Below are 917717 nucleotides of genomic sequence, written 5' to 3'. Positions count from 1 at the left end.
CCAAAAATCTGCAGGCGCATTATGCGCCTCCGCCCCAGCATCGCCGACGAAATAGTTATGGTCCTGCGCGACCTCGAAATTATAGACCAGCGTCGGCTGCTCTTCCAGTGAGACATCGGCCACCGCGAGCGTCGCTTCGCGCTCGGAGACGATGCGGTCGCCTCGTTCGAGCCGGCGCACCTCCGTCCAGCCCTTGCCCGCGACGAAGAACGGATGCTCGCTCGTCACGTTGAGTGTCTCGCGCCGTCCATCTGGCCCGTCGAGCGTCACATGCGCGATGCTCGGAGCCGTGCGGCGGAACAGCTCGCGCACCGGACGCCAACCCACCTCGCCGGTGAAGCCGTCGCGCGCCGCGACCAGATCGCCGATCGCGATTTCCTCGATCGGCCGGCGGCCGAGCGCCGTCTCGATCGGCGTCACCGCCTCGAAGGACGAGAAGCCCGAAATCGAGCAACCGGGAGACGGCGCGGGCTTGCGCGTGGGCGGACGGGGCTTCTTCACCGCCTTCACCGCGCAGGACGACATGTCGGTCACGAGGTCATAGGCGCCGACCAGCGACGGGTCGTTGGCGAAGGAGAGCGCATCGGCCAGCACGAAGAAGCTGCAGGCGACGCGCGCGCCGATCTTCGGCGCCGCGCTGCCGCTGCGCGCGGCCACAAAGGCCGCATCCGCGCCAGTCGTCAGCGCGGTGGTCCCCTCCGCCGTCGTCACAATTCCGTCGCCGAGGATCGCGCCGGCCGTCGCCTGATCGATCGTCCCTTCTTCCGCTACGATGCTCAGCCCGCTCCGTCTTGATGATCGAAAGTAATAGGCATATCGGCTGGCTTACAGCTCAGACTCAGGCTGGCTTCGATTCCGGCTTCCTCCACACTGAATTTTGCCACGCCTCCGTAATGCGCCTTTCGTCGAGCGCAACACACATGTCGTCGATTACTTTTGGCATTTCTTGCTCAATGAACAGAGCGGCCGATGCAATATCGAATGCGAGGCTTAGAAAGGAACTCGTCTCCTTCCGAAGCAACGCCGGATAGAATACAGCGATCGCGTGCATATCCGCAGCTAGCTCTTCGCGATCTGTCGCTCCCATGCAGGCCAGAACAGCACAAATCGCCGCCTCCTTTGTCCCCGAATTATCCAGCGCCTCGCGTAGAGCGTCGGTCGTTTCCGTGAATCGGTCCAACCAGCGAGTCAGTTCCATCGCCTCGGTCCCCATAGATCGCGACAATCGGTCAGGTCATTCCACCTCGGCGGGCCGAACGACGGATCATTGTTGCTCGGCCATGCTCCGGTCCGGCGGCAAATTGAGTCTCTGACCCGCGAACGTTCCAGGCAGCCTCTCCGGCACGCCTCTTCACGCTTCGAGCCTTTCGGATAGAGCACGAAGCAATAGCCGTTTTCGCTTTCCCATGACGGCGTGCATGGATCACCGTCATCATCGTCATTCGGCCCCGGGCCGCGCCCACCTCCCGCGCCCGAACCCACGCCTGCGCCTCCCCTACCCCCTGGTCGACGCGCCAAAACCGGCGAAACAATACATGGAGATGCGAGTTGTAGTCCCACCACCTCGTAAGTTCCATCTCCACTCAGCCACGCGGCCAGACCTGACAATGTCGTTGAAATCGCGCATCCGATCGCAGCTGCCTCCGCAACAGGCGTCACCCGAGACAGTAGGCCGGATTCCGTCGCCGACAATCCGCTCGGATCATTCCACCGTCTCGGATTGTTCCAGGCGAAGCTGTAGAGGTTGGAATCGCCGCCGCCAAAGCCGAGCGGATCCTCGGCGAGGAAGCGCCCGAGCGCCGGATCGTAGAAGCGCGCGCGGTTGTAATAAATGTCGGGGCCCGCGATCCATTCGCGCCCCTTCCAGCCATAGGGCTGCAAGGGAAGGCTCTCCACCACCGCCAGCCGCCGCCCGAAACTGTCATAGTCGTAGCGGTTGAAGACGGTGGAGCCGGCGTTGGTGATCAAGCGGATCGAGCCTTCGCCATCCGCATGATAGTAGAATTGCGATCCCGTCCCCGGCGTCGGCGCCGCGCCCTGCGCATAGACTTCCGTCGCCAGCGGCTGATCGTCCAGCGGCCCATGGACATAGCGCACCCATTGGTCGCCGCCGTCGAGACGCCGCCGCGCCAGAACGACGTCGGGACCGTCGTAATAGAGCTCCTCATTGCCGCGCGGCGCCGGCCATTGCGGCGACACGAGACGCCCGAACGGATCGTAGACGAAGCCGATGGTGGTCCCGTCGGAGCCGAGAGCGGCGTCGAGCCGCATCTGGTTCGTGCGGGCGCGGAACGAGCTGACGAAGCTCCAGGCGACGCCGCCAGCCTTGGGCGTGCGCTTGGTCAGCTGCCCGTCGGCGCTCCAGTCATAGCGATTGTCGGCGTTCTCCAGCACGCGGTCGGCAACGTCGACGGCGTAGCTCGCCGAGATATGCGAGGCGATGCGATTGCCTTCCGGATCGTAGGAATAGCTCTCGATCTGCTGCGGCGGCGCGACAGAGTTCGCGCCGGTCAGACGCTCGACGGCGTCATAAGAGAAGGTCTTGGTTCCCGAGAGTTCGGCGAGAGCCGAGAGATTGCCGCGCAGATCATAGGCGTGATCGAATTTCAGGAGGGGATTGCCGGCCGGCGTCGGCCGATGCGCGAGGCTGGCGAGCCGCCCCGTCTGCGCCTCGAAGGAGAGGTCGGCCTCGAGCCCGTTGGGATAGACGAGACGCTGCGGCCGGCCGGCGGCGTCATAGCTCTGGGCGATGGTCTGGCCCCAGGGCGTCCCGATCGCCGTGACTCGATCTTCCGCGTCAAAGGCGTAGGCCGTGACGCCGCCGAGGCTGTCGCTCATCGACACGCGCCGCGACAGCGCGTCATAGGCATAGGAGAAGGCGACGGAGAGCGGATAGCCCGCCGTCTGCATGCCGACCGGGCGGCTCAACGCGTCATAAGCGAAATCATAGCCGAGGCCATTGTCGCCGCGCGTCGAGACGAGATTGGACGCCGCGTCGTAAGAAAAGCTCGTTCCGCCCTCCCCGATCAGCCGCTGCAGGCGATCATAGGCGAGCGCCTGCGTGAGCCCCGTGGGCGTCGAGAGCGAGACGGGATTGTCGTTGCGGTCGTAGCGGGTGAGCCAGCGCCCGCCCAGCGCGTCGACGCGCAGGTCGAGCCGCTTGTAGACGTCATAGCCGAGCCGCGTCTGCTTGCCGCGCGCATCGACGACGCTGACGGCATTGTCGCGCAGATCATAGCCGAGGCTGCGCGTCGCGCCGAGCGCATCGGTGACCGTGACGAGGCGATTGGCGGCGTCATAGGCGTAGCGCGTCACCGCGCCGGAGGCGTCCGTCGCCGTCAGCCGATTGCCATTGGCGTCATAGGTGAAGCTGCTGGTCCCGGCGTCGGGCGTCGTCTCGGAGACGAGCCGATTGTCGCCATCGAAGCTGCGCCGCGTGACATTGCCGGCCGGATCGACGATCTGAATGACATTGCCATTGCCGTCATAGCTCGTCGCCGTCACTTGGCCAGCGGCGGAGGTCTGCTCGATGACACGGTTGTTCGCGTCGTAGCGCGAGGCGCGATTGCGGGCGATCGAAGTTCCCGCCGCATCCACGGTGAGGATGAGGTTGCCGCGGCTGTCGTAGTAACGATCGAAGGCCGCGCCGGCGGCGTCGATCGTGCGCGAGAGATTGCCGCTGGTGTCGTAAGCATAGCTCGTCACGCGGCCGAGTGGATCGGTCTTGCTGAGCGCCGAGCCGCGCGCGTCATATGTATAGGCCATGACCCCGCCGAGCGCGTCGGTCATCGCCGTCATATTGCCGTTGGCGTCATAGCTCCATCTGGTGACATTGCCCTCAGGGTCGGTCTTCTGGATCACCTTGTCGTGAGTCGGCTCATACACGTAAGAGCTGACCCGCTCGAGAACGCTGCCGCTGACCGGATCGGCCGCATGTCCGACGCCCTCGCGCCGCTGCAGGAGATTGCCGCGCTCGTCCCAGAGAAATTCGTCGACGAGCGTGTCCGACGCGCCGATCTGCGGCAGGCCGAGCGGGCTCGGCGATATCGCGCCCGTGCTCGCGCCCGCCGCGATCTCGCTGCGCACGACATGATTGGCGTCGTCGCGATAAAAGCGCGAGACGCGGCCGAGAACATCGGTGACGCGCACCACCGCGCCCCATTCATTGACCTCCGACTCGCTGAGGTCGCCCTTGGCGTCCACCATCTGCGTGATGCGGTCCTCGACGGGCACGAAAGCGGCGTTGGCCGGCCCGCCGAGATCGACGCCCAGCGCATCGAGTCCGAGCGCGCGCGAGACGTCGAGCCGCACCGTGCTCCCGTCCGGATAGGTCTGGCTCTTCAGCTGGCCGGTCGACGAATAGCTGCTGCTCGTCTGGCCGCCATTCGGATCGATCGTCGTGACGAGCTGGTGATTGCCGTCGTAGAGATATTGCGTGACATTGCCCAGCGGGTCGACGACCTTGGTGAGATTGCCCGCAGCGTCGTGCTCATAGCTCGTCGTGCGGCCGGCGCCGTCGGTGGTCGAGGCGAGCCAGGAGCCGGAATAGGAAAAGCTCGTCGTCACGCCCGTCGGCCCGACGATCCGCGTCAATTGGCCTTGGCCATTGTAGGAATAATCGGTCGAATTGCCATTGGCGTCGACGAGCCTCGTCTGGAAGCCGTCGGCGCCGAAAGTGACGACTGTCCCGTCATTGTAGATGCGGCGGTAGCTCCCGTCGCCGTTCTGCACGAGCCGCGTATAGTCGCCGATCGGCGCGACGAAGGCGCCGTCCGGATGCGGCTTGCCGAAATAGATGGCGACGCGGTCATTGTCGATGTCGTTCACCGCGATATCGGCGATTCCATCGCCGTCGAAATCGACGACGTCGGTCTGGAAGCCGACGCGGAAGGGCGTGTCGATCTTCACCGGCGTCGGATTGAAATTTCCCTTGCCGTCATTGACGAAGACATAGAATCCGGCGGTCTTCGCCGAGACGATGAGGCTCGGGCGATTGCCATCGGCGAGCGGAGCCAGCGTCACGCTGTCCGGCGCGAGGCCTCCGGGGAGCGTGAGGGTCTGGCGGATATATTGATTGCCGGCTCCGGTCTGGCGCCATTGCACGATATAGACGGCGTTGGAAGCCGCGACGGCGAATGCGGGCAGACCGGATGCGTCTATATCGGCCGTGGCTAGCGCGCGTGACGGGCCGACCGGCCCGAGCGCCGTCGGCATTCTGATCGTGTCGAGAACCCATTCGTCCGCGTCCACCTGCCAATAGCCGAGACCACTCGGCCCGCGCGACCAATGGCCGCCGAAGCCATCGGTGTTTCCGCCATAGGTGAAGGAGAGCGAGCCGTCGGTGGTCAGCACTGCGACAGTGTCGTGTTGAAAGCCCGGCAGACGCACTTTGACGTGGGTGACATTGTAGCCGGGCAGTCTCGGCGCGTCGTGATGAAAGGTGAAATTGTTCCTGTCGTTGTTGTAGATGATGTGAAGATCGGGGTAGCCGCCCTGATTTTCACTCATCATGAGATGGCCGCCGCCGTCCCCGATGAAGTCGCCCGTCACAATGGCGCCGCCGGCGCCGTTGGATTCGACGGCGAGCGGCACGGGCAGAAAGGAGCCGCCCGACCCACCGATGAGAATCTTCGCGAGATTGTGCCGCGAATTGACATAGGCGACGTCGATATTGCCGTCATTGGTCACGTCGCCGGCGGCGACATCCGTCACGTCGACGTTGAGAGTGCCGTTGGCGTTTTGCGAGCCGGCGTCGCCGATGATCGGCGACGCGGTTTTGACGAACTGCCGGCCGCCGCGATTGAGGATGACGTTGAGAGAGCCGTCCCTCCAGCCAAGGCGCAGGATCGACGGAAGCCCATTGCCCAGCAGATCGGCCGTCGCGCCCAGGAAGGGTCCGCTGACGGGGATATAGACCGGGTCCGGCAGAAAATCCGGAGCCTGCTCCGGATGGGCGATCAGCGTGCGGCCATTGCCCTCGACGATGGCGAGCGAGCCGTCCGCCTGCTTCTCGAGCTTCTGCAACTCGGCGAGTTGCCAGCCGGCGCCGAAGGGGCTTTTGGCCTGATTATTGACGACGAGCGTTCCCGTCGCCTGCGCGCCGACCGCCGAGCAGGTGAATTTGGCGATGGTGAGCAAAGAGTAGCGATAAGAGCCCGAGACGAGATTGGTCGCATCGGCGACGCCCGCCTGTATGAGGCCATTGTCGCGCGCCGGATCGAGCGGGCCCGCGCCCGTGATGGGGGTCGACAGATTGGTCGTCGAGGCTGTCGGCTGGGCGACATTGGCGACGGTGAGCCGGCTCGTCAGCGTCTGCGGCAGGCCGAGGCCCGCGCCGAACTGCGCCGCGGCGTCGACGATCGGACGGGCGTTGGCGGTCGTCGAGTGGTAGACGAAGGTCAGGCCGCGCGCGGCGCCGAGCTCGCGCATTCCCGGCGGCGAGAAGCTCGTCGCGAGATCGCCGCCGCCGAGCGCGCTCGGATTGAAAATATCGGCGGGCTGCGTCTTGCGCTCGACCATTCCGGCGTGGCGAGGCGTCATGGCGAGCACCGTGCCGCCCGGAACGCCCCCGATGAGGGTGGAGATGCGCGCGCCGTCCGACGAGACCTGGCCGATTCCGACGACGCGGGCGCTGGCGAGCTGCGGATCGAAGGCCCAGAGATCGACCTGCGCGCCGGGCGGAAGCCCATCATTGTTGGCGATGGTGAGCTGGGCCGGAGGATTGAAGGTGACGCCCGTAGGCGAGACGACCAGCAGCTGACAGGGCGCGAAGCCGGCCGGCAGGCCGATCGGCGTGCCGGCGGGCAGCGAGCCGATGGACACCTGACCCGTATAGGGCGCCCCGCTGGCGGTGAAGGCCGAATTGGGCGCGATGGTCAGCGTCACGCCGAGCGCAGAATTGGTGATCGTCGTCGAGCCGGAGCCGCCGACGCTGCCCCCGCCGGAGGCCCGCGCCAGAAGGATCGGGCCGTCGAGCGTGTTGACGACGCCGGCGATCAGCGGCGCCGGGAGGACCGTGTCGAGATAGGACGAGCCGTCGGGCGCGGGCGTGGCTCCGCTGGCCGCGACGACGAGCGTCCCCTGCCCGGCCGGGAGGCCGGAAAGGGCGATCGCGCCGGTCGCGTCGCTGGTCGCGCCGATCGCGCCGATCGAGACCGCCGCGCCGACGACGGGGGTCGACACGCCATTCGCGTAATTTACGGCGTCATAGACCTTGGCCGTGAGGCCCGCTGTCGTTCCGATCGGCGTCCCCGTGACCGTCACGGGAACGGTCAGCGTGATCACATCCTTGCCGTTCGTGGCCTGGAAGGTGAAGGAATAGCCGGATGGATTATTGCTCGGCGGCCGGAATTTGAACGCGCCGGTCGTCGCATCGAAGCTCGCCCCCGAAGGCAGCGCGCCGGAATAGGCGTAGCTCACCGGCTTGCCGCTGGAATCGCTCGCGGCGACGGTGAAGGAGACGCTCGAGCCGAGCGCGACGCTCTGCGCCGGCACGGGCGTGAAGGTGAAGCCGCCCTGGGCGACGATCGTCGCCGTCGCCGGAGCCGAGGCGTTATACGGGTCGGAGACGACGAGCTGGACCGTGTAGGAGCCGGCCATATCGGGAACGAGATGCGCCACGGAGGAGGCCGCGTCGGTCACTGCGGCGCGGCTACCGCCCGGCGCGCTCGTCAGCGTCCAGGCGAAAGCGAGCGGATTGCCGTCCGGATCGACGGAGGTCGAGCCGTCGAAGCTCGCGGATTGGCCGACGAGAACCGGCGATTTGGCGGAGATCGCCGCGACTGGCTTCTGGGCGGTCACGTCGACGAGGAGCGTGCGCGGCCGGCTGTCGAGCACGCCGTCCGACACGATCAGCTGAACGACATAGCGGCCATAGGCGTCGGGCTTCAGCGTCGGGAGCGCGCTCGTCGGATTGCCGATGCCCGCCGCAGAGCCGGCGGGGCGCGACAGCAGCGACCATTTGTAGGTGAGGCCGCCGTTCGGCGTCGCCGGCAGATTGGGATTGATGGAGGCCGAGCCGTCCAGCCCGACGATGACCCCGCGATAGGCCGCGCCGCCCTGCCGCGGGACGGCGACCGGACGCGCCTCCACCGTGGAGACGACGACGTCGTCGGTCGAGAGCAGCAGGCGGTTCTCGACGGTGAGCTGCGCCACGACGAGCTTCGGCGTCGGGCCGGACGAGTGGTCCCTTCCGCTCGGCGTGATGGCGAGAGCGGCCGTGAGGGAAGTGGAATTGGAGAGCGCGCCCGGGAGCTGGTCGCCGAGGCCGAGGACCGTCCAGCTCGCCGAGAGCCTGCCGCCCTCCGGATCGCGAGAGGCCGAGCCGTCGAGGGAAACCACGTCGCCCGCGCGGGCCAGCAGATCGCGCCCCGCATCGGCGATCGGCGCGGCGGCGTCCGTCGCAATGACGACCGTCGCCGGCCGCGCATGGCCGAAGCCATCGTCGACGACGAGCTGCGCGACATAGGAACCAGCGACATCCGTCGTGAACGCGGGCTTGACGGAGGTCGGATCGTCGAGCGCGGCGGACGATCCCGTCGGCCGGGAGATCAGCGCCCAGCGATAGGTGAGCGCGTCGCCGTTCACATCGGTCGAACGCGAGCCGTCGAGCGTGATTTTCGCGCCGGGCGCGATGCGTTGATCGTCGCCGGCGTTCGCCACAGGAGGAACATTGGCGGTCGTCAGCAGGCTGGTGGCCAAACGCGGGCCGGCGCGTCGCGAGAGCCTCTCGCTCCCTTCGCGATCGTCATCGTCATTGTGATCGCGCTCGCGATCCCGATTCCGGGCGTGGTCACCGCCACCGCTCCCCTCGCGGGTGTGCTCATGGCCGTCCTCGCCGCCGCGCGCCGCGATCGGGAGCGTCGCCTGCACGACATAGTCGCCAGCGCGATCCAGCGTCACCGCCTGACGCGCGTCCGGCGCCGTCTTGAGTCGCGCGGCGCTTCCTCGGGGTTTCGACAGCAACGCCCAGCCGAGGTTGGTCGAGGCCGGCGTCCCAGACGGCAGATAGGTTCCGTCGGCGTCGACCCGCGCAGTTGCGCCGGACGCGAGCAGTTGCGCCGGCCCCGCGCTGGCCCGCCCGCGCAAGGCGCTGCGCGTCGAGAAAGTCACCAGAGAGGGAGCGCTGGTCTTGCCGGTCGCATCGACGACGACGAGCTGCGCGACATACTCGCCTGCGATGTCGACGCTCAGCGTCGGGCGCGCGATTGTCGTCGACGACAGGGCCGCGGCGCTATGCGCAGGCCGTCGCAAAAGCGTCCATCGATAGGCTATTGCGTCCCCATCGGCGTCGAAGGAGCGCGCACCGTCGAGCGCCACGGTCGCGCCGACCGCGACCTTCCGATCGAGGCCGGCGTCCGCGACAGGGGCGACGCTCTGCGTCGAGACCGTGACCGTCGCCCGCGCCGGGTTGCGGTCGTCGCCGCCGCCCTCGGATTGCGCCGTGACCGAAAAAACATAATCGCCCGCGACATCGACCTTGAACACAGGTCGCAGGGCGGAGCTGTCGGAAAGCCCGGCGGCGCTGCTCGAAGGGCGCTGGACGATCGCCCAACGATAGCGCAGCGCGCGTCCGCTCGCGCTGGTGGACCCGGATGCGTCGAGCTGAATGGTCTGCCCGACCGATGCGTGGCGATCGAAGCCTGCGTTCGCGACGATATCCGACGCCTCGTCATGGGCTTGCGCGTCGGATATCCGACCGGCGCCGATCACTAGGCAAATAGCGGTGAACAATAGAAAAAAGACGCAAGTCAGATTGTCATAATCCAGACCGAAGAAAGCCCGACGAGAAAACATCACACAGCCTCAAATCGCGTAATAACGGACCGTGAATTCGGAAATCGATCGAAGAAACGAAATAGGTCCGTCGGAAAGGTGATCTGCTCGGAGCGCTTGTCGCTCATCAGCTCGAACTTTGCAAGACCCGCAACCGCCGGATACATCGCGCCGCAGCGGATTTTGTCGGGTGCGCCGCCCGCGACGACGCGCGGCAAGGCAAATCTGCTGGCCGGATGGGCCGCCGGCATCGCGTTCGCCGGATGCAGCGAGTATGCCCCTCTCCCACCGCATCAGAGCCTACGCCAGAACTCATCGCGCGAAGCTCGTCGAAGGCGCCGCCACGAGGCCGCTCACTTATAGCTCGAGCCGACAGAGGGAGAAGGTTCGCCGTCGAGATCGAATTCGATCCGCTTTCACTCGCTACGGCCATTCTCTCGGGCAAAAGGGTTGAAGGCGTTCGTGTACAAGTTCGAAAGCTTCAAATTGCCTCGTCGAACGACGTCGTGACGCTCCGCGAGATCGAGCCAATAGGTGATATCCTCGATCTCTTGCAATCCATGCTCCGGCCAAGTCACGACGCTATAGTCGCCTTTGCCGTCGCGCGTGTAGACATAGGGGGCGAGCGCGGGATCGAGACGGCCGCGATCGATCCCGATTCGAACCACTTCGTCCTGGTTTCTGTTCGCCCATTCGATCGCATTGGCGATGGCGGCGGCGCAACGTCGCAAATTGTCGGGATTCGTTCTGGCGTAACTTTCCCGCACCATCGTCGCGCCGCGCGCGATGCGCCGGCCGGGAATATCGGCGGTGGAAAAGAGCTGTCGATATCCGCCTTTTCGACGGAGCTCCGCATCGACCGGCGAAAATGCGAAGAGGGCGTCGACATGCCCGCTGACGAGAACTTGCTCCTGGTGCCGAGTTGGAATGACGATGAAATCGACGTCGTCGAGCGTCAAACCGGCGCGCCCGATGTACTCGAGGACATACCACGCACAGGAGAACCATACATTGACCATCGCGATCCGTTTTCCGCGCAAATCTGCGGGCCCTCGAATCGGGCAGTCTTCAAGGACGAAAAGACCGTCATTGGCGCGTCGCGGATCGAGGTTGGGCAAGGACGCGACGATCTGGCGCGTGCCGAGTCCCTTGTCCATAACATTCATGATGTAGATGTAGTCGCCCGTGTTGAAATCGATCTTGCCGCTACTGAAGCCCCAGGCCGCCTGCTGTTGCAGCGGAACAAGCTCGAGCTCCAGACCTTCGGCTCGAAAAAACCCCTTCGCGTCTGCGACATACATGGTTTCGAAGCTCGCATATCGACCCGGCGTGTCCAGCATTCGGACAGGAATGAGGGTCGAGGCGCGCGCACGCCGAGGCGCTGTGAGTCCAGCAAGGCTCAGTCCTGCGCCGCCGAGAGCGCAAAGCGCTGTCCGGCGGCTCGGCTCATTCTCATGAATTTTCGTGTCTGGCATCGTCATGTTCCACGCGTCGGCCTCGTCACCCTCATCCCGCGACGCCAGTGTCTTTCCATCCAAAGAAACGGCGCTCGAGGAGCACGAGCGCCTGATTGGCGGCGAATCCGAAAAGAGCGAGCATCAGAAGCGCAACATAGACGATGTGAATGCCCATGAGATATTGCGCGTTGAAAACCAGGAATCCGAGACCGCTGGCGGCGCCGATTTCCTCCGAGACGACGAGCATCAGCAGGGAATAGGTGGCGGCGAGCCGTAGGCCCACAAAGATCGAGGGAACAGCGGAGGGGATAACGATTCTGGTGAAGATCTGCCGGTCGGTCAGCGACAAGGATCGTCCGTATTTGACCAATATGGGATCGACGTAGGTTACTCCGCTCGTAGTGTTGAGAAGGATCGGCCAGACGACGACCCAATAGATGATCGCGACCTTGGTCACATAGCCGACGCCGAAAAACAAAATGAAGACAGGCAAAAGCGCGATCGGGTTGAATTGCCGCAGCAATTGCAGCAATGGATCGAGATAGCGCCGGAGAGGCGAATGCCATCCCAGCAACAAGCCGAGCGGAACAGCAGTTACGACGCCGAGCGCGAATCCGCCCGCGGAACGCCCCAGGCTGACGAGAACATGCGGTAGAAGCTTGCCTGACCTGGCGAGGTCGTAGCCATGAGCGCAAACTTCGGAGAACGGCGGCAAAAACAGCGGATCGACGAGCTCCAGCCGGGGCGCGGCCTCCCAGAGGAGCAGGAACAGGATGATCATGACGGACTTTTGAAATAGGCCGCGAGCAAAACGCCACGCCCACGCCCGTTCGCTCTCGAAAGGGGAGAGACGCCCCAATAATTTCATCGCGCCGATCGAAGTGAGAGTCATCGAAATCCTCGCCCCGCGGAAAACAGGATGCAATATATTGATGGACGGTAACAGCGAAAGCAGGGACGCGACAAATCGCCAGAGCCGCGCCGATCGTCGCCTCGTTCCAAGCGACCGCCACTCCGAGAATTGAGGCAGGAGCGCGCTCGACGATCCGGCCGGAGTTGGCGGCTCCGACGATGCGTTCGGGCGTCTCGAGTTCGATGGGTTTCGAGACGCCGCGTGACGCCTTCGGGGTGCGATGAATCGCTTTCCGGGTTCAGAGCGCGGCGATCAGCGCGATCTCCACTTTGTATTCCGGCGCGACGAGCTTGGTTTCGACCGTGGCTCTGGCCGGCGGCGCGCTCTTGTCCACCCAAGCGTCCCAGACCGAGTTCAATTCCGGAAAGGTCGCGATGTCGGCGAGATAGACCGTCGCTGAAAGTATCTTGCTCTTGGCGCTTCCAGCTTCCCGCAGGGTGGCTTCCAAGAGGCCGAGAATCTCGGCCGTCTGGTCGGCGACCGAGCCGCCTTTTGATACATCGGCGACCTGTCCCGCCGTATAGACGACGCCGCCGTGAACGACAGCCTTGCTCATGCGCGCGCCCGCACCGATCCGTTCGATGGACATTTTCAACGTCTCCTGAGAAAGTTAGTGAGAGGGTGAGCGAAACCTGCACTCCGCTGCGATCCCTTCGCCTTGTTCGGCGCGAGCAGAGGTATGCGCTGCAATCGTGTGACGAGGCGATATTTTGCCACGCGCCAGGCGATCCGGCATTCTGCGGACATGTTCCGAGCGTCATGAAACGGTCTCGCGTTCCAAGGTCACGGCGCGATCGACCTCGCCGCGCAGCAATTCCCATATTTCATGGCGCAGTCGCCCGAACTCCGGCGCCGCCCGTATGTCTTCGCCCGTTTGACGTCCGGCGAGCGGATTGTGGATGATCTGCTTGATCCGGCCAGGGCGAGCGGTCATGACGACGAGTTGCTGGCCGAGATAAATAGCCTCATCGAGGCCATGTGTGATGAACACGATCGTCTTTTTTGATTGCTCCCAGATACGCAGCAATTCTGTTTGTAGAATTTCGCGTGTTTGCGCGTCCAACGCGGCGAAGGGCTCGTCCATCAAGAGCATGCTCGGCTCATGCGCGAGGCTGCGCGCTAGAGAGACGCGCTGCTTCATGCCGCCAGACAATTGATGCGGATAGCGCTCCTCGAAGCCGCCGAGCCCCACGAGCGCCAGATGCCGCTCGGCGATGGCGCGCCGCTCGGCCTTCGGCACGCCCTTCGCCTCCAATGCAAAGGCCACATTATCGAGCGCGGTCAGCCACGGAAACAACGCATATTGCTGGAATACGACGCCGCAATCGAGCGACGCGCCAGTGACGGGTCTCCCATCGATTCGCACTTCGCCGGCGGTCGGCTGCGAAAGGCCGCCGAGAATATCGAGCAATGTCGACTTACCACAGCCGCTCGGGCCGACGACGGCTACGAACTGCCCCGCGGCGATCTCGAGATCGATCGACTCCAGCGCGGTGAATGTTCCGGTGACGCGGCCTTTCTTGTCCTTCGTAGGGAACTCTTTGCGCAATCCGCGAACACTGATTTTGGCATGTCCGGGCTTCATCACCATCTCTCCCTCCAGCCTGGGAGGTCCGAATGATCGGCTCTCCATCTCGTCAGGCGGCGCTCCAGCAGGACGAGCGACCGATCTGCGGCGAAACCTAAAAATACGAGCGTCAGAACCGCGGCGTAGAGAATGTGAATTCCCATCAGATATTGGGCGTTTTCGACGAGATAGCCGAGACCACTGCTCGCGCCGACCTGTTCCGAGGCGACGAGGATGAAAAAGGCGTAGCCTGCCCCGAGCCGCATTCCCGCGATGATGGAAGGAATGACGGAAGGCCCGATGATCTTGGTGAATATCTGCCAATCGGAGAGCGATAGGGACCGACCATATTTGACGAGGATAGGGTCGGCATATCTCACGCCGCTCATCGTGCTCAGCAGAATCGGCCAGACGACGACCCAGTAGATCGTGGCGACATTGGTGAAATAGCCGACGCCGAAAAACAAGAGGAAAACCGGCAATAGAGCGATGGAGTTGAACTGCCGTAGGAGTTGCAGCAAGGGATCGAGATAACGCTCGAGCGGCGCATACCGGCCCAGCAACAGACCCAGGGGGACCGCCGTCGCCGCGCCGAGAGCGAATCCGACCAGCGAACGCTCGAGGCTCGCCGACACATGCGGCCAGAGCTTTCCTGCCGCGGCAAATGCGAATCCCTCGACGATGATTTCTGAAAAGGGTGGAAAGAAAGATCGATTGATGAGACCTAGTCGCGGCGCGAGTTCCCACAGCAGCAAGAACAAAGCGATGGCAATCGAATTTTGAAACAGATCCCGAGCGATACGCCGTCCGTCATTCGCCGACGCCGATCGTGTGTCGGCCGCGCGCAATCCGTCGCCGTGGCGCAGCCGAGGGAAAACCCGGTTCACGAAACCGGGCTTCGGCTCATGGCAGGGCCCCTCCGCCGCGCGCGACATTTCAATATTTCGCAACGCCGGCGACCGGCGCCGGTGAGGAATATTTCCAGCTGAAACCCGCCTTGACCTGGTTTTCCGTCCAATGATGATATTGGAACTCGAGTGGGAATCTCACCGGCCCATCGTAATACTCGCCGAAATCCGCGTAACGGTAATCGATTCGCGCGGACCAATCGTCGTTCAGCGCATATTCGACGCCGCCGCCGGCGGTCCAGCCCGTGCGGGTCGTCGAAAAGCTGTTGCCGATCGGCAGCAGGTGATAGGTGTTCAATATGCCGCCCCAGATGGCGCCGCCCGTCGCATAGACGAGAATCCGGTCGAAGGCGTAGCCGAAGCGGCCGCGTATAGAACCTTGGACCGGCGAACGCGCAGTGACCGACGCGGAGCCCAGGAGCGGGATCGGAGCCTCCACGGTGCTGCCCAGGCTCGCGCCATCCGCGTCGCCTTCGAGGCCAGCGACCCAGCGGCTCCATTGCCAGTTGTAGCCGACATGCACGCCGCCGATAACGCCCGACGGACTGAACGTCACGGGCGCGACCACCCCCGGCCAGGATACGCTCGCGCCTTTGTCGTCCGCCCAAGCGTAGCCGACATGGCCGCCGATATAGAAGCCTTTCCAGGCGAGGGGCGACTCCGCCAGGACTGCCGGCGACACTTTGCGAGACGGCAGGTCGGTTGCCGCCGCCGATCCGGCAAGTGCGATCATCGCCGTCGCGGCCGAGAACACGTGACGTAACATCGGTGTGGGACTCCTCTTTTCACGGACGCGCAGAAGCGCAAATCGTTTCCACAACCAAAGATCAGGCGACGGCGCTCAGATCGAACGCCCTTGCTCCGACGTCTGCGATCGACGGCGTTTCGACCCCACCTTCAACTCACAAGCCCATTTCACCCAGCGACGAATGTGCGAAGACCTCGATCGAGCCGGGCTGCGGAGATTGCGAACCAGCAATCTCCGATTTCATGAACGGAGCCGACTCGCTTTCCAGAGTCGACGGAAATGAGAGTCATCTCCATGGACTCGCGCTCGTCGAATTCGGCGAGCGCCAATCCTATCAATATTATAGACTTATGCGGCGGGGCGTGCTAAACCGTCGCCTGAAAGAGGACATACCCCTTCCTCGAAAATTCCAATAATTCAAACTTCTCAAGCATCGCATCGAGAAAATTGATCAATGCTCCGGACCAATCTCGACATGGACGTTCTTCGCACGCTGGTCGTCGCGACCGAGCTCGGCGGCTTTGTCAGAGCGGCGGCGCGGCTCGGCCGCACGCAATCGGCGATCAGTCTGCAGATGAAAAAGCTCGAGGAGCAAGTCGGCCAAGCGATTTTTCGTAAGAACGGACGCGGTGTGGCGCTCACCGACACAGGCGATGTCCTGCTCGGCTACGCGCAGCGCATCCTGGCGCTCAACGACGAGGCTGTGGCGGCGACGCGCGGCGTCGCGGTCGCCGGGACGGTGCGGCTCGGGCTCCCGCAAGACCTCGCGGAACATTGGCTGTCAAAAATTCTCGGCCCGTTTCATCACACGCATCCACATATCTATTTCGAGGCTGTCGTCGGCCGCAGCCGCGATCTGCGCGAGCAAGTGGTGCTGGGCGGCGTCGACATGGCTCTCACCTTCGGCGAGATCGGCCCGCCTCACGACGACGCCGAGATTCTGGCGCATCTGCCCTTGGCTTGGTTCGGCCGCCAGGACTTCGTCGCCGATCCCGAACGCCCTTTGCCTCTCGTTCTTCTCGACGCGCCATGCATGTTCCGCAATTTCGGCATCGGCGCGCTCGACGCCGCCGGCCAGCCTTGGCGCATCTCGTTCACGAGCCCCAGCCTCGCCGGCCTCTGGGGGGCGATCGAGGCAGGTCTCGGCGTCACCATGCGTACGAGCCTCGGAATGCCCAAGACCGTTTCCATTCTGGACGAGCGAAGCAATCTTCCACGTCTGCTCGGCGCGGCGCCGCTGTCTCTCCATCTGACGCCCAACGGTCGCGGCGAAGCGATCGAGCGGCTACAATCGGTGCTGCTCGACTCGTTGCCGCTCTTTCTGCCAGCCGGCGTCGAGTTTGGCCCGGCCCTTCGAAGACGGTCGCGACCGTCTGTGGATGCGGCAAAAGTTCCGACGTCCCTGGTGTCGGAGTGAGCCGCGAGCGACGAGTGGGAATAATGAATGACTTGAGAATTACTTACTATTTCCGTGCCCTTCGATTTGTATAGTCGAAATGTCGGCTCACCGGGACGACGCGGGGAATGTCGCCGCCACGCTTTTCGCGGCGGGGCTGCTCCCCGAGCGCAGTGACAGGCGACTTGGTCCGGAACCAAAAGCTCGGCCAAGCCCCGCTTCGCATAGCTGGCAATCGCCTTCAGGGACGCCGGAATAGCCGGCGCAGCCTTTGTGACAGACATATCGACCAAGATCAGCTCGCCGGTTCTCATCGCGCATCAACTGGGTCCGGAGTTCGAAAAAGCCATTGCCCCGCATCTTCCGGCGAATGTCGCGCTCATCGGCTTGACGCCTCATGCCGTGTGGGAAATTCCCGCCGGCGCGCAGGTGTTGGTCGCGGCGCCGCCGCGAGGAAAAAACGTCGTCGCGCCGAAGCAGAAGCCGCAGGGCTGGCCGCACGATCTGCGGTGGGTTCATACGATCTCGGTCGGCGTCGACGAGTTTCCAGATTGGATTTTCGACGGTCCGATCGTGACTTGTGGCCGCGGCTCGAATTCGATCCCTCTGTCGGAATTCGTCCTCGCCAGTCTGCTCGCCGTCGAGAAGACGTTTCCCGAGATCTGGCTCGACGACGATATCGAGACGCGTCCGCGCCGCGAGATGGGCGCGCTGCACGGGAAAACGCTGGGCCTGCTCGGCTTCGGATCGATCGGAATCGAAGTGGCCAAACGCGCGCGCGCGTTCGGGCTTCGCATCCTCGCGCATCGCCGTAGCGAGGCGCCGAGCCCTATTTCCGATGTCGAGTTCGTCGGTTTCGAGCAACTCCTCGCCGCGTCCGATCATCTCGCCGTGCTGCTCCCGCTGACCCGCCAGACGCGCCATCTCCTCGATACGCGCGCTTTCGAGCTGTTGAAGCCGGGCGCTCATATCGTCAATATTTCGCGTGGCGGCGTCATCGACCATGAGGCGCTCGTCGCTGCGCTCGAGTCGGGCCGCGTCGGATTCGCCAGCCTCGACGTGACCGAGCCGGAGCCGCTGCCCTCCGACCACCCGCTCCGTCGGCATCCGCGCGCGCATATTTCACCCCACATCTCCTATAGCGGTCTGCCGCCATATCAATTGCTGGTCGAACTGTTCCTCGCCAATCTCGGCAATTTCCTGGCTGGCGAGCCGCTCGTCGAACGAGTCCGTCCGGAACTCGGATATTGACGCTTTTCCATCGGGGTCTGAACCATTCATGCCGCGCCGCCCGATTGGAACGCTTTACGCTCGGACGGAATCGTTCGTCTGAATTGGCTCCGAAAGAAAAATGAAACCAGCTTCCGATCCAGTCGGATCGGAAGCTGGCGCACAGCGTCTTGGAAAAAAGGAAATCGTCGCGCGCTCGCTTGCGGATCCCGCACGCGTCGATGCCGCCTGCTCTGCTCGGACCTTCGCGCATGTCGTGACGATAATGGCGCTCGAGCGGCGAGGCGCTCCTCGAAATTCGCGCCGACGGCAGCCGAACAACTCCGCACGAGGCGGCGCGCGAACAAAATCTCTTGTGTTCGTAGATGATGGGAGATCGAGCCACATCATCCGTGAATGATCGATCGACTCTCTAAATACATCAGTTCAGAAGTATCAATTTTTGGCAATCAATTAGACGTGCGACTACAGCCGAGTTCGAGCAGCCGCACGATCCCAGCCCGAAGAACGGCGGCTCCTCGAGAAAACCGCAACGCGCGATCCGACGCTTCGAACCGTCGGCGAAGGCGGACCCCGCGCGGCGCGGAGGGATGGAGGCGATGTTGATCGAAGTGAAAAACAAAAGTCGAAAGGCGATCGGCCCGGCGCTCACCGCCATGCTGATCGCATCCGGCGGCGCGGCCCGCGCGGAGTCGCCGGCGAATAACGCCGTGATAGAGGATGTTGTCGTCGGCTCCCCGTCGAATTCGGCGCAGCAGGGGAGGGCGTTGCAAAACAAGCCCGTCGCAGCGACGATCGTCACCACCGATCAACTCGACAATTTGCAGATCACCAATCTCGAAGGGGTGAAAAAGCTCGTTCCGAGCTTGAGTTACAAATATGGGAATCTGAATAGCAGCACCTTCAACATTCGCGGCGTCGGCAATGCGAACAGCACCCCCGTGATGGGCATATTCAACGGCGTCGGGATCTATGTGGACGGCGTCTATTTGCCTCTGCCAGGGAGCTGGACGACAGATATTCCAGACATGAGCGGAGTCAGCGTTCTGAAAGGGCCTCAAGGGACGCGTGGGGGCTTCGACAACACAGGCGGCGCTGTCTATATATCGACCGCCGCGCCATCTTCCACACAGGAGACGAAGCTCGACGTTTCGACCGGAAGCTACGATTTCGTCCAAATCAAGGGAAGTGTCACGGGCCCTGTCTTCGACAGCGACTGGGCCGCCTTCCGCGTCGCGGTTTTCGGGAAAGATCGACAAGGCTATGTCTATAGCACTCTGAACCCGTCATATCGTTACAATGATTTTCGTGACAAGGGCGGCCGCGCGCAGCTTCTGCTGCAGCCGAGCAATGATCTGAGCGCGCGATTCAGCGTCGACTATTCCCACGACGAAACTCACGTCGCGCGGCTGACGAACGGAGCCATGGTCAACTATTCGAACGGCGCTCCGCTACCGAATAATTTCTTCGTCAGATCGGCCAGGGTCGGCTATTTGCCGATCAACGTCTATGGATTCGCAAATTTCACCAACGACCTCGCCACCAACTATCCCCAGGAGGCGGTGGAGAGCTACGGCGCGTCGGCGCACATCAAATACAAGATCGGCGATTACACATTCTCCTCGCTGACGGCCTTCCGCCAATATGACTTTCATTTCCACGGCTACAACAACGCCAGCATCAATGTGGATGTGCAGCGGCAGTCGGCGTGGCTCCCGAGCGCTCGATCCGTGCAACAGGATCTGAGCGTCGCGACCTCGGTAGGAGATTTCGTCGACGTGAACGCGGGCCTGTTCTATTATTGGCATATTTTCCGCAATTGGGCGGCGCTCAATCGTGGCGATCAGGCGGGTGTCTGGTTCGGCAATCCGACGACGCCGGCCGCGACGACTATCGCCAAAGCGGCTCTCGACGGCGCCGGCCTCGACTCCTACAACAATCCAGAAAGTCACAGCGTCGCGCCTTATGGGCAAGCGATCTGGCACATAACGCCAGAGTTCGATGTCACCACGGGTCTGCGCTATTCGTATACTGCGAGATCGTCGACTTCCACCGGACAGACCTACGGACGGTCGTTCGACGATCTCACGCCCGACCAGCAGGCGAGCGCGCAGGCATTACGAAACAGTGTCTACGGCACTCCCGCCTATTGGTCTTACTACAAGAGCACGCGTCAAGGGCTGCTTTCCGGGCTGCTGTCGGCCTCATACAAGGTCACGCCCGATATCACCGCATACGCGACCTATGCCCGCGGCGTGCGTCCCGGGGGCCCCAACGCCTCTTGGACAGCTTTGCCGGCGGGCGCGAGCACGGCGATCAAGCCGGAGGAAATCGATAACTATGAGCTGGGCGTAAAGAGCGAATGGTTCGATGGCCGTCTGCTCGCAAATTTCGCCGGCTTCTGGATGAACGACCGCAATTACATCACCAATCTCGCGACCTTGAGCCCCGCTGGGACGTCGATCACGACCTATATGGCGAATGCGAAGCGAGTGATTTCACGGGGCGTGGAAGCGGATTTGCGGGCGCAACCGATCGAGGGGTTGAATCTCTACGGTTCGGGCGTCTTCAACGACGCCTTTTATGCTTCGTTCGAGTCGGCTCCTTGTCCGATCGAGGAGTCGAATGTCTACAAGACATGCAACTTTACCGGCCGGCGTCTCGCGATCGTGCCGAGATGGGCTTTCTCCACCGGAGGCGAATACAGCCATCCACTCGGGCAAGAGATCCCATTCGTGGAAAAAGCAGCGATCGGATTCTTCGGCGCCGATTTCAGCTGGCAGAGTTCCTACTTCTCTGACGCGCCCGATTCGATCTACAGCATCATCCATTCTTACGGCTTGCTGAATTTCAACATAGGCGTCAAAACCGACGATGACAGCTTGAAGCTCACGGGCTGGGTGCATAATGCGCTCGACAAGCGCTACTTCCTCAACGTCTCGGCGACGAGCGGGGTGGGTGCGGGATTGATCGTGGGCGTGGCCGGCGATCCGCTGATGGCGGGAGTGACGATCGCCACGAAATGGTGAGGCGGGGCGAAATCTCGAGCGAGCGCGGCCGCTCGTGGAGTTTCGTAAAAGATGATGGTTTCGGACGGCGGCCGATTCCTGAATGGAGTCGATCGAAGCCTGGAACCGAAGATTCAGGGATCGAAAGTCGGCGGTAGACGGCGTGCGTATTGGTCGCCTTCCCTCGGTCGGTCGCATCATTCGCGACGTCGGCCGGTCGAGGGGCGGCGGAATGCATCATCGCCGCCCTTTTACGGAGTGCGGGATCGTGGAGCCATTCACCGAGGCGTCGCGCGCGACGACCTCGTCAGAAACCGACTATTTGAACGAGGCTTTGATCTTTTCGTATCCGGCTCGTGCGCAGGTCTCGTCCAGGTCGGCGCTAGGAGACCCGCTGACGCCGATTGCCCCGACGACCTCCGAGCCGAATTTGATCGTAACCCCACCCCCGCGAAGGACCATGTGATCTGGAACCTGGAAGCTCGAGCCGGGGGAGAGCTTCAACCTCCCCACAGAGCCGCTGTCTTCCTGCCCATACACCGGGGCGAATGATACGGCGCCGTAGGCCTTTCCCCACGACACGTCCGCCGTATGCACTCCCGCGCCGTCACCGCGCAAAACCGCGAGCCGGACCGCGTCCTGATCGACAACGGTCGCGGTTGCTGCGTAACCCTTTTGCGCGCAGGCCGAGACGGCCTCCATGACCGCCTCGTTGGCGGCCTTCGCGGAGATATGATGAACGGTCAGAGGCTCGGCGCGAACCAAAGATGCATCGAGCGTCGCGTCGGCAAATAGCGGGCAGATCGCCGCCCCTCGAATCAGGAGCCGTCTGCGCCAGGAAAAAAAATTCACGGTCGGCCGCATTTGGTTCATCCTTTCGCGCTTGAAAAGCTGTCGCCAGAGAGAACGACTTCGGGCGATGAGCAGATGTTTCGACGATCATGATCTACGGCCGTCGGTCGTGAGGTGCTCGATGTCGAGGCCATGCAGGCCTGTGACGAGGCGGGCGGCGCTCGATCGACTGTCAGCCTCATGCCGGAGCGGACGTTCGATTACTCTTCCGCCAGCGCCGGCCGGGAAAGATCGTGGGCGCAGCCGTCCTCGGGCAGGGCCAGCGGATTGTCGCCTGACAGAATCGGTCGGTTTCGGCCGTCGACGAAAACGACGGCAGGCTTGAAGCTCGGCAATTCATCGCCGGGAACGAGCGCATAACCTATCACGATAATAACGTCGCCAGGAGAGACCATCCGCGCAGCCGCGCCATTGATGCCGATAACTCCAGAGCCGCGCTTCCCCGGGATTACATAAGTCGATAGACGGGCGCCGTTCGCGATGTTTACGACATCGACTTTTTCGTTCGGCAACAGATCGACCATGTCCATCAGATCACGATCGATCGTGATGGAACCGACATAGTTGACATCGGCGTGTGTTACTGTGACGCGATGTAGCTTGGATTTCATCATTTCGCGGTACATGCGAAACATCCTCTAACCGTTGTATATATCTAATTTGAACATATTCATATCGTGAGCTTATTTCTCCCATCGAGGTCTGAGATCGCGCGCGTGCGCCATCAGATGACCGTCATCTTCTCTCCGACGCCGTGGCGAAATGCGGAGCGACGGCGCGGGTCTCCGTCACATAGGCTCGTCCAGCAGCTCGACTGCGCCCGGCGCAGGCGGAATTTCAGATTGGCTCAGGATCATACGCCCGAACGCCCGGGCGGCCGCGCTCTTCTCGCCGACGCTCCAGACGAGCGTGAAATCGGCTCGCGGCAGGCGCGGCAGGCCGTAAGAGCCATCGACCACTTTCATGCGCGGCTGGATATCCCCGCGCGTCACCACAGTGATGGCGAGACCAGCGAGCACTGCGGCGCGAATCCCCTGCTGGCTCGCCGAAGTATAAGCGATATGCCACTCGATGGGCGTGTCCTCCAAGGCCCGGATGCCCACCTGCCGGTTGACGCAAGGGGACGGCGCGAAAGCGATAGGGATCGAGGCGCCGCGCCGAATTGTGAAGGTGTCCGTCGCTGCCCATACGAACTCGGTCCGCCAAATCACCGCCTCGGCGCCATCGCCGCCGAGAGTCTCGTGACCCGGAATGGTCATCGCCACCGCGAGGTCGAGCTGCTTGCCCTTGACCATCGCTTGCAGGTCCAGATAGGTGCTCACGTTCACGTCGAGCCGCACTTCGGGAAAAGCGCGGGCGAACTGAGCGAGAAGCGGGGATAGTCGCTCGCTCATGAAGTTCTCGGGCACGCCGAAACGGACGACTCCGGAGATCGGCGACGGACGGAACCTCAGCGCCAAAGCATCGAGCCGTTCGAGAATGTCTTTGGCGTGGCCCAGAAAATCGCCGCCGTCCTCCGTCAGGACCAGGCTACGCGTCGTCCGCAACAGCAGCGGCCGACCGATCTGATCCTCGAGCTTTCTAATTTGATGACTGACCGCGGATTGCGTCAGGTGGAGCCTTTGCGCGGCGCGCGTGAAGCTGCCCGCCTCGCTGACGGCGACGAAGGCTCGCAGAACCGTAGGATCGAAGTCGACGGCCATCAATCCATTACCGCTGTTCATGAGTTCGCGAAATTATATCATTTTCATCATACGCCCCCTTTGTGCCAATCTCAATAGGCGCAAACCCGTCTATTTAACACTTTGGGTTGTGTATTTTCGAACGCTCCCGATCGACGAGCGCCTCGCCCATCGGAACCAAGCGCGGAAGGAAAATGTAATGGCCTTCTTCCTCCCGGGAAAGAATGGGATCGCTCTCGCCGCCGTCTGTCTGGCGGCCCTGATGTTCGGCCTGGAGATATCCAGCGTCCCGGTAATCCTGCCGATCCTCGAGACGGCTCTCGTCGGCGACTTCAGGGATATGCAGTGGATCATGAACGCCTATACGATCGCCTGCACCTCGGTGCTGATGGCCGCAGGAACATTGGCCGACCGTTACGGTCGCAAACGCGTCTTCGTGCTTTCGCTGATCTTATTCGGCGCGACGTCCCTCGTATGCGGACTCGCGCAGAGCGTTCCGCTCCTGATCGCCGGTCGGTTTCTTCAGGGAATCGGCGGTGGCGCAATGTTGATCTGCCTCATTGCGATTCTCTCGCATCAGTTCAGTGAAGGGAAAGAAAGAAGCAGAGCCTTTGGCGTCTGGGGCATCATATTCGGCGTCGGTCTCGGCTTCGGGCCCATCATCGGCGGCGGCATTGTCGCCCTTGTTGGTTGGCAATGGGTGTTTCTGATCCACGCGCCGCTCACGCTCGTGACCCTGCTGCTGGTTTTCCGCAGCGTCGAGGAGTCCAGGGATCCGCAGGCGAAGACGCTCGATTCGATCGGCGTCGTCACGCTGCCCTTGGCCGTGCTCGGACTGGTCTTCTTCATCACGCAGGGCTCCGAGCTCGGCTTCGGAAGCAGCGCGGCGCTCGGCATTCTCGGAGCGGCGACGGTGAGCCTCATCGTCTTCTTCGTCGCAGAGATTCGGAATCCGCATCCGATGTTCGATTTCTCCGTTTTCCGGATCCGGAACTTCTCCGGCGCCTTGTTCGGCTCCGTCGGCATGAACTTCAGCTTCTGGCCGTTCATGATCTACCTGCCCATATATTTTCAGAATGTGCTCGGCTATGACGCTGTCGCGGCGGGCCTCGCGCTTCTCGCCTATACGCTTCCCACGCTTCTCCTCCCTCCGGTGGCCGAGCGCCTTTCGCTTCGCTACCAGCCCCGCATCGTCATTCCGGCCGGACTGTTCGTCATCGGTTCTGGCTTCATCCTGATGAAGCTCGGCAGCAGCGCCGTGGAAGCCAGCTGGCTGACCATGCTGCCCGGCAGCCTGGTGGCGGGCATCGGACTGGGGCTGACCAACACGCCGGTGACCAACACCACCACGGGCTCGGTTCCGAGCGCCCGCGCGGGCATGGCCTCCGGCATCGACATGAGCGCCAGGCTCATCACGCTCGCCATCAACATCGCCGTGATGGGTCTCGTCTTGCAGGACGGCATTCTGTCGCATTTGCACGATCTGCTTCCCGACAGCGACCCGCAGACATTGCGCACGCTCGCGTCGAAGCTCGCCGCTGGCGGCGTCGCTCTCGCCGAGACGGTGGCGCCGGCGGACGCTCTTCGTGGGGCGCTCGAACACGGCTTCGGCCTCGTCATGCTCTATGGCGGTCTCGGCATCTGGATTTTCGCCGCTTTCAGCGCCGTGACATTCGGACGAGGCCGCGCGGCCAGCCGCCGCGGAACGCCTATCGAGACGAGCCCCTCCGTCGACAACCGTAGCAACTGAAGGCGCGCATCGAGGCGCGCCGACGGTGAGCCCCGGAGTGCGCGCCCGATTTCGGCTGCGCGGATGCGCGACGCAAATCGATCGGGAAACGCGATGAAGCTTCACGCCTACGGCCGTTCCTCGGCGTCGTTCCGTGTCCGAATTGCTCTCAACCTGAAAGGCTTGAGCTACGAGACGGTGTCGCACGACCTGACGCGGGACGAACAACGCGACTCGCACTATCTCTCCGTCAACCCCCAGGGCCTGCTGCCCGCGCTGGAGGACGACGGCGCAGTCCTCACTCAGTCGCTCGCCATCATCGAATATATCGATGCGAAGAAGCCCGAGCCGCCGCTCCTGCCGAGAGAGCAATTGGCGCGCGCCAGGGTCAGGGCGCTGGCTCAGCTCATCGCCGCCGACACGCATCCGCTCGTCACGAAGCGAGTCGCCCAGCGCTTGCGAGACGATTGCGGCCAGGACGAGCAGGCCGTTCAGAGGTGGCGTCTCCACTGGTTGCATGTGAGCTTCCGAGCTTTCGAGACACATCTCGCCACTTCTGCCGAAGATGGCCGATTTTGTCACGGAGGCAGTCCCACCATCGCAGACATCGCGCTCGTTCCGCAGGCTGTCGTCGCAGAACAGCTCGGCATTTCATTGAACGCCTATCCGTTGATCTCGCGGATCGTGGAGGGCTGCCTGCAATTGCCGGCGTTCCAGGATGCGCATCCCGACAACCTCGGCCGAGGCGAGGCGTAATCGAATGGCAATGTCTGCCAATGTCGACGAGAAGCAACCCGAAGGAGCTGCGCGGCGACGCGCGCAGCGAATTGGAAGCGCCCCGCCGCGCCGAATGAGCCGGCTCGTCGTTTTCTTGCTACTTCTGGCGGCGGGCGGCGCCCTCGCGCTCTACTTGGGGCCGCCGCGGGCCCAGGCTCCGGCCGCGACCGATGCGACAGCCCCGACCGTGACGGTCAGCACTCCGCAACGACGGCGATTGGCGCCCTGGACGGATTTCCTCGGCCAGTTTTCAGCGGTTGACCGGGTCGAGATCCGCGCGCAGGTCGGCGGCTATTTGACGGAGATCCACTTCAGCGATGGGCAGCTCGTCGAGAAGGGGGATCTGCTTTTCGTCATCGATGCGCGGCCCTATGATATCCAACTGCAGCAAGCGAACGCGCAACGTCGCATCGCGCTCGCGCAGCTCGAGCTCGCGAAAAAGGAGCTGGAGCGCAGCTCTGCGCTGAGTGAGCGCAATTACGTGTCGAGGGAAACCCATGATCAGCGGGTGCAGCAAAAGCAAGCGGCGGAAGCCGCGCTTCAGCAAGCCGAGGCGGCCGTCCATTCTGGCGAGTTGAACCTCGAATGGACTCGTATCCGGTCTCCGATCTCGGGCCGTGTCAGCACGCGGCGTGTTTCTCCCGGCAATCTCGTTGTTGGCGGGCAATCGGGCGGTGCGACGACCCTCCTCACGACGGTCGTGTCGCTCGATCCGATCTATCTCGATTTCGATATGAGCGAGTCCGACTACGTCGCGTATCAGCGTCATCTCCACTCCGATTCGAGACCCGACCGACTCGCTCGAATTGCGCTCAGCGACGAGGAGGAATGGACACGCAGAGGACGGCTCGACTTCCTCGACAACGAGCTCGATCGAGCGAGCGGCGTCATCCATGCCCGAGTCAGCGTGCCGAACGCAGATTCCTTCATCGCTCCGGGCCAGTTCGCGCGCTTGCGCGTGCCAATCGCCGCGGAAACCGATACGTTGCTCGTGCCGGAGGTGGCGTTGAGCGCCGACCAATCGCACACTCTTCTCATGACTGTTTCCGCCGAAGGAACGGTCGTGCCGAAGGATGTCGAGGTCGGCGCGTCCATCGAGGGTATGCGGGTCGTCAAGCGAGGGATCGGACCAGCGGATCGCGTGATCATCAACGGGCTGATTTTCGCGCGCCCGGGCGCCAAAGTGACGGCGCAGTCCGGCCGGATGGCCGAGGCCGTCGGGCGGAACTGAAACCATGCGCTTCCCGCATGTTTTCATAGAACGGCCCATCCTGGCGATCGTCGTCAGCTTGTTCATCACGATTCTCGGCTCGATCGCCTACGCAGAGCTGCCGATCGCACAATATCCTGAAATCGCGCCTCCGACGATCCAGGTCACGGCGACCTATCCAGGAGCGTCCGCCGAGGTCATCAGCAAGACGGTGGCGACGCCGCTCGAGCAGCAGATCAACGGCGTCGAAAACATGCTCTATTTATCGAGCCAATCGACGGGCGACGGCAATCTCGTCATCACCGTCACCTTCCGCCTAGGCGCGGATCTCGACAAAGCCCAGGTGCTGACGCAAAACCGCGTCGCCATCGCGCTTCCCCGTCTTCCGCTCGTCGTGCAGCGGCTCGGCGTCGCCGTGAAGAAGAGTTCGCCCAATCTGATGATGGCGATCTCTCTTCTGTCTCCGGATGGGTCTCGCGACCAGCTCTACATGGCGAGCTATGCGACTTTGAATCTGAGGGATGCGCTGTCGCGGCTCGATGGCGTCGGCGATGCAGTCGTGTTCGGAAACCATGACTATGCCATGCGCGTGTGGATCGATCCCGACAAGGCGGCGGCGCGCAATCTGACGGCGGGAGAGATCGTCGCCGCCTTGCAGGCGCAGAACACGCAGGTCTCGGCAGGCGTCCTGAACCAGCCGCCGGTGCCTTCACCCGGAGCCTTTCAGCTCAACATCAAGACCCTCGGGCGCCTGACGGAGCCAATGCAATTCGCCGACATATTGGTCAAATCCGATTCTCTGGGTCGGGTGACGCGATTGCGGGACGTCGGCCGGGTCGAGATCGGCGACCAGAATTTCGGCGCGAACGGCTGGCTCGACGGACGCAGCGACGTTCTAATTTTGATTTATCTCCAGCCCGGCGGCAATGCGCTCGCAATGGCGGAACGCGTGAAGACCACGATGCGAGAATTGGCGCGGCAGTTTCCGGCTGGCCTCAGCTATCGCATTTCCTACGATTTGACGACATTCATCGCGCAGTCTGTTCGCGAGTCGATGCGCACCGTTCCCGAGGCGATCGTCATCGTGGTGGTCGTCGTCGTCCTTTTCCTGCAGACATGGCGCGCCTCGATCGTGCCGATCATCGCCGTCCCTATCTCGCTCGTCGGCGGATGTATCGCGCTGTCGGCGTTCGGGATGACGCTCAACAATCTCTCGCTGTTCGGAATCGTTCTGGCCGTCGGCATCGTCGTCGACGACGCGATCGTCGTGGTGGAGAATGTCGAGCGCAATCTGCATGACGGACTGTCCCCGCGCGAGGCTGCCCATCGCACCATGGACGAGATTGGCGGAGCGCTCGTCGCTATCGCCTTGACGCTCTGCGCGGTCTTCGCGCCCTCCGCTTTCATCTCCGGAATATCCGGCCAGTTTTTTCGGCAATTCGCAGTCACCATCGCCGCCTCGACTCTGATCTCCGCCTTCGTGTCTCTGACTCTGTGTCCCGCGCTTTGCGCTCTCCTCTTTCGACCGGCCAAACGCGACGAGGGAAGACCCGCGTGGTTCGAACCTATCGCTGTGTTCTTCGAAGTCTTCAACGCGCTCTTCGAGTGGCTGTCTCGAGCCTATGGCCGCATCGTCCGCCGACTTCTGCAGGCGGCGCCGGTCCTGCTGGCCGCATATACAGGGCTGATCGCTCTGACGGCCTTTCAACTCTCCCGTGCGCCCACCGGCTTCATTCCTGATCAGGATCTCGGCTACTTCATCGGAGTCGTCACATTGCCGTCGGGCGCTTCGGTCGGTCGAACCGACGCGGTCATCCGTGAGGCCGCCTCTCGGCTCGAGCATGTTTCCGGCGTCGCGAATACGAACGCTTTCGCGGGCTTCGACGCCGCCACATTCACCAACGCCTCGAACACCGGCACGATCTTCGTGAACATGACCTCCTTCGAGGAACGCGCTCGAAGCGGAGAGACCGCCGCGCTGATGCTCGACAGGATCGGCAACGCGCTCGCGGGCATTCAAGAGGCTTCGATTATTCTGATCTCGCCGGCGCCCGTGCCCGGCCTCGGGACAGCGGGCGGTTTCCGGATGATGCTGGAGGATCGCAAAGGCCTCGGACCCCGCGCCCTCGAAACCGCGGCGCAGGATCTCGTCGCTCACGCCATGCGTCAGCCTGGTCTGACGCAGCTGTTCACGTCGTTCACGACCAGCACGCCGAGTATCGACGCTGACGTCGATCGCGAGCGGGCGCAAAAGCTGGGCGTCGCGCCCGAGCTCGTTTTCGAAGCGATGCAGATCTATCTCGGTTCCGCTTACATCAACGACTTCAACTATCTCGGCCGCACCTATCAGGTCATGGCGCAGGCCGACGGACGTTTCCGGAAAACGATGGACGACATTTCGCGTCTCAAGACGCGCAACGCCTCTGGCGACATGGTCCCGCTCGGCGCGTTGGTGAAGTTGAGACGGACATCCGAGCCCTACCGAGTGCCGCGCTACAATCTTTATCCCGCAGCCGAGATCCAGGGAGGAATAGCGCCAGGATTCGCATCGAGCTACGGCTTGGAGGCAATGGAGCGACTCGCGGCCGAGCGCTTGCCCCCGGGGATCGGCTTCGAGTGGACAGATCTTTCCTATCAACAGAAGACAGCGGGCAATACGACCCTCCCGATTTTTGGAGCGGCTATCCTGCTCGTGTTCCTCGTGCTAGCGGCGCAATATGAGAGCTGGCGCCTGCCGCTCGCCGTTGTTCTGATCGTGCCGATGTGCTTGCTCGCGGCGGTGACCGGCCTTCTCCTTCGGTCGATGAATGTGGACATATTGGCGCAGATCGGATTCACCGTACTCGTCGGGCTCGCCGCCAAGAACGCTATTTTGATCGTCGAGTTTGCGCGACGGGCGGAGGAACAGGGAGCGACCAGCGCCGAGGCGGTCGTGCAGGCGGCGCGCCTGCGTTTGCGGCCCATATTGATGACCTCCATGGCGTTCATCCTCGGCGTCGTGCCTCTCCTCGTCGCTGCTGGCGCAGGCGCGGAGATGCGACAAACTCTAGGCACGACCGTCTTCTTCGGCATGCTGGGCGTGACGTTCTTCGGTCTGGTCTTCACGCCCGTGTTCTACGTGACGGCGCAGCGGCTGTTCATAGGGCGGCGGCGGCGCCCTCCTGTCGACATATGAATCGCGCCTAGGGCCGCTGGTCCGAGCTACCGCCGATCCGGCCTTGTCCAGTTTTCTATTTTCCCCCATGCGCCAAATGAAAGGCGAAGAAGAGGCATATTGCTTTGCGCCAGGTGAGGGAAAAATTTTCCAAATATGATACATTTATGAATATACAGCCGTCACTTATGAGCATTTCTGATAAGGCGGCAAAATTATATCATTTAGTGGATTGCTAATTTCTATGCTAGTTAAAAATCAATATCTTCCATGGCTGATGAATTGATGTTTCGCAAGAAACAGAATTCAAAAATATTTCTCGAAAGTCTAGTTCAGTCACCAAAATGGAGGCCAATATGTGCGGAATCGCAGGTTGGGTCGCTTACGACCAAAACTTGGCGGAACAGCGCCATATCCTGCAGAGTATGACAGACACCATGGCGCTGCGAGGTCCCGACGCCGAAGGCGTCTGGATCGACGGGCCTGTCGGACTGGGACACAGACGTCTCGCGATCATTGATCTGGAAGGTGGTCGCCAGCCTATGGCGGCGCAGAACAACGCAGGCGCCGCCGCCGTCATCTCCTATACCGGCGAGGTCTACAACTTCGTGGAATTGCGTGACGAGCTGCGTTCGCGAGGGCATGTCTTCGAGACTCGCAGCGACACGGAGGTCGTCCTCCGCGCCTATCTGGAATGGGGCGAGCAGTTCGCAGAGAGGCTGAACGGCATGTACGCCTTCGCCATCTGGGACGTGGCCGCCCAAAAGCTCCTGCTCGTTCGGGACCGGATGGGCGTGAAGCCGCTCTTCTACTCGCAGACGAGCGAAGGCGTCTTGTTCGGCTCGGAGCCGAAGGCGATCCTCGCACATCCTGACGCCGGACGGAAGGTCACTGCGGACGGATTGCGCGAGATCCTCGACATGGTGAAGACGCCGGGCCGTGCGATATTCGCCGGCATGAATGAAGTTCTCCCCGGAGAGCTCATCATCGTCAGTCGGGCCGGACTGAAGAAAAGGCGGTATTGGCGGCTGGAGGCGCGTCCACACGAGCATAACCTCGAACGTACGATCCGCTACACGCGCGACTTGCTCGAAGACATCGTCGAGAAACAGATCGTGGCCGACGTGCCACTGTGCAGCCTGCTGTCGGGCGGGCTCGACTCCTCGATCATCACGGCGCTGGCGTCGAAGCATCTTCTGGAGCAGGGAAAGGAGAACATCCGCTCGTTTTCCCTCGACTTCGAGGATCATGGATCGGAGTTCGTCGAGAACGCCTTCAATCTCGGATCGGACACGCCTTTCGTGCGCGCCCTGGTCGATCGGATTCGCTCCCGCCACGACGAGATCATGCTCGACAGCCGCACGATGGCGGATCCCGTTTTACGAACGGCGATCGTGCGGAGCCTCGATCAGCCTCCGTCTTTTTGGGGAGATATGTGGCCGTCTCTCTATCGGCTGTTCGAAGCGGTGCGCCGGCAGTCTACAGTGGCCCTGTCCGGCGAGGCGGCAGATGAAATCTTCGGTGGCTATCGGTGGTTCCACGACCCGGACTCTCTGAAAGAGAACACCTTCGGTTGGCTGACATCCGTGACCGGCAAGTTCTTCGACGGCAGCGCGCTGCTCGACCGCGGGCTCGTGGAGCGGTTGGACCTGCCGGGCTTCCGTCGAGACAGCTATGCTCAGGCGTTGGCGGAAACTCCGGTCCTACCGGGCGAGAGTCCGGTGAACCGCCGCATGCGGCAGGAGGTCTATGTTCATGCGACCCGCTGCATGCAGATCATGCTGGACCGGAAGGACCGCATGAGCATGGCGGTCGGCCTCGAGGTTCGCGTGCCGTTCTGCGATCATCGCCTGGTCGATTACGCTTTCAATATTCCCTGGGAGATGAAGACTTTCGATGGCCGCGAGAAGAGCATATTGCGCGCCGCCGCGAGCGACATTCTCCCGAATGTGATTCTCGACCGCGTGAAGAATCCTTATCCCGCGACGCAGGATCCTGCCTACGAACAGGCGCTGCGCGCCACGCTGGCCGATATCGTCTCCGACGGGTCCGCGCCGGTCAGACCTCTGCTCGATCTGCGACGCGTTCATGAGGTTCTGCGACGGCCGGTCGGCGTATCCTCGCCGCGCCAGGATCGAATCGCGATCGAGCTGGCCATCGGCCTCAATCTCTGGATGTCGGACTATCGCGTCGATCTCGACATCTGAGCACCAGATGAAGTCGCGTCTCGGCGCGCCGCTCCCGGCTGCGTGTCGACCCGCCTTCTCTGTGAATCTGCAACTGCAGGCGCCGTCCGATCGTGCGTGGATCATCACTGCGCCGACGTCTGGGAGATCGAGCCTATGATTGACGCTGGCCATCCGAAGTTCAAACCTTTTACGTCGCAGACAATGAAGAATGCGCCACAATGGTCGCTCCTCGACGCCGAGCATCGCGAGGCGATCGAAATCGTATCCAGGGTGCTGCCATTCCGAGTGAATTCTCACGTCCTCGACGGGCTGATCGACTGGAGTGATGTCCCTGACGATCCGATCTACCGATTGACTTTTCCTCATCGCAGCATGCTGCGCGTCGAGGAATATGCCGCTCTGCGCGGCCTGATCCGGGCCGGCGCGCGGGAGAATGAAATCGAAGCGATCGTGCGCCGCATCCGAATGCGCATGAATCCGCATCCCGCCGGACAGACGACCGACAATGTCCCGGAGCTGAACGGGGCGCCACTGCATGGCCTCCAGCACAAATACCGCGAAACCGTCCTCTTCTTCCCGAGCGCCGGGCAATCCTGCCACGCCTATTGCACCTTCTGCTTCCGATGGCCGCAATTCGTCGGCATGGACGAGTTGAAGTTCGACGCCCGAACGTCCGACGGACTGGTCGCGTATCTCAGGCAGAATCCTTCGATCACCGATGTGCTGATCACTGGCGGCGATCCGTTGGTCATGAGCGCTCGCGTGCTCGCCAAATATATCGAGCCGCTTCTTGCGCCCGATCTCGAACATGTCCAAAATATCCGCATTGGAACGAAGTCCGTCGCTTATTGGCCACAGCGCTTCGTCACGGATCCAGACGCGGACGAGCTGCTTCGCCTGTTCGAGAAGGTGGTCGCTTCTGGACGCAACCTCGCATTGATGGGGCATTACAACCATCCACGCGAGATCCAACATCCGATCGCTCAACAAGCGGTGCGTCGCATCATCAGCGCCGGCGCGAGCTTGCGAATTCAGGCGCCGCTGATCCGGCATGTGAACGAAGATCCGGCAGATTGGGCCGAGCTCTGGACGACTGCGGTCCGTCTCGGTGCGGTGCCATACTACATGTTCGTGGAGCGCGACACCGGCCCGCGCGAGTATTTCAGGCTTCCGTTGGCGCGAGCCTATGAGATTTTTCGCGCCGCCTACCGCGCGGTCTCCGGCCTGGCGCGGACCGTGCGCGGACCCTCGATGAGCGCCCATCCCGGCAAAGTCGTCGTGGACGGGGTCGTCGAGTTGCACGGGGAGAAGGTATTCGCGCTGCAATTTCTGCAGGCGCGAAACCCGGATTTCGTTCGCCGCCCCTTCTACGCGAAATTTGATCCCGATGCGACCTGGCTCGACGAGCTGGTTCCGGCATTCGGAGAAAACCGGTTCTTCTTCGAACGAGACGCGAGGCGTTCGCCCGTTCTCGATTCCCCTCTGCTCGCGCGCTCGCGACTCCCCGTCGCCTGGATGGACGCCTGAGGCGCCGACACGCGGCGGCCGGTGCTGGCCGTCGAACTTCACGGGAGGAGATAAACGGATGCAATCGACAGTCCTGGCGATCGTCGGCATGGGGCCGAGAGGTTTGACCGTGCTGGAGCGCGTGGCGGAGCACGCTCACCGCCTTCCACGAGGCGTCCGCCTTCGGATCGACCTTTTCGATCGCGGCGCCTGTGGAGAGGGCGTCCATCTCTCGACCCAGCCCGATCACCTGCTGATCAACACACTCGCCTCACAGGTCACAATGTTCGCGCCCGAGAGCGTCGCGGGCGGGAAAGGCGGCGTGTCGCTGGTCGAATGGGCGACCCTCGCAGGTTATAGGCATGTCGGAGACAGGTTCCAGCGCGCGCCGAACGACGTCGGCCTTTCGATGACGGAGATCGATCATTTTCCGCGTCGGTTGCTCGGGGAATATATGTCTTGGGTCTACCGACGCGTGCTCGAACGGCTCCCGGCGGAGGTCGAGGTCGCCCACCACCCGGAGCTGGTCGTCGACCTGATCGAGCGCGATGGCGGCTTCGATATCATCACGCAGGCGGGGCACTCGCGGCAGGCCGATTTCGTCGTCCTGGCGACCGGCCACGGCGTTCGCAAGCCTACCGAGGAGGATCGGCTTCACGCCGATTTCGTCGAGCGGAACGCGCGCCGCAATCGCGATCTCGCATTCTACGCCACTCCCTATCCGGTCGAGCGGCTCGACGACATTTCCGCCTCGGCGACGGTCGCGATCCAAGGCTTCGGGCTGACCGCGCATGACGCAATTTCCGCGCTGACGCTCGGGCGAGGCGGCCATTATGAGGAGAACAACGGGAGGCTCCGATACCGCGCTTCTGGCCGCGAGCCCAAAATCATTCTCTTCTCGCGCAATTGCCTGCCGTTCGCAGCGCGAGGCGTCAATCAGAAGGGCGTCTCCGGCCGTCACGATGCGAAGTTTTTGACCCCGGAGGCCATCGCCACGATCCGGCGCGAGACGCTCGCGGCCACCGGCGACGCGCGGATCGATTTCGAGCGCGTCGTGCAGCCGCTCGTCATCAAGGAAATGGCTTATGCTTATCGACAGGCCGAGCAAGGCCGCGCTGTGGAGTCAGCCGGTTTCGAGCCGACGAGCGAGGAGCTGAGCGCCATCGACGCGATCCTTCATCCGCTCGATGGGATCGTCTTTCCCACATCCCGCGCCTTCGGCGCATTCTTCGACAGGCTCGTGGACGACGATCTGCGGGAGGCCGTGAAGGGCAATCTGGCCAGTCCCGTCAAAGCAGCCTGCGATGTGTTGCGCGACACTCGTGAGGCGATCCGGGCGGCGGTCGAATATGGCGGGCTGACGCCGGAATCGCATCGCTATTTCATCGAGACGTTCAACGGAATCATAAATCGCGTGTCTTTCGGCCCGCCGAAGCGACGCAATTTCGAGCAGGTGGCTCTGCAGGAAGCCGGTCTGATCCGCATCGGCGGCGGCCCCGGCGCGCAGGTCTCGATCGACGAGGAAGAAGCGCGTTTCTTCATAGAAACGCGCTATGAAAGCGAGGTCGAGAAGGTTCACGCGGACGTTCTCGTCATCGCGCGACTCGATCCTTACTCGCCGCTGACCGATTCTTCGCCGCTCACCGCTGGCTTGTTGGCCCGCGGCATGATCCGACCATACCGGAACGGCGACTTTCACCCGAGCGGCATCGACATCGACGCCGCGCTCCATCCGATCGATTCCTCCGGCAGAGCCTGCGAGCGACTGTGGGCGCTCGGATTCCCGGTGGAGGGCCCGCACTACTACACCCACGCGCTGCCGCGCCCGATGATCTCGTCGCGGCAGACGCTCGACGCCGAGCGTTGCGTGCTGGAGATGCTCGACGTCATCGCGGCCTCGAATGAGGAGCGCCAGACCGCGAGCCGCTACCCTGCCTCGCATGTCGCGACGCAGGCTCACCCGCGCGTCTCCTGAGACGCTGTCGTACCCAACTCGGCCATGCTCGGCCCATCGAGGAAACCGGCAATGGAATTGACCGACACCTATTTCGACAGGAACCACCTCGCTCGGCACTATGCCACCGTGGAGGATTTCGCGTCTCGCTCCCGAGCGTGGGAGACGCTCGCGAAGACATCGATCTCACAATGGTATGTCGACACACTCGCGAATTATTCCTTCACGGAGGTCTTGGACGCCGGCTGCGGTCACGGGCGCTTCAGCGTCGCACTGGCGCAGGCGAGGTCGGTGAACATCACGGCGATCGACATCGCCGAGGAGATGGTCGAGGCGACACGCCAAGCGCTGGGCGACGAAGCCGGCAATCATCGCTTCATCCAAAGCTCGATCGATGATGCGCCCTTCGAGCGGGAGCGGTTCGATCTGGTGCTGGCCAATCTCGTCCTCCACCACGCGCCGGACATCCGGTCCTCCTTCGCGCGCCTCGCCGAGCTGACGAAGTCCGGAGGACGCGTTTCCTTGCTCACGGCGGATTTCGACTGGATGAGCGAGCTCAACCGATTCCAAGACGAAGCTTTGCTCAGACTAGGCTTCGCCCACGATCACCCGGCTTTGGCCGCGCCAGGCACGAACCGCTTCTGCGCCGCCAACATTCGGCTGTTCGCGCCGGACTCGTTGACGTTGGTGGAGAATCCCTGGTTCGACGGAACGATGACCTTCCCGAATATCGAAGCTCTTCTCGACTTCTACGTTCGAACCTTCCGTTACAAGAATGTCGTTTCGCAAGCCGGCGGCGACGCGCTTCGCCGCACGGTGCGGGAGATCGTCGAAGAACATGTCGAGCGTACCGGATCGCTGGATGTCTCCAGCAGCGTCTACCTGTACGTCTTCCGAAAGCACTGACCTTTTCGCGCCGACCGGACGCATTCGTCAAATCCGGTCGCGGATCCACGTCTCGACTCGCGGGCTCGCGGCCAGATTCACTCCACGGAGGGAGCATGACACAACTCGATCCGGCGCCGACCTATGAGGTCTATGCGCTGCGTTACGCCACACAGCCGGATCGGGTGGCCCGTGAGGCCTATTTCCGCTGCGAGATCCCCGAGGCGCCGGCGCCGCAAGACTATTTTGTCTGGGCGATCCGTGGCGACGGAAGGACGATTGTCGTGGACACCGGTTTTTCCGCGTCGAGTGCGCAGAAGCGCGGACGCGCTCTCCTATGCCACCCGGTCGAAGCCTTGGCCAGGATCGGAATCGACGCATCCGCGGTGCGAGACGTCGTTCTCACCCATGCCCATTATGATCACGCCGGAAATCTCGCATCGTTTCCAGAGGCGCGGTTTCATGTTCAGGACAAGGAAATGCAATATTGCACCGGCCGCCTGATGCGGCACGACATTCTACGCCGCACATTCGATGTCGCGGACGTGATCGCCCTAGTGCGCCTCCTCTACGAGGGACGTCTCCTCTGCCATGACGGCGACGTGACCCTGGCGCCGGGCGTCACCCTGCATCTCGTCGGCGGCCACACCCAGGGCCAGCAGGTCGTGCGGGTCGCCACTCGGCGCGGCCCCATCGTGCTCGCCAGCGACGGCGCGCACTTCTGGGCGAATCTCCGTGATCGCAATCCCTTTCCGATCCTCGTCGATTTGGGAGCGACGCTCGAAGCCTTCGCGCTCATCGAGCGTCTTGCTGCGAGTCCGGAGCACATCATTCCTGGACACGATCCGGCGGTCCTGACGCGATTTCCAAAATGGCGCTCCGAGACAGACATCGTCGCCCTACACGAAGAGCCTCTCTAGAGATTTCCTCTCGAGCGATCGGAATTCGCCAGACACTGGTCCGGACGCCGCGGCAGGCGCCGGCCAACAAATCCTCGACACGTCTGCGGAGGCGCAACCATGTCATCCTTCGATCTGCAGAAAAGATATTTTTCCGGATGGTGGCTCGTCACGGTCATCGTTCTGCTCTCTGCGTTTCTGAGCCTTGGCGCCGTAAGCGCCTTCCCCAGCGTCGAAGGCGTCCGGCTCGTCGTGTCGATGACGGCCAGGGTGTCCGCGATCTTGTTCTGCCTCGCCTTCTCGGCCTCGGCCTTGCACGGGCTCTGGTCGACCCCATGGAGCCGATGGCAGCTTCGCAACCGGCGCTATCTGGGCCTCGCCTTCGCGGGCCTCCAGACGCTGCATGTCGTGGCCCTCATCTCCTTCGCGACTCTCGCGCCAGCCTCGTTCGAGACGGCCGTCGGCGGAATCGTTATCGGAATATTCGGCATAGCTGGATATCTCACAGTGGTCGTGCTAGCGCTCACATCATTCGAGCGCACGTCGGAAATGCTCGGGCCGGCGCGGTGGCGAGCCCTACATCGATCCGGCTCCTATTTCATCTGGTTCATCCTGGTGGTCGCCTTCGCCCTGCATCTTCTCCGCGCCCCTTCACTGATCTATGCGAATGTCGAAATGGCGATGTTGCTCGCCTCCCTCGTCCTTCGCCATATCCCACGTCGGCAGGGTTCGACCCAGGACGACCGTCGCGTGACGAGGAGAGCCGTCGTTCGTTCGTAGTGAAAGGACCGCCAAACCATTCGATCCCCGCCCGGGGCTTCAACCGAAGGCAGCCTTTCAGATCGAGGCTTTTCAACGCCTCCGGCATCGCCTTGACCTCATTGCCGTCGGCGCTGGCGCGCGCGGCGATGGAAAGCCGCGTCTCGGCGTCGAAGACGCTGATCATCTCGGGCTCGCGTGGCGAAACGCCATCAGAGAAATCGGGTGATCTGCGAGACCAAGCGTGATTTCCTGAACGCCGTGCCTGCGAGACGCATCCCGCCGTCACGCCATCGATCCGGAACGCCGCCGGCGACGCCGTCAGCGCGCCGCGGCTCCTTTTGACCAGCCTTCCCGCTTTCGCGCAAGAAACCTTGCCGTCAATCGACGTCGGTAGGTCGCCATCCGTCGGCGCGACGTCGACGCCCGCGCCGGGCTACCGCCAGGACAAAGCCGCCTACAAATCCTGGAACGCATCGACCGCCACCAAGACCGACACGCCGATCATGCAGACGCCGGTCAGCGTTCAGGTCGTCCCCCAGCAGGTGCTGCAGGATCAGCAGGTCGTCATCATCGACAAGGCGCTGCAAAATGTCAGCGGCGTCTATATGATTCCTGTCGGCGGCTTGCAGGCGGGCTTTTCCGTCCGCGGCTTCGAGACCTACAAATATTATCTCGATGGCGTAAGGGTGGACAATCGCTCCACTCCCGGCTCGCGCGAGACGGTCGATCTCGATCGGGTCGAAGTGCTGAAGGGGCCAGCCTCCGTGTTGTTCGGACGCCTGGAGCCCGGCGGGCTCATCAATCTCGTGACCAAACGCCCCTCCGAAGTTCCATCCTATTCACTCCAGCAGCAATTCGGCTCGTTCGACTTCTACCGTACGACATTGAACATGACGGGGCCGGTCGCGGACGACAAGCGGCTGCTCTATCGGTTCGACGCCGCCTATCAGAATTCGAGCGGATTTCGTGACTTCGCCGACATTGAGCATGTGTTTCTCGCGCCGCGACTGCATTTTGCTCCGGCGGGAGACACGGAAGCCAATCTCTATGTGCAATATTTCCACAGCAAAGACCCGATTTATTTCGGCTTTCCGACGTTCTGGGGCTCCCCATTTTCGGCGCCGATCTCTCGGAGCTATGGCGAACCCAACAGCCAGGAGGATATGCATTACGACGTGCGCGTCGGCTTCGACTGGTCGCATTCCTTGAACGAGAATTGGAAGGTCACGCATCGCTTCGACGCGAACTTCCGCAGCGACACGGCTCCGGGCACTTCCGTCGTGACCGGGATCACCCAGTCGAAATGCACCTGGGCGTCGTGTCCCGTCTCGCGCATCGTCAACGGCTCGTCCACACAAGCCCAGTATTATTTCACTAATGTCGACGTGACTGGCAAATTCGACACGTTCGGAATCGCCCACGAGCTGCTCATCGGTGGCGACTATTACGCGGATCTGCGAACCACGCAGCGGCGTTCGCGGACGAGCGGCGTTCCGACCATCGATCTGTTCAATCCCATCCACACCGGAAGCCTCGGCTTCCTGCTCAATTTTCCGAACTCTGCTTCCGGTTTCCGGGCGGAGCAAGAATACTACGGACTGTACCTCCAGGATCAAGCCGCATTGCCATTCGGCTTCCATCTGCTCGCGGGTTTCCGCTACGACAATGCGTATGCGAAGGACCATACGGACGCCTTCCTGCCGACGCCGTCGATCATCGATCTGGAAGTGCGGCAGGAGGCGGTCAAGCCGCGCGTCGGACTGTTGTGGCGTCCGATTCCGCAACTGAGCCTCTATGGAAATTATGTCGAGAGCTTCGGTCCCCCGTCGACGACAGGAGGCCCCACCTCCGCCGGCCCGAACCAGCCGGCGCTGAAAGCGTCGGAGGGATCGCAGTGGGAGGCTGGCGTCATGACGGAACTGTTCGACAGCCGATTGACGACGACGGTTTCCTGGTTCGACATAACCAAGACCAATATCGCGACCCCAGATCCAGATCCGGCGCGCGCCGCGCTCGGCTATCGCGTCCTCACCGGCGCGGTGCGCAATCGTGGCTGGGAGGCGGACGTCAGCGGGCAATTGCTCGACGAATTGAAGCTCATCGCGAATATCGCCTATATCGACTCCAACATTGTGAAGGACAATAGCGGCAATTTCGGCCACCGTCTCTTTGGCGTTCCGAAATTCGCCGGCAGCGTATGGGCGGTGTATGAGCCCGATTGGGCTCTTCTCCCGGGCCTGAGCTTCGGCGCCGGCATCGTCTCCTCGGGCGCCGTCTGAGCCGACACGGCGAACATGCTGATGCTTCCCGGATATACGATCGCCAATTTGATGGCGCGCTATGCGTTCGAATATGAGGGAAAGAAGATCACCTTCGCCCTGCTTCGCCGTGATCGTTGGGTCGATCACTGCGCGCGCCAGAGCCGATTCGAACGGTCAAAACCTGAGGGAAACGCGCGCATAATAATAACCGCCATTGACGCCGAATGGAGAAAATACCGGGAAGATGGCGGCGCCTTGGTTGCGCGAGAATGGCACGGTCTGGTCGGGCCTTACGCCGAAGAGATTATTGCCGCCGATCGCCGCACGCAGTCCCGAGCCGAAATCATAGGCGATCTCGCCATCCGTGATGAATTTCGGCGTGATGACATTGGTGAAGAATGGAGCGCTGCCGGTGAACGGCGACGCCACCGTCTGGCTGATGTTTCCATATTGCGTGAAATGCAGCGAGAATGTCCATGAGTCGTAGAGGTAGGAGCCGCCGAACACGACCTTCGTGCGCGGCGTCACATCGGTGATGTTCGAGCGCGCCGCGGCGTTGAGCAAGGGCGCGCCGTTGAAGGCCGCGGGCGCCCCGATGACGGAGAGGATCGTCGTCTCTATGAAGCTCGCCGCGGCGTCGAAACGCAATGCGCCATAGGAGCCGAGATCATAGGCGTAATCGGCTTTCACATCGACGCCGCGCGTTCTCGTGAAGGCGCCGTTGACGAAGAAGCTGACCGTGCCGACAGCGCCAGGTTGCAATGAATTGCCGCTCGCCGTAATAGCCGCGAGCGCCGTCGGGCCCGTCAGCGAGCCTGTCGTCACGACGCGGTCGCGCAGATCGATCTGATAGGCGTCGACCGAGACATGCAGGTCTTTCAATGGTTCCGTCACGACGCCCAGGCTGATGTTCGTCGACTTTTCCGGCTTCAGCGGTTGTCCGCCGGCGATGCGCGCCGCCGAGGAGTTGGGCGGCAGCACCACAGTCGCCGTGGTTGGAGAGACCGTCGTCTGTGAGAAGAATTCCTCGGCGAGCGTCGGCGCGCGAAATCCGGTGCTCACAGTTCCACGCAATGCGATCGCGGGCGAAATGTCATAGCGCGTCGAGAGCTTGCCGTTGATCGTGTCGCCGAAGTCGCTGAAGGTCTCGTATCGGCCAGCTATGTCGATCTTCCAGTCTGGCAGCGGCTTGCTGCTGAGATCGACATAGCCGGCGAAGGATTCGCGGCTGTGATCGCTCTCGTCGGTCGGCCTTATGCCGACCCAGGCCGCCGGGCCCGACGAGTAATAGGAGAAGAAATCGCCGCGCCGCACCCCATAGGTCTCGTGACGATTCTCGGCGCCGATCGATATGTTGACGGGCGCCGGCAGGAAGCTCGGCGCTACCTCCTTGCCGAGATCGAGATTGATCGTGCGCAGCGTGCGTAGATATTGGCCGATGTAGAATTGGCGCGGCGTCCAGCCGGCGCCGAAGGCTGCGAGCGTATCGTTGAACAGCGATACATTGGCCGATTGGTTCAAGCCGACATCGATCTTGTCGGAGCCATAGGTGAGGCTCAGATCCCATCTCACATCGTCGAAGACCTTGCCTTTCGCTCCGCCTGTCAGCGACCAATCTTCTTCGTGGATGGTCTCGGCCGGGACGAAGCCCGACGGATCGATGATCTTGCTTGCGGCCGTTCCGTTGAGATTGGGCGCGCGGTAGTTCTGGAACGCCTCGCCGCGACGGCCCGCGCCCGTTCCGAAGAGATAGAACTGGACGCCATTGTCGAATTCATAGCCCGCGTTGAGGCCGGCCGAGCCGTTGATATAGGCGGCGTCGCCGATGATGGCGGCGACATTGGGATCGACCCAGGGATAGGCAGTTCCGGGGCCGACGCGCAGGCCCGTCCCGTCGGATGTGCGATCGGGCCCGGTCTGATTGCTGTGCAGATGAGATGTGAGATCGGCTCCGAGCGTCAGAAAGCCCTGATTGCCAATCGCAAAGCTCTTGTCCGCCTGCAGATTGCGCGTCAGCCCATTGCCATGCGTGTTCGGATTATAGCTTTGCCCATAGGAGCCGACGAGAGCGGAGACGCCGCCGCCGTCGGAGTCGGCCTTCAATATGATGTTAATGACGCCGGCGATGGCGTCCGAGCCATATTGGGCGGCGGCGCCATCCTCGAGAATTTCGATATGATCGACGAGCGCGACCGGAATGAGGTCGAGATCGGCGCCCGCCGCGCCTTTGGTGAAGCCCGAAGAGGATAGATTGGCGGTGCCGTGACGCCGCTTGCCGTTGACGAGCACCAGCACATGGCTGGCGGTCAATCCGCGCAGTCGTGGCGAGCGCACGAGATTGTTGAGATCGCCACCGACGCCATAGATCGAATAGGACGGATCGAGACGTTGAAGCGCATCGACGATATTGGTGCGACCCGTCGCCTTCAGTCGCTCGCCGCTGACGACGGTGACGGGCGCTGTGCTCTCGCGCGCCTTGACGCCATAGTCGCGTGTGCCGGTCACGATGACATCCTCTATCGTCGCCTCACGCGGCCTCGACTCTGCCGACGTCTGGGCGCCCGCCGGCGACGTCATGATCGCTAGGGCGAGCGCCGATGCGCTGGCGCCGATCTGCTTCGACCGCCGATAATGATGACGCGGTTTTTCGCGAGCGGCGCGGGCGTCGGCAGGAAAAATCATGAATTCTTCTCCAAATGAAAGAAGTTGCGGATCACGAGCGCGCGAAGGAGCGCGCCGATGCCCGTCGTGTGGCGGCATGTTTTCAAACCATTAGAATAGTAGGCGCAATTATGCGATACGCGCAACATAAAATCACGAAATACGTCAGCATAGCGGGTTCATGCGGAGAATAAAAATGCGCTGATATTTATTTATTTGAAATTAACTAGCCTATCTCGCAGCGCGGCAAGGTATTTTGTCTTCGTCAGATGCGGATATTGCAAAAATGTTTCTTGTGCTTGCCGCAGCCCCTCGGGAACGAAGCGACACGCGGAATGCCGGCGCGTGGCGAGCGCGCGCCCGTCGCGGGCGCGACAAAGCCGATCGTCAGCGATATGCCTGCGCTCGCCGAGCGTGATCTCGAATTCCTCGGCCCGTCGACGATGAACTCGCGTTTGTTCGTACTGTCCGACACGATCTTGGAATCGTGGAGGCGGCGACTAGGAACGAATTCGAGGTCGATTGTCCTCGAGAATCGTCGAGTCCAAAACCGGAACGAAGACCGCCGATTCTGCAGCCGATCGATATAGAGATCACGCGGCGTCGCGTCGGGCGTCTAAAAATCGCTCATGATCAATCCCCCTATGACTGCTATGCCGAGTGGCCTTTGCATCTCGGAGAGGAGGTCCATGAGGCCGTTGGCCGCGCCCGAGCGCTCGACGATCTCGGTGACGACGTTAGGCAACGCCTTCGTCTGCGCATCGCAAAATTGCGGCCCCGATAGGCGCCGTCTGCGAACAGCTTTTGCAGAAGCGGGAACGTTCCGAACATCGTGATGAGAAGGAGAACGCCGCTATCACGAGCCTGAATGTCGGCCGGATGGACGAGCGTATGAAGCAGCACGCCTATCGTATCGACAGAATATGCTGCGTCTCGCCCTTGATCTTCTATCCCGCATCAAAGCCGTGCGGATGGATGCGGCGTTCCCTTTTTTGACGCTTTTCCGCGCAGTCTCGCGCTCGGAGCTCAACGTGCTCCTTTCCATACCTCGTTTGCTCGCACGTCCAACTTTCGCGGCAGAAGCCCAGCCTCGGTGAAGGCATCGGAAATCTTCTGCTGCTCGGCGAGCGCGTCTTCGTCCACCAACGCCACGGCATAGCTGCGTCGACTATTGGCGAGTTCGACGGTCGCCGCGTCGAGCCCGATGAGCGGAGCCAGGCGCTCCGCGGCGTCCTTGGGTTGCGTCTTGATCCACTCCCCGGCTTTCCGGAGCTCGTCGACGACGATCTTCAAGACGTCGGGTCGACTCGATGCATATTTCGTCGACGCCAGATAGAATCGCCGATAGCTCACGCCGGCTGCGGCGCCGTCCGCAAGCACTCTGACGTCGACGCTCTTCTGCAGGGCCGCCAAAAACGGATCCCATATCGCCCAAGCATCTATCGCGCCTCTTTCGAAAGCCACTCGTCCGTCGGCAGGCTGAAGATAAACGACGTCCGTCTCTTTGAGCTTTACGCCGGCCTTCTCCAGGGTTTGTAGAGTCAGGTAGTGGACGCCTGCGGCTTTCGCAAAGCCGATCTTCTTGCCTTTGAGCTCGGCGAGCGTCTTGATCGGCGAGTCCTTGCGCACGACGATCGCCTGACCTGTCGGCGACGGCTTTTCCTGCGCGAGATAGGTCAATTTGGCGCTTGCCGCCTGGGCGAAGAGCGGGACAGGCTCGGCGACGTCCGCCGACAAATCGATACTGCCGACATTGACGCCTTCCAGAAGCGGCAGGCCGGAGCTGAATTCATACCAGGCGACCTTGACGCCCAATGGAGCCAGCGCTTTCTCGAGCGCGCCCTGCCCTTTGAGAAGAATGAGAAGCGACGAGGACTTCTGATAGCCGATGCGCAGAACGTCTTCCGCGGCGGAAGCCTCGCGTCCTCCTGCGGACGCGAGAAGCAATGTCGCGACCATCGCCAAGACTCTGGCGGTCGCGGATTTCCAAAATCGTCTCGTCATGAACGCCTCGCTCGGGCTGGTTCGGCGACAAGCCGCCGCATTCTTCAGTCTATCGCAATAAGACTATCTATTCCAGAGATTACATAGTCTGATAAGGGCGTCATCGCGCCTTTGCAGACGCTCGATCAATATAGCTTGACGAGCATCGTCCCGCCGAAAGTGCGGGGATCATTCGGCCAGCCGACCGTCGCGGGCGTCGTCGCAGTGCCGGGCGCCCAGGCGGTGAAGGGGCGGTTGTCGAAAAGGTTCTTCACCCACACCGACAAGGCATAGCGTTCGTCATCCGTTTTCAGGCCGAAGCCGACATTCGTGCGCGTATAGGGCGAGGTCCAATATTGAAACACGGCATGTGGATCGGTCAGCTGGACTTTGTCCTGCCAAGCGGCGTTGGCGTAGAAAAAGCCCGTGACCGATTGGTTCGCCCATTCGCCGAGATCGCGGAACAGTGGTCCCAGGCACCGCTCGTAATTCACGCCGACGTTGAACGACCAGAGCGGGACGAGCTCCCATCGCGAATTGGAGCGCGACAATGTCAGCGGAGCGGAGAGGAAGCCCGCGGGTGGATTGGTCGGGGTCGCCCACAGCCAGTCGGCGGGCGTCGCCGCATTGGCGAAGTCGAGCCAGCGGGCGTCTGTGCGAGCGCCGGAATAGGTGAAAGCGAGACCCTCGAGTGGAGTCCAACGACCATCGATCTCGACGCCACGAAGCTGCACATGATTAGCCGTTCCGAGATAAGTGGTGCGGATCGGCTGGCCGAGACTGTCTTTGTAGGAGGTGTCCGTCAGATTGGTCTGAAAATTATAGATGTCGTTCCAATAGAAATTGATATTGGCGACGAGCGCGCCGTCGAACCAGTTCGTCTTGACGCCGATTTCATAGTCCCACGACACTTCGGGTTTGGTGATCACCGGCTGCCAGCCTTTGAAATTGCTCTGGCCATCCAAGATCGGCTGGGCGCTCGTATTGACGGCGCCGGCCTTCTCGCCGCGCCCGACGAGGCCGAAGATCAATATGTGCTCGTCGACCCTATATTGCGGATTGAACACGCCCGTGAGCGAATTGAGTGATTTGCTCACGCCGCCGGTGTCGAAGAACCCCTGCCCGCCGCCGGAGCGAATGGCCGCCGTCTGTTGCGCGAGCGAATATTGATTGGGATAGACCTGCTCCCAACTGAAATTGGAGCCTTCTTTTATTTCGTAGCTGTCGCGGAGGCCGAAGGTCAACGCCCATTGCTCGTCGACATGGTAGGTCGCTTGGCCATAGGCTGCGACATGGAAAGTGCGGGCCTTTCCATCGCGATTGTTCTGCAGGCCATTGAGCAACGCCGGAGCGCCGAACCATGCCGCCGCGTCTGAGCCGAATTCGGTCAGATTATGGTTCCAGACATATTCATACATGGAATAGAGGCCCGTCGCCCATTCGAGCTTCTGCTCCTTGGGCGAGGCGAATTTGATCTCCTGCGAGAACTGATCGACATAGCTGTCGACGCGGCCGCCGCTGATGGAGAGTTCCTGATTGCCGAGCGGCACACGCGGTTGCAAGCGGAAGTGGCCGTAGGCGGAAATCAGGCTCAGCGTATTTTCGCCGAGCTGGATGTTCGCCTCGTTCGAGACATTGTGCTGCTGGGCGTAGAAGGTCGGCGTGCGCGTGAAATAAGGCTTGAATGGATCGAAGGTGAGAACGGAGCGCCCGAGCCTCTGCGCCAGGGTCTGCGAATAGGTGCGGGCGGGCAACGTGCCGTTCGCGAAAAGCTGGAACGAGTCGCCGAAGGCACAAACCGTGCTGCTGCAGGCGCCGATATTGCTGTATTCGGCGGAGCGCCCATAGTTGAATATCAAACGGTCGGTCACACTGTCGCCGACATAATATAATTGCCCGCGCACGCCCCAGCGATTGCCGTTGCGATAGCCGGCGCCGGTCACTTGATCGCGAATCCAGCCGTCGCTCTTGTCGAGATAGAAAGCGACGCGATAGGCGAGCTTGTCGTCGATGAGCGGCCCGGTGACGTTCAACTTCTCGATAATGCGATTGTAATTGGCGAAGGACGTCTCGAAGCTCGCCTTGCGCTCGAACAACGGCAATTGCGTTCGGATAACGACGTTGCCGACGGTCGTATTCTTCCCAAAGGCCGTTCCTTGCGGGCCGAGACCGATCTCGAAGGATTCGAGGTCGACGAAGTCGCCCCATTGAAAACCGAAATTCTTCCAGAACACATTGTCGACGACGAAGCCCGTATCCGACTCTGCTCCGTCTCCGCTTCCGGCCCCGAGCCCGACGCCGCGAATCGTCGCCGGACGTCTCGGATGGCTGCCATCCACTCTGTAGTTCGGAACCTTTTGCGCGAGATCGGTGAGGCGATCGAGATGTTCGCGTTCGGCTGTCTTGGAGGTCACGACGACGATCGGCCGTGGCTGCTTCGTCGCTTGTTCCTGTCGCTGCGTTCCGTCCCTCGCGCCGCCAGTCACACGCACATCGTCGACCTGCGCCTCTTGCGCGAGGGCGACATCGAGCGAGACGCAGGCGATCCCGGCGAGCAGAACGCCGCGTCTGGACCGAACACCGAAGCCGCGCCGCGCGTCGAAGGTCTCCGGTCCGATTCTCATGTCGCGCCCATACAATCTATAAACTCGATATATATTAAGTGAATATACCTATGACACCGACGCGGTCAAGCTATGCTGTGACTGCTTGCACGCGCTGCCAAATCGATGGATAGAAGGAGTGATGATGATGGGTGCAGACGTCTCGAGAGACCGCGCTCTCGCCGGCGTCGCACCATATGAGCCTATCGAAAAGATCGGGAGTTAGAGCCGATGGTCGAGCAGATTTCCGCGCATGCGCTGAGGGCGCTCTGGCGCGCGCGCGACGAGGTCGCCGTGTTCGACGCGCGCGAGGAAGGGCCCTATTCGCGCGCGCACCCCTTCTTCGCCGTCTCTCTGCCCTTCTCCGAGATCGAGACCAGAGCCTATGATCTCGCCCCGCGTCTCTCGGCGAAGATCGTCGTCTATGACGACGGCGAGGGATTTGCGGAACAAGCGGCGCGCCGCTTCGCGAGCATAGGATATTCGGATGTGGCGGCGCTTGAGGGCGGCCTCTCGGCCTATCGCGAAATCGGCGAGCTGTTCCGCGACGTCAATGTCGTGTCGAAAGCCTTTGGCGAACTCGTCGAATCCATTCGCCACACGCCGTCGCTCTCTGCGCGCGAGGTCGAGGGCCTCATTCGCGCGAGCGCCGACGCCGTCGTGCTCGACGCGCGCCGCTTCGAGGAATATCACACGATGAGCATTCCGAACGCGGTCAGCGTGCCGGGCGCAGAGCTCGCCTTGCGCGTCTTCGACATAGCGCCATCCCCGGACACGCTCGTCATCGTCAATTGCGCCGGACGCACGCGCTCGATCATCGGAACGCAGAGCCTCATTGACGCTGCAATCCCCAATCGAGTCGCCGCGCTCCGCAACGGCACGATCGGCTGGACCTTGGATGGGCTGGCGCTCGACCGTGGGCAGACGCGACGCTTTCCTCCGCTCGGCCGGGAGCAGCACGAGCGCGCGCTCGCCGGAACGCGCGCCCGCGCCGCGCGCCTCGGCGTCGCGACGCTCGACGCCGAGGCCTTCGAGGCGGCGCTCGCCACGAGAGACAGACGCACTCTCTATTTGCTCGACGTGCGTTCGCCGGAAGAATATGCCGCCGGACATGCCCCCGGGTTTCGTTCCGCTCCGGGCGGACAACTCGTGCAGGCCACCGATGAGTGGGTGGCCGTGCGCGGCGCGAAGATCATTCTCTATGACGATCTCGAAGCGCGCGCGCTGTCGACGGCGTCATGGCTGACGCAACTCGGATGGGAGACGGCCATCCTCTCGCCCGAAGCGGCTGCGGCGACCGAGCGAGGCGCATCGCCACGCCGACGTCCGCCGATTGTCGCAGCCCCGGGCGCGACGATCTCGCCGGAAGAGCTCGCCTCTGGTCGCGATAATTTCGCGATCGTCGATCTATCCCGCAGCCCCGTCTATCGCGCCGGCCATATCTCTGGCTCCTATTGGGCCGCGGTCGCGCATCTCGAGCGTGATCTCGCGACGCTGCCGCGCGACAAGCAGATCGTGCTCGTCTCTCCGGACGGCGAGACGGCGCTCGACAATCTCGCGCGCGCGCAGATCGTCTCGGCCAGCGGCGCAGTCGCGCTCTCTGGTGGAGCGCAGGCTTTCGGCGCCGTCACGACGGAGAATGCGCGATGGCTCAGCGAAGCGGACGACAGCTACAAGCGTCCCTATGATGGCGTCGACAATTCGCGGGAAGCGATGCAGGCTTATATCGATTGGGAATTGCAGCTCGTCGCACAGCTCGCCAATGACGGCGTCGCGAATTTCCATGTGGTGAGATAGCGCAAACGGTGACGGGCTCCGCTCAGCGCCCTGCGGCCTCTCCCAGCAAATAATCCAATATCTGCTCTTCGAGCTCTGCGACCTCGACGGCGCCACGCCGACGCGGACGCGGCAGATCGACGGCGATGTCGCGCGAGATCGCGCCATTCTCGATGATCACGATGCGGTCGGCGAGCGCGACGGCCTCGGCGACGTCATGCGTCACCAGCAGAGCGGTGAAGCCGTCGCGCAGCCAGGCCGTCTCCAGCAGGCGCTGCATTTCGACGCGCGTGAGAGCGTCGAGCGCGCCGAGCGGCTCATCGAAGGCCAACAGCCGAGGACGGCTGACGAGAGCGCGCGCGAAAGCGACGCGCTGCTTCTGTCCGCCGGAGAGCGTCGACGGCCAATCCCTCGCGCGATCTTCCAGGCCGACGGAGCGCAGCGCCTCGAGGGCCTGCTCGCGGCCGGCCGCGCCGCCGCGGCGCTCGCCGAGCCCGACTTCGACATTGGCGAGCACGCGCGCCCAGGGCAGCAGACGCGGCTCCTGAAACATCACGCGCACAATTTCGCGCGCATGTGAGGCCGAATGCTCTCCGAACGAGACGCCGCCGCGGGTCTTCTCGTCGAGGCCGGCGACGAGGCGCAGCAGCGTGCTCTTTCCACAACCGCTGCGTCCAACGATCGCCAAAAACTGTCCGGCCGGGACGTCGAGATCGAGTCCGCTCAGCACACGCTTGGCGCCGAAGGATTTGTCGAGATTGCGCGCTCTCACCGACACTCCGGGCGCGAGCCGCGCATCGACAGCCGTCTGGACGATCGTCATGACGCGTCCCCTCGCTCGCGCTGAAAAGCGGGATGCCAGGAAAGACAGACACGCTCGAGGACGCGCGCGACGGAATCGGCGAGCTTGCCGAGCAGGGCGTAGATCAGAATCGACAGCACGACCACATCGACCTGCATGAACTCGCGCGCCTGCATCGCCATATAGCCGAGCCCCGATTGCGCGGCGATGGTCTCGGCGACAATGAGCGTCAGCCACATCACGCCGAGCGCATAACGCAGCCCGACGAAAATCGAAGGCAGAGCGCCCGGCAGCACCACCTGCCGAAACAGCTCGCGGCTCGGCATGCCATAGCTGCGCGCCATTTCGACGAGCTGTGGATCGACGGAGCGAACGCCGTGCAGCGTGTTGACGTAGATCGGAAAGAACACGCCGATCGAGACGAGGAAGAGTTTCGCCTCCTCATCGATGCCGAGCCAGAGGATGACGAGCGGGATCAGTGCGAGATGCGGGATGTTGCGAGCCATCTGCAAAGTCGAGTCGGCCAGAACTTCGCTGATTTTGGAGACGCCATTCGCCAAGCCGAAAATAAAGCCGATCGCCCCGCCGATCGCGAGGCCGCCGATCGCCCGCAGAAAGCTCACGCCGAGATTGCGCGGTAGCTCCCCTGTGAGCGTCAGTCGCCAAGCGGCGTCGACGACGGCGAACGGCGACGGCAGCAGCGTGGACGGCGTGAGCTCCAGCGCGCAGACGGCCTGCCAGATCGCCACGATCGACAGGGGAACGATCCAGGCCGCAGCTCTCGACTCGAGGATCGACCTCCAGCGAATGCGCTTCGCAACGCCGCCGCGGCTCGAGCCGCCGGAGGAGATCAGCGCTTCCTGCGGATGGGTCATCGCGGGCTTCACTCCGCGGCGGCGCGCGGCGCGCCGGAGCCGACGCCATATTCTCCGACCGCAGTGCCGTGCGAGCGATTGCGGTCGGTTTCGATTCCGAGCACCGGAAACAGCAGCTCGGCGACCTTATAGGCTTCTTCCAGATGCGGATAACCGGAGGCGATCACCGTGTCGACGCCGAGCGCCTGATATTCACGCAGGCGCGCGGCGACCGTCTCGGGATCTCCGACCAGCGCCGTGCCGGCGCCGCGCCGCACGAGGCCGACGCCGGCCCAGAGATTCGGAGAAATCTCGAGCCGGTCGCGCCTGCCGCCATGTAGCGCGCTCATTCGCTTTTGGCCGACCGAGTCCGATTCGAGCTCGAACTTGCGCTGGGCGGCGGCGATCGCGTCATCCGAAAGATGGGCGATGAGCCTGTCGGCGGCCTCCCACGCCTCGCGCGCCGTCTCGCGCACGATGATGTGGATGCGTAGCCCGAATTTCAGCTTCCGCCCGTGCTTCGCCGCGTGCTTTCTCGCTGCGTCGATTTTCTCGGCGACCTGGGCCGGTGGCTCGCCCCAAGTCAGATAGACGTCGGCATGTTCCCCGGCCACGTCGAGCCCGGCGTCGGATGAGCCGCCGAACCAGATCGGCAATCGATTCTGCACGGTGGGAAACAGCAGCCGCGCGCCTTCGACGCGAATATGCTCGCCGGAGAAGTCGACCGTTTCGCCGTCCAGCAGCCTGCGGAATACGGTGAGGAATTCGGCGGCGTGCGAATAACGTTGGTCATGCGAGAGAAAAATTCCGTCGCCGGCGAGTTCCACCGGATCGCCCCCGGAGACGACATTGACGATGAAGCGCCCCTCGCTGATGCGATCGAGCGCCGCCGTCTGGCGCGCCCAATGGGTGGGCGTCGCCAGCCCCGGCCGCAGCGCCACGAGAAATCGCAGCCGCTTGGTGTGCGTGGCGAGCGCGGCGGCGGTGATCCATGGATCCTCGCAATGGCTGCCGACAGGGACGAGCGCGCCGGCGAATCCCAGGCGATCGGCGGCTTGCGCGATCTCCTTCATATAGTCGAATTCGGCGTAGCGCACGCCTTTGTCGGCCCCGAGATAAGAGCCGTCTCCGCTGACGGGAATGAACCAGAACATATCGAGAGGTTTGTCGGTCATGACGCGTTTCTTTCAGCCGGCCGGCCTGCGTTTCCAGACGATATCGCGAATGTCGACGCGTGCAGGGATCAGTTCGAGACGAAGAAAGCGATCCGCGACTCGCTGTTGTCTGGCGATGATGGCGTCGTCGATAGAGACGAGCGCGAATTCGGCGCGATCGACCGATTTGCGCTGCGCCGCGAGCGGGACGCCGCTCGCCTCGGCGTAGAGTGCGGCGACTTCGTCGCGATGCGCAGCCGCCCATTCGGCGGCTCTCGCGATCTCGTCGTTAATATCGCCGACGATCACCGGATATCGCGCGGCGAAGTCGGCGTTGGCGAGAAAGAAGCTGCTCTGGGTGGCGGCGTCCACGTCGATCTCGAGCTGGCGCGCATCGGCGTTCAGTTCGGCAATCGCGAGATAAGGATCCCAGATCGACCAAGCGTCGATCGCACCGCGCGTGAACGCCGCGGCGGCGTCCGCCGGCGCGAGATAGACGGGCCTGATGTCCTCCCATTCGATATCTGCGCTTTCGAGCGTCGAGATCAGCAGATTATGCGCGCTGGAGGCCTTGGCGACTCCGATCCTCTTTCCTTTCAGATCGGCGACGCGCTCGATCGCCGAGCGACGCGGCACGATGACGCCCTGACCATAAGCTTTCGCGGGAATAGCCGCCGCATAGACCAGCCGCCCATGCGCCGCTTGCGCAAAGACGGGAGGCGCGTCGCCTGTATAGCCATAATCGATGGCGCCGGCGCCGAGCGCCTCCAACATCGGCGGCCCGAAGGGGAATTCGACCCATTTGACGGTGAAGCCTCTCGGTTCGAGCCGCTTCTCCAACAATTTTCGAGCTTTGGCGACCAGGAGCACGCTGAATTTTTGATAGCCGACCAACAGCTCCTTCGGCTTTTCAGGGGCCGTCGCCGCCTCGAAAGAAGTCGCGGTCGTAACAGCGGCGGCCGCGGCGAAGAGAACAGCCCGGCGATCGAAAACCGGCCGTTCCATCACGACCTCTGAGGCAATCGGACAAAACGATCCGATCGAAGACGCATTCTTCGAATTGGCGGCCAGGGCTGCTCGTCACAGAACTCGGACGGCGGGAGCATGCCGTTCTCCTCATCGGGGCGCACGCCGAAGCGCAATCGCTATATTATAGCGAAATTATCAACTGTTGTCATCCGATACAATGACCAGCGGCGACGGCTTGAGTGGGCCGCCCTCGCGAACCTGAGACAGCAATCCCGAGCCGAGACGATGCCCCGATCTTGTGCAGCGGTCATATTTTGACTGTTTTTAATACTATTGTCATAGTATGAAAATGTCCCATTGCGCGGTGGGGACAAAAATGTGTCTGTCCCTGGTGTGGTTTCGAAGCGAAAGCGCTGAAATGGCTGTTTAATGGCGGCTGCAACTATGAAGTCGCCGAATTGCAGGAAACGATCGCTTCGCTGAAGCACACTCTGACCGAACAGCCGAAGAAGCCGACGGAGTTCTGGGTGAAGGCGCGAGGCGAGTATTTGCGCGTCACGCCGGACAAGGTGATCCGCTTCAGGCGGAGCGCGACTATGTGTGCATACATGTTCCTGGCGCCGACTATCTCTTTCAGGAAAGCCTGTCCTCCCTCGAGCGCCACCTAGATAGCGAAGAGTTTCTGCGTATCCATCGCGGGGCGATCGTGCGGCGCAGCGCCATCACGCGCATCGAGCAGGCGCCGTTCGCGGCGCTGATCGCGGTTCTGAACGACGCCTCGGAAGTGCGCGTGGGGCGGACCATGCGCCGGCGATCCGCGCGAAGCTCATGCGGGCGTAGTCTGAGCGGCTTTTCGCTGGACCTCCGCCACGATCGCGCTCACTGTTCGAGCAGAGCGTCATATTGCCCGGTATTTCATGCTCTCCCGATCGACGAGAGCGCGACGACCACGCTGTCGCGTGTCGTCGTCCGCTCCGCCTTCGAGCGCAGAAGAGACGCGCTCGATGCTCTGCTGTCAGTAATAGTAGGGACGATAGTAACCGGGCCCATAATAGCCGTACGAAGGTCGAGAGGCGGCCGCTCCGATGACCGCGCCCCCGATGACCCCTGCGGCTGCGGCGGCCGCGACGGCTGTCGCCGCTTCGTCCGACTGCGCCCTATTTTGCGCGAAGTTCGCTTCTTGGCACCGCTCGAAACGCCGTGTTCCAGGCCGAAGCCCAGCGGCTTCGCATGTGTATGCGGCGCTCGCCGCCGACTGCTGGACGGACTGACATCCGCTGAGCGAGATTGCCGCAAGTCCGAATGCGAGAAACATCGAAATAAGTCTACCCATGGAGTTCCCTACCTATTGGTCGGCGCTATAGCCTTCGATTACAGCCGTGAGGCCCCCACATTTGTCGATCGTGATCTTGTCGGAAGCGCCATGACGAATGATAGCCTGGATCAATGTAGCTGCGATACAGGTTTGTGTCAGTCGACCGCAGCCGCGATCAGCTTGCACAGACTTCCCCGAACGAGCTCCTCTGTCGTGACCTGGCCTGCCTGAATGGAAAAGAATGCATCGACCCGCGTGCCGGCGTTCACCTTGCGAGCCACGATGCGAAGCGTCTGCGGCAATCCGGATCCGGTGGTTTCCTGCAGCGCGGTGATGGCGCCATAGGCCTTGTCCACGTTCATATCGGAATAGCCTTCCGCGAGGACGGCGCTCGCCAGGCGATCCAGCGCCTTTTTCGCGTCGAGCTTCGGGAATAGCATCCACGTCTTGTATGAAAGCGGGGTCAGCAAAGGAACGCCCTGCGAGGAGAAGTTCGTTTCGCAGGAAGCTTGCGCCGAGGAGGCGCCAATGGCGACCAACGCAGACAATAGTAAGATGCGGCTCATTCCTATTGTCCCCCATCGGCGCTTGGCCGGCTCGTTCAAAATTGTAGTCAAATCAGTGAGGCGCGAAATCTGAACCTCGGCCTCGGCAGGATATCGACCACCCAGGCTGCGCTCCGGCGGGCCTCGTCTCCCAACCCACAAATATCTATTGGAGACGATTTCCCTCGGTCTGTGCGCTGGAGCACAGACCGAGGGAAACAACCGCTCGTGACCGGCCTCGATCAGCAGATCGCGACGCTTCGCGAGGCCGAGCTCGATCACCAATGGGACGAGAGGAATCATCCGGCGCGCGTTCTTCGACTTCACGTTCATCATTCGATCGGTGAAGTCGACGAACCATACGAGCTCGCCTTCGTCCTCGATCGCGATCAGATCTCGGCAGCGGATCTGCGCGATCTCGGCTGGACGCATGCCGGTCACGAGGGCGAGGACATAGCCCCAATAGCGAGCGTCCTGAACGAACAGCTCGCCAGGGTTCCAGACGCGCGACAACGACTCGCATCCGGTGAAGAGCGGCAAGTTGACGAGCTTGATCGCCTCCTCCGGCGAGAAGACGTCACGATCGACTTGCTCGGGATTGTCCTTTTGAACAAATTCGAACCGATAGGGCTGCTCGTGCAGGGCTTCCCTCTGATAAAGCCACTCGAAAAAAGTGTTGAGGGTCGTGTGGTAACGGTTGCTGAGCGTGTTTTCCGCGAGGCGCTGGAGCCCTTCCCACCCGTTCTTCTTGGCATAGAGATAACGAGCGGCCAGGGAGACGCAGTGCTCCTTCGGGATATTCGTCCGCGTGGGGATATCCGGCAGAGCGAGGTCGATCTTGCCGAGCTCGCGCCTCGTGATGGCGGAAACGGGTTTGTCGCCGATGACGGCGATGACGAAAGGGACGACGAGCCCGACACGCTCGCGCGCGCGATCGTCGCCATGGCGCTTCTTCTCGCGGCCGAGAAATTTTTCGAGCGCAACCGAGAGCGGATCGGTCGGCTCGGGCAGGAACTCGTCCAGCTCAGCGAGGTCGCCGACGTCGATCGTCGCATTCGAGGCCGTCTCGACTTCGGCCCGTCCGGGAGCCTCGGAGACTCTATCCGCCCGCGCCGTGGGCGCGGCAAGCCCGGCTCCACTGCATTTCGGAGGGACAGCGACCTCCTTCTGCTCGACCGGCGCGATGAATTCGTCGACGCCGAAGGGAGACGACATCGCGTCATTCGGCTCGGCCGCAACGAACCGCCGGATAGCGCCTATCGGGAATTCGTGGCCCGGCGTCAGATTGACGTCGCGGCGCAGGAAATCGTCGCGCGCCCCGCGGCCGACGTCGGCCTGATCCGCTCCGACCGCGGCCGCGGTCGTGCGCGTTTCGACATCCCCGAGCGCGGTCTGTCGACCGACTGCAAAACCTCGGCGGAAGCTGTCGTCCTCGGCCTTGGCGCGATGCCCGGTCTCGCCGGCGACATTCTGGGCGACGAACTCCTTCCACGTTTCAGTGAAGCCGGGACATATCTCGCCCGGATTGCAATCGAACACGCGGCACTCGGTGAGCCATATCTGCACATAGTGCTCCATGGCGCCGCGTGCGGCGAGAGCGTCGGCGTCGACAGGCGCGCCGCGGTCGAGATATCCCCGCATCTGCGCCAGCAGGAACGCGCCGCGGCGGGGGAGTTCGGGATTGTCCTTGAGAGCCACGATCCACGCCATGCATAGGGACAGCCGCCGACGAGCGACGACGAACGCCGAAGTTCCGAGAGCGGATCGGAAGACGCGCGTGCGCGCCGTCTCGCCGTCGTGGACGGGCATGCGCACCTGAAGGTAGTAGCGCCCGTCGCGGCGATGGAGGAAGCTGATTCGCGCCAAAATCCGGTCTCCCATCGATGAGAGACGGGCCCCGGTCACGAGTCAAGGCTCAGACTCGCTACCCCGACGCAAGCACTTGATTTCGGCTCAGGAATTCCGTTCGGCGGAGAAATGGTAGCGGAGGCCCGTTACCGCCGATCCCCCCGACGCGACGATACGCTCTTCTCGCTGGCGTTGGCATCGTTGCATATGCGACCCCAATGCATGCGATCTCACAGAAAGATGACAGGAAGTCCTGATGTTTCGCGGACGACGGTGGTCTCTTAAGGTCGGTGTGGCGTGAGAGTCCAATTTTCGCGGAGCCCTTTCGCCGATGCACCGCGCAAACTCCGACGAACCACGTCTTTAACGGAAAACGCCGCTCACGATTCCAGGAGATGCCGCCGCCCCGTAACGGAATAATGCCGCCCCGGCGCCAAAGTCGTTGGCCGGCGACTTTCACCTCACCTGTTCTGGCTTCGGATCAACCCGATTTCGCTCCGTCCGGGAAAAGACACAATTTGAAAACCTTTTGTTTCAATCCAGACACCGTGTCGCAATCCGAGACCGAGATAATGGAGCCCAATTTGCTTGGGTTTCGCAGTCTCTTCCGCTGCTGTGATCTTCATGAAGGGGAGCTGAGGCTTGCGCACGGAAATGCTCACGTTCTGGATTCGCTCCGCCGTCTTCAGATTGATACGCGCGCGCGTTGGATTCGCGATTGCCGCAGCCGCACTGATTTTCGTCGCCCTCGCCTCCGGGGGGAAAAGCCGAAGCGAGGAGTTCCTCAATGTTGCTTACGGCCCTCGTGAGCAGCATCGTCTCGATCTGTGCCTGCCCGCCCCTTCCGCTACTCCGACCGCCGCTGTATTGTTGATCCACGGCGGCGGCTGGTCCGGCGGCGACAAAAGCGATATGGCTTGGCACTGCCGGTATTTCGCTGCGCATGGTGTATTGGCCGCCTCGGCGGGGTATCGCCTTGCTGATGGGCGTCCGGAAAACGGTTGGCCGGCTCAGCTCATCGATGTTCAGCTTGCTGTGCGCTGGCTTCGAGCGAATTCCGATGGACTGAACATCAACCCTGCCCGCATATGCGCGTATGGACATTCCGCCGGCGGGCAGCTCGCCGTCTGGCTCGCCGTCGAAAGTAGGATTTTTCCCGACGCTCTTGCTCGCGAATTGGCCGGGATCTCGCCGAAGGTGTCGTGTGCTGTGGACAATTTCGGGCTATTTCAGCTCACGCCGGATATGCCGGGCTATAAGCTTCTTTTTTCGCGTTTATTCCCCCGTGAGAGCGAAGCCTCGTTGAGCAATGCGGCGACGCTTTCGCCAGTCGCCTCAGTTCGCGCCGCGACCTCACCGATATTTATTTCTCATGGGACCAGAGATCGACTGGCGCCACTGTCCCAGTCGCTGATGCTGTTTCACGCGCTAAATCGCTGTCGGGTGCGATCTTTCTTGTCCGTATTTGAAGGAGGACATGAATTCTGGGGTGCAAGCCCAGACACAAAGTCCAAAATATTGGCTCAGGAGCTCGACTTTGTCCTGGATCAAGCGTGGAGGGATCGTGCAGGTCGATCTACGAACGAACGATCATCGCCTTTGTGAAACCACAGCCATACGACGGCCTTCGGCAATTTCAGCGCGGCTTTGTGGTCCGCAGCCCGCATTTCTTGCAACAAATCGAAACAATGGCGCCCTGATCTCAACATACCATCGAGCTATCTTCGCGACGAAGCATCATAGCTCGCACTAGATTTGATGATGCGCGGCCGGCGTTCGGAGGAGCCCGAGGAAGCAAGTGGAACAACATTGCATTCTCCTTGTCGAGGACGATGAAGAGATCGGATTCCTCGTATCGAGGTACCTTGCCGACCAAGGCTTCAAATTGACGCTCGCCCGTGACGCCAAAGAAATGGACGAAATTCTGGCACGAGAAAAGGTCGACCTTATTCTACTCGACGTGAACCTTCCCGGTGAGGACGGATTTTCGATCTGCATACGTTTGCGTAATATCGGAAGCCCGCCACTGATCATGTTGACGGCACGCGGCGAGCACATAGATCGGATACTTGGTATCGAGCTTGGGGCCGACGACTATATCGTCAAACCTTTCGTTCCCCGCGAACTGCTTGCGCGGGTCGGAGCTGTTCTCCGGCGGACCACGCCCGAAATGGCGCAGTCTGAAAAGGTCACAAAATACTGCTTTTCCGGCTTCGTCTTGGACATTGCGGCGCGGCGCTTGATAGGGCCGAGGGAGGTCCGGGTGATCCTGACGAGCGCCGAATTCGAGCTCCTGTTGACGTTCTGTCGACGCCCAGGAAAAGTGTTTTCACGGGAAGAACTGAAGGCAGCTTCGGCCACTGACCGGAGCGTAGACATTTTGATTAGCCGGCTTCGTCAAAAAATCGAGGATGATCCCCGCGATCCCGCGCTTATCCAGACGGTACGCTCATTCGGTTACACGTTCACTGCGAAAGTGAGTGTCCAGTAGGAATGCGCCCTTTCCGAAATATCAACGTGCAGTTAGGACTTCTTCTCCTTCTATGCGTCGGTTTGTTTCACGCAGCGGTGATGGCGATATTGCTCTTATCAGAACCCGCTCCAGGGGACCCGAGGGACCAAGACGCCGCTGTCGTCGTCGCTGCCGTAACGGCATTGGACGCCGCTTCCCCAAAAGACAGGCTCGCGATCGCAGCGGCGTTGAATGCAAATCTGCCGGGGTTCCGCCTCGCGCTTACTGAACTGGACCGCGCCATCCAAACCGGGACTCGCCCCGCTTATTTCCAATCCCGCCTTCCAGAAGGCGTGACGATCATAGTAGCCGATGCAGGCGACCAGAAGAAGTCGTTCGGATTTTTACATGACGGACAGGGGATTGTGCTCGACACTCTCCCTCTAACGCCGGGTTTCGACCGTTTCGCCCTGGTGACAATCGGGTTCGTCGCCATCAGCTTGTTTGTCTTCTCCTTGTGGGCCGCGATATCCCTTACGCGACCGCTGACCAATTTCGCCAACGTCGTTGAGGGCTTCGGTCTCGACAGTGTCCCAGCACAGCTACCGGAAGCGGGTCCAGAAGAAGTCCGAAAGGCGACCCGAGCATTTAACCGAATGCAACGGCGTATCGCCGAAATGGCCGCTCAGCGAACGCGGATGTTGGCCGCCGTCAGTCACGACCTGCGCACCCCGATCACGCGCATGCGTCTCCGAGCGGAGTATCTCGAAACTGGAGATACGAAGGCAAAGTTGGTACGCGATCTAGATCAGATGGAAGCAATGGTTTGTGGTTGCCTTACCTACCTGCGGGGCGGCGCTCAACAGGAGATGGTCGTGCTGGATCTGGCCAGTCTGCTGCAGCCTGTTGTCGACCAATTCACCGACCTAGGTTCCATTGTTCGCTACAATGAAAGAAGTCACATCAGCGTTCGAGGAAATCCAGATGATCTGGATCGTGCGTTCTCCAACCTCCTCGACAACGCGGTAAAATACGCTGAAAATCCCGAGATCGAACTTTTTGAACGGGATGGAGATGCGGTTGTCGAAGTCAGTGACCGAGGACCCGGCATCCCGTCAGACCAAAGGGAAGCAATGCTCGAACCTTTCGAGCGGGGATGTGCCGATACGACTGCCCACGCGGAGGAAGGTTTTGGACTAGGATTAGCGATCGCTCGCGCGATCGTGGAAGCCCATGGCGGCCGTCTTGTTCTGGACGAGCGCGTCGGAGGCGGCCTTATCGCGCGAGTATCCCTACCGAAAATCGACATCGAAACAAGATGAAACATTTTCAGCAGAATGACGCCTCGAACAAATCCGACGGTGGCGGCCAAGGAGGACCCGCGAATTGTCGGTCAATGATCGGTACTCAATCCATCGATTCAACCCGGCCACGGCCGATACTTTCGCGACGCTGTCGGGCAGGACGATCGCAGTCGTGCACCCTGCGTGGCATTCGTGCGGAACGCATCAAGTCCTAGCCAGCCAAATAAGGGCGTATAGAAGCCTAGGTGCGCGCGTGATCTCCATCGCGCTCATGGATGCCGTCACACCCTCTATCGGATGCGACACGCGTTGGAATGATTATCGGGCAAATAGTCACGACCTTGCAGTTAACGAGAAGTATGAGACGTCGGCTAGAATCTCGGACTTTTTCAAATCGACGCTCCTGAAGGACGGCTGGTGGCCCTTGATACACGGCGATCAAGCTACTTGGCTCGTGGAGCTGGCGAAGTGCGCGCCTCTACCCGACCGACTTGGCATGGACGCAATCGACCTGATTCACGCCAATCATTTTTTCGTGTTGCCTCTCGTCGAGCGGATACGTGGGGAACGCCGTATACCTGTTGTCCTCGACACTCATGACATTCAAGCGCGACAGTACGAGCTGAGGAATCGCGCGGGATTCTTCATTCCGCCATACGTTAGATACGATGATATGCTCGCTGTCGAACTCGAATGGATGAGGCGAGCCGATGTTTGCATTCACATAAATGCGGAGGAGTATGCGACGTTTTTTCGACTTCTCCCGTCCGCCCGGCATGAACTGATCTATCCGTCGGTAGCGCCCGTCTCGGCTTGCGCCAATGGCAATCAGGCAATACTAGTCGCGAGCAATAACGCGGCGAATTATTTTAGCATAAGGTGGTTTCTTCAGGAGGTCGTTCCACTCGCGACCAAAACGCCAATCTCGATATTTGGCGACATCGACGAGGGCATGAAAAGTGGCGACAGGCCACTTTATGAGAAACATCGCAGACTGTTCAAAGGCAGGGTCGCCGATATCCAGGCGGCATACGCAGATGCAGCAGTCGTCTTGCTTCCGACGAGAGAAGGGCACGGCCTTTCTATCAAAACGCTGGAAGCGCTGTCCAGTGGGTTGCCCCTGGTGGCTACATCACAGGCGTTCCGGGGAATGGGAATCGATCCCGCTCGCCTCGGGAACGTATTCGTTGCGGACAGCCCTGCGGAATTCGCGGCTGCGATGCTCTCGATTCGAGAAGCGCGCGACCCGCGGACGAGCGATACGCGCGCACTCTATCAGGAAAGATTTTCGTCCGACGGCTACGCGGCTCGGCTCGGTGTGGTTGCCTGCAAGCTGATTTCGGAAGGTCAATCGCGGCGGCCTCGGGCGCGCGGCGTTTCTTTGCGACAGCAAAGGACCGAGAATGACACTCAGAAACAAATTGAGACTGATCGGCCCTGATCTTGCCGAGGCATTACTCGATGTTTGAAGGGATGGTGAGCATCGATGCCAGCATTTCGATTGCGCTCGCTCCATCTACACGACATGACCAAAGAGGAAGAAAATGAGGAGAACTTTTTCCATGCTTGTTGCGTTCGGCGCAATTTGCGGCGGCGCGAGGGCAGCGGATTTGCCTTCCCATACACTTGCTCCGGCGTACTCGATTCCGCCGGTTCTGACTTGGAGCGGATTCTATATCGGCGCAAATGTGGGAGGGGGAGCACCGGCGAGTAGGGGAACTGGTGGCGTCATCGGCGGCGGTCAGATTGGTTACAACTATCAGTTCCTCCCCACATTCGTTGTCGGTCTCGAAACGGATATTCAGGGATCGAGCGTGGGAGGCGACGCCGGATCGCCTCCGTTTGGATCGCCTCCCGGAGGAGTCGGGTCGCGAGGCGTGGATTGGTTCGGGACGGTTCGCGGACGCGTGGGTACGACGGTGATCAATCCCGCGTTGCTCGTCTATGGAACCGGAGGCTTCGCCTATGGTGGAAGCAGTGGCGCGCAAACCGGCTGGACCAGCGGTGGCGGCGTTGAATGGGCTTTCGCCTCGAATTGGTCGGCAAAGGTGGAATACCTTTATGTCGACCTTTCTGGCGAAGCCAGTTTCGGGCCGCATCGACACGGCGACCAAGCTTTCCATGTGATCAGAGCCGGTCTCGACTATCGCTTCGATCCGTTCGCGCCTCTACCGAAGAGCTTCTGATCTGTCCCGATGGCGGAGGGCGCGGCCTCGCGTCCTTCGCCTGACTCGACAGCAAATCTCGAAGTGTGATGTCCATGAATGGCGACGCCGCCGCCTTCGCTTTGAATCCACACGTGATTCAATCGTGAAATATCCGCACGGCGGCGACGCATGTCGATCCTGAAGAAGAGTTCTCGAGACGTTTCATGTATCGACTTGCACTGATCATGCTCGTCAACGAGCGAGGCAAATATCTCGGCATCATCGCAGCCCTGTCCTTCACGGCGTTCATGATGGCGCAGCAGCCTGCGATTTTTTTCGGCATCCTCTCACGAACGACAGCGGTCATCACGGAACTTCCAGTAGTGGATTTGTGGGTCATGGACGCGAATGTGGAAAATGTCGACGATCCCAAGCCTCTTCCAGACACGCAACTGTATCTGGTCAAGGGCGTCAGCGGCGTCGCCTGGGCCGTTCCGTTCTATAGAGGTTCGATCAAGGCTCGGCTGCCCGACGGCAATTTCATCGCTTGCCAGCTCGTCGGCATCGACGACGTGACGCTGATCGGCGGTCCCGCGAAAATATCGGCAGGCCGCCTCGCCGATCTGCGCATCAGCGACGGCGTTCTGGTAGACGAAGCGAGTGCCTATGGAAGACTTGCGCAAACCGCGACAGGCGAGCAGCGTCCGCCCTTCGGCGTCGGCTCCACGCTGGAGTTGAACGACAACAGAGCCAGCATCGTCGGTCTTCATCAGGCGACGCCGTCTTTTCAATCACAGCCGATCATCTACACGACCTACTCGCGTGTGAAGATCTTTCAGTCCTCCGAACGCAAACTTTTGTCTTTCGTTCTCGTGAAGCTGAAGAAGCCGGAGGATGCGCAAAGGGTCGTTGCGGAAATTCGCAAGCGCACGGGACTCGCCGCATATACGAGCGAGGAGTTCCGCAGCCTCAGCACGCGTTATTTCCTGTTTCGCACGGGCATCTTCATCAATTTCGCGATATCCGCCGCCATCGCCTTCCTCATCGGCGGCGGCATCGCGGGACAGACCTTCTACAATTTCACCCTCGACCACCTGAGATATTTCGGCGTTTTGAAGGCGATGGGAGCCAGCAATCGCCTGCTCCTCGGAATGATCGCGTTACAGTCTCTCACTGCGGGAGTGATCGGCTTCGGACTCGGCATCGGCGCAGTCACTTTCTTCGGGACCTTCATCCAGGACTCGCGGTTCGCCTTCGAGATCAACAACTGGATCGTTTCTGCGAGCGGCGCCGCGATCATAACCGTCAGCCTTTTGGCGGCGCTTCTCAGCGCTCGGCCCGTGCTTCGCCTCGAGCCGGCAACCGTTTTTCGAGGCTGAAATGAACGCTGCTTCTGATCAGCCGATCGCTGTCCGCTGCCGCGACCTCATCAAATATTTCGGAGAGGGGGAAGGACGAATCGCCGCCCTCCGTGGAGTCGATCTCGATGTCCGTTTCGGCGAACTCTTCATGCTCGTTGGCCCTTCTGGCTGCGGAAAGACGACTCTCCTCTCGATCATCGCTTCCGTCATCGATTCCGACGCGGGCGAATGCGTCGTCTTGGGCCGCGATCTCGCTTTGCTTTCCCCCGCGGAGAAGGCGCGGTTGAGGCGCGAGGACATCGGTTTCGTGTTCCAGTCCTACAATCTGATCGCGAGCCTTTCCGTCGCCGAGAACGTCGCAATCCCGCTGCTCTTGAATCGACGCCCCCGCGAGGAAGCGCTCGCCGCCGCAGAGCGGATCCTCGCGCGGCTCGGGCTGGGGGGCCGCGGATCCTCACGCCCGACGGATCTTTCGGGAGGGCAACAGCAGCGGGTCGCCATCGCCAGGGCTCTCGTGCACGAGCCGAGGATCCTCCTCTGCGATGAGCCGACCAGCGCGCTCGACGCGAAGTCCGGAGACGAACTTCTTCGAATGTTCCGGGAGATCGCGCTCGAGACTGATCGGGCGCTCATCATTGTCACTCACGACAACAGGATCTTCAAATACGCGGACCGTATCGCCGAGATGGAGGATGGGATTGTCAAAAGCCTCCGTCGAAGTGCGACAATGGCCGACGATCCGAGCGAAAGTCTCCTTGCATGATTCCGAGTAATGTCCTGCTACGCTTTGTCGTGCCGATCGCTTCGGTCGCCGGACTTGCCTTCGCAATTGTGATGGCGACGGCGGCGCGCCGTGTCCCGGATGCGTCGGAGCCGCTGACCCAGCCGGCGACGGCCCCATTCGAATCCTATATCGCCGGCGCGGGAATGGTGGAGGCGAGCAGCCGTAACATCGAGATCGGCGCGCCGGTGTCCGGGATCGTCGAGCAGGTTCATGTCCGCGTAGGCGAGGAGATCGCGGCCGGCGCTCCGCTGTTCAAGATCGAGGGGCGCGACATCGAAGCGCAATTGCTCGCGCGCAAGTCGGCGATCGGGGCCTATGAGGCGAAGGTCGCCGAGGCGGAGGCGATCCTCGGCGACTATAGATCGCAGCTCAAGAACGTAGAACGCATCACCGACAAAAGGGCGCTCGCTGCCGAAGAGTTCGAAAAAAGGAAGGCCAATGTAGCGATCTACTCGGCGAAGTTGACGCAAGCGAAGGCGGACCTCGTCAACGCCCGCGCCCAGGCAGACGAATCGCAAGTGGCCATCGAGAGGCGGCTCGTGCGCGCGCCGATCTCGGGACAGATCCTACAGGTCAACGTCCGTCCAGGAGAGTTCGCCGCGGCGGCCAAGAACTCGACGGCGCTGATGGTGATCGGCGAGACGAAGCGCTTGAATGTGAGAGTCGACATCGATGAGAACGACGCTTGGCGATTTCATGCGGGCGAGCCGGCGCGGGCATTCATTCGCGGCAACCGCGACCTCTTCACCGACCTGGTCTTCGAAACCGTGGAGCCCTACATCCGTCCAAAAACGTCGCTGACCGGCGCCAGCAATGAGCGCGTCGATACGCGCGTCCTTCAGGTCCTGTACAGCTTTCCTCGAGGCGCCATGCCCGCCTTCGTCGGACAACAGGTCGAGGTCTTCATCCACGCGCCGTCGCGTTCGTCTGTCCCGGCGACTTCGGAGCCCCGCTCCGCACCGCCCGGGAAGACGTCCGCAGGGATAGCCGGGTCGCAGCCATGATCGGGCTGCGACTTAAAATGGCGTTGGCGATGCCGCTCCTGTTCGGCGCATGCGCGATTGGGCCCGATCATAAGACGCCGGACATGGCGTCTCCCGACGGATGGAAGGAAGCGCGAAGTTCGGGGCATGGGATCTCGGCTGACGAGCAATGGTGGCGGGCATTCCGCGATCCGGTCCTCGAGAAGCTCGTTCGCGAGGCGGACGTCGCGAACCTCGACACAGCTCAGGCTTTCGACCGTCTCCTGCAAGCGCGAGCCGATCTCGGCGCTTCGCAAGCAGGGGTGTTCCCGTCCCTGGACGGTTCCGGCTCGTTCACGCAGTCGAGAGGCATGGGCGCATTGCAATCCGGCGCGGGCGGGATTACGGGGCTCTCGAACGGAACGAATTCGAGCAACGGCTCCAGTGTCGGGACGAGCAGTGGCTCCAGCCTCGCCCTTTCGCAATCCTGGAACACAGGCGTCACAGCGAGTTGGGAGGTCGACCTGTGGGGCAAGACTCGCCGATCGATCGAGGCGAGCGAGGCGGACCTCGGAGCGGCGGAAGCGGACCTCGCGGCGACGCGTCTCGAGATTCTCGGCGGCGTGGCGGAAACCTACGTCGATCTTCGCACGGCTCAGGCGCGGATCGTCTACACAGAGAGAGCAGTCGAGGATTATCGCGACGCCTTGGCGCTCACGAAAGCGCGCAAGGTCGGCGGCCTCGTAGCCGAAACCGAAGTCGTGAAGGCGGAAGCGTCCTTAGCCGCCGCGGAGGCGCAGGTTCCGCCTTTGCGCGCCAACGCGGCCCGGGCACGCCGCAGGCTGGCGGTGCTGACCGGCAGGAATCCAGGCGAGTTCGACGAGCTTCTCGATGCGCGCAAGCCCTTGCCTGCTTTCCACGGAAGGATCTCCGCCGGCATTCCCGCGGATTTGCTACGCCGGCGCCCCGACATCGTGAAGGCGGAACGCAAGCTTGCTGCGGCGACCGCCAGGGTCGGCGTCGCGCAAGCCGAGCAATTGCCGACAGTGAAGATCAGCGGCACGCTCGGCGGCCAGGAATTCCGCACAGGGAGCTTGACCATCGGCGGTTTCGGGACGTGGTCCATCGGCCCCACGGTCACGGTCCCGATCTTCGACGCGGGAAAGAAGCGTTTCCAAGCCGAGAGCAAAGCCGCGCAGTCCGACGAAGCCGCCGACGCCTATCGCGCCAAGGTTCTCTCGGTGCTGGAGGAGGCTGAAAACGCCTTCTCCGCCCGCAAGACGGATTGCAGCAAGCGTGACGCTCTGTCGCGCTCTGTCGCCCGCTACGGCGATGCTTTGCGTCTTTCCAAAGAACTCTACGCAAAGGGGCTGACAGGCTTTCTCGACGTGCTCGACGCCGAGCGCTCGCTCTACAGTAATCTAGACGGTCTCGCCAGCGCACAGGGACAATGCGTGAAAGACGTCGTTACGATCTTCAAGACGCTCGGCGGCGGGTGGTGATCTGTCGGATGATTTCGCGGCGTGACTCTGGCGCGATCATCCAGCAGGACTGTTCGAGAACAACAGCGAATCGGACCGGCACAGTTCGGCGTGTGGTCTGACCAAGTCGGAACCAAATCGGGACGGTAAACAAGACTTTGCCTGCGATCGAGCGGCGTGAGGAGCGATGGAGTCTCGTTCCTAAAATTTGATTGGGCGGGGCTCGACGGCCGGAGCGAGCGCATCGCAGCTACAAAAGCAAAACGTAGCTCGGCGATAGCCCTTGTCACAATGTCCTTTAAGAAATGAACAGGAGCTGCATCGATAATTGACTTTGCTGCTATTTATCAAGCGACGGTGGTCGCCGAATACGGGAGTTTCAGTCGCGCGGCCCGGGTTCTCGGTGTGGGCCAGTCGGCTGTCAGTCGGCGTGTGAAGGCTTTGGAAGACTGTCTCGGCGTCTCGTTATTCGAACGTCACATGAGTGGCGTCCGGCTCACAGTCGCCGGTCAACGCTTTATCATCCGAGCTCGAGCAGCATTCGCCGAGATCGAGCTTGCATCGAAAGGCGCCCAGGCGGCGGGGCGAGGTGAGGAAGGCACAATCCGTATCGGATCTCTTCCATCCCTCGCTTCTGGTTTCTTCGGGGACCTGCTGGAACGCTACCGAAAGACGCATCCTCGTATCGGCCTCGAATTATATGAGGGTTCGGCGCAGGATCAGGTCGCCATGCTCATGGAGCGCCGTCTTGATGTCACATTTTTTGCCGAAGGCGTTCTTGCGCCGAGTTGCGACGCGGAAACATTCTGGTTTGCAGGAATTTGTGTCGCTTTTCCGCACAGGCATCCACTCGCCGGCTGCGACTTCATCGACTGGGAATTCGTCAAGAACGAGCATTTCATTTTGGGCCGTGAAGCGCTCAGCTCGGGGTTCGACCGACTTGCGTCTGATTCCATCACGAAATTCGGCGGGCGGATGACGCTCGAAACCCATGACGTTTCACAGGAGACCGTGATGAAACTTGTTGCGCTTGGATTCGGCCTCGGGCTCGTAACCGATACGAATACCTCGATCCGCTATCCAGGTGTCGCATTCCGACCAGTTCTACGAGAAGATAGTCGGCTCGGCTATCGAGCTGTATGGCTTCCTGGAAATGACAATCCAGCGCTGCGGCGCTTTCTCAGTCTGGCTCGCTCGATGTCGGCGGAGAAGCAGGCGCCGAAAGCGTAGTCTTGCTGCGTAAGCCTCGCGCCTTCGAAAACCCACGGTCGCCCGCGATGAATTTCTCCAGCATCGGCGTGATCAATTTCGCCGGTTCGATTTTTTGCCCAGATTCGCGCGCGAAAATATCCGCATAGGCGACGAGATCGCGATAGAGGGTGGCCGGCAAGACGACGGTGAGCTTGACCGGCTTGTCATCCTGAACGGATGTGAGTTTCAGTTTCGTCATTTGTCGAGCTCGGTAGCGTTGATTGCCGGAGGCGACGAATAAGGAGCGAGCACCAGATCGCGGGTGACGATGACCCGCACAGGAAAGCCGGGACGAATGGTGAGGGTCGGCTGGATATTAAGATTGCGGCCGACGACCTGCTGGCCGGTCTGGTTGAGGCTCTGCGCGCCGCCGCGCCGAAGGGCCTGCATGAGCGCGCTCTCGTCGCCAGTCGTCCCGAGCTGCGTTCCGACGCCGAGGATGGTCGAAAGCGCTGCGGCGCCCGCCAATCTCAGCCAATGATGGTCGACCTCGTCTTCGAGGCCGGAGAAGCCGGCCGCGTCAGCTCCGGGTTGGCGCTCGAGGACGATGGATTTACCGTCCGGCAGAATGAGCCGATTCCAGACGAGCAGCACGCGCGACTGGCCGAACGCGATCTGCGAGTCATAGACGCCGATCAGCTTCGAACCCTGCGGGATGAGGAGAAAGCGGCCGGTCGGGCTGTCGTAGACATTCTCGGTCACCTGCGCGGTGATCTGTCCCGGAAGATCGGAACGAATTCCGGTGACGAGCGCCGCGGGAATGACGGCCCCGGCCTGTAGGACAAAGCGCGACGCCGGCGGCGCGAGACGATCGGAGCTCACGGTGCGGCGATCAATCGGCGCGTTGACGAAGGCGAGCTTGCGGTCCTGCATGTTCTGGATGGCGTTCGGATCGATCGGCGGCGCTTCTCCCGTCGGCGGCGCGCCGGACGGCGAGGCGGATAGCGGCGCGCCTTCGCTCGGCAGCGGCCGTTCGCGCGCATTCGTCGTCGCGAAGAGTTTCGCGGTGCGGGCGGCCTCACGCTCCTGGCCGATGCGCTGTTCCTCAGGATCGACGGCCGCGGGCACCGGGAATTGCCCCTGCGCGGCGAGGATCGGCCGGCCGAGATCGCCAGGGAGCGGCGGCCCGAGCTTGGGGACGTTTTTCGGCAGGGCCGTATAGTCGCGCGGCAGCGACGCGAGCCCGTCTGCGGTGGTCTTGGCCTCGGTGTTGTAGAGTTCCGATGGAGGCCCGGAACGCCCTCTCGATTGGAGAGCATAGACGGTGAGGCCGAGAATAGCGGCGGCGGACACGGCGGAAAGCGCGATCAGCGCTCGCCGCGAGAGCCGGGTGACCGGCGGACGCTCGGGACGGAGCCGCAGCTCCTCGGCCAGCTTTTTCTCGTGCTCCGGCGGGCTCATATCGAGGGCCTCCCGTCGCTTCGCACGATCCGCACGACCTTTTGCGGCTCGGCGCCGAAGCGCAGCTCCGCTGCGGCGAACAGCCGGTCGACGATCATGTGATGGCCGCGCACGCGGTAATTGACGAGCTGGCTGTCTCCGGCGGCGCCGGTGACGAACAGCGGCGGCATTTCACCTTGGGAGATTCCGCGCGGAAATTCGATATAGACCTTGCGTCCGTCGTCGAAGGCGCGCAGCGGCCGCCAGGGCGCGGCGTCGCCCTCGACCGTGTAGCGAAAATTCAGACGGGAGATGTCGAGGCCCGTATCGACCGGGGCGGCGGCCTCGGCGGCGACATTGCGCCGGCGCAACGCGATCAGCTCGTCCTGCGGATATTGCCAGGACACCGAGGCCATATAGGTCTTGTCGGTCGAACGCAGCTCAAGGTGATAGGTACGCCGGTCGGTGTTGATGACGAGATTGGTCATCATATCGGCGCGCGTCGGCTTGACCATAATGTGGGTTTTTTTCGTCGCGCCGGTACCGCTCTCGGTGTCGCCGATGACCCAGCGCACGGTGTCGCCGGCGGCGACCGGGCCGGAGCCAACGAGTTGCTCGCCTTCCTGCAAGGCGATGTCGGTGATTTCTCCCGGCGCGGCGTAGACCTGATAGAGCGCGCCGTCCGTGAAGGGATAGATCTGGACTGCGTTGATATAGCCGGCGCGACGAGGCTCCATGCGCGCCGCGGCGTTGGCCTGCTCGATGCGCGCCTTCGGGTCGCTCGGCTCCGGCGGCTCATTCTTGCCGCGCGCCAGCGGCTTGAGCTGTCCGGGAAGCGGCAGAACCTTCGGAACCTCGACGATCCTGACGGGTCCCGGCGGGTCGCTCTGCAGCGCCGCCGGCGCCGGGAAATCGTCATAGTCGATGTCCGGCGGCTTGAAGCTCGAACAGGCGCAGAGGCTCGTCGAGCCGAGGAGAGCGAGGGCAAGCGCGCGAATGAAATGAAGCGTCATTGTCCGAGCTCCTTCGACCAGTTGACGGCGTGGATGAACAGGCCGAGCGGGTTCTTGCGCAGGCGCTCGGGATCGCGCGGCGGCTGCACGACGATCGAGAAGATCGCTGTCCAGCGTTCGGTCGCGGCGAGGCTGGCGTTCTCGTAGCGGCGTTCTGTCCAGGCGATGCGGAACGAATCGTCGGAGGCGCGGATGACGCTCGACACCTCGACAGCGACCTGGACCTGACCGATTTTGGCGAAGGGATCATTGGCGCGGGCGTAATCGTTCAGCGCCAGCGCGCCCTTGTCGGTCACGAAATCATAGGCCTTCAGCCAGTTTTGGCGCACGATGATCGGATCGGCGGGAATGGAGCGCACATATTCGATGAAACGCGCGAGGTGCCAGGCGATCTGCGGATCGGTCGGCTTATAGTCCGCGACGGCCGGCGCGACCGCCTGAGCTTCGCCGAGCTTGTCGATCTCGACCACGAAAGGGACGATCGAGCCGCGGGCGCCCTGCCAGACGAGCGCGGCGGCGAGGCCGCCGGCGAGGAACAGATTGCCGAAGGCGATCAGCCGCCAATTATAGGCCTGCGCGCGAGCCGAGCCGATGCGCTCGTCCCAGACTTGCGCGGCCTTCTGATAGGGCGTTTCGGGCTCGGGCGTGCGCCCGTAGCGAATGGAAGAGCGTTTGAACATCAGCGCGCCTCGGAAAGGTTGATGGAGGCTCCGCCGCCATGCGAGTCGCCAGAGCGGAGCGAATGTGCGGCGAGCGACAAGCCATGCGTGACGCCTTGACGGTTTTTCAGGCGTCGCGCCCAGGCGGGCGCCTCGCTCGAGGAGGAGACGGGACGCTCCGCCCCGCCGCCGGAGAGGCTCGACGCCGCCGCGCGCGTGCCGGGACTGATCGGCCCGTCGATCGGCGCGCTCGCTCCGCTTCCCGGCCCTCCGTCACCTCCGGACGACGGTGATCCGACCGCTGAAGGGCCGGGAGATCCGGGACCCGGCCCCGGCGGGATCGTCGTGGCGGCGACAGTGTCGCGGCGGCCGGCGAGGCTCGAGATCGCTCCGCCCGCGAGGCGCGCGGCGCCGAGGCCGACGGCGCCCGCGCCGGCCACCACGAGGCCGGTTCCGACTACGGCTCCGGCGCCGAGCTGCGGGCCGCCAGAAATGATGCCATTGGCGATGCCCGGGCCGAATATGCCGAGCCCGAGCAGGGAGAGCGCCGCGAGGGCGAGCGCCATGGCGTCTTCGATCGTCGGCTGCGCGCCGCTGGCGCCCTGCGTGAATTGGCTGAACAGCGTCGAGCCGATGCCGACGATGACAGCGAGCACCAGCACCTTCACGCCGGACGAGACGACATTGCCGAGCACGCGCTCGGCGAGGAAAGCGGTCTTGCCGAACAGGCCGAAGGGAATGAGCACGAAGCCCGCGAGCGTCGTCAGCTTGAATTCGATCAGCGTGATGAAGAGCTGGATCGCGAGGATGAAGAAACTCAGGATAACGACGAGCCACGCGAAGAACAGCACCCCGATCTGCACGAAGTTCACAACCACTGACACATATCCCGTCAGCCCGGAAATGGCGTCGAGCAGCGGACGGCCGGCGTCGAAGCCGACCTGCGCGACGCGGCCGGGACGCAGAAAGTCGGCGGTCGACAGGCTGCTGCCGGCGGCTTTCAGGCCGAGACCGGAGAAGCTCTGGAAGATAATGCGGGCAAGCGTGTTCCAATTGCCGATGAGCCAGGCGAACACGCCGACGAACATCGTCTTCTTCACGAGCCGCGCGATGATGTCCTCGTCGGGGCCCATGCTCCAGAAGAGCGCGGCGAGGGTGACGTCGATGACGACGAGGGTTGAGGCGAGGAAGCTCACCTCGCCACCGAGCAGGCCGAAGCCGGAATCGATATAGGAGGTGAAGGTCTCCAGGAAGCGATCGATGACGCCCGTTCCGCCCATGGCTCATTCGTCCTTCGGAATCTGCACATCCGGCGACGTGATCTCTTCCGGCGCCTCGAGACGCAGCGAGAACGCGTCGGGCGTCGAGTTCGCGCGCTCCATCAGTGTTTCCGGCGACGCGGTCGCGCGACATTGCGACGCCGACAAGTCCCGACAGGTGTCGGCGCGCGCACTTTCGACGATCAGGGCTCTGCGTCGCGAAAGCGCTTCGTCATTCGGCGCGGAGCGAAACGACATGGACGCGGGCGTCGCGACAGCCGCTCGCGCGTGCGCTTCGACCTCGCAAGAGCTCGAAGCCTGAAACGCGAGAATCGCGACGGCTCCGATCGCGACGCCGAGCGCCACGAAGGCCATATCTTCGGATTCGATCCAACGCTCGATCTTCATGGCGGCCCCCTCAATTGTGAAACATGGAGACATTCCCGGGTTGATAGCCCTGTCCCGGCGCGATGAAGCGGCGCAGCTGCTCGCGCGCCTGCTCCTGGGCTGCGGCGTTTCGCGCAACTTCGAGCGATTGCGCGCGCCCCTGGGAGGCGAGCAGCGCGGCCACATCCGCGAGCTGCTTGCTTTGCAGTGCGAGGAGCTGATTTCCGGCTTGGGAGGCTTGCAAGGCGCCGACGGCGGCCTGGCTCGATGAGACGATTACGCCGGCCTCCGAGCGTGTCGTGTCGATCGCCTGCACGATTCCGGCCTGCACGCGCAGCGCATCCTGCAGCGCCGCGACAGAATTCTGCCAGCGCTGCTGCGCGCCAGCGATCAGATCCGCGGAGCTCGCGGAAGGACTGGCCGCGCCATATTGGGTGGCGAAGGCGCGGTCGATCTGCTGGACGTCATAGGCGATGCGCTGCGCCTGCTGCAAAAGCTGCTGGGTCTGCGCGATCGACTGTTGGATCGTCTGCAAAGAGGAATAGGGAAGATTCGCGAGGTTCTTCGCCTGATTGAGTAGCGAACGCGCTTGGTTCTGCAGGCCGGTGATCTGATTGTTGATCTGCTGCAGGGTGTTCGCCGCCGTCATGACATTCTGGGCGTAATTGGTCGGATCGAACACCACCAATTGCGCACGCAAGGACGGCGACGACAGGGACGCCGCGAGCGCGATGGCGACACCGAGTTGGCGCGCGGAAAGCGAAAAACGAACAGGATTCATCGTGAAGCCTCCGGATCGGAGCTCTGCGTGACAAGATCGGCGGCCCAGGCGAGGCCGCGCGCCGTGAGCCAGGCGCGCGCAAGTCCCTCGCGCCCGCTTTGCGCGATAAGCTCGGAGATGAGCTTCTGGTCGGTCTTGGAGGAAGCGGCGCAGAGCGCGAACGCCAGCGGCCCGAGGCCGAGCTCGAACAGCCGATTGCCGCGCCGCGACTGGCAATAATAGTCGCGCTTCGGCGTCGCCCGCGCGATGATCTGAATCTGGCGATCGTTGAGGCCGAAGCGCCGATAGATGGCGGTGATCTGCGGCTCCAGCGCGCGCTCATTCGGAAGAAAGATGCGCGTCGGGCAGCTCTCGACGATCGCCGGTGCGATCGGACTCGCTTCGATGTCGGCGAGCGACTGGGTAGCGAAGACGACGGAAGCGTTCTTCTTGCGCAAGGTCTTGAGCCATTCGCGCAATTGGCTGGAAAATCCCTTGTCGTCGAGAGCGAGCCAGCCTTCGTCGATGACGATGAGGCTCGGCGCGCCGTCGAGCCGGCCCTCGATGCGGTGAAACAGATAGGCGAGCACGGCCGGAGCGGCGGAAGAGCCGATCAATCCCTCGGTCTCGAAGGTCTGGATGTCGGCTTGCCCGAAATATTCGGTCTCCGAATCGAGCAGCCGCCCATGCGGACCGCCGAGGCAATAAGGCTGCAGGGCGCGTTTGAGGGATTTGGATTGCAGAAGCACCGAGAGGCCGGTGAGCGTGCGCTCGCCGATCAGAGCCGAGGCGAGCGACGACAGCGCCGACCAGAGATGCTCCTTCACTTCCGGCGTCACGGCGACATTTTCGCGCGCGAGGATCGCGGCGAGCCATTCCGATGCAAAGGCGCGCTCTGCAAGCTCGTTGATGCGCGCCAATGGCTGCAGGGCGACGGGATCGACGGTGCCCTCGGCGAGCGCGCCGCCGAGGTCGTTCCAGTCCCCACCCATGGCGAGTGTCGCCGCCCGCGCCGAGCCGCCGAAGTCGAAGACGAAAATCTGCGCGTGCTCGTAACGGCGGAACTGCAGCGCCATGAGGGCGAGCAGCACGCTTTTTCCGGCGCCGGTCGGCCCAACGACGAGCGTGTGGCCGACGTCGCCGACGTGTAGCGAAAATCGGAAAGGCGTCGAGCCTTCCGTTTTGGCGAACAGCAGTGGCGGCGCATCGAGATGCGCGTCGGTGAGCGGCCCTGCCCAGACGGCAGAGAGCGGAATCATATGGGCGAGATTGAGCGTCGAGATCGGCGGCTGGCGCACATTGGCGTAGACATGGCCGGGAAGAGAGCCGAGCCAAGCTTCGATGGCGTTGACCGTCTCGACCATGCAGGTGAAGTCGCGGCCCTGGATCACCTTCTCGGCGAGCCGCAGCTTCTCGTCGGCGAGGCCCGGATTCTCGTCCCAGACGGTCAGTGTCGTGGTGACATAGGATTCGCCGATGAGATCGGAGCCCAAATCCTGGAGCGCCGCGTCGGCGTCGAGCGCCTTGTTGTGGGCGTCGGTGTCGAGCAGGAACGACGCCTCATTGGTCATCACTTCCTTCAGGATGGCGAAGACGGATTTGCGTTTTGCGAACCATTGCCGGCGAATGCGCGTCAGCATCTTCGTCGCGTCGGTCTTGTCGAGCGTGATCGCGCGCGTCGACCAGCGATAGGCAAAAGCGAGCCGGTTGAGCTCGTCGAGCACACCCGGATAGGTCGCGGACGGAAAGCCCATGATGGTGAGGACACGCAAATGGGCGTTTCCGAGCCGCGGCTCGAGGCCGCCGGTCAAGGGCTCGTCGACGAGAATAGCGTCGAGGTGCATGGGCGCTTCAGGAACGCGGACGCCGTGGCGCCTCGTCGAGACACAGGAATGGAGATAGGTCAGCGTCTCGCTGTCCGAGAGCCATTGGGCTTCCGGCGCGAAGCCCTCGACGAGTTGCAGCACGCGGTCGGTCCGATCGACGAACGCTGACAAGACGGCGGTGGCGCTCGTTTCCGAAGAACGGCCTTCGTAGAGCCAGCTTTCCGTAGCCGCCGCCTCGTCCTCTGGCGGCAGGAACAGCAGCGTCAGGAAATATGCGCTTTCGAAATGGGCGCCTTCCTCCTCGAACTGCGCCTTGCGCTCCAGATCGATGAGCGCCGACACGGGATCGGGAAAGCGGCTCGACGGGTAATGCTGCGCCGGATTGCGCTGCGCCTCGACGAAGATCGCCCAGCCGGAGCCAAGGCGCCGAAGCGCATTGTTGAGTCGCGCCGTCGCGCCCACGAGCTCGGCCTGCGTCGCGCTGTCGAGATCGGGCCCGCGAAATCGCGCCGTGCGCTGAAAGGAACCGTCCTTGTTCAGGACGACGCCGGGCGCGACGAGCGCCGCCCAGGGGAGGAAATCGGCGAGGCTCTGCGGCTTCCTGCGATATTCGGCGAGGTTGAGCATCGACGCCGCCTCCTCAAGCGCCGAGATGCGCGGGGTAGCGCAAATGGCGGCGAACGACCTCGACGAATTGCGGATCGCGTTTCGCCGCCCAGACGGCGGCGAGCTGGGCGACGATCCAGAAGCCGAGCCCCGCGACCCACAGGCGCAGGCCGAGGCCGAGCGCCGCCGCCAGCGTGCCGTTGAGGATGGCGATCGAGCGCGGCGCGCCGCCGAGAAGGATCGGCTCCGTGAGCGACCGATGCACCGCGACGCGAAATCCCGCCACGGCGCCGTCGGATGAGGAGGACGCGTCCTCCATCAGATCAGCGCTCCGCCGCCGAAGGAGAAGAAGGAGAGAAAGAAGCTCGACGCTGCGAAGGCGATGGAGAGGCCGAAAACGATCTGTACCAGCCGGCGAAATCCGCCCGACGTGTCGCCGAAAGCGAGCGTCAGGCCGGTCGTGATAATGATAATCACGGCGATGATTTTGGCGACTGGCCCCTCGATCGACTGCAAAATCTGCTGGAGCGGCTGCTCCCAGGGCATATTCGAGCCCGCGGCATGCGCGGCCGTCGAAAGAGTCACGACGCCCAGCGAGACGAAGCCGGCGGCGAAGCGAATCCGAAATCGTGTGCGGGCGAATTCCCTATTCATGGTTTTCTCCGAATTTGATGCGCGTGAGATCGGCGAGCGCGTATTCGCCGCGCTTGTTCAGCCCTTTGACGGCGGCGAGCTCGATGAGTTTTCGCTCGGCGCCGCGTCCGGCGAGCACGGCGACGATCTGGATCGTCTCGACGATCAGCGCGCGCGGCACGGTGACGACCGCTTCCTGGATGAGCTGCTCGAGCCGGCGCAGCGCGCCGAGCGCCGATCCGGCATGGATGGTGCCGATGCCGCCGGGATGGCCGGTGCCCCAGGCCTTGAGCAAATCGAGCGCTTCCGGCCCGCGCACCTCACCGATCGGAATGCGGTCGGGCCGCAGGCGCAGGGAGGAGCGCACGAGGTCCGAAAGCGAGGCGACGCCATCCTTGGTCCGCAGCGCCACAAGATTGGGGGCGGCGCATTGCAGTTCGCGCGTGTCTTCGATCAGCACGACGCGGTCGGAGGTCTTGGCGACCTCGGCGAGCAGCGCATTGACCAACGTCGTCTTGCCGGTGGAGGTGCCGCCCGCGACCAGGATATTCATCCGACCGACGACGGCGGCGCGTAGAGTCGCAGCGTGTTCCTGCGCCATGACGCCGGCGGCGACATAGTCGTCGAGCGTGAAGACGGCGACTGCCGGCTTGCGGATGGCGAAGCTGGGTGCGGCCACGACGGGCGGCAGCAGGCCCTCGAAGCGCTCTCCTGTTTCCGGCAGCTCCGCCGAAACCCGCGGCGCTTCGGCATGAACCTCGGCGCCGACGTGATGCGCAACCAACCGGATGATCCGCTCACCGTCCTCGGGCGGCAGCGTCGCGCCGGCGTCCTCCAACCCGCCTGTCAGCCGATCGAGCCAGAGCCGCCCATCTGGATTAAGCATGACTTCGACGACGCTCTCGTCGTCGAGCCAGCAGGCGATCTGCGGCCCCAGCGCCGTGCGTAGCATGCGGGCACCGCGCGAGATTGCTTCTTCGCTATGAGAGTCAGTCGCCACATTCGCCCCCAGGTCCGCTCGAATCGCGCGCGAGCGGTTCGAGACCGGGGTCGATTAAGAAAGGCGGAAATCGCTGATTGGCAACAAGCTGAATGGACGCGTCGCAGTCTAGCGCGTAAAGAAAGGAGAATGGCGGTGTGGAGAACGGGCGCTCGTGGCGCAACCGCCCCGTTCGGGACGGCGAACGGCAAACTCTGACCCAACGCGGTCATTCACATCTTGACTTTTGCTCGCTACGTCGAGTGCACGTCAAACAACCGGTGCTGTCCGTTCAACAGCCTCCCACGATCGCGATCGTTCGTTGGGCGTAGGCCCGCACCTCGTCGTCGACGAATGGAGTGTTGGGGTCGTGATGGAACGGCGCGGTATAGCCGTTAATGTCATCCAGCTCGCTATATTGTGGCGTCAGCGGGTGCGCAGTGTCTGTCCGGATAACTGCCAGCATATCGCCCAGCCATTTCCCTTCGAGGATCAGGTTGGGGAACCGATAGCGGATGTATTGTTCTAGCAGCGGCCGCATTACCATCCGCATGTCGCGAGCATCGCCACTGCGTCCCTCGGCGAACTCCTGCAGCCGCATGTGATCTTGCAAATAGCCCTCCTTGACCTCCCGCTCGATGTCCCACGGCTCGATCGACGAGCCGCTGACGCTAGCCGAAATCTGGAGCGGCGTGCAAGTCGCACCGTGGATGAGGCCGCGCACGGCGTCGAGAAAGAACTTATCATGGCTGAGCAAGATGACCTGCGCTGCTTTGCCCGTGTCGCCCGTCCGCACAATCTCCTTCGCGGTCATTGCCCTACGGAAGTCGTCGAGGCTGGTGAAAGGATCATCGAACACCACGATCTTGTTCCCGATTTCGGGGTCGCGTTTAAGCTGGGACAGGAAGAAGGCCAACGCGAACGTGTTCTTGTCGCCGGCGCTCATCGTGGTATCGAAGCCGGGATCGTCGGCGGTGGTCTTCGTCACATCGACGTCGTTGGTGTCGAAGCGCAGGCAATAGGTCGACTGCGGAATCTTGCCGACATAATTCTTGCTGCACTGCGCAACGCGGAAGCTGGCGCCGAATGACGTCAGAAACCGATTGATGTCGGCCTGATAGGCGCCAAGGATCGTCTCGTCATAGGTGTCGAGCGCGGCCTTTTTCGCGTCCTTCGCTTCGACGAGCGCCTTCTTGTCGCTTACCAGCGTGGCGTAATTAGAAGCTAGGCCGAGCACCGGCTCCGAGTGCCGCTTCTTTACCGCCTGAAGGTTCGTGAACGTCGCCTCGGCCCTGGCCTTATCCACTACGGCGTTGGCGTCCTTCACCGCCTGGATGCGGCGGTTGGCCTCGGCGAACGTCGCCACCTCGGCCGCCAACTGAACGATGGTCGCCGACCAGGAGGCCTGCGCCTCGATGAAGGCCGTCGATGATTCGACCGAATCAAGCGGCGCAGCCGCCTTGGTTGCCAACATCGCCTTGGCGGCGTCGAACAAGGCTTGCACCTCGCCGCTAATGCGACCGGCGGCGCCAGACGGCACATACCCATGATCGCAATAGGCGTTCCAAAACTCGGCGTCGATCGCGAGCTGTCCAAAGGCTTGTTCAACCCTCAGCGCTGTAGTCGACGACAGGGCTTGGTTGAGCGCGGCCCCCATTTCAGCGATAGCGGCCTTATGCGCGGCATACGATTCACTGAAATAGCCGCGATAGACGTCGATCAGGCTGTTGCCCTCGAGTGGCGCCGCACAGAAAGGACAGCGCTCGTCGACGATATGGGGCAGGCCCTGCGACAGCCACGCCTCGCCCTCTTCACGAAAATGGTGGTGTGAAAGCTGCTGCTGGATCCGTGCCGCCGCATCTGATGCGATGCCGTCGACGCCTTTGGTGAGTAGATCGAGAAAGCCCTCAGGCAAGATGGGCAGCGATGGCACGCTTAGTAGCTTGCGTGACGATATGGCTGAAGCGTCTTTGATCGCCTTAAGCGTCTTCGTCGCCTTGTCGATCTTGTTGTCGATGTCGGCATCCTCTGGAAGCTTCAAGAATGCGTCCAGCTTCATGCCGTTAGGGACATGTTGCTCCAGAACCTTCTTCTCAGCCGTGATCTCCGATTGTTTCGCTGTGGTGCTGGCATCGAGCCTATCGACCTCCTCAGCCAAGGCGACACCCGTCGGGCCCACGACGATGCGGTAGAAATTGCGACGATGCTCGACATCGATTTGATCGCCACCGTGGACATTCTCGGTCACAAACTGCTGATCGAAAATATGGATGTCCGGGTGCGAGACCGTCCAGGCGCCGCCTGAGAATCGGGTCTGTCCGCCGTCGAGGAGCAACCCGACTTCTGGTTCCAAGGTGGCATTGAATGCTTTTCGGCGCTGGATAAGCTTTGGGTCGTTGCGCTGGAGCGAGCGGAGGATAGCGCAGAGGGTCGTCTTGCCGCGTCCGTTGCCGCCGTAGATCAGCGTAAAGCGGCCATATTCACCACCGCTGATGCGCGCCGCCTTGAACCTACCAACACTCTTGATCGCCGATATTTTTTTCAGAAACACGTCAGATCCCCTTGATCGCTGCTTCTACAGCAGTACCATAGTATAGATTTGGCACTATGTCTCTGGCATCTCATCATTGAAAGTACGAGAGTAGATGAATACATCACGATAAATTTCGGCACCGTTGACCTCACCAACGACTATCGTATCTTCCTCTACTTCTACCATGACAATTCCTTCATTACTCGCATCTCGCCAAGCAGATTCAAGCAGCTGCTCGATGGCTTCGTGCGGCGTAGTTCCGCTTCCCTTTGTGATTGCCATGACCCAATTGGTTTTGCGTACACTGGAATAATTTGAACCTGTAGTCTGCGCAATAATACCCCGAACCTCGAAAGAAGCCTCGAATTCGCGTTTGGTTACAGTGTCGTCGTCATCGTGGCTGATTTCTCCTTGATGAACTAATACGCTGTTTAGGTCCTTAACAGTCTCGGTAAATTCCGCCGCAGACATCCATCGGCCCTGCCACAATATTAATGGCAGACCAGCAATATCTCCTCCGAAGGCGAGTACGATTTCGGCTGCTCTTGCCTTTTCGCGATCGGGCACGTCGGCTTTCTCAAAAGCGAGCGCTTGCTCTGAAGCCCATGCGGCCAGCACCGGCGCCGGCACGATTGGAAGAGCTGTGTTCCGGGACGCGGTTGTTTCAATCCCGATGAGGACGCCAGCGATCAGCCCGACTCTAGTGGCTGCAAGTCCGTCGACGGTGATTAACCCGTTGGAAGGCCAAGTGCCGGGGTCGACGCGGGCCCGTCCATAAATTCTGCCATCTTCGTCACGGAGCTCCGCAAGCTCTAGCCATGGCTTTCCCTTACCGGGGGAATCTTCTCCCGAGAGCCGCCCGAGAAGTGCCGCTCCGTCAATTTCGAGCCAGTCGGCGGCGCCTGTGCTGCCGACGCGTTTGGAGTCATGAATGACTTTTATAGCGACGTCTGTTGCCGGCGCGATCGCCGCGACCACGCGGTCGAGCTTGTCGATCCCCGCTTTGGGATGGGACTTGCAGTACAGCAGTCCCTCTGGTTCCGTCGGGTTAATACGCAGCTTTACTTCGATCCGCGCGCCTCCGTCCAAGGGTGCCTCATCAATGATCGCTTCGCGGAGATTTGGCCGCGAGCCTAGCCCATGAAGAAATTCGAGCACCCTCGCAGATCGGACGTCGCGGTCGTAGCGGCGGGTAATCACTCTTACATGGTCGCCAAGCATGAACACTGAGAAGAAGCCGATCCCGTATTTTCCGCGGGCCTTCATGCCGGCGGAGGTCAAGCCGGGAAACTCCTCGATCGCAAGAGGGGATCGCCAAAAGGAATTTCCGAAGTCAATCAGAGGACCGGTCAGAACTGTGGTCGACATGCCTACGCCATTGTCCTCAACACAGAGCCAAAATCCGTCGTCGCGCTTTTCGAGAATAACCTGCAATTCGCCCCACTTGGGCGGACGTGACTGTAGTCGCCGGCGAGCTGTGATTGAATCTAGCCCATTTTGGATAAGCTCGCGTATTGGCGCGGCGGCACTATCCCCATAGAGCTTGCTCCCGCCTAGGGTCGCGACAATCTTGGGGACATCGGTCACCCGGACCGTGCTATCCACAGGCATCCATCCGACTGTTTCAACGGTACGCGCCAAATCGCTTGGCGAATGCGCGCCATCGACGCGGCGCACTGCAAGCGGCGTCCTTTGACGATCGCGCAGCAGCCGGTCCACGCTCCGCAATTCGCGGTCTACCATTTGCAGAGCGTCGAACGCGGTCCACCATGCTTCCGAGATATTGGCCTCGAAAGGAGGTTGCGCGGTATAGACGAGTGCGTCGCCTTGGACGAAAGGCTTCGCCATCCGCTCTTGAAACCTCCAGTGATTGGCGGAGATGCCGCGAGGCTGCGTGAGTGCGAAATCGAAGGCGGGCGATCGACGCTGATCGAGGTGCATGGCATCAGCCACCCGAAGTAGGCAAGCGACCTTTAGCAGATCAACGGTGCAACTGGTAACACCGGGCAGAGCGCCAAGTGTGCCGACGAGCTCCTCCTCTACCCTGGCAATTGACCACCAGTGGCTGTGAGCGATCTTGCCGATCTTAGGACCATAGAAATTGCGGATCTGCTGGTCCTCAATAATGAACATTGCCTGGTTCTGCGGCCCAAGCCAAGAAATCTTGGGCAGGTTTTCTGCTTGTTTCGCGTGGAGCAGGCGCAGCGCTTCCTCGGTTGCGCGATTTTCGGCTTCTTGAATCGCCACTGCATCGTCTACCGACAAAGCAGCCGAGAAGCGCGCGTAAAGATCTCGCCACTCTACTTGTTGCTTCAACTCGGCAATGCCGCCGGCAAAAGCGGCGAGGCTCATCGCTGCATCGTGAAGAAGCACCGCTCCTCCAAAAACGAAGGCCTCGGCAGGATTGAGCTCAATGGAATTGCCACAGGCAATTGAGGACATTTCCCAAAGCGCATCGAGATGGGTAACGTCGTGAACCGTCATAAATGGAAGGTCGGCGGCAATTTTCGCGACTAGCACGCTCGCGCGCTGTCTCATAGCCTCGTAGCAAGCTGCTAACCGCGCCTGTTCGTCGGAGTTCGCGTCAGTGCGAGTTTCCTCGAAGGCGGCCTTCCATAGTTGAGTCATTTTAAATTTCATAAGTGATCCTTGGACGCGTCGGTCGCCACCGCGCTCTTGCTGCCCACGTTCGGGCGGTTTTGCCGATATCCAACTCGGCTGTTTTTTCGATGAAGTCATACTGATATCGGATATGCCGCTTGAGGTTATATTTGATCCTTTTGCCGCGTCGCAGAGGCCGGCAGGTGGCACTGAGCGGTCGTTCGAATGGACAACTGGGCAGACCCGAAAACGGCCTCGACCTTGGCGAGAATATTCTGCGGACGCAAGCCATCGCTCATGGAGCCGCCACATGTGGGTCTGCTCCTGGCGCCTCGCCGACATTTCAGGCAAACCCGCTATCGCTCAAGTCGTTGTCGTGAGCCTTTTGCAGCTGAAGCGTCTCTCCGCTTGGCCTCTCGCATTTCCTCCGCGCGAGGCTGCTCGGGTCGGTCCAGCCAAGCGACGCGCGGAAGGCTGACCTCAGATCCCCTGATCGTTTTCCTCACGATGTCTACGACACGATCCTCGCGCTTGGAGCGCAGACGAGCGGCGGCGGCGCGCGCCATCCTTCGGTTCGAAACCAGTGTCGATTCGGTCATCAAACATCCTTTCGGCGATCGCGACGGCGCTCACCATAGCCGCAGAATGATGGGCGACGCCAGTGCCTCGGCCGTGCGTCGCGCGCTACCCAGCCCGTCTCGACGAGCTGCACGGGCGCGGGCAAACGCCGCCGAAGCAGAACCGACCATGCGCAATTCCGGAAAATTTTGGCCGCCTGAAAAGGGAGAAGCCCCCGCCATCCGCAGCCTCTCATCGGCGCCGATGAGATCGCGCGCTCCCGTGCCAAGGGCAAAGGGGAAGTTTTGGCGTAATCCAGATTACGAAGCGGACTTACCGATCTCGCGTTCGGGCATGGAGACTTCATCTGAGAGCTCCCGCGACAATCGCTGCCCCTTCGCCAACCTTCGCCCCAACGCTTGGATGAAATTCTCATAGCGCTCGCGGCCCTTCGCCTGCGCGGCGGCTTGCGCGCCATCGGGCAGAGGCGGCGTCGCGGTCAGCCAAGCGCGGATGTAGAGCGCGAGCGCTTCGACCGAGAATTCGAGGTCGCGCTCCATACGATCGACGGAGCGGGTGAGTCGGTCGAGCCGGCGTGTCACGGTAGCCTCCCAACGATCGGCGTCGTCCGACGTGAGAAAGGAAACAATGGCGGCTTCGGCGATCGCCGATTTTGCGGCGCGCTCTTTCGTCGCGAGCTTTTCCAGCCGCGCCATCATCTCGGCGTCGAGATAGACAGAGAGACGGTGTTTTACAGCCATCGTCGCCTCACAGCGCTATTCCATCGTCGGGATCCATCGTGGCTTGCCGCGCAACGGATCGGAATCGGCTGTGAAGAGCACGCGCGCGGATCGCATCCTCGTCGTCATGGTCGTCGTTGTCCATTGGCTCCTCCCGTGACCAAGCAGGCCCCGGTCTTTCCGGCGCGACGGCTTCGTGATCGGGGATTTCGGGCTCCCGTCGAATGCCGCCGTTCGCCGGATCATCAGCGTCCGATGTCGTGGCATCGCTCTGTTCCGCCTCCGCAAAAGCTGTGAGGCTCGAGGGCGCCATGATCCAGTCGTCTTGCAAATGACATGGCGTCGCAGTCCGCTTTGCGGCCTCGCGCTCGTTTCCTTCGAGGAAGGGAGGCGGGAGAATCCGCGCCGTCAATCGCCGATCCTCGTAATAGCGCGCCTTCTTCGCACGGATCGGCGGGAGACCGGAGACGAGAACGATTTCGTCCGTGGTGGGAAGCTGCATGATTTCGCCGGGCGTCAACAGCGGTCGCGCGGTTTCCTGGCGCGACACCATCAAATGGCCGAGCCAGGGGCTGAGCCTGTGGCCGGCGTAGTTCTGCATCGCGCGCAGCTCGGTCGCCGTGCCGAGGGCGTCGGAGACGCGTTTCGCCGTGCGCTCGTCATTGGTTGCGAAGGATACGCGCACATGGCAATTGTCGAGAATTGCGTTGTTCGGCCCATAGGCCTTCTCGATCTGGTTGAGCGATTGGGCGATGAGGAAGCTCTTGATCCCATAGCCCGCCATGAAGGCGAGCGCCGACTCGAAAAAGTCGAGCCGGCCGAGCGCCGGAAATTCATCGAGCATCAGCAATAGTCGGTGATGCCGATTTGTCGCGTCGAGCTCCTCGGTCAACCGGCGACCGATCTGATTGAGCACCAGACGCACGAGCGGCTTCGTGCGGGAAATATCCGACGGCGGAACGACGAGATAGAGCGTCGCCGGTCGTTCGCCCGAAACAAGATCGTCGATGCGCCAGTCGCAGCGGCGCGTCATCTGCGCCACGACGGGATCGCGATAGAGGCCGAGGAACGACATGGCCGTCGACAGCACGCCGGAGCGCTCATTCTCAGACTTGTTCAAGAGTTCGCGCGCCGTCGAGGCGACGACGGGATGCGGTCCATCGGCGCCGAGATGCCTCGTCGTCATCATCGCTTTGAGCGTCGTCTCGATCGGCCGCTTCGGGTCCGAGAGAAAGTTGGCGACGCCGGCGAGCGTCTTGTCGGCTTCGGCATAGAGCACATGGAGGATCGCGCCGACGAGGAGCGAGTGGCTCGTCTTTTCCCAATGATTGCGGCGTTCCAAAGCGCCTTCCGGATCGACGAGAATGTCGGCGACATTTTGCACGTCGCGCACCTCGGCCGGACCTCGCCGCACCTCGAGCAGGGGATTATAGGCGGCCGAATCGGCGTTGGTCGGATCGAACAGCAGCACGCGTCCGAAGCGCGACCGCCATCCCGCGGTGAGATTCCAATTCTCACCCTTGATGTCGTGGACGATCGCCGCAGCAGGCCAGGTGAGCAAGGTCGGAATAACGAGGCCGACACCTTTCCCGGACCGAGTCGGCGCAAAACAGAGAACGTGCTCCGGTCCGTCGTGGCGCAGATAGTCATGGTCGAGGCGGCCGATCACGACGCCGTCCGGCCCGAGCATTCCTGCGTTGCGAATCTCGGTCGCCGTCGCCCAACGCGCCGAGCCATAGGTGATGACGTTCGTCGATTCGCGGGCGCGCAGGACTGACATGAGGATCGCGGCGGCTATGGAGGCAAAGCCGCCCGACGCCGCGATGGCTGCGCCCTCGATGAAAATCTCGGGGGCGTAGGCGTCGAAGTGATACCACCACCAGAAGAACGCCGGCGGAGCATAGAAGGGCCAGGACTCGATCTTGAACCACGGCAGTCCCAATTCGGACTGGAAGGCGAGCCGCCAAGCCGTCCATTCCGTCGCGCCCCACGTCGTGGCGAGCACGATCGCGAAGACGACGAGGATCTGGCCCCATAGAATGCGCGTGGCGGACATACGCGTCAGTTTCGCGGCGCCGCGCTCTGGCGCGCAAGGCACGCGAGGCGGTGGTCGTAGAGAAACGCGTCCTGGCGCGCAAAAACCGGCAGCGAACGCCGGCCGTCGCCGAGGCATCGGGCGGCCTCGGGAGGGAAAGCGGGCGGCCACGCACGCCGATTCGGAACAGCCTGCTGGTGGCGATTGATTTCCTGCCAATTGGCAGTATATTTCTCGTCAATTGACGAATGAGGTCAGCATGAGCTTTGCCCACGCCGCAAACCCGGCCACGGATTTCAGCTCGCCACCGACACCGCCCAATTTGGCGGATGCGGCCACGCGCGAGCGTTTGACGCCGGCGGCCGTCGAAGGGGTCGTGCGCCTCGCCGAGATCTGGCGTCTAACCAGCGCAGAAGTTTGCGCGCTTCTGGGCGGCGCCTCGGAGCGGACCTGGTTCCGCATGAAGAAAGGCCAATGGTCTGGGGCGCTGTCGCAGGACACGCTCACGCGCGTCAGCGCGCTCGTCGGCATCTTCAAAGGGCTGCGACTGCTGTTTTCCGAGCCGCTCTCCGACGAATGGGTCCGCTTGCCGAACAAGGGGCCGCTCTACGGAGGCCGTCGCCCCCTCGACGCTATGACCGAGGGCGGCATTCCGAAGATGCTGGAAGTTCGCCGGCATATCGACGCGTTGCGCGGCGGCCTGTGAATGTCCCTGCCGCCGAGGGTCGATCTCGCCCAGCGCGACACGGTCCGTCTCATTTCCACGGGCCGGTTGAAGCCGCCGGTGCTGCTGCCTCTGGCCGCGAACTTCGGCGCGCTCGAAGACCTCGCGGGCCTCGAGAGCGTCACCAATGCGCGATTGACGGCGCAGGAGACGGGGCTGCCCGGGCTCGACCCCCGCGAGCTCGTGTTCGGTCGTCCCGGCTACACCTTTATCAACGCCGCCTTCACTCATACGCGGCCGGGCGGTAATCGCTTCAACGATGAGGATCGCGGTGCCTGGTACTGCGCCTTCGAGGCCGAAACCTCGCTCGGCGAAGTGTCCTTTCATCTGACGCGCGAGCTCGACGCGGTCGGGCGTTTCCAGAATGTCACCGACTACGCCGAGCTGATGGCGGATTTCTTCGGGCCTTTTCACGATTTGCGCGGGTTCGATCGAGCGAGCGAACCCGCGCTGGGCGACGACCCGGCGATCGCCTATCCCGCCGGGCAGACGCTCGCGCGACGATTGCGCGCCGAAGCGGCGAGCAATGGGGTCGTCTATCCCTCGGCGCGGCACACTGGCGGCACATGCCTCGCCGCCTTCCGGCCTGATCTCGTGCAGAACCTGCGGCAAGGCGGGATTTGGCGGCTGGAATGGCAAGGCGCACCGATGCCGTCGATGACGCGAGTCACAGAGTGAACCTGCGTTGAGACGCACCGAGCCGTCGGTTCCGATCGAAGTTCGATTGGGGCGTCGAGTGCGGTGAGCTAAAGACCGATCCCTCTTTTGCGGCCAAAGCTCCATTCGACGCCGCCGCCGGGCGACATGACGCCCGAGACATGCCGTCCGAGTTCGCGTTCGAGCGAGCGCGACCAGGGAACGAGGCTGAATCCGAGGCCGTCGTCGATCATGGCGAAGCGACCCGAGGCGAGCGTGACCCGCTGGCGATAGACGCCGGCGACCGACGCCCCTTCGGCCGCACGCTGGTGCGGTAGGCCGGAAATAGCAGAGAGCCGGCCAGCAACCTCATCGAGTTCACGCGCGCGCAGGGTGGCGAGCAAATCCCGCGCGAAGACGAATCGCTGGCCTTGGCGGCGCGCCAACCCGTCGGCGACGAGATGCTCGGCGCGGGCGTCCATGGCGTCTCGCACCTCGTGGCCGAAGCCCGCTTCGGAGAGCGGCATGGGCTCCGCCTCCACGAGGCGGCGATCGAGCCAAGTGGCGCCCGTTGCGTGAATTTGCTGCTCGATCGAGAGATCGGAGCGAAAGGCGAGGACGAGCCGCGACAATCCGCCCTCGCGCGGCGAGAGGCGTCGGACTTCCACGATGGCGCCCGGCGTGGCGTCGCCGGTCGCATCGAGGTCGGTGAAGCGAATGTGGTGGGCCCGGCCGTCGACGCCGTCGACGACGGCGAAGGCGGAGCCCTTCAATTCGTCGTCGAGCCCGCGCGAGACGAGACGGCCGAGGATCGGGTCGCCCCGCGCTTCGCTATTCCAGGCGAAGTCGCCGGCGGATCGCTCGATGCCGCGTTCAGTGAGGCTGCGATGGATGCGCTTGATGATGTCGCCGCGTTCGCCGAGCGCGCGAAGCGTGCTCTCGGTTTCCTCGGCCAGAACCCATTGTCCCGGGCCGATCGGCGCGGCGAGGCCGAGCTTCTCCAGCTTGCGGATGCGCCCGACGAGCATGGGCCGCTCGCTATCAGCCGCCGGCTCCGGGCTCGGGCGCAAATCGACGACTCCCTCTCGGCCGGCAGCCTGGCGGAGCGTTTGATCGAGCGGCGTCCAGCGGTCCGCCTCCACCTGACGTTCGAGGCCACGGCGAATCTCGAGTTCGCTGCGCGGGCCGAGCTCCAGAGTGACGAGCTGCTCGGCGCGGCCACGAAGGCCGCGGCTGATATAGTCGCGGCTGATGACGAGATCGCGGTCGTCGTCGGCGCGCCCGCGCACGAGAATATGAATGTGGGGATGCTCGGTGTTCCAGTGGTCGACCGCGACCCAATCGACTCCCGTTCCAAGATCGCGCTTCATTTGCCCCATCAGATCGCGCGTGAAGCTCCGCAAGTCGGATAGTTCCGCCGCGTCATCGGGCGACACGATGAAGCGGAAATGATGGCGGTCACCCTGGCAACGTTCGGCGAAGCCCCGCGCATCCCCCTCGTCGCCTCCGGCGTCGAACATTTTCCCAGGCGAGCCGTCACGAGTCACACCGTCGCGGCGCAGATAGGAAAGATGCGTGCCGAGCTGCGCCGACTTCGACCCGTGCCGGACGACGCGCGCCTTGATTACAACGCCGCAGGATTTCGAGGTGAGGCCGCGGATCGCCAGCAAGCTTGCGGCGCGCCCGCGCCCGAAGCTCCCCGCCTTTCCGCGCGTGCCCCGATGCAACCCCCCGGCCTTCTGCGTCGCCGCGAGAACGCGCGCCACGAAGCTCTTTCCCTTTCCCGGCTTCGTCGAGCGGATGCGGCCGGGACGAATGCGGATGTCGTGGTCACGAGACATGGCGCAGCGCCGACGAGGTGAAAATTGCCGTGCTGTTAGAATCACATGCGAAGATCGACAGGCTGCGCCACGAATTCACAGGCTGTACGAAGGTACTGACGAAGAAAGATAAAACGACCGCCGGACAGAGCCGCAGGCTGTCCCTTTTATCCTGCCCTCCGTAACCCGCTCGATCACGCTCTCCGTCGAAACTCGCCGGATGCGCGACATTGTTCGCCAGCCTTCGATGAAATGCGATCTCCTTCATTGCAGGTCACTCCCGCGTGCGATGGGTACAAAGAGACCGTTCGAATGCGGAACGAGCGCAGACAAATCGGCGATGCGACGTGCGGTCGATGCGCCATTCGGCTGCATGTCGAGCGACGACAATTCGCCCGACGGATCGCCATCGGCGCGGAGAACGAAGAGCGGCGCGTCATTTCCGGTGAAGGAAGTCGGGCCGCCGTCGACTCGGCGCTGAAGCTGTCCGTGATCGATCATCGGAGCGAGCGCTTCGACATATTCCAGCGTTTCAGCGGGGAGCGCTCGTCCTGCCGTGAGATACCGGTCGAAGCGCGCCGGACCTGCATTATAAGCTGCGAGGAAGCCGGGCGATCCGTATCGATCGATCAGCTCTCGAATATACGCCGAGCCGGCCAAGATGTTGTCGTGCGGATCGAATGGGTCGACGCCGAAGCCGTGGCGAAGGCGCAATTCCTCGTAAGTCGAAGGCATGACCTGCATCAGCCCGATTGCGCCCTTGGGCGATCGCGCGCGAACATCGCCGCCGCTCTCGACACGCATTATCGCGCGTATCCAGCGAGTCGGTACGGCGAAGCGCTTCGCAGCTTCTTCGACGAAAGTTTCGATCTCGGCCCGGGTACGTCCGCTCGCTGGCGATGGATCATTCGACGCCGATTTCGCGAGAGCGAAGGCGCCGAATTGTAGCGAGGACGCTGCAATCACGGCGACCACACCTATCGTCGCGAGACAATTCGGAACGTAGGCCGTGAGGGAGACAGCGCGCAACATGAAAGCGAGAGGCAGCACACAGATGCGCCTGCGATGGAATGGCGCAATCATTCTTCCGTCGCCTCCTCTGTGGTCCAGAGCGGGGTCGCGCGGCCGACGATCGAGGTGATTGGCGTCGGGCCGAAGTATCTGCCGTCGAGCGAGTTCGGCGATTGCCAATTCATGACAAAGATCATGTCGTCAGCAATGCTGCGACAGCCCTGCCAAACGGGAAGCGCGCGTCCGAGATGGTCGCTTTCGCGCGCCGCTCCCACTTCGATTCCATCGACGATGATGGTGAGGTTCCGTCGGCAGACTGTCTGTCCGGGAAGCGCAAGAACGCGTTTCAAAAGCGGGACGCCGCGCGGCAGGTAGCTGCGCTCTGCGAGGAAGTCGGCGACCGCCCGCTGCGGCTCGACGACGACAAGATCGGTGACTTGAAGGTGGTCCGGCGGCATGACGAGATAGAACCCGATCGGCACGCTGGCGCTGACGTTCCAGACGAGGCCCGGCGCGACGCCGATGCGCGGTGGAAGCGCGGCGGCCGTAACGCCGGAACACATGACTGCGAGGATGATGCGCGGCGTCATGACATGACTTTCTGTCGCAGCAACCATGCGTCGTGCCGCTGTCGCGAATAGGCTCGCGGCTCGCTGCCGACGGTCAGACGATTGTGGACATGCCGCCAATAATCCGGTGCGGCGTCGGCCGGATCGACGCCGATTGCTTCGACGGTATCGATCGCTCGCAATGCGCGCTCGACTCTCGGCCAGCTGTTGAGGCGCAGCAAAATGTCACCGCCGGGACGGACGAAAGGCACGGTCGAGAAGGCCTCGCCCTGCGACACCGCGCGCAGAATGTCGATGCGCGAAATGATCGTGCCGTGCTCATTGGCCGCCCAGCGCACGAGTGCGAAGATGCTGTTCGACGCAAAGCTGACGATGCGCCGGCGGCGATCGAGCGTCCTCTCTTCGGCAACGCGGCCGAACCTGATCCAGAATTCGACGCGCTTGGGAATGAAGGTGAGCTCGACGTGCGTAAGGGAGGAAATGGCGCCTTCGGCGGTCCTTCCAGCGACTGGGATGTCCGAGTTCACGACTGGCCTCCATCGTCTCGGGGAAATTCACGCGCGAGCAGGTCGCGCAGCATGTCGGCGACGGTGACGCCGCGCCGAAAGGCGATGATTTTGATGCGGCCACGCAAATCGGGCGTCACGTCGATGGTCAGCCGCGCCGTGAATTGCTCGGCCTTCGACGCGGCGCCGCGCTCGTTCCGGTCGGCGGTCTTGATCCAGGCGTCTGCGTCGCTCGGACGTTCGGCGAAGCCGCGCGGAGGCTTGCTCGATGTCATGCGAGCCTCTCCAACTCGGCGGCGAGCGCGGCGATCTCGCGCGCAGCGACGGCGCCGTTGACCGTTTCCGAGACGAGGCGGCCGCTGCGCGCGGCGTCTGCGAAGACGACGCGCTGACCGATGCGCGAGGCGAGCACCGGCGGCTCATGGGAGGCGAGAGCTTGGGCCGTTTCGCGCGCGATGATCGTGCCGGTCGCGCAGCGATTGAGAACGAAACGAGCGAGAAGCTCTGGCCGGAAGATGCGGGCCTCGTCGATGAGTTTCAGCATTTCGCTCGACGCCCAGCCGTCGAACGGCGAAGGCTGCGCGGGAACGAGCGCGACGTCGGCCGCGAGCAACGCCGATCGCATCAGGGCAGCGACCCTCGGCGGCCCGTCGATGACGACATGGTCGGCGTCGCGAGCGATCTCCGGGGCTTCACGATGCAGAGTGTCTCGCGACAGGCCGATCACTCCGAAGAGCCTCGGAAGCCCTTCTCTGGCTCGCTGCTCGGACCAGTCGAGCGCCGAACCCTGTGGGTCGGCGTCGATGACGATCGTCCGCTTGCCCTCGCGGGCCCATCGGCCGGCGAGATGAAGCGCCAGAGTGGTCTTGCCGACGCCGCCCTTCTGGTTGAGGAGCGCGACGATCATGGCGCGCCTCGACGGCAAATCCGATAGTTGTCCACAGTGTGTGTCGGTGCGCGAGGTTTCGTGAATCGATGATTTGGCGGATCTGAATCCGCAGAATGGTTTGCGTGCATCGATATGGTTCCAGGTTTGTGAACTGACCCCAAAATGTGCTAGGTTTTCGAACCGAATCGTTCCGTAAATGGAGAGCGATTTGCGGCGCATTCCTCTCAGCCATCGGTCGCATGTGACCGGGTTCCAGGCGTTGGCGACTGGGACGGCGGAGCATGAGAGCGCGCTGGAGCGGGACTTCGTGACGCTCGTGAGCTTCATGGATGCCGGCGCCGTGGTGACGGCCCAGCCGATGACGATCTGGTTCGAGCATGAAGGCCGCCAGCGGCGGTACACGCCGGACTTCCGCGTCGACTGGGGCGACGGCCGCTGCGAGATCATCGAGATCAAGTACCGTAAGGATCTGCGCGACGGCTGGCGTCGTTTCCGACCCGCTTTCGCCGCTGCGCGACTTTGGGCGCGTGGCAATGGCGCGCGCTTCAGGATCGCGACCGAGCGTGGGATCCGCGGATCGCGCCTCGACGCAGCGAAGCGGCTGTTGCCGCTCAGGCGCGCGCCGATCGACACTGCGCTGGCGGAGCGAGCCGTCGCCCATGCGCGCGCCCATGCCGTCAGTTTCGGCGATCTGGTGGATGATCTGCCGGCTACGCGCGAGGTTGCTCTCGCCGTGATCTGGCGGCTGATCGCCCGCGGAGCGCTCGCCGTCGATCTCACGGCGCCGATCACGGCCGAGACGCCGGTGACTGCGCCATGAACACGCCCGACCTCTCGATGATCGGCGCCGCCGCCTGGGATGAAGCGCGACGCTGTCTCCCGGTGATCCGGCGACTGGCGGAGAATCCGGCGCGTACGCGACGCGACGCGTTGGCGGCCGCTTGTGAGCTCGGATATGGGGCGACCCACACTTATGCATTGCTGCGGCGCTACCTCGCCGACGCGCGCCTGACCGGCTTGCTGCCGAGCCGTCGTGGTCCCGAACGCGGCGTCTCCTTGCTCGATGAGGAAGTGGACGCGGTGATCCGCGAGGCCATCGACACGGTCTATCTGACGCGTCAGCGACCTCGGATCACTCATCTGGTCGAGGAAGTCCGACGCCGTTGCGTCGTGGAAGGTCTGCGCGTTCCGAGCCGCAAGGCGATCACGGCCCGGGTGCAGGCGCGTCCCGCCCATGAGGTTGTCGCGAAGCGCGAAGGCCGCAAGGCGGCGCGCGAGCGCTTTCTCCCGGTGGTCGGATCGCTGGAAGCCCACTGGCCGTTGTCGCTGATTCAGATCGACCATACGCTGGTCGACGTGATCGTCGTCGACAGCGAGACGCGCGCGCCGATTCAGCGGCCCTGGCTGACGCTGGCGATCGACGTCTGCACGCGTTGCGTCGCGGGCTTCCATTTGTCGTTGGAGCCGCCATCCGCGACCTCGGTCGCGTTGTGCCTGAGCCATGCTGCGCTTTCCAAGGAGAGCTGGCTGGCCGAGCGCGGCATCGACGCCGAATGGCCGGTGCGCGGCATCCCCGAACGCCTGCACTTGGATAACGCCAAGGAGTTCCGGTCCGAGGCGCTGAAGCGCGGCTGCGAACAGTATGGGATCGCCATCGATTACAGGCCGGTGCGCACGCCGCACTATGGCGGCCACATCGAGCGGCTGATCGGCACGATGATGGGCAAGGTCCATCTGCTGCCGGGAACGACCTTTTCCGACGTGCAGGAGAGAGGCGATTTGGACCCACAGAAGACGGCGGCGATGACACTCGACGAGGTGGAGCGCTGGCTCGGTCACGCAGTCGCAGGCGTCTATCATCGTGATCTGCATCGCGGCCTCGGCGTCACGCCGTTGGCTGCCTGGAAACGAGGCGTCGCCGGGGACGACACGACGTTGGGACGCGGCGAGCCGACTGCCGTAGCCGATCCACGCCGATTCCTGATCGACTTCTTGCCGATCGCACGGCGCCGGATTCGCCGAGACGGCGTGGCGCTGCACTCGATCGCCTATTGGGCGGACGTGCTGAGCACCTGGATCGGCCATCCCGAGCCGATGATCGTGCGCTACGACCCGCGCGATCTCAGCCGTATTTATCTGCTCGGTCCCGACGGAGTGTATTACGACCTCAGCTATCGCGATCTGCGGCGTCCGCCGATCAGCCTGTGGGAGCACCGTCTGGCGCTGAAGCGACTGCACGAAAGCGGCCGCTCGCTGGTCGACGAGGAAGCTATCTTCCGCACCATCGAGGCCATGCGAGCGATCACCGACGGCGCCGTTCGCTCCAGCAAAGCGGCGAGACGGCAGCGCGAGCGGCGTCTGCACGCTGTCGCCGCGGGTCATTCCGATCTGCTTCCGATAGAGCACGATGAAGCCGATCGGCTCCTGCAGATCGACGAGGGCCTGGCCCCACACGAACGGATGTTCCCGGTCGAGGAGTGGGAATGAGCGACGACTATGCGCATCTGCATCCCTCGGTCCGGCGCTTCGCTGACGAAGACGCCCCGTCGCGCATACGACGCATCCGTACGGATCGTTGGATCGGCTATGCACGGGCGGAAGCCGTCCTGGCGGCGCTGGAGGACTTGCTGAGCTTCCCGAAGCGAACGCGGATGCCGAACCTGTTGCTGGTCGGTCCGACGAACAACGGCAAGACCATGATCGTCGAGAAGTTTCGGCGGGCGCACCCGGGAGCCGCCGCTGGCGAGAGCAATGACGGGATTGCGCTTTTTCCCGTCGTGAAGGTGCAGATGCCGCCTGGTCCGGACGAAGGCCGGTTCTTCGGGGCGATTCTCGATGCGATCGGAATGCCGTTCAGCCCACGCGATCGAATCGCCACCAAGCAGGACGCGGTTGTCCGCGTCATGCGTTCGACGGGAACGCGGATGCTGGTGATCGACGAACTGCACAACGTGCTGTCGGGTTCGGCGATGCAGCAGCGTCGGCTGCTCAACCTGCTGCGCTGGCTCGGCAACGAACTGCAGATTCCGCTGGTCGGCGTCGGCACCGCCGAGGCGCTGCGGGCGATCCGCAGCGATGACCAACTCGTCAATCGCTTCGAGCCGCATCCTCTGCCGCTATGGAGCGACGACGGCGAGTATCGCCGACTGCTGAACACGCTCGAGGCTGTGCTTCCGCTGCGCAAGCCGTCGCATCTCGCCGAGTCCGCGCTCGGCGCTCGCATCCTCTCGGCATCCGAAGGCGTGCTCGGCGAGATGATCGCAGTGATCATCCGCGCCGCGGTTCGGGCGGTGGAGACGGACACGGAGGCGATCTCCGCGCGCATGATCGAGGATACGGGCTTCATTCGTCCCTCCGAGCGTCGTCGTGTCGCTGTCTGATTTGTTCGAGGTGGCGCCGGCCCCGGCCCCTTCGCGAGATCGCACCGGGTTGCCGAGGCATGTCGCTCCGATCGAAGGCGAATCCCTGATCTCCTGGGTGGCGGCGCTTTCCGCCGTTCTCGGCATGACGCCGCGCGTTCTTTGCCGCGATGCATTCGGCGTCGATGTTCGGCGGGACAGTGGATGGTGGCGTCGTCCCGATCCGTCGACGTTGAAGCGGATCGAAAGCCGAACCGGCGTCGATGTGACGCGTCTCGTCGAGATGACGTTGTGCGATTGGGCCGCCGAACCGAATGATGAGCGGGCGGATCGATTTGCAGCAAACCGATGGACCGCTCATGACAGTCGCAACGCTCGCCTCGGCCGTGTCGACGTCTGCATGCAATGCCTCTCCGAAGCGCCGCGTCCGCATCTCCAGCTGATCTGGACGCTTGGTTGGGCAGGCGCATGCCCCCATCATGGGACGACGCTCATCGGAAAGTGCCCCTCCTGCGGCAAGGCGCTGTGGCTGCGCGGCCTGACCGGTTCGGAGCCGATCGACTTTCTTTGCGGTCGCTGCGCAGCCCCGCTGACTCATGCCGAGCGTCTTCCGGCGCATCCGGCCGTTCTCGATCTGCAAGCGGCTCTCGTCGCTGGCAAACGAAGCGGAACGACGATCCTCCCCAGGATCGGCGCCCTGGACTGGCCAACGACCATGGCGCTCGCCGACGTGCTTCACGCGATGTTCTGGACACGTCACACGGGTAAGCAGCGTGGCTATCTCGCGCCGAGACAGCGTGATCGCCTGTCCGCCGGCGTCTGCCACGATCTCGGAATGATCGAGAGCGAGCGGCGGCGTATCCCCTGGAAGGAGAACTATGGCGGGTTGCTGTTGCTGGCTTGGTTGTTGGGCGATCTCGACGAGCGCCTGTCGAGAAGCATCGCCACACTGCTGACGCCGCATCTCGAAAGGCTGCTCGCTCGCTTCACGGACTTCGACGACGTCGTGAAAATCCGACTGCGAGGCATACTCGCAGCGGCAAGCGCCAAACGGCCGGAGGGCCGGCGCGCGTGGAAGCCCTGGTTGGACAGCCTGAGCGCCTCGCGTCTGCGTGAACAATCCATGCAGGATCGCTACAAGCATCGGCGCCAACGGCTCAGGGCGTTGGCGGAACTGAGAGACGGTGCGCCGGTCGAAGCGGTTGCCGCGCTCGTCGGCGTCAAGCCGCATAGCATTTATCGCTGGCTCCATCGTGGCGCGGCCGGAGGCCTCGAGGCTGCATTGGAACGTCCCACGGGCAAACCAGCTCTGACCGGCGCTCAGGCCGAGGAGCTGGGGAAGTGGATCGCTGGCAATCGTCTTCGCCAGAGCCGGCAAGCGATCGTCGATCGGGCTAGAGAGATATTCGGCGTCGACCTCGATCTCGACGCCGCGTCGAAGCTGCTGGCCAAACATCGCCGCGCGAAGCCCGGGCGCCGTCGTCGATTGTGGGGACCGAAGCACGGTCCTCGCAGAGCGGGATCTATTCATGATCCTGCTCCAGGTCCGTGAATCCGGTTCGCGTATCCTGGAGCGAGTTCATGATTCCTCGCCCCGGTTCACGAAACCTCGCGCACCGACAGTGTGGATTTCGGGGCCGGCCGTTAGAAGGAATCCGAAGGATTCCAAGTTAGAAAAGTTAGGAGCGGCGTGAATCGTGACAGGGCGGAGGGTTAGAAGCCGGTTTGGTCCTCGATGGCACGCGGATTCGGTCCTCGATGGCACGTGTCCGACGGTTTTCGATAGCACGAGCGATTTCACAGCTTTTCCACCGATGTGGCCGGGGGATCGCCTGCGGAGAGCACGGGCGCCGAGGCAGGGATTTGAAAGGGAACAAAGAAGAGCCGCTCGCCGCCCTGCGGCCCCGGGCGGATCGACAGCCGATAGTTCGGGAGTGGTTGCCGACGCACGATGTCGCGCAGATCGAACGCGAAGTGCTTCAACGGCGACAGCGCGCCGGACTTGGCATGGAGATGTTCGAAATCGAAGCTCCAGCCGCCGCGCTGGCTACCGCCATGCTTGCGCACGAGCCGATAGAGCCAGCGCTCGAGGCCGCCGGTTAGCGAAAAATAGGCGCGATCGATGGTGAGGACCAAGGCGTTGTCGAGCACGCCGGCGTAGAACCAGTCCGGCAGGATCAATTCGACGCCGAGCGGCCTTCCGTTCGCATCGGCGGTCTCCTTCCACTCGTTGATCCAGGAGAAACGGTGGCGACGCCGCTCGGCGGGCTGACGGATGGATGTCACCACGCTCGTCGCCTGCAGGCGGTCGAGCGCCGCCTTCAGTCGATGGTAGTCGCGAGCGCTGGTGGTCCGGCCGGTGAAGGTGAGAATTTCGTAAGGGGTGGACGCCATCAGGCGAGATGTCCGCAATCCTCGGTCGCGCGCCTGGACGATCTGCGACGCGGCCCAGATCAGCACATCGGCGTCCCAGATCGTCGCCATGCCATGCTCGACGGACGCCTCGACTTTGATGACGATCTCGCCCATTCGAAAGTCGATCGGCTTGATGCGCTTTGATTTGGCGAGGCTGAAGAATGGGTAGGCCATGAGATCCTGCGCGTCGCGCGGGGCGAGGTCGCCGGAAAGCGCCCGAAAAAGCTCGAGCTGCTCGCGCTCGGCGTCGTGAAAGAGGTTTCTGCTGTGCGTCGCGATCATGGCCGCGCCCCTGAACGTCAGCGACGCGGCTGGCCGGCGAAGGCCGGCGAAATGGCGGCATGACGTTTCGCGGGCAGGACTTTTCCGACGCCGGGGTCGGAGGTCGACGCTTTGACGCCGAGATCGAACCAAGCCTGCAAATCATCGAGACGGTAGACGACACGGCCGCCGAGCTTCGAATAGCGCGGGCCGGTGCCGTAGGTCCGATGCTTTTCGAGCGTGCGGCTCGAAAGTCCCAGAAAGCGCGCGGCCTCGGGCGTGCGCAGGTAGCGTGGCGGGAGTTCGGTGCCTGCTGCGGACATGAAGGCGCCTCCGTGATGCTGCGAAAGACCGCCGAGTGTCGGCGGCCGCTTTCGATCACAGTGGCGGAGAAGCGACGGATGGAGGGATGGCGAAATCGACGATGGCGAATTCGTCACCCCGGCGCGAATGTCGCGGTCGAGACTATCGGCGAAGGAATTTGCGATAACCGCCGCGCATCAGCGCGACGCCGCCGCGGACCAGCCGGATCGTGCTGTCGCGCAGAGGCGAGGTCTTCCACGGCTCCGCGCCGACCCTTTGCGGGCTGAACAGGCTCTCGGCGATGTCGCGATAGCTGGCGCCGGCCATGTGACCGTCGAGCGCCCGAAGCGCGTGATCGATGCGTTGCCGACGCTTGGGCGTGGGCGCGCCGGCGCCGGAGCGTTGTCCGGTGGCGTGACGCCAAAAACGCATCATCACGGCGAGGCGTTGCGGCGCCAGGTCGTCGATCGGTATGACGGCCGCGAGGTAGCTTGTCTCGTCGGGCGGATCCGGCAGCCAGAGTTGAAACTCGTCGCTACCGGATTTCAGAATAAAATGCTCGCCGTCCTGCGCGGGGCGACGCGCGCGCAGGCCCGGCCAATCCGACGGAGAAAACGTCAGCGCGGGATGTTGGACGCGGCTCGCCGTGAGGATGACGACGCTCGTCGACCATTCGGGAAGCCAGAAAAGATCGGCGTCAATCGCTTGGATTGCGGGGTCGACGGCGAAATCGCAACCCCCAGCGCCGCACGGAAGCGGCAGAGGCGTTTTCGTCATCGGCTCGAGAACGAGCCCTTGCGTGACCGGCTCGATAGTCCGGATCGCGGCGCAAGAATTCCCATGCAAGACCGCTCGAGCTCAAATTCCGCGTATAATTGTACGCGCTCGGCGACCGCCAATCTTCTGTAGACATGGCGTTCCTCATCGAAATCAAGGGTGAGGAATCATTGTCGACCGATCTTGTCGACAATCTGCGTTCGCAACGAACGGGATCGGCATGACGCAATGCCTGAACGGCGCATCTGCGCTTCGCATTTTCGCCGCAAAGCCAAATATGCGGAATTACTGAAATCGTAAGCACAGAACACGAAAGGCGTTCACCAACGCTACGATGTCAGGAACCTCGAAGCAGATCGCGATAGCCCTGGGCCGACAACCACCGCGCCCGGACGAGATGCGTGTCATGCGCGCGTCGCGCACGCGCCGGCTCGCGGGAAGGGTCGATCCCGAGGATGATTCGGCTGGCCTCCTCCCAGGAGGCGCCGTCCTCGGCGGCGTCGAGCAAGCGAAGATAGACCGCGAGGTGCTCGCGATCATATTCGGTCAGATGCGGCTCTGTCGGAGCTAAATCTTTGATTGCAGAAGAACGAGAAGGACTCACGAGCGAAGTATCCTCAAGACGGCGCGCCGCTCTGCGGCGTATTCTAGCGGATAATCCCGCGGGAAGCTCGTCGGAGCGGCGAAAAGCGGCAGATACATATTATAGTAGATAAACCTCAAAGTGTGTAACGGTCCAGCCTCTCCGCATGGATATGCGGCGGCTGGTCGGGCGGAATGTGAAGCGGATCAGGCTCGAAAAGGGCCTGACACAGGAGGCTTTCGCCGAACGGTCGGGCTTCACGCAGCAATATCTGAGCGATCTCGAACGGGGCCGCCGCAATCCGACGGTCGTCAGCCTGTTCGAGCTCGCTCAGGCGCTCGGCGTGGATCATGTCGCGCTGGTCACTCCGGACGAGCAAGCCTTGGTCGAAGCAGCTCCTCGCCGGAAATCCGATGCGAAGCCACTTCCGAAAAAGCCGGAGAAGCGTAAGAGCGTGAAAGCGGATCGACGCAAAGGCTGAAAATCGAAGACAGGTTCGGCCGCAAGTCAGCTATGCGGAAAACCTTTCCTGCTCGAATCCAAAGCTTCGCGAACGACCTCGTCGATCGCGTTTCGGACGTTGTCCTCGAGCTTGTCGAGGCCGTCACGGGCGATCATATAGAGCGCGTCGTCGATGTGCGGATCGACAGCGCGACGGGGAATAGAAAGTCTGGTGGCGCGCCCGCCCGTCGAAGAGCCGGCCTCTATGCGTGCAATAGCAGCATCCCGGATCGCGCAGGCGAACTGCTCGCGCGTGTCGAAGAAAATCTTCGCGAGGGACGCAGCCATGGCGAAATGTCTTTCTGGCATATTCACTTCCACGGCCATTCGATGGGCGTCTCGTCCCTCTCGGCGAATCGTCGGCGAAACCGTTCCTCGCGGTCTCTGACAGAGAGCGCTTCGGGTCTCGTAGCATCACTTGGCCGGGACGATCCGATTATCTACTTTTAAGATAATCTGGAAATCAGATTATGTAAAGACCCGCATCAAACGCGGGACGCAAGCTTGGCAAAGACGCTCGGATCGCCACGCCATAAGGCGCTAATCGATCTGCTCATCCAGAAGAGAGAGGCCGCGGGCCTGACTCAGGCCGACCTCGCTGAACGGCTCGGCGAATACCAGTCGTTCGTGGCGCGGCTCGAGAGCGGCGAGCGCCGCGTCGACGTCGTCGAATTTCTGGAGCTGGCCGACGTGCTCGGCTTCGACGCGGCGAAGGCGATAGCGCGATTGAAGAGGGTCTCATGACGAACGCGATATGTACGCGCCTCGCCCGCGGCGAGCGCGTTCGACGCGCGCTCGCGGTAAGGCGGCTCGGCGGCTTTCCGTATCGGTGAAATGTCTAGATGGTTGGCGAAAAGCCCCGCTCCGTTCGAGCGGGACTTCGCGATCCGGCTCAGTCGCCGTTGGGCTTGCGGCTGCGCGACCAGATGAGCATGTAGCCTTCGCCCTCCTCGTCGTCGAAGAGGTTGGCGTAGATCGGAGCCGGGAAGCTCGGATCGTCGAGCTTGACCGAGAGATAGTCGCGGCCTTCGGCGGAGCGCTTCGACCAGCACGCGCCGATCTCAATTCTCTTGACGTAGACGCGATGACTCGGCGCATTGTCGCTGGCGCGGTTGGTCTCGGGGACGATGCGCACGCCCTTGGCCTGAACGCTGAGCGTCACGATCTCGCCCTGGAACTCGTTGCCGGACTTCTTGAAGGAGCCGATGTTCGCCATGATAGTTCTCCTGTCGATTGCTTCCGAACCCGCGACCACCGCGGCCTCGATGGCGATCGAAAGGCCGAAGACGATCGGCGACGCATCCGCTCGCGGACCGAAGCGCAGCGGAGGACGGCGGTGGCGTGACTTTGTTGCCTCGCGAGGAATGACGCCGCAGGCGTCAGGGGAAGAAAGTCACGCCGCCGCCGTTGCGTCTCAGACGATCGAGGCGCAGCCGCTCTTCGGCCAGATCAGGCCATCACAGAGGCAGCGATGGTCGCATGGGCTCGACAGCGCTTTCGATAAGGAGAACTGGCGCGAGCATGGACCTCCGCACAAGTGCTCCGCAATTCAAAGAGAGGAAAGAGAGGCGATCGGCGGCAATCGGCGAACCGCTGCATCAGAAATCGACAACAGACAGCGATACGACTGCAATCACAGCGTCCACTGTCGGCGGCGAAGGAGCCCGAGCGGTGGAAGCCTCGAGCGGGCGGCGGTTGTCGACGTCGAATTAAAAAAAACGATATTCGCCCGCCGCCTTCGCCCAAACGACGACTTGGCGAAAGCGCTATTCCTCGCTCGGTCGCCTGACGCGAAAATGAGACCAGCGCGCCGCGAAAGCCTGCCCGGGAACGGGCGAACTAAAATGAGCAACGCTCGTCCACGCCGATCCGCCCACCATGATTGCGCCGATCAGCGCAAATATCTCTCGCCAGACGGAAGACGTCACGCCGATCGCGAGAGCGAGAGCGACATGATAGCCCGCGATAGAGGCCGGAGCGGCGAAGAACGTGGCGATAATGGCGCGGAGCAGCGGCGAGGCCGTCGCTGCGAATGCGACCCGCCCTGCAGCGAGCGCAGCGCTTCCCGAAACCAGGCCGACGAGCATGGCGCCGAATGGGCCAGCGCCGCTATTGATCGCGGCGAAAAACGCGGTGACGCCGACGAAAGCAGGAAGGACGTGCGCTGCGAGCGCAAACAGCAGCCAACAGAAAAATCCGAGGCCGATGAGATTGAACATAATGCCGAAGGCGAGCATGGCGGACCCCCGTGACAAAGTCGCGAAGTCGCGCCTCCTCCTCCGCCATGGCGCGAGCGGCAGAATAGCGCAATTTCGTTGAAATTGGAATCCTCGCCGTCGACCGCGATGCGCTGACGTATATCGCCGGAGGTGGAGACGGGTCAGCGCGGCGGCGCGTGACAGGCTGTGTGAAAACTCGGGGGAGCCTCGGCATCGACGAGGCTCCTTCGGTCGTGAACCAACTCTATTCCTCAGCTCGCCTGTGCCCGGAGATTGATGCTCCGGATCATGTTGTAGGCCAGAACGGAGAGCGCCATTTCCGTTCTCGTCGCCGGAAGGCCTCGGGTCAGGAATCGGCCCGACATCATTCGCTTCATCGTTCCGAACGGATGCTCCACCGAACATCGTCGCTGCCGCATTAGCCCCGGATCGGCGACGACGCGCGCCGACATTCTCTCCAGAGCATCTTCGTTTTGGTGTCGACTGACCCAGCGAACCTCCGCCTGTGTGCAGCGCGGTTTCAGTGCGCAGCCCGAGCAATCCTTCGACACATAGTAGTAGCCGTTTCGATTGACGCCGCCTTTGCGCCGCAACAGGCGTCCCTCAAGGCAAGTGTATTGATCGTGAGCCGCGTCGTATGTGAAGTCGGCGCGGTCGAACTGAGTGCCGTCGCCGCGATTGTTGACCGAACGCTTGGCCGCGACGCAGGCAGTGATGCCATCAACTTCGCAGGCCGCTGCCGCGTTGCCATTAGAGTAGCCCGTATCGGCCACGACGATCAGCTCCTCTCGTTCGAGCAGATCGCGCGCGGCTTTTGCGATCGGGTGAAGCATGCGCGTGTCGTTCACCTCGTCTGTGACTTCGTGATGGACGATGAAGCCGGTGTCGGCGTCGACCGCGGTCTGGACGTTGTACGACGGCGGCTTCCCGCCTCGGCCGAACCCCATCGGCCGCGCGTCGAGCTCGCCATCGACAACCAGGCTGCGCGCGTCCTGATCGAGACGCGCTGACAGTCGATCCAGGTCGACTCGACGCTCTTTTAGCGCCACGATCGCCTTTGCGATCGCGTCGGGATCGTCGGCAGGTTCGTTCGCGTCTGTTTTGTCGAGGTCGGAAAGGTAACTCGCGATACGAGCGTCGACCTTATCTGCCTCCTCTGCGATCCGGCGTCGGTCCATGACGCGAATCGGGCTGGCCGCCGCACGGAACTTCGCGCCATCGATGGCTAGGAGCCTGGCGGCGAAAAGCCCCTGATCCCGGCAGAAAAGCACAAAAGCGCGGCAGGCGCCGACGATCGCGGCTCCATTGTCTCGCCTGAAGTCCGCAATTGTCTTGTGATCTGGCGCCAGCCGGCGAACGAGCCACATCAGTTCGAGATTTCGCCGGCATTCGCGCTCTAGTCGTCGCGAGGAGCGGAGTTCATTGAGATAGCCGTAGATGTAAAGCTTCAACATGTCTCTGGGATCGTAGCCCGGTCGACCAATTGACGCTGGAACGGCCCGTCCGAAACGCAGAGCTGAGAAATCGAGTTGGTTGACAAAAACATCGATGGCCCGAACGGGCGCAGTTTTCTCAACATAATCTTCGATAGCAGGCGGCAGTAAAGCTGACTGATGCCGATCATCTCCGGTAACGTAGCTCATATCTGCTCCATATTGAATTATATACTTAAATTTATACACTGATTTGGTGAAATGCGCGAGGAAAAGGAGCCCCGTTGAGAACGAAGCTCAGGAGGTTTTCACACAGCCTGTCACGCGCCGCCCTCGTCGAATTTCCACACGGGGATGCCGAGTTTCTTCGCCTTGTCCGCGAGATTGGCGGATATTCCCGATCCCGGGAAAACGATGACCCCGATCGGCAGTGCCTCAAGCATCTGGTCGTTGCGCTTGAAGGGCGCGGCCTTCGCATGTCGCGCCCAGTCGGGCTTGAAGGCGATTTGTGAAACCTTGCGATTGTCGGCCCAGCAGGCCGCGATGCGCTCTGCGCCTTTCGGCGAACCGCCATGCAGCAGCACCATGTCTGGGTGCTTGGAGAAGACCTTGTCGAGTCGATCCCAGATCGCCCGGTGATCGTTGAAATCGAGTCCTCCGGTGAAGGCGACCTTCGGTCCGGCGGGAAGCAGCGCCTCATTCTCCGCCCGGCGTCGGGCGGCGAGAAAATCGCGGCTGTCGATCATCGCCGAGATGAGCGCGCGATGACTGACCTTGGAACCGGCGCGCGGGCGCCAAGTCGAACCGGTGTGGCGTTCGAATTGATCGGCGGCATGGTCGCGAAAGAGCTCCATGCTGTCGCGACGCTCGACCAGCGTCATTCCCTCGGCGATCAGGCGCTCGAGCTCGACGGAGCGGATTTCCGAGCCGTCCTGCTCCTTCTGGCTTCGGCGTTGCGCCTGCTCATTGTCGTCGAGCTCGCGCTCGATGCGGAGTATGGCCCGGTGGAAGAGATTGACGCTCGACCAGAGCAGGTCTTCGAGATCAGGCTCGAGGCGGGTGTCGCCGAGGGTCGCGACGAGCGCGTCGAACATGTCCGCGGTCGCGCCGGCGATGGCTGCGGCTTCGGGCAGCGGCCGGCTGTCGGGCTCGTCCTGGAAGGGACGGTGGCCGTAGAGTTGAAGCTCGGTGAGAACGCGGTCGATCGGGGATGAGGCGTGCGGAGGCTCGTGTTCGGTATCGTCGCGGTTGATCGTCATGGCGTCGCCCTCTGTCGGATCGGCCGCGCCCATCGCGGCCTTCGTGGGCGTCCGAAGCGGCAAGACAGAGCCGGCCTGCACCGCCGAGCGGCCGAAGCGGAGCGGAGGACGGCGGACGGCGGCAATTTTGTGTCGCGATGCAAAGCCGGATTTATCCGGCGGCGGAAAATTGTCGCCGCCCGCCGTTGCACGGCAGGATCGATTGCCGCAGGACATAGCCCCTCTCGAAGGCCGTGGGCGCGGCTCTTCCGATGCGGGACAGGTATTCGATCATGCGCGAAGTCGAGTTGCGCCGACGCGCGCTCGGTCGGCCGGCGCGCGCTCTGCCGGGCTCATGAAGCGCGCCACGTCCTCCGGAACGAGCTGAATGCGGAGAGCTGCCCGCAGTTCGTCCACGCCGAGGTAGCGCAGATCGTCGTTGAAATCGTCGAGCGTCGGCGAGAGTATCACCGCATCGATCCCTTGCGCCGCGGCTCGTCTCGTCAACGTCTCGGCCGCCATGTCTCCTGCCGGATCGTCGTCGCGCGCGACATAGAGACGTCGCAACGTGTGAGGAAGTATCAGGGCGGCGAGGTGATTGGCCGACAGCGCTGCGACCATCGGCAGAGTGGGAAGAACGCAGCGGATCGACAACATGGTTTCGACGCCTTCTCCTGCCGTCATGATGTCGTCCACGACGCCGAAGCGGACGCCATTGCCGAGGAGACGACCCATCGCTCGCCTCGGCGTGTCCACCGGCGCCTTGTCGGCGCCAGTCGGATCGAGCCATGTGCGTTGAACGCCGGTGACGACACCCGAAAGATCGGTGACGGCTGCGATGAACGCCGGCAATGGCTCGACCTCGCCGTCGCTCTGTCGGCGATAATAGCAGCGTCGATGGAAGCGAAGACTGGCGGCTTCGTGCAGAGTCGTAATGCCACGTTTGCGGAGATATGTTTCTGCGATCGTGCCGCGGATCGGTTTGGCCATGGCGAACAGTCGGCGTGCGGATTCGATTGAGCCTCTCGGCACGGGCGTCGGTCCACGCGGCGCCGGTTCTTGACCGGGTTCGAAACGCGGCATGGCGAGGAAGCGCCGCGCCTCGTCGGCGACATCGCGGAAATTGGAGAGGCGGCAACTCGCACGGATAATGTCGAGCAAGTCGCCATGTTCCGCCAATGCGGGATCGACCCATTTCCCTGCCGCGCCTTTGCCGCTGTCGGCGCCGGTCAACCGAACGAAGAGGCTGCGGCCCGGCGTGTTGCGGGCGTCGCCGACAAGCCAGTAGCGACCTTCGCGGCGCCCGTTCGAGAGATAATGGCGGCATACCGCCTCGGCGTCACGCGCGAGACGCTGCGCCAACTCGGCCGGTGAATCGAACATGGGCCTCCTCCAAAGAAAAAGGGACCCGCCATTTCTAGCGAGTCCCTCGGTTCGGCCTCGGGGAGGTCTATTCGGCGCAGGTCTCGGGATCGTCCGTCGACCCGCTGTCAGCATCGCTCTGCGCCGTGTCTTCGTCGATAGCCGTTTCGCTTTCGATCGCCGCCGTTTCTTCGACCGGCTCATCATAGTGGTGAGGCACGTCGACGGCGCCCGACTGCTGGAACGCGCGACCGGGCGTACGCAACGGTTCGGGGAGCCAGCCCGTTCCGACGAGCATCTGCTCGGCTTGGACCGCCATGTCGCCTTTCTTCAGATGCTCGATCTGTCGCGCCGAGGCTTCGCCCTTCGTCTCGCGAACCGCTCCGAGGATGCGAGCCTTGGTCACGCGGCCGAGAAAATTATCCACGGTCGGCGTCCAGCCGGCGGTGGCGATATCGAGAGACAAGGTCTGCGCGAGGCGATCGGCATGGGCGATGGCTCTGGGCCGCCGGTTCCAGGCCTCGTGAACGGCGTTGACGGTCAGCGAGACGCAGTGCGCGAAGAGCGCCTGCCGCGCCGCGACGTCGAGCGTCGTCAGCGCAGCCCACAAATCTCCCGGTTCCGCAGGCAGTTGCGACGACCAGTCGCGATGACGGGCGTCGACGGCGGCGGCGAGCGGCGCGTCGCCGAGGCCGGGCGCCAGACTGCCGAAGGCGACGTTCTTCGGCTCGATCTCCACGCAGGAGTCCGAGCCGTAGCGATAGAACAACTTCAGACAGAGAACATGCAGCGCCGCGAGAAAGGCGACGGCGGGATCGTCGCCGATGGCTCGGCGCAGCGCCAGCGTCCGATAGGCCGTGAGCTCGGTCAAAAGCTTGTCAGGCAGAGGCCGAATGCCTTCGTCCTCTTCCTCCGCCGGCTCGGATCGAACCATATTGTCGCCGTCGGGCTCGACCGCCCTGGACGCCGCCGACGCCACCGCCGAAGAAGCGTCGGCGTCGGCCTCGCCATCCGACTCGGCGACTGTCGGCTCAGCGATCTGCACGTCGTCTTCTGGACGCACATAGCCTCGCTCGATGCGCAGCCGGCCGGAGCCGTCGATGCTGACGAAGGCGCCCGCTCGGGAAACATCATCAGGATAATAAGCCACCGGACGTTCTTCGATCTCCGCCATGGCGGTTTCGATCTCGCCGAGACGACGATCCACATCTTCGGGAATTTGATCCTCGTCGGCGAAGGCGGCTTCGATCTGCTGGGCTTCGGTCCGCAGCGATTCGAGCGCGGCTTCTCCCTCCGGCGTCAGAGGCGGGCGTTCGCCCTGGATGCAACGCAGCCCATATGTATGGCCGTAGGGAAAATCGGTCGCGACCCCGACCCATTTCCAACCCTCGGCGCCCACGCTCTCCGCCGCGCGCTCCAGCTTCTCGGCGACGAGACGATCGAGAAGGCCGACGTCTTGCAGCCAGCCGCCGTCGTCGCTCTGAAACAGGTCGCGCATGACCGCGCCGCCAGCCGCGGCATAATCGTCGCCGGCGAATTGCGCGCGCTTGTCCGAAGCTCGTACCGCGCCTTCGGTCAACAAGCGGCGAATCTGGTAGGCCTCTTTATTGTAGGAGCGCTGAATGGCGTCCCAGACCTGCTCTTGCCGCTCGTGGTCCGGGCTGACGGTGAAACCCATGAGCTGGTCGAGCGTCATGCCGTCCTCGGCATAGACATCGAGCAGCTTCGGCGACACGGAAGCGAGACGCAGGCGCTGCTTGACGACGGCGACGCCGACGAAGAAGGCGGCGGCGATCTCTTCCTCGCTCTGGCCTTTCTCGCGCAGCGTGAGGAAGGCACGGAACTGATCGAGCGGATGCAGCGGCGCGCGCTGGACATTCTCGGCGAGACTGTCCTCCTCGGCCGTCCCGTCGGTGCGCACGACGCAGGGGATGGGAGCGGTGCGCGCCAGGCGCTTCTGCTTCACCAGCAGCTCGAGCGCTCGATAGCGCCGGCCGCCGGCCGGGATCTCGAACATGCCGGTCTCCGAGCCGTCGGCGTCGAGCACCGGACGGACAGTGATGCTCTGCAACAGCGTGCGGCGGGCGATGTCTTCGGCGAGCTCCTCGATCGAGACGCCGGCCTTGATCCGGCGGACATTCGACTGGGAGAGAACCAGCTTGTTGAAGGGGATATCGCGCGAGGCGCTGAGGTGGATTTTCTGAACCGCGGTTGCCATGAGATCAACTCCGCGACGAGCAGCCGAGAGACTTTCTCTCGATCCTACGACTCGTCACGAAGATCGGCGCAGCCCTCTACCTCTCGGGTTCGGGCCGCGCCAGCTATGTCGATGAGGCGCTGCGCCGAAAACTTCCGGCGCAGCGATATTTGGCCGTCAGGCGGCGCGCGCGAGAAGCGCCTTGGCGCGGCCTTCGAGCTCCAGCCGCGCGTCCTGATGCGGCTTGGAACGCGCGACAGCCGTGATCCCTTGCACGAAATCGAAAATGCTCTCCGGCGGCCGCCCTTCCTCCTCGAGAACGGCCGCGATCACTTTGGCCGTTTCCGCCTTGCTGAAGCCGCGCTTACGCAGGAACGTCTCCCTCTCGTCGTCCTTGCGGGCGACGATGCGTTCGCGCGCCGCTTTCACGCCCGCGATGAAAGGCGCTGGCGACGACCGCGCGAAATTCTCGAGCGCCGGCGCCGCCTCATGGGCGAAGCGCTGCGCCGCGAATTTGCTGTGCCGAATGCTTATCTCCTCGAATCCTTCGACGCCCCAAAGGTTCCGATTCATGCACACCGCGCGAAGATAGAAGGAGGCGATGCCGAGCGTCTTCGATCCGACCTCGCTGTTCCAGCAATAAAAGCCGCGAAAGTACAAATCCGGATCGCCGTTCGGCAACCGGCCGGCTTCGATCGGATGCGTGTCGTCGACGAGGAAGAGGAAGACGTCACGATCGCTCGCATAAAGCGTCGTCGTCTCCTTGGCGACATCCACGAACGGATTATAGGTCATGGTCGCCCAGTCGAGAACGCCGGGTACCTTCCAGCGCGTGTCGCCCGTGCCGTTTCCAGCGATTTTCATCACGGCGGCGACCAGCTCATGATCCCAGATACGGCCATAGTCCGGACCAGTGACCGCGCGCAACTCGATCCTGCCATCGTCCGCCTCGAGCGTCTTGACCAGCTCGGCGCGATGCGACAGCAGGCCATGCTGGAGATTGACGCCGGCAAGCGGCGCCGGCAACTCGCGGAGATAACCGGCGGGCGCCCCGACCAACGAGCAGAGCTGGCTGAAACTCCAATGCGTTGGCGCCACCGGCGAGGCCGAGCCCGGCAGCACGAGCGTCAGGCGCACTGCGTCGGCGCGGCGCGCCTCCACGCGGATCGTTGCGCTCTCCACCGTTCGGGCGTGGCTGCGCTCGAAGCGGCCGCGAACGGCGGCCAACAGGTCCGACAGCGACAGGTATCGCTCGTCGTCGGGCCGGGAAAACCATTCGGACGACACCCGGCCGACACGGTCGCCGCGAGACAGGTCGACCTTGAAACCAGATGAGACGCCGAACTCGGAAGCGCCGCCCACATCGGCTGTAGCCTTCGAAATCTCGATGTTCATGATCCAGGACTCCGCGACGGGCGCCGCGAGACTCTCTCTCGGCCCTCAACCCGCCGTGAAAGCGAGGCACGCCTCTTTCTCTGGAAGTGCGGTTCAAGGGCAACGCCAACAGAATGGATCACAGATCGACCAATTTAGCGGGAAAGCAAACCGATCGCATAGTTCGGAGCGTCTTGCCATAGATGCCTTTGATCTACGCAATCCCCTCGTCTGTTTGGGGCTTCAATTCTCTGGCGCATTCGCTTTGATTGTGGACCGCGTCGGCTTCTCGCACGACTGGATGGACGTCAAGACGGCGACATCTGCCGGAGGAGCGCTTAGTCCTGGGAAGCGAGCTCATCACATTCGTCAACCTTTCGGTCGCGAGGATAAATATATTGTTATTTACCAAATACGTAGCGCTCAAAGCGGCGGAATGGCGGTATGCCGCATTCATCGAGCTCTCGCTCCGGCTTTCATGATATACGTATCAGGGATTTCGATCCTGCGGTCATGTCTCGGTGGGCTCAGGCGGCAGGCGTCGTGGCAAGCGGGTCTAAATTCAGCAGTGAGTTGCGCTCAATAACCCTAAGTTGGGGAGTATTATGTCGGACGGTGAATTGAAAATCGGTTGCTCGGTCGCCGAAAATGTCAACGTCGCGTTCTACCAAAACGCCGTCCCTATTCTGCGCGAACTGACCCTTGAAAACGACATCGGGCGAGACCTCAGCGAGGTTTCGGTCCACTTGTCTTCTGAGCCGCCATTTTTGACGCCCGGCATGTGGCGTGTCGACCGCATCGCCGACAAGACCACCTATCACATTCGCAGCCTCGACTTGCTACTCGACCCAGTTTTTCTAGCTGGTCTCTCAGCGTCGCGCCGCGCCGAGATCCACATCGTCGTTGAGGTCGATGGAATTGCGCACTCTAAATGCAAGGTCGAAGTGAACCTGTTGCCGCCGTCGCATTGGGGCGGAGCGGGATCGGCGCCTGAGCTTCTCGCCGCGTTCGTGCGCCCGACCGACCCCAGCGTCGACGTGATTTTGCGGGAGGCCGCCGAGAAACTCTCGCAGGCTGGTCGCGATCCCGCGGTAGACGGATATAAGCAGGGGAAGAAGACCCGAGCATGGGAGATTGCCGAGGCCCTTTGGGCTGCTCTCGTGGGACATTCCATCGCCTATGTGCTGCCGCCCAAGAGCTTCGAGCGCCAAGGCCAGCAGGTGCGTGGACCAAGCGATATTCTGTCGCGGAAAGTCGGGACCTGCCTCGATTTATCATTGTTCTATGCCTCATGCCTCGAACAGGCCGGTCTGAATCCGCTGGTCGTCTTGACCGAGGGACACGCCTTCGTCGGCGTTTGGCTTGTGGACGAGGACTTCTCGGAGTGCGTCGTCGATGACGCGCAAATGCTGCGCAAGCGTGTTCAACTCCAGGAAATGATTCTCGTTGAGACGACGCTCCTGACCGGGGCAGAGCCCGCACGCTTCAAACACGCGGTCGAGCAAGGCGCCAAGCAGATCGCCGAGGGTACGGAAGCTGTCCTCGAACTTGCCGTCGACATTAGACGTGCTCGCATCGCCAGCATCAAACCACTCGATCTCGGCGGCAACACCGGCCCCGTTATCGAACCGAAAGCTTCCGCCATTGAAGCGCAAGTCCTCGAGGAGACGCCGCGGTTCGCAGAGGAAATGGATCGCCGCAAGAAAAGGGACGACAAGCCGCTCGATCGGCTGGAAAGCTGGAAGCGCAGTCTTCTCGACCTGACGTTGCGTAACCGTCTCCTCAATTTCAAGGACGGCAAGACGACAATTGCGATTGAATGTCCAGATGCTGCAAAGCTCGAGGACATGCTCTCGGCGGGAAGTCGGTTCAAGCTTGTTAGCCGAACGGCAGTTCTCGACGGGAGTGACGGACGTGATCCCGCGCTTATCGTCAATCGGCAGAATGAGGACGGACGCAAGCGCTTCGTTCTTGAAGCCTTGGGGCGTGAGGAACTTCACACGAACGTAGCCGAAGCCGATCTGGAAGGACGCCTCACCGATTTGTTCCGTGCGTCGCGGCTGGCATTCGAGGAGGGCGGCGCAAATATACTTTATCTGTGCCTCGGTTTTTTGGAGTGGATACCGCAAGATGGAGCCGGCCCCTATCGTTCGCCACTTCTTCTCGTTCCGGTGAGTCTGGAGCGCAAGAGCGTGAGATCCGGCTTTCGGCTCAAACTGCATGAAGACGAGGTTCGTTTTAATCCGACTCTGCTTCAGATGCTGCTGCAGGACTTCGAACTGTCGATGCCGGAGCTGGACGGCGAACTTCCGCGTGACGGATCAGGGATCGACGTCGCGGAAGTCTGGCGGATCGTCCAGCGGCATGTGAAGAGCATTAAGGGATGGGAAGTCGTCGAACAGGTCGTACTGTCGACCTTGTCGTTCACGAAATATCTCATGTGGAAGGATTTGGTCGACCGCACGAATGATCTCATGCGAAACTCGCTCGTGCGTCATCTTATCGAAACGCCAACGCACTCCTATGCGGGCACATCGGAAGAGTTCATCGATCCGGCTCGTCTCGACGACGCCATCGATCCATCCGAGCTTTTCGCGCCGCTCTCGGGAGATTCGTCCCAACTAGCGGCCGTCGTTGCCGCGCAACGCGGCAAGGACTTCGTGCTATTCGGGCCGCCCGGAGCCGGCAAGAGCCAGACCATCGCTAATATGATTGCGAACTGTCTCGCGCATGGGAAATCTGTTCTGTTCGTTTCGCAGAAGACAGCTGCGCTGGAAGTCGTGCGTCGCCGTCTCAACGACATTGGCCTTGGCGGGTATTGCCTGGAGGTGCATTCAACGAAGGCGCAGAAGTCCAGCGTGATCGAGCAACTTGCGACGGCTTGGCGTGAACGCGGCGACGCGGACGAGGAAAGCTGGCTGGAAGCCAGCGCGCAGTTGAAAGCCAAACGCGACGAACTGAACCGGCTTGTCTCAGCTCTGCACTGTCGGCGCGGGAACGGAATGACTGTCTATGAGGCGTTCGGGCGTGTAGTCGCAGATCAAGGGACAATTCTTGATGTCGGCCTTGCTTGGCCGGCCGGCGTTGATCATACGCCACAGAATCTCGCAGCCTTGCGTGCGGCTTGTACGGACCTCGCCACAACTATGTTAGCCGTTGGCGCTCCAGCGACGCACCCTTTGCGCGGGATTGAGCAGACGAGATGGACACCGGCTTGGGCGCGCGAGATGCAAGCCCTGATTGATCGCGTACATACCGCCGTGCAGCGGTTGAGGGCAGCAACCGAGGCATTCGTCGCTTCGATAGGTTTGGAGCAACGGGTGCGTGGCCTCGCGCAATTGTCAGAACTCGAAACTTTGGGAACGTTGCTCACTCGGCCCGAAGCGACGGAAGGCGATCTGTGTGCTTTGTTGCTTGCCGACGAAACGACCGACCGATTCCATCGGACATTGAGTGACTTGAAGGAGGTTGTGACACGAGCTCAGGCGACGGCGGCGGAGCTGGACACCGACTATGCGCTGGAGGCTACTCGCCTCGATTTATCGCAACTCCAGCGTGATTGGACCGACGCCTGCGCGACAAACTTCCTGTTCCGAGAGGCCAAGAAGAATAAGGTTCGCCTGTTGCTGAAACCTTATTGCAAGGGCGAACTGCCACAGGACATAGGGCATGATCTCGTAGGTCTTCAGCGCCTCGCAGGGATCATGGCCGAAACCGAAAGAATGAAACCGGCCTTCGCCGGACTGGAACGTCTGTGGCGCGGGATCGACACGGACATTCCTCGCTTCGATCGGTTAATGGTATGGGCCGCCGACATGCGTTCGGCCACGAGCGGATTCGTGACCGAGAACGGCGACGCCGGATGGCTCCGTGACCATATAAAGTTGCTTCTGACTAAATTTGCCCATTTGTTCGCGCCCGGGGGGACTGTAACGGTGGCGTTCGAGGCGGTTCGGACGGAGTGGGATACGGCGTGGGAAGCCATCCTCGAATTGGGACATTGTGCAGGACTCATTGATCCACAAGAATTATTGGAGCCTCGCCCCGACTGGGATGAAGAGCTGCTCCAGCGTACGAGTCGCTGGAAAGGAAGTATCCTCAAGGCGCCGGAGTGGACGAGCTGGAGGACCGCCGCCAATATTGGAGCAAACCTCGGCCTCGGGCCCCTCGTCGCCGCTATCGAGGCCGGAGCGGTCACGGCTACCACAGTTCGGCCGACTTTCGAATTTTCCTATGCTCGCTGGTTCGCTGAAAAACTCGTCAACGAAGACAATATTCTCAGCTCGTTCCTCGCCGTGCAGCACGAAGCCAAAATCGAGGCCTTTACGGCCGCCGACAAAAAGGTCTCGGAACTCTCGAAACAGATTGTCCGCGCGCGGATAGGCGGGTCCATCCCCTCGGAGACTAATTTTGGCGCTGATCCAGAATGGGGAGCCCTCGCGCGTGAGACCAAAAAGAAAGTGCAACATATGCCTCTGCGCCAGCTGTTTGGCCGCATACCGACCGTTCTCACTAGGCTCACGCCCTGCGTCATGATGAGCCCGCTGTCGATCGCACAATATCTACCGTCCGACGCCAAATCCTTCGATGTCGTGATTTTCGACGAGGCTTCACAAATTCAGGTTTGGGATGCCATCGGCGCGATCGCGCGTGGCAATCAGGCGGTGATCGTCGGCGACCCCGAGCAGCTTCCCCCAACTAGCGTCGGCGAACGAGCAGCCGAAGGCGATGATGAGACCGCGGGTCTCCCCAGCCAACAAAGCATTCTCGACGAATGTCTCGCCTCGAACATTCCGAGCCTGAGGCTGCAATGGCACTACCGCAGCCGTCACGAAAGCCTCATCGCTTTTTCCAATGCCAAATATTACAGAGGCGATCTGATTACCTTTCCGTCGCCGGTCACCCGAGACGACGCCGTTCGTTACGTGCATGTCGACGGCGGCGTCTACGAGCGGGGGGGCAGCAAAACCAACCGCAAGGAGGCACAGGCCGTGGTCGAGGAGGTCGTGCGAAGGCTGAAAACGTCGCCGCATTCCGTAGGCGTGGTCACTTTCAATGGAGAACAGCAAAGGTTGATCGAGAACCTGCTCGATCAAGAACGACGCAGCGATCCATCGTTGGAGCGGTTCTTCGACCGTAGTCAGACACCCGAGCCCACATTGGTCAAGAACATTGAAAATGTGCAAGGTGACGAACGAGATGTTATCATTTTTTCAGTCGCGGTAGGGCCGGATCAGACTGGACGAGTAACCGCCCAAATTTCCTCTTTGAACGGCGCCGGAGGACACCGGCGACTAAATGTCGCTGTCACCCGAGCGCGACATGAACTCCTCGTCTTTGCGACCCTGCGGCCCGAGCAGATCGACCTTGGGCGCACAAACGCCAAGGGAGTCATCGACTTCAAACACTTCCTCGAATTTGCGCAGAACGGCACCCGCGCTATAGCGGAATCCTTTGCGCCCACGGGACTCGACACCGAGTCGCCATTCGAAGCGGCGGTCAAGCGCGCGCTCGAAGCCAAGGGGTGGGAGGTTCACCCGCAAATTGGCGTCTCATTTTTCCGCATCGATCTCGGCGTCGTACATCCAGATCATCCGGGACGATATCTCGCAGGTGTCGAATGCGACGGCGCCTCCTATCATCGGTCGGCAACGGCGCGAGATCGAGATCGCCTCCGCGAGTGGGTGCTGACCGACCTTGGTTGGACCATTCGACGTATCTGGAGCACCGAGTGGTGGATGGACGCCGCCTCGGCTTTCGATAAACTACACGCACGTTTGGAAGCCGACCTGGAGGTCGACCGCGCAAAGCAGGTGCCGACTCCGGATCTGGGATCGAATTCGTTGGAGGCGCTCCCGAAAGACGACGAAGAGGTTGGCGAAGCAGAGCTTGTTGAACATGACTTGGTTAGCGCTTCATCGATCGTTGAAAACGTCACTGTGCATGAACCTGCGAACGACTCCTTACCGATCCAAGAGACGAAAATATACGCACGCAAGCGGGAAAGCGGCGCGCCTGCAGCGCTTTACGTCGTCGCCGATCCGGCAGCGATCGCTACGCCAGAACAAGCACGCTTCTATGATAGAGACTATCGACCTATTTTGCGCCAAATGGTCGATTATGTTGTCGAGACGGAAGGCCCAATTTATTTCGACGTTCTTGTGGACCGCATTTCACGCGCGCATGGCTTTCAGCGAGCGGCGGAAAGGATTCGTGGAATCGTGAGGACCGCGCTCGGAGCCGATCGTGTGCCCACGTCCAAAGAGGGCGAGCGAGAGATCGTATGGCCGTCGGGTGCCAACACTCTTGTGTTGACGCCGTATCGTCGAGGCGATCGACGGGACCATGGCGATATTCCGATTCCAGAACTCGCGAGCCTCGCCGTTGAGTTGCACGGTGATGGATTCGAAGGCGAAGAACTGGTGCGTGAAATTCAAGAGCATTTTCGTCTGGGCCGCCTCGCTGCATCAACCAGGGACCGATTTGAAGCTGCGGTGGCTCTTGCGTCGCAAATCAACAGGCAGGCATAGCTCGGCGCCAAGCAGTTGGGTGCTGCAAAAGCACTCTTCATATCAAGAGCGTGACTGAACGCGAGTCATCTCAAGCAACGCCTGAGAATTTCAACTTTCAGTCGATTGCGATTCGATCGATCAACGAGGCAATTGCTTCAGTGGATTGACGTAAGGGACACCGAGCGGCGCGAAATGGCGTTCGTTGGCCGTGAGGACAGTGAAACCGCGCACGGCGGCGGTGGTGGCGATGGTGATGTCCTCGAAGCCGGGGGCATGCGCGCGCGCCCGATCTAGGATCGCGCCCGCCCTACTGGCTTCGTCGACACCAAACGGTAAAATGCGCTCGACGTAGAAATGCTCCAATGCTGCGAGCCATCGGCGTAGCCGCTCCGCCTTCGTTGCGGCACCGATTCTGACCGCGCGCGCGGTGCCGGCTTCGATCTCGGCGATGGTCACTGTCGAGAGATAGAGGGTGGACAAGCCTTGGTTGATGACGTTCGGAGCTCATCTCGGCGATGTCCAGCGATAAGTTTTGCGCGAGGCAATCGGCATAATCATTATTGTCTTGAGGAATCATGGCGGTTGATTCACCCGCAGGCGGTAAAGAAGCTGTCCAAGAGCTATTGCATGCACGTGGTGTCGCTTACCCACGGGAATCTCAAGAAGTTGGCTTGGCAAACCACTGTTGACTAGGCATTGTCCGCCTGATCATATTTGAGATTCGCGCGCTTTCGAACGAACGTTGGGCGGAAGCACGGAAGGGGCGGAATGAAAATCGCGGGGCTGTTCGCGGGGATCGGCGGTTTGGAGTCGGGATTGGCGTCCGCAGGGCACCAAACCGAGCTTCTCTGCGAAATATGGGAACCCGCTCGCGCCGTCCTTTCGGTTCGCTATCCCGACGTGCCTTGCCGAACTGACATCGCCCGCCTGAAGAGTTTGCCGGGCGGCACCGAAGTCGTCGTCGCCGGCTTTCCTTGCCAGGATCTGAGCCAAGCCGGTTTGACCGCGGGCATTAATGGGAAGCGTTCTAGCCTTGTCGCACATGTTTTTCGGCTGCTCGACCGCCGACCAGTAGACTGGGTGGTGCTTGAGAACGTGTCGTTCATGCTCCAGCTCGACCGAGGCAACGGGTTGCGCATGTTGGTCGACGCATTTGAGGAGCGTGGTTATCGCTGGGCTTATCGCGTTGTAAATTCACTCGGCTTTTTGCCGCAACGACGAGAGCGTGTGCTCTTCGTCGCCACGAACACGGATGTTGATCCCGCCAGCGTGCTCTTGACCGACGATGTCTGCCCGCCGGAACGGATCACCTCGCTCGTGACCCACGCACATGGCTTCTATTGGACTGAGGGTGTTAGGGGGCTGGGATGGGCTCCAGACGCGATCCCGACTCTCAAAAACGGTTCGACGGTGGGCATCGCATCTCCGCCAGCGATTCTCTTGCAGGACGGCACGGTCATCACGCCGGACATTCGAGATGCGGAGCGACTGCAAGGCTTTGCGGCGGATTGGACGAAGCCAGCCGAAAAAGTTGTTCGTCCCTCCTTGAGATGGTCACTGATCGGAAATGCTGTGACCGTTCCAGTTGCTGCGTGGCTCGGATCACGGTTAGCGGAACCCGGATCGTATGAAAGAGATCGTGACCGCACGTTGTCGGACGGGCGCTGGCCAAAGGCTGCTCGCTTCGACGGCGACCGACGTCTGCGCGTCGAAATTGGTACCTTCCCGGTTTGGCGGGAGCGGCCTGCGCTCGCGGACTTCCTCCGATACGACGGTAAGTTATTGTCGTCACGCGCGACACGAGGGTTCCTGTCCCGAACCGAGCGCAGCTCATTGCACTTTCTGCCTGGCTTCCGGGAGCGTGTCCGTGATCATCTCCAACGTATGGACGGCGAGAACAGGCGAATTGATCCGACGTGCGAAGTCGCGACGGTCGCTGCAGAATAGAGCTATCTCATCCTACTGGCAGGCCCGTTGATCGTCGCGCCATTGAGCTCCTAAAGATCTTTGAAGCGCGTCGCGTATATGTGCCCAAGCCGATCGATCATTGAGGCGTATTGATAGATGTCGCCCAGCTGCGGCGCCGGTGCTCCCGTGACGAGCTCGACGGGCGAGCCGTCGTTGGCGCAGTTAACGACCACAATTGATAGAGCATCGTAGCCGGTATCTCCTGTTCTTGACCGCTTGGGCAGTTGTCGAATTTTGTCGACTGTGAGCTGGGCGTCCCGCGGCTGCTGATGCTTGCTCCACTTAGGGTCTGAAACGCGATTCGATTTGTTCATATCCGGACTCAAATAATGATCTGAGATATTGACCATCGTAAAGCCAGCGGCGATAGCCTGATCTGTGGCGCCGTGAACGGTCAGATGTGAGGAGTTAAGCTCGTCGTAGAGACGCGGCAGAGCCCGCTGATGAGCCGTCATGCATGCCTTGGCTTCGAGTGCCATCAGAACGCTGCCCACTGGCGCCCGGCGAAGGACTGGCAATGCGACGAGTTCAGATTGCTCTGTGTCGGTCAGGTCGATTCTGTATTCGGCAGCAATAGAGCTGAGTGTCACAGGGGATTGTGCCGCGCCGACGCCGGAAGGAGTGCACAGCACGAGATCGAGATTCTTCTTTCGATCATGGACGAAGTCGCGCATTTCGTGATTGATGCCGAAATATACGACGCCCTTCTCGACGTGCTTCCGCAGGAGGGGCGTTGTCCGTAGGAGATCGAAGATGACGCCCCAACAAGCGACTTTTGAGTGATGATCACTGCGGGAATGGTATTGCCAACGGTTTCCCAGGCTGTCCTTCCGCGTAGCCTTTGAGAGAGTTCGGACGAGAATCTCAGGGCCGTACATCAAGTTTCTACCACCGTATTCGTGAGCATTGGGCGGGATAGCCGTAGGCTGCTCGTCGTTTGTCGATAGACGCCCATGATCTATTGATACCGAAGGAAATTCTTTGTCCAATCGTTCTTTGTGAATTCGCCTCTTTTTCTTTGGGTGATAGATTTCCGTCGAATCGTCTGGGGTCGGACGATTACAATGTAGTTCTACGTGGAGAGCGGCGGCGAGCCCTGTGGCGTCCGCGAGCACTGGTTCAAGCATGCGTGTCCGCTCGGCTTGGTCGCTATTCACCAAGGACAGCGTCACGGTGCTGATATTAGAATTCGCCTCAATCCGCGCCCTCTCAACGTCGTTTACTGGCTTCGCTGCAAGAGCCAGCGGGCCATTCGCTGCGGAGCGAGCAAGCATCACTTCTAAGTTCCTCGCAATCAAGGCGACGCTCCAATGTCTAGCGCGCTTGCTGCCGAATCGCTTTTCAACATAGCCACGTGCGGCCTGGGCGAGGTTGTCTCGCTCAGGGCGGCCTGCGTGAATTGCGGCATCGAGCAAGCTGAGCGGCGCATGAGCGGCGATTTCGTCGAAGATGGAATGGAGGGCGGCCCAAATAGCGATGGCAACGCCTGTCGCTATCGGCACTTCTTCCCAGAGAAATACGTCGACCCAGGGATCGCCGACGGCAGAAGGCAGCTCTAAGGTGCTGGGCAACCACAGAGGACGCGACGCTTCGTACAGCTCAAACTCCGTGATCCTTCCAGCATGATCGCCAGGCGGATGGCAATGCGCTATGTACAACGTGTTGGCTCGTGAGCGTTGCCCGAATAGAGGTAAGGCGAAGCCGTGGGAGGTGATCGGTTCACAGGCCACTAAATTCAGCTCGCTGGGAATCGCGTTGGTCACAGCATGCCCCTGGATGCGAGCCAGCCTCGTACGATGGCATTCACCTCGAAGTGAAATTCTTCCGGGGCGCGGTTAGGCCGCCAGTCATAGGTCTCCCACTCGATTCCCGACGCCGTCAGAGCGTCCACCATCACGGCATTGTTGCCCCGTGGATCCTCTAGGAATTGTCGTGGCAGGACTGCGAACTTTGCATGAGGAGTGAGCGGTGCATGATGTGCGTAGGCGACCTCGATCGATGACGCCCGTAGGTCTGGTCTATTGCTGCCTTCGGCTGCAAGACGCGCGATTTCAATGAATGTATGACCATGGGAATCCCAGGCAGGGAGAGCTTCCGACAAATTTGGCCTCAATCTGCCGTCGAAATAGGCCGCGCGCGTGTCGAAGGCCCATGAAATATGGTCGGCTGCGCCTTGAAGCGTTTCTTCCAAAGCGTAATCTTCAAGCGGCACATACGGGCTGTGGGCGGCATCGAACGCGCCGTTGATAGCGCCACCAGTGTCGAATGGGTAGACATGATACGGCGCGCTCATCAGAGCGGGATCGAAGACGAAAACAAATGGGAAAAAGTCGATGAGTCCGCGTTTTTCGCGGCCGTCTTTTAGTTTGTAGGCGGGACGGAGCAGGAAGAAATAGACTAGGTCCCGTTCGAAAACCCGGCAGTGTCTCACAGTAATTTTGCCCGCTCTGAGGATCTCTCGGGCAGCACCAACCGGGGTGACATGTATCAGCATCAACCCGGCAGGGTTAGCGCCTGTCTTGCGGTTGCGAAGACCGTATTCTGCTCGACCCTCTTTTCGACGCTCGATTGGCATCAGTGACTTCCTATAGGCTATTCCCGAGCCGGTTCCTCGACACGATAGTTGACCAAATACGAGTTCAACTTCCTGCAACCTCAACCCAGCGAATTTTCAATGGGGCAAATATGTCGGCTGGTATGCGCCGTGTCTCGATCATAGCTCTGTGCCGCTCTGAAATGGTTGTCGGAACGCCGAGATGATTCGGCTTCAGATTATACTTCCAAATCAGTAGCCCGCCGAGATCGCGTTCTGCAAAGGCAAGACGATACGATCAGGCGAAGGCTGATAGCTCTTTCTCATATTTCGAAGTGCTCAAAGCAGCTTTTTCTAGGCTCAGTTCGCCGCAGTGAGAAGCGCGTCCATGTTTTCCCAGTTGCGCCTTGAGAATAACTATGTTCGTGCACCGAGGACATTCCGAATTCGTCGGCAACGGCAATTGTTGATGCCCGCCTCGCCGGCGTTGTCCCCGTCTAAATCGCGCGACAACGCCGCCGATTTTACGATCGCAAAGTTACGCTACTTCCACCAAGAAATCTTCGTTGCGATGATCGGTCACCATGTCGCAATCGAAGATCCGCAACGCCTGTTCGCCGACAAAGAAAGGCTCCAGCCGAGCTGCGGGAGGCACAGGGCCCGATTCGGATATTCAAATTTCTCTGGTCGAAATCATTCGAGCGCTTGCGCGAAGCGCGGCCCGGGAGGATCATCGGAAAGCCCGAGAGGTCGAAGCGGCCTCATTGCGGAGGCAGACCGATGAGACGTGCAGCGATCTACGCCCGTTTTTCGACGGAACTACAGCACGAGCGCTCGATCGAAGACCAAGTGGCGGTGTGCCGAAACTACGCCGAACGCAATGATCTGGAGATCGTCGGCGTTTACGACGATCGAGCGCGTTCCGGCGCTTCGATGTATGGCCGCGATGGATTGATGCGTCTTCTCGACACGGCCCGCGACGGCGCGTTCGATGTCATTCTGATAGAAGCGTTGGATCGTATTTCGCGAGACCAGGAAGATCTCGCAGGAATTTGGAAGCGACTCAATTTCCTGGGAGTCGAGCTGCGCGCGGTTCATGAAGGAGTCGCGGATCAGATTCAGATCGGCGTGCGGGGACTTCTCGGGTCGCTTTTTCTGACAGACTTGGCTCATAAGGTTCGACGCGGAATGCAGGGCGTCGTGAGAGACGGACGCCACGCTGGTGGGCGGGCCTATGGCTATCGGCCTGTCGCTGGCAAGCCGGGCGAATTGGAGATCGTCGAATCCGAAGCCGCGATCATTCGGCGTATTTTCCAGGATTACGTCCGCGGGAAGACGCCACGGGAAATCGCCCACGCGCTGAACAAGGAAGGCGCGAGACCGCCTCGCGGGGTCAATTGGACGCCGTCGACGATCAACGGGAACAAGAAGCGACATCACGGAATCATTCTCAACGAGCTCTATGCCGGCGTCGTCGTGTGGAACCGTGTCCGAATGATCAAGGACCCGGATACGGGCCGACGCGTTTCTCGCTCGAACCCGCCGGAGGAGTGGAAGCGGTCGGATGCGCCGCACTTGGTGATCGTCGCCAAGGACTTGTTCGAGGCGGCGCAGCAGCGGAAGGCCGAGCGTACCTACGATGCGCCTCAAAAGCAGCGAAAAGCCAAGTTCCTGCTTTCCGGCCTTCTGAAATGCGGGTGCTGTGGCGGCGGACTGTCAATGAAGGATCGCGATCATGGCCGGGTCAGGGTCCATTGTTCGACGATGCGGGAGGCAGGAACCTGCACGAACCGGAAGATTTTCTATCTCGACGAGATCGAAAAAGCGGTCCTCGCCGGTCTGCAACAGCATCTCAAGGCGCCGAAGCTGCTGAAGGAGTTTGTGCGCACCTACCAGGAAGAGCGGGAGCGGCTGGCGGCGGACAAAGTCAGACAGCGCGGCAAGCTGGAGAGCAGGCTGGCCGAGGTTCAGCGCTCTCTCGACAGGATGTGGTCGGACTATGAGACCGAGCGAGTGCCGGTCGATGTCCTCGGACCCAGGATGAAGGAGGCTCAGGCGCAAAAGCTGGCGCTGATCGCCGAGCTCGAGACGCAGCCAGAGCCGGAAAAGATCATCGGGCTGCACCCGGCCGCGCTACGGCACTACGAGGAGCTGGTCGGGCAGCTGGGCGCCGTTTTCGGCCGTGGCGTGACCCCGGACAACGAGGAGGCGGCGGAAAAAATCCGTGAGCTGGTGGCGAAGGTGATCATCAGGCCCTCCGAGGAGGGGCTCAAGATCGAGCTTCAGGGTCGCCTGGCTTTGCTGATGGGCGCCCCCAACTTCTACCCCAACATGCGGATCGCGGCGTCGGGGGGAGCGGTGGTAGCGGAGGAGGGATTCGAACCCCCGACACAAGGATTATGATTCCTCTGCTCTAGCCGACTGAGCTACTCCGCCCCGACGCCCTTTCGGGCGAGCGTCGGCGGATATAGTCAACCCGGGTCAAAAGTGTCAAGCCGTCGTCTCAGTATAGCTCGTGTGAAACGACAGATCAGATGGCAGAGGCGGGATTAGGTGGGATCGGCCGGGGGCAAGTGGGAAAAGGCCAGAGAAACCGGGCCGCTCCGGGCGATGCGCGACGCATATTGACCGAAGGGGCCCGACAAATCAAATGGCACTGAAGCGGAGCCGCCGGGCCAAAGCGAAAGGCGCGAACCGCTGAAAACCGGCGGGAGATCGGCGCCAGAGCCCAGAAACTGTCAAGCCGGAGCGCGAGCCGCGCGGAGCGACGCAAGCAAGGCCGAGGGCTTGGTTTTCTAGGCACGACGTCGCAGAGAGCGAAATCTGCCGGGCCGGCGAACAGTCAACTGAAAAAGGCATTCATAGCCCCAAAGCGGAAACGTCCAGACGGTCAATCTGCGCTCTCGACACGGCAAATGTTGCCGTCCCAGCAGTCGAGGAAGAAGCTGCCGATCATGGGACATGTGCCCCCCGCAGAGCCGCTCTGCATGCATCGCTCGGCCGATTTGGTGAGCAGCTCCGCCGACCCGACGAGGAGCGCGGACCCCGCTCGGCCGACGAGCGCGTAGAAGTCTCTGGACGCCGGCTTGGCCGCGCCATAGGCGGTGAAACCGAGGCGGTCGCAATAGACCAGGATATCGCCGGGCGCCGCCCTCAGACGGACGTCCCCTGTTGTCGCCGATGCGAACGTCTTGGCCCCTGTCGCGAGGGCGATCCTCCGGACGGCGTCGCACTCCGCATCGGCCATACTGGCCCAAGTGGCGCAGATGAACACAAGACTGGGCAGCCGAAGCGTCGAAAACCATTTCATAACCGATTATCCCACCAAACGACGCGGCCGCAGATTTTGAACCGCTTCAAATCGTCTTTCAACAGCACCTCCGGCGGATAGACGGGATTGTCGCTGGTGATGACGATCGTCCCCTGCTTGGCCTTGCGAATGCGCTTAACGCGCAGCTCGTTGCCGATGAGAAACACGTAAATATCCGTGTGATCCCACTCGTTTCGTCGCTTTGGCGCGCGATCCGGCACGCGGAGATCGCTCTCGGCTTCGCAGACCAGCAACAACGCGCCATCGGCGATCGTCGGCTCCATGCTGTCGCCCGTTGCGCGGAGGAAAGAGAGCCGCGCGCCCGCCGGGGCGAGCTTCTTGAGCATCCAATGCGGAAAGGCGAGTTCGCCGTCGATCGCGAAGATGTGATTGACCGCGCCGGCGCCCGCGGCCGCACGCACATCGAGCCGCGGAATCCGCTCGAACGCCAGCGATTCGGTGAGCGGTCCACCCTTCTTGGGGGAGGACGGCTCCAGCTCGTCGGACAGCCCCAGAAGATAGTCCATCGAGACGCTGAATTTTTCGCTCAACGCGATCAGGAGCGGAGCGCGCGGCTCGTGTTCGCCGGAGCAGGCGTTGCGCAGCGTCTGCTCTGCGACTTCCAGGAAGCGAGCGGCCTCGGCGAGGGAGTCGAAGCGGTCGACGAGCCCGCGCACGCGCTCGCCGAACAGCCTCGTCTCTTCGCGCACAGGCTTTTTCACCATCTTCCACCATACAAGGTTGACAGCGCCGCGCGCTCACGCTCATATCCACCATACAAGGTTGAGAAGAGGAGTCGGGATTGTCCCGCGACCACCGAGTTTGGGACCGCCACGCCATCATGGCCGAGCTGCGCCGTCATCGGTCCAGCCTCGCGGCCGTCGGCCGCGGCGTCGGGCTGAAGCGCCAGACGATGTATTGGGCGCTCATTTCCCCGCACCTCAAGGCGAACGCCGCTATCGCCGACGCGCTCGGCAGGCAGCTCTGCGAGCTGTGGCCCGATTGGTTCGACGAGGACGGCAAGCTGATCTCCAAGACGCCGCTGCCGCGCCCGCGGCTGCATGCCGAGCCTATCCCGCGCGGCTCCTCCGCGTCGAGCCCCCGACAATCCGCAGCTTAACGATTGGTTAACTCCGAGTCCGCGCGCCCACGAGTCCGTTTGAAGCCCATTTTCAGAGGCCGAAATGACAGAGACAATTCGGATCGAAGACATAGACGACAGCGACCGGCTGCGTCCCGTCGATCCTGCCCACGTCGACTGGATCGCGACGTCGATCGAGAGCAAAGGGCTGATGCAGCCGATCATCGTGCGCCGCGTCGGCGACGGCTACAAGCTCATCGCCGGAGGGCATCGGCTCGCTGCATTGAAGCTCCTCGAATGGGAGACAGTGACGGTCGGCGAGCACGTGCTGATCCGTGACGAGATCAGCGACGCAGCGGCGCGCATCTCCGAGATCGACGAAAATCTCGCGCGCCGCGATCTCAACAAGCTCGATCGGATCATCTTCATCGCCGAGCGCAAAAGGCTCTATCTGGAGGCGCACCCTGAGACGAAGAACGGCGGCGACCGTAAGTCAGACAAATTAAAGGAAAAAATCAGATTGCAAACATTGCAATCTGATCCGTTCGACCGCTCGCCTCGTTTTACTGACGAGGTCGCCACGCGTGTCGGCCTGTCGAAGCGCACGATCGACCTCGCGTGTCATCTCGCCGGTAAGCTCGATCGTGTCGCAATCGAGACCCTTCGAGGAACCTTGCTCGAAGACAATCAGAATGAGCTTATCCAGCTCTCCGATGTGCCCGAGGAAGAGCAGCGCGCTCTCGCCACGCTCATCAAATCCGGCGAGGCCAAGAGCGTCGTGCAGGCCAAGATCGCCGCGGGCCTCGCAAAGCCGACGACGATTGATCCGCAGCTGCGCATTCATGACGCCCTGCTCGACAATTGGAACCGGGCGACCAAGCAGACGCGCGCCACCTTCCTGCGCGCGATCGGCGCCGAGATGACCAAGCGCGGAGGCGCGAGCGCCTGATGCGCGACTGGCTCTCCGCTCCCGAACTCGCAAAGCTCGGCTTGCCGGGCCTGCCCACGACAAAGCAGGGCTGGCTCGACTACGCCGAGCGCGAGGGCTGGCTCGAGCGCACGGATAAGGTCCGCCTGCGCAAGGGCCGGGGCGGAGGCCTCGAATATTCGATCGACCTGCTGCCGGCGGCGGCGCTCGCGGCCTATGCGGCGCGCGCCATCGGCGATGTCGCTCTTGCGCCGGAGGACGCCGCCGCGGCCTCTGTCGAGGAGGCCAAGAAGCAGCTCACGCTCATCGCGCTCGACAATCGCGACGCGCGGCTGACGCTCATCGCCGCCGCCGATCGCTATGCGCGGAACGCCACGCTCTCGCGCAACATGGCCGATCGCACATTCGCGGCCCTCTACAATCTCGGCCGGATTGAGGTCGAGCCCGGCGTCCGCTCCGCTGTGCCGAAACTGTCGCAGCGCACGCTGGCGCGTTGGCGCGCGTTGAAGCGCATCGAAGGAATTTCACGGCTCGGCGTCGATCAGGGCGCCGCGCGTAGGGGTAAAGGCGCGTTGAATCGCGGCGGAGAGGGTCAGGTGCGGGCGTTCCTCACCGCCGCGATAGCCAAGCAGCCGCATCTTTCGGCCGATCATCTGCTCGAATTGCTCGGGGACAAGTTCCCCGAGGTCAGCGTCTCGCTGCGCACGGTCCAGCGCATGCGCGCCAGGATCGACGAAGAGGACAAGGTCCTCCTCACCAAAATCACAAATCCGGACGCCTATAAGAGCAAATATCGCCTCTCCGGCTCCAATTCGCACGCCGTCGATAGGTTGAATGAGCTGTGGATGATCGACGCCTCGCCGGCCGACGCGCTCTGCGTCGACGGCCGTCATTCCGTCTATCTCTGCGTCGACATTTTCTCGCGGCGCCTCATCGTCTATGTGAGCCGCACGCCACGCGCCGAGGCCGTCGCGCTGCTGATGCGCCGCGCCATTCTCGCTTGGGGCGTGCCACAACGGGTGAAGACGGACAATGGCTCCGACTTCACCGCGAAATCGACGCAACGCCTGTTCAAGGCGCTGGAGATCGAGGTCGAGCTGTCCGCGCCCTTCAGCCCGGAGCAGAAGGGCCATATCGAGCGCGCGGTCGGCTCCTTCCAGCGCGATCTCTGCCCGCTTCTGCCGGGCTTCATCGGCCACAGCGTCAAGGACCGCAAGGTCATCGAGGAACGCAGGGCCTTCTCGCAGCGCCTCGGTCTGGATGATGCGGGCGCCTTCTGCGTCGAGCTGACCTCCAAGGAGGTGCAGGGCTATTGCGATGATTGGGCCGCGGGCCGCTACGCGCAGCGTCCGCACTCCGGCATCGGCGGCGCCACTCCCTTCCAGATGGCGGCGAGCTTCGCGGGGACGGTCAAGCGCATAGACGACGTCCGCGCGCTCGATCTGCTGCTCGCGCCGGCCGCCGGCGGCGATGGAATTCGTGTCGTCACCAAGCGCGGCGTGCGCGTCGACGGGTCCCATTATCTCGCGCCCACTGTGCTGCCCGAGACCCGCGTCTTTGTGCGTCTGGACCCGGAGGACATGGGCCGCGCCTGGCTGTTCTCGGCAGATGGCGCGGAGTTCCTGGCCGAGGCGATCTGCCCGGAGCTGGCGGGCGTCGATCCCGCCGCCGCCGTGGCCGAGGCGCGCGCGGCGCAGAAGCGCCTGCTCGAGGAAGGCTCGCAGCAGTTGCGCGCCGACATGCGCAAGATCAAGCCGCGCGACATGGTGGATGTGATCGTGCGCAAGGCCGCCGCCGAGGCTGGCAAGCTGGTCGAGTTCCCGCGCGCCTCCGAGACGCATACGACGCCCGCTCTCGAAGCCGCGCGAGCGGCGATCGAGCCGCCCGCGCCCGCGCCGCGGACGCAGGAGCAGCGCGCCGCGTTGGCGGAGATCGAGCAGGAATTGGCGGGCGCCGCCCCGGCGCCATCGCCGCGCGTGACGCAGCTGCCGGAGACCAAGCAGCAGCGTTTCCGCCGCGCCCTCGAGATGGAGGCGCGGATAGAGAACAACGAGAGGATTTCGACCGAGGAAGCCATGTGGCTCGGCGGTTATCAAACAACCGCCGAATATCGGGCGATGCACGAGATGTTCGAAGAGTTCGGTGAAGCCGCGTTGAAGTGAAAAAGCGAAGGGCGCGCCGTTGGCAGCGGCACGCCCTTCTGAAGTCGCAATAGAACGAGGAATAATATGTCAGACGAAATTCAAAAGGTCAAACCGGGCGCGACATTCGCGGCGCTGAAGAACGTGGCGGGGTTTCGAGAGCTGGTCGAGCGCCTCGTCGAGCGCGCTCCGAGCCTCCCGAATATCGGCGTCATGCATGGGCGCTCGGGCGATGGCAAGACCTATGCGTCGATCTATGCGCAGAACAAGACGCGCGCGCTGCGCGTGGAGGTCGGCGATAGCTGGACGCGGAAAACGCTGCTCACGGCGATATTGCGAGAGGGCGGGCTCGCCCAGCCCAAGGGCACGATCCCGGAGCTGTCGGAGCAAGTGGTCGAAATGCTCGCCGCCGAGCCCCGCCGCCCCCTCTTCATGGACGAGGCAGACAAGATCGTCGATCGCGGCTACGCCGAGATGATCCGCGAGATCGCCATGCAGAGCAACGTGCCCGTGCTGCTCATCGGAGAGGAGGCGCTCCCGCAGAAGCTCGCCAAGATCGAGCGCCTGCATAATCGCGTGCTGGCATGGTTCGGAGCCGAGCCCTGCGACCTCGAGGACGCGCGCAAGCTCGCCAATCTCCTGCTGCCGGCCAAGATCAGCGACGATCTGCTGGAGGATATTCGCGTTCGCGGCGACGGCCGGGCGCGGCGCATCGCCACATCGCTCGACGGCGTCGCGCAATGGGCGCGTAGCCGCGGTTTGAGCGAAGTGACGCGCGAGAATTACGACGGGCCGATCTACACGGGCGAGCCGCCCAAGGCGCGCGCCTCACGATTGATCGTGCAGCATCTGAAGAACGGGAGGACGGCATGACCCGCAAGCCGATCCATATCGAGGTCGCAATGCCCTCCGGTCCCGACCATTACTGGCGGGAGATGCTCGCGAGGCCGAAAGGCTTCACGGTCACCGAGATCGCGCTCGCATCCGAAGGTGTCGCGAATACGACCGTGAAACGCTACGTCGAATTCCTCAAAGCCGAGGGCTTCGTCGTGCGCATCGGGCAGAAGCGCGATGGCTATGCGTTGCGCGCGATCTACGCCGTCGCCAAACGCGTGACGAAGGCGCCAGTGCGCCGACCGGACCCGCTTCATGCGCCGTTCTCAGCGCGCGAGGCGATGTGGAACGCGATACGCGCGCTCGACCAGTTCACGGTCTCCGAGCTGGCAGTCTCCGCCTCCACCGAGGAGCGCCCGGTCGCCCAGCGCACGGCCGATCACTATGTGCGTGCGCTGCTGCGCGCAGGCGTCTTGCGCGCCGTCGCGGAACCGGAACGGCTCAAAGGCCACGGCTCCACGCGAGGCGTCTACCGCCTCGTCAAATCCGCGAACACCGGCCCGCGGGCGCCGAAGCTCTGCAACGCAGGTTTCGTCTTCGATCCCAATAAGAACCGCGTCCTTGGCGAGGCGGTCGTCACGGAGGCGCGCTCATGACCATGGCCGTTAACCTTAATAATTCGTCACCTTCGAAATCGGCCGACTTCCTGGCCAATGCGAAGGAGGCGTTCGGCGACGCGCTTCCCGATTGGGTGGAGACGCTGGCCAATGAGGCGAACCGCACCAGCGCCACAGCGGTCGCCAAGCGCATCGGCTATTCGGTCGCCGTCGTCTCGGGGGTCTGCCGCGGCAAGTATGGCGGCGATCTCCCCGCGGTCGAAGCGAAGGTGCGCGGCGTCTTCATGGGCGCGCTCGTCGATTGTCTGATCCTCGGCGAGATCGGCCGGGATCAATGCCTCGGCGAGCAGAAGAAAAAACACGTTGGGACTTCAGCTGTGCGCACGGCGCTGTTTCACGCCTGCCGATCCGGCGAGTGCCCGCATTCCCGCATCAAACCCACCGATGGAGGCGCGAATGTCTGATTTCCACAAAGCACGGGAAGACGATATCGACCGCACGATTGTTATGACCGTGTCTCATCTCGAAGCGCTTTTTAGACTCGTTCCGGAGCCGGAGGAGACCGACGATCCGGTGCTAAGAGAGAAGCTCCCGGAAATTTTGAGCAGAGTCGATTGTGTGAGTTTGAATGTCCTCCGCTTAATCGGACATTTGTCGTCTTTGCGCATGAAGGTCAGAAACAGTGACGGAGGCGCGAATGGCTGACGCCTCCATCCTCCTTTCCTTTGATCTGCTCTTCGTCGCAGCGCTGATGCGCAAGGTCGAGAGCGGGGAAGAATCCCTCTCCTCCAATCAGGCCGGAACGATCGCCGAGACGCTCGACAAGATCGCGCAGCGATGCGCGGCGATCGACGAGGAGCGCGCCTCGCTCGAGCAGCAGGTCGCCGTCATGCGCCGATGGTTCACCAAGCGCGATTTCGGCGAGGAGTTTGCGCGGCTCGAGGCGATCCGCGCCGGCGTGCGCGCCGGCGGCGTCATCGATCTCGTCACCGTCTTCGAGCGCGAGCGCGCCCTCGCCGCGACCAGCCATGGAGGCGCGGCATGAGCGACTCGTGGAAGCTCGAGAATGTTTTTGAAAAGATCGTGAGCGGACTCGATGAAGATGAGATTCGAAAATCGGCGCGCGAGCTTGGTGTCGATTACGCGAAGATCGCGTGCTCGCGCATACGAGAGGCCGTCTGGCATCTCAACGTCCGTCTCAGCAGCCCCCCGAATCTAAGGCGGAGAGAGCGAGAACTCTTCGTTCACGCGCTCGAAAAAATCGAATCAATCTGCTCGCTCGAAGCATTGATCAAGGGAGGCTGGTCATGAGCGCCTCCGTCACTATGCGAGACATCATCACCGGCTGCGCGACGCATTACGCGGTCGAGCCCGGCCTGCTCTCGTCGCATCGGCGCGACCATCTCGTCCTGTCGGCGCGCATGCTCGCCTTCTGGTTCGGCGCGAGCCTCGCTCGCCTCACCTTCGCGGAGGTCGGCGAGGCGCTCGGCTGGGACGAGCACAGAGCGCAGACGTGCTTCGCGACGGTCGAGGCGCGACGGCGTAGTCCCGCCTTCCGCGAGATGATGGACGGCGTCGAGACGGCGATCCTCGCCATCGCCCGCCTGCGCGAGCTCGGCATGAATCCGCGCGCCCCGTCCCTCGATCCGCGCTCGATCGCCGAGCGCATCCTCGCCGGCGGAGAACGCGCCGCCGGCATGGCGTCCATTCACGAAATCCACGCGCTCTGCCAGGCCGTCCTCGCGGCCGACGACGCGCGCCCCACTTTCGAGCCGCAATTGGAGTCCGCACATGGCTGACGCAGCCGAAACCATCATCTCCGGGAAGCACTACCGAAAGGACGCGCGCGGCGCCTTCGTCCCCATCGAATCCATCAAGCCACTCGACCTGCTCGTCGACGGCGAGGTCCGCAAGGTCATAGACCACGCCCGTGATCTCTCCGCGCAGATCGCCCGCTTCAAGGGCCACACATTCGACGACATCGGCTCCCTGCAGGCGCTCGTCGCGCAGGAATATGGCGCGACGCTCGGCGGCCAGAAGGGCAATGTCACGCTCACCACCTTCGACGGGCTGATGAAGGTGCAGGTGCAGGTGCAGGATCAGATCGACTTCGGGCCGGAGCTACAGGCGGCGAAGTTGCTCGTCGACGAATGCCTTCGCGATTGGTCCGCCGAATCCCGCTCGGAGATCCGCGCGCTGGTGACGCGCGCCTTCCAGGTCGACCAGCAAGGCAAGATCAACCGCAGCGAAATCTTCATGCTGTTACGCGTCGAGATCGAGGACGAGCGTTGGCAGCGCGGCATGAAAGCGGTGCGCGACAGCATGCGTATCATCGGCTCGCGCACCTATGTGCGTTTCGCCGAGCGCGACGAGCCCGATGGCCCGTGGCGCTCTATCACAATCGATCTGGCCAATGCGTGAGGAGAGCATCATGAGCAGCATCGGACAAACTTGCGCGATGGTCGACGGAGATGCGCCGGTGGATTGGCTCGAGCACGGGCAGCGCGTGCGCTTTGTCGAAGAAGGGCGCGCGTCGCTCCTCGCCACGATCGAAGTCATCCGCGGCGATTGGGCGTCGATCCGCGACAACGACGGCAATCTGTGGAGCGCGCGGCTCGACTGCCTGGAGCCGGCCGAAGATACGGGAGAGGCGGCATGATCACGACTTTCGTGGAGGTTCGGCAGACGATCGAGGTCACGATCGAGGAAACCAAATTCACGCCGGCATTCATGCAGGAATTCCGGGGCTCGTTCTTTGCCTTCTATACGTTGAAGGATCACGTCGAGCATTTGGCCCAGCTCGCCGCTCGTGGGGTCGTTGACGACGGGAGCTTCATCGAAGGTTACGGGCCGGCGAAGGAGATGGGCATTTCCTTCGCGGAGGGCGGAATCGAAATGGAGGTTCAGGCGTCGAACGAAGAGCTGGCGCGGCTGAAAATTGAGCATGGGGGTGCGGCAGCATGATCGCGAAGCTCTTTCACCTCGCCTTCGGCGTGGCGCTCGTGCCGATCGCCTTCGCCCTCGATCTCATCGGGACCGCGGGAATCCTCCCCAGCGCCCTGATCCTGGCGCCGTGGCGCGGTCTCACCATCATCGCGGAGCGCCTCTACGAGGTCGCCGCCGCTCATATCGAACGGGGACGTCTATGAGCACCATTGCGAAGGACTACGCCGCCGAGCTGCGGCGCATATCGAGCTACCTCGGCCAGATCGGCCATTTCGACGACACCGACGAGCTGCGCCTCGCCGCGGAATATCTCGAGCAGCGCGAGAAAGGCGTCGCGCTCGAGGCGGAGGAGATAGAGGAGCGCATGTCCAAGGCCGATCTCGGACTGGCGGACGGATGGACCCGCTCTCTCTTCGAGCATTTGCAGATGACGATAGCCACGCAACGCCAGATCGAGGGCGGCGACAGCAATATGTTCCTGGACTTCATGGTCACCGGCTACATGATGGCGGCCGCGACTGTCGCGGTATCAAGCTTGCGGACCAAAGGCCCCGTCTCGAGCCAAGACTTTCTCGCTACCGCATCGGACATCTGGTTCGCATCGCTCCTCGAGGATGCTGTCGCCGAGGCGGGAGAAGGAGACGCCGCATGACCACAGCCTCGCAAACCCGCGCGATCCACTCGATCCGCAAGACCATCCCCTCCTTTGGCGAGGACGACTATCGCGCGCTCATTGCGCGCGAGTTCGGCGGGCGCACGTCGTCGCGCCATCTCACGGAGCGGGAGGCGATCCGCCTCATCGATCTGCTGAAGGGCCTCGCCGGGCAACAGTCCGGCCGCCACGCGGCGGAGACGGCGAGCGGCAAATATGCGCCCATCCTGCGCGCGCTGTGGATCGGGGCCTATAATCTCGGCATCGCCCGCAGCCGCGACGACGCCGCGCTGCTCGCCTTCGTCGAACGGCAGACCAAGCTCGCGCATACGCGCTTCCTGAACGACCCGGCCGACGCCCGCAAGGCGATCGAGGCCCTCAAGAAATGGATGGCGCGCGCCGGCTGCGTCGACTGGCCGAAGGATCGCGGCGAGGATGTGATCGCCCGCAAGCGCGCGCTGCTACGGGCCATCGCCGAGCGCTGCGTCGAGACCGGCGCCTTCGTCCCCTTCGTGCGCGAGACCGGCTTCGAGGGCGCGTGGCCGAGCGACTTCGAGGCCTATGGCAAGCAGCGTGGTTTGGCCGCCGCTTTCGGCCACTATGAGCCGGAGGATTACGACCGGCTGATGCACTGGCTCGGCCAGCGGCTGCGCAAGCAGCTCGGCGACAAGATGCGGGAGGCGGCGTGATGCAAAGCGCCATCTCGATCGTGATGCACCAATCGCTCAAGGACTCCTACGACGATGAGGCGATCCACATCGGCATTTTTGAGAATAAGGTCGTGCGCGGCCGCGTGAAGGCGCATCTCTCGATAGTTCAGAAGCGATGCCTTGTCGCCCTGTGCGCCAATGCCGGCCGGCGGATGTCCCGGGATAGCCTCGTCGATGCATGCTACGGCGATAATCCTTACGGAGGCTCGCTGACGGCCGAGAATTACGTGACGTCGTCCATGATGGCGCTGCGCACCGTTTGCTGTGGCCTCGGCATCAGCATCGATCACGATGCGCTCGGCTATTCGGCGAGGCTCAGTGACCGGCCGGAGCCCGCAGCATCCCAGGTCGCTTGAGAGGAGAACCAAATGCCTATTGAAACCGATTTCAAAAGCCTCGGCCTCACGCGTAGCGAGGGGCGATTGATGGAGCGGCTCGTCGAGGCCGCGCCGCGAGCGGCAACGCGCGAGGAACTGCTCGCCGCCGTCTATGCCGGCCGGCCTCGGCCGAAGACGGATCGCCTCTCGGCGATCGTCGGCGCGCTGCGCAAGAAGCTCGGCGCCCGCGCCACCATCGTGACGAAGCGGGGCGTCGGCTATGCGCTCGCGCAGCCGGCGGAACGCCCCGCCGCGCCGGCGATCGTCGCCACGGCGCCGCAGCTGCCGCGCAGCCTCATGCAGGGCGGCTCCATCCGCATCGGCGAGTGGCTGGGCGACGTCGCGCGCCGCTACGGCGTCGGCCGCACGCTGGCGCCGATCTTCGCCCGCCGCCCGCCCGTCGCCGGCGCCATCGACTTCGCCCGCCGTCCGGACGGCTCTTTCGAGATCCGGCAATGACGATGCGTCTCGTCCCGCTTCTCTCCCTCGCGCTACTCGCGGCGCCCGCGGCGGCCGAGTCCTGCCATGTGCTCGAGCAGGGCTTCGCCCCGGCCGACGATCTCGAGGCGATCGACGTACGGCTGATCGACGGCGCGAGCTCGCGCATCGACTTCGCCGCCTATGTGCTCACCAGCACGCCGGTCATCGACGCGCTCACGCGGGCGGCGCAGCGGGGCGTCGTGGTGCGCGTCTATCGCGACGGGCGCGACGCGCGCCAGCCGCGCATGCTCGCCGCGGCGATCGACAGGCTCGTCGCCGAGCGCAATGTCGAGGCGCGCTACAAGCCGAGCCCCGCGCCCTTCATGCATCTGAAGGCCTATAGCGTCGACGGCCGCCTGCTGCGCACGGGCGCCGGCAATTTCACCCATGGCGGCCTCCGCCGCCAGGACAATGACCTGATCGCGATCGACTGCGAGCGCGCGATAAGCGCGTTTCAAACGGCTTTCGAAGCCATGTGGAGGAGATGAGATGTCGAAGAATGGAGAAGTCGCGTTCTCGATCGCCAATGCGATACGGGCGACGATCGAGAGCGAGCAAAGGCGGCTCGGCGATCGAGCGCGCGAGCCGGAGGTTCTGCTCGCGGGAATCGCGGGGGCGATCGTGACGCTCGAGGAGACATGCGGGCCGGCGTTTCGCGTGGCGCTCATCGCGCTGCTGCAGGGCGAGAGCGAGCAATGAAAAGGATCGTCGAGATCGATGTGGCCGAATTGGCCATTCGGCTCTGTGAGGCCAATTACGGACTTGTTCGGCCGACGCCGGACGCAGGCGAAGCGCTCGCCGCGATGGAGCCGGAATGCAGCTCCGCGTGGCTGCGGTCGGCGGAAGCCGCGGCGAACTACTTCGCCGAGCTGGCGGCGCGCGCGCCGACGGAGAACTGACATGCTCACCCTCGACGACTGCTCGCGCACGGAGCTGAAGCGCCTGGCGCGCTATGCGACGCCGCGGCAGATCGCCGAGGCGAAGGCGCGCATCGCGGCCGAGGCGACGAAGCGCGAGAACGAGGAACGGCTCGTCATGTGCGCGCAATCGGTCGACGCCTGCCGCGCTGCGCGCGACTATCTGCTCGAGTTCGGCGGCGGCGAGACCTATCGCCGCCTCTTCGAGGAAGCCAAGCAGGCCGCGCGGCGCAGCGCCCATGCCGAGCGCCGCTGGCGGCGCTACGCGGCGACGGCGCAGCGCCTGGCGCGCGCCGCCGAGAAACTGGCGAGGAGCGAGGACCAATGACCATCGGCATTTCCGACCATGCGCTCTTGCGCTTCCTCTCCCGCGCCGGCGGCTTCGACGTGGAGACGCTGCGGACGCAGATGCAAACGGCGCTCGCGCGCTGCTCCGCTGCGGCCGATGCGCTCTCCGCGACGCGCTACACGGTGAAGAAAGACGGCATGGTTTTCGTCATCGTCGACGGCGTCTGCGTCACGGTGTTGGACAAGATCGACAAGCCCTATATCGTTCGCGAGGAGCATCGCCCGTGAGCGACTATCACTATCTGCCCGGCATTTTGCGCGAGATAGCCGATGTCGCCGGCCTCTCGGCGGCGCTCGCCATCGCGGACAAAAAGGGCGGCGCTCGCACATTTTTCCCCGCGCGCGCGCCGGACGGACATTGGCTGCCGCAGCTCGTCGGCCGTGAGGCGGCGGACAAGATTTGCACCTACTTCCGCCGGCGTGATCGCACTGACGGCGTCGAGCGCGCCAGCCTGGACGCCGGCACTTACATGCTGATCCCGCTCGGGCCGAAGAATTTTTACGCCAAGGCGCGACGCCGGGCTGTCGAATTGACAGCAGAGGGTTGGTCGCGAGAAGAAGTAGCGCGGCGGCTCGGCATCCATATCCGATCCGTGCAGCGCTATCGCGGTCGCATGCGCGACGAGACCGACGGGCCGCAGGGCAGCTTGTTCTAACGCCAGCCCGCACGCCAAATCTGCAAGCATCATCGCCGGGAGACAGCTGTCTCCGGCATTACGGGACGGCTCCTCGTCTACATTCGGATCATTCCGAACGAGGTTCGTCCTATGACTCAGCAGTGGCCGCTCCAATCGCAATGCGACTCTTTCTACGGCAACCCCCGTGGGAAAAACGGAAGCTCCTCGGTCGCGTGGGAAAAGGCGAATTTGACGCTGGTGCGTCCGCCGTTCCGAACGACCTTCGCAGGCGATCCGATCAAGGGCGTGCGCGTTCACAAGAAATGCGCCGATAGTCTCTTTTGCGTCTTTGCGAAGATATGGGAGCTGTCGGGCCACGATCAGAAGAAGATCGACGCCTGGGGCGTCTCCATCTACGGCGGCGCGTATAATTTCCGCGTGATGCGCGGCGGTTCATCGCTCTCGATGCATTCCTGGGGCTGCGCCATCGATCTCGATCCTGCGCGCAACGGCTTCCACGATCAGCACGGCCATTTCCATGACAGCAGCATTCCCATCGTCGCGGCCTTCGAGGCCGAGGGCTGGACGTGGGGCGGCCGCTGGGAGGGTCGCAGCTGCGATCCCATGCACTTTCAGGCGGCGAGGGTGCGATGACCAGCGTGCTCGCCGCGGTCTCCGGCGAAAGGGAGTCTTGATCATGGGGCAGCTCATCGCAGCCTTGTTTCGCGCCATCGTCGTCGCCCTCTTTCTGGGGTGGATGTACTTCATCGTCTTTCCGCATCCGGACCGGCGCGTGATCGCGCTGGCGATGCTTCCCATTCTCGCAGTGGTCGCATGGGCCGGGGTCGGCCTGGGGCGCGACCTCATGCGTGAATATCCGGTCGCGCCATCCGCGCCCGGCCATCGACTGGCGGCAATGGAGCCAAACATCATGGAAGAGACGAAACCCTGGTATCTGTCCCGCGGCGTTGTGGGTGGCGCTGTCTCGGCCGTCGCCGGCGCCGCGCAGCTCGCCGGCTATACGCTGACGCCGGCCGATCAGGCCGCTCTCATCGACGGCGCGACGCAGGCCTACCAGCTCGTGTTTGGAGTGGGCTCGCTCGTCGGCGGCCTCATCGCCATTTGGGGGCGCATCAAAGCCTCCAAGGCGATCGGCTCCACAAAGGCGGCGTAGGGCCTTGTCGCCCTACGCTTGGGTCGTGATCGCCGCTGGAGCGATCGTGGCCATCAGCCTCGGCCTCGCCGTGATCGGCGCGGTGAGGCGCGGAGGCGGCGATGCGGAGCGCGCCGCCGAAGAGCAACGCAAACGCCGAGGCCACTCGCAAGCAGCTGGCCGATGCGCGCAAGGCCGAGGAGGTGCGACGTGCGACTGACGCTGGCGATTTTGGCGACGCTGTCGATAGGCTCTGACGCGCTGGCTATGGGCGGTCCCGTCTATATCGACGAGACCTGCGATCGGATCACCGAAGCGCCTGCGACGCCGGCGCTGAAAGCCTGGATCAAGAAGACATGCCCGCAGGGCGAGACCTCGTCCGATCCGATCTGCGCCGATCTCTCTCGCTTCGTGCGCGCCGTCGCCGCGAACAATCAGAATTGGCGCGCGGCCTGCGAGGGCAAGCGATGAAGCCGGAGACCCGCGACGCGATCGGCGTCGTCGTCGCCGTCGTCATCGGCGCATCGCCGGCGCTGATCGTGCTGGCCTCATATCTCTTTGAAGGAAGGTTCTGGTGATGGATTGGGGCACGGCGGCGCAATGGGCGGGAACGGCGACGGCGATCGGATTGGGCGTCTGGGCGGCGTTTTCGAAGAAGAGCGACAAGGCTCTCGAGGGCGTCGAGCGTGACGTCCACGGCGCGCAATCCGATCTCCGACGCCTGTTCGAGCGCGTCGACGGCGTCGAGGTGCGGCTCGGCAAGATCGAAGTGGAGGTGGAGCATCTGCCGACGAAGGATGAGTTCCATCAGCTGCACACGGAAATCACCAAGCTCGATGCGAAATTCGACTCGGTCCTCTACAAGCTCGACACGCTCGTCTCTCAATATGAGCGGGCGGAGGCTCGCGCGATCCAGGCGGAGGCGGCAGCGAGATGAGCGCGATCGAAGTCCAGCGCCAGTATGCGCGCCTCGCCATTCTGCGCGGAATATCCGAACAGCCGGATCAGCGCTGGAATAGCGTCCAGCTGCGGGAGGACCTCGAGCTGCGGTCCGCGATCAACAGGCCGAGAGAGTGGGTGAACGACGAGTTGCGCTGGCTCGCCGAAATGGGCGCGGTCGCACTCCAGGAACATGCCTCCGTGCTGATCGCCATGCTCACGCAGAAGGGGCTGGACCATTTGAGCGGCCGGATCGTCATCAGCGGCGTCGCTCGGCCGGCGCACTGACATGGCGACGGGACGCGGCCGTCTCTCCTCGATCGACACGCTGCCCGAAGAAGCGCAGGAAGACATCGCCTGGGCGATGGCCGAGCTAAACAGGCGCCAGCGGACGCAGGCGGAGATTTTGTCCGACCTCAACGGCCGGCTCGCGGACAAGGGCCTGGAGCTCATCTCCAAGAGCGCCTTCAATCGCCGCTCGATGCGCCTCGCCAATGCCGCGCGCAGGATCGCCGAGGGGCGCGCATTGTTCGAGGGGATCGCCCCGCAGTTCACGCCGGACCGCGTCGACGAATCGAATATTGTGCTCGGCGAGCTGATCAAGATGCTGATCGCCGAGCTGCTCGACGACGAGCCCGGCGCGCTGACGCCGAAGAACAGCATGGAGATGGCGCGCGCCTATCTCGCCACCATCCAGGGCCAGAAGCTCTCGGCAGAGCGGCGCACGAAGCTCGTCGCCGATTTCGAGAAGAAGGCCAGCGAGGCCGTCGCCAAGGTCGGCAAGGCCAAGGGCCTCACCGAGGAGACCGTCGCCACGCTGCGCGCAGAGATCCTCGGCGTGCGGAGGGAGGCGTGAGCGAGGACTGGCCGTTCGGTAATCTGGAGCCGTCGAGCTTCGGGCTGATCCTCGCCGATCCGGCGTGGAGCTACGCCACGCGCAGCGATAAGGGGCAGGCCAAGAGCGCGAGCCGCCACTATCGCACCATGACCCGCGAGCAGCTCTACGCGCTCCCGGTCTGGAGGCTCGCAGCGCCCAATTGCGCAATGTGCCTCTGGACGACTGGGCCGCTGTTGCCCATGCAGTTCGATCTGATGCTGCATTGGGGCTTCGAATACAAAACCTACGGTGGCTGGGGCAAGCGCAGCAAGAATTGGGGCAAGCCCGGAAACAAGAAACAGAAATGGGCCTTCGGGACCGGCTATTGGGAGCGCTCGACGCTCGAGGTCTATCTCTGGGGCGCGATCGGCGAGCCGCGCATCGTCTCGCACAGCGAGCGCAATCTGATCGAGGCGCCGTTGCGCGAGCATTCGCGCAAGCCAGAGGACATCTACGCCAAATGCGAGCGCATGTTCCCCGGCGTGCGCAAGCTCGATCTGTTCTCGCGGCAGACGCGGCCCGGCTGGAGCAATTGGGGCGACGAGGCCACCAAGTTCGATGAGGCCGCGGAATGACCGCGCTCCCGTCCTATGAAGAAATCCAGTCCGCCCGCCTCATCACCGAGGAGGAGTGGAAGCGCCATCGCCTCGACAGCCTGGCGCTGGCGCCCGAGAAACTGGAGACCGCCGGCGGCATGCCGGCTGTGCTGCTCCCCTATCAGTCGCAGCTGCTCGCCACCACGGCGACAAACGCAGTCACCGTCGTCGAGAAGAGCCGACGCACGGGGGTGACCTGGGCGGCCGGCGCGGACGCCGTGCTGACGTCCGCCGCCGAAAAATCGGCCGGCGGTATGGATACGCTCTATATCGGCTACAACCTCGATATGGCGCGCGAGTTCATCGACACTTGCGCCATGTGGGCGCGCTCCTTCGTCAAGGCCGTCACCGTCGCCGGCGTCGAGGACTTCCTGTTCGAGAGCGAGCCGGACAAATTCATCCAGGCGTTCCGGATCCGTTTCGCCTCCGGCTTCGAGATCGTCGCGCTCGCCTCCCGCCCGCGTTCGCTGCGCGGGCGTCAGGGCTATGTGATCATCGATGAGGCGGCCTTCCACGACGATCTCGACGCTGTGCTGCAGGCGGCCCTCGCTCTGCTGATCTGGGGCGGCAAGGTTCTGATCATCTCGACTCACAACGGCACGGACAATCCCTATAATCGGCTGATCCTCGACATTCGCGGCAGCCGCAAGCCCTATGCGCTTTTGCGCATCGACTTCGACGACGCGCTGAAGCAAGGCCTCTATGAGCGCGTCTGCCTCGTCAAGGGCGAGGAGTGGAGCGTCGAGAAAGAGGCGAAGTGGCGCTCCGACATTGTCGCCTTCTATGGCGAGGCGGCCGACGAGGAGCTGTTCTGCATCCCGTCCGAGGGCGGCGGCGCCTGGCTGCTTGCGCCGCTGATCGAGGCGCGCTCGCGCAAGGACGTCCCAGTGCTGCGGCTGGAGCGGCCGGAGAGCTTCACCTATTGGCCTGCAAATCTACGCGAGGCCGACATAAACGACTGGTGCGAGCGCGAGCTGCTGCCGATCCTCCGCACGCTCGACTCGCACCTCGGCCATTTCCTCGGCGGCGACTATGGGCGCGTGCGCGATCTCTCCGTGCTCTGGCCGCTCGCCATCTCGCGCACCACGCGGCGCATCACACCCTTCGTCGTCGAGATGCGGCGCATTCCGTTCGATCAGCAAAAGCAGGTGCTCAAATACATCTGCGATCGCCTGCCGCGCTTTTCTGCCTCCAAGCACGACGCGACCGGCCTCGGCATGTCGATCGCGGAATACGCGGTCCAGCAATATGGGCTCGAGCGCACCGAGGCGGTCGCGCTCAACATCCCCTGGTATCGCGACAACGCCCAGCCCGTGAAAACCGCCTTCGAGGATGACGCGATCGAGATTCCGGCGGATTCGGAGATCCACTCGGATCTGCGGCTGGTGAAGACGAAGGGCGGCGTGCCTTTCATTCCGGCGCTCAAATCCGGCGAGCAGAAGAACCGCCACGGCGATGCGGCCGTCGCGCTGATGCTCGCCTATGCGGCGACGCGCGCGCTGATCGCGCTCTACGACTATGAGAGCGCCCGCACGCTGCGCGAGTCGAACCGCGGCGAGGATACGGCCGACGCCGAGGACATGAAGCTCCCGCAGGAAGGGCTCTATTGATGGTCGACGATTTCACCGCGCGCCAGGCGCTGGAGGCGGAGCAGGATCGCATCGGCATGCATGGCCCGACGCGCCTGCTCGGGCCGGATGGCCAGCCGATCCGTCATTCGCTCGCGCCCTCCGAGCGGCGCAAGCTCTCGGAGGAGGAGGCGCGGCCGGAGCTGATCGGCGTGCGCACGCTGTGGGATCAATCCATCGCCTCCGGCCTTACGCCGGAACGGCTGGCGGGCCTGCTGCGCGGCGCCGTGCGCGGCGATCATCGGCAATTTCTCGAGCTGGCTGAGGAGATGGAGGAACGCGACCTCCATTATTTCTCCGTGCTCGGCACGAGGCGACGCACGCTCGCTCAGATCGAGGCGGAGATCGACGAGAAATCCGCGGCCAAGTCCGAGAGCCGCATCGTCGAGGCGGTCGAGGAGCTGCTCGAGGACGCCTCCCTACCGGATATGTTCGAGGATTTGCTCGACGGCCTCGGCAAGGGATACAGCGTCGTCGAAATCCTCTGGTATGAGCGCGAGGGCTTGTGGTGGCCGTATAAATATCTCTGGCGAGACCCGAAATATTTCACCTTCGACCACATCAGCCGCAGCGAGGTGAGGCTGCAGGAGCTGGGAACGATCGACGGTCTCGAGCTGCCGCCGTTCAAATTCGTCGTTCACAAGCCCAAGCAGAAATCTGGAATACCGATCCGCGGCGGCTTTGCCCGCTTTTGCGCATGGGGCTTCCTTTTCAAGAATTACTCTTTGAAGGATTGGGCCTCCTTCCTCGACGTCTACGGCATGCCGATCCGCGTCGGCAAATATCACCCGAGCGCGACGGGCGATGAGCGCCGCAAGCTGCTGCAGGCGGTGATGAGCATCGCCTCGGACGCGGCGGCGATCATCCCCGAGTCCATGCTGATCGAGTTCCTGGAGGCGAAGGGCTCCACCGGCGGCACGACGCCTTTCGAAGGGCTCGGCCGCTTCGTCGACGAGCAGCTGTCCAAGGCCATCCTCGGGCAGACGATGACGGTCGAGAATGGCGGTAGCCTCGCCCAGGCGAAGGTTCACAATCAAATCAGGCTCGACCTTCTGAAGGCCGATGCGCGCCAGCTGGCGGCGAGCTTGAATGAACATCTCATCAAGCCTTTCGTCCAGGTCAATTTCGGCGATCGAGCGCGAGCGCCCAAGCTCAAATTCCCCGTCGCCGAGCCCGAGGACATCGCAGTCCTCTCGACGGCGCTCGGCACGCTAGTGCCGCTCGGGCTGGAGGTCTCGCAGACCGAGGTGCGCGACAAGCTCGGCCTGCGCCAGCCGGACAAGGGCGAGAAGGTTCTGGAAGCCCCAAAGGCCGCCGCGCCGGAAAAGAAAGCCGATCCGGTCACCAAGCAGGCGCTGCGCGAGGCGGTGAACAGCCAGACAGACTTCCTCGAATGGGTCGCCGGGGCGCCAGCCGTCGCCGCGGCGCATAACGCCGAGGAATTGTTTGCGGCGATCGAGAAGACCCTTCCTATTCCGGTCAAGGGGAACGACTTCGCGGCGCGAATGTATGAGGCCGGCGTCATCCCGCGAGGCATGATGAAAGCGCGTCCGGGCTGTGCCTGCGGCTGCAATGAGCGCCTCGCGCTCAATGCCGAAGCCGTCGGCCTCGACCAGGTCGACGCGATCGGCGCCGAGGAGGCGGCCGACTGGGAGCCGCAGATGGAGCCGATCGTCGCCTCCATTCTCGAGGCGGCCGACGCCTCCTCCAGCTTCGAGGAGTTCAAGCAGCGCCTCACCGAGCTCGCCGGCGATCTTGACACGGACGCGCTCGCTCATCGCCTTGCCATCGCGCAGATGAAGGCGCGCGGCCTGGGGAACGCCAATGGCGGACGCTGATCCTTTCGCGCTCGAGGCGTTCAAGAAGCCGCCGAACGAAGTCACCCGCTACTTCGACCAGAAGGCGCTGAAGCCGTCCTTCCATTGGCAAGACGTGATGCTCGACGAGCATGCGCACGCCTTCACCGTGGCGAAGAGCGCCGGCTATGACGTGCTCGCCGATATCCATGGCGCGCTGCAAAAGGCGATAGAGGGCCGCCAGGATTACGACGATTTTAAAAAGGGCCTCGAACCGCTTTTGAAAGCCAAGGGCTGGTGGGGCAAGGCGCAGCAGCTCGACCCGCTCACGGGCAAACCCGTCGAAGTGCAGCTCGGCTCGGTCCGCCGGCTACAGACGATCTATTGGGCGAATGTGAATACGGCCTATGCCGCCGGCGAATGGGAGCGCACATGGCGCACGCGCCGCGTGCTGCCCTATCTCGAATATCTGATCTCGACCGCGCTGCATAAGCGCGAGGAGCATCTCGCCTGGGTCGGGACCATCCTCGAGGTCGAAGATCCGTGGTGGGACGATCACTATCCGCCCAATGGCTGGCTCTGCCAGTGCCGCGTGCGCCAGCTCTCGGAGGATGAGGCGAAGGGCCGTCCGCGCTTCGGCGATCGGCCGGAGGATTTCGGCTCCGCGGTCTTCACCAATAAGCGCACGGGCGAAGTCACGCGCGTGCCGAACGGGATCGACCCCGGCTGGAACAACAACCCCGGCAAGTTCCGCCAGCGCAACGCCGCCGACTTCATCGCCGGCAAGCTGGACGCGATGGATGAGACGGCGCGGCGCATCGCCTCGGCTGATCTCATCGGCTCCTCGCTGTTCCGCCACATCGCCTCCGGCGGAGTGAATTTCGATCCGACGTCGACCGATCCCGACATGATCGCGCGCGGCGACATCTCTCTGCCCTTCGCCTCCATCCCGGCCGACAAGGCGAAGTCCGCTGGCGCGAGCTCGCACACGCTGCGCCTCTCCGTGCGGGATGCCGCGCGCATCGGCGCCGCGCCGGAGGCCTATGGGCTGGCGCAGACCATTCTCGATCGCGGCAAGGCGCTGGCGCGGAGCGTGGAGGCGAAGATCGGCGGCCTGTGGCGACGGCTGACGATGCGCGTGGAGAGAGACGGCTCGGCGGTCTATCTCGACAAGCTCGAGAGCGAGGAATAGGCGAGCCGCAGAAACGGCCCGTGGAGCGCCTCGCATCGCAAGTCGCTGTGATCGGACGTGACCGCGCGAAAAACGCACCCATGGCTTAAAATAGGCTTTCAACGCCCGCCTATCACGGGCGACGACGATGCGATTGCGTTCGAAGGGGAGCGTGCGCAAGGGAGACAACTGTCTCCGGCTAAAGTCTGCGCGTCGCAGCGGCATAGTGCCCGCATGTTCAGCCCCGACGCAAGCCCTCTTCTCATCGCGCTCTGCCATGACGCCGCCTCGCCGGCGATCGGCGAGGCCGTCGCGCTCAATTTCGAGGGCGAGGCGCTTCCCGATTGGGTGATGGTGACGCCGGCGGGCTCGCGCCTCCGCGGCTCGGATGGCCGCGAATGGCGCGTCGCCGATGCGGCGGCGTTGGCCGCCGCCTCCATGGCGCGCGGGCTGAAGCTGCCGATCGACATCAATCATGCGCAGTTCCTGCGCGCGCCGAAGGGCGAGGAGAGCCCTGCCGTCGGCTGGATCGAGCAGATGGAGGCGCGCGACGGCGCCGTATGGGCGCGCGTCGATTGGACGCCGTCCGGCGCATCCGCTCTTCGCGGGAAATCCTATCGCTACCTCTCGCCAGCGCTGCATCACGACGCCTCCGGCGCCGTCGTCGCCATTCTCGGCGCTGGCCTCACCAACCGGCCCAATTTCGACATGCCTGCGCTGAACGCGCAGCGACAGGAGGATATGATGGACAAGGAGCTGCTGAAGAAGCTCGGCCTCGCCGAGACGGCTTCGCTCACCGATGTGCTGGCGGCGCTCGACAGGCTGCAGACGTCGCTCAACGCCGCGCAGACGGCGACGCCGTCTCTCGCGGTCTATGTGCCGCGCGCGGACTATGACGCCGTTCTCTCTCGCGCCACGACCGCCGAAACCGCGCTCAACGCGCGTGTCGACGGCGAACGCAAGACCAAGGCGGGCGCGCTGGTCGACCAGGGTGTGAAGGACGGCAAGATCGCCCCGGCGACGAAGGATTTCTACCTCTCGCTCTGCGCGACCGAGACTGGCCTCGTCGATTTCGAGAAGTTCCTCGGTGTTCAGCCGAGCGTCTTCACACCGTCCAACATCGGCAAGACGGAGCCCTCGGGCGGCGTCGCGCTCAACGCCGATCAAAAGGCGACTGCGCGCATCATGGGCCTCGACGAGAAAGCCTTTGCCGAATTCCTCGCCGGCCAGACGGCGTGACCCGCAACAGCTGACAGGAGAGCCTCGACATGGCCGCTCTGCAAAAGGGACATCTCATTCGCGAGCGCGCGACCACGACGACGCGCGCCTTTCCGGTGGCGGCGGCGACCGTCTGCTGGGAGGGCGGCATGGTGGCGCTCTCCGGCTCCGGCGCCAATGCCGTGGCGACGCCGGGCGCGGCGAACAATGCGCTGAAGATCGTCGGCATGGCGGAAGGCAATGCCGACAATCGCCTCGGCGTCGCCGGCGACAAGAAGGTCAAGACGAAAATCGGGACATTCCTGCTGGACAATGACCCGAGTGATCCGATCGCGATCGGCGACGTCGGCGCCGCCTGCTACGCGAGCGACGATCACACCGTCGCCAAGACTTCCAACAGCGGCGCCAAGCCGCAGGCCGGGACGATCTTCGACGTCGAGTCGAGCGGCGTCTGGGTGAAATTCGCCTGACCGGCGCACACATTCTCTAGGAGCGGACAATGCCCGAGATCATTACGCCGTCGGTTCTGGATGCGATTTTCCAGAGCTTCAATTTCACTTTCAACAATGCGTTCGGGGCCGTCACGCCGACGTGGAACAAGATCGCCATGGAGGTGAAATCGACCACCTCGGCCTCCAACTATGGCTGGCTCGGCCAGATGCCGCGCATCCGGGAATGGGTCGGCGATCGTGTGATCGGCTCACTCGACAGCTACGGTTATCAGATCCGGAACAAGACCTGGGAGTCGACGATCTCGCTGAAACGCGAGCAGATCGAGGACGACACCTACGGCCTGTTTTCGCCGGCCGTCGCGCGACTGGGCCGCTCCGTGGCCCTTTTCCCCGACGAGCTCTGCTTTGGGCTGCTCGGCAAGGGCTTCACTCAGGCGTGCTACGACGGCCAGAATTTCTTCGACACCAATCACCCGGTCAAGGATGAGAACGGCAACGATACGTTCGTGTCCAATGTCCAGGCCGGCTCCGGGGCGCCGTGGTTCCTGATCGATACGACTCAGGGGTTCATGCCGATCATCTATCAGCTGCGCCGGGCGTTCGGCTTCGTCAGTAAGACGGACCCGAACCAGTCGGACCGCGTGTTCCTGGCGAACGAGTTCGTCTATGGCACGGATGGCCGTTGCAATGTCGGCTTCGGCTTGTGGCAGATCATCTACGCCTCCAAGCAGCCGCTCAATCGCGCGAATTTCCGCGCCGCGCGCCAGGCGATGATCAATCTGAAGGCCGACTACGGTCGCCCGCTCGGCGTCAAGCCGACACTGCTCGTCTGCGGCCCGACGCTCGAGCAGACGGCGCGTGATCTCATCAAGTCGCAGTATCTGCCCGTCGATGGCTCGCCCGGCGTCATCAACGCCAGCGGCATCGGCATGATCGAGAACACGGATCGCGACATCGTCGACATCTTCATGTCGCCGTGGCTGGGTTGACGGAGGGGACGATGGCGAAAGCTCCGAAGAGCGGAGGGGCGCAGGAGCCCCTCGACGAGAGCCAGCTGCCCGCGGGCGAGGCCGGCGAGATCATCAAGGTGCGCGGGCCCGAGGACGGGCGCTGGCGCGGCGGGATCAAGTTCGGGCCGATCGAGCAGGATATCGACCTGTCGCAGATCACGCGCGGCCAGCTCGAGGAGATCGGGGGCGACCCGTATCTGACGGTTCGACGCGCGGAGTGATTGTCGCGGGATAGAGCAGCGGCAGCTCGCCTGGCTCGCCACGGCCAGGAGGTCGGCGGTTCAAATCCGCCTCCCGCACCAAGAATACCCAGAGAGGGCGGTCCGGCACGGCTCGCGAGGCCTCCGGCACCATTAGGGACGTTGCGAACGTAGGGGCACAGCCCGCCGCCCGCATGTTTTTCGAGGAGCGCAGCATGAATCCGACAGTCGGACGCATCGTCCATTTCTACACAGAGAACCCCAGCGGTCAGACGAATGGCGTCGGCGAAGGGCCTTACGCGGCCATCATCACACAGGTGTTCTCGGACGGGATGGATGCGTATGTGAACTTGAAGGTCTTTCGCCCTTATGGCGGGAACGTCGATGAGGGCTCCGTTCGGCACAAGGATTTTGCGACGAATGAAGGCCGTTGCTGGGTGTGGCCGCCGCGGGAGTAGCGCTCATGTCCTACGCGACCGAATCCGATCTGGTGCGCAAATGGGGCGCGGAGCAGGTGGACCTCGCCGCCTATGACGGGGCGACGCAGGCGCGCGATCCGCTGCGCATAGAGGCAGCGCTCGACAGCGCAAGCGCGGTGATGAACGGCTATTTCGCCAAGCGCTACGCTCTGCCGATCGACGCCGCGCCGGATGGCATGACGCTGTTGCGCAATCTCTGTTGCGATCTCGCCATGGGCGAGCTCTCCAACACGCCCGGCGCGCGCAACGACATCGTCAAGGACGCCGTCGAGGCGGCGCGCAAGTTCTTGTCGGACGTAGCGCGCGGCCTCGCCGACATTCCGCAAAATCCGCCACCCGGCGCGCCGGCGGCCGCGGTGCCATCGCCCAATGAAGCGATCGTCGCCGCCAATGATCGCGAGTTCTCGCGCAATCGGCTGAGGGCCATGTGAAAGGAACATGCTGATGGATGGCGTCTCCTTCCATATGGACGTGAACGGCATGTCCGCCGCGCTGACGCGGCTCAACCGCGCCGCAGCGCTGGAGAAGCACGAGCTGACGGAAGGATTGGCGCGACGCGGCCAGGAGCAGACGCGCCATCGCCTCGAGGTCGAGAAGACGACGCCGGAAGGCAAGCCTTGGAAACCGACGATCGATGGCCGCGCCGCGCTCTTCGTCAAGGGCGAGCATCTGGCGCGCCATATCGACTATATCGCGACCGAGACCGAGGCGCGCTGGGGCTCCGGCTGGATCGGCGCGCGCGTGCATCAGCTCGGCGCGATCATCTTTCCGGTCGCCGGCAAGGCGCTCGTCTTCAAGATCGGCGGAAAGGAAGTTTTCGCCGGCAAGGTGACCATTCCCGCGCGGCGCTATGTCGGGCTCTCCAAGGCGAATGAAGAGGAGATGATCCGCACGGCCGAGCGCTTCCTGACCAAGGTGCTTCAATGAGCGGCGTCGGCGATCTCGTCAATCTTCGCGACGCCGTCGTCGCGCGGCTGCGCACGAAAATCCCCGGCCTGCGCTCGATCGAGCCGCATGGCGGGACATTCGACGACGGCGAAGTCAAGAAATTCGCGACGCTCGCGCCGGCGATCCGCGTGGCCTGCATGGGCTTTGACCGCGTCGAGCGTCATTCCAGCGGCATGCTGCGGCTGCCCGTGCATTTCGCCGCCGTCGTCGTCGCCAAGGACGCCATGCAGGAGGGCGACAAGGTGGGGCGCGATACGGCGGCGCTGCTCATCGCCAATGCGGTGGCGCTCGCCGTCGCCGGCCATCGCTTCGGGCTCGAAGGCGTCTTTCAGCCGGAGAATTTGCGCGGCGCGAATGAATATTCCGACGCCTCGCAGAACGCCGGCGTCGCGCTCTGGCAGGTGACATGGACCTCGCCCGTGCTGCTCGGCGAGAGCCTCGACGAGGCGCTCGGCGCGTTGACGCAGCTCTTCGTCAATGGCGCGCTCTTCGCCGATCCGCTGCCGATCGGCGGCGATCCTCTCGCGGGAGGCGCGCCGTGAGCGATCCGATCGAGGAGCTGCAATATCAGGTCGCGGAGATACGGCGAATGATGTCCGTCATGATCCGGCCGGGCACAGTGAAAAGCTACGACGGCAAGACGCACACGGCCGTGCTCGATCTCGGCTTCGAGACGCATGACGTCGACGTCGGCGCGCATGGCGGCACGGGCGCGGATTTCGCGCCGCTCAAGAAGGGCCAGCAAATCATGGCGCTCTGTCCGGACGGCGATCCGGCCAACGCCATGGTGATCGCGGGCGGCTTCCACGACGACAATAAGGCGCCGTCGCAATCGGCCGACGAGGACATTCGCGCGCAGCGCGGCTCGGCCGACAAGCCGTCGCGGCTGCGCACCACGGACAAGGCGGCGATCCTCGAGGCCATGGGCAACGCCATAGAGGTGGCGGACGGCAAGATCACGCTGCGGGCGGACAAGATCATCCTCGCCGGCATCGTCTATCTCGGCGGCGCCGATGCGGACAAGCCGGCGGCCATGCAGGGCACGCTCGACACGCGCGGAGACGCCGCCACGGGCAATCTCGCGACCAAGGTTTTCGTGAAATAAGGAGCTTTCAATGTTCGGTAAAGCCGCCCTGAAAGATGAGCCGCTGCTGTGGTGGAAGGTGATCAAGACCCGCGATCATGGCGGTATGATCCAGGGCTTTCGCCGCGTGGTCGGAGAGTGCTTCCAGGCGACGGAGCGCGCCATGACCTTCGACGTGCTGGAAGGACTGGTCGAAAAGACCGATCCGCCGGCCGACGCTCCCGCGACGCAGGAGTGAGCGCATGCGCACGGGCGTCGATCGCAACACAGGCGAGCTGCTGACCGGCTGGGCGGAATGCGCCCAGTCGATCGGGATCATCGTCACGACGGCGATCGGCTCGCTCGTGCTGGGCCGCGACTTCGGCTCCGATGGCCCGACCCTGCAGGATCGGCCCATGTCGACGCCCTCGATCATGGATCATTTCATGTCGATCGCCGAAAGCCTGCGCAAATGGGAGCCCGGCTTCAAGCTCCGCCGCATCGACGTGCTGCAGGCCGGCGGCGATGGCGTGATCGGCTTTGCGATCGTCGGCGACTTCTATCCCAACGGCCACCTCGGCGATTACTCCATCGTCGAGACCGCGCAGACGACGCAGATCGCGCCCTTCCTGCTGACCGCGGAGGCGTCATGAGCGCGCGCTTCGACCGTGTCGACCTCTCGGCCATCGCCGCGCCGGCGGCGCTGGAGGCATGGTCCTTCGACGCCATTCTCGACGCGCGTTTCCAGAAGTTTCTGGAATATTGGCAGGCCGAACGGGTCAAGAACCCGAGCCTGCCGCTCTATGACGTGACCGCGCTCGTCGGCAATCCGGGCGCCTGGCACCAGAGGGTCGACACGTTTCGCGAGGGCCTGCTGCGCCAGCGCGTCAATGAGGCTGTCCTCGCCACATCGCTCGCCTTCGCGGAGGAGACGGACCTCGACGTCGTCGCCGCCAATTACGGCTGTGTGCGCGCGAGCGGCGAGAGCGACACCAGCCTGCGGCTGCGGGCGCAGCTCGCCTGGGAGGCCCTATCGCGCGGCGGTTCTTATGGCGGATATGAGTTTGACGCGCGTAGCGCCGCGCCGGCCGACATCGCCGATGTGGCGATCTACGGGCATGAGGTGGACGGCGTCGCGCGCGGCGAGGTGCGGATCGTCGTGCTGGGCGTCAATTCCAGCGGCGTCACGCCGGAAGCCGTCCTGAAGTTGGTGCGCAATCGCGTTTCGCCGCGGAACGTGCGCAAGGTCAACGACTACGTCAATGTCGTCGCCGCGACGATCGCGCCTTACGAGATCGACGCGACGATCGTCGTGCCGCATGGCGCGGATGGCGACACTGTGCGCGATGCTCAATTTGTCCGCGCCAAGGCGTATGCGGAGAGCCGCCGGAAGATCGGCGCGCCCGTGACGTTCGGCGGCGTGATGGCGGCGATCGGCCATGACGACGCCGGCGTCGTCGTCGACGTCGAGATGCGCGCGCCCTGGGCCGGCGCGCAGAACCTCTCCTCCGTGCCGGCGATCGGCGGCGGCCCATTGCAGGCTCCGGTTTGCACCGGCGTGAAGCTCTATTGGAGGACGGCGGCGTGAGCGACGACGATCTCCTGCCCGGAAACGCTACGGCTTTCGAGCGCGCGCAGTCCAAGACCAGCGCGCGCGTCCTCTCGACCGACGTCGACGCGATTCGACGCGAGCGCGATCCTTTGCATTGCGACAGCCAATTCCTGCCGCCTCTCGCGATGGAGCGCTCGATCCATCACTACACGGGGACCGACGAGGCGCTCGATCGGCTGGCTGTCGCCATGTCCTTCGAGGATCACATCGCTTACGGCACGGCGGCCGCGCTGGAGGCGGAGATATCGCTCGATATCGGCCGCGAGGTGCGCGTCGTCGAATGCTTCGAGGATAGCTCGCTCGAATGGCCTGACTTCGCTGTCGAGACGCTCATCGATCCCGGCGAGGCGGCGCCCGATCTCGCGGCCATGCAGGCCTCGGCGCTCCGCCGAAAGAATGTCCGCGACTGGCCACATCCGCGGCTGCGCGTGCGCCAGCCGGAGGCCCCGCTCTTCATCGGCGCGGCGTCGAGCATCGGCGTCACTCTGCGCGTGCTGCCCGAGGATGTGCTGCCGCCCCCGCCGCAAATCTATGTCGGCGCGACCACGCGCGTCGTGCTCAATGTGAAGGTCTTCCCGCAATGACGGTCTACGCCACCAAGGTCTCAGCCGCTTACATCGCGCGCAGGCAGGCCGCGCAGGCCGGCGGCGCGCAAGTGAATTTTTTGGCCGGCCAGATCATCCTCGGCGACGGCAATGGCGCAGTGCCGGCGATCAGCGATCTCGTGGCCGCTGGCGGCGTGATCCATGAGGTGTGGCGCGGCAGCGTCATCACCTCGGTGACTGTCGACTCCGCCAATCCGGCGCAGGTCGATGTGCGCGCCGTGATCCCGTCGAGTGTGGGCGGCTTCTGGGTGCGAGAATTCGTCATCCTCGACGAGAATGGCGTCGCCTGCATCTACGGCCAGACGCTCGTCGAAAAAACGTCGGCAGCGCAAGGGCAAACGAGCGACCTCTCCCTTGTCGCGGCCATCGCCGAGTCGGACACAGGCGTCGTCGTGTTGTCGCCGCCCTCGGCCGATTACGCGACGGTTGGGGCGCTGCAGGCGGCGATCAACGCGCATCAGCCGACGGCCGAGAGCCCGCTCTACGCTGAGGACACGATATCTGGCGGATGGCTGCAGCGGCTGTTCCGGGTCCGCCGCTCGAACCTGACGCAGATCGGCGTCGAGCGTCCCGCCAATGATGCGGAATTCGCGGCCGGCGTAGGGAGCCTCTCTCCCTGGCCGTGGCCGACGCTGGCGCAAGTCAAAAACGCATTGCATGACATCGCTGTTGCGCTGACTGGCAGCGGCGAGGGCGTGACGATCGACAACACGCATCGCGCCAATCTCGATTTCCCGTCGCTCTCCGCGGCGGCCGATATCGCGGCGGCGGACAGTATCGCGCTCTATCAGAGCGTGGCGGGCCATCATCGCAAATGGTCGCTATCCGCGTTTTTGACGTGGCTGCGCACACAAAGCGGTTTCGGAACCGGCGTCGGGCAGACGATCGTCACCAGCGCCGCTGGCACATGGCTCGAGCAAAATCCCGCCGATTGGGGCTATTCGCTCGGCATGGCGGCGACGTCGGCGCAGCTCGCCGCCGGCTCGGTGCCCAATGTCACCGCCAGCAATCAATATCCCTACACCGGCGCCACGAATACGGCGTCGGCGGCATGGTTCGGCGCGATCACCGGTAATTGGCAATTGAGCGGATGGGCCTTCTGCAACAATGCGGGCTTCGTCGCGGTCTATAATCTCTATTGGACGCGCGTCTCGTGACCAACATCCTCTCCATCCCGCAACTCCCGGCGTGGGAGTTCACAATCGCGACCGGCTCGGATTTTCGCGACGCCATCCAATTTCTGGCGGACACGACTGTCGATCCGGCGATTCCGCTCGCGATCACGGGCGTCGAGTTCGCGGCGACGATCCGACGGGCCGATGACACCGAATTCGTTTTGGTCGAGGCGTCCACTCAAACGCAGACGATGACGGTCGACGGGCCGGCCGGCACGCTCTCCTTTGCGATCCCTGCAACGACCTGCTCGAACCTCGAGGAGGGCGATGCGATCTGCGACATCGTCGCGATCGCCGACGGCGCGCGGGTCAATCTCTGCAAGGACAATGGGCCGCTCAAATTCACCATACGCGCGGGGCTCGCATGACGCAGGCCTCTGTCCGCAGGGTCGCGAGCGACAATACGGTCCGCCGCGTCGCGCCGACGACGCGCGCCGTCGTCGCGACGCGCGGCGCCGTCGTGCGCGTCACGGCGGGGCAGATCGTGCGGACGCTCGGCGTCTCGGGCGTGCGGCGCATCGCCGTCGCGCCCTCGGGCGACGTGCTGTCGCTGGGCGAGGTCAATGGCCGCGTCGACACGCTTACGGATTTGACCGCGCAGATAGACGCGGCGGCCTCCGAGGCGCGCGCCAAAGCGGCCGAGGCGCGCGCCGAGGCGGCGGATGCGCGGGCGGAGATCGCTGCGGCGCGGGCCGAGGCGCTGGCCGCCGCGGCGGAGGCGCGCGGCGAGGCCGCGGACGCGCGAGCGGAGATCGCAGCGGCGCGGGCCGAGGCGCTGGCGGCAGCGGCCGCCGCGCGCGCCGAAGCGGTGACAGCGCGCAACGAGGCTGCGAGCGCACGCGCCGAGGCGCTGGCGGCGGCGGCCGCCGCGCGCGCCGAGGCGGAGACAGCGCGCAGCGAGGCGGCGAGCGGGCGAACCGAGGCTCTGGCCGCGGCGGCCGATGCGCGCGCCGAGGCGGAGACGGCGCGCAGCGAGGCTGCGAGCGGGCGGGCGGAGGCGCTGGCCGCGGCGGCGGCTGCGCGGACCGAGGCGCTGGCGGCGGCAGGCAATGCGCTCGGCGAAGCGCAGATGGCCCGTAGTCAGGTCGTGAGCGCCAGAACCGAAGCTCTGGCGGCGGCGACCAATGCATTCGGCGAGGCGCAGACAGCGCGCGGCGAAGTCGCGGCGGCGCGGACCGAGGCGCAGGCGGCCTCTCAGCAGCTCGGCGCGGCCGTCACGACGGCGCAATCGGCTGCCGATGACGCTCTGGCGCAGCTGATCCAGGTCGCGCAGACGGTCGAGGACTATCACGCCCAGTCGGACGCCTCCTTCGCATCGGTCACGAGCGATGTGGGCGTCATTTCCGGCGCCATGCAATCGCTCGCCGGCCGCACGGATCGCGTCGCCACCGTGCTGGGCGGCGACGAGGGAGACATCGCAAGTCTCATCGCCGAGATCACGAGCCATCGCGCCACAGAGGCGGCGACGCGTTCGCAGGCGGCGGTCGCTCTCGTCTTGCAGACGGCCGTCGCCTCGGCAAATCCGGATCAGGCCATCGCGGCGCTGCAGACGCTGGTCGCCGCGCAGATCGGCGAGATGCGCGCCTCGGTCGATAGCGAGCAGCTCGCGCGCGCCACGGGCGACAGCGCGCTCGCCTCGCAGATCGTGGCGCTATCCGCGACCTCGGACGCTATGTCCGCGACGGTCGCCTCCGAGGCGGCTGCGCGGGCGACGGCGGACAGTGCGCTCGCCGGCCGCTCGGACCGCGTGCTGGCGGCGATCGGCGACGCCGGCGACGTCTCGGACCTGGTCGCGGCGCTGGCGGCGCAGCAGGCGGCGGACAGCGGCGCGCGCTCCCTGGCCGGCGTGCAGATGACGCAGACGGCGCTCGCCGACGCCACGCATGCGCTGGCGGATTTGCGCGTCGACGTCGGCGCCAGGGTCGGCCAGGCGCTCGGCCTCGCGACACAAGAGACGGTTGCGCGAGCCACGGCCGACAGCGCGCTCGCCGGTCGCTCGGACCGCGTGCTGGCGGCGATCGGCGACGCCGGCGACGTCTCGGACCTCGTCGCGGCGCTGGCGGCGCAACAGGCGGCGGACAGCGGCGCACGCTCGCTCGCCGGCGTGCAGATGACGCAGACGGCGCTCGCCGACGCCACGCATGCGCTGGCGGATTTGCGCGTCGACGTCGGCGCGCGCGTCGGCCAGGCGCTGGGCCTCGCGACGCAAGAGACGGTCGCACGGGCGACAGCCGACAGCGCGCTCGCCGGCCGCTCGGACCGCGTGCTGGCGGCGATCGGCGACGCAGGCGACGTCTCCGACCTGGTCGCGGCTCTGGCGGCGCAGCAGGCGGCGGACAGCGGCGCACGCTCGCTCGCCGGCGTGCAGATGACGCAGACGGCGCTCGCCGACGCCACGCATGCGCTGGCGGATTTGCGCGTCGACGTCGGCGCCAGGGTCGGCCAGGCGCTCGGCCTCGCGACGCAAGAGACGGTCGCGCGAGCCACGGCGGACAGTGCGCTCGCCGGCCGCTCGGACCGCGTGCTGGCGGCGATCGGCGACGCCGGCGACGTCTCCGACCTCGTCGCGTCGCTTGCCGCGCAGCAGGCGGCCGACAGCGGCGCACGTTCGCTCGCCGGCGTGCAGATGACGCAGACGGCGCTCGCCGACGCCACGCATGCGCTGGCGGATTTGCGCGTCGACGTCGGCGCCAGGGTCGGCCAGGCGCTGGGCCTCGCGACGCAGGAGACGGTCGCGCGAGCCACGGCCGACAGCGCGCTCGCCGGCCGCTCGGACCGCGTGCTGGCGGCGATCGGCGACGCCGGCGACGTCTCGGACCTCGTCGCGGCGCTCGCTGCGCAGCAGGCGGCCGACAGCGGCGCGCGCGCGCTCGCCGGCGTCGAGATGGCCCAGACGGCCGTCGCCGACGCAACTCATGCGCTGGCCGCCTATCGGCTCGAGGTGGGCGCGCGCTTCGGCGCCGCGCTCGCCCTGGTGAGCGACGAGATCGTGGCGCGGGCCTCGGCCGACAGCGCGCTCGCCGATCGGTTGACGACGCTGACGGCGACGGTGGGCGGCAACACTGCGGCTATATCCTCCGAGGCGACAGCGCGGGCCACGGGCGATAGCGCGCTCTCCTCGCAGCTGGACATGCTGACGACGCGCGTCGGCGCGTCCGAGGCGGCGATCTCCTCCGAGACGACGGCTCGCGCGACGACCGACAGCGCGCTCTCAGACCAGCTGACGACGCTGACGGCGACGGTCGGCGGCCATACCGCGGCGATCAGCACGGAGCAGACGACGCGCGCCAATGCGGTCAGCGCGCTCGCCGATCAGCTGACGACGTTGACGACGCGTGTCGGCTCCTCCGAGGCGGCGATCTCCACCGAGACGGTCTCGCGTGCGGCGGCGGACAGCGCGCTCTCCGATCAGCTGACGACGCTGACGGCGCGGGTCGGCTCGTCCGAGACGGCGATCAGCTCCGAGGCGACGGCGCGCTCGACGGGCGACAGCGCCATTGCGACGCAAATCGCCAGCCTCTCCGCCGGCGTCGGCTCCAACGCGTCCGCCATCACCAATGAGACGACGGCTCGCGCGACGGCCGACGGCGCCCTCTCCGACCAGCTGACGACGCTGACGACGACGGTCGGCGGCCATACCGCCGCGATCAGCACGGAGCAGACGACGCGGGCCAATGCCGTCAGCGCGCTCGCCGATCAGCTGACGACGTTGACGACGCGGGTCGGCTCCTCCGAGGCGGCGATCTCCACGGAGACGACGGCGCGCTCGGCGGCCGATAGCGCGCTCTCGGACCAGCTGACGACGCTGACGGCGCGGGTCGGCGGCAATGAGGCGGCGATCAGCTCCGAGGCGACGGCGCGCTCGACAGCCGACAGCGCCATTGCGACGCAGCTGGCCAGCCTCTCCGCCACGGTGGGCTCCAACACATCCGCCATCGCCAATGAGACGACGGCTCGCGCGACGGCCGACAGCGCGCTCTCTGACCAGCTGACGACGCTGACGGCGACGGTCGGCGGCCATGCGGCGGCGATCAGCACGGAGCAGACGACGCGGGCCAATGCGGTCAGCGCGCTCGCCGATCAGCTGACGACGTTGACGACGCGCGCCGGCTCCAATGAGGCGGCGATTTCCACTGAGGCGGTTGCGCGCTCGGCGGGTGACAGTGCGCTCTCCGATCGGCTGGACACGCTCACCGCGACGGTCGGCTCCAACACGGCCGCGATCTCCACCGAGGTGACGGCGCGCTCCACCGCCGTCAGCGCCATCGCCAACCAGGTTGCGACGCTCAACGCGACGGTCGGAGATCATCAATCGCAGATCACGGCCGAGTCGACGGCGCGGGCGACGGCGGACAATGCGATCTCCGATCAACTCTCGGCGCTCTCGTCGACGGTGGGCAGCCATTCGGCTGCGATCTCCTCCGAGGCGACGACGCGGGCCAATGCGGTCAGCGCGCTCGCCGATCAGCTGACGACGTTGACGACGCGCGCCGGCTCCAATGAGGCGGCGATTTCCACTGAGGCGGTTGCGCGCTCGGCGGGTGACAGTGCGCTCTCCGATCGGCTGGACACGCTCACCGCGACGGTCGGCTCCAACACGGCCGCGATCTCCACCGAGGTGACGGCGCGCTCCACCGCCGTCAGCGCCATCGCCAACCAGGTCGCGACGCTCAACGCGACGGTCGGAGATCATCAATCGCAGATCACGGCCGAGTCGACGGCGCGGGCGACGGCGGACAATGCGATCTCCGATCAACTCTCGGCGCTCTCGTCGACGGTGGGCGGCCATACGGCGGCGATCTCCTCCGAGGCGACGACGCGGGCCAATGCGGTCAGCGCGCTCGCCGATCAGCTGACGACGTTGACGACGCGCGCCGGCTCCAATGAGGCGGCGATCTCCACTGAGGCGGTCACGCGCTCGGCAGGTGACAGCGCGCTCTCCGATCAGCTGACGACGCTGACGGCGCGGGTCGGCGGCAATGAGGCGGCGATCAGCTCCGAGGCCACGACGCGCTCCACGGCCGTCGGCGCCATCGCCACGGAGCTGTCCTCGCTGTCCAGCACGGTCGGCGGGCACAGCGCGTCGCTCTCCACCATGCAGACGTCGCTCGACGGCGTCGCCGTGCAGTGGACGCTGGCGGGCGCGATCGACGGCCAGACCGGCGCGCTGATTTTCAGCGGCGTCAAAAAGGCCAATGATGCTACGGTCTATACGCTGCGGTTCACCGGCAATATGGAGATCGAAGGCAGCCTCATCGTGGGCGGCACGATTTCGACCGGCAAGATCGCGGACAATGCGGTCTCACACACAGCCGGCGTCACGACGGCCGGCGGTCATGCGGAGGTCACTCTGGCGGTGCGCGCCGGCTCGCGCATCGCGATCATGGCCGAATATTCGTGCCCCACGGCCAGCTACACGCCTGTTGTCGGCTCCATGTCGCTATCGGTCGGCGGCGCCGATCCGGGCAGTCGCGCGACTGTGGCCACGCGCCCCGTCTACAATGTGCCGATCGTCGAAAATACCCAAAACGGCCTCGCCGTCACCGGCGCCATCGCCATGCCGGCCGTGATGCTCATCAGCTATGTCGCCGGGGAGAACTCGACGGCGACATTCGCCATCGACGTCTCCTCGCCGAATTCGGCCTTCGGCACGACATCGCTGCTCGTTTTCGAACTCGCCAAATAGGAGGCACTATGTCTGCGAACACCTACCGCGGCGTCGATGATTGGACGCAGGGCACGGCCAGCATCCAGAACGGCCAGCGCAATGTGGCGCTCACCAACAGCGGGATCATCACCACGGATGCGGTCTCCGGCCTCACCTTCTCTTCCGTGCGCAGCGGCGATTTTTTCGTCGTCGACGGCGTCGGCTATGAGCTGATCAGCGAGGTCTCTGGCGTATCCGGGGCCTCGACGGCGACGCTGACACTCGCGAAGCCATGGTCCGCGGCGACGCAATCGGGCGCCGCCTATAAGGTGATCCGCATGTCCATGCCGTCCACCGGCGAGCTGCGGGCGTTGATGAAATCGCTGCTCGATCGAGGTTCGGCCGAGGCCCCTTTCGTCAAGGTCTATGCCGACGATTCGACCGGGCGCATGGTCATGGACGCGCACTCCGGCGCGCCGGGGCTCTATGTCGGGCAGTCCGGCGTCTCGGACGCGGCGCTGCTCGCGGCGATGACGGCCGATCGCACGACTGGAGCCGTCGCCTTTCCGAGCGGCGTGAAGGGTTGGGCGCTCACCGGGCGGCGCAATCGGCTGCGCAACGCGTCTTTCGCGCTCAACCAGCGCGTGGTCTCCGGGACGGTGACGCTCGCGGCCGGCGCCTATGGTCATGACGGCCTCAAGGCGGGATCGGGAGGCTCGACATACACATTTGCGGGGAGCGGTCTCGATACGACGATCTCACCCTCCGCGGGCTCGCTGATCATGCCCGTCGAGGCCGGGCTGATCGAGGGCGGAACCTATGTGCTGTCGCACGACGGAACGGCGCAGGCGCGCGTCTGGCAGGGGACGGGCTATGCGGGCTCCGGCTCCTATGCGACGGCGTCCCGCACGGCGCCGCTCGTCGTCACGGGATTGGCCGCGGGTGTGCAGACGAATGTCGAGTTCGCGAATGGCACGATCTTGCGTCCGCAGTTCGAACCCGGCAGCTATTTGACCGCATTCGAACGTTCGCATTTGAGCCTCGAGAATACCCTATGCCAGCGCTACCTCCAGAGGATCGTCGGGTGGTCAGGAACGTGGAAACCTACTGGCACAAGCGCCACTCTGTCGGGGACTTTCTCAATTAGGATGGCAGGAGTCCCCTCGGTCATCATCATATCTGGGGCAGGAGCGCTCGTGCGGCCGGGAATCGCCTTCTGTGACGCGATCAGCCTCGAGGGATCATACCTCAGTGTCGACGGAGGATACGTCGACCTCGTAGCGAGTATTGCCGCGCCAGGCGAGGTCGCGATTCTGGTGCCCGGCGGGCTTCTTCTTGCCTCAGCGGAGATCTGACATGACCTATTCGACCATCGCCGATTTGTCCGGCTTGCCATTCGCGCGCGTCGTGCGCCGCGACGCCGACGGGGCGCTCGTCCCCGTCGACTCAGAGACGGCCGACAGTCGCGCCTATCGCGATTGGCTCGCCGCTGGCCATGCGCCGACGCCGCTCCCTGCGCCGACGCTCGCCGCGCTCAAAGCCGCCAAGTTCGCCGCTCTCGCCGATCGCCGCTGGCGCGCCGAGACGGCGGGCGTCACGGTCGGCGGCCTCTCCATCCCGAGCGACGCGGCGACGCAGTCCAAGCTCACCGCGGCCGTTGTGGCCGGCGTGCTGGACAATAATTACGCGGTGACCTGGAAGCTGGCGAACGGCACATTCCAGCTGCTTGACCATGCGACGCTGATCGCCGTGGCGCAGGCCGTGCGCGCCCATGTGCAAGGCTGCTTCGACCACGAAGCGACGCTTACCGCGGCGATCACCGCGGCGGCCGATGCTGCGGCGCTGGCGGCGATCGACATAGAGACGGGCTGGCCGGCGTAGCGGGAGACAGCTGTCTCCGGCTGAATTTTGGCGGGATTTCACGGATGTTGAGCAGGATGAAAAGGCGCGTCAAGCGTCTTTGAAAAGGTCTTTTACGGCGCTCGGAGGAGACGAATTTGCCCGGCTCTCAATTCCTGCATGGCGTCGAGACGGTCGAGATCGCCTCCGCCAATCAGTCGGTGACGGTCAATAAAATGGCCGTCGCCGGCATCATCGGCACGGCCCCTCTCGCCGACGTCGCAGCCTTCCCGCTCGACACGCCCGTGCTGCTCACCTCCGCGCCGCAGAAAGCGGCGCTGCTCGGCGAGACCGGCACGCTGCTGCCCGCCGTGCGCGACTTCTACGCCGAGGGCGGCGGCGCCTGCGTCGTCGTGCGCGTGGACACGGCCACGACGGTCGACGCGCAGATGACCAAGGTCATCGGCTCGCTCACCGCGCGCACCGGCGCCTATGCGCTGCTCTCCGCGCGTTCTCACGTGGGCGTGCAGCCGCGCACGCTGATCGCGCCCGGCTTCACGTCGACGCGGCCGAGCGGCGCCTCCAACCCCGTGGTGGCGGCGCTGCTCGCCGTCGCGGGCAAGCTGCGGGGGCGCGTCTACGCCTCCACGCCCTCGACCTCGAGCGACGAGGCGCTCGCCTGGCGCGAGGATTGGTCGAGCGCGCGGCTGACGCCGATCTATCCCAATGTGCTGGCCTGGGATCCGGTCTCCTCGGCCTTTGTGACGCGGCCGGCGGAAGCAGTCTTCGCAGGCCTGACCGCGCGCGTGCATCGCGAAAACGGTTTCTGGTTCTCGCCGTCGAACTTCGTGCTGCAGTCGATCGGCGGCGTCTCGACGCCCGTCGACTGGGCGAGCGGCGATCCCGACTGCCTCGCCAACATCCTCAACGAGAACCGCATCGCCACCATCATCAATATGGGCCAGGCGAGCGCGGGCCAGTATGGCGGCTGGCGGCGCTGGGGCAATCGCACCACGGCCGACGACGCCAATTGGGTGTTCGAGGTCGTCCGCACGACCGAGGACGCCGTCTATGAGGCGCTCGACGAGGCGACGCTGTGGGCGGTCGACAAGCCGCCGAGCGTGCAGCTGCTGCTCGACATGACGGAGCGCGCCAACGCCTTCTTCAAGTTTGGCAAGAACGAGGGTTTTCTCGTCGGCGGCCGATGCTGGCTCGACCCGGAGGACAATCCGCCCGCGCAGATGCGCAATGGCGTCTACACCTGGCGCATCGACCCCGAGGCGCCCGCGCCGATGGAGCACATCGTCTACAAGGCGCAGCGCAATGCGGACTACTACAGCGATCTGCTGACGAGCCTCTCGTCGATGATCGCCCAGCAGACGGCGGCGTGAGGAGGATAGGATGCAGCTCGATTATATCCTCCAGGCGTTCACGGTCTTCGCGGACGGCTATGGCAAGGCGGGCAGCGGCGAGAAGTGCAGCCTGCCGAAGGTCAAGAAAAAGACCGAGGAACATCGCGGCGGCGGAATGCTGGCCCCGCGTCGTATCGCGCTCGGCTATGAGGCTTTCGATTTCGAGGCCGATCTCGCCTCTTTCGATCCGCAGGTGCTGGCGCTCGTCGGCCTCTACACGGGCGCGAAGGGCGTGGCTTTCGGCGTCCGTGGCTACCTCGACGGCGACCGGAACGCCGAGCATACGGCGATCTTGCAGATGCGCGGCGAGGTCATCGAATGCGACCCCGGCGCATGGGACGCCGGCAAGAAGGCGATGCTGAAATTCAAGACCGCGCTCGACGCCCTGAAGCTGACCATCGACGGCTCGGTCATCTGGGATATCGACATAGAGGCCGGCGTCTACAGCGTCGGCGGAAGCGATCCTTACGCCCGTGTGCGCGCAGCGCTGGGCTACTGACGGGAGAAATAGACATGGTCGACGGCGCACAAGAGTTTCAAACCAAACTGATGCAGGCCGCGCAGGGGGCGACCGCGACGACGGCGGCGGCCGTGGATGCTGCGACGGCGGCGGCCGCTCCGGCGAATGCGATCGCGCCGATCGTCGATTTCGACGCGGGCGGCAATTGGGGCGGCGAGACGATCGTTCTCGATCATCCCTTCAAGCTGAAGGGCGTGACCTATTCGGCGGTCACGATGCGCATCCCCACGGGGCTCGACATCACGCGCTTCTATGCGGCCTCGCCGCGGCCGACCATGGTGGACTTCGCCATCAGCCTGACGTCGGTCGACGGCGCGCCGATCGACAGACTCGTATTCGGCGCGATGCATGGGGTGGACGCCGGCACGCTGGTCACGAAGTCGATCGATTTTTTCGGGCAAGCCCGCTGAGCCTCGAAGAGGTTCTCGACGATATCGGGCTTTGCTTCCACTATTCGCGGGCCGAAGTTCTCGGCCTGCCTATCCCCTCGATCGTTCGGCTGCATAAGCGCGCGATAGAGCACCTGAAGCGGCTCTACGCGACCGTGAGGCTCTCATGAGCATGACCGTCGAGATGATCCTGCGCCTGATCGATCAGGCGACGGGGCCGATCCGCGGCGTGGAGAGCGAGCTGGAGCGGCTGCAAAAGACCGCCGCGGCGATCGACAAGCAGCGCACGACGGGCGGCGGCGTGAAGGCCAGCGTCTGGTTCGAGCAGCAGGAGGCGATACGCAAGGCCCGCGAGGAGGCCGAGCGCTACGAGCAGACGATGCGCAAGATCAATGCGGCGCAATCGGCGGCGATGACGGCCGCCGCAGCGCGCGGCCTCGAGCGGGCGTCGACGGCCACATTCCGGGCCGGCCTGCGCGAGGGCGTCGCCGGCGAGCACTCCGAGGTGAGCCTCGAGGCGCAGGGCAACAGCCTCGCCCAGATCGAGGATATCCAGCGCAAATCGGCCGAGCTGTCGCGGCGCTTCCGGGCCTTCTCGCAGACGCAGGTCGAGACCATGCTGGGCGACGCCCAGACGTTCGTGGGTTCGCTCGACCATGCGACCGGCCTCATGCCCGATCTGTTGCGGCTCCGCTCTATCCAGCAGGGCATGCATGGGCACAGCGACGACAAGGAGTTCAGCTACCTCGTCAAAGCGCTCGAGCAGGGCGGCGTCGCCAGCGATCCGGAGAAGGCGCGCCTGCGCCTCGATACTTTCGCACGCTGGATGGAGGTCTATCGCGACACTTTCCACGTCAACGACATCAACGAATTCTATCGGGGCCTCAAAGGGCCGATCGCGCGCTCGCTCGACGAGGACTTTCTGCGCGGAGCCGGCGGGCATTTCATCCAGGAAATGGGCGGCCACGCGGTCGGCAATGCGTTGACGCAGATGGCCATGCAGATCGAGGCGGGCCGCGCGCAGCCGCGCGCGCTCGCGGCGCTGAAGGAAATTGGCCTCCTCGACATGAACAAGGCGATCGAGGGCGGTCCTTTCGGGGTGAAGGCCGCGGAGCCCGGCGCGATCAAGGGCGGCAGCCTGTTCATGCACAGGCCCGATCTCTGGGTCTGGAATATTCTGGGTCCGGCGCTCGACAAGCTCTCCGCCGAGAAGCGGGAGGAGGTCGAGTCGGCGCTGTTCTCGGACCAGACGGCGCGCAACATCGCGGACAAGCTGCTGCATCAGCGCGGCGTGATCGAGAAGGATTTCGGCTTCAACAAGCGCGCGCCGGGGCTTTCGGCCGCGGAGCTTTGGCAGCGCAAGGACCCGGCGTTGGCGGCGACTGGCGTGAGGTCGCAATTCGACAATCTCCTGCGCGACGCAGCGAAGCCCTTCATGCCGGCCGCCGCTGGCGTCATGAATTGGTTTTCCGAGCTGGAGAGCCGCCTCGGAGCCATCGCCGAGAAGCATCCCGCCGCGACGGCCGCCGGCGGCATTGGCGCGATTTTCGCCGGCTGGACGGCCGCAGCGGCGCTGGCGCGGCGCGGGCTGATCAAGGCGGGCGAGGCCTGGGGCGAAGGCGTGGCGCGCGCCGCGGGCGAAGGCGGCGCGGCGGCCGTCGCCGGCGGCGGACTGCTCAAAGGCCTGGTGCGCGGCGGCCTCGCGGGCCTCTTGCTCGGCGCGCTGTGGGATCAGCGCGATCGGTTGGGCGCCGCTATCGCCGGCAAGACGGTCGAGCATTATCGCGACGAGGTCGACGCGATCCATTCGGCTTTTCATCGCCAGCCGGGCGAAGCAGCGGCGAGCGTTTTCGAGCGCATGCGGCGCATGCCGACAGGCACGGCGCTGCCTTTCTTCGCGCAGCCGACTCCGGCTCCGGCGGCGTTGCAACCGATCGGGCCGCCGACGCCGATCCCCACATTTGCGGCCTTGCAGGGCGTGCCCGGCGCGCCGCAGCAGCCTGCGTCGACGGCCGCGCCGGCTCCGCATGTCGATATGAGCCAGATCGAGGACGCCGTGCGCAAGGCGGAGGAGGCCGGGCAGCAGATCAAGCAGTCGCTGGAAGTCAAAGCCGAGGCGCATGTCGACTCCTCGTCCGTCGACGCGCTGCTCGCCAAGCTGCGCGAGGCGGTGGGTCTCATCGGGCAGATCAATCGTGGCGGCAGCGCGCGCGGCCACGGCCTCAATGACGGCGCGGAGGCGCATTGATGCTTATGGGCTGGGGGCCGCATCGGTTCGAGGTCGGCGGCGCCGCCTTCGAGGAGCTGCGCCGGCGCGTCGAGGCGCGATGGGAGAAGCATGCGATCATCGGGCGGCGGCCAGCCGGTCAATATCTCGGTCCTGGCGAGGATATCGTCGCGCTGCGCGGCACGATCTATCCCGTCGCGCAGGGCGGCGCGCTGGAGAGCGTGGTGCGGGCGCTGCTGGCCGATTGCCGCTCCGGCAAGACCTACACGCTGCTGGCCCTCTCCGGCGACGTGCCGGGGCCTTACCGGCTCGAGCGCGCCGAGGCGGTGGAGAGCTTTCACCTGCCCGGCGGGCGGCCGCAGAAAGTCACCTATGACCTGGAGTTCCACGCGCATGACGATGGCGCGGGGCAAATCTGGAGCCTTTGGCCGTGAGGTTCTACGTCACACAGCAGGGCGACATGGTCGACGCCATCGGCAAGCGCGCCTATGGCGACGAGCACGCCGGCGCGGCAGAGGCAATCCTCGCGGCAAACAGGGGGCTCGCGGACTATGGGCCGCTGCTGCCGGCCAATCTGACCATCAGTCTCCCCGATCTCACGCGGCCGACGCCGCAAATCGCCTCTGTGGATCTGTGGTCATGACGCCGAAGGTCGAAATCTCGCTCAATGGCCAGCCGGTCGCGCTGATCGGCAAGCGAGCGCTCACGGGGCAGATCGTCGAGAGCGACGGCGAGCGGGCGGACACGCTGCATATGTCGCTCTCCAATTATGACGGGCGGATCAAAAAGCCGGAGACCGGCCAGAAGGTGGTGGTGAGCGTCGGCTGGGTGGAAACCGGGACGGTGAAGGTCGGGGAATTCGTCGTCACCGAGGTGACAAAGACCGGGCCACGGGCGGAGCTGCATTTGACGGGCGATTCCGCCGACCTCAAAAAGACTTTGAAAGGCCAGAAAACGCGGTCCTGGAAGGCCCCGAAGACGCTCGGCGACGTGCTGCGGCAGGTCGCGTCGGACAATAAGCTCCAGGCGGCGCTCCACCAATCGCTGGCGGCGATCAAGATCGAGAAGATCATCGCCCAGACAGGCGAGTCCGACATGCATCTCGTCATGCGGCTGGCGCGAGCCTATGGGGCGCTAGCGAAATTCCAGGACGGGCGGCTGCTGTTCCTGCCCAAAGGCCAGGGCCAGACGGCATCGGGCGCCGCGGCGGCCGGAGTGACCATCACGCCCAATGACTGCGAGGGCTTCACCTTCACGACGCGCGACAGGCCGAAACGGGACAAGGCCAAGGCTGTCCACTACGACCGCAAGAAGGCCAAGCGTAACGAGATGACGAGCGACGCAGGCCAATCCGGAGACGGCGCGCCGGACTACACGCATCCGCATGTCTTCGGCACACAAACCGAGGCCAAGCACCACGCCAATGCCCGCAAGGGCAAGTTCGACCGCGACGGCCGGCCGTTTCACGTCACTTTCCGATCCGGCCTGGTCGGCGTCGCGCCGGGCGGCGTGCTCACGACCATGGGCTTTCACGACGACGACGATCGGGCGTGGACGGTCACCAGCAGGATTTTCGGCTGGGGGCCGCAGGGGCTCGTCGTGAGGGCGGCCTGCGAGCCGAAGGAGGAGTGACGAAGGGCAGCGGGGCCGGGTCGCCCCGGACGCGGGAGAGGCCGGGAAGCTACACCCGCGCAGCGCGATCGAACGATAACGCTCCCCGCCGAGAGGCAGGGTGGCAGCATCGGAATTAAAAGATGGTGGAGATTTCGGAATTTCGGGCAGTTGCGCCGGTTCGGCCGGCTTCCGGCTATATCGGCGGCAAGAAGCAGCTCGCCCCGCGCCTCTGCGAGATGATCGAGGCGACGCCTCATTCTATCTATGCCGAAGCGTTTGTGGGCATGGGCGGCGTGTTTCTGCGCCGTCGACTCGCGCCTCGGGTGGAGGCGATCAACGATCGGGACAAGGACGTCGCGACCTTTTTCCGTATCCTGCAGCGCCACTATCAGGCGTTCATGGAGATGCTGAAATGGCAGCTGACCAGCCGGGCGGAGTTCGAGCGGCTCGCCGCAGTCGAGCCGGAGACGCTCACCGATCTCGAACGGGCGGCGCGTTTCCTCTATCTGCAGAAGCTGAGCTTCGGCGGGAAGGTCGCGAGCCGGTCATTCGGCATCAATACCCAGCAGTCCGCTCGCTTCGATGTGACCAAGCTCGGCCTGGCGCTGGAGGCGATCCACAGCCGACTCGCCGGCGTCACGATCGAATGCCTCGATTGGCGGCTGTTTCTGGACCGTTGGGACCGGCCAGGGACGCTCTTCTATCTGGACCCGCCTTATTACGGGACCGAGCGCTACTACCGCGCGTCCTTCCCACGGGAGGATCACGAGGCTTTGGCGAGGGCTTTAAGGGCGCTGAAAGGCCGCTTCATCCTGACCATAAACGACTGCGCGGAAACGCGCGCGATCTACGGCGGCTTTCAGGCGGAATCGGCAGAGCTGACCTATACGGCGGCAGGCGGCGATCGGAGCATCAAGGCCGCGCGAGAGCTGATCGTCCGAGGGCCGATGCGGTGAGAGCGGCCTGTGCCAACCGATCTGTCGCCGAGTGCCATCCGATTTGGCGCGCTACAGCTCGACTTCCCGCACGCGCTTTTCGCCCGTCGAGACGCGTGATCCCCTTAGTGTCCCGGGCCCGATGGACTTGCCGTCCCGCCCTCGGCCCCTGCCCGGCGAACCGCCGGTGTTGACTTCTCTCGTCGGTCGGCATGAATCGGCCCAATTGGTCATCCATTCGACCGTCACGGAGTCGAGAGGAATTGTCGAAAGCGGCGTGAAACGCTGAAGGCCATGCTCCAATCGGTCCCCGCCCGCGCCGCCCGCGCGCTCATTCTCCTCTATCGCCTCAGCCTCTCGGCGCTGATCGGGCGCGATTGTCGTTATCTGCCGAGCTGCTCCGAATATGCCGATGAGGCGATCCGCCGTCACGGCCTCTGGGCCGGCGGCTGGATCGGTTTCGCGCGCGTCTGCCGCTGCCGGCCAGGCGGCGGCGACGGATATGATCCGGTTCCGCGAACGACTCCGGCGACAGCGCATCCGCTCGCGCCCTGGCGCTATGGCGCTTGGCGGCGGCCGCCCGTCTGCGAGGCCGTCGAGCCAGACGATCAGGAGCGCGCCATCAGCTCCACCGCCAAGCCGTAGATGCGAAGGCGGATCGGCTCGGGCAGCGCCCGCAGCGCCTCGAGATAGGTCTGGCCGAGCGCGCAAGTCTTCTTGTCGTCGAAGGGCGGTTCTGGCGTCTTGCCGTCGAGCAGCGAGTCGATCTCCGGCTTGCGCAGGCCGCGCGAGGCCAGAGCCTTTTCCAAGGCGCGAAAATCCTCCTCGCTCGGCGCCGAGCGCTCGAGCTGCTTGGCCTGGCCGCTGGCGATCGCCTCTAGGCCGACCACCGCCATTTCCGCGACGAGCGCGCGCCGCCGCGCGGCGAAACTGTGGAAATCCTGATCGACGCCGCCGTAGAGAAACGCCGCGCAGAGCTTTTTGTTCTCGGCCGATATGGCGCGCAGAACATCGAGCTGCAGATCGAAGACGCGGGCGAGGACGATGGGCTCCGCCTTGGCGGCGAGCACGCCGCGCGCCTGACGCAGACGCCGCACGGACTCGGCGAGATAGAAGTCGACGCTCGTCGTCTCCACGTCGCCGACCCGCCGCTCGGCGACGAAAGCGTCGATGGCCGCCGCGTAATCGGCCGGAAAGGCCTGGCGCAGACGCTCGAAAAACGCGCGATATTCCTCCGCGGCGGCGATCGCCTGCTCGATGCGGGCGCGCGTCGACATGCGCGGGTCGACGGGCGCCGGCGCGGCTTCGGCGAGCGGCGCCTCTTGCGCCGGCTCGGCGATCTTCCTGCCGGGCCCGAACGCCATCATCGCCAGTCCCAGGCCGAGACAGATCGCGACGAACGCGCCGGTCGCCAGAGCGAGCAGCCTTTCCAAAAACATGGTCGGTCTCTCGATATGCCCGCCCGACGGGGAATGAAGCCTTCGAACGCATCTACGAATGGATCGCTTTTTTAACTCAATCCCGCTGACGCACAAAGGCCGACGCTCACTTGCGCGCGCGCCCGTCTCGCCTCGCCGCGCGCGCGAGGCGCAGCGCGCGCTCCTGCTCGGCGCGATGGGCGACGAGCAGGGCGATGTGGCGCGAGAGATCATAGGTCCAATGGCCGGCGCGGGCGCGCTCGGCCCGCAGCGCCCGCTCGAGCTCCTTCAGCACGGCGGCGGCGGCCTCCGGCGTCTCGGCGATGATCGTGGCGCACGGCAGCCGATGGAAAGAGCGCAGGAAATCGTCGCGGCGATAGGCGCTGGCGGACTGGCGCAGCGCGATCTGCAGGCTTTCCCGCGCGGCGGCGCGCAAATGGTCCGGGGTCGCGAGGCGGTCTCGGGTCGGTGATGTCTGGCTCGGCATGGCGGTCCTCCCGCGCCCGAGCATCGACGACGAAAGGGAGCCGGGGATAAGTTTTTTGTCCGTTGTATAGGATTAAATTCATGATAACGTCGGCAGTGTCTCGGCCGTGGGCCGCGACGCCCGCAAAGGCGAGAGACGATGCGCCGCCGACGAAACGCCCCATTCCACTCTTCCGCGCTCTGCGTCGCCGCCGCGGCGGCGGCCTGCCGCGTCACTCCCGACGAGTTGCGCGCGCCGAGCCGCGGGCGCGCGCGTGTCGCCGACGCTCGCCATCTCGCGGTCTATCTCGATCATGTCGCATTCGGCGCGAGCCTCTCGGCCTGCGGCCGCGCGATCGCGCGTGACCGGACGAGCGTCCGCCACGCCTGCGCGCGCATAGAGGATCGCCGCGACGACGTCGCTTTCGACCGCGCGGTCGCCGCGCTCGAGAAAGCGCTCTGCGCGCAGAAGCGGCTGCTCGAAGCGCTCGCCCTTTCCTTCACCCTCTATCCGACCGGAGATGATTCATGAGCATGAGCCAGCGGCACATCGACGAGGACAATGCGCGCGCGCTTCGGCGCCTGTTGGAGGCGATGAGCGAGCCCGGCGCCGAGGCCATGCCGGATCGGCTCGGCGGCGGCTCGATCATCGTCGCCGCGCCACGCAAGGGCGTCACCGTCGCGCGCGCGCGTCTTCCCGAGAAAATCGCGGAAACGGCCGCCGCGCAAGGGCTGGCGCGATGGGAGGGCGCCGGCGAAACGCGACGTCTGCGTCTGACGGAAGAGGGCCGCGCTCATCTGAGGCGCCGCGCCGCGCCCGCGCAGGCCGACCCGTTTCGCGCCCAGCACAATATTCTCGCGCGACGCGTCGTGGACGAGGGCGCGAGCCCGACGCTCGTCAATGAAGGCGAGAGCCCGCTCGCCTGGCTCGCGCGCCGCAAGAATCGCGACGGCCGCCCGTTTCTCGCGCCGGAGCAGATCGAAGCCGGCGAGCGCTTTCGTCGCGATGTGACGCAGGCCAATATTCTCCAGCGCGTCACCGCCGATTGGGAGGCCGCGCTCGGCTCCACGCGCGGTGGCGGCGCGGGCGCCAATATCGCCGATGTGGCGATCGACGCGCGCCGGCGCCTCGCCCGCGCCTTCGACGCCGTGGGGCCGGAGCTCGGCGGATTGCTCACCGACGTCTGCGGTTATTTGAAGGGCCTAGAGCTCGTCGAGAGCGAGCGCGGCTGGCCGCAGCGCTCGGCCAAAGTGGTGCTCAAAATCGCGCTGGAGCGCCTCGCGCTGCACTATGGATTGGCGAGCGAAGCGCAGGGGCCGGAGCGCGCGCGGCATCTGCTGCATTGGGGAACAGAGGATTATCGTCCTAGATTGTCCTGAGGCGGACGGCCACCCTCGGTTGACAGAGCCGCGCTTTGGGCGCATGTATCGCGTCATATTGCAATGCAATATGACGCATCGCTCGGGCGGTGCGGTCGTCACTCTATCGGGGAGTCGCCATGATGAAATTCATCATCTCTCGTCGTTCCCCGGGCCGCGCCTAGAGAGTTCAGGCAGTGAGCCCGGTTCTGAAATTCCGGGCTGCTCTCTCGCGCGCGTCTCACGGCCGATCCTGTCGGCTCTGACGGCCTTCTCACGAAAGACATTCCGGAACGAGCCGCGACAAGGCCCTCGGCCTGCGTCGCTTTCCGTCCATTCACGCAATAAAGGGATCGGGACGCTTCCGCGTCCCGTGCGATCCATGTCCGCCTATTTGACCACGCTGCGCTTTGCGCTCCGCTATTGGCTTCTCTCGCCGCGTCTGCTGGCGGTGATGCTCGTCGCCCGCCTCGCCTCCAATGTCGTCGACGTCTTCGTTCCCCTGGCCTCGGGCCGACTCGCCGACGTCGTCGCCGGCGAGAGCCGCGAGCTCGCTCCCGCGCTCGCCGCTCTCGCTGTGTTTCTCGGCACGGTGCTGCTGTTTCATTGCCTGCGCAATTTCGTCGCCTTCTCCGTGTGCCACGTCGCCGCCTATGGCATGGCGGCGCTGGTGCGCGACGCCTTTGCGCGCGTGCAGCGATTCTCCGCCGATTGGCACGCCAACGCCTTCGCCGGCGCGACGGTGCGCAAGATCACGCGCGGCGTCTGGGCCTTCGACTCGCTGACCGACACGCTCATCTTCGGCATGCTGCCGGCGGCGACGGTCATCGTCGCGATCACCGGCCTTCTGTCCTGGCGCTGGCCGATGCTCGGCCTCGTCGTCGCCATCGGCATAGCGCTGTTTCTGGCGATGGGAATCGGCTTGTCGCTCGGCTGGATCAGCCCCGCCGCGCAGATCTCGCAGGCGCTCGACTCCACGGTGAGCGCGCGGCTCGCCGATTCGATCACCGGCAATCAGATCGTCAAAGGCTTCGCGGCCGAAGCGCGCGAGGATGCGAGCTTTACCGCGCTCGTCGCCGAATGGACGAAACGCACGCTCGTCTCCTGGTATCGCGGCGCGACGGTCGGACTATTGCAGGCGATCGTGATGATCGCCATGCAAACCGTGCTGCTCGGCTGTGGGCTGATGCTGTGGTCACAGGGCGGCATGACGACGGGCGACGTGGTGAGCCTCATCGGCATACAGGGCCTCATCAACGGCTATTTGCGCGACATTGGCGAGCACGTGCGCAATCTGCAGCGCGCCGTCAACGAGATGGAGGATGTCGTCGAATTCGCCGCGCAGCAGCCGGACGTCGTCGACGCGCCGGGCGCGACGGCGCTCGTCGTGACGCGCGGCGAGATCGTCTTCGAGAATGTGAGCTTCGGCTATCCGAACACGCGCAAGCCGCTCTACGAGAATTTCTCTCTGACGATCCGGCCGGGCGAGCGCGTCGGTCTCGTCGGCGCCTCGGGCGCCGGCAAGACGACCTTCGTCAAGCTGCTGCAGCGCCAGTTCGATCTCGACGCCGGCCGCATTCTCATCGACGGGCGCGACATCGCCACGGCGACGCAGGCCTCGCTGCGACAGGCGATCGGCATCGTCGCGCAGGAGCCGATCCTGTTCCACCGGCCGCTCGGCGAGAACATCGCCTATGGCCGGCCGGGGGCGGCGCGGTACGAGATCGCGGAAGCGGCGCGCCTCGCCCATGCCGACATATTCATCGAGCGTCTGACCGACGCCTATGAAACCTTGGTCGGCGAGCGCGGCGTGAAGCTCTCGGGCGGCGAGCGCCAGCGCGTGGCGATCGCCCGCGCGATTCTCGCGGCGACGCCCATATTGGTGCTGGACGAAGCGACCTCGTCGCTCGACTCTGTGTCCGAATTTCATATTCGGGCGGCGATCGAGCAATTGTCGGCGGGACGCACGACGATCGTCGTCGCGCATCGCCTGTCGACGGTGAGGAGGCTCGACCGCATATTGGTGTTCGACCACGGCCGCATCGTCGAGGACGGCGCGCATGACGAGCTGCTGCGCCTGAAGGGCGGCGTCTATCGCCGGCTGTTCGAGACGCAGGTCGGCGAGGGCGACACGCTGGAGGAGACGATCGAACAGGCGGGGTGATACGGCGCCGACGAAAAGGCGCGTCATCGCGAGCCGGGTGAAGCGATCCTGGAGCCGCCTCACGACTCTGAATCGCTTCGCTCCGCTCGCGATGACGGCCGCCTGATCAAACGCACAGAATCGGCGTCGCATATCGATCGAAAGCGCGGTCGTGCGTCGCAATGGTCAAGTCCCGGTGACGCGCCTGGGCGATGATCATGCGGTCGAAAGGATCGCCGTGATGTGGTGGAAGGCGCGCCGCCACGACGGCGTCCTCCGCGTCGATCGAGAGAAGCTCGCAGCGGAGAGCGGCCACCGCCTCCAAGAAGTCGATGTTTCCAGGCAGTCGGCCGGAGGCCGATTTGATCTCGAATTCCCAGACGGAGGCGACGCTGACGAAGAGTGCGGGCTGTTTGGCGATCGTTTCGACAGCCTCGGGCGGAAGTCGCGGCTCGCCGAGCATCCACCAGAGGACGACATGGGTGTCGAGGATCAAAGAGCGTCCTTTTCGGCCGGCGCGCCGAAAGACGCTTCTATATCTGCGTCCATCTGCTTCCACTCGTCCCAACCGGGCCAGGCCGCCCGCCCTGCCCACGCGCCGATGAGCGCCTTGCGGTCGAATTCGGCCGGCGCAGGCTCGACCGCGACGATTTTGACGAGCGGCTTGCCGGATTTGGCGATGACGACCTCCTCGCCTCGCAAAGCCGCGTCGATCAGCTTCGAAAGGTTGGTCTTGGCCGCATGGATGTTGGTGATGGACATGGCGCGCAATTTAACGCCCGAGCGACGCGTTGTCTAGCTAGCTTAGCTAACAGCGCGCCGAGAGAGTGAAGAACTCGTCATCGCGAGCGGAAGGCGAAGCGATCCGAGGCCGACCAGCGGCTCCCGATCGCTTCGCGGCGGCGTGGCCTCACGCCTCCTTCACATCCGGCGGCGTCGCCTCGGCGGCGAGCGCGGCCAGCGCGTCGGCAAGGCTCGCGGAGCTCTGCGCCTGCGAGCCCAGACGGCGGATCGAGACCGTGCGCTCGGCCGCCTCCTTCTTGCCGACGACGAGAAGAACGGGAACTTTGGCCAGCGAATGCTCGCGGACCTTATAGGTGATCTTCTCATTGCGCAGATCGAGATCGACCGCGAGGCCGAGCTTGCGCGCCTCCGCCGCCACCTCATAGGCATAGTCGTCGGCGTCCTGCGTGATGGTGCAGACGGTGATCTGCAGCGGCGAGAGCCATAGCGGCAGATGACCGGCGTAATGCTCGATCAATATGCCGGTGAAACGCTCGAGCGAGCCGAACATGGCGCGGTGGATCATCACCGGCGTCTTCTTCTCGCTGTCCGCGCCGATGTAGAAGGCGCCGAAACGCCCCGGCATGTTGAAATCGACCTGCGTCGTTCCGCATTGCCATTCGCGGCCGATGGCGTCGCGCAAAGTATATTCGAGCTTCGGCCCATAGAAGGCGCCCTCGCCCGGATTGACGCCGGTCTTGAGGCCGCGCGCGGAAAGCTCCTCGAGCACCTTGTGGAGCGCCGCCTCGGCCTTGTCCCAGGCTTCATCGGAGCCGACGCGCTTCTCCGGCCGCGTGGAGAGCTTCACCACCACATCGTCGAAGCCGAAGTCGCGGTAGATCGTCAGGATGAGGTCGTTGATCTTCAACGCCTCCTCCATGATCTGATCCTCGTTGCAGAAGATATGCGCATCGTCCTGCGTGAAGGCGCGCACGCGCATCATGCCATGCAGCGCGCCCGACGGCTCATAGCGATGCACAATGCCGAATTCGGCGATCTTCACCGGCAGGTCGCGATAGGACTTCAGCCCGTTCTTGAAAATCTGCACATGTCCGGGGCAGTTCATCGGCTTCAGCGCGAAAACGCGCTCGTCCTCGGTCTTGGTGAGGAACATGTTCTCGTGATAGGTCTGCCAATGGCCCGACGTTTCCCACAAAGCACGGTCGAGCACCTGCGGCGTGTTCACCTCGCGATAGCCCGCGGCCTTCTGGCGCCGGCGCATATAAGAGACGAGGCTCTGGAACAGCGCCCAGCCCTTCTCGTGCCAGAAGATCGTGCCCGGCCCTTCCTCCTGGAAATGAAACAGGTCCATCTCGCGGCCGAGACGGCGATGGTCGCGCCGCTCGGCCTCCTCGAGCCGATGCAGATAGGCGTCGAGGTCTTCCTGTTTCGCGAAGGCGGTGCCGTAGATGCGCGAGAGCATCGGGTTGTTGTGATCGCCGCGCCAATAGGCGCCCGCCACCTTCATCAGCTTGAAGGCGGTTCCGACCTTGCCGATCGACGGCAAATGCGGGCCACGGCACAGGTCGAGCCAATGGCCCTGGCGATAGATTTTCAGATCCTCGCCGCCGGGAATGCTCTCGATCAGCTCGCGCTTGAAGGCCTCGCCCTTCGCCGTGAAATAGGTCTTGGCCTGATCGCGGCTCCAGACTTCCTTGGTGATGGCGGCGTCGCGCGCGACGATCTCGCGCATCTTCTTCTCGATCGCCGGCAGATCGTCGGGCGTGAAAGGCTCGGACCGATAGAAATCGTAATAGAAGCCGTTCTCGATCACCGGGCCGATGGTGACCTGCGTGCCGGGAAACAGCTCCTGCACCGCTTCCGCCAGAAGATGCGCGCAATCATGGCGGATCAGCTCCAGCGCGCGCGGGTCTTCGCGGCCGACGAACTCGATTTTCGCGTCGCGGTCGATCGTGTCGACGAGGTCGCGCAGCTCTCCATCGAGAGCCATGGCGACGGTTCGCTTGGCGAGGGAAGGGGAAATGCTCTTGGCGATATCGAGGCCGGAGACGCCGGGCTCGAATTGACGGGACGCCCCGTCGGGGAAGGTTACGGCGATCATATGCTCTCCTCATGCGCCCACTCGCCGATACAAGTCGGCGTAAGTCGCGTTCGGCCCGAATTTGGGCCGGGGCTTTGATAAGGCAAGCAAGTCGCGCTTGGCAATCGCCGGCGTAGCGCGCGCCGCATAAGCGCTTCCACCTCCCCCGCTACGCTACCGCATGCCAGCGCTTCCAGGTCTGAGCCGTCGGTGAGCTGGGCCGAAAGCCGACTCGGCCTCGATCGAGGAGAGAGGCAGAATCACGCATCCTCTCGATGACTTTCGACATGATTCCGCCTGTCCCGAGCCGATCCTGCGCCAATGGAAGCGCAGCTCGGCGCTTCACTCCTGCGGAGCGCGGGCGGTGATCGCCAGGGCGTGAACGCGGCCGGCCAGCTCCTCGGCGAGCAGCGTATTGACGATCCTATGCCGCTCCACCAATCTCTTGCCGGCGAAAGCCTCGCTCACGACTTCGATACGAAAATGGCTTTCGCCATCTTGATGATGGCCGCCATGGCCGGCGTGCTTGTCCGACTCGTCGATCACCTTCAAGGTGAGCGGAGCGAGCCCCTCGGTCAGTTTCGAACGGATGCGGGCCTGGACGGCGCCGATATTGCCTTGTGCGGCCATAATGGAATCCTCCTCGTCCCCGCGACCCAAGCAAAATTCCCGCCGAATGAAATTGGCGTCGGGTTCCGCTTGCAGCCTGCGGCCAGTCTACCATAATGCAGCGCCATGGATTTGAATTCGCCCCTCTTCGATCGTATCCGCGTGAAGCCCGAACAGAGGCAGGAGCGCCGCGAGACCCGTTTTCGCTGCGACGCCCCCGGCTGCGAGGCGGAGGGGGCCCATCGCGCGCCCATGGGCCGGCTGCGCGAGGGGCAATATTTCTGCTTCTGCCTGGAGCACGTGCGGGAATACAATAATTCTTACAACTACTTCAATGGCATGAGCGACGAAGACGTCGCCCGCTATCTGAAGGACGCCACCACCGGCCATCGCCCCACCTGGTCGATGGGCGTGAAGCGCGGGCAGGCCGCGTTTCGCGAGGATCCGCTGCGGGCCGAGAATTTGGCCGATCCGCTCGGCCTCTACCGCCAGAAGGCGCACCGCGGACGGCCGCAGGCGGAGGCCGCCCCGCGCTATTCGACGGTGACGATCAAGGCGCTGAACGCGCTCGGCCTCGACGAGAGCGCCGGTGCGGAAGCGATCAAGACGCGCTATAAGGAGCTCGTCAAACGTCACCATCCGGACGCCAATGGCGGAGATCGCTCCTGCGAGGAAAGACTGCGGGAGATCATCCACGCGTATAAGACACTGCGGGCGGCCAAGCTCGTTTGACGAAGAGTCCTGGCCGGCTGCGAGCGTCGCGAGCGCGCGCCGGCGAAACGGAGGATCAATGTTACTCGCAAGCGACAAAGCCGCGGGGGCCGCGCCTCTGCCGGACCTCAAAGTCTCCGTGCGCCAGCTGTTCGGCATCGATTCCGATCTCGAGGTTCCCGCCTATTCCCAGCCGGACGAGCACGTCCCGGACAGGGATCCCGATTATCTCTTCGATCGCGAGACGACGCTCGCCATTCTCGCCGGCTTCGCCCGCAACCGCCGCGTAATGGTGACGGGCTATCACGGCACCGGCAAATCGACCCATATCGAGCAGGTCGCCGCCCGCCTCAACTGGCCCTGCGTGCGCGTCAATCTCGACAGCCATGTCTCGCGCATCGATCTCGTCGGCAAGGACGCGATCGTGCTGAAGGACGGCAAGCAGGTGACCGAATTCCGCGACGGCATTCTGCCCTGGGCGCTTCAGCACAATATCGCGCTGTGCTTCGACGAATATGACGCCGGCCGCCCGGATGTGATGTTCGTCATTCAGCGCGTGCTGGAGGTCTCCGGCCGGCTGACGCTGCTGGACCAGAATCGCGTCATCCGCCCGCATCCGGCCTTCCGCCTCTTCGCCACCGCCAATACGGTCGGCCTCGGCGACACGTCCGGGCTCTATCACGGCACGCAGCAGATCAATCAGGGCCAGATGGACCGCTGGTCGATCGTCGCGACGCTGAATTATCTGCCGCATGACGCCGAGACCAATATCGTGCTCGCCAAGGTGAAGAGCTTCAATACGACCAAGGAAGGCCGCGACTCCATCAACAAAATGGTGCGCGTCGCCGATCTCTCGCGCAACGCCTTCATGTCCGGCGACCTCTCGACGGTGATGAGCCCGCGCACGGTCATCACCTGGGCCGAGAATGCAGAGATTTTCGGCGATGTCGGCTTCGCCTTCCGGCTCACCTTCCTGAACAAATGCGACGAGCTCGAGCGTCCGCTCGTCGCCGAGTTCTACCAGCGCTGCTTCGGCAAGGAATTGCCCGAGAGCGCGGTGAATGTGGTGATGTCCTGAGCGGCGCTTTTCCGTCATTGCGAGGAGCGTAGCGACGAAGCGATCCAGGTCCGCCCCACGGACCTGGATCGCTTCGCTTCCTCGCAATGACGAAAAAAGCATCGCGCCTGATCGCGGTCAACGCTTCTTCCCATCCCGCGCCAGCAAATCCGGCCGTCGCGCGCGCGTCAGCTCGAGCGCGCGCTCATGGCGCCAGCGTGCGATCTTGGCGTGATCCCCGCAGAGCAGAATGTCGGGAATGGCGCGGCCCTCGAAATCGCGCGGCCGCGTATATTGCGGATATTCGAGCAGGCCGGACTCGAAGCTCTCCTCCTCGCCGGAGGAGGCCTCTCCCATTATGCCCGGCAATAGCCGCACACAGGCGTCGACGAACGCCATCGCAGCGATCTCTCCGCCCGAGAGCACATAATCGCCGATCGAGACTTCCTCCAGCGCACGCGCCGCGATGATGCGCTCGTCCACGCCTTCGAAACGCCCGCAAAGGATAATCGCGCCCTCGCCTTCGACCAGCGCGCGCACGCGGCTCTGCGTCAGCGGCGCGCCGCGCGGGCTCATCAACAGACGCGGTCGCGTGTCGCCTTCCGGCGCGGCTGCGTCGATCGCCGCGGCGAGCACATCCGCGCGCATCACCATGCCGGGACCGCCGCCGGCCGGCGTGTCGTCGACGGCGCGATGACGGCCGAGGCCGTGCTCGCGAATATTGCGCGCCTCCAGCGACCAGAGGCCGCGCGCAAGCCCGTCGCCAGCGAGCGACAGGCCCAGCGGGCCGGGGAACATTTCCGGGAAGAGAGTGAGGATCGTCGCGCGCCACATGCGGCGGGTTATGGCATGAGGGCGCGGGGCGGGAAAGGCGGAGCGCTTTCGCCCGCGATCATTGCCGGTTAGGCTTTCGTTCACGACAAAGATTCTGACCGCTAAAGTCGCATTGGCGCTATTCACCCGTCGACGGGATTTTCAAAATGACTTGCTTGCAGATCGTCGTCCGCGGAAAGCTCTGGAAATATCCCGGCAAGGGCGGCTGGTGCTTCGTCTCGCTGAACGAGGAAGATTCGCGCGCGTTGAAAGAGGAGAAGCGGATCGACCGCACCGGCTATGGCTATGTGCCGATCACCGCGACGCTCGGCTCGAGCGTCTGGGCGACGACATTGTTCCCGTCGAAAGAGGGCCCCTATCTCCTGGCGATCAAGGCGGATGTGCGCGCGAAGGAGCGTATCGGCGTCGGCGACGACGTCGTCGTCGATTGTCGCGTCGCGCTTTCGAAACGAGAGCTAGACATCTTCCCCTGAGGGGGAATCTCCCTCGATTTCGAGCGGCGGCTCCGCCACGACGCGCCCTCCCGCCACATCGACGATGGGAACCACCGCCTTGGTGAAAGGCAGGAGAAACGTCTCGCCGCCAGCCGGCGGCCGCACCTCCAACAAATCGCCCGCGCCGAAATTGCGGACGGCGATCACAACGCCGAGCGTCTCGCCGGCGCGCGTCTCGGCGCGCAGGCCTTCGAGATCGGCGAGATAGAATTCGTCTTCCTCCGGCTGCGGCAGCGCCGCGCGCGGAAGATAGAGCTCGACGCCCGTCAGCGCCGCCGCCGCCTCGCGGTCGCGCACGCCCTCGAGCCTGGCGACGAACATGTCCTTGCCCAGAGGCCGCAGCGAAGCGATGACGAAACGGCGCGCGCCGCTCGCATCGAACAAGGGACCGTATGTGGAGATCGCCGAAGGATCGGCGGTGAAGCTCTGCAGGCGGATTTCGCCGCGCACGCCATGTGCGGCGCCGAGCCGGCCGAGGAGAACGGCGTTTTTCATGCGGCGCAGAAAGCGAGCCTGAAGGCTCGCGGTCCAAGACACGCAGAGGACCGCGAGCCTTCAGGCTCGCATCGCCGGACGAGCGAAGCGCTCCAGAGGCCGACGCGCGGCCCCCGATCGCTTCGCTTCGCTCGCAAGGACGGCGTCATCAGGCCGAGGCGGCCTCGGCGGCGGCGGCCGCAGCGGCGGCGCGCTCCTGCGCCTTCTTCTTCGGCTGAGCCTTCTGCGGATTATTATGCGCCTCGCGCTTGCCGACGCCGACGCTCTCGAGCAGACGGGCGACGCGATCGGTCGCCTGCGCGCCCTTGGCGATCCACTCCTTCGCCTTCTCGGCGTCGAGCACGAGGCGGTCGGCGGCGTCCTTCGGCTTCAGCGGATCGAACGTGCCGAGACGCTCGATGAAGCGGCCGTCGCGGGGCGAGCGCGAATCGGCGACGACGACGCGATAGAAGGGACGCTTCTTGGCGCCGCCGCGGGAGAGTCTGATCTTCAGGGACATTTCATTTTCCTTTTTCGCGAGTGGTCGGATGCGAGCAGCGAGCGGCGTCGTTCACGACGCGCCGCTCATTGCGCGCTGTTTCATTTCTTCTTCCCGAACGGATTCAATCCGCTCAGGAAACCTCCGCCGCCGCCGAGGCCCGGAAGCGTCGGCTTGGCGGAGAATGCGGAAGCCGGCGGCGCAGCGGGAATGCTGGGGCCGGCGCCGGGCGGCAGGCCGCCGCCCATTTTCTTCTGCAATTGCGCGAGCTGCTCGGGCGAAGGCGCTTGCATCCCGCCCATGCCCATCATCTGCGCGGCCTTGGCCATCATGCCGCCGCCCTTGCCGCCGCCCATGGCTTTCATCATGTCGGCCATCTGGCGGTGCTGCTTCAGCAGCTTGTTGATGTCCTCCACCTTCGCGCCGGAGCCCGCCGATATGCGGCGCTTGCGCGAGGCTTTGAGAATGTCGGGATTGCGCCGCTCCTTGGGCGTCATCGACAGAATGATCGCGCGCTGGCGCTTGAACATCTTGTCGTCGATGTTGGCGGAGGCGATCTGCTCCTTCATCTTGGCGACGCCGGGGAGCAGCCCCATTATGCCGCCGAAGCCGCCGACCTTCTCCATCATGGCGAGCTGATCGGCCAAATCCTGCAGATCGAACTTGCCTTTCGCCATGCGCTCGGCGGCGCGGGCGGCCTGCTCCTGATCGACCGCGGCGGCGGCTTTCTCCACCAGCGCGACAATGTCGCCCATGCCGAGAATGCGATTGGCGATGCGCTGCGGCGAGAATTCGTCGAGCGCATCCATCTTCTCGCCGGTGGCGATCAGCTTGATCGGCTTGCCGGTGACGGCGCGCATGGAGAGCGCCGCGCCGCCGCGGCCATCGCCGTCGACGCGCGTCAGCACAATGCCGGTCAACCCGACGCGATCGTCGAAATTCTTGGCGAGATTGACCGCGTCCTGACCGGTCAGCGCATCGACGACGAGCAATATCTCATGCGGCTTGGAGACGGCCTTGATCTGCGCCATCTCCTCCATCAGCGGCTCGTCTATGTGGGTGCGGCCCGCCGTGTCGAGCATCACCACATCATAGCCTTCGCGCCGGGCCGTCTCCTCGGCGCGCTTGGCGATCTTCACCGGATCTTGGCCAGGGACGATCGACAGAGTGTCGACCTCCACCTGCCGGCCGAGAATGGCGAGCTGCTCCTGCGCGGCCGGGCGCTTGACGTCCAGCGAGGCCATCAGCACGCGCTTGCCGTGGCGCTCTTTCAGGCGCTTGGCGATCTTGGCGGCGGTCGTCGTCTTGCCGGCGCCCTGCAGGCCGACCAGCATGATGGCGACGGGCGGAGCGGCCTCGAGATCGATCGGCTGCGCGGTGGAGCCGAGCGTCTCGACCATGACGTCATTGACGATCTTGACGACCATCTGGCCGGGCGAGACCGACTTCACCACATTGGCGCCGACGGCCTTCGCCTGCACGCTGTCGGTGAATGTGCGCACGACATCGAGCGCGACATCCGCCTCGAGCAGAGCGCGGCGCACCTCGCGCAGAGCCTCGGCGACATCGGCCTCCGAAAGGGCGCCGCGCCGCGTGAGCTTGTCGAATATGCCGGAGAGCTTGTCGGAAAGGCCCTCGAACATGCGGTTCTCCTGCGCTAGGAGTGGACGTCACTCCAAAGCAAATCGCGCCCGGGGGCGCTTTGCGCTGCCGGACGTTGGCCCTACGCCTCTGGGGCGAATGGGCGGGTCAATCGGTCATCTCTGACGAGATTGGCGCGTTTTTAGGCGCTGGCGGCGGGGAAGTCAACGCGGAGCGCGGAGGCTCCTCGCCCCGCGACGTCTTGGCCGGGCTTGTCCCGGCCAGGACGGCGGCAGCGTCTCGCAGGATAGGACTATCATCCTCCCACGCCGAAGCGCCCGGCGCCTCGCGGCGGCGGGGGAGGAAGGGCGGTTCGGGACGCTCCGGCCCCTTTCGGCCGCAGCGCGAAGAGATATTCATCGGTTCCGGAGCGTCCCGAAACGCGGCTTCGCCTTCTCGTCGACGTCCCGAGGCGATTTCGGACCCGCGAATCCTGGGTTTTCACATTCAAGACCCGATCGCTTCCGAATGCCTGGGCTCACGGAACGGCTCTCGCTCTCCCTATGGACGGGAGAGAAACGCCGGTCCGGCGACGCGCCGCCTGTCCAGGGACGGGGGTCGCCGTCCCGGATGGAGCCGGCCCCCGCCCGCGTTCCCTGACCCGAGAAACGCGCCCTTGCGTCAGCGGGAGCGAGGGGGATATAGGAATATTTTCAGGATATGTCAAGGGACCAACGAACTTCTGACCCCTCGGACCCTGGGAACGCCGCGATGTCGGCGAACCCCTCTATCGGGTCAATACCTCCAGGCTCCGCTCAACGATGGGTATTCGGCGCGAACAGATAAAGACAGCTATACAGGAATGGTATCCTCGGGTGACGCCTTCCTTCGGCGACGACGTTTCGCAGGACGAGATAGCTGTAATGCTGGTAGCTCGATGGGGCGTACAACGACTCTCTGGAACGCCCGGACTGCCGGAATATCATGGCGCAGAATAAGAGACAGGAGGTTCAGGAGGTCTGGGCCTATCTGTCTGTCATCGAGTGTAGGGCTGCTTTCCCCGTAATAGGCGTCGACGCTGTGTCCGATACCCACACCATAAAGCTCAACTTCGCCCAGCGACCTTATCCAAACAGCGCTTGATTGGAGGTGGCCGGACAGGAAGGCCGGGGGGTTCACCGACATAGTTGAATCGTCGACGGGAGCGCCATCGCTCAAAGCAACGAGAATTTTACGTTCGGCATGACGGCGCTGCAAACGGGAATAGGCCCATAAGAGGGCTTCGCCATCGATGTTTTCTTTTATAAGGCCCTCCCTAATCATGGCCGAGAAGTTGATGTCTGCTTCCTGAAACGTCTCGTCGAAGCTCTTGTATACAATATGGCGGAGATCATTCAGGCGGCCAGGAAGGGCGGGCCTGCCGTCAGAGATCCACATTTCCCTCGACTGACCGCCCTTCCAAGCCTTAGTGGTGAATCCCAAGATCTCGTTGCTGACGCCAGCACTCGACATGATCGAGGATGCGATCGACGTCCATGCGGCAACGTCTTCAATCTTTTTTCCGCGCAAGCTTCCTGAATTGTCAATCAGGATAGACATCGAAACGTCCTGCTTGTTTGCGACGTCAGCTATCTCGGCGGTTCCGCTCTGAATCGCGTCGTCAAATTCCTGGGACTTTGCACGAATGGTTTGAAGGAGAGTTTGGTGCAGACGAAGACTTTCGTCAGATGACATCAGCTGGCGGGGGCTGATCACCTCGTCAAATTTCGTTGTGTACACGTAGTACGGCTGTTTCTGCGCACGCTTGAGGGCGCTTGCTGAGGCTTTTTCGACCCGCACCACGGGGATCGCAAGCGGATTCTCGACAATGGCGGACTGCGGAGCTGCGACCTCAGCCGGAGGAGGAGGAGGAGGAGGAGGTGGTGGTGGTGGTGGTGGTGGTGACGGCACGGCTTGGACCGGTTGGAGCTTGCTTTGAGTTGCAGCGTCAATCTCGGCGCGCAACTCGACCATCGTCTGCTTGATGGTTTTTGCGAGTGTCGCGATCTGTTCGCGTATGATCGGATGGTCGAGCGGAGGAAATCTCAGTTCACGCCAGTCCGACCAGTTTCGCTCCCGTAGAACCGTTGCCATGTCGTCTGGATGCTTGGCCGCCTCGTCCATTTCGTCGGCTGAGACGTAGTAGATCGGCAAAATCAGGCGAGGAAGGCCAAGCGCGCGCTCGCGAAGTAGAAACGCCTCGAACTCTTCACGGCACATATGGCTACGAAAATAGCTCGGCGTCATGATCGGGATCAGGAAGGTGATGCTGTCGATAGCCCCCTTGATTCGTTCCCTCCACTGCTCACCCCAATTTATGTCATTGCGGTCCTGAAAGATCGGAAAGGGACGGCCGGTCTGCATGCGGACTTCGCCTGCGAGGCGCATTCTCAGATCTGATATGCGGCCAAGGTCATGCGCGTCATCATCTCGGACATAACTCAAGAAGGCGAGTGGATCTCTGTTCTGCATGAAGGCGACTCGATTTCGAAATTCGATCGCCACAACATATGCGAGAATGAGCGATCGTCACATTTCCCTCAAGGAGCCTTTTCGACGCAATTCAAGCAGCGCTTGGCGGGAGTTCCGCCTGCCCATGCGACGCGTTTTCCTGCGAGCGCGCTAGAGACATGCTGCCCTGAATTTCGGCCACGGATATGCGGTGCAGTGCCAAATACCTGAGTCTAAGGCTCAATTTCCGCTTCTCGGACGGACAGACGTCTGCTCCTGGCGCATCGGCGAAATTTGTGCCGGGGCGCTCCCGCCATCCAATTCACTCAGTTCCCCGGCGACCGCTTCCTCCCGGCAAATACAATCCCCTCATACTGAGGCGCTTTTTGCGGAACGCAAAAAGCCTCGAAGGATGATCCAGGGCGCGCTTCGACGCTTCGAGACGCAAGCTTCGCGGGCTCCTCAGCGTGAGGGAACAGTTGTGGCATGTGGCTCGCGCATTCCTTCTCCCGCTCGCGGGAGAAGGTGGCCTCGCGAAGCGAGGTCGGATGAGGGTCCGCGCAGGTGAGCCGTTTCGCATTCGATTCATGAGCGGCGCGCGGCTCGGCGAGCGGCGGGGACCCTCATCCGACCCTCGCTTACGCGAGGGCCACCTTCTCCCACGCGTGGGAGAAGGAAGCGCGCCGAAGATTCGGCGGGGGCGGCTCTTTGGGCGAAAAACTTGCCCCAAATCCATGGCCCGGGGGTTTCCTCTTTCGAAAAAACATGAAATCGCTCTCATTCTAAATTCGCCGACGCGAGGGCCTTCCCCTCGCGTCTCGAACTGCGCCCGAAAGGGACCGCGCCCGGAAATGGGAAAGACGATGGCTGAGACAGAAGAATTGCCCCCGCGCGAAGCTATGGATTACGACGTCGTGATCGTCGGAGCCGGCCCGGCCGGCCTCTCCGCCGCGATCCGCCTCAAGCAGATTTCGCCCGATCTCTCGGTCGTCGTCATCGAGAAGGGCTCGGAGCCCGGCGCGCATATTCTCTCCGGCGCGGTCATCGATCCGATCGGCCTCGACCGCCTGCTGCCGGACTGGCGCAGCCGCGACGACGCGCCGCTGAAGACGAAAGTGACCAGCGACGACATGCTCTGGCTGACCTCGACCAGCGCCGTCACCATCCCGCATGTGATCAATCCCAAGCTGATGAGCAATGAGGGCACGTTCATCGGCTCGCTCGCCAGCGTCGTGCGCTTTCTGGCGCAGGAGGCGGAGGGGCTCGGCGTCGAGATTTATCCGGGCTTCGCCGGCGCCGAGCTGCTCTATGGCGAAAAGGGCGAAGTGCTCGGCGTCGCCACGGGCGATATGGGCGTCGGCCGCGACGGCGCGCCCAAGGACAGCTTTACCCGCGGCATGGAGCTGCGCGGCAAATATACGCTGATCGCGGAAGGCGCGCGCGGCTCGCTGGCCAAGGAGCTGCTGAAGAAATACGCGCTCGACGCTGATAGCGAGCCGCAGAAATTCAGCATCGGCCTCAAGGAGCTGTGGCGCATCCCCAAGGAGAAGCACCGCCCCGGCCATATGCAGCATTCGGTCGGCTGGCCGCTCGCCGACGACACAGGCGGCGGCTCCTTCCTCTATCATTTCGACGAGGACCTCGTTTCGGTCGGCTTCGTCGTCTATCTCAACTATTCCAATCCGACGCTCTCGCCCTTCGATGAGTTCCAGCGCTTCAAGGCGCATCCGTCCATCGCGCCGGTGCTGGAAGGCGGGCAGCGTCTCGCCTATGGCGCGCGCGCGCTGACCTCGGGCGGCTGGCAGAGCGTGCCCAAGCTGACCTTCCCCGGCGGCGCGCTGATCGGCTGCTCGGCCGGCTTCATGAATGTCCCGCGCATAAAGGGTTCGCACAACGCCGTGCTGTCCGGCATTCTCGCCGCCGATCATGTGGCGGCGGCGCTGGCGGAAGGCCGCGCGCATGACGAGGTTTCGGCCTATGACGCCGCCTGGCGCACCAGCGACATCGGCAAGGATTTGAAGCCGGTCCGCAATGTGAAGCCGCTGCTGTCGAAATTCGGCACCAAGCTCGGCATTGCGCTCGGCGGCTTCGACATGTGGACGAATGAGCTGTTCGGCTTCTCGATCTTCGGCACGCTGAAGCATGGCAAGCCGGATCACGCCTGCCTGAAGCCGCTCTCGCAGGTGACGCCGATCGTCTATCCGAAGCTCACCAGCAAAGTGGTCTTCGACAAGCTCTCCTCCGTGTTCGTCTCCAACACGAACCATGAGGAGGATCAGCCGTGCCATCTGACGCTTCGCGATCCGTCGGTCCCGATCGAGAAGAATCTGCCGATTTATGGCGAGCCGGCGCGGCTCTACTGCCCGGCGGGGGTCTATGAGGTGGTCTATGCGGAGGAGGCGACGAAGAGCGATCCGCGCTTCGTCATCAACGCGCAGAATTGCGTGCATTGCAAGACTTGCGACATCAAGGATCCGGCGCAGAACATAAATTGGGTTCCCCCGGAGGGCGGCGGCGGCCCGAATTATCCGAATATGTGAGCGATCGTCGGGCGGGCGGGCGCCGCGCAGGCGTCCGCCCGTCGCCGACGGCCCCGACCATTGCGAGCGACAATGTTCTTTCAACTTTCCAAGATCGCCGAATTCTTCGTCAATCCGGCGCATCTGGCTTTGCTTCTCGCGTCGATCGGCGTCGCTCTGCTATTCACGCGCTTCGCGAAAACGGGCCGCACGCTGGCGACGGCGGGAGTGCTCGCCCTTCTGGCAATGTCCTTTTCGCCGCTCGCGATCTATCTGGCGCTGCCCTTGGAAAATCGTTTCGCGCGGCCGGCGGCCGATATGCCGGCGCCCGGTGGAATCATCGTGCTCGGCGGCGCCTTCGACGAGAACATCAGCATGGCGCGCGGCGGCGTCGCCTTCAATGATTCCGCCGAGCGATTGACGGCCACAGTCGAATTGTCGCGCCGCTATCCGCAAGCCCGCATCCTCTTCTCGGGAGGCTCGTCGTCGCTGCGCGGCTCGCCCTTTTCCGAGGCGCAGGTCGCCGGACGATTTCTCGAGCAGATGGGCGTCGATCCGGCGCGGATCATCCTCGAGGACAAATCGCGCAACACATTCGAGAACGCCGTCTACTCCCGCGAGCTGGCGTCGCCGCGGCCGGGGGAGCCCTGGCTACTGGTCACATCGGCGATGCATATGCCGCGCTCTGTCGGCATTTTTCGACGGGTGGGCTTTCCAGCGATCCCCTATCCCGTCGCCTATCACACGAGGGGATCCTGGATGGACATCAGCCTTCACAAGAACGCGCCCGAAATGCTCCGGCTCGTCGATCTCACGGCGCATGAATGGATCGGCCTCCTCGCCTACTGGCTGACCGGGAAGACCGACGCTCTGTTTCCAGCGCCCGAAGCCGGCCAGTAAACGCGCGTCACTGGGCGCGTCAGTCGCGCGAGGACTTCCTGGAGCGGGAGGCGCCCGCCGACTCGGCGCGGCCGCCCGAGGTCGCCGCGGTCCAGGAGCCGTGCTTCATCTCCAGGAACAGCGCGATCGCCTGGGCGCGATTGCGCACCTCGAGCTTCTCGAACAAATTGCGCAAGTGGAATTTGATCGTGTTGATCGAGACGCCGAAATCCTTGGCGAGCTGGTTGTTGGTGTGGCCGGAGCCGAGCGCCGACAACAGGCTGCGCTCGCGCAGAGTGAGATTCTCCAGCGGATCGGCGCGCATCTTGCGGATGTCGACGAAGGGAAACACCATGTCGCCCGCCGCCACCGAGGCGAGCACGTCGAGCAGGCGCTCCGGCGGAGCGCGCTTGCTGACGAAGCCGGCGCCGCCCAATTGCAGCGTCTCCGCCGGCGCGGCGGGATCATTGGTGCCGCTATAGACGACGATCTTGGGCGCGGAGGGCTGGCGCGACAGCGCGCGCAGCACTTCCCGCGCGTGCAGCGTCGGCAATTGCCAGCCGATGATGGCGATCTGGAAGCGCTGCAGCTTGGCGGCGTCGAGAAACTCCTCGCCGTCCGTGACCTTCAGCACGAGATTGAAGCGGCGGTCGTCGGCGAGCAGCGCCTCGAGCCCGGCCAGGATCAGCGGGCTCTTGTCGGCGATGGCGACGTCGATCGGAAAAGCCGCGCCCGTCTCGCCGCGGTCTTCGCCCGAACGCTCGGCCTTCTGGCGTGGAGCGGTCGGCGCGCTGTCGGCCGCCTGCGTCGCGGGACGTTCGGGCGCGCGGATCGGCCCGGGACGTCCGACGGCTCGCGGTCGTTCATCTCCGAGCTTCGTCGAAGACGTCGAGGCCATGGGCCACTCCAAGTGAAAGCGCTGCGGTCGCAGCCAGGATGCACTCGGGCGGCGGCGCCCCCCGAGTGGGTAGGCCCGACTATATAACCTGCGGCTTCCATTGGAAAGCCTCGGCGCATCTTTCGCAACGCTCGAGGCGGATTCTTTCCAGCGCGACGACGCCAAAAAGAAGCGGCGCATCGAACGAGCCGATGCGCCGCATCATATCCGTAGACCGGTTCTGAAGCGTCAGTCGCTCAGAACCCAGCGAGCGGCGAAATACGCCGCGGCGCCGAGCGCGATGATCGCGATCATGCCAACCGGCGTCGCCGCATAGCTCGTAAGCTCGAGAATTGCTCCCATAACGCTTCCTCCTCTTTAACGCCCGATCTCGTTCAGGCTGCCAGCCGTGCAACGATATCACCCAAGACAGACGAAGTCTCGCCTGTTAAGTGAGATACGCTTTGGTGGATATCATCGCCGGCTCGAATTCCGAGAACGCCCTGGATGGGCCGACCGCGATCCGAGACGCGCCGACGGTCTTTCACGCCCGGCGCTCCTCTTCGAGCGGCCGAGCCAGGCCGCGATCCACGCCCGCGACACGTTGCTGGCAATTATATTAGCCTTTGATGCTCGTCAAGATGCGGCGCCGCCCTCATCGCCGTCTTTGGGGCTTGCGGAGCCGCGTGCGGCGCCGTTAATGAAGCTGCGGCTCGACGAAGAAGAACGGAAAAACCGACGCCAATGGCCCGCCCTTCTCTCACCTTCATCGCCGTCGCCGCCCTCGCGACGCTCATCGGCGCCGTCTGGTTCTTCGGCTATCGCCGCACACCCGCCTGTTCGGGCGAGGGGCGCTACATGGCGACGGTCCAGCAGTGCCGCGCCTATGGCCTCGACGCCGGCCTCTGCGCCGGCGCAGTGGACAAAGCGCGCGCGCTCGTCGCCCGCGTCGCGCCCCACACGGAGACGTCCTTCGATTGCGAAGTGCGCTTTTCGGAATGTTTCGCCGGACCGGACGGGCGCTTCACGCCCTCGCCCTCCTTCTGCCTCGCGCCGGGATCGGCGGAGCCGAGAGAGGTGCGCTATCTCGAATATGATTCCGATCGGCTGAACCGCAAGAAGACGCGCGAAATCCGCCTCGACTGAAGAGGCCGCTCGCGCGCCTATTGATCCGCGGCCTGGCGACGCCCGCCGAGATGGAATTCGGCGGGCTCGACGGTCAGCATGCCGACGGTGGTGCGCAGCGCCATCCGATAGGGCACGACCGCATGCGCCATGGGCAGAGGCGCAAGCCAGACGGTGATATCGTTGTTCTCGGCCATGAAGCGCGTCGAGACACTGTCCGGCCGATGCCCCGAGATCGGACGATAGCGCGCGGCGCAGACGGAGACCGGCCCGGAATAGCCGCGCGTCTCGACATTGCGCATCTCGACGAATGAGAGGGTCACGTCGAAACGGGTGACGCCGTCGAAGACGGGGATCGTCCGATTGCAGGCCGAGGGCCCGACGAGCGGCTCGCTCGCCGGAACGCTCATGATCAGCGCGCTCACCGGATCTGTGATGTGGGACTTGTTGCCATCCGTCACCGGAATGCGGACGGGCATGTCCCAGGGCGTCGGATCGACATGCACGGCGCGCACGGAATTGCCGGCGAGCGCCATGCGGACGGTGCGCGTCTCATAAGTGTTGGAGGTGGTGTTGGCGTAGCTCGCCGGCGCGAGCCCCTCATGCGAGACGACGCCGGCCGCGGTGGCGGCGCCGCGCGTGTCGTTGACGAGCGAGGCGAGGCCGGTCGTGCGCATCGAAATGTCGATGCGATAATTGCGCGCGTCGATGACGCCGTCGGCCGAGGCGTGGCCGATCGACAGGCCGAGCAGGCTCAAAGAGTAATGCGCCTTGAGCGTCTCCGCCCGGCAGGGAGAGGCCGCGACGAGCAGAGCGAGCGCGACGAGCTCCGGCGTCGAGCCGCGTCCGGCTCTTTCCAGCACAGATGAGAAAAACGCCATTCGAAGACCTGCGATCGAATCAGTCATCGCCACGATGGGCCAGGCGAGAGCGCTTGTCGATGCTCGGATCGCGCCGGAGGAAGGGGCTCGATTCAGGCCCACTCCTGCCAGCTGCCGTCGGCGAATATGCGCCACGCGCGCAGACCCGCTTTGGCGACCACGATGCGGCCGGCCTTCGCCTCGCTCACGAGATGCTTGAATACGAGAGGATTGCGCCAGGAAAACGGCTTTTCGGGATCGCAGACCGCATGATATTCGTCGCTGTCGGGATCGTCCATCAGCAGCGTGCCGACCTTGTCCGGCCGCAGCTGGACGCCGAGCGAGCGCTCCTCCTTCCAGCGGCAGTGATAATCGCGGCACACGTCGGGCCGTGTGGCGTAGACGCCGCAGCCGCTCGTCTTCGTGCAGTGCTCGCACCAGACGCCGGCCTTCTTGGTGAATTCCTCGATCTCCAGCACCTTGCAACAGAAAGCGCAGGGACCGCAGGCCTTGCCGGGAATGTCGAGCATGGTCTCGATTTTCGTCTTTTCGGCGATTTTGGGAACGAATCGATTCTGCTACATTGACTACAACGATCGCGACGCCGGCGCCATCGCCCCCCGGAGGGTCGCCAGAGGATCGCCGCGAGGAGGACCGCAATGACGAGAGCCGCCCCGAACATCGATCCCGAGACGCTGTTCGTCTCCACGCAATGGCTCGCCGACCATCTCCATGCGCCGGACGTCATCGTGTTCGACGCCTCCTGGCACATGCCGGCCGCCGGCCGGAACGCCCATGCCGAATATCTCGACGCCCATGTTCCAGGCGCCGTCTTCTTCGACATAGACGCCATCGCCGATCATTCGACCGACCTGCCGCATATGCTGCCGGACGCGGTCGCCTTCGCCTCGGCCGTCCGCAAGCTCGGCCTCGGCGACGGCATGCGCGCGGTGATCTATGACAGCCTCGGCCTCTTCTCCGCGCCGCGCCTGTGGTGGACGCTGCGCGTCTTCGGCGCCACCGACGTCTCCGTCCTCGACGGCGGCCTGCCGGCCTGGAAGGCAGAAGGCCGTCCGCTCGAGCAGGGCGAAGCCCACCGCGCGCCGCGCCATTTCACGCCGCGCGTCGACCGCGGGCTCGTCGCCGACTCGGCGGATGTGGCGCGAGCGCTGGCCGACGGCTCCGCGCAGGTCGTGGACATGCGCTCCGCCGAGCGCTTCGCGGGCAGCGTTCCCGAGCCGCGCCCCGGCCTGCGCTCCGGCCATATGCCCGGCGCGCTCAACCTGCCCTTCGGCAATCTCGTCGCCGATGGCCGCATGAAGGCGCCGGAGGCGCTGGAGGAGGTTTTCGCGCGCGCGAAGATCGATCCCGAGCGGCCGATCGTCGCGAGCTGCGGCTCCGGCCTCACCGCCTCGATCCTGAGCTTGGCGCTGGCCGCGTCGGGACGACGGCCGGCCACCGTCTATGACGGCTCCTGGTCCGAATGGGGCGCGCGCGCCGACCTTCCGGTCATATCCGATTCATGAGCAAACTGATTGTCTATCAGGCGCCAGCGCCCTTCTATTGGGCATAGTCGCTGATTTTCGGCATGGCGCCTTTTTGTGACAAATGATAGAAGCGCGGCGGTTCTTCGGTGAGGCGGATGCGTTCTCGGGGAACCTCGAGTCGGGATGCGGGGAAAGGTGAATGAAGAAAATCGAGGCGATCATCAAACCTTTCAAGCTCGATGAAGTAAAAGAAGCGCTCCAAGGCGCCGGCCTGCAGGGCATTACTGTCACCGAGGCGAAGGGTTTCGGTCGCCAAAAGGGGCATACCGAGCTGTATCGCGGCGCGGAATATGTGGTCGATTTCCTTCCCAAGGTGAAAATCGAGATCGTGCTCGCCGACGATGCGGTGGATCGCGCGGTCGAGGCCATCCGCAAAGCCGCGCAGACCGGACGCATCGGCGACGGAAAAATCTTCGTCTCCAACGTCGAAGGCGCGATCCGGATTCGCACCGGCGAGACCGGCGCGGACGCGATCTAGCCGGCGCCGAATTCGCTACGCCCCGCCGCCCCGCGGCTGACATTCGCGTCCCTACACTAGGACTCGACCGTCCACATCGAAATGAAGGCTCCACGACATGACAACGGCCAAGGACGTTCTCAAGCAGATCGCCGACAATGACGTAAAATATGTGGATTTCCGCTTCACGGATCCGCGCGGCAAGTGGCAGCACGTCACCTTCGACGTGTCGATCGTCGACGAGGAAGCGCTGAACGAAGGCATCATGTTCGACGGCTCCTCCATCGCCGGCTGGAAGGCGATCAACGAGTCGGACATGACGCTCCTGCCCGATCTCTCGACCGTCACGCACGACCCCTTCTTCGCCGCCTCCACTTTGTCGATCGTCTGCGACGTCGTCGAGCCCACGACCGGCCAGCCCTATAACCGCGACCCGCGCGGCATCGCCAAGAAGGCCCAGGCCTATCTTCAGGCGACCGGCGTCGGCGACACCTCGTTCTTCGGCCCGGAAGCCGAATTCTTCGTCTTCGACGACGTGCGCTTCTCGACCGACCCCTACAACACCGGCTTCACCGTCGACTCCGTCGAGCTGCCCACCAATTCCGACACCGCCTATGAGGGCGGCAATCTCGGCCATCGCGTGCGCACCAAGGGCGGCTATTTCCCGGTCCCGCCGATCGACTCCGCTCAGGACATGCGCGGCGAGATGCTGGCGGCCATGGCGTCCATGGGCGTCGCCGTCGAGAAGCACCATCACGAGGTCGCTTCCGCGCAGCATGAGCTGGGTCTGAAATTCGCGACGCTGGTCACCGTCGCCGATCATCTGCAGATCTACAAATACGCCATCCATCAGGTCGCGCATTCCTACGGCAAGACGGCGACCTTCATGCCCAAGCCCGTCTATGGCGACAATGGCTCCGGCATGCACGTCCACCAGTCGATCTGGAAGGAAGGCAAGCCGGTGTTCGCCGGCGACAAATACGCCGGCCTGTCCCAGGAATGCCTGTGGTATATCGGCGGCATCATCAAGCACGCCAAGGCGCTGAACGCCTTCACCAATCCGTCGACGAACTCCTATAAGCGCCTGGTTCCGGGCTTCGAGGCTCCGGTGCTGCTCGCCTATTCGTCGCGCAACCGCTCGGCCTCCTGCCGCATCCCCTTCGCGACCAGCCCGAAGGCGAAGCGCGTCGAGGTTCGCTTCCCCGATCCGACGGCGAATCCCTATCTCGCCTTCTCGGCCATGCTGATGGCGGGTCTCGACGGCATCGCCAACAAGATCGATCCGGGCCAGCCCTCGGACAAGGATCTCTACGACCTGCCGCCGGAGGAGCTGAAGGCGATCCCGACGGTCTGCGGCTCGCTGCGCGAGGCGCTCGACAGCCTGAAGGCCGACTACGCCTTCCTGACGGCCGGCGGCGTCTTCAACGAGGACTTCATCCACGCCTACATCGACCTGAAGTATCAGGACGTCTATCGCTTCGAGATGGCGCCGCATCCGGTCGAGTATGACATGTATTATTCCTACTGATCGCTTCGCGATCCGTAGAAACGAAAGGGCGGCCGAAAGGCCGCCCTTTTTGTTTGTCCTCAGCGATTGGGCGAGGACGAGGCCCTCGCGCCGAAAGATTATTCGACGTCCTCGACCTTCTCCGGCCCGCCGCCGAGCACGCGCTGGGCGAGAGAGGCCTGCATGAAATCGTCGAGCTCGCCGTCCAGCACCTCGCCCGGCGTGCCGGAGGTGTGGCCGGTGCGCAAATCCTTCACCAGCTGATAGGGCTGCAGCACATAGCTGCGAATCTGATGGCCCCAGCCGATGTCGGTCTTCGACGCTTCGATGGCGTTGGCCTCCGCCTCGCGCTTCTCGAGCTCTTGCTCATAAATGCGCGCGCGCAGCATGTTCCAGGCGGTCGCTCGGTTCTTGTGCTGCGAACGCTCCGCCTGACAGGCGACGACGATGCCGGTCGGAATATGGGTGATGCGAATGGCCGAATCCGTCGTGTTGACGTGCTGGCCGCCCGCGCCCGACGAGCGATAGGTGTCGATGCGGCAATCGGACTCGTTGATCTGCACATCGATCTTGTCGTCGACGACCGGATAGACCCAGACCGAGGCGAAGCTCGTGTGCCGCCGCGCATTGGAGTCGAAAGGCGAGATGCGCACGAGGCGATGCACGCCGGATTCGGTCTTGGCCCAACCATGGGCGTTCATGCCCTTGATGAGCAGCGTGGCCGATTTGATGCCGGCCTCGTCGCCGGCGGTCTCCTCGATCACCTCGACCTTGAACTTCTTGCGCTCCGCCCACCGCGCATACATGCGGAACAGCATGCGCGCCCAGTCGCAGCTCTCGGTGCCGCCGGCGCCCGAATGCACTTCGATGAAAGTGTCGTTGCCGTCGGCCTCGCCCGAGAACAGCGCCTCGATCTGACGCTCGCGCGCCTCCTTCAGCAGCGCCTCTAGCTGGGCGATGCCTTCCTTCTCGGTGTCGGCGTCATTCTCTGCCTCGCCGAGCTCGACGAGGGTGATGGCGTCCTCGAGGTCGCGGTCGAGCCGCGCGATGGAGCCGAGCTGATCCTCGAGCTGGGTGCGCTCGCGCATGATCTTCTGCGCGGCTTCGGCGTCGTTCCAGAGATCGGGATCCTCGACCCTGGCGTTCAGCTCGGCGAGACGGCGCGTTGAAGTCTCGACGTCAAAGATGCCTCCTCAGCAGTCCCATGGACTGCTCGATCTGTTCTTTCAGCGCAAGCGGCTCGGCGCGCATGTGTCTCTTCCCTTCGGGGCTCAGGGCCGGCGGCCCGAGGCCGGAGGTATTAGAGCAAGACGCGCGAAAGATGAAGCCCCCGGCGGACGCGCGGCGCCGGCCGGCCGCGACGACGGCGCCGAACGACGCCGTTCACGGTCAGGGACAGAGCCCGGTCGATTTGCGGTAATTCGCGAGAGAATCCGGCAGCGCCGACGCGCAAATCGGCGCGGCGATGTTGCGCGCCTCCTGCGGCTGTCCATCGTGGAGCAGCGCAGCGAGCATCAGCCGGACACGCGCCTCCATATGGTTCAAAACAGGGATGGCCAGCGCCTGCTTATCGGCGAGCGCTTCGCGCAATTCCTTTTCCGCCGCTGCGGCCGATCCATGATCGATCAGCCAGGCCGCGTGCGCGAGACGCGCGCGCGGGTCGCGCGGGTTGCGCGCGAGCGTCGCAGCAGCGCCCGCCTTGGCCTTTTCCCAATCGGCCGGAAAGTCGGGAGCGAGAAGTTGGACTTGCGCGAGGCGCGGCGGGATGAGCGTTGCAGAGCCGAGCGCGACGGCGAAGAAAGCCGCCGCGAGCGCCGCCGGCAATTTGTCGAATGCGGGCCGCGGCCGATCGATCGGCCAGAGCGGCAAAAGCGCCAGCCCGCAGAGCAAGCCTCCGGCCGCGCCGCCGAAATGCGCGGCATAATCGATATGCGCGCCGTGACTGATCGAAACGAGCGGCAGCAAGGAGGGCAGCAGAATCTGAAACGAGCCGGTGAGGAGATTGTTGCGCTCCGGCCCCGGCGGAAAGCGAAAGCTCGCGACCGCCGTCGCCGCGAACAGAGCCACGACGCCGCCGGACGCGCCGACGCCGACGATATCCGGTGGGTTGACGAAGATGGAGGCCGTCGAGCCGGCGAGCGCGCCGACGCAGAAAACGCCGGCGAACCAGGCCGCCCCGACGAGACGCTCCAATTGCGAGCCGGCCGCGATCAGCGCGACGACATTGAGCAGCAAATGAAACAACCCGCCATGCAGCAGCGGCGCAGTGAACAATCGCCACCATTCGCCCTCGCGAACAGCGGCGAGCGACGAGCCGCCCATGGCGACCAGAGTTCCGACCGCCGGCGTAATGGCGTCCGTCGCCGGAAAGGGCGCGAAGGCCAGCTCGCAGGCGAAGATCGCGGCGAGAATGACCGCGAGCGCGATCGAGAAATAAGGCGCGACGCGCGCGACTTTCGGCTCGGCGGGCGCGCTCTCGCGCGCGAGCGCCGCCGCTTCCGGCGTCTGCTGCGCCTTGGCCTCCTCCACTCTGGTCGCGACGAACATCGTCAATTTGTCCGGCTCGACGTCCAACAGGGAGAGCGGAAAAACGATCTCGCGGCTGCGCCAACCGAAAAGTCCCCCGAGCGACGCTAAAAATCCGGCGCGCTCCAGCCGATCCGCGGCGACCGGATAGAGAGTGAGATGCAGGAGTTTCTGATTGTTGGCGACGCTCGTATAGACGTTCTGAACATCGCCCCAGGAAACCGGGCCGCTCACGATCGAGGGGCTGGAGAAATCGCGATCCGTGAGAATGAAGGCGGGCTTTCGCGCCTGGATCAGCTGCCAGAGCGCGGCCAGCGCGCAGAGACCGAAAAAGGCGAGAACCAGCACGCCCGCCGCGAGGCCGTGACGTTCGTCCGGGTGAAGCGTCATGAAGACGCCGCCTGCGGTGAAGACCAGGCTGCCGACGAAGATCAGCATAAGCTTTTTGGTCGCACGCCGGATCTCGACGCGCGTGGATTGTTCGACCGTCATGAAATACACTCGCCGCTATATAGATGTGACGTCGGCGTAAGCTTAGCCGAAATATCTCGGGCCGCCTAGATGGCGGACTCGCGGCTTCCGTCAATCCTGCGACAGCGGCGCGCCCTCCTCGCGCGGCGTCGGCAGCGGCTCCAGCGGCGGCTCGCCGCGGGCGCGTTGCGCGGCGCGCTCCAGCATCTGCATGAAGGCGTCTATGTCCGCCTCCTGCGTGCGGTGATTGAAGATCGCCGCGCGGATCGTCGGATGGCCGTCGAGCAGCGTCAGCGATGGCGCCGCCTCGCCGCTCTCATGCAGCTCCATCACGATCTCGCGATTGAGACGCCCCGCCTCGTCGTCGTCCTTCACGCCGAAGCACACGACATTGAGCGCCACCGGCGCGCGCATCTCGAAAGTCTGCGAGGCCTCGATATGGCCACGCAGCCGCTGCGCCAGAGCGCAGCTTTTTTCGATGCAGGCGCCGAGACGCTCGGTCCCGAAGACTTCTATCGTGAACCAGGTCTTCAGCGCGCGAAAGCCGCGCGAGAGATCGGCGCCGAGATCGCAGGGCCAAATCTCGCCGGCCGCGAGCCCACGCGGCGCGCGCGTGAGATAGGCCGCGTTGGCGGCGAAGGCGCGGCGATGCGCCTCCGGGTCGCGCACCAGGAAGAAGCCCGCGTCATAGGGGACATGCAGCCATTTGTGGAAATCGAAGGCGATGGAGTCGGCGCGCTCGAGGCCCTTCACCAGCGGCTTCAGCGCCGGCGACAGAATGGCCAGCGCTCCGAAGGCGCCGTCTATGTGGAACCAGAGGTCTTCGGCCTTCGCTATGTCGGCGAGCGCGTCGAGATCGTCGATCGCGCCCGTGTCGACCGAGCCCGCCGTGCCGACGACGAGAAACGGATGCAGCCCCGCGGCGCGATCCTCGGCGATGGCGCGGCGCAGCTCGTCGATGCGCAGCGAGCGTGCGCCGTCCGATTCGATGAGCCGCAGATGGCGCGCGCCGAGGCCGGCCAGCTCCATCGCCTGCCGCACGCAATTATGCGCCTCGCGCGAGGCATAGGCGACGAGCTGCTCCTCGAGCGCCTTCAGCCCGTTCTTGCGCACATTCTTCTCGCCGAGCGCATGCTCGCGCGCGACCAGAAGCGAGAGGAAATTGGCGATCGACGTGCCGGTGACGAAGACGCCGGAGGCGTCCAGAGGGAAGCCGAAAGCTTGCGCCATCCAGGCGGCGATCTGCCGCTCGACGTCGAGCGCGATGTGATTGCGGCCGCCGCAATTGGAGTTGAGCCCGGCGGCGAGCATTTCCGCCACCATGCCGACGGGCGTGCCCGCCCCCTGCGCCCAGCCCATGAACAGCGGATGGATATTGCCATTGGCGTAAGGCTGGATGAAACGCTCGAAATCGGCGAGCGCGGCGGGAAGCCCCCGCCCTTCGGCCGGCAGCGGGCGCCGGAAGCGCTCGCGCGCTTCCGCTGAGGGCTCGCGCCAGACCGGCCGCTCGCGCAGAGTGGCGAGATGGTCGATCATCTGGTCGAGCGCACGATGGCTCTCGGCGCGGAACGCCTCCCAATCCGTGGGATCGAGATCCGCGGGAGAGGCGTCGGCGGGCGCCGGGACGGCCGCGCCGATCGGCTTCGGCGGCCGCTGTGAGTGGTTCATTCCCGCTTCATCCCCGGGAGCTTCGTAAGTGGGACAGGACTAATCAGCTTTCGCGCTGCGAAGCAATATCGCCGCCGCAAGCGGCGCGGAGCGCCGACCCTCTCCCTCGAGGACTATCGGATTCAAACATCGCGAGACGCTGCGGCCGTCCTGGCCGGGACAAGCCCGGCCAGGACGTCGCGGGGGCGAGGGGGAGGTAGGGCTACGCCACCGTCAGCTCGACTGTCCCGACGCCCTCGATCGCGCCCGTCACATGGTTTCCTGCGACGATCGGCCCGACGCCGGCCGGCGTGCCGGTGAAAATGAGATCGCCCGCCTCGAGCCGCACGAACCCCGACAGGATCGCGATGATTTCCGCCACGCTCCAGATCATGTCGGAGAGATCGGCGTCCTGCCGCACCGCGCCATCGACGGAGAGGCTGATGCGCCCCTTGGCCGGATGGCCGATGCGCTCGGCCGCCGCCAGCGCCCCGAGCGGAGCCGAATTGTCGAAGCCCTTGGAGAGATCCCACGGCCGGCCGGCCTTACGCGCCTCGCTCTGCAGATCGCGGCGGGTGAGATCGACGCCGGCGGCATAGCCGAACACATGGGCGAGCGCATCCGCCCGCGCTATGTCCGCGCCGCCGCTTCCGATCGCCGCGACCAGCTCGATCTCATGGTGGAGGTCCGCGGTGCGCGGCGGATAGGGGATGGTCGCGCCGCTGGCGACCACGGCGTCGGCGGGCTTGGAAAAAAAGAACGGCTGCTCGCGCGAGGGGTCTTTGCCCATCTCCCGCGCATGGGCGGCGTAATTCTGCCCGACGCAGAAAATGCGCCGCACCGGAAAGCACCTCGCCTCGCCTTCTATGACGAGCGCGGCCGGCGCCGGCGCCGGAAACAGAAATTCGGCGTCTCGGGACAAAAAAGCGCTCACTGCGGAACCCCCTCGGACGATCGCTTCCGTCTCAGCGAGACCGGCGCGCTGTCGTCATACCTCTGAGAGACAGACGGTCTATCGAACCGACGCCCAAAAGCACATCGTTCGAGGATATTTCATGACCAAGCTTCTGTCCCGCGCGTCTTGCGCATTGATTTGCGCGGCGCTGCTCGCGCCTCTGCCCGTCGCCGCCGCCTCCGACGACGGCCCGCATCGCCCCATCGTCATCGGCCATCGCGGCGCCGGCGGTTATGTGCCGGAGCATACGCTCGAATCCTACGCTCTCGCGATCGAGCTCGGCGCGGATTTCATCGAGCCGGACCTCGTCTCGACCAAGGACGGCGTGCTGATCGCCCGCCACGAGCCGAACATCATCGCCACCACCAACGTCAAGAGCCTGCCGCAATTCGCCAATCGCAAGCGCAAGGCGATCGTCGACGGCGTGGAGCAGGAAGGCTATTTCGTCAGCGATTTCACCTGGAGCGAGATCAAGCAGATCGGCGCCGTGCAGGCCTTCGCCGAGCGCGACCCGGACTTCAACGGCCTCTTCCACATTCCGAGCTTCGACGAGATCATCGAGCTCGCCAAGCGCAAGAGCCGCGACGAAGGCCGCGTCATCGGCATTTACCCCGAGACCAAGCATCCGACCTATCATCAGACGCTCGGCCTGCCGCTCGAGGATCGCCTGCTCGCCGTGCTGACGCGCCACGGCTGGAACCACCATCACGCTCCCGTCTTCATCCAGAGCTTCGAGCAGGCCAATCTGAAATATCTGCGCAAGAAGACGACGGTGCGGCTGATCCAGCTCGTCGACGCCAATGACGTCAATCCCGACGGCTCGCTGGATTTCACGCCGCCCTACGACCGGCCCTATGATTGGGCGGTCGCCGGCCGCCAGGGCAAATTCGCCGATCTGTTGAAGCCCGCAGGCCTCGCCGAGGTTCGCACCTATGCCGATGGCGTCGGGCCGTGGAAAACCTATCTCATCAGCTCCGCCTGCATAAAGATCGTCGCCAACGCCTGCGCCGACGCCAATGGCGACGGGCTCGTCGACGAGGCGGATCGCAAGCTGCTGGCGCCGACCTCCGTCGTCGCCGACGCCCATGCGGCCGGCCTGCTCGTGCATCCCTACACGTTCCGCAATGAGCAGCGCCGCCTCGCCAGCGATTACAAGGGCGTTCCGGTCAATGAATATCTGACCTTCTACAAGCTCGGCGTCGACGGCCTGTTCAGCGATTTCGCCGATACGGCGGTGACGGCGCGCTCGCTGTGGGCGCTGAAGACCGACCCCGATGCGGCGAAATGTCTGGTCAAAGGCCTCTATGGCCATGACGCCGCCTGCCGCGGGCTGCGCTGGCTCAACGCCAATTGAGACGAATGATGGACGGCGGCTGACGACGCCGCCGTCCCTTCACAAATAGCTCAGCCACCAGTCGCGCCGCCGCCGCTTGACGCCCGCGAACCAGGCGCAGGCGGGATAGATGGCCGCCATGATCGCGATCCACATCACATAGGCGCCGACGAGGCCGAGGCCGTAATTCTCGGGCGGCGGGCCGCCGCTCTCGAGGCCCTTCAGATCGACGCCCTTGGCGAGCGCGACGACCAGAGCGGCGACGAGAATGACATAGAGATGCAGCACATAGGCGAAGAGCGGAACGCGGCCGAATGTGGCCAGCACGCGCCCCACGGCGCCGCCCGCCCGCTCCAACGCCGGCAGCAGCAGAAGCCCGACGCCGAGCGTCACCAACGCATAATGCAGCGAGGGCGGATATTTGGTGACATCGAGGAAGGAGAGCGCCGTTCTGACGCCTTCCGGATAGGTCAGCCAGAGCCGCGCGTCGCCATAGACGCCGGCGACGCGCAAAGCCGCGAAGCCCGCGAGAAAGGCGAGGCCGAGCGCCAAGAGCGCCCGCATCCGACGCTCATGCGGCCACAGGAAGACCGGCGCGAGCCCATAGCCGAGCGCGATGACGCCGATCCAGGGCAGCACGGGATAAAAGACATGGCCACGCAGGCCGAAGGGCAGCGGGCCTTTCTCATGCAGCACGTTCCACACGGGCGCGAAATCGCCAAATTGCGCCGCATGAACGCCGTCGAACAGATTATGCAGGGCGAGGATCGCCGCGCCGATCGCCAGCACGACGCGCGTCGGCAGATAGAGCAGCGCCGAAAGCGCGATCATGCCGCAGCCGATCGCCCATAAGGTTCCGAGCTCGATCGCGCCCGAGCCGACCGTCCACACCGGGCTGACGACGAAAATATCGAGCAGGATCAGCCACAGGCCGCGCGTCCACAAAAAACGCGAGCGCTCGCCGCGATCCTCGAGCGAGAGACCATGCAGATAGGCTGAGACGCCGGCGAGAAAGGTGAAGGTCGGCGCGCAGAAATGCGTGACGAAGCGCGTGAGGAACAGCGCCGGATAGGTGCGGTCGAGATCCGTCGGATCGAAACGCAACGCGTCGGCGTCGAAGAAATCGCGCACATGATCGAGCGCCATGACGATGATGACGAGCCCGCGCAGGCGATCGATGGAGAGGAGGCGCGCGCCCGCGGGGAGCGAGACATGCTCGCGCGAAATGCTCGGGGTTTCGCCTAGCGTCTTCGTCATGACGTCGCTCCGTCGGCTATCGAAAAATCAACAAATGAAACAGCCACGCCCCCTCCCGTGCAGGGCGAGGTCCGCCTGCGACGCGGGATTGGGTGGGTGAAACTCCCCGAGTCTCGGGGGCGCCCCTCCCGAGCGCCGGCGCTAATCGAAATCGGCGGGATCGAACTCGCGCAGCGTGCGGCAGAATTCGCAGGTCACGCCGATGCGGCCATTGTCGCCGATCATATCGCGGCGGTCTTGCCGCGTGAAGCTACGCAGAAGATTGACGATGCGCTCCGTCGAGCAGCGACAGGCCTCCGCGATCTCGCGCGTCGGATAGACCGTCACGCCACGCTCGTGGAACAGTGAATAGAGCAGCCGCTCGCCCGAGAGCCCCGGATCGACGAGCTCGTGATCCTGCGTCGTCGCCGCGAGGGACAGGCCCTCCACCCAGGCGTCGTCTTCCGAATCCTCCGGCAGAGCCGCGCCCCCGGGTGTGTCGCCAGGATCGAGATCGCGCGGCCGCGTCGGCGTCTCCGGCAGATATTGCAGCAGCAGACCGCCGGCCCGCCAGCTGCGCCCGGCGGGCGTCACGCTCTCGGCGACGGCGAGCCGCACATAGCTCGGAATTTGCTCGGACTGGCGGAAATAACGATGCGCCGCCTCGGCGAAGCCGTCGCCCTCCAGCGGCACCACGCCTTGATAACGCGCGGCGTCGCCGTCGCGCTCCATGGTCAGCGCCAGATGGCCGCGGCCGAGCAGCGCGCCCGGCGCCATGCCGGCGACAATGCGGCTCTCGTCATAGCGCGCGAAGCCGCGCAGCTTTCCCGGCGCGTCGAAATCGACGACGATCATATCGACGGGCCCGTCGCTGCGCGTCTGCAATTGGAAGCGCCCATGCGACTCGATGAGCGAGCCGAACAGCGCCGTCAACGCCGCGGCCTCGCCGAGCAGACGCGCGACGGACGGCGGATAATCATAATGGGTGAGGATGGAATGAACCGCCGGCCCGAGCCGCACCAGACGCCCGCGCAGATCGAGCGGCTCGACGGCGAAAGGGAGCAGGCTGTCGTCCTCGGCGAGGGGCGACGCCGGCCGGCCGATGGCCTCGTCCGCCCGCCTGATCATGGCGAGCCCACTCCGAACACCCAGGCCAGCACGCCTTTTTGCGCATGCAGGCGGTTCTCCGCCTCGTCGAACACCACGGATCGCGGGCCGTCGATGACATCGTCGGTCACTTCCTCGCCGCGATGCGCCGGCAGGCAATGCATGAAGATCGCGTCCTTATTCGCCGCGTCCATCAGCTTCGCATTCACCTGGAAGGGCGAGAGCAGCGCATGGCGGCGCGCCTCCTCCTCCTCGTCGCCCATCGACACCCAGCAGTCGGAGATGACCGCGTCGGCGCCGGTGACGGCCTCGAAAGGATCGGCGGTGAGATTCATCCGCACGCCATTGGCGCGCGCCCAGGCGACGAGCTCGTCGCCTGGCGCGAGCTCCGGCGGCGTCGCCACATTGATGGTGAAGTCGAAGGGCTTGGCCGCATGGACCCAGCTCGCCAGCACATTATTGGCGTCGCCGGTCCAGGCGACCGTGCGTCCCGCTATCGGGCCGAGATGCTCCTCGAAGGTCAGCACATCGGCCATCACCTGACAGGGATGCGAGAGCTTGGTGAGCCCATTGACGACCGGCACGCTGGAGTAGCGGGCGAGCTCGGTGAGATCGTCGTGCGAGAGAATGCGGATGACGATGGCGTCGACGAAACGCGACAGCACGCGGGCGGTGTCCGCTATGGTCTCGCCGCGGCCGAGCTGCATCTCCTGCCCCGTCAGCATGATCGTCTCGCCGCCGAGCTCGCGCATGGCGAGATCGAAGGAGACGCGCGTGCGCGTCGAGGGCTTGTCGAAGATCATCGCCAGCGACTTGCCGGCGAGCGGCCGGAAGGTCGAAGGCGCGCCGCGCACGCGCTTCGCCTTTATGGCGGCGGCTGTGTCGAGAATGCGCCGCAGCTCGGCGGGCGGAAGCTCGGAAATATCGAGGAAATGACGAAGGCCCGTCAGCGGCGCATGGGCGGTCATAGCGCGGCTCCCGCGCTCTCGAGCTTCACGCAGGCGGCGTCGAGCCGACGCGCAGCCTCGGCGAGCTCGCTCTCGCCCACGATCAAAGGCGGCAGCAGGCGCACGACATTGTCGCTCGCGGGAATGGTGAGCAGCTTGGCCTCGCGCGCCGCGGCGGCGAATTCTGTATTGGCGACGCGCGTCTTGAGGCCGAACATCAGCCCCTCGCCGCGCACGCTCTCGATGATCGTGGAATGGCGATCCTCGAGCTCTGCGAGCTTCTGGCGGAACAACACGCCGAGACCGGCGACGCGCTCGATGAAGCCCGGCTCCAACACCACATCGAGCACGGCGTTGCCGATCGCTGTGGCGAGCGGATTGCCGCCATAGGTGGAGCCATGCGCGCCGACCGTCATGCCCTTGCCGGCCTCCGCCGTCGCGAGGCAGGCGCCGAGCGGAAAGCCCCCGCCGATGCCCTTCGCCAGCGCGGCTATGTCCGGCGTGACGCCCGAATGCTCGATGGCGAGGAAACGGCCGGTGCGGCCGATCCCGGTCTGCACTTCATCGACGATCAGCAGCAGGCCGAGCTCGTCGCAGAGCGCGCGCAGGCCCGCCAGGAAACGCGGCGGGGGTGTCCGCACGCCGCCTTCGCCTTGAATGGGCTCCAGCAGCACGCCGGCCGTCTGCGGGCCGACGAGCGCGCGGACGGCGTCGAGATCGCCGAAGGGAGCCTGATCGAAACCGTCGGTCGGCGGGCCGAAGCCGTCGAGATATTTGGGATTGCCGCCAGCGGCGATCGTCGCCAGCGTGCGGCCGTGGAAGGCGCCCTCGAAAGTGATGAGCCGATAGCGCTCCGGCCGCCCTTCCACCGCATGGAATTTGCGCGCCGTCTTGATCGCGCATTCGACCGCCTCGGCGCCCGAATTGGTGAAGAAGACCAAATCCGCGAAAGTCGCCTGAACGAGGCGGCGAGCGAGGCGCTCGGCCTCCGGAATCTGAAACAGATTGGAGACATGCCAGGGCTTCGCCGCGGCGGCCGCCAGCGTGCCGACGAGATGCGGATGGCCATGGCCGAGCGAATTGACCGCGACGCCGGCGCCGAAGTCGAGATAACGCTCGCCGTCGCCGGCCACGAGCCAAACGCCTTCGCCTCGCTCGAAAGCGAGATCGGCCCGCGCATAAGTCGGATACAGCGCCGAAACCACTGGGCGACTCCCCTCGGAGAGACCCCGCTCGCCGGCGCCGCAGGACAGCGCGGCGACGCGCAGCGAGGGTCTGAAAATCAAAGTGCCGCCCTTACTGGGGGCGGCATCTCTCTCGTGGAAACATTCTAGGTCTTACCCTTGCCCCGGTCAAATCCGTTTCCGACGGGGCGAAGGCGCCGAGACTGCGGCGAAACGACGGCGCCGGAAGGGCGGCGACCAGCCCCGTTCGAACGCACGCGCGCCATGAGACATCCATGGAGACCACGGCGCGGCCCTTCATGAAGACGTTCACGCGCGGCGAAATGCGGCGCCATGCGCGAAAACCCATGCGGCGCCACGCCCATAGTGAGTCTTTCGCGCAACACCCGTAGAGAATGAAACAGCATTACCTTGTGGGGAACGCTGTTTCGCTTGCCAGGGACTCTTGCGCGTGATTCAACTGGTAGAGTAGCGTTCGCGTCATCGCCCACGACATCTCGTGTGGCGCCTTCAATCGAGTGCGTGTGCGTCTTGTCGACTCCGGCTTCGCCGGTTGCGCGAGCGTTCGCCGATTCTCTCGGATGAAGCCGGCTTAATCGAGGAGGGCCTTAATGTCCTGGACCGACGAGCGCGTCGAGATGCTGCGCAAGCTCTGGAACGACGGCCTCAGCGCCAGTCAGGTGGCGGCCGAGATCGGCGCCGGCATCACGCGCAACGCCGTCATTGGTAAAATCCATCGTCTCGGGCTCGCGCAACGCGCCAAGACGCCCATGGCGGCGCGTCCGCGCGTCGCCAAGCCGCAGCGTCCTCAGGCGCCGCCACAACGCGTGCATCACGGACATGCGCCGAGCGTCATGGGCAATGTGGCTCTGGCCCTCGCGCCGCGCGCGCTGGTCATGCCCGACGCGCGACCACAGGAAGAGGTCGTCATTCCAATGTCGGAGCGAGTGACGCTGATGGAGCTGCGCGAGGCGATGTGCCGCTGGCCGATCGGCGATCCGACGACGGCCGAGTTCCGCTTCTGCGGCGCGCGGTCGCCGGGCGGCGGCGGCAGCCCTTATTGCGGCTATCATTCGCAGATCGCCTATCAGCCGGTGCAGGATCGTCGCCGCGCGCGCGATCAGCTGCGCTCCGCCGCGCGTCTCGCCTGAGCGCGCGTCTCGTCAGCGCGGCTCGTCAGCGCGTCTTGCCAACACGGCTTGCCGACGCGGCTTGCCGAAATGTCAGTCCGCGTTCCAGAAATAATGCCAGACGCCGTCCGCGCCGACGCCGATCCGCATGACTTTCGGTCGGCCCTGCGCATCGGACGGCGCGAGATCGGCAAAGCGCACGCAGGCCCATAGCGCGCGCGCCTCTTCCTCATTGGCCGGCGGCGTCGGACGACGCGCATAGGCCGGCCATTCATAGCTCTCGAAGGGCCCGCGCTTCACGCGCACGAAAGGCTGCGTCAACACGGCGCGCGCCAATGATAAAATCTCGCGTCCCGCGCGGTCGAAGGAGAGCGACTTCAAAGTCTCGATCGGATCGGCCCCAGCGGGGCGCCGCGCGCCGCGCTCGAACAGCGGACGCACCTCGTTCCAGTCGATCGGAATGCGCAGCGCCTCTATGTCGCCGGTGTCGCAGGCCGCGAGAATCTTGTCGCGCAGCGCGCGCACTGGCGCGGGCAAGGTCTCGACATCGCGCATCGGCTCGGAAATCGTTTCGACCGCTTGCTTGGTCGACGGTTTCACGCGCGCGCCATGCCGAGCGCGCTCAATGGCGCAAGCCGCTCGAGAATTCGCCGTCGCGCAGGCGGCGCGGCAAACGCTCCGCGAAAGCCGCGACCTCCTCCTCGCCATAGGTGGCGACGAGCTCGTGCAGCGCCGCGGAGAGCGCGGCATGGGCGAAGGAATCACCTTCGATTCCCGCCAGCACGGCTTCGGCGAAAGCCTCGGCGACATAAGCGAGCGCGGCGCGCCGCTGCTCGGAGCCGGCGGCGTCGTCCAATGCGGAGGGGTGAAATCGCGTCATGTGAATCACTCTAGACAACCGCAACGAAACACGCGAGACGGGTCATTGCCGGAGGGTTAACGCCCATCCGCGACGGCGACGTCAGGAATTCCCGTAACGATACGCGATGTCGTGCGCGATGCGGCCGCCCTCGTCGAGATAGCGCGAGATCGCCGTGCGCGCATTGGGCGTGCAGGAGCGATAGGTCGTCTCATAGCCGCGAAAGCCGCGATTGAACGCGCCCGTCAGCTTGAGCCGCCGCTGTCCGGTCTTGGCCTCCGCCTCGAGCAGCGAGGTCATTTTGGCGCGCCAATCCTCGCCGTCCTCCGGGCCGCAGAGATCGCGCAGATAGGAGAGCGCGCCGAGGATTTCCGAGAGGCGCAGCAATTGTGGCTCATAGGGCGGCGGCGGCCCTTCGGCGGCGGGCGACGGCGCGGCGGGCTGCGCCGGCTGCTGCTTGCCCGGCGGCGCTTTCGCCGCATTCTTCTTCTTGGGCCTGGCCTGCGGCGCCGGCTGCTCGATCACGCGCGGCGCCGAATGCTGCTGGCCCCAGCCGAACAGGCCCTGAAAGAAATCCTGCGCGCGCGCCGGCGCGGCGCAGAAAATCGCCCATGAGAGCGCGAGACGAAATGCGAGCCTGAAGGCTCGCGGTCCAGAACGCGCTTTGGACCGCGAGCCTTCAGGCTCGCTCGCCGAGACACTTCCGCCATCCGACAAACGTCTCATCGCTTCCGCCGCTTTCTCTCGACTCAAGGATAGAGGCGCGCCTTCGCCCAGCCGGCGCCTTCGCGCGTGAATTGCATGCGATCGTGCAGGCGAAACGGCCGATCCGCCCAGAACTCGATCGCGACCGGAACGATCCGATAGCCGCGCCAATGCGGCGGCCGCGGCACCTCGCCGAGCCCGAAGCGCGCGGCCTGAACGGCGACCGCCTTCTCGAGCGCGAAACGGCTCTCCAGCGGTTGCGACTGGCGGCTCGCCCAGGCGCCGATGCGGCTGTCGCGCGGGCGGCTGGCGAAATAGGCGTCCGCCTCGGCGTCCGACACGAGCTCGACAGGGCCGCGCAGCCGCACCTGACGGCGCAGAGATTTCCAGTGGAAAAGCGCCGCCGCCTTCATCGTGGCAGCGAGCTCGCGGCCTTTGGCGCTCTCGGCGTTGGTATAGAAGGTGAAGCCGGATTCGCCCCAATCCTTCATCAACACCATGCGGGAATCCGGCAGGCCGGCCTCGTCGACCGTGGCGAGCGCCATCGCCTCGGGAACGTCGGGCTCGTGGGACTTCGCCTCGTCGAACCATTCGCCGAACAATGCGTAAGGCTCGGAGGCCTCGCAGAAGTCACTCTGTTTTAACCCCTTCACGAGAAAATCCTCAGCTGCCGCCGAAACGAGGGCGGTGGTCATAGTGGTAAGGCAGCGCTTTGCACGACCCGCGAGACACACATAACGCCGCCGCAGCCGCTTCTCAAATCGGTCTCGCCGCCGCGCGCCTTCTCACGGCCACGCTGATGGCGGCCGCGCTCGGCGGCTGCTCCTTCGCCATTCCCGGCGGCGAGCCGGCGCCGGCCTGGAAAAATGTCAGTGACGATGTGACCGGCTCCATTCCGCACAGGCCGACGCCGACGCTCTCGAATGCGCTGGACCAGGAGGACTGGCGGCGCGCCAGCGCGGCGCTCGGCGTCGCGCTCGATCCTCAAGGCGCCGGCGCGACCGTCAATTGGGACAATCCGGAAAGCCATGCGCGCGGCTCCTTCACGCCGGTCGGCCAGCCCTATCCATCCGACGGCAAGGTGTGCCGCGCCTTTCTGGCGGAAGTCGGGACGAAGGAGAGCCACGAGCAATTGCAGGGCACGGCCTGCCGCGACAAATCCGCCGATTGGGCGCTGATCGACATCCGCCCCTGGCGAAAAGCCTGAAATCCAAACTCGGACGCATCCTTGCGCGTCGGCGCCTCTTCTCCCAAATAGACAGGTCAGACATGAGCGTCCGCGCCGCACGAGGCGGACGCGCCGATGGGCTTTTGAGAAAAATGCGCGATCCATATGACGTCCTGGGCGTCGCCAAGACGGCGACCGCCGCCGAGATCAAGAAGGCGTTCCGCCATCTCGCGAAGAAATATCATCCGGACCAGAACAAGAACGACCCCAAGGCCAAGGAAAAATTCGCCGAGGGCAATTCCGCCTATGAGATTCTCGGCGACGAGAAGAAAAAGGCGCAATTCGATCGTGGCGAGATCGACGCCGAGGGCAAGCCGCGTTTCACCGGCTTCGAGGGCTTCGGCGGCGGCGGGCCCGGCGGCTACGCGCGCGGACAGCGTGGGCCCGGCGGGGCCGAGCATTTCGACTTTCATTTCGGCGGCGACGCCGCCGGCGCCGGAGCCGGCCGGGCGGGCTTCGACCCCTCGGACCTCTTCGCCGATCTCTTCGGCGCCGGAGCGGGCGGACGCCGCGCCCGCGCGCCGCGCCGCGGCGAGGATGTCGCCCTTCAGGTGACCATCTCGCTCGCCGAGGCGGTGAAGGGCGGCAGCACACGCGTCTTTTTGCCCACCGGCCGGACGCTCGAGGTGAATATTCCGACCGGCATAGAGGATGGCAAGCAGATAAGGCTGCGCGGCCAGGGTCACGCCGCCCCGCCCGGCGGCGAGCCCGGCGACGCCATCGTCACCATCAAGGTCGCGCCGGACCCGCTGTTTTCCGTCGCCGGCCGCGATCTGAAGCTCGACCTGCCGATCGCTTTTTACGAGGCGGCTCTGGGCGCCAAGGTCGCGGCTCCGACGCTGGGCGGCCAGGTGGAGCTCACCATTCCGGCGGGGTCCAATGGCGGCCGCGTGCTGCGGCTGCGCGGCAAGGGCCTGCCCGCCGTCGACGGCAAACCCGCGGGCGATCTCTATGTGACGCTGCGGGTCGTGCTGCCGGAGGGCGCGGATTCCGAGCTCGAGGCCTTCGCGCAGAAATGGCGCACGGCGAAGCCCTACGATCCGCGCAAAGGCATGTGATCGTGCGCGTCTCCCTTCTCCCCTCACGGGAGAAGAAGGGAGAACCGCCAGAAACAGGCTTCGTAACCGGCGTACCGCTCCCTTATGCTGAAACCCGAATCGGCTCAGCGGGAAAGGATGGCGATGTCGGGGACTGCTGCGTTCCAGTGGGGCGAATATCGCGAGGCGCTGCTTTTCCTCGGCACGGCGGGCGTCGTCGCGCCTTTGTTTCATCGGCTGCGCGTCAGCCCCATCCTCGGCTTCCTGCTCGCTGGCGCGGCGCTCGGGCCTTTCGGCCTCGGCAAGCTCGCGGAGCGCCATGAATTTCTCTCGGCGGTCGCGCTGAGCGATCTCGAAGGCGTCGCCAAAATCGCCGAATTCGGCCTCGTCTTCCTGCTGTTCATGATCGGCCTCGAGCTGTCCTGGGAGCGCCTCGCCCGCATGCGGCTGCTCGTCTTCGGGCTCGGCCTGTCGCAGGTGCTTCTCTGCGGCGGGGCGCTGGCGGCGGCGGGCGTGTTCTGGGCCGGGCTCGGCCCGGCGCCGGCGGCGCTGCTCGGCGCCGCGCTCGCAATGTCCTCCACGGCGATCGTCATTCCCCTGCTCGCCGAGCGCCGGCGCCTCAACCGCGCGGCCGGCCGCGCCGCCTTCTCGGTGCTGCTGCTGCAGGATCTGATGGTTGCGCCGCTCTTGTTCCTCATCTCCTTTCTCTCCGATCCGCAGGCGCAGAGCGACGGGCTGAAAGCGCTGCTCGCCTTTCTGCCGGCGCTGGCGGCCATGGCCGCGCTCATCGTCGCCGGACGGCTGCTGCTGCGGCCGCTGTTCCATCTGGTCGCCGCGGCGCAATCGATCGAGCTGTTCACGGCCGCGAGCCTTCTCGTCATCATCGGCGCGGGCGTCGCCAGCGCGGCGGCGGGATTTTCGATGGGCATGGGCGCCTTCATCGCCGGCCTGCTGCTCGCCGAAACCGAGTTCCGCCGCGAGATCGAGGTGACGATCGAGCCCTTCAAGGGCCTGCTGCTCGGCCTGTTCTTCGTCTCGGTCGGCGCCGGACTCGATTTCGACCGCGTGATCGAGGATCTGCCCCAGGTGCTGGTCATCGCCATCGGCGTCGTCGCGACCAAGACTCTCATCGTCTTTCTGCTCGGCCGCGCCTTTCGCATGCGTCCGCGCATAGCGGCGGAAGTGGCGCTGCTGCTCGCGCCCGGCGGCGAATTCGCCTTTATTCTCGTCGGCGCGGCCATCGCCTCCGGCGTGCTGCCGAAAAATCTCGGCGCCGACGCCATGCTGGCGGTGACGCTCGGCCTGTTCGCGCTGCCGGCGCTGGCGCGGCTCGGCGAATGGCTCAATCCGGGGCGCCGCCTGCAGGACGACGAGGCCGAATTCGCCCATCTCGCGCCGGAAGGCGAGATCGCCGCCGGCAAAGTGGTCATCGTCGGCTATGGGCGCGTCGGCGCGCTCATCGGCGACATGCTGCGCCGCCACGACATTCCCTTCGTCGCCGTCGACAATGACGTGAAGCTCGTCGCCGCGACGCGCGACACGGGCGTCGATATTTGCTGGGGCAATTGCAAGAGGCGCGAATTCCTCAAGCGCCTCGGCGTGGCGCAGGCGCGCGCGCTGGTGGTGACGGTAGAAAATCCGCAGGCGGCGCAGGAGATCGTGCGCCTCGCCCATCAGGAGCGCGCCGATCTGACCATCGTCGCGCGCGCCCGCGACGCCTGGCACGCCACGCATCTCTATGAGCTCGGCGCGAGCGACGCGATACCGGAGACGATCGAGGCGAGCCTGCAGCTCGCCGAGACCGTGCTCGTCGATGTCGGCGTGCCCATGGGCTATGTGATCGCCTCCATCCATGAGAAGCGCGACGAGTATCGCAAGCTTTTGCAGCCGACCGGCGAAGAGGCGCGCCAGCGCGCCGATCGCGCCTCGACGCGGCTGCTGGAGCTGAAGAAACGCCGCGCCCGGCCGGCGCAGGAGGCGGAGGAAGAGGGGTAGCGGGAGAGGGCCCCCTCGATTTTCAATCCTCCGCGATCGCGCGCAAAAACTCTTCCGCCGCGATCGGCGTCTCGCCGTCGAGCGCGCACGGCCGCGTGATCGCGAGCCTGCGCAGCAAGGCGTCGCTCGCCACGGCGCGCGGGGCGAGACGGCGGCGCTTGGCGATCTCCAGCCGCAACCGGATCAAGCGCCGATAGAGCCGCTCGTCGGCGACGCTGAGCCGCTCCTCCTTCGGCTCTGCGGAAGCGCCCGGCGCGGCGGCCGGGCTCTGCGCCGGCTCCGGCTCCGGTTCGTCGAGGCTCTCGGCGCCCAGGCCGGCGAAGCGCGCGAGAACCGCCACGCGCCAGCCGAGCGCGACGAGGCCCGCGCGCCGCGGCAGAGCCAAAAGACCGCCGCGGCAATTGTCGCACCGCCCGCAGCGCCCGCTCTCCTCGCCGAAGGCGCGCAGCAGCGCCTGGAATCGGCAGGATGGCGCGAGGCAGAGCCGCGCCATGGCGCGACGGCGCTCCGTCTCGCCCGCGGCGATGGGATCGTCGGCGGGCGGCGGGAAGCCGAAGCGACCGACGAGCTCGCGCGGATCGAACAGAGCGAGCGCGTCGGCGGGCAGTCCGTCCCGGCCGGCGCGGCCGATCTCCTGATAGTAAGCCTCGATCGAATCCGGCAGATCGGCGTGGAAAACGAAGCGCACGTCTTTTTTGTCGACGCCCATGCCGAAAGCGATGGTCGCGACCATCGCTACGCCGGCGCGGGCGAAGAAGGCGTCCTGATGGGCGGCGCGCGTCGCCGCGTCGAGGCCGGCGTGATAGGCGAGCGCGTCGAAGCCGAGCCGGCGCAAAATCGCCGCCGTCTCATCGGCCTTGCGGCGGGAGTTCACATAGACGACGCCACTCTGTCCGGGCCGCCGGCGCAGGAAGCGCGTCAGCCGACCGAGCGCATCGGCGCGGGGCGCGAAAGCGAGGCGCAGATTGGGCCGCGCGAAGGAGGCGACGAAGACCTCCGGCGCGCGCGCGAAGAGGCTGGCGACGATGTCGGCGCGCGTGCGCGGGCCGGCCGTCGCCGTCACCGCGAGGATCGGCGCGCCGAGCCGCGCGGCGATCTCGCCGAGCCGGGCGTAATCGGGACGGAATTCATGACCCCAATGCGAAACGCAATGCGCCTCGTCGACCGCCAGCAGCGCGACCCCGGCGGCGCACAAGAGATCGACGGTCCAATCCTGAACGAGACGCTCCGGCGCGAGATAGACGAGCCGCGCCCGCCCGTCGGCGACGCCGGCGATCGCCTCGCTTTGCTCCTCCTCGCTCTGGCCCGAATGGAGCGCGACCGCCGCCACGCCCGAATGCGCGAGGCTCCGCAATTGATCCCGCATCAGCGAGATGAGCGGCGAGACGACGACGACCGGCGCGACGCCCAACGCCGCCGGCAATTGGTAGAGCAGCGATTTGCCGGCCCCGGTGGGCATCACCGCGAGGACGTCGCGCCCCTCCAGCAGAGCGCCGAGCGCCGCCTCCTGCCCAGGAAGAAAGGCCTCATGCCCGAAGCGCGCGCGCAGCACGCGCCTGGCCTCCTCCATATCGGCCACGAGAGGTCGCACGGCGCCCTCAGAAGGAGGCGGCGCGCGGAACGAGCACCGAGATGCGAACGAGCTCCGACAGGCTCTTGGCGCGCATTTTCACCATCAGCCGGGCGCGATGGGCCTCCACCGTGCGTACGCTGATGCCGAGCTCGTGAGCGATGATCTTGTTGGGCCGGCCCTCGAGAACGCCGACCAGCACCTCGCGCTCGCGCGCTGTGAGGCTGGCGAGGCGCTCACGCGCGGCCGCGGCCTCGGAGCCGGGGCCCTCGCCCTCGACGCGGCGGCCCAGCGCCTGGCGCACCGCGCCGAGCAGCGCCTCATCGTCGAAAGGCTTCTCCAACAGATCGATGGCGCCGGCCTTCATCGCCTGAACCGCGAGCGCCACATCGGCATGGGCGGTGATGACGATGACCGGCAGATCGAGGCTCCGCGCCTTGATCTCGGCGAGCAGCTCGAAACCGCTCTTCCCCGGCATGCGCACGTCGGTGACGACGCAGCCCCCCTCGCTCGGCTCGACGCTGGTCAGAAAATCGCGCGCCGACCCATGGGCGCGCACGTCGAAATTCTCTGTCCGCAAGAGAAGCCTCAGCGAATCTCGGACGGCGGCGTCATCGTCGATGACATGAACGATGGCCGGCGCGCTCGTCATACGCGCGCTCCGCCACTCCATGGCCCGGAGAGGCCATCGCCTGAAAAGTCGAAATCGAAAAAGGCGCTCGGTCGCATAGAGAAACGGGTCCGACCCCCTCGGGCGGTTCTGCGCCTCGACAGGCGCTGTCGGGCCGGGATGATCCTATGCGACGCGCCGATTGGCAATAGGCCCCGGACCTCTGGGTCCGGGGCGTTGCTATGACCGATCGGAAAGCGCGCTAGCGCTCGCCCCTCAGATAGGTCAGGCGCGAGCCGAAGCGGGCGATGATCGGATCGCCGCCACAAAGGGACTCCGGCGATTCGCCCCGCGCCGCGCGGCGCTCGGCGCGGCGGCCCTCGCGTGAGAAGGACAGCACCACTCCCGGCTCGCGCAAAGCCCCGCCCGAAGGGGCTCGGCTGCGGCGGGCGTCGAAATAATGGCCGAGCAGCGCCGCCTCGAAGACCTCCTCCCGCTCGGCGGCCCGCGGACGAACGGCGAGGCCGGCCTCCGGATGGGCGGTGAGCAGCAGCCGAAGCACGATCAGCAGATCGGAGGCGCGCGCCGTCACGCCGAGGTCGAGGAAGCCGCGCAGATCGGCGACGATCATGGCGCGCACGGCGCCGAGGCCGCGATGGCCGTTGAGCAGATAGCTCTCGAGGAGCGCGTCATGCTCGGGAGAGGGAATGGCGCCCAGCACCAGCTCGTTGGAAGCCAGGCCCGCCTGGGCCGCGCATTGCGACACGGTAATCATGAGGAGAGCTCCTTACGCGTTACGCAAACTCGTTACAGTTCGATCGACGAGGCGGTCAGTCGACGGCAAACGCCGCCCGGCTGTCGGCGAATGGGGAAAGCGGATCGGCAAAAACGAGAAGCCGAAAGAAACGCTTCAAATTGATCGAATGCGCGTGGAGATAAAATTGATCGATCGATGTCATCTGCACCTGATCTCCCTTGTCGGCCGGATTACGACAGGCCGCGCTGATCCGTCAATACTTGACGCCGGCAAAATCCAAAATTAGGACATGTACTTATGCGCCGCACGAAGGCGCCGGCCATTTACGATAGACATTAAATTTCAGTGCCTTATGGGGGCCTGCGTGGGGCTGGCTCGTGGCCCTTTTCTACAGTCTGCCGCGAAATAATAGAAAACTCTACTCATTTATTGGCTTCATATACTACAAATCTATTCAAATGCTATCAATTCGCCCACACGACACGGCGAAGGCGACGCCGCGCGGAAATGGCTGGCTTTTCGGTTCGGCTCGGCCTCGCTCCCGCTCAGCGGCGGGATGCGGAGACGCCCCAGATTTGCCAGGCGGCATAGGCGAGAAGCACGCCGCCGAACAGCAGATGGACGAGAAGCGCCCGCGAGTCGGACCAGAAGCCGAGAATCCAGGGCGAGACCAAGAGCCAAGCGCCGACGATGAGATATTCGGGCGCCTCGCTGTCGTCGAGCTCGGCGAAAGCGACGGCCGAGAGCAGGACGAGAATGGCCGCCGAGAAGCTCGTCGCCAGCGTCGCCATCCAGCTCGCATAGTGGAGAATCCAGGGCGCCAGCAGCAAGGCCGCCGCGATGCCGAGACTGCCCCAATCGGGGATGTGAGAGATGCGCCGCGTCGCCATGATGCGCCTTCCCGCCCGCCCCAGCCTTTGGACGATGAGCGCCGCATATGGCGTCGGCGGCTCCGCCTTCAAGCGGTCGCTCAGACGGCGCCGCCGAGATCGGCGATCACGGCGCCGAGGAAGCGCGCCGCCTCGCCGCCGGTGACGACGCGATGATCGAAAGTGAGGCTCAGCGGCAGAATGCGCCGCGCGACGGGCCGGCCCTCGTCATCGGCGACGATCTCGCGGCGTATGCGGCCGGCGCCGAGAATGGCGACGGTCGGCGGCAGCACCACCGGCGCGGCGTAGCGCCCGGCGATCATGCCGAAATTGGAGAGGGTGAATGTCGCGCCGCGCAATTCGTCGGGCGGAATGCGGCGCGCGTCTATGTCGGCGCGCATCTTGTTCAGCCCGGCGCGCAAATCCGCCGAATCGCGCTCCGCGACATTGCGCAGCACGGGCACGAACAGCCCGCCCTCGACCGAATCGACGGCGATGCCGAGATCGATCTTCTTCAGCACGCGCCGCGCCAGCGCATGGGATTCGAACCAGGCGTTGAGCCCCGGCTCGACGCGGCAGCCGGCGACGAGCGCGCGGACGAGGCGCAGCGTCGTATCCGTTCCTTGTGGCCAGGCCTCTATGTCGGCGTCGTCGACGACAGTGGCCGCCGCGACCTCGGCCTGGGCGAGCGCCATATTCTGCGCCATGGCGCGACGAAAGCCGCGCAGCGGCTCGGCCGGCGCGGCCTCCGACAATATGCGCGCCACGCGCTGCACATCGCCCGCGGTGATGACGCCATCGGCGCCCGACGGCGTCACCATCGTGAGATCGACCTCGAGCCGCCGCGCCAGCGCGCGCACCGCCGGCGTCGCGCGCAAGCCGGCGCCATTGCGCCCGAGCGGCGCCGCGCCTTCCTGCAGCACGCGGCCGCTCGTCTCCATGGCGCCGACGACGGTTCCCTTGTCCTCACGGCCCGCGTCGCGCGTCTCGCCTTCGCCGACAAACGCAATGAGCGGGCCGCCGATGCGAATGATCTCGCCCGCCTTCGCGAAAAGTTTCTCGATGCGCCCGGCTTGCGGCGAGGGAATTTCGACCACCGCCTTGGCCGTCTCGACGGAGACGAGCGGCTGATCGACCGCGACCTCCTCGCCGGGCGCGACATGCCATTGCACCAGCTCGGCCTCTTGCAGGCCTTCGCCGAGATCGGGAAGCTTGAAGACGCTCATGCCGCCTCCATCGTCTTGCGCACGGCGTCGGCGATGCGCGCGACGCTCGGCAGATATTGTCCCTCGAGCCGCGCCAGCGGCATGACGACGTCATAGCCCGCGACGCGACGCACCGGCGCTTGCAGCGAATAGAGCCCGCGCTCGGCGACGATCGCGGCGATCTCCGCGCCGAAGCCGGCCGTGCGCGCCGCTTCCTGCACGATGACGCAGCGGCCGGTCTTTTCCACCGAGCCCAGGATCGTCTCGGCGTCGAGCGGCTTCAGCGTCGCGACGTCTATGACCTCGCAGAGCACGCCCTCTTCCGCGAGACGGTCCGCCGCGGCGAGCGCCTCATGCAGCATGCCGCCCCAGGCGACGAGCGTGACGTCGCGCCCCTCGCGCGAGACGAAACATGTGTCGAGCGGCAGGCTCTCGCCATCGTCGATCACCTCCTGCTTGAACAAGCGATAGAGCCGCGTCGGCTCGAGGAAGACGACAGGATCGGGATCGCGGATCGCCGCGAGCAGCAGGCCATAGGCGCGCGCCGGCGAAGAGGGGATGACGACGCGCAGGCCCGGAACATGCGCGAGCATGGCCTCGGGACTTTCGGAATGATGTTCCGGCGCATGAATGCCGGCGCCATTTGGCGCGCGCAGCACCATGGGACAGGTGAGCCGCCCGCGCGTGCGATTGCGCAGGCGAGACGCGTGATTGATGAGCTGATCCATCGCCGGATAGATGAAGCCGCTGAATTGTATCTCCATCACCGGCTTCAGCCCCATCGCCGCCATGCCGACGGCGACGCCGGCGATGGCCGCCTCCGCGAGCGGCGTGTCGATGACGCGCGCGGCGCCAAAGCGCTGCTGCAAGCCGAGCGTCGCGCGAAACACGCCGCCATTGACGCCTATGTCCTCGCCGAGAAGCAGCACGTCTGGATCACGCTCGAGCTCATGCGCCAGCGCGCGATTGACGGCTTCGACGAGTGTGAGCTCAGCCATGACCGCCTCCCTCGGGAGCAAAGCGCCGCGCCTCCTCATATTGATCGCGCATCGACTCCGGCAGACGCGCGAAGAGATGATCGAACATCGCCGAGAAATTCTGCGGCGGCGTCGCCAGATAGGCCGCGACCGCGCGCTCGACCTCCTCCGCGCAGTCTTTCGCGAGGCGCTTCTCCTGCTCCTCGCTCCACAGCTCCCGCGCGGTGAGATATTTGCGCAGCCGGCCGATCGGCTCCTTGGCCGCCTCGCGCCGCACGATTTCCGGATCGCGATAGCGCGTCGCATCATCGGCCGTCGTATGATCGCCGAGCCTATAGCTCAGCGCCTCGATCAGCGTCGGCCCGCCGCCGGCGCGCGCCTTCTCTATGGCGAGCCGCGCGACGTGACGCATGGCGATCACATCATTGCCGTCGACCTGATGTCCTTCGACGCCGGCCGCCACCGCCTTTTGCGCGAGCGTCGCTGTGGCCGATTCCAGCGCGCGCGGGGTCGAGATGGCCCATTGATTATTGTTGATGACGACGACGAGCGGAACGCGCCAGACGCCGGCCATGTTCAAGGCCGAATAGAAATCGCCCGTCGAGGCGCCGCCATCGCCGAGAATGGCGACCGCGACGCGCGCCTCGCCGCGCAGCTTGAAAGCATATGCCGCGCCGGCCGCATGCGCGACCTGCGTGCCGACAGGAACGCAGATCGGAAAATCGTTTCGTGGGACGGCATAGTCGCTGCCGCGCTCGTCGCCGCCCCAATAGACCAGATTTTCCACCATCGTCATGCCGCGCAGCAATTGCGCGCCATGGTCGCGATAGGACGGCGCGAGCACATCCTCGACGCGCATGGCCGAGGCTACGCCGACGCCGATCGCCTCCTGCCCCAGCGAAGAGGCGAAAGTGCCGAGCTTACCGGTGCGCTGCAGAGCGATCGCTTTGCCGTCATGGGCGCGCGTGCGCGCCATAGCGCGATAGAGACCGAGCAGCAGCTCTGCGTCTATCGCTTCGCGCGGGGTCGAAGCATCGAGCTCGCCTTCGGCGCAGAGGAAACGGAGAAAGTCGATCTGGAAGGAGACGCCGAGATTCATGGGCCTGCCTCGAGCTTCGTCAGAGTGACGTAAGGCGCCGAATCGCGCTTTTCATCGCCTTAGGGGATTTTTTTGCTGTCGAACGACGGCCGCGCTTGAACGAGCGCTCTCCGCGCCCAGTTCATGTTCATGTCTGCGTCGTTCAAATCGGACGCCTTCGCCTTCGTCGACGAATTCGGCCCGGCGAAGATCGTCTATGTGAGCACGCCCGGCGTCGGACTCGAGGCGATCGTCGTCATCGACAATGTCGCCGCCGGCCCCGCCATAGGCGGCGTGCGTATGGCCCCCGACGTCACTGTCGAGGAATGCTTCCGGCTCGCCCGTGCGATGACATTGAAGAACGCCGCCTGCGGCCTGCGTCACGGCGGCGGCAAATCCGTCATCTTCGGCGATCCCCTCATGCCGCCCCACGAGAAGGAACAGCTCATTCGCGCCTTCGCCAAGGCGATCCAGCCTTTGACCGACTATATTCCCGGCCCGGACATGGGCACGAATGAGACATGCATGGCCTATGTTCACGACGAGATCGGCCGCGCTGTCGGACTGCCGGCCGAGCTCGGCGGCGTTCCGCTCGACGAGATCGGCGCGACGGGCTATGGCGTCGCCATTGCAGCCGAAGCAGCCGCGCCTTTCGCCGGGCTGAAGCTCGAAGGGGCGCGCGTCGTCGTCGAGGGCTTCGGCGCCGTCGGACGACATGCGGCGCGCTTCCTCGCGCGCAAGGGCGCGATCCTCGTTGGCGCTTCGGACAGCCGCGGCGCGATCTATGACGCCTCGGGCCTCGACATAGAAGCGCTGACGCAAGTGCGTCGAGAAGGCCGCAGCGTCGCGAGCCATGAACGCGGCGAGGCGCTGGCGCCCGATGCGCTGCTCTCCGCGGCGTGCGACATTTTCATTCCCGCCGCGCGGCCGGATGTGCTGCGCGCCGATAATGTCGGGCGGCTGCAATGCAAGCTCATCGTGCAAGGCGCCAATATTCCGGCGACGGCCGAAGCGGAGCGACTCGTGTTCGAGCGCGGAATCGTCAGCGCGCCCGATTTCATCGCCAACGCCGGCGGCGTCATCTGCGCCTCTGTGGAATATGCCGGCGGCGACGAGAAAGCCGCCTTCGCGGCCATCGAAGAAAAGATCTCCCGCAATATGCAGGAGATCATCGCGCGCGCCGCCGCCCTGCGCGTCTCGCTGCGCGACGCCGCAACCTCTCTCGTGCAGGAGCGGCTGCGCAAGATGATGGCGACGCAGCGCTGGCGCTGAGCTTCAGCTCACAATTTCGATCGCGAGCGCCGTCGCCTCGCCGCCGCCGATGCAGAGCGCGGCGACGCCGCGCCGCAACCCGTATTTTCGTAGAGCCGCGAGCAGCGTGACGACGATGCGCGCGCCCGAGGCGCCGATCGGATGGCCGAGCGCGCAGGCCCCGCCATGCACATTGACCTTTTCCGTCGGCAGATCGAGCTCCCGCATCGCCGCCATCACGACGACGGCGAAGGCCTCGTTGATCTCGAAGAGATCGACGCTCGCGAGCGGCCAGCCGACGCGCTCCGCGAGCTTGCGCATGGCCGAGATCGGGGCCGTCGGAAACAGATTGGGCGGCCCGGCGTGCGTCGCATGGGCGCGAATGATCGCGAGCGGCGCGAGGCCGGCGCGCTCGGCGCGGCCGCGCCGCATCAGCACGAGCGCGGCGGCGCCGTCGGAAATGGCGCTGGAATTGGCCGCAGTCACCGTGCCGCCCTCGCGAAAGGCCGGCTTCAATTTCGCGATCTGCTCGAGCTTTGCCTTCGCCGGCAATTCGTCGCGCGCGACCGTCGCCTTCGCTTCGCGACCCTGCGTCTCGACAGGCGCGATCTCCCAATCGAAATCGCCTTGCTCCGCCGCCCGTTGCGCGCGCATCAGCGAGAGGATCGCATATTCGTCCTGCATCTTGCGCGTGAATTGATGCGACGTCGCGCAATCCTCGGCGAACTCCCCCATCAGGCGGCCCTTGTCATAGGCGTCCTCGAGGCCGTCGAGAAACATGTGATCGACGAGCGTCTTGTGACCCATGCGATAGCCGGCGCGCACGCGCGCGAGCAGATAGGGCGCGTTGCTCATGCTCTCCATGCCGCCGGCGACGACGGCGTGCGAGCTGCCCGCGAGCAATTGATCATGCGCGAGCTGAATCGCCTTCATGCCCGAGCCGCACATTTTATTGATCGTCACGCAACCCGCCGCCTCCGGCAACCCTGCAGCGAGCGAAGCCTGGCGCGCCGGCGCCTGGCCGAGGCCAGCGGAAAGCACGCAGCCCATGAGCACATCGTCGATTTGATCGGTCGGGGTGTCGGCGCGCGCGACGGCGGCGCGGATCGCCGCCGCGCCGAGCCTCGGCGCCACGACATCCTTCAATTCGCCGAGCAGCCCTCCGATCGGCGTGCGCGCGGCGCCGATTATGACGACCGGATCGAAGGTCTCTGTCGCATTCATGTCCAAGCCCGAAAGTCCAGCTTCGGCGCCGCGCCGCCGTCGAGCAGCGCCGCGACCAGAGCGTCGTCCACTTCCGCGAGCGTCGCGGGCGACCAATGCGGCGCGCGATCCTTGTCGATGACCGCGGCGCGAATTCCCTCGTAGAGATCATGTGTCGAAAGAAGATTGCAAGCCGTGCGGAAATCCTGAAGCAGGCAAGCCTCGAGACTCTCCGTATCGGCGGCCCGCCGCAGCAGTTGCAGCGTGACCTTCAGGCTGGTCGGCGACCGCTTGACGATCGTCGCCACCGCATCGCGCGCGAACTCCGAGCCATCCGCCTCGAGCGCGGCGACGATGCGCTCGACGCTGGAACGCGCCATGACACGGCGCAGCAGCGATTCGTTTCGCGACAAAGCGCCGAGCCCGGACGATTTCACATAGCGCGCCAGCAATGGCGTCACCTCCTCCGCATCGACGATGTCGCGCAACAGCGTCAGCAGCTCCGAAAGAGACGCCGAATCGACGAGAATATCGGCGAGCCCGGCGAAGATCGCGTCATGTGGCCCGACCGTCTCGCCGGAGAGCGCCATATAGCGCCCGACGCCGCCATTGCGCGTGAGCAGAAACGAGCCTCCGACATCGGGAATGAAGCCGATGCCGGTCTCCGGCATGGCGAGGCGCGTGCGCTCCGTGACGATTCGAACGCCGCCATGCGCCGAAAGGCCGACGCCGCCGCCCATGACGATTCCGTCCATCACTGCGATATAGGGTTTCGGAAAGGAGGCGATGCGCGCGTTCAATTCATATTCTTCGCGCCAGAATGTCTCGTAGAGCGTGTGATCTCCGGCGCGCAGCTCATAGAGCGCGCGTATGTCGCCGCCCGCGCAGAACCCGCGCGCGCCCTCCCCCGTCACGACGACCGCGACGATCTGACTATCGGCGCCGAAGGAATCGAGCGCGCGCGCAAAGTCGCGGATCATCTCGAGCGTGAGGCTGTTCAGCGCCTTTGGACGATTCAGAGAGATAGAGCCGACATTGCGCGCGCGGGAGACGAGGATGTCGCTCATGCTCGATGATCCCTCCTGCGTCCGGCGAGCAGCGCGCGCGCGACGCGGCTCTGATTCTCGCGTCCGAGCCTTTCACAGACATACACGCCCGCATCGATCAGCGTGGCGAGATCGACGCCGGTCTCGATTCCGGAACGGTCCAACATATAGACGACATCCTCCGTCGCGACATTGCCGCCGGCGCCCGGCGCGAAAGGACAGCCGCCGAGGCCCGCGACAGACGCGTCGACGACGGAGACGCCCATTTCCAGAGACGCGAATATATTGGCCAGCGCCTGGCCGTAGGTGTCATGAAAATGCACCGCGATCTGCGCCAGCGGAACATCGCGCCCGACCTCCTCCAACAGCCTTCGCGCCTGCAATGGCGCGCCGACGCCGATGGTGTCGCCGAGCGAAATCTCATGGCAGCCGAGCGCCGCGAGATCGCGCGCCAGCGTCGCGACGGCGCGCGGCGCGACCTCGCCTTCATAGGGACAGCCGAGCGCGCAGGAAATATAGCCGCGGACCTCGAGCCCCGCGCCGATCGCAGCCTCGACGACGGGAGCGTAGCGCGCGAGACTCTCGGCGATCGAACAACCGATATTTTCCTTCGAGAATCCGTCGGTCGCCGCGGCGAAGACCGCGACGCCGCGCACGCCGCAAGCCAGCGCCTCGTCGAGTCCCCGCATATTGGGAACGAGGACAGAAAAATGGACATGAGGCGGCGGCCGCAACCGCGCGAGCACAGCTTTCGTGTCGGCCATTTGGGGAACTCGCTTCGCCGAGACGAAGCTTCCCGCCTCGATATCGCGCAGCCCCGCAGCGGCGAGCTTTTCGATCAGCGCGATCTTCGCCTCGACGGGGAGCAGGACGCTTTCGTTCTGCAGCCCGTCGCGCGGTCCGACCTCGACGATACGCACGCGCTGCGGAATGCTCATGCCGCGTCCCCTTCGGCGAAGACGATCAACCGTTCGCCTTGCTTCACCATATCGCCGATCGCCGGACGAATCTCCGATATGCGTCCGTCACGCGGCGCCGACAATGCGATTTCCATCTTCATCGCCTCGAGCATGACGAGCGTCGCGCCTTTTTTCACGCTCTCGCCGACGCTCGCGAAAAGCCCAGTGACGCGCGCCGGAAGCGGCGCCGAGAGCCCCGCGTCCCCTTCGCTCCGCGCGCGTGGCGGCGCGAGCGGATCGACGATCGAGAGCTCATGGTTTCGCCCGTCGAGGATCACGACGAAGCCTCCGGCGCGCTCGACGACGGACAGCTTTCGCTCGACGCCGTCGATGCGCAGGCTCATGCGGCGCTCGCTCGCTTCCGACGCGACGAGGACGGAAAATGTTTGCGTCTCCAGGCGAAACGCGCCATTCCGCAGAGGCGCTATCGTCGACGCGATCTCGTGATCGCCGAGGCGGAGTCGCAATTTCTGCCGCGCCGCGCCGTTGAGACGCCAGGCGTCGCTCGCATCCCACGGCGTTCCGCCGCTACGCTCCTCGCGCAGTCGCGCGAGCCAGGCCGCAGCGCCGGCCGAAGCGACGATCGATTCTCGTTCTGCATCCAAAACGAGGTCTCCGGCGAGAATCAGATCGAGATGGCGCGGCAGAAATCCCGTGTCGATCTGCGCGCCCGCATAGGCTTCGCTCGCGAGGATCGCGCGCAGCAAGAGCAGATTTGTCTCTACGCCCACGATCTCGCACTCCCGCAAGGCCGCGGCGAGACGCATCCGCGCGGCGTCGCGATCCTCGCCTCGCGCGACGATCTTGGCGAGCAGAGGATCGTAGAATTGCGTCACCGCATCGCCCTCGCGCACGCCGGTCTCGACGCGGACAAAGACGCCCTCGCACGGCGCGCGCCAGTGCTCCAGCCGTCCGACGGAGGGCAGAAAATCCTGCGCCGGAGCCTCCGCATAGAGCCGCGCTTCGATCGCATGTCCATGCGGCGCGATCTCCTCCTGCCTCCAAGGAAGCGGCTCGCCGGCGGCGACGCGCAATTGCCATTCGACGAGGTCGCATCCTGCGATCATTTCGGTGATCGGATGCTCCACCTGCAGCCGCGTGTTCATCTCGAGAAAATAAAATGTCTCGCCCGAGACGAGAAACTCGACCGTTCCCGCGCCGATATAGGAGACCGCGCGGCCGGCGGCGAGCGCCGCCTCGCGCAGCGCATGTCGCAGCTTCGCCGAAAGATCGGGCGCGGGCGTCTCCTCCATGATCTTCTGATGACGCCGCTGGATCGAGCAATCGCGCTCGGGGAAAGCGACGAGCCCGCCATGCGCGTCGCCGAAAATCTGCGCTTCTATATGACGCGGATCATCGAGCGCCTTTTCGATCAGCAGCGAGTCGTCGCCGAAGGCGGAGGCCGCCTCGCGTCGCGCGCTCTCGATCGCGCCGCGCAATTCGCCGCCCGTCGCGACGAGTCGCATACCTTTGCCGCCGCCGCCCGCCGACGCTTTCACGAGCACAGGAAAGCCGATGCGCGTCGCCGCCTCGATGAGACTCTCCGCATCCTGCCCGTCATGGAAACCGGGAACGATCGGAACGCCGGCGCGCTCCATCAGGGCGCGCGCTTGCGCCTTGGAGCCCATCAGGCGCATGGCCTGCGGCGTCGGCCCGATGAAAACGAGGCCCGCCTCTGCGCAGCGCTCGGCAAAGAGCGCGTTCTCGGACAGAAAGCCATAGCCCGGATGGATCGCTTCGACGCCGGCGCGGCACGCGACGGCGATGATTTTGTCGATCGAGAGATAGCTTTCGCGCACAGGGGCCGCGCCGAGCGGATAGGCTTCGTCGGCGAGCGCCACATGACGCGCGCGCGCGTCGACATCCGAATAGACGGCGACGGTCGCGACGTCCATTCGCTTCGCCGTCGCGATCACGCGGCAAGCGATCTCGCCGCGATTAGCGATGAGGATCTTACGAAACATCTTCGCCGTTCCGATCTCGCCTCCAGCGTGGCGCCCGCTTCTCGAGAAAGGCCGCGAGGCCTTCCTCGCCTTCCGCGGAGGCGCGCCGCGCGGCTATGCGCTTCGCCGTCTCGCGAATGAGCGCGTCGTCGATGGGACGTTCGGCGAAGAGCGCAGAGGAGGCCTTTGCTTCGGCTTGCGCGCCCGGTGCGCCGGCGAGCAGAGCGTCCACCGTACGTGCGACGCGCGCATCGAGCTCCTCGGCGGACGAAATCTCGTGAACGAGGCCGAGCTCACGCGCATGCGCCGCAGATATCACTTCGGCCGTTAGGAAATATCGCCGCGCCTGGCGCACGCCGATCGCGCGCTGGACATAGGGGCCGATGACTGACGGCGTGAGGCCGATCTTCACTTCGCTGAGGCAGAAACTCGCCGTATCCGCGGCGATAGCGATGTCGCAACAGGCCACGAGCCCGACGCCGCCGCCATAGGCCGCGCCATGGATGCGCGCGATCGTCGGCTTGCGCAGAGTATCGAGCCCGCGCATCAATTCGGCGAGCAGAATAGCGTCGCGCTCATTGGCTGCGAGCGTCTCGGCCGCGACGCGCTTCATCCAGTCGATGTCGCCGCCGGCGCAAAAGGCCGCGCCCGCGCCGGCGAGCACGAGGAGCCGCGTCTGCGCATCCTCGTCTATGCGGCGCAGAGCCTCGATGAGCTCGCTCACCATCGTCTGATCGAGCGCATTGCGTCGCTCGGGCCGGGACAGCGTGAGCGTCGCGACCCCGCGGGAATCGAGCGATGAAGCTATGAAGGACATGAGCGCCTCACATGCGGAACAGGCCGAAGCGCGTCGCTTCGAGAGGCGCATTGGACGCCGCAGCGAGAGAGAGCGCAAGCACGCGGCGCGTATCCGCGGGATCGATGACGCCATCGTCCCAAAGACGCGCGCTCGCGTAATAAGGATGGCCCTGCTGCTCATATTGCTCGCGGATTTGCGCCTGATAGGCGTCATGCTGCGCCTTGGTCCAGTTCCGGTCCTTTGTTGCGTAGCTCTCGCCGCGCACACGCGTCAGCACATCCGCGGCCTGCTCGCCGCCCATAACGGAGATGCGCGCATTGGGCCAGCTCCACAGAAAGCGCGGACCATAGGCGCGGCCGCACATCGCATAATTGCCGGCGCCGAAGCTGCCGCCGACGATGAAGGTGAATTTCGGCACGGCGGCCGTCGCCACCGCCGTCACCATTTTCGCGCCGTCCTTGGCGATGCCGCGCGCCTCATAGTCGCGACCGACCATGAAGCCGGTGATATTCTGCAGGAACAGCAGGGGGATCTCGCGCTGCGCGCAGAGCTCGATGAAATGCGCGCCTTTGAGCGCGCTCTCGCCGAACAATACGCCATTGTTGGCGAGCACGCCGACGAGGAAGCCGCAGATATGCGCGAATCCGGTCACGAGAGTGTCGCCGTAGAGCTTTTTGAATTCGTCGAATTCGCTCGCGTCGACGAGCCTCGCTATGAGCTCGCGCGCGTCATATTGCCGGCGGCGATCGGCCGGGACGAGCCCGTAAATCTCCATCGGGTCATAGAGCGGCGCGCGCGCCTCGCGCCGCTGCAGCGAGGGATACGGCCGCGCGCCGAGATCGGCGACGATCGCGCGCGCAATGCCGAGCGCATGCGCGTCGGTCTCCGCATAATGATCGACGACGCCGGAGCTGCGCGCATGCACAAGGGCCCCGCCGAGTTCTTCCGCCGTCACCACCTCGCCGGTCGCGGCGCGCACCAGCGGCGGTCCAGCGAGAAAAATCGTGCCCGTGTCGCGCACGATGATCGACTCGTCCGACATGGCCGGCACATAGGCGCCGCCCGCCGTGCAGGAGCCCATGACGACGGCGATCTGCGCTATTCCCGCAGCCGACATCTGCGCCTGATTATAGAAGATGCGGCCGAAATGATCGCGATCGGGAAACACCTCGTCCTGGCGCGGTAGATTGGCGCCGCCCGAGTCGACGAGATAGAGACAGGGAAGGCGATTCTGCGCGGCGATCTCCTGCGCGCGCAGATGCTTCTTCACCGTGAGAGGAAAATAAGCGCCGCCCTTCACCGTCGCGTCATTGGCGACGATCATGCAGGGGCGGCCGTGAATGCGTCCGACGCCCGCGACGACGCCGGCGCAAGGCGCCTCGCCGTCATAGATTTCGAACGCCGCGAATTGACCGATCTCCAGGAAAGGCGACATGGGATCGACGAGCGCGTCGATGCGCTCGCGCGCCGTCATCTTGCCGCGCGCGACATGCTTGTCGCGCGCCACGGCGCCGCCGCCCTCGGCGATCCGCGCCGCTTTGGCGCGCAGATCGGCGACGAGGGCGCGCATCGCCTGAGCATTGGCCGCAAATTCCGCGGAGCTGATGTCCAATCGGGTCTCGAGAACCGGCATTGTCAATTCTCTCGTCGCGGCCAATGTCGCCGCAAAAAGTCACGCAGTCTCGCTATAGAGCTCGCGGCCGATCAGCATGCGGCGAATTTCGCTGGTGCCGGCGCCGATCTCATAGAGCTTGGCGTCTCGCAACAGGCGCCCGGTCGGGTAATCATTGATATAGCCATTGCCGCCGAGGCATTGGATGGCCTCCAGCGCCATTCGCGTCGCATTTTCCGCGGCGAAAAGAATAGCGCCGGCGGCGTCCTTGCGCGTCGTGCGGCCACGGTCGCAGGCGCGCGCCACGGCATAGACATAGGCGCGCGCGGCGTTGAGCGTCGTGTACATATCGGCGAGCTTGGCCTGCATGATTTGAAATTCGCCGATCGGATGGCCGAACTGCTTGCGGTCATGCACATAGGGCACGACGATATCCATGCAGGCGCGCATGATGCCGATGGGGCCGCCGGCGAGAACGGCGCGCTCATAGTCGAGCCCGCTCATCAGCACATTGACGCCGCGCTCGGGCAGGCCGAGCACATTTTCCTCGGGCGCCTCGCAATCGGAAAACAGCAATTCGCATGTGTTGGAGCCGCGCATACCGAGCTTGTCGAGCTTTTGCGCCCGCTCGAAGCCTTTGAACCCCTTCTCTATGATGAAGGCCGTTATGCCATGCGCGCCGGCGCCGGGATCGGTCTTGGCGTAGACGATGACGACATCGGCGTTGGGACCGTTGGTCACCCACATTTTGTCGCCGTTCAGCACATAGCGATCGCCGCGCTTTTCGGCGCGCATCGACATATTCACCACATCCGATCCGGCGTCCGGCTCGGACATGGCCAACGCGCCGATATGCTCGCCGGAAACGAGCTTTGGCAAATAGCGCTGCTTCTGCTGGCGCGTTCCGTTGCGACGCAGCTGATTGACGCAGAGATTGGAATGAGCGCCATAGGAGAGGCCGACAGAAGCGGAGGCGCGGCTCAGCTCCTCCATGATGACGACATGCTCGAGATAGCCGAGCCCGACGCCGCCATAGTCTTCCTCCACCGTCACGCCGAGCAGGCCGAGCGCGCCCATCTTGAGCCAGAGGTCGGAGGGGAAGTCGTTCTCGCGATCGATCGTCGCGGCGCGCGGCGCGATCTCCCGCGCTGCGAAAGCCTCGACCTGGTCGCGCAGCATGTCGGCGGTTTCACCGAGCGCAAAATCGAGCGAAGGAATCCAGTGACGCATCGGTCCCGAGCCTCCGGACGCGATATGGGCCTATATTTGGCCGCCGGCGGCCTTTTCAAGACCGAGAGCGCGGGCGAGACCTCATTCGTTCTCGCGTCCGGGTCACTCCTTCATCGCCAGCAGACGCGCGTCGCCGCCGAAGGACGCCGTGTTGATCGTCACGGTCTCCTCGCGCAGGAAGCGGCGCAGATAGTCCGGTCCACCCGCCTTTGGGCCCGTGCCGCTCATGCGCGATCCGCCGAAAGGCTGGCTGCCCACCACGGCGCCGATCATATTGCGATTGACATAGAGATTGCCGGCCGGCGTCGCTCCCGCGAGAGCGCCTATGCGCGCCTCTATGCGCGTGTGCAGCCCCATTGTGAGGCCGAATCCATTCGCCGCTATTTCTTCGACGAGCCTTAAAAAATCCTTTTCGTCTCGCGCTCGCCAAGTGGCGACGTGGAGTACGGGGCCGAAAGTCTCCGCGCGTAGATCGCCGGCGCGATCGAGACGAACGATATGCGGCGCGACGAAGCTGCCGCGCGGCGGCGCTTCTCCGGCGTAGAGCACGCGGCCCTGCGCGCGACGAAGCGCGAGATACTCCTCGAGCTGCGCTTTCGCTCGCGCGTCGATGACAGGACCGATGTGAGTGGAAAGCGCACGCGGATCGCCGACGCGGAGCTCCTCTACCGCGCCGATCAGCAGCGCGAGCGCGGCCTCGGCTATGTCCTCCTGCACACAGAGCAGCCGCAACGCCGAGCAGCGCTGGCCGGCGGAGCGAAAGGCGGAGATGAGAACGTCGTCGACGACCTGCTCGAGCAGAGCCGTAGAATCGACGATCATGGCGTTGACGCCGCCGGTCTCGGCGATGAGCGGAACGATGGGGCCGCTCGACGCCGCGAGCGCGCGATGAATGGATTGCGCGGCCTCGGTCGAGCCGGTGAAGACGACGCCGGCGACATGCTCATGCGCGACGAGCTCGGCGCCGATCGCGCCATCGCCGGGGACATATTGCAGAGCCCCATGCGGAACGCCGGCCTCGAGCAGAAGCGCGACGGCCTCCTGCGCGACGAGCGGCGTCTGCTCCGCCGGCTTGGCGACAGCGGCGTTGCCGGTGACGAGCGCCGCCGCGATCTGGCCGAGAAAAATCGCCAGCGGAAAATTCCACGGCGAGATGCAGACGAACACGCCGCGCCCGCGGCGACACAGGCGATTGTCCTCTCCCGTCGGTCCGGGCAGCGTCTCCTCCTCGCAAACGAGCCGCGCCTGGCCCGCGTAATAGCGGCAGAGATCGGCCGCCTCGCGCACTTCGGCGAGCGCGTCGTCGAGCGTCTTGCCGCCCTCCTCCTGCAGCAGCGCGATGAGCCGTCCGCGCCGCGCCTCGACGAGATCGGCCGCGCGCTCGATGATCGTCGCGCGCGTTTCGACCGGCGTCGCCTCCCATGCCGGAAAGGCGCGCGCGGCTGTCGTCATTGCGGCGCGCGCGGCGTCCGCATCGGCCTCGGTGACGGAGCCGATGAGCGAATCGTCGATCGGCGAGCGCAAGTCGCACGGGGCGACGCTGCTGTGTCCGGAAGACGGCGCCGCCGTCGGAGCGGGAGCGCGCGCCGCGTCTCGCTCCGCGAGCAGCGCGGCGAGCGCTTGGCGATCGCCGAATTCGACGCCTCTCGAATTGGCGCGCAACGGACGATAGAGATCGGCCGGCGGCGGCAGGCGTGAATGGCGGGCGCGCGAAGCCTCGCCGATGATCGCGCGCGGCGACGCGAGCAATTCGCCCTCCGGCGCCGAAGCGTCGGCTGCGCGCGCGACGAAGGAGGAATTGGCGCCGTTCTCGATGAGGCGCCGCACAAGATAGGCAAGCAGATCGCGATGCGGGCCGACCGGCGCATAGACGCGGCAGCCGGCGCTTTTCTCCTCGTCGAGCAGCGCCTCGAAAAGCTCCTCGCCCATGCCGTGCAGACGTTGGAATTCATAGGCCGAGGCGTCGCCCGCACGTTCGACGATCGTCGCCACGGTCAGCGCATTATGCGTCGCGAATTGCGGGAAGATGCGCGGCGCCTGGAGCAGACGATCGGCGCAAGCGATGTAGTTCAAATCCGTCATCGCCTTGCGTGTGAAGACCGGATAATCGGCGAGGCCGCGCTCCTGCGCGCGCTTCACTTCCGTGTCCCAATAGGCGCCTTTGACGAGGCGGACCATGAAGCGCCGATCATGCGCCTCGGCCAGCGCCTCGACATGATCGATCACCGCGGCGGCGCGCTTCTGATAGGCCTGAATCGCGAGACCGAAACCCTCCCAGCCGGCGAGCGAGGGATCGGCGACGGCGGCGTCGATGACGTCGAGCGACAACTCGAGACGATCGGCCTCCTCGGCGTCGACGGTGAAGACGAGATCATGACGCTTGGCGAGACGCGCCAGCTCGACGAGACGCGGCGTGAGCTCGCGCAGCACGCGCTCGCGCGACAAAGGCTCGAAGCGCGGATGCAACGCAGACAGCTTGACGGAGACGCCCGGCCGCTCGGGAAGCGCGCACGCTCCGGCCTTTGCGCCTATGGCCGCGATCGCTGCGGCATAGGATGCGAAATAGCGATCGGCGTCCGCGCCGCTGCGCGCGCCCTCGCCCAGCATATCGAAGGAATAGCGCCAGCGACGCGCGTCATGCGCGGCGGCGCGCGCGAGCGCTTCGTCGATCGTTTCGCCGAGCACGAAATGACCGCCCATCAGCTTCATCGCCTGTCGCGCGGCGCCGCGCAACGCCGGCATACCGAGCCGCCGCGCGGCTTGCGCGACGAGCCCGCGCGGCGTCTCCTCCGCGGCGAAAATCTTCGTCGACAATCCGAGCGCGAAGGCCGCCGCCTGCACCAGCAATGCGTCGGAGGCGGGCGCGTGGCGATCGAAGGCGCCAGCGGCGAGCTTGTCGACGATGAGCATATCCAGCGTCGAATCGTCGGGGACGCGCAAGAGCGATTCGGCCAGCGCCATCAGCGCGAGTCCCTCGCGCGTCGACAACGAATATTCCTGCAGCAGCCGCTCGACATTCGCCGCGCCCTTCGGCGCGCGCACGGCCGCGAGCAGGCGCCGCGCGAGCGGCTCGACGCGCGCGCTCCGCTCCGCATCGACAGGCGCCGACAAAAGATGCGCCGCGATCTGCTCATCGGCGGGAGAATAAGGCGCGTGAAACGGGGCCAGTCCCGGCATCGGGTTCATCCTGAACGACGGCGATCGCCGGCCGAGCTCGAGGAGACATAAACGCGAGCGTCGCCGTCACGATGTCGGACATCGTCATTGAAAACGAGGAAGTCGTCCATAGTTGTTTCACAAGCGAGGGCGGGAACACGGGGTCGCGACGTGCGCGAACCGGCGCGAACGTCGCCGTTCCTAGCAAACGAAATGAGCATAGCGGGTCGCCGCGGCAAGATGCGGCCAAGGGGAGACGCTCGAATAATGCTGCCCAATGTCGACGATATCGGCCGCTTCGCGCTATTTCTCGATCTCGACGGCACTGTCGCGGAAATCGCCGAGCGGCCGGATGCGGTGCGGGTCGATGCGGCGACGATCGCGCTTCTCGACGCGCTGCGGCGCGCTGCGGGCGACGCTGTCGCCGTCGTCTCGGGCCGGGATATCGCGGTTATCGATGCGCTGCTGAGTCCGCTCACGCTACCGGTGGCGGGCGTGCATGGATTGCAGCGACGCGACGCCGCCGGGCGCATGCATCGCACGGGCGAGCCTTCCGCCGATCTCGACTCCGTCATTCGCGCGATCGAGGTGGAGCTCGGTCGCGAGCCCGGCGTCATCGTCGAGCGAAAGACCGGCGCCGTCGCGCTGCATTACCGTCTACGGCCCGAGCTCGAGGCCAAATGCCGGGCCGTCGCCGAGCGCGCGGCGCGCGAGCGCCCCGACGTCGAGATACTGCCCGGAAAAATGGTCTTCGAAATTCGCCTGCAGGGCGGCGACAAGGGCGACGTCATCGAGGCTTTTTTGAAGGAAGAGCCGTTCCGCGGCCGCAAACCTATTTTCGCCGGCGACGATGTGACGGATGAAGTCGCCTTCGCCGCCGTCAACGCATTGGGCGGTCTTTCCATCAAAGTGGGGAGAAGCGCCACTCTGGCGCGCTACAGGGCCGCGGATCTGCGCGAATTGCATCGATGGCTCGCCGAGCTCGCGCGCGCATCGCAAGCGGAGCGCGCGAGATGAGCGACGCGCAACAGAACGAACGAAAAATCAGCGATCTCGAGCTCGGCGTCGTCGGCAATTGCGCCTTCGCCGCGCTCATCGATCGCGACGCCAGCGTCGTCTGGTGCTGCCTGCCGCGCTTCGACGGCGATCCCGTGTTCCACAGCCTGCTCGGCTCGCCGCCGGACATGGAGGATGGCGGCTTCTTCGCCGTCGATCTCGAGGATCGCGTCCATAGCGAGCAGGAATATAGCGGCAACACGGCCATTCTCGAGACCGTGCTGCATGGCAAGCAGGGCTCCGTGCGCGTCACCGATTTCGCGCCGCGATTCTTCTGGCGCGACCGGCTCTATCATCCGCATATGCTGATCCGCCGGCTGACGCCCGTCTCCGGCACGCCGCGCATCCGCATCCGCGTGCGGCCACGCTTCGGTTATGGATCGGCGGTTCCGACGCTCACCTTCGGCTCGCATCACATTCGGTATGTCGGACCGCATACGGTGCTGCGTCTCACCACCAATGCGCCGATCGACTATATCGCCGAGGAGACGCTGTTCAATCTCAGCAATTCGGTCGATCTCGTGCTCGGCCCGGATGAGACGCTGACGGAAGGCATAGCGCATACGGCGCGCAATTTCGAGGAGCGCACGCGCGACTATTGGCGGCATTGGGTGCATCGGCTCGCCATTCCTTTCGAATGGCAGAGCGCGGTGATCCGCGCAGCGATCACGCTGAAGCTCTGCACCTATGAGACGACCGGCGCCATCGTCGCGGCTCTGACGACGAGCATTCCGGAGGCGCCGGACACGCAGCGCAATTGGGATTATCGCTATTGCTGGGTGCGCGACGCCTATTTCGTCGTGCGCGCGCTCAATCGCATGGCGGCCATGCGCAAGATGGAGAATTATTTCGATTGGCTGATGAATGTCGTGGCCTCGGCTGCAGGCTCGCATATTCAGCCGGTCTATGGCCTCGGCCTCGAATCGGAGCTCACCGAGCGCATCATTCCCAATCTGCCCGGCTATCGCGGCATGGGGCCGGTGCGCGTCGGCAATCAGGCCTATCAGCACTTCCAGCACGATTCCTACGGCAATGTCATTCTCGGCGTCGCGCAGGCCTTCCTCGACCGACGTCTCTTGTCTCCGCCGACGCGCATGGATTTCCTGCGCCTCGAGGATATGGGCCGACAGGCGCTCGCCTGCTACGACAAGCCGGACGCCGGAATGTGGGAGCTGCGCTCGCGCGCGCGCGTGCATACGACATCGAGCCTCATGTGCTGGGCGGCGGCCGATCGCCTCGCCCGCATCGCCGATTACATCGGCGAGCCTGAGCGCGCCCGCGACTGGCGCGTGGAGGCCGAGCGCATCAAGCAGGTGATTCTCGAGAGGGCCTGGTCGCAAAAGCGCCAGGCCTTCGTCGAATCGCTCGACGGAGAACATCTCGACGCGGGCGTGCTGCTGATGATCGAGGTCGGCTTCATCGACGCCAATGATCCACGCATGGTCTCGACGCTGGAGCGCATCGAATCCGCGCTCGGCCGCGGCGCGCATATGATGCGCTATGAGGCGGCCGACGATTTCGGCGAGCCGACCACCGCCTTCACCACTTGCTCCTTCTGGCGCATCGACGCGCTCGCGCGCATGGGTCGGCGCGAGGAGGCGCGGGAGTATTTCGAGGCGCTGCTCGCACAGCGCAATCGACTCGGCATGATGTCCGAGGACATAGACGTCAAAACCGGCGAAGCCTGGGGAAACTATCCGCAGACCTATTCCATGGTCGGCATCATCAACTGCGCCATGAGGCTGTCGCGTTCTTGGGAGAAAGCCATATGAAACGCCTCGTCGTCGTCTCCAATCGCGTCGCCGACCCCGGCTGCAGCCAGGCCGCCGGCGGCCTCGCGGTATGCATTCTCGACGCTCTGCGCAAGCGCGGCGGCATGTGGTTCGGCTGGAATGGCGAGATCGTGGCCGACGACGCCGAGATCGACGTATCCTGCGTCAAATTCGACGAGCTGACGCTCGCGACCATGCCGCTCAGCGAGCGTGACTATCGCGATTATTATCTCGGCTTCGCCAATGCGGCGCTCTGGCCCGTGCATCACTGCAGGCTCGATCTCGCCCGCTTCGCGCAGGAGGCGATCGACGGTTATCGCCGCGTCAACGATCGCTTCGCCGAGAAGCTCGCGCCCATGTTGAGGAGCAATGATCTCGTTTGGGTGCATGACTATCACTTCATTCCGCTCGGCGCCGGGCTGCGCGAGCGCGGCGTCTCCAATCGCATCGGCTTTTTTCTTCACATTCCGTTTCCACCGCCCGACGTGCTCGTCGCCATGCCCGAGCACGAATGGTTGATGAACGCGCTCGTCGAATATGATCTCATCGGCTTTCAGACGAAGGCGGATCAGGCGAATTTCTTCCGCTTCATGTGCGACTTCATGCAGGGCGAGATGCTGACCCCGGACCTCGTCCGCGTCGGCGGCAAGACGGTGACGGCCTCGGTGTTTCCGGTCGGCATAGACGTCGATTCCTTCGCCGCCATGGCCGAGAGCCCGAGCGCGGCCAAGCGCATTCAGCGCCTGCATCGCGCCGGCGAGCCGCGCATAAATGTGATTGGCGTCGATCGGCTCGACTACACCAAGGGCCTGCCGGATCGCCTGCGCTCCTTCAAGCGTCTGCTCGAGATCTATCCGCAGAATTGCAAGGCGGTGACGCTGATGCAGATCGCGCCGCCGACGCGCGAGGATGTGCAGGCCTATGCCGACATACGCCACGAGCTGGAGGCGCTGTCCGGTGAGATCAACGGGCAGTTCGGCGATTTCGACTGGACGCCTGTGCGCTATCTGCATCGCCGCGTCGATCGCGACACGCTGGCGGCGCTCTATCGCGGCTCACAAGTGGGGCTGGTGACGCCGCTGCGCGACGGAATGAATCTCGTCGCCAAGGAATATGTCGTCGCGCAGGATGCGGAAAATCCTGGCGTGCTGGTGCTGTCGCGCTTCGCCGGCGCGGCGGAGGAGCTGCAAGAGGCGTTGATCGTCAACCCTTACGACGCCGATGAGGTCGCCAATGCGATGCAGAAGGCGATCGTGATGCCGCTGGCCGAGCGCAAGGAGCGCCACGCCGCGCTGCTGACACGCGTGCGCAAGCATGATTCCTTCAATTGGATGGATGGTTTTTTGCGCGCGCTCAGCGCCTGCCGCATGCCGCTCGCGGCGTGACGAGCGCGCTTCGTTCTTCCCGCGGGCGGGAGAAGGAAGCGCGCGTCGAGCTTTACGCGACAGCAGCCGATTTGCCGCGCGCGCGCTTGCGCTCGTTGGGATCGAGATAGGTCTTGCGCAGGCGGATCGACTTGGGCGTCACCTCGACCAGTTCGTCGTCCTCGATATAGGCCAGCGCCTTCTCCAGCGTCATCTTGATCGGCGGGGTGAGGCGCACGGCCTCGTCCTTGCCGGCGGCGCGGATGTTGGTGAGCTGCTTGCCCTTGAGGACGTTGATCTCGAGGTCGTTGTCGCGCGTATGCTCGCCGACGATCATGCCGCGATAGACCTTCCAGCCCGGCTCGATCATCATCGGACCGCGATCCTCAAGCTTCCACATGGCGTAGGCGACGGCCTCGCCCTGCTCATTGGAGATCAGCACGCCATTGCGACGGCCGACGATCTCGCCCTTGTGGTGCGAATAGGAGTGGAACAGGCGGTTCATGATCGCCGTGCCGCGCGTGTCGGTCAGCAATTCGCCCTGATAGCCGATGAGGCCGCGCGTCGGCGCATGGAAGACGAGACGCAGGCGATTGCCGCCCGAGGGGCGCATCTCGATCATCTCGGCCTTGCGCTCGGACATTTTCTGCACGACGACGCCGGAATGCTCCTCGTCGACGTCGATGACGACCTCCTCGATCGGCTCCAAAATCTCGCCGTCCTCGTCCTTCTGGAACACGACCTTCGGACGTGAGACGCCGACCTCGAAACCCTCGCGGCGCATGGTCTCGATGAGAATGGAGAGCTGCAATTCGCCGCGGCCGGAGACGATGAAGCTCTCTCCGCCGGGCGAATCTTCGACGCGCAGCGCGACATTGCCCTCGGCCTCCTTGAACAGGCGGGCGCGGATCATGCGGCTCGTGACCTTGTCGCCCTCCGTTCCCGCCAGCGGCGAGTCGTTGACGAGGAAGGTCATGGACAGGGTCGGCGGGTCGATCGGCTGCGCCTGCAGCGGCTCATTGACCTCGAGCGCGCAGAGCGTGTCGGCGACGTTGAACTTCTCGAGGCCGGCGATGGCGACGATGTCGCCGGCCTCGGCCTCCTCGATCGGCTGCCGCTCTATGCCGCGGAAGGCGAGAATTTTGGACACACGGCCCTGCTCGACGATCTTGCCGGTGCGGTCCAGCACCTTCACCGCCTGATTGGGCTTCACGCTGCCGGCGAAGACGCGGCCGGTGACGATGCGGCCGAGATAGGGGTTGGCCTCGAGCAGCGTGCCGAGCATGCGGAAGCCGCCCTCTTCGATCTTGGGCTCGGGCACATGCTTGATGACGAGATCGAACAGCGGCCCCATGCCGTCCTGCGGACCGGTCGGCTCCTCGGCCATCCAGCCCTGCTTGGCCGAGCCATAGATGATCGGGAAATCGAGCTGCTCGTCGGTGGCGTCGAGCGCGGCGAACAGGTCGAACACCTCGTTGACGACCTCGGTGATGCGCGCGTCGGGCTTGTCGACCTTGTTGATGGCGACGATCGGCCTCAGGCCGATCTTGAGCGCCTTGCCGACCACGAATTTGGTCTGCGGCATCGGGCCCTCGGCCGCGTCGACCAGCACGATGGCGCCGTCGACCATGGACAGGATGCGCTCCACCTCGCCGCCGAAATCGGCGTGGCCGGGCGTGTCGACGATATTGATGCGCGTGTCCTTCCAGGCGATCGAGGTCGCCTTGGCCATGATGGTGATGCCGCGCTCTTTCTCCAGGTCGTTGCTGTCCATCACCCGTTCGGCGACGCGCTGATTGTCACGGAAGGCGCCCGACTGCTGGAGCAGGCGATCGACGAGCGTCGTCTTGCCGTGGTCGACGTGGGCGATGATGGCGATGTTGCGCAGCTTCATGGGATAGGGCCGATCGGTTCGCGGGCGAAGCGCGGCCCGGCGCTCCTTTCGGGGCGCGAGGCGGACCGCGGCTTTTTGCAGTGCGGCATCTCATACAGGAGCGCGGCGCGAATGGGAAGCGTGGCGGCAGGACGGCGGCCACCTTCCGCCGTGCGGCGGCCCCGCCGGAGACCGGAGAGGAAAGTCCGCCTCACGGACCGGAGAATCGCTCCGGCGGCGCGGCCCGGATGAAATCGCCGACAGAGGAGGACATTCCGACGCCGTAGGTCACGCCCGTGTCGATCTTTTCATAGACATTGTCGATCCCTCTCGGGGTCTCGATGGTGATCCAATTGACGGAGTGGCTGCCGGCGCCCGCGGTGGTGAAGCGCGACCATCGACCGAATTGCCAGACGGCCATCGGCTTTTCGGTGGTGAAATCGTTCCAGGGCCCATGGGTCGTGACGGATCCCGAGGGCAGGGACGGAAGTCCGACGCCGAGCCCGAGGCCGACATAGGCGTACATGCAGGCGATATTATTGGTCATATCCCAGACCGTGAAGACGGCGAAGTCGACCAAAGGGCCGCCGCCGAGCTTGAACCGCGAGAATTTGGCCAGCCTGGAGGCGTGCGAGGCGGAGATCGCGGTCACCATCGCGATCCGGAATTTTCGACTGACCTTCGGCCGGGGCGGGACTTTCTTCGGCGGCCTCGGGTCATCCTCGAGCTTGGGCATGATCCAGAGCCGGACGCCGCGATCGCGCTCATCGTCCAACGCGTGCGTCTGCGCCTCTTCCTCGCCGACGGCGTTGGGCTCGATCTGGTTTCCATCGACGCCGTGATCGAGCAGAAAGGCCTGGACGGTCCCCACCCGGACCATGGCGGTTTCCATGTTCCAGTCATTCGATCCGATGCGGCTCGCCGAGCCGGTCATCCAGACAAATCCGCGATTGCGCTCCAGAAGCGGCACGACGCGCTCCGACAGAAACTTCTGATGCTCTGTCTTGAGCGGCCGAAATTTGCGCTTGTCGAAGTCGTCGAAGTCAAAATTATAGAGCAGGGCCTTCAACATGCCGGCGCCGCTGAAAAACTGGTCGATCTCGACCTTGCCGGGTCCAGTGGGTCGGAACATCGCGCGCTCCATCGATCGTGAAAAAAAATCTCGCGGTAAAATTCCGCGTCACGATCGACTTATGCGCCCGCGCCATGATCGAATGTGCGCTGGCGCACAGCGACTTCGCTCTTCGCCGGCCTATTCCGCCGCCGGAATCTTGCGCAGCGCCGGAAAGGCGGTCACCTCCCCCTTCGCTGCCTCCCCTTTCGCCAGCTCCCCTTTCGCCTCGCAGAGCGCGCGGCGGCGTTCCTGGATCGCGAGCCGAGCCTGATCCAGCGCCAGCGAGACCACATGGAGCGCGGTCGCATCCATATTGCGCAACCTCAGATCGGCGACGGAGCTGACCAGCGCCTGGTCCAGCTCGCGCTCATAGCCGTCGAGCTCGGCGACATCCTGCGCGCCGCGGGCGGCGGGCAGGATCTCGAGCAGGCGCTCGATCAGCTGCTCGGAGCGCTCATGCGTCTTCGTCCTCATGCGGCTGGCGAGCGCCGCCGCCGCCGAGCCCAGCAGCGACGCCAGCATCGCGCCGAGATAGAAGAAATCGCTGTATTTATCGAAGAAGCCGTGCTCGTTGCCATCGATGAAGTCGATCGCGCCCTGATGCGCCGGGACCGCCGAATCCTTGTCGGTGGAGGGCGCTTCCATATTATTTGCGAGCGGCGCGAGCGCGGCGATCATCGATCTATGGGTCAGGAATTGGCGTGTCACCTCGCCGGCGACATTCGCCGGAATCGACGGCCGGCCGACGAGAAGAACAGCGACGCTCGTGGTCTCGAGCGCCTGATCCGGGCGGGGCGGGTCGCCGCCGAAGGCTCCATGGACGATCTCGGTCTCCTCCAGCGTCGGATAGCGCTTGGCGATGGCCTTGGCCTCGGCGATGGGAAGAAAGACCGGCGGCTTCTTGTCGCCGGCGGCGACGATCTGATGGATCACGTCGCTGGCCGGGCCGATCTGCGGAATGGCGACGAGGAAGACCGCGTCGATCTTACGTGCGCGGAGCGCGGTTTCGACTTCCGCCGGCTGGAGCGTGACTGTCGCGAAGTTTCGCTCGAGAATGTCATATTGAGCCAGGATTGTCTCGAGCAGCCGGAGATTGCCGCGCGCGCCGGCGATCTCTTGGACGACGCCGATCCTTTTGCCGCGCAGATCGGCGACGCGCTTGATCTTGGAGCCCCCCGGCGCGACGAGCACGGCGGCGTTGCGATGCAGGACGACGAGCGCCTGCGCCGAGGGCGGCAGCGCGTCGCTGCGCGCCACGGCGACCTCGGCCGAGCCCTGCTCGAGCGCGGCTGCGGCGGCCGCCGAATCGACGACCGGAACAACTTTCAGCCGCACCTGCTCGTGCTGGTGGGAGAAGGCCTGCGCAGCCGCAGTCAGCAGGCGGAAGTCCTGCGTCCCCTGAGCGACGGCGACGCGCAGCTCCGTCGGTCGATTGTAGAGATAATGGGCTGTCGCCGCCGCGCCGACGAGGACGAGGCAGGCGATCAGCACCGCGAGAATTGTTCGCAGCATCGGATCAGCCTCGGTTGCGAAGCCGAATGTGCTCATATAGTGCGACCAATTCTCGTTTTCACAGAGGCGAAGTCGTGGAGGCTACGGCTTTTCCTTTGCGCCGCGGGCGCTGCGCTTGGCCAATGTGCGTAGGCGCAAGGCGTTGAGCTTGATGAAACCCTCGGCGTCGCGATGGTCATAGGCGACGGCGCCCTCCTCGAAGGTGACGAGCTCCTTGTCATAGAGGGAATAGGGGCTCTCGCGGCCGACGACCCAGGCGCTCCCCTTGTAGAGCTTCAGCCGCACGCGGCCGGTGACGAGCTCCTGGCTCTTGTCGATCAGCGCCTGCAGCATCTCCCGCTCCGGCGCGAACCAGAAGCCGTTGTAGATCAGCTCGGCATATTTCGGCATGAGCTCGTCTTTGAGATGCGCCGCGCCGCGGTCCAGCGTCACGCTCTCGATGCCGCGATGGGCGACGAGCAGAATGGCGCCGCCGGGAGTCTCATACATGCCGCGCGATTTGATGCCGACGAAGCGGTTCTCGACGAGGTCGAGCCGGCCGACGCCATGGGCGCGGCCGAGTTCGTTGAGCCGGGTCAGCAGCGCGGCCGGCGAGAGCGCCTCGCCGTCCACGGCGACGGCGTCGCCCTTCTCGAAGTCGATCGTCACATATTGCGGGACGTCGGGCGCCTTTTCGGGATCGACGGTGCGGGAATAGACGTAGTCCGGCACTTCCTGCGCCGGGTCTTCCAGCACCTTGCCCTCGGAGGAGGTGTGCAGGAGATTGGCGTCGACCGAGAAGGGCGCGTCGCCGCGCTTGTCCTTGGCGATCGGAATCTGGTTCTTTTCCGCGAAATCGATGAGCGCGGTGCGGGAGGTCAAATCCCATTCGCGCCACGGGGCGATGACGGTGATATCCGGCTCCAGCGCGTAATAGCCGAGCTCGAAGCGGACCTGATCATTGCCCTTGCCGGTCGCGCCATGGCAGACGGCGTCGGCGCCCAGGCGCCGGGCGATCTCGATCTGCTTCTTGGCGATGAGCGGGCGGGCGATCGAGGTTCCGAGCAGATAGAGCCCCTCATATTGGGGATTGGCGCGGAACATCGGAAAGACGAAGTCGCGGACGAACTCCTCGCGCAGATCCTCGATGAAAATATGCTCGGGCTTGACGCCGAGCAGCTCGGCCTTGGCGCGGGCGGGCTCCAGCTCCTCGCCCTGGCCGAGGTCGGCGGTGAAGGTCACGACCTCGCAGCCATAGGTGGTCTGCAGCCATTTGAGGATGATCGAGGTGTCGAGGCCGCCGGAATAGGCGAGGACGACGCGTTTGATGTCTTTCTTGGAGCGGGTCATTCGAGGTTCTTCTTTCGGCGCCGCCTCGCGCGGGCGCATGTCGCGCCGCGACTATAGAGACGCGCCGCGCGCGCGCAAGCCGGAGCCTGCGCCCTCCATCCGCCGTCTCGTCATCGCCGCCGCGGCGCGCTACAATGTCGCCATGAGCACGAAGCGAGTCGCGCCGGGGACGGCGGCGCGAGGCCTCACGCCGGCGCGCCGCGCCGCGCTGGACATTCTCACAAAGGCGAACCGACCAGTCGGCGCCTATGAGATGATCGATCTTCTCGCCGACGAGAAGGGCAAACGGCCGGCGCCCATCTCCGTCTATCGGGCGCTCGGCTATCTGCTCGACCAGGGCCTCGCCCATCGGCTGGCCTCCCGCAACGCCTTCGTAATCTGCGGCCACTCGCATGAGGCGGGCGAGCCGGTGATCTTCCTGATCTGCGACGAATGCGGCGAGGTGAGCGAGGCGACCAGCCCCGAGCTGACGCGCGGCTTGGCGGGAATGACGGCGGCCGCCGGGTTCCAGCCGCGCACGCGCGTCGTCGAGATCGCAGGGCTCTGCGGACGCTGCGCCGCCGCGGGGCGAAAGGAGGGCTGAGGCGATCCTCCCGAGAGCCTCCTACTCGAGAACTTTACCATCGGACAAAGGATTGGTGTCGACGCCGCCGCCGATCTTCGTCAATATCGTCGATCGCGCCCCAAGTGATGCTTTCGCGCCCCGAGTGATGTTCCCATCCCGAGTGATGAGGGAATCAACCGTTACGTCTACCCTGAGCAGCGATCGATGCTCATATGACAGGAGACAGGCTTCCCGCCGCGACCGGCACAATCTTTGCCTCGAAAGTCCTGAACTCGGTCTTCGACCAGTCGACAGGGGTGGGGCGGTCGACGGCGAAGACGAGAGGCGGCCCGATCGGTTTCGCGCCGTCTCGAGAATCGTGAGCCGTAGCAGCTCGAGCGACAGGTGCCCCATGACGAACTCCGACGTTTTTACGGATTTTGCGAGATCATACAGGGGGAGGCGGGCCGTCGAAATGACGCTGTCCGACTATCTCGACCTATGCCGCGAAAATCCAAAAGCCTATGCGAGCGCCGCGGAGCGCATCCTCGATTCGATCGGCGAGCCGGAGCTCATCGACACCTCGCGCGACCCGAGGCTCGGCCGTATCTTCATGAACCGCACCATCCGCGTCTATCCGGCCTTCGCCGAGTTTTTCGGCATGGAGGAGACGATCGAGCGGATCGTCAGCTATTTCCGCCATGCGGCGCAGGGCCTCGAGGAGCGCAAGCAGATCCTCTACCTGCTCGGCCCCGTCGGCGGCGGCAAATCCTCGCTCGCCGAGCGCCTGAAGGCGCTGATGGAGATCGATCCGATCTATGTGCTGAAGGCAGGCGACGAGCTGAGCCCGGTCTTCGAGAGCCCGCTCGGCCTCTTCGATCCGGCCATTGCGGGAGATATGCTCGAGGAGCGCTACGGCATTCCGCGCCGGCGCCTCAGCGGGCTGATGAGCCCCTGGTGCCTGAAGCGTCTCGACGAATTCGGCGGCGACATCACGCAATTCACCGTGGTGAAGATCACGCCCTCGCGCCTGCGCCAGATCGCCATCGCCAAGACCGAGCCGGGCGACGAGAATAATCAGGACATCTCCTCGCTGGTCGGCAAGGTGGATATCCGCAAGCTCGAGAATCTCGCCCAGGCCGACCCGGACGCCTACAGCTATTCCGGCGGCCTCAACCGCGCCAATCAGGGACTTCTCGAATTCGTCGAGATGTTCAAGGCGCCGATCAAGATGCTGCATCCTCTCCTCACCGCCACGCAGGAGGGAAATTACATCGGCACGGAGAATATCGGCGCAATTCCCTTCTCCGGCATCGTGATGGCCCATTCCAACGAGGCGGAATGGCAGAGCTTCAAGAACAACCGCAACAATGAGGCCTTCATCGATCGCATCTATGTGATCAAAGTGCCCTACTGCCTGCGCGTGACCGAGGAGCAGCGCATCTACGAGAAGCTGCTGAAGGGCTCCGAGCTCGCCGAGGCGAGCTGCGCGCCGAGCACGCTCGAAATGCTCGCCCGCTTCATCGTGCTCTCGCGCCTGAAGCCGCATGAGAACTCGAACCTGTTCTCCAAGATGCGCGTCTATGACGGCGAGAGCCTGCGCGAGGTCGACCCGCGCGCCCGCAGCATGCTGGAGTATAAGGACGCGGCCGGCGTGGACGAGGGCATGGACGGCTGCTCCACCCGCTTCGCCTTCAAAGTGCTGGCGGCGACCTTCAATCACGACACGGTCGAGGTCGCGGCCGATCCGGTCCATCTCATGTATGTGCTGGAGCAGTCGCTGCGCCGCGATCAAATGCCGCCGGAGACGGAGAAGCGCTATCTCGAGTTCATCAAGGCCGAGCTCGCGCCGCGCTACGCCGAATTCATCGGCCATGAGATTCAGAAGGCCTATCTCGAATCCTACCAGGATTACGGCCAAAATCTCTTCGACCGCTATATCGACTACGCCGACGCCTGGATCGAGGATCAGGATTTCAAGGATCCCGACACCGGCCAGCTTCTGGACCGCGACCTGTTGAACCAGGAGCTGACCAAGATCGAAAAGCCCGCGGGGATCGCCAACCCCAAGGATTTCCGCAATGAGGTGGTCAAATTCGCGCTGCGCTGGCGCGCCGCCAACGAGGGACGCAATCCCTCCTGGGCGAGCTATGAGAAGATCCGCGACGTCATCGAAAGGCGCATGTTCTCGCAAGTCGAGGAGCTGCTGCCGATCATTTCATTCGGATCGAAAAAAGACACTCAGACAGAAAAAAAACATGCAGAATTCGTAAACCGCATGATGGCCCGCGGCTACACGGAGCGGCAAGTGCGCCGTCTGGTCGAGTGGTACATGCGCGTAAAACAAGCCGGTTGACCGAAAGGCGGCCGGCGAAAAACGGGTGATGAAACGATGCACATCGTCGATCGTCGGTTGAACCCCGGAAGCAAGAGCTTCGCGAATCGTCAGCGCTTTCTCCGCCGCGCCAAGGATATGGTGGAGAAGGCGGTTCGCGAGGCGAGCAAGGACAGGGCGATCGGCGATCTCGAGAGTCCCGGCGAGATCTCGATTCCCTCCGAGGGCACGCGCGAGCCCACATTCCGCCACACGCAGGGCTCGCGGCGCGACCTCGTGCTGCCCGGCAACAAAGACTATGTCGAGGGCGATCTCATCGAGCGCCCGCGCGGCGAAGGCGAGGGCGACGGAGCCGGCGGCCAGGTCGGCCGCGGCGACGGCCAGGAGGACGCCTTCCGTTTCATCCTCACGCGCGATGAATTTTTGAGCATCTTCCTGGATGATCTCGAGCTGCCCGATCTCGCCAAGCGGCGCGTCGCCCAGACCGAGAAAGAAGGGCTGCGCCGCGCCGGCTTCACCACGACCGGCACGCCGGCCAATCTCGCGCTCCACCGCACGCTGCAGACCTCGCTCTCGCGCCGCATCGCATTGAAGCGCCCAAAGCAAGAAGCGCTCGACGATCTCGCGCAACGGCTCGAGGAGGCGCTGCGGCTCGACGCTCCCGAGGTCGAGCGGCTCACAGCCGAGCTCGAGGCGCTGCGGAACAAGCGGGCGCGCATCTCCTATCTCGATCCGATCGATCTGCGCTATCGCCGCTTCGAGCGTTTCCCCAAGCCGGTCACCCAGGCGGTGATGTTCTGCCTGATGGACGTCTCCGGCTCCATGACCGAGCATATGAAGGATCTGGCCAAGCGCTTCTTCATGCTGCTGCATGTGTTTCTCACGCGCCGCTACAAGCGCGTCGAGATCGTCTTCATCCGCCATACGGATCGCGCCGGCGAGGTGGACGAGGAGACCTTCTTCCGCTCCGCCGAGACCGGCGGCACGATGGTCTCCTCCGCGCTGCAGGAGATGCTGAAAGTCATTCGCGAGCGCTATGATCCCGGCGTGTGGAACATATACGCCGCCCAGGCCTCGGACGGCGACAATCTCTCCAGCGACAATCCGCAGACGCGCGAATTGCTGCAGAACCAGATTCTGCCGCTCTGCCAATATTTCGCCTATGTCGAGGTGAGCGGGCCCAATGTCGAGACGCATGGCTATGTGCCCCATCACGGCCAGAGCTCGCTGTGGCTCACCTATGCGGCGCTGCAGAAGGAGAATGAAAAATTCCAGATGCGGCGCGTGTCGCGGCGCGAGCACATTTATTCGGTGTTCCGGCAATTGTTCCAACGGCGCGCCGCCAAGACTGCGGAGGCCAGCTGATGCGCGGCGAACTTCTCTATGAAGGCAAGGACTGGGACTTCGGCACGATCCAACGCATCCATGACGCGGTGGCGGACATCGCGCATAAGGAGCTCGGCCTCGACACATTCCCCAATCAGATCGAGATCATCACCGCCGAGCAGATGCTCGACGCCTATGCGTCGACGGGCATGCCTCTCTTCTACAAGCATTGGTCATTCGGCAAGCGCTTCGCCCAGCACGAGGGCATCTACCGCATGGGGCTGCAAGGCCTCGCCTATGAGATCGTCATCAACGCCGATCCCTGCATCAGCTACATCATGGAGGAGAATTCCGCCACGATGCAGACGCTGGTGATCGCGCACGCCGCCTTCGGCCACAACCACTTCTTCAAGCACAATTACCAGTTCCGCCAATGGACCGACCCGGAGGGGATTCTCGACTATCTCTCCTTCGCCAAGGCCTATATCTCCAATTGCGAGGAGCGCTATGGCCATGCGGAGGTCGAGCGCCTGCTCGACGCCGCCCATGCGCTGATGCCGCATGGCATAGACCGCTATCCGCGCAAACGACCGCTCAATCTGCATATGGAGGAGAAGCGCGAGCAGGATCGCAAGGAGGAGCGCGAGCGCGTCTATGACGATCTCTGGCGCACCGTGCCGGGCAGCGCGCGCGGCTCCAAGCAGATGGCGGGCGACAAGCGCCGCGCCCTGCTCGGCCTGCCGCAAGAAAATATCCTCTACTTCTTGGAGAAAGCCGCGCCGCGTCTAAAACCCTGGCAGCGCGAGGTGCTGCGCATCGTGCGGCTCATCGCGCAATATTTCTATCCGCAGCAGCAGACCAAAGTGATGAACGAGGGCTGCGCGACCTATTGCCATTATCGCCTGCTCAACCGCCTGCATGAGACGGGGCAGATCGGCGACGGCAGCTTCCTCGAATTCCTCACCTCGCACACCAACGCGACACGCCAGCCCTTCTACGACAGCCCGTCCTATAGCGGCATAAATCCATATGCGCTCGGCTTCGACATGATGCGCGACATAGAACGCATCGTGCGCGAGCCGACCGAGGAAGACCGCTATTGGTTCCCCGACATTGCGGGAACCGGCGACGAGATGGAGGTGCTGCGCAATGTCTGGGCGAATTATCGCGACGACAGTTTCATCGCGCAATTCTTGAGCCCCAGGCTCATCCGCAACTGGCGGCTGTTCCATGTCGTCGACGATCGCGAGCAGCCGCATCTCGAGGTCTCGTCGATCCACAATGAGCGCGGCTATCGCGATCTGCGCCGCAGCCTCGCCGCCCAATATGAGGTAGGCGGCTATGCGCCGGACATTCAGATCGTCGACGTCGATCTCGCCGGCAACCGCAAGCTGGTGCTGCATCACCGCGTCCGCGACGGCAAGATGCTGGAGCTGACCAACGCCTCCATGGTGCTCGGCCATCTGGCCAATCTGTGGGGCTATGAGGTGTTGCTGCAGGAGATCGACGCCAGCACTGAGCAAGTGCTGAAGGAGCATATGGTGCGGCCGGAGGCGGGCTGAGCGCGGCCCTGACGGGAAGGGCGATCGGACGAACGCGACGCCGATGAGGCGTTCGGGAGGGGGTGACGCCGCCGAGTCTTTGCCGATGAACCCCACCCCGGACGGCTTCGCCGCCCGACCCTCCCCCTAAAGGGGCCTAAAGGGGAGGGTGGAACGCTCCGCGGTTATTTCAGGGCGAAGCCCAGCGCGCGCAGCGCCTCCTTCAGCCGGTCGCGGCCGCTGAGGCTCTCCGGGCCGCGCACGCGAGAGAGCGCCTGACGAATCCAACCCTGCTCGGGAAGGCCCGCCTCCTTCTGGAAATCGCGGAACTTCTCGTCATAAGTCGCGACAGCCTCGCGCTGCGCCTCGTTCCAGGCATATTGCTCGCGATGCAGAACGGCACCTTGGCCGAGGCGCGGGCGCACGCCGCCGGCCTTGGCCGGATCGGGACGGCCGACGGCCATGCCGAAGACGGCAAAAACGCCCGGCGGCAGGTCCAGCTCCTTCGCCACTTCCTCCGGCTTATTGCGAATCCCGCCTATATAGACGCCGCCATAGCCGAGCGATTCCAGCGCGATCAGCGCATTTTGCGCGGCGAGGCCGGCGTCGATCGCCGCGGTGAGGAACATTTCGAGATAGGGCAGCGCCGCCCCGTCGCGCCCCTGCTCCTTGCCGATATTCTCGAGCCGCGAGAGATCGGCGAGCCACAGCAAAAACAAAGGCGCGTCGCGAATATGCTGCTGATTGCCGGCGAGATCGGCGAGACGGCTCTTGCGCGCCTCGTCCTCCACGGCGACGAGGCTCCAGACCTGGAGATTGGAGGAGGTGGCGGCCGATTGCGCGGCGGCGACGACGGTCGCCAGAGTCTCGGCGGGAATTTTTTCCGGCAGATAGGCGCGGATGGAGCGATGCGCGAGCAAAAGATCCAGCGTCTCGTTCCAAACGGGCGGGGTCGGCGAATCGTCGCGACGATAGCGGGCGCGGATCGCCTCCGCGCCATCGGCCGCGCTCAATTCCCCTCTCGTGATCGGCTTGTTCATGTCGTCTCCAGAAAATGCCGCGTGACGGGCGCTTTATGGCATGGTGGCGAAAGCCGCCGCAAAAATCCACCCTGGCGACCGCCGCCTCCGCCGATCCCCTCGGTTTGTACGGAGGCTGGCCTCGCCAGAGCTGCTCCTTGTGGACAACGCCGGGCAAGTCTGTTAATTCCCCGCGCACGGATCAGGCGCTCCGTCAGCGCCCGATCGACTATTCTCACCCTCCGCAGCAACGTCTCCAACCGGGGCGCCGCCGCCCCAAGAAACAGGATCGCTTCGTGCAAGTTCTCGTCCGCGACAATAATGTCGACCAGGCTCTCAAGGCGCTGAAGAAGAAGATGCAGCGCGAAGGCATTTTCCGTGAGATGAAGCTCCGCGGCCATTACGAGAAGCCCTCGGAGAAGCGGGCCCGCGAGAAGGCCGAGGCCGTGCGCCGCGCGCGCAAGCTCGCCCGCAAGAAGCTGCAGCGCGAAGGCCTGCTGCCGATGAAGCCGAAGCCCGCCGTCGGCGGCCGCTGAGCGGCGAAAAGCGGGCGCGCGGTCGAATTCTCGCCGAATTGCCCGGTTTAGATCATCGTCATCGCGCTTTCCGCGCTTTCAGGACTTTGTTCGAGGAGGTCGGACGGAATGGAATTGCCGCTCGGCTCGGCGGTTCGCCGGACGTCCCCCGCATTTTTCCGCCGCGCGTCTCTGCGCGCGGGCGCTGCGGCGCTGACCCTGCTCGCGCTCGCGGGCTGTGAGACCGCCGGCATGCTGCGTCCGCCGGGAAGAGGCTTCGCCGAGACGGACGCCGCCGATCCCCGCGCCGCCTCCGCCAATATCGATTCGCTCTCCGACGTCGTCCGCCGCAATCCGAGCGCCGAGGCGTTCAACACGCGCGGCGTAGCGCTGGCCAAGATCGGCCAGTTCCAGGAGGCGATCACCGATTTCTCGCAGGCGATCAAGATCGAGCCCAATAACGCCGCCGCCTTCACCAATCGCGCGCTGGCCTTCCGCCAGACGGGCCGCAACGATCAGGCGCGGCTCGACTTCGACCGCGCCATCGACGTCAATCCCAATCATGCGCCGGCCTATATCGGCCGCGCCAATCTCTTGCGCGCGCAGGGCAATCTCGATCAGGCGCTCGCCGACCTCGATTCGGCGATCAAGCTCAATCCCGAGAGCGCCCAGGCTTTTCACGCGCGTGGGCTGATCCATCAAAAGCGCGGCGACAATCAACGCGCCGTCACCGATTTCGACAACGCCATCGACCGCGACCCCTTCGCGGCGGCGCCCTATCAGGCGCGCGGCGAGAGCCTGGTGACGCTCGGCAATTACGACAAGGCGATCGAGGATTTCAACGCGGCGCTCAATGTCGACAATAAGAGCGCGCCGGCCTGGGCCTGGCTCGGCCTCGCCTATGAGCGCAAGGGCAATCGCCAAAAGGCGGCCGAATCCTACCAGCGCGCTCTCGCGCTCGATCCGCAGCAGCCGATCGCGAGACAAGGCGCCTCGCGCGGCTGAGCGACGCGCTCAGTCGCTCGCCTCCAGCCGGCCCGGCGTGGAGAGCGCGACGTCGACCCAGCGCGCGACGCGCGGAAACACATCCACCAATCCGATGACGAGATGCTGGCCGCCGGGCACGAGGACGAATGTCTTCGGCTCATTGGCGAGCTCGAAGAGCCGGCGCCCGAGCGCGATCGGCACCACCCCGTCCTTGTCGCCATGGACGATCAGCACCGGCATGCGAACGTCGCGAATGGCGAGGTCGGAGCGGAACTGATCCAGCATGATCCAACGCACGGGCAGAAAGCCGTAGCGCGTCTCGGCGACATCCGCCGCCGAGGAGAAGGGCGAATCGAGCACCAGCGCCGCCGCCTCCCGCCGCGCGGCGAGCTGGGTGGCGACGCCGGAGCCGAGCGATTCGCCGACGAGGGCGATGCGAGCGGGCGCATAGCCGCGCTCGCGGGCGGCGGCATAGGCGGCCTCGGCGTCATGCAAGAGGCCCTCTTGCGTCGGCGCCCCGCTGGAGCCGCCATAGCCGCGATAGGCGATGGCGAGGAAACCATAGCCCTCGGCCATGAAATTGCGGAAGCGCGCGACTCGGTCGACGAGCGCGCCGGCGTTGCCGTGGAAATAGAGCAGCACCGGCCGGCCGGCGCGCGGCGGCGCATGCCAGGCGACGATCGTCTCGCCGTCGGAGGTCGCGAGCCTCAGCTCCTCGACGCCCTCGAGGCCCGCCTCGCGCGGCGAGACATTGCGCGTATCCGGCAGATATTGCAGGCGCCGCTGAAACAGGCCGAGCCCCGCCGCCGCGACGAAATAGGTCGCGACGACGACGAGCAGCGCCCATTTCAGCAGCGCGAGCGCCATGCGATCAGTCTCCGCTCTGGGCCTTGCGCCGCGCCTCGGCGCGCTCCTCGAGCTTCGACGCGATCCCGCCGGCCGCGAGCACCAGAACCGCGCCTGCGACAGAGGCCGCGAGCTCGAAATGCTCGGGCGCGACCCAGCCGAACTTTTGCCAGATCGGATCGCCGGCGATGAGCTCGCCCGAAATCCAGCCGAGCAGGCCCGCGCCCGCCCAGATCAGAATCGGGAAGCGCGACAGCGCCTGCATCAGCAATCCCGCGCCGAAGACGACGATCGGCACCGAGACCGCGAGACCGAAAATGATGAGCGGCATGGAGCCGCGCGCGGCGCCGGCGATAGCGATGACATTGTCGAGCGACATCACCGCATCGGCCATGACGATGGCCGCCACCGCGCCCCACAGATCCTCTTTCGCGTCGACGTGATGCTCTGTCTCGTCGATCAAAAGCTTGGTCGCGACGCCGAGCAGCAAAAGCCCGCCGACCGCTTTGAGCGCCGGAATGGACATCAGCTGAATGACGACGAAGGCGAAGGCGATACGCAATAGGACGCCGCCGGCCGCGCCGAGCAAAATGCCCCATCGTCGTTGCTGTTTCGGGAGCTTGTGACAGGCGAGCGCGATGAGGATCGCATTGTCGCCGGAGAGAAGCAGATCGATCCAGATGATCTCGAAGATTTCGAAGCCGACGGAAAGTTCGTCGCCGCTCATTGACTTGGTTATCCAGCCCTGCCCGTGGGCAGTGTGCGCGGATCATATCGGATCGCGGGGGGGCAGCGCCAGCGAGATCGGACAGCGGCGCCGGGCAATCGGGCGAGCCGCCGAGCGGCCTCCCACTCCAGCGGGCGGCGGGCGGCCCCCTCGCGCTGGCTCCCACCCGTCGCCCGGTCCGCCCGGGACAGCGAAGTCTTCGGGTTATTTGCGCGCTTTTGCCGAGAGTTTCGCCGGCGCGGCGGCGCAGGGCGGCATGAAATCGTCGAGCTTTTTCTCGTCCGCGCCGGGCGAATGAGCGTCATGGCCGAGCAGCAGGGGCAGCCAGCCGAGCGCGTCATCCGTATGCACATAGACGTCGACGAGCAGCGGCCCCTTGGGGATATCGGCGTGGCGGCAGAACAAGCCGCCCTCGATATCGAGAGAGCCATGCGATTTCGCGCCGCTCTCGCGCCAGCGATTTCCCTCCTCCTGCGCGGCGCGGATGGCGGCGAGATCGCGGCGGTCGGCTTCGAAGATCGCGAGATTTCCGGCCGCGGCCGCGTCCAGCCCGGCGAGGGCGTGACGATCCTCCTCATGCGCGGCGGCGACGAGGCGGATGGTCAGAACATGCTTCGCCTCCTCCTCGCCATCGCGCCAATAGGTCGCGACGACGCGCGCGCCGACCGGCGTCGGCTCCAGCCAATCGGGCGCGCGCAGAGCGATACGCAGCGGCGAGACATCCGCCGTCGAAAGGCTATAGGACCGAAGCTTCCATTGCGTGGAGAGCGACACGCCATTGCAGGCGGAGAGGGCGAGAGCGAGAGCGAGGGCGACCGTGAGAGGCGCGAGCCGGGGTGTCATGGACGAGCTCCGAAAATCCGATGATATTTTCATGTTTGACATTAAAATTAATATGTGTCAAATGGTTTGCATCGCGCAGGCTCGGCGTCGCCGCGCATCACCGAAAAGGATGGATTGCATGACCGACATCGCCGCTTTTCAGGATCCGCGCCTCTCGGCTCTGCGAGAACGCATCGGTTGGATCTGCCAGACGATCCGCGCGCTCGTCATTTTCTTCGCCGTGGCGGACCTCCTCGTGATTTTGATCTTCTGGGCCGATAGCGGAAAGGTCGAGCGCCATTTTCGCGAGTTGCTGCAGATCGACGTGTCGGGCGCATCGCAAGGCCAATATGCGGCGGCGATGGCGCTGAGCCTCGTCGTCTGGGTCTTCACCGCCGTCATCTGCTTTTGCCTGTGGCGCGTATTCAGCCTCTATCTGCAGGGCGGCGTCTTCTCCGCCGAGGCGGCGCTATGGTTGCGGCGCGCGGGCGTCATCGGCCTTGTAACCATTGTTCTGGATGTGGCGATGCGCTCGGCGGTCATTCTCGCGATCGCCTCGCATCTCCCCGCCGAGCAGAACCATCACGGCTACATCAGGCTCGAGGATCTGCTGAACGTCATCTTCCTGCTGATGCTGATCGCGATAGCGCATATCTTCAAGACGGCCGCCGAGATCGCCGGCGAAAACGCGCAATTCGTGTGAGCGGGCATGGCGATCATCGTCAATCTCGACGTGATGCTCGCGCGGCGCAAGATGCGCTCGCGCGACCTCGCACAACGCATCGGCATCGCCGAGCAGAATGTCAGCCTGCTGAAATCCGGCAAGGTGAAGGGCATTCGCTTCGATACGCTGGAGAAGATCTGCGAGGTTCTCGACTGCCAGCCGGGCGACATTCTCGAATATCGCCCGGACAAAGACACGAAGGATAGTCGATAAAACGGCGCCGCCTCGCGGTGATCCGCACAGCAGAAATTCGACGCGCGCCTTCCCGAAGCGAAAAGGGAAAGCCCCCTCTCCCGCGGAAGGTGGGGGAGGGGTCGGCGAGGGGGGACGCCCTCACGATTTCATCGACGGCCGCGGCAGATGGCGAATGTCACGCTCATGCGCCGCGCATGACCCTCACTTCAAGAACACATAAATATCCACTTGCAGCCCATCGTCGTCGCTGGTCTTCAGATCGGTGAGATATTCCTCGACGAACAGATTCTTCGTGTCGAGACCCTTCTCGTCGAGGAAGGCGGTGATCGCCTCATAGGTCGAGTCGATCTCCTCATAGGGGCCACGGTGCTGGAATTTCAGCGCCTTGCCGGCGGGCGAGGCGCCGATTTCGACGCCGTGGTCGAGCTTGGCCTTGCCCTCTGGCGCCTTGGCGAGCGGCAGCATCGCCTCGAAGTGAAACCCATTGTCATCCGTCTCGGTGAAGGCGACGAGCGGACGCCCATCCACGGTGAGGCCGGCCTTGGAGGCGGCGATCCGCACATTGGCGATGGCGTCGGAGAGCGTCTTGAGCCCATCCGCCCAAGTGCCCTGGCCACGCAATTTGGCGACCGGGCGCGCAATGATCTCGCTCGCCTGGCCGGCGATGGCCTCGGCCTGCGCCTCCGCTTGCGCGTCGGCCGGCGGCTCGTTGAGATCGAGCGTCGGCTTGGGAGCGACCGGGCTGTCCGGAGAGGCCGGCGCGGCGGGCGCCGGCTTCGGCGCTTCCGCCGCAGCCTGCGCGTGCGGCGGCGGGGCGGCGGGATCGGATGAAGGCGGGGCCGATGTCGCGCCGAAAAAGGCGCCCGCCGCGACGGCGAGGACGGCCAGAGCGGCCACAAAGGGCCAGGCTCGCTTCAATTTCTGCGTGAAGCCCTCACCGTTCGAATTGCTCATGGTCTCGTCCTTCAGAAAGCGCGCGCGCCGGCCATAGCGTCGCGATTCGATTCTCTATATACGCCTGTAACAGGAAATGAACGGCATGATGACCAGCCCGCTCGCCGGCCGCCCGATCTATCGCATGAACGGGATCGGCAATGAAATTCTCGTGCTCGACTTGCGCGGCGCCGACCTCACGGTCGCGCCCGCGGAGGCGCGCGCCATAGCGAGGGCGCCGGGCCTGCGCTTCGACCAGCTCATGGTCCTGCATGAGCCGCGCCAGACCGGCGCCGACGCCTTCATGCGTATCTACAACACCGACGGCTCGCTCTCTTCCGCCTGCGGCAATGGCACGCGCTGCGTCGCCTATATACTCGGCCGCGCGGGCGAGGGCGACGCGCTGACGCTGGAGACCGACGCCGGCCCCGTGCGGACATGGCGCAAGGGCGAGACGCGCTTTACCGTCGATATGGGCCGCCCGCGGCTCGGCTGGCGGGAGATCCCGCTCGCCGCCGCGGCGCCCGACACCTCAAATGTGCCGCTTGCGCCTGCCGTCCAGGGGGCGCCCACTGTCTTTTCGGCCGCCAATATGGGCAATCCCCATGCGGTCTTCTTCGTCGATGACCCGTCGGCCGTCGATCTCGCGACGCTCGGGCCGCAGCTCGAGCATCACCCGCTCTTCCCCGAGCGCGCCAATATCTCCTTCGCCAAAGTCGTGGCGGCGGATGATATCCTGCTGCGCGTCTGGGAACGCGGCACGGGCGAGACGCGCGCCTGCGGCTCGGCCGCCTGCGCCGTGCTGGTGGCGGCGGCGCGCGCCGGCCTCTCCGCGCGGGAGGCGCGCGTGCGTCTGCCGGGCGGCGATCTCGTCATCGCCTGGGGGCCGGACGATCATGTGCTGATGACCGGCGACGTCGAGCTCGAATTCGAAACAAGGCTCGAGGCGCGCGTCTTCGACGAGCAAGGCGCGTGAGCGCGGCGGTCGACATCGTCACTTTCGGCTGCCGTCTCAATTACGTCGATTCGGAGCGGCTGCTGCGCGAGGCGCGCGCCGGCGCGCAACACGAGCGCGTCATCGTCAACACTTGCGCCGTGACGGCGGAGGCGACGCGCCAGGCGCGGCAGACGATCCGGCGCCTCGCCCGCGAGCGCCCCGCGGCCGAGATCGTCGTCGCCGGCTGCGCGGCGCGCATAGATCCCCAGAGCTTCGCCGCCATGGACGGCGTCGCCCGCGTTCTCGCCGAGCCTCACGAGGCGCGCGCCGAGAGCGCCGCCGAGGGGCAGACGCGGGCTTTTCTCGCCGTGCAGAACGGCTGCGACCATCGCTGCACTTTCTGCGTCATCCCCTTCGGCCGCGGACCGTCGCGCTCCATCGCGGCGGCGGAGATTCTCGCCGAGGCGCGGCGGCTCGTCGAAAGCGGCAAGCGCGAGATCGTGTTGACCGGCGTCGATCTGACGAGCTACGCTGCGCAGGGCGCCTCGCTCGGCGGACTCGTGCGCGCCGCGCTACGCGAGCTGCCGGAGCTCGAGCGCCTGCGGCTCTCCTCCATCGACTGCATAGAAGCCGACGCCGAGCTGTTGGACTGCATGGGCGCGGAGCCGCGCCTCATGCCGCATCTGCATCTCTCGCTGCAATCGGGCGACGATCTGATCCTGAAGCGCATGAAGCGCCGCCATTCGCGCGAGGACGCGATTCGCTTTTGCGCGGAGCTGCGCGCGGCGCGGCCGGGAATCGTCTTCGGCGCCGATTTCATCGTCGGCTTTCCCACCGAGACCGAGGAGATGTTCGCCCGCACGCTCGATCTCGTCGAAGAATGCGGGCTGACGCATCTGCATGTCTTCCCCTATTCGCAGCGTCCCGGAACGCCGGCGGCGCTGATGCCGCAGGTGAATGGCGCATTGGTGAAAGAACGCGCCGCCCGCCTGCGCGCGGCCGGAGAGGCGGCGCTCACGCGCCATCTGGGCGTGCAGATCGGCAAGACTTTGCGCGTGCTGACCGAAAAAGGCGGCATGGCCCGCGCCGAAGATTTCACGCCGCTGCGCACGCCCGACGCGGAGGCGGGGCGGATGCTGGATGTGCGCGTGACGGGGCATGACGGCAAGGCGTTGAGTGGGATTTAGATCGCGCTCTCGATCGTTTCGATCGGCATAAAAAACGTTCGATCGCCGAACTTGCAGGGAAGAAATCCGTTTCTCACGTAGAAAGGGACCGATTCCGCATCGAGCGCATGAACGATCACGCCCCTCACTCCGATCGTCTCGGACGCAGAGAGAATTCTCTTCAGCGCATCGGCGAGCAAATCCGCGCCCAGTCCCTTGCCGGCGTAGCCGACATCCCGCGCCAACCTGCCGATGATACTCACCGGGATCGGATTGGGCAAACCATGTTTCTTGACCTTGGAGGGAATCGCCTCGCGCTCGATCGATCCCGCGGCGATGCAGTAATAGCCTATGACCTTGTCGCCCACGCAGGCGACATAGGTTCTCGCGCTGCGTCCTTCGCTCGCGGCCGCATGCTGCTTCAACCAGTCGTTCAACTGAGGCTTGCCGCAGTCGAAGCTGCGACAATCATGCTTCGTCGGGTCGAGCCGCGTGGGCGGGTGAAATATCGCCCCGCGTTCTACCTCTCCCATAGAGGCTTCTTCTTCAGCAGTGCTCTGAGCTCGTCATTGGGCGGCGGCGGCCGATCCAGCGCCGCCTCGAATTCCGCGAAGTCTTTCGCGTTCAGCAGAAACAGGCGCTGGTCGAGCAATATGTCGACGGCGTGCCGGCGAGCGCTTTCCGTGATGAATTCACTGCGCGTCTTGCCGATGAGCGACGCTGCCGTGTCGATCAAATTCCGCGTCGTCGTCGACATGCGCACATTCACTGTGGAGTCATGCCGCTCTCGGGCCGGCGCAGCGGATCGTCGTTTCGACGCATCGGTCGCCATGCGCCTCTCCTCCAGGGGGTTGTGATCGATAAACAAAAGCGCGAGTAGGGACAATGTCAATACATAATCGCATTGGGCGGCGTCACGGCGCCTTATAGCCGATCCGATACACCGCCCCATTCTGGTCGTCCGTCACCAGCAGCGAGCCGTCCGGCAGTTCCGCCACATCCACGGGGCGACCGAGATATTGCGGATCGCCGGTGTTCCACCCCTCCGCGAAGGGCTCGCTGACGCCGCGCTTTCCCTCCGGGCCGACGCGGGTGAACATCACCCGCGCGCCGATCGGCATGGTGCGATCCCAGGAGCCATGCTGGGCGGAGAAAATCCCGCCGCGGTAATAGGGCGGGAAAGCCGCGCCCCGGTAGAAGACCATACCGAGATCGGCGGCGTGCGGCGCCTCCTCCACCTGCGGAAAGACGACATTCGGCGGCGGCTCGTCGCGCGAATATTCGTAAGTGCGCACATGGCCGCCGCCATACCAGGGGAAGCCGAAATGCAGCCCCGGCCGCAGCGCGCGGTTCAATTCGCCCGGCGGCGCGTCGTCGCCCATGCGATCGACCTGATTGTCCGTGAACCAGAGGGCGTCGTCTCCCGGGTCGAAGTCGAGCCCCACTGAATTGCGAATGCCGCGCGCAAAAACCTCGCGACCGGAGCCGTCGCGATTCATGCGGATGAGTCCTCCCATCCCGATACGGTCATAGAGCTCGAGCTTTTCGCGCGGGGTGACATTATAGGGCTGGCCGAGCGCGACATAGAGCTTGCCGTCCGGCCCAACGCGACAGACGCGCGTCGTGTGATTGGCGCTCTGCTCGGCTGCGGGGACGAGCCCGCCCTGCGGCGCGAGATTGCGTGCATCCTTCCAAACGAGCCGGCGCCAGTCCTTTTCGGCCTCGGCGAAGCTCGAAATGCGATTCTGCTCGACGACGAACAATGTTCCCTCCGCGTCGAAGCAGAGGCCGTGCGGAATGACGAAAGGGGCGTCCGGCGCGAAAATATCGACGGAAGCGGCGCGCTCGCCGCCCGGCGTCAGCACAAGAATGCGGCTCGCATCCGTGCCGACGAAGATCGCTTCGCCACGCCGGCCGACGGCGAGCGTGCGCGCATGCGGAACCAGAGCATAGAGCGAGATGAAAAAGCCCTCCGGCAGCCGGATGCTGCGCAAATCCGCCTCTATGCGTTTCGCTTCGGCCTCCGCCGAAGGCTCCGCGCGCGCCGTGAGGCTCGGCGTCGAACCGAGAATCAGCGTCGAACACACAAAAAGGCAGAAGCCAAAGCGACGGATCATGCGAGCGATCTCCGTCGCGACCCCGGAAGGAGCCGCGCCCCGTGACAGATAGGGGCGCGGACGCCTGCCGCCCGCGCTGATTATTTATTCCGGGTATTATTGACTCTTGCATTTTATAACGGGTATAAATTCCCCATGGAAAACGAAACGCTCTCCCGCTTGTCGCGGCCCTGCGCCGCTTTCGCCGACGGCCGCATGCTGGCCGCCGGTCCGCTGGTCGAAGTCGCTCTTGCGGTCAAGAACGCCGACGCCGCCGACGGCTATATTCTCACTTTCGACGATGCGACCGGCGAGGTCGTCGATCTCGATCTGCGCGGCGCAAAAGCGGAGATCATCGCGAGGCTCGCTTCGGCGCCCCCCGCCGCCAGCGGCCGGGCGCGAAGCGGGGCGACGGAGCAGGAGGGCGCAGAGGAGGGCGCGCGCGGACGCGGGCGGCCGCGACTGGGCGTCGTCGCGCGCGAGATCACCTTGCTGCCGCGCCATTGGGACTGGCTCGGCGCGCAGCCGGGCGGCGCTTCGGCGGCTCTGCGGCGGCTGGTGGACGCCGCGCGCCGAGAAGGCGGGGCGGAGAGCCGCCTGCGCATGGCGCGGGAGGCCGCCTATCGATTTTTAGCGGCCGTCTCGGGAAATCTTCCGGGTTACGAGGAGGCTCTGCGCGCGCTCTTCGCCGGAGACGATGCGCGATTCGAATCGCAAATGGCGGAATGGCCGAAGGATGTCCGCGCCTATGCACTGCGCCTGGCCCGCGGCGCCGAGTGAGCACGAGCCCCGGCTTGCAATGGCGCGGCCTCGGGCGCATGTAATCGCGAGGAGCTCTTCCCGGTAACGAGGATTTCGATGCCGATCTACGCCTATAGCTGCAATTCCTGCGACAATGGATTCGAGACCTTGGTGCGCTCGGACGACATTCCCGCTTGTCCCGCCTGCGGAAGCGTCGAATTGACGCGCCAGCTCTCGCTCATCGCCAAGCCCGCGAGCGGCGGCGAAGCGGAGGCGTCCTGCGCCGCCATGGGCGGAGCGGGAGGCTGCGGCGCATCCTGTCCCGCCTTCGCCGATTGCGGTTGACGATTGCGGTTGAACGGAGGAATTCGACCACTTCGCCGCGAATAGTTCCATATCGACGGTTGACTTCGTCGAAGAGAGTGAGATTCTTTCGACGTCGGCCATCCGCCGGGTCGTTCCGGGGGAAGCGGGGGCTTTTGCCGCTTTCTCTCGCGAATCGGCTCGGTCGGCAGACGATCGGTTTCATCCTGAAGGGAGAACATCCATTCGCCGTCCAATGAAGAGCACCGCGGCCCCACAGAAGGAGGGTCCGCGCATCAACCGGGAGATTCGCGCGCGCGAGGTGCAACTGATCGACTCGGAAGGCAAGAACCACGGCGTGGTCGCCTTGCTCGACGCCCTCTCGCTGGCGGAGACGGCTTCGCTCGATCTCGTCGAGATCGCGCCCAACTCCGAGCCGCCGGTCTGCAAAATCCTCGATTACGGAAGATTTCGATTTCTCGAGCAGAAGAAGGCCGCCGAGGCCCGCAAGAAGCAGAAGATCGTCGAGGTCAAGGAGATCAAGCTCCGCCCCGGCATCGACGAGCACGACTATGACGTGAAGATGAAGGCCGTGCAGCGCTTCTTCGAAGAGGGCGACAAGGTCAAAGTCACATTGCGTTTTCGCGGCCGTGAGATCGCCCACCAGGATATCGGCTACCGCTTGATGTCCCGCGTCAAATTGGAGACGGCGACGATCGCCAAGGTCGAGTTGGAGCCTTCGATGGAAGGCCGCCAAATGATCATGGTGCTGGCGCCGCGCTGACGCGCCGACCTGACGGGGCCTCGATCCGCACTTGCCGGGGCCGCGTCTTTCAGTCTTTGTTGTCTTTCATGTCCAATGTGTCCTTCCGCGCGATTCTGTCCGGCGCGGCGCTTTTTTTGGCTCTCGCCGCCCCGACCGGCGCCGTCGCACAGATGGCGCTGCCGGGCGCTGTCGCGCCTGCGCCGGAGGGCTCCGTCGCGGCGCCGGCCGATGCGCCCAAGCCCAGGCCACGCGCCGCCGTCGCGCCCGTCGCCCCGAAGCTGCCGAGCGAAGAGTCGATCCTCGGACGCGTCCTCTATCAGGACGGCGAAGCGCGCGGCTCGATCGAATTGCAGCGCCGCGGCGGCGCGCTCGAGGTCGCCCGGCTCTCGCTCGTCGGCGATCGGCTGACCCGCTCCGGCGAGACCTGCCGCATCGAGGTCTCCGAGCCATTGAGGCTCACGCCGCGACAGACGGTGAGCGGACTGCAGCGCTATGAGGTGGAGTTTCCCGCCTGCCCCTTCGGCTTCGACGCGCTCGACGGCGCGATTCTCGTCAGCTCCGAAGGCAGAGCCTGCGAATTGAAGCAGGCCGATTGCCGCGCCGATCCCAATGGGCTCTGGGGCATGGGCGCCGGCGATTTCGATCCAAAGCGGGCCGAGGACATGCTGACGATGCGCGCGCGCATCGACCAGACCGTGCGCAACGACTTCAAGGCGCTGTATGACCGGATCAAATCCGACAAGGCGCAGCGCAAGGAATTGGTGCGCGAACAGGCCGGATTTTCGGCGCGCCGCGAGGAGATCTGCCGCTCCTATATCCAGGAGGCGGATTTCGGCTATTGCGCGCTGCGTGTGACGGAAGCGCGTGCGCTCGCGCTCGGCACGCAGCTCGCGACGGGCTTCAAAAAGACGGCCGAGACCGGCGGCAAGAAAAAGCGGTAATCACGCGCCTGCCCTCCTGCTGGCGCCCAAAGGTGATCGCAACGAAAAAGGCCGCCCATCGCTGGGCGGCCTTTTCTTCGTTTCTCTATTCGCCGCCTCACTCCGCCGCGGCGGGCGGCAGGCGCGGGGTCGTCGAGCGCGTCTCGGATTCCGTGGCGCGCTGCTCGATGATGAGATCGTCGCGGCCCGTGGCGATGCCACGGAACTTCGCCATAGCGGCGCCGGTGCCGGCCGGGATCAGACGGCCGACGATCACATTCTCCTTCAGGCCGACCAGCGGATCGACCTTGCCATTGACGGCCGCCTCGGTGAGGACGCGGGTCGTCTCCTGGAAGGAGGCCGCCGAGAAGAAGGAGCGCGTCTGCAGCGACGCCTTGGTGATTCCGAGCAGCACGGGCGTGCCGTGACCCGGCTTCTTGCCTTCTTCCAACGCCTTGATATTGGCTTCATCGAGCTCGGTCTGATCGACCTGCTCGCCGTCGAGGAAGCCAGTGTCGCCCGCATCGACGATATCGACCTTCTGCAACATCTGACGCACGATCACTTCGATGTGCTTGTCGTTGATGTTGACGCCCTGCAGCCGGTAGACCTCCTGGATCTCGTTGACGAGGTAAGCCGCCAGCTCCTCCACGCCCTTGATGGCCAGAATGTCGTGCGGCGCCGGATTTCCGTCGACGATATAATCGCCCTTCTCCACGACGTCGCCGTCCTGGAGATGGATGTGCTTGCCCTTGGGGATCAGATATTCGACCGGATCGCCGCCTTCCTCGTGCGGGACGATGGAGAGGCGCTGCTTGTTCTTATAGTCGCGGCCGAATTGCACCGTTCCGGAGATTTCCGCGATGATCGCGTGGTCCTTGGGACGGCGCGCCTCGAACAGCTCGGCGACGCGCGGCAGACCGCCGGTGATGTCGCGCGTCTTGGCGCTCTCTAGCGAGATACGCGCGACAATGTCGCCGGCCTTGATCTGCGCGCCCGGCTCGACCGCGATGATCGAGTCGGCCGGCAGCGTGTAGCGGGCGTCGCCGCCGCGCTGCAGCTTGATCACCTTGCCGTCGGCGCTCTTGATGAGGATCGCCGGCTTCAAGCTCGCCGAACGCGCATTGAGGCGCCAGTCCATGACGACGCGCTTGGTGATGCCGGTCGATTCGTCGGCCGTCTCCGACACCGACTGGCCTTCGACCAGATCCTCGAAGCCGATCGCCCCGTCGACCTCGCTGACGATGGGACGCGTATAGGGATCCCATTCCGCGATGCGGTCGCCGCGCTTGATCTTGTCGCCTTCGTCCACCTTCAGCCTTGCGCCATATTGGATACGGTTGACGGCCCGCTCGACGCCGTCCGGCCCGACGATCACCGCCGCGACGTTACGCGCCATGACGATGAGATCGCCATCCGAATTGCGCGCCACATGGCGGTTGCGGATATGCACCGTGCCTTCGAAATTCGACTCGACGAAGGACTGGTCCGCGAGCTGCGCCGCGCCGCCGATGTGGAAGGTGCGCATGGTGAGCTGCGTGCCCGGCTCGCCGATCGACTGCGCCGCGATGACGCCGACCGCCTCGCCCATGTTGACGGGCGTGCCGCGGGCGAGGTCGCGCCCGTAGCATTTGCCGCAGACGCCGTTCTTCGACTCGCAGGTCAGCACCGAGCGGATCTTCACTTCTTGAAGACCGGCGGCGTTGATCGGCTCGATGTGCCACTCCTGGATCATCTCGCCATTGGGGACGATCACCTTGCCCTGCTGGTCGCGCAGATCCTCCGCCGCGGTGCGGCCGAGAATGCGCGAGGTGAGCGAGGCGACGACCTGACCGGCGTCGATGATCGCCCGCATGCGAATGCCCTTCTCGGTGCCGCAATCGACCGTGGTGATGATCGAATCCTGCGCCACGTCGACGAGACGGCGGGTGAGATAGCCCGAGTTCGCGGTCTTCAACGCCGTGTCCGACAGGCCCTTGCGCGAGCCGTGGGTGGAGTTGAAGTATTCGAGAACGGTGAGGCCCTCTTTGAAGTTCGAGATGATCGGGGTCTCGATGATCTCGCCCGAGGGCTTGGTCATGAGGCCGCGCATCGCCGCGAGCTGCTTCATCTGCGCGGGCGAGCCGCGCGCGCCCGAGTGCGACATCATATAGATGGAGTTGATCGGCAGATCGCGGCCATGCTCGTCCTTGCGGACGGTGGAGATGCGGATCATCATCTCCTCGGCGAGCTTCTCCGAGCACTTCATCCAGGCGTCGACGACCTTATTGTATTTCTCGCCCTGGGTGATGAGGCCGTCATTGTACTGCTGCTCATATTCCTTCGTCGCGCCGCGCGTCTCCTCTATGATGCGCTCCTTCGTCTCCGGGATGACCATGTCGTCCTTGCCGAAGGAGATGCCCGCCTTGAACGCCTCGCGGAAGCCGAGGGACATGATGCGATCGCAGAAGATGACCGTCTCCTTCTGACCGCAGTTGCGGTAGACGGTGTCGATCATGTTGGAGATTTCCTTCTTCGTCATCAGTCTGTTGGCTGCGTCGAAGGGAATCTTCGGATTGCGCGGCAGGAGCTGGCCGAGGATCAGACGGCCGGGCGTCGTGTCGAAGATTTTCGACACGCGTTGGCCCTTCTCGTCATAGGTCCAGGCGCGGCCCTTGATCTTGGTCTGCAGCGTGATCGCCTTGGCGGCCAGCGCATGCTCGATCTCGCCCTGATCGGCGAACATCATGCCCTGTCCGGGCTCGCCGTCGCGCTCCAGCGACAGATAATAGAGGCCGAGAACGATGTCCTGCGATGGCACGATGATCGGCTGACCATTGGCCGGATGCAGGATGTTGTTGGTCGACATCATCAGCACGCGCGCTTCGAGCTGGGCTTCCAGCGACAGCGGCACATGCACGGCCATCTGGTCGCCGTCGAAGTCGGCGTTGAAGGCGGCGCAGACGAGCGGATGCAGCTGGATCGCCTTGCCCTCGATCAGCACCGGCTCGAAGGCCTGAATGCCGAGGCGATGGAGCGTCGGGGCGCGATTGAGCAGCACCGGATGCTCGCGGATCACCTCGTCGAGGATGTCCCAAACCTCCGGCTTCTCTTTCTCGACCAGCTTCTTGGCCTGCTTCACCGTGGCCGAATGGCCCTTCGCGTCGAGACGCGAATAGATGAAGGGCTTGAACAGCTCCAGCGCCATCTTCTTCGGCAGGCCGCATTGATGGAGCTTGAGCTCCGGGCCCACGACGATGACGGAACGGCCGGAATAGTCGACGCGCTTGCCGAGCAGGTTCTGACGGAAGCGGCCCTGCTTGCCCTTCAGCATATCGGCGAGCGACTTCAGCGGGCGCTTATTGGCGCCGGTGATGACGCGGCCGCGGCGGCCATTGTCGAACAGAGCGTCGACGGCCTCCTGCAACATGCGCTTTTCGTTGCGGATGATGATGTCCGGCGCGCGCAGCTCGATCAGCCGCTTCAGACGATTGTTGCGGTTGATGACGCGGCGGTAGAGATCGTTCAGATCCGAGGTCGCGAAGCGGCCGCCGTCGAGCGGAACCAGCGGACGCAGGTCCGGCGGAATGACGGGGATTTCCTTGAGGATCATCCACTCCGGCTTATTGCCGGACTGGATGAAGGCCTCGATGATCTTCAAGCGCTTGGCGAGCTTCTTGGGCTTGAGCTCGGTCGTCGCCTCGGCGATCTCCTGGCGCAGCCGCACGGCGATGCCCTCGAGGTCCATCGACTCGAGGATTTTGCGGATCGCCTCGGCGCCGATCATGGCGGTGAAGTGATCCTGCCCATATTCGTCCTGGGCGCGCAGATATTCGTCCTCGGTCAGGAGCTGACGCTCCTTCAGAGGCGTCAGGCCCGCATCGATGACGATATAGCTCTCGAAGTAGAGGATGCGCTCGAGATCCTTCAGCGTCATGTCGAGCAGAAGGCCGATGCGCGAGGGCAGAGACTTCAGGAACCAGATATGCGCGACGGGCGCGGCGAGCGAGATATGGCCCATGCGGTCGCGCCGCACGCGCGCCAGCGTGACCTCGACGCCGCATTTCTCGCAGATGACGCCCTTGTATTTCATGCGCTTGTACTTGCCGCACAAGCACTCGTAATCCTTGATCGGGCCAAAGATGCGGGCGCAGAACAGGCCGTCGCGCTCCGGCTTGAAGGTGCGGTAGTTGATCGTCTCCGGCTTTTTGATCTCGCCGAACGACCAGGAGAGGATTTTCTCCGGGCTCGCGATCGAAATCTGAATCTGGTCGAACGCCTGCGGCTGGACGACCGGATTGAAGAGATTCATGACCTCTTGCTGATTCATGGTCTTCTCCTAGAGACGCAGGACGGAGGAAGCGCGCTCGCCTCGCTATGTCTCTCCGCTACGTCCATAAATCTTATGTGCGCATCCCCTCTCCCACTTGTGGGAGAGGGTGGCCCGACGTCAGTCGGGTCGGGTGAGGGCTCCAAGGGCTCGCGCGATCCGCGGCGGCCCTCATCCGACCCCGCTTCGCGGGGCCACCTTCTCCCGCCGGGCGGGAGAAGGAGTCAGTGGATCATTCCGCCGCCTCGGCCGTCGTCTCGGACGAAGGCGTCTCCTCGTCCTCCTCGGGCTCGGCGGAGGTGAGCTCGACATTGAGCGCCAGCGAACGCATCTCCTTGATGAGCACGTTGAAGCTTTCTGGGATGCCGGACTCGAAAGTGTCGTCGCCGCGCACGATCGACTCATAGACCTTGGTGCGGCCGGCGACGTCGTCCGACTTCACCGTGAGCATCTCCTGCAGCGTATAGGCCGCGCCATAGGCCTCGAGCGCCCAGACCTCCATCTCGCCGAAACGCTGTCCGCCGAACTGGGCCTTGCCGCCCAGCGGCTGCTGCGTGACCAGCGAATAGGGGCCGATCGAGCGGGCGTGGATCTTGTCGTCGACGAGGTGATGCAGCTTCAGCATATAAATGTAGCCGACAGTCACCTTACGGTCGAAGGCTTCGCCGCTGCGCCCGTCGAACAAGGTCACCTGACCGGAAGAGGCGAGCCCCGCCCGCGACAGCATCTCGACGATGTCCTTCTCGCGCGCGCCGTCGAAGACCGGCGTCGCGATCGGCACGCCGCGGCGCAGATTCTTGCCGACCTCCACCACCGTCGTGTCGTCGAGTCCCTCGAGCGACTCGTTCGGCCCATAGATGTCGGTGAGCTTCTCCCGAAGCGGCTTCGTATCCTTGCTGCGCATATAGGCGTCGACGGCGGCGCCCACCTGCTTGCCGAGGCCGGCGCAGGCCCAGCCCAGATGCGTCTCGAGAATCTGCCCGACATTCATGCGGCTCGGCACGCCGAGCGGGTTCAGCACGATATCGACGGGCTGGCCGTCCTCGAGGAAGGGCATGTCCTCCTGCGGCACGATGCGCGACACCACGCCCTTATTGCCGTGGCGTCCGGCCATTTTGTCGCCGGGCTGGATCTTGCGCTTCACCGCGACGAAGACCTTGACCATCTTCATCACGCCGGGCGGCAGCTCGTCGCCGCGCTGCAGCTTCTCGACCTTGTCGAGGAAGCGGTTCTCGAGACCCTTCTTCGACTCGTCATATTGCTTGCGCACGGCTTCGATGCCGCTCATCAGATTGTCGTCCTCGATGACGAAGGTCCACCACTGCGAGCGGGGATATTCGTCGAGGATCGCCTGGTTGAGCGGCTGGTCCTTCTTGAAGGTCTTCGGACCCGCGATCGCGACCTTGCCAACCAGCATCTCGAAGAGACGGGCGTAGGTGTTTCGGTCGAGGATGGCGAGCTCGTCGTCGCGGTCCTTGGCGAGACGCTCGATCTCCTCGCGCTCGATCGCCTGGGCGCGCTCGTCCTTCTCGACGCCATGGCGGTTGAACACGCGCACCTCGACGATCGTGCCCTGCACGCCCGGCGGCACGCGCAGAGACGTGTCGCGAACGTCGGACGCCTTCTCGCCGAAGATGGCGCGGAGCAGCTTCTCCTCCGGCGTCATCGGGCTCTCGCCCTTGGGCGTGATCTTGCCGACGAGAATGTCGCCGGCCTGCACTTCCGCGCCGATATAGACGATGCCGGCCTCGTCGAGATTCTTCAGCGTCTCTTCCGAGACGTTCGGAATGTCGCGGGTGATCTCCTCCGGGCCGAGCTTAGTGTCGCGCGCCATCACCTCGAATTCGTCGATATGGATCGAGGTGAAGACGTCGTCCTTGACGATGCGCTCGTTGAGAAGGATCGAGTCCTCGAAGTTGTAGCCGTTCCAGGGCATGAAGGCGACGAGCACATTGCGGCCGAGCGCCAGATCGCCGAGATCGGTCGAGGGACCGTCGGCGATGATGTCGCCCTTCGTCACATAGTCGCCGACCTTCACCAGAGGCTTCTGATTGATGCAGGTCGACTGGTTCGAGCGCTGGAACTTCATCAAGCGATAGATGTCGACGCCCGGCTTGGTCGGGTCCTGCTCCTCCGTCGCGCGGACGACGATACGGGTCGCGTCGATCTGATCGACGACGCCGGCGCGGCGCGCGGCGATGGCGGCGCCCGAGTCGGCGGCGACGATCGGCTCCATGCCGGTGCCGACCAGCGGCGCGTCCGCCTTCACCAGCGGCACGGCCTGACGCTGCATGTTGGAGCCCATCAGCGCGCGGTTGGCGTCGTCGTTCTCGAGGAACGGGATGAGCGCCGCGGCGACCGAGACGAGCTGCTTGGGCGACACATCCATCGCGTCGACGCGCTCGCGCGGGACGAGCACGACATCGCCGGCGTGACGACAGAGCACGAGGTCTTCGAGCAGATTGCCCTCCGCGTCGATCGGCGCATTGGCCTGGGCGACGTGGTATTTCTGCTCTTCCATGGCGGAGAGATAGGCGACCTCGCTCGTCACCTTGCCGTCGCGCACGCGGCGATACGGGCCCTCGATGAAGCCATATTTGTTCACGCGCGCGAAGGTCGCGAGCGAGTTGATGAGGCCGATGTTCGGACCTTCCGGCGTCTCGATCGGACAGATGCGGCCGTAGTGCGTCGGATGCACGTCGCGCACCTCGAAGCCGGCGCGCTCGCGCGTCAGACCGCCCGGACCTAGCGCCGAGAGACGGCGCTTATGGGTGATCTCCGACAGCGGATTGGTCTGGTCCATGAATTGCGAGAGCTGCGATGAGCCGAAGAACTCGCGCACCGCCGCCGCCGCCGGCTTGGCGTTGATGAGATCCTGCGGCATCACCGTGTCGATGTCGACCGAGGACATGCGCTCCTTGATCGCGCGCTCCATGCGCAGGAGGCCGAGACGATACTGATTCTCCATCAGCTCGCCCACGCTGCGCACGCGGCGGTTGCCGAGATGGTCGATATCGTCGATCTCGCCGCGGCCGTCGCGCAGATCGACGAGCGCGCGCACCACGGCGACAATGTCGTCCTTGCGCAGCACGCGCATCGTGTCCGGCGCGTCGAGGTCGAGACGCATGTTCATCTTCACGCGGCCGACCGCCGAGAGATCATAGCGCTCGGAATCGAAGAACAGCGAATAGAACATCGCCTCCGCCGTATCCATCGTCGGCGGCTCGCCGGGGCGCATGACGCGATAAATGTCGAACAGCGCGTCCTCGCGCGAGTTGTTCTTGTCGACCGCCAGCGTGTTGCGGATATAGGGACCGATGTTGATATGGTCGATGTCGAGCACGGGAAGCTCGTCGAATCCCTTTTCGACGAGCAGCGGCAGCGATTTCACCGTGATCTCGTCGCCCGCCTCCGCGAAAATCTCGCCGGTCGACGGATCGAAGAGATCCTGCGCGAGGAACTGCCCATAGAGATCCTCAGATTGGATCTTGATCGCCTTGACGCCCTTTTCGGCGAGCTGGCGGGCGGCGCGCGCGGTCAGCTTCTTGCCGGCCTCGACGATCACCTCGCCAGTGTCGGCGTCGACGATGTCGCTGACCGCCTTCACGCCCTTCAGCCGCTCCGGATCGAAGGGCTGGCGCCAGCTGTCGCCCGAGGCTTTGAAGGTGATGGTCTTGTAGAAGGTGGAGAGAATCTCCTCGCCGTCCATGCCGAGCGCGAAGAGCAGCGACGACACTGGAATTTTTCGCCGACGGTCGATGCGCGCATAGACGATGTCCTTGGCGTCGAACTCTATGTCGAGCCAGGAGCCGCGATAGGGGATGATGCGGGCCGCGAACAGCAGCTTGCCCGAGGAATGGCTCTTGCCCTTGTCGTGATCGAAGAACACGCCCGGCGAGCGATGCATCTGCGAGACGATGACGCGCTCGGTGCCATTGACGATGAAGGTGCCGTTCGCCGTCATGAAGGGCATGTCGCCCATATAGACGTCCTGCTCCTTGATGTCCTTGACGGACTTCGCCTGCGTGTCGGGATCGACATCGAACACGATGAGGCGCAGCGTCACCTTGAGCGGCGCGGCGAAGGTCATGCCGCGCTGGCGGCACTCGTCGACGTCATATTTCGGCGGCTCGAACTCGTAGCGGACGAATTCGAGCAGGGCGACCTGGGAGAAATCGGAAATCGGAAAAACGGATTTGAAGACCGACTGCAGGCCCTCGTCGAGGCGCCCGCCGGCGGGCTCGTCGACGATCAGGAACTGGTCGTAGGAGGCTTTCTGCACTTCGATCAGATTGGGCATTTCCGCGGCTTCGCGGATATGTCCGAAGAATTTGCGGACACGCTTGCGACCGGAGAAAGTCTGCGCCGAAGTCTGAGCCATGTCGCCTCTCGATCCTCTTCGTAATGAAAGCGAACAGCGAGTTGCGAATAGCGAATGACGTCTTCTCTCGATTCGCTATTCGCTATTCGCCGTCCGCTCCTCGCGTCAACGCGCCGAAAGCCCTCTCCCGCGGGACGCGGGAGAGGGATGTTTCTCGTCTTACTTGAGCTCGACCTTGGCGCCGACCTTCTCGAGGGCGGCCTTGATCTTCTCGGCCTCGTCCTTGGAAGCGCCTTCCTTGACGGGCTTGGGAGCGCCTTCGACCAGATCCTTGGCCTCCTTGAGGCCGAGGCCGGTGATCGCGCGGACCTCCTTGATGACCTCGATCTTCTTGTCGCCGGCGGCGGCCAGAATCACGCTGAACTCGGTCTGCTCCTCGACCGGGGCGGCGGCGGCGCCAGCGCCCGGAGCGGCGGCGACGGCGACGGCCGCGGCGGCCGAGACGCCCCACTTCTCCTCGAGCAGCTTCGCCAGCTCGGCGGCCTCGAGCACGGTCAGGCTCGACAGGTCTTCGACGATCTTTTCGAGATTAGCCATGATGTTTTCGGTCCTTCGAATTTGGTTCTCGGTTGGTTGGATACGAGCCGCCTATCAGGCCGCGTTCGCGTCTTTGTCGGCATAGGCCTGGACCACGCGCGCCAGCTTTCCAGCCGGAGCGGTCGTGAGCTGCGCGAGCTTCGTCGCGGGCGCCTGGATAAGGCCCACGATCTTCGCGCGCAGCTCGTCGAGCGACGGGAGAGTCGCGAGCGACTTCACACCGTCCGGGTCGAGCGCTTGGGCGCCGAGCGCGCCGCCCAGGATGACGAATTTGTCGTGATCCTTGGCGAAGGCTGCAGCGACCTTCGGCGCCGCCACCGGATCGTCCGAATAGGCGATCAGGGTCGGTCCCTTCAGAAGGGAGCCGATAGAGGCGACGCTCGTGCCGTCGAGAGCGATTTTGGCGAGGCGGTTCTTGGCGACCTGAACGGACGCGCCAGATTCACGAGCGTGCTTGCGCAGCTTCTGCATCTGGGCGACGGTCAGGCCGGAGTATTGCGCCACGACGACGACCGGGGTCTTCGCAAAGACCTCGTTCAACGCCGCGACGGCTTGGGCTTTCTCCGCTCTGTCCACGGTTGCTCTCTCCTCGAGCGGGGCGAACCCCGCCGGTTGCGACCAGCCGCCGTATCGCCACGGGGAGCGGCGAAAACGACGGCGCCGTAGATCCTGTCCCCTCGGCGTTTGGGCCGAAAAACGGCCTCGCCTCGGATCAGAGGGGCGCCAACCAAATTCGAAAGACCGCGCGCGAGCTTTGAAAAGCGCCGCGCCGGCCCTACAATTCCGGTCTTCCCCGTCTATGCAGGCCGCTCGTCGGGGGCGGAGGACTCCGCCGTCCAGCGAGCCGATTGAGCCATCCTCGGTTTGACCCTCGGATCGGCGCCGGCAGTCTCGGACAGGACATGGCCGGACGGGACGCGAGGAATCTCCCCCCGGATCCGCCGGCCTATCCACCGCCTCGCCCTTTCCCACATCGGGGATCGAGTTCGACGGAAGCTGATATCTGAAAAGGGGGTCGCGAACGCTGACCGACCCCGGAATGGCCTTATTAAAGGGGGCTAATGCGTTTGCCAAGCAAAAATTTGGCCCCCGCCTCCGCTCCAGGCTTTCGCCAAGCCTCGGCTCCAGCCCTGAAAAAGCCGCGACTCGCCCAGATGATAGCTCGAGCTTCGACATAAGCGATTTTCACGAAACCGAAAGCGATGACGAGAGCGATGATGGAATGACCCAGAGCCGCACAAATTCCCTGAGACAGGAGCTCAAGACGGGCGCCGCGCCCATCGATCTCCCGATCATTCGCGCGCCGTTCGGCGTCTGCTTCATCGAACATTTTTTATCCCGAAAATCAGATGGTCATTCGAGGCCGGGATCATAACGGAAAAAACACGGTCTGTTTACCTTAAAACGTCCTGGGTGACTATTTGATTAAAATAGGCGTTCGATCACTCGCATTGTCGTAACTCGTCGACCCGGATGTTCACCCGGGGAACGGCAGTTCGAACGTATCTATTCGATATCTTTCGATTCTCAGAAGATTGACCGTCATGCGGACGGTTAGTTGCGGACAGCCATGCGCCGCGACCAGGAATCACCGCCTCGGCCGTGACTCGAACGGGCCGGGAGCGTCGCTCGGAGGCGGGAGGCGGCATGAGACATCCAGCCAATAGAATATTGTTCGATTATTGGAGGGGCTTCAAAGGCGAACGTGCGGCCCCCGACTGCCATGAGATGGATCTGGCCAACACGTTTCGGACCCTTTCCGATGCTTTCGTCATCGAAACGGAGCTGAGCTATTTCGTTCCGGCCAAGCTCTGCGGCGCGCGCGTCGGCGCTTTTTGGCCGCCGGAGCGACCGAGCCGATCATTCCTCGGAATTTGGAGCGAGGCCGGTCGCGAGGATGTGAGAACGATCCTGCGCATCGTCACCGACGACGCGACGCCGGTCGTCGCCGGCGCGAAGGGCTATCTGGTCGGCGGGATCGAAATCGCGGATTTCGAGCTCCTGCTCCTGCCGGTCCGGTTTTTCGGGAAGACGCACGCCCGCGTGCTGGGCTCTCTGGCGCCGGGAGAGCGGCCGTTATGGCTCGGGCGGACTCCGGTCGAGGCGCTGAGCATCGTGTCGCTGCGCGTGCTCGGAGAGGATACGGCTCTGATGTTGCCGATTCCCCCGGGGACGCCGACGCGGGATCTGCCGAGGCGGCCGCGTTTCACGGTCTATGAGGGCGACGCTGCGTACGAGTGGGACGCGACCCCGAATAGTTCGACGCGAGAAGACGACCCCTCGCGTCGATGATCTTGCGCGAATAGCGGAGAACGGCGGCCATGGGCCGCCGCTTCGATCAGGACTGCGTCGCGCCGAGCGTCGCCACATCCACCTTCACGCCGGGCCCCTGGGTGGAGCTCAACGCAACGCGCTGGATGTAGGTGCCCTTGGAGCCGGCGGGCTTCGCCTTGGCCACCGCGTCCACGAAGGCGCGGATGTTCTCGGCGAGCTTGCCCTCTTCGAAGGAGGTCTTGCCCACCGTGCCTTGCACGATGCCGGCCTTCTCGACGCGGAACTCGACCGCGCCGCCCTTGGAGGCTTTCACCGCTCCGGCGACATCCATCGTCACCGTGCCGACCTTGGGGTTCGGCATCAGGCCGCGCGGGCCCAGCACCTTGCCGAGTCGGCCGACGAGCGGCATCAGCTCGGGCGTGGCGATGCAGCGATCGAATTCGATCGTGCCGCCCTGGACGATGGCGACGAGCTCCTCGGCGCCGACGATGTCGGCGCCGGCGGCCTTGGCCTCATCGGCCTTGGGGCCGCGGGCGAAAACGGCGACGCGCAGCGTGCGGCCGGTGCCGTTCGGCAGATTGACGACGCCGCGCACCATCTGGTCCGCGTGCTTTGGGTCGACGCCGAGATTCATGGCGATCTCGATCGACTCGTCGAATTTGGCGGTGGCGCTGGCGCGAACCAGCTTGATCGCCTCGTCGACGGGATAGAGCTTGGTGCGCTCGACGCCCTCACGGGCCTTGGCGATGCGTTTTCCGATATGGGCCATGGTCTCACCCCACCACTTCGAGGCCGATGGAACGGGCGGAGCCCTCGATCATCGCCGCGGCCGCGTCGATCGACGTCGTGTTGAGATCCTGGATCTTCTTCGCGGCGATCTCGCGGATCTGCGCCCGCGTGACCTGGCCGACGAAGCCGCGCCCGGTCGTCTTCGAGCCCGATTTGACGCCCGCCGCCTGCTTGAGGAAGAAGGACACCGGCGGCTGCTTCAGCTCGAAGGTGAAGGAGCGGTCCTGAAAGGCCGTGATGATGACGGGGATCGGCGTCCCCTTCTCCATCTGCGCCGTCTTGGCGTTGAAGGCCTTGCAGAATTCCATGATGTTGAGGCCGCGCTGACCGAGCGCGGGACCGATGGGCGGCGAGGGATTGGCCGCGCCCGCCGGCACTTGCAGCTTGATGTAGCCGGCGATTTTCTTCGCCATTTCTCATCTCCAACGATAGGCGATCCCGAAGACGCTTCCGCGTCCGGGGCCGCCGGGTTGCAGTTCGTGGTCCGACACGGTCTCCCCCTGGCGTCGGGGGCGCGTCCGCCACGGCTTTTCCCTTCTCGCGCCAAGCGAGAGAAGGCGTCACGCAAATGCGTGACGGATGAGGGTCATCGAAGCGCCCTCACCCGACCCGGCTTGCGCCGGGCCACCCTCTCCCGCGAGCGGGAGAGGGAATTCCAGAAACGTCAAACCTTCTCCACCTGCGCGAATTCCAGCTCCACAGGCGTCGGCCGGCCGAAGATGGACACGGCCACTTTGAGCCGCGAGCGGGCGTCGTCGACTTCTTCCACCACGCCGTTGAAGGAGGCGAAGGGACCATCGGCCACGCGCACCGTCTCGCCGATCTCGAAGGAGATCGAGGGCTTGGGGCGCTCGACGCCCTCGGCCACCTGGCCCTTGATACGCATCGCCTCCGCCTCGCTGATCGGCATCGGCTTATTGTCGGCGCCGAGAAAGCCGGTCACTTTCGGCGTGTTCTTGATGAGCGAGAAGACCTGGTCGGAAAGGTCGCATTTCACCAGCACATAGCCGGGGAAAAATTTGCGCTCCGAGCTCACCTTGCGGCCGCGGCGCACTTCGACCACCTGCTCCGTCGGCACGAGAATCTCCTCGAACTGATCGGCGAGATTCCGCTGCGCCGCCTGCTCGCGAATGGATTCGGCGACCTTCTTCTCGAAGTTCGAATAGGCGTGGACGATATACCAGCGCATGCTCACGGCGCGACAAGCTCCAAAATTTTCGCTCTCGACGATCGGCGCGCCGGCGCTTCTCTCCGGCCTTACTGGCCGATTTTCAGCAGCATGCCGACAGCGAGGCGCAGCCCCTGATCCACGACGACGAAGAACAGACTCGCGGCGAGCACCATGAGCACCACCAGCCCGGAGGTGATCAAGGTCTCGCGGCGCGTCGGCCAAACGACCTTGGTCGCTTCCGAGCGCACGTCCTGCAGAAACTGAAACGGATTGGCCATTCTTCACCGAACCGTGAGGTTTTCACCGAGCCGAAGAGCGCGGCCTCGGGGACTCGTCGAGACGCGCCACAAAACAGTCGCGGCGCGGGGCCCCAGGCCACGCGCCACGCATCCAGGCGTTATAGTCGAGTCCGGCGGGGCCGCCAAGCAAAAATTCGGCCCGGTGTGGGCGGCCCCTTGTCGGCCGTCGGTCAGCGCGACGCGGCCGCCCCGCCCGCATCCTTCCCGCCACCGTGCTTGGCGAACCAGGCGCGGGCCTCGTCGCGGGTGCGCTCCAATTCGCGCAGCGCGCCGTCGAGCTTGGCCTCGTAGTCGGCGAAGTTCTCGCTCGGATCGAACACATCCGCGGCGAGCGAATAGGGGGTTGCGATCTTGAGCTCGGCGCGGAGGCCTTCCTCGGTCTCCACCGCCGCAAAATAGAATTTCGCCATTCCTGCCGCTCCTGAACAAAGGCGCCGCGGACTCAAGATAGAACGGCCAGAGCCTGCGCCAATGCGACGAATCCGCCGATGTCGATCTCCTCGGCGCGACGCGTCTCCTCTATGCCGGCGGCGGCGAGCAGCTCGGCGACGTCGAGGCCCGGAACGGGCAGGGCCTTCAGGCTCTGACGCAGCATTTTGCGCCGCTGGCCGAAAGCGGCGCGCGCCACCTGCGACAAGAGCTTGGGATCGCAGGGGAGCGGCGAAGGGTTGGGAACGAGCTCCACCACCGAGGAGGTGACCTTGGGCGGCGGCGTGAAAGCCGCGGGCGATAGATCGAACAAAATGCGCGCGCGCGTCCGCCAGCCGCAGAGCACGGCGAGCCGTCCATAATCGGCGCGCTGCGCCGGCGTCGCGACGATGCGCTCGGCGACCTCGCGCTGGAACATCAGCACATAGCGATCGAAGAGGGAGGGCCAGGGCTCCGCCTCGATCCAGCGGCAGAGCAGCTCCGTGGCGATATTATAGGGAAGATTGGCGCAGATGCGGGCCGGGCCGCCGAGGCCATGCAGCCTTACGAGCTCGGCCGGATCGGCCGCGAGCGCGTCGCCCTCCACGATGACGAGGCGATCGGGATATCGCGCCTCGATCTCGCGCAGCGCCGGAATGCAGCGCGCGTCGCGCTCGACGGCGACGACGCGGGAGGCGCCCCCGGCGAGCAGCGCCCTGGTGAGGCCGCCCGGCCCCGGCCCGATCTCGACCACGCTCGCGCCCTCGAGCGGGCCGGCGGCGCGGGCGATGCGGGCCGTGAGATTGAGATCGAAGAGAAAATTCTGGCCGAGCGCCTTGCTGGCCATCAGCCCGTGGCGCGCGACCACCTCGCGCAAAGGCGGCAGATCGTCGATCATCGCGTCGTCATGCGGTCGGCGAGGCGGATCGCCTCTATGAGGCTCGTCGCCTCGGCGATTCCCTTGCCGGCTATGTCGAAGGCGGTGCCGTGGTCCGGCGATGTGCGCACGAAGGGCAGGCCCAAAGTGACATTGACGCCGCGGTCGAAGGCCAAGGTCTTGATCGGGATCAACGCCTGGTCGTGCGTGGGGCAGATGGCGACGTCATAGCGCGCGCGGGCGGCGGCGTGGAACATGGTGTCTGCCGGATGCGGGCCGCTGGCGTCTATTCCCCGCGCGCGCAGCTCGGCGACGGCGGGAGCGATGACCTCGATCTCCTCGCGCCCCATGGCGCCGCTCTCGCCGGCGTGCGGATTGAGCCCGGCGAAGGCGAGCCGCGGCGAAGCGAGGCCGAAGCGGGACGTAAGATCGGCGGCGACGATCTCGCCCGTCTCCACCAGCAGCGCGCGGGTGAGCAGGCGCGGAACCTCGGCGAGCGCGACATGGATGGTCGCCGGAACGACGGCGAGCTCCTCCGCATAGAGCATCATCACCGGGCGGAAGCTGCGGCCGAACCGCCGCTCGGCCAGCGCCGCGAGAAATTCCGTATGGCCGGGATGCGCGAAACCCGCGGCGTAGAGCACATTTTTGGCGATCGGATTGGTGACGAGAGCGCGCGCTTCGCCGCCGACCACGAGCTCGACGGCCCGCTCGATGGAGCGGATCGTCGCCACGGCGTCGGCGGGGTCTGCCGCGCCCGGGGCGCCGCAAACCGAAAACCCATGCGGGACGACCGGCAGAGCCGTGTCGAAGACCGCGCGCGCCTCCTGCGGCGCGACCTCCCGCAGCGCGATCTCGAGCCCGAGCGCGGCCGCAGTGCGGGCGAGCTGCGCCGGATCGGCGAGCACGAAGAACGGCGGCAGCGCCCGCGCGCGCCGCGCGATCCAGGCCTTCAGCGTGAGCTCGGGGCCGATCCCGGACGGATCGCCTTGGGTGAGGGCGAGAGGGAGTGAGGCAGGCAATTTCGTGCGGCTTCTCTATGGTTCGGCGGCGGTGCGCGCCCAGCCGCATTTAGCACGACGAGGGCGCCGCGTTTCGAATATTCTAACCGCTGGTTCGATTGCGCGAGCCGGGCGTTCCGGCCGTCCGGACCGGTTCCGCCCGTTTGGAAAAGGCGCGCCGATACTGTGTCGGCGCGATCTCGAGCCGCTCGGCGAAACGCCGGCGCAAAGACGCAGCCGTGCCGAAGCCGGTTCGAAAGGCGATCGAGTCGATCGAGTCGTCGGTCGATTCGAGCAGACGTTGCGCCTCCTCGAGCCGTCGATCCACGAGCCACTCGCCGAAGCTCGCTCCAATCGTCTTCTGGAAGCGGCGTGTGAAAGTCCGCCGGGTCAAGCCCGCCGCCTCCGCCACGCGGTCCAGGCTGTGGGGCTCGTCGAGCGTGGCGCGAACCCTGTCGAGCGCGCGCGCGAAACGGTCGGCCTTCGGCGTCTTCGCGACGGGGCGTTCGATGAACTGCGCCTGACCGCCCTGCCGGTGCGGAGAAAGCACGATGCGCCTCGCGAGACGCAGCGCGGCGTCGGCGCCGTAGCGGGCGCGGACGATATGGAGACAGCAGTCGAGCCCCGCGGCCACACCGGCGGATGTGACGACATCGCCATTGTCGATATAGAGCACCTCGGGCTCGACGGCGATATCCGGGTACAGCGCGCGCAGCTTGTCGGCATAGGCCCAATGCGTCGTCGCCCGCCGCCCCGCCAGCACTCCGGTCGCCGCCAAGGCGAAGGCGCCGAGGCAGAGTCCGACCAGCAATGCGCCGCGCGCATGCGACAGCCGCAACGCCTCCACGAGCGCCGCCGGCGGCGGTTTGTCGAGCTCCTTCCAGCTCGGAACCACGACGATGTCCGCGTCGTCGAGGCCGGAGAGCCGGTGCGGCGTGGTCAGAGTCAGTCCCGCGTCGGTTCGCATGGCGCCGTCCTCCAGCGCGCAGACCCGAAAGTCGAAGCGCGGCAGACCGAGCTGCGTCTGATCCTCGCCGAAGATCAGGCACGGCGCAGAGAGGTGGAAGAGGCTGATGCCGTCATAGGCGACGACGGCGACGATCGGATCGGCCATGCTCTTTCCGGGGAAGACGAGCCGGAATGTCCTGATTGTTTCGAATATTGTCAATCGGGCCAGTTTCGGGAACCGCCGCGGGGCTTATCCTTCGATCCATCCGCACTTCGCGAGACTTCGGAAGGCGAGACTTCGGAAGGAAAGCGCCATGACTTCGATTTCCATCGGTTCGCCGCCTCGCCGCGCGCTCATCGTCGTCGACGCGCAGAACGATTATGACGGCGGCGCTCTGGCGATCCGGCATCCACCCATTCGCGACAGCCTCGCGAATGTGGCGCGCGCGATGGATGCGGCGGCGACCGCGGGCGTCGGAATCGTCGTCGTCGAGCAACTCGCGCCGCAGGACAGCCCGGTCTTCGCCAAAGGCGGCCAGGGCGCCGAACTGCATCCCGAAATCGCGAAGCGGCCGCGCGACCATCGGGTCGAAAAGACGCTGCCGAGCGCCTTCGCCGGAACCGACCTCGAGGAATGGCTGCGCGCAGCCGCCGTCGATACGGTCGCGGTCGCAGGCTACATGACTCATAATTGCGTGCTCTCGACCATTATCCACGCCGTGCATATGGGCTTTGCGGTCGAGTTTCTGTCCGACGCCGCAGGATCGATCCCCTATCTCAACAGCGCCGGCTACGCCTCCGCCTCGGACATCCATCGCGTCGTGAACGTCGTGCTGCAGTCGCGGTTCGCGGCGGTCCTCGAGACGGCCGAGTGGATCGATCGCCTCGAGACCGGCGCGCTGCCGGAACGCGACGACATCTACGCCTCTTATCGGCGCGCGCTGGCGCATGAGGCTGGTTAGCGGCGGAGACGCGGGGCACGGAATGTCGAAGAAGCCGCCGAGGAGCATTCGAGATGATTCGAGCCGATGAAAGTTTCGGCGGCAGCTTCCCCTTCGCGCCGCATTTCACCGACGCCCCTGGATTCCTCATGCACTACGTCGACGAGGGATTTCGCGACGGCGACGTCGTTCTCTGTCTGCACGGCGAACCGACCTGGGGCTATTTGTATCGACATCTGGCGGTTGCGCTCGCCGGAACGCATCGCGTCGTCGTTCCGGACCACATGGGGTTCGGCAAGAGCGCGACGCCGCCCGACCGCAGCTATTGGCTGCAGGATCACATCGACAATCTCGATAGCTTCGTTTCCGCGCTCGATCTGCGCGATATCACGCTCGTGATGCATGATTTCGGCGGCCCGGTCGGCATGGGCCTCGCGGCGCGGCGCCCGGACCGCATTCGCAGACTGATCTCGATCAACGGTCCGACGCCCTTCGGTCAAACCGATCTTCTCGCGCGGCTGACGGCGAATTTCGCCGAAGCGCCCTGGTTCCAATGGGTCTCGAACGCCCAGAAGGAAGGACGTCTCGAGACCGTCCTCGGCGAGCTCGGCTTCAACATTCTGAGCGTGCTGAAGCTGAACGGATTCGAGAACAATGCGCTCATCGACGACATATGGCTCTCGGCCTACGCGTCGCATTTCACGCGCCCCGTGGATTGCCTCGGCGCGATCGGCTGGGCGAAGGGCGTCGCCATCGGCGCGCATCGCTTCGAGGCTCCCGACGCCGCCGCTCTGCGCGCGATCCGCGCCCTGCCGGCGCTGGCGATCTGGGGAGAGGCCGACCGCACGCTGAGGGCCGAACATTTCCTGCCGCTTTTCACCGATCTGTGGCCGTCGGCGCCGATCCATCGGCTCGCGGGCATCGGACACTATTCGCTCGAGGACGCGCCGGCTCCGATCGCATCGCTCGTCGGAGAGTTCCTCCGCGGGACGTAGGGCGCGCGGGACGTAGGGCGTTTCCAGCCGAAGTGGACACCGTTTCGGCGTTGGAAACGCGTCAAGACAAAAGCCTGGAGTCTTTCCGTGTTTCGATGAAACACGGAAAGGACTCTAGGGCCTCACTCGCTCCCCGGCGGCCGATAGGTCAGAATATCGTCCGCCTTCAGCCAGCCTTGCGTGCCTTCCTTGAACTGCGCCTGGGCGCGCGTCGCCTGGGTGCGCGCCTCCACATATTTGCCGGCGATGAACAGGCCTTCCGCCGCCGCGAGCTGCGCCTTGGCGTTCTCGCCCTTGCGAAAATAGGCCATGGAAAGAAACTCCCAGGCGTCCGCGCTGTCCTCGTCGCGCTGGGTAGCGTTGGCAAGCACGCTCACCGCCTCGTCGAGCAGCTTGGGATCGTCGGCCGAGAGCAGCGCATGGCCGAGCAGCACGCGGATCGGCGTCGCGCCGGGCCCGGCGATGGCCGCGGCCTTGCGCAGAGGCGCGATCGCCTGATTGGCGCGGCCGGCCTCGAGCAAAATCTGCCCCTTCAGCTCCCAAAAGTAAGGATTCTTCGGATCGGCGGCGGTGAGCGCATCGGCGCCGCGCAGCGCGTCTTCGAGCCGGCCGAAACGATTGTCGGCGATGACGCGCGCATAGCGCGCCGGCAGCGAGAGGTCGGAGATCGGATAACGCCTCGCCGCCTCGCCCGAGGCGCCCATGAAGCCGATGAGCTTTGCGCGCATCAGATCGTGGCGCGCCTGCAGCGCGGGCGAGTCCGGGGCCTCGAAATAGGGCGATTGCTTGGCCGCCTGATCGAGATTGGAGATGCGCTCATTGGGCAGAGGATGCGACTGCAGATAAGGGTCGATCGCCGTCGTCTTGAACAAGGATTCGCTGGCGAAGCGGTTGAACACCTCCAGCATTCCTTTGGCGGATTGCTGCGTCGCGGTGAGGAAGCGCACCGCCATGCGGTCGGCGGCCTGCTCCTCGCCGCGCTGATAGGCGAGAAGCGAGCGCTTCACCGCCTCCTGGGGCCCGAGCAATATGCCCGCCGCGCCGGCCGAATCCATGCCCACCTGGCCGTCACGGCGATTGAAGGCGCCGCGCGCCGCGACCATGGCCCCGGCGCTCGCCAGCATTCCGGCGACGGAGAGGATCGTCGCCTTGGCGAGCTCCTGGCGTCCGCGCGCCAAATGCCCTCCGGCGATATGGCCGGTCTCATGCGCGAGAACGCCGATGATCTCGTTCGGCGTCTTCGCCTCCATCAACGCGCCCGTATTGACGAAGATCTTCTGCCCATCGGCGACGAAAGCGTTGAAGGAGCGGTCGCCGACCAGAATGATCTTGGCCGCGCCGCTATGGATACCCGCCGCCTTGAACACGGGCGCGGTATAATCGCGCAATAATTGCTCGATCTCCGCGTCGCGGATGATCGACACGCGCGGGCCGTCGTCCTCCGCGCGCGCCGGCGCGCAGAGAGCGAAGATCAGGAGGCCGGTGAGAAGCGCCCGCCGCTTGTCGCATTTGCGATCCATGGGGCGCGAGATTGGCGTAACCGGGAGCCGAAAGCAAACCGCCCGGTTGCGAGGCCGCCGCCTGGTGAAGCTCGCGCCGAACGAGCCATGGCGCAGCCGGTCTCGCCCGTTTCGAAAATGCGGCTCAGGCAGTCAAAAGCGCGTTTTTCGCCAATAATTGCAGGCAAATCGCGGTCTGTTCTTCGGCGATCCGCAGCATCGCCTCGTCGTCGGCGACCGGCGAGCCGTCCCGAGCGAAGGTCAAACGCCCGTCCTTGCCGAGGCGCACGAGATGGGCTGCGAGATCGGTCGCCGTGGCGACGCCGTCGATCTTCGGCAAGAGCGCCTGAGCGACGGGGCCGAGGGCGACGCGCTCATGCCGGAGATTGGTGGTGAAATTCTCGCCCCGCGCGGCGTCGTCCGCGGCGACGACCCAGCTCTTCGCATGCGGGCCAGGCTCCGGCGACGCGCCGACGGCGTCGATCGTGACGGCAGCCATGCCGATGAGCGTCATTTTCAGCAATGCGTCGCGCGCCAGCGCTCGTCGCTCGGCGGCGTCCTCGGCCTCCACGGGCAGAAGGTCGTCGAGGACGGAAGGCGCCGGAAAGCGGGCGAGCAATCGCTCGAGGCAATCGAGCACCGCCGGCGAGGTCGTCGAAAGGAAGCGCCCGGCGGCGTCGATGACGCGGCCGCCCTCCCCTTCCCGCTCGATCCTCAAATCGCCGGCGGTCAGAAACGCGAGTCCTTCCATCGCGTCCGGGGCGATGTCGCGGCGCACGCGATCGAATCGCTCGCGCGCGATCAGCAGGCTCTGGCGGAAGGTCCGGCCCGTCAGCAGGTCGAGATATTGCTCGACGGCGAGCAGCTGGCCGCCGCCGAGCCTGCGCGCCTCTTCGGCTGTCTGCGGCGGATAATTCTCGAGAATCATCGACGGCAGCTCCGCCTCTGCGAGAAAGGCGAGGCCCGCGCCTTCTGCCGCGGCGACGAAATCGCGGAACAGGCAGGGGTCGTTGACCTCCTCCAGAAATTCATGCGCGATATAATCGTCTGAAAATTGCGAAAAACGCTCTTTCCAAGCGGTCAGCGCCTGCTTGTGCAGGCTGCCTTCCGGGCTCGCGGCGGCGAGCGTCTCGAGCAGCGCGCGCGCTTGCGCCACGCGTTGGCGCATGTCCTGCGTTTCGGCCACATGCAGCAGCAGGCTGTCGCGCAGGCCCTGCATCATGCGCCAGCCGGGCAGCACATTATAGCTGACATAGGCGACGCCGAGCGGCGACAGGCGCTCGCGACAGATGCGCAGGATCGCCTCGCGCACCGGGGCGGGCGCCCAGCTATAGACGCCGTGACACACGATATAGTCGAACTCGCCGTCGGTCGCGTCGAGCTCGGTGAAGCTGCGGCAGAGGATTTCGATATTGGAGAGGCCGAGACGGGCGATGCGGGCGCGGCCCGCCGCGACCTGTGTGCGCGAGAGATCGACGCCGACGAATCGCGCCCCGGCGAATCGCGCGGCGAGCGGAATGAGATTGCCGCCGGCTGCGCAGCCGAGCTCCAGCACCCGCGCCGTCGCGAGTGGCGCGACCTCCAGCCCCGACAATGTGGCGATGGCCCCGAGCCGGCCCGGCTGCGTCTGCGGGAAAGGATTGGAGGTATAGGGAAGCAGATCATATTTCAGCGCCATGCGCGCGATGAGCTGCTCCAAGTCCTCGGTCGGCGGCTTCTCGTCGGTTCGGATCATGCGCAGCCGGATCACCCTCTGCTCGAAGACTGTGAGAGTCGAGAGGCGGAAGATTTTTCTTCCGCCTCGAAGGACCGGCGACGCCGGTCAGAAGCGATAGGACACGCCGCCATTGAGCGCCGCGCCGGTCAGCTTCTCGCCGGTGCGATAGTCGCCGCGCAGGAAGCCGACCCAGCCGGTGTCGATGATCTGCGCCGAGACGCCGAGGCCGAATTGCACGAAAGCGCCGGAACGCGACACGGTGATCGGCACATAGGTAGTGTTCTGCTGGAAGCTTTCCTTCAGATTGGTCTCGAACTCGTTCCAGCCGCTGACCGAGGCGAAGGGCTGGAAGGCGTATTTCTCGCCGAGAACGAAAGACGTGCCCGCCCGCAGGCCGACGCGGCCGAGCGTCGAGCGCACCGTGTCGAGCGCGAGATAGGCCGGCGACGAACCCGCCGCCACCTGCAGCCGGTCGAAGTCGGCGCTGGTGACATTGATCGCGGCGGAGGGCTCGATGAACCAGTCGTTAGGCAGCGCCCAATGATAGCCGAGCGACGCCGAGCCGGCCCAGCCGCGTCCCTCGAGCGGAGTTTCGTTGAGGCCGGCGCGGTAATTGGTGATGTTGGCGCTCCAGAAATCATGACGGAACTGGATGTCGGCGAAGAAGCCGAAGCCGGTCGCGACCCCGTAGACGCCGACGAAGGGCACGTCGAAGCGCGTCCTCGTGCCGGAGCCGAGCAGATCATAGGAGTTCGACAAATACTGGCCCGCCATGACGCCGGCGTGGAGATTGATCTGCGTGTTCTCGATATTGGAGAGCGAGGCGTCGAGGCCGACCTGATAGCCGCTGTAGAGCGTGCGCGTCTTCTCATTGGTGAGCGTCTGGGCGCCAGAGGCCGCCGGCGCGCTGGAGGAGCTCTGGAGATCGTTACGGCCGACGGCGGCGCGCGTCCACACTCCGAAATCAATGCTGTTCGGCTTAGCGTCCGGCCGCGATTGCACGAAGGCCGAGGCGCTCTGGAAGAAGCCGGTGGTCGCCGAGCTGATCGCCGAGGCGACGCTGCCGCCGACCGCGGACAATGCTCCGGTGTCGAGGCTCGGCACGAGATACCACTGCCCCGGGTTGAGCTCCTGCAGGTTGAAGCTCACCAGGCCGCTGTTGAGGGCGCCGGGATTTGCGAGATTGAATGTCGACGTCGATCCTACCTGCGTGCGGGCGATCAGGATCGGGCTCGCGAAATAGGCCGTCCCGGCGCTCGGCGCAACGGCCACGGAGGTCGCTCCGCTTCCCTTGCCGTCGACGAGCAACTCACCGGCGCGCTGCCCACCGTAGTCGGTGAACGCCGCCACGACGTTCATCACGCTGCCGGCAGTCGCATCATAGGTTCCCGACACATGGAGCGTGTTCAGGAGCCGCGTATCGCCATTCGGCGTGAGGCCGCCCAGTCTCAGATCGATGAGGCCGGCATTCGTCAGATTGCCAGTGATCGCGCCATTGACCGACGTGATGACGCCGCCGGCGTTGGTGACGCTCGGAACCGTGAAGGTGTTCGATCCGAGCACGAGCTGTCCGGCCGACTGGTTGTTGTTGCCATCGGCGGCGAATCTGTCGCCGCCGATGAGCGCGTAAGTCTCGGTCGCTCCGTTGAGAGCCGGACCGTTGTTGGTGAAGCTCCCATCGCTGCTCAGCGCGCCGGTGAGCGTGAACGTTCCGCCCGCCTGCAGGAAATTGTGGTTCTTGTCGATGGCGCCGCCATTGTTGACAATGGCGCCATTGATCGCGCCGGTCGCGTTCACCGTCCCGGAATTGCTCAGGCCTGTGTTCGTCTTGATCGTGCCGAAGCTGGTGATCGTCCCACTATTGCCGATGCTCGTCGCGGCCAAGGTCTTGCCCGCTGAAACCGAGATCGTCGCCGCAGAAGCATTCGTCAGGGCTCCGACGTCGATATAATTGCCGCCCGAGACGGCGAGCGCGCCGCTATTGTCGAACTTTCCGAGATTGCCGGCGAGGTTCCCCGTCACCGTGAAGGCGCCCGAGTTGATGATGGAGCCAGCGATCGCGCCCGAGACATTGGCTGTCGCGGAATTGGCCAGGCCGCCAGTCAGCGCCCCCGTCGTCGTCAACGTCCCTTTGTTCACGACTTGGGTCGTCGAAGCGAGCGTGCCGGCGTTCACGATCGTCGCGCCGGCGTTGTTCGTCACACTCGCCGCCGACAGCGTGCGGGTCGCGAGGGTCGACACTTGCGCCGAGTTGGTCAGCGCTCCGATATTGGTGTAGTCGCCGCCGGCGACGGCGAGCGTTCCAGCCTTATTGTCGAAATTGCCGCCATTGCCGAGCAGATTGCCCGTCACTGTGAAGGCGCCCGAGTTCGTCACCGTTCCCGAGATCGCGCCCGCGGCGTTGACCGTGCCGCTGGCGGCGTTGGTGAGACCGCCAGTGATCGCTCCGGTGCTCGTCAGCGTCCCCTTGTTGTCGATCGCGGCCCCGGTCGAGGCGAGCGTGCCGGCGTTCACGATCGCCGAACCCGCGCTGTTGACCACATTCGTCGCCGACACCTTATTGTTCAGGGTGATGAGGACGCCATTCGCCGACGTCGAGCTATTGGTCAGCGTGCCGATATTCGTGTAGTCGCCGCCCGAAACAACCAGCGTTCCGGCGCCCTGATTGTCGAAATTGCCGGCTTTATTGTCGAGCGCGCCGCCCGTCACCGTGAAGGAGCCGGTGTTGGTCACGCCATTGGCGATGGAGCCCGCCGCCTTGACGGTTCCGCCGTCATTGTTCAACCCGCCCGTCAACGAGCCCGTCTTGCTCTGCGTGAAGACGCCTTGGTTTTGGACCGTCGCGGTCGAATTCAATGTTCCGCTATTGTCGATCGCGCCGCCGACCTTGGTCGACAGAGCGGCGGTGGTCACCGTGCCGCCGGCCAGATTGGTCAGCGTTCCGCCGCTGACGACGATCGACGTCGTGCCGGTGAGGGCGCCGGCGTTGGTCAGCGTCCCGGCGGTCTGGGCGATCACATTGGCGGTCAGCGTTCCGCCCGCGTCGACAGTGACCGTCGCCGCATTGTTCAGCGTCCCGATGCCGGTGAACGAGTTCGTCCCGACGGCGAGCACGCCTTTCGTCTTATTGTTGAAAGTCGAGCCGTCATTGGTGAGCGCGCCCGTCACCGTGAACTGGCCCGAATTGTCGATCACGCCATTGATGGCGCCGGAAGCGTTCACCGCGCCGGCGTTGGTCAGACCATTATTGATCGTGCCCGTCGTTGTCAGCGTCCCGCCCGTGACCAGCGCGCCGCCGTCCAGCGTGCCGGCGTTGGTCGCCGTCCCCGCCGTCGTGAGAAGCTTGGTCAGCTTCGATGTCGCCGTCGAATTCTTGAACGTGCCGGTGGCCCCGTTGTTCACGGCGCCGGCCCAGAGGCTCTGATTGTCGATCACAGCTCCGAGGGTGTTGGACAGCACATCGCCCGTCCACACGCCCGTATTGGTGATCGTCGCCCCGGCGCCGCTGTTGACGACGTCGCCCTTATAGGAGCCGGCATTGTTCACGACGCCATTGTTCACCAGCTGATCGTTGACCGCGCCGCCCGCGAAAACGGTGATGACGCCGCCCGCGAAATTGGTGACGCCGCCGAGCGCGGTCAGCGTCGCCGTGGATTCCACATTGATGACGCCCTTGTTCGCGACCGTCAGATTATTGGCGCCATTGCCGGAGAAGGTTCCGGACTTGACGTAGATGGTCGCATTGGCCGCATTCTGCACGCTGTCGGCCGTCAGATTGCCGGTGACATTGAACACGGCGCCGGCCGCATTGTTGTTCACGACGCCGGTGATCGTCCCTTGCGCATTCGTCGTCGCGGAGTTGGTCACGCCGCCATTGACCACGCCGAGCGTCGTGAAGGTTCCGCCGATGATGACGGCGCCGCCGTTGATCGTCGCGCCGGCGGCGTTCGTCGCGACGCCGGCCGTATTGTTCAAGCCGCCGCCGACAACGCCGCCGTTATTATTGTTGAAGATGGCGGCGTTGTTGACCGTCCCGGCAATATTGCCGGCGTTGTCGAGCTGACCGCCGGTGATATTGACGGCTCCGACGATATTCTTCGCGGCATTGTTTGTCAGCGAGCCGCCGGTGACCAGGACTCCGCCGTTGAGACTGCCGTTGTTGGTCGTCGTTCCGGCCGCTTGGGTGAAGAGGCCGGATACGACTCCACCCGCGAGATTATTGAAGGTTCCTGAGTTCGTCGCCGTTCCGGTGATCGTTCCGCTGTTGCTGACGACGCCGGCGACATTGACGACATTGCCGTTCCAATTATTCTGGTTGTCGATCGTTCCGCCGCTATTGGCGGCGTTCCCGGTCCAGACGCCCTTATTGGTGATGATCCCGCCGACGGCGTTGGCGTTGACATTGCCGATCCAATTGGCGCCCGCCTGATTGACGATCGCGCCGCTATTGGCGACGACATTGCCCTGCCAGACGCCGGCCGGGCCCTGATTGGTCACCACGCCCGGCGCATTGTTCTGGAGATTGGCCGTCACCAAGCCGGCGTTGTTCACCGTACCGAAATTGACGAGGTCGTCGGTCAGCTGGCCGCCCTTTTCGACGGTGACCGCGCCGAAGTTGGTGAGATTATTGGCGCCCGTGTTGACGGAGCCGCCCGACTTTATGGTCAGCGCTCCGGCCGCGTCTATATTGATCGCGCCCGCATTATTGGCGGCGGAGCCGATCGCGCCGCCGGCGCCCACGACGACCGTCGCGGCGGCGATCTGCGTCGTTCCCGAATAGATGTTCTGGCCGGTGAGAGTCAGCGTCTTGCCGCCGGAAATCTGCGTCGAAATCGGGCCCTGAATTGCGCCGGCCCATGTGGCGTCGCCGGTAAGAGCGAGATTCAGCGTCGCCGCCGCGCCGCTCGTGATGACGCCTGCGCCGGAGAGCGCCCCGATCTTGGCGCCGAAGCCGCCGAGGTCGAACACGCCCCCGCCGCGGACATCGAGCGCGCTCGCGAAACTATAGCCGTTGACGCTCTCGACCCGCAGCGTGCTGCCATCCTTGACCGTCGTCGCGCCCGTGTAGGCGTTGGATCCCCTCAGGCTGGTGAGGCCGGCGGTCGTGGTCAGCCCGGCGCCGCCGCCTATGTCCTGGACCACGCCGCCGATGGAGGAGACGCCATTCACGCTGGTGAGCGTGCCGCTACGGATCGCGCCATTGGCGAGATTGACGGTGTCGATGTTCTGCGCGGCCCCGCCGAGGTCCAGCGTTCCCTTGATGGTCGTCTCGCTCGCCTGGCTGAAAACATTGGCTGCGCCGGCCTTCAACGTCTGACCGGCCGCAATATTGGTCGTTCCGCTATAAGTGTTCTGCCCGGCGAGCGTCAGCGTCGTGCCGCCCGACCCCTGCACATCGAGCGAGAGCTTGCCGGCGCCGTCCTTGATGACGCCGGAATAGACCGTGTCGACAGTGTTGCGGGTCGTGACCGTGGCGGCGGCGCCGCTGTTGGTGATGACGCCTTTCGACGAGCCGGTCAGATTGTTGGCGGTGAAGGACTGGCCATTGGCGTCCAGCGTCGCGGCGGTCGCCGCATCCTTGCCGACATTGAGGCCGCCCTGATGCGCGCCGACGACGATGGCGGAAGCCTGGTTGCCCAGCGACAGAGTCCCGCCGTCCACGGACAGCGCGCCGGCGTTGCTGATGACCCCAGAGCCCGGCGCCAGAACGACCACGCCCGCGTCGGTCGCCGATCCGAAACGCAGCGTCGTTCCCGCGCCGCCGGTGAAGTTGACGCCGGAGGCGATGGTCAGAGTGGTTCCGGCGCCGGCGCCGATCGTGGCGGAGACGCCCGACGCGACGCTTACCGTATTGGTCAGAGTCGTGGTGACCGTCGAGTCGAGAATCGGGGCGGTCGCGCCGCCCGCGACGAATTTGACGTCGCCCGCGCCAATGGCCCCGACGGAGCCGATCGTCAGCGCGCCGCTCTTGATGGTGGCGCCGCCCGTATAGCTGTTGGCGCCGGAAAGAGTGACCGAATTCACGCCGGCGTCGACCGTGATCGCGCCCGCGCCGGTGATGTTGTTGGCGTAGGAGACCGAATTGCCCGCGCCGGGCGTGTTCTGGTCGAAGGTCAACAAGCCGCCGCCGAGGCCGATATTTCCGGTCAGCTTGCCTGCGCCTGTCGTCGTCAGAGTATTAGCGCCGCCCGCGAGGGTGAGGGCGTTGGCCCCGCCGGTCCCGATGATCTGGCCGGAGTTCTTGATGGTGAGATCGCTGCCGAGGATACCGGCGCCGCCCGCGCCATTCACGCCGGCCCCGCCAGCGCCAACGCCGCCGAGGCCGCCCGCGCCGCCCTGGATCACGCCGGAGTTGTCGATCGTGAATTTAGAGCCGGCGAAGCCCGCGCCGCCATTGCCGCCGGCGCCGCCGACTCCGAATCCCGTGCCGCCATTGCCGCCGGCGCCGCCCGCGCCGCCGGTGATCGAACCCTGGACCGTGAGGGTGCTGTTCGCGCCGCCGCCGCCCGCCGCGGCTGTGGTGAACAAGCCGGCGCCGCCGTCGCCGCCCGCGCCGCCATTGCCGCTGACCGCAGTGGCGGAGCCGCCCGCGCCGCCCGCGCCGCCGGTGGCCGCGCCGCCCGCGCTGACAGTGCTGGCTCCGCCAGCCGGGAGGGATTTGAGCGCCAGCCCGCCGCCTGCGCCGCCGCCGCCGCCCGAGCCGGCTCCCGCCCCGCCCGCGCCGCCGGCCCCGCCCGCCTTACCCGCAAAGGGAGCGAAGACGTTGAATGTATTGGTGACCGTGAAGGCGCCGCCGCCACCGCCGCCGCCCTGATTTGCGGCTCCGTTCGTTCCGGCAGTTCCCGCAGTATCAGTGCCGAACCCGGAATTGCCGCCCGCGCCGCCCGCGGCCACGCCGCCGCCGCCCGCGCCGCCCGCCGAACCAAGGCCGCCGCCGCCGCCGCCGCCGAGTCCGGCGCTCGCATTGCCGCCGACCGTCCCGACCGCGTCCGTCGTCGTTCCGCCCGCTCCGCCGCCCGGCCCGCCGCCGACTCCGCCCGCCTGCTGCGCCAGCACAGGCTGCGACAGGCCGACCGAAAGAGCGATGCTGATCGCCGAGACGCCGAGAAGAAGGCCACGTCTATGACCGTCATTCGTCAGAAAATGCGAACAGCTCGGGGTGGGGACGCTATTGTTGCGACGATCGGACGAACGGATCATTCATAGTCTCCAGAACTCGTCAAATTTCAAACGACAAAATCACGTCGAGGGCCGGCTCGGGGCCGACTCGCGTATTTCTCTACTTCTGTCATTTCTATTTTCGATTGGGGAGTGCAGCAAGGTCACAGCTGCCGGCGCGGCGAGCGGCGAGCCCCTCGCGCGAGGGCGAAACTCACGCTAAGTGAATTGTTTAAGTATTTCTCTGTGTTTCTCGTTCTTGTCTCGTATTCGCGATTTTCCGCCTCTGTGGCAATATTGCCACATATCGTCAACGCTCGCGCCCGAGCGCGTCGAGCGCCTGCGCCAGCCCGCGGAAGGACACCGGCAGCACGGCGTCCTGACCGGCCGCACTTTTGAAAACAATCCGCGCCAGGCCGTCATAGGCGCGCCAACGGGCGAGCGTCTGGTCGCCGAGGGCCGCGCTGGCGAAACATCCGGCTGAGGCGCAACGCCGCCAGACGAGATCGAGGGGTTGCGTGTCCACGTCGCTCGTCGTCACGCGCGGACCAGCCTGAAAAGCGACATTGACCGGCACGACGATCGTCATCGCCATCGAGTCGTTGGCGTCGGGCTTGCCGAAGGCGATCTCGGCGATCGTCGAACTCTTGTCCTTGACGAGGACGGATTGCAGAATTTCGCAGTTGCGACGCGCCGGTTGTGGCGCGCTCCCGGCGAGGCAACGCAGCTGCCAATCGCCGAACACGCGCGGGGCGTCGCCCGAGGGAGGCGCGGCCGCCGGCTTGGCGGGCGCCGCCGCGCGGACCGCGGGGGCGCTCGGCCGGTCGACCGCATAAACGACGGAAATCTGCGTGAAAAGGAAGAAAATAGCCGGTGCGATAGAGCGAGCCATGAGGAGCCTCGACGCGCGGAGACGATCGAATGCGCAATATGGCTCTTAAGTAGCCCAGCCGGCTGCCGCCCTCAAGCTCGGCGAACCGGCGCGCCTCCTCAAAATGCGTCGCCGCCGGCGCTGGCCACCGGAGCGATTGAGGTCAAAGCGACGAGCGCTATGGCGACGACGAGCAGCAAGGTCGCCGCGAGCGGCAGACGCGACGTCGTGATCTCGTCCTCGGGATGGACGGCCTCGGCGCGCTTATATCCGGTGACCATCGCGCGCACGAGATTTTCGCGCTTCACGACCACATAGGCGATCACCGCGGCGACGTGAATGAAAACGGCGGCCGCCAGCACATAGAACCCCCGCTTGTGCAGCGAGGTGAGCAGGAGGCTCGTCTCCTTGCTCACCGCCCCCGCAAAGGGCCCGAAATTGAAGATTTCATCATTCGAGAACAGCCCCATCGTCGCCTGCGTCAAAAGGCCGAGGAGCAGGGCGACGACCATGAGCGCGCCGAGCGGATTATGCCCGGCATAGAAAGGGGCCTCTCCGCGCAGAAGACGCCGCGCATAGAGCGACGCCTCGCGCGGATGCCGCAAAAAGCTCGCGAAACGCGCGTGCTTGGCGCCGAACAGGCCCCATAGCACGCGGAAAACGACGAGTGTGAGCACGGCGTAGCCGAACCGGACATGCCAGTCGAACCAGGCGACGCCGAGCCTGTTGGTCACATAGGCGCCGATGAACGAGACGACGAGCGACCAATGGAACAGCCGCACCGGCAGATCCCAGACCAGACGTCTGTCTTTCGATTGCGCGGCCGCCGCCTTTGTTTCGGGGGGCCTGTCGATCACCGTCATCGTTCGTCTCGTCGTCCGGCGTCACTTCGCCTTGTAAGAGTCGTGGCAGCCCTTGCAATCCTGGCCGAGATTCGCGACCGCCGTCTTGAAGCCCTCGGTCGCGCTCTTCTCTTTCCCGATCGCCTCGGCGAAGAGGCGGGCGTCTTCCTTGAATTTGACGAGCTTCTTGTCGAACTCCGCCTTCTCTTTCCAGATTTCGGGCTTGGCCTTGCTGTCCGGCTCGCCGACATTGGAGATATCGGGGAAGGATTCGTCCAGCAGGCCCGCGAGATAGGCGATGCGCGCGGCGCGCTTCGTCGCCTCGGCCTCGTCATAAGGGGCGTTGCCCCTGGCGACGGCGCCGAACCAGCGGAAGAAATTGCCGATGAGCACGAACTCCGCCCGGCGGTTCTCGACCGCGATTTTCGCCGGGGAGGGGCCCGGCGCCTGCGCATAGGCGGAGGCCAGGGCGACGCAGCTCGCGGCGAGCGCTCCGCCGAAAAGAAGGGCGCGCGCGCGCTTCGAATACAGACTCATAATGGTCCCTTTATTGCTGAGGTTGAACGCGATGCTCAAATCTTCCCCGGCTTGTGGCTCTCCTGCCACTGCCGCACGAATTGGAGCGTCTCGGAGACATGCTTGATCGGGTCGGAGCTCACATAGGTCAAGCCGATTTTGCCGTCCGGCGTCACCACATAGGAGACGCGGTCCGACACGGTGTCGCCATTCTGCGTCGGGCGATCGCGCTTGGCGTCATAGGCGTTGATGACGGAGAGATTCGCGTCCGCCGCCACCGGGAATTTGTCGCGACACTCCTTCGTCGAGAAATCGCGCTGCGTCTCGATCGTATCGGCGGAGACGCCGATCAGCGAGGCGCCGGCCGCGGAGAAATTATCGTAATTCTCAGCGAACTCATGCGCCTCTATGGTGCAGCCGCGCGTGAAGGACTTGGGGTAGAAGTAGAGGACGACGGGCCCTTTCTTCAGCGCATCGGCCAGAGAGAAGACGAAGTCCTTTCCGCCGATCGCGGCGGGGGCGCTGAAATCGGGCGCCTCGGCGCCCGTCTTCAACGCCGCGGAGGCGGGAGCGGCCGCGAAAACGGCCAAGAGAGCAGAGAGAATTGCAGCTTTACGCATGTTCGCCTCACTTCGCGCCATTGGTCGTCGCGACGGCCGCGGCGGGAGCCGGAGCGCCGGACGTCGGAGCGTTGTTCGCCGCGGCGGCGGCAGGAGCCGGCGGCGCGAGCTTCGTCAGAATTCCGCCTTCGTCCTGATAATCGAGGACGCCGATCGCGCCGACGACATGATAGCCGAGGCCTGCGAGAATATCGCCCACCGCGCCGGCGCGATGCGCGCGATTGGACACTGTGACGATGAGCCGGTCACGCGGGATGTAGGAGAGAGATTTCTGAACCTCTTTCGTCTGAATGCTCAGATAGACTGGGAAGCCGCCATTCTTGGTCAGTTCGTCTGGCCGGCGAATGTCGAGAATCAGAAGATCTTCGGGCTTCGCCAGAAGCGCGTCGAAGGCGGCGCGATTGAGGCGCAGGGTTTTGTAAGTATAGGCCGGGTCGTTGGCCGGCGTGACGGGCGCCGCCGCAGGGGCGGCCGGCGCGGCGGCCTGCTGCGCCGTAGCGCCGGCGGCGAACAGCGCCGTCGAGGCGGCGCCGAGCGCAAGGCCGAGGAAGAGCGTCGAGACTTTCATGGCTTTTCCTTATCCGTTCTCAGGCGCGCAGACGCGCGTTGAAGAAGTCGACGGTGCGCGCCCAGGCGAGCTCGGCGGCCGCGGCGTCGAAACGCGGCGTCGTGTCATTGTTGAAGCCGTGCTGCACGCCCGGATAGACGAAGGCCTGATAATCGACATGCGCCGCTTTCAGCGCCGCCTCAAAGGCCGGCCAGCCGGCGTTGATGCGATCGTCGACGCCGGCGTATTGGATGAGCAGCGACGCTTTGATCTTTGCGACCTCCTCGGCCGGCGGCTGCGCCCCATAGAAGGGAACGCCAGCGGCGAGATCGGGGAGCTTGGTGGCGAGGAAATTCACCACGCCGCCGCCATAGCAGAAGCCGACCGCGCCGACCTTGCCATTGCCGATCGGGCAGGTTTTCAGCGCGCCATAGGCGGCGATGAAATCATTGCGCGTCTTGGCTTGATCGAGCTTGGGGAAAAGCTCGCGCGCCTTGTCCTCGTCGCCGGGATAGCCGCCGAGCGGCGCCAGAGCGTCCGGCGCGAAGACGACGAAATTGGCCAGGGCGAGACGGCGGGCCACATCTTCGATATGCGGATTGAGGCCACGGTTCTCGTGAATGACCAGCACGGTCGGCAATTTGCCTTCCACCTTGGCGGGATGGACGAAATAGCCCTTCACCGTTCCATTGCCGTCGAGCGAGGGAACCTCGAGCGTCTTGCCGGCGATGCGCGGATCGTCCTTCTTCACCACCTCCGCCTCGGCGAAGCGCGGCAGCAGCTCCTCGAGGAAGGCCGTCGCCGCGGCGGCGCCGACAGCGAATTTCTTGGCGCCGTCGATGAAACCGCGCCGGTCGATGTCGCCATGCACGAAGAGATCGAAGAGCTTCAATATTCCGGGCGGGAACTCGTTTGCGGTCTTACGCGTCATCGTTCGTATCCTCGGGGTCAGCGTGCGAGGCGGGGCTTGTAGATCTCGTGGCAGGTTTTACAGACTTGCGTCGCCTCGCGCGCGGAGGCGGCCGCGGCGTCGAACTCGCCTTTTTCGACTTTCTGAACGACGTCGGTGATGAGGCGCGAGCCGTCGCGGGAGATCGCCACGGCGTCATCCTTGCCTCTCTTGGCGAAATAGTCCTCCGTATAACGGAAGCCGTCGAGCAGAATTTCCGCATCCTCCTTGGCGGCCTGCGAGTTTTGCGCGGTGATGTCCGGCTCGAAATATTTGATCGTCTTTTCGAGATCGCGCATCAGATCGTCGTCGTAATCGCGCAGGTCCAGCGCGGCCAGCGCCGGAGTGGCGAGCAGGACGGCGCATAGGGCGGAACGCGTGAAGAAATTTCGATATGCGGGCGTGCGGCTCATGACGCTTGTCTTGCAATCCTGCTCGAGGTTTCGAATGTGCATTCGGCGGGCGCAGTCCGCCGTTCTCGCGGCGCGTCCTCCGCGCCGCGAGCTCGTTTTCGCGTTTTGCGCCGGAGCTGCGAGGCTCCGGCGTTTTCGTCAGGCGAGAATGTCGTTCACGACCTTGCCATAGACGACCGTCGGACGCTCGGCGCGGCCGGCGCGCAGATAGATCGTCTTGAGGTGATCGAGGCCGAGGAGCTGGAGCACGGTCGCGTGCAGGTCATAGGTGTCGACCGGATTCTCGACGGTCTTGAGGCCGATCTCGTCGGTGCGGCCATAGGTGAGGCCGTGCTTGAGGCCGCCGCCGGCGAGCCATTGCGTATAGCCCCAGGGGTTATGGTCGCGACCGTCGCCGCTCTGGCCGTAAGGCGTGCGGCCGAATTCCGACGCCCACACGATGAGCGTGTCGTCGAGAAGGCCGCGCGACTGGAGATCGGCGAGCAGGCCGGCGACCGGCTTGTCGATCGCGCGCGCATGGGCGCTGTGATTGCGCTCGAGCTGACGGTGCGCGTCCCAGCTGGCGTCGTCGCCCTGGCCGAGGCCCGCGATCGGTCCCGTCACCACATGCACGAAGCGCACATTGCGCTCGACGAGGCGGCGAGCGCGCAGCAGCACCGTGCCCATGTCGCGCGTCGCTTCGTCGTCGAGGCCGTAGAGCGCCTTGGTCGCCTCGGTCTCCTTCGACAGATCGACGGCCTCTGGCGCGGTCGCCTCCATGCGATAGGCGAGATCATAGGAATTGGTGCGCGCCGCGAGTTCGCTGTCCTCGGGCCGAGTATTGGAGCGGATATCGTTGAGCTGATGCAACAGATCGAGGCTCTCGCGCTGCTGCTGCAGGCCGACCAGTTCCGGCGGCGCCTGATGCAGGATCGGCTGCGCGCCGGGACGGAACGCCGTGCCCTGATAGACCGCCGGCAGGAAGCCCGAGCTCCAATTGACCGAGCCCGCGCGCGGCTCGCGCTGGCCGCCATAGAGCACGACATAGGGCGGCAGATCGGGATTGGCCGAGCCGAGCGCATAGGCGACCCAGGCGCCGAGCGACGGGCGACCGGGGCTGAGATCGCCGGTGTTGAGCTTCAAAATCGAGATGTCGTGCGTGGCGCCGACGGTGACGCTCGATTTGACGAAGGTCAGCTTGTCGGCTTGCTGCGCGAGATTGGGCAGCAGATCGGAGAACCAGGCGCCGCTCTGGCCATACTGCTTCCAACTGCGCTTGTTCGAGACGAAGAGCTTGCCGACGCCGCCCTGCGTCGAGGTCTTGATGCCCTCGAGGAAGGAGCCGGGAATGTCCTGGCCGGCGAGACGCTCGAGCTCGGGCTTGTGATCGTAGAGATCCAGCGTGCTCGGCGCGCCGTCCAAATGTATCCAGATAACCGATTTCACCTTGGCCGGAAAATGCGGCTGCTTGGCCGCCAGAGGATCGACGAAGGCCGCGGCGTTGGCCTGCGGCGCGCCGAACCAGCCGCCGCCCGGCATCATGCCGCCGACGGCGAAACCACCCACTCCATAGGCCGCGCTACGCAGCCATTCGCGACGCGATGTCTTGATGAGCATATGCCTGCTCCCCTCGGTTCAGATTGTTCAGAAGCGGTAGACGAAGTCGTTGCTGTTCACGACCGTATGCACGAGATCGACAAAGGCCGAGGCGCGCAGCGGATCGACGAAATGCGCCTTGGCGGTCACCGGCACGGCGATCGAGAGCTTGCCGTTCTCCGCCTTGGCGGCGATCGTCTTTTGATGCTGGTCGAGGAAGGCGTGCAGCGCCTTGACCTCCTGCTCGCTCGGCTTGCGGCCGAACAGCACGAGATAGAGCCGATCGAGCTGCGCGGCTTCATTGTCGCCGGCCTCCTCGATCACGCGGCCCGCGAGCGCCTGCGACCATTGGAAGATGAGATCGCTGTTGTAGAGCGTCAGCGCCTGCAGCGGCGTCGTCGTCACATCGCGCTTGCTGTGAATCTGCTGCGGATTCGCCATGTCGAAAGTTTCGAGCAGCGGATAGGGCAGGCTGCGCCGCGTGAAGATGTAGAGGCTGCGGCGTGTATAGTCCTGCGGATCCTTCGACGTCGTCCAGGCCGGATCGGTGTTGAAATTGCCGCCGCCGATGAGATTTGCGGGAATGGGAGGAAACACGCTCGGCCCGCCGATATGCTCGTTCAGCTTGCCGGACGCGACCAGGATCGAATCGCGAATCTCCTCCGCCTCGAGACGCTTGCGCGGGAAGACGGCGAGCAGCTTGTTCTCCGGATCGGCCTTGGCGACATCCTCCCGATAATCGGACGACTGGCGATAGGTCGCCGAGAGCAGAACGGAACGATGCAGATTCTTCACGCTCCAGCCGTCCTTCACGAAAGTGAAGGCGAGATGGTCGAGCAGCTCCTGATTGGTCGGCTTGTCGCCGGCCTTGCCGAAATCGCTGACCGTGCCGACGATACCCTTGCCGAAATATTGGTTCCACACGCGGTTGACGAAGACGCGCGCGGTGAGCGGATTCTTCTCGCTCACCAGCCAGTCGGCGAGCGCCGTGCGGCGGCCGGAGGAGGTCGCCGTCGGCTTGATGTCGGGAAGCTCGCTCGTCAGACCCTCCGGGAAGGCGGGCTGCACTTCGTCGAGCGGCTTCTCGTGATTGCCGACGAAGAGAATATGCGTGGGCGGCGCGTCGCTATGGCCGAGCTCGGTGGCGGCGGTGAAGGTCAGCGAGCCTTTGCTCGGGCGCTGCGCCTGGAACTTGCGGAGCTCCTGGGTGAGCTTTTGATACTCCTCCGCCTTTTTGACGATCTCTTCGCTGTGCTCCGGCGCGCTCTTGTCGTCGGCGGCGTAGCGCAGGAAGGCGGCGAGCGCATTGTCGTCGGTCACGGCCACGAGCCGGTGATTGACCCAGCGGTCCAGCGCGTTCCACTGATCCTTCGGCTTGAAGATCGAATCGCGGCTATCGGTCAGATAGCGCTCTTTGTGATATTTGAGCGCCGCCTCGCGGACCGAGTCGACGATCTCCTTCTGTCGCACGCGAATCGCCTTGGTCGCCTCGTTATAGGCGGCCTGGTCTTTCTCGAAATTGGCCTCGACTTCGCCCTTCTTGGCGGGCGCCTTCTCGTCGAAGGCGGTGTTGGCGAAGAAGGCCTGCAGCGAGAAATAGTCCTTCTGCGTGAATTTATCGGTCTTGTGATTGTGGCAGCGCGCGCAGCCGACCGTCGTGCCGAGGACCGCCTGGCCGACAGTGTCGACCATATCCGTCGTGATCTGATATTTGCGCTGCACCAGATCGCGCGAGTTGCTGTTGTCCGGATAGCCGGCGAGGAAGCCGGTCGCGACCAGCAGATCCTGATTGCCCGGCGCGATCTCGTCCGCCGCGAGCTGCTCGCGGATGAACTGGGAATAGGGCTTGTCCTCGCTGAACGACTTGATCACGTAATCGCGATACCGGAACATGTTCGGCCGCGTATTGTCGTTCTGGAAGCCGGTGCTGTCGGCGTAGCGCGCGAGATCGAGCCAAAAGCGCGCCTGACGCTCGCCGTAGCGCGGCGAGGCGAGCAGACGATCGATGAGCTTCTCATAAGCATCCGGGCTTCGATCGCCCTCGAAGGCGGCGACCTCGTCGGGAGTGGGAATGAGACCCCAGGCGTCCAGCGTCGCGCGGCGGATGAAAGTGGCGCGATCGGCTTCCGGCGAGGGAGCCAGCCCGCGCGCCTCGATCTTCGACAGCACGAAAGCGTCGAAGGACGAATGCGACCAATCCTTCTTCTGCACAGCGGGCGCGAAGGGCTGATAGACCGGCTGCCACGCCCAGTGCGGCTTGCTCGCGCGCGGCGATTCGACAGCGGCGGTCGGCGCCTTTTGTTCTTCGGCGATCGCGAGAGCCGCCGCGGAGGCGCTCAACATCATTGCGATCACGGATCTTTTGAAGGTCTTCGTCATGCCCGCAACCTCGTTTTTTCTCTGTATTGCCTATCGGCGTCATATGCTTACGAGAAGCGACCGCGTCCGACGACGCGCATAGCGCGCACGCATCTTCGTGGCTCTAGGGGGACTTTAAGCGACTATATTGATTAAGTCTACAAAGAAGATCAACTTATCGCCGGAAAAAAGCCGCGTCCGCCGCTGCCGGCGGCGATGCGAACTCCGCGCGGTAAGCGCAGCAAAATGCGCGCGGCGCGACGCCTTACGCGGAAATGCGCGGCGTGAGAGACGTCAAATTTCGTAGCAGAGCGCGACTTGCTCGGCGAGATCGCGCACATGGGCGAGCGAGCAATTGTCGAGGACGCCCGACAGCGCGCGCTGCGCATCCTGCATCACGAGACGCACGGCGCATTTTTCCACGTCGACGCAATCGTCGCAGGGCTGATAGCGCGTCTTGCTGGCGCAAGGGAGCGGCGCCAACGGACCGTCGAGCGCGCGAATGATATTGCCGACGGAGATCGTCTCGGCGGGGCGGGCGAGCGTATAGCCGCCGCCCTTGCCCATTTTCGAGCTCACATAGCCGAGATTGCGCAATTCGCAGAGAATCGCATCGAGAAATTTCTTCGGTATGCGCTGTGTGGTCGCGATCTCCTGGACCGGCACGGTGCGGCCCGGCTCGAATCGCGCCAGATAGGTCATGGCTTTGATGCCGTATTTGCCCTTCTTCGTCAGCACCGCGCCACCCCGTCTACAAAAACGGTAGACTATTGGCGGCGGCGCGGGAAGTCAATAAAGACGGTGGAGTTTATCCAGCTCTCAGAAAAAGCCGGCGCGTCCGCTCTGCAGGCGCAAGAGCGCGGCGACCAGCGCATCGACATCGGCGCATGTATTATAGAAGGCGAGCGACGGCCGCACGGTCGCCTCGAGGCCGAAGCGGCGCAAAATCGGCTGCGCGCAATGATGGCCGGCGCGCACGGCTATGCCCTCGCGGTCCAGCGCCTTGCCGACATCCTCGGTGCGATGGCCGTCGAGCACGAAGGAGAGCACGCTCGCCTTCTCCGCCGCCGTGCCGATGAAGGTGAGGCCCGGCACGATCCGCATCTTCTCGGTGGCGTAGAGGAGGAGATCGTGCTCGTAACGGGCGATCACCTCCATGCCGATCGACTCGACGTAATCGAGCGCGGCGCCGAGGCCGACGGCGTCAGCGATGTTTCCCGTGCCGGCCTCGAAGCGCTCGGGCGGGCCTTGATAGATCGTCTTCTCGAAGGTGACGTCGGCGATCATATTGCCGCCGCCCTGCCAGGGCGGCATGTCGGCGAGAACCTCGTCCTTGCCATAGACGACGCCGATTCCCGTCGGGCCGAAGACTTTATGGCCGGAAAAGACGAAGAAGTCGCAGTCGATCGACTGAACGTCGACCGGCATATGCGAGACCGATTGCGCGCCGTCGATCAGCACGCGCGCGCCATGGCGATGCGCCATCGCCGTGATCTCGCGCACCGGCGTCACCGTGCCGAGCGCATTGGAGACCTGCGTCACCGAGACGATTCGCGTCTTGGGATTCAGCAGCTTCTCATATTCCTCGAGGATGATCTGGCCGCGATCGTCCACCGGCGCGACGCGCAACCGCGCGCCCTTCTCGGCGCAGAGCTGCTGCCAGGGCACGATATTGGCATGGTGCTCCAACCAAGAGACGATGATCTCGTCGCCGGCCTGCACATTGCGGCGGCCCCAGGCCTGGGCGACGAGATTGATCGCCTCGGTCGCGCCGCGCACGAAGATGATGTCCTTGATCGACGGCGCCTTCAGGAAGCGGCGAACTTTTTCGCGCGCGGCCTCATAGGCGTCGGTCGAGCGCGCCGCCAGCGCATGGGCGGCGCGATGGATGTTGGAGTTCTCATATTCGTAGAAATGCGCGAGACGGTCGATGACGGCCTGCGGCTTTTGCGTCGTGGCCGCATTGTCAAGCCAGATCAGCGGCTTGCCATGCACCTGCTGTTGCAGAATGGGGAAGTCGCGCTTCACCGCATAAGGGTCGAAGGCGGCTCTGCTCGCCGGCGCGCTGGCGGCGAGCTGGGGCGCAAAACCCTGCGGCTCTTGCGGAGCCGCCGAAGGCGCGGCGGGGACGGCGCCGGCGCGGTCGAGGAAATAGAGCGAATCCGTCGCCGCGGGACCGGCTGCGCCGGGCGCGAAGCTGCGCTCCTGGCCGGAGATTTCCGGCAGGGCGACATTGGGCGTCCCCAGCGCGAGAGCGTCGGAGAGCCGATGCGGATCGGCTTCCGAGGGGCCGGAATAGGCGAAGCTCTCGGGCGCGGCCGCCGTTGTCTGCGGCGCGGCGTCGATGTCATAGCGATCGACGAGCGAGAGCGACGGGTCGGACGGAACCGAGCCCGGCGCCGCGCGCTCGCGCAGGAAATAGAGATTGTCGACCGGCGCGGCCTTCACGCCGCCCGGAACGGCGTCCGCATCATAGCCGCCATAGGGCGCCGGCGCCTGCACGGGCGCGGCGCCGCCATATTGCGCCAGCGAATTGGGAATGGCGGAATAATCGATCGCCGCCGCGGCAGGGCTGCCGGGGTCGAAAGCGCCGGCCGAGGCGCCCGGCTGCGGAACATCCGAGAGTCCATAGGGCGGAACCGCCGGCTGCAGGCCGACGGGCGCCGACGGAGCCGAGAGATTGGGAGTCGGCGCGATGGAGGGAATCGTCGTCGGCGGAACGTCTGGCGGCCCCAAGGGCGGGCGCGCGGGCGCATAGGGCGCGACGCTGGTGACGACGGAGGGCGCGGGCGGCTCGGGCTGCGTCGGCGGCACGATGGGCGCGCCGGGAGAGAGCGTCGCCGGCGAGTCATTGGCGGAAGCCTGCGGCGAGGCCTGGAAAAAAGCGTTGGCGAGGCGCGCGATCATGGCCGGATCGGGAAAGGCCGGCGCCGCATGGCGCGTCAGCGTCTCCTCGGAGGGCGCGTCCGGCGCGGTTGCGCCGAAGGCCGCGGAATTGGAGGGCGCAGATGACATGATCGCTCTCTCTCACATATTTTTAGAAAAGGCGCGCCGGCGGCGAATCTCCGCCGGCGCGAGCGGCTCTGGGCCGAAGGATCAGACGTATTTGTCGCCGTAATCGTGGAACTTGCCCACATCGACGCCCTCGAGCACGCCGAGCGCGTCATGCGTCAGCACGGCGGCCGAGCAATAGAGCGAGATGAGATAGGAGGCGATGGCCTTGCGGTTGATGCCCATGAAGCGCACCGAAAGGCTCGGCGCCACCTCACCGGGAATGCCCGGCTGGAACAGGCCGATCACGCCCTGCTTCTTCTCGCCCGTGCGCAGCAGCAGAATATTGGTCTTGCCGTTCTCGTCGATGAACAGCTTGTCGCTGGGCACCAGCGGCAGGCCGCGCCAGGTGATGAAGGGCGAGCCGAACAGAGTGACCGTCGGCGGCGGCACGCCGCGACGGGTGCATTCGCGCCCGAAGGCCGCGATGGCGCGCGGATGCGCGAGGAAGAAAGCCGGCTCCTTCCAGACCTTGGCGATGAGCTCGTCGAGATCGTCCGGCGTCGGCGCGCCCGTCCGCGTCCTGATCTTCATGGACGGATGGGCGTTGGCGAGCAGGCCGTATTCGGCGTTGTTGATGAGCTCGCTCTCCTGCTTCTCCTTGACCTTCTCCGTGAGCAGGCGGACCTGCTCCTGGATCTGATCGTAAGGATGGCTGTAGAGATCGGAGACGCGGGTCTGGACGTCGAGCACGGTCGTGACCGCATTCATCGAATATTCGCGCGGATGATCCTCGTAATCGACGAAGGTCTCCGGCAGATCGGCGTCGCGGTCGCGGGCCGGGCTGCAAGTCACGTCGGCGTCGGTGAGGGCGCCCTCCTCCTTGACGCGGTTCAGCCGGTAGATGCCGGCCTCGACGGGCGTCCAGGGCAGAAAGGACACGAGCCAGCGCGGCGTGATGCCCGACCACTGCGCTCTGGTCTTGGTCGCATTGGCGAGCTGGCGAGCCGCAGATTCGCTCAGCGTCCGCCGGACTTCGGGTTCGGTGGTCATGGGTTATTCCTCGGGCGGTTGAACGAAACGCCCGGCGTCCGCGAAGCTCTCGCCACGCGACGCCGATGAACGTCGGCCGTCATCGAAAAAAGCGCGGCGGACGAATCCGAACCGCGAGCAATAACTACAGACCGCCCCCCAGGAAATCAATAGTATTAAATGTAGAAAATTCTACTACTTTCAAATACATGCGTTTATTTATTCACTTACTATACGTCTACAAGAACCATATGCTGTGTGGTGTTCTCGCAGATCAGCTCTCGCCCGTCTCTACGCCGGCATAAGAGATGACGAGGAAGAACGTCGCCGGCGCCTCGCCGAGATTGCGGTAGCTGTGCGGCACATCGGCGAGGAAGTCGACGGCGTCGCCGGCCTCGAGCCTCACCGGCGGCTCCCGTCCCGCGACGATCTCGACCTCGCCCTGCGAGACGACCAGCGTCTCCTTCGCGCCCGGCGCATGCGCTTCGGCGCGCTCGATATGCAGCGGCGCGATGGTGACCTCGTAGAATTCGACCGATCTCGCGCTGTCATAGGGAAACAGAGGACGGGAGAGGAAATTGCCGTCCTGCGAGCCGATCACCCGCGGACTGGTCTTGCGCATGACGAGCACGCCGCTGCGCTCCTGCGAGGCGACGAGGCTTCCGAAGGGAACGCCGATCGCATTGGCGACACGCCACAGATGCGCGATCGTCGGCGCCTTCGATCCCGCGACGATCGACCGCAAATCCTCTATGTCGACGCCGCTCAGCTCGGCGACGCGCTCCAGCGTGCGGCCCTTGCGCGTGATCAATCGCTCGAGCCGCCGCGCGACTGTTTCGGCGAGGCGCTCCGAACTTTCGGCGTCATTGCTGGGCGGCTCCGCGCCGGACGATCGTCTGGATCTACTCATCGACAAGTCCTATTTTCTAAATATTTTTTAATCTGCCGCATCGCCCTCGGTCAAGAATTATGACGGGCTCCCGACGTTTCCTCGCGAGACGCGACCTATTCGCCACACTCCGGATTTTTCGTTCTTTTTATTGTCTTTCTGGAGAAAAGTTCATGCGCTCCGCCTCGCCGATGCGACGGAATTCGTCCGCGCTTCATACTCGAGCGCAGCGCTTGACTACTAATTAATTCTATAACATTGATCGATTTATCATCCCGTTCGGGATGGTCCGCCAGAATTTTGCCTTCCCTGGAGAGACTATGCCGCCGAAAATTCTCGCTTCCATGGTCGCCGCCGGCGTCCTCGCCGCGACACTGGCTCCGGCCCATGCCGAGCTCGTCACGCAAAAAATCCTGTCCACGCCGGTCGCGCTCGCCATCGCGCAGACCGCCTATGACGTGTGTTTTCAGCAGGGCTATCGCATTTCGGTGACCGTCGTCGGCAATGAGGGCCAGATCCTCGTCGCCATTCGCGGCGACGGCTCCTCGCCGCATACTTTCGAGAACAGTCACCGCAAGGCCTACACCTCGCGCACCTTCCGCACGCCGTCGGGCGAATTCGCGCAGCGGGTGAAGGACAATCCGACGCTCAGCGCCGTGCATCTCGCCAATGTGATCGCGGCGCAGGGCGCTCTGCCGATCAAGGTCGGCGATGTGGTCGTCGGCGGCGTCGGCGTCTCCGGCGCGCCGGGCGGCGACAAGGACGAAGCCTGCGCCAAGGCCGGCATCGAGAAAGTCGCCGACCAGCTCAAATAAAACGACGGACCGGAGAGCCGCTCATCCGAGCGGCTCTCTTTTCCGAGTGAGATAAAACGAGAGCCGCTCGTCCGAGCGGCTCTCCTGCTCAATCCACCGGCAGACGCAGACGTATCTCGTCGACGAAAGCCGCGAGGCAGCGTTTCACCGTGTCGAATTGCGAGGTGGTGGGCGCCATCGCTATGCCATGCACGCCGAACTCCTCGTTCAGACTGTTCACCCGATCCGCGACCTCCTTGAAGCTGCCGACCAGCGACATGGATAAAAGCGCCTGCGGATCGAGCGCTTCGCCCTCTGGGCGCGCAGCATTGGCCTTGGCGCAATAATCCTCGAGGTAGGGCGTCGCGATCGACACGGCCTCGTCGCGCTCCTGCGTCGCAAAACCAAATCGCGCCAGCACCAGGCGCGGATCGGCGCCGGGAGCCTCGTCGCGATAAACGCCGAGAATGCGATGCAGCTCGTCATTCGTGCAGGTCGCCGAAGCCATGAGCCCATAGCCCTTGCGCGCAGCCAAGCGGATCGTGCTCTCTTCCGTCGTCGCGATCCAGGTCGGAATTTTCTGCTCCGGCCGTGGTGAGAGGCTCAGCTTCTCCACCTGGAAATATTTGCCCTTATGCGTGACCTCGCTCTCCAACAGCAGGCGCTCGACGAGCTCCAGCGCCTCCAGGCCGCGCTCGTTGGCCTCCTCGGGCGCGACGCCGAAATTGACCGTCTGCTTGGGAAAATCGGCGCCGCTGGCGACGCCGAAGCTGAACCGGCCCTTGGTCAAGAGATCGATGCTGGCGACATCTTCCGCGAGCTGGATGGGATCGCGCAGCGCCGGCAGAAAGGACGCCGAGCCGATGCGCGCCCGCATGGTGACGCCGGCCGCATAGCCGAGCATGACCGAGCAGGCGCCGCTCGGAAAATGATCGTCGAAATGACGTTCGCCGAACCAGATGTCGTCGAAGCGCATGCGCTCGGCTTCGCGCACCAATATGAGCTGGCGCGTCAATGCGCGGGCCGCCTCCAAGGTCGGATTGTCGAACAGGCACAGGTAACCAAAACGCGGATTCATCGCGCCGCTCCAGCTGGCCCGGCCAGGCGCCGGGGAAATCGAGCGAAGTCCTGCAACAACCGAGCCGCCCGTGCGAAAACCCCGATTTTTATGCGCGGAACTGCGGGATTCCGCCGCGCGGGCGGTTTCGCCCACGCCTTCGACGCGAGACGCGCGTCGGAAATGCGACAACGCCCGGGACGACACCCACGATGACGCCCGCCCGAGCCTGCGCCTCTTGTATCCTCTTCACAGCGCAACCATAATCCCGCCCCGATCAGGGGCGGCGCGCTTTCGCGCAAACGCCATTCGCTGAGAAGGGGTCTCCTCGTGGAGCAAGACACGACGACCGGCGCATCCGCGCCGACGCGCAATTTTTTCGCCCGCAAGAGCGTAGACGAAATTCTCGCCGAAAATCATCTCGCGGAAGGCGGCAATTTCGCGCGCGCGCTCGGGCCCGTCTCGCTCACCGCGCTCGGCATAGGCGGCATCATCGGCGCCGGCATTTTCGTGCTCACCGGCACGGTGGCGGCGAAATTCGCCGGCCCCGGCGTCGTCATCTCCTTCGCGCTCGCCGGGCTCGCCTGCGCCTTCGTCGCGCTCTGCTATTCCGAGCTCGCGGCGCTCATCCCCGTCTCGGGCAGCGCCTACACCTACACTTATGCGACGCTCGGCGAGATATTCGCCTGGATCATCGGTTGGGATCTGGTGCTGGAATATGGCCTCGGCGCCGCCACTGTCGCCGTCGGATGGGCCGGCTATTTCAACCGGGTGCTGCATGGAATAGGGATAGATTTGCCGCCGCAATGGACGACGGCCTATTTCGCCGAGCCGGGCCATGCGGGCGCCGCGGCCGGCCATGGCTTCTTCAATCTGCCGGCGGCGCTGGTGATATTGGCGCTCTCTCTGCTGCTCGCGCGCGGCACGCGCGAATCGTCGCTGTTCAATAATTTCATCGTCTTCGTGAAGCTCGGCGTGGTGCTGATCGTCATCGTTTTCGGCGTCTCCTATATCGACACCGCGCATTGGACGCCCTTCGTGCCCGAGAACACCGGCGAATTCGGCCATTTCGGCTGGAGCGGCGTGCTGCGCGGCGCCTCTGTGGTGTTCTTCTCCTATATCGGCTTCGACGCCGTCTCGACGGCGGCGCAGGAGGCCAAGCTGCCGCAGCGCGACGTGCCGATCGGCATTATCGGCTCGCTGGCCATCTGCACGCTTCTGTTCATCGGCGTCGCCGGCGTGGCGACGGGCGTCGTCTCCTACACGACGCTGAATGTGCCGGACCCGATCGCCGTGGCGATGGACGCCACCGGCGCCGGCTGGATGGCCTGGGTGGTCAAGATCGGCGCGCTCGCGGGCCTCACCACCGTCATTCTCGCGCTGCTCTTCGGCCAGACGCGCGTCTTCTACTCCATGGCGCGCGACGGAATGCTGCCTGCGGTCTTCGCGCGGCTGCACTCGGTCTGGAAGACGCCCGCGATCAGCCAGATCGTCGTCGGCCTGCTGGTGGCGATCGCCGCCGGCCTCTTCCCCATCGAAATTCTCGACGAGATGGTGTCGATCGGCACTCTATCGGCTTTCGCGCTCGTCTGCGGCGCGGTGCTCTATTTGCGCCGCAACAATCCCGAGCTGCATCGGCCCTTCCGCGCGCCGGGCATTCCGTGGGTGCCGATTTGCGGAATTTTCTCCTGTCTCGCGCTGATGGCGGCACTGCCGATCGAAACCTGGATCCGGCTTTTCGTCTGGATGGCGGCCGGCCTGGCGCTCTACTATTTCTACGGCAGCTTGCGCACGCGCCGCAGGTGATTGCGTGATCGCGCCGGCCATACACTGGTTTCGGCGCGATCTGCGGCTCGCCGACAATCCCGCCCTGAGCGCGGCCGTCGCCTCCGGCGCGCCGCTGATCCCCTTGTTCATTCTCGATACGGCCGAGGGCGGCGATTGGCGGCTCGGCGGCGCCTCGCGCTGGTGGCTGCACGAGAGCCTTTCCGCGCTCTCGGGCGAGCTGAAGCGCCTCGGCGCGCCGCTGACGCTGCGCCGCGGGGAAGCCGCATCCGAGCTCCTGCGCCTCATCGAGGAAACGGGCGCCTCCGCGGTCTATTGGAGCCGCATCTACGAGCCCTGGGCCATGGCGCGCGATGCACGGATCGAAGCGGCGCTGCGCGAGCGCGGCGTCACGGCGCAGAGCTTCGCCGGCGCGCTGCTCGCCGAGCCGGGTTCGGTCCGCAACGCCGAGGGACGGCCCTTCCGCGTCTTCACGCCCTTTTGGCGCGCGCTCACGGAAAGGCTGCAGCCTGCCCCGGTCCTGCCCGCGCCCAAACGCCTGCCCGCGCCAAAACGCCTGCGCGCCGGCCCCGCTCCGGCGAGCGAGCGGCTCGAGGATCGGCGCCTCCAGCCGAAGGCGCCCGATTGGGCCGCGGGCCTGCGCGAGAGCTGGCGGCCGGGCGAAGCGGCGGCGCAACGGCGGCTCGAGGATTTCCTGGCGGACGGAGTCGATGCCTACGACCGCCTGCGGGATTTTCCGGCCGAGGACGGCGCCTCGCGCCTCTCGCCTCATCTCCACTGGGGCGAGATTTCGCCGTTGCAAATCTGGCGCGCGGCCGCCGCCGCGCCCGAGGAGGGGCGCCGGGCCTTTCTACGCGAGCTCGGCTGGCGGGAATTTTGCCACCATTTGCTCGCCGCCCATCCCGAAATGCCGGACGCGCCGCTCGATCCCGCCTTCGCGCGCTTTCCCTGGGCGAGCGACGCACGCGCTCTCGCCGCCTGGCAAAAGGGCGAGACCGGCTATCCGCTGGTCGACGCCGCCATGCGCCAGCTCTGGCGCACGGGCTTCATGCATAATCGCCTGCGCATGGTCGCGGCCTCTTTTCTGGTGAAGCATCTGCTGCTGCCCTGGCGCGAAGGCGAACGCTGGTTCTGGGACACGCTGGTCGACGCCGATCTCGCGAATAACTCCGGCAATTGGCAGTGGGTGGCCGGCTGCGGAGCCGACGCCGCGCCTTATTTCCGCATCTTCAATCCGGTGCTGCAGGGTGAGAAATTCGACGCCGAAGGAGCCTTCGTGCGCCGCTTCGTCCCGGCGCTCGCGCGCCTCGACGCCAAATACATTCACAAGCCCTGGGCCGCGCCCGAACGCGCGCTCCGCGAAGCGGGCGTCGTGCTCGGCGAGACCTATCCGCGCCCGATCGTCGATCACGCGGCGGCGCGCCAGCGCGCGCTCGCGGCTTTCGCGACGATCCGCGTCTGAGGCGCCCGTTCGCGCAGCCGGGAATTTCTATCTCCCTTCCCTCTGGGTCGGATTCCCTCTAAACAGCCGGGCCATGATCTGGCTCCTCTTCGCTCTCCTGACCGGCGCCGCAGTGATGAGCGTATTGTGGCCGCTCGCGCGCAAAAGCGACGCCGGCGACGCCTCGGCCTCCGACATCGCCTTTTTCGAGGAGCAGATCACCGAGATCGACCGCGAGAGCGCCGAGGGGCGCCTCGCCGCGACGGACGCCGAGACCGCGCGAACGGAAGCCGCCCGCCGCCTGCTGCGCGCCCGTGGCGCGGCCACGAGCGCGGCCTCCTCCTCCCGCCGCAATGCGCTGGTCGCGGCGGCCGGCGCGATCCTGCTGATCCCCGCCATCGCTCTGCTGCTCTACGGAAAGCTCGGCCGTCCGGAGTTGGCCGACGCCTCACTCGAGGCGCGGCTCGAGGCCAAGCCCGGCCATAGCGACATTGCGAGCGCGGTGGCGCGGATAGAGGCGCATCTCGCCGAGCATCCGGAGGATGGGCGCGGCTATGAGGTGATCGCGCCATTCTATCTGCGCAACGGCCGCGCCGCCGATGCCGCGGCCGCCTTTGAAAAGGCGCTGCGCCTGCTGGGGCCGACGCCGCATCGCCACAATGCGCTGGGCGAAGCGCGCGTGCTCGCCTCGCAAGGCCGCGTGACGCCCGAGGCCATACAATCATTCGAGGCGGCGCTGGCGCTCGACCCGAAATCCGCCATGGCGCGCTTCTACATCGGCCTCGAGGCGGCGCAGAACGGCGAGCGCGAAAAGGCCGACAATGTCTGGTCCGAGCTGCTCGCCGACGGAGCCGCCGACGCAGCATGGCGCCCGCGCGTCGAGGCGCTGCTCGCGCAATTGCGCGGCGCGCCGGCGGCCGAGGCGCCGCAAGCGAGCGAGGAAGGCGCGAAGATCGCCGCAATGCCCGAGGGCCCGCGGCTGGACGCCATTCGCTCCATGGTCGAGCGGCTGCGCGGCAAGCTCGAGCAGGATGGCGCGGATGTCGATGGCTGGCTGCGGCTCATCCGCGCCTATAGCGTGCTGGCCGAGACCGAAAAAGCGAAGACCGCGCTGGACGGCGCCCGCAAGGCGCTGCAGCAGGACAAGGACGGGCTCGCCCGCGTCGACGCTCTGGCGCATGAACTGGGCGTAGGAGGATGACGGAATGACTCGCAAGGGCAAGAGGCTCGCGCTCATCTCCGGCGCGCTCGCGGTTCTGGCGGCGGCCGTCGGCCTCGTGCTGTTCGCGCTGCGCGACAATATCGTGTTTTTCTATTCGCCCGCCGAGCTCGCGCAAAAGCATGTCTCGCCGGGAGCCAGGCTGCGCATCGGCGGCCTGGTGAAAGAAGGCACGGTCGCGCGCGGCGAGGATCGCAATGTCGCCTTCACCGTCACCGACAAGACCGCCGATCTGCGCGTGAGCTACAAGGGCCTGCTGCCCGATCTCTTCCGCGAGGGTCAGGGCGTCGTCGTCGACGGAACGCTCGGCGCCGACGGCGCCTTCCGCGCCGACAGCGTGCTGGCCAAGCACGACGAACGCTACATGCCGCGCGAGGTCGCCGATGCGCTGAAGAAGCAAGGCGTGTGGCAGGGCGCAGGAGGAGAGGCCAAGAAATGATCGTCGAGACCGGCCATTTCGCGCTCGTCCTGGCTCTGGCCCTGGCGCTGGCGCAGGCGATTCTTCCCTTCGCCGGCGCGCGTCTGCGCGATGTTTCGCTGATGCGCGTCGCCCGCCCCGTGGCGGTCGCGCAATTCCTTCTCGTCGCCTTCGCCTATGGCGCGCTCACTTACGCGCATGTCGTCTCGGATTTCTCGCTCGTCAATGTGATCGAGAATTCGCATTCGCTGAAGCCGATGATCTATAAAATCTCCGGCGTCTGGGGCAATCACGAAGGCTCCATGCTGCTGTGGGTGCTGGTTCTGGCCGCTTGCGGCGCGGCCATCGCCCTGCTCTCGCGCGCCATGCCGGATCTGCTGCGCGCCGACACGCTCGCCGTGCAGGGGCTGATGGGCGCGGCCTTTCTGGCCTTCATCCTGCTGACGTCCAATCCTTTCGCGCGCGTCGCCGATCCGCCGTGGCAAGGCCGCGACCTCAATCCCATTCTGCAAGACCCCGGCCTCGCCATTCATCCGCCGCTGCTCTATCTCGGCTATGTCGGCTTCTCGATCGTCTTCTCCTTCGCTGCGGCGGCGCTGATCGGCGGACGCATCGACGCCGCCTGGGCGCGCTTCGTGCGGCCGTGGACGCTCGCCGCCTGGATCTTCCTCACGCTCGGCATCGCGATGGGCTCCTATTGGGCCTATTACACGCTCGGCTGGGGCGGCTTCTGGTTCTGGGATCCGGTCGAGAACGCGTCGCTGATGCCCTGGCTCGCCGGCACGGCGCTGCTGCATTGCGCCGCTGTGATGGAGAAGCGCGAAGCGCTCAAAGTCTGGACGATCTTTCTGTCCATTCTCGCCTTCTCGCTGTCCCTGCTCGGCACCTTCCTGGTGCGATCGGGCGTGCTCACCTCCGTGCATGCTTTCGCCAGCGATCCCGAGCGCGGCGTGTTCATTCTCGCCATTCTCGTTTTCTTCATCGGCGGCGCGCTGGCGCTGTTCGCCTTGCGCGCGAGCGCATTGCCGACGGGCGGGCTCTTCGCGCCGATCTCGCGCGAGGGCGCGCTGGTCGTCAATAATCTGCTGCTGACGGTGGTCTGCTTCGTCGTCGTTTTCGGCACGCTCTATCCGCTGGCGACAGACGCGATGGGTCTAAAAATCTCAGTCGGCGCGCCGTTTTACAATATCGTCCTGATTCCGTTCGCTTTGCCGCTCATTCTGCTGATGCCGATCGGCCAGATGCTCGCCTGGAAGCGCGGCGATCTCGTCGGCGCGCTGCAACGCCTGCGCGCAGCTTTCGCGGCCGGCGTCGTCGCGCTGGCGGGTTTCGGCGCGCTCTATGGCGCGCCCGTCCTCTCTGTGGTCTCGGCCGGTCTCGCCGTCTATCTCGTCATCGGCGCCTTCACCGACATCGCGCAGCGCGCGACGCTCGGCAATGCGCTCGCGCGTTTGCGCGGCCTGCCGCTCTCGGCCTGGGGAACCGCCGTCGCCCATGCCGGCATGGGGCTCACCCTGCTCGGCCTCGCCGCGACGGGCTGGGGCGTCGAGCAGATCGTCGCCATGAAACCCGGCGTCGCCTATGAGGTCGGGCCTTACCAGATCGCGATCGAGGACATCGCCTCGCGCGCCGGCCCCAATTACACGGAGACCTATGCGGTGATGGCGCTGCGCAAAGGCGCCGAGACGATCGCGCGCATAGAGCCGGCGAAGCGCTTCTATCAAGCGCGGCGCATGGCGCGCACCGAGGCGGGCATCGTCACGCTCGGCTTCGGACAGGTCTATGCGGCGCTCGGCGAGCAGCATGAGGACGGAACGCTGGATGCGCGGCTCTATTACAAGCCGCTGGTGCTGCTGATCTGGCTCGGCGCCGTGGTGATGGCGCTCGGCGGCGGCCTCTCGCTGGCGGATCGGCGTCTGCGCATCGGCGTCGCCTCCCGCGCCCGCGCGGCGGCGCAAGCGCAGGCGGCGGAATGATGGGAATGTTGCGTCAACTCGCCGTTCTCCCCTTCTCCCGCCTGCGGGAGAAGGCGCCACGCGAATGCGCGGCGAATGAGGGCTTCGGCGCGGGCCCTCACCCGTCTCGACTTCGTCGAGCCACCCTCTCCCGCGCACGGGAGAGGGGAGCCGCGCACATCGTCGTCGCCCTTCTGTCGAGCATTACCCCCGCCTTCGCCGTCGAGCCCTCCGAGCTCCTCGCCGATCCCAAGCTCGAAGCGCGCGCCCGCGCCATCGCCAGCGAATTGCGCTGTCTCGTCTGCCAGAATCAGTCGATCGACGATTCCGACGCGCCTCTCGCCAAGGATTTGCGCGTCATCGTGCGCGAGAGGCTGAAAGACGGCGCGAGCGACGCCCAAGTGCGCGACTATGTCGTTGCGCGCTACGGCGATTTCGTGCTGCTGCGTCCGCCCGTCAAGCCGGAGACGCTGCTGCTCTGGGCCGCGCCCGCGATCGCTCTCCTCGGCGGCGCATGGGCGATCTACGCCGCGGTGCGACGCGACCGGCGACGCACCGGCGCGCTCGCGCTGACGGAGGAAGAACGCGCGCAATTGCAGGCGCTCGGGGTGGAGCCCCCTCCCACAGCCTCCTCCGCCGACGCGGGAGAGGGAAGCGGCAAAGGCTCCGCGAACCCGCCGTGAAGCGCCGAGTCTAACCCCCTCCGCCGCGAAGCGCGGGAGCGCCGGAGTGGGGGCATGTCGCCGCCCCTCGAATCGCGCTAGACTCGCCGCATGGAAAAGCCGAGCTATTACGAATTCTTCGCTGGCGGCGGCATGGCGCGCGCCGGGCTCGGCTCGGGCTGGCGATGCCTCTTCGCCAATGATTTCGACCTGAAAAAATGCGAGACCTATCGCGCCAATTGGGGCGGCGAAGAGCTCTTTCCCGGCGATGTGCGCAAGGTGACGACCGCCGATCTGCCCGGCCGCGCCGATCTCGTCTGGGCCTCCTTCCCTTGCCAGGATCTCTCGCTCGCCGGCGCCGGCGCGGGGTTGAAGGGCGAGCGCTCGGGAAGCTTCTGGCCGTTTTTCGACATCGTCAAAAAGCTGCGCAAAGAGGGACGCCATCCGCCGCTGCTGGTTCTGGAGAATGTCTGCGGCGCGCTGACCTCGCATGGCGGTGAGGATTTTACGGCCATCTGCCGCGCGCTCGGCGGCGAGAACTATCGCTTCGGCGCGCTGGTCATAGATGCGGCGCTCTTCGTGCCGCAATCGCGTCCGCGCCTGTTCATCGTCGCTCTGCAGGGCGATATCGCGCCATCGTCCGAATTGACGGCGACGGAGCCCTCTCCGCTCTGGCATACGCGCGCATTGACCGCCGCGCATGAGCGCCTGCCGCGCGCGCTGCGCGAAAAATGGATATGGTGGCGGCTCGCTGCGCCCGCCGCGCGCAACATCGGCCTCGCGGAGGTCATCGACGATGCGCCGCAAGGCGTCGCCTGGCACAAGAGCGAGGAGACTCGAGCGTTGCTCGCCAAGATGAGCGACGTCAATCGCGCTAAAGTAGAAGCCGCGAAAGCCTCCGGGCGACGCATGGTCGGCGCGCTCTATCGGCGCACGCGCTACGGCGTGGGTGGCGAGAAAATCCAGCGCGCCGAGGCGCGTTTCGACGATCTCGCCGGCTGCCTGCGCACGCCAACCGGCGGCTCCAGCCGACAATTCGTGTTGCTCGTCGAGAAGGGGCGCGTGCGCTCGCGGCTGATCTCGGCGCGCGAGACGGCGCGGCTGATGGGCCTGCCCGAAGATTACCTGCTGCCGCGCAATTATAACGAGGCCTATCATCTGACGGGCGACGGCGTCGTCGCGCCCGTGGCGCGGCATCTCGCGGCGCAGATTCTCGAGCCGCTGCTCGAAGCTTCGCGCGGCCTCACCAGAGCCGCCGCCTGAGGCCCCCATGGCCGAAGACCCCGCCCGACGCTCCGCCGTGATGCGCGCCGTAAAGTCGCGCAACACCTCTCCCGAAATCGCAGTGCGCACGATGTTGCGCGGCTTCGCGCCGCATTACCGGCTGCATCGCAAAGATGTGCCCGGCAATCCCGACATCGCCTATGTGGGGAGAAAACGCGCCATCTTCGTGCATGGCTGTTTCTGGCATGGGCATGATTGCGCGCGCGGCGCGCGGCAGCCGAAAACCAACGCCGATTATTGGCGCGCCAAAATCGCCCGCAATCGCGCCCGCGACATTGCGCATCAGGAGAGGCTCGCCGCGCTCGGCTGGCGCGCGCTCGTCGTGTGGGAATGCGAGCTGAAGGACCGCGCGACGCTGGAAGCGAAGCTGCGGGACTTTTTGAGTGAGTAGTGAGTCGGCGGTCGTGCGTGGACGACTGAGTCGCATCACCGAATGTGAAGGGCGCTCGAGCCCCCTCCCCGACCCTCCCCCGCTTCGCGGGAGAGGGCGCAGATTCGGCGCTTCATCAAAGGTTCGCGAGACGTCGAAGACTCCCTCTCCCGCGAATCGGGGGAACGAGAGGACGGGGGCCTCGAATCAGTCCTTGGCGCGCTCGACGTAAGAGCCGTCTTCCGTCTGGATGACGATGCGCGTGCCGGCCTGGATGTGCGGCGGCACCATCACGCGGGCGCCGTTGGAGGCGATCGCGGGCTTGTAGGAAGACGAGGCCGTCTGGCCCTTCATCGCCGGCTCGGTCTCGGTGATCTCGAGCGTGACGCGCGCGGGAAGCTGGATTCCGACCGCCACGCCATTGAACAGCGAGAGGATGCAGACCATGCCCTCCTGCAGCCATTGGGCCTGATCGCCGATCACATCCTTGGGCACGATGACCTGGTCATAGGTCGCGGTGTTCATGAAGGTGAAGCCGTCGTCGTCGCCGAAGAGATAGCTGAAATCCTGATCCTCGACGAAGGCGCGCTCGACCTGCTCTGTCGTCTTGTAGCGGTCGGCGACCTTCACCCCGTCGGCGAGGCGGCGCATGTCGATCTGCGTCGTCGGCGTGCCCTTGCCGGGGAAGAAGCTCTCGGCCTTCAGAACGACATAGAGATGGCCGTCCTCCTTCTCGATGATATTGCCCTTTCGGATCGAACTGGCGATGACTTTCACGATTTTTCATCCTCGATTGCTGGCCGCGCGCGGCGGGTCTATGAACGCCTCAGACCCTTTTCCGATCGAAACGGATCGGAAAAGGGTCTAATTTGCAGTGGAGCGAGTTCTGATCGCTCGAACGGTCACGTTCGAGCGGAAAGCGCTCTTGAAGGCTCGATCCGCGCGTCATGCGCGGAACCCGGCCGCCGCCCTCGAACCTTTGAACGGCTCGACGAATGACGCGAGTGTCGCCCTGGTGGGCCCGGGATGTTTACGCCGATCGCAAGCCATTTCTCAAGGCTCGCGCGAAAATCGCCGCCGCCCTGCGGCAGTTTTTCCTCCGCGAGGGCTTTGCCGAGGTCGAGACGGCGGCGCTCCAGCTCTCGCCCGGCAATGAGACGCATATCAGCGCCTTCGGCGTCGATCTGGTCTCGGACGCGGGGGAGGCGAGCCGGCTCTATCTCCATACATCGCCGGAGTTTTCCTGCAAAAAGCTGCTGGCGGCGGGGGAGGAGCGCATCTTCACCTTCGCCCGCGTGTTCCGCAATGGCGAGCGCAGCGCCCTGCACCATCCGGAATTCACCATGCTGGAGTGGTATCGGGCGAATGAGCCGCCCGAGCGGCTGATGGAGGATTGCGCCGGCCTGCTCGCCGCCGCCGCCGAGGCCCTGGGCGTGGAGCGATTCGCCTATCGGGGCGCGAGCGTCGATCCTTATGAGGAGCCGGAGGCGATCTCCTGCCGCGAGGCCTTCGACCGCTATGCGGGCATAGACCTCGCCGCGCTGATCGGCGACCGCGACGGCCTCGCCCGCGCCGCCGAGCGGGACGGGATTCGGGTCGCGGCGGACGATGACTGGTCGGACCTCTTCAGCAAAATTCTCTCCGAGAAGGTGGAGCCGCAGCTCGGCCGGGCGCGGGCGACGCTGCTCTGCGACTATCCGGCGAGCGAGGCGGCGCTGGCCCGGCCCAAGGCGGAAGACCCCCGTTTCGCCGAGCGCTTCGAGCTTTTCGCCTGCGGGGTGGAGCTCGCCAACGGCTTCGGCGAGCTGACCGACCCCGCCGAGCAGCGCCGTCGCTTCACGGAGCAGATGGAAAAGCGCGCCCGCATCTATGGCGACCGCTATCCGATCGACGAGGATTTTCTGGCGGCGCTGGCCCATATGCCGCCGGCGAGCGGGGTGGCGCTCGGCTTCGATCGGCTCGTCATGCTGGCGAGCGGGGCGGAGCGCATCGAGCAAGTGTTGTGGACGCCTGTGGCGGAGACGGGGACGCCGCTCTGACGGTTTTCATACAGCTGGACTGCGAATCTGAGCAAAAAATGAAAGAAACACAGCACACTTTAAAGAGCATCCACCTTGCGAATGAGCGGGCGGTATGGGTGCGTGAGCCGGAGCATAGGGCCACGAACGTGACGGTGTTTCTGGATGCGGAGCTTTACCGAGACCGTGTTGGCGCGACATCGATCATCGACGCCCTAAACTCCAAGGGTGACATTGATAGTTCACTTTTTGTCTTTGTCTCAATGGAGAGCGCCGCATCCAGGTGGGTGGAGTGCCCCTGCTATCCTCCGTTCGCTCAGTTCATAGAAGAAGAATTATTCCCGTGGCTGGAGAGAGCCTATCTCAGGGCGCACGAAGCCCAGGAGCGCGTGATCGCGGGTCTTAGCTATACCGGTTTGGCCGCGGCTTATGTCTCTATGATGAATCCGTCCCGATTCACGAAGGTGATCGCCCAGTCCGGCTCATTCTGGTCAAACGATTGTTGGATTATCGATTATTTTGAGAAACTTGATCCCAAGCCAAAAACAGAATTTTACCTGGATGTGGGTCTTCAAGAGACGCAGGAAAACGTTCTGCACAAAGAGGATGTTTTGCAGGCAGTCTCCCAGATCGAAGCGGTGAAGAGATTTCGAGACGCATTGCTGCGACACGGCTACCAACCTCGTTATGTCGAATTCGATGGAGGTCACGATTTCGCAGCATGGAGCCATACGCTGCCAGATGCGCTGCGATGGGCTCTGCCTTCTACGAGGAACGAGCCCGACCCAGCGAATGCAGCAGAGCTGCATCGCTGACGGCCTCCGCTGAAGGGCTGCTTTCGGAAAGCATCAACGACCGCTTCGTGTCAAAAAGGGAAATTCAAACTGCTCCACCGCGCCTTGACATGATCGGACCGCTCGCCCCAATTGGCGCCATGGCGGGTGAGGAAAATAAGGATTTGGCCAGTTCGGGTCAGTAATCTGTGGGGCCGAGTCTCCGTCCGGGTCGGTCTCGCGGCTTGGATGCATGGCCGGCCAGATCACGACCCCGGTCGACTTCGACAGCATGGGTCAGGACAAAATCGAACGCCTGTTCGCGCCGAAGCCGGCATTGCCGCCCGCAGATTCCTCCTTATAAGCGGCGGATGACCGAATCCAGCGCCCGTCATCGCGAGGAGCGGAGCAACGAAGCGATCCAGGAGCCGCCCGCCGGCCCTCGCTCCGCTCGTAATGATACGACGTCGAAATCCGTCGCCGAGCTCGCCGCCGCCGGTCTGCTGGAGCCGGCGCGGGCGGAGACTCTGCGCGCCGTCGAGGCGCGCTATAGCGTCGCCGTCACGCCGGAGATCGCCGCGCTGATCGATCCCGCCGACCCCGCGGACCCGATCGCCCGGCAATTTCTGCCGGATCTGCGCGAGTTGGAGACGCGCCCGGAAGAGCGCGCCGATCCGATCGGCGACGACGCCTTCAGCCCGACGGAAGGCCTCGTGCATCGCTATCCCGATCGCGTGCTGCTGAAGCTGCTCTCTGTGTGCCCGGTCTATTGCCGCTTCTGCTTCCGCCGCGAGACGGTGGGCCTCGGCAAGGGCGCCTCCCTCTCCGAAGAGGCGCTGGATAGAGCGCTGGCCTATGTCGCCGCGCGGCCGGAGATTTTCGAGGTCATCCTCACCGGCGGCGATCCGCTGGCGCTCTCGGCTCGGCGGCTGCGCGCGGTGGCCGAGCGGCTCGCGGCCATTCCGCATGTCGCCGTGCTGCGCATCCATACGCGCGCGCCGACCGCCGCGCCGCGCCTCGTCACGGCGGAGCGGCTCGAGGCGCTGAAGGCGAGCGGCAAGGCCGTCTTCATGGTGCTGCATGTCGATCATGCGCGCGAGCTTTCCGCTCCGGCGCGGGAGGCCGTCCTCCGCATCCAGAGGGCGGGGATTTCGACGCTCGCGCAGACGGTGCTGCTCGCCGGCGTCAATGACGACGTCGACACGCTGGAGCTGCTGATGCGCGCCCTCGTCACGGCGCAGATCAAGCCCTATTACCTGCACCATCCCGACCTCGCCCCCGGCACAGGCCATTTCCGCCTTTCGCTCGAGCGAGGGCGGGCGCTCTATGGCGCGCTGGCGCAGCGGGTCTCGGGAATTGCGCTTCCCTCTTACGTTCTCGACATTCCGGGCGGATTCGGTAAGGTTCCGCTTCAGCAATCGCATCTCGAGGGCGACGAGAAAAACGGCTGGTTCGTCCGCGACCGCGCCGGGCGGCGGCATCCCTATCCGGCGGGAGAGCGGGAGCAAAGTCAGGCGTCGCCGCAAGATTGACGGATTGTTCGTCTCATTGCGCGTCTATGGCTCGTCTCGTCAACGAAAGCTTCGCCTTGCGCCGTTTTATCGCCCTTTGCCTCGTCCTTCTCTTCGCCAGCGCGGCCGTCGCCGCGGAGCCCTCCTCCTCGCTCGATCTGTTCAATGCGAGGCTCGACGCCGCGCGGGCGACGCTCGAGGATGTGGAGAAGACGCTCGCCGATCCCTCGCTCAATGACGCCACGCTCAAGAGCCTGCGCGATCGGGTCGACACTCTGCCGGCCGAGCTTCAGGATGTCGTCGATCGGCTGACGCCACGCCTCGCCGCCTTGCAGGCGCGGCTCGACGAGCTCTCGGGCCCGGCCAAGCCCGCGAGCGAGACGAAAGACGCCCCCGCCGCTCCGCCTCCCGCGCCGGCCGAAGCGCCGCCCAAGAAGGACGAGGTCGCTCCCGGAAAAGGCGCGCGCGCGCCGACCAATGGCAGGGCGATCATCGCCAAGGCCTCCGCCGAGACGCGGCCCGCGCCTGTCGTCCCTGCGCCGGCCCCTGCGGTCGAGGGCGGCTCGCTGGCGACGGCGAGCGTCAACGCCGAATGGTCGGAGCAAAAGAAGCTCTACGATGAAGTGGACGCCACGCTGAAGCGCGCGCGGGCGCTGTCGATCGAGGCGCGGCAGACCGGGCTCGTGATCCGCGCGCGGCAGCGGGCGCTCTTCGCCAAGACGCTGTTCCTGCGCACGAGCGGGCTGTTCTCTCCGGCACTGTGGAGCGCCGCTCTGCAGGAGTTGCCCTTTGACGCGAAAGTCTTCGGCCTGCTGCTCGAGCAGCGCGGCGCCGCGGTAACGGCCCGGCTGCGCGACGGCCAGCTCGCGAGTTTTCTGGCGACGATTTTCGGCGTGCTGCTGCTCGCCGCGCCAGCGACCTTGCTCGCCCGCCGCTTCTCCAAGCGCGAAGCCGCGGTCGAAGCGCCGGACCGATTCCGCAAGACGACCGCGGCGTTGACGACGACTTTGGTGACGGCGGCGTTGCCGGTCGTCCTCGTCGCGGCGATCGCTCTGGCCATCGACGCCTTCCAGCTCGAGGACGCCTTTCTCGCGCCGCTCGGCCGGCGGCTCTCGGAGGCGGTGACTTTCGTCGCCGTCTCCTATGGGCTGGCGCGCGGTCTGCTGGCGCCCGGCCTGCCGCAATGGCGGCTGGTCGGCTTCGGCGACCGGCTGGCGCGGCGGCTGCTCTATCTCGCCGTGCTCGTCGGCTTCGTCGCCGCGGCGACGCGCGTGCTGGAGCAGATCGCCGAATTCGTGCAGGCGGGCCTGCCGGTCATCGTGCTGACGCGCGGCGCAGGCGCCTTGTTCATCGCCATCGTCTTTCTCGTCGTCACGGTCGCCACGCGCCACGAGACGCGCGAGAACGACCCCGGCGCCGATCTCGAGGGACGCGACTGGGTCTATGCGCTGCGCCTGCTCGCCTGGGCGGAGATCGCGGTCATCACCGGGGCGCTGGCGGCCGGCTATGTGGCTTTCGCCAATTTTCTGGTGCTGCAGATCGCCTGGCTCGCGGCTGTCGGCGCGGCGCTCTATCTGCTGCTCGCTTTCGTCGAGACCGGCCTCGCGCGCGCCTTCCAGCCGCAGACGCCGCTCGGCCGCGCGCTCGTCTCCGGCTTCGGCGCGCAGCCGGAGTCGCTCGGACAATTCGCCGTGCTGCTGACCGGCGTCGCCACGCTCGGCCTCTACGCCTTCGCGCTCTTCGTCGCGCTCGTCCCTTACGGATTCCAGTCGGGCGATTTCTTCGGCAATCTCCAGACCGCTTACGCCGGCTTCAAGATCGGCGAAGTGTCGATCTCGCCCGCCGGAATGGCGACGGCGCTCGCTCTCTTCGCGTTCACCTATGGGGCGACCAAGGCGCTGCGCCGCTGGCTCGATCAGCGGCTGCTTCCACTGACGCGCCTCGACATGGGGCTGCGCCACTCCATCGGCGCCAGTCTCGGCTATGCGGGATTCTTGCTCTCCGTCTCGGTGGCGCTGGCCGAGCTCGGCCTCAGCCTCGAGCGGCTGGCCATCGTCGCCGGCGCGCTGTCTGTCGGCATCGGCTTCGGCCTGCAATCGATCGTCAATAATTTCGTCTCCGGCCTCATCCTGCTCTGGGAGCGGGCGATCCGCGTCGGCGACTGGGTCGTGCTGGGCGAGGAGCAGGGCTATGTGAAGCGCATCAATGTGCGCTCCACGGAGATCGAGACTTTCGACCGCGCCACGATGATCGTGCCCAATTCCAATCTCGTTTCCGGCGTGGTGAAGAATTGGTTGCGCAATGATCGCGTCGGCCGCATCAAAATCGCCATAGCGCCGCATTCGGGCGTCGATCCAGAAGAGATTCGCGAAATTCTCCTCGCCGCCGCCAAGGCGCAGGACGGGCTGCTGCGCATTCCAGCGCCGCAAGTGATGTTCCTTTCCATGGAGCAGACGGCGTTTCGCTTCGAGCTCTGGTGCTTCGTCGACGATGTCGAGCAGGCGACGCGGGTGAAGAGCGATCTGCATTTCGACATTTATCGCCGCTTCGCCGAGGCGGGCCTCAAAATTTCGCCGCCGGCGCCGGCGCCGGCCGTGGTGCAGGTGATGGGGCTGGAGCCCTTCGCTCCGCCGGCGCTTTCGCGAGAAGACGAGCGGGATTATGTGATCGCCGGGCAACGCTGAAAAATTCAACTGAATTTGCGACCTCCTCGCGCTGAAAAATCCCGTGCGCTACGACCAATAGTCAAGAATTTCAGGTCAAACGATTCATCGGGGTTTCGTATCGAAATGAATGGTTCGACAGAAAAGCGTAAACGGATATTGCTCGCCACATTTGGGACTCTCGGCGATATATATCCATTCATCGCCATTGCCCACTCGATGCGTCAGCGAAGTCTCGATGTCGTGATCGCCGCGCCCGAGATGCACCGAGGATCGATCGAGCGCGAGGGTATCGCATACACACGCTTGCGTCCGCACGAGAACGACATCGTCGGCGCGCTCGGCGTCGACATACCGGGCGCTTTCCAGATCATGCTCCAGAATCCCTATTTCATTCTTGACGAAATTTATCTGCGATTCCTCTCCGAGACCTATCACGATACTTTGACGGCGGCGGAAGGAGCGGACGCGATCGTCACGCACAGCCTTCTCGTCGGCGCAAACCTGGCGGCTGAAAAATCTGGCCTCCCGTCCGCGCGGGTCGCGCTCGCGCCTCTATACGTCCAGTCGGCAGCCGCTCCGTCGTTCACCCCTCCGGCGCCATATATCCTGCGACCCGAGACGCGCTTGGCGATCAGATACAACGAACTGGTGCGATCGTTCATACGAACCGGCATAAATCTGCGACTGAAGCGTCTGCACGTTTTTCGGAGAAAGGTCGGACTGCCGCGCAGCCGGGAAGACCTGTTTCTCGACTTCGGCAGGACGAACAGCGCATCTAAAATCTACGGTCTCTACTCACCCGGCTTCGCCTCGCCTCCACCAGATGGACCGGACAATATGGAGGTTCCCGGTTTTCCCTTCTACGCGCCCCGAGACGAGCGTCGACGCGCGCTCAGCGAGCCTTTGAGAGTTTTCCTTTCGTCGGGCGACGCTCCGGTCGTCTTCACTTTGGGCTCGTTCGCACCCCAAGTGTCGGGCGGCTTCTACGATGTCAGCATAAGCGCCGCCCGCGCCTCGGGAGCTCGAGCCATCCTGCTCACCGGCCCGAAAGACGCCGCTCGACTTTCGTCTTCGGTCGGCCCGAGCGAGTTCGTCTGCCACGATGCGCCTCACGACGAGCTCTTTCCGTTCGCCTCCTGCATCGTCCATCACGGTGGCATCGGAACGACTGCCCAAGCCTTGCGAGCGGGAAAGCCGCAGTTGATCGTGCCTTTTTTCGGAGACCAGCCCGACCACGGCAAACGCATCGAACGGCTGGGCGTTGGTTTCGCTCTGAGGCTGTCCGACTATGATCTGAAAAATTCCACGAAAGCTCTCGCCGAGCTTCGCGACCAACGCTATCTGCGCGCGGCGCGAGATTTCGCCATATCCATGCGAGCGGAGCGTGGGGTCGAAGCGATCGTCGATTGGGCGTCGGGCGGCCGCTAGCTGGCGCCGGACGTCGAGGCCTCGAACGCGAATACCGTCGAGAAAGTCCGGTAAGAACGCGTTTGGAAAGCCCCCGAAGCGAAGGGGCGTTCGGCTGCAAGGTGCGCCCATGCTTAACTTTGTCTCAACCCTCGCCGAGGGAGAAAGCACCATGTCCACACTTGCCCGCCTCGCCCCCGTCGCCATGGCGCTGCTCTTTCTTTCCGCCTGCTCAGACGGGAGCCGGCTGCCGCGCGAGCCCGAGCAGCCGAGCTTCTATCGCTCGCTCGCAGCGCCCGGCGCGCGCGTCGACGCGGAGGCGGCGCGCGAGATGATCTCGCTCTATCGCCGCAACAACGGGCTCTCGACGCTCGCGCTGGACGAATCGCTGCGCGAGGCCGCGCAGGCGCAGGCCGATGCGATGGCGGCCGCCAATTCGCTGGACCATAATGTGCGCGGAACGCTGGACATGCGCCTCACCGCGCGCGGCATGCGCAGCGTCAGCGCGGCGGAGAATGTCTCGGCCGGCTATCACACGCTCGCCGAGGCTTTTTCGGGATGGCGGCAGTCGCCGCCGCACAATAAGAATTTGTTGATGAAAAAAGCGACGCGCATGGGGCTCGCGACGGCCTATGCGCCCAATGCGAAATACAAGGTCTATTGGGCGCTGATTCTGGCCGACTGACGAATCACGCACGGCGTTTGCGCTTGCGTCCGCCGCTCGTCGTCCCGCCCTTGTCGCTCGGCGCATTCGTCGCCGCCTCTTGTGGCCTCACATAGCGAACGCCGAGAAAGAAAAGTATCTGCGCCTCGCCGACGACGGGCGGCGCCACGGCCGCCGACCTCGCCCTCGAGGAGAAGGCTATGAGTTCGCCCATTTCATCGCCCCCGCAATGAAGCACGTAAATCGCGCGATTGGTCGATGCGGCGATTAGGGGCCGCCGAGGGTTAATGTTGCGTCAATGTCCGCGCGCTAAATTCGCCGTTCGAGTATTAAAGTTGCGATTGGTGCGTAAATGCCACGATGCGAAAGCGAACGGCGAAAGGCCGAGGCGGCTCTGTTCCGCGAGATCGTCGACCAGTTCGTCGCGCGTCCGCTGCATCCGGCGGCCGATGTCGAGCAGTTCGAGACGCTCGCCAGCGGCTTCATCGAGATGCTCGACGCCGATGTCGTCGCCGAGCGGACGCTCGAATTGTGCCGCCATCCGGATACGCCGCGCGGCGTGGTCGCGCAGCTCTTGGACAAGGGCGGGCGCGTCTCGCGCATCGCCATAGAATATGCGCCGGCGATCCATGCCGGGCTCGTCCGCGCGCTCGCCGAGCATGGCTCCGCCGAGCTCGCCGTCGCCATCGCCCGCCGCTCCTCGCTCGAGCGCAAGATCGTCGGGAGCCTCGCCTCACGCGGCGAGAGCGAGGTGCTCTGCGCGCTCGCGGCCAACCGGCGCCTCCATCTCGATCAGGCGGCGCGGCGCTCCCTGTTGCAAGCCGCGCGCGACGATCTGCGGCTCGCCCGCATATTGCTGGACCGCGGCGATCTCGCGCTCGACCCGGAGGCGCTGTTCCTGGCCGCCGATTCCGGCGAGCGCTCGCGCATTCTGCTCGAGGCGGCGACGCGGGCGCTCGTCGCCAATGGGCCGGAGCATGTCGCGCGGCCCGTCCCCGCTCTCGCCGAGGAGATCGACGCCTGCGCCATCGCCCGCGATTTCGAGGGGCTGGCCGAGGCGCTCGCCGAAGCACTCGACTGCCGCAAATCGCGCGCGCGCGCCATTCTCATGGACCGTGGCGGCGAGGCGCTGGCGCTCGCCCTCGTCGCGCTCGGCGTCGGCGAGGACACGGCAATCCGCATTTTCCTCGGCGCGGAACGCGACGCGCCGGATGTGGAGCGTATCCGCTCGCTGGTCGCGCTGATGCGCTCGACGCCGCCGCGCGCCGCGCAACGGCTCGTCGGCGCCATGACCGGCTCGCTGCGCCAGGAGAAGGAGCGCGCCGCCGCCGCATCCGCCGCACGTCCCGGCGCCGCGGAGCAGAAGCGCCGGCGCAAGCAGAAAAGCCAGGCCGCCAAAGCGCAGGCGTGAGGCCGCTCGAGAAGCGAGCCTGAAGGCTCGCTCTCGTCTGGCGCGGCCCTTAAGGCCGCATCATGCCGCAGCGGCAATTCGTCCTTTATTGACGCCGATCAAAGACGCGCGTCCGCACGCCGTTTACGCCGAGCCTCGTTCGATCGCGGCGCGTGTCTTCTCGCATTTTCCTGCGTGTCGCTCGCTTCGGACCAATGAGTCTTCGATGGAGGAAAAGGCATGTCGCTCATCACCTGGACGCCCGAGCAATTCGCCACCAATGTCTCCAAGCATGACATAGAGCATCAGGAAATTTTCAGACTGCTGAATGTTCTGGGCGATTCGGTCGCGAGCGGCGACCGCGCCGCCGTCGGCCGCGATCTCGACGCGCTCATCGACTATGTGGCGGAGCATTTCGCGTCGGAAGAGGCGAATTTCGAAGCCTATGGCTATCCGGCCTTCCCCGGCCACAAGGCCGAGCACGACAAGCTCGTCGCCACAGCGCTCGATCTGCAGAAGAAGTTCCACGCCGGCGAGGCCGAAGTGACCGCCGATACGGCCGCCTTTCTCGTCGGCTGGCTGACGGATCATATTCCGAAGATCGACAAGCTCTACGGCTCCTTCCTCAATGAGAAGGGCGTGGCCTGACAGCGCCTCTTCCCCTCTTCCCGCGCCAGCGGGGAGAGGGCCGCCGAGGGGCGACGAGACCGCCCGAAACAGCTCCGTTTCGGGAATCCGTTCCGCCATGTCATAAGACCCGCGCAATTCACCGATAAGCGCGCGGACATGATACGCCTCGAAAACATCACCAAGCAGAACGGCCAGCAGCTCCTCTTCATCGAAGCCTCTGCGGCGCTCCTTTCCGGCGAGAAAGTGGGCCTCGTCGGCCCCAATGGCGCCGGCAAGACGACATTGTTCCGCATGATCGCGGGGCAGGAACGCCCCGATGAGGGCCAGGTGTCGGTCGATCGCGGCGTCACCATCGGCTATTTCAACCAAGATGTCGGCGAGATGGCCGGCCGCAGCGCCGTCGCCGAGGTGATGGACGGCGCAGGCCCGGTGAGCGCCGTGGCCGCCGAGCTGGCCGAGCTCGAGGCCGCCATGGCCGATCCCGACGCCGCGGAGAATTTCGACGAAATCCTCGAGCGCTATGGCGAGGTGCAGGCGCGTTTCGAGGAGCTGGACGGCTATGCGCTGGACGGGCGCGCGCGCGAGGTGCTCGCCGGCCTCGGCTTCAGCCAAGAGACGATGGACGGCGATGTCGGCTCGCTCTCCGGCGGCTGGAAGATGCGCGTCGCTCTGGCGCGCATTCTGCTGATGCGCCCGGACGCCATGCTGCTCGACGAGCCGAGCAACCATCTCGATATCGAAAGCCTCATCTGGCTCGAGGAGTTTTTGAAGGGCTATCCCGGCGCGCTGCTGATGACCTCGCATGATCGCGAGTTCATGAATCGCATCGTCGGCAAGATCATCGAGATCGACGGCGGCTCGCTCACCAGCTTTTCCGGCGATTATGAATTCTACGAGCGCCAGCGCGCGCAGAACGAGCAGCAGCAGCAGGCGCAATTCGAGCGCCAGCAGGCCATGCTCGCCAAGGAGATCAAATTCATCGAGCGCTTCAAGGCGCGCGCCTCGCATGCCGCGCAGGTGCAGAGCCGCGTGAAGAAGCTCGACAAGATCGAGCGCGTCGAGCCGCCGCGCCGGCGCCAGTCGGTCGCATTCGAATTCGCCCCCGCGCCGCGCTCCGGCGAGGAGGTGGCGACGCTGTCGCGCGTTCACAAGCGCTATGGCTCGCGCAGCATCTATGAAGGGCTCGACTTTCAGGTGCGGCGCAGGGAGCGCTGGTGCGTGATGGGCGTCAATGGCGCCGGCAAATCCACGCTGCTGAAGCTCATCGCCGGCGCGACTCGGCCGGACGAGGGCGCCGCGGCGCTCGGCGCCAATGTGAAGATGGGCTATTTCGCGCAGCACGCCATGGAGCTGCTGAATGGCGAGCACAGCGTCTTCGAGGCGCTGGAGGACGCTTTTCCGCAGGCCGGGCAAGGCTCGCTGCGCTCGCTCGCCGGCTGCTTCGGCTTCTCCGGCGACGATGTGGAGAAGAAATGCCGCGTGCTCTCGGGCGGCGAGAAGGCGCGGCTGGTGATGGCGAAAATGCTCTATGACCCGCCGAATTTCCTGGTGCTGGACGAGCCGACGAACCATCTGGACTTGGGCACGAAGGAGATGCTGGTCGAAGCGCTCGCGGCCTATGAGGGCGCCATGCTGTTCGTCTCTCACGACCGGCGGTTTTTGGCGGCGCTCTCCAATCGCGTGCTGGAACTGACGCCGGAGGGCGTGCATCAGTTCGGCGGCGGCTATACGGAATATGTCGCGCGCACCGGGCGCGAGGCGCCGGGGGTGCATGGGTGAGCCTGGGGTGCATGGGTGAGCGAAGCTTCGCTCACTGCGCCAAATGCCGGTCGAGAAACGCCTTCACTTTGGCGAGGGCCAGCCGCGACTCCGGCGCATCGGGAATTTGCGCCTGGAACACATGCGGCATTCCCTCATAGACGTCGAGCTTGGCCGTGCCGCCCGCGGCCTCGATCGCCTGATACAGCCGCACCGAATCGCTGAGCAGAATTTCCCGCGTGCCCGCCTGGATGAGAGCCGGCGGAAAGCCCTTCTCGAAATCGCCATAGACGGGCGAGACGTAAGGATGGCTCCAATCCTTCTCGTCCGCATAGGCGAGCATGGCGTTTTTGATCTGGCGGTCATAGGCCATGATGGGATCGGCGTCGCGCAGCGTCACGCGCGTGTCGGCGGCGTTGCCGAAATCGGCGGTGAGCGACCATGTCACCACCGCCGCCGGCAGGCCGAGGCCCTGGTCGCGCATTTTCAGCGTCGTCGCGACCGCGAGATTGCCGCCGGCGGAATCGCCGAAAATGGCGATCCGCCGCATCTGCGATCCAGACGCCAGCAGGCGCTTCACCACGGTGACGACGTCGTCGGTGACCTGCGGCCATTTCGCCGCGGGCGCGAGGCGATAGTCGACGACGATCACGCGACGGCCGAAGGCGCGCGCGAGCTTCGTCATTCCGGCGAGCGACCCGCGCGCGTCGAAATACACAAAGGCGCCGCCATGGAGATAGACGATCGCCGACCCGTCGGCGACGAGCCCGCGCGGCTCTATGTCGAAATAGGCCGCGCCGCCGATCTCGACCCGAGACACAGTGACGTCCTGCGTCTTCAGCGCGTCGAGATCGACCTCGCGCGCCGAAGCCGCGGCGGCCTGGAGCCGCGCCCAGCCATTGTGATCGCCGGGCTCCGGCAAAGTGGGAACGGCGGTGCGATTCCTGCCGATCTTCGTCAGCAGCCGCTTGCCGTCCGCCGAGATTGTCGCGGGAACGAAAGCATAGGTCGAGCAGCCGGTGGGATCGGCTCCCAATGTCGGGCGCAGGAGGGCGACCAGCATCATGCCCGCAACTGCGCAATGCGCGAGCGCTTCCTTCAAGCTCTCACCCGGATCCGAAGAACGTCCCACGCCGTGCGCGGCATCTCGCAGGCGAGATTGCGCGAGAAATTTTGCCGGCGCTTTTCTCGCTCGCGACAAATATTTCCGTTCCGTGATGCGCCTTCGGATTTTGCCGCGCGACGCGGCCCGGCTATTTCTCCTCCCGCACCTTGCCGTCCAACAAGCAGCTCACCGTCACATCGCCCATCACATTGATCGCCGTGCGGCAGCGGTCCAAGAGCCAGTCGACCGTCAGCAGCAGCGCGATATAATCCGTCGGCAGCGACACGGCGCGGAACACCATGGTCATGGTCACGAGGCCGGCTTCCGGAATGCCGGCCGCGCCCACAGAGGCGACGACCGAGGTCAGCACCACCAGAAACTGCTGACCGAGCGTCAATTGCAACCCCAGCAATTGCGCGACGAACAGCGCCGCCATCGCCTCATAGAGCGCCGTGCCGTCATTGTTGAAATTGGAGCCGACCAGCGCGCCCATGCTGGCCGATTGCTCGCGCAGGCCCACCTTGTCGCGCAGACGCTCATAGGTCAGCGGCATTGTCACTGTGGAGCTGCCGGTCGAAAAGGCCATGAGCAGCGCATCGCGCACGCCGCCGACGACATGCAGCGGGCTCGCCCATGAGCCGAACCTTATGCGCAGCGCATAATAGAGGAATTGCAGCGCCAGCGCGGTCAGCACGGCGATGAAGAATCCGCCGAGCGCGAAAAAATCGCGAAAGCCTTTCACCCCGACGATGCTGGCGACGAGGCCGAAGACGGCGAAGGGCACGACATCGATGATCCAATGCAGAATGGTGATGAGGCTGGTCAGCGCCACATGCACGAGATCCTCGACCGTGCAGACCTCATGCGTCTTCAGCCCGCGCAGCGCTATGCCGAAGGCGATCGCGATGAAGATGACGCCCATCACCGCGCCATTGTCGGAGAAGGGCCCGACGATGCTCTTGGGCACGCTGTCGAGGAATTGCGACAGCGGATCGGCGCCGCCCCCCACGGGCTTGGCCGCCGGTGCGCCAGGGACGGCCGACATCCAGGCGCCGGGCTGCAACACATTGGCCACAGCGAGGCCGATGAAGATCGCCACCAGCGTATTGGTGAGCAGCAGCGTGACGAGACGTAGCGCCTGTCGTCCGCCCAAATGCGCGCGCATCAGCGCCTGCACGATGGCGAGCAGGATCAGCGGCGGCGCCAGAGCGCCGAGCAGGCGCAGGACGAGCTTGGCCGGCGTCTCGAGGATTTGCGCCGCATCGCCCAGCGCGAGGCCGGCTCCGACGCCCAGCGCCACGGCGGCGATGATGCGAGCATAGAGCGGCGTCGCGCGCCAATAGCCGAGGAGGCCGGAGAGCTTTTCGATGTCATTCGTCGAATGCAATGGACTATCCTTCGTAATCATATTCGATCGAATAGTCTGCGCGTCTCGCGGCGCGCGGTCCAGTGCGTCCGCGCATAGCGCGCAAAGACGGCGTCACGCCGCCTTTTTCTTCTCCGCAATCGACACCAACGTGCGCAAGATTCGGCGCGCGCCCTCGAGACGGCTCTTCATATCGGCGAAATCGCGGATGAAGACGATCTTCATGTCCGGGCGCACCTTTGCCTGCGTGCCCGGCTCCATGACGAAACGCGCGAGGCCGGCGGGATCGGCGAAATTGCCGTCGCGGAAAGCGACGATGACGCCCTTGGGCCCCGCCTCCAGCTTCTCCACATGCGCCCTTCGGCAGAGCGCCTTGATGGCGACGATCTTGAGCAGCAGCTCCACCTCCGGCGGCGTCGGGCCGAAACGGTCGATCAGCTCCGCCGCGAAGGATTCGATGTCCTGATCCGTCTCCAGCGTCGAGAGGCGGCGATAGAGCTGCAGGCGCAAAGTGAGGTCTTGCACATAATCTTCCGGTATCGTCACCGGCGCTCCGATGGCGATGGTCGGCGACCAGGCCTCCTCCTCCGGCTCCTCTATGCCGGCCTTCAGCAGGGTGATCGCATCGCCCAGCATCTGCTGATAGAGCTCGTAGCCGACCTCCTTGATATGGCCGGACTGCTCCTCGCCGAGAAGATTTCCGGCGCCGCGAATATCGAGATCGTGGCTGGCGAGCTGGAAGCCGGCGCCCAGCGTGTCGAGGCTCTGCAGCACTTCGAGACGCTTTTGCGCTTGCGGCGTGATCGTCTTATTGGCGGGCGTGGTGAACAGCGCATAGGCGCGCGTCTTGGCGCGGCCGACGCGTCCGCGCAGCTGATAGAGCTGCGCGAGGCCGAACATATCGGCGCGCCAGACGATGAGCGTGTTGGCGGTCGGAATGTCCAACCCGGATTCGACGATGGTGGTCGAGAGGAGAATGTCAAATTTCCCCTCGTAGAAGGCGGTCATGCGCTCCTCGAGATCGCCGGCCGCCATTTGCCCATGCGCCATGACGAATTTCGCCTCCGGCACGGCCTCGCGCAAAAAGGCGGCGGCGTCCTCCAGATCTTCGATACGAGGACAGACGAAGAAGGCCTGGCCCCCGCGATAGCGCTCGCGCAGCAGCGCCTCGCGCACGATGAGCGGATCGAAGGGAGAAACAAAGCTGCGCACGGCGAGGCGATCGACCGGCGCGGTGGCGATGAGCGACAATTCGCGCACGCCGGTCATGGCGAGCTGCAAAGTGCGCGGGATGGGCGTCGCCGAAAGCGTCAGCACATGCACTTCGGCGCGCAGCTCCTTCAGCCGCTCCTTATGGCCGACGCCGAAATGCTGCTCCTCATCGATGATGACGAGGCCGAGATCCTTGAAGGAGATCGCCTTGCCGAGCACGGCATGGGTGCCGACGGCGATATCGACGGTTCCATCCGCAATGCCGGCCTTGGCGAGGCGCATGTCAGAGGCGTGAGTCATGCGCGACAATTGCGCGACGCGAATCGGCAGGCCGGAGAAGCGCGTCGAGAAAGTCTTGTAATGCTGACGCGCGAGCAATGTCGTCGGCACGACGACGGCCACTTGGCGGCCATTGATCGCCGCGCAGAAGGCGGCGCGCAGCGCCACTTCCGTCTTGCCGAAGCCGACGTCGCCGCAGACGAGCCGATCCATCGGACGGCCAGAGCCGAGATCGTCGAGCACGGCCTCGATCGCCGCGGCCTGATCCTCCGTCTCGTCGTAAGGAAAACGCGCGCAAAATTCGTCGTAGAGTCCTTCCGGCGGGACGAGCTTGGTCGCCTGCCGCAGACTGCGCTGCGCCGCGATCGCGATGAGGCCCTTGGCCATCTCGCGAATGCGGTTCTTCAGCCGCGCCTTGCGCGTCTGCCAGCCGACGCCGCCGAGCTTGTCGAGAACGGCCTCCGTATCCTCGGAGCCGTAGCGCGTCAGCAGCTCGATATTCTCGACCGGCAGATAGAGCTTGTCGCCTCCGGCATAGTGAATCTCGAGGCAATCATGCGGCGCGCCGGCGGCGGTGATCGTCTCCAGGCCGATGAAGCGGCCGATGCCGTGATCGACATGCACGACGAGATCGCCGGCCGAGAGCGCCGCGACCTCGCCGAGAAGATTTTCCGTATGCTTGGTCTTGCGCCGGCGGCGCACGAGGCGGTCGCCGAGAATATCCTGCTCGCCGAGAATGGCGAGGCCTTCCGTCTCGAAGCCATGCTCCACGCCGAGCACGGCGAGCGCCGCCGCGCCCTTGCCGAGCGCCAGCGCCGCCGGCAGAGAGGAAACCGTCTTCAGATCGCGCAGCCCATGCTCGGCGAGCACGCTGCCGAGACGCTCGCAGGACCCATCCGACCAGCCGGCGACGACGACGCTCTTGCCGGCGCCGCGCAGCGCCTTCACATGCTCGACGGCGACCTCGAAGACATTGGTGTCCTCATTATTGCGCTCGGGCGCGAAATCGCGGCCGGCGCGGGCGGCGCAATCGATCGTCTCCTTGCCGGCGCCGTCGGGCGCGGCGAAGGGCGAGAATGTCGCGAGGCTGCGGCCCTCGAGCTTGCCGCGCCATTCCTCTATGGTGAGATAGAGCTGATCCGGCGGCAGCGGCTTGTAGTTGGAGTCGGCCGGGGCGGCGTCATAGGCGAATTTGCGCGCGTCGTAATAATCGGCGATCTGCGTCAGCCGCTCGCCGGCGGCTTCCTCGACCAGCGGATCGAGCAGCAGCGGCGCCTCGCCCACATAATCGAAAACACTGCCCATGCGCGCATAAAAGAGCGGCAGCCAATGTTCCGCGCCCTGATGGCGGCGGCCCTCGCTGATCGCCTCATAAAGAGCATCGCCGCGCGTTTGGCCGCCGAAGCGCGTGGTGTAGGCTTGGCGGAAGCGCCGCATCGTGTCGCTGGTGAGGCGCAGCTCGCTCATCGGCACGAGATCGAGCGAGCGCAATTGCCCAATGGTGCGCTGGCTCTCTGGATCGAAGCTGCGAATCGATTCGAGCGTGTCGCCGAAGAAATCGAGGCGGATCGGCCCCGGCATTCCCGGCGCGTAGAGATCGACGATACCGCCGCGCTGGGCGTATTCGCCGGTCTCGCGCACGGTGGAGGAGCGCAGAAAGCCGTTGGTCTCGAGCCAGAGGGCGAGCTCGTCCAGACGCACGACATTGCCCGGCGCGGCCGAGAACGTGTCGGCGGCGACGCTTTCCAGCGGCGGGACGCGCTGGAGCAGGCAATCCACTGTGGTGACGAGAACGCGCGGCCGCTCGGCCGAGGATTTGGAGCGGGCGAGCCGCGCCAGCGCCGTCATGCGGCGGGCGGAGATGGCGGCGTTGGGCGAGACGCGATCATAGGGCTGGCAGTCCCAGCCGGGGAAATCCAGCGCCTCCGCCTCGGGCGCGGCGAATCGCAACGCCTCGCGAAAGGCCGCCGAGCGTTGCGCGTCGCGCGCCACATGGACGAAGACGGCCGGCCGCCCTTCCGCGACGCGGGCCAGCGCGCGGGTGAGATCGGCGGCGACGAAGGCGTCGAAACCGTCCGGGACATTCACGAAGCGGAGCTTGTCGCCTTTTTCGATACGGGCGACGGCGGATCGAAGATCGGTCATGATCCTGTCGGGTCTTTAGAGCTGTTTGAGTTCGCATGTTCTTGTCCGAAAACCGCTTCGCGGTTTTCAGGAACATGCTCTAGAGATCGAGCGGCTTCTCATGGTTATGGAAAGCCGCGATCCGGCGGAAAAGGGGCGTGTCATAGCGCGCCGGAACCGGCTCGGCGCGCGACAGCCAGCGGAAGACCTCGTCGTCCTGCGCGTCCAGCAGCGCTTCGAGATCGTCGAGCTCGGCCTCGGGCAGAGCGGCGATCTCGGCGTCGACGAAACGGCCCATCAAAATGTCCATTTCGCGCATGCCGCGACGCCAGGCGCGAATTTTTATGCGCCGGCGGCGAATGTCGGGATCGTCTGAAGCTGAGGCGCTCAAGGGCGGAAATCCGCGGACTGGGACTGGGCGGCGTACAAGAGTTCGCGCGCCAGGCCGCCATTTCGGGCGCCGGCGCGGAACCTCGACCGATTAGCGCAGGCGGCGGCGAAAAGATAGATCGCCTCTCCCTGTGCGCAGACGTTCGAGACAGTTGCAATGACGCTTCGATTACGGCATAAGGGCCCCGTCGCGGCGACGCGGCATGGATGCGGGTGTAGCTCAGGGGTAGAGCACAACCTTGCCAAGGTTGGGGTCGAGGGTTCGAATCCCTTCGCCCGCTCCAAAAATCAAATCGGGCCAATCGAGCAGCGAACGTGGGTGCGAGTATAGCGCCCGCGGTTTTGCTGCGTCTGGCGCTCATCGGCGCTCGACCTCTGCCCGTGAAAGCTGCTCATTCGGGGTCGGACGCCGCCCGAGCGCGAAAACCCGGTCGCGTCGATACTCGTGGCTATCGGCTGGCGGAGGGGGCGGGATTCGAACCCGCGATACGGTTTCCCGTATACACACTTTCCAGGCGTGCGCCTTCAACCACTCGGCCACCCCTCCGTGAATCCTGGCCGGCGTAGATTCGGCCTTGGATCGGCGCGCACTATATTCACAAGCCGCCAGAGTGCAAATCATTCCGTGAGCCGTCCACGGTCAAACTTCGGCTCGCCGCCCCGTAGCGGCCCGGCGTGGACAGGCGGCTCCGCACATTCTATGCATGAAGCTCCGCGTCGGGCTCGAAACCGCCATGCTGAGATTGCTCATTCGTTTTCTCGGTCTCGTCCTCCTCGCCGGCGGATTCGCCGCCCTCATCGTCGATGGCGCGCGTTCGCTCGCCGGCGACGGGCTCCATGTCACGCCGCTGAGCGAAGGCGCCGCCGATCTTTTTCCGGCTCAAATGAAGGCGTTTCGAATCGCCATCGAGCAAAAGGCGCCGCAATTCTGGAGCCCGGTCGTCTTCACGCTGCTGCTCGCGCCGCTGAGCCTCGCGCTCACCGGCCTCGGCGGCCTGCTCATTGCATTGAGCCGCAAGCGCCGCCGGCCGATCGACTTTCCCTTGCGCTGATGTCCCCTTTCGTCGCCGGCGCCGCGGGGCCATATCGGGGCGGAGGCGCGTCGCTTAGCGAAAGGTCGACCGACATGAGCGATCACTTCGTCAATCACCATCCCATCCACGGCCCCTTCCCGCCGGGGCTGGAACAGGCCGTCTTTGGGCTCGGATGTTTCTGGGGCGCGGAACGGCGCTTCTGGAAGCTCGGCGAGAGCGTCTATTCGACCGCGGTCGGCTATGCCGGCGGGACCACGGAAAACCCCACTTACAAGGAGGTCTGCGCCGGCCGCACCTTCCATGCGGAAGTGGCGCTCGTCGTCTTCGATCCGGCGAACATCTCCTTCGAGGAGCTGCTCCGCGTCTTTTGGGAGAGCCACGACCCGACGCAGGGCAACCGCCAGGGCAATGATATCGGCACGCAATATCGCTCGGCGATCTTCTGCTATTCGGACGAGCAGCTGCGGGTCGCCGAGTCCTCGCGGCGGGCCTATGGCGAAGCGCTCGCGGCGCAGGGCTTCGGGCCGATCACGACGCAGATCGCACCGGCCCCGCTCTTCTATTACGCCGAGGACTACCACCAGCAATATCTGGCCAAGAATCCGGACGGCTATTGCGGGCTCGGCGGTACGGGCGTCGCCTGCCCCGTCGGGCTCGGCGTCGATCCGGGCGCGACTCCAGGCTGAATTCAATTCATCTATTTCGCCTTCAACACCTCGCGGCATTCGGTCGGCAGCTTCGACATGGTCATGGGCGGCCATGTCTTGGTCGATTTCTTCGGGTGCAGCGCCTCGTCGGTGAACCACCAGGCCAGGGATGAATCGCAGCCGTCGCCCGGCGGCACGGGATCCTGATCCTTGCAGCTCTCCGCGCCGCGCGGGCAATAGAGCCTAATGTGAAAATGATAATTGTGCCCGAACATGGGGCGCACCTTGGCGAGCCAGGAGCGGTCGCCCGTCGCCTGCCGGCACAGCGCCCGCTTGATGGCCGCGTTGACGAAGATGCGCTGTACCTCCGGCGCCCGCGCCGCCGTGCGCAGAACGGCGAGATGGCCCTCGGTCCACACGCTCGGATCGATGTCGAGCCGATCCTCGCGCACCATATCGGTCGCCGACATCTCCTCCCGCTCGGCGCGGGACAATTCCCGCTGCGGCATGGGGGTGAGCCAAATATCGGCGTCGAGGCCGATCTGATGGGAGGCGTGGCCGGTGAGCATGGGCCCGCCGCGCGGCTGCGAAATATCGCCGATGAGCAGGCCCGGCCAGCCGGATGCCTGCGACGCCGCCGGCGCGAGCCGCTGCAGAAAGGCGATGAGCGCAGGATAGCCCCAGAAGCGATTGCGCGAGAGCCGCATGATCTGCCAGTTCGGCCCGTTGACGGGCAATGGCTCGGCGCCGGCGAGGCAGCCATGCGAATAAAAGCCGATCGGATCGGGATCGAGCGGGGCGGGGCTCGTCGCGCGGCCGAAGAACTCCTTGGCCGGCGTCGACGGATCATCGGGATGGGCGAGAGGCGGCAGGGGCTTGGGGTCCAGAGTCCCCTTGTCCTGCGCGAAGGCCGGCCCCGCCGCGGCCAGCCAGAGAACGATTGCGGCCGATCTCCAATGGTTCATGTCTGCGGCTTTCGTGGCGATGTGAGTGACGGCGAGCGAGAATCGGTCGGATTCTCGTCGCTTTTCGGTCTTTTCGCCAGCCCGCGCGGCAAGGCGAAGAAGAGGTGATTCGATTCGCCTCGTTTTTCCGCTTTCACGTCAACCTTACCGTCGGATATAGATTGCCCCTACGTAGGGGCCACGTTTTTATGCCGCCCTAACTGTGCGGCGTGTGTCTCGTGTTCGCGGGGAGTGTTTGTCATGCGTTGTTTCAAAGCCCTCGTGCTCGTTCTCGCTGCGATGATCGCATCGATCGGGGCGGCGCAGGCGACCGTGCAAATCCATATCGATCTCTCGACCCAGAGAATGCAGGTCGAGTCGTCCAAGGGCTCGTATAGCTGGCCGGTTTCGACGGCGCGCGCGGGCTATGTGACGCCGCGCGGCACCTATGCGCCGACCGGCCTCCAGAAAATGCACTATTCGCGCAAATATCACATGTCGCCCATGCCGCATTCGATCTTCTTCAACGGCGGCTATGCGATCCATGGCACTTATGCGACCGGCGCGCTCGGCCGCCCGGCCTCGCACGGCTGTGTTCGCATCTCGCCGTCCAACGCCGCGACGCTCTACAAGCTCGTGCAGGGCGAGGGAGCGCAGATATCCATCACCGGCTCGTCGCCCACGCGCTTTGCGGCGCATAAGGCGCATCGGAGCAATGTCGCGAGCCTGCATCGGTCGCATCGCTCCCATGCGCTCGCCTATGGCCCGGGTCAGCGTTATCGCTCCGTCACCAGCGTGAAGAGCTGGCAATCGGCGCCGATGACGAGCCCCTTCGGCAACTGACCACGCGCTCAGGCGCAATTCGCGGCCGCGGCCGCGAATTCGGCCGTGACCCATTCTCTCAGCATGGCGACCGCGGGCCGGTCCTCCGCGCCGAGAGGATGAACGAAGTCATATTGCAGCCCTTCGAGCACGGGGCCGAAGGGTTGGACGAGAGCGCCGGAGGCGAGTTCCGCCGCCACCAGCGGCAGGCTGGCCAGCGCCACGCCCTGCCCGGCGACGGCGGCGCGAATGGCGCTCTCCTCGTCGGCCGCGACGACCCCGGATTCGGGATCGACGCTCTTGGCGCCGCGCTCCTCCACCCAGCGGCGCCAGCTCGGCAGGCGCGGGCCGCTCGCATGCGGCCCCCATTCGCGATGGATGAGCGCTGTCCCGGCGAGATGTTTGGGGCGGCTGATGTCGAGACGCGGACTGCAAATCGGCGCATAGCGATCGGTGAACAGCGGCGTCGCGACCTGGCCCTTATATTGGCCGCCGCCGCAGCGGATCGCCGCATCGGCCTCGCCGCCGCAAAGATCGGCGGGACGGTCGGAAGCGTGCAGCCGCAAATCCCAACCGGGCGAGCGGGCGCGAAAGGCCTCCGCGCGTGGAACCAGCAGGCGCGAGGTGAGGGCGACCGTCGCCGAGAGAGTGGCCGTCTGCCGGCGATTTTGCGGCCGGCGTAGCCGCGCGATCGACTCCGCCATGGAGTCGAAAGCGATGCGCAGATCGAGATAGAGCGCGAGCCCGTCGGGGGTCAGCGCGATCTCCCGCGCCTTGCGCGTGAACAGCCGCATGCCGACCTCGGTCTCGAGGCTCTTGATCTGATGGCTGATCGCAGTCGGCGTCACGCCGAGCTCGGCGGCGGCGAGCTTGAAGCTCTCGCACCGAGCGGCGGCCTCGAAAGCCCGTAGAGACGCGAGTGAAGGGAGAGAGCGCACCGCCCGCCTCCATGGATGAATTCATTTCATCTGATGGGCGGAATTATGCGCTTTGTCAAAAGCTTTGCCGTGGCTTTGACGGCAAAGCAAGAGATGAGTTAATTTCATCTATACGGGCGCGCGCCCCTTCTCCCGCTCAGCGGGAGAAGGGGCGAAGGGCGAGACAACGCATTCAGCCGGCGAGCTGGCGCAGCACGTAAGGCAGAATGCCGCCGTTCTTGAAATATTCGAGCTCGTCGAGCGTGTCGATGCGCGCCAGCAGCGGAACGCTCACCTGCTTGCCGTCCGGATAGACGATCTCCGCATGGAGCGTCTGGCGCGGGGTCAGCGTGTCGCCGGCGAGGCCGCGGATCGTCACCTTCTCCGCGCCGGTGAGGCCGAGCGAGGCCCAGCTCGTCCCCGCCTCGAAGGTCAGCGGCAAAATGCCCATGCCGACGAGATTGGAACGGTGGATGCGCTCGAAGCTCTGAGCGATGACGGCGCGCACGCCGAGCAGCATCGTGCCCTTGGCCGCCCAGTCGCGCGAGGAGCCATTGCCATATTCGGCGCCGGCGAAGACGACCAGCGGCGCGCCCTCCTCGGCATATTTCGCCGCGGCGTCATAGATGGAGAGCGTCTCGCCATCGGGGAAATGCTTGGTGCTTCCCCCCTCCGGCGTATTGCCCGCCTCGTCGCGCAGAATATGGTTCTTGATGCGGATATTGGCGAAAGTTCCGCGCATCATCACCTCATGATTGCCGCGGCGCGTGCCATATTGGTTGAAATCCGCAGGCGAAACCTGGCGCTCGGTGAGCCAGCGTCCCGCGGGCGAGGCGGCTTTGATCGAGCCTGCCGGCGAGATGTGGTCGGTGGTGATCTTATCGCCGAAGAGGGCCAGAATCCGCGCCTCGACGATATCCTGAACGGGCTTGGGCTCCTTGGTCAGCCCCTCGAAATAGGGCGGGTTGCGCACATAGGTGGAGCCGCCCGACCATTTATAGGTCTCGCCCGAGGGGGCGTCGACCTTGCGCCAATGCTTGTCGCCCTCGAAGACGTCGGCATAAGTGTCGCGGAACAGCGAGCGCGTCACATTCTTGCGGATATATTTCTGAATGTCGGCGTTGCTCGGCCAGATGTCGCGCAGGAAGACCGGCTCGCCCTTCTTGTCATGGCCGAGCGGTTCCTTGGTCAGATCCTTGGCGACCGAGCCCGCCAGCGCGAAGGCGACGACGAGCGGCGGCGAGGCGAGGTAGTTCGCCTGGACATCGGGATTGACCCGGCCTTCAAAATTGCGATTGCCGGACAGCACCGCCGCCGCGACAATGTCATGATCGTTGATCGTCTTGGAGACAGGCGCCGGCAGCGGGCCGGAATTACCGATGCAAGTGGTGCAGCCGAAGCCGACGAGATTAAAGCCGAGCTTGTCGAGATCCTTCTGCAGCCCGGCCTTGTCGAGATATTCGGCGACAACGCGGCTTCCCGGCGCGAGCGAGGTCTTCACCCAGGGCTTCACCTTGAGCCCGCGCTCATGGGCGGCGGCGGCGAGCAGGCCGGCGCCGATCAGCACGCTCGGATTGGAGGTGTTGGTGCAGGAGGTGATCGCCGCGATCACCACATCGCCATGGCCGAGATCGTAATTCGTTCCCTCGACCGAGAAGCGCTGCGTCACATCGCCGGGCTTTTTATATTCGGTCGCGAGCGCGCTCGCGAAAGCGGTTCCCACATCCTCGAGCGCGACGCGGCCTTCCGGGCGCTTCGGGCCAGCGAGCGAGGGAACGACGGTCGAAAGATCGAGCGAAATGGTGTCGGTGAATTCCGGATCGGGCGTGTCGGCCTCGCGGAAGAGACCCTGTGCCTTGGCGTAGGCCTCGACGAGATCGATGCGCGAATTGGAGCGGCCGGACATTTTCAAATAGTCCAGCGTCTCCTCGTCGACGGGGAAGAAGCCGCAGGTCGCGCCATATTCCGGCGCCATATTGGCGATGGTCGCGCGATCGGCGAGCGAGAGATGCGGGAGCCCCTTGCCGAAGAACTCGACGAATTTGCCGACCACGCCCTTCTTGCGCAGCATTTGCGTGACGGTGAGCACGATATCGGTGGCGGTGACGCCCTCTTTCGGCTCGCCGGTGAGCTCGAAGCCGACGACCTCGGGAATGAGCATGGACAGCGGCTGGCCGAGCATGGCCGCCTCCGCTTCGATGCCGCCGACGCCCCAGCCGAGCACGGCGAGACCGTTCACCATGGTCGTGTGCGAATCGGTGCCGACCAGAGTGTCGGGATAGGCGTATTCGATCGTCTCCTTCTTGCCGTCGGCGTTGCGGGTCTTCTCTTTCTTCGTCCAGACGGTCTGGGCGAGATATTCGAGATTGACCTGATGGCAAATGCCCGTGCCCGGCGGCACGACGCGGAAATTGTCGAAGGAGGATTGGCCCCATTTCAGAAAGCGATAGCGCTCGCCATTGCGCTCGTATTCGAGCTCGACATTGGCGTCGAGCGCTTTTTTCGTGCCGAATTCGTCGACGATGACGGAATGATCGATGACGAGATCGACGGGGACGAGCGGATTGATCTTCTGCGGATCGCCGCCGAGCGCAACAAAAGCGTCGCGCATCGCCGCGAGATCGACGACGGCCGGCACGCCGGTGAAGTCCTGCATCAGCACGCGCGCGGGGCGGAAGGCGATCTCACGCTCGGCCTTGCCCTTCTCCGTCAGCCATTTGGAGAAGCCTTCGATATGCTCCTTGGTGACGGAACGGCCATCCTCGTGGCGCAGCAGATTCTCGAGCAGCACGCGCAGCGAATAGGGCAGGCGCGACACGCCCTCGAGGCCATTGGCCTCCGCCGCCTTCAGCGAGAAAAAATGATAGGAATCGTCTCCGACCTCGAGCGTCTCGAGGGCTTTGAAACTGTCGAGCGATGGCATTGTCGCGCTTCCTTCGCTGGTGGGGTCAGATAAAGAATATGGACGCCGGTCGTTGCATCATTGCGAACGAGGCGAAGCAATCCAGAGCCATGGGGAAGGCTCTGGATTGCTTCGTCGCTCCGCTCCGCGCAATGACCGCGTCGCGCCCGCGGCAAATCCTTCTAGAGAATTTCAGGCCAGCGAGCAAAGACGAAGCGGGGACGCGACATCGCGCCCCCGCCGGAAATGCGGGGCTCAGCCCGCTTTCATCGCCTCGGGCTTGGTCTTATTGCGCTTGACCATCAGCTTGTTGAGCGCCGCCACATAGGCGCGCGCGGAGGCGACCAGAGTATCCGGATCGGCGCCGCGCCCGGTGACGGATTTGCCATTCTCGGAGAGACGCACGGAGACTTCCGCTTGAGCATCCGTGCCTTCCGTTACGGCATGGACCTGGAACAATTCGAGCGCCGCCTCATGCGGAGCCAGCGCTTTGATGGCGTTGAAGATCGCATCGACGGGACCATTGCCGGTCGCCTGATGCGTCTTCTTCTCGCCGTCTATGTCCAGGGTCAGCGCCGCCGTCTGCGGCCCGGCCGTGCCGGCGATGACGGTGAGCGCCGCGACCTTGATATGGTCATTGGCGGTCACGATCTCGTCGTCGACCAGGGCGACGATGTCCTCGTCATAGACGAGCTTCTTGCGGTCGGCCAAATCCTTGAAGCGCTTGAAGGCGTCCTCCAGCGCATTCTCGCCCAGCTCATAGCCCAGCTCTTTGAGCTTCTCCTTGAAGGCGTGGCGGCCGGAATGCTTGCCCATGACCAGCGAGGTCTTGGACACGCCGACGCTCTCCGGCGTCATGATTTCGTACGTATGGGCGTTTTTGAGCATGCCATCCTGATGGATGCCGCTCTCATGCGCGAAGGCGTTCCGGCCGACGATGGCCTTATTATATTGCACCGGGAAGGAGGTCACGGCGGACACGAGCTTCGACGCGCGCGTCAGCAGCTTGGCGTCGATATTGGTGTGGAAGGGCAGCGCATCGGGGCGCGTGCGCATCGCCATCACCACCTCTTCCAGCGCGGCGTTGCCGGCGCGCTCGCCTATGCCGTTGATGGTGCATTCGATCTGCCGCGCGCCGCCGCGCACGCCGGCCAGCGAATTGGCGACGGCGAGGCCGAGATCGTCGTGGCAATGAACCGAGAAGATCGCCTTGTCGGCGTTCGGCACGCGCTCGCGCACCATGCGGAACAGCGCCTCATATTCCTGCGGCGTGGAATAGCCGACCGTATCGGGGATGTTGATCGTCGTCGCGCCGGCGTCGATCGCCGTCTCCACGCAGCGGCACAGGAAATCATGCTCGGTGCGCGTGCCGTCCTCGGCCGACCATTCGACGTCCGCGACATGATTTCGCGCCCGCGAAACGGAAGACGCAATCATCTCCAATACTTTTTCCGGCTCCATCTGGAGCTTGTATTTCATATGGACGGGCGAGGTGGAGATGAAGGTGTGGATGCGCGGATTGCGGGCGTGGCGCAGCGCCTCGGCGCAGCGGTCGATATCCTTGGCGGCGGCGCGGGCGAGGCCGGCGATGGTCGCGTTCTTCACGCGCTTGGCGATCTCCAGCACCGAGTCGAAATCGCCCTGGCTGGCGACGGGAAAGCCGGCCTCGATGATGTCGACGCCCAGCTCGTCCAGAATATCGGCGACCTCGAGCTTCTCCTCGAAGTTCATCGAGGCGCCGGGCGATTGCTCGCCGTCGCGCAGAGTGGTGTCGAAAATGACAACGCGATCGGCGTTGGATGCGTCAGAGGTCTTGTCGGTCATGATGTTTCGTCCTGAACTGCTGGGCCCGTCGCGCGGGCGCTCGTTTCGTCTCTCGTCGCAGTCCCCTGAATGCCTGGGCCGGGTGGCCCTGGGGGCGTTCAGGGGCGACTAAGAAGCAGCAGGCTCGAAAGCAGACGCGCGGCCTCATGCGCCGAGGAGCGCGCCGCGTCATTCGTGATGGAGGCCATTGCCGCCAAATCCAACATCCTCGGTCTCATCGGCGCTTTGCCGATCCGCCCGCGAAAATACGCGCCTTCGCCTCTGGTTGCAAGCATGAGGACGCATGAAGGCTCGTCAGCCCGCCAGCCGCGCCAGCGCCTCGGCCAGAGCGCGGGTCTGCGTCCAGTCCAGAAATATATCCGGGCAGCCGGGGGCCTTCACGGCGACGCCATCGTCCTGGGCGAAGGCCTCGAATTCATGATCGCTGGCGATCGGGCTCATGAAAATCTGCTTTTCGGCGCTCGCGCCATTGGCGACGGCCGCCAGCGCGCGGGAGAGAATGCCGGCCTCGTTCGGGGTCAGCCGGCGCGCCGGCTGCTCGCCCACCCGAATCGTCACCAATGCGCCAAAATGCCTATGCTCGGCGGCGGCGACTTCGACCATTTGCGACATTGCGAGGCTCCTTTGCTAGAGCCGTTCCCTATTCGATACGGCTTCATTTTTTCAACTATTTGATTTTGCTAGAGTCGATCATTTTTTTGCGGCGCAGCGAACAAGGCACGATCCTTGAATCCTATAGGCCGCGGGGCGAGCTCCGCCGAGTTGGTCTCGTGAGGGGACCGACAATCAAAATCCATACCTTCCCCGCTGTTTGAAGAGCGGCGGAGCGGGAGACGAGATGAGTTCCGACGACCGCGACACGATGCCGACGGATATTCGCGGCTATCATCGGCGCACCAAACATGCGCCGAACCGCTATGCGATGGGTCCGGGCTTTCTCGATTGGACGTCGCAGCCTGCGCCCTTCCGCCTGTTCGAGGGCGTGACGCAGACGCCGCTGCCCCTCATCGACGAAACCCCGGCCTTCCCCGGGCCGGCGCCGCAGCCGGCCGCGCTCGATCTTCGGGCGCTGGGGCTGTTCCTGGAGCTCGCCTTCGGCATCAGCGCCTGGAAGAGCTATGAGGGCTCGACCTGGGCGCTGCGCAACAATCCCTCCTCCGGCAATCTGCACCCCACCGAATCCTATGTGCTGCTCGACGCGGTCGCGGGCCTCGCGAGCAGCGCCGCTCTCTATCATTATGCGCCGCTGCTGCATGCGCTCGAGGAGCGGGCGGTCTATACGGCCGAGCGCGTGCTGCCGAAGGGCGGCTTTCTGCTCGCTCTCTCATCGGTTCCCTGGCGCGAGGCCTGGAAATATGGCGAGCGCGCCTATCGCTATTGCCAGCTCGACGCCGGTCATGCGATCGGCGCCGTCGCTCAGGCCGCGGCCGCGCTCGGCTGGCGCGCGCAGGCGCTGGCCGAGCCCTCCGACGGCGAGATCGCCGCGCTCGTCGGCCTCGATCGCGAGGACGCCTGGCACAGGCGCGAGCCTGAGCATCCCGATCTGCTGATGTGGATCGCGACCGAGCCGGGGCCGGCGACGCCGCTCGACCTTTTCGCGCTGATCGACGCGCCGCGCGAGTTTCGCGGCCAGGCCAATCGGCTGAGCGAGGATCACGACGGCTGGCCGATCATCGATCTCGCCGGGCAATTCTGCCGCAAGCCGCGTCAGCCGAGGCCCCCGGCGCCGACGCGCGCGCAAGGGCCGGCGCCCTCCTTCGAAGGCGTCTCGATCGGCGCCGCCGTGCGCAAGCGGCGCAGCGCGCAGAAGATGGATGGCGCCACCTCCATCTCGCGCGAGGCCTTCGCCGCGCTCATCGCCTCGACTCTGCCGAGCGAATCCACGCTGCTCTCCGCCTTTCCTTGGGGCGCGGCGATCACGCTCATTCTCTTCGTGCATCGCGTCGATGGCCTGGAGCCCGGCCTCTATGCGCTGCACCGCGACTCGGATGTCGCCGCGCGGCTGCGCGCCGCCAGCCGGCAGGATTTCGAATGGGCGCTCGTCGATCTCGACGGGCTCCCGCTCTATCGGCTCTATGCGGGCTCAGTCGAAAAAGAGGCGACGAAGCTCGCCTGTCTCCAGCCCATTTCCGGCAAGGGCTGCTTCAGCGTCGCGATGATCGCCGATTTCGATCGCGGGCTCGCGGCGGACGGCGCCTTCGCCTATCGCCGCTTGCATTTCGAGGCCGGGCTCATCGGCCAGGCTCTCTATCTCTGGGCGACTGCGGTCGGGATCGCCGGGACCGGCATAGGCTGCTTCTTCGACGACACGGTCCATGAGCTTTTGGGCCTGCCGCCGGGCGACACGCAATTCCAGGATGTCTACCACTTCACCGTCGGAGCGCCTGTCGAGGACACGCGCATTCTGACGCTTCCCCCCTATCCCGATGACAGGCGAGAGCGGCGATGAATATTCAAATCGAACGCCAATATGTCGAAGCGCTGATGGAGCGTTTTCCGGCCCGCGCCGGACTCGCCGAGCAGTTGCGCTTCAGCGACAGGGTCGAGATCGACTTCGTCCATCTCTCCGACGAGGAATTGACCTTCCTCGAAGATCAGTACCGCGCGGCGGGTCCGGACATGCGGGCGCGCGCCGCGCAGCTGGCGACGCTGCGTGACGCGCTGAAGGCCGGCGGCAAGCGCTTCGAGCCCAATGAGCTCGAGCAAGTGCTGCCGGCGATGGTGCGCTATCTGACCGCCAACGCCATTCGCGGCTGGCTGTTCACAGCGAGCGTCGCCTCCAAGCCGCTGCCTTATGTCATCACCCGCTTCGACTATGTGCCGGCGTCGAACGACGAAGCCGGCAAGGTGATGATCGAGCTGAAATCCAACGCCAAGGGCGTGCTGACCACCAACGCCATCCGCATCATGGCCGCCGAGGTGGCGGGCCGCACGATCAACGAAATCCTCGCCGCCAAGGGCTTTCTGCGCGAGACGCCCGAGCTGATCGAAGCCTTCGACGTGGCGACCGAGACTTATTTCGACTGGCGCGGCCGCTACGGCGAGCAGTTCACCGGCCGCGGCACGGGCTTCCATGCGGAAGACCCCAACGCCTCGCATCGCGACATGGATTGGGCGCGCAAGGATGTCGTCGTGCTGTCGACGAGCGGCGGCGACGCGCGCCTCGTCAATGACGAGGCCATATTGGCGGCGCGCAGCCTCACGCTCGAATCGCCCGGCGACGTGCTCGGCCATTTCATCCGCAAAGCGTCGAAGAGCAATCGCTTCAATGTCGAGGACGAGCTCGCGGAATTGCAGCAGCATATCCCCGAGGGGCTGTTCAAGCGCGTTCCCGTGCATCCCTACATTCTGATGTTCCATCTCGATCTGCATCACCATGTCTGGGTGCATGTCGACGAGATGGCGCTCTATCAATACAAGCCGGCGCTGAAGCAAAAGCTCGTGCTGCCGCCCGAGCAGACCGATCTCATCGACATTCTGACGGCTGAGATGGATGTGCTGATGGACGACATCGTCGCCGGCAAGTCGGGCGGCACCACCGTGCTCTGCGCCGGCCCGCCCGGCGTCGGCAAGACGCTGACGGCGGAAGTCTATTCGGAGATCATCCAGCGTCCGCTCTATCGCGTGCATTCGGGCCAGCTCGGCCTCAATGTCTCGACGATGGAGACGGCCCTGAAAGAAATCCTCACCCGCGCGCAGCGCTGGGGCGCGGTGATGCTGATCGACGAAGCCGACGTCTATATCAAGCGGCGTGACGACAATATCGCGATGAACGCCGTCGTCGGCGTGTTCCTGCGCGTGCTCGAATATTTCAACGGGCTGTTGTTCCTGACGACGAACCGCGTGGACGACATCGACGAGGCGATCGTGTCGCGCTGCATCGCGCTCATAAAATATAGTCCGCCGGACGATGACGCGAAGCGGCGCATCTGGCGGGTGATGGCGGATCAGTTCGAGCTGAAGGTCGGCGATGCGCTGATCGACGATCTGGTCTCGGTGTTCCCCAAAGCCACCGGCCGCGACATCAAGGGCCTCGCCAAGCTGACGGCGAAATTCTGTCATCAAAAGCAGGTGCCGCCGGATCTCGCCGTCTTCCAGCGCTGCGCGATCTTCCGCGGTCTGGATGTCGTGCGCGTCGAGGAGTTGAAGACCGCGGCGGAATAGGCGCCCCTTTCGCTGGCGTCATCGCGAGCCGAAGGCGAAAAGCAAATCCAGGAGCCGCCCCACGCCTCCCGGATCGCCGCGCTCGCGATGACGGGACGTCGGACGTTGCGGTTTTAAAAGCGGAAGAAACGAGAGGGCCGCCGCAATCCCCCTCATGCTGAAGGAGGCTCCGCAGGAGCCATCTCGAAGCACGAGGGGCTTCAGAAGGCGCGGAGTGAAGGCTCCCTCATGCTGAGGAGCCCCGCACAGCGGGGCGTCTCGAAGCACGAAGGAGCCTTCATCCCCAGCGCTTCGGAAACGCAAAACGCCCGCTCTCGACGAAGAGAGCGGGCGCTGAATTTCGAACGAGGGAACGACGTCCCTCGTCGTCTTACTTCTTCGGCGCTTCCTCGCGGGCCTTGAGGGCCGCGCCCAGAATGTCGCCGAGCGAGGCGCCCGAATCGGCGGAGCCGTATTGGGCGATCGCCTCCTTCTCCTCGGCCATTTCCAGCGCCTTGATCGAAACGGCGACCTTGCGCGCCTTGCGGTCGAAGAGGGTGATGCGAACGTCCACCTTCTCGCCGACGGCGAAGCGCTCCGGACGCTGGTCGGCGCGATCGCGCGCCAGCTCGTTGCGCTTGATGAAGGTGGTGAGGTCGGTGCCGAGGATCTTCACCTCGAGGCCGGCTTCCTTCACCTCGAGCACCTCGGTCGTCACGACAGCGCCCTTCTTCACCTCGCCGCCAGCGCCTTCTTCGGCGACCGACGCGAAAGGATCACTGGCGAGCTGCTTCACGCCGAGCGAGATGCGCTCCTTCTCGATATCGACGTCGAGCACCTGAGCGGTGATGACGTCGCCCTTCTTATACTCTTCGATGACCTGCTCGCCGGGGCGGTTCCAGTCGAGATCGGAGAGATGGACCATGCCGTCCACATCGCCATCGAGGCCGATGAACAGGCCGAACTCGGTCTTGTTCTTGACCTCGCCGGAGACGGTGGAGCCCTGCGGGTGCTTCTCGGCGAAGGCCTCCCAAGGATTCTGCAGCGTCTGCTTGAGGCCGAGCGAGATGCGGCGCTTGACCGGATCGACCTCGAGCACCTGCACGTCGACCTCCTGGCTCGTCGAGACGATCTTGCCGGGATGCACGTTCTTCTTCGTCCAGGACATTTCCGAGACGTGGACGAGACCCTCGATCCCCGGCTCCAGCTCCACGAAGGCGCCGTAGTCGGTGATATTGGTGACGCGGCCATGGAACTTGGCGCCGATCGGATATTTCGCCTCGATGCCCTGCCACGGATCCTCGAGCAGCTGCTTCATGCCGAGCGAGATGCGGTGCGTCTCGTGATTGATCTTGATGATCTTCACGCGCACGGTCTGGCCGATGGACAGAACCTCGCTCGGATGATTGACGCGGCGCCACGCCACATCGGTGACATGCAGCAGGCCGTCGATGCCGCCGAGATCCACGAAGGCGCCGTAATCGGTGATGTTCTTGACGACGCCCTCGATGACCTGCCCCTCCTCGAGGTTGGCCACGATCTCGTGACGCTGCTCGGCGCGGCTCTCCTCGAGCACGGTGCGGCGCGACACGACGATATTGCCGCGGCGGCGGTCCATCTTCAGAATATGGAAGGGCTGCGGCACGTTCAGCAGCGGGCCGACGTCGCGGATCGGGCGAATGTCCACCTGGCTGCGCGGCAGGAAGGCCACGGCGCCGTCGAGATCGACGGTGAAGCCGCCCTTGACCTGATTGAAGATGACGCCCTCGACCTTCTCATTGCCTTCGAAGGCCTTCTCGAGCTTGACCCAGCTCTCCTCGCGGCGCGCCTTGTCGCGCGAGATGACGGCTTCGCCGAGCGCATTCTCGATGCGCTCGAGATAGACCTCGACCTCTTCGCCCACTTTCGGGGCCGGGTCGCGGCCGAAGCCGGTGAATTCTTTCAGGGCGACACGCCCTTCGGTCTTGAGGCCCACATCGATGACGGCGACGTCCTTCTCGATGGCGACCACGCGGCCCTTGATGACGGAACCCTCGAAAGCTTCGTTTTCTCCGTAGCTTTCTTCGAGCAGGGCGGCAAAATCCTCGCGCGACGGGGTGCGCTCAGCAGCAGTTGACATGAGTTCTCCTGGGAAGCCCTCTTCGGGCGTGGCGCCGGCTTGAGGTTTGCGTTGCGGATCGGGCGTCTTCGATCGGAGGCCTCCTCCCTCCGCCGCGAAGGCGGGATCGGGGAGGAAACGAGAGTTCTGGCGAGAGAACTGGCCGGCGCGGCCCGATCGAAAATACCCGGGTTTTTAAAAACGGAGAGGCTGGAAGGGAATCCCCGCCAGCCATCCACCGATTTATTTAGCAAGTCGATCCGCCCAGAGCAAGCGCTTCAGCGCGCGCCGCCCGGCAGCTTCGACAAATCGAAATGATAGTTCACGCCGACGCGCACAGTATGGAAATCGGCGCCGCCGCGCAGCGCGCCGGGGTCGCCGCCGCCCTTTCCGAGATCGGTGAAGAGATATTCGGTCTTCGCCGACCAATGGGGCGCAAAGGCCCATTCCACGCCGGCGCCCGCGGTCCAGCCTTCGCGGACGGCTCCACTCGTCTCGCCATAGGCGAAGCCGCCGGTTCCATAGAAGAGAACGCGGGAATCGAAGCCGGTGACGCCGGCGCGCCCGCGGACGGTCCCGAACCAGGGAAGCGTCCGCGGGCCTTCCGCTGGGCGCAGGCCGAGAGGGTCCGCCCCGCCGCCGCGGCCGCTCAGGCTCGTTCCCTGGAAATCGGTCTCGAGGCCGACGACGAAGAGCGGGCCGATGCGATGATTATAGCCGAGGAGACCGCCGCCCGAGACGCCGACATTCGACCCGCCCGAGGCGAGCCAGCCGGCCCCTAGGTCGAGACCCGCATAGACGCCGCTCCAGGCGAAGGCCGGAGGCTGCGGGGGCGGCTCGAAGGCCGCTTTTCGAGACGGCAGATCGGCCGCCAAGGCCGCGCCGGAGAAGAAAACGGTGGCCAGAGCCATAGCCGTATTGTGACGCTTCATGAAAAATCCTCGTTTCGACGCCCCCGCTTCGGCTTCGTCGATCAGGATTTCTCTCGTTTGTCCGGCAGGTTGGAAATATTTCCGCCTCGCGGCGAAGTCGCGCCGAATTTCCGACGGATCGGCGGCGGCCGGAAAAGCGACAACAGAACGCAGGCGCGGCTATTGTAGGTGAAATGCGCTCGAGCTAGAAAATCTCGTCACTCCCGAATGGATTGCCGACAATGTCATTCCCACGCATCGCTCTTTTGGCGGCCGCGCTCGGCCTCTCCGCCTGCAACACCGGCCCCCGCGCCTATATCTACGCCGGCGGCAGCCAGGCCTCGGTGCAACGGACGATCTCCGTCCCGCGCGGCTCCACGGCCTCGCTGGGCTTTGTCGCCAAGATCAATCCCGATTGCACGCCCGCCGACAGCCCCGATCGCGTCACCCTCACCCAGAGCCCGTCACAGGGCCGGGTCGATATCCGGCACGAAACCGGCTACGCCTATTTCCGTCCGGCCAATCCGCGATCGCGCTGCAATTCCCAGCGCGTGCCCGGCACCAAGCTTTTCTACCACGCCAACGCCCACGCCTCCGGGACCGACACCTTCTCCTACGACTGGTACTCCGGCTCGGGCGGCGTCGCGCATTTCACCGTCACGGTGAATATTCTGTAGATTTCGCCGGCGGTCAGAAATAGCCAAACTTCGTTCCTTGCACGCTCAGCAGCAGGCTCGTGTCGAGTCCGAAACTCGAACTGCTGCTCGACGTGTCGAACAATGTCGAGAGCAGCGAGCTCTGCGAATTGGCGTCGCCGCCATTGTTATAGTCATATTGCGCGGCGAAGCGGGCGATGAACTGCTGCAGCTTCGTCGGGTCTTTGAAATCGTCGAGCTTCACTTTCGACGACAAAAGCCGATATTGCGTGTCGACCGACTGTGATGAGGTGCTCGACGAAATACCCAGCGCCGTCTGGACGACGGTCAATATATTGCTGTCGGCCAGAATTCCGTAGACGCTGGTAAGGCTCGGCGCATGCTGCTGGAAATAGAGCGCGAGCTGCACGCCTGGATTCTGCTTGCCCTGGCTCGTCTCCAGCGCCTGCTCGGTGTAGCGGCTGACCACAGTGTCGACGAGCGTCGAGGACGTCGTCGTCGCATCGCCATTGTCGGCGAAGTCGAAGGCCTGGGCGAAGGCCTTGATGTTGGAGCTGTTCAACGTATTGGCGAGCGCCGAGCTGCTGCTGACGCCGCCATCGAGCACTTTATGCATGAGGCCTTTGGCGTAGGTCATGCTGCCGAGGCCGAAGGCGGTCATCGCATAATTGAACAGCCGCGCATCCTTCATGAAGGCGTCGACCGTCGTCACCTTGCCGATATTGTCCTTGAAATATTTTGTCTGCGTCGCGACGTCCGGCGATTTGGCGGTGATCGCCTGCCATTTGGACTGGTTATTGGCGATCTGCAGATAGGTGGAGAGCGTCGTCATGGAAACATTCCGAAGGACTGGCCCTCCATCATGCGCCCGAGGTTCTTGACGCAATGTTAAGGTTCAGCCGATCTCATTGGCCTCGATACGGAGCCGCGGGTATTTCGCCGCGATTTCCGGACGGCTGGCGTCGCCGGGAAGAATATCCTGGCCCGCGATGGCCGCGATCGCCGCTTTCTTCACGCCGATGATCCTGTTGCGGGCGATGACGGCGGTCCCGACACCCTCGCCGATCTGGAAGGTGACGCCATAATCATTGTCGACGAGGCGATTGCCCTCGACGCGAATATTCTGGCGATAGCCGCCGCAGCGCACGCCCATCCAGCCGCCGACCACCGTATTGCCGGCGATCTCGACATTGCTCTCCGCCTCTATGCCGGTGAGCCAGCTCATAATGGGGCCGAACTCGTCATCGGGATGCGTCTCGTGCAGGCCGGTGATCTGATTGCCGATGACGAAGCCTATATCCGTGCCCCGCTCGGCGTTGGCGAGCGCTATGCCGGCGCCGGCGTCATCGATCTTATTGTCGCGGAATGTCGCTCGCTTGGCGCCGAACTCTGCATACATTGCGCGCTCGCCGAAGCCTGAGCAGTCATTGCCGACGACCTCCACATCATGGCCGGCGTTGTTGCGCACCGCCGTATAGGCGCAGCGGCGAATGACATTCTTCTCCACGCGCACGAAGCCGGAGCCCCATATGCTGACGCCATTGCCATAGGCGCCGTCGCCGCCGGAGAGATTGCGAATGTCGCTGATCTCATTGTTGCGGATGCGCGAACCCTCATAGCGCCCGGCCGCCGTGGTCCACACCTGCACGCCATTGTCGCCGCAGCGGCGCACCTTGTTATTGTCTATGTCGACGCCGAGCCCGTCGAGCGAGAAATAGCCGGCGTCGCGGGCGTCCTCGACGATATTCTGCGCGAAGCGCCCGCCGCAGCGCAGGAGATTGACGCCACGCGCGGCCGAATGGCGAATCGCGCAGCCGTGAATCGCGAGTTTCGGAATGTCGGCGAAATCGAGCAGACCTTGTTTCGGATCGGCAAAGCGCGCTCCGGCGCCGTCGAAATTCACATTCTCGAGCGACAGAGCCGCGACATTCGCCGCGCGGAGCAAAGGGCCAGGCCCGATCGCCTGCAACGTCGTCCCCGCCACGGCGCCGACGATGGCGACCTTGTCCTCGATCGCGATGGAGCGGATTCGCAAAACGCCAGCGGGCAGACGCAGCGCGCCGCCGCTGCGAGCGGCCTCTCGCAGGCGTTGCTGCAACCATTGGGTGGAATCGGGCGAGGCCGCGAGCGCGCGGCCGGAATAGGCGGCGCCGGCCAGGGCGGCCGGGCCATAGGCGAGGAAACGGCGTCTTGTGGGCGGCGGCGACATCGGCCAGCTCGTGAGATGCGCCGCGTCCAGCGCGGCCTGCCGGTTGTTTTTGCACGCAACGCGCGCGAAATCGAGCATTCTGCCTTATTTATGTAGTTGCGTTACATAACGATCCGAGGCATAAAGAGAGCGCCCAAACGGGTAATCGTCTTGCAAAGAACAAGTTAAGGCCCCGCCTCGATGGCTCTGCGACTTGCGACATCGCTCTGTTCGTAGAGGCGGTTCTCCTTTCGACATCGCTCTTCCCTCCGGAGCGCGGCCTCATCCGTCGGGGTCGGTCTCTTTGCGGTTCAGGTTCTCACGGTGTTGTCCAAAACTCCCCGTTTCGCGCACGCGCGGGACGGGGAGCCCCTTTTCTACCCTGAAAATCCGTCGCGCGGGAAGAGAGATCGGACGCGTGTCCGTCCGCGGCGCATGACGCCGCGCCGACCTCTTCCAAACAATGCGCCCCCGGTCCAAACGCTCGGCGTCGGCGGTTTCGAACTTTGGCAGGAGTCTTCCCTATGTCGCTCGCGGTCGACGATCTCTTGCGTCGCTGGGTCGAGGAGCGAGCCGCGAGCCTGGAGCCGGGCGACGGCGAATATGCGCAATTCATCGCCGATTGGCTGCCGCTCGCCTCGAGCGACGATTGGCACAGAATGATCCTCGGCCATAATCGCGATCTCGGCGATGCGCCTTTGTTCTGGATCATGCGGCAAGCGCGCTGCGAGAAAGCGACCGCGCTCGGCATTTTCTATCTTTCTCGTCCGGGCCTGCTGCTCGCCTATGGAAAAGATCGCGCCACAGTCCCCGAGCCGATGAAGCGCGCCTATGATTTGATCGGCGAGATCAGAATGCGCTATGTCAACGGCTTCTATCGGGCGTCGACGCTCCGCTTCGATGCGGTGGAGGCGCTGGCGCGCGAGGCTCGCCTGCCGGCGCGTTTCCACCAGGCGGCGCTCGATCTCGTCATTCCGCCGGAAATGCGCGTCTCGATCCCCGGACGAAAGCTCGGCTTGCAACATGGCGTCAGAAACCATTTCCGTTTCGATGCGCCGCTCGGCGCGCGCTGAACGCCCAGCGGCTCCCGACGAATCGTTTTCTTCGCTCGCTTTCATCCACGCCGCATCCGAGGCGCCGGCCGCGCCCGGCGCCTATGCGCTGCTCATCGCGCTGTCGCGCCCGCTCGAGGCGAAGACCGGCCGCAGCAAGGCGACGCTCGCGCCGGGGCGCTATCTCTATTGCGGCTCGGCCAAAGGTCCGGGCGGGCTGCGCGCGAGGCTCGGCCGGCATATGCGAAAGGACAAGCGGCGCCGCTGGCATATCGACCAGCTAACCGAGGCCGGCGAATCGCTCGGCGCCTGGATCACTGAGACGAAGGGCGAATGCGAGCTCGTCGCGGCGCTCTCCGCGCTGCCGGTTCCGCTCGAGGGATTCGGCAGCTCGGACTGCCCGCGCTGCCGCAGCCATCTGCTGCTTTGGCCGGAGGGCGCAGCCCCGGCTTTCCTCGCCGCGCAAAAATGCTAGGAAGAGCGCCGAAAAGGCGCACCCAATGTCAGACCAGAAGAAATCCAAGATAGAGGCCCGCTCCCCGCGCGGCCTCGCCGACCGCGACGCCGCAGAGCTGGCCGCCGCCGGCCGCATGCTCGACGTGATTCGCTCCGTCTATGAGCTCTATGGCTTCGAGGCGCTGGAGACCCCGGCGATCGAATATACCGACGCGCTCGGCAAATTCCTGCCGGACCAGGACCGCCCCAATGAGGGCGTCTTCTCCTTCCAGGACGACGACGAGCAATGGCTGTCGCTGCGCTATGACCTCACCGCGCCGCTGGCCCGCTATGTCGCGCAGAATTTCGACCGGCTTCCAAAGCCGTTCCGGTCCTACCGCTTCGGCAATGTCTATCGAAACGAGAAGCCGGGGCCGGGGCGCTTCCGCCAATTCATGCAATTCGACGCCGATACGGTGGGCGCGGCCTCGCCGGCGGCCGACGCCGAAATCTGCATGATGGCCGCCGACACGCTGGAGAAGCTCGGCATTCCGCGCGGCGATTACGTCATCAAGATCAACAGTCGCAAGGTGCTGGACGGGGTGATGAAGGCCATCGGCCTCGAGGGCGACGAGAACGCCGGCCGTCGCCTCACCGTGCTGCGCGCCATCGACAAGATGGACCGGCTCGGCCCCGAGGGCGTGCGCCTGCTGCTCGGCCCCGGCCGCAAGGACGAGAGCGGCGACTTCACCAAAGGCGCCGGCCTCGCCGATGACGCCGTGGCGACGATCCTCTCTTTCACCCTCGGCGGGCAATATAAGGACGGCGAGCCGCGCTTCGGCCTGTTCGAGCTGCTCGGCCGCAGCAATGTCGGCGCGGAAGGCGCCGAGGAGCTGCTCGAGATAGAGGATCTGGTGCGCGACGCCGGCTTCGGGCCGGACCGCATCCGCATCGATCCTTCCATCGTGCGCGGGCTCGAATATTACACGGGGCCGGTGTTCGAGGCCGATCTCACCTTCGAGACCAGGGACGAGAAGGGCCATCCGGTGCGCTTCGGCTCGGTCGGCGGCGGCGGACGCTATGACGGGCTCATCGGCCGTTTCCGCTCCGACAACACGCCGGCGACGGGCTTTTCGATCGGCGTGTCGCGCCTCTATGCGGCGCTGAAGCTCGTCGGCAGCCCGGTCGTCTCGGCGGTGACGCGGCTCGGCCCGGTCGTCGTGCTGGCGCTCGACCGCGACCATATCGCCGATTATCAGCGCATGGTCGCCGCTCTGCGCAACGCCGGCGTTTCGGCGGAGCTCTATCTCGGCGCCTCGGGCATGAAGGCGCAGATGAAATATGCCGACAAGCGCAACAGCCCGGCCGTGGTGATTCAGGGCTCGGACGAGCGCGCCAAGGGCGAGGTGCAGATCAAAGACCTGATCGCCGGCGCGCGAGCGAGCGCCGCCATCGCCACCAATGAGGAATGGAAGTCGGCGCGCCCTGCGCAATTCTCCACGCCGGAAAGCGAGCTGGTGGAGCAGATCAAGGCGCTGCTGGCGCGGCAGGGATAAGCGCAACCACTGCAAGTTCGCGTCTCCTTCTCCCGCAAGCGGGAGAAGGAGACGCGCACCAAGGTTGTCGCGAAACTACATCTTCCGCAGCACGTCCTTCTCGAAGCTCTCGCGGATCGCCTCCTCCTTCAGCTTGCGGCCGATGAAGACGAGACGCGCGCTGCGCTTCTCGTCGGTGCGCCACTCGCGCTGGAGATCGCCGTCCAAAATCATATGCACGCCCTGGAAGACGAAGCGCTTGGGCTCGTCGGTGAAGGCGACGATGCCCTTGCAGCGCAGAATATCCGCCCCTTCGCGCTGCACGAATTCATTGAGCCAGGGCACGAAGATGTCGGGATCGACCTCTCCCTCGTGGAGAATCGAAACCGAGCCCATCTCCTCGTCGTGATAGTGCTTCAGCCCGTGGCCATGGTCGTCGTGATGACGCTCATGGCCATGATCGTGATGATCATGGTCGTGATGATCATGGCCGCAATCCGGCCCGCACTCGTGATCATGCGCGTGATGATCATGTGCGTGATGATCTTGCCCATGGTCGTGATGATCATGATCCTCCGCCTCGAGGAAATGCGGCTCGATCTCGAGGATGCGCTCGAGATCGAAAGCGTTGCGCTCCAGCACCGCCTCTATCGGCACCTGCGCTTTCACGGCGTGATGCAGCGTGGCGTAGGGGTTGATCGCGCGAATGCGCCCCTCCACTTCGGCGAGCTCTTCGCGCGTCACCAGATCGGTCTTGTTCAGCACGATGACATCGGCGAAGGCGATCTGATTCTTCGCCTCCGGCGCGTCGGCGAGGCGCTGCGCCAAAAATTTGGCGTCGGCGAGCGTGACCACAGCGTCGAGCCGCGCCGCCGCCTTCACGTCCTGATCGACGAAGAAGGTCTGCGCGACCGGCGCCGGATCGGCGACGCCCGTCGTCTCGACGATGATGGCGTCGAATTTGCCGCGGCGCTTCAACAGACCTTCGATGATGCGGATCAGATCGCCGCGCACGGTGCAGCAGATGCAGCCGTTGTTCATCTCGAAGATTTCCTCGTCGGCGCCGACGACGAGGTCATTGTCGATGCCGATCTCGCCGAATTCATTGACGATGACGGCGTAGCGCCGTCCGTGCTGCTCGGTGAGGATGCGGTTCAGCAGTGTCGTCTTGCCGGCGCCGAGATAGCCGGTGAGGACGGTGACGGGAATCTTGTCGGTCAAGGCGGTTCTCCTATTGCGCGCCTTTGCGGAGCTGCTCGCGCTTCTTCATGAGCTCCTGCATATTCATCTGTCCGCCCCCCTTCAGCCCCGGCATGACGATGTCGCCCGGCTTTTGGCCCGGCTTGCAGGGACCGAGCCATTTCGCCTCGATGACGAGATCGGTCGAGGCGAGATTGTGGATCGGCGGCGTATAAGTGATATGGAACTCGCCGCGATAGGCGGAGTCGAAGCTCCCGGTGAAGACGCCTTCCGTCTTCGTCACCGACTTGTCGAGCTTGCAGATCGAGCCGACGCGATATTTGTCGCCGTCGCGGGTGAAGCTCAGCTTCTCGCACTGCTGCGTCTGATCGCCCATGTTCTGGCGCATGATGTCATCGGTCTTCTCGTCGATACACATCTCCACGCCGCCGGTCGGCGATGGCGCGCCCTGAGTGACGAACTCCATGCTCCACAAGCCGGGCTTGCGGCGCGGCATTTCATCCGCGACGGCCGAGACGGCAGGGAGGCAGACGACGCAAAATGCTGCGCCGAGAGAGAGGCGAAATCGCATGGAACAGGGCTCCGCGGCGCGCGATCTCGAAGGCGCGTCTTTGCCCAGTATAGACGAAAATCCGGCTGAAAGGCGTCGGCCGGAGCGCGCGCCTCACGGCGCCAGCGCGTCGGTCAATTGCTTCACATTGTAGCGCATCAGCCTGAGATAGGTGGGAGCCGGGCCGTCGGGCGCGGAAAGCGCGTCCGAGTAGAGCGTGCCGCCGATTTTTGCGCCCGTCTCCGCCGCGATGCGCCGGGCGAAACGGGGATCGACGATATTCTCGAGGAACACGGCCGCGACCTTATGCGCCTTCACTGCGTCGACAATGCGGGCGATATCGCGCGCGCTGGCCTCGGCGTCGGTGGAGACGCCCTGCGGCGCGATGAATTCGACGTCATAGCGCGCCGCGAAATAGCCGAAAGCGTCATGCGTGGAGACCACGCGGCGCCGCGCCTGCGGAATCCCGGAGATCGCCGCGACGATCTCGGCGTCCAGCAAGCCCAGAGCCGTGAGATAATGCCCGGCGTTGACCTTGTATAATTCCGCGCCCTCCGGATCGGCGTCTATGAGCGCGTCGCGAATATTGGCGACATAGATTTTGACATTGGCGACGTCCTGCCAGGCGTGCGGATCGACCCCCTCCCCGTCCTTGCGGGGCGTGACGGCGCGGCTCGCGACGACGATGCGCGCCTTGGTCTTGGAGGCGGCGACGAGCCGATCGATCCAGCCTTCGAACCCGAGCCCATTGACGAAGACGAGCCTCGCCGTGGCGAGGCGGCGGCCGTCCTGGGGGCTCGGCTGATAGACATGGGCGTCGCCGTCCGGTCCGACGATCGTCGTGACATTGACGCGGGAGCCGCCCACGAAGCGCACGAGATCGCCGAGAATGGAAAAGCTCGCGACGACAGGCAGCCTCGGCGGCGGCGCCTGCTGGGCGCGAAGCGGCGTGGCGAGAAGCGCGAGCGCCCCGAGGAGCGAGCGTCGCGACAGAGCGGCGCGGGACCGCGGTCGGGCTGCGGGCGTCTGGCGAGACATATCCATGTCACCCCTCCAAATGTCGCTTCGGCCTCCGCAGGCGAATGATTCCGCCCGTCCGTCCGAAAATCAGCGAGAGGAAATAGGCGGCGCCCGCCACGAGAATGATGACCGGCCCCGCGGCGAGGCCGGAGCCGAAGGACAGGACCAAGCCAAAATAGGAGGAAACCACGCCGATCGCCGCCGCGAGCGGCAACGCCGCGGTGAGATCGAGCGTCCACAACCGCGCCGAGGCCGCCGGCAGCATGATGATTCCCACCGCCATCAGCGTGCCGAGCGCATGGAATCCGGCCACCAGATTGAGCACGACCAGCGCCAGAAAAGTGAAGGGAATCCACTCCCCGAACGGGCTGATGCGCCGCGCGAACAGCGGATCGAAAGTGTCCAGCGCCAAAGCCCGATAGGCGAGCGCGAGCGCCGATAAGGTGAAGCTGGCGATCGCCGCGAGGAAGATCAGCGTCGCATCGTCCAGCGCCAGCACCGAGCCGAAAAGCACGTGCAACAGATCGACATTCGAGCCCTTGAGCGAGACGAGGGCGACGCCGAGCGCGAGCGAGACGAGATAGAAAGCCGCGAGCGAGGCGTCCTCCCGCAGAGCGGTCCAGCGCGCCGCCGCGCTCGAGGCCACGGCGACGGCGAGGCCGGCGACCAGACCGCCGAAGGTCATGGCCGGCAGCGACAGTCCGCAGACCAGATAGCCGATCGCCGCGCCGGGCAATATGGCGTGTGAGAGCGCGTCGCCGGCGAGCGACATGCGCCGTAGAATGAGGAACACGCCGAGCGGGCAGCCGGAAATAGAGAGCGCCACCGCGCCGATGAGCGCGCGGCGCATGAATTCATAATCGACGAAAGGCGCGACGAAGAGCTCATGCAGCATGGGGGGTCTCGTCGCGCCGGCATTCTTCCGCGTCGCGATCGAAAGCCTCGACCATGCGGCTCGCCTCCGCGACGCGCGCGTCGGACAGCGCCTCGCGCGTCGGGCCCCAGAAGATCGGCTCGCGCGCCAGCAGCAGCGTCTGCGGAAAGGCGCGACGGGCGAGATCGAGCTCGTGCAGAATGGCGATCACCGTGCGACGCTCCTCGCGCCAGCGCGCGATGATTTTTACGAGATCGTCGATCGTCTTGGCGTCGATCGCGCCGAAGGGCTCGTCGAGCAGAATGACCGGACTGTCCTCGACCAAGAGCCGCGCGAACAGCGCCCGCTGCATCTGGCCGCCGGAGAGCGTGCCGATCTGACGGTCTTCGAAGCCCTCGAGCCCCACCGAGGCGAGCGCCGCGGCGATGCGCGCCCGCTCCTCTCCTCCGACGCGGCCGAAAAGGCCGATGCGGCGCATGGCGCCCATGGAAACGAAATCCAGCACGTCGATCGGAAAGGCGTGGTCGATCTCGGCGGATTGCGGCAGATAGGCGATCTCGCGCGTCGAGAGGCCGTCCCAGGCGATGCTGCCGCCTATGGGCGCGAGCAGGCCGGCGAGGCCTTTCAGCAGCGTGGATTTTCCGGCGCCATTGGGCCCGCAGACGGCGAGCGCGGCGCCGGCCTCGACGAGGCCGGTCAAGTGATGCACGGCCGGCCGTCGCTCATAGCCGAGGGTCACATTGTCCAGCCGGATCGAACCCGCGCTCATGCGCCGCGCCTCAGTTCAGCGCCCAATAGACGCCCACCCACAGAAGCGCCAGCACGGCGGCGGCGGCGAGGAGCCGCTCGGCCGCCGACAAGCGCAGGAGCGAGATGCGCCCGTCGGACCCGTCGCGACGGGAATGCGCGGCAGGCGCAGCCTTGGGAAAAGTCGCCGATTGCGGACGGGTCATTTCCAAATGTTATATTATAACGCCAATGGCGGGCAAGCTCGGAATGCCCTCAGCTGGTCCGCCTCGGCACGAGAATGACGCGAAAGTCGTTCACATTGGTGCGCGTCGGGCCGGTGACGAGGAGGTCGCCGAGCTTCTCGAAAGCGGTATAGGCGTCATTATTGGCGAACAGCGCCTTGAGGTCGACGCCCTGCGCCGCCGCCCGCGCGAAACTATCCGCAGTCATGATCGCGCCCGCATTGTCCTCGCTGCCGTCGATTCCGTCCGTGTCGCAGGCGATGGCGGAAATGCCGCCGAAGCCCTCGAGCGCCAGCGTCAGCGCCAGCAGGAATTCGGCGTCGCGGCCGCCCTTGCCATTGCCGCGCACGGTGACGGTGGTCTCGCCGCCGGAGATGATGGCGACGGGCGGCGCGATCGGCTGCGCATGGCGGGCGATCTGGCGGGCGATGCCGGCGTGGACAAGCGCGACGTCGCGCGATTCGCCCTCGAGATCGCCGAGGATGAGCGGTGTGAAGCCCGCTTTGCTCGCCACTGCGGCGGCGGCGTCCAGCGAGCCTTGCGGCGTCGCGATGAGGATATTCTCGACGCGGTCGAAAATCTTGTCGCCGGGCTTGGGCGTCTCACAGGCGTCGGTCGAAAGATAGGCGAGCACGGCGGCGGGCGCGTCGATCTTATATTTGGCGATGACGGCGAGCGCGTCCGCGCGCGTCGTCGGGTCCGGCACGGTGGGGCCGGAGGCGATGACGGAGAGATCGTCGTTCGGCACATCGGAGATCAGCAGCGCGACGACCTTGGCCGGCGCCGCGGCGCGGGCCAGGCGCCCACCCTTGATGGCCGAGAGGTGCTTGCGCACGCAATTCATCTCGGAAATGGTCGCGCCGCTTTTCAAAAGCGCTTTGTTGACGGCCTGCTTCTCCTCGAGGCTGACGCCGTCCGCCGGCAGCGCCATCAGCGCCGAGCCGCCGCCGGAAATGAGCGCGAGCACGAGATCGTCTTCCGTGAGGCCCTGCACTTTCTCGAGGATGCGGCCCGCGGCGGCGCGGCCGGCGGCGTCCGGCACAGGATGCGAGGCCTCGATCACCTCGATCTTGGAGGTGGGAGCGCCATGCTCGTAACGGGTGACGACGAGGCCCTCGAGCGGATGCGGCCAATGCTTTTCGACCGCGGCGGCCATGGAGGCGGCAGCCTTGCCCGCGCCGACGACGATGGTGCGGCCTTTGGGCGGCGCGATCTTCTCGAGGAAGGCCGGTAGGCAGACGGACGGATGCGCCGCGCCGACAGCGGCGTCGAACATGGCGCGGAGAAGCGTGCGGTAGTCGTCAGACATTATCTAAGCCTTCGGTGTTCTCCCTTCTCCCGCCTGCAGGAGAAGGAAGGGCCGCCCTACGATCTTCGTGTTCTCCCTTCTCCCGCTTGCGGGAGAAGGTGGCCCGACGAAGTCGGGTCGGATGAGGGTCCGCGACGATTTGCGATCGCCTCCCGAACCCGCTCCAACGGAATATTTCCGCCGCCGATGACGAGATCATTGTCGAGGCGGAGGACATGGTAACCCTGTTCACGCAGCCAGCGAGCGCCGATCCGCGCAACGAACGCCAGAGGATTTCCTCGGCGTTCGTCATCTCGCGCCGAAGCCTTCTCGCGAATGCGGTTTTGGACTTCGAGACTCGCGTCGGCATTGCGAGAACCCTCATCCGACCCGGCTTCCCCGGGCCACCTTCTCCCACGAGTGGGAGAAGGATGAACCCGGAGATTTGCGAATTACGCGGCGCCGATCTGATCCGCCTTGTCGATCAGCGCCTGCGCCATGCGGATGCTGGCGATGTCGATCAGACGGCCGTCGAGCGACACGGCGCCCTTGCCTTCCTTGGCGGCCTGGTCCATCGCCTCGAGAATGCGGCGGGCCTTCTTCACTTCCGCCTCGGAGGGCGTGAAGACCTGGTTCGCCAGCTCGATCTGCGAGGGATGGATCGCCCACTTGCCCTCGAAGCCGAGAACCGCGGCGCGCTTGGCGGCGGCGATATAGCCGTCCGGATCGCCGAAGTCGCCGAACGGGCCGTCGATCGGACGCAGGCCATAGGCGCGCGCCGCGACGAGGAAGCGCGTCTGCGCCGCATGCCACTGGTCGGCCCAGAAATACTGGCGATTGCCCTCGGCGTCCTTGTCCGAGAGAACGCCGTAATCCGGGTTCACGCCGCCGATGACGGTGGTGCGGGCGCGGGTCGAGGCGGCGTAGTCGGCGACGCCGAAGGAGAGCGCCTCATTGCGCTTCGAAGCCTGAGCGATCGCCTCGACATTGGCCATGCCGAGCGCGGTCTCGATCAGCAGCTCGAAGCCGATGCGCTTGGTGCGCTTCTTATACTGCTCGATCTGCGTGACCAGCATGTCGATGGCGTAGACGTCCTGCGAGACGCCGACCTTCGGAATGAGGATCACGTCGAGACGCGGGCAGTTCTCGACGACATCGACCACATCGCGATAGGCGTAATGCGTGTCGAGACCGTTGATGCGCAGCGTCATGGTCTTCGTGCCCCAATCGATCTCGTTGAGGCCCTGGATGATGTTCTTGCGCGCCTGCTCCTTGTCGTCCGGAGCGACCGCGTCCTCGAGGTCGAGGAAGACCTGGTCGGACTTGGAGGCCGCGGCCTTCTCGAACATGCCGGGGGCGGAGCCCGGAACGGCCAGCTCGGAGCGGTGGAGACGCGGCGTCGCCTGCTCGATCAAAGTGAAACTCATGGTCTACTTCCTTTCCCTCTGTAAGAGTCTATCCGGTGGCGCCGAGGCCGGCGGCGATGCAGCTGATCGACAGCAGCAGAGCCGACTTGTATTCCTCCTTCGACGCTTCCTCTTCGGTGGTGCGGAACAGGCGCAGCAATTCGACCTGCTCGCGGTTGACTTCGTTGATGGTGGCGAGGCGATGCGCGAGCCGCGCCTGATATTCCGTGAATCGCGCGCCGATCTCGCCGCCGCCGGTGATGCGCAGCACGCTCTCGCAAGTGAGATGATATTCGGCCTCGATCGCCGAGAAGATCTTCTTGCGCACGGCCTCGTCGGCGACGAGCGAAGCATATTGCCGCGCAATGGAGAGATCGACGAGAGCGAGCGTCTTCTCCACCTCGTCGAGGATGAGCCGGAAGAGGCGTGAATCCTCGAACATGCGATGCAAGAGCTGCAGGCCGCGCTCGCCGCGCACCTCGATGAAGCTGGCGAGGCCGGAGCCGACGCCATACCAGCCGGTGATGGCGTGGCGATTCTGCGCCCAGGCGAAGACCCAAGGAATGGCGCGCAGATCGGCGAGGCTGCGCGCGCCGAAACGCCGCGCCGGTCGCGAGCCGATGTTGAGCAGCGAGATTTCCTCGAGCGGGCTCGCCGCCTGGAAATAGGCGACAAGATCGGGATCGGCGATGAATTTGCCATAGGCCGCGAGCGAGGCGCCCGAAAGCGCTTCCAACGCGTCGTCGAATTCGGCGCGCGGGACCAGCGCGTCCTCGCGCTCCGACTTCAGCGCATGAGCGAAAACGCTGCTCGCCAGCAGCTCCAGCTGATAGGAGGCCGTGCCGCGATTGGCGTATTTGAAGGAGACGACCTCGCCCTGCTCCGTCACGCGGAAACGGCCGCGAATGGAGCCCGCCGGCTGCGCGGCGATGGCGTGGCCGGTCGGCGCGCCGCCGCGGCTGACCGAGCCGCCGCGGCCGTGGAAGAAGGCGATGGCGACGCCCAATTCCTCGCCGAGGCGCGTCAGCTTCGATTGCGCTTTCGCGAGCTCCCAATTGGACGACATGAAGCCGCCGTCCTTGTTGGAGTCGGAATAGCCGATCATCACCTCTTGCACATTGCCCTGCCAGCGCGTGCTGCGACGCACGACGGGCACGCGCAGCAGCTCGCGCATGATGACCGGCGCGGCGCGCAGATCCGGGATCGTCTCGAACAACGGCACGATGGGCAGAGTGCAGAGCTCGAGGCCGGCCTCGTCCAGATAGAGGCCGCCCTCCTTCGCCAGAACATAGGCGCCGAGAACATCGGCGACCGAATGCGTCATGGAGAGGATGAAGCTGCCGAAGGCCTCGCGATCGAGACGCGAGCGCATATCCGCGACCAGCGCGAACATGTCGAGCGTGTCCTGCGATTCGGGCGCGAGCCCGGACAGCGCGACGCCGGTGCGCGGCTGCGCCAGCTCGGCGATGAGCCAGGCCTGCCACTCGGGCGAGTCGACGTCCGGCGCGTCCTTGCCGGTCTTGACGCGGTGAATATCGCGCAAGGCGTTGTTGGTGCGCGTCGTATTCTCACGCAGATCGAGACGCACGGTGCTGAAGCGGAAAATTTCGACGGCGCGGCGCGCCGGCCGCACCAGATCGGCGGCGAGCGAGGGGCTGCGGCTCTCGCTCAACGCATGCTCGAGAATGCGGAGATCGTGGATCAGCTCGTCGGCGTTGGCGTAGCGGGGCTTGCCCTTGGGCTCGCCTTTCGTCGCGCCGATCGTCTCGTCGAGCTTGCGCAGCACGCAGGTGAGATATTGGCGGAAGGCTTCGCCCTGATTGCGGGTGCGAATCTTGTCGGCGTCCTCGAGCTGCGCGAGCTCCGCCTCCAGCGCCTCGCGGAATTGCGCGGGGATCGTCACGGAGCGCTCGCTGATCGACAACACGCGGGCGAGATCGAGCACGCGCTGGCGATAATAATCGAGGCTCGCCAGCGCATTGACGACCATCGTCTCACGGGTGACGGCGTTGGTGACGAAAGGATTGCCGTCGCGGTCGCCGCCGATCCAGGAGCCGAACTGGAAGAAGGGCGTCACATCGAAACGCTCGCTGGGATAATGGCTCTGCAGAGCGCTCTCGAAGGAGGCGAGCATTTCCGGCGCGAGATCGAAGATATTCTCGCCGAAGAAATGCAGGCCCCAGGCCACCTCGTGCTCGACGGTCGGCTTCTCGAGATGCAATTCGCCGGTGAGCCACAGTAGCTCGATCTGATCGCGCACGCCGGCGATGCGGCTGGCGCGCTCGCGATCGGTCCAGCGCGAGGATTCGAGATCCTTGAGCAGCAGATAGATCTTGCGGTTCTTCTCGAGAACTGTGACGCGCTTGGCCTCGGTCGGATGGGCGGTGATGACCGGGCGGATGCGCAGCGACTTCAATTGCCCGCGGATTTCATCGGCGGTCACGCCGGTCTTGGCGGCGTCGGCGAGCACATGCGCGAAGGAGCCGAGCAATTCGTCGCGGCCCTTGGCGCGCTCGATCGTGCGGCGCCGGCGCATGGCCGAGGCCTGCTCGGCGATCGACAACAGCTGAAACCATATGCCCTGCGCCTGCAATGCGCGGCCGAGCAAAGCCGGCGGTAGGCCAGCGGATGAGCCGAAGCCGCGCAGCACCGGCTCGATCTCCGGCTGATGGCGCTTCACCACATCGACGAGCTGGTCGAACAGAAAGGCCGCCGCCTCCTTGACCGATCGCGTCGCCAGCGCCGAAGGGGCGGCGGGCGAGGTCGAGTCGGACATGGAGACCTTCTGGTCGGCGGTCATGCAGTATTCCTGGCTCTCGTGAGGCGGGTGGTCTCCTCTCCCCGCTCGCGGGGAGAGGCCGGGGAATTGTCCCGAATTTCGATGACGAGACGAATGCGCCGATCGCTTCGGCGCCGACCCGGACGCCCCGAGCCCTTCACCCTCGCTTCGCTCGACCTCTCCCCGCATGCGAGGAGAGGTTGTTCATTCGTCACGCGCGCTTCAGCACGGAGGCGACGGCCGAGCCGAACTCCGCCGGGCTCGGCGCGACGGTGAGGCCATAGGACTTCATGATCTCGGTCTTCTCCGCGGCGCTGTCGCCGGTCGCCGAGATGATCGCGCCGGCATGGCCCATGCGGCGACCCTTGGGCGCCGTGAGGCCGGCGACGAAGCCGACCACCGGCTTGGAGAAATTCTCCTTGATCCAAGCCGCGGCCTCCGCCTCCTGCGGACCGCCGATCTCGCCGATGATCAGCACGGCTTCCGTCTCCGGATCCTGATCGAACAACACGAGATGATCGAGGAAGGACGAGCCGTTGATCGGGTCGCCGCCGATGCCGACCGAGGTCGAGATGCCGAGCCCGAGCTCTTTCAGCTGCGAGGCCGCCTCATAGCCGAGCGTGCCCGAGCGCGAGATGAGGCCGACATTGCCCTGCTTGTAGATATGGCCGGGCATGATGCCGAGCATGGCCTTGCCGGGGCTGATGATGCCGGCGCAATTCGGACCCACCATGGTAGGCCGCTTCTCGCGCGGATAGCGCAGGAAATAGCGCTTCACGCGCATCATGTCCTGCGCCGGAATGCCGTCGGTGATGGAGCAGATGAGGCGAATGCCGGCGTCCGCCGCCTCCATGATCGCGTCCGCCGCGAAGGGCGGCGCCACAAAGGTGATGCTGGTCGTCGCGCCGGTCTGCTTCACTGCCTCGCGCACCGTGTCGAAGATCGGCACGCCATGAACGGTCTTGCCGCCCTTACCGGGAGTGACGCCGGCGACGACATTCGTGCCGTAGTCGATCATCTCCTTGGCGTGGAAGCTGCCCTTGTCGCCGGTGATGCCCTGGACGAGGATGGGCGTTTTTTCGTCGATCAGAATGCTCATTGTTTCCTCCCGGCCTTGCCGCTCACTTCACGGAGCGCCAAGCGGCGACGGCCTTTTGGGCGGCGTCGGCCAGCGAATCGGCGGTGATGACATTGATGCCGCTTTCATCGAGCAGCTTGCGGCCGGCCTCGACATTGGTGCCGGCGAGACGCACGACCAGCGGCGCGGTGATATTCGTCGCCTTGACCGCGTCGATGACGCCCTGCGCGACCCAATCACAGCGATTGATGCCGGCGAAGATATTGACCAGCACCACCTTCACATTGGCGTCGGAAAGCACGAGACGGAAGGCCGTCGCGACGCGCTCGGCCGAGGCGCCGCCGCCGACATCGAGGAAGTTCGCCGGATTGCCGCCGGCGTGCTTGATCATGTCCATCGTCGCCATCGCGAGGCCGGCGCCATTGACGATGCAGCCGATCTCGCCATCGAGGCCGATGTAGTTCAGCGCATGCTCGAGCGCCTGCGCCTCGCGCGGATCGGACTGCGACGGATCGTTCATGTCGACGATGTTGCGGCGACGGAACAGCGCATTGTCGTCGAAGGACATTTTCGCGTCGAGCGCGAGCACCTTGTCGTCCTTGGTGACGACCAGCGGATTGATCTCCAGCATGGTCGCGTCATTGTCGCGGAAGGCGCGATAGGCGCCGAGGATCGACTGCACCGCGCGAGAAACCTGCTTCAGGTTCAGGCCGAGCTGAAAGGCCAACTCGCGCGCCTGGAAGGGCAGCAGGCCGACGGCCGGCTCGACGATAACCTGGAGAATGGCGTCGGGATCGGTCTTGGCGATCTCCTCGATCTCCATTCCGCCATGCTTGGAGGCGATGACGCGCACGCGCTCGAGCTTACGGTCGAGAACGAAGCCGAGATACAATTCGCGCTCGTAAGGGTCGGCGAGCTCGACATAGACGCGCTGCACCGGCTTGCCTTCCGGCCCGGTCTGCTTGGTGACGAGACGCTTGCCGAGCAATTCGCGCGCGGCCTGCTGAACCTCGTGATAGGTGCGGCACAGCTTGATGCCGCCCGCCTTGCCGCGCGCGCCGGCGTGAATTTGCGCCTTCACCACCCAATGCGAGCCGCCGAGCTCGGTGGCGGCGTAAACGGCCTGGTCGGGGCTGAAGGCGACAGTGCCGGGGGGCACGGCGACGCCGCAGCTCGCCAATAATTCCTTGGCTTGATACTCATGGACGTCCATGTTCCCTCTCCCGCTTTCCGTTATTGTCGCCGCGCGAGCGGCGAAATCGTCACGAGCCGATTTTGTTTCGCACGGTCGTGTAGACGACCTCGGTCTTCTCGGCCGCCGCCGCGAGCAGAGCCTCCACCTCGGCGATCTGCGTCTCGGCGAATTCGCGATCCTTGATCGCCTTGGCGTTGATGTAGACGTTGAGCGCGGCGCTCCGCAATCCGGCATTGGCCGCGAGAACGGCGACGCCGGCGTCGCTGATGACGTTGAGATTGCCCTTGTCGGCGGCGATCTCCGAGAGACCGATCACCTCGAAGCAGGCCTTCACCGCGCGCAAGGGCGCGAGCGTCGCATCCTTCAGCGCAGCCTGGATCGCGGCGCTGCGCGCGGCCTTCTCTTCGTCGGTGGCGCGCGGCAGGCCATAAGCGCCCATCACGCTATTGAAGGCGACGACGTCTTCCTCGATCGCCGCGGTCAGCTCGGCGCGCAGGCGCTCGGCCTCGGCGCGGGCGGCTTTCAGATCGTCCTCGACGGCTTCGTAATTTTTCTTGCCTATGGTCAGATTGGCGACCATCGACACCAGCGCCGCGCCGATCGCGCCCGACACCGCCGCCGCGCCGCCGCCGCCAGGCGTCGGGCGCTCGCTGGCGAGATCGTCGAGAAATTTGCCGATCGTCTCGTTCTTGGTCATCTCGTCGATCCCTTAAAAAAATCAGGCGTTCGCCTTGGCCTGCGCGTAGATTTCCTCGGCGTCGAGCACTTTGTCGGCGCTCTCGAACAGCTGCGCGATGCAGGCGCGATGCAGCTTCAGCTTCAAGCCGCCGACGCCGAGCGCGCCGATGACGATCTTGCCGTGACGCTCCTTGGCCTTGTCGATCGCCTCGACGCCGCCGACGCCGAGCGGCGGCTGCGCATTCACATCGGCGATGAGCTCGATCGTCGGATCATTCTGCCAATCCTTCTCGTCGAGCAGCGGCACGCCGATCGCGCCGGCCGCAAAGACGATATGCGAGCCTTTGACGGCGGAAGCGCGCGCATCATTGTCGAAGGCTTCGATCGCCGTCGGCGTGAAGCCGAAGCGCTCCTGAAGCGCGGCTGCCGCGGCGTCGGCCCGCGCCTTCACGCGCGAGGTGATGGCGACTTCGGCGCCCTCCGAATGCAGGAAGGCGGCGGCGCGCAGTCCGACGGGGCCGGTGCCGGCGAGCACGACGGCCTTCTTGCCGGCGAGTGGCTTGGCCTTGGCGAGCAGCGCCACGCCCGCGGCGGCGGTGGTGTTGGAGCCATTGGAGTCGAGCATCACGGAGACGCGGAAATTGCTGAAGAATCGCTTGCGCACCGCTTTGAACAGCGCCTCGCCTGCGACCATATTGCCGCCGCCGACGAACAGCGCCGTGAACTGCTTCTCCTTCGGGCCGCGCGTATAGATGGCGCCGTCGACGAGCGCGCCGACATTTTCCGGCGTTACATTGGCGTAGCCGATGACGTGATCCGCGCCGCCGTCATAGGCGACCACAGTGTCGAACACGCTCGGAACGGCGTCGGTGTCGAGAAGGAACAGAAGCTTCTGAGTCATAGCAGATCCTGCGAAAGGCTGGCCGTCATTGCCGGGCTCGTCCCGGCCATGACGCGTGGGTCGGGCGCCGAGACGTTCTGCAACTGCGCTTACGCCGTCACGAGATTGCGCGGCGCGCCGGCGACGAAAGCGTCGATATTGTCCACGAGCTGATCGGCCAGCACCTGCATCGCCTCTTTGGAGGCCCAAGCGACATGCGGCGTCACGATGAGATTGGGAATCGTCGGATCGAGCAGAATATTGCCCTGCTTGGGCGGCTCGACGGTCAGCACGTCGAAGCCCGCGCCGGCGATGACGCCATTGCGCAGCGCGTCCGCGAGCGCCTGCTCGTCGACGATGCCGCCGCGCGCGGTGTTGATGATGATCGACGTCTTCTTCATCGAGGCGAGCTCTTTGGCGCCGATGAGATTCTTCGTCTGCGGCGTCAGCGGCAGATTGAGCGTGACGACATCGGCCTCACGCAGAATGGTCGGAATGTCGACGATGCCGGGACCGGGGACCACATCATTGATGAGCAGCTTCATGCCCAGCGCCTCGGCGCGCGTCGCGATCGACTTGCCGAGCGCGCCATAGCCGATGATGCCGAGCGTCGAGCCGGCGATGTCATAGATCGGATAGTCGAAATAGCAGAACTGGTTCGACTCCTGCCAACGGCCGCGGCGCACGGAATCCACATAGTTCACGAGATTGCGGCGCAGCGCGAAGATCAGCGCGATCACATGCTCGGGAAGCGTGTTGAAGGCGTAATTGCGGATGTTGGAGACGGTGATTCCATTGGCCGTCGTATAGGCCTTGTCGATCACGTCTGTGCCCGTGGCGGCGACGGCGATCAGCTTGAGATCGGGAAGCTGCTTCAGCGTCTCCTCGCGCAGCGGCACCTTATTGGTGATGGCGATGGTCGCGCCCTTCAGACGCTCGACTACATCGGCCGGGGAGCTCTGGGCGTATTCCGTATAATCGTGCGGGAAATTCGGCTTGCGCAAATTGGCGTCGAGCGTCTCGCGATCGAGAAAGACGATTTTGTGCGACATGCTTGTGTTTCCCCCAAAGTCGCCGCCAATTTCGGCTTGCGCGGATAGTTCGAAAACCGGGTGGGCGGCCTCGCCCGTCGCAGGGCGAGGCCGCGATTTTTCAGGCCTGCAGAATCGGATTGGCGCGATAGACGGCCTGGGCCGCCGCGACGCCGCTGCCGGCCGTGACCGGAATGCCGACGTCGAGCATCGCCATTTCCGCGCCCGCGATGGCGCCGAGCAGCATCAGCTCGTTGAGGTCGCCGAGATGGCCGATGCGGAACACCTTGCCCGCGACCTTGTTGAGGCCGGCGCCGAGCGCGAGATTGTAGCGCTTATAGGCGATCTCGATGACCTTGGCGGCGTCGAAGCCTTCCGGCACCACGATGGCGGTCACAGTGTCGGAGTTCCACTTGGCCTCCTTGGCGCAGGGCTTGAGGCCCCAGGCCGCGACCGCGGCGCGCACGCCCTCGGCGAGATGGTGATGACGCGCATAGACCTGATCGAGGCCTTCCTCGAACAGCACATTGAGCGACTCGCGCAGGCCGTAGAGCAGCGGCAGCGCCGGCGTGTAGGGGAAGTAGCCGGTGGCGTTCGCCTTCACATGATCCTGGAAGTCGAAGTAAGCGCGATGCAGCTTGGCGGTCTCGCCGGCCTTCAGCGCCTTCTGGCTGACGCTGAGGAGCGCGAGGCCGGCCGGCAGCATGAAGCCCTTCTGCGAACCGGACACGGCGACGTCGACGCCCCACTCGTCCTGCTTGAAGTCCAGCGAGCCGACCGAGCTCACGCCGTCGACGAACAGCAGCGCCGGATGCTTGGCGTTGTCGATCGCCTTGCGCACCGCGCCGATGTCCGAGGTGACGCCCGTCGCCGTCTCGTTATGCGTGGCGAAGACGGCCTTGATCTCGTGATTCTTGTCGGCCTTCAGCGTCTCTTCGATGCGGTCGGGATTGTTGCCGACGCCCCACTCCTCGTCCTGCTCGATCACATCGAGGCCGATGCGCTTGGCGAGGTCGATCCACAGATGGGTGAACTGGCCGAAACGCTGCGCGATGACCTTGTCGCCGGGCGACAGAGTGTTGGTGATCGCCGCTTCCCAGCCGCCGGTGCCGGAGGCCGGGAAGATGAAGGCCTGGCCGGTCTCGGTCTTGAACACCTTCTTGAGCTGGGTGAACAGCGGCAGCGTCAGCTCGGGGAATTTCGGAGAACGGTGATCCTCGGAGACGACGTTCATCGCGCGCAGGATACGGTCCGGAATATTGGTCGGGCCGGGGACGAACAGAAAATTGCGGCCCGGAATTCTGGAATTCGACATGTCTTGGGCTCCCTTCGAGCTCATCGGTTCGAGTTTGTTTTCGCCGGACGCGGGGAACGAGGCCCGGCGCCCGTTGCTTCTTCCCGCGGCGGCCGCGTTCAGAGCGAGCTCTGATCGCTCGAACGATCCCGTTCGAGCGGAGAGCGCTCTAGAACAGGCCGGCGATCCGCCCGTCCGCGCCGACCTCGATATTGTTGGCGGCGGGAATCTTCGGCAGGCCCGGCATGGTCATGATGTCGCCGCAGATGACGACGACGAATTCGGCGCCCGCCGAGAGCCTCAGCTCGCGCACCGGGATCACATGACCCGAGGGCGCTCCCTTGGCGTTGGCGTCGGTCGAGAAGCTGTATTGCGTCTTGGCGATGCAGACGGGCAGATGGCCGAAGCCCTCTTTCTCCAGCTCGGCGAAGCGGGTCTTGACCGAGGGATCGAGCGCGATATCGGACGCGCCATAGAGCTCGCGCGCGATGGTGCGAACTTTCTCGACCAGCGGCAGATCGTCGGCGTAGAGCGGCTTGAACTGCGACGGCTTGGCCTCGATCGTCGAGACGACCTTATGCGCGAGCTCCGCCGCGCCCTCGCCGCCCGAGCCCCAATGATCGGCGAGCACGCAATCGACGCCCTCGGCCTGAGAAAGCTTCTGCAGCAGCTCGATCTCCGCCTGCGTGTCGGTGCTGAAGCGGTTGACCGAGACGATCACCGGCACGCCGAACTTCTGCACATTGGCGATGTGGCGCTTCAAATTGGCGAAGCCCTTCTCCAGCGCCGCGACATTCTCGACCTTCAGATCGTCCTTGGCGACGCCGCCATGCATCTTCAGCGCGCGAATTGTCGCGACGATGACAGTGACGTCCGGCTTGATTCCGGCCTTGCGGCATTTGATGTCGAAGAACTTCTCCGCGCCGAGATCGGCGCCGAAGCCGGCCTCCGTCACCACATAATCGGCGAGCTTCAGCGCCGCCTTGGTGGCGATGACCGAATTGCAGCCATGGGCGATATTGGCGAAAGGCCCGCCATGGATGAAGGCCGGGTTGTTCTCGAGCGTCTGCACCAGATTGGGCGCGATGGCGTCCTTCAGCAGCGCGGCCATGGAGCCCTGCGCCTTCAGCTCGGAGGCGCGAATGTTCTTCTTGTCGCGCGTCTGCGCGACGATGATGTCGCCGAGGCGGCGCTGCAGATCTTCGAGGCTGGTGGCGAGGCAGAAGATCGCCATCACCTCGGAGGCGACGGTGATGTCGAAGCCGTCCTCACGCGGAAAACCATTGGCGACGCCGCCGAGCGAGGAGACGATCGAGCGCAGCGAACGGTCGTTCATGTCCACGGCGCGGCGCCAGGAGATGCGGCGCGGATCGATGCCGAGCGAATTGCCCCAATAGACATGATTGTCGATGAGCGCGGAGAGCAGATTATTGGCCGCGCCGATGGCGTGGAAGTCGCCGGTGAAATGGAGGTTGATGTCCTCCATCGGCACGACTTGTGCATAGCCGCCACCAGCGGCGCCGCCCTTCACGCCGAAGCAGGGGCCGAGGCTCGGCTCGCGAAGGCACATGATGGCCTTCTTGCCGATGTGGTTGAGCGCGTCGCCGAGGCCGACGGTCGTCGTCGTCTTGCCTTCGCCGGCGGGCGTCGGCGAGATGGCGGTGACGAGGACGAGCTTGCCCTCCGGGCGGTCCTGCAGCGAGTTCAGATAGTCGAGGGAGATTTTCGCCTTGTAATGTCCGTAAGGCAACACATGTTCGGCGGGGATGCCGAGCTTCTCGCGGGCGACGTCGACGATCGGACGCATCGCCGCCGCTTGGGAGATCTCGATATCGGATTTGGGAGAAAGATGCTGGTTGCCTTTCCCGCTCGACGGGATGGACGTATCGGACATTACAATTTCTCTCCCCTCGCAGAAAGCGTTTCGTCCGCCCTCGAAGATTTATCCGGGCCGAATGGCCTCGTCCCGCGCAGTGGAATCTCTGCGCGCGCAGCCAATGACCGTCGGGCCAAGACCGAGGAGCGCCCGGTCTTCGCCGTCATTGTCTCGCGAAACTAGAACCTTCCGATAGTTTCATCAAGAACCACGGCTGGCGGACATCCGGCCCTGCGCGACGTCGTCTCCTCGCCCCGCAAAAGGCCGATCGGAAATCCGCGGCCCCGTGGCTATGGAGAGATCGAATTTCCCCGTCAAGGGAAATTATCGAGCGATATCGGCCGCAGTTTCCGCAGAAATCGGGCGATTGCGACGCTCTCCTCTTCGTTCGGAGACGTCTCTAGTCTTGTCTGCATATTCGAACAGCCGGGGTCTTTCGCCTACCCTTGGCCTATCTGCTCCGATAGGGCCAAGTCACATGCCGAAAACCGCAAATGACGCCATACGAGTGAAATTTATCGATTTAAATCAATATAATGATGCGACTGTGCTTTTGAATTAGGAATTCTAGGCCGCCTGAAAGGCCTGATCAATCTAGCGGTGTGCGCCGTCCTCTCCCTACCCGTACCCCTTCGAGCGGGGGAGGGGAGGGTCGCTCGACGTATGGGCCGGCGCCCACCCTTTCGTCACTCCGGAAAAAAAGTCAGCGCCACGCCATTGATGCAATAGCGAAGGCCGGTGGGCGGCGGCCCATCGGGAAACACATGGCCGAGATGCGAGCCGCAGCGACTGCAATGCACCTCGGTGCGAGTCATGCCATAGGAATGGTCGACCGAGACGGCGATAGCGCCGTCGAGGGGATCGAAGAAGCTCGGCCAGCCCGTGCCGCTGGAGAATTTCTGGCGCGTCGCGAACAGCGGCTGATCGCATCCCGCACAGGCGAAGACGCCAGGGCGCTTCTCATGGTCGAGCGCGCAACTCCCGGGACGCTCGGTGCCATGCTCCCGCATGACGGCATATTGCTCGGGAGTGAGCCGCGCGCGCCATTCGTCCTCGGTGTGGGTGATGGGGAATGAAGCGTCATTGGAATGGGCCATTGCACAATCCCTCCGGGCGATCCTTTGTGTTACGAACATAGCATGGATTGCGCTGGATTCGCGTTTGCCGCCGTTACGGTCTGGCCAACATTGTGACTCCGGCTCCGTTTGAGATAGATAGCGAGACCGTCGTCGGACGACTTTCCGGCATGAGACGGTCGGCGGAACCCGCGCTCTTGCAGCGAACAAGAGGAAGAAATGGCTAATTCGAGAAATTATTCCGAGACGTTCCGTCCCTTATCAGATCAAGAATTCATTTATCTTCTTGGCTTGGGTCGATTGCCCTTGGAATGGGAGAGAAAGAAAAACGTCGAACTCGCCTTGCTGCGGGCCAAAATCGCCAACAGCGGCGAGTTCGAGGCGAGAAATCCTCGCTGCCCAGAGTTCCTGAATGACGGCTTTGACCTATTGATAACGCCGGAGCCCGATTTCATCGAGCGCGCCTACCGGCTCGTGCTCGAGCGGAATCCGACGATCGCCGAAACGGAGCTCTGGTTGAATGAAAAGCCGCTGAATCCAGTGAAGCTGGCCAGCGCGCTTTTTCACTCCGATGAATTCACGTGTCGCTACGGAGCTCATCCGGCCGAGGCGCCGGACAAAGCGTCGGAACATAGAATATTGCAGTTCAAAACCGACACGGCCAACTGGGATCTTTATTGTACCTATGTGTCAAAACGACGAAATGGGCAGGACCAGAGACGCGCCGACAAACTGTCACGGCTCAAGAAGTTTGACCTGACTGTCGGTTTGAATATTTTTGCTATGGACCTTTTGGATTTAGAGCGCGTGAGTCTCCGGCTGCGCAAATATCATGGCGTGAATGTCCGCTTTGAGATCACGTCGTTGGCAAATATTCGCGATAGCCATGAAGTATCTAATATAGATTTGTTCTTGACAAATAATAACTTTTTGCAACATGATCTAGAACGTTGCCGTGAGTTGCTTATAGACTCTCCATTTATATCTGCATGTTGGCTATGGGACAACCATCATTTATTTGGCTTCAGCGCCGACGTTGCGAACTGCTTCGACATTATCATCCCCGCCCATTCGAACGGTCAGACCTATCTCCATGGCGGTCGTGCGATCGTCGGCTCAGTGACGCCTTGCTGCGTGTTTCAGTGGTCGTCCAGCGAGGTCGCATTCTATTTCGAGCAGATCGTCACGTCGCCACGCGCCGACGAACTCTATGGCCGATTTAACGGCTATCCCGGTCGCTGCGGTTTACGGGACGGCTTTTTGCGACAGGCCTCCGAGGCGCTCCATCCGAGCCGAGTCAGTGTTATTCCGGTCGAGGAAAACAAGTTTTTCTATGCGACCAATCAAGATCGATACAACGAAATCGCCGGCTTTAAAGCCATCGTCTGCAATCCAATCTACAATGACGTTCCGGCCCGCGTCTTCGACGCTCTGGCCGTCGGCGCCATTCCGATCGTGCCTCATGGATTGCCCGATCTATCGCGCTGCTTCGATGCCGCAGCACAGGTCGCATTTCCGATCATCTCTTATATTCCGGACAATATCGAATCTCTGCGCGCAGCTACGCGCACGGCGATTGCGGCCTTCGACGAGGGTGGGGTAGAGGGTGTGAAGCTGCGACACCGGGCTGCGATGGACGGTCATTTCCTACATCATAGACTGACCGCGATGCTTTCCGAATTGATCGCACTGGCGAAAGGCAGCTGTTGAAAGCAAGACGATCGGCCGATTTCGTCGGCGCCTTCGGGAAGTGAGCGGATCAGAAGCACACATGTCCGACGCAAAGCAATCCGACGTGGTGGTGATGGCTCGGCGACTTCACCACCGGCGCACAGCGCACCAAACAGGATACGTTTCGGCTGATTTGTTAGCACGTCATCGCGAGAGCGGAGCGAGAAGCGATCCCAAACCCGTCCCATGGCTGAAGCATCGCTTCGCCATCGGCTCGCGATGACGACCGTATTTGTGAAGCAATCAGCCGAATTCCGCCAACCGCGCTTGCCAATCGACGCGCCGATCCAGGGCTGCCGAGATCCCAAATGTCGATCATTGATTCTTCAAAAACGCGACATTGTAGATTTTGCCGTCTTCGATCTCGTCGACCAGCGCGCCCGCCGGGCCGCCAGTAATGAAATACGGTCGATATCTGAAACCGGCCATAAGCACGAAATATTCACGCCAACTCGCTCCGGATACGAGCGCAAGTTGGCTGGTATGCACTTCCGACATGATAATCGGCGACGAGCGTGTCAAAATCTCCCGCGCGCCGCTCATTGCGAGGACTTCCGCCCCTTCGATGTCCATCTTGATGAAATCGACCTTCGTGTCGGCGCCGAGCAGGGCGTCTAGCGTGTCTTGGTGAATTGGTTCGCGACGTAAATAGTGTGGCAACGACGCGTCGGCCTAGGCGATGAAGCTGCCCCCCGAATTGCCCGAACCTTCTTCGAGCGGATGATAGGCGATGACCATGTCGTCGCGCGGCCGGTCACCGACAATCGCGTGCGTCAAGGCGATATTGTTGCAGAAAGCATTTTCGGCGATGCTACGCTTCAGGGTCGTGACATTCTTAGAGTCTGTCCGTGAACTTCACGTTTTTATTACGAAGCCTTCTGAGCATGAGGCGGATAGAGGCGAGGTACAGAAACGCCAGCGCCTTGCGATTGAGGTTTTCGAAGTCCTTGGCCAGCCTTCGGCAGCGACCGAGCCATGAAAAAGTTCTTTCGACGACCCATCGGCGGGGCAGAACCTCGAAGCCTTTGGCCGCATCCGAGCGCTTGACGATCTCGGTGTCGACAAACGGCAAGGCCTTCTTCTGCTCGTCGCGGAACTGCGGACCCTGATAACCGCCGTCTGCAAACAGCTTTTGCAGAAATGGGAACTTTCCGAACATCGTGCGCAGCACGAGAACCCCGCCATCACGATCCTGTATGTCGGCGGGGTGAACGAGCGCATGAAGCAGCAGACCTATCGTATCGACGAGAATGTGCCGCTTCTTGCCCTTGATCTTCTTTCCCGCATCATAGCCGTGCGGATCGATGCAGCGCCCCCTTTTTCTGCGCTCTTCACGCTCTGGCTGTCGATGACCGCGGCTGTTGGGCTGGTCTCGCGCCCTGCCGCTTCGCGACACTTCACGTAGAGAGCGTGATGGATGCGATCGAGCGTTCCGTCGTATGTCCAAAGATCGAAATAGCCATGGACCGTGCTCTTGGGCGGAAAATCCTTGAGGATCGCGCGCCATTGGCAGCCGGTCGAGAGCACATACATCAAGCCGTTCACGACCGCGCGCATCTCGACCGTGCGCTTCCCGCCGCCCCGTTTCGCCGGTGGGATCAGCGGTCCGACGAGCACCCATTCCGCGTCCGTCACGTCGCTCGGGTAGCACAATTTGCTACGATCGTAGCGCGCGCGATTTTCATTCGTCCACATCGGCGGTCTCCGCGAGAATCAGACTGCCTCTATTGAATCACAAGCGATTCATCCGATTCAACTTGTCTTCGGACCGACACTTAGAAAGCGCCTCGAACGGGTAGACCTTGCCCGTCGGGCCGACGAGCGAGCTTGCAATAATGCTGAACAGGCCGATGTTGCCGCCGAGGTCGACAATAGAATGCCCGGGGCGTAGATACGCTTTGAGGAACTCGATTTCTTCGCGCTCATATGTGCCAAGCGCGACGCCGAGGCCTATCGAATCGGAGAGGTTGACGAAAATGCGGCCGGAGACCCCATAAGGCTCGAGCTGAGCAAGGACTTGAAATTTGCTGGCTTCGCCATTGACCAGAAGATATTCCGCCGACGTCATGATCCATTTGCGGAGCGCCTTGCGGTCTACAAAATTCGGGGTCATGTCGCGGTAATTTTGATTTTCTGGCTCACGTTCCAGGAAAAGCCGATAGGCCCACAATATGCTGTCTGCATCAACCGCCATAATCGCTTTCCTCCCGTCGACCCAAATTGCGCCAGCCGTGGCCTAGGCTCAGGACTCATTGATTGAGATAGAAGGCGACAGCGGCGGCGATGCATATGGCGGAGAAGAAGGCGTGCGCGCATCGATCGTAACGGGTGGCGATGCGCCGCCAGTCTTTGAGCTTGGCGAAGAGGTTCTCGATCTTATGACGTTGCCGGTAGAGCGCCTTGTCGTAATCGAGAGGCTTCTTACGGCTCTTTGTCGGCGGAATGCAGGGCTCGGTCCCGCGTTCCGCGAGCGCTCGCCGAAACCAGTCGCTGTCGTAGCCGCGATCTGCGATCAGGGCCGAGGACGGCGGCAGCGCGTCGAGCATCGGCCTCGCGCCTTTGTGATCGCTCATCTGCCCTTCGGTCAACATCATGACAAGCGGCTTGCCGGCGCCGTCGCAAACGACGTGGAGCTTGGAGTTCAGCCCGCCTTTCGTGCGGCCGATACAGCGGGAAAGAGCCCCTTTTTTAGGAGGCTCGCCGCCGTCCGATGCGCTTTCAGATGAGTGGAGTCGATCATGATCCGCTCCGGCTTCGGCCCTTCTCCCGCGAGCGCGGCGAAGATACGATCGAAGACGCCGAGCCGGCTCCAACGGATGAAGCGATTGTAGAGCGTCTTGGGCGGCCCATACTCCTTCGGGGCGTCCTTCCATTGCAGGCCATTCTTGATGACCTAGACGATCCCGCTGACCACGCGGCGGTCGTCCACCCGCGGCACGCCGTGCGCCAAGGGAAAGTGAGGGGAAATTCGCGCCATCTCCGCTTCGCTCAGCAAAAAACAAATCACCCATCAAAGCCTCCATTTCGGAGACCTTGAATCACGCCTCACTCCAAATTAATAGGTCCTGAGCCCAATCCGGGGTTAGCGCTCGATAGGCTCAAGATTCAGGAGCTTTACATCTCAGATCGCATGGGTGCAAGAAGTCGGGCCCATGCCGACAGAGAGCCTTTTAGACAGCATCCGCCATGAGGTCGGCCGGACGATCGTCGCAGAGCAAATTTAGGAACGCGCATGTCCGACGCGAAACAATTCGATGCCGTCGTGATCGGCTCGGGACTCGGCGGCCTCACGGCCGGCGCTTTGCTCGCTAGCCGAGGCTATGGCGTGCTGCTGCTCGAGCGCAACTTCAGCCTCGGCGGCGCGGCCTCGGTCTACAAAGTCGGCGGGCTGACCGTCGAAGCCTCGCTCCACCAGACCTCCGATCCGCGCAATCTGCGCGACCCCAAGCGCCGCATCCTCGACGAGCTCGGCATTTTGCACGAGATCGAATGGATTTCGACCGGCCCGCTCTATACCGTGCGGGGCGGCCCGCTGGCCGACCCCTTCGCACTGCCTACCGGTTTCGACGCCGCCGCGAGCGCGTTGGCCGAGCGTTTTCCCCGTCACGCCGGAGCGATCGAGCGTTTCCTCGGCGCGCTCGATTCGATCCAGGACGCGCTCTGGAACCTCTCGTCCGAGAGCGCGCCGATCGGCAAATCGGCGAGCCGGCTCGCTTCCTGCGCGTCGGCGGCGGCCGATTGGCGCTCCTCGCTCGCCGAGGTTCTGGGGCGCGAATTCGGCTCGGATGAAGCGATCAAATGCGCGCTCGGCGCGAATCTCTTCTATTTCGGCGACGATCCGCGCCGCATGTGGTTCATCTATTACGCGCTCGCGCAGGGCTCCAACATCGGCTGCGGCGGCGCCTATATAAAAGGCGGCTCACGGCAATTGAGCCTCAAGCTGGCCAAGGCGATCACCAAGGCGGGCGGCTCCGTGCGCCTCGGCCGCTCGGCGAGCGCGATCGAAACCGACGCCGACGGCCGGCCGGTCGCGGTGCGCCATGTGAACCGCAAGAGCGGCGAGGACGAGGAGAGCGTCGCGACGCGGCTGGTTCTCGCCGGCTGCGGGCCCAATGTCGTCGGCGATCTTCTGCCCGTCCCGGCGCGCGCGGCCTTCGACGCCGCATTCGGCGCGCGCGAGCTCTCCACGTCCCTGTTTTGCGCTCATTATGGATTGAGCGCGGCGCCGACCGCCGTCGGCCTCACCGATTATTCGTCGATCCTGCTGCCGGATCGAATGACGGCCTTCGACCAATATGACGCCGCGAGCCTGCTCGCCGACGCGCCGAAGGGCGAGCTGCCGCCGCTCGGGGTCGCCAATTTCGGCGCGATCGATTCGGGATTGTGGGAGACGGCGCCGGTGCTGCTCAGCGTTCTGGGCCTCGACTGCATCGGCAATTGGGAGGGCGTCGACCGCGACGCCGCGCGCGAGCGCCGCGAGCTCTGGCTGGATGCGTTGCTGGCGCGGCTGGAGCGCGATTATCCCGGCGTCTCGGCGCTGGTGCAGGAGCGCACGCTGCTCACCGCCAATTCCATGCGCGGCTATCTGAACACGCCGGCGGGGGCCGTCTATGGTTACGCGGCGCTGCCGCCGACGACGCCCATCGAAACGGGCTTCCCGCGCACGCCGAAAACGCCGCTGCCCGGCCTCTATCTGGCTTCCGCCTTTGGCGGCGAGCATGGCTTCAATGGCGCCATGCTGTCGGGAGCGGAGGCCGCGAAACTCGCGGCCCTGGACCTCGCAAACGCGAAATCTCAATAGAAGGGCGAATAGATCGCCTTGCTCGCATCGGCGACCACGTCGCCATTGTAGAGCCGCACAGTCAGCGAGCCGCCGAGCTGCTGCGCCGCCTCGGCGAGATAGCCGGTCGCGTAGGCCTTGGCGTTCTCGAGCGAGTCGAATTCGTAGAATCCGCCGATCGTATTGGTGTTGATCCCGCTGAGCCAGGTCTTGCTCTTGATGCCGGGATTTTTCTTCATCGCGACATCGATCTCCCGCCAGGGGATTTCCTCGAAGGGAATCGACACTTGGATTTCCGCGTAGAGAAATACTTTCTCGCCCATTCCGGCCTCCGCGAGCCTGTCGCGCGTCACGCGCATTCGGGCGCAATAAAAATCATAATTCTGCTAGACTAACAACTGTATATTTCGCCGCAGCGTCAGCGTAACAATATGACAGTTTTGTTTTATATGTGACATTTCGTCTGCCCAATTTTTATCTCTTGATCTTTTCGATCTGATTTATCAGCATATAGGAACCCGATGCGGAGGCATGCGTGACCGAGGCTTATTACTCGCAGAAGATCCACGGCCCGTTCGAAACCCAGGAGCTCGGCGATTTCGATCTGCTGAGCGGCGAGACGATTCGCGGGCTGAACATCGCCTACGCCACATTCGGAAAGCTCTCGCCGGCGCGCGACAACGCCGTGCTGTTTCCGAACTGGTATTCCGGCTCGTCGAAAATTCTCGAGCTCGCCTATGTCGGCGCCGGCCGCGCGCTCGATCCGGAAAAATATTTCATTATCCTGGCCAATCAGATCGGCGCCGGCCTCTCCAGCTCGCCGAGCAACACGCCCTCGCCTTTCGGCGCCGCGCGCTTTCCCAAAGTGGAGATCGCCGACGATGTGCGCGCCCAGCATCGTCTGGTGACGGAAAAATTCGGCATCGAGCGCCTCGCTCTCGTGCTCGGCGGGTCGATGGGCGCGCAGCAGACGTATGAATGGGCCGTGCGCTTTCCAGACGCGCTGCGCCGCGCCGCGCCCATCGCCGGCCTCGCGCGCGGCACGCCGCATAATCGGCTGCTGGTGCAGACATTCATCGACGCGATCGCCTCCGATCCCGCCTTCGAGGACGGCTGGTACGAGAGAGCCGCGCACCTCCATCGCGGCCTGCGCCGCCATGCGCGCGTCTTCGCCGCCTCCGGCTTCTCGCCGGCGCTGTTCAATAGGCGCGGCTTTGCGGAGCTCGGCTTCTCGACGACCGATGATTTCGTCACCGGCTTCGTCGAAAATCACTTCCTGCCGCAGGATCCGAATAATCTGCTCCTGCTGCTCGCCAAATGGCGGGACGCCGATGTGTCGCGAAGCGCGAACGGCGACCTCGCCGCCGCGCTCGGCCGCATTCGCGCCAAGACCTTCGTCATCGCCATAGAGGAAGACGGATTCTTCCCGCTCGCCGATATCGAAGCCGAGCAGCGACTCGTCCCGGGGAGCGAATTGCGGCGCGTGTCGTCGCCCTGGGGCCATCTCGCTCTGTTCGGAACGGACGGCGCCTATAACGCGGCGATCGATCGTCACCTGAACGAACTTCTCGCCGCCTGAGGCGTGCGAAAACACCGTGCAAGCGTAAAGGAGGAGCATCTGATGTCGAACAGCAGCGCCGAGGCCGTCGCCATTCCCGCCGACCGTCCGCCGATCGATCCCTATCCGCTGAGCCCCTATGTCGCCTGGGCGGGAAATCGCAATCGCGATCCGATCCTCTCGGTGTTCAAGGAGATTTTTCCCAAGAGCGGGAACGTGCTCGAGCTCGCGAGCGGCGCGGGCAATCACATCAATTATTTTGCGCCGCATTTTCCCGAGCTGTTCTTCCAGCCCTCCGATTATGACACGGATGTCTTCGCGACGATCGAGCAAAAGCGCGCGGAAGCCGGCAACGCAAATGTCGCCGATCCGCTGAAGATCGATCTCACCAAATCGGAGAGCTGGCCCGACGCCGAGGATCGCCTCTATGACGTGATCTTCGTCGTCAATCTGTTCCAAGTCGCGCCGGTCGCCATCGCCGACGGCATCGCGCAGCTCGCCGCGCGCGTGCTGGCGAAGGACGGATTCGTCGCCATCTACGGCCCGTTCAAGGTGGAGGGCGGATATACGACCGCCTCCAACGAAGCCTTCGACAAAGAGATCCTCGCCGCCAAAGTCTCCGAATGGGGATTGAAGGATGTGAAGGATCTCGAGAAGGCCGCGGCGCCGCATGGAATCGCGCTGAAGAAGATCCTCGATCTTCCCGCCAATAATTTCATCCTGGTCTTCGGCCGCGCATAGAGCGCTTTCCGCTCGAACGGAAGCGTTCGAGCGACCTGAATTCGCTCCAAACGAGTTCGGCTTCCGATCCAAAAGGAACGGAAGCCGATCTCTCTCATGCGCCGACGAGGCGCGTGGACCAGTCCTCGACGACTCCATGCGCGAGACGGCGCGCGGCAAGCTCGCGCCAGGACGGCGTGAGCTCGCGCAACTGCGCCATTTGCGCCAGCGCATCGCGATCGAGCATGCGCAGATAGAGCAATTCATTGAGCCGCGACAAAGGCCAATCCGGCAGGGGCCGCTCCAAACGCTCCAGCCGATCGCCCGGCTCGGCGACGCCCTCGCGCAGCACGCGATAATACCAGCCGGTGCGCCCGCTCGTTTGCACGCGGCGGGCCATATCCGGCCGCGCGAAACGGGCGTTCAGCTTCCAGCAGGGCTGGCGTCCCTGGCTCACCTGCAGCAGCGCCGAACCGAAGGCGAAGACATCGCCGACGCAGATGTCGCGTTCCGTGACGCCGAGCGTCGAAATATTCTCGCCGAAGGCCGGCGGCGCGCAGAGCGCCTCGACGAGCTCCGGCCCTTCCTTCGCCCAAACGTCGTAGTGATCGCGCGGATAATGATGCAGCGCCTTTTCCGGCCCGCCATGATGACGCAGATCGCCCTGAAGGTCGCCCGCGAGGCCGTCGCGCAGAATGCGCCAGGGCGCAGGCGCCGCGCTTTTGACGATGCCGCTCGGCGCGTCGCGCGGGCCGAGCGAAACGAGCGCCTTGGCGGCGAACATGGTTTCGATCTTCGGGAAGGTGGTCATAGCGATCTCATTCGAAAAAAGGCCTCGCGCGAGCAGCGCTCGGCGAGGCAGTTCGGAGTCGCCGAAGTGACAACGGCGAGGGGTGCTCCGGCTATTTCAGCGCGGCGAGATCCGCGCCGAAATTAATGTGATAGGCGCGCCCGTCGATGACGAAGGCGGGCACGGATTTGACGCCGGCGGCCTCGGCCTCGCGCAGACGCGCCTTGTCCTCGCCGAGATGCACGATCTCGACATCGAAGACGCTCGGATCGAGCGATTTCGCGAAGGCGGTCTCCGCATCCGCGCAAACCGGGCAGCCAGCATGGTAGAATGTCGCTTTCGTCGCCATGGCCTTGGTCCTCCTCTCTCCTGCCTTCGACGCGCCGACATCCTGCGGCGCGCCGTTTTTCTGCGAGGCCGCGGGCGGCTTTTGGCGGCGTCGCCACATGCCCTTGCGCCTCGAGAAGCTGCGATACATCGGCGGCGGCCTCGCTAAGCCGAGCGACGCTCGAAGACGCGCCACGCCGCTTCGAGAACAGGCGGCGGAGCTGCATCATGCTCCGGGCAATCCAGCCGCAAATGACGGCCGCCGAAGGCCGCGTCGACGAGCGCGCAATGATGCGGAAGCTCCGCGTCCTCATGCGCGTAGGGCCGGAAATAGCGGCAAGTGACGCAGAGCCGTTGCGGCGGTATGGCTTTGGCCTGCTGCAAGGCGCGGATCGTCTTGATGACCAGCTCGAGCAGCGTCTGCTGCTCCGGCGGCGTCAATGTCTCGAGCGCCCGCTCGGCCGAGGTCATTGCGAGGCCGATGGCGCGGACGACGTCGCAGCCGGCCGGCGTCACGCGAATGGCGACGGCGCGCTTGTCCTCGCTGTCGGGAAGCTTGACGACGAGACCCTTGCGCGCGAGCGCGGCGATGGAATCGGTCGCTGTGGGCTGTGTGACGCCGAGATGTTCCGCCACGGCGCGCAGGCGCATCCCGACGTCGCCGCGGCCGGCGATGAATGTGAGCGCGTGCAATTGCGTCGGGGTGAGCCCTGCCTCTTCCGCGACGCCCCATTCATCGGCGCGCATGGCGGCGGCGATGCGGTCGAGCCCCTCGCGCAGGCGGCGCGGCAGCGGGGTGGAGATGGCGTCGAAAAGCGTCATGAGATTTGATTAGGACTCCTATCTATTTTTGTCAAGCGCGCCTGCACGCTTGCGATTCGCCATGCGCTTGCGCTAGGCCATCTCGGCCTCGCCCCAAGCAGGATCGTCCCGATGCTCCGACCCGCCGTCGCTTGTCTGCTCACCCTCGCCGCCACGCTTCCGGCGCGCGCGACCGATCTCAATGATTATCCGACCTCCGCCAGAGCGGATTATGTGTTCGGCTGCATGAAGGCCAATGGCGATTCGCGGCAGGCGTTGGAGCAATGCTCCTGCTCGATCGACATCGTCGCCTCCATCCTGCCCTATGATCGCTATGTGTCGGCGGAGACGGTCGCGAGCATGGACCTGCAAGCCGGGCAGATCGGCTCCTTGTTCCGCAACTCGCGCCTCGCCAAGGAAGCGCTGGAGGAGCTTCGCCGCGCCCAGGCCGAAGCGCAGGTGCGGTGTTTCTGAAGGCGCTCGCGGAGGCGACTTCCGTCACGCCCCCGAGAGCCGGGCCACGGCCCGCGCATGGCCGATCAGCGGCAGCAGCAGCGACAATTCCGGCCCATTCTCGGCGCCCGTGAGCGCCAGCCGCAACGGGTGGAACAGCGCCTTGCCCTTGCGGCCGGTGCGCGTCTTCACCTCGCTGGTCCAGGCGGACCATGTCGTCTCGTCCCAGGGCTCGGGCGGCAGCAGCGCCAGCGCCTCGGCCAAAAACCCCGCATCCTCGCGGATTGGCGCGATCTCGCCCTCGACGACGCGCCACCAGTCCAGAACATCGGCGAAGCTCGTCAAATTCCCGCGCACCGCGCGCCAAAAAGGCTCGGCCTTGAAGCCGAGGATGTCATGCGCCTCGAGGCGCTCGCGCATGTCCTCATAATCGAGAATCGCCAGAGTGCGATGGGTGAGCGGGCCGAGATCGGCGGGATCGAAACGCGCGGCGTTGCGCGAGAGATGTGCGAGATCGAACTCATGCGCGAGACCGGCGAGCGAGCGCACCGCATGGACGCTGTCCGACGAGCCGGTCAGCACCGCGAGCGCGGCCACTGCCAGCGCCTCATAGCCCTCCTCGCGCAGCGAGGCGATGGCGAGCGAGCCCGTGCGCTTGGAGAGCGCCTCGCCCGTGCCGCCGACCAGAAGATTGTGATGGGCGAAGACGGGATAGGGCCGCTCCGGCGCGAGCGCCTGAAACAGACGAATCTGCACCGCCGTATTGGTCACATGATCCTCGCCGCGGATCACATGGGTTATGCCGAGCTCTATGTCGTCGACGACCGACGGCAGAGTGTAGAGAAAACTGCCATCCTCGCGCAGCAGCACGGGATCGGAGAGGGTGGCGCAATCGATCGCGCAGTCGCCACGCACGAGATCGCGCCATAGGACGACGCCTTCCGGCAGCTTGAACCGCCAATGCGGCTTGCGCCCCTCCGCCGCGAGGCGCGCCCGATCCTCGGCGGAAAGCTTCAGCGCGGCGCGGTCATAGACCGGCGGCAGGCCGCGGGCCTGCTGGAGCTTGCGGCGCTTCTCGAGCTCCTCCGGCGTCTCGTAGCAGGGATAGAGCAGGCCCGCCGCCTCCAGCCGCGCCGCCGCGGCCTCATAGAGCGGAACGCGCTGCGACTGGCGCACGACGACGTCCGGGCGCACGCCGAGCCAGGCGAGATCGACCTCGATCGCCTGCGCGAACTCCTCGCTCGAGCGGGCGAAATCAGTGTCATCGAATCGCAGCACGAATCTTCCATGGTGGGCGAGGGCGTACAAGTAGTTCAGCAAGGCCGGACGCGCATTGCCGATATGGATGCGGCCGGTCGGCGAGGGCGCAAAGCGAACGATCGGAGTGGTCATGAGCAAACTTCGGCAGGAGGAGAATGCGAGGGCCGCGCGACGCGACAAGATTCTCGCGCCGCCCCCCTTTTGCCAAGAGCTGAGCGAGTTGTCAGGCGGAATATCGGTCTGGCCCGCTCCGAGGCTGCGCAGCCGGCGCCGCTCGCCGGCGCAGGCCGAGGCCGTCGCCGCCGCCCGTCTCGAATCCCGCAAGTGACAGGCAGGGACCACGCATGATCATCGCCTATGTGTGCGCCGCCTTTTGCGCGACGCTGCTCACGCTCAACCTCGCCAGCATCGCCATCGCCGCCTTCCGCTGCAAAGCCCGCCCCCGCAATTTGCCCGTCCCCGCCCATGCGCCGCCGGTCAGCATCGTGCGGCCGCTGCGCGGGCTCGAGACGTTCAGCGAGGAGACGCTCGGCTCGACCTTCGCGCTGAACTACCCGAGCTATGAAGTCCTCTTCTGCGTGCAATGCGCCAATGATCCGGTGATCCCGCTCGTCGAGACGCTCATCGCGGCGCATCCGCAAGTCCCGGCGCGGCTGCTCGTCGGCGACGATTATGTGAGCGTCAATCCTAAGCTCAACAATTGCGTGAAGGGCTGGGACGCGGCGCGCCACGCCTGGGTCGTGCTCGCCGACTCCAACGCTCTGCTGCCGCCCGATTACATCCAGACCATGCTCGCCGCCTTCCGCAAGGACACGGCGCTCTCCATCTCCATGCCGATCGGCTCGCGGCCCAAGGGCTTTTGGGCGGAGGTCGAATGCGGCTTCCTCAACACCTTCCAGGCGCGCTGGCAATATGGCGCGGAGGCGGTCGGCATCGGCTTCGCGCAGGGCAAGAACATGATGTGGCGGCGCGAGGTGCTGGAACGCGCCGGCGGCATCAGGGCGCTCGGCGCCGAGATCGCCGAGGACGCCGCCTCGACCAAGATCATCCGCGCGCAGAAGATGAAGGTGCGGCTCGTCGACATGCCCTTCGAGCAGCCGCTCGGCCGTCGCAGCGCGCTGGAGGTCTATTCGCGCCATGTGCGCTGGGCGCGGCTGCGCCGCGTGACCTTCCCGGCCTATTTCGCGCCGGAATTCATGAATGGCAGCTTCATGCCCGTGGTGACGGGCGCCTATGCCGCGCATCTGCTCGACGCCAATGTGGCGCTCACCGCCGGCGCCATTCTGGCGTCGCTCTATGGCGCGGAATGTCTGCTGGCCCGCATCGCCGGCTGGCGGCTCTCCTGGCGCAGCCCGCTGGCGCTGCTGACGCGCGACATTCTGCTGCCGGTGATGTTCGTCGACGCCTGCCTCTTCGATGATTTCGTCTGGCACGGCAACGCCATGACCGTGCGCGAGCAGGAAGAGCAGACGACGGTCTGAACCATCCCCCACGACCCGCGATGACGAAGGGGCGCCGCGAGGCGCCCCTTTTCATTTCGCCGGCTCCTCCGGCGTCGCTATGTCGATCTTGCGGATGACGCGCTCCGGCTCCGGCCGCACCAGATCGATGGACAAGAGGCCGTTGACGAGATCGGCGCCCTGCACCTGCATCCCTTCCGCCAGCAGAAAGGCGCGCTGGAACTGCCGCGCCGCGATGCCGCGATGCAGGAACTGCCGCTCGCGATCGTCCTCCATTTGCTTGCCGCGAATGACGAGCTGGCTCTCCTCGAGCGAGATCTCGAGCTGGTCGCGCGTGAAGCCGGCGACGGCGAGCGTCAGCCGCAGCCGATCCGGGCAGGACTCCGAGCGCGGCAGCCGTTCGATATTATAGGGGGGATAGCCGTCGGAGCCCGAGCGGGTGACGCGGTCCAGCGCGCGTTCGATCTCGTCGAACCCCAAAAGGAAGGGGGAATTCAGCGTCGGCAGTCGTGCCATGTCGAAGCCCTCGCGGCGCTTCTCTCTTGGGAATAATCCACGAGGCCCGGCGTCGGCGCCCCGCGCCGTATATGGAGCCGAAGCTCGACACGATCAAGCGGGGCAAACAAGCGCTGTCGCTGACGAATTTGTGGAGGTCCGAAGCACCTCGCCGAATTCCCGCCCGGGCGCGGCGGGCGAGCCGAGAGGCAGGAAGAAACTCGGCGCCCCGAGGCGGCCACGTCTGCTCGGCCGCTTCACTATTGCGTTGGGCCATACGCCAGCATATTGTTTTTCGGTACAGAAATGATCGCCAATTATTTGATACGCGGTGGAAATAATGACTATCTCTCCCGAGAGCTATCCTCGCAAAGCCAATGTCCCTCAAAGGCTTTTCGGCATAGGCCGGCCAGGCGCGCGCGAGGGCTCAGCTGTCTCGAGCGAGAGTGTCGATATGAGCGCCGACAGCGTCTTGTCGCACAGTGAAGCGCTCGACGCTCTCTATTCCGGCCTGCTCGGCCGCGAACCGGATGAAAGCGGTTTCAACGGCTTTATGACAGCGATCCGGAATGGCGAATCGCTCGCGTCGATCGTGCATGTGATGGCCAACAGCCCTGAATTTCTCAACCGTCACAACCTCGTGCGCGTCGGAGCAGTCGAGCTTCCGGACCTCACCGAAATATTTCCCCGCAAATATGTCCGCTGGGAGAACGCGCGGTGGATTTTCAACGCGTCCGAAGACGACGATTTCGGCTTGATGTTGCGTATGATCGATGAAAATCGATATTATGATCGTTTCGGGGTTTGGACTCCGGTAATCGACCGCGACAAGCGCGTGACGGCCGCGATCGCGCTGGGTCTCGGCGCGAGCAGCTGTGTGGAGCTCGGATGTTTCAGTGGTCCAGTTCTCAGCGTGCTTGCGGACCGCGGCGTCGATGTGTGCGGCGTCGAACTCAGCCATATCGCATTCATTCTCGCTTTCCCCAACGTTCTGCGGAAACTGAAATACGGAGACCTTCTGAACGTCGAATTCGATCGGACCTTCGATATTTTCATAGGCATGGATATTCTCGAGCACCTGAACCCGATCGAGTTGCCGAAATATATTCGCCGTATCCGCGAAATTGTCGCCCCGAACGGCTTCGCCCTGATCAATTCGCCGATGATCGGGAATGACGACGTCTTCGGCGTCGCCTTCGATCCCTATCTGCCGGAGTGGCGCGAAGCCGGAGAGGATTCGTTCTGGCGGCACATGGACTGCGACGCCAAGGGCTGGCCGATGCATGGGCATCTGGTATGGGCTAGCCCACGCTGGTGGGAAACCCTTTTTCTGAAAGAGGGCCTCGTTCGAGATCGACGTCTTGAACGATATATTCAGCTCACGCTGAAGGATTTTTTCGACGAGCAGGCCCCAGGGCGCCGGTCGCTGTTCCTCCTTCGCCATGCCGATCACGAGCCGAACATCGCCGAAATCGAAAAAAATTTGACGCTCCGAATAGGCGAGGCACTGTCGGCTCCTTAAAATGGCGCGCGGCCGGCGAACGGGTCGTGGCCGCGCCCCAGATGCGGAATGGTGACCGAAGGCGAAACCCGAGTCCAGGCTAGCCATGCGCGCCGATTTGTTGTATGCGCCGCGAACGAGTTTTCACCCCGCCCCCGATGCGGGGAGTTGGAGATCGAGACAAATGGCCGTTCCGAAGCGAAAAACCTCCCCGATGAAGCGCGGGTTCCGCCGCTCCGCCGACGCGATCAAAGCGCCGACCTATGTCGAGGACAAGGATTCGGGCGAGCTGCGCCGTCCGCACCATATCGACCTCAAGACCGGCATTTATCGCGGCCGGCAGGTGCTGAAGGTCAAGGCTCAGGAAGCCTGATCTTTTCAGCTGACGGGAATTTGCGAGCCCGACGCGCGAAAGCGCCGTCGGGCTCGCGGCGTTTCAGCGCGGCAACGTTCAGCGCGCCTGCTGCGCTTTCGCCAGCAGCGGCAGCAGAATCGCGCGCGGCGCCACACGTCCCGCCGCGACGAAGAATTTATTCACCAGCCCCGGCACCACCACGCGCCGGCCGGCGAACAGCGCCTCATAGCCCTGGCGCGCCACCTCCTCGGCCGGCAGCAGCGCAGGCTTGACCGCCTTCATCTCGCCCTTGAAGTCGAAGCCGGCGCGCGCCTGAAATCCGGTTTGCACCGGGCCGGGGCAGAGCGCGGTGACGCGCACGCCATGCGGCTTCAGCTCCTCGGCGAGAGCCTCGCTGAAGGAGCGGACATAGGCCTTGCTGGCGTAATAGACGGCGAAGCCCGGCCCCGGCATGAAGGAGGCGACCGAGGCGACATTCAATATGCCGCCGCGCGCCTCGATGACCGAGGGCAGAAAGCGCAAGGTCAGCGCCGTCAGCACGCGAATATTGAGATCGACGATCGCCAATTGCTCGGCGGCGTCGAGCTCGACGACGCGACCGACGAGGCCGAAACCGGCGTTGTTGACGAGAATATCCGGCTTGCGCCCGGCCGCGCTCAGCGTCGTCGCCAGCTGCTCGCAGGCGTCCGTCTCGCAGAGGTCGAGATCGACGACGAGCGGCGGCTCGGCGGCTCCCGCTGTCTCGATTTCGGCCGCCAGCGCCTCCAGCCTGTCGCGGCGGCGGGCGACCAAAGTCACATGATGGCCCTTGCGGGCGAACAGCCGAGCGAGCTCGAGGCCGATGCCGTCAGAGGCTCCGGTGACGATGGTGGTGGTCGCGGCGTCGCTCATGTTTCAGCCTCCCCAGGGCCCCGGCCGGACCGGCTTGCCGGCGTCCTTCGCGGCCTGGCGCAGTGACACGCGATCTCGCGTCGAGACGCCGAGCAGCTCGGCGACGCGCCAGATCACATTCTCCTCGAATTCATGCGCCTCGCCGTCGGCATAGGCCATCTCCCACAACATGCCGATGACGGCGCGGCGTCCGTCCTCGTCGAGCCGCCGCGTCAGCACTTGGGTGAAACGATAGAGATCGACGGCCTCGCGCTCGCTCTCGGCCGCAGCGTCGATGAGCGCGCGGGCGGCGGCGCGATCGAGGCCGAAGCGGGTCTCCACCAGCGTCTGCAGCAGCGCGCGCTCGCCGGCGTCGAACTCCCCGTCGACGGCCGCGAGATGCACCAGCAGAGCGACGGCGGCCAGACGATAATCGGCCGCCTCGAAGGGCCGCGGCCGGGCGGTGCCGGAGACTTCGTCGAGAAAAGCGCGGAGGGCGTCGAGCATGGAAGGCGCGGCCTCGAGGTTTGGGGGCGTTCTCAGCTCTATATGGGGGTCCGCGCGCGAAGCATAGCCCGCGGCGACGCCCTCTTCACACGGCTCCGGACGCGGCCTGCGCAATTGGCGATTGACAATGCTTTGAATTCTCTTTACCTACCTTGTTGCTGCAATGCAGCGTGACTCGTTCCGGCCGCGTGGATCGCTTCCCACAGGGGATCGGAGCCGTAGAGCGAGTCCTCTTCACGACGACGGCCCGATACGCGGGGCAGGTCTCCCATCCATCGCTGCATGGCCTCGCGCGGGAACCGATTCGCGCGCATGCCGCCCATTTCGAAAGTTACGCAGTGACCAATTTCGCCGATCTCGGCTTCGCCGAGGTCATTCTGCGCGCGCTCGCGCAGGAAGATTATGTGACGCCCACGCCGATCCAGGCCCAGGCGATTCCCGCTCTTCTCCAAGGCCGAGACCTGCTCGGCATCGCCCAGACGGGCACCGGCAAAACCGCCGCTTTCGCCCTTCCGATCCTGCAACGGCTGCTCGACGAGCGCCGCCGTCCGGCTCCCAACACGACGCGCGCGCTGGTGCTGGCCCCGACGCGCGAGCTCGCGGCGCAGATCGCCGAAAGCTTCCGCGCCTATGGGCGCTTCGCCCGCATGAACATCGGCGTCATCGTCGGCGGCGTCGCCCATGGCCCGCAGATCCGTATGCTCGCCGGCGGGCTCGACGTGCTCGTCGCGACGCCCGGCCGTCTGCTCGATCATGTCGCCGCCGGCCATATGCGGCTCGAGTCGACGCGGACGATCGTGCTCGACGAGGCCGATCATATGCTCGATCTCGGCTTTGTCGTCCCCATTCGCAAGATCGTCTCGCGGCTGCCCAAGGAGCGGCAGAATCTCTTCTTCTCGGCGACCATGCCGAAAGAGATCGCCTCGCTCGCCGACGACATGCTGCGCGATCCCATCACCGTGCGCGTGACGCCGGCGGCGACGACGGCCGAGCGCGTCGCGCAGCGGGTGATCCTCGTCGACGGAGCGGCCAAGCGCGACGTTCTGCTCGAGCTCTTTTCCGATCCGAACTTCTCCCGCGCCATCGTCTTCACGCGCACGAAGCGCGGCGCGGATCGCGTCGCGCAGCATCTCGCTGTGAACGCCGTCGGCGCCTCGGCGATTCATGGCAATAAGAGCCAGAATCAGCGCCAGCGGGCGCTCGAGGACTTCCGCGCCGGCCGCACGCGCGCGCTGGTGGCGACCGATATCGCCGCGCGCGGCATCGACATAGACGGCGTCACCCATGTGGTGAATTTCGAGCTGCCGGAGACGCCCGAGGCCTATGTGCATCGCATCGGCCGCACCGCGCGCGCCGGCGCGGCGGGCGCCGCCGTCTCGCTCTGCGACAATAGCGAGAAGCCACTGCTCAAGCAGATCGAGCGCGTGACCCGCCAGACGCTGGCGGTCGTCGACCGCCGTAGCGCGGCAGGCGCCGCCGCCGCAGAGGGAGACGCTCCGCGTCGTCCGCATGAGCACCGGCGCACGCATCAGGAGCCGGGCCGCGTCGCGCGCCATGCCGGCAAGCCGGGCGAACATGCGCGGCCTCCGCAGCAGCAGCAGCGTCGCTCCGGCAAGCCGGGCGGACGTCGACCGGATCATTCCGCGCCGCGCTCGCTCGCTTCCGAGTAAGCAAATCTCCGCGTAAGCAAATCCTGCGACTCTCCGCTTTATTCTCGTGAAGCTCTTCGTGTCTTAGTGGTTCCTTCACCACGAAGACACGAAACTCACGCAGTCGAAGCGGGGAGCTGACAATGGTCTTCGATCTCGTCATCGTCGGCGGCGGCGTCAATGGCTGCGCCATAGCGCGCGACGCCGCCGGGCGGGGCCTCCGCGTCCTTCTGCTCGAGCAGAAGGATCTTGCCGCCGCCACCTCCTCCGCCTCGACCAAGCTCGTCCATGGCGGGCTGCGCTATCTCGAACAATATGAGTTCCGCCTCGTGCATGAGGCGCTGGCCGAGCGCGAGCTGCTGCTCGCCGCCGCGCCGCATATCATTCATCCGCTGCAATTCATCGTGCCGCACGAGCGCTCGATCCGCCCGGCCTGGCTGGTGCGGCTGGGGCTCTTCCTCTACGACCATCTCGCGCGGCGAGAGCGCATTCCGGGCTCCGCGACGGTCTCGCTCGACGGAACGCGATTCGGCGCGCCGCTGACCGCCGGTCATCGCCTCGGCTTCTCCTATTACGACTGCCGCGTCGACGATTCGCGGCTCGTCATATTGGAGGCGCTCGACGCTTTCGAACGCGGCGCCGATATTCGCGTCGGCGCGAAGCTCGTCGGCGCGCGGCGCGACGGCGCGCAATGGACCGCCAGCGTCGCCGGCGCCGACGGAAGGCTGGAGGAAATCCGCAGCCGCGCGCTCGTCAACGCCGCCGGGCCCTGGGCGTCGGAGACTCTGGAGCATCGCCTCGGCCTCAGCTCGCGCAAACATGTGCGGCTGGTCAAAGGCTCGCATATCGTCACACGCCGGCTCTATGAGGGCGCGCAGGCCTATATGCTGCAACGTCCGGACAAGCGCATCATCTTCGCCATTCCCTTCGAAGAGGATTTCACGCTGGTCGGAACGACCGAAATTCCCTTCGCCGGCGCGCCGGGGCCAGTGGAGATCAGCGAGGAGGAGACCGATTATCTCCTCGCGGGGATCGATCATTTCTTCCGCGAAAAAATCGCGCGCAGCGATGTCGTCTGGAGCTATTCGGGCCTGCGCCCGCTCTATGACGACGGCTCGCTCGAGGCCTCCGTCGTCACGCGCGACTATGCTTTCGATCTCGACGCGCAGGGCGGCGCGGCGCCGGCGCTGTCGATCTTCGGCGGCAAGATCACGACCGCGCGCCGCCTCGCCGAGCATGCGCTGGATACGCTCGCGCCTTTCTTTCCCGATATGCGCGCGGCCTGGACCGGCGGCGCCGTTCTGCCGGGGGGCGATCTCGGCCCCGGCGGCTTCGACGCTTTCCTCGCGGAGCTGTCTCGCGCGAAACCTTTTCTCGAGCCGCGCCTCGCGCGGCGTCTCGCCTCCGCCTATGGAACGCGCCTCTGGCGTTTTCTCGAGCCGACGAAATCTCTCGTCGATCTCGGCGCCGATCTCGGCTGCGGCCTGACCGAGGCGGAGCTCGACTATCTCCGCGCGCATGAATGGGCGCGCACGGCGGAAGACGTGCTGTGGCGACGCTCCAAGCTCGGCCTGCGTTTCGACGCTGCGCAGACGCGAGCGCTCGCACGCGCGCTCACGCCGCGCGCGGCCTCGTGAAGCGGACGGGCTTGCGCCGGCGAAAACCGTGCGGATAGCATGCTCATCGCGCTTCGCGTCTTCGTCGTCGAAGTCGCCACCGCGACACGAAAGACGAGCGAGGCGGAGACGGTCATGACCAGATATGTCGGCGCGATCGATCAAGGCACGACGAGCTCGCGCTTCATCATCTTCGATCACGACGGCGAGATCGTCGCGCTCGACCAGCGCGAACATGCGCAGATCTATCCGCGACCCGGATGGGTCGAGCATGACGCGACAGAAATCTGGCGCCACACGCGCGACGTCATCGCCGGCGCGCTGGCGGAGGCGGGGCTTTCTCCCGCCGATCTCGCTTGCGTGGGCCTCGCCAATCAGCGCGAGACGACGCTGCTCTGGGATCGCCGAACCGGCGCGCCGCTGCACAACGCCATCGTCTGGATGGACACGCGCACCGATGCGCTCGTCGCGCGCTTTTCCGCGCAGGGCGGCAAGGATCGATTGCGCGCAAAGACGGGCCTGCCGCTCTCCACCTATTTCTCGAGCCTGAAGCTCGTCTGGCTACTCGAGAACATTCCCGGCGCGCGCGAGAAGGCGGCGGCCGGCGAGGCGCTGTTCGGCACGATGGATTCATGGATCGCCTGGAATCTCACCGGCCGCCATTTCACCGACGCGACCAACGCCGCGCGCACGCAGCTGATGAATCTCGAGACGCTGCAATGGGACGAGGAGCTGCTCGCGCTCTTCGACATTCCGCGCGCCTGCCTGCCGGAGATTCGTTCATCGAGCGAAATCTATCGCGCCTGTCGCGAGCCGCTCGCGGGCGTCGCGCTTTCGGGCGCGCTCGGCGATCAACATGCGGCGCTGATCGGCCAGGCCTGCTTTTCGCCCGGCGACGCCAAAAACACTTATGGCACCGGCTGCTTTCTCTTGATGAACATAGGCGAGACGCCGCGCATCTCGACCAAGGGACTGCTCACGACGCTCGCCTATAAGCTCGGCGACGAGAAGCCGGTCTACGCGCTCGAGGGTTCGGTCGCCATCGCCGGCGCACTGGTGCAATGGCTGCGCGACAATCTCGGAATCATCGAGAAGAGCTCCGACATAGAACAACTCGCGGCGAGCGTCCCCGATAATGGCGACGTCTATTTCACGCCCGCCTTCGCGGGGCTCTATGCGCCCTATTGGCGTGAGAGCGCGCGAGGCGTCATCGCCGGGCTCACGCGCTTCTCGACGAAAGCGCATATCGCCCGCGCGGCGTTGGAGGCGGTCGCCTTCCAGAGCTTCGACGTCGTCGAGGCGATGGCGGCCGATTCGGGCGTGGCGCTGGAGGAGCTGCGCGTCGACGGCGGCATGGCGGTCAATGAGCTGCTGATGCAGTTTCAAGCGGATATTCTCGCCGCACCGGTCGTGCGGCCGCATTGCATAGAGACGACGGCGCTCGGCGCCGCTTATGCGGCGGGGCTGGCGACAGGCTTTTGGAAGAGCGTCGACGAGCTCGCCGCGCATTGGCGCGTCGACAGGCGCTGGCGTCCGCGAATGGCGAGCGAGGAGCGCGGACGCCGCCTCGCCAAATGGCGCAAAGCGGTGACGCGCTCCTTCGATTGGACCGATTGAGCGTCACCGCGATTGCGCAGCGGCGGCGCCGAGAGCGTTGCGGCGCAGGATGAAAAAGCGCTTCGACGAATCACCGCCGTGGAGAATCGATGCGCGAGCGTTGCATTTTCGGCCATCCGTCGCGCTCGAGCTGCAGCCATTTTCCGCGCATTGCGCAGAATGGCTGCGGCCACGTCGGCAACATCTTGCTTTTTATCGAAATTTTCGAGGCTTCGCGGCGGTCTCGCGAGCGCGGCCTTCACCGCTGCGCCCGCGGCGTTTCGTCATCATGGCGACGATAGGTGATTTGTGTCGCGATTATGTATATAAGGCGACACGAAACGGAGCGTCCGGCCCTCTTTCGGCCGGCGTCATGCGAATGGCCGAGGCCAGCCACATTTCGGCCGCCAACGCCTTAGAACGTGGCGGCCGAACGGCGACGTTCCCAGCGGCGCGGAACCCTGAGAGACGAGCCGCCGAAAACGACGAGTCGCAGCGAGGGCGCAAGAGAAAAGCTCCCGCCCCTCGGTTCAACGAACATCGAGCCCGACATCGGACGTAAACAGTAAAGGTTGAAGATGCCGACAATCGCTCTCGTCGACGACGACCGCAATATTCTGACCTCCGTCTCGATCGCTCTGGAAGGCGAGGGCTACCGCGTTCAGACCTATACCGACGGCGCCGCGGCGCTCGACGGTCTGCGCGCCAACCCGCCGGACCTCGCCATTTTCGACATAAAGATGCCGCGCATGGACGGAATGGAGCTGCTGCGCCGTCTGCGGCAGAAATCCGACCTTCCGGTGATCTTCCTCACTTCCAAGGACGAGGAGATCGACGAATTGTTCGGCCTCAAAATGGGCGCCGACGATTTCATTCACAAACCCTTCTCGCAGCGCCTGCTGGTCGAGCGCGTGAAGGCGATCCTGCGTCGCGCCAATCCCAAGGAGGCGGCGGCGCAGAAGGAATCCGAAGCCAAGGTGCTGGAGCGCGGCGCTCTGGTCATGGACCCGGAGCGCCACACCTGCACCTGGCGCGGCGATCCTGTCGTGCTGACGGTGACGGAATTCCTCATCCTGCAAGCGCTGGCGCAGCGCCCGGGCGTGGTGAAGAGCCGCAATGCGTTGATGGACGCCGCCTATGACGATCAGGTCTATGTCGACGATCGCACCATCGACAGCCACATCAAGCGGCTGCGCAAGAAGTTCAAGGTCGCCGACCAGGAGTTCGAGATGATCGAGACTTTGTACGGCGTCGGCTATCGATTCAAGGAAGCCCAATAGCGATCCGGCTCATGACCGTCACGACAGAAAACGACCATGGCGTCGCGGAGACGCACACGCGCCAAAAGCGCATCGGCCGCGCCGCGTCGGTTCGCTTGGCGCGTCTCGCGCGCGCCATTCAGTCGCGTCTGTCGTCGTCGCTCACACGTCGCATCGTCGTGCTCAATCTCGGCGGCCTCGTGGCGCTGCTCGGCGGTTTCCTCTATCTCAACCAGTTCCGCGAAGGTCTGATCGACGCGCGCGTGCAGAGCCTGCAGACGCAGGGCGAGATCATCGCCGCGGCGATCGCGGCCTCGGCGACCGTCGACACCGACGCCATCACCATCGATCCCGAAAAGCTGCTGCGGCTCGCGCCCGGCGAGAGCTACAGCCTCGCCGAGGGCAGCCAGCCGTCGATGGAGTTCTCGCTCAATCCAGAGCGCATCGGCCCGCTGCTGCGCCGTCTCGTGTCGCCGACGCGCACGCGCGCGCGCATCTATGATCGCGACGGCTATCTCTTGCTCGATTCGCGCTCCGTCACCGGCCGCTCCAATATTCTGCGTTTCGAGCTCGGACCCGCCGGCGGCGCGGCCGAATCGACCGGCTATCTCGAGCGCGGGATCGATGCGCTGCGGCGCTGGACGCGGCGGCCGGAGCTGGCGCTCTATGAGGATATCGGCGCCGGCAATGGCAAAGCCTATCCGGAGGTGGCCGCCGCGCTCACGGGCGGCGCGCTCTCCGTGGTGCGCGCCAACGCCAAGGGTGAGACCATCATCTCCGTCGCCGTGCCGGTGCAGCGCTTCCGCTCCGTGCGCGGCGCGCTGCTGCTGTCGACGCTCGGCGGCGACATAGACGCGATTCTGGCGCAGGAGCGCTGGGGCATCATCCGCATCTTCCTGGTCTCGGCCGGCGTGATGCTGCTCTTGTCGCTGTTCTTCGCCGGCACCATCGCCGAGCCCATGCGGCGCCTCGCCGAGGCGGCCGATCGCGTGCGGCGGGGCGTCAAGTCGCGCCAGGAGATTCCGGATTTCTCGCAGCGCCAGGACGAGATCGGCCATCTCTCCGGCGCGCTGCGCGACATGACGCGCGCGCTCTACAATCGCATAGAGGCGATCGAGCATTTCGCCGCCGATGTCGCGCATGAGCTCAAGAATCCGCTGACCTCGCTGCGCAGCGCGGTCGAGACTCTGCCCATCGTCAAGGACGAGAACGCGCGCTCGCGCCTGCTCACCATCATCAAGCACGATGTCGGCCGGCTCGATCGGCTCATCAGCGATATTTCCGACGCCTCGCGTCTCGACGCAGAGCTCGCGCGCGCGGATATGGAGATCGTCGACGTCGCCGGCGTGCTGAAGACCGTCGTCGGCATGGCGGCCGACGTCGATCGCGGCGACGGCGTCGAGATCACGCTCGACATCCAGCCCGCCGATCCGCGTCGGCGCTGGCGCATCCTCGGCCATGATTCGCGCCTCGCCCAAGTGTTCGACAATCTCATCGCCAACGCCCGCTCCTTCTCGGGGCAAGGGGGCGGCGTGCGCGTCTTTCTGCGACCGGAGCAGGCGGTCGGGCCGGGCGGCCAGCCGATCGACGGCTATGAGATCATCGTCGACGACGATGGCCCGGGCATTCCAGCCCACGCCTTCGAGCGCATTTTCGAGCGCTTCTACACAGATCGGCCGGAGCAGGGCTTCGGCCAGAATTCCGGGCTCGGCCTGTCGATCTCGCGGCAGATCGTCGAGGCGCACAATGGCCGCATCCGCGCGATGAATCGGACGCAGGCGGAGCCGGAGGGCACGGACGAGATCGCGCCGGACGATGTGGTGCTGGGCGCGCGCTTCGTGCTCTGGCTTCCGGCGGCCAGATGAGCGACGCCCCTCGCCTCGAGGAGCCGGACGAAGATCGTGTCATGATTCACGCCAATGCGCTGCTCTTGGGCTCGGCCGGCGTTCTGCTGCGCGGCCCCTCCGGCGCCGGCAAGAGCGGGCTCGGCCTCGAGCTGATCCAATTGGCGCAGGGGCGCGGGCTGTTCGCGCGTCTCATCGGCGACGATCGCGTCGAGCTCGTCCGCCGTCACGGCCGGCTGGTGGCGCGGCCCCATCCGGCGATCGCCGGAGCGATCGAGGAGCGCGGGATCGGCGTCCGTCCGGCGGAATTCGAGCCCGCGGGGGTGCTGCGCTGTCTCGTGGATCTACGCGGGCCGCGCGATTTTGCGCCGCCGCGATATCCCGAGGCGGGGGACGCGGAGGCGAAACTCTGCGGGGTGGCGCTGCCGCGGCTCGCCGCGGACGCCCGGGAGGCCGGGGCGACAAGAAAGATTTTCTCGTTTATTCATCAGTTTGTGGCATTTTAGCGAGGATAGGAGGTTTTCGCTTGCCAATTTCGCCGCAACGCACAAAATGGCGCCCGAAACGCTGCGAACGTCGGGGCGACATTCGCGTTAGTAAATTGGTGAGCCGCAATGCCGGTCTGCTTCGGTTCTCCGGTTTCGACGATCTCGTTCTCCTGCGAGACGGTCTTCATGAGCGGTAGCTGCGAATGATCGGAATGGTCCTGGTGACCCATGGCCACCTCGCCACGGAGTTTCGCGCGGCCCTCGAGCATGTGGTCGGCCCGCAGAAACAACTCGTGTCGATCTCGATCGGCCCCGAGGACGATATGGAGCGTCGGCGCCGAGACATTATCGACGCCATCGCCGAGGCGGACAGCGGCGACGGCGTCGTCGTGCTGACCGACATGTTCGGCGGCACCCCCTCCAATCTTGCGATTTCCGTGATGAATGGCGGCAAGGTGGAGGTGCTCGCGGGCATCAACCTGCCCATGCTGATCAAGCTGGCCTCGGTGCGCGAGACGGCTCCGCTGGAGCAGGCGGTGTTGCAAGCCCAGGACGCCGGGCGCAAATATGTCTATATCGCCAGCAGAGTTCTCAACGCGAAATGACCGATCAGTCCATTTCCGCCGCGACCGAAGGCGGCCGCATCGTCCGCGATCTCGTCATCGTCAACCGCAAGGGCCTGCACGCGCGGGCGACCGCCAAATTCGTCCAGTGCTGCGAGGCCTATGAGGCCGAGATCACCGTCTCGAAATGCGGCGACACGGTCGGCGGCAGCTCCATCATGGGCATATTGACTCTCGGCGCCGCGCAGGGCTCGACCATCACCGTGACCGCGGCCGGCCCCCAGGCCGTGCAAGCGATAGAGGCGCTGGCGGCGCTGGTCGGCAACCGCTTCGGCGAGGACGAGTAGGGGCCCGCGCGCTACGCTTCCCCCCGCCGCGGCTTGGACAGCTCGCTCAGATCCGGCTCCCCGCAGCGCCCGAGAATCGCGGCGCGGACATGGTCGCGCAGCCGCAAGGCGCAGGTGAAATCCGCCCCACCCGCGCGCAAGGGCGGCAGGATCGTCAGCGACAGATCCGCCCGGCGCGGGAACCATTGCCCGCCACGCAACATGCTGCGAGTTCCGCGCAAAACGCCCGGATAGACCGGCAGATCGGCCTCCGCGGCGATCTTGAATGCGCCGAGATAGAAGCCGCAGAGACCCGCGCGGCGTGTAAAAGTCCCCTCGGGGAAGAAGACCAGATTGCGTCCCTCCTGCGCCGCCGCCGCCAGCCTCTCCGCATCGGCCACGCTCGCGGCTATGTCGAAACGCTCGACGAAAAGCGCCCCGAGCCGCCGCAGGAAGGGGCCGGCGAAAAATTGCCCCGCGAGCTCCTTTTTGGCGACGAAAGCCGGCTCGCCCGGCAGGCTTGCGGCGAGCAGCATCACATCGACATAGCTCGAATGATTGAAGGCGAGCACGGCGCCGCCCGAGGGAAGCAGCTCGAGCCCCTCGGTCGTGATCGTCGCGCCGAGCGCGTGAAGCATGGTTCCGGCGATTTTCCGCACCGCCGACCAGCGCGCCGCGCGGCCGGGCAGAATCATCACCGCGACAAAGGTCGCGAAATAGCCCACACAGACGAGGAGCCACCACCAGCCGGCGTAGAGCAGCTCGCCCGCCCGCCGGGCCGCGCGGCGAGTCGCCGGCCATAGGCCCGAGAGCGCCAGCCGCGCGATCTGGAACCAGACCGGGCCGCGCGGCTCGCCGAGCCGGCCCTCCTCGAACAACGTCTTGGCGGCGCCGCGGCGGATCTTGCCGCTCGAGGTCTTGGGCGTCGAGCGCGGCGCGACGAAGCGGACTTCATCCGCCGGCGCTCCGCAGACGGCGCCCACCGCAGTCTGGACCTTGGTCTCGAGCGCGCCGAGCGCCTCGGGAACCGTCTCATAGGTCTCGGCGACGACGATCAGCCGTTCCGTGCCCGTTTCCGTATCCGCCGCGCCAAAGGCGGCGACGCAGCCCTTGCGGATCCCTTCGACCTCGGCGACCGCCTCCTCTATCTCCTGCGGATAGAGATGGCGCCCGGCGCGGATGAGGATGTCCTTGACCCGTCCGGTCACATAGACCTCGCCCGCGGCCATATAGGCGCGGTCGCCGCTGTCGAGCCAGCCGTCGCGGATCAGCGCCTTGGTCTTCTCCTCATTGCGAAAATAGCCGGCGGTGGCGGAAGGCCCGCGGAACTCGAGCCGCCCCTCGCGCCGCTCGCCGAGCTCGCGGCCCGCCGCGTCGACGATGCGGATTTCATGCCCCGGCAGAGGCGCGCCGCAGGAGACGATCTCCAGCGTGGGCGAATCATCCGGCGCCGCCGGTTCGGCGCGGCCATCGGTCGCGAGCGCGTCGCGATCGATGCTGTCGATCATCGGCGCGCGGCCGGGCGGCGGAAAGGCCAGGCCCACAGAATTCTCGGCGAGCCCATAGACGGGCGCCATGGCCTCCGCCCGAAAACCATATTTGGCGAATTTCTCGGCGAAACGGCGGATCGTGCGCGGCGAGATCGGCTCGGCGCCATTGGCGACCAGGCGCAGCGAGCCGAGATCGAGCCCTTCGATCTGGGCCGGGTCGATTTTGTCGAGGCAGAGCTCGAAAGCAAAATTCGGCGCGGCGCTCAGCGTCCCGCGATGCCGGTCGATCGCCTCGAGCCAGCTCGCCGGCCGCGACAGAAAGGTGAGAGGCGACATCACATAGAGCGGCGCGCCGAAATGCAGGCAGCCGAGCCAGGCGCCGATCAATCCCATATCGTGATAGAGCGGAAGCCAGCTCACGAAAGTGTCGGCCGAGCTCGCGCCGATCGCGAGGCCCATGGCGCGGACATTGGCCAGAAGATTGGCGTGGCTCAGCACCACGCCCTTGGGATCGCCGGTGCTGCCCGACGTATATTGCAGCATGGCCGTCGCGCCCGCCTCGCGCGTCGGCGGCAGCGGCGCGCCGCTGGCGCCGCTCACGAGATCGGCGACGGCGACGATCTCCTCCAGCGTCTCGACCTGTCGGCGAGCGAGGCCGGCGAGGCGCAGCCCCTCCGGCGTAGTGACGAGCATTTTGACGCCCGCGTTGCGCAATATGCCGATCTGGCGGGTGAGATGCTCCTCGATCTGCGACATGCGCATCGGCGGGTAGATCGGCACGGGAACGGCGCCCGCGTAGAGAACGGCGAAAAAGCCGACGAAAAAGTCGATGCCCGTCGGCAGCATCAAAGCGATCCGGTCGTCGGGCGCGACATCGCGGGCGACCAGTCCCTCCGCCGCGCGGCGAGCCTCGTCGGCGAGCCGCCAATAGGTCAAAGCCCCGGCCGGCGTCGCCGCGTCGCGCAGAAAGGTGAGGTGCAGGCGCTCGGGATTTTGCGCCGCGTGCCAGTCCAGCGCCTCGGTCAGCGTCCGCGCCTCGAAGGCGGCGCGAATATGCGGCAGGGCTTCCCCGGCCGCGGGCTCGCCGATCGGGGGCGGCTCGGCGCCGGGCGCTTTCTCGAGCGCGTCGATGAGGTCGCCGACCGTGTCGGCGCGGCCGAGCTGCTCGATCGGCAGGGGCGCATGAAAAGCGCGCTCGAGCCGCATGTTCAATTCGGCGCGCGCCAGGCTGTCGACGCCGAGATCCTGCTCGAGCCGGCTCGACAGAGAAATCTCCGCCGGCGCGTTTCGCCGCGGATGCATTTCGCGCGCGAGCGAGCCGACGACCGCGAAGACCTCCCGCCGCGCCGCTTCCTGCGTCGCGCGCCGACGTCCGGGATAATTGGAGACCGCATGCATCGCGCCCCTCCTGCGCCCCTCCCTCGCGACGCAGATAGAGCGGAGTCGGCGGCATTCGACTCTTTTCTGTAACCCGGCGTCGACAGGCGGCGCCGATAATCGCTCCGGTTGCGCTCACGCCAGCTTCGCGCAAGCCAGAAAGCCGAGACTGAGTGCGCGTTCGACGCGCCATGGGTGGTCCAAAGACATGGTTTCGCCGATTTCCGCCGTCACATCCCGAGCGCCCAGCGTGCGCGCGCTATCGCGCGTCTCGCAGGTCGCCGCAAAGGCCGAGCCGGTCGAAGAGGCCGCCGGCGCGACGACGCCCGCCAAAACGCCGCCGCCCGGTCCCGGCCTTCGGGACGCGCTTCCCGCCGGCTATCGAAATTTCGCCGTGCCGCTCGGCGCTGCGACGAGCGACCAGCTCTCCGGCGAGGAAGCGATTTCCCTGTCGGCCTATGGGCCGAGCGCGGCGGCGCTCTCGGGTCTTCCGCGTCTCGTCGGCGAGCGCGTCCCATTGCGGATCGTCGTTCGGGAGGCGCAGGCGGCGGCGCGCTCCGCGGCGGAGGCGCGCGGCGAATCGACGGAAGAATTCCTCGAGAATGCGGCGATCGTTCCGCGCTCGCGCCTGCCCTCGCGCAACGCCGACGACGCCGCGCCGACGATTCGCGCCGCTCTGCTGGTTCGCGACGGCGAGCGCGACACGGCGACCATCGACATCTACCTGACGAAGACCGGGCCGGGCGCCTTCGAGGCGACGACCTATGATCGCGATTTCGCCGCGACATCCGGTGGTTTTCCTTATTCGGCGCCGCCGCTCTCGGTCGATCGCATCAATTTCGACCCCGCCTATCAGGCGATCATCTCGGTCGTCGCCGGCCAGCCGCGCCGGCGCAGCGGGCCGGCGGCTGGCTCCGCATCGCCGCTCGGCTCGCTGGCGGTCTCGGCGGTGATCGGCGTCGCGACTTTCGTCGCCGTCATGCTGACGCTCGCCGCCGACCAGCCGATCTTCGCGGCGACGACGGCGCTGCTCGGCGCCATGGGCTTCGTCTATGCGGTGCGGTCGCGCTCGGGCGGCTGAAGCGCCGGGGCTTAACGGCTTGCGCTCCGGCGCGTCCCCCGCTAACCCTGCGGCCAGCCCCGCAGCCGAACCAGGGAAAGCCGCCGCAATGAAAGCCCGCGTCATCGTCACATTGAAGACAGGCGTGCTCGATCCGCAAGGCAAGGCCATAGAAGGCGCGCTCGCCTCGCTCGGCGTCGAGGGCGTCGCCGGCGTGCGGCAGGGCAAGGTGTTCGATATAGAACTCGAGGGCTCCGACCGCGCCGTCGCCGAGGCGAGGCTGCGCACGGCCTGCGAGAAGCTCCTCGCCAACACCGTCATCGAGAATTTCCAGATCGAGATCTAAAGCCCATGAAAGCCGCCGTCATCGTCTTTCCCGGCTCCAATCGCGAAGGCGATATGGCGCGCGCGCTCGCCCAAGCGACCGGCCGCGAGCCGGACCTCGTCTGGCATTCGCAGACCGAGCTGCCGACGGGCACGGATCTCGTCGTGCTGCCGGGCGGCTTCTCCTATGGCGATTATCTGCGCTGCGGGGCCATCGCCGGGCGCGCCGCGATCATGGACGCCGTGCGCGCCCACGCCGCGCGCGGCGGGCTGACGCTCGGCGTCTGCAACGGCTTTCAGATTTTGTGCGAGGGCGGCCTGCTGCCGGGCGTGCTGATGCGCAACGCCAATCTGCGCTTCGTCTGCCGCATGCAGCATTTGCGCGTCGAGCGCGCCGACACCGCCTTCACCAAGCAATATCGGCAGGGCCAGACGATCAAAGTCGCCATCGCCCATGGCGAGGGCAATTACGAGGCCGATGAGGAGACGATCGCACGGCTCGAGGGCGAGGGGCGGGTCGCCTTTCGCTATTGCGATTCGCTCGGCCGCATCGGCGGCGACGCCAATCCCAACGGCTCGCGCAACGACATCGCCGGAATCTATTCCGAGCGCCGCAATGTGCTCGGCCTGATGCCGCATCCGGAAAATCTCATCGATCCGCTGGTCGGCGGAATCGACGGCCGCGGCCTGTTCGAGAGCCTCGCCGCCGCGTGAGCCGCGGCGCGCTCGCGCGACGATCGCCCGAGCGGGCGGGAATTTCCCGACCCGCCGAGGCTGGAACGAAACGGCGGATGTTTCGCGGAATGGCCGCCTCGGCTATAAGGGGCTGCGGCGAGGAGCCCCCAGCACATGGCGCAGCACGACAAAGACCCCGCGGATAACCACGAGGCCTCGGAAACAGCGGCCGGCGACGTCTGGACGACGACGAGCGTCGATCATCCGGTCGAATCCGAGCGTGTCGAGCCGCAAGCAAATTCCGCGCCCGGCAGCGCGCCTGCGCCAAAGCCGCCCCGCAAGAACTGGCACCGCTTCACTTTATTCGCGGCGACGCTCGGCCTGCTCGCGACAGCGGGAGCGATCGCCGCCTATCGCTTCCGTGACAAGCACGAGAAGCTCGCCGCTTTCGCCACTGTGGTCGACGAAGCCTTCGCCCGACCGGAGAAGCTCGTCTCGGCGCTGCGCGAAAACGTCGTGAAATGGACCGGCAAGGCGGCAAAACCCGCCGAGACCGCGAAAGCCCCGGCGCCGATCGATCTCGGCGCGATCGAGACGACCGCCCCGCCCAAGCCGGCGCCTATCGAGGCGAAGCCCGCGGAGCCGGCTCCGCCGCCCCGCGCGAACGGCGAGCGCGTCACCACCTGGTCATCGCCCGCGACGCCTGCGCCCGTCCCTGCCCCGGTCGCCGCTCCCGAGCCGCCCGCCAAGCCCGTGACGGAGACGAAGCCCGAGACCGAGACGAAAGCCGCCTCGGCGTCCTCCAGCGAGCAGACCGAGGCGCTGGCGCGCCGCGTGGACGAATTGGAGCGAATCGCGCGCTCGGCCCTGGCGCTGGCCGAGGAGGCCCGCATCAGCGGCGAGGCCACTCGCGCGGCGCCCAAGGTCCAAGATCAAAAGGCGCCGGATCAGAAAGCGCCGGACCAAAAGGTGCAGGACGTCGAGGACAATGTCAGCGGGCTCGAAGGCCGCATCGACTGGCTCGCCGAGCGGCTCGACGAACTGCGCGAGAAGCTCGAGACCTCCAAGAACGAGAGCCGCGTCGCGCGCGAGGCCGAGCCGGTCCCGGCTCCCCAAATCGTCGCGCCACAGGCCGCGCCGGAGGAGGCGCCCAAAGGGCCCGATCCGGCGACGATAGTGGTGGTCGCGCATTCATTGCAGCGGGCGCTGGACCGGGGGACGCCCTTCGCCTCCGAATACGCCGTGCTGTCGGCCCATGGCGCCGACTCGGAGGCGCTGTCCGCGCTCGCCCCTTCGGCCGAGAAGGGCGCGCCCGACGCTCGCGCGCTGCGCGCCTCCTTCCACCCGCTGATTCGCAAGCTCGAAGCTTCGGCGGAGCTGAAACCGGACGCCCCTCTGGCCGACCGCCTGCTGCAAGGCGCCTCCAAGCTGGTGAAGGTCCGCACCGCCACCGAAAAAGAAAAAGCCACGATCGGCGACACCGCCGCCAAATTGGAGGCGGCGCTCGATCGCGGCGAGATCGAAGCGGCCCTCGCCGCATTCGCGGAATTTCCCGACGACGCCAAAGCCGTCGCACGCGAGTGGGAAGAGGCCGCCCGCCGCCGCGTGGCGGCCGAGAAAGCGGCGGCGTCCATTCTCTCGGGCGCGCTGGACGCGCTCGCAAAAACCAAGAACTGAGCGGAGCTTCGGAACGAGCGGAAGCGGTTTTCCGATGACAATCCAGCTGAAACAAAAAATTCTAGGCAGCCGTGCTTAGAGCCGAGGCGAGGATCTACGACCCATGATTCTGCTGCTCATTTTCATCGCGGCGCTGGCCGCCGTGTCCATCGGTCTCCACTGGCTCATCGAGCAGCCGGGTTCGATCACGCTCGACTGGGGCGGCTACCACATAGAGACGTCGCTCGTCGTCGGCGCCGCAGCGCTGATCGCGACGATCGCCGCGATCATCGTCGCCTGGGCCATCATCGCCTATTTCTTCCAGGCGCCCGCGCGCTTGAAGCAGAGTTCCCGCGCCAAGCGCCGCGAAAAGGGTTTTCAGGCGCTCTCGCGCGGAATTGTCGCCGCCGGCGCCGGCCATCTCACCGAGGCCAAAAGGGCGGCCAAGGAGGCGGTCAAAAATCTCGACAAGGAGCCGCTGACCTATCTGCTGCGCGCGCAGGTCGCCCAGCTCGAGGGCGATCGCGTCGGCGCCGAGACCGCCTTTCACGAAATGACGCAGCTCTCGGAGACGCGGCTGCTCGGCCTGCGCGGCCTGCACATAGAGGCCAAGCGCCGCAAGGACGACGAGGCCGCGCATCATTTCGCCGATCAGGCGCATCAGCTGACGCCGCTGCCCTGGGCCGGCGACGCGCTGCTCGAGCATCATGGCGCGCAGGCCAATTGGGAAGAGGCGCGCGTCGCCGTCGAAGCCAATCTGAAAGCCAAGGCCATCGATCTGCCGACCGCGCAGCGCCTGCGCGCGGTGGTCGAAACCGCTATGGCGCTGGAGAAGCAGGCCGAGCATCCGAGCGAAGCGCTGCATCTCGCCCGTCAGGCGGCCAAGCGCGCGCCCGATCTGGTTCCGGCCGTCGCGCTGATCGGGCGGCTGCTCGCCCGCCATGGCGACAGCGCCAAGGCGTTGAAGCTCTTGGAAAAAGCCTATGCCGAGCACCCGCATCCCGATATAGCGGAGGCGTTTCTCGAGACCGCGCCGAGCGAATCCAACGCCGAGCGTCTGGCCCGCGTGAGGAAATTCGCCTCCACCGCATCCCATGCGCCGGAATCGGGAATCCTCGTCGCCCGCGTGGCGTTGGCGGCGCGCGATTTCGGCGCGGCGCGCAAGGCGCTGGCCCCGCTCGTCGCCGAGGGCAAGACGCCGACCGCCCAGGTCTGCCTGTTGATGGCCGAGCTCGAGGACGCCGAGAACGGCCCGAGCGGGCCGGTGCGCGAATGGCTGGCCCGCGGCTCCCGCGCGCCGCGCGATCCGGCCTGGATCGCCGATGGCGTCATCTCCAAGCGCTGGGCGCCGGCCTCGCCGATCACCGGCAAGCTCGACGCCTTCGTCTGGGCGACTCCGCCCGAGCCTGTGCGCGGCCCGACCGAGGACGCGCGCGCCGATATTCCCGCGGCCTTTCTGACGCGGCCCGAGCGACTGCTGGAAGCCAAGATCGAGGAAGAAGGCGCGACGGCCTGACGGTCTCGCGCGGGGCTTTCGCGCGTCTATTTGACCCCGCGCGGGCGCCTGATCTGGACATAGAGCGCGCCTTCGCCGCCGTGATTGCGCGCCGCCTCGCCGAAACCGACGACGAGATCGCGCATCGCCGGCGAGCTCAGCCACATCGGCGCGAGCCGACGCAGCACGCCGCCCTCCTCGCTGCGAACGCCCTTGCCCGTCACCACGATCGCCATGCGCGCGCCGCCCGCCTGGGCGCGGCGTAGAAAATCATAGAGCGCCGTCTGCGCCTCCGACTGGCGCAACCCGTGCAGATCGAGCCTCGCCTCCACCTCGAGCCGGCCGCGACGCAATTTCGTGCGCGTGCGGTGATCGATCTCCGCCGGCGGCGGGGCGGGACGGGGACGCGACTTCTTCTCGGCCGGCGGCGGGGTCGGCGCAGCCGGCGCCGCGGCGCCCTTCTTCGACTCCGGACTATCGACGGGCTGCTCGTCCGGCGATCGGCGGCGACGGCCGCGCGACGGCCGCACATCGGCGGTCACCTTGTTCCAGAGCTCGATCTCTTCGCGAGACAGAAAACGCGAGCGGCGCGATTCGCGCGGCGGATCACTCATCTCCGCCACTCGCTTCCCGCGGCAGCAGAACGGTGAATTCGGCGGCGTGACGGACGAGGCCGGCGAGCGCTCCGGCCCGATCCCCCGCGCCGAAGAAGAGATCGGCGCGGGCGGGCCCCAGAATCGCCGAGCCCGTGTCCTGCCCGATCATCAGCCGCTCGAATCGCTCTGCGCTCGCGCTGCGCCAGGGCAGCGTTCCGGCGATCCAGAATGGCAGGCCGTAGCTCCACAGCGAACGGTCGACGGCGATGGAGCGCAGCGGCGTCAATGCGCAGCCCTCGCCGCCGATCGGGCCATCGCGGCGCTCGGGCGAGGAATCGGCGCGGAAGAACACGAAGGAGCGGTTCTCCTGCATCAGCCGGGCGCCCGGCGCGCCGTCCTCCTGGCCGAGAGCTCTGATTTCGGCTTTCAGCCGATCGAGCGACATGTCTCCCTGCGGCACGAGCCCGCGCTCGATGAGCAGACGACCGATCGAAGTGTAGGGCCGGCCGTTGCGGCCGTCGTAAGTGAGCGGCAACTCGCGCCCATCGGGAAAACGCAATCGCGCCGAGCCTTGCACCTGGATCAAAAACAGCTCGACCCTGTCGCGCAGAAAAGCGATCGGCGCGGGCCTCGTCTCCCGCGGGCCGTCCTCCAATGCGCGGCGGTCCGGATAGGGCTCGAGCCCGCCGTCCGGCCGACGCCGCGCCGAGGTGAGCGTCTCGCCCGCCTCGCCGAGAATCGGAGCGTCGTTCAAAGTGACGAGATCGGCTGGGCGCGCCGGAACGGGGGTGCGGAACTCGGCGTCGGGCGCCTCGCGCGCTTCGACGACCGGCTCGTAATAAGCGGTGACGAATCCCGGGGCGCGCAGGCGAAACGGCCGAAAATGCGAGGCGAAAAAGTCGAGCGCCGCATCGCTCGAGAGCGTCGCCTCGTCCCGCGCGAGAGCGCTGCGGCAAACGCGCGCCAAAGCTTCGTCCGCCGGCAACGCCGATCGCAGGGGCGAGGCTTTGGAGAGGATGATCCCGGCCGAGCGCCGAAACACCCGGAAGGGCTCGCGAAGATCATCCCGGAACAAGGCGTCGATCGTATCGAAACCGACCGGCTCGAGATCGATGGACGCCGCCACGCAAGGTCCGCCTAATGGACCGTTTCGGTCGCCACGAGCTTCCAATTCGGATCACGCGCCGAAACATCGCGCGCGAATGTCCACAAATCGACGATCTCGAGCGGGCGATCGGGATCGCCCTCGATCGCGGCGCCGGCGCTATCGCGGCGGACGGATTGGAGCTTGACGACGAAACGAAGGGTGATCTGCGCCTTGCGGAGCTCGACTTTGGCGTCCTCCACCGTCGCCGAATCGATGGAGACGACATGGGCTTCGGCGGTCTCGCCACGTCGCTCGCGCGCCGCGATCTCGCCCGCGAAACTGTCGAACACTTCCCGCGAGAGGAGATTGCTCAACGTTTCGCGATCACCTTTGGCGAAGGCCTGGACGACCATCTCATAGGCTTTCTTGGCGCCCTCGACGAAGGCCGGGCCGGAGAAGCTGCGATCGGCGGCGGCGATCTGGTCCAGCCCGCGCCAGCCATTGCTGCCCGATTCGGCGACGCCTTTCCAGCGATCGGCGTCGAGCGCCCCAGCGGCGGGCGAGGGCGCGAAAGCGGAGCCCTGCGCCGCAGGCGCCGGGCCGATCCGCCGCGCGGAACCAGGCGCGCTATCCGAGGCCGGGCCTTCGCGATCGACGCGCACGCCGAGCACCGACCACAATTTCCAGACGACGAAAGCCGCCAGAGCGGCAAAGACCAAGATGGTGGGGTCGAAATCGGATCCCGACAAAGGGCGTCTCCCAGTCGCAGGGATTGTCCGGTATCATGTCGCGTCCCAGATGTCACGAATCAACCCCCTCGCCGGGGCGAGGCGATCGGATCGACGCCGGAACGGCGTCTCCCCCTCCCCGTCCGGGGAGGTGAAACGACAGACTTCGAGGCTCGCGACGAGGGATGGAGGGCGCTACGACGTGAACAAGTCGAAACTCGCCGCTTATGTGCTGACAGGCTGGCTCTTCGTCGAGATCATCGCTTTCGTGCTCGTCGTGCAATTCCTCGGCGTGCTGGCGGCCGTCGCGCTCGGCGTCGGCACGACATTGCTGGGGCTCGCCGACGTCAAGCGTCTGTTCGTCTATCTGCGCGGCCGGATCGGCCAGCCGCGCGCGGAGACGAAATCCGGCGTCGCTCTGATGGATGGCGGACTGGAGGCGGTCGGCTCGCTGCTGCTCATCCTGCCCGGCTTCGCCTCCGATCTCGTCGGCCTCGCGCTGAAGTCGCCGTCGATCCGCGCCCGCGTCGCCGACCGCATCCGCGGCGCGACGGAGCGGCGGGGTCCGCAGACGATCGATCTTTCGCCCGGCGAATGGAAGGCGATCGTCGACGAGGGCCCAAAGCGCCGCGTGCGCGCGCGCCGCGCGCCTCCTGTCAAAGCCGTTTGATCCGACTGGCGTCAAACCCCGTTGTGGCCCGCGAGGGGACGTGATAGGCGGGCGCCGTGACAGGCGTCATTATCCCATTGCGCCTGTCGGGAGCCGACATCGGCTGGGAGTTCGACGATGACCGATACGAATGGAAACGGCTCCGGCCCGACCGGCGCCCCGGCGCTCAATGTGCTCGTACAATATGTGAAGGATCTGTCCTTCGAGAATCCGAACGCGCCGCGCTCCCTGCAGCCGCGCGAGAATCCGCCGGAGATCGGCATTCAGGTCAATGTGAACGCCAAGCAGCTCTCGCCCAACGACTTCGAGGTCTCGGTGACGCTCGAAGCCTCGGCGACCGAGGGCGGCGAAGTGCTGTTCAAGCTCGAGGTCGATTACGGCGGCGTGTTCCGCCTCGTGAACATTCCCGCCGAGCAGATCCATCCGCTAGTGATGATCGAATGCCCGCGCCTGTTGTTTCCCTTTCTGCGCCAGGTCGTCGCCGACGGCACGCGCAACGGCGGCTTTCCGCCCCTCTATGTCGATCCGATCGACTTTTTCGCGCTCTATCAGCAGCGCGCCGCTCAGGCCGAGCAGCAGACCCCGGCCAACGCCAATTGAAATGCGGAAGGCGAGCCGTCAGGCTCGCCTCTCCATAACCTCGGCGACTCGGACCTCAGCCTCGTCCGGCTGCGCGAAATAGCGAAGCCATTGCGGCTCCTTTCCGAGCCCGGCGACGAAAGCCTCATGCGCGGCTCTCTCATCCTCTGTGAGGAGCGGCGTGAGCTTTTGCGGTCGGCTGCGCAATAATTCGCCGCCGCCGGCTTCATCGAGCGTGACTGCGTCCGCCTGCAGGGTGAGCGCGGATTGGCGACCGCCCATCAGCTCCGCATAGACTTCCGCGAGAAGACCCGCATCGAGCAGAGCGCCATGCTTGTCGCGCTTCGTCAGATCGACGCCGTAACGCTGGCAGAGCGCGTCCAGCGTGTTGGAGGCGCCCGGATGACGGCGACGCGCCATCGTCAGAGTGTCGACGACGCGATCGAACGGAATAGGCGCGATCCCGAGCAGGCCGAGCTCGAAATTGACGAAGCGCATGTCGAATTCGGCGTTGTGCGCGACGAGAGCCGCGTCGGCGACGAATTCGAGGAAACTCGCGGCGATCTCACGGAATTTCTTTTGGCCCGTGAGAAAGGCCGAGGAGAGGCCATGCACGCGAAATGCTTCTTCCGGCATGTCGCGTTCTGGATCGAGGTAGAAATGGAAGGTGCGGCCGGTCGGGATCAGATTGGATATCTCGACCGCGCCGATCTCGACGATGCGATGGCCCTTGGTCGGATCCAAGCCGGTCGTCTCCGTGTCGAAGACGATCTCACGCATCGTGGGCGACCCCTCAGTCTCGAAAAATCAGCGCACGGCTTTTCCCTGCGCCAGCGTCTCGAGAATTAACCGAACTTCCTGCCGAGCGGAATCCAGCCCGCGGTCGCTATGCACCACGAAATCGGCCTGGGCTCGTTTTTCGGCGTCCGGCGTCTGCTTGGCGAGGATGGCCGCGAATTTCTCATCCGTCATCCCGGGACGCGCCAGCACGCGCGCCCGCTGTATCTCCGGCGGCGCGGAGACGACGACGACGGCGTCGACATCTTTTTCCGCGCCGATCTCGAAGAGGAGAGGAATGTCGAAGACGACGACGCGCTCGCCGGCGAGACGGCTCGCCTCTAGGAATTCGTCGCGACCGGCGGCGACGAGCGGATGCACCAAAGCCTCGAGACGGCGCAAAGCCTCCGGATCGCCGAGCACGCGAGCGGCGAGGCGGGCGCGATCGACGACACCGTCCACGGTGGTTCCGGGAAACATCTCTTCTATACGCGCCGCCGCGGGGCCGCGATAAATCTCATGCACGGCGCGGTCGGAATCATAGACCGGGACGCCCTCGGCGCGGAAGAGATCGGCCGTCGTCGATTTGCCCATGCCGATCGAGCCGGTGAGCCCGATGACGAGAGGGCGCGCCGGCGTGTCGACGCTCATGACCGGAGCGCTCCTTCTCGACGTAACGCATCGAGCAGCGGCAGCAGCGGCAGGCCGATGATGGTCCAGTGATCGCCGAGGATGCGCTCAAAGAGATGAACGCCTAGCCCCTCTATCTGATAGGCGCCAGCGCTGGTCGTCGCCTCCTCTGCGACACTCTCGAGGTAGCGAGCCAGGAAATCGTCGGAGAAAGCGCGCATCGTCAGATCGGCATGGGCGACGGTCTCGAAAATAAGAGCGCCGTCGCGCGCGATCGCGATCGCGGAATGCAGGCGATGGGTGCGGCCGGCGAGAAAGCGCAGCTGCTCGCGAGCGGCGGCGACGGTCGGAGGCTTGCCGAAGCGGCGTCTCTCACAGCTCGCGACTTGATCGGCGCCGAGAACGAGAGCGCCCGGCCGCGTGAGAGAAACGAGCGTCGCCTTGTCTCGCGCCAAACGCGCCGCGACGGCGTCGGCGTCGCCGCCAGCCGCGACGACCTCGGCTTCGACCGCGCGTTCGTCGATTTCGACCGGATGGACGAGAAAGGGCGCGCCGGTCTGCTCGAGCGCGGCGCGGCGGCCTTTGCTCTTGGAGGCGAGAATCAGCGGCTCGGGATGGAGCCAGAAGGCGCGAGAACGATCGAACGACACCGAAATCTCCTCGCTTCGTTACCCACAGGGCCGGGCGCGGTCGTGGGCATAGTGGGGAAAAAGAACGCCGTCGGACGGGGCCATGTGGACAGCTGCGCATAACGTTGCTCGGCGATCAACAGGCGTAAGAGCGGGTGGGGAAAAGGGGGAGCCAGACCATGAAAGACGCGATTCTTCGCCATCAACCACGAAGGGTGTGGGAACATGCGCAGATCGCATTGTTAATACTTCATTTACCGTCCTGTCCACAGAGAGGCCTGGAATCTCTATACAGCCATGTTCGTGGTACGTAAGGTGTGGACAAAAGGTTGACGGAAATTAACCTCCGTTAAGAAACCCCTAACAAAATCAAAAAAATCTCTTAAAGATTAACTTTTCTTTTTGTGTCGTTTTGGGCTAGCTCCAATGCCGGGAAGAGCGAACGGCGTCCCCTACGTCCTATGTCCAGCTCGTCCTGTTTCCTGACCTTGCCGGAGCCGAAGCGCAATGGGTGATCGTAAGCCGCTCCTCGCCGTTCTCAACGGCGAAGCTCGAGTCGTTCCGCCGATCTGGCTGATGCGGCAAGCAGGCCGTTATCTTCCAGAATATCAGGAGCTTCGCGCCAAGGCCGGGAGTTTTCTCGACACCTGCTACAATCCGCAGACCGCGGCGCGGATCACTCTGCAGCCGATCGAGCGCTTCGGTTTCGACGCGGCGATTTTGTTCAGCGATATTCTCGTCGTGCCGGATGCGCTCGGGCAGAAGGTCTGGTTCGAATCCGGGTCCGGCCCGCGGCTCGTCCCGGTCGAGAGCGACAGCGACATAGCGGCTTTGGCGGAGAGTTTCGACATCGAGAAGCTTTCGCCGGTGTTCGAGACGATCGACCGGGTGAAGGGCGAGCTGCCGAAATCGGTCGCCTTCATCGGCTTCTGCGGCGCGCCCTGGACCGTGGCGAGCTATATGATCGCCGGCCGCGGCACGCCGGATCAGGCGCCGGCGCGGCTCTTTGCTTTTCGGCGGCCGGAGGCCTTCGCGCGGCTCATCGACATTCTGGCCGACGCCTCGATCGTCTATCTCATTCGGCAGATCGACGCCGGCGTCGAGACGCTGCAGATTTTCGACAGCTGGGCGGGCGTGCTTCCGCCTCTGGAATTCGAGCGCTGGGTCGTCGCGCCGCTGAAAAAGATCATCGGGGCGGTGAAGACCGCGCGGCCGGGCGTTCCGATCATCGCTTTCGTGCGCGGCGGCGCGACGCATCTGCCGGGTCTCGCCGAAAGGCTGGGAGCCGACGCGCTCGGGCTCGACACGGCGATCGATCCTGTCTGGGCGGTGAAGGAAATTCCCGCAGGGACGGCGCTGCAGGGAAATCTCGATCCGCTCGCTCTGCTCGCAGGCGGCGCGGCGCTCGATCGAGAGATCGACGCGATCTTGCATTGTTTCGCGGGGCGTCCGCATATTTTCAATCTGGGTCATGGCGTCTTGCCGGAGACTCCGCTCGAGCATGTCGCGCAATTGATCGGGCGCGTTCGCAGAACAGGAAATTGAGTCATGTATCTCTGGATCAAAGCTTTGCATGTGATCGCGGTGATCGGCTGGATGGCAGGGCTGCTCTATCTGCCGCGGCTCTTCGTCTATCATACGGAAGTGGGGCAGGGTGCGCCCTCCGCATTGTTCAAGAAGATGGAGCGCCGGCTGGCGCTCTACATCATGGCGCCGATGATGATTGTCGCTTGGCTCGCTGGTCTGGCGCTGATCTATTTCGGCTCCTTTCACGGCGCGGGATGGCTGCATGCCAAATTGGCGCTGGTCGTCCTTCTGACCGGCGTTCACTTCTATTTCGGCGTCACGCAAAAGGCTTTCGAGCGGGACGAGAATCGCCGGCCGGCGAAATTCTTCCGATTCGTCAATGAAGTTCCGACGCTGCTGATGATCGGCATCGTCGTGCTGGTGATCGTCAAGCCGTTCTGACTTCAGGGTTTTTTCTGAAGATTCACCGAATTGTCACGAGCTTCGGGCGGATGGCTTGCGTTTCCGCCCGAAAGGGATTAATTGCTCTATCGCTCACCTCAGGCAGATCGTCGTTTCAAACGACAGCCGGATCCAAGACCGGCTCATCGGGGCATCGGCTCCCGCATCCTTCTGCCCATCCCGCCCTAGCCCAAGTTTTCCGAATATCGTCGAGGATTGTCCCAAATGGGGGAAATCAAGCTTCAGGACCTGAAGTCCAAGTCGGCCGCCGAGCTTCTCGCCTTCGCGGAGGAGCATGAGGTCGAGGGCGCGTCGCTGATGCGCCGTCAGGAACTGCTCTTCGCCATACTGAAACAATTCGCCGGTCGCGACGTCGAGATCGTCGGCGAAGGCGTCGTGGAGGTGCTGCAGGACGGCTTCGGCTTCCTGCGTTCGCCGGACGCCAATTATCTCGCCGGCCCGGACGATATTTACGTGTCTCCTTCGCAGATTCGCCGCTTCGGCCTGCGCACCGGCGACACTGTCGAGGGCATGATCCGCAGCCCCAAGGAGGGCGAGCGCTATTTCGCGCTGCTCAAGGTCAATTCGATCAATTTCGAAGACCCTGAGAAGGTGCGGCACAAGGTTCCCTTCGACAATTTGACGCCGCTCTATCCAGATGAGCGGCTGAAGCTCGAAATCGACGATCCGACGCGCAAGGATCTCTCCGCTCGCGTGATCGATCTCGTCGCGCCGATCGGCAAGGGTCAGCGCGCTCTGGTCGTCGCGCCGCCGCGCACCGGCAAGACCGTGCTGCTGCAGAATATCGCGCAGTCGATCACCACCAATCATCCGGAATGTTATCTGATCGTGTTGCTCATCGACGAGCGCCCGGAGGAAGTGACCGACATGCAGCGCTCTGTGAAGGGCGAGGTCGTGTCCTCGACTTTCGACGAGCCGGCCGTGCGTCACGTTCAGGTCGCGGAGATGGTCATCGAGAAGGCCAAGCGCCTGGTCGAGCATCGTCGCGACGTGGTGATTCTGCTCGATTCGATCACTCGTCTCGGCCGCGCCTACAACACTGTGGTTCCGTCCTCCGGCAAGGTGCTGACCGGCGGCGTCGACGCCAATGCTCTGCAACGTCCCAAGCGCTTTTTCGGCGCGGCGCGCAATATCGAAGAGGGCGGCTCGCTGACCATCATCGCCACGGCGCTGATCGACACCGGCTCACGCATGGACGAAGTGATCTTCGAGGAGTTCAAGGGCACGGGCAATTCGGAGATCATTCTCGACCGCAAAGTCTCCGACAAGCGCGTCTTCCCGGCGATCGACATCACCCGCTCCGGCACCCGCAAGGAAGAGCTGCTGGTGCCCTCGGACATTCTCAAGAAGATGTATGTGCTGCGTCGTATCCTCAATCCGATGGGCACGGTGGACGCGATCGAGTTCCTGCTCGGCAAATTGCGCGAGACGCCCAAGGGCAACGCCAGCTTCTTCGATTCGATGAACACCTGAGGCGGCGCCCTCGGACGCGCCGGCGATGTGAATTCGCGGGGAGAGCGCGTTCGAGGGCATTTGCTATCGCCAGCCGATCGATCGTCATCGGCTGGCGCGCAAAAGCCTCGAAGCTAAAAACAATCCGTACTACATAACAATTAAAGTCGTTTTTTGGGCCTCGCTCGAGCCGAAATTGCTTGTGTCACCGCAAACGCCACTCGAATATGCACTGGCCGGATGATTGTTCATCGGTCTGAAAGGCGTTGGGATAAGTTTCTTTCTCAGGGCCGGAAATTCGAGTAGAGCGGTCCGATCATGCGGCGGATGACAGTCTGACCATGTCGAGCGAAACGATCTTTGCCTCGGCCACCGGCGCCGGGCGCGCGGCGGTCGCGGTGATTCGGCTGTCGGGCCCGATGGTCGGCGCAGTGTTGGCGCGGCTGGCGGGACGTGTTCCAGAGCCCCGATTTGCGCATTATGCGCGCCTCGCGGACCCGCGCGACGGCGAGACGATCGACCGCGGGCTCGTGCTCTATTTCCCACAGCCGAACTCGCCGACAGGCGAGGATTACGCCGAATTGCAGATTCATGGCGGCCGCGCGGTGACGCACGCAGTTTTGCGGGTTCTGGGTGATTTTCCAGGCCTGCGAGAGGCGCAACCGGGGGAGTTCGCACGGCGAAGCCTGGCCAATGGCAAGATGGATTTGTCGCAGGTCGAAGGCCTCGCAGATTTGATCGAGGCGGAGACAGAGTTTCAGCGTCGGCAGGCGATCAGGGCGCTGGGCGGAGCCTTGCGCAAGCGCGTGGAGAGCTGGCGAGAAAGACTGATCCGCGCGCTGGCCCTGGTCGAGGCCGAGCTGGATTTTTCCGATGAGGGCGACGTGTTCGAGCCGGCGACGGCGCTTCGGCCATTGCTGGAGCCCCTCGGCGAGGAAATGGCGGCGGTGCTGAAGACGGGCGATCGGACCGAGCGGCTCCGCGACGGCTATGTCGTTCTGCTGCTCGGGGCGCCGAACTCCGGCAAATCGACGTTGCTCAATGCGCTGGCGCAGCGGGAGGTGGCGATCGTCTCCCCGGTTCCGGGAACGACGCGGGATATGATCGAGGTTCATCTCGACCTCGGGGGCATGCCGGTCACGCTTGTCGATACGGCAGGTTTGCGGGAGGCGACGGATGAAATCGAACGGATCGGCGTCGCGCGGACGCGGGCGCGGATCGGTGAGGCGGATCTTCTCGTCTGGCTGTCGGAAGGAGGCGTCGAGTCGCCGCGAGAGCCGATCGAAGACGTCGAATTCATTCGCGTCGCGACCAAGGCCGATTTGCTGAATTGCACATCAGATGATCTTGCAATTTCCGCTCGAACAGGGTTTGGAATAGAACGACTTCTGGAGGAAATGGCGGATCGCGCGAAGCGGCGTTTGGGCGATGGTTCGACTGCGCTTCTCACGCGCGAACGGCATAGGCGGCTTGTCCAGGAGGCGAAAGACGCGATCGAGGCGTGTCTCGATTCGGGTAAGCCGCTCGAATTCGTTGCAGACGATCTTCGCATCGCGGGCCGGGCGCTCGGCCGAATCGTCGGGGCGGTCGATGTCGAGGATGTGCTGGATGCGATTTTCTCGCAGTTTTGCATCGGGAAATAAAGTTTCACGTGAAACAGACGCGAGGGCTTGAGAGGTGAGCTCGGCCGCCTATGACGTGATTGTGATCGGGGGCGGACATGCCGGCTGCGAGGCCGCGGCCGCCGCCGCTCGTCTCGGCGCGCGCACGGCGCTCGTCACCCACGCTCACGCCACGATCGGCGCCATGTCCTGCAATCCGGCGATCGGCGGGCTGGGCAAAGGCCAGCTCGTCCGCGAGATCGACGCTCTCGATGGGCTCATGGGCCGGGTCGCCGACGCCGCCGGAATCCAATTTCGCCTGCTCAATCGTTCGAAAGGTCCGGCGGTGCGGGGCCCGCGCGCTCAAGCCGACCGCAAGCTCTATCGCGCGGCGATGCAGGCGGCCATAGCGGCGACGCCGGGGCTCGACGTCATAGAAGGTTCGGTCGAAGGGTTGGCGATCCAGCAGGGCCGCGTGGCCGGTGTCAGTCTCGATGGCGTGACCCTCGCCGCGGGCGCTGTCGTGGTGACGACAGGCACCTTCCTGAACGGCGTTATTCATATCGGCGCGACGCAGCTCTCCGCCGGGCGCATGGGCGAGCGTCCCTCGATCGGCTTGGCGGAAGATTTGCGAAAAATCGGCTTTGCGACGCGACGCCTCAAAACCGGCACGCCGCCACGCCTCGATGGACGCACGATCGACTGGGGGCGTCTCGAGGAACAGAAGGGCGATGAGACGCCGGAGCCCTTCTCCTATCTCACCAAGGCCATCGTCAATCCGCAGATCGTCTGCCACATCACCCGCACCAACGCCGCGGCGCATCGAGTCATTCTCGACAATCTCCAGCATTCGCCGATGCGCAGCGGCGCCATTTCGGGGCCCGGCCCACGCTATTGCCCCTCGATCGAGGATAAGGTCACGCGCTTCGGCGATCGCGACGCCCATCAGATTTTCCTCGAGCCGGAAGGCCTCGACGACGACACTGTCTATCCGAACGGGGTCTCCACCTCGTTGCCGGAACAGGTCCAGCAGGCGTTCATTCAGAAGATCGAGGGACTCGCGACGGCGCGGATACTGCGGCCAGGCTATGCGATCGAATATGATTTCGTCGATCCGCGCGAGCTCGACGCGACATTGGAGACGAAGCGCGTCCCAGGACTTTTCTTCGCCGGTCAGCTCAATGGGACGACGGGCTATGAAGAGGCCGCCGCGCAGGGGTTGGTCGCGGGCCTCAATGCGGCGGCGCGCGCGGCGGGAAAGAGCGCTGTCGTCTTCGATCGCGCCGAGGCCTATCTCGGTGTGATGATCGATGATCTCGTCACCCGCGGCGTCAGCGAGCCCTATCGCATGTTCACCTCGCGCGCCGAATATCGCCTGTCGCTGCGCTCGGACAATGCCGATGAGCGTTTGACAGGCAAAGGGCTGGGCGTGGGCTGTATCGGACGCGAGCGTGAGCTTATTCATCGCGAGCGAATGGATCGGCTCGCGCAGGCCCGCGCGCTGCTTCAGCAATTGTCTTTGACCTCGGCTGCTGCTGCGCGCGTCGGTCTGCCGATCAATCAGGATGGGCAGAGGCGTAGCGCTTATGCCTTATTGTCCTTTCCCGGGATCGATCTGCCGCGGCTCGCGTCGATCTGGCCGGAACTCGGCGCGATCGACTCCGAGACAGCGGCGCGCGTCGAAACCGATGCTCGTTACGCGGTCTATCTGGACCGGCAGAGCGCCGATATCGAATCCTATCGCAGGGATGAGCAGCTCGCTTTGCCCTCGACGCTCGACTATGCCGAGATCGGCGGGCTCTCGGCGGAGCTATGCGCAAAACTGTCGGTCCTGCGTCCACGCACGCTCGGCCAGGCTCAGCGCATCGAAGGCGTCACCCCGGCTGCGCTCACGCTTCTGGCGGCGCGGGCGCGACGGGGATGAGCGGAAAAATGGTCGGCAAGGCGAAGGATCGCGGCTGCGATCGTGAAAACGCGCTGCAGTTGGCGCCGGCGCTGCGGCCCTATTTGCGCGAGTTCGAAATCTATGAAGCGCTGCTGCGCAAATGGCAGAAGTCCATCAATCTCGTCGCCGAAAGCACGTTGGACGAATTATGGACGCGCCATTTTGCCGATTCGGCGCAGATCCGCGAGTTTTTCCCCGGTATCGAACATTGGATCGATCTCGGCTCGGGGGCCGGCTTTCCCGGCATGGTTTTGGCGATCTGCCTGAAGGGCCATGCGAACGCCAAGGTTCATCTCATCGAGAGCGATCAGCGCAAAGCGGCGTTCCTGCGCGCTGTTTCACGTGAAACAGGCGCGGCGGCCGAAATTCACATCGGCCGAATCGAAAACGAGCTCCCGAACATTGCCGATCCGGTGACCGGCGTCACCGCCCGTGCGCTGGCGCCGATGCCGCAATTGATCGACTGGTCACGCGAACTTCTGTTGAAAAACGTCAAAGGCGTGTTTTTAAAGGGCGAAGACTGGGCAACCGAATTGACCGGCTCGAGCGCCGCGGATAGCTTCCAGATCTGGACATTGCAGAGCCGAACCCATTCGTCCGGCCGCATTATCGCCCTTGCGCGGGATTTTGGAGCTTGACGTGACCGACGTTACTCATCCGCGCATTCTCGTCCTCGCAAATCAAAAGGGCGGCGTCGGCAAGACGACGACCGCCATCAATCTCGGCACTGCACTCGCCGCCGTGGGCGAGTCGGTCCTCGTCATCGATCTCGATCCGCAGGGCAACGCCTCGACCGGGCTCGGCGTCGACCGCAAGGCCCGCCGGATTTCGACCTATGACGTGCTGCTCGCCGAGAGCAGCCTCGCCGAGGCGATCGTCGCCACCGCGGTGCCGCGGCTCTCGATCGCGCCTTCGACGCTGGATCTGCTGGGCGTCGAACTCGAGATCGCCAGTGACAAGGAGCGCGCATTTCGCCTGAAGCGGGCCGTCGCCGAGATGATCGCAGCGGAGCGCCACGATCACTCCCTTGCCTTCAGCTATATTCTGATCGACTGCCCGCCGTCGCTCAATCTCCTGACGATCAATGCGCTCGCTTGCGCCGATTCGGTGCTGGTGCCGCTGCAATGCGAGTTCTTCGCGCTCGAGGGTCTGTCGCAGCTGTTGTCGACGGTGGAGCAGGTGAAGCGATCGCTCAATCCGCGGCTCTCGATCCATGGCATTGTGCTGACCATGTTCGATCCGCGCAATAATCTGGCGACCCAGGTCGTCGCCGATGTGCGACGCTTCATGGGCGACAAGGTCTATGAGACGGTGATTCCGCGCAATGTGCGCGTGTCGGAAGCGCCGTCGCATGGCAAGCCCGTGCTGCTCTATGATCTCAAATGCAGCGGCAGCCAGGCCTATCTCAAGCTCGCGACGGAGGTTATCCAGCGCGAGAAGCAGCTGCGGGCCGCCTGAGCTGCGGTTTCGTCGCTCGCAATAGGCAATCTCGGGTTAACGGATTGAAGGATTTCTCTCGAAATGGCCGAAGAAGCGACGCGCAGGAGATTGGGGCGAGGGCTCGCGGCTCTGATCGGGGACGCAGGCGAGGAAGCGCCGGCGGTGGAGCGCGCGCGCGGCCAGCGTAAGGCGCCGATCGAGTTTCTGCGGCCCAATCCGCGCAATCCGCGCGTCGCCTTCAATGAGGAGGATCTCGCCGATCTCGCTGCCTCCATCCGCGAGAAGGGCATCATCCAGCCGATCGTGGTCCGCACCGTGCCGGGCGTCGCCGACGCTTATGAGATCATTGCCGGAGAGCGCCGCTGGCGCGCCGCCCAGCTCGCCAATCTCGCCGATGTTCCGATCATCGTGCATGAGGCGGATGATCGTGAGGCGCTCGAGCTCGCCATCATCGAGAATGTCCAGCGCGCCGATCTCAATGCGATCGAGGAGGCGCGCGGCTATGAGCGGCTCGGCAAGGAGTTCGGCTATTCCCAATCCGATCTCGCCAAGATCATCGGCAAGAGCCGCTCGCATGTGGCCAATACGCTGCGTCTCCTCAACCTGCCCGAGGCGAGCCGCCGCTTGGTGACGGAAGGCGCGATCTCGGCCGGCCATGCGCGTGCGCTGCTCGCCCTCGACAATCCCGATTCGGTGGCGCGTCGCGTCGTCGAGGAGGGTCTCACCGTGCGCGACGTCGAGCGGCTCGCGCAGGAGGATTCCAGCGCCAAGCTGGAAACGAAGTCGCGCAAGCCGCGTGTCGAGAAAGACGCGGATACGGTGGCGATGGAAAAATTGCTGACCGACGCGCTGGGCCTCTATGTGTCGATCCACCATAGTGGCGAGAGCGGCGAATTGCGCATCCGCTATGCGACGCTGGAACAGCTCGACGGGCTGTGCCGTCGGCTGACGGGGTGAGTGGGGAGTAAGCCGGCGCTCATACGGCTTCTGTCTTATCGTTTCGTAGATTGCCTCAACGTCAGCCGAGAATCACGACGCGCAATTTCTTCTCCCGCAGGCGGGAGAAGGCGCGCCCTTTCTTTCAGATTTAGGAATTCGCGTACTTCACTCGCTCGTCTGCGCGGTCCAGCTCGCATGTTCGACGCCCGCGATCTTCTCGAGATCGGCGGCGACGGCGTCGAGCTCGTTGGGATCGACGCTGGTCGAGGTCAAAATGGCGACGAGCTCCACCTCGCCTTCGCCGCGCTCCAACTCCTCGATCTCGCGCACCGGATAATCGGCGGCCTCGAGCTTCTCGACCATCAGATCGCGCAAGGCGTCGCGCCGCGTCTGCGAGACGGTGACATGCAGGCGGTAGATCGCTTCCGTGGAGCGCTCGTCGATCGGCGCGCGTTCGATGAGATGGACCAGCGGACGCAGCAGCATATTGCCGGCGAGTGTGAAGATCGCCATCAATATCGCCTCAGCGGCGCGATCGGCTCCGGCGAAGGCTCCGGTGACCGCCGAGCACCAGATCGTCGCGGCGGTGTTGAGGCCGGAGATATTGGCTCCGTCCTTTATGATGACGCCGGCGCCGAGAAAGCCGACGCCGGAGGCGATATAGGCGAGCACTTGCGTCGCGCCGATATTGCCGTTGAGACGCAAGCCGAGATCGACGAAAGCCGCCGCGCCCAGCGCCACCAGCGCATTGGTGCGCAGCCCTGCAGTGCGTTGGCGATATTGCCGCTCGGCGCCGATCAGCGTGCCGAGCAGCAGCGCTACGAGCAAGGAAATCAGTGAATTGAGAAATTCCGGCGCGTTGAAGTTCGCTATTGCCGCCATTGTCCGCATCCGTGCTCTTGTCCGACGGGGGCGTTATATCACCCGGCGAATCATTGTCTCCCGTCGGGCACAGTCGCCGAGCTTCGCGACGATTTTTACTCGATCAACTCACGCCACGATTGAATCTTCCTCGTATTAGCTTAAATCTGAGCATGTTGTTGTTCCTAAACTCAGGGGGAGATTCATGGAACGTCGGCAATTTGTAACTGCTATGGGCGCATTGGCCGCCGCAACCGCCGCCACGGGGACTTTGGCGGCCGAAGAGCATGCTCATCATCACGGCGGCGCCAAATATAAGGCGCTGTTCGAGTCGACCACCAAATGCGTCGCCGCGGGCGAGGAATGCCTGCGTCACTGCTTCGAGATGCTCGCCGCCAACGACGCCAGCATGGGCGCCTGCACCAAGTCCACCTTCGACGTCGTCGCGGCCTGCAAGGCTCTGGCGTCGCTGTCGGGGACGAGCTCGAGCCTCACGCCGGCTTTCGCCAAGGCGGTGGCCGAGGCCTGCCTCGCCTGCAAGAAGGAATGCGACAAGTTCCCGAATATCGCGGAATGCAAGGCTTGCGGCGACGCCTGCAAGGCCTGCGCCGACGATTGCCAGAAGGTCGCGGCCTGAGGGGAAGGGCCTAGACCAATTTGCGGGACGCGCTTCGGCGCGTCTCGTCTGCGGCGATACGACCATTATATTGATTATTGCGCGCCGCGGCGGCCGACGGCGCGGAATTTGAGATCCCGAGAGATTTTTCTCGTGGAGCTGCCGGCCATCCTCCCGTGTGTCGCGAGCGACATGATCGAAACGGAGCCTGCAAAGTGACCGAGCGAGCGTCGCAAATTCTTTCGCCTGAGGCCCATCCACGCGGCTTGGCGTCATTTTTTCTGCGGCAATGGCCCTATTTCGCCATGCTTCTGCTGGCGCTCTTCGGCGTCGCTTATACGAGCGTCACGCGCCAGGGTATGACGACCTATTGGATCGTGCTCGCCCCGATCTTCGGGCTCATCAGCATTATAGGCGGCTGGGCGGAGGCGGAGAACGCCGAGGAGAAATGGCGCCTCGTGCGGACGCAGATTCTCCACTGGGGCGCGGTGCTCGCCGCAATGTGCCTCATCTTCATCGGCGATGTGAAGCAGATGATGAATTCCGACAGCAGCGCGCTCACCGTGCTCACCGTGCTGGCGCTCGGCTCCTTCACCGCGGGCATTCACGCCGAGGCTTGGCGCGTGTCGCTCGTCGGCCTGCTGCTGGGCCTCGCCGTTCCGGCGATCGCCTGGCTCGAGGAATCGACCTTGCTGATCCTGCTGATCGTGGCCGTGATCGCTGCTCTCGGCGCTTTCGTCTTCCTGCGCGAGCGCAAGCCGGCCTGAGCCCTCGGCCGAGAGGCCGAAGGCCCGACAGGGAATGACATAAAGACTTGTTTATATCTTTATTGCATCTGCTCCGCCGCCTTGCTATAGGCGGCCAGGCCCGTCGCGCTCGCCTCACCTAAGGCGAGACAACGCCTGAAGGGAGCGTCATGACCACCCATTTCAACGATTATGTCGTCGCCGACATCGGCCTCGCCGATTGGGGCCGCAAGGAGCTCAACATCGCCGAGACCGAAATGCCCGGTCTGATGGCGACCCGCGCCGAATTTGGCCCGTCGCAGCCGCTGAAGGGCGCGCGCGTCGCCGGCTCGCTGCATATGACCATTCAGACCGCCGTGCTGATCGAGACGCTGAAGGCGCTCGGCGCGGATGTCCGCTGGGCGTCCTGCAATATTTATTCGACGCAGGACCACGCCGCTGCGGCCATCGCCGCCGCCGGCACGCCGGTCTTCGCCATCAAGGGCGAGAGCCTCGAGGATTATTGGGACTACACCCATCGCATCTTCGAATGGGGCGACGGCGGCACGCCGAACATGATCCTCGACGATGGCGGCGACGCGACGTTGCTCATCCATCTCGGCCTGCGTGCCGAGAATGGCGACACCGCCTTTCTCGACAAGGCGACCAATGAGGAAGAGGAAGTCCTCTTCGCCGCGATCAAGAAGCGCCTGAAGGCCAATCCGGGCTTCTACACGCGCAACGCTGTGGCCATCAAGGGCGTGACCGAGGAGACGACCACCGGCGTGCATCGTCTCTACGTCATGCACAAGGAAGGCAAGCTGCTCTGGCCGGCGATCAACGTCAATGATTCGGTCACCAAGTCGAAGTTCGACAATCTCTACGGCTGCCGCGAGTCGCTTGTCGACGGCATCCGCCGCGCCACCGATGTGATGATGGCGGGCAAGGTCGCTTGCATCGCGGGCTATGGCGATGTGGGCAAGGGCTCGGCCGCTTCGCTTCGCAACGCCGGTTGCCGCGTGCTCGTCACCGAGATCGATCCGATCTGCGCGCTGCAGGCGGCGATGGAAGGCTATGAGGTCACGACGATGGAAGATGCGGCCTCGCGCGCCGACATCTTCTGCACCGCGACCGGCAATGTCGACGTCATCACGACCGAGCACATGCGCGCCATGAAGGACCGCGCCATCGTCTGCAACATCGGCCATTTCGACAGCGAGATCCAGGTCTCCGGCCTGCGCAATCTCAAATGGCACAATGTGAAGCCGCAGGTCGACGAGGTCGAGTTCGCCGACGGCAAGCGCATCATTCTGCTCGCCGAAGGCCGCCTGGTGAATCTCGGCTGCGCGACCGGCCATCCGTCCTTCGTGATGTCCGCGTCCTTCACCAACCAGACGCTGGCGCAGATCGAGCTGTGGACCAAGCAGGGCCAATATCCGGTGGGCGTCTATACGCTGCCCAAGCATCTCGACGAAAAGGTCGCGGCGCTGCATCTCGACAAGATCGGCGTGAAGCTCACCAAGATGACCGAGCAGCAGGCCGCCTATCTGAACTTGCCGCAGAGCGGCCCGTTCAAGCCGGACCACTACCGCTACTGATCTCTCTCGAGTGCGAGAGCGAGACGGCGGAGCGATTCTCTCGCTCCGCCGTCTTTTTTTTCGTGACGCCAGTTCGGCGAAATGCTTAGGCGCCAATCTCGCGGTCACGATCCGCGTTTCACTTTTCGACGGCGCGCTTTAGATTAGACGCGATTCGAGAGACGGCGCCTCGGTGGCGCGCGGACGGCTTGCGGCGTTTGTTTGCGATGAGCCTTTGCAAATCGAACGTGGAGACCGGTTCGCATGTATCACGATGCGGCTTTCGGGCCGAAAGCGTTGCCGTCCGCGCAACGTCGGGGAGCGTCCTCGCCGCTCGTTCGCGGCGTCACGCGCGGGCTCGCGACCGCCGGCCTTTTGCCGCTCGGCGGGCCGGCGCGGGCGGAGGCGCTCACCAATTTTCTCGCCGCCACCAATAATGCGGAATTCGTCAATCTCGCGCTGACCAGCGGCCTCGCCCTTTTCGCCGTTGTCGTCGCCTTCACCCATCTCGGCGAGCGCAAGGTGTGGCGCCGCCGCGAGGCGCGTCTTTCCGCCGAGCTCGAAGCGACACGAAAACGGCTCGATCGCGCCGAGATTTTTCTGTCGAGCGAGCCGCAGCTCTTCGTCTCCTGGGACAATGCCGCCGGCGAGCCGGACATAGAGAACGGGCTCAACGATCCGGCCTTCGCGCGGCGCGTGCTCGCCTTCGGCTCCTGGCTCGGCCCGGAGGAGGCGGGCGCGCTGCAGGATCGCATCGACCGCCTGCGCCAGAACGGCGAAGGCTTTCATCTCTCGCTCGCGAGCTTGCAGGGTCGGCGCTTCGACGCCGAGGGCCGCGCCGTCGCCGGCCGCGCCGTGCTGCGCATCCGCGAAGTTTCCGGCGAGCGGCTCGAGCTGCTGTCGTTGCGCGAGCGCCACACGCGCAGCGTCGCCGAGGTCGAGGGGTTCCGCGCTTTGCTCGAGGCTTTGCCGACGCCGGTCTGGATGCGCGACGCCGAAGGCCGCGTCACCTTCGTGAATTCCGCCTATGCCCAGGCGGTGGAGGCGGAAAATCCGGGCGATGCGCTGCGTCGTCAGATCGAGCTCCTCGACAATGACGCGCGCACGCAAGCCATGACGGCGCGCGCGCGCGACGAGGTCTGGCGCGCGCGCGTCACCGCGGTCGTCGCGGGCGAGCGGCATCGTCTCGACATCGTCGAAGCGCCATGCCACGGCGCCGCCGCCGCTCTCGCTATCGATCGCCATGAGATCGACACGACGCGCGCCGATCTCGAGCAGCAGATGCAGGCGCATTCGCGCACGCTGGCGCAATTGCCGATCGCCGTCGCCATTTTCGATCGCGCCAAACGGCTCGTCTATCGCAATGCGGCCTATGAGAATCTCTGGCCGCTCGACAGGGCCTATCTGGACCAGGGGCCGAGCGACAGCGAGATACTCGATCGCCTGCGCGCCGAGCAGCGCTTGCCGGTCGAAGCCGATTACAAGGCCTGGAAGGCGCGCCTGCTGGAGGCCTATCAATCCTCCGAGGAACATCACGAGCATGTCTGGCACATGCCGAATGGACGCACGCTGCGCGTCGTGGCGAACGCCAATCCGCAAGGCGGCGTCACCTATCTCTATGACGATGTGAGCGAGCGCTATTTCCTCGAATCGCGTTTTCATGCGCTTGACCGCATGCAGAACGAGACGCTCGAAAATCTGCGCGAGGGCGTCGCCGTCTTCGGACCGGACGGCAGATTGCGCTTCTGCAATCCCGCCTTCCTCGCGCTATGGGCGCTGGACAAGCGCATTCTCGACGACAAGCCGCGCTTCGACGCCGTCGCCATTCTCTGCCGGCCGCTGCATCTCAACGAGGAGACCTGGAGCGAATTGCGCGGCTTCGTCACCGGGCTGCAGGACATGCGCCAGGGCTTCACGCGGCGCATCGAGCGCTCGGACGGCGTCGTGCTCGACTGCACGGCGCAGCCGCTGCCGGAAGGCGCGGCGCTGCTCACCTTCGTCGATGTGACGGCGGGCGTGAATGTCGAGCGCGCGCTCACCGAGCGCAATCAGGCGCTGATCGCCGCGGAGAAAATCCGCAACGACTTCGTCCATCACGTTTCTTATGAGTTGCGCTCGCCGCTCAACAACATCATCGGCTTCATTCATCTGCTCGGCGAGAAGACGACCGGCGAGCTCAACGCCAAGCAGCTCGAATATCTCGGCTATGTGGCCAAATCCTCGGCGGCGCTGCTCGCCATCATCAACGACATTCTCGATCTCGCGACGATCGACAGCGATGCGATGGAGCTCGAGCTCGAAGAGGTGAACGCCGCCGACGCCATACGCGCCGCGGCCGAGGGCGTTCAAGACCGGCTCGCGGAGAACGACATAGAGCTCCAGATCGTCGCCACGGGCGAGGTCGGCTGCTTCCGCGGCGACGGCAAGCGCATCCGCCAGATCCTGTTCAACCTGCTCGCCAACGCGATCGGCTTTTCTCGGCCGGGACAAACGATTACCCTCGCGGCGTTGCGGCGGGAGGGGGAAATCGTGTTCAAGGTCGCCGATCGGGGGCGGGGCATCGCCCCGGATGTCCTCGACAAAGTGTTCGACCGCTTCGAATCGCACACCTCCGGCTCGCGCCACAGAGGCGTCGGGCTCGGCCTGTCGATCGTTCGCGCCTTCACGGAGCTGCACGGAGGGCGTGTGCTCATCGACTCCGCGCTCGGCGAGGGCACCACCGTCACTTGTATCTTCCCGGCGCCCGAGAGCAGCGGTCGGCAGGATGTCGCGCAGCGTGAAAAAGGACAGGCCTCATGAGCGAAGAGGCCGAATGGCTGATCGACGTCGCCGATGAAGCGCAGACCGCCGAGCTCGCCGCCCGGCTCGCGCCGCTCATTCGCGACACGGTGCGGCTCGTCACCCTCTCCGGCGATCTCGGCGCGGGCAAGACGGCCTTCGCGCGCGCGCTGATCCGCGCGCTGGCGCAGGATCCGACGCTGGAGGCGCCGAGCCCGACCTTCACGCTGATGCAGGGCTATGAGACGCCCTTCTGCCGCATTCTGCACGCCGATCTCTATCGCATCGCCGGCGGCGAGGCGGAGCTCGAGGCCATGGGTTTCGAGGAGGCGAGCGAGGATGCGCTGGTGCTCGTCGAATGGCCCGAGCGCGCGCCCAGCCTCTTCACCGGCGATCGTCTCGAAGTGCGGCTCTCTTTCGCCGCGCCCGAGACCCCGGACGCGCGCCGTATCGGCGTCATCGCCCGTGGCAAGGCGGCGGGGCGGCTCCGCGCCTTCCGCTCCATGCGGGAGTTTCTGGAGCGCGCCGGCTGGAGCGACGCCTCGCGGGAATATCTGCAGGGCGACGCCTCCTCGCGCGTCTATGAAGCGCTGCGCCGGCCGGATGGCGCGCAGGCCATATTGATGATCTCGCCGGCGCGGCCAGACGGCCCGCCGATCCGCTATGGCAAGCCCTATAGCGCCATTGCGCGGCTCGCGGAGACGGTGAAGCCCTTCGTCGCCATGGCCGACGCCCTGCGCGCGCAGGGCCTCTCCGCGCCGCAAATCTACGCCTATGATCTCTCCGCGGGCTTCGTGCTGCTCGAGGATCTCGGCCGCGACGGCGTCGTCGCCGGCGGCGCGCCCATCGCCGATCGTTATTTGGAGGCGCTGTCGGCGCTCGCGCCGCTCCATGCGCGTCGCTTGCCGGATGTTCTCCCGGTCGAGGGCGCGAGCCCTTATCATGTCCCGCCCTATGATCTCGACGCGCTGCTGATCGAGGTCGAGCTGCTGCTGGAATGGTATGCGGGCCGCGTCGGCGGCGGCGGCATTTCCTCCGGCTCCAAGGCGACCTTCGTCAATCTCTGGCGTCAGGCGCTGATCGAGATCGTGATGTCGGCGCCGACCTGGACTTTGCGCGATTTCCACTCGCCCAATCTGATCTGGCTCGCCGATCGCGAGGGAACGGCGCGCGTCGGCGTCATCGATTTTCAGGACGCAGTGCTCGGCCATCCGGCCTATGACGTCGTCTCGCTGACGCAGGACGCCCGCGTCGACGTGCCGGACGAATTGGAGATGCGCCTGCTCGGTCATTACGCGCGCAAGCGCCGCGAGGCCGATCCCTTGTTCGATATGGCGGCTTTCGCGCGCGCCTACGCCATTCTCGGCGCCCAGCGCGCGACGAAAATCCTCGGCATTTTCGCGCGGCTCGACCAGCGCGACCACAAGCCGCAATATCTCGTCCATCTGCCGCGCGTCGAAACCTATCTGCGCAAGGGCCTGCGCCATCCCGCGCTCGCCGATCTCGAGGCTTGGTATGTCGCGAACCTCCCCGCGCTCTTTCGCGCCTGACGCGGCGATGGTCTTCGCGGCCGGCCTCGGCTCGCGCATGCGGCCCTTGACCGACCGGCTGCCCAAGCCCCTCGTCGCCATCGCCGGCGTGACGTTGCTCGATCGTGCGCTGGACGCATTCGCGGAGGCTGGCGTCGCCACGGCGATCGTCAATGTCCATCACCTCGCCGATCAGATCGAGACGCGTCTCGAAGGCCGGGAGCGCCCGCGCGTCACCGTCTCCGACGAGCGGGAGCGGCTGCTCGACCAGGGCGGCGGCATCAAGAAGGTTCTGGCCCAATTCGGCGGACGGCCCTTCTTCGTCTGCAACACCGACGCCTTCTGGGTCGGCGCGCGCGAGGACAATCTGCGCCGCCTCGCCGGCATTTGGGACGCGGAGATCATGGATGTCGCGCTGCTGCTCGCCCCGCGTCTCGGCAGCGTCGGCGTCGAATGGGACGGCGACTTCCACAGGGCGGAAGACGGCAGGCTGACGAAGCGCGCGGCGGGCGAGACGGCCGATTACGTCTATGCCGGAATCGGTATCCTAAAACCGCAGCTCTTCGAGGGCGTCGAGCAGGAGGCGTTTCCGCTCGCGCCCTTCTTCTTCCGCGCGGCGGAGCAGGGGCGGCTCTTCGGCGTTGCGCTGGACGGCAAATGGCTGCATGTCGGCACGATGGGCGCGATCGAGGAGGCCGAGCGCGCCGTCGCCGAGGAGACGGACAGGCCGCGACAAGTCGAAGGGGAAAGATAGCGCCTCGGCGAGGATTTTTTTAACTTTGCGACATCTTGTCCAGCCGCGAAGCGGCTGTGCTGCTGTTTATGACTTTCAGAGCATGGCATAGTCGATGCTACGCTTGCGCCCCAGACCCCGAAACTCTCGGCATTTGCGCTGTTTGCAACTCATGGGATCGTGAACCGCGATGATCGCATTGGCGCCGACCCTCTATTTATTCGGCGCCTTCATGCTCTCGCTGCTGGGCGTTTTCCTCTACGCGATCTGGCGCGGCGACGAAGAAGCCGAAGAATTGTGGTGGTGGGCCGCGGTCTTCGCGATGGCGGGCGCCTCGGCGCTCTGCTACGCTTTCCGCAACGAGGTCGGGTGGCTTTCGATCATTTTCGGAAACGCGCTCACTTTATGGGCGTGCGGTCTGCTCTGGACGGGCGTTCTCGTTTTTGTCGGCAAGCCGGTGCGACCGCTGCTGGCCTTCCTCGGCGGTGTGATTTGGGCCGCCGGACTGTGGCGCGCGGATATTCACTTTCGAATTGCGGAAATCTCCGCGATCTCGGCGATCTATGAAGTCGCCGCCGCCTTCGAATTGTTCCGCTACAATCGCGCTGGCGGCCAGCGTCTCGTCGTGTCTCGCGTGACGGCTTGGATCATCGCGCTGCAAGCGGGGCTCGAATTCACGCTCGCGATCGCGGCGCCTTTTATCGCGGTCGACGAAGCGAGCTTCCTCACCAGCCCATATCAGAAATACCGCTTCCTCGAGCTCTCTGGCTTTATCGCCGTTCTCGGCTTTCTATTGGCGACCCTCTCCAAAGAGCGCCTCGCGAAGCGACGAGAAGTCGCGGCGATGATCGATCCGCTGACGGGCCTTCTCAATCGACGCGCCTTCGACCGGGCGGTCGAGCGCGCGAAGCGATCGGCGCCCGCGCCGGCGACGGCGGTGCTCGTCTTCGATCTCGACAATTTCAAATATATCAACGACCGCTTCGGTCATGCGGTCGGCGACCGCGTGCTGGCCGCCTTCGGCGCGACCGCGACGCGAAATATTCGATCGAGCGATCTGCTGGCGCGAATCGGCGGCGAGGAATTCGTCGCCATTCTCTCGCCCGCCGATCGGACCGGCGCATTGGCGATCGCGGAGCGCATTCGTTCGGCCTTCATCCGCGATGCCGCGCATCTCGCCGACGGCGCGGCGACCGTCAGCGTCGGCGTCACCGTGCTCGAGGACGAGACGCTGGACCTCGCCGCCATGACGCGCATCGCCGACGACGCGCTCTATCGCGCCAAGGCCGAAGGACGAAACCGCGTCATTTTCGCGAGCGACGCTCCCGACATGAGCGTAACAGCGCGTTAACCAAAGCTCATCCATAGTGCCCCTACGTGCCGTGAGCCTTGCCGCATGACGCGGCCGGCCGGCGCGCGCCACGCTGTTTCAGGGCCGTCATGGGCGAGATCATCGAATCGATAGTGATCGGCGCGGGGCCCGCTGGCCTCACCGCCGCTTATATTCTGGCGAAGCACGGACGCGAGGTTCTCGTCCTCGAGCAGGATGAAGCTTACGTCGGCGGCATCAGCCGCACGGCGAGCTACAAGGGCTTTCTCTTCGACATAGGCGGGCATCGCTTCTTCTCGAAATCCAAAGAGATCGTCGATCTCTGGGACGAAATTCTCCCGCATGATTTCATCGAGCGGCCGCGGCTCTCGCGCATCTATTATCGCGACAAATTCTACGCCTATCCGCTGAAGGCGTTCGAGGCGCTGAAGAATCTCGGCCTTTTCGAGAGCGCGATGTGCATGGCGTCCTTCGCTTTCGCCAAGGCCTTTCCGGTGAAGGAGCCGCGCTCCTTTCATCAATGGGTGCGCAATCAATTCGGCGAGCGGCTCTTCGGCATCTTCTTCAAGACCTATACGGAAAAGGTCTGGGGCATGGGCTGCGACGATATCTCCGCAGATTGGGCGGCGCAGCGCATCAAGGGGCTGAGCCTCGGCGCCGCCATCGTCGATGGATTGCGTCGCTCGCTCAAGCTCGGCAAATCCAGCGGAACGGCGAAGACGCTGATCGAATCCTTTCGCTATCCGCGCCGCGGGCCGGGCATGATGTGGGAAGCCGCCGCGCGCAAAATGCAAAAGCTCGGCGGCCGCCTGCAGATGGGCCGCAAGGTCGAGGCGCTGGCCTATGACGAAGAGAGCGGCCTCTGGACCATCACCGTGCGCAACGCCAGCGGCGAGAGCGAGACTTATCACGCCCGTAATATTCTCTCCTCCGCGCCGCTGCGCGAGGTGATGAATGCGTTGACGCCGACGCCGATCAGCCTCTTCAACGCACGCGCGCTCGCCTATCGCGATTTTCTCACTGTCGTGCTGATCGGACGGCCGCAAAATGAATTCCCCGACAATTGGATTTATATTCATGATCCGTCGGTGAAGGTCGGCCGCGTGCAGAATTTCAAATCCTGGTCGCCCGAGATGATCGCCGATGGCGTCTCCACTTGCCTCGGCCTCGAATATTTCTGTTTCGAGGGCGATGGCCTGTGGAATGCTGACGACGCCGATCTCGTCGCGCTCGCGACGGCGGAGATCGAAAAGATCGGCCTCATGAAGGCGCAGGATGTGCGTGACGCCTGCGTCGTGCGGCAGGCCAAGGCCTATCCCGTCTATGACGATTCCTACGCCGCCAATGTGCAGGCGATACGCCTCGAGCTCATGACGCGTTACCCCGGTCTGCATCTCGTCGGCCGCAACGGCATGCACAAATACAACAACCAGGATCATGCGATGATGACCGGAATGTTGACCGCGCTCAACATCGTCGCCGGCCGCGCGATCTATGACGTCTGGGGCGTGAACGAGGACGCCGAATATTCGGAAGGCGGCGTCTCCGGCGCCGAGCAGGCGCTCGCGAGCGAACGTCTCGTGCCGAAGCGGGTCGCCTGAATGTCGACGCGCCGCGTCTTCGCCGCCGCGCGCTTGCTGCGCGATCTCATCGCCTATGGGCTGGCGAGCGGCGCGGCGCTGGCGCTCGACTATGGCCTGCTTCTGCTTTGTCAAAAGACGCTCGGCCTTCCCTATCTCGTCGCGGCTGCGATCGGGTTTTCCGGCGGGCTAGCGCTCGTCTATGCGCTCAGCGTCGCAATCGTGTTTCGTGATCGCCGCAGCGTGCGGCCGGCGTCGGAATTCTCCGTGTTCTTCGCCATCGGCCTCGCCGGCCTGCTGCTCACCGAGGCGTTGATGTTCATCTTCGTCGGCCGTCTCGGCTTCGATCCCGCCTTTGCGAAAATTCCGACGGCGGGCTGCGTCTTCCTGTTCAATTTCACCGCGCGTCGCGCGCTTTTGTTTTCGGCGCCGACGTCGACGGCGAAGGCCTCCGCGTGACTGCGCTGGCTGGCGAGACGGCGCGCGCCCGCACGCAGACGCGCGGCGAAATTCCGCTTCTCGCCGCCATCGTTCCGGCGCTCGCCGGCGCGGCTCTATTGACGCTGCCCCGCGCGCGCGCCGTGTGGAGCGCGGGCGAATTCTACGATTCCGACGACGCCATGCGCGCCGTGCAGCTGCGCGATCTCCTCGCCGGCCAATCCTGGTTCGATATGACGGCGCGCCGGCTCGATCCGCCGGACGGGCTCTTCATGCATTGGTCGCGCATCGTCGATACGCCGCTCGCCGGGCTCGATCTGTTGTTCAGGCTGTTTTTCGTGCCGGAAATTGCGGAGCGGGCGACGCGGCTCGTCTTTCCTTTCGTCTGCCTGGCTCTGCTGTTCGCGCTCGCGGCTTTCGTCGCGCGCGTGCTCGTCGCGCGCTCGGCGCGCATCGTCGCAGTGTGGCTGGTCTTTCTCTCGGCGCCGATGTTCATGCAATTCACGCCGGGCCGCATCGATCATCATGCGCCGCAGATCATTTTGCTGATGGCGAGCTTCGGCCTCGTCGCGCTCGGTCTCGACGCCAAGCGCCCTCTGGCGCTCGCGGCGGCCGCCGCGCCTTTGGCCTTGTCGCTGGCGATCAGCCTCGAAAATCTGCCCTTCTTCGTCGTGCTGCTCGCGGCGCCGGCGATCCTCTTTCTCGTCGAGGGCGTCGCGGCGTCGCGGCGCCTGCTCCATTTCGCGCTGGGACTGCTGGTCTTCGCGCCGCTGACTTTCGTTGCGACTGTCGCGCCGTCGCGATACGGCCTCTCCGCCTGCGACGCCTATTCGGCCGTTCATATTCGCGCGCTCATTGTCGGCGCGCTCGGTTTCGCCGCGCTCGGCGTTTTTGCGCCGAGTCTCGATACGCTCGCTCGGCGCATAATGGGCCTCGGCCTCGTCGGCGCCGCTGCGCTCGGCGCATTCCTCGCCGGCGCGCCGCAATGCCTCGGCGATCCGCTGGTCGGACTCGATCCGCTGCTGCGCGAACTCTGGCTCTCTCATGTCACAGAGGCCAAGCCGCTGAAGGCGTTTCTCGCCGATCCGGCCTTGCTCGTCTCGACCGCAGCGCCGGTGCTGCTCGGCCTCGTCGCGGCGTTCGTCCTCGCCTGGCGTGCGGAGGGCCTCGTGCGCGGGCGCTGGGCGATGCTCGCGGCGGCGATTCTCATCGGCTTTTGCGCGGCGCTCTGGCAGATTCGCGTCTTTTCTTCCGTCACGCCGCTCGCCATGATCGCGCTCGCCGGCGCGGCGGCCGCCATATCGGCGCGGCTCGCCAGCGTGACGCCGCTGCTGCGCGGCCTCACGGTCGGGTTGCTGTGCCTTTGCGTCTCGCCCATGGGCCTCGCTCTGGCGCTGCAATCGGAGGGCGACGCCGCCCCTCGGGAGACGCGCCGCGCCTGCCTCGAGGCCGGCGCTTTTTCATCGCTCGCTGCGCTGGCGCCGGCGCGTATCGTCGCGCCGGTCGATATTGGCGCGCATATCCTCGCCTTCACGCCGCATTTCGTCTTCGCCGCGCCCTATCATCGCGACAATCGCGGCAATCGCCTCGCGGTGGACGCTTTTCTCGCCGAGCCGGCCGAGGCCGAGCGCCTGCTGCGCGCGGCGGGCGCCGAGCTGCTGCTCTGGTGCGGCGGCGGCGAGACCGGAAACGCCCTCACCGAGCGCGCGCCCCATGGGCTGGCGGCGGCGCTCTCGCGCGGCGAGACGCTCCCCTTTCTCGAGAAAATCCCACTCGAGCGCTCGCCTTTCCATGTTTTCGCCCTGCGTCCCGCGCAATAATATCGAGCGCCGACCCGCCGCGCCCGCCGCAACAGGAAACCCATACAGCCCATGTCCGCTCCGCTGATCGACCGCCGCCGGCTTCTCCTCGCCGCCTCGAGCCTGCCTTTCGCCCGGCCCTCCTTCGCGCAGCCGCCGCAGGGGGCGGAGGAGGATCTGCAAGTGCGGATCGAGAACAAATCCGCGCCCGAGCTTTGCGCCGAGAAGGACAATATCGAGCTCGATTTCGTCTCGCCGCTGGTGCGCCGCATGCGCGTGCAGGCGATCCACCCCTCCTATATCGGCATGATCGGCTCGGACCGCTGGGCGCCGGATTGGACGAGCTGCGATCTTTCGCACGACCCGAAATTCGCCGCCGACGCGCGCCGCCACACTTTTTGGGAGACGCCGGAATTCTGGCTGGTCGGCTATACGTTCCCGTCCTTCTGGCGGCCGAACGACGTGCCCGTGCGGGTCGGCGACCGCGTCGAGACGGGCTTTCATCTCGTCCAGCTGTGGATGACCTATCGCGAGCGCGCGGAGGAAATTCTCGTCTTCTATCCGCCGGACGGCTATTGGCGCGCGCGGCCTCTGCCTTTCGAGGATATGCGCTGGACGGCCTATGGCTCGTCCTTCCTCATCGGCCCGGTGGAGGTGCAGGAGCGCCCTATCGTGGCGCTGAAGGAGATCGTCTTCGATCCCGATACGCGCAGCTTCACTCTGCGTTTCCGCCGCGGCGGCGAGGCGAAGCTGCGCGTCGTCACCATCGATCAGGATCGCATCGTGCTGGACGTCTCCTATAGCGACGCAATGCCGGATGGCCTGCCCTTCGCCTCGCTGCGGTCCATGTACACCACGCAGTCGATGAGCGACGCCGCGCTGGTCGCCTGGCGCGCCAAGCGCGGCATAGGCTGGCAGGAGGCGCCGGTGATCGGCTTTCCGGGCGCGCCGGCGACGGAAATCTGGCTCGGCCGGCACATGCCCTCGCGTCACAATCTCTCGGCGCCGGATATGGTGTTCGGCAAATTCCAATCGACGGCGACGACGGCGGTCAAATGACCGCGCGCCTGCTGTGGCTCGATGTCGCGCGCGGCCTCGCCGTGCTGGCGATGTTCGCCTTTCACTTCGGCTGGGATCTCGGCCATTTCGGCCATATCGATCCCGATATTCCCTATACGCGAGCCTATATGGCTTTCGGCCATGCGGTCGCGGTGAGCTTTCTCTTCATCGCGGGCGTTTCGCTCGCGCTGGCGCATGGGCGCGTCTTTCGCGCCGGCGCCTATTGGCGCAGGCTCGCGCTCGTCATCGGCGCCGCGCTGCTCGTGAGCGCCGCGACCTATGTCGCTTTCCCCGCGAGCTTCGTCTTCTTCGGCATTCTGCATTGCATAGCGGCGGCGAGCCTTCTCGCTCTGCCGTTTCTCGTGCTGCCCTGGCCGGCGGCACTCGTCGCGGGCTTCGCACTCGTCGCCGCCTCGTTTTTCGCGCGCGCGTCTTTCTTCGATGCGCCCTTCTTCTGGTGGACGGGGCTTTCGACCTTCGAGCCACTGACCAATGACTATCGGCCGCTCACGCCTTGGGCGGGGGCGTTGTTCTTCGGCGTCGGCGCGGCCAAGCTCGCGCGCCTCGGCGCCGCGCCTCGTACGGATTCGCGCGGCGGCGCAGCGGCGCTAGGCTTAGCCTTTCTCGGGCGGCACAGCCTCGCGCTCTATCTCGCCCATCAGCCGGTGTTTTTCGCCGGTTTCACGGCGGTCGCCATGCTGTTCGCGCCGGTGCAGAATGCGCGCTTCGAGGAAGCCTGCCGCGCGCAATGCGTCGCCTCGGGAGCGGAAGCGCGGAAATGCGCGACGGCCTGCGATTGCGTGGCGCGTCAGGCGACGCAGGATGGCGCATTGTCTGAGGATACGAGCGAAGACAACCGCCGCCTGCGCCTGGAAGCCATCGCCCGCGTCTGTGTGGCGAAATGATCTATGAGGCTTCGCGTCAGGAAGCGCTCGGCGTCAGGTCGCCGGCGCGAAGCGTTCGGTCGAGAGAACGGAGCAGTTCGCCGACGCGTCCACCGCCCGACGGCGCCGCAGGAAAGCGGCGCAGCACGTCGACGACCTGTGGAGTAGCGCAACGGGCGGGGTGTTGCATCGGATCGGCCTCGAGATCGACAGTGTCGCCCGCCACCAATTCGACGGCTCTGGCCGCATGAGCGGCGGCTCCGAGAATATGCCTGACCTGAGTGGAACGCGCCAAGGGATGAAGATAGGCCGCCGATGACGCGCACATAGCGGCGCGCGCGGCGTGGCTGGCGGCGGGATCATCGGATGCGAGCGCCGCCTTCAGCGCGGCGAGCGCCGCGTCGCGTAGCGCTTTCACTCTCTTGCCGCCTCGCGCGAATGTCCGCGCAGCTTCGATCGCATTTCGCGGACGCGAATCGGCGGGAGAGGATCGTTCGAAAATTTCGAGCGCGGTCACGGCGCATTCGGCGGAAAATCCGGCGATGGCGCGAAGCTCCTCCAGGTCGAGAGGAATCTCGTCCGCCTTCGCCGGTCTATCGCTATCGGGGCGCATCGATCCTCCCGCGATGGAGGCGGGCGGATCTCAATCGTTCGGCGCGAGCATATTCTCCGGCCGCACCAGCGCGTCGAATTCCGCGTCCGTCACCTTGCCCGACTTCAGCGCCTCCTCGCGCAGCGTCGTGCCATTGTGATGCGCGGCGCGGGCGATCTTGGAGGCGGCGTCATAGCCGATCTTGGGCGCCAGCGCCGTCACCAGCATCAGCGAGCGCTCCAGGAAGCTTTTGATATTCGCCTCGTCCGGCTCGATCCCGTCGATGCAGCGGGTGATGAAGCTGTCGATGCCGTCGGCGAGCAATATCGTCGATTCGAGCAGCGCCGCGGCGATGACCGGCTTCAGCACGTTGAGCTCGAGATGGCCCTGCGAAGCGGCGAAGGTGATCGTCGCATTATTGCCGAAGACGCGCGTGCAGACCATGGTCAGCGCTTCGACCTGCGTCGGATTGACTTTGCCCGGCATGATCGACGAGCCCGGCTCGTTCTCCGGCAGCTTCAGCTCGGCGAGGCCGGCGCGTGGGCCGCAGCCGAGCAGGCGAATATCGCAGCCGATCTTGTAGAGCCCCGCCGCGAGCGCATTCAGCGCGCCATGCGCGAAGACCGCCGCGTCATGGGCGGCGAGCGCCTCGAATTTATTCGGCGCCGTCTGGAACGGCAGGCCGGTCTGCGCCGCGATCTTGGTCGCGACCGCCTCGGCGAAACCCTTGTAAGTGTTGACGCCCGTGCCGACGGCGGTGCCGCCCTGGGCGAGCAGGAACAAATCCTCGAGCCCCTGGCGGATGCGCTTGGCGCCGAATTCTGCCTGCGCCGCATAGCCGGAAAATTCCTGGCCGAGCGTGACAGGCGTCGCGTCCTGCAAATGGGTGCGGCCGATCTTGACGATATGCTCGAAGGCCTTGGACTTGGCCGCGAGCGCCGCGTGCAGCCGCTCCACCGCCGGCAGCAGGCGCTGCGAGATGGCGATCGCCGCGGCGACATGGATGGCGGTCGGGAAGCTGTCGTTGGAGGATTGGCCGAGATTGACGTGGTCGTTCGGGTGGACCGGCGCCTTGGCTCCGCGGCCAGCGCCCAGCGCCTCATTGGCGCGATTGGCGATCACCTCATTGACGTTCATGTTCGATTGCGTGCCGGAGCCGGTCTGCCAGACGACCAGCGGGAAATGCTCGTCGAGCTTTCCCTCGATGACGTCGCGCGCCGCGGCGGAAATGGCAGCGGCGACCTCGGGGTTCAGCAGGCCCTTCTCGAGATTGGCCTCGGCGGCGGCGAGCTTCACTCGCGCCAGAGCATGGACGATCTCGATCGGCATGCGGCCGACGCCGATGGGGAAATTCTGCCGCGACCGCTCCGTTTGCGCGCCCCAATAGGCGGAGGCCGGAACCTCTATGTCGCCGAAGGAATCACGTTCGGTTCGGAATTCGGTCGTCTTTTCGGTCATTGGTCTCGCTCGTGGAAAATTTACGCTCGAGCTTCCCTATGGGCCATTTCGGCCCGTCTATCAATCATTGCCGGCGCGCGGCAGAATCGATTGCTCGCCGATGAAATAAGTGTCGCCGATATCGCTCGTGGAGCTCAGCGAGAGAACTTCGGCGAGGCGATTGCGGGCGCGATTGACGCGGCTCTTCATCGTGCCCGGCGCGCAATTGCAGATCGCGGCCGCCTCCTCGTACGAAAGACCCGAGGCCGCGACCAGAATCAGCGCCTCGCGCTGGTCCAGCGGCAGCTTCTGCAGCGCTGTGCGGAAGTCGAGAAAATCCATATGGGCGTTCTGCGCCGGCAGCGACACCAGCCGCGCGGCGATGGCGCCGTCGGGATCGGGCGCCTCGCGGCGGCGCTTGCGATAATCGCTGTAGTGGATATTGCGCAGAATGGTGAACAGCCAGGCCGTGAGATTGGTGCCTTCGGTGAAGGAGGCGAGGCTGCTCCAGGCCTTGACCAGAGTCTCCTGGACGAGGTCGTCGGCGCGATCGGCGTTGCCGCAGAGCGAAACCGCGAATGCGCGCAGATTGGGGATCGCCGCGACGAGATCGGCTTTCGTTCCCCTTCCTCCGGCTTTCGCCGCTTCGGATGTCGGCACTATCCCTCCCCGGGCGTCTTCGACCGCGTCGGGGATATCGGGTCGCTCTCGAGCCGGTTCAAGAGCTCTAGGAAACGATCCGGAATGGGCTGGTTGAGGATGTCGTCATAGAGCCCGCGGAGCTGCTCGCCGATCTGCTCGCCCACATCATTGGCCGTCTCGGCCTCCGGACGCTGGGCCCGCGATGGGCGGCGGGAGTTCAAGACGACGAACCCGTCGCCGACATCCTGCGTCGGCGGACCAGCGATCGGGTCGCTCGTGCTGTCCTCTATCTCTCTTCGGGTTTCGGCTGTGCTCAAGGCGGCGGCAGTGGACTTCCGGCTGCTTTTTACCATCTGCTCCTCGAGAATTCTCGTGAGGCCCAACTCTGGCGAGCGGACGCGGCCGCGCTAGTACTGCATTGCGCCGACCAACTCACAACGCTAATTTTACCAAATAGTTCCCATATATACGGCGACGATTTGACGCAGAGCACGACGCGCCATGATGGCGCGACTTTCGCAACGCGAAACGAGGGACATGATGTCCATTTCTCAGGCGATTCTAAGGCATGTGCCTTATTTGCGGCGTTTCGCCCGCGCCCTGTCGGGCAGCCGTGAAGGCGGCGACGCCTATGTGCTGGCGACTCTCGAAACGGCCGTCGCCGACCCCTCCCGCCTCGTCGCCGACGAGGATCTGAAAATCTCCCTCTATCGGCTGTTTCTGGAAATCTGGACGTCGAGTCCGATCAACGACCATACCGACACGTCCGGCGACGAGGCCGGCGCGCGGCGCAATCTCGACGCCATCTCGCTGCAGCCGCGCATCGCCTTTCTGCTGCATGCGCTCGAGGGCTTCTCGCTCGGCGAGATCGCCCGCGCGCTTTCGGTCTCGGAGGCGCGGGCGGCGGCGTTGATCGACACGGCGAGCTCGGAGATCGCCGGCCAATTGGCCACCGACGTGCTGATCATAGAGGATGAGCCGCTGATCGCGCTGGATCTGCGCGGGCTGGTCGAGGAGCTCGGGCATAAGGTCGTCGCGGTGGCGCGCACCCATAAAGAGGCGGTCGAGACCATATCCAGGACTCCCCCCGGCCTCATTCTGGCCGATATTCAACTGGCGGACGGCAGCTCGGGCCTCGAGGCCGTCAATGAAATACTCGGTTCGCTCTCGACGCCGGTGATCTTCGTGACCGCCTATCCGGAGCGCTTTCTCACCGGAGAGCCGCCGGAGCCGGCCTTCCTGATCGCCAAGCCGTTCAGCGTAGACAGTCTGAAAGCGATCATCAGCCAAGCTTTATTTTTCGACAGACGATCCCATCTCAAATACAATGATAAGCACAAGTGAAGAATTAAACCATAGCTGAGGTAATCGTTCATTTTCGTACGTAAAGACCACAGGCCGAATTGCGGCAAAAAAAACTTCTATCGGCCGCGAATAGAGCGCAACCTTGTCTTGACTCGGGCGTTGACTCCCGGGGGACAAGAGAAGGTAGAAGATATGACGGCGATCCAGGAACCGAAAAAGTCGAACCGTGGCTTTGCTTCGATGGACCCTGAGAAGCAGCGGGCGATCGCGCGCAAGGGCGGCCAGAACGTCCCTGATGAAAAGCGCAGCTTCTCCCAGAACCCCGAGCTCGCGGCCAAGGCCGGACGCAAGGGCGGCCAGAGCGTCGATCCGACGAAGCGGAGCTTTTCCCGCGATCACCAGCTCGCTTCCGAGGCCGGACGCAAGGGAGGTCACGCCTCCCACAGCAAGCCGAGAACAGCCGCGGAGTAATCCGCGGCCCTTCTCTCGCCGTATTTCGCGGCCGGCTGACGTCAGCGGCGCGAGGCCTCAGGCGGCGTGGGGCGTAGAGGTTTGCGCGATGATGGAATAGAGGGCGGAAGCGTCCCGCGTCGCGCGAATCGTCGCGACGATCCCGGGGTCGCGCAGCACACGCGCCGCGCAGGCCAGCGCCTTCAGATGATCGGCGCCGGACGCCTCGGGCGTGACCAGGAGAAAAATCAGATCGACCGGCGCGCCATCGAGCGCGTCGAAGTCGATCGGCCGCTCGAGCCGCGCGAAAATCCCGAAGATCGACTTGATTCGCGCGAGCTTGCCGTGCGGAATGGCGACGCCGTCGCCTATGCCGGTGGAGCCGAGGCGCTCGCGCTGCAGCAGCGCGTCGAAGATCTCGCGGGCGGGCAGGCCGGAAATTTCCGCCGCCTTCTCGCTGAGCTCCTGAAGCGCCTGCTTCTTGTTGTTCGCCTTGAGCGCGGGAAGAACCGCTTCGGTGGAGAGCAAATCCGCGAGCCGCATGTGGCGTCTATCCCATTCGAGGCCTGGTCTGGGCCGAGCTCCGTCGCCGCGCGAATCGCGGCGCGCGAGGTCCGAGTTCATCAAAGGATGCACCGCGTCTTGCCGTTGCGACGCCACCCGTTGCGGCGCTCTACGCCGTTCTTCGGGGCGGTGGGCGAACTCCAGTCGCGCATAATGAGCATAGCAGCCCTCACAGCTGTCGCACCTGTTCTAAAGGCAAGATATGTGCCGTCTTATTCGCCGCCCGGCGCGTCGATCCAACCGATATGGTCGTCGCCGCGTCGATAGACAACATTGAGCCGACCTGTGTCGGCGTTGCGGAAAACAATGACCGGCGCGCCGGAAAGATCGAGGTCCAGCACCGCGGCCGAGACCGACAGTCGACGCAGCCGGGAGGTCGACTCGGCGACGATCGTCGGCGCGTATTCCTTGGGCGCGTCCTGCTCCTGATCGAGCGCCTCGAGCACATAGCTCTGCGCCACCTCGCCCTCGCTTTCGCGCGTGACGGGGTGATGATCCTTCAGCCGGCTCTTGTAGCGCCGCAGACGTTTCTCGATTCGGTCGGCGGCCTGATCGAAAGAGGCGTAGGGCTCCTGGGCGCGGCCGTCGGCCTGAACATCGACGCCCGAGGCGAGATGCAGGCTGCAATCGGCGCGAAAACCCGATCCTTCCGGCGAGATCGTCACATGACCGCTGACCTCGCCGTCGAAGAATTTCCCGGCGGCGGTCGTCAACCGCTCGACGACATGGGTCCGCAAGGCTTCGCCGATGTTGATGTTCTTGCCGGACACTCGCAGCGACATGTCGGGTCTGCCTCGTCCATTCGAGCGCTCGCGACGGGCGCAGAAGCGCATTCCTCGAAAAATCTCATGATGGTCTCGGGAGCGTCGGTTTCGACCGTCCCCCCACGGTCCTCGCCACGACGCCGGCGAATTTCTCGGCCGCGCGCCCGAGCGTCATTCTTGCCGTTCGAACGTGGCGGAAGACGGGCCGACGTCGCTTTTGCGCGCCCCCCCGCTTCGGCGACAGGCTCTAAGTGTCCCGGCCAGCGAAGTCAATGGGAGAGCGTTTTGCTCATTCCTGCGGCGCCTGGGCGCCTCCGAGTTGGTACGGACCCGCCTCCAAAAGAGACGATCAGAGCGCCGGGGCGCTTTCCCGAGCCATCGCCTGTTTCGCGCGGCGGCGGTCGACCGAGGAGGGAATGCGCAGGCTGTCGCGATATTTGGCGACGGTGCGCCGGGCGATGTCGATGTCGATCTCTTTGAGGCGCGCGACGATGGCGTCGTCCGAGAGCACGTCGAAAGGGCTCTCCTTGTCGATCATCTGCTTGATTTTGTAGCGCACCGCCTCGGCCGAATGGGCTTCGCCGCCGCTCGTCGTGGCGATGGAGGCCGAGAAGAAATATTTGAGCTCGAATATGCCGCGCGGCGTCATCATATATTTGTTCGAGGTGACGCGGGAGACGGTCGACTCGTGCATGCCGATGGCGTCGGCGATGGTGCGCAGATTGAGCGGCCGCAAATGCTCGACGCCTTTGGCGAGGAAGGCGTCCTGCAGCCGCACGATCTCGGAGGCGACCTTCAGAATGGTGCGCGAGCGCTGCTCGAGGCTCTTGGTCAGCCAATTGGCGTTCTGCAGGCAGCTCGAGATGAAGGTCTTGTCGCCGTCGCGCTTGGCGCCGGCGCTCACCCGCGCGGCATAGGAGTGGTTGACCAGCACGCGCGGCAGCGCATCCGAGTTGAGCTCCACCATCCAGCTGCCGTCGGACGCCGGCCGCACGATGACGTCGGCGACGAGCGGCTGGATCGGCGCGCCGCCGAAGGCGCGGCCGGGCTTGGGGTCGAGACGGCGAACCTCCGCCGCCATATCGGCTATGTCGTCCTCGTCGACGCCGCAGAGGCGCGCGAGAGCGGGGAAATCGCGCTTGGCGAGCAGCGGCAGATTGGCGATGAATATCTGCATCGCCGGATCGAAGCGGTCGCGCTCGCGTAGTTGAATCGCGAGACATTCCTGCAAATCGCGCGCGGCGACGCCGGACGGGTCGAAGCTCTGGATCGTCGCCAGCACGGCCGCGGCGCGCACCGGATCGGCGTCGAGCCGCAGAGCGATCTCGTTGATGTCTTCGCGCAGATAGCCGGTCTCGTCGATCGCGTCGATGATGGCGTGGCCGATCAGCCGGTCACGCGCATCGGCGGAGGCGAGGGCGAGCTGCTCGGCGAGATGATCGTGGAGGCTGGCGTCGGCGGCGACATAGGCCTCGAGATTGGGCGTCTCGCCATCGCTCCCGGCGCCGCTCGCGCCGGTCCAGGAATTGGCCGAGAGACCCGCGCCCTCCAGCGAGCCGGAGGAGTCGACCGCCACGCTGCGTGGGCCCTCGAGCTCGAAAGCGTTGCCGATCTCCGTGCCGAGCTCGGCGGCGAGCTGGCCGGCGTCGACGGCGAGGCTGTCCTGCGCCCAATCGCCCTCGCGCGGCTCGCCGACCCCGTCGAAACCCGCGTCGCCGCCATCGCCATCGCCTTCGCCGCGCTCTGGATGCAGATCGGGAATATCGTCGGATTCGACCGCCTCGAGCAGCGGGTTGCGCTCGAGCTCCTCATGTAGGAATGCGGAAAGCTCGAGATTGGAGAATTGCAGGAGCTTGATGGCCTGCAGGAGCTGGGGCGTCATCACCAGGGCTTGGCCCTGACGCATCATCAGTTTGGTGGAAATAGCCATTTTCCGCCTACTCGAAACTTTCTGCCGTCGCGCACAGCCGCGAGCCGGCGCAATGGCCGCTCTCGGCCTGTTTTTTGCTTATAGCACGGGGAGGAGTTAGGCGCAGGACCAATTATTCGGCGCCCATCGGAAAATCCGCCTAGCGGTTAATCGCAGCGACGCTTCCGGTCCGAAATCACATCCTGAAATCTTCGCCGAGATAGATTCGCCGCACATCGGGATGGGCGACGATCTCCTCGGGCGTTCCTTCGGTCAAAACATGGCCGTTGTAGATGATGTAGGCGCGGTCGGTGAGGCCCAAAGTCTCGCGCACGCTATGGTCGGTGATCAGCACGCCTATGCCGCGCGCCTTGAGATGGCGCACGAGATCCTGAATGCCGCCGACAGCGATGGGATCTATGCCGGCGAAGGGTTCGTCCAGCAGCATGAAAGACGGGCGCCCGGCGAGCGCGCGGGCGATCTCGCAGCGTCGCCGCTCGCCGCCGGAGAGCGCCACCGCCGGCGTGCGGCGCAGGCGTTCGAGCTTGAACTCCTCCAGCAGCGCGTCGAGCTCCTGCTCCCGCAGGCGTTTGTCGGGCTGGGTGATCTCCAGCACGGCGCGAATATTGTCCTCGACCGTGAGGCCGCGGAAGATCGACGCCTCCTGCGGCAGATAGCCGATGCCGAGCCGCGCGCGCCGATACATGGGCAGGCCGGTGACGTCATAGCCGTCGAGCGCGATGACGCCGCGGTCCGGCTTCACCAGCCCGGTGATCATGTAGAAAACCGTGGTCTTGCCGGCGCCGTTGGGGCCGAGCAATCCGACCGCCTCGCCCCGCGCCACATGCAGGCTCACATCCTCCACGACGCGGCGCGTTTTATAGGCCTTGGCGAGATGCTGGATCGACAGCACGCCCTTGTGCGCGGCGGCGGCGGCTTCCTCCTCGCCCGCATAGGCCTCTTCGCCCGAAGAAGCGAAATCGGAGGCGGGCTCCCCGGCGCCTAAATTTTCGGCGCCGTCTCCATTCCAGGCGTCGATTTGGCCGGCGTAACGCGCCGAAGACCCTCGATCGGCGCGTGGCCGGCGCAGGCGCAGGCGTTCCGCGATCCGGGTCAGCAGGCCGGATCGTTCGGTGTCGCTCGCGGATGGGTAGGATCGGAAGCTCAAGCCTGGACGCCCTGCACGAGAGAGACGGAACGCGAAGATCGCGCGCCGCTCGCTGCGATCCTATGCCTCCACGACGAAAAACCCTCGTTACTTTTTTGCAATACGGGAAACCGCGATCAGGCCCAGGGCCGGGCGGCCGCCGATTTCGCCTCGAAGGCGTCGATCGCGGGTCGCTTCTGCAGCGTGAGGCCGATATCGTCCAGGCCCTCGAGCAGGCAGTGCTTGCGGAACGGGTCGATGTCGAATTTCACGACGCCGCCGTCCGGGCCGCGGATTTCCTGGGCGGCGAGGTCGATCGTCAGCGTGGCGTTGGCGCCGCGCGTGGCGTCGTCCATGAGCTTGTCGAGATCGGCCTGCTCGACCTTGATCGGCAGAATGCCGTTCTTGAAGCAGTTGTTATAGAAGATGTCGGCGAAGCTCGTGGAGATCACCGCCCTCACGCCGAAGTCGAGCAGCGCCCAGGGGGCGTGCTCGCGCGACGAGCCGCAGCCGAAATTATCGCCCGCCACCAAAATTTTGGCGTTGCGATAGGCGGGCTTGTTGAGCACGAAATCGGGATTGTCCGAGCCGTCGTCCCGATACCGCATCTCCGAGAAGAGACCCTTGCCGAGGCCGGTGCGGGCGATCGTCTTCAGATATTGCTTGGGGATGATCATGTCGGTGTCGATGTTCATGATCGGCATCGGCGCGGCGACGCCGGTCAGCGAGACGAATTTTTCCATTCTTGTGTCCTCGGCGGCATCGGGCGCGGCGAAACTCCGCGCCCTTTACCAAATCGGCGGAGAAGGCGCAAAGCGGCGCCGCTCAGCCTTCGGTCAGCGGCAGCAGAATATCCGCGTACCAGGCGCAATTGAGGCCGAGCGCCTCGTCCTGCTGGGCGTCGCGGCCGACGTCGAGCCGCGCCGAATGGACGCCGAGCAGCGTCCAGGGCAGATCGCCCTGGCCCGCCTCCAGCGCCGGCACGCGGGCGACGACGGGCGCGCCGCTCGCGCCGCGATGAGTGCGGGCGTCGGTCAGAAAATAACCCTGGCCCTGAAAGCGCAGGCCGAAGGAGGAGGCGACGACGCCCTGCCGCGCCACCGGCATATGATGCAGCGTGTCGTGGAAGCCGAGCGGAAAGCCGAGGATCAGCACAGAGGAGCCGATCTCGACCTGATCGAAGCCGCCGGGAAGATTCGCGGGGGTGAAGGCCCGATAGATGGTCGGCTCCGGCAGCGCCTGTCGCTCGATCTCGATCGCCGCCACATCCACCTCGCCGCCGGCGTCGACGCCCTGGCGCCAGACGCTCTTGCCGTCTTCGTAGAGCGGAATCGAGAAGCCGGTCGATTTGGCCATATTCTGCGCGTCATTGTGCAGCTCGATCTCGATGCGGTCGGGAAAATGCCCGCTCGCCGAATCGCTCAGCACATGGCGGCTCGTCACCAGAAACAGCCGCTCGCCGCGCTCGAAGAAGAAGCCGCTGGCGTTGGTCAGCGGAGCTCGGCCGACGAAGGTGCAGACGCGCGCGGTGGTGAGAAGCAATGGTTCGATCGTCATCGGCCGGCCTTTTCCCCCACCGGAGACCCTTTCTCCCCCACGGGAGACTTTCCCCCGTCGGAGACATGGCTGCTCCGCTCGGTCCCGGCAAGTTCGGGCCGGACCGCCAGCTCAAGGCCCGTGATAGTCTGGATCGGGCCGCGCGGCCAGAATGCTCGCGACGATGGGCATGGGATTGTTCAGCAGGCGGAAGCGGCCGAAGCCCGCTTTTTTCGCGAGCTTCTGCAACTCGGTCACGGTGCGCGGCTCGCCGCGGCCCATGGCCAGCGTGTAGAAGCCGTAATAGGCGTCGAGCGGCTCCGCCCCCTCGACGCCAGACATGGCCTCGATGATGAGCAGCGTCCCGTCGCGCGGCAGGGCGCGGCGCACATTGCGCAACAGCTCCAGCGCGGAGGCGTCGTCATGATCATGGACGATGCGAATCAGCGTGATCACATCCGCGCCCTTGGGCAGCGGATCGGCGAGGAAATTGCCGGAGAAATAGCTCGTCCGTTTCGTCAGTCCCGCTTCGTCGAGCCGGGCGCGGGCGCGCTCCACGACGGCCGGCAGATCGAAGAGCATCAGCTGCAGCCTCGGCGCGCGCGCCGCCGCCGCGGCGAGAAAGGCGCCTTCCCCGCCGCCTACGTCGAGCAAGCGCTTGTGGCGACGAATGGGGTAGACGTCGAGCAGCTCCTGCGCGACCAGCGGCTGCGAGGCGGCCATCAGCGCGCTATAGGGCGCGACCTCCTCGGCGGAGAGCTCGGCCGGATTTTCGGCGGCCGAATAGGGCCAATAATCGGCGAGCCGCGGCTCGGCGGCTTCGTCGCCCCGCAGCAGAGCCACAGGATCGGCGAGATCGGCGTAGAGCATGGGCTGATGCGCGACCAGCGAGAGCGCCGCTCTATTGCCGATGAGCGCCGCGCCGAGCTCGCCGAGGCCGAAGCGCCCCTTGCCGCGCCGCTCCACCAGGCCGAGCGAGGCGGCGGCGTCGAGCAGCCGCGCCGCGGCCTCGGTCGAGAGCTCGAGGCTTTTTGCGACCTGCTCCACATCGCGCGGTTGCTCGAGCAGCAGCTCCAATAGCTTCAGCCGCACGCAGGCGAGCAGCACCTGCGAATAGACGAAGCCGGCGCAAAGATCGAGCATGTCCCGCGCGCGCCGTCGCGCCTTCGCGCGGGTCAGCGGATGCGCGGCCGCGAGGCGCTGGAAGCGCGGGCTCGACACCAGCCGATCCCGGAGCCGCCGCAGCCTGTCCCGAAAGAACTGCCCCATATGCGGCCCCTCCGCCATGCATAGATAATCCGCTCCTAGCCCAAAAGCGGCGACTCGCAAACGTCGATTATCCCTGGCTCGGGCGTTTGACCGGAGGGGGAACCACGGGACCATCGCCGCCATGCGCCTGGACGCTCTCGACCGGCTCAATTTTTTCCTCGCCGATGTGCGCGGCGGGCTCGGGCCTTTCGTCGGCGTCTATCTCTTCACCCAGGCGCATTGGAGCCAGGCGGAGATCGGCGCCGTGCTCACCGTGAGCGGGCTCGTCGGCATCGCCGCCCATCCGGCTGTCGGCGCCTTCATCGACCGCACCCACGCCAAGCGCGAGCTTTTGGTTTTGTCGAGCTTCGTCCTCTGCGCCTGCGGGCTCGCCATCATACATGCGCCGAGCATTCCGGTCGTGGTGGCGGCGGATGTCGTCATGGCGACGCTCGGCGCCGTCTTCGCGCCCGCTGTGGCGGCGATCACGCTCGGCCTCTATGGCCGCGACAGGCTCGCCGAGCGGCTCGGCCGCAACGCCGCCTTCGATCGGGCGGGGAATATTTTCATCGCCGGAATCGTCGGCTTCGTCGGCGTCCTCGTCTCGCAGACGGCGCCTTTCTATCTGACGCCGATCTTTGCTGTGCTCGCGGCGCGGGCGGCTTTCGCCATTCCCGCCGCGGCGATCGATCACGACCGCGCCCGCGGGCTCGAGGATGTCGATCCCGCGCATCCGCCGCAGCCCGGAAAGCTGCGCGATCTCCTGCATTACCGGACGCTGCTGATCTTTGCGGCGGCGGCGGCGCTGTTCAATTTCGCCAATGCGCCTGCTCTCTCGCTCATCGCGCAGAAGCTCGCCTCGGAAAATCCCGGCTTCGAGAGCGGCGTCACATCTGCGGCGATCATTCTCGCGCAGCTCTCGACGATCGGCATGGCGCTGCTCGTCGAGCGCGCCGACCGCATCGGCCGCAAGCCGCTCATCGTTCTCGCCTTCGCGGCGCTGTTCGCGCGCGATCTCGCCTGCGTCTTCGCCGACACGCCTTTGCGGCTGCTCGCCGCGCAATTGCTGGACGGCGTCGGCGGCGGTCTGTTCGACGCGCTGCTGCCGCTCGTGCTCGCGGACATCATGCGCGGCACGGGCCATTACAGCCTCGCGCGCGGCGGCCTCGGATTCGTGCAGGGCGTGGGCGGCGCGACGAGCCTCTCCGTCGCGGGCTTCATCGTCACGTCGAGCGGCTATGCGGCGGGCTTTCTGACGCTCGCCGCCATCGCTCTCGCGGGGCTCGCGCTGGTCCTCGTCGCCATGCCGGAGACGGGGCCGAAGCGCTGAGCGTCACAGCTCAAGCGGTTCCCGGAGCGAAGCCTTCCTCGAGGCCGAGACGCTCGAGCAGAGTTTTGCGCCGCTTGCGGTCGCGCTTCTGCGGCGGCTTGCGATTGTAATAATCGAACAGCACTTCGCGATAGAGCTTGAAGACCGCCCGCTCGTCGAGGCCGACCAAAAGATTGGCGGCGATGCGCAGCAGCAGATAGACCGTGCATTCGAAGAGGAAGGCGCTCGGATGCGAGAACATGACCGGCAGCGCCGAAGCGATGACCGCTCCATAGAGCGAGGCGATGGCGTAGCGCGGATTCTCGCGCGCCCACAGGAACAGCCGCAGCAATTCGCGATAGCCGATGATGTCGACGAGGGAGGAATAAAGCCCGAGGCTGAACGCGCCTTGCTGGAAATCGACGATCGCGCGGGCCAGGGCGACGATCGCCACCAGCGAGTAGAAAATCGTGTCGCAACGGCGAAGGCATAGCTCGCGAACATCGTCGAACGAAGGGGTCTTCATCTCGGCTCCTCGAAGGCATTGGGGCGTCGCGCCGTCTAAAAGAGCCGCAAATCCGGCGCCGACCAGTCTCTCGCCGGGAAGAAATTCAGCTCGCAGCATGCGCAGCGCTCCTGTAATACGTAGCAATTCGAAACGATCTGCGACCTGATGTCGCGCCCGCGCGGCGCCGCGTCGCAGAGCCCGGCCAGGCTCGCGGCGCCGAAAAGGCGGGCGCCCCAGGCGCGAGGACGCCATAGCCCGAGACGGCGAAAAAGGTCATATTGACGACAAAGCGGACGGCGCGCCAACGCGCCGCGGTCACCCGAGGGAAACGCTCGAATGTCTGACAAGATCTATGCTGTGCCCGAGGCCTGGGGGAAGGAAGCGCGCATAAACGCCGAGCAATATGCAGAGCTCTACCGCCAGTCTGTCGCCGATCCGAATGGCTTTTGGGCGGAGCAGGCGCAGCGCATCGAATGGATCGCGCCGTTCACGCGCGTGAAAGACGTCAGCTTCGACACGCATAATGTCGCGATCGAATGGTTCGGCGACGGCTCCACCAATGTCGCGATGAATTGCATCGATCGCCATCTTCCGCATCGCGCGGATCAAGTCGCGATCATATGGGAGGGCGACGATCCTTCGCTCTCGCGTCACATCACCTATCGCGAATTGCACGAGCAGGTCTGCCGCTTCGCCAATGTGCTGAAGGCGCATGGCGTACGCAAAGGCGATCGCGTGACGATCTATATGCCGATGATTCCGGAAGCCGCCTACGCCATGCTCGCCTGCGCGCGCATCGGCGCCGTGCATTCCGTGGTGTTCGGCGGCTTCTCGCCGGATGCGCTCGCCGGCCGCATAGAGGATGCGCAATCGGACGTCGTCATCACGGCGGACGAGGGCGTGCGCGGTGGCCGCAAATCGCCGCTCAAGGACAATGTCGACGCCGCGCTGGAGAAGGTCTCCGCCAAGACCGTCATCGTCGTCACGCGCACGGGCGCGAAGGTGGATATGAAGCCCGGCCGCGATTTCCGTTACGAGGACGAGGCGAAGAAGGTTCCCGAGGATTGCCCTTACGCCGAGGTCGGCGCCGAGGATCCGCTGTTCATCCTCTACACATCGGGCTCGACCGGAAAGCCCAAGGGCGTGCTGCACACGACCGGCGGCTATCTCGTCTACGCCGCGCTCACGCATGAGCTCGTCTTCGACTACCGCGAGGGCGACATCTATTGGTGTACGGCCGATGTCGGCTGGGTGACGGGCCACAGCTATATCGTCTATGGCCCGCTCGCCAATGGCGCGACGACGCTGATGTTCGAGGGCGTGCCCAATTATCCGACCGTCTCGCGCTTCTGGGAGGTCGTCGACAAGCACAAGGTCGATATTTTCTACACGGCGCCGACGGCGATCCGCGCGCTGATGGGCGCAGGCGAGGAGGCGGTGACGAAGACGAGCCGCAAATCCATTCGCCTGCTCGGCTCGGTCGGCGAGCCGATCAATCCGGAAGCCTGGGAGTGGTATCACCGTGTCGTCGGCGAGGGCCGCTGCCCCATCGTCGACACATGGTGGCAGACGGAGACGGGCGGCGTTCTCATCTCGCCGCTGCCGGGCGCGACGGCGTTGAAGCCGGGCTCGGCGACGCTTCCCTTCTTCGGCGTGCAGCCGGAGATCGTCGACGCCAATGGCAATGTTCTGGAGGGCGCGACGGAGGGTAATCTCGTCATCGCCGACAGCTGGCCGGGACAGGCGCGCACAGTGTTCGGCGATCACGAGCGTTTCGTGCAGACTTATTTCACCGCCTATCCGGGCAAATATTTCACCGGCGACGGCTGCCGGCGCGACAAGGACGGTTACCATTGGATCACCGGCCGCGTCGACGACGTCATCAATGTCTCGGGCCATCGCCTCGGCACGGCGGAGATAGAGAGCGCGCTCGTCGCGCATGAGAAGGTCGCCGAGGCCGCGGTCGTCGGCTTCCCGCATTCGATTAAGGGCCAGGGCATCTACGCCTATGTGACCTTGATGGGCGGCGTCGAGCCGTCCGAGCGTCTGCGCAAGGAGCTGGTCGATTTCGTGCGCAAGGAGATTTCCGCCATCGCCTCGCCGGATGTGATCCAATTCGCGCCCGGCCTGCCGAAGACGCGCTCGGGCAAGATCATGCGGCGCATTCTGCGTAAGATCGCCGAGAATGAGTTCGGCGCGCTCGGCGACACCTCGACGCTCGCCGATCCGAGCGTGGTGGAGGATCTCATCAAGAACCGTCCGGCGGGGTGACGGACCGGCGAGACAGCTTCTCTTCGCGGTGTGACGTGATGGAATCTGGAGCCTTCATCGATGAGGCGGGCGGCGTGACGCTTTCCGGGACCGTCGATCCGGCGCCGTGGTGGAGCTTCACAAAGACCGTTCTGGCGATCGCCGCTCTCCGCCTGGTGGAGATCGGCTCGCTGAGCTTGAGCGAGCCGATCGCCGGCGCGCGATATAGTCTACGTCAGCTTCTTCGTCATGAAGCGGGGCTGCCCGACTACGGCTCCGCGCCCCGCTACCGGGAGGATGTGGCGGCGAGCAGAACGCCTTGGCCCGCCGATCGGCTGCTCGCCGAGCTCCAGGCGGATCGGCTGCGCTATGAACCCGGCACGAACTGGGCCTATTCCAATATCGGCTATATGGAAGTCGCGCGATCGATCGAGCGCGCGTCCGGCCTGACGCTTGCGGCCGCGCTTCGACGGCTCGTATTCGCGCCCGCTGGGCTGACGACCGCTCGCCTGGCGACGACGCCGGCCGACCTCGCGGGCGTTCAGATGGGAGACGCCGGCGACTATCATCCGGGTTGGGTCTACCACGGTCTGGTCGTCGGGACGGTGGAGGACGCCGCCCGCCTCCTGCGGATGTTGATCTCCGACGGTCTGCTCAGACCTGACATGCGCGCCGCGATGCTCGAACGGCGTCCGCTCCCGGAGCATCGCAGCGTCCTTCATCCCGATCCGGCCTATGGGCTCGGCCTCATGCTATCGGCGACCGATCCGTTAAATCATCCGCTCGGTCACTCCGGCGAGGGCCCCGGCAGCAGGATCGCGGTTTACGCACGAGGCCGCAAAGCGGCGGCGCTTTGGACGGGGTTGTCGGCGGAGCGTATCGCCGAGACAGAGGTGTTTCGATTCCTCGCCTGACGCGCCGCAGGCGGGACGCGAGCGTTCACGCCCGCTTGACAGGTCGCCCGTCTAGGCTCCACTCGGCCCGTATCTCGAACCAATCAGAGCGAGGCGAGCAGCGCATGGCGAAGGCATTCGTATTTCCGGGGCAGGGGTCGCAGGCGGTAGGCATGGGCAAGGCGCTCGGCGAGGCCTTTCCTCAGGCGCGCGCCGTCTATGAGGAAGTGGACGCCGCGCTCGGCGCGCCGCTCTCGAAGATCATGTTCGAGGGCCCGGAAGCGGAGCTGACGCTCACCGCCAACGCCCAGCCGGCGCTGATGGCCGTCTCGCTCGCCGCCATTCGCGTGCTCGAGGCCGAGGCCGGGCTCGATCTTTCCCGCGACGCGAAATTTGTCGCCGGCCATTCGCTCGGCGAATATTCGGCGCTCGCCGCCGCCGGGGCGATCTCCATCGCCGACACGGCGCGGCTTTTGCGGCTGCGCGGTCAGGCGATGCAGGCGGCGGTTCCGGTCGGCGCGGGCGCGATGGCGGCGCTCATCGGCGTCGAGCTCGAGGCCGCCCGCGCCATCGCCGAGGCGGCCGCCGCCGCGGAGGGCGAGGTCTGCCAGGTCGCCAATGACAATGGCGGCGGTCAGATCGTCATCTCGGGCGCCAAGGCCGCCGTCGAGAAGGCGATTCTCCTCGCCAAGGAGCGCGGCGTGAAGCGCGCCGTGGCGCTCCCTGTCTCCGCCCCCTTCCATTGCGCGCTGATGCAAGGCGCCGCCGACGCCATGCGCGACGCTCTGGCGACGACGACGATCCTCGCGCCGAAAGTCCCCGTCGTCGCCAATGTGACGGCGCGGCCGGTCGTTTCGCCGGACGATATCCGCGGGCTTCTGGTCGAGCAGGTGACGGGCACCGTGCGCTGGCGCGAATGCGTCGCCTTCATGGCGGGAGAGGGCGTCGACAAATTCGTCGAATGCGGCGCCGGCAAGGTGCTCACAGGCCTGTTGAAGCGCATCGCCTCGGGCGCTGCGGGCCTCGTCGTCGGCGCGCCCGAGGATCTGGACGCTTATCGCGCCTTCGCCTGACGGCAAAAAAAGAGCCCGGCCACAAGGGCCGGGCTCTTCGTCCGGGAGGAGGAGGACGCTTCAGTATCTCGCAACCACGGGAGTGGGGCTGAAGAGATTGAAGTGGTAATTGACGCCGGCGCGCACGGTGTTGATCTGCGTGCGGCGGTTCCAGTTCCCGCCCAAAGCCCCGATGCCGAGAGGGCCCGGCTGAACGATCGGCGCGAGCAGCAACCAATTATTGTTGTTGTTGGCGTTGTCGTTGAGCTCCGTATAGAGATATTCGATCTTGGCCGACCAATTGGGCAGGAAGGCCCATTCGACGCCGCCGCCGGCCGTCCAGCCGCCGCGCACGTCATTGTTGTTGTTGTTGCCCCACCAGCCGAGCAAGGGGCGATTCACCTCGCCATAGGCGAAGCCGCCGGTGCCGTAGATCAAGAGCCGCGAATCGAGCAGCGCCAGGCCGAGACGGCCGCGCACGGTGCCGAACCAAGGCACGCGCACCCGGTCGGCATTGCTCAAGCCGCCCCACCAATTATTATTGTTGCCACCGCCGCTGCCGATGCTCGTTCCCTGGATATCCGTCTCGAGGCCGACCACGAAGAGCGGCGAGATCTGATAGTTCCAGCCGAGCTGGCCGCCGCCGACGATGCCGCCGCTGTTGTTGCCATTGTTGTTGTTCCAGCCGCCGCCCCAATTATTGTTGTTGCGGCTGCGGTCGACCCAGCCGCCGCCGATGTTCAGGCCGACATAGGGTCCGGTCCAGGAGAAGGCCGGCGGCGGAACGAAGACGACGGGCGCTTCCCTGCGCGAGGGCAGATCGGCCGCGCTGGCCGCGCCGGCGAGCAGCGCCGAAGAGATCGCCAGAACGGAAATCCTGTTTTTCATAGATGGCTCCTTCAATTCTCTAAAAATCGGCGCACGCACGCCAATCACGCCGTTCGACCCCAGCAACATAAGCATTCGAACCGCTGCGGAACGAAGATTTCGTAAATCGCTGACACTGTAAACGCCGAAAAAGGCTATATTCGATCACGGAGCTTATTTATTTTGGCCGTGTGATAAAAAAGCACCCCTAGGTAAGTTTGAGTCGTAGCATTTGTACTACACCTGAGCCGGATTTTCTCTCCGCGAAACTACCTAATGCGACAAAGAGGGGCGCCGCGCCATTCGATTGCGCGCCGCGCGGCCGGCGCCCTATAGAGACGCATCGAGTTTCGCGAAGCCGCGCGACGAAAGCGGCGGCGAGGGGGAGAGAGATGTTCGATCTGACCGGCAAGACGGCGCTGGTGACCGGCGCGAGCGGCGGCATCGGCAAAGACATCGCGCGCGCGATGCACAAGAGCGGCGCGGTCGTGGCCCTTTCGGGAACGCGCGAGGAGGCTCTCGCCACGCTCGCCGCCGAGCTCGGGGAGCGCGTCCATGTGCTGCCCGGCGACCTCTCCGACAAGGCCCAGACCGAAGCGCTGGTCCCGGCGGCGGAAAAGGCGATGGGCGGGCTCGACATTCTGGTCAACAACGCCGGAATCACCCGCGACATGCTGTTCATGCGCTTGAAGGACGAGGATTGGGACGCGGTGCTGAACGTCAATCTCACCTCGGCCTTCCGCCTGTCGCGCGCCGCGCTGCGCGGCATGATGCGCAAGCGTTTCGGCCGCATCATCGGCATCACCTCGGTGGTCGGCGTCACCGGCAACGCCGGCCAGGGTAATTATGCGGCGGCCAAGGCGGGCATGATCGGCATGACCAAATCGCTCGCGGCCGAGGTCGCCTCGCGCGGCATCACCGTCAATTGCGTCGCTCCGGGTTTCATCGAGAGCCCGATGACCGACGCGCTGAACGAAACGCAGAAGCAGACCATCCTGCGCGCCGTGCCGGCCGGGCGGCTCGGAACAGGCGCGGATGTGGCCGCCGCCGTCGTCTATCTGTCGAGCGACGAGTCGGCTTATGTCACCGGCCAGACACTGCATGTGAACGGCGGAATGGCGATGATCTGAAGCCCCCGAAATGCCGCGGGGCGCCTCTCGCCACGGCGAATTAATTATGCTACCAGACGCGACGCTGGCCGGGGGCGACGCCGTAAGAGCAATTCGGGCCAGCGAATCGGTTCGCCTCCCAATGGCGACGTTTCGGCGGATCGCGCGAGCGAAACCGCGGAAATGTGAAGTAGTTTACCCCTGAGACGATCGAGCGTGGTCCGAGCCGAACTCTGGATCCGCCAAATCGATGTCAGCAGAGCGATCGAACGAGGATCAGAGCAGATGAGCGATATCGCCCCGCGCGTTAAGAGTATCGTTGTCGAACATCTCGGCGTCAAAGAAGAAGAAGTGAAGCCGGAGGCGTCTTTCGTCGACGATCTCGGGGCCGACTCGCTCGATACCGTCGAGCTGGTCATGGCCTTCGAAGAGGAGTTCGGCGTCGAGATCCCGGACGAAGAGGCCGAGAAGATCAACACGGTCGGCGACGCGATCACCTATCTCGAAAAAGCCAAGGCGGCTTGAGGCGACGAGCCTACGCGACGCGGATCGTCGAACGATCCGCGCTGTCGCGTCTTCGAGACAGTCACTGAAATATAAGGCATAGCGCTCGAGAGAATCCATGCGCAGGGTGGTAGTCACCGGTCTCGGCATCGTTTCGCCGTTGGGCTGTGGCGTGGACGTCAACTGGCGGCGACTGATCGCCGGAGAACACGGTTTTCGACGCATCGACACTTTCGAGGCGTCCGATCTCCCGTGTCAAATAGCAGGTTTTGTGCCACGCGGCGACGGAACCGACGGAACCTTCGATCCGAACGCCTGGTTCGAACCGAAGGAGCAGCGCAAGGTCGACGACTTCATCATCTATGGCGTCAGCGCGGCGACTCAGGCGCTGGCCGACGCCGGATGGAGGGCGGACACGCCCGAGAAGCAGAATACGACCGGCGTTCTGATCGGCTCCGGCATCGGCGGGCTCGGCGGAATCTACGAGACCTCGGTCACGCTGAAGGACAAGGGTCCGCGGCGCGTCTCGCCATTCTTCATATCCGGCCGCATCATCAATCTGGCCTCCGGCTATGTGTCGATCATGCACGGCCTCAAGGGCCCCAATCACGCCGTCGTCACGGCCTGCTCCACCGGCGCGCACGCCATTGGCGACGCGGCCCGGCTGATCGCGCTCGGCGAGGCGGAGGTGATGGTCGCGGGCGGAGCCGAATCGCCGGTGAATCGCATTGGCGTCGCGGGTTTCGCCGCCTGCAAGGCGCTGTCGACCGGCTTCAACGATCGTCCCGAGGCCGGATCGCGTCCCTATGACCGCGATCGCGATGGTTTCGTCATGGGCGAGGGCGCGGGCTGCGTCGTGCTCGAATCCTATGAGCACGCCATCGCCCGCGGCGCGAAAATCTACGCCGAGCTCATCGGCTATGGAATGTCGGGCGACGCCTATCACATCACGGCGCCCGCGCCGGACGGCGACGGCGCCTATCGCTGCATGGAGATCGCGCTGAAGCGCGCCGGCATCCGCGTCTCCGAGGTGGATTATGTCAATTCGCACGGCACCTCGACGCCGCTCGGCGACGAGATCGAGCTTTCGGCCGTGCAGCGGCTCGTCGGCGCCGAGACCCCGCGCCTGTCCATGTCCTCGACCAAATCGGCGATCGGGCATCTGCTCGGCGCGGCCGGCGCCGTCGAGGCGATCTATTCCATTTTAGCGCTCAATCACGGCGTCGCGCCGCCCACTCGCAATCTGGACAATCCCTCGGTCGAGACCGAAATAGACCTCGTGCCGCACAAGGCGCGAGAGCGGAAGATCGATATCGTCCTGTCGAATTCCTTCGGTTTCGGCGGCACCAACGCGTCCCTCGTGTTCCGGCGCGCGCAGTGAGCGGCGGTTCGCTGCTCCGATTCGCGCCTGTGGACGAGGGGTCGCTCCTGATTTCGCCACAAAGAACGATAGGGTAACGGACGCGGGAGCGCCGTAAAGTCGTCGCAATCCTCTCCAGCGAACCGGCTGCCGAGGCGCTCAGTTCGTCGGTCCGTCGCGTTCTTCGAGTCGGCGAGTTTGGATTTGATCCGAATCACGACGCGGCCCGAAACCCAAGAGACGGAGTGTTCCCGATGAGCGATGCTCCAAACGATTCGCCGGAGACGCCCAAGGACGGCGCGTCCGACCCCAAATCCGACTCCAAGAACGAGGAGTCCTCCTCTTTCTTCCGGCGTCGCGCGAGCCTGCGTAGCGCCGGGGGGGCGTTGCAGCCGGACGCGCCGCCTCCGCCTCCGCCGCGCTCCAAGAAGCGGGAGGGAGCGCTCTCCGCGGTGAGCAGCTTCCTCTCCTTGCTGCTGGTGCTCGCGGTCGCCGGCGTCTTCGGCCTCATCGCGGTGCTGCACAAGCTGCGCGAGCCCGGCCCGCTCTCCGCCGAGAAGATCGTCTATATCGCCCCGCACAGCGACGTTCCCGAGATTCTCGCGCAGCTCGAGCGGGACGGCGTCATCGACAATCCCATGTTGATGAACATCGCCATGCTGATCGAGGGCGTGCGTAGCAAGCTGAAGCCGGGCGAATATGCGTTCAAGCAGAACGCCAGCCTGCGCGAGGTCATGGACGAGCTGGTCAACGGCCGGCAGATCCTGCATGGCGTCACCATTCCCGAGGGGCTGACGACCGAGCAGATCGTCTCCCGTCTGCGCGACAGCGAGGTTCTGGCCGGCGACATGGCGGAGCTGCCCAAGGAAGGCGCGTTGCTGCCGGAGACCTATAAGGTCGCGCGCGGCTATCCCCGCGCCAAGCTGCTGCTGAAGATGCAGGAGGATCAGCGCAAGCTGCTCGATCAAATCTGGGCGCGCCGCAATCCCGATCTGCCGGTGAAGACGCCCTATGAGCTGGTGACGCTCGCCTCCATCGTCGAGAAGGAGACCGGCAAAGCCGACGAGCGTCCGCGCGTCGCCGCCGTCTTCGTCAACCGCCTGCGCAAGGGCATGCGGCTGCAATCGGACCCCACCATCGTCTACGGCCTCGTCGGCGGCCGCGCGACGCTCGGCCGCGGCATATTGAAGTCCGAGGTCGAGAAGTGGACGCCCTATAACACCTATGCGATCGAGGGCCTGCCGCCGGGACCGATCGCCAATCCGGGCCGGGCGGCGCTGGAAGCGGTCGCCAATCCCTCGCGCACGCAAGAGCTCTATTTTGTCGCCGACGGCACGGGCGGTCATGTGTTCGCCGATACGCTCGAGCAGCATGCGCGGAATGTGCAGCGCTGGCGGCAGATCGAGAAGGACAGGGCCACCGGAGTCGATCGTCTGGAGCCCGGCTCCGTGGTCGGGCCGACGCAGTCCGCTCCGCGCGAGAAGCGTGGCGACGCCGCGATCGGCCGCCTCGTCGCGCTCGCCGAGGCGAGCATGGAGCCGCAGATCGTCGCGGGCGATCCCCGCCATGGCGCGCTGAAGCGAATCGGCGCCGCTCTGCCGGCCATTCCGTTCGAATATGCCGGGGACAATGAGGAGAGCCTGCGGCTCGCCGCCGAGCGCGCCGCTGCGGCCACGATGGCGGCGCCGCCGCTGTTCACCACGCAATTCGCGCAGCGCGCGCAGCCGGAGGCGCGGGCGGCCGTCACGCTGGTGGCAAGCGCCGCGTCGGACGAATCGCAGGCCGGCTCCGACGAGCTCGCGGAGGACGATGGGCTCGATTCGGCGGCGAGCTATCCGGTCTCCAGCGCTCTGCGCGCCGAGCAGCGTGCTCGGGCCGCCCGGCTCGGCCTCTCCGTGGAGGAGCGGCCCTTGCCGCTCACGGCCACGGCCACGGCCGACGCCGCCCAGCCGCCGCGCTCCGCTCGCGCGCGCGCCTTCGACGCCTCGGAAGGCACCGCGCTCGATCCGTTGCGCGACCGCGGTTGGGATTTGAACTCCGCCAAGACCGTGCCGGATGTGGCGAAGTTTCGTTGACCGGCCAATAGCGAGCAGCGAATTCGCTCTTCGTCCCTGCCAAGGATCGCAATGTCTCTCGCCAGCATGACCGGCTTCGCGCGCGCCCACGACAGTCTCGGGCCGTGGCGCTACGCCTGGGAGATCAAGACTGTCAATTCCAAGGGGCTGGACCTGCGACTGCGCGTCCCGCCCAATTTCGACGCGGTGGAGGTGAAGGCGCGCGCGCTCATCGCGGGCCGAATCGCCCGCGGCTCCTGCTTCGCCAATCTCACGGCGCGCCGCGACGACGCGCTCGTCGAGACGCGCGTCAATCGCGCCGCGCTCGAGCGCCTGTTGAAGGCGCTGGATGATGTTCCGCTGCATGCGTCTTTGAGACCGGCGTCGCTGGACGGTCTGCTCGCCGTGCGCGGCATCGTCGAGATCATCGAGCCCGAGGACGACGAGGAGCAACGCAATGCGCTCGACGCGAAGGTGCTCGCGACTTTGGCGCAGGCGCTCGACGCGCTCGCGGCCTCCCGCGTCGCGGAAGGCGCGGCCATCGGCGAGGTGCTGACGGCGCGGCTCGCGCGCATCGGCGAATTGACGGCGCAGGCGGAAGCGCTGCCCGGCCGCTCGGCCGAGGCGGTGCGCGCGCGCCTCGCGAGCCAAATCGCGGCTCTGCTCGAGACGGGTCATTCCTTCGATTCGCAGCGCCTGCATCAGGAGGCGGTGCTGCTCGCGGTGAAGGCCGACATTCGCGAGGAATTGGACCGGCTGAAGGCCCATGTGACGAGCGCCCGCGCGCTCGTCGAGAAGGGCGGGCCGATCGGCCGCCGCCTCGATTTCCTCGCTCAGGAATTGTCGCGCGAGACCAACACGCTCTGCGCCAAGTCCAATGACGGCGAGCTCACCGCCATCGGCCTCGAGCTCAAGATCGAGGTCGAGCAGTGGCGCGAGCAGGTGCAGAACATTGAGTGAGGAGAAAATAGCGAATAGGGAGTAGCCAATGGCGAGCCGGGGACATTCCGCTCGCCATTGGCTACTCCCTATTCGCTCGGACCCAAGATGCCCACAACGCCAGACCGCCGCGGAATCGTTCTCATCCTCTCCTCGCCCTCCGGCGCGGGGAAGACGACGCTGACGCGCATGCTGCTGCAGAACCGCGAGCTCGACCTCACGCTCTCCATATCGGTGACGACGCGCCCGCGTCGCTCGAGCGAGGTCGACGGCATCCATTATTCCTTCATTTCCAAGAGCCGTTTCGAGTCGATGCGCGACAATGGCGAATTGCTCGAATGGGCGGAGGTGCATGGCAATTATTACGGCACGCCGCGCGGACCAGTCGAAGAGATATTGCGCGACGGCCGCGACGCGCTGTTCGACATCGATTATCAAGGCACGCAGCAGGTGCGCGAGAAGATGGGCGCGGACACCGTCACCGTCTTCATTCTGCCGCCGTCGATGAAGGAGCTGCGCTCACGCCTCGAGCGCCGCGCCGAGGATTCGCGCGAGGCGATCGAGCGCCGCCTCGAGAACGCCCGCAACGAGATTCAGCGTTGGAAGCAATATGACTATGTGATCGTCAACGACGATCTGCAGCGCAGCTTCGACGATCTGCTCGCGATATTGCGGGCCGAGCGTCAGCGCCGGCCGCGGCGCCTCGCCGGCATAGAGGCTTTCGTCGCGCGTCTGTTGAGCGAGTGATCGCCAGACAAGAAGGACTTCGTTCGAAGATGACGTTCGCAAAGCTCCTCGCCGCGGCGTTCGCGGCCCTCTCCATCGCCGCCTGCAATTCCACGCAGCCGGTCGTCGTCGCCGAGGCGCCGTCGACGCGCAATACCACTCCGGCCGGCTTCAATCTGCCGGAAGGCTCTGGTTGCGCGGGCGTGATCGCCCGCTATCGCGCGGTGATGGACAATGACCTCGCCATGGGTCACGTGAATCAGGGCGTCTATGCGACGATAGAGGGCGAGATCGGCGCCGCCGCGGCCGCCTGCTCGGCCGGACGAGACGCCCAGGCCGTCGCGCTGGTGCGGGCGAGCAAGGCGCGCCACGGCTATCCCGGTTGAGTCGCGACATTTCGCCCAAGTCAGATTGGAAGCAATCTCAACTTGCGGCGTTGTAGCCCGTCAGACCATCTTCTACCTTGATATTCAAGCTCGAGCGCATTCGCGGCCGGGCCCGCGCGGGCGGCTTTGCGCATGCGGTGGGCCGGTTCTTGCTTCGCTTCGCGCGGGGCATGGGCGCGGGCGTCGAAACGATTCATCGAAAGGCGTGAAATGAAATCCTCCCGAATTCTTCTCGTCCTCGCCGCTCTCGCGGCGGGCGCCGGCGCCGCCGTCGCGGCCGACGAGACCTCTCTCGAAATCTCCATCAAGGATCATCGCTTCTCGCCCGCCGAGCTGCATGCGCCCGCCGACAAGCCGATCACCATCGTCGTGAAGAATCTCGATTCGACCCCGGAGGAATTCGAGAGCAAGGCGCTCAAGATCGAGAAGGTCGTCGCCGGCTCCGCCGAGATCACGGTGCGCGTGCGGCCGCTGAAGCCCGGCCGTTATCGTTTCTTCGGCGAATATCACGAGGCCACGGCCAAGGGCGAGCTCGTCGTCGAGTAAGGACGCAAACCATGCTGGGCGCTCTCATCATCGTCTTTCGCGAGGTCATAGAGGCGGGTCTCGTCATCGGCATCGTGCTCGCGGTCACGCGCGGGGCGCGCGGCTCGCGGGCCTTTGTCTTCGGCGGGGTGGTCGCGGGCATGCTCGGCGCTGGCGTCGTCGCGCTGTTCGCCGATGCTCTGTCGCAGGCCGTCGCCGGCCGCGGGCAGGAGCTGTTCAACGCCGGCGTCCTCGCAGTGGCGGTGGTGATGCTCGCCTCTCACAACATATGGATGGCGCGCCACGGCCGCGAGCTCGCGAGCGAGCTGGCGGCCGCCGGCCGTGCCGCGGTCTCCGGCGACAAATCTTTCCTGGCCCTGGCGCTGGTCGTAGCGCTCGCCGTGCTGCGCGAGGGCTCGGAGGTGGCGCTGTTCCTTTACGGAATTCTGGCGTCCGGCGAATCGGCGGGCGATCTCTTCGCGGGCGGCGTCGCCGGCCTCGTGCTCGGCGCGCTGGTCAGCGCGCTGACTTATTTCGGTCTCGTGACCATTCCGGCGCGGCATTTGTTCGCCGTGACGACGGCGATGATCACCCTGCTGGCGGCCGGTCTCGCGGCGCAATGCGCGGGCTTTCTGCAACAGGCCTGGATCGTCACCGCTCTGTCGCAGACGGTGTGGGACACCTCCGGCGTGCTGGCGGATTCGAGCCTCTTCGGCCGCGTGCTGCACACGCTGATCGGCTATGTCGACCAGCCGACGGCGCTGCAGGTCGTCGTCTATGTCGCGACGCTGGCGGGCATATTCATCGCCACCCGCCTCGCCGCCCCACGGCCCCGCACCGCGAATGTCCACGCCGCAGCGGAGTGATATCCCGGTTTTTGCCGCACGGGACATGAAGCGAGCCTGAAGGCTCGCGGTCCAGGGAGCGCTTTGGACCGCGAGCTTTCAGGCTCGCCAAGAGCGCATCGCCGATTTGTCTCTACTCCGCCGCGTCCTGCTCCTGAGCGTCGCGCGCGAGGCGCTCGGCCTTCAGCAATTCCGCGACGAGGAAGGCGACCTCGATCGCCTGCTCGGCGTTGAGGCGCGGGTCGCAGGTCGTGTCATAGCGCACGCCGAGCTCCTGCTCGGAGATATCGCGCGCGCCGCCCATGCATTCGGTGACGTTCTGTCCCGTCATCTCGAGGTGAATGCCGCCGGCATAGGTGCCCTCGGCGCGGTGAACCTCGAAGAAATTGCGGATTTCCGCCATCACGCGATCGAAAGGCCGGGTCTTGCGGCCGCCGGCGCTGATCGTGTTGCCGTGCATCGGATCGCAGCACCACACGACATTGCGGCCCTCTCGGGCGACGGCGCGCAGGATCGGCGGCAGCGCCTCGGCCGCTTTGTCGGAGCCGAAACGGCAGATGAGCGTGAGCCGCCCCGGCTCATTCTGCGGATCGAGTCTGTCGATGAGGCGCAGCAGCGCGTCCGGCTTCAGGCTCGGACCGCATTTGAGGCCGATCGGGTTCTGCACGCCGCGCAAATATTCGATATGCGCGCCGTCCTCCTGGCGCGTGCGGTCGCCGATCCAGAGGAAATGGCCGGAAGTGGCGAAATAGCCGCCCTCGAGCGAATCGACGCGGGTCAGCGCCTGCTCATAGCCGAGCAGCAGCGCCTCGTGAGAGGTGTAGAAATCCGTCTGCCTGAGCTCTGGATGATGCTCGGGATCGAGGCCGATGGCGCGCATGAAGCCGAGCGTCTCGCTGATATGATCGGCGAGCAGCGAATAGCGCTCGGAGAGCGGGCTGTTGCGGACGAAGCCGAGCATCCAGCGATGCGCGTTGACGAGATTGGCGAAGCCGCCCGTCGCAAAGGCGCGGATGAGATTGAGCGTCGCCGCCGATTGCCGATAGGCCATCAGCTGCCGATGCGGATCGGGCGTGCGGGCCGCGGCGGTGAATTCTATGTCGTTGACGATGTCGCCGCGATAGCTCGGCAGCTCCAGCGCGCCCTGCTTCTCGGTGGGGGCGGAGCGCGGCTTGGCGAATTGGCCGGCGATGCGGCCGACCTTCACCACGGGCGAGGCCGCCGCATAGGTCAGCACCACCGCCATTTGCAGGAAGACGCGGAAGAAATCGCGGATATTGTCGGCCGAATGCTCGCTGAAGCTCTCGGCGCAATCGCCGCCCTGCAGCAGAAAGGCGCGGCCCCCGGCGACCTCGGCGAGCGAGCGCTTCAGGCTGCGCGCCTCGCCGGCGAAGACCAGCGGCGGAAATCCGGCCAGCTGCCGCTCGACATCGGCGAGCGCCGCCTGATCCTGATAGACGGGCGTCTGCTCGATCGGCCTGGCTCTCCAGCTACCGGGCGTCCAATTCTCCACTAGCCTGGCTCCTGCTTGCCGCTCCCCTGCGCGGCCCAGCTATACAGGAGCCCGCCCTGGGAGGCGACAATTTTGCCGCTGCGCCGGAAGCTCGGCCGTCGAAGACGCGCGGTCTGAAGCGCTCGGGCCCGCGACCTGCGGTTTTTCCGCAAGATGACGCGCCGCGCCGATTTCCCTAGCCTCGACCACGCCTTTTTTGGACGAGCGCTTTTTTCATGTCTGTCGCTTTATCGGATTTCATTCACGCCGCCCGTTGGATCGCCGCTTTCGCCGTTCTCCTCGCTCACGCCAATGTGCTCATATCGTTGAGCGACATAATGGTCGTCCCGCATGGGCCGCTCGTTTATGTCTGGTGGTTCGTCACCGCCTTTTCCCATCAGGCGGTGACGGTCTTCTTCGCGCTCTCGGGCTTTCTCGTCGGCGGCCGCGTCTTCGCGGCCATAGAGCGGCAAAGGCCTTTCCTGCGCGCCTATTTCGTCGATCGCGTCAGCCGCATCTATGTCGTTCTGATCCCGGCGCTGGCGCTGACCTTCGCGCTCGACGCCGTCGGCCGCGACCTCTTCGCCGGAGCCGGCGTCTATGAGCTCGCGGGCCTTCAGGGCGCCTATGAGCCCTCGCGCATTCTCACGACGCTCGCCATGCAGCAGCATATTTGGGCCGGCCAGGCGGGCACGAATGGTCCGCTCTGGTCGCTGGCCTGCGAATTTTGGTACTATCTGCTCTTTCCCTTGCTGCTGCTGCCCTTCGCGCGCTGCTATTCGGAGACGGCCCGTCTCGCCGCATTTTTCGCCGGGGCCCTCCTTCTGCTTCTCCTCTCCTTGCCCTCGTCGCGCTTTCCTGTCGGCTTCGCGATCTGGACGATGGGCGCGCTCGCGGCTCGCGCGCCGCGACCCCTCTTGCGCGGCAAATATCTGTCGTTCGGCCTTTTTCTCGCCGTCGTGATCGTCGCGCGGCTCGTGGTGCGCGGTCCCTATGTCGAGGCTCATCCGGTCCTGCGCGACGTCGCTGCCGCGCTGACCGCGGCGGCCTTCGCCAATCTGCTGACGACGCTTCGCTTCTGCGAGACCGGCTCGCATTCCCGCCATATGGGCCTGAATCGCCGGCTCGCGGATTTCTCCTTCTCGCTCTACGCCACGCATATGCCGATCGTTTTCTTCTTCTGGGCGGGAACGGGCCATATTTTCGGCAAGGACTGGCACAAGCTTCTTCCGACCCTGGCGCATTGGATCGCGGCGGCGAGTCTGCTGCTCGTCGCGCTCGCAATGGCCTGGGCGTTCTCGCGCGCCACCGAGGCGCGGACCCCGGCGCTGCGGCGAATGCTTCATGCGGCTTTCGCCGCGCTCGACCGGCGCGCCCGTCTCGGCGAGCGCTCTCGCTGGGTTGGCCAAGGCCGAGCCGAGAGGCTATAACTCGGCGGGGTCCAGCTGTTAATTTGGAGCGACGTCTGATCGCTCGAACGATTCCGTTCGAGCGGAACGCGCTCTAAAGCCATCGGAGACTCATGCCGATCCTGTTGTCGCAATTCATCGAGGCGTGCCGTTGGGTGGGCGCGCTGCTCGTGCTCGCCGTCCATTCCACCAATATGTTCGTCAATCTCGCCGACATAATGAGCGCTTCGCATTCGGCGAGCGTCTACGCCTGGTGGTTTTTCGTCAGCTTCGAGCTCGGCCATCAGGCCGTGGTCGGCTTCTTCGCCATTTCGGGCTATCTCGTCGGCGGCGCGGTGCTCGCGCAGCTGCGCAAGGACAAGCCCTTTCTGCGCGACTATCTCATCCACCGCTTCGCGCGCATCTATATGGTGCTGGCGCCGGCGCTCCTCGTCACCGCCGTCGCGGATTGGATCGGCCGCAACTGGCTCGGCGACAGCGGCGTCTATGACTGGCCGGTGTTCAAGGACCATTTCCGCTTCGATCTCTTTTTGGGCTCGCTCGCCAATCTCTCGGCGATCTATTGCGACTTCTTCGGCTCCAACGGGCCCTTGTGGTCGCTCGCCTGCGAATTCTGGTACTACATCTCCTTTCCGCTGCTGCTGCTGCCCTTCGCGCGCGCCTATTCGCCGCGGACGCGCGCCGTGGGATTTGCGCTCGGCCTCGCCATTGTCGTCGTCATGTCGATACCGCCGGGCTGGTTCCGTTTCGGCTATCTGCTCTGGGGGCTCGGCGCGCTGGCGACGCTGGCGAAGCGTCCGCTCGTCAAATCGCGCTGGCTCGCGCTCGCCATCTATGTCGCCGCCGTCATTCCCATTCGCCTCCTGGTGCGCGGCCCCAATCTCGAGGCGTTTCCGCTCCTCGCCGATCTCGCCGATCTGCTCTCGGCCGTCCTCTTCCTCAATCTCGTCGTGACGCTGCGCTTCGGGCCGCAGGAGGGCTGGGCGCTGTTCCGGCCGCAGCTGCACCGGAGCCTCGCCGATTTCTCCTTCTCTCTCTACAGCGTGCATATGCCGCTGCTGATCCTCGCGCGCGCCATCGTCGACCAGCGCTTCGGCGCGCTCTGGGCGCACGAGCTGGCGACCCCCGCCCATTGGATGACCATGGCGGTGGTGATGACGGCGGCGATCCTTTTCGGCTTTCTCTTTTCCCGCGTGACGGAGGCGCACACCAACGCCGCGCGGCGAGCGCTGCGCACAGCCTTCGAGGCGGCGGAGGGCTGGCGGCGCGAGCGCTTCCCGCGGCCGGCCGCGGCAGAGATCGACCGTGAAGCGGAAAAAGTCGACGCATGAGCGGCGTCCCGCCCGCGCGGCCGTCTGTCGACGAAACGTCGCATCCTTCCGCTATTGGCCCGGCGACCGGGCCCGCCGAGGGGGCGCGCCCGCGAGGACGCGCGAAAATGAAGCTACCGCCGAGCGGCCCGATCGTGGGCGATTCGCCCTTTCTCTGGGTCATCCGCTTCGACGGCGACGGCGCGGCGACGCTGGCGGCGGATCACGAGTCGCCGCAGCTCGACGTGGAGGACGGCGGCTATTTCTGGGTCCATCTCAATGTCGCCGATCTGCGCTATCGCGACTGGGTCGCGGGCCGAGCGCAAATTCCGGCGGAGGCGCGGGCTCTGCTCATCGACCAGGACGGCCATCAAAGGCTCGACGCCGATGAGGCGGCGCTCTGGGGCGTCATCGCCGACTATGGCCGCGATCTCGAGCGCGAGGAGGATGTGCTGCGCCCCTTGCGCGTCGTGGTCACCGAGCGCTGCATCGTCACCGCTCGTCGCAACGCCGTCGAATCGACGGCCGCCATCCGGCAGGCGGCGCTCGAAGGCCAGCGTCTGCGAACGCCGCTCGACCTCTTCGAGGCGTTGGTGACGCGCAGCCTCGGCGCTATCGACGTCAGCCTCGACAGGCTGCTGGTCAAATTCAATCAGATCGAAGATCGCGTGCTGGACGACGAAGCGCATGACGAGCGGCGCGAGCTCGGCGCGCTGCGTCGCCAGACGATCCGGCTGCGGCGCGAGCTCGCGGACGGGCAGCGCGTCTTCTCGCGCGCCGCCTTCTCGCCGCGCGTCTCCCAGCCGACCCATGCCGCGCTGCGCCGGCTGACGCAGCGCTTCGATTCGCTGCAGCAGGAGCTGCAGGCGGCAGAGGAGCGCGCCCGCCTGTTGCAGGACGAGATCGTCTCCAATCTCACCGCCGAGACCAATCGCCAGCTCTATGTGCTGACGATTCTCGGCACGCTCTTGATGCCGCCGACTCTGGTTTCCGGCATCTTCGGCATGAACACGAAGAATTTGTTCTTCTCGGATAATGAGCAGGGCACGCTCTATGCGGCGGCAATTTGCGCGGCTTCGGCCGCGGCGGCCTATCTCGCCCTCGTCTGGATCCGGCGCCGCGAGAGCTGAGGGGCGCATCGGCGCCGCTCGCGTGGAGCGGGGAAGCGCGATGAATCGATCTCCCGGAAGCCGCGTCACTCCCTATGCTCGCCAAGCGCGCGATCGGGAATGACGCCTTTTCTATCGGCTGAGGCGCCCGCTAGGCCTAGGCTCAGGACCTATTAATTTGGAGTGAGGCGTGATTCAAGGTCTCCGAAATGGAGGCTTTGATGGGTGATTTGTTTTTGCTGAGCGAAGCGGAGATGGCGCGAATTTCCCCTCACTTTCCCTTGGCGCACGGCGTGCCGCGGGTGGACGACCGCCGCGTGGTCAGCGGGATCGTCTAGGTCATCAAGAATGGCCTGCAATGGAAGGACGCCCCGAAGGAGTATGGGCCGCCCAAGACGCTCTACAATCGCTTCATCCGTTGGAGCCGGCTCGGCGTCTTCGATCGTATCTTCGCCGCGCTCGCGGGAGAAGGGCCGAAGCCGGAGCGGATCATGATCGACTCCACTCATCTGAAAGCGCATCGGACGGCGGCGAGCCTCCTAAAAAAGGGGCTCTTTCCCGCTGTATCGGCCGCACGAAAGGCGGGCTGAACTCCAAGCTCCACGTCGTTTGCGACGGCGCCGGCAAGCCGCTTGTCATGATGCTGACCGAAGGGCAGATGAGCGATCACAAAGGCGCGAGGCTGATGCTCGACGCGCTGCCGCCGTCCTCGGCCCTGATCGCAGATCGCGGCTACGACAGCGACTGGTTTCGGCGAGCGCTCGCGGAACGCGGGACCGAGCCCTGCATTCCGCCGACAAAGAGCCGTAAGAAGCCTCTCGATTACGACAAGGCGCTCTACCGGCAACGTCATAAGATCGAGAACCTCTTCGCCAAGCTCAAAGACTGGCGGCGCATCGCCACCCGTTACGATCGATGCGCGCACGCCTTCTTCTCCGCCATATGCATCGCCGCCGCTGTCGCCTTCTATCTCAATCAATGAGTCCTGAGCCTAGGCCCCCGCCAAGGCCAGCGTGCGGCGCGCGCCGTCGAGATGCAGGCGCTCCACCATGCGGCCGTCGATCTGCGCGACGCCGATCGCCGCATTCTCCGGCGCGTCGAACAGCTCGACGATCTTGCGCGCGAATAGGATCTCGGCCGGCGAGGGCGCGAAGACCTCGTTGACCGTGGCGATCTGGCCCGGATGGATCAGCATCTTGCCGTCCATGCCGAGATCGCGGCCCTGCTCGGCCTCGCGGCGTAGACCTTCGAGATCGTTGAAATCATTATAGATGCCGTCGATGATATCGACATCGTGCAGACGCGCGGCGAGCACTGCCGCGGAGAGCCAGGAAACGAGCGCCGGCCGGCCGGGCGTCAGCCGCGCCCGCGTCGATTTGGCGATATCGTTCGGTCCCAGCATCATGGCCGAGAGGGGCGCCTCCTGCGCGGCGCTGGCGATCTTCTCTATGTCGAACAGCGCGCGCGGCGTCTCGATCATCGCCCAGAGCGTGGTGTGGGCGGGGGCGCCGGCGGCCTTCATATCGCGCGCGGCGCGCAGAATATCGTCCCGGCTATTGGCCTTGGGGATGACGATGGCGTACGGCCCCGCGGCGGCGACGGCGGCGATATCGGCCGCATACCAGGGCGAATCGAAGACATTCACGCGCACGATGATCTCGCGGGAGCCATAACCGCCGCCCTTCACCGCGGCGACGACCTGCTCGCGCGCCGCATCCTTGGCGCCCTCGGCGACGCCGTCCTCGAGCTCGAACATCAGCACATCGGCTGCGAGCGTCTTGCCCTTCTCTAGCGCTCTTGCGTTCGATCCCGGCATGGCCAGCACGCTGCGTCGCGGTCGCGAAATCATGGCTCTCTTTTTCTCCCCTTGCCTCGTCGGTCGCGCTCCACAATAAAGGAGCGGCCGCCGGCGCGCCATCGCCGGCCGTCACGAGGAGCGAATATGACCGATGCCGGCCCGATCGATCAGCCCGGCGATGTTCTCCCCGCCCATCTCGCGAAAGGCTACGAGACCTTTCTCTCGGGGCGGTTTCGCGGCGAGCAGCAGCGTTTCCACGAGCTCGCGGCGGATGGCCAGAAGCCGCGGACGATGGTGATCGGCTGCTGCGATTCGCGCGTCGCGCCGGAGGCGATCTTCGACGCCGGTCCGGGCGAGCTGTTCGTCATTCGCAACGTCGGCAATCTGGTGCCGCCCTATGCGCCGGACAATCAATATCACGGCACCTCCGCCGCGCTGGAATATGCGGTAATGGCGCTGAAGGTGAATCATCTCGTCATCCTCGGCCACGCCCAATGCGGCGGCGTGCGCGCCTATGCGGAGAGCCAGGCGGACCCCTATACGCGGCCGCTCTCGGCCGGCGATTTCATCGGCAGCTGGATCAAGCTGCTCGCCCCGGCGGCCGAGCGCGCCGGCGCCATTCCCGATCCGATCACGCCCGATTATGTCGAGCGGCTCGCCTTCGAATCGATCAAGCAGGGCATCGCCAATCTGCGCAGCTTCCCCTGGATCGCGACGCTGGAGCAGCGTCATTATCTCTCCCTCCACGGCGCCTATTTCGGCGTGATGGACGGCAGGCTGCTCGTGCTGGACGAGGCCTCGGGCGAATTCTCGCAAATCGCGCCGCAGGCCCATGCCGCCGCCTTCGCTCAGGCGCGGTTCTGATATGTCGATCCCGCAGATCGCCGGCCTCTCGCAGCTCGCGGATCGCTATGACGCGATCCTCTGCGACGTCTGGGGCGTGCTCATCGACGGCCGCTCGCATTTTCCGGCCGCCGCCGCGGCGCTGGAAAAATTCCGCGCGCAGGGCGGCAGGGTGGCGCTGGTCACCAACGCCTCGCGGCCGAGCGAGGAGGTCGGCCGGCAGCTCGACGGACTCGGCCTGCCGCGCGCGGCCTATGACGATCTCGTCAGCGCCGGCCAATTGACGCTCGAGCAAATGGTCGCGCGGCGCGGCGAGGCGTGTCACCATCTCGGGCCGCCGCGCGACAATGGGCTGTTCGAGGCCGCCGATCGGCTGCTCGGCGGAAAATTCCGCCGCGTTCCGCTCGGCGACGCCGATTATGTCGTTTGCACCGGGCTCATCGACGAGCGCCGCGAGACGCCGGACGATTATGCGAAGACGCTCGGATTCATGCGCGAGCGCGGCCTGCCCATGCTCTGCGCCAATCCGGACATTGTGGTCGGCATCGCCGGGGAGCTCGTCTATTGCGCCGGCGCTCTCGCCGAGCGCTATGCGGCGCTGGGCGGCGAGGTGGTGATGGCCGGCAAGCCCTATCCTCCCATCTACGCCGCCGCTCTCGCCCACATCGCCGAGCTCGCCGGCGCCGCGCCGCCGGCCGGCCGCGTTCTGGCGATCGGCGATGGCGTGGCCACGGATTTGCTGGGAGCTTCCCGCGCCGGCCTCGACTCGCTGTTTTTGACCGAGGGCGTGCATCGCGACGAGCTCTATCCGCCGCCGGAACGCCGGCTGGACGCGGCCGCGATGGGCGCGCTTCTGGCGGGCGCCGGCGTCAAACCGGTTGCATTTGCGCCGTTTCTGGTGTGGTAGATGGGGAAATGGCCCAGCGGACTCTGCCGCCTGGGCGACAAAGGCCGGTGACCGGATCCATGTCGACGCCCTTCAAGACCTATTATTTCGAAGACCTCGCCATCGGAATGCGCGAGACCTTGATGAAGGCCGTCATGGACGACGACGTCATCGCCTTCGCCGATCTCTCGGGCGACCGCAATCCGATCCATTTGTCGGACCATTTCGCCAGCAAGACGCGCTTCGGCGAGCGCATCGTGCATGGGCTCTACACGGCCTCGCTGATCTCGACGGTCATCGGCATGTATCTGCCGGGGCCGGGCGCGGTCTATCTGTCGCAGACGCTGAATTTCCGCGCCCCGGTCAAGATCGGCGACGTGATTCACGTCGTCGTCGAGATCGTCGAGCTGATCGAGAAGGGCCGCCGCGCCCGTCTGCATTGCGAATGCCTCGTCGATGGCAAGGTGGTGCTGGACGGCGAGGCCTGGGTCATGGTGCCGAGCCGCGAGCAGGCGACCCGCGCCGCCCAATTGGCCAAGCCCGCCGCCTCGGCCTGAGACGATTTCCGCGCGATTCGTCTCTGAGCCGGCCTGACCGGACGGCGCGCGCCCGCGACTTACGCAATCGAAACACGGGCCGGCCCTTCCGGCGCCGAACTAGCGCCCTTTTTCGCCGTCACGCTCACGCAAGAAAAACGCCTTCGAGGCCCGTGGGATAGGCGAGACGCGCCGCGCGTCGGGCATGGCTCTTCCCTCGAAAGCCCATCGAGGCGAAACTCTCGGCGGCCAATTCCCGCGGCCGATGCGGCGAGGAGACTGGGCATGAAGTTGCGATTCCCGTTGCTCGGCGCCGTCTTCGGCGTCGGCCTCGCCACGACGGCCGGCGCGGGCGATCTCGGCTATCCGGCCTCCGCTCTCGGTGAGTTTTCCGCCAAGCCGCGAACCACCTTCGACAATGCGCCGCCGATCGTCGCGCCCTTCGCCGTTCCGCTCGCCGCGGATCAGAGCGCTGCGCCCGCTGCGCCGCCTGCCTCGTCCGCCGCTGCGGCTCCGCTCGCTCAGGCCGAGACGGAGGCGGTCGAGTCGCCGCCTTCGCCCTCGGACCCGCCTCCGACAGCCTCGGCCGGGCTCGACGAATATGAGGCGCGCTGCTTCGTGAAGCTCGAGGGCCGCGTGGTGATCGCCAAGCCCTGCCGCATCCTGCGCGACAAGGACAGGGAAGTGATCTTCGAGATCGACGAGGGGCCGCTGACGATAAAACTGCGCCAGGGCCGGGTGTGGACCGCGCGGCTCAAGGATCGTGATCTCGGCAATGTCTACAGGACGGGGCCCTGCTGGGGCGCAAAGGGCTTCTACGCCTGCGACCGCGGACGCATCTGAGCGCGCCGAGCGGCCCCCTATTCACTGCGACTTGACGCCCCGGCCTTCCTCCTGCGGCTCGCTGCGCAGGCCCTTATGGCCGAGCGTCTTGGCGATGATCGCCTCGGTCGCCGAGGTCCAGCCGGGCCTCGCATGGACGATCGGCGTCGGCCCGTCGCCCGGAACGATGTGAACGAGGCGAAAGCCGTGGGCTTTGAGTTCGCGTAGAAACTCCGGCATCATCGCCGCCGTGGAGGGACGCGGATCGTGGAACAGCACGATTCCCTTGCCCGCCGATTCCAGCCGCGACATCACCAGCTCCAGCTCGGCGCGCGGCGTCATCTCCTGCCAGTCGGAGGCCCAAAGATCGGCGCCGAAGACGGCGACGTCGCGATCCTCCAGCCAGCGCACCAGCTCCGGCGTGTCGGCGAAGCCCGGAAAGCGGAAGAAGGGAAAATGTGGCGTCGGCCCCTCGGGCGTGAAGCCGGCCGCCGCATCGACGGCCTTGAAACCTTTTTCTATGTCGGCCTGCGCCGCGGGCTCGCTCATCAGCCGCAGAGTGCGGGCGGGATGACTGTAGGAATGATGCCCGGCGTTATGGCCCTCGGCGACGATGCGCCGAACCAGCGCCGGCGCTTCGGCCGCATGGGCGCCGACGAGGAAGAAGGTCGCGCGCGCGCATTCGGCTTTCAGCGCGTCCAGCACGCGCTCGGTCGCGCCATGGGCGGGGCCGTCGTCGAATGTGAGCACGACCTCCCGATCGGCGAGCGCCAAGGTGCGCGGATAGGTCTGCAGGCCGAGCGCGAGCTTTTCGCTCCCGTCGATCTCTAGGGTCCGCGAGACGCCCAGCGCCTGCGGGCCGCATTCGGCCGCGCGCGCGGCGGCCGGGCCGATCGCGAGCAGCGCCGCCAGAAGACGAATGAAGGGTGAAAGAAGTTGCATCGGCGGTTTGCTTTCCCGGCGTGGCGCGCTATGGGAGCCCTTGTCCCGGTCTCGCCGGCCGGGCGGACCCCTCGCGCATCGATCAGGGCCCCATATGTCGCAAGACCATGAAAAATCGGCGCCTGCGGAAGGAAATTTTCGCGACGAGGACACGGGGGAGCCGCGCGCCGATTTCGTCTCCGCGGTGGAAGACGCCATTGCCGAGGGCGATTCCGGCCATGTGAAGGAGCTGGTCTCGCCGCTGCACGAGGCGGACCTCGGCGCGCTCATAGAATTGCTCGACCATGAGGAGCGTCCGCGCCTCGTCGAGCTGATGGGCGACGAGTTCGATTTCGCCGCGCTGACCGAGGTCGGCGAAACGACGAGAGAGGATATTCTCGACGAGCTGCCGGTCGAGACGCTCGCCGAGGCGATGCGCGAGCTCGAGAGCGACGACGCCGTCGCCATTCTGGAGACGCTCGAGCCCAGGGAGCAGGCTCAAGTCCTAGAGGCGCTGCCGGCGCAGGAGCGCATCGTGCTGCGCCGCTCGCTCGAGGCCGCAGAGGGCACGGCCGGGCGCCTGATGCAGACGACGCTCATCGCGGTGCCGCCCTTCTGGTCGGCGGGCGAGGTGCTGGATTTCTTCCGCGAGACGGAGCCGGACGAGCTGCCGGACAATTTCTTCGAGGTCTTCGTCGTCGATCCCGCCTATCGGCTGCTCGGCACGGTGTTTCTGGACGCTCTGGTGCGCGCCCATCCCAAGACGCGGGTCGAGGAGATCATGCAGGCGGACCGCCGCCGCGTGCAATTCGGCGACGACACGGAAGAAGTGGCGCGGCTCTTCGAGCGCTATAATCTCGTGTCCGTGCCGGTCGTCGACGAGGCGGAGAGGCTCGTCGGCGTCATCACCATCGACGACGTCGTGGACGTCATTCAGGAGGCCGCCTCCGAGGAGATCAAGGCGCTCGGCGGCGTCGATCCGCATGAGGAGCTGACCGACAGTTTCTGGTGGATCGTCCGCAGCCGCTTCTTGTGGCTGCTCATCAATCTCGGCACGGCCTTCATCTCGGCGAGCGTGCTGAGAACCTTCGAATCTCAGCTCCAGCAAATGGTGGCGCTGGCCGTGCTCGCGCCGATCGTGGCGAGCCAGGGCGGCAATTCGGCGACGCAGACGATGACGGTCACCGTCCGGGCGCTGGCGACGCGGCAGCTCTCGCGCTCCAATGCGCTGCGCATCATCCTGCGCGAGCTGGCGACCGGCGCCTTCAATGGGGCGGCTTTCGGCCTGATCACGGGGCTCGTCGCCGCCAATTGGTTCCAGTCGGTCGGGCTCGGCCCGGTGATGGCGATGGCCATGTTCACCAATCTTGCCGCCGGCGCGCTGGGCGGCATTCTCGTGCCCATGCTGCTCGAGCGCTGGAAGGTCGATCCGGCGGTCGCCTCCAGCGCCTTCGTCACCACCGTCACCGACGTCGTCGGTTATGGTTCCTTTCTGGGCATAGCGACATTATGGTTCCACCTCGGTTGAGTCGCGCGTCCGCGCCGGGGGCGAATCGCGTCCGGCGGGGGGAATTAACGCTTCGTTACCGGCTTGCGGGATATTTTCGCGCAATGCGATCGAACGATTTTTTCGCGGCCGCCGCCGCCCTCCTTCTCTCCACGGCCCTCGCCGGCTGCGGCAGCGCCATCGACCCGTCGTACAGCGCCCGCCCGCGCTTTGCGACCAGCGCGCCGCTCGTCAACGCCCGCAAAGACCCGACCTATCTCGCCTATGCCGTGCCGGAATCGCAGCTCCACGCCTATCCGGCGACGCGCAGCGCGGAATTCTCGGTGCATGGCGTCGATGTCTCCAAATATCAGGGCGACATCGACTGGCAGGCTGTGAAGGAGTCCGGCGTCGCCTTCGCCTTCATCAAGGCGACCGAGGGCGGCGATGCGCTCGACTCCAAGTTCCAGCGCAATTGGGCGGCCGCCAAGGCGGCCGGCGTGCCGCGCGGCGCCTATCATTTCGTCTATTGGTGCCGGCCGCCGCATGAGGAGACGGGGTTCTTCAAATCCGTCGTGCCGGTGGAGCCGGACGCGCTGCCGCCGGTGCTGGACGTCGAGGCGACGCCGACCTCGCGCAGCTGCAAGCGCACGCTCTATCGTGAGGAAGTGCTGCGCGACATGCGCGTCATGCTCGAGGATATGGAGCGCCATTACGGCAAGAAGCCGATCATCTACAGCTCGGTGGATTTCTATCAGGCGATCCTGCATTCGGGCGCGCTGGCGGAATATCCGATCTGGGTGCGCTCCACGAAATATCATCCGGCGGTGCGCTATGGCGACCGCAAATGGACCTTCTGGCAATATCGCTCCGACGGCCATGTGCCCGGCATCTCCGTCGCCGTGGATCAGAACACTTTCAATGGCAGCCACGAGCAATGGCGCGATTGGCTCGGCGCGACCACCGGCCTGAAGACGCCGTCGGCCGCGATGGCGGCTGCGGCGAAGCCGATCGACAATCGCAGCCTCGAGAAGCTGATCGAGGAGGATCCGGCGATGCTCCCCTCCGCGATGAACAACGCGCAGTGAGGTTTTTCCGCCACGCGGCGGCCTGCGTCGCGATTGCGTTGTTCGCCGATCGCGCCGCCGCGGCGGATTGCGAGAAGGCCGACGCCTCGCTCGCCGGTCAGTATCATCTGAGCGGCGTGATGGAGGTCGGCTCGGAGCTGCTGCTGCGCTCCGACGGGCGTTTCGACTATATGCTCGCCTATGGCGCGCTCGATGAGCTCGCCTCCGGCTGCTGGTCGCGGGAGGGCGATGTGGTCACGCTCATCGTCTCCAAATTTCAGGCGAGCATGGACGATCCGATGAAATTCGACCGGCTCGAGCTCGCCGTCACGCCGCGCGGCGGCTTGTCGCGGCGGTTCGAGGGCGGCCGAACGGGCGTTTATTCGCGGCCGCGCGGCTCGCGCCGGCGGTGATGGGAGGGGCCGGCGCGCCTCGTCCCTATTGACGCGCCCGGCGCCGCTCGCCACATCCGGCCCGGGCCTCGAAACATGGCCGGAGCCGATGCGCGTCATTTCCCTCGTCTTTTTCGCCATTCTCCTCGCCGCCGCCGGCGCGCGGGCCGAAGCCCCCGCGGCGGAGCCGCCCCCGAGCGAGGCCGGCCGCTTCGCCATGAGCCCGGCCGAGGGCGGATTGCTGCGGCTCGACAAGCAGACCGGCGCGGTCTCCTTCTGCACGGTGGAGGGCGGGCTCTCCGTCTGCCGCGTCGCCGCGGAGGAGCGCGCAGCGCTGCAGGGCGAGATCGAGCGCCTCGCCCGCGAGAACGCCGAATTGCGCGCCAAGCTCCCCGGCGGCGCCGGCGCGGAGGCGGTCCCGCGCAAGGGCCTGCCCGGAGAGGAGGAATTCGAGCGCGCGCTCTCCTTTACCGAAAGATTCTTGCGGCGCATGATGAAGCTCTTCCGCGAGGAGGCTCCAAAGGGCGAGAGCCTCTGACCCGCGCAATCGAGACCGAAGGACGCGCATGGCCTCCAATAGCCGAATCCATGATTTTCTCGGCGGCTCGCCGCTGCAAGTGCTCGTCAAGCTGCTGTTCGTGTCGCTCGTCGTCGGCGCGCTGCTGATGTGGCTCGAGATCGAGCCCATGGACCTCGTCCATGGCGCGCGGCGCTTTTTCGATCGTATTTCTTCGCTCGGCTTCGGGGCCGTTCACACCGTCCTCGGCTATGTGATCACCGGCGCGGTCATCGTGGTGCCGATCTGGCTCGTGCTGCGGCTTCTGAGCGCCGGGCGGCGCTGAGGCGGCGCGAGCAGAAAATCCTTGCGCCTGGCTGCGGGCGCGAGGATGACGGCGGGAGCGCCCGGGCGAATCGCCCGCCGGCCGCGCCGAAATGCGCAACCATTCCGCGAAACCATTCGAGGGGTCACAATGTCCGCTACTCTAGGCAAGAGATCGACCGTCTATCGCTATCTGACCGGCCCCGACGATGTGGAGTTCTGCAAGCGCGTGACCGAGGCGCTGAGCCTGGGCTGGTCGCTCTATGGCTCGCCGACGCTCACCTTCGACGCGACCAAGGGCCGGGTGATCTGCGGTCAGGCGATCACCAAGGACGTCTATGATTTCAAATACACGCCGGATGTGACTCTCTCCGAGCTGTGACGGGCCGATGGAGTGGCGGGACGAAGGGCTCGTCATCGGCGTCAAGCGCCACGGCGAGTCCGCGGTCATATTGGAGCTGATGACGCGCGCGCATGGACGCCATATGGGGCTGGTGCGCGGCGGGGCCGGCCGCGCGCTGCGCTCCGTGCTGCAGCCGGGCAATAGCGTCGAGGCGCAGTGGCGCGCGCGGATCGAGCAGCACCTCGGCTCCTTCGCCGTCGAGCCGGTGCGCTCGCGCGCGGCGCGGCTCATCGACCGCGCTTTCGCTCTGCATGGCGTCGGCCATCTCTGCGCGCTGCTGCGGCTGTTGCCGGAGCGCGATCCGCATGGCGAATTATTCGATATGGCGGAGGTCATCGCCGATCGGCTCGATTCGCTCGATCTCGCCCCGGCGCTGATGGCGCGATTCGAGCTGGCGCTGCTGGCGGCGCTGGGCTTCGGCCTCGATCTCGAGCGCTGCGCATTGACGGGAGCGACGGCGGACCTCGCCTTTGTGTCGCCCAAGACGGGCCGCGCCGTGGCCCGTGCGGCGGGGGCGCCCTGGCGGGACAGGCTGCTGCCTTATCCGGCCTTTCTGCGGCTGGCGGCGCCGACGCCCGCCGATTCGGGGGAACTCGCGGCGGCTTTCCGCCTCACGGGGCACTTTTTGGAGCGCAATGTCTTCGGCCCGCGCGGCCTGGCGGCGCCGAAGGCGCGCGCGCTTTATGTCGCCGCCGCGGCGACGTCATAGGATCGGCTCGCTCGGCTCCGCGTCACTCGTCCTCGCAGACGACGCGCCGCTCGCGCCGGCTGACGCCATAGCCCTCGTCGAGCGGCACTTCGACTTCCTTGCACAGCGCCTGCGGCGAGGGGGCGCGGCGCGTCTCCTTCTTCTCCGCGGCATCCTCGTGCAGGAAGGGGAGCCAGTCGAACAGCGAGAATTCGAGGGCTTTCGAATCGGCGCGGGCCGCGGCGAGGCCGGCCCCGAGAGCGAATACGAACAGCAGAGGCTTCTTCATGAGGTGCGGCTCGAAACTAGCGTCGGAGCGGGAGAGGGCCCGAAAGCTCGGCTGTCTTAGTGGAAGCGCGGAGGGACGGCAATGGTTCACGCCAGAGTCGCTACGGGATATAAGCGCATGCAGTAAACGCCGAAAGGGCGGGAGTCGGCGATATGGCGAAGAGCGGAACGACGACGGGGGACGAGGGCGGCGGGGACGCGCTGCCGGTCCAATTGCGCACGGCGCTCGAGGAGCGCTATCTCACTTATGCGCTTTCGACGATCACCGGCCGCGCGCTGCCGGATGCGCGCGACGGGCTGAAGCCCGTCCACAGGCGCATTCTCTACGGCATGCAGATGCTGCGGCTGGACCCGAACACGCCGTTCAAGAAATGCGCGAAGATCGTCGGCGATGTGATGGGCTCCTTCCATCCGCATGGCGATCAGGCGATCTACGACGCGCTGGTGCGCCTCGCGCAGGATTTCTCCTCGCGCTATCCGCTCGTCGACGGCCAGGGCAATTTCGGCAATGTCGACGGCGACGCCGCCGCCGCCTATCGCTACACGGAAGCGCGCATGACGGCGGTCGCGCGGCTGCTGCTCGAGGGCATAAACGAGGACGCGATCGACTTCCGCCCGAATTATTCGGGCGAGGAGGAGGAGCCGGTGGTGCTGCCGGCGGCTCTCCCCAATCTTCTCGCCAATGGCGCGCAGGGCATCGCCGTCGGCATGGCGACGTCGATCCCGCCGCATAATCTCGGCGAGCTCTGCGACGCGGCGCTCTATCTGATCTCGCATCGCGACGCCACCGCCGAGCAATTGCTGACCTTCGTGCAGGGGCCGGATTTTCCGACCGGCGGCATCGTCGTCGACCCGCGCGCGCAGATCGTCGAGACCTATCGCACCGGGCGCGGCTCCTTCCGCCTGCGCGCGCGCTGGCACAAGGAGGAGACCGCGCGCGGGCAATGGGTCGCGGTCGTCACCGAGGTTCCCTATGGCGTGCAGAAATCGCGCCTCATCGAGAAGCTCGCCGAGCTGATCGTCGAGAAGAAGGCGCCGCTCGCCGGCGATGTGCGCGACGAATCGGCGGAGGATGTGCGCGTCGTCATCGAGCCGCGCTCGCGCGCCGTCGATCCGGCGTTGATGATGGAGACCTTGTTCAAGCTCTCCGAGCTGGAGGTGCGTTTCCCCGTCAATATGAATGTGCTCGTCGACGGCGCCGTGCCGCGCGTGGTCTCGCTGGACGAGGCTCTGCGCCAATGGCTGGATCATCGTCGCGAGGTGCTGGAGCGCCGCTCGCGCCATCGTTTGGCGGAGATCGTGCGCCGGCTCGAAGTGCTCGAGGGCATGATCATCGTCTTCCTCAATCTCGACGAGGTGATTCGCATCATCCGCGAGGAGGACGAGCCCAAGCAGGCGTTGAAGGCGCGCTTCGAGCTCTCCGACTTGCAGGCCGACTATATTCTCGACACGCGGCTACGCGCTTTGCGCAAGCTCGAGGAGATGGAGCTGCGCAAGGAGCATGAGAAGCTCGTCGAGGAGAAAAGGGAAGTCGAAGCGCTGCTCGCCGACGAGGGGAAGCAGTGGAAGACGATCACCACGCAGATTCGCGAGCTGAAGAAAACGATCAACGCCGACGCCAAGCTCGGCAAGCGCCGCACCAGTTTCGAGGATGCGCCCGAGGCGACCGACATCGATCTCGCCGAGGCGCTGATCGAGCGCGAGCCGATCACCATCGTCGTGACGCAGAAGGGCTGGATACGCACGTTGAAGGGCCATGTGGCCGATCTCCCGCAGCTTCAGTTCAAGGGCGACGACGCCCTGGAGACATCCTTCTTCGCGCAGACGACGTCCAAGGTTCTGGCGCTCACGTCGAATGGCAAGGCCTATACGCTGGACGCGGCCAAGCTGCCGGGCGGGCGCGGCCATGGCGAGCCGATACGGCTGATGGCCGATATCGACGAGGATGCGGCGATCGTGAAAGTGCTGCCGCAGACGCCCGACGCGATGCTGCTGCTGATCGCCGACGACGGGCGCGGCTTCATCGTCTCGCAGAACGATCTCGTTGCGACGACGCGCAAGGGCCGCGCCGTCTTCAACGTCGAGCCGCCATCGAAGCTGAAGATCGTCACGCCGGCGGAGGGCGACCATGTCGCCATCATCGGCGAGAATCGCAAGCTGCTGGTGTTCCCGCTCTCCGAGGCTCCGCAAATGGCGCGCGGCAAGGGCGTGCGTCTGCAACGCTACAAGGACGGCGGCGTCGCCGACGCCAAGGTCTTCGCGCTAGCAGACGGGCTGACCTGGGTCGATTCGTCGGGCCGCACCTTCACCGTGGACAAGCGCGAGCTGAGCGAGTGGATCGCTCATAGGGCGGAGGCGGGGCGGCTACCGCCGCGCGGGTTCCCGAAGAGCAATCGATTCGGGTAGGGGTTGAAATATAATAGGGAATATTATATTTTGAAATCGGACAGTCTGCACCTCAGTGCATTTTGTCTAAGCTAACTAGCTGATTTTATTTATATTGTGATGGAGACGCCGATGGATTCTGACAAGAAATTGGGCCTCGCCCGAGGCGGGAGACGCTATGGACATCCACATTCCGAAATCGCTTCAACGCGAAGCGAAAAAAGCGGGAATTTCTGATGAAGATTGCCGAACCGCTATCGAAAAGGCCGAGCGCGGGCTGATCGACGCGGATCTTGGTGGGGGATTGATCAAACAGAGAATCCCGCGAGGTACTCTGAGCGCTGCGAGAGGGTCGCGCGCAATCGTCTTTTACCGAAGGGGGAAGCTCGCCGTGTTCCTGCACCTGTTCTCCAAAAGCGCAAAGGCGAATCTGACGGATTCGGAAATGGCGGAATATTTGGAATTCGCGCGATTTTTGGACCGGGTGACGGATATTGAGCTGCAAGCTCTCGGCGAAAAACGAGGTTGGCGAAAGATCGAGCTATGACGAAAAAGAGCTACCGCAGCGACGCGCTTCGATCTCTTCACGAGATTGCAGAGGATTTGCATGCGGTCGGCGCGATCGACAAAGCGACTATGCGGCGTTTCGACGTCAGCTGCCTGACTCCGGCCGAACCGCTCTCGCCGGATGCGATCAAGAAAATCCGCGAAAAAGCCAATATGAGCCAGGCGACCTTCGCTTTGGCTTTGAATGTGAGCAAGATTCTCGTCAGCAAATGGGAGCGCGGCGAGACGCGCCCGAGCGGGCCCTCGCTGAAGCTGCTCGCCCTCTGCGATCGCAAGGGAATCGAGGCGATCCTGTGAGCTTCGGCCAAGAACTCGTAAGCTATCGATTTGCGGGCTGAGGAAGCGGCGAAGCCGCTGTCTCGAAGCACGAGGGCGAGCCGCGAGACTCGGCGCGCTTCGAGACGCGGCCTTCGGCCGCAGAGGGAGGATGTGGAAGCAGGTCGGAGCCGCCTACAGCCCCGGATCATGCGACTCGTCGATGATCTGGTCCATCGTCAGCGCCGGTTCGGCCGCGCCCACATCGCCGATCACGCGCGCCGGCACGCCGGCCACCGTCTTGTGCGCCGGCACCGATTCCAGCACCAGCGAGCCCGCCGCCACTCGCGCGCGCTCGCCGATCTCTATGTCGCCGAGCAGCTTGGCCCCCGCCCCGATCAGCACGCCATGACGCACCTTCGGGTGGCGCGCGCCGCCCGCCGTGCCCGAGCCGCCCAGCGTCACGCCATGCAGCATCGAGACGTCGTGCTCTATGACGCTGGTCGCGCCGATCACCACGCCGGTCGCGTGATCGAGGAAGAAGCCCGCGCCGATTCGCGCCTGCGGATGGATGTCGGTCTGGAACTTTGTCGATGACAGGCTCTGCAGCCAGAGCGCGAGATCGCTGCGGCCGGAGCGCCATAGCGCATGGGCGAGGCGAAAGGTCTGGATGGCGTGAAAGCCCTTGAAATAGAGCGCCGCCTCCAAAAGGCGCGTGCAGGCGGGATCGCGGTCGAAAACGGCCATGAGATCGGCGCGCAGCGCGGCGCCGAAGGCGGCGTCGCGCGCCATCTGGTCGAGGCAGAGGCGCTGGATGACCGCCGCCGGCAGGTCCGGCCCGGCGAGCCGTTGTGCGATTCGATGCGCGACGACCCCTTCGAGACTGTCCTGCGCGAGAATCGCCGCATAGAGGAAGGCCGCCATATTCGGCTCGCGCCGCGCGGCGACCTCGGCCTCGCCGGCGAGGCGGGCGAATAGCGGATCGCCGCCCGAAAGGGCGACGAGCTGGGCGGGGCCGCGGTCATTCGCCATCGCTGAGCTCCCGCGCCGCCCCTATTCCCGCTGCGCGAGAAAATCGAGCACGGCCTGCTTATAGACCCTGTCGCCGACAGCGCGGTTATGGTCGCGGCCTGGAATATCCACGACATGGGCGTCCGGAAACAGCGGCTCCAGCGGATGCGGATCGCCGGCCACCTCGTCCCGCGTGCCGACGCAGATCAGCACGGGCGCCTCGATCTTGGCGAGCCGCGCGCGATCGACGATGTGATTCGGCCCGCGCGCGCAGGCCGCCAGGGAGCGAAGATCGCCGCGCGTCGCCTCGGCGAAGCCACGGAACATTTTCAGCAGAGGATCGTCGATATCCTCTATGCGCTCGGCCTCCATGGCCTCGGCCAGACCGCGCGGCAGGCCCGTGGTCACCAGATTCGCGCCAATGCCGCCGAGGATGAGCGAGCGCACGAGCTGCGGATGGTCGAGCGCCAGCGTGACGGCGATGCGCGCGCCCATGGAATAGCCCATGACATCGGCGTGCTCGACGCCGAGATGGCCGAGCAGATCGGCGACGTCCCCCGCCATTTGGGAGAGATCATAGGCGGCGGGGTCATAGATCTTCTCGGAACGGCCGTGGCCGCGATTGTCGAGCACGATGACCCGTCGCCCATCCTCGGTGAGCGTTTTGACCCATTGGGGGAAGAGCCAATTCACGGCATGCGTCGAGGCGAAGCCGTGAATGAGAACGATCGGCTCATGGCGATCCTCCGTCAGCGGCGGAAAATCGATATAGGCGATCTGTGCGCCGGTCGACCCGAACTCGTCCATCATCAATCCTATTTTATTACATTCAAGGAGCGTTGGCATCAGGATCGTCGGTAATTATCGCAGCCTTAGGGCGGCGCAAGCGTCTTGGCAGGGGAAATATCTTCCTATTGCCAAGCGGCCTCGTAGCCGCTAAACGACCACCTCGTCAGTTCGACGCGCCGCTTGCGGCGCAGAACGGACCGCAGGCGCCCGTAGCTCAGCTGGATAGAGCACCAGACTACGAATCTGGGGGTCAGGAGTTCGAATCTCTTCGGGCGCGCCATTTGCGTATAAAGCCGCGAACACTCTTGCCGATTTGTTCTCCGGCGACGACAGCCTGTTCGAGGCTGGTTTTCGAGCCGTGAATGCGGACGACTTGGTCGTCGACCTCGATGGCTTCGACGACCGCCCGCAAATAGGCTCTGCGGAACGACGTTTCGCCGACCGTGATCTTTTCGCGCATGAACGTCCCGAATCGCTCGAGCTGGTCCGGTTCGATTGCGATTGACGGCGCGGACTGGGCTTTGATCCGGTCCAGCGCGGCTTTCGCGCGCTCCCGCTCCGACTTGAGCGCGGCGAGACGTTCTCGCAAAAGATCGTCCATGTCGGTGACGCCGTCCTCGACCATTCCATAGAGACGCTTCAGCCTGTCCTCAGACTGGGCGATTTCCGCTTGGAGGGCTTCTACTCGATTGCGGACCTCTTCGTCGCCGGCGGCGCGCTTCTGAGCCAGGGACGTCAATATGCCGGCCAGCCGGTTCGGGCCGAATAGCCGATCGGCGAGATGGGTCGTGACCAGCCCGTCGAGCCGGTCCATCGGGATCGAGCGCCCCTTGCAGCCGGTCTTGCCGACGCGGGCGGCCGTGGAGCACGTGTAGTAACGATGCACCTTGCCGCTCTTCGAGGTCCCGGTGCGCAGCGTCATCGCGCCGCCGCAAGTGGCGCAGACGGCGAGCCCCGTGAGGAGGATGGGGCCAGTCACGACGCGGGGCGGCAGGACGCGCGGGTCGCGGGCTTTCAGGCTCGCCTGGGCCTTGTCGAACACGGCCGTTTCGATGATCGGCGGAACGGCGATCTCGATGACTTCACTTTCGGCCTTGGCTCTCCCGGTTTTGGCCTCGCGCTTGTTGAAGCGCCACCGGCCCGCATAGACCGGATTGGTCAAGACCTTGTGGACCGACGCGACGCCGAAGCGCGCGCCGAGTCGCGTTCTCAGCCCGCGCCCATTGAGCGTCTTGGTCACCTCCTTGACGCCCATCGGCCCCTTGCCGGCCTCGCCTTCGAGATACAAGCGGTAGATCATCCGCACGGTCTCGGACTCAACAGGATCGACGACGAGCTTTTTCTTGGTCCTGTGTCCGCGCTTCTCCACCTCGGCGAGCGCATAGCCGAGCGGCAGGCGTGAGCCATTGTAGAATCCCTGGCGGGCGTTCTCCTTCATCGCGCGCAAGACATGCTTGCCATTCTCGCGGCTCTGATATTCGTCGAACAGCGCGATGACCTGCCGCATCATCACCTGCGCCGGGTCGTCGCCGAGCTCCTGGGTGATGGAGACGAGCCGCACATTGTGCTTGGCGAGCCTGCGCACATACATTTCCAGGCCGAAGGCGTCGCGGAAGAAGCGAGAGAACGAATGGACCACGATGACGTCGATCGGATGATCGTCGTCGCAGGCGCGTTCGATCATGCGTTGAAACTCTGGCCGATGGTCGTCCATGGCGGAAGCGCCGGGCTCGACATATTCGGCGACGATGCGCCAACTGTGGCGTGTGCAATAGGCGCTCGTCTGCGCTTGCTGGTCGGGGATAGAGAGGTCGACCTCCGCCTGCCGCGTTGTCGAAACCCGGAGATACAGCGCGGCGCGGGTGCAATCGGGCATGGGGGAAACTCCCGTCGGCATCAAATTCATGGCGCGAGTCCGATCAATCGGCCGAGTCTATTCCCGAGATGCGCAGGCGTCACTGGAATTTCGGCTGCGCCAGCGACAATCGCCCCGGATCTCCCGCAATGAGAAGCAAAACGAGCCGCGGAGACCGCGGCTCGAAAATTGTGAGATCGACAATCTCGCCGTCAAACGGCCCGCTTCAAAACTTCGGAAACGAATCGAGGCGACCGATACGGACCAAGTCGGTCAGCGCCGAACGGACCTGCGGCCAGGGAAATTCGGGGCAGTTCTCGCACCATTCGCCCTCGCGGAGCACAGCGTGGAGCTTGGCCGCGACGCCTTCGACGGTCGACGCCGGCGTGGCCGCCAGCGCATCGGCGAGATCTCTCGCTATATCCGCGGCTCGCTCTTCGTCTTTTTTGGCTTCGGAGTAGCCGACAGCCATATCGGCGGCAGCCCAGCGCGCCCGATAGATTTCTTCCTCGATGGCGCAGCCCGCCTCGGCGCCTTCGGCATCGTCGACGCCGTCTGACGCGCGGATCATCTGCATCAATTGGGTTTCCAAGCTCTGCTGCTTCTGGCAGAGAACATCGGTGAGGTCCTGGGCGGTCTTCCATTGCGTCCACAGGGACGTTGCCGGATCGACGACCATCGTATGAGACGAATCGACGCTCGCGATTCCCTTGAAAGGCGCCGGCGTGACGGCGCCGACGCTCGCAACCAACAAAGTCCTTCGGGTGAAAGCAGACGCACTCGTGATAGCCTCGGGGTCAGCCATGATCCGAGCTCCTCATAAGCCGGGTTGTGGTCAGGCCGGGCGAGGTGTTGACGCACGTCGTCCGGCCGCACAGGCGCGTGGCGCACATGTCTCGAGGCTGTTTCCAGTTGCTCGGGCGATGTGATAGCGAGAACGCCATGCGAGTGGAATCATATCACGTCCGCCGCGGAGATCAACAATATATCATATGAGCTGTATGTGATCACAGGAGCGCAAATACGGGCGGCGCGCGCCCTCATTCGTTGGACCGCCGAAGACTTAGCGTCTACCGCAAAAGTCGGCATCGCCACCGTGCGACGCGCCGAGGGCGAAGACGGGCAACCGTCGACGACCGCTGCAAACCTGAACGCTATTCGCATCGCCTTGGAGAATGCAGGCGTGGAATTCATTCCCGAGAATGGCGGCGGCGCCGGCGTGCGGCTGAAGAAGTAGAGGGGTCGCCGTCGACCGGCAACAAGTGGGCGATCTTCGTTTCCTTGCCCCTTCATCGACGTGGTCCGAATCGTTGGTCGAACAAGTCGCCGAGCCACGCCTCGATTACATCGACCTCGGCGCGCGTGACCGGGACTTCTTCGGGCCAATCATCGGTGACAGTCCAGGTTTCGAGGTCTCGTTGCGCCTCTCGATCGATGTTCGACCGAGTTTCATTCCGCGTCGACGCGACCCGGCGATCGGCGCCGACGCAGCGAGGATCGAGAGGATTTGCACGCGCTCGGGACATCCCGGCAGGATCGCGCGCTCGATCTCGAACAAGAATGGCCTAATTTTACGCCGCGATGCGCTTTCCTACGCATCGCCATCGGAGAGAGGGTGAACGGATAACGGTCGGTTCATGATCGCCGCGCTCGCCGAGGTCTCGGCGACACGGCGAGTCCGAGGAAGACGAGCACCGCTTGGTTGAGACGCAGGATATCCTCTTCGTCCAAGCGCCCGATATGTGCGCCGATCTTCGATTTCGGAACCGTGGTGACCTTGTCCGCCATCAAGCGGCAGGGCACGCGCAATCCGTTGCGCTCGTTCGGCTCCACGGGCAGACGGAACAGAGGCGCGTCCGTCTCGTCTGTCGTGAAAGCGCAAATAGTGATGGAGTCCGTCGCGTCGAAACTGTCATCCTGTAGGATGACCACAGGGCGCGGCTTGCCTGCGTAGTCCTTGCCGCCGGCAACGGTCCAGATGTCGCCGCGTCTCATTCGTTACCGTTGTCATCGACGTCGATGACCGACACCGCATCGATGAACGATTGGTCATCGAGAGAATGGGGGCTCATAGCGACGGCGAGCGACTGGCGATGCGCCTCCGCCCGGAAGGAAGCGGCGCGCACATCCGGCACCCAAATCTGTATAGGGCGCAGCCCTTGGGCACGCAGGCGCTCGCGGTGATCCCGCACCTTGACGCGGGAGGGCTTGGGCTTCGCTACCGAGGCCATGATCATCTCCTGTCAGTTACATGTAACCTATCACGAGCCGTTACGTTTCGACAATCCCGACCTTTTGCATCGGCTCGGGTCGCGGCCGAGCCCCACAGGGCTCGAGGCTTTCATCATAGCCCCAGCCCACGCTTCCGGCCGAGGTCCCACTCGATGCCGCCGCCATCACGGTGAACGCCGCTGAGATATTGGCCGATGCGCTTTTCGAGAACGGGCTGCCAAGGCACGAGCTGGAAGCCGAGACCATCCTCGATCATCGCGAAGCGCCCGCTGGCTAGATTGGCGACGCCAGCCAGCCGCCCCGACACATATTCGCCCGGCCCGCTCGGCGAATACGACAAGCCGCGCTCGGCTGCCATCTGCCGGCCGACACGTTCCACCTCCCGCCGCTCCAACGTAGCGATAGCGCCGCGAGGGATGGAGATGGATTTTCCCTTGTCCGTGGCGAGACCCATTTCCACCAACCGCTCTCCGCGCCGGTGGAGCGCATTCTTCACGTCCCGACCGAAGCCTGCTTCTACTAACGAAGTCTGCTTGTCGGCGACGAGTTCACGGTCGAGCCATGTCGCTCCGTCGCTCGCGATCTGCCGTTCGAGGTCGAAGGTCGAGAGCGTGCGCACGCGGAGTCCATCGCCGCCCTGAGCGAGGCCATAGGCTCGGCCGCGCTCGACAATATCCGTCGGCACGCGCCAGTGATCCGCGTCGACGCGCTCGACATGGCCGGCCCGGCGCAGCGCCTCCAGCCGGCGGACATGGAAGCGAACGAATGCGTCCGGGTCCTTGCCTTGCCGCTCGAAGCTATCGCGAATGCGTTCGAGATGAGCGCTCGGCCGGTAGACGCCGTCGTTCTCCGCGACGATGGCGATGTTGCGGTCGGCGGGCCTCGGACCGGAAACGGCGGGCGCGGCTTCGACGATCATGCCGCGGCCAACCTCCTCGATGCGCATCGGATCGGCGAACTCCATGTGATGGACTCGTCCGTCGACGCCGTCGACGACGAGATAGACTCGCTCGCTCAACTCGTCGCCGGCCAGCCCCTTGGCCAGCACCCGGCCTACGATCGGCTCCTTTCCGGTCTCCCCGCAGCAAACATATTGCGCGACGCCGCGCTCATCCCCCAGACCGTGACCGGCCAGCGCCCGGCGGATGGTCTCGATCGCTTCGCTGCGAACGCCGAGTTCCTTCAGCATTTGCTCCGCATGGTCGGAAATCGCCCACCGCCCCGTCTCGAGTTCGGCAGCGAGGCCATAACGTTCCAGACGCCGCACGCGGCCGAGCAGCAGCGCCCGGTTCTCTCGGACGAGATAGGAGGCGTCCTCGGCGGGCCTGAGATCGACGGCGCCATGCTCGCGCTGCTCGGCGATCAGCATCTTGTCGAGCCGCGTCAGCCGCTCCGCCGCAACTTCATTCGCGAGCTTCGTCTGAAGCTCGATCTCGCTCTGGTGGCCAAGTTCCAGCGTGACGAGCTCGCTCGCCCGGTGACGAACGCCGTGAGCGATATAGTCGCCGGCGATATGGAGGATGCGGCCGTCGTCGAGCACACCCCGGACGATGATGTGGGTGTGGGGATGGCCGGTGTTGTGATGGTCGACGGCAATCCAGTCGAGGCCCGTGTCGAGGTCCTTCTCCACCTGCCGCATAAGGTCGCGGGTGAAGCCTCGCAGGTCGGCCATGTCGCTGGCGTCCTCCGGCGCGACGATGAAACGGAACTGATGACGATCGTCGCGTCCGCGCTCGACAAAGGCGCGGCCGTCTGCCTCATTCTCGATCGCCGAATAGGCGTGGCCCCTCTCGCCGTCGCGAGTGACGCCATCGCGTTCGAGATAGCGGAGATGGGCGTCGAAGGCCTTGCTCGCGGCGCCGCGCATCTTCGGACCATGCGAGCCGCGTTGTGGATTGAGCTTCACGACGCGCGCCTTGACGACGACGCGACGCGATCGAAACCGTCCGGCGGAATCGCGCCGCCAGCCGCCGCCGTCTCTCGGCAGCGACGCCGCCACCTTCGCGCCTCGTCCCCGCGCGTTGAACCGGCCGCTTCCTTCTCCTTTCCGGCCGTCCGCCAACGCCGGACCTCGGCCGATCCGGCCCGGATCGCCGCCCGCCTTTTGGACAGCGATCGCGACCTGCCGGATGAAGGAAAGCGAGCGCGGACGGCCGCTCCTTCCGCCAGTTCGGGACCGGCCGGGTCGAATGTGGAAATCGTCTCTGTCGTCGCTCGCCATTCCGTGACGATCGGCGTTGAAATCGGTCTGCACAACCGCCCTCAAACGCCGATCGCAGTCGGGCGTGAAAATACCGGCTGTAGTGTAGAGCCGGCGGGACATGCCACGTCACACCTCGCGAGCGCCGGCGTCTATCACGCTGCAAATACCGACGAATTCGATTCTGGCGGAAACCGCCGCACATCGCGCCGTATCATGCCTGCGCATTTGTAGCCTGCAAAAACCAATGTGCAGACAACCAATTACGAGCCTCGCGAGGTGCGAACGTCAGTTCGCTTTATCTTGCCCTCCTAATCGAGCGTCGTCATGTTCACTTCTTCCCCATGTGTGTCTTCGTCTTTGGATCGTATCCGTTTCCTTTCCTCGATGCGACAGCCTACGTCGGGATGCGCTGCGAAGCGCCTAGCGGCCATATAGTCGTTCGTGCTCGGTCCCGCGTGTCGAGCGGGCGCACATTTTTGCGTCGGGATCTCGGCGCCACAAGCAGTCGGGCGCGCTGTCGGCCTCCGAGGAGGCGTCATCGCCGGCAAGATATCGCGCTCTCCGCATCCGCTTCGATCCGCCAGGTTCTCTCGCCGAATGGCGGAACTCGTGTCGGCGCCACGCCGTCAATTCGTCGTCATGTCGTCGTTCCTGCGCGCTTCGATCGACTCCGGCGGCACCTCACGACGCGATCGCCAGCGTCCTCTTCGCTCCTCTTTTCGGCGAGCCCGAGAATTCTTCCTGCGCCGAGATGCGGAACGCGCCGTCGTCGATCCACATCCGATGCATGATGACGGCGAGCTTGCGCGCCACCGCGACGACGGCGCGTTTGTGGCCGCGCTTCGCCGCGATCTTGACACCCCACGCCTTCACGGCGCACCATTTCTTGGAGCGCACGAGCATGGCGCTGGCCGCTTCGTAGAGCGCCGTGCGCACTTCGCCGTCGCCGCATTTGGAAATGTGGCCGTCGATATCGATCGTATCGCCGCTCTGGATGCGGCGCGACGTCAGTCCGAAATGGGCGCCGACGGTCTTGGATTTGGCGAAGCGGGTCGGATCGTCGACCGCCGCTTTGAACGACAGAGCCGTCACCGGACCGACGCTCGGAATCGCCATGAAGCGGCGGCAGAGCTGGTCGCAGCCGACGAACTGGACGAGCAGCGTGTGCAGCCGCTTGTATTCGCTCCACAGCGTCGACCAGGCGCGCAGCATGCACTCCGTCACGCCGGCAATGAGCCGGTGATGCGCCACGAGCTCGTGCACGCGTCTCGAACGAGCTACGCTGAACGCGCGGACCCAGCATCAAACCGAACACTTTCAGCGACTGACGAACTTCATTCTCTATGTCGGGAAGCTTGCGTTTCAGCGTGCGCCGATGCGTCAGCAACAATAGCAGCCGATGGCTCTCCACGCTCTTCACATGAACCGGCCGGAACCAGCCAGTGCGCACCAGCTGCGCGAGCCCGTGGGCGTCGCTGCGGTCAGTCTTGTTGCGCTGAATCTTCAAAGCGGCGGCCGCCTGTCGGCTTTCCAGAAGCACCACGGGCAGAGGCCGAGCGCCGCCAATTCGCGGTGCAGCCAGGGCGCCACCGAGCCGACTTCATGGCCGATCCGTTCCAGACGCGGCAGATAGGGTTCGAGCGCCGCGGCGATCACGCCGGGATCGGTCGGAACGGTCGTCTCCAAGACGGTCTCGCCGTCTTTGCTCGCCACCACGCAGATGGTGGTCTTTGTCGAAGAAGTGTCGAGGCCGGCGCAGAAAGTCATGGGAATTCATTCTTTTCGGCGGATCATCGTTGAACCGCCGCCACTATGCCCGACACTCCGCTCGACTGCCGAACGGTTCCCACCAAGCCCGAATACGTCCGCAGTGTTGCGGTCGTATTCAGTGCTGGTTTACCTTTTGCCGCTCTCTCTTCGTGGCGCTGCGCTCGGATACGGCCGCGTATGAGTTGAACGCGGATCACGCTCGCCATTTTTGTGCGCGCGTTCGAGGCCGGGCGAACGGCCCTAGAAATGCTGATCGACACGCAAATTTCAGTGGTCTGACTGCACGGGCCATGCTTGTTCATTACGTGCGCTCCGTCGACGGGGGCGTGACGAACAAGCCGTCGGAGCGTGGCGCGATAGCGGGCAGATCGCACGTGGCGGCAACAGCTGTCGTGTCGGTCGTCGTCCGAATTGGCGCCGGACGATTGGCGACGCGTCGGCTGTCGTTTTGCTCAATGAACTGCGGAGCCTTGTCCAGAGCGACAGGCCGGAGGCCGAGCGAACGGCGGATCGAGGGCTGTCATTTTCCTCGATCAAAGGGAAGAGCGCGGCTACATAGGCGACGGTCTCGGACGGCAATGAACGGCCCGTCGCGATAATCCTCGTAGCAGCGTGGCGCCGCATTATAGGCCGCATTGTCGCAGCTGCGAGAACAGCCATTAGTTTGTCTGAGGGGTCTCGAAATCGCCCGGGCCTGATCAGCGGTGAACGGCCGGTCGCGCATTCTGAAGGCCTCAACGGCGTTCTGCATGTCGACGGTTATGCCCGGGTCGAGCGATTGGCCGCCAAAGACGACGCAGTGCTCGCCGCCTGTTCGGCGCGCACGAGCCGCAAGTTTTACGAAGCATCCGAAGCCACGGCCGTGCTCGTGGTGGCCGAAGCGTTGCGCCGGACCGGCGACTTCATGCCGCGTCGAGACACGCACGCATATATATCTATAATTCATATAAACTATATAGACATATGCAGACGCTTGTTATATAAGCCATTGCTGGCCCATAGTAAGATGAGGTCGACAGCGATGCAAAAGGTCCGTGACATTGCCGATGACGTGAAGGGCTTCGGACGGATATTGGCGCGTGCGCGTAAGGAGAGAGGATATAGTCAGCTCGCGCTGGCCTTGAGAGCGGAGGTCTCTCCCAAGCATCTCAGCTTTCTCGAGACGGGTCGATCGAGACCTAGCAGAGCGATGTTGGCGACGCTCATCGAAACTCTGGCGGTGTCGGAAGATGACAAGAAGGATTTCTATGTCGCGGCGGGTTTCGCGCCGCGCGAAAATCCGTATTTCGACGATATTTGCTCCTCGACACTTTCCGGGATGTCGCTCATCTTGCGGAGCGCCGAACCCTTTCCGGCCGTCGTGCTAGATCGATTCTGGCGCATCGTCATGATTAACCGACCTTACGGCGCGTTTATCGAGGCGCTCAGTCGCGGCCGCATCGTCTTGAAGCAGGCATATATGCTGTTGCCTGAACCAAGGGTCAATTCGATCGAGGCGATGATCGGCTCCGACTATTATCTCTCGCGCGTCTTGTCATGGCGCGAGACGATTGCATCGGAACTGTCTCGCGTGAAACGAGAAGTCGCGGTCGATGCCGATTCGCAACGACGCGAGTGGTTGTCGCGGATCGAGATCGACGCGCGTTCTCGCGGCCTGATCTGCGGCCCGGAGTTCCAGCGGCGTAGCGACGACATCACGCCTTTTGTGCCCGTCAAGATGCGAATGGGGCCGATGGAGGCGAATCTGGTCAATGTCGTGATGCCGCTCCGGGGCGATGGAGGCGACCGCCTGTCCGGCCTGCGCGTCAAACTCTATTATCCGGCCGACAATCGCGCTGAGCAAGCGGTCCGCGATTATGCGTTCACGAATTGATCGACGGACGCGAGTTGCGGGCGACGCAGCGAAAATCCAGCTATTTTGTCGAAGATCCTCGCCACATGGAAGAGCCGCCGTTCCCTCCCCTTCGGCGCGACCAATTGGCAGCCCACCGGCAATCCCTCCTCGGTAAAGCCGGCGGGCATCGCCAAGGCCGGATGTCCCGTGAGGTTGAATAGACAGGTAAAGCCGATATCGGTGGGCGATATGGGTAGCCTGTCGTCTGGCTCCGCCGCTGTCAGCCGGTCGATTCGCGGCGGCGCAAAGCATTGAACCGGCGCCAAGATCAAATCGACGCCGACGAACACATCCTCGATCGCGGACGTGAGGCGCTTTCGCTGGATAACCGCCGCCTCGACCCTATCGGCATCGGCCGTCGCGCCGAAGGCGAGCAATCGCCGCAGGCTCGGCGAAATCGGCGTTTCCAGCCCTGCGTGGACACCCACCGCTTCCCGAGCGCAGAGGATCATCCAGAGTTCTGCGCATTCGCGCCAAGCAGGCAGATGAATCGGCTCCAGCTTCATTCCGAGATCGACGAGGCGGCCCTCGGTCTCCCTCATCGCTCGCGAAATGAGCGGGTCCACAGCCTCCTCGCTCCAAATTCGATCGACGCCGACGCGCAGCGCGCCTCCATCAGGCTCGTCGACTTCGACGCTTCTACGCGCGGCTCCGGCGAGCGCCATGAACAGCGCTTCGAGATCCGCTGGAGAGCGCGCCATCGGACCGACGTGGTCGAGCGACGGCGCGAGTGGAAAAACGCCCGTCGTGTCGACGAGGCCTGCGGTCGGCTTCAAGCCGAACAAATTGTTTGCGGCGCTCGGATGACGTATCGAGCCGCCGCTATCCGTTCCGACGGCAGCGAAGCAGAGGCCGGCCGCCGTCGCGACACCGGAGCCGCTGGACGAGGCGCCCGGCCAGTAGTCCATATGCCAGGGATTACGCGGCGCCCCGATGATGGGATCATGCAGACCGAATGCTCCTTCCGGAAGGTTGAGCTTGCCGAGCATTACGAGGCCGGAGTCGTCGAGACGTGTCACGACCGCGGCGTCGCGGATCGGATAGTGGTCGGTCAGTCGCGCTGCGCCGTTCGATGTGGCGACGCCCCTTGTCGCGAGAGAATCCTTGACGGCAATCGGCACACCGTGCAGCGGGCTTCTGATCCGACCCGCCTCCAGCTCCGCATCCGCACGGCGGGCTTGTCGCCGCGCCAGCGACGCGGACACGGTGACGTAGCTGCGCAAAACGGAATCCCGCGCAGTGATGCGGTCGAGCATGTGCTCGACGACATCGATCACGCGCAATTTGCGCCGACGCAATGCCTGCGCTAGCCGGACCGCCGTCCAATCGTGGATATGCTCGTTCACCGCGCCAAGCTCAAATTGCGAAGGGCCGCATTATACGCTTCTCGCCCGTCTCGGGTATGCAAATTGAAGAGCCGCCGCAACGAATAGTCGCTCCAGACCACCTGTTTTAATCTCTGCTTTCCCTGGAAATCGGCCATGCGGGCGTCGTAGCTCTCGATGAGAGCTGCATCGGCGGCGGCGTCATAACGCTCTTTGTGAAGGACTGCATCCTGCGGCAATCGTGGTTTTACTCCCGTGGGACGATCGGGATCCGGATAACCGACGCACATGCCGAAGATCGGAACCACATGCGACGGAAGCGCCAACTCATCCCGCAATTCCTGCTGATAAAGTCGTACGGCGCCGATGTAGCACAAGCCGAGGCCGAGCGATTCGAAGGCGACGGCGGCATTCTGAGCGGCGAGAGAGACATCAACCAGGGCCGTGGCCAAGGGGTCCAGATTATCGGGGTCGAGATTGTCGCCGTGCGCGGAGATCCTTTCGGCAACGCGTCGATGCCGCGACAAATCAGCGGACCATATCAGATACAGCGGAGCTTCACGTATCCACCTCTGGTCGGCGACACCGAGACAGAGGCGTGCCTTTCTCGCCGGGTCCTCGACTGCGACCACGCTCCACAATTGCAGGTTGAGCGAGGACGAGGCCGATTGGGCTGCGGCGATTGCCGCCTGCAGAGCCCATGGCTCTACTGATCGCGGGAGAAATGCGCGGACGGAACGATGCCCGAGCAGAACCGAGAGCGTCGGATTCCACTGCTCCGGCTCCGTGCAAGGCACGCGATAGCGCTCGTCCAACGCTGCGCGCGCTTCGACCTGCGTGTTCGTTGCCGCGATCGCAGATCGGATGTTTACGGCGGATGTCGACATTCGAAGGCCTTTCATGAGAATCGTCCGATCGGCCGCTGTCGCGGCCGAAAGCAGCTCGCGAACTCGCAACCGATGATGATCGCAATCGGTCCAATCAAGCCAATCTTCTCACCTCCGCGATGAGTTCCCGGCGTAGCGCTGTATCCTGCTCGGTCTCGGTCGACGCTTCGATCTGCGCGATATCGATGCCCGCGCGATGGAACGCGACAATCTGATTGGCGACGCTGCCAACAGAGCCGACGAGGAGATTGTCGAATGCGCGGCGAAAATCGTCGAGCGCCAGAGCGCGCAGATCGAAAGCGTCCGTCGCGAGGCGCTCGTCTCTCTCCCGGTTTCTGGCCGTTTGAGCTGACGCCGTGATTTCGGCGAGCGGACGGCCGCTCAATAATTCTTCCGCCCTGCGGCGAAGCCTGTCGGCGATCTGTCGTGCGCCCGTATCTGTCTCTCCGAGCACCACCTTGAAATATTTCCAATATCTTAGACGCCGACCTTGTTGCGACGCAATTCCGCCGACGCGGTCGACAATGCTTCTCGTCTCCTCGACTGTTGGAAAGGAGGTGGCGTAGATATCCGCATATCGTGCGGCAAGATGCGTAGCGGCCTCCGATGATCCACCGATGGATATGGGTGGCCGAGGCTGCTGAAACGGACGGAAACCCACCCGAGCGTCCCGCACGCGATAATATTTTCCCTCGTAATCGAAAGGCTCCGCGGATTCCAGGGCCTTGGTAAAGACATCGAGATATTCCGCGGCGCGTTCATATCGTTCGGCCTTTGGAGAGAAGTCGCCGTCGCGCTGAACATCGACGTCGCTCGAGCCGACGACGATGTGAACGGCGGAACGTCCGCCCGACAGCTTGTCGAGGGTGGCGAAAGACTTCGCAGCGACAGTCGGTTGTGTGACTCCCGGACGGTGGGCTACTGTGATCCTCAGGCGCGTCGTCGCGGACAGCGCCCAACCGGCGACGAGCCACGGATCTGGCCAAGCGCTGTAGATCGTGACCAAAGCGCTGTCCAAACCATCACTTTCCTCTTGCCGCGCTTTTTCCTGAACAAAGGCGGCCGTGACATCGCGGCTGCGCGGATCGGGAAGCGTCCTCGCGGCCTGACGGTCGAACGCAGTGTCGCCGGGAAGAGCGGCGGGGCGGACCCCTCCACGAAGGTCGATGGTCATGGCAAAATGCTCCTTCTTGATCGGCCGCACGGTGGACTAGAATTTGTAAGCCATACGGGCATAATAATAGCCTCCGTTGACGCCGAAGGGCGAGAACGTCGGGAACACCGTCGTATTGAAGACCCGCGTCGACAAAAGCGTCTCATTGGGTCGAACGGCGAACAAATTATTCGCCCCGATCGCCGCGTGCAGGCCGATGCCGAAGTCATAGCCGATTTCGGCGTCGGTAATGAGTTTCGGCGTTATTACATTCGTATAGTAGGGCGCAGTATCGGTCGTCGGCGTCGCCGAAACCGCCGAAACGGTTCCATATCTGGTCAGCCGTAATGTGAAGGTCCACGCGTCTTTCAGATAGGTGGCGCCGAGAATGATCTTCGTATGCGGTACCCAATCCGTGATATTCGAACGCGCCACCGGATCGAGGAGCGGCGCGCCATTGAATGCTGCTGGCGACTCGCGCACGCCCAGAATGCTGGTGCTGTTGAAGCTTGCCGCGAAATCGTATCGTAATGCGCCATATTGGTCGAAATCCACGGCATAGTCGGCCTTGATGTCGACTCCGCGCGTGCGCGTGTCGGCGCCGTTGAGGAAATAGCTCGCCGTCGCATTGGCGGTCGGATCTATGACATTGCCGCTCGCCGTGATCGCGGCAATCGCTGCAGGGCCGGTCAAGGCTCCCGTCGAAACGATACGATCGCGGATGTCGATCTGATAGAGGTCGACGGATCCATGTAGCCCCGGCGTTATCTCGGTCACCAATCCCACGCTGATATTCGTCGACTTTTCGGGTCGCAAGGACCGTGCGCCGGCGATGGCCGCCGCGTTCGAATTGGGCGGCAAAATCACATAAGCCGAAGTCGGCGACACGGCAGATTGCGAGAAATATTCCTCCGCCAATGTCGGAGCGCGAAACCCGGTGCTCAACGTGCCGCGCACCGCCAATTCCCGTGTAAAATCGAAGCGCGTGGACAGCTTGCCATTAAGTGTGCCGCCGAAGTCGCTGTAGTTTTCATAGCGTCCGGCGACGTCGACCTTCCAGTTCGGGAGGAGCTTGGTGCTCACATCGACATAGCCCGCATAGACGTCACGACCGTGGCTGCCGGCGTCGGTCGGTCGAATTCCGGCGAAAGCGGCAGGGCCGGCCGAATAATAGGACCAAAAGTCGCCTTGCTTGATTTGATAGGTTTCACGCCTGTTTTCCGCGCCGATGGCTACGTTGATCGGCTCCGGCGCAATGCTCAGCGAAAACGGTTTGATGAAATCGACATTGATCGTTCGCTGAGTGTTCGAATACTGCCCGATATAGAAACTCGTCGGCGTCCAACCAGCGCCTCTCGTCGCGAGCGTATCATTGAACAAGGTTCTGTTGGCGGAGCTGTTCAGGCCGACGTCGATGTTGTCGCCACCGTAGGTCAGGCTGACGTCCCACCGCCCATCCCCGAGGAAGACTCCCTTCGAACCGATCGTGCCCGACCAGTCATACTCGCTTATCTTCTCCGCCGGAACAAAGCCGTTGGGGTAGATGACAGTGTTCGGGGATGTCCCATTGAAGTCAGGCGCCCGGTAGTTCTGGAAGGATTCGGCTACGCGCGTTCCGCCCGTACCAAAGGCGTAAAGCTCGATTCCATTATCGAGTTCGAGGCCCGAATTGACGCCGAGCAGAGGCAGGAGATATTTGGGATCGCCGATGACGGCGGCGACATTCGGATCGATCCATGGATAAGGGGTGCCTGGGCCGACGCGCAGGCCATCCTGAAACACATTCTGATCCGACCCGGTCTGATTGCTATGCAAATGAGACGTCAACTCTCCGCTCAAATGCACGAATCCGCGCCCGTCGAGATCGAATCCCTTGTCGATTTGTACATTTCGAGTGAAGCCGTCGCCGAGCGAATTGGGATTGTAGCTCTTTCCATATCGACCGATGACCGCGTCGATTTCGCCCTCGTCGGGCGAATTCTTCAGAATGATGTTGACGACGCCGGCGATCGCGTCGGATCCGTATTGAGCGGCCGCGCCGTCCTCCAAGATTTCGATGTGGTCGACAGCCGAGACCGGGATCAAATCGAGATCGGCGCCGGCCGAACCTTTTGGGAAGCCTCCGGTGGAAATGACGGCTGTTCCATGCCGGCGCTTACCGTTGACGAGGACGAGAACATGGTTCGCCGTGAGCCCACGCAGACGCGGCGAACGGACGAGAGCGCTCAAATCAAAATTGACGGCGTTGGCGTTATAGGACGGCGCAAGACGTAGCAGCGCATCCAAAATATTCGTCTGGCCCGTTTCTTTCAACTTTCCCGAACTGATAATCGTAATGGGCGAAGAACTTTGTCTGGCATTGATCCCGTATTCGCGCGTGCCGGTCACGATGACATCCTCGATCGCGGCTTCTGACGGTGTAGGATGATCGTTGGCTGCGGGAGCCGCCCGAGCGGCAATTGGCGCGCCGAGCGCCAGAAGGCAGACGCTGATCCATCTCTTCTGTTTAAAGAAAATAGCGATGTATTCGCACTCACATCTCGTGTACAACATCCTCTATGAATCCCTATACTTGGTGGCGACAGAGCGGTTTCTCGCATTGCGAAAGCACTCTTTATCTATATTGACCCAGGCCTTTGCTTATGAGCAATTACCTCGGAGGTAATATTTGGCGAAATCTCGTTCATCTTCCTCGCTCTAGTCGAGCCATTGCGGTGTTCGCGCATGGCGGTCTCTCCGACGATGGTCGGTAGAGAATTCGATGGCTATCGATCGGGTCGACATCGCTTCTCATAAGCGGCGGCGCTCATCGATGAGGCGCGCGCAGCGCTTCCGTGCGACAATGCCGGATCACCATTTTGCGGCGAGCGTTACGCCGGCCATCAAGGGCGCGCCGACCGTGCCCGAAACGAGGCCTGCGCCGACCTGCAGAGCAGACTGCTGGTTCGTATAATATTTCTGGTCGAGAGCATTATGTATCCATCCGACGAGCCTCCAGGCTTCGTCGTCGCTCTGGACGCCGACGTGCAGATTGAGGATGCCGTATGGGTGAATGATGCTGTAGATCGAATCGCTCGTCTCCGAATAAACCGAGCTCTGCCAATTGAAATCGCCCCCAACGAATCCGAGCAGTGGCTTGTCCAGAATGGGAAGCGTCGCGCCGATAGGCCGCTTGTATTCGCCGCCGACAGAGAACGACCAGCGAGGAACGATAGATAGGCGCTTGCCGGTGAAATCACAGGTCACATAGAGATTGGATACCTCCACTGGGCACGGCGCTGATTTAAAGGAATCGAAATAAGCATCGTTGAAGGTCGCCGAGCCGTACAAGTTCAAGCCTTCGATCGGCTGAGCCCGCACATCTGCTTCGATCCCGCGTGAAATTGCACGCTTCGCATTCGACAGAAAGCGCGTCGCGGTAACCCCCGATGAACTCAATTCCGCGACATTGGTGATGTAATTGCGGTCGACCATCCAAAATGCGGCCAGATTGGCGAGAAGACGGCGCTCGAAAAAATCGATCTTCACGCCGATCTCATAATTGTCGAGTTCCTCCGCCTTCACCGTCGGTTTCGCCCCGACAGGCAAATTGGCGGCTGCAAAGGCGATGTTCGGGCCGCCTGGACGGACGCCGTGCGAATAGGTGGCGTAACCCAGTACGTCGGGCGCAAATTTATATGCGATGGACAGCAGCCCTGAAGGAATGCCCTCATGCGTCGCCGCGCTATAATAATAATAGGGGAGACCGAGCTGGTTGCTTCGCAACGTCGCCGCCTGCAGTTGCTGGTTCACGGTAAGGCCATCCAGCGATTGGCCATATACTTGGCCAGTGGCCGCCGCCGATCTCGCTGTGTAGGAATAGCGCAAGCCCGCGCTGACGTCGAGATTGGGAGTTACATGCCAGGTCGCGTGTGAAAAGGCTGCAATGCTGTTGGTCCGAACGTTTGCGTAGCTGTTCCGATTGAGCCAATCGAGCGCCGTCTTGTCGACCAGAGTTTGTTCGGCGGTGGTCGGGTTGCCGAACCAAACGCCCGCTTGGCTGCCGTAACCCAACGAGTACCACAGACGGAATTGCTCCCAATAGTAGAATAGGCCGGCCGTCGCCTCGATCGCCTCGCCCTGCGGGGTGGATATTTTCAGTTCCTCCTGAAAGGCCTGAGCGGTCGTCACCGGATTGAGCACCCTATGCGTGTCGACATTGATTTGCGAGTTTCCTGTTTGATTTTGATTGAACCCATACTGTCGAAAAGCCGTTAGAGAGGAAAGCAGATATCCGTTCAGATTGTAGCGAATATCAGCGGAACCGCCGTAGCTGTCGACCCTTTCGTAGAAGCTCTGTGCGGCAATGTCGGTGGCGTAATTCGAGAGCGCATCGAAGGATGAGGGCGCATAGCCGACCTTTGCGGCGCGAACAAAAAAGTTATTTGGAAAGGCTGCGCCATTCGCGTATTGCGTCACGGCCCCATTGGGCAAAAATAACGAGTTGGCCGTATTGGCGTAAGAGTAATCGACAATAAAGCGAGCGGTCACATCATTGTCCGGCTGCAACAGCAATTGTGCCCGCACCCCCTTGTCATGCCAATCATTATAACGCTTTCCGGTCGTCGTGCTCGAACTGTATCCGTCGCGGTCGACCCCGTAGATAGACAGGCGAAACGCGGCTTTGTCGCTGCCGGCGATCGCTCCGGTCAGGCTTCCTTTGAGCTGGACGTGATTATACGTCCCATATGAAATCGCCAGCTTCGACTCCGGCTCGAAGGATGGCATGGCGGTGCTCATATGAACAGCGCCGCTAGTACTATCCCAGCCTCCTTTCGTCGATTGCGGTCCTTTCAAGACTTGTATGCCGACCAGATCCGGCACATCCGTCGTCCACGCCCCGGGACGCGCAAAATAGACCCCATCGACATAGATTGGGACCCCGTTGAAAATGCTGCTGAGATCGCTCGCATCCGAATTGCCTATCCCACGCACGTTGTAAGTGAGATTTTGAGGACTCGTCTGCTTTATAACCAAGCTCGGCACGAGCTTTCTCGCTTGCTCCAAATTGTCGATTTGCGCTGCTCGAATTTGATCTCGGGTTATGATGGTCGCAGCGACGGGCTTCGATTGTAGTGCGGTCGCTTGATTTTCGGAGTTTGTCGCCGACGTAACGATGACATCCTCTACCGTCGTGGAATCGGTCGGGGCTTGCGCAACAGCGCCGATCGGAAACAGAATGATCACCGCAGTCGGGAGCGCGCTGCTCGAAGTCAATCTCCACGTCTTTCGTAACCTCATCGCCTACTCCCTATACGACGCTCAATGAACTCAAGTCGAATTAAGCTACGTCGAATGGCGTTTTTCGCTCAATTACTTCGAAGGTAATATCGATCGTGACCTGCCCCCGAAGTTTCATCCAGCGGCGAGTTGAGTCCCTGCGGTTGATACGCCCGCGGGCGTGGGGTGAGCAACAGGCGATCGGCGGAGCTGGTCAGGGTTGCGCAGCCGATCGCCTGTTGCGGTGAGCGCGGCCGCATAGTCCGCCGGCGTCGCATAGCCGAGGGAAGAGTGCGGGCGCCGGTGGTTGTAGTCATGGATCCAAGAGCGGATATTCTCTCTCGCGTGGTCGAGCCCGAAGAACAGCGTCTCGTTGAGCAACTCGTCCCGCATGCGGCCGTTGAAGCTCTCGCAGAAGCCGTTCTGCATCGGCTTGCCGGGCATGATGAAATGCCATTCGACCTTGTTCGCCTCCGACCAGGACAGGACGGCGTTCGAGGTGAACTCCGTCCCATTGTCGGAAACGATCATGCCGGGCTTGCCACGCCTTTCGATCAACTCCGACAGCTCGCGCGCCACCCGCTTGCCGGAGATCGACGTGTCCGGGATCGCCGCCAGGCATTCGCGCGTCACGTCGTCGACGATGTTCAGGATGCGGAACCGCCGGCCGCTGGCGAGCTGGTCGTGCACGAAGTCGAGAGACCATCGGGCATTCGGCTTCGCCTCGACGAGAATCGGCGCCCTTGTTCCCACGGCGCGGCGGCGCGCGCGGCGCTTCCTTACCGTAAGCCCTTCCTCGCGGTAGAGCCGATAGATGCGGTTCTTGCCCGAGCGCTCGCCCTGCTGGCGGAGCAAAATGAACAGCCGCCGGTAGCCGAAGCGCCGACGCGCATTGGCGAGATCGCGCAGCTCGGCGCGAAGCTCGGCGTCGGCCGGACGATTCGACGCGTAGCGCGCCGTCTTGCGATCGATGGCGACAATCCGGCAGGCCCGACGTTCCGACAGGCCCATGACGGCCCGAAGGTGCGCGACGGCTTCGCGCTCGAGGCGGGCCCTACCATTTTTTCCCAGGAGCTCGCGAAGCGCCGCCGCATCGAGCATCTGATCGGCCAAGAGCTTCTTCAGACGGGCGTTTTCCTCCTCCAGCGCCTTCAGCCGCTTGGCCTCGGAAACGTCCATGCCGCCGAATTTGGCCTTCCAATTGTAGAGCGTCGTCTCCGAAACCGCGTATTTGCGCGCGAGGTCCGCCGCCTTCGCGCCGGCTTCCTGCTCCCGCAAAATCCCGATGATCTGCTCTTCCGTGAACCGCTTCTTCTTCATCGTGTCCGTCCTGCAATCGGCCGGACTCTAATCGATGCTGGTGGGATTTTTCAGGGGCAGGTCAATCGCGTGTCACGGCGACCGCGCGTCCGCGGACGTGGGAAGCGCTCTTGCGCAATCGCGCCGACGAGGGAGCGAATGCGATCTCCGGAGTCCGCTCGATGCTCCCCCGCTATTTTTCCGGGGGTGTATCGGTAGTGAAGACCGTCATTGCTACGGTGCGACGCCGCTCATGCGCGACTGCCGCAGCCGAGAGGAGGCCAAGCCGGACAGCATTGCGAGGAGAATGACGACGCCCCCGACATAGGCATTGGTCTGCGGGGAGAAATGATCCATCACCCCCGCCCCGATAAACGATCCGAAAGCGACGCCCAATTGAATGGCGGAGGTGTTGATGCCGAGCTGAACCGATGCGGACGAGTGGGTTTGCTCGATCAGATATTTCTGGATCGCCGGTCCGGGCGCCATATTGAAGACGCACCATAACATCATGAGCGCGAGCAGGCTGGTCAATGAGATGGTGCTGGCCGGAAGAGCGAGCACGGCAATGGCATGCAACGGCAAGAAAGTCAGGAAAGTTTTCTGCGCGCTGAGCTTGTCGGTCGACCACCCCCCCAGCCACGCGCCGAAGATGCCACCGACGCCGTATACCAGCAGCACCATACTGATCGTGACAGGGTCGAGGTCCATGGTTTGAGCCAGGAAGGGGCTGATATAGGTAAAGATCGTAAACTGGCCTGTCATCTGCAGGAGGGAAGCGAGATGGGCAAACACGGATTCTTTGTCGAGCGTCGCTCCCATCTTCTTCCGTAGAGGCGCAGCGGGCGCGCCGGGCAACTGGCGCAGTTTGGACCGCACGACGGGTATGATGAGAATCGTCACCGCCGTCAAAAGGAAGAAGGTCATTCGCCAACCCCACTGCACGCCGACCAGCGTACCCAGCGGAACGCCCAGCACCAGGGAAGCGACGATGCCGGAAAAGATCATGCCGATGGCCCTGCCGCGCTGATCCTCCGTGACCATTGCCGCCGCCAAGGTGATCGCCAGCACGACGATGATCGAACAACTGGACGCAACGATGATTCGCGACGCCATCAGGAGCAGGAAGCTGCCGCTCGCCGCGCTGAGCAGATTGGCTCCGGCGAACACCACAAGGCTCGTGACCAGCAGCTTGCGGCGTTCGATATGCGAGGTCAGCGATATCAGCACTGGAGCGCCGAGCGCATAGACCAGCGCGTAAACGGTCATCAATAGGCCTGCCGATCCCAGCGAAATCTGAAGATCTCGGGAAATTCCGTCGAGAATTCCGGCGATGACCAATTCGGCGGTTCCGACTACGAAGGCCAGAAGCGCGAGGATGAACACGCTGGGATTCATCTCGTCAAACTCCGATGTTCGCGCATGTGGTCGGTCCGGCGCATCTCACCCTCGACTTCGACCTGTTCGACATCGGTTGGCGCAGGCTGTCGAAGCGGTCCGCGGTCATCCATCGGACGGTGCAGCTCGTAGCGATAAGGGCCGAGGAGCAGCAAGAAGCCGATGGCGACGACGAGTGCGACGTCGAGCGCCCACAAGGCGGCGACATAGGAGCCGTGCTGATCGAAAAGATATCCGAGCAGATATGAGCCGAGGCCGATCGAGAGCGCGAAAGTGAAGGGCTGAATCGATCCGTAAATGACGCTGAAGTGCCTCAGTCCACAGTAGCGGCTCACAAAATATTGCGTTGAGCCGCTCTCCCCCCCGCCGCCGAATCCGACAAGTAGAATGGCGAGCGGCAAAAGCGTGCTTCCGGGCCCGGCCTGCAACAGCAACAGGCCGGCGAGCGCGACTGCCGCGAACGGCAGGACGATCCGCGGGGTGTCGAAACGATCGAGCAAATGCCCCAGGACCGGCTGCGAGAGGCTCATCCCGATCCAAAGCATCGAGAAGGTCGCAGCCGCGTCAGTTCTGGACAGTCCGCGTTCGATCAACAAGGGTACGCCATGAGTGATGAGACCGGACATCACGAATACGGTCAAAACGAGATTGCCGATGACGAGCCAGAACCTTGCAGAGAGCCACGCTTTGACCAGCGTGTCTCCCGAATGGGCGTCGGGAAGAGGCCTGTCGTTGGCCGTCGTCCATGGGCGCCGCGGTTCATGGAACAGCAGCCAGATGAGAGGCGTGGCGACGAAGAGCTCCGCTCCGCCGTAGAACAGATAAGACTGGCGCCATCCAAACGTGTCGACGCACCAGCGGCCGACGACCAAGCTGAAGGCTCCGCCGAGGCCGAAGCCGAGCCCGAACAATCCATATGCCAAGCCTCGCCGATGTGTGAACCACATCCCGATGATCTTGCCGTAAGGCAGGTTTCCAGGCGCTAGAAGTCCGATGATACAGAAAAGGCTTCGAATGGCGAGACCATTCTCCGCAGATGCGAGCGCCGAGATCGCCAACGCTAGCAAAAAGGTGAGCAACGGCAACATCGGGCGAAGCCCGTAGCGATCCATCAACCAGCCTTTGACGGGACTCCCGAGCGCCACCGACAGACCGAAAAGCGTAATCATGGAGGACGCTTCCGTGCGGTCCCAACCGAATTCATCGCTCATCGGTTGGATAAACAGGCTGAAGCTATTGAGCATGAAGCCTGTAGGGCCGAGCATGACGCCGATGATCGAAACGATGAGGACGCCCGTCGCCGAAAGAGAAAATTCTGTTAGCGAAGTAGGACGCATCATTTTTCTCCAGTGGCGTCTGAAACGATATCGAACCACTCCGCAGCGCCGGCGCTGGACAGATTGAAGCCGAATGGCCGATCAGTAATTCATTTTTCCGACCGACGCTTCGAGCAGCGCCACACTCGAACCGTTATGTCCGTGACATATCCCTTATCCCGCATTCGTCGTTCGGCGATGGCGCCCGCCGCCGCGAAAAATTCCGCGGCGCGCTCCGGCCCGACAACGCTGCTATAGTATGTGCCGAACGTCGCCGCGTGGAAGCGCTGGTACTCGGTCGAATCGTGCACACGCAGCACGGCCCGGCGCTCGGAAACGGAGTCGATCGCGAAACAGCGCTCCAGCAGGCGTCGAAGAGCGGACATATCGCGGGTGCGGGTTCCAAGCGGGATAATGCCAGCCTCGCGGAATGTTTCGGCGGCCGTGTCCGTTCGGCAGACGCCCATGATGGCTAGCGCCTGCCGCACGATGTCGTCCTCCCCGCCGAGGCCTTCATCGTCGTGGTCGGGGTGATGCGACGTCAGGAGAAGAACCCCTCCTGGCGTAAGATTTTCGCTGATCCACCGGAATGCATCCGCCTCCTGCGGATACAACCAGTGCAGCACCGCCGTCATGGTCATCAATTCGGCTGGACGCTTCAGTGCCGGCGCTCCCAGCAGATCTCCTTCGATCAGTGTCAGCCGGTCACCGAGAAAGCCGAGCCGACGCCTCGCCGTCTCGAGGCGCATCGCGGATTTCTCCAGCCCGGTCACCGACTGCAAGTCCGGCCAGAGCGACGTCGCGGCTTCGAGCAGGCTCCCGATCCCGCAGCCGAGATCGGCTATGCTATGGGGAGAGAAACCGGCGAGTCCGAGCACCCAATCTTCGTCGCGACGCTGGAGAAGCGCGCTGGCTTCCTCATACCCAGCTAATGCGCTCGCCTGGTCGACGATCGTGCCAGCTATCCTCTCTCGTTCGATCGCGATATCGATCTCGACTTCGGCCGACAGCTCTACGCTCGCGGCGCCATTCTCGAGCCGCGCGGAGGCCGGAAATGGGCGAATGACCCATTCGCAGCCGTGCCCGGCGTCGTTCTCGAAGAGGGTCCATTGAGGATGACAGCCTTTTGCCTGGACGAGGGCAGACAGTAGCTTCGTGCAAAACGTACAAGCGGATTTCAGAGTGATCGGAGTGCCGGAAGCCCGCGCATGTTCGCGGTAATCCCAGATTGCGCAATGTGTATTGGTGAAAATGCCGACATCCGGATCCTCGTTCGCGATCTCGTAGATCGAGCCGTAGAGTTCCGCGTGCCGCGCGAGGCGATCGACGGCTGCGGCGGGAATAAAATAACCGTCCGGCTCGAGCGCGCGAGCGACATCGCCCGTCGCTTCTGCCCAAATATCCAGTTCGGCCGCACCGTAATGTTCGACGATGAATTTTTCGATGAGCGCCTGAGCTCGAAAGAACGCTCGCTTCCAGCCCTCGATATTCGTGCTATGAGGTGCCGGCAGATCGGAATAGATCTGGGCGCTCACCTCGACCCATGGAGCGATGTCTCGTTTTGCGTGACGCTGCAGAAGGGTCTGCGTCATTGCGGCCTGTGCCTCGAACAGGCGCTGTCGCCATAATGCCGCCTTTTCGTCTGTGCCGATCGATATCTTGCTCATGCGTACGAATCCAACGTTACATTCTCGAACAGAACGCGCCTGCGCATCGATACGCGCTTTCATGAGCGACAGGCGCCGTCATGCCTATCCTCGGCTCTATGCCTGATGTAGCTCTTCGCCGTTATGCGCTTCGAGAAATGGCAGGAGCTGTTCGAGAACGGCGTCGGGCGCATCTTCGGGTAGCATGTGACTGGCGCCCTCGATCGGAGCCCCGCGAACATCGCCGCAAACCCATTTCCTCCAGATCGAGATCGGGTGACGGGATGCATCCGGATAGGGCCGATCCTGCCACAGAACCAAGACCGGACACGTTATTCGACGATCGGTTGCACGGTCGGCGGCATCGGCCGCGGTGTCCGGCCCCAAGGCGGCGCGATAGTCCTCACACATCGCATGGCGGACGGACGAAGAGCGAAACGCCGTGCGATATGCGGCGAGAGCCTCGGGATGATAGATGTCCCGGCCGTTCGACATCGCGACCAGCGTTCGGTCGAGAAAATAATCCGGATCTGACGCCAGAAGCTTTTCCGGAAGATCGAATGGCTGCGCCAGAAAAAACCAATGATAGGCGCGGGATGCGAAGGCCGTATTGACTTGGTCCCAGACGTCGATCGTCGGAATGACGTTCAATGACGTCAAGCTGACGACGCATTCGGGGCTATCGAGCGCGAGGCGGTATCCGACACGCGCGCCGCGATCATGACCGACGACGGCAAATTTGTGATAGCCCAGTTGCGCCATGATTTCCTTCTGGTCGCGAGCGAGCGCCCGCTTGGTGAAAGCATCGGATTGGTTTGGCGCGGACGCGGCAGATTCGCCGTAACCACGCAGATCGGGAATCACCACTGTGAACCGCTCGGCGAGGGCCGGTGAGATTTTGTGCCAAGCTGCTCGGGTTTGCGGATAGCCATGCAGGAGAAGGACGGGTGGTCCGCCGCCTCCGGTCACGAGGGCTATCTCGCCGCCGGATGTCGCCAGCGTGACTTTCCGAAAATTAGGGAAGAGTACGTCTTCCACGACATTGTCTCCAACGGTGGCCGCTATGCTTGGCGCGAGTAAACTCGTGAGAGGCCGGTGACGCGCGATAAGAGCACATCAGACGATGATGCTGATGCGACGCTGAGACGCCATGGACTCGTGATCGAGCCGCGTTATTCTTTCCAGTATTTTCAATGCTCCTTGCCTCTCTCGCAGTTTATACGACGTCTCCCCGACGAACTCCCACGATTGCAGGTTCCTGAATTGATAGATGACGAAATTCGCCTTGACTCGGACGATGCCGGATTTGTGCTCCAGAACGCGAATATTCGATATTATCCTGCGCGTTCTCGATCGTGGAACTTCGGCCAGAGCGCTTTTTTCGAGCAAATGCCGAATCCGCGTCTTGAGCCGCGTATTGTCGTCGGACACCAAATAGAGGCTGTTTTTTGGGTTGCTGCTCTCGAGATACTGCAACGGCAAGACCTGATAGCGTCCCTCGTCGTCAAACAAAGACAACCATTCATTCAGCTCCCAATCATCAAGCAGAGCCGATTCGAAGAAAAGAAACGATGTGATACGTGATGTCAGCTCGGCTGGTGGTGTCGGAATCGGAGCGGGCTGATATCCCTCGCGCGCGACGAGCATGCTGGTCATGGGCTTACTCCATGCTATTGCAAACTGCATAATCTGCCATTGCGTTATATTTTCGTGCTCATTCCTCAATGGTAGGAGAGGTTGACGTTGTATTGTCGAAGCCAGCTGTCCAGGTTGAGAAGATAGGACATTCCCGCCGTAGGGCTCGCGGATGCGCGCGGGCTGGGCAGGGGACGCCCTTGTTCCAGCAACTCGGCCACTTTTGCAGGGTCGACGAGTTCGAAGACAGGCGCGCCCGGGGTAGAGAGAAGCTCCAGCGTTCGTTGACGTAGGCTCGCCAAATATTGGCGATTTGGATTGCTTGGAAAGCCGCTCTTTCGTCGTCTCAGGACCGATTGCGGCAGTAGATCCGCGACTGCGCGCCGCAGCAGAGACTTTCCCTCTCCACCTTCATTTTTGTATCGCCACGGCAAGTTCCAGACATAATCCACGAGATGGTGATCGCAAAAGGGAACTCGGACTTCCAGACCGGTGGCCATGCTCATGCGGTCTTTTCGATCGAGCATGGCGGGCAGCCATCGCGTCAACGCCAGATAGGATACTTCCCGCATCCTCTTGTCTATTTCGTTCTCGTCTTCGATTGTGGGAATTTCCTCCAGCGCCTCACGATAGCGACTTTCCACGTAGTTCGCCGGCCGTACCGCGCTCTCCACCTCCGCCCTGAACAGGGTCCAGGGACTGCTCTTGTCGAGCAACCAAGGAAAACCGGGATATGCAAGTGCGTCTCTATTGTGAAAAAATGGGTAGCCTCCGAAAACCTCATCTGCGGACTCGCCCGAGAGCGCCACCGTCGTGTGCTGCCGAACCTGCTTGAACAAAAAATAAAGCGATGTATCCAGCTCGCCCCAGCCCGGCAGATCACGGGAATGAAGGACAGCATTTTCATGTGTGAGAGCAGATTCCGGAGTAACCAGGATCGTTCGGTGATCAGTGCCGACGTGCCGGGAAACTTCCAGCGCGAATGGTTCGTCCCAACTATCCTGCCAGGCTGATGGGATGAACTCCGCCTGCCCATCAGGAAAATCCACTGAGAATGTCGGTAGCTTCTCTCCTCGGCGATGCGCGGTCCGAGCGGCGAAGGCGGCGATGGCGCTGGAGTCGAGGCCTCCTGAAAGAAGTCCGCCGAGTGGCACGTCGGAAACCATCTGCTGTTCGACTATTTCTTCCAGCAACAGCCGGACATGATCGACGGAATCCTCCAAGCTGTCGCGATGCTCGGTCGCCGCGAGCGACCAGTAGTTGTAAGATTCGACCCCGCGTCTCGATACTCGGATGGCCTCTCCAGGTTTGACTTGATAAAGGCCTTTATAAACGCCGTGCCCGGGAGTCGGGGCTGTGCTGAGGGCGAAGAGTTCGGCGATGCCAGTGGCGTCCAATTCGGTCTTGACCGTTGGATTTGCGAAGATCGCCTTCGGCTCGGAACCAAAGATCACCCCAGAACTGGTCGGCAGATAATAAAGTGGCTTTATTCCGAACCGATCCCGAACGAGCCACAGCTCGTCGCGTCCACTGTCCCAAATCGCGAATCCGTACATTCCCCGCAATCTGGCGAAGGACTCCCTTCCCCATTCCAGGAATGAGCGAAGCACAACCTCGGTATCCGAGCGTGTTCGAAATTCATGCCCCGTTTTCTCGAGTTCTCGACGCAATTCTGCGAAGTTGTAGACTTCTCCGGCATAGCTGAGGATAAAAGGATCTGCAGCGACGGTCGACATCGGCTGCCGTCCGAATTCCAAATCGATGATCGACAATCGACGATGACCGATAAAAGCATGTCGCGACACCCAGCTACCCTCTGCGTCGGGTCCTCGCAGCGCCATTGAGCGGATCATGGCGGCGATCGTCGATCGCTCTTCCCGAAGATCGCGGCGCCAGTCTATCCAGCCTACTATTCCGCACATGATCGTCACCGTTCGCCGTTGTCGGAGAATAAAGTCAGCCGCGGTCTCGCTCTCGATGTCTGTAAGGCGATTCACGAACTAGAATTTTTCGGATTAAGCGAGATGTTTATAGTCTCTCCGTGCTTACCGAAGGAATAGACTCGGATGAACCAGCGCGCGTTCGTTCGGCGCCTATCCGCCTGCTCCATTCACGCCAAAAAGCGCGATTTTGCTCCTCGTCGGTATGGTGTTGCGTGCCTGGACTCATGCCGCGCGAGAAATCATTGTAGCCAATGCCGGCATGGGCGTAGGCGCGCTGACACGACTCGAGGAGTTCGACATCGTCAGGCGTGCCGAACCCGCCCGGTCCGATGAAAGAGATAAGCCCGTTGATTCGCGCTGCCCTCTCCTCCTCGGTCTCATCGGAGAAGCCCGCGCCCCATACGGTGACGTCCACGGCGTTGAACGAGGTTGGAAAGAACGTCCTGACGTTCAATCCGAGAATGTCGTTGATCACGAGGTTGGGGAAAATGAACAAGCTCTTGTTGGCATGAGCGATTTCTTCTGCTCTATTCTTGCCGTATTTCGTCACCAGCGCACGAAATCTTCGATTGATTTCGTCCTTCATCCACTCTGGAAAGAGCGGGCTCCAATAGGCGATTGGACGGCCGGTGGACGGTGGACCGCTGATAATGACCGAGTGGCCTCCGCTGAGCGGCAGTCCTTTTCCTATTCGCTTATGCGAACTGGGCTCGCCGCCCAACGTATCGATGTATTCGAGGAAACGTTTGTGCGTAAAAGGAAGATGGTATGCGTCCACGCCATTTTCCGCGAGGAGCTTCCAGTTCGCACGTATCGAGTGATCGAATTCGCCCGGAATGATTTCTAACTCCGATTCCGACTGCGCGCAAATCAAGTCGATATACGCCTTTGCTTCGCCGAGGTAATCCTCGAGGTCCTGCTCGGGGGCGACGTAAGAAATGAAAATGAGGCCTCGATAGGTTGAATGATGGATCGGATTTAGGCTGAGATTCGAGTCGTTGCGAGCCTCCCGACCATATGCCGATCCTCCCGGCAGACCGACCAGTCGGCCGTTCAGATCATACGTCCAGCCGTGATATGGGCAGGAAAAGCTCTGGGCGTTGCCTCTCGCCTCCTGACACACGATCGTCCCTCGATGGGCGCAAGCGTTCAACAAGACGTTTAGCTCTCCGAAAGTTGTCTTGGTCAGAATGAGGTTTCGTCCGCCCACGTTGCGGCGAAGAAAGTCCCCCGGCGCGCGAAGCTCGCTGACGTGTCCCGCATAAAGCCAGCATCTATCGAAAATATTCTCAAGCTCACTCCGATAAATATCTTGCAGAACATACGCGGAGCGGTGAACACGAAAGAAGTTGGCTTGATCGGTAACGATAATTTGTGGATCGGCCATTGCGGTCTACCCTTTTGAATCACAGCCAATATCGGTTCCGAGCGTTAAAAGGCTCAAGAGCACGAGTTTGCGTAAGTTTACCTGCCTGATGGAGTTCATCAATTACCTGACAGGTAATCTTCGGCAGAAAAAAGTTCAAAGAGGTTGAAGGACGTCGCAGGATGGCGCGGGAATCCCAGGCCTCATCAAGTTACAAATTTAACTTCAATCTGATAGGTGTTCGCATCTTTGTCCCGACCGGCGCGCCATTTCGTCGCTTTTGACCTGGAACTGTGAAAGCGCCGCGTCCACATCGGCGGGCGACCCGATAATAGTCGGGTTTGTGATCGCACACGCGGCTCGCCGAGCGTCGCATGGCCGATCCTGCATCTTCCAGCGCCGTCCTTCCCGCAACCTTTTTCTCCGAATTCGTCTCTCGCTCCGATTCGGCTCCCGATCGGGGCCGTGGAAAAATTTCTATGCCCGACGTCGGTTCGGGCATCCGCGGGTTGTGGGCTTTCCCACAGAAGTCGGGCGACTCCCGTTCTAATTCTCTATTCGCATTCACGAGGAGCGACGACGATGATTTATACAGATACTGTCCCCTACGTTCAGGGTGAAAAATTCCGATATGCGATGATCTACGGGTCCGATCCATCTTCAATCTACAGAGAAATATATCATACTGTAAACGAATTTCTGTTGTCGATGGCTCCGAACCAAGGCGATCACTTCATGAATCAGCGCCGCCAGTTCTGGGCGAACTTCACGAAAAAAATCAGTGGCATCGCAAATATCGTCACGCAGGATGCGTTGAACAAATGTGTCATTATTTTGTATGACAAAAATAATGACAAAGATTATTATGGGCACTGGATCAGTGTCTATATCGTTTCGCCACGCAGCGTTGGTCAGCCGGAGTTTCAGAACCAGTTCAACTCCTCTTTCGTCACTTCGGACGCTTTGGTCTACAAAGCCTGTGAAGAGAAACAAAAAGGATATGATCGCGACTGCCTAAAAGCTCTGAATCTGATGAAAAAGCTGAGTTCTGTGCCGGAAGTTCCCGGCGTGCGGACGCCGGGCGCCAAAGCCGATCGCAAGTTCAGCGGACTCATCGGCGGGCATCGAATCGCATCGGCTCCGGCCCCGGCGAAGTCCGGTTGGAGCTTCGGCGCCGTCAGATGAGCGACGAATCGCCGCAACCAATGTCGCGAAGCCGTCCATCGCTTCGCGACATCGCGTCCAGCCTCATCGCCACTCATATCCAAAGGCGCCGTCGGACACGGTCACCCGCGCCTCGCGCAATTCCTCCTTCGCCAGCGAGCGCGTCAAAAATTCGCGCGAGAGCGAGGGCAGCAGCGTGTTGGTGATGATGTTGTCGATGATGCGCCCGCCGGAATCCGGATCATTGCATTGCGCGACGATGTGATCGACCACGGCGTCGTCATAGACGAAGACGGCCTTGTGATTTTCTTCGATGCGCTTGCCGATGCGGTTCAATTGCAGGCGCACAATGCCCGACAACATTTCCGGCGAGAGCGGGAAATAAGGAATGACGACGATGCGCCCGAGCAACGCAGGCGGGAAGACGCGCTGCAGCTCCGGCCGCAGCGCGGCGGAGAGCGCTTCCGGATCGTCGTGATAAGCGGGATCGGCGCCGAGCTCCATGATGAGATCGGTGCCGACATTGGAGGTGAGGATGATCAGCGTGTTCTTGAAATCGATGCGCCGTCCGGAGCCATCCTCCATCTGTCCCTTGTCGAAGACCTGGAAGAAAATCTCATGCACGTCCGGGTGCGCTTTCTCGATCTCGTCAAGCAGCACGACGCTATAGGGCTTGCGCCGCACCGCCTCGGTGAGGCGGCCGCCTTCGCCATAGCCGACATAGCCGGGGGGCGCACCCTTCAGCGTGGAGACGGTGTGCGCCTCCTGAAACTCGGACATGTTGATGGTGATGATGTTCTGCTCGCCGCCATAGATGGCCTCGGCGAGCGCCAGCGCCGTCTCCGTCTTGCCGACGCCGGAAGGGCCGCAGAGCATGAACACGCCGATCGGCTTATTGGGATTGTCGAGCCGCGCGCGATTGGTCTCGATGCGTTTGGAGATCATCGCGAGGCCGTGGCTCTGGCCGACGACCCGCTTGTTCAAAATCTCTGGCAGACGAAGGATGTTCTCGATCTCGTCCTTCACCATGCGGCCGACCGGAATGCCGGTCCAGTCTGACACGACGGCGGCGACCGCCTGCTCGTCGACATGCGGATAGATGGCGCGCGTCTCGGGATCTAGCGCGGCCAATGCGCCGAGCTTCTCGCCGAGCTTCACGCGCTCGCTCTCCTGCGCGCTCTCCTCTTGCGTCTGCGCGAGAATCTCGCGTAGCGAGCGCACCTCGTCGACGATGGATTTTTCTTGGCTCCAGGCGTTCTCGAGCAGGCCGAGCTTGTCCTTCGCCGCCGCTATCGCGTCGTCGATCTCATTCACCCGCGCGCGTGTGTCGGCGCCGAGATCGCGGTCGGCGAGCAGCGCCGCCTTCTCCTGCGCGAGATGGTCGATCTCGACGCGCTTGTCGGCGATGGCGGCCGGCGTCGTCGATTGGCTGATGGCGACGCGCGCGCTCGCCGTGTCGAGCAGGCTCACCGCCTTGTCCGGCAATTGCCGCGCCGGAATGTAGCGTTGCGACAGAGCGACGGCGGCGGTGATGGCCGCGTCGGAAATACGCACGCCATGATGCTTCTCCATGGGCACGAGAATGCCGCGCAGCATGGAAGCGGCGCGCGCGGCGTCCGGCTCGTCGATCTGGATCGGCTGAAAGCGCCGCGTCAACGCCGGGTCTTTCTCGAAATATTGGCGATATTCGCTCCAGGTCGTCGCGGCGATGGTGCGCAAAGTTCCGCGCGCGAGGGCCGGCTTCAGCAGATTGGCGGCGTCGCCCGTGCCGGCCGCGCCGCCGGCGCCGATCAGCGTATGCGCCTCGTCGATGAAGAGAATAATCGGCTTCGGAGACTTCTGCACCTCGTCGATGACGGAGCGCAGGCGCTGCTCGAACTCGCCCTTCATCGAGGCGCCGGCTTGCAACAGGCCGACGTCGAGCGCGCGCAGAGTGACGCCGCGCAAAGGCGGCGGCACGTCGCCAGAGACGATCGCCTGCGCGAATCCTTCCACCACCGCCGTCTTGCCGACGCCCGCCTCGCCGGTGAGGATCGGATTATTCTGCCGCCGACGCATCAGCACATCTACGATTTTTCGAATTTCCTCGTCGCGGCCAAGGATGCGGTCCATCTCGCCGGAGCGCGCTCTGGCGGTCAAATCCTGCGAGAAGCGATCGAGCGCGGTCTGGCCGCGCGACTCGCCAGTGGGGCCGGCGCTCGGCGCGAGTCCGCTGCCGTCGATCGGCCGCAGATTCTCCTCGTCCGAGCGCGCGAGAATCTTCTTGTGCTCGTCGAGCAGCGCGTCGACGGCGATCTTGCCGAACTCCCGCGAGACGGAGAGCAGCGCAGTGCGCAAACGCTCGGTCTTCAGCACGCCGACGAGCACATGGCCGGTGCGAATCTGCGCCTCGGCGAAGAACAGAGTGGAATAGTGCCAGCCGCGGTCGAGCGCCTCGATCACCGCGCCCGAATAATAGGGCGATTCCGTCTGGCTCGGCGTCAGCCCGTCTATGGCGCGCTCCACATCTATCAGCAGCTTGGCGCGGTCGAGATTGAAATGATCGGCGACGATGTCGACGTCCGAGTCGGTCTTCTCGAGCATATGCAGCAGCCAATGGGCGAGCTCCACATAGCGATTGCCGAGACTCTTGGCCTGTCGATGCGCTTTGGCGATCGTTTCGAATCCGACGAGATTGAGCTTGCCGGTGACTGTCTCGAGTCCAATATCGGTCATGATGGGTTCGTCGCCTCCGCTTCGCGTCTGGCCATTTCTCGTTCGCGCCTTTTGCGTTCCGCCGGTTGGAAGCGCGCGTCGGCGCGATAGCCGTCTTTCTTCGATGCGCTGTCGTCGACCAGCCAGCTCGTCCAGCCGAGACGCGCGCCGCCTGTGGGGCCCGCGGCGGAATCGGCGGAGAGCCTGATCGGCTCGACGCAGCGCGCCGGCACTGCGAGCTCGACGTCCCAGTCGATCTCGTCGCCGACATAAAAAAACAGGAGGTCGACGAGGCGGTCACAATCGTCGCCGATCGGCAGGAAGCGGCGATATTGCTCCATATCGGCGACGAACAGGCGGACGCGGATCTTGTCCTGCACGCTGAACGATGCGGCGCCGACCAGGAAATCCGTTCCGAGCGTGCTGTTGCGGCCGCCGAGGATGGAGCGCTCCCGATCATCGAATTCGAGCCAGGAGCCGATGAATTCGTCGATCTCCGATTCGACGCGAAGCAGTCCGCGGATCGCCTGGCGCAGGCGCGAGGCGGATTTGACCTGCGGCGCGAGCAAGCCGGCGAAGAGGCCGACACCCTCGGGTATGCAGGTGGCGCGGCGTTCCCCGTCGTGTCGCGCGCGCGTCGTGTCGAAGGCGGGCGAGCCGACGCCGACCACAGAGGTCACATAGGCGCCGAAACGATCATATTCCGGCCGGTCGGCCTGAACGATCGGCCGCGCATCCGCCCAAACGCGAAAGAACAATTGGATGAAGCGATTGTTGAAGAGATCGAGGAAATGGACGAAGGACGCGTCCTCGTTCTGGACAAAGGCGTAGGCTTCTTCCGTCAAATGATAGGGTAGCGGGCCCTGCGGGCCGAGCAGGCCGAGAAAGGCGGAGACGACATGCGCGCGGTCCGCCGGCGTCTCCGCCCGCGCGAGACTCTCGGAGCGAGCGAGCGGCCTGTTCCAGCGCGGCGTGATCTCGCGGACGGTCGAGCCGGGAAAAGCCATCCAGGCCTCCTGCCCGAAGGAGATCGCGACCTCTTTCGCGAACTCCTCCGCGCGCAAGCGCACCACCTCGTCGCGCCGCGTGGCGCTGTCGCCGATGCGCGGGCGCGGCTGCGCGAAGACCCCGTCGCCGGAAAGGCGCTCGCCGAGGCTGCGCTCGACGCGGCGCATCATGTCGAGAAAATCGAAGCGCCAGGGCTCGCGCTTCAGCCCGTCGAAATAATTCAAAGCGCCCTCCGCGCGCCGAGCCGCGCCGGCCAGCGCATGATCTCGCCGCGCTCGGTCGTGCGCAGGACGAGCTGTGTGAAATGGTTGAAGGCGGCGTATTCGCAATAGAAGCGATCGAGGATCGCGCCGAGCAGAAAAGCGCCGGTTCCCTCGAAGGCTTTTTCATCCAGAGTGACGGTGACTTCCGTGCCGCGCGCCGGACCGACGCCGCCGCCGCAGCGAATGCGCCTGACCACCGGCCGGCTCTCTACCGACAGCACGCCGCGGACGCGTCTTTCGCCGGCGGCGTCATTGGGCTCGGTGAATGTCGTCAATATTTCGCGCAGCGCCCGCGCATTCTCGCCGGCCTCTCTTTCGGTGAGGCCGAGATGATTGAGGCTCAGCATATTGATGAGCCGCCAGGAGACGGCGCCTGTATGCGAGGTCTCCGCGCGCCGTCGCTGATAGGAGACGAGCGGCTCGCCGGGCCGCGTCGGGCCGGCGATGCAGACGAGATCGAGCTCGACATCATCGGCGAGCCGAAAATCGACGCGGTTCTGTCCGATCGGCAGATGCTCGGGCAGATGCCTGTTCGAGCACAGCGCGCGAATGCTCAATTCGGTGACGCCGGAGTTTTCATCCGACAAGGAGCCCGTGTCGCTCAGCGAGATGAAGAGATCGGTTCCGAAATAATTGCCGGCCGGACCATAGCGCTTTTCTTCGATCGTTCGCCGCCGCGGCGCGCGGCGAATCGTATATTGCAAAGCGTTCTTCTCGCGCAGATCGGTCGAAGAGGCGTAGAGCGGCCGCACCGGCCGCTTTTCGGCGTTGCCGGGAAAATGCGCGAAGACGTCGATGAGCCGATGCGGCTCGTAGACGAGATAGCGGCTCTTGTCGGGAATGACGTGATATTCGTGCTGATTGGCTTTGACGGGGACGCGGTCGGTCGCCATTTCGAAGAGATTGACCGCCGGCGCCGCATAGAGCGCGAACATGTCCTTCTGCACGCTGGCGGCGAGCGCGGTGTTGACCTCGTCGAAGCCGATCACGATGTCGATGACGCGTGAGAGCAAGCGGCTCGTGACTTTCTCCCGGTCGAGCGCGAGCTCGAACCCCAAGAATTTTCGCGAGAACATGAAATATTCATGCAGGAGATCGAAGCCGCGGAAAATACGGTCGTCTCTCGGCAGAAGTGATTCCTGCTCGTCCATGCCGAGCTGGCGAAGACAGTCCTTCGGCGCCTCGATCACCGTGGCGTCATTGTTGGCGTCGACGTAACGGAACCACACGCCGGTGCAATGGCCGAAAATCTGCTCATAGATCGCATTGGCGTGCGCTTCGGCGCCGGCGAGATAGAAGGGCAGCTCGGTCGCCTTATTATCGCTGAACAGCGACCAGGGCTGGGGGGGCGCGGCTTTCTCGCGCAGCTCGTCGGCGGGATCGGAACTCGTCGCGACGACGAGCGTGATGCGCATGCCGGCGACCGTCTCCCGTCGCACATTGATCTTGAGCGGCTGCAGCGCCGCGGCGCTCGTATAATATTCCGCCGACTTTACGTAGAAGGGCCAGAGCCGGATCGGCGCGGTCAGAGTGTAGCGGCAGGCGATCTCCTTGTCGGCCTCGACATAGGTCGCGTCGATCTGCGAGCCGCGCGGAAACAAGCGTCCATCGGCGAGTGCCGAATCGCCATATTGCGGCAGCGCCTTCACGAGCAGCGACGAGGGCGTCGGCGCGAGATAATGCGGAACCAGCTGCTCGAGGAGATTATTGGCGAATTCGGGAAACTCGTGCTTGATCTTCAATTGCACGCGCGCCGCGAGAAAAGCCGCGCCTTCCAGCAGGCCGGCCGCCATCGGATCGGCGCGGTCGCGGATGAGCCCGCCGAGCCGCTTGGCGATCTCCGGATATTCTTCCGCGAATTCGGCGGCGTGCTCGTAGAAGAGGTCGAGCTCGCGATTATAGAGGTCGAGGAATTCGCGGTTCATCGTTCAGCGCCGCGTGAAATGGAGCTTGCCTGTCGTTTCCTCGAATTTGGCGACGAATTCGATGGGCACGTTCAGCGGCTGGCAGAGGAGATGACCGTCGACGATATAGCGGATCTCCTGCAACGCCTCCGGCGAGCGGTCGCGCGTGACACGCACGGTTCCGGGAACGAGGCGCGGCTCATATTGCTTCAGCACCGCAATGATCTCCCCATCGAGATCGCGAGCCTCCAATTCGTCCATCGTGCGATTGGCGAGGTCCGGGAAGCCATGATTGAGGATGGAGCTGCGCACGCGCGGAAAAGGCTCGAGATCGATCGTCGAATCCATCGAGACATGATTCATCAGCGCGGCGACGTCATGCTCGACCTCGATCTTCAGCTCCTGCTCGGTGATCGGGGCTCGCTGCGGCCGCGTCTTGCGCTCCGGCTCCGGAGCTACGCCGTCGCGGGCGAGAGCCTGCCGCCTCGCCGCCTCGCGCGCCTGCTCGTGGCGGTCGCGATGCGCGGCGCGAAACACATGCATGAGCGGCGGGCTGAGCCGGTCAGCTGGACGGACGCTTGTCGTCGACGCGAAGGTCATGAAGCTTTTCCCGCGCGGCGAGCCGGATCGACGCGCCGACCGGCGCGCAAAGCGCTGTGCGGTCGGCGGCCTCGTCGCGCGACGGCCGCCGACACGTCATCCATCGTCAGAACGACTTGTTTTCCTTCACGTCGTAGCCGCCGCTGATGCTCGGGTCGAGAGAGCCGTCGGCCTTTTGCGGGCTGTATTCGAGCTTCACCTTGGTGAAGTTGAGCGTGAAGCTCTCCGTCGGCACCGCGCCGCTGTGGCCGTCGCTGTGGAAGGAGGTGATGAACACGTCGTTGAGCGTGATCTTGAGATATTCCTGCTGCCCGCCGCCCGCTTTGCGGACAGTGATCAGCGTCTCCTCGAAATGCTTTCCTTCGGCGGCGAATTTGAGCAGGTTGGGCGAAGATTTATCGACCGATTTGGTGAAATGGAGATCCTGGAAATCCGCTTTGCCGGCGCCGGCGCCGGTGCCATGGCCCGACGTGCCCTGATTGGTCACGCCGAATCCATAGCTCATGATCTCGATCTCGCCCTTGTGCTTGGAGTCGGTGGCCTCGCCTTCGACCTTGGGGCTGAACTTGATGAAAATATCGGTAGCCATCGTACTATTTCCTTTGATCGGGTTCGAATGATCGGCATTTGAAACTGCGAATTGCCTTCCCCGTGTCGTCTCTATTTGATCGGGAGACGGGAAACGAGGCGCATTCCGATATTCATGCCTTCGAGCTGATAATGTGGCCGCAACTCGAATGTCGCGGAATAATAACCTGGATTTTCCTCATTCGGGACGATGGTGATTTTCGCTCCGGCGAGAGGCTTCTTGCGTTTGACCTCGTCGGACGAATTCGTCGGGTCGCCGTCGACATATTGGACGATCCAGTTCTGCAACCATCTCTGCAGCTCCTCCTTCTCCTTGGTGGAGCCAATCTTATCGCGCACCATGACCTTCAAATAATGTGCGAAGCGACACACTGCGAACATGTAGGGGAGGCGCGCCGCCAGATTGCTGGAGGCCGTCGCGTCGGGATCATTGTTGTATTCCTTGGGGCGCGCCAGCGATTGCGCGCCGATGAACACCGCGCGGTCGGTGTTCTTGCGGTGTATGAGCGGCATCAGGCCCGCTTTGGCGAGCTCCGCCTCGCGGCGGTCGCTGATGGCGATCTCCGTCGGGCATTTCAGATCGACGCCGCCATCGTCGGTCGGGAAGGTGTGGGTCGGCAGATCCTCGACCTCGCCGCCCGATTCGACGCCGCGAATGCGCGAGCACCAGCCATGCTCCTTGAAGGCGCGGGTGATATTCGCCGCCATCGCATAGGCCGAATTCATCCAGGCGTATTTCTCGCCCTTGTGGCCGTCGGTGTCCTCTTCGAAGCCGAACTCCTCGACCGGCTCGGAATTCGCGCCATAGGGAAGACGCGCCAGCACGCGCGGCAGAGTGAGGCCGAGATATTTCGCGTCCTCTGAATCGCGCAGGCTCTTCCACGCCGCATATTCCGGCGTGTCGAACACTTTTCCGATGTCGCGCGGATTGGAGAGCTCGTTCCAATTGTCCATGCGCATCAGGCTCGGATCGGCGGCCGAGATGAAGGGCGCATGGGCGGCCGCCGCGATCTTGCAGAGATCGCGCAGCAGCTGCACGTCGGTCGGATGATGGCTGAAATAATAATCGCCGACGAGCGCGCCATAGGGCTGGCCGCCGAGCTGGCCGTATTCCTCTTCATAGATTCTCTTGAAGAGCTCGCTCTGGTCCCATTTGGCCTTGGGATAATCCTTCAAATGCTGATAGAGCTCGGTCTTGGAGATGTTCAGCACGCGAATTTTCAGCGTCGCGTCGGTCTCCGAGCTGTAGACGAGGTGATGCAGTCCTCGCCAGGCGCTCTCGATCTTCTGAAACTCTTCGGCGTGGATGATCTCGTTGAGCTGCGCCGTCAGCTTCTCGTCGATGGAGGCGATCAGTCGCTCGATCGTGTCGAGCACATCGTCCTTGATCACCGCATCGGTGTTGGACAAGGCCTGATCGACGAAGATCGAGATCGCGTCCTGGACGCGAGCGTTCTGCTCCTTGGCCGCCGATTCGTCCTTCGGCGGCTTGAAGCTCTGCTTCAGCGATTGGAGAAATTCGTCGAGTTCGCCGCCGGTCGCGGAGACGGCGGCTTCGGTCTGGGAGAGCTCTGTCGTCATTTCGCGCCTCGATTACTTGTCGCCGGAATGCGTCGCGGCGAGAAATTCCTTCAACGCCTCCATCTTTTGCGGATCCTTCAGCAGAGTCCGCAATTGCTGGGTGGCGGCGTCCTTGCCGTCCATATAGACGCGCAGATTGGCGAGCTTCTGCCGCGCTTCGAGCAGCTCGGCGAGAATCGGCACCTGCTTGGCGACGGCGGCCGGGCTGAAATCGGCCATGCTCTTGAAATCGAGCTTCACGCTCAATTTCTCGCCCGATTGCTCGGTCAGCTTGTTTTCGACATGGAAGCTGACGCCCGGACGAACGCCGTGCTCGGAGCTCATGCGCTCGTCGAAATTGTCCATGTCGAATTCGACGAACTTGCGGCTCGCCGCCGTTCCCTTGTCGAAGTCTTCCTTGCCGTGCCCGGGCGAATTGCCGGACAGATCGGCCAGCACGCCCATCACGAACGGAAGCTCGACCTTCTCGTCGGCGGTCGGATCGACATATTCGATTTGGACTCGCGGGGGCCGATTGCGCGCGATGAACTTTTGTCCACTCATCTTCGCCATGTACAATAATCCCAGTTAAGCGACTTCATCAATTCGCGATAGAGAAACCGAGCGTCGGTGTTCTGTCAAGCCATCGGGCTCGACGTCTTCGCCGGCGCGCGGCGCGCGATCGTCGTTATTGTTTCAGACCGCGTTGAATCGAGGCAAGGTCGAGCCGCCGCATGGCGAATTTACGACGATCAGTAGGCATTCTCGCGTTCGAACACGGCGCCGAGCACGGCGATGAAGTCCTTGTCGGCGAGCGCGCGCGCGCGGTCGATCAGACAGGGAATGGGGCTCGATGGTTCGGCGAGGCGAAAATAGCGCGCGATCTCGTCGAGCAGCAGCAACGCCTGTGTGCGCGTGCTCGCCGTAAAATTCGGCGCGTCGGATACATGCTCTTCGATCTCTTCCTCTTCGATCTCTTCGAATGCCGGCTCCGCGACGACGACCGGGACTTCGTCCGGCGCCGATTCGGGCGCGAAATCTTCGGCGGCGCTCTCCTCCGGCGCGGCGTTTTCCGTTTGCGACGCTTGCGCATCGTCCGCTGGCGCGAACGTCTCCTCCGCGATCGGCGGCGTCTCGTCCTCGATCGGCGTCGGCGCTTCGAGTTCCCGCGGCGTCGACGCGGGCTGCACCACACGGCGGCGGCGCGTCTTGCGCGGCCCCTGACGCTCGTCGAAATATTCCGCGCGGGTCGGCGTCATCTCGCCGAGCGGGGCGATGGCCAGCTTGAAGGGATGTTCGCCGCCGATCGCGAATTGCGCATAGGCGTGCCGCTCCGGCAGCAGCGCGGCGAGCACTTCGATGAATGTCTTGCCCTGCAGGCCGATCGCCTGCGCGACGAGCGGGAGCGCGGGATTGGAGGGCTCGTAGAAGCAGAAATAGTCTTTCGCCGCCTCCAGCGCGCGACGCGCGTGAGCGGCGCAGGCGATGGCCCCGCGCGGAGCGTCGGCGGCGCCCTCGCCCTCCTCTCCCTCTTGCGGCTCGGGAGCGGTCGGGTCGGGAAAGGCGAGGGAGAAGAATGTCAGCACGCCGCCGACGACCTTGAGCAGCTGGCCGAATTCCGGCGTTTCCGCGCCGCCCGCCTGCGCGAGGAAGCGGGCGCGAATCTCCTTCAGCGCCGCCTCGAGGCGCCGAAAGCTGGCGCGCGTCGCTCCGACGGCCTGTTCGCCGGCCTCCACGAGGGCGCGCACGATCTGCTCTTGCGTCATCGCCGCCAGGCGGCCGCCGGCGGGCTTCTCTCCGCCCTCGCCGCCTTCGGCCGCTTTCTCCTGCTCGGCGAGCACGGTGGAGCGATAGGCGATATTGCCCTTGCGGCGGTCGGAGTGGATCGTGACGAATTGCAGCGAGATCGTCACGACCGAGGAGTCGAGCTCGTCGAGAATATCGGCGCGCGCCTTCACCGAGCCGTCGCGCGGGCGCGGATGCAACGCCTCCCATTGGCGCTCCAGCAGCGTCGCCATGGCTGCGACCGTGTCGACGAACTCGTCGAGGTTGCGCCTGAGTATGGCGAGGCGGGCCAGAAAAACCATGAGGCGGAGATCGCGTGTGCGCTTCATCACATCGGCGAGCATCGCCGGAATATATTCTGTGGCCTCTCGGAATTCAGCGTCGGTCGGATCGAAGGGTCGACCGTCCGAAAAGAAGGTGTCGGGAAGTTGAAACGGCGCGAAGGCGAAGAAATTCATGAAGGCGGCGTCGCCGGTCTCGTCGAGATCGGGGCCGCAGGGGTCCGTTTCCGTGACCGGCGACGACAACAGCGCGGGATCGACGATCGCCATGGCCGCTCACTCCGCCGCGCGCGTTTCGACGCGGCGATTGGCCGGGTCGAGCGGATCATTCAGCTTCGGCCGCGTCTTTCCATAGCCCTGCGCTTCGAGGCGGATCGGATCGATCCCCGCCGAAACCAGATAGTTGCGCACCGACTCGGCGCGTCTTTGCGACAGGCGCAAATTCATCTCGTCGCGTCCGCGCGCGTCTGTGTGTCCATCGACGCGGAAACGCCGCGCGGCGAGCGAGGGATCGGTCAGCGCCTTGGCGAATTCGTCCAAATTCTTTCGCGCGCCGGCGGTCAGCCGATCGGAGCCGAGCTCGAATGTCACTTCGAGGTCGAAGGCCTCGTCCTTCGCGGCTTTCGGCGCATCGCCGCCGCAATCCGTCGCGGCGCCGATGCAGATCGATCGCGACGCGCCGAAGGAGGGCTCGGAAGCGAAACGCCGAACGATATCCGAAGCGGAATAGGCCGGCGCCTCATCGGCTCGGCACTTTGTCCACGAGAGAGACGCCGCGGCGAGCGACAGAAGGAATGCGAGATGAGCCTTGCGTCGCAATATGTCGTCCCCATCACAAAAATACCCCTCGACACTATTTTTGCCGTTACGTATCGTCAAGGGCTTGCCCGTTTGGCTTTCTAGGTTGTTTCGAGATTCGGACACACGATGGCTGATTTTTTGAGTCAGGAAGGCCGCATCGCAGTCCTGTCCACTCCCTTGGGAAAGGACAGGCTGGCGATCACGGCGTTGGACGCCACGGAAGGTTTGAGCGAGCTCTTCGAGTTTCGTCTCGAGGCCGTGAGCGTCGCCGGCGACATCGACTTCGATCAATTGCTCGGGCGCGAATGCACTGTCTCCTTGGCGCTGCTCGACCGGCCGAAGCGTTTTTTCAGCGGAGTCGTGGCGGAGGCGCAGGCGATCGGCTCCTTCGAGGATCTCTTCGTCTATCGCTTCGTTCTGCGGCCGACCTTCTGGCTGCTCACGCGCACGACCAATTGCCGGATCTTTCATCGCAAGACGGCGCTGACGATCGTCACCGACGTGCTCGGCGAACGCAATGTCTCGATAGAGGATGCGACCACGGTCGGCTATCCCGAGCTCGACTATTGCGTGCAATATCGCGAGACGGATTTCGACTTCGTCTCGCGTCTCATGGAGCAGCACGGAATTTATTATTACTTCAAGCATTCGGACGGCGCGCACAAGCTCGTTCTGGCGGATTCGCGCTCGTCGCACGAGCCGATCGCGGGCGGGGCCTCCATCGCCTTCGCCAATGCGCTCGCTGGTTCGACTCGACAGGAGCAGGGGCTGTTCTCCTGGTCGTCCGAGCGCCGTTTCCGCACCGGCAAGATCGAATTGCGGGACTATGCGTTTCGCGAGCCGGGCGCCAATCTCAAGACCAACGCCCAGGGCTCCGAGCGCTACGCGAAGGCGACGACCTACGAATATTACGACTACCCCGGCAAATATGAGAAGACGAGCGACGGCCGGCTCTATGCGAACGCCCGGCTCGAGGCCGAGCAGGCGATCGACTATCGCCGCTACGGCTCGGGCCAGGCCGCCAATCTCTTTCCCGGCGGCCTCGCCACGCTCGACCGCCATCCGACGCAGGCGGAGAACAAGCAATATCTCGTCATCCGCTGCTCGCATCATTTCGCCGACGAGGCCTTTCGCTCCGCGGGCGCTCTCGACGGGCGGCCGCCCTATCACGGCAATTACGAGCTGCAACCGGTCGACCGCGTCTTCCGCGCGCCCATCGTCACGCCGCGGCCGCTCGTCCATGGGCCGCAGACCGCCAAAGTCGTCGCGCGCGGCAAGGACGCCGACGGCGAGGAGATCGACACCGATCCCGACGGCCATGGGATGATCAAGGTGCGCTTCCATTGGGATCGCGAGGACAAGCGTTCCTGCTGGCTGCGCGTGGCGCAGCTCTGGTCCGGTCCCGGCTGGGGCGCGCAATTCATTCCGCGCATCGGCATGGAGGTGGTCGTCGAATTTCTGGAGGGCGACCCCGACAAGCCCATCGTCGTCGGCGCCGTCTATAATGGCGGCAACAAGTTTCCCTACAAGCTGCCGGACAACAACACGCAGTCGGGGATCAAATCCGATTCGTCCAAGGGTCATGGCGGCTACAATGAATTCATGTTCGAGGACAAGAAGAGCTCCGAGAAGATCCGCATGCACGCCGAGAAAGATCATCAAGTGGTGATCCGCAATTCGCAGACGGTCGAGATCGGCGAGGCTTTCTCCGGGGGCGGCGCGTCGCGCAAGACGACTCTGAAGCAGGGCGGCGACGAGCTGACGCTGCAGTCGGGCTCGCGCTCGACGACGATCCACGGCGGCAAGGATGCGACGACCGTCGATCAGAGCATCAAGATCGAATCGCTCGGCGACACCATCACGCTGCAGACGGGCGCGAGCTCGATCAAGCTCACGCCGAGCAAGATCGAGATCAGCTCGACGATGATCGCCTTGTCGGCGACCAAGATCGACTTGAACTGAAGGGGGAGCCCTTGACCGCGTCGAGCAAGATTCGCTTCGCCACGGTGCGCGACCTCTACGCCGCCTTTCCCACTGCGGAAGTCGACGTCGGGGTCGAGAGCTGCGACGAGCCTTCCGCCGATTTCGTCTCCCGCCTGACAAAGGAGGGAGAGAGGCGCGCGGCGCTGTCCTATTGCGCCTATCTTCTCGCCCGGCGGGAGGCGGTGTGGTGGGCCGCGCGCTGCGTGCGCCAGACCGCGCCGGAAGACGCCGTCTCGCGGCGCTGCCTGCAGGCGGCGGACGAATGGGTCACGGAGCCGAGCGAGGCGCGGCGGCGGCGCGCGCTCGAGGAGGCCGCGCAGGCGCAAAAATCGCTCGCCGCGGCCTGGGTCGCGCAGGCGGCGGGATGGTCGGGAGGCAATGTCTCGCCTAATCCGGCCTATTTTTTGGAGCCGCCGCCGCAGGCCACGGCGCAGGCGGCGCGCGGCGCCGTGTTGATCGCGCTCGGAGCTCTTTCTCCCGAGCGTCGCGACGCCGCGCAGGTCGAATGGATAGAGGCGGGGCTGTGTTGCGCAGTCGGCGATCTCGGCCGGTCGTGACGCTGTGAGACGCGGGCGCGCGGCCCGCGGGGGGAGCCATCGGGGAATGCGCCTGACATTGACGATAGAGAATTTCAGCCGGCGGCCGGACGGCGGCCCGCTGACCTATGTCGCGGAGGGCCGCCGCAGCATCGATATCGGCCGCAATCAACATCTCGACTGGTGCCTGCCGGACGAAAACCATTTCATCTCGGGGCGCCATTGCGAGATCGCCCCGCGCGACGGCTGCTATTATCTCACCGACGTCTCGACGAATGGGACTTTCGTCAACCATCCGGACAATCACGTCCAATCGCCCTATCGGCTGCGCGACGGCGACCGCCTCTTTATCGGCGAATATGTGGTCGTCGTGCATGTCGAGGGCGACGCGCCGGGCGTCGAGGTCGCTCCCGTCTCGGCGACGCAGTCGACGCCCTCCTATGACGATTTCTGGAGCTCTTCCGAGCCGGCGCCGCCGCCCATAGATCCGCGCTTGCTCGATCCACGTCGGCTGGATCCGACGCCGCATGTCGATTGGATCGATCATGTCGCCGACGCGCCGACGCCGATGACGCCGACGCCGCGGCGCCCTTCCGCCGAGCCCGCTTCGATCTGGGGCCTGTCGCCGCCGCCGGCTCAGGCCGCTTCCGCCCCGGTCGTCGCGCCCGACGATATTTGGGGCGCACCGCCGCCCCCGCTGTCCGTGGCGCGTGAAGCGAGCGCTGCGCCCGGCGTCGACTGGGCGCCGCCTCCGTCTTCTCCCATTCCCCCTCCGAGCCTCGTCGCGGCCGCTCCGCCGCCGCGCGCTCCTGTCGCGCCGCCGGCGGCCGCTCCGGCTCCATCGACGACGAGCGACGAGGCCTATGCGGAATTTCTGGCGAGCTTCGCTCGCGCGCTCGGCGCGTCGGAGCAGATTTTCGCGGGCGCGACGCCGGCGCAATTGGGCGAGCAGCTCGGCGGGCTGACGCGCCTCGTCGCCGAGGAGACGCGGCAATTGCTGCGCGCGCGCGCCGAGGCCAAGCGGCTCACGCGCAGCGCGAGCCATACGATCATCGAGGCGCAGGGCAACAACCCGCTGAAATTCGCGCCGACGACGGAGGAGGCGTTGCGCATCGTCTTCGGCCCGCCGCGGCCGGGCTATCTTTCCGCCGGTCCCGCCTTCGCTCAGGCCTTCGTCGATGTGAAGGCGCATGAGCTTCGCACCTACGCCGCCATGCAGGAGGCGGTGCGCATGTTGAGCGATGGTCTCGATCCCGCAGGAATCGAGAAGGGGCAGGGCAAGGACTCTGGCATCGCCTCGCTCGTCGGCTCGCGCAAGGCGCGCCTCTGGGATCGCTATGTCGAGCGCTGGGCGGCGATGAGCCCGCGCTCCGGCGACAAGCTCGCCGACGCCTTCATGCGCAATTTCGCCGACTGCTACGACCGGGCCGACGCCCGAAAATAAAATAACAGGGGGGAGCAAATGTCTTGGCGCAGCAAGGTCGTGTGGAGCGAGGGATTGTTCCTTCGCCCGCATCACTTCCAGCAGGGCGACCGCTATCTCGAATGGGCGACGACGGCCCGCACGCGCAATCTCGCGCCCTTCTCCTGGGGATTCTCCCGCCTCGACATCGACCATGGCCTCGCGCAGCGCGGCAAGTTCGGGCTCGAGGCCGCCTGGGGCGTGATGCAGGACGGCACGCCCTTCCAGCTCGAGGGCAAGGAGGAATTGCCCGAGCCATTGCCGATCGACGACAAGATCGCCAACCGCATCGTCTGGCTCGCCTTCCCGGAAGCCTCGCCCAACACGCGCGAGGTGGCGCGGCGCGACAGCGTCTCGGCGAGCCGCTATTTCCACGCCTCCGAGACCTTCATCGACTCCACCTCCGAGCTGCGCAGCGAGGAGGAGATAGAGGTCGCGCATCCGCGCATGGAGCTGCATCTCGAGAGCGAGCGCAAGCGCGGCTACAATAATCTTCCTGTCGCGCGCATCGTGAAGCTCGAGAATGGCGCGATCCTGCTCGATCCTGAATTCGCGCCCACAGTGCTCGTCTGCCGCGCGCATGACGTCGTCGTCGGCTGGCTCAATCGCGTCATCGGCTGGGTCGAGAACAAGCTCGACGCCATCGCGCGCTACGCCGCCGATCCGACCGCTGGCGGCGGCCTTCAGAATCGCGATTATCTGCTGCTCCAGGCGCTCAATCGCGCGATCCCCGCGCTCCAGCATTTCGAGCATACGTCGAACCATCTCCATCCCGAGCGGCTCTATGTCTTCCTGGTCGGGCTCGCCGGCGAGCTCGCCACTTTCTGCGCCGTCGACCGCCGCGCGCCGAGCTATCGCGCCTATGACCACGACAATCTGAAGAACACATTCGAGCCCGTGCTACGCGATCTGCAGGATTTCCTCAGCAAGGACGCCGATCATCGCGCCATTCGTCTCGAGCTTCAGCAGCTCGCGCCCAATGCGTTCAAATCGCCGATCAAGGATCGCTCGCTGTTCCAGAACGCGTCCTTCTATCTCGAGGTCGCGTCGCGGCGTCCGCTCACCGAGATTCAGATGCAGTTTCCCAATCTGCTGAAGATCGGTCCCGACACGCGCATGAACGAGATCGTGCATTACAATCTTCCCGGCGTGCCGATCGTGCATCGGCCCTCGCCGCCGCCGCAGATACGTCTGCTCGGCGACCATGTGTATTTCTACATCGACAAGAAGAGTCCGCTCTGGGCCGATTTCAGCGTCGCCGCCGCGATCGGCCTGCATTTCTCCGGCGATTGGCCGGACCTCGAGCTCGAGCTCTGGGCCATTCGGGAGGATAAGAGATGAGCGACAAGGACAATCCTTTCGGTCCTTCCGGCGGCGATCGCACCGTGTTCCAGCCCAATCCGGGCGGGCGCCGTCCGCCGCCGCGTCCCGCCGCGCCGCCTGCGCCCGGATACACGCCGCAGACGGCGCCGGCCTATGCGCCGACCGAAGATTTCGGCGCGCCGCGCCCGGCCGAGCATCCTTACGGCCAATTCGCGCCCTCGCCTTTCGAGACGGCTGGCGCGCCGCGCGCGCCGACGCCGGACGCCTGGGTGACAGGCCGCGCGCAGCAGAGCGCGCAAGCGCCTCTGCAACGCGCCGAGGATTTGGATTTCGACGCGCTCGTCGCGCAGCATCCAAATCCTATTTTGCGCGCCGCCGGCCCGCTGCTGCATCTGCTGGGCCGGCTGCGCGTCGCCGCGCTCAGCGCCGATCTCGAGAGCCTGCTCGAGCAGGTCGCCGCCGCCGTCGCCTTTTTTGACAAGGATATTCGCAGCGCCGGTGTCACGCCGGAGCAGGCCAATGTCGCCAAATATCTCATCTGCGCGACGGCCGACGACATCGTGCAGAACATACCGACCGACGATCGCCATTTGTGGACGCGCTACAGCATGACCTCGCGCTTCTTCGGCGAGCGGCTCGGCGGCGTGAATTTCTTCAAGCAGCTCGAATGGATGCAACGCGATCCGGGCGCCAATTTCGACGTGCTGGAATTGCAGCATGTCTGTCTCGCGCTCGGCTTTCAGGGCCAATATCGCGCGGCCGAAGGCGGCCCCAATCAGCTGCAATATATTCAGCGCAATCTCTATGAGCTGCTGCGCCGCGTGCGGCCCAAGCCCATGCTCGATCTCTCCCCGCATTGGAAGGGCCAGGCGCTGCCGCTCGGCCGCAAAGGTTTCGCGCCGCCTGTGTGGGCGACCGCGGCGGTGGCCGCTCTATTGTTCTTCGGCCTCTTCATCGGCCTGCGCGCCAAGCTCGGCGGAATCGGCGAATCGGTCGCCGCGGAGATCGAGACTCTGCATCCGTCCAGCAAGATCGCGCTGCAGGAGCGGCTCAATCTGCCGCGCGTGGAGCCGCCGCCGCAACCTTCCGTGCAATGCAAGCGCATCGGCGAGCAGGTGGGCGACGGCGTCAGCGTCACCTGCAATGGCAAATGGGTGCAGATCAAGGTCGGCGACGCCGTGCTGTTCCAATCCGGCAAGGCGGCGGTGCTGCCGCAATTCTCGCCTATCGCCGAGCGCATCGCGCGCGCGATCGACGGCGAGACGGGGCCGATCAAAGTGATCGGCCACACCGACAATCAGCCCTTGAGCCCGCTCAATCCCTTCCGCGACAATCAGCGTCTGTCGGAGGAGCGCGCGCGCGCCGTCGCTTCTCTGCTGAAGCCGCTGCTCAAAGATCCCGCGCGCGTCTCGGAGGCCGGCCGCGGCCCATCCGAGCCGATCGCCGACAACGCCAATGAAGCCGGACGGCGCCTCAATCGGCGCGTCGAAGTGCTCGTCAGCCGCATAGACTGAGGATTTTTCCCAATGTCCGACAAGCCCGGCGTCAAGGGCGACATCGTCCGCATCATTCTGCTCGGCCTCGGCCTCGCATCGATCTCGAGCATCATCTATCTCGCCGGGCCGTTCATCGCATTCGGGAACTGGCGCCCGCTCGAGAATGAGATGGTGCGCGACATCGTCATCGTGCTCATCATCGCCATTGCGGCGTCATTCGCCGGCTTCTCCTTCTGGCGGCGGCGCAAGAACGCCAAATCGCTCGCCGACGGCGTCGCCGACGCCGAGGGCGACGAGGACGATTCCATCGTGCTCGCCGAGCGCATGAAGGACGCGCTCGCCACATTGAAGAAATCCGCCAAGGGCGGCGCCACCTATCTCTATGATCTTCCCTGGTATGTCATCATCGGCCCGCCGGGCTCCGGCAAGACGACGGCGCTCGTCAATTCCGGCCTGCGCTTTCCGCTGTCCGGCGGCGCCACGCCCGAGGCGGTCGCCGGCGCCGGCGGCACGCGCTATTGCGATTGGTGGTTCGCCGAGGACGCCGTGTTCATCGACACGGCGGGCCGCTACACCACGCAGGATTCGGATGCGGCGCTCGACAAGCGCAGCTGGTTCTCTTTCCTCGACGTCATGAAGAAGCACCGGCCGCGCCAGCCGGTCAATGGCGTGCTCGTCGCGATCAGCATTCAGGACATTTTGATGCTGCCGCGCGAGGAGCGCGCCGCCCATGCGCGCGCCATTCGCGCCCGCCTGCTCGAGCTGCACGAGCGCTTGAAGGTGGATTTCCCCGTCTACGCCGTCTTCACCAAGGCCGATCTCGTCGCCGGCTTCACCGAATTCTACGCCAATCTCGACTCGGACAAGCTGCGCAGCGTGTTCGGCGCGACCTTCCAGACGGCGGACAAGAAGCTCAATCTCGTCGCCGAGGTTCCGCGCGAGTTCGATGCGCTGATCGAGCGGCTGAATCAAAACATGCTCGATCGCTTGCAGGAGGAGCCCAATCCCGCCAATCGCGTGGCGCTCTACGGCTTCCCCGCGCAAATGGCGGCGCTCAAGCGCCCGGTGCATGATTTCCTCAACGCCATCTTCGAGCCGACGCGCTATCACTCCAACGCCAATCTGCGCGGTTTCTATTTCACCTCCGGCACGCAGGAGGGCACGCCGATCGATCAGCTCATCAATGCGCTGGTCAAGAATTTCGGCGCGCGCGATGTGGGCGGGCTCGGCTTCCGTGGCCTCGGCAAAAGCTTCTTCCTCTTCGATCTCGTCGAGAAGGTCATCATCGGCGAAGCCGCCTGGGTGTCGACCGATCCGGGCGCCGTGCGGCGCAGTTTTCTCTTGAAGACCGCCGCCTACGTATTGATCGCCCTCGTCAGCGCGGGCGCGACTTTCGCGATGTGGAAGAGTTATTCCGCCAATGCCGAATTGACGGCGACGGCGCAGACTATGGCGCGCGAATATGCGGCCGACGCGGCCTATCCGCTGACGCGGCAGATGGTCGTCGAGGATCGCGACTACGGCAAGATTCTGGGCCTGTTGCAGAAGCTGCGCGACGCGCCGACCGGCTACGCCCATCGCAATGATCCCGAATCCTTCTTCGAAGGCTTGGGGCTCGGCCAGCGCCCGCGGCTCGTCGCGGCGTCGACGGCCTCCTATCGTCTCGCGCTCGAGCGTCTGCTGCGGCCGCGCCTCTTGTTCCGTCTCGAGGAATTGCTCGAGGAACATCGCGACGATCCGGGCTTCATCTATGAGGCGCTGAAAGTCTATCTGATGCTCGGTCATGCGCGCACGCCGGTCGATCGCGAGGTGATTCTCGCTTGGGAGCGGCGCGACTGGCGCGACAATCTCTTCCGTGGTCCGCTCGCCGACAACGCCAAGGCGCTGGAGCAGCATCTCGACGCGATGCTCGAGCTCGACAATGGCGAGCTGCTCGTCCATCCCAATCAGACGCTCATAGAGGAAAGTCAGAAGACGCTCGCGCGCTTGAAGCTCTCCGAGCGCGCCTATGAGCTGCTGAAGTCCGAGGCCCGCACGCTGGACATTGCGGATTGGACCGCGCCGGGCGCCGGCGGGCTCCTCTTCGACCAATTGTTCGAGGAGGCGAGCGGCAAGGATATAGATACGATCCGCGTGCCCGGCTTCTATACCTATGACGGGTTCAAACGCGCTTTCCTGCGCGGACTTCCCGGCATCTCCGATCGCGTGCGCAATGAGCGCTGGGTGCTCGGCCGCCCTGGTGGGGACGCGACGCTCGGCGACGAATATCGCTCGCTCGGCAATGATCTGCTGGCGCTTTATGGGCGCGATTTCGACGCCGGTTGGCGCGGCGCGCTCTCCCGGCTGAAGATGAAACGTCTCAACGCCGACAAGCCGCAATATAAGGCGCTCGGCGCCGCGACCGCCTCCAATTCGCCCTTGAAGGCCCTGTTCGAATCGGTGGCGGAGGAGACTGCGCTCACCAAGGAGCGCAAGACGCGCAAAGAGACGCCCGCCAAGGACGGCTCCGCCGCCGCGCCGCAGATCGCGCTGAGCGATCTCTTTCCCGGTCGCGGCGATCGCCCGCCGGGCGAGGAGATCGAGAAGCGCTTCGTTCCCTTCCAGATCTGGCTGGACGGCTCGGGACCGCGCAAGCCGATCGACGAATTGCTCGCCGAGCTCAACGACATAAAAGACAATCTCGTCGTCGGCGCCACATTGCCGGAGAATTCTCCGCAGGCGAATGCGGCGCTCGCCATGCAGCTGAAGAAATTCCGCGGCACGGCGGATCGCCTGCCCGAGCCCTTCCGCCCCATGCTCACCGGCGCGGCCTCCGATTTTGATCGCGCCGTGCTCGATTCGGAGCTGATCCGGCTGACCTCCGCTTTCCGCGAGCAGGTCGCGACCTCCTGCCAGCAATTGACGCCCGGCCGCTATCCTTTCGTCAAAGGCGCGGCCAGCGAGATCGGCCTCGCCGAATTCGGCCGGCTGTTCGGGCCGAACGGCATACTCGATTCCTTCTTCAAACAGTCGCTCGCCAAATATGTCGACACGGCGAAATCGCCCTGGACGCTCCGGCCGGAATATCCGCTGACCGCGCGCCTCTCGGCGGCGAGCCTGCGCGAATTCCAGCGCGCCGCGCAGATTCGCGACGCCTTCTTCCCGTCGGGCGGCAACATGCCCAATCTCGCGCTCACCGTCTTTCCGCCGCCGCTCAGCGGCGCGGGCCGCACGGCGAAATTCGAGGTGAACGGCCAGGAGGCGACCTCGGTCGCCGGAACCTCGGTGACCCCGCGCGCGATCCAATGGCCCGGCGCCGGCGGCGGCCGCGCGGCGGTGAGCCTCGCCACCGAACTCGCGCCGAGCCAGACCGCCGCGGCGGACGGCTCGGCGCCGGCGGCGGCGCCCATCGTGCTGGAGCGTTTCGGCGGCTGGGCGCTGTTCCGCTTGCTCGACGCCGCCGGCCGCTCCTATGCCGGCGAGCGGCTCAACGCGACCTTCTCGCTCGGCAAGCAGACGCTGATCTTCGGCTTCCAGGCCGGCTCCACTTTGAAGCCGCTCACTCTGCCGGCGCTCACCGAGTTCCACTGCCCGACGCAATTGTGAGGGACGAGCATGCGGCGCGGATTGTTCGGCAAGCTGCAGGCGAAGCGGGATTTCGTGTCCCAGGGCGCGCCGCGCGGCTTCCTTACGGCCTTCGAGCCCTGGCTTCAGGGCGGCGTCGCCTCCAGCCGGGCGCAGCTCGGCGCGGAGTGGCGGGCGGCCTATCTCACCGCGCCGATCTGGCGCTTCTGGCTCGGGCCGCAACTTTGCGGCGGGGCGACGGCGATCGGCGCCTTCATGCCCTCCATGGATGGCGTCGGCCGCTATTTTCCGTTCAGCGTCGCAATGTTCGCCGAGGAGGGGGAGAGTCTGCCGCCGCCGGAGGCCGATCCACAGGACGGCTGGTTCGTGGCGATCGAGGATTTTCTGCTGTCGACGCTGGAGCAAGGCGTCGTCTTCGAATCGGTGCTCGAAGCTCTCGAGGCCCTGCCCGCGCCGGCGCTCGGCGCGACGGGGGCGCGTCTTCTGACGCCGGAGACCGTCGCCGCGGCGCGCGTCGGCGAGGCCGGCTTCGGCGAGGCGTGTCGCCTCGCGCGCGAGACTGTCGCCCGCGCCCGCGCCGTCGCCGATCAGAGCTTCTGGTGGACCGAGGGCGGCGACGGTTTCGAGCGCTTCGCGCTCGCCGCGACGGGGATGCCCGATCCGGCGCTCTTCGTGGCCATGATCACCGGCCGCTTCACGTCGCCTGCGCCCGGCGGCGAGGCTCGGGCGCCATGACCGACATTCGCGGGATGCGCGCCTTCGCGCTCTCCGACAAGGGCCGGGTGCGCGCGGAGAATGAAGACAATTTTCTGTCGAAGCCGCAGACGGGCCTTTTCGCCGTAGCGGATGGCATGGGCGGCCATGCGGCGGGGGCGACGGCGAGCGCGGTCGTCGTCGACAGTCTGAGCCGCGTCGCGCCGCAGGGCGCGGCGGTCGAGTTGCGCCGCCAATGCGAGGAGGCCTTGCAGGGCGCGCACCGCGATATTCAGCGGCAGGCGGCGTTGCGCGGCGTCGCGACAATGGGCTCCACCGTCGTCATGCTGCTGACCTTCGATCGCTATTACGCATGTCTATGGGCCGGCGACAGCCGCGCCTATCTGCTGCGCGGAGGCGATATTCTGCAGATCACCATCGACCACACCGAGGCCGAGCAGTTGCTCGCCGATGGCGTGCTCACGCCCGAGGAGGCGCGCAACTGGCCGCGCCGCAACGTCATCACCCGCGCGGTCGGCGCCGGCGCGACGCTCGCGCTCGATTTCGTCAATGGCGAGCTGCTCGAAGGCGATATTTTCGTGCTCTGCTCGGACGGGCTCACCGGCCATCTCTCGGCGGCGGAGATCGCGGGCCTCGCCTGCGGCCGCACGCCGGAGGAGGCCTGCCGCGCGCTGATCGATCTGGCGCTGGCGCGCGGCGGAACCGACAATGTCACGGTGCTCGTCGCCGCCTATCGGACGGAGCAGGACGCGACTCGCTTGCGTCCGGGGCGCGAGGAGTCCAGAGAGACGACGCGGCCGCGTTGAAGAGGCCCGCGTCGGCGGTCTATCATCACACCACATGCGACAGAGCCGGTTTTCAGAGCCAGAAAATGTCTTATCCGCCGGATGTTCACTCGATCCACGGCGCCTTGCCGCCCGGCACGCGGCTCAACGCCAATTACGAGATCGACGCCTTCTTGAAGGCGGGCGGCATGGGCGATGTCTATCGCGGCCATGAGATCGAGACCGGCGACACGGTCGCCATAAAGCTGATCCGCGACCAGCTCGCCGGCGACGAGGCCGTGCTGGCCATGTTCCGCAATGAGGCGCTGGCGCTGCGCCGCATCCATCACGAAGCGATCGTGCGCTATTTCGGCTTCACGCTGGAGCCGCAATTGCGCCGGCACTATCTCGCCATGGAGTTCGTCGAGGGCCAGCCGCTCTCCGATATTTTGGACCGCGGCCCTCTGCCGGCGCCGCAAGTGCTGGCGCTGATGCGCCGCGTCGCCGCCGGGCTTCAGGCCGCGCATGAGCAGAATGTCGTCCATCGCGACATCTCGCCGGACAATATCATCGTGCCGCAGACCGGCATCGCTCGCTCGCGCATCATCGATTTCGGCATCGCCCGCTCGCTCCGAGTGGGCGACAGCACGGTGATCGGCTCGGGTTTCGCCGGCAAATACAAATATGTTTCGCCGGAGCAGCTCGGCCTCTTCGGCGGCGATGTGCGCGCGGCCTCCGATATCTACAGTCTCGGCCTGGTGCTGGCGGCCTGCCTCATCGGCAAGCCGCTGGCCATGGACGGCACGCAGGTCGAGGTGATCGAGCGCCGCCGCGTCCTTCCCGATCTCTCGGCCATCGATCCGATGATGCGCCCGATCATCGCCGCAATGCTGCAACCGGATCCCGAGGCGCGGCCGCGCAGCATGGCCGAGCTCGCCGCCTGGACGCCGGACGACGAGCGCGGCTCCACCGTCTTCGCGCCGCGTGGGCCGCGCGCGACACCTCTCACGCCCGTCCCGGTTCCGCCGCCGATTCCGGTTCCGATCGGCTCCGCTCCGGTCCCTGCGCCGCCGCCGAAACCCGTCTCGCCGACGAAGGCGGAAAAGCCGCGGCGCGTCGGCGTGCTCGTCGGCTCTCTCCTCGGCGTCGTCGCGCTCGCCGCCGCAGGCTTCGGCGGCTGGCGCTATCTTCATCACGATGAGCCGGCGACGACGACCGAAGTCCAGACGACGGACGTCTCCGCCTCCAACGCCGAACCGCCGCTCGTCGATCCGCCGCAAAAGCCTGCCGAGACGCGGCCCGATCCATTCGTGCGCCTGCGCGAATACGCCCGCGATTTCGATGGCGGCGATTGTTTTCTCGCCGTCGTCGGCGACATTTCCGCTGGCGAGGTGCAGATCGACGGCTATGGCCGCGGCCGCGAGCCCTTCGACGCGCTCGACAAATCCTTCAAGGACGCGATGGGCGTCCCCGCCGCGATCAGCGTCCGCAAGGTGACGGCGCCGCAATGTCCGGCATTGGGTTTCGCCAAGAAATTCCTGGCGATTCGCGAGCCGCTGCGCTTCGACGTCGCGCGCACGCAATTGCAGCGCGCCGGCGACCGGCTTGAGGGCGCGATCGAGACCAATGCCGAGAATGTGCGTTTTCTCATAGTCGACGACGACGGACTGGTGAATGATCTCAGCGGTCGGCTCGGCCAGGAGACTGGGCGGCGCGACTTCGCGATGGAGCTGCGCGCGACCCGACAGGGGCCGGTGCTGCTGGTGGCCATCGCCGGCGCGACGCCCATTTCTATCGCCAGCGCCGCCCGCGCTGCGACGGCTAGGGACGTGTTCGCGAGGCTCGCCGAGGATCTCGCGGGCGTCTCGCCGCCGCCTTCGGTGGCGTTGAAATATGTGCTGCTGGTCTCGGGGCGCTGAGCGCCGAGACCTTTTCACCTCGGATTTTGGAATTCGCATTTTCCGGCTCTGCGCCGGGTGGAGGATAGTCATGATGCGATCGATGATAGGCGATTTCGATCGCTCGCTTCGCTCGGCCTTCGCCGCCTTCCTTCTCCCCGCGAGCGGGGAGAAGGTGAGGATGAGGGGCCAGGGCGTTTTCCGCTGCGCTTCACGCCCCGAGCCCCTCGCCCCCGCGACGTCATGGCCGGGCTTGTCCCGGCCATCCACGCCAGGACGCCGAGGCGTCTCGAAAGTTCGGCGTGACGCCGAAGCTCCGGTGGGGCGTCCGCCGTGGGATGAATCCGTCGACAGCGGGCGCCTTCCTTCGGTTTCTCAGCAGCTTGGCGTGGATGGCCGGGACAAGCCCGGCCATGACGGCTGCAGCGTTTCGCGATGTGTGAATCCGATAGCCCTCGAGGGGGGAGGTCGAGCGCCGAAGGCGATAGGGTGCGGGCGTTTGCGCCGAGTCTTTGCCGTGCAACCCCACCCCGGATGGCTTCGCCATCCGACCCTGCCCCTGAAGGGGAGGGTGATCACGCCTTTTCTGGCCTTCACGATGCTCGCTCTGCTGCATGGACGCGCGCTCGCCGATGACCAGCTCGTCCGCAGCTTCCATCAGGGCGGCGACGTCGCCTCCGTCGGCGTGGTCGAGGCCGGCGCGGATACGGAGATCGAAGGTCCGCAGTCGATCTATTCCGGCGCGGAAGGCGAGATTTATCTGCTCGACCAGGTCAATGGCCGGGTGCTGCGCTTCGATCCGCGCAGGCCCGCCGAGGCGACGCGCTCGCTCGAATTGCCGAGCGATCTGCGCCCGACCGACATCGTCGTCGCCAAAGATACGATCTATGTGTGGGACGAAGGCCCGCGCGCCTTGCAGGCCACCGGCCCGGCGGATGCGCAGACGCGCAGCCTCGAGGTGACGCGCTCCGTCGCTGCGCCGGACGAGGCCACGCTCTCCGCCTTCGCGCAGACGGGCTCGCAGGAGATCGGCGACGAGGCGGACGCCACCCGCGGCCTCACCGACGGAAAGCTCGCGCGTTCGCGCCAGACCATCGCCTCGCATGGGCGCGGCCAGCTGGTCGCCGATGTGAGCCCTCTCGACAAGAAGGGCGTGTCCATCTCCCTGCAGATCAAGGATGGCGCGGCGCTCGCCAAGCTCAAAATGCAGGTGCGCAGCCGCATCGGCTCGGTGGAGGTGCTGGACGTCGATCAGCGCGGCCGCATTTTCGTGCTGGGCGAGAATGTGCCGACCGACGCGAGTGATCAGCCTTCCACTTTCGTCGCCCGATACGCTTCCAATGGCGCGCTCGAGGGCGTCTATGAGCTGCCGCTCGATAAGCAGGTTGCGCTGTCGCGCCGCTTCGTCACCGTCTCGGCGGAGGGCGACGTCTATTTCCTGCGCACGCGCAAAGGCTCGGTCGATCTGCTCGGCGTCGGCTTTCGCCCGATGAAGAACGGGCAGATTATCGATCTCGCGCCGCCCGCTCCGACGATTCTCTCCTATTCGCTGACGGATTTCGGCAAGCGCAAGGGCGCCACGGCGGCGATGCGCCCGCTCGATCGCACGCAGGTCATCCAGACCGCGTTGCAATTCGCCAATGTGCGCTGGCGCGTCAACGCGGGCGCCTATGGGGCGGACCCGGATCGCGCTTGCAGCGGCTTCGCGCGTATCCGCCGGCCGGGCTATCTGCATGGCAAGCTGGGGCAGGAGGTGGTGGGCATTCCCTATTGCTGGGGCTGTCACGGATCGCTGCCGCGCATAGCGGCGGAGATCGGCGCGGGCCGCCTCGCCGGCAATATCTGCACCCGCAATGATCCGCGGCCGGACGTCGCCGGCGTCGATTGCTCCGCCTTCGTCAGCGCCTGCTGGGGGCTCGCCACGCATTTCACGACCATGGCCATTCCGGCGATCTCGCGCGAATTGAGCAACCCCTGGGATCTTCTGCCCGGCGACGCGCTCAACAAGCCGGGCTCGCATGTGATGCTCTTTGTGCGCTTCACGCCCGATCGCCGCGCCGAGGTGATCGAATCCTCGACCGGCGGCTGCAACGGCAAAGTGTGCCGCAACATCTATCCGCTCGGCTCGCTGCTGGCGCGCGGCTATCGGCCCGTGCGCTTCCGCGGCCTCGCCAATGACCTGAGCGCGCCGACGCCGGTCGCCGCCGTCACCACGGCGACGCCCATCGGCAAGACAAAGCCGGATGCGCTCGACCGCAACGGCGCCGAGAAGCCCGCGCTCGCCAAGCCGAACGGCGCCGCCAAGACGCAGGCGCGGTGAGCGCGGCATGATCCTGCGGCTGCGAACCGGCTCGGAGACGCTGATCCTAGGTCCGCGCGCGGAGTTCGCGTCCTTCGCGGCGCTCGCCGGCGGCGCCTTGGCGAGCGAATACGAGGTACGCCGCCGGCTGCGCATCGCGCTCGCCGATCCCGAGGGCGCAGACGCCTTGCGCCGCGCCTTCGGGCGCTGGCGGGAGGAGGGCGCGCGAATCCGCGAGGCCGACGATCGCGCTCTGATCGACCGTATCGCGCGGATGAGCCGCAATGGGACGCTCGCGGCCTTCGTCGTCGCGGATCGTTCCGAGCGGCTCGCCGGCATGAGCCTGAAAGAGCGCATCGCGACGACGCTGAGGCTCGTCCCGAACCATTTGACCGGAGCGACGAAGCAGGAATTCGCCGCGCTCGTCGAGCCGAAGGCGCTCGCGACCACTGTCGAGGTGCTGGCGATCTGGGCGGTCTCCCATGCCTTCGGGGCGGGAGAGGCGATCGACGCCGTGCTTCTCGCGGTCGGTCTCTATTTCGGCGGCCCGCAGCTCTGGCGAGGTCTCCATGCGCTGTTCCATGCGCTCGAGCTGATGGGGACGGCGTCGAGCCGCGTGCAGCTCGATGAAGCGGCGGCGGTTTTCGCCGATGGCGTCGCCAAGCTCGGCGTCGTCGTGCTGATCGCCGCGCTCACCCATGGCGCCGCGAAAAAGGCCGCGCGCTGGACCGAGAAAAAGCCGGGCCTGCGCAACACGCCGCCGGAGAAGGCGCCGAAGGCGGAGAGATATGAAGAGAGACCAGCCGAGAAGAAGGCCCGGATCGCGCCAAGAACCGAAGCCGAGCGAATCGCCGCTATCGCGGACGAAGCGAGTGTGGCGACGCCGAAGGACAAGGCCGTCTTCTACTCGGGTGAGGGCAATCGAAAGAAGGCGCTGGCTGCGGCAGAGCGAGGATCGGTTCCGATCGACAAAACGGAATGCGGCAGAGCGCTCGAAGCCGAAAATCTGTATAGCGAGGCCAATGAGCTTCGCAATAGGACGGCGGACGGCTATTGGACTCGCGCCTCGCAGCGTTTCGCCGAGAACGCGTCCGGAGACGTGACGGCCTATGTGCATGGCGCTTCGCCCGATCGCGTCTTCGCTCAGACGGAGTTGCCCGTTCTTCTCGAGAATCGTAAAGTCACCTCGATAAACGGGATGCCGACCCAACTCCTGCGCTCGATGGAGGAGAACAGCCCCGGGTCCGCTTTCAGAGCTATAGAGGGCATGGCGCCTCAATGACAGACGGATCGCCCCGATACTGGAAATATTCGCCCGGTGGAGTCCTGAGCGAGGACGGTGCCTATCAAGTCTCCGGCCGCGACCGGTTCTCCTATTATTTTCGCAAGAACGGGACCGTGGCAATTTTGCCTTGCGAACATTTCGAGAAAAACGGAACGCCGACGGTCGCATTCGATTTCAGGGAGCGGATCGAATTGGCCTATCGCGATGGTTCGAGATCGCTCACCCCTGACGACATCGACGAAATCAAACATGTGCTGCTCGACGCTATGCCGCTGATGGGGCGTGCGGTGGTATTCGACTGAACAAGGGCGTTTGGAATGTGCGCGAACGCACAGCGGGCGATTCCCTGATGCTCCATTGTCAGCGAGTGGCTCGGGTGATAGCTTTATGGTCTGATAAAGTTATCGTTCGTTTCGGTTTTTTTGACGCAACGGCATTCGGCGATTATGACGAAGCATTGGAAACCATTCGTCCTTGCCTTCGCGAGCCTCGTTCTCGCGGCCGTCTTCGCGTCTCCCGCATCGGCCGAGCGGCGCGTCGCTCTCGTGCTCGGCAACGCCGAATACGACCATATCGCCAGGCTCAAAAATCCCGTCAATGACGCCAAGGACGTCGCCGAGACGCTGGAGAAGGATCTCGGCTTCGAGGTGATCTCGCTCGTCAACGCCCGCAAGGATCAGCTCGACGGCGCGCTCGCCGATTTCTCGCGCAAGGCCGCCGGCGCGGATGTGGCTCTGTTCTATTACGCCGGCCATGGTGTGCAGAACGAGGGCAGGAATTATCTTCTGCCGACCGACATTGCGGTGAAGGACGTCGCCGACGTCGAGTTCAAGGCGCTCGACATGGACCGCGTGCAGCGGGCGCTTTCCAAATCCACCGGCGTCAACATCCTCATCCTCGACGCCTGCCGCAACAATCCTTTCGACAGCGTCGTCGCCGCGCGCTCGGTGGGGGATGGGGTGCGCGGGCTGGATCGGCCGAATTTGACGGTGAACAAGAGCGCCAAGGGCATTCTCGTCGCTTATGCGGCCGCGCCGCACGAGGTCGCGCTGGACGGCGCCGGCCGCAACAGCCCCTTCGCCGAGGCGCTGCTCAAGAATCTGAAAGCGCCGGAGGTCGAAATCCGCCGCCTGTTCAATCTCGTCAGCGACGATGTCGCGCGCACGACGAAGGGCAGGCAGGCGCCGGAGATCTCCAGCCGCATCTACGGCGATTTTTATTTTCTGAGCCCCGACGAAATGGCCGAGCGGGCGTGGCAAAAAGCCTCCAAGACGCAGGAGCCCGCCGACTTCCAGAGCATTCTCACGCTCTATCCGACCTCTCCCCGCGCCCGTGACGCGCAGCTGCGGCTCGATCTCTTCGAGAGCGTGCAGCGCTGCAACACGGAGCAGAAGGAGCTGGAGGCGATCGGCCCGAACGATCTTCCGCGCCTGCGCGCCGCCGCCGGGCGATTCTCCTGCGACGCCGCGCGCAAGAGCGCCGAAGCGCTCGTCGCCAAGGCGGTGGAGAAAGAGCGCCGCGAGCTGGCGAGCTGCGAGGCCGATAACAAGACCCTCGGCGCGCTGGCGCCGGACGATCTCGCCGGCCTGCGCGCCGTCTCCGCGAAAATGACCTGTCCGGACGCGCGCCGGCGCGCCGCAGAGCAGGTCGTCCGGCTGGAGCAGAAGGAGCAGCGGGATCGCGACATTTGCAACGCCGATCTCGTGGCGCTGCACTCGGTCGCGCGGGACGATCTTCCGGGCCTGCGCGCAGTCGCCGGACGGCTCGGCTGCCGCGCGGCGATCGAGGAGGCCAAGCCCCTCGTCGCGGCGCTGGAGGCGAAAGAGCGGCGCGAGCGCGAGGTCTGCGAGACGGAGCGCAAGGCTTTCGCCGCCGTCGATCCGAGCGATCTTCCCGGCCTGCGCGCCGTCGTCGGCCGCATGAGCTGCGCCGCCGCGCTCGAGGGCGCGCGTTTCGTGCTCGCCCGTCTCGAGGAGAAGGAGCGCCGCGAGCGCGACATTTGCGACGTCGACCGCAAGGCGCTCGGCGCAGCCGGCGTCGGCGATCTCGCCGTTCTCAAATCCGCCGCCGCCAAAATGCGCTGCGAGGCGGTGCGCAACGACGCCAATCTGCTGGTCGCCGAGCTCGAGAGCAAGGCGATCCGCGTCGAAGGGCAGAGCTGCGACGCCGAGCGCAAATCCGTCGCCGGCATTGGCTCTGGCGACCTCTCGAGACTGCGAGCCGCGGCGCTGGGCATGAAATGCGACGCCGCGCGCGAGGATGCGAAAGCCCGCGTCGCCAAGCTCGAGGAGCAGGAGACGCTCGCGCGCCAGACTTGCGACGCCGAGCGCAAATCGCTCCAATCCAAAGCCGACGACCTCGTCGCTCTGCGCGCCGCCGTGCTGGCGACGACCTGCGAGGATGTGCGCAAGGACGCCAAGGCGCTGGTGACGGAGCTCGAGAAGAAGCAGCGCGTCGCCAAGGACGGCTGCGACGCCGATCGCAAGGCGATGGACGGCAAAGCCGGCGATCTTTCCGGCCTGCGCGCCGCTCTCGACGGCATGAGCTGCGAATCGGCGCGCGCCGAGGCCCGCCGGAAAATCGCCGAGCTCGAGGGCGCCTGCGCCGCCGATCGCAAGAGCGTCGCCGATGTCGATGCGACGAGCTTCGACGCGCAGCAGAAATTGGGCGCGCTGCGCGGCCGCAAATTCTCCTGCGCCGATGCGCGCGGCGATCTGGACAAGACGCTCGCCGCCGTCGAGACCCGCGTGCGCGCGGCGCAGACGCAATTGAAGACGCTCGGCTGCTATGCGGCCGCCGCCAATGGCAAGCTCGACGAGCCGACCAAATCCGCCGTCGCCGCTTATGCGAGCAAGAAGGGCGAAGCCGCGCCGAGCCGGCTGACGGATGAATTCGTCGCCGGGCTGCAGGGCCAGACCGAGACCGTCTGCGCGCCGCAGTCCGCGCCTCTCGCCGCCAAGCCCGCGGAAGCGCCCGTCAAGGACGCGAACCGGGAAGAGGCCGCGCCGACCAGCAAGCCGGTCAAGCACAATGCGCGTCGCCACGAGGACGACGAGCGTCCGGCGCGGAGCGGCAAGCGCCATCAGGTCGTGGAGCCGGTCGCCCCGCGTCACATGCGCGAGCGTCCGGCGCAGACCGCCCGTCCCGTGCGTGCGGCCCCGCCTGTCCAGGCCGCTGCGCCCGCCCCGATGGCGGCGAAGCCCCTCTCATGGTCGCATAATCCGGGCTTTTGATACGATGCGAGCCTTGAAGGTTCGTGGTCCAAAGCGTCCCCCGGACCGCGAGCCTTCAGGCTCGCTTTTGTCCGCGCAGCTCAGCTGGCGCCGCGGGTCAGCCCCCAGAGCGCGAAGGTCGCGAGCGCGGCTTGCACCAGCTCGCCTGTGTCGACGGTTCCTGACGCGCTCTCGGACATAGCGCGGACGAGATCGTCGATCGTCCGCGTTCCGTCGAGTAGAGCGAGGAAACGGCGCGTGTCGTCGCCTTCCAACGACACTTGTGAATGTCGATAGCTCGTCACCGAGCCGAGGCCGAGGCGCGCCTGGGCGCGCGCCAGCGGATTGGCGAAAGGCTTTTCGCCGGCGTCGCGGGAGACGGGAAAAGGCTCCGTCGCCAGCCGCGCCATATTGCCGGCGTAGAGCCGCAGCAACGCCGCCCGCGCCGGCGCCTCGGCGGCGATCTCGTCTATGGCGAGCGCGCGCGGATAGGCTTCGCCGAGCCGCCGCATGGCCGCCGCGAAAGCCGGATCGCGCGTCGAGACCTCGCCGCGTCCGGCGGTCTTGAAGGCGAATTCGCCCTCGCCGACGCTGGCGTCGACGAAAGGCTCCAGCGGCGCCTCCAGATAGAGGCCGGCAAGACGCTCGGGCGAAAAACGCCGCTCCAGCGGCGCGCCGGCGCGGCAGAACAGGCTGCGGCGAAAAAACCGCGTCTCGACGAAATCGAGCGCCTGCTCGTAGGCGATCTGATCGCCGCCCGTGAGCGGCAGCGACGCGCTCCACAGCTCGGTCTCCCACAGCGCATGGGCGACGAGCGAGGGATCATTGTCGCAAAGATAATCGAGCCCTTGCGCGCGCGCTTTCGCGACGAGGTCGGAGAATAGCTGCGGATCATAGATCTCGCCGAGCTCGTCGTGAAAGATGAGCCCATCCGGCCGGCCGAGCCAATCGCGCGTCTCGAGTTCCAGCGCCTTGCGGAAGGCGTTGTCGCTCGCCGACCATTGTTCGGCGTAGAAGGCCGCCGAGGCGCGCGCCACGGCGATCTTGCGCTCGGGCTCCTCTATGCCGGCGACGGCGGAAAGCAGCAGGTCGCGCACGCCCTGGCGCAGACGGCATCCCGGCAGCGCATTATAGCTGATCATCGCGACGCCGCGCGGCGACAGAAGCCGACCGCACAGCGCCATCAGCGAGTCTTGCACAACCTTGGGCGCCCAGGCGTAGACGCCATGTGCGATGATATAATCGAAAGATTGCGGCTCCGCTTCGAATTCGCGCAGATCGCCGCATTCGAGCCGTAGATTGGCGACGCCGGCCGCGGCGATCAGCTCGCGGCCCGCGGCGACCGCGCGCTCGGAGAGATCGACGCCGACGAATTGCGCGCCCGGCGCGCCGATCGCCATGCTGGCGAGATTGACGCCGTCGCCGGCGCCGATCTCTAGCACGCGGCAATCCTGAAAGGGCGCGGCCGCGCGCCCCATCAATTGCGCGAGAGCGCCGAGCTGCGTCGGATGCGTCCAATGGCGGACGGCGTAAGGATAGTCTTGCTCGTCATAGACATTGCTCATGAGAATGCGCTCGCAATGATGGCGTCGGCACGCGACCTATCGATCTTCGATCTATGCCGCCGATCCTCGATGAATTCCCGCACTCTGGCAAGGCGTGCGGCTCAGGCGCTCACGAGCTGCGCGGGCCGAAAGGAATCGGCGCGCGCGCGGCGCCATGCGGCGGCGAAGCGCGCGTCGATCTCGCCGGCGAGAAATGCGCCCGGCGCCGGCGCCGGATAGAGATCGGCGAAGCTCGCCGCTTCATGCGGGGAAATGCGACGGCAGAAATGCTCGGGCGCGAATTGGCTCGGATGGTCGAGCCCCGCCGCGGCGGCGAGCTCGGCGAGGGCGATCAGCGTCGCGCGATGGAAATTGCGCACGCGCTCCGCCTTGTCCGAGACGACGAGCGCGCGGGCGCGCGACGGATCTTGCGTCGCGACGCCGGTCGGGCAGCGATCCGTATGGCAGGAGAGCGATTGAATGCAGCCGAGCGCGAACATGAAGCCGCGCCCGCTATTGCACCAATCCGCGCCGAGCGCCAGAGTCCGCGCCATGTCGAAGGCGGTCGCGATCTTGCCGGCGGCGCCGATGCGGATCGTCTCGCGCAGGCCGACGCCGATCAGCGCGTGATGCACGAAGGCGAGGCCGTCGCGCATCGGCATGCCGATGTGATCCATGAATTCGAGCGGCGCCGAGCCGGTTCCGCCCTCCTTGCCGTCGATGATGATGAAGTCTGGATGAAGGCCCGTCTCCAGCATCGCCTTGCAGATGGCGAGGAACTCCCAGGGCTGGCCGACGCAGAGCTTGAAGCCGACCGGCTTGCCGCCGGAGAGTCCGCGCAGCAAAGCGAGGAATTGCAGCAATTCGATCGGCGTCGAAAAGGCGGAATGCGCCGCCGGCGACACGCAATCCTCGCCCATCGGCACGCCGCGAATCCGCGCGATCTCCTCGCTCACTTTCACGGCCGGCAATACGCCGCCATGGCCGGGCTTGGCGCCCTGGCTCAATTTCACCTCGATCATCTTGATCTGATCACTCGCGGCGAGAGCGGCGAACTTCTCCGGATCGAACGCGCCCGCGCGCGTGCGGCAGCCGAAATAGCCGGAGGCGATCTGCCAGACGATATCGCCGCCGCTCTCCTGATGATAGGGGCTGAAGCCGCCTTCGCCCGTGTCCTGCGCGAACTCGCCTTTGCGCGCGCCGAGATTGAGCGCGCGTATGGCGTTGCCGCTCAAGGCGCCGAAGCTCATCGCCGAAACATTCAGAAGCGAGATGTCATAAGGCCGCGCGCAGCTCGCGGCGCCGACGCGCGTGCGGAAATGCTCATGCGAGACGGGCCGCGCCGCGATCGAGTGACGCAGCCATTCGAAGCCCTCCTCATAGACGTCGATCTCTGTGCCGAAGGGTCGCTTGTCTATGTTCATCTTGGCGCGCTGATAGACGATGGCGCGTTTGTCGCGGCTGAACGGACGGCCGTCCTTATTGTCCTCGAAGAAATATTGCCGCAGCTCCGGCCTTATGTGCTCAAGCAGAAAACGCAGATGCGCGGAGATGGGATAGGCGCGCAATATCGCATGTTCGCGCTGATAGAGATCATGCGCGCCGATTACACAGAGGGCGCCGAAGGCGAGCGTCGCGAGGAAGAAGAGGCTCGACCAATCGCCCATCGCCGCGACGAGGCAGCCGAGAAAACCGGCGACGCTGAGGGTGAGCGCGACGAAGCGCGGCGTGAAGGGGAGAATGAGCAGGCGCAGCATGGTCGAATTCTCCTCCGGGAATATGACAGGCGCGCCGCGCCTCGAGGGCCGCTCGGCGGTTTTTCCGTGGCGGCCGGACGAATGCGCCGAGAGCTTTCACATCCGATATCTTTTTGCAACGATCACGCTCGGTCCTAGAGAGTTCTGAACTCGCGTTGACGAGCAGACATGTTTCCAGCGTCATGGCCGCGCTTGTCGCGGCCATCCACGCCGCGACAATTCGGAAAGCTGAGAACATGAGCGGAACAACGCCGCCTCTTCTCTTCGCGTGTCACAATGTCTCGGCGTGGATGCCCGCGACAAGCGCGGGCATGACGCGGCTGCATAGGATTTGATAAGCTGAATTGGGAGCCCTGGCAGGGCTCCTGCGCGGCTTGCGGGCGCTGCGCGGCGAATGATAGTCTCGCTTTGCTTGTTCGGGCCTTTTGCGTCAATCGAGATCTGTCGCGCGCATGATCGCTTTTCCTGTTCTTTCGGCGGCTTTTCCGCGGCGCGCCGGCGCTGCGCTCGCGCTCTCCTGCGCAATGCTCGCCCTTTCCGCGCGCGCTGTCGCGGCGGAGACGCGCGCCATCGTCATCGGCGTCGATCGCTATGAGCATGCGCCGCCCTTGCGCGGCGCCGTGGCGGATGCTCGTGATCTCGAGGCTGTTCTACGCGGGCGCGGCGCGCGCGATGTCGTGACGCTCATCGACACGGCGGCGGAGCGCGCCGCCGTATTGCGCGCGCTCGACGCGATGCTCGCGCGGACGCAGAAAGGCGACACGATCTTCTTGACCATCGCCGGCTATGGCGCGCTGGAAGGCGCGCAGAACGACGAAGCCATCTTCCCGCTGCCGAAATTCGATCCGCAGGACAAGCGCAAAAACAGCGAGAAAATCCTGCGCGCGGAGCTCGATCGCTATATCGAATCTTTCGAGAAGAAAGGCGCGCAGGTCGTCCTCATCGTCGACGCCTCTTTTGGCGGCGGCCTCGCTCGCGCGGTCGATCCGCGCGCGGAGCGGCTCGTCTATCGCTCGCTGAACGATCGGCCGCTTCCCGATCGGCTCGCGCTCGTCGCGTCGCGCGATTTTACGCGCTCGGTCGTTCTCGCCGCGGCCGACGCGCAATCGAAGGCGCCCGAGGTGGACATTCCAGGCGCCGGCCATCGCGGCGCGTTGAGCTATTCTGTGGCGCGCGCGCTCGAGGGCGCGGCGGACGCCGATGGCGATGCGCTCGTCACGACGCAAGAGCTCATCGCTTATGTCCGGCAGCTGACCTATCAGCTCAGCGACCAGCGGCAGGAGATCGTCGCCCTTCATCCGCGCGGCCTCGACGTGTCGAAGGATGTGATCGCGCAGCTCGTGGCGCCGCTCGGCCGCGGGGTCGGCGTGCAGGCGGTCGGCGCACCGCCGGCCGGCGAGGAAGAGGAGGCCGCGCCTTCGGGCGGCGGGCTGACGATCACCCCGCTCACGCCCAAATCCATGGCGATCGGGCCGGGCCAGAGTCTGCCGCCGGCAAAGCCCGTCGCCATGCCGCCGCGGCCCAAGGAGCCGATCCGCCTCGCCGTGCGCGGCGCCGCGGCGGAGCGCGGAATGGGGGCGGGCGCGCAGGCGCCTTTCGTCCTCGTCGGCGCCGATGCGGCTCCCGACCTCGTCTGGGATGCGGCGACGCGCGACGCGCTCGCCGGCGGCGATGTGCTCGCGCATAATGTCGACGCGCATGAGCTCGATGTTCTCATCGATCGCGCGGCGACGGTGCGCTGGCTGAAGCTCGTCGCCGGCAAAGGGCCGCTGCCGATGCGTATTTCGCCGGAGGGGCTGCGTCGCAAGGGCGAGCGCGTCGAGATCGTCATAAGTGGGATCGCCGGCCGCAATCTCCTGCTGTTCGATCTCACTGGCGACGGCGTGCTGCAATTGCTCTATCCGCTGCCCTCGGACCCGCCCGTCGTGCAATCGTCGGACTATCGGCTGAGCGTGGTCGCGGGCGAGCCCTTCGGCGCCGATCAGATCGTCGCCATCGCCTCGACGCGGAGCATGCCGCAGCTCGAGCAGGCGCTGCGCCAGCTCGATCGGCTGCGCAATCCCGCCAAGATCATCGACATCGTCTCGCGTTTCGCCGGCGGCGACGCGCAGCTCGGCACGATCGGCATTTTCACGACCCGCTGAGGAGAAGGCGAAAACAATGATGCGACGTCTTTGTCTCGGCTTTCTCTGCGTCTTCTCCAGCGTCGTCGTCGCCGAGCCGCGGGACGCGACCCGTTCCGTGCGGATTCTCGACGAGCCGCCCGCCGAGGCGCCGGCGGCGCCGACGCAAGCGCCGGCGATCCCCAAGGAGCCGGGCAAGGGCGCCGGCTCCGGCGTGCGGATAGAGGTGCTGCCGCAGGAGGAATTCGCGCTCGGCGCGCCGATGAGCTTTCGCGTGACGGCGGAGAAATCGGGCTATGTCATTCTGGTCGATGTCGACGCGCAGGGAAAGCTGGCGCAGATCTTTCCCAATATGGTGACGCTGGCCGATCCCGCGGGCGTCGACGAGAAAGCCAATTTCCTGAAAGCCGGTCAGTCGATGACGCTGCCGGAGGCGGGCGGCAAGGCCGCCTATCGCTTCGTCGCCTCGCCGCCGGCGGGCGTCGGCATGGTGGTCGCGATATTGAGCGACACGCCGCTGCAGATCGTCGATCTGCCGGATGTGCCGGCGGCGCTCGCCGGCCAGACCAAGGCCGTCGATTTCGTGAAGGATTCGACGCGCATGCTGCAGATTCTGCCGGCCGAGGGCGAGCGTCCGACGCGCGCGCCAAAATGGTCCTTCGCGACGAAATTCTACGGGATCAAGTGACGCGCGAGCGTGGCGGCTCGGTAGTCTAACCGCCGATGAGCACCGTCGGCAGGCCCATGGTGATCTTGTTCGGCGGCCCGACGGCCTCGACGATCGTGTCGCCCTGGCGGCAGGCGGGCAGGCCGTTGATGAAGACGCTGGTGGAGCCGTCCACCACCACGCCCGGCCCATGCGGCGGGATCGGCAGCGGCGTCGCGCAAATGTGAATATCGGCGCCGCCGGCCGCTCCGCTGATCATCGATCCCATGCTGGCGGCCGCCGCGGCCTTGGTCGCCTCCTCGGCCGCTTTGGCGGCGGGAGCGCCCGGCGTGCCGGCGGCGGCGAGCGTCGCCGCCTCCGCGACCTGGATCGTCGTGTCGGAAACCGATTTCGCGGATTGGATCGCCGCCGCGGCCGCGCCGCCGACGCCGCGCCAGGCCGGCAATTTGCCGATGAACACATTGAAGCTGCCGGGGCCGGGCGTCAGCACCGGCGGCAGAGGATGGGCCACGGGATCGGTCACGCGCGCTGCAGGCCGGCCCATATGTCCCCTCCTCCAATGATCTCGAATAACGACTGTCAGCCTATTGCATAAGCCATCGAGGTCAACCGCGCTGTGCGCGCGCCCATATCGCTTTTGCGCGGGAGACGATATTCTCGCCGGCATTTCAAGGCGGCGCGACCACGCGCAACGAAAGGCGGCTTTCGATGAGTCTTCTCTTCCCCCGGAGCGTCCGATTGGCGGCGACGATTCTGGCGCTCGGCATTTGCCCGGCGCGGGCGGAGGAAACGCTGCAGGAGCTCGTCCATCGCGGGCCGGAGCTCGCGAGCCTCGAGGCGGCCGGGCTCACCGTGGAGTCGATGGAGCTCGCGCTCGGCCCGCAGAACAGCTCGCTCAAATATCGGATCGTCAATCCGACTTCGGCGCCGGTGCGAACGACTCTGATCTTCCCGCTTCCCGAGATCGATTTTTCCGATCCCGATGCGGCATGGTCCATTCCGGGCTCGGACCCGGTGAATTATGTCGGCCTCGCCGCGACCATCGATCAAAAGGCGGCCCCGCTCTCCGTCGCGCAGAGCGCCGTCGTCGAGGGCAAGGATGTGACCGCGGTCCTGCGCCGCAGCGGGCTTCCGCTCGTTCCGGTGGGTCTCTTTCACGACAAGCTCGCCGGCCTGACGGCGGATGCGCGCGCGCGCCTCGTCAAGGACGGGCTCATCGTCGAGAATGGGACCGATCCGGCGGGAAATCCGATTTATTCGCCGCGCTGGTCGGTCCGCGCCTCGGCGTCGCGGGCGCTGGAGCTCGCGCCGGGGCAGAACGTGCTGGTGGACTATCGTTTTCGCTCGAGCGTCGGCGTCGCGCGCGACACCGTGCTGCGCGAGCCGCTGCGCTCGTCGAAAGAACTCGGGCAGGAGGTGGAGCGCCGCCGCGCCGATTATTGCCTCGACCGCAGTTTTCTGGCGGGCGTCGACAAGATCGTCTCCACTGCCGCGGCGCGTCGCGCGGCGGCGGTCGAGACCGTCGTTCCTGCCGCGGAGAGCGCCGCGCCGGAGCCCGCCGCGACCGACGCCGCGAGAAAACAGCCGACGATCCGCGTTTTCCCGGAGGCCAATGTCGGCGATCTGCAGGAGCGCCGCATCTCCTTCGATCTCGGCTCCGGCGCGCCGGCGGCTCCGGTGCGCCAGTTCCGTCTCGTCGTGGACAAGGGCAAGCCGACACGCCTCGTGAGCTTCTGCCTCGTCGATCTGAAGAAAATCTCCGCCACCGCCTTCGAGATGCGCGCCGCCGATTTTCGGCCCTCCGGTCTGCTGCGCGTGCTTCTCCTCGGCCCGAAGGACTAGCGGTTTGCCGGACGCGCTGGCCAAGGCGGCCGAAATCGGCTAGCTTGCCGGGCATCGAGAGCGTGAACGCTTTTGAAAGAGCTTTGGCGTCGTAATATCGACGCGGTTTTTAGCGCGTGTGGTTTATCGGATTTCGACGGCCGGGGTGGCGAACGCCCGAGGCGACGACTTCAAAGACGAAAGGATGAGCCCATGCGGCTTGCTGCGGCGATCTTCGCCACTTGCTTTTCTTTTTCCGCGCTGGCGCTCGAAGCGCCCGCCGCGACGCCCGCGGACATGATTATCGCCGCCACTGCCGTCGCCCAGCTCGACGTCGGCGCCTCCGTGCCCGTTCCGGTCGTGGAGACCGCTCCGCTTCCTCCCATCGTGGAGCGCACGTTCGTCGCGCGGCCGACGCCCGTCGCCCACCACAAGATTCGCAATATCTTCCGGCGGCCGGTCGGGCTCGTGCATCATTCGCATCCGCCGCGCCGCCGCATCGAGGCGCGCGCGCCGATCCTTCCCACGCCGGTGGCGGAGGCGCTGCGTCCCGCGCCGCGGCGCTGCGAAGTGATCACCTGCCCCCGCTTCGTGCTGGTGGGCGTCGGCTTCTGAGCAAAGACGCGGTTTTCCTCGTCGACTGACAAAGGCCGCGCCCGAGTGGCGCGGCCTTTTTCGTTTCGCTCGCGAGAACGAATGAAACAAAGGCCGCGTCCTTCGGATGCGGCCTTGTTCTCGTGCTTCGCTTTCGCGTCAGCGATCGCGGCCGTGGTGGTGATGATGATGATCGTGATCGTCGTCATCGTCATCGCGATCGTGATCGGAGAAGACGAAGAGATTCACGAGATCGCCGATCGCCGGCCGATTGACGGGAATATAAGGATTCTCGCGAGACGGGATCGGATTGGGCAGATTGTCGCGGCTCAGATGCGAGACCGCCGGCAGCTTCCAGTTCCGCTCGATGAATTTCAGCAGTGAGACATGGTCGTAGTAAGTGTGGTCGACATAGCCCTTCTTGGCGTAGGGCGAGACCACGACGAGCGGAATGCGCGTGCCGTCGCCGAAGAAGTCGACCGGCTGAATATAGCCCGAGTCGTAGTAGCCGCCGCCTTCGTCGGTGGTGATGAAGACCGCGCTCGAGCCCCAGGCCGAGGAGCCCTGCACGCGCGCGATCAGCGTCTTCAGGAACTGCTCATAGAGATGGCTGGTCGAATCCGCCGGATGCGCGGCGAAGGCCTCGAAGGGACGCACGAATGACACGGCGGGCAGCGTTCCGTCGGTCAAATCCTTCAGGAAGGCGCCGTAGTTCTGCAGCTTGGCGTATTCGCCCGTCGTCATCACCTGGAGATAGCCGGTGAGCGGATCGCAAATGCCGCAATAGGCGTGGAAGGGCGCGCCGCCCGCGACGGGGAAGTTCACGCCATCGACCGAATTGGCGAAGACGGTCGGATCGTCGCCGCGGTCGGAGCTGTAATATTTCCACGACACGCCATGTGCGTTCAGCACATCGACGATGGTCGAGGCCTTCTGCGGCGGCAGGGTGAACTTGGTCGCGCCGAGCGCGCGCGTCGACGACGGCGTCTGGTTCCAATACATATTGTAGTTGTTGACGAGATAATAATGCCCCGGCGCGCATTTGCGCTCATAGGCTCCATGGCCGCGCAGCTGCTGATCCACCGCCGCGACGCCCGGCTGCGACAAATCGTGGCAGTTCACATAGGAGCCGCCGCTATAGCCGTCCTGCGTGTAATAATTATTCGTGCCGCTGACCGGATCGGGGTTTTCGATCTGATTGGTCGGAGGCGTCGCCGGCGAGCCGTCGAGGGTCGTCGGATTGGTGTAGAAGGCCGCATGGCCGGTGACGATCGCCTGGAAATTGGCGCCCGTGCCGCCCATCACCGCCTGATGAAAATTGTCGCTGATCGCATAAGTGTCGGCGAGCGACTTGAAATAGGGCGCGTCGCCGGTCTGCGCGACGCCATGCGAATCCGTATAGGCGTTCATATTGAAGAAGCCCATGGAGATCGCGCCTTCCTTGGGATCGAAGCCGGCGGGCGGATTGCCGTTGGAGCCCGTGCCGATCGTCTTCTCGACCCAGACGAATTTGTCGAGCTTGCCGCCGTCCCACTGCTGCCACATCTGGAAGAAGCGATGCACAGGGTCGCCGGTATAGGCGGCGTAGGGCACATATTTGCTGATCTGATAGGGCCCGTTGGGCAGATCGGCCGGAAAGCGCGTATCCGGCACGCCCTGGGGCACGCCCGCCGCATAAGTGGTGTAGGGCTGCGGCAGAGTGGCGTAGGCGCCGGTCGTCGGCGTCACGACCTCATAATGATAGAGATCGGAGCCGATATTCTGCCCGGCCTTGGCGAAATTCACGCCCGGCGTTCCATCCGCCTCGATGATTCCTCTGCTCAGCAGATTGTCGACGCTCTGGCCGGCGACGGGCTTATAGCCGCCGAACAGATTGTCGAAGGAGCGATTCTCGCCGACGATGATGATGACATGCTTGATCGGCGTGCGCGTCGCCGGATCGGCGTTCGCGGTCGCGGTGAGCGCCGTCGTCGCGAGGCAGGCGGTTTTCAAAAGCAAACGAATTTTCATGGTCGCCCTCGAGTTCGTAAAGAAAAGAACCTCGGCTCGATGTGGCGGCGTCTCGATCGCTGCGAGCGTCGCCGTGAGCGAAACTAGGGACGTCCGATATCAGCGTGATGGCGGCCGAATGAAGCTCGCGTGACCGCGAGGAATGTCTCGCGCTCGCGCTCGCGGCGCGACGATGCGACAGGGCGCGCGCCTGTGTCGCATCCTTGACGGCGCCGATCGCGCGACTAGCTGAAGCGATTGAATTGCGCGTTTTTCGCTGTTTTTTCCGGCCGAGTGCGAGAAGCGCATTTTTGGCGAGTCTTTGCGTCGAACGCGCGCCGTTTTCACATATTGCGAGCGACTCCCGAGAGTTGTACGCAGACGCACGACCAGAGTTCGATCAGGCGAAACGACGAAAGGCGTCCTAATGGCCAATACGACAGCGGAGCTCGAGGCGCTCCTCATGCAGCGATCGCTGACCGATGCGGAGCTTCTCGCGGCGACGGAGACGGCGACGGATTTCCGCATCCTGCCGGATGCGACGGTGATCAAGATCGGCGGCCAGAGCGTCATCGATCGCGGTCGCGCGGCGGTCTATCCGCTGGTGGAGGAGATCGTCGCCGCGCGCAAGCTCCACAAGATGCTGATCGGCACGGGCGCGGGCACGCGGGCGCGTCACCTCTACTCCATAGCGGCGGGGCTCGGCCTGCCGGCGGGCGTGCTGTCGCAGCTCGGCGCCTCGGTCGCCGATCAGAACGCCGCCATGCTGGGGCAGCTTCTCGCCAAGCACGGCATCTCCGCGGTGGACGGCGCCGGGCTTTCGGCGGTGCCGCTCTATCTCGCCGAGGTGAACGCCGTCGTGTTCAGCGGCATGCCGCCTTACAATCTCTGGATGCGTCCGGCGGCCGAGGGCGTCATTCCTCCCTATCGCACCGACGCCGGCTGTTTCCTCGTCGCCGAGCAATTCGGCTGCAAGGCGATGATCTTCGTCAAGGACGAGCAGGGCCTCTTCACCGCCAATCCGAAGACCGACAAAAATGCGAAATTCATCCCGAAGATTTCCATCGACGAGATGAAGGCCAAGGGGCTGCATGATTCGATCCTCGAATTCCCACTGCTCGATCTCATGAAATCGGCGCGTCACATTCACGAGGTGCAGGTCGTCAACGGTCTCGTCCCCGGCAATCTGACCCGCGCCCTGGCCGGCGAGCATGTCGGCACCATCATCACCGCGAGCTGAGATTTCAACATGACCAAAACCGACAGCATCAAGCACGTCGCCTCGCCGCTCGCGCGCCAGACCCTGCTGGACGGCTCGCTCACGCGTCCCGTCGCCGGCCGGCGGCCGATCCGCCTCCTACCCTGGCTGCAGGTGGTGAAGATCGGCGGCCGCTCCATCATGGATCGCGGCGCCGAGGCGATCCTTCCGATCGTGGACGAGATTCGAAAGCTCCTGCCCGAGCATCGTCTGCTTATTCTCACCGGCGCCGGCGTGCGCGCCCGCCATGTCTATGGCGTCGGCCTCGATCTCGGCCTGCCGGTGGGCTCGCTGGCGCCGCTCGCGGCGAGCGAGGCCGGGCAGAACGGCCATATGCTGGCCTCGCTGCTCGCGCCGGAGGGCGTCTCCTATGTCGAGCATCCGACGATCGCCACGCAGCTCGCGATCCATCTGACCGCGACCCGCGCGGTGGTGGGCAGCGCCTTTCCGCCCTATCACCACCATGAGTTCCCCGGCTCGCGCATTCCGCCGCATCGGGGCGACACGGGCGCCTTTCTGCTCGCCGACGCCTATGGCGCCGCCGGCCTCACCATCGTCGAGGATGTGGACGGCGTCTACACCGCCGATCCCAAGGCCCCCGGCGGCGAGAAGGCGCAGCTCATCCGCGAGACGAGCGCCGCCGAGCTGGCCGAGCAGAAGGGCCCATTGCCTTTCGATCGCGCAATGCTGGAGGTGATGGCGACGGCGCGTCATATCGAGCGCGTGCAGATCGTCAACGGGCTGGTCCCGGGCCGGCTCACCGCGGCGCTGCGCGGCGAGCATGTGGGCACGCTCGTGCATACGGGCGCGCAGCGGAACAGCTGAGACGAGCGGGGGCCGAGGGGCGCGGAGGCGCCTTTCGGCCTTTTGCCCGCGCCGCGCCGAGCGGGCGCTTATGAACGAACGAAGAAGGTAGTGTCGAGCATCTGCGAGGCGGCGTCGCTATTCCGACGGAATGGAACACGCTCCGACTCTCGTCGCGCTGCGACCGATCCGTTCATTGAGCTCGCGACATACGCATGACGGGTAAGAGACGAACGGCGGTTTTCGCGGCTGCATTCACTGTCGGGCTGTGAGAGAGGCCAGAACGATCGGGTGAAGGTTTCCTCATCCTGAGGAGCCCGCGCAGCGGGCGTCTCGAAGGACGAGGAAGCCTTCATGCGCCGCCTTCTGGAGCTCGCCATCGTGCTTCGAGACGGCTCCTGCGGAGCCTCCTCAGCATGAGGGCGAGGGTGGCTGCCCTTCACCCGATTGCCCTATGAGAGCGGCCCTTATGAGTTGCATCGAGTGTTTAGGCGAGCCATGTCAGTTTGGCATCGTGAGCTGCGACATAGATAAATGCATTCCAGGCCCTGACGAATATCCAGCTGACAAAGCAGCCCACGGGCGCGGAAGGTAATGCCGGAGATGGCGGCGTGGCAAGCGTCTCGACCGCGCCGATGTCGATCACGACTTCGTCTTTAGCGTCATACGGGTAGCCAGTGCATGGCGGCTCGCAGACCCAAAAAAACAAACCTGACAGAGACACTTCTACTTGCTTGTATGCTTCACGATCAGCAGCCGAGGACGCATCGCCGTCGGCCATCCAGATTTCAAGTGAAAGCTTCGCCTTGCGGTTTACATAGTCAATCGTGACGACCTTCAACACTGAGTCGTGAAATCCGTTCGGTAGCGAAGCAGCAAGGTCATCAAGGGTCATAGCTGTAAGTCTGCCACAGGGCAGCAAAGCCGCACAGGGCTATTTTAATTGCCCGTGAACTCTTTGAACGGCCGCCAGGCGCCCTGATTTCAATGGATAGCGGCGGCAAAAGTCGTCCAGCGCGTTCAGGCTCAAAAAGCGCAACTCCCCCCTCACCCCTCCCCATGCAAATTCCTCTCCTCCATCCGCGCGAGGAAGAAGAAGCACACAGCGATGAACATCGCGCCGACGAGAAACGCCGTGCGGAACGTCTCGCGCAGCGCTTCGACATCGGCGCCCGTGGCCGCTTCCGCCGCCAGCGCATTATGGCCGTCGCCGATGACGATCGCGCCGAAGACCGCGACGATCAGCGCGGCGCCGAGCTGCCGGAAGAATTGCATCACCGCCGTCGCCGTGCCGAGATTATGCCCCGGCGCCGCGCTCTGCACGCAGACTGTCGTCACCGGCAGCATGGTTCCGACGCCGAGACCGACGATCGCCAGCAGCGCGTCCAGCGCCGCCAGCGGCAGATCGACGAGAAATTGCCGCGCTGCGAGCAGCGAGACGAAGGCCAAAGCGAGAGCGGCGAGCGGCGCCGCTTTGTAGTGGCGCACGCGGCTCAGCAGTCGGCCGGAGATCGTCGCGCCCGTCACTGTCGCCACGGTGAGCGGGATCAGCGCGAGGCCGGACTGATCGGCCGAAAGGCGCAGCGCGCCCTCGAAATAGATCGGCATGAACATGGTCAGCGCGACGAAAGTGCCGAGGCCGAAGCCGCCGGAGAGAATGGCGTTGCGAATGACGTCGTCGGCGAGCACGGCGAGCGGGATCAGCGGCTCCTCCGCCGTCTTGGTGCGCCAGGCGAAGATCGCCCAGCCGATGAGCGCGGTGGCGAGCAGGCCGAGAACCGGCGCCGAGCCCCAGGGATAGCGCACCCCGCCCCAGGACAGCGCCAGCAGCGAGGCGACCGAGGCGGTGACGAGCAGCGCCGCGCCGGCGAGATCGACGCGATGCGGATGGCGGCGCAGCGGCAGCCGCGCCAGCTTGAAATAGGTCATGAAGAAAGCCGCGAGGCCGAGCGGCACATTGATCCAGAAGATCAGCGACCAATGCAGATATTCGGCGAAGACGCCGCCGAGGATCGGCCCGCCGACGCTGGCGCCGGCGAAGACGACGGAAAAATAGGTGAGCGCGCGGCCGCGCTCGCGCACGCTGACGAGATCGGCGACGATGGTCTGCGCCAGCGCGATGAGCCCGCCGCCGCCCATGCCCTGCACGGCGCGTGCGATGGCGAGCGCGGTGATGTTCGGCGACAATGCGCAGGCGATGGAGCCGAGCACGAAGGTGAAAATGCCGATGAGCAGCATCACGCGCACGCCATGGATATCGGCGAGCTTGCCATAGAGCGGCGTCACCGCGGTCGCGGCGACGAGATAGGCGGTGACGATCCAGGGCAGATGCGCGAAATCGCCGAGGTCTTGGCCGATCGTCGGCAGAGCGGTGGCGACGATCGTCTGATCGAGCGCCGAAAGCAGCATGGCGAGGCCGAGGCCGACCATGATCATCAGAATTTCGCTCTTGCTCAGATCGGCGCGCGAAAATCCCGTGGCGGGCTTGTTCACTCGGTTTCGTCCTCTGCTCGAATCGCGGGTCGGAAGCTGGAGCGCGCGAGTATGGCGCCGTCGCGACCGACGACGATGATTTCCAGCTCCGTCGCGCGATTGCCGAGCGCGCGGGCGGCTGTGTCGAAGGCCCGTCGCGCGATCGGCGAGGCGAGGTCCAGTCCGGCCGCGCTCGCGATGGCCAACGCCTCGAGCGCGCTATTGGCGTTGCGAATCGCCTCGCTCGTCGCCTCGTTCGCGCCCGCCGCGCGCGCCGTCGTCGCGAGATCGCCCAGATCGACGGAGGAGCGGCCGGAATGGAGGTCGAGCCGTCCCTGCGCGAGCTTGGTCAGCTTGGCGAAGCCGCCGGCGATCGTCACCCGCGGAACCGTGTGCGCGCGCAAATATTTCAGCAGCCCGCCGGCGAAATCGCCCATCTCGATCAGCGCCTCCTCGGGCAGGCCGTAGAGCTTGCGCACGGCCTCTTCCGAGGTGGAGCCGGTGGTGGCCGCGATATGGCGCAGGCCGCTGGCGAGGGCGACGTCGATCCCGCGATGGATGGTGTCGATCCAGGCGGAGCAGGAATAGGGCACGACGATTCCCGTCGTGCCGAGAATGGAGAGCCCGCCGATGATGCCGAGCCTCCCGTTGAGCGTCGAGCGGGCGAGCTCCTCGCCTCTGTCGACGGAGATTTCGATTATCGCGTCCGGCGTCACGCCGAGCTCGGCGGCGGCCTCCTCGATCGTCTGCCGCATCATGGCGCGGGGGACGGGGTTGATGGCCGGCTCTCCCGGCGGCAGCGGCAGGCCGGGGCGCGTCACCATGCCGACGCCGGGCCCGGCGGCGAAGCCGACGCCCGTCCCCGGCGGCGCGCGGCGCAGGCGGGCGCGGATCAGCGCGCCATGGGTGACGTCGGGGTCATCGCCCGCGTCCTTCACCACACCGGCCTCCGCATAGTCCGCGCCGCGCGTAAAATTCGCTAGAGCGAAGGCGACGCGCTTCCCGCCCGGCAGGCCGATCTCCACCGGATCGGGCGGGTCGCGGCCGGAGACGAGCGCGACGAAGGCGGCCCGCGTCGCCGCCGTGGCGCAGGCGCCCGTGGTCCAGCCGCGGCGCAGCGGCGGCTTTTTCGGCGTGTCCGGGCTTTGCGGCGCGTCTGTCATGGGCGACACATAAACCGCATTCTCTCCGCGCGACACTGCGCGCGAGTTGGACTAGAAGAAGCCTCCTCATTCCGAAGGGGCGAGACAGGGGGCCGAAATGACGCGCAATCTCCTCGATTTCCAGATTTTCCTCGCGCCGGCGGAGGCCGCGGGCGGCGGTTTTTCGCTCTCCAGCCCCGATATCGCCGAGGGCGCGACCATCGACCGCAAATTCGTCTTCGACGACTTCGGCGGGACGGGCGACAATGTCTCGCCGGAGCTGCGTTGGAGCGAGCCGCCCGCCGGAACCAAGAGCTTCGCGCTCTTCTGCCATGATCCCGACGCGCCGACCGGCGGCGCGGGCTTTTGGCATTGGCTCGTCGTCGATATCCCCGCCGAGGCGCGTGGGTTGAAGCAGGGCGCGGGAACGCCGGACGGCGCCGGCCTGCCTTCGGGCGCAAAGCAAATTCGCAGCGATTACGGCTTCGCCCATTGGGGCGGCCCGTGTCCGCCGGTCGGCGATCCGCCGCATCGTTATGTCTTCACGATCTATGCGCTCGGCGTCGAGACGGTGGAGGCGCCCGATGGCGCGACGGCCTCGCTCGTCGGCTTCATCGTCAATCAGAACGTCCTCGCCAAGGCGAGCCTCACCGGCCTCTACGGCCGCTGAGCTTTGCTCGACGCTCTCGCGGATAATCTCGCGCTCGCCGCGCTCGGTCTCACGATCGAGGCGGCGATCGGCTATCCGCAATGGCTTTTCGCCGCCATCGGCCATCCGGTCACCTGGATCGGCGCGCTGATCGCCGCGCTCGACCGCGCGCTCAATCGCGATGGCGCGCCGGCTCTTTTGCGCCGTCTCGCGGGCGTCGGCGCGATCCTCGTCGTCGTTTCGGTCGCGCTCGTCGCCGGCCTTCTGCTGCAGCGGGCCTGCCTCGCTTTGCCATTCGGCATCGTTCCGCTCGCCGTGGTGACGTCGAGCCTCTATGCGCAGCGCAGCCTTTATTCGCATGTGAGAGATGTGGCGGATGCGCTCGGCGCATCGCTCGAGCGTGGCCGCGCCAGTGTCGCGATGATCGTCGGCCGCGACGTGTCGCGTCTCGATAGAGCCGGCGTGAGCCGGGCGGCGATCGAAAGTCTCGCCGAGAATTTCTCGGATGGCGTGATCGGCCCCGCCCTCGCCACGGCCTTGTTCGGCTTGCCCGGCGCGCTCATATACAAGGCTGTGAACACGGCCGACAGCATGATAGGCCACAGGACGATGCGACATGAAGCGTTCGGCTGGGCCAGCGCCCGGCTGGATGATCTCCTCAATCTCCCGGCGGCGCGCCTCTCTGCGCTCCTCGTCGCATCAGGCGCCGCGATGACGGGAGGCTCCTTCCGGGCTTCGCTCTCGACCTGCCGCCGCGACGCGAGCGCGCACGCATCGCCCAACGCCGGATGGCCGGAGGCGGCGATGGCCGGCGCCTTGGGGATACGCCTCGGCGGACCGCGCGCCTATGGAGCGCATGAGGTCGACGGCGCCTGGCTCGGCTCGGGGCGCGCGGAGGCGGCGCCGGCCGATATTCGCCGCGCCTTGCGGATTTTCAGATGCGCCGCGGCGACGGCGATTTGCGGTTTCGGAGGCGCCGCTCTGCTGCTGCTCAGTAAATGGGCAGCTTAGCTGATGCTTAAGCGCAGGGAGTGAAAAATATTCGGCGCCTCGCGTAAAACAACGTCAGATTTCATTTCCCGTGACCTTGACTATGCTATAATTTCTTTTTTGTGCGTTGCAGCAAAAGCGCGAATGGCGGCTGCTGCGCATGAATGGGAGCATGGAGAGATGGATCGGCTGTCGTACCAGTTCTATGAGATGATGCATCTGGCGTTCGCCCCGGCGCGGGCGATGTCGGACGCCACGCTCACGACCTTCAAGAATCCGTTCAATCCCTTCTCGCACACATCCGTAGGGCGCAGCGTCGCCGCGGCGGCGGAATTGTTCGAGCGCATGACGCGTCGTTACGGCAAGCCCGCCTTCGGCCTGCCCGAGACGCTCGTCGACGGCGTCGCGACGCCCATCGTCGAGGAGGTCGTCTGGGAGCGCCCCTTCTGCCGGCTGCTGCATTTCCGCCGCGCCTTTCAGGACGCCGCGCCGCGCCAGTCCAAGCTGCTGATCGTCGCGCCGATGTCCGGCCATTACGCCACTCTGCTGCGCGGCACGGTCGAGGCCTTTCTGCCGAGCCATGACGTCTACATCACCGATTGGTGCGACGCCCGCTCGGTGCCGACCGAAAAGGGCGTCTTCAGCCTCGACGATTATGTGGATTATCTCGTCGATGCGCTGCGTCTGCTCTCCAAGCGCGACGACGGCGTGCCGCTGCATACGCTCGGCGTCTGTCAGGCGTCGGTGCCGCTGATCTGCGCGGTCGCGGCGCTGGATGGCGAGGGCGGCGTCGACGCGCCGGAATCCATGGTGCTGATGGGCGGGCCGATCGATCCGCGCCGCAGCCCGACGGCGGTCAATCGCCTCGCGGTGGAGCGCGGAGTCGACTGGTTCCATCAGAATTGCATCCATACGGTGCCCTTTCCCCATGCGGGGCTCGGGCGCAAGGTCTATCCGGGCTTTCTGCAGCTCTCCGGCTTCATGGCGATGAATATCGAGCGGCATGTCGCCGCGCATTTCGACATGTTCAACCATCTCGTCGAGGGAGACGGCGATTCCGCCGAGAAGCATCGCGATTTCTACGACGAATATCTCGCCGTCATGGACCTCGCCGCGGACTTCTATCTGGAGACGGTGGAAAAGGTGTTCATCCGCCACGAGATCCCGCGCGGCGAGTTGCGCCATCGTGGCGAGATCATCGATCTTTCCGCCGTCCAGCGCACCGCTCTTCTGACGGTGGAAGGCGAGAAGGACGACATCTCGGGCGTCGGCCAGACTTTTGCCGCGCAAGAACTCTGCATGAACATTCCGGAGGCCCGCAAGCAGCATTATCTGCAAGAGGGCGTCGGCCATTACGGCGTGTTCAACGGCTCGCGCTTCCGCCGCGACATCGTTCCGCGCATTCGCGATTTCTTCACGCGGGTGGAGACGAGGCAGGGCTGAGCCCGGCCTGGACCGCGAGCCTTCAGGCTCGCATCGCGCGTCGAGATTCGATTATTTCGCTGCGCCGGCGCCTCACGCCGGCAGCAGCCCCTTGCGCAAATTCTCCCCCGCCAGCGTGATGATGCGGCCGACGGCGGAAGGATCGGCGAGCCAGGCCTCTATGCGCGGATGGGTGAGCTGCGCGGGCGTGCAGCGCCGATAGACCTTGTAGCACTCGGAAAGATAATACGGCAGCGTGATGAACTCGCCGACCTCGCTCGAGAGATGATAATTCTCGAGCTTGAAGGTGTAGCTGCCCTGCACGCCATACCATTCGCCGATCGGCGGATAGATGGGAAAAATCTCCGCGCGTCCGAGATCGTCGATCGCATAATAGTCGATGTTGACCGCCGGCGTCGGCAGGCCCACGCGCGCAAAGAGCTTCTTGGCGATATCGAAGAGCACGAAGGGCTTGGGGTGTACGAGCGAATACATGAACACGCCGCGCCGCGCCCAGGTCGAGAGCTCGGGCGAGAGGTCGATGTCGAATTTGCTCTTGCTCGCCTCGACCAGCTCGGTCACCGCATCGTTCCACACGTCGAAATAGCCGAGCGCCTCATAGACATTGCGGTTGAACAGCGCATGCGCCTCCTCGACCGAGAGGCCGCGGCGGAAGGCGAAGACGGCGAGCGCCGAATGATAGGGGCCGACCGGGCCGATCGTCGGCGCATGGCCGCGCGTCGCGTCGAGCAGATAGACGAGATCGGGATGAAAGGCGGCGAAGGTGATCGCCGGAAACATGATCACCCTGTCGAGCAGCGCGCAGAGCTCCGCCGAGCCGCCGCCGCGCACATGGCCGGGCAGAAACTCGTGGCTGAACACGTAGTCGTAAGTGGCGAGCGTTTTCGCGAGCAGCTTCATATCGGCGAGCGTCTTGCCGATCGCCGAGAAATGCGAGACGCGCGCGCTCGGATCGAGCAGCTTCATCGCATAGGCGATGCCGAAAGCCTGGCAATTGCCGATGACGGCGATGCTCGGCCCGGTGAGGCGCGGGCCCTTCGAATAGAAGGGCGCGAGCCGCGGCGCGACGAGGTGATTGTACCAGGAGCGGATGATCTGTCGGTCGATCTGAGACAACATGCGCGCGTGATGCCGTTGTGTCGCGGCCCGAAATCAAGTCGGCGCCGTAGGATGACAAGCGCCCGGTCGCCGTCTATGCTCCCGGACGCATCGATGAGGCCGCCGCATTCATCCCGATCCCGGCGCGCCGTCTTCGCCTCTACGAGGCGGACCGCGCGTCTTTCGATGAACCGGCTCGACGAGCCGCGATGGCCGGCGGCTTTCCAGGAGACCGACAATTGGCGGAACATCCCTATAGCTCCCTACCCGACCATCGCTTCTGGCGCAAGGCGGTGACGCAGACGCCGCCCTTCGCGATCGACCCGATTCTCTCCACCCCTTTCAAAATCTCTTTGAAAGACAGAGTGGCGACCGGCGGGAGTTGTTTCGCGCAAGAAATCGCTCAGAAACTAAAGGCGAGCGGCTACCACTATTATCTCGCCGAGCAGCCGCCGGAGGGCATGTCCGCCGCCGAGGCGGAGCGGCGCAATTATTCGATGTATTCCTGCCGCTACGGCAATCTCTACACCACGACGGCGCTGCTCCAGCTGTTCGACCGCGCTTATGGGACGCTCGAGCCCGAGCTCGTGCATTGGGTGCGCCAGGAGGACGGCCGCATCGTCGATCCGTTCCGCCCGAGCATAGAGCCGGACGGCTATGACTCGATCGACGACATGCTCGCCGAGCGCGAGCGGCATTTTGCCGCCGTGCGCAAAATGTTCGAGACGATGGACGTCTTCATCTTCACCTTCGGCCATACCGAATCCTGGCGCTGCCGCAGCGACGGCGCGGTGCTGCAGCAGGCGCCCGGCGTCGCCGGCGGCGTCTGGGATCCGTCGGTCTTCGCCTTCCACAACATGACGGTGTCGGAGGTGGTGCGCGACTTCCTCGCCTCCGTCGATCGCATTCGCTCGGTCAATCCGAATTCGCGCATCATTCTCAGCGTCTCGCCGGTGGGCATCATCGCCACTTACGAGAATCGCCATGTGCTCGAGGCCAATTCGGCGATCAAGGCGATTTTGCGCGCCGCGGCCGACGAGGTGGTGCGCGCGCGGCCCAACATCGCCTATTTCCCGTCCTACGACGTCGCCACGGCGCCGCCCAATGTCGCGCGCTTCTACCGGGACGATGTGCGGCGCATAAATTCCTTCGGCATCGGCCAGACGATGCGAATGTTCTTCGACCATTTCACCGAGCGCGAGACGCAGACGGCCAAGATCGAGCCGCTGAAATTCGACGTGGCGGCGGAGGCGGAGAGTAATTCCCGCATCGTCTGCGACGAAGAGGCGATCGAAACCGCGTGACCTAGAGCTTATATATCGTCCGTTGCAGGTCGAACGGAGGATGACGCCTCATGGTCACGGGCTCGCTCGCTCTCGCCGTCGCCGGCGCCTTCACAGGGGCGTCTCTCTACGTCAATTTCGTCGAGCAGCCCGCGCGGCTGAAGCTCGACGACAAAGCGCTCATCGAGGAATGGGAGACCTCCGACCATCGCGGCTTCGCGCTGCTCGCCGGCCTCTCGCTCGTCTCGGCGATCCTCGGCTTCATCGATTACAAGACCTCGGACGATGTGCGCTGGCTCGCCGGAGCGGCGGCGATCATCGCCGCATGGCCTTTCATGTTCTACGCGATCGTGCCGCTCAATAACCGCATTCTCGCCCTCATCGCCGCCGAGGACCGCGCCGACGCGCGCAAGTCGATCGTGCTCTGGGGCGCTCTGGAGCAGGCGCTCACCGCGCTCGGCGCGTCGGCGACGGCGCTCTTCGTCTTCGCCAGCGGCTGAGGCGGCGCGGCCGAAGATTCGACAAGATGATCGTCGATCCTCCTCTTCCACAGCAGAAGGAGGATCGACATGACGCGCTCTTTCGCCCGCGATGTTCTCGCGCCATCCGCCTGCGCGCTTTTGGCGGCCGCCGCTCTGGCCGCGAGTCCCGCAGCCGGCGCTTCGACCAATGATCCGCGCGGCGTCTGGCTGCGGCCGGAAGGCGGCGTGCAGTTCAGCTTCTATGATTGCGAGTCCGGCAAGCTCTGCGCCAAGGTCGTCGCCGCGCAGAACGCCGAGGATCGCTCCTCCATCGGCGCGGTGATCCTGCGCGGCGCCAAGCAGACCGGGCCCAATGAATGGGCGGGCCAGCTGTTCAATGTCGAGGACGGCAAGACCTATGACGGATTCATCACCGTCAAGAGCCCGACGCGATTGACGCTGAAAGGGTGCCTGTGGGGCATGCTGTGCAGCGACGAGACCTGGACGCGCGTCTCCGCGCCGCCGGCGGCGCACGCCATGGTCGACGCCGATCTGAGATAATGTGTCAGGTCTCGTTGGAATAGACGCGGATCGATTTGATCTCGAACCGCGCCGGCAGCGCGCTCTTGTCGATGGGGCCGCCCCAGGAGCCGCCGAGCGCGAGATTGATGCGAATATGCATCGGTCGCCGCAGCGGATCGTCGGCGCCGCGCGGCGCGACGGCGAGCACGCGGCGGCCGTCGATGGAGACGGCGATCGTCTCGGAGCTCCAATCCAGCCGATAGCTGTGCCATTGTGAGGAGAGCGTCGGCACATTGGTCTCGGCCGACCAATTGGTCAGCTGATCCAGCGTCGGCCCGGCGTGTGCGCTGGTGAAGACGATGTCGGGCTGCTTGCCGACCGCCTCCAGAATATCGATCTCGCGATAGGGCGCGCCATCCTCGCCGAGCATCCAGATCGCCGGCCAGGTGCCGGCGCCTTTCGGCGCGCGCGCGACGATCTCGACGGAGCCATAGCGCATGGAGCGACGCGAGACGATGCTGCCGGAGGTGAATTCCGCGCAGAGCGTCGAGCGCGTCCAGTCGCTCGAGGCGCGATCGTAGCGCGCGTTCACGACGCCTTCCGCGCGCCCTTCCAGCACCAGCGCGCCATCGGCGACGAAAACATTCGACGGCCGGTAATATTGCTCCTCGCGATTGCGGATGAAGCCGATCTCATAGGACCAGAAATTATCGTCCAGCGCGCCGGCGCGCGCAAAATCCTCCTCATGGACGAGCCGCGCCGGCGTGTGCTTCTGCTCGGCGGCGACGCCTCGCTCTGCAAGCGCGATGGCCGCGACGCCGAACGCGCAGAGTAACAACGCGGCGACGCCCGCGCGCCGGGCCGCGCCGTGCTCGAGCGAAGGCGCGGCGACGGCGGCCGTCCGCTCGCTCGCGCGCCGCAGCAGGCGGCGGCGCAGAACGGCCAGCATCGGCTTTTCGACGAGCAGATGAACGACGACGCCCGCGGCGATCGAGAGCGCCAGCGTCGAAACGACCGCGACCATGCCGGCGAGCGGCCGCTCGACCGGCAGATGCAGCGCGCGCGCGCCGATGCGGGCGAGCGTCAGCACGATCGGATGCGCGAGATAGATGGAATAGGAGGCGTCGCCGAGCAGCATGAGCATGGGCGAGCGCGGGAGCCGTCCCCGCGCCTCCGTCGCCAGCAGGCCCAGCAAAAGCGCGGCCGAGGCGAGGCCCGCAGTTCGGACGCGCGCGAAATCATCCGAGTCGAACAAGACGACGATGACGAAGGCGCCGCCGCCGATGAGGGCGGCCGCAGCGCCCGGCGCGATCTTGGCCGCTTTCCCCCGCACGTAGAGATAGCCGACCGCCGCGCCGATGACGAATTCGAGCACGATCGGATTGCAATAGATGTGCAGGAAGGGGTTCGTCGGCAGGACCGCGAGATAAAAGGCCGTCGCCGCAGAGAACAGAAAAGCGAGAATCGCCAGCCGCAGGCGGATGGAGCGAAGGACCAGCAACGCCGCGAAGACGAAATAGAAATAGATCTCGTAATTGAGCGTCCAGCCCAGCTTGAAGAAGGGCGTGTAATTGTCCTCGAGCGGATTGAAATGCGGGATGAACAGCAGCGACAGCGCGATATGGTCGAATGTCACGAGATTGTGCAGCATGGCCGCGGGCCAGGCGAGGCAGACGGCCAATATGGCGAGAGTGAAGAGCCAATAGAGCGGCGCGACGCGAATGAGACGGCGCGCCAGAAATTCGCCGGGTCCGGTCGGCCGCTGCGCGGTGACGACCATCATGATGAAGCCGCTGATCACGAAGAACAGATCGACTCCGGCTGCGCCGAAGGCGCGCGGCGTCGGCCAGTAGAATTGCTCGGTATAGACGCCGGTATGAATGAAGACGACGAGGATTGCCGCGGCCGCCCGCAAATATTTGACGGCGCGGATTTCCTCGTTTCCGCTCACGCTGCTGTCGGACATGCCCGATCCTTTCGAAACAATTCGACGTCGCGGCCGCAGGGGCCACTGAAATCATGTGCCAATCGGGGACGATTCCCGACGGCTCGCGCCATTGGTTGAAGGAAACATGCCAACTGGCGCGAGCAGCGCTCGCGCTCGCGCGTCTTGCTTCCGGGGGAGGCGATGCGAGCCTCCCGGCTCGCATCCTCGGCGGCTCAGAGGGAAAAAGGCGTCAGTGGCTCGCCTGTGTGGCGGCGCTCTCGGCCGCGGTCCGCGCCGTCTCGACGGCGAGCGGGCCGATGAGGATGAAGGCGAAACCCACGGCTCGCCACTCCACCGCGGAAAGGCCGGGCGCGGTCTTGGGCGGGGCGGCCGACGGGCGCTCGCCGCCGGCGCGCTCGAAATAGAGCGCCACCTTGGCGCCGGCGGAGGATTGGTAGATCAGCAGGCCGGCCGGCGCGAGCACGCCCGGAACGAGCCGGCCGCCGATGAGCTCGAGGCCGGCGGCGGAGAGATCGGGCAGGCGCCCGAAGCCGGCGCGCTCGCCGAGCCAGGTCGAGAGCTCGGCTTTGCGGTCGGCGCCGATCTCCACGGGCCGCGCATCCTGCGCGAAGGTCTGATAGGCGAGCTGGGCGTGGGCGACGAGGCCCGGCGGCTCGATGATCGCGCGCTGCGCAGGCGCAGGCGGCGAGGCGGGGCCGGTGAAGGCGAGCAGCGCCGCGCCGGCCACAACGGCGCCGGCGAGCAGCGTCAGCAGCGACATCACGATCGCCGGCCGGCGCGGGAGCCTGCGGCTGGTGTCCGAACGCCGCATGGCCCGAAGCGAGGCGCCCTTGCTCGGGCTGAAGCGCGCCCAATTGACGCCCGAGCCGAAGCTGCGCGTCAGACTCGTTACCGAAGCCGTTCGCAGCCCGGCGGGCACGGGCTCCTTCACCGTCTGCGCGAAAGCCGCGCGCAGCGCCGCATTCTGCCGTCGCCAGCCCTCGACGAGCGCGGCGTCCTCGGCGTGGCTGTGCAGATGATCCTCTATGCGCCGACGATTTTCGGCGTCGAGCTCGCCATCGACGAAAGCGTGCAGGTCCGATTCGTCGACATGCTCCCTGGGGCTCATGTGCGCCGGCTCATGCGTTACTTCACGACGCGCAAATGCGGCCCGGGCCGCCGGCCGGCTTCGGCTCCCGGAGAGGGATGGCGGTCCAGCGCGGTCAGCGCCGAGCGCCCGCGCATCAATCGCATCAGCGCCACCGGCCGGTCGGTGCGGGTGATGCGGGCGACCTCCTCGTAAGTGAAGCCCTCGAGCACGACGAGCAGAAGCGTCTCCCGCTCCTCGAAGGGCAGATCGGCGAGCCGATGCATGATCGCCGGCTGGCGCAGAGATGGCCGATGCGGCGCGGCGGAGCGCAGCCGACGCTGGGCGGCGTGGGTGAGGGAGGCGTAGAGGTCGACGCGCAGGTCGAGCACGGCGCTGGGGGAGTCGTGCCGAGACTCGTCGGCCGTGGTCTGCAGCGCGGTCTGGACGAGCTCGTCGGCGAGATCATTGGCCGCGCCGGAGAGCAGCGCACGGGCGTAGCGACGCAGGCCCGGCGTGAGCCTTTCCAAGGTCTCGTCGAAATCCTCCGCCTGTCCCATCGCTCGGCCCGTCTCGCGCGGCCCTCGACGCCTCGTCCGCGCGGCGCTCTGGTTCGGTTTCTTCCCTGGCGGATATTATGCCAGTCCGGTGCGATTGACTATCTCCGCGCCCTGAGATTTATGTGTTTTTGTATGTCGGGCCGCATGCGAGGCCGGAGACGCCTCCGGTCGGTCGACCTGCTCCGCCTACCTAGCTCGGGCGCCAAGCTCGCGCGTCAAGTTCGCGCGCTTTGTGCGCAGCCCTCCAACGGCGTTGCCGACAGGCGGCGGAACGCCCCGCCTCTCGATCGCAGATTTATGGACCTTTGCTCCCATGTCGCATCCGGAACCGACGTCGAACGGCAATATTTTCAGCGGCGTTCTCGCCGGCAAGCGCGGCCTCGTGCTGGGCGTCGCCAATAATAAATCGATCGCCTGGGGCATAGCCAAGGCCGCGGCCGACGCCGGCGCCGAGCTCGCGCTGACCTTCCAGGTCGAGGCGCTGGAGAAGCGCGTGCGCCCGCTCGCGGCGGAGATCGGCGCGACCGTCGTCGGGCGCTGCGACGTCTCCGAGCCGGAGACGATCGACGCCGTCTTCGCCGAGGTCGAGAAGCTGTGGGGCAAAATCGATTTCGTCGTCCATTGCCTCGCCTTCTCGGACAAGGATCAGCTCGACGGCCGCTATGTCGACACGACGGCCGAGAATTTCACGCAGTCGCTGCTGATCTCCTGCTTTTCCTTCACGGCGGTCGCCCAGCGCGCCGAGAAGCTGATGAAAGACGGCGGCTCGCTGCTCACCCTCACCTATTACGGCGCCGAGAAATGGATGCCGCATTACAATGTGATGGGCGTCGCCAAGGCCGCGCTGGAGGCGTCGGTGCGCTATCTCGCCGCCGATCTCGGCGAGAAGAACATTCGCGTCAACGCCATTTCCGCCGGGCCGATCAAGACTTTGGCGGCGTCGGGCATCGGCGACTTCCGCTATATACTGCGCTGGAACGAATATAACGCCCCGCTGCGCCGCGTGGTGACGATCGAGGAAGTGGGTGAGACGGCGGTCTATCTGCTCTCGCCCATGGCGCGCGGCGTCACCGGCGAGGTGCTGCATGTCGACGCCGGCTATCATGTCGTCGGCATGATGAATCCGGGCGCGGCGCCGAAAATGGCCTCGCTGCTGGCGCTGCTGCCGCAGCATACGACCGAGACGAAATAGGGCACCGGGCGAGCGGTTGGATGCGAGCCTGAAGGCTCGCATCGCCCCTCAGCGGAACTTCACCGTGAGGTCGGTGCCGACGGCGCCGGTCTCCGAGCTCGGCCCTTGATCGGAGACGATGATCGAGCCACCGAGCCACAGCCGGTCGGCGATCTTCTGGCGCACCTCGTCGGAGAGCTCGATGCGATCCAGAGCGTCGGCGGCGCTGGAGGCGGCTCCCCAAGGCGCCGCGCTGCGCTCCTCCACCAGGCCTTTCTTTTTATGTGCGGCGCGCGCCTCGGCGATGCGCGGCGGCATGGAGAGAACCGACCATTTGAGCGCGCCGCCGTCTCCCGCGGCCGTCGCGATATAGAGATGCGAGCCGAGCGGGCGCTCCGGCTCGCGGATCGTCGCCGGCGCATCGAAGATCGGCGTCAGCCCTTGGCGCACATAGATGCGCTGATTCTTCTTGCTCACCAGAACCGAGATCGGCGCGCTGCGCAATTGCGCGTCCTTCTCCGCCTTGGCGGCGGCGGCGGAGGCTTCCGCCGCCTCGCGGGAGCGGCGCGCGGCCTCGACATATTCCGCGTCGCTGGCGTTGTAGGCGGTCTTGGCCGTCTCGAGCCGCGCCTTGGCCTCGGCGAGGGCGGCGTCGGCCTTCGCCTTCGCCGCCTCGGCGGGGCTCGCGCCGTCGTTCGTCGGCAGCTCCGGCTTGGCGGTCGCGACCTCCTGCCGCTTGGCGGCGGCGATCTCAGCGGCTTTGGCGGCGGCTTCGGACTTGGCGCGGGCGGTCGCCTCGCCGGCTTCGGCGGATCTGAGCTCGGCCGAGGCGCGCGCGGCTTCCTGCCGCTTGGCGTTCAGCGCGAGCGAGGCTTCGGTCGCCGCTTTGGAGGCGGCGGCCGCATCGGCCACGGCCTTGGTTTTCAGCTGCTCGGCGTAGCGCCGCGGATTGAGGAGGGGAGCGGCGGCGCCATCGGCGAAACCGTCGCGTAATCCCGCATCGGCGAGCGTCGCCGCCGAGGCTTCCGAGGGCGAGCGCATCTTGGGCGAGGGCAGCGCCGCATGCGAGATTTCCGTGGGCGAAAGGTCGTAGGGCGCGATGACGACGCGCTCGCCGATGCGGGTCATGCCCCAGAGCTTTTGAGCGAAGGCGCCCGGCAGACGGATGCAGCCATGCGAGGCCGGATGGCCGGTCACATGGCCCGTATGCATGGCGACGCCGGACCAGGTGATGCGCTGCATGAAGGGCATTGGCGCGCCGGAATAGAGATTGGAGCGGTGGAAGCGCTCGCGGCCGAGAATGGTGAACATGCCTTCCGGCGTCGGATGGCCGGGCACGCCGGTGGAGATCGTCGAGCGGTCGACGAGACCATTGTGATTATAGATGGAGATGTGCTGGCCGCTGAGCGACACCACAGCGAACAGCGGTCGCGCCAGGCTCACATTCTCGCTCGGCTTGGCGTCGACGGCGGCCTTCCCCCGCTTGCCATGGCCCTTGCGCGGCGCGTCGGCGTCGGAAGTGGAATAGCTCAGCGCGGCGGCGGGTCTCGCCTCGAAAGCGAGAACGGCGGCGGCGACGCTCGCGGCGCAGACCGCGGAAAAGGTGCGAACGCAGACCTTGCGGCTGCGGGCTCCAGCAGCGACTTCCGACATGACTCGAAAACTCCTGACACACACGAACACGTTGCTCGAGCAGATAACGCTCCGTTCCGATGTGGACAGAGCGTCACCCTCGCCTGCATTGCTCTTATTGGTTAACGATCGACTGACATCTATGCGTCGGCGCACGTTACGACGATTTGCATCGCATTTTCTGGGTTCGCGGCGCCATGCCTCGAGGCCGTTCGCGTCTTTCGGCCGCCTCGCCCGGCGCCGAACCTTATTTGTCGAGACGGATTCATTCGGAGACGAAGATCGTGGCGATTTCATTTCGAAACACGCTGGGGCGGATCGTGGCCGCGCCGCTCGCTCTTTCACTCGCTCTTGCGCTCGCGCCGGCCGAGGCCTGCACGAGCTTTCTGCTCAGGGCCGCCGACGGCTCGGCCGTCTATGGCCGCACGCTGGAGTTCGGCTTTCCGCTCGAATCGGAGGCGATCGTCATTCCGCGCCATTACGCGGCGCGCGCGACAGTGGCCGAGGGCAAGCCGGGCTGGGGCTGGAAGTCGCGCTATGCGATCGCCGGGCTCAACGCCTTCGGCCTGCCGGTCGTGGTCGACGGGCTGAACGAAAAAGGCCTCGCCGGCGGCATTCTCTATTTTCCGGGCTTCGCAGGCTATGCCGATCCCAATTCCGCCGATCCTGGCCACGCGCTCGCGCCCTGGGATTTTCTCACCTGGGCGCTGGGCAATTTCGCCAGCGTCGCGGAGGTTCGCGCCGCGCTCGACACGATCACCATCGTCGATCTCGTCCAACCGACGCTCGGCGTCGTCCCGCCCTTCCATTATGCGCTGCACGACGCCAGCGGCGCCTCGCTCGTCGTCGAGCCGATCGGCGGCCGGCTGAAGGTCTATGACAATCCGCTCGGCGTCATGACCAACGCCCCCTCCTTCGACTGGCATCTCACAAATCTGCGCAATTATGTGAAGCTCTCGCCCGTCGACGCGCCGCCGCTGAAGATCGCCGGAGAGAGCTTCGCGCCGCTCGGCGCGGGCTCAGGCCTGCTGGGCGTTCCCGGCGATCCGACCCCGCCCTCGCGCTTCGTGCGCGCGGTCGGCCTCACCCTCTCCGCCGAGCCGCAGAAGACCGCCGCGGAAACGGTGCGCCTCGCCGAGCATATCCTCAATAATTTCGACATTCCGATGGGGCTGGTGCGCGTTTCGCCGCAGGAGACGTCGCGCTTCGAATATACGCAATGGTCGTCGATCGCCGATCTCGCGGGGCGCGTCTATTATGTGAAGAGCTACGACAATCAGGCGCTGCGCAGCATCGATCTCACCAAATTGGAGCTCGAGGGCCGCAGCGTGCGGGCGGCTCCTCTGCGGCCCTCCTCGAGGGCGGCGCCGGTCGAATTTCCCAAACGTTGAGGCCTCGGCCGGCTATGGCTCGCCGACGAACGCCGGCGGGGCGTCTCTCGAGAAACGGGATTTTTATCGAAGAACCAGCTCCGACTTTTTCGAATTCCGGCCTCCGGCGCCGAGAATGCCTTGTCACGGGGGAGGCTTTTTGTTAGACGGGCCGCCTGCCGGCGCTTCGGTCTCGATCGAGGCGTCCCGGCGCGGTCGTGGCGGAATTGGTAGACGCGCTAGCTTGAGGTGCTAGTTGGGCAACCAGTGGAGGTTCGAGTCCTCTCGACCGCACCAAGCCTCGAGGCATCGAGGCTTTTTATCCATCGGGTTTTATTGCGGATTCCGGCGACCATCGCGGCGGCGCGGTCGCCCACGGCTCGAAGATTCGCTCCCCCTGCTCGAAAACCGCCCCCCATCGCCCGATCCGGCCCGAGCGGCTAGAAACGCCGCGCCGGCAAAGATTCGGACAAATTCCTGTGTCCGCTTTGCTGCTATATGGATTTTCGAGCGCCGGCGCCGTTCGCGAGAAACGGCGGTCGGTCGATAGAGCGCATGGAATCGAAAAAATGTCGGGTCGCGTCGTCAATTGGGACAGATTCCTGAAAATATTTCGCGGAAAGGAGCCGACCTTCGATCGCTACGTCGACGCGCTTCCGTCGCATCAGAACGCCATAGACGCGATAAAAGGCTGGAGCACCGCCTTTCCAGAGGCTTACAATGTAAAAGCCGGCATCGTGCCGACCTATTATGACGCGCGAATTTTTTGGGCGATCGAATGTTTCGGCTCGCTGGAGGGCCGCGAGGTGCTGGAGCTCGGTCCGCTCGAGGCCGGCCACACCTATATGCTGGAGGGCGCGGGCGCGCAGGTCGACGCGGTGGAGGCCAATCAGCTCGCCTTCATGCGATGCCTCGTCGCCAAGGAAATTCTGCGGTTGCAAAAGGCGCGCTTCTGGCTCGGCGATTTCGTCAAATGGCTCGAGCAGACCGACAAGAGCTATGATCTGATCGTCGCCTCCGGCGTGCTGTATCATTTGCACGATCCTCTGCGGCTGCTCGAGCTCATCGCGCAGCGCGCCTCGGCGGTCTTTATCTGGACGCATGTCGTGTCGGACGCGATGCCGCCCTCCGATCCGCGGCGCAGCGTCATGTCGAAAACTCCCGAGGAACATTCCTTTCACGGCGTCACCGTGCGCGCCTATCCGCGAAGCTATGTGAAGACGCAGTCGAATCCGGCCTTTTGCGGCGGGATGCGCGACGACCATCGATGGCTCGACAAGGACGATCTGCTCGCGGCGCTGCGGGCGCTCGGCTTCGACGACATTCGGACCACTCATGACGATCCGGACCACTTTTTCGGGCCGGCGATATCGATCTTCGCGCGCAAATCATAGTGGTCTGCGTCATTCGAGCCGAAGAGGCGAGGGCCGAGGCGCCCTCGCTTTCAGTGACGCGAGCCGATAATCCGAGGCAGGGCGGGAAGGCGATATGAGAGTGCTGCTGCTCGGCGGATCCAACGCCGGGGTCTATTTCGGCTGGGCCGCCCAATTGCAGGGGCTGATGCCGGAACATGAGATCACCAATATGTTTCTCGGCGCCGTCGGCTCGCTCTATGGGCTCGCGCGCCTGCAGGAGGCGGAGCGGCGCGAGCAAGCTCCGCCCGATCTCGTCGTTTTCGAATATGCGCTCAACGATATTATTCTGCTGGACGCAGGCTTCGCGACCGCAGCCCTCGTTCACGACGCTCTCTCCAGCGTCGCGCAGCATTGCGCGGAGCGCGGCGTCCCGCTGCTTTTTCTCTGCCTGCGTCCGCGCCCGACCGGACGAGCGCGCGTCTCCTCCCAAGTGAGGCGCATCGAGCGCATCTATCGCGGCGTCGCGCGAGCCCGCGCCATGGCGCGCTGCGTTACGCTCGAGGCAATCTTGGGCCGCGAGCGCGCCGAGGATTTCGTCGATGCCCATCATCTCACCGCGGAGGCGTCGCGGCGCTGCGCGGAAGTCGTGGCCAAGATCATATCCAGCGGCGAAATTCCGGTTCCGAGGGTCGATCGATCGCACACGCCAATATTCGATTATGTTCCGGCGGCCGCGGCGCGGGCGCAGGGGCGCTGCCGCAATGTGGACATAGTCTCGACGGTTTTCTCGGGAGCCTTTCTCGAAATCGCCCGGCCCGGCTCCAGCCATTGGCCCGGCCGCGGCCGGCTCGCCGGGCTGTTGTTGCGCTCGACGCATGAGAGCGGCGTTTTTCGCATCGCGGCCGGCGGGCGGGCCTATGCCAGGACCGCGCAATCGAGCATGCGCGAGATCGTGCCCAATCTCATTCTCCTCCATTACTCGCGCCGGCGTCCCTGGGCCGATTTCGATCTCGAGGTCGCGATGCCGGACGATGCGAGCGCTCTGGCCGCGCTGCCGGAAGAGAAAACGCTGCTGCCGGCGGAGCCGGGGACGCCCTTCGCGGAGCAGACGCTCCAGATCGCCGGCGTGATGTTCTGGCGTCCGTCCTTCTGGCGCCGCTGGCTCGCCTTCCTCCGCCTGCGGCTCGGCTCCTGACGGTGAAGCTCCCGCTAGACCAAGGCGTTCTGCGCGCTCGGCCAATCCGCGACCACAATTGGACGGCAGTGTCCGCCGCGCTGACGCGACGAACCTAAAAGGTCCTGCCATTCATGTCCGACGAGACGAATGATCACACGGTCGATCTGAGTGACCCTTCCGAATATGAAGATATCGTCTCTCAGCGCGCCATCGCCTTCTGTCACCTCGCCAAAGTCGCCGATTCCGTCCGCGACGAGCAGGTCAAGGAGCAGTGCCTCATCATGCTGCGCAAGCTCAACGCCAGCATAAGGGCGCCCTCGACGGCCGACGTGCGATCGATCGATGGCGGACAGCTCTGACGCGGCCTCAGCCACGGCTCAGCCGGGCGGAGATCGCCTGCTGCGCTTCGTCGAGGCGCGCGTCGAGCGCGCGAAGCCGATCCGGCGCGCCTTCGGCCGCCGCGAGCGCGGATTCATATTCTTCCGCCGCGTCGCCGAGCGCGAAGGCGCCGATTGCGCGCGCCGCGCCTTTGAGCGTGTGAGCGAGATCGTGGCGCGCCTTGTCGGTTCCCGCGGCCGCCAGCCGTCCGCCGAATTCCCCGGCCTGGACCGAAAACAGCGCCAGCAGCTCGGCCTCGAGCTCGGCGTCGCCCATCGTCTGCCGCGCGAGATACGCCCAATCGAGCGCCGGCTGTCCCGCCTTTGGCGCCGCTTTCGCCGTGTCGGGGTCGTCACCATCCGTCATTCTACGTCTCCGATCCGCTCCTGCGGGAAAAGCCACGCTTTTCCTGTGGATTGCGCCCGGCCCGCGCGATTCGCTCCGGCGATTGCGCTCGCGGGGCCGCAGCGGGCGTCGTATTCTTATTCGAATCAATTCTATGTAAGCATTGCTTGCGATTTCTGGCCAGGCTCCAGATCGCCTGTTTTGCTCCGCTCTCGGTTGAACGCGAAGCATCTTCCCCCAGTCGCGTTAACGACGATTTCGATTGGCCGCGGGGCCCGGTTTCATTTGCGCGCCGACGGCGGTAATATTTGGTTAATCTTTTCTGCTCGATGTGAACGGCAAAGTAAGGTGAGCGGCGTCATAAAGCGGAACCGCGACCGCTCGGAGAGGTGACGATGGCGAAATCGGGCAAGCCCCAGGACGCGGCTATCGCTGCGCTGTCGGCGGTCGAAGAGGCGTTGAATCTGGGCGTGGAGCCCGCCGCCGAGGCCGTGACGGAAGCGGGCGAGAAAGCCGCGTCGTCGGCCGACAAGGGCGCGCTCGCGGATAAGTCCGAGGGCAAGAGCCAGGCCAAGACGGCCCCCGGCTTCAACTTCAGCCTCCCATCCTCGCGTCGCCAAGATGCGCGCGAGAGCGCGCGTTCGCCGGAAGGCTCCGCGCCGCCGGCGGGCCGCGGCGCGGCCAAGCCTCCGGTCGCCCCGGCCGGCGCGCCGGCCAATGACGATCGGCAGACGATCGGCGAGCTGCGCGCCGCGCTGCAGGTGCGTCCCAACACCGCCATTCTCGGCTACACCTTCTTGTCCATCGCCGCCTGGGCGGTGCTGTGGACTCTCTTCGTCTATTTCAACCAGGGCGAGATTCTCGACCACGAGAACGGCTCCTTCCTGGCGCCCAAGCCGGTGCTGACGCTGCTCGCGCTTCTGGCGCCCATCGTCTTCATCTTCGTGACCGGCGTGATGGCGCGCCGCGCCCATGAGATGAAGCAGGTCGCCAATTCCATGGCAGAGGTGGCGATCCGCCTCATCGAGCCGGAGACGATCGCGACCGAGCAGATGGTGACGCTCTCGCAGGCGATCCGCCGCGAGGCCGCCTCCATGGGCGACGGCATAGAGCGCGCGCTGGCGCGGGCCAGCGAGCTCGAGATCATCGTGCGGACCGAGGTGTCCAATCTCGAGCGCTCCTATTCCGAGAACGAGCGCCGCATCCGCGTGCTCATCGACGAGCTGACGCGCGAGCGCGAGGCGATCCTCGTCAACGCCGACAACGCCCGCACGGCGTTGCTCGGCGCGCGCGAGTCGCTGTCCGCCGAGCTGCAGACCAGCTCCTCCCATCTCGCCGAGACGGTGAGCGAGGCCGGCGGCCGCGTGACCGCCGCGCTCGGCTCCAAGGGCGAGGAAATCCGCATGGCGCTGGAGCGCGTCGGCGATGGTTTCAACTCCACGCTCTCGACGCGCGGGGAAGACATGGTGCAGCGTCTCTCCGTCGCCGGGGAGACGATCGCGGCCAGCCTGACTTTGGCCTCCGAGGAGGTCACGCGCCGCTTCACCGACGGCATCGCCGAGGCGGATCGCCGGCTTCACGATCGCGGCGAAGCGCTCGCGGCCGATTTCGAGACGCGCGGCGTCTCGGTCGTCGAGCGGCTCGACTCCATCGGCGGGCATCTCGTCCAGGCGGTCGGCGACCGCGGCGACAGTTTTGTCGATCGTCTCGCGCAGACGAGCGGGCGCGTCGACGAGGCGATCGAGACGCATGGCGGCGCGATCGAGCATTCGCTGCTCGTCGCCTCGGAAACTCTCGCCGCCCAGCTCGCGGACAAAGTGGCGGCGACGGAATCTGCCTTCAAGACGGCCGGCGACCGCATCGCCGATCTGCTCGAGGAAACGCGCGAGCGCGCCCGCAGCGAATTCGAGGCGCATGGGGCGGGGCTGCACGACCGTTTCGCGCAGACTCTCGCCGAAAGCGCCGGCGCCTTCACCGAGCAGGCCGACGCCTTGCAGGAGCGTTTCGCCGCCGTCGCCGGAGAGGCGATCGCGGCCATTGCGTCGCATGGCGACCGCGTCACCGAGACGCTCGCCGACCGGCTGGTCTCCTTCGAGGAGAATGTGGTCGTTCACGGCGGCGAGATCGCGACGCGTTTCGCGGAGCAGGGCGAGCGGATCAGCGTGGCGCTGACGCAAGGCGTCGCGGAATTCGAGCAGAGCGTCGCGCTGCGCGGCGCCGAGGCGACGGCGCTGCTCGCGGAAGAAGGCGCGCGTCTCGGCCAGACGGTTTCGGAAGGTCTCGCGGCTTTCGAGGAGCGCGTCACCGGCCACAGCGAAGATGTGGCGATGCGTCTCCTGACGCAGGGCGAGGAGATCGGCGCGGCGGTGGCCGCGGGTCTCGCGGCCTTCGAGGAGCGTGTGACCGGCCACAGCGAAGATGTGGCGATGCGTCTCTCGACGCAGGGCGAGGAGATCGGCGCGGCGGTGGCCGCGGGTCTCGCGGCTTTCGAGGAGCGGGTCGCGGGCCGCAGCGAAGATGTGGCGACGCGTCTCTCGACACAGGGCGAGGAGATCGGCGCGGCGGTGGCCGCCGGCATCGCGGCCTTCGAGGAGCGGGTCACCGGCAACAGCGAAGAAGTGGCGGCGCGTCTGGTTCTGCATGGCGACGCCATCGGCTCGGCGGTCGCGGAAGGTCTGGCGGCCTTCGAGGATCGCGTCCTCGGCCACAGCGAAGAGGTGGCGACACGTCTCTCGACGCAGGGCGAGGAGATTGGCGCGGCGGTGGCCGCGGGCCTCGCGGCTTTCGAGGAGCGCGTCGTGGGCCGCAGCGAAGATGTGGCGACGCGACTTTCGACGCAGGGCGAAACGATCGGCGCTGCGGTGGTTGCGGTTCTTTCGGCCTTCGAGGATCGCGTCCTCGGCCACAGCGAAGAGGTGGCTGCGCGTCTCTCGGCGCATGGCGACGCGATCGGCTCGGCCGTCGCCGAGGGGCTTTCGGCCTTCGAGGATCGCGTCATCGGCCATAGCGAGGATGTCGCCACTCGTCTGGCGTCGCATGGCGACACGATCGGTGCCGCCGTCACCGAGGGTCTGGCGGCCTTCGAGGAGCGGGTCGCCGGCCAGAGCGAGGATGTCGCGGCGCGGCTCGCGGCCCATGCGGACGCCATCGGGACGGCGGTCGCCGAAGGTTTCGCCTCTTTCGAGGAGCGCGTCGCCGGACAGGGCGTCGCGGCGGCCGAGCGCCTCATCGAGGAAGGCGCGCGCATCGGCCTGTCGGTTTCCGAGGGCGTCGCGGCTTTCGAGGCGCGCGTGCTCGGCCACAGCGAGGTGGTCGCCGATCGTCTCGTCGCCCATGGCGACGCGATCGGCTCTGCGGTGACCGAAGGCCTCGCGGCCTTCGAGGAGCGGGTGACCGGCCACAGCTCGGAAGTGACCGAGCGTCTCGTCGCCCATGCGGATGCGATCGGCTCGGTCGTGTCCGAGAGCCTCGCGGCTTTCGAGGAGCGTGTCGTCGGCCAGGGCGAGCAGGCGGCGGAACGTCTCATCGCACATGGCGACTCGATCGGCGTCGCCGTGGCCGAGGGCCTCGCCGCCTTCGAGGCGCGCATCGTCGGACATGGCGAGGATGTGGCGCAGCGCCTCGTCGCTCATGGCGACACGATCGGCGGCGTCGTCACCGAAGGACTCGCGAAATTCGAGACCCGCGTGCTCGGCCAGAGCGAGGAGGCCGCGGCGCGGCTCTCCGCCCATGGCGAAGCGCTGGGCCTCGCCGTGGCGGACGGAATCGCCGCTTTCGAGGACCGTCTCGCGCAGCAGCACGAGGCGACTCTGTCGAGCCTCGAGGAGCAGAGCGAGCGCGCGACGGCGGCCGTCGCCGGCGGGCTCGCGGCTTTCCGCGAGCAGGTCGTCCAGCAGAGCGAGGAGACCGCGTCGCGGTTCCTCGAGCAGGGCGAGCGGGTCGGCGCGGCGATCGCCGAAGGGCTCGCCTCTTTCGAGGAGCGCATCGCCGGCCGCAGCGACGACACCGTGCTGCGGCTCGTCGAGCGCGGCGACGAGATCGGCGCCTATCTCTCCCAGGGTCTCGCGGCCTTCGAGGAGACCGTCGTGCGCCATGGCGACGAGGTCGCGACGCGGGTCACCGAGCAGTCGGACCGCATCGCCTCGGTGCTGTCCGAGCGGCTCACCGCTTTCGAGGATCAGGTCGCGCGGCAGAGCGGCGACGTCGTCGCCCGCGTCACCGAGCAGGCCGAATGGGTCGACGGCGTGCTGGTCAATCGGCTGGACGCGCTGGAGGAAGCCACGGCGCAGGTGTCGCGCACGCTGGTGGAGACGCAGAGCCGCGCCGAGACGGCTTTCGCCGTCGGCGGCGCCGAGCTGCGCGCCGGCCTCACCCAGGGCGTCGCCGAAGTCGCGGCGACATTCGCCGAGCAATCGGCCTCCTTGCAGGAGCGTTTCGCCACCACGGCGAGCGAGGCGGCTCTCGCCATCGCCACCCAGGGCGAGCGCATAGAAGAGGCGCTCGCCGGCCGCATCGCCGCCTTCGAGGCGATGGCGATCGATCAGGGCGGCGCGCTGGCCAATGCGCTGGCGGCGAGCGGCGAGGGGCTGACGCGCGAGGTGGCCGAACAACTCGTCGCTTTCGACGAGACCTTGCGCGACCACAGCGGCCAGCTCGCGGCGCAGATCGCCGAACATTCCCAGCAGCTGGCGGCGGAGCTCTCCGAGCGTCTGGCGGCGGTCGACTCGGCCATCGTCAACGAAGGCGCTGCGCTGGTGGCGGCGATCGCCGCCAATGGCGACGGCTTCACCCGCGATATCGGCGAGCAGCTCGCGGTTTTCGACGAGGCGCTGCGCAATCGCGGCGGCGAGCTCACGGCGCAGATCGGCGAGCATTCGCAGCAGCTGGCGGCGGAGCTCTCCGACCGCATGGCGGCGGTCGACTCGACCATCGTGAACGAAGGCGCCGCGCTGGTGGCGGCGCTCGTCGCCAATGGCGAGGGCTTCAGCCGCGACGTCGGCGAGCAGCTCGCAGCTTTCGACGAGGCGCTGCGCAATCGCGGCAATCTGCTCGCCGAGCAGCTCGGCGAGCATTCCGAGCAGCTCGCCGCGGCGCTCACCGAGCGGCTTGCGGCGGTGGACACGACGATCATCGATCAGGGCGGCGCGCTGGTCGCGGCGCTGGCGGCGAGCGGCGACGGCGTCGCGCGCGGCGTCGAGGATCAGCTCGCGGCCTTCGACGAAAGGCTGCGCTATCACGGTGGCGAGCTGGCCGCGCAGATCGGCGAACGCTCGCAGCAATTGGCGGCGGCGCTCGCCGAGGGACTTTCGGCGGTGGATACGACCATCGTCGACCGCGGCGGCGCGCTGGTCGCGGCTCTGGCGGCGAGCGGCGACGGCGTCACGCGCGGCGTCGAGGATCAGCTCGCAGCCTTCGACGAGCGTTTGCGCCATCAGGGCGGCCAGATCGCCGCGCAGATCGGCGAACATGCGCAGCAGCTCGCGACGACTTTGTCGGAACGTCTGGCGGCGGTCGACGCCGCCATCGTTCAGGAGGGCGGCGCGCTGGCCGATCGTCTGGCGGAGCGCGCCGACGAGATCGCGGCGCGCATCGGCGATCAGTCGCAGCGGCTGTCGGAGGACGTCGGCGAGCGGCTCGCAGCCATAGACAAGACGATTTCCGGCGACGGCACGGCGCTGGTCGAATTGCTCGGCGCGCGCGCCGAGGAGATCGCCGCGGTCATGTCGTCGAAGATCGAGAGCTTCGAGACCGTTTCCAACGCGCGCACGCGCCAGGCGGCGGATCGCATAGACGCGCTCGTCGGCCGCGTCGACTCGGGCCTCGAATCGGCGGGCAAGGCCTTTCAGGACACGCTCGCCCGCCATGCGGTCGAGGTCGCGCGCGCGATGGGCGAGGGCGGCCGCGAGGTCATTCGCTCGCTGGACGAGAAGGTCAAGGACATCGATGCGGTGCTGCTCGCCCGCTCGACCCAGCTCACCGAGACGCTCTCCTCCAAGGCGGAGGAGATCAACGCCACGCTCGGCGGCCGCGCGGAAGAGATCGCCGGCACGCTGGACGGGCGCATCGGCGTGTTCGAGAACAATGTCGTCGGTCGCCTCGATGCGGTCTCCGGCGAGATCGGCGAGCGCAGCCGCGTCGTCGTCGAGACGATCAACGCCCGCATAGAGGAGATCAACGCCACGCTCGCCTCGGCGCGGCGCGATCTCGACACCACTCTGCACGCGCGCACCGGCGATCTCGGCCAGGCGCTCACCGAGCGCGTCGGCGAGATCAGCTCGACGCTCGAGCAGCGCCTCAACCAGATCCAGACCACGCTCGGCGACCGCGGCGGCGAGGTGACGCGCGAGCTCGCCAATGTCGGCGAGCTGGTGGCCCATGCGATCGAGAGCCGCGGCTCGACGATCGTGCAGCATCTCGGCGAGAAGCGCGTCGAGCTGGCCGCGGCGATCGACCAATCGGCCGAGGAGCTCAAAAAGGCGCTCACCGAGGGCGCCGAGGGCTCGGTGCGGGCGTTGCTCGACGTCAATGAGAAGCTGCGCTCGGAGCTGCCCGAGGTGCTCGACCGGCTCGGCGCGACCAATTCCTCGCTGCAGACCATTATTTCGACGGCCGGAGGGAATCTCGCCAATCTCGACAAGGAGCTGGGCGGCAAGCTGCGTGAGTTCCAGGGCGCGATCGAGACGGTCGGACAACATATCGCGCAGATCGGCGAAGTGTCGGGCGGCGTGATGCGCGACGCCGGCTCGATCGTCGGCGCGATGGAGACCCATCAGCAGAGCTTGACGCAGAGCGCCGAGCGGCTGACGCAGAGCCAGTCCGAGCTCGACGCCGCGCTCGACGCGCGCCGTCGCTCGCTGGAGAGCCTGGTGCTGCTGGTCGAGGACAAGCGCAAGGACTTCGAGGAGACGGTCGCCGCCTTCTCCGGCCTCGTCGAGGAGAATTTCCGCCGCGTCGAGCAGCGGGCTCGCGACGTCGGCGGCTTCATCGCCCAGGCCACCAGCGAAACGGCCGAGCTCGTCGACGAGCGTTTCGGCGCCGTGCGCGAGGCCGCGTCGCGGGAGCGCGAGGAGACCGCCGCGGCGTTGCGTTCGGCCTATGAGCAGGCCAATGACGAGCTGGCGGATATTTTCGGCCGGGCGACGGAGAAATTCGCCGCCGCCGCGACCGAGATCCGCGGCATGTCGATGCAGATTCAGAGCGAGCTCGAGCAGACTCGCGCCGAAGTGCGTCGCGGCGCCACCGAATTGCCGCGCGAGACGGCCGAGCAGGCCGCCGCGCTGCGCCGCGTGGTCGGCGAGCAGGTGAAGGCGCTCAACGAGCTCACCGACATTGTCGCGCGCTCGGGCCGCGCCTATGACATTGCCGAGCCGGCCCCGGCCCCTGCGGCCTCCGCTCGCCGCGGCTTCGAGGCCCCGCAGCCGGCGGCCGCCGCGCCCGCGCCGCCGCCTCCGCCGCCGGCCCCTCCCGCGCCCCGCGCGCCCGAGCCGAGCTGGACGAGTCGCGCCCCGCGGGAAGAGCCGCAACGCGTCGTGCGAGCGATGCAGCCGCCGCCGCCTCCGGCCCCGACGCCTCCTCCGGCGCGGCAGACGGCCTCCGCCGCCGAGGATGGCTGGCTCACCGATCTGCTGGCGCGCGCCTCTCGAGACGAAGCCCCCGCCGCCCCGGCGCCCCGCGCCAACACGGCGGCCGGCCGAGCCAAGGCGGCCGGCGCGCTGGACAATCTCACGCTCGATATCGCCCGCATGGTCGACCATGGCGCGGTGGGCGAGTTCTGGGACCGCTTCCAGCGGGGCGAGAAAAATCTATTCAACCGACGGCTCTATACGGCCCAAGGCCAGCAGACCTATGAGGAGATTCGCCGCCGCTATCGCGTCGATGCGGATTTCCACGCCACCGTCGATCATTATGTCCAGGAGTTCGAGCGGCTCGTCGCCGAGACCAGCCGCAATGATCGAGAGGGCGCGCTGACGCGCGGCTATCTCGTCTCGGACGCCGGCAAGGTCTACACCATGCTCGGCCACGCGGCCGGTCGTTTCGAGTGACTCCCCGCGGCCGGCGCCTAAAAGCAAGGCGCCGGCGGCGGTCCATAGCAGCGTAATTCGCAATTCGTTTTTGTTCGGCTGTCGCGGGGGCGTGCGAGGGCGCGTCGTTCTTTGTCTCAATTCGACAAAATATGTTCGCTTCCCTACCCGGATTGTGACATTTTCGCCACTCCCGCCACAGAAAACGCGTCAAATTTCCGATTTTGCTCAAGCCGTACGCAATTGCTTCCCTGTTCCGCTTGAGTGCCTACGGGCTTTGTCGCAACAATCGCGACCAGGATGATTCCAGTATCGGGGAGCCTAAGCCTATGAAATCCGTCCTGTTTGCCGGCGTCGCTGCACTCGCTCTCATCTCGACGAGCGTCTGCGCCGCCGAAGATACGAAGACTATGAAGCATGAAGAGGCCAAGCCGCTGGTCGCTTGGCCCGAGCCCAACTTCGACGTTCTCGAGGCCGGCTTCGACTACGCCTATGGCGCGAAATTCATGTCGGACTACATCGTCCGCGGCATTTCGAACAGCGCCCATCGCCCGGCCGGCAGCGTCTATGAGGAGCTGCGTTACGGCTGGTTCTACACGGGCCTCGCCGCCACCAATGTGACGCTGCCCACGAGCCCGCTCGCCGAGATCGACATCACCGCCGGCATCCGCCCGACCTGGGGTCCGCTGACGCTGGACTTCGGCGCGATCTACTACGCCTATCCGAGCAACCACCAGCAGTGGTTCATCGGCGGCGCGATCCCGGTCACGACGTTCAAGAACTCCTACACCGCCCTGCCCACCACGGCTTTCGATCCGAGCTATGTCGAGATCTATTTCAAGCCGAGCTGGGCGGTGAACGACTATCTGACGCTCGGCGGCCAGATCGCCTATGCTCCGAACTGGAACAATTATAGCGCCCACGCGCTCTATTCGGAGATCAACGCCAAGGTCGTCCCCTTCGCCAACACCGATTATTCGGGGCTGTCGCTCTCGGGCGCCTTCGGCCACTACTACATCGGCAATTCGAGCCCGGCCTATGGCGGCAGCTATATCGATCCGGACTATGCCTTCCTGGCGACCGGCGTTCTGGGCACCAAGGGCTTCAAATTCGCCAGCTACAACACTTGGAACGTCGGCGCGTCCTATAATTGGAACGTGGTGACGCTCGATCTGCGCTACTACGACTCCAATCTGACCCGCGCGGGCTGCTTCCTCAACACCTCCGACCCGGCGGGCAATTTCGTGGCTTCGGTGAACACCATCACCGGCCAGAGCTCGTCGAGTTGGTGCGGCGCGCGCTTCGTCGCCTCGCTGTCCATCGACTTCAGCTCGGCGACATTCAAGTAAGGCCGTCGAACTCTTTACGACTTCCTTCCTGGAAACGGACCCGTGGCCACGCGGGTCCGTTTTTTGTGCGCTATTCGTCGGGCTCCAGATCGAAACGCCGTCCGTCTTCCGGCGCCCGTCGAAGCCGCCCGGAAACCCTTCTCACTGCGTCAAAATTTCGACGTCGCGATCCTGCGTCGAGGTCACTTTGAAGGTCGTCTGGAAGGTTTTGCCTTCGCGGCGGGCGATGGCGACATATTCGCCTTCCGCCAGCACCAGCGACGGAAAGGCGCCGATCAATTCGCGGATGACGTCGCCGCCCGGCGTCAGCACGGAGAAGGAGGTGTTGGCCAGCGCCTCGCCGCCCGGCGTTTTGACCAGCTTCAGCGTCATCGTCGCGGCGCGATGGCGCAGCGTGGCCTCGATCACCTTGCCGGCCGGCACGCGCAGATCGGCGGTGACGACCGAATTGGTCGTGTTATTGTCGCCCTGCGATCCTTGGCTCACGTCGAGCAGCGTCGAAACGACATGATAGGCGCCTTCGGGCAGGCTGATGATCTCGCCCGATCTGGCGTTGGCGAGCACCAGCTTCGCCTCGGAATTTCCGCGCTCCGGCACATAGATAGAGATCGCCAGCCGTTGCGCCGGAAGCTGCGTGTCGCCGAGCGTGTCGACGAGCTTCAGCGCGCCGGCGTTCAGCACCAGCTTCTCGCTGACATTGCGCCCCTCGATGACGACGCGGCGCGTCGCCCCCGCGAGGCCGAAGGCCGCATGCACGATATAGACGCCGTCCGGCAATGGCTCGGAAAAGCTCGCCTCACGCGATTCCGCGATCAGCTTGCGGGCGCCGTCCGGCTGCGCGGCGTCCTCGAAAATCCGCCACACGAGGCCGCTGCGGATCGCGCCCGAATCATTCTGCGTCAGCACAGCGGAGAGGCGCAGCGTGGAGACGGCGGCCGGCTTTTCCTCCTCCGCCGGGGCGGCGGCGGGCTTGGCCGCGCGGCTCTTTTGCTGGGCGGGCGGGGCGGCGGTCTGCGCCGCCCCGCAGCCGGCGCCGGCGACGAGCATCGCCAAGGTGACGAGGAGATGTGATTTCATGCGCCGCATCAAAGGGGCGGGCGCGAACGCCCGAATTTCGACGGTCTGGAGTCCTTCCCCGTTTCGTGGAAACAGGGAAAGACTGCAGACTTTTGTTTTGACGCGTTTCCAGCCGAACCGGCGACCGCTTCGGCTGGAAACGCTCTATTGTGACGTCCGCCGTCCGCCCTGTCACTCCTCCCGATGATCGAGCAGAGTGGAGGCGGCCGAGGCGAGATTGGCGAGGGAAAACGGCCGAAATAGGAATTCGACCCGATGGCGTCCCTTGGTCGTCGGCACGCCGCGGAACAGAATATTGGCCTTGACGATCGGCGCCGGCGCGCCGTCCACGCGCGCCTCCCAGCCGGGATAGTAGAGATCGTGGAGCACGAGCAGCCCGTCGCGATCCGATTCGACGTCCACGAGAATGCGCTCGCTCTCGTAAGAAACGATCGCCGCCTTGGCCTCCGGCCCGCCGGCGCGCGCCGGATCGGCGAGCGCGGGGTCGAGCCGCGGCAGATCCGCCTGATCGACGAGCGCCTCGCGCGTCCCGTCGAAATCGGGAATGTCGTCCTCGGCGATGGCGGCGTCGGAATCGACGCCTGCGATCCTGGTGGCGAAATAGGCGCGCGGCGCGGCGCGCCCGAGCTTATAGACATAGATCTGGTCGGAGACGAAGATCGGCGACGCATTGGGCCGCGGCATATGCCGCGGCATGCGCGCCAGCGGGCGGCCGAGCACCAGATAGTCGAGGCCCAGCAGCCGCGCGAGCTTGCATCTATAGCCGCGGAAGGTGCCCGGATAATGCCGCAGATTGGGGTCGACGGCGTTGTCGCCCGGCCCCACGGCGCGTTCATAATCGGCGATGCGCAGAGGATTATAGCCGAGCGTGTCCTCGAGGCCGAGAATCATGGAGGCGTTCTGCCAGCCGCCCGGCAGGCCGAGAATTTCGACGCGCGGGCGTTCGCCCTTGGCGGCGCGCTCGGAAATGTCCTTGCGCAGCGCGGCTATGGCGCCGCGTTCTTGCGGCGAGGCTTCGTCGAGGATCGAATAGCGCGTCGCCGGCTCGGCGTTCAGCGGATCGGCGGCATTGCGCCACAAGAGCTCGCCCGCCGTCGCGGCGACGAGGAGGATGGCGACGATCCCGCGCTTGTCGAGCTTGTCGCCGATGACGAGCGTCGCCGCCACCGCGCCCGCCGTAGCCAGCGCCGCCGCCACGGAGACCAGCGCCTCCTTGCCATGGCCATTGGCGAAGGAGAAGCCGAGCCCGCCGATGATCAGCGCGAGCGTGACGCCCACCCCTGCGGCGGAAAGCCCATGGGCGAGCGCGCGCGGCATTTTCTGAAAGGGCCGCGGCGCGCCGTGAACGACATAGCGATGCAGAAGATAGGCGGCGCTGAGCGCGAAGCCGGCGTTGAGCAGGAAGGCGGCGTCCGCCGGCCGGCGATAGAGCGACACGCCGGGGAAGAAATCGTAGAGCGGGGCGAAGAGCGGCGTCCAGCGGCCGAGCGTATAGATCAGCGCGGCGGCCAGCATGTAATGGACGAAGCGCATCTCCTTGGCGAAGATGCGTCCGCCCGCGAGCCCGTGCCAGAAGCCCAGAACGACGGGCGCGGCGCCGATGAAGAGATAGTCTATCGCGCGATCGGTCCAGTCCGGCGCGGCCATGGTGTCATAGCCGGGCCCCCAATAATTATAGCTCTTGTCGAGCGAGCCGAAGATATCCGGCGCGAGCAGCGTGACCAGATTGACCGGCGCGAGCGAGCCGGCGGCCGCGACGCCGAAGGCGATGCCCGGTCGGTTGGAGGTCGCCAGAAATTGCAGAGTGAGCAGCACCGGCGCGGCGAGGATCGCCCCGCCTGTCGCGGCCGCGGCCAGCAAAGCCGGCCAGCGGCCGAGCAGAAAGTCGAGCGGCCGGCGCGAGACGGCGGCGGCATAGAGCACGCGGGCGATGAGCACGAGGCAGAAGAGATAGGCCACCTGATCGCGCCCCAGCGCCATCAGGCTGGCGAGAATTCCGAAGCCGACGCCATAGAGCAGGCGCGGCCGCTCCAGCATGATCTCCAGCGTCAGCAGCGCGAGCGGAAAAAAGCTGTAGGAGATGATCATCCCCGTATGCTGAAGGCGCGAGGCGGCGACTCCGCCCAGCATGAAGATCAGCCCGGCGAGCACGGAGGCCGAGGGAATGAAGCCCCGCCGCGCGCAGAGCGCCAAGACGCCCGCGCCGCCCATCAGCAGATGCGCCAGCACGAAGAGATCGAATTCCTGCATCGTCGCGCCGGGACGCAGCAGCGCGAAGAGGAAGAATGTGGGCGTGAAGATCAGCGACTGCGGATCGGCGACGGAGGGGTGTCCGGCGAAATGATAGGGATTCCAGAGCGGCACGTCGCCGCGGCCCAGCGCCTCGCCGAGGAAGCGGAACATGGGATAGAAATGGTTCTTCGAATCCCAGGGCACCACCGCGCCGCTGGCGAGCCAAAGGCCCGCCGCGAGCGCCATGAAGAGGGCGATGGCCGCAAAGGCGGCGAGCGCGTCGCGCCGGGTCCAGATATGGGCGTGGGCGCCGTCGGGTCCGGCGAGCGCCCGTCGCGTCTCGACGAGCGCGAGCGGGGATTCCTCGGCGCCCAGGGCGCCGAGCGGGCGGTCGCTGATCGACATGTTCGAACCTGTCTCGACTGTCGCGAGCCGCCATTCGGCGCGCGCCCGCTGGCGGCGCCGCGCGACGGCCGCTCGCCATTTGCGTGGGACGCCTAAATTGATTTCGTCTTCATGAACTCATGATGAACGTTTGGGCGCCGCCCTTTTATAGCGCAGGCGCGACCTCGGCGAAAGTCTGGTTTATCGGTGGGATTTGTGCGCCATCCAAGGCCAGCTTGGCCGCAAAACCGTCGCGCCGCGCCGCGCGACATTCCCCGAACAACCCCTGTTCGTCGCCGAGATCGGCGAAAGGCCGGTCGATCGCCGCGACGCCGGCCGCCGCCGCGCCGAGCAGCAGGCCGGCGCGCGCCATGGCGAAGGGCGACGCCGGGCGCGTCGACGCGAGGCTCTCCGGCTCCGCCCCCAGCGCGCGGCGCAGCGGCTCGACATCGAAGGCGAGCGCCTCGAGGCGGGCGGAGGCGCCCCCATAGCTTCCGAGCGCGAAGACGGCCGCCGGGGTCTGCGTCGCCATGGCGATGATGCGCGTGGCGCCGTCCGCGCGGCCCCATTCGGCCTCCTGCACGGCGAGCTTGGCGGCAAGATGCTGCACGCTCGCGCCGCCGCAGGCCTCGGGCAGAAAGACGCCATCGGCTCCTGCCGCGACGACGGCCGAAAGATCGGCGTCGATCGCCGCGCTGGCGAGCGGCGTGACGCGCGCATAGAGGCGCAGTCCCGCCGGGCGCGGCAGCCGCAGCAGCGCGGCCGCCCGCTCGCGCGCCGGGGCGTCGCCGAGATCGAGCACGAGGGCGTCGGCGCCGCTCGCGAGCGCGGCGGCAAACGCCTCCTCGCACGGCGCGACGAGAAGAAACGAGCGCATCTTCGACTCTTCCACCATTCGCCGCCGTGATCTTAAGCGGGCATTTACCATAAGTCGCGATTCTGACCAGGATCGCGTCAAGTCCGGTCGAGCACATAGGGCGGAGCCCAGAGCGCCGATGATCGTAAGAAATTTTCTGCAATGGGCGCAAACCGCGCCGACCGCCCTCAGGGTGGAAGGCGCCGGCGCGCTGGCGAGAGCCTATCTCCACAGCGATCTCGACACCGCGATGAAACGCGAGACCGAGACCGCGCTCGCCGCGCTGCTCGACGATCCCTCGCCGCTGGTGCGCCGCGCTTTGGCGAAGGTCTTCGCGAGCTCGGCCGATGCGCCGCATTCGATCGTCTCGGCGCTCGCCAATGATCAATCGGACATCGCCGCCATGGTGCTCTCGCGCTCGCCGCTGCTCAGCGAGAGCGAGCTCATCGATTGCGCCGCCGTCGGCGACGTCTTCTCGCAGAGCGCGATAGCGCTGCGCGCCCATGTGCCGACCGGCCTCTCCTCGGCGATCGCGGAAATCGGCGCCTGCGAGGCGCTGATCTCGCTCGCCGTCAATCCCGGCGCCGAGCTGCCGGCCTTCGCCATGCGCCGCATGATCGAGCGCTTCGGCGACGATGCGCAATTGCGCGAGGCGCTGCTCGGCCGGCCCTTCCTGCCGGCGGCGGTGCGCGTCGATCTCGTCGAGGCGATGGCGGCGAGCCTCGCCTCTTTCGTGCTCGATCGCGATTGGCTGTCGCCCGAGCGCACGCGCCGCATCCTGCAGGAGGCGCGCGACAAGGCCAATATCGTCATCGCCGCCTCGGCCGACGAGTCCGAGGGCCGCAGAGGCGTGCGCATGCTGGTCGCGCATCTGCGCCGCAAGGCGCGACTGACGCCCAGCCTCGCGCTGCGGGCGCTGCTCTCGGGCAATCGCGCGCTGTTCGAGGCGACGCTGGCCGAATTGTCCGGCCTCGACGAGGAGAAGGTCGCCGGCCTGACGCGCGATTTCGACGGCGCGGGCTTCGCGGCGCTTTATGCGCGCGCCGGGATGCCGGCCAATCTTCTGCCGGCCTATCGCGCCGCGCTGGAGGCGCAGCGGGCATTTGGCTATGCGGGGGCGCCGTCCCGCGCGCGGCTGTCCTTGGCGATGGTGCAGCGCGTGCTGACCTCCTGCGACGAGATCAATTCCGGCGAGCTCGACCGGCTGATGGCGCTGCTGCGCCGCTTCGAGGCCGAGGCGCTGCGCGAGGACGCGCGCGAAGCAGCCGCCGCGCTGACGACGCCGCCATTCGTCGACATGGCGGCGCTGGAAGCGCAGCTGCTCGTGGCGGCGTGAGCGTCAATAGCCGAATTGCTCGCGCAATATGCGCTCCTCGAGCGAATGGCCGGCGTCGTGCAGGAGAATGAGATCGGTCCCGTGATCCATCTCGACGTCGACCTGCAGCGCGTCGCGGAATTCGTCATGATCGGCGACGACGGAGACCGGGCGCTTCTCTGCCTCCAGCACTTCCAGCCGCACTTTGGCGACATCCGGCAGCAGCGCGCCGCGCCAGCGCCGCGGGCGAAATGCGGAGATGGGCGTCAGCGCCATCAATGGCGCGTCCAGCGGTAGAATAGGGCCGTTGGCGGAGAGGTTGTAGGCGGTGGAGCCAGCGGGCGACGCCACCAGCACGCCATCGGTGATGAGCTCGGGCAGGCGCTCCTTGCCATTCACCAATATGCGCAGCTTGGCGATCTGCGAGCTCTGGCGCAGCAGCGAGACTTCATTGATCGCATGCGCGGCGAATTCGTCGCCATGCGTGTTGACGGCGCGCATCAGCAGCGGATGAATGATCGAAGGCTTGGATTCTGCGATGCGCTTGCGTAGCCCGCTCTCGCGATATTCGTTCATCAGAAAGCCGACCGAGCCGCGGTTCATCCCATAGATCGGCTTGCCGGCGCCCATGAAGCGATGCAGCGTGCGCAGCATGAGCCCGTCGCCGCCGAGAGCGACGATGCAATCGGCCTCCTCCGGCGGAACCTCGCCATATTTGGCGACGAGCCGGGCCCTCGACTGGTCGGCCTCCGACGTTCCAGAGGAGAGAAAGGCGAGTCTCTTGTAATTATTCGGCGTCTCGCCGGACTCGGACATGGATCGACCTGGCTCGGCGCCGCCGAAGGCGGGGCGTCTCCTCGGGGCGACTTCCATACACCCGCCGAAGTCGGAAGGAAACGGGAGGCGAACCCGCAGCGCGGCGGCAATCGGGTGAAGAAATAGACGACCAGACGCATTCGAGCCGAAACGGCCGAACCCCTCCGCTTCGAAGCGACGGGGCTCGCAATGGAGGCGAGCGGCGCAGCCTTCGAGGGGCGATCAGCCGTGTTGCTATTCTATTTCAAATATATGCGGGGCCGACGACCGGAGTTAACTAAGGCCCGCAAAAATACTTTACTAGAACATGAGTTAAATTGTACAAAAAAACCAGCAAGCGAAGGAATTCTTCTTTTCCACGAGCCGGCGGACAGGCTCGACGATCGCGCATTGTTAAATTCGTAGCGACCTCTCCCTCGTCGATCTGGCTATCCTGTTCGATCGACGAACGAGAACGACAAAGGAAGCGCTTTAAAATGCGCGTCGCAGTGGTGCATGATTGGCTCTATGTCGTAGGCGGCGCCGAACGCGTGCTTTGCGAAATCTTGCAGTGCTACCCGCAGGCGGATGTTTTTTCACTCTTCGACGTTCTCACGCCTCGCGACCGCGCCTTCATCGGCATCGATCACACGACGACGAGCTTCCTGCAAAAAGCGCCTTTCATCGGCACGCATCATCGTTGGTATCTCCCTTTGATGCCCTTGGCGATCGAGCAATTCGATCTGTCGTCTTACGACCTCGTCATCTCGAGCAGCTTCGCCACGGCGAAAGGCGTGCTGACAGGGCCCGATCAGATTCACATTTCTTATGTGCATTCGCCGATGCGATACGCATGGGACATGCAGCACGCCTATTTGCGCGACAATGGCTTTACGAGCGGGATCAAGGGAGTCGTCGCCCGCGGCTTGCTTCATTACATGCGTCTTTGGGACACGCGAACGGCCGATGGGCCGGATGTCCTCATCGCCAATTCGCAATTCGTCGCGAGACGGATAAAGAAAATATATGGCCGCGACTCGCAGGTCATTTATCCGCCGGTGTCGCTCGGCCAGTGCGGCGACGTCACGCGCCGTTCCTACTTCGTCACGGCAAGTCGACTCGTGCCGTACAAAAACGTGGACGCGATCGTCGAGGCGTTCGCCGAGCTGAAAGATCTTCGACTGATCGTCGCGGGCGACGGTCCCGACGCCGCGCGGCTGCGCAAGTCCGCGACCGCGAACGTCGCCTTCGAAGGATTCGTGAGCGACGAGCGGCTTCGCTATCTGATGGCCTCTTCGCGCGCTTTCATTTTCGGCGCCGAGGAGGATTTCGGAATCGTGGTGGTGGAAGCCATGTCGGAGGGCGCGCCCGTGCTGGCGCTCAACCGCGGCGGCGCCCGCGAGACGGTGTCCGCCGAGACGTCTCGCTCGGGAATGTTCTTCGCGAATGCTACGCCGGGAGAAATCGCCGACTGTATCCGCAGTTTCATCGAGCAGGAGGATCAATTCTCCCGCGCAGACTGCCGCAAGCAAGCCCAGAAATTTTCGGCGGAGCGCTTTCGACGAGAGTTCAAAGACCTCGTCGATCGAACGATCGAGCATCGCGGGCGTGGCGCGGACATGAATTGGGCGCCGACATGGCCTATGACAATCTAGACGCCGCCATTGCCGATCTCCCGCCGAAGCGCGCCGCGGGCGCGCCGGAGCGGAGTCTTCTCGCCGCTCTATGGCGACGCAGGGCGATCTTCGCCGCGGTTTTCGTCGCGATTGTCGGCGTTGTCGTCGCGGCGCTCGTCGTTTTGCCGGTTCAATACATGGCCACCGGGTCATTGATCGTCGCCGAGCAGGAGCCCGGCGACAATAATTCCTCCGCGGTCTGGGCTCAGAAAGTCGGCGATCCTGCGGACATGGAGAGCCAGCTTCTCATCATCGGCTCATCCCGCGTGATGAAGGCGGCGTTGGCCGCTCCCGGCATTTTCGAATATGCGATGCAGGATTGCTCGGCGAGCAAGGGCGTCGTCGCTCTGTCGGAGATATTCGGTCGCCGATCCATCTGTGAAAAAATAGAAAGCGATCACGATTCGCTGATCGAATTCGTCCGGCCGCGCTATTCGATCGGCAATGTCGGACGCTCGCGCGTCATCGGGGTCTCCTATCAGTCCACGCGGCCGGACATTGCGAAAAAAATGGCCGATGCGTTGATCAGCGCTTTCCTCGACGATCAACGCGAAACCCTATCGTCGGGACGCCGCAACGCCGCCGCCTGGCTGTGGGCGGAGGTGCGTCGTCTCGAAAGCGAATTGCGCGACGACGACGCCAAGATTCAAGAATATAAGCGCAAGAAGGGTCTCGCGCGCGGAACCAATGCGCTGATCGACTCGGAGCGTCTGACCAGCGTCACGCAGCAACTTTCGGCGGCCGAGGCCACACGGGCGGAGGCTGCGGCGCGCCTCAAAGAGATCACCGCGAACAAGGGGAAAGGACTGGCCGATTCGCCCGCCGTATTGGTCAGCCGCAGCGTCTTGGATCTCAAGCAGCAGCTCACTCTGGTCGAGGTTCGGCTCGCGTCCTCGAGGAGCACGCTCGGGGACCGGCATCCCGCCCTGCAGGAGTTGGAGCGCGAGCGCGATATGGTGCAGCGCCGCTTGGCCGCCGAAATCGCCGGCGTGGCGGCCGGCGCCAAGAGGAATTACGAAGCGGCCAATTCGCTCGTCGCCTCGCTGAAGGCGAAGGTCGAAGCCGCCAAGGCCGATGTCGGCGACGCGATGATCGATCAGGGCTCGATCGAGACTCTCGTGCATGGCGTCGACCTCAAACGGCGTCAATATTCGGAGCTCTACAAGCGCGCCAGCGAGCTCGACGCCGATCGGCGCGTGCTGAATGGAAGCACGCGCCTCGTCGGCATGGCCGAGCTGCCCAATCAGCCGTTTTTCCCCAAGCGGCTGCCGTTTCTGGCGGCGGGATTGACGCTCGCCACGCTGCTCGGCGCGACGGCGGCGATATTGCGCGATCGCTTCGACAAGAGTCTGCGGAGCTCGGCCGAGCTCGCCGCCTCCGGCGGGGAAGAGCTCTGCGTCGAGCTGCCGCGTCTGCGCGGTGGCGCGTCCAGGAAAGCATTCGGCCTGCTCGAGCCGCGAAAGCCGAACCTTCCATTGCAGATCGCCTTGCAATACGCCGAGCGCGACGACGTTCTGCAGCGCGCGCTGTTCGAAATCTACTCGCGCGCTCGCCTCGGCGACGCGCAGGGATTTCGCGTCATCGCCGTGACGTCGCCGCTCCGCGGCGACGGCAAGACCTTTCTGACGCTGGCCTTCGCGCATTTCGCGGCGGCGATGGGGCATCGCGCGCTCGTCGTCGAATGCGATCTCGCCGATCCCGCTTTCGAAAACGCGCTCGGCCTGGAGCCGGGGCCCGGCCTGCTCGAGGCGTTGGATGCGACGGCCGCTCTGCGCGACTGCATGACGAGGACCGCATCGCGAAAGCTCGACGCCTTGCCTGTCGGCGCTGCGCGCAAAGCGACGCCGCCGCAGATCGGCAAGCGCATCGGGACTGTCTTGAAGGCGACGCGCGACTATGATCTCGTGCTGCTCGATTGCCCATCCGCCGAGACATTGGACGCGCGCCTTCTGGTCCGTCACGCGGATGCGATCCTGCTCTGCGCGCGCGCCGGACAGTGTACGGCGGAGGAAGCGCTGGCGGCGACGGAGGGGCTCAGAGCATCGGGAGGGCGGCTTCTCGGCCTGGCTGTCAACATGGTCGAGCGCGACGAGCCGGCTTTCCTGAGGCGCTTTCCACATATTGCGGCGTGAGGGAGCGATGGCGAGCTTTCCGGGCGCGAGAATCGAGGGCGGGCTCCGCCGCGAGTCTGCATCGGGCTCGCGACAATATTTGCCGGGCTGGGCGGCGGCGCTCGCGACGCTGCTGATATTCGCCGCGCTCGGTCCGTTCATCGGCTCCACTGCGCGCGCGCTGTTCGTGCTCGCTTGCGCGAGCGTGGGGTGGTGGGCCTGGCGGCGCGGACCGGCGGCGCATGTCGGCGCAGCGTTGCTCTTGCTCCTCTTCACGCCATTCGTCAGGCGGCTGGTCGATCTTCGCCTCGGCTATGATACGAGCAGCCTCATGCTGGTTGGGCCGCTGGCTTGTCTCATGGCGCCTCTCTATCACCTTCTCGAGCCGATGGCCTCGCCGGGTCGTATGCGCCGCATGGGCCCGTTGTTCATCGTCATCGGCTGCGTCGTCTATGCGATGATCCTCACAATGTTCAAAGGCGAGTGGCTGAGCGCCGCGCGCGATACGGTGAAGTGGATCGCTCCTCTGCTCTATGCGATGCTGCTCGCCGACGCCGCCGACATGGACGAGGTTCTTACGGCGGTCACCAATGTCTTCGCGATCACATTGCCGATCATCGGCCTGTATGGCGTCTTCCAATATGTCGATCCGCTCGCTTGGGATCGCTTCTGGATGCAAAATGCGCCGATCACCTCTATCGGCCAGCCGCTGCCCTACAGCGTGCGCGTTTTCAGCACGATGAACGCTCCCGCGGGCTTTGCGACCTTCACCGCGACAGGGCTTCTGCTCGTCTGGTTTCGCAAGAGCGACTGGCTGTCCCAGATCGCCACCGCGCCCGCAGCGCTCGCGCTGTCCCTCTCGCTCTATCGCACGGCCTGGATCTCTCTGATCGTGGCCATGCTGTTCTGCGCTCTGTTCCGCCCGACGCGCGGACGCTCCTTCATGATGATGTTCGGCGTTTGCGCGGCGACGATCGTCGCGCTGACATCGACGCAATTCGGCGAGTCGATCGGCGCGAGGCTGGCGTCCTTCTCGGAGGGCAGTCGCGATGGAAGCGCGCGGGAGCGGCTCGATCAATACGCCGCCTTGTGGAACCTCTCCGACAGCTCGCTGTTCGGCGCCGGCTTCACGACCGTCGACACCGGCGTCGCAGGCGCGCAGGCCGTCGACGGGATGATCATCTCCTGCTGGCAATCCATGGGAATCGTCTTCGGCCTCCTTTGTCTTTTCGCGCTCGTGTGGGTCGCGGTCTCGGCGATCGTCGGAGCGTGGAGCGACGCACGCTCGGAAAAGGTCATTCTCGGCGCATTCGGAGTCTTTTTCATCGTGCAATTGCCGCTCGCGGGGATAGGGGCCGGCGAGGTCGGCTTCCTGTTCTGGACGTTCATGGCTCTCGCTCTGGCCTCCTTCCCCGCGCCGGGCCCCCGCCCGAGCGCAGAACATCGACTGCGACGATGAGCTGGACGCAGCGCCTTCGCGACGCCGCGCTCGTCGCGCCGCGCCTTCCGCATTCTGCCGCGGCTCCCGCGCGAGTCGCTTCGCCTCGCAAAATGGCCGTGCTGTTGATGCTCGGCGCGCTCGCCAGCAAGATTCTCGGCTTCGCGCGCGAAATATTGATGGCCCAGGTGCTGGGGGCGTCGCTGCTCGCCGACGGCTACAGGGGCGCGGTCACGGTGATCTTGCTGCCATTGTGCTTCCTGCAGAACGAGAGCGCGCCCGCCATTCTCATCCCCATGCTTCAGCGGGCGCAAAGGGAGGGAAACGCGCCTCGCCTGCTCGCCTCGCTCTGCTGCGCGCTGACGCTCGCCGCATTCGCGGTGATGCTCGGCGTGCAAGCGCTCGGCGCCTGGTGGATCGATGTGATGCTCAGCGGCTTTTCTCCAGAGGGCAAGGCGCTGACGCTGAGCTATGTTCGCATCATGAGCTGGGCGATGCCGGCCTCGGTGCTGCTGAACACTCTGGCGGCGGGCGAGATCGCGCTCGGAGAGACGCGGCTCTCCAATCTGCGCGCGGGCCTGCTGAATCTGTCGATGATCATCGGTCTGGCGCTCTATTCCGTCATCGGCTGGTTCGGCGCGCTCGCCTGGCCCTTTACGCTCTCCTTCAACGCTTTGGCGCTGTTCGGCCTCTGGCTCCGCTATCGGGAGCAGACGCTGGACCCCGGCGGTCTGCGCCCTGCGGCGATATTTGCGGCGGGTCGCGAGTTCGTTTGGCGCCTGCGACCGCTCCTCGCGCTGCCCTTCGCCGAGCAGGCGCAGGTCTGGGTCGAGCGCCTGGCGGCGTCGCGAAATGTCACCGGCGCGGTGGCCTCGCTCGATTATTCGCGCACGCTCTCGGACACGGCGTCGCTGCTGATCAGCCAACCCGTCGGGCTCGCCTATATGTCGAGCTATCGCAATGACGAGAGCCATCATCAGATCGAAGGCATCGTTCGCCTCATCCTCGCCGTTACGGTTCCGGCCTCGGCCTTCGTCTATGTGTTCGCGCCGGATATCGTTCGGCTGGTGTTTTTCCGCGGCGCATTCTCGGAGACCGGACTTCTGCTCACGAGCTCCGCGCTGCAGGGCGTCTCCATAGGCCTTTGGGCTTCGACGCTCGGGTGGATTCTCGTGCGGCGTCTCAATAGCGAGGGCCGCAACGGGCGGGTGACCTTGATCGTCGTCGGCGCCTATCTCGTCAATATCGCTCTCAATGCGATCGGCGCCTGGCTCGCGCCGCCTCTGGGCCTCGGCCTGCTGCTGATCGGCCTCGGTGAGAGCGCGCGCAGCCTCACTCTGCTCGTCGGCGCGACATGGGCGCTGCCGAACCGGCGGCGCATCCTCTCCCTGACATGCATAGCCGCGGGGTCCGGCGCCGGCATGCTGATCGTGGGGCGGCTGATCGAGGCGCAAGCGAGCGCTTCGGCGTCGCGATTATTCGCTGGCGGAGTCGCCTGCGCGTTCTGGACTCTGGTCGGGGCTTTCGTCCTCCTGCCGGATTTGCGTCGACTGTGTGTTTCGAAATTGCGGATTTTGCTCGCCAGAGGGGAACGACCATGAGTCTCGCGTCGACCTTGACGGAGGTCTTGCCGATAGAAGCTCTGCTACGGCCGATCGGGGCGCTCTTCGACGCCGCGAGCGGCGCGCGGGGCTGCCTGTTCACCTTTCACCGTGCTGCGCCGAGCGCGCTCTGGGAGCGATTGCCCAATCGCAATTTCTATCTCGATCTCGCCTATCTCGATCGCCTGCTCGGCTATTTGAAGGCGCATGCCTGGTCGATCGTGACCATGGAAGAGGCGATCGACCGCGCCCGCGCCGGTCGGTCCGGCGACCGCTTTGCGAATTTTTCCGTCGACGATTGCTACCGCGACACATTCGAGGAGGTCGTCCCGCTGTTCCGCGAGCATGGGGCCCCGGTGACGCTGTTCGTGACCACCGGAATTCCCGATGCGACCATGTCCATGTGGAATGCGGGCCTCGAAGACATCATCTTGCGCAAGGACCGCGTCATTCTCGACGGGACGACGGCGGATGTCTCGAGCAGGCTCGACAAGCGCCGCCTCTATGCGTCGCTCGAGCAGAGCTGGGACGGGCCGCGCGCCGGCGCGCGCTATTCCGCGTTTTGCGCAGAGAATGGTTTCGACGAGACGGCGCTTCACGAGAAGCACGCCATCTCATGGGCGATGCTGGAGACGTTGGCGCGCGATCCGCTCGTCGAGATCGGCGCGCATACGGTCGGTCATCCGCGCGTGTCGGCGCTCGCCGAGCAAGAGGCGCTCGCCGAGCTCGTCGCCTGTCGCCGGCGGCTCGGCGAGAGGCTCGACCGAGACATTCGACATTTCGCCTTTCCCTTCGGCCGCTCCGGCGACGCCGGCCCGCGCGATTTCGCGCTCGCGCGGCGGGCGGGCTTCGCCTCCGCGGCCACGACGCGCAAGGGCGTCATGCGGCGGCGGAGCGATCTGTTCAGCCTGCCGCGCAACACGCTGAACGGCGGAGCGCGAAGCCTGGCGATGGCCGAAATGCATTTGACCGGCGTCTCCGGTCTGGTCGCGAGGATGCTCGGCCGTGTCTGATCTCGGCAATCCCGTCTCCTCTCCGCTGCGCGTCGTTTCGGTCGCGCATTCCGCCGTCGGCCAGAAGGGCGGGCGCCAGCGCTACACGCCTTTGCTGTGCCAGAGCGACCTCGACCTGCATCTCGTCGCGCCCGCGAATTGGCGCGAATTCGGCCGCTCGATTTCCGGGGAGCCCGCCGCCGATCCGGCGTTGCAGCTGCATCTGTCGCCGATCCTGCTGCCGAGCGCGGGGCCGTTGAACTGGTATCTCCATTTTTATCCGCACCTCCCGCGCCTGCTGCGCAAGCTGCGGCCGCATGTGATCCATCTTTGGGAGGAGCCCTGGAGCATAGTGGCGCTGCAAGCTGCGCTGCTGAAGCGAGACGCGGCTCTGGTTCTCGAGGTCGACCAGAATATTCTCAAGACATTGCCGCCGCCGTTCGAATCGATCCGTCGCTTCGTGCTGAAGAAATGCGCGCTTATTCTCGCGCGAAGCCCGGACGCGGAGGCTGTCGTCCGGGCGGGCGGCTATGAGGGCCCGGTCACGATGATCGGATATGGCGTGGATCAGGATTGCTTTCGGCCCGATGGAGTCGCGGCGCGGCAGGGCCGAGGCCTGCGCATCGGCTATGTGGGCCGGTTGGTCGAGGAGAAAGGGCTCGACGATGTGCTCGACGCTCTGGCGCAGGCGCGGTCGTTGGTCAGTCTCGGCCTGATCGGCGCGGGCCCTCACGCGGGCGCGTTGCGCGCGCGCGCCGAGCGCCTGGGGTTGAGCGAAAACGTGTATTTTCGCGATTGGGCGGCGCCGCAGGAGCTTGCCGAGCTCATGCGCGGATTGGACGCGCTGATTTTGTTCACGCGCACCACGCCGCGCGTCAGGGAGCAGTTCGGCCGCGTCATCATAGAGGCGCAGAGCTGCGGCGTGCCGGTGATCGGCTCGAGTTGCGGCGCGATACCCGCCGTCGTGGGGAAGGGTGGATGGATCGTGGCCGAGCGCGACAGCGCGGCGCTGGCGCGCTTGCTCGACGACATCGCCGCCGGCCGGGAGGATCTGCGCGCGAAGTCGCAGGCGGCTCTGGACAATGTCGTCACGCGCTTCACCTATGACGAGGTCGCGGGCACTTTGCGGCGAGCCTGGTTCGAGGCTCATGGCCGCGCGTCGATCACGGCTTAGGGCGTGGGACGTAAGCCATGTAAGTCTCGCCCGGCTGCAGCTCGGCGAAGCGATGCGCGCCGCCCGTCACGGAGACGCTTCGGCGCCGCCCGTCCCATCCCCAGAGCTCCGCCGTGACGGCCCATGACGGCAGTCGGATCGTCCAAGCGGAGCCGGGCGCGTCGGTCCAGCCTTCGAGATCGTGCCACACGAATAATTGTCCGCTGGGGCCTTCCAGCGTCAGCAGCCCTTTTTGATGGTCTATGGAGGTGAAATGCATCGAGCCGGCGAGTTGGAGCGCGTTGCGCAAGACGATCGCCCGCGCCTCTGGTCGCCACGGATCGGCGGCGGTCGCCATCGCATAGCTCGGCCCCTCGATCTTGCCCGTGTCGGCGAGGTTCCAGGGCATGGCGAAAACCGTGGCGGAACTGCGCCCGTCGGCATGCACGACGGACATTTCGTCCCAAAAAGCAGTCAGAAACAGTCGCGCGGCAATGTCGGCGCGCGCCCAGCCTTCCGATTTGGAAATATTATATTCGGTCGCGTAGAAATTAATGTCGCGTTCGACGCTCATCGCTTTCTTGACGCGGTCGAAACAGCCCTGCGCCGAGAATTGCCGACCCTTGGTCAAAGGATACCAGCGAAAATTGTAATAGGTGTGCAGATCGATCCCGTCGAGACGGCCGTCCTTCAGCAGCGGAGCGATGGCAGGCCCATAGCCGCGCAGCGTCGCGTCGCCCTGCGAATTGCATGTGGCGAATCCGCCGGGAACGACCTTCAGATTGGGATCGACGCGGTGGACGCCGTCGGCGAGCCCTTCGAGCGCTCTGCGGTAATCGTCGCGCGGAATGGTCGCCTGCACGTCCGGCTCGTTGATGGCGGTGAAGATGGTGACGCCCCATCCCGTCACATGATTGGCTTTCGCCCAATCGCCGCCGGGCTGGAATCGCTTGGCGTAGGCGACGCCGGCGGCGAACCAATCCTCATAAGAGCCGATCGGCTGCGGCGGATCGAGAAATTGATACGAGCCCTCATATTCGAGCAGAATGACCGGCGTGATTCCGTGCTCATAGGCCTCGCGCATGGCGGCGTCGAAATCGGTCGGCGTCGGCTTGCGGTCGAGCGTGCGCCAGCCGTAGGAATCCATTCGACCGAGCGTCGCGCCGACCCCGCGCAATGCGGCGTACATCGGCGCCGAGGGCGCGCCGGGCGTGTGGGTCACGAGATTGCCGCCGCCGATGCGCATTCGCAAAGGCGCATTAACCGAAGATGGATAGACGCAAGGCGCATTCGCGCAAGGCGCAATAGGCTGAGGAGGCCTATCATCGCAGAGGGCGGACGACGCGAATAGAAGCGTCAGGCGCGCGATTCTCGCGAATATTCGCATCATGGACGTGACCAATGGGACCGCGCAGCTCGGTAGAAGTCGTTCAGGTGACGCAGGAGTTCAGTCGCGCCGGCGGCGTCGAGAGCGTCGCATTCGAGCTCGCGCAAGCCTTTGCGCGCGCCGGCGTGCGCAACAGCGTCGTGACCGCGGTCGTCGCCGGCGATGGCGACGAAGCGACGGAGATTGCGAGAGTCGCGCCCTGGCTTTCGCGCATACCGACGCGGGGCGCGCTGCGCCATATCGGCCGTCTCATCGTCGTGCCGTGGTTCACGCTCGCGGCGACATCGGCCGTGCGTCGCCGCGCAGGGGCGGCGCAAGTCATCAGCCATGGCGATTGTCTCTGCGGCGATGTGCTGGTGGTTCACGCCGTCAATGCGGAAAGCCTCGCGCAAAAGCGCAAGGCGGGCAATTGGAGCTGGCTGCTCAATCCATTGCATTATTGGGTCGCCTTACGCGATGCCTGGATGATCGGCGGTCTTCGTTACCGAAAATTCGTCGCCGTGTCGGCGCGCGTTCGCGAGGAACTGCAATTTCATTACAATGTTCCCGCCGAGCGCGTGCGGGTGATCTACAATGGCATCGATCTCGATCGTTTCCAAGCGTCGGAGGCGGCGCGCGCGGCAATTCGCGACGCATTCGGAATTCCGCGGGACGCGCGGCTCTTGCTTTTCGTCGGACATGAATTCGACCGCAAGGGGCTCGCCCATGTCATCGACGCGCTCGCGCTTTTGGACGAGCGCTATTGGCTGGCCGTGGTCGGCTCCGACAATCCGGCGCGCTATCGCAAACGCGCCGCGGAGGCGGAGAGCCGCCTCGTATTTTGTGGCGCGCGACGCGATGTCGCCGCTTTCTACGCCGCGGCCGACGCCTTTGTGTTTCCGACGGCCTATGAGACCTTCTCGCTCGTCTGCATGGAGGCGATGGCGGCCGGCCTGCCGGTCTTCGCGACGCGCGTCGGCGGCATAGAGGATTATTTGCGCGACGGCGTGAACGGTTTCACGATAGAGCAGGACGCGCGCGGCGTCGCGGACAAATTGCGCGAGGCGTTCGACGACGAGGCCGGCTATGCGGCGCTGCGCGCCGGCGCGCGCGCCACCGCCGAGAATTTCGGCTGGGACAGCGTCGCGGCGAAATATCTCGATCTGCTGGACGAAATGCGGTTGGAAAAGCTCGGCGTCGCCGGCAGGAGCAGGGCGAAAAGCTTTCCGTGAAAGCGGGCGCGAGAGCGAAGAGTTCGTGCTCGAACTCTTCGCTCATGAGCGACAGCCCCGCCCTCGAGGGGAGGGCGAGTCGGCTCACATGATCTGGCGCAGCAGGAAATAGAGCGACGCCGAGAGCAAAATGGCGGCGGGGAGCGTGAGCACCCAAGCCATCAGCAGCTTCTGGATCGTCGCCATCTGCACGCCGCCGCCATTGGCCGTCATCGTGCCGGCGACGCCGGAAGAGAGGACATGCGTCGTCGAGACCGGCAGGCCGTACATATCAGCGGCGGCGATCGTGCCCATGGCGACGAGCTCCGCGGAGGCGCCCTGGCCATAAGTGAGATGCTGCTTGCCGATCTTCTCGCCGACGGTGACGACGATGCGCTTCCAGCCGATCATCGTGCCGAGGCCGAGCGCGATGGCGACGGCGATCTTCACCCAGAGCGGGATGAATTTGGTCGCCTGATCGATCTGATCCTTATAGTCCTTCAGCGTTTTCTTGTCGGAGTCGGTCAGTTCCGCCGCCTTGTCCTTGGCGAGGAAGCGCAAGGCCTCCGACACGAGATAGATGTCGTTGCGCGTGTTGCCCACCGCGGCGAAGGGGATTTTCGAGATCGAGCCATAGCTCTCGATCTGCTGGGAGATGTCGCGGATCAGCACGGCGAGCGAGGGATAGGTTCCCTCGTTGATCTGATGCTGGGCGACGTAATTGGTCACGGCCGGGCGCGGATCGCCGAGGACATTGTAGCCGGCCGCCTTCGCTTCGACGACCTTCGAGGCCGCATGCGAGGCCTTGGAGAAGCTCTCGAGATGGCTTGCCGGCAGCGCGCGATTGAGCGCGTAAGAGGTGGGCACCGTGCCGATGAGGATCAGCATGATGAGGCCCATGCCCTTCTGGCCGTCATTGGAGCCATGGGCGAAGGAGACGCCGGTGCAGGTCAGCACCAGCAGGCTACGAATCCACCAGGGCGGCGCGGCCTGGCCCTTGGGCTCCGTATAGAGCTCCGGCTTGCGCACGAAGAATTTCAGCGCCAGCAGCAGCAGCGCCGCCGAGACGAAGCCGACGATAGGTGAGAGAAGCAGCGCATAGCCGATGTCGGTGGCCTTGCCCCAATCGACGCCGGACGTCCCATCGCGCCCGCGCATGAGGGCGTTGGCGACGCCGACGCCGATGATCGAGCCGATCAGCGTGTGCGAGGAGGAGGCCGGCAGGCCGAGCCACCATGTGCCGAGGTTCCACATGATCGCGGCGATGAGCAGCGCGAACACCATGGCGAAGCCGGCCTGCGAGCCCACTTGCAGAATGAGTTCGACAGGCAGCAGCGAGACGATGCCGAAAGCCACCGCGCCGGTCGAGAACAGCACGCCGAGGAAATTGAAGAAGCCCGACCAGACGACGGCGACGGGCGCCGGCAGCGAGTGGGTGTAGATCACCGTCGCCACGGCGTTGGCGGTGTCGTGGAAGCCGTTCACGAATTCGAAGCCGAGCGCGATGAGCAACGCGACGCCGAGCAGCAGGAAGGGAAGGAAATTCGTCACCGGCGCGCCGGATTCGAGAATGTCCTGGTAGATGCTCCAGGCCGTGAAGGCGAGGCCGAGGGCGACGATCGCTAGGAAAACGAGTAGCGCGCGTATGTCGAGCGGATGATCGAGCTTCGGCTTTGGACTATGCGCGTCGACGCTCGATGGCAATTCGACGCTCGAGGCAACGGATGTCATAAGACTCTCCACGCAATTGAAAGGCGTGAATATTCAACAATCGGAGACGACGGCCGTGTGACGAATGTGGCGCGCCTCTGGCGTGGAGCAGAAATTCATCGCCGCCTCTTTGCTCGGAAGTGAGATTATTCTCCCGACGCGGTTCTTTGAAAAGAACATTCCATTTGACATAACGAACGATTCGCATGAGCCTATAAACGCCCGATGGGGGCGGCGCGCCGCTCGTTCGAGATGTTCATCGCGGGCGAGAAGGAATTGGCGTCGCGGCGCGGAACGGGCTCCACGCCGCGCAGACTGAGGAGGCCAAAAATGTCCGACGCCTATATCATCGAGCTCGGCGAAGAAGCCGTCGGCGTGGTCGCCCGCGATGCGAACGGCTATCGCTTCTATGCGGCGAAACAATCTTTTCGTCCGCTGGAGGGCCGCTTGTTCCATTCGGCCGAGAACGCCCGTAACGCGGCGCTCGAGCTGCGCCGGGAAGCGCCGCCGATGCTCTCGGCGCTGACTTCTCTCGGCCTTTCCGAGCGGCGGGGCCGCGCGTGATCCGCGCCTTGTGCGCCGAAATCGAGGGCGGCTCCTGAATTCCCGGTCGGGCCTTTGGCCCGCCGGGAATGATCGCAGCGTCTATTCGCGGCCGACGCTCAGATAAGTGAAGCCGCGTTTGCGAATGTCGGCGGCGCGGTAGATGTTGCGCAGATCGACGATCACCGGCGTCTTCAGCAGTGTCTTGACGCGGTCCAAGTCGAGCGCGCGGAACGCATCCCATTCGGTGACGATCACCAGAGCGTCGGCGCCTTCCGCCGTCGCGTAAGGGTCGTCGCAGAAGGTCACTTCCGGCATCAAGGGCCGCGCTTGGCCCATGCTCTCCGGATCATAGGCGTAGACCTTGGCGCCGTCGCCGGCCAGCGAGGCGACGATGGAGAGCGAAGGCGCGTCGCGCATGTCGTCGGTGTTGGGCTTGAAGGCGAGGCCCAGCAGGCCGATCTTCTTGCCACGCACCGAGCCGCCGAGCGCCGCGATCACCTTGCGGGCCATGGCGCGCTTGCGCGAATCATTCACCGCGACGACCGTCTCCACGATGCGCAGCGGCGCGCTATAGTCCTGGCCGGTTTTGAGCAGCGCGAGCGTGTCCTTGGGGAAGCAGGAGCCGCCATAGCCCGGCCCGGCGTGCAGGAACTTGCCGCCGATGCGCTTGTCGAGGCCGATGCCGCGCGCGACGTCCTGAACATCGGCGCCCACTTTCTCGCAGAGATCGGCGATCTCGTTGATGAAGGTGATCTTGGTGGCGAGAAAGGCGTTGGCCGCATATTTGGTGAGCTCCGAGGTGCGGCGGCCGACGAAGACCAGCGGCGGCTCGTTGAGGCTCAGCGGCCGGTAGATTTCCGACATCACCTCGCGCGCGCGCTCGTCCTCTATGCCGATGACGACGCGGTCGGGACGCTTGAAGTCCTCGATCGCCGCGCCTTCGCGCAGGAATTCCGGATTGGAGACGACGGCGAAATCCGCTCCAGGGTTCACCTCGCGAATGAGGCGCTCGACCTCGTCGCCCGTGCCGACCGGAACGGTCGACTTGTTGACGATGACCGTGAAACGGTCCAGCGCCCGGCCGATCGTTTCGGCGGCGGCGTAGACATAGGAGAGGTCCGCATGGCCGTCGCCGCGGCGCGAGGGCGTGCCGACGGCGATGAACACGGCGTCCGCGCCGCGCACGGCGGGGGCGAGATCGGTGGTGAAGAACAGGCGATTTTGCCGCACATTATTGGCGACGAGCTCGTCGAGGCCGGGCTCATAGATCGGAATTTCGCCGCGCAGCAGCCGCTCGATCTTCGAGGCGTCGCTGTCGACGCAGGTCACGACATGGCCGAAATCCGCGAAGCAGGCGCCGGACACGAGGCCCACATAGCCCGATCCAATCATTGTGATGTTCATCGTCTCTGGTCTCTCGTTCTGTCCAAAGGATTGTCACTGCAATGCAATTATTTCATCGCCGTGACAGAACAGCGGTCTGATGCGCCCGCTACGCGCCGCCCAGAAGGCGGCTGACTTTTTAAACTGGAGCGAATTCTGATCGCTCGAACGATTCCGTCCGAGCGGAAAGCGCTCTCAACCTCCGACCCCGAAAGCCGCCAGCGCGGCCATATTGACGATATCGGCGTCGGTCGCGCCCAATTGAACGATTTGGATCGGCTTGTCGAGCCCGACGATCAGCGGACCCAGCACTGTCGCCCCGCCCAGCTCCTGTAGCATTTTGGTCGAGATCGACGCGGAATGAAAGGCCGGCATTATCAGCACATTGGCGGTGTCGCTGAGGCGGGAGAAGGGATAGGCCGCCATCGCCTGCCGGCTGAGGGCGACATCGGCCGCCATCTCGCCCTCATATTCGAAGTCGACGCGCCGCGAATCGAGCACGCGCACCGCGTCATGGACGCGGGCGGTGCGCTCGCCCGGCGGATAGCCGAAGGTCGAGAAGGCGAGCATGGCGACGCGCGGCTCGAGGCCGATGCGCCGCGCCACGCCGGCGGCCTCTATCGCTATGTCGGCGAGATCGGCGGCCTCGGGCATTTCGGTGATCGCCGTATCGGCGACGACGACGATGCGCCCATGCGCCAGCACCAGCGAGGCGCCGATGAGCCTGTGTCCCGGCTTCTGGTCGACGACATGGCGCACATCCTCCAGCGCATTGGAGAAATTGCGGGTGACGCCGGTCACCATGGCGTCGGCGTCGCCCTGCGCCACCATAGCCGCGGCGAAATGATTGCGGTCGGTGTTGATGAGGCGCTGACAGTCGCGGAACAGAAAGCCTTTGCGCTGCAGGCGCTCGAACAGAAATTGCGCATAGACGCCATTGCGCGAGGAGAGCTTGGCGTTATGCACCTCGATCTGATCGCTGAGCTCCAGGCCGGCGCTCCGCGCCGTTTGCGCCACGCGATCCTCGCGGCCGACGAGTATGGGGCGGCCCAATCCCTGCGCGACAAAGGAGAGCGCCGCGCGAATGACCTGCTCCTCCTCGCCCTCGGCGAAGACGACGCGCTTGGGGTCGCGCCGCACGCGATCATAGATCGTATGCATGAGGCCGGCGATCGGATCGCGCCGCGCGGAAAGCTCCGCGCGATAGGCGTTCATATCGACGAGCGGGTGACGCGCGACGCCCGAATCCATCGCCGCCTTCGCCACCGCCGGCGGCACGATGGAGATGAGGCGCGGATCGAAGGGTGCGGGGATGAGATAGTCGCGTCCAAAGCGCGGCCGCGCGCCCTGATAGGCGTTGGCGACCTCGTCCGGCACATCCTCGCGCGCCAGCTCGGCGAGAGCCTTCGCCGCGGCGATCTTCATTTCCATGTTGATCGTCTTGGCGCGCACGTCGAGCGCGCCGCGGAAGATGTAAGGGAAGCCCAGAACATTGTTGATCTGGTTCGGATAGTCCGAGCGTCCCGTGGCGACGATGGCGTCGGGGCGGGCGGCGAGCGCCTCCTCCGGCGTGATCTCGGGATCGGGATTGGCCATTGCGAAAATGATCGGATCGGGCGCCATCGTCTTCAGCATGTCGGGCGTCAGCGCGCCTTTCACCGAGAGGCCGAAGAAAATATCGGCGCCGTCCAGCGCCTCGGCGAGCGTGCGCGCGCTGGTGTCGACCGCATGCGCGCTCTTCCACTGATTCATGCCTTCGGCGCGGCCGCGATAGACGACGCCCTTGGTGTCGCAGAGCGTGACATTCTGCGCCGCGAAGCCCATGGCCTTGGCGAGATCGAGACAGGCGATGCCGGCCGCGCCCGCGCCATTGCAGACGAGCTTGGTGTCCTTGATGTCGCGGCCGGTGAGATGCAGCGCGTTGAGCAGTCCCGCGGTGGAGATGATCGCGGTGCCGTGCTGATCGTCGTGAAAGACGGGAATGTCCATCAATTCGCGCAGGCGCTCCTCGATGATGAAGCACTCCGGCGCTTTGATATCCTCGAGATTTATGCCGCCGAAGGAGGGACCGAGATAGCGCACGGCGGCGATGAAGGCCTCGACCTCCTGAGTGTCGATCTCGAGGTCGATGGAGTCGATGTCGGCGAAACGCTTGAACAGCGTCGCCTTGCCTTCCATCACGGGCTTGGCGGCGAGCGCGCCCAGATTGCCGAGGCCGAGGATCGCCGTGCCATTGGTGATGACCGCGACGAGGTTTCCCTTGGCCGTATAGTCGAAGGCGAGGGAGGGATTTTCCGCGATCGCCAGCACGGGCGCGGCGACGCCGGGCGAATAGGCGAGCGACAGATCGCGCTGCGTCGCCATGGGTTTCGTGGGCACGACGGCGATTTTGCCGGGTCGCCCACGCGAGTGATAGAGCAGGGCCTCCTTGTCGGTGAAGACAGGACGTTCGCGCTTCGGAGGCTTTTCCGCCATTTTTCCCCCTCTCGGTCCGAATCATCGGATTGCCGGCGGCACTTAGCAAGAGGTTTGCGACGACAATATGCCGAAGGTCGCGGCGGCGCCGTTCACGCCTTCGGCGCAGCCGGCCGCTCGCGCAGGATATCGTTGACCGATCTGCGTCGAAGCTTCTATTCTGCGCGGAGAGGCCGCGCGTTTTGTCGCTCGCCGAAGCATCTCGACGAAATCAGCGTTTCTGACCAGGAATACGCAATGTCGCAGGTCGTTTTTCGCGAACCGCCGAGCTATCGCGAGCCGCCGCATTCCTGGGTGCGCGAGCTTCTCCGATTCCTCGGCGCGCTCATCGCGATCCTATGCGTCCTCGCGGGATCTTACGGCATTTTCGTGGCGGCGCATTCGTGGCTCGCTCCAGCCGAATCGTCGTCCGATGCGATCGTCAGTCGGGCGCGCCTGGAGGCTGCGCGCGACTTCGTTTCGAGGGCGGCTGGCGAGGTTCCGAGAGGCGAGCTGAAAATGGACATCGCCGAGACGGACACGGAGCAACTCGGGCGAGCGGCGATCGCCGCTTATGGCAAATTCCTCGAGGGCCTCGGAGGAGGCCCGCCGCCGTCGCCTCCGCAGCCCGGCCCGCTCTGGAAGCTGAAGGGCTGCAAGCTAGAGATTCAAAAGACTTTTTCGATCGCCGGCGGAGAAATTTCCCCGGGTGCGATCGACGTCTGCCAGGCGGCCGTCGCCACCTGTGTGGGCGTAGCGGTGCTGCGCTGCCCGGCCGATCAGGATTGGGAATGCGTCAAGCGCGCCCTCACTCTCAAATGCGTGCTTTTTTAGCAGCGGAGCCGCGATCGGCGTCGTGACTCCTTCGGCCGCGACTTTCGAGCGGCGATCGAGGCCGACGGCGCTTTGCTTTTTGTGTCCTTCGTGTCTTTGTGGGTGAAAAGAGCCACAAAGACAGGATGAGCGCGAAGCTGCCCATGGACAAAACGTCGCCCGCTCCCGACGACAAGGCCGCCCGGCCGACGCCGATGATGGCGCAATATATAGAGATCAAGGCGGCCAATCCCGATTGCCTGCTGTTTTATCGCATGGGCGATTTCTACGAGCTGTTCTTCGAGGACGCCGAGACCGCCTCGCGGGCGCTCGGCATCATGCTCACCAAGCGCGGCAAGCATCTGGGTGCGGACATCCCAATGTGCGGCGTGCCGGTGGAGCGCGCCGATGATTATCTGCAAAAGCTCATCGCGCTCGGCCATCGCGTCGCCGTCTGCGAGCAGATGGAGGATCCGGCCGAGGCGCGCAAGCGTGGCAATAAATCGGTCGTCAAGCGCGATGTCGTGCGTCTCGTCACCCCCGGCACCATCACCGAGGAGCAGCTTCTCGATCCCTCGCGCCCCAATGCTTTCGCGGCGCTCGCGCGGCTGCGCGTGGGCGATGGCGGCTGGCGCTACGGCCTCGCCTGCGTCGATATCTCCACCGGCGCCTTCGATGTCGCCGAGGTCGGCGAGGCGGAGCTCGTGGGCGAATTGGCGCGGCTCGAGCCGCGTGAGATCGTCGCGGCGGAGGCGCTCTGCGCCGACGCCAGTCTCGCTGGGCGTCTCGAGCATCTCGACGCGCCGCTGACGCCGTTCGGCCGCGACGCCGGCGAGGGCGAGAGCGCGGAGCGGCGGCTGCTCGATTTTTTCTCCGTCGCGACGCTCGATGGGTTGGGCGCGCTCGGGCAGGCGGAGATCGCGGCGGCGGCCGCGGCCATCCTCTATGTCGAGCGCACGCAAAAGGGAAAGCGCCCGGCGCTGCGGCGCCCCTCCAGCCTGCGCCGCAGCGCGACGCTGGAGATAGACGCGGCGACGCGCGTGAACCTCGAGCTGACGCGCACGCTGAAGGGCGGGCGCGACGGCTCGCTGCTGGCGACGATCGACATGACCGCGACGCCCGCCGGCGCGCGCCTGCTGGCCGAGCGCATCGCCGCGCCCGCCACCGAGCCGGCGCCGATCGCCGAGCGGCACGACGCTGTCTCCTTCTTCGTCGCCGAGCCGGAGCTGCGCGCGCGATTGCGCGCTCTGCTCGCCCGCGCGCCGGATGTGGCGCGGGCGCTCTCGCGCCTGTCGTTGCAGCGCGGCGGCCCGCGCGACCTCGGCAATATTCGCGCGGCGCTCGTGGCGGCGCGGGAGATCGTCGCCGCCTTCGCCGCGCATGAGCCGGCGACGCTCGTGGCGCGGGAAATCGTAGAGCTCGCCGCCGGCGATGGCGAATTGGAGCGCGCCATAGAAGCGCGGCTCGCCTCCGATCCGCCGCTCGACAAGCGCGCGGGAAACTTTATCGCGCAAGGCTTCGACGCCGAGCTCGACGAAGCGCGCGCGCTGCGCGACGAGAGCCGGCGCGTCATCGCCTCCTTGCAGCAGCGCTATGTCGAGCTGGCCGAAACGAAGCAGCTCAAGATCAAGCACAACAACTTTCTGGGCTTCTTCATCGAGGTTCCGCAGGCGCAGGGCGAGAAGCTGCTGCGTCCGCCCTTCGACACGCTGTTCACGCATCGCCAGACGATGCAGGACGCCATGCGTTTCTCGACGCGCGAGCTCGCCGAGCTCGAGGCGAAGATCGCCTCCGCCGCCGATCGCGCGCAGGAGCGCGAGCTGGCGCTGTTCGAGGAATTGGCGGGCGCCGTTCTCTCGCGCGCGCAGGAGCTGCAGCGATTGGCGGAAGCCTTCGCCGCGCTCGATGTCTTCGCGGCGCTGGGCGAGCTCGCGGCGAGGCGCGACTGGACACGGCCTCATGTCGACGCCTCGCTCGATTTCGAGATCGTCGGCGGACGCCATCCGGTCGTCGAGGCCTCGCTGGAAGCGCAGGGCAAAGTTTTCGCGGCCAATGATTGCGATCTCGGCGACGCGCGCGCCGGCAGAATCGCCGTCGTCACCGGCCCCAATATGGCCGGCAAATCCACCTATCTGCGGCAAAATGCGCTCATCGCCATTCTCGCTCAGGCGGGCTCTTTCGTGCCGGCCAAGAGCGCGCGGTTAGGGGCCGTGGATCGGCTGTTCTCGCGCGTCGGCGCGGCGGATGATCTCGCGCGTGGGCGCTCCACCTTCATGGTGGAGATGGTGGAGACGGCGGCCATATTGAATTGCGCCGGCCCTCGCTCGCTCGTCATTCTGGACGAGATCGGCCGCGGCACGGCGACATTCGACGGGCTCTCCATCGCTTGGGCGACGATCGAGCATTTGCACGAGGTCAATCGTTCGCGCGCGCTGTTCGCGACGCATTTCCACGAGCTGACGCAATTGACGAAGCGCATGGGCCGGCTCGTCAATCTCACCATGAAGGTGAAGGATCACGCGGGCGAGGTGGTGTTCCTGCACGAGGTGACGAAAGGCGCGGCCGATCGCTCTTATGGCGTGCATGTCGCCGAGCTCGCGGGGCTTCCGGCGAGCGTGGTGGCGCGGGCGCATGCGATTCTCGCGGAGCTCGAGGCGGCGGACCGCCGCGCGCCGGTGGAGAAGCTCATCGACGATCTGCCGCTTTTCGCTCATGTTACGACCCATGTCGGGACGAGCGCATCGCCGAAGGACGAATTGCGCGCCGCGCTGGCGACGATCGATCCCGACGCGCTCACGCCGCGCGAGGCGCTGGCCGCGCTCTATGAGCTGAAGGCGAAGGCCGGGGGGCGCTGAGCGCGCCTCGAGTCTTTTGCTTTGACGCGTTGCCGAACCGGCGCCCACTTCGGCTGGAAACGCTAGTGTTTTCGAGCGAAGTGGGAACTGGTTCGCGTGAAGAAAACACGACAGAGCAAGGAGATCTAGAGTCAACCGGAATGACTCTAGCCTCGCGCATAGGCGGCATAGGCCGCATTCGCTTGCGACGTGGTGGAGGCGCTGTCGAGCTTCGCGCCGCCGAGCGTGAGATCACGCAGGCTCGAGAGCAGCGCGTCGATCTGCGCATAAGGGTCTTGTCCCTTTCCCGTGTCGGTTTCCGAAGCATCGACGTCCGAGGCCCGGGGAGAAACCTGCGTGTTCTGCGCGTTGCTCGCGGCGACCTCGGGCGCCGTCGGCCGACGCTCGACGCTCGGCACCGCGGGCAGGCTGTAGAAGAGGCTGGAAAGGGCCAGTGACAAAACCTTGCTCCCGTCTGTCAGTTTTTCGAGACGAGAAACGTTGTAGAGGGGGGAATTTAATGTACGTAGCCGAAGGTCTGCGCAATTTTACCTATTCGAGTGGTCGCTCGCGATCAGCGGCCGATCACCTGCACACCAGGGACGAAGCGCAGCGCGTCGCCCACTGTCGTCGCCTGAATGTCGTCCATGAATTTGCGGGACACGACGGTCACGCTGCCGGGGACATCCATCACATGGCGTTTCTCGCCGCCGGGCGTGGTGACGAAGGGGACGTAATAGCCTTCTTCCGAGGGTGGGGCGGATGCGCGTTTCGCCTTCTGCGACGATGCGGCGAGCGCGCCCGTCGAGATCAGCGCCAATGCGACGCCGGCCAGAATTCGAACATGAGGCATGATGATGTCTCCTCGCGGTCGTTCGGGGCTCCGACGCATTGCTACCACGAAGGCCGGAGCGTCCGAAGAGGATTTTATCGCTGCGGCCGGGCGAAGGCCGAAGCGGCCGCGCCGCGCGGCCCGCGTCTTCACGCGAAGCTCATTGTCGCGCCTCCGTCCGAAGAGAGGGCCAAAAAATGGCTCGGACCGTTTTTTTCGTCTGGCCGATCGCGGCTTCGGTCGTCTGCACATTGAAGCTGGCGCGCGATCTTCGAAACAGGGGGCACGAGATTATTTATCTCGGAACGCCCGAATGTCGTCGATTCGCGCTCGCGCACGACTTGCCCTTCATCCCGCTCTACGAGAGCGCTTTTCCAGAAAGAGATTCCTACATTCAGGGCCAGGCGCGCCTGTTCGGGGCGGAGCTGCGGGCGGAGCGGTCTCGAGCGATCGAGCTGGTCGAGGCGCTTCTCGACGAGCGATCGGGCTCGGTCGGGAAGGCTGCGCGCTCGGCTGAAAACAAGATTTGCGCGAGCGCCGCAGGGTGAGCGCGATTCGTCGCTCCTGTCGGTGGAATAGCGCTGCGGCGGCGCTAAAATAAGGGAGCGATTCTTTCCTGGAGCCCTCTATGCCCTATCGTGCGCCTCTCGACGATCTGCTCTTCGCCATGCGGCGGGCGGCTGGCCGGGCGGCGTTCGAGCCGGGCGGGCTCTATGCCGATCTCGACGAGGCGACCGCCGCGGCGACGCTTCGGCAAGCGGCCAAATTCGCCGAGACGGCGCTGCTGCCGCTCGATCGCATCGGCGACCGCAGCGGCGTGACCCTCTCGGACGGCGCGGTCGCGACCGCGCCCGGCTGGCGCGAGGCCTATGCGCTCTGGGTCGAGGGCGGCTGGAACGCGCTCGCGGCCCCGTCCGCCCACGGCGGCATGGGGCTGCCCTTGCTGCTCGCCGCCGCCTGCACGGAGATTTGGAACGCGGCCAACATCTCCTTCGCGCTCTGTCCGCTGCTCGGCCAGGGCGCGATAGAGGCGATGGATATCCACGCGAGCGAGACGCTGAAATCCGTCTATCTGCCGAAGATGATCTCCGGCGAATGGACGGCGACGATGAATCTCACCGAGCCGCAGGCCGGCTCCGATCTCGCGCATCTGCGCGCCCGCGCCGAGCCCGCCGGCGACGGCTCCTATCGGCTGTTCGGGCAGAAGATCTTCATCACCTATGGCGAGCACGATCTCGCCGAGAATATCGTCCATCTGGTTCTGGCGAGGCTTCCCGACGCGCCCGCCGGCACACGCGGAATTTCCCTGTTCCTGGCGCCGAAATTCCTGCCGGGTCCGGACGGGCGTCCCGCCGAGCGCAATGATGTCCGCTGCGTCGGCGTCGAGCACAAGCTCGGCGTCCATGGCTCGCCGACCTGCACGATGGCCTATGGCGAGAGCGGCGGCGCGGTCGCCTTTCTCGTCGGCGGCGAGAATGAGGGCCTCGCCTGCATGTTCACCATGATGAACAACGCCCGGCTCTCTGTCGGGCTGCAGGGCGTCGGCCTGGCCGAGCGGGCGACGCAGACGGCGCTCGCCTACGCCCGTGAGCGCCGCCAGGGCCGGGCCTGCGCGACAGGGCCCGATCCGGCGCCGATCGTCGAGCATCCCGATGTCGCGCGCATGTTGATGACGATGAAGGCCAAGACCGCCGCCGCGCGGGCGATCTGCTATCTCACCGCGGCGGCGATGGATCGCGCCCGGCGGCTCGAGGGCGCGGCGGCGCAGGCGGCGCAGGAGCGCGCCGGCCTGTTGACGCCGCTCGCCAAGGCCTATTCCACCGACATAGGCGTCGAGGTCGCCTCGCTCGGCGTGCAGGTCCATGGCGGCATGGGCTTCATAGAGGAGACCGGCGCCGCGCAATTGCTGCGCGATGCGCGCATCACGCCGATCTATGAGGGAACGAACGGCATTCAGGCGATCGATCTCGTCACCCGCAAGCTGCGCCTCTCCAAAGGCGCGGCCGTGTGGCGGGAGATCGACGAGATGCGCGACGACATAGAGGCGCTGGCGGCGAGCGATGACGCCGTTTTCGTCAATATGGCGCAGCGCGCCGCGGCGGCGGTCGACGCTTTCGAGCGGGCGACGGATTTTCTGTCCGCGGCGGTCGATCCGCGCGGCCTCGAGACTCTCGCCGGAGCGACGCCCTATCTGCGCTTGTTCGCGCTCGCGCGCGGCGTCACTCTGCTCGGCGCCGGGGCGCTCGCGGCGCATCGCGCCGGCGCCACGCAAGCCGCGGCGCAGAACCGAGTCGTCATGGCGCGATTCTTCGCCGATAATCTCGCCGTGGCGGCGGAGGGGCTGGCGCAGGCCGTCGTCGGAGGCGGCGACTCCATCGCCGCCGGACTGGCGCTCCTGTCGTCCGGCGGGGACTGAACACGAGCGGCGGCGCTCGCAATATGTGAGAGATGCTCATGCAGGACGCCGGAATTGTCGTGCGCCGAGACGGTCCGCTCATGCGGATCGTCATCGATCGGCCGGCCAAGCGAAACGCGATCAACAAGCCCATGTACGAGGCGATGATCTCGGCTTTCGCGCAGGCCGACGCCGACGAGGACATTCGCTCGATCGTGGTTTCCAGCGCTGGCGGCGATTTCACCGCCGGCAATGATCTCGAGGATTTCCGGCGGCCGCTCGACAATCTGCACGAGTTCCCGGCGCTGCGCTTCGTCCGCGCGCTGGCGGCGCTGCAGACGCCGATCGTCGCGGCTGTCGTCGGCGACGCGGTCGGCGTCGGCGTGACGATGCTGTTCCATTGCGATCTCGTCTACGCCTCGCATGGCGCGCGCTTCAAAATGCCTTTCGTCGATCTCGGCGTCATTCCGGAGGCGGCCTCGACCTTGCTCGTCCCGCAGCGCATCGGCCTCGTCAAGGCGACGGAATTCATGCTGCTCTGCGAGAGCTTCGGGGCGAGCGAGGCGCTGCGCCTCGGCGTCGTCAACGCCGTCGCCGGTTTCGACGAGGTGGAGGAGATGGCGCTGGACGCGGCCCGCAAGCTCGCCGCCAAGCCGCGCGCCGCCCTCGCCGCGACGCGGCGGCTGCTGCGGGGCGATACGGCGGCCGTCGCCGCAAGGCTCGAGGAGGAGGCGGCGCTCTTCGCCGCGGCGCTGTCGATGCGGGAGACGCGCGCGCGGCTCGAGGCGTTTTTCGCGGGCGTGACGGAAGCGGCTTCCTGATTTCAGTCGTCGGACAATCTGGCGTAGTTCACCAGACGCGACGCCCGCAACAATATGGCGCGCATTTTTTCGCCGGCGCGCGCGCATGTGCCGGCGAGACGGTCGAAGTTCTGCGGCGCGCCGGTGCGATATTGCAGGCGGACCGCGGCGACGCTGGCGACGGCGATGGTGTCGAGCTCCGCGACATAGGCTTCGAAGCGACGCTTGAAGTCCGGGCTCACCTTTTCATAGGCGGCGAGGGCGGAGTGCCGGCCAGGAAGCTGCGATCGCTCGAAATATTCCTGGTAGGTCACCGGGCGCCAGGCCAGCAGATCGTCGATGAGCTCGGGCATGTGGGGCAGCTGCTCCAGCATCATCACGAGCTCGTTGAACAGATTGAGATAGTCGTTGGCCAGTCCGGAAACCGGACTGATCAGCGGCTTGGTGGCGGAAAATTGATTCGGCGCCCGATTGCCGTCGACTTGATCGAGCGTTGCGAATTGCGCGTCAGCCGTCATAGGAAATCCCGATATGCTGGGTCCAATATGGGCTTCAATTGATAAGAATCTCTTTCCAGCTCTGCACGACGATTCCGAGAATGCGCGCGATTTCCGCGGTTTCGCGGCGCCGAGAGGATAGGAGAATCGAAGGAAATCATGTGCGGGAGATACGCCGTCACCCTGCCGCCACAGGCGGTGAGAGACTATTTCGGCTATGCGGATCAGCCGAATTTTCCGCCGCGCTATAATATAGCGCCGACGCAGCCGGTCCCGATCGTGCGGCAGGAGCGCGATCCGCGCGGCGGCGAGGCGCGGCGATTCCAGCTCGTCCGCTGGGGCTTTCTGCCGGGCTTCGTGAAAGATCCGGCGAGCTTTCCGCTCATCGTCAACGCCCGCGCCGAGAGCGCGCCCGAAAAGCCGAGTTTTCGCGCCGCGATGAAACGGCGCCGCTGCCTCTTCATCGCCGACGCTTATTACGAATGGCGGCGCGATGGCGCGAAAGGCCGCGCGCGGGCGAGCCGGCCCTATCTTTTCCACCACGTCGATGGAACGCCGCTGGCCCTGGCTGGTCTTTATGAGACATGGATCGGCAAGGACGGGAGCGAGGTCGACACCGCCTGCATACTCACCGTCTCCGCCAATGGCGCGACGGTCGCCATTCACGACCGAATGCCGGCGATCCTCGCGCCGCGCGATTTCGATCTGTGGTTGAGCCTCGACGAATATGCAGCCGAAGCGGCCTGGCGGCTGCTCGTCCCGGCGCCCGACGACGCGCTCGAATTTTTCGAGATCGGCCCGGACGTCAATAAAGCGGCCAATGACGGGCCATGGATTCAGGAACCGATCCAGCGGCCGCGCGTCGATCTCCTCTCCTGAGGCGAACCGGGAAGAAAAACGTCTTGGCGGCTCGCCTGCGGGTGATATGAATCTCGACCGTCGCTTGTTTCGACGTGATATTTTCTCGAAGGGAGTTTGTAATGCGCATCGTCATGCGCGCCGCCGCTGCGGCGCTCGGGATCGTTTTGGCTTCGTCCGTCGGCGCTGCGAGCCTCGCGGGCCCCTATAATCCCGTCACTCAGGCGGCGCAGTCGAAACTCGTCTCGCAGGGTTTCGATCCGGGAACGTTGGACGGCGTGGCCGGGACGAAGACGGCGGCGGCGATCACCGGCTTCCAGCAGAAGTCGGGCCTGCCGCAGAGCGGCGCGCTCGATCCCGCGACGCTCGAGAAGCTCGGGATCGGCGTCTCGACGTCGAAGCCGGTCGCCGATTGGATCGCCGTTCCGACCCAGGAGGAGATCGACAAGCTCGTCGCCGCCAAGAATATTCCGGCTCAGCCCTACAGCAATTACGTCCCCAACGCCGCGGCCGCAGGCCTGTCGCTGCCCGGCGCGGCGATCCTCGCGGCGATGAACCAGAGCGCCGATATTTACGGCAGCCGTCGCGCCGGCGAGCCCAAGCACACGGATCAGGGCTATCAATATACGGCCGATTGCCTGAAGACGAATTATGCGCCGACCGACTGGTCGGACATTGCGATTCATTATTATTGTCAGATGTCGAAGCCGCGCGCCTGCTACACTTATGCGCTCTCCGGCAAATCGACGCCCGCGGGATTCAAATATCAGCGTCCGGCTGCCTACCGCGGCTGTGCGGCGGGCAGTTTGAAGGAGGCCGCCGACTTCGTCGCCTTCGTGCCGAAGACGCAGCCGCTGGTCTTTCAATATGTGATGTTCGGCCAGACGCACGCCTTCGATCACGAGCAGGAGCAGGCGATCATCAACGCCTTCTATGGCGTGAAAAACCCCGCCGACCAAGCCGAATGCAAGGCCAAGCGTCCGCGCCGCACCGAAGACCCGACCGACGGCACCCATTGCCTCGTGAGCAAGATCCTGTCGCCGCGCCTCGCCGGCAAGGGCGATTGAGGCGGGTAGTTCCCTCTCCCGCGCAGCGTCCGCAAAGCGGGGGAGGGAGCAGATTCCGCGCTTCATCGAGATTTCGCGTAACGCCGGCCGCCCCCTCTCCCGCGATAGTGAGGGAGGGGGCGCAGCGGAAGATGCGCGTTACAGCCGCCGCGTCGCCTGTGTCAGCCATTTGCGCGTCTTGGCGTCGAGATGCGGCGACAATTCCGCGCGCACCCGCGCATGATAGGCGTTCAGCCAGCGCGTCTCCTCGACGCTCAAGAGCTTCGGCTCGACGAGCGCGAGATCGAAGGGCGCGAGGGTGAGCGTCTCGAAGCCGAGCATCTCGCGCTCGGCGCCTTCGATCTCGCGCTTCTCCACCACGATCAGATTCTCGAGGCGAATGCCATATTCGCCGGCGCGGTAATAGCCCGGCTCGTCGGAGAGGATCATGCCCGGCTGCAAGGGCGTCGCGCCGAGCTTCGATATGCGCTGCGGCCCCTCATGCACGGAGAGATAGGCGCCGACGCCATGGCCGGTTCCATGGTCGAAATCGAGCCCCGCCTCCCACAGGGAGCGCCGCGCGAAAGCGTCGAGCTGCGCGCCGCTGACGCCGACGGGAAACACCGCGCGGGCGACGCCGATATGGCCCTGCAGCACGCGGGTGAAATGCTCGCGCAATTGCTTGGACGGACGGCCGACGCCGATGGTGCGCGTCACATCCGTGGTGCCGTCGAGATATTGCGCGCCGGAATCGACGAGATAGCAGCCGCGCGCAATGCGCAGATCGCTGGCCTCGGTCACGCGGTAATGCGGAATGGCGGCGTGCGGGCCGAAGGCCGAGATGGTGGGGAAGGAGAGATCGCGCAGCTCGCCGCTCTCGCGGCGGAAGGTCTCCAGCGCCTGAGCGGCCGAGATTTCCGTGAGTCTGCCCTTGGGCGCCGTCTCGGCGAACCAGGCGAGGAAGCGCGTCAGCGCGACGCCGTCGCGCAAATGCGCGGCGCGCGCGCCGTCGAGCTCTATGTCGTTCTTGACCGCCTTCAGCAGCGCGATCGGGTCTTCGCCGAGCTTTTGGCGTCCGCCCGCCTCGCGGAAGAGATCGACGAGCTTCGCCGGCGCGGTCGCCGAATCGAACAAAATCGTCATTCCTCGCGCGCCGGCGGCGGAGAGATCGTCGACGACCTCCGCAGCCTCGCATATGTCGGCGAGGCCCTCCAGGCCGGCTCTCGTCTTCGCCGAGAGCTTGGCGGGATCGATATAAAGAAGCGGCCGGCCGTCCTTCGGCAGAAGCGCGAAGCCGAGCGCGATGGGCGTATGCGCCACATCGGCGCCGCGCAGATTGAAGAGCCAGGCCAGCGCATGCGGATCGGAGACGAGCAGAGCGTCCGCCTCGCCCAGCGCCTTGCGCACGCGTGCGATCTTCGTCTTGGCGGCGACGCCCGCGAGCCGTGGCGGATAGAGCGAGATCGCCCCACAGGGCGGCTCGGGACGATCGCTCCACACCGCGTCTATGGGGTTGTCGTCGAGCGCGACCAGCGTGACGCCCTTGGCCTCCAGCGCCTTGGCGTAACGCTCGATCTGCGCGGGCGTATGCACCCAAGGGTCATAGCCGATACGCGCGCCTGTCTTCGCCTTTTCGGCGAGCCAGCGCGCGGGCGAGGTCTGCGCTATGTCCAATACGGCGACGCGTTTCGTGTCGACCTGCTCGGGCGCCTGCAGCGTATAGCGGCCGTCGACGAAGAGCGCGGCTTTGTCTGCGAGCACGACGACGACGCCGGCCGAGCCGGTGAAGCCGGTGAGCCAGGCGAGGCGCTCGGCCGATTTCGGCACATATTCGTTCTGATGCTCGTCGGCGCGGGGCGCGATGAAGCCATCGACTTTACGGCGCGCGAGCTCGGCGCGCAGGGCGGCGAGGCGCTCGGCGCTGTCCTGCGCGCTGGCGTCGTCGGTGAAGCTCTGGAATCTGCTCTCGAACATATCTCGAACCTATGCCCTTCCCCGCTTTGCGGCAATATGGCGGCTCAACCGAGTCGACGCGCCATGAGCGCTTCGTCGAGATAGAGGCCGTCCGCCGTCTTCACGGACGCCGGCTCGACGCCATAGATCGTAAATCCCCAACGTTCGTAGAAGCGCAACGCCCTGCCATTGTCGCGCATCACTGTCAGCGTGACGATCTCGTAGTTTGTGCGCGCGTGCTCCATCAGCGCGGCCATCAGCGCGTCGGCGCCGCCCTCGCCTCTGTGTCGCTCGCGCAGATACATTCCCCATAGCAACGTCTTGTGCTTCGTCTTCGCGCCGGCGAAACCCGCGAGCCCGGCGACGCCGACGAGCGTCTCGCCATCGAAGGCGCCGACGACGAAATCGCGCGCCAGCCGCGCCGCGACCTCCGGCGTCGCAAAATGCGCCTCGTCCTCCGGCGCAAAGCGGAACTCACGCTCGTGCAGGCGGAAGCCTTCCTGCCGCAGTGCGTGGAACTCCGCCGCATCGGCGGGCGTGAGTCGGCGAATCGTCAGCGCCATGGTCGCGGTTTCGTCCTCTTTCGTCGCGCCGAGCGTAGCAAAGCGCGCGCCGATTTCCATCCATGCCGCGGAGGTCGTCATCGTGAGGCCGTCTTTGCGGGCGGAGCAGTGGAGTGGGGCGGCTCCTGGATTGCTTCGGCGCTAGGCTCAGAGTGGCGTTCTGATCGATCGGCAAGCGCTCTAGGGCCCCTCGCGCGGCGGGATCGTGCGCAGCCAGGCGATGAGCGCATCGGTATCCTCGCGCGACATTTTCGAGAAATGCGCCTTGGACAGATTGGCCATGGTGGGCTTCAGCGGATTGCCGTCGCGGCCGACGCCTCTGGTGATCGCGGCCTCGATTTCCGCATCGCTCCAGGCGCCGACGCCCGCCGTCCGATGCTGTGTGATATTGGCGCCGACAGCCGTTCCCGCCGGCGTGCGGAACAGCTTGCCGCCGGCGCCGAGCTTCTCCTTGTGATCGAGCGCGCCATTGGTTTCGCCGCTGTGGCATTCCATGCAGCGTGCCAGCGTCGCGATATAGAAGCCGCGCCGCAGCGGATCGGCGAGGTCTTTCTCCTCGAATGGCGTCTCGGCGCCGGGGAAGCTCGAGGCCTTCTGCTCGCCGTCACGGCGCTGGGCGGGCCGCGCGGCCTCGACGGGCGGCGCCGCGCGCAGAAAGCCGATGACCGCCGCGCGATCGCGCGCGGTCAATATGCGATAATATTCGGAGGGCATGGCCGGCGCGAGCCGCCCCTCGGGCCCGACGCCGGCGACGATCGCCGCGGTCAGAAGGTCGTCGCTCCAGGCCCCGACTCCCGTCGCCTCGTCGGAGGAGATATTCGGCCCGCGCACGCTGTAGTTCTCGCCCTTGAAGGTCTGCGAGCCGCCCGAAAAGCGCTTTTCCCGCTGATAGCCGTCGGGGCCGCGCGGCGTGTGGCAATTGTCGCAGGCGGTCAGCGCCTCGACGAGATAGCGGCCGCGATCGATATCCGCGGCGGCGGCCGGCGATGCGGCGGCGAGGCAGAGCGGCAGAATGGCGAGGATTTGGGCGCGACGGGCCCATGAGAAGGCGGCGGTGGCGGACACAGTCTATCCAATAGATCGAGAATCCTCCGCCAACATAGGCGGCGGCCCCGTGCGCTTCATTTCAAAAAAGTCTCGAATATTCGGCCGATTTGTCCCGGAGGTCAGAACGGGCGCTCGCGCACGCGAAGATCGAACATCAGCCGCGAGAGCGCCTGCGAGCCGAAAAAGAACAATGCGGTGACGATGACGATCTCCGCCGCGCCGAGCGCCGCAGGGGAGGCGATGGCGAGAAGCGGAACCAACGCTTCGGGAATCTGATCGAGGCCGGGCGCGCGGCTGCTCGTGGCGAGACCCAATCGCCGCTTGACGAAGCTCGAGAAGAGATCGCCCGCCATGGCGAAGGCTCCGAGCCGCGCGCCCAGCGAAAGCGGCAGCCCGACGAGCGGCGCGCAGAGGGCCGCGGCGAGGACGGCCAGAAGCAGCCCGCGCCAGGTCTTCGCCGCGCCGAAAAGCGGCCTTCCGTCGAGAAAGCGCGCGCCGCCGTCGACCGGACGGGCGAAGGCCGCGCCGAGGAGCCGCTTGCCGAGGATGGGCGCGCCATTGGCGACGATCAACAGAAACAGCAGTCGGAGAATCTGGGCTCCATCCATGACGTCGCATCCTCGTCTGTCACGTCAGCGCTCGTGGCTCCTCCTTCGCCATATAGAGGGCGCTCTCGCGGCGTCCGCTCTTTCGCGGTCACGGGCTCGAATATTCCACTAATTTTGTTGACTTATAGCGTGGCGCTCCTAGCATTCGCGCCGGATTCGCTCTGACCGCTCTCGAGGGACAGCATGACGAGCAATGTCGATTTCGTATTCGTCGATCAGATCGCCGTCGGGCTTCTCGTGACCGAGGGCGAATGCAAGAGATTCTGCGGCGCTTCGACGGCGCTGGCTCCGCTCGAAGGCGCCGTCTTCGCCGATCTCGCAGAGGCCGAGACGATCGTCGCGCGGCATTTGCGCGGCGCCCGCGAGCGCGGCTGCGCCGGATAGGTTTCGCGCGTCGCGACCTTGTCGGCGCAAGCCCGCCTATCTAAATGGCATGCGGCGCCCCCGCGCGGCGCGCGTTCGTGAATCCTTCGAGGCCGAATCATGGGCGAGGGCGCAACGGCGGCCGAGGGCCCCGATTTCTCGCTCGGCGTCACCGTCGCCGATTTGGCCGATGGCGGCGTCCTTGCTGGCCGCGTCGGCGCCGAGTCGGCGCTGCTCATTCGGCGAGGCGACGAATTCTTCCTGGTCGGAGCGGTCTGCACCCATTATCAGGGCCCGCTGGCGGACGGCCTCGTCGTCGCCGACACGATCCGCTGTCCCTGGCACCACGCCTGCTTCAGCCTGCGCGATGGGCGAGCGTTGCGGGCGCCTGCGCTCGATCCCATTCCCTGTTGGCGCACGCAGAAGCGCGGCGATCTTCTGTTCGCGACCGAAAAGATCGATCCGGACGACCGCGCCCGGGCGCAGGTTCCGCCGACGCTCGGACGCGTCGTCATCGTCGGCGGCGGCGCGGCAGGTCTCGTCGCCGCCCATGAGTTGAGGGAGGAAGGCTATTCCGGCTCGCTCATCATCGTCAGCGCCGACGACGCCGCGCCCTATGACCGGCCCAATCTGTCGAAGGATTATCTCGCCGGCTCGGCGCCCGAGGACTGGCTGCCGCTGCGTCCGCGCGACTATTACGAGCATCGGCGCATCGAGCTGCTGCTCGGAACGCGCGTGCGCGCGATCGATCCGCGCGCCCGCCTCGTGTCCCTCGCGCAGGGCGAGCCGCTGCGCTATGACGCGCTTCTGCTCGCCACGGGCGCCGAGCCGGTTCGGCCCCCCATTCCAGGCGCAGAGCTGCCGCATGTCCATTATCTGCGCAGCCTCGCCGACAGCCGCGCGATCATCGCGGCGGCCGCGCGCGCATCCCGCGTCGCGGTGATCGGGGCGAGCTTCATCGGCCTCGAGGCGGCGGCCGCGCTGCGCGAGCGCGGGCTCGATGTGCATGTCGTCGCGCCGGATGCGACGCCCATGCAGAAGACGCTCGGCGAAGACATTGGACGACTCGTGCGCGCGGAGCATGAAGCGCATGGGGTCGTCTTCCATCTCGGCGAGAGCGTCGCCTCGATCGGCGAGGATCATGTCGCGCTCGCGAGCGGAACCGAGATCGGCGCCGATCTCGTCGTCGTCGGCGTCGGCGTTCGCCCGGTCGCGACGCTCGCCGAGGAGGCCGGTCTCGCGATGGATGGCGGCGTGCTCGTCGACGAATATCTCGAAACCAGCGCGGCCGGGGTCTTCGCCGCCGGCGACATCGCCCGCTGGCCGGATCGCCGCAGCGGCGAGCGGATCAGGATCGAGCATTTCGTCACGGCCGAGCGCCAAGCCCAAACCGCGGCGCGCAACATGCTCGGCGCGAAGGAGCGTTTCGAAGCGCCGCCCTTCTTCTGGAGCCGGCATTACGACATGACGATTTCTTATGTCGGGCACGCCCGCGCCTGGGATCGCATCGAAATCGCCGGCAGCCTCGAAAGAAAAGATTGCGTCGTGACTTATTTCTGCCGAGATCGCAGAATGGCGGTGGCGACGATCGGCCGTGATCTGGACAATCTACGCGCCGAAGTGGAGTTCGAAGAGTCGACTGGCGGTTGAGAGAGCATAATTTGCGCGCAGACGCTGCGCTCGACTTCGCCGCGAGACATGAATTGGGTCCGCTCTTCTGCCGAAAAGCCGCCGGTTCCTTTCATGTCGCGCAGGGATCCGCATGGCCCAAGTCAAACGCGGATGTCGGTCGCCGCTCGATTTCGGCCCGTAGTTCTACGTAGCAGTCGCGGCAAATATTTATGCCCAGATTTAGTGGAACTTCGTTACGATTTAGTTGCGGGGGGTAGAGCATTGATGTATACCCGACAATGTCTTTGCGGTCGATACGGCGCAGACTTGCTCGCCCCCGAGTATGCCGAGCTCCGCCCCTTCGGCCGCGCCGCCCCGTAAGGAATTCCGGCGCCGAAACGAGAAAGTGAAGAGTGAAGAGATGACATCGACGAACAACATCGAACTCGCGGCAGACATCGTTTCCGCCTATGTGAGCAATAATTCGGTCCCGGCCGGCGATCTCCCGGGTCTCATCAACGAAGTCTATGGCGCGCTGATGCGTGTCGGCTCCGGCGTGGTCGCCGAGCCGATCGAAGCGCCCAAGCCCGCTATTTCGGTGCGCAAGTCTGTCACCAACGACTTCATCATCTGCCTGGAAGACGGCAAGAAGTTCAAGTCGCTCAAGCGCCATCTGCGCACGCAATACGGCCTCTCGCCGGAAGAATATCGCGAGAAATGGGGTCTTGCGGCCGACTATCCGATGGTCGCCCCCAATTACGCCAAGGCGCGCTCCACGCTCGCCAAGCAAATGGGCCTCGGCCAACAGCGCCGCCGCCGCGGAGGCCGCTGACCCTCGACGACGAAGGCGCGCCGCGAGGTTGGCGCGCCCATAGGCCGCCAGCCGCGTCGCGGCCGCTTCGTCGCGCCGATTCTTTATAAGATCAATTCCGCGCGCTTTCGCCTCGAGCGAGAGCGTGCGAAGAAACGACGCCGGATCGAACTCCGGCCTCGCAACGCGGTCGCTCCGGCGGCCGCGGCCGCTCGATTGTTGTCACTGAGGCGAATGGGGGAAGCTCATGCGGCGTATCGCAGTTGCTCTGTGCATTTTATTCATGGGTTGCTCGGCCGGGTCTGCATACGAAACAGGGGCCTTGGCCGGATTGTTCGATTTGAGTCCGCGTGGACAGCCGGCCGACGTCCGGCCGCAGGCGACGGCCGTCGCCCGCGAGATCGTGTCCTATCCCGGCGGCTATTCGCCGGGGACCATCGTCGTTTCGACCAATGAACGGCGTCTCTATTATGTTCTCGGCAATAATCAGGCGATCCGCTATGGCGTCGGCGTCGGCCGTCCGGGCTTCGAATGGACCGGCACGCGCGTCGTCTCCAGCAAGCGCGAATGGCCGGCTTGGACGCCGCCGGCGCAAATGCTGCGCCGTCGCCCCGATCTGCCGCGCCACATGCAGGGCGGGCTCACCAATCCGCTCGGCGCGCGCGCCATGTATCTCGGCGGCTCGCTCTACCGCATCCACGGCTCCAACGAGCCCGAGACCATCGGCCAGGCCGTTTCCTCCGGCTGCATCCGCATGACCAATGAGGATGTCGTCGATCTCTATGAGCGCGTGCGCGTGGGCGCACGGGTCATCGTGACGCGCTGATCCTTCGATTCACCCAAAAAACGCGCGCCGAGCGCCCGAAACGGGCTCGGCGCGCTTTTTTTATCGTTCTCCGGGGGAATCGCGATTCAGGCCCTTCTCGGCGAGCTCGCCCAGATAGGCGTTGAAATCCGTCTCGCCGCCGACGCCGAGCTCGTGGAGATAGGGCCAGGTGTAGATGCCGGTGTTGTGCAGATCGTCGAAATCGAGCCGCACGGCGTAATGGCCGACCGGCGCCACCCCGATTATGGCCACATTGCGCTTGCCGCCCACCGTCTTGCGCTCTTCCGGCGAATGGCCCTGCACCTCGGCCGAGGGACTGCGCACCCTCAAATGCTCGGCCGAAAGATCAAAGCTCGCCCCATTCTCGAAGCTCACCCTGAGCTTGCGCCCCTCGTCCATGAGGCGTATCTCGCTCGGCCAAATATCCGTGTCGGCCATTTTCCTCTCTCCCATTCCGCTCGTCGCCCGTCCGCCCCTCTCGGCTCGTCACTCGGGGCTTCACGCGCGGCCTTTCCGTCAATATATAGGCTGAACCCTCTCGGGGCCCTATACGCCGGACGGGGCGCCGCAAACGGTCGACTGTATGAATCCGCATCCGAAAATCGCCTATGATCCGACGGCCCCAGCGCCGCTCCTCGACCCGTTCGGACGGGCCATTTCCTATCTGCGCGTCTCGGTGACGGATCGTTGCGATTTCCGCTGCGTCTACTGCATGTCCGAGCACATGCAATTTTTGCCCCGCCGCGATCTGCTGACGCTGGAGGAGCTCGATCGGCTCTGCACGGCCTTCGTCGAGCGCGGCACGCGCAAGCTGCGCATCACCGGCGGCGAGCCCTTGATGCGGCGCGACATTCTCTCCCTGTTCGAGCGCCTCTCCCGCCATCTCGTCTCCGGGCGGCTCGACGAGCTGACGCTGACCACCAATGGCTCGCAGCTTGAGCGCTTCGCGCAGGCGCTGGCCGATTGCGGCGTCAAGCGCGTCAATGTCTCGCTCGATACGCTCGATGCGGAGCGTTTCCGACAATTGACGCGCACGGGCGACCATGAACGCGTGCTCGCGGGCGTGGGAGCGGCGCTGCGCGCCGGCCTCGACGTGAAGCTCAACGCCGTGGCGCTGAAGGGCGTGAACGAGGACGAGTTCGTCGCGCTAACGCGCTTTGCCCATGAGCGCGGCATGGACATGACCTTCATCGAGGTGATGCCGCTCGGCGAGATCGACGGCGGCGAGCGCGTCGATCAATATATCCCGCTCAGCCAAGTGCGCGAGCGGCTCGCCGAGCGCTTCACGCTCCAAGAGATCGACTATCGCAGCGGCGGTCCGGCCCGCTACATGCGCGTCGCCGAGACGGGCGGACGGGTCGGCTTCATCACGCCGCTCTCGCATAATTTCTGCGAATCCTGCAATCGGGTGCGCGTGACATGCACCGGCACGCTGTTCATGTGCCTCGGCCAGGAGGACGCGGCCGATCTGCGCGCGCCGATGCGCGCCGACGCCAGCGACGCCTCGCTCCATGCGGCCATAGACGAGGCGATCGCCCGCAAGCCCAAGGGGCATGATTTCATCATCGACCGCGCCTCCCGGGCGCCGGCGGTCGCGCGGCATATGAGCACGACCGGGGGATGATGCGGCGCCTCGCCTTCGCTGCGGCGGCGTTCGCCCTCCTTATCGCGCCGGCCGCAGCCGAGCCCATGCGCCTGCGCATCGCCAGCGAAGGCGCGCGCCCGCCCTTCAACTATCTCGACGCAAATAATCAGCTCGCCGGTTTCGAGATCGAGCTGACGCGCGAAATCTGCCGGCGGATCGACGCCGACTGCGTTTTCGTCACCCAGGATTGGGAGAGTCTCGTCTCCGGGCTCGAGAACCGGCAATATAACGTCGTCGTCTCGGCCATGGAGATCAACGAGGATCGTCTGCGCAAAATCGACTTCTCCAAGCCTTACGCGCATACGCCGTCCGCGCTGATCGCGCAGCGGCAGTCGGCGCTCGCCAGCGCGGAGCCGAAGGCGCTGCAGGGCGCGCGCATCGGCGTCGTCGCCGATGGGCCGCAGCAGGCCTATGTGGAGGACAAATTCAAGGAGAGCGAGGTCCAGCGCTACGCCACGCTGGAAGCCGCCATGCTCGATCTCGCCGAAGGGCGCGTCGACGTCGTCGCGGAGGAGAAGCTCGCCGCCGTCGATTTTCTGCGCGAGCGCAAGGAAGGGCGCTGCTGCCGCATCGTCGCCGATCTGCCGCAGGACGCGGCCTATTTCGGCGCCGGCTTCGGCTATGGCCTGCGCAAGGGCGACGCCGCGCTGAAGCGCGCGATCGACGCGGCGCTCGAGGCGATCGTCGCCGATGGAAGCTATCGAACGATCCGCGCCAAATATTTCGATTTCGACATACGCTAGCGTTTCCAGCCGAAGTGGACGCCGGTTCGGCGTTGGAAACGCGTCAAAATAAAAGTTAGAGTCTTTCCGTGTTTCGATGAAACACGGAAAGACTCTAGCGGCGGGCGGCCGGCCCCGGCCTTGCTTTCCCCGCCGAGCGATTCACCCGCAGAGGACCGAGTTATGACCGATCTCAATGTCGCCTTCATCGGATTGGGCGTGATGGGCTATCCGATGGCCGGCCATCTCGTCGCGCGCGGGGGACATAAGGTCGTCGTCTATAATCGCACCGCCGAAAAGGCCGCGCGTTTCGCCGCGCAATTCGGCGCGAAGACGGCGCCGACGCCCCGCCTCGCCGCCGAGGGCGCGGACTTCGTCTTCTCCTGCGTCGGCAATGACGACGATCTGCGCCAAGTGACGATCGGCGAGGACGGCGCCTTCCATTCGCTGAAGCCGGGCGCCGTGTTCGTCGACCACACCACCGCCTCGGCGGAGGTCGCGCGCGACCTCCATGCGCGCGCCAAGGCGGGAGGCTTCGGCTTTCTCGACGCGCCCGTCTCCGGCGGCCAATCGGGCGCCGAGAATGGCGCGCTGACGGTGATGTGCGGCGGCGACGCCGCGGATTTCGCGCGCGTCGAGCCGGTCATCGCGGCTTATGCGCGCGCCTGCCGGCTGATGGGGCCCTCCGGCGCCGGCCAACTCACCAAAATGGTCAATCAGATCTGCATCGCCGGCCTCGTCCAGGGCCTCGCCGAGGCGTTGGATTTCGCCACCCGCGCCGGGCTCGACGCTGCGGCGGTCGTCGATCTCATCAAGAATGGCGCGGCGCAGTCCTGGCAGATGGAGAACCGCCACAAGACCATGCTCGCCGGCGAATTCGAGTTCGGCTTCGCCGTCGAATGGATGCGCAAGGATCTCGGCATCTGCTTCGCCGAGGCGCGTCGCAATGGCGCGAGCCTGCCCGTCGCAGCGCTCGTCGATCAGTTCTATGCGGAAGTGGAGGGCATGGGAGGCCGACGCTGGGACACGTCGAGCCTCATCGCCCGGCTGCGTGATTAGAGCGTTCAGATCGCTCTACACTTCGGCTGGAAACGATCTAGCGCAGCAGCAAATAACCGCGGCGCTCGAGGCAGGCGCTGACGACGAGAATATAGTCCTGCATCGCCTGCTCCGCCGTCGCGGCGCCTTGTCCGGCCGCTGCCGAGCCGACCGCCTCGGCAGCGCTGCCGCCCGCCCACAGGCCCTGCGCCGCGCCCCAGCCCGGCGCCGGCACGTAGCGGGCGATATTGCCGGCTGTCGCCAGCGCGGCGCCGCCCGCCGCCTGGCTCGCGCCGGCGCGCGCCGCGCGCTCCTGCGGCAGAGCGCGATTGCGGCAGAAGGCGAGATCCTTGGCGTATTTCCCTTCCTTGAAGCCGCGGGCGTCGCGGTCGACGAGCGGCTCGTAGAGAGGCTCCTCCTGCGCGCGGGGCTGCGACGGCGAGGAGAGCAGCGCCGTAAAGCCGCAGGCCAAGGCTGCGCCGATCAAAATGAATTTTCTACCATGCGGCACAAATCTCCTCGCACGCTTATTTCTCCGTCTCCGCCGGGCGGCGAAACGGAGAATGGAAAGCTGCGGCTGAGCTGTCAACCACGCTCGCAACGGCGGGCGGGGCGGAAAGGAGGCGCCCTTTCAAATCATTCGGCGAGTGTTATGGTCGCGGCGGGCCTGGGGAGGCCCGGGTCGCGCTTTTCGCCTGCGGGCGGAGGGCGGAAATGGGAGAAGAAAATATGAAGTCCAAGATCGTTTCGGGCTCGACCATCGCCGCGGCGGCGATCGCGCTGGCGCTCGCTGGCGGCGTTTCGACGCAGGCCTCCGCCAAGCATTCCAAACATGTCTGCAATATGGAAAAAGGCCAGTGCGGCGGTAAGACGAAGTGCATGTCCAAAAAGGGCGTCTGCAAGCACAATAAGGGACACAAGGCCTCCTGCAGCGCCAAGGGCTCCTGCGCCGGCCGCTGAGATCGAAACCGTCGATCGCGCCGATCTCGACGCGATCGATCTCGCGGCGGCAATAGCGGGGGACGACGCGAAGGGACATTGGGAGCTCGACACGATGACCAGACCCGCCCCGCTCGGACACGGCCTCGGCCTGAGGCCGATCTATTACGACGAAATTCTCTCGACGCGCCCGGCCGTCGACTGGTTCGAGATCATCTCGGAGAATTACATGACCGGCGGCGGCCGGCCCGCAGCCATGCTGGAGCGCGTGCGCGCCGATTATCCGATCGTGATGCATGGCGTCGCCATGTCGCTCGCCTCGACCGATCCGCTGGATTTCGACTATCTGCGCGAATTGAAGGCGCTCGCCGAGCGCATAGAGCCCGCCTGGGTCTCCGACCATCTCGCCTGGACCGGCGTGCATGGCGTCACGCTGCATGATCTTCTGCCCATTCCCTATACGCAGGAGGCGCTCGCCCATGTCGCCGAGCGCGTGATGCGCGTGCAGGATTTCCTCGGCCGCAGGCTCGTCGTCGAGAATGCTTCCACTTATGTCGCTTTTCGCGAATCCGAGATGAGCGAATGGACCTTCGTCGACGAGCTCGCGCGCCGCGCCGACTGCCTGCTGCTGCTCGACGTCAATAATGTCTTCGTCTCCGGCTTCAATCACGGTTTCGATCCGAACGAATTCGTCGACGCGATCGATCCGGAGCGCGTGGCGCAATTCCATATGGCCGGCCATACCGACAATGGCACGCATCGCATCGACACGCATGATCAGCCGGTCTGCGACGAAGTCTGGACGCTCTATGAGCGCGCGCGGCGACGCTTCGGCGCGGTCTCGACGATGATCGAGCGCGACGATAATTTTCCATCCTTCGACGAATTGCTCGCAGAGCTCGGCCATATGCGTGAGATCGCCGCGCGCATAGACGCCGAAAGCGCGCGGAGCGCGGCATGAGGCTCGCCGAGCTGCAGGCGATGTTCCAGACCGGAGTGCTCGCCGGCGCGGAGGACGGCGCGCGCATTCTCGATTCGGTCAAGAACTCGGCCCAGGCCGATCGCACCACTCTCTTCGGCGTCTATGTGAACGCCTATCGCGCGCGGCTCGCCGAATTTCTGGCGGCGGATTTCCCCGCGCTGCGCGCGCTCATCGGCGAGGAGGCGTTCGATGCGCTCGCCGACGCCTATATCGGCGCGCAGCCATCGCGCGAGCGCAACGCCCGCTGGTACACGACGCGGCTTCCCGATTTTCTGCGCGAGAGCGCCGAGTGGCGCGACAATGCGCGAGTGATCGACCTCGCTTCGTTCGAGCGCGCGCTCACCGACGCTTTCGACGCGCCGGACGCCGAGCCGCTGGCGATCGACACGCTCGCCGCTTTCTCACCCGACCAATGGCCGCGCCTTTCCTTCGCCTTTCATCCGAGCCTCATTCTGCTGGAGCTGGAGGCCGGCACGATCGCGACGCATGAGGCGGCAATGGAGCAACAGGAGCTTCCTGCGCGCGGAGAAGGCCGGGGCCATGTCGCAGTATGGCGCGCCGATCTCGACTCCGTGCATTGCGAATTGGAGGCGGACGAATTTCTGGCTCTGTCGCTGGCGATGGAGGGCCATGCCTTCGGCGATATCTGCCAAATGGCGGCGTTTCGCGATTTGGAGGACGCCTCGCCGGAACGCCTCGCGCAAATGCTCGCCGGCTGGTTTCAGGAAGAGCTGGTGGTGGCGGCGGAGGTTCACGAGGAGGAGTGAGCGCGTCTTCTCGGTCGGGCGACCCAGGCTCCGTTCCCCGTTGCGCGTGCGAACCTTCGATGAAGCGCCGAATCCGCCCTCGCCTGCGAAGCGGGGGAGGGGGTCGAGCGCCCCGCTCGATGCGTCGCTTCACTCTTCGTCGTCGTCGAGCAAACGCCAATCCGGCCGCGCGGCGGCCCCGCCGCTGCGCAGCAGCAGCGTCGCCCAGCCGTCTATGTCGCGGCGCTTCGCCAGCGCGAAACCCTGCGCGCGATAGGCCGAGAGCACGCCCGCCACATCGCGCGCCAGCAGGCCTGAGAGCACGAGCTCGGCCCCCGGCGCGGCGACCGCGGCGATCTTGGGCGCGAGCAGGCGCAAAGGCTTGGCGAGAATATTGGCGAAGATCAGATCATATTGCGCCGGCGCCAGCGCCGGATGGCGCACGCCCACGGCGACGACCGGGCGCACCAAATCGCCGACGCCGTTGAAGCGAGCGTTCACGCCGGCCGTCTCCACCGCCACAGGGTCGATATCGCCGCAGGCGATCGGTTGCCGCAGCAGCCGCGCGGCGGCGATGGCGAGCACGCCCGTGCCGGTTCCCACATCGAGCACATTTTGCGGGCGCCGCTGCTTGCAGATTTCGGCGAGCGTCAGCAGGCAACCGAGCGTGGTGCCGTGATGGCCGGTGCCGAAGGCGAGCGCCGCCTCGATCTCTATGCCTATGTCGCTCGCGCCCACACGGCTGCGGTCGTGCGAGCCATGGACGAGGAAGCGCCCGGCGCGCACGGGCTGCAGCCCCTCGAGCGAGGCGCCGACCCAATCCTTCTGCGAAATTTCAAAAAAGCGCGCCGCGGCGGCGGCTTCGGCGCCCGCCGCGGCCTCGATCAGCGCGCGAATCTGCGCCTCGTCCGGCGGATCGCCGAAATAGACCTCGACGGCCCAGCTTTTCTCGTCCGGCTCCTCGAAAGCCGTGGCCGCGGTCTCGGCGGGATCGAAGGTCTCGACGATGAGATCGGCGATGGCGCGCGCGGTTTTTTCGTCGGAGACGAGGCGCAAGCCGTGGCTCGCGCCATTGGGGGGAAGTCCTTCCAGCATAGGCGCGCTTAGCACGCCCGCGCCGCGCCGTCACCCGGCGCGCGCGTCTCCTCGTCGAGATGGGGCGGCGATTGGCCGAGCCCGCCCAAGTTAGTTACGCGGCGAAGGTCGAGCGCGACTTTGGTCTGTTTGCATCCGCTTGACCAGAGCTAGTATAATAGTATGCTAGCAATCATGGCGGATGACGAGGTCAAGCAGTTCAACGTGTATTTGCCGCTCGGGCTGATCCGACGGGTCAAGCACCATGCCGTCGAGACGGAGCAATCCCTCTCGGCGTTGGTCGCCGCCGCGCTGCGCGCCTATCTCGATGCGCGCGAGCAGGCCTCACAATCATCGAAAGAGGAGAGCCGTGATGACGACCAGGGGCGTCGAAGCCATCTTTCTGACCACACATAATTGGGGCAAGGCGGCAAAATTCTTCCAATCTCTCGGCTTCACTTTGGAGTTCGAGACGGATCACAACTCCGGCCAGCTTCGCAACGGAGCCGGCCCCTATCTTTTCATCGCCGAAATTCCCGAGAGCGAAGCGCCGCAGGCGCGCATGGTTCTGACCGTCGCCGACGAGGAGGCGTTTCACCTCGACCCGTCGGTCGACGTCGTCGCGCCCTTCGAGGACACGCATTGGGGAACGCGGGAAATGACCGTCCGCGATCCCGATGGGCGGATTTGGAGCTTGCAGGCGCCCGCCAAAGGCTGAGATCGGCGAGACGCCATGCGCGAAGCGGCCGAAGGCGCTCTCTCAGCCCTTCGGCTTGGCTTGAATTTCCTGCTTGCTGAAATTGGAGAGCTCGCCCTCCGCAGCGGCCGCCTTGCGCCAGGATTTGGCGATGGCCGGATATTTGATCTCGACGCAGATCTTGGCGACTCGCTGCTGCAATTTCTCGCTGCCGCAGGACGGGCAGACCGGCGTGTCCGAACCGCGGACCAGCAGTTCGCACTCCGCATGACAATCTTCGCATTCATAGGAGTAGAGCGGCATACTGTTCCTCTCGTCCATTCCTCTCGTCGGCGGGCCGCCCAGGCGGCGCCTAAATTTAAAGCAATAACTGTACCGACGGCGCGACCCTCGCCGCGTCCCCGGCGAAAAAACCGATTGGAACGCCTTTCGCTACGCATAGAGTGTGCAGCTCTCTCCAAAACCCGGGCGCCATGTCTTCCGATCATTCGACGTCCTCCACTCGTCTGACGGCCCGTTTCATCCCCTCGCTCGAGCAGATCGACGCGGCGGCCTGGGACGCGCTCGCCAATCCGCGCGGCCTCTCGGCCGAGGAGGCCGGCGGCGAGCGCTTCAATCCCTTCATTTCCAGCGTCTTCCTGCTGGCGCTCGAGCGCTCGAAATCGGTCGGCGCGCGCACCGGCTGGACGCCGCTCTATACGATTCTGGAGAACGCCGAGGGCAGGCTCGTCGCCGCCGCGCCCTCTTATGTGAAGACGCACAGCATGGGCGAATATGTCTTCGATTTCGGCTGGGCGCAGGCCTATGAGAACGCCGGCGGGCGCTATTACCCCAAGGTGCAGGTCGCGGTTCCCTTCACCCCGGCGACGGGGCGGCGGCTGCTCGTCGCCCGCGACGCGCCGGAGGGTGCGCTGCCGGGGCTGGTTCATGCGCTGCGCGCGTTGCGCCAGGCGGCGGAAGCCTCCTCAATCCATGTCACCTTCGCGACAGAGGGGGAGGTCGGGGCGCTGGCGGCCGAGGGGTTCGCCCCTCGCCTCGGCGAGCAGTTCCATTTCTTCAACGAGAACTATCGCGATTTCGACGCTTTCCTCGCCGCGCTCTCCTCGCGCAAGCGCAAGACGATCAAGCGCGAGCGCCGCGACGCGCTGGGCGACGATCTCTCGATCGATCTCCTGACCGGGGCGGATATAAAATCCGCGCATTGGGACAAATTCTTCGCCTTCTACATGGATACGGGCGAGCGCAAATGGGGTCGGCCCTATCTCACGCGCGACTTTTTCGACCGGATCGGCGAGACGATGGCCGAGCGCATTCTTCTGATCATGGCGCGGCGCGGCGGCGACTATATCGCCGGGGCGATCAATTTTCTGGGCGACGACGCCATCTACGGCCGCAATTGGGGCGCTCTGGAGGAGCGGCCCTTCCTGCATTTCGAGGTCTGCTATTATCAGGCGATCGAATACGCCATCCGCCATGGATACAAGCGCGTCGAGGCCGGCGCCCAGGGCGAGCACAAGCTCGCGCGCGGCTATCGGCCCGTCGCCACCCATTCGGCGCATGATTTCGCCGATCCGCGCCTGCGGACCGCAGTGGTCGAATTTCTGTCGCGCGAGACAGTCGCGGTCGACGAATCCATCGCCGATTACGAGGCGAGCCTGCCCTTCCGCCGCGAGGAGTCCGGCGGGGACGGTCGATGACGCTTTCGCGCGGCGCGAGGGGGGATCACTGTGAATCTGGCGGGGGCCGCTTCTCGGGCTCGGCATGGCTCCCATTCTCGCGCGGCGTCTGCGCGCTCGCCTTGCGCCGGCGCAGATTGGCTCTGAGCGCGGCCCCCAGCGCCGCGGCGTTCTTCTTGGCCGGGGCGGGGGTCTTCTTGCCGTTTTCGGTCATTTCGGGGCTCTGATCGGCGACGCCGTCATGCGGCTCTGGTCAGGAGAGGGGGCTAGGCGGCACAAAATTTGCTGCCACTTCGCGCGGCCGCGGGTGGCCGCGAGTTCAATCCAGCACGAGTGGCGACGACGATGCAAACGACTTTCATCAGAAATACCGACGATGGCCGCAAAGTCGAAGTCGTTGGTCCTTATGTCTGCGTCGACGGCAAGCCGGTCGCCGACTCGGTCGTCGAGGTCAAGGACCACCCCAATCGCTTTGCGATTCTGCACACGCTTCCCAACGCCGCCTTCATGGCCGGCCCGGTCGTTCTGACCGCCGAGGAGGCCTCGGTCGTGCGTGGCGCGCTGCTGATGGCCAAGCCCTCGCCGACCGATCCGGTCGCCATCAACGAGCAGCTCCGCCACGCGGTCAACGCGCGCAACCGCGAGTCCGGCATCGAGTAATCGCTTCGAATCACGGGCGCAGGCCCCCTCCCTCACTATGCGTGAGAGGGGGCTTCGCAACGCTCAATAATCGACGGCGACGAGATAGAGCCCATGCGGCGGGGCGACCTGCCCGCAGCGGGTTCGGTCCTTCGCCTCGAGCGCGGCGCGCAGATCGTCGACGCTCCATCTGCCGGAGCCGACATGCTCCAGCGAGCCGGCGAGCGAACGCACCTGATTATGCAGGAAAGAGCGCGCGCAGGTGACGATTTCTATGATGTCGCCCATGCGGCGCACATCGAGCCGCTCCAACGTCCGCACCGGCGAGTTGGCCTGACATTCCGTCGAGCGAAAGGTCGTGAAGTCGTGGCGTCCGACGAGCGCCTGCGCGGCTTCGTGCATGGCCTCCGCATCGATGCGGCGCTTCACATGCCAGGCGCGGCCGCGCTGCAGCGTCAGCGGCGCGCGGCGATTGTCGATCACATAGCGATAATGCCGGCGGATCGCCGAGAAGCGCGCCTCGAAAGTTTGCGCGACTCTGCGCGTCTCCAGCACGGCGATCGGGTCCGGCCGCAAATGGGCGTTGAGCGCGTCGCGCAGCCGATCCTCGCGCCATTCGCGCGTAAAATCGACATGGCCGACCTGTCCCAGCGCATGCACGCCTGCGTCGGTGCGCCCGGCCCCATGCACGACGCGCCGCTCGCCATGCTCCAGCGCCGCGACCGCCTCCTCGAGCCGTTGCTGCACGGAGGCGCCATTCGCCTGCCGCTGCCAGCCGACGAAGGGCGAGCCGTCATATTCGATGGTCAGCGCATAGCGGTAGGCAGCGCGCCCTTCGCCCTCCCCTTCAGGGGGAGGTGGGGGGACGGCCTCGAATGTGGTCGCCATCGTTATGTCGCCAAAGTCATGCCGGGGGCGAGTGGGCGGCCGCGCAAAAAATCGGCGATTCCCATGGGCGCCTTGCCGCCGCGCTGCACCTCGACGAGCCTGAGCGCTCCCTCGCCGCAGGCGACGAGGCCCTTGTCGTCGAGCGCCGCGCCGGGCGCGCCTTCGCCTTTCTCGAGCCTCGTGCGCAGCACTTTCACGCGCTCGCGCCCATGGCCGAGATCGCTCTCGAAAAAGGCGCCGGGAAAGGGCGAGAGGCCGCGCACGAGATCGTGAATCTCGCGCGCCGGGCGCCGCCAATCGATGCGGCTCTCGCTCTTGTCGATCTTCTGCGCATAGGTGACGCCCGCCTCCGCCTGCGGCGTGAAGGCGAGCGCGCCGGCCGCAAGATCGCGTAGCGATTTCGTCATCAGCTCGGCGCCCGCGGCGGCGAGCGCGTCGTGCAGCTCGCCTGTCGTCATATCCTCGCCGATCGCAACGCGCGCGGTCGCGGCGACGGGGCCGGTGTCGAGCCCGGCCTCCATTTTCATCACCATCACGCCGGTCTCGGCGTCGCCGGCCATGACGGCGCGCTGGATCGGCGCCGCGCCGCGCCAGCGCGGCAGCAGCGAGCCATGCAGATTGAGGCAGCCGAAACGCGGCGCGTCCAACGCAGCCTGCGGCAGAATGAGCCCATAGGCCGCGACCACCGCCACATCGGCGCCGAGCTCGGCGAAAGCGCGGATCGTCTCCTCGCTCTTGAAGCTCTTGGGCGTGAAGACGGGGATCGACAGTTTCTCGGCCAGTCGATGCACGGGCGAGAGCTTCAGCTCCATGCCGCGGCCGGCCGGCGCCGGCGCGCGCGTGTAGACCGCCACGACCTCGTGACCCTCAGCGACGATTTTCTCGAGCAGCGGCGCGGCGAAATCGGGCGTGCCCATGAAGACGACGCGCATGCTTTCGATCACGCCTCGACCTTATCCGCGACGGGGGCGGCCGGGGCGGCGCGGGCGGCGGCCTTGGCGAATTTCTTCACCACGCGGTCGCGCTTCAGCCGCGAGAGATGGTCGATGAACAGCCCGCCCTCGAGATGGTCGATCTCGTGCTGGAGCACAGTGGCGAGCAATCCGTCGGCCTCGATCTCCTGCGTGGCGCCGGTGCGGTCGAGATAGCGCACGCGCACGCGCGCCGGGCGCTGCACATCCTCGAAATAATCGGGAACGGAGAGACAGCCCTCCTGATAGACGAAGAGCTCCTCGGAGACCCAGACGATCTGAGGATTGATGACGAACAACGGATTCTTCGGCTCGTCGCCGCGCGTGGCGTCGGCGACGACGATGCGCTTGGGAACCGCGATCTGGATCGCCGCGAGGCCGACGCCGGGGGCCTCGTACATGGTCTCGAGCATATCGTCGAGGAGCTGCTGGAGCTCGCCGTCGAAGGTCGTGACGGGCTCGGAGACGAGCCGCAGCCGCGGGTCGGGCAGGGTGATGATGGGACGAATGGCCATTTGCTTGCTTTCGCGCCTGGACTTTCTGGCGGTCTCGACCGTCGAGATAGGGATGCGCCCGGTCTCCGTCAAATGGACGCCGGCGCGGCTTTAGCGCAGATTATATTCCGCTTCCGCGCGCAATGTAAGAGATCGGGAGCCGCGACAGGACGGTCTGCCGAAGCTTTCCGCACCCCGGGGAGGGCCCATGCTTCCTCGCAGGCGGGGCTGTGCGCCGGCGCACTTTCGCGCGTCGTGAAAGCCGGCTACGACTTCGGCCGTCCGCCGCTGGCGCGCGACGCGAAAAATCGTGGAGCCCGATCATGACCGCTCTCATCTCTCTCGGCGTATTGGTTCTCGCCGTCCTCTGGCTCGTCGGCTCCTACAATGGCCTGGTGACGCTACGGCAGCGCTGCCGCCAGGCGTTCTCGGACATAGATGTCCAGCTCAAGCAGCGCCATGACCTCATTCCCAATCTGGTGGAGACGGTGAAGGGCTACGCCGCCCATGAGCGCGGCACGCTCGAGGACGTCGTCGCCGCCCGCAACAAAGCTGTGGCCGCGCAGGGCCCGCAGGCGCAGGGCGCCGCCGAGAGCGCGCTCAATGGCGTGCTCGGCCGGCTGTTCGCCCTCGCCGAGAATTATCCGGATTTGAAGGCTAATCAGAACTTCCAGCAGCTGCAGAGCGAGCTCTCCGACGTGGAGAACAAGATCGCGGCGTCGCGGCGCTTCTTCAACAACGCCTCGGCCGAATACAACGCCGCCCGCGAGAGCGTTCCCGCCGCCTTTTATGCGGCGTCTTTCGGCTTCTCGCCGCAGGAGTTCTTCAATCTCGAGGAGGGCGAGCGCAAAGCCGTCCAGGAGACTCCCAAGGTGCAGTTCTAAAAAGGGAAGTTTCCCCCTTCTCCCCTCGCGGGAGAAGGTGGCCCCGCGCAGCGGGGTCGGATGAGGGGGCGCCGCGATGACAATCCCCAAAGAGTTGATGCTGCGCCTCGCCCGCGAGCAGCGCGCCACTGCGGTAAACGCCGAGGCGATGATGTGGCGGGCCCTGCGTGGACGCCGTCTCGGCGGTTTCAAATTCCGCCGACAGGTTCCGATCGGTCGCTACATCGCCGATTTTGTTTGTTTCGAAGCGAGGCTGATCGTGGAGATCGATGGGCCGTCCCACGACGCCGATTTGCAGCAGAAGCGGGATGCCTCCCGCGATCAATGGCTCGAGCAGCAAGGCTTCCGCATCATGCGCCTCTCGAATGATCTCGTGATCGGCTCGCCTGAATTGGCGACGCAGCGCGTCGCGCGAGCGTTGCGAGATTGCGCGGCTTCCCCTCATCCGGTCGGCTCCGCCGACCACCTTCTCCCGCAAGAGGAGAAGGGAGAATAGCCCCATGTTTCACGCCTATGGCCTCTACACCCATATTCAGGCGAACCGGCTGCGCTCGCTGCTGCTGCTCGCGGGCTTCGTCGTCCTGCTGCTGGCGCTGATGTTCGCTGTCGCGCTTCTCTATGAGGCGTCGCAGGATGGAACGCTGCCGCAGATCATGGCGCGCGCGCTGCGTGATCTCGAGCATGGCTGGCCGATCGCCTTTGGCGCGGCCGGGCTGTGGTTCGTGATCGCCTATTTCTTCCATCAAAAGCTTATCGACGCCGCCACCGGCGCCGGCGACGTGACGCGCGAGGACGCGCCGCGCCTCTATAATCTCCTCGAGAATCTTTGCATCTCGCGCGGCATTCCCATGCCCTCGCTGAAGATCATCGAGGATGGCGCGCTCAACGCCTATGCCTCCGGCGTGAGGGAAGGCCATTACGCCGTCACCGTCACGCGCGGTCTCATGGAGACGCTGGACGACGCAGAGATCGAGGCCGTGCTCGGCCATGAGCTGACCCACATCCGTAATCGCGACGTTCAGCTCATGGTGGTCGCCGCCATTTTCGTGGGGATTTTCGCTTTCGTCGGCGATCTCGTGTTCCGCAATTGGGGCGGCTTTCGCTTTTCGTCCAAGCGCGCGACCGAGGAGGGGCGCGATCGTGGCGTGGCGAGCGGCGCGGGCCTCGCCATCGTCATCGCTCTCGCGATCATCGCGCTGAGCTGGGGGCTCTCTGTGCTGATCCGCTTCGCTATCTCGCGCTCGCGCGAGCTTCTCGCCGACGCCGGCTCGGTGGAGCTCACCAAAAATCCCGACGCGATGATCTCGGCGCTGCGCAAGATCGAGACGTATGCGACGATGCCGGACATGCCTTCGCGCATGGGCGCCTTTTTCATCGAGAGCCCGGCGCGCAAGGCGCGTGCGCTATTCTCGACGCATCCTTCCGTCGATGATCGCGTCGCCGCGCTGGTGCGCTATGCGGGCGGCCGCGACATGCCGAAGCTGGAGCCGCCGCCGGCACCGATCGAGGACCATGGGCCGTGGGAGGCCGCGCCGGCTCCGACGCAAGCGCCCGGCTTTCTGCCGAGCGACGGCCGCAGCCCGCTCGATCCGCCCTCGCATGGGCCGTGGGGTTAGCCTGTCGCGTAGCGGGCGAAAAACTCGCTCGCCTCGCGCAGCGATCGGCGCGCCTCGGGCATGAAGGCGGCGCCCAATTGCCAGCCATGCGGCACGACTGGGAAAATCGTCAATTCGACGGCTGTTCCCGCCGCCATGGCGCGCTCCGCGAGGCGGCGCGAATCGTCGAGCAGCAGCTCATCCTCGCCCACATGGATCAGAAGCGGCGGCAGGCCGGAGAGATCGCCGAGCAGCGGCGAGGCCTCGGGATCGCGAACGCTCGCCTCGCCGAGATATTGCCGCGCGGCGAGCCGCAGCGCGCGCCGCGTGAAGATCGGGTCCTTCCCCTCATTGGCGCGCGCCGAGGCGCCGCTGGCGGAAAGATCGGTCCAGGGCGAGAATAGCGCCGCGGCGCGCGGGAGCGGCAGGCCGCGCGCGCGCAGCCGCAGCATCAGCGACAGGGCGAGGCCGCCGCCGGCCGAATCTCCGGCGATCACCAGCGGCCTGCGCGCGGCGAGACCTTCATAGGCGGCCGCAACATCGTCGAGCGCGGCGGGAAATCGGTGTTCCGGCGCCAGCCGATAGGCGGGGGTGAAAACGTCGAAGCCGGCCTTTGCGAAATAGCGCGCGGTCGAACGGTAGAGGCGCGGCGCGCCGGCCATGAAGGCGCCGCCATGCAGATAGAGCAGCGTCGCTTCGGCCGATCGCGCCCTGATCCACTCGCCGGGAATCTCGGGGTCGGCCTCGGCGGCGCCGGCCGGCGGCCAGGGCCAGCGCAGATTCAGCGCCCGCGCCGCCGCCTCGGCGCCCGCCTCGCCATTGACGCGCGGGCGCACATAGCGGCGCAGGGAGGCGCGCGAAAGACGCGCCGAAAGGCTCGCCATGGCGCCCTATTTCGCAGCCGCTGGAGGAAGGGGCGTCGCCGGCTTTTCCGCCGACGGGATCGTCGCCGCGAGCAGCGCGTCGAGCTTGTCGTCGATGAGACCGGAGGCCTTGGCGCGGCTGTTCCAGAGCATGGCCTCGGAATGATTCTTCTCGACGCCGAGCCCTTCGGCCAGCAGTCGCGCCAGCCGGTTCTGCGCCACGACATTGCCGGCCGCGGCCGCCCGCCTGAGCAGCTCGACCGCATGGGTCCGGTCGCGGGCGACGCCGGCGCCGTTGAACTCCATAATGGCGAATTCGACCATGGCCGCCGTATGGCCGGCCTCGGCGGCCTTGCGGAGCCATTTCGCCGCCTCGGCCGGATCGGCGGCGACGCCGCGGCCGTTCTTGTAGAGCAGCGCCAGCGCATAGGCGGCGTCGGAATTCTCGAGCGTCGCGGCGCGCCGGAAATAGGCGATGGCCCGGGCGAAATCGGGCTCCGTGCCGTCATTCTCGAGCGCCGCCTCGCCGAGCAGCTCGAGCGCCGCCGGATGCTCCTGCGCCTTCTCGAGATAGGCGCGGGCGAGCGCGTGATCCTTCAGCGTGTCGCGGCCGGTGAGCGCCGCCGCGCCGAAGAAATAGGCCGCGTCCCGGCCGCCGGCGTCGGCGGCGCGGCGGAACCATTGCATCGCCTTGGCCCGGTCGGGCGCGACGCCCTGCCCGTCGAGATAGAGCCGGCCGATCAAGGTCAGAGCGGCGGCGTCCTTCGGGTTGGAGGCGAGGCGCTTCTCGGCCTCGCCTCTGGCGGCGACATAATCGCCGCGCTGATAGGCGCCGAAGGCGAGATCGGCCGCCGGCGCTGTCGGCTCGGCGGCGACGGCCGCGCCGGCGAGCAGGCAGAGCGCGAGCGCGAGGCGAAGCCGCGTCGTCATCGCGCCGCCTCCGCCGCGAGCCGCGCGGCGTCGCGAACGGCCTCCGCGGGGCCGCGCGGATCGTCCCAGACCGCCTCGGCCAGAAGGACGAATTCGGCGCCCGCCGCCGAGAGCGGGCCGATTTCCGCGAGGCTGCGCGCTAAGGCGACGCATGGCGTGTTGAAAATCTCCGCCCACCAGGCGACGCGCTCCGCGGTCCAATCGAGCGTAAGCGGCTCACCCTCTTCGCCGATATCGCCGAAGAGGAGATAATCCGCGCCCGCCTCGCCGGCGCGCATCGCCTCGTCGCGCGTGGCGAGGCCGCCGACGCCGACGATGAAATCCGGCGAAAGCCGTTTTATCGCCGCGGCGAGGCGCTTGTCGTCGAAGGCGAGATGCAGCCCGTCCGCGCCGCAGCGCGAGACGAGCTCCGGCTCGCCCTCGATCAGCAGAGCGACGCCGGCGGGCTGGGCTATGCCGGCGACGGCGCGGATGGCGCGCTCGGTCGCCTGCGGCGGCATAGTCTCGAGGCGCAACAGCAGGCTGGCGACCTCGGCGGCCGCGAGCGCGGCCGCGAGGCGCGGCAGAAAGTCCTCCACCTCGGCGAGGCGCGGCGTCGCGAGATAGAGGCGGGCGAAATCTTCGGGCGGATCTTCCGACATGGGCTCTTCTTCTACGATTCGGCGGCGGCCGATTCAATTCGGCGCGAATCCGCGCCGTTGTATGGCGCCGCGAAGCGGATTATGCGACTGCGCAGGCGGAACGGCATGAGCGGCGGAATTGCATGAGCGGCGGAACGACATGAGCGGCCCTCGCATATTGATCGTCGACGACGAGCCGCAAATGCTGCGCGTGCTGCGGCCGGCGCTGGCGGCGAGCGGCTATGAGACGCTGGAGGCCGCGACCGGACGCGAGGCGCTGAAGGCGATCGCCGCCCGAGCGCCGGACGCGGTTCTGCTCGATCTCGGCCTGCCGGATATGGACGGCAAGGAGGTTCTCCGCCAGGCGCGCGCCTTCTCGCAGGCGCCGATCATCATTCTCTCGGCGCGCGAGCGCGAGGCCGAGAAGATCGCCGCGCTCGACGCCGGCGCCGACGACTATGTGGAAAAACCCTTTTCGATCGGGGAATTGCTGGCGCGGCTGCGCGCGGCGCTCCGCCATGGGGCGCGGACCGCGGCCGAGGCGAGCGAGATAGAGAGCGGCGGGCTGCGCGTCGATCTTGCGCGGCGGCTGGTGACGAAGAAGGGCGTGGCCGTGAAGCTGACGCCCAAGGAATATGAGCTCTTGGCGACGCTCGCGCGTCACGCGGATCGTCTGCTCACCCATCGCCAGATTCTGACGGCGGTCTGGGGGCCGGCGCATGGCGAGGACACGCAATATTTGCGGGTCTTCATCGGCCAGCTGCGCGGCAAGATCGAGGAGGACGCCTCGGCGCCCGCGATCATTCTGACGGAGCCTGGGGTCGGCTATCGTTTCGTGCGGCTGTGACGGCGTGCGCTCAGCGCGCCTTGTGGCAGACGATCCGAATCGCCTGTCCCTTGGCGAGACCCTCGCTGGACTCGACCGGGACGAAGCGGCAGCGGTCCTGCGCATGTTCGGCGACGGCGAAAACGGCCGGCTCGGCGACAGGCGCGGCGCTGCGCGACAGCAAGGCCTTGCCGCCCGCGAGAGCGACGGTCGCGCCCAGAATGACGAAGGCGATCTTGACCGCGGAAGCGGTCTCGACGGGGCGCGAGGCGAATTCGGAAACGGCGAATGTCATTGGTCTCTTCCTTTGAAGCTCGTGTCGTGGGCGTCGCGCCCTCTCGAATGATGCGAGTCTTAAGGGAGGGCCGCCCTTGCGTTTGTGCGCGAGGGCACAGAGGGAGCCGGCGGATCAATAGGCCTTGCGGCAGACCCAGCGGGTGACCTGGCCGCGCACGCCGTAACCCTCGTCGATCTCGACGTCGACGCGGCGGCAGACGCTCTGCGCGGCTTCGGCGCCGGCGAAAGTCGCGGGCTCGGCGACGGCGACGACGGCCTCTGTCGGGGCGAGGGGGGCGGCGACGCTCTGCGCCGTGAATCCCGTGGCCATGACGGCCTTGGCGCCGGCGAGCGCGACAGTCGCGCCGAGAATGACGAAGGCGATCTTCAGAGCGGAAGTGGTCTGAACGGGACGCGAAGCGAATTCCGAAACGGCGAATGTCATTGTCTCTACTCCCCCAGCGTCGCGGGCTTCGCGCCCGGCGAACGATGCTGTTTTTAGGGGAGCGACGTGCGCGTGTTTGTGCTTAGGCGCACAGGGGAGGAGGCGCTTCATCGAGGGTTCGCGTAACATTTTGCCGCCCCCTCTCCCGCGCGAGCGGGGGAGGGTGAGGGAGGGGGCAGCTTACCCACCGACCACAGTGGTGATCACCTGTCCTTCGCGGGCCAGCGTGATCTTCCAATAATAATGGCGGTTGACCGTCGCTCGCTCGAGGTCGCGCGTCGTGGCGATCTTCTCGTCATTCACCGCGAGGATCACATCGCCCTTGTGCAGATTGAGCTGCGCGGCGACCGATTCGAGGTCGATCTCCGCCACGACGACGCCATTGACCGCGCCTTGCACGGAGAATTCCTCGAGCACGGCGGGCGAAATATTGACGACTGTGGCGCCGGCGAAAGGCGAGGGGCCTTTCACTTTCACCGCGTCGCGCGCCGGCGTTTCCGGAGCGGCCGAGAGCTTCAAAGGCACGGCGATCGTCTTGCCGGAGCGCAGCACGCCGAGCGTCGCCTGACCGCCGAGCGGCCTGGTGGCGAGGCGATAGCCGACCGCTTCCGGATCGTCGGCCGATTGGCCGTCGACGGTGACGATCACGTCGCCGCGTTTCAGCCCCGCCTCGAGCGCCGGGCCCTTGGGATAGAGATCGGCGATGAGCGCGCCGGCCGGGCGCTCGAGCCCCAGGCCGTCGGAAATCTCTTTGGAGAGGTTCTGCAGCGTCGCGCCGAGCCAGGGACGTTTGACCTGCTTGCCGCCGCCCTTGGCCGCCGCCACGACGATCTTGACCATATTCACGGGGATCGCGAAGCCGATGCCGACCGAGCCGCCCGATTTGGAGAAGATCGCCGAATTGATGCCGACGACGCGCCCGGTCATATCCACGAGCGGCCCGCCGGAATTGCCGGGATTGATGGAGGCGTCGGTCTGGATGAAGAAGCCGTAATCGGAAATGCCGACCTGCGTGCGCGCCAGCGCCGAGACGATGCCCTGCGTCACCGTCTGCCCGACGCCGAAGGGATTGCCGATGGCCAGCGCGAGATCGCCGACCTCGAGCGCGTCGGAATCGCCGAGCTCCATCGTCGGATAATTGGCGGGCTCGGTCAGCTTCAGAACGGCGAGATCGGTGCGCGGATCGCGCAGCAGGATTTTCGCCGGTATCTCGCGCTTGTCCGCGAGCGAGACCTTCACATCGGTCATGCCCTCGATGACGTGATTATTGGTCACGACGAGGCCGCTCGGATCGACGATGACGCCGGAGCCCAGCGATTGCGCCGTGGGCCCGCGTGGGCCGCCGCCGCCCTCGCCGAAGAAGCGGCGGAAGATCGGATCGTCGAAGAAGGGATTGACCGGCCGTTGCTCGACGCGCGTCGCGAAGACATTGACCACGGCCGGCGTCGCCTTTTTGACGATTGGCGCGAAGGACAAGACGACATCGGCGCGCGATTGCGGCAGCGCCCGCTCGGCCGGGGGCGCGAGCGCGACCTGCGCGCGCGCGGCGGGCGCGGCGACGCCGAGCGCGAGAAGTGTGAGAGCCGCAATGAAATGGCGCCGAAGAAAAACCATCGATCATCCTCTCGGGGTGAGATTCGTTCCGGCATATTAGCCCGAAAAGCGACAGACTCGTGGAATTCGCATGATCGCGTAGGGGCGGACGAGGGGGCTGGCGCAGGACGCCGCCGGACGCACGAGATACTTGTGTATCTATAACTTCTCTATTACCGATCGAGTCCCGGTCGGGTCGGCCGGCGGATGAGTTCATTTGTTCTTTGTGCGGAGCCGAAGCGGCGAAAGGCTCACAAATGACGAAAAGCGTGGCGAAATTCATTCTGGAGACGGCCGGCGCGCGACTCGTGGGCCGCACATTCGCGGCAGGGGCGGTCGGGGCGGTCGGCGCGCTGTTCCAGGCCGGGGCGCCGCTGGCGCTCGGTCGCGCGGTCGATCTGTTCGGCCACGGCGACGCCAATGGCGCGACGATCGCGGTCTTCGTTTATGTCGGGCTGCTCGGCGCGGCGCGGCTGGCGCCGGCGATCGCGACGCCCTTCACAATGGCGGTCGAGCGCCGCCTCGTCCATGCGATCTCTCACAAGGTCTATGCACATGCGCTCGATTTGCCCTATGCCTATCATCTGACGCGCAGGACCGGCGAGCTTGGCCGCACGATCTCGGAAGGCGTCAACGCCTGCCGACATCTGCTCTCCATGGTCTTGGGCCTTCTGCCTATGGCTGTCGAGATCATCACGGCGGCAGGCGTCCTGCTGCATCTTTTCGACGCCGCCATGCTCGCCGCCTATTCGGCTTTCGTCGCGGTCTATGGCGTGACTTTCGCCCTGTCGATGAAAGGGCACAGGGAAACGGCGCGCCGGGCGTTCGAGCAGGATGGCAAGGCGTCCAACCTCTTCGTCGAAAGCCTGCTGAATTTCGAGAGCGTGAAGGCCTTTGTCGCCGAACGGGCGGTGATGACGCGGCTCGGCGAATTATTCGGCGAGGCGGAGCGGATATGGCTGCGTCATTTCTCGCAAGCCGCGAGAAATCAGATCGCATTGACGATCGTCTTCACCCTGTCCTTCGGCGCCATTTTCGGGCTCGCCGTGCTCCGGCTGCGGGATGGCGGTCAGGCGAGCGATCTGCTGATCGTCGCGCTCTATCTCGCCCAAGTCGTCCGGCCGATCGAGCATTTCACCGCCGTCTGGCGCGAGCTCATCCGCAGCAGCGCGCAGGTCGAGCGCATGCTGGCCATTCTGTCGGAGAAGACCGAGACGCAGCTCGCGGGCGATGGCGCGGACCTTCCCGGCGAAGGGCCGCTGTCGTTGCGCGTCGAAGGCCTGTGGCATTCGCATCATCCGGATCATCCCACGCTGCGTGATGTGAGCTTCACATTGCCTCGCGGGGGGACGCTCGCCGTCGTCGGTCCGAGCGGCGGCGGCAAATCGACGCTCGTGCGGCTGCTTTTTCGCTTCCACGAGCCGGAACGCGGCGCGATCTTCGTCGACGGCGTCGCGATCGAGGCGCTCGACCTTCGCGCGCTGCGCGGCGTCCTCGCGCTGGTGCCGCAGGATTGCGTGCTGTTCAACGAGACGCTCATCGACAATATCCGCTTCGCGCGGCCGGAGGCGACGCGCGCGGAGATCGACGAGGCGATGCGCGCCGCGGGGCTGGACGAGGTCGTCGCGCGCCTTCCGCAGGGCGAGGCGACGATCGTCGGCGAGCGCGGCCTGCGACTCTCGGGCGGCGAGAAACAGCGCGTCGCCATCGCCCGCGCATTGTTGAAGCGTCCGCGTCTCCTCGTCCTCGACGAGGCGACCTCTTCGCTCGACACGCGCACGGAACGCCTCATTCAGGAGCGGATCGCGAGCGTCTCGGCGGGCGTGACCCGCTTCATCGTGGCGCATCGCCTGTCGACCGTCGTCGACGCGGACGAGATCATCGTGCTCGAGGACGGGGCGATCGTCGAGCGCGGCGCGCATGACGCTCTGCTCGCCGCGGATGGCTGCTATGCGCAAATGTGGGCCGCGCAGCGGCGCGAGGACGCCGAGGTCGCCGAGGTCGCCCTGGAGCCGGAGCCGGCCTGACGCGATCTGCGATTATCGAGCGTGCGCCAGATAGATGATGTGGCGGGGGTCGCCTTCGGCGCCGCGCGCGGCGACCTCTTCCGAGCGGAAGGAGAAGCGCGTCTCCTCGAGACGCTCCTCGAAGCGCGGCGAAGGGTCGGCCGACCAGACGGCGAGCACGCCCGCGGCGCCGAGCGCGCGCCGCATCTTGCGCAGGCCGCGCTCGGAGAAGAGCGCGGAATTAATGGCGCAGAGCACGGCCTCCGGCCCATTGTCTATGTCGAGGAGGATGACGTCATAGGCTCCCTCGGAGGCCTCCATCACAGCGGCGACATCGGCCTCGCGCAGCTCGACGCGGGAGTCCTCGAGCGGCCGGCCGGCGAGCGGCGCGAGCGGGCCCCGGTTCCAGGCGATGATCTCGGGCAGCAACTCCGCGACGGTGACGCGCGCGTCTTTCGGCGCAACGTCCAGCGCGGCGCGAAGGGTGAAGCCCATGCCGAGGCCGCCGATCAATATGCGCGGCGCCGCGGCGCTCGTCTGCGCGAGGGCGAGCCGCGCCAGCGCCTCCTCGGAGCGATGGGCGCGATTGGACATGAGATCATAGCCGTTGCAGCGGATTTCGAAGATTCCGCCGCGATGGCGCAGTAGCAGCTCGTCGCCGGCGGCGGTGCGCGCGCGGGCGAGCTCCACCCAGGGCTCGACGATCACGTCGCCGCATCCGGCGGACGGCCGACGCGGCCGAGATGGGTGTCGCCGAAGGCGGTTCCATATTTCAGGCCGAAGCCGAGCATTCGGTCGAAGCCGATATGCGAAAGATGGATGAGCGCGATGGAGATCATCAGCCCTTGGCCGAGATAGACCCCGGCGCCGAGCACGGCGAAGGGGATGATCGTCGTATGAGCGGTATTATAGGCGATCGCGCCGATGCGCGGGCCGGCGAGATAGAAGGCCATCGACAGATCGGGGAAGAGGAAGAGCCAGGCCAAGAGGCGCCAATCCGCGCCGAGGCCGAAATAAGCGAAAAGGGCGGCCGCCGTCAGCGCCGCCCCCTCGAGCCTCAATAGGATTTTCGGCCAACCGAGAACGCTTCCGCTCGCGGGGCCGGAGAGCATCGGCTTACGCCGCCTCTTCCGCCGCTGTCTGGACGGGGCCCGAATCCTGGCCCTTGGCGTCCACGTCGCGGTCGACGAATTCGATGACGGCGAGCGGGGCGTTGTCGCCATAGCGGAAGCCCGCCTTCAGCACGCGCGTGTAGCCGCCATTGCGCTCCTTATAGCGCGGGCCGAGCACGTCGAAGAGCTTTCTGACGAGATCGACGTCTCTCAGGCGGGAGATGGCCTGACGGCGCGCATGCAGATCGCCGCGCTTGCCGAGCGTCACCAGCTTCTCGACCACAGGGCGAAGATCCTTCGCCTTGGGGAGGGTGGTGACGATCTGCTCATGCTTGATGAGCGCCTGGGCGAGATTGGCGAACATCGCTTTGCGATGCTCGTGGGTGCGGCCGAAGCGGCGCTTCTTGTTACGATGATACATTGTGGCGGTCTCCGTTTTTCTGCGGCCGCCGTGCCAAGGAACGGCCGTCTCTGCTCATGCTCTCTCGATTTTGGGAGAGAGACTGGTGAGTGCCCTCATCCGCCGCGCATTCGCGCGGCTCCTTCTCCCGCGAGCGGGAGAAGGAGAGTGGCGCCTCAATAATGCTCTTCGAATCTCTTGGCGAGATCGTCGATGTTCTCCGGCGGCCAGCCGGGCACTTCCATGCCGAGGTGCAGGCCCATTTGCGCCAGCACTTCCTTGATCTCGTTCAAGGACTTGCGGCCGAAGTTCGGCGTGCGGAGCATCTCCGCCTCCGACTTCTGGATGAGGTCGCCGATGTAGACGATATTGTCGTTCTTCAGGCAGTTGGCCGAGCGCACCGAGAGCTCGAGCTCGTCCACCTTCTTCAGCAGCGCCGGGTTGAAGGCGAGCTGCGGGATCGACGGAGCCGCCTCCTCGCGGCGCGGCTCCTCGAAATTCACGAAGACCGAGAGTTGGTCTTGCAGAATGCGCGCCGCATAGGCGAGCGAATCCTCCGGCGAGATCGCGCCATTGGTCTCGATCGTCAGCGTCAGCTTGTCCTTGTCGAGCTCCTGGCCCTCGCGGGTGTTCTCGACGCGATAGCTCACCTTCTTGACCGGGGAGTAGAGGCTGTCGATCGGGATGAGGCCGATCGGCGCGTCCTCGGCGCGGTTGCGGTCGGCCGGGACATAGCCCTTGCCGGTCGCGATGGTGAATTCGACGCGGAACTCGGCGCCCTCGTCCAGCGTGCAGATGACGAGATCGGGATTGAGGATCTGCAGATCGCCGGAAGTCTGGATGTCGCCCGCCGTGACGGGACCCGGACCCAGCTTCTTCAGCGTCAGCCGCTTCACGCCCTCGCCGGCGTATTTGATCGCGATGTCCTTGATGTTGAGGACGATGTCGGTCACGTCCTCACGCACGCCGGGGATCGACGAGAATTCGTGCAGCACGCCGTCGATGTGGATGGAGGTGATCGCCGCGCCCTGCAGGGAGGAGAGCAGGATGCGACGCAGCGCATTGCCGAGCGTCAGGCCGAAGCCGCGCTCGAGCGGCGAAGCCACGGCGACGGCGATGCGGCGCGGATCGTCGCCCGCCGTCACCTCGAGCTTGCTGGGCTTGATGAGTTCCTGCCAGTTCTTCTGGATGCTCACTGTGGCGCCTTTCCTTCAGCTCTCGGCCGGGTTCCGCGCCGCCCGGCGCGAGACCCCGTCGCAATTCGTCCCGATGAAATAGGTCTCGTCAGACGCGGCGGCGCTTGCGCGGGCGGCAGCCATTGTGCGGAATGGGCGTCACGTCGCGAATCGAGGTCACGGTGAAGCCCGCAGCCTGCAGCGCGCGCAGCGCCGATTCTCGGCCGGAGCCCGGCCCGGAGACCTCGACCTCGAGGGTTCGCACGCCATGCTCGCCCGCCTTGCGGGCCGCGTCCTCGGCGGCCATCTGCGCGGCGTAGGGCGTCGATTTGCGCGAGCCTTTGAAGCCCATCGTGCCCGCCGACGACCAGGACACGGTGTTGCCCTGCGCGTCGGTGATGGTGATCATCGTGTTGTTGAACGTCGAATTCACATGCGCGACGCCGGAAACGATGTTCTTGCGCTCCCTGCGGCGAACGCGGGTGGTCTCTTTGGCCATTGTCTCTTTCTCGTCCTTCGGACGCGCCCGTAATGCCGGGCGCTAGGGCTCGATGAGGGTGGAAGCGCTCGTCGCTCCCTGCCCAGGTGATCGTCGCGAAGAGCTTCGCGACACGTAAGCCGAAGCTTACTTCTTCTTGCCGGCGATCGGCTTCGCCTTGCCCTTGCGGGTGCGGGCGTTGGTGTGGGTGCGCTGGCCGTGGACGGGAAGCTGGCGGCGATGGCGCAGGCCGCGATAGCAGCCGAGGTCCATCAGGCGCTTGATGTTGATCGCCACCTCGCGGCGAAGGTCGCCTTCGACCAGATAGTCGCGGTCGATCGTCTCGCGGATCTGCAGCACTTCGGCGTCGGTCAGCTGGGCGACTCGGCGCTCCGGCGGGATGTTCACCTTCTCCACGATCTCCTGAGCGTTCTTCGCTCCGATTCCGTGGATATATTGCAGGGCGATCACGACGCGCTTGTTGGTCGGAATGTTGACGCCGGCTATACGGGCCATCTTCTCGTCTCTCCATTTGGGGCGAACGAGCGTTCGCCGCTGCTTACGCCCGCGTCCGGTGGAGGCCGGCCCATGCGGGCTTTTTATACGACGACGGCTCCGTTCCCGCTGAGGAACGGAGCGCGTTGCCGAAGTGGTGAAGTTGGGGTTCCTAGGCGAAAGCCGTCGACCCGTCAAGGCGCCCATGCCGGCGGTCGATCACTTTTCCTCGCTATATTCCTCGAGCTCCAGCCACATCGCGTTGATGACGCCGAAAGCGCAGGCGAGGCCGACGCCGAGAATCCAGGAAAAATACCACATGCCGGTCTCCTTCGCTCGATAGGGGAAATTGCGCGCTCGATAAGGGAAATTGCGGTCAGTAGGGAAAATTGTCCTTGTCGGCGACGCCGGTCTCCGTCACGGGCCCGCGCAGCACATTGTAGACCCAGGCCGTATAGGCGAGCACGATGGGCAGGAAGACGATGACCGCCGCCAGCATCAACGTCAATGTGCGCTGGCTCGAGGAGGCGTCCCAAAGTGTGAGGCTGTGATTGGGATCGGCCGAGGAGGGCAGCAGGAAGGGAAACAGCGTGAAGCCCGCCGTGGCGACGACGCCGGCCGTCGCGAGGCTGGAGCCGATGAAAGCGACGAGGGGCGCCGAGAAGGCGAGGGCCAGCACGGCGACCAGAACGCCGAAATAGGCGGCGGCGGGCGCGGCCAGCGTCCAGGGCCGCGCCTCATAGGCCGCCCGCCAGGCGCCCGCCTCGCGCGCGACGGTCTTGGCCAGGGGATTGGACGGGCCGGCGGGATCGACCGCGCTGGTCAGCACATAGCCGTCGATATTCTCCGATCCCCAATAGCCCGCATAGGTGAAGGCGGCGAGAAGCACGATGGCCGCCAGCCAGCCCGCGAGCTTGGCGCGAAAGGCGACTGGGCCCTCCGTCTTGCCGGCGAGCCAGGTCGCTCCCTGCAGCGTGATCATGGCGAGGCTGACGACGCCGACGAGCAGAGCGAAGGGGCTGAGCAGGCCGAAGAGATTGCCCTCATAGACGACGTCGAGCCGATCGTCGAAGCGGAAGGGCGCCCCGAGCAGCACATTGCCGAAGGCGACGCCGAAGAGGAGCGCGGGGACGAGTCCGGAGACGAAGAAAATCCAGTCCCAGGCGCGCCGCCAGTCGAGCGCCTCGAGCTTGCTGCGATAGGTGATCGCGACCGGCCGCAGAATGAGGCCGAGCAGCACGAGGAACATCGCCAGATAGAAGCCGGAGAAGGAGACGGCGTAGAGAGCCGGAAAAGCGGCGAAGATCGCGCCGCCGCCGAGGATCAGCCAGACCTGATTGCCTTCCCACACCGGGCCGATGGCGTTGAGCGTCTGCCGGCGCTCGGCGTCGTTGCGGGCGACGAAGGGATGCAGCACCGCTGCGCCGAGATCGAAGCCGTCCAATATCGCAAATCCGATGAGCAGCGTTCCGAGCAGGGCCCACCAGACGAGCCGCAATATGCCGTAGTCGATCATGTCGGGTATCTCCTCGATGAGGAAGACGATCAGAAACTTGCGCGCCCCACCTCCCCCTCGAGGGGGAGGTCGACCGCCGAAGGCGGGCGGGAGGGGGTGACATCCCCAGTCTCGGGGGATCACCCACCCCGGCCTGCTTTGCAGGCCGACCCTCCCCCTGAAGGGGAGGGTGGAAGCGCGTCACGCGATTTGGAACGGCCGTTCCGGCGCCTCGCGCGGGAAGGTTTCGATCTCCGGGCCGAGCCGGACATATTTGACGATGAGCCAGACGTCGACGATCGCCAGCGCGCTGTAGAACAGCACGAATCCGCCGAGGCTGAGCAGAACGTTATAGGCCGGCACATTGGAGGCGCCGAGGAAGGTCGGCAGCACGCTGTCGATGATCCAGGGCTGGCGGCCGTATTCGGCGACGATCCAGCCGAGCTCGGCCGCGATCCAGGGCAGCGGCAGGCTGTAGAAGGCGAGCTTCAGCAGCCAGGGATTTTCCCTGAGGCGCCGTCGGCTGGCGACGAAGAAGGCCGCGCCGAACAGGAAGATGAAATAAAAGCCCAGCGCCACCATGATGCGGAACGCCCAGAACAGCACCGGCACATTGGGGATGGTGGTGAGCGCCGCCTCATGGACCTGCTGGTCGGTGGCGTTTTCTATGTCGGGCCTGAACCGCTTCAAGAGCAGCGAATGGCCGAGATCGCGAAAGGCGGGCTCGAGCTCCGCGGGGATGGGCGCATTCGGCCCGTCGGGACGCGCGGCCAGCCATTCATAGGCGGGCATGCCGGCGCGGATTCGTGTCTCCGATTTTTCGACCAGCGATTTTATGCCCTCGACCGGCGTGTCGAGCGAGCGCGTCGCGATGAGGCCGAGGACGAAAGGAACCTCGAGCTTGAAATGCGTCGTCTGCTCCTTCACGTCCGGAATTCCGAAGACGGTGAAGGAGGCCGGCGGCGGCTCCGTCTCCCACATCGCTTCTATCGCGGCGATCTTCATTTTCTGGTTGAAGCTCGCCGTATAGCCGCTCTCGTCGCCGAGCACGACGACGGAGAGCGCCGAGGCGAGGCCGAAGCTCGCCGCCACATTGGCGGAGCGCCGTGCGATCTCGCGATGCTCGCGCTTGAAGAGCAGATAATAGGCCGAGATGGAGAGCACGAACATCGCGCCGGTCACATAGCCGGCGCTGACCGTATGCACGAATTTCGACTGCGCGACGGGGTTGAAGAAAACCTCGGTGAAGGAGGTGAGCTCCATCCGCAGCGTCTGCGGATTGAGCTGCGCGCCGACCGGATTGAGCATCCAGCTATTGGCGATGAGAATCCACAGCGCCGAGAAATTGGCGCCGAGCGCGACGAGCCAGGTGACGGTGAGATGCGCGACCTTGCTCAGCCGGTTCCAGCCGAAGAAGAACAGGCCGACGAAAGAGGCCTCGAGAAAAAAGGCCATCAGCCCTTCTATCGCGAGCGGCGCGCCGAAAATATCGCCGACATAATGGGAGTAGTAGGACCAGTTGGTTCCGAACTGGAACTCCATGGTGATGCCGGTGGCGACGCCCATCGCGAAGTTGATGCCGAACAGCACGCCCCAGAATTTGACCGCGTCGCGCCAAATGGTGCGGCCGGTCATCACGAAGACGCTCTCCATTATGGCGAGGATGAGCGAGAGGCCGAGAGTCAGCGGCACGAAGAGGAAGTGATAGAGGGCGGTCAGCGCGAATTGCAGTCTTGAAAGCGTCACCACGTCGAGTTCGAACATCATGCGCTCCTGAAAGAGAATCAGCCCCGGTCCCGCGCAAAGAGCTTTTCCGCGACGGCGGCCGGCGAAATCTGCGGCCGCTTGGAGGCGTCGAAGCACAGGAAGTAGAGGAGGGCGAGGGCCACGGTTTTGAGAGCGAGGGCGACGGCGATCTCTCGCCAGAGCCGCGACTGAGAGGTTTCTGGCGTCGTCGGAATGGCCGACATGAGCTTTCCCCCGCCCGAAGCGCCGGGCCTGCGGGCACACTAGCCCCTAACGGCTTCGGCTTCATGACCGAGAAAGTCCTGACAACCCGTACGGATTCTCTGCAGTCCTCGGTCTTGCTATCAGGAGCACGGAGCTGGGCCGATTCGGAAGGCCCGAACCGCCGCTGCGCGGTTTTGCCGCCGCCGCCGGCGAGCGGGAAAGCCGCGGCGAGCGAGGCTCGGCCAAGTTTCTGGCCAAGTTTCTTGACTTTGGCCGGCGTCTGCCTTATTCGGCGCCTCTCGCTAGCGCGATGCGTTGCGCAGTGCTCGCGGGGGAGTAGCTCAGTTGGTTAGAGCGCCGGCCTGTCACGCCGGAGGTCGCGGGTTCGAGCCCCGTCTCTCTCGCCAGATAAATCAATCGCTTGGCCAGCGTGCCCGGGCGGCGGAGCGAGAACTACCTTCGTCCACGCGCGCCGTTCAGCTCTCCATCAACCAGCGCGCGCAATCGTCCCAATAGGGGCGGCCGGGGTCGCGGAAAAAACCGAAATGCCCGATCGCTTTCGCCTCGGGGCGAATCGCCATGGGCTCGATACTCGCGCGCCGGTAGCGGTGCATCAGCGCGTCGACGGCCGGCTTCGGCGCCATCCAATCGTCCTCGATCGTCAAGGCGCGAATCGATCCGGTGAAGTCGTCGAAACATCCCGGAAATGGCCGCCCCGCAGCGTCGACGAAATAGTCGGGGTTGCGGCACCAGCGCGCCCATTCGAGCGCAGCGTCCTTCGGCAGGTTTTCGCCGAGCCCGAGGCGCGCCGCCGGAAAATAGCCGAGCACGGCGGCCGGTATCGGGAGCAGCGCGTTCCAGAACAGCCAGAGCGCGTATTTGCGCGGCGCCGGCCACAGCCGCCAATCGCCGATCTGCGCGCTGATCGCCAGCATGGCGCGAATATGATGATTATTCTCGGCGAGCCCGACCAATTGGCCGCCCACGCTATGGGCGACGACGCGCAAGGGCGCATCGGGCGCGAGCGTGAGCGCGTGATCCAGAGCGCCGGCGAGATCCTGCTCGCCCCAGGCGCGCAGGCCGCCGCGCGGCGTTCCGAATTTGCGCGAGGCGCCGACGCCGCGATAGTCGAAGGTGAGAACCTCGGCGCCGCGCGCGGCGAGAAAGCGCGCCAGGCGCTCATAGAATTTCTGCTTCACCGCGATCGCGCCGGCGATGACGACGACGGGCCCTTCGCCGCGCGGTGACGAAAACAGCATCGCCGCGAGAGACGCTCCGTCTCTCGCGGCGATGGTCACCGAACGCGCATTGCCGTCGCCGGCGTGGTTCATGCTCTCATGCTTTCCCCATCGCCGTCTCGACCGTCGGCTCGGCGAGCGGCGCCTCGGCTTCGCGGCGAATTCTGCTCTGTTGCTGATAATGAGCGGCAAGCGGCAGGTTTTCAACCGCGGGGAACTCCTCCTCGATCTTCTTCGGCTTGAAGAGGGTGACGACGGATTTCCAGGTGGCGATTCCCCAGCCCTGCGAGCGATAGGGATAGCCGTGCTCCTCGCAGAACCGGCGCAGCATGGGCGCGAGTTGCGGATAGTGACGCGGGCTGATCCAGGGGAAGAGGTGATGCTCGATCTGGAAATCGACGCCGCCGCACAGCAGGCGGCCGATCGGCCCCGTCTCGAAATTCACCGCGGTCGCCGTCTGCAGCATCAGATAATTGTCGCGCGTCGCGTCCTTCGTCACCTGGATCGCCTCCTCCGGATAATGCGCCGGAGCGAAGAGGGCGAACATGACATAGGACATCATGAACATTTGCACGACGAAGAAGGTCGCGACATTGGCGAAGCCGAATATTGCGATCGGGATGACGATCCACACGATCCAATGCGCGATCATGCAGGCGAGATCGATCCAGCTCTGACGGTTGCGGCGCTCATCGTCCTTCAGCTCGCGGATGAGGAAGCGCCAGCCCTTGAAGGCGACGCCGAAAGAATTGCCGAGCAGCACGATGGGGAAGAAATAGCCCTGATGCTCGAACCACCATCGGGTGAGGCCGGAGGCGTTCTTCAAATCGCGGTCGTTGAGCGTGAACACCGGCGCCAGATCGGCGTCGTCGTCCACGCCGATGACGTTCGGATTGGGATGATGCACGACGACATGCTTATGGCGCCAATAATTTCCCGACACTCCGAGGAAGAAGGGAAAGTCGAAATACATGATGAAGTCATTGACCCAGGGCGTGTTGCTGATCGCATGATGCGAGGCGGTGTGGCCATTGGTCGACATGCCCATGCAGCCATAGGCGACGAGGATCATGCCGATCGCCTTGACGATGAGCATGTCCGAGACGATGACGAGCGTGACGCCCGTCGCCGTCAAGGCGATGAACAGCAGCCATTCCGCGATGCCGATGGCCGTCAGCTTGCGGCCGTATCCTGCGCGACGGACCTGCTCCCGCAGGCGCGCGAAATCCTGATTTGCTTCCTTCGACATATGCACCCCCGATAAAAACGAAATCGCGTGTCAGACGCGCTGCAGCCGGTACGGCGCGTGATAATCCTTGGTGAAGAGGAGCTGATAGAGCGCCTGGTCTCCCGCCATCGCAGAAGCGACGCCGCAGCTGAGGTAGTATTCCCACATGCGCTTGAAGACCGTGTCGTAGCGCACAGGATCGAGCGTTCCGCTATTGGCGCGGAAAGCCTCCAGCCAGCGGCGCAGAGTCACGGCGTAATGACGCGCCATATTCTCGACGTCGAGAATGGCGAGGCAATTCTTCTCGAGCTCCGTCGTCATGGCGGAGAGCTTCGGCGTGTCGGAGCCGGGGAAGACATATTTCTGAATGAAGGGGTCATGGCGATTGATCGCCGTGTTGCAGCCGATGACATGCACGAGGCCGCGTCCCGTCGGCGCGAGCAGACGCTCGATGGCGCCGAAATAGGCCGAATAATCTTTGGCGCGCACATGCTCGAGCATGCCGACGCTGACGATGCGGTCGAAGGAGCCTTCGATCTCGCGATAATCGCCGAGGATGAAGCGGACACGATCGGAGACGCCATATTTCGCGGCGTTTTCCTGCGCGCGCGCATGATGCGCGACGCTATTGGTGACGCCGACGCCGCGCGCGCCGAAGTTCAGCGCCGCATGGATCAGCATGCCGCCCTTGCCGCAGCCTATGTCGAGCAGCGACTGGCCCGGCTCGATCTCGAGCTTCTGGCAAATGCGATCCAGCTTGCGTTGCTGCAAGAGATCGGCGTCGTCGTCCTGCGAATGCGCGTAGCCGCAGGAATAGACCTGATAGCGGTCGAGCAGAAAAGCGTCGAACACGTCTTCGCCAATGTCGTAATGGCGACGAACATTGGTCGCCGGGCTCATGAGACGATTGCTCGCGAGCATGCCGGCGTAGCGGAAGAGGAAGCTCCAATCGGAGCGCAGCTTCTTATGCAGGCCGGCGCGGCACAGCATTGTGAGGCAATCGACGAGGCGGCCGTCCTCGACCTCGAAATCCTGCGCCATGAACGCTTCGCCCATGCCCAGATTGCCGAAGGCGAGCACGCGGCTGAAGAAGTCGTCGCGCAGCACGCGCAGCACGATCGGCGCTTCGTCGCTGGCGCCGAAGCGATGATCGACGCCATCGTGGCGCACGATCAGAGTTCCGCGATGGAGATGACGCGACAGCATTTCGAAGAAAGCGTCTTTCGGCCGGCGCGCTCCGAAGATGGGCGCGATCGAGATCGACCCGCGCGAAGTTTTCGCGTCGAAAGCATGAGCGGCGTGTTCCGGCATGAATCGCGTATCCGTCATTCTGACTCTCCAATCGATGTTGCGCGCTTCCAAAAGAATTTCCGCGCTGGCTTGCGCCGGAAACGACACGCGAAACCTTTCGCGCACCCGCGCAATTTGCGCTGCGCCCTTGATCTTCATGCTGTTCGCCTTGCTGCGCGGAGACGCTGCACGACAACACTGTGACAATATTTGTCACATTATTTCCGCATGTTGACAAGCTGCTCAGCTTGCGCTCGCCGCCCTTCCGTCGCTTCTTGCAAACGACGACCGGCTCGAGCCTGTCCCAATGTGTTAGTGACTGGCGGGATCGAACGATGTGCGCCGACACACAAGGCGCGTCGATGGGCCCGCTCTATAGAAATCTGGCGCGACGCGATCGCTCCGCGCATCGATTTCAAAGGGCGGCGAGGAGACCGAGGGATGGACGCAATCGAAATGTCGCGCTGGTTGTGGGCGGATCGGCGCGCGCGCGCCGCTCGCAGCGAGGCGGGCCCGAAGTTGAATGGCGCGAAGGGCGAATTCATCGAGACGCGCGGCGCGACGCTACGCACATTGATCGTGGAAAAAAAGAATGGCGCGAGCGACAAGACGCTGGTGATCGTGCCCGACCCGCCGAATGTGATCGAACAATATCTGCCGATCATCGATGAAATGTCGAACCACGCTCGGGTCGTTTGCGTCGAGACGCCGGGTTTCGGCCAATCCTTCGTCAAATCGGGCTTTCGCTTCGACGTCGCGAGCTATTGCGAGGTCTTCGACGAATTCTTCGCCCGGCTCGACATTCGGGACGCCGTGCTGGACATGGCCTGCCTCGGCGGCTTCGCCGGCGTCGCCTTTTCCGCGGCGCGGCCGGATCGCGTGCGCCATCTCATGCTGCAACAGACAGTGTCGATCTCGCAGGCTCAGAAATGGGCGGCGGGGACGGATCGCATGAATTTGATTCGACGGCCCTATGTCGGGCAGATTTTCATGCGCGCCCTCGATCATGTGGTGACGCGCCATTGGTACAAGGTCGCCATGCCGCCGGCGACCTCGGCGATCGCGCCGAAGCTCGCCGAAGAAGCGATCGCGGGCCTCGATCGCGGCGGCTGCTTTTGCCTCTGCAACGCCTATCAGGCCTTGATGGCGACGCCCGAAAAGCCCTATGCCGCGAGTCCGCGCAAGGTGACGATCGTCTGGGGCGACAGCGATCCGACGCATAATCTCGTGCAGACGATCGGCGATTCGATGAAGCGTTTTCTGCCGGAGGCGGAATTCGTCGTCTTCGAGAACTGCGGACATTTTCCGATGTTGGAAAATCCGCAGCGCTATCTGCCGATGCTGCGCGCCGCGCTGGACGCGGCGTGAGACGTCGGCGGGCTTCTCGGAGCGGCGATCAGCTCGGCTGCGACAGGCGGCGCATCTCGGCGAGCGCCGGATTTCCTTCCGCCTCCAGCCGGGCGATCGTCTCCAAGCCCCATTTATAGGAAAATTCGGCGACTTCGCGGTGCTTGTCCCAGGTCATGAAGCTCGCGCCGGGACATACGGGCGGCTGCACGGTGAGGTCGAACTCGGCCGCGACATTCGGCTTCTCGCGAATGTTGCTGAACACGGCCTGTTGAATGACGCTCGCGAGGGATGGGCAATCGGGCAGAGGCTTGCGGCGCAGCGGATTGAAGATCGCTGCGAGCAATTCATTGCGGCCGGGGAGATCGCGATAGTCGAAATCATAGAGCCGCGGATCGGAGTTTCTGAGATCGACGGTCACATTGGGGCCGTTCTTCAATCCGTGCATGGGCGCGATCGGCGCATTGTCGGAGACGGCGCCGTCGACGAGCATATGGCCGTCCTCGTCGAAGAAGGGCGGCAGCACGCCGGGAATGGCGCAGGAGGCGCGCACCGCTTGCCATGTCGGGCCGGAGCGAATGACGCGCATCGTATAGGTGGAGAGATCGGTCGCTATGGCGAAGCTCGGCCGCCAGAGATCTTCGAAAGCGATGGAGCCGTAGGACTTCGCCAGCGTCGCCTCCAGAATCGTATGGTCGAGCAGCCCGAATTTCGGCAGGGTGAGGCGCTTCAACGCCGCGTTCTGCACGAAAATCTCGTGAATGGCGGCTTCCACCTCCTCCGGGCTCTTCAATTGCGCGAAGGCCACCGCCATTCCGGAGCCGATGCTGCTGCCGCCGAAAATATCGAAGACGACGCCGGCCTCCTGAAAAGCCTTGACGATCCCGATATGGGCGAGGCCGAGCGCGCCGCCGGCGCCGGCGACGAAGCCGATCGCCTGGCCGGTGAGAAAGCGAGCCAGACAATCGTAATCCGCGCCGGAGTCCAAGGCGACGTGATGCAACATGAAGACGTCGCGCTCGCGCAGCCAGGGCGCCGAAGGATCGGCGTCCTGCGGCCGATGCGGACAGAGCTTGACGATGCGCCGGCGACTCGCGGGAAGCAGCGTGAAGGCGAAATTCTCGATCGGATTGAGCGCCTGCGACCCGCCATTCACGGCCATGAGCAGAAGATCGGCCGAATGCAGGACGGCGCGGGTCCATTCGTTCAATTCGCCGTCGGCGACGCAGACGACGAAATCATTCTCCTGCTCCAGCTCGCCGAGCCAATCCGCGACGGCGTAGCGATCGAAATCGCCGCTGGGGAAATGAGCGCGCGCATCGGCGGAGGAGCGCAGGCTGCCGCGCGCGCGCGCATCGATCGCGCGCAGCAGCCGCGGGCCGAAACCTTCCGGAATGGCTCCGCTGCCCGCGGCGATCAGCGCGATCACGCGCACGCGGCTGCTCTGGCGGAAGTTGCGCCGCGTGATCTCGCCGAGGCGGGCGAGACGTTTGGCCAGCGAGCGCGTGACGGCGCGCTGCATATCGGGGAAACGCGCGACGAGCGCGTCGAATTGCGGCCGATCGATCTCCAGCACCTCGGAATCGCGCATGGCGATCACATTGGTGCTGCGCGGCTCGCCGGTGAAGAAGCCCATTTCGCCGATGAGCTGGTCTTTGCCGATCTCGGCGACGATCTCGCCATCGCCGGCGTTGGTCACGCCGAACTGGCCGAAATTGACGATATAGAGCGTCTCCGACGGCGCGCCTTGCTCGATCAGCGCTTCGCCGCGCGCGATTCGGCGAATCTGCACGCAGGCCTTGATCTTGTTCCGATCTTCGTCGTCGAGATCCTGCCAGAAGCTCTGATCTTCGGGTGCGAGCGTCTTCGCCATGGAAATGCGTTGGCCCTGATGCGGTTCGTCGCGCCATGCCGCGCGACCAAGCGGGGCGCATGATCCTCGGCCGGGCGCGAGAATGCAAGGGCGGTTTCCGGCGATTCCTCAGGCCGGCTCGCCGTCCAGCAGCGCGTCCAGGACGTCGCATTCCTCTCGGCTCAGGCGAAAATCGAAAATCGCCAGATCCTCGAGCATATGAGCTTGCGAGGATGTGCCGGTCAGACACAGAATGTCTCGTTGCGTCAGGAAGCGGAAGAACAGCTGGGCCCGGCTTCGCCCATATTTGTCGGCCAGGGCGACGAGCTCGGGTTTCGCCAAGATTTCCGGATTGGCGGTCAAGGTCCAGAAACTCTGATAGAGAACGCCGTGGTCCGCGCAAAAGGCGCGTAGGTCGCGGTCATAGAAGGTCTTGGCGTAGAAGCGGTTCTGGATCACCGCGGGCTTGATCCTGGCGTTGTTCCACAAGGTCTCCAGCCGCGACGGCTCATAGCAATTGCTGACGCCCAATTGGCGCACGCCGCCGCGATCATAGAGGCCTTCCATCGCCCGCCACGCCTCCAACGTATCCTCGTCCTCTGGATAGGGGGAGTGGAGGACCAATCCGTCGAGATAATCGACGCCGAGATTGCGCAGCGAGACCTCGAAGGATTGCCGCACCTGCTCGCCGAGGCTCGCCTCGGCGTCATAGGGGATATTTTCGGGGTCTTGCCCGCGGAACGGCGTGAATTTGGTTTGCAGATAGATGTCCGAGCGGGCCAGCCCGGCGCCGAGCGCGGCGGCCAGTCCCTGGCCCACGCCGGCTTCGTCGTAATGCTTGGGCTGACAGGCGGTGTCGACGCCCCGAAAGCCGGAGCGCAGCGCCAATTCCACGAGAGCCGCGGTGCGCTCCTTTTTCCAGGCCGTGCCATAGATGATGCGCGGCATGGCCACCCCGAAGGCGGAGACGATCCGGCTCTGGTCTTCGCTGCTTCGCTCCGCCGCTTCTGGCGTCATTTTGGCGCTGTCCTCGTCCTCAGGCTCCGGCGAAAACCGTCAGCACCCCAGTATAGCCGTAGAGATGGTGGCGGGCGATCTCGCCGCCCGCGAAAAAGCCGACCAAGGGCGTCTCGCCTCCCAGCGCCCGATGCACCATGCGGAACTCCGCGTGAGGTTCGCCGAAATGCGGCCCGCCGCGTCCCGAGCAGCTGATATACAAAGCGCCCCTCATGCCGCCGGCGGCCTCCGCCTGGGCTCGCACCTCTTCGACGATGCGCAGCAGATCGTGCTCGGCCGCCTCGGCGTTGCGCTTGCAGAAGGCGAGCCGCATGCCGTCCTTTATCTGCTCCGCGATCATCAGCAACCCGCCCTTGCGTCCGACGCCGACGATATGGCGCACTTCCGTGTTCGCGCCGAATTGCCCCGGCCGGGCGGAAACGTCCTCGCCGGTGGCGACGAGGCCCGCCAGCGTCTGGGCCAGCTGTTGACGCAGCTCTACGTCGCCGACGTCGGGCGCGAGGCCGAGATCCTCGAGAACGCAGTCGAGAGCGCGTTTTTCGTCCAGAGTCACCAGATAATTGCCTTGCGCGCGGGTGACGGCGCGCAGCGGGCCGATCGGCTGGCAACCCTGGGTGACCCGCGAGAACACTGTCGCCTGCGGGCCGAAGGCGACCCCGGTGAGGCCGCCCGGCAGAACCTCGTCCGCAAAGCAGAGGGCCTGATTGCGCGCCGAGGACAGCCCGCCGAACAAATAGCCGGTGGTGAGCTTTGCGCTCGCGGCTTCGAGCTTCGCCTGCAGATCGGGGGTTCCGCCGCTGGCGTGGACCAGAGCCGTGAAGGGTTCGAAGCCCGATGCGGCGCCGTCCAGCCGCTCCGGAGCGGAAAAGAGCTCGAAGGAGCCGGCGGGCAGATCCGCGAGCATGATCGCGATCCCCGGCTCGTCGAAATATTCGATCGCCCCGGCGCCGACGCCGACCCCGACTGTTCCCACCCAATGGACGCCGGGCAAATTTTCCCGGAGCGCGGAGATTATGCTCCCCGCCGCCTGCGTGTGATGGTCGGTCACATAGCACCAGCCGAGATTGGGAACGGGCGCGTCCTGCAAGCCGCGCTCGATCTGCTCGCGGCAGGAGGCCAAGGCGATTTTCCAGTCGGCGTCGCCGGCATGGGCGTAAATAAACTTGCTCATCGTCTCGTCCCCCGCGTCCCGACGCGGGTAGCAACGACCGTGCCGCGCGGGGGCGCCTCCTACCGCGCCGGCTCGACAGAGGCCGAGAGCTCGGCGAGATCGAGCAGCACGAAAGCGCCGCGGCGCCGCTCGAGCAGGCCCGCGCGCTCCAGCCGGTTCAGCTCGCGCGTGACGGCCTCGCGATGCGTGCTGACGCGCGCGGCGATCTCCGCATGCGTCGGGACGGGCGAAATCACGCCGCGATTCTCGCCGCCGGCGTCGCTGCGCGCCAGCCGCAGCAATTCTGCATGAATGCGTCCGCGGACGTCGAGATTGGTGAATTCGTTCACACGCGTCGCGAGGCGGCGCACCTCGGCGGTCAGCGTCTCGAGCACCTGATCGCAGACGTCCGGATAGCGATGAATGACGTCGCGAAAGATCGTCGGGCTCATGCGCGCTATGACGGTGTCGGTGATCGCATGGATCGCCGCCGAGCGCGGCTTGCCGTCGAGCGCCGAGAGCTCGCCGAAGAACCCGCCCTCCTCGATGACGCGCAGCAACAGATCCTTGCCGGCGACGCTCTGGATCGATACGCGGACATCGCCGTAAGTCACGAAATAGATGTCGGCGCTGTCGTCCTTGAAATTGAGGATGCACTCCTTCTCCTGCGCGCGGCGCCACACGCAACGCGCGTCGAGCTTCGCCACCTCCTCCCGGGGCAGCGAGCGAAACAAACTAACGCGTGCAAGCGTCTGGTTTTTTCGTATCATGCCGCGTTCCTGAAAATTCGTCTTCCTACCGCATCGAAGGATGATCCATGTCGGTTTCGAGTGTCAACTTCGATTTGGAGCGCCAAACTCGCCTCACCACCGGGCTCATTCTCTTCACCTATGCGACCTGCCATTTCATCTCGCATGCGACGGGGCTGTTCTTTCTCGACAATCTGCAGGCGATCGGCCATGACGTGATACTCGCGCCCTGGCGCACGAGCTTCGGCGTCGCCCTGCTGCTCCTGTGCTTCACGTTTCACATGTCGCTCGGTCTCTATGCGCTCTATCGCCGGCGGCATTTGCGCATGCCGGCGATCGAGGCCTGGCAGCTCTGCCTCGGCCTCGCCATTCCGCTGCTGCTCGCGCCTCATGTCACCGACACGCGCGTCGCCGTGCTCCAATTCGGACTCGAGGATTCGTACTTTCGCATCCTCTATCATTTTTGGATCACCGATCCGACCATCGGCCTGCCGCGCCAGTTTCTGCTGATGCTCTTCATCTGGACGCATGGCTGCATCGGCTTTCACATGTGGCTGCGCTATCACGACTGGTATCGCCGCCGCACGACGCTCTTTCTGTTGCTGGCGCTCGCCGTGCCGGCATTCGCCATCGCCGGCCTGCTCAACTCCGGCTGGGAGCTCATTCTGCGCGCCTATATGGACGAGGGATTCATCGAGGCGCATGGGCCGCCGGCGAAAGCATCGCCGCACGCGCATGTTCCGGCGGCGCTCGGCGCGATCATCCTCGATCTGCAAGTCGGCTATCTGATTCTGCTCGCGAGCGTTCTGCTGCTGCGCGCCTCGCGCAATCTTCGCGAACGTCTGTTCGACACAGTGCGTATCGATTATCGCGACGGCCGCAACGTCCGCGCCCCTTTCGGCTTTTCCGTGCTCGAGGCCAGCCGCTACAAGGGCATTCCGCATGCTTCCGTCTGCGGGGGACGCGCGCGCTGCTCCACCTGTCGCATTCTCGTGCTCCATGGCGCGGCGGAGCTGCCGCCGCCGAGCCCAGCGGAGCTCGCGACGCTGCGCCGCATCGGCGCGCCCGAGGGCGTGCGCCTCGCCTGCCAGACGCGACCGAGCTGCGATCTCGGCGTCTATCCCATGCTGCCGGCGGACAGCCCGCTCGACGGGCTGCGCGTGCTGCTCGACCAGGGCCGCGAGATTTTCGTGACGGCGATGTTCGTCGATCTGCGCGATTCGACGAAGCTCGCCGCCAACCGGCTTCCCTATGACGCGATCTATATCGTCGACGCCTATATACGCGCGACGACGACAGCCATATTGGCGGAGGGCGGACATGTGACGAGCGTCGCCGGCGACGGCGTCATGAGCCTGTTCCGGCTGGACGGCGACGCCGCCGAAGGCGCTCGCGCCGCATTGCGCGCAGCGCGCGGCGTCTGGCGCGCGATCCGCCGTGTCAGTCGCGAATTCGCCCATGATCTCGACGCGCCGCTCGCCTTCGGCGTCGGATTGCACAGCGGTCTCTCCATCGTCGGAGCGGTCGGCCACTCGGATCGGCAGTCGCTGCAATTTTTGGGCGACACCGGCAATATCGCCGCGCGGCTGGAGGCGCTGACGAAGGAGATGAATTGCGTGGCGCTGGTGTCGTTGGAGACCTGCGCCGCGGCGGAGCTGCGGCCGCCGAGCGGCGGCGTCGAGGCGCCGATCCGCGGCCGCGACGCGAATCTGCCGGCCTTCCCGTTCCAGCGGCTCGGCGATTTCGAGCGCTGGCTCGCGAGCGGCGAGCGCGCCGCGGTCTGAGCCATTCGTCGGCGCGTTCGCCGACTTTCGGCTCGATCAATAGGCGTCGGGGCAGGCGACGGAGTTTCCGTCGGCGTCCATGCAGGTGCAGCCGCCGAGCGACAGAGCCGCGACGCCGAGAGCGAGGCCCAAAATCAGCGTGAGCGTTTTCGCGCGCAGGCTCGTCGGAAGTCGAAAAGCGGAAAAGTCGAGTTTCATTTGTCGTTCTCCATATTGGCCGGATGAAGTCGTCGCACTCGCCGGGCGTCGCCCGCCTTTGGTTTCTTGCCCGGATGGCGACGGGAAGATGTGGCGAAAGCCACAAATCGCGGCGCTAAGCAGCCTGGGCGGCCTCTTCCTCTCGCCTGGACCCAGAATTTGCATCGCTCTGGCGCCTGCCGAGCGCATAGATCCTCGCCCGACAGAATCGGGCTCGGCCGGAACGTCCTCGACGAAGCCTCCCGATCGGAGATCACAGACGCCATGGCGGATATCGCTCGATCCCTGCTCGCTTTCCTCTGCTTCCTTCTCATCGCTTTTGCGCTGAGCGACGATCGGCGACGCATTCCCTGGCGCGTCGTCTTCGGCGGGCTGGCGCTGCAATTGGCCGTTGCGCTGGTTCTCGTGCATTTCCCGCCGGCGAGACAGGCGGTGCTGTTCGCCAATGACGCAGCCAATGCGCTGCAGACGGCGACGGAGGCGGGCTCGGGCTTCGTCTTCGGCTATCTCGGCGGCGGCCCGGCGCCCTTCGAGGAGAAGACGCCCGGAGCCGGATTCATTCTGGCCTTCAAGGCGCTGCCCATGGTGCTGACAATTTCGGCGCTGGCCTCTCTCTTTTTCTACTGGGGCGTCTTGCAGCGGATCGCCGGCGCCTTCGCCTTTCTGCTGCAGCGCTCCATGGGCCTCTCCGGCGCGCTGGCGCTCGGCGCGGCGGTTCACATTTTCGTCGGCATGATCGAGGCGCCGCTGTTGATCCGCCCCTATCTCGGGCGCATGCAGCGCGGCGAATTATTCGCGCTGATGAGTTGCGGAATGGCCGGAGTCGCCGGCACGGTGATGGTCATTTATGCGGGTTTCGTCGCGCCTTTCCTGCCGGACGCGCTCGGCCATATCCTCATCGCCTCGGTGATCGCGACGCCGGCGGCGATCGCGGTCGCCGCGGTCATGTCGCCGTGGGACGTCTATAAGGAGAACGCGGAAGCGCAGCTCGCCATCGACCATCCGCCGACGGGCGCCTTCGACGCCATCGTCAAGGGCGTCGCCGACGGCGTCGCGCCGCTCGTCGGCATCGTCAGCGTGCTGCTGACGACGATCGCGTTGGTGACGCTCGTCAATATGGCGCTCGCTCATCTGCCGCAGATCGGCGGCGAGACGCCGAGCCTGCAGCTGGCTTTCGCCTATGCGTTCCGCCCGGTCGCATGGCTGATCGGCGCGCCGTGGAGCGAGACGCCGGCGGCCGCTTCGCTCATGGCGACGAAGACGGTGGTCAATGAATTCGTCGCCTATCGCGACATGAGCGGGTTGAGCGCCGAGGCGCTGTCGCCGCGGAGCCGCCTCATCCTCACCTACGCCCTTTGCGGCTTCGCCAATTTCGGCAGCATGGGCATTCTCGTCGGCGGGCTGAATGCGATGCTGCCGGGCCGGCGCGCGGAGATCACGCGTCTCGGCCTACGCTCCATCCTGTCCGGGACGCTCGCCACTTGCATGAGCGCCACGGTCGCCGGCCTGCTCTACAACGACTGACGCGCTGCGCTCAGAAGCAGCCCTGGGCCTTCAGCTGCACGAGCCATGCGCCGCAATCCGACCCGTGGCGCCGATGCTCGCGCGGCGGGCCGCGGCCCCATTCATCCTCATATTCGTGACGACGATGGTCCCGCGCGCGCTCGCGCCGCACGCATTCATTGTAATTGTTCTGCATCGCCAGACACAGGGGCACATTGGGTCCGGCCCAGGCCGCTTTCGGGGCGAAGGCTCCCGAAAGCGAGATGGCTCCGGCCAAAAGCAGTGAGAGAAGAGGAAGACGCGCCATTCCTTCGAGCCTTTCTGTCGAGGCGACATTAACAGATTCGCTCACGCCGAAACAGCGCGGCGACGGCGTTGCTGTCGCCAGCGGATGAAGCCGGTGACATAGAGGAAGGCGGGTGCGAGGCCGGCGAGAAAGATCACGACATGGCCGCCGAGGCCGAAAGCCTCGCCCGAATGGAGCGGCAGCAGCCATTCGAGGAAGCGCTCGCCGGCGCTGAAGGCGCTGCGATCCTCGGTGAAGAGAACCTGGCCGCTGAACTGGTCGATCGTCACCCGGTTGCGGCCATTGGCGTGATTGGGCTCGTCCTGCGTCCGCATGGAAACGACATAGACGCCCTTCGCATTCGCCGGCAGGCTGAACCCCGTCGGCGCGGCGCCGGGAAAGCTCCGCTCGGCGATGCGCAGGGCGGCGTCGAGGCCGATCGGGTCATGATCCGCGATCGGCCTCGACGCCAAGCCGCGCGGCGCCTCGCGCACGCTCGAGACCAGGCGGATGAGATCGCGCCCCTGCTGGCGGAAGACGAAGAAGCAGCCGGAGGTCAGCGAGCAGCACAGCACGATGGCGACGAGGGCGCCCACCACCCTATGGAGGTCGAAAATCCGCCGCTCGGCGCTCGCCTTGCGCTTGATGGCGAAAGCGAGCCGCCACTGGCCCGGTCGCGGCCACCACAGCGCGATTCCGAGGATCATGGACGGCAGCAGGACGAGCGCCGGTCCGCCGACCAGCCAGGACCGATCCGAGCCCTGCCACAGAGTGTAATGGAGGCTGCGCACGGAATTGAAGAAGAATTGGCGGATTTCGTCGTCGCCTTTCTTGATCGTCCGGTCGCCGGTCACCTTCGTCGTATAAGGATCGACGAAGACGCGATGCGTTTCCGTGACATCGTCCGCGTCCCGCAGGCGGTAGGAGAGCGAGACGACGCCCTCGCCACCGCGCGGCATGGCCAGGAAGCTCGGCGTCGCGTCCCGCGGCAGATCGGCGATGGCCGCGGCATAGATTTCGTCGAGCGAGGCGTAGGGGGCGTCGGTGGACGGCGGCGTCGAGCGCAGCAACTGCGGATGCAGCGCCGCGTCGATCTGCGGCGCGAAGGACAGGAGCGCGCCGGTGAGGCCCACGACGACGAAGATCGCGCCGAGGATCAGACCCGTCCAGCGATGAAAGGCGAGGTAGAAGCGGCGGGCGTGAACGCGCCAGGACATATCGGCGCGAGCGCCCTGCTCGGCGGCGCGCGGCGCCGTGATCGTGTCATTGGTCAAGATGGCCTCCTCGAAAGTCTCGTCCGCTCGCGCCGCGGGGCCGAAGTCGCCCGCCGAGCAGGATATGCATATTGTTTCCGCCGCCGGCCGAAGTTTCCGAAACGTTACCGTGGAAATCAAGCGTCTCAAGGAAAAATTCTCCGCTATTGCATCGGGAGGCGGAAACTGCTTTTCCTGTCCTCCTATCGCTCGTATCCCAGAAAAAGACGCGTCGCCATGCTCCGCCGCCGTTGCGGCGACCGTGCGCTCCGTCGAAGCGTAAAGAAATGATACGCTTCCCTGCGATTTCGACACGATATGTAGACAGATGATACTATGGCCGCTATTTTCGAAGTATCGCAAGAGGTTACCGCCCGGATGCCGCCACAATCTCACGACATTCGAGTCATCGGGATATTTCGGAGTGACGCCGCTAGAGTTCTGGCGATCGAGCCTCTGTCGGAAAATATGATATTTGCATGTGAGTAACGGGCTATACGATGAAGGTGGCGTCGAAGACGTCCGAGGCTTTCGACGACAGTCCTGCCTGGACGACAAGACGGGTTTCGCGCGGGCCCCGCTCGGCGCCGCGGCTCGAGCGGGCGACGGGACAAAAGCGACAGGACATTCGATGCGCGTATTGATCGTCGAGGATCAGGCCGAGATCGCCACTCTGCTGGCGGAGAAAGTGCTCCACGCCGGCTTTGCCGCCGATATCGTCGGAGCTGTCGCGGAGGCGCGCGCGGCGATCGAGGCGCGTGACTATAGCGTCATGCTGCTCGATCGGCGGCTGCCGGATGGCGACGGCGTCTCGATCATCCGCTCCGCGCGTGAGGGGCGGCCGAACATGCGCGTGCTGATGCTCACCGCCATGCGCGGCATAGACGAGATGATCGACGGCCTCGACGCGGGCGCCGACGATTATCTCACCAAGCCTTTCGACCCCGAGGAGCTGATGGCGCGCATTCGCGCCGTTCTGCGGCGTCCGGGCCCGCAGACGGCGCCCTCCGTGCGGGTGGGCGCGCTCAGCTTCGAGCTCGAGGAGCAGCGCGGCTTCGTCAATGGCCGGCTGTTTCTAGCGCCGAAGCTGGAGCTTGTCCTGCTCGGCGCGCTGATGCGCCGCGCCGGCCTCGCCGTGACGCGCGCCGATCTGCTCGACGAAATCTACGGCGGCCAGGGCGCGGATCAGGCCGACGCGCTGAAGATGCTGATTCATCGTTTGCGTCAGCGCCTGAAGAATCAGAGCGCGCGAGCGGATATCCACGCCGCCCGCGGCATCGGCTATCTCATTCGGAGCGCCGAGGAATGAAATTCACGCAATCGCTTTCCGCCCGGCTCGTCTTCTACTGGATTCTGGGCTCCTTCGTCGCCTATTTCACTCTGCCGGTGACGGTGTTCCTGCCGCTCTCCGCATTGCATATCGGCGACAGCTCCAATTCGAGCCTCGAGAGCTGGACGACGAAGCGGTCGAAGGAAATTTTGACCGGCGCCTTGCGCAAAGGCCCGGACGGCGCGCTCACGGTGACGCGGACTCCGGCGCTGCAGAGTCAGTTCGAGCGCAATCCGCAATTTCGCTTCGCCATTCTCGAACGCGCGACGGGCAAGCTCGTTGCAGGCTCGGACGAGAGGCTGTTCACGGCCCTGAGCCGCGCCGGAGTCGACAGCTATAGCGGCCTCTTCCATGTCTCCGACGATCCCGATCCCAACGCGCGCGGCTATGTGCGCTCGATCGACACGGCCTTCGGCAAGCTCACCATCGCCACCTATGGCGCGTGGTTCCATTGGGACGACGCGCTCTGGCAGCTGGTGAATTTCCTCTCGCTCAATAATTTCATCGCTTTTCTGCCGCTCGGCTCGGCGGCGGCGCTGGTCGCGACGCTCGTCGTGCGGCGCTCATTCGCGCCGCTGCGGGCGGCGACGGTCGAGGCCGCGGCCATCACTGTCGATTCGCTGCACAAGCCGCTCGGGGCCAAAGGCCTGCCGATCGAGATCACGCCTTTCGTGGAGGCGGTGAATGGCGCGATCGCGCGCGTCGAGGAAGGCGTCGCCGCGCAAAGGCGCTTCACCGCCAACGCCGCGCATGAGCTGCGCACGCCGATCACCGTGCTGCGGGCGCGCGTCGCCAAGCTCGACGGCTCCGATCTCAAGCGCGAGATCACGCGCGATGTGCGCCGAATCCAAACGATCGTCGATCAATTGCTGGTGCTGGCGCAGGCGCGCGAGCGTCGCTGCGACATGAGTCTTTGCGTGGACCTCGGCGCGACGGCGTTGAAAGTGGCGGCCGATTTCATGCCCGTCGCGATCGATGCGAAAAAGGAGATCGCATTCGAGGGGCCCGACGAGCCGGTCATGGTGCGCGGATTTCCCTGGGCGATCGAGAGCGTCCTCGGCAATCTCGTCGAAAATGCGCTGCGCGCAGAGCCCGAAGGCGGAACGGTGATCGTGCGCGTCGGCGCGGACGCCCGAGCGGATGTCGTGGACCATGGAAGCGGCGTCGCGCTCGAGGATCGCAGCCTGATCTTCGAGCCGTTCTGGCGCAAGGAGGAGACGACTCCGGGCACAGGATTGGGGCTCGCCATCGTCAAGGAGCTGGCGCGCGAGCTCGACGGCGAGATTCGCGTCGCGGACACGCCCGGCGGCGGAGCCACCTTCGTCGTCGGCTTTCGTCCCTTCGCGCCCCATGCGACAAGCGCGATCGGCGCGCTGGTCGAGGACGCGCTGTGAGCTATTTGCGCGAATATGCGAGATTTGCCGAGTCGACGCACATTTGTCCGCGCCGGCTGCGATGAGCGCCGTCTCATCATGAATGTTGCAATTTGGTAACACGTAAAGCTGGAAACGTCACGCGAGCGACACAAGCTCTTGCCAAGGCGGGCGGTGATTGGTAACAATTGAGTGATCTTTTGGCGTTCGCGGCGGAATACCAAATATGTTCAGGCGTTGGTTGGCCTTGCTCGCGCTGTCATGCGCTCTGCTGTTGCAGGGCGTCGCGCCGTCGGCCGCCTCCATGCCCGCGGACGGGAGCGACGGCGTCTCGATCGGCTGCCGTCTCGCCGGCGGCGACGACGCGCCTGCCGACGCGCATCATTCCAGCCATTGCGATCATTGCGTTCTCTGCTGCGCGGCGATTTTCGCGGTCGTCGCAGCGGCGTCGCGGCTCGCGCCTTTCCCGCCTGTCGCGGCGCCCGTTCCGGCAGCCGATCCGCTCATCTCTTTTTTCATAGCCGGTCGTAAGCCGCCTTCCCACGCCCCTCCCCGTTTCTCCTGACGCCTGTCGGCCGAAGTCGAAGGAAACGCCGGTTTTGTTCCGGCTGTTGGGGGGAAATCATGTCTCGTTACCTGTTCCGCGGCGGCGCGTCCGTCGCAGCGTTGACGCTCGCCGTCGTTTCGCCGCTCTGCGCTTTCGCGCAGGAGGCCCTTCCGGAAATCGAAGTGGCGGGCGAGGGAGGAGGCGACGCGTCGTCGTCGGGGCCGGCGAAGGCGGTTGCCGAAAAGCCCTTCTCCAAGGCCATTCCGGACCATATTCCAGCCGTCGTCCATACGGTGACTGCCGCCAAGATCGCGGAAACGGTCAACGCCACAACGGCGATCGAGATGCTGCGCTATGCGCCGAGCCTCGACATGTCGGCCAAATTCCCCGGCGACCGCTTCCAGAGCATGACCGGCCGCACCATCGGTCCGTTCGAGCCGCAGAGGCAGCTCGTCTATAAGGACGGGATTCTGATCTCGGCGTTGTTCGGCGCCAGCGAGCACACGCCAAAATATTCGATGATCGTGCCCGAGGAGGTGTCGCGCATCGATGTCATGTACGGGCCCTATTCCGCGCTCTATTCCGGCAATTCCATCGGCGGCGTGATCACCTATACGACGAAGATGCCGGAGAAATTCGAGCTGCACTCCAATCTGCAGGGCATTCTCGCGCCCTATGACGATCAATATGCGACGCACAGGACCAATCCCGGCTTCACCGGCGGCGTCTCGGTCGGCGACCGCATCGGCGATTTCTCCTGGCGCGCGGCCTACAACCATCTGCTGACGCATTCGCAGCCGATTTCCTATGTCAGCTCGTCGAGCCCTGGCGGCGCAGCGGGAACGCCCGTCGTCGGCGGCTATTTCGATGTCGATCGACAAGGCGCGCCGCGCGGCGTGTTCGGCACCGCCGGCCTGCAGACGACGGAAGAGAATGTCGGCACGCTGAAGCTCGCCTATGACTTCAACAAGGATGCGCGGCTCAGCTACACGATCGGGCTGATGCAGCTCGGCCTGAACATAGATCCGCAGAGCTATTTGAGAAGCGCGACGACCGGACTGCCCGTCTACAACACGAGCAATGGCCGTATCACGATGAATGGCGTCAATTTCGCCCTCTCGGGGCTAAATCCCTCGCATACGGAGTTCCTGCATCTGATGCAGGGCGCCGAGTTCAAGACGCAGACCGGCGGCGTCTTCGACATGGAGCTGGTCGGCAGCTCCTATGATCTGATGCGCGACGTCAGCGTCTCGGCGTTGAAATATGGCGTCGACACCTCCGGCCAGACGCGCGAATACAGCGGCACGGGCTGGAAGGTGATGGACATGCGCTTCATCTGGCGCCCGGAGGAGGAGCTGTTCGGCAAGCACGAAGTTTCTTTCGGCGGACATCTCGACGAATATACGCTGAAGCTGCATTTGCAGAGCACGCCGACCTATTGGTCGTCCTACTACCTGCAGCAGGCGCAGCGCTCCTATGGCAAGACCGAGAACAGAGCCGTCTATGTTCAGGACGTGTGGAAGCTCGCGCCGCAATGGACGCTCACGCTCGGCGGACGCCAGGAGTGGTGGCGCGCTTTCGACGGCTTCAACGAGAATGCGCGCGGAACGGGAACGCGGCAGCCGGAGCGCGATCTCGCCGCCTTCATGCCGAAAGCCTCGCTCGCCTTTCAGGCGACGCCCGATCTGCTGCTGCGCGGCTCCTATGGCAATGTCACCCGCTTTCCGGGCGTCACAGAGCTCTATCAGCGCACCGTGTCGCCGAGCGGCATCGTCATCAACAGCCCGGATCTGAAGGCGGAGCAGGCCGACTCCTACGAGCTCGCCGCCGAATATCTGTTCGGCGCGCATAATGCGCATCTCGCCTTCTTCCATGAGGATCGCTGGAACGGCATCGTCTCGCAAACGGACGTCACGGTCGTTCCCAATGTCACCAATTTCTCCAATGTCGGAAAGGTTCGCTACAATGGCGTCGAGGGCGCCGTCGGCTTGAAGGACATTCTCGTCGACGGCTTCGACCTCGACGCCAACGCCACCTACACGACCGACGAGATTCTCTCCAATCAGAAGAACCAGCGCTATGTCGGCAAGGACGTTCTGCAAATGCCGCGCTGGAAGGTCAAATGGGTCGCGACCTATCATGTGACCAAGGATCTGACGCTGTCCGCGGGCTTTCGCTACAAATCCGCCTCGCACGGCCAGCTCGACAATTACGATTGGAACACCGAGACCTTCGGCGCCTATGGCCGCAATATCCAGCTCGATCTGCGCGGAAGCTGGAAATTCGCGCCCAATTGGACCGCCGTCGCCGGCGTCAACAATATCAATAATTATCGCAACTATCTCTTCGCGCCCTATCCGCAGCGCACTTTTTTCGCGGAGCTGAAATACGACTTCGGCGCCGAGCCACTGTTTCGTCGCGAGGAGCAGTACCGACCCTGAGGAGCCGCATCATAACGATCCCGCAATCGAGGGAGACTGATCATGATAACGAGGAATTTCTGGGCTTTTCTTCATCGCTGGACCGGTCTGCTCATGGCCGGATTCTTGATCGTCGTCGGCGCGACGGGCAGTCTTCTCGCCTTTCTGCCGGAGCTCAATCATTTGCTCGCGCCGCAGATCTATCCCGGTCCGCGCGAGGGCGAGACGCTCTCGCTCGGCGAGCTCGCGCGCCGCGCGGAGACGCTGGTTCGCGCGGGCCGCGCGACGCAAGTCTCCTTCGTGCAGCCGGGGACCGCGCGCGTCTCGATGACGCCGCGTCAATTGCCGCTGGTTCCAGACTATAGCGAGGTCTTTGCGGATCCCGTCGTCGGCGACGAATATGTGCTCGGAACGCGTCCCGAGCCGCCGCCGCTCGGCTTCGATCATCTCTATCTCGATCCCGTCACCGGCGAGGAGCTCGGCAGGCTGGACAAGGAGCCGCCGATTACCAGCGGCCCGGGAATCATGCCTTTCGTCGATCGGCTGCATTTCCGTCTCGCCATGGGCGAATGGGGCGGCTGGATTCTCGGAATCGTCGCCGTCGTCTGGACGATCGATTGCTTCAACGGGCTCTATCTCACTCTGCCGATTTCCACCGGCAAGGGCAATCGCAAGAGCTGGCTCGCGCGCTGGAAGCCCGCATGGCTCGTCAAGCTCAGCGGCTCCTTCTATCGCGTCAATCTCGATCTGCACCGCGCCTTCGGCCTGTGGATGTTCGCCGTGCTGCTGCTGTTCGGCTGGTCCAGCGTCTATTTCAACATGCGCGACGTCTATAATCCGGTGATGCGCGCCATCTCCGATTTCGACGCGCCGGCGCCGATGGCGCATGGCAAATCCATGGGCGCGAAAATGCACAAGGCGGAAAAGGAGCCGATGAGCTTTGAACGCGCCCAGGCGCTCGGCGAGATCCTCATGGCCGAGCAAGCGCGCGAGGGCGGCTTCACCGTGGAGCGGCCGTTTCGCCTCACCTATCAGGAAGCGCCGAACAGCTACACATATTCGGTGCGCTCCAGCCGCGACATCGGCCTGAAATTCGGCCGCACCAGCGTCGTCTTCGACGCGTCGAGCGGCGCGTTCCGTTCGCTGCGCACGCCGACGGGACAGCATTCCGGCAACACATTCACTACCTGGATCGTCGAGATGCATCTCGCCAATCTGTTCGGCCTCTGGTTCCGCATCTTCGTCTGCGTGCTCGGCGTCGGCGTCGTCATGCTCTCTGTCACCGGCGTCTACATTTGGTGGAAGAAGCGCGCCGCCCGCGTCGCCTCCGCGGCGCGCGCGCCGGCCAAGCCGGCCGCCGTGTCCATCCCTGCAATGGCCTTCGTCGAAAAATCACATTGATCCGCAGCATCATCGAGTAAGAGGAGAAAAATATGCGCGCCTATCACAAGACCGCCCTATTGCCCTTGCTTCTCGCCGCCTTTCCGGCTCAAGCGGCGTCGCCCGCCGTTCGGCAGGACGTCGCCATTCACTTCGCCTTTCAGGCGGGCGGCGCTCCGGTCGAATGCGGCAAGCCCATCGCCGCGCTCGGCGTGACGAAAGTCGCCGCGCAATTGCGCGACGCGCGCTTCTATGTCTCCAATCTCGCGCTCATCGACGCCGACGGCAAGGAGACGCCGGTCGCGCTCGACAGCAATGATTGGCAGAACCCTCATGTCGCGCTGATCGATTTCGAAAATCAGAAGGGCCGCTGCAAGGGCACGCGCGGCGCCAATGACGTCATCACGGGCGGCGTTCCTGTCGGCAAATACAAGGGCCTCGTCTTCACCGTCGGCGTGCCGAGCCTGGCGAAGGACGCACAAGGGAATGATGTCGCGCTCAATCATTCCAATCTCGCCACCGCTCCGGCGCCGCTGGACGTGCAGGGCATGAATTGGGGCTGGCAGGCCGGCCGCAAGTTCATCGCCATAGAGCTGGAGCCCGAAGGCGGCGTCATGCGCAAGGCGCCCTCGGCGCGTCTGCCGAGGGAGGCGCCCGCCGCGCCGAGCGCCGCCGAGGCCGCGCGGCTCGAGGCGATCGTCAAATTGGAGGCGCCCAAGGAGAAGGAGCAGCCGCGCGTCAATGGCGACGGCACCATCACCGCTTCTACTTGGATGATGCATTTCGGCTCCACCGGCTGCAAAGGCGATCCGCTCACCGGCGAGATCGCGAGCTGCGCCGCGCCCAATCGCATCGCCGTGCGCTTCGATGCTTTCGATCCCGCCAAGCAGCATGTGATTCTCGATCTCGAGGCGCTGCTCGCCGGCGTCGATCTCTCGCATGACGCCGGCGGCGCCACCGGCTGCATGAGCGGGCTCGCCGATCCGGAATGCGGTCCGCTGTATGAGGTCGCGGGCCTGCGCTTCAAGGAGAGCGCGCCGGACATGAATGATATCGGCAAGCCTTCGGCCGTTCCGCAGCGCATCTTCCGCGTCGGGCCGAAGATTCTGGCGGCCAACTAACGCGAATAGGGCGTTCAGAATGCGTTTGGTCCTGAGAAAAGAGCGCGCGGCGCAGGGCGTGGACAACGCCGTCGCCGCGCAGAGCCGAAAGGCTCTCATCGGAAAAATCTTCGCGGGCCGGCGCCGCGCGACGATCGCTCTGCTGCTGACATTCGTCATCGGCGGAGCGATCGCTTGGCGCGTCTTCGGCGCGGCCGAGGCGCCGGCGCACGAGGGCGCCGCGGGCGACAAGCGACGCGATCAAATGGCGGTGACGGTCTCGGTCGCGCTCGTCCGTCTCGCCGATGTGCCGGTGACGCTCGACGCCGTGGGCACGGTGCAGGCGCTCAACACCGTCACCGCGCGCACGCAGGTGGACGGGCGGCTGATCGAGCTCTCCTTCGCCGAGGGGCAGGAGGTGAAACGCGGCGACGTGCTCGCGCGCATCGATCCGTCGATCTACAAAGCGCAATATGATCAGGCCGTCGCCAAAATGGCGCAGGACGAGGCCAATCTCGCCAATGCGCGCGTCGATGCGCAGCGCTATCGCAAGCTCGCGGCCGCCAATTTCGGCTCGCAGCAGCAGGCGGCGACGCAGCAGGCGCTGGTGGCTCAGCTCGAGGCGCAGCTGCGCGCCGACAAGGCTGCGATCGACAATGCCGAAACGACGCTCGATTACGCGACGATCCGCTCGCCCATAGACGGGCGCACCGGCATTCGTCTCGTCGATGTCGGCAATATTCTGCACAAATCGGATCAGACCGGCATCGTCGTCGTCACGCAGCTGAAGCCGCTATGGGTGGTGTTCACCGTTCCGCAGCAATCGCTGCCGCAGCTGCAAAAGGCGCAGGCGGCGGGCCATGCGAAGGTCGCCGCGCTCGCCGCGGATAATTCCACGGTGATCGAGACCGGAGAATTGGCGGTCATCGACAATCAGATCGACGCGCAGACCGGGACGGTGCGCGTGAAGGCGGTGTTTCAAAATCCCGATCTCGCTCTCTGGCCGGGGCAGTTCGTCAATGTGCGCGTGACGGTCGATATGATCGCCAACGCCGTCACCGTGCCGAGCCTCGCCGTGCAGCGCGGCGCCAATGGCGCATTCATCTATCTGCTCGGCGCGGATGGAACGGCGGTGCTGCGCAATGTCGTGACGCGGCGCCAGGACGAAGCCATCGCGGTGCTGGACTCCGAGCTCGGCGCGAATGAGCAGGTCATCGTCTCCGGCTTCTCGCGTCTCGCCGGCGGCTCCAAGGTGCGCGTCGCCGAGAGCGAGGCGCCGCGCGACGGCGGCGAGAAGCGCCGAAAGCGCGCGGAAGGCGAGAAGAAATGAGCCGCGCGCAATGAATATATCGGCGCCTTTCATCGAGCGGCCCGTCGCCACATCGCTGCTCGCCTTCGCTCTGCTGCTCGCCGGCGCGCTCGGCTTTCTGCGCCTTTCGATCGCGCCCCTGCCGCAGATGGACTTCCCCACCATTCAGGTGACGACGCGCCTGCCCGGCGCCAATCCGGATACGATCGCGGCTCTGGTGACGGCCTCGCTCGAGCGGCAGTTCGGGCAAATCCCGTCGCTCTCCTCCATGTCGTCGCAGAGCTCCTTCGGCCTCTCGCAGATCACGCTGCAATTCGCGCTGGATCGCGACATAGACGCCGCCGCTCAGGATGTGCAGCAGGCGATCAATTCCGCAGCGTCGACGCTGCCGCGCAATCTTCCCTATCCGCCGATCTACGCCAAGGTGAATCCGGCGGACACGCCGGTCATGGCGCTCACGCTGCGCTCGCCGACCGCGAGCTTGCGCGATCTCTCCGATCTCGCCGACACGGTGATCGCGCCGCGCCTATCGCAGGTCGCGGGCGTCGGCCGCGTGTCGGTGGAAGGCGGCGTGCGCCCGGCCATACGCATAAGGGCCGATCTCGCGCGGCTCGCGGCCAATAATCTCAACATGGAGGATCTGCGTCAGGCGGTCGCCTCGGCCAATATATCTGGCGCGAAAGGCGCGCTCGACGGCGCGCGCCAGTCCTATACGCTCGAGGTCAATGATCAGATTCTCGCCGCCGAGCAATATAAGACTCTGGTGATCGCCTGGCGCAATGGCGCGCCTTTGATGCTCGGCGACGTCGCCGATGTCGTCGACGGGTTAGAGGATTCCCGCGTCGGCGCCTGGTTCGACGGCGAGCAATCGGTCGTGCTCGACGTCGCGCGTCAACCCGGCGCCAATATCATCGATACGGTGGAGCTGGTGAAGCGGCAGCTTCCCTTTCTGCGCCGCGCGCTGCCGGCCGGCATGACGCTGGACGTCGTCTCCGACCGCACCGATACGATCCGCGCCTCCATCGCCGATGTGGAATTCACCCTGGCGATGTCCGCGGCGCTCGTCGTGCTCGTCGTCTACCTTTTTCTGCGCAGCGCGCGGGCGACCATCATCGCCGGCGTCAGCCTGCCGCTGTCGATCATCGTCACCTTCGCGGTGATGTGGGGCGCCGGCTTTTCGCTCGACAATCTGTCGCTGATGGCGCTCACCATCGGCGCCGGCTTCATCGTCGACGACGCCATTGTGATGATCGAGAATATCGTGCGAGGCATGGAGGGCGGCAAGACGCCGCTGCGCGCTTCGCTCGACGGCGCGCGCGAGATCGGCTTCACCGTTGTTTCGCTCACCGTCTCGCTCATCGCCGTCTTCATTCCGCTGCTGTTCATGACCGGCGTCGTCGGGCGCATGTTTCGTGAATTCGCGCTCACCCTCACGATCGCGGTCGTCGCCTCAGCGGCGATCTCGCTCACTCTGACGCCCATGCTCTGCGCCAGAGTGTTGCGCGGCGGCGGGAGCGATCATCGCTCCGGCGGATTTTCCGCGCGGCTCGATCGTCTCTATGAGACGACGCTCGATTGGGCGATGGGCCGCCAGCGCTTCATTCTGATCCTCACAGGCGCGACGCTCGCGGTCACCATCGCGCTCTATGTCGTCATGCCGAAAGGCTTTCTGCCGCGTCAGGACACGAGCCTGCTCTCGATTGTGATGGAGGGTCCGCCGGACGCCTCCTTCGAGATCATGCGGCGCCTGCAGGCCGAGGCGGCGGCGATCGCGCGCAAGGACGCGGATGTGACCGGCGTCGTCTCTGTGCTCGGCGTCGGGCCGCTCAACGCCACCGCCAATGTCGGTCGCCTCACCGCGACGCTGAAGCCCAAGGATGAACGCGCCGCCTCCGCCGATGAGATCGCCGATCGGCTGAAGACGGCGATGGACCGCATACCCGGCGTCACCGCCTATGCGCAGCCGGTGCAGGACATACAGATCACGACGCGCGCCAGCCGCTCGCAATATCAATATACGCTCACCTCCGCCAATCGCCGCGAGCTTTTGGATTCTGCGGGCAAGCTCCTCGCGAAGCTGCGCAGCGAGCCGGCGCTGCGCAATGTCGCGGGCGAGACACAGGACGGCGGCTTGCGCGCTTTCGTGCGCATCGATCGCGAGAAGATGGGCCGCCTCGGCATTTCCGCGCAGAACGTCGACGATATTCTCAACGACGCTTTCGGCCAGCGGCAGGTCTCCACCATTTATGGCCAAGCCAATCAATATCGCGTCGTGCTCGAGGCGGCGCCGCAATATTTGCGTGGGCCGCGCGCGCTCGAAAAGCTCTATGTCTCGCCGCCGGGCGGCGGCCCGCAGACGCCGCTCGGCGCTTTCGTGCGCGTCGAGGAGACGACCGCGCCGCTCTCCGTCGCGCATCTCGATCAATTCCCCGCGGCGACGATCAGCTTCGATCTTGCGAGCGGCGTCTCGCTCGGCGAGGCGGTGGACGCGGTCTCACGCGCCGAGCGTGAGATCGGCCTCGCCGGCGCCGTCACCGGCGTCTTTTCCGCCGATGCGGCCGAATTCCAAAAATCGCTGGAGAGCGAGCCTTGGCTCATTCTCGCGGCCTTGCTCACCATTTATGTGGTGCTCGGCGTGCTCTATGAGAGCTTCGCTCATCCCTTCACCGTGCTCACCACTCTGCCTTCGGCCGGCGTCGGCGCGCTGCTCGCGTTGATGGTCTTTCGGCTCGACATGTCGATCGTCGCGCTCATCGGCGTGCTGCTGCTGATGGGTATAGTGAAGAAGAATGCGATCATGATGATCGATTTCGCGCTCGAGCTCGACCGCGAAGGTCTGTCGCCGCGCGAGGCGATAGTGACCGCGGCGCGTCTGCGCTTTCGGCCCATCATGATGACGACGCTCGCCGCTCTGCTCGGCGCGCTGCCGCTCGCCCTCTCGCATGGGCCGGGCTCGGAGCTGCGCATTCCGCTCGGCGTCGCCATCATCGGCGGCCTGCTGCTCTCGCAGCTGCTTACCCTCTATACGACGCCGGTCATCTATCTCGGCGTGGAGAGGCTCCGCGCGCGGCTCGGCGGCGGCGCGCCTCCGCCCGATTCCAGCCGCATCGTCGCGCTGCGCAGGGAGGCCGCGGAATGAATATTTCGGAACCTTTCATCCGTCGGCCGGTCGGTACGACTCTGCTCGCCATCGCGCTGTTCGTCGTCGGCTGCGTCGCCTATCTGTTCCTTCCCGTCGCCTCGCTTCCTTCGCTCGATTATTCGTCCGTCAGCGTGTCGGCGAGCCGGCCCGGCGCCGATCCGGCGACGATGGCGGCCTCGGTCGCAGCGCCGCTCGAGCGGCAGCTCGGCGCCATAGCGGGCGTCACCGAGATCACCTCTGCGAGCTGGACGGGAACCTCCCGAATATTGGTTCAGTTCGACATGGGCCGCAGCCTGGACGCCGCGGCGCGCGACGTGCAGGCGGCGATCAACGCCGCGCTGACCGATCTGCCGAGCGACATGCCGCAGCGTCCTTACTTGCGCAAATCCACCGATGCGTTGGAGCCGGTGATGATCCTCGCGCTCACCTCGGACACGCTGCCGAGCGGCGTGATCTTCGACGCCGCAGATTCCATCATCGCGCAGCGCATCGCGCGCGTGCCCGGCGTCGCCGAGGCGCGCATCGCCGGATCGGAGCAGCCGGCGATCCGCATAGAGCTCGATCCCGCGCGCCTCGCCGTCATGGGCGTCGGCATAGACAAGGTGGCGGCGGCGATCACCACGGCCAATGTGCGCACGGCCGTCGGCTCGCTCGACGGCGACGAACGCAGCTGGACGATAGAGACCAATGACCAATTGGCGACGCCGGAGGATTTTCGTGGCGTCGTCGTCTCGGCGGAGAAGGGCGTCGTCGTCAAGCTCGGCGACGTCGCCAATGTCGATCGCGGCGTGCGCAACCGCCTCGCCGCGGGTTGGTACAATGGAAGGCCCGCCGTTCTCATCAATGTCGCGCGTCAGCCCAACGCCAATGTCAATGAGGTCGTGGAGAAAATCAAAGCGCTGCTGCCGGAACTCCAACGCTGGATTCCCGCCGGCGTCGAGATCGGCTTCCTCTCCGATCGCACGCAGACGATCCGCGCCAGCGTCGGCGAGATTCAGCGCACGCTGCTGCTCTCCGTCGCCATGGTGATGGGCGTCGTCTTCATTTTCCTGCGCCGCGCGACGCCCATGATCGCGGCGGGCGTCACTCTGCCGCTGTCGCTCATCGGCACTTGCGCGGCAATGTGGGTCGCGGGCTATTCCATCGACAATCTCTCGTTGATGGCGCTCACCGTTTCTGTCGGCTTCGTCGTCGACGACGCCATCGTCATGATCGAGAATATCGAGAGCTGGGTCGCGCGCGGCAAGAGCCGTTTCGAGGCGGCGCTGATCGGCGCTCGGCAGATCGGCTTCACCGTCGTCTCCATCTCGCTCTCGCTCATCGCGGTCTTCGTTCCTCTGATCTTCATGGACGGGCTGATGGGCCGGTTTCTGCGCGAATTCTCCTACACGCTCGCTTCCGCCATTCTCATTTCGACGGTGGTCTCGCTCACCGTGACGCCCATGGTCTGCGCCTGGGCGCCCTTCGTCGCCGACAGCGGTCGCTCGCGTTTCGATCGCATCGTCGAGGGCGCGCTGGGCAGAATCGTCGATTGGTACGGGAGCAGCCTGCGTCCCGTCATCGATCATCCGCGACTGACGCTCATCGTCATCGTCGGGACCATCGGCTGGACCGCCTATCTCTATCAGGCGATCCCGAAGGGAAATCTTCCGCAGGACGACAATGGCTTCGTCAACGGATCGACGGAAGCGTCCCCGGACGTCTCCTTCGCGGAAATGATCCGGTTGCAGAAGCAGGCGGAGGCGATCATCTCGGCCGATCCGGATGTCGCCGGCGTCGGCTCGTCGGTCGGCGGCGGCGCGCTCACCGCCGCGCTCAATCAGGGGCGCTTCAACATAAGACTGAAGCCGCGCGAGGAGCGCAGCCTCTCGAGCAAGCAGGTGATCGCGCGGCTGCGCAAGGAGCTGGCCAAGGTCGCCGGGCTGCAGGTGATGCTGACGCCCTCGCAGGACGTGTTCCTCCATGCGCGTTGGAGCGCCTCGGCTTATCAATTCACTCTGCTCGACGACGATGTCGCCGAATTGACCGAATGGGCGCCGAAAGTGCTCGCGCGAATGCGCAAGGTTCCGCAGATCGTCGATGTCACGAGCGATCGGCAGCAGGGCGGTCTCAGCGCCAGAGTGGCCGTGGATCGCAACGCCGCTTCGCGATTGGGCGTGCCGATCTCCGCCGTGGACGCCGCGCTGAATGGCGCTTTCGGCCAGCGTCAGGATTCGGTGATCTATGGCGAGCGCAACCAATATCGCGCCGTGCTGGAGGCGCCGTCGACGCGCCAGCGCGATCTGCGCGATCTCGCCGGAATCTATGTGTCCAGCGCCTCCGGCGGACAGATCCCCTTGAGCGCCATCGCGCGCTTCGAGCGCTCGACCTTGCCGATGGTGGTCAATCATCAGGGTGCGCTGCCCGCCGTCACCATCACATTCAATCTCGCGCCGGAGGAGACGCTGGACTCGGCGAGCGTCGCGGTCGAGCGCGCCTTCGCCGAGATGAATCCGCCGAGCGGGCTGCGCGGCGAGCTCGCGGGCGAGGCCGGCGACGCGCGCAGGGTGGGGCGCAGCATGACCATATTGATCATCGTCGCTCTGCTCGCCGTCTATATCATTCTCGGCGTGCTCTATGAGAGCCTCGTGCATCCGGTCACGATCATTTCCACTCTGCCGGCGGCAGGGCTCGGCGCGCTGCTCTCTTTGCAGATGTTCGCCGTCGAATTCTCGATGATCGCCTTCATCGGCATATTGCTGCTGATCGGCATAGTGAAGAAGAACGGCATCATGCTCGTCGATTTCGCGCTGATCGCCGAGCGTGAGGACGGCCTCGCGCCGCGTGAGGCCGCGCTGCTCGCCGCCAAGGAGCGCTTCCGCCCGATTCTGATGACGACGCTCGCGGCCATGTTCGGCGCATTGCCGCTCGCTTTCGCCGCCGGCATCGGCACGGATCTGCGCCGGCCGCTCGGCATCACCATCGTCGGCGGGTTGCTGCTCAGCCAGATTCTCACGCTCTATACGACGCCGGTGATCTATCTGCTGATGAGCAAGGCGCGCATGCCGCGGCGAGTTTCCATTCCCGATGCGCTGACGCCGTCACGGCAGAACAGCGCTTCGTAATCTCTCGCGACATATTCATGCGCAGCGCGGGCGTGCTCGCGGCCGCCGCCGCCAACGCGAAGGGAAGCGCTTCCCGAGATCACTGTCGCCGGCGTTGCGCCGACGGGGGAGACTCGCTCCGAGCAGCAGGCGAAGGAGACCGGCTATTCGCGCCTATGCGTTCCTCCATGTCGAGGCCGATCCCTGCGCTGATAAGGGAAAAGCCGTCAACGACCGGGAAATCCATCTCAATCTAGGGATTCCCGCTGTGCGCGCGTCAGCGGGTCGTCGAAAATGGGCCTCGTCGATTTCTTCGATTATTGCTGGAGTTGCGGTTTCCATCGTAATTTCGGGATGATCCGGAAAAGCACGCGAGAAATGTCGGCCGGGCGGCGGTCGGTAGCGGGCTGCGCCGACACTCGGGGGCGCCCTGCACGGACGCCCCCAGCACGGACGGATTGCCAAAACAAATGTTCTGCGCCAGTCTTACGTCGTCGCATTGGATGGTTTTTGGAAAGTGCTTGTGCCGAGCAAGAGGCGTTTTTTGGAGCCGCAGGAGCGACGCGACGTATGAGCGCCACCGTCGCCGCGGGGCTCCGAGCCCTGACGACTCTCTTCGTCCGATGCCGCGAATTCGTCGCGTCGCGCGCCCGTCCCCGCGACGAGACGAGCGTAACGTGTTTCGCCGGCGGCGAAGCCTGTTTGCGCGCCCTGTGGGAGGGCGGCCTGGTCGGCGCCTTCCGTTGGAGCAGCTGCGGCGTGGTGACCGACGCCAATGACGAATTTCTCCGGATGATCGGCTATGGGCGTGAGGATCTGCGAGCCGGCCGGATCGATTGGCGGAAGGCGACGCGGCTCCAATCGCCCGCCGAAAGCGGCGCCGGCTTCGTCGAGACGGAGTTCACGCGCAAGGACGGCAGGCGCGCGCGGCTGCGGCTCCTCTTCGTCGGGCTCGACGAGAGAGACGCGCGAGGAGTGGCTTTCGCGCAAGACCTCGGCGAAGCGCAGGAGCTGCACCGCAATGCGGAGCGATTGAGGACGCTAGAAAGCCAGGCGGTCGGCTTCGCGCACGAGATCAATCAGCCACTTACTGCCGCCACCGCCTATCTTCAGGCCGCGCGCCGTCAGGCGACGCTGGGCGGCGGATCGCGCTCGGATGACCAGCTGGCCGCGATGGACCGCGCCGGCGCGCAATTGTGTCGCGCCGCGCGGCTCGTCGGCGAATGGCGCGAGCTGTTCGCTCACGACGAACAGAAGCCGGAAGAGATCGCCCTGCACGAGCTGATCCGCGATGCATGGGAGACCGTCCGCCGTGACGCCGGCGAGGCCGTGCATGCCGAGCTGCGCCTGCGAGCGGAGCGCGATCTCGTGTTCGGAGACCGATCCCAGATCGAGCAGCTGGTGATCGATTTCTTGCGCAGCGCGGCGGAGGCGGCGAGCGCGTCGCGCCGGCCCCGACTGATCGTCGCCACTTCGACGAGCGGCGGCGAGATCGCCGTCGAAATCCGCGACGCCGGCGTCGCCGCCCTGGCTTCGCCCGTGACGCGGCGCTCCGAGCCGCGCGCCATCGTCGAGGCCCCCTGCGGTCGCGTCTGGTCGGAGGCGAGCGACGCCGGCGGGGCGGCGTTCAAGCTAGCTCTGCCTCTGGCCGCCGAGGCCTGTGGATAGCGGGCGTTGCTCGGCAGTGTGACTGGTGTGTCATACCGAAATGAGCAAAATTATCGGCCCTCGGGCGAATCGGTAACGGGGGAGAAACGAATGGCTACGCCAAAGCATTCCCTTGTCTCCGCAGAAGCCGCTGAAAGTAAACGAGCTTGCCAGCAAGATTAGTATTAGTACCAAGTAACATCACTAAAAGTAATCATCCTATAGTATAAGTACTAGTGTTACCTACGAGCAACACGCGTCGTCTTTCTGCTAGAGATCTATATTAGGTTGTTTCCTTTACGATCGGGGCGCGCTAAAGAAGAGATGTAGTCGATCGATAGTGGATAAATTATTCCCCGACGGAATTTGCAACGGCGCAGGGGTTCGGCGTCAGCCGAACCCCTTTTTTCATGACGATCCGTCGGGCGCCGCACGTTGCGGCGCCCGTTTTCTTTTGCAGAAGATCGCTGAATTGCCGAGAAAAAGACCGCAGTTGCGCGGTCGCCGCGGGCGAGAGCGTTTCCAGCCGAAGTGGATGCCGATTCGGCGTTGGAAACGCGTCAAAACAAAAGCCTGGAGTCTCTCCGTGTTTCGATGAAACACGGAAAGGTTCTAGAGACCCTGCGGTCGTCCGGCGATCGACACCAGCAGCTCGCCGTCGCCGAGCAGCCGCTTGGCCACACGCCGCGCATCGTCGAGCTTCACCGCGTCTATCCTGCCATTGCGCTCGTCGAGATAGGACGGCTCGAATCCGTCGAGCTGGAGATTGACCAGCTGGCCGGCGATCTTCGTCGATGTGTCGAAGCGCAGCGCATAGGAGCCGGTCAGATATTTCCTCGCCTTGTCGAGCTCGTCCTCGCTCGGGCCCTCATTGGCGAGATCGGCGAATTGGCGCTGGATCACCTCCAGCGACTCGCGGGCGCGTTCGTTCTTCGTCGCCGCGCCGCCGACCAGCATGGCGCATTTGTCATATTCGTTGAGATGCGAATAGACCGAATAGGCGAGGCCGCGCTTCTCGCGCACCTCGTTGAAGAGCCGCGCCGTGAACACGCCTCCGCCGAGAATATGGTTGATCACCACGGCGCCGAAATAATCGGGATCGTGGCGCTGCATGCCCGGCCGGCCGAAGCGGATCGCCGATTGTGGCACGTCGAGATCGATGATGCGGCGCTCGCCGAGCGCGTGAATGTCGATCTCGGCGACGGGCGTCAGCAGGCTCTGCTGCGGCAGCGCGCCGAAGGTCGCGTCGAGCTTGGCGGCGAGCGTCGCCGCGTCGATCGCGCCGACGACGGCGATTTTGAGATCGCTGCGCGCCAGCAGGCGGGTCCGCAGCGCCTCGAGATCGTCGCGCGACAGACTTTCGAGGCTCGCCGCATCGCCGCGCACCGGCAGGCCATAAGGGTGATTCGGGAAGGCGGCCTCGCGGAAGGCCCGGGCGACCAGCGCATCCGGGTCATTGGCGTCGCGCTTCAGCCCCGCGGTGATCTGCCCGCGCACGCGGTCGATCGCCTGTTGCTCGAGCCGGGGCTCGCAGAGCGCGAGACGCAGCAGCTCGAAGGCCTCGTCGCGATTGCGGGCGAGCGTCTGCATATGGCCGGAGATCGAGTCCCGGTCGCAGCCGAAGCCGAGGCGAATCGCCAAATCTTCGATGGCGAGATGAAAGGCGCGCGCGTCATAGGGGCCGGCGCCCTCGTCGAGCAGACCGGCGAGCAGCGTCGAGAGTCCAGCCTTGCCGGCCGGATCCTGGGAGGCGCCGCCGCGCATGGCGAATTCGAGCGCGATGAGCGGAACGGCGTAGCTCTCGACGAGCCAGGCTTCGATCCCGCCGGGCGTGACGACGCGCTGAATGGTCTCGGCGCGGCTGCGCACAGGCGGAATGGCGTGGGCTGTCATTGAATTAAGCTCCGATGTCAGGCGGCGAGCTCGGCTTCGTCTTTGGCTTGGTCCTGCTCTTCGGACTCGAGGAAGCCGGTGACGGCCCGGCGCTTCTGCAGCCATTTGCGGGAAGCGGTCGCTATGTCTTCGGCGGTGACCGCGTCGATGCGCTCCGGCCAGGCGGCTACGTCCTCCACCGCGAGGCCGGTGGCGAGCGTCTCGCCATACCAGCGGGCGAGCGACACTTGGCTGTCCTGCGCATAGACCGCCTCGGCGACGAGCCGGTTCTTGGCGCGCTTCAGATCGGCTTCGGCGATCTCGGTCGCCGCGAATTTCTCGAGCGCCGCGTCTATGGCGTCGTCGAGCTGCTCCAGCGAGACGCCGGGGCCGGGCGTGGCGAAGACCCAGAAGCGCGTGTCGTCCAGCGCCGAGCCCATGTAATAGGCGCCGGCGTTGACCGCGACCTTCTGCTCCACCACGAGCGAATCGTAGAGCACGCTCGACGGGCCGCCGCCCAGCACATGGGCGAGGACTTCGAGCGTCTCGGCCGCGCCGGGCGCGCCGGTCGTATAGGAGGGCACGAGGAAGACGCGCTCATGCGTCGGCTGCTCGACCTTCTCGTCGGCGAGCGTCACCAGCCGATGGGCGCGCGGCTCCGGCTCGCGCGGGCGCTTGCGGTTCGGCGCGTCGTCGCTCGCGGGGATGCGGCCATAGGTCTTCTCGGCGAGATCGCGCACGGTCTCGAAGTCGACGTCGCCGGCGACGATCAGTATGGCGTTCTCGGGCGTATAGAAGCGATGATAATAATGAAGCGCGTCCTCGCGGCCGAGCGTCTCGATCTCATGGCCCCAGCCGATGATCGGCGTCCCATAGGGGTGGTGCGGGAAAAGCGCCGCCTGCACCGCCTCGTCGAGCTGGGCGGAGGGGTCGTTCTCGGTGCGCATGCGGCGCTCCTCGAGCACGACTTCGCGCTCCGGCCCCACCACCTCGTCGGAGAGCACGAGATTGGTCATGCGGTCGGCCTCGAACTCCATCAGCGTGCCGAGGTGCTCTTTGCCGATGCGCTGGAAATAAGCCGTATAGTCATAGCTGGTGAAGGCGTTCTCCTGGCCGCCGAGCTCGGAGACGAGATTGGAGAACTCGCCCTGCGGATGGGCGTGCGTGCCTTTGAACATCAGATGCTCGAGGAAATGCGCGATTCCCGACTTGCCGAGCGGATCGTCGGCGGAGCCGTTGCGATACCAGATCATATGGGTGACGACCGGCGCGCGGCGGTCGGCGATGACGACGATCTCGAGCCCGTTGGCGAGACGCGAATGGACGACGCCCGCGGCCGCGCTCTCGCTCTTGGCGGCTCCGGCGCGCACGGCCTCGGTTTTGGCGGCGGCGGAGCTGGCGACGGCGGAGCTTGCGGCATGATCGGCCGCGATCGCCTCGGCCCCCGGCTGTGTCATCGGCATGATAATTTTTCCTCGCTATAGCGCGTTCGACCGCGTCCGGCGTCAAGGCGTGCGCCGCCCGGCCGAGAAAAAACGGCCAAGAGAAATCGGCGCCAGTTCGGCCTCGGGGTCTTTCCCGGACGCTTCGACGGAAGCATTCGGCCTATATAAGCACGAATGCGATGCGTGTCAGGCGCCGCGCCCGCCGCTAGCGTTGCCGTGGCCGATAGGCGCATGGCGATTGTCGTGATCGCATCGTCGAGATCGCCGATCTTCTGGTGGTCGGCTCTTTCCTCGTCGCCGGCGCGCCGAACAAGGCTTTGTCGGCGGTGATGGCCGCCGCGCCGAAGGAGGAGGGCAAGACGGCGCTAAAGGCGCCTGTCGACGCCTCCGCTCTGCTGCCCAAGGGACGGAAATTCTTCCGTTACGAGGGTTCGCTCACCACGCCGCCCTGCTCGGAAGTGGTGCATTGGTACGTCTTCGCTCAGCCGGTGGCCGTGGCGAAGGCCGACATAGACGCCTTCGAGACGCTGTTCCCGATGAACGCCCGCCCCGCTGCAGCCGGCGCATCGCCGCATCGTGCTGAGCGGCGGCTGAGGAGGGAGGCTCGCGCTCGGCGGCTCAGGAGCCGCCGAAAAGCTTGCCGATCATCCCCACGGGATTGGTCCAATCGGATTTTTCCTCTGCTTCCTTGGCGCCCTTGCCGCCGGCGACCTTCTGGCGATAGGCCTGCGGCGGCTCCGTCAGATAGGACCGCGCCGAGGCCTCGCCGGCGCCGCGCGTCTTGGTGGCGCTCGCGCCGGGCTCGTCGGCGTCGGTGGTGATGGTGCAATGGCCGTCCGAGGCCGCGACGAGACATTTGCGCGGGCCGTCGCGCTCTCCGTTCTTGGAGCCGGCGACATTGGGATTTTCATTGAGGCCGGGCTGGCGCGCCGGCGCCTGAGCGCCCTTGCGCCGGGCGATCTCCTGATCGACCGGCCAGGAGGCGGGCCGCTCACTCTCCGCCTGCGGCGAGGGAAGCCCCTGGCGATTGGGCGGCACGACGAGCTTGGGATGCTCGCGAAACACGATTTTCTGACTTTCCTCATCGTCCGAATAGACGCCGATGAAGCCGAGGACCGAGGTGACCGTCGATTTGTCGTCATAGGCGCAGGCCGGGGCGAGGCCCGCTCCGCCGAGAAGAACCATCGCGAGCCCGACGCATGCCGGCGCCCGACGCAGAGAGGCTGTCGCCCGTTTCATCGCCCAGAACTCCTCCCGTGCGCGCGGTCCCGTGCCGGAGTGCGCGCGATTCCCAGAGCCGCATTGTTACGGCCCGCTTATTGGCATTTTAGAGGCGCGCGGCCCTCCGGGCCAGCCGAAATCGTCGCGAAATCTATCCGGCCGCCGGGGTGGGTCGCGGGGCGCCGGCGCGAAAGCTCTCGAGCAGCAGCAGCAGGACGCCGAGAAAAATCGCCGCATCGGCGACATTGAACACGTAATTGGCGAGCGGCCCCACCGGCAAAGCCGTGTGAAAGAAGAAGAAATCCGCCACGGCCCCGCGCGTGAGCCGGTCCGCGACATTGCCGAGCGCGCCGCCCACGACGAGGCCGAGCCCCGCCGCCGTCAGCCGCCGCGGCGCCCGCCACAGCCAATAGGCGAGGCAGCCGACGATCGACAATTGGAACGCCACCAGCAGCGCGCGCGTCGCTCCGGTCTGTGAGGAGAGCAGCGAATAGGAGACGCCGAAATTCCACGACAGCACGAGATCGAGAAAGGAAGTGAGGCGAATCGGCTGCCGCAGGCCGATGTCGAAGACGTTCAGCATCCAGAATTTATGGGCCTGGTCGAGCGCCAGGGCGGCCACGACCGCCGCGAGGCCGAAAAATCTCGGACCGGAAAACCAGGGGCGATAGACCAAGAAACTCCCTCCAGTCATCGGCGGCGCCGGCTCCTCATTTCGACGAAATGGTCACGCCCGAGGCGGCGACGAACGGATAGGCGCAATCGCCGAAATTCACGACCTCTTTCGATACGGCGTGAATATCTTGCAGCAATTGTTGGAAATTCCCGCTCACCATGGTCTCGCTCGAGGCGTGCCTCACCTCGCCGTCCTCGATATAGAACGAGTTTTTGGCGATTCCAGAAAAATCCAGATTGTCGTTGGGCGCGCCGCCGGAGAAGCGGGAGAATAAAATTCCGCGCTTCACGCCTGCGATCATATCGGAAAGGCTCGTTTCGCCCGGCCGCACGCGGCTGTTGCGCACGCCCGCCGTCTGCGGCATGCCGAGCTTGCGCGAGAAGAAATAGCCGATGAGGAAATCCTTCAGCACGCCGTCCTCGATGATCGGCAGATCGCGCGTGGGCACGCCGAATTCGTCGAAATCCGAGCCTTCCGCGAAATCCGCGGAGCGCGGCGCGTTGTCGAGCGAGAACAGCGGACTGGCGATGCGTTCGCCGCGCTTGTCCTTATAGGGGGAGGAGCCGGCGAGCAGCGTCGGGCCGGCGAGCGCGCCGGCGATCGACGGCATGAGGCCGGTCATGCAATGCGGCGTGACGATCACATCGCCGACGAATTTTCCCGCGACCGGCCGGCGCTCCAGCGAGCGCTCGCATTCCGCCATCAGCCGCCCGACCCCGGCGGCCTCGTAGAGCGAGGCGAAGGGCGCGAAGGCGCTCCCGCCCACGGCGTTGAAAGAGGTGGTGAGCGGTCCGTCCTTGGCCATGAACATGGCGCGATAGCCGTGGCGGCCGCGACGCTCGCGCTGACGCAGGCCGCGCGAATTGGCGAATTCGGTCTCCTGCTCGGTAAACGTATAGAGGCTGTCGCGCAGGCGCAGCAGCGGATGGCGCACGGGCAGGCTCGCAAGAAATTCATCGATCTGCGCGCGCATGGCGGCGCGATCCGGCGCGGCGGGGCCGTGATCGCCCGGCGGCAGGGAGGGCGCGTCGGCGATGTCATTGGCGGGATCGGCGACGCCCGCCGCGGCCGCCGTCGCCGCCGCCTGGATCGCGGCCTCCACCTCCTCCGGCCGGCGGCCGTTGAGCGTCGCGCCGCCGCGTTTTCCATCGCGGAACAAAGTGATCGTCGTCGTCTCGTTCTCCGTGGAGCGGACGAGATCGACGTTGCGGTGATCGAACTCTATCTCGAAATAGCGCGTGCGATTGGTGAGCGCCTGCGCCGCCGTGGCGCCGGCCTCTTTCGCTCTGGCGAGAATCTGGTCGAGGAAATCATCCGAGGGGACGGCGCTCATCCGCGGCCTCCCAGAGTGACGCGGCATTTGATCGAAGGGCCGCCCATGCCGACGGCGATCGGCTGTTTCTTGCCGCACCAGCCGCCGCCCGCCGCCCAGCGGAAATCATCGCCGACATGGGTGACGCTCTTCAACATGTCGAAAGCGACGCCGGAAATCGTCGTGTCGCGAATGGCGCGGCCGAGCTTGCCGTCACGAATCTCATAGCCGCAATTGACGCCGAACATGAATTCGCTCGTCGCGTCCGCCTGCCCATTGGTGGAGCGCTTCAGATAATAGCCGCGCTCTATGGCGCCGATCATATCGGCGAGCTTGTCGTTTCCCTTGGCGATGCAGGTGTTGCGCATCCGCACCAAGGGCTCGTCCTGGAAGGAGAAGGCCCGCGCATTGCCGGCGGGCTCGGCGTCCAGAATTTGCGCGGTGCGCTTATTGTGCAGAAAATTTTTCAACACGCCGTCCTCGATGATCGCCACATCGCGGCAGGGCGTGCCCTCGTCGTCGACATGAATGGCGAAGGAGGATTTCCCGTCCGGCCCGCGTCCGCCATAATCGCCGAGCGTGATCTTCTCGCTCGCCACCAGCTCGCCGAGATGGTCGCCGGCGACCGAGCCCGCGAGCACGAGATCGGCCTCGCAAGTATGGCCGATCGCCTCATGGGCGAGAATGCCGGCGAGCGCGGAATCGAGCACGACATCGTGATCGCCGGCCTCGCATTGGCCGCCCTCGGCCTTGCGGCGCAAATGCTCGTGCAGCTCCTCGAGCCAGGGCGCGAGCGTCGCTTCGTCGAAGGACTGATCCTCTATCTCGCCGAAGCCGCCGAGAATGTCATAGAGCTCAACGATTCCATCATTGGCTTCGACGCTCATGGAGACGACGAGCGCCGCGCGCGGCACGAAGGAAGAGGTCGCGGCGCCGTCGCTATTGGCGAGGATCTTCTCGCTGGCATGGCTGGACAGCGAGATGTCGACATTGACGAGGCCCGGATAGCGGGCGCGGATCGCCTCGTCGAGCCGCTGCACGATCTCCACGCGCTGCTCCGCCGAGAGCGGCGCGCGCTTGCTGCGATAATCATAGCTTCCGCTTCCGGCCGTGGTGGAGAGCCCGCCGCTCGCGGCATGACCGCCGGCGAATTCGGCATTGTCCTTGGCCGTGGCGATGACGGCGGCGAGCGTCGCTTCGTCGTCGGCGGGCGCTGCGGCGAAGCCGAAGGCGCCGTTGTGATAGAGCCGCGCCGAGACGCCGCCATCGCGTGAGCGACCATTGGCGAGCAACACGCCCTTGCGCATCATGATGCGGGAAGAATGATTGGCGTGCCAGCGTAATTCCCCATAGGCGGGCAATTGCGCTGCGCGCGCGACGAGCCGGTCGAGCATGTTCGCGGCCTTTCGGGTGAATGATGTTTCTGGAGGCAATATAGCGGAAGGAGTTGGTGAACGAAATGACGACCTATCGGCCCCCGGGGCAATCGAGTGAAGTTCTCTTCATCCTGAGGAGGGCCCGCAGGGCCCGTCTCGAAGGACGAGGAGAGCTTCATGCGCCGCCTCGGAAATCGCCCGCTAAACACTGTGCGTGACGCGCTTCCCTCTCCTTCGTCCTGAGACGGCCTCTTCGAGGCCTCCTCAGGATGAAGGAGAGGGAAGCGCTTCGGCGAGGCGTCGCGAGTCGGCGAGCGACAGCGGCGCCCCGTCAATATTCCCATTCGACGCCGACGCCGAGCGAGGATTTGCCGTCGACCTTGGTTTCGCCTTTCACGCGGACATTCTTGGTGACGTCCACGCCGACGCTGACGGCGGTCTGCTCGGGCTTGGCGCCCGTGCGTACGCCGACGCTGATATTGTCCGAAATATAGCGCGAGGCGCCGACCGTCGGCCCGCTGGAGCCGCCGGCCTCGAGATCGAGCGAATCGACGCCGAGCGCCTTGCGCATTTTCTCGAATGCGTCGACGCCGGTTCCGGCGCCGGAGAATTGCGCAAGCGCGGTGGCGAGCTGCACCGCCTGAAAGGCCGAGAGCGAACCCGAAGCCTTGGCGAAGAGCAGGCGCGAGAGCACCTCGTCCTGCGGCAGCTCCGGCGAGGAGGAGAAGGAGAAATTCGGCAGCGAGGCGGGGCCGGAGACGCCGATCTTGGCGGTGACGTCGCTCGCTGTCGTCTCGGCGGTGAAATCGAGCTGCGGGACGAGGCCGCCCGCGAATGTCAGTTTTCCGCGCGTGAGATCGATGCGCTGGGTCAGCAATTGCAGCTTGCCGCGGCGCAGATCGAAAGCGCCATTGACGACGGGCTTTTGGATCGTGCCGCTCAATTTCAACTCGCCGCCGAATTCCGCGTCAATGCCGCGGCCGCGCACGAAGATGCGATTGGGCGCGGCGAGCGCGAGATCGATGGTGGCGTCGAAGGGCGAGTGTTTTGCGGCGCGCGCTTTCTCCTTAGCTTCCAACGCCAGCATCTCTTTGGCGAAAGCGCGCGGCGAAATATGCACCGCGCCGCGCGGCGCCTGGAAGGAGGCGGGCAGGCGATCGGGGACATTGACCTCCATCGTCGTCAGCGTCACGCGGCCCGAGACTTTCGGCGCTCGCGCGAGCGGCCCGCCTATGTCCAGATCGAGATCGGCGGTGGCGGAGACGAGATCGCTGCTGACGAGCTGCGCATTTTTGGCTTTGATACGAATAGCGCCGGGCATTCCGGCCTGCGGCTCGACGGCGATATTGCCGGTCGCGGCGATCTGTCCGCCGTTCTTGGTGAGCGCGGTCAAGCGCGTGATGGCGATCTCGCGTCCATGTCCGTCGAGCTTGGCGTCTATGTGATCGAGATAGACGCCGTTCAGCGGATCGGAGAAGGAGCCGTTCGCCAGCGTCACGCCGCCTTCGATCGCCGGCGCGGCGAGCGAGCCGGCGATGCGCAGATCGACATTGGCCTTGCCGCGCAGGCTCTGGCCATTGGCGGCGAGCGCGGTGTCGGCGAGCTTGGCGTCGGCCTCGCCCTTCACTTTGAGATCGAGCGCGCCGGCTGCGTCGATCGGCGCCGAGCCCGTGATGGCGAAGCGCCCGCCGGCGCCGAGCACGATATTCGCGTCGAGACTCGTGCGCGCGCCGGCGAGCGCGCCATGCGCCGCTATGTCGAGCGGCGGCAGGCCATTGCTGCGCAATTGCGGCGCGGAGAGCTTGGCGATCTTGATCTTCCAATCACCGCTCGGCGATTTCTTGTCGCCGGTGATGCGCGCCTCCGCGTCCAGCGCGCCATCGAGCGCGAGGCTGGCGTCGGCGATGGCGGCGATGGAGAGCGGAATAGCGCGCGCTCTCGCGGTGAGATCGAGCCGCTCGCCGATCGCGCCGTCGATGTCGAGCCGGCCCGCGCCGACCGCGAAGGCGAGGCCTTTCAGCTCCACGGAGCCGCCGCCGAGCGTGACGCTCGCCGGAGCGGCGAGGGCGATGCGCTTGCCGGCGCGCTGCGCGGAGAGCGATTGAATGTCGAGCCGCGTTCGTTCGCCCGGCGTCAGCATGGAGCGGCTGGCGATGGCGAAACCTTCCGCATCGACGGCGAGATCGAGCGCGGTGGCGGCGCCGGCGGGCGCGGCGGTGAGGCGCGCCTTGGAAATGGTCTTGCCGCCGATGCGGGCCGAATCCACAGCGACGCTTCCGTCCAGCGCCGGCTTGCGCAGGAGATCGTGGCCGGAGAGCGTTGCGCTCAGCCGTTCTATCGAGGCGTCGGCGGCGCGAATGCGCGTCCCCTTCGCGTCGATCGTCGCATTCTGCGCGCCCTGCGAAGCATCGAGGCGTATGTCCGCCTGCAGCGCGCCGGAGAGCTTGCGCAGGGCCAGCGCGGAGAGATCGTCGAGATCGGGCGCGGCGAGCGAGAGCCGCCCGTTGGCGAGGCCTTGCGCATCGAGCGTGACGGCGCCGCGTAGCGTCGCGCGGCCGATCGCGAGATCGAGATTGTCGAGCCTCCAGCCGGCGTCCTTGCGCGCGTTCAATTTTCCGCGCGCCGGGGCGCCGTCTATGGCGCCGTCGAGCGTCGCGGTCGCGGAGAGCGCGCCGGTGAGATCATGCGCGGAGCCGTAGAGCGCGAGCTTTTGAATCGCATGGCCGTCGAGGCGGCCGCCTTCGATCCGCGCGTCGAAGTCGGCGTTCGGCCGGTCGGAGGAGCCCGTCGCCTTCAGCGAGATTTCGACACGGCCGGAGAGGCGCGGATCGGCCGGAGCGAGATCGGCGATGTCGATCCTCGCGCCGACATCGAGCGCTTCGCGCATCGCGGCGCCGTCGATCTTCGCGGAGAGATGGTCGCCGCGCAGCGACAGGCCCTCGAAGCGCAGGCCGCCGCCCGGAAGCGAAGCGACCGCGCCGCCGAGCGCCAGCCGCTTACCGAGCAGCTTTTCCAGCACGGGCGCGGAGAGCGCCGGCGCGGCGAGCGTTCCGCTCAGCGTCGCGCTCATCCGCTCGTCTTTCGGAACGCCTTTCAGCGCGATGGCGAGATCGAGCGGGCGCGGCGCGCCATCCGCCGACGTTCGGCTGCGGATGGCGATGTCGCCCGTGAGCGCGCCATCGTCGCGCAAGCTGGCGGCGCCGGCGAGCTGCGTCGTCCCTTCGAAGAGCGGCGCCGCGGCGGCCGGCAGCAGCGGGGCGAGGCGGTTTTCGAGATCGAATTCCAGCCGCCGCGCCGCGCCATCGCGCGTGAGATGGGCGCGGCCCTCGGCGCCGATTTTCTCTCCCGCTCGGGCCGCGAGGCGCGCGGCGAAGTCGTCGAGACCGCCTTCGCCGGTCAGGGCGATATCGACCGGCGGCAGTCCGGGCAGGGCGGCGAGGCGGGCGATGGCGCCGCCCTCGGGCTCCTGCGCCGTGACGGCGAGAGTGATCTTGCGCCCGTCCGCAGCGATATCGGCTTTCGCGGTGATGGAGCCCGGCGCGTCCAGCCGGCGAATGTCCAAGGCGAGGCGCGCGCCATTGTCGAGCGCAGCGTCGCCGCTCGCGGTGAATTTCGCCGCAGCGCCGAGAACGGGCTCGCCGAGCGACAGCGAATCCAGCGCCAGCCGGCCGAGGCGGATTCGCACGGGAAGATCGGGGAGCGCGAAGCTTCCGCCGCCGCTCTTGCTCGTTTCGGCGGTTGCGCGCGCGGGCGCCGGACGGCGGGCGACCTCGATCGCGCCTATGGCGAGCGTCTCCACATCGACGCGCAGAGCGAAGAGGGCGGAAGGCGACCAATCGAGAGCGATTCGGTCGATCTTCGCAAAGACGCCGTCCCGATCGGCGAGAGAAATATCGCGCAGCAGCGGATGCGCCGACAAAGGATCTTCGAAAGCGCCGATATCCACTTTCATATCGGGCGAGGAGGCGGCGCGTGAGACGAGATCGGCGAGGAAGCTCTTGCCCTCGCGGATTTGCATGCGCAGCGCGAGCGCGCCCGCGACGGCGAGCAGCAGCAGCGCGCCCAGCGCATAGGCGAGAATGCGGCGCAGACGAAAGCGCATCAAAACGACTCCCCGACGCCGATGAAGATCGCAAATCTGTTCTCGCCGGGACGCCGGCCGAGCGGCGTCGCCACATCGAGGCGGACGGGGCCGATCCCTGTGTAATAGCGCAGGCCGACGCCGACCGATGAGCGCATCGACGAGCGGAAATCCGGGACGGGAGAGGAGAAGGCGGAGCCGATGTCGTAGAAGGGCACGACGCCGATCTCGCGCGTCACCTTTATGCGCGCCTCGGCCGAGCCCTCGAGCAGGCTGCGTCCGCCGACGGGAAAGCGGAGGCCGGCGTCCGGGCTCAGCGAGCGATAGCGATAGCCGCGCACCGAGCCGCCGCCGCCGGCGAAGAAACGATGGCTCGCGGGTATGTCTTCTATGCTCGCGCCGACGATCGAGCCCGCCGCCATGCGGCCGGCGAGGACATACCAGCCGTCCTCGTCCAGGGCCTTATAGCCGGAGATTTGCGTCTTGGATTGCACCATGCCGACGCTGTCGCCGAAGGCCTTCACATAAGGCGTGACATTGGCGACGGCGCGAAAGCCGTTGGTCGGCGCGAGCAGCTCGTCGGTTCCGTCGTAACTGGCCGAGAGCGGGAAGCCGAGCAGCGAATAATCATGCGGGCCGAAGGCGTCGAACGTATGGCCGCGCTCGAATTCCAGCCCCGCCTGCACGGAGGCGGAATCGCTGAAGCGATGGCGGATCGCGGCCGAGGCGTTTCCGAACGCTGCCCCATAATAGTCGGTCCTCTCGCGCACGAAGCTCATATCGAGCAGCAGATCGTCGCGCGATCCGAACAGAGCAGGCTTCACGAAGCTCGCCTTGGCGCGGCCGATGACGTCTCTCAGGCGGATCGAGGAGAGGCCCTTGTAGCTCGCCGCGCCACCGAAGGGCGCGAGGCCGCCCTCGACATCGAAACGCAGCCGCTCGGCGCCGCCGAACAGATTGCGGTCGGTCCAATAGGCGCGCAGGCCCGGCCCATCGACATTGGAGAAAAAGGCGTCGGCGCCCACCGTATGCCGCTTGCGCTCGCTCGTCTGCACGAAGATCGGCAGATTGCCGTTTGCGTCGAGCTTGTCGCCGTCCTCCACCTTCACCGAGCCGACGGCCTCCAGCCGGCCGACGGATTTGCGTGTATCGGCGAGCTTCTTCGGACTATAGGCCTCGCCCTCTTCGAGATAGATGAAAGAGCGGATCACTTGCGGGTCTATGCTGGGCGAGCCGCTCACCGTCGCCTCGCCGATTCCCGCGCGCGGGCCCGGATCGATCGTGACGACGACATCCATCGCCTTTTCGGGATGCAGAATGGTCGGCTTCGCCGCGACGACCTTGGCGAGCGGAAAAGAATTGGCGCGCAGCGCGTCGATCCAGCCTGTCTGCATGGATTGCAGGGCGGCGGCGCGGGCCGGCTCCTCCTTGTCGCGCTCCAGCGACTTTTGCGAGAGCAGCGCTTCGTCGAGCGGCTTGCCGTCGCGCGCGTCGAGAATGACGACATTGCGCAGCCGGAACAGCGGGCCGGGGACGATCTCTATGCGGATCGGCGCGAGCGCTTGGCCGCGCAGCCGTTCCGCGGCGGCGGCCGCGACATCGGCGCCATGGCCGTCCGGCCGCACCGGGACGCCGGCGACCGTCGCCCTTATCTCCGCATCATAATAGCCGCTCGCCCATAGCGCTTCGGCGAGGCGGGGAAAATCCGCGACGACGCGCCGCGCCAGCCCGGCGCCGGTGGGCGGCGCCTGCAGGCGCCGCCGCCAGCTGTTGGAGGCGTCCTGAAGATTGCGGGCGAGGCCCTCCGCCTCGTCGAGGCCGACGAATTCGATTCTATAGGGCAGCGCGTCGCGGCTCGGCTCGGGCGTCTCCTCGGTGGCGCCGAGGAGGCCGAACAGATCGAATGCGCGGGCGGGCGAGGCCGCCTCCTGCCCGCCGAACGCCAGGAGCGCCGTCACGCCCAGGAAACGCTTCACATATTTCACGTCGCAACGACCCGAACCAAGGATTGCCGCACCATAAGCGGAGCGCTGCAAGCGGTCCATCGCGTTAAGCTTAACGATACAACCTATGGTTAAATATGTCTTACCGCTCGCCGGCGCGCGCGGATGGCGCCGCATCGCGTCGGCGGGGCGTTTTTCGGTCAGAATTTGAAGCCGACCTTGGCCAGCACGGTGCGCGGCGCGCCGGGATAATAGATGCCGTTGGCCGACGTCTGCTGATAATAGCCGCTGCTGATCTGACCGATATAGGCGGTGTCGAACATATTCATGCAGGTGACGCTGGCGGTGATCGTCCCCCAGTCGATCTTGTGCTCATATTTCACGGTGAGATCGAATGTGGAGTAGCCGGCGAGCGGCTGATAGCCGGATGTGTCGCCCGCGCGCGAGCCGACGATATGCAGGATCGGCGTGATGGTGAATTCCTCTATGCGCAGATCGCCGCCGATCGTCGAAATAAAATAGGGCACGTCCGGCAATTGCTTGCCCTTCACGCGCGTCGACCAATAGATCGCCGAGGAGGCGCCGGGCAGGAGCGGCAGGTCTTGAACGAATTCGGCGCGCTGATAGCCGAGCGAAGCGAAGAGAGAGACGCTCTCGAGCGGCGAATAACGGACGATGGCCTGGGCGCCGTAACTCTGGCTCTCGCCGACATTCGCGCCATATTGCGTGCCGACGCCGGGATCGTAAGAGACGAGCTTATTGTGGTTGCGTGAATAATAGACCGTCGGCTCCACATAGCCCGAGCCATAGGCGCCGTCGAAGGACCAGCGCAGGCCGAGATCGAGCTGCGTCGAGGTCTCCGGCTTGATCGAGCGCCACAGCTGATCGGCGGTGATGCCCTTGGCGAGGAAGACCGCGGAATTCTGCTGGAACACGGGCCAGGCGTCATAGCCCGGCCCGCCATAGCCGGCGGCTCCGCCGAATTTCAGCAGCAGATCGTCGGTCAGCCGATAGGTGAGCGCGCCATAGGGCAGGAATGTGCCGATGGTGAAGGGCTTGACGCTACGATTGGCGACGACTCCGGAGGAGAGCGCCAGCGCCGTGTCATAGGGCACGTCGCCTATGCCGGTCGAATTATAGGAGTCTATGCCGGCCATGCGCTCCCAAACATAGCGCGCGCCGGCCTCCACATGCAGCGGTCCGAAGTCGCGGCTCGCGAGGCCATAGGCGGAATCGAATGTGTGCGGAGACGTCTGCTTGCCGAGGATCGCCCAGCTCGGGGTGATGAGGCCGCCCGCGGCATTGGGGGCGAAGACTTCCCAAGCCGTCGGAGGGCCGGGGAGATTCTGAACGCCATGCCAGAAGCCGAGCTTGGCGTCGGTGTCGAGCACGCGCGTCTGCAACTCGCTGACCACGCCCCACATGTCGTGGTCGATGATCCATTTGCGGATGCGGCCATTGGCCTGGCCGTCGAGATAATAGCCGTCCTCGCGGAAATAATAGGGCTTGAAGACGAGGCGCGTCGTCTCGTCGACTTTCACTGTGATCTCGGAGAGCGCCGACCAGGAATCGAAATGCTGGAGATTATAGCCGTAATAATTGATCTGGCTGGCCGTCGTCGGGCCCGGATAGGTCGCGAAGTCATAGCGGCGGAAGGCCCCGAGATTGCTCGCCTGCTGGTAATTGAGCCCTTGATAGCTGTGCTGGTCGAAGCTGCTCTTGGCGACGAAGAGTTTCACCTCCAGCCCGTCGACGGGCTTGGTTTCGATTCCGACGGCGAAGCCGGATTTGCCTTGTGGATCCTTGCCGGAGCCGCGCCATTTGTCGGCGTCGGTGAAGGAGCCGGAGACGAAGGCCTTGGTCGTGCCGTTCAAAATCTCGCCCGTGTCGATGCGGGCGAATGTGCGCAGAAAAGAGAAGGAGCCGACGCTCTGCGAAATCTCGCCGCCGAATTTCTCCGCGGGCCAGCGCAGGCGGCTGTCGAAATTGCCGCCGGTGGTGAAATAGGAGTTCACGTCGGAGGGCATGGGGCCCTGCCGCAGCACGATCTTGCTCAGATTTTCATTGTCGATGAGCCAGGTGACGCCGGGGCCGGGATTGATGCCGGAGAGCGGCAGTCCCTCCACCGTGCCGATGCTGTTGCCGTGCTGGCTCACCTCGCCGCGGATGCGCAGACCTTTGTTGCCGCCGGGCAGATTGGCGAGGCCGTAAGGATCGATGGCCGGCGCGTCGACCGAGGGCAGCCAGGAGATGCCGCGGATGGGATTGGAGCCGCCGCCGCCGCTGGCGAGATCGAGCCCGCGGCTGTCGGCGGAATAGGCGGTCGAGGAGTCGGAGGCCGAGCCGATGACGCCCGGCTCGGGCTTTTTCTTCGGCGCGGCGGCGGGCGCCTGCCCGATCGAGATTTCCGGCAGCGGCGTGAAGGTCTGGGCGCTCGCGCCATTGGCGACGCCGAGCAGCGCGGCGAAAGACGCGCCGCCGAGGAGAAGGGAGGAGCCGCGTCTTCCACGCGCGAACATCGTCATTGCTGTCAGCCTTTCGTCGCCCCGGGCCGACGCGCCGCTCGCCTGCCGCTCGATTCGTGATATAACAAAATTACCTAAATATATGCGCTCATGGCTGCAAGTCTAATCAGGCGGCAAATCGACGCTTATCGCGTCACGACGCGCGATATAAATTGCATGTAATATTCGCGATTATCGAAATGTCTTCGCCGCTTTGACGCTCGCCGCCTCCCATAGTCTTTCACCGATCCGGCGCAAGGGAAGGGCGGCGCGTCCAGCGATGAGCTGGGGCCGCAGCCAGCCATGGGTGTCCACCCAATCCTCCGGCCCCGGAACCTCGGCGTCCGTTTCCAATGAAACGAGAAAGACGCCCAGCGCCGCGAGCTCGCGGGCCTGCACGACGCGCTCGACGCGGCGCAGGCCGCCGAATTCGAGCCAGCGCCCCGACCATCCGCGCGCCGTCAGCCCCACTGCGGCCGCCGCGCCGACGAGGCCGCGGCGCGCGCCGAATCCGGTCGCGCGACGCCCTGCGAGCAAGCGGTCGATCTCGTCGCAACGGATTTCGCGCCGGCTCGCCTCGCGGCCGAACTCGGCGAGCTGCTCCGCCTCCTCGCCCGCGACGACGACGCCGGGGGCGCTCGATGGCGCGGCATGCGCTTCGACATAGGCGGCGGCGCGCTGGAAGAGAGAGTCGAGCGCGTCTGTCCGCTCGGTTTCGAGAACGAGGCACGAGGCTTTGTTGTTCGTCGTCGCCTTCACGCCGGAAAACAGCATATGGCCGACCGAGCCGATGAAGCGCGCTTCATCCGCGAGCGCATCGCCCAATTCGCGCGCGAGCCGCGCCGTGCTCGTCGCCCAGCCGGCCCCGTCGGTGTCGTCCATGCCGATGAAAATACGCATCAGTCGGCGACCTCCGCGTCGCGCGGGCGCTTGCCGATGGCGTGGAGGCGTCCGTCCCGTTCCTCTATCGGCGCGACGGCGCGCCCGCCCCAGAGCCGCGGCGACAGCCAGCCGCCGGTATGGATCAACGAATCGGCGTCGAGCGCATGCGCGTTTTCGTCGATCGCCACGGCCTCTATGCCGACCTCGGCGAGGGCTGCGACGGAGATCGGATCGGGGAGGCGGCGCAGCCGGCCATATTCCAAGAATCGGCCGGACCAGCCATAGGCGGAGAGGCCGACCGCCGCCAGCGCGCCGATGACGCCGTCATTCGTGCCGCCGAGGCCGAGCAGCTCCACCCCGGCGCGCGCGGCGACCTCTCGCGCATGATCCTGCGTCTCGATCTCATGCGTGCAGGAGAGGCCGAATTCGATGATTTCGGAAAGCTCGTCGGTCTCCCGCGCGACGCAGAGGCCGGGGTCGGAGCCCTCGCTGGCGAGTTCCGCTATGTGGGCGATCGCGCGCGCGACCAGCGCCGGGATCAGCGCCTCGTCCTTTATCTCCACCACGGCGCAGGCCGGGCTGTTGTGCGAGGTGAAGGGAATGCGCGGATCGATGAGCAATTGATGACGCAGCGCGCCCCAGAGCCGCGCGCCCTCGGGGAGCTTGTGCTCGAAGAGCCGCGCCAGCCGGCCCGTGCCGATCTTCGCTCCGGCGACGTCGGTGTCGTCGAAACCCATATAGAGCTTCATCTTTCGGCCTCGCCATGTCGCTCGACGACCGGCGCGAGCCGCCGCGCGCCGAAGGGATCGTCGAAGACCTCGACATCGACTCCATAGATGTGGCGCATCCGCTCCGCCGTCACCACCGCCTGCGGCGCGCCGTCGGCGTCGATGCGGCCCTCGTGCAGAATGGCGATTCGCGTCGCGACCTGCATCGCATGTTCTGGATGATGCGTGCTGACCAGCACGCCATGGCCGTCGGCGGCGAGATCGGACAAATGCCGCAGCAGGCGCAGCTGATACCCATAGTCGAGCCCGGTGGCGGGCTCGTCCATCACGAGCAGGCGCGCGCCTTGCGCCAGCGCGCGGGCGATGAGCGCGAGCTGCCGCTCGCCGCCGGAAATCTCGGTATAGGGCCGGTCGATCAGCCACTCTATGCCGAGCCGGGCGATGACGCTTTCGACGATCTCGCGATCCTGCGCCCGCGGCGCGCGCAAAAAACCGGTCTCGGGCAGGCGGCCGAGCGTGACGACCTCCCGCACCGTATAGGGAAAGGGCGTGACATGGCCCTGCGGCACATAGGCGACGCGCTTGGCGATCTCACGCCGCGAATAGGTCGAGAGCGGCGCGCCGTCGAGCCGCACCTCGCCGCGCTCGGCCGCGAGAAAGCCGAGCAGCAGGCGGAACAGCGTGCTCTTGCCGGCGCCATTGGCGCCCAGCAGGGCCACGATCTCCCCGGCGCCGAGGCCGAACGTCACGCCGTCCAGCACTGTGCGCCGTCCGCGCGCGAAATGCAGGCCCAGGCCTTCGAGCCGAGCGGCTGGGGTGGGCGCTCTCATTTTGCGCCCCCTCTCCAGGCCGTCCCCGCGTTCCGCAGGGGAGGGCCGGGGCGGAGGGGGCGCTCCACCACCTCCCAACTCACGCCCAGGCCCTCCGCGCCCGGCCGAGCACCAGGACAAAGGCCGGAATGCCGAGCAATTCGGTGACGACGCCGATCGGTATTTCGGCGCGGGTGACATTGCGCGCCACGCAATCGGCCGCGATGAGGAAGATCGCGCCGAGCAGGGCGCTCGCCGGCAGGAGCTTGCTGTTCGTCGGCCCGATGGCGAGCCGCGCCACATGCGGCACGACGAGCCCCACCCAGCCGATCATCCCGGCGAGCGAGACGGAGAGCGAGGAGACCAGCGTCGCCACGGCGATGACGCCATAGCGCGTCACATGCACCGGCACGCCCAGCGAACGCGCCTCGTCGTCGCCCATGGAGAGCGCGTCCAGTGCCCGGCCGGCGAGCGTCAGCGCGCCGACGCCGGCGAGAATGGGCAGGGCCGCGCCCCGAAGCTGCTTCAGATCGACGGCGCCGAGGCTCCCCATCATCCAATAGACGATCGCGGGAAGCTGATCGTAGGGATCGGCGGCATATTTGACGAGCGACAGCGCCGAGGTGAACAGCGCGCCGGAGATCATGCCGCCGAGCACGAGCGTGACCATGGACGCCGCGCCGAAGAGATTTGCGATGACGACGCCGACGCCGACGGCGACGAGCCCCATGGCGAAGGCGGAAATCTGCACGGTGAAAAAATCGCCGGAGAAGAGAATGCCGAGCGCCGCGCCGAAGCCGGCGCCGCCCAGCACGCCGAGAATGCCCGGCGACACCAGCGGATTGCGGAACACCGCCTGGAACGAAGCGCCCGAGGCGGAGAGCGCCGCGCCGATGATCCCCGCCGCGAGAACGCGCGGCAGGCGGATTTCGACGATGAGATTATGCAATAGGTCGCGTCGCTCCGGCGCAAGATCGACGAGGCCGAGGCTCGCGCCGACAAGGCTGAGAATATCGCTCGGCGCGAGCGGATAGCGCCCGACCGACAGAGCGACGAGAATCACCGCCAGCAACACGAAGGGCAAAAGGGCGAGACGCATGGAAATGGCGGCTCACTCCATGATGCGGGCGTAATCGGCGTCGGAGATATCGACGCCGAGAAAGAGCCGGTAGAATTTCTGCGTCTCGGCCTTCACATCGATCGGGAAGCGCGCCGGATAGAAGAGATTGGCGAGCCATTGTATGCCGAGCGCGCGCATATAGCTCGGCGGCCGGTCGAGCCAGTTGAAGGGCGCATGCGGAACCGTGACGATGCGTCCCGTCTTCACCGCCTCCACATTGCGCCATTGCGCGCTCGTCTTGGCGAGCCCGGCGAATGTCTTGTCCTGGGCGAGAATGAGCGAGGGCGCCAGCGCGACGATCTGCTCGACGCTGATCTTCTCCATGCCGATATGCGAGTTCTGCTCGCAGTGATAGATATTGTCGCCAGCCGCGATGACGATCGGCTCGGTGTGGAAGCTCTTGTCGCAATCGGTCGCGAGCCCGTCGGCGGATTCGGCGTAATAGACGCGCAGCCTCTCGGCCGGCGGAATATCGGCGGTCGCCTTACGCACGCGGGCGAGCGCGTCGCGAATATAGGCGGCCATTTCGTTCGTCTTCGCCTCGCGCCCGAAAATGCGGCCGAGAAAGGTGAAAGCTTCCGCATAATCGTCGAGATTGTCGAGCTTCAGAAAGATCACTGGAACGCCGATCTTGGCGAAGCTCTCCACCACCCGCGCCTTCTCCTGGTAGAAGCCGAGCCAGGCGATGATGAGATCGGGGCGCATCGCCGCGATCTCCTCGAGATTGAGCTGGCGGCCCATGCCCGCATTGCTGCCGAGCACGGGCAGATCGGCCGCCTCCTTGCGGTAGAGCGATTTCTCGTCGCCGCGCATCGGCACATTTATGCCGATGAGACGCTCCGGCGCGATCGCGTAGAGCGTCACCGCGATCGGCGGCGCCGCGCCGAAAACGCGCTTGGGGTCGGCCGGTATGACGATTTTGCGGCCGGCCATGTCGGTGATCTCGCGCGTCTCGCCGGCGCGCGCCGGAGCTGCGAGCGCGAGCAGCGCCAGCAGGGCGCAGAGGAAGCGGTTCGAAGCGCAGGGACGCGTCATGGGCATGGACGAGGGCTTTCGACCTTCGGCGATGGAGGGAGGACGCATGCGATATGTATGCGTCTTATATAGATAGCGACCATAGAGACCGAAGGCTGCGCCGCGCAAGGCCAAATTCTAGCCTCTGCGATGCTTTCCGACGCGGCACGCGGCCTGATCTCTCCGACCGGCGGATTAAGGGCGCGCCGTCAGGCTCGCGCCGAGCGACCGGCGCTCTCGTCTTTCATCTCGATATATTCAGCACACATATTTCTGAACGGCTCCGGCCGCCGCCACGCAACGGCGCTACCTCCACGAGACTATAGGCTTCGCCTATCGACCGACGATTTGGAGATATTGACAAAAACCTCTCCTCTGACCGTATCTATATCGCTATGTAATTAGATTACAGTTTACCATTCCGACCCGCGGGGACCAGAAAAATGAGCCTCATCAAGGAAATCGACTATGGCACGCCGGTCTCCCGCTCGGAGAAGGAGGTCACGCTGACCATCGACGGCGCGGAGATCACCGTTCCCGAGGGCACATCGATCATGCGCGCGGCGATGCAGATCGGCGTCGAAATTCCCAAGCTCTGCGCCTCGGACAATCTCCATTCCTTCGGCTCCTGCCGCCTCTGCCTCATCGAGATCGAGGGGCGCGCCAATCTCTCGGCCTCCTGCACGACGCCGGTGATGCCGGGCATTGCGGTGAAGACCTATTCGCCGCGGCTCGACTCCATCCGCCGTGGGATAATGGAGCTCTATATCTCGGACCATCCGCTCGACTGCCTCACCTGCGCCGCCAACGGCGATTGTGAGCTGCAGGCCATGGCCGGCGCGGTGAGCCTTCGCGAGGTGCGCTATGGCTCCGATGGTCGCAACCATGTGACGGCGCGCCGCGACGGCCGTCGCAATGAGGATTGGAAGCCCAAGGACAAGTCCAATCCCTATTTCACTTATGATCCCTCCAAATGCATCGTCTGCAATCGCTGCGTGCGCGCCTGCCAGGAAGTGCAGGGCGCATTCGCGCTGACGATCGAAGGCCGCGGCTTCGACAGCCGCGTCTCGCCGGGCGCCGGCGAGGCCTTCATGGAGTCGGAATGCGTCTCCTGCGGCGCCTGCGTGCAGGCCTGTCCCACGGCGACTCTGGTCGAGAATTCCGTCGTCGCCATCGGCCAGCCGGAACATTCCGCCGTCACCACTTGCGCCTATTGCGGCGTCGGCTGCGCCTTCAAGGCGGAGATGCGCGGCGAGGAGATCGTCCGCATGGTCCCTTGGAAGGACGGCAAGGCCAATCATGGCCATAGCTGCATCAAGGGCCGCTTCGCCTATGGCTATGCGCTGCATCGCGACCGCGTGACCAGCCCGATGATCCGCGAGAAGGTCACCGACCCTTGGCGCGAAGTGTCCTGGGAGGAGGCGATCTCTCACGCCGCTTCCGAGTTCAAGCGCATTCAGGCGAAATATGGACGGCTCGCCGTAGGCGGCATCACCTCCTCGCGCTGCACCAGCGAGGAGACCTTTCTGGTGCAGAAGCTCATCCGCAGCGGCTTCGGCAATAATAATGTCGACACATGCGCGCGCGTCTGCCATTCGCCGACCGGCTACGGCCTCAGCCAGGCTTTCGGCACCTCCGCCGGCACGCAGGATTTCGACTCGGTCTCCGAGGCCGACGTCATTCTCATCATCGGCTGCAATCCGACCGACGCGCATCCGGTCGTCGGCTCGCAGATCAAGCGGCGGATACGCGAGGGCGCCAAGCTCATCGTCGTCGATCCGCGCCGCACCGAGCTGGTGCGCTCGCCGCATATCAGCGCGGCCTTCCATCTGCCGCTGCGGCCGGGAACCAATGTCGCCATCGTCACCGCGCTCGCCCATGTGATCGTCCAAGAGGGGCTGGTGAACGAGGCCTTCGTGCGCGAGCGTTGCGATTGGGACGAATATTTGGAATGGGCCGCCTTCGTCGGCGAGGAGGGCAACAGCCCGGAGGCGGTGGAGAAGTTCACCGGCGTTCCGGCGCATCTGGTGCGCGGCGCGGCGCGTCTCTACGCCACCGGCGGCAACGCCACCATCTATTACGGCCTCGGCGTCACCGAGCACAGCCAGGGCTCGACCACGGTGATGGCCATCGCCAATCTCGCAATGGCGACCGGCAATCTCGGCCGCCCTGGCGTCGGCGTCAATCCGCTGCGCGGGCAGAACAATGTGCAGGGCTCCTGCGACATGGGCTCCTTCCCGCATGAGTTCCCCGGCTATCGCCATGTCTCCGACGACAATGTGCGCAAGCTGTTCGAGGAGGCCTGGGGCGTGCCGCTGGACGGCGAGCCGGGCCTGCGCATTCCCAACATGTTCGACGCCGCCGTCGATGGCGTGTTCAAGGGCCTCTACGTGCAGGGCGAGGATATTCTGCAGTCCGACCCGGATATCAAGCATGTCTCCGCCGGTCTCGGCGCGCTGGAATGTCTCGTGGTGCAGGATCTCTTCCTCAATGAGACCGCCAATTACGCGCATGTCTTTTTGCCCGGCGCGAGCTTCCTCGAGAAGGACGGCGTCTTCATCAACGCCGAGCGCCGCATTCAGCGCGTGCGCCGCGTGATGAGCCCCAAGGCCCGCTATGCCGATTGGGAGGCGACGCAGCTCTTCGCCAATGCGCTCGGCTGCAATTGGAGCTACACGCATCCGAGCGAGATCATGGACGAGATCGCCAAGCTCACGCCCTCATTCGCGCATGTCTCCTACGCCAAGCTCGACGAGATCGGCTCGGTGCAATGGCCCTGCAATGACGCGGCGCCGGAGGGCATGCCGATCATGCACATAGACAAGTTCGCGCGCGGCAAGGGCAAATTCGTCATCACCGAATATGTGCCGACAGAGGAGCGCAGCGGGCCGCGCTTCCCGCTGCTGCTGACGACGGGCCGCATTCTCTCGCAATATAATGTCGGCGCGCAGACGCGGCGCACCGAGAACAGCCAATGGCATCCAGAGGATGTGCTGGAAATCCATCCGTATGACGCGGAGACGCGCGGCGTGCGCGAGGGCGATTGGGTGCGCGTGCAGAGCCGCGCCGGCGAGACGACGCTTCACGCCAAGATCACCGATCGCGTCGCGCCGGGAGTCGTCTACACCACCTTCCACCATCCACTGTGCCAGACCAATGTCGTCACCACCGATAATTCGGACTGGGCGACCAATTGCCCCGAATATAAGGTGACAGCGGTGCAGGTCTCGCCCTCCAACGGCCCCACCGAATGGCAGGAGCGTTATCGCGAAATGTCGGAGAAGAGCCGGCAGATCGTCGCCGCCGGGGAGGCGCGCTGAGCAGGGTCTCGAAAAGCCGGTAGCGGATATTTCGACGCTCGTTTTTTCGAGCCGACGCCAATTCCGACCGATCGAGCAGATCGCGGCGAATATGCGCTTTGCGGACGAAACGGCGAACTTATCCACCAATGATTCGCCGGAGCCCCGCGCCGGGCGCGGCGACGAGCGTCGCCGCGCAGGCCGATCTCTGGGCTTCGACCGAGCCGTGCAGATCGCGTCGATCATCATAGCGCGCCCTGCGATTCGACGGCGTGCGACTTTGCTTTTTGACGACTTCTCCCGCGCAGATGCGATCCATCGCCGCCGCGCAACGATGTATCGCGACGCCATCGCGACCGCGCTCCGACGCCCGTGTCCGTCATTGGCCTTAGACGCCAGCCCGGAGTGACTTTTCGACAAATGCGCGCCAGTTTCCGATCGCGATCGGAGAATGTGCGTCATGCGATTGGCTTCGCCGGCATCGAGAGACCGAATTCGTTTTCGAATCGAGGCCGTCGATCTTCTGGCGGCGACCGCAGCTCCCTTTATCGCGCTCGCATTGCGCGATCCCGTCCTGCTCGATCTCGGCGACTTTCCCGCGGCGCCCTATCAATACGCCTTCATCTCGACTGGTTGCGCCATCCTCATGATTCTCGGCTTTCGGCTGAGTGATCGCATGGGGCAATTTTTCTCTGTGCGTGACGCCTTCGCCGTCTGCGGCGCATCGGCTTGCGCCGTCGCTTCCAGCTGCGCGATTCTCTTCGCTTTCACGCGCCTCGAGGGGGTGCCGCGTTCGACCCCGTTGATCTACGGCCTCGTCCTGAGCGCTTGCATGATCGCGATACGCATGGCGGCGCGCGCGCATCACAAGGATCTCTGGCCGAAGGGCGGGCTCGACTCGGGGGGGCGGGAGGCCGATCCACGACGTGTGATCGTGGTCGGCGTCGATCGCTTCGCTTCGGCCGCGATCAAATTGACCGATTTCCTCCGGCCGCGAAAGACACAGATCGTCGCCGCGCTCGACGGTCGGTCGTCCCTCGTCGGTCGAAAGATCGCCGGCGTCTCGATCGTCGGCGGCCCTCGCGACATCGGCCCCATTATCGACGAATACGCCGTCCATGGCGTCTATGTCGATCAGATTTGGCTCGCCGAAGACAGGACGTTCCTGCCCGCCGAGATTCTCGAAGAGATCGAAGCGCAATGCGAGGCGCGCGGCGTGGCGATCGTCGGCATATCGGACGCGTTGAATTTCATCGCGTCTCCGCCGGCGGCCCCGGCGGAGACCGGCGCGGCCGGAAAATTCGAGACGCCCGACTACTTCAAGCCAAAGCGCCTGATCGATGCATGCGCGGCGAGCCTGCTGCTCGTCGTGACGCTGCCTCTCGCGATCTGCGTCGCTTACGTGGTCTTTCTCGACGTCGGCGCGCCTATTCTTTTCTGGCAGCAGCGAATCGGGAAGAACGGCCAAAAATTCCTTCTCTACAAGTTCCGTACCTATCGCGCTCCTTTCGACGCGCATGGGCGACCGGCGCCGGAAGATCAGCGCCTCTCGAGAGTGGGGCGCATCATTCGCGCGACGCGCCTCGACGAGCTGCCCCAGCTCTACAATGTGATCGTCGGTCACATGTCGCTCATCGGACCGCGGCCGCTCTTGCCGCAGGATCAACCAGACGATCCAGGGCCCCGGCTCAGCGTGCGTCCGGGCGTCACCGGATGGGCGCAGATCAATGGCGGGACGACCGTTTCGCCGGAAGAAAAAAATGCGCTCGACGTCTGGTATATCAAGCATGCCTCTCTACGGCTCGATCTCGAAATCGTCATCGGCACGCTGATGGTGGCTTTGGCCGGTGAAAGGCTGAACGAACGCGCAGTCGACCATGCGATCGCCTGGTATCGACAAGAATTCGCGTCGGTCGACGCGCCCTCGCGAAACCGTCCATGGCGCGAGAGCGCCGGCGACAACGTCAATAGGCGCCGGAAGCTCGACGCCGTGCGAATCGATTACCCCTATCGCGCCGTCGAGCCCAGTTGAATTCGTCGCCCGAAGCGTTTCGGTCGACACGAGCCGTTCACGAGCAATGGCCGTTTCCATCCACCGATTGGTCGAGGCGATAAACCGCGCTCATGTGAACAAAGGCCGGATTATGATCGTGCGTATTTCCAGAAAGCCGGCGCTCGTCGCCGCATGCGTCGTCAGTCTTTCCGCCTGCGCTACCGGGGAGCTCGGCGCCGGCGCCGATCCCTCCTACACAGCGAGTCTTCCCGAGCCCGACACCGCCAGAGCCAATTCCGATTTCACACAGAGCGACTATCGAATCTCGCCTCAGGATATTCTCGAGATCAATATTTTTGGATTCTCCAATCTCAGCAGAGTGGCGCAGGTCGATGGCAATGGCCGCATTTCATTTCCTTTGATCGGCGGCGTCGCCGCTGCGGGCCGCACCGTGAGCGAGCTCGAAACGGAGATCACGCGCAAGCTCGCGGCGAAATATCTCCAGTCGCCGCAGGTCTCGGTGTTCGTCAAGGAATCTGTCGGACTTCGCGTGACCGTGGAAGGCGCTGTGCGAAAGCCCGGCATTTATGCCCTCAAGGGCAAGAGCACTTTGCTCCAGGCGCTCGTGATGGCGGAAGGAATCAACGATGTCGGCGATTCCGCGGTTACGTTGATTCGCGTTTCGGATCAGAGGCGCATCAGCGCGAAATACGACGTGTCCGCCATTCGCTCCGGCCAGTTGGCCGACCCTCTGGTTTACGGGGGCGATACGATTATCGTCGACGAATCTTTGGGGCGCACCGGCGTTCAAGTCCTCAAATCTGCTGTTCCCGCAATGCTCAGTATCGGAGCCAAGCCTTGGTGACGTTCCCTTGGTGACGCTCCGCGTGAAACGCTAGAAGAGGTTGTCCTCAGATGGGTTCGGATCATGGGCCAGAGACCGGTCCGTCTGCTGTGGCTCTCGACGCCGCGCATTCGGAGAGAGCGGTCGCCGCGGGCAGGCGCTACCCGGCTGTTTACGACGAACGTCTGTCGGGCTTCGACGAAAGCAGCGGCGCTTCGAGTTTCCTCAAATATGTCGGTCTGCTCGTCAAGCACCGAATTCTCGTGGCGGCTATTTGCGTATCGGCGCTCCTCTTCGGCTTCGTGGTCACATTCCTGACGCCGCGGATCTACACGGCGACCACGACGATACAGATCGACCGAGAGGCCGCGAAAATCGTGCGCCTTCAAGACCCGATGGTCGAGAGGACCGACGATCCCCAATTCTACACGACGCAATATGAGCTCTTGAAGAGTCATGCTTTGGCCGAGCGAGTCGTGTCGTCGCTCGCGCTCGCGGACAAAAAGGAATTTGCGGAAGCCGAGGCCTCGATTGTCGGGCGCCTGCTGCAAAAGCTGTTCACGAAACGGGAGGACGCCGAACCGGACAATGCGCGCAGGCGTCGGCAAGCGATCGATATGGTGATGAAGGGGCTGATGATTCAGCCTGTTTCTATGTCGCGTATCGTGAAGGTCAACTTCAGCAGCCCAAGCCCCGCCCTCGCGCAGCAGATCAGCGTCGCGATCGCGGAAAACTTCGTGGCGATGACGCTCGACCGTCGCTATAGCGCTTCCAACTATGCGCGCAATTTTCTCGAGGAAAAGCTCCAGCAGGTAAAGCTCAAATTGGAGGACTCCGAGAAGCAGGTCGTCGCTTATGCGCAGAAGGAAGGGATCGTGAGCGTCGACGACAAGCTTTCCATCGCCGGCTCCAATCTGAAGTCGCTCAACGACACGCTCGGCGTCGCAATGGCGCAACGAATCAAGGAAGAGCAGCTCTGGATTCAGGCCCAGAACGGGACCGGATTGGGGTTGCCTCAGGTGCTCGACGATAGGAACATTCAAAGAGCCCGAGAACGGCGAACCGAGCTCATGGCGGACTATCAGGACAAGCTCGGCGTCATGAAGCCGGACTTTCCCGAGATGAGGCAGCTTCGGTCTCAGATCGCAGAATATGATCGACAGATCAGAGAGCAGGTCGATTTCATCCGGCAGGCGATCAGGGCGCGTTACGAGGCCGCGCGGGATCAGGAAATGTCATTCTCCAGGCGAATCGAGACGCTGAAGGTCGAGGCTCTCGATTTGCGGGATCGGAGCATCAAATACAATATTCTACAACGCGAGGTCGACACCAATCGGTCGCTATATGACGGGCTGCTTCAGCAATATAAGGAGGTCGGCGTCACGGGCGCGATCGGGACGAACAATGTTTCGGTCATCGACAAGGCGGAGCGGCCAAAGAGCCCGTCGAGTCCAAAGCTGCTGATGAATCTGAGCTCGGCTCTCGTCTTTGGCGTGATCGCCTCGATCGTGACCATCGCAGTGCGTGAGTTCCTCGACGATACATTCAAAGTTCCCGAGGAAATCGAAGAAGCGCTCGGTCTCACCGTGCTCGGCGTCATCCCGTTGGCGAAGAGGGATAAGGAAAAGTCGCAGGACCGAGCCGGCTATTCGGTGGCGACGGAGATTATCGGCGATCCGCTGTCGCCTATGGCGGAAGCCTATCGCTCCTTGCGCACGTCGATACAATTTTCGACGGCGACGGGCGCGCCGAGGACCTTGCTGGTCACGAGCTCGCAGCCGGGGGAAGGGAAATCGACCACGTCTGTTTGCATCGCCGCGAATTTTGCGCAGCTCGGAATGCAGGTGCTTCTCATCGACGCGGATATGCGTAAGCCGTCGCTGCATGAAATATTGGCGGTCGACAACAATGTGGGATTGACGAATGTGTTGACCGGAGCCATGGACGCGTCCGCGGCGGTTTACGAAAATCGCATCTTCGGCGTCACCTTCATGGCGTCGGGACCAGTGCCGCCCAATCCGGCGGAGCTTCTGGCCGGACCGCGCTTCGGCTCGCTTCTGGCGATGGCGAGAGAGAAATTCGACATCGTCGTGATCGATGGCCCACCTGTCGTCGGACTGGCCGATGCGCCATTGCTCGGCAGCCTCGTCGACGGCGCGATCTTCGTCGTTGATGCGATGCGCACGCGTCGGCGCGTGGTCCGCGCGGCGGTCAAACGCCTCGACTTCGCCAGGACTCGGCTTCTCGGGGGGCTGCTGAATAAATTCGACGCCAAAAATGTCGGTCACTCGTACGGCTACGCCTATGGCGACGCTTACGGACAGGGGCATGCCTATGGGAACGAATATTTCGGCTATGGCGCGAAGAAGGCGCAGAGCGGCTCGATTTCGTCCATGATGGAACAATGACGTGCCGAGAGGTCGCGCGTTGCAATGCGCTTTGGATCTCGCGTCTATGCCGCCCATGGCGGCGCGCGCGCGCGAGCAGCCTTTGCCGGACGACGTTCTGGAAGTCATTCGAATCGCCGCCGGCTGCGAGGAAACGCTCGATCTGGCTGCGCGGCTCTTTGGAAGGGACAAGAGCTATGTGAAAGCAGCGGCGGAATTCTACGTTCAGCAGATGCTTTTTTTTCCTGCCGCCGACAGTCATCGAATTCTCGGCGTGAGGCCCGGAGCCAGCCGCGACGACATGCGAAAGCACATGCGCTGGCTGATGATCTGGCTCCATCCCGATCACGCTCATGCGGAATGGAAAACCGTATTCGCCCGTCGCGTGCTCGCCGCGTGGCGCGACGCGCAGAATCGATCGGAGCAGGGCATGACGCAGGCGGCCGCGCGACGGACGCCGACTCTGGTCCGCCGTATCCCCTGGGTTCCTCGTCCGATCGAGCGGCGCCGACGAAAGTTTCTGATCCCGTCGCTTTTCCTTCTCGCGGTCGCGATCATCGTGATCGCAATAACCGTCCCGAGCAGCTTTGTGGAGGCCGAGACGTCGTGGATCGCCACATTTCTGCTCCGGGCCGTCGACACGGGCGCGCCGAAATTTCAGCCTGGATTTTGATGTCGCCCCGCGTCACTCGCGCGGACATCGGATATATCTGCCGTCGCCGCTCATGCGCTCTGGCGCCCCCCGTGTGATCCACGGGAATGCGAGCCGCGAAAAGAGAATTATGTTCGCGGCCGGCCGGGCGGCGCGGTCGGCCTCCATTTCAGGCGGCGCTCGAAGCGAGCGGGAGATTTCAGATGCAGCATGACGTCAATTTTCAGGACGAAGCGAAGCGTGCGGTGCTCGGACTCGGCGATGTCGCAGGCATGCGCTACAGAACCAGCGACCGGACCCTTCTCGTCACAATAACGGATCCGCCCAATCACAATGCGCTGACCCGAGCGGCGATGGACAGCCTCTATGAGACGCTTCGCCGCTTTCACGAGCTGCCCTTCGATCGGTTGACGCTCGATTACGATACGGCGTCCGGCTCGGTCGCCTGCGCCGGTCTCAATCTGAAGGACTTCGAGGCGGCGGCGCGACAATTGCGCGCCGGCGAGGATTTGCTCGCGACGGACAGCTACTTCGTTCGAGCAGCCTGCGCTCTGCGCAGATTGAGCCGCACGGTTCCCACATCTGCCTTCGTCGATGGACATCTCGTCGGCGCCGGCGTCGAATTGGCGCTGAGCTGCCGCGAAATCGTCTGCGCCCGCTCCGACAGCAAGATTTTGCTGCCGCATCTGCGGATCGGCGTCCCCTATCATACGTCCGGGCTCTGCCACATGGCCGGCGTCATCGGATGGGATGTGATGTCGCGAGCGATGGTGACGGATGCGATTCCGGTGTTGCTGTCCGAAGTTCTCGCCGATCGCGAAAAGATCGCGCGTCTGTCTCCTGGCGAACGAATCCGCGACGCGAAAGTCGCGCTCGATCGTATGGCGGCTGTTTTTCATGGCCTGCCGGCGCGAATCGGCGACGCCTTCTTCGCCGTGGAAGATCGCACGGGCAAGACGCGAAGCATCGCCGAAGCGCATTTGCTCCAGATCATGTCCCAAGTGTTCTTCGGTGGCGAGATAGACGCGCTGCCGCTCGCGCTGCAGGAGATCATCGACGCTCCGCGCGTGCGCGCGTCGTCACGCGCCGACAGTCGGCTGGCCGAATCGCTCGCGGCGCATCGCAAAAGGCCGAAGCGTCTCAACCATCATTTCTCGAAAGCCATCGGCGCCGGTCTCTCCGCGGACGAGCCCGGCGATTCCGATGTCATCATGTCCGCCGCGCCGAACTGACGCCGGATCGCCGCAGGCGAGTTTACCGACTCCGGCGTATCGTCGCCGGCGTCGGCTTCGACGCAGGAGGAACCGCATGGACAAGATCGGCCTCGACCAAGGATTGCGCGAGCGAAGGGCTGTCAGGCATTACAGCGATGCGCCTGTCGGCGACGATCTGCTCTCGGAGATCTTCGAGCTCGCGTCATGGGCGCCGTCGCCAGGCAATACTCAGGCATGGAAGGTGATCGCTCTCGGACAGGAGGCCTCGAAGGATGTGATCGCGCGTTTCGAATTGGCCGGATGGGAATCGGTCTTTCCGGTGCTGGAGCAGGTTCTACGGAAAGACGCCGCGGAGCGCCCGTCGTTCGCGTCCGATGGCGACACGAATGACACGAGCGCGGCGGCGGTCGATTGGAGCCGGCGCGTGATCTCTATGTATCAAGGGCGCTTCGAGGTGAAGGGAGCGCCGAGGCTGGTGTTCGTCTATCGCACCGTCGACAGGAAGAGATATGCGAATCTCGTTTTTCTCTCGCTGTCGTCGCTGATACGAAGGGCTTGGGCCAAGCCTTCGCTTCTCGATGGGCTGCGCTGCTTTTTTTCTTCGCTGCGAAACGTGCCTGTGCTCGTGCGCGTGAATGCGCTGACGAGAACATTCGGGCTGGCCAATTTCACCTATGCGCTCACGCTCGCGGCCCATTCGCGCGGCTTGGCGACATGCATTCAATCCAACTATCTCAATGTTCAACGGGATCTTCGGCGATATCTGGGTTTCGGCGCCGATGTCGACATCGTCGCCTCGGTGTTGATCGGCTACAAAGCCGCCGACGCATTGCCGGCGCCGGAGATATTCCGCACGCGCAAGCCGGTCGCCGTCGATTGGATCGATGCGACGCCCGGCGTCGCCGTCGCCTCGCCGAAGAAGGAGAGGGCCTATGAAGCTGTCGGATGAAGGCGGGCCGTTCAGCCGCCCTTGCGCGTCAGCATTCCCTTGGCCGGATCATAGGCGATGAGCGCGCCCGCCGAGAACAAGGTGGCGTAACCCGCGACCGCGGCCAGCGATTCCCAGGAGATTTTCTCATAGAAGGCGAAGCGGATCAGCTCCACCGCATGAGTGAAGGGATTGGCGACGCAGACCCAATAGAGAAAGGGGCTGGACTCCTGCACGCGCCACAGCGGATAGAGCGCGGAAGAGGCGAAGAACATCGGGAAGATGACGAAATTCATCACGCCGGCGAAATTCTCGAGCTGCTTGATCGCCGACGAGAGCAGCATGCCGAGCGCGCCGAACATCAAGCCGGCGAGGACGAGCGCGGGCAACACGGTGAGATAGCCGAGCGGCGTCGGCGGCTCGATCTCCCAGAAATAGGCGATGATGAGATAGGCGTATACCTGCAATATCGACACGGCGACGCCGGCGAGCAGCTTGGAGCCGAGCAGGAACCAGCGCGGGAAGGGCGAGACCAGCAGCGTGCGCATATTGCCCATCTCGCGGTCATAGACCATCGACAGCGAGGACTGCATTCCATTGAAGAGCTGGATCATCGCCATCAGACCGGGCGTGATATAGACCTCATAGAGCACATAGGTCTCATAGGGCGGGATGATGGAGACGCCGAGCACCTGGCGAAAGCCCGCCGCGAAGATGAGCAGCCAGACGAGCGGCCGCACCAGAGCGGAGACGAAGCGCTCGCGCTGATGCAGGAAGCGCAGAGCCTCGCGCCAGACGACGCCGGAGAGGCAGATGGCGTATTGGCGCGCGGTGAAACCGCTCGTCTCACTCGTCATTGGAATTCCGTTTCATGCGCGCGCCGCATCATGCCGCGTCCCGCGCTTTTGCGCCGGTCAGCCGCTCGAAAGCGGCGCCGATCGTCTCTGCTTGTGTTGCGGCCATGATATTCGCCGATGTGTCGGCGGCAAGCACCTTGCCCTGATGCAGAACGACGACATTGTCGCTCGGCGCAACCTCGTCGATGAGATGCGTGGTCCACAGCACGGCGAGCCTCCGCTCGGCGACGAGCGCGCGCACTTGCGCGAGAATATCGGCGCGCGCTTTTATGTCGAGCCCGACGGTCGGCTCGTCGAGCAGCAGCAGGCGCGGCTCATGCAGCAGCGCGCGCAGAATTTCGACGCGGCGCATCTGCCCGCCGGAGAGATCGCGCGCCTTGTCCTTGGCGCGATCGGCGAGGCCGGCGCGCTCCAGCAGGCCCGAGCCGCGGCGCTTGGCCTCGCCGGCGCCGATTCCATGCAGCGCGGCGTGATAGACGAAATTCTGCATCACGCTCAATTCGAGATCGAGCGTGCGCGCCTGGAAGACGACGCCGAGCCGGCGCAGCGCCGCGCCGCTCTCTCGCGCGACGTCATGGCCGAAGATTTCGATTCTTCCCTCGCCCGCGGCGTAGAGGCGCGTGATGAGCGAGAACAGCGTGCTCTTGCCGGCGCCATTGAGTCCGAGCAGCACGGTGAAGCTTCCCGATGCGACGGAAAAGCTCACATCGTCCAGCGCGCGGCGCGCGCCATAGCTATGGCCGATATGCGCGACATCGAGCGCGAGCGGTTCGTCGGTCATTTGGTCGCGACCGCAATGCCCCAGGGGAAGGCGCCGACGGGGATCGACTTCAGCACTTTGAGGCTGGCTGTGTCGACGATGGAAATATCATTGGAGACGCCATTGGCGGTCAAAAGATATTTCTCGTCCGGCGTGAAGGCGAGATGCCAGACGCGTTGGCCGACGAGCAGATATTTTTCGATTTTCTTCGTCGCCGTGTCGATGACGGCGACGCGATTGGCCGGCCCCAGCGCGACAAAGGCGCGCTTGCCGTCGCCGGTGAAGGAGATTCCGATCGGCTGGATCGCCTCCTTGGAAAGGCCCGGAATCTCGAAGCGGATTTTCTGCGTCACCTTATGGCTCTGCGGATCGATGACGGAGACCGTGCCGCCGATCTCCGACGACACCCACAGCTCGGAGGCGTCCGGCTTGAAGGCGGCGAAGCGCGGGCGCGCGTCGACGAGCACATTGGCGATGATCTGCTTCGTCTGTGTGTCGATCAGATGCGCCATATTGGTGGTTTCGGACGTGTTCACGAGAATGCGTCCATCCGGACTCACCGCCATGCCTTCCGGCTCGACGCCGACAGGGACGTCGCCCACCTGGCGCTTCGTCTCGGTGTCGATCATGGTGACGAGATTGTCGTTCTCGTTCGACACATAGATGGTCTTGCCGTCCGGGCTCAGTATCATCAGCTCCGGATCGGGGCCGGAGGGCAGATTGCCGGTGATCTTCAGCGTTTTCGTATCCAGCACCTGGATCGTGTCGTCGTCGCCGGCACAAATGTAGAGCTCGGAATTGTCCTTCGACAATTCTATGCCGCGCGGGCGGCGGCCGACCTTCACAGTCTTGATCGCCTCCATCTTATCGGTGTCGATGATGGTGACGCTATTGCCCTTCTCATTGCTGACATAGACGGTGAAGGCCTGCGCCGGGGCGGCGAGAAGCAGCGCCGCTATCGCAGCCGAGCAGAACGCGCGCCCCTTCTCCCCTCGCGGGAGAAGGAGTCGCGCACGGAGATTTCTGATCATTTTCATTGCAGCCTGCATTTGGTTTCGGGCTTGTCGACGCCCAATGTGTCGAGCTCGGAGGTCTGGTGCAGGAAGCCCTCCTGCGGTGACACCGAAACGGTCATGCGGCCGTCGCTGAGCAGAATAGGTTGGCGCAGCTGCCGGTTCCAGGGCCGCAGCGAAAGCCGTACGCCTTTGAAAGCCGCAATGGAGAAATCCGGGCCGAGGAGATAGGCGGAGAGCGCCTTCGGATCGGCGGAGCCGGCGCGCGTCGCCGCCTCGCCGATCATGCGCGCGGCGACCCAGGCTTGATGGTCGCGGGCGTTCATGCCGCGGCGGAATTCCTTGCGGAAGCGGTTCTGCAATTGCGTTGCGCCCCATTGCTCGTGCGAGGCGTCCCAGCTCGTCGGGAACAGGCCGGCCGAGCCCGCCACCGGCCGCGGGTCGAAGCTGCGATAGGGCAGATAATTGCCGAACACCTCGTTCTCGTCGGCGGCGATCAGCACGTCATAGGCGCCCGCGCCCTGCGTCAACGGCGGGATCAGCCGCTGCGTCTGCACGCTGCCCGAATCGGAGCGGCGTCCGCCTTCCGTGTCGACATAGATGCGTTCGTCGACGATCTTGGCGCCGAATTTTTTGGCGCTCGCGCGAATGGCCTTGGCGAAGAGCTCGTCCTCCAGATGCGAGCCCTTGATCAGGAGCCAGCGGCGCCATTGCTTCCACACGAGATATTGTGTGAGCCCGTCGGCGAGCATGGAGCGCGTCGGCGCGACATGGATCACATTGGCGCGGCAATCCTCCTCGCGCAGCGAATCATCGGTCGCGCTCACATTGAAGAGCAGAGCGTCGCGCGCTTTCAGCGCGTCGGCGACGCGGAGAAGATCGCCAGCGGGAAGATCGGCGACGACGGCGATGGCGCCTTGGTCGAGGAGTCTTTGCGCGGCGGCGACGGCGTCTTCTCCGCTCGCGAGCTTCTCGTCGATCGCCTCGAAGCTCTGGCCGGTGAAACGGCCGGTCGTGTTGTCGTCGGCGACGCCGATCAGCGCGCCGGCGAGCGTGTCGTCCTCGGCCGGAAGGTCGAGGATCGACAGCGTCTCGCTGGAATGCGGCTGGCGCAGCACGCCGAATTTCACCCGCAGCGGCTTGGCCGCGGCGGGAAGAACAGAGAGTAGAGCGGCGACCGAGACGCCGATGACGCAACGCTTGATCATGACGCGTGACCGGCCGCTCCTTATTCGCTCAGCGAATCAACTTCAGCAGCGCCTGGCCCGCCTTGGACTTCAGCTCCTTGGCGTCGAGCGTGCCTTCGTCGTCCTTGTCCGCCGCTTTGAACAGCTTGGCGACGAGAGCGAGATATTCCTCTTTCGTGAGCGTTTTGTCATCGTCCGGATCGGCGGCGGCGAATTCTTTCTTGCCGATGCGCGCGCCGACCTCCTTGCGGTCGACCGTGCCGTCATTGTCCTTCTCGAGCTTGTCGAAGACGGCGGCGGCGGCCTTGCTCACCTCGGCGATGTCGAGCGTGCCGTCATTGTCCGTATCGAAGCTCTTGATCGGCGAGGGCGCGGCGAAAACAGGTTGCGCGACAGTGGCCGATGCGAGGCACAGTCCCGCGCCGAGGGCGATAGCGTGAAATTTAGAAGTCATATTTGCCTCCTTTTCCCGTCGAACATCGTGCAGAGACGGCAAGCCGAATGTCCGATTCTCCCAATATAGGCGGAGGCGGCCCAACTCACAAAGCGTGGGGCGGCCGCAGTTCCGCTACAGATCGTCGCCCTCGCGCTCCTCGACCTCGGGAAGCGGCAGCAGCACCTCTATGCGCGTGCCGCCTTCCGGCCGGCGCTCCACGCGCATGAGGCCGCCGAGCGCATGGACGCGCTCGCTCATGCCGATGAGGCCGAGGCCGAATCTATGCTCCTCCGGCAGGCCCACGCCATCGTCCTCCACCAGAACGCGCAGCGCCTCGGCGCCGCCGGTTTCCGCGAGCTCGGGCGGGGCCTCGACGAATTCGAGCCGCGCCTCGGCGTTGGCGGCGGAAGAATGCCGGAAAATATTGGTGAGCGCCTCCTGCACGACGCGATAGGCGGTGAGCGCGATCTTCTCTTCGAGACAGGAGAGATCATGGGCGATGCGCAGCGACAGCCGCACATCGGCGCGGCTGCCGCTCCAGGAGGCGAAGAGTCCGCGCAGCGCCGCCTCGAGGCCGAGCTCGCTCATGGCCGGCGGGCGCAGTCGCTCGAGCATGCGGCGCAGCAGCGTCTGCAGCGCCTGTCCGGCGGCGTCGATATTCGCGCAGGTCCGCCGCAGCAGATCGGGGTCGGGAAAATTGCCCGACGTCGAGGCGGCGAGCGTCGCCGCGCCGGCGCGGATGGAGAAGAGGCAGGGGCCGGCTTCGTCATGCAGATCGCGCGCTATGTCGTGGCGCTCGGAATCCTGGACGGCGAAGAGGCGGTCGATGAGCGAATGATTCTCGTCCTGCACGCGGTCGAGCGTGGCGGCGAGCGAGTTGAGCTTATGCGAAATGTCCTGGAATTCGGAGGCGCCGCGCAGATCGAGGCGCACCTCCTTCTCGCCCGCCTCGAGCCGCGCCAATCCGCGTCCGAGCGAGTCGAAAGGCGCGAGCGTGCGGCGCAACAGCTCGAGCACGAGGGCCAGCATCAGCAGAGTGACCGCGAGGCTGATCGCGCCGAGCCACAACAGATCGGACCAGATTTCGGCGAGCTCGTCGACCGGATTGGAGATGATGGCGATATTGCCATATTGGATGTCGCCGATCCGCGCGGGGATGATGTCGACCTTGGGCGCCGGCGCGACGAGGCTCACGAACCAATCGGGCACGCCGGTCTGCATCTCGGCGCGCAATTTCGAGTCGAAGCTCGGCGCAATGTCGTCATTGGGCAGGATCTCGATCTCTATGTGGCGAAGATTGCGCAGATTTTCGAAGAGCCGCCGCAATGAGGGGATGGGGTCGCGCGTCTCCTGCAGGCTCGCCAGCGCCGTTTCCACGAGCTCATGCGACAAATGCTCTATGCTCTCCGCCTCGGCGCGCACGCGCGGTCCGGCGTGGCCGATCATGATCGCCACATTGACGGCCAGCATGGCGGTGAGGACGACTGCGATGAGCCAGCCGAGCCGGGCCTTCAACGACATGGAATGCTCCCGTTTTCGCCCTGCGCCGGCGCGCGGGCCGGTGATTGACAAACAAGATTTTGTATTCGCATAGTAATCTACTCCAGAACAGTGGTTAGGCCCGATGCGCGTGCTGATCGTCGACGACCATCCCATGGTGATTGCCGGATGCCGCGGCATGTTGTCCGGACAATCGGACATAGAAGTGCTGGAGGCGCGCGACGCCGACGCTGCGCTCGAGGCGCACGCTTCCGCGCAGCCGGATGTCATCGTGCTCGACATTAATCTTCCCGGGCTTTCGGGCTTCGAGCTGCTACGGCGAATGCTCAAGCGCAAGCCGGACACGAAGGCGATCGTCTTCACCATGAACGACGATCCGGTCTTCGCCGCGCGCTCGATCGAGCATGGCGCCAAGGGCTATCTCGCCAAGAGCGAAGACCCGGCGCAATTCGTGAAGGCGGTGCGGATGGTCGCCGCCGGCGAGCGTTATCTCTCCAATCAAGTGGCGCAAAAGCTCGCCTTCTTCGATCAGAAGCACGGCGCCAATCCGCTCGAGGGGCTCAATGGCCGAGAGCTCGAGATTTTGCGCCTGCTCGCCGAGGGCAAGGGCATGGCGGAGATCGCGCATATCATGCGCGTGTCCTACAAGACGGTGGCGAACAGCTGCTCTCTGCTGAAGCGCAAGCTCGGCGCCCGCTCGCGCGCCGATTTGATCCGCATCGCCGTCGAGAACAGACTGGCGAAAGAGCTGGTTTGATCCACGATCATTGTGCGCGCTCCCTTCTCCCGCTCGCGGGAGAAGGTGGACCCGGCGTAGCCGGGTCGGATGATGAGGGCGCAACGTGTTCCGATGCGCTGTTTTTTCTCAGGAATATTTTGACATTACGCTCGGGAAAAATTGGAAAGCGAATTTCCGCGGGCCCCCATCCGACCCTTGCTTCGCAAGGGCCACCTTCTCCCGCAGGCGGGAGAAGGAAGAGGCTCCGCCATCACGCCAGACGCTGCTCGATCGCAATGCGCACCAGATCCATCGGCGTGCGAGCGCCGAGCTTGCGCTTCAGCAGCGAGCAAGTGTTGGCGATCGTCTTGTAGGAGACATGCACCGCATCGGCGATCTCGGTCATGCTCGAGCCCTTGCCGAGCATGCGCAAAATCTCCAGCTCGCGCGAGCTCAGCTCCGCCAGAGGATTGGCGAGCGCCGCGGTCTTGTCGAAGGCGAGGCGATTGGCGAGCCGCGGCATCAGAAACACGCCGCCCGCCGCGACGTCCCGCACGGCTCTGAGCAGAAGAAAAGGATCGTCGTTCTTCGTCACATATCCGCGCGCGCCGGCCTCGATCGCCCGCGCGGCGAAGATCGGATCGTCATTCATGGAAAAAATGACGATGCGCGCCTCGGCGTCGTGGCGCAGCATGCGGCGCGTCAGCTCGAAGCCGGAGGCGCCGGGGAGGTTGATGTCGACCACGGCGACGTCCGGCCGCCATTCGACGAAGATGGCGAGCGCCGTCTCCGCGTCGCCGGCGTCGCGCGCTTCTATATCGCCCTCGCCGGCGAGCATCGCAGCGCAGCCGGAGACGATGATCGGATGATCGTCGACGATCAGGACGCGCATTTGCTGACTCACGACGCCTCGTTGCGGGACGCTTCGCTCGGAAGCGCCGGGACGGATTGACCGGGCGCTACCCTTACGTAAAGTCGCCGCGCAATGCAAAGGCGGGCCGTCATGCTGAAAGGATTGTCGCTTCGCGCCCGGCTGTTGGCGCTGCTCGGCGCGACGCTCGCCGTGGGCCTCGCGCTCGGCGTCGGCCTGTTGATGCTGCACGCCGCCTCCCGCGTGCGTGCGGAAGCCGACAGCACCGCCCGGCTCGCCCGGGAATTCGTGGCGACGGCGCTGGCCAGCGTCGAGGAGAGCGACGACCCGCTTCCCGCCTTGCGCAGCCGGCTCGCCGAGGTCGAGCGGCTGCGGCACATCCATATCTTCATGGCCGGCTCGGACGAGGAGAGGGCGATCACGGGGGAGGACCGGCGCGCGCCCGCCTGGTTCGCGGCGCTCGTCGCCGGCCCGCGCAGCGCGACGCGCATCGCGCTCGAGGGTCGCGGCCGGCTCGGCGGGGAGCTGGCGCTCGTCGCGGAGCCAGGGGACGAGATCGACGAGATTTGGGAGGAGGTTTGGCTGCTGGCGCTGGGCGCCGCGGCTCTGGCGCTCGCCGGCTTCGGCGTGGTGTCGATCGTCGTCTCGCGCGCGCTCGCGCCCGTCTCGACGCTCGCCGCGGCGCTGCATCGTCTCGAGCGCGGCGACCGCGACGTCCGAATGGTCGCCGGCGACGCGCCGGAATTCGTCGCCATCGCCGGCAGAGTCGATGCGCTGGCGGAGACGCTGGCGCGTTTCGACGCCGAGAATCGCGCGCTGGTCGAGCGCATCATCCATGTGCAGGACGAGGAGCGGCGCGACATCGCCCGCGATCTGCACGACGAGATCGGCCCCTTTCTCTTCAGCATACGCGCCGGGCTCGGCGCGCTGGCCCGCAAGCTCGAAGGCGCCCGTCGGGATGATTGCCTGAATATCGACGAGCAGCTCGGCGCGCTGCAGCAGGTCAATCGCCGCATCCTCGGGCGGCTGCGACCGGCGGCGCTCGACGAAATGGGCCTCGAGGGCGCATTGCAGGCGCTCGCCCAAGGCTGGCGCGATCTCTATCCGAAGGTCGCCGTCTGGCTGCATGTCGAGGAGGCGGGGGCGCCGCTCGACGAGTCGATCGCGCTCACCGCCTATCGCATCGTCCAGGAAGGGCTGACCAATGTGTTCCGCCACGCGCGCGCAGCGCGAGTCGAGGTGACGGTGGAGCGCATTGTTTCGGGCGGAAAAAGCGAATTGCGCGTCAGCGTGCGCGACGACGGCGCCGGGGTCCGCGACGGCGCGCGCGAAGGCATCGGCCTGCGCGGCATGAGCGAACGCGTCGCCGCCCTCGGCGGCCGGCTGACGCTCGACACCGCATCGCCGCGCGGCGCGCGCCTCGAGGCCCGATTGCCGTTGGAGACTTTGTGCGACGCAAAATAGATTTCCGTCCTGAAGCGGGAAATTCTTTCACGCTCACGCTCGCGGAGAGAAAAGGATTCGTGGCCTTTTCATGACTTCGTCTCGGCGCGACGATCTGCCTCTCGCCAAGCCTCTTCGGATAGTTTATGTAGCAAAACGCACAAAGCGGGAGCAGCGCGGTCAGAGCGCGCAGCGATCTCGCGAGGGGCGAAGAGTATCCGTCCCCCTTATCGCGGCATAAAGGGTCGTCACATGGACTATCGGCGCTTTTTCGAGACGGCAGTCACTCGTCTCCAGGAGGAGCGCCGTTACCGGGTCTTCGCCCATCTCGAACGCTGTGTCGAAACTTTCCCACAAGCGGTCTGGCATTGCGACGACGGCTCCACCCGCGATGTGACGGTGTGGTGCTCCAATGATTATCTCGGCATGGGGCAGAACCCCGAGGTGATCGCCGCAATGGTGGAGACCGCCTCGCGCGTCGGCGCGGGCGCCGGCGGCACGCGCAACATCTCCGGCACCAGCCATGCGATCGTGGAGCTCGAGAGCGAGCTCGCCGACCTCCATGGCAAGGAGGCCGCGCTCGTCTTCACTTCGGGCTGGATATCCAATCTCGCCGCCATATCGACGATCGCCGACCTCTTGCCCGATTGCGTCATCCTCTCCGACGCCTCCAACCATAATTCGATGATCGAGGGCGTGAAGCGCTCACGCGCCGAGCGCAAGATTTTCCGCCACAATGATCTCGCCCATCTCGAGGAGCTGCTCGTCGAGGCCGGAAATCGGCCCAAGCTCATCGTCTTCGAGAGCCTCTATTCGATGAACGGCAATATCGCCCCGGTCGCCGAGATCGCCACGCTCGCCGAGCGTCATGGCGCCATGACCTATATCGACGAGGTCCATGCGGTCGGCATGTATGGCGCGCGCGGCGGCGGCATCTGCGAGCGCGAGGGCGTCATGCATCGCATCGACGTCATAGAGGGCACGCTGGCCAAGGGCTTCGGCACGCTCGGCGGCTATATCGCCGGCGACCGTGTGGTGATCGACGCCATTCGCAGCTATGCGGCCTCCTTCATTTTCACCACGGCTCTGCCGCCCGCCATCGCCGCCGCGGCGACGGTCGCCGTTCGGGTGTTGAAGACACGCTCCGATCTGCGCGCCGCCCATCAGCGCGCCTCGCATATCACCAAACATGCGCTGGCTGCGGCCGGTCTGCCGGTTCTGGAGAATGGCTCGCATATCGTGCCCGTGATGGTGCGCGACGCCGAGCTGTGCAAGGCGGCGAGCGACATGCTGCTCGAGCGCCACGATATTTATATCCAGCCGATCAATTATCCGACCGTCGCGCGCGGATCGGAGCGTCTGCGCATCACGCCCACGCCGCGCCATACGCCGGAGCATATCGTTGCTCTGGTCGAGGCGGTGGTCGATGTCTGGCACACGCTGGGCATCCCCTTCGTGGAGCCGCCGCAGCATCTGCATGTCGACGCGGAGAGCCGCGAGCGCTGTACCTATCCCGAGATCAAGCTCGCCGCGCAGTGAGCGGCGTCGACTCGGACTCGAATCCAAGGATTTGAAAAGATTCGCGTCGCCTTCTCCCGCCTGCGGGAGAAGGTGGCCCTCGCGTCAGCGAGGGTCGGATGAGGGTCCGCGCCCCTGCGCGCTCGACATCTTCATCGTCCCCGGAAACCGCAGCCGCCCTCATCCGACCCCGCTTCGCGGGGCCACCTTCTCCCACGAGTGGGAGAAGGGAGCGCGCTCGATGATTGTTGGGTTTACTGCACCAGCTTGGGCTGGCTCGGACGGGGCGTCTCGTTCTCTTGCAGAATGCCGAGACGGCGCGCCACTTCCGTATAGGCCTCGACGAGGCCGCCCATGTCGCGGCGGAAGCGGTCCTTGTCCAGCTTGTCGTTGGACTTGATGTCCCACAGCCGGCAGGAGTCGGGGGAAATCTCGTCGGCGACGACGATACGCATCATGTCGCCTTCCCACAACCGCCCGCACTCCATCTTGAAGTCGACGAGGCGGATGCCGACGCCGAGGAACAGGCCCGAGAGGAAATCATTGACGCGAATGGCCAAGGCCATGATGTCGTCGATCTCCTGCGGGCTCGCCCAGCCGAAGGCGGTGATGTGCTCTTCCGAGACCATCGGGTCGTCGAGCGCGTCGTTCTTGTAATAGAATTCGATGATGGAGCGCGGCAGCTGCGTGCCTTCCTCCATGCCGAGGCGTTTGGACAGCGAGCCGGCGGCGACATTGCGCACGACGATCTCGAGTGGAACGATCTCTACCTCGCGAATCAGCTGCTCGCGCATGTTCAACCTGCGGATGAAATGCGTCGGCACGCCGATATCGTTCAGATGCTGGAAGACGAATTCCGAGATGCGATTGTTGAGGACGCCCTTCCCGTCGATGACTTCGTGCTTCTTGGCGTTGAACGCGGTGGCGTCGTCCTTGAAATGCTGGATCAACGTCCCGGGCTCCGGGCCCTCATAGAGGACCTTGGCCTTGCCTTCGTAGATGCGGCGGCGGCGATTCATCGGGATCAACCGGGGCTTGAGAAAATCCATCTGACGGGCCCGTGGCTCCTCGGTTCGGCTTCGGAAACGACCGCCGCCCAGACCTGAGCGCGGGCTCGGGAAAAGGGACGTCCGTCCGAAGCGGCGTTCGCAGTGGCCGCGGATGGAACCGGGTCGTATCCTGTTCCGGCGGCCGTTACAACCCGCCACGCCAGACTAACCGAATCGAGGGGCGGACACAACTTGACTGAAATTTTCGTTAATTCCGGGAATGTCATTGGATTTCAGACCGAATCGCCTACATCCACAATCGTGCCTGATGAGCGTGGGCCGACAAAACATCCGAGGGTTGCCATGAGCACATTCGACAACCGGGAAGAGTCTTTCGAGAAGCGCTACGTCCACGAGCAGGAGCTCCAGTTCCGCGCCGAGGCGCGGCGTAACCGACTGTTCGGCCTTTGGGCCGCGGAAAAGCTCGGCAAAACAGGGCCGGAGGCCGAGGCCTACGCCGAGGCGCTGGTGGCGGCGGAGGCTTCCGCCAATGCGGACGAGCTGGTCTTTTCCAGGGTGAAGGACGATTTCGCCGCGGCCGGCGTCGACCAGTCCGACCATCAGATTCGTCGCACTCTCGACGAGCTGCTGGACAAGGCGAGGGCCGAGGTGCAGCAGAGCTGAGCCATTCGGGCGCGGGTTTACCCTTCCTTTATCCGCGCGCGCCACCACTTATCGCCATGCGCGATTCCCCAAGAGCCGCAACCAAAAGATCGGGCGCCGCCTTTCTGGCGGCGCCCGATGTCGTCTCCGAGGCTGGGGCTTGGCTCGACCATCTCGCCGGCGAGCGGCGCGCCTCCCGCCACACGCTCGACGCCTATGCGCGCGACGCACGGTTTTTCTTGGAGTTTCTCGCCGAGCATCGCGGCGCGCCGGCGGACGCCGCCACATTGAGCGCGCTCGCCCCGGCCGATATACGCGCCTTCATGGCGCGGCGCCGCACCGAGGGGCTCGAGAATCGCTCGCTCCTGCGGGCGCTGGCCGCCGTGCGCTCGTTGATGCGCTTCCTCGAGAAAAAGGGTCTTGCCAAGACCGACGTCTTCGGCGCCGTCCGCGCGCCCAAAAAGCCTCACAGCCTGCCCAAGGCGCTGAGCGTCGCCGACGCCCGCGACCTGACCTGCGCCGAGACCCGCGCCGGCGAAGCGCGCGAACCCTGGATTCTCGCCCGTGACGCCGCTGCTCTGGCGCTGCTCTATGGCGCGGGATTGCGCATTTCCGAGGCGCTGTCGATCGAGCGCGACCGGGCTCCCATCGGGGCCGTCGACCGCGTCTCCATCACCGGCAAGGGCGGCAAGACGCGCGTGGTCCCGGTCATAGAGCCGGTTCGCCGGGCGATAGAGGAGTATATCGCGCTCTGCCCCTATCACCTCGCCGGCGGCCCTTTGTTCGTCGGCGCGAGAGGGGGGCCCCTCTCGCCGCGCATATTGCAGCTCGCCGTGGAGCGAATGCGCGGCGCGCTGGGCCTGCCGGCGAGCGCCACGCCCCATGCGCTGCGCCATTCCTTCGCGACGCATCTCCTGGGCCGTGGCGGCGATTTGCGCAGCATACAGGAGCTGCTCGGCCACGCCTCGCTCTCGACGACGCAAATCTACGCCGCCGTCGACAAGACGCGGCTGCTCGACGCCTGGCGCTCGGCGCATCCGCGCGGCGCCCGCGATTCCATCAAATAGGTTTCATTTCGCAAATAGATTTGATTTTGCGTCGAGTTCTCGCGATCTCGTCAAGCGCTCCCTCGCCAAAAATTTGATCTGAGGCGAGGTCTCGCCTTTTCTTTTCTCCGCCCTTCTTTCCTTGCGAACCCGCCGGATTTCTCGCCTCGTGCGATCGCGCACGCATGTGATTTTCCGGCTCAGGCAGGTTGACGGCGTCCGTCGAGGGGACGGGCGCCGGCGATCGGTGGAGGGGAAAATGGGTCAGGCGCCGAGACTGTCGCTGCTCGGATTGGTTCTCGTCATGGCTTTCGGCTACGGCGTTTGGATCATCGTCACCTCGGGACAGGCGGCTTCGGCCGACGCCTGCCTCGGCTATGCGCTCTGCCGCTGAGCGGCGGGGAGCGGAACGTCTCGTCACGCCGCGCCGCGGCGGCGGACGAGGGCGCGCAACAGGGCGAGCTTGCGCAAGAACAGCGAGCGGCCCTCTTCGCCCAGCGCGAGAGCGAGTCGCGCTTTCAGATAATCCTTGGCTTCGCGAATACGCCGCTTGAACGGCTCGACGCGCTCATGCGCCCAGCGGCTCACGTGCAGCGTCGTCTCATAGAGTTTCGCGAACCAGCCGATCTGCAGCAGTTTCTCGCGGCTCGCGTCGAAGAGGAAGGATGTGACGCCGAGCGCCAATGTCTTGGCGGCGAGGATCACTGCGAGTCCGGCGACCACATGGCCATGGGCGATGGCGGCGACGGCCAGCAACTTCAGCGGAAAAATCGTGATCGCCGGCAGAGCGAAGACAGCGAGCGTCGCGATCGGCGTGAGGCCGGCGATGAAAGCGCGCAGCCGCGCCTCGAGCTCCTTCAAGCCCAGCGCGCTCGCGAGCCACACGAGCGCGATTTTCACATTGTCCCACAGCCAGCTCTCGATGAGGAAGAGAATCGCCAGCGTGAACCAGAAGGCGCGAATGAGGCGCCGGCCGAGTGCTTCCATTTGGTGTCTCGCTACCTCCCGCAGCCGCCGCTGGAGTCGATCACTCTCCGGTCTCGAAAGCAAGCGGCGCCCTGTCAATCGCGCCGATAGCGCCGAGAGTGTCTTGACGAAAGTCGAAGCGCGTATTTTACTATAGTAGTTCTATAGACAATGGAGATAACTAATGCGCTTCGTCATGGCGGCCGCGATCGGCGCCCTCTTCCTCTCCGTCCCCGCGGCTTTTTCGGCGGAGGGCGACACCAAAGGCGTGAAGCAGAAATTCTCGCTCACCCTGGACGGCGCCAAGAAGGCCGCCGCCGCCGCCGAGGCGGAGGCCCTCAAGAATGGCTGGAATGTGGTGATCGCCATTGTCGACGACGGCGGCAATCTCCTCTATCTGCAGCGCCTCGACGGCACGCAGGCCTCGTCGTCCGAGACGGCGACGCGCAAGGCGCGCACCTCCGCGCTGTTCAAGCGTCCGACCAAAGCGCTCGAGGACGCCGTCGCCGGCGGCCGCGTCGCTCTGCTGAGCCTGCCCAATGTCACCCCGCTCGAGGGTGGCGTCCCGCTCGTCTACAAGGGCGAGATCATCGGCGCGATCGGCGTCTCCGGCGCCACGTCGCAGCAGGATGCGCAGGTCGCCAAAATCGGCGCCGACACGCTCGTGCAGTGAGGCGGCTTCTCGAGAAACGGCGTCCGCGCTCTCCCATTTTCGGAGCGCGGCCGCCACGCGGATCAGCACTCGCTGTGGCCTGCTGCTAGCATATTGTTTTTAAAAGTTTATTCGGCATTCTCCTTGCATGATGATCGCAGTCGAACCTATCGTTTCACGCGATCGAAGAGGAGGCGTCGAATGGCGTCGCGCGAATTTCGCCGCATGCTCGAAGGCTATGGACTGACGACGGCCAATATTTTCTACCGTCTGCCCGATCATCCCGCGATCATGCAATCCTACATCTGGCAGGACTACGATCTGCAGCCCGAATTTCCGCAATTGCGCAAATTCCTGGATTTCTGGCAGAGGAGCCTCGATGGGCGGCTCCATTCGGTGCAAGTGGCGCATAGCGGTCTCATTCGCCCGGCGGAAATCTCGCTGGTGGGCGAGGAGTTCCGTCTGCACTGAGTCGCCGCTCGAAAAACCTCCAGTCCCCTCGCCCTGAGGAGCCCGCGCAGCGGGCGTCTCGAAGGATGAGGGGATTGGATTTGCGAGCGCTTCACAAATGGATCGAGCGCTTGGCGACGCCGAGCGCCGCCTCCTTGATCGCCTCCGACAAGGTCGGATGCGCGTGGCAAGTGCGGGCCAGATCCTCGGCTGCGCCGGAGAACTCCATCAGCACGCCGGCTTCGGCGATCAATTCGCTGGCGTCCGAGCCCAATATATGCACGCCGATCACGCGGTCGGTCGCGGCGTCGGCCAGCACTTTGACGAAGCCCTCCGTCTGCCGGTTGGCGCGCGCGCGGCCATTGGCGGAAAAGGGGAATTTGCCGACATTATAGGCGAGGCCCGCCGATTTCGCCTCTTCCTCGTTCATCCCGACCCAGGCGACCTCGGGCATCGTATAGACCACCGAAGGGATGATGCCGTAATTCACATGTCCCGCCTGGCCGGCGAGGATTTCCGCCAGAGCGACGCCCTCCTCCTCGGCCTTATGGGCCAGCATCGCGCCGCGCACCACATCGCCGATCGCATAAATTCCCGGCACATTGGAGCCGAAATGCTCGTCGATGACGACGCGCCCGCGCTCGGTGAGGACGCCCGCCTCCTCGAGGCCGAGGCCGGCCGTGTAGGGAAGGCGCCCCGTGGCGATGAGCACGGCGTCGGCGGCGATGGGCGTGCCGCCGCCGCCCTTGGTGGAGGCGTAGGCGACCGAGACGCCCTCCGCGGTCTTCTCGATCTTGGTGACCTTGGCGGCGAGATGGAAGGCGAAGCCCTGCTTCTCCAAAATCTTCTGAAAGCGCGTCGCGATCTCGGCGTCGGCGCCGGGCGATATGCGGTCGAGATATTCGATGACCGTCACCTGCGCGCCGAGCCGGCGCCAGACCGAGCCGAGCTCGAGGCCGATGACGCCGGCGCCGACGACGACGAGATGCTTGGGCGGGGCGTCGAGCTCGAGCGCCCCGGTCGAAGAGAGAATCGTCTTCTCGTCGAAAGCGATCTCCTTGCCGTCGACGTCGCGCAGCGGCGCGACGGCGGAACCCGTCGCGATCACGATATTTCGTGATTCGAGAATTTGCGTCGCGCCATTCTCGCCGGTCACCTCGACGCGTCCGGCGCCGAGAATGCGGCCGACGCCGTGATAGGAATCGATCTTGTTCTTCTTGAACAGAAAGGCGACGCCGCCGACATTCGCCGCGACCGTGTCGGCCTTGTGCTTCATCATCGCCTTCAGATCGAGGCGCGGCGGATCGACGATGACGCCGAGATCGGCGAGGCCGTGGCCCGCCTCGTCGAACATATGCGAGGCGTGGAGCAGCGCCTTGGAGGGAATGCAGCCGACATTGCCGCAAGTGCCGCCATGGGTCGCGCGCTTTTCGACGACGGCGGTCTTGAGACCGAGCTGCGCCGCCCGGATCGCGCAGACATAGCCGCCCGGCCCCGTGCCGATGACGATGAGATCATAAGCCATCCGCCAACTCCTTTTGTCGCGCTGCGATCGATCGCCAGATATCTTTTATGGAAGGAGAATATCCGCTTCGTAGGGCGAAGGTCGAAACATTTCTTCCGCAGGCGCTCGCATGTCTTCCTCAGGCCCTCGCAAGGCGCGGGTCACGCGCCGGGCGCGCGCGCCGAGAGCACGAGCTCATAAGCGTCGAGCGTCGCGCCGCACATTCGCTCGACGGAAAAATGCGTCTGCACATGCTGCCGTGCGCGCGTCGTCAGCCCGTCCCGCGCGGAGGGACGCAGCTCCAGCGCCTCGCGGATCGCCCGCGCCAGCGCGGCCGCGTCGCCCGCCGGCGCGCGCCAGCCGGTGGCGTCGGCGGCGTCCACTTGCGGCGGGGCGAGCACGGTCTCGACCGCCGCGCCGAGATCGGAGACGATGATCGGCGTGCCCATCGCCTGCGCCTCTACGGCGACGCGGCCGAAGGCTTCTGGCGTCGTCGAGGGCGCCACGGCGACCGCGGCGGCGAGATAGGCGGCGGGCATGTCGGCGCAATAGCCTGGAGTCAGCACGACGCCCTCGAGGCCGGCGCGCGCGATATGCGCTTCGACATTGGCGCGAAAAGCGGCGTTGGGCGCGTCGCCCGCCAAGACGAAGCGCACATCCGAGAGGCCTCCGACGACGAGGAGCTTCGCCGCGTCGATCAGCACGAGATGGCCCTTGCGCGCCGAGAGCCGCGCCGGCATCAGCACCACGCGCTCGTGCCGCGCCACGCCCCATGCGGCGCGCATGCGCTCGACGCGGGCGGGCTCGACGGCGGAGGGCGAGAAGGCGCGCAGATCGAGCCCGCGCGCGATCACGACGATGCGCCGCTCGGCCTGCGGATAGAGCTCGGCGATGTGGCAGGCGGTGAAATGCGAATTGGCGATGACGAGATCGCCCGCCGCCATGATCGAATTGTAGCGCTGCTTGATGGGCGAGGCGCCGCCATAGATGCTGTGGAAGGTGGTGACGAAGCGCGCGCCGGCGCGCCGCGCGGCGTAATAGGCGACCCAGGCGCAGGCCCGCGAGCGCGCATGCACGAGATCGATCGCCTCCTCGCGCAAAATGCGGGCGAGGCGGAAGGAGTTCAGCGCCATGGCGAGCGGATTCTTCGTCGCGGCGGGGAATGGCAGCCATACTCCGCCCTTGGCTTGCAGCTCGCTGACCATGCGGCCGCCCTCCGAGGCGACGAGCGCCCGCGCGCCGGCCATATGCAACGCCTCGGCGATGTCGATCGTCGCGCGTTCGGCGCCGCCCGACTGGAGATCGGGCACGACCTGCAAAATCGTCCGACCCGCGAGGGGACGGCTGGTCGAGGGGAAGGCGTGGAAATTCTCTAGCATGGAGCCAATGTGCCCAGTAAACGAGATCGTCGTCGCGGTCGAGTGGCGGGGGCCTTTTTCGCCCCAGAAATGGGCCGGCAATATGGCCCCTTTGGTCCCATGATCGGACCATGTTATTGAGCAGCCGAGAGATTTTTATTCATTCGAGCGGCGGCGCGCACGCGCCGCAGGGGATAGGATGGCTGTGGACGGCGTCGAGGAGGGGCTGAGCTTCGTCGATCTCGCCCTCGAGGGGCGCGAGCCCTGGCGCATCGCTCGCCGTTTTCGCGCCGCGCGTGGGGCGGGGGCGGCGCGCCCCGGCGTCGTCCTGCTTGGCGGCTTCAAATCCGACATGCTCGGCTCCAAGGCCTCTCATCTCGACGCCTGGGCGGAGGCCGAGGGCCGCGCTTTCCTGCGCTTCGACTATTCGGGCCATGGCGAATCGAGCGGGCGCTTCGCGGATGGGACGATCGGCGATTGGCTCGCGCAGAGCCTCGCCGTCTTCGACGCTTCGACGAGCGGACCGCAGATTCTCGTCGGCAGCTCGATGGGCGGCTGGCTCGCTCTGCTGATGGCGCGCCGCCTCGCCGCTGCGGGCCGCCGCCTGCACGGCCTCGTGCTGATCGCGCCCGCCGTCGATTTCACGCAAGAGTTGATCTGGAACAACGCCGACGATGAAATCCGCCGCGCGATCATCGAGGACGGCGCCTGGCTGCGTTCCTCGCCCTATGCGCCGGAGCCGACGCCGATCACGCGCGGGCTCATCGAGGAAGGACGCGCGCATCTCATGCTGGGCGACGTCATCCGCGTCGATGCGCCCGTGCATATATTGCAAGGGATGCGCGACGAGGACGTGCCCTATCGCCATGCGCTGCGGCTGATGGATTGTCTGGCGAGCGATCCCGTCGTGCTGACGCTGGTGATGGAAGGCGATCACCGCCTCTCGCGCGGCGAGGATCTCGCCCATCTCACGGCCACGATCGAGGCGCTGGGCTAAGTCGCGCTCGAGCTTTTGCCGCGGCGATGCCAAAAGCTTTGCAGTACCGTGTGTTAGGCATAACGGTCGCTTTCCGAAGCGCTAAAGGATTCAATAAAGATTGTCCCGTTAACCTCCATTCTTAAGGAAGGCGCCATGTCAGGCGCTCTTGATCGAGAGACGCGAATGTCATCGCGGGTATTCCCGCGCGCGCCGCCTCATCGGGCCTGGGAATGAAGAGTCATGATGCTCTCGAAAACGGCTCTGCCGCTCGCAATGTGCGCGGCCTTGTGGTCGACGGCTCGCGCCGCCGATTGGTATACGGGCTCTCCCGCAGGGGAGACGCCGCCCCCGCCCGCCGCGCCGCAGCCGACGGTCTCCATCGATCTTTCCGTCGATGGCACGTCGCGCAGCTCCATCGCCGGCGCCGCCATCGGCAAGATCGCGCCTTTCGGCTCGCTCGCGGAGAGCGGCCCGCGCATTCGCGTTTCGACCGTCATCGGCAAATACGCCTATGACGCGAGCGATCTCCCCGTCTATATCCCCGTCGGCGCGGCTTTCATTCCGAGCAATTCCGGCTATGGCCGCGTGCATGGAACGCTCGAGGACGGCTCCTTCATGGTCGGCTATGAGGTCGTCACCAATCAGGGCGGCGTCGCTGTCTATGTCGGCCCGGATGTGATGAATCACAGCCTGTCGCCTTTCGATCCGGGCAATCAGGTGCGCGGCGTTTCCGCCGGCGCCAAGGTCGGAGTCGAGGCCTTCACGCGGCCGACGGACTCCACCATGCTGGCGCTCGTCGCCTATTATTCGACGGTTCACAATTCTTACTACACACGCCTGAAGTTCGGCGTGGAGCTCGCCGATTATGTCTATGTCGGCCCGGAGGCGCTGGCGCTCGGCGACGATTATTTCGCGCAATGGCGCGCCGGCGCGCATATCACCGGATTGAAATTCGGCGCGCTGCAGATCGGCCTCTCCAGCGGCTATCTGCGCGATCGTGTGCGCGGCAGCGGCGCCTATGGAATTCTCGACACCCATATCGCTTTCTAATTCGACGGCCGTTTTTCTCGGGCCGAAATCATTTCATCCGTCCTTTGCTCGAAGGCTCGCCATGTCGACCTTGCGATTTCTCTCCTTTCTCCTGCTCGGCGTCGTCGCCGTCGCGCTCGCCACACAGCCGGTCAGCGTGCAGGCGCAGCTCGTCACCAGCCTCGCCGTCATCTTCCTGCTGGCGGCGCTGTGGAAATTCGCGCGCGGCGCGGAGTCGCGCCAACTCTTCATCGCGCTCGCGCTCTTTGTGGTGCTGCGCTATGTCTATTGGCGCATCACCTCGACTCTGCCGCCGCTCTCCGATCCCGTCGGCCTCACCTGCGGCTCCATATTGCTCGCAGCCGAGCTCTATTGCGTGGCGATGCTGTTCCTCACTCTCGTCGTCAACGCCGAGCCGTTGACGCGCGAGCCGGCGCCGCAGATCGAGGACGAGGCTCTGCCCGTCGTCGACGTTCTGGTGCCGAGCTATGACGAGGACGCCTCCATTCTCGCCACGACGCTCGCCGCGGCGAAATCGATCGATTATCCTGTCGATCGGCTGAATGTCTTCTTGCTCGACGACGGCGGCACGGATCAAAAATGCGCGGACCCAGATCCGCAAATCGCCGAACGCGCGAAGGCGCGCCGCGCCGCCTTGCAGGAGCTCTGCGCCGCGCTCGGCTGCTATTATCTCACCAGAGAGCGCAACGAGCACGCCAAGGCCGGCAATCTCAACGCTGCGCTGACACGAATTTCCGGCGACATCGTCGTCGTGCTCGACGCCGATCACGCGCCTTTCCGCTCCTTCCTGCGCGAGACCATCGGCTATTTCTTCGAGGATGACCGGCTGTTCCTGGTGCAGACGCCGCATGTCTTCCTCAATCCCGATCCGATCGAGCAGAATCTGCGCACCTTCCGCCGCATGCCCTCCGAGAACGAGATGTTCTATGGAATCACGCAGCGCGGGCTCGACAAATGGAACGCCGCTTTCTTCTGCGGCTCGGCCGCCCTGCTGCGTCGCGCCGCGCTGGACGAGACGGATGGTTTTTCCGGCGTCTCCGTCACCGAGGATTGCGAGACGGCGCTCGAGCTGCATGCGCGCGGCTGGACCAGCGTCTATGTCGACAGGCCGCTCGTCGCCGGATTGCAGCCGGAGAGCTTCGTCTCCTTCATCGGCCAGCGCGTGCGCTGGTGCCAGGGCATGCTGCAGATTTTCCTGCTGCGCAATCCGCTGCTGAAGCGCGGCCTCGAGCCGCTGCAACGGCTCGGCTATCTGTCGAGCATGAGCTTCTGGTTCTTTCCCTTCCCGCGTCTCGTCTTCATGCTGGCGCCGCTCGCCTTCATCCTCTTCGACGTCAAGATATTCGTCTCCAATATAGAAGAGGCGATCGCCTATACCGCGACCTATGTCGTCGTGAATGCGATGCTACAGAATTATCTCTTCGGCAAGGTGCGCTGGCCCTGGATGTCGGAGCTCTATGAATATTGCCAGGGCGTGTTCCTGTCCAAAGCGATTGTCTCCGTCTTTCTGCGGCCGCGCAGCCCCTCCTTCGAGGTGACGGCCAAAGGCGCGGTGCAGACGCAGGATCGCCTCTCCGAATTCGCCTGGCCCTTCTTCGCCATCTATGGATTGCTCGCGCTCGGCGCCGCCGTCGCCGTCTATCGCTGCGTCGCCGAGCCGGGCGTGCGCCAGCTGATGTTCTTCGTCGGGCTGTGGAACATGTTCAATCTCGTCACCGCCGGCGTCGCGCTCGGCGCCGTGGCGGAGCGACGTCGCCGCGAGGCGCATCCGCGTCTTTCCATCGAGCGGCGCGGCGCGCTGGCGCTCGGCGAGGAGCATATTCGCGTCGCCATAGAGGAGGTCTCCGCAGGCGGCTGCCGCCTGCGCGCCGCGACGGAGGCGGACGCCAAAGCGCTCGCCGCCGCAAAGGTCGCGGAGGGACGTCTCTTCATCGACTCCTGCGTCGACGCCGCGCGCCGTCCGAGCCTCTCCGCGCGCATCGTGAGCGTCGCGCCGGACGGACGCGCCGCCGCCGCCTTCGCCTTGTCGCAGCCTCAGGATTATCTGGCGCTCGCCGATCTCATGTATGGCGACGCCTCCGCGCTCGAGCGCTTCCAGGCCGCGCGCCGCGCACACAAGGGCATTGTCGCCGGAACGGTGCAATTTCTCTGGTGGGGCGCGATCGAGCCGCTGCGCGCCTTCGCCTATCTGCGCCCCCGCGCGGGCGACCCCTCGCTGCGCGAGCCGCCGCCCTTCGCCGATTTCTCCACGATCTTCGGCCGCCGTCCGCAGCGCCTGCGACCGCCGGCGGACGAGAGGGCGACGCCCGCCATAGAGCGCAAGCGCTCCGCCACCGATGAAAAAGTCTGATCCTTTCACACGCGAGACATTCTCGAAAAAATGAGTGCCAAGATGCAGTTCCGAGTCCTCGCCGCTCTGCTCGCGACCACGACGGCGCTGACGCCGATCGCGGTCGGCGCCCAGGCGATCTTCACAACGGCGCCGCAAGAGCAGCTGTTCCGTTTGAAATTCGACAGGCCGAAACCGGCCGTCGCCGGCCTCCAGCCGATCATCCCCGCGCGTTTCGCCGCGCGCGTGGCCGCCGTCGAACTTCCCTCGACGCCAGCAGTCGCGCCGTCGCACGTCGCGCCATCGCCTGTCGCGCCATCGTCTGTCGTTCCTGCGCCTGTCGCTCCCGCGCCCGTCGTCGCAGCGCCGCTGGCGCCGCGGCCCGCCATCGCGGGCGCGATGCTGCGGCATCTCACCAACAATATCCAAGGCTATCGTCTCGCCGGCGAGATCGGCGCCTCGGAATGGCCGATCTATGTCACCGAGGCGCAGGCCTCGCGTCGGCTGCAATTTCGCGTCGGCTATCTCGCCGCCGTGTCGGTGATGCCGGAAGCCTCGGCGCTGACGCTGACGATCAACGATCAGGCGATCGGCGACACGCCCATTCGCGCCGTGCAGGAGGTCGAGACCATCGTCTTCGACATTCCGCCGGGCGTGATGCGGCCGGGCTTCAATTCGGTGCGCATCGCCACCAGCCAGCGTCATCGCGTCGATTGCTCGCTCGAGGCGACTTACGAATTGTGGACGCAGATCGATCCGACAGAGACCGGCCTCGTGCTGCCGGAGGACGACGTCGGCGTCGCCAGCCTCGCGGATCTCGGCGCGTTGCCGCCGGACGAGCAGGGCGCGCTGCCGATCCGCGCCGTGCTCGGCGCCAATGCGCGCCCCTTCGAGATCGAGCGCATGCTGCGCGCGGCGCAGGCGATCTCGCTGGCCGGGCGTTTCGAGCAGCCCGTCGTCGACGCGGGCCCTGCGGCTGGTGGACGTTATGGCGCCAATCTCTACGTCGGCCCCGCCGCCGAGCTCGCCGGCCGAGTCGATCTCTCGCGCGTCGGCCCCTTAGACGAGCCGCGCGCCTTCGTGCTGCCGGCGGCGCCCGGCCGGCGCGCCAGCATCGTCGTCACCGGCGCGACCTCGGCGCAGGTCGACGAAGCCATTCGCCGCCTGCTCGTCTCGCCCGCGCCCAAGGGCTCGCCGCAGGGACTGCGCGCCGCCGCCGCCTTCCCCGGCTATCGGCTCGATGGCGGCAGACGCGTGAAGCTGCGCGATCTCGGCGTCGCCAGCGAGGAGTTCACCGGCCATCTCTATCGCGCCGCCTTCAACATCGTCATGCCGCCGGACTTCTATGCGGCGGATTATGGCAATGCGCTGCTGCGGCTCGCCGGCGGCTATGCGGCCGGGCTCGACTCCAATGCGCAGATCGTCGTCAAGGTCGACGAGCGCACGGCGGTGAGCCTCAATCTCTTGAAGGCCTCGGGCGAGGTGTTCCGCGACAATCCCTTGCCGCTGCCGCTCGGCTTTCTGAAGCCGGGCCTCAACCGCATCGAGATCGAGGCGCATGTGCCGACGAGCCAGGACGCCGATTGCGATCCGCTCGCGGCGATGCGCGCGGCCAAGCGCTTCCTCTTCCTCGACGAGACGGAGATCGAGCTGCCGCCGATCGCCCGCATCGCGCGCATGCCCGATCTCGCGGTGACGGCGAGCGGCGGCTTTCCTTACGCCGGCGCGAAAGGGCGGCCGAAGCTCTACATGCCCTCGCTCGACTCCGACGCGATCGGCGCGGCGGCGACGATCGTCGCGCATTTCGCCATCGCCGCCGGCAAGCCGATCGATTTCGAGATCGTCGATACGCCGCCCGGCGAGGGGCAGGGGCCGACGCTCGCCGTCGCGCCGCTCGACTCCTTCGACGCCGCGCTGCTGCAACGCCTCGACATGCCGGCCGACATGCTGCGCGAGGCCTGGGGTCCGCATCTGACCGCCGATCGCCGCAAGGCTTCCGAGAAGCGCCTGTCGCAGCTCGAGATCGCCGCGCGCAATCGCTTCGTTCTGCAGCGCAACTTCCCAATGGCCTGTTATGCGCCGCGCATGATGCTGGACAAGACGATCACCGCCCAAGCCGCGCCCACGCCCACGACCACGGGGCCGGCGGGCGAGCCGGAGCGCGTCGACTTCGCGCCGGTCGGCACGGTGCGCGGCGGCCGCGTGGAGCGAGGCGACGGCGAGCAGGATCTGCTCGAGGCCTGGCGCGACGATCTGCGCCGCGAGGGCCGCTGGGGCTATGGCGTCGTCGAGCGTCTGCGCGTCGCCGGCGCCTGGAGCGCGGCCCGCGTCGCCGACGCCGCCTCATGGCTGCGTGCGGGCTTCGAGGCGGAGGCGGCGGATCGCGCCGCCACGCAGCACGCTTCGCTGGCGATGAGCCAGTCGATCCTCGGCGACACCGCCAAGGATGTCTGGACCGTCGTCACCGCGCCCAACGCCGCGACGCTCGCGGAAGCTTCGGCCTGTCTCGTCGATCCGCGCGTCTCGCGCCGCGTGCAGGGCTCGCTCGCCATGCTCGACATGAAGGACGCCAAAGTGCTGGCGACGCCCGCCGACAGCCCCCGTTTCATCGTCACGCGTCCGCTCTCCTTCGGCAATCTGCGCCTCATCGCCGCCGGATGGATGTCGCTGCATCCCGGCGTCTATGTCGGCCTCGCAATTCTCGTCGCCGCGCTCTTCGCCGCCTCGTCGCGGTGGCTGACGCGCAATGTCGGAAGGAGGACAAGATGAGAATTCTGCGTCTCGCCGCACCCGTCCTCGCCGCCCTCGGCCTCGCCGTCGCTTTCGCGCCGGCCGCGCCGCGCGCCGAGCCGATCGCCGAGATCGCCGCGGCGATCGGCGTTCCGCTCACGCTCGACGCCCATAAGATCAAGCTCGGCGGAGCTTTGAAGGCTCCCGACGCCTGGCTCGCCTATAAGAAGCGCTTCATCGCCGAGCAGGGCCGGGTCATCGACACGGCCAATGATCAGGTGAGCCACAGCGAGGGGCAGGGCTACGCCATGCTGCTCGCCGTCGCCGCCAATGACCGCCCGACTTTCGATCGGCTGTGGGGCTGGACGCGCGCCAATCTCATGGTGCGCAACGACGAGCTCGTCGCCTGGCGCTTCGATCCGCAGCGTCGTCCCGCCGTCGGCGACATGAACAACGCGTCCGACGGCGATCTTTTGATCGCCTGGGCGCTCGCGGAAGCGGCCGATCAATGGGACGATGCGCCCTTTCGCATGGCGGGGCGGCGCATCGCCGTGGAGGTCTCGCGCAAAGTGGTGCTCTTCAAGACGAAGATCGGCGCGCTGCTGCTGCCGGCGGTCGCCGGCTTCAACGCCTCCGATCGTTCCGACGGGCCGGTGGTGAACCTCTCCTATTACGTCTTCCCGGCGCTCGCGCGGCTCGACAGTGTCGCGCCGGAGGTCGATTGGGCGGGCCTCACCCAAACCGGCCTCGATCTGCTCGAGGCGTCGCGGCCGACGCCCCAGTCCCTGCCCGCCGATTGGGTCGCGCTCGAAGGCTGGCGGGCGCGGCCGGCCGAAGGCTTCGCGCCGGAGTTCGCCTATAACGCCGTGCGTATTCCGCTCTATCTCGCCTGGGCGGGCGTCGGCGAGCGCGCCCATTACGCGCCATTCCTGGCCTGGGCGCAGCGCGCCAAGGAGGCGCCGCCGATCGTCGACGTCATGACCGGCAAGGATGTCGGCCAGTTCGGTGGCAGCGGCATCGCCTCGATCGGCGCGCTCGTCGCCTGCGTCGTCGACGGCGGCAAGCTTCCCAGCGACTTCGCCGCTCCCAAGGCGAACGAAGATTATTACCCCGCCACTCTGCATCTGCTGGCGCTGCTCGCGGCGCAAATGAGGTATCCGTCGTGTCTCACCAATTGAGAGCCCTCCTCGTCGCGGCCTGCGCCGTCTCTCTCTCGGCGGCTCCCTCCGCGCCGCGCGCCGAAAGCGCCGATCCGCAATCCGTCCTCGTCGCGCCGGCCCGCGCCGGCGCTTCATTCGCCGACCGCGAGAAACCGGACGATCTCGCATTGCGCTATTATGCGGCGCTCGATCAGCGCGCGCGCGTTCGCGCCGAATTCTCACGGCTGCGTCGTCTCTATCCCAATTTCGAGCCGCCGGCCGATCTCTACGGCCCGCGCCGCGGCGACATAGACGAGGCGGGGCTGTGGGAGCTCTTCTCGGCCGACAGGCTCGACGAATTGCACGAGACGATCGCGGCGCGCCGCAAGGACATGCCCGGCTGGCGCCCATCCGACGATCTGATGCAGAAGCTCAAGCACAAGGAGCAGCGCAATACGATCTTCGCCTTCTGGCGCGAAGGGCGCTGGCTCGACATCGCCGCCTTTGCGCGCGACAGCCGCTATTTCGCCGCCAACGCCGATGTCGAGGCGCAATGGGCGATCGCCGAGGCCTTCGCCCGCACCGGCCAGATCAATGAGGCGGCCGATGTCTATAAAGCGATTTTCGCCTCCAACGAGGACAAGCATTTGCGCCTCGCCACCATGCAGAAGGCGATGGCCACTCTGCATATGAGCGATGTCGAGGCGCTGCTCGTCGAGGCGCGCAAGAGCTCGAAAGGGCCGGATGACGAATTCGTCGCGGTGGCGATCGACATCACCCGCGCGCGCATCGTCGCCGTGCTGCGCGACGAGCGCAAGGACGAGATTTCCGCCGACGAGCTGCAGCGCTTCGAGAGCTTCGCCAAGTTGACGCGCGAGCCGCAGCAGCTCGGCCTCGTCGCCTGGCTGCAATATAAGCGCCGCGATTTTCGCGCCGCGCTCGAAACCTTCAAGGCGGCGATCGAGAATGGCGGCGACGCGATGATCGCGCATGGGCTCGCCCATACGCTGCGCGCGCTCGATCTGCGTCGCGAGGCGGAGGAGGTCTCCTACGCGTGGCGCGCGCCGCTCGTGAACAATGGCATTCTTTTTCTCGATCTTCTGGAGCGCGAGCTCTCTCAGGAGACGCCGCCCTATGTCGAGCCGGCGCGCCTCGCCCGCTATGCGGCGGTGACGATCGAATCCGCTTCCGGAGAAGGCGCGCAGGGCCTCGGCTGGTACGCCTACAACTCCTGCCAGTTCGATGTGGCGCGCTTCTGGTTCGAGCGCGCGGTCGCCTGGTTTCCGAAGGAGGCGACTGTCTATGGCTATGTGCTGACGCTCAAACGCCTGCGCCAGGACAAGGAGGCGCTGGAGCTCATCAACCGCTATGACGGGCTGTTCCCCAAGCTCGTCGAGCTGCTGTTCCCGGACGATTATTATCATCCGCCCTTCCCCTGCGACTCGCGCGTCGCCGCCAAGGCGCATGGGCCGGCGGTGAAAATGGCCGGCTATATCGTGCCGGGGCCGGCCGGCCCGGCGCTCGCCGCCGAGCGCGATCGGCTGCGCGTCGAGGCGGAGAAGAAGGAGGCGACGACGCCGGACGCCGCCAAAGTGGCGGCGCAGACGCAGGATCGCGAGCGCGTGCTGAAAGCCGTGCGCGGCAAATTCCCCATTGCTGTCACCGCGGAAAATCCGCTGCGCTTTCAGCCGCTCTCGCCGGTCGTGGCGTCGCGCTCGGTCTCGGTCCCGCCGGCGCCGATCCCGGTCGCCGCGCCTGTCGGGCTGCGGCCGGAGCCGCTGACGGGCAAGGCGCCTCTGGTCGCGCGGCGCGTGCCGGGCGTCGGTCCCATGCCCTCGGAGCGCTATGGCTTCATTCTCTCGCCGGGCTGGAACGCCGTCGATCTCGCGACCTGGCCGCCGGCCTCCGAGCAGGTCGCGCCGCTCGGCACGCAATGGGCCAATCAGGAGGCCGATCCGGCCTGGATCGGCCAGCAGAAGGCCGACGCCGCGACCAAGCTCTCGGCCAGCGCCGCCGAGCATGTCGCGACGGCCATGGCGCCCCGCGCCCGCTACGGCGCCGCTCCGCCATCGCCGAACATCGCCGCCGTCCTCTCCCTCCCGGCGGCCAAGCAGAGCCAGACCCGTTGATCCTTTCGGAGATTGCGTCATGAGACATTTTTCGAGACATTCGCCGCCGCTCCTGATTTTGGCGCTCGGCCTCTCCGCCTGCTCGACCATGCCGACGCGTGGCGTTCTCGCCGTCGATCCGACGCCGACCGGCGCCACCGCCGGCCCGCCGCCGGCGCAGGGGGTCGAGGCGCGCAGCGGCGCGGCCTCCATTTTGGCGCTGCCCGCCGAGGCGCGCGTGCGCGGCGGCCTCGAGGAGCGCCGCTACGCCAATGGCTGGCGCCAGAGCGTCGCGCTCGACCGCGCCATCATGGGCAAGGGCTGGAACGAGCTCACCATCGACATTCGCGCTCAGCCAGCCGGCGGCGGCCGCGAGGGCGAGATACCGATGGGCAAGCCGACGGAGGAGGGCGTGCGGCAGGAGCTCGCATTGCGCTTCCCGACGACGCGGATGCGGATCGTCGCAAAGCCGCTGCGCAACGAGCTCGGCCCCTTCGGCCTGGCCGTGGGGCCGAGCCCGGACGGCGCTCGCTGCGCCTTCGCCTGGCAATGGGTCGACGATCTGCGCGCCGTCGCCCGCCCGGAGGCCGCCGCCACGACGATCGTCCGCGGCGACGAGATCCCCGCATCGATCCGGCTGCGGCTCTGCCGCAAGGGCGTCACGGAGCAGCAATTCGCCGATTGGTTCTCGCGGCTGCGCGCCACCGAGACCGCCAATGTGGAGCGCGTCATCGAGGTCGCGCGCAGCGGCGCGGACGCGCCCCCCCTCGCGCCCTCGGCCAGCGAGCGTCCCGCGGCGCCGGCGACGGTGGCGAGCATAGCCGCCCCGGCGAAACGGGCGATCGCCCACAAGGTCAAGGCGTGGCCCGTCCATCGCCACGAGGAGACGACGACCGAGGCGCGCCGCTACAGCGAGCCGGCGAAGACCGTCGAGACAAGGGCGGCCTCGGTCCGTTTCGATCCGGCGCTGCCGCCCCAGGCCTTCGCCGGGCCGCCCAGATCGGCGGCGCGGTGAGCGCCGCGGACGCCCTCGGCGCGGACGCCCAAGGCCTTGACACTCTCCTCTTCGCCGCCGATGCTGCCGAACAAATTGTTCGGCATATCGAACAGGAGAGAAGAATTTGGCCAATGCGCTTCCTGCCATAGAGACGATGTCCTCCGCGGACCCGCTCAATGGGCGCATCGTCGAGTTCCCGCTGGACCAGCCGCTCTGCACCGACGGAGGCGGCTGCGTCGCGCCTTTGACGATCGCCTATCAGACCTATGGCGAATTGAACGCCGAGCGTTCCAACGCCATTTTGCTGTGCCATGCGCTGACCGGCGACCAGCACGCCGCCAATATGCATCCGCTGACCGGCAAGCCGGGCTGGTGGGATGTGATGGTCGGTCCCGGCAAGCCTTTCGACACGGAGCGATATTTCATCGTCAGCTCCAATGTCGTCGGCGGCTGTCTCGGCACCTCGGGTCCGTCCTCGATCAATCCCGCGACCGGCCGGGCCTATGGGCTCGATTTTCCGGTCGTCACCATTCACGACATGGTGCGCGCCCAGGCGATGCTGATCGATCATCTGGGCATAGACACGCTGTTCTGCGTCGCCGGCGGCTCCATGGGCGGAATGCAGGTGCTGCAATGGGCGGCGAGCTATCCAGAGCGCGTGTTCTCGGCCATGCCGATCGCGACGGCGCCCAAGCATTCGTCGCAGAATATCGCGTTCCACGAGGTCGGCCGTCAGGCGGTGATGGCCGATCCCGACTGGCGCGGCGGGCGCTATCTCGAATATGGCGTGCGGCCCGAGAAGGGCCTCGCCGTCGCGCGCATGGCCGCGCATATCACCTATCTCTCGGAGCCGGCGCTGCAACGCAAATTCGGCCGCAAGCTGCAGGATCGCGCCGCGCCGACCTTCTCCTTCGACGCCGATTTCCAGATCGAGAATTATCTGCGCCATCAAGGCATGGCCTTCGTCGACCGCTTCGACGCCAATTCCTATCTCTATGTCACGCGCGCCTGCGATTATTTCGATCTGGCGGCCGATTACGGCGGCTCTCTGGCGCAGGCGTTCAAGGGAACCAAGACGCGCTTTTGCGTCGTCTCCTTCAACACCGACTGGCTCTATCCGACCTCCGCCTCGCGCGCCATCATGCATGCGCTCAACGCCGGCGGCGCCTCGGTCTCCTTCGTCGAGATCGACAGCGACAAGGGCCATGACGCGTTTCTCGTCTATGAGCCGGATTTCATTGCGACGACGCGCGGCTTTCTCGAAGCCGCCGCGGCGGCGCGCGGCCTGCCGCGGGCGACGGAGGCGCAAAAGTGAACGCACCCTCCTTTCCGCAGAGCGAGCAGGCGCGCTCGGTCCGCCTCGATCTCGCCGCCGTCGCTGCGATGGTCGCGCCCGGCAGCCGCGTGCTCGATGTCGGCTGCGGTGATGGCGCGCTGCTGCAATTGCTGGCCGAGACAAAGCGGGTCGACGGGCGCGGCGTGGAATTGTCGCAGCGCGGCGTCAATGATTGCGTCGCCAAGGGCCTGTCGGTCATTCAAGGCGACGCCGACACCGATTTGCGCGACTATCCGACCGACGGATTCGACTATGTGATTCTCTCGCAGACGCTGCAGGCGACGCATCACCCGCGTCAGGTGCTCGTCGACATGCTGCGCATCGGCCGGCGGGCGATCGTGTCCTTCCCCAATTTCGGCCATTGGAAAGTGCGCCTGTCATTGCTGGCGAAAGGCCGCATGCCGCAGACGACGACGCTGGCGCACGCCTGGTACGACACGCCCAACATACATCTCTGCACGATCAGGGATTTCGTCGATCTCGTCGAAGCGCTCGGCGCGCATATAGAGCGCGGCGTCGCGCTCGATCATTCCGGCGCGCCGATCCGTGTGAACGCGCCCTGGTGGGTGTGGAATCTGTTCGGCGCGCAGGCGATCTTCCTGCTCGAGCGTGATCCGCCGAAAAAAATATCGTCATTCGCTACAAAAAATACTTAGGCGCTTGAATTCGGCGGCGCTCGGCGTCTGCGCAATATCGCGCGGACGCGCGTCCCCATTCGCCGCCGCGGCTCCGCACGATTTGCGAAAGATACGGAATTTCAATGACGAGCGCCGTTTTTTGTCGGCGCTCGCGCGTCTTGCTCGCGCGCGTCGTGCGACCTCCTGTCCGGGACGGACGGCTTTCGCATGCGGACGCTTCGCGATAGATTGCCGGCAATGACCGACGGACATGCGTCGATTTGCGCTAAAAAATCGTCGGCGACCGCGGGAGCGCGCTAATGCCGGAGCCGCCGTCTCTTCGAGACGTGCCGATGTTTGCGACTGTCGATGCGCAGTCGATGCAGCGGCTGACGCGCGATGCGAAATTAGAACAATTCGAAGATGGACAGACGATTTTTCGTCAGGGTGATCGCGCGCTCTATGTGGCGATCGTGCTCGACGGCTTTGTGAAATTGACGCGCACCGCCTCCTGCGGGGACGAGACTCTCATCAATATCTGCAATATCGGCGAGAGCCTCTATGAGGCGCTGACGCCGGACGGCGAGAGCTATCGCGTGGGCGCGGAAGCGGTCGGCCATGCACATGTGATGAAACTGTCCGCGCCGCGATTTCGTTACATGCTGCGCGAATCGCCTTCGCTCGCGACGGCGGTGATCGAAGAGGCGGCGCGCAAATTGAGCGGCCTCATCGGCGAGATCGAATCGCTGAAGGGTCAGACCGCCGAGCAGCGGCTCGCGCGTTTCCTCTTGTCGTTGTGTCCGCCGAACGCCGAGTCCTGCTGCCTGCGTTTGCCCTATGACAAGCGACTCATTGCCGCGCGGCTCGGCGTCAAGCAGGAGACGCTGTCGCGCGCTTTCGCCAAGCTGCGCGAGATCGGCGTGCGCACGGAGACGCGCGACGTCACCATAGAGAATGTCGCGCGCCTCTCGAGCGAATGCTGCGGCGGCGAGCGCGAGCCGGGCCTGCCCTCCGAGCGCCGCGATCTGATCGAGAGCCGCGGCGCGCTGGCTTGAGCCTTCGAGCCACGCCTTAATTTCGGCCCCGCATGACGCGATTCTCCGCCCCTCGCGCGCGATGCGCGACAAATGGGGAATTGCGCATGAAACGATTCTTTTCGACGGCCATTTTCTTTCTCGCGGCCAATGGCGCCGCGCTCGCCGCCGCCACGACGGATGGAAGCGGCGCATTGTCCTTGGCGGCGCTGGCCAGCAAATATTCGCCGACGGTCAAGCCGGCCGCGAAGGCGGCGCTCGCCAAGCTCGCCGACGGACATGCGAAGATCGCTTTCCCAAAGGGCAAGACCATCGATGTCGTCGTCGATGCGGTCAGCTGCCGGGCGAGCAATGTGGACATCACGCAGCACGCATGCGAATTGACCTTCGGCGAGAAGAAGGTCCAGGTCGCCGGCCGCCTCGCCCATGAGATATTCGCGACGCTGCTCGAGGTCGGCGTTCCGCCGGACGGCGCCGCCGGAACGATTTATGCTGCGGTCTCCGCTCTCGACTGCACGGTCGACCCGGACGAGATCACGCAAAAGGCCGGCGGCGGAGCGCAATGCAAATACGAGCCGCCGAAATGAGCGGCGAAGGAGGTCAGTTGAGTCAGCAGGAAACGACCGTCCAAACGACGGTATATGTATGTACCGTCTGCCGCAGCAAGGACGATCCGGAGGTGCGTCCCGGTCAGGCGCTGCTCGAGGCTTTCGACGCGCGTCTGACCTCGGAGGATCGCGCGATCGTCGCGGCCGAGCCGGTCGAATGTCTCGGCGTCTGCTCGCGCCCCTGCACCGTGGCCATGGCCGCGCGCGGCAAATGGACCTATGTGCTGGGCGATTTCGACAATGCCGACGATGTGGGCGATCTCATCGAATCGGCGCGGCGCTATACGGCGTCGGAGACCGGCCTGGTGCCGAAGAAGGATCGTCCGGACGCGATGCGCAAGGGCGTCGTGTCGCGCACGCCGCCGGCGCCGAGGTGAAGCGAAATAGCGGAGCAGCGAGTAGATATCGGCCTACTCGCTGCACGCTGCGCGCTTTTGCTATTCGCCCTTCGCGGTCGCCCGCGCGATCGCCTCTCGGATGATCTTGTGCGCCGCCTCGGCGTCGCCCCAGCCGGCCGCCTCGACCCATTTGCCGGGCTCGAGATCCTTGTAATGGGCGAAGAAATGCTCGATCTGCCGCGTCGTGATCTCCGGCAGGTCGGTGTAGGTCTGCACCTTGTCGTAGCGCTTGGTCAGCTTGGGCGCCGGCACGGCGATGATCTTCTCGTCGCCGCCGGCCTCGTCGCGCATATAGAGCACGCCGATCGGGCGCACCGCGATGAGCGCGCCGGGCGCGATCGGCCGCGTATTGGCGACCAGCACGTCGCAGGGGTCGCCGTCCTCCGACAAAGTATGCGGAATGAAGCCGTAATTGCCGGGATAGCGCATCGACGTATAGAGGAAACGGTCGACGACGAGCGTGCCTGACGCCTTGTCCAGCTCGTATTTGATCGGCTCGCCGCCGAGCGGCACTTCGATCACGACATTGACTTCGAATGGAGGATTCGCGCCGATTTCAATGGCGTCGAGACGCATATGACAACTCCTGGAGGGGGAAAATTCAGCGGACGGGCGCGGACACGAATCCGAAGGCGACGCGCGTCAGCATGTCGTCGCCGAAGCGCTCTTCCGCGCGGCGTATGGTCAGGCCGCCGAGCCGGCGATAGAAGGCGAGCGCCTTGTCATTGTCGGCCAAGGCCCAGACCACGGTGGACAGATAGCCGTGCTCGGCGAGCTCCTGCCGGGCGGCGTTGAACAGCCGCCGGCCGAAACCGATCCCCTGATATTCGGGCAGGAGATAGATTTCGAAGATCTCGCCCGAATAGGGCATGGAGGGGACGCGATTGCGCCCATAGGTGACATAGCCGACGACTTCCCGGCCGAATTCCAGCACGAGAATGCCGCTGCCGCGCACGATCGCCCGCGCCCACCATTGCGGCCCGCGACGGGCGATCATCCGCTCGAGCTCGCCGCCTGGAATGACGCCGCGGTAGGCGTCCCGCCAGGAGGCGTCATGCACATGGGTGATCGCCTCGGCGTCGCCGGGTCCAGCGTGGCGAATGAGGGTGGCGGTCTCGACCATGGCCCCGATGTTAGGTCTCGAGGGCCTGTTTGGGCAAGAGCCGGGCGCCGACAAAGCGAACAAAAATAAAAGATCGCGGCGCCGAAACGGCGGGATCGGCGCCCGCTCCCTTTCACCTCAAGACAATAGGCCGGTGGCGGCGCCGACGAGCAGAACCACGCCGATGAAGGCCCGGTAGGCGACGAAGGGCCAGGTGGAGAATCGCTCGAGAAAGCGCATCAGCCCCCAGATGGCGGCGAAGGCCGAAATGGAGGCGACGACGAGGCCGACGGCCAGCACCGACCAGCCATGCGCGTCGAGATGCGCCTTGTGGAGCTCGTAGAGCTCCTTGAGGCCGGCGAGGGTGATCGCCGGCAGGCCGAGAAGGAAGGAGAATTGCGCGGCCTGCTCGCGCTTGAGGTCGAGAAACAGCGACGCCGTCAAGGTCGAGCCGGAGCGCGAGACGCCGGGCACCAGCGCCCCCACCTGGGCGAATCCCACGACCAGCGCGTCCTTCATATTCACATGGTCGAGCGTGCGGGAGTGGTTGCAATAGAGCTCGGCGATGGCGAGCAGCGCCGCCATGACGATGCAGGAGATGCCGATGACCGGCAGGGTCCGCAGCGGCGAGCCGCAGGCGTTGAGAACGCCCGAGAGCGCTATGCCGGCGAGGCCTATGGGTATGGTGGCGAGGACGATCCAGACGACGAAGCGGAAATACCAGTCGTTGAAATCACGCTTGCGCAGGGCGCGAACGGAGCCGAAGGCGATCTCGCGAATATCCTTCCAGAAATAGCTGACCACCGCGGCGAGCGCGGCCAGCTGCATGGCGGCCGAGAAGGCCGAGCCCGGATCCTTCCAGCCGAGCAGCGCCGGCACGATGCGCATATGGGCGGTGGAGGAAATCGGCAGGAGCTCGGTTATGCCTTGAACGACGCCGAGCGCCGCCACTTTCGCATAGCCGAGTTCGACGAAGCCGGTGTCGAGACCTGAAGTGCAAGCCAAGGCCATGAAGCGCTCTCCGAAACGAGGCCCGCGGCCGCGCCCTCGGGGCGAATCGCCCCCGCGCGGCGGTTATGGCCTTGTCTCAGACAGGTGGTTAACGATCAACCTCGGGCGCGAGCAGGATTGGGAGAGAATCTCGAGCCGGACCTCGGCCGCTCGCCCCGGAACGGCCTCCGGCGGCTCGGGTCACGCGGCTCCATAATAATCGCGATACCAGTCGACGAAGGCGGAAACGCCCTCTTCGACCGAAGTCTGCGGGCGATAGCCGGTCAGCCGCTCCAGCAGCGAGCAGTCGGCGAAAGTGCGGGGCGCGTCACCCTTCTGCATCTCGAGATAGTTGCGGATCGCCGTCTTGCCCAGCTTGCGCTCGATCGCCTCGACGAAATCGAGCAGCCCCACAGGCTCGCCGCGCCCGATATTGACGACGCGGTAGGGCGCGACCGGCGAAACGGACTCGTCGGCTCCGATCTCCGGCGCGCGGTCGAGAAGGCGCGAGATCGCCTCGACCAGATCGCCGACATAGGTGAAATCGCGCTGCATCTTGCCGTGATTGTAGATGTCGATCGGCTGTCCCTTCTCGATCGCGTCGACGAATTTGAACAGCGCCATATCCGGCCGTCCCCAGGGGCCGTAGACGGTGAAGAAGCGGAACATCGTCGTCGGCAGCCGCCACAGATGCGCATAGGAATGCGCCATGGCCTCATTGGCCTTTTTCGTCGCGGCGTAGAGCGTCAGCGGGAAATCGGCGCGCTCGCTCTCGAGGAAGGGCACATGCTGATTGCCGCCATAGACGGAGCTGGTCGAGGCCATCAGCAGATGGCGGACCGCGCGGGCGCGGGCGATCTCCAGCACATTGAAGCCGCCGACGAGATTGGCGTCGACATAGGCGCGCGGATTCTCGAGGCTGTAGCGCACGCCCGCCTGCGCGGCGAGATGGACGATGACATCCGGCTCCGCCGCCTCCACGGCGCGCGTCAGCGCCTCCATATCCTCGAGCATGGCGATATGGGCGCGAAAGCCGGTAAAACGCGCGAGCTCGGCGTGGCGCGCTTGCTTCAGCGTCACGTCGTAATAGGGGGTGAGCCCGTCGAAGCCGTCGACCCTGCAGCCGAGCTCGAGCAGGCGCTTTGCGAGATGGAAGCCGATGAATCCGGCCGTGCCGGTCACGAAGACGCGCATGAGCCCGTTCCCGTTGGAGACCGGCAACCTCTGGCGGAAAACGCCCGTCGCTGTCAACTTGCGGCGCCGTACGAGGTTCGAGCGATCGGGCCGGCCCGTGCAAAAAGCCGGTTTTCACTTCGGCCCAAAAGGCGCTAAACATCGCGCCGAGCCTTTCATCCTCGAGCGGAACCGATCATCCATGGCGCGGCAGTTCATCTATCATATGAAGGGTCTGACCAAGACCTATCCGGGCGGCAAGAAGGTCCTCGACAACGTCCACCTCTCCTTCTACCCGGATGCGAAGATCGGCGTGCTCGGCGTCAACGGCGCCGGCAAATCGACGCTGCTGCGCGTAATGGCGGGCATAGACAAGGAGTTCACCGGCGAGGGCTTCGTCGCGGAGGGCGCGCGCGTGGGCTATCTGCCGCAGGAGCCGCAGCTCGATCCCGAGCTCGACGTGCGCGGCAATGTGATGCTCGGCGTCGCCGATAAGAAGGCGGTGCTCGACCGCTACAATGATCTCGCGGTGAATTATTCCGACGAGACCGCCGACGAGATGACCCGGCTGCAGGACGAGATCGAGGCCAAGGGCCTCTGGGATCTCGACAGCCAGGTGGATCAGGCCATGGAGGCGCTCGGCTGCGCCGCCGACGACGCCGACGTCACCAAGCTCTCGGGCGGCGAGCGGCGCCGCGTGGCGCTCTGCCGCCTGCTGCTCGAGCAGCCGGAGATGCTGCTGCTCGACGAGCCGACCAACCATCTCGACGCCGAGACGGTGAATTGGCTCGAGGGCCATTTGCGCAATTATCCGGGCGCGATCCTCATCGTCACCCATGACCGCTACTTCCTGGACAATGTGACGGGCTGGATTCTCGAGCTCGATCGCGGCCGCGGCATTCCCTACGAGGGCAATTACTCGACCTGGCTGAAGCAGAAGCAGAAGCGCCTCGCCCAGGAGAGCAGCGAGGACAAGGCCCGCCAGCGCGCCCTCGAGATGGAGAGCGAGTGGATCGCCTCCTCGCCCAAGGCGCGGCAGGCCAAGTCCAAGGCGCGCATTCAGCGCTATGAGGATCTCGTCGCCAAGCAGAACGAGAAGGCGCCGACGACCGCGCAGATCGTCATTCCGGTGGCCGAGCGCCTCGGCGGCAATGTCATCGCCTTCGATCATTTGTCGAAGGGCTTCGGCGATCGTCTCTTGATCGACGACCTCTCCTTCAAGCTGCCGCCGGGCGGCATCGTCGGCGTGATCGGCCCGAACGGCGCCGGCAAGACGACCTTGTTCCGCATGATCACCGGCCAGGAGAAGCCGGACAATGGCTCCATCACCGTCGGCGAGAGCGTGCAACTCGGCTATGTCGATCAGTCGCGCGACGCGCTCGACGACAAGAAAACCGTCTGGGAAGAGATTTCCGGCGGCAATGACATCATCTATCTCGGCAAGCGGGAGATCAATTCTCGCGCCTATTGCGGCGCCTTCAACTTCAAGGGCTCCGATCAGCAGAAGAAGGTCGGCGGGCTCTCGGGCGGCGAGCGCAACCGCGTGCATCTCGCCAAAATATTGAAGCAGGGCGCCAATGTTCTGCTGCTCGACGAGCCGACCAATGATCTCGACGTCGACACGCTGCGCGCGTTGGAAGAGGCGCTCGACGATTTCGCCGGCTGCGCCGTGGTGATCTCGCATGATCGCTTCTTCCTCGACCGCATAGCGACGCATATTCTCGCCTTCGAGGGCGAGTCCCACGTCGAATGGTTCGAGGGCAATTTCGCCGATTACGAGGAGGACAAGAAGCGTCGCCTCGGCCTCGACAGCGTGGTTCCGCATCGGCTGAAATATAAGAAATTCTCGCGCTGAGCGGGGCGGGAGCGCCCCCACCTCGGCTCTCTCCCGCGCCGCGGGCTATCGAATGCGCACATCCTCGCCTCGCGACGTCTTGGCCGGGCTCGTCCCGGCCATCCACGCCGATACGCCGCGGCTTCTCGGATGGTTGGCGTGATGTCGAAGTTCCGGCGACCCCTGCCGGGCCTTGCCAGAACCCCGCCCCACGCAAGCCGAAATCCGTCTATTTCCCCAAATTTCTCAGCTGGTTGGCGTGGGTGGCCGGGACAAGCCCGGCCATGACGGCCGCCGGGTTTCGCTGCGTGTGAATCCGATAGCGCGCAGCGGAGGAGAATGCGGGAGGGGGCTTTTCCGAGCGTTCGAAGCGTGTGATCTCACGCCGGCTCTCGACCCTTCGCGCGCGCCGGCCGCGGCGCTTCCTCGCGCGGCGCCGCGACGACGCCTCGGCAAATCTCCACGATCTCTTGGCGCAGCCAGGCGTGGGCCGGCTCGCGGTCCTGCAGCGAGTGCCAGACCATCAGCAGATCATAGGTCGGGAATTCGATCGGTATCTCCAAAATCTTCAGCGGCGCCAGACGCACGAAATGCTCGGCGATGCGCAAGGGCAGCGAGAAGACGAGATCGGTGCTCGCCAATATCCAAGGAGCGGAGAGAAAATTCGGCACGACGAGCGCGACCTTGCGCGCGAGGCCGCGCTGCTCCAGCCAATCGTCGATGATCCCGGTGCCGGCCTCGCGGCGCGACATCAGCATATGCTTGGCCGCGACGAATTGCTCGAGCGTCGGCTCGTCGCTCGGAAAATCGGGATGGTCCTGGCGCACCAGCGAGACGATGCGGTCTGTGTAGAGACGCTCGCGGCGCACATAGGGCGTCGAATCCAAAATCACATCGAAGCCGATGACGAGATCGACATCGCCGGCGTCCGCCGCCTCACGCAGCGAGCCCGATGTCTGCACGAGATGAATCTCCACATTGGGCGCCTGGCGGCTCACCGATTTCATCAACGGCGGCAGCAGGCAGAACTCGACATAATCATTCGTCGCTATGGTGAAGCGCCGCTGCGTCGTCGCCGGCGAAAACGCCTTCGAGCCGCGGATCACCTGCTCGACCTCGCTCAATATCGCCGCCACCGGCTCGACGAGCGCGAGCGCGCGCTGGGTCGGCTTCATGCCCTGCGGCGTCTTCACCAGCACCGGATCGTCGAGCTGCTGGCGCAGGCGTTGCAGCACATGGCTCATCGCCGATTGGGTGATGAACATCCTCTGCGCCGCGCGCGAGACATTGCGCTCCTCCATGAGAAAATCGAAGGCGACGAGGAGATTGAGATCGAAGTTCCGCAGCTCGGTCATATGTCCGCCCTTCGCCCCTCGCGCGATCCGAGATCACGCGTGAAGATGACGCCAGATCGGCGCCTCCGACGCCACTGAAAAATGCGAATAGCACGATGAAAACAATGCATTTTACCTGAAGCCGAGACGGACCTTACCTCTCCTGACGGCCGCGCGGAAGAGCGCGCGGGCGCAAGACGCAAAAAGGAGAGAAACATGAGCCTCACGACGGAGACGGCCGGCAAGGCCGGCGTCGCGGACGACACGGATGTGATCGTCGATATGAAGCCGTTCTGGATCGGCGCCGCGGCGCTCTGCACATTCTACCTGATCGTGCGGATCTATGAGCAGATTTTCGGCTGGCGCGCCGGCCTCGACTCCTTCGCGCCGGAGTTCCAGACCTATTGGCTGTCGATCCTCTGGACGGAGATCCCGCTGGAGCTCGTCGCCGGCCTCGGCCTCGCCGGCTATTTGTGGAAGACGCGCACCCGCGACATGTCCGCGGTGACGCCGCGGCAGGAATTCCGCGCGCTCGTCGACAATCTGAAATGGCTGACGATCTACGCCATCGCCATCTATTGGGGCGCCAGCTTCTTCACCGAGCAGGACGGCACCTGGCATATGACGGTGATCCGCGACACCGATTTCACCCCGTCGCATATCATCGAATTCTACATGAGCTATCCGATCTATTCGATCATGGCGGTGGGCGCCTTCTTCCACGCCAAGACGCGCACCCCCTATTTCGCCAAAGGCTATTCGCTGGCCTATCTGATCGTCGCGGTCGGGCCCTTCATGATCATCCCCAATGTCGGCCTCAACGAATGGGGCCACACCTTCTGGTTCATGGAGGAGCTGTTCGTCGCGCCGCTGCATTGGGGCTTCGTCTTCTTCGGCTGGATGGCGCTCGGCGTGTTCGGCGTCGTGCTGCAACTTTTGATGCGCATAAAGGCGCTGCTCGGCGAAGACGGGGTCGCGGCGGTCATCGGCTGACGCGCTCCTCCCGCGCCGGCCGCCCCTTCCCGCGCCTGCCGATCCATTGGCGGCAGGCGCGTCACGACTTTCCAGCGCCCGCTGCTCCCGGGGACGCGAGAAAGCGAGCCGCCCATCGCGACGCCCCCAGGGCCGAGCGAAGGGCGGCTTTCGCGCGTCACGGCCGCCGCGCCATCTCGCAACCGCGAAAAAGCGTCTGCGCAAGAATTGGACAATCGCGGAAAAACCCTAGTTTTCCGGGCGATTCGCGGCGACGGCTGCGGCTTGACACGAATGGACGCCGCCCATATGTTGCGCGCGGCTCGAACGACTTGGCCGCCCGGCCCATATCGCGTCGCGTCGAAATCCCTTCCGTCGCCCCTGTCCGGGCGTTTCTTCGGCAATCATCTATGCTGCTCGCGCGTGCTTTTGAGCTTTTGCGCGAGGGAGAGAGCCGATGAGAGCGGACAAGAACGAGAGCGACGACGAGCTGCGCGCGAGACTGGAAAGGCTCCAGACCGCGCTCGGCAAGCAGGAAGCGGAGCGACGCGCCGAGATTGGCGGTGGTTTGCCGGTCGGAGGGTCGTTCGGAAAGGCGTTGAGCGCGGGCTTCACCGTGCTGTCCGAATTCGTGGCGGCGATTCTCGTCGGCGCGCTGATCGGTTGGCAGGCGGATCTCTGGTTGGGCGCCAAGCCGTGGCTGCTGGTCCTGTTCCTGGGGCTCGGCGTCGCCGCGGGCTTCTACAATGTGTTTCGCTTCGCCGCGTCGAAAAACGCGCGAGGCGACGGATGAAACGGGCGGCCCGACTCCCTCGGCGCCGCGGAGATGAAGGGCCGGGCGCGCCGTCCGGGATCGAGCGATGAATCCTATCGAGCAGTTCGAGCTCCAACGCATTGCGCCTTACTTCATCAACGGCGTCGACGTCTCCTTCACCAATTCCGCGCTCTATATGTTGCTCGCGGCCTCGGCCGCCATCATCCTCACCCTGTTCACGACGTCCAAGCGCGCGCTGGTGCCTGGCCGCGGACAGGCGCTCGCCGAAGTTCTCTATGAATTCGTGGCGAATACGGTGCGTCAGACGGCGGGCAAGGAAGGGATGCGCTTCTTCCCCTTCGTCTTCACGCTGTTCACCTTCATTCTGATGTCGAATCTGATCGGCCTCGTCCCCTACACATTCTCGCTGTCGAGCCAGATCGTCATCACCTTCGCCTTCGCGGCTTTCGTCATCCTTCTGGTGATCCTCTACGGGCTCTATCGCAATGGCTTCGGCTTTCTGAAGCTCTTCGTGCCGCATGGCGTTCCGGCGCCGGTGCTGGTCGTGCTGATCCCGATCGAGATCATCTCCTTCCTCTCGCGCCCGGTGTCGCTCTCCGTTCGTCTCTTCGCGAACATCCTCGCCGGCCATATCACGCTGGCGGTGTTCGGCGGCTTCGTGGTGATGCTGCTCGGCGCCGGCGCCTGGGCCGCGCTCGCGCCCATTCCGATCCTCGCGGTCGTGGCGATGTATGCGCTGGAGCTGCTCGTCAATTGTCTTCAGGCGTTCGTCTTCGCCGTCCTCACTTGCGTCTATCTCAATGACGCGATCCACCCGGGCCACTGATAAACATCCAACAATAAATAGTCGCCCACAGAGCTAAGAGCAGGAGTTACCAATGGCTGATGCTTCCTCCTTCCAACTGATCGGCGCGGGCCTCGCCGCGATCGGCACGGGCGCCGCCGCTATCGGCGTCGGTCTGATTTTCGGCAATTTCGTCAATGGCGCGCTGCGCAATCCGTCGGCCGCGGCCGGCCAGTTCACCAACGCCATCATCGGCGCGGCGCTCGCCGAAGGTCTCGGCATCTTCGCGTTTCTGATCGCGATCCTGCTCTATCTGAAGTGATCCGTTTCGGAGGCCCGGGGCCAAAGCGCTCCGGGCCTTCGTCGCATTTGAACGCACTCGAGAGGTTTCGGAGCCGTCATGGCGAATATCGTTCTCGCCGCCGCCGAGGAAGCGGCGCCGCACGCCGCGCAAGGCGCGACGCATGAGTCCGCGGGGCATGGGACCGTCGAGCATCACGGCGGGGGCGACTTTCCGCCCTTCGACACCAATAATTTCGCGCCGCAGCTGGTCTGGCTGGCGCTGATCTTCGGCGTCCTCTACGTCCTCATGTCGCGCATCGCGCTGCCGCGCATCGGCTCGATCCTGAGCGAGCGCGAGAGCCGCATCGAGAGCGATCTCTTCGCGTCTCGCGAGCTGCAGGGGAAGGCGCAGGCCGCCGCCGCCGAGCATGACGAGACTCTGCGCGCCACCAAGGCGCAGGCGCAGGAGATCGGCCGCGCCGCGCAGCAGCAGGCCGCCGCCGAGACGGCCACGCGCCGCGCTGCGGAAGAGACCGCCTTCGCCAAGAAGGTCGCCGAGGCCGAGGCGCAGATTCTCACCGCCAAATCCGAGGCGCTGTCGCATGTCGAGCAGATCGCCACCGAGGCGGCCGGCTCCATTCTAGAGAAGCTGACCGGCGCCCGCCTCGCCGCTGAGACGCTGCAGAGCGAATTCCGCAACATCAAGGCGAGCTGAGCAGGGGACAGGCCATGCATTACGACGCGGAACTTTTCGTCGCCATCGGCTTCGGCATTTTCCTCTGCGTGCTCCTCTATGTGGGCGCGCATAAAAAGCTCGGCGCCGCGCTCGATGCGCGCGTCGGCCGCATCAAGGGCGAGCTCGCCGAGGCCGAGCGCCTGCGCAGCGAGGCGGAGAGCCTGCTCGCCTCCTTCGAGAAGAAGCGCGAAGACGCCGAGATCGAGGCCAAGGCGATCGTCGCTCAGGCCAAAAGCGAGGCCGAGCTGCTCGCCACTGAGGCGCGTCAACGCCTCGAGGACTATGTGACCCGCCGGACCAAGCAGGTCGAGGACAAGATCGCCCAGGCCGAGGCTCAAGCCGCCGCCGAAGTGCGCGCCAGCGCCGCGGACGCCGCGGTGAAGGTCGCCGAGGCCGTGCTGCGCAAGGGCGTCGCCGGAACCGATTTCGTCTCCGCCGGCATTGCGGAAGTGAAGGCGCTGGCGCACTGACGCCCACTTCTCCCTTGGACAACACAAAACAGCCCGAAGTCGTTTGACTTCGGGCTGTTTTGTTTTCCCGCGCTCCTTCGGCGCTTTTGCGAGGAAGCGTCGCGACGAAGCGATAAAATAGAACAGCGCTGCTGCGGCTCCGTATCGCTCCGCTCGCGATAAAGGGTTTTTGGCGCGGACAAAACGTCAGGCCGCGCGCGCCAACTCCGGGGACGCCGGCCGGACCGCCGACGGCTCGCGCGCGCCGGCGCCAAAGACACGGCCTTCGGCGCCCTCGAGAGCCCCTTTCGAGAGCTCGAGGCCGAGAAAACGCTCGCGCTCGACCGGCCCCGGCATGACCAACCCATCCGTGAAGCGCCCCTCGAAGCCGAAGCGCGCATAATAGGGCGCATCGCCGACGAGCAGCACGGCGCGATGATTGCGCGCCGCGGCGCGGCAGAGGCCTTCCTCGATCATGGCGGCGCCGAGCCCCAGCGAACGATAGTCGCGCGCCACGGCCAGAGGGCCGAGCAGCAGCGCTGGACGTCCCGCCCCCGCGAAGATCGGCCACATGCGCATGGTTGCGACGAGCCGTTCCCCATCCCTGGCGACGAGCGCGAGGCCGCGCGCCGGCATCCGCCCTTCGCGCAGGCGCTCGCAGGTCTTCAGAAAGCGCGCCGGGCCGAAGGCCGCGTCGAGCAGCGCCTCGCGCGCCGCGACGTCGTCCGGCGCTTCGTCGAAAATCTGGACGCACGCACGCGGAGCCGTCAGGCTCGCCGGCGCCATTCGCGATGCGAAGCCGAAGGCCGACGGCCCAGGCTGATGACAGGAGGTTTCAAAGGCCATCTCTTCCCCCATTCGAGGACGGACGACCCTCGCGCCTGGCGCGCATCTGCATGCGCGCCCGCCGAACGGGACAAAGCGGGGAGAAACGGACCGCGAGTCATCAGGCTCGCAGCCCCATAGAGCGAGCCATCAGGCTCGCGGCAATTCGCCGTCAGATGACGAAGGATTCGAGCGGCGGGAAGCCGTTGAAGCCGACCGACGAATAGGTCGTCGTATAGGCGCCCGTTCCCTCGATCAGCACTTTCGAGCCGATCTCCAGGCTGATCGGGAGCAGATAGGGCGCCTTCTCATACAGAACGTCGATCGAATCGCAGCTCGGACCGGCGATGACGCAAGGCGTCGTCGCGGAGCCGTCCGCCGTCGTGCGGATTGGATAGCGGATCATCTCGTCGGTGGTCTCGGCGAGGCCGTTGAACTTGCCGATGTCGAGATAGACCCAACGGACGGCGTCGTCCTCGGACTTTTTCGACACCAGAACGACCTCGGCCTCGATCACTCCGGCGTTGCCGACCATGCCGCGGCCCGGCTCGATGATCGTCTCCGGGATGCGATTGCCGAAATGCTTGGAGAGCGCCCGGAAGATCGCCTGGCCATAGGTCTTCACCGCCGGGACATTCTTGAGATATCTGGTCGGAAATCCACCGCCGAGATTGACCATCTGCAGCTGGATTCCGCGCTCGGCGAGATCGCGGAAAATCTCGGAGGCCGATTTCAGCGCGCCGTCCCACATGCCGGGATTGCCCTGCTGCGAGCCAACATGGAACGACACCCCATAGGCGGAAAGGCCCAGACGATGCGCGTGCTCGAGCACGCGCGGCGCCATTTGCGGCGCGCAGCCGAATTTACGCGACAGCGGCCATTCGGCGCCGGCTCCGTCGCAGAGAATGCGGCAGAAAACCTTGGAGCCGGGCGCAGCGCGAGCGATCTTCTCGACCTCGGCCTCGCAATCGACCGCGAAGAGGCGCACGCCCAGCGCATAGGCGCGGGCGATGTCGCGCTCCTTCTTGATCGTGTTGCCGAAGCTCACGCGATCGGCCGTCGCGCCGGCGGCGAGCGCCTGCTCGATCTCGACGACGGAGGCGGTGTCGAAGCAGGAGCCGAGCGAGGCGAGAAGCGACAGCACCTCCGGCGCCGGATTCGCTTTGACCGCATAGAACACGCGCGTGTCCGGCAGGGCCTTGGCGAAGCTCGTGTAATTGTCGCGCACGACGTCGAGGTCGACGACGAGGCACGGACCCGTGTCACGTCCGGCGCGACGGCGGGCGTCCAAAAATTCGCGAATGCGATCCGTCATTTGCGGCATCCCCAACGAAGTCGCGGCGCGAGAGCCGCGGAGTGGCCAAGGGCTTCGATCGGATGCACGCCGCCGTTTGCACAGGCGCGGTGGAGGCGCGCTGCACATCGAGACGACTGCGTTCCATGACAGTCATGGCTCCGCTGGAGGCGAAGCGCGAGACGGTCGGGTGATGCGCCGTAGGCTAGACAGGACACGGACGCGCATGTCCGAACGGACATGGAATCCGACCCGTATAGCCATCGCTTGGAAGGGGATTTTTCCCTTTCCGCACGCCCGGCAAGAAAGACAAGCCTCTTCGGTACGCCGACCTTTGGAGGGTCGACAGAGACGAAAAAGCCCGGTCCGTCGTTGCTTTAAGTCGCGATCCCTCGCTCAGGCGAGGTTCGCCGGTTTCGCCTCCGGCTGCCGGTTTTATTCCGATGGTTGACCGGCCTCTTGTCCGGATCCCCATCGACCGACACACGACCACAGGCACGTGCGAAAGTGGGCGAGAACGTAAATACGCGCTTTCGCCGGCTCTGCAAGAGCTTTTTCGAGCGGGCGTGCATTTTTTGCCCAACGCGCGCCGTGGGCGGCGAAAGCGGGGCGTCTTGCGGGCGGGCGCAAAGCCGGATAGGCAGAAGCACGGACGGGGCCGGCGGCGGCGGGCCGCGCTCCGAGGACGGGTCCGGCGTCCCCAAGAACGCCCGATTCGTCTGCGACCCGAAGACGGGCTCCACTCGTCCTTTTTCCGGAAACCGACTAAAATGATCGACATCACACGCCGCCGTCTTCTCGGCGCGATGCTCGCGGCGGGCGCGCAGGCCGCGCCGCTCGGGCGCGCCGTGGCGCAGTCCATACAGAACGGGCAAGGGTCGCGATTCGGGCTCGAGGATGTGGCGCGCCGCGCCCGCGACCTCGCCGGCGCGCCCTTCGAGGCGGCGCCGCCGCAACTGCCGGAGGAATTGGCGAAGCTCGACTTCGACTCTTACCGCGACCTTCGCTTCCGTCCGGAAAAGGCGCTGTTCTCGAATATCCCGGGCTCCTTTCGCCTGCACGCCTTCCATCTGGGCTTTCTCTACAAGCGCCCGGTGACGGTGAACACGATCCGCGACGGCATACCGACGCCGATTCCCTATTCGGCGGCTCTATTCGACTCCGGCCGCAACAAATTCGAGAAGACCCTGCCGATCAATATCGGCTTCGCCGGCTTTCGCCTGCATTTCCCGCTCAATGATCCGCATGTTCACGACGAGGTGATCTCCTTCCTCGGCGCGAGCTATTTCCGCTTTCTCGGCCGCGGCCAGAGATATGGCCTTTCGGCGCGCGCGCTCTGCGTCGATTGCGGCGACAATTCGGAAGTCTTCCCCTTCTTCCGCGAATTCTGGATCGAGACGCCGCAGCCGGGAAGCAATCGCATCACCATCTATGCTCTGCTCGACGGCGAGGCGGCGACGGGCGCCTATCGTTTCGATCTCGCCACCGGCCAGGAGAGCACGATCGACGTGCAGGCGACTTTGTTCCCGCGTCGCAAAGCGAAATTCGGCCTGGCGCCGCTCACCTCCATGTATCTCACCGGCGAGAACGATCGCCGCATGCGCGACGGCTTCCGCACCGAGCTGCATGATTCGGACGGCTTGCTCGTCCATGGCGATTCGAAGGAATGGCTCTGGCGCCCGCTCGCCAATGCGCCCATCGCCCGGCTCACTTCCTTCTCCGATCCCAATATTCGCGGCTTCGGGCTCATGCAGCGCGACCGCAATTTCGAGACTTATCAGGATATAGACCTCGCCTATGAGCGCCGGCCGAGCTATTTCATCGAGCCGCTGAACGCCTGGGGCGAGGGCGCTGTCGAGCTGCTGGAGCTGCCGACGCTCGACGAGACCAACGACAATATCGTCGCCGCCTGGGTCGGCGCGCAGCCGCTGGAGATCGGCAAGCCCTTCTCCTACGCCTATCGTATCACCTCTCTGCTCGAGCTGCCGCGTCTTTCGCCCAATGGCCGCGCGGCGAATACGTTCGAGACGCCTGCGCGGGCTCTGGGCTCCGGCGAGCCGATGACGCCCGGCGCGCATCGGTTCATCGTCGATTTCGCCGGCGGCGAGCTGCCCTTCTACGCCAATGATCCCTCGCAGGTGGAGGTCGTCGCCTCGGCCGCGAATGGCGTCGTCATCCGCTCGAGCGTCGCCGCCAATCCGCATATAGACGGCATGCGCGTGATGTTCGACATCGTCGTGAAATCCGGACAGACGGCGGATATTCGCGCCTTCCTCAAAGCAGGCTCTCAGACTTTGACCGAGACCTGGACCTATCCCTGGACCGCGCCCTGAGGAGCGAATAGACGGCCTCTCGCCCTTCGCCATTCGCAAGAGCGTTTCCAGCCGAAGTGGATGCCGGTTCGGCGTTGGAAACGCGGAAAGACTCTCGGCTGCTCATACGGCGAGGCTCAGCTGCGGATCGGCGCTTCCGCCGGCGGGGCAGAGAGAGGAGAGCGTGACGCCGAGCAGGCGCACGCCTTTCTCCGAAGGAAACAGCGGGCGCAGCAAGGCCAGCGCGGCTGCTTCGAGCTCGCCGCGCGAGGCGATCGGCGCCGCGCCGGTGCTGCGGCGCGTGATCTGCTGAAAATCCGCATATTTGATTTTGAGCGTCACCGTGCGGCCGCTGATGCGCGCACCCTCGCAATGCGTGAAAACGCGCGTCACTATGGGCGCCAGCGCGGCGACGGCCTCCTCGCGCGCGAGGAGATCGCGGGCGAAAGTGACTTCGGCGCCGATCGACTTGCGAATGCGGTCGGGCCGCACGGGGCGATCGTCGACGCCGCGCGCGATTCCGTAATAATAGCTCCCCGATTTGCCGAAATGCATTTGCAGAAAGGGCAGGGGCTTGGCGCGCAGATCGAGCCCGGTCTCTATGCCGAGCGCGTTCATCTTTTTCGTCGTCGCCGGCCCGACGCCGTGGAATTTGCCGATCGGCAGAGAGGCCACGAAAGCGGCGCCCATTTGCGGCGTGACGACGAAGAGCCCGTCCGGCTTGTTTTGATCCGAGGCGAGCTTGGCCAGAAATTTATTGTAGGAGACGCCGGCCGAGGCGGTGAGGCGCGTCTCTTCGCGAATGCGCGCTCTGATCTCTTCGGCGATATGCGTCGCGGAGGGGAGGCCTCGGCGATTTTCGGTGACGTCGAGATAGGCCTCGTCGAGCGAGAGCGGCTCGACGAGCGGCGTATAGTCGAAGAAGATCGCGCGAATTCGCCGCGAAACTTCGCGATAGACGTCGAAGCGCGGCGGAACGAAGACGAGCTCGGGACACCGCCGGATCGCGGTGACGGATGGCATTGCCGAGCGCACGCCGAAAGCGCGCGCCTCATAGCTCGCCGCGGCGACGACGCCGCGCTCGCGCGGCGAGCCGACGGCGACCGGCCGCCCGCGCAACTGTGGGTTGTCACGCTGCTCGACCGACGCATAGAAGGCGTCCATGTCGACGTGGATGATCTTGCGTTGCGACGTCATGTTCCGAGCGACGCCAGTTTCCGAGCGACGCCATCGCGAGCGAGGCGCCGAGCGCAATGTCGGTGGAGCGCAGAGTCTCACGTCGGCCCTCTGGATTCAATATCGAGACGCCGACTCCGTTGTCCACCGAGCCTTGACGATTCCGTCGCCTCGCCAATTTGTCGACAATGGCGCGCGCAGGCGCGTCGAATGGGAGCGCCGGCGCAAGCAAAATGCGTGAGACCATATCGGCGTTTTTCGACGCACAGCTCGATTTCATTTTCTTTTTCTATGGCTTGGCCTTTCTGCTGCTCGGCGCGATCTGCTTCGCCGTAGCCGGCGAGGGCCCGCGCCGCGCAGGCTGGGTCATGCTCGGCCTCTTCGGCTACGCGCATGGCGCGGTCGAATGGCTCGATCTGCTCGCGCTCGTCATCGGCGACGGCTTCGCTTTCGAATTCGCGCGCAAGGCGCTGATGACCGCGTCCTATCTCCTTTTGCTCGAATTCGCGCGATCGGAGGCGGTCGCCGCCGGCGACGGCAAGCCGGGCCGATGGATTCATGTTCCGCTCGCGCTCATCATCATCGTGGTCGCGGCGGTCGCCGGCCTCGCCTCGGCGGCGGCGGTCGCGCGTTATATGATCGGCTTCGTCGGCGCGCTCGGCGCGGCTCTCGTTTTCGCCGGCGGCGCGCCGGCGCTCGCCGCCGCCGCGCGCCCTTACGCCTATCTCGCCGCCGCGGGCTTCGCGCTCTACGCCTTTTGCGCCGGGCTCGTCGTCGCGCCGGCGCCGTTCTGGCCTGCGAGCGCGCTCAACAGCGACCGTTTCGTGGCCGTGACGGGCGTTCCGATCCAGCTGCTGCGCGGGCTGCTCGCCTGCGTCATCGCGTTTTCGGTCTGGTCGATCCGCCAGCATCAGCTGGCGCAGGAGCTCTCGTCGCGGCGTTTCGCCGATTATCTGCGCCGGCAGTTCGTCTGGACCATTGCGGCGATGATGGCGATCCTGCTCTGCGGCTGGGGCCTCACCGATTTCCTCGGCGCAGTCTATCAGCGCAATGTTCAAGCGGAGACGCGCAGCGATCTCGATCTGCTCGCCAGCCGCTTCGTCGGCGAGACGGCGGCCCTCTCGGGAATGGCGGCGACGCTCGCCGGCGCGCCCTCGGTGCGGCCGACCGGCGAGGGCGAGGCGCCGCAGGCGAATGAGGCGGCGCGAGCCACTCTGCAGCTCCATGTCGACGCCTCGGGCGCGGAAAGGGGACTGCTCCTCGACGCCTCCGGCGGCATCGTCGCTTCCGCCGCCGCCTCGGGGGAGAAGGCGCCCATCGGCGGAGATTATGCGTCGCATCGCTCGTTTCGCGAGGCGATCGGCGGCGTCGCGAGCCGCTGCATGACCTATGATTCGACCAATCGCGACGTGGTCTATCATGCGAGCGCGCCGATAAGAGACACGAGTGGCGGCGTCGTCGGCGTCGCCGTGCTCGGAAAGCCGCTCGTCGCCCTGCAGGCCGATCTGCGCCGATTCGACCGGCCCTATTTTCTTCTCGACTCCGACGGCGTGGTGGCGATGACCAATCGCGACGCCGATATGTCGCGGCCGATGTGGCCGCTCTCGACGGAGAGGTTGCGCGAGGCCGAGCGCCGCTATGGCGCGCTCGACGATCGACCTCTGCTCGAACGAGAGCTCGGCGAATCCAATTGGGTCGCGCTCGAAGGCGAGCAGGGCTACATACGGCGTCGTTTCATCGACACGGAGGGCTGGTCGGTGGCGATCGCGACGCCGACGCGCGAGATTTTCGCGTCGCGCGTGCTCGGCATCATCGTCACTCTGCTCGTGACGATGATGACCTTGATCTATCTCATCGGACAGGAGCGCCGTCTGCAGGACGGCATTCAGATGGAGAAGCGCCTGCGCCTGCAGGAGCTCGCGCGCGACCTCGGCCAGCAGGCCGTCACCGACCGTCTCACCGGATTGTTCAACCGGCTCAAATTCGATCAGGCGCTGGCGAGCGAAATGCTGCGGTCGCAGCGTTATGGCGTTCCGCTCTCGCTCGTATTGTTCGATGTCGATAATTTCAAGGCCATCAACGACTCCCATGGGCATCAGACGGGCGACCGCGCGCTGGTGCGCCTCGCCGAGGCGGCGGCGAAGCTCGTGCGCGGGTCCGACATTCTGGCGCGCTGGGGCGGCGAGGAATTCGCTCTGTTGACGCCGGGCGTGGACGGCTCCGCGGCGCTGAAGGCGGCCGAGAAATTGCGCGCGTCGATCGAGAGGCTCGGCGTCGAGGAGATCGACGGCGTCACCTGCAGTTTCGGCGTCACGCAATTTACGCCGGACGATTCCGCGGAGGAATTCGTCGGCCGCGCCGACGAGGCGCTCTATCTCGCCAAGCTCCGCGGCCGCAATCGCGTCGAGATGGTCTCGCGCTCGCCGGCCTCGGGCGGCCTCTCCTGAGCGCGCTCAGTCGACCTTCTCGAAGGCGAGCTTGAACGTGGCGCCGCCGCCCGGCGTCTCCTCCACCCAGATGCGGCCGGCGAGCTTCGCGCTTCTGGCTGTTCCGCGAGGGGCTCATCGGCCGTGATAGCGCCGATCCGCGCTGGTTCGTCCACGGCCTGTTCTGAGCCGCGGCCGTCGCGTCATCTTATCGTCACGCTTCGGGGCGAAACCGAACCATCCCCTCCCCCCGGACGTTTCCCCCGTCGAAGGCTCGCCGGGGTCGCGCAACAGGGATCGAAAATCCTATGAACGGACGCCGCGAGGCCCGTCGGTCGCCTTTGAATTCCGCCGCCCGACGTCGTATCGAAGAGGCATATTCCGCGCATATTCGAAGACGCCTCGAGGAAAAAGAGAAATTGAAGCGGCCAGACAGCGATCTCGACGAGACGGGCGTCGCCGCGCCCGCCGAGGAGAAGCCGAATCCCGATCAGGGCGCCGCCGGTCTCGACCTGCTGGCGACAGCGCGGCGCTATATCGCGCCCAACCTCGGCAAGGCGCTCGGCGGAATCGCCAGCCTCGCCGTCTTCGCGCTGGCGGGCTTTGCTCTGGCGAGCGCGATCTCGAGCGTCAAATTCTCCGACGTCCGCGCCGCCATAGCGGCGATGAGCGCCGAGCAGATTTTCGCCGCTTTGCTGCTCACCGCGCTCTCCTATGTCGCGCTCACCGGCTATGACGCGCTGGCGCTGCGCCAATTGCGGCTGCGTGTGCGCTACCGCGTCGCCGCGCTCGCCTCTTTCGCGAGCTACGCCTTCTCTTTCAATCTCGGCTTTCCCGTCGTCACCGCCGCGGCGGTCCGCTATTGGATCTACGCGCGCGTCGGCGTGACCGCCGTGCAGGTCGCCAATATCACCGTCATCGCGGGCGTGACCTTCTGGCTCGGCATGACCTCCGTCGTGGGCGTCGGCCTCATGGCGCGCGCCAGCGAGATCGGCGCGATCGACAAACTGCCGGCCTTCGCCAATTTCGTGCTCGGCCTCATGATCTGCGCCGGCGTCGGCTATTATGTCGTCTGGGTGTCGCTGCGCCGCCGTCGGGTGCGGCTGCGCGGGCATTTCTTCGAGCTGCCGGGGCTCGCGCCCACCGTCGGCCAGACGTTGCTCGGCGTCGCCGATCTGTGCTGCGCGGCCGCCGCGCTCTATGCGCTGCTGCCGCAGGATGTGAATCTCGACTTCGCGACTTTCGTCTCGGTCTATGTCTTCGCCTGCATTCTCGGCGTCATCAGCCATGCGCCGGGCGGCATAGGCGTGTTCGAGGCGACGATGCTGAACGCGCTGCCGTCGCATTCGCAGGAGAGCCTGCTCGCCTCGCTGCTGCTGTTCCGCGTCATCTATTATTTCCTGCCCTTCATACTCGCGCTCGCGCTTCTTGGCGCCGACGAGGGCTCGCGGCGCTGGAACAGCCTGCGCGAGACGATCGCGCGTATATTGGAGGCGAGAGAATGATCCGCCTTCCAGCCGCTCGCTTCCGATGCGAGCCTGAAGGCTCGCGGTCCAATGCGCGCTCCGGACCGCGAGCCATCAGGCTCGCTTTCGGTCGCGATTAATCCGACCGAGGGACCATGCCCGATCTACGCAGACGCTATCAGGGCGAAGCTCTGCTCGGCCTCGTCATCGACGCTCTGCCGGAGGCGGTGTTCGTCATCGACTCGGAGGCGCGCATCGTCGCCGCCAATCGCGCCGCGCGCTCCGTATTGCCGTCCTTGCGCCCCAACGACCCGCTGGCGCGCAGCCTGCGCTCGCCCGACGTGCTCGACGCGCTGGACCGCGTGCTGCGCGGCGGCCAGCCGGAGAAGGTCATCTGGCTCGAGCGCCTGCCGGTGGAATGTTGGTTCGAGGTGCATATCGCGCCGCTGCGCCTCGAAGGCTATGAGAACGCCGCCGTGGTGAGCCTGCGCGACCTGACCGAATCGCGCCGCGTCGAGCGTATGCGCGTCGATTTCGTCGCCAACGCCAGCCATGAATTGCGCACGCCGCTCGCTTCGCTGCTCGGCTTCGTGGAGACGCTGCAGGGCCCGGCCCGCGACGATGAGAAGGCGCGCGACCGCTTCCTCTCCATCATGCGCGATCAGGCGCAGCGCATGTCGCGGCTCGTCGACGACCTTTTGTCCCTGTCGCGCATAGAGCAGCATCTCCATCTGCGCCCGGACACGCCGGTCGATCTCGGCATTCTCGTCGCCCATATCGTCGACACGCTCGCGCCCATGGCGGAGGATGGCGGCATAGAGCTGAAGCTCGACATCGTCGGGCAGGTCGTCGTGCCGGGCGATCGCGACGAGCTCGCCCGCGTCGCCGAAAATCTCATCGAGAACGCGATCAAATACGGGGCCGGGCCGGTCGAGATATCTCTCTCCCCGCTCGGCGCCTCCGCCGTCTTCTCGGTGCGCGATCACGGCCCCGGCATCGCGCCGGAGCATTTGCCCCGCCTCACCGAGCGCTTCTATCGCGTCGACGCGGGCAAGAGCCGCGCCAAGGGCGGCACCGGGCTCGGATTGGCCATCGTCAAGCATATCGTGGCTCGCCATCGCGGCCGGCTCGCCATAGATTCTGCGCCAGCCAAGGGCGCCACATTCCGGGTGTTTCTGCCACTGATCGACCCGGAAAAAGCCGAAAACGCCTGACGAAAAGACGAATTAAGTAAATATATTCAAATAGATAAACTGTCATATGACAGTCATTAGACAGTCGTAAAACCCTCGCCGTGGGCCTCTAGTGTGCCCACCGCTGGGGCGCTGGACGCGCGCCGACACAGTGAACCTCGAGTTCGAAAGAGACCGAACATGCTCTCCAAAGTTCTTCATCGTGTCGCACTGGCGACGAGCCTGGCCGTGGCGACGGCCGGAGCCGCCTTCGCGATCGACATCTCCGGCGCCGGCGCCACCTTCCCCTATCCGATCTACGCCAAATGGGCGGACAGCTATAAGAAGGAGACGGGAGCCGGCCTCAATTATCAGTCGATCGGCTCGGGCGGCGGCATCAAGCAGATCAAGGCCCGCACCGTGACCTTCGGCGCCTCCGACCAGCCGTTGAAGGCCGAGGAGCTCGAGGCCGCCGGCCTCACCCAATGGCCGCAGGTGATCGGCGGCATCGTGCCGGTGATCAATCTGGACGGCGTCGCCTCCGGCGATCTCGTCCTCGACGGCAAGACGCTCGGCGCCATCTTCCTCGGCGAGATCAAGAGCTGGGACGACGCCGCGATCAAGAAGCTGAACCCGAAGGCCAAGCTGCCGTCGGCCGCGATCGCCGTCGTGCATCGCTCGGACGGATCGGGCACGACCTTCAACTTCACCAATTATCTGTCCAAGGTCAGCCCGGACTGGAAGTCCAAGGTCGGCGAGAACGCCTCGGTCGAATGGCCGGTCGGCATCGGCGCCAAGGGCAATGAAGGCGTCGCCAACAATGTCGCCAACACCAAGGGCGCGATCGGCTATGTCGAATACGCCTACGCCAAGCAGAACAAGCTGACCTACACCAAGCTCGTCAACAAGGACGGCAAGACCGTCGCTCCGACGACGCCGACCTTCCAGGCCGCGGCCTCCAACGCCGATTGGGCCAATGCGCCGGGCTTCTACCAGATTCTCACCGACCAGCCGGGCGCGCAGTCCTGGCCGATCACCGCCGCCACCTTCATCCTGCTGCCCAAGGCGCCGCAGGACACGGCGGCTGCGGCCGAGGCGCTGAAATTCTTCGGCTGGGCCTTCGCCAAGGGCAATAAGGCGGCCGAGGAGCTCGACTATATCCCGCTGCCGGCCAATGTCGTGGCTCTGATCAAGAAGAGCTGGACCGCCAATGTCAAAGACGCGAGCGGCAAGCCGCTGGCGTCGAACAACTGAGCGCATCGTCGATACGCGCCGGCGAAATTCCTGACGGAATATTTCGCCGGCGCCCCTCGACGCCAGACGCACGAGAGCCACAGGTGGCGGAATGGCGCGCAACGACCCACCCGAGGACGAACTCCCCCCGCTTCCTTTCGACGCGGCGCCTCCCGGCGCAGTGAGTTCACCAAAGACCTGCGCTATGACCTCACATGAAAAATCCGCCTTCGGGAGCGCGCGATGGAAGCCGGCTTCACCCGCCAAACGAGAGACAATAGCGTGTCGGACCTAGCAATCGTAGAAGCGCCGCCCCGCGCCGCCGAAGTCGACCGCGGGAAAGTTCTCGGCCGCATGGCCCTGTTCGACTTCTTCTTCCACAATCTGACCCGCGCCGCGGCGGTGCTCGTCCTGCTCATCCTCGGCGGCGTGATCTTCTCGCTGATCTATGGCTCTCTGCCGGCCATCCAGGCCTTCGGCCTCGGCTTTCTGACGACGGAATCCTGGAATCCGGTCACCGAGAAATTCGGCGCGGTCGCGCCCATCTACGGAACTCTGGTGACCTCGGCCATCGCCATGGTCATCGCCGTGCCGCTCGGGCTCGGCATCGCCATCTTCCTCACCGAGCTCTGCCCCCATGCGCTGCGCCGGCCGATCGGCGTCGCCATAGAGCTGCTCGCCGGCATTCCGTCGATCATCTACGGCATCTGGGGCCTGTTCGTGCTCGCCCCCTTCCTGCAGCAGCATGTGCAGCCGGCGCTGATCTCCTTCACCGGCGACATTCCGGTGCTGTCGAGCCTGTTCGCCGGCCCGCCCTATGGCATCGGCATGCTGACGGCGGGCTTCATCCTCGCCATCATGGTGCTGCCCTTCATCACCTCCATCTCGCGGGACGTGTTCGACACCGTGCCGCCGATGCTGAAGGAGGCGGCCTCGGGCATAGGCTGCACGACCTGGGAAGTCATGCGCTATGTCGTGATCCCCTATACGCGCGTCGGCGTCATCGGCGGCGTGATGCTCGGCCTCGGCCGCGCGCTCGGCGAGACGATGGCCGTCACCTTCGTCATCGGCAACGCGCATAAAGTGTCGAGCTCGCTGCTCGCGCCGGGCACGACGATCTCGGCGACGATCGCCAATGAATTCACCGAGGCGGTCGGCGACCTCTACACCTCCGCGCTGATCGAGCTCGGCCTCATCCTCTTCGTCATCACCTTCTTCGTGCTGGCGGCGGCGCGCTTCATGCTGATGCGCATCGAGCAGAAATCGGGAGCCTGACCCTTGTCCATCTCCGCCTCCCGCCGCCGCACCAACGCGCTCGCCACGACGCTGTGCTGGACCGGCACGGTCTTCGGCCTCGCCTGGCTGGTGCTGATCCTCGGCGCGCTGATCTATGAGGGCGCGCGCGGCCTCACGCCGGCCGTCTTCACCGAGATGACGCCGCCCCCCGGCGCCACCGGCGGCCTGCTCAACGCCATCGCCGGTTCTCTGGTGATGACGACGATCGGCGTGCTGCTCGGCACGCCGCTCGGAATGCTCGCCGGCACCTATATGGCCGAATATGGCCGCTATTCGAAGCTCAGCATGGTCGTGCGCTTCATCAACGACATTCTGCTCAGTGCGCCGTCCATCGTCGTCGGACTCTTCGTCTATACTGTGGTGGTGGCGCGGGTCGGGCATTTCTCCGGCATAGCCGGCGCCCTGGCGCTCGCCGTGCTGGTGGTGCCCGTCGTGGTGCGCACCACGGAGGACATGCTGCTGCTGGTGCCGAGCCCGCTGCGCGAGGCGGCGGCGGCGCTCGGCCTGCCGCGCTCGCATATGCTGCTGCGCGTCGCCTATCGCGCGGCGAAATCGGGCATCATCACCGGCGTGCTGCTGGCCATAGCGCGCGTCTCCGGCGAGACGGCGCCGCTGCTCTTCACCTCGCTCAACAATCAGTTCTGGAGCACGGACCTCAACGCGCCGGTCTCCAGCCTGCCCGTCGTCATCTTCCAATTCGCGCTCTCGCCCTACAAGGACTGGCAGCAGCTCGCCTGGACCGGCGCTCTGCTCGTCACCCTCGCCGTCCTTCTGCTCTCCATCACCGCGCGTGCGCTCAGCAGCCAGGGAAAACAACAATGACCGCCATGCCGGTTGTCGAAGCCACCATTCCAACCAAGGTCTCGGTTCGCGATCTGGACTTCTATTACGGCCAGACGCGCGCGCTGAAATCGATCTCGCTGCCGCTGTACACCAATAAGGTGACGGCCTTCATCGGCCCGTCCGGCTGCGGCAAATCGACTCTGCTGCGCATATTGAACCGCATGTACGACCTCTATCCGCGGCAGCGCGCCGAGGGCGAGGTGCTGCTCGACGGCGAGAATATTCTGGACCCGCGCATCGACCTCAACCTGCTGCGCTCGCGCGTCGGCATGGTGTTCCAGAAGCCGACGCCCTTCCCCATGTCGATCTACGACAATATCGCCTTCGGCATTCGCCTCTACGAGAAGCTGTCGCGCAGCGAGCTCGACGGCCGCGTCGAGGCGGCGCTGCGTGGCGCGGCGCTGTGGGACGAAGTGCGCGACAAGCTGAATTCGAGCGGCCTCGGCCTCTCGGGCGGCCAGCAGCAGCGCCTGTGCATCGCCCGCACCGTCGCCATTCAGCCGGATGTGATCCTGTTCGACGAGCCCTGCTCGGCGCTGGACCCGATCTCGACGGCGAAGATCGAGGAGCTCATCGACGAATTGTCGGAGCGCTACACGATCGCCATCGTCACCCACAATATGCAGCAGGCGGCCCGCGTCTCCGATTTCACCGCCTTCATGTATCTCGGCGATCTCGTCGAATTCGGCGAGACGAACAATCTGTTCACCGCGCCGCAGAACAAAAAGACGCAGGACTATATCACCGGCCGCTTCGGCTGAGCGCGATACGCGCACGAGGAATATGAGACATGAGCGAACATATCGTCAGCTCCTATGACCGCGACCTCGAGGTGCTCGGCCGCAGAATCGCCGAGATGGGGGGCATCGCGGAGAAAATGCTCGCCGAAGCCATGGATGCGCTCGCCAATTTCGACATAGAGCTCGCCCATCGCGTCGTCGCCACCGATCAGCGCCTCGACGCGCTGCAGCGGGAGATAGAGGAGAACGCCATCCTCACCATCGCGCGGCGCCAGCCGCTCGCCATCGATCTGCGCGAATGCATAGCGGCGATGCGCATCGCCGCCGATCTCGAGCGCGTCGGCGATCTCGCCAAGAGCATCGCCAAGCGCACGGTGAAGATCCTCTCGGAGGCGCGCGTGCCGCGCGCCGTCATCGGCCTCAAGACGATGGCGGAAGTGGCCGCCATGCAATTGAAGGACGTGCTGGACGCCTACGCCCAGCGCGATGTGGAGCGCGCCCGCGCCGTCTGGACCAACGACAGCGAGCTCGACGCTCTCGAAGATTCTGTGTTCCGCGATCTCCTCACCTTCATGATGGAAGACCCGCGCAACATCTCCTTCTGCACGCATCTTCTGTTCTGCTCCAAGAATATCGAGCGCATCGGCGATCACACCACCAATGTCGCCGAGACGATCGTCTATCTCGTCACTGGCGAGGCGATGCCGACCGACCGTCCGAAGGGAAAGTCGTCGGTCGTCGGCGCCAGCGCGGAAACGGATGAGCCCTCGCAATGAACGAAATACGCGTCGCAACGCCGCGCGACACGCCGCACGACCGCGCGCCGCGCATTCTCGTTGTCGAGGACGAGGCGGCGCTCGCGTTGCTTCTCGCTTATAATCTCGAATCCGAAGGCTTCCAGGTCGAGCATGTGGAGCGCGGCGACGAGGCGGAGATCCGCCTCGCCGAATCGGTTCCCGACCTCGTTATTCTCGACTGGATGCTGCCCGGCGTCTCGGGGCTGGAAATCTGCCGGCGGCTGCGCGCCCGCGACGACACGCGCACCATGCCGATCATAATGCTGACCGCGCGCGGCGACGAGAATGAGCGGGTGCGCGGACTCTCCGTCGGCGCCGACGATTATGTGGTGAAACCCTTCTCGACGCCGGAACTGATGGCGCGCGTGCATGCGCTGCTGCGCCGTGCGCGGCCGGAGCGCGTGGCGACGCGCCTCGTCGCCGGCGACATAGACCTCGACCGCGAGACGCGGCGCGTGAAGCGCGGCGGGCGCGAGATTCATCTCGGGCCGACGGAGTTTCGCCTGCTCGAATATCTGATGGAGAAGCCCGGCCGCGTCTTCTCGCGCGCGCAATTGCTGGACAGCGTGTGGGGGCTCTCGGCGGAGATCGACGAGCGCACCGTCGACGTGCATGTCGGACGTCTGCGCAAGGCGATCATCCGCGGCCGCGAGAAAGACCCGATTCGCACCGTGCGCGGCACCGGCTATTCCTTCGACGAGACCTTTGGAAGGAATTGAGGCTCCATTTTCCTCATTGCGCGCAACGCCCCCTCTCCCGCGAAGCGGGGGAGGGCTGGGGAAGGGGGCGGCCCGAGCGTTACGAGCGCCCCGCGAGTTCCGCCGCGCGATAGCCCGACCTTATCGCCCCTTCGATCGTCGCCGGCAGGCCGGTCGCCGTCCAATCGCCGGCGAGCAGGAGATTGCGCCAGCTCGTCTGCGCGCCGGGTCGGCGTTCTTGCTGCGCCGGCGTCGCGGCGAAGGTCGCGCGTTTCTCCTTCACGATCTGCCATTGCGGCAGCGCCGCGGGCAGGCCCGTGGCGGCGGCGACCTCGGCCCAGATGCGCTCGGCGAGGCTCTCGCGGGACTCGTCCATCAGCCGATCGGCGCCGCTGATCGTCACCGAGAGACGGTCCTCGAAAGCGAACAGCCATTCGGTGAGCGAGCCGATCATGCCGAGCAGCGCCGGCTGGCTGGGCGGCGGCGCGATCTTGAAATGCGCGTTGATGATGCCGCGGAAATCATCCGGCGCCACGAGACCGGGAAGCAGCTCCTGCGCCGCCCAAGGCGGGACGGCGAGCACGACCCGATCATTCTCGCCGAGCGCGATTTTCTCGTCGCCGAAATCGAGCGCCACGGCGCGCTCGCCCGCAAACTCGATTCCCTTCAGCCGCGCGGCGAAGCGTGGCGCGGCGCCGCGCGCGGCGAGCGTCGTCAGCGCCGGCTCGATGAAGGCGGTCCCGAGCCCGCGCCGCGCGACCAGCGGACGGCAGGCGGCGCCGCCGGCGGCAAGCGTCTCCCGCAGCACGGCGGCGGCGAGCGCGGCGGAGGAGTCGCGCGGCTCTGTGTTGAGCGCGGAGAGCAGCACCGGGCCCCACAGCCGCTCATAGAGCGTGCCGGAGCAATTCATCGCCTCGCCGATCGTCGCGCCTTTTTTGGCGAGGAGAATGCCGATCGCTCCGAGGTAATCGCCGGGCGATGTTCCGGGAACGCGGCGATCGCGCACGAAAATCCACCAGGGCAGGCGCGAGGAATTGGGCCTCATGCGCCAGCGCGTTCCGTCGCGCGTGTCGAGAAAATCGAAGGCGCACTCCTTCGGCCCGACGAGCTCGCCGACCGAGCCGATGCGACGGGCGTAATCCAGCGCCGTGGAATTGCCGGAGAGCAGCAGATGATTGCCATTGTCGATGGTGAGATCGAGGCTGGAATCATAATAGGAGCGGCACCGCCCGCCCGCCATGCGCGCGGCTTCATAGAGCGCGACGCCGCGGCCCTCGTCGGTCAGGCGAATGGCGCAGGAGAGGCCGGCGAGACCCGCGCCGACAATATGCGTGGTTCCGGTCACGTCAGCGCGAATCTGAGCAGGGCCAGCAGGACTTTCGTCCGCGAGGCGGAGACCGGCTCGCGCGGCGGCGCAAAGCCGCGCGCCACCAGACGATCGAGAACGGAGCGATAGGCCGTCGCCATCAGATAAGGCGCCTTCACCGCGCGCTGCGGCGAGACGCGCATGAGAAGCTCCGATTCCGCATAATGCTTGCGCGCGCGCTCGGCCACCGCCGTGCAGACATCCGGCAGGCCCGGATGCGCCAACACCGCGCCGCGCGCGAAATTCGTGACGCCGGCAGCCGCCAGCGCCTCGCGGGGCAGATAGAGGCGCCCGCGCGCCTCGTCCTCGTCGAGATCGCGCAGAATATTGGTGAGCTGCAAGGCGCGGCCCATGTGATAGGCGAGCATGCGCGCTTTGGTCGGCAGCGCGCCGCCCGCGCAATCCGCCTCGTCGGCGAGGCCGAAGACGCGCACCGACAGCCGCCCCACGGCGCTCGCGACATGGTCGCAATAGAGATCGAGCCGATCCCATTCCGGCGCGCGAATATCCTCGACGACATCCATCGCCATGCCGTCGATGACGGCCTCGAAATCGGCGCGCTCGAGGCCGAAGCGGCGCACAGGCCGCGCCAGATCGGCGCAGCGCTGATGCGTGCGGCCGGCGTAGAGCGCGTCGAGATCGCGCCGCCAATCATCGAGCTGCGAGAGGCGCAGGGCGCGGTCGCCCTCCTCGTCGGCGATATCGTCGACGGCGCGGCAGAAGCCATAGATCGCATACATTGCGTCGCGCCGCTCGGGCTCGAGAATGCGCATGGCGAGATAGAAGGAGCTTTTCGCGGCGACCCGCGGCGCCTCGGGAGCGATTGTCTCCATGCTCATCGCGCGGCGCTCGCGGCGGAGGCGGCGCGCGGCCACAGCAGCCGGCGCAGCAGCACCGTTCCGGCCCCGGCGAGCGCGGTGAGCAGGAACACGCCCTTGGCGGCGTGAACTTTCTCGCTCAACGGATCGGCGACGAGAAGGCGCGCCGTCAGCGTCTCGGCGAGGCGCTGGATCGCGCCCACTTCCATGGCGAGCCGCGTATCGGCGATGCGATCGGCGAAAGGCGCGCTCTCTCTCAGCAGTTCCTGCGTGCGCTCCGCCAGCACGCGCAAAGTCGCAGCGAGCTGCGGCGAGGCGCGCTCGGCGGAAAGCATCTCGACGCTCGCGCCATTGGCGGCGAGCGCGTCCTGCGGCAGATAGACGCGGTCGAGGCCGCGATAATCCTTCGCGCAGTCCTGAAGGTGATTGATGATCTGCAACGCCGCGCAGAGCGCGTCATTCGGCCCCCAGGTCGTCGCGCGATCCTCGCCATGAACGTCCAGCACGAAGCGGCCGACCGGCATGGCGGAATAGCGGCAGTAATCGATGAGATCGTCCCAATCGCGATAGCGCAATTGCGTCACGTCGCGACGGAAGGCGATGAGCAGATCCTGCGCATGGCGGGGCTCGAGGCCGCGCTCGGCGAGTTCCGCGCGGAGCTTTGCCGCGACGGGAATATCCTCGCCCGAGCCCAGCAGCGCCGCCTCCATGCGGTCCAGCATGGCGATCTTCTGCTCGCCCGGGAGCGTCACGTGGTCGGAGATATCGTCCGCCGCGCGCACGAAATCGTAAAACGCCAGGACGGCCGCGCGGTGTCGCGGCGCGAAGAGAGAGGCGACGGGGAAATTCTCGTCCTTATGCCCCTTCCCCGATCCGGCGGCGGCGATGTCGCTCATGTGAACTCGCTCATCCTCATGTCTACGGGCCTGCTCGTGTCAGGGGGCCTGATAGCGACCCTTCCAGGCGCCGCCGCGCCCGCGTCCATGCCGCCAAGCGGACAGTATGGTGAACCACGTATAGCAGGCGGCGACCGCGGGCAAGGCGAAGGCGCCGAGCCGATTGCGTCCGTAAAATCGCAGAGACGGCATATAGGACTGCGCCATCAGGAAATAGGCGACGAGGGCGAGATAGGCGGCCGGCTCCGGCGCCGTGAAGGCGAGGATCGGCGGCGCCAGATAGACGACGACCATTCCGGCCACCGCGCCCGCCAGCCGCCAGGGGGAATAGCCCAATTGCGCATAGGCGGAGCGGGTCACCATCTGCTCGATATCGCGCAAATGCGGATAGGGCCGCAAGCTCCAGGCGTCGTCGGTGAGGCCGAGCCAGATCGGCCCCTGCTTCTTCATGAGCTTGCCGAGCGCGCAATCGTCGATGAGCGCGCCGCGGATCTGCTGCAGGCCGCCGGCCTCCTCGAGCGCCGCGGGACGGACCAGCATCACCCCGCCCGCCGCCGCCGCGACCGGGCTTTTGGGATCATTCACACGCGAGAAGGGATAGAGCATCTGGAAGAAAAAGACGAAGGCCGGAACGAACCAGCGCTCGGCGAGGCTCTCGCAGCGCAGCTCGACCATCAGCGAGGAGAGCACGGTTCCCCGCGCCGCCGCGCCGGCGACCAGCCGCTCGACGAGGCCGGGGGCGAAGGCGATGTCGGCGTCGCAGAACAGCACGAAATCGGGCGAGACCCCGCAGGAGAGCACATGAGCAAAGCCGCGGTCCATGGCCGCGAGCTTGCCGGTCCAGCCCTGCTCCGGTCGCCCCTGGAGCACGGTCAACCGATCCTGCGCTCCTTCCTCGCTGGCGCAGGCGCGCGCGACCTCCGCCGTGCCGTCGGAGCTCTCGTCGTCGACGAGCACGATCTCGAGCCGCCCGGAGAATTGCTGCCGAAACAGCGAGCGCAGGCCTGTCGCGGCGACATCGGCCTCGTCGCGCGCCGGAATGACGGCGACGACGCGCGTCCCCGGCGAAACGGCGGCGCCCGCGGGGGCGAAACGGCGGTCATGCTCGGCGAGGCGCCAGAAGCCGCCATGGCCGAGGAGGAGGTAGAGCCAGATGAGGAGGCCGGCGCCTCCGAGGACAATCGCGATCATCGCCTCGCGCTCGCGTCGCGGGGAGAGCCCGGGACAATGTGACGGAGGCTCGGCCATAGCATCGCCGCGGCCGCGTGGCCAGCGGGCGCAGAGTGATCGGGTGAACGAGACGCGGCTCCAAGTCCCGATGCGGCTCCAAGTCCCGATGGCGACGCGATTTCCCCGGAAATGGCCGGCGACGGCTTCTCTTCTATCTGGAACAGGCGTATATCGCCGCGCCGGCGCGGTCGGGCCCGAGCGTAGCGAGGACCGATCGGCGCGCCGCGCATCCGGTGTCTTTCGAGGAAATTTCCATGGATCCCAATGTGGCGCGTGACGCGGCGGGCTCTTCCACTCGAAGCGACACGGAGGGGCCCGCGGCGACGCAGCCGACGCTCCATGCGGAGCGCCCGGCGAATATGGCGGCGCTCATCGTCGGCTCCATCGGCGTCGTCTATGGCGATATCGGCACCAGCCCGCTCTACGCGCTGCGCGAGTCGCTCGCCCACGCCAAATCCGGCGGCCTCGGCGAGGACGTCGTCATCGGGACGATCTCGCTGCTCATTTTCGCGCTGATCTTCACGGTCACGGCGAAATATGTGTTCTTCCTGATGCGCGCGGACAATCGCGGCGAGGGCGGCATTCTCTCGCTGATGGCGCTGGCGCAAAATGCGCTGGGGCGGCGTGCGACGCCGGTCTTCCTGTTCGGCGTCGCCGGCGCGGCGCTGTTCTCGGGCGACGCGATCATCACCCCGGCGATCTCCGTGCTCTCGGCGGTCGAGGGCCTCGCGATCGTCGATCCGCGATTCGGCGAATTCGTCTTTCCCATCACAGTGGCGATTCTCGTCTCGCTGTTCTGGGGGCAGAGCCATGGCACGGCCCGCGTCGCGGCGCTGTTCGGCCCGGTGATGGCGGTCTTCTTCGTCGTGATAGCCGTGCTCGGCGCCTTACATATCGGCGACGCGCCGCAGGTATTGCACGCTTTCGATCCGCGCCGCGGCTTCGTTTTCCTGCTGAATCACGGCTGGATCGGCTTCGCCGTGCTCGGCTCGGTCTTCCTCGTCGTCACCGGCGCCGAGGCGCTCTACGCCGATATGGGCCATTTCGGCCGCGCGCCGATCCAGATCGCCTGGATTTTCTTCGTGCTGCCGTCGCTGTTCCTCAATTATCTCGGCCAGGGCGCGCTGATCCTCGCCGATCCGAAGGCGATCGAGAATCCCTTCTTCCTGCTCGCCCCCGAATGGGCGCTGCTGCCGCTCGTCATTCTCTCGACGGTGGCGACCGTCATCGCCAGCCAGGCGGTCATCACCGGCGCCTTCTCGATCGTGCGTCAGGCGATTCAGCTCGGCCTGCTGCCCCGTCTCGAGATCACCCACACCTCCGCGACGCAGGAGGGGCAGATCTATATCGGCCGCGTCAATCGGCTGCTGCTCATCGGCGTGCTGGTGCTGGTCACTGCGTTCAAGAGCTCGAGCGCGCTCGCCTCCGCCTATGGCATCGCCGTCACCGGCACGATGGTGACGACGACGGCGCTCGCCTTCATCGTGGTGTGGCGCAAATGGCGCTGGCCGCTGTGGGCGGCGGCGCTGTTCATCCTCGCCTTTCTCACCGTCGATCTCGCCTTCCTCGCCGCCAATCTCATGAAAGTGGTCGAGGGCGGCTGGGTTCCGCTGCTGCTCGGCGGCTGCTCCATGGTGGTGATGTGGACCTGGGTGCGCGGCACGGCGCTGCTCGCCGAGAAGACGCATCGCGATTCGATCCCCATCTGCGATCTCATCGCCATGCTGGAGAAATCCAAGCCGACGCGCGTGCCCGGCACGGCGATCTTTTTGACCAGCGACCCCAATGTCGCGCCCACTGCGCTGCTGCATAATCTCAAGCACAATAAAGTGCTGCACGAGCGCGTGCTGGTCATTTGCGTGAACACGGAGGACACGCCGCGCGTGCCGCCGGAAAAGCGCTTCGAGATCGAGAAATTGTCGCACGACTTCACCCGCGCGACGCTGCATTACGGCTATATGGAAAGTCCGCGCGTGCCGGCGGCGCTCGCGGCCATGCGCAAGGCGGGCGTCAAATACGACATTATGACCACCTCCTTCTTCCTCGGCCGGCGCTCGATCAAGGAGAGCCCGGCCTCGGAAATGCCGGCATGGCAGGACAGGCTCTATGTCGCCCTGACCAAGCAATCGGCCAACGCCACCGACTTCTTCTCCATCCCGACCGATCGCGTCGTCGAGCTCGGCGCTCAGCTCACGATCTGAGCGCGGGCGCGAGCGTGCGACTAAGTGATTTCCCTTATTTCCCTCCGGGCGCTCATTCCCGAAAATCTCGCTCGCGAGCGAAGTCGCGCGCGTAGCGTCGGAGGGGGTCGCCTTCCACGTGCGGCGACCGGCGGGAGGATGTCCGATGGCCAATCTGAATTTCGACGAGTTTCGCGATCTCGGCAAATATCAGCTCGACGCCTTCAACACGGCGAGCAGCTCGACCGCCAAGAGCCTGCGCGCGATCGCGGCGGAGGCGACCGATTATTCCAAGCAATCGCTCGACAATGGCCGCGCCTATTTCGAGAAGCTGCTGCGCGTGCAGAAGATCGACGACATCGTGCAATTGCAGTCGGAATTCTACCGCAACGCCTATGGCGATTTCTTCGCCCGCGCCTCGCGCGTCGGCGAGCTCTATTCCAATCTCGCCAAAGAGGCCTTCGTCTCCGCCCAGACGGCGAGCGAGCAGGCGACCAAAGCGGCCACGGAGGCGACCAGCAAGATCGTCGCCGACATCGGCGAGCAGACCCAGCAATTGGCCGCCAAGGCGCGGGAGAACGCGACAAAGGAGTAAGCGTCGGCAGAGCCGTCGAATCGACTCGGAGCCAGGCGGCGATAGAATGGATGTGGCCCCGCGTAAATTCGGGGCATATTTTAAAAGCAGCCAGTCCCGTTTCGTTTCGGAGCTTTATCGTCTTGCCCGTCTGGAGCCTATTCGTCGCTTTCGCAGCGATGATATTTTTCATGACATCGACGCCACGAGCAGCCGAACTGACGCTCGAAACCTCCGAAGGTCGGTTCACCGTGACCGGCCATACGACAGCGGGCTTCGCGCTACGTCCAGCGGTACTGGCGGCGAGCGGCTCCAAGGGGTACCGATCCCCCACCTATCTTCGACTAGCGGCCGACCTCAACGCGCAAGGGATCGACGTATTTTTCGTCCATTATATTTCCGACCGCGACGCGGCGGCGTTCGAGAGTGCAAAATCGGCGCGGGATCGCATCGCCTATTACTCGAATCGAATGGCCGCCTGGACGGAGACGATCCATGCGACAGTCGCCGCCTTGCGGCGGCGGGCCGAATATCGGACGAAAATTGGATTGCTCGGCGTGTCGCTCGGCGCGATGCCGACAACGGCGGCCGGTGCGAATAATCCTGAGATCGACGCCGCTGTCATCGTCGACGGCGACTTTCCCATCAATTTTCAGCCACGCGTCCGCTCCATGCCGCCGCTCCTGCTGATCTGGGGCGGTGAAGACCATGTATTCCAGCAGAGCACAGGAATCCGGCTGCGCGACTTTGCACGCTCGCTCGGCGGCGAGGCGGAACTCATCACCTTTCCGGGCCAAGGCCACGGCTTTTTCCTCGAAGACGGCAATCCGAAGGCGGACGCGGCCCGTGGCCAGGTCGTTCGCTTCTTCACCGATCGCCTGAAATAGCCTACCCGCCTCGACGCCCTTGCGCCGGCGCGCGAGTTTTGCCACATAGGGCGCGGGAGGTTGGCGGTGGACGCTCCACTCGCCAACCGGGTCAGGTCCGGAAGGAAGCAGCCCTAACGAGTTCCGGGCGGGTCTTTGTCCAGCCTCCCACTCTGGTTTTGCGGAGAATTTTGCTCATGGGCGATGCGTCGTATCACGGCTCCTGCCAATGTCGGGCGGTGACATTCGAGGCGACGCTGGACCTCGACCACACCATCACATGCAATTGCTCCCGTTGTCAGCGACTGGGCGCCGTCTTGAGCTTTACGCCCGCGGAAAAATTCCACTTGAGTTCGGGCGAGGATGCTCTCGGCGAATATCGTTTCAACAAGAAGATGATCGCTCACCGCTTCTGCAAGATCTGCGGGATCGAGCCCTTCGCCCAGGGCGTGTCGCCGGATGGCGCGCAAATGGTCGCGGTCAACGTCAATTGCCTCGACGGCGTCGATCCGCGCGCGCTGGCGTCGACACACGTCGACGGGAGAAGCGTCTAGATTTTCGCCGCATGGCGGTGGATAAGGCGGTCGCGAGCCTTTAGACTTCCGCCATGGATGACGCGATGTTTCCCGATCCGCAAGCCGCCGGCGCGCCTTCCGCCGCCTATCGCGTGCTGGCGCGCAAATATCGCCCCTCCGGCTTCGCCGATCTCATCGGCCAGGAGCCGATGGTGCGCACGCTCGAGAACGCCTTCGAGCTGAACCGCATCCATCAGGCCTATCTGCTGACCGGCGTGCGCGGCGTCGGCAAGACGACGACCGCCCGCATTCTCGCCCGCGCCTTCAATTACGAGCTTCCCGCGCAGGACGGCCGCCCCGGCGTCGATCGGCCGACCATTCATATGGACGCGCTCGGCGCACATTGTCAGGCGATCATCGATTCGCGCCACCCCGATGTGCTGGAGATGGACGCCGCCTCGCACACCGGCATCGACGACATTCGCGAGATCATCGAGAACGCCCGCTATCGCCCGGTGATGGCGCGCGTCAAAGTCTACATCATCGACGAAGTGCATATGCTCTCCAAGGCCGCCTTCAACGGCCTGCTGAAGACGCTGGAAGAGCCGCCCGAGCATGTGAAATTCATCTTCGCGACGACGGAGATCGACAAGGTTCCCGTCACCGTGCGCTCGCGCTGCCAGCGCTTCGATCTGCGCCGCATAGACGCTGGCCTGCTCGCGGCGCATTTGCGCAAGATCTGCGATCTCGAGGGCGTGACCATAGAGGACGAGGCGCTGGCCATGGTCGCCCGCGCCGCGGAAGGCTCGGCGCGCGACGCGCTGTCGCTGCTCGATCAGGCCATCGCCCATGGCGCCGCTGGCGGCGGCGCGATCGCCGCGCAGGATCTGCGCCTCATGCTCGGCGTGGCCGATAAATCGCGCGTCATCGATCTCTTCGAGGCGGCGATGAAGGGCGAGATCGCCACGGCGCTCGCTCTGCTCCAGGACCAATATGACGGCGGCGCCGACCCGGCGCAGGTGCTGCTGGAGCTCGCCGAATTCACCCATCTCGTCACGCGGCTGAAGCTCGCTCCGGACGCCGGGCAATCCACGGCGCTGACCGAGGAGGAGCGCCGCCGCGGCGCCGCGGCGGCGGGGACGCTGTCCATCTCCGTGCTGACCCGCGCCTGGCAAATCCTGATGAAGGGCGTCGACGAGCTGCGCGGCTCGCCGCGTCCTCTCGCCAGCGCCGATATGGTGCTGGTGCGCCTGACTCACGCCGCCGAAATGCCCTCGCCAGAGGAGGCGCTGCGCAAGCTCGGCTTCGGCCAGGGCGGGGCGCCCCGCCCCACGCCGGGCGCGGCTCCGGCGGCTGCGCCCACCGAGCGACCTCCCGTTGCGCTCGCGCCTGTTCCCCGGGCCGCGCCGTCTATCGGCGCGCCCCGCGCCTCCGCAGCGCCGCGCCGCGAGCCGGAGCCCTCCGCGCCCTCGCCGGGCGTAAAAATCGCCGATTTCCGCGCCCTCGTGGCCCTGGCGAGCGAGAAGCGCGACATACAATTGAAGATCGCGCTCGAATCGGAAGTGCGCCTCGTGCGCTTCGAGCAGGGGCGCATCGAGTTCGAGCTGGCGCCGGGCGGCTCGACGCGGCTTCCGCAGCTCTTGATGCAGAAGCTGCAGGACTGGACCGGGACGCGCTGGCTGGTGGCGCTCGCCTCTGGCGGCGCGCCGACGCTGCGGGAGGAGGCCGAGGCCCGCGCGAGCGAGAAGCGCTCCGGGATCGAGGCCGATCCGCTCGTCGCGAGCATTTTGGCGCGGTTTCCCGGCGCGGAGATCGTCGCCGTGCGCGGCAAGGAGACGGAGCAGGGCGCGGCGCCCGGCGCCGAATTGGCTTATGACGACGAGGAGCCGGACGACGCGTGAGGCGTCGCCGCGCGAGGAGTTAAAACATGCTCGACTTCATGGGACTGATGAAGCAGGCGCAAGCCATGCAATCGAAAATGGCCGAGCTGCAGAGCGAGCTCGACCAGACTGTCGTCGAAGGCGAGGCCGGCGGCGGGCTGGTGAAAGTGACGATGACCGCCAAAGGCGCGCTGCAGCGCGTCGCTATCGATCCGAGCCTGCTGAAGCCGGAAGAGAGCGATATCGTCGAGGATCTGATCGTCACCGCCCATGCGCAGGCCCGCGCCAAGGCGGAGGAGACGCTCGCCGAGAAGATGAAGGAAGTGACCGGCGGGCTGCAATTGCCGCCGGGGCTGAAGCTGCCCTTCTGATCGCTTCGAGCGAACCAAAGTGGCCGAACGCATCGCCGGACCCGAGATCGAGCGCCTCGTGCAATTGCTGGCGCGGCTGCCTGGCCTCGGGCCGCGTTCGGCGCGGCGCGCCGTTCTGCATCTCATCCGCAAGCGCGAGGAGCTGCTGGGCCCGCTCGGCGAGGCCATGCGCGTCGCCCATGAGCGCATTCTCACCTGCAAGACCTGCGGCAATATCGACACCAGCGATCCTTGCGCAATCTGTCGCGACGCGCGCCGCGACGCCGGCATTCTGGTCATCGTCGAGACGGTGGCCGATCTCTGGGCGCTGGAGCGCGCGGGCCTGCTCGCCGCGCGCTACCACGTTCTCGGCGGCGTGCTGTCGCCGCTCGACGGCGTCGGCCCCAATGAGCTCAACATCGCGAATCTGGTGCAGCGCATCGCCGACGGCGGTGTGCGCGAGGCGATCATTGCGGTGAACGCCACTGTCGACGGCCAGACGACGGCGCATTATCTCGCCGACCTTCTGGCGCCTCTTGGCGTCAAGACGACGCGTCTCGCCCATGGCGTGCCCGTCGGCGGCGAGCTCGATTATCTCGACGAAGGCACGCTCGCAGCGGCGCTCGAGCGACGCACAGCGTTCTGAAAAAGCGATTCTGCAAGCTCGCAACTCGCCCGCAAGGAAAAACCGGGTCGCCGGCGCGCCTGGGGAGGTGTTTGCGCCGACGACCCGTAGTCGGGCCAAGTCGAGGATAGAGAAAAGCGGGGAAGCCTAAAAAAGTTCAGGATAAAAAGTCGGCGATCGGGGGCCTTACGGCGCGGGGGCGGATTTCACGCCGCCGGTCGTCGGGGCCTCCGAGACCAGCGCCACTTTGGTGTAGCCGGCCGCATTGATCGCGCCCATGGCCTCGACGACGCGCCCATAGGGCACGGCTTTGTCGGCGCGCACATGGATGCGGCGATCCTTGCTGTTGTCGCTGCCGTCGCTCAGCGCGGCGAGCAATCCGTCGGCCGGAACCTCGCGCTTGTCGACGAAGAACCCACCCCCGGCGTCGACGCTGACGACGATCGGCGGCTTCTGGTCGTTGAGCTGCTTGGCTTGCACCTTGGGCAGATCGACGGGAATGCCGGAGGTCATCAGCGGCGCGGCGACCATGAAGACGATGAGCAGGACGAGCATCACATCGACGAGCGGCGTGACATTGATGTCGGCGATCGGCTGAGAATCGAATTCCGAATCGTGCTTACGCAACGCGAAGGCCATGACGCTCTCCCTTACGCGACAGGTGACGGGACAGCTCGACCTCGAAGACGCCGATGAAGGCGGTCACGCGCTTGCCATAGGCGCCGATGTCGCCGCTGATGCGGTTGTAGAAAATGACGGCCGGAATAGCGGCGACGAGACCGAGCGCCGTCGCGAACAGCGCTTCCGCGATGCCCGGCGCCACCACTGCGAGGCTGGTGTTGTTGGAGGCCGCGATGCCCTGGAACGAATTCATGATGCCCCAGACCGTGCCGAACAGGCCGACGAAGGGCGCGACGGCGCCGATCGTCGCCAGCGCCGGCAGACGCAGCTGGAGCTGATCGAGAGCGGCGGCGCTCGCCAGCACGGAGACGCGATGGATGCGCTCCTGCAGAGCGTCGCGCTGCGACTCGCTGGCGACGAGATCGGAGGAGCGCTGATATTCCTCCACGGCGGCTTTGTAGACCTGCGCCAGCGGATCATTGGCCGGCGCGGAGAGGAAAGCCGGCGCCACTTCCGTCACCGGAAGCTCGTTCTGGACGCTGTCGATGAGCGCATTGGCGCGTCGATGCAGCAGCGACAGGCGAATGAGCTTCTCGGCGATCACGCCCCAACCCCAGGCCGAAGCGAGCAGCAGCAGGACGATGACCGTCTTGACGATCGAATCCGCTTGCAGAAACAGCTCGACCGGTGAGAGGGCGTGGGCGACCGCGGCCGAAGCCGCGCCGATTGCTGGATCACTCATCTTCGTTTTCGTCCTTTGTCGGCGAGAGAGACAGGAAGCGGCGACGCGCGTCGCCGCGATTTTCGTTGAAAGAGGGCTAGAAGACGACGCCGCCGCTGACCGTGAAGAGGCGTCCGATCGCCGGCAGCGATCCGCAGCGCGAGCCGACGCGCGTCGCTATGGCGTCGAGCGTGGGATTGCCGGAGGAGGATACGATGCTGAAGCCGGTCATCCCGCCATTGGCGCTGAATGTCGCGCGATAGGCGACGCGGCCATGCTTGGGAATGGGCGAGTCGGGCGCTGCGTTTCTCGCCGAGCGCTGCATGCAGGACAGAAACTGATTGGCGGCGATGGACTGCTGCGCATTGGCGTTGGTGGAGGCGCTCTGCGCCGGAGCGGCGTCGGTGCGCGCAGCGGCGGCGGGACGCGGCGTCGGATTCTTCTCCACGACCTTGGGAACGGGCTTGGGCGCCGGCGGCTTCGGCGGCTCGATCGGCGCGACCGGCTCGATCGCCTCGGGCGGCGGCGGCGTATCGTCGAGTTCTTCGGGTTGCGGAATCTCTTCCGGCGGCGGCTGGTCGACCGCCGGATTGGGAACGACGACGAGCTCCAGCGGCTCCTCGGCGGGCGTCTCCGTATGCGGCAGGGAGAAATTCACCGCGGCCGTGAGCAGCAGCGCATAGGCGAGCACCGCGGCTGCCCGCACCGGATAATTCGGGCGGCCGCCGTCGGGCAGCAACAGAGATTGGGTGTTGCGGAACTCCCCCGCCGTCGCGATTGTTTCCTGCGCGCCAATGAGCGCCTCTGCAGCCGCAGCCGTCATGGAATGACCCCCTCGTGCGAAACCTTACGCTCTATTAAAGATTATAAACCCTATAGACGCAATAGGTTTAATTGCTACTTTTGTCGAACGGGTGAATTTCGCGTGGAACGTCAGTCCCAAAGGGCGAATGCGCTGCGTCGGACGATGTAAAGGGATTGTCATTCCCGACGCGCATGAAGCGCGCCGGCGTTTTGCGCGATTCCCGGTCAGGCGCAGGGCGCGCCGGGACTGGCCACGCCCGTCCGATTCAGGCGACGCAGCCCGCGAGCCCGAGGCGCCGCGCCGCGCCGCGGGCCGCGACAAAAGCGCTGGAAAAAGCCGCCTGCAGCAAATATCCGCCGGTCGGCGCGTCGAAATCGAGCATCTCGCCGGCGAGGAAGACGCCGGGCAGCTTCTCGATCATCAGATCATCGTCGAGCGCGTCGAAGCGCACGCCGCCGGCGCTCGAGATCGCGCGCTCGAGCCCCGCCGTGGCGACGACGGCGAGCGGCAGATTTTTCACGCGCGAGGCGAGCGCGCCCGGGTCGTCCGGCAAAGGCGCGGAGAGGCGCAGCAGCGCGATCTCCTGTTTCGACAGCCGCAGCGTCTTGCGCAGGAAGGTCGCGAGCGATTGTTTTTCCCGCGGGCGCGCGAGCTTTTGCGCCAGCGCCTCGAGCGGACTGCTCGGACGCAGATCGATATGCAGAGTCGCGACGCCCTCGCTCGCGATTTTGCGCCTGAGGCTCGAAGACAGCGCATAGACGGGACCGCCTTCGAGTCCCGCCCGCGTGACGATGATATCGCCCAAGGCGCGCTCTTCTCCATGACGCAAGGCGATCGTCTTCAGCGGCGCCCCTTCGAAAAGATCGACGAATCCGTCTGGCCAATCGACGATCGCGGCGCAATTGGCGGGCGCGAGCGGCTCGATCCCGACGCCCTTCGCCGCGAGAAGCTCGACCCAGCCGCCATCGGCGCCGAGGCGCGGCCAGGAGGCGCCGCCGAGCGCCAATATCGTCGCCTCGGCGGGACGCGCGCGGCGCTCGCCGCTCGCATCCGCGATCAGCAATTCTCCACTTTCCGAAAAGCCCTCGAAACGACAGCGCGTCTCGATGCGGACCCCATTTGCGGAAAGCCGCGCGAGCAGCGCGCGCAGAAGAGGCGTAGCCTTGAAGCTCTTTGGAAAGACGCGCCCGCTCGAGCCGACGAATGTCTCCTCGCCGAGCGCAGCGCAATAATCGCGCAGGCGCTCGGGTGGAAAAGCGCGAATGACGGGGCCGAGCCGCGCGGCGGCTTCGCCATAGCGGGCGATAAATCTATCGAAGGGCTCGCTATGCGTGATATTGAGGCCGCCCCGCCCGGCCATCAGAAATTTGCGGGCGACGCTCGGCTTGCGCTCATAGACCGTCACGCTCGCGCCCTGGCGCGAGAGGAGGTCCGCGGCGAAGAGGCCGGCCGGCCCGCCGCCGACGATGGCGCAGCTCGGCGAGCGAGGGTCGGGCGGAATGGCGCGGCTCCGATGCGGATCGAGGACAGGCGCGCTGGTTAGCACGTCGAGAGCACGAAAAGGAAATCCATGCGCGAGGGCGCCCCAGAGATCGATAACAGAGAGCCGATCGACGAGGACGAGGAGCTGCTGTTCTCCTTCGAGGTTCCGCCCGAGGCGGCGGGGTCGCGGCTGGACCGTTTCCTCGCCGAGCGGCCGGAGCTCGTCGCCGCGCATCTTTCCCGCACGCGGCTCAAGGCGCTGATCGAGGACGGAAGGCTCGTCATCGGCGCCGCGGCCGTGCGGGACGCCAGCCGTCGCCTCGTCGCGGGCGACCAGGTCGCGCTCGCCGTGCCGCCGCCCGAGCCCGCCGAGCCGCAGGCGGAGAATATTCCGCTGACTGTGGTGTTCGAGGACGCGCATCTGCTCGTCGTCGACAAGCCGGCGGGGCTCGTGGTCCATCCCGCCCATGGCCATGAGACCGGGACGCTGGTGAACGCCCTCATCGCCCATTGCGGCGCCAGCCTCTCCGGCATAGGCGGCGTGAAAAAGCCCGGAATCGTGCATCGCATCGACAAGGACACCTCGGGCCTGCTCGTCGTCGCCAAGACCGACGCCGCGCACAAAGGGCTCTCGCGCCTCTTCGAGGATCACGGCCGCAAGCTGCATCTGGTACGCGAATATCTCGCCTTCGTCTGGGGCGCGCCCGAGCGCCGCCAGGGCGTGATCGAAGCGCCGATCGGCCGCCACTCGACCCAGCGCGAGAAAATGGCCATCGTGCCGCAGGAGCGCGGCCGCGAGGCGGTGACGCATTGGGAGCTGGTCGAGAATTTCGGCCCCGCCTCTCTTGTCGCCTGCCAGCTGGAGACCGGCCGCACGCATCAGATTCGCGTGCATATGGCGCATATCGGCCATCCGCTGATCGGCGACGCGACCTATGGCGCCGGCTTCAAGACCAAGACCGCTCTGCTCTCGCCGGCCGCTCGCGCCGCCGTCGAGGCGCTGGGGCGACAGGCGTTGCACGCCGCGACGCTCGGCTTCGCGCATCCGGTGACGGGTGAGGAATTGCTGTTCGAGAGCGCGCTTCCGGCCGACCTCGCCGCTCTGCGGGAAGCGCTCGGAGGCGACTGAGCGGGGCGGAGAAGCTATGCCCATTCCGATGGACTATCAGCACGCGTCGGAGGAGTTCGAACGCTTCTTGCGACTCGTCGTCGAGCGCTCGGGCCTGACGACGCGCAATCAAGCCTATACGACGGCCCAGAGCGTCCTGCTGACATTCCGCCGCCGCCTCGAGATGCGCGATGCGATCCGCTTCGCCGGCGTGCTTCCTCCCGTGTTGCGGGCGATATTCGTCGCCGATTGGGATACGCAGGAGGAGCCGCGCGCCTTTTCGTCCCACGCGGCTCTGATCGAGGAGGTCAGGTCGCTGCGGCGGGACCATAATTTCTCGCCCGACAGCGCCATCGCCGATGTCGCCTTCGCCCTGCGCGCCTGCGTCGACGGAGCGGAATTCGATCGCCTTCTGGCGACGCTTCCACCCGGAGCCGCGGACTTCTGGCGCGACTGACGATTCAAAGCCGCAGGCGCGTCTCGGGCGAAGATGCTCGACCCTGCTCTAAGAAAAGATCGGCGCGCCGAGGGCGTGACCCCGCGCCGCGGCGCGCTAGTTGAGCGCGAATTCTCGGCCCCTACGCACATTACGGAAATTTAACCCGGCCGTCATTTGGCGCTTAGCGAGAAGCCATCTTTCGGCCATGCTCGGATCGGTCTATATTGAGGCGTTGCGGCCGGCGCTGGCGGCCGTGCATTACGGGCTCGCCGTATTCGGGGGCCCGTCAGGAGGTGAAAATGGCGAACGCCCTGCCTATCGTCTCAGGCGAAAGCGGCCTCGCGCGCTACCTCGCCGAGATCCGCCGGTTCCCCATGCTGGAGCCGCAGGAAGAATATATGCTCGCAAAGCGCTGGCGCGAGCACGAAGACCCGAAAGCCGCGCAAAAGCTCGTTACGTCCCACCTGCGGCTCGTCGCCAAGATCGCCATGGGCTATCGCGGCTATGGACTGCCGATCGGCGAGATCGTGTCCGAAGGCAATGTCGGCCTGATGCAGGCCGTCAAGCGCTTCGAGCCGGACCGCGGCTTTCGGCTGGCCACCTATGCCATGTGGTGGATCCGCGCCTCGATCCAGGAATATATCCTGCGCTCCTGGTCGCTCGTGAAAATGGGCACCACCGCGAGCCAGAAGAAGCTGTTCTTCAACCTCCGCAAGGCCAAGAGCAAGATTTCGGCCTTCGAGGACGGCGATCTGACGCCCGAGCATGTCGAGACGATCGCCACAAGGCTCGGCGTCTCCAAGCAGGACGTCATCGAGATGAACCGCCGCATGGCCGGCGACGCCTCGCTGAACGCGCCGCTGCGCGAGGAGGGCGAAGGCGAATGGCAGGACTGGCTCGTCGACGATTCGGCCGCCGATCAAGAGCATGTGCTCCTGCGTCAGGAGGAGAGCAATAATCGGCTCGACGCTTTGCGCGGCGCGCTGACGGTGCTCAATCCGCGCGAGCGCCGCATCTTCGAGGCGCGCCGCCTCTCCGACGATCCCGTCACGCTCGAGGATTTGTCGGAGGAGTTCGGCGTCTCCCGCGAGCGCGTGCGGCAGATCGAGGTCCGCGCCTTCGAGAAGGTGCAGTCCGCGGTGCGCGCCGGAATTGCGCGGCTCGAGGCGCTGCCTGCGGCCTCGCTCTGACGCGAAAGGCGAGAGCGACGTAACGCTCGCGCGCGGGCGAACGAATAGGAGCGGCCGGCCCGTGCGGAGAGACGCCGGGCCGGCCGCTCTTTCTTTTTGCTCGAGGCCGCGAACCCATGCTGATCCGTCATTCGCCCGATATCGCCCCGTCCGAGATCACGCCACAGGCGGCCTATCTGAGGCGGCGCGAATTTCTGCTGGGCATGGGCATGGGAATAGGCGCGACGGCGTTTGCGGGCGCGGCGCAGGCGAAGCCGCTCGCTTCCGTCAAGAGCCGCTTCTCGACCGACGAGCCGAGGACATCGCGGACGGATGTGCTCGCCTATAATAATTTCTACGAGTTCGGCGGCCGCAAGACCGACCCGGCCGACAACGCCCACACGCTCACCACCTCGCCCTGGAAGGTGACGATCGACGGGCTCGTCGCCAAGCCCGCCGCCTATCGGCTCGAGGATTTGATCGAACCCCACGCGCTCGAGGAGCGCGTCTATCGCATGCGCTGCGTCGAGGGCTGGTCCATGGTCATCCCCTGGATCGGCGTCCCGCTCGCCGAGGCGCTGAAGCGCGCCGAGCCGCTCGGCTCGGCCAAATATGTCGCCTTCGAAACTCTGGTGCGGCCCGAGGAGATGCCCGGCCAGAAGGGCCTGCTTCAGCTCCTGCCTTGGCCCTATGTCGAGGGGCTGCGGCTCGACGAGGCGCTGCATCCGCTCACCATTCTCGCCGTCGGCCTCTATGGCGAGACTCTGCCCAATCAGAATGGCGCGCCGCTGCGGCTCGTGGTTCCGTGGAAATATGGCTTCAAGGGAATCAAATCGATCGTGCGAATCTCGCTCGTCGAGACGCAGCCCAAGACCTCCTGGAACATTCAAAATCCGCGCGAATACGGCTTCTATTCCAACGTCAATCCGAACGTCGACCATCCGCGCTGGAGCCAGGCCACGGAGCGCCGCATCGGCGAGGGCGGGCTCTTCGCCAAAAGGCGCCCGACGCTGATGTACAATGGCTATGCGGATCAGGTCGCCTCGCTCTATGGCGGCATGGACCTCGAGCGGTATTTTTAAATGCGCGCCGCCTCCGCCCGCGCGCGCCTCTGGCGCATTCCGAAGCTCGCGGTCTATGTCGCCGGCCTCGTCCCCGCCGTCTGGACCTTTTCTCTCGGCGTCATGGATCGGCTGGGGCCGGAGCCGATCAAGGCGCTGGAGCAGGAGCTCGGGCTCTGGTCGCTGCGCTTTCTGCTGCTGTGCCTCTTGGTCTCACCGCTGCGCCGCGGCGCAGGCGTCGATCTCTTGCGCTATCGCCGGGCGCTGGGGCTGCTCGCCTTCTATTATGCGGCGCTGCACCTTGCGGCCTATGTCGCGCTGGACCATGGCTTCGACTGGCCGGCCATAGGCCGCGACATTTTGAAGCGGCCCTATGTGACGATCGGCATGGCGGCTTTCGTCATACTCGTCCCGCTGGCCGTGACCTCCAACAACGCCGCGATTCGTCGGCTCGGGGCCAAGGCCTGGGCGCGGCTGCATCGCCTCGTCTATGTCGCCGCCATATTGGCGGCCGTGCATTTTCTGCTGATCGTGAAATCCTGGCCGGCGGAGCCTCTGCTCTACGCCGCCGCGACAGCGGCGTTGCTGGCGGTGCGGGCTTTTCCTGCCATGTTGCGCCGCGCGCGGCCCGCGCCGGCGTCCTGATCGAACAGGCGCCGCCTCTCGCCGATTGCTCTCAGCGCGTCGGGACGGGCGTGCCGCTGCGATAGTCGTAGAAGCCGCGCTGCGTCTTGCGGCCGAGCCAGCCGGCCTCGACATATTTCACCAGCAGCGGGCAGGGGCGGTATTTCGAATCGGCGAGCCCCTCGTGCAGTACCTGCATCACCGAGAGGCAGACGTCGAGGCCGATGAAATCGGCGAGCTGCAGCGGGCCCATCGGATGATTGGCGCCGAGCTTCATCGCCGTGTCGATCGCCTCCACCGAGCCCACGCCTTCATAGAGCGTGTAGATCGCCTCGTTGATCATCGGCAGCAGGATGCGATTGACGATGAAGGCCGGGAAATCCTCCGACACCGTCACCGTCTTGCCGAGCTCTCCGATGAACTGCTTGGCCGCCTCGAAAGTCTTGTCCTCGGTGGCGATGCCGCGAATCACCTCGACGAGCTGCATTTTCGGCACCGGATTCATGAAATGAATGCCGATGAACTGCTCCGGCCGCCCCGTCACCGCGGCGAGGCGGGTGATGGAGATGGAGGAGGTGTTGGTGCCGATGAAGGCGCCCGGCCGCAGCTTGGGGCCGAGCTCGGTGAGGATGCCGCGCTTGACCTCCTCATTCTCGGTGGCGGCCTCGATCACGAGGTCGCTGTCCGCGAAAGCGGCGTAATCCTTGGCGGGATGGATGCGGGCGACGGCGGCCTTACAGGCCTCCTCGTCGATCTGGCCGCGCTCCACCGCCTTGGAGAGATGCGTCGCTATATCGTCCAGGCCGGCGGCGATGCGGCTCTCCGACAGGTCGTTGAGCGCCACGTCGAAACCCGCGACCGCGCAGACCTGAGCGATGCCCTTGCCCATCTGCCCGGCGCCGACAATGCCGATCTTGCGAATTTCAGAGCCCATCTTTCGAACACCACCAGCGAGAAGCGGAGCGCTTCCAATTCAGTATAGCGCGCGTTCGGCCTTTGTGAAAACCGGCGTTTTGCACCGCAGCGAAACCACGCTTCGATACCCCCCAATGCCGTCATGGCCGGGCTTGTCCCGGCCATCCACGCCAAGCGGCGGAGACATCATTCGAAAACGCCCGCGAACTGCGGATTTCTCGATTTTCGCGCTTGCGCGCCTCGTCGCGGAGCGAGGTTATGAAGACTGTCGCCGCGACTGTGGCGCCACGCGCAATTCTGCAACAATCAGCAGCGCTCAGGCGTGGATGGCCGGGACAAGCCCGGCCATGACGGCTTTGTGGTTCCCTCGGCAAGGGGGCGCGAAAGCCGAGCCATGCCTCAGCGGCCGGCCTTGGCCAGCTCGACGTCGAGCTCCTTCAAGGTCGGGAAGAGATCCGCCACGAGGCCGTAATCGGCCACCTGGAAGATCGGCGCCTCCTCGTCCTTGTTGATCGCCACAATGACCTTGGAGTCCTTCATGCCAGCGAGATGCTGGATCGCGCCGGAAATGCCGACGGCGACATAGAGGTCCGGCGCCACCACTTTGCCGGTCTGGCCGACCTGCAGATCGTTGGGGGCGTAGCCGGCGTCGACCGCCGCGCGCGAGGCGCCGATCGCCGCGCCGAGGCGGGTCGCCACGGGCTCGATATATTCCTTGAAATTCTCCGAGCTCGCGAGGCCGCGGCCGCCCGAGACGATGATCTTGGCCGCCGTCAGCTCCGGCCGCTCCGACTTGGCCAGCGCCTCGCTCTTGAAGCTCGACACCGCAGGATCGGAGCCCGCGCCGATCGCCTCGATCGCCGCCGAGCCGCCCTCGCCCGTCGCCGTGAAGGAGGCGGTGCGCACGGTGATGACCTTTTTGGCGTCCTTGGAGCGCACGGTCTGTATGGCGTTGCCGGCGTAGATCGGCCGCTCGAACGTATCGGCGGAGACCACCTTGATGATGTCCGACACCTGCGCCACGTCGAGCAGAGCGGCGACGCGCGGCAGCACATTCTTCGAGTTGGAGGTCGAAGGCGCGAGAATGGCGTCATAAGCGCCGGCGAGGCCGACGATCAGCGCCGCCAGCGGCTCGGCCAGATGATGGCCATAGGCCGCGCCGTCGGCGACGAGCACCTTCTCGACGCCAGAGAGCTTGGCCGCGGCCTCGGCCGCCGGGCCGATATTCTCGCCGGCGACGAGAATATGGACGCCGCCGCCGATCTGCAGCGCCGCCGTCAGCGCCTTGGCGGTGGAGGGGGCGAGCGCGGACTCTGTGACTTCCGCGACGATGAGCGCCGTCATTTACAGAACTCCCGCAGTCTTGAGCTTTTCCAGCAATTCGGGGACGGAGCCGACCTTTATGCCGGCCTTGCGCGCCGGCGGCTCGGCCGTCTTCAGCACTTCCAGGCGCGGCGTGATGTCGACGCCGTAATCGGCCGGGGTCTTGGCCGCGACCTCTTTCTTCTTCGCCTTGATGATGTTGGGCAGGCTGGCGTAGCGCGGCTCGTTGAGGCGCAGATCGGTCGTCACCACGGCCGGCAGCTTCAGCGTCACCGTCTGCAATCCGCCATCGACCTCACGGGTCACATCCACGGAGCCGTCGGCGATCTCCACCTTGGAGGCGAAAGTGCCCTGGCCCCAGCCGAGCAGGGCGGCGAGCATCTGGCCGGTCTGATTGCTGTCGTCGTCGATCGCCTGCTTGCCGAGAATGACGAGGCCGGGCGCTTCCTCGGCGACGATCTTGGCGAGAATCTTGGCGACCGCCAGCGGCTCGACCAGCTCGTCGGTCTTCACGTGAATGCCGCGGTCGGCGCCGATCGCCAAGCCGGCGCGCAGAGTTTCGTCCGCCTTGGCCGGGCCGATGGTGACGAGCACGACTTCCGTCGCCTTGCCGGCCTCTTTCAGGCGAATGGCCTCCTCGACGGCGATCTCGTCGAAAGGATTCATCGAAAATTTCACATTGGCGACGTCGACGCCCGAACCGTCCGGCTTGACCCTGATCTTGACGTTATAGTCGACCACCCGTTTCACGGGCACGAGAACCTTCATCGCGCAACTCCCGGCGAGATTGACCTTCGTCTCGATTGTTTCGAAAAATCGCGCCCTGTGGCCGAATGGCCCCGATCGGCTTTTTCGAGCGCCGCGTCGAGAACGAATTAGCGCCGCGCGGCGCGAGGCCTGCGCGGAATGCTCGGAAGCCGCTCTGGTAGCGTCGGCTCGCCGCCCTGTCAAACCCTCGGCGCCGCGCTTTCAACCCCAGGGCCCCTCGAAGCGCCGCGGGCCGAACCAGCGCACGTCGCGCCGCTTGAACAGCGGCGTCAGCACCAGACCGGCCAGAATGCCGCCGATATGCGCCCACCAGCCGACCTGTCCCTGGTCGTCGGTCAAGGCGTTGAACAGCTGAAAGAGAATCCATGTGCCGACGAAGAGCGAGGCCGGCGCATGGATCGGGATGATCCCGGCGACGAGGCCGAAGATCGTCGAGCGCGGATAGAGCAGGATGAAGGCGGCGCAAACGCCCGATATCGCTCCCGAGGCGCCGACCAGCGGCGTGATGGTGAATGGCGCGCCGAGCGCGAACAGCAGCGCCGCCGAGACGCCGCAGAGCAGATAGAACAGCAGATAGCGGATCGACCCCATGGCGTCCTCGACATTGTCGCCGAAGACATAGAGAAAGATCATATTGCCCGCGAGATGGCCGAGCCCGGAATGAAAGAACAGGCTCGTCAGCAGCGTCCAGCCGGGGCCCGGCGTCACGATCCAGGGGGCGAGCTCGGCCCGGCCGAACAGCACCGCAGGTATGAGGCCGAAACCGCGCACGACGGTGAGCGGATCGCCGAAGGATTCGCTGAACACGGCGACGAAGACGACGATATTGATCGCCATGAGCGACCAATTGACATAGGGCCGCCGCACATATTTGAGCGGCGCGTCGTCGTGAAGCGGCAGCACCATCTCGAATCGTCTCCCCCTGCCGCCCGTTTCGCTCGGCCTCGCGGCAGGAACTATAGCGCGGCCCGAGCTCTGGCCAATATGGGGCCCGCCCAGGAGACGGCGAGGCCGCGCAGCCCGGCGATGTCCAGCGCGAGGACCGCCGCGCAATAGACGGCGCCCCCGACCCCTATCTGCAGCAGCAGAGTGAGAATTCCCGGCGAGAGGCCGCCCAGCGGACGCAGCGCCAGAACCATCGCCCCCGTCGCGGCCAGCGCGCCGAGCATGTCGCGCCCGCGCGGCCATTGCGGCGAGGTGCGCGCCGCAAAAAGGACGAGCGCCCCCAGCGCCGCCAGATACGCGCCGCATTGGGCGAGCGCCAGGCTCGAGGCGTCCGCGCCGCGCGGCAGCAGCAGAGCGAAGCAGAGGCCCGCGACCACGGCGACGGAGGCCGCGCCGATGAGCGGCGCGGTCTTCTTCTGGAGCTGGAACACCGGATTGACGGCGAATTGGATGAGGCCCATGGCGAAGAGGCCGGGCAGCAGCAGATCGAGATAATGGCCGAACGGCCCGCGGAACTGCGCCGGCACGATCAGCTCCTCGATCGAGGGCATGGTCAGCCAGATTCCGGCGCAGGCGGGCAGCAGAAAGGCGGCGACGATCGTCATATTGCGGGCGATCTGCTCCTTGCCCTTCTCCGCGCCGTGCCGCTCATGGGCGGCGACGGCGATCTGGAACAGCAGGACATCCAGCGCGGAGCCCAGCGCATATATGGCGCGAATGCCGAGATCATAGGCGAGCGAGAACTGCCCCGTCTCGGCGAAGCCGTAATAGGCGGTGACGAGCGCCCGCGCCGCCAGCGGAACGGATTGATAGAGCATGTTCGCCGCGACGATCGGCGCGCTATAGGCGACGAGCGTGCGCGCCGTCGCCATGCGCGCGCCATGCGGCGAGGCGCCGGGATCGGCGAGGGAGGCGCGCGCGGTGAAGACGGCGCCGAGGAGGCTGGCGAGACTGCCGGCGATCGCCATTCCCGCCGAATGGAAGATAAAAGCGCCGCCGCCGGTGAGCAGCAGCGCCAGAATATTCTTGGCGAGCACGACGCGGCTATAGCTCTTGTCCTCGAAACGCGCGCGCAGCAGCGCGGTCGAATAGTCGAAGAGCCCGTTGATCGCCGCCGTCGCCAACGCCAGAGCGATGAGCGTATCGCCGAGCGCGAAAGGCGGCGCGACATAGAGAAACAGCCCGCCGCAGAGGACGAGCGCCGCCGCCGTCACGAGATAGGCGAAATCCAGCGTCGAGCGAATGGCCGGCTCCGCCTCGCGCACGCGCGTCGAATAAAAGCGCGTCGCCGAGAGGCGCATCCAATCGAAGGCGCCCGTCTGAATGACGACGCCGATCGCGAAGGCGAGCGCGAAGCGGCCATATTCCTCGGGGCCCAGGAATTTCGCCACCAGCAGGCCGATGAGGAAATTCGCCACCGTATTGGCGAGGAAGGCGGCGAGAACCTTCAATTTTTCGACCTCTCCCTCTCGGCGCGCGACACCTTCTCCCACGAGTGGGAGAAGGAGCGCGCACGTAGATAGAGGTTAACGAACAGGGACGAAGAAACCCTTACGCCGGCCATTTGCCCGCCGCCGTCAGCTCCCGCAGCGCCTGCGCGTCGCGGGGGGTGACGCCGGGGAAATCCGCCTGCGCCGTGGCGGGATCGAAATATCTCCAGGAGCGCGCGCATTTGACGCCCTCCGCCCGCCGCGGAACCACGGCCACGCCGGCGACTTCGGCGAGGCGGAAGGCCTCCGAAGGGCCTTCGTCGGACCGCACCGCAATATCCGACACGATGCAGATTTCAGCGAAGTCGACACCCTCCAGCGCCGCGCGCAGATCGGCGTCGGTCACATGGACCAGCGGCGCGGCCTCCAGCGAGGAGCCGATGCGCTTTTGCGCGCGCTCGATCTCCAGCGCCCCCGTCACCACGGAGCGGATCGCGCGCAGCTTCTCCCATTTCGCCGCGAGCGCTTCGTCGCGCCAGGCGGCCGGCAAATCGGGGAAGGTCTCGAGATGCACGGAAACGGCGTCGGCGTAGCGCGACAGCCACGATTCCTCCGCCGTGAAAGCGAGAATGGGCGCGAGCCACAAAGTCACCGCGCGGAAGACTTCCTCCACCACGGTCAGCGCCGCCTTGCGCTTCACGCTCGACGGCGGATCGCAATAGAGCGCGTCCTTGCGAATGTCGAAATAGAAGGCCGAGAGATCGCTGGTGAGGAAAGGCGTCAGCAGAGCGACGACCTTCTTGTAATCGAACTCCGCATAGGCTTCGCCGACCTCCTCGCCGAGTTGCGACAGCCGATGCAGCACGAGCCGCTCGAGCTCCGGCAGATCGGCATAAGCGATCTTCTCCTCCGCGCGATAATGCGCGAGCGTGCCGAGCATCCAGCGGATGGTGTTGCGCAACTTGCGGTAATTATCGGTGACGCTCTTGAGGATTTCCGGCCCGATGCGCTGATCGTCGCTGTAATCGACGCTCGCCACCCACAGGCGCAATATATCGGCGCCGGCGTCGGCGATGACCTTTTGCGGCGCGACGACATTGCCTTTCGACTTCGACATTTTATGGCCATGCTCGTCGAGCGTGAAGCCATGCGTCAGCACGATGTCGTAAGGCGCGCGGCCGCGCGTGCCGCAGGATTCCAAGAGCGAGGAATGGAACCAGCCGCGATGCTGATCCGAGCCCTCGAGATAGAGCACCTCGTCGGCGCCGCCATCGCGCTTGCGTTTGATCCCAGCGAGGCCGGGGAAATGCACCGGGTCTTCCAGCGTGAAGGAATGCGTCGAGCCCGAGTCGAACCACACGTCGAGAACATCGTCGATCTTCTCGTAATCGGCGGGGTCGTATTCGGGCGCGAGGAAACGCTTCGCCGCGCCTTCCTCATACCAGGCGTCGGCGCCCTCCTTCTCGAAGGCTTCCACGATGCGTGCGTTCACGCGCGCATCGACGAGAATGTCGTGGCCGCCCTTCTTCACGAAGACAGCGATCGGCACGCCCCAGGCGCGCTGGCGCGAGACCACCCAATCGGGACGATTGGCGATCATGCCGCGGATGCGATTCTCGCCCGCCGCGGGAACCCATTGCGTGCGCGAGATTTCATCGAGCGCGATATCGCGGAGCGTGGGCGCATTCCCGCCACCCCCCTCATCCTTCGAGACGGCGCTTCGCGCCTCCTCAGGGTGAGGGTTCGACTGCGTGAATTTCTTGTCGAGCGCGATGAACCATTGCGGCGTGTTGCGGAAGATGACCGGCTTCTTCGACCGCCATGAATGCGGATATTGATGCTTCAGCCGCCCGCGCGCGACGAGATTTCCCGCCGCGATCAGCGCCTGAATCACCGCCTCATTGGCGTCGCCCTTGTCGCCCTTCTCGGTCAGCACGCGCTTGCCGGGGAAGCCCGGCGCTTCATCGGTATAGAAGCCGTCGGCGTCGACCGTATAGGGAATGCGCGTGTCGATGCCGCGCTCGGCGAGCATGCGCCCGCTCGCCATCCAAATATCGAAGTCCTCGCGGCCGTGGCCGGGCGCGGTGTGGACGAAGCCCGTTCCGGTGTCGTCGGTGACGTGGTCGCCGTCGAGCAGGGGCACCGTGAAATCGTAGCCGGTCAACTTATCGGCCAGAGGATGCCGGCACGAAGCAGTCGCTAGTGTCTCAGCGTCTACCGAGGCGATACGCTCGCCCTCGACTCGGGCTGCCTTAAAGACTTCAGGCGCCAATTTATCGGCGAGGACAAAAGTGTCGCCGAGTCCGGTCCAGTTATCGGCTGGAGCCTGAGTTACTCGGTACAGACCATACGAGATTTTTCGGGAAAACGAGATCGCGCGGTTGCCAGGCAACGTCCAAGGGGTCGTTGTCCAGATGACAACTCTTGCCTTGTTAAACGCCAGCAGCGTCTCATCGGAAGGTAATTCGCCGAACGAAGCGTAGCTGGCATGCTTCCACGGAAACGCCACGAACACTGTGTCGCTGACATGGTCCTCATACTCCACCTCCGCCTCCGCGAGCGCGGTCTTCTCGACCACGCTCCACATCACCGGCTTCGATCCGCGATAGAGCAGCCCATTCTCTGCGAATTTCATCAGCTCGCGGGCGATGTGCGCCTCGGCCGGGAAATTCATCGTGGCGTAGGGATTGGCCCAATCGCCCGTCACGCCCAGCCGCTTGAACTCCTCGCGCTGCACGGAGAGCCAATGCCCCGCATAGGCGCGGCACTCCTGGCGGAAGGCGACGATGGCGGTCGGATCGGCGAAATCGGGCTTCTTCTTGCCCTTGGAGCGGTAATTCTCCTCCTCGATCTTCCATTCGATCGGCAGGCCGTGGCAGTCCCAGCCGGGGACGTAATTGGAATCCTTGCCGCTCATCTGGCGGCTGCGGGTGACCAGATCCTTGAGGATTTTATTCAGCGCATGGCCGATGTGGATGTTGCCATTGGCGTAGGGCGGGCCGTCATGCAGCACGAATTTCGGCCGGCCCTTCGCGGTCTCGCGCAGCTTGGCGTAGAGGCCGATCTTCTCCCAGCGCGCGAGGATTTCCGGCTCGCGCTGCGGCAGGCCGGCGCGCATCGGAAAATCCGTCTGCGGCAGATAGAGGCTCTTGGAGAAATCGGGGCCTTTGTCGTCTCGGCCTTTATCTTGAGTTTTCTCGTTCATCTCGTCGGAAACCATTGCGGTCGCGTCGGCGCCTCGGATAGGCGGAGCGCGAAACTCGAGGGGAAACAGGCGGAAGGGGCGCCAAACGAGGCGCGAGAACCCGGTCGCCGCGCGAACCTGTCAGGCTCGAGCGCGGGCCGGGCAAATAATTCGAATGCTGCGGCGCAGGACCATGGCCCTATCTACCAGCGCCGGCCGCCTCCGCAAAGCCCGGAATCTGGACGCCGAGCGCGGCCGATCCGCCGTCAGGGAATGCGGCGGAAGGGATTGCCCGCGGCGCCGGTCAGATAGGCGATCGCGCCGATCACCAGCGCGACGGGCAGCAGCACCAGAAAAGCGCTGGCGAAGAAGATGAGGCCCATCGCCAGCGCCACCGCGCCGGCGAGCGCCAGCAGAGCGCTGCCGAAAGGCCCGAGCTTTATGACCTTCACGCCCTCGGTCCCGCCGATCCAAATACGCGTGCGTGCGCGGAGCCGCTCGCCGCCTTTGGGCTCGGGCGGGAGGATTTCGATCTCGGCCGGTCTGTCGGTTTCGTGCTTCTGCGACACGGGACGCTCCAGTGTTTGGAGGCTTCGATATAGGGGCTCGGTTCGCTCGCGCCAATGAAGGGAGAAACGAAATCGCCGCCGCAAAAAGGCCTCGGGCCCGAAGATCGAGCCGCGTCACCCCAGCGTAGCGAAGCGATGACGCAGCTCAATTGGCCGCGTGCATCCGCCACAGATCGCCCTGCGGCGCGCGCGTCTCGCGGTCGCCGAAGCGGGCGCGATAGACGGTCAGATTCTCGATCACGCGCTGCACATAATTGCGCGTCTCGCTGATCGGAATGCGCTCCACCCAATCGATGGGATCGGTCTCCGTCTTGCGCGGATCGCCATAGGCGTCGATCCACTCCTTCACCCTTTTGCCGCCGGCGTTATAGGCGGCGAAGGCGAGGATATAGGAGCCCTTGTGCTCGTCGAGCAGCATGCCGAGATGCGCCGCGCCGAGCCGCGCATTGAAGGCCGGCTCGTCGAGCATGCGCTTCAGATCGAAGCCGACGACGCCCGTTTGCTGCGCGGTGTGACGCGCGGTGGAGGCGATCATCTGCATCAGCCCCATGGCGCCGGCGCTGGAGACGGCCTTGGGATCGAAGGCGCTCTCCTGCCGCGCTATGGCGTAGACGATCGCCCGCGAGGCCGAACGCGGCAGCGCCGCGAAAGACGGAATGCCGAAAGAAGGAAAAGCCGCATCGTCTATGGCGATGCCGCGATAGGAGGCGAGCTTGCCGAGCGTCAGGGAAATCTTCGCCTCGCGCCGGCGCTGCGCCACCTCGGCCAAAGCGGAGAGCTGCGCCTCGCCGACCAGAGTCCTGGCGGCGTCGGCGGCGAGCTGGCCGGCGAGCTCCTTCTCGCCTGCGGCGAAATAGAGTTCGACCGCGCGCACCGATTCGTCGCGGGCGTCGCCGCGGGCGGGCTCGGGCGTCGGGCGCAAAGGCGAATCGAAGGCGCCGAGACGAGCGCGCGCGAGCTGGCCGTAGAAGGTCGTCGATTGCAGCGCGGCGTTCTCGTAAGACGCGCGCGCCGCCTCGGCCGCGCCAGCGGCCTCTCTGGCGCGGGCGAGCCAATAGGCCCCGCGGGATTTCTGGATCGGCGTCTCGGCAACGCGGGCGATCTCCTCGAAATGCCGTTGCGCCTTGGCGGGATCGTTCAGGAAACGCAGGGCGATCCAGCCCGCGTGGAATTCGGCCTCGACGCGATAGGAGAGCGAGCGCGCCGAATGCTGTGCGCAGAGCTCATAGGCCTCTCCGAATTGCCCGAGATCCATGAGCTTGCGCGAGATGAGCCGCCGCTCGACCCACCAGGCGTCGCCATCGACGACGAGGCGCGGATCGCGCGGCGCCGTGCGCAGCAGCGCCGCGGCCTCGACCAGCTTCTTTTGATGGCGCAGCATGTGAATGCGCGCGAATATGAGGCCGGGATCCTTCTGCGCTTCGGCCGGCAGGGCGGAGAATGTTTTTTCCGAGGCGCTCTCATTTATCGCCAGCGCGCGGGCGCGGGCGAGATCGAGCGTATCCTTGCCGGCATGGGCGGCGATGCGCAGCGCCGGGCCGATCTTCTCCGCATAGAGCAGCCGGTCGGCGCGATATTTGTGGTCGGCGACGTCGAGATAGTCGGAGAACTCCTTCTTTGCCGCCTGCTCCAGCTGCTCGTTGAAATCATCCTCGCGCCACATGGGCTTGATCAGCGCCGCGACCTCGAGCGGCTCGCCGCGGCGCACCATGACGCGGGCGAGCGCCAGCCTGCCGGCCGGCGTCTTGGGCGGCCGCTCGGCGAAATAATCGACGATCAGCCGGTCGGGATGCTTGTCCCCATAGAGCGCCTCCTCGACGCGCTGGCGCAGCCAGGCGGCCGCCGGCCAATCGGGATGCTCGGCGAGGAATTTCGACAGCCGCGCGAATCCGGCCTCGCGCGGATGCTGGCGCAGCCCGGCCCATTGCGCGGCGGCGCGCGCGAGTGGCGCCTCGACGCCGGCGAGCGCCAGATCGCCGCCGGCGAAATCGTTGGATTTATAGGCCGCGAGCGCGCGGCCGAACGCCTCTTGATCCGGGCCGAGCAGAACCGCCGCTTCGGGCGGCTGCGGCTCCCGCGCGTCGAAATCGAGCCCGCCATCGGCCGGGGCGTAGGAGAGCAGCTTGGAGGCGGCGTCGCCCGCCGCCGGCCGGCGCAGCATGGTCGCCGCGCGCGGGTCGGGCGGCGCGGCGCCGGGACCGACAAAATCATGCAGCGCCTCGCGCGCCGAATCGCGCGGCCGCCAGGGCTCCTGCGGCGAAGAGCGCTCCTGCGGCGAAGAGGCGGCGGCCGGAGACGACGGATCGTCGCTTTCGCGGTCGGGAATGCGGCGCTGCGTGGTCGGATAGAGAGCCGCCGCCACGCCCAGGGCGGCGACGAGAAGAACGAGGCGCGCGGCGCCCCTCTGGCGATTCGTCATCAGCCTCACGCTCCCGGACACACAACGTAATCCAGCCTGCGGTCATTTCGTTGCAGAACTGTCAACCAAATCGATAAGCCGCGGGATTTTCGAATTTTCTTCTCCGCGTCGACCCGTCGCTCGAGCTATTCGGCGATTCCGCTCGCAGGGAGGTCGCGAACCCTTTTCACCTAAACGCCCAGAGGCTATGACAGGCGCCAAGCTCCGAAGCGGATCGGCCGCCGCGAGGGAAAGGCCGAAAAATTCTCCGTACCAGTCCCAGTCAGTAAGCGCGGCGATTACGGCGCCCGCGTGGCGCAGCGAAAGCGACGGCATATGAACGACAAGGCAGTCTTTAGAGGATCCTACACCGCTCTGGTCACGCCTTTCGCCGATGGCGCGGTCGACTACGCAGCGCTGCGCGCGCTCGTCGACTGGCAGATCGAGAGCGGGACGCATGGCCTGGTTCCCGTAGGCACGACGGGCGAGAGCCCGACTTTGAGCCACGAAGAACATCGCGCCGTCGTCGAGACCGTGATCCGCCAGGCCGCCGGCCGCGTCCCCGTCATCGCCGGAGCCGGCTCCAACAATACGCGCGAGGCGGTCGACCTCGCCCGCCATGCGCAGGAGGCGGGCGCCGACGGCGTGCTCGTCGTCACGCCCTATTACAACAAGCCGAATCAGGAAGGCCTCTACCGCCATTTCGAGGCGGTGGCGAAGGCGATCTCCATTCCGATCATCGTCTACAATATCCCGCCGCGCTCGGTGGTCGACATGAGCGTCGCCACACTCGCCCGGCTCGCCGAGCTGAAGACCATCGTGGGCGTCAAGGACGCGACCGGCAATGTCGGCCGCATTCTGCAGCAGCGCGCCGCCATCGGGCCGGACTTCGTGCAATTCTCCGGCGACGACATACTGGCGCTGGCGAGTGTCGCCGTCGGCGCGATCGGCGTCATCTCCGTCGTCTCCAATGTCGCGCCGAGGCTCTGCGCCGATCTGCAGACCGCAGCGCTCGCCGGAGACTTCAAGACGGCGCTGGCGCTGCAGGACCGCCTCACCGCGCTGCAGCAGGCGATCTTCCTCGAGGCCGGCGTGACCGGGGCCAAATATGGCCTCTCGCTGCTCGGCCGCGCGGGGGAAGAGGTGCGCCTGCCGCTCGTGCCCTCCTCAGAGCCGACGAAGGAGGCGATTCGCGGCGCCCTCGTCTCGGCGGGCGTGCTGGACGCCTGAGCCGAACGCAGGATCGCAAGCCGTGGCCGAGAAAGAAAAGCCCAATTTCAAGGTCGTCGCCGACAATCGGCGCGCGCGCTACGATTATGAGATCGGCGAGACCTTCGAGGCCGGCCTGTCGCTGACGGGAACGGAGGTGAAATCGCTGCGCACCGGCAAGGCGACGATCGCCGAGAGCTACGCCCATGTCGACCGCAAGGGCGAGGCCTGGCTCGTCAACGCCACTATTCCCGAATATCTGTCCGGCAATCGCTTCAATCACGAGCCCAAAAGGCTGCGCAAGCTGCTGTTGAAGCAGCGCGAACTGGCCAAGCTGGCGCAGGGTGTGGAGCGCGAGGGCATGACCATCGTGCCGATGAAGCTCTATTTCAACGAGCGCGGCCGCGCCAAGCTGCAGATCGCGCTGGGGCGCGGCAAGAAGCTGCACGACAAGCGCGAGGTGGAGAAGAAGCGCGATTGGGGCCGTGAGAAGAGTCGCCTGCTGCGCGACCGCGGCTGAGCAGAGATCAGCTTTCGTTCAAAATTTCCCGCGCCCGCGCGAAGATCGCGCGAAACATCTGCGGCGTCAGCGCGCCCGTATTGGTGTTGAGCCGCGAGCAATGATAGCTGTCGATAAGGATAATAGGCGTCTTTGTAGTATTGGAGACGATCTCATGCTCGCGCCCATGGGCGAAGGGGAATCCGCCGGGCTTCAGCGATAGGCCGCGCAGCACGCCCTCATGGGCGATGCGGCCGAGCGCGACGATGAGTCGCGGCTGTTTCAGGCGGCGGAGCGTCGCGACGAAGAAGGGGCGGCAGGCCGAAAGCTCGGCCGGGAGCGGCTTGTTGCCGGGCGGGACGCAGCGCAGGACATTGGTAATACGGCAATCGCGAAGGGCGACGCCGTCGTTGGCGCGGGAGTCATAGACGCCGCTCGAAAAGCCGAATTCCGTGAGGGTGACGTAGAGGAGACGGCCGGCGTCGTCGCCGGTGAAAGGGCGGCCGGTGCGATTGGCGCCCATGCGCCCGGGCGCGAGGCCAACCACCAGAAGACGCGCGTCGAGCGGACCGAAATCGGCCACTGGCGCATTATGCCAATCGGGATGCCTCTCCCTCAGCTCACGCCGATAAACGACGAGGCGCGGACAGAGCGGGCAGTCGTGGCCCGGCTCGTCCGCGCATTCAGCTGGCTTCGAAGGTCGTTCAGACCTCGTGATCGTCGTCGGGGGCGCCGCCCGGCGTCACCGGCTGCGGCCGGCGCTCCTGGAAGCGCTGCATGCGCTCGGCGCGCTCACCCGGATCGCGGCCGATCTTGCCGACGAGATGGATGAGATCGACGAATTCGTCGGCCTGACGGCGAAGCTCGTCGGCGATCATGGGCGGCTGGGTGGTGATCGTCGAGATCACCGAGACGCGCACGCCCTTGCGCTGCACGGCCTCGACCAGGGAGCGGAAGTCGCCGTCGCCGGAGAACAGGACCATATGGTCGATATGCTCCGCCATCTCCATCGCGTCGACGGCGAGCTCTATGTCCATATTGCCCTTGACCTTGCGGCGGCCGAGCGAATCGACGAACTCCTTGGTCGGCTTGGTCACGACGGCATAGCCGTTGTAGTCGAGCCAGTCGATCAGCGGACGGATCGACGAATACTCCTGATCCTCGATCAGCGCCGTGTAATAGAAGGCGCGGATCAGGCGGCCTTTGCCCTGGAACTCGCGCAGCAGCCGTTTGTAATCGATATCGAACCCGAGCGATTTGGCTGTCGCATAGAGGTTGGCGCCATCAATGAATAAGGCAATTCGTTCCGGGTCTGCCATCGTTCTTGGTCTCGCTTGTCGGGTCCAGTATCGAGGGGCCGCCGCTTGCCACGCGCGCTGTCGACCCTACTGGCAGCACGCTTCTCCACAATGACGCAACTCTGTCGCTTCCGCTCGCGTTATGTCGCGTCGAACGCGCGCGTCGCAAACATGCGCGCCATTCGCGAACAGGTTTGGTCACATTACAGTCACGCCCTTCATTAATGTCGTAAATCGACCATGTATCGACGGTCGTCAAGGGGGTACGCGAAAAATCCGTCCAGAAATACTACAGCAATAGATGGCGGCGACAGTCCGGGATCGCTCTGGCAGATCACGGGCGTGCGCGACGCCGCGCCGTCGCGCATTGCCAGCGCCAAAAAATTAGTGTAGCAGGCGGCTCGATCGAACGCTAGAGGAGTCCGCACGACATGGCGCGCGTCACCGTCGAAGACTGCATCGACAAAATCGAGAACCGCTTCGATCTGGTTCTGCTCGCGGCGCATCGCGCGCGGCTCATCTCCTCCGGCCAGTCGATTCTGGTGGAGCGCGACAAGGACAAGAACCCGGTCGTCGCGCTTCGCGAAATCGCCGAGACCGCGCTTTCGCCCGACGATCTCAAGGAAGACTTCATCCATTCTCTGCAGCGCCATGTCGAGGTCGACGAGCCCGAGACCGAGACGGTGCCCTCGCTCGCCGCCGCGCCGGATTCCGACGGCGGCGACGGGCAATTCGACCGCATGACGGAGGAGGATCTTCTCCGCGGGCTCGAAGGGCTGGTGCCTCCGGCCGAGGTCGAGGACGAAGGCGAGTAATTCGCCGCCCCGCGAGGGACTGCCGCCGAAATCGCTAGAGGCCGGCGGCGAGCTGTTCTACAATCGCGCTCGAATGCGGCCGTCGGCCGGCTTCGGGCCCTCGCGCCGTCTCCCGTCCGATCTTCCCCGTGAGTTCCGCGACGCCCCCGACGATCCGCGCAACCAGATCGTTGGTCGACGCCGATGATGCGCCAATATGAACTCGTCGAGCGGGTGCGCAAATACAACCCGCAGGTCGACGAGGATTTGCTGAATCGGGCCTATGTCTACGCCATGAAGGCGCATGGCCAGCAGACCCGCGCCTCCGGCGACCCTTATTTCTCCCATCCGCTCGAAGTCGCGGCGATCCTCACCGACCTCAAGCTGGACGACGCCACCATCGTCGCCGCCGTGCTGCACGACACGGTGGAGGACACGAGCTCCACGCTCGACGAGATCAACCGCCTGTTCGGCCCGCAGATCGGCAAGCTCGTCGACGGGCTGACCAAGATCGAGAAGCTCGACCTCGTCTCCAAAAAAGCGGCGCAGGGCGAAAATTTCCGCAAGCTGCTGCTCGCCGTCGCCGAGGACGTCCGCGTGCTGTTGGTCAAGCTCGCGGATCGGCTGCACAATATGCGCACGCTGCATTTCGTGCCGCCGGAAAAACGCGCCCGCATCGCGCAGGAGACGCTCGACATTTATGCTCCGCTCGCCGGCCGCATGGGCATGCAGCGCCTGCGTGAGGAGCTGGAGGGGCTGGCCTTCCGCCATCTGACGCCAGAGGCCTATCAGGCGATCGAGACCCGGTTGCACGAGCTGCGCGCCAAAAATGGCCGCATCATCAAAAAGATCGAGAAGGAGCTGACGCAGGAATTCGCCGCCCGCGGCATTCACGCGGCGGTCACCGGCCGGCAGAAGACGCCCTTCTCCGTCTGGCGCAAGATGGAGCGCAAATCGATCGCCTTCGAGCAGCTCTCGGATATTTTCGGCTTCCGCATCATCGTCGACGATGTCGAGGACTGCTATCGTGCGCTCGGCATCGTGCATACCAAATGGCCGAGCGTGCCGGGCCGCTTCAAAGACTATATTTCGACGCCCAAGCAGAACGACTATCGCTCCATTCACACGACAGTGATCGGCCCCGGCCATCAGCGCGTCGAATTGCAGATCCGCACCGCCGCCATGCATGAGATCGCGCGTTTCGGCATCGCCGCCCATGCGCTCTACAAGGATTCGTCCAGCGACGAGGGCAAGGAGGAGCTCGCCAAGGAGAGCCGCGCCTTCAAATGGCTGCAGGACACGCTCGAGTTGCTCGCCCATGGCGACAGTCCGGAAGAATTTCTGGAGCATACGCGGCTCGAGCTCTTCCAGGACCAGGTGTTCTGCTTCACGCCCAAGGGTGGGCTCATCGCGCTGCCGCGCGGCGCGACGCCGATCGATTTCGCCTATGCGGTGCATACGCGCGTCGGCGATTCCGCCGTCGGAGCCAAGATCAATGGACGCATAGCGCCGGTTCTGTCGCAATTACAGAACGGCGACGAGGTGGAGATCATCCGCGCCGAGGGGCATGTGCCGCCGGCGGCCTGGGAGTCGCTCGTCGTCACCGGCAAAGCGCGCTCCGCCATCCGCCGCGCGACGCGCGAGGCCGTGCGGATGCAATATGCCGGGCTCGGCCGGCAGATCGTCACCCGCGCCTTCGAGCGCGCCGGCCGAGCGGTCTCGGACGAGAAGCTCAAGGCCGCGCTGCCGCGGCTCGCCCGCGCCTCGCTGGAGGATGCTTTCGCCGCCGTCGGCCGCGGCGAGATCTATTCGGGCGATGTGGTGAAATCCGTCTATCCGGACTTCAGCGAGGAGAGAAAGCCCGCCCAGCAAATGCGTCTCGAGCCGGGCGAGCCCGGCTGGTTCGGCATGAAGTCCAACGCCAATGTCGTGTTCAAGGCGCCCGGCGCGCCCGATCAGGCGAGCGCCATTCCGATCCGCGGCCTGCGCGGCGACGTGCCGGTGCGCTTCGCGCCGGAGGGCGGCGCCGTGCCGGGCGACCGCATCGTCGGCATACTGACGCCGGGCGAGGGCATCACCATCTATCCGATTCAATCGCCGGCGCTCACCGCCTTCGACGACCAGCCCGACCGCTGGCTCGACGTGCGCTGGGATATCGATCCGGAGAGCCGGGAATTGTTCCCGGCCTGCCTCGTGGTGACGGCGATCAACGAGCCGGGAACGCTGGGCGGGCTGGCGACGCTGATCGGCGAGACGGGAGCCAATATCGACAATGTCGCCTTCGCCATCCATTCTCCCGACTTTCGTGAGATGCGATTCGATCTCGAGGTCGCCGATCTGAAGCATTTGAACGAGATCATCGCCCGGCTGCGGGCCAGCGCGCTGGTCAGCAAGGTCGAGCGCGTGATCGGGTGAGGCAAGACAAGGATCGAGGTGAGGAAAGATGAACGCTCGCCGCATCCGCCTCGGCGTGAATGTCGATCACGTCGCGACGATACGTAACGCCCGCGGAGGGCAAGGGCCGGACCCGCTGCGCGCCGCCCTGCTCGCGATCGAGGCCGGCGCCGACGGCATAACGGCGCATTTGCGCGAGGATCGCCGCCACATTCGCGACGAGGATATGGCGCGCCTCAGAGCCGAGATATCCAAACCGCTGAATTTCGAGATGGCCGCGACCGAGCAAATGCTCGATATCGCGCTGAAGACGAAGCCGCACGCCGTCTGCCTCGTGCCCGAACGTCGCACGGAGCGCACCACGGAGGGCGGGCTCGACGTCATCGGCGGCCATAACCATCTCGTCCCCTTCGTCGACGAGCTGAACCGGGCCGGCATTCGCGTCTCTCTGTTCATCGAGCCGGGCGCCGAGGCGATCGACGCCGCCGACTCTATTCGCGCGCCGGTCGTCGAGCTGCATACGGGCGCATGGTGCCACGCCGTCGAAGTGGGAGACCATGAGGCCGCAGAGCGCGAGTTCGCCCGCATCGTCGCCGCCGCGGCCCATACGGCGGAACGCGGGCTCGAGTGCCACGCCGGCCATGGGCTGGACTATGCGACGGCGCGGCGCATCGCCGCTCTGCCGCAGATCGTCGAATTGAACATCGGCCATTTCCTCATCGGCGAGGCGGTGTTCGTCGGCCTCGCCGAATCGATCCGCGCCATGCGCCGCGCGATCGACGAGGGCGCGGGCGCCTCATGATCATCGGCTTCGGCAGCGACCTCTGCGACATACGCCGCATAGAGCAGGCGCTCGAGCGCTATGGCGAGCGGTTCATCCACCGTTGCTTCACCGACATAGAACGCGAGAAATCGGAAGGGCGCGCTACGCGCGCGGCCTCCTACGCCAAGCGCTTCGCCGCCAAGGAGGCCTGCGCCAAGGCGCTCGGCACCGGCATAAAGGACGGAATCACTTGGAAAACCATGGGGGTGGTGAATCTGCCCTCGGGCAAGCCCACGGTCGAGCTGACGGGCGGCGCCGCCGAGCGGCTGGCCGAGATCACGCCAAAGGGCGCGAAAGTGGTCATTCACCTCACATTGACCGACGAATATCCACTCGCGCAGGCCCAGGTTCTCATAGAGGCGCTGACGTGATAGACGAGCTTTGCGAGCCTGAAGGCTCGCGGTCCGAAGTTCATCGACCGCGAGCCTTCAGGCTCGCTCGCAAATTGATCCAGGACGACCGAAAGCGGCATCGGCCAAAAGGGAGTGACGCGGTTTGAGCAGGAACGTCTCGGTCGCCGAACGGCGCGACGAAGGTGGTTTGCTCGAGACGATCAAGGTGATCGTCCAGGCGCTGGTCATCGCCCTCGTCATTCGCACGCTGCTGTTTCAGCCTTTCAACATTCCTTCGGGCTCGATGATCCCGACCTTGTTGATCGGCGACTATGTCTTCGTCTCGAAATACGCCTATGGCTATTCGAACTACTCGCTGCCCTCCGTGCCTTATCTCGACTGGCGGCTCGATCTCTTCTCCGGCCGCGTGCTCGGCTCGCAGCCCAAGCGCGGCGATGTGGCAGTGTTCAAGCTGCCGCGCGACAATGAGACCGACTACATCAAGCGCGTCATCGGCCTGCCCGGCGACCGCATCCAGATGATCGAGGGGCGTCTCTATATCAATGGCGAGATCGTGCCGCGCGAGGTCAAGCCCAAGGAGAAGCACGAGGGGCGCGACGGCCGCGAGGTCGAGGTGCCGACCTATACCGAGACTCTGCCCGGCGGCGTCGCCCATACGATCATCGAGATCGAAGGCGACCACGGCTATAAGGACAATACGGAGCTGTTCGTCGTGCCGCCGAACAATTATTTCATGATGGGCGACAACCGCGACAATTCGACCGATTCCCGCTTTGCGCCAGAGGAAGGCGGCGTCGGCTACGTGCCCTCCGAAAATCTGGTGGGCCGCGCCGAAATCATCTTCTTCTCGGTCCAGAAGGACGAATATGCTCTGGCCTTCTGGCGCTGGCCGTGGACCGTGAGATGGGATCGGCTGTTCAAGCCGGCGCATTGAGGCCGACAGGCACAAAGCAGACGACCATGGGAGCTCTCGGTCGGGAAGACCTCGCCGCGCTCGAGGCGAGCGTCGGCCATGGCTTCGTCAATCGTCGCCTGCTGGAGCATGCGCTGACCCATGTCAGCGCCTCTGCGGCGCGGCCGGACTCCTATGAGCGGCTGGAGTTTCTCGGCGACCGCGTGCTCGGCGTCGTCGTCGCCCATATGCTCTATGAGAATTTTCCGCAGGAGAGCGAGGGCGAATTGTCGCGGCGGCTCGCCGATCTCGTCCGCAAGGAATCCTGCGCGGAAGTCGCCGAGCGCTGGGGCGTCGGCCCCTTCATGCGGCTCGGCGACGGCGAGGCGCAGACCGGCGGGCGGAAGAAACGCGCCATATTGGGCGATATGTGCGAGGCGATCATCGGCGCGGTCTATCTCGACGGCGGTCCGCATGCGGCCGAGGCCGTGGTGCGCGCGGCCTTCGCAGAACGCATGCGCGCGCCGGGGCGAAGGCTCCGCGACGCCAAGACCGCGCTGCAGGAATGGGCGCAGGCCCGCCGCCTGGCGACGCCGCGCTACCGCCTCGCCGCGCGCAGCGGGCCGGATCACGCGCCCTTCTTCGAGGTGGCGGTCGATGTGGAAGGTTTTGTCGCAGCGGAAGGCGCCGGCGCCTCCAAGCGCGCCGCCGAGCAATCTGCCGCCCAGGCCTTTCTCGATCGCGAAGGCATAGAGCGGGAAGACGGCTGATGAATCACGCAACAGCAATGCAAATACAGCCCCCTCACCCTGAGGAGCCGGCGAAGCCGGCGTCTCGAAGGGTCGAAGCCGAGCACTTCTGCCTCGCATCGAAAGGCGCATATTCGTGACAGAAACAAGCTGCGGCTTTGTCGCTCTGGTCGGCGCGCCAAACGCCGGCAAATCGACGCTGCTGAACCAGCTCGTCGGCGCCAAAGTGTCGATCGTCTCGCGCAAGGCGCAGACGACCCGCGCCCTCGTGCGCGGCATAGCGCTCGAAGGGGAAGCGCAGATCATATTGGTCGACACGCCCGGCATTTTCGCGCCCAAGCGCAGGCTCGACCGCGCCATGGTGGCGAGCGCCATCGCCGGCGCCGGCGACGCCGACGCGATCGTGCTGCTCGTCGACGCGCGCCGCGGCATCGTCGCCGAGGTGGAGGAGATCGTCGCCAAGCTCGCCGGGCTCTCCGCGCCGAAAATTCTGGCGCTCAACAAGATCGATCTGGTGCCGCGCGATTCGCTGCTGGCGCTCACGGCCGCGCTCACGGAGAAGGCGGAGTTCATCGAGACCTTCATGATCTCCGCGCTCAATGGCGACGGCGTCGCCGATCTGAAGGCCAAGCTCGGCGCGCTGATGCGGCCCTCGCCCTGGCTCTATCCGGAGGACCAGCTCTCCGACGCGCCTCTGCGCCTGCTCGCCGCCGAGATCACGCGCGAAAAAATCTTCGAGCGGCTGCACGACGAATTGCCGTATCAGTCCACTGTCGAGACCGAGTCCTGGGAAAATCAGAAGGACGGCTCGGCGCGCATAGAGCAGACGATCTATGTCACCCGCGACGGTCAGAAGAAGATCGTCATCGGCGAGGGCGGCCGCACGATCAAGGCGATCGGCCAGGCGGCGCGCCGCGAGATCGCGGAAGCCGCCGAGCAGAAGGTGCATCTCTTTTTATTCGTGAAGGTGCGCGAGAACTGGGCCGACGACCCTGAGCGCTATCGCGAGATGCGGCTGGATTTCCCGAAGGAGTAATTTGGCGCGACCCGGAGACGCATTACCTGCGCAGGCAGATTTTCGTCGATCCGGGAGTGGATTTCGAATTGGTCGAGATCACTTTGCCGGCAGGCCGGAGCGTATCCTTCCCGGCGAGCGCTTATGAGGACCGCCGGCATGTCATCTGGATTTTGGAGGGAGAGCTGCGTCTGCGGGAGGGCGACGAAGATCATCTCCTGTCCGTCGGCGACCGCCTTCGATTCGGCGAGCCGCAGGACGTGACCTATCGGAACGCCGCTTCCGAGCAGGCCGTTATCTCGTAGCGGTCCTGCGGAGATAGGGGGCTTCGCAGAATGGCGAGAGCGTCGCTCGATGGGCCGGGCCGTTCGCGATGCGGCGCTGAAGGCGGTGGCGCGCTAGCGCGCCAAGCCGCAGAAAATAAATACGCTTTCGCCTCTCCCCGGGGACGTCCCGCCGGGGAGGGCTGCTCGCGTCGACAAATGTGCCGCGTCTGGCGTCACGCAGGGACGCAAGTGTCGGGAACCGGACAAACCTCGGCGCAATGCGGAGACTCGCCGTCGCATTCCGTGCATTTCTTGGGGTCGATGATATAGGTGTCGCCCTTCATGCGAATGGCGGCGGTGGGACAGTCGAACTCACAAGCTCCGCAAACCGTGCATTGCGAAGCGATGATCTTCAAGGCCATTATACTCTCCCCGATTGTTCTGGGGCGCGGCTCCCGCAGAAAGGCGCCGCGCGTCTCGACGCGACAGACGGGGGTAAGCAAGAATCGTTTCAATTTGCCCCGGCGGCTGCGGGCCACTTCCGCTCGCGGAGGATCGCCGCGCCCAGGTGGGGCGGCGAGGGTTCGAAACCCCACATTGCTTGTAGACTAATAATCCAGTTTAATCCGGCCATGAATGTGCGCCGATGAACGCGCGCCATGAATGCGCCCCACGAACGCGCCGACGCGCGATAAAAGAGCGAGGACGGAAATGCCCGTTGACAGCAAGCATCCCGAAACTCTGGCCCTCCACGCCGGCTGGCGCTCCGATCCGACGACCGGCGCCGTCGCGCCGCCCATCTATCAGACGACCTCCTATCAGTTCCGCGACTCGCAGCACGCCGCCGATCTCTTCGCGCTGAAGGAGCTGGGCAATATCTACACGCGCATCGGCAATCCGACGACGGGCGTGCTCGAGGAGCGTCTCGCCGCGCTCGAGGGCGGCGTCGCGGCGCTCGCTCTTTCCTCGGGACAGGCGGCCTCGGCCTTCGCGCTGCAAAATCTCGCGCGCGTCGGCGACAATGTCGTCGCCTCCACCGATCTTTATGGCGGCACCTGGAATCTCTTCGCCAATACGCTGAAGGACCAGGGCCTCGAGGTTCGCTTCGTCGATCCGAGCGATCCGGAGAATTTCCGTCGCGCGACGGATGATCGCACGCGCGCCTATTACGCCGAGACTCTGCCGAACCCGAAGCTCACCGTCTTCCCCATTGCGGAAGTGGCGGCGATCGGCCGCGAATATGGCATTCCGCTCATCGCCGACAACACCGCCGCGCCGCTTCTGGTGAAGCCGCTCGAGCATGGCGCGGCGATCGTCGTCTATTCGACGACCAAATATATCGGCGGCCATGGCACGTCGATCGGCGGCGCGATCATCGACGGCGGCAATTTCGATTGGGAGAAGTTCCCCGCGCGCCAGCCCGCGCTCAACACGCCGGACCCGAGCTATCACGGCGCGGTATGGGTGGAGGCGGTCAAGCCGCTCGGCCCCGTCGCCTATATCATCAAGGCGCGCACGACATTGCTGCGCGATCTCGGCTCCGCGGTTTCGCCTTTCAACGCCTTTCTCACTCTGCAGGGCATAGAGACTCTGCCGCTGCGCATCGAGCGACACGTCTCCAATGCGCAGGCCGTCGCGGATTTTCTGTCGACGCGCTTCGAGGTCACGAAAGTGATTCACCCCTCGCGTCAGAGCGGCGCGGAGCGCGAGCGCGCCGATAAATATCTGAAGGGCAAATATGGCGCGCTTGTCGGCTTCGAGCTCGCGGGCGGCCTCGACGCCGGGCGCCGCTTCATCGACGCTCTGAAACTCTTCTATCATGTCGCCAATATCGGCGATGCGCGCAGCCTCGCCATTCATCCGGCGACGACGACGCATTCGCAGCTGTCGCCGGAGGCGCAGCTCGCGACCGGCGTGACGCCCGGCTATGTGCGCCTCGCCATCGGCATAGAGCATATCGACGATATTCTCGCCGATCTGGATCAGGCGTTGAAGGCGGCGAGCTGACGCGCGGGAATGTGAGAGAGGGGGGAGTCGCCCCCTCCCCCGCTTCGCGTCGCGACAGGGGCTCTCGAAGTCACACATCGCGAGACACTGCGGCCGTCATGGCCGGGCTTGTCCCGGCCATCCACGCCGAGCAGCTGAGAAACCGAAGGAAAGCGCCCGCTATCGACGGATTTCATCTCACGATTGGCGCTGTCGGAGCTTCGGCGTCGCGCCGAACTTCTCAAGACGCCTCGGCGTCCTGGCGTGGATGGCCGGGACGAGCCCGGCCATGACGTCGCGGGGGCGAGGAGGACGTGTGCGTTCAGTGTGCGTTCAATAACGCGATAGGGTGAGGGAGGGGGCCTCCCGCGCCCTCAGACCGCCTGCGCGTATCTCTCGGCCTGCTCGAGATCGACGGAGACGAGCTGCGATATGCCGCGCTCCGCCTGCGTCACGCCGAACAGACGATCCATGCGCGCCATGGTGATGGGGTTGTGCGTGATGGCGACGAAGCGCGTGTCGGTCTTCTTGCGCATATCCTCGAGCAGATCGCAGAAGCGCTCGACATTGTAATCGTCGAGCGGCGCGTCCACCTCGTCGAGCACGCAGATCGGCGACGGATTGGTGAGGAACACCGCGAAGATCAGCGACATTGCGGTGAGCGCCTGCTCGCCGCCGGAGAGCAGAGTCATCGTCTGCGGCTTCTTGCCCGGCGGGCGCGCGAGAATGTCGAGGCCGGCCTCCAGCGGATCGTCGCTCTCGATGAGCTGCAACTCCGCCGTGCCGCCGCCGAAGAGCAGGCTGAACAAATCTTTGAAGTGCGCGTTCACCTGCTCGAAGGCGACGAGCAGGCGCTCGCGGCCTTCCTTGTTGAGGCTGGCGATGGCGCCGCGCAATTTCTTGATCGCCTCGGCGAGGTCTTCGCGCTCGGCCATCATCTTGTCGCGCTGCGTCTCGATCTCGGCGAGCTCGTTTTCGGCGCGAAGATTGACGGCGCCGAGCCTGTCACGATCCGCCTTCAGCCCTTCGAGCTTGCGCTCGATGTCGGGGATGGAGGGCAGCTGCGTCTCCTCGCCGGTGATGCCGGCGAGCTCGGCGAGCGAATGCTCCTCGCTCTCCAATTCCATGGCGATGGCGTGCTCCACATCGGCGGCGCGGCGGCGCGCGGCCTCGAGCTGCGCTTCGCTGCGGGCTTTCTCCTCGCGCGCGGCGCTCATCGCCTCCAGCGCCATGCGGGCGGCGCGGTCGGCTTCGACCTGCATCGTCTCGCCGCTCGTGCGCGCGTCGGCGGCGGCGCGGCGGGCGGCGTCCGCCTCCTCGATCGCCGAGAGAAGATTGCGGCGCTGGAGCAGGAAGGTCTCCGGTGAATCGGCGATGCGCTCCTGCTCCTCGCGCGAATCCTCGAGGCGGCGCTCCAATTCCGATATGCGGTCCTGGGCGCGGTCGCGCCGCTCCATCCAGGAGGCGTTCTCGCGCAGGATCGCGGATTTGCGGGCGGCGCGCGTCTCCGTCTGATGACGCAGCGAGGTGAGCGCGGCGCGGGCTTCGCCGGCCTGGGCGCGCTCGGCGGCTGCGCGGGAACGCACATGCTCCACCGCGCCGGCGAGCGAGGCCGGCTCGTCCAGAGCATCCAGCGCATGGGCGGCGCTCTCGCGCTTCATCGCCGCTTCGTCGCGATTGGCGAGGATTTGCGCCTTGGCCTCCTCGAGCGCCGAGAGGCGCTGCGCGATCTGTCCGAGCCGCCGCTCGGCGACGACATGCCGCTCGCGCGCCTCCTCCACCACGGCGCGGGCGCGGCGCTGTCCCTCGCGGGCGGCGCTTTCGGCGAGGGCGGCGGCGCGCGCCTGCTCCTGCGCCGTCTGCGCCTCGTCGGCGAGCGCGTCGGCGGCCTCGCGGGCGGCGGCGGCCTCGAGGCGTAGATCGGCGAGGCGATTCTTCTCGGCGAGACGGCGCGCGGCCGGCGTCGGCGCTTCGGCGGCCTGGGTGAATCCGTCCCAGCGCCAGAGGTCGCCTTCCTTGGAGACGAGGCGCTGGCCGGGCTTCAGCATGGAGCGCAATGCTGCGCCCTCGCTGCGCAGCACGACGCCGATCTGCGCGAGGCGCCGCGCCAGCGCCGGCGGGGCCTGCACCATCTCGGAAAGTGAACGCACGCCCGGCGGCAGCGAGGGGTCGCCGGCGCCGGAGGTGAGCGCCCAATGGGCCGGGGCGGAGGTCTCGATGGACGCGTCGAGATCGTCGCCGAGCGCGGCGCCCAGCGCGGTCTCATAGCCCTTTTCGACCGTGACGCTCTCGACGATCGGCGCCCAGAGATCGCCGCCGCCCGATTCCAGCAGCTTCTCCAGCGTGCGCGCCTCGGTCTCGAGACGTCCGGCGCGCTTCTCGGCCTCGGCCAGCGGCTGGCGCGACAGGCTCTCCGCCTCGCGCGCCTCGATGGCGGCTTCCTCGGCCATCAGCGCGGTCTCGTCGGCCTCGCGCGCGGCTTCGCTCGCCATTTCCAGCGATTCGGCGAGGCGCTCCACCTCCTCCACTGCTCCGCCCTGGCCGGCGATGAGCGCGAATTCCGTCTCGACGCGGGTCAGCTCGGCCTCGAAACGGGAGACGCGTTGCGTCTCCTCGCGCAGCGCCGCCTCCAGCGCGCCGCGCTGGGCGTTGACGCCGGCCAGGGATTGCTGCGCCTCGGAGAGCTCGGCCTCTGTGCGGGCCAGCGCCTCCTCTATCTCGGCGAGACGCTCGCGCGCTTCCTCCTCGCGCTCGGCGCCGATGGCGTCCTGCTCGGCCAGCTCGCCGCGCTCGTCCTCGAGCCGCTGCGTCACCTCGGCGGCGTCGTCGATCAGCGCGCGCTCGCGCTCGACGTCGCGGGCGAATTGCTCGGCGTGGCGGGTCAGCTCGGCGATGCGCTCCTTGGCGCGCTTCTCCTCGCCGTCCAGCGCGTCGCGGGCCATGATCAGCCGATGCAGCGCGGCGCCGGCCTCGGCCTCCTTGTCGCGGAGTTTGGGCAGCTCGAAGGCGGCGATCGCCTGCAGTCGCGCGGCCTCGGCCTGCTGCAGCGTGCGCTCCTCGACGAGCTTCGTATCCTCCCCGAGCTTGCGTTCGGCAGTCTGCAATTGCTCGCTCGCCTGGCGATGGGCGATGAAGGCGGCGAGCGCCTCGTTCTTGCGGATATCGGCCGCGACGGCGCGATAGCGTTGCGCCTGCCGCGCCTGGCGGCGCAGGCTCTCGGTCTGGCCGTCCACCTGTTTCAACACATCCTCGAGGCGGGTGAGATTCTCGGCGGCCGCGGTCAGCCGCAGCTCCGCCTCGTGACGGCGGGAGTGTAGGCCGGCGACGCCGGCGGCGTCCTCCAGAATGCGGCGGCGCGCCTGCGGCTTGGCCGAGATGATCTCGCCGATCTGCCCCTGGCGCACCAGCGCCGGCGAGCGCGCGCCAGTCGCCGCGTCGGCGAACAGCAGTTGCACATCCTTGGCGCGCACCTCGCGGCCGTTGATCCTGTAGGTGGAGCCGGACTCGCGCTCGATGCGGCGGGTGACTTCCAGAGTCTCGGCGTCGTTGAAGGCGGCCGGGGCGGTGCGGGAGCTATTGTCCAGCACGAGGCCGACTTCCGCGACATTGCGGGCCGGGCGGGAGCCGCCGCCGGAGAAGATGACGTCATCCATCCCCGAGCCGCGCATGTTTTTATAGGAGTTCTCGCCCATGACCCAGCGCAGGGCCTCGACGAGATTGGACTTGCCGCAGCCGTTCGGCCCGACGACGCCGGTCAGGCCCGGCTCGATCAGGAAATCTGTGGCCTCGCAGAAGCTCTTGAAGCCGAGAAGTCGGAGCCGCTGGAATTTCATGGCGGCAAGAGCGCCACAAAATAGCGGGGAAGGCAAGAAATAGGGCGCGATATGTTGTGGGAATGCGCGGTTTCGTCCCCCGTATCCCCGGCAGGCTGCGGTCAGGCGACATTCCTTTCGAGAGGCGCGCCCTCCTCTTCCCAAAAGCCGCCGCCGCGTCCCTTGCGCTTCATTCGGTAGAGGGCGGAGTCGGCGCAGGACACGAGCTGCTCCAGCCCGGTTCCGTCCCGCGGAGCCAAGGCGACGCCGATGCTGACGCCGATCTGAATTTTCCCTCCGAGGAGATCGTAAGGCGCGCCGACCGCCTGGACGATGCGGCGCGCCAGAAGCTCCGCCTCGTCGCCGAGCTGGATCCCGTGCTGGATGACGACGAATTCGTCGCCTCCGAGGCGAGCGACAGTGTCTCCCTCGCGCACGGTCTGCGTCAGCCGCTCGGCGACGGCCCGGAGGAGGGCGTCTCCCGTGATATGGCCGAAATTGTCATTGACCTCCTTGAAGCGGTCGAGATCGAGATAATGGAGCGCGAAAAGGCCTCCGGTCCGCTCGAGATGCGCGCCGGCCTCTTCCAGCTTCTCCTGCAGCCGAATGCGATTGGCGAGGCCTGTCAGATGGTCCCTGCCCGCCAGCGCCGCGAGATCCAGCTTCGCGATGATCTGCTGTCGCACTGTGTCGTAGAAATCCTCGACCAGTCCGAGGCCGGCCAGAGCGAAAACGCCGACGACGATCGCCTGAGTGGCGAAGACGGTCTGGGCATACCAGCCGTCCGCGGCGAAAGCGCGCATACCGAAGCCCGCCACTGTCGGGATGGTCGCCAGCGTCACGCTCCCCAGGCAGATATGCGGACGGGCGGCCAGGCGCGTGACGACGCCGGCGCCATAGGCGAGGATCAGCGTCGTCACCAGCATCGGGCTCAGCATGATGTCGGAGACGGCCGCCTCCGCCGTGAGCGCGCGCGCGTTCAGCGCGCCGAGCATGGCGGCGAATGCGAAGCTGCCGAGGGCGTAGCGCCGATCCCACTGCCGGACTTCGCTCGCCGTGGGGCGCGATGCGGCGCGCTGGCGGCGATAGAGCAGCATGAGTGAGATGCGGGCGCCGGAGACGGCCGCGCCAGCGAGGGTCACGAGCAGAAGCAGGCTGTCGCCGGTCCTGATTGTCAGCAGGGCGCCGATGCAGACCATGGTGACGCCCATGATGGCGATGGGAGGAAGAGCCCTGTAGACGACGTCCACGAGCTCGATCAATGCAGCGTCCGGAAGCTCGTCCGAACGCCGCGAAAAGCGTTGCAAGTATTTGGTCAGCATGGATCGCTCGCGCCGTTTCGTCGAGGATAGGCGCGACGACGAGCGAGAGCCAGAGCGTGAGAGCGCGGTTCTGCCCCTATAGGAAACGACCGCTTAAGCGTCGGAGCCGGCGAATGCGTCGCCGACACTCCGGGGCCTCGCGTCGATAGCTCGGGGAGAGGGGGTTACGACGCCGACGTCATGAATTGCGCCTTGGCGAGCGCGGCGAACAGTCCGCCTTTCGCCACCAGTCCGTCGAAAGTCCCGCTCTCGACGATCTCGCCCTGATCCAGCACCAAAATGCGATCCGCATGGCGCACCGTCGCCAGACGATGCGCGATAATGAAAGTGGTGCGGCCCGCGGTCGCCGCCTCCAGCGCCTTTTGCAATTGCCGCTCGGTGGTCGCGTCCAGCGCGCTGGTCGCCTCGTCGAAGATCATGATCGGCGGATCCTTCAGCAGCGCGCGGGCGATGGAGAGGCGCTGCCGCTCGCCGCCGGAGAGCGTGCGGCCGCGCTCGCCGACGAGCGTCGAAAGCCCCTCGCTTTGCCGCGCCACCAGATCGCGCGCCTGCGCCAGCTCCACCGCGCGGGCGATCTCGTCTTCCGTGGCGTCCGGCTTGCCGACGCGCAGATTTTCCTCGATCGAGCGCGCGAATAGCATGGGCTCCTGAAATACCACGCCTATGTTGCGGCGAAGCGAGGTCAGCGTCATATCGCGAACATCGACGCCGTCGATCGTCACGCGGCCTCGAGCCGGATCGAAGACGCGATGCAGCAGGCCGAGCGTCGTCGATTTGCCCGAGCCCGTCGAGCCGACCAGTGCGATCGTCTCGCCCGGCCGCGCCGAGAAGGAGACGTCGCGCAGCGCGAGGCGATCGCCGCCATAGGAGAAGCTCACATTCTCGAAAGCGACGGCGCCCGCGAGCCGGCCGATATCACGCGCGTCCTCGCGATCGGCGACCGTTGGGCGCGTGTCGAGAATAGAGAAGAATTCGGCGATCTTGGGCGCGAGCAGAAACAGCACGTTGAGAAAGCCGACCATTTGCTCGAGCCGTCCGATGAGCATGGTCGCGAAGCTCATGAAGGCGACGATCTGGCCGATGGAGGCGAGGCCCTGCAGATGCAGCCAGGCGCCGAGCAGGAAAATGACGAGCAGGGTCAGCGTCGCCGAGGCGCGGCTCGCCACGGCGGCGAGGGCCCACCAGGAGAGCACCGGAATTTGCGCGGCGAGCAATTCGTCGATGATGCGGCGCAGCGCATTCGTCTCGCTCTGCACGCGCGTAAAACTCTGCACCACGGCGACATTGCCCAGCGCGTCGGAGGCGTGCTCGGCGAGCGAGGAATGGTGACGCTCCACCTTGCTCTGCAATTGCTCGGTGCGGCGCAGGACGAAAGAGGTGAGCGCGCCGAAGATCACGAGGAGCACGATGAGCGGCAGGGCGAGGCGCCAATTGACGAAGAGCGTCGCCGGCAGCAGCACGAAGAGCGCGACGAAGGAGGCGCAATTCTCGCGGAAGAAGGAAAGCCACAGTCCCGCCATGCCGGAGGCGCCCTCGAGCATCACCTTCAGCAGCCGGCCGGAATGCGCGCCGGCGTGAAAGCTCGACGGCAGATCGAGCACATGCTCGAAATAGGCGGCCATCACCGCGAGCCGGCTTCTATGCGCGAGACGGTCGGCATGCAGCGCGACCAGCACGGAGGCGGCGATGGAGAAGAGGCCGAAGCCGGCCCAGGCCGCGAGCAGCGGCGCGAGATCGATCCAGGCGAGCTTCTCGCCCGCCGCCTGCGCGCGCGTGAGCACGTCGATGACGCGGCCGAACAGCATGGGCTCGGCGAATTGCGCGATGGCCACGGCGAGATTGGCGACGACGAGGATCGTCGCGAGACGTTTCTCGGGCTTCAGCTGCGCCAGAACGCGGAGATAGACGGCGAGGACGGACATGGCGATCTAGATGGGAGCGGCGACAGCGCCGTCTACAGCGGGCGCGGCGGGGAGGCAAGGTGAAGCGAGAGCTTCACGCGATTTCCGGCGGCTACGCTTGTAATTGGTGAGCGGACGCACCAAATAGGGTCTAATCGAGTTTCGGCCGGACGGCTCCTGCTTATCGCGTCCTATTGGCGCAGCTGGCATATGACTTCCTCTCCAGAACATCGATCAAGCGTGGCGTCGCATGTCGCGAACGCCCGAGCACTCGTTCTCGAAAGGACAAGTCAATGCAGACCGGCATCGTAAAATGGTTCAATGCTCAAAAGGGTTTCGGCTTCATTCAGCCGGAGGCCGGCGGAGCCGATGTCTTTGTTCATATCAGCGCTGTCGAGCGCGCAGGTTTGGCCGGCCTGGCCGAGGGCCAGAAGCTCTCCTATCAGATCGTCGTCGACAAGCGCAGCGGCAAATCTTCGGCGGATCAGCTGACGATCGCCGCCTGATCCTTCAGCCGATCGGGCCCCGCTCGCCGACCGCGGATGTACCGGCGGCGAGCGCGGGGCCCTGTCCCCGGTGGAGGCGCGTCGTTCTTTCGGCGCGTCGCACTCCATCCGAAAGGGCCGACAGTGAGCGCGCATTCGAATGAGCTCTCCCGCCATCAGCGGCTTCGCAGAGAAACGCCGACGCACAAGTTTCGTCTCGGCGCGCAAATCTATCACCGCATCGGCGCGAGATCGGAAAAGGAAACATTCCGGATCACCCGCCTGCTGCCCGACAGCGGGGCGGGATTCCAATATGTCATCAAAGGTGACCGGGACGGTCTCGAACGTGTCGTGACGGAAGCGGGAATGGAATTCGCCTGGTAATTTCTCGCTACGAATAGTTGCGCGTCGCTCGCATCGTCTCGTCCACCTGCGCCGCGGGGCGCCGCCGTGATCGATTTTCGCGCCGAACAGCGTGGACGACAGGGAGAAGAGCGATGAGCGAGTTCGATTACGGGATGGAAGCGGGCCTGTTCTCATCCAAAACGCTCGCCAAGCGGCCGAGATCCTACCAGAACTCCATCGAATTCCGGCGTTTCGCCCAAGCCGCGGAGGCGATTCGCTACGCGGTGGAGGACATGCCTCCCGGCCTGTTGGCGAGCTGCTCGCTCGAGGTGGCCGAGGCGACCTATACGGGCGCCGCCATTCGCGGCCTATATGAAAGCGCGGAATTTCCGCTGCCGCGCCGGCCCAATTCCTCGAAAAAATAGAGTCGATCGGGGGCATGACGCGCGCGGCGCTGGAGCGGCGCCGCGTCTCGCGATAGATTCGACGTCATGACCGCTCCGCTTTTACGCGACGACTGCGCCCGTTCTCTGCTTCCACCTCCCGGCTCGCCGCCGGTCGAATGGGTCGCGGCCTCGGGCCTCGTTCCCTATGAAGAGGCCGTCGCGCAGATGGAGGCGCTGGTCGAGCGCATCGCCGACGGGACGGCGGCCGAGCGCGTCTGGCTGCTCGAGCATCCGCCGATCTACACGGCCGGAACTTCCGCGAAGGAGGCCGATCTGCTCGACGCGCGCTTTCCCGTGCATCGCACCGGGCGCGGGGGGCAATTCACCTATCACGGTCCCGGACAGCGCGTCGCCTATGTGATGCTGGACCTCACACGCCGCAAGCGCGATCTACGCGCCTATGTGTCGGCGCTCGAGGCCTGGCTCATCGCGACGCTCGCCGCGCTCGGCGTCGCCGGCGAGCGGCGCGAGGATCGCGTCGGCGTGTGGACGCGCCGGCCGGACAAGCGCGCGGGACTCTGCGGCGAGCCGGCCGAGGACAAGATCGCGGCGATCGGCGTGCGCGTGCGGCGCTGGACGACTTTCCACGGCCTCGCGCTCAATGTCGCGCCCGATCTTTCGCATTTTTCCGGCATAGCGCCCTGCGGCGTGCGCCAGTCGCATCTCGGCGTCACCAGCCTCGCCGATCTCGGCGCGGGCTCGGATATGGCGGCCGTCGACGCCGCGCTGCGCCGCGCCTTCGAGCCGATTTTCGGGGCGACGATCGAGACGCCGCCTCAGCTTCCGGAGAGATGAGCGAAATCGCGCACGACGCTTTCATAGACGTCGCGCTTGAACGGCACGATCAGCTCGGGCAGCAGCGCCGCCTTCTCCCAGCGCCAGGCGTCGAACTCCGGCGCGTGGCGGCCGCCGTCTGGGCGCTCGACATCGATCTCGGCCTCGTCGCCGGTGAAGCGCAGCGCGAACCATTTTTGCGTCTGGCCGCGATATTTGCGGCGCTTCGTCGCTTCCGGCGGCAGATCGTAGCTATACCAATCCGCGCTCTCGGCGAGGACCGAGACGCTCGTCACATTGGTCTCCTCGCGCAATTCGCGCAGCGCCGCGGCGAGCGGCTCCTCGCCTTCGTCTATGCCGCCCTGCGGCATTTGCCACACGAATTGCTGGAGAATCGGCGGATCGTCCTTGCCGACGCGACGGCCGACTAAGACGAGGCCTCGAGCGTCGAGCAGCATGACGCCGACGCAGGGTCTGTAGGTCAGTTCGGTCATTTCCACTTTCCGGCTCGCGCTTCTTTGTCCTCGACCCGCGATACGAGCGCGCTCAGCGGGACGAGCGCTATTCCCTTGCGCTCCAGCTCGCGGGCGAAACGCGCGAGGCGAGTCATCGCCTGTGGCAGAGCGCCGGCGACGATGATCGCCTGGCCGTTGCGGCGGGCGAGCGCCTCGATCTGCGTCAACGCCTTCTCCACCGCCTCGCCCGAGGCCCCCACCTCGATCGCCACATCCGCGCGCGCGGCAGAGAGAGCGAGACGCGGCGCGAGAGACGACACGAGCGAACGCGGCGAGGTGCCGTCGTCGAGATAGAGCAGACCGCGCCCGGCTATGTCGGTGAGCGTGGGCGTGAGCGCCGTCTCGTCGGCGGTGAATTGCGCGCCGAGGAAATTCACAATTCCGATATAGCCGGAAAAGCGGCTCATGAGCCAGTGCAGATCCTCGAGCCCGGCGCCGCGCGTCGTGAGCAGCGTATGCGGCCCGGGATTTTCGCGCGGATAGTCATAAGGCTCCATCGGCGCCTGCAGCAATATCTCATGGCCGCGCTCGCGCGCCCGCGTCGCGACGCTCTCGGGATCGGCGCCGTAGGGCGCGAGCGCGAGCGTCACCGCGCCGGGCAATTCGTCGATCGCGCTTGCCGTGAGCTGCGCATTGAGCCCGACGCCGCCGACGATGAGCGCGATGCGTGGCGCGCCGACCGGCAGCCGCGAGCTGATCGTCGCGGGGCGCGCATAGACTTCCATCGGCTTCGCGCCATCGGCGCCGATCTTCGGCAGTCGTCCTTTCTCGACGAGCCGCTTGTCCGGCGCGGGCGCGAGCGCCGTATGCTGCTCGTCGAGCCTTATGATGAGCGCGCCCGGCGGCTCGCCGCCGCCGATGCGCGTGACCTTCACGCCCGAGCGGCGCTCTATGTCGGCGATCTCATCGGCGCGCCTGTCGGGCTCGGCGACGGAGGCGTGTTCCGCGGGGGCGCTCGCCGGAGCCGGCGGCGGCTCGACCATCTCTATGCGCGCGATGGCGATCGGCTGTCCTGCATGAGGATCGCGCGTCGCCAGCAGAAAAGCGGCGAGACAAGCGCCGCCGAGCAGCGCTGTGGCGACAATCGTGACGGTCCGCCCATTCGGGCGCGGCGTTCGGCGCGGCTCCAGCGGCTCGCTCGAGCCCAGCGGCTCGTTCAATTCGTCGGTCATGGCCCGCGAGCGGCTCCCTTTTGCGAACGCGCGAATCGCGGCGCGTCTCGATCATTGTGAAATGTCGCCGCCGCGCCGTCGAGGCGCTTCACGAGACCGCCTGCGCCAGCGCGGCCTGCTGCTCGGTGGTCATGCCGGCGATCTGCTGCGTGGTGAATGCGGCGATCTGATTGCCGTTCAGCGCCAGCAGCTCCATCGTCGTCAATGCGGCGATGGCCGTCGCGGTGAACGCGCCGACCTGCGTCGTCGTCAGGCCGGTGAGCTGGCGCGCGTTGAAGGCGGAGATGACGGAGCCGTCGAGATTGGCGAGCTGCTGCGTGGTGAGCGCGCCGATTTGCGTGGAGGTCAGCGCGTTGAATTGCGTCGAGGAGAGCGCGCCGAGCTCGGTGGTGGTGAGATTGACGATCTGCGTCGTCGCCAGCGCGGATATCTGCTGCGTGGTGAGCGCTCCGACCTGCGTCGTCGTCAATGCGCGCAATTGCGGGCGCAGCAGGCCGCCGAGCTGAGCGTCGGTCAGCGACGCGATCTCCGTCGTGGTCGCGGCTTGCATCTGCGTCGTCGTCAGCGCCGCGAATTGCGTGGATTGGAGCCCCGAAAATTGCGTCGTCGTCAGGCTGGCGATCTGCGCGGCCGAGAGTCCGGAAATTCCATCCGAGGAGACGCCGCCGATCTGCGTCGCGCTCAATGCGGAAAGCTGCGTCGTGGTGAGCGAGGCGGCCTGCGTCGCCGTCAATCCGCCGAGCTCCGTCGCGGAGAGCAATGCGATCAGCGTCGAGGTGAGGCTCGCAAATTGCGTCGAGGTCAGCGCCGCTATGGCGGAGGCGGAGAGGCTCGCAAATTGCGTCGAGGTGAGCGAGGCGATCTCTGTGGCGCTGAGGCCGGAGACCGCGGTCGGCGACAGGGCGCCGATCTGATCCGCCGAGAGAGCGGCCGATTGCGCATCCGACAGAGAGGCGATCTGCGTTTGGCTCAGGCCCGCCACGCCGGTCGTCGAGAGATAGGAAATCTGCGCCGTGCTCAACACCGCGAGCCGATCCGTCCCGAGCGAGGCGACCTGCGTCGAGGTCAATCCGTAGACTTCCAGCGAGGTGAGCGTCTTCAGCTGCGTGGTGGTGAGGGCGGAAAATTGCGTGGCGGAGAGCGCGCCGATCTCTGTCGAGGTGAAGCTCTGCAATTGCGTCGTCGTGAGCGCGGCGAGCTCCGTCGTCGTCAGTCCGCCGACGCCGGTCGTCGACAAGGCCGCGATCTGCCCGGCCGTCAGCGCTGCGAATTGTGTCGCGGCGAGACCGCCGACCTGCGTCGGCGTCAGGCCGCCGACGCCCGTGGTCGAGAGCGAAGCGATCTGCGTCGCATTCAGCAGGCCGAGCTGCGTCGCGGCGAGCGCCGCCACTTGCGTCGCGGCGAGCCCGCCGATCTGTGTGCTGGTCAGCAATCCGATCTGCGCCGAGGTGAGCGCCAGCACCTGCGTCGTCGTCAGCGCCGCCATTCCGGTCGAGGAGAAGCTGCGGAATTGCGTCGATGTCAGCGCGCCGATCTCGCCGCTGCTCAGCCCGGCGATCGCGGTCGTCGACAGCGCGGCGATCTGCGTGGCGGCGACGCTGGCGAGCTGCGTCGTCGTCAGCAGTCCGATCTGCGCGGCGGTGAGGCCGCCGATCGCCGTGCTCGTCAGATATTTGATCGCCGTCGGCGAGAGCGCGCCGAGCCGCGTCGCGTCGAGCTGCGAAATTTCGGTGGAGGTCAGTCCGCGCGCCTGCGTCGCAGTGAGCGCGCCGACCTGCGTCGTCGTCAGCGACGCGAGCTGCTCGCTGGTCAGCGCCGCGATCTGCGTCGCTGCGAGCGCGCCGAATTGCGTCGCGTTCAGCGCCTGGACCTGGGTCGTCGTCAACCCACTGATCGCCGAGGTGGAGAGCGCGGCGATCTGCGTGGCGGCGAGCGCGTCGAATTGCGCGCCGGAGAACGCCGCCGCCTGCGTCTGGGTGAGGCCCTGCAGCTCGATCGTCGTGAGGGCGGCGATCTGCGTCGTGGCGAGCGCGCCGAGCTCCGTGGTCGTCAGCGCGCCGACGAGCGCCGCGGTGAGGCCGCGCAGCTGCGTCGTCGTCAGCGCCTGCAGCTCGGTCAGCGTGAGGCCGGCGATCGCCGTCGTCGCCAGGCCCGAGAGCTGCGTCGAGGTCAGTCGCGCCAGCTGATCGAGGCCGAAGGCGGAAATCTGCGTCGCTGTGAGCGCGCCGGCCTGCGTCGAGGTCAGCGCGCCGATCTGCGTCGTGCTGAGCGCGGCGATCTCGGTGATGGTGAGCGCCGCGACGGCGGTGGTGGAGAGCGCGGCGATCTGTGTGCCGGCGAGCGCGCCGAGCTGCGTCGTCGCCAGCGCCGCCGCCTGCGCGTCGGTGAGGCCGGAGAGCTCGGTCGTCGTCATGGCGGCGAGCTGCGTGGTGGTGAGCGCGCCCAATTGGGAGAGCGTCAACGCGCCGATCTGCTTGCTCGTGAAGCCGCGCAGCTGCGTGGTGGCGAGCGCGCCGATGACGCTGGTCGAGAGGCTCGCGACGGCGTCCGAGGAGAGGCCCGCGATCTGCGTCGCGGCGAGCGCGGCGATCTGCGTCGCGGTGAAGGCCGAAAGCTGCGTGTCGACGAGCACGCTCATCTGCGCTGTGGTGAGAGCGGCGAGCTGCGTGGTGGTGAGCGCGGCGATGTCGCTCGTCGACAATCCGCCGACGCCCGTCGTCGAGAGCGCGGCGAGCTGCGACTTCTGCAAGGCGGCGAGCTGCGCGATGGAGAAAGCGGCGATCTGCGCGTCCGACATGGCGCGCATCTGCGTCGCGGTGAGCGCTGCGACCTGCGTCGTCGCGAGGGCGGCGACGGCGGCCGTCGACAGGGAGGCGATCGCCGTCGTGGCGAGCGCGGCGACCTGCGTCGTGACGAGAACCCCGAGCTGCGTCGTCGTCATAGCGGCGATCTGCGCCGCGCCCAGGCCCGACATTGCGGCCACGGAAAGGGCGCCGATCTGCGTCGTATCGAGCGCCGCGATCTGCGCGTCGGACAGCACTGCGGTCAATAGGGCGCCCAGCGCGCCGATCTGCGTCGTCGTGAGAGCGGCGACGGCGGTGGAGGTGAGGGCCCCGAAGCCGGTCGTCGACAGTGAAGCGACCTGCGTCGAGGTGAGCGCGCCGAGCTGCGCGGCCGAGAGCGCGCCGACCTGCGTGTCGGCGAGCGCCTTGACCTGCGTCGAGCTCAGCGTGGAGACCTGCGTCGTCGACAGCTCGGCGATCTGGCTCTGCCACAATCCGCCGATGGCGACGGCCGAGAGCGCGGCGACTTGCGTCGTCGTCAGCGTGTCGATTTGCGTGAGCGTGAGCGCCGCGAGCTGGGTGGACGTCAGCGATGCGACTTCTGTCGTGGTCAGCGCGCCGAGCTGCGTCGTGCTCAATGTCGCGATCTGCCAATCGGCGAGCGCGCGCGTCTGCGCGGCCGTCAGCGCGGCGACCTGCGTGGTCGCGAGCGAAGCGATCTGCGCGCTGGTGAGGCCGGTGACCGCCGTCGAGGTGAGGGCTGCGATCTGCGTGGTGGCGAAGGCCGAAAGCTGTGTCGTCGTCAGCGCGGCGACCTGCGTGTCGGCGAGCCCTGCGAAGGCGCGCGACGGCATGGCCGCAAATTGCGCGGCGCTCAGCGCCGCGATCTGGGTGGTCTCGAGCGAGTTCATCTCGGTCGCGTTGAGACCCGCGAGCTGTGTCGTCGTCAGCGCGGCGATCTGCGTTGCGCCGAAGGCGTCGAATTGCGTCGTTGTCAGCGCCGCGATCTGCGCCGAGGTGAGGGCGAAGAGCTGGCTCGTGGAGAGATTGCCGAAGGCGGCCGAGCCGAGACCGGCGATCTGCGCGGCGGAGAGCTGCGAGATCGTCAGCGCCTGAATCTCCGTCGTCGTCATATCTTCGAGCTGCGTCGTCGTCAGTCCGCGCGCCTGCGTGGAGGTGAGCGCGGCGAGCTGCGCCGTCGTCAGCCTGTCGATGGTTTCGGAGGCGAGCCCGGCGATCTGCGTCGAGGCGAGGGCCGCGGCCTGCGTCGTCGTGAGGCTCTGCAGCTCGGTCGTCGTCAGCCGATTGAGGAAAGTGGTGGAGAGCGCCGCCATTTGCGTCGAGGCGAGCGCGGTGACCTGGGCGCTGGACAATCCGCCGCCGCCGCTCGAGACCAGCGCGGCGATCTGCGCGGAGGTGAGATTGCCGATCGCGAGCGATTGGATCGCTGTCGTCGTCATGCCGGCGAGCTGGGTCGTCGTTAATCCGCGCGCCTGCGTCGTGGCGAGCGCTGCGAGCTGCGTCGTCGTCAGATTGCCGACCTGCGTCGTCGTCATGCCCGCGATCTGCGCGGCGCTGAGCCAATTGACCTGCGTCGTCGTCAGGCTCGCGACGAGCGTCGCGGGCAGGGCGTTCAGCAGCGTCGTCGTCAGCGCGCGAATCTGCGTCGAGGAGAGCGCCGAAAATTGTGTGGCGGAGAGATCGCCGAATGTGGTGGCGTCGAGCGCGGAAAATTGCGCCGCCGAGAGCTCGGCGACGTCGAGAGATTGCAGCCCCGTCGTCGAGAGATCGGCGAGCTGCGTCGTCGTCAGCCCGCGCGTCTGCGTCGTGGTGAGGGCGACGAGGCGCGTCGTCGTCAGATTGGCGAGCGTCGTATCGGAGAGGCCGGCGATCTGCGCGGCGGAGAGGCCGGCGAATTGCGTCGTGGTGAGCGCGCCGAGGCGCGTCGCCGAAAGGTTGTTGAGCGTCGTCGTGGACAGAGCGGCGATCTGCGTCGACGCCAGCGCCGCGATTTGCGTGTCCGACAGATTTTCGAAAGCGACGCCGAGCCCGGCGAGCTGCGCATTGGACAGATTGGCGACCGAGAGCGCCTGGATCTCGGTCGAGGTCATCGCCGTGAGCTGCGTCGTCGTGAGGCCGCGCGTCTGCGTCTGGGTCAGCGAAGAGAGCTGCGTCGTGGTGAATTCGCCGAGGTCGGTCGTCGTCAGCGCGGCGATCTGCGTCGCCGCGACGCCGGCGATCTGCGATGCCGTCAGCGCCTGAACCGCGGTCTGCGAGAGGCTGTCGAAGGCCGTCGTCGTCAGCGAGCCGATCTGCGTCGAAGAGAGAGAGGAGAGCTGCGTCGTGGTGAGAGAGCCGACGTCCGTCTCGTTCAGCGCTCGCGCCTGAGCGGCGCTCAGATTGCTCACCTGGAGCGCGATGATCTGATCGAGGCTCAGCGAGTCGAGCTGGGTCGCGGTGAGGCCGCGCACCTGGGTGGAGGAGAGGCCGGCGATCTGCGTCGTCGTGAAGCGCGAGAGCTCGGTCGTCGACAGAGTGGCGATCTGCGCGGCGGTCAGCGCCTGCAGCCGCGTCGTGCTCAGACTGCCGATCTCCGTCGTGTCGAGCGCATTGAGCTCCGTGCTGGTGAGAGCCGAAAGCTGCGTCGTGGTGAAGGATTCGAAGTCGCTCGAGGCGAGCGCCTCGAATTGTGGCAGATCGAGCCCGGTCAGCGCCGATTTCGACAGAGCGGCGACTTGCGTCGTCACCAGCGCCTGCAGATTGGTCGTCGAGAGATTGTTGAGCTGGGTCGCCGTCAGCACGGCGATCTGCGTCGTGTCGAGCGCCTCTATGTCGGAGGTCTCGAGCTGGCGCATGATGGTCGTCGGCAGCCGGGCGATCTGCACGGTCGTGAGCGACGAGTAGATCGACGTCATGACAGGCCCCGTTCCGCGCGCAAGTTTTTCCGAGCAGGCGGACGCGCGGCGGCGCGGCGGCGGCCGGCGCGACGATCTTTGCCCGGCGAGGCTTGCGTGAAACTGGGCGCCGGCTCCGCCCGGGGCCTTCAGGAGGCGGCGTCGTCGCGCACGGTGGCGCGCGCGGCCCAGTCGAGATAGGCGGGATCGCCGGCGGAGACGTCGAGGCGCAGGATTTCCGGAACCTCATAAGGATGCGCGGCGCGAATGGCGGCGGCGAGCGCGTCGTAATCGGCGGCGCGGGCCTTCGACTGCACCAGAAACTCCGGCTCCGCGCGGGTTTCGTCATTCCACACGTAGAAGCTGCGGATCGGGAAAATCTGGACGCAGGCGGCGAGCTTTGCGGCGAGAAGGGCGCGGGCGATCCGCTCGGCGCCCGCCTCGCTGTCGATCGTCGTCTGGACGACGCAGAATTTCGGCTCTTTTCCGCTCACGGCGGGACTATGGGGGCGCCTCGGGGCGAAATCAACGCGGCCGGCGGGCGGCGCGGCGCTTTTCTTGCTGGGGCTTCGCGAGCGGCGGCGGAGCGCCGGCCGATATCCGGAGAGCTGAGGTCATGTTCACGAGGGTCTGCAAGGAAGACACGGTTTTCGAAGGCGAAATGCGGCTCGTCATCGCCGACTCCCATGTCATCATCCTGGCTTGGGCCTTCGGCGGGGAGATCAAAGCCTTCCAGGGCGTGTGCCCGCATACGAATGCGCCGCTGGAGACTGCGGATTTCGACGGGGAGGTCTTGACCTGCCCGCTCCATAATTGGACATGGGATCTGCGCACCGGCGATCCGATCCATCCTCAGGAAAGCCGGCTCGCCGAATATCCGGTCAAGATCGAGGACGGCGTCATCTATCTCGACACGGATGGCGTCACGCCCCTCCTGGCCGAGCGCTGAGCGCGGCGGCGGGGTCTCGATCGGCCTCGTATTCGTCCCGAACGAGGTGAATTCACAAGCGGTTGATCTCATTGCGTCGAGCGCTAGGTGCGGTTCGGCGCGCGCAGATCGACGAGGTCGGCCGTGAGCGGGCGTGAACATATGGAGACGATTCTGCTTTTGCCGAATCGTCAAAATTCTCTATGTTTCGCGCCGGATGCGTCTCTAGGCCACGAAGAGAGGTAGGAGATGAACCTGTCCGAACAGCCCCCCGTCCCCGAGGAGGCGTCGAACGGCGTCGAAGCCGTGGGCCTGGACGCGCAACTCGAGGCGATCACGGCGGAGCGCGATCGTCACGCCTCCGACAAGATCGAGCTCATCACCAAGGCGAGCGCATTGTCGAAAGAGCTCGACGCCGCGCGCGCGCAGCTTTCCGCCGCGGCGGAAGAGAAGGACAAGGCGGTCGCGGCCGTCGTCGTCGAACGGGACGGCGCCGCCGCGCATCGCGATCGGCTGAGCGCCGAGCTCGACGCTCTGCGCGCGGAGCTCGCCTCCGCCCATGGCGCGCGGGAGAAAGCGGCCGCGCTCGCCGCCCAGGCGGGTTCCGAGATCGCCTATCTGAAGGAGAGGCTCGTCGCCGCCGGCTCGCCCGATCCGCTCGTCGTGTTCGCCGATTACGCGCGCGAGAAGACCATCGCCGCCGTGGCCTGGACTCGCGCCAAAATCCCCGAGGGTCATGCCGGGCTGCCCTGGTTCGACCGCTTCATCGAGGCGGCCGCGACGGCCGGCCGGCTGACCGCGAGCTTTCTGCGCTGGCTCGCCCCGCGGCTCGTCGAAGCCTATAATTGGGCGAAGCCCCGCGTGTTGGAGCTCTACGCCAAGGCGAAGAGCGAGATCGAGACGCGCTTGAAGCAGAGCTGAGCGCTTCCCGCCTGCGTATTTCGGACGGCGCGCGTTCCCGTGACGCGCGCCGTCTTCATTGGCGGGACGCTTTATTTCGCTTCATTTGATCGAGACGTCGCGCAGCGCGCCCTTCGTCATGCCGATCGCAAAGACGGCGCTCTCCTCGAGCTTGCCTTTTTCGGGGCGCTTCAGCGCCACGCGCCAATCGGCGAAGATGCGCCAGCCGATGGTGAAATGGCCGAGCTCGGCGAGATAGAGCCGCCCGCCATGGACGAAAGGCAGGCGAAGCGGACCATTCTCGTCATAGAAGGCGGGGTCCGCCGCTTCGGCCGGATCGCGCGGCGCATCCTTCATCGGCTCCGCCAGCTTCTCCAGTTCCGTGAATTCCGCGGCCTGCGGCGTCGTCAGCCGCGCGAGCGCCGATTTGCGCGCCTCGAGCGGCTGTTTCTGCGCCGCCTCGACGAGCGCGAGAGCGGCTTTGCGCAAGGCCTCGCAATCGGCGCCTTCGCAATGCTCGTCCCAATCATTGTAGGACGCGCGCTCCGCAAAGCGCGGCGCGAATTCGAATGTCGCGTCGCAGGCCGGGCCGAACTCGCCGCCTCGCCATGGAGCGGCGCTTACCGTGGAGGAGAGGGAAGGCGAATAGCCATGCGCCTCCTCCAAGGCGACGGAGGCGCCGTCCAGCGTTCCGAAGGAGCGGGAAACGCCGCAGCCGTCCCCACTCTCGCCCTCCCAGTTCGCAGGGCCCCGCGCGCTCTGGGCATGACCGCGCGCAACCGTGAAATAGGCGGCCGAATAGCAGCGCGCCGTGCCCTCTATGACGCTCGCGGCGTAGAAATTCTCATTCGGCAGGCGATCGATGGTCAATTGCGACGAGCCCGCGATCTCGACGAGATCGGCCGCCAGCTTATCGGGAAAGACGAAAAGCTGAGGCCTTCCCTTGGCCCAGTCCGCGAGCTTGCGCCGCGAAACCTCGCTGATCTCGGCCGCTGGAGCGGCGAGCTCGACGCCGGCGTGCGGCGCAGCGGCGAGAACGTTGAGCGGACCCGCCGCATAGAAAGAGGATTTGAATGGCGCTTCCGGGTTCTCCGCGAGGGTGGCGCGATAGCGTTCGGCGAGCTTGCGGCAGACGGCCGTCGCCTCTGGGCTCCGAGCCGGGGCCGGCGCGGATTTCAGCGCGGCGAGCCGGGTCTCATAGGCGGAGGTCAGGCAGGCGAGCGCCTTGGCCCGCGCCTCCCCATGGAGTTCGCCCGCCGGCAGGGGACACAGGTGATCGCGCTCGCCGAGCCATTTGCGCGCCTCGGCGAGCTTTTCACCGCGCCTCGCCGGATCGGCGGCGAGGGCCTTCTTCGCCTCCGCGCCCAATTCCGTGTCCAGCGCCCCGAGCCTGCGATCGGCGCAAACGAGCCGCTCCACGGGAGTGCGCGCCTTGGCGCAGTCGAAGCTCTGCGCGAGCGCGGGAATGGCGGTGAGCGAGAGAGCGAGTAAAAGCAGAACCCGGATCATGGCGGCGCCTTGCGTCTCGTGGCGAGGGCGGGAGGGGAGCAGAGCGCGGCCGCTCCTGTCAAATCCGCTTCCCTTCCCTCTCCAGCGCTGCTATCCCCGCCGCATGACGACGCGCAAAATCGACAATATCCGCAATTTCTCCATCGTCGCGCATATCGACCACGGCAAGTCCACGCTCGCCGACCGGCTGATCCAGGCGACGGGGACCGTCGCCGCGCGCGACATGGTGGAGCAGGTGCTCGATTCGATGGATATCGAGCGCGAGCGCGGCATCACCATCAAGGCGCAGACCGTGCGCCTCGACTATAAGGCGGCGGACGGCAAGGATTACGTCCTCAACCTCATGGACACGCCCGGCCATGTCGATTTCGCCTATGAGGTCTCGCGCTCGCTGAAGGCCTGCGAAGGCTCGCTGCTCGTCGTCGACGCCAGCCAGGGCGTCGAGGCGCAGACGCTCGCCAATGTCTATCAGGCGCTCGACGCCGGCCACGAGATCGTGCCCGTGCTCAACAAGATCGACCTGCCGGCGGCCGAGCCCGACCGCATCCGGCAACAGATCGAGGATGTCATCGGCCTCGACGCCTCCAACGCCGTGCTCATTTCCGCCAAGACCGGCATCGGCATTCCCGATGTGCTGGAGGCGATCGTCACCCGCTTGCCGCCGCCCCAGGGCGACGATGAGGCGCCGCTCAAGGCGATGCTGGTCGACTCTTGGTATGACGCCTATCTCGGCGTGGTCGTGCTGGTGCGCGTCATCGACGGGCGCATGCGCAAGGGGCAGAAGATTCTCATGATGGGCACAAACGCCCATTACGAGGTCGACAAGATCGGCGTGTTCAAGCCGAAGATGCAGGACGTCGCCTCGCTCGGCCCGGGCGAGGTCGGCTTCATCACCGCGCAGATCAAGCAGGTCGCCGATACGCGCGTCGGCGACACCATCACCGAAGACAAGAAGCAATGCGCGGAGCCGCTGCCGGGCTTCAAGCCGGCGCAGCCGGTGGTGTTCTGCGGCCTCTTCCCGGTGGACGCCGCCGATTTCGAGGATTTGCGCGCCGCCATCGGCAAGCTGCGACTCAATGATGCGAGCTTTTCCTACGAGATGGAGACATCCGCCGCGCTCGGCTTCGGCTTCCGCTGCGGATTCTTGGGCCTTCTGCATCTTGAGATCATTCAAGAGCGCCTGCGCCGTGAATTCGATCTCGACCTCATCGCGACGGCGCCTTCGGTCGTCTATAAGCTCAAATTGACCAATGGCGAGGAGATCGAGCTGCATAATCCGGCGGATATGCCGGATGTGGTGAAGATCGACGAGATTCTCGAGCCCTGGATTCGCGCGACGATCATGACGCCGGACGATTATCTCGGCGCCGTGCTGAAGCTCTGTCAGGATCGGCGCGGCGTGCAGGTCGATCTCAATTATGTCGGCAAGCGCGCCATGGCGGTCTATGACCTGCCGCTCAACGAAGTGGTGTTCGACTTCTACGATCGCTTGAAGTCGATCTCCAAGGGCTACGCCAGCTTCGACTATCACATCACCGATTATCGCGTCGGCGATCTCGTCAAGATGAGCATTCTGGTGAATGCGGAGCCGGTGGACGCGCTCTCCATGCTGGTGCATCGCACGCGCGCCGATTCGCGCGGCCGGCAAATGTGCGAGAAGCTCAAGGAGCTGATCCCGCCGCATATGTTCCAAGTGCCGATTCAGGCGGCGATCGGCGGCAAGATCATCGCCCGCGAGACGGTGCGCGCCTTCCGCAAGGATGTGACGGCGAAGTGCTACGGCGGCGACGCCACCCGCAAGCGCAAGCTGCTCGAGAAGCAGAAGGAAGGCAAGAAGAAGATGCGCCAGTTCGGCCGGGTGGAGATTCCGCAGGAAGCTTTCATCGCCGCGCTGAAGATGGAGGATTGACGCCTCTCCCCGTTCCGACCTGATCAGATCGGAAAATTCTAGCGCGCGTCGGCGCGAAGATTCTGGCGGATGGCGTCCAGCAATTCGCCTTCGAACAGCAGCGCCATGCCGAAATGGCGCTCCATGTCGAAATCGCGGCGCGCATTCATGTCCAGCGAGGCGCTGTGCATGGCGATGAGCCTTCCGTCGTCGCCGAAGAGTCCCGAGCCCGAGCCGCCATAGCCGTCGTTGCAATCATGCCGCGCGCGGCGGATGCCGTCCTCCGAGGGCGCGTCGATCTGGCGGATCTGGCACTCCTCTATGCTCGTCGCGCGGCGGAAGTTGGAGTGGCCGGCGGGAGACACCATCATGACGCGCAGGCTCGCGAGGCCGGTGGGCAGCGCCGGCCCGTCCGGAATCGGCTGCGGCGCGATATCGGCGTCGACCGGATCGCGCAGGCGCACCAGCGCCCAATCGTCGGTGATGTTCAGCGCCTTGGCGTCGCGGGCGAAGCCGAAGCGCAGGCTTTCCGGCTCGAAGGCGTATTCCTTCTCGCCTATGCCGAAAGTGCAATCGTCGATCGGATGCGTCGGCCGCAGTTTGCGGTCGACGAAATTATGCGCGTTGAGGACCACGAGGCCGCGGTCGCCGATGAGCCAGGCCGCGGCCGCGCGCTCGGGGACGCCTTCCTCCGTGCGGCACATCAGCACCCCGGCGCCTGGATAGCGGCGAAAATCCTCCTCCGCCATGAAGCGCCGCCCCTCCCGCGGATAGAGCGCCGCCAAGGCCGCGGCGACGCTCGCCGCGAGCAGCAGGAGCGAGCCGATCGCCGTCCGGAAGCCTCGAACGCCCGCGCCCGCCAGTCGCTCACCGCCTCGCATCGCACACCCCCCCTTTACGCTACCGTCATATTCTAGCGGGGGCTCGGACGGACGGCCAGATGCGTCGCCTATTTCTCGTCTCCGGCCGCCTGCAGCTGATGGAGCGTGATCTCCGGCGGGCAGTTGAAGCGCACCGGCAGAACGGAGGAGCCGGCGCCGACCGAAGTATAGCCCTGCATCTCGTGATATCGCCACGGCCCGGCGCCGAACGCCCGCGGCAGCGTCGAGTCGAGCGTCAATGCGACGCCGCCGGGCAGGCAAATCTGCCCGCCATGGGTGTGACCGGCGAACAGCGCGTCGAAATCCGCATGCGCCGCCTGACGAAAAATCTCGGGCGTATGCGAGAGGAGGATGGAGAATTCGTCGTGCGGAATCCCCTCGCCGGCCTTCGCTATATTGTCGACGCGGAAGTAATGTGCGTCGTCGATGCCGGCGACATGAATGCGCGCGCCGTCGCGGACGATCGTCTCGCATTCGTTGAGCAGCACGCGCATCCCCATCTGCTCGAGGCGCGGGGTCATCAAAATCGTGTCGTGATTGCCGAGCACGGCGAGGATCGGCGAGCGTAAGGCGTCGCGCAGCTCCGCCATGCCGGCGAGCGCCGCGTCATGCGGTCCATGCGTCGCGCCGCGATAATCGCCGGTCAACACGCAGAGATCGTAGGAGAGATCGGCGACCAGCGCGCGCACGCGCGCCATCGCCTGCGGGCACATGTCGACATGCAAATCGCTCAAGTGAAGAATGGCGAAGCCGTCGAAGGCCCGCGGCAGCTTGGCGCTGACGATGCGGTTCTCGCGCAGCGAAACCTTTTCGGCGTTGGCGAGACCGCGGCGGTAGAGCCCGACGGCGACGAGCGCGGCGCGGATCAGCAACGGCGAGGCGGCGAGATTTTCCGGATGGAAGAAATTGAGCCCCTGGCCGAAGACCTGGGCCTCATGGTCCCGCTCTATGCCGAGTCGCTGGCGGGCATGCAGCCGCCCGAGCCGCGCCTCGAGCGCGCGCATGATGTCGTCTTCGGGCATCGTCGGTTCATTCGACATGTCGCAGCGCTCCGCCCATGATTATATAAACGGCTGCGACAATTTGCCTATGCGTGTTCGCGCTGTGAAACGTCTTCGCTTTCGATCGAGGCTCCAAAAGGTTTTCGCGCGTCCGGCTCTTCGCGTGGGCGCGGGCGATTGCTTTTTGCTTCGGCTCTCCTACGTCACAGGCGTCGTGCGCGCGCGACGACGCGCGCGCCGCGCCGGTCGCACGATCGGATATCAGGAGGCGAAAATGGCGGAAGCGCAGACCCGAGTTCCCGTGAAAGAATCGAAGGAGACGCTGCCGAACTATGGCTTGTTCGACTGGCATCCTCTGGACACGCTGCGGCGGCAGATCGATCGCCTGTTCGAGGACGCGCCCTTCCAGAAGGGGGCGACGCCCGATCTCGAGCCCTTCGGTCGCTTCACCCTCGGCTGGGCTGCGACGCCTGCGGTCGATCTCGTCGAGAAGGATAAGGAATATCAGATTACCGCCGAGCTTCCCGGCATAGACGACAAGAATGTCGAGGTGAAGCTCTCCAATGGCTCGCTCATCATCAGCGGCGAGAAGAAAGAGCAGCGCGAGGAGAAGGACAAGGGCTATTTCCTCTCCGAACGTCGCTACGGCTCCTTCCGTCGCGCCTTCCGCGTGCCGGAGAATGTCGAGGCCGAGAAAATCGAAGCGACATTCGCCAAAGGCGTGCTGACTGTGCGCCTGCCGAAATCGGCGCAGGCGCAAAAGGCCGAAAAGAGCATCGACATAAAGGCCGCGTGACGCGGCTTTCGCAGTCTCCCTCTCCCGCCTCGCGCGGGAGAGGGCGCGACATACGCCGTCACGACATGCGCTTTCCAAATATGGGTTTTCACCAATGGCGGGCCGCTTTCGCCTCGCGACTTTCAACATAGAGAATTTGGACTGGTCGCCGTCGGGGCAGGACGAATTCGAGCGGCGCCTCGCCGTGCTGCGTCCGCAGCTCGCCGCGATCGACGCCGATATTCTCTGCCTTCAGGAAGTCGACGCGCAGCGCCCGACCGCGCATGCGCCGCGTCGTTTCGTCGCGCTCGATCGCCTCGTCGAAGGCGGCGGCTATGAGCATTTTTTTCGCGCCGCCTCGCTGCGGCCGGGAAGCGACGCGCCGGCGGATATTCACAATCTCGCGATCCTCTCGCGCTGGCCGATCCTCGAGCGGCGCCAACTCTATCACGACATCGTCGCGCCCTGGCGCTGGACGCCGCCCGCCGAAAAAGGCGCGTCCGCGCAGCCGATCGACGTCGCATTCGATCGTCCCATGCTCTATGCGCGCATCGCTCTTCCGGATGACGCTTCATTGCATGTGCTGAATCTGCATTTGCGCGCGCCGCGCGCCGTGCCTCTGACCGGGCAGGGAGATCGCAATTCGAGCCGCGCCTTCGCGGAAGGACAATGGCTCGCCGCGCAAAAGCGCGAGGCGCAGGCGCTCGAGGCGAGGCTCTTCGTCGACAGCCTCTTCGACGAAGCGAGCGCGCCGCTCATCGCCGTCTGCGGCGATTTCAACAGTGAAGCCTATGATGCGCCGGCGCGCATATTATGGGGCGCGGATGACCCATACGGGCCGCGCGGCCTGGCTCCTCTCGCGGCGCGCGTCGAAGAGCGCGCGCGCTTCACAGTGGTTCACGCCGGCAGAAAGACGCTCATCGATCAGATAATGGCTTCGCCCGCGCTCGCGGCGCGCTGCGAAACGGCGTCGATCCTGAACGAAGGCCTCGCCGACGAGGCGACGGCGCCGGACCCGATCCTCGGCTCCCTGCACGCGCCGCTCGTCGCGAGTTTTCGGCTGTGATTATTGCCGATCGTCCTCGAAGCCTTCGCAGCTCTCGTCGAATTCGTCGAGCCCCGCCTCGAGATAGCTGGCGAGCAGCGGAATGCCGATGAGATATTTCGACGTCGGCCCCTTGTGTCGCTCCTTCGCCTGAATGACGGCGGAATCCCAATCGTCGGCGGTGAAATCTCCGCGCCCGACCCAGACGAGCGCCACGAGCTCGGCCTGCTCGTCCTCGTCCATCGCATCGATGAATTCGACGAGCTCGCGGCGATTGGGCGACCAGCCTTCCTCCGTCAGCACGCTCACGAATTTATCGTCGGATGGATTGGAGGCGTCGGGCCGGATTCCTTCGTCCTCGGCCTCGAGCTCCCGCGCTTTGACGATGACGAAACAAACTTTGTCCGTATTGATCTCTGGCATGGCTCACGTCCTCGAGATGTGATCGACATCATATGGGAAGCAGGACGGCTCGATCACCGTCACTCCCGCCGCACACATTTCCGTTCGCGCTTTTTCTCCGCCCTCTGGCGTGACCGGACGCGTGGCCGCACGCAGCACATGCGTCTCGAAGCCGAGACGCGCGGCGTCGATCGCGCTCGACTTCACGCAGAAATCTTCGGCGAGGCCGACGATGAAGACGCGATCTATGGCGCGACGGCGCAGCTCCTCGGCGAGGCTCGTGCCGTCGAAGTCGGAATATTGCTCGCGCTCCGCGCGCTTGGCCTTGGAGACGAACAGCGCGCCCGGCGGAAGACGCAGAGCCGGATGAAACTCGGCGCCCTTGGTGCCGCGCACGCAATGCTGCGGCCAATCGCCGCCCTGCGCGGTAAAGCTCATATGGTCCGGTGGATGCCAGTCGCGCGAGACGATGATCTGTGTTCCGGATTTGCGCGCTTCGTCGACGAGATCATTGACGACGGGAATGACCTCTTCGGCGCGCGGAACGGCGAGCTTTCCGCCTGCGAAAAAGTCGAGCTGCAGATCGACGATCAGCAGAGCGTCTGTCGAGCGCAGCCCTATCTTCTCTTTTGTCATCGCGACCTCCTCCAACGAAGCCGCACATGCCTGTGGAGCGCAACCGAGCCCCGTCCGATCGCCCGTCGCACGCCGACGAGCTGAAGCGTCTCGGCGAGTCTTCGGCCTATCCGCACGCGCCGCCGCGCGTCGAGGTCGTCGAGACACATATGTCTCATGTGTTCATCGCGGGAGACCGCGTCTATAAAATCAAGAAGCCGGTGCGCCTCCCTTTCCTCGATTTCTCGACGCCGAGCGCGCGCGAGGCCGATTGCCGCGCCGAGCTGCGTCTCAACCGTCGTCTCGCGCCGGATGTCTATCTCGATGTGGTTCCGCTGACGCTCGCGGATGGAGAATTGTCGATCGGCGGAAAGGGCGAGATCGTCGATTGGCTCGTCGAGATGAAGCGTCTGCCAGCCGAGCTCACACTCGACCGGCTGCTCGCCGAAGGAGGTCTCGACGCGCACCGGATCGAGGCGCTCGCCGCGCGGCTCGGCGCGTTCTATGCGAACGCCGAGCCTTCGACGATTTCCGCGCAGGAGTATGTCGCGCGATTCTTTCGTGAGCAGGCGGAAAATCGCCGCATTGTCGCTATGCGCGATTTCGCGCTCGACCATTGCCGCGCACAGGAGTTGCTCGATCTGGTCGAGCGCCGGCTCGTCGCGCAGACGCCGGCGCTCGAGGCGCGTGTGCGCGAAAAGCGCATCATCGACGGACATGGCGATTTGAGGCCCGAGCACATCTGCTTTTGCGAACCGCTGGCGATTTTCGATTGTCTCGAGTTCAATGATGAATTGCGCCAGGTCGATCCTTTCGACGAGCTCGCCTTTCTCGATCTCGAATGCGAATTGCTCGGCGCGCCGCAGACAGGCGCGGCGATCGTCGCCGCCACGGCGAGACATCTCGGCGAAGCGCCGCCGCCGGCGCTCTTCGCGCTCTATGGCGCCTGTCGCGCCGTATTGCGGGCGCGTCTCTCTCTCGCTCATCTGCTCGACTCCGCGCCGCGGCGACAAGAGAAATGGGAGCCGCTCGCGCGCCGCTATCTCGAGCTCGCGCGAAAGCATCTCACGAACATCGGGTAAGATGCGGCTGTTTCGCCGGCGGGCGCATCTCGCGCGCGAGAGACGCCTCCACTCGGCGTTCATATTCCGCGAGGCCCATGCTGATCGTCACCGGATAGGGCCCGGCGCAAGGCGCAAGGCTCCGCACATCGGCCGGCAGCGCCGCCATCGCCGCGCGCGCATGGTCGCGAATGTCGAGCAGGCTCGGGCGCCGCTCCATGATTTCGCCGTCGCGCATCACGGGCTCGAGCAGAGGAACGCCGGAATAGCGCTCCTCCTCGCACGCGATCACGTCGCGCACGGCGACGCCGTCGTGAAACTGGCGGAAGATCTGCTTGCGGCCGGGCAGCGTGCGTTTGCCGGGGGAGAGCTTCATGCGTCCTTCGCCTGCGAATTCGACGAGCTTGTACGCAATGTCGAGCGCCGGCGCGTCGGTGGAGGCCGCCATTTCCGTGCCGACTCCGAAGACGTCGATCGGCGCGCCGGACGTCGCGAGACGATCGATGCGGGCTTCGTCGAGGCCGCCGCTCGCGACGATCTCGACTCGGCCGAGTCCGCCTTCATCCAATATGCGCCGCGCTTGCCGCGAGAGGGCGTCGAGATCGCCGGAATCGAGCCTTATCGCATGGACGTCGAAATCGGCGCCCATCTCCTGCGCGAGCGCGACGATTTTGCGCAAGCCCGCGAGAGCGTCATAAGTGTCGACGAGCAGCGTCGTGCGCGGAAAGATGCGGGCATAGGCCTCGAAGGCGGCGGCCTCCGAAGGGCAGGCCTCGACGAAGCTGTGCGCCATGGTGCCGGCGACGGGGATGTCATAGGCGCGGCCGGCGGCGAGATCGGAAGTCGCTGCGACGCCGGCGATGTAGAAGGCGCGCGCGCCTTTCACTGCGGCGTCGAAGCCCTGTGCGCGCCTTGCGCCGAAATCGACGATCGCGCGTCCGCGCGCGGCGAAGACCATGCGCGCCGCCTTGGAGGCGAGGATCGTCTGCAACCCGATCTGATTGAGGATCAATGTCTCGACGATCTGCGCTTCGCCGATCGGCGCGGTGACTTCGAGAATCGGCTCATTGGCGAAGAAGGGCGTTCCCTCCGGCAGAGCGCGAATGTCGCCGGTGAAGCGAAATTGCGCGAGCCAATTGAGGAAATCCTCCGGGAAGGCGCCGAGCGAAGAAAGATAGCGCAAATCCTCCTCGTCATAGCGGAGCGTTTTCAGCTCCTTCAGCACCTCGGTGAGTCCGCAGGCGAGCAGAAAATTGCGCGATGGCGGCAGGCGCCGCACGAAGAGGCCGAAGGCCGCGCGGCGCTCCGCCAAGCCGAGCTCGAAATAGGCGCGTAGCATGGCGATCTCATAGAGATCGACGAAAAGGGCGGATGCGGTCATGGGGCGCCTTTCGGACCAGTCTCGAGCAATTCATCGATGGAGCCGCCGCTATGTAGACGGGCGATCGCCTCGGCGAGCAGCGTCTCGACGCCGAGCGTGACGAGACGGCCGCGCAGGCGTTGCGCGACGGTCTCGCTCGTGGAGACAGTGTCGGTGATGACGATCTCGTCGATCGGCGCCTCGCGCAGCGCCGCTTCGGCGTCGCGTGTGAAGAGGCCGTGCGTGGCGGCGAGAAGCACGCGCGTCGCGCCATGCGCGCGGCAGGCGCGCGCGGCGCGCGCCATCGTGCCGCCGCTGCTGATGAGATCGTCGAGAATGACGACGGCGCGGCCGGCCACATCGCCGGCGAAGATTTCGCCGGTGATCTCGCCCATGCTGCGGTGCTTGTCCATGAAGCCCTTGGCCACCGGCCGCGCGAAGATCGTCTCTAAACGCTGGCGGAAGAGCTCGGCGCGCTTCTCACCGCCGAGATCCGGCGAGACGACAGCGACCGGCTCCGCGCCGAGCCGATGCGCGAAATAACGCGCGAACACAGCCTGCGCGTCGAGCGCGAGGCTCTCTATGCGAAAGGCGTTCTCGAAGGCGGCGATATTATGCGCGTCGATGGTCACGATGCGATCCGCGCCGATGGCTTCGAACAATTGCGCGACATAGCGCGTCGCGACGGGGTCCAGCGGCTTGGTGCGGCGATCCTTGCGCGCATAGCAGAGATAGGGCGAGACGGCGGTGACGCGCGCGGCGCCGGCGTCGCGCAGCGCGCCGATGAAGAAGAGGAGGCGCATGAGCTTGTCGGCGCCGCTGTCTCCCGCCTCGCCCTCGAGGCTGGAGACGACATAGACGTCCTTGTCGCGCACCTCGACGAGCGGTCGGACCTTGCGCTCGTCATCCTCGAAGCGTCGCTCCTCATGCGGCGAGAGCGCAAGGCCCAATTCGCGCGCGACGCGCTCACCGAGCGCGCGGCTCGAGCCGAGCGCGAACAAGAGGATTTGCTCGTCGCCTCGGGGCGGCGCTTCGCGCGCCGGCGCCGGCGTTTCAAAGCGCTGAATGTTCATCGCGCCGAGCACGGCGCCGAGCGCGCCGTCGGCGAGCGCTAGCGGCGCGGCGAGCAGCTCGACGCCGGCGCGGTCGCGACCCTTTTCGACGAGGGTGAACTCGACCAGCGCGGGCTCGCCCACGCGTAGGGCTTCGTCGAAGAGGCGTCGCAGGCGAACGGCGCCGCGGCGGTTGGGCGCTTCGCTCAAGCGCGCGCCCTCCGCGACGGCGCCGAGCAGAGGCGCGACCGCCTTGGCGCCGATGACGATCTCATAATCGCGCGCCTCCGGCACGGCGCGAAAGGCGAAGCCGGAATGACGAAGATCGGCGACGACGTCGGCGAAACTGGGCGCGACGCCGCGTCGCGTCGTCCGCCAATGCTCGAGCGCATGTTTCGTCTCGGCGCCGATCGGTTGCGGCGCGAAATCGAGGCGCTCGAAGAGACGCTTCAGAAATGGTTGCGTCTCGGCCAGAGTCGTCATGGGCGCCTCTCGAACACGCGGGGCGGCGTTCAGCTTTGGTCGCGCCGCGTCAATCTCTCGGCGAACCATCGGATTGCGAGCTCTACGACCTGTTCCAGAGTTCCAGGCTCCTCGAACAAATGTGTCGCTCCAGGCACGACGTCGAGGCGTACATCGCGCAGACGTCTCGCCGCCATGCGATTGAGATTAAGAACTTCGAAATCGAGGCCGCCAATGATGAGCAATGTCGGCGCGCGCACATGCTCGAGCGCCTCGCCGGCGAGATCGGGCCGCCCGCCGCGCGAGACGATCGCCCGCACGCATTGCGGCCGTTCGGCCGCCGCGACGAGAGCCGCGGCCGCGCCCGTGCTCGCGCCGAAGAGGCCGATCGAAAGATCACGGAGCGCAGGCTCGGCCGCGGCCCAGTCGATCGCCTCGACGACGCGTTCGGCGAGCATCGGAATGTCGAAGACATTGCGGCGATCGCGCGCTTCGTCCTCGGTCAAGAGATCCATCAGCAGCGTCGCGAGGCCTGTCTCGCGCAACGCCGCGGCGACGAAATTATTGCGCGGGCTGAAGCGCGAGGAGCCCGAGCCATGCGCGAAGATCACCAGCGCGCGCGCATCGTGGGGAACGGCGAGCGCCCCGCAAAGGCCGCGCTGGCCGACGGCCGCCTCGAATTCTGCAATCGGCGTCGCCATGACACGCATCCTTGGGCCGCGACGCCACGCGCCGCGATCCGCCACTCGCCCGCCCTATCTATCTATCGCGCCGTCATGCGATCGACGGCGAAATTCGCGTCACGAGAACGGAGACTCGGCCATGCAGACGACGCCGGAAATCGACTTTCAGGGCATGGAGGCTTCGCCGCAGGCGCAGGCGCGCATCTCGCATCACATAGACGAGCTCGAGACGCGGTTCGGTCGCGTCACCGCCTGCCGCGTCGTCGTCAAGGCGCCGAGCGCGCGCCATCAGAGCGGCGGACAATATGAGATCAACATTCGCCTCGCTCTGCCGGATGGGCGCGAGGCGATCGTCGAGCGCACGCCGCCGGAGGACGAGCGCTATCAGGATTTCGATTTCGCGCTCAACGACGCTTTCAAGCGCGCGCGAAGGCGGCTGCAGGATCAGGTTCGCCGCCTCGAGGGACATGTGAAGCAACATGCGGAGCCGGCGATCGGCGTAGTGCGGCGGCTGATGCGTGAGGACGGCTATGGATTCTTAGAAAGCGAGGATGGGCTTGAACTCTATTTTCACCGCAATAGCGTCGAAGGCGCGGGGTTCGCGGCGCTCGAGAGCGGCGATCGCGTGCGCTATGTGCCTGAAGATGGTGAGAAAGGTCCGCAGGCGAGCGCGGTGCGGCCGCTCGGTGAGCGGGCGCCCTCGTGAGCGCGGGGCCCTCGCATCGACGAAATGTCCGACTATATCGAAAGCGTCGCGCATCCGCGCCGGAGCTGGATCGCCATGCCGTTTCGTGATCGTGACGACGCCGGTCGTCGGCTCGCCGATGCGCTCGTCGCGCATGCCGGCGAGGCGGCGGTCGTTTATGCGCTGCCGCGCGGAGGCGTTCCCGTCGCCGCGCATATTGCGGAGAGGCTGAAGGCTCCGCTCGATCTCGTGCTCGTGCGCAAGATCGGCGTTCCCTATCAGCCGGAGCTCGCCATGGGCGCGCTCGCCGATGGCGGCGCTCCGATCATCGTCCGCAACGAGGATGTGATCGAGGCGGCGGAGGTGACGGAGTCCGTGTTCCAGGCGGTCTGCGCGCGCGAGCGCGCCGAGATCGAGCGGCGGCGCGACGTCTATCTCGGCGGCAGGGCGCGGCCGGACCCCGCCGGCAAGCTCGCCGTCGTCGTGGATGACGGCGTCGCGACCGGGGCGACGACACGCGCGGCTCTGCGCGCCGTCAGAGCGCTGCATCCGGCCAAGCTCATTCTCGCCGTCCCTGTCGCGCCGACCGATGCGCTGGAGCCGCTGCGCCACGAGGCCGACGAGCTCGTGTGTCTCGAACATTATCGCGACTTCGGCGCGATCGGCTTTTTCTATGAGAATTTTCGCCAGATCGACGACGAAGAGGTAATCGGAATCCTCGATCGTTTCTCGTCGCGGTCATGATCGGAGGCTCTGATGCGCGTCGGTGCGCCCAGGGAAATCAAGGACAATGAATTTCGCGTGGCGCTGACGCCCGCCGGCGTCTACGAGCTCGTGCAACGCGGTCATTTCGTGATGGTGGAGAGCGGCGCGGGCGTTGGCGCGGGGCTTTCCGACGGCGATTTTCAGACCGCGGGCGCGGCGATCGTCGAGGGGCCGGAGTCGATCTTTTCCTCCGCCGACCTCATCGTGAAGGTGAAGGAGCCGCAGCCGCTGGAGCGCGAGCGATTGCGGCCGGGGCAGCTGCTCTTCGCCTATCTGCATCTCGCCGCCGATCGCGCGCAAGCGCTGGAGCTGATGCGCTCCGGCGCGATCTGTATCGCTTATGAGACGGTCACCTCGCCCTTCGGCGGCCTGCCGCTGCTCGCGCCAATGTCCGAGATCGCCGGGCGCCTCGCGCCGCAGGCGGGGGCCCGATGTTTGGAAAAATCCATGGGCGGGCGCGGCGTGCTGCTCTCCGGCGCGCCGGGCGTGCCGCCGGCCGAGGTGGTGATCCTCGGTGCGGGGACGGTGGGGACGCAGGCGACGATGATCGCGCTCGGTATGGGCGCGAGCGTCATCGTCGCCGATCGCGGCGCCGAGCCGCTGCGGCGCCTTTCCGCGCGCTTCGGCGCTGCGGCGCGCACGATTTTCTCGACGCCGACGGCGATCGCCGAGCTCGTCCGCCGCGCCGATCTCGTCATCGGCGCCGCGCTGGTTCCGGGCGCCGCGGCGCCCAAGCTCGTCAGCCGCGGCATGCTCGCCGGCATGAAGCCGGGCTCGGTCATCGTCGATGTGGCGATCGATCAGGGCGGCTGCTGCGAGACCTCGCGACCGACGACGCATTCCGATCCCGCCTATGTCGTCGACGACGTCGTCCATTATTGCGTGGCCAATATGCCGGGCGCGGTGCCGCGCACCTCTACTTTCGCTCTTGCGACCGCGACGCTGCCTTTCGTGCTGGCGCTCGCCGACAAAGGGCTCGGCGCGCTGCGCGACGATCCGCATCTTGCCGCAGGCCTCACGGTCGCGCGCGGCGAGATCGTCAACGCATCCGTCGCCGCGGCGCTCGGGCTTCCTTTCGCGCCGGCGGAGAAATTCTTGAATATCTGACATTCGAGAAGGAGCGTCACGATATGCGGCTGCAATCGCCGGCCTTCGCCCATGGGGAGGAGATTCCCCGCAAATACACATGCGACGGCGCCAATGTCTCGCCGCCGCTGCTCTGGAACGACGCGCCGGCGCAGACCAAGAGCTTCGTCCTGCTCTGCGACGATCCCGACGCGTCAGCGGGCGTGTGGCGTCACTGGGCCGTCTATGATCTCGCGGGCGACGCCACGGGCCTTCCCGAGGGCGCCGGACGGCCAGGGCCGCAACGCGGGTTTTTGCAGGGGATCAATGATTTCGAGGGCTCTGGCTATGGCGGGCCGTGCCCGCCGCCGCGCCATGGCGTCCATCGCTATCGCTTCCGCCTGCTGGCGGTTTCGACCCCCGCGCTTCCGGTTTCGCGCAAGGAGCCGAGCTGTCTGGAGGTGGAGCGCGCCGCCAATGAGGCGTTGCTCGAGGAGACGGCGCTGATCGGGACTTATCGACGCTGACGGGCCTCAGTCGGCGCGGCGACGCTCTTCGGCGACGGGAGCCGGTTCTTTCTTTTCTTTCTTCTCGCCCTTGGCCTCGCCGGGCGTGAAAATGCTGCGCACACGCTGGCCGAGGATCGTCGCTTGTCCCGTCCCGACGTCGTAGACGAGTTTCTCGCCCTTGGCGACATTGTCGCCCTGGCTCAAGGTCACATTGCCGATGAGATAGACCTTGTTCTCGCCGCGGTCGTAGCTGCCTTTGTCGCCGGACCCGATCTGATCCTTGGAGACGAGCGTCACCGGCCCCTCGGCGTCTATGTGACGGACGCGGTCGCTGCCGCCGCTCTCTTGGCCCTGCTGCGCCTTGTCCAGGAAGAGGATGAGGCGCGAGGCCTTCAGCGTCGAGGGGCCGTTCACCACGACGACGCCGCCGGAATAGACGAGCTTTTGCTCCTTGTCGAAATAATCGAGCTTGCCGGCGTCTATGTCGACCGGATCCTTGGCGCTGGAGCCGGGGAGTATGCCGCCGGAGCGCCCTTTGGCGGCGAGCGGCGCCGCGGCCAGAAGCGCGGCCATTGCGAGGGGCAGGAAATGAAAGATTTTCAGGATATGAAAGCTTTTCATGGAGACGATCCTTCCGCCGCGCCATCCTCGTCGTCGCCGGGCAGCGTCGTATGCACCGCGCCGGAAAAAGTCGCGCGCCGCTCGTTCTGCGAGAATTCGACCGATTGCGCCGTCACGATCGATCTGTCCAGCGTCAGCTTGACAGCCTGGTCCGAGGTGACGAGATTGCCGCGAAAATCGATCACGGCGGCGTCGGTGCGCAAGTCGTAGCGCTTGCCGTCGAAGAGGCGGGCGCCGCCGGAGAGGTGGGCGCGGTCCTTCTTGGCGTCATAGAGGCCTTTTTCCGCAGTCAGCACGACATTGGATTCGTTGTCGCTCTGGATATGCACCTCGAGCTGCTCAAGCTCGAACACATCGGGCTTGGCGATATCCTGTATGCCGGTGCGGGCGCGCAGCTCATAGGGGCGGCCGTCCTTGCGATAGCCGACGAGCTTGGGGCTCTCAATGGTGATGCGCGTGCCCTGCGTGGCGATGCGCGCGAAGCGCAGATCGGCCGGCAGAAAGCGCAGCGAATGGAAGCCGACGCCGACGGCCACGGCGGCGAGAATGGAGCCGCTGCCCCACAGCAGCCAGCGCCTCAGCCGGGCGACGCGCTGGGAATGGCGCCGCGCCTGCGGAATGGCGTCGCGACGCGGCGCGATGAAGGAGGCGAGCCGGTCGCGTCTATCGGTCGGCGGCGAGGCGTCGTTCATTCAATTCCTGCTCGCCATCCCTGCGCGAAAACGCCCGCGAGATAACGCCGGCCGCATGGCGAATTCGAGGCGTCATTCATGCGAGAAAATATCGGTCTCCGGCCAGCCCGCGAGATCGAGCCGGGCGCGCGTCGGCAGAAAGTCGAAGCAGCGGGCGGCGAGATCGGCGCGGCCCTCGCGGGCCAGCATGACGTCGAGCTTCTCTCGCAGCGCATGGAGATAGAGCACGTCCGAGGCCGCATAGGCGAGCTGCGCGTCCGAAAGCGTCGCCGCGCCCCAGTCCGAGGATTGCTGCTGCTTGGAGATTTCCACGGCGAGCAATTCGCGCACGAGATCCTTGAGCCCATGGCGGTCGGTATAGGTGCGGATGAGCTTGGAGGCGATCTTGGTGCAATAGACGGGCTCCGCCATCACGCCGAAGGTCTTGGCCAGAATGGCGATGTCGAAGCGCGCGAAATGGAACAGCTTCAGCACTTTCGGATCGGCGAGCAGGCGCGTGAGATTGGGCGCCTGCGTCTGCCCGGGCGCGATGCGAACGAGATCGGCGTCGCCGTTCCCGCCAGAGAGCTGGACGAGGCAGAGCCGGTCGCGATGCGGATTGAGGCCGAGCGTTTCCGTATCGATGGCGACGACAGGGCCGAGATCGGCGCCGTCCGGCAGATCGCCCGAATGCACGCGGATGGTCATGGGGGTGTGATTCGCTTTCTCTAGAGTCTTTTCATGTTTCAAGGAAAACATGAAAAGACTCTATGCTTTTGTTTCGACGCGCTTCCAACGCAGAACCGGCGGCCGCTTCGGCTGGAAACGCTTTAGGGACAGCGACCTTTAGCCGATTTCCGGGGGCTTTGTCGAAGACGGAGCGCCGAGCCTCAGGACGTGAGCCATGCGGGATCGACTTGCAGCGCCTCGGCGATGAGAGCGAGCGTTTCCGGCGTTCCCTTGCGGCGGCCGGATTCGAGATCGCTGACGTAGCCCTGTCCGAGATTGGCGCCATGCGCGAGTTGCAGCTGCGTCATGTCGCGCCAATTGCGCAGCGCCTTCAAAAGACTATCGCCGCGCAATAGAGCGGCGCTCACCTCTGGAGGAAGGCGCTCGTCGCGCCTGGCCGCGAGCTCCGCCTTGCGTTCGTCATAGATCGCAATTTCCGCCGCATCTTCTTCCGCCTCGGCCGCGGCGGCGACGAGGGCGTCATAATCGGCGCGGGGAATGACGACCAGCTCCTCGCCCGCCGGCGTGGTGATGATTTGAATTTTCGGCATGGACGTCAATTTCTCCGGTAAGTCGCCGTCTCACGCTTGCCGATATGGATGGCGAGGATCGTCGCTCCGTCATCGTCGCGATACCGCCCGACACGCATGCGAAAGCCGTCGCGGCCCGCGAGATTCTTCACGTCGCCGAGTCCAGTCGTCGCATAGATCGCCAGAGCTTCGGTTACGGCTGTTCTCGCATCCTCGGGAAGGCCATCCAATTCCTTGGCGGCCTTGTGCGTGAGGATGATCAGCTTTATGAGAGCGATAATATCGCTCTAAACGCTCAGGTCGGCAAGCGATAATATCGCAGCCCCTCTACGGCGCATCCCAATAGCCGAACGGCCGCTTCGACAATTCGGAGTTGAAATAGCGGGGATCGCCGGAGACTTCGCGGCCGAGCCAGCCGGGGCGGTCGAAAGGCTCCTCTTCCGAGGAGAGCTCGATCTCGGCGATGATGAGCCCGTCATTCTCGCCCTGGAACACGTCGACGGTCCAAATATGGCCGCCGCACACCTCCTCATAGCGCGTCTTTTCGATGAGCGGGCGCTCGCATAGGCGGTCGAGCATGGTCTCTGCATCCTCGACGGGAATGGGATATTCGAATTCGGAGCGGGTGACGTTGGATGTGCGCCCCTTGATCGTCAGAAAGGCGGCGCCGCCGGCGATGCGAACGCGCACCACGCGATCCTCGACGCGCGAGAGATAGCCCTGGCGAAAGGCCACGCCATCGTTGCGCGGCCGCCACAGCTCGCGCGTCACCAGAAACTTCCGCTCGATCTCCACGCCCATTCCATCCTCCTCGATATCAGCTCGCCAGCGCGGCGGCGCGTTCGACGCCTTTGGGAAAATTCACATTGAGCCGCGGATCGGCGTCGAGCGCGCGCAGCGCCTGCGTGAGGCGGCGCTCGTCCTCGCTCTCCAGCGCGACGCTCTCCATCGGCGCGGCGCCGATCTGCAGTCGCACGAATTCCGCCGCGCAATCGTGAAAGGAAAAGCGCAGACGCGACTTTCGCACCGCCACTGCGCGCAGGGCGGGGCAGGGCGCGACGATCTCCTCGAGAAAGCGCGCCTCGTCGTAACTGGCGTGACCGAGATAAATCAGCGGCAACGCCAAGGCCGCTGCGGCCGCGGCGAGGCGTTCCGCCGACAGCGGGAAAGCCGAGCGAAAGGCCGGCGCCCATAATTCGAGGCCGTCGTCGACGCGCAGCAGGCGCTTCACCTCGAGCGCCTCGTCGCGAATCTTCGCCGAATGCGGGGTCAGCGCGTTGAGCAGATAGATTTCGTCGCTGCGGCGCGGCAGGCTCGTCGGCGAGCCGAGCTTCGCCTCCAGCGCCGCGAGATCGGCGCCGAAGATGCGCCATTCCCAGCGCGGCGTCGCATTCGGCTCGAGCGCGCCCATCGGACCTCACACTCTCACGGCGAGCGCCGCCGGCGAACCGCCAACCGAGGCTTGCGTTCGACAGCGTCGCGCGGCGACCAATAGCGTCCCCGTCCGCACGCCGTCATCACGACATGTAGCGCGGCGGCGGCCGAAGAGGATGGCGCATTCGTTCGCTATTCAGAAACACGGCGAACAAGCTGGCGCAATATCTGGGTCCGAGATAGAGCACAGTCGACGACCCGGCCCGATTCGGGCGCGGCCGACGCGGGACCATTCGCGACGCATGACCGATGTTACGCCGGACTCCGCCTTTCGAGAGGCGCGCGCACGCCATGAGGCGGGCGCGATCGACGAAGCGGCCGCGCTCTATCGCGGCGTTCTCGCATCCTGCCCACGGCACGCCGACAGCCTGCATCTGCTCGGCCTGCTCGAGGTCGAGCGCGGCGCGCCGCAGACAGGTCTCGAATTGATCGGCGAGGCGATGTCGATCGCGCCGGGACAGGCGATTCATCACAACAGCCGAGCGCTCGCGTTTCGCGCGCTCGGGCGCCTCGACGAGGCGGTGCATGACTATCGCGCCGCTGTGGCCCTGCGCCCCGGCTCCGGCGAGCTCCATTGCAATCTGGCGATCGCGCTGACGGAGCTCGGCCGCAGCGCGGAAGCGGCCGCGCATTACGGCAAGGCCGCCGAATGCGCGCCGGATCGGCCGGAAATCTGGTACAATCTCGCCAATGCGCTGGCCGAGATCGGGCCCGCCGCGCAGGCCGAGGCGGCCTTTCTGCGCGCTATCGAACTCGAGCCGCGGCTCGTCGAGGCGCAAGCCAATTTCGGCCGTTGGCTGATGCGCCGCGGACGCTGGAGCGACGCCGCCGCGCGCCTCACCATTGCGGTGCGACTCGCCCCGGGCAGCGCCGCCTATTGGAACAATCTCGCCGTTGTGCTCCAGGAGCTCGGCCGTCATTCCGAGGCGATCGTCTGCTATGAGAGCGCGCTCACGCTGGAGCCAAATCGCGCCGACGCGCATTACAATCTCGGCTGCCTGTTGCATATCAGGGGTCGCACGGATGACGCCGTCGCCCGTCATCTCGCGGCGATCGCGGCCGATCCGCGGCACGGCGGCGCGCGCATCGCGCTCTGCATGGCGGAGCTGCCCATCCTCTATGACACGCAGGAGGAGATCGCTCTCCGCCGCGCGCGCTATGAGCGAGCGCTCGAAAATCTCGCCGATTCTTCGCAGGATGCGGAAATCGCGGCGGCGCTCGCGCCGGCGGTGGGCGCGACGCAGCCCTTCTTCCTGCCCTATCAGGGCGAGGACGATCGGCAATTGCAGACGCGCTACGGCGAATTCGCCTGCCGCGTTCTGGCGCAGACGCGCCCCGCCGTCCCGCTGGCGCCGCCGCCGGCGGCCGGCGAGCGCATAAGAATCGGCATAGTGAGCGGCTTCTTCTGCCGCCACACGGTCTTCCGCCTCTTTCTCGAGAGTTGGATCGCGCGGCTCGATCGCGCGCGCTTCGAGGTGACCGGCTTCCATACGGGCAAGACGCAGGACGCCGACACACTTCGCGCCGCGCAATATTGCGAGCATTTTCCGCTCGAGCCTTCGACGCCGGAGGGCTGGCGCGAGGCCATCGTCGCCGCGGCTCCGCATGTGCTGCTCTATCCCGAGATCGGCATGGACCCGGTGTCCGGCTGGCTGGCGGCGCAGCGCCTCGCTCCGACGCAATGCATGGCCTGGGGCCAGCCGGAGACGAGCGGAATGCCGACGATCGACTTTTTCTTGTCGAGCGAGCTGATGGAGCCCGAGGGCGCCGCGCGCTTCTATACGGAACGGCTGGCGCCCATGCCCAATCTCGGCCTGCATTACACGGCGGAGACGCTTCAGCTGCAGCCGCTCGATCGCACGCTTTTCGGAGCCGAGCCCAATGTCCCGATTTTCTTCTCGGGACAGGCGCTCTACAAATATCTGCCCTGCTACGATGTCGTCTTCCCGCGCATCGCCGCCATGCTCGGGCCCTGCAAATTCCTCTTCATCGCCTTCGCCAAGAGCGAAGACGTGACGGGGGCGTTTCGCGCGCGGCTGGAGCGGGCCTTCGCCGCGGCGGGGCTTTCCGCCGAGGATCATTGCGTCATCCTGCCGCAAATGCCGCAGGAGCTGTTCATCGCGGCCGCCGCCGCCTCCGATGTCATTCTCGACACGCCCGGCTGGTCGGGCGGCCGTTCGACGCTCGATCTGCTCGGCGCCGACCGCCCCATTGTGACGCTGCCGGGCGACTTCATGCGCGGGCGCCATACGGCCGCGATTCTGCGCCGCATCGGCTGCGAGGAGACGATCGCCTCCTCCTTGGACCATTATGTCGAGATCGCCGTGCGCTTGGGGCGCGACCGCGCCGCGCGCGCGTCGCTCGCCGGCTTCGTCGCCGCGAACAAGCACAGAGCCTTCGAGGATATGGACTATATTCGCGCGCTCGAGGATTTTCTGGAGGCGGCGGCGCGCAGCCGGCTGGCCTGAGGTCTCGGCCTATTCTCGGAGTGGATAAGCTCGCGGCGGCGCCTATATGTGAACGGCTGCGGCGCGCAAGCGTCGGCGCATGACCCCGCGACGACGAGGCCCGCCATGGAGAAGCCGACGAAAGACAAGGCCTGGTCTTTCAATATCGCTTATTTTCTTCTGGCCCTCGTCGGCGTCCTCGTCCTGCAGCAGATGTGGACGGTCTACCGGCAGACCGAGGTCGTTCCCTATAGCGAGTTCCAGTCCCTCTTGCGCGACAGCAAGATCGCTTCGGTGGAGGTCGGGAGCGACATCCTACGCGCCACGCTGAAGGAGCCCATGTCGGATGGGCGCAAGCAACTCGTCGCCGTGCGCGTGCCGACCGATGTCGCCGCCGAGCTCGAGGCGGCCAAGGTCAAATATTCCGGAATCGTCGAAAACACCTTTGTCTCGACGCTGCTCTCCTGGGTCTTGCCGATCGCGCTGTTCTTCCTCGTCTGGAGCTTTCTGTCGCGCCGCATGACGCAGGGCTTGGGCTCGGTCATGCAGATCGGCCAGAGCCGCGCCAAAATCTTCGTCGAGACGGATGTGAAGGTCGGCTTCGCCGATGTCGCCGGCGTCGACGAGGCGAAGGAGGAATTGCAGGAGATCGTCGCTTTTCTCAAAGACCCGAAGACCTATGGGCGCCTCGGCGCGCGCATTCCCAAAGGCATATTGTTGGTCGGTCCGCCCGGCACCGGCAAGACTTTGCTCGCCCGCGCGGTGGCGGGCGAGGCGGGCGTGCCCTTCTTCTCCATCACCGGTTCGGAATTCGTGGAAATGTTCGTCGGCGTCGGCGCCGCGCGGGTGCGCGATCTCTTCGCGCAGGCGCGCGCCTCGGCGCCTTGCATCATCTTCATCGACGAGCTGGACGCGCTCGGCCGCGCGCGCGGAATCTCGGGCCTTTCGGGCGGCCATGACGAGAAGGAGCAGACGCTCAATCAATTGCTCGCGGAATTGGACGGTTTCGATCCCTCCTCCGGCGTCGTGCTGCTCGCCGCCACCAATCGGCCCGAGGTGCTCGATCCGGCGCTGCTGCGCGCCGGCCGCTTCGACCGACAGATTTCGGTCGATCGGCCGGACAAGATCGGCCGCGCCGCGATACTGAAAGTGCATTTGAAAAAGATCAAGCTCGGCGCCGATGTCGACCCCACCGAGATTGCCGCCATGACTCCGGGCTTCACCGGCGCCGATCTCGCCAATCTCGTCAATGAGGCGGCGACATTGGCGACGCGCCGGCGCGCGGCCTCGGTGACGCCGGACGATTTCACTTCCGCGATCGAGCGTGTGATCGCGGGGCCGGAGAAGCGCAATCGCCTGCTGCATCCGCGCGAGCGGCGCATCGTCGCCTATCACGAGATGGGCCATGCGATCGTCGCCATGGCGCTGCCGGATATGGACCCGATCAAGAAGGTCTCGATCATTCCGCGCGGCATGGGCGCGCTCGGCTATACGATGCAAATGCCGATCGAGGACCGCTATCTGATGACGCGCACCGAGCTGATGAATCGCATGACGGTTCTGCTCGGCGGCCGCGCGGCGGAGATGAATGTGTTCCACGAGGCGACGACCGGCGCCGCCGACGATCTGCAACGCGCGACCGAAATGGCCCGCTCCATGGCGACGCGCTACGGCATGGAGCCCGCTGTCGGGCAGGCCTCCTATATCGCCGAGCGGCCGCGCTATCTCGACATCGGCGATCTCGGCCAGCGCTCGCAGGCGAGCGAGGAGACGAGCGCGCGCATCGACCGCGCTGTGCGCGATCTGGTGGAGGAAGCCTTCTTGCGCGCGACGCGGATTTTGAAGGAATGCGCGAGCATTCACGAGGAGACGGCGAAGCGGTTGCTCGATAAGGAGACGTTCACCGAAGAGGAGCTGGAGCCGATAAGGGATGAGGTGAAGGCGCGAATGGGCGCCGATGTGTCGGCGTCAGTCGACGGAGGCGGTCAGGCCGCGCGCGTCGGCAGGCCGGAATAGTCGTTCTCGGCCTCGGCCTTCGATAGATCGTGGGCCGCCTGCAGATTGAGCCAGAAGCGCGGGTCGGTTCCAAAATAGCGGCCGAGCCGGATGGCCGTGTCCGCCGAGACGTCGCGGCGTCCACGCATGATGTCGCTGATCCGATTGCCCGGCACGCCGAGCGTTTCCGCGAGCCCGCGGGCGGAAAGGCCGAGGGGCTTCATGAACTCGTCGGCGAGAACCTCTCCCGGATGGGTTTTGATTCTGATCACTGCGGAACTCCCCCTCAATGATAGTCGACGATCTCGACGCGATCCGGTCCGAGGTCCGTCCACACGAAGCAGATGCGCCAACGATCATTGATGCGGATGCTGTGCTGGCCGAGACGGTCGCGCTTCAGCGCCTCGAGCTGATTGCCGGGCGGTGAGCGGAGGTCGGACAGAACGACGGCCGCATCGAGCATGTCGAGCTTGCGCGCCGCGACTTTGCCGACCTGTCGCCATTGCGCCGGACAATCGCCCGTCTTGAAAAAGCGCTCGGTCGCGGCGTCGGCGAAGCCCTGTATCACGAGGCCGTATTATGTGATACGTTTCGCATATCGTCAAGGGCCCCGGCGCGCCCGGCCGTCGTGACGGCCGGGCGCGCCGGATCGCCTCACGCAAACGTCTTCTTCAGCTCCGCCAGAATCGCGTCGCCCATCTGGCTGGTGGACACCGGCTTGTCGTTCGGCCCGGCGATGTCGGCCGTGCGCAGGCCGGCGGCCAGCACATCGGCGATCGCTTTGTCGATCGCGTCGGCGACCGGGATCAGGGCGAAGGAATAGCGCAGCGCCATCACCAGAGAGCCGATCATGGCGATCGGATTGGCGAGCGCCTTGCCGGCGATGTCCGGCGCGGAGCCGTGGCACGGCTCATAGAGCGCCTTGCGCTTGCCGGTCGCAGCGTCTTCCCCGCCGAGCGAGGCGGAGGGCAGCATGCCGAGCGAGCCGGTCAGCATGGAGGCGACGTCCGACAGCAGGTCGCCGAAGAGATTGTCGGTGACGATCACGTCGAACTGCTTGGGCCGGCGCACCAGCTGCATGCCGAGCGCATCGGCGAGCATATGCTCGAGCTGCACATCGGAATATTCGCGCGCGTGCAGGGCCGTCACCACCTCGCGCCACAACAGGCCAGACTTCATCACATTGGCCTTCTCGGACGATGTGACCTTGTTGGAGCGCTTGCGGGCGAGCTCGAAGGCGATGCGGGCGATGCGCTCGATCTCATAGGTCTCATAGACCTGCGTGTCGACGCCGCGCTTCTGGCCATTGCCGAGATCGGTGATCTCCTTGGGCTCGCCGAAATAGACGCCGCCGGTCAATTCGCGCACGATCATGATGTCGAGGCCATCGACGAGATCGGGCTTCAGCGAGGAGGCGTCCACCAGCGCCGGATAGCAGATGGCCGGGCGCAGATTGGCGAAGAGGCCCAAATCCTTGCGCAGGCGCAGCAGACCCGCCTCCGGGCGCACGTCATAGGGCACGCCGTCCCATTTCGGACCGCCGACGGCGGCCAGCAGCACGGCGTCGGCGCTTTTGGCGAGGGCCATGTCGGCCTCGCTGATCGCCTGGCCGTGGGCGTCATAGGCGGAGCCGCCGACGAGGCCCTTCTCTGTCTCGAAAGAGGCGACGCCGGCCGCGCTCAGAAAGCCGATGAGCTTCTCGGCCTCGGCCATGATTTCAGGGCCGATGCCGTCGCCGGGCAATAGAAGAAGCTTGTAGGCGGCCATGAAATCCTCTCTCTGACTGGCTCCTCCGAGCAGGCGTTCGTCGCTTCGCCGACGGAACGCCCGTTCAGGGTCTTTTGAGGAAACAGGATTTTTACCGAAAAACCGGCTCCCGCTTTTTCGAAATCCTGCTTAGGGTTCGCGCCGTCAATAGGACGCTCGCCGCCGCAAGGCAACACGGCGGAGAAATCCATCGCGATGCGACAATCTGTCCGAAGCGGCGCGCTTGCCGGGACCGCGGCGGCCGTGCAGCCTGTGATCGGAGCCCCATAAGGAGCCCGCTTCGCGTCCCTCATGCTTCGTGGCGCCTGACCATGAAGCACGAATGTCGCGACGGATAAAAAAACGAGAAAAAAGAGGAGACGCGTTTCATGTCGAAATCGAAGATCGTGGCGGCCGCCCTGCTCGCGACCGCGCTCACCGCCGGCCGCGCCGAGGCCTTCTGCCTGTTTTCCTGCGAGCCGACCGCCGACAACGCCCGCTCGGTGTTCGAGAACCGGCTGAAAAAGAAGTTCGATCCGGACGCGCGAATCGTCAAATTCGATGTGTCGCGCTTCTGGCAGCTCGACGTCGAGGGCGCCGGCCACAAGGCCGTCGAATTCTATTTCACAGGCACGGTGGAGTTCCCCAAGGGCGCCAATCTCGATTGCAAGCCGGACGACGCCGGGGCGGTCAAGGCCGGCTGCTCGGCGAGCAAATATTATTCGACGACCGTCTCCAATCAGGAGATCAAGGACCGTCAATATATCGAGCCCGGCGCCAAGATCGAGTTCAGCGACGAGACGCGCTTCGATCAGGCCCCAGGGGGCTGGAAGGGCCAGGACGGCAAGGCCTATTGACCGCGCAGCCGCGGCCGCCCCTTCCCTAGGCCCGCGCAATTGGTGTAGAAGGCCCGCGACAAGAAAATGCGCGGGCCGCGGGGCGGGCGGAACCGAAGCGCCGGGAGATAGCGGTTCATGCAGCAGGTTATCATCGTCATCCACCTGATGGTGGTGGTCGCTCTCGTCGTGCTGATTCTCTATCAGAAGTCGGAGGGCGGGGCGCTCGGCATCGGCGGAGGCGGCGGCCTGTTCACCGGCCGCGGCCAGGCCAACGCCATCACCCGCGCCACCGGCATTCTCGGCGCCATCTTCTTCCTGACGAGCATCGCGCTTACCGTTCTCCCGGCCTGGGAGCGCGGAAGCGAGGGGGTCGATCCCGGTAGGCTGGAGCTCAAGGAGCTGCCGCCGGCCGGCGCGCCGGCGGCGACGCCGAACGCCGCCGCCCCTGCGGACAAGAAAGAGAGCATCTTCGACCAGCTGCAGCGCGCTCAGCAGCAGCGCCAGGGCGCGACGCCCCCGGCCGCCGAGCAGCCCGCCGCTCCGGCCGAAGCCGCTCCCGCGACTCCCCCGGCGGCGGAAGGCGCGAAAGAGCCTGACGTCAAGGCTCCCGAGGTGAAGGTGCCCGAGGTGAAGGCTCCCGCGGGCGCCGACACGGCCCCGGCCGAGCAGAAATAAGGCGCAGGCGGCTTAAAAGCCGCCTCCCGCAGCTTCGGCGCGAGAGAACGCGCCGGTGGAATTCCACCGGCCGACGAAAAAAGTCTTTTCCGAATCGATCCCGAGGCGATAAGCGTAAGGCCCCATGGCGCGGTACATCTTCATCACCGGCGGCGTGGTCTCCTCACTCGGCAAGGGCTTGGCGTCTGCGGTGCTCGGAGCATTGCTTCAGGCGCGCGGCTACACCGTGAGGCTGCGCAAGCTAGATCCCTATCTCAACGTCGATCCAGGGACGATGAGTCCCTATCAGCACGGCGAGGTCTTCGTCACCGACGACGGCGCCGAGACTGATCTCGACCTCGGCCACTATGAGCGTTTCACCGGCCGTCCCGCCTGCAAGCAGGACAATGTGACGACTGGGCGCATCTATCAGGACATCATCGCCAAGGAGCGGCGCGGCGATTATCTCGGCGCGACGATCCAGGTCATCCCCCATGTCACCAACGCCATCAAGGACTTCGTCCTCGACGGCAATGAGCATGTCGATTTCACGCTGATCGAGATCGGCGGCACGGTCGGCGACATAGAGGGCCAGCCCTTCTTCGAGGCGATTCGCCAGCTCGGCAACGAGCTGCCGGAGAAGCATTGCGTCTATATCCATCTGACGCTGCTGCCCTTTATCCCCAGCGCCGGCGAGCTGAAGACCAAGCCGACCCAGCATTCGGTGAAGGAGCTGCGCTCCATCGGCATTCAGCCGGACATTCTGCTCTGCCGTACCGATCGCGAGATCCCGCGCGAGGAGCGCCGCAAGCTCGGCCTCTTCTGCAACGTTCGCGAGAGCGCGGTGATCGAGGCGCGCGACGCCGCCCATATCTATGACGTGCCGCGCGCCTATCACGCGGCCGGGCTCGACGCGCAGGTGCTGGCCGCCTTCGGCATAGACCCGGCGCCCAAGCCCGATATGAGCCGCTGGAATGCGGTGACGCAACGCGTCAACAATCCCGAGGGCGAGGTGACGATCGCCGTCGTCGGCAAATATACGGGCATGAAGGACGCCTATAAGAGCCTCATCGAGGCTCTGGCCCATGGCGGCATCGCCAATCGCGTGAAGGTCAATCTCGACTGGATCGAATCGGAGGTGTTCGAGAGCTCCGATCCGGCCGCCCATCTTGAGCATGTGAACGGCATTCTCGTGCCTGGCGGCTTCGGCCAGCGCGGCGCGGAGGGCAAGATTCTCGCGGCGCGCTTCGCCCGCGAGCGCAATGTCCCCTATTTCGGCATTTGCTTCGGCATGCAGATGGCGGTCATAGAGGCGGCGCGCGCGCTCGCCGGCATAGAGAAAGCCAATTCCACCGAATTCGGCCCCTGCGAGGAGCCAGTCGTCGGCCTGATGACCGAATGGCTGCGCGGCAATGCGCTGGAGCAGCGCGCGGCGGGCGGCGATCTCGGCGGCACCATGCGGCTCGGCGCCTTTCCCGCGCATTTGAAGCCCGGCTCGCGCATCGCCGCCATCTACGGGCGCCAGGACATTTCCGAGCGCCATCGCCACCGTTACGAGGTGAACGACGCCTATCGCGAGCGATTGGAGGCGCATGGCCTCTCTTTCGCCGGCCTGTCGCCGGACGGGCTGCTGCCGGAGACGGTCGAGATTCCCGACCATCCCTGGTTCATCGGCGTGCAATATCACCCGGAGCTGAAGTCGCGGCCCTTCGAGCCGCATCCGCTTTTCGCCAGCTTCATCGAGGCGGCGAAGGCGCAGAGCCGGCTGGTGTGATCTCGCACAGGCAGGAGCGAGCCTCTAAGGCTCGCGGTCCAGGGAACGCTTTGGACCGTGAGCCTTAGAGGCTCGCTTTGTCGCGCTCGGGATTACTCCGCTCGCTCGAAGTTCGGAGCAATCTTCGGCGCCGCCGCCTCGTCGCCGGCCCGCCATGCCGCGCGGACGGCGAGGAAGGCCGCTGTCAGAAACCCCACTGTCGTCAGAGTGAAGCTCACGCCCGCGATCAGCGGAAAATGCGGCTCGACTGGCGGCAGCGTCGCCGGATCGATCTTCGGCTTCAGCGCCCGCAGCGCGAAGGAGAGCGGGTTGTTGAATGTTCCGAAGCAGATAGAGACGATCATCCAGATCGGCGGCCGTATGGCGTATTGGCGGAACAGCAGCGCGAAGACAAACACGAATTGCGCCATCATCAGATAATCGATATGGGCGCGGATGAGATCGTCGCGTCGGTGGATCGCCTGCGCCAGCTCGCCGTCAGGGTAGAACAAAGTGATTCCCAAGACCCAGGCGATGGCGAGCGCCATGCCCAGCAGCAGCGTCGCAAAGCCGAGCACAAAAGCGGTGCGCGACGGCAGGCGCGCCGAGAACGACGGTTGTTTCATTGACATGGCTCCGAATGCCCCTTCTCGGGGATGCGCGATCCTGCCCGCTCGCCGCTGCGCGTCCTAGGGCGCGCCGGCCCGCATCGCGCCGGGCAATTTGCCCGATCTTCCCGAGGTAAAGCGGAGCGGCGGCCGGATCGCATTGGCGGGCAAGGCGATTCCTGCTTTACTCGGGCCGCTGGGGAAGAAGCCGGAGCGAAGACCGATGCAATTGATCATTCGCCTCATCATGCGCCTCGTCGCGATTGTGGCGCTGTGCCTCGCGCTCGCCATCGGCTGGGTGATGAACGACGCCAATCGCGCGATTCGCGCCGAGACCCAGGCCTCGGCCGAGCGTGTCGCGCATGAGCTCGAAAATCTTTTTTGGCGCGAGATTCTCTGGCGCGGCAGCATGCGGCGCGACAACATCCTGCCCATTCCCAATTGGGAGTCGCTCGCGACGTTGAAGCTCGTTTCCCCCGGCGTCTGCATCACTTTCGCGCCGGGCGCGGAGGCGCCGCGCGTCATGTGCAGCCAGATGGATGGCGTCGGGGCGGAGGCGCCGCAGTGGTTCGCGCGTGCCTTCGATCTTCTCTTCGGCGCGCCGGCGCCCGTCTCGCGGCCGCTCACCGTGCGCCAGCCGGAGACCGGGGCCGTCGTCGCGCGCGCCGATTCGGCGGCGGCCGTGCGTCAGGCCTGGCGCGAAATCTCCATCGTCGCCGGCGTCGCCGCCTCCATGGCGGTCGGCGTCTGCCTGCTCGCCGCGCTCGCCATCTTCCACGCGCTCGCGCCGACGCAGGCGATCGTCGACGGGCTGCGCCGCCTCGAGAGCGGCAATTATCGCCATCGCATCAAAGCCTTCACCAGCGGCGAGTTCGGCCTCATGGCCCGCGCGGCGAATGATCTCGCCGAGCGGCTGGCGCAGACGACGGCCGAGCGCGTCGCTCTGACGAAACGCCTGTTCGAGGTACAGGAGGAGGAGCGCCGCGCGTTGGCGCGCGATCTTCATGACGAATTCGGCCAATGCCTCACGGCCACCACCGCTTTCGCCGCGGCGATCGAGGCGGGCGCGGCGGATCGGCCCGATCTCGCCGCCGACGCGCGCTCGATCGGCAAGGTTGCGCGGCGCATGACGATGACCTTGCGCGAGGCGCTGGCGCGGCTGCGCTCGCAGGATCTGGACGAGCTCGGGCTCGAGGCCTGTCTGGTGCAGCTCGTCGCCGGCTGGAACGCGCAAACAGCGCCGCGCGCGGTCGTGCATCTCGATCTGATGGGCGATCTCGCCGGCGTGCCGCCGGCCGTTTCGACGAGCGTTTTCCGCATCGCCCAGGAGTGCCTCACCAACGCCATGCGCCACGGGAAGCCGCACGAGGTCTTTTTGCGCGTGGAGCGGCTCGCCTCTAATGACGGCGTCGTCGCGCTGACGGTGGAGGACGATGGCGACGGCGATCCGACGCGCATCGATTTTGCCGCGGGGCACGGCCTGCTCGGCATGCGCGAGCGCGTCTCGGCCTTCGGTGGCAGCCTCTCCATCGGCCGCGCCGCCCGCGGCGTTCGCGTCGCCGCGCGCATTCCGCTGATCCACGCCAATTCGAACGCCGGCGGCCGAGCCGGAGGCTTTGGCGCTCTCGGGCGCGCGGCGTGAGCGGCGTCGGCCTTCTGCTCGTCGACGACCATCCGATCGTGCGTGAGGGTTATCGCCGGCTGTTCGAGCGCCAGCCGGGCTTTCGCGTCGTCGGCGAGGCCGACAGCGCGGCCTCGGCCTATCAGGCCTATCGCAAATTCTCGCCGGACGTCGTGGTGATGGATCTGCAGCTCGCCGGCGGCGCGGGCGGGCTCGAGGCGGTGCGCCACATCAGGCAATGGGACAAGCGCGCGCGCATTCTCGTCGTCACCATGCATGACGCCGCCGCTTATGCGCTCAAAGCCTTCGAGGCCGGCGCCAGCGGCTTCGTCACCAAGGGCGGCGAGGCCGCCGAGCTGGTGCGCGCGGTGGAGACGGTCGCCCGCGGCGGCCGCGCGCTCGGCGACGACATAGCGCGGGAAATCGCGGCGGAGCGCTTGGCCGAGGGCCGTTCGCCGCTCGACGATCTCGGCCCGCGCGAGACGGAAATTCTACGCCTCGTGGCCTCCGGCCGCACCACGGAGGAAATCGCCGGGGCGCTCAATCTCAGCGCCAAGACGGTGCAGAACTACCATTATCAGATCAAATCCAAGGTCGGCGCGCGCACCGACGCGCATCTCGTCTGGCTCGCCATCGGCGCCGGGCTCGTCGGCGCGGAGAAATCGATGTGAAAAAATGCGAGCCTGAAGGCTCGCGGTCCAAGGGCGGGATCGGACCGCGAGCCTTCAGGCTCGCCCTGCGCAGTCTTGCGCCTTCGGCTTTCAGGACTTGGCTTTCTCGGCCAGAATCTTCTCGAAGTCGGCCTCGGGAATCTCGCCGCTGTATCTGTCGCCGTTGATGAAGAAGGTCGGCGTCGAATTAATGCCGAATTTCTCCGCCGCGCGGTCGCGCACCTTGCTCACATTCTCGAAGAGTTGCTGATCTTTCAGCGTCGCCTCGAATTTCTCCTGGCCGAGGCCGGTCTGCTTCAGCACATTGGCGAGGCCGTCGAGCGGCTTGTCGACGAAGGCCCAGTTCTTCTGCTGGGCGAACAGAAGATCGACCACGGCGTCGCGCTTCTCGCCGGCGTTGCGGGCCAGCATGAAGGCCGCCGTCGCCAGCGGATCGAGCGGGAACTCGCGCAAAATGAACTTCGCCTTGCCCGTGTCGATGAAGTTCTTCTTCAGCGCCGGATAGACGTCCTTGTGAAAGGCCGCGCAATGGCTGCAGGTCATGGAGGCGTATTCGACGATGGTGACGGGCGCGTCGGCCTTGCCCTCGACGATATCCGGCAGAGCATTGGGCGCCATCAGCTCCTCGACCGGGACTTTGCCGCTCGGCGCCTTCTGGGCGAAGGCGGGCGCGGCGAAGCCGAGGACGGCGGAGGCCGCCGCGGCGAGCGCGGCGCGACGGGAAAAACGAAGGTCGAAGCTGGGCATGGACGCTCCATAGGGTCGCGGAACCGGCGGACCATAGAGCATTTTCGGGTCGCGGGGAATCCGAGGAGTGAGAGGTTTCCGGGCGAGGGGATCGGATTGGAGCGTTCCTCGAGGAGAATGGCCGATGCCTCGGATACATGATCGGCGCATCTGGTTCGGGCGTTTCGACGCTCGGCGCCGTGGTCGCCGATCTCCTTGCCGCGCCACATCTCGACGCGGATACGGTCTATTGGCGGCCGACCGACCCGCCTTTCGTCGAGGCGCGTCCGCGCGCGGAGCGGCTCGCTTTGCTTTGCGAATTGCTGCCCGCGGCCGGATGTTGGGTGTTCTCCGGCTCGGCGATCGATTGGGCCGCGGCCCTCGAATCCTCGTATGACTTGATCGTCTATCTGCGGCTCGATCCCGCCATCCGCATGGATCGGTTGCGTCGGCGCGAGCAGGCTCGATATGGCCGTCGTATCGAGCCCGGCGGCGACATGGCGGCGACGAATGCGGCGTTCCTCGCCTGGGCGGCTGCCTATGACACGGCCGGCGCGGAGCAGCGCAGCCGGGTCGCGCATGAAGAATGGCTAGCCGCCCGGGCTACTCCGATCTTGCGGCTCGATTCGTCCGAGCCGGTCGATGTGCTGGCGAGCGCAGTGCTGTCGAAAGTGAAAGCCAGTGGTCTGCGTCATTCGAACTGAAGACCCGAGGGCGCGCCGTTCACTTTCGTCGACGCGAGCGACTAGGGGCCGAGTCTCGCCAGCCGCTCCACCTCCGCCCGCACCACCGGCAAAAGCTCCTCGGCGAACCAGGGATTGCGTTTCAGCCAGCCGCTGTTGCGCCAGGAGGGATGCGGCAGCGGGATGATCTTCGGCCGAAGCGCCGAAAATTCCCGCCAGCGGCCGACCGTCTCGGCGACGCTCGCGCTGGGCCGCAAGGCCACGCCGAGACGGCGCAGATGATAGGCTTGCGCATATTTGCCGACCGCCAGCATCGTTTCCACCTGCGGCAGAGCCGCAAAGAGCGCGTCATGCCAATGCGGCGCGCATTCGCGGCGCGGCGGCAGGTCGCCGCCATGCGCGTCATAGCCGGGAAAGCAGAAGCTCATGGCCGCGACGCCGATGCGGGCGACGTCGTAGAAAGTCTCGCGGTCGACGCCCATCCACTCGCGCAGCCGGTCGCCGGAAGGGTCGTCGAAGGGAAGTCCCGAGCGATGCACGCGCATTCCGGGCGCCTGGCCGGCGATCAGCAGTTTCGCCGTCGCTGAAACGCGCACCACCGGGCGCGGCTCGTGCGGAAGCGCAGCGCCCTCCGGCCGCTCGACGCAGATGCGGCAGGCGCCGATGCCGGAAACGAGCGCGGCGAGCCTTGCTTCGCTCACGGTGGAAAAGGTCATTTTTGCGCTCCCTTACGGGAACGATCGATAGAATTCGACAAATGTCGTGAGTCCCCCGTTAACGTTTCCGCCCCATTATCAGTGACGCTCGACCTGACGCCTAGATTGCAGAGAAAGTTTTCGGCTTCTGGAAAGGGTCGTGACGACGTTTCCCGGCAGGGGGCCGTCGTTCGAGTGCGAGACATCGTTGTTTCCGGGTCCTGCGTATCATGAATGACATAACCGCCGAGATGATCGAGCGCGGCCGGGGCAAGGATCCGCGCGCCGCCGCCGAGCGTCGCCGTCGCAGCGCCAAAGTGCGCGAGGCGCGCGAGCGGCTCACCACCTCGGACACCGGCCATCGCGGCTGCGACGTCGGCCTGTTGCGCGCCTACGCCTCCGCGCGAATCCATTCCGCCATTCCCGCGACCGCGCTCATCGCCATGGTGGCGACGCTCACCCGCTATTGGATGGAGGGCGAGGTCGACATCATCTGGACCGTGCTCGCCTTCTCGAGCCTGCTGCTCTGCTACGGCCTCGCCAAAAAGCTCGAGCGCCTCGCCGATGACGAGATAAATGTCGTGGGCTGGCGCAGCAAATTCGTCGCGGCGGAATTTCTGCATGGCCTCGTCTGGGCGGCCATGGCGCTATTGCTGCTGCAGGCGAGCGATCCCAACGCCAAAGCTTTCGTCACCGCCATGCTGATGCTGGCGGCGGCCTTCAATACGATGGTCACGGCGACGATCCCCTTCGCCGTCTATGCGACGATCACGCCGATCTCACTCGCCATCGTCGCCTGTCTGCGCATAGACGGCGTCGAGGATACGAGCCTCTCGCTGCTGGCGCTGGTGGGCGCGGCGCAGGTCTTTTTCGTGGTGCTCGCCAAGCGCTTCCATCATGTGACGCGCGAGAGCCTGTTCTTCCGCATCGAGAAGGACGATCTCATCGGCGAGCTGGAGCAAGCCAAGGCCAATTCTGACGAGGCGCGCCGCCGCGCGGAGGAGGCCAATCTCGCCAAATCGCGCTTCCTCGCCACCATGAGCCACGAGCTGCGCACGCCGCTCAACGCCATTCTCGGCTTCTCGGAAGTGCTGAAGAACGAGCTGTTCGGCGTCCATGCGGTGGCGGCGTACAAGGATTACTCCAACGACATTCACTGCAGCGGCCAGCATTTGCTGATGCTGATCAACGAAATCCTCGATCTCTCGCGCGTCGAGGCCGGCCGTTACGAGCTGAAGGAGGAGAGCGTCTCGCTCGCCGGCGTCATCGAGGATTGCCGCCATCTCCTGACCATTCGCGCGCAAAAGCGCGGCATAGAGATGATCGAGGTCAAGGAGCCCGATCTCCCGCGCATCTGGGCGGATGAGCGGGCGGTGCGGCAGATCATGCTCAATCTCCTGACCAACGCCATCAAATTCACGCCGCAGGGCGGGCAGGTGGTGCTGAAGATCGGCTGGACCAGCGCCGGCGGCCAATATGTGGCGATCAAGGATACGGGTCCGGGCATTCCCGAGGAGGAGATCGCCGTCGTCATGTCCTCCTTCGGCCGCGGCACGCTGGCGCAGAAGAATGCGGAGGAGGGCACCGGCCTCGGCCTGCCGATCGTCAAGGGCCTCGTCGATCTGCATGGCGGTATGTTCAAGCTGAAGTCCAGGGTGCGCGAGGGCACGGAGGCGATCGTCGTCTTCCCGCCGGAGCGTGTGATGAACGCGCTGCCGAAATTCGAGGAAGAGGACGAGACGCCGCATTATATCGGCGAGCGGCGGCGGAATGCGGCGGCGTGAAGGGGCGGACCGTCGGCGCGATGGGGACGCGGGCTTCGTTTTCGGCTAGAATCGCCTCCCGACGGAGCGGCAAAGAGAGGGCGATATGGCGGATAGCGCGCGCGATATTCATGGCGTTCGCACGCTCGTCTGCTGCGACGATGGCGCGAAGCTCGAGGCCGAGCGCGACGCCAATGATTTTCTGAGCGCGGCTTGGGAGCATCAGGCGAGCATGGTCGCTATTTCTGTCGCTCGCCTGACGGACGCGTTTTTTCGTCTCGAGACGCGTCTCGCAGGAGAAACGATTCAGAAATTCGTCAACTATCAGCTTCGCTTGGCGATCGTCGGGAGCATAGCCGCGCATATGAATGAAAGCCGCTCCTTGCGCGATTTCGTCTATGAAGCCAATCGCGGGCGATCCGTATGGTTCGTCGACGATTTGGAATCGCTGGCGCTCAAGCTGGAGGCGCAGCGCGGCTGACGCTCGTCGGCCGCGACGCAATGCAACGAGGCAAAGTGGCGATGACGACATCTTTTCTATCGACGAGCGACGCCGCCCTCGTCCTCTTCTCCGGCGGACAGGATTCCGCGACCTGTCTCGCCTTCGCGCTCTCGCGCTTTGCGCGCGTCGAGACGGTGGGCTTCGATTATGGCCAGCGCCATCGCATCGAGCTCGAGCAGCGTGGGAAAATCCGCGAGGGGCTCTCGCGCATGTCCCCGCTCTGGGCCGAGCGGCTCGGCGAGGATCACACCATCTCCATCGAGGCGCTCGGCGCCATCTCGGACACGGCGCTCACGCGCGAGGCGGAGATCGCTTTCGACGCCTCGGGCTTGCCCAATACTTTCGTGCCGGGGCGCAATATTCTCTTTCTCACCTTCGCGGCGGCGCTCGCCTATCGGCGCGGGATCGGCCATCTCGTCGGCGGCATGTGCGAGACGGATTTTTCCGGCTATCCCGATTGCCGGGACGCGACCATCCGCGCGGTGGAAAACGCGCTGGCGCTCGGCATGGATCGTCCGCTCGAAATTCTTACGCCGCTCATGTGGATCGACAAGGCCGCGACCTGGAAGCTCGCCGAAGAATTGGGCGGCGAGCCCTTGGTGCGGCTGATCGTCGAGGAGAGCCACACTTGCTATCTCGGCGAGCGCGGCAAGCGCTTCGACTGGGGCTATGGCTGCGGCCAATGTCCGGCCTGCCGCCTGCGCGCCGCCGGCTGGGAGAAATATCGCGCCTCTTAAGCGGCGGCGATATCGACGAAGCTTCGCCCATCGCGATCCTCGATCTCGACCAGCCAGAGATCGGGGTCGAAGACGATCTCCTTGTGCGCGCGCTCCTCGGCCTCGAGCGGCGTCACCCATTCTTCCGCATGCAGCCGGGCGAACAACCGATCGACGCCGTCGGGAAGGTCGAAGCTCTGCGGGGCCGGCCCGAGCAGCGCCGCGCGTCCGTCCAGACGGTCGATCTTGACGAAGATCGAGCCGGCCTCCTCGGAGCCGCGACGGCGCAGCATGGCGACGGCGCCGGCCGTCTCGGCGCGGCGGATGAGGGCGGAGACGAAAAAGTCGGAGCGCAGACGCATGAATTCTTTTCAGCTATTCGAAGCCGCCCGCGCAAGCTCTTTCGTCAATGCGCCGCGGCGCTCGCATGGCCAGCGCTCGCATGGCCAGCGTTCGCCTGGCCGACGCTCGCTTGGCCCTGCAGCTTGCGCAGCAGCTTGGCCGTCACCTCGCCGGTGACGGGGAGGTGGTTGTCCCGCTCGAATTTCTCGATCGCCTGCTTGGTCGCGCCGCCCATCTTGCCGTCTGGCCGCAGCGCGAAGCCGAGCTTGGCGAGCGCGCGCTGCGCGCTCAGCACATTCTTGTCGGCCTCGTCCGTCTTCGGCGCCTCCTTATGCGCGTCCTTGCCGAGCAGTGCGCCGATCGTGTCGCGCTTCTCCGCGCGCGTGGGCTCCGGCTTCGCCGCCTGAGGCTTGGCCATGACCGGAGCGTGCGGGGCCGGCGCGGGCTGGACGGCCGCGGCCTGGGTCGGCGCTGCGGCTTGCGGGCGCACGGGCGGCAGCGGCGCTTGCGCCTCGGCCTGCGCGTGCGGTTCGGGCGCGAAGGAGCGGAACAGCGGCGCCGGGTGGCGGCCGTCCTGGAAATAGAGCGCGTTCAAGGGCACACCGATCGCCGTCGCGCCGGCGAGGCAGAGGAAAACGATTCCGCGCCGGCGGCCGCCGAACAGCTTCGTCAGCGCGCCTTTCTTGGACTTGGCGCCGGCTTTGGCGCCGCGGCCGCGCTGCGTCTCACGGCGATCATCGTCGCGGAGCAGGAAATCGTGATTGGCGCCGGCGAGAGCTTCACGCAATTTTCTTCATCCTGTCTTCGGTCGTCTCGAGTCCGTCGGCTGGACGGATCGCGCCGCGGCGGGCGATCGTCTCGATCCGGGCGAGAGCGGGAGCCTTGTTCTGAAAGGGACGGCAATCGAGCGGCAGGCGCACGGTGACGGTGGTGCCGCAGCGCGGCGCGCTCTCGACCGCGATGGTTCCGCCATGCAGGCCGACGAGGCCGCGGACCACGGAGAGGCCGAGGCCGGTGCCCTCATAGGCGCGATCATGGCAGGCGCTCGCCTGGAAGAAGGGATCGCCGAGCCGGCCGAGGTCGGTGGCGGAAATGCCGATGCCGCTGTCGCCGACGGCGAGCGCGAGGCAATTGCCGTCGGGGTAGGCCCTGATTCTCACGCGGCCATTGGCCGGCGTGAACTTCACCGCATTGGACAGGAGATTGATGATGATCTGCTTGCAGGCGCGCTTGTCGCCGACGATCTCCTCGAGCCGATCGGGATAGTCGCGCGAGAGGGTCACATGGCCCTGTTCGGCCTTCAGCTGCATCATGCTCGCGCATTGATCGACGAGCTCGGGCAGAGAGAAGGGCTCGGGCGAAAGCTGCATCGACCCCGATTCGATCTTCGACATGTCGAGGATCGTATTGACGACGGCGAGCAGATGCTGGCCGGAATTGCGGATGATCTCGGCATATTCGCGCCGCTTCACCGGATCGACCGGCGCGAGCTGCTCGCTCGCCAGCATTTCGGAGAAGCCGATGATGGCGTTGAGCGGCGTGCGCAGCTCATGGCTGACATTGGCGAGGAAACGCGTCTTGCCGGCGGCGGCCATCTCGCTCTCGCGCCGCGCCGCCTCGATCGCTCGGCGGCGTGGCGCTGCGCCGTCACATCGCACAAAATGCAGACGACGCAAGCCGCGCGGGCGTCGTCGGCGGCCTCCACCAGGCTGCTGCGCGCCTCGAAGAAATGGAACACGGGCTCGATGAACTCGCCGAGCTCGTTGCGCGCATGGCCGATGCGCAGGCGCAGCGTCGCCCGCACCGTCTCGCCGCTCGAGATGGCGTCGGACACGAGCTTGAGAAAGGCCGGCCGATCGGCGACATGGACGCGCTGAAAAAAGCCGCGCCCCATCAATTCGCGCGCGTCGAGCCCATAGGCTCTGGCCGCGTCGCCGACGACGGAGGAGACCGCGCCGCCCTCGTCGAAACCGATGACGAGATCGCCGGACGCCTCGGAGACGAGCCGCAGATCGCGAGCGTTGCGCGCTTCGGCGCGCGCGCGAACCGTCTCGACCTGCGCCGCGCCGCGGGCGAGCAGCACGACATAGAGGACGAGCGGCGCCGCCAGCAGCGTCTCGAAAAAGCCGCCGCCGGTGGCCGCGGTGAGGGCCGCGACGGCGAGCACGGCGAGCGATGCGGAAGCGACCATCGAGACGAGCGTGAGATCGCAGGCGAGGATCGCCTCGATGAGGGCGAGGCCGCCGAAAGGGGCCGCCGCGCCGGCGTGAGCGCCGACAGAAAGGCAGGCCGCGGCGAGCGCGAGCCAGCCGAAGGCGGCGATGGATTGCGCGATCTTCAGATCGTCGAGGCGCAGCAGGGCCGCCACCGACAGCAGTGGCAATTGCGCCAGAGCGAAGATCGCGCTCTCGCCGAGCGTCGGCGCGCCATTGACGACGATCCACAGCGGGGCGGCGATGAGCACGCCGGCCGCGAGAATCAGATGCGATAGGAGGAAGGCTTCGCGACGCGTGCGCTCTATCGAATCGACGGCGCGTCCGGATTGCGCCAGACGCTCGATCCACTCACTCGACACGGTCGCCCAAGGTGCAGTTGGCTTACGCAAAATCACGCTCCCGATTGCGGACAATGTGACAAATCGGTCTTAAGTGACTGCTAAACCGACCATGGAAATGGAAGAATTCCGTTTTGGGGCGGCGCCGAACGCCGCTTATGGTTTGCGACTTCTTAGCTCGCCGGCCGCGTTTACGCCCGCGGCTCGCGCGCATCTTCGCCGGCCGCCGCATTTACGAAGCGGTAAGGGGCGCGGGCGATCGTTTCTCTCGCGCGCGGCGGGCTCCCGTCGGGAAAGCGAGGCGTCGGCCGTGGGTTTCCTATTCAAGTCTCTTGTTTTCTTGGGGGTCGTTTTTCTCGTCATCATGCGTGACGCGGAGCGGCGTCCCGCGCCGCGCGAGCGCGCCGTGGCGGCGCGCTCGGCCGCTCCGGCTGCGGCGAGGCCGAAAGCTTCGCCCGTCGAGGCCGAGACCTCCCCTGTCGCGGCGGCGCGCGGCGCGCTCGCAGAGCTCGCCGACGAGGCCGCCGGCAAAATCGCCGCCGTCGCGCGAGACCATTGCATGGCGCATCCGTTGGATTGTCTGCAGGCGGCCGAGAAAATCGGCCGGGCGACGGCGGTCGAGCCGCCGCGGCGGCCCACCGGCCTCGGCGCGGCGCCATGATTGCATCACTGCCGGCGATTGCGCCAAAACGGACAGTAGCCATATAACTGTCGGAAGGGCGTCTCGAGCGGGCGAGCGGACAATGGTGATAGACGAGATCATCGGCAATTTCGAAATGCTCGACGAGTGGGAGGATCGATATCGATATCTCATCGAGCTCGGCCGCACTCTGGAGCCTTTGCCGGACGAAGCCCACACCGAGGACAACAAGGTGCGTGGCTGCGCGAGCCAGGTCTGGCTTGAGAGCAAGGTGATTCGGGAGGGCCGCGGCGCGCCGATTCTGTCGCTGCGCGGGGACAGCGACGCACATATCGTGCGCGGCCTCGTGGCCCTGATTCTGGCGCTCTATTCGGGCCGGCCGGCGGACGAGGTCGCCGATCTCGACGCCATGCCGCTGTTCACCGAGCTCGGCCTCGCCCAGCATCTGACGCCCCAGCGCAGCAATGGCGTCCGAGCCATGGTCGAGCGCATCAAGAACGAAGCCCGCGCCGCTCTGGCGGCGTGACGCGCGGGGCCTGAGCGGGCCCCGCCAGCCTTCCCCTGCTATGCGGGCGAGGGAGCGGATTTCTGCCTTTCATCTGAGATTTTGCGTGACGCCGATCGTTCGCACGCCCCTCTTCCCGCGCGGCCGAGGGTCGAGGAGGGGCCTTTTCCGCGAATTATGCTATCCTGCCTCGTGAGGAAATGAACGAATGAGGCGGGACTTATCTTGCGACCGATCTTCCAGAAACTCCTCCTTTCGGCTCTGATCGCGCTCGTCGCCCTCGCGCCTGCGCGGGCCGGCGATCGTCTGCGTCTCGCCCTCCAGAAGACCGGCTCCGGCGTCTGGGAGATCGCCGTCATCACGGCCTTCGGTCTGGACAAGCAGGCCGGGCTCGAGCTCACCGTGACCGAGCTCGCCAATACAGACGCCGCCAAGATCGCCATTCAGAGCAATTCGGCCGACATCGTCGTCTCGGACTGGCTGTGGGTCGCTCGCCAGCGCGCCGATGGGGCGAAGCTCACTTTCTATCCGCACTCGACAGCCATCGGCGCCTTGATGGCGCGGGACAAATCGGTGAAGAGCGTGGCCGATCTCGCCGGCAAGAAGATCGGCGTCGCCGGCGGGCCGCTCGACAAGAGCTGGCTGATGTTGCGCGCCTTTGCGCAGCGTCAGGGCGTCGATCTCGAAAAGGCGGCGACGATCGTCTATGGCGCGCCGCCGCTCATCGCCGAAAAAGCCGCCGAGGGCGAGCTCGACGCGGCGCTCGAATTCTGGAATTTCGCCGCCGATCTCGAGGCGCGCGGGCTCTATCGCGCCTTGGACCTGAGGCAGGTGGAGACGGCGCTCGGCGCCAAGGGTTCCCCCGTCGTCACCGGCTATGTGTTCGACGAAGGCTTCGCCGCGAAGAACGCCGAGGCGCTGGCGCGTTTCTTCGCCATGATCGACAAGGCCAGGCATTTGATCGCCACGTCCGACGCCGCCTGGCGTGTGGCGATGCAGCGCATTCCGGCCAAGGATCCGGCCGTGCTGGCGCTCTACCGCAAGAGCTATTCGGAAGGCATCCCCGCCCGCAGCCTCGCAGAGGAGCGCGCGGATGCGGCCCTTCTCTTCTCCGCTCTCGCCGATATCGGCGGCCCGGCGCTGGTCGGCCGCGCGACAAAGCTGCCGCCGGGCACTTTCTACGAGGCCGCCCCGGCGAGCGCGGCGCGGTGATTCGTCTTCTGTCGCTGCTGCTGCTGCTGGCGCTCTGGCAGGGCGCGGCGCTTTTCGCCGATCCGCGCCGCCTGCCGGGGCCGCTCCCCGTCTTCGAGGCGATGGCGCATGAGGCCGAGTCCGGCGCGCTGTTCACCAATCTGGCGGCCACGCTCGCGCGCGTCGCGGCTTCCTTCCTGCTGGCCATGAGCCTGGGCGCCGCGCTCGGCTACGCCATGGGAAGGCGGCGGGCGTTGGATCGCCTCTTCGATCCTTGGCTGGTCATTCTCCTCAATCTGCCGGCGCTGGTCGTCATCGTGCTGGCCTATCTGTGGGCCGGCCTCACCGAGGCGGCCGCCATTGGCGCGGTGGCGCTCAACAAGCTGCCCAACGCCATCGTCGTGATGCGGGAGGGCGCCCGCGCGCTCGACCACGAGCTGGACGAGATGGCCGAGGTCTTCCGCCTGCACCCGGCCGCGCGGCTGCGGCATATCGTCCTGCCGCAGCTCGCGCCCTATATCGCGGCGGCGACGCGCTCGGGGCTTTCGCTCGTGTGGAAGATCGTGCTGGTGGTCGAGCTGATCGGCCGCTCCAATGGCGTCGGCTTCGAGATCAACATGGCCTTTCAGCTTTTCGACGTGCGTTTGCTGCTCGCCTATGCGATTCCCTTCGTCCTGCTGATGCTCGCCGTCGAAACCCTCCTGGTGCAGCCCTTTGAACGACATGTCTCGCGATGGCGCCGCCGCCCTACTCGAGGTCAGGGTTTCGCATAAGGATTATGCCCGCGGCGGCCGACCGCAGCGCGCGCTGGAAAATCTCTGCGTTTCGCTGCCGGCCGGCCGCGCCGGCGCCGTAGTCGGACCGTCCGGCTGCGGCAAGACGACATTGCTGCGCATCATCGCCGGACTCGATACGGAATTTTCCGGCGAGGTGACGCTTCCCGCCGGCGGGCGGCTCGGCATGGTGTTTCAGGAGCCGCGCCTGCTGCCCTGGCGCAGCGTCATCGACAATCTGCGCATCACTGCGCCGGAGGCGAGCGAGGAGGCGCTGCGCTCGCTGCTCGCCGCGCTCGAGCTCGAGGAGCATGCGCAGCATTTTCCCGGCGAATTATCGCTCGGCCTCGCGCGCCGCGTCGCGCTCGCGCGGGCTCTGGCGATCGAGCCCGATCTTCTGCTGCTGGACGAGCCTTTCGTCTCGCTGGACGACGTGCTGGCGCGTGATCTGCGCGCGCGCATCGCCGCGTTGATCGACGAGCGCCATGTGACGACGCTGATCGTCACCCATGATCTGCGCGAGGCGATAGAGCTCGCCGATGTGATTTTTCTATTGTCGCCGCGCCCCTCGCACGTCGGCGCGACGCTCGACGTGGCGACACCGCGCCGGCTGATGACGAGAGAGTCCGCGGATGCGCTGGAAGCGCGGGCGCGCAGGGAGATCGATGCGATGCGCGGGCGGTGAGGCCCCTCCCCAGCCCTCGCGCTATCGGATTGACCGTCATGGCCGGGACAAGCCCGGCCATGACGTCGTGGGGGCGAGGGATGTGTGCATCCGATAGCCCGCTGCGCGCGAGAGGGGTAGATTGCGCGCTTCATCGAAGTTTCGGGCGACAATTGCCGCCTCCCTCTCCCGCGAAAGCGCTGGAGGGTGAGGGAGGCGGCGCGCTACAGCTTCGACAAAAAGCCCGCGAAACGCAGCGAGCCCTCCGGCCAAGGCCCATGTCCGCTATCGGCGTTGATATGCCCGGCCGCGCCGGCATCGACCAATTCCGCGCCTATGTCCTGCGCCAGAGCCCGCGAGAAATCCGACTCGGCATAAGGATCGTCCGAGCTGGCGACGAGAAGCGTGGGAAAGCGCAGCCGCTCGCGCGGAATCGGCAGAAAGGCGGGATCGATCGCCGTCAGCTCGGTGATCGCGCGCTCGGAGGGCGGCGCGACGAGGAAGCCGGCGGCGATCTTGTCGCTCGCGCGCGCGGCGACATGCAGCGCCGCTATGCCGCCGAGCGAATGCGTGACCAGCACCACGGGACGCGTCGCCGCGGCGATCTCGCGCTCTATGCTCTCGATCCATTCTGGAAAGCGCGGCGCGTCGAAATCCGCCTGCGCCACGCAGCGCGCGGTGGAGAGCTTCTTCGCCCAGCGCGTCTGCCAATGCTCGAGGCCGGAGCCGCCCAGCCCCGGCAGGATCAGAATATCCGCATCCGCAGCGCGCATGTTTCCTCCGACAATCCCACTCCCTCATCCTGAGGCGCTTTTTGCGGAACGCAAAAAGCCTCGAAGGATGCTCTAGAGGGCGACCCTTCGAGACGGCCCCTTCGGGGCCTCCTCAGGGTGAGGGGACTGTTTGTGCAGATCCGAGCAATTCCCCGGCGAGCGCCTTGGCGATGAGGCCGCGCGTCTCTTCGACGCCGAAGAGCGCGACGAAGGAGCCGAAGCGCGGGCCGCGGCTCTCGCCGAGCAGAACCTCATAGAGCATGTTGAAGAAGTCGTTCGACACGCCCGGCCGCTCCGGTGTCGCGCCTTTCGCCTTCAAATCCTGATAGCGCGGCACGGCGCGCGCGACATCATAGAGCGCGGTCTGAATATCCTCGGCGCTGGCGTCTTTCGGCAGTGAAGCCAACGTCTCCGACAATGTCGTCAGCACGCCGCGCTCCACATCGTCGGCGGCGCGATATTTTTTCGCCGGCCGCACAAAATCGCGAAAGTAAGCGACCGCATAGCCGACGAGCTTGTCGAGACGCGGATGATTCTGCGGCGACACATTCGGCGCATAGCGGCGCAGAAAGCCCCACAGCACCGAAGAATCCTCGGCATTGGCGACGGTCGCCAGATTGAGCAGCATGGAGAAGGAGATCGCTGTCCCCTTGGCCTCGCCGTCATGGGCGAGCGTCTCCGGCTCCGGCGGCGCGCCGAAGTGAATGTGCCATGCCGGATTGCCGAGCCGCTCCTTCCACGCCTGTCGCTGATAGGCCTCGAGGAAGGAGAGGTAATCATCGACATTGCGCGGAATGACGTCGAAATAGAGCTTCTTCGCCGCGCTCGGCTTTTGAAACATGAATTGCGCGAGGCTCTCCGGGCTGGCGTAGGTCAGCCACTCCTCGATCGTCAGACCATTGCCCTTGGACTTGGAAATCTTCTGGCCCTTCTCGTCGAGGAAGAGCTCGTAATTGAAGCCCTCCGGCGGACGGCCGCCGAGCGCGCGCACAATGGCGCTCGACAACTTCACCGAGTCGATGAGGTCCTTGCCGGCCATTTCGTAATCGACGGAGAGCGCATACCAGCGCATCGCCCAATCGGGCTTCCATTGCAGCTTGCAATGGCCGCCGGTGACGGGCGTGACAAAGGCTTCGCCGCTCTCGGGATCGCGCCAGGAAATGGTCCCCGCTGTGGCGTCGATGGAATCGAGCGGAACCTGCATGACGATTCCGGTATGCGGGTGAATCGGCAGGAAGGGGGAATATGTCGCCGCCCGCTCCTCGCGGAAGGTCGGCAGCATGATCTTCATCACCTCCTCATAGCGCGCCAGCATATGCAGCAGCGCGGCGTCGAAGCGGCCGGATGTGTAATAGTCCGTCGAGGAGGCGAATTCGTAAGTGAAGCCGAAAGCGTCGAGAAAGGCGCGCAGGCGGGCGTTGTTGTGCGCGCCGAAGCTCTCATGCGTGCCGAACGGGTCCGGCACCTTGGTCAGCGGCTTGCCGAGATGGGCGCGGACCAGCTCCTTATTTGGGATATTGTCGGGGACTTTGCGCAGTCCGTCCATATCGTCCGAAAAGGCGAGCAGGCGCGTCTCGATCTTTCCCTCGGTCAGCACCTCGAAGGCGTGGCGCACCATGGAGGTGCGCGCCACCTCGCCGAAGGTGCCGATATGCGGCAGGCCGGAGGGGCCATAGCCGGTCTCGAACAGCACTTTGGTCTGGCCGGTCTCGGCCACGCGTTTGACGAGCTTGCGCGCCTCTTCGAACGGCCAGGCCGGCGAGACGCGGGCGGCTTCGAGGAGATCGGCGGGCAAGGGCTCGGACGTGGGCATGATGCGGCTTTTGTTGCGGTTGCGAAGAGGGGCGCACACTATGGGCGCCGGGCGGAGGCGTCAACGCGTGGGGGGGTATATGGCTCCCGCAATTCTCTTGCCGAACCAAAAAGCAGCCCTCATGCTGAGGAGGCCGCGAAGCGGCCGTCTCGAAGCACGAGGGCTGCGATGCCGATCGATGGGGCGACGATCTATATTCTTCTCTGCGCCGATGGCAGTTATTACACAGGTATCACGCGCAAGGACGTCGAGCAGCGCGTCAGCGAGCACAATAACGCGACCTATGAAGGATATACGTCGCCGCGGAGGCCCGTTCGACTGCTGTGGTCTGCGCATTTCGGCCGATTGACCGAGGCCATAGCGACGGAGCGGCGCATCAAGGGTTGGAGCCGGGCCAAGAAGGAAGCGCTCATGCGTGGCGATTATGATGCGTTATCCGTCCTCGCGGCGCGGCGCGGAAAAAAGGAACGTCCAGTTGGCGGCGGCCCCTCGCCCTTCGAGACGCCTGCTTCGCAGGCTCCTCAGGGTGAGGGGACTTGAAGAACGCGCCGTTTTTTTATTCGTCCCCGCCCTCTTTCACCCCCAGCTCGTACCCCACCCACAGCGCGACCGCGGCGAGCGCGACGTCGGTGAGCGCCACCGGCCAATAGGGCATCACCTCGGCGACACGCGGCTGCAGCCAGTGCATGGCGCCCGCCACCAGAAGGGCGAAGGGAAGCAGACCGGCGAAGACGAGCGGCGCCGGACGGCCGAGCGCGCGGAAGCGCTTGGCCGAGAGATTGACGAAGCTCACCGCGATCAGCAGCACGGCGAGCGAATAGAGCGCGAGATAGGCGTAGGCGACCACTGTCTGCCAGACGAAGAACGGGTCCTTCGACAGATCGTGATCCGTATAGGGGAAGAGCGCCAGCCAGATCAGCGTCAGCGGAACGAGCACGGCGAGAAGGCCAGCGACGCCGCAGCGCCAGCCGGCGCGGTCGAGGCTTCCCTCCTCCGTGCGATAGAGGAAGCTCAGGCGCTCGCGCGAGGGCAGCTCCATCAGTCCCTCAGCAGCTCGTTGATCGCCGTCTTGCCGCGCGTCTGCGCGTCCACCGTCTTGACGATGACGGCGCAATAGAGCGAAGGCCCGGCCGAGCCGTCCGGCAGCGGCTTGCCCGGCAGATTGCCCGACACAACGACCGAATAGGGCGGCACATAGCCGATGTGAATCTGGCCGGTGGCGCGGTCGATCACCTTGGTCGAGGCGCCGATGAAAACGCCCATGGAAATCACCGAGCCCTGGCCGACGACGACGCCCTCGACGATCTCCGAGCGCGCGCCGATGAAGCAATCATCCTCGATGATGGTGGGGCCGGCCTGCAGCGGCTCCAGCACGCCGCCTATGCCGACGCCGCCGGAAAGATGCACATTCTTGCCGATCTGCGCGCAGGAGCCGACCGTGGCCCAAGTGTCGACCATGGTCCCCGCGTCCACATAGGCGCCGAGATTGACGAAGGACGGCATGAGAATGACGCCCGGCGCCACGAAGGCCGAGTGACGCACGATGGCGCCCGGCACGGAGCGGAAGCCCGCGGCCTTGTGCTCGGCCGCGCCCCAGCCGGCGAATTTGGAGGGAACCTTGTCCCACCAGCTCGCGCCGCCTGGCCCGCCCTCGATCACGTTCATATCATTGAGGCGGAAGGAGAGAAGCACGGCCTTCTTCAGCCATTGATTGACCTTCCAGGAGCCGGCTCCGGTCGCGCCCTCGATCTTCTCGGCGACGCGCAGCTTGCCCGAATCGAGCAGACGCAGCGCGCTCTCGACCGCGTGGCGAATGTCGCCCTGCGTGGAGGCGTCGATATTGGCCCTGTCTTCGAAGGCGGTGGTGATGAGGTTCTCGAGACCAGTGTGCGGCATGAAATCGTCTAGCTCCGAGACGTCGCGGGCAGGCGGCCCGTGGGAAGGGTCAGGGCTATAGGCGGCAAGGCCGCGGCCCTGTCAATCGCGGAAATAGGGGCCGATCGCCGCGCCGACGGCGGGACGTCTTTCCCGCCCGCAGCGCATTCTTTCCCGCGGCCGCGGGCGCGTGGCGGGGGTAGGCTCGCCCGCCGTCGCCACAGAAGCGACGCAGAGCGAGGGAGCCTTCAACATGACCTCGGCCCGAGCGAGACGCCTTTTGGCCGCCGTCCTCCTGATTCTCACGCCGCCGGCGGCCTCGGCGGCGGACCGAAGCCGCGCCGATATAGAGAGACTGATCGTCGCCTCCGCCGGAAAGCCGGTGGCGCTCACCGATCTCGATCTCTCCGGTCTCGATCTCTCGGGGCTCGATCTTCGGCGCGCCGATCTCTTCGCCACGCGGCTCGCCGGGGCGAAGCTCGTCGGCGCGCGGCTCGGCGAGGCCAATCTCACCCGCGCCGATCTGCGCGAGGCCGATCTCTCGGGCGCCCTTCTTTCCGGCGCGATTCTCTATGCGGCTATTCTCGACGAGGCGGATTTTTCCGGCGCCGATCTGACGCGCGCCCGCATCATCGGCGGCGGCCGCGGCGCGCGCTTCGTGAAGGCGAAGCTTGTCGAGGCCGATCTCGGCGCCGATCCGGCCAATCAGGGCATGGTCCCGGTGCGCGCCGATCTGACCGCCGCGATTTTCGACGGCGCCGATCTGACCGGCGCCAATCTCACCCATGCGGTCTTGGCCTCGGCGCGCTTTGCCGGCGCGAGCCTGCGCAATGCGCGGCTCGATCACGCCAAGCTCGGCGACGCCGATCTCTCGGGCGCCGATGTCACGGGCGCGCGCTTCCACGGCGCCGATCTCGACGGCGCGCGGCTGCCGGCGGCGGCCCCTATTTTGGAGCGAGGGCGCTGAGCTGCGCTTCGAGCGCGGCGACGCGGTCGATGTCGAGTCCGGCGGCCGGAGCGCCGTCCCTCAGCCGGGCGATGAGCGTCGCGGCGAGGACGCAAAGCGCCGTTCTCGTCTCCTCCGATTGGGCGTCGATGATTTCAGCGACGGCGATTTGCATTCCGATCGAACGCGGTCGCGGCTCCAGCTCGGCGATCTCCCTCTTGGCGAAGGCTGAAAGTCCAGACTTCAGGGCGTCATAGCCGTCGATGACGGCCGCGCCCGCCGCGCCTTTGGCCGCCGCCTCCGCCGCGAGGCCGAACGTTCCCACCACGACGGCGCCAATCGAATCGACCATGGCTCGCTCCCCAAACCATCGAAAAGGCTTCGAGGCGGCTTCAATTCGTCGAAGCGCGACCTCGCTGACCGATTACGCAAATGACGTTCCATGTCGGTAGGCTCCGTCGGCGGCTCGCCCGCCCGGCCCCGCGGGATCAGCCCGCCGCCAGCCCGCGGCGCTCCTCATGGCCGGGCGTCAGGCGTCACCAGCACGGTGGTCATGCGCGGCTCGATCGCGCCAAGCTCGGCGACGCCGATCGCGCCGGCGCCCTGCGCTCGCCGAATTTGCGCTTCAGCCGTCGCCAGCCGATGACGATTCCGGTGACGCTGAGCGCAAAGCCCGCGCCATTGAGCGCCAGCATGAGCGCATCCCACAGGGGCCGCGCGGCGAGCAGCGCCGGCGCATCCCAGCTGTGCAGCAAGGCGAACAGCCAGCGGCTCGCGCGGCGCCCCGAATCGAGCTTGCCGAGCACGGCGCCGGTATGCGGGTCGATATGCGCCCAGGTGCCGGCGGCGTCGTCGAACTCGAGCCGCAGCACGGGAAGGCGCTTGTCGACGTCGCCATGCATGGTGTGCGGCGCGCGCGCGAAATAATAGAAGTCGTAGCTCTCCATCACCGTCGCCGCCGTGACCTTGGCGCCGGGGACGAGCCGCGCGCCGAGGCGCTTCAATTCCTCGAGCGGCAGCGTGAAGGCAGGCGCGGCGTCGGCCTCGGCGCGCAGGATTCGCGTCGCGCCGCCGGCGCTGAAGCCGACATAATAGCCGGCGCCGTCGATGACGCGCAGCTCGAGCTCGCGCGCCGAGAATCCGTCATCGGCGAATTTCGTCAGCGCTTGCGCGATGGAAAGATGGAATCGCTCGGGCGCGAGGGCGCCGCCGTAATAGGCTTTGGCGTCGAAGGCCGATCTGGTCTCGAAGATTTTCCACGGGTTCATCGACATCAGGCCGCTGAAGACGAAAGTGATCGCCGTCACGCCGCCGATGAGGCCGACGATATGGTGCCATTTCATCATGCCTTCGCGATAGGGCGTGCGCGCGCCGGTCCTATAGGGCGCGCGAAAGCGCCAGCGCATCACTCCGACGACGAGGCCGGTGACGGCGAGCACGGTTCCGATGAGCGAGGAATAGACGATGATATCGTGCCAATAGGCCTCGAGCCAGCCGCCGCGAAACGGATAGAGCCAATGGATCCAGGCGCCGGCCCAGTTCCAGAGGCGCTCCGTCCGCGTCGCGTCGCGGACCACTTCGCCAGTGACGGAGGAGACATAGAGCAGCGTCGAATCCGCATCCGACATGAAGACGCGGTGCAAAGGGCGCAGACCGTCGAGACCTTTGGAATGCGTCCATTGGTCTTCGTCGACGATTCCGTCATAGCTCGCATCGCCGCCGAGGAAGGCGCGCGCGGCGGCGATGGCGTTCTCCTCTGAAACGCTGGTCACACGCGCGCCGTCGCTGGCGCGCGCCGCCGTGAATTGCGGGCCGCTGTCCTTCGCGCGGCGCTCGAAGATGAAAGTCGGCGCGCCGGCGATGCTGGTGAGGCGGACGGATTGCGGCGCGCCGCTCTCTCCCGCGGCGTCGAAAGCGCGGGAGAGATCGACGCAGCAGCGCGCCGGGTCGAGCGGCGGCAGCGCCGCCAGCCGCTCTGACGGCAAGAGCTTCGGATAGCCGACATACATCATGACGACGCCCGAGAAGAACCACATGGCCATGAAGAGACAGACTGCGATCCCGAGCCAGCGATGAGTGAGATAGAGATATCTCTTCATGTCCGCCTCCTCAGAAGGTCATCTTCAGCGACAATTCGACCGTGCGCGGCTGGCCGAGCCGCAGCAGCGGTCCCGAGCCGCCCGTCGCCCATTCAACATAAGCGGCGTCGGTCATGTTCTTCAGCATGGCGGTCAGCTTCGCATTGGGCGTTACGCGCCAGGAGAGGCCGGCGTCGAAAGTCGTATAGGCCGGTATGCGCATCGTATTGGCGTTGTCCGCGAAACGGTCGCCGACGAAGCGCGTCGCGAAGGTCGCCTGCCAATCGGGCAGGAAATCCCAGGTGATCCAGCCATTGGCGATCCAGCGCGCCATATTGGTCGGCCGATTGCCGGCGCGCGACACGCGAAGAGTGGTTCCGGCGATCGTCGCCGCCTCCTCGAAGCTCTCGAATTTCGGATTGATCCAGGCGGCGTTGCCCTGCACGCTGAGATTATCCAACACCTGCACGCCGACATTGGCCTCTATGCCATTCGACGATTGCTTGCCGACATTGACGACATTGTTCGGATTGGCGGGATCGGAAGTGGTGACATTGTTGCGCTCGATGAAATAGCCGGCGAGAGTCGCCGAGCCTCTTCCCTCCCAGAAATCGAGCTTCGTTCCCGCCTCGATCTGCCAGCCGGTGGTGAGCTCGAAATTGCGCATGCCGCCGGCGTTGTTGGTGAGCAGAATGCCGGAGGGCGGATCGGCCGCCGTGCTGTAGGAGACATAGACATTGGCCTCCTTGGTCACGTCGTACATCAGCGCGGCGCGCCAGGTGATCGGCTCGTATCCTTTGCCGAAATAGGCGGGATTGCCATAGGGGTTCGAGGCGCTGGGCAGGGTCGGAATGCGGTAATTGAAACGCTCGAGGCTGATCTTCTCCCAGCGCAGTCCGGTCACGAGATGAAGCTGCGGCGTCAGCGACAGCCGGTTCTCGGCGAAGAGCGCCAGCGTGTAGAGCTTGCTGCGAGCGTCGCCCACATAGCTCGTCGCCAACGGATTGTCCTGATAGAGCTTATAGGCCGAATAGCCATAGGGCTCGACCGTGTCGACGGCCAGTCCCGATTCGAGGCTTCCGTTGCGCGTCTGCTGATTGAGCGAAAAATCTATGCCCGCGACCGTCTTCGACTCAAGGCCGAATAGGGTCGTCGTGTTCGTCGCCTCCAGCCTGTCGCCGACGAGGCTCTGAACGTGCCGGGTGGCGAAAGATCCGCTGCGGTCGATCAGCGTGTTGGTCGCATTGTAGCGATAGGATTCGACGTCCTGATATTGCCGGTCGGCGCGATAGAGATAGAAAGTGTTTTTAAAGCTCGTCTCCTCGTCGAGCTTATATTCCGTAATGTCGCGCGCCCACAGCACCTGCTGGTCGAAGACCGGCTTCAGGCTGTTGTAGTTCTTGAAGCGTACGCCCGGATCGAATTTGAGATCGAGCACCGGCAGGCCGAAGGTTCCCCAGGGAATCGTGCCCGTGCCGCCGAGCGGACGCGGAACCGGCGTGCCCCAATAGGCGTCGCGCTGCTCGCTCTGAAACTCCACCGCGACAGTATTGGAGAGGCCGGGCGCGATATCGGTGAGCCAGGAGATGGAGCCGGCGCCGGAATTGTGATTGGAATCCTCGACCCAGCCTTGCGAGCCTTTGTAGCTCAGATCGAATTGCAGCCAATTATTCTCGTCGAGCTGCTTGTTGAAGCCATAGGAGGCGCGGCGGTTGAACCACATGCCGCCCATCAGCAGCGCCTCATTGCGCTCCTCGCCGCGCGTGGCGACCTTGCTGACGTAATTCACCGCGCCGCCGACGGCGCCCTGGCCGTAGAGATAGGAGGAGGCGCCGCCGAGAAGCTCGATACGGTCATAGAGCCAGCTGTCGACCGGACGGCCGGCGATGGCGTCATATTGCACGGTGATGCCGTTGAACATCTGCGTCACCGACGACGCGCCGAAGCCGCGCAGGCTGATCGCGCCGGCCGAGCCCGGCGGGTCCGAAGCGATGACGCCGGGCATGCGCTGAATGACCTCCTGCGTCGTCTGCGCGCCGCGCGCCTCGATCGTCGCGCGATCGACGATGGAGACGGAAGAGGGCGTCTCGCGCGGCGTCAGGCCGAGGCGGCTGCCGGTCTGCGAGGTGACGTCGAGCTGCAGCTTGCCATTCGGCGGTTGCAGCTTTCCGCGCGAGGGACCGGCGACGGGGCGATGCTCGCCGGAGATGTCGATGGCGGGCAGGGCTTCCTGCGCAGCGGCGGATGAAAAGACGACGAAAGACAGCGCGCCGGCGGATGCGCCGCGCATGAGGGCGTTGCGAGACATAGGCAAAGACTCCTGGCGCGACGCCACGCAGGCGCGCGCGATTCCGATGGGGAGATGCGGCGAGACAGCCGCGATTCGTTTCGGATCAGGAGAAGGAGGGCGGAGCGCGCGACGACCAGCTGCTGGCCCAGCCGAGCGGCGTCGAGAGCTTTGCGGCGTCCGTGCTGCGCGGCGGCGCGTGCGAATGCAGATCGGCCGCCAGCACGATCGTTGCGGCGTTCCAGATCGCTGCGACGATCGACGCCGCGCTGCGCGCGCCGATGCACAACACGCAATGTTCGCAGGAGGAGTGATCGCCCGACGGACGTTCGCCGCTTTGTCTGTTGCAGAGCTCGGACGTCGTCGCATGAGCTTCGGTCCAGCCGGCGACGTCTCGTGTCTGTTCGGCGAGCGTCGGGCCTGCGGCGGCGATGAAACCCTGCAGCATGAGCAAGCAGGCGAGTGCGCGCGCGATCACGCTCGCTCCGAAACGCCGATGTGCCCCCGCTCGCATCATTGGCGCATTGAAGAGAGCGCGCGCGCTACAGTCAAGGCAATGGTAGAAAGAATGCGCGTTCGTTGCGAAAATGTGACAGTTTCTGAACGGGATGGGAAATCGGCTCGACGATGCGCCGCCCCGGTCGTAGGTTTCTAAGATGCAGATACGCGAGGTTTCCCGATGCGAGCGATCGTCGAAAAATGGGGCAACTCCGCGGCCGTGCGCATACCCTCGGCCGTTGTGGAGCAGGCGCGCCTCGAGATCGACCAAGCTGTCCAGGTGCGCGTCGAAGGCGGCCGCGTGGTGATCGAGCCGCTTACGGCGCCCGAATACTCTCTCGATGATCTTCTCGCCGGGGTGACGCCGGAAAACCTGCATGAGGAGGAAAGCTTCGGGCCGCCTGCGGTCCGATGACGACGAAGATCAGGCCTCTACTGGGGTTGTGACGTCGCCGTCAGCCCCTCCAAAAATCCCGCGAGATCATTGGTTGTAAAATCCACATGCGGCTCGCGTCCATGGGCGATCTCCCAGGCTTCGCGCTTCTCCTCATGACCTGCTTCCGGCGTCACCAGCACGGTGGTCATGCCGCGCGCATGGGGGATGACAAGGTTGCGCGCTATATCTTCGAACAGCGCCGAGCGCTTCGGCTCCACGCCATGGCGCTCGAAGAAGCGCTCATAGGCGCCCTCATGCGGCTTGGCGATGAAATCGGCCGCGACGATATCGAACACATCCTCGAAAATATGATCGATGGCGAGCTGCTTCGCCGTGTCGAGCGCATGCTCGCGCGAGCCATTGGTGAGAATGAGCTTGCGGCCCGGCAGCGCCGCGATCGCCGCCGCCAGCGAATGATTGGGCAGCAGCGATGAGCGATCGACATCATGGACGAATTTCAAGAAAGCGTCGGCGTCGACGCCATGCTCGGTCATCAGCCCGCGCAGCGTCGTGCCATATTGCTTGTAGTAATGCTTCTGCAGCGCGCGCGACGACATTCCGTCGAGGCCGAACAGGCGGATCATGAACAGAGTGATCCGATGGTCGATCTTCGGCCAGAGGTCCGATGAGGCGGGATAGAGCGTGTTGTCGAGATCGAAGACCCATGTGTCGACATGGGCGAAGCGATTGGCGATGGTCAGCAGGCGCGGCTGATCGGCGGGCTCTGTCATCGCGCGCTCGTCATCGCGAGCGGAGCGACGCGATCCAGAGCCGTGAGGCGGCTCCCAGATCGTTTCGTCGCCACGCTCGTCGCCATCAGTGCGTCACCTCGTGATCAGCGTGCCGGCGCCATGATCGGTCAAAAGCTCGATCAGCACCGCATGCGGCAGCTTGCCGTCGAGGATGACGACGCCTTCGACGCCGCGCTCGATCGCATACATGCAGGTCTCGACCTTGGGGATCATGCCGCCGGTGATGGTGCCGTCGGCGACGAGGCCCGGAATATCGGAGACTTTCAGCTCCTTGATGAGCTGCTTGTTCTTGTCCAGCACGCCGGGAACGTCGGTGAGGAACAAAAGGCGCTTGGCGCCGAGCGCGCCGGCGATGGCGCCGGCGAAAGTGTCGGCGTTGATGTTGTAGGTCTCGCCGTCGAGGCCCTGCGCCACCGGCGCCAGCACGGGGATCAGCTCGCGGCCGAGCAACTGGTCGAGCACTATGGTGTCGACCTTCGCCACCTCGCCGACAAAGCCGAGATCGATCGTCTTGCCATTCTCGTGAGCCGGCCGCGCGAGTTTCTCGGCCGTCACCATGCGGCCGTCCTTGCCGCAGAGGCCGATGGCGCGCCCGCCCTCGGAATTGATGAAGCCGACGATCTGCTTGTTGATATAGCCGGCGAGCACCATCTCGACGATTTCCATCGTCGCCTTGTCGGTGACGCGAAGTCCGTCGGCGAATTCCGATTTTATGCCGAGCTTGCCCAGCATGGCCCCGATCTGCGGGCCGCCGCCATGCACCACCACAGGGTTCACGCCCGACTGCTCGAGCAGCACCATGTCGCGGGAGAAGTCGCGCGCGACCTTGTCGTCGCCCATGGCGTGGCCGCCGTATTTCACCACGACGATGGCCTCGTCGTAGCGCAGCATATGTGGCAGCGCCTGCATCAGAATACGGGCTTGCTGGAGCGCGCTGTCGGCCGAGTCCTCGGTCATGGGGCTGCCTCTGCTGGGATGAAGCTCGTCCATGTTAGAAAGGACGAGGCTGCAATATTCAAGCGTTTCGTTCGGCCAGCAGCCGCGCGATCCCGGCTCGAAGCTCCGACACGCCCTCGCCCGTGCGGGAGGAGGTGAGGGCGAGGCGCGGGAAGGCGGCCGGGCGCTTGGCCAGCGCGGCCTCCACCGCGGCGACGGCGGCCTCGCGCTCCGCGGCTTTCAGCTCGTCGCGCTTCGTCAGCACGATCTGATAGGAGACGGCGGCGCGGTCGAGCAGATCGAACATCTGCTCGTCCAGATCCTTCACGCCGCGGCGGCTGTCGATGAGCACGAAGACGCGGAGCAGCGAGGCGCGGCCGCGCAGGAACTCCTCCATCAGCCGCGTCCAATTGGCGACCTTCTCCTTGCCGACGGCGGCGTAGCCATAGCCCGGCATATCGACGAGGCGCAGCGGCTCCTCGCCCGGCGCGGCGCCGAGGGCGAAGAAATTGAGCTGCTGCGTGCGGCCCGGCGTGTTGGAGACGCGGGCCAGCGCCTTGCGGCCGGTCAGCGCGTTGAGGAGCGTGGATTTGCCGACATTGGAGCGGCCGGCGAAGGCGATCTCGCCGGGCCCGATCGGCGGCAGATCGCCGGATTTCGCGCTGGCGAATATGAATTCGCACGGGCCGGCGAAGAGCAGCCGGCCCGGCTCGATGAAGTCCTCGTCGCGGGCTTCGTCCAAAGCGCGATCCAATCGTGCGGCGCGCGCTGCGATCAGGCGGCCTTTTTGAAGGTGAAGGTCTTCTTCATATTGTCCCACAGCTCGAACTTCACGCCCGCGCGCTTCATGATGACCCATTGCTGGGCGACCGAGAGCACATTGTTCCAGGTCCAGTAGATGACGAGGCCCGAGGCGAAGCTGCCGAGCGAGAAGGTGAAGATCACCGGCATCCAGCCGAAAGCCATTTTCTGGATTTCGTCGGTCGGCTCCGGGTTCATCTTCATCTGCGCCCACATGGAGACGCCCATGATGAGCGGCCAGACGCCGAGCCACAGGAACGAGCCGAAGACCGGGATCTGCGTCGGATCGAAGGGGATGAGGCCGAACAGGTTGAAGATATTGGTCGGGTCCGGCGCCGAGAGATCCTTGATCCAGCCATAGAAGGGCGCATGGCGCATCTCGATGGTGATGATCAGCACCTTGTAGAGCGAGAAGAACACCGGAATCTGCAGCAGGGCGGGGAGACAGCCGCCGGCCGGATTGACCTTCTCGCGGCGGAACAGCTCCATCTGCTCGCGGCTCATCGCCTGCTTGTCGCTGCCGTATTTTTCCTTCAGCGCCGCGATTTTGGGCTGAATTTCCTTCATCTTGGCCACCGCCAGATAGCTTTTGTTGGCGAGCGGCAGGAAGGCGATCTTCACGAGCACGGTGACGGCCAGAATGGCGAGGCCGAAATTGCCGAGCACATGGAACAGGCTGTCGATGATGCGGAACATCGGCCGGGTGAGGAAGTAGAACCATCCCCAATCGATGAGCCGGTCGAAGAGCTTGATGCCCTGGCCTTCATAGGCGTCGAGCGTGTCGACGACCTTGGCGCCGGCGAAGATGCGCGAGGCCACGGAGCCGGAGGCGCCCGGCGCGACCGTCAGCGGAGCCTCCACCGTGTCGGCCTGATAGGCCTTGGTCGTTCCGGCGCCCGAAGCCGAGAAGCGCGCCACCAGCGTCCTGTCCTGCTGCGGCACCAGCACGGCGGCCCAATATTTCTCCGTGAAGCCGAGCCAGCCGCCCGTCGCCTCGAAGGATTTGGTCGCGTGCGGCTCTTTCTCGACCTTCTCGAATTTCAGCTCCTGCAGGCCGGCCTCGCCCAGCACGCCGACGAATCCCTCGTGCAGGGCGGCGTAGCCGGCGCTCTGCAGCGCGCCGATGCGCGACACGCGCAAATAGGGATAGACGGTCACCGAGGCGGAGCCGTGATTCTCGACGCTGTCGGCGACCGAGAACATATATTGGTCGTCGACCGAAATCTTGCGCCTGAAGACGAGGCCCTGGCCATTGTCGAAGGAGAGCGTCACCGGCTGGCCGACGGCGAGCGCGTCGCGATCGGCGCTCCATAGCGTCTCGCTCGTCGGCAAGACCGGCGGCGCCAGATCCTTGTCGGAGGCGAGGAAGCCCGATTCGGCGTAATAGGGTTGCGGCGAGCCCTCCGGCGAGAGCAGCACGATGATCGGGCTCTTGGGGTCGACCGTCTCGTGATAATTTTTCAGCGAGACGTCGTCGATGCGTCCGCCCTTCAGCGCGATCGAGCCGGAGATGGAGGGCGTGTCGATGGAGATGCGCTTGCTCTCGGCGAGCGCCGCCTCACGGGTCTTGGGCGCGGGTCTCGCCGTCGCGACGACCTGCTGCGTCTGCTGGGCGGCGGCGGGCGGGGCCTGATTGGCGGGCTGCGCGGCCGGCTTCTGCTGCGCGGCGGGCTTGGGCAGCGGGCCGGGCTTCTGCTGGGCGAGCTGCGCCTCTTTCTGCTGCCGGTCCAGCTTGGGGAAAGCGTAGAAATAATCCCAGCCGGCGATCACCAGCATCGACAGGCCGGCCGCGATGAGGACATTCTTCGTATACTCGTTCATGACGCCTGCGGCCTGTCTTTCGAGTTGCGCTGGTTCCGGCTCTTGTCGCCCGGCCTGAGCTTCGCCAGTCCGTCCACGATCTGCGCCGTCAATTCCGGAAAGGGTGCGGTCAATGCGTCGGGCCGGGCGACGAAGACATAATCATAGCCCGGGAGGCCGGAAGCGCCGCTGAGCCTCAGCGCCTCCTTCAGACGGCGCCTGATGCGATTGCGGCCGACGGCGCCGGCGATCTTCTTCGTCACCGTGAAGCCGAAGCGCGGCGGCTCCGCATCGCCCTCTCGGGCGGCCGCCTGCAGCTTGAAGGCGCGCGCGCCGCGGCTCAGCCCGCTCGCGGCGGCGCGCAGAAACTCGCGTCGTTTTCGCAAGCGCCGCGGTTTCGTCTTCCGCGTTTCGGCGGGGTTTTTCTCGCTCATGCCTCCCGCCCCTCTCTGGCCGAGAAGCCGGCGAAAATCAGGCGGACAGGCGCTTGCGTCCGCGGGCGCGGCGCGCCGCGAGGACGTTGCGGCCGCCCACGGTCGCCATGCGGGCGCGAAATCCGTGGCGGCGCTTGCGCACCAATTTGCTGGGTTGATATGTTCGCTTCACTTGGGGTCTCCGCTCGCTCAGGTCGCCGATCCGAGAGCCGTTCTCGCCTAACGCCGACGGCTCGTCATCGGCCGGCCGCCGCCACGGCCCTCGATCTTTGTTCAGGTCTCGTCGGGCGTTTCATCGCCCCGCGGCCGCTTTGCTCCGCCTTTTTTGCGGGCGCGCAAGCCCCCGCACGAAACGCGTCTTTCCGACGCCGCGCGGGCATATAGGAGAAAGCCCGCGCATAAGTCAATCGCGAGTCGATCGCGCGAGCGCAGCGCGATCGGGCGGGCCGGCGGGGCTTTCGCGAAGCTTTCGCCGCGGAGTTTGCGTAGCGCCGCGTGGCTTCGCAGCCGGGCGAGCGGCTTGTATAAACGATGAAGCCGGTCGATTCGTCCCCCTCGAGAGACGCTGTTCCCGGCTCGCGGCGGCGCTTGGCCGTCGACGATTAAGGTTCTGGTTGGCCGCCGGGCCGAAGGTCAGGGTTTGTTAACCATTACCGCTTAGCGTTTCGACAAATAGATATAGAACTTGGCGGGCGCCCGACAAAGCTCGGCGCATCGTCGACGCTCGGGCGACGCGACGGCGTCCGGGGGAAGATTTGGTGGAGCTGGGTGGGGACCGAAAATGCGCGTTTTACTGATAGAGGATGACAGCGCGACCGCTCAAAGCATCGAGCTCATGCTCAAATCCGAGAATTTCAACGTCTATACGACGGACCTCGGCGAAGAGGGCATAGATCTCGGGAAGCTCTACGATTACGACATCATCCTGCTCGATTTGAATCTGCCCGACATGTCCGGCTATGAGGTGCTGCGCACCTTGCGGGTCGCCAAGGTCAAGACGCCGATTCTGATCCTGTCCGGCCTCGCCGGCATAGAGGACAAGGTGAAGGGTCTGGGCTTCGGCGCTGACGATTATCTGACGAAACCTTTCCACAAGGACGAGCTGGTGGCGCGCATTCACGCCATTGTTCGCCGCTCGAAGGGTCACGCCCAATCGGTCATCACGACCGGCGATCTCGTCGTCAATCTGGACCAGAAGACGGTCGAGGTGTCCGGCGCCCGCGTGCATCTGACCGGCAAGGAATATCAGATGCTCGAGCTGCTCTCGCTACGCAAGGGCACGACGCTCACCAAGGAGATGTTCCTCAATCATCTCTATGGCGGCATGGACGAGCCGGAGCTCAAGATCATCGACGTTTTCATCTGCAAGCTGCGCAAGAAGCTCGCCAACGCCAGCGACGGCCGCAACTACATCGAGACGGTGTGGGGCCGCGGCTATGTGCTGCGCGAGCCGAGCGAGGCCGACGAGCGCATCACCGCCTGAGGCGGGAGCGCGAGATCAGCGACATGCGAAGGGGCCCGGTCCGGGCCCCTTCGCATGTTTGCGGCTCGCGATTGCTCGGCTTCCGTCCGATCTGAGCGCAACTTTGCCAAAGCGAGCTTCGAGGCTCGTGGTCTGCGTCATTCGAAGCGAAGACCCGAGGGCGCCCTTCACTTTCGTCGACGCGAGCCGATAGCGGCCACGGCCCGCGTCGGTGCCGATCACGCGAAAGCCATATCACCCATTGGCCAGGCGCCGTCGCGGCGCGAAGCGGCGCGGCAGAACGCGGCAGTCCCCGGAGGCCGAAGGCGCGAAGCGCTCGTCGAACTCCATCGTCTCCGCCGCCCCGAGAATCAGAAAGCCGTCTTCCGCGAGGACGCCGAAGAGACGCGTCAACACGTCGCGCTTCACCTCGGGCTCGAAATACATGAGCACATTGCGGCAAAAGATCACGTCGAACGGCCCGGCGCCGCGAAAATCGGAGAGCAGATTGACCTTGCGGAAGGCGACGCGCGCCTGCAGCGCGTCGCTGACGCGCCAATGTCTCTTATGGGGATGGAGATGGCGCAGCAATCGCGCGGTGGAGAGGCCCCTCTGCGCCTCGAATTGGCTATAGACGCCCCGGCGCGCCGCCTCGAGAGCCGCCTCGGAAATATCCGTCGCGAGAA

830 protein-coding genes, 7 tRNA genes, 1 other RNA gene and 7 pseudogenes (2 of these 845 running past the window's edge) are annotated in these 917717 nt (G+C 65.1%); 438 read left to right on the top strand and 407 right to left on the bottom strand.

Translation table 11 applies throughout. The features are described 5' to 3' along the window. The 10 genes from IY145_RS11420 to IY145_RS11375 all read right to left on the bottom strand — a co-directional run. Window positions 1–711 carry the 5' portion of a polymorphic toxin-type HINT domain-containing protein gene (locus IY145_RS11420; RefSeq protein ID WP_196408326.1) on the bottom strand. It extends 27 nt beyond the left edge of the window, so the window shows 711 of its 738 coding nt (coding positions 1–711); its start codon is at window positions 709–711; its stop codon lies beyond the left edge, outside the window. Window positions 712–838: 127 nt separating this feature from the next. Continuing rightward, window positions 839–1198, bottom strand: a complete 360-nt coding sequence (locus IY145_RS11415) for a hypothetical protein (RefSeq protein WP_196408325.1) — start codon at window positions 1196–1198, stop codon at window positions 839–841. Beyond that, window positions 1189–9795: a PKD domain-containing protein gene (locus tag IY145_RS11410; protein ID WP_196408324.1), complete on the bottom strand. Its 8607-nt coding sequence runs from the start codon at window positions 9793–9795 to the stop codon at window positions 1189–1191. Before IY145_RS11410 ends, IY145_RS11415 begins: the two co-directional genes overlap by 10 nt. Beyond that, window positions 9795–10025: a hypothetical protein gene (locus tag IY145_RS11405; RefSeq protein ID WP_196408323.1), complete on the bottom strand. Its 231-nt coding sequence runs from the start codon at window positions 10023–10025 to the stop codon at window positions 9795–9797. Before IY145_RS11405 ends, IY145_RS11410 begins: the two co-directional genes overlap by 1 nt. A 165-nt stretch (window positions 10026–10190) precedes the next feature. Next, window positions 10191–11075, bottom strand: coding sequence for an ABC transporter substrate-binding protein (locus tag IY145_RS11400; RefSeq protein WP_196408322.1), 885 nt, complete (start codon window positions 11073–11075; stop codon window positions 10191–10193). Between the two features lie 205 nt (window positions 11076–11280). Continuing rightward, window positions 11281–12123, bottom strand: a complete 843-nt coding sequence (locus tag IY145_RS11395; RefSeq protein ID WP_196408321.1) for an ABC transporter permease — start codon at window positions 12121–12123, stop codon at window positions 11281–11283. A 259-nt stretch (window positions 12124–12382) separates the two neighbouring features. Then, a complete protein-coding gene (locus IY145_RS11390; RefSeq protein WP_196408320.1) occupies window positions 12383–12733 on the bottom strand; it encodes a RidA family protein in 351 nt (116 codons plus the stop codon). A 168-nt stretch (window positions 12734–12901) separates the two neighbouring features. Then, a complete protein-coding gene (locus tag IY145_RS11385) occupies window positions 12902–13729 on the bottom strand; it encodes an ABC transporter ATP-binding protein (RefSeq protein ID WP_196408319.1) in 828 nt (275 codons plus the stop codon). Further along, window positions 13729–14646 (bottom strand): ABC transporter permease, encoded by a 918-nt coding sequence (locus tag IY145_RS11380; protein ID WP_196408318.1) that lies wholly within the window; start codon window positions 14644–14646, stop codon window positions 13729–13731. The genes IY145_RS11385 and IY145_RS11380 overlap by 1 nt, the downstream gene beginning before the upstream one ends. Window position 14647: 1 nt before the next feature. Further along, window positions 14648–15385, bottom strand: a complete 738-nt coding sequence (locus IY145_RS11375) for an outer membrane protein (protein ID WP_246721976.1) — start codon at window positions 15383–15385, stop codon at window positions 14648–14650. Between the two features lie 436 nt (window positions 15386–15821). On the opposite strand from IY145_RS11375, the gene IY145_RS11370 reads away from it, so the two are divergent. Together IY145_RS11370 and IY145_RS25710 are read left to right on the top strand one after the other, a co-directional pair. Further along, window positions 15822–16784 (top strand): LysR substrate-binding domain-containing protein, encoded by a 963-nt coding sequence (locus IY145_RS11370; RefSeq protein ID WP_196408317.1) that lies wholly within the window; start codon window positions 15822–15824, stop codon window positions 16782–16784. 252 nt (window positions 16785–17036) lie between these two features. Further along, entirely contained in the window at window positions 17037–18014 is a 978-nt protein-coding gene (locus IY145_RS25710; RefSeq protein WP_196408316.1) for an NAD(P)-dependent oxidoreductase, read from the top strand. A 400-nt stretch (window positions 18015–18414) separates the two neighbouring features. On the opposite strand, the gene IY145_RS11360 is transcribed toward IY145_RS25710, so the two are convergent. Continuing rightward, window positions 18415–18798: a hypothetical protein gene (locus IY145_RS11360; protein WP_196408315.1), complete on the bottom strand. Its 384-nt coding sequence runs from the start codon at window positions 18796–18798 to the stop codon at window positions 18415–18417. Here IY145_RS11360 and IY145_RS11355 point away from each other — a divergent pair. Then, window positions 18761–21022, top strand: coding sequence for a TonB-dependent receptor (locus IY145_RS11355; protein WP_196408314.1), 2262 nt, complete (start codon window positions 18761–18763; stop codon window positions 21020–21022). The two genes, IY145_RS11360 and IY145_RS11355, sit on opposite strands and share 38 nt — an antisense overlap. 297 nt (window positions 21023–21319) lie before the next feature. Here the strand turns inward: IY145_RS11355 and IY145_RS11350 are convergent, their stop codons facing one another. From IY145_RS11350 to IY145_RS11340, 3 genes are all read right to left on the bottom strand, one after another. Then, window positions 21320–21865, bottom strand: a complete 546-nt coding sequence (locus tag IY145_RS11350) for a heme-binding protein (RefSeq protein ID WP_196408313.1) — start codon at window positions 21863–21865, stop codon at window positions 21320–21322. A gap of 188 nt (window positions 21866–22053) precedes the next feature. Next, window positions 22054–22479, bottom strand: a complete 426-nt coding sequence (gene panD, locus IY145_RS11345) for an aspartate 1-decarboxylase (protein WP_196408312.1) — start codon at window positions 22477–22479, stop codon at window positions 22054–22056. A 162-nt stretch (window positions 22480–22641) separates the two neighbouring features. After that, window positions 22642–23577, bottom strand: coding sequence for a LysR family transcriptional regulator (locus tag IY145_RS11340; RefSeq protein ID WP_246721973.1), 936 nt, complete (start codon window positions 23575–23577; stop codon window positions 22642–22644). Between the two features lie 157 nt (window positions 23578–23734). On the opposite strand from IY145_RS11340, the gene IY145_RS11335 reads away from it, so the two are divergent. The 11 genes from IY145_RS11335 (at window position 23735) to IY145_RS11285 (ending at window position 40879) form a co-directional block, all read left to right on the top strand. After that, window positions 23735–25285 (top strand): MFS transporter, encoded by a 1551-nt coding sequence (locus IY145_RS11335; RefSeq protein ID WP_196408311.1) that lies wholly within the window; start codon window positions 23735–23737, stop codon window positions 25283–25285. Window positions 25286–25378: 93 nt separating this feature from the next. Further along, complete coding sequence (gene maiA / locus IY145_RS11330; protein ID WP_196408310.1) at window positions 25379–26020, top strand: maleylacetoacetate isomerase; 642 nt, start codon at window positions 25379–25381, stop codon at window positions 26018–26020. Next, window positions 25983–27272 (top strand): efflux RND transporter periplasmic adaptor subunit, encoded by a 1290-nt coding sequence (locus tag IY145_RS11325; RefSeq protein WP_246721972.1) that lies wholly within the window; start codon window positions 25983–25985, stop codon window positions 27270–27272. Before maiA ends, IY145_RS11325 begins: the two co-directional genes overlap by 38 nt. Window positions 27273–27276: 4 nt before the next feature. Continuing rightward, window positions 27277–30426: an efflux RND transporter permease subunit gene (locus IY145_RS11320; protein WP_196408309.1), complete on the top strand. Its 3150-nt coding sequence runs from the start codon at window positions 27277–27279 to the stop codon at window positions 30424–30426. A 335-nt stretch (window positions 30427–30761) separates the two neighbouring features. Beyond that, window positions 30762–32612: an asparagine synthase (glutamine-hydrolyzing) gene (gene asnB / locus IY145_RS11315; RefSeq protein WP_196408308.1), complete on the top strand. Its 1851-nt coding sequence runs from the start codon at window positions 30762–30764 to the stop codon at window positions 32610–32612. A 135-nt stretch (window positions 32613–32747) separates the two neighbouring features. Next, a complete protein-coding gene (locus IY145_RS11310; RefSeq protein WP_210332656.1) occupies window positions 32748–34121 on the top strand; it encodes a KamA family radical SAM protein in 1374 nt (457 codons plus the stop codon). Between the two features lie 58 nt (window positions 34122–34179). Then, window positions 34180–36075 (top strand): FAD/NAD(P)-binding protein, encoded by a 1896-nt coding sequence (locus IY145_RS11305; RefSeq protein ID WP_196408307.1) that lies wholly within the window; start codon window positions 34180–34182, stop codon window positions 36073–36075. Between the two features lie 51 nt (window positions 36076–36126). Continuing rightward, entirely contained in the window at window positions 36127–36960 is an 834-nt protein-coding gene (locus IY145_RS11300) for a class I SAM-dependent methyltransferase (protein ID WP_196408306.1), read from the top strand. A gap of 95 nt (window positions 36961–37055) precedes the next feature. Beyond that, window positions 37056–37859 (top strand): N-acyl homoserine lactonase family protein, encoded by an 804-nt coding sequence (locus tag IY145_RS11295; protein WP_196408305.1) that lies wholly within the window; start codon window positions 37056–37058, stop codon window positions 37857–37859. A 99-nt stretch (window positions 37860–37958) separates the two neighbouring features. Beyond that, complete coding sequence (locus tag IY145_RS11290; RefSeq protein WP_196408304.1) at window positions 37959–38618, top strand: hypothetical protein; 660 nt, start codon at window positions 37959–37961, stop codon at window positions 38616–38618. A 353-nt stretch (window positions 38619–38971) separates the two neighbouring features. Continuing rightward, entirely contained in the window at window positions 38972–40879 is a 1908-nt protein-coding gene (locus tag IY145_RS11285) for a TonB-dependent siderophore receptor (RefSeq protein ID WP_196408303.1), read from the top strand. A gap of 156 nt (window positions 40880–41035) precedes the next feature. Here IY145_RS11285 and IY145_RS11280 read toward each other — a convergent pair whose 3' ends face one another. The 3 genes from IY145_RS11280 to IY145_RS11270 all read right to left on the bottom strand — a co-directional run bounded on the left by IY145_RS11280 (window position 41036) and on the right by IY145_RS11270 (window position 48129). Continuing rightward, window positions 41036–43543, bottom strand: a complete 2508-nt coding sequence (locus IY145_RS11280) for a TonB-dependent siderophore receptor (protein ID WP_196408302.1) — start codon at window positions 43541–43543, stop codon at window positions 41036–41038. Window positions 43544–44548: 1005 nt separating this feature from the next. Beyond that, complete coding sequence (locus tag IY145_RS11275; protein ID WP_210332655.1) at window positions 44549–45526, bottom strand: aliphatic sulfonate ABC transporter substrate-binding protein; 978 nt, start codon at window positions 45524–45526, stop codon at window positions 44549–44551. Between the two features lie 125 nt (window positions 45527–45651). Continuing rightward, the gene (locus IY145_RS11270) at window positions 45652–48129 is read right to left on the bottom strand and encodes a TonB-dependent receptor (protein WP_196408301.1); all 2478 of its coding nucleotides are present in this window, start codon (window positions 48127–48129) and stop codon (window positions 45652–45654) included. A 210-nt stretch (window positions 48130–48339) separates the two neighbouring features. Between IY145_RS11270 and IY145_RS11265 the strand changes: the two genes are divergently transcribed. Continuing rightward, window positions 48340–49905, top strand: coding sequence for a rhodanese-like domain-containing protein (locus IY145_RS11265; protein ID WP_196408300.1), 1566 nt, complete (start codon window positions 48340–48342; stop codon window positions 49903–49905). 22 nt (window positions 49906–49927) lie between these two features. Here the strand turns inward: IY145_RS11265 and IY145_RS11260 are convergent, their stop codons facing one another. Genes IY145_RS11260 through IY145_RS11245 form a run of 4 tightly spaced genes read right to left on the bottom strand, consistent with a single transcriptional unit; the run spans window position 49928 to window position 53699 of the window. Beyond that, complete coding sequence (locus tag IY145_RS11260) at window positions 49928–50707, bottom strand: ATP-binding cassette domain-containing protein (protein WP_196408299.1); 780 nt, start codon at window positions 50705–50707, stop codon at window positions 49928–49930. After that, window positions 50704–51561 carry an ABC transporter permease subunit gene (locus IY145_RS11255; RefSeq protein ID WP_196408298.1) on the bottom strand — a complete coding sequence of 286 codons (858 nt, stop codon included), beginning with the start codon at window positions 51559–51561 and terminating at the stop codon, window positions 50704–50706. The genes IY145_RS11260 and IY145_RS11255 overlap by 4 nt, the downstream gene beginning before the upstream one ends. Before the next feature lie 8 nt (window positions 51562–51569). After that, the gene (ssuD, locus tag IY145_RS11250) at window positions 51570–52715 is read right to left on the bottom strand and encodes an FMNH2-dependent alkanesulfonate monooxygenase (protein WP_196408297.1); all 1146 of its coding nucleotides are present in this window, start codon (window positions 52713–52715) and stop codon (window positions 51570–51572) included. 12 nt (window positions 52716–52727) lie between these two features. After that, window positions 52728–53699, bottom strand: coding sequence for an aliphatic sulfonate ABC transporter substrate-binding protein (locus IY145_RS11245; protein ID WP_196408296.1), 972 nt, complete (start codon window positions 53697–53699; stop codon window positions 52728–52730). Between the two features lie 562 nt (window positions 53700–54261). Here IY145_RS11245 and IY145_RS26565 point away from each other — a divergent pair. Then, window positions 54262–55209: a LytTR family DNA-binding domain-containing protein gene (locus IY145_RS26565; RefSeq protein WP_210332654.1), complete on the top strand. Its 948-nt coding sequence runs from the start codon at window positions 54262–54264 to the stop codon at window positions 55207–55209. Here IY145_RS26565 and IY145_RS11235 read toward each other — a convergent pair. Further along, entirely contained in the window at window positions 55134–55544 is a 411-nt protein-coding gene (locus IY145_RS11235) for a hypothetical protein (protein WP_196408295.1), read from the bottom strand. The two genes, IY145_RS26565 and IY145_RS11235, sit on opposite strands and share 76 nt — an antisense overlap. 207 nt (window positions 55545–55751) lie before the next feature. Here IY145_RS11235 and IY145_RS11230 point away from each other — a divergent pair, with 207 nt between their 5' ends. The 8 genes from IY145_RS11230 to IY145_RS11195 all read left to right on the top strand — a co-directional run bounded on the left by IY145_RS11230 (window position 55752) and on the right by IY145_RS11195 (window position 65398). Next, window positions 55752–57239: a hypothetical protein gene (locus IY145_RS11230; protein ID WP_196408294.1), complete on the top strand. Its 1488-nt coding sequence runs from the start codon at window positions 55752–55754 to the stop codon at window positions 57237–57239. Between the two features lie 774 nt (window positions 57240–58013). Next, window positions 58014–58976, top strand: a complete 963-nt coding sequence (locus IY145_RS11225) for an alpha/beta hydrolase (protein ID WP_196408293.1) — start codon at window positions 58014–58016, stop codon at window positions 58974–58976. Between the two features lie 193 nt (window positions 58977–59169). Further along, on the top strand, window positions 59170–59862 hold the full coding sequence (locus tag IY145_RS11220) for a response regulator (RefSeq protein WP_196408292.1): 693 nt from the start codon (window positions 59170–59172) through the stop codon (window positions 59860–59862). Window positions 59863–59942: 80 nt separating this feature from the next. Then, complete coding sequence (locus IY145_RS11215; protein ID WP_246721969.1) at window positions 59943–61145, top strand: ATP-binding protein; 1203 nt, start codon at window positions 59943–59945, stop codon at window positions 61143–61145. A 64-nt stretch (window positions 61146–61209) separates the two neighbouring features. After that, window positions 61210–62568 (top strand): glycosyltransferase, encoded by a 1359-nt coding sequence (locus IY145_RS11210; RefSeq protein WP_246721967.1) that lies wholly within the window; start codon window positions 61210–61212, stop codon window positions 62566–62568. 121 nt (window positions 62569–62689) lie between these two features. Then, window positions 62690–63313: an outer membrane protein gene (locus tag IY145_RS11205; RefSeq protein ID WP_246721966.1), complete on the top strand. Its 624-nt coding sequence runs from the start codon at window positions 62690–62692 to the stop codon at window positions 63311–63313. Between the two features lie 185 nt (window positions 63314–63498). Continuing rightward, window positions 63499–64653 (top strand): ABC transporter permease, encoded by a 1155-nt coding sequence (locus IY145_RS11200; protein ID WP_196408289.1) that lies wholly within the window; start codon window positions 63499–63501, stop codon window positions 64651–64653. A 1-nt stretch (window position 64654) separates the two neighbouring features. Beyond that, window positions 64655–65398, top strand: coding sequence for an ABC transporter ATP-binding protein (locus IY145_RS11195; protein ID WP_196408288.1), 744 nt, complete (start codon window positions 64655–64657; stop codon window positions 65396–65398). A gap of 17 nt (window positions 65399–65415) precedes the next feature. On the opposite strand, the gene IY145_RS26315 is transcribed toward IY145_RS11195, so the two are convergent. Then, window positions 65416–65703 (bottom strand): hypothetical protein, encoded by a 288-nt coding sequence (locus IY145_RS26315; RefSeq protein WP_312030646.1) that lies wholly within the window; start codon window positions 65701–65703, stop codon window positions 65416–65418. On the opposite strand from IY145_RS26315, the gene IY145_RS11190 reads away from it, so the two are divergent. From IY145_RS11190 to IY145_RS11180, 3 genes are all read left to right on the top strand, one after another. Further along, window positions 65605–66423 (top strand): HlyD family efflux transporter periplasmic adaptor subunit, encoded by an 819-nt coding sequence (locus tag IY145_RS11190; protein WP_312030633.1) that lies wholly within the window; start codon window positions 65605–65607, stop codon window positions 66421–66423. The two genes, IY145_RS26315 and IY145_RS11190, sit on opposite strands and share 99 nt — an antisense overlap. Beyond that, window positions 66420–67883, top strand: a complete 1464-nt coding sequence (locus IY145_RS11185) for an efflux transporter outer membrane subunit (RefSeq protein ID WP_312030579.1) — start codon at window positions 66420–66422, stop codon at window positions 67881–67883. Before IY145_RS11190 ends, IY145_RS11185 begins: the two co-directional genes overlap by 4 nt. A 336-nt stretch (window positions 67884–68219) precedes the next feature. Further along, window positions 68220–69092, top strand: coding sequence for a LysR family transcriptional regulator (locus IY145_RS11180; protein WP_312030578.1), 873 nt, complete (start codon window positions 68220–68222; stop codon window positions 69090–69092). Here the strand turns inward: IY145_RS11180 and IY145_RS11175 are convergent. From IY145_RS11175 to IY145_RS11110, 14 genes are all read right to left on the bottom strand, one after another. Beyond that, window positions 69043–69312 (bottom strand): DUF2274 domain-containing protein, encoded by a 270-nt coding sequence (locus IY145_RS11175; protein WP_196408285.1) that lies wholly within the window; start codon window positions 69310–69312, stop codon window positions 69043–69045. The genes IY145_RS11180 and IY145_RS11175 overlap by 50 nt on opposite strands. Next, complete coding sequence (locus IY145_RS11170) at window positions 69309–70514, bottom strand: TrbI/VirB10 family protein (RefSeq protein WP_196408284.1); 1206 nt, start codon at window positions 70512–70514, stop codon at window positions 69309–69311. The genes IY145_RS11175 and IY145_RS11170 overlap by 4 nt, the downstream gene beginning before the upstream one ends. Then, the gene (gene trbG, locus IY145_RS11165) at window positions 70511–71506 is read right to left on the bottom strand and encodes a P-type conjugative transfer protein TrbG (RefSeq protein WP_196408283.1); all 996 of its coding nucleotides are present in this window, start codon (window positions 71504–71506) and stop codon (window positions 70511–70513) included. The genes IY145_RS11170 and trbG overlap by 4 nt, the downstream gene beginning before the upstream one ends. Next, window positions 71503–72186 carry a conjugal transfer protein TrbF gene (gene trbF, locus IY145_RS11160; protein ID WP_196408282.1) on the bottom strand — a complete coding sequence of 228 codons (684 nt, stop codon included), beginning with the start codon at window positions 72184–72186 and terminating at the stop codon, window positions 71503–71505. Before trbF ends, trbG begins: the two co-directional genes overlap by 4 nt. Next, entirely contained in the window at window positions 72186–73445 is a 1260-nt protein-coding gene (gene trbL / locus IY145_RS11155) for a P-type conjugative transfer protein TrbL (RefSeq protein ID WP_196408281.1), read from the bottom strand. The genes trbF and trbL overlap by 1 nt, the downstream gene beginning before the upstream one ends. Before the next feature lie 397 nt (window positions 73446–73842). Beyond that, complete coding sequence (gene trbJ, locus IY145_RS11150) at window positions 73843–74592, bottom strand: P-type conjugative transfer protein TrbJ (RefSeq protein ID WP_196408280.1); 750 nt, start codon at window positions 74590–74592, stop codon at window positions 73843–73845. Continuing rightward, window positions 74589–77024 carry a conjugal transfer protein TrbE gene (gene trbE, locus IY145_RS11145; protein WP_196408279.1) on the bottom strand — a complete coding sequence of 812 codons (2436 nt, stop codon included), beginning with the start codon at window positions 77022–77024 and terminating at the stop codon, window positions 74589–74591. The genes trbJ and trbE overlap by 4 nt, the downstream gene beginning before the upstream one ends. Before the next feature lie 13 nt (window positions 77025–77037). Next, window positions 77038–77322 carry a VirB3 family type IV secretion system protein gene (locus tag IY145_RS11140; protein ID WP_196408278.1) on the bottom strand — a complete coding sequence of 95 codons (285 nt, stop codon included), beginning with the start codon at window positions 77320–77322 and terminating at the stop codon, window positions 77038–77040. Continuing rightward, window positions 77322–77657: a TrbC/VirB2 family protein gene (locus IY145_RS11135; protein ID WP_196408277.1), complete on the bottom strand. Its 336-nt coding sequence runs from the start codon at window positions 77655–77657 to the stop codon at window positions 77322–77324. Before IY145_RS11135 ends, IY145_RS11140 begins: the two co-directional genes overlap by 1 nt. After that, window positions 77650–78588, bottom strand: a complete 939-nt coding sequence (gene trbB / locus IY145_RS11130) for a P-type conjugative transfer ATPase TrbB (RefSeq protein WP_196408276.1) — start codon at window positions 78586–78588, stop codon at window positions 77650–77652. The genes IY145_RS11135 and trbB overlap by 8 nt, the downstream gene beginning before the upstream one ends. A 319-nt stretch (window positions 78589–78907) precedes the next feature. Further along, complete coding sequence (locus IY145_RS11125) at window positions 78908–81166, bottom strand: AAA family ATPase (protein WP_196408275.1); 2259 nt, start codon at window positions 81164–81166, stop codon at window positions 78908–78910. A 54-nt stretch (window positions 81167–81220) separates the two neighbouring features. Further along, window positions 81221–83788 carry an ATP-binding protein gene (locus tag IY145_RS11120; protein ID WP_196408274.1) on the bottom strand — a complete coding sequence of 856 codons (2568 nt, stop codon included), beginning with the start codon at window positions 83786–83788 and terminating at the stop codon, window positions 81221–81223. Between the two features lie 839 nt (window positions 83789–84627). Then, window positions 84628–85068, bottom strand: a complete 441-nt coding sequence (locus IY145_RS11115; RefSeq protein ID WP_196408273.1) for a ribbon-helix-helix protein, CopG family — start codon at window positions 85066–85068, stop codon at window positions 84628–84630. A 7-nt stretch (window positions 85069–85075) separates the two neighbouring features. After that, complete coding sequence (locus IY145_RS11110) at window positions 85076–87103, bottom strand: conjugal transfer protein TraG (protein ID WP_196408272.1); 2028 nt, start codon at window positions 87101–87103, stop codon at window positions 85076–85078. 238 nt (window positions 87104–87341) lie between these two features. Here IY145_RS11110 and IY145_RS25700 point away from each other — a divergent pair, with 238 nt between their 5' ends. Then, complete coding sequence (locus IY145_RS25700) at window positions 87342–87788, top strand: antitoxin Xre-like helix-turn-helix domain-containing protein (protein WP_196408271.1); 447 nt, start codon at window positions 87342–87344, stop codon at window positions 87786–87788. Continuing rightward, window positions 87789–88484 carry an RES family NAD+ phosphorylase gene (locus IY145_RS11100; protein WP_196408270.1) on the top strand — a complete coding sequence of 232 codons (696 nt, stop codon included), beginning with the start codon at window positions 87789–87791 and terminating at the stop codon, window positions 88482–88484. A gap of 68 nt (window positions 88485–88552) precedes the next feature. Here the strand turns inward: IY145_RS11100 and IY145_RS11095 are convergent, their stop codons facing one another. The 7 genes from IY145_RS11095 to parA all read right to left on the bottom strand — a co-directional run bounded on the left by IY145_RS11095 (window position 88553) and on the right by parA (window position 93255). Beyond that, window positions 88553–90283, bottom strand: coding sequence for a relaxase/mobilization nuclease domain-containing protein (locus IY145_RS11095; RefSeq protein WP_196408269.1), 1731 nt, complete (start codon window positions 90281–90283; stop codon window positions 88553–88555). Beyond that, window positions 90273–90530: a hypothetical protein gene (locus tag IY145_RS11090; RefSeq protein WP_196408268.1), complete on the bottom strand. Its 258-nt coding sequence runs from the start codon at window positions 90528–90530 to the stop codon at window positions 90273–90275. The genes IY145_RS11095 and IY145_RS11090 overlap by 11 nt, the downstream gene beginning before the upstream one ends. Further along, a complete protein-coding gene (locus IY145_RS11085; RefSeq protein WP_246721957.1) occupies window positions 90527–91066 on the bottom strand; it encodes a lytic transglycosylase domain-containing protein in 540 nt (179 codons plus the stop codon). The genes IY145_RS11090 and IY145_RS11085 overlap by 4 nt, the downstream gene beginning before the upstream one ends. Before the next feature lie 275 nt (window positions 91067–91341). Further along, window positions 91342–91863: a S26 family signal peptidase gene (locus tag IY145_RS11080; RefSeq protein ID WP_196408267.1), complete on the bottom strand. Its 522-nt coding sequence runs from the start codon at window positions 91861–91863 to the stop codon at window positions 91342–91344. After that, window positions 91860–92369, bottom strand: a complete 510-nt coding sequence (locus IY145_RS11075; RefSeq protein WP_196408266.1) for a DUF2840 domain-containing protein — start codon at window positions 92367–92369, stop codon at window positions 91860–91862. Before IY145_RS11075 ends, IY145_RS11080 begins: the two co-directional genes overlap by 4 nt. Then, entirely contained in the window at window positions 92366–92623 is a 258-nt protein-coding gene (locus tag IY145_RS11070; protein WP_196408265.1) for a hypothetical protein, read from the bottom strand. Before IY145_RS11070 ends, IY145_RS11075 begins: the two co-directional genes overlap by 4 nt. After that, window positions 92620–93255 (bottom strand): ParA family partition ATPase, encoded by a 636-nt coding sequence (parA, locus tag IY145_RS11065; RefSeq protein WP_196408264.1) that lies wholly within the window; start codon window positions 93253–93255, stop codon window positions 92620–92622. Before parA ends, IY145_RS11070 begins: the two co-directional genes overlap by 4 nt. 190 nt (window positions 93256–93445) lie before the next feature. Here parA and IY145_RS11060 point away from each other — a divergent pair, with 190 nt between their 5' ends. The 5 genes and pseudogenes from IY145_RS11060 to IY145_RS25690 all read left to right on the top strand — a co-directional run bounded on the left by IY145_RS11060 (window position 93446) and on the right by IY145_RS25690 (window position 98148). Further along, entirely contained in the window at window positions 93446–94057 is a 612-nt protein-coding gene (locus tag IY145_RS11060) for a TnsA endonuclease N-terminal domain-containing protein (RefSeq protein ID WP_246721956.1), read from the top strand. Then, window positions 94054–95724, top strand: coding sequence for a Mu transposase C-terminal domain-containing protein (locus IY145_RS11055; RefSeq protein ID WP_196408262.1), 1671 nt, complete (start codon window positions 94054–94056; stop codon window positions 95722–95724). Before IY145_RS11060 ends, IY145_RS11055 begins: the two co-directional genes overlap by 4 nt. Beyond that, entirely contained in the window at window positions 95721–96617 is an 897-nt protein-coding gene (locus IY145_RS11050) for a TniB family NTP-binding protein (RefSeq protein WP_196408261.1), read from the top strand. Before IY145_RS11055 ends, IY145_RS11050 begins: the two co-directional genes overlap by 4 nt. Further along, window positions 96604–97029: pseudogene (locus tag IY145_RS26560) on the top strand (TniQ family protein); the annotation flags it as partial. The gene IY145_RS11050 and the pseudogene IY145_RS26560, both read left to right, overlap by 14 nt. Before the next feature lie 282 nt (window positions 97030–97311). Then, window positions 97312–98148 carry a helix-turn-helix domain-containing protein gene (locus IY145_RS25690; protein WP_246721952.1) on the top strand — a complete coding sequence of 279 codons (837 nt, stop codon included), beginning with the start codon at window positions 97312–97314 and terminating at the stop codon, window positions 98146–98148. Window positions 98149–98393: 245 nt separating this feature from the next. Here the strand turns inward: IY145_RS25690 and IY145_RS11040 are convergent, their stop codons facing one another. From IY145_RS11040 to IY145_RS11025, 5 genes are all read right to left on the bottom strand, one after another. After that, a complete protein-coding gene (locus IY145_RS11040; RefSeq protein WP_196408259.1) occupies window positions 98394–99293 on the bottom strand; it encodes a replication initiator protein A in 900 nt (299 codons plus the stop codon). A gap of 17 nt (window positions 99294–99310) precedes the next feature. Continuing rightward, on the bottom strand, window positions 99311–99595 hold the full coding sequence (locus tag IY145_RS11035) for a helix-turn-helix transcriptional regulator (protein WP_196408258.1): 285 nt from the start codon (window positions 99593–99595) through the stop codon (window positions 99311–99313). 142 nt (window positions 99596–99737) lie between these two features. Beyond that, complete coding sequence (locus IY145_RS11030; RefSeq protein WP_196408257.1) at window positions 99738–100352, bottom strand: DUF2285 domain-containing protein; 615 nt, start codon at window positions 100350–100352, stop codon at window positions 99738–99740. Continuing rightward, the gene (locus IY145_RS26555) at window positions 100273–100488 is read right to left on the bottom strand and encodes a transcriptional regulator domain-containing protein (protein WP_409455324.1); all 216 of its coding nucleotides are present in this window, start codon (window positions 100486–100488) and stop codon (window positions 100273–100275) included. Before IY145_RS26555 ends, IY145_RS11030 begins: the two co-directional genes overlap by 80 nt. 201 nt (window positions 100489–100689) lie before the next feature. Continuing rightward, window positions 100690–100956, bottom strand: a complete 267-nt coding sequence (locus IY145_RS11025) for a DNA -binding domain-containing protein (RefSeq protein ID WP_196408256.1) — start codon at window positions 100954–100956, stop codon at window positions 100690–100692. A gap of 145 nt (window positions 100957–101101) precedes the next feature. Between IY145_RS11025 and IY145_RS11020 the strand changes: the two genes are divergently transcribed. After that, entirely contained in the window at window positions 101102–101416 is a 315-nt protein-coding gene (locus IY145_RS11020; RefSeq protein WP_196408255.1) for a helix-turn-helix transcriptional regulator, read from the top strand. A 26-nt stretch (window positions 101417–101442) separates the two neighbouring features. Here the strand turns inward: IY145_RS11020 and IY145_RS11015 are convergent, their stop codons facing one another. Then, the gene (locus tag IY145_RS11015) at window positions 101443–101724 is read right to left on the bottom strand and encodes a hypothetical protein (RefSeq protein ID WP_246721950.1); all 282 of its coding nucleotides are present in this window, start codon (window positions 101722–101724) and stop codon (window positions 101443–101445) included. Between the two features lie 216 nt (window positions 101725–101940). Between IY145_RS11015 and IY145_RS11010 the strand changes: the two genes are divergently transcribed. Next, window positions 101941–102180 (top strand): helix-turn-helix transcriptional regulator, encoded by a 240-nt coding sequence (locus IY145_RS11010; RefSeq protein WP_196408253.1) that lies wholly within the window; start codon window positions 101941–101943, stop codon window positions 102178–102180. Window positions 102181–102328: 148 nt separating this feature from the next. On the opposite strand, the gene IY145_RS11005 is transcribed toward IY145_RS11010, so the two are convergent. Further along, window positions 102329–102652: a DUF736 domain-containing protein gene (locus tag IY145_RS11005; RefSeq protein WP_196408252.1), complete on the bottom strand. Its 324-nt coding sequence runs from the start codon at window positions 102650–102652 to the stop codon at window positions 102329–102331. Between the two features lie 736 nt (window positions 102653–103388). Between IY145_RS11005 and IY145_RS11000 the strand changes: the two genes are divergently transcribed. After that, on the top strand, window positions 103389–103688 hold the full coding sequence (locus IY145_RS11000; RefSeq protein ID WP_196408251.1) for a hypothetical protein: 300 nt from the start codon (window positions 103389–103391) through the stop codon (window positions 103686–103688). A 218-nt stretch (window positions 103689–103906) separates the two neighbouring features. On the opposite strand, the gene IY145_RS10995 is transcribed toward IY145_RS11000, so the two are convergent. The 5 genes from IY145_RS10995 to IY145_RS10975 all read right to left on the bottom strand — a co-directional run bounded on the left by IY145_RS10995 (window position 103907) and on the right by IY145_RS10975 (window position 111280). After that, window positions 103907–105298, bottom strand: coding sequence for an IS1182 family transposase (locus IY145_RS10995; protein ID WP_196408250.1), 1392 nt, complete (start codon window positions 105296–105298; stop codon window positions 103907–103909). A 110-nt stretch (window positions 105299–105408) separates the two neighbouring features. Next, window positions 105409–106347 carry a DUF2493 domain-containing protein gene (locus IY145_RS10990; RefSeq protein WP_196410502.1) on the bottom strand — a complete coding sequence of 313 codons (939 nt, stop codon included), beginning with the start codon at window positions 106345–106347 and terminating at the stop codon, window positions 105409–105411. 270 nt (window positions 106348–106617) lie between these two features. Continuing rightward, a complete protein-coding gene (locus tag IY145_RS10985) occupies window positions 106618–107709 on the bottom strand; it encodes a toprim domain-containing protein (RefSeq protein ID WP_196408249.1) in 1092 nt (363 codons plus the stop codon). Between the two features lie 67 nt (window positions 107710–107776). Then, window positions 107777–109906: a ParB/RepB/Spo0J family partition protein gene (locus IY145_RS10980; RefSeq protein WP_196408248.1), complete on the bottom strand. Its 2130-nt coding sequence runs from the start codon at window positions 109904–109906 to the stop codon at window positions 107777–107779. 156 nt (window positions 109907–110062) lie between these two features. Continuing rightward, window positions 110063–111280: a DUF932 domain-containing protein gene (locus IY145_RS10975; protein WP_196408247.1), complete on the bottom strand. Its 1218-nt coding sequence runs from the start codon at window positions 111278–111280 to the stop codon at window positions 110063–110065. A 584-nt stretch (window positions 111281–111864) separates the two neighbouring features. On the opposite strand from IY145_RS10975, the gene IY145_RS10970 reads away from it, so the two are divergent. Further along, a complete protein-coding gene (locus tag IY145_RS10970; protein WP_196408246.1) occupies window positions 111865–117789 on the top strand; it encodes a DUF3320 domain-containing protein in 5925 nt (1974 codons plus the stop codon). Window positions 117790–117909: 120 nt separating this feature from the next. On the opposite strand, the gene IY145_RS10965 is transcribed toward IY145_RS10970, so the two are convergent. Continuing rightward, a complete protein-coding gene (locus tag IY145_RS10965; protein WP_210332653.1) occupies window positions 117910–118251 on the bottom strand; it encodes a PIN domain-containing protein in 342 nt (113 codons plus the stop codon). Between the two features lie 288 nt (window positions 118252–118539). Between IY145_RS10965 and IY145_RS10960 the strand changes: the two genes are divergently transcribed. Continuing rightward, window positions 118540–119718 carry a DNA cytosine methyltransferase gene (locus IY145_RS10960; protein ID WP_196408245.1) on the top strand — a complete coding sequence of 393 codons (1179 nt, stop codon included), beginning with the start codon at window positions 118540–118542 and terminating at the stop codon, window positions 119716–119718. Window positions 119719–119768: 50 nt separating this feature from the next. On the opposite strand, the gene IY145_RS25300 is transcribed toward IY145_RS10960, so the two are convergent. Continuing rightward, on the bottom strand, window positions 119769–121502 hold the full coding sequence (locus IY145_RS25300) for a hypothetical protein (RefSeq protein ID WP_210332652.1): 1734 nt from the start codon (window positions 121500–121502) through the stop codon (window positions 119769–119771). Continuing rightward, the gene (locus IY145_RS10950) at window positions 121499–122314 is read right to left on the bottom strand and encodes a hypothetical protein (protein ID WP_196408244.1); all 816 of its coding nucleotides are present in this window, start codon (window positions 122312–122314) and stop codon (window positions 121499–121501) included. The genes IY145_RS25300 and IY145_RS10950 overlap by 4 nt, the downstream gene beginning before the upstream one ends. A 738-nt stretch (window positions 122315–123052) precedes the next feature. Here IY145_RS10950 and IY145_RS10945 point away from each other — a divergent pair. After that, window positions 123053–124675 (top strand): recombinase family protein, encoded by a 1623-nt coding sequence (locus tag IY145_RS10945; RefSeq protein ID WP_196410499.1) that lies wholly within the window; start codon window positions 123053–123055, stop codon window positions 124673–124675. Here IY145_RS10945 and IY145_RS10940 read toward each other — a convergent pair. From IY145_RS10940 to IY145_RS10930, 3 genes are all read right to left on the bottom strand, one after another. Further along, window positions 124632–124708 (bottom strand) — tRNA-Met (locus tag IY145_RS10940). The two genes, IY145_RS10945 and IY145_RS10940, sit on opposite strands and share 44 nt — an antisense overlap. 454 nt (window positions 124709–125162) lie before the next feature. Next, window positions 125163–125582, bottom strand: coding sequence for a hypothetical protein (locus IY145_RS10935; protein WP_196408243.1), 420 nt, complete (start codon window positions 125580–125582; stop codon window positions 125163–125165). Next, window positions 125579–126307 (bottom strand): LexA family transcriptional regulator, encoded by a 729-nt coding sequence (locus IY145_RS10930; protein ID WP_196408242.1) that lies wholly within the window; start codon window positions 126305–126307, stop codon window positions 125579–125581. The genes IY145_RS10935 and IY145_RS10930 overlap by 4 nt, the downstream gene beginning before the upstream one ends. Window positions 126308–126384: 77 nt before the next feature. Between IY145_RS10930 and IY145_RS10925 the strand changes: the two genes are divergently transcribed. From IY145_RS10925 to yidD, 62 genes are all read left to right on the top strand, one after another. Beyond that, window positions 126385–126702 (top strand): helix-turn-helix domain-containing protein, encoded by a 318-nt coding sequence (locus tag IY145_RS10925; RefSeq protein WP_196408241.1) that lies wholly within the window; start codon window positions 126385–126387, stop codon window positions 126700–126702. Window positions 126703–126766: 64 nt separating this feature from the next. After that, on the top strand, window positions 126767–127612 hold the full coding sequence (locus IY145_RS10920; protein ID WP_196408240.1) for a ParB/RepB/Spo0J family partition protein: 846 nt from the start codon (window positions 126767–126769) through the stop codon (window positions 127610–127612). Further along, on the top strand, window positions 127612–129753 hold the full coding sequence (locus tag IY145_RS10915; protein WP_196408239.1) for a DDE-type integrase/transposase/recombinase: 2142 nt from the start codon (window positions 127612–127614) through the stop codon (window positions 129751–129753). Before IY145_RS10920 ends, IY145_RS10915 begins: the two co-directional genes overlap by 1 nt. Window positions 129754–129819: 66 nt before the next feature. Next, entirely contained in the window at window positions 129820–130605 is a 786-nt protein-coding gene (locus IY145_RS10910; protein WP_196408238.1) for an AAA family ATPase, read from the top strand. Next, window positions 130602–131222 carry a hypothetical protein gene (locus IY145_RS10905; protein ID WP_196408237.1) on the top strand — a complete coding sequence of 207 codons (621 nt, stop codon included), beginning with the start codon at window positions 130602–130604 and terminating at the stop codon, window positions 131220–131222. The genes IY145_RS10910 and IY145_RS10905 overlap by 4 nt, the downstream gene beginning before the upstream one ends. Next, window positions 131219–131647 carry a transcriptional regulator gene (locus IY145_RS10900; RefSeq protein ID WP_246721948.1) on the top strand — a complete coding sequence of 143 codons (429 nt, stop codon included), beginning with the start codon at window positions 131219–131221 and terminating at the stop codon, window positions 131645–131647. Before IY145_RS10905 ends, IY145_RS10900 begins: the two co-directional genes overlap by 4 nt. Further along, window positions 131640–131888: a hypothetical protein gene (locus tag IY145_RS10895; protein ID WP_196408236.1), complete on the top strand. Its 249-nt coding sequence runs from the start codon at window positions 131640–131642 to the stop codon at window positions 131886–131888. The genes IY145_RS10900 and IY145_RS10895 overlap by 8 nt, the downstream gene beginning before the upstream one ends. After that, window positions 131881–132228 carry a hypothetical protein gene (locus tag IY145_RS10890; RefSeq protein WP_196408235.1) on the top strand — a complete coding sequence of 116 codons (348 nt, stop codon included), beginning with the start codon at window positions 131881–131883 and terminating at the stop codon, window positions 132226–132228. Before IY145_RS10895 ends, IY145_RS10890 begins: the two co-directional genes overlap by 8 nt. Beyond that, entirely contained in the window at window positions 132225–132494 is a 270-nt protein-coding gene (locus IY145_RS10885) for a hypothetical protein (RefSeq protein WP_196408234.1), read from the top strand. Before IY145_RS10890 ends, IY145_RS10885 begins: the two co-directional genes overlap by 4 nt. Further along, a complete protein-coding gene (locus tag IY145_RS10880; RefSeq protein ID WP_196408233.1) occupies window positions 132491–132982 on the top strand; it encodes a hypothetical protein in 492 nt (163 codons plus the stop codon). Before IY145_RS10885 ends, IY145_RS10880 begins: the two co-directional genes overlap by 4 nt. Then, window positions 132975–133604 carry a DUF3164 family protein gene (locus IY145_RS10875; RefSeq protein ID WP_196408232.1) on the top strand — a complete coding sequence of 210 codons (630 nt, stop codon included), beginning with the start codon at window positions 132975–132977 and terminating at the stop codon, window positions 133602–133604. The genes IY145_RS10880 and IY145_RS10875 overlap by 8 nt, the downstream gene beginning before the upstream one ends. A 10-nt stretch (window positions 133605–133614) precedes the next feature. Further along, window positions 133615–133842, top strand: a complete 228-nt coding sequence (locus IY145_RS10870) for a hypothetical protein (RefSeq protein WP_196408231.1) — start codon at window positions 133615–133617, stop codon at window positions 133840–133842. Further along, window positions 133839–134147 carry a hypothetical protein gene (locus IY145_RS10865; protein WP_196408230.1) on the top strand — a complete coding sequence of 103 codons (309 nt, stop codon included), beginning with the start codon at window positions 133839–133841 and terminating at the stop codon, window positions 134145–134147. Before IY145_RS10870 ends, IY145_RS10865 begins: the two co-directional genes overlap by 4 nt. After that, window positions 134144–134332 carry a hypothetical protein gene (locus IY145_RS10860; RefSeq protein ID WP_196408229.1) on the top strand — a complete coding sequence of 63 codons (189 nt, stop codon included), beginning with the start codon at window positions 134144–134146 and terminating at the stop codon, window positions 134330–134332. The genes IY145_RS10865 and IY145_RS10860 overlap by 4 nt, the downstream gene beginning before the upstream one ends. Further along, entirely contained in the window at window positions 134329–134781 is a 453-nt protein-coding gene (locus IY145_RS10855; protein WP_196408228.1) for a hypothetical protein, read from the top strand. The genes IY145_RS10860 and IY145_RS10855 overlap by 4 nt, the downstream gene beginning before the upstream one ends. Beyond that, window positions 134778–135470, top strand: coding sequence for a regulatory protein GemA (locus IY145_RS10850; RefSeq protein WP_196408227.1), 693 nt, complete (start codon window positions 134778–134780; stop codon window positions 135468–135470). Before IY145_RS10855 ends, IY145_RS10850 begins: the two co-directional genes overlap by 4 nt. Next, complete coding sequence (locus tag IY145_RS10845) at window positions 135470–135847, top strand: helix-turn-helix domain-containing protein (RefSeq protein ID WP_196408226.1); 378 nt, start codon at window positions 135470–135472, stop codon at window positions 135845–135847. Before IY145_RS10850 ends, IY145_RS10845 begins: the two co-directional genes overlap by 1 nt. 12 nt (window positions 135848–135859) lie before the next feature. Next, the gene (locus IY145_RS10840) at window positions 135860–136327 is read left to right on the top strand and encodes a winged helix-turn-helix domain-containing protein (protein WP_196408225.1); all 468 of its coding nucleotides are present in this window, start codon (window positions 135860–135862) and stop codon (window positions 136325–136327) included. Further along, window positions 136324–136836: a phospholipase D-like domain-containing protein gene (locus IY145_RS10835; protein ID WP_196408224.1), complete on the top strand. Its 513-nt coding sequence runs from the start codon at window positions 136324–136326 to the stop codon at window positions 136834–136836. Before IY145_RS10840 ends, IY145_RS10835 begins: the two co-directional genes overlap by 4 nt. Before the next feature lies 1 nt (window position 136837). Then, on the top strand, window positions 136838–137047 hold the full coding sequence (locus IY145_RS10830) for a hypothetical protein (protein ID WP_196408223.1): 210 nt from the start codon (window positions 136838–136840) through the stop codon (window positions 137045–137047). Then, a complete protein-coding gene (locus IY145_RS10825; RefSeq protein ID WP_196408222.1) occupies window positions 137044–137247 on the top strand; it encodes a hypothetical protein in 204 nt (67 codons plus the stop codon). The genes IY145_RS10830 and IY145_RS10825 overlap by 4 nt, the downstream gene beginning before the upstream one ends. A 1-nt stretch (window position 137248) precedes the next feature. Beyond that, a complete protein-coding gene (locus IY145_RS10820; protein WP_196408221.1) occupies window positions 137249–137593 on the top strand; it encodes a hypothetical protein in 345 nt (114 codons plus the stop codon). Then, a complete protein-coding gene (locus tag IY145_RS25295; RefSeq protein WP_210332651.1) occupies window positions 137590–137841 on the top strand; it encodes a hypothetical protein in 252 nt (83 codons plus the stop codon). The genes IY145_RS10820 and IY145_RS25295 overlap by 4 nt, the downstream gene beginning before the upstream one ends. Continuing rightward, complete coding sequence (locus IY145_RS25290) at window positions 137838–138269, top strand: helix-turn-helix domain-containing protein (protein ID WP_210332650.1); 432 nt, start codon at window positions 137838–137840, stop codon at window positions 138267–138269. Before IY145_RS25295 ends, IY145_RS25290 begins: the two co-directional genes overlap by 4 nt. 219 nt (window positions 138270–138488) lie before the next feature. Beyond that, window positions 138489–138884, top strand: coding sequence for a M15 family metallopeptidase (locus IY145_RS10810; protein ID WP_312030632.1), 396 nt, complete (start codon window positions 138489–138491; stop codon window positions 138882–138884). Window positions 138885–138927: 43 nt separating this feature from the next. Continuing rightward, window positions 138928–139404, top strand: coding sequence for a hypothetical protein (locus IY145_RS25685; RefSeq protein ID WP_246721946.1), 477 nt, complete (start codon window positions 138928–138930; stop codon window positions 139402–139404). 189 nt (window positions 139405–139593) lie between these two features. Then, window positions 139594–139854, top strand: a complete 261-nt coding sequence (locus tag IY145_RS10800; protein WP_196408218.1) for a hypothetical protein — start codon at window positions 139594–139596, stop codon at window positions 139852–139854. Window positions 139855–139960: 106 nt separating this feature from the next. Beyond that, the gene (locus tag IY145_RS10795; protein WP_210332649.1) at window positions 139961–140320 is read left to right on the top strand and encodes a DUF2730 family protein; all 360 of its coding nucleotides are present in this window, start codon (window positions 139961–139963) and stop codon (window positions 140318–140320) included. Further along, window positions 140317–140610, top strand: coding sequence for a hypothetical protein (locus IY145_RS10790; protein WP_196408216.1), 294 nt, complete (start codon window positions 140317–140319; stop codon window positions 140608–140610). The genes IY145_RS10795 and IY145_RS10790 overlap by 4 nt, the downstream gene beginning before the upstream one ends. Before the next feature lies 1 nt (window position 140611). Then, window positions 140612–141178, top strand: a complete 567-nt coding sequence (locus IY145_RS10785; protein ID WP_196408215.1) for a DUF3486 family protein — start codon at window positions 140612–140614, stop codon at window positions 141176–141178. Continuing rightward, entirely contained in the window at window positions 141175–141774 is a 600-nt protein-coding gene (locus IY145_RS10780) for an MT-A70 family methyltransferase (RefSeq protein ID WP_196408214.1), read from the top strand. Before IY145_RS10785 ends, IY145_RS10780 begins: the two co-directional genes overlap by 4 nt. Then, window positions 141771–143405, top strand: a complete 1635-nt coding sequence (locus IY145_RS10775; RefSeq protein ID WP_196408213.1) for a hypothetical protein — start codon at window positions 141771–141773, stop codon at window positions 143403–143405. Before IY145_RS10780 ends, IY145_RS10775 begins: the two co-directional genes overlap by 4 nt. Beyond that, window positions 143405–145261, top strand: a complete 1857-nt coding sequence (locus IY145_RS10770; protein ID WP_196408212.1) for a DUF935 domain-containing protein — start codon at window positions 143405–143407, stop codon at window positions 145259–145261. The genes IY145_RS10775 and IY145_RS10770 overlap by 1 nt, the downstream gene beginning before the upstream one ends. Next, on the top strand, window positions 145248–146411 hold the full coding sequence (locus IY145_RS10765; RefSeq protein WP_196408211.1) for a phage minor head protein: 1164 nt from the start codon (window positions 145248–145250) through the stop codon (window positions 146409–146411). The genes IY145_RS10770 and IY145_RS10765 overlap by 14 nt, the downstream gene beginning before the upstream one ends. Before the next feature lie 213 nt (window positions 146412–146624). Then, complete coding sequence (locus tag IY145_RS10760; RefSeq protein ID WP_196408210.1) at window positions 146625–147629, top strand: phage protease; 1005 nt, start codon at window positions 146625–146627, stop codon at window positions 147627–147629. Window positions 147630–147658: 29 nt separating this feature from the next. Next, window positions 147659–148078, top strand: a complete 420-nt coding sequence (locus tag IY145_RS10755; RefSeq protein WP_196408209.1) for a hypothetical protein — start codon at window positions 147659–147661, stop codon at window positions 148076–148078. Between the two features lie 29 nt (window positions 148079–148107). Next, window positions 148108–149049 (top strand): Mu-like prophage major head subunit gpT family protein, encoded by a 942-nt coding sequence (locus tag IY145_RS10750; RefSeq protein ID WP_196408208.1) that lies wholly within the window; start codon window positions 148108–148110, stop codon window positions 149047–149049. Window positions 149050–149060: 11 nt separating this feature from the next. Continuing rightward, on the top strand, window positions 149061–149291 hold the full coding sequence (locus IY145_RS10745) for a hypothetical protein (RefSeq protein ID WP_196408207.1): 231 nt from the start codon (window positions 149061–149063) through the stop codon (window positions 149289–149291). Between the two features lie 5 nt (window positions 149292–149296). After that, a tRNA-Ala gene (locus tag IY145_RS10740) sits at window positions 149297–149372 on the top strand. 113 nt (window positions 149373–149485) lie between these two features. Further along, on the top strand, window positions 149486–149728 hold the full coding sequence (locus IY145_RS10735) for a hypothetical protein (protein WP_196408206.1): 243 nt from the start codon (window positions 149486–149488) through the stop codon (window positions 149726–149728). 5 nt (window positions 149729–149733) lie between these two features. Next, a complete protein-coding gene (locus tag IY145_RS10730; RefSeq protein ID WP_196408205.1) occupies window positions 149734–150180 on the top strand; it encodes a DUF1320 domain-containing protein in 447 nt (148 codons plus the stop codon). A gap of 7 nt (window positions 150181–150187) precedes the next feature. After that, window positions 150188–150676 (top strand): phage virion morphogenesis protein, encoded by a 489-nt coding sequence (locus IY145_RS10725; protein ID WP_196408204.1) that lies wholly within the window; start codon window positions 150188–150190, stop codon window positions 150674–150676. After that, on the top strand, window positions 150673–151239 hold the full coding sequence (locus IY145_RS10720; RefSeq protein ID WP_196408203.1) for a hypothetical protein: 567 nt from the start codon (window positions 150673–150675) through the stop codon (window positions 151237–151239). Before IY145_RS10725 ends, IY145_RS10720 begins: the two co-directional genes overlap by 4 nt. Further along, a complete protein-coding gene (locus IY145_RS10715; RefSeq protein WP_196408202.1) occupies window positions 151236–151802 on the top strand; it encodes a phage baseplate assembly protein V in 567 nt (188 codons plus the stop codon). The genes IY145_RS10720 and IY145_RS10715 overlap by 4 nt, the downstream gene beginning before the upstream one ends. Window positions 151803–151812: 10 nt before the next feature. Further along, complete coding sequence (locus tag IY145_RS10710; protein ID WP_196408201.1) at window positions 151813–152019, top strand: hypothetical protein; 207 nt, start codon at window positions 151813–151815, stop codon at window positions 152017–152019. Between the two features lie 4 nt (window positions 152020–152023). After that, complete coding sequence (locus IY145_RS10705) at window positions 152024–152413, top strand: GPW/gp25 family protein (protein WP_196408200.1); 390 nt, start codon at window positions 152024–152026, stop codon at window positions 152411–152413. Next, window positions 152410–153348, top strand: a complete 939-nt coding sequence (locus IY145_RS10700) for a baseplate J/gp47 family protein (RefSeq protein ID WP_196408199.1) — start codon at window positions 152410–152412, stop codon at window positions 153346–153348. Before IY145_RS10705 ends, IY145_RS10700 begins: the two co-directional genes overlap by 4 nt. Then, on the top strand, window positions 153345–153956 hold the full coding sequence (locus IY145_RS10695; RefSeq protein WP_196408198.1) for a phage tail protein: 612 nt from the start codon (window positions 153345–153347) through the stop codon (window positions 153954–153956). The genes IY145_RS10700 and IY145_RS10695 overlap by 4 nt, the downstream gene beginning before the upstream one ends. Further along, the gene (locus IY145_RS10690) at window positions 153953–155134 is read left to right on the top strand and encodes a phage tail protein (RefSeq protein WP_196408197.1); all 1182 of its coding nucleotides are present in this window, start codon (window positions 153953–153955) and stop codon (window positions 155132–155134) included. Before IY145_RS10695 ends, IY145_RS10690 begins: the two co-directional genes overlap by 4 nt. Continuing rightward, a complete protein-coding gene (locus IY145_RS10685) occupies window positions 155131–155520 on the top strand; it encodes a hypothetical protein (protein ID WP_196408196.1) in 390 nt (129 codons plus the stop codon). Before IY145_RS10690 ends, IY145_RS10685 begins: the two co-directional genes overlap by 4 nt. Next, window positions 155517–160838, top strand: coding sequence for a hypothetical protein (locus IY145_RS10680; protein ID WP_196408195.1), 5322 nt, complete (start codon window positions 155517–155519; stop codon window positions 160836–160838). Before IY145_RS10685 ends, IY145_RS10680 begins: the two co-directional genes overlap by 4 nt. Window positions 160839–160846: 8 nt before the next feature. Beyond that, window positions 160847–162154 carry a hypothetical protein gene (locus tag IY145_RS10675; protein WP_196408194.1) on the top strand — a complete coding sequence of 436 codons (1308 nt, stop codon included), beginning with the start codon at window positions 160847–160849 and terminating at the stop codon, window positions 162152–162154. 1 nt (window position 162155) lies between these two features. Then, window positions 162156–162680 carry a DUF4376 domain-containing protein gene (locus IY145_RS10670; RefSeq protein WP_196408193.1) on the top strand — a complete coding sequence of 175 codons (525 nt, stop codon included), beginning with the start codon at window positions 162156–162158 and terminating at the stop codon, window positions 162678–162680. Window positions 162681–162796: 116 nt separating this feature from the next. After that, the gene (locus tag IY145_RS10665; RefSeq protein ID WP_196408192.1) at window positions 162797–164029 is read left to right on the top strand and encodes a phage tail sheath subtilisin-like domain-containing protein; all 1233 of its coding nucleotides are present in this window, start codon (window positions 162797–162799) and stop codon (window positions 164027–164029) included. 10 nt (window positions 164030–164039) lie between these two features. Then, window positions 164040–164549: a phage major tail tube protein gene (locus tag IY145_RS10660; protein ID WP_196408191.1), complete on the top strand. Its 510-nt coding sequence runs from the start codon at window positions 164040–164042 to the stop codon at window positions 164547–164549. 14 nt (window positions 164550–164563) lie between these two features. Further along, window positions 164564–164980 (top strand): phage tail assembly protein, encoded by a 417-nt coding sequence (locus tag IY145_RS10655; RefSeq protein WP_196408190.1) that lies wholly within the window; start codon window positions 164564–164566, stop codon window positions 164978–164980. Between the two features lie 145 nt (window positions 164981–165125). Then, entirely contained in the window at window positions 165126–167207 is a 2082-nt protein-coding gene (locus tag IY145_RS10650) for a hypothetical protein (RefSeq protein WP_196408189.1), read from the top strand. Next, window positions 167207–167620, top strand: coding sequence for a phage tail protein (locus IY145_RS10645; protein ID WP_196408188.1), 414 nt, complete (start codon window positions 167207–167209; stop codon window positions 167618–167620). The genes IY145_RS10650 and IY145_RS10645 overlap by 1 nt, the downstream gene beginning before the upstream one ends. Further along, complete coding sequence (locus IY145_RS10640; RefSeq protein WP_312030577.1) at window positions 167617–167829, top strand: tail protein X; 213 nt, start codon at window positions 167617–167619, stop codon at window positions 167827–167829. Before IY145_RS10645 ends, IY145_RS10640 begins: the two co-directional genes overlap by 4 nt. Next, window positions 167826–168818, top strand: a complete 993-nt coding sequence (locus tag IY145_RS10635) for a phage late control D family protein (protein ID WP_196408187.1) — start codon at window positions 167826–167828, stop codon at window positions 168816–168818. Before IY145_RS10640 ends, IY145_RS10635 begins: the two co-directional genes overlap by 4 nt. A gap of 122 nt (window positions 168819–168940) precedes the next feature. After that, a complete protein-coding gene (locus IY145_RS10630) occupies window positions 168941–169756 on the top strand; it encodes a DNA adenine methylase (RefSeq protein WP_196408186.1) in 816 nt (271 codons plus the stop codon). Between the two features lie 273 nt (window positions 169757–170029). After that, entirely contained in the window at window positions 170030–170380 is a 351-nt protein-coding gene (yidD, locus tag IY145_RS10625; protein ID WP_196408185.1) for a membrane protein insertion efficiency factor YidD, read from the top strand. Here the strand turns inward: yidD and IY145_RS10620 are convergent. Together IY145_RS10620 and IY145_RS10615 are read right to left on the bottom strand one after the other, a co-directional pair. Continuing rightward, the gene (locus IY145_RS10620; RefSeq protein ID WP_196408184.1) at window positions 170344–171174 is read right to left on the bottom strand and encodes a hypothetical protein; all 831 of its coding nucleotides are present in this window, start codon (window positions 171172–171174) and stop codon (window positions 170344–170346) included. The genes yidD and IY145_RS10620 overlap by 37 nt on opposite strands. Before the next feature lie 106 nt (window positions 171175–171280). Next, window positions 171281–171640: a hypothetical protein gene (locus tag IY145_RS10615; protein WP_196408183.1), complete on the bottom strand. Its 360-nt coding sequence runs from the start codon at window positions 171638–171640 to the stop codon at window positions 171281–171283. 138 nt (window positions 171641–171778) lie between these two features. Here IY145_RS10615 and IY145_RS10610 point away from each other — a divergent pair, with 138 nt between their 5' ends. From IY145_RS10610 to IY145_RS10600, 3 genes are all read left to right on the top strand, one after another. Continuing rightward, window positions 171779–172150: a helix-turn-helix domain-containing protein gene (locus IY145_RS10610; RefSeq protein ID WP_196408182.1), complete on the top strand. Its 372-nt coding sequence runs from the start codon at window positions 171779–171781 to the stop codon at window positions 172148–172150. Beyond that, window positions 172147–172998: a DUF6456 domain-containing protein gene (locus IY145_RS10605; RefSeq protein ID WP_196408181.1), complete on the top strand. Its 852-nt coding sequence runs from the start codon at window positions 172147–172149 to the stop codon at window positions 172996–172998. Before IY145_RS10610 ends, IY145_RS10605 begins: the two co-directional genes overlap by 4 nt. Window positions 172999–173359: 361 nt before the next feature. Then, on the top strand, window positions 173360–175141 hold the full coding sequence (locus IY145_RS10600; protein WP_196408180.1) for an ABC transporter ATP-binding protein: 1782 nt from the start codon (window positions 173360–173362) through the stop codon (window positions 175139–175141). Window positions 175142–175247: 106 nt separating this feature from the next. On the opposite strand, the gene IY145_RS10595 is transcribed toward IY145_RS10600, so the two are convergent. The 4 genes from IY145_RS10595 to IY145_RS10580 all read right to left on the bottom strand — a co-directional run bounded on the left by IY145_RS10595 (window position 175248) and on the right by IY145_RS10580 (window position 178574). Next, complete coding sequence (locus tag IY145_RS10595) at window positions 175248–175616, bottom strand: type II toxin-antitoxin system VapC family toxin (RefSeq protein ID WP_196408179.1); 369 nt, start codon at window positions 175614–175616, stop codon at window positions 175248–175250. After that, complete coding sequence (locus IY145_RS10590) at window positions 175613–175882, bottom strand: type II toxin-antitoxin system Phd/YefM family antitoxin (protein WP_196408178.1); 270 nt, start codon at window positions 175880–175882, stop codon at window positions 175613–175615. Before IY145_RS10590 ends, IY145_RS10595 begins: the two co-directional genes overlap by 4 nt. A gap of 148 nt (window positions 175883–176030) precedes the next feature. Beyond that, the gene (gene thrS / locus IY145_RS10585; RefSeq protein WP_196408177.1) at window positions 176031–177965 is read right to left on the bottom strand and encodes a threonine--tRNA ligase; all 1935 of its coding nucleotides are present in this window, start codon (window positions 177963–177965) and stop codon (window positions 176031–176033) included. A 321-nt stretch (window positions 177966–178286) separates the two neighbouring features. Then, window positions 178287–178574, bottom strand: coding sequence for a BolA family protein (locus IY145_RS10580; RefSeq protein WP_196408176.1), 288 nt, complete (start codon window positions 178572–178574; stop codon window positions 178287–178289). Window positions 178575–178679: 105 nt separating this feature from the next. Between IY145_RS10580 and IY145_RS10575 the strand changes: the two genes are divergently transcribed. Further along, the gene (locus IY145_RS10575; protein ID WP_196408175.1) at window positions 178680–179285 is read left to right on the top strand and encodes a J domain-containing protein; all 606 of its coding nucleotides are present in this window, start codon (window positions 178680–178682) and stop codon (window positions 179283–179285) included. A 58-nt stretch (window positions 179286–179343) separates the two neighbouring features. Further along, window positions 179344–180342 (top strand): cobaltochelatase subunit CobS, encoded by a 999-nt coding sequence (gene cobS, locus IY145_RS10570; protein ID WP_196408174.1) that lies wholly within the window; start codon window positions 179344–179346, stop codon window positions 180340–180342. A 117-nt stretch (window positions 180343–180459) separates the two neighbouring features. Here cobS and trmD read toward each other — a convergent pair whose 3' ends face one another. After that, window positions 180460–181155 carry a tRNA (guanosine(37)-N1)-methyltransferase TrmD gene (gene trmD, locus IY145_RS10565; protein WP_196410495.1) on the bottom strand — a complete coding sequence of 232 codons (696 nt, stop codon included), beginning with the start codon at window positions 181153–181155 and terminating at the stop codon, window positions 180460–180462. Window positions 181156–181301: 146 nt separating this feature from the next. Between trmD and IY145_RS10560 the strand changes: the two genes are divergently transcribed. Continuing rightward, window positions 181302–181628 (top strand): DUF1905 domain-containing protein, encoded by a 327-nt coding sequence (locus tag IY145_RS10560; RefSeq protein ID WP_196408173.1) that lies wholly within the window; start codon window positions 181302–181304, stop codon window positions 181626–181628. Here IY145_RS10560 and rimM read toward each other — a convergent pair. The 4 genes from rimM to IY145_RS10540 all read right to left on the bottom strand — a co-directional run bounded on the left by rimM (window position 181611) and on the right by IY145_RS10540 (window position 186714). Beyond that, window positions 181611–182144 carry a ribosome maturation factor RimM gene (gene rimM, locus IY145_RS10555; protein WP_196410494.1) on the bottom strand — a complete coding sequence of 178 codons (534 nt, stop codon included), beginning with the start codon at window positions 182142–182144 and terminating at the stop codon, window positions 181611–181613. The genes IY145_RS10560 and rimM overlap by 18 nt on opposite strands. 148 nt (window positions 182145–182292) lie before the next feature. Further along, on the bottom strand, window positions 182293–182643 hold the full coding sequence (rpsP, locus tag IY145_RS10550; RefSeq protein ID WP_064031855.1) for a 30S ribosomal protein S16: 351 nt from the start codon (window positions 182641–182643) through the stop codon (window positions 182293–182295). Window positions 182644–182723: 80 nt separating this feature from the next. Next, entirely contained in the window at window positions 182724–184265 is a 1542-nt protein-coding gene (ffh, locus tag IY145_RS10545) for a signal recognition particle protein (RefSeq protein WP_196408172.1), read from the bottom strand. Window positions 184266–185055: 790 nt separating this feature from the next. Beyond that, window positions 185056–186714: a cobaltochelatase CobT-related protein gene (locus IY145_RS10540; RefSeq protein WP_196408171.1), complete on the bottom strand. Its 1659-nt coding sequence runs from the start codon at window positions 186712–186714 to the stop codon at window positions 185056–185058. 842 nt (window positions 186715–187556) lie between these two features. Here IY145_RS10540 and IY145_RS10535 point away from each other — a divergent pair. Beyond that, window positions 187557–189233, top strand: a complete 1677-nt coding sequence (locus IY145_RS10535) for an electron transfer flavoprotein-ubiquinone oxidoreductase (protein ID WP_196408170.1) — start codon at window positions 187557–187559, stop codon at window positions 189231–189233. 72 nt (window positions 189234–189305) lie between these two features. After that, a complete protein-coding gene (locus tag IY145_RS10530) occupies window positions 189306–190112 on the top strand; it encodes a YdcF family protein (protein ID WP_196408169.1) in 807 nt (268 codons plus the stop codon). Between the two features lie 19 nt (window positions 190113–190131). Here the strand turns inward: IY145_RS10530 and IY145_RS10525 are convergent, their stop codons facing one another. After that, window positions 190132–190989 carry a response regulator transcription factor gene (locus IY145_RS10525; RefSeq protein ID WP_196408168.1) on the bottom strand — a complete coding sequence of 286 codons (858 nt, stop codon included), beginning with the start codon at window positions 190987–190989 and terminating at the stop codon, window positions 190132–190134. 723 nt (window positions 190990–191712) lie between these two features. Between IY145_RS10525 and IY145_RS10520 the strand changes: the two genes are divergently transcribed. Next, window positions 191713–192114 carry a hypothetical protein gene (locus IY145_RS10520; RefSeq protein ID WP_196408167.1) on the top strand — a complete coding sequence of 134 codons (402 nt, stop codon included), beginning with the start codon at window positions 191713–191715 and terminating at the stop codon, window positions 192112–192114. Between the two features lie 17 nt (window positions 192115–192131). Here IY145_RS10520 and IY145_RS10515 read toward each other — a convergent pair whose 3' ends face one another. Together IY145_RS10515 and IY145_RS10510 are read right to left on the bottom strand one after the other, a co-directional pair. Continuing rightward, a complete protein-coding gene (locus IY145_RS10515; protein WP_196408166.1) occupies window positions 192132–192974 on the bottom strand; it encodes a DUF3108 domain-containing protein in 843 nt (280 codons plus the stop codon). Between the two features lie 92 nt (window positions 192975–193066). Then, window positions 193067–193483, bottom strand: coding sequence for a hypothetical protein (locus IY145_RS10510; RefSeq protein WP_196408165.1), 417 nt, complete (start codon window positions 193481–193483; stop codon window positions 193067–193069). Between the two features lie 129 nt (window positions 193484–193612). On the opposite strand from IY145_RS10510, the gene sseA reads away from it, so the two are divergent. The 3 genes from sseA to glnA all read left to right on the top strand — a co-directional run bounded on the left by sseA (window position 193613) and on the right by glnA (window position 196485). Further along, window positions 193613–194479 carry a 3-mercaptopyruvate sulfurtransferase gene (gene sseA / locus IY145_RS10505; protein ID WP_196408164.1) on the top strand — a complete coding sequence of 289 codons (867 nt, stop codon included), beginning with the start codon at window positions 193613–193615 and terminating at the stop codon, window positions 194477–194479. Window positions 194480–194639: 160 nt separating this feature from the next. After that, window positions 194640–194978, top strand: coding sequence for a P-II family nitrogen regulator (locus tag IY145_RS10500; RefSeq protein WP_196408163.1), 339 nt, complete (start codon window positions 194640–194642; stop codon window positions 194976–194978). A gap of 97 nt (window positions 194979–195075) precedes the next feature. Beyond that, a complete protein-coding gene (glnA, locus tag IY145_RS10495; RefSeq protein WP_196408162.1) occupies window positions 195076–196485 on the top strand; it encodes a type I glutamate--ammonia ligase in 1410 nt (469 codons plus the stop codon). A 98-nt stretch (window positions 196486–196583) separates the two neighbouring features. Here glnA and prfB read toward each other — a convergent pair. From prfB to IY145_RS10475, 4 genes are all read right to left on the bottom strand, one after another. Further along, window positions 196584–197715, bottom strand: a protein-coding gene (gene prfB / locus IY145_RS10490) for a peptide chain release factor 2 (RefSeq protein WP_196408161.1) whose coding sequence is annotated in 2 segments (ribosomal slippage) — window positions 196584–197645 and window positions 197647–197715 — 1131 coding nt in all. Because the reading frame shifts where the segments join, the coding sequence is not laid out codon by codon here. A 138-nt stretch (window positions 197716–197853) separates the two neighbouring features. After that, entirely contained in the window at window positions 197854–199482 is a 1629-nt protein-coding gene (locus IY145_RS10485; RefSeq protein WP_196408160.1) for a rhomboid family intramembrane serine protease, read from the bottom strand. 90 nt (window positions 199483–199572) lie between these two features. Beyond that, window positions 199573–201129: a pyridoxal-dependent decarboxylase gene (locus IY145_RS10480; protein ID WP_196408159.1), complete on the bottom strand. Its 1557-nt coding sequence runs from the start codon at window positions 201127–201129 to the stop codon at window positions 199573–199575. 202 nt (window positions 201130–201331) lie between these two features. After that, window positions 201332–202042, bottom strand: coding sequence for a fumarylacetoacetate hydrolase family protein (locus tag IY145_RS10475; RefSeq protein ID WP_312030575.1), 711 nt, complete (start codon window positions 202040–202042; stop codon window positions 201332–201334). A 121-nt stretch (window positions 202043–202163) separates the two neighbouring features. Here IY145_RS10475 and IY145_RS10470 point away from each other — a divergent pair, with 121 nt between their 5' ends. Further along, window positions 202164–203417, top strand: a complete 1254-nt coding sequence (locus IY145_RS10470) for a glycerophosphodiester phosphodiesterase (protein WP_196408158.1) — start codon at window positions 202164–202166, stop codon at window positions 203415–203417. Window positions 203418–203456: 39 nt separating this feature from the next. On the opposite strand, the gene IY145_RS10465 is transcribed toward IY145_RS10470, so the two are convergent. The 4 genes from IY145_RS10465 to IY145_RS10450 all read right to left on the bottom strand — a co-directional run bounded on the left by IY145_RS10465 (window position 203457) and on the right by IY145_RS10450 (window position 207891). Next, a complete protein-coding gene (locus IY145_RS10465) occupies window positions 203457–204653 on the bottom strand; it encodes a DUF1624 domain-containing protein (RefSeq protein ID WP_196408157.1) in 1197 nt (398 codons plus the stop codon). A gap of 141 nt (window positions 204654–204794) precedes the next feature. Beyond that, window positions 204795–205760: an Hsp33 family molecular chaperone gene (locus IY145_RS10460; protein WP_196408156.1), complete on the bottom strand. Its 966-nt coding sequence runs from the start codon at window positions 205758–205760 to the stop codon at window positions 204795–204797. After that, entirely contained in the window at window positions 205757–206707 is a 951-nt protein-coding gene (gene argF, locus IY145_RS10455; RefSeq protein ID WP_196408155.1) for an ornithine carbamoyltransferase, read from the bottom strand. Before argF ends, IY145_RS10460 begins: the two co-directional genes overlap by 4 nt. Continuing rightward, complete coding sequence (locus IY145_RS10450) at window positions 206704–207891, bottom strand: aspartate aminotransferase family protein (protein WP_196408154.1); 1188 nt, start codon at window positions 207889–207891, stop codon at window positions 206704–206706. Before IY145_RS10450 ends, argF begins: the two co-directional genes overlap by 4 nt. Window positions 207892–208481: 590 nt before the next feature. Between IY145_RS10450 and IY145_RS10445 the strand changes: the two genes are divergently transcribed. After that, complete coding sequence (locus IY145_RS10445) at window positions 208482–209021, top strand: GcrA family cell cycle regulator (protein WP_196408153.1); 540 nt, start codon at window positions 208482–208484, stop codon at window positions 209019–209021. Window positions 209022–209093: 72 nt separating this feature from the next. On the opposite strand, the gene IY145_RS10440 is transcribed toward IY145_RS10445, so the two are convergent. The 4 genes from IY145_RS10440 to pdxH all read right to left on the bottom strand — a co-directional run bounded on the left by IY145_RS10440 (window position 209094) and on the right by pdxH (window position 211259). Further along, window positions 209094–209600 (bottom strand): hypothetical protein, encoded by a 507-nt coding sequence (locus IY145_RS10440; protein WP_312030574.1) that lies wholly within the window; start codon window positions 209598–209600, stop codon window positions 209094–209096. Window positions 209601–209622: 22 nt separating this feature from the next. Further along, window positions 209623–209880, bottom strand: coding sequence for a hypothetical protein (locus IY145_RS10435; protein ID WP_196408152.1), 258 nt, complete (start codon window positions 209878–209880; stop codon window positions 209623–209625). An 81-nt stretch (window positions 209881–209961) separates the two neighbouring features. Further along, on the bottom strand, window positions 209962–210585 hold the full coding sequence (locus tag IY145_RS10430) for a TIGR02301 family protein (protein WP_196408151.1): 624 nt from the start codon (window positions 210583–210585) through the stop codon (window positions 209962–209964). Between the two features lie 23 nt (window positions 210586–210608). Then, window positions 210609–211259 carry a pyridoxamine 5'-phosphate oxidase gene (gene pdxH / locus IY145_RS10425; RefSeq protein WP_210332648.1) on the bottom strand — a complete coding sequence of 217 codons (651 nt, stop codon included), beginning with the start codon at window positions 211257–211259 and terminating at the stop codon, window positions 210609–210611. A gap of 17 nt (window positions 211260–211276) precedes the next feature. On the opposite strand from pdxH, the gene IY145_RS10420 reads away from it, so the two are divergent. The 3 genes from IY145_RS10420 to IY145_RS10410 all read left to right on the top strand — a co-directional run bounded on the left by IY145_RS10420 (window position 211277) and on the right by IY145_RS10410 (window position 214824). Next, window positions 211277–211771, top strand: a complete 495-nt coding sequence (locus IY145_RS10420; RefSeq protein WP_246721943.1) for an RT0821/Lpp0805 family surface protein — start codon at window positions 211277–211279, stop codon at window positions 211769–211771. Window positions 211772–211884: 113 nt separating this feature from the next. Continuing rightward, window positions 211885–212850 carry a DnaJ C-terminal domain-containing protein gene (locus tag IY145_RS10415; RefSeq protein ID WP_196408149.1) on the top strand — a complete coding sequence of 322 codons (966 nt, stop codon included), beginning with the start codon at window positions 211885–211887 and terminating at the stop codon, window positions 212848–212850. Between the two features lie 123 nt (window positions 212851–212973). Beyond that, window positions 212974–214824, top strand: a complete 1851-nt coding sequence (locus tag IY145_RS10410; protein ID WP_196408148.1) for a cation:proton antiporter — start codon at window positions 212974–212976, stop codon at window positions 214822–214824. 22 nt (window positions 214825–214846) lie between these two features. Here IY145_RS10410 and IY145_RS10405 read toward each other — a convergent pair whose 3' ends face one another. The 7 genes from IY145_RS10405 to pdhA all read right to left on the bottom strand — a co-directional run bounded on the left by IY145_RS10405 (window position 214847) and on the right by pdhA (window position 221911). Further along, a complete protein-coding gene (locus tag IY145_RS10405) occupies window positions 214847–216415 on the bottom strand; it encodes a RecQ family ATP-dependent DNA helicase (RefSeq protein ID WP_312030573.1) in 1569 nt (522 codons plus the stop codon). 7 nt (window positions 216416–216422) lie between these two features. Further along, window positions 216423–217046, bottom strand: coding sequence for a response regulator transcription factor (locus tag IY145_RS10400; protein WP_196408147.1), 624 nt, complete (start codon window positions 217044–217046; stop codon window positions 216423–216425). A gap of 220 nt (window positions 217047–217266) precedes the next feature. Further along, window positions 217267–217779 (bottom strand): hypothetical protein, encoded by a 513-nt coding sequence (locus tag IY145_RS10395; RefSeq protein WP_196408146.1) that lies wholly within the window; start codon window positions 217777–217779, stop codon window positions 217267–217269. 527 nt (window positions 217780–218306) lie between these two features. Continuing rightward, window positions 218307–218723, bottom strand: a complete 417-nt coding sequence (locus tag IY145_RS10390) for an SPW repeat protein (RefSeq protein WP_196408145.1) — start codon at window positions 218721–218723, stop codon at window positions 218307–218309. An 8-nt stretch (window positions 218724–218731) separates the two neighbouring features. Continuing rightward, window positions 218732–219856, bottom strand: coding sequence for a dihydrolipoamide acetyltransferase family protein (locus IY145_RS10385; RefSeq protein ID WP_196408144.1), 1125 nt, complete (start codon window positions 219854–219856; stop codon window positions 218732–218734). Beyond that, a complete protein-coding gene (locus tag IY145_RS10380) occupies window positions 219853–220833 on the bottom strand; it encodes an alpha-ketoacid dehydrogenase subunit beta (RefSeq protein ID WP_196408143.1) in 981 nt (326 codons plus the stop codon). Before IY145_RS10380 ends, IY145_RS10385 begins: the two co-directional genes overlap by 4 nt. Further along, a complete protein-coding gene (pdhA, locus tag IY145_RS10375) occupies window positions 220826–221911 on the bottom strand; it encodes a pyruvate dehydrogenase (acetyl-transferring) E1 component subunit alpha (RefSeq protein ID WP_196408142.1) in 1086 nt (361 codons plus the stop codon). Before pdhA ends, IY145_RS10380 begins: the two co-directional genes overlap by 8 nt. A 123-nt stretch (window positions 221912–222034) precedes the next feature. Between pdhA and IY145_RS10370 the strand changes: the two genes are divergently transcribed. After that, a complete protein-coding gene (locus tag IY145_RS10370) occupies window positions 222035–223162 on the top strand; it encodes a Glu/Leu/Phe/Val family dehydrogenase (RefSeq protein ID WP_246721941.1) in 1128 nt (375 codons plus the stop codon). A gap of 3 nt (window positions 223163–223165) precedes the next feature. Here IY145_RS10370 and IY145_RS10365 read toward each other — a convergent pair whose 3' ends face one another. From IY145_RS10365 to putA, 8 genes are all read right to left on the bottom strand, one after another. After that, entirely contained in the window at window positions 223166–224365 is a 1200-nt protein-coding gene (locus tag IY145_RS10365) for an acetyl-CoA C-acyltransferase (RefSeq protein ID WP_196408141.1), read from the bottom strand. Next, window positions 224362–225411, bottom strand: a complete 1050-nt coding sequence (locus IY145_RS10360; RefSeq protein WP_196408140.1) for an enoyl-CoA hydratase/isomerase family protein — start codon at window positions 225409–225411, stop codon at window positions 224362–224364. Before IY145_RS10360 ends, IY145_RS10365 begins: the two co-directional genes overlap by 4 nt. Next, window positions 225408–226328: a hydroxymethylglutaryl-CoA lyase gene (locus IY145_RS10355; RefSeq protein ID WP_196408139.1), complete on the bottom strand. Its 921-nt coding sequence runs from the start codon at window positions 226326–226328 to the stop codon at window positions 225408–225410. Before IY145_RS10355 ends, IY145_RS10360 begins: the two co-directional genes overlap by 4 nt. Continuing rightward, complete coding sequence (locus tag IY145_RS10350) at window positions 226325–228313, bottom strand: acetyl/propionyl/methylcrotonyl-CoA carboxylase subunit alpha (protein WP_196408138.1); 1989 nt, start codon at window positions 228311–228313, stop codon at window positions 226325–226327. The genes IY145_RS10355 and IY145_RS10350 overlap by 4 nt, the downstream gene beginning before the upstream one ends. After that, window positions 228303–229109 (bottom strand): enoyl-CoA hydratase-related protein, encoded by an 807-nt coding sequence (locus IY145_RS10345; RefSeq protein ID WP_196408137.1) that lies wholly within the window; start codon window positions 229107–229109, stop codon window positions 228303–228305. The genes IY145_RS10350 and IY145_RS10345 overlap by 11 nt, the downstream gene beginning before the upstream one ends. A 7-nt stretch (window positions 229110–229116) precedes the next feature. After that, complete coding sequence (locus tag IY145_RS10340; protein WP_196408136.1) at window positions 229117–230724, bottom strand: carboxyl transferase domain-containing protein; 1608 nt, start codon at window positions 230722–230724, stop codon at window positions 229117–229119. A gap of 39 nt (window positions 230725–230763) precedes the next feature. After that, a complete protein-coding gene (locus IY145_RS10335; RefSeq protein WP_196408135.1) occupies window positions 230764–231933 on the bottom strand; it encodes an isovaleryl-CoA dehydrogenase in 1170 nt (389 codons plus the stop codon). 102 nt (window positions 231934–232035) lie between these two features. After that, window positions 232036–235110: a bifunctional proline dehydrogenase/L-glutamate gamma-semialdehyde dehydrogenase PutA gene (gene putA / locus IY145_RS10330; RefSeq protein ID WP_196408134.1), complete on the bottom strand. Its 3075-nt coding sequence runs from the start codon at window positions 235108–235110 to the stop codon at window positions 232036–232038. 246 nt (window positions 235111–235356) lie between these two features. Here putA and otsB point away from each other — a divergent pair, with 246 nt between their 5' ends. From otsB to otsA, 3 genes are read left to right on the top strand one after another with little or no spacing between them, the layout of a single operon-like run. Then, window positions 235357–236106 (top strand): trehalose-phosphatase, encoded by a 750-nt coding sequence (gene otsB, locus IY145_RS10325; RefSeq protein ID WP_196408133.1) that lies wholly within the window; start codon window positions 235357–235359, stop codon window positions 236104–236106. Further along, window positions 236103–237917: a glycoside hydrolase family 15 protein gene (locus tag IY145_RS10320; RefSeq protein ID WP_196408132.1), complete on the top strand. Its 1815-nt coding sequence runs from the start codon at window positions 236103–236105 to the stop codon at window positions 237915–237917. The genes otsB and IY145_RS10320 overlap by 4 nt, the downstream gene beginning before the upstream one ends. After that, window positions 237914–239302, top strand: a complete 1389-nt coding sequence (gene otsA, locus IY145_RS10315; RefSeq protein ID WP_196408131.1) for an alpha,alpha-trehalose-phosphate synthase (UDP-forming) — start codon at window positions 237914–237916, stop codon at window positions 239300–239302. Before IY145_RS10320 ends, otsA begins: the two co-directional genes overlap by 4 nt. Window positions 239303–239354: 52 nt before the next feature. Here the strand turns inward: otsA and typA are convergent, their stop codons facing one another. The 4 genes from typA to IY145_RS10295 all read right to left on the bottom strand — a co-directional run bounded on the left by typA (window position 239355) and on the right by IY145_RS10295 (window position 245109). Continuing rightward, window positions 239355–241175: a translational GTPase TypA gene (gene typA, locus IY145_RS10310; protein ID WP_196408130.1), complete on the bottom strand. Its 1821-nt coding sequence runs from the start codon at window positions 241173–241175 to the stop codon at window positions 239355–239357. A gap of 190 nt (window positions 241176–241365) precedes the next feature. Next, window positions 241366–242286 (bottom strand): OmpA family protein, encoded by a 921-nt coding sequence (locus IY145_RS10305; protein ID WP_196408129.1) that lies wholly within the window; start codon window positions 242284–242286, stop codon window positions 241366–241368. A gap of 120 nt (window positions 242287–242406) precedes the next feature. Next, a complete protein-coding gene (locus IY145_RS10300; protein ID WP_246721939.1) occupies window positions 242407–243780 on the bottom strand; it encodes a TAXI family TRAP transporter solute-binding subunit in 1374 nt (457 codons plus the stop codon). Between the two features lie 81 nt (window positions 243781–243861). Further along, window positions 243862–245109 carry an argininosuccinate synthase gene (locus IY145_RS10295; RefSeq protein ID WP_196408127.1) on the bottom strand — a complete coding sequence of 416 codons (1248 nt, stop codon included), beginning with the start codon at window positions 245107–245109 and terminating at the stop codon, window positions 243862–243864. Here IY145_RS10295 and IY145_RS10290 point away from each other — a divergent pair. From IY145_RS10290 to IY145_RS10275, 4 genes are all read left to right on the top strand, one after another. Beyond that, window positions 245087–245692, top strand: coding sequence for a Fur family transcriptional regulator (locus IY145_RS10290; protein ID WP_246721937.1), 606 nt, complete (start codon window positions 245087–245089; stop codon window positions 245690–245692). The two genes, IY145_RS10295 and IY145_RS10290, sit on opposite strands and share 23 nt — an antisense overlap. A 373-nt stretch (window positions 245693–246065) precedes the next feature. Then, a complete protein-coding gene (locus tag IY145_RS10285) occupies window positions 246066–248009 on the top strand; it encodes a PrkA family serine protein kinase (protein ID WP_196408126.1) in 1944 nt (647 codons plus the stop codon). A 36-nt stretch (window positions 248010–248045) separates the two neighbouring features. Continuing rightward, complete coding sequence (locus IY145_RS10280; RefSeq protein WP_196408125.1) at window positions 248046–249353, top strand: YeaH/YhbH family protein; 1308 nt, start codon at window positions 248046–248048, stop codon at window positions 249351–249353. Then, complete coding sequence (locus IY145_RS10275) at window positions 249353–250876, top strand: SpoVR family protein (protein ID WP_196408124.1); 1524 nt, start codon at window positions 249353–249355, stop codon at window positions 250874–250876. The genes IY145_RS10280 and IY145_RS10275 overlap by 1 nt, the downstream gene beginning before the upstream one ends. Before the next feature lie 164 nt (window positions 250877–251040). Here the strand turns inward: IY145_RS10275 and IY145_RS10270 are convergent, their stop codons facing one another. Then, on the bottom strand, window positions 251041–251895 hold the full coding sequence (locus tag IY145_RS10270; protein ID WP_196408123.1) for a nitroreductase family protein: 855 nt from the start codon (window positions 251893–251895) through the stop codon (window positions 251041–251043). A gap of 275 nt (window positions 251896–252170) precedes the next feature. On the opposite strand from IY145_RS10270, the gene rpsU reads away from it, so the two are divergent. Beyond that, a complete protein-coding gene (rpsU, locus tag IY145_RS10265; protein ID WP_024881562.1) occupies window positions 252171–252410 on the top strand; it encodes a 30S ribosomal protein S21 in 240 nt (79 codons plus the stop codon). A gap of 108 nt (window positions 252411–252518) precedes the next feature. Next, on the top strand, window positions 252519–253394 hold the full coding sequence (locus tag IY145_RS10260) for a tetratricopeptide repeat protein (RefSeq protein ID WP_196408122.1): 876 nt from the start codon (window positions 252519–252521) through the stop codon (window positions 253392–253394). 9 nt (window positions 253395–253403) lie between these two features. On the opposite strand, the gene IY145_RS10255 is transcribed toward IY145_RS10260, so the two are convergent. The 3 genes from IY145_RS10255 to IY145_RS10245 all read right to left on the bottom strand — a co-directional run bounded on the left by IY145_RS10255 (window position 253404) and on the right by IY145_RS10245 (window position 255792). Then, a complete protein-coding gene (locus IY145_RS10255) occupies window positions 253404–254243 on the bottom strand; it encodes an alpha/beta hydrolase (protein ID WP_196408121.1) in 840 nt (279 codons plus the stop codon). A 4-nt stretch (window positions 254244–254247) separates the two neighbouring features. Beyond that, window positions 254248–254949, bottom strand: a complete 702-nt coding sequence (locus tag IY145_RS10250) for a TerC family protein (RefSeq protein WP_196408120.1) — start codon at window positions 254947–254949, stop codon at window positions 254248–254250. A gap of 204 nt (window positions 254950–255153) precedes the next feature. After that, on the bottom strand, window positions 255154–255792 hold the full coding sequence (locus IY145_RS10245) for a hypothetical protein (protein WP_196408119.1): 639 nt from the start codon (window positions 255790–255792) through the stop codon (window positions 255154–255156). Window positions 255793–255910: 118 nt separating this feature from the next. Here IY145_RS10245 and IY145_RS10240 point away from each other — a divergent pair, with 118 nt between their 5' ends. Together IY145_RS10240 and IY145_RS10235 are read left to right on the top strand one after the other, a co-directional pair. Beyond that, window positions 255911–256474: a DUF2975 domain-containing protein gene (locus IY145_RS10240; protein WP_196408118.1), complete on the top strand. Its 564-nt coding sequence runs from the start codon at window positions 255911–255913 to the stop codon at window positions 256472–256474. A gap of 6 nt (window positions 256475–256480) precedes the next feature. Beyond that, window positions 256481–256708 (top strand): helix-turn-helix transcriptional regulator, encoded by a 228-nt coding sequence (locus IY145_RS10235; RefSeq protein WP_196408117.1) that lies wholly within the window; start codon window positions 256481–256483, stop codon window positions 256706–256708. 183 nt (window positions 256709–256891) lie between these two features. Here IY145_RS10235 and IY145_RS10230 read toward each other — a convergent pair whose 3' ends face one another. Continuing rightward, a complete protein-coding gene (locus tag IY145_RS10230) occupies window positions 256892–257644 on the bottom strand; it encodes a GyrI-like domain-containing protein (RefSeq protein WP_196408116.1) in 753 nt (250 codons plus the stop codon). 88 nt (window positions 257645–257732) lie between these two features. Here IY145_RS10230 and dapF point away from each other — a divergent pair, with 88 nt between their 5' ends. Together dapF and IY145_RS10220 are read left to right on the top strand one after the other, a co-directional pair. Beyond that, window positions 257733–258599 carry a diaminopimelate epimerase gene (gene dapF, locus IY145_RS10225; protein ID WP_196410487.1) on the top strand — a complete coding sequence of 289 codons (867 nt, stop codon included), beginning with the start codon at window positions 257733–257735 and terminating at the stop codon, window positions 258597–258599. Continuing rightward, window positions 258596–259747 (top strand): MiaB/RimO family radical SAM methylthiotransferase, encoded by a 1152-nt coding sequence (locus tag IY145_RS10220; protein WP_196408115.1) that lies wholly within the window; start codon window positions 258596–258598, stop codon window positions 259745–259747. The genes dapF and IY145_RS10220 overlap by 4 nt, the downstream gene beginning before the upstream one ends. Here the strand turns inward: IY145_RS10220 and IY145_RS10215 are convergent. From IY145_RS10215 to IY145_RS10205, 3 genes are all read right to left on the bottom strand, one after another. After that, a complete protein-coding gene (locus tag IY145_RS10215) occupies window positions 259744–260259 on the bottom strand; it encodes a GNAT family N-acetyltransferase (protein WP_196408114.1) in 516 nt (171 codons plus the stop codon). The two genes, IY145_RS10220 and IY145_RS10215, sit on opposite strands and share 4 nt — an antisense overlap. Then, window positions 260247–260558, bottom strand: coding sequence for a DUF1778 domain-containing protein (locus tag IY145_RS10210; RefSeq protein WP_246721935.1), 312 nt, complete (start codon window positions 260556–260558; stop codon window positions 260247–260249). Before IY145_RS10210 ends, IY145_RS10215 begins: the two co-directional genes overlap by 13 nt. 82 nt (window positions 260559–260640) lie before the next feature. Then, complete coding sequence (locus IY145_RS10205) at window positions 260641–261843, bottom strand: sorbosone dehydrogenase family protein (RefSeq protein WP_196408113.1); 1203 nt, start codon at window positions 261841–261843, stop codon at window positions 260641–260643. 135 nt (window positions 261844–261978) lie between these two features. Here IY145_RS10205 and IY145_RS10200 point away from each other — a divergent pair, with 135 nt between their 5' ends. The 4 genes from IY145_RS10200 (at window position 261979) to IY145_RS10185 (ending at window position 264573) form a co-directional block, all read left to right on the top strand. After that, window positions 261979–262602, top strand: a complete 624-nt coding sequence (locus IY145_RS10200) for a DUF2239 family protein (RefSeq protein WP_196408112.1) — start codon at window positions 261979–261981, stop codon at window positions 262600–262602. Between the two features lie 78 nt (window positions 262603–262680). Next, on the top strand, window positions 262681–262908 hold the full coding sequence (locus tag IY145_RS10195; RefSeq protein ID WP_196408111.1) for a zinc ribbon domain-containing protein: 228 nt from the start codon (window positions 262681–262683) through the stop codon (window positions 262906–262908). Between the two features lie 214 nt (window positions 262909–263122). Beyond that, entirely contained in the window at window positions 263123–263650 is a 528-nt protein-coding gene (gene infC / locus IY145_RS10190) for a translation initiation factor IF-3 (RefSeq protein ID WP_196408110.1), read from the top strand. A 68-nt stretch (window positions 263651–263718) separates the two neighbouring features. After that, window positions 263719–264573, top strand: a complete 855-nt coding sequence (locus tag IY145_RS10185) for a hypothetical protein (protein ID WP_196408109.1) — start codon at window positions 263719–263721, stop codon at window positions 264571–264573. A gap of 97 nt (window positions 264574–264670) precedes the next feature. Here the strand turns inward: IY145_RS10185 and rpoC are convergent, their stop codons facing one another. From rpoC to IY145_RS10160, 5 genes are all read right to left on the bottom strand, one after another. Continuing rightward, window positions 264671–268861, bottom strand: a complete 4191-nt coding sequence (rpoC, locus tag IY145_RS10180) for a DNA-directed RNA polymerase subunit beta' (protein ID WP_196408108.1) — start codon at window positions 268859–268861, stop codon at window positions 264671–264673. 232 nt (window positions 268862–269093) lie between these two features. Next, the gene (gene rpoB, locus IY145_RS10175) at window positions 269094–273242 is read right to left on the bottom strand and encodes a DNA-directed RNA polymerase subunit beta (RefSeq protein ID WP_196408107.1); all 4149 of its coding nucleotides are present in this window, start codon (window positions 273240–273242) and stop codon (window positions 269094–269096) included. Between the two features lie 159 nt (window positions 273243–273401). After that, window positions 273402–273779, bottom strand: coding sequence for a 50S ribosomal protein L7/L12 (gene rplL, locus IY145_RS10170; protein WP_196408106.1), 378 nt, complete (start codon window positions 273777–273779; stop codon window positions 273402–273404). Between the two features lie 54 nt (window positions 273780–273833). Then, window positions 273834–274355: a 50S ribosomal protein L10 gene (gene rplJ, locus IY145_RS10165; RefSeq protein WP_196408105.1), complete on the bottom strand. Its 522-nt coding sequence runs from the start codon at window positions 274353–274355 to the stop codon at window positions 273834–273836. A gap of 472 nt (window positions 274356–274827) precedes the next feature. Beyond that, a complete protein-coding gene (locus IY145_RS10160; protein ID WP_196408104.1) occupies window positions 274828–275109 on the bottom strand; it encodes a hypothetical protein in 282 nt (93 codons plus the stop codon). Between the two features lie 317 nt (window positions 275110–275426). Here IY145_RS10160 and IY145_RS10155 point away from each other — a divergent pair, with 317 nt between their 5' ends. After that, window positions 275427–276071: a PAS domain-containing protein gene (locus IY145_RS10155; RefSeq protein WP_196408103.1), complete on the top strand. Its 645-nt coding sequence runs from the start codon at window positions 275427–275429 to the stop codon at window positions 276069–276071. Between the two features lie 46 nt (window positions 276072–276117). On the opposite strand, the gene rplA is transcribed toward IY145_RS10155, so the two are convergent. The 8 genes from rplA to IY145_RS10115 form a co-directional block, all read right to left on the bottom strand. Further along, on the bottom strand, window positions 276118–276822 hold the full coding sequence (rplA, locus tag IY145_RS10150; protein ID WP_196408102.1) for a 50S ribosomal protein L1: 705 nt from the start codon (window positions 276820–276822) through the stop codon (window positions 276118–276120). 4 nt (window positions 276823–276826) lie between these two features. After that, window positions 276827–277255, bottom strand: a complete 429-nt coding sequence (gene rplK / locus IY145_RS10145; RefSeq protein ID WP_196408101.1) for a 50S ribosomal protein L11 — start codon at window positions 277253–277255, stop codon at window positions 276827–276829. A gap of 251 nt (window positions 277256–277506) precedes the next feature. Continuing rightward, window positions 277507–278037 (bottom strand): transcription termination/antitermination protein NusG, encoded by a 531-nt coding sequence (gene nusG / locus IY145_RS10140; RefSeq protein WP_196408100.1) that lies wholly within the window; start codon window positions 278035–278037, stop codon window positions 277507–277509. Window positions 278038–278099: 62 nt separating this feature from the next. Then, complete coding sequence (secE, locus tag IY145_RS10135; RefSeq protein ID WP_196408099.1) at window positions 278100–278291, bottom strand: preprotein translocase subunit SecE; 192 nt, start codon at window positions 278289–278291, stop codon at window positions 278100–278102. A gap of 191 nt (window positions 278292–278482) precedes the next feature. Then, entirely contained in the window at window positions 278483–278722 is a 240-nt protein-coding gene (locus IY145_RS10130) for a hypothetical protein (RefSeq protein ID WP_196408098.1), read from the bottom strand. Window positions 278723–278754: 32 nt separating this feature from the next. Continuing rightward, window positions 278755–279618, bottom strand: coding sequence for a 16S rRNA (adenine(1518)-N(6)/adenine(1519)-N(6))-dimethyltransferase RsmA (gene rsmA, locus IY145_RS10125; protein ID WP_196408097.1), 864 nt, complete (start codon window positions 279616–279618; stop codon window positions 278755–278757). Beyond that, window positions 279615–280619, bottom strand: coding sequence for a 4-hydroxythreonine-4-phosphate dehydrogenase PdxA (pdxA, locus tag IY145_RS10120; protein ID WP_196408096.1), 1005 nt, complete (start codon window positions 280617–280619; stop codon window positions 279615–279617). Before pdxA ends, rsmA begins: the two co-directional genes overlap by 4 nt. An 82-nt stretch (window positions 280620–280701) precedes the next feature. Beyond that, window positions 280702–281712, bottom strand: a complete 1011-nt coding sequence (locus IY145_RS10115) for a helix-turn-helix domain-containing protein (RefSeq protein WP_196408095.1) — start codon at window positions 281710–281712, stop codon at window positions 280702–280704. Window positions 281713–281860: 148 nt separating this feature from the next. Here IY145_RS10115 and IY145_RS10110 point away from each other — a divergent pair, with 148 nt between their 5' ends. Continuing rightward, on the top strand, window positions 281861–282508 hold the full coding sequence (locus tag IY145_RS10110; RefSeq protein WP_196408094.1) for an isochorismatase family protein: 648 nt from the start codon (window positions 281861–281863) through the stop codon (window positions 282506–282508). Window positions 282509–282561: 53 nt separating this feature from the next. Next, complete coding sequence (locus IY145_RS10105) at window positions 282562–283482, top strand: alpha/beta fold hydrolase (protein WP_196408093.1); 921 nt, start codon at window positions 282562–282564, stop codon at window positions 283480–283482. Window positions 283483–283604: 122 nt separating this feature from the next. On the opposite strand, the gene IY145_RS10100 is transcribed toward IY145_RS10105, so the two are convergent. From IY145_RS10100 to IY145_RS10025, 16 genes are all read right to left on the bottom strand, one after another. Beyond that, window positions 283605–285002: a M48 family metalloprotease gene (locus IY145_RS10100; protein ID WP_196408092.1), complete on the bottom strand. Its 1398-nt coding sequence runs from the start codon at window positions 285000–285002 to the stop codon at window positions 283605–283607. 124 nt (window positions 285003–285126) lie between these two features. Continuing rightward, window positions 285127–286731, bottom strand: a complete 1605-nt coding sequence (locus IY145_RS10095) for a methyltransferase regulatory domain-containing protein (RefSeq protein ID WP_196408091.1) — start codon at window positions 286729–286731, stop codon at window positions 285127–285129. A 72-nt stretch (window positions 286732–286803) separates the two neighbouring features. Beyond that, a complete protein-coding gene (locus IY145_RS10090; protein WP_196408090.1) occupies window positions 286804–293898 on the bottom strand; it encodes a hypothetical protein in 7095 nt (2364 codons plus the stop codon). A 268-nt stretch (window positions 293899–294166) separates the two neighbouring features. Beyond that, window positions 294167–294748: an invasion associated locus B family protein gene (locus tag IY145_RS10085; protein WP_196408089.1), complete on the bottom strand. Its 582-nt coding sequence runs from the start codon at window positions 294746–294748 to the stop codon at window positions 294167–294169. A gap of 98 nt (window positions 294749–294846) precedes the next feature. Continuing rightward, the gene (locus IY145_RS10080) at window positions 294847–295590 is read right to left on the bottom strand and encodes a cytochrome b/b6 domain-containing protein (RefSeq protein ID WP_196408088.1); all 744 of its coding nucleotides are present in this window, start codon (window positions 295588–295590) and stop codon (window positions 294847–294849) included. Between the two features lie 21 nt (window positions 295591–295611). Beyond that, the gene (locus IY145_RS10075) at window positions 295612–296106 is read right to left on the bottom strand and encodes a cytochrome c (RefSeq protein WP_196408087.1); all 495 of its coding nucleotides are present in this window, start codon (window positions 296104–296106) and stop codon (window positions 295612–295614) included. A 35-nt stretch (window positions 296107–296141) separates the two neighbouring features. Continuing rightward, on the bottom strand, window positions 296142–296705 hold the full coding sequence (locus IY145_RS10070) for a peroxiredoxin (RefSeq protein ID WP_196408086.1): 564 nt from the start codon (window positions 296703–296705) through the stop codon (window positions 296142–296144). A gap of 7 nt (window positions 296706–296712) precedes the next feature. After that, entirely contained in the window at window positions 296713–297273 is a 561-nt protein-coding gene (locus IY145_RS10065; RefSeq protein ID WP_196408085.1) for a rhodanese-like domain-containing protein, read from the bottom strand. A gap of 19 nt (window positions 297274–297292) precedes the next feature. After that, window positions 297293–298183 carry a dienelactone hydrolase family protein gene (locus IY145_RS10060; protein WP_196408084.1) on the bottom strand — a complete coding sequence of 297 codons (891 nt, stop codon included), beginning with the start codon at window positions 298181–298183 and terminating at the stop codon, window positions 297293–297295. A 17-nt stretch (window positions 298184–298200) separates the two neighbouring features. Next, a complete protein-coding gene (locus IY145_RS10055; RefSeq protein WP_196408083.1) occupies window positions 298201–298614 on the bottom strand; it encodes a hypothetical protein in 414 nt (137 codons plus the stop codon). A gap of 138 nt (window positions 298615–298752) precedes the next feature. After that, a complete protein-coding gene (locus tag IY145_RS10050) occupies window positions 298753–300210 on the bottom strand; it encodes a DUF1501 domain-containing protein (protein ID WP_196408082.1) in 1458 nt (485 codons plus the stop codon). Window positions 300211–300237: 27 nt separating this feature from the next. After that, a complete protein-coding gene (locus tag IY145_RS10045; protein ID WP_196408081.1) occupies window positions 300238–302568 on the bottom strand; it encodes a DUF1549 and DUF1553 domain-containing protein in 2331 nt (776 codons plus the stop codon). Between the two features lie 273 nt (window positions 302569–302841). Then, on the bottom strand, window positions 302842–303285 hold the full coding sequence (locus IY145_RS10040; protein ID WP_196408080.1) for an Rrf2 family transcriptional regulator: 444 nt from the start codon (window positions 303283–303285) through the stop codon (window positions 302842–302844). 81 nt (window positions 303286–303366) lie between these two features. Beyond that, a complete protein-coding gene (locus IY145_RS10035; RefSeq protein ID WP_196408079.1) occupies window positions 303367–305562 on the bottom strand; it encodes a family 2A encapsulin nanocompartment cargo protein cysteine desulfurase in 2196 nt (731 codons plus the stop codon). 81 nt (window positions 305563–305643) lie between these two features. Then, window positions 305644–306591 (bottom strand): family 2A encapsulin nanocompartment shell protein, encoded by a 948-nt coding sequence (locus IY145_RS10030; RefSeq protein ID WP_196408078.1) that lies wholly within the window; start codon window positions 306589–306591, stop codon window positions 305644–305646. A gap of 253 nt (window positions 306592–306844) precedes the next feature. Next, the gene (locus IY145_RS10025; protein WP_196408077.1) at window positions 306845–307480 is read right to left on the bottom strand and encodes a helix-turn-helix domain-containing protein; all 636 of its coding nucleotides are present in this window, start codon (window positions 307478–307480) and stop codon (window positions 306845–306847) included. Window positions 307481–307779: 299 nt separating this feature from the next. On the opposite strand from IY145_RS10025, the gene IY145_RS10020 reads away from it, so the two are divergent. Then, a complete protein-coding gene (locus IY145_RS10020; RefSeq protein WP_196408076.1) occupies window positions 307780–308274 on the top strand; it encodes a heme-binding protein in 495 nt (164 codons plus the stop codon). A gap of 88 nt (window positions 308275–308362) precedes the next feature. Here IY145_RS10020 and IY145_RS10015 read toward each other — a convergent pair whose 3' ends face one another. After that, complete coding sequence (locus IY145_RS10015) at window positions 308363–309331, bottom strand: LLM class flavin-dependent oxidoreductase (protein ID WP_246721933.1); 969 nt, start codon at window positions 309329–309331, stop codon at window positions 308363–308365. Between the two features lie 309 nt (window positions 309332–309640). Between IY145_RS10015 and IY145_RS10010 the strand changes: the two genes are divergently transcribed. The 8 genes from IY145_RS10010 to IY145_RS09975 all read left to right on the top strand — a co-directional run bounded on the left by IY145_RS10010 (window position 309641) and on the right by IY145_RS09975 (window position 318465). Beyond that, a complete protein-coding gene (locus IY145_RS10010) occupies window positions 309641–311116 on the top strand; it encodes an amino acid permease (RefSeq protein WP_196408074.1) in 1476 nt (491 codons plus the stop codon). A gap of 4 nt (window positions 311117–311120) precedes the next feature. Further along, a complete protein-coding gene (locus tag IY145_RS10005; RefSeq protein ID WP_196408073.1) occupies window positions 311121–312557 on the top strand; it encodes a deoxyribodipyrimidine photo-lyase in 1437 nt (478 codons plus the stop codon). Between the two features lie 73 nt (window positions 312558–312630). Beyond that, window positions 312631–313737, top strand: coding sequence for a c-type cytochrome biogenesis protein CcmI (gene ccmI / locus IY145_RS10000; RefSeq protein ID WP_196408072.1), 1107 nt, complete (start codon window positions 312631–312633; stop codon window positions 313735–313737). A gap of 4 nt (window positions 313738–313741) precedes the next feature. Continuing rightward, window positions 313742–314194, top strand: a complete 453-nt coding sequence (gene ccmE / locus IY145_RS09995) for a cytochrome c maturation protein CcmE (protein WP_196408071.1) — start codon at window positions 313742–313744, stop codon at window positions 314192–314194. Then, on the top strand, window positions 314191–316149 hold the full coding sequence (locus tag IY145_RS09990) for a heme lyase CcmF/NrfE family subunit (RefSeq protein WP_196408070.1): 1959 nt from the start codon (window positions 314191–314193) through the stop codon (window positions 316147–316149). The genes ccmE and IY145_RS09990 overlap by 4 nt, the downstream gene beginning before the upstream one ends. 158 nt (window positions 316150–316307) lie before the next feature. Continuing rightward, window positions 316308–316811, top strand: coding sequence for a cytochrome c-type biogenesis protein (locus IY145_RS09985; protein ID WP_312030631.1), 504 nt, complete (start codon window positions 316308–316310; stop codon window positions 316809–316811). Window positions 316812–316901: 90 nt separating this feature from the next. Continuing rightward, a complete protein-coding gene (locus tag IY145_RS09980) occupies window positions 316902–318053 on the top strand; it encodes a DNA cytosine methyltransferase (protein WP_196408068.1) in 1152 nt (383 codons plus the stop codon). Between the two features lie 7 nt (window positions 318054–318060). Further along, window positions 318061–318465 carry a very short patch repair endonuclease gene (locus IY145_RS09975; protein WP_196408067.1) on the top strand — a complete coding sequence of 135 codons (405 nt, stop codon included), beginning with the start codon at window positions 318061–318063 and terminating at the stop codon, window positions 318463–318465. A 186-nt stretch (window positions 318466–318651) separates the two neighbouring features. Here the strand turns inward: IY145_RS09975 and efp are convergent, their stop codons facing one another. After that, window positions 318652–319224, bottom strand: a complete 573-nt coding sequence (gene efp, locus IY145_RS09970; protein WP_196410485.1) for an elongation factor P — start codon at window positions 319222–319224, stop codon at window positions 318652–318654. A 215-nt stretch (window positions 319225–319439) separates the two neighbouring features. Here efp and epmA point away from each other — a divergent pair, with 215 nt between their 5' ends. The 7 genes and pseudogenes from epmA (at window position 319440) to IY145_RS09940 (ending at window position 327504) form a co-directional block, all read left to right on the top strand. After that, window positions 319440–320483, top strand: a complete 1044-nt coding sequence (epmA, locus tag IY145_RS09965; RefSeq protein ID WP_196408066.1) for an EF-P lysine aminoacylase EpmA — start codon at window positions 319440–319442, stop codon at window positions 320481–320483. 38 nt (window positions 320484–320521) lie between these two features. Next, complete coding sequence (locus IY145_RS09960; RefSeq protein WP_196408065.1) at window positions 320522–321277, top strand: esterase family protein; 756 nt, start codon at window positions 320522–320524, stop codon at window positions 321275–321277. Between the two features lie 329 nt (window positions 321278–321606). Continuing rightward, window positions 321607–322767 (top strand): lysine-2,3-aminomutase-like protein, encoded by a 1161-nt coding sequence (locus IY145_RS09955; protein ID WP_196408064.1) that lies wholly within the window; start codon window positions 321607–321609, stop codon window positions 322765–322767. Window positions 322768–322823: 56 nt separating this feature from the next. Beyond that, complete coding sequence (locus IY145_RS09950) at window positions 322824–325430, top strand: DUF3772 domain-containing protein (RefSeq protein WP_246721930.1); 2607 nt, start codon at window positions 322824–322826, stop codon at window positions 325428–325430. Between the two features lie 105 nt (window positions 325431–325535). Continuing rightward, window positions 325536–325667: pseudogene (locus IY145_RS25680) on the top strand (hypothetical protein); the annotation flags it as partial. Window positions 325668–326036: 369 nt separating this feature from the next. Beyond that, on the top strand, window positions 326037–326840 hold the full coding sequence (locus IY145_RS25675) for a glycosyltransferase (RefSeq protein WP_246722258.1): 804 nt from the start codon (window positions 326037–326039) through the stop codon (window positions 326838–326840). A gap of 151 nt (window positions 326841–326991) precedes the next feature. Beyond that, on the top strand, window positions 326992–327504 hold the full coding sequence (locus IY145_RS09940) for a CAP domain-containing protein (protein WP_246721929.1): 513 nt from the start codon (window positions 326992–326994) through the stop codon (window positions 327502–327504). Between the two features lie 4 nt (window positions 327505–327508). On the opposite strand, the gene IY145_RS09935 is transcribed toward IY145_RS09940, so the two are convergent. Continuing rightward, complete coding sequence (locus IY145_RS09935) at window positions 327509–327652, bottom strand: hypothetical protein (protein WP_246721926.1); 144 nt, start codon at window positions 327650–327652, stop codon at window positions 327509–327511. A gap of 183 nt (window positions 327653–327835) precedes the next feature. Between IY145_RS09935 and IY145_RS09930 the strand changes: the two genes are divergently transcribed. From IY145_RS09930 to IY145_RS09920, 3 genes are all read left to right on the top strand, one after another. Further along, on the top strand, window positions 327836–328894 hold the full coding sequence (locus IY145_RS09930; protein ID WP_196408060.1) for a DUF2336 domain-containing protein: 1059 nt from the start codon (window positions 327836–327838) through the stop codon (window positions 328892–328894). Between the two features lie 219 nt (window positions 328895–329113). Beyond that, window positions 329114–329521, top strand: coding sequence for a bacteriohemerythrin (locus IY145_RS09925; RefSeq protein ID WP_196408059.1), 408 nt, complete (start codon window positions 329114–329116; stop codon window positions 329519–329521). Between the two features lie 138 nt (window positions 329522–329659). Beyond that, on the top strand, window positions 329660–331282 hold the full coding sequence (locus tag IY145_RS09920; RefSeq protein ID WP_196408058.1) for an ABC-F family ATP-binding cassette domain-containing protein: 1623 nt from the start codon (window positions 329660–329662) through the stop codon (window positions 331280–331282). Between the two features lie 31 nt (window positions 331283–331313). Here the strand turns inward: IY145_RS09920 and IY145_RS09915 are convergent, their stop codons facing one another. The 4 genes from IY145_RS09915 to IY145_RS09900 form a co-directional block, all read right to left on the bottom strand. Next, a complete protein-coding gene (locus tag IY145_RS09915; protein ID WP_196408057.1) occupies window positions 331314–332393 on the bottom strand; it encodes an alpha/beta hydrolase in 1080 nt (359 codons plus the stop codon). A gap of 121 nt (window positions 332394–332514) precedes the next feature. Continuing rightward, window positions 332515–333753: a dicarboxylate/amino acid:cation symporter gene (locus tag IY145_RS09910; protein ID WP_246721924.1), complete on the bottom strand. Its 1239-nt coding sequence runs from the start codon at window positions 333751–333753 to the stop codon at window positions 332515–332517. A gap of 93 nt (window positions 333754–333846) precedes the next feature. Next, on the bottom strand, window positions 333847–337368 hold the full coding sequence (gene mfd / locus IY145_RS09905) for a transcription-repair coupling factor (RefSeq protein WP_196408055.1): 3522 nt from the start codon (window positions 337366–337368) through the stop codon (window positions 333847–333849). 79 nt (window positions 337369–337447) lie between these two features. Next, a complete protein-coding gene (locus IY145_RS09900; protein WP_196408054.1) occupies window positions 337448–337738 on the bottom strand; it encodes a succinate dehydrogenase assembly factor 2 in 291 nt (96 codons plus the stop codon). A 208-nt stretch (window positions 337739–337946) separates the two neighbouring features. Here IY145_RS09900 and IY145_RS09895 point away from each other — a divergent pair. Further along, window positions 337947–338021: transfer RNA gene (locus IY145_RS09895), tRNA-Gly, on the top strand. Window positions 338022–338194: 173 nt separating this feature from the next. On the opposite strand, the gene IY145_RS09890 is transcribed toward IY145_RS09895, so the two are convergent. Beyond that, window positions 338195–338284 (bottom strand) — tRNA-Ser (locus IY145_RS09890). Window positions 338285–338471: 187 nt separating this feature from the next. On the opposite strand from IY145_RS09890, the gene IY145_RS09885 reads away from it, so the two are divergent. Continuing rightward, on the top strand, window positions 338472–338789 hold the full coding sequence (locus tag IY145_RS09885) for a hypothetical protein (protein ID WP_196408053.1): 318 nt from the start codon (window positions 338472–338474) through the stop codon (window positions 338787–338789). A 74-nt stretch (window positions 338790–338863) separates the two neighbouring features. Then, the gene (msrA, locus tag IY145_RS09880) at window positions 338864–339457 is read left to right on the top strand and encodes a peptide-methionine (S)-S-oxide reductase MsrA (protein WP_196408052.1); all 594 of its coding nucleotides are present in this window, start codon (window positions 338864–338866) and stop codon (window positions 339455–339457) included. An 11-nt stretch (window positions 339458–339468) separates the two neighbouring features. On the opposite strand, the gene mepA is transcribed toward msrA, so the two are convergent. Beyond that, window positions 339469–340383, bottom strand: coding sequence for a penicillin-insensitive murein endopeptidase (gene mepA, locus IY145_RS09875; RefSeq protein WP_196408051.1), 915 nt, complete (start codon window positions 340381–340383; stop codon window positions 339469–339471). A 240-nt stretch (window positions 340384–340623) separates the two neighbouring features. On the opposite strand from mepA, the gene IY145_RS09870 reads away from it, so the two are divergent. Continuing rightward, complete coding sequence (locus IY145_RS09870) at window positions 340624–341205, top strand: L,D-transpeptidase (protein ID WP_196408050.1); 582 nt, start codon at window positions 340624–340626, stop codon at window positions 341203–341205. An 8-nt stretch (window positions 341206–341213) separates the two neighbouring features. Here the strand turns inward: IY145_RS09870 and IY145_RS09865 are convergent, their stop codons facing one another. The 4 genes from IY145_RS09865 to IY145_RS09850 form a co-directional block, all read right to left on the bottom strand. Further along, a complete protein-coding gene (locus IY145_RS09865; protein WP_196408049.1) occupies window positions 341214–342122 on the bottom strand; it encodes a LysR substrate-binding domain-containing protein in 909 nt (302 codons plus the stop codon). Between the two features lie 172 nt (window positions 342123–342294). Beyond that, window positions 342295–345024, bottom strand: a complete 2730-nt coding sequence (gene acnA / locus IY145_RS09860) for an aconitate hydratase AcnA (RefSeq protein ID WP_196408048.1) — start codon at window positions 345022–345024, stop codon at window positions 342295–342297. 234 nt (window positions 345025–345258) lie between these two features. Continuing rightward, a complete protein-coding gene (locus IY145_RS09855; RefSeq protein WP_196408047.1) occupies window positions 345259–346827 on the bottom strand; it encodes a 2-isopropylmalate synthase in 1569 nt (522 codons plus the stop codon). 294 nt (window positions 346828–347121) lie between these two features. After that, window positions 347122–347439, bottom strand: a complete 318-nt coding sequence (locus IY145_RS09850) for a hypothetical protein (RefSeq protein WP_196408046.1) — start codon at window positions 347437–347439, stop codon at window positions 347122–347124. Window positions 347440–347665: 226 nt separating this feature from the next. Here IY145_RS09850 and IY145_RS09845 point away from each other — a divergent pair, with 226 nt between their 5' ends. Together IY145_RS09845 and IY145_RS09840 are read left to right on the top strand one after the other, a co-directional pair. Continuing rightward, a complete protein-coding gene (locus IY145_RS09845; protein ID WP_246721922.1) occupies window positions 347666–349276 on the top strand; it encodes a SagB/ThcOx family dehydrogenase in 1611 nt (536 codons plus the stop codon). Next, complete coding sequence (locus IY145_RS09840) at window positions 349273–350991, top strand: ATP-binding protein (RefSeq protein ID WP_196408045.1); 1719 nt, start codon at window positions 349273–349275, stop codon at window positions 350989–350991. The genes IY145_RS09845 and IY145_RS09840 overlap by 4 nt, the downstream gene beginning before the upstream one ends. 370 nt (window positions 350992–351361) lie before the next feature. Here the strand turns inward: IY145_RS09840 and rpsA are convergent, their stop codons facing one another. Then, a complete protein-coding gene (gene rpsA / locus IY145_RS09835; protein WP_196408044.1) occupies window positions 351362–353089 on the bottom strand; it encodes a 30S ribosomal protein S1 in 1728 nt (575 codons plus the stop codon). A gap of 257 nt (window positions 353090–353346) precedes the next feature. Next, complete coding sequence (locus IY145_RS09830) at window positions 353347–354000, bottom strand: outer membrane protein (protein ID WP_196408043.1); 654 nt, start codon at window positions 353998–354000, stop codon at window positions 353347–353349. Between the two features lie 221 nt (window positions 354001–354221). Between IY145_RS09830 and IY145_RS09825 the strand changes: the two genes are divergently transcribed. After that, complete coding sequence (locus IY145_RS09825; RefSeq protein ID WP_196408042.1) at window positions 354222–354656, top strand: hypothetical protein; 435 nt, start codon at window positions 354222–354224, stop codon at window positions 354654–354656. Between the two features lie 13 nt (window positions 354657–354669). On the opposite strand, the gene IY145_RS09820 is transcribed toward IY145_RS09825, so the two are convergent. Together IY145_RS09820 and IY145_RS09815 are read right to left on the bottom strand one after the other, a co-directional pair. Continuing rightward, window positions 354670–355467 carry a DUF1217 domain-containing protein gene (locus IY145_RS09820; protein WP_196408041.1) on the bottom strand — a complete coding sequence of 266 codons (798 nt, stop codon included), beginning with the start codon at window positions 355465–355467 and terminating at the stop codon, window positions 354670–354672. A gap of 63 nt (window positions 355468–355530) precedes the next feature. Then, window positions 355531–356844: a TIGR03808 family TAT-translocated repetitive protein gene (locus IY145_RS09815; protein ID WP_196408040.1), complete on the bottom strand. Its 1314-nt coding sequence runs from the start codon at window positions 356842–356844 to the stop codon at window positions 355531–355533. A gap of 503 nt (window positions 356845–357347) precedes the next feature. On the opposite strand from IY145_RS09815, the gene IY145_RS09810 reads away from it, so the two are divergent. The 3 genes from IY145_RS09810 to hisS are packed head-to-tail and all read left to right on the top strand — an operon-like array spanning window position 357348 to window position 359866. Then, a complete protein-coding gene (locus IY145_RS09810) occupies window positions 357348–357896 on the top strand; it encodes a DUF4274 domain-containing protein (RefSeq protein ID WP_196408039.1) in 549 nt (182 codons plus the stop codon). After that, a complete protein-coding gene (locus IY145_RS09805; RefSeq protein WP_246721917.1) occupies window positions 357847–358350 on the top strand; it encodes a GIY-YIG nuclease family protein in 504 nt (167 codons plus the stop codon). Before IY145_RS09810 ends, IY145_RS09805 begins: the two co-directional genes overlap by 50 nt. A gap of 25 nt (window positions 358351–358375) precedes the next feature. Then, entirely contained in the window at window positions 358376–359866 is a 1491-nt protein-coding gene (hisS, locus tag IY145_RS09800) for a histidine--tRNA ligase (protein WP_196408038.1), read from the top strand. Between the two features lie 75 nt (window positions 359867–359941). Here hisS and IY145_RS09795 read toward each other — a convergent pair whose 3' ends face one another. From IY145_RS09795 to msrB, 18 genes are all read right to left on the bottom strand, one after another. After that, on the bottom strand, window positions 359942–361066 hold the full coding sequence (locus IY145_RS09795; RefSeq protein ID WP_196408037.1) for a CobW family GTP-binding protein: 1125 nt from the start codon (window positions 361064–361066) through the stop codon (window positions 359942–359944). Window positions 361067–361076: 10 nt separating this feature from the next. Then, on the bottom strand, window positions 361077–361616 hold the full coding sequence (locus IY145_RS09790) for a DUF3617 family protein (RefSeq protein WP_196408036.1): 540 nt from the start codon (window positions 361614–361616) through the stop codon (window positions 361077–361079). A 93-nt stretch (window positions 361617–361709) separates the two neighbouring features. Further along, window positions 361710–362639, bottom strand: a complete 930-nt coding sequence (locus IY145_RS09785) for a metal ABC transporter substrate-binding protein (protein ID WP_246721915.1) — start codon at window positions 362637–362639, stop codon at window positions 361710–361712. A 1-nt stretch (window position 362640) separates the two neighbouring features. Further along, window positions 362641–363510, bottom strand: a complete 870-nt coding sequence (locus IY145_RS09780) for a metal ABC transporter permease (RefSeq protein WP_196408035.1) — start codon at window positions 363508–363510, stop codon at window positions 362641–362643. Further along, the gene (locus IY145_RS09775) at window positions 363500–364258 is read right to left on the bottom strand and encodes a metal ABC transporter ATP-binding protein (RefSeq protein ID WP_196408034.1); all 759 of its coding nucleotides are present in this window, start codon (window positions 364256–364258) and stop codon (window positions 363500–363502) included. The genes IY145_RS09780 and IY145_RS09775 overlap by 11 nt, the downstream gene beginning before the upstream one ends. 10 nt (window positions 364259–364268) lie before the next feature. Next, entirely contained in the window at window positions 364269–364442 is a 174-nt protein-coding gene (locus IY145_RS09770; protein WP_196408033.1) for a hypothetical protein, read from the bottom strand. Between the two features lie 49 nt (window positions 364443–364491). After that, window positions 364492–365769, bottom strand: a complete 1278-nt coding sequence (locus IY145_RS09765; RefSeq protein WP_196408032.1) for a glycerate kinase — start codon at window positions 365767–365769, stop codon at window positions 364492–364494. After that, window positions 365762–366061 (bottom strand): hypothetical protein, encoded by a 300-nt coding sequence (locus IY145_RS09760; RefSeq protein WP_246722248.1) that lies wholly within the window; start codon window positions 366059–366061, stop codon window positions 365762–365764. The genes IY145_RS09765 and IY145_RS09760 overlap by 8 nt, the downstream gene beginning before the upstream one ends. 139 nt (window positions 366062–366200) lie before the next feature. Then, on the bottom strand, window positions 366201–367175 hold the full coding sequence (locus tag IY145_RS09755) for a CoA ester lyase (RefSeq protein WP_196408031.1): 975 nt from the start codon (window positions 367173–367175) through the stop codon (window positions 366201–366203). Between the two features lie 28 nt (window positions 367176–367203). Beyond that, window positions 367204–369954, bottom strand: a complete 2751-nt coding sequence (locus tag IY145_RS09750) for a phosphoenolpyruvate carboxylase (protein ID WP_196408030.1) — start codon at window positions 369952–369954, stop codon at window positions 367204–367206. Between the two features lie 190 nt (window positions 369955–370144). Beyond that, window positions 370145–371032, bottom strand: a complete 888-nt coding sequence (gene sucD / locus IY145_RS09745) for a succinate--CoA ligase subunit alpha (RefSeq protein WP_196408029.1) — start codon at window positions 371030–371032, stop codon at window positions 370145–370147. 22 nt (window positions 371033–371054) lie between these two features. Beyond that, window positions 371055–372224 carry a malate--CoA ligase subunit beta gene (locus tag IY145_RS09740; RefSeq protein ID WP_024878008.1) on the bottom strand — a complete coding sequence of 390 codons (1170 nt, stop codon included), beginning with the start codon at window positions 372222–372224 and terminating at the stop codon, window positions 371055–371057. A gap of 49 nt (window positions 372225–372273) precedes the next feature. Beyond that, the gene (gene fchA / locus IY145_RS09735; protein ID WP_196408028.1) at window positions 372274–372903 is read right to left on the bottom strand and encodes a methenyltetrahydrofolate cyclohydrolase; all 630 of its coding nucleotides are present in this window, start codon (window positions 372901–372903) and stop codon (window positions 372274–372276) included. A 21-nt stretch (window positions 372904–372924) separates the two neighbouring features. Then, window positions 372925–373785 carry an NADP-dependent methylenetetrahydromethanopterin/methylenetetrahydrofolate dehydrogenase gene (locus tag IY145_RS09730; protein WP_196408027.1) on the bottom strand — a complete coding sequence of 287 codons (861 nt, stop codon included), beginning with the start codon at window positions 373783–373785 and terminating at the stop codon, window positions 372925–372927. Window positions 373786–373874: 89 nt separating this feature from the next. Further along, window positions 373875–374816, bottom strand: coding sequence for a D-2-hydroxyacid dehydrogenase (locus IY145_RS09725; RefSeq protein ID WP_196408026.1), 942 nt, complete (start codon window positions 374814–374816; stop codon window positions 373875–373877). A 100-nt stretch (window positions 374817–374916) separates the two neighbouring features. Next, the gene (locus tag IY145_RS09720) at window positions 374917–376110 is read right to left on the bottom strand and encodes an aminotransferase class V-fold PLP-dependent enzyme (protein ID WP_036293367.1); all 1194 of its coding nucleotides are present in this window, start codon (window positions 376108–376110) and stop codon (window positions 374917–374919) included. Between the two features lie 148 nt (window positions 376111–376258). Continuing rightward, window positions 376259–377983, bottom strand: coding sequence for a formate--tetrahydrofolate ligase (locus IY145_RS09715; protein ID WP_196408025.1), 1725 nt, complete (start codon window positions 377981–377983; stop codon window positions 376259–376261). A gap of 668 nt (window positions 377984–378651) precedes the next feature. Next, window positions 378652–379062 (bottom strand): peptide-methionine (R)-S-oxide reductase MsrB, encoded by a 411-nt coding sequence (gene msrB, locus IY145_RS09710; RefSeq protein ID WP_196408024.1) that lies wholly within the window; start codon window positions 379060–379062, stop codon window positions 378652–378654. A 198-nt stretch (window positions 379063–379260) separates the two neighbouring features. Here msrB and IY145_RS09705 point away from each other — a divergent pair, with 198 nt between their 5' ends. Beyond that, on the top strand, window positions 379261–380751 hold the full coding sequence (locus IY145_RS09705) for a hypothetical protein (protein WP_196408023.1): 1491 nt from the start codon (window positions 379261–379263) through the stop codon (window positions 380749–380751). Window positions 380752–381087: 336 nt separating this feature from the next. Here IY145_RS09705 and IY145_RS09700 read toward each other — a convergent pair whose 3' ends face one another. The 4 genes and pseudogenes from IY145_RS09700 to IY145_RS09685 all read right to left on the bottom strand — a co-directional run bounded on the left by IY145_RS09700 (window position 381088) and on the right by IY145_RS09685 (window position 383749). After that, window positions 381088–381432: an FkbM family methyltransferase gene (locus IY145_RS09700; protein ID WP_196408022.1), complete on the bottom strand. Its 345-nt coding sequence runs from the start codon at window positions 381430–381432 to the stop codon at window positions 381088–381090. A gap of 175 nt (window positions 381433–381607) precedes the next feature. Further along, a pseudogene (locus IY145_RS09695) lies at window positions 381608–382467 on the bottom strand (IS5 family transposase). 37 nt (window positions 382468–382504) lie between these two features. After that, on the bottom strand, window positions 382505–382966 hold the full coding sequence (locus IY145_RS09690) for a hypothetical protein (protein WP_196408021.1): 462 nt from the start codon (window positions 382964–382966) through the stop codon (window positions 382505–382507). 55 nt (window positions 382967–383021) lie between these two features. After that, window positions 383022–383749: pseudogene (locus IY145_RS09685) on the bottom strand (IS5 family transposase). Between the two features lie 255 nt (window positions 383750–384004). Between IY145_RS09685 and IY145_RS09680 the strand changes: the two are divergent. Beyond that, window positions 384005–385573, top strand: a complete 1569-nt coding sequence (locus IY145_RS09680) for a phytoene desaturase family protein (protein ID WP_196408020.1) — start codon at window positions 384005–384007, stop codon at window positions 385571–385573. On the opposite strand, the gene IY145_RS09675 is transcribed toward IY145_RS09680, so the two are convergent. Then, window positions 385567–385875 carry a YdhR family protein gene (locus IY145_RS09675; RefSeq protein ID WP_196408019.1) on the bottom strand — a complete coding sequence of 103 codons (309 nt, stop codon included), beginning with the start codon at window positions 385873–385875 and terminating at the stop codon, window positions 385567–385569. The two genes, IY145_RS09680 and IY145_RS09675, sit on opposite strands and share 7 nt — an antisense overlap. Window positions 385876–386087: 212 nt before the next feature. On the opposite strand from IY145_RS09675, the gene IY145_RS09670 reads away from it, so the two are divergent. Both IY145_RS09670 and IY145_RS09665 read left to right on the top strand, forming a co-directional pair. Then, entirely contained in the window at window positions 386088–387131 is a 1044-nt protein-coding gene (locus tag IY145_RS09670) for an alpha/beta fold hydrolase (protein WP_196408018.1), read from the top strand. Window positions 387132–387173: 42 nt separating this feature from the next. After that, window positions 387174–387851: a DUF938 domain-containing protein gene (locus IY145_RS09665; protein ID WP_196408017.1), complete on the top strand. Its 678-nt coding sequence runs from the start codon at window positions 387174–387176 to the stop codon at window positions 387849–387851. 94 nt (window positions 387852–387945) lie between these two features. On the opposite strand, the gene IY145_RS09660 is transcribed toward IY145_RS09665, so the two are convergent. From IY145_RS09660 to IY145_RS09650, 3 genes are all read right to left on the bottom strand, one after another. Then, complete coding sequence (locus tag IY145_RS09660; RefSeq protein ID WP_196408016.1) at window positions 387946–388641, bottom strand: MOSC domain-containing protein; 696 nt, start codon at window positions 388639–388641, stop codon at window positions 387946–387948. Window positions 388642–388732: 91 nt separating this feature from the next. Continuing rightward, complete coding sequence (locus IY145_RS09655; RefSeq protein WP_196408015.1) at window positions 388733–388969, bottom strand: thioredoxin; 237 nt, start codon at window positions 388967–388969, stop codon at window positions 388733–388735. A 143-nt stretch (window positions 388970–389112) separates the two neighbouring features. Next, window positions 389113–389769: a MarR family winged helix-turn-helix transcriptional regulator gene (locus IY145_RS09650; RefSeq protein WP_246721914.1), complete on the bottom strand. Its 657-nt coding sequence runs from the start codon at window positions 389767–389769 to the stop codon at window positions 389113–389115. A 111-nt stretch (window positions 389770–389880) separates the two neighbouring features. Here IY145_RS09650 and IY145_RS09645 point away from each other — a divergent pair, with 111 nt between their 5' ends. Next, the gene (locus IY145_RS09645; RefSeq protein ID WP_196408014.1) at window positions 389881–390222 is read left to right on the top strand and encodes a hypothetical protein; all 342 of its coding nucleotides are present in this window, start codon (window positions 389881–389883) and stop codon (window positions 390220–390222) included. A gap of 24 nt (window positions 390223–390246) precedes the next feature. On the opposite strand, the gene IY145_RS09640 is transcribed toward IY145_RS09645, so the two are convergent. Continuing rightward, the gene (locus IY145_RS09640; RefSeq protein WP_196408013.1) at window positions 390247–391593 is read right to left on the bottom strand and encodes a glutamate--tRNA ligase; all 1347 of its coding nucleotides are present in this window, start codon (window positions 391591–391593) and stop codon (window positions 390247–390249) included. On the opposite strand from IY145_RS09640, the gene IY145_RS09635 reads away from it, so the two are divergent. Next, on the top strand, window positions 391592–391789 hold the full coding sequence (locus tag IY145_RS09635; protein WP_196408012.1) for a hypothetical protein: 198 nt from the start codon (window positions 391592–391594) through the stop codon (window positions 391787–391789). The genes IY145_RS09640 and IY145_RS09635 overlap by 2 nt on opposite strands. Before the next feature lie 16 nt (window positions 391790–391805). Then, entirely contained in the window at window positions 391806–392942 is a 1137-nt protein-coding gene (locus tag IY145_RS09630) for a ceramide glucosyltransferase (protein ID WP_196408011.1), read from the top strand. A gap of 51 nt (window positions 392943–392993) precedes the next feature. Here the strand turns inward: IY145_RS09630 and IY145_RS09625 are convergent, their stop codons facing one another. Continuing rightward, the gene (locus IY145_RS09625) at window positions 392994–393437 is read right to left on the bottom strand and encodes an Hsp20 family protein (protein WP_196408010.1); all 444 of its coding nucleotides are present in this window, start codon (window positions 393435–393437) and stop codon (window positions 392994–392996) included. A 319-nt stretch (window positions 393438–393756) separates the two neighbouring features. On the opposite strand from IY145_RS09625, the gene IY145_RS09620 reads away from it, so the two are divergent. Together IY145_RS09620 and rpmF are read left to right on the top strand one after the other, a co-directional pair. Further along, the gene (locus IY145_RS09620) at window positions 393757–394938 is read left to right on the top strand and encodes a methyltransferase domain-containing protein (protein ID WP_409455300.1); all 1182 of its coding nucleotides are present in this window, start codon (window positions 393757–393759) and stop codon (window positions 394936–394938) included. Between the two features lie 163 nt (window positions 394939–395101). Further along, window positions 395102–395290: a 50S ribosomal protein L32 gene (gene rpmF, locus IY145_RS09615; RefSeq protein ID WP_024878183.1), complete on the top strand. Its 189-nt coding sequence runs from the start codon at window positions 395102–395104 to the stop codon at window positions 395288–395290. A 78-nt stretch (window positions 395291–395368) separates the two neighbouring features. Here the strand turns inward: rpmF and IY145_RS09610 are convergent, their stop codons facing one another. Together IY145_RS09610 and IY145_RS09605 are read right to left on the bottom strand one after the other, a co-directional pair. Further along, entirely contained in the window at window positions 395369–396163 is a 795-nt protein-coding gene (locus IY145_RS09610) for an SDR family oxidoreductase (RefSeq protein ID WP_196408008.1), read from the bottom strand. Window positions 396164–396166: 3 nt separating this feature from the next. Beyond that, a complete protein-coding gene (locus tag IY145_RS09605; RefSeq protein ID WP_196408007.1) occupies window positions 396167–396649 on the bottom strand; it encodes a TerB family tellurite resistance protein in 483 nt (160 codons plus the stop codon). Between the two features lie 338 nt (window positions 396650–396987). Between IY145_RS09605 and IY145_RS09600 the strand changes: the two genes are divergently transcribed. The 8 genes from IY145_RS09600 (at window position 396988) to IY145_RS09565 (ending at window position 406011) form a co-directional block, all read left to right on the top strand. Further along, entirely contained in the window at window positions 396988–398319 is a 1332-nt protein-coding gene (locus tag IY145_RS09600; RefSeq protein ID WP_196408006.1) for a DEAD/DEAH box helicase, read from the top strand. Between the two features lie 122 nt (window positions 398320–398441). Beyond that, window positions 398442–399935, top strand: coding sequence for a glycerol-3-phosphate dehydrogenase (locus IY145_RS09595; RefSeq protein WP_196408005.1), 1494 nt, complete (start codon window positions 398442–398444; stop codon window positions 399933–399935). A gap of 114 nt (window positions 399936–400049) precedes the next feature. Next, window positions 400050–401531, top strand: coding sequence for a glycerol kinase GlpK (gene glpK / locus IY145_RS09590; RefSeq protein ID WP_196410479.1), 1482 nt, complete (start codon window positions 400050–400052; stop codon window positions 401529–401531). A gap of 557 nt (window positions 401532–402088) precedes the next feature. Continuing rightward, window positions 402089–402790 (top strand): response regulator transcription factor, encoded by a 702-nt coding sequence (locus tag IY145_RS09585; protein WP_196408004.1) that lies wholly within the window; start codon window positions 402089–402091, stop codon window positions 402788–402790. Between the two features lie 11 nt (window positions 402791–402801). After that, window positions 402802–404634, top strand: a complete 1833-nt coding sequence (locus IY145_RS09580) for a stimulus-sensing domain-containing protein (protein WP_196408003.1) — start codon at window positions 402802–402804, stop codon at window positions 404632–404634. Next, window positions 404631–405119, top strand: a complete 489-nt coding sequence (locus IY145_RS09575; RefSeq protein ID WP_196408002.1) for an HPr kinase/phosphorylase — start codon at window positions 404631–404633, stop codon at window positions 405117–405119. Before IY145_RS09580 ends, IY145_RS09575 begins: the two co-directional genes overlap by 4 nt. A 185-nt stretch (window positions 405120–405304) precedes the next feature. Then, the gene (locus IY145_RS09570) at window positions 405305–405706 is read left to right on the top strand and encodes a PTS sugar transporter subunit IIA (RefSeq protein ID WP_196408001.1); all 402 of its coding nucleotides are present in this window, start codon (window positions 405305–405307) and stop codon (window positions 405704–405706) included. After that, window positions 405703–406011 (top strand): HPr family phosphocarrier protein, encoded by a 309-nt coding sequence (locus tag IY145_RS09565; RefSeq protein WP_196408000.1) that lies wholly within the window; start codon window positions 405703–405705, stop codon window positions 406009–406011. The genes IY145_RS09570 and IY145_RS09565 overlap by 4 nt, the downstream gene beginning before the upstream one ends. Window positions 406012–406022: 11 nt before the next feature. Here the strand turns inward: IY145_RS09565 and IY145_RS09560 are convergent, their stop codons facing one another. Then, the gene (locus IY145_RS09560; RefSeq protein ID WP_196407999.1) at window positions 406023–408878 is read right to left on the bottom strand and encodes an AMP-binding protein; all 2856 of its coding nucleotides are present in this window, start codon (window positions 408876–408878) and stop codon (window positions 406023–406025) included. 229 nt (window positions 408879–409107) lie between these two features. Here IY145_RS09560 and IY145_RS09555 point away from each other — a divergent pair, with 229 nt between their 5' ends. From IY145_RS09555 to IY145_RS09535, 5 genes are all read left to right on the top strand, one after another. Continuing rightward, window positions 409108–409938 (top strand): hypothetical protein, encoded by an 831-nt coding sequence (locus IY145_RS09555; protein ID WP_196407998.1) that lies wholly within the window; start codon window positions 409108–409110, stop codon window positions 409936–409938. Window positions 409939–410026: 88 nt separating this feature from the next. Beyond that, window positions 410027–410263, top strand: coding sequence for a phosphoribosylformylglycinamidine synthase subunit PurS (gene purS / locus IY145_RS09550; RefSeq protein WP_196407997.1), 237 nt, complete (start codon window positions 410027–410029; stop codon window positions 410261–410263). Window positions 410264–410268: 5 nt separating this feature from the next. Further along, complete coding sequence (purQ, locus tag IY145_RS09545) at window positions 410269–410955, top strand: phosphoribosylformylglycinamidine synthase subunit PurQ (protein ID WP_196407996.1); 687 nt, start codon at window positions 410269–410271, stop codon at window positions 410953–410955. Window positions 410956–411090: 135 nt separating this feature from the next. Beyond that, window positions 411091–412593 carry a COG4223 family protein gene (locus IY145_RS09540; protein WP_196407995.1) on the top strand — a complete coding sequence of 501 codons (1503 nt, stop codon included), beginning with the start codon at window positions 411091–411093 and terminating at the stop codon, window positions 412591–412593. A 103-nt stretch (window positions 412594–412696) separates the two neighbouring features. After that, entirely contained in the window at window positions 412697–414088 is a 1392-nt protein-coding gene (locus tag IY145_RS09535) for a heme biosynthesis protein HemY (protein WP_196407994.1), read from the top strand. 26 nt (window positions 414089–414114) lie between these two features. On the opposite strand, the gene IY145_RS09530 is transcribed toward IY145_RS09535, so the two are convergent. From IY145_RS09530 to IY145_RS09520, 3 genes are read right to left on the bottom strand one after another with little or no spacing between them, the layout of a single operon-like run. Next, window positions 414115–414681: a Smr/MutS family protein gene (locus tag IY145_RS09530; RefSeq protein WP_196407993.1), complete on the bottom strand. Its 567-nt coding sequence runs from the start codon at window positions 414679–414681 to the stop codon at window positions 414115–414117. Beyond that, a complete protein-coding gene (locus IY145_RS09525; RefSeq protein ID WP_196407992.1) occupies window positions 414674–415789 on the bottom strand; it encodes an MltA domain-containing protein in 1116 nt (371 codons plus the stop codon). The genes IY145_RS09530 and IY145_RS09525 overlap by 8 nt, the downstream gene beginning before the upstream one ends. Window positions 415790–415800: 11 nt before the next feature. Next, window positions 415801–416499, bottom strand: coding sequence for a Tim44/TimA family putative adaptor protein (locus IY145_RS09520; protein WP_196407991.1), 699 nt, complete (start codon window positions 416497–416499; stop codon window positions 415801–415803). 181 nt (window positions 416500–416680) lie between these two features. On the opposite strand from IY145_RS09520, the gene IY145_RS09515 reads away from it, so the two are divergent. Continuing rightward, on the top strand, window positions 416681–417148 hold the full coding sequence (locus IY145_RS09515; protein ID WP_196407990.1) for an FxsA family protein: 468 nt from the start codon (window positions 416681–416683) through the stop codon (window positions 417146–417148). A gap of 117 nt (window positions 417149–417265) precedes the next feature. Then, entirely contained in the window at window positions 417266–417748 is a 483-nt protein-coding gene (gene secB, locus IY145_RS09510; RefSeq protein ID WP_196407989.1) for a protein-export chaperone SecB, read from the top strand. 18 nt (window positions 417749–417766) lie between these two features. Here secB and dnaQ read toward each other — a convergent pair whose 3' ends face one another. From dnaQ to IY145_RS09495, 3 genes are read right to left on the bottom strand one after another with little or no spacing between them, the layout of a single operon-like run. Continuing rightward, the gene (gene dnaQ, locus IY145_RS09505; RefSeq protein WP_196407988.1) at window positions 417767–418507 is read right to left on the bottom strand and encodes a DNA polymerase III subunit epsilon; all 741 of its coding nucleotides are present in this window, start codon (window positions 418505–418507) and stop codon (window positions 417767–417769) included. Window positions 418508–418534: 27 nt separating this feature from the next. Next, entirely contained in the window at window positions 418535–419155 is a 621-nt protein-coding gene (coaE, locus tag IY145_RS09500) for a dephospho-CoA kinase (protein ID WP_196407987.1), read from the bottom strand. Then, window positions 419152–419790: a Maf family protein gene (locus IY145_RS09495; RefSeq protein WP_409455323.1), complete on the bottom strand. Its 639-nt coding sequence runs from the start codon at window positions 419788–419790 to the stop codon at window positions 419152–419154. Before IY145_RS09495 ends, coaE begins: the two co-directional genes overlap by 4 nt. A gap of 480 nt (window positions 419791–420270) precedes the next feature. On the opposite strand from IY145_RS09495, the gene hemE reads away from it, so the two are divergent. From hemE to IY145_RS09455, 8 genes are all read left to right on the top strand, one after another. Further along, window positions 420271–421308, top strand: coding sequence for a uroporphyrinogen decarboxylase (hemE, locus tag IY145_RS09490; protein ID WP_196407986.1), 1038 nt, complete (start codon window positions 420271–420273; stop codon window positions 421306–421308). Window positions 421309–421311: 3 nt separating this feature from the next. Further along, a complete protein-coding gene (gene hemJ, locus IY145_RS09485) occupies window positions 421312–421731 on the top strand; it encodes a protoporphyrinogen oxidase HemJ (protein WP_196407985.1) in 420 nt (139 codons plus the stop codon). Between the two features lie 225 nt (window positions 421732–421956). After that, on the top strand, window positions 421957–423225 hold the full coding sequence (gene rho / locus IY145_RS09480; RefSeq protein WP_018267347.1) for a transcription termination factor Rho: 1269 nt from the start codon (window positions 421957–421959) through the stop codon (window positions 423223–423225). 320 nt (window positions 423226–423545) lie between these two features. Further along, the gene (gene mnmE / locus IY145_RS09475; protein WP_196407984.1) at window positions 423546–424847 is read left to right on the top strand and encodes a tRNA uridine-5-carboxymethylaminomethyl(34) synthesis GTPase MnmE; all 1302 of its coding nucleotides are present in this window, start codon (window positions 423546–423548) and stop codon (window positions 424845–424847) included. Window positions 424848–424881: 34 nt separating this feature from the next. Continuing rightward, on the top strand, window positions 424882–426729 hold the full coding sequence (mnmG, locus tag IY145_RS09470) for a tRNA uridine-5-carboxymethylaminomethyl(34) synthesis enzyme MnmG (RefSeq protein ID WP_196407983.1): 1848 nt from the start codon (window positions 424882–424884) through the stop codon (window positions 426727–426729). Next, complete coding sequence (gene rsmG, locus IY145_RS09465; protein WP_246721913.1) at window positions 426726–427388, top strand: 16S rRNA (guanine(527)-N(7))-methyltransferase RsmG; 663 nt, start codon at window positions 426726–426728, stop codon at window positions 427386–427388. Before mnmG ends, rsmG begins: the two co-directional genes overlap by 4 nt. 1 nt (window position 427389) lies before the next feature. Further along, window positions 427390–428208 carry a ParA family protein gene (locus IY145_RS09460; RefSeq protein WP_196407982.1) on the top strand — a complete coding sequence of 273 codons (819 nt, stop codon included), beginning with the start codon at window positions 427390–427392 and terminating at the stop codon, window positions 428206–428208. Between the two features lie 63 nt (window positions 428209–428271). Continuing rightward, entirely contained in the window at window positions 428272–429147 is an 876-nt protein-coding gene (locus IY145_RS09455; protein WP_196407981.1) for a ParB/RepB/Spo0J family partition protein, read from the top strand. A 147-nt stretch (window positions 429148–429294) separates the two neighbouring features. Here the strand turns inward: IY145_RS09455 and IY145_RS09450 are convergent, their stop codons facing one another. Next, window positions 429295–430011, bottom strand: a complete 717-nt coding sequence (locus IY145_RS09450; protein WP_196407980.1) for an MgtC/SapB family protein — start codon at window positions 430009–430011, stop codon at window positions 429295–429297. A 184-nt stretch (window positions 430012–430195) separates the two neighbouring features. Between IY145_RS09450 and IY145_RS09445 the strand changes: the two genes are divergently transcribed. From IY145_RS09445 to IY145_RS09390, 12 genes are all read left to right on the top strand, one after another. Then, window positions 430196–430627, top strand: coding sequence for a four-helix bundle copper-binding protein (locus IY145_RS09445; RefSeq protein ID WP_196407979.1), 432 nt, complete (start codon window positions 430196–430198; stop codon window positions 430625–430627). A 194-nt stretch (window positions 430628–430821) separates the two neighbouring features. Continuing rightward, window positions 430822–431373 carry a hypothetical protein gene (locus IY145_RS09440; RefSeq protein ID WP_196407978.1) on the top strand — a complete coding sequence of 184 codons (552 nt, stop codon included), beginning with the start codon at window positions 430822–430824 and terminating at the stop codon, window positions 431371–431373. Window positions 431374–431522: 149 nt separating this feature from the next. Beyond that, window positions 431523–432929, top strand: a complete 1407-nt coding sequence (gene ahcY, locus IY145_RS09435) for an adenosylhomocysteinase (protein ID WP_196407977.1) — start codon at window positions 431523–431525, stop codon at window positions 432927–432929. A 243-nt stretch (window positions 432930–433172) separates the two neighbouring features. Further along, window positions 433173–435707, top strand: coding sequence for a PAS-domain containing protein (locus IY145_RS09430; RefSeq protein ID WP_196407976.1), 2535 nt, complete (start codon window positions 433173–433175; stop codon window positions 435705–435707). Continuing rightward, window positions 435704–437236, top strand: coding sequence for a tRNA (adenosine(37)-N6)-threonylcarbamoyltransferase complex ATPase subunit type 1 TsaE (gene tsaE, locus IY145_RS09425; protein ID WP_196407975.1), 1533 nt, complete (start codon window positions 435704–435706; stop codon window positions 437234–437236). Before IY145_RS09430 ends, tsaE begins: the two co-directional genes overlap by 4 nt. Continuing rightward, entirely contained in the window at window positions 437202–437969 is a 768-nt protein-coding gene (locus IY145_RS09420) for a nucleotidyltransferase family protein (protein ID WP_246721906.1), read from the top strand. The genes tsaE and IY145_RS09420 overlap by 35 nt, the downstream gene beginning before the upstream one ends. 169 nt (window positions 437970–438138) lie before the next feature. After that, complete coding sequence (locus IY145_RS09415) at window positions 438139–439299, top strand: diguanylate cyclase (protein WP_196407974.1); 1161 nt, start codon at window positions 438139–438141, stop codon at window positions 439297–439299. 89 nt (window positions 439300–439388) lie between these two features. Further along, window positions 439389–440879 (top strand): NAD(P)/FAD-dependent oxidoreductase, encoded by a 1491-nt coding sequence (locus IY145_RS09410; RefSeq protein ID WP_196407973.1) that lies wholly within the window; start codon window positions 439389–439391, stop codon window positions 440877–440879. After that, the gene (locus tag IY145_RS09405) at window positions 440880–441317 is read left to right on the top strand and encodes a GtrA family protein (RefSeq protein WP_196407972.1); all 438 of its coding nucleotides are present in this window, start codon (window positions 440880–440882) and stop codon (window positions 441315–441317) included. Continuing rightward, entirely contained in the window at window positions 441314–443116 is a 1803-nt protein-coding gene (locus IY145_RS09400; RefSeq protein ID WP_196407971.1) for a hypothetical protein, read from the top strand. The genes IY145_RS09405 and IY145_RS09400 overlap by 4 nt, the downstream gene beginning before the upstream one ends. Window positions 443117–443167: 51 nt before the next feature. Beyond that, window positions 443168–444154: a hypothetical protein gene (locus IY145_RS09395; RefSeq protein ID WP_196407970.1), complete on the top strand. Its 987-nt coding sequence runs from the start codon at window positions 443168–443170 to the stop codon at window positions 444152–444154. Further along, entirely contained in the window at window positions 444151–445059 is a 909-nt protein-coding gene (locus tag IY145_RS09390) for a heparan-alpha-glucosaminide N-acetyltransferase (protein WP_196407969.1), read from the top strand. Before IY145_RS09395 ends, IY145_RS09390 begins: the two co-directional genes overlap by 4 nt. A 16-nt stretch (window positions 445060–445075) precedes the next feature. Here IY145_RS09390 and IY145_RS09385 read toward each other — a convergent pair whose 3' ends face one another. Genes IY145_RS09385 through IY145_RS09370 form a run of 4 tightly spaced genes read right to left on the bottom strand, consistent with a single transcriptional unit; the run spans window position 445076 to window position 448092 of the window. Beyond that, window positions 445076–445651 carry a putative immunity protein gene (locus tag IY145_RS09385; protein ID WP_196407968.1) on the bottom strand — a complete coding sequence of 192 codons (576 nt, stop codon included), beginning with the start codon at window positions 445649–445651 and terminating at the stop codon, window positions 445076–445078. A gap of 30 nt (window positions 445652–445681) precedes the next feature. Continuing rightward, window positions 445682–447088, bottom strand: coding sequence for a class II fumarate hydratase (gene fumC / locus IY145_RS09380; protein WP_196407967.1), 1407 nt, complete (start codon window positions 447086–447088; stop codon window positions 445682–445684). Window positions 447089–447148: 60 nt separating this feature from the next. Next, entirely contained in the window at window positions 447149–447727 is a 579-nt protein-coding gene (locus IY145_RS09375) for a sigma-70 family RNA polymerase sigma factor (protein WP_196407966.1), read from the bottom strand. Further along, window positions 447727–448092, bottom strand: coding sequence for a NepR family anti-sigma factor (locus tag IY145_RS09370; RefSeq protein WP_246721904.1), 366 nt, complete (start codon window positions 448090–448092; stop codon window positions 447727–447729). The genes IY145_RS09375 and IY145_RS09370 overlap by 1 nt, the downstream gene beginning before the upstream one ends. A 157-nt stretch (window positions 448093–448249) precedes the next feature. Between IY145_RS09370 and IY145_RS09365 the strand changes: the two genes are divergently transcribed. Both IY145_RS09365 and IY145_RS09360 read left to right on the top strand, forming a co-directional pair. After that, window positions 448250–449053: a response regulator gene (locus IY145_RS09365; protein WP_196410474.1), complete on the top strand. Its 804-nt coding sequence runs from the start codon at window positions 448250–448252 to the stop codon at window positions 449051–449053. Between the two features lie 153 nt (window positions 449054–449206). After that, window positions 449207–449485, top strand: a complete 279-nt coding sequence (locus IY145_RS09360) for a general stress protein (protein ID WP_026191564.1) — start codon at window positions 449207–449209, stop codon at window positions 449483–449485. A 57-nt stretch (window positions 449486–449542) separates the two neighbouring features. Here IY145_RS09360 and ptsN read toward each other — a convergent pair whose 3' ends face one another. The 7 genes from ptsN to IY145_RS09325 all read right to left on the bottom strand — a co-directional run bounded on the left by ptsN (window position 449543) and on the right by IY145_RS09325 (window position 456653). Continuing rightward, on the bottom strand, window positions 449543–450007 hold the full coding sequence (gene ptsN / locus IY145_RS09355) for a PTS IIA-like nitrogen regulatory protein PtsN (RefSeq protein WP_196407965.1): 465 nt from the start codon (window positions 450005–450007) through the stop codon (window positions 449543–449545). Window positions 450008–450240: 233 nt separating this feature from the next. After that, window positions 450241–450810: a ribosome hibernation-promoting factor, HPF/YfiA family gene (gene hpf, locus IY145_RS09350; RefSeq protein WP_196407964.1), complete on the bottom strand. Its 570-nt coding sequence runs from the start codon at window positions 450808–450810 to the stop codon at window positions 450241–450243. A 331-nt stretch (window positions 450811–451141) separates the two neighbouring features. Further along, window positions 451142–452722 (bottom strand): RNA polymerase factor sigma-54, encoded by a 1581-nt coding sequence (rpoN, locus tag IY145_RS09345; RefSeq protein WP_196407963.1) that lies wholly within the window; start codon window positions 452720–452722, stop codon window positions 451142–451144. 175 nt (window positions 452723–452897) lie between these two features. Beyond that, a complete protein-coding gene (gene lptB, locus IY145_RS09340) occupies window positions 452898–453818 on the bottom strand; it encodes an LPS export ABC transporter ATP-binding protein (RefSeq protein ID WP_196410473.1) in 921 nt (306 codons plus the stop codon). A gap of 167 nt (window positions 453819–453985) precedes the next feature. Then, window positions 453986–454591, bottom strand: coding sequence for a 3-isopropylmalate dehydratase small subunit (gene leuD, locus IY145_RS09335; RefSeq protein WP_196407962.1), 606 nt, complete (start codon window positions 454589–454591; stop codon window positions 453986–453988). Window positions 454592–454673: 82 nt separating this feature from the next. Then, window positions 454674–455405 carry a serine protease gene (locus IY145_RS09330; RefSeq protein ID WP_196407961.1) on the bottom strand — a complete coding sequence of 244 codons (732 nt, stop codon included), beginning with the start codon at window positions 455403–455405 and terminating at the stop codon, window positions 454674–454676. Window positions 455406–455516: 111 nt separating this feature from the next. Next, window positions 455517–456653 (bottom strand): methyltransferase, encoded by a 1137-nt coding sequence (locus tag IY145_RS09325; RefSeq protein ID WP_196407960.1) that lies wholly within the window; start codon window positions 456651–456653, stop codon window positions 455517–455519. A 121-nt stretch (window positions 456654–456774) separates the two neighbouring features. Between IY145_RS09325 and IY145_RS09320 the strand changes: the two genes are divergently transcribed. Next, entirely contained in the window at window positions 456775–457962 is a 1188-nt protein-coding gene (locus IY145_RS09320) for an MFS transporter (protein ID WP_196407959.1), read from the top strand. A gap of 10 nt (window positions 457963–457972) precedes the next feature. Here IY145_RS09320 and IY145_RS09315 read toward each other — a convergent pair whose 3' ends face one another. Then, window positions 457973–458467 (bottom strand): hypothetical protein, encoded by a 495-nt coding sequence (locus IY145_RS09315; RefSeq protein ID WP_196407958.1) that lies wholly within the window; start codon window positions 458465–458467, stop codon window positions 457973–457975. A gap of 318 nt (window positions 458468–458785) precedes the next feature. On the opposite strand from IY145_RS09315, the gene acs reads away from it, so the two are divergent. The 3 genes from acs to fabD all read left to right on the top strand — a co-directional run bounded on the left by acs (window position 458786) and on the right by fabD (window position 462665). Then, entirely contained in the window at window positions 458786–460720 is a 1935-nt protein-coding gene (gene acs / locus IY145_RS09310; RefSeq protein ID WP_196407957.1) for an acetate--CoA ligase, read from the top strand. 38 nt (window positions 460721–460758) lie between these two features. Beyond that, window positions 460759–461613, top strand: coding sequence for a serine hydrolase (locus IY145_RS09305; RefSeq protein WP_196407956.1), 855 nt, complete (start codon window positions 460759–460761; stop codon window positions 461611–461613). A gap of 104 nt (window positions 461614–461717) precedes the next feature. Next, the gene (gene fabD, locus IY145_RS09300) at window positions 461718–462665 is read left to right on the top strand and encodes an ACP S-malonyltransferase (protein WP_196407955.1); all 948 of its coding nucleotides are present in this window, start codon (window positions 461718–461720) and stop codon (window positions 462663–462665) included. A 60-nt stretch (window positions 462666–462725) separates the two neighbouring features. On the opposite strand, the gene IY145_RS09295 is transcribed toward fabD, so the two are convergent. Beyond that, window positions 462726–463532: an outer membrane protein gene (locus IY145_RS09295; protein WP_196407954.1), complete on the bottom strand. Its 807-nt coding sequence runs from the start codon at window positions 463530–463532 to the stop codon at window positions 462726–462728. 371 nt (window positions 463533–463903) lie between these two features. On the opposite strand from IY145_RS09295, the gene fabG reads away from it, so the two are divergent. From fabG to IY145_RS09250, 9 genes are all read left to right on the top strand, one after another. Continuing rightward, window positions 463904–464641, top strand: a complete 738-nt coding sequence (fabG, locus tag IY145_RS09290) for a 3-oxoacyl-[acyl-carrier-protein] reductase (RefSeq protein ID WP_196407953.1) — start codon at window positions 463904–463906, stop codon at window positions 464639–464641. A 264-nt stretch (window positions 464642–464905) separates the two neighbouring features. Further along, the gene (locus tag IY145_RS09285) at window positions 464906–465145 is read left to right on the top strand and encodes an acyl carrier protein (RefSeq protein WP_108915518.1); all 240 of its coding nucleotides are present in this window, start codon (window positions 464906–464908) and stop codon (window positions 465143–465145) included. A gap of 97 nt (window positions 465146–465242) precedes the next feature. Further along, on the top strand, window positions 465243–466505 hold the full coding sequence (fabF, locus tag IY145_RS09280) for a beta-ketoacyl-ACP synthase II (RefSeq protein ID WP_196407952.1): 1263 nt from the start codon (window positions 465243–465245) through the stop codon (window positions 466503–466505). Between the two features lie 233 nt (window positions 466506–466738). Further along, window positions 466739–468559, top strand: coding sequence for an endolytic transglycosylase MltG (gene mltG / locus IY145_RS09275; protein WP_196407951.1), 1821 nt, complete (start codon window positions 466739–466741; stop codon window positions 468557–468559). 51 nt (window positions 468560–468610) lie between these two features. Continuing rightward, window positions 468611–469498: a YicC/YloC family endoribonuclease gene (locus IY145_RS09270; RefSeq protein WP_196407950.1), complete on the top strand. Its 888-nt coding sequence runs from the start codon at window positions 468611–468613 to the stop codon at window positions 469496–469498. Between the two features lie 87 nt (window positions 469499–469585). After that, entirely contained in the window at window positions 469586–470224 is a 639-nt protein-coding gene (gene gmk / locus IY145_RS09265) for a guanylate kinase (protein ID WP_196407949.1), read from the top strand. A gap of 29 nt (window positions 470225–470253) precedes the next feature. Next, a complete protein-coding gene (locus tag IY145_RS09260; RefSeq protein ID WP_196407948.1) occupies window positions 470254–470589 on the top strand; it encodes a hypothetical protein in 336 nt (111 codons plus the stop codon). A gap of 210 nt (window positions 470590–470799) precedes the next feature. After that, on the top strand, window positions 470800–471135 hold the full coding sequence (locus IY145_RS09255; protein WP_196407947.1) for a cupredoxin domain-containing protein: 336 nt from the start codon (window positions 470800–470802) through the stop codon (window positions 471133–471135). Window positions 471136–471146: 11 nt separating this feature from the next. Beyond that, window positions 471147–471980, top strand: a complete 834-nt coding sequence (locus IY145_RS09250; RefSeq protein ID WP_196407946.1) for an FTR1 family protein — start codon at window positions 471147–471149, stop codon at window positions 471978–471980. Between the two features lie 112 nt (window positions 471981–472092). On the opposite strand, the gene IY145_RS09245 is transcribed toward IY145_RS09250, so the two are convergent. Then, complete coding sequence (locus IY145_RS09245; RefSeq protein ID WP_196407945.1) at window positions 472093–473472, bottom strand: class II 3-deoxy-7-phosphoheptulonate synthase; 1380 nt, start codon at window positions 473470–473472, stop codon at window positions 472093–472095. A gap of 215 nt (window positions 473473–473687) precedes the next feature. Between IY145_RS09245 and IY145_RS09240 the strand changes: the two genes are divergently transcribed. The 4 genes and pseudogenes from IY145_RS09240 (at window position 473688) to IY145_RS09225 (ending at window position 478261) form a co-directional block, all read left to right on the top strand. Next, window positions 473688–474881, top strand: a complete 1194-nt coding sequence (locus IY145_RS09240) for an acyltransferase (RefSeq protein WP_196407944.1) — start codon at window positions 473688–473690, stop codon at window positions 474879–474881. Between the two features lie 92 nt (window positions 474882–474973). Next, on the top strand, window positions 474974–476191 hold the full coding sequence (locus tag IY145_RS09235; RefSeq protein WP_196407943.1) for an acyltransferase: 1218 nt from the start codon (window positions 474974–474976) through the stop codon (window positions 476189–476191). 107 nt (window positions 476192–476298) lie between these two features. After that, the gene (locus IY145_RS09230) at window positions 476299–477300 is read left to right on the top strand and encodes a CorA family divalent cation transporter (protein ID WP_196407942.1); all 1002 of its coding nucleotides are present in this window, start codon (window positions 476299–476301) and stop codon (window positions 477298–477300) included. Window positions 477301–477500: 200 nt separating this feature from the next. Continuing rightward, window positions 477501–478261: pseudogene (locus IY145_RS09225) on the top strand (IS5 family transposase). Window positions 478262–478270: 9 nt separating this feature from the next. Here the strand turns inward: IY145_RS09225 and IY145_RS09220 are convergent. Further along, on the bottom strand, window positions 478271–479128 hold the full coding sequence (locus IY145_RS09220) for an HpcH/HpaI aldolase/citrate lyase family protein (RefSeq protein ID WP_196407941.1): 858 nt from the start codon (window positions 479126–479128) through the stop codon (window positions 478271–478273). Between the two features lie 93 nt (window positions 479129–479221). Between IY145_RS09220 and IY145_RS09215 the strand changes: the two genes are divergently transcribed. The 4 genes from IY145_RS09215 (at window position 479222) to IY145_RS09200 (ending at window position 482185) form a co-directional block, all read left to right on the top strand. Beyond that, window positions 479222–479941, top strand: coding sequence for a carbonic anhydrase (locus tag IY145_RS09215; protein WP_196407940.1), 720 nt, complete (start codon window positions 479222–479224; stop codon window positions 479939–479941). A gap of 1 nt (window position 479942) precedes the next feature. Beyond that, entirely contained in the window at window positions 479943–480827 is an 885-nt protein-coding gene (locus IY145_RS09210; protein ID WP_246721891.1) for a TIGR01459 family HAD-type hydrolase, read from the top strand. A 59-nt stretch (window positions 480828–480886) separates the two neighbouring features. Further along, on the top strand, window positions 480887–481363 hold the full coding sequence (locus IY145_RS09205) for a MaoC family dehydratase (RefSeq protein ID WP_024878034.1): 477 nt from the start codon (window positions 480887–480889) through the stop codon (window positions 481361–481363). A 264-nt stretch (window positions 481364–481627) separates the two neighbouring features. Continuing rightward, window positions 481628–482185, top strand: a complete 558-nt coding sequence (locus IY145_RS09200) for a hypothetical protein (RefSeq protein ID WP_196407938.1) — start codon at window positions 481628–481630, stop codon at window positions 482183–482185. Window positions 482186–482206: 21 nt separating this feature from the next. On the opposite strand, the gene IY145_RS09195 is transcribed toward IY145_RS09200, so the two are convergent. Continuing rightward, window positions 482207–483106, bottom strand: a complete 900-nt coding sequence (locus tag IY145_RS09195; RefSeq protein WP_196407937.1) for a polysaccharide deacetylase family protein — start codon at window positions 483104–483106, stop codon at window positions 482207–482209. Window positions 483107–483200: 94 nt separating this feature from the next. Between IY145_RS09195 and mgtE the strand changes: the two genes are divergently transcribed. From mgtE to recO, 7 genes are all read left to right on the top strand, one after another. Then, on the top strand, window positions 483201–484613 hold the full coding sequence (gene mgtE, locus IY145_RS09190) for a magnesium transporter (RefSeq protein ID WP_196407936.1): 1413 nt from the start codon (window positions 483201–483203) through the stop codon (window positions 484611–484613). Window positions 484614–484696: 83 nt separating this feature from the next. Then, window positions 484697–485659, top strand: coding sequence for a GH25 family lysozyme (locus IY145_RS09185; RefSeq protein WP_196407935.1), 963 nt, complete (start codon window positions 484697–484699; stop codon window positions 485657–485659). Beyond that, window positions 485656–486051, top strand: a complete 396-nt coding sequence (locus IY145_RS09180; RefSeq protein ID WP_196407934.1) for a hypothetical protein — start codon at window positions 485656–485658, stop codon at window positions 486049–486051. The genes IY145_RS09185 and IY145_RS09180 overlap by 4 nt, the downstream gene beginning before the upstream one ends. Before the next feature lie 88 nt (window positions 486052–486139). After that, window positions 486140–486568, top strand: a complete 429-nt coding sequence (locus IY145_RS09175; protein WP_196407933.1) for a hypothetical protein — start codon at window positions 486140–486142, stop codon at window positions 486566–486568. Between the two features lie 28 nt (window positions 486569–486596). Beyond that, window positions 486597–486872, top strand: a complete 276-nt coding sequence (locus tag IY145_RS09170) for a DUF6460 domain-containing protein (protein WP_196407932.1) — start codon at window positions 486597–486599, stop codon at window positions 486870–486872. A 129-nt stretch (window positions 486873–487001) separates the two neighbouring features. After that, entirely contained in the window at window positions 487002–487232 is a 231-nt protein-coding gene (locus tag IY145_RS09165; RefSeq protein WP_196407931.1) for a DUF1737 domain-containing protein, read from the top strand. Between the two features lie 7 nt (window positions 487233–487239). Then, a complete protein-coding gene (recO, locus tag IY145_RS09160; RefSeq protein ID WP_196407930.1) occupies window positions 487240–487962 on the top strand; it encodes a DNA repair protein RecO in 723 nt (240 codons plus the stop codon). Window positions 487963–487984: 22 nt separating this feature from the next. Here recO and IY145_RS09155 read toward each other — a convergent pair whose 3' ends face one another. Beyond that, the gene (locus IY145_RS09155) at window positions 487985–488230 is read right to left on the bottom strand and encodes a hypothetical protein (protein ID WP_196407929.1); all 246 of its coding nucleotides are present in this window, start codon (window positions 488228–488230) and stop codon (window positions 487985–487987) included. 152 nt (window positions 488231–488382) lie between these two features. Between IY145_RS09155 and parC the strand changes: the two genes are divergently transcribed. The 3 genes from parC (at window position 488383) to IY145_RS09140 (ending at window position 491478) form a co-directional block, all read left to right on the top strand. Next, the gene (gene parC / locus IY145_RS09150) at window positions 488383–490635 is read left to right on the top strand and encodes a DNA topoisomerase IV subunit A (RefSeq protein ID WP_196407928.1); all 2253 of its coding nucleotides are present in this window, start codon (window positions 488383–488385) and stop codon (window positions 490633–490635) included. 157 nt (window positions 490636–490792) lie between these two features. Then, the gene (locus tag IY145_RS09145; protein WP_196407927.1) at window positions 490793–491161 is read left to right on the top strand and encodes a type II toxin-antitoxin system RelE/ParE family toxin; all 369 of its coding nucleotides are present in this window, start codon (window positions 490793–490795) and stop codon (window positions 491159–491161) included. Then, complete coding sequence (locus tag IY145_RS09140) at window positions 491158–491478, top strand: helix-turn-helix domain-containing protein (protein ID WP_196407926.1); 321 nt, start codon at window positions 491158–491160, stop codon at window positions 491476–491478. Before IY145_RS09145 ends, IY145_RS09140 begins: the two co-directional genes overlap by 4 nt. A 153-nt stretch (window positions 491479–491631) precedes the next feature. On the opposite strand, the gene cysE is transcribed toward IY145_RS09140, so the two are convergent. Beyond that, window positions 491632–492468 (bottom strand): serine O-acetyltransferase, encoded by an 837-nt coding sequence (cysE, locus tag IY145_RS09135; protein ID WP_196407925.1) that lies wholly within the window; start codon window positions 492466–492468, stop codon window positions 491632–491634. A 21-nt stretch (window positions 492469–492489) separates the two neighbouring features. After that, window positions 492490–493254, bottom strand: coding sequence for an alpha/beta fold hydrolase (locus IY145_RS09130; RefSeq protein ID WP_196407924.1), 765 nt, complete (start codon window positions 493252–493254; stop codon window positions 492490–492492). A gap of 185 nt (window positions 493255–493439) precedes the next feature. Between IY145_RS09130 and IY145_RS09125 the strand changes: the two genes are divergently transcribed. After that, window positions 493440–493516, top strand: a tRNA-Arg gene (locus IY145_RS09125). On the opposite strand, the gene IY145_RS09120 is transcribed toward IY145_RS09125, so the two are convergent. Beyond that, complete coding sequence (locus tag IY145_RS09120; RefSeq protein ID WP_246721887.1) at window positions 493487–495112, bottom strand: recombinase family protein; 1626 nt, start codon at window positions 495110–495112, stop codon at window positions 493487–493489. The two genes, IY145_RS09125 and IY145_RS09120, sit on opposite strands and share 30 nt — an antisense overlap. A 205-nt stretch (window positions 495113–495317) precedes the next feature. After that, a complete protein-coding gene (locus tag IY145_RS09115) occupies window positions 495318–495896 on the bottom strand; it encodes a hypothetical protein (RefSeq protein WP_196407922.1) in 579 nt (192 codons plus the stop codon). Between the two features lie 192 nt (window positions 495897–496088). On the opposite strand from IY145_RS09115, the gene IY145_RS09110 reads away from it, so the two are divergent. Both IY145_RS09110 and IY145_RS09105 read left to right on the top strand, forming a co-directional pair. After that, the gene (locus IY145_RS09110) at window positions 496089–496328 is read left to right on the top strand and encodes a transcriptional regulator (protein WP_196410472.1); all 240 of its coding nucleotides are present in this window, start codon (window positions 496089–496091) and stop codon (window positions 496326–496328) included. Window positions 496329–496353: 25 nt separating this feature from the next. Further along, on the top strand, window positions 496354–496710 hold the full coding sequence (locus IY145_RS09105; RefSeq protein ID WP_196407921.1) for a hypothetical protein: 357 nt from the start codon (window positions 496354–496356) through the stop codon (window positions 496708–496710). 16 nt (window positions 496711–496726) lie between these two features. Here IY145_RS09105 and IY145_RS09100 read toward each other — a convergent pair whose 3' ends face one another. The 3 genes from IY145_RS09100 to IY145_RS25665 form a co-directional block, all read right to left on the bottom strand. After that, the gene (locus IY145_RS09100) at window positions 496727–497086 is read right to left on the bottom strand and encodes a type II toxin-antitoxin system PemK/MazF family toxin (RefSeq protein ID WP_036286879.1); all 360 of its coding nucleotides are present in this window, start codon (window positions 497084–497086) and stop codon (window positions 496727–496729) included. Then, window positions 497083–497322, bottom strand: coding sequence for an antitoxin MazE family protein (locus IY145_RS09095; RefSeq protein ID WP_196407920.1), 240 nt, complete (start codon window positions 497320–497322; stop codon window positions 497083–497085). Before IY145_RS09095 ends, IY145_RS09100 begins: the two co-directional genes overlap by 4 nt. Before the next feature lie 113 nt (window positions 497323–497435). Beyond that, window positions 497436–498692 (bottom strand): DUF3363 domain-containing protein, encoded by a 1257-nt coding sequence (locus IY145_RS25665; RefSeq protein WP_246721881.1) that lies wholly within the window; start codon window positions 498690–498692, stop codon window positions 497436–497438. On the opposite strand from IY145_RS25665, the gene IY145_RS25660 reads away from it, so the two are divergent. Further along, window positions 498666–499757 carry a hypothetical protein gene (locus IY145_RS25660; RefSeq protein WP_246721879.1) on the top strand — a complete coding sequence of 364 codons (1092 nt, stop codon included), beginning with the start codon at window positions 498666–498668 and terminating at the stop codon, window positions 499755–499757. The two genes, IY145_RS25665 and IY145_RS25660, sit on opposite strands and share 27 nt — an antisense overlap. Before the next feature lie 450 nt (window positions 499758–500207). Here IY145_RS25660 and IY145_RS09085 read toward each other — a convergent pair. Next, a pseudogene (locus tag IY145_RS09085) lies at window positions 500208–501293 on the bottom strand (IS110 family transposase). Window positions 501294–501960: 667 nt separating this feature from the next. Between IY145_RS09085 and IY145_RS25655 the strand changes: the two are divergent. Beyond that, window positions 501961–503169 (top strand): helix-turn-helix domain-containing protein, encoded by a 1209-nt coding sequence (locus IY145_RS25655; RefSeq protein WP_196407919.1) that lies wholly within the window; start codon window positions 501961–501963, stop codon window positions 503167–503169. Here IY145_RS25655 and IY145_RS09075 read toward each other — a convergent pair. From IY145_RS09075 to IY145_RS09015, 13 genes are all read right to left on the bottom strand, one after another. After that, window positions 503151–504536: an amidase gene (locus IY145_RS09075; RefSeq protein WP_196407918.1), complete on the bottom strand. Its 1386-nt coding sequence runs from the start codon at window positions 504534–504536 to the stop codon at window positions 503151–503153. The genes IY145_RS25655 and IY145_RS09075 overlap by 19 nt on opposite strands. Beyond that, window positions 504533–505402 (bottom strand): nitroreductase family protein, encoded by an 870-nt coding sequence (locus tag IY145_RS09070; RefSeq protein WP_196407917.1) that lies wholly within the window; start codon window positions 505400–505402, stop codon window positions 504533–504535. The genes IY145_RS09075 and IY145_RS09070 overlap by 4 nt, the downstream gene beginning before the upstream one ends. 94 nt (window positions 505403–505496) lie before the next feature. Then, window positions 505497–506576, bottom strand: coding sequence for an LLM class flavin-dependent oxidoreductase (locus IY145_RS09065; RefSeq protein WP_196407916.1), 1080 nt, complete (start codon window positions 506574–506576; stop codon window positions 505497–505499). 36 nt (window positions 506577–506612) lie between these two features. Then, window positions 506613–509108, bottom strand: a complete 2496-nt coding sequence (locus IY145_RS09060; RefSeq protein WP_281433667.1) for a TonB-dependent siderophore receptor — start codon at window positions 509106–509108, stop codon at window positions 506613–506615. A 297-nt stretch (window positions 509109–509405) separates the two neighbouring features. Next, entirely contained in the window at window positions 509406–511811 is a 2406-nt protein-coding gene (locus tag IY145_RS09055) for a TonB-dependent receptor (protein WP_196407914.1), read from the bottom strand. A 138-nt stretch (window positions 511812–511949) separates the two neighbouring features. Then, window positions 511950–513134 carry an IS3 family transposase gene (locus IY145_RS09050; RefSeq protein WP_196407913.1) on the bottom strand — a complete coding sequence of 395 codons (1185 nt, stop codon included), beginning with the start codon at window positions 513132–513134 and terminating at the stop codon, window positions 511950–511952. 213 nt (window positions 513135–513347) lie between these two features. Next, window positions 513348–514511, bottom strand: a complete 1164-nt coding sequence (locus IY145_RS09045) for an MFS transporter (RefSeq protein ID WP_196407912.1) — start codon at window positions 514509–514511, stop codon at window positions 513348–513350. Further along, window positions 514508–515887 carry an MFS transporter gene (locus IY145_RS09040; protein WP_210332644.1) on the bottom strand — a complete coding sequence of 460 codons (1380 nt, stop codon included), beginning with the start codon at window positions 515885–515887 and terminating at the stop codon, window positions 514508–514510. The genes IY145_RS09045 and IY145_RS09040 overlap by 4 nt, the downstream gene beginning before the upstream one ends. Window positions 515888–515937: 50 nt before the next feature. Next, on the bottom strand, window positions 515938–517494 hold the full coding sequence (locus IY145_RS09035) for a trans-aconitate 2-methyltransferase (protein ID WP_196407910.1): 1557 nt from the start codon (window positions 517492–517494) through the stop codon (window positions 515938–515940). A 96-nt stretch (window positions 517495–517590) separates the two neighbouring features. Beyond that, window positions 517591–518511, bottom strand: a complete 921-nt coding sequence (locus IY145_RS09030) for an alpha/beta fold hydrolase (RefSeq protein ID WP_196407909.1) — start codon at window positions 518509–518511, stop codon at window positions 517591–517593. A 78-nt stretch (window positions 518512–518589) separates the two neighbouring features. Further along, window positions 518590–519129: an aromatic-ring-hydroxylating dioxygenase subunit beta gene (locus IY145_RS09025; protein ID WP_196407908.1), complete on the bottom strand. Its 540-nt coding sequence runs from the start codon at window positions 519127–519129 to the stop codon at window positions 518590–518592. A gap of 65 nt (window positions 519130–519194) precedes the next feature. Beyond that, window positions 519195–521105, bottom strand: a complete 1911-nt coding sequence (gene asnB / locus IY145_RS09020) for an asparagine synthase (glutamine-hydrolyzing) (RefSeq protein WP_210332643.1) — start codon at window positions 521103–521105, stop codon at window positions 519195–519197. A 31-nt stretch (window positions 521106–521136) separates the two neighbouring features. Next, entirely contained in the window at window positions 521137–522438 is a 1302-nt protein-coding gene (locus IY145_RS09015) for a Rieske 2Fe-2S domain-containing protein (protein ID WP_196407907.1), read from the bottom strand. A 561-nt stretch (window positions 522439–522999) separates the two neighbouring features. Between IY145_RS09015 and IY145_RS09010 the strand changes: the two genes are divergently transcribed. Next, on the top strand, window positions 523000–523602 hold the full coding sequence (locus IY145_RS09010; protein WP_196407906.1) for a hypothetical protein: 603 nt from the start codon (window positions 523000–523002) through the stop codon (window positions 523600–523602). A gap of 63 nt (window positions 523603–523665) precedes the next feature. Here the strand turns inward: IY145_RS09010 and tssH are convergent, their stop codons facing one another. From tssH to IY145_RS08965, 9 genes are all read right to left on the bottom strand, one after another. Beyond that, on the bottom strand, window positions 523666–526296 hold the full coding sequence (tssH, locus tag IY145_RS09005) for a type VI secretion system ATPase TssH (protein WP_196407905.1): 2631 nt from the start codon (window positions 526294–526296) through the stop codon (window positions 523666–523668). Beyond that, window positions 526293–527507 carry a type VI secretion system baseplate subunit TssG gene (gene tssG, locus IY145_RS09000; RefSeq protein ID WP_196407904.1) on the bottom strand — a complete coding sequence of 405 codons (1215 nt, stop codon included), beginning with the start codon at window positions 527505–527507 and terminating at the stop codon, window positions 526293–526295. The genes tssH and tssG overlap by 4 nt, the downstream gene beginning before the upstream one ends. After that, window positions 527504–529471, bottom strand: a complete 1968-nt coding sequence (gene tssF, locus IY145_RS08995; protein ID WP_196407903.1) for a type VI secretion system baseplate subunit TssF — start codon at window positions 529469–529471, stop codon at window positions 527504–527506. The genes tssG and tssF overlap by 4 nt, the downstream gene beginning before the upstream one ends. A gap of 3 nt (window positions 529472–529474) precedes the next feature. Then, on the bottom strand, window positions 529475–530050 hold the full coding sequence (locus IY145_RS08990) for a type VI secretion system baseplate subunit TssE (RefSeq protein WP_196407902.1): 576 nt from the start codon (window positions 530048–530050) through the stop codon (window positions 529475–529477). 106 nt (window positions 530051–530156) lie between these two features. Next, on the bottom strand, window positions 530157–530639 hold the full coding sequence (locus tag IY145_RS08985) for a type VI secretion system tube protein Hcp (protein ID WP_196407901.1): 483 nt from the start codon (window positions 530637–530639) through the stop codon (window positions 530157–530159). A 71-nt stretch (window positions 530640–530710) separates the two neighbouring features. Next, window positions 530711–532219, bottom strand: a complete 1509-nt coding sequence (tssC, locus tag IY145_RS08980) for a type VI secretion system contractile sheath large subunit (RefSeq protein WP_196407900.1) — start codon at window positions 532217–532219, stop codon at window positions 530711–530713. A 12-nt stretch (window positions 532220–532231) separates the two neighbouring features. Continuing rightward, window positions 532232–532771: a type VI secretion system contractile sheath small subunit gene (gene tssB / locus IY145_RS08975; RefSeq protein WP_196407899.1), complete on the bottom strand. Its 540-nt coding sequence runs from the start codon at window positions 532769–532771 to the stop codon at window positions 532232–532234. Window positions 532772–532950: 179 nt separating this feature from the next. Beyond that, window positions 532951–534534 carry a type VI secretion system ImpA family N-terminal domain-containing protein gene (locus IY145_RS08970; RefSeq protein ID WP_196407898.1) on the bottom strand — a complete coding sequence of 528 codons (1584 nt, stop codon included), beginning with the start codon at window positions 534532–534534 and terminating at the stop codon, window positions 532951–532953. A 6-nt stretch (window positions 534535–534540) separates the two neighbouring features. Next, window positions 534541–535083, bottom strand: coding sequence for an OmpA family protein (locus tag IY145_RS08965; RefSeq protein WP_196407897.1), 543 nt, complete (start codon window positions 535081–535083; stop codon window positions 534541–534543). Between the two features lie 108 nt (window positions 535084–535191). Here IY145_RS08965 and IY145_RS08960 point away from each other — a divergent pair, with 108 nt between their 5' ends. The 13 genes from IY145_RS08960 to IY145_RS08900 all read left to right on the top strand — a co-directional run bounded on the left by IY145_RS08960 (window position 535192) and on the right by IY145_RS08900 (window position 555622). Continuing rightward, window positions 535192–537027, top strand: coding sequence for a type VI secretion system Vgr family protein (locus IY145_RS08960; RefSeq protein ID WP_196407896.1), 1836 nt, complete (start codon window positions 535192–535194; stop codon window positions 537025–537027). An 11-nt stretch (window positions 537028–537038) separates the two neighbouring features. Next, window positions 537039–537605: a DUF6931 family protein gene (locus IY145_RS08955; RefSeq protein ID WP_196407895.1), complete on the top strand. Its 567-nt coding sequence runs from the start codon at window positions 537039–537041 to the stop codon at window positions 537603–537605. A 46-nt stretch (window positions 537606–537651) separates the two neighbouring features. Continuing rightward, window positions 537652–539028: a type VI secretion system-associated FHA domain protein TagH gene (gene tagH / locus IY145_RS08950; protein WP_196407894.1), complete on the top strand. Its 1377-nt coding sequence runs from the start codon at window positions 537652–537654 to the stop codon at window positions 539026–539028. Between the two features lie 18 nt (window positions 539029–539046). Then, window positions 539047–540387 carry a type VI secretion system baseplate subunit TssK gene (gene tssK / locus IY145_RS08945; RefSeq protein ID WP_196407893.1) on the top strand — a complete coding sequence of 447 codons (1341 nt, stop codon included), beginning with the start codon at window positions 539047–539049 and terminating at the stop codon, window positions 540385–540387. Continuing rightward, on the top strand, window positions 540384–541883 hold the full coding sequence (gene icmH, locus IY145_RS08940; protein ID WP_196407892.1) for a type IVB secretion system protein IcmH/DotU: 1500 nt from the start codon (window positions 540384–540386) through the stop codon (window positions 541881–541883). Before tssK ends, icmH begins: the two co-directional genes overlap by 4 nt. A gap of 12 nt (window positions 541884–541895) precedes the next feature. Beyond that, window positions 541896–545450, top strand: coding sequence for a type VI secretion system membrane subunit TssM (gene tssM, locus IY145_RS08935; RefSeq protein WP_196407891.1), 3555 nt, complete (start codon window positions 541896–541898; stop codon window positions 545448–545450). Window positions 545451–545459: 9 nt separating this feature from the next. Continuing rightward, on the top strand, window positions 545460–546164 hold the full coding sequence (gene tagF / locus IY145_RS08930) for a type VI secretion system-associated protein TagF (protein ID WP_196407890.1): 705 nt from the start codon (window positions 545460–545462) through the stop codon (window positions 546162–546164). Further along, window positions 546161–546949 carry a PP2C family protein-serine/threonine phosphatase gene (locus IY145_RS08925; protein ID WP_196407889.1) on the top strand — a complete coding sequence of 263 codons (789 nt, stop codon included), beginning with the start codon at window positions 546161–546163 and terminating at the stop codon, window positions 546947–546949. Before tagF ends, IY145_RS08925 begins: the two co-directional genes overlap by 4 nt. A 65-nt stretch (window positions 546950–547014) precedes the next feature. Continuing rightward, on the top strand, window positions 547015–548826 hold the full coding sequence (locus tag IY145_RS25650) for a serine/threonine-protein kinase (protein ID WP_196407888.1): 1812 nt from the start codon (window positions 547015–547017) through the stop codon (window positions 548824–548826). Window positions 548827–549376: 550 nt separating this feature from the next. Continuing rightward, the gene (locus IY145_RS08915; protein WP_312030569.1) at window positions 549377–551125 is read left to right on the top strand and encodes a hypothetical protein; all 1749 of its coding nucleotides are present in this window, start codon (window positions 549377–549379) and stop codon (window positions 551123–551125) included. A gap of 7 nt (window positions 551126–551132) precedes the next feature. After that, a complete protein-coding gene (locus IY145_RS08910) occupies window positions 551133–552386 on the top strand; it encodes a hypothetical protein (RefSeq protein ID WP_196407887.1) in 1254 nt (417 codons plus the stop codon). Continuing rightward, window positions 552383–552691 (top strand): hypothetical protein, encoded by a 309-nt coding sequence (locus tag IY145_RS08905; protein WP_196407886.1) that lies wholly within the window; start codon window positions 552383–552385, stop codon window positions 552689–552691. The genes IY145_RS08910 and IY145_RS08905 overlap by 4 nt, the downstream gene beginning before the upstream one ends. 144 nt (window positions 552692–552835) lie before the next feature. Then, window positions 552836–555622, top strand: a complete 2787-nt coding sequence (locus tag IY145_RS08900) for a caspase family protein (protein ID WP_196407885.1) — start codon at window positions 552836–552838, stop codon at window positions 555620–555622. An 80-nt stretch (window positions 555623–555702) separates the two neighbouring features. Here IY145_RS08900 and IY145_RS08895 read toward each other — a convergent pair whose 3' ends face one another. Both IY145_RS08895 and IY145_RS08890 read right to left on the bottom strand, forming a co-directional pair. Then, a complete protein-coding gene (locus IY145_RS08895; RefSeq protein ID WP_196407884.1) occupies window positions 555703–557166 on the bottom strand; it encodes a methyltransferase domain-containing protein in 1464 nt (487 codons plus the stop codon). 101 nt (window positions 557167–557267) lie between these two features. Then, window positions 557268–558902 (bottom strand): FMN-binding glutamate synthase family protein, encoded by a 1635-nt coding sequence (locus IY145_RS08890; RefSeq protein ID WP_196407883.1) that lies wholly within the window; start codon window positions 558900–558902, stop codon window positions 557268–557270. Between the two features lie 452 nt (window positions 558903–559354). Here IY145_RS08890 and IY145_RS08885 point away from each other — a divergent pair, with 452 nt between their 5' ends. Both IY145_RS08885 and IY145_RS08880 read left to right on the top strand, forming a co-directional pair. Continuing rightward, entirely contained in the window at window positions 559355–561046 is a 1692-nt protein-coding gene (locus tag IY145_RS08885; RefSeq protein ID WP_196407882.1) for a caspase family protein, read from the top strand. Window positions 561047–561062: 16 nt separating this feature from the next. Then, window positions 561063–561713, top strand: a complete 651-nt coding sequence (locus IY145_RS08880) for a DUF4384 domain-containing protein (protein ID WP_196407881.1) — start codon at window positions 561063–561065, stop codon at window positions 561711–561713. A 25-nt stretch (window positions 561714–561738) separates the two neighbouring features. Here the strand turns inward: IY145_RS08880 and IY145_RS08875 are convergent, their stop codons facing one another. After that, window positions 561739–562236 carry a PAAR domain-containing protein gene (locus IY145_RS08875; RefSeq protein ID WP_196407880.1) on the bottom strand — a complete coding sequence of 166 codons (498 nt, stop codon included), beginning with the start codon at window positions 562234–562236 and terminating at the stop codon, window positions 561739–561741. A gap of 194 nt (window positions 562237–562430) precedes the next feature. On the opposite strand from IY145_RS08875, the gene IY145_RS08870 reads away from it, so the two are divergent. After that, window positions 562431–563534 (top strand): DUF4424 family protein, encoded by a 1104-nt coding sequence (locus IY145_RS08870; RefSeq protein WP_196407879.1) that lies wholly within the window; start codon window positions 562431–562433, stop codon window positions 563532–563534. 192 nt (window positions 563535–563726) lie between these two features. Next, entirely contained in the window at window positions 563727–564128 is a 402-nt protein-coding gene (locus IY145_RS08865) for a hypothetical protein (RefSeq protein WP_196407878.1), read from the top strand. A gap of 138 nt (window positions 564129–564266) precedes the next feature. Here IY145_RS08865 and IY145_RS08860 read toward each other — a convergent pair whose 3' ends face one another. Then, entirely contained in the window at window positions 564267–566117 is a 1851-nt protein-coding gene (locus IY145_RS08860; RefSeq protein WP_196407877.1) for an alkaline phosphatase family protein, read from the bottom strand. 406 nt (window positions 566118–566523) lie between these two features. Here IY145_RS08860 and IY145_RS08855 point away from each other — a divergent pair, with 406 nt between their 5' ends. Continuing rightward, window positions 566524–567336 carry a uridine kinase gene (locus IY145_RS08855; RefSeq protein ID WP_196407876.1) on the top strand — a complete coding sequence of 271 codons (813 nt, stop codon included), beginning with the start codon at window positions 566524–566526 and terminating at the stop codon, window positions 567334–567336. Between the two features lie 9 nt (window positions 567337–567345). Further along, complete coding sequence (locus tag IY145_RS08850; RefSeq protein WP_196407875.1) at window positions 567346–568179, top strand: molybdenum storage protein subunit alpha; 834 nt, start codon at window positions 567346–567348, stop codon at window positions 568177–568179. 466 nt (window positions 568180–568645) lie between these two features. Here the strand turns inward: IY145_RS08850 and IY145_RS08845 are convergent, their stop codons facing one another. The 3 genes from IY145_RS08845 to IY145_RS08835 form a co-directional block, all read right to left on the bottom strand. Beyond that, window positions 568646–569053: a hypothetical protein gene (locus IY145_RS08845; RefSeq protein ID WP_196407874.1), complete on the bottom strand. Its 408-nt coding sequence runs from the start codon at window positions 569051–569053 to the stop codon at window positions 568646–568648. Window positions 569054–569205: 152 nt separating this feature from the next. Continuing rightward, the gene (locus tag IY145_RS08840) at window positions 569206–570651 is read right to left on the bottom strand and encodes an MDR family MFS transporter (protein ID WP_196407873.1); all 1446 of its coding nucleotides are present in this window, start codon (window positions 570649–570651) and stop codon (window positions 569206–569208) included. Continuing rightward, window positions 570648–571793, bottom strand: coding sequence for a cobalt-precorrin-5B (C(1))-methyltransferase (locus tag IY145_RS08835; protein ID WP_196410468.1), 1146 nt, complete (start codon window positions 571791–571793; stop codon window positions 570648–570650). The genes IY145_RS08840 and IY145_RS08835 overlap by 4 nt, the downstream gene beginning before the upstream one ends. Window positions 571794–571890: 97 nt before the next feature. Here IY145_RS08835 and IY145_RS08830 point away from each other — a divergent pair, with 97 nt between their 5' ends. From IY145_RS08830 to IY145_RS08820, 3 genes are all read left to right on the top strand, one after another. Further along, window positions 571891–572442, top strand: coding sequence for a YbhB/YbcL family Raf kinase inhibitor-like protein (locus IY145_RS08830; RefSeq protein ID WP_196407872.1), 552 nt, complete (start codon window positions 571891–571893; stop codon window positions 572440–572442). Between the two features lie 3 nt (window positions 572443–572445). Continuing rightward, window positions 572446–573432 (top strand): adenosylcobinamide-phosphate synthase CbiB, encoded by a 987-nt coding sequence (cbiB, locus tag IY145_RS08825; protein WP_196407871.1) that lies wholly within the window; start codon window positions 572446–572448, stop codon window positions 573430–573432. 159 nt (window positions 573433–573591) lie between these two features. Beyond that, the gene (locus tag IY145_RS08820; protein ID WP_196407870.1) at window positions 573592–574854 is read left to right on the top strand and encodes a polyhydroxyalkanoate depolymerase; all 1263 of its coding nucleotides are present in this window, start codon (window positions 573592–573594) and stop codon (window positions 574852–574854) included. A 72-nt stretch (window positions 574855–574926) separates the two neighbouring features. On the opposite strand, the gene IY145_RS08815 is transcribed toward IY145_RS08820, so the two are convergent. Then, a complete protein-coding gene (locus IY145_RS08815; protein ID WP_196407869.1) occupies window positions 574927–575973 on the bottom strand; it encodes a WcbI family polysaccharide biosynthesis putative acetyltransferase in 1047 nt (348 codons plus the stop codon). Window positions 575974–576191: 218 nt separating this feature from the next. Between IY145_RS08815 and IY145_RS08810 the strand changes: the two genes are divergently transcribed. From IY145_RS08810 to IY145_RS08800, 3 genes are all read left to right on the top strand, one after another. Further along, the gene (locus IY145_RS08810; RefSeq protein WP_196407868.1) at window positions 576192–577256 is read left to right on the top strand and encodes a GSCFA domain-containing protein; all 1065 of its coding nucleotides are present in this window, start codon (window positions 576192–576194) and stop codon (window positions 577254–577256) included. 50 nt (window positions 577257–577306) lie between these two features. Beyond that, window positions 577307–577735: an anthrone oxygenase family protein gene (locus tag IY145_RS08805; protein WP_196407867.1), complete on the top strand. Its 429-nt coding sequence runs from the start codon at window positions 577307–577309 to the stop codon at window positions 577733–577735. A gap of 69 nt (window positions 577736–577804) precedes the next feature. Then, window positions 577805–578257: a DUF2147 domain-containing protein gene (locus tag IY145_RS08800; protein WP_196407866.1), complete on the top strand. Its 453-nt coding sequence runs from the start codon at window positions 577805–577807 to the stop codon at window positions 578255–578257. A gap of 4 nt (window positions 578258–578261) precedes the next feature. On the opposite strand, the gene IY145_RS08795 is transcribed toward IY145_RS08800, so the two are convergent. The 3 genes from IY145_RS08795 to IY145_RS08785 all read right to left on the bottom strand — a co-directional run bounded on the left by IY145_RS08795 (window position 578262) and on the right by IY145_RS08785 (window position 581792). Then, window positions 578262–580184: an acyltransferase family protein gene (locus tag IY145_RS08795; protein WP_196407865.1), complete on the bottom strand. Its 1923-nt coding sequence runs from the start codon at window positions 580182–580184 to the stop codon at window positions 578262–578264. A gap of 211 nt (window positions 580185–580395) precedes the next feature. Further along, the gene (locus IY145_RS08790) at window positions 580396–581274 is read right to left on the bottom strand and encodes an anti-sigma factor (protein ID WP_196407864.1); all 879 of its coding nucleotides are present in this window, start codon (window positions 581272–581274) and stop codon (window positions 580396–580398) included. Between the two features lie 17 nt (window positions 581275–581291). Further along, on the bottom strand, window positions 581292–581792 hold the full coding sequence (locus IY145_RS08785; protein WP_196407863.1) for a sigma factor-like helix-turn-helix DNA-binding protein: 501 nt from the start codon (window positions 581790–581792) through the stop codon (window positions 581292–581294). Between the two features lie 313 nt (window positions 581793–582105). Here IY145_RS08785 and fabI point away from each other — a divergent pair, with 313 nt between their 5' ends. Beyond that, on the top strand, window positions 582106–582984 hold the full coding sequence (gene fabI, locus IY145_RS08780) for an enoyl-ACP reductase FabI (RefSeq protein ID WP_196407862.1): 879 nt from the start codon (window positions 582106–582108) through the stop codon (window positions 582982–582984). A gap of 48 nt (window positions 582985–583032) precedes the next feature. On the opposite strand, the gene IY145_RS08775 is transcribed toward fabI, so the two are convergent. Continuing rightward, window positions 583033–584616: a L,D-transpeptidase family protein gene (locus tag IY145_RS08775; protein ID WP_246721874.1), complete on the bottom strand. Its 1584-nt coding sequence runs from the start codon at window positions 584614–584616 to the stop codon at window positions 583033–583035. A 269-nt stretch (window positions 584617–584885) separates the two neighbouring features. Here IY145_RS08775 and IY145_RS08770 point away from each other — a divergent pair, with 269 nt between their 5' ends. The 5 genes from IY145_RS08770 to IY145_RS08750 all read left to right on the top strand — a co-directional run bounded on the left by IY145_RS08770 (window position 584886) and on the right by IY145_RS08750 (window position 588856). Then, window positions 584886–585986, top strand: a complete 1101-nt coding sequence (locus tag IY145_RS08770) for a choloylglycine hydrolase family protein (protein ID WP_409455322.1) — start codon at window positions 584886–584888, stop codon at window positions 585984–585986. A gap of 191 nt (window positions 585987–586177) precedes the next feature. Continuing rightward, window positions 586178–586262: transfer RNA gene (locus IY145_RS08765), tRNA-Leu, on the top strand. Between the two features lie 272 nt (window positions 586263–586534). Beyond that, window positions 586535–587359 (top strand): class I SAM-dependent methyltransferase, encoded by an 825-nt coding sequence (locus tag IY145_RS08760; protein ID WP_196407859.1) that lies wholly within the window; start codon window positions 586535–586537, stop codon window positions 587357–587359. Between the two features lie 94 nt (window positions 587360–587453). Further along, window positions 587454–588515: an SGNH/GDSL hydrolase family protein gene (locus tag IY145_RS08755; protein WP_196407858.1), complete on the top strand. Its 1062-nt coding sequence runs from the start codon at window positions 587454–587456 to the stop codon at window positions 588513–588515. Between the two features lie 113 nt (window positions 588516–588628). After that, window positions 588629–588856 (top strand): hypothetical protein, encoded by a 228-nt coding sequence (locus IY145_RS08750; RefSeq protein WP_196407857.1) that lies wholly within the window; start codon window positions 588629–588631, stop codon window positions 588854–588856. Window positions 588857–588863: 7 nt separating this feature from the next. On the opposite strand, the gene IY145_RS08745 is transcribed toward IY145_RS08750, so the two are convergent. Next, window positions 588864–589241: an Hpt domain-containing protein gene (locus IY145_RS08745; RefSeq protein WP_196407856.1), complete on the bottom strand. Its 378-nt coding sequence runs from the start codon at window positions 589239–589241 to the stop codon at window positions 588864–588866. Window positions 589242–589615: 374 nt separating this feature from the next. Between IY145_RS08745 and IY145_RS08740 the strand changes: the two genes are divergently transcribed. Next, window positions 589616–597262 carry an apolipoprotein acyltransferase gene (locus IY145_RS08740; protein ID WP_196407855.1) on the top strand — a complete coding sequence of 2549 codons (7647 nt, stop codon included), beginning with the start codon at window positions 589616–589618 and terminating at the stop codon, window positions 597260–597262. A gap of 308 nt (window positions 597263–597570) precedes the next feature. Then, window positions 597571–598590 carry a TorF family putative porin gene (locus tag IY145_RS08735; protein WP_196407854.1) on the top strand — a complete coding sequence of 340 codons (1020 nt, stop codon included), beginning with the start codon at window positions 597571–597573 and terminating at the stop codon, window positions 598588–598590. A gap of 141 nt (window positions 598591–598731) precedes the next feature. Here IY145_RS08735 and IY145_RS08730 read toward each other — a convergent pair whose 3' ends face one another. The 3 genes from IY145_RS08730 to IY145_RS08720 form a co-directional block, all read right to left on the bottom strand. Beyond that, window positions 598732–599667, bottom strand: a complete 936-nt coding sequence (locus IY145_RS08730; protein WP_196407853.1) for a hypothetical protein — start codon at window positions 599665–599667, stop codon at window positions 598732–598734. A 171-nt stretch (window positions 599668–599838) separates the two neighbouring features. After that, complete coding sequence (locus IY145_RS08725) at window positions 599839–602304, bottom strand: YfhO family protein (protein ID WP_196407852.1); 2466 nt, start codon at window positions 602302–602304, stop codon at window positions 599839–599841. Window positions 602305–602449: 145 nt separating this feature from the next. After that, entirely contained in the window at window positions 602450–603160 is a 711-nt protein-coding gene (locus IY145_RS08720; protein WP_196407851.1) for an aldolase/citrate lyase family protein, read from the bottom strand. Window positions 603161–603278: 118 nt separating this feature from the next. Between IY145_RS08720 and IY145_RS08715 the strand changes: the two genes are divergently transcribed. Beyond that, window positions 603279–604475: a DUF2336 domain-containing protein gene (locus IY145_RS08715; protein WP_196407850.1), complete on the top strand. Its 1197-nt coding sequence runs from the start codon at window positions 603279–603281 to the stop codon at window positions 604473–604475. Between the two features lie 3 nt (window positions 604476–604478). Here the strand turns inward: IY145_RS08715 and IY145_RS08710 are convergent, their stop codons facing one another. Next, window positions 604479–605270: an NAD kinase gene (locus IY145_RS08710; protein ID WP_196407849.1), complete on the bottom strand. Its 792-nt coding sequence runs from the start codon at window positions 605268–605270 to the stop codon at window positions 604479–604481. 476 nt (window positions 605271–605746) lie between these two features. Here IY145_RS08710 and IY145_RS08705 point away from each other — a divergent pair, with 476 nt between their 5' ends. The 6 genes from IY145_RS08705 to IY145_RS08680 are packed head-to-tail and all read left to right on the top strand — an operon-like array spanning window position 605747 to window position 614241. Beyond that, the gene (locus IY145_RS08705; protein WP_196407848.1) at window positions 605747–606904 is read left to right on the top strand and encodes a glycosyltransferase; all 1158 of its coding nucleotides are present in this window, start codon (window positions 605747–605749) and stop codon (window positions 606902–606904) included. Further along, on the top strand, window positions 606874–609057 hold the full coding sequence (locus tag IY145_RS08700) for a tyrosine-protein kinase domain-containing protein (protein ID WP_210332642.1): 2184 nt from the start codon (window positions 606874–606876) through the stop codon (window positions 609055–609057). The genes IY145_RS08705 and IY145_RS08700 overlap by 31 nt, the downstream gene beginning before the upstream one ends. A gap of 7 nt (window positions 609058–609064) precedes the next feature. Beyond that, window positions 609065–610495: an O-antigen ligase gene (locus tag IY145_RS08695; protein WP_196407846.1), complete on the top strand. Its 1431-nt coding sequence runs from the start codon at window positions 609065–609067 to the stop codon at window positions 610493–610495. Next, window positions 610492–612075 (top strand): lipid II flippase MurJ, encoded by a 1584-nt coding sequence (locus IY145_RS08690; RefSeq protein ID WP_196407845.1) that lies wholly within the window; start codon window positions 610492–610494, stop codon window positions 612073–612075. The genes IY145_RS08695 and IY145_RS08690 overlap by 4 nt, the downstream gene beginning before the upstream one ends. Continuing rightward, complete coding sequence (locus IY145_RS08685; protein WP_196407844.1) at window positions 612072–613088, top strand: polysaccharide deacetylase family protein; 1017 nt, start codon at window positions 612072–612074, stop codon at window positions 613086–613088. Before IY145_RS08690 ends, IY145_RS08685 begins: the two co-directional genes overlap by 4 nt. Continuing rightward, window positions 613081–614241: a glycosyltransferase gene (locus IY145_RS08680; protein ID WP_196407843.1), complete on the top strand. Its 1161-nt coding sequence runs from the start codon at window positions 613081–613083 to the stop codon at window positions 614239–614241. The genes IY145_RS08685 and IY145_RS08680 overlap by 8 nt, the downstream gene beginning before the upstream one ends. On the opposite strand, the gene IY145_RS08675 is transcribed toward IY145_RS08680, so the two are convergent. Continuing rightward, window positions 614231–615466 carry a hypothetical protein gene (locus IY145_RS08675; protein ID WP_246721872.1) on the bottom strand — a complete coding sequence of 412 codons (1236 nt, stop codon included), beginning with the start codon at window positions 615464–615466 and terminating at the stop codon, window positions 614231–614233. The two genes, IY145_RS08680 and IY145_RS08675, sit on opposite strands and share 11 nt — an antisense overlap. A 155-nt stretch (window positions 615467–615621) precedes the next feature. Here IY145_RS08675 and IY145_RS08670 point away from each other — a divergent pair, with 155 nt between their 5' ends. Beyond that, entirely contained in the window at window positions 615622–616818 is a 1197-nt protein-coding gene (locus tag IY145_RS08670) for a glycosyltransferase family 4 protein (protein WP_196407841.1), read from the top strand. Between the two features lie 84 nt (window positions 616819–616902). Here IY145_RS08670 and IY145_RS08665 read toward each other — a convergent pair whose 3' ends face one another. Then, window positions 616903–618528, bottom strand: coding sequence for an inorganic phosphate transporter (locus tag IY145_RS08665; RefSeq protein WP_196407840.1), 1626 nt, complete (start codon window positions 618526–618528; stop codon window positions 616903–616905). Between the two features lie 309 nt (window positions 618529–618837). On the opposite strand from IY145_RS08665, the gene IY145_RS08660 reads away from it, so the two are divergent. Then, window positions 618838–619071 (top strand): hypothetical protein, encoded by a 234-nt coding sequence (locus IY145_RS08660; protein ID WP_196407839.1) that lies wholly within the window; start codon window positions 618838–618840, stop codon window positions 619069–619071. 81 nt (window positions 619072–619152) lie between these two features. Here IY145_RS08660 and IY145_RS08655 read toward each other — a convergent pair whose 3' ends face one another. Both IY145_RS08655 and IY145_RS08650 read right to left on the bottom strand, forming a co-directional pair. Continuing rightward, on the bottom strand, window positions 619153–620457 hold the full coding sequence (locus tag IY145_RS08655) for a UDP-glucose/GDP-mannose dehydrogenase family protein (RefSeq protein WP_196407838.1): 1305 nt from the start codon (window positions 620455–620457) through the stop codon (window positions 619153–619155). 174 nt (window positions 620458–620631) lie between these two features. After that, the gene (locus tag IY145_RS08650) at window positions 620632–622911 is read right to left on the bottom strand and encodes an NADP-dependent malic enzyme (RefSeq protein WP_196407837.1); all 2280 of its coding nucleotides are present in this window, start codon (window positions 622909–622911) and stop codon (window positions 620632–620634) included. Window positions 622912–623148: 237 nt separating this feature from the next. On the opposite strand from IY145_RS08650, the gene IY145_RS08645 reads away from it, so the two are divergent. Together IY145_RS08645 and mutS are read left to right on the top strand one after the other, a co-directional pair. Beyond that, window positions 623149–623724, top strand: coding sequence for a hypothetical protein (locus tag IY145_RS08645; RefSeq protein ID WP_196407836.1), 576 nt, complete (start codon window positions 623149–623151; stop codon window positions 623722–623724). Between the two features lie 143 nt (window positions 623725–623867). Further along, window positions 623868–626558 carry a DNA mismatch repair protein MutS gene (mutS, locus tag IY145_RS08640; protein ID WP_196407835.1) on the top strand — a complete coding sequence of 897 codons (2691 nt, stop codon included), beginning with the start codon at window positions 623868–623870 and terminating at the stop codon, window positions 626556–626558. A 146-nt stretch (window positions 626559–626704) separates the two neighbouring features. Here mutS and IY145_RS08635 read toward each other — a convergent pair whose 3' ends face one another. Further along, complete coding sequence (locus IY145_RS08635) at window positions 626705–626998, bottom strand: hypothetical protein (RefSeq protein WP_196407834.1); 294 nt, start codon at window positions 626996–626998, stop codon at window positions 626705–626707. Window positions 626999–627111: 113 nt separating this feature from the next. Further along, window positions 627112–627390, bottom strand: a complete 279-nt coding sequence (locus tag IY145_RS08630) for a TonB-dependent receptor plug domain-containing protein (RefSeq protein WP_196407833.1) — start codon at window positions 627388–627390, stop codon at window positions 627112–627114. 176 nt (window positions 627391–627566) lie between these two features. On the opposite strand from IY145_RS08630, the gene IY145_RS08625 reads away from it, so the two are divergent. From IY145_RS08625 to IY145_RS08615, 3 genes are all read left to right on the top strand, one after another. After that, window positions 627567–627917: a hypothetical protein gene (locus IY145_RS08625; RefSeq protein ID WP_196407832.1), complete on the top strand. Its 351-nt coding sequence runs from the start codon at window positions 627567–627569 to the stop codon at window positions 627915–627917. Between the two features lie 80 nt (window positions 627918–627997). Then, window positions 627998–629785: an acyl-CoA dehydrogenase gene (locus IY145_RS08620; RefSeq protein ID WP_196407831.1), complete on the top strand. Its 1788-nt coding sequence runs from the start codon at window positions 627998–628000 to the stop codon at window positions 629783–629785. Between the two features lie 38 nt (window positions 629786–629823). Further along, window positions 629824–630585 carry an enoyl-CoA hydratase-related protein gene (locus tag IY145_RS08615; protein ID WP_196407830.1) on the top strand — a complete coding sequence of 254 codons (762 nt, stop codon included), beginning with the start codon at window positions 629824–629826 and terminating at the stop codon, window positions 630583–630585. Between the two features lie 2 nt (window positions 630586–630587). Here the strand turns inward: IY145_RS08615 and IY145_RS08610 are convergent, their stop codons facing one another. Beyond that, on the bottom strand, window positions 630588–631082 hold the full coding sequence (locus tag IY145_RS08610) for a hypothetical protein (protein ID WP_196407829.1): 495 nt from the start codon (window positions 631080–631082) through the stop codon (window positions 630588–630590). A 138-nt stretch (window positions 631083–631220) separates the two neighbouring features. Between IY145_RS08610 and IY145_RS08605 the strand changes: the two genes are divergently transcribed. Beyond that, window positions 631221–631940, top strand: coding sequence for an SOS response-associated peptidase (locus tag IY145_RS08605; RefSeq protein ID WP_196407828.1), 720 nt, complete (start codon window positions 631221–631223; stop codon window positions 631938–631940). Window positions 631941–632041: 101 nt separating this feature from the next. Beyond that, window positions 632042–632986: a peptidoglycan-binding protein gene (locus IY145_RS08600; RefSeq protein WP_196407827.1), complete on the top strand. Its 945-nt coding sequence runs from the start codon at window positions 632042–632044 to the stop codon at window positions 632984–632986. Window positions 632987–633124: 138 nt separating this feature from the next. Here the strand turns inward: IY145_RS08600 and IY145_RS08595 are convergent, their stop codons facing one another. The 4 genes from IY145_RS08595 to IY145_RS08580 all read right to left on the bottom strand — a co-directional run bounded on the left by IY145_RS08595 (window position 633125) and on the right by IY145_RS08580 (window position 637136). Next, window positions 633125–634939 (bottom strand): aminopeptidase P family protein, encoded by a 1815-nt coding sequence (locus tag IY145_RS08595; protein ID WP_196407826.1) that lies wholly within the window; start codon window positions 634937–634939, stop codon window positions 633125–633127. Between the two features lie 44 nt (window positions 634940–634983). Further along, window positions 634984–635562: a GNAT family N-acetyltransferase gene (locus IY145_RS08590; RefSeq protein WP_246721870.1), complete on the bottom strand. Its 579-nt coding sequence runs from the start codon at window positions 635560–635562 to the stop codon at window positions 634984–634986. Window positions 635563–635661: 99 nt separating this feature from the next. Next, window positions 635662–636546: a c-type cytochrome gene (locus IY145_RS08585; RefSeq protein WP_312030567.1), complete on the bottom strand. Its 885-nt coding sequence runs from the start codon at window positions 636544–636546 to the stop codon at window positions 635662–635664. Between the two features lie 101 nt (window positions 636547–636647). Beyond that, window positions 636648–637136, bottom strand: a complete 489-nt coding sequence (locus IY145_RS08580; RefSeq protein ID WP_196407825.1) for a CDP-archaeol synthase — start codon at window positions 637134–637136, stop codon at window positions 636648–636650. Window positions 637137–637319: 183 nt separating this feature from the next. Here IY145_RS08580 and IY145_RS08575 point away from each other — a divergent pair, with 183 nt between their 5' ends. The 4 genes from IY145_RS08575 to IY145_RS08560 all read left to right on the top strand — a co-directional run bounded on the left by IY145_RS08575 (window position 637320) and on the right by IY145_RS08560 (window position 640747). Next, the gene (locus tag IY145_RS08575) at window positions 637320–637520 is read left to right on the top strand and encodes a hypothetical protein (RefSeq protein ID WP_196407824.1); all 201 of its coding nucleotides are present in this window, start codon (window positions 637320–637322) and stop codon (window positions 637518–637520) included. A gap of 99 nt (window positions 637521–637619) precedes the next feature. Further along, window positions 637620–639149, top strand: a complete 1530-nt coding sequence (locus IY145_RS08570; protein ID WP_196407823.1) for an FAD-dependent oxidoreductase — start codon at window positions 637620–637622, stop codon at window positions 639147–639149. 382 nt (window positions 639150–639531) lie between these two features. After that, entirely contained in the window at window positions 639532–639942 is a 411-nt protein-coding gene (locus IY145_RS08565; protein ID WP_196407822.1) for a MucR family transcriptional regulator, read from the top strand. A gap of 226 nt (window positions 639943–640168) precedes the next feature. Beyond that, entirely contained in the window at window positions 640169–640747 is a 579-nt protein-coding gene (locus tag IY145_RS08560) for a L,D-transpeptidase (RefSeq protein WP_409455299.1), read from the top strand. A 60-nt stretch (window positions 640748–640807) separates the two neighbouring features. Here IY145_RS08560 and IY145_RS08555 read toward each other — a convergent pair whose 3' ends face one another. Next, window positions 640808–641185 carry a gamma-butyrobetaine hydroxylase-like domain-containing protein gene (locus tag IY145_RS08555; protein ID WP_196407821.1) on the bottom strand — a complete coding sequence of 126 codons (378 nt, stop codon included), beginning with the start codon at window positions 641183–641185 and terminating at the stop codon, window positions 640808–640810. A gap of 145 nt (window positions 641186–641330) precedes the next feature. On the opposite strand from IY145_RS08555, the gene moaA reads away from it, so the two are divergent. The 3 genes from moaA to IY145_RS08540 all read left to right on the top strand — a co-directional run bounded on the left by moaA (window position 641331) and on the right by IY145_RS08540 (window position 644173). Next, window positions 641331–642371 carry a GTP 3',8-cyclase MoaA gene (moaA, locus tag IY145_RS08550; protein WP_196407820.1) on the top strand — a complete coding sequence of 347 codons (1041 nt, stop codon included), beginning with the start codon at window positions 641331–641333 and terminating at the stop codon, window positions 642369–642371. Next, window positions 642368–643135 carry a transporter substrate-binding domain-containing protein gene (locus IY145_RS08545; RefSeq protein WP_196407819.1) on the top strand — a complete coding sequence of 256 codons (768 nt, stop codon included), beginning with the start codon at window positions 642368–642370 and terminating at the stop codon, window positions 643133–643135. The genes moaA and IY145_RS08545 overlap by 4 nt, the downstream gene beginning before the upstream one ends. 162 nt (window positions 643136–643297) lie before the next feature. Further along, entirely contained in the window at window positions 643298–644173 is an 876-nt protein-coding gene (locus IY145_RS08540) for an NAD(P)-dependent oxidoreductase (protein ID WP_196407818.1), read from the top strand. A 37-nt stretch (window positions 644174–644210) separates the two neighbouring features. On the opposite strand, the gene IY145_RS08535 is transcribed toward IY145_RS08540, so the two are convergent. Beyond that, entirely contained in the window at window positions 644211–644639 is a 429-nt protein-coding gene (locus tag IY145_RS08535; RefSeq protein ID WP_196407817.1) for a hypothetical protein, read from the bottom strand. Between the two features lie 242 nt (window positions 644640–644881). On the opposite strand from IY145_RS08535, the gene IY145_RS08530 reads away from it, so the two are divergent. The 3 genes from IY145_RS08530 (at window position 644882) to IY145_RS08520 (ending at window position 646840) form a co-directional block, all read left to right on the top strand. Then, window positions 644882–645112, top strand: a complete 231-nt coding sequence (locus tag IY145_RS08530; protein WP_196407816.1) for a hypothetical protein — start codon at window positions 644882–644884, stop codon at window positions 645110–645112. A gap of 94 nt (window positions 645113–645206) precedes the next feature. Next, window positions 645207–646052, top strand: coding sequence for a DUF692 domain-containing protein (locus IY145_RS08525; RefSeq protein WP_196407815.1), 846 nt, complete (start codon window positions 645207–645209; stop codon window positions 646050–646052). Further along, entirely contained in the window at window positions 646049–646840 is a 792-nt protein-coding gene (locus IY145_RS08520; protein ID WP_196407814.1) for a DNA-binding domain-containing protein, read from the top strand. Before IY145_RS08525 ends, IY145_RS08520 begins: the two co-directional genes overlap by 4 nt. Window positions 646841–646969: 129 nt before the next feature. Here the strand turns inward: IY145_RS08520 and IY145_RS08515 are convergent, their stop codons facing one another. Then, window positions 646970–647914, bottom strand: a complete 945-nt coding sequence (locus tag IY145_RS08515) for a 50S ribosomal protein L11 methyltransferase (RefSeq protein ID WP_196410464.1) — start codon at window positions 647912–647914, stop codon at window positions 646970–646972. A gap of 174 nt (window positions 647915–648088) precedes the next feature. Between IY145_RS08515 and IY145_RS08510 the strand changes: the two genes are divergently transcribed. Together IY145_RS08510 and IY145_RS08505 are read left to right on the top strand one after the other, a co-directional pair. After that, the gene (locus IY145_RS08510) at window positions 648089–648310 is read left to right on the top strand and encodes a ribbon-helix-helix protein, CopG family (RefSeq protein ID WP_196407813.1); all 222 of its coding nucleotides are present in this window, start codon (window positions 648089–648091) and stop codon (window positions 648308–648310) included. Then, on the top strand, window positions 648267–648611 hold the full coding sequence (locus IY145_RS08505) for a VOC family protein (protein ID WP_196407812.1): 345 nt from the start codon (window positions 648267–648269) through the stop codon (window positions 648609–648611). Before IY145_RS08510 ends, IY145_RS08505 begins: the two co-directional genes overlap by 44 nt. A gap of 42 nt (window positions 648612–648653) precedes the next feature. On the opposite strand, the gene IY145_RS08500 is transcribed toward IY145_RS08505, so the two are convergent. After that, window positions 648654–648893: a zinc ribbon domain-containing protein gene (locus IY145_RS08500; RefSeq protein WP_196407811.1), complete on the bottom strand. Its 240-nt coding sequence runs from the start codon at window positions 648891–648893 to the stop codon at window positions 648654–648656. A gap of 170 nt (window positions 648894–649063) precedes the next feature. Between IY145_RS08500 and IY145_RS08495 the strand changes: the two genes are divergently transcribed. Next, window positions 649064–650287 (top strand): GNAT family N-acetyltransferase, encoded by a 1224-nt coding sequence (locus IY145_RS08495; RefSeq protein ID WP_196407810.1) that lies wholly within the window; start codon window positions 649064–649066, stop codon window positions 650285–650287. Window positions 650288–650312: 25 nt separating this feature from the next. Here the strand turns inward: IY145_RS08495 and IY145_RS08490 are convergent, their stop codons facing one another. Then, on the bottom strand, window positions 650313–650480 hold the full coding sequence (locus IY145_RS08490; protein WP_196407809.1) for a hypothetical protein: 168 nt from the start codon (window positions 650478–650480) through the stop codon (window positions 650313–650315). Window positions 650481–650611: 131 nt separating this feature from the next. Here IY145_RS08490 and IY145_RS08485 point away from each other — a divergent pair, with 131 nt between their 5' ends. Then, window positions 650612–650926: a hypothetical protein gene (locus tag IY145_RS08485; RefSeq protein ID WP_196407808.1), complete on the top strand. Its 315-nt coding sequence runs from the start codon at window positions 650612–650614 to the stop codon at window positions 650924–650926. Between the two features lie 63 nt (window positions 650927–650989). Here the strand turns inward: IY145_RS08485 and truA are convergent, their stop codons facing one another. Genes truA through def form a run of 3 tightly spaced genes read right to left on the bottom strand, consistent with a single transcriptional unit; the run spans window position 650990 to window position 653279 of the window. Next, the gene (truA, locus tag IY145_RS08480; RefSeq protein ID WP_246721868.1) at window positions 650990–651793 is read right to left on the bottom strand and encodes a tRNA pseudouridine(38-40) synthase TruA; all 804 of its coding nucleotides are present in this window, start codon (window positions 651791–651793) and stop codon (window positions 650990–650992) included. Window positions 651794–651795: 2 nt separating this feature from the next. Beyond that, a complete protein-coding gene (gene fmt, locus IY145_RS08475) occupies window positions 651796–652725 on the bottom strand; it encodes a methionyl-tRNA formyltransferase (protein WP_196410462.1) in 930 nt (309 codons plus the stop codon). An 8-nt stretch (window positions 652726–652733) separates the two neighbouring features. Further along, complete coding sequence (gene def / locus IY145_RS08470) at window positions 652734–653279, bottom strand: peptide deformylase (RefSeq protein ID WP_196407807.1); 546 nt, start codon at window positions 653277–653279, stop codon at window positions 652734–652736. Between the two features lie 302 nt (window positions 653280–653581). On the opposite strand from def, the gene IY145_RS08465 reads away from it, so the two are divergent. The 3 genes from IY145_RS08465 to IY145_RS08455 all read left to right on the top strand — a co-directional run bounded on the left by IY145_RS08465 (window position 653582) and on the right by IY145_RS08455 (window position 655758). Next, the gene (locus IY145_RS08465; protein WP_196407806.1) at window positions 653582–654142 is read left to right on the top strand and encodes a LemA family protein; all 561 of its coding nucleotides are present in this window, start codon (window positions 653582–653584) and stop codon (window positions 654140–654142) included. Between the two features lie 76 nt (window positions 654143–654218). Beyond that, window positions 654219–654638 (top strand): endonuclease domain-containing protein, encoded by a 420-nt coding sequence (locus tag IY145_RS08460; protein ID WP_210332641.1) that lies wholly within the window; start codon window positions 654219–654221, stop codon window positions 654636–654638. 4 nt (window positions 654639–654642) lie between these two features. Further along, a complete protein-coding gene (locus IY145_RS08455; RefSeq protein ID WP_196407805.1) occupies window positions 654643–655758 on the top strand; it encodes a M48 family metallopeptidase in 1116 nt (371 codons plus the stop codon). Here the strand turns inward: IY145_RS08455 and IY145_RS08450 are convergent. The 3 genes from IY145_RS08450 to IY145_RS08440 are packed head-to-tail and all read right to left on the bottom strand — an operon-like array spanning window position 655755 to window position 658171. Continuing rightward, window positions 655755–656621 (bottom strand): alpha/beta hydrolase, encoded by an 867-nt coding sequence (locus IY145_RS08450; protein WP_196407804.1) that lies wholly within the window; start codon window positions 656619–656621, stop codon window positions 655755–655757. The genes IY145_RS08455 and IY145_RS08450 overlap by 4 nt on opposite strands. 6 nt (window positions 656622–656627) lie before the next feature. Further along, a complete protein-coding gene (locus IY145_RS08445) occupies window positions 656628–657530 on the bottom strand; it encodes a tetratricopeptide repeat protein (protein ID WP_196407803.1) in 903 nt (300 codons plus the stop codon). Further along, the gene (locus IY145_RS08440; protein WP_196407802.1) at window positions 657527–658171 is read right to left on the bottom strand and encodes a thiamine phosphate synthase; all 645 of its coding nucleotides are present in this window, start codon (window positions 658169–658171) and stop codon (window positions 657527–657529) included. Before IY145_RS08440 ends, IY145_RS08445 begins: the two co-directional genes overlap by 4 nt. Before the next feature lie 139 nt (window positions 658172–658310). On the opposite strand from IY145_RS08440, the gene IY145_RS08435 reads away from it, so the two are divergent. Beyond that, on the top strand, window positions 658311–658997 hold the full coding sequence (locus IY145_RS08435) for a response regulator (RefSeq protein ID WP_196407801.1): 687 nt from the start codon (window positions 658311–658313) through the stop codon (window positions 658995–658997). 10 nt (window positions 658998–659007) lie between these two features. Here IY145_RS08435 and IY145_RS08430 read toward each other — a convergent pair whose 3' ends face one another. The 3 genes from IY145_RS08430 to IY145_RS08420 all read right to left on the bottom strand — a co-directional run bounded on the left by IY145_RS08430 (window position 659008) and on the right by IY145_RS08420 (window position 661311). Then, on the bottom strand, window positions 659008–659271 hold the full coding sequence (locus IY145_RS08430) for a hypothetical protein (protein WP_196407800.1): 264 nt from the start codon (window positions 659269–659271) through the stop codon (window positions 659008–659010). Window positions 659272–659385: 114 nt separating this feature from the next. Then, on the bottom strand, window positions 659386–659697 hold the full coding sequence (locus IY145_RS08425) for a hypothetical protein (RefSeq protein ID WP_196407799.1): 312 nt from the start codon (window positions 659695–659697) through the stop codon (window positions 659386–659388). A gap of 180 nt (window positions 659698–659877) precedes the next feature. Beyond that, window positions 659878–661311, bottom strand: coding sequence for a Do family serine endopeptidase (locus IY145_RS08420; RefSeq protein WP_196407798.1), 1434 nt, complete (start codon window positions 661309–661311; stop codon window positions 659878–659880). 236 nt (window positions 661312–661547) lie between these two features. On the opposite strand from IY145_RS08420, the gene IY145_RS08415 reads away from it, so the two are divergent. Next, window positions 661548–663317 carry an ATP-binding cassette domain-containing protein gene (locus IY145_RS08415; protein ID WP_196407797.1) on the top strand — a complete coding sequence of 590 codons (1770 nt, stop codon included), beginning with the start codon at window positions 661548–661550 and terminating at the stop codon, window positions 663315–663317. A gap of 12 nt (window positions 663318–663329) precedes the next feature. Here the strand turns inward: IY145_RS08415 and IY145_RS08410 are convergent, their stop codons facing one another. The 10 genes from IY145_RS08410 to cydP all read right to left on the bottom strand — a co-directional run bounded on the left by IY145_RS08410 (window position 663330) and on the right by cydP (window position 670421). Beyond that, on the bottom strand, window positions 663330–664004 hold the full coding sequence (locus IY145_RS08410) for a spermidine synthase (protein ID WP_196407796.1): 675 nt from the start codon (window positions 664002–664004) through the stop codon (window positions 663330–663332). Continuing rightward, complete coding sequence (locus IY145_RS08405; RefSeq protein ID WP_196407795.1) at window positions 664001–664408, bottom strand: DUF4260 domain-containing protein; 408 nt, start codon at window positions 664406–664408, stop codon at window positions 664001–664003. The genes IY145_RS08410 and IY145_RS08405 overlap by 4 nt, the downstream gene beginning before the upstream one ends. A 4-nt stretch (window positions 664409–664412) precedes the next feature. After that, a complete protein-coding gene (gene rplQ / locus IY145_RS08400) occupies window positions 664413–664829 on the bottom strand; it encodes a 50S ribosomal protein L17 (RefSeq protein ID WP_196407794.1) in 417 nt (138 codons plus the stop codon). A gap of 155 nt (window positions 664830–664984) precedes the next feature. Beyond that, window positions 664985–666004: a DNA-directed RNA polymerase subunit alpha gene (locus IY145_RS08395; RefSeq protein ID WP_196407793.1), complete on the bottom strand. Its 1020-nt coding sequence runs from the start codon at window positions 666002–666004 to the stop codon at window positions 664985–664987. Between the two features lie 88 nt (window positions 666005–666092). Next, window positions 666093–666482, bottom strand: coding sequence for a 30S ribosomal protein S11 (gene rpsK / locus IY145_RS08390; protein ID WP_018267194.1), 390 nt, complete (start codon window positions 666480–666482; stop codon window positions 666093–666095). A 126-nt stretch (window positions 666483–666608) separates the two neighbouring features. Beyond that, the gene (gene rpsM / locus IY145_RS08385; protein ID WP_196407792.1) at window positions 666609–666977 is read right to left on the bottom strand and encodes a 30S ribosomal protein S13; all 369 of its coding nucleotides are present in this window, start codon (window positions 666975–666977) and stop codon (window positions 666609–666611) included. A 198-nt stretch (window positions 666978–667175) separates the two neighbouring features. Then, on the bottom strand, window positions 667176–667277 hold the full coding sequence (gene cydX / locus IY145_RS08380) for a cytochrome bd-I oxidase subunit CydX (protein ID WP_196407791.1): 102 nt from the start codon (window positions 667275–667277) through the stop codon (window positions 667176–667178). Between the two features lie 55 nt (window positions 667278–667332). Beyond that, on the bottom strand, window positions 667333–668472 hold the full coding sequence (gene cydB / locus IY145_RS08375) for a cytochrome d ubiquinol oxidase subunit II (protein WP_196407790.1): 1140 nt from the start codon (window positions 668470–668472) through the stop codon (window positions 667333–667335). Window positions 668473–668652: 180 nt separating this feature from the next. Next, window positions 668653–670215 (bottom strand): cytochrome ubiquinol oxidase subunit I, encoded by a 1563-nt coding sequence (locus IY145_RS08370; RefSeq protein WP_196410460.1) that lies wholly within the window; start codon window positions 670213–670215, stop codon window positions 668653–668655. 20 nt (window positions 670216–670235) lie between these two features. After that, window positions 670236–670421: a cytochrome oxidase putative small subunit CydP gene (gene cydP, locus IY145_RS08365; RefSeq protein ID WP_196407789.1), complete on the bottom strand. Its 186-nt coding sequence runs from the start codon at window positions 670419–670421 to the stop codon at window positions 670236–670238. Between the two features lie 310 nt (window positions 670422–670731). On the opposite strand from cydP, the gene IY145_RS08360 reads away from it, so the two are divergent. Then, window positions 670732–670808: transfer RNA gene (locus tag IY145_RS08360), tRNA-Asp, on the top strand. 69 nt (window positions 670809–670877) lie between these two features. On the opposite strand, the gene IY145_RS08355 is transcribed toward IY145_RS08360, so the two are convergent. Genes IY145_RS08355 through IY145_RS08345 form a run of 3 tightly spaced genes read right to left on the bottom strand, consistent with a single transcriptional unit; the run spans window position 670878 to window position 674196 of the window. Further along, complete coding sequence (locus IY145_RS08355) at window positions 670878–671732, bottom strand: alpha/beta fold hydrolase (RefSeq protein WP_196407788.1); 855 nt, start codon at window positions 671730–671732, stop codon at window positions 670878–670880. Window positions 671733–671736: 4 nt separating this feature from the next. Next, entirely contained in the window at window positions 671737–672888 is a 1152-nt protein-coding gene (locus IY145_RS08350; protein ID WP_196407787.1) for an acyl-CoA desaturase, read from the bottom strand. 30 nt (window positions 672889–672918) lie between these two features. Continuing rightward, the gene (locus IY145_RS08345; protein WP_196407786.1) at window positions 672919–674196 is read right to left on the bottom strand and encodes a class I SAM-dependent methyltransferase; all 1278 of its coding nucleotides are present in this window, start codon (window positions 674194–674196) and stop codon (window positions 672919–672921) included. A 402-nt stretch (window positions 674197–674598) separates the two neighbouring features. Here IY145_RS08345 and IY145_RS08340 point away from each other — a divergent pair, with 402 nt between their 5' ends. After that, on the top strand, window positions 674599–675525 hold the full coding sequence (locus IY145_RS08340) for an alpha/beta fold hydrolase (protein WP_196407785.1): 927 nt from the start codon (window positions 674599–674601) through the stop codon (window positions 675523–675525). 28 nt (window positions 675526–675553) lie between these two features. On the opposite strand, the gene IY145_RS08335 is transcribed toward IY145_RS08340, so the two are convergent. The 4 genes from IY145_RS08335 to IY145_RS08320 all read right to left on the bottom strand — a co-directional run bounded on the left by IY145_RS08335 (window position 675554) and on the right by IY145_RS08320 (window position 680230). Continuing rightward, window positions 675554–677377, bottom strand: a complete 1824-nt coding sequence (locus tag IY145_RS08335) for a patatin-like phospholipase family protein (RefSeq protein WP_196407784.1) — start codon at window positions 677375–677377, stop codon at window positions 675554–675556. Window positions 677378–677485: 108 nt separating this feature from the next. Continuing rightward, the gene (locus IY145_RS08330; protein ID WP_196407783.1) at window positions 677486–678373 is read right to left on the bottom strand and encodes an aldo/keto reductase; all 888 of its coding nucleotides are present in this window, start codon (window positions 678371–678373) and stop codon (window positions 677486–677488) included. 19 nt (window positions 678374–678392) lie between these two features. Then, window positions 678393–679544, bottom strand: a complete 1152-nt coding sequence (locus tag IY145_RS08325) for an FIST N-terminal domain-containing protein (RefSeq protein ID WP_196407782.1) — start codon at window positions 679542–679544, stop codon at window positions 678393–678395. A gap of 59 nt (window positions 679545–679603) precedes the next feature. Continuing rightward, window positions 679604–680230 carry a Crp/Fnr family transcriptional regulator gene (locus IY145_RS08320; RefSeq protein WP_312030566.1) on the bottom strand — a complete coding sequence of 209 codons (627 nt, stop codon included), beginning with the start codon at window positions 680228–680230 and terminating at the stop codon, window positions 679604–679606. Window positions 680231–680340: 110 nt separating this feature from the next. Between IY145_RS08320 and IY145_RS08315 the strand changes: the two genes are divergently transcribed. Then, window positions 680341–682056 carry an adenylate/guanylate cyclase domain-containing protein gene (locus tag IY145_RS08315; RefSeq protein WP_196407781.1) on the top strand — a complete coding sequence of 572 codons (1716 nt, stop codon included), beginning with the start codon at window positions 680341–680343 and terminating at the stop codon, window positions 682054–682056. A gap of 36 nt (window positions 682057–682092) precedes the next feature. On the opposite strand, the gene IY145_RS08310 is transcribed toward IY145_RS08315, so the two are convergent. Further along, on the bottom strand, window positions 682093–682254 hold the full coding sequence (locus IY145_RS08310) for a hypothetical protein (protein ID WP_196407780.1): 162 nt from the start codon (window positions 682252–682254) through the stop codon (window positions 682093–682095). 264 nt (window positions 682255–682518) lie between these two features. Here IY145_RS08310 and IY145_RS08305 point away from each other — a divergent pair, with 264 nt between their 5' ends. Then, entirely contained in the window at window positions 682519–683778 is a 1260-nt protein-coding gene (locus IY145_RS08305; RefSeq protein ID WP_196407779.1) for a NupC/NupG family nucleoside CNT transporter, read from the top strand. Window positions 683779–683788: 10 nt separating this feature from the next. Here IY145_RS08305 and IY145_RS08300 read toward each other — a convergent pair whose 3' ends face one another. Both IY145_RS08300 and IY145_RS08295 read right to left on the bottom strand, forming a co-directional pair. Next, on the bottom strand, window positions 683789–684064 hold the full coding sequence (locus IY145_RS08300) for a hypothetical protein (RefSeq protein WP_196407778.1): 276 nt from the start codon (window positions 684062–684064) through the stop codon (window positions 683789–683791). 41 nt (window positions 684065–684105) lie between these two features. Further along, complete coding sequence (locus IY145_RS08295) at window positions 684106–685317, bottom strand: PepSY domain-containing protein (RefSeq protein ID WP_196407777.1); 1212 nt, start codon at window positions 685315–685317, stop codon at window positions 684106–684108. 610 nt (window positions 685318–685927) lie between these two features. Between IY145_RS08295 and IY145_RS08290 the strand changes: the two genes are divergently transcribed. The 10 genes from IY145_RS08290 (at window position 685928) to IY145_RS08245 (ending at window position 702648) form a co-directional block, all read left to right on the top strand. Further along, a complete protein-coding gene (locus IY145_RS08290; RefSeq protein WP_196407776.1) occupies window positions 685928–686605 on the top strand; it encodes a response regulator transcription factor in 678 nt (225 codons plus the stop codon). Further along, complete coding sequence (locus IY145_RS08285) at window positions 686602–688020, top strand: HAMP domain-containing sensor histidine kinase (protein ID WP_196407775.1); 1419 nt, start codon at window positions 686602–686604, stop codon at window positions 688018–688020. Before IY145_RS08290 ends, IY145_RS08285 begins: the two co-directional genes overlap by 4 nt. Before the next feature lie 205 nt (window positions 688021–688225). After that, window positions 688226–688564, top strand: coding sequence for a DUF2946 family protein (locus IY145_RS08280; RefSeq protein WP_196407774.1), 339 nt, complete (start codon window positions 688226–688228; stop codon window positions 688562–688564). Window positions 688565–688623: 59 nt separating this feature from the next. Further along, window positions 688624–690987: a TonB-dependent receptor gene (locus tag IY145_RS08275; protein ID WP_196407773.1), complete on the top strand. Its 2364-nt coding sequence runs from the start codon at window positions 688624–688626 to the stop codon at window positions 690985–690987. Between the two features lie 42 nt (window positions 690988–691029). Further along, a complete protein-coding gene (locus tag IY145_RS08270) occupies window positions 691030–692367 on the top strand; it encodes a PepSY domain-containing protein (protein WP_210332640.1) in 1338 nt (445 codons plus the stop codon). Between the two features lie 32 nt (window positions 692368–692399). Further along, window positions 692400–693467 carry an MbnP family copper-binding protein gene (locus IY145_RS08265; protein ID WP_196407772.1) on the top strand — a complete coding sequence of 356 codons (1068 nt, stop codon included), beginning with the start codon at window positions 692400–692402 and terminating at the stop codon, window positions 693465–693467. A gap of 19 nt (window positions 693468–693486) precedes the next feature. Beyond that, window positions 693487–694776 (top strand): efflux RND transporter periplasmic adaptor subunit, encoded by a 1290-nt coding sequence (locus IY145_RS08260; protein ID WP_246721859.1) that lies wholly within the window; start codon window positions 693487–693489, stop codon window positions 694774–694776. 10 nt (window positions 694777–694786) lie between these two features. After that, window positions 694787–697894 carry an efflux RND transporter permease subunit gene (locus tag IY145_RS08255; RefSeq protein WP_196407771.1) on the top strand — a complete coding sequence of 1036 codons (3108 nt, stop codon included), beginning with the start codon at window positions 694787–694789 and terminating at the stop codon, window positions 697892–697894. Next, window positions 697891–701001: an efflux RND transporter permease subunit gene (locus tag IY145_RS08250; RefSeq protein WP_196407770.1), complete on the top strand. Its 3111-nt coding sequence runs from the start codon at window positions 697891–697893 to the stop codon at window positions 700999–701001. The genes IY145_RS08255 and IY145_RS08250 overlap by 4 nt, the downstream gene beginning before the upstream one ends. A gap of 549 nt (window positions 701002–701550) precedes the next feature. Beyond that, window positions 701551–702648, top strand: a complete 1098-nt coding sequence (locus IY145_RS08245; protein ID WP_196407769.1) for a hypothetical protein — start codon at window positions 701551–701553, stop codon at window positions 702646–702648. A gap of 591 nt (window positions 702649–703239) precedes the next feature. Here IY145_RS08245 and IY145_RS08240 read toward each other — a convergent pair. Both IY145_RS08240 and IY145_RS08235 read right to left on the bottom strand, forming a co-directional pair. After that, window positions 703240–704520: a pitrilysin family protein gene (locus tag IY145_RS08240; RefSeq protein WP_196407768.1), complete on the bottom strand. Its 1281-nt coding sequence runs from the start codon at window positions 704518–704520 to the stop codon at window positions 703240–703242. A gap of 17 nt (window positions 704521–704537) precedes the next feature. Continuing rightward, window positions 704538–705962, bottom strand: a complete 1425-nt coding sequence (locus IY145_RS08235; protein ID WP_196407767.1) for a M16 family metallopeptidase — start codon at window positions 705960–705962, stop codon at window positions 704538–704540. Between the two features lie 257 nt (window positions 705963–706219). On the opposite strand from IY145_RS08235, the pseudogene IY145_RS25645 reads away from it, so the two are divergent. Beyond that, window positions 706220–706438 (top strand): annotated as a pseudogene (locus IY145_RS25645) (carbonic anhydrase family protein); the annotation flags it as partial. A 124-nt stretch (window positions 706439–706562) separates the two neighbouring features. On the opposite strand, the gene IY145_RS25640 reads toward IY145_RS25645, so the two are convergent. The 12 genes from IY145_RS25640 to IY145_RS08175 all read right to left on the bottom strand — a co-directional run bounded on the left by IY145_RS25640 (window position 706563) and on the right by IY145_RS08175 (window position 723637). Beyond that, window positions 706563–707183: a hypothetical protein gene (locus IY145_RS25640; protein WP_246721858.1), complete on the bottom strand. Its 621-nt coding sequence runs from the start codon at window positions 707181–707183 to the stop codon at window positions 706563–706565. A gap of 133 nt (window positions 707184–707316) precedes the next feature. Beyond that, window positions 707317–707841 (bottom strand): signal peptidase II, encoded by a 525-nt coding sequence (lspA, locus tag IY145_RS08225; RefSeq protein ID WP_246721856.1) that lies wholly within the window; start codon window positions 707839–707841, stop codon window positions 707317–707319. Window positions 707842–707875: 34 nt separating this feature from the next. Beyond that, window positions 707876–709174, bottom strand: coding sequence for a TldD/PmbA family protein (locus IY145_RS08220; RefSeq protein WP_196407765.1), 1299 nt, complete (start codon window positions 709172–709174; stop codon window positions 707876–707878). Continuing rightward, window positions 709171–710547: a TldD/PmbA family protein gene (locus IY145_RS08215; RefSeq protein WP_196407764.1), complete on the bottom strand. Its 1377-nt coding sequence runs from the start codon at window positions 710545–710547 to the stop codon at window positions 709171–709173. Before IY145_RS08215 ends, IY145_RS08220 begins: the two co-directional genes overlap by 4 nt. Before the next feature lie 313 nt (window positions 710548–710860). Beyond that, window positions 710861–714631, bottom strand: a complete 3771-nt coding sequence (locus IY145_RS08210; protein ID WP_196407763.1) for a translocation/assembly module TamB domain-containing protein — start codon at window positions 714629–714631, stop codon at window positions 710861–710863. Further along, the gene (locus tag IY145_RS08205; protein ID WP_312030565.1) at window positions 714631–716586 is read right to left on the bottom strand and encodes a BamA/TamA family outer membrane protein; all 1956 of its coding nucleotides are present in this window, start codon (window positions 716584–716586) and stop codon (window positions 714631–714633) included. The genes IY145_RS08210 and IY145_RS08205 overlap by 1 nt, the downstream gene beginning before the upstream one ends. 167 nt (window positions 716587–716753) lie before the next feature. Further along, entirely contained in the window at window positions 716754–719078 is a 2325-nt protein-coding gene (locus tag IY145_RS08200; protein ID WP_196407761.1) for a TonB-dependent receptor, read from the bottom strand. A gap of 171 nt (window positions 719079–719249) precedes the next feature. Beyond that, entirely contained in the window at window positions 719250–719957 is a 708-nt protein-coding gene (locus IY145_RS08195; RefSeq protein WP_196407760.1) for a hypothetical protein, read from the bottom strand. Then, window positions 719957–720688 carry a hypothetical protein gene (locus tag IY145_RS08190; RefSeq protein WP_196407759.1) on the bottom strand — a complete coding sequence of 244 codons (732 nt, stop codon included), beginning with the start codon at window positions 720686–720688 and terminating at the stop codon, window positions 719957–719959. Before IY145_RS08190 ends, IY145_RS08195 begins: the two co-directional genes overlap by 1 nt. Then, entirely contained in the window at window positions 720685–721497 is an 813-nt protein-coding gene (locus tag IY145_RS08185; RefSeq protein ID WP_196407758.1) for an ABC transporter ATP-binding protein, read from the bottom strand. The genes IY145_RS08190 and IY145_RS08185 overlap by 4 nt, the downstream gene beginning before the upstream one ends. 79 nt (window positions 721498–721576) lie before the next feature. After that, entirely contained in the window at window positions 721577–722575 is a 999-nt protein-coding gene (locus IY145_RS08180) for an iron ABC transporter permease (RefSeq protein ID WP_196407757.1), read from the bottom strand. Between the two features lie 12 nt (window positions 722576–722587). Further along, entirely contained in the window at window positions 722588–723637 is a 1050-nt protein-coding gene (locus IY145_RS08175) for an ABC transporter substrate-binding protein (protein ID WP_196407756.1), read from the bottom strand. Between the two features lie 416 nt (window positions 723638–724053). Between IY145_RS08175 and fdhF the strand changes: the two genes are divergently transcribed. The 7 genes from fdhF to IY145_RS08140 all read left to right on the top strand — a co-directional run bounded on the left by fdhF (window position 724054) and on the right by IY145_RS08140 (window position 734948). Continuing rightward, window positions 724054–726930: a formate dehydrogenase subunit alpha gene (fdhF, locus tag IY145_RS08170; protein WP_196407755.1), complete on the top strand. Its 2877-nt coding sequence runs from the start codon at window positions 724054–724056 to the stop codon at window positions 726928–726930. Window positions 726931–727468: 538 nt separating this feature from the next. Next, entirely contained in the window at window positions 727469–728941 is a 1473-nt protein-coding gene (locus tag IY145_RS08165) for a sugar transferase (RefSeq protein WP_246721852.1), read from the top strand. A gap of 112 nt (window positions 728942–729053) precedes the next feature. Continuing rightward, a complete protein-coding gene (locus IY145_RS08160) occupies window positions 729054–729767 on the top strand; it encodes a polysaccharide biosynthesis/export family protein (protein ID WP_196410455.1) in 714 nt (237 codons plus the stop codon). A 50-nt stretch (window positions 729768–729817) separates the two neighbouring features. Then, a complete protein-coding gene (locus IY145_RS08155; protein ID WP_196407753.1) occupies window positions 729818–732154 on the top strand; it encodes a polysaccharide biosynthesis tyrosine autokinase in 2337 nt (778 codons plus the stop codon). A 46-nt stretch (window positions 732155–732200) separates the two neighbouring features. After that, the gene (locus IY145_RS08150; RefSeq protein WP_196407752.1) at window positions 732201–732806 is read left to right on the top strand and encodes a hypothetical protein; all 606 of its coding nucleotides are present in this window, start codon (window positions 732201–732203) and stop codon (window positions 732804–732806) included. A 182-nt stretch (window positions 732807–732988) separates the two neighbouring features. Further along, window positions 732989–734017 carry an enoyl-CoA hydratase/isomerase family protein gene (locus IY145_RS08145; protein WP_196407751.1) on the top strand — a complete coding sequence of 343 codons (1029 nt, stop codon included), beginning with the start codon at window positions 732989–732991 and terminating at the stop codon, window positions 734015–734017. 76 nt (window positions 734018–734093) lie between these two features. Further along, window positions 734094–734948: a nitroreductase family protein gene (locus tag IY145_RS08140; protein ID WP_196407750.1), complete on the top strand. Its 855-nt coding sequence runs from the start codon at window positions 734094–734096 to the stop codon at window positions 734946–734948. An 11-nt stretch (window positions 734949–734959) separates the two neighbouring features. Here IY145_RS08140 and IY145_RS08135 read toward each other — a convergent pair whose 3' ends face one another. From IY145_RS08135 to IY145_RS08110, 6 genes are all read right to left on the bottom strand, one after another. Further along, the gene (locus IY145_RS08135) at window positions 734960–735784 is read right to left on the bottom strand and encodes an ABC transporter permease (protein WP_196407749.1); all 825 of its coding nucleotides are present in this window, start codon (window positions 735782–735784) and stop codon (window positions 734960–734962) included. 28 nt (window positions 735785–735812) lie between these two features. After that, the gene (locus IY145_RS08130; RefSeq protein ID WP_196407748.1) at window positions 735813–736565 is read right to left on the bottom strand and encodes an ATP-binding cassette domain-containing protein; all 753 of its coding nucleotides are present in this window, start codon (window positions 736563–736565) and stop codon (window positions 735813–735815) included. After that, window positions 736562–737575 (bottom strand): YVTN family beta-propeller repeat protein, encoded by a 1014-nt coding sequence (locus tag IY145_RS08125; protein WP_409455298.1) that lies wholly within the window; start codon window positions 737573–737575, stop codon window positions 736562–736564. The genes IY145_RS08130 and IY145_RS08125 overlap by 4 nt, the downstream gene beginning before the upstream one ends. Window positions 737576–737577: 2 nt before the next feature. Then, window positions 737578–738765 carry an ABC transporter substrate-binding protein gene (locus IY145_RS08120; protein ID WP_196407747.1) on the bottom strand — a complete coding sequence of 396 codons (1188 nt, stop codon included), beginning with the start codon at window positions 738763–738765 and terminating at the stop codon, window positions 737578–737580. A gap of 28 nt (window positions 738766–738793) precedes the next feature. After that, window positions 738794–739198 (bottom strand): calcium-binding protein, encoded by a 405-nt coding sequence (locus tag IY145_RS08115; RefSeq protein WP_196407746.1) that lies wholly within the window; start codon window positions 739196–739198, stop codon window positions 738794–738796. A gap of 114 nt (window positions 739199–739312) precedes the next feature. After that, the gene (locus tag IY145_RS08110; protein ID WP_196407745.1) at window positions 739313–740701 is read right to left on the bottom strand and encodes a histidine kinase; all 1389 of its coding nucleotides are present in this window, start codon (window positions 740699–740701) and stop codon (window positions 739313–739315) included. A gap of 103 nt (window positions 740702–740804) precedes the next feature. Between IY145_RS08110 and IY145_RS08105 the strand changes: the two genes are divergently transcribed. Further along, a complete protein-coding gene (locus IY145_RS08105; protein WP_196407744.1) occupies window positions 740805–741437 on the top strand; it encodes a response regulator transcription factor in 633 nt (210 codons plus the stop codon). Between the two features lie 232 nt (window positions 741438–741669). Here the strand turns inward: IY145_RS08105 and IY145_RS08100 are convergent, their stop codons facing one another. After that, window positions 741670–742290, bottom strand: a complete 621-nt coding sequence (locus IY145_RS08100; protein WP_196410453.1) for a response regulator transcription factor — start codon at window positions 742288–742290, stop codon at window positions 741670–741672. Window positions 742291–742401: 111 nt separating this feature from the next. Between IY145_RS08100 and IY145_RS08095 the strand changes: the two genes are divergently transcribed. Together IY145_RS08095 and hemA are read left to right on the top strand one after the other, a co-directional pair. Further along, on the top strand, window positions 742402–743733 hold the full coding sequence (locus IY145_RS08095) for a histidine kinase (protein WP_196407743.1): 1332 nt from the start codon (window positions 742402–742404) through the stop codon (window positions 743731–743733). Between the two features lie 231 nt (window positions 743734–743964). Beyond that, complete coding sequence (hemA, locus tag IY145_RS08090) at window positions 743965–745251, top strand: 5-aminolevulinate synthase (protein ID WP_196407742.1); 1287 nt, start codon at window positions 743965–743967, stop codon at window positions 745249–745251. Window positions 745252–745484: 233 nt separating this feature from the next. Here hemA and purC read toward each other — a convergent pair whose 3' ends face one another. Further along, the gene (gene purC, locus IY145_RS08085; protein ID WP_018267133.1) at window positions 745485–746279 is read right to left on the bottom strand and encodes a phosphoribosylaminoimidazolesuccinocarboxamide synthase; all 795 of its coding nucleotides are present in this window, start codon (window positions 746277–746279) and stop codon (window positions 745485–745487) included. 303 nt (window positions 746280–746582) lie between these two features. Between purC and IY145_RS08080 the strand changes: the two genes are divergently transcribed. From IY145_RS08080 to IY145_RS26150, 3 genes are all read left to right on the top strand, one after another. Continuing rightward, window positions 746583–746903, top strand: coding sequence for a DUF1476 domain-containing protein (locus tag IY145_RS08080; RefSeq protein ID WP_196407741.1), 321 nt, complete (start codon window positions 746583–746585; stop codon window positions 746901–746903). Between the two features lie 56 nt (window positions 746904–746959). After that, window positions 746960–747949 carry a tyrosine recombinase XerC gene (locus tag IY145_RS08075; RefSeq protein WP_196407740.1) on the top strand — a complete coding sequence of 330 codons (990 nt, stop codon included), beginning with the start codon at window positions 746960–746962 and terminating at the stop codon, window positions 747947–747949. A 238-nt stretch (window positions 747950–748187) separates the two neighbouring features. Further along, complete coding sequence (locus IY145_RS26150) at window positions 748188–748322, top strand: hypothetical protein (RefSeq protein ID WP_281433666.1); 135 nt, start codon at window positions 748188–748190, stop codon at window positions 748320–748322. A 23-nt stretch (window positions 748323–748345) separates the two neighbouring features. Here the strand turns inward: IY145_RS26150 and IY145_RS08070 are convergent, their stop codons facing one another. Then, the gene (locus tag IY145_RS08070; protein ID WP_196407739.1) at window positions 748346–748915 is read right to left on the bottom strand and encodes a hypothetical protein; all 570 of its coding nucleotides are present in this window, start codon (window positions 748913–748915) and stop codon (window positions 748346–748348) included. Window positions 748916–749078: 163 nt separating this feature from the next. Here IY145_RS08070 and IY145_RS08065 point away from each other — a divergent pair, with 163 nt between their 5' ends. Next, window positions 749079–749567: a GlcG/HbpS family heme-binding protein gene (locus tag IY145_RS08065; protein ID WP_246721851.1), complete on the top strand. Its 489-nt coding sequence runs from the start codon at window positions 749079–749081 to the stop codon at window positions 749565–749567. Window positions 749568–749747: 180 nt separating this feature from the next. Further along, window positions 749748–750017, top strand: a complete 270-nt coding sequence (locus tag IY145_RS08060; protein ID WP_196407738.1) for an usg protein — start codon at window positions 749748–749750, stop codon at window positions 750015–750017. A 91-nt stretch (window positions 750018–750108) separates the two neighbouring features. Here IY145_RS08060 and lpdA read toward each other — a convergent pair whose 3' ends face one another. Both lpdA and IY145_RS08050 read right to left on the bottom strand, forming a co-directional pair. After that, window positions 750109–751521, bottom strand: coding sequence for a dihydrolipoyl dehydrogenase (gene lpdA / locus IY145_RS08055; protein WP_196407737.1), 1413 nt, complete (start codon window positions 751519–751521; stop codon window positions 750109–750111). Between the two features lie 140 nt (window positions 751522–751661). After that, window positions 751662–752879, bottom strand: coding sequence for a glycosyltransferase family 4 protein (locus tag IY145_RS08050; protein ID WP_196407736.1), 1218 nt, complete (start codon window positions 752877–752879; stop codon window positions 751662–751664). Between the two features lie 178 nt (window positions 752880–753057). Between IY145_RS08050 and IY145_RS08045 the strand changes: the two genes are divergently transcribed. From IY145_RS08045 to IY145_RS07990, 12 genes are all read left to right on the top strand, one after another. Next, window positions 753058–753855: a carboxylesterase gene (locus tag IY145_RS08045; protein ID WP_196407735.1), complete on the top strand. Its 798-nt coding sequence runs from the start codon at window positions 753058–753060 to the stop codon at window positions 753853–753855. 222 nt (window positions 753856–754077) lie between these two features. Continuing rightward, window positions 754078–754887, top strand: coding sequence for a cellulose biosynthesis protein BcsS (gene bcsS / locus IY145_RS08040; protein ID WP_196407734.1), 810 nt, complete (start codon window positions 754078–754080; stop codon window positions 754885–754887). Window positions 754888–754948: 61 nt separating this feature from the next. Then, window positions 754949–757237, top strand: a complete 2289-nt coding sequence (gene bcsA, locus IY145_RS08035; RefSeq protein ID WP_196407733.1) for a UDP-forming cellulose synthase catalytic subunit — start codon at window positions 754949–754951, stop codon at window positions 757235–757237. A gap of 30 nt (window positions 757238–757267) precedes the next feature. After that, window positions 757268–759985 (top strand): cellulose biosynthesis cyclic di-GMP-binding regulatory protein BcsB, encoded by a 2718-nt coding sequence (locus tag IY145_RS08030; protein WP_246721849.1) that lies wholly within the window; start codon window positions 757268–757270, stop codon window positions 759983–759985. Continuing rightward, a complete protein-coding gene (locus IY145_RS08025; RefSeq protein ID WP_210332638.1) occupies window positions 759982–761124 on the top strand; it encodes a glycosyl hydrolase family 8 in 1143 nt (380 codons plus the stop codon). The genes IY145_RS08030 and IY145_RS08025 overlap by 4 nt, the downstream gene beginning before the upstream one ends. Next, window positions 761109–763214, top strand: a complete 2106-nt coding sequence (locus IY145_RS08020; RefSeq protein WP_196407731.1) for a hypothetical protein — start codon at window positions 761109–761111, stop codon at window positions 763212–763214. The genes IY145_RS08025 and IY145_RS08020 overlap by 16 nt, the downstream gene beginning before the upstream one ends. A gap of 19 nt (window positions 763215–763233) precedes the next feature. Continuing rightward, the gene (bcsN, locus tag IY145_RS08015) at window positions 763234–764208 is read left to right on the top strand and encodes a cellulose biosynthesis protein BcsN (RefSeq protein ID WP_196407730.1); all 975 of its coding nucleotides are present in this window, start codon (window positions 763234–763236) and stop codon (window positions 764206–764208) included. 136 nt (window positions 764209–764344) lie between these two features. Continuing rightward, window positions 764345–765505 carry a homoserine O-acetyltransferase gene (locus IY145_RS08010; protein WP_246722234.1) on the top strand — a complete coding sequence of 387 codons (1161 nt, stop codon included), beginning with the start codon at window positions 764345–764347 and terminating at the stop codon, window positions 765503–765505. Next, window positions 765502–766182, top strand: coding sequence for a methionine biosynthesis protein MetW (metW, locus tag IY145_RS08005; RefSeq protein ID WP_196407728.1), 681 nt, complete (start codon window positions 765502–765504; stop codon window positions 766180–766182). Before IY145_RS08010 ends, metW begins: the two co-directional genes overlap by 4 nt. Window positions 766183–766496: 314 nt before the next feature. Further along, window positions 766497–767198, top strand: a complete 702-nt coding sequence (locus IY145_RS08000; protein ID WP_196407727.1) for a Crp/Fnr family transcriptional regulator — start codon at window positions 766497–766499, stop codon at window positions 767196–767198. Window positions 767199–767284: 86 nt separating this feature from the next. Further along, window positions 767285–767764: a hypothetical protein gene (locus IY145_RS07995; RefSeq protein WP_196407726.1), complete on the top strand. Its 480-nt coding sequence runs from the start codon at window positions 767285–767287 to the stop codon at window positions 767762–767764. A gap of 17 nt (window positions 767765–767781) precedes the next feature. Beyond that, on the top strand, window positions 767782–768162 hold the full coding sequence (locus IY145_RS07990) for a DUF1636 family protein (protein WP_409455297.1): 381 nt from the start codon (window positions 767782–767784) through the stop codon (window positions 768160–768162). A gap of 60 nt (window positions 768163–768222) precedes the next feature. On the opposite strand, the gene ppa is transcribed toward IY145_RS07990, so the two are convergent. The 4 genes from ppa to IY145_RS07970 form a co-directional block, all read right to left on the bottom strand. Next, a complete protein-coding gene (ppa, locus tag IY145_RS07985; protein WP_196407724.1) occupies window positions 768223–768759 on the bottom strand; it encodes an inorganic diphosphatase in 537 nt (178 codons plus the stop codon). 25 nt (window positions 768760–768784) lie between these two features. Beyond that, entirely contained in the window at window positions 768785–769306 is a 522-nt protein-coding gene (locus IY145_RS07980; protein ID WP_196407723.1) for a GNAT family N-acetyltransferase, read from the bottom strand. Between the two features lie 117 nt (window positions 769307–769423). Then, window positions 769424–770296 (bottom strand): undecaprenyl-diphosphate phosphatase, encoded by an 873-nt coding sequence (locus tag IY145_RS07975; RefSeq protein WP_196407722.1) that lies wholly within the window; start codon window positions 770294–770296, stop codon window positions 769424–769426. Window positions 770297–770476: 180 nt separating this feature from the next. Further along, window positions 770477–771469 (bottom strand): NAD-dependent epimerase/dehydratase family protein, encoded by a 993-nt coding sequence (locus IY145_RS07970; protein WP_196407721.1) that lies wholly within the window; start codon window positions 771467–771469, stop codon window positions 770477–770479. A gap of 181 nt (window positions 771470–771650) precedes the next feature. Between IY145_RS07970 and ettA the strand changes: the two genes are divergently transcribed. Then, window positions 771651–773303 carry an energy-dependent translational throttle protein EttA gene (gene ettA, locus IY145_RS07965; protein WP_196407720.1) on the top strand — a complete coding sequence of 551 codons (1653 nt, stop codon included), beginning with the start codon at window positions 771651–771653 and terminating at the stop codon, window positions 773301–773303. Between the two features lie 359 nt (window positions 773304–773662). On the opposite strand, the gene IY145_RS07960 is transcribed toward ettA, so the two are convergent. Beyond that, entirely contained in the window at window positions 773663–774637 is a 975-nt protein-coding gene (locus tag IY145_RS07960) for a LysR family transcriptional regulator (RefSeq protein WP_196407719.1), read from the bottom strand. Window positions 774638–774832: 195 nt separating this feature from the next. Here IY145_RS07960 and amoC point away from each other — a divergent pair, with 195 nt between their 5' ends. The 6 genes from amoC (at window position 774833) to IY145_RS07930 (ending at window position 778635) form a co-directional block, all read left to right on the top strand. Further along, window positions 774833–775609, top strand: a complete 777-nt coding sequence (amoC, locus tag IY145_RS07955) for a bacterial ammonia monooxygenase, subunit AmoC (protein WP_196407718.1) — start codon at window positions 774833–774835, stop codon at window positions 775607–775609. 436 nt (window positions 775610–776045) lie between these two features. Next, window positions 776046–776381 carry an AtpZ/AtpI family protein gene (locus IY145_RS07950; protein WP_196407717.1) on the top strand — a complete coding sequence of 112 codons (336 nt, stop codon included), beginning with the start codon at window positions 776046–776048 and terminating at the stop codon, window positions 776379–776381. 67 nt (window positions 776382–776448) lie between these two features. Beyond that, a complete protein-coding gene (locus IY145_RS07945; RefSeq protein WP_196407716.1) occupies window positions 776449–777189 on the top strand; it encodes a F0F1 ATP synthase subunit A in 741 nt (246 codons plus the stop codon). 52 nt (window positions 777190–777241) lie between these two features. After that, complete coding sequence (locus IY145_RS07940) at window positions 777242–777469, top strand: F0F1 ATP synthase subunit C (protein ID WP_159728953.1); 228 nt, start codon at window positions 777242–777244, stop codon at window positions 777467–777469. 78 nt (window positions 777470–777547) lie between these two features. After that, entirely contained in the window at window positions 777548–778144 is a 597-nt protein-coding gene (locus IY145_RS07935; RefSeq protein WP_196407715.1) for an ATPase, read from the top strand. 14 nt (window positions 778145–778158) lie between these two features. After that, window positions 778159–778635 (top strand): ATP F0F1 synthase subunit B, encoded by a 477-nt coding sequence (locus tag IY145_RS07930; protein WP_196407714.1) that lies wholly within the window; start codon window positions 778159–778161, stop codon window positions 778633–778635. Between the two features lie 186 nt (window positions 778636–778821). Here IY145_RS07930 and IY145_RS07925 read toward each other — a convergent pair whose 3' ends face one another. Together IY145_RS07925 and IY145_RS07920 are read right to left on the bottom strand one after the other, a co-directional pair. Next, window positions 778822–779400 carry a GNAT family N-acetyltransferase gene (locus IY145_RS07925; protein ID WP_246721847.1) on the bottom strand — a complete coding sequence of 193 codons (579 nt, stop codon included), beginning with the start codon at window positions 779398–779400 and terminating at the stop codon, window positions 778822–778824. A 211-nt stretch (window positions 779401–779611) separates the two neighbouring features. Next, complete coding sequence (locus IY145_RS07920) at window positions 779612–780754, bottom strand: type III PLP-dependent enzyme (protein WP_196407712.1); 1143 nt, start codon at window positions 780752–780754, stop codon at window positions 779612–779614. A 41-nt stretch (window positions 780755–780795) separates the two neighbouring features. Here IY145_RS07920 and IY145_RS26145 point away from each other — a divergent pair, with 41 nt between their 5' ends. Both IY145_RS26145 and IY145_RS07915 read left to right on the top strand, forming a co-directional pair. Then, window positions 780796–780927, top strand: coding sequence for a hypothetical protein (locus IY145_RS26145; RefSeq protein WP_281433665.1), 132 nt, complete (start codon window positions 780796–780798; stop codon window positions 780925–780927). Between the two features lie 576 nt (window positions 780928–781503). Beyond that, a complete protein-coding gene (locus tag IY145_RS07915; RefSeq protein WP_196407711.1) occupies window positions 781504–783066 on the top strand; it encodes a glucan biosynthesis protein in 1563 nt (520 codons plus the stop codon). Between the two features lie 102 nt (window positions 783067–783168). Here IY145_RS07915 and dinB read toward each other — a convergent pair whose 3' ends face one another. Next, entirely contained in the window at window positions 783169–784242 is a 1074-nt protein-coding gene (gene dinB / locus IY145_RS07910) for a DNA polymerase IV (RefSeq protein ID WP_196407710.1), read from the bottom strand. A gap of 212 nt (window positions 784243–784454) precedes the next feature. Here dinB and IY145_RS07905 point away from each other — a divergent pair, with 212 nt between their 5' ends. The 9 genes from IY145_RS07905 to phoB all read left to right on the top strand — a co-directional run bounded on the left by IY145_RS07905 (window position 784455) and on the right by phoB (window position 794913). After that, on the top strand, window positions 784455–786668 hold the full coding sequence (locus IY145_RS07905; RefSeq protein WP_210332637.1) for a sensor domain-containing diguanylate cyclase: 2214 nt from the start codon (window positions 784455–784457) through the stop codon (window positions 786666–786668). A gap of 287 nt (window positions 786669–786955) precedes the next feature. Beyond that, window positions 786956–788152, top strand: coding sequence for a lysylphosphatidylglycerol synthase domain-containing protein (locus IY145_RS07900; RefSeq protein ID WP_196407709.1), 1197 nt, complete (start codon window positions 786956–786958; stop codon window positions 788150–788152). Window positions 788153–788268: 116 nt separating this feature from the next. Next, window positions 788269–789327: an ATP-binding protein gene (locus IY145_RS07895; RefSeq protein WP_196407708.1), complete on the top strand. Its 1059-nt coding sequence runs from the start codon at window positions 788269–788271 to the stop codon at window positions 789325–789327. 159 nt (window positions 789328–789486) lie between these two features. Continuing rightward, window positions 789487–790539: a phosphate ABC transporter substrate-binding protein PstS gene (pstS, locus tag IY145_RS07890; protein WP_196407707.1), complete on the top strand. Its 1053-nt coding sequence runs from the start codon at window positions 789487–789489 to the stop codon at window positions 790537–790539. Window positions 790540–790761: 222 nt separating this feature from the next. After that, window positions 790762–791793 carry a phosphate ABC transporter permease subunit PstC gene (gene pstC / locus IY145_RS07885; protein WP_210332636.1) on the top strand — a complete coding sequence of 344 codons (1032 nt, stop codon included), beginning with the start codon at window positions 790762–790764 and terminating at the stop codon, window positions 791791–791793. Between the two features lie 3 nt (window positions 791794–791796). Beyond that, the gene (gene pstA / locus IY145_RS07880; RefSeq protein ID WP_196407705.1) at window positions 791797–792636 is read left to right on the top strand and encodes a phosphate ABC transporter permease PstA; all 840 of its coding nucleotides are present in this window, start codon (window positions 791797–791799) and stop codon (window positions 792634–792636) included. After that, window positions 792633–793418: a phosphate ABC transporter ATP-binding protein PstB gene (pstB, locus tag IY145_RS07875; protein WP_196407704.1), complete on the top strand. Its 786-nt coding sequence runs from the start codon at window positions 792633–792635 to the stop codon at window positions 793416–793418. The genes pstA and pstB overlap by 4 nt, the downstream gene beginning before the upstream one ends. Before the next feature lie 29 nt (window positions 793419–793447). Then, a complete protein-coding gene (gene phoU, locus IY145_RS07870; RefSeq protein ID WP_196407703.1) occupies window positions 793448–794173 on the top strand; it encodes a phosphate signaling complex protein PhoU in 726 nt (241 codons plus the stop codon). After that, the gene (gene phoB, locus IY145_RS07865) at window positions 794170–794913 is read left to right on the top strand and encodes a phosphate regulon transcriptional regulator PhoB (RefSeq protein WP_196407702.1); all 744 of its coding nucleotides are present in this window, start codon (window positions 794170–794172) and stop codon (window positions 794911–794913) included. The genes phoU and phoB overlap by 4 nt, the downstream gene beginning before the upstream one ends. 79 nt (window positions 794914–794992) lie before the next feature. On the opposite strand, the gene hpnE is transcribed toward phoB, so the two are convergent. From hpnE to IY145_RS07845, 4 genes are read right to left on the bottom strand one after another with little or no spacing between them, the layout of a single operon-like run. Further along, window positions 794993–796237: a hydroxysqualene dehydroxylase HpnE gene (hpnE, locus tag IY145_RS07860; protein WP_196407701.1), complete on the bottom strand. Its 1245-nt coding sequence runs from the start codon at window positions 796235–796237 to the stop codon at window positions 794993–794995. Next, the gene (gene hpnD, locus IY145_RS07855) at window positions 796234–797097 is read right to left on the bottom strand and encodes a presqualene diphosphate synthase HpnD (protein ID WP_196407700.1); all 864 of its coding nucleotides are present in this window, start codon (window positions 797095–797097) and stop codon (window positions 796234–796236) included. Before hpnD ends, hpnE begins: the two co-directional genes overlap by 4 nt. After that, window positions 797094–797972, bottom strand: a complete 879-nt coding sequence (gene hpnC / locus IY145_RS07850; RefSeq protein ID WP_196407699.1) for a squalene synthase HpnC — start codon at window positions 797970–797972, stop codon at window positions 797094–797096. Before hpnC ends, hpnD begins: the two co-directional genes overlap by 4 nt. A gap of 39 nt (window positions 797973–798011) precedes the next feature. Further along, a complete protein-coding gene (locus tag IY145_RS07845; RefSeq protein ID WP_196407698.1) occupies window positions 798012–799163 on the bottom strand; it encodes a glycosyltransferase in 1152 nt (383 codons plus the stop codon). Between the two features lie 293 nt (window positions 799164–799456). Here IY145_RS07845 and IY145_RS07840 point away from each other — a divergent pair, with 293 nt between their 5' ends. From IY145_RS07840 to recR, 8 genes are all read left to right on the top strand, one after another. After that, entirely contained in the window at window positions 799457–801403 is a 1947-nt protein-coding gene (locus IY145_RS07840) for a potassium transporter Kup (protein ID WP_210332635.1), read from the top strand. A 145-nt stretch (window positions 801404–801548) separates the two neighbouring features. Then, window positions 801549–801977: a phasin family protein gene (locus IY145_RS07835; protein WP_196407696.1), complete on the top strand. Its 429-nt coding sequence runs from the start codon at window positions 801549–801551 to the stop codon at window positions 801975–801977. A 170-nt stretch (window positions 801978–802147) separates the two neighbouring features. Then, window positions 802148–802843, top strand: a complete 696-nt coding sequence (locus IY145_RS07830; RefSeq protein ID WP_196407695.1) for a dienelactone hydrolase family protein — start codon at window positions 802148–802150, stop codon at window positions 802841–802843. A 54-nt stretch (window positions 802844–802897) separates the two neighbouring features. Continuing rightward, an RNA gene (gene ffs, locus IY145_RS07825) (signal recognition particle sRNA small type) lies at window positions 802898–802995 on the top strand. A 24-nt stretch (window positions 802996–803019) separates the two neighbouring features. Next, entirely contained in the window at window positions 803020–803376 is a 357-nt protein-coding gene (locus IY145_RS07820; protein ID WP_196407694.1) for a GFA family protein, read from the top strand. Window positions 803377–803429: 53 nt separating this feature from the next. After that, window positions 803430–805238, top strand: a complete 1809-nt coding sequence (locus tag IY145_RS07815) for a DNA polymerase III subunit gamma/tau (RefSeq protein ID WP_196407693.1) — start codon at window positions 803430–803432, stop codon at window positions 805236–805238. A 26-nt stretch (window positions 805239–805264) separates the two neighbouring features. Beyond that, window positions 805265–805588, top strand: coding sequence for a YbaB/EbfC family nucleoid-associated protein (locus IY145_RS07810; RefSeq protein WP_196407692.1), 324 nt, complete (start codon window positions 805265–805267; stop codon window positions 805586–805588). A 19-nt stretch (window positions 805589–805607) separates the two neighbouring features. After that, on the top strand, window positions 805608–806213 hold the full coding sequence (recR, locus tag IY145_RS07805; RefSeq protein WP_196407691.1) for a recombination mediator RecR: 606 nt from the start codon (window positions 805608–805610) through the stop codon (window positions 806211–806213). A 165-nt stretch (window positions 806214–806378) separates the two neighbouring features. Here the strand turns inward: recR and IY145_RS07800 are convergent, their stop codons facing one another. From IY145_RS07800 to IY145_RS07785, 4 genes are all read right to left on the bottom strand, one after another. Beyond that, window positions 806379–806831 (bottom strand): ExbD/TolR family protein, encoded by a 453-nt coding sequence (locus tag IY145_RS07800; protein WP_196407690.1) that lies wholly within the window; start codon window positions 806829–806831, stop codon window positions 806379–806381. Then, window positions 806812–807555, bottom strand: coding sequence for a MotA/TolQ/ExbB proton channel family protein (locus IY145_RS07795; RefSeq protein ID WP_196407689.1), 744 nt, complete (start codon window positions 807553–807555; stop codon window positions 806812–806814). Before IY145_RS07795 ends, IY145_RS07800 begins: the two co-directional genes overlap by 20 nt. Before the next feature lie 76 nt (window positions 807556–807631). Next, window positions 807632–808357, bottom strand: a complete 726-nt coding sequence (locus IY145_RS07790) for an energy transducer TonB (protein ID WP_196407688.1) — start codon at window positions 808355–808357, stop codon at window positions 807632–807634. A gap of 247 nt (window positions 808358–808604) precedes the next feature. Beyond that, on the bottom strand, window positions 808605–809885 hold the full coding sequence (locus IY145_RS07785; protein ID WP_312030563.1) for a TIGR03862 family flavoprotein: 1281 nt from the start codon (window positions 809883–809885) through the stop codon (window positions 808605–808607). Between the two features lie 24 nt (window positions 809886–809909). On the opposite strand from IY145_RS07785, the gene IY145_RS07780 reads away from it, so the two are divergent. The 5 genes from IY145_RS07780 to msrQ all read left to right on the top strand — a co-directional run bounded on the left by IY145_RS07780 (window position 809910) and on the right by msrQ (window position 814243). Continuing rightward, entirely contained in the window at window positions 809910–810950 is a 1041-nt protein-coding gene (locus tag IY145_RS07780; RefSeq protein ID WP_196407687.1) for an RluA family pseudouridine synthase, read from the top strand. Between the two features lie 16 nt (window positions 810951–810966). Continuing rightward, on the top strand, window positions 810967–811386 hold the full coding sequence (locus tag IY145_RS07775) for a DUF2267 domain-containing protein (protein ID WP_196407686.1): 420 nt from the start codon (window positions 810967–810969) through the stop codon (window positions 811384–811386). Between the two features lie 281 nt (window positions 811387–811667). Beyond that, complete coding sequence (gene rpoH, locus IY145_RS07770; RefSeq protein WP_196407685.1) at window positions 811668–812558, top strand: RNA polymerase sigma factor RpoH; 891 nt, start codon at window positions 811668–811670, stop codon at window positions 812556–812558. A 116-nt stretch (window positions 812559–812674) separates the two neighbouring features. Continuing rightward, on the top strand, window positions 812675–813619 hold the full coding sequence (gene msrP, locus IY145_RS07765) for a protein-methionine-sulfoxide reductase catalytic subunit MsrP (RefSeq protein WP_196407684.1): 945 nt from the start codon (window positions 812675–812677) through the stop codon (window positions 813617–813619). Beyond that, window positions 813620–814243, top strand: coding sequence for a protein-methionine-sulfoxide reductase heme-binding subunit MsrQ (gene msrQ, locus IY145_RS07760; RefSeq protein WP_196407683.1), 624 nt, complete (start codon window positions 813620–813622; stop codon window positions 814241–814243). Window positions 814244–814274: 31 nt separating this feature from the next. Here msrQ and IY145_RS07755 read toward each other — a convergent pair whose 3' ends face one another. The 8 genes from IY145_RS07755 to IY145_RS07720 all read right to left on the bottom strand — a co-directional run bounded on the left by IY145_RS07755 (window position 814275) and on the right by IY145_RS07720 (window position 825775). After that, complete coding sequence (locus tag IY145_RS07755) at window positions 814275–815156, bottom strand: 3-hydroxybutyryl-CoA dehydrogenase (protein WP_196407682.1); 882 nt, start codon at window positions 815154–815156, stop codon at window positions 814275–814277. A 380-nt stretch (window positions 815157–815536) separates the two neighbouring features. After that, window positions 815537–816481 carry an electron transfer flavoprotein subunit alpha/FixB family protein gene (locus tag IY145_RS07750; RefSeq protein WP_196407681.1) on the bottom strand — a complete coding sequence of 315 codons (945 nt, stop codon included), beginning with the start codon at window positions 816479–816481 and terminating at the stop codon, window positions 815537–815539. Beyond that, entirely contained in the window at window positions 816482–817228 is a 747-nt protein-coding gene (locus tag IY145_RS07745) for an electron transfer flavoprotein subunit beta/FixA family protein (RefSeq protein ID WP_196407680.1), read from the bottom strand. It abuts the gene before it with no gap. Between the two features lie 201 nt (window positions 817229–817429). Next, a complete protein-coding gene (locus IY145_RS07740) occupies window positions 817430–818134 on the bottom strand; it encodes a rhomboid family intramembrane serine protease (protein ID WP_196407679.1) in 705 nt (234 codons plus the stop codon). Between the two features lie 50 nt (window positions 818135–818184). After that, on the bottom strand, window positions 818185–819624 hold the full coding sequence (locus IY145_RS07735; protein ID WP_196407678.1) for a lipopolysaccharide biosynthesis protein: 1440 nt from the start codon (window positions 819622–819624) through the stop codon (window positions 818185–818187). A 100-nt stretch (window positions 819625–819724) separates the two neighbouring features. After that, complete coding sequence (ileS, locus tag IY145_RS07730) at window positions 819725–822808, bottom strand: isoleucine--tRNA ligase (RefSeq protein WP_196407677.1); 3084 nt, start codon at window positions 822806–822808, stop codon at window positions 819725–819727. A gap of 245 nt (window positions 822809–823053) precedes the next feature. After that, window positions 823054–823356, bottom strand: a complete 303-nt coding sequence (locus tag IY145_RS07725; RefSeq protein WP_196407676.1) for a hypothetical protein — start codon at window positions 823354–823356, stop codon at window positions 823054–823056. Window positions 823357–823501: 145 nt separating this feature from the next. Then, window positions 823502–825775 carry a lytic transglycosylase domain-containing protein gene (locus IY145_RS07720; RefSeq protein ID WP_196407675.1) on the bottom strand — a complete coding sequence of 758 codons (2274 nt, stop codon included), beginning with the start codon at window positions 825773–825775 and terminating at the stop codon, window positions 823502–823504. 315 nt (window positions 825776–826090) lie between these two features. Here IY145_RS07720 and dapA point away from each other — a divergent pair, with 315 nt between their 5' ends. Further along, entirely contained in the window at window positions 826091–826984 is an 894-nt protein-coding gene (dapA, locus tag IY145_RS07715; RefSeq protein WP_196407674.1) for a 4-hydroxy-tetrahydrodipicolinate synthase, read from the top strand. A 22-nt stretch (window positions 826985–827006) separates the two neighbouring features. Continuing rightward, window positions 827007–827483 (top strand): SsrA-binding protein SmpB, encoded by a 477-nt coding sequence (smpB, locus tag IY145_RS07710; protein ID WP_196407673.1) that lies wholly within the window; start codon window positions 827007–827009, stop codon window positions 827481–827483. 7 nt (window positions 827484–827490) lie between these two features. On the opposite strand, the gene IY145_RS07705 is transcribed toward smpB, so the two are convergent. Both IY145_RS07705 and IY145_RS07700 read right to left on the bottom strand, forming a co-directional pair. After that, window positions 827491–828045: a uracil-DNA glycosylase gene (locus IY145_RS07705; RefSeq protein WP_312030562.1), complete on the bottom strand. Its 555-nt coding sequence runs from the start codon at window positions 828043–828045 to the stop codon at window positions 827491–827493. Between the two features lie 121 nt (window positions 828046–828166). Further along, window positions 828167–828781 carry an NYN domain-containing protein gene (locus IY145_RS07700; RefSeq protein WP_196407672.1) on the bottom strand — a complete coding sequence of 205 codons (615 nt, stop codon included), beginning with the start codon at window positions 828779–828781 and terminating at the stop codon, window positions 828167–828169. Window positions 828782–829191: 410 nt separating this feature from the next. Between IY145_RS07700 and rpoZ the strand changes: the two genes are divergently transcribed. The 8 genes from rpoZ to IY145_RS07660 all read left to right on the top strand — a co-directional run bounded on the left by rpoZ (window position 829192) and on the right by IY145_RS07660 (window position 836085). Next, complete coding sequence (rpoZ, locus tag IY145_RS07695; RefSeq protein ID WP_196407671.1) at window positions 829192–829575, top strand: DNA-directed RNA polymerase subunit omega; 384 nt, start codon at window positions 829192–829194, stop codon at window positions 829573–829575. 183 nt (window positions 829576–829758) lie between these two features. Continuing rightward, window positions 829759–831969, top strand: coding sequence for a bifunctional (p)ppGpp synthetase/guanosine-3',5'-bis(diphosphate) 3'-pyrophosphohydrolase (locus tag IY145_RS07690; RefSeq protein WP_196407670.1), 2211 nt, complete (start codon window positions 829759–829761; stop codon window positions 831967–831969). A gap of 28 nt (window positions 831970–831997) precedes the next feature. After that, window positions 831998–832750 carry a pyridoxine 5'-phosphate synthase gene (locus IY145_RS07685; protein ID WP_196407669.1) on the top strand — a complete coding sequence of 251 codons (753 nt, stop codon included), beginning with the start codon at window positions 831998–832000 and terminating at the stop codon, window positions 832748–832750. Then, window positions 832747–833142, top strand: a complete 396-nt coding sequence (gene acpS, locus IY145_RS07680) for a holo-ACP synthase (RefSeq protein ID WP_196407668.1) — start codon at window positions 832747–832749, stop codon at window positions 833140–833142. Before IY145_RS07685 ends, acpS begins: the two co-directional genes overlap by 4 nt. Before the next feature lie 124 nt (window positions 833143–833266). Continuing rightward, window positions 833267–834058, top strand: coding sequence for a signal peptidase I (gene lepB / locus IY145_RS07675; protein WP_196407667.1), 792 nt, complete (start codon window positions 833267–833269; stop codon window positions 834056–834058). Window positions 834059–834084: 26 nt separating this feature from the next. Beyond that, window positions 834085–834786 (top strand): ribonuclease III, encoded by a 702-nt coding sequence (gene rnc / locus IY145_RS07670; protein ID WP_196407666.1) that lies wholly within the window; start codon window positions 834085–834087, stop codon window positions 834784–834786. 115 nt (window positions 834787–834901) lie between these two features. Next, a complete protein-coding gene (gene era, locus IY145_RS07665; protein WP_196407665.1) occupies window positions 834902–835801 on the top strand; it encodes a GTPase Era in 900 nt (299 codons plus the stop codon). Between the two features lie 56 nt (window positions 835802–835857). Next, window positions 835858–836085 (top strand): cupin domain-containing protein, encoded by a 228-nt coding sequence (locus IY145_RS07660; RefSeq protein ID WP_196407664.1) that lies wholly within the window; start codon window positions 835858–835860, stop codon window positions 836083–836085. A gap of 194 nt (window positions 836086–836279) precedes the next feature. On the opposite strand, the gene IY145_RS07655 is transcribed toward IY145_RS07660, so the two are convergent. Then, window positions 836280–836468, bottom strand: a complete 189-nt coding sequence (locus IY145_RS07655) for a 4Fe-4S dicluster domain-containing protein (protein ID WP_018267040.1) — start codon at window positions 836466–836468, stop codon at window positions 836280–836282. A 289-nt stretch (window positions 836469–836757) separates the two neighbouring features. On the opposite strand from IY145_RS07655, the gene IY145_RS07650 reads away from it, so the two are divergent. Then, window positions 836758–838053, top strand: a complete 1296-nt coding sequence (locus IY145_RS07650; RefSeq protein WP_196407663.1) for an O-acetylhomoserine aminocarboxypropyltransferase/cysteine synthase family protein — start codon at window positions 836758–836760, stop codon at window positions 838051–838053. Between the two features lie 353 nt (window positions 838054–838406). Here IY145_RS07650 and smc read toward each other — a convergent pair whose 3' ends face one another. The 3 genes from smc to IY145_RS07635 form a co-directional block, all read right to left on the bottom strand. Further along, the gene (gene smc / locus IY145_RS07645) at window positions 838407–841865 is read right to left on the bottom strand and encodes a chromosome segregation protein SMC (RefSeq protein WP_196407662.1); all 3459 of its coding nucleotides are present in this window, start codon (window positions 841863–841865) and stop codon (window positions 838407–838409) included. A 101-nt stretch (window positions 841866–841966) separates the two neighbouring features. Beyond that, entirely contained in the window at window positions 841967–843166 is a 1200-nt protein-coding gene (locus IY145_RS07640) for a GGDEF domain-containing protein (RefSeq protein ID WP_196407661.1), read from the bottom strand. A 164-nt stretch (window positions 843167–843330) separates the two neighbouring features. Next, a complete protein-coding gene (locus IY145_RS07635; RefSeq protein WP_196407660.1) occupies window positions 843331–845088 on the bottom strand; it encodes a glucan ABC transporter ATP-binding protein/ permease in 1758 nt (585 codons plus the stop codon). Window positions 845089–845360: 272 nt separating this feature from the next. Here IY145_RS07635 and IY145_RS07630 point away from each other — a divergent pair, with 272 nt between their 5' ends. The 4 genes from IY145_RS07630 (at window position 845361) to lipB (ending at window position 847138) form a co-directional block, all read left to right on the top strand. Next, window positions 845361–845573 (top strand): cold-shock protein, encoded by a 213-nt coding sequence (locus IY145_RS07630; protein ID WP_196407659.1) that lies wholly within the window; start codon window positions 845361–845363, stop codon window positions 845571–845573. 123 nt (window positions 845574–845696) lie between these two features. Next, on the top strand, window positions 845697–845936 hold the full coding sequence (locus tag IY145_RS07625) for a hypothetical protein (RefSeq protein WP_196407658.1): 240 nt from the start codon (window positions 845697–845699) through the stop codon (window positions 845934–845936). Between the two features lie 113 nt (window positions 845937–846049). After that, window positions 846050–846322, top strand: coding sequence for a hypothetical protein (locus IY145_RS07620; protein ID WP_246721844.1), 273 nt, complete (start codon window positions 846050–846052; stop codon window positions 846320–846322). A gap of 66 nt (window positions 846323–846388) precedes the next feature. Then, window positions 846389–847138, top strand: a complete 750-nt coding sequence (gene lipB, locus IY145_RS07615) for a lipoyl(octanoyl) transferase LipB (protein ID WP_196407657.1) — start codon at window positions 846389–846391, stop codon at window positions 847136–847138. Here lipB and IY145_RS07610 read toward each other — a convergent pair. From IY145_RS07610 to cutA, 4 genes are all read right to left on the bottom strand, one after another. Next, window positions 847120–847611: an RNA pyrophosphohydrolase gene (locus IY145_RS07610; RefSeq protein WP_196407656.1), complete on the bottom strand. Its 492-nt coding sequence runs from the start codon at window positions 847609–847611 to the stop codon at window positions 847120–847122. The genes lipB and IY145_RS07610 overlap by 19 nt on opposite strands. Further along, the gene (locus tag IY145_RS07605; protein ID WP_196407655.1) at window positions 847608–848804 is read right to left on the bottom strand and encodes a divergent polysaccharide deacetylase family protein; all 1197 of its coding nucleotides are present in this window, start codon (window positions 848802–848804) and stop codon (window positions 847608–847610) included. The genes IY145_RS07610 and IY145_RS07605 overlap by 4 nt, the downstream gene beginning before the upstream one ends. Before the next feature lie 88 nt (window positions 848805–848892). Continuing rightward, entirely contained in the window at window positions 848893–854502 is a 5610-nt protein-coding gene (locus IY145_RS07600) for a hypothetical protein (protein ID WP_196407654.1), read from the bottom strand. Window positions 854503–854630: 128 nt separating this feature from the next. Then, a complete protein-coding gene (cutA, locus tag IY145_RS07595) occupies window positions 854631–854975 on the bottom strand; it encodes a divalent-cation tolerance protein CutA (protein ID WP_196407653.1) in 345 nt (114 codons plus the stop codon). 122 nt (window positions 854976–855097) lie between these two features. On the opposite strand from cutA, the gene IY145_RS07590 reads away from it, so the two are divergent. Then, window positions 855098–855430, top strand: a complete 333-nt coding sequence (locus tag IY145_RS07590; protein WP_196407652.1) for a Rieske 2Fe-2S domain-containing protein — start codon at window positions 855098–855100, stop codon at window positions 855428–855430. Window positions 855431–855658: 228 nt separating this feature from the next. After that, a complete protein-coding gene (locus IY145_RS07585) occupies window positions 855659–856330 on the top strand; it encodes a hypothetical protein (protein WP_196407651.1) in 672 nt (223 codons plus the stop codon). 81 nt (window positions 856331–856411) lie between these two features. Here IY145_RS07585 and IY145_RS07580 read toward each other — a convergent pair whose 3' ends face one another. Next, the gene (locus tag IY145_RS07580) at window positions 856412–857818 is read right to left on the bottom strand and encodes a lysozyme inhibitor LprI family protein (protein ID WP_196407650.1); all 1407 of its coding nucleotides are present in this window, start codon (window positions 857816–857818) and stop codon (window positions 856412–856414) included. Window positions 857819–857921: 103 nt separating this feature from the next. Here IY145_RS07580 and lepA point away from each other — a divergent pair, with 103 nt between their 5' ends. Then, window positions 857922–859727: a translation elongation factor 4 gene (gene lepA, locus IY145_RS07575; protein ID WP_196407649.1), complete on the top strand. Its 1806-nt coding sequence runs from the start codon at window positions 857922–857924 to the stop codon at window positions 859725–859727. Window positions 859728–859765: 38 nt separating this feature from the next. Here lepA and IY145_RS07570 read toward each other — a convergent pair whose 3' ends face one another. Beyond that, window positions 859766–860587, bottom strand: coding sequence for a serine protease (locus IY145_RS07570; protein ID WP_196407648.1), 822 nt, complete (start codon window positions 860585–860587; stop codon window positions 859766–859768). 68 nt (window positions 860588–860655) lie between these two features. Continuing rightward, entirely contained in the window at window positions 860656–861627 is a 972-nt protein-coding gene (locus IY145_RS07565; protein WP_246721842.1) for a metallophosphoesterase, read from the bottom strand. A gap of 235 nt (window positions 861628–861862) precedes the next feature. Between IY145_RS07565 and IY145_RS07560 the strand changes: the two genes are divergently transcribed. Together IY145_RS07560 and IY145_RS07555 are read left to right on the top strand one after the other, a co-directional pair. Continuing rightward, window positions 861863–862384 (top strand): Hsp20/alpha crystallin family protein, encoded by a 522-nt coding sequence (locus IY145_RS07560; RefSeq protein ID WP_196407647.1) that lies wholly within the window; start codon window positions 861863–861865, stop codon window positions 862382–862384. Between the two features lie 94 nt (window positions 862385–862478). Continuing rightward, window positions 862479–863429, top strand: coding sequence for an endonuclease/exonuclease/phosphatase family protein (locus IY145_RS07555; protein WP_196407646.1), 951 nt, complete (start codon window positions 862479–862481; stop codon window positions 863427–863429). On the opposite strand, the gene IY145_RS07550 is transcribed toward IY145_RS07555, so the two are convergent. Both IY145_RS07550 and IY145_RS07545 read right to left on the bottom strand, forming a co-directional pair. After that, on the bottom strand, window positions 863430–863831 hold the full coding sequence (locus tag IY145_RS07550; protein ID WP_196407645.1) for a DUF3775 domain-containing protein: 402 nt from the start codon (window positions 863829–863831) through the stop codon (window positions 863430–863432). Between the two features lie 3 nt (window positions 863832–863834). Beyond that, on the bottom strand, window positions 863835–864446 hold the full coding sequence (locus tag IY145_RS07545; protein ID WP_196407644.1) for an isochorismatase family protein: 612 nt from the start codon (window positions 864444–864446) through the stop codon (window positions 863835–863837). 26 nt (window positions 864447–864472) lie between these two features. Between IY145_RS07545 and IY145_RS07540 the strand changes: the two genes are divergently transcribed. Next, entirely contained in the window at window positions 864473–865507 is a 1035-nt protein-coding gene (locus tag IY145_RS07540; protein WP_196407643.1) for a hypothetical protein, read from the top strand. Here the strand turns inward: IY145_RS07540 and IY145_RS07535 are convergent. The 3 genes from IY145_RS07535 to IY145_RS07525 are packed head-to-tail and all read right to left on the bottom strand — an operon-like array spanning window position 865491 to window position 869061. Further along, window positions 865491–866867: a nicotinate phosphoribosyltransferase gene (locus tag IY145_RS07535; RefSeq protein ID WP_196407642.1), complete on the bottom strand. Its 1377-nt coding sequence runs from the start codon at window positions 866865–866867 to the stop codon at window positions 865491–865493. The genes IY145_RS07540 and IY145_RS07535 overlap by 17 nt on opposite strands. Further along, window positions 866864–868381 (bottom strand): ribose-phosphate pyrophosphokinase, encoded by a 1518-nt coding sequence (locus tag IY145_RS07530; protein ID WP_196407641.1) that lies wholly within the window; start codon window positions 868379–868381, stop codon window positions 866864–866866. The genes IY145_RS07535 and IY145_RS07530 overlap by 4 nt, the downstream gene beginning before the upstream one ends. A gap of 29 nt (window positions 868382–868410) precedes the next feature. Then, window positions 868411–869061 carry a dienelactone hydrolase family protein gene (locus tag IY145_RS07525; protein WP_196407640.1) on the bottom strand — a complete coding sequence of 217 codons (651 nt, stop codon included), beginning with the start codon at window positions 869059–869061 and terminating at the stop codon, window positions 868411–868413. A gap of 121 nt (window positions 869062–869182) precedes the next feature. Here IY145_RS07525 and IY145_RS07520 point away from each other — a divergent pair, with 121 nt between their 5' ends. The 4 genes from IY145_RS07520 to IY145_RS07505 all read left to right on the top strand — a co-directional run bounded on the left by IY145_RS07520 (window position 869183) and on the right by IY145_RS07505 (window position 872085). Continuing rightward, the gene (locus tag IY145_RS07520; protein ID WP_196407639.1) at window positions 869183–869749 is read left to right on the top strand and encodes a cold shock domain-containing protein; all 567 of its coding nucleotides are present in this window, start codon (window positions 869183–869185) and stop codon (window positions 869747–869749) included. A 75-nt stretch (window positions 869750–869824) separates the two neighbouring features. Then, on the top strand, window positions 869825–870472 hold the full coding sequence (locus tag IY145_RS07515) for a phosphoribosyltransferase (protein ID WP_196410445.1): 648 nt from the start codon (window positions 869825–869827) through the stop codon (window positions 870470–870472). 12 nt (window positions 870473–870484) lie between these two features. Beyond that, entirely contained in the window at window positions 870485–871600 is a 1116-nt protein-coding gene (ald, locus tag IY145_RS07510; RefSeq protein WP_196407638.1) for an alanine dehydrogenase, read from the top strand. Between the two features lie 23 nt (window positions 871601–871623). Next, window positions 871624–872085: a YbhB/YbcL family Raf kinase inhibitor-like protein gene (locus IY145_RS07505; protein WP_196407637.1), complete on the top strand. Its 462-nt coding sequence runs from the start codon at window positions 871624–871626 to the stop codon at window positions 872083–872085. A gap of 6 nt (window positions 872086–872091) precedes the next feature. On the opposite strand, the gene IY145_RS07500 is transcribed toward IY145_RS07505, so the two are convergent. The 7 genes from IY145_RS07500 to IY145_RS07470 form a co-directional block, all read right to left on the bottom strand. After that, window positions 872092–872688, bottom strand: a complete 597-nt coding sequence (locus IY145_RS07500; protein ID WP_196407636.1) for an LptA/OstA family protein — start codon at window positions 872686–872688, stop codon at window positions 872092–872094. Then, window positions 872685–873380: an LPS export ABC transporter periplasmic protein LptC gene (gene lptC, locus IY145_RS07495; RefSeq protein WP_196407635.1), complete on the bottom strand. Its 696-nt coding sequence runs from the start codon at window positions 873378–873380 to the stop codon at window positions 872685–872687. The genes IY145_RS07500 and lptC overlap by 4 nt, the downstream gene beginning before the upstream one ends. A gap of 72 nt (window positions 873381–873452) precedes the next feature. Continuing rightward, on the bottom strand, window positions 873453–874067 hold the full coding sequence (locus IY145_RS07490; RefSeq protein WP_196407634.1) for a ribonuclease D: 615 nt from the start codon (window positions 874065–874067) through the stop codon (window positions 873453–873455). A gap of 182 nt (window positions 874068–874249) precedes the next feature. Continuing rightward, the gene (locus IY145_RS07485; RefSeq protein ID WP_196407633.1) at window positions 874250–874639 is read right to left on the bottom strand and encodes a helix-turn-helix domain-containing protein; all 390 of its coding nucleotides are present in this window, start codon (window positions 874637–874639) and stop codon (window positions 874250–874252) included. 5 nt (window positions 874640–874644) lie between these two features. Further along, window positions 874645–874848: a type II toxin-antitoxin system RelE family toxin gene (locus tag IY145_RS07480; RefSeq protein ID WP_246721840.1), complete on the bottom strand. Its 204-nt coding sequence runs from the start codon at window positions 874846–874848 to the stop codon at window positions 874645–874647. A gap of 97 nt (window positions 874849–874945) precedes the next feature. Further along, window positions 874946–875419, bottom strand: a complete 474-nt coding sequence (locus tag IY145_RS07475; RefSeq protein ID WP_196407632.1) for a CYTH domain-containing protein — start codon at window positions 875417–875419, stop codon at window positions 874946–874948. Window positions 875420–875435: 16 nt separating this feature from the next. Beyond that, window positions 875436–876029 carry a hypothetical protein gene (locus IY145_RS07470; RefSeq protein WP_196407631.1) on the bottom strand — a complete coding sequence of 198 codons (594 nt, stop codon included), beginning with the start codon at window positions 876027–876029 and terminating at the stop codon, window positions 875436–875438. Between the two features lie 265 nt (window positions 876030–876294). Between IY145_RS07470 and IY145_RS07465 the strand changes: the two genes are divergently transcribed. Together IY145_RS07465 and ftsH are read left to right on the top strand one after the other, a co-directional pair. After that, window positions 876295–878520 carry a tetratricopeptide repeat protein gene (locus IY145_RS07465; protein WP_196407630.1) on the top strand — a complete coding sequence of 742 codons (2226 nt, stop codon included), beginning with the start codon at window positions 876295–876297 and terminating at the stop codon, window positions 878518–878520. Window positions 878521–878625: 105 nt separating this feature from the next. Beyond that, entirely contained in the window at window positions 878626–880515 is a 1890-nt protein-coding gene (gene ftsH, locus IY145_RS07460) for an ATP-dependent zinc metalloprotease FtsH (protein WP_196407629.1), read from the top strand. On the opposite strand, the gene IY145_RS07455 is transcribed toward ftsH, so the two are convergent. The 3 genes from IY145_RS07455 to leuB all read right to left on the bottom strand — a co-directional run bounded on the left by IY145_RS07455 (window position 880485) and on the right by leuB (window position 882261). Then, the gene (locus IY145_RS07455) at window positions 880485–880766 is read right to left on the bottom strand and encodes a HigA family addiction module antitoxin (protein WP_312030561.1); all 282 of its coding nucleotides are present in this window, start codon (window positions 880764–880766) and stop codon (window positions 880485–880487) included. The two genes, ftsH and IY145_RS07455, sit on opposite strands and share 31 nt — an antisense overlap. Window positions 880767–880780: 14 nt before the next feature. Next, entirely contained in the window at window positions 880781–881062 is a 282-nt protein-coding gene (locus IY145_RS07450; protein WP_196407627.1) for a type II toxin-antitoxin system RelE/ParE family toxin, read from the bottom strand. An 86-nt stretch (window positions 881063–881148) separates the two neighbouring features. Then, on the bottom strand, window positions 881149–882261 hold the full coding sequence (leuB, locus tag IY145_RS07445; protein ID WP_196407626.1) for a 3-isopropylmalate dehydrogenase: 1113 nt from the start codon (window positions 882259–882261) through the stop codon (window positions 881149–881151). A gap of 368 nt (window positions 882262–882629) precedes the next feature. Here leuB and IY145_RS07440 point away from each other — a divergent pair, with 368 nt between their 5' ends. The 3 genes from IY145_RS07440 to IY145_RS07430 all read left to right on the top strand — a co-directional run bounded on the left by IY145_RS07440 (window position 882630) and on the right by IY145_RS07430 (window position 885507). Next, a complete protein-coding gene (locus IY145_RS07440; RefSeq protein WP_196407625.1) occupies window positions 882630–883097 on the top strand; it encodes a hypothetical protein in 468 nt (155 codons plus the stop codon). Window positions 883098–883214: 117 nt separating this feature from the next. After that, complete coding sequence (gene secG, locus IY145_RS07435) at window positions 883215–883754, top strand: preprotein translocase subunit SecG (RefSeq protein WP_196407624.1); 540 nt, start codon at window positions 883215–883217, stop codon at window positions 883752–883754. Window positions 883755–883878: 124 nt separating this feature from the next. Further along, window positions 883879–885507: a CTP synthase gene (locus tag IY145_RS07430; RefSeq protein ID WP_196407623.1), complete on the top strand. Its 1629-nt coding sequence runs from the start codon at window positions 883879–883881 to the stop codon at window positions 885505–885507. Between the two features lie 92 nt (window positions 885508–885599). Here IY145_RS07430 and IY145_RS07425 read toward each other — a convergent pair whose 3' ends face one another. After that, window positions 885600–886112, bottom strand: a complete 513-nt coding sequence (locus IY145_RS07425) for a hypothetical protein (RefSeq protein WP_196407622.1) — start codon at window positions 886110–886112, stop codon at window positions 885600–885602. A gap of 205 nt (window positions 886113–886317) precedes the next feature. Between IY145_RS07425 and IY145_RS07420 the strand changes: the two genes are divergently transcribed. After that, window positions 886318–887736 (top strand): sensor histidine kinase, encoded by a 1419-nt coding sequence (locus IY145_RS07420; protein ID WP_196407621.1) that lies wholly within the window; start codon window positions 886318–886320, stop codon window positions 887734–887736. Further along, window positions 887733–888386 (top strand): response regulator transcription factor, encoded by a 654-nt coding sequence (locus IY145_RS07415; protein ID WP_196407620.1) that lies wholly within the window; start codon window positions 887733–887735, stop codon window positions 888384–888386. The genes IY145_RS07420 and IY145_RS07415 overlap by 4 nt, the downstream gene beginning before the upstream one ends. Window positions 888387–888476: 90 nt before the next feature. Here IY145_RS07415 and IY145_RS07410 read toward each other — a convergent pair whose 3' ends face one another. Beyond that, the gene (locus IY145_RS07410; protein WP_196407619.1) at window positions 888477–889133 is read right to left on the bottom strand and encodes a DsbA family protein; all 657 of its coding nucleotides are present in this window, start codon (window positions 889131–889133) and stop codon (window positions 888477–888479) included. Window positions 889134–889270: 137 nt separating this feature from the next. Here IY145_RS07410 and IY145_RS07405 point away from each other — a divergent pair, with 137 nt between their 5' ends. Next, a complete protein-coding gene (locus IY145_RS07405) occupies window positions 889271–889816 on the top strand; it encodes a hypothetical protein (protein ID WP_196407618.1) in 546 nt (181 codons plus the stop codon). A 41-nt stretch (window positions 889817–889857) separates the two neighbouring features. On the opposite strand, the gene IY145_RS07400 is transcribed toward IY145_RS07405, so the two are convergent. Beyond that, a complete protein-coding gene (locus tag IY145_RS07400) occupies window positions 889858–890511 on the bottom strand; it encodes a uracil-DNA glycosylase family protein (protein WP_196407617.1) in 654 nt (217 codons plus the stop codon). A gap of 209 nt (window positions 890512–890720) precedes the next feature. Here IY145_RS07400 and IY145_RS07395 point away from each other — a divergent pair, with 209 nt between their 5' ends. The 3 genes from IY145_RS07395 to queC all read left to right on the top strand — a co-directional run bounded on the left by IY145_RS07395 (window position 890721) and on the right by queC (window position 893492). Next, window positions 890721–892274, top strand: a complete 1554-nt coding sequence (locus IY145_RS07395) for a sensor histidine kinase (protein WP_196407616.1) — start codon at window positions 890721–890723, stop codon at window positions 892272–892274. 85 nt (window positions 892275–892359) lie between these two features. After that, on the top strand, window positions 892360–892734 hold the full coding sequence (locus IY145_RS07390; protein WP_196407615.1) for a DUF4180 domain-containing protein: 375 nt from the start codon (window positions 892360–892362) through the stop codon (window positions 892732–892734). Between the two features lie 41 nt (window positions 892735–892775). After that, the gene (gene queC / locus IY145_RS07385) at window positions 892776–893492 is read left to right on the top strand and encodes a 7-cyano-7-deazaguanine synthase QueC (protein ID WP_196407614.1); all 717 of its coding nucleotides are present in this window, start codon (window positions 892776–892778) and stop codon (window positions 893490–893492) included. On the opposite strand, the gene IY145_RS07380 is transcribed toward queC, so the two are convergent. The 4 genes from IY145_RS07380 to IY145_RS25625 are packed head-to-tail and all read right to left on the bottom strand — an operon-like array spanning window position 893489 to window position 896418. After that, the gene (locus IY145_RS07380) at window positions 893489–893833 is read right to left on the bottom strand and encodes a DUF1491 family protein (protein WP_196407613.1); all 345 of its coding nucleotides are present in this window, start codon (window positions 893831–893833) and stop codon (window positions 893489–893491) included. The genes queC and IY145_RS07380 overlap by 4 nt on opposite strands. Window positions 893834–893877: 44 nt before the next feature. Next, window positions 893878–894600 carry a peptidoglycan-binding protein gene (locus tag IY145_RS07375; RefSeq protein WP_196407612.1) on the bottom strand — a complete coding sequence of 241 codons (723 nt, stop codon included), beginning with the start codon at window positions 894598–894600 and terminating at the stop codon, window positions 893878–893880. Next, complete coding sequence (locus IY145_RS25630) at window positions 894593–895336, bottom strand: HAMP domain-containing sensor histidine kinase (protein ID WP_312030629.1); 744 nt, start codon at window positions 895334–895336, stop codon at window positions 894593–894595. Before IY145_RS25630 ends, IY145_RS07375 begins: the two co-directional genes overlap by 8 nt. After that, a complete protein-coding gene (locus IY145_RS25625; protein ID WP_246721838.1) occupies window positions 895282–896418 on the bottom strand; it encodes a PAS domain-containing protein in 1137 nt (378 codons plus the stop codon). Before IY145_RS25625 ends, IY145_RS25630 begins: the two co-directional genes overlap by 55 nt. A gap of 259 nt (window positions 896419–896677) precedes the next feature. Between IY145_RS25625 and IY145_RS07365 the strand changes: the two genes are divergently transcribed. The 5 genes from IY145_RS07365 to IY145_RS07345 all read left to right on the top strand — a co-directional run bounded on the left by IY145_RS07365 (window position 896678) and on the right by IY145_RS07345 (window position 900161). Then, on the top strand, window positions 896678–897028 hold the full coding sequence (locus IY145_RS07365) for a hypothetical protein (protein ID WP_196407611.1): 351 nt from the start codon (window positions 896678–896680) through the stop codon (window positions 897026–897028). Window positions 897029–897110: 82 nt separating this feature from the next. Further along, window positions 897111–897533, top strand: a complete 423-nt coding sequence (locus IY145_RS07360; protein ID WP_196407610.1) for a SufE family protein — start codon at window positions 897111–897113, stop codon at window positions 897531–897533. Window positions 897534–897737: 204 nt separating this feature from the next. Further along, window positions 897738–898724: an ABC transporter substrate-binding protein gene (locus IY145_RS07355; RefSeq protein ID WP_196407609.1), complete on the top strand. Its 987-nt coding sequence runs from the start codon at window positions 897738–897740 to the stop codon at window positions 898722–898724. Beyond that, window positions 898721–899476 (top strand): ABC transporter permease, encoded by a 756-nt coding sequence (locus IY145_RS07350; protein ID WP_196407608.1) that lies wholly within the window; start codon window positions 898721–898723, stop codon window positions 899474–899476. Before IY145_RS07355 ends, IY145_RS07350 begins: the two co-directional genes overlap by 4 nt. Beyond that, a complete protein-coding gene (locus IY145_RS07345) occupies window positions 899427–900161 on the top strand; it encodes an ABC transporter ATP-binding protein (RefSeq protein ID WP_196407607.1) in 735 nt (244 codons plus the stop codon). Before IY145_RS07350 ends, IY145_RS07345 begins: the two co-directional genes overlap by 50 nt. A gap of 203 nt (window positions 900162–900364) precedes the next feature. Here IY145_RS07345 and IY145_RS07340 read toward each other — a convergent pair whose 3' ends face one another. Then, window positions 900365–900913: an RBBP9/YdeN family alpha/beta hydrolase gene (locus IY145_RS07340; protein WP_196407606.1), complete on the bottom strand. Its 549-nt coding sequence runs from the start codon at window positions 900911–900913 to the stop codon at window positions 900365–900367. A gap of 112 nt (window positions 900914–901025) precedes the next feature. Then, entirely contained in the window at window positions 901026–902726 is a 1701-nt protein-coding gene (locus IY145_RS07335; RefSeq protein WP_196407605.1) for a lysine--tRNA ligase, read from the bottom strand. Between the two features lie 168 nt (window positions 902727–902894). On the opposite strand from IY145_RS07335, the gene IY145_RS07330 reads away from it, so the two are divergent. Beyond that, window positions 902895–903266, top strand: coding sequence for a GIY-YIG nuclease family protein (locus tag IY145_RS07330; RefSeq protein WP_196407604.1), 372 nt, complete (start codon window positions 902895–902897; stop codon window positions 903264–903266). A 16-nt stretch (window positions 903267–903282) separates the two neighbouring features. On the opposite strand, the gene IY145_RS07325 is transcribed toward IY145_RS07330, so the two are convergent. Both IY145_RS07325 and dapD read right to left on the bottom strand, forming a co-directional pair. Next, on the bottom strand, window positions 903283–903765 hold the full coding sequence (locus IY145_RS07325) for a hypothetical protein (RefSeq protein ID WP_196407603.1): 483 nt from the start codon (window positions 903763–903765) through the stop codon (window positions 903283–903285). Beyond that, window positions 903765–904622 carry a 2,3,4,5-tetrahydropyridine-2,6-dicarboxylate N-succinyltransferase gene (gene dapD, locus IY145_RS07320; protein ID WP_196407602.1) on the bottom strand — a complete coding sequence of 286 codons (858 nt, stop codon included), beginning with the start codon at window positions 904620–904622 and terminating at the stop codon, window positions 903765–903767. Before dapD ends, IY145_RS07325 begins: the two co-directional genes overlap by 1 nt. 259 nt (window positions 904623–904881) lie before the next feature. On the opposite strand from dapD, the gene IY145_RS07315 reads away from it, so the two are divergent. Next, window positions 904882–905568 carry a pentapeptide repeat-containing protein gene (locus tag IY145_RS07315; RefSeq protein WP_196407601.1) on the top strand — a complete coding sequence of 229 codons (687 nt, stop codon included), beginning with the start codon at window positions 904882–904884 and terminating at the stop codon, window positions 905566–905568. Here the strand turns inward: IY145_RS07315 and IY145_RS07310 are convergent. The 4 genes from IY145_RS07310 to IY145_RS07295 all read right to left on the bottom strand — a co-directional run bounded on the left by IY145_RS07310 (window position 905546) and on the right by IY145_RS07295 (window position 910390). Then, entirely contained in the window at window positions 905546–905899 is a 354-nt protein-coding gene (locus IY145_RS07310) for a hypothetical protein (RefSeq protein ID WP_196407600.1), read from the bottom strand. The two genes, IY145_RS07315 and IY145_RS07310, sit on opposite strands and share 23 nt — an antisense overlap. A gap of 199 nt (window positions 905900–906098) precedes the next feature. After that, entirely contained in the window at window positions 906099–907646 is a 1548-nt protein-coding gene (locus IY145_RS07305; protein WP_196407599.1) for a PepSY domain-containing protein, read from the bottom strand. 10 nt (window positions 907647–907656) lie between these two features. Continuing rightward, window positions 907657–909933 (bottom strand): TonB-dependent siderophore receptor, encoded by a 2277-nt coding sequence (locus IY145_RS07300; protein ID WP_210332634.1) that lies wholly within the window; start codon window positions 909931–909933, stop codon window positions 907657–907659. Window positions 909934–910018: 85 nt separating this feature from the next. Continuing rightward, window positions 910019–910390, bottom strand: coding sequence for a hypothetical protein (locus IY145_RS07295; protein WP_196407597.1), 372 nt, complete (start codon window positions 910388–910390; stop codon window positions 910019–910021). Window positions 910391–910591: 201 nt separating this feature from the next. Between IY145_RS07295 and IY145_RS07290 the strand changes: the two genes are divergently transcribed. After that, the gene (locus IY145_RS07290) at window positions 910592–910825 is read left to right on the top strand and encodes an AbrB/MazE/SpoVT family DNA-binding domain-containing protein (protein WP_196407596.1); all 234 of its coding nucleotides are present in this window, start codon (window positions 910592–910594) and stop codon (window positions 910823–910825) included. Between the two features lie 17 nt (window positions 910826–910842). On the opposite strand, the gene IY145_RS07285 is transcribed toward IY145_RS07290, so the two are convergent. The 6 genes from IY145_RS07285 to rpmH form a co-directional block, all read right to left on the bottom strand. Beyond that, window positions 910843–911577: a pyrimidine 5'-nucleotidase gene (locus tag IY145_RS07285; RefSeq protein WP_196407595.1), complete on the bottom strand. Its 735-nt coding sequence runs from the start codon at window positions 911575–911577 to the stop codon at window positions 910843–910845. 93 nt (window positions 911578–911670) lie between these two features. Beyond that, window positions 911671–912555 (bottom strand): acetylglutamate kinase, encoded by an 885-nt coding sequence (gene argB, locus IY145_RS07280; protein WP_196407594.1) that lies wholly within the window; start codon window positions 912553–912555, stop codon window positions 911671–911673. 58 nt (window positions 912556–912613) lie between these two features. Further along, a complete protein-coding gene (gene yihA / locus IY145_RS07275; protein ID WP_196407593.1) occupies window positions 912614–913276 on the bottom strand; it encodes a ribosome biogenesis GTP-binding protein YihA/YsxC in 663 nt (220 codons plus the stop codon). A gap of 32 nt (window positions 913277–913308) precedes the next feature. Then, window positions 913309–915156, bottom strand: coding sequence for a membrane protein insertase YidC (gene yidC, locus IY145_RS07270; RefSeq protein WP_196407592.1), 1848 nt, complete (start codon window positions 915154–915156; stop codon window positions 913309–913311). Then, window positions 915153–915521 carry a ribonuclease P protein component gene (gene rnpA, locus IY145_RS07265; protein WP_312030560.1) on the bottom strand — a complete coding sequence of 123 codons (369 nt, stop codon included), beginning with the start codon at window positions 915519–915521 and terminating at the stop codon, window positions 915153–915155. The genes yidC and rnpA overlap by 4 nt, the downstream gene beginning before the upstream one ends. A gap of 85 nt (window positions 915522–915606) precedes the next feature. Beyond that, window positions 915607–915741 (bottom strand): 50S ribosomal protein L34, encoded by a 135-nt coding sequence (gene rpmH, locus IY145_RS07260; RefSeq protein ID WP_024878470.1) that lies wholly within the window; start codon window positions 915739–915741, stop codon window positions 915607–915609. Window positions 915742–916350: 609 nt separating this feature from the next. Here rpmH and ctrA point away from each other — a divergent pair. Then, window positions 916351–917052, top strand: a complete 702-nt coding sequence (gene ctrA / locus IY145_RS07255; protein WP_196407590.1) for a response regulator transcription factor CtrA — start codon at window positions 916351–916353, stop codon at window positions 917050–917052. 234 nt (window positions 917053–917286) lie between these two features. On the opposite strand, the gene IY145_RS07250 is transcribed toward ctrA, so the two are convergent. Next, on the bottom strand, window positions 917287–917717 hold the 3' portion of the coding sequence (locus tag IY145_RS07250) for a protein-glutamate O-methyltransferase CheR (protein ID WP_196407589.1). Its footprint extends 406 nt past the window's final position; the window shows 431 of its 837 coding nt (coding positions 407–837); the start codon falls outside the window, past its right edge; its stop codon occupies window positions 917287–917289.

It is taken from the genome of Methylosinus sp. H3A (assembly GCF_015709455.1).
GTDB lineage: Bacteria > Pseudomonadota > Alphaproteobacteria > Rhizobiales > Beijerinckiaceae > Methylosinus.
This window is presented reverse-complemented; position numbering and strand designations above follow the sequence as displayed.

Coding starts and splice junctions, on each gene's coding strand:
- IY145_RS11415 (WP_196408325.1), bottom strand. CDS start 1,198: ATGGAACTGACTCGCTGGTTGGACCGATTCACGGAAACGACCGACGCT.
- IY145_RS11410 (WP_196408324.1), bottom strand. CDS start 9,795: ATGTTTTCTCGTCGGGCTTTCTTCGGTCTGGATTATGACAATCTGACT.
- IY145_RS11405 (WP_196408323.1), bottom strand. CDS start 10,025: ATGCCGGCGGCCCATCCGGCCAGCAGATTTGCCTTGCCGCGCGTCGTC.
- IY145_RS11400 (WP_196408322.1), bottom strand. CDS start 11,075: ATGTATGTCGCAGACGCGAAGGGGTTTTTTCGAGCCGAAGGTCTGGAG.
- IY145_RS11395 (WP_196408321.1), bottom strand. CDS start 12,123: ATGACTCTCACTTCGATCGGCGCGATGAAATTATTGGGGCGTCTCTCC.
- IY145_RS11390 (WP_196408320.1), bottom strand. CDS start 12,733: ATGTCCATCGAACGGATCGGTGCGGGCGCGCGCATGAGCAAGGCTGTC.
- IY145_RS11385 (WP_196408319.1), bottom strand. CDS start 13,729: ATGAAGCCCGGACATGCCAAAATCAGTGTTCGCGGATTGCGCAAAGAG.
- IY145_RS11380 (WP_196408318.1), bottom strand. CDS start 14,646: ATGTCGCGCGCGGCGGAGGGGCCCTGCCATGAGCCGAAGCCCGGTTTC.
- IY145_RS11375 (WP_246721976.1), bottom strand. CDS start 15,385: ATGTTACGTCACGTGTTCTCGGCCGCGACGGCGATGATCGCACTTGCC.
- IY145_RS11370 (WP_196408317.1), top strand. CDS start 15,822: ATGCTCCGGACCAATCTCGACATGGACGTTCTTCGCACGCTGGTCGTC.
- IY145_RS11350 (WP_196408313.1), bottom strand. CDS start 21,865: ATGCGGCCGACCGTGAATTTTTTTTCCTGGCGCAGACGGCTCCTGATT.
- panD (WP_196408312.1), bottom strand. CDS start 22,479: ATGTACCGCGAAATGATGAAATCCAAGCTACATCGCGTCACAGTAACA.
- IY145_RS11340 (WP_246721973.1), bottom strand. CDS start 23,577: ATGAACAGCGGTAATGGATTGATGGCCGTCGACTTCGATCCTACGGTT.
- IY145_RS11335 (WP_196408311.1), top strand. CDS start 23,735: ATGGCCTTCTTCCTCCCGGGAAAGAATGGGATCGCTCTCGCCGCCGTC.
- maiA (WP_196408310.1), top strand. CDS start 25,379: ATGAAGCTTCACGCCTACGGCCGTTCCTCGGCGTCGTTCCGTGTCCGA.
- IY145_RS11325 (WP_246721972.1), top strand. CDS start 25,983: ATGCGCATCCCGACAACCTCGGCCGAGGCGAGGCGTAATCGAATGGCA.
- IY145_RS11320 (WP_196408309.1), top strand. CDS start 27,277: ATGCGCTTCCCGCATGTTTTCATAGAACGGCCCATCCTGGCGATCGTC.
- asnB (WP_196408308.1), top strand. CDS start 30,762: ATGTGCGGAATCGCAGGTTGGGTCGCTTACGACCAAAACTTGGCGGAA.
- IY145_RS11310 (WP_210332656.1), top strand. CDS start 32,748: ATGATTGACGCTGGCCATCCGAAGTTCAAACCTTTTACGTCGCAGACA.
- IY145_RS11305 (WP_196408307.1), top strand. CDS start 34,180: ATGCAATCGACAGTCCTGGCGATCGTCGGCATGGGGCCGAGAGGTTTG.
- IY145_RS11300 (WP_196408306.1), top strand. CDS start 36,127: ATGGAATTGACCGACACCTATTTCGACAGGAACCACCTCGCTCGGCAC.
- IY145_RS11295 (WP_196408305.1), top strand. CDS start 37,056: ATGACACAACTCGATCCGGCGCCGACCTATGAGGTCTATGCGCTGCGT.
- IY145_RS11290 (WP_196408304.1), top strand. CDS start 37,959: ATGTCATCCTTCGATCTGCAGAAAAGATATTTTTCCGGATGGTGGCTC.
- IY145_RS11280 (WP_196408302.1), bottom strand. CDS start 43,543: ATGATTTTTCCTGCCGACGCCCGCGCCGCTCGCGAAAAACCGCGTCAT.
- IY145_RS11275 (WP_210332655.1), bottom strand. CDS start 45,526: ATGACGAGACGATTTTGGAAATCCGCGACCGCCAGAGTCTTGGCGATG.
- IY145_RS11270 (WP_196408301.1), bottom strand. CDS start 48,129: ATGAGAATCGGACCGGAGACCTTCGACGCGCGGCGCGGCTTCGGTGTT.
- IY145_RS11265 (WP_196408300.1), top strand. CDS start 48,340: ATGGTCGAGCAGATTTCCGCGCATGCGCTGAGGGCGCTCTGGCGCGCG.
- IY145_RS11260 (WP_196408299.1), bottom strand. CDS start 50,707: ATGACGATCGTCCAGACGGCTGTCGATGCGCGGCTCGCGCCCGGAGTG.
- IY145_RS11255 (WP_196408298.1), bottom strand. CDS start 51,561: ATGACCCATCCGCAGGAAGCGCTGATCTCCTCCGGCGGCTCGAGCCGC.
- ssuD (WP_196408297.1), bottom strand. CDS start 52,715: ATGACCGACAAACCTCTCGATATGTTCTGGTTCATTCCCGTCAGCGGA.
- IY145_RS11245 (WP_196408296.1), bottom strand. CDS start 53,699: ATGGAACGGCCGGTTTTCGATCGCCGGGCTGTTCTCTTCGCCGCGGCC.
- IY145_RS11235 (WP_196408295.1), bottom strand. CDS start 55,544: ATGAGCCGCATCTTACTATTGTCTGCGTTGGTCGCCATTGGCGCCTCC.
- IY145_RS11215 (WP_246721969.1), top strand. CDS start 59,943: ATGGCGATATTGCTCTTATCAGAACCCGCTCCAGGGGACCCGAGGGAC.
- IY145_RS11205 (WP_246721966.1), top strand. CDS start 62,690: ATGCTTGTTGCGTTCGGCGCAATTTGCGGCGGCGCGAGGGCAGCGGAT.
- IY145_RS11200 (WP_196408289.1), top strand. CDS start 63,499: ATGTATCGACTTGCACTGATCATGCTCGTCAACGAGCGAGGCAAATAT.
- IY145_RS11195 (WP_196408288.1), top strand. CDS start 64,655: ATGAACGCTGCTTCTGATCAGCCGATCGCTGTCCGCTGCCGCGACCTC.
- IY145_RS11185 (WP_312030579.1), top strand. CDS start 66,420: ATGATCGGGCTGCGACTTAAAATGGCGTTGGCGATGCCGCTCCTGTTC.
- IY145_RS11175 (WP_196408285.1), bottom strand. CDS start 69,312: ATGACGAAACTGAAACTCACATCCGTTCAGGATGACAAGCCGGTCAAG.
- IY145_RS11170 (WP_196408284.1), bottom strand. CDS start 70,514: ATGAGCCCGCCGGAGCACGAGAAAAAGCTGGCCGAGGAGCTGCGGCTC.
- trbG (WP_196408283.1), bottom strand. CDS start 71,506: ATGACGCTTCATTTCATTCGCGCGCTTGCCCTCGCTCTCCTCGGCTCG.
- trbF (WP_196408282.1), bottom strand. CDS start 72,186: ATGTTCAAACGCTCTTCCATTCGCTACGGGCGCACGCCCGAGCCCGAA.
- trbL (WP_196408281.1), bottom strand. CDS start 73,445: ATGGGCGGAACGGGCGTCATCGATCGCTTCCTGGAGACCTTCACCTCC.
- trbJ (WP_196408280.1), bottom strand. CDS start 74,592: ATGAATCCTGTTCGTTTTTCGCTTTCCGCGCGCCAACTCGGTGTCGCC.
- trbE (WP_196408279.1), bottom strand. CDS start 77,024: ATGCTCAACCTCGCCGAATATCGCAGGAAGCCGCAGAGCCTCGCCGAT.
- IY145_RS11140 (WP_196408278.1), bottom strand. CDS start 77,322: ATGGAGGACGCGTCCTCCTCATCCGACGGCGCCGTGGCGGGATTTCGC.
- IY145_RS11135 (WP_196408277.1), bottom strand. CDS start 77,657: ATGAATAGGGAATTCGCCCGCACACGATTTCGGATTCGCTTCGCCGCC.
- trbB (WP_196408276.1), bottom strand. CDS start 78,588: ATGCTACGCACGGCGCTGGGGCCGCAGATCGCCTGCTGGCTCGACGAC.
- IY145_RS11120 (WP_196408274.1), bottom strand. CDS start 83,788: ATGAAATTTAAAATGACTCAACTATGGAAGGCCGCCTTCGAGGAAACT.
- IY145_RS11115 (WP_196408273.1), bottom strand. CDS start 85,068: ATGGCTGTAAAACACCGTCTCTCTGTCTATCTCGACGCCGAGATGATG.
- IY145_RS11110 (WP_196408272.1), bottom strand. CDS start 87,103: ATGTCCGCCACGCGCATTCTATGGGGCCAGATCCTCGTCGTCTTCGCG.
- IY145_RS25700 (WP_196408271.1), top strand. CDS start 87,342: ATGAGCTTTGCCCACGCCGCAAACCCGGCCACGGATTTCAGCTCGCCA.
- IY145_RS11100 (WP_196408270.1), top strand. CDS start 87,789: ATGTCCCTGCCGCCGAGGGTCGATCTCGCCCAGCGCGACACGGTCCGT.
- IY145_RS11095 (WP_196408269.1), bottom strand. CDS start 90,283: ATGTCTCGTGACCACGACATCCGCATTCGTCCCGGCCGCATCCGCTCG.
- IY145_RS11090 (WP_196408268.1), bottom strand. CDS start 90,530: ATGAAGGAGATCGCATTTCATCGAAGGCTGGCGAACAATGTCGCGCAT.
- IY145_RS11085 (WP_246721957.1), bottom strand. CDS start 91,066: ATGCGTGTCGAGAGCGGCGGCGATGTTCGCGCGCGATCGCCCAAGGGC.
- IY145_RS11080 (WP_196408267.1), bottom strand. CDS start 91,863: ATGACGCCGCGCATCATCCTCGCAGTCATGTGTTCCGGCGTTACGGCC.
- IY145_RS11070 (WP_196408265.1), bottom strand. CDS start 92,623: ATGACATCGAGCAAGCCTCCGCGCGGCTTCGCCGAACGTCCGAGCGAC.
- parA (WP_196408264.1), bottom strand. CDS start 93,255: ATGATCGTCGCGCTCCTCAACCAGAAGGGCGGCGTCGGCAAGACCACT.
- IY145_RS11055 (WP_196408262.1), top strand. CDS start 94,054: ATGAACACGCCCGACCTCTCGATGATCGGCGCCGCCGCCTGGGATGAA.
- IY145_RS11050 (WP_196408261.1), top strand. CDS start 95,721: ATGAGCGACGACTATGCGCATCTGCATCCCTCGGTCCGGCGCTTCGCT.
- IY145_RS25690 (WP_246721952.1), top strand. CDS start 97,312: ATGGCGCTCGCCGACGTGCTTCACGCGATGTTCTGGACACGTCACACG.
- IY145_RS11040 (WP_196408259.1), bottom strand. CDS start 99,293: ATGATCGCGACGCACAGCAGAAACCTCTTTCACGACGCCGAGCGCGAG.
- IY145_RS11035 (WP_196408258.1), bottom strand. CDS start 99,595: ATGTCCGCAGCAGGCACCGAACTCCCGCCACGCTACCTGCGCACGCCC.
- IY145_RS11030 (WP_196408257.1), bottom strand. CDS start 100,352: ATGACGAAAACGCCTCTGCCGCTTCCGTGCGGCGCTGGGGGTTGCGAT.
- IY145_RS26555 (WP_409455324.1), bottom strand. CDS start 100,488: ATGTCTACAGAAGATTGGCGGTCGCCGAGCGCGTACAATTATACGCGG.
- IY145_RS11020 (WP_196408255.1), top strand. CDS start 101,102: ATGGATATGCGGCGGCTGGTCGGGCGGAATGTGAAGCGGATCAGGCTC.
- IY145_RS11015 (WP_246721950.1), bottom strand. CDS start 101,724: ATGGCTGCGTCCCTCGCGAAGATTTTCTTCGACACGCGCGAGCAGTTC.
- IY145_RS11005 (WP_196408252.1), bottom strand. CDS start 102,652: ATGGCGAACATCGGCTCCTTCAAGAAGTCCGGCAACGAGTTCCAGGGC.
- IY145_RS11000 (WP_196408251.1), top strand. CDS start 103,389: ATGATAGCCCGCGATAGAGGCCGGAGCGGCGAAGAACGTGGCGATAAT.
- IY145_RS10995 (WP_196408250.1), bottom strand. CDS start 105,298: ATGAGCTACGTTACCGGAGATGATCGGCATCAGTCAGCTTTACTGCCG.
- IY145_RS10990 (WP_196410502.1), bottom strand. CDS start 106,347: ATGACGATCAACCGCGACGATACCGAACACGAGCCTCCGCACGCCTCA.
- IY145_RS10985 (WP_196408249.1), bottom strand. CDS start 107,709: ATGTTCGATTCACCGGCCGAGTTGGCGCAGCGTCTCGCGCGTGACGCC.
- IY145_RS10980 (WP_196408248.1), bottom strand. CDS start 109,906: ATGGCAACCGCGGTTCAGAAAATCCACCTCAGCGCCTCGCGCGATATC.
- IY145_RS10975 (WP_196408247.1), bottom strand. CDS start 111,280: ATGAACATCGAGATTTCGAAGGCTACAGCCGATGTGGGCGGCGCTTCC.
- IY145_RS10970 (WP_196408246.1), top strand. CDS start 111,865: ATGTCGGACGGTGAATTGAAAATCGGTTGCTCGGTCGCCGAAAATGTC.
- IY145_RS10960 (WP_196408245.1), top strand. CDS start 118,540: ATGAAAATCGCGGGGCTGTTCGCGGGGATCGGCGGTTTGGAGTCGGGA.
- IY145_RS10950 (WP_196408244.1), bottom strand. CDS start 122,314: ATGCCAATCGAGCGTCGAAAAGAGGGTCGAGCAGAATACGGTCTTCGC.
- IY145_RS10945 (WP_196410499.1), top strand. CDS start 123,053: ATGAGACGTGCAGCGATCTACGCCCGTTTTTCGACGGAACTACAGCAC.
- IY145_RS10935 (WP_196408243.1), bottom strand. CDS start 125,582: ATGAAATGGTTTTCGACGCTTCGGCTGCCCAGTCTTGTGTTCATCTGC.
- IY145_RS10930 (WP_196408242.1), bottom strand. CDS start 126,307: ATGGTGAAAAAGCCTGTGCGCGAAGAGACGAGGCTGTTCGGCGAGCGC.
- IY145_RS10920 (WP_196408240.1), top strand. CDS start 126,767: ATGACAGAGACAATTCGGATCGAAGACATAGACGACAGCGACCGGCTG.
- IY145_RS10915 (WP_196408239.1), top strand. CDS start 127,612: ATGCGCGACTGGCTCTCCGCTCCCGAACTCGCAAAGCTCGGCTTGCCG.
- IY145_RS10910 (WP_196408238.1), top strand. CDS start 129,820: ATGTCAGACGAAATTCAAAAGGTCAAACCGGGCGCGACATTCGCGGCG.
- IY145_RS10905 (WP_196408237.1), top strand. CDS start 130,602: ATGACCCGCAAGCCGATCCATATCGAGGTCGCAATGCCCTCCGGTCCC.
- IY145_RS10900 (WP_246721948.1), top strand. CDS start 131,219: ATGACCATGGCCGTTAACCTTAATAATTCGTCACCTTCGAAATCGGCC.
- IY145_RS10895 (WP_196408236.1), top strand. CDS start 131,640: ATGTCTGATTTCCACAAAGCACGGGAAGACGATATCGACCGCACGATT.
- IY145_RS10890 (WP_196408235.1), top strand. CDS start 131,881: ATGGCTGACGCCTCCATCCTCCTTTCCTTTGATCTGCTCTTCGTCGCA.
- IY145_RS10885 (WP_196408234.1), top strand. CDS start 132,225: ATGAGCGACTCGTGGAAGCTCGAGAATGTTTTTGAAAAGATCGTGAGC.
- IY145_RS10880 (WP_196408233.1), top strand. CDS start 132,491: ATGAGCGCCTCCGTCACTATGCGAGACATCATCACCGGCTGCGCGACG.
- IY145_RS10875 (WP_196408232.1), top strand. CDS start 132,975: ATGGCTGACGCAGCCGAAACCATCATCTCCGGGAAGCACTACCGAAAG.
- IY145_RS10870 (WP_196408231.1), top strand. CDS start 133,615: ATGAGCAGCATCGGACAAACTTGCGCGATGGTCGACGGAGATGCGCCG.
- IY145_RS10865 (WP_196408230.1), top strand. CDS start 133,839: ATGATCACGACTTTCGTGGAGGTTCGGCAGACGATCGAGGTCACGATC.
- IY145_RS10860 (WP_196408229.1), top strand. CDS start 134,144: ATGATCGCGAAGCTCTTTCACCTCGCCTTCGGCGTGGCGCTCGTGCCG.
- IY145_RS10855 (WP_196408228.1), top strand. CDS start 134,329: ATGAGCACCATTGCGAAGGACTACGCCGCCGAGCTGCGGCGCATATCG.
- IY145_RS10850 (WP_196408227.1), top strand. CDS start 134,778: ATGACCACAGCCTCGCAAACCCGCGCGATCCACTCGATCCGCAAGACC.
- IY145_RS10845 (WP_196408226.1), top strand. CDS start 135,470: ATGCAAAGCGCCATCTCGATCGTGATGCACCAATCGCTCAAGGACTCC.
- IY145_RS10840 (WP_196408225.1), top strand. CDS start 135,860: ATGCCTATTGAAACCGATTTCAAAAGCCTCGGCCTCACGCGTAGCGAG.
- IY145_RS10835 (WP_196408224.1), top strand. CDS start 136,324: ATGACGATGCGTCTCGTCCCGCTTCTCTCCCTCGCGCTACTCGCGGCG.
- IY145_RS10830 (WP_196408223.1), top strand. CDS start 136,838: ATGTCGAAGAATGGAGAAGTCGCGTTCTCGATCGCCAATGCGATACGG.
- IY145_RS10825 (WP_196408222.1), top strand. CDS start 137,044: ATGAAAAGGATCGTCGAGATCGATGTGGCCGAATTGGCCATTCGGCTC.
- IY145_RS10820 (WP_196408221.1), top strand. CDS start 137,249: ATGCTCACCCTCGACGACTGCTCGCGCACGGAGCTGAAGCGCCTGGCG.
- IY145_RS25295 (WP_210332651.1), top strand. CDS start 137,590: ATGACCATCGGCATTTCCGACCATGCGCTCTTGCGCTTCCTCTCCCGC.
- IY145_RS25685 (WP_246721946.1), top strand. CDS start 138,928: ATGGGGCAGCTCATCGCAGCCTTGTTTCGCGCCATCGTCGTCGCCCTC.
- IY145_RS10795 (WP_210332649.1), top strand. CDS start 139,961: ATGGATTGGGGCACGGCGGCGCAATGGGCGGGAACGGCGACGGCGATC.
- IY145_RS10790 (WP_196408216.1), top strand. CDS start 140,317: ATGAGCGCGATCGAAGTCCAGCGCCAGTATGCGCGCCTCGCCATTCTG.
- IY145_RS10785 (WP_196408215.1), top strand. CDS start 140,612: ATGGCGACGGGACGCGGCCGTCTCTCCTCGATCGACACGCTGCCCGAA.
- IY145_RS10775 (WP_196408213.1), top strand. CDS start 141,771: ATGACCGCGCTCCCGTCCTATGAAGAAATCCAGTCCGCCCGCCTCATC.
- IY145_RS10770 (WP_196408212.1), top strand. CDS start 143,405: ATGGTCGACGATTTCACCGCGCGCCAGGCGCTGGAGGCGGAGCAGGAT.
- IY145_RS10765 (WP_196408211.1), top strand. CDS start 145,248: ATGGCGGACGCTGATCCTTTCGCGCTCGAGGCGTTCAAGAAGCCGCCG.
- IY145_RS10760 (WP_196408210.1), top strand. CDS start 146,625: ATGTTCAGCCCCGACGCAAGCCCTCTTCTCATCGCGCTCTGCCATGAC.
- IY145_RS10755 (WP_196408209.1), top strand. CDS start 147,659: ATGGCCGCTCTGCAAAAGGGACATCTCATTCGCGAGCGCGCGACCACG.
- IY145_RS10750 (WP_196408208.1), top strand. CDS start 148,108: ATGCCCGAGATCATTACGCCGTCGGTTCTGGATGCGATTTTCCAGAGC.
- IY145_RS10745 (WP_196408207.1), top strand. CDS start 149,061: ATGGCGAAAGCTCCGAAGAGCGGAGGGGCGCAGGAGCCCCTCGACGAG.
- IY145_RS10735 (WP_196408206.1), top strand. CDS start 149,486: ATGAATCCGACAGTCGGACGCATCGTCCATTTCTACACAGAGAACCCC.
- IY145_RS10730 (WP_196408205.1), top strand. CDS start 149,734: ATGTCCTACGCGACCGAATCCGATCTGGTGCGCAAATGGGGCGCGGAG.
- IY145_RS10725 (WP_196408204.1), top strand. CDS start 150,188: ATGCTGATGGATGGCGTCTCCTTCCATATGGACGTGAACGGCATGTCC.
- IY145_RS10720 (WP_196408203.1), top strand. CDS start 150,673: ATGAGCGGCGTCGGCGATCTCGTCAATCTTCGCGACGCCGTCGTCGCG.
- IY145_RS10710 (WP_196408201.1), top strand. CDS start 151,813: ATGTTCGGTAAAGCCGCCCTGAAAGATGAGCCGCTGCTGTGGTGGAAG.
- IY145_RS10705 (WP_196408200.1), top strand. CDS start 152,024: ATGCGCACGGGCGTCGATCGCAACACAGGCGAGCTGCTGACCGGCTGG.
- IY145_RS10700 (WP_196408199.1), top strand. CDS start 152,410: ATGAGCGCGCGCTTCGACCGTGTCGACCTCTCGGCCATCGCCGCGCCG.
- IY145_RS10690 (WP_196408197.1), top strand. CDS start 153,953: ATGACGGTCTACGCCACCAAGGTCTCAGCCGCTTACATCGCGCGCAGG.
- IY145_RS10680 (WP_196408195.1), top strand. CDS start 155,517: ATGACGCAGGCCTCTGTCCGCAGGGTCGCGAGCGACAATACGGTCCGC.
- IY145_RS10675 (WP_196408194.1), top strand. CDS start 160,847: ATGTCTGCGAACACCTACCGCGGCGTCGATGATTGGACGCAGGGCACG.
- IY145_RS10670 (WP_196408193.1), top strand. CDS start 162,156: ATGACCTATTCGACCATCGCCGATTTGTCCGGCTTGCCATTCGCGCGC.
- IY145_RS10660 (WP_196408191.1), top strand. CDS start 164,040: ATGCAGCTCGATTATATCCTCCAGGCGTTCACGGTCTTCGCGGACGGC.
- IY145_RS10655 (WP_196408190.1), top strand. CDS start 164,564: ATGGTCGACGGCGCACAAGAGTTTCAAACCAAACTGATGCAGGCCGCG.
- IY145_RS10650 (WP_196408189.1), top strand. CDS start 165,126: ATGAGCATGACCGTCGAGATGATCCTGCGCCTGATCGATCAGGCGACG.
- IY145_RS10645 (WP_196408188.1), top strand. CDS start 167,207: ATGCTTATGGGCTGGGGGCCGCATCGGTTCGAGGTCGGCGGCGCCGCC.
- IY145_RS10635 (WP_196408187.1), top strand. CDS start 167,826: ATGACGCCGAAGGTCGAAATCTCGCTCAATGGCCAGCCGGTCGCGCTG.
- IY145_RS10630 (WP_196408186.1), top strand. CDS start 168,941: ATGGTGGAGATTTCGGAATTTCGGGCAGTTGCGCCGGTTCGGCCGGCT.
- yidD (WP_196408185.1), top strand. CDS start 170,030: ATGCTCCAATCGGTCCCCGCCCGCGCCGCCCGCGCGCTCATTCTCCTC.
- IY145_RS10620 (WP_196408184.1), bottom strand. CDS start 171,174: ATGTTTTTGGAAAGGCTGCTCGCTCTGGCGACCGGCGCGTTCGTCGCG.
- IY145_RS10615 (WP_196408183.1), bottom strand. CDS start 171,640: ATGCCGAGCCAGACATCACCGACCCGAGACCGCCTCGCGACCCCGGAC.
- IY145_RS10610 (WP_196408182.1), top strand. CDS start 171,779: ATGCGCCGCCGACGAAACGCCCCATTCCACTCTTCCGCGCTCTGCGTC.
- IY145_RS10605 (WP_196408181.1), top strand. CDS start 172,147: ATGAGCATGAGCCAGCGGCACATCGACGAGGACAATGCGCGCGCGCTT.
- IY145_RS10600 (WP_196408180.1), top strand. CDS start 173,360: ATGTCCGCCTATTTGACCACGCTGCGCTTTGCGCTCCGCTATTGGCTT.
- IY145_RS10590 (WP_196408178.1), bottom strand. CDS start 175,882: ATGTCCATCACCAACATCCATGCGGCCAAGACCAACCTTTCGAAGCTG.
- thrS (WP_196408177.1), bottom strand. CDS start 177,965: ATGATCGCCGTAACCTTCCCCGACGGGGCGTCCCGTCAATTCGAGCCC.
- IY145_RS10580 (WP_196408176.1), bottom strand. CDS start 178,574: ATGGCCGCACAAGGCAATATCGGCGCCGTCCAGGCCCGCATCCGTTCG.
- IY145_RS10575 (WP_196408175.1), top strand. CDS start 178,680: ATGGATTTGAATTCGCCCCTCTTCGATCGTATCCGCGTGAAGCCCGAA.
- cobS (WP_196408174.1), top strand. CDS start 179,344: ATGTTACTCGCAAGCGACAAAGCCGCGGGGGCCGCGCCTCTGCCGGAC.
- trmD (WP_196410495.1), bottom strand. CDS start 181,155: ATGTGGCGCGCGACGATCCTCACTCTCTTCCCGGAAATGTTCCCCGGC.
- IY145_RS10560 (WP_196408173.1), top strand. CDS start 181,302: ATGACTTGCTTGCAGATCGTCGTCCGCGGAAAGCTCTGGAAATATCCC.
- rimM (WP_196410494.1), bottom strand. CDS start 182,144: ATGAAAAACGCCGTTCTCCTCGGCCGGCTCGGCGCCGCACATGGCGTG.
- rpsP (WP_064031855.1), bottom strand. CDS start 182,643: ATGTCCCTGAAGATCAGACTCTCCCGCGGCGGCGCCAAGAAGCGTCCC.
- ffh (WP_196408172.1), bottom strand. CDS start 184,265: ATGTTCGAGGGCCTTTCCGACAAGCTCTCCGGCATATTCGACAAGCTC.
- IY145_RS10540 (WP_196408171.1), bottom strand. CDS start 186,714: ATGCAGAACAGAGATCCACTCGCCTTCTTGAGTTATGTCCGAGATGAT.
- IY145_RS10535 (WP_196408170.1), top strand. CDS start 187,557: ATGGCTGAGACAGAAGAATTGCCCCCGCGCGAAGCTATGGATTACGAC.
- IY145_RS10530 (WP_196408169.1), top strand. CDS start 189,306: ATGTTCTTTCAACTTTCCAAGATCGCCGAATTCTTCGTCAATCCGGCG.
- IY145_RS10525 (WP_196408168.1), bottom strand. CDS start 190,989: ATGGCCTCGACGTCTTCGACGAAGCTCGGAGATGAACGACCGCGAGCC.
- IY145_RS10520 (WP_196408167.1), top strand. CDS start 191,713: ATGGCCCGCCCTTCTCTCACCTTCATCGCCGTCGCCGCCCTCGCGACG.
- IY145_RS10515 (WP_196408166.1), bottom strand. CDS start 192,974: ATGGCGTTTTTCTCATCTGTGCTGGAAAGAGCCGGACGCGGCTCGACG.
- IY145_RS10510 (WP_196408165.1), bottom strand. CDS start 193,483: ATGCTCGACATTCCCGGCAAGGCCTGCGGTCCCTGCGCTTTCTGTTGC.
- sseA (WP_196408164.1), top strand. CDS start 193,613: ATGACGAGAGCCGCCCCGAACATCGATCCCGAGACGCTGTTCGTCTCC.
- IY145_RS10500 (WP_196408163.1), top strand. CDS start 194,640: ATGAAGAAAATCGAGGCGATCATCAAACCTTTCAAGCTCGATGAAGTA.
- glnA (WP_196408162.1), top strand. CDS start 195,076: ATGACAACGGCCAAGGACGTTCTCAAGCAGATCGCCGACAATGACGTA.
- IY145_RS10485 (WP_196408160.1), bottom strand. CDS start 199,482: ATGACGGTCGAACAATCCACGCGCGTCGAGATCCGGCGTGCGACCAAA.
- IY145_RS10480 (WP_196408159.1), bottom strand. CDS start 201,129: ATGAACCACTCACAGCGGCCGCCGAAGCCGATCGGCGCGGCCGTCCCG.
- IY145_RS10470 (WP_196408158.1), top strand. CDS start 202,164: ATGACCAAGCTTCTGTCCCGCGCGTCTTGCGCATTGATTTGCGCGGCG.
- IY145_RS10465 (WP_196408157.1), bottom strand. CDS start 204,653: ATGACGAAGACGCTAGGCGAAACCCCGAGCATTTCGCGCGAGCATGTC.
- IY145_RS10460 (WP_196408156.1), bottom strand. CDS start 205,760: ATGATCAGGCGGGCGGACGAGGCCATCGGCCGGCCGGCGTCGCCCCTC.
- argF (WP_196408155.1), bottom strand. CDS start 206,707: ATGACCGCCCATGCGCCGCTGACGGGCCTTCGTCATTTCCTCGATATT.
- IY145_RS10445 (WP_196408153.1), top strand. CDS start 208,482: ATGTCCTGGACCGACGAGCGCGTCGAGATGCTGCGCAAGCTCTGGAAC.
- IY145_RS10435 (WP_196408152.1), bottom strand. CDS start 209,880: ATGACGCGATTTCACCCCTCCGCATTGGACGACGCCGCCGGCTCCGAG.
- IY145_RS10430 (WP_196408151.1), bottom strand. CDS start 210,585: ATGAGACGTTTGTCGGATGGCGGAAGTGTCTCGGCGAGCGAGCCTGAA.
- pdxH (WP_210332648.1), bottom strand. CDS start 211,259: ATGACCACCGCCCTCGTTTCGGCGGCAGCTGAGGATTTTCTCGTGAAG.
- IY145_RS10415 (WP_196408149.1), top strand. CDS start 211,885: ATGCGCGATCCATATGACGTCCTGGGCGTCGCCAAGACGGCGACCGCC.
- IY145_RS10410 (WP_196408148.1), top strand. CDS start 212,974: ATGTCGGGGACTGCTGCGTTCCAGTGGGGCGAATATCGCGAGGCGCTG.
- IY145_RS10400 (WP_196408147.1), bottom strand. CDS start 217,046: ATGACGAGCGCGCCGGCCATCGTTCATGTCATCGACGATGACGCCGCC.
- IY145_RS10395 (WP_196408146.1), bottom strand. CDS start 217,779: ATGATTACCGTGTCGCAATGCGCGGCCCAGGCGGGCCTGGCTTCCAAC.
- IY145_RS10385 (WP_196408144.1), bottom strand. CDS start 219,856: ATGAGCGTCTTCAAGCTTCCCGATCTCGGCGAAGGCCTGCAAGAGGCC.
- IY145_RS10380 (WP_196408143.1), bottom strand. CDS start 220,833: ATGGCTGAGCTCACACTCGTCGAAGCCGTCAATCGCGCGCTGGCGCAT.
- pdhA (WP_196408142.1), bottom strand. CDS start 221,911: ATGAATCTCGGCGTCTCCTTCCAGATCGACTTTCTCCGTTTCCTCTGC.
- IY145_RS10370 (WP_246721941.1), top strand. CDS start 222,035: ATGTTCATGTCTGCGTCGTTCAAATCGGACGCCTTCGCCTTCGTCGAC.
- IY145_RS10365 (WP_196408141.1), bottom strand. CDS start 224,365: ATGAATGCGACAGAGACCTTCGATCCGGTCGTCATAATCGGCGCCGCG.
- IY145_RS10360 (WP_196408140.1), bottom strand. CDS start 225,411: ATGAGCGACATCCTCGTCTCCCGCGCGCGCAATGTCGGCTCTATCTCT.
- IY145_RS10355 (WP_196408139.1), bottom strand. CDS start 226,328: ATGAGCATTCCGCAGCGCGTGCGTATCGTCGAGGTCGGACCGCGCGAC.
- IY145_RS10350 (WP_196408138.1), bottom strand. CDS start 228,313: ATGTTTCGTAAGATCCTCATCGCTAATCGCGGCGAGATCGCTTGCCGC.
- IY145_RS10345 (WP_196408137.1), bottom strand. CDS start 229,109: ATGTCCTTCATAGCTTCATCGCTCGATTCCCGCGGGGTCGCGACGCTC.
- IY145_RS10340 (WP_196408136.1), bottom strand. CDS start 230,724: ATGCCGGTTCTCGAGACCCGATTGGACATCAGCTCCGCGGAATTTGCG.
- IY145_RS10335 (WP_196408135.1), bottom strand. CDS start 231,933: ATGCGTCACTGGATTCCTTCGCTCGATTTTGCGCTCGGTGAAACCGCC.
- putA (WP_196408134.1), bottom strand. CDS start 235,110: ATGCCGGGACTGGCCCCGTTTCACGCGCCTTATTCTCCCGCCGATGAG.
- otsB (WP_196408133.1), top strand. CDS start 235,357: ATGCTGCCCAATGTCGACGATATCGGCCGCTTCGCGCTATTTCTCGAT.
- IY145_RS10320 (WP_196408132.1), top strand. CDS start 236,103: ATGAGCGACGCGCAACAGAACGAACGAAAAATCAGCGATCTCGAGCTC.
- otsA (WP_196408131.1), top strand. CDS start 237,914: ATGAAACGCCTCGTCGTCGTCTCCAATCGCGTCGCCGACCCCGGCTGC.
- typA (WP_196408130.1), bottom strand. CDS start 241,175: ATGAAGCTGCGCAACATCGCCATCATCGCCCACGTCGACCACGGCAAG.
- IY145_RS10305 (WP_196408129.1), bottom strand. CDS start 242,286: ATGTTCCGACCCACTGGACCCGGCAAGGTCGAGATCGACCAGTTTTTC.
- IY145_RS10300 (WP_246721939.1), bottom strand. CDS start 243,780: ATGCTGCGAACAATTCTCGCGGTGCTGATCGCCTGCCTCGTCCTCGTC.
- IY145_RS10290 (WP_246721937.1), top strand. CDS start 245,087: ATGTCTTTCTTGGAGCGGGTCATTCGAGGTTCTTCTTTCGGCGCCGCC.
- IY145_RS10295 (WP_196408127.1), bottom strand. CDS start 245,109: ATGACCCGCTCCAAGAAAGACATCAAACGCGTCGTCCTCGCCTATTCC.
- IY145_RS10285 (WP_196408126.1), top strand. CDS start 246,066: ATGACGAACTCCGACGTTTTTACGGATTTTGCGAGATCATACAGGGGG.
- IY145_RS10280 (WP_196408125.1), top strand. CDS start 248,046: ATGCACATCGTCGATCGTCGGTTGAACCCCGGAAGCAAGAGCTTCGCG.
- IY145_RS10275 (WP_196408124.1), top strand. CDS start 249,353: ATGCGCGGCGAACTTCTCTATGAAGGCAAGGACTGGGACTTCGGCACG.
- IY145_RS10270 (WP_196408123.1), bottom strand. CDS start 251,895: ATGAACAAGCCGATCACGAGAGGGGAATTGAGCGCGGCCGATGGCGCG.
- IY145_RS10260 (WP_196408122.1), top strand. CDS start 252,519: ATGGAATTGCCGCTCGGCTCGGCGGTTCGCCGGACGTCCCCCGCATTT.
- IY145_RS10255 (WP_196408121.1), bottom strand. CDS start 254,243: ATGGCGCTCGCGCTGCTGAAATGGGCGCTGCTCGTCGTCGTCGCGACC.
- IY145_RS10250 (WP_196408120.1), bottom strand. CDS start 254,949: ATGAGCGGCGACGAACTTTCCGTCGGCTTCGAAATCTTCGAGATCATC.
- IY145_RS10245 (WP_196408119.1), bottom strand. CDS start 255,792: ATGACACCCCGGCTCGCGCCTCTCACGGTCGCCCTCGCTCTCGCTCTC.
- IY145_RS10240 (WP_196408118.1), top strand. CDS start 255,911: ATGACCGACATCGCCGCTTTTCAGGATCCGCGCCTCTCGGCTCTGCGA.
- IY145_RS10235 (WP_196408117.1), top strand. CDS start 256,481: ATGGCGATCATCGTCAATCTCGACGTGATGCTCGCGCGGCGCAAGATG.
- IY145_RS10230 (WP_196408116.1), bottom strand. CDS start 257,644: ATGAGCAATTCGAACGGTGAGGGCTTCACGCAGAAATTGAAGCGAGCC.
- dapF (WP_196410487.1), top strand. CDS start 257,733: ATGACCAGCCCGCTCGCCGGCCGCCCGATCTATCGCATGAACGGGATC.
- IY145_RS10215 (WP_196408114.1), bottom strand. CDS start 260,259: ATGGGAGAGGTAGAACGCGGGGCGATATTTCACCCGCCCACGCGGCTC.
- IY145_RS10210 (WP_246721935.1), bottom strand. CDS start 260,558: ATGGCGACCGATGCGTCGAAACGACGATCCGCTGCGCCGGCCCGAGAG.
- IY145_RS10205 (WP_196408113.1), bottom strand. CDS start 261,843: ATGATCCGTCGCTTTGGCTTCTGCCTTTTTGTGTGTTCGACGCTGATT.
- IY145_RS10200 (WP_196408112.1), top strand. CDS start 261,979: ATGGAAAACGAAACGCTCTCCCGCTTGTCGCGGCCCTGCGCCGCTTTC.
- IY145_RS10195 (WP_196408111.1), top strand. CDS start 262,681: ATGCCGATCTACGCCTATAGCTGCAATTCCTGCGACAATGGATTCGAG.
- infC (WP_196408110.1), top strand. CDS start 263,123: ATGAAGAGCACCGCGGCCCCACAGAAGGAGGGTCCGCGCATCAACCGG.
- IY145_RS10185 (WP_196408109.1), top strand. CDS start 263,719: ATGTCCAATGTGTCCTTCCGCGCGATTCTGTCCGGCGCGGCGCTTTTT.
- rpoC (WP_196408108.1), bottom strand. CDS start 268,861: ATGAATCAGCAAGAGGTCATGAATCTCTTCAATCCGGTCGTCCAGCCG.
- rpoB (WP_196408107.1), bottom strand. CDS start 273,242: ATGGCTCAGACTTCGGCGCAGACTTTCTCCGGTCGCAAGCGTGTCCGC.
- rplL (WP_196408106.1), bottom strand. CDS start 273,779: ATGGCTAATCTCGAAAAGATCGTCGAAGACCTGTCGAGCCTGACCGTG.
- IY145_RS10160 (WP_196408104.1), bottom strand. CDS start 275,109: ATGTTCGATGAAGCAGACGCCGAACGGCGCGCGAATGATCGGGAGATC.
- IY145_RS10155 (WP_196408103.1), top strand. CDS start 275,427: ATGAGACATCCAGCCAATAGAATATTGTTCGATTATTGGAGGGGCTTC.
- rplA (WP_196408102.1), bottom strand. CDS start 276,822: ATGGCCCATATCGGAAAACGCATCGCCAAGGCCCGTGAGGGCGTCGAG.
- rplK (WP_196408101.1), bottom strand. CDS start 277,255: ATGGCGAAGAAAATCGCCGGCTACATCAAGCTGCAAGTGCCGGCGGGC.
- secE (WP_196408099.1), bottom strand. CDS start 278,291: ATGGCCAATCCGTTTCAGTTTCTGCAGGACGTGCGCTCGGAAGCGACC.
- IY145_RS10130 (WP_196408098.1), bottom strand. CDS start 278,722: ATGGCGAAATTCTATTTTGCGGCGGTGGAGACCGAGGAAGGCCTCCGC.
- rsmA (WP_196408097.1), bottom strand. CDS start 279,618: ATGATCGACGATCTGCCGCCTTTGCGCGAGGTGGTCGCGCGCCACGGG.
- IY145_RS10115 (WP_196408095.1), bottom strand. CDS start 281,712: ATGGCCGATCCGATCGTCGCCGTCGTCGCCTATGACGGCATCAGCCTC.
- IY145_RS10110 (WP_196408094.1), top strand. CDS start 281,861: ATGACTTCGATTTCCATCGGTTCGCCGCCTCGCCGCGCGCTCATCGTC.
- IY145_RS10105 (WP_196408093.1), top strand. CDS start 282,562: ATGATTCGAGCCGATGAAAGTTTCGGCGGCAGCTTCCCCTTCGCGCCG.
- IY145_RS10100 (WP_196408092.1), bottom strand. CDS start 285,002: ATGGATCGCAAATGCGACAAGCGGCGGGCGCTTCTCACCGGCCTCCTG.
- IY145_RS10090 (WP_196408090.1), bottom strand. CDS start 293,898: ATGATCCGTTCGTCCGATCGTCGCAACAATAGCGTCCCCACCCCGAGC.
- IY145_RS10085 (WP_196408089.1), bottom strand. CDS start 294,748: ATGGCTCGCTCTATCGCACCGGCTATTTTCTTCCTTTTCACGCAGATT.
- IY145_RS10080 (WP_196408088.1), bottom strand. CDS start 295,590: ATGACGGTGATCGACAGGCCCCCCGAAACAAAGGCGGCGGCCGCGCAA.
- IY145_RS10075 (WP_196408087.1), bottom strand. CDS start 296,106: ATGAGTCTGTATTCGAAGCGCGCGCGCGCCCTTCTTTTCGGCGGAGCG.
- IY145_RS10070 (WP_196408086.1), bottom strand. CDS start 296,705: ATGCGTAAAGCTGCAATTCTCTCTGCTCTCTTGGCCGTTTTCGCGGCC.
- IY145_RS10065 (WP_196408085.1), bottom strand. CDS start 297,273: ATGAAAGTCTCGACGCTCTTCCTCGGCCTTGCGCTCGGCGCCGCCTCG.
- IY145_RS10060 (WP_196408084.1), bottom strand. CDS start 298,183: ATGACGCGTAAGACCGCAAACGAGTTCCCGCCCGGAATATTGAAGCTC.
- IY145_RS10055 (WP_196408083.1), bottom strand. CDS start 298,614: ATGAGCCGCACGCCCGCATATCGAAATTTCTTCACGCGTTCCGCCCTA.
- IY145_RS10050 (WP_196408082.1), bottom strand. CDS start 300,210: ATGCTCATCAAGACATCGCGTCGCGAATGGCTGCGTAGCGCGGCCTAT.
- IY145_RS10045 (WP_196408081.1), bottom strand. CDS start 302,568: ATGACGAAGACCTTCAAAAGATCCGTGATCGCAATGATGTTGAGCGCC.
- IY145_RS10035 (WP_196408079.1), bottom strand. CDS start 305,562: ATGTCATCTGCGCCCTCCAATTCCGCGGCCTTCGGCGCAACCGCGCCG.
- IY145_RS10030 (WP_196408078.1), bottom strand. CDS start 306,591: ATGACCACCGAACCCGAAGTCCGGCGGACGCTGAGCGAATCTGCGGCT.
- IY145_RS10025 (WP_196408077.1), bottom strand. CDS start 307,480: ATGAGTAGATCCAGACGATCGTCCGGCGCGGAGCCGCCCAGCAATGAC.
- IY145_RS10020 (WP_196408076.1), top strand. CDS start 307,780: ATGCCGCCGAAAATTCTCGCTTCCATGGTCGCCGCCGGCGTCCTCGCC.
- IY145_RS10015 (WP_246721933.1), bottom strand. CDS start 309,331: ATGAATCCGCGTTTTGGTTACCTGTGCCTGTTCGACAATCCGACCTTG.
- ccmI (WP_196408072.1), top strand. CDS start 312,631: ATGATCTGGCTCCTCTTCGCTCTCCTGACCGGCGCCGCAGTGATGAGC.
- ccmE (WP_196408071.1), top strand. CDS start 313,742: ATGACTCGCAAGGGCAAGAGGCTCGCGCTCATCTCCGGCGCGCTCGCG.
- IY145_RS09990 (WP_196408070.1), top strand. CDS start 314,191: ATGATCGTCGAGACCGGCCATTTCGCGCTCGTCCTGGCTCTGGCCCTG.
- IY145_RS09980 (WP_196408068.1), top strand. CDS start 316,902: ATGGAAAAGCCGAGCTATTACGAATTCTTCGCTGGCGGCGGCATGGCG.
- IY145_RS09975 (WP_196408067.1), top strand. CDS start 318,061: ATGGCCGAAGACCCCGCCCGACGCTCCGCCGTGATGCGCGCCGTAAAG.
- epmA (WP_196408066.1), top strand. CDS start 319,440: ATGACGCGAGTGTCGCCCTGGTGGGCCCGGGATGTTTACGCCGATCGC.
- IY145_RS09960 (WP_196408065.1), top strand. CDS start 320,522: ATGAAAGAAACACAGCACACTTTAAAGAGCATCCACCTTGCGAATGAG.
- IY145_RS09955 (WP_196408064.1), top strand. CDS start 321,607: ATGACCGAATCCAGCGCCCGTCATCGCGAGGAGCGGAGCAACGAAGCG.
- IY145_RS09940 (WP_246721929.1), top strand. CDS start 326,992: ATGTCCACACTTGCCCGCCTCGCCCCCGTCGCCATGGCGCTGCTCTTT.
- IY145_RS09930 (WP_196408060.1), top strand. CDS start 327,836: ATGCCACGATGCGAAAGCGAACGGCGAAAGGCCGAGGCGGCTCTGTTC.
- IY145_RS09925 (WP_196408059.1), top strand. CDS start 329,114: ATGTCGCTCATCACCTGGACGCCCGAGCAATTCGCCACCAATGTCTCC.
- IY145_RS09920 (WP_196408058.1), top strand. CDS start 329,660: ATGATACGCCTCGAAAACATCACCAAGCAGAACGGCCAGCAGCTCCTC.
- mfd (WP_196408055.1), bottom strand. CDS start 337,368: ATGACCGATCTTCGATCCGCCGTCGCCCGTATCGAAAAAGGCGACAAG.
- IY145_RS09885 (WP_196408053.1), top strand. CDS start 338,472: ATGCTGAGATTGCTCATTCGTTTTCTCGGTCTCGTCCTCCTCGCCGGC.
- msrA (WP_196408052.1), top strand. CDS start 338,864: ATGAGCGATCACTTCGTCAATCACCATCCCATCCACGGCCCCTTCCCG.
- mepA (WP_196408051.1), bottom strand. CDS start 340,383: ATGAACCATTGGAGATCGGCCGCAATCGTTCTCTGGCTGGCCGCGGCG.
- IY145_RS09870 (WP_196408050.1), top strand. CDS start 340,624: ATGCGTTGTTTCAAAGCCCTCGTGCTCGTTCTCGCTGCGATGATCGCA.
- acnA (WP_196408048.1), bottom strand. CDS start 345,024: ATGCCATCGCTCGACAGTTTCAAAGCCCTCGAGACGCTCGAGGTCGGA.
- IY145_RS09855 (WP_196408047.1), bottom strand. CDS start 346,827: ATGACCGACAAGACCTCTGACGCATCCAACGCCGATCGCGTTGTCATT.
- IY145_RS09850 (WP_196408046.1), bottom strand. CDS start 347,439: ATGTCGCAAATGGTCGAAGTCGCCGCCGCCGAGCATAGGCATTTTGGC.
- IY145_RS09845 (WP_246721922.1), top strand. CDS start 347,666: ATGAGTTCCGACGACCGCGACACGATGCCGACGGATATTCGCGGCTAT.
- IY145_RS09840 (WP_196408045.1), top strand. CDS start 349,273: ATGAATATTCAAATCGAACGCCAATATGTCGAAGCGCTGATGGAGCGT.
- rpsA (WP_196408044.1), bottom strand. CDS start 353,089: ATGTCAACTGCTGCTGAGCGCACCCCGTCGCGCGAGGATTTTGCCGCC.
- IY145_RS09830 (WP_196408043.1), bottom strand. CDS start 354,000: ATGAAGCGTCACAATACGGCTATGGCTCTGGCCACCGTTTTCTTCTCC.
- IY145_RS09825 (WP_196408042.1), top strand. CDS start 354,222: ATGTCATTCCCACGCATCGCTCTTTTGGCGGCCGCGCTCGGCCTCTCC.
- IY145_RS09820 (WP_196408041.1), bottom strand. CDS start 355,467: ATGACGACGCTCTCCACCTATCTGCAGATCGCCAATAACCAGTCCAAA.
- IY145_RS09815 (WP_196408040.1), bottom strand. CDS start 356,844: ATGTCGCCGCCGCCCACAAGACGCCGTTTCCTCGCCTATGGCCCGGCC.
- IY145_RS09810 (WP_196408039.1), top strand. CDS start 357,348: ATGTCGCTCGCGGTCGACGATCTCTTGCGTCGCTGGGTCGAGGAGCGA.
- IY145_RS09805 (WP_246721917.1), top strand. CDS start 357,847: ATGGCGTCAGAAACCATTTCCGTTTCGATGCGCCGCTCGGCGCGCGCT.
- hisS (WP_196408038.1), top strand. CDS start 358,376: ATGTCAGACCAGAAGAAATCCAAGATAGAGGCCCGCTCCCCGCGCGGC.
- IY145_RS09790 (WP_196408036.1), bottom strand. CDS start 361,616: ATGCGATTTCGCCTCTCTCTCGGCGCAGCATTTTGCGTCGTCTGCCTC.
- IY145_RS09785 (WP_246721915.1), bottom strand. CDS start 362,639: ATGGATATGTCTCGCCAGACGCCCGCAGCCCGACCGCGGTCCCGCGCC.
- IY145_RS09780 (WP_196408035.1), bottom strand. CDS start 363,510: ATGCTGCATGAGCTCTTCGTCGCGCCTTTCGTCGATTATGAATTCATG.
- IY145_RS09775 (WP_196408034.1), bottom strand. CDS start 364,258: ATGAGCGCGGGTTCGATCCGGCTGGACAATGTGACCCTCGGCTATGAG.
- IY145_RS09770 (WP_196408033.1), bottom strand. CDS start 364,442: ATGACCCGTCCGCAATCGGCGACTTTTCCCAAGGCTGCGCCTGCCGCG.
- IY145_RS09765 (WP_196408032.1), bottom strand. CDS start 365,769: ATGTCTGACGACTACCGCACGCTTCTCCGCGCCATGTTCGACGCCGCT.
- IY145_RS09760 (WP_246722248.1), bottom strand. CDS start 366,061: ATGACGAACGCCGAGGAAATCCTCTGGCGTTCGTTGCGCGGATCGGCG.
- IY145_RS09755 (WP_196408031.1), bottom strand. CDS start 367,175: ATGAGTTTCACTTTGATCGAGCAGGCGACGCCGCGTCTCCACCGCTCC.
- IY145_RS09750 (WP_196408030.1), bottom strand. CDS start 369,954: ATGACCGCCGACCAGAAGGTCTCCATGTCCGACTCGACCTCGCCCGCC.
- sucD (WP_196408029.1), bottom strand. CDS start 371,032: ATGAGCATTCTGATCGACGAAAAAACGCCCATCCTCGTCCAGGGCATC.
- IY145_RS09740 (WP_024878008.1), bottom strand. CDS start 372,224: ATGGACGTCCATGAGTATCAAGCCAAGGAATTATTGGCGAGCTGCGGC.
- fchA (WP_196408028.1), bottom strand. CDS start 372,903: ATGACCAAGAACGAGACGATCGGCAAATTTCTCGACGATCTCGCCAGC.
- IY145_RS09730 (WP_196408027.1), bottom strand. CDS start 373,785: ATGACTCAGAAGCTTCTGTTCCTTCTCGACACCGACGCCGTTCCGAGC.
- IY145_RS09725 (WP_196408026.1), bottom strand. CDS start 374,816: ATGTCGCACAAAATCGTCTTTCTCGATCGCGAGACGCTCGACGCCAAT.
- IY145_RS09720 (WP_036293367.1), bottom strand. CDS start 376,110: ATGTCGAATTCCAGAATTCCGGGCCGCAATTTTCTGTTCGTCCCCGGC.
- IY145_RS09715 (WP_196408025.1), bottom strand. CDS start 377,983: ATGTCCGATACGTCCATCCCGTCGAGCGGGAAAGGCAACCAGCATCTT.
- msrB (WP_196408024.1), bottom strand. CDS start 379,062: ATGGCCCATTCCAATGACGCTTCATTCCCCATCACCCACACCGAGGAC.
- IY145_RS09705 (WP_196408023.1), top strand. CDS start 379,261: ATGGCTAATTCGAGAAATTATTCCGAGACGTTCCGTCCCTTATCAGAT.
- IY145_RS09690 (WP_196408021.1), bottom strand. CDS start 382,966: ATGGCGGTTGATGCAGACAGCATATTGTGGGCCTATCGGCTTTTCCTG.
- IY145_RS09680 (WP_196408020.1), top strand. CDS start 384,005: ATGTCCGACGCGAAACAATTCGATGCCGTCGTGATCGGCTCGGGACTC.
- IY145_RS09675 (WP_196408019.1), bottom strand. CDS start 385,875: ATGGGCGAGAAAGTATTTCTCTACGCGGAAATCCAAGTGTCGATTCCC.
- IY145_RS09665 (WP_196408017.1), top strand. CDS start 387,174: ATGTCGAACAGCAGCGCCGAGGCCGTCGCCATTCCCGCCGACCGTCCG.
- IY145_RS09660 (WP_196408016.1), bottom strand. CDS start 388,641: ATGACCACCTTCCCGAAGATCGAAACCATGTTCGCCGCCAAGGCGCTC.
- IY145_RS09655 (WP_196408015.1), bottom strand. CDS start 388,969: ATGGCGACGAAAGCGACATTCTACCATGCTGGCTGCCCGGTTTGCGCG.
- IY145_RS09650 (WP_246721914.1), bottom strand. CDS start 389,769: ATGACGCTTTTCGACGCCATCTCCACCCCGCTGCCGCGCCGCCTGCGC.
- IY145_RS09645 (WP_196408014.1), top strand. CDS start 389,881: ATGCTCCGACCCGCCGTCGCTTGTCTGCTCACCCTCGCCGCCACGCTT.
- IY145_RS09635 (WP_196408012.1), top strand. CDS start 391,592: ATGAGCAAACTTCGGCAGGAGGAGAATGCGAGGGCCGCGCGACGCGAC.
- IY145_RS09640 (WP_196408013.1), bottom strand. CDS start 391,593: ATGACCACTCCGATCGTTCGCTTTGCGCCCTCGCCGACCGGCCGCATC.
- IY145_RS09630 (WP_196408011.1), top strand. CDS start 391,806: ATGATCATCGCCTATGTGTGCGCCGCCTTTTGCGCGACGCTGCTCACG.
- IY145_RS09625 (WP_196408010.1), bottom strand. CDS start 393,437: ATGGCACGACTGCCGACGCTGAATTCCCCCTTCCTTTTGGGGTTCGAC.
- IY145_RS09620 (WP_409455300.1), top strand. CDS start 393,757: ATGACTATCTCTCCCGAGAGCTATCCTCGCAAAGCCAATGTCCCTCAA.
- rpmF (WP_024878183.1), top strand. CDS start 395,102: ATGGCCGTTCCGAAGCGAAAAACCTCCCCGATGAAGCGCGGGTTCCGC.
- IY145_RS09610 (WP_196408008.1), bottom strand. CDS start 396,163: ATGAGCGACGCCGCGACCACCACCATCGTCACCGGAGCCTCTGACGGC.
- IY145_RS09605 (WP_196408007.1), bottom strand. CDS start 396,649: ATGCTCGACGCCCTCCGCGCTTTTCTCGACGAAGTCTCCGGCACCGCC.
- IY145_RS09595 (WP_196408005.1), top strand. CDS start 398,442: ATGGTCTTCGATCTCGTCATCGTCGGCGGCGGCGTCAATGGCTGCGCC.
- glpK (WP_196410479.1), top strand. CDS start 400,050: ATGACCAGATATGTCGGCGCGATCGATCAAGGCACGACGAGCTCGCGC.
- IY145_RS09585 (WP_196408004.1), top strand. CDS start 402,089: ATGCCGACAATCGCTCTCGTCGACGACGACCGCAATATTCTGACCTCC.
- IY145_RS09580 (WP_196408003.1), top strand. CDS start 402,802: ATGACCGTCACGACAGAAAACGACCATGGCGTCGCGGAGACGCACACG.
- IY145_RS09575 (WP_196408002.1), top strand. CDS start 404,631: ATGAGCGACGCCCCTCGCCTCGAGGAGCCGGACGAAGATCGTGTCATG.
- IY145_RS09570 (WP_196408001.1), top strand. CDS start 405,305: ATGATCGGAATGGTCCTGGTGACCCATGGCCACCTCGCCACGGAGTTT.
- IY145_RS09565 (WP_196408000.1), top strand. CDS start 405,703: ATGACCGATCAGTCCATTTCCGCCGCGACCGAAGGCGGCCGCATCGTC.
- IY145_RS09560 (WP_196407999.1), bottom strand. CDS start 408,878: ATGCATGCGGTCTCCAATTATCCCGGACGTCGGCGCGCGACGCAGGAA.
- purS (WP_196407997.1), top strand. CDS start 410,027: ATGAAAGCCCGCGTCATCGTCACATTGAAGACAGGCGTGCTCGATCCG.
- purQ (WP_196407996.1), top strand. CDS start 410,269: ATGAAAGCCGCCGTCATCGTCTTTCCCGGCTCCAATCGCGAAGGCGAT.
- IY145_RS09540 (WP_196407995.1), top strand. CDS start 411,091: ATGGCGCAGCACGACAAAGACCCCGCGGATAACCACGAGGCCTCGGAA.
- IY145_RS09535 (WP_196407994.1), top strand. CDS start 412,697: ATGATTCTGCTGCTCATTTTCATCGCGGCGCTGGCCGCCGTGTCCATC.
- IY145_RS09530 (WP_196407993.1), bottom strand. CDS start 414,681: ATGAGTGATCCGCCGCGCGAATCGCGCCGCTCGCGTTTTCTGTCTCGC.
- secB (WP_196407989.1), top strand. CDS start 417,266: ATGACCGATACGAATGGAAACGGCTCCGGCCCGACCGGCGCCCCGGCG.
- dnaQ (WP_196407988.1), bottom strand. CDS start 418,507: ATGCGTGAGATCGTCTTCGACACGGAGACGACCGGCTTGGATCCGACC.
- coaE (WP_196407987.1), bottom strand. CDS start 419,155: ATGAGCGTCGACACGCCGGCGCGCCCTCTCGTCATCGGGCTCACCGGC.
- hemE (WP_196407986.1), top strand. CDS start 420,271: ATGGGTGATCGTAAGCCGCTCCTCGCCGTTCTCAACGGCGAAGCTCGA.
- hemJ (WP_196407985.1), top strand. CDS start 421,312: ATGTATCTCTGGATCAAAGCTTTGCATGTGATCGCGGTGATCGGCTGG.
- rho (WP_018267347.1), top strand. CDS start 421,957: ATGGGGGAAATCAAGCTTCAGGACCTGAAGTCCAAGTCGGCCGCCGAG.
- mnmE (WP_196407984.1), top strand. CDS start 423,546: ATGTCGAGCGAAACGATCTTTGCCTCGGCCACCGGCGCCGGGCGCGCG.
- rsmG (WP_246721913.1), top strand. CDS start 426,726: ATGAGCGGAAAAATGGTCGGCAAGGCGAAGGATCGCGGCTGCGATCGT.
- IY145_RS09455 (WP_196407981.1), top strand. CDS start 428,272: ATGGCCGAAGAAGCGACGCGCAGGAGATTGGGGCGAGGGCTCGCGGCT.
- IY145_RS09450 (WP_196407980.1), bottom strand. CDS start 430,011: ATGGCGGCAATAGCGAACTTCAACGCGCCGGAATTTCTCAATTCACTG.
- IY145_RS09445 (WP_196407979.1), top strand. CDS start 430,196: ATGGAACGTCGGCAATTTGTAACTGCTATGGGCGCATTGGCCGCCGCA.
- ahcY (WP_196407977.1), top strand. CDS start 431,523: ATGACCACCCATTTCAACGATTATGTCGTCGCCGACATCGGCCTCGCC.
- IY145_RS09430 (WP_196407976.1), top strand. CDS start 433,173: ATGTATCACGATGCGGCTTTCGGGCCGAAAGCGTTGCCGTCCGCGCAA.
- tsaE (WP_196407975.1), top strand. CDS start 435,704: ATGAGCGAAGAGGCCGAATGGCTGATCGACGTCGCCGATGAAGCGCAG.
- IY145_RS09420 (WP_246721906.1), top strand. CDS start 437,202: ATGTCGCGAACCTCCCCGCGCTCTTTCGCGCCTGACGCGGCGATGGTC.
- IY145_RS09415 (WP_196407974.1), top strand. CDS start 438,139: ATGATCGCATTGGCGCCGACCCTCTATTTATTCGGCGCCTTCATGCTC.
- IY145_RS09410 (WP_196407973.1), top strand. CDS start 439,389: ATGGGCGAGATCATCGAATCGATAGTGATCGGCGCGGGGCCCGCTGGC.
- IY145_RS09405 (WP_196407972.1), top strand. CDS start 440,880: ATGTCGACGCGCCGCGTCTTCGCCGCCGCGCGCTTGCTGCGCGATCTC.
- IY145_RS09395 (WP_196407970.1), top strand. CDS start 443,168: ATGTCCGCTCCGCTGATCGACCGCCGCCGGCTTCTCCTCGCCGCCTCG.
- IY145_RS09390 (WP_196407969.1), top strand. CDS start 444,151: ATGACCGCGCGCCTGCTGTGGCTCGATGTCGCGCGCGGCCTCGCCGTG.
- IY145_RS09385 (WP_196407968.1), bottom strand. CDS start 445,651: ATGCGCCCCGATAGCGATAGACCGGCGAAGGCGGACGAGATTCCTCTC.
- fumC (WP_196407967.1), bottom strand. CDS start 447,088: ATGACCGAAAAGACGACCGAATTCCGAACCGAACGTGATTCCTTCGGC.
- IY145_RS09365 (WP_196410474.1), top strand. CDS start 448,250: ATGTCCATTTCTCAGGCGATTCTAAGGCATGTGCCTTATTTGCGGCGT.
- IY145_RS09360 (WP_026191564.1), top strand. CDS start 449,207: ATGACGGCGATCCAGGAACCGAAAAAGTCGAACCGTGGCTTTGCTTCG.
- ptsN (WP_196407965.1), bottom strand. CDS start 450,007: ATGCGGCTCGCGGATTTGCTCTCCACCGAAGCGGTTCTTCCCGCGCTC.
- hpf (WP_196407964.1), bottom strand. CDS start 450,810: ATGTCGCTGCGAGTGTCCGGCAAGAACATCAACATCGGCGAAGCCTTG.
- rpoN (WP_196407963.1), bottom strand. CDS start 452,722: ATGGCTATTTCCACCAAACTGATGATGCGTCAGGGCCAAGCCCTGGTG.
- leuD (WP_196407962.1), bottom strand. CDS start 454,591: ATGGAAAAATTCGTCTCGCTGACCGGCGTCGCCGCGCCGATGCCGATC.
- IY145_RS09330 (WP_196407961.1), bottom strand. CDS start 455,405: ATGACGATCGAACCATTGCTTCTCACCACCGCGCGCGTCTGCACCTTC.
- IY145_RS09325 (WP_196407960.1), bottom strand. CDS start 456,653: ATGGGGCAGTTCTTTCGGGACAGGCTGCGGCGGCTCCGGGATCGGCTG.
- IY145_RS09320 (WP_196407959.1), top strand. CDS start 456,775: ATGCGCCTGGACGCTCTCGACCGGCTCAATTTTTTCCTCGCCGATGTG.
- IY145_RS09315 (WP_196407958.1), bottom strand. CDS start 458,467: ATGAAGACCCCTTCGTTCGACGATGTTCGCGAGCTATGCCTTCGCCGT.
- acs (WP_196407957.1), top strand. CDS start 458,786: ATGTCTGACAAGATCTATGCTGTGCCCGAGGCCTGGGGGAAGGAAGCG.
- IY145_RS09305 (WP_196407956.1), top strand. CDS start 460,759: ATGGAATCTGGAGCCTTCATCGATGAGGCGGGCGGCGTGACGCTTTCC.
- fabD (WP_196407955.1), top strand. CDS start 461,718: ATGGCGAAGGCATTCGTATTTCCGGGGCAGGGGTCGCAGGCGGTAGGC.
- IY145_RS09295 (WP_196407954.1), bottom strand. CDS start 463,532: ATGAAAAACAGGATTTCCGTTCTGGCGATCTCTTCGGCGCTGCTCGCC.
- fabG (WP_196407953.1), top strand. CDS start 463,904: ATGTTCGATCTGACCGGCAAGACGGCGCTGGTGACCGGCGCGAGCGGC.
- IY145_RS09285 (WP_108915518.1), top strand. CDS start 464,906: ATGAGCGATATCGCCCCGCGCGTTAAGAGTATCGTTGTCGAACATCTC.
- fabF (WP_196407952.1), top strand. CDS start 465,243: ATGCGCAGGGTGGTAGTCACCGGTCTCGGCATCGTTTCGCCGTTGGGC.
- mltG (WP_196407951.1), top strand. CDS start 466,739: ATGAGCGATGCTCCAAACGATTCGCCGGAGACGCCCAAGGACGGCGCG.
- IY145_RS09270 (WP_196407950.1), top strand. CDS start 468,611: ATGTCTCTCGCCAGCATGACCGGCTTCGCGCGCGCCCACGACAGTCTC.
- gmk (WP_196407949.1), top strand. CDS start 469,586: ATGCCCACAACGCCAGACCGCCGCGGAATCGTTCTCATCCTCTCCTCG.
- IY145_RS09260 (WP_196407948.1), top strand. CDS start 470,254: ATGACGTTCGCAAAGCTCCTCGCCGCGGCGTTCGCGGCCCTCTCCATC.
- IY145_RS09255 (WP_196407947.1), top strand. CDS start 470,800: ATGAAATCCTCCCGAATTCTTCTCGTCCTCGCCGCTCTCGCGGCGGGC.
- IY145_RS09250 (WP_196407946.1), top strand. CDS start 471,147: ATGCTGGGCGCTCTCATCATCGTCTTTCGCGAGGTCATAGAGGCGGGT.
- IY145_RS09240 (WP_196407944.1), top strand. CDS start 473,688: ATGTCTGTCGCTTTATCGGATTTCATTCACGCCGCCCGTTGGATCGCC.
- IY145_RS09235 (WP_196407943.1), top strand. CDS start 474,974: ATGCCGATCCTGTTGTCGCAATTCATCGAGGCGTGCCGTTGGGTGGGC.
- IY145_RS09230 (WP_196407942.1), top strand. CDS start 476,299: ATGAAGCTACCGCCGAGCGGCCCGATCGTGGGCGATTCGCCCTTTCTC.
- IY145_RS09220 (WP_196407941.1), bottom strand. CDS start 479,128: ATGATTTCGCGACCGCGACGCAGCGTGCTGGCCATGCCGGGATCGAAC.
- IY145_RS09215 (WP_196407940.1), top strand. CDS start 479,222: ATGACCGATGCCGGCCCGATCGATCAGCCCGGCGATGTTCTCCCCGCC.
- IY145_RS09210 (WP_246721891.1), top strand. CDS start 479,943: ATGTCGATCCCGCAGATCGCCGGCCTCTCGCAGCTCGCGGATCGCTAT.
- IY145_RS09205 (WP_024878034.1), top strand. CDS start 480,887: ATGTCGACGCCCTTCAAGACCTATTATTTCGAAGACCTCGCCATCGGA.
- IY145_RS09200 (WP_196407938.1), top strand. CDS start 481,628: ATGAAGTTGCGATTCCCGTTGCTCGGCGCCGTCTTCGGCGTCGGCCTC.
- IY145_RS09195 (WP_196407937.1), bottom strand. CDS start 483,106: ATGCAACTTCTTTCACCCTTCATTCGTCTTCTGGCGGCGCTGCTCGCG.
- mgtE (WP_196407936.1), top strand. CDS start 483,201: ATGTCGCAAGACCATGAAAAATCGGCGCCTGCGGAAGGAAATTTTCGC.
- IY145_RS09185 (WP_196407935.1), top strand. CDS start 484,697: ATGCGATCGAACGATTTTTTCGCGGCCGCCGCCGCCCTCCTTCTCTCC.
- IY145_RS09175 (WP_196407933.1), top strand. CDS start 486,140: ATGCGCGTCATTTCCCTCGTCTTTTTCGCCATTCTCCTCGCCGCCGCC.
- IY145_RS09170 (WP_196407932.1), top strand. CDS start 486,597: ATGGCCTCCAATAGCCGAATCCATGATTTTCTCGGCGGCTCGCCGCTG.
- IY145_RS09165 (WP_196407931.1), top strand. CDS start 487,002: ATGTCCGCTACTCTAGGCAAGAGATCGACCGTCTATCGCTATCTGACC.
- recO (WP_196407930.1), top strand. CDS start 487,240: ATGGAGTGGCGGGACGAAGGGCTCGTCATCGGCGTCAAGCGCCACGGC.
- IY145_RS09155 (WP_196407929.1), bottom strand. CDS start 488,230: ATGAAGAAGCCTCTGCTGTTCGTATTCGCTCTCGGGGCCGGCCTCGCC.
- parC (WP_196407928.1), top strand. CDS start 488,383: ATGGCGAAGAGCGGAACGACGACGGGGGACGAGGGCGGCGGGGACGCG.
- IY145_RS09145 (WP_196407927.1), top strand. CDS start 490,793: ATGGACATCCACATTCCGAAATCGCTTCAACGCGAAGCGAAAAAAGCG.
- IY145_RS09140 (WP_196407926.1), top strand. CDS start 491,158: ATGACGAAAAAGAGCTACCGCAGCGACGCGCTTCGATCTCTTCACGAG.
- cysE (WP_196407925.1), bottom strand. CDS start 492,468: ATGGCGAATGACCGCGGCCCCGCCCAGCTCGTCGCCCTTTCGGGCGGC.
- IY145_RS09130 (WP_196407924.1), bottom strand. CDS start 493,254: ATGGACGAGTTCGGGTCGACCGGCGCACAGATCGCCTATATCGATTTT.
- IY145_RS09120 (WP_246721887.1), bottom strand. CDS start 495,112: ATGCCCGATTGCACCCGCGCCGCGCTGTATCTCCGGGTTTCGACAACG.
- IY145_RS09115 (WP_196407922.1), bottom strand. CDS start 495,896: ATGGCTGACCCCGAGGCTATCACGAGTGCGTCTGCTTTCACCCGAAGG.
- IY145_RS09100 (WP_036286879.1), bottom strand. CDS start 497,086: ATGAGACGCGGCGACATCTGGACCGTTGCCGGCGGCAAGGACTACGCA.
- IY145_RS09095 (WP_196407920.1), bottom strand. CDS start 497,322: ATGGCCTCGGTAGCGAAGCCCAAGCCCTCCCGCGTCAAGGTGCGGGAT.
- IY145_RS25660 (WP_246721879.1), top strand. CDS start 498,666: ATGCTCGCGCTGCTCGGCGATCAGCATCTTGTCGAGCCGCGTCAGCCG.
- IY145_RS25665 (WP_246721881.1), bottom strand. CDS start 498,692: ATGCTGATCGCCGAGCAGCGCGAGCATGGCGCCGTCGATCTCAGGCCC.
- IY145_RS09070 (WP_196407917.1), bottom strand. CDS start 505,402: ATGTCGACATCCGCCGTAAACATCCGATCTGCGATCGCGGCAACGAAC.
- IY145_RS09065 (WP_196407916.1), bottom strand. CDS start 506,576: ATGACCATCGACCTTCGTGGAGGGGTCCGCCCCGCCGCTCTTCCCGGC.
- IY145_RS09060 (WP_281433667.1), bottom strand. CDS start 509,108: ATGTTGTACACGAGATGTGAGTGCGAATACATCGCTATTTTCTTTAAA.
- IY145_RS09050 (WP_196407913.1), bottom strand. CDS start 513,134: ATGAAGAAGAAGCGGTTCACGGAAGAGCAGATCATCGGGATTTTGCGG.
- IY145_RS09045 (WP_196407912.1), bottom strand. CDS start 514,511: ATGAATCCCAGCGTGTTCATCCTCGCGCTTCTGGCCTTCGTAGTCGGA.
- IY145_RS09035 (WP_196407910.1), bottom strand. CDS start 517,494: ATGAGCAAGATATCGATCGGCACAGACGAAAAGGCGGCATTATGGCGA.
- IY145_RS09025 (WP_196407908.1), bottom strand. CDS start 519,129: ATGACCAGCATGCTCGTCGCGCGCGAGGGATATCAGCCCGCTCCGATT.
- IY145_RS09015 (WP_196407907.1), bottom strand. CDS start 522,438: ATGGCCGATCCACAAATTATCGTTACCGATCAAGCCAACTTCTTTCGT.
- IY145_RS09010 (WP_196407906.1), top strand. CDS start 523,000: ATGATTTATACAGATACTGTCCCCTACGTTCAGGGTGAAAAATTCCGA.
- tssH (WP_196407905.1), bottom strand. CDS start 526,296: ATGACCGATATTGGACTCGAGACAGTCACCGGCAAGCTCAATCTCGTC.
- tssF (WP_196407903.1), bottom strand. CDS start 529,471: ATGAACCGCGAATTCCTCGACCTCTATAATCGCGAGCTCGACCTCTTC.
- IY145_RS08990 (WP_196407902.1), bottom strand. CDS start 530,050: ATGACCTTCGCGTCGACGACAAGCGTCCGTCCAGCTGACCGGCTCAGC.
- IY145_RS08985 (WP_196407901.1), bottom strand. CDS start 530,639: ATGGCTACCGATATTTTCATCAAGTTCAGCCCCAAGGTCGAAGGCGAG.
- tssC (WP_196407900.1), bottom strand. CDS start 532,219: ATGACGACAGAGCTCTCCCAGACCGAAGCCGCCGTCTCCGCGACCGGC.
- tssB (WP_196407899.1), bottom strand. CDS start 532,771: ATGGCGAAGATGAGTGGACAAAAGTTCATCGCGCGCAATCGGCCCCCG.
- IY145_RS08970 (WP_196407898.1), bottom strand. CDS start 534,534: ATGGCGATCGTCGATCCCGCGCTGTTGTCGTCGCCGGTCACGGAAACG.
- IY145_RS08960 (WP_196407896.1), top strand. CDS start 535,192: ATGGCTGATTTTTTGAGTCAGGAAGGCCGCATCGCAGTCCTGTCCACT.
- tagH (WP_196407894.1), top strand. CDS start 537,652: ATGCGCCTGACATTGACGATAGAGAATTTCAGCCGGCGGCCGGACGGC.
- tssK (WP_196407893.1), top strand. CDS start 539,047: ATGTCTTGGCGCAGCAAGGTCGTGTGGAGCGAGGGATTGTTCCTTCGC.
- icmH (WP_196407892.1), top strand. CDS start 540,384: ATGAGCGACAAGGACAATCCTTTCGGTCCTTCCGGCGGCGATCGCACC.
- tssM (WP_196407891.1), top strand. CDS start 541,896: ATGTCCGACAAGCCCGGCGTCAAGGGCGACATCGTCCGCATCATTCTG.
- tagF (WP_196407890.1), top strand. CDS start 545,460: ATGCGGCGCGGATTGTTCGGCAAGCTGCAGGCGAAGCGGGATTTCGTG.
- IY145_RS08925 (WP_196407889.1), top strand. CDS start 546,161: ATGACCGACATTCGCGGGATGCGCGCCTTCGCGCTCTCCGACAAGGGC.
- IY145_RS25650 (WP_196407888.1), top strand. CDS start 547,015: ATGTCTTATCCGCCGGATGTTCACTCGATCCACGGCGCCTTGCCGCCC.
- IY145_RS08910 (WP_196407887.1), top strand. CDS start 551,133: ATGATCCTGCGGCTGCGAACCGGCTCGGAGACGCTGATCCTAGGTCCG.
- IY145_RS08905 (WP_196407886.1), top strand. CDS start 552,383: ATGACAGACGGATCGCCCCGATACTGGAAATATTCGCCCGGTGGAGTC.
- IY145_RS08900 (WP_196407885.1), top strand. CDS start 552,836: ATGACGAAGCATTGGAAACCATTCGTCCTTGCCTTCGCGAGCCTCGTT.
- IY145_RS08895 (WP_196407884.1), bottom strand. CDS start 557,166: ATGAGCAATGTCTATGACGAGCAAGACTATCCTTACGCCGTCCGCCAT.
- IY145_RS08890 (WP_196407883.1), bottom strand. CDS start 558,902: ATGCTGCGCCTGCTCATTCTCCCCTTCACGCCGCGCTTCGTCGCGCTC.
- IY145_RS08885 (WP_196407882.1), top strand. CDS start 559,355: ATGATCGCTTTTCCTGTTCTTTCGGCGGCTTTTCCGCGGCGCGCCGGC.
- IY145_RS08880 (WP_196407881.1), top strand. CDS start 561,063: ATGATGCGACGTCTTTGTCTCGGCTTTCTCTGCGTCTTCTCCAGCGTC.
- IY145_RS08875 (WP_196407880.1), bottom strand. CDS start 562,236: ATGGGCCGGCCTGCAGCGCGCGTGACCGATCCCGTGGCCCATCCTCTG.
- IY145_RS08865 (WP_196407878.1), top strand. CDS start 563,727: ATGCGGCTTGCTGCGGCGATCTTCGCCACTTGCTTTTCTTTTTCCGCG.
- IY145_RS08860 (WP_196407877.1), bottom strand. CDS start 566,117: ATGAAAATTCGTTTGCTTTTGAAAACCGCCTGCCTCGCGACGACGGCG.
- IY145_RS08855 (WP_196407876.1), top strand. CDS start 566,524: ATGGCCAATACGACAGCGGAGCTCGAGGCGCTCCTCATGCAGCGATCG.
- IY145_RS08850 (WP_196407875.1), top strand. CDS start 567,346: ATGACCAAAACCGACAGCATCAAGCACGTCGCCTCGCCGCTCGCGCGC.
- IY145_RS08845 (WP_196407874.1), bottom strand. CDS start 569,053: ATGACCCTTGATGACCTTGCTGCTTCGCTACCGAACGGATTTCACGAC.
- IY145_RS08835 (WP_196410468.1), bottom strand. CDS start 571,793: ATGACAGACGCGCCGCAAAGCCCGGACACGCCGAAAAAGCCGCCGCTG.
- IY145_RS08830 (WP_196407872.1), top strand. CDS start 571,891: ATGACGCGCAATCTCCTCGATTTCCAGATTTTCCTCGCGCCGGCGGAG.
- IY145_RS08820 (WP_196407870.1), top strand. CDS start 573,592: ATGGATCGGCTGTCGTACCAGTTCTATGAGATGATGCATCTGGCGTTC.
- IY145_RS08815 (WP_196407869.1), bottom strand. CDS start 575,973: ATGTTGTCTCAGATCGACCGACAGATCATCCGCTCCTGGTACAATCAC.
- IY145_RS08805 (WP_196407867.1), top strand. CDS start 577,307: ATGGTCACGGGCTCGCTCGCTCTCGCCGTCGCCGGCGCCTTCACAGGG.
- IY145_RS08800 (WP_196407866.1), top strand. CDS start 577,805: ATGACGCGCTCTTTCGCCCGCGATGTTCTCGCGCCATCCGCCTGCGCG.
- IY145_RS08795 (WP_196407865.1), bottom strand. CDS start 580,184: ATGTCCGACAGCAGCGTGAGCGGAAACGAGGAAATCCGCGCCGTCAAA.
- IY145_RS08790 (WP_196407864.1), bottom strand. CDS start 581,274: ATGAGCCCCAGGGAGCATGTCGACGAATCGGACCTGCACGCTTTCGTC.
- IY145_RS08785 (WP_196407863.1), bottom strand. CDS start 581,792: ATGGGACAGGCGGAGGATTTCGACGAGACCTTGGAAAGGCTCACGCCG.
- fabI (WP_196407862.1), top strand. CDS start 582,106: ATGTCGCATCCGGAACCGACGTCGAACGGCAATATTTTCAGCGGCGTT.
- IY145_RS08775 (WP_246721874.1), bottom strand. CDS start 584,616: ATGTCGGAAGTCGCTGCTGGAGCCCGCAGCCGCAAGGTCTGCGTTCGC.
- IY145_RS08760 (WP_196407859.1), top strand. CDS start 586,535: ATGTCGGGTCGCGTCGTCAATTGGGACAGATTCCTGAAAATATTTCGC.
- IY145_RS08755 (WP_196407858.1), top strand. CDS start 587,454: ATGAGAGTGCTGCTGCTCGGCGGATCCAACGCCGGGGTCTATTTCGGC.
- IY145_RS08750 (WP_196407857.1), top strand. CDS start 588,629: ATGTCCGACGAGACGAATGATCACACGGTCGATCTGAGTGACCCTTCC.
- IY145_RS08745 (WP_196407856.1), bottom strand. CDS start 589,241: ATGACGGATGGTGACGACCCCGACACGGCGAAAGCGGCGCCAAAGGCG.
- IY145_RS08740 (WP_196407855.1), top strand. CDS start 589,616: ATGGCGAAATCGGGCAAGCCCCAGGACGCGGCTATCGCTGCGCTGTCG.
- IY145_RS08735 (WP_196407854.1), top strand. CDS start 597,571: ATGAAATCCGTCCTGTTTGCCGGCGTCGCTGCACTCGCTCTCATCTCG.
- IY145_RS08730 (WP_196407853.1), bottom strand. CDS start 599,667: ATGAAATCACATCTCCTCGTCACCTTGGCGATGCTCGTCGCCGGCGCC.
- IY145_RS08725 (WP_196407852.1), bottom strand. CDS start 602,304: ATGTCGATCAGCGACCGCCCGCTCGGCGCCCTGGGCGCCGAGGAATCC.
- IY145_RS08720 (WP_196407851.1), bottom strand. CDS start 603,160: ATGCGCTCGTTTCTTCTCGTCGCGCCGTGCGAGGAGGCGTTTGCCGCC.
- IY145_RS08715 (WP_196407850.1), top strand. CDS start 603,279: ATGATCGTAAGAAATTTTCTGCAATGGGCGCAAACCGCGCCGACCGCC.
- IY145_RS08710 (WP_196407849.1), bottom strand. CDS start 605,270: ATGTCCGAGTCCGGCGAGACGCCGAATAATTACAAGAGACTCGCCTTT.
- IY145_RS08705 (WP_196407848.1), top strand. CDS start 605,747: ATGCGCGTCGCAGTGGTGCATGATTGGCTCTATGTCGTAGGCGGCGCC.
- IY145_RS08695 (WP_196407846.1), top strand. CDS start 609,065: ATGGCGAGCTTTCCGGGCGCGAGAATCGAGGGCGGGCTCCGCCGCGAG.
- IY145_RS08690 (WP_196407845.1), top strand. CDS start 610,492: ATGAGCTGGACGCAGCGCCTTCGCGACGCCGCGCTCGTCGCGCCGCGC.
- IY145_RS08685 (WP_196407844.1), top strand. CDS start 612,072: ATGAGTCTCGCGTCGACCTTGACGGAGGTCTTGCCGATAGAAGCTCTG.
- IY145_RS08675 (WP_246721872.1), bottom strand. CDS start 615,466: ATGCGCATCGGCGGCGGCAATCTCGTGACCCACACGCCCGGCGCGCCC.
- IY145_RS08670 (WP_196407841.1), top strand. CDS start 615,622: ATGGGACCGCGCAGCTCGGTAGAAGTCGTTCAGGTGACGCAGGAGTTC.
- IY145_RS08665 (WP_196407840.1), bottom strand. CDS start 618,528: ATGACATCCGTTGCCTCGAGCGTCGAATTGCCATCGAGCGTCGACGCG.
- IY145_RS08660 (WP_196407839.1), top strand. CDS start 618,838: ATGTCCGACGCCTATATCATCGAGCTCGGCGAAGAAGCCGTCGGCGTG.
- IY145_RS08655 (WP_196407838.1), bottom strand. CDS start 620,457: ATGAACATCACAATGATTGGATCGGGCTATGTGGGCCTCGTGTCCGGC.
- IY145_RS08650 (WP_196407837.1), bottom strand. CDS start 622,911: ATGGCGGAAAAGCCTCCGAAGCGCGAACGTCCTGTCTTCACCGACAAG.
- IY145_RS08645 (WP_196407836.1), top strand. CDS start 623,149: ATGTCGCAGGTCGTTTTTCGCGAACCGCCGAGCTATCGCGAGCCGCCG.
- mutS (WP_196407835.1), top strand. CDS start 623,868: ATGGACAAAACGTCGCCCGCTCCCGACGACAAGGCCGCCCGGCCGACG.
- IY145_RS08630 (WP_196407833.1), bottom strand. CDS start 627,390: ATGCCTCATGTTCGAATTCTGGCCGGCGTCGCATTGGCGCTGATCTCG.
- IY145_RS08625 (WP_196407832.1), top strand. CDS start 627,567: ATGGCTCGGACCGTTTTTTTCGTCTGGCCGATCGCGGCTTCGGTCGTC.
- IY145_RS08620 (WP_196407831.1), top strand. CDS start 627,998: ATGCCCTATCGTGCGCCTCTCGACGATCTGCTCTTCGCCATGCGGCGG.
- IY145_RS08615 (WP_196407830.1), top strand. CDS start 629,824: ATGCAGGACGCCGGAATTGTCGTGCGCCGAGACGGTCCGCTCATGCGG.
- IY145_RS08610 (WP_196407829.1), bottom strand. CDS start 631,082: ATGACGGCTGACGCGCAATTCGCAACGCTCGATCAAGTCGACGGCAAT.
- IY145_RS08605 (WP_196407828.1), top strand. CDS start 631,221: ATGTGCGGGAGATACGCCGTCACCCTGCCGCCACAGGCGGTGAGAGAC.
- IY145_RS08600 (WP_196407827.1), top strand. CDS start 632,042: ATGCGCATCGTCATGCGCGCCGCCGCTGCGGCGCTCGGGATCGTTTTG.
- IY145_RS08595 (WP_196407826.1), bottom strand. CDS start 634,939: ATGTTCGAGAGCAGATTCCAGAGCTTCACCGACGACGCCAGCGCGCAG.
- IY145_RS08590 (WP_246721870.1), bottom strand. CDS start 635,562: ATGACGACCTCCGCGGCATGGATGGAAATCGGCGCGCGCTTTGCTACG.
- IY145_RS08580 (WP_196407825.1), bottom strand. CDS start 637,136: ATGGATGGAGCCCAGATTCTCCGACTGCTGTTTCTGTTGATCGTCGCC.
- IY145_RS08575 (WP_196407824.1), top strand. CDS start 637,320: ATGACGAGCAATGTCGATTTCGTATTCGTCGATCAGATCGCCGTCGGG.
- IY145_RS08570 (WP_196407823.1), top strand. CDS start 637,620: ATGGGCGAGGGCGCAACGGCGGCCGAGGGCCCCGATTTCTCGCTCGGC.
- IY145_RS08565 (WP_196407822.1), top strand. CDS start 639,532: ATGACATCGACGAACAACATCGAACTCGCGGCAGACATCGTTTCCGCC.
- IY145_RS08560 (WP_409455299.1), top strand. CDS start 640,169: ATGCGGCGTATCGCAGTTGCTCTGTGCATTTTATTCATGGGTTGCTCG.
- IY145_RS08555 (WP_196407821.1), bottom strand. CDS start 641,185: ATGGCCGACACGGATATTTGGCCGAGCGAGATACGCCTCATGGACGAG.
- moaA (WP_196407820.1), top strand. CDS start 641,331: ATGAATCCGCATCCGAAAATCGCCTATGATCCGACGGCCCCAGCGCCG.
- IY145_RS08545 (WP_196407819.1), top strand. CDS start 642,368: ATGATGCGGCGCCTCGCCTTCGCTGCGGCGGCGTTCGCCCTCCTTATC.
- IY145_RS08540 (WP_196407818.1), top strand. CDS start 643,298: ATGACCGATCTCAATGTCGCCTTCATCGGATTGGGCGTGATGGGCTAT.
- IY145_RS08530 (WP_196407816.1), top strand. CDS start 644,882: ATGAAGTCCAAGATCGTTTCGGGCTCGACCATCGCCGCGGCGGCGATC.
- IY145_RS08525 (WP_196407815.1), top strand. CDS start 645,207: ATGACCAGACCCGCCCCGCTCGGACACGGCCTCGGCCTGAGGCCGATC.
- IY145_RS08520 (WP_196407814.1), top strand. CDS start 646,049: ATGAGGCTCGCCGAGCTGCAGGCGATGTTCCAGACCGGAGTGCTCGCC.
- IY145_RS08515 (WP_196410464.1), bottom strand. CDS start 647,914: ATGCTGGAAGGACTTCCCCCCAATGGCGCGAGCCACGGCTTGCGCCTC.
- IY145_RS08510 (WP_196407813.1), top strand. CDS start 648,089: ATGGCGGATGACGAGGTCAAGCAGTTCAACGTGTATTTGCCGCTCGGG.
- IY145_RS08505 (WP_196407812.1), top strand. CDS start 648,267: ATGACGACCAGGGGCGTCGAAGCCATCTTTCTGACCACACATAATTGG.
- IY145_RS08500 (WP_196407811.1), bottom strand. CDS start 648,893: ATGCCGCTCTACTCCTATGAATGCGAAGATTGTCATGCGGAGTGCGAA.
- IY145_RS08495 (WP_196407810.1), top strand. CDS start 649,064: ATGTCTTCCGATCATTCGACGTCCTCCACTCGTCTGACGGCCCGTTTC.
- IY145_RS08490 (WP_196407809.1), bottom strand. CDS start 650,480: ATGACCGAAAACGGCAAGAAGACCCCCGCCCCGGCCAAGAAGAACGCC.
- IY145_RS08485 (WP_196407808.1), top strand. CDS start 650,612: ATGCAAACGACTTTCATCAGAAATACCGACGATGGCCGCAAAGTCGAA.
- truA (WP_246721868.1), bottom strand. CDS start 651,793: ATGGCGACCACATTCGAGGCCGTCCCCCCACCTCCCCCTGAAGGGGAG.
- fmt (WP_196410462.1), bottom strand. CDS start 652,725: ATGCGCGTCGTCTTCATGGGCACGCCCGATTTCGCCGCGCCGCTGCTC.
- def (WP_196407807.1), bottom strand. CDS start 653,279: ATGGCCATTCGTCCCATCATCACCCTGCCCGACCCGCGGCTGCGGCTC.
- IY145_RS08465 (WP_196407806.1), top strand. CDS start 653,582: ATGACCGCTCTCATCTCTCTCGGCGTATTGGTTCTCGCCGTCCTCTGG.
- IY145_RS08460 (WP_210332641.1), top strand. CDS start 654,219: ATGACAATCCCCAAAGAGTTGATGCTGCGCCTCGCCCGCGAGCAGCGC.
- IY145_RS08455 (WP_196407805.1), top strand. CDS start 654,643: ATGTTTCACGCCTATGGCCTCTACACCCATATTCAGGCGAACCGGCTG.
- IY145_RS08450 (WP_196407804.1), bottom strand. CDS start 656,621: ATGGCGAGCCTTTCGGCGCGTCTTTCGCGCGCCTCCCTGCGCCGCTAT.
- IY145_RS08445 (WP_196407803.1), bottom strand. CDS start 657,530: ATGACGACGCGGCTTCGCCTCGCGCTCGCGCTCTGCCTGCTCGCCGGC.
- IY145_RS08440 (WP_196407802.1), bottom strand. CDS start 658,171: ATGTCGGAAGATCCGCCCGAAGATTTCGCCCGCCTCTATCTCGCGACG.
- IY145_RS08435 (WP_196407801.1), top strand. CDS start 658,311: ATGAGCGGCCCTCGCATATTGATCGTCGACGACGAGCCGCAAATGCTG.
- IY145_RS08430 (WP_196407800.1), bottom strand. CDS start 659,271: ATGACATTCGCCGTTTCCGAATTCGCCTCGCGCCCCGTCGAGACCGCT.
- IY145_RS08425 (WP_196407799.1), bottom strand. CDS start 659,697: ATGACATTCGCCGTTTCGGAATTCGCTTCGCGTCCCGTTCAGACCACT.
- IY145_RS08420 (WP_196407798.1), bottom strand. CDS start 661,311: ATGGTTTTTCTTCGGCGCCATTTCATTGCGGCTCTCACACTTCTCGCG.
- IY145_RS08415 (WP_196407797.1), top strand. CDS start 661,548: ATGACGAAAAGCGTGGCGAAATTCATTCTGGAGACGGCCGGCGCGCGA.
- IY145_RS08405 (WP_196407795.1), bottom strand. CDS start 664,408: ATGCTCTCCGGCCCCGCGAGCGGAAGCGTTCTCGGTTGGCCGAAAATC.
- rplQ (WP_196407794.1), bottom strand. CDS start 664,829: ATGTATCATCGTAACAAGAAGCGCCGCTTCGGCCGCACCCACGAGCAT.
- rpsK (WP_018267194.1), bottom strand. CDS start 666,482: ATGGCCAAAGAGACCACCCGCGTTCGCCGCAGGGAGCGCAAGAACATC.
- rpsM (WP_196407792.1), bottom strand. CDS start 666,977: ATGGCCCGTATAGCCGGCGTCAACATTCCGACCAACAAGCGCGTCGTG.
- cydX (WP_196407791.1), bottom strand. CDS start 667,277: ATGTGGTATTTTTCCTGGATTCTCGGCGTCGGCCTCGCCTGCGCTTTC.
- cydB (WP_196407790.1), bottom strand. CDS start 668,472: ATGATCGACTACGGCATATTGCGGCTCGTCTGGTGGGCCCTGCTCGGA.
- IY145_RS08370 (WP_196410460.1), bottom strand. CDS start 670,215: ATGTTCGAACTCGACGTGGTGACGCTTTCAAGACTGCAATTCGCGCTG.
- cydP (WP_196407789.1), bottom strand. CDS start 670,421: ATGTCGGCCATTCCGACGACGCCAGAAACCTCTCAGTCGCGGCTCTGG.
- IY145_RS08355 (WP_196407788.1), bottom strand. CDS start 671,732: ATGAACCACGCCGGCGACGGCAATGCGCGTTCGGTGACCATCGCCGCG.
- IY145_RS08350 (WP_196407787.1), bottom strand. CDS start 672,888: ATGTCGAAGGAAGCAAATCAGGATTTCGCGCGCCTGCGGGAGCAGGTC.
- IY145_RS08345 (WP_196407786.1), bottom strand. CDS start 674,196: ATGACGGATACGCGATTCATGCCGGAACACGCCGCTCATGCTTTCGAC.
- IY145_RS08340 (WP_196407785.1), top strand. CDS start 674,599: ATGGACGCAATCGAAATGTCGCGCTGGTTGTGGGCGGATCGGCGCGCG.
- IY145_RS08335 (WP_196407784.1), bottom strand. CDS start 677,377: ATGGCGAAGACGCTCGCACCCGAAGATCAGAGCTTCTGGCAGGATCTC.
- IY145_RS08330 (WP_196407783.1), bottom strand. CDS start 678,373: ATGACGCCAGAAGCGGCGGAGCGAAGCAGCGAAGACCAGAGCCGGATC.
- IY145_RS08325 (WP_196407782.1), bottom strand. CDS start 679,544: ATGAGCAAGTTTATTTACGCCCATGCCGGCGACGCCGACTGGAAAATC.
- IY145_RS08315 (WP_196407781.1), top strand. CDS start 680,341: ATGTCGGTTTCGAGTGTCAACTTCGATTTGGAGCGCCAAACTCGCCTC.
- IY145_RS08310 (WP_196407780.1), bottom strand. CDS start 682,254: ATGAAACTCGACTTTTCCGCTTTTCGACTTCCGACGAGCCTGCGCGCG.
- IY145_RS08305 (WP_196407779.1), top strand. CDS start 682,519: ATGGCGGATATCGCTCGATCCCTGCTCGCTTTCCTCTGCTTCCTTCTC.
- IY145_RS08300 (WP_196407778.1), bottom strand. CDS start 684,064: ATGGCGCGTCTTCCTCTTCTCTCACTGCTTTTGGCCGGAGCCATCTCG.
- IY145_RS08290 (WP_196407776.1), top strand. CDS start 685,928: ATGCGCGTATTGATCGTCGAGGATCAGGCCGAGATCGCCACTCTGCTG.
- IY145_RS08285 (WP_196407775.1), top strand. CDS start 686,602: ATGAAATTCACGCAATCGCTTTCCGCCCGGCTCGTCTTCTACTGGATT.
- IY145_RS08280 (WP_196407774.1), top strand. CDS start 688,226: ATGTTCAGGCGTTGGTTGGCCTTGCTCGCGCTGTCATGCGCTCTGCTG.
- IY145_RS08275 (WP_196407773.1), top strand. CDS start 688,624: ATGTCTCGTTACCTGTTCCGCGGCGGCGCGTCCGTCGCAGCGTTGACG.
- IY145_RS08270 (WP_210332640.1), top strand. CDS start 691,030: ATGATAACGAGGAATTTCTGGGCTTTTCTTCATCGCTGGACCGGTCTG.
- IY145_RS08265 (WP_196407772.1), top strand. CDS start 692,400: ATGCGCGCCTATCACAAGACCGCCCTATTGCCCTTGCTTCTCGCCGCC.
- IY145_RS08260 (WP_246721859.1), top strand. CDS start 693,487: ATGCGTTTGGTCCTGAGAAAAGAGCGCGCGGCGCAGGGCGTGGACAAC.
- IY145_RS08255 (WP_196407771.1), top strand. CDS start 694,787: ATGAATATATCGGCGCCTTTCATCGAGCGGCCCGTCGCCACATCGCTG.
- IY145_RS08250 (WP_196407770.1), top strand. CDS start 697,891: ATGAATATTTCGGAACCTTTCATCCGTCGGCCGGTCGGTACGACTCTG.
- IY145_RS08245 (WP_196407769.1), top strand. CDS start 701,551: ATGAGCGCCACCGTCGCCGCGGGGCTCCGAGCCCTGACGACTCTCTTC.
- IY145_RS08240 (WP_196407768.1), bottom strand. CDS start 704,520: ATGACAGCCCACGCCATTCCGCCTGTGCGCAGCCGCGCCGAGACCATT.
- IY145_RS08235 (WP_196407767.1), bottom strand. CDS start 705,962: ATGCCGATGACACAGCCGGGGGCCGAGGCGATCGCGGCCGATCATGCC.
- IY145_RS25640 (WP_246721858.1), bottom strand. CDS start 707,183: ATGAAACGGGCGACAGCCTCTCTGCGTCGGGCGCCGGCATGCGTCGGG.
- IY145_RS08220 (WP_196407765.1), bottom strand. CDS start 709,174: ATGAGCGCCGTCCCCTCGGATGATTTCCTCGACCAGATTCTCGCCAGA.
- IY145_RS08215 (WP_196407764.1), bottom strand. CDS start 710,547: ATGCTCGACCGGCTCGTCGCGCGCGCAGCGCAATTGCCCGCCTATGGG.
- IY145_RS08210 (WP_196407763.1), bottom strand. CDS start 714,631: ATGCGCTTTCGTCTGCGCCGCATTCTCGCCTATGCGCTGGGCGCGCTG.
- IY145_RS08200 (WP_196407761.1), bottom strand. CDS start 719,078: ATGACGATGTTCGCGCGTGGAAGACGCGGCTCCTCCCTTCTCCTCGGC.
- IY145_RS08195 (WP_196407760.1), bottom strand. CDS start 719,957: ATGCGTATTTTCATCGGCATGGACGACACCGACGGGGCCGGCTGGGCG.
- IY145_RS08190 (WP_196407759.1), bottom strand. CDS start 720,688: ATGAAGCTCTATATGGGTTTCGACGACACCGACGTCGCCGGAGCGAAG.
- IY145_RS08185 (WP_196407758.1), bottom strand. CDS start 721,497: ATGAGAGCGCCCACCCCAGCCGCTCGGCTCGAAGGCCTGGGCCTGCAT.
- IY145_RS08180 (WP_196407757.1), bottom strand. CDS start 722,575: ATGCGTCTCGCCCTTTTGCCCTTCGTGTTGCTGGCGGTGATTCTCGTC.
- IY145_RS08175 (WP_196407756.1), bottom strand. CDS start 723,637: ATGCCCATGACGCGTCCCTGCGCTTCGAACCGCTTCCTCTGCGCCCTG.
- fdhF (WP_196407755.1), top strand. CDS start 724,054: ATGAGCCTCATCAAGGAAATCGACTATGGCACGCCGGTCTCCCGCTCG.
- IY145_RS08160 (WP_196410455.1), top strand. CDS start 729,054: ATGATCGTGCGTATTTCCAGAAAGCCGGCGCTCGTCGCCGCATGCGTC.
- IY145_RS08155 (WP_196407753.1), top strand. CDS start 729,818: ATGGGTTCGGATCATGGGCCAGAGACCGGTCCGTCTGCTGTGGCTCTC.
- IY145_RS08150 (WP_196407752.1), top strand. CDS start 732,201: ATGCCGCCCATGGCGGCGCGCGCGCGCGAGCAGCCTTTGCCGGACGAC.
- IY145_RS08145 (WP_196407751.1), top strand. CDS start 732,989: ATGCAGCATGACGTCAATTTTCAGGACGAAGCGAAGCGTGCGGTGCTC.
- IY145_RS08140 (WP_196407750.1), top strand. CDS start 734,094: ATGGACAAGATCGGCCTCGACCAAGGATTGCGCGAGCGAAGGGCTGTC.
- IY145_RS08135 (WP_196407749.1), bottom strand. CDS start 735,784: ATGACGAGTGAGACGAGCGGTTTCACCGCGCGCCAATACGCCATCTGC.
- IY145_RS08130 (WP_196407748.1), bottom strand. CDS start 736,565: ATGACCGACGAACCGCTCGCGCTCGATGTCGCGCATATCGGCCATAGC.
- IY145_RS08125 (WP_409455298.1), bottom strand. CDS start 737,575: ATGATCAGAAATCTCCGTGCGCGACTCCTTCTCCCGCGAGGGGAGAAG.
- IY145_RS08120 (WP_196407747.1), bottom strand. CDS start 738,765: ATGATCAAGCGTTGCGTCATCGGCGTCTCGGTCGCCGCTCTACTCTCT.
- IY145_RS08115 (WP_196407746.1), bottom strand. CDS start 739,198: ATGACTTCTAAATTTCACGCTATCGCCCTCGGCGCGGGACTGTGCCTC.
- IY145_RS08110 (WP_196407745.1), bottom strand. CDS start 740,701: ATGTCGTTGAAGGCCCGGCTCGGCTGGCTCATCGCAGTCGTCCTCACC.
- IY145_RS08105 (WP_196407744.1), top strand. CDS start 740,805: ATGCGCGTGCTGATCGTCGACGACCATCCCATGGTGATTGCCGGATGC.
- IY145_RS08100 (WP_196410453.1), bottom strand. CDS start 742,290: ATGCGCGTCCTGATCGTCGACGATCATCCGATCATCGTCTCCGGCTGC.
- IY145_RS08095 (WP_196407743.1), top strand. CDS start 742,402: ATGCTGAAAGGATTGTCGCTTCGCGCCCGGCTGTTGGCGCTGCTCGGC.
- hemA (WP_196407742.1), top strand. CDS start 743,965: ATGGACTATCGGCGCTTTTTCGAGACGGCAGTCACTCGTCTCCAGGAG.
- purC (WP_018267133.1), bottom strand. CDS start 746,279: ATGGATTTTCTCAAGCCCCGGTTGATCCCGATGAATCGCCGCCGCCGC.
- IY145_RS08080 (WP_196407741.1), top strand. CDS start 746,583: ATGAGCACATTCGACAACCGGGAAGAGTCTTTCGAGAAGCGCTACGTC.
- IY145_RS08075 (WP_196407740.1), top strand. CDS start 746,960: ATGCGCGATTCCCCAAGAGCCGCAACCAAAAGATCGGGCGCCGCCTTT.
- IY145_RS26150 (WP_281433666.1), top strand. CDS start 748,188: ATGGGTCAGGCGCCGAGACTGTCGCTGCTCGGATTGGTTCTCGTCATG.
- IY145_RS08070 (WP_196407739.1), bottom strand. CDS start 748,915: ATGGAAGCACTCGGCCGGCGCCTCATTCGCGCCTTCTGGTTCACGCTG.
- IY145_RS08065 (WP_246721851.1), top strand. CDS start 749,079: ATGCGCTTCGTCATGGCGGCCGCGATCGGCGCCCTCTTCCTCTCCGTC.
- IY145_RS08060 (WP_196407738.1), top strand. CDS start 749,748: ATGGCGTCGCGCGAATTTCGCCGCATGCTCGAAGGCTATGGACTGACG.
- lpdA (WP_196407737.1), bottom strand. CDS start 751,521: ATGGCTTATGATCTCATCGTCATCGGCACGGGGCCGGGCGGCTATGTC.
- IY145_RS08050 (WP_196407736.1), bottom strand. CDS start 752,879: ATGCTAGAGAATTTCCACGCCTTCCCCTCGACCAGCCGTCCCCTCGCG.
- IY145_RS08045 (WP_196407735.1), top strand. CDS start 753,058: ATGGCTGTGGACGGCGTCGAGGAGGGGCTGAGCTTCGTCGATCTCGCC.
- bcsS (WP_196407734.1), top strand. CDS start 754,078: ATGATGCTCTCGAAAACGGCTCTGCCGCTCGCAATGTGCGCGGCCTTG.
- bcsA (WP_196407733.1), top strand. CDS start 754,949: ATGTCGACCTTGCGATTTCTCTCCTTTCTCCTGCTCGGCGTCGTCGCC.
- IY145_RS08030 (WP_246721849.1), top strand. CDS start 757,268: ATGAGTGCCAAGATGCAGTTCCGAGTCCTCGCCGCTCTGCTCGCGACC.
- IY145_RS08025 (WP_210332638.1), top strand. CDS start 759,982: ATGAGAATTCTGCGTCTCGCCGCACCCGTCCTCGCCGCCCTCGGCCTC.
- bcsN (WP_196407730.1), top strand. CDS start 763,234: ATGAGACATTTTTCGAGACATTCGCCGCCGCTCCTGATTTTGGCGCTC.
- IY145_RS08010 (WP_246722234.1), top strand. CDS start 764,345: ATGTCCTCCGCGGACCCGCTCAATGGGCGCATCGTCGAGTTCCCGCTG.
- IY145_RS08000 (WP_196407727.1), top strand. CDS start 766,497: ATGTTTGCGACTGTCGATGCGCAGTCGATGCAGCGGCTGACGCGCGAT.
- IY145_RS07995 (WP_196407726.1), top strand. CDS start 767,285: ATGAAACGATTCTTTTCGACGGCCATTTTCTTTCTCGCGGCCAATGGC.
- ppa (WP_196407724.1), bottom strand. CDS start 768,759: ATGCGTCTCGACGCCATTGAAATCGGCGCGAATCCTCCATTCGAAGTC.
- IY145_RS07980 (WP_196407723.1), bottom strand. CDS start 769,306: ATGGTCGAGACCGCCACCCTCATTCGCCACGCTGGACCCGGCGACGCC.
- IY145_RS07975 (WP_196407722.1), bottom strand. CDS start 770,296: ATGGCCTTGGCTTGCACTTCAGGTCTCGACACCGGCTTCGTCGAACTC.
- IY145_RS07970 (WP_196407721.1), bottom strand. CDS start 771,469: ATGCGCGTCTTCGTGACCGGCACGGCCGGATTCATCGGCTTCCATCTC.
- ettA (WP_196407720.1), top strand. CDS start 771,651: ATGGCGCGGCAGTTCATCTATCATATGAAGGGTCTGACCAAGACCTAT.
- IY145_RS07960 (WP_196407719.1), bottom strand. CDS start 774,637: ATGACCGAGCTGCGGAACTTCGATCTCAATCTCCTCGTCGCCTTCGAT.
- amoC (WP_196407718.1), top strand. CDS start 774,833: ATGAGCCTCACGACGGAGACGGCCGGCAAGGCCGGCGTCGCGGACGAC.
- IY145_RS07950 (WP_196407717.1), top strand. CDS start 776,046: ATGAGAGCGGACAAGAACGAGAGCGACGACGAGCTGCGCGCGAGACTG.
- IY145_RS07945 (WP_196407716.1), top strand. CDS start 776,449: ATGAATCCTATCGAGCAGTTCGAGCTCCAACGCATTGCGCCTTACTTC.
- IY145_RS07940 (WP_159728953.1), top strand. CDS start 777,242: ATGGCTGATGCTTCCTCCTTCCAACTGATCGGCGCGGGCCTCGCCGCG.
- IY145_RS07935 (WP_196407715.1), top strand. CDS start 777,548: ATGGCGAATATCGTTCTCGCCGCCGCCGAGGAAGCGGCGCCGCACGCC.
- IY145_RS07930 (WP_196407714.1), top strand. CDS start 778,159: ATGCATTACGACGCGGAACTTTTCGTCGCCATCGGCTTCGGCATTTTC.
- IY145_RS07925 (WP_246721847.1), bottom strand. CDS start 779,400: ATGGCGCCGGCGAGCCTGACGGCTCCGCGTGCGTGCGTCCAGATTTTC.
- IY145_RS07920 (WP_196407712.1), bottom strand. CDS start 780,754: ATGACGGATCGCATTCGCGAATTTTTGGACGCCCGCCGTCGCGCCGGA.
- IY145_RS07915 (WP_196407711.1), top strand. CDS start 781,504: ATGATCGACATCACACGCCGCCGTCTTCTCGGCGCGATGCTCGCGGCG.
- dinB (WP_196407710.1), bottom strand. CDS start 784,242: ATGACGTCGCAACGCAAGATCATCCACGTCGACATGGACGCCTTCTAT.
- IY145_RS07905 (WP_210332637.1), top strand. CDS start 784,455: ATGCGTGAGACCATATCGGCGTTTTTCGACGCACAGCTCGATTTCATT.
- IY145_RS07900 (WP_196407709.1), top strand. CDS start 786,956: ATGAACGGACGCCGCGAGGCCCGTCGGTCGCCTTTGAATTCCGCCGCC.
- IY145_RS07895 (WP_196407708.1), top strand. CDS start 788,269: ATGCCCGATCTACGCAGACGCTATCAGGGCGAAGCTCTGCTCGGCCTC.
- pstS (WP_196407707.1), top strand. CDS start 789,487: ATGCTCTCCAAAGTTCTTCATCGTGTCGCACTGGCGACGAGCCTGGCC.
- pstC (WP_210332636.1), top strand. CDS start 790,762: ATGGAAGCCGGCTTCACCCGCCAAACGAGAGACAATAGCGTGTCGGAC.
- pstB (WP_196407704.1), top strand. CDS start 792,633: ATGACCGCCATGCCGGTTGTCGAAGCCACCATTCCAACCAAGGTCTCG.
- phoU (WP_196407703.1), top strand. CDS start 793,448: ATGAGCGAACATATCGTCAGCTCCTATGACCGCGACCTCGAGGTGCTC.
- phoB (WP_196407702.1), top strand. CDS start 794,170: ATGAACGAAATACGCGTCGCAACGCCGCGCGACACGCCGCACGACCGC.
- hpnD (WP_196407700.1), bottom strand. CDS start 797,097: ATGAGCATGGAGACAATCGCTCCCGAGGCGCCGCGGGTCGCCGCGAAA.
- hpnC (WP_196407699.1), bottom strand. CDS start 797,972: ATGAGCGACATCGCCGCCGCCGGATCGGGGAAGGGGCATAAGGACGAG.
- IY145_RS07845 (WP_196407698.1), bottom strand. CDS start 799,163: ATGATCGCGATTGTCCTCGGAGGCGCCGGCCTCCTCATCTGGCTCTAC.
- IY145_RS07840 (WP_210332635.1), top strand. CDS start 799,457: ATGGATCCCAATGTGGCGCGTGACGCGGCGGGCTCTTCCACTCGAAGC.
- IY145_RS07835 (WP_196407696.1), top strand. CDS start 801,549: ATGGCCAATCTGAATTTCGACGAGTTTCGCGATCTCGGCAAATATCAG.
- IY145_RS07830 (WP_196407695.1), top strand. CDS start 802,148: ATGACATCGACGCCACGAGCAGCCGAACTGACGCTCGAAACCTCCGAA.
- IY145_RS07820 (WP_196407694.1), top strand. CDS start 803,020: ATGGGCGATGCGTCGTATCACGGCTCCTGCCAATGTCGGGCGGTGACA.
- IY145_RS07815 (WP_196407693.1), top strand. CDS start 803,430: ATGGATGACGCGATGTTTCCCGATCCGCAAGCCGCCGGCGCGCCTTCC.
- IY145_RS07810 (WP_196407692.1), top strand. CDS start 805,265: ATGCTCGACTTCATGGGACTGATGAAGCAGGCGCAAGCCATGCAATCG.
- IY145_RS07800 (WP_196407690.1), bottom strand. CDS start 806,831: ATGGCCTTCGCGTTGCGTAAGCACGATTCGGAATTCGATTCTCAGCCG.
- IY145_RS07795 (WP_196407689.1), bottom strand. CDS start 807,555: ATGAGTGATCCAGCAATCGGCGCGGCTTCGGCCGCGGTCGCCCACGCC.
- IY145_RS07790 (WP_196407688.1), bottom strand. CDS start 808,357: ATGACGGCTGCGGCTGCAGAGGCGCTCATTGGCGCGCAGGAAACAATC.
- IY145_RS07780 (WP_196407687.1), top strand. CDS start 809,910: ATGCGCGAGGGCGCCCCAGAGATCGATAACAGAGAGCCGATCGACGAG.
- IY145_RS07775 (WP_196407686.1), top strand. CDS start 810,967: ATGCCCATTCCGATGGACTATCAGCACGCGTCGGAGGAGTTCGAACGC.
- rpoH (WP_196407685.1), top strand. CDS start 811,668: ATGGCGAACGCCCTGCCTATCGTCTCAGGCGAAAGCGGCCTCGCGCGC.
- msrP (WP_196407684.1), top strand. CDS start 812,675: ATGCTGATCCGTCATTCGCCCGATATCGCCCCGTCCGAGATCACGCCA.
- msrQ (WP_196407683.1), top strand. CDS start 813,620: ATGCGCGCCGCCTCCGCCCGCGCGCGCCTCTGGCGCATTCCGAAGCTC.
- IY145_RS07755 (WP_196407682.1), bottom strand. CDS start 815,156: ATGGGCTCTGAAATTCGCAAGATCGGCATTGTCGGCGCCGGGCAGATG.
- IY145_RS07750 (WP_196407681.1), bottom strand. CDS start 816,481: ATGACGGCGCTCATCGTCGCGGAAGTCACAGAGTCCGCGCTCGCCCCC.
- IY145_RS07745 (WP_196407680.1), bottom strand. CDS start 817,228: ATGAAGGTTCTCGTGCCCGTGAAACGGGTGGTCGACTATAACGTCAAG.
- IY145_RS07740 (WP_196407679.1), bottom strand. CDS start 818,134: ATGGTGCTGCCGCTTCACGACGACGCGCCGCTCAAATATGTGCGGCGG.
- ileS (WP_196407677.1), bottom strand. CDS start 822,808: ATGAACGAGAAAACTCAAGATAAAGGCCGAGACGACAAAGGCCCCGAT.
- IY145_RS07720 (WP_196407675.1), bottom strand. CDS start 825,775: ATGACGAATCGCCAGAGGGGCGCCGCGCGCCTCGTTCTTCTCGTCGCC.
- dapA (WP_196407674.1), top strand. CDS start 826,091: ATGAACGACAAGGCAGTCTTTAGAGGATCCTACACCGCTCTGGTCACG.
- IY145_RS07700 (WP_196407672.1), bottom strand. CDS start 828,781: ATGGCAGACCCGGAACGAATTGCCTTATTCATTGATGGCGCCAACCTC.
- rpoZ (WP_196407671.1), top strand. CDS start 829,192: ATGGCGCGCGTCACCGTCGAAGACTGCATCGACAAAATCGAGAACCGC.
- IY145_RS07690 (WP_196407670.1), top strand. CDS start 829,759: ATGATGCGCCAATATGAACTCGTCGAGCGGGTGCGCAAATACAACCCG.
- IY145_RS07685 (WP_196407669.1), top strand. CDS start 831,998: ATGAACGCTCGCCGCATCCGCCTCGGCGTGAATGTCGATCACGTCGCG.
- acpS (WP_196407668.1), top strand. CDS start 832,747: ATGATCATCGGCTTCGGCAGCGACCTCTGCGACATACGCCGCATAGAG.
- rnc (WP_196407666.1), top strand. CDS start 834,085: ATGGGAGCTCTCGGTCGGGAAGACCTCGCCGCGCTCGAGGCGAGCGTC.
- IY145_RS07655 (WP_018267040.1), bottom strand. CDS start 836,468: ATGGCCTTGAAGATCATCGCTTCGCAATGCACGGTTTGCGGAGCTTGT.
- IY145_RS07650 (WP_196407663.1), top strand. CDS start 836,758: ATGCCCGTTGACAGCAAGCATCCCGAAACTCTGGCCCTCCACGCCGGC.
- smc (WP_196407662.1), bottom strand. CDS start 841,865: ATGAAATTCCAGCGGCTCCGACTTCTCGGCTTCAAGAGCTTCTGCGAG.
- IY145_RS07640 (WP_196407661.1), bottom strand. CDS start 843,166: ATGCTGACCAAATACTTGCAACGCTTTTCGCGGCGTTCGGACGAGCTT.
- IY145_RS07635 (WP_196407660.1), bottom strand. CDS start 845,088: ATGTCCGTCCTCGCCGTCTATCTCCGCGTTCTGGCGCAGCTGAAGCCC.
- IY145_RS07630 (WP_196407659.1), top strand. CDS start 845,361: ATGCAGACCGGCATCGTAAAATGGTTCAATGCTCAAAAGGGTTTCGGC.
- IY145_RS07620 (WP_246721844.1), top strand. CDS start 846,050: ATGAGCGAGTTCGATTACGGGATGGAAGCGGGCCTGTTCTCATCCAAA.
- lipB (WP_196407657.1), top strand. CDS start 846,389: ATGACCGCTCCGCTTTTACGCGACGACTGCGCCCGTTCTCTGCTTCCA.
- IY145_RS07610 (WP_196407656.1), bottom strand. CDS start 847,611: ATGACCGAACTGACCTACAGACCCTGCGTCGGCGTCATGCTGCTCGAC.
- IY145_RS07605 (WP_196407655.1), bottom strand. CDS start 848,804: ATGACCGACGAATTGAACGAGCCGCTGGGCTCGAGCGAGCCGCTGGAG.
- IY145_RS07600 (WP_196407654.1), bottom strand. CDS start 854,502: ATGACGTCGATCTACTCGTCGCTCACGACCGTGCAGATCGCCCGGCTG.
- IY145_RS07590 (WP_196407652.1), top strand. CDS start 855,098: ATGTTCACGAGGGTCTGCAAGGAAGACACGGTTTTCGAAGGCGAAATG.
- IY145_RS07585 (WP_196407651.1), top strand. CDS start 855,659: ATGAACCTGTCCGAACAGCCCCCCGTCCCCGAGGAGGCGTCGAACGGC.
- IY145_RS07580 (WP_196407650.1), bottom strand. CDS start 857,818: ATGATCCGGGTTCTGCTTTTACTCGCTCTCTCGCTCACCGCCATTCCC.
- lepA (WP_196407649.1), top strand. CDS start 857,922: ATGACGACGCGCAAAATCGACAATATCCGCAATTTCTCCATCGTCGCG.
- IY145_RS07570 (WP_196407648.1), bottom strand. CDS start 860,587: ATGCGAGGCGGTGAGCGACTGGCGGGCGCGGGCGTTCGAGGCTTCCGG.
- IY145_RS07565 (WP_246721842.1), bottom strand. CDS start 861,627: ATGTCGAATGAACCGACGATGCCCGAAGACGACATCATGCGCGCGCTC.
- IY145_RS07560 (WP_196407647.1), top strand. CDS start 861,863: ATGGCGGAAGCGCAGACCCGAGTTCCCGTGAAAGAATCGAAGGAGACG.
- IY145_RS07555 (WP_196407646.1), top strand. CDS start 862,479: ATGGCGGGCCGCTTTCGCCTCGCGACTTTCAACATAGAGAATTTGGAC.
- IY145_RS07550 (WP_196407645.1), bottom strand. CDS start 863,831: ATGCCAGAGATCAATACGGACAAAGTTTGTTTCGTCATCGTCAAAGCG.
- IY145_RS07545 (WP_196407644.1), bottom strand. CDS start 864,446: ATGACAAAAGAGAAGATAGGGCTGCGCTCGACAGACGCTCTGCTGATC.
- IY145_RS07540 (WP_196407643.1), top strand. CDS start 864,473: ATGCCTGTGGAGCGCAACCGAGCCCCGTCCGATCGCCCGTCGCACGCC.
- IY145_RS07535 (WP_196407642.1), bottom strand. CDS start 866,867: ATGACCGCATCCGCCCTTTTCGTCGATCTCTATGAGATCGCCATGCTA.
- IY145_RS07530 (WP_196407641.1), bottom strand. CDS start 868,381: ATGACGACTCTGGCCGAGACGCAACCATTTCTGAAGCGTCTCTTCGAG.
- IY145_RS07525 (WP_196407640.1), bottom strand. CDS start 869,061: ATGGCGACGCCGATTGCAGAATTCGAGGCGGCCGTCGGCCAGCGCGGC.
- IY145_RS07520 (WP_196407639.1), top strand. CDS start 869,183: ATGCAGACGACGCCGGAAATCGACTTTCAGGGCATGGAGGCTTCGCCG.
- IY145_RS07515 (WP_196410445.1), top strand. CDS start 869,825: ATGCCGTTTCGTGATCGTGACGACGCCGGTCGTCGGCTCGCCGATGCG.
- ald (WP_196407638.1), top strand. CDS start 870,485: ATGCGCGTCGGTGCGCCCAGGGAAATCAAGGACAATGAATTTCGCGTG.
- IY145_RS07505 (WP_196407637.1), top strand. CDS start 871,624: ATGCGGCTGCAATCGCCGGCCTTCGCCCATGGGGAGGAGATTCCCCGC.
- IY145_RS07500 (WP_196407636.1), bottom strand. CDS start 872,688: ATGAAAAGCTTTCATATCCTGAAAATCTTTCATTTCCTGCCCCTCGCA.
- lptC (WP_196407635.1), bottom strand. CDS start 873,380: ATGAACGACGCCTCGCCGCCGACCGATAGACGCGACCGGCTCGCCTCC.
- IY145_RS07490 (WP_196407634.1), bottom strand. CDS start 874,067: ATGACCATCCGCGTGCATTCGGGCGATCTGCCGGACGGCGCCGATCTC.
- IY145_RS07485 (WP_196407633.1), bottom strand. CDS start 874,639: ATGCCGAAAATTCAAATCATCACCACGCCGGCGGGCGAGGAGCTGGTC.
- IY145_RS07475 (WP_196407632.1), bottom strand. CDS start 875,419: ATGGGCGTGGAGATCGAGCGGAAGTTTCTGGTGACGCGCGAGCTGTGG.
- IY145_RS07470 (WP_196407631.1), bottom strand. CDS start 876,029: ATGGGCGCGCTCGAGCCGAATGCGACGCCGCGCTGGGAATGGCGCATC.
- IY145_RS07465 (WP_196407630.1), top strand. CDS start 876,295: ATGACCGATGTTACGCCGGACTCCGCCTTTCGAGAGGCGCGCGCACGC.
- ftsH (WP_196407629.1), top strand. CDS start 878,626: ATGGAGAAGCCGACGAAAGACAAGGCCTGGTCTTTCAATATCGCTTAT.
- leuB (WP_196407626.1), bottom strand. CDS start 882,261: ATGGCCGCCTACAAGCTTCTTCTATTGCCCGGCGACGGCATCGGCCCT.
- IY145_RS07440 (WP_196407625.1), top strand. CDS start 882,630: ATGTCGAAATCGAAGATCGTGGCGGCCGCCCTGCTCGCGACCGCGCTC.
- secG (WP_196407624.1), top strand. CDS start 883,215: ATGCAGCAGGTTATCATCGTCATCCACCTGATGGTGGTGGTCGCTCTC.
- IY145_RS07430 (WP_196407623.1), top strand. CDS start 883,879: ATGGCGCGGTACATCTTCATCACCGGCGGCGTGGTCTCCTCACTCGGC.
- IY145_RS07425 (WP_196407622.1), bottom strand. CDS start 886,112: ATGAAACAACCGTCGTTCTCGGCGCGCCTGCCGTCGCGCACCGCTTTT.
- IY145_RS07420 (WP_196407621.1), top strand. CDS start 886,318: ATGCAATTGATCATTCGCCTCATCATGCGCCTCGTCGCGATTGTGGCG.
- IY145_RS07410 (WP_196407619.1), bottom strand. CDS start 889,133: ATGCCCAGCTTCGACCTTCGTTTTTCCCGTCGCGCCGCGCTCGCCGCG.
- IY145_RS07405 (WP_196407618.1), top strand. CDS start 889,271: ATGATCGGCGCATCTGGTTCGGGCGTTTCGACGCTCGGCGCCGTGGTC.
- IY145_RS07400 (WP_196407617.1), bottom strand. CDS start 890,511: ATGACCTTTTCCACCGTGAGCGAAGCAAGGCTCGCCGCGCTCGTTTCC.
- IY145_RS07395 (WP_196407616.1), top strand. CDS start 890,721: ATGAATGACATAACCGCCGAGATGATCGAGCGCGGCCGGGGCAAGGAT.
- IY145_RS07390 (WP_196407615.1), top strand. CDS start 892,360: ATGGCGGATAGCGCGCGCGATATTCATGGCGTTCGCACGCTCGTCTGC.
- queC (WP_196407614.1), top strand. CDS start 892,776: ATGACGACATCTTTTCTATCGACGAGCGACGCCGCCCTCGTCCTCTTC.
- IY145_RS07380 (WP_196407613.1), bottom strand. CDS start 893,833: ATGCGTCTGCGCTCCGACTTTTTCGTCTCCGCCCTCATCCGCCGCGCC.
- IY145_RS07360 (WP_196407610.1), top strand. CDS start 897,111: ATGGTGATAGACGAGATCATCGGCAATTTCGAAATGCTCGACGAGTGG.
- IY145_RS07345 (WP_196407607.1), top strand. CDS start 899,427: ATGTCTCGCGATGGCGCCGCCGCCCTACTCGAGGTCAGGGTTTCGCAT.
- IY145_RS07340 (WP_196407606.1), bottom strand. CDS start 900,913: ATGCGCGCTGCGGATGCGGATATTCTGATCCTGCCGGGGCTGGGCGGC.
- IY145_RS07335 (WP_196407605.1), bottom strand. CDS start 902,726: ATGCCCACGTCCGAGCCCTTGCCCGCCGATCTCCTCGAAGCCGCCCGC.
- IY145_RS07330 (WP_196407604.1), top strand. CDS start 902,895: ATGCCGATCGATGGGGCGACGATCTATATTCTTCTCTGCGCCGATGGC.
- IY145_RS07325 (WP_196407603.1), bottom strand. CDS start 903,765: ATGGAGCTGCCCTCGCGCGAGCGCCTGAGCTTCCTCTATCGCACGGAG.
- dapD (WP_196407602.1), bottom strand. CDS start 904,622: ATGCCGCACACTGGTCTCGAGAACCTCATCACCACCGCCTTCGAAGAC.
- IY145_RS07310 (WP_196407600.1), bottom strand. CDS start 905,899: ATGGTCGATTCGATTGGCGCCGTCGTGGTGGGAACGTTCGGCCTCGCG.
- IY145_RS07305 (WP_196407599.1), bottom strand. CDS start 907,646: ATGAAGAGATATCTCTATCTCACTCATCGCTGGCTCGGGATCGCAGTC.
- IY145_RS07300 (WP_210332634.1), bottom strand. CDS start 909,933: ATGTCTCGCAACGCCCTCATGCGCGGCGCATCCGCCGGCGCGCTGTCT.
- IY145_RS07290 (WP_196407596.1), top strand. CDS start 910,592: ATGCGAGCGATCGTCGAAAAATGGGGCAACTCCGCGGCCGTGCGCATA.
- IY145_RS07285 (WP_196407595.1), bottom strand. CDS start 911,577: ATGACAGAGCCCGCCGATCAGCCGCGCCTGCTGACCATCGCCAATCGC.
- argB (WP_196407594.1), bottom strand. CDS start 912,555: ATGACCGAGGACTCGGCCGACAGCGCGCTCCAGCAAGCCCGTATTCTG.
- yidC (WP_196407592.1), bottom strand. CDS start 915,156: ATGAACGAGTATACGAAGAATGTCCTCATCGCGGCCGGCCTGTCGATG.
- ctrA (WP_196407590.1), top strand. CDS start 916,351: ATGCGCGTTTTACTGATAGAGGATGACAGCGCGACCGCTCAAAGCATC.